The sequence below is a fragment of the Vibrio sp. D3 genome, from assembly GCF_043995865.1.
GTDB lineage: Bacteria > Pseudomonadota > Gammaproteobacteria > Enterobacterales > Vibrionaceae > Vibrio > Vibrio diabolicus.
The window spans coordinates 1729890-2652635 of the sequence record NZ_CP171887.1; the positions used below are offsets into that span (position 1 = coordinate 1729890).

At 44.6% G+C, this 922746-nt stretch carries 847 protein-coding genes, 18 tRNA genes, 3 pseudogenes, 1 riboswitch and 1 other annotated feature (2 of these 870 running past the window's edge); of the genes and pseudogenes, 297 read left to right on the forward strand and 571 right to left on the reverse strand.

What is annotated here, in order from left to right; all coding sequences use genetic code 11:
• Positions 1-530, reverse strand: the 5' portion of a protein-coding gene (gene queE / locus ACHFJ9_RS15865; RefSeq protein ID WP_041852955.1) for a 7-carboxy-7-deazaguanine synthase QueE. It extends 121 nt beyond the left edge of the window; only the first 530 of its 651 coding nucleotides appear in the window; it begins with the start codon at positions 528-530; its stop codon lies beyond the left edge, outside the window.
• 216 nt (positions 531-746) lie between these two features.
• On the opposite strand from queE, the gene ACHFJ9_RS15870 reads away from it, so the two are divergent.
• Positions 747-1556 carry a Cof-type HAD-IIB family hydrolase gene (locus tag ACHFJ9_RS15870; protein ID WP_139060563.1) on the forward strand — a complete coding sequence of 270 codons (810 nt, stop codon included), beginning with the start codon at positions 747-749 and terminating at the stop codon, positions 1554-1556.
• 162 nt (positions 1557-1718) lie between these two features.
• Here ACHFJ9_RS15870 and ACHFJ9_RS15875 read toward each other — a convergent pair whose 3' ends face one another.
• From ACHFJ9_RS15875 to ACHFJ9_RS15920, 10 genes are all read right to left on the reverse strand, one after another.
• Positions 1719-3164 carry a bifunctional NUDIX hydrolase/phosphatase PAP2 family protein gene (locus tag ACHFJ9_RS15875; RefSeq protein ID WP_395214537.1) on the reverse strand — a complete coding sequence of 482 codons (1446 nt, stop codon included), beginning with the start codon at positions 3162-3164 and terminating at the stop codon, positions 1719-1721.
• Between the two features lie 388 nt (positions 3165-3552).
• Positions 3553-4884 (reverse strand): trypsin-like serine protease, encoded by a 1332-nt coding sequence (locus tag ACHFJ9_RS15880; protein WP_395355442.1) that lies wholly within the window; start codon positions 4882-4884, stop codon positions 3553-3555.
• 194 nt (positions 4885-5078) lie between these two features.
• Positions 5079-5555 (reverse strand): GNAT family N-acetyltransferase, encoded by a 477-nt coding sequence (locus tag ACHFJ9_RS15885; protein WP_104969423.1) that lies wholly within the window; start codon positions 5553-5555, stop codon positions 5079-5081.
• Positions 5556-5745: 190 nt separating this feature from the next.
• Complete coding sequence (locus tag ACHFJ9_RS15890; protein WP_170903342.1) at positions 5746-7623, reverse strand: propionyl-CoA synthetase; 1878 nt, start codon at positions 7621-7623, stop codon at positions 5746-5748.
• A 57-nt stretch (positions 7624-7680) separates the two neighbouring features.
• Positions 7681-8877 (reverse strand): 2-methylaconitate cis-trans isomerase PrpF, encoded by a 1197-nt coding sequence (prpF, locus tag ACHFJ9_RS15895; protein WP_395355445.1) that lies wholly within the window; start codon positions 8875-8877, stop codon positions 7681-7683.
• Between the two features lie 9 nt (positions 8878-8886).
• Positions 8887-11490: a Fe/S-dependent 2-methylisocitrate dehydratase AcnD gene (gene acnD / locus ACHFJ9_RS15900; RefSeq protein WP_395355447.1), complete on the reverse strand. Its 2604-nt coding sequence runs from the start codon at positions 11488-11490 to the stop codon at positions 8887-8889.
• 156 nt (positions 11491-11646) lie between these two features.
• Positions 11647-12789, reverse strand: a complete 1143-nt coding sequence (gene prpC / locus ACHFJ9_RS15905; protein ID WP_395355449.1) for a 2-methylcitrate synthase — start codon at positions 12787-12789, stop codon at positions 11647-11649.
• Between the two features lie 130 nt (positions 12790-12919).
• Positions 12920-13816, reverse strand: coding sequence for a methylisocitrate lyase (gene prpB / locus ACHFJ9_RS15910; RefSeq protein WP_176319610.1), 897 nt, complete (start codon positions 13814-13816; stop codon positions 12920-12922).
• Positions 13817-13828: 12 nt separating this feature from the next.
• Positions 13829-14542 (reverse strand): GntR family transcriptional regulator, encoded by a 714-nt coding sequence (locus ACHFJ9_RS15915; RefSeq protein WP_005395069.1) that lies wholly within the window; start codon positions 14540-14542, stop codon positions 13829-13831.
• Between the two features lie 265 nt (positions 14543-14807).
• Positions 14808-15206 (reverse strand): GFA family protein, encoded by a 399-nt coding sequence (locus ACHFJ9_RS15920; RefSeq protein ID WP_395355453.1) that lies wholly within the window; start codon positions 15204-15206, stop codon positions 14808-14810.
• Positions 15207-15465: 259 nt separating this feature from the next.
• Between ACHFJ9_RS15920 and ACHFJ9_RS15925 the strand changes: the two genes are divergently transcribed.
• The 5 genes from ACHFJ9_RS15925 to ACHFJ9_RS15945 all read left to right on the forward strand — a co-directional run bounded on the left by ACHFJ9_RS15925 (position 15466) and on the right by ACHFJ9_RS15945 (position 20363).
• On the forward strand, positions 15466-16437 hold the full coding sequence (locus ACHFJ9_RS15925; RefSeq protein ID WP_395355455.1) for a tripartite tricarboxylate transporter substrate binding protein: 972 nt from the start codon (positions 15466-15468) through the stop codon (positions 16435-16437).
• 240 nt (positions 16438-16677) lie between these two features.
• Entirely contained in the window at positions 16678-17172 is a 495-nt protein-coding gene (locus tag ACHFJ9_RS15930; protein ID WP_048626438.1) for a tripartite tricarboxylate transporter TctB family protein, read from the forward strand.
• A 19-nt stretch (positions 17173-17191) separates the two neighbouring features.
• Entirely contained in the window at positions 17192-18718 is a 1527-nt protein-coding gene (locus tag ACHFJ9_RS15935) for a tripartite tricarboxylate transporter permease (RefSeq protein ID WP_395355457.1), read from the forward strand.
• A gap of 277 nt (positions 18719-18995) precedes the next feature.
• Entirely contained in the window at positions 18996-19511 is a 516-nt protein-coding gene (locus ACHFJ9_RS15940) for an adenylate kinase (RefSeq protein ID WP_104971761.1), read from the forward strand.
• Between the two features lie 81 nt (positions 19512-19592).
• Positions 19593-20363, forward strand: a complete 771-nt coding sequence (locus tag ACHFJ9_RS15945) for a sulfite exporter TauE/SafE family protein (protein ID WP_005395076.1) — start codon at positions 19593-19595, stop codon at positions 20361-20363.
• 303 nt (positions 20364-20666) lie between these two features.
• On the opposite strand, the gene ACHFJ9_RS15950 is transcribed toward ACHFJ9_RS15945, so the two are convergent.
• The 14 genes from ACHFJ9_RS15950 to sctW form a co-directional block, all read right to left on the reverse strand.
• Positions 20667-21638 carry a TAXI family TRAP transporter solute-binding subunit gene (locus tag ACHFJ9_RS15950; protein WP_046874934.1) on the reverse strand — a complete coding sequence of 324 codons (972 nt, stop codon included), beginning with the start codon at positions 21636-21638 and terminating at the stop codon, positions 20667-20669.
• A gap of 292 nt (positions 21639-21930) precedes the next feature.
• Positions 21931-22296, reverse strand: a complete 366-nt coding sequence (locus ACHFJ9_RS15955) for a hypothetical protein (protein WP_258459566.1) — start codon at positions 22294-22296, stop codon at positions 21931-21933.
• Between the two features lie 410 nt (positions 22297-22706).
• Positions 22707-23711, reverse strand: coding sequence for a type III secretion system translocon subunit VopD (gene vopD / locus ACHFJ9_RS15960; RefSeq protein ID WP_395355460.1), 1005 nt, complete (start codon positions 23709-23711; stop codon positions 22707-22709).
• Positions 23712-23721: 10 nt separating this feature from the next.
• A complete protein-coding gene (gene vopB, locus ACHFJ9_RS15965) occupies positions 23722-24921 on the reverse strand; it encodes a type III secretion system translocon subunit VopB (RefSeq protein ID WP_046874932.1) in 1200 nt (399 codons plus the stop codon).
• Between the two features lie 7 nt (positions 24922-24928).
• Positions 24929-25414: a SycD/LcrH family type III secretion system chaperone VcrH gene (gene vcrH / locus ACHFJ9_RS15970; protein ID WP_005395089.1), complete on the reverse strand. Its 486-nt coding sequence runs from the start codon at positions 25412-25414 to the stop codon at positions 24929-24931.
• Between the two features lie 11 nt (positions 25415-25425).
• Positions 25426-27249, reverse strand: coding sequence for a virulence-associated V antigen (locus ACHFJ9_RS15975; RefSeq protein WP_395355463.1), 1824 nt, complete (start codon positions 27247-27249; stop codon positions 25426-25428).
• Positions 27250-27259: 10 nt separating this feature from the next.
• Entirely contained in the window at positions 27260-27544 is a 285-nt protein-coding gene (locus ACHFJ9_RS15980) for an LcrG family type III secretion system chaperone (protein WP_395355465.1), read from the reverse strand.
• A gap of 60 nt (positions 27545-27604) precedes the next feature.
• Positions 27605-28018, reverse strand: a complete 414-nt coding sequence (locus ACHFJ9_RS15985) for an LcrR family type III secretion system chaperone (protein ID WP_330943789.1) — start codon at positions 28016-28018, stop codon at positions 27605-27607.
• The gene (vcrD, locus tag ACHFJ9_RS15990; protein WP_104969413.1) at positions 28018-30144 is read right to left on the reverse strand and encodes a SctV family type III secretion system export apparatus subunit VcrD; all 2127 of its coding nucleotides are present in this window, start codon (positions 30142-30144) and stop codon (positions 28018-28020) included. Before vcrD ends, ACHFJ9_RS15985 begins: the two co-directional genes overlap by 1 nt.
• The gene (gene vscY, locus ACHFJ9_RS15995; protein ID WP_005395110.1) at positions 30128-30469 is read right to left on the reverse strand and encodes a type III secretion system chaperone VscY; all 342 of its coding nucleotides are present in this window, start codon (positions 30467-30469) and stop codon (positions 30128-30130) included. The genes vcrD and vscY overlap by 17 nt, the downstream gene beginning before the upstream one ends.
• A gap of 5 nt (positions 30470-30474) precedes the next feature.
• The gene (gene vscX, locus ACHFJ9_RS16000; RefSeq protein ID WP_005377246.1) at positions 30475-30852 is read right to left on the reverse strand and encodes a type III secretion system protein VscX; all 378 of its coding nucleotides are present in this window, start codon (positions 30850-30852) and stop codon (positions 30475-30477) included.
• Positions 30849-31223 carry a type III secretion chaperone SycN gene (gene sycN, locus ACHFJ9_RS16005; RefSeq protein ID WP_046874927.1) on the reverse strand — a complete coding sequence of 125 codons (375 nt, stop codon included), beginning with the start codon at positions 31221-31223 and terminating at the stop codon, positions 30849-30851. The genes vscX and sycN overlap by 4 nt, the downstream gene beginning before the upstream one ends.
• Complete coding sequence (locus ACHFJ9_RS16010) at positions 31210-31494, reverse strand: TyeA family type III secretion system gatekeeper subunit (RefSeq protein WP_012841775.1); 285 nt, start codon at positions 31492-31494, stop codon at positions 31210-31212. Before ACHFJ9_RS16010 ends, sycN begins: the two co-directional genes overlap by 14 nt.
• A complete protein-coding gene (gene sctW, locus ACHFJ9_RS16015; protein WP_005395115.1) occupies positions 31475-32368 on the reverse strand; it encodes a type III secretion system gatekeeper subunit SctW in 894 nt (297 codons plus the stop codon). The genes ACHFJ9_RS16010 and sctW overlap by 20 nt, the downstream gene beginning before the upstream one ends.
• Positions 32369-32553: 185 nt before the next feature.
• On the opposite strand from sctW, the gene vscN reads away from it, so the two are divergent.
• The 9 genes from vscN to ACHFJ9_RS16060 all read left to right on the forward strand — a co-directional run bounded on the left by vscN (position 32554) and on the right by ACHFJ9_RS16060 (position 40124).
• A complete protein-coding gene (vscN, locus tag ACHFJ9_RS16020) occupies positions 32554-33876 on the forward strand; it encodes a SctN family type III secretion system ATPase VscN (protein WP_395355470.1) in 1323 nt (440 codons plus the stop codon).
• Entirely contained in the window at positions 33873-34334 is a 462-nt protein-coding gene (locus tag ACHFJ9_RS16025; RefSeq protein ID WP_048626446.1) for a type III secretion protein, read from the forward strand. The genes vscN and ACHFJ9_RS16025 overlap by 4 nt, the downstream gene beginning before the upstream one ends.
• A gap of 9 nt (positions 34335-34343) precedes the next feature.
• Positions 34344-35492 (forward strand): type III secretion system needle length determinant, encoded by a 1149-nt coding sequence (locus ACHFJ9_RS16030; RefSeq protein ID WP_301639940.1) that lies wholly within the window; start codon positions 34344-34346, stop codon positions 35490-35492.
• On the forward strand, positions 35489-36457 hold the full coding sequence (gene sctQ, locus ACHFJ9_RS16035) for a type III secretion system cytoplasmic ring protein SctQ (protein WP_046874924.1): 969 nt from the start codon (positions 35489-35491) through the stop codon (positions 36455-36457). The genes ACHFJ9_RS16030 and sctQ overlap by 4 nt, the downstream gene beginning before the upstream one ends.
• Positions 36454-37104 carry a SctR family type III secretion system export apparatus subunit VscR gene (vscR, locus tag ACHFJ9_RS16040; protein ID WP_005377232.1) on the forward strand — a complete coding sequence of 217 codons (651 nt, stop codon included), beginning with the start codon at positions 36454-36456 and terminating at the stop codon, positions 37102-37104. The genes sctQ and vscR overlap by 4 nt, the downstream gene beginning before the upstream one ends.
• 13 nt (positions 37105-37117) lie before the next feature.
• On the forward strand, positions 37118-37384 hold the full coding sequence (gene vscS, locus ACHFJ9_RS16045; RefSeq protein WP_152814910.1) for a SctS family type III secretion system export apparatus subunit VscS: 267 nt from the start codon (positions 37118-37120) through the stop codon (positions 37382-37384).
• Complete coding sequence (sctT, locus tag ACHFJ9_RS16050; protein WP_395355474.1) at positions 37381-38166, forward strand: type III secretion system export apparatus subunit SctT; 786 nt, start codon at positions 37381-37383, stop codon at positions 38164-38166. Before vscS ends, sctT begins: the two co-directional genes overlap by 4 nt.
• 15 nt (positions 38167-38181) lie before the next feature.
• Positions 38182-39237, forward strand: coding sequence for a SctU family type III secretion system export apparatus subunit VscU (gene vscU, locus ACHFJ9_RS16055; protein ID WP_047009817.1), 1056 nt, complete (start codon positions 38182-38184; stop codon positions 39235-39237).
• A 284-nt stretch (positions 39238-39521) separates the two neighbouring features.
• Positions 39522-40124: a TetR/AcrR family transcriptional regulator gene (locus tag ACHFJ9_RS16060; protein WP_047009923.1), complete on the forward strand. Its 603-nt coding sequence runs from the start codon at positions 39522-39524 to the stop codon at positions 40122-40124.
• Between the two features lie 51 nt (positions 40125-40175).
• Here the strand turns inward: ACHFJ9_RS16060 and ACHFJ9_RS16065 are convergent, their stop codons facing one another.
• Entirely contained in the window at positions 40176-41708 is a 1533-nt protein-coding gene (locus tag ACHFJ9_RS16065) for an MFS transporter (protein ID WP_395355477.1), read from the reverse strand.
• A 5-nt stretch (positions 41709-41713) separates the two neighbouring features.
• A complete protein-coding gene (locus ACHFJ9_RS16070) occupies positions 41714-42727 on the reverse strand; it encodes an HlyD family secretion protein (RefSeq protein WP_005395128.1) in 1014 nt (337 codons plus the stop codon).
• Positions 42728-43201: 474 nt separating this feature from the next.
• On the opposite strand from ACHFJ9_RS16070, the gene ACHFJ9_RS16075 reads away from it, so the two are divergent.
• The 3 genes from ACHFJ9_RS16075 to ACHFJ9_RS16085 all read left to right on the forward strand — a co-directional run bounded on the left by ACHFJ9_RS16075 (position 43202) and on the right by ACHFJ9_RS16085 (position 45261).
• Positions 43202-43654: a MarR family winged helix-turn-helix transcriptional regulator gene (locus ACHFJ9_RS16075; protein WP_395355479.1), complete on the forward strand. Its 453-nt coding sequence runs from the start codon at positions 43202-43204 to the stop codon at positions 43652-43654.
• Positions 43655-43717: 63 nt separating this feature from the next.
• Complete coding sequence (locus tag ACHFJ9_RS16080) at positions 43718-44461, forward strand: SDR family NAD(P)-dependent oxidoreductase (protein WP_395355481.1); 744 nt, start codon at positions 43718-43720, stop codon at positions 44459-44461.
• Positions 44462-45057: 596 nt separating this feature from the next.
• Positions 45058-45261 carry a hypothetical protein gene (locus tag ACHFJ9_RS16085; protein ID WP_005395134.1) on the forward strand — a complete coding sequence of 68 codons (204 nt, stop codon included), beginning with the start codon at positions 45058-45060 and terminating at the stop codon, positions 45259-45261.
• Positions 45262-45336: 75 nt separating this feature from the next.
• Here ACHFJ9_RS16085 and ACHFJ9_RS16090 read toward each other — a convergent pair whose 3' ends face one another.
• From ACHFJ9_RS16090 to ACHFJ9_RS16185, 20 genes are all read right to left on the reverse strand, one after another.
• Positions 45337-46815 (reverse strand): CesT family type III secretion system chaperone, encoded by a 1479-nt coding sequence (locus ACHFJ9_RS16090; protein WP_395192944.1) that lies wholly within the window; start codon positions 46813-46815, stop codon positions 45337-45339.
• Between the two features lie 9 nt (positions 46816-46824).
• A complete protein-coding gene (locus ACHFJ9_RS16095; protein ID WP_395192943.1) occupies positions 46825-47283 on the reverse strand; it encodes a CesT family type III secretion system chaperone in 459 nt (152 codons plus the stop codon).
• A 230-nt stretch (positions 47284-47513) separates the two neighbouring features.
• Positions 47514-48491, reverse strand: coding sequence for a type III secretion system effector VopR (gene vopR / locus ACHFJ9_RS16100; protein WP_395355484.1), 978 nt, complete (start codon positions 48489-48491; stop codon positions 47514-47516).
• Between the two features lie 10 nt (positions 48492-48501).
• The gene (locus ACHFJ9_RS16105; RefSeq protein WP_048626459.1) at positions 48502-48948 is read right to left on the reverse strand and encodes a type III secretion system chaperone; all 447 of its coding nucleotides are present in this window, start codon (positions 48946-48948) and stop codon (positions 48502-48504) included.
• Positions 48949-49212: 264 nt separating this feature from the next.
• On the reverse strand, positions 49213-50376 hold the full coding sequence (locus tag ACHFJ9_RS16110) for a VopS family T3SS effector adenosine monophosphate-protein transferase (RefSeq protein WP_301639931.1): 1164 nt from the start codon (positions 50374-50376) through the stop codon (positions 49213-49215).
• Between the two features lie 3 nt (positions 50377-50379).
• Positions 50380-50811 (reverse strand): type III secretion system chaperone, encoded by a 432-nt coding sequence (locus tag ACHFJ9_RS16115; protein WP_301639929.1) that lies wholly within the window; start codon positions 50809-50811, stop codon positions 50380-50382.
• A 185-nt stretch (positions 50812-50996) separates the two neighbouring features.
• Positions 50997-51635 carry an HrpE/YscL family type III secretion apparatus protein gene (locus ACHFJ9_RS16120; protein ID WP_301639927.1) on the reverse strand — a complete coding sequence of 213 codons (639 nt, stop codon included), beginning with the start codon at positions 51633-51635 and terminating at the stop codon, positions 50997-50999.
• The gene (vscK, locus tag ACHFJ9_RS16125) at positions 51614-52279 is read right to left on the reverse strand and encodes a SctK family type III secretion system sorting platform protein VscK (RefSeq protein ID WP_114322286.1); all 666 of its coding nucleotides are present in this window, start codon (positions 52277-52279) and stop codon (positions 51614-51616) included. Before vscK ends, ACHFJ9_RS16120 begins: the two co-directional genes overlap by 22 nt.
• Positions 52272-53018 (reverse strand): type III secretion system inner membrane ring lipoprotein SctJ, encoded by a 747-nt coding sequence (gene sctJ / locus ACHFJ9_RS16130; RefSeq protein ID WP_086012989.1) that lies wholly within the window; start codon positions 53016-53018, stop codon positions 52272-52274. The genes vscK and sctJ overlap by 8 nt, the downstream gene beginning before the upstream one ends.
• Entirely contained in the window at positions 53018-53362 is a 345-nt protein-coding gene (gene vscI, locus ACHFJ9_RS16135; protein ID WP_005377202.1) for a SctI family type III secretion system inner rod subunit VscI, read from the reverse strand. Before vscI ends, sctJ begins: the two co-directional genes overlap by 1 nt.
• A gap of 8 nt (positions 53363-53370) precedes the next feature.
• Entirely contained in the window at positions 53371-54006 is a 636-nt protein-coding gene (locus tag ACHFJ9_RS16140; RefSeq protein ID WP_395192939.1) for a YopR family T3SS polymerization control protein, read from the reverse strand.
• Positions 54003-54362 carry a YscG family type III secretion system chaperone gene (locus tag ACHFJ9_RS16145; protein ID WP_167426527.1) on the reverse strand — a complete coding sequence of 120 codons (360 nt, stop codon included), beginning with the start codon at positions 54360-54362 and terminating at the stop codon, positions 54003-54005. The genes ACHFJ9_RS16140 and ACHFJ9_RS16145 overlap by 4 nt, the downstream gene beginning before the upstream one ends.
• A 3-nt stretch (positions 54363-54365) precedes the next feature.
• Complete coding sequence (sctF, locus tag ACHFJ9_RS16150) at positions 54366-54614, reverse strand: type III secretion system needle filament subunit SctF (protein ID WP_005377199.1); 249 nt, start codon at positions 54612-54614, stop codon at positions 54366-54368.
• 18 nt (positions 54615-54632) lie between these two features.
• On the reverse strand, positions 54633-54836 hold the full coding sequence (locus tag ACHFJ9_RS16155) for an EscE/YscE/SsaE family type III secretion system needle protein co-chaperone (RefSeq protein WP_005377198.1): 204 nt from the start codon (positions 54834-54836) through the stop codon (positions 54633-54635).
• Positions 54823-56124: a type III secretion system inner membrane ring subunit SctD gene (gene sctD, locus ACHFJ9_RS16160; RefSeq protein WP_203342383.1), complete on the reverse strand. Its 1302-nt coding sequence runs from the start codon at positions 56122-56124 to the stop codon at positions 54823-54825. Before sctD ends, ACHFJ9_RS16155 begins: the two co-directional genes overlap by 14 nt.
• A 5-nt stretch (positions 56125-56129) precedes the next feature.
• Entirely contained in the window at positions 56130-58004 is a 1875-nt protein-coding gene (gene sctC / locus ACHFJ9_RS16165) for a type III secretion system outer membrane ring subunit SctC (RefSeq protein WP_047009833.1), read from the reverse strand.
• The gene (locus ACHFJ9_RS16170) at positions 58001-58429 is read right to left on the reverse strand and encodes a YscB family type III secretion system chaperone (RefSeq protein WP_074191269.1); all 429 of its coding nucleotides are present in this window, start codon (positions 58427-58429) and stop codon (positions 58001-58003) included. Before ACHFJ9_RS16170 ends, sctC begins: the two co-directional genes overlap by 4 nt.
• A 12-nt stretch (positions 58430-58441) precedes the next feature.
• The gene (locus ACHFJ9_RS16175; RefSeq protein ID WP_256899037.1) at positions 58442-59422 is read right to left on the reverse strand and encodes a T3SS regulon anti-activator ExsD domain-containing protein; all 981 of its coding nucleotides are present in this window, start codon (positions 59420-59422) and stop codon (positions 58442-58444) included.
• 148 nt (positions 59423-59570) lie between these two features.
• On the reverse strand, positions 59571-60431 hold the full coding sequence (locus ACHFJ9_RS16180; protein ID WP_006741517.1) for a helix-turn-helix transcriptional regulator: 861 nt from the start codon (positions 60429-60431) through the stop codon (positions 59571-59573).
• A gap of 615 nt (positions 60432-61046) precedes the next feature.
• Positions 61047-61454: a YscW family type III secretion system pilotin gene (locus ACHFJ9_RS16185; RefSeq protein WP_395355493.1), complete on the reverse strand. Its 408-nt coding sequence runs from the start codon at positions 61452-61454 to the stop codon at positions 61047-61049.
• Between the two features lie 387 nt (positions 61455-61841).
• Between ACHFJ9_RS16185 and exsC the strand changes: the two genes are divergently transcribed.
• Complete coding sequence (exsC, locus tag ACHFJ9_RS16190) at positions 61842-62288, forward strand: type III secretion system regulatory chaperone ExsC (protein WP_005397386.1); 447 nt, start codon at positions 61842-61844, stop codon at positions 62286-62288.
• 8 nt (positions 62289-62296) lie between these two features.
• Positions 62297-62602, forward strand: coding sequence for a T3SS regulon translocated regulator ExsE2 (gene exsE2 / locus ACHFJ9_RS16195; RefSeq protein ID WP_074191265.1), 306 nt, complete (start codon positions 62297-62299; stop codon positions 62600-62602).
• A 134-nt stretch (positions 62603-62736) separates the two neighbouring features.
• Here exsE2 and ACHFJ9_RS16200 read toward each other — a convergent pair whose 3' ends face one another.
• On the reverse strand, positions 62737-64257 hold the full coding sequence (locus ACHFJ9_RS16200; protein ID WP_256899035.1) for an aldehyde dehydrogenase family protein: 1521 nt from the start codon (positions 64255-64257) through the stop codon (positions 62737-62739).
• A gap of 239 nt (positions 64258-64496) precedes the next feature.
• On the opposite strand from ACHFJ9_RS16200, the gene ACHFJ9_RS16205 reads away from it, so the two are divergent.
• Positions 64497-66257 carry a sigma-54-dependent Fis family transcriptional regulator gene (locus ACHFJ9_RS16205; protein WP_395355496.1) on the forward strand — a complete coding sequence of 587 codons (1761 nt, stop codon included), beginning with the start codon at positions 64497-64499 and terminating at the stop codon, positions 66255-66257.
• Positions 66258-66317: 60 nt separating this feature from the next.
• Here ACHFJ9_RS16205 and ACHFJ9_RS16210 read toward each other — a convergent pair whose 3' ends face one another.
• From ACHFJ9_RS16210 to zwf, 4 genes are all read right to left on the reverse strand, one after another.
• Positions 66318-66455, reverse strand: a complete 138-nt coding sequence (locus tag ACHFJ9_RS16210) for a hypothetical protein (RefSeq protein WP_005464410.1) — start codon at positions 66453-66455, stop codon at positions 66318-66320.
• Between the two features lie 347 nt (positions 66456-66802).
• The gene (gene gnd, locus ACHFJ9_RS16215; RefSeq protein ID WP_005397369.1) at positions 66803-68251 is read right to left on the reverse strand and encodes a decarboxylating NADP(+)-dependent phosphogluconate dehydrogenase; all 1449 of its coding nucleotides are present in this window, start codon (positions 68249-68251) and stop codon (positions 66803-66805) included.
• Between the two features lie 37 nt (positions 68252-68288).
• Positions 68289-69005, reverse strand: a complete 717-nt coding sequence (gene pgl, locus ACHFJ9_RS16220) for a 6-phosphogluconolactonase (protein WP_182034539.1) — start codon at positions 69003-69005, stop codon at positions 68289-68291.
• Positions 69002-70504 carry a glucose-6-phosphate dehydrogenase gene (gene zwf, locus ACHFJ9_RS16225; protein WP_005397367.1) on the reverse strand — a complete coding sequence of 501 codons (1503 nt, stop codon included), beginning with the start codon at positions 70502-70504 and terminating at the stop codon, positions 69002-69004. Before zwf ends, pgl begins: the two co-directional genes overlap by 4 nt.
• Before the next feature lie 539 nt (positions 70505-71043).
• Here zwf and ACHFJ9_RS16230 point away from each other — a divergent pair.
• Positions 71044-71976: a helix-turn-helix domain-containing protein gene (locus ACHFJ9_RS16230; protein WP_395355499.1), complete on the forward strand. Its 933-nt coding sequence runs from the start codon at positions 71044-71046 to the stop codon at positions 71974-71976.
• Between the two features lie 113 nt (positions 71977-72089).
• Positions 72090-74225 (forward strand): TonB-dependent siderophore receptor, encoded by a 2136-nt coding sequence (locus ACHFJ9_RS16235; RefSeq protein WP_395355501.1) that lies wholly within the window; start codon positions 72090-72092, stop codon positions 74223-74225.
• Positions 74226-74316: 91 nt separating this feature from the next.
• Here ACHFJ9_RS16235 and ACHFJ9_RS16240 read toward each other — a convergent pair whose 3' ends face one another.
• Both ACHFJ9_RS16240 and ACHFJ9_RS16245 read right to left on the reverse strand, forming a co-directional pair.
• A complete protein-coding gene (locus tag ACHFJ9_RS16240; RefSeq protein WP_053807992.1) occupies positions 74317-75003 on the reverse strand; it encodes a response regulator in 687 nt (228 codons plus the stop codon).
• A complete protein-coding gene (locus ACHFJ9_RS16245; RefSeq protein ID WP_395355503.1) occupies positions 75000-76619 on the reverse strand; it encodes an ATP-binding protein in 1620 nt (539 codons plus the stop codon). The genes ACHFJ9_RS16240 and ACHFJ9_RS16245 overlap by 4 nt, the downstream gene beginning before the upstream one ends.
• A 477-nt stretch (positions 76620-77096) precedes the next feature.
• On the opposite strand from ACHFJ9_RS16245, the gene ACHFJ9_RS16250 reads away from it, so the two are divergent.
• From ACHFJ9_RS16250 to ACHFJ9_RS16270, 5 genes are all read left to right on the forward strand, one after another.
• Positions 77097-77324, forward strand: a complete 228-nt coding sequence (locus ACHFJ9_RS16250) for a hypothetical protein (RefSeq protein ID WP_005377125.1) — start codon at positions 77097-77099, stop codon at positions 77322-77324.
• Positions 77325-77454: 130 nt separating this feature from the next.
• Positions 77455-78870 carry a TolC family protein gene (locus ACHFJ9_RS16255; RefSeq protein ID WP_048626476.1) on the forward strand — a complete coding sequence of 472 codons (1416 nt, stop codon included), beginning with the start codon at positions 77455-77457 and terminating at the stop codon, positions 78868-78870.
• Between the two features lie 3 nt (positions 78871-78873).
• Entirely contained in the window at positions 78874-79854 is a 981-nt protein-coding gene (locus tag ACHFJ9_RS16260) for an HlyD family secretion protein (RefSeq protein WP_258693341.1), read from the forward strand.
• 22 nt (positions 79855-79876) lie between these two features.
• Entirely contained in the window at positions 79877-81043 is a 1167-nt protein-coding gene (locus ACHFJ9_RS16265) for an ABC transporter permease (RefSeq protein WP_031780620.1), read from the forward strand.
• A complete protein-coding gene (locus tag ACHFJ9_RS16270) occupies positions 81040-82191 on the forward strand; it encodes an ABC transporter permease (RefSeq protein WP_395355507.1) in 1152 nt (383 codons plus the stop codon). The genes ACHFJ9_RS16265 and ACHFJ9_RS16270 overlap by 4 nt, the downstream gene beginning before the upstream one ends.
• A gap of 265 nt (positions 82192-82456) precedes the next feature.
• On the opposite strand, the gene ACHFJ9_RS16275 is transcribed toward ACHFJ9_RS16270, so the two are convergent.
• The 6 genes from ACHFJ9_RS16275 to aspT form a co-directional block, all read right to left on the reverse strand.
• Positions 82457-83368, reverse strand: coding sequence for a LysR family transcriptional regulator (locus ACHFJ9_RS16275; protein ID WP_203347169.1), 912 nt, complete (start codon positions 83366-83368; stop codon positions 82457-82459).
• A 142-nt stretch (positions 83369-83510) separates the two neighbouring features.
• Positions 83511-83939: a hypothetical protein gene (locus ACHFJ9_RS16280; protein WP_395355509.1), complete on the reverse strand. Its 429-nt coding sequence runs from the start codon at positions 83937-83939 to the stop codon at positions 83511-83513.
• A 17-nt stretch (positions 83940-83956) separates the two neighbouring features.
• The gene (locus ACHFJ9_RS16285) at positions 83957-85126 is read right to left on the reverse strand and encodes a patatin-like phospholipase family protein (protein WP_017634571.1); all 1170 of its coding nucleotides are present in this window, start codon (positions 85124-85126) and stop codon (positions 83957-83959) included.
• A 210-nt stretch (positions 85127-85336) separates the two neighbouring features.
• A complete protein-coding gene (pdxY, locus tag ACHFJ9_RS16290; RefSeq protein WP_005377109.1) occupies positions 85337-86194 on the reverse strand; it encodes a pyridoxal kinase PdxY in 858 nt (285 codons plus the stop codon).
• Between the two features lie 125 nt (positions 86195-86319).
• Entirely contained in the window at positions 86320-87915 is a 1596-nt protein-coding gene (locus ACHFJ9_RS16295) for a bifunctional aspartate transaminase/aspartate 4-decarboxylase (protein WP_047009847.1), read from the reverse strand.
• 95 nt (positions 87916-88010) lie between these two features.
• Positions 88011-89726: an aspartate-alanine antiporter gene (gene aspT, locus ACHFJ9_RS16300; RefSeq protein WP_042523827.1), complete on the reverse strand. Its 1716-nt coding sequence runs from the start codon at positions 89724-89726 to the stop codon at positions 88011-88013.
• 426 nt (positions 89727-90152) lie between these two features.
• On the opposite strand from aspT, the gene ACHFJ9_RS16305 reads away from it, so the two are divergent.
• The 6 genes from ACHFJ9_RS16305 to ACHFJ9_RS16330 all read left to right on the forward strand — a co-directional run bounded on the left by ACHFJ9_RS16305 (position 90153) and on the right by ACHFJ9_RS16330 (position 98390).
• On the forward strand, positions 90153-90365 hold the full coding sequence (locus ACHFJ9_RS16305; RefSeq protein WP_005377106.1) for a DUF1656 domain-containing protein: 213 nt from the start codon (positions 90153-90155) through the stop codon (positions 90363-90365).
• A gap of 10 nt (positions 90366-90375) precedes the next feature.
• On the forward strand, positions 90376-91239 hold the full coding sequence (locus tag ACHFJ9_RS16310; protein WP_047009848.1) for an HlyD family secretion protein: 864 nt from the start codon (positions 90376-90378) through the stop codon (positions 91237-91239).
• A gap of 13 nt (positions 91240-91252) precedes the next feature.
• Positions 91253-92608 (forward strand): FUSC family protein, encoded by a 1356-nt coding sequence (locus tag ACHFJ9_RS16315; protein ID WP_257890106.1) that lies wholly within the window; start codon positions 91253-91255, stop codon positions 92606-92608.
• Between the two features lie 301 nt (positions 92609-92909).
• The gene (locus ACHFJ9_RS16320) at positions 92910-94562 is read left to right on the forward strand and encodes a hypothetical protein (protein WP_395355513.1); all 1653 of its coding nucleotides are present in this window, start codon (positions 92910-92912) and stop codon (positions 94560-94562) included.
• A 235-nt stretch (positions 94563-94797) separates the two neighbouring features.
• Complete coding sequence (locus ACHFJ9_RS16325; protein WP_395355515.1) at positions 94798-96837, forward strand: carboxylesterase family protein; 2040 nt, start codon at positions 94798-94800, stop codon at positions 96835-96837.
• A 101-nt stretch (positions 96838-96938) separates the two neighbouring features.
• The gene (locus ACHFJ9_RS16330) at positions 96939-98390 is read left to right on the forward strand and encodes a phospholipase D family protein (protein ID WP_395355517.1); all 1452 of its coding nucleotides are present in this window, start codon (positions 96939-96941) and stop codon (positions 98388-98390) included.
• 58 nt (positions 98391-98448) lie between these two features.
• Here ACHFJ9_RS16330 and ACHFJ9_RS16335 read toward each other — a convergent pair whose 3' ends face one another.
• From ACHFJ9_RS16335 to ACHFJ9_RS16435, 21 genes are all read right to left on the reverse strand, one after another.
• Positions 98449-100155, reverse strand: a complete 1707-nt coding sequence (locus ACHFJ9_RS16335) for an autotransporter assembly complex family protein (protein WP_395355519.1) — start codon at positions 100153-100155, stop codon at positions 98449-98451.
• A 288-nt stretch (positions 100156-100443) separates the two neighbouring features.
• Positions 100444-100908: a DUF2846 domain-containing protein gene (locus tag ACHFJ9_RS16340; protein ID WP_395355521.1), complete on the reverse strand. Its 465-nt coding sequence runs from the start codon at positions 100906-100908 to the stop codon at positions 100444-100446.
• 169 nt (positions 100909-101077) lie between these two features.
• Complete coding sequence (locus ACHFJ9_RS16345; RefSeq protein WP_104971809.1) at positions 101078-101704, reverse strand: LysE family translocator; 627 nt, start codon at positions 101702-101704, stop codon at positions 101078-101080.
• A gap of 317 nt (positions 101705-102021) precedes the next feature.
• Entirely contained in the window at positions 102022-102375 is a 354-nt protein-coding gene (locus tag ACHFJ9_RS16350; RefSeq protein ID WP_012841750.1) for a DUF1428 domain-containing protein, read from the reverse strand.
• A gap of 97 nt (positions 102376-102472) precedes the next feature.
• The gene (locus ACHFJ9_RS16355; protein ID WP_047009855.1) at positions 102473-103078 is read right to left on the reverse strand and encodes an SDR family oxidoreductase; all 606 of its coding nucleotides are present in this window, start codon (positions 103076-103078) and stop codon (positions 102473-102475) included.
• A gap of 92 nt (positions 103079-103170) precedes the next feature.
• Positions 103171-103467 carry an antibiotic biosynthesis monooxygenase family protein gene (locus tag ACHFJ9_RS16360; protein ID WP_047009856.1) on the reverse strand — a complete coding sequence of 99 codons (297 nt, stop codon included), beginning with the start codon at positions 103465-103467 and terminating at the stop codon, positions 103171-103173.
• Positions 103468-103610: 143 nt separating this feature from the next.
• On the reverse strand, positions 103611-103898 hold the full coding sequence (locus ACHFJ9_RS16365; RefSeq protein ID WP_047009857.1) for a putative quinol monooxygenase: 288 nt from the start codon (positions 103896-103898) through the stop codon (positions 103611-103613).
• A 143-nt stretch (positions 103899-104041) separates the two neighbouring features.
• Positions 104042-104683, reverse strand: coding sequence for an alanyl-tRNA editing protein (locus ACHFJ9_RS16370; RefSeq protein WP_048626488.1), 642 nt, complete (start codon positions 104681-104683; stop codon positions 104042-104044).
• Positions 104684-105131: 448 nt separating this feature from the next.
• Positions 105132-105482, reverse strand: coding sequence for an RDD family protein (locus ACHFJ9_RS16375; protein WP_237285278.1), 351 nt, complete (start codon positions 105480-105482; stop codon positions 105132-105134).
• Positions 105483-105705: 223 nt separating this feature from the next.
• Positions 105706-106314, reverse strand: a complete 609-nt coding sequence (locus ACHFJ9_RS16380) for a pyridoxamine 5'-phosphate oxidase family protein (RefSeq protein WP_395355526.1) — start codon at positions 106312-106314, stop codon at positions 105706-105708.
• A 146-nt stretch (positions 106315-106460) separates the two neighbouring features.
• Positions 106461-106862 (reverse strand): DUF2007 domain-containing protein, encoded by a 402-nt coding sequence (locus ACHFJ9_RS16385; RefSeq protein ID WP_395355528.1) that lies wholly within the window; start codon positions 106860-106862, stop codon positions 106461-106463.
• Positions 106863-106966: 104 nt separating this feature from the next.
• Positions 106967-107488, reverse strand: coding sequence for a GNAT family N-acetyltransferase (locus ACHFJ9_RS16390; RefSeq protein ID WP_395355530.1), 522 nt, complete (start codon positions 107486-107488; stop codon positions 106967-106969).
• A 146-nt stretch (positions 107489-107634) separates the two neighbouring features.
• On the reverse strand, positions 107635-108231 hold the full coding sequence (locus tag ACHFJ9_RS16395; protein WP_395355532.1) for a glutathione S-transferase family protein: 597 nt from the start codon (positions 108229-108231) through the stop codon (positions 107635-107637).
• Positions 108232-108406: 175 nt separating this feature from the next.
• Positions 108407-108898, reverse strand: coding sequence for a hypothetical protein (locus ACHFJ9_RS16400; protein WP_258640183.1), 492 nt, complete (start codon positions 108896-108898; stop codon positions 108407-108409).
• Complete coding sequence (locus tag ACHFJ9_RS16405) at positions 108898-109788, reverse strand: hypothetical protein (protein WP_317422556.1); 891 nt, start codon at positions 109786-109788, stop codon at positions 108898-108900. Before ACHFJ9_RS16405 ends, ACHFJ9_RS16400 begins: the two co-directional genes overlap by 1 nt.
• Before the next feature lie 264 nt (positions 109789-110052).
• Positions 110053-110565, reverse strand: coding sequence for a hypothetical protein (locus ACHFJ9_RS16410; RefSeq protein WP_053809026.1), 513 nt, complete (start codon positions 110563-110565; stop codon positions 110053-110055).
• A 138-nt stretch (positions 110566-110703) separates the two neighbouring features.
• Positions 110704-111111, reverse strand: coding sequence for a hypothetical protein (locus tag ACHFJ9_RS16415; RefSeq protein ID WP_053809027.1), 408 nt, complete (start codon positions 111109-111111; stop codon positions 110704-110706).
• Between the two features lie 232 nt (positions 111112-111343).
• A complete protein-coding gene (locus ACHFJ9_RS16420) occupies positions 111344-111619 on the reverse strand; it encodes a nuclear transport factor 2 family protein (RefSeq protein ID WP_395355535.1) in 276 nt (91 codons plus the stop codon).
• Positions 111620-112251: 632 nt separating this feature from the next.
• Entirely contained in the window at positions 112252-112650 is a 399-nt protein-coding gene (locus tag ACHFJ9_RS16425) for a lysozyme inhibitor LprI family protein (protein ID WP_005483218.1), read from the reverse strand.
• Positions 112651-112906: 256 nt separating this feature from the next.
• Positions 112907-113407 (reverse strand): GNAT family N-acetyltransferase, encoded by a 501-nt coding sequence (locus tag ACHFJ9_RS16430; protein ID WP_025523622.1) that lies wholly within the window; start codon positions 113405-113407, stop codon positions 112907-112909.
• A gap of 189 nt (positions 113408-113596) precedes the next feature.
• Positions 113597-114022 carry a hypothetical protein gene (locus tag ACHFJ9_RS16435; RefSeq protein ID WP_145531951.1) on the reverse strand — a complete coding sequence of 142 codons (426 nt, stop codon included), beginning with the start codon at positions 114020-114022 and terminating at the stop codon, positions 113597-113599.
• 206 nt (positions 114023-114228) lie between these two features.
• Here ACHFJ9_RS16435 and ACHFJ9_RS16440 point away from each other — a divergent pair, with 206 nt between their 5' ends.
• On the forward strand, positions 114229-114513 hold the full coding sequence (locus ACHFJ9_RS16440) for a type II toxin-antitoxin system RelB/DinJ family antitoxin (protein ID WP_053807693.1): 285 nt from the start codon (positions 114229-114231) through the stop codon (positions 114511-114513).
• Positions 114510-114788: a type II toxin-antitoxin system RelE/ParE family toxin gene (locus ACHFJ9_RS16445; RefSeq protein ID WP_395355538.1), complete on the forward strand. Its 279-nt coding sequence runs from the start codon at positions 114510-114512 to the stop codon at positions 114786-114788. The genes ACHFJ9_RS16440 and ACHFJ9_RS16445 overlap by 4 nt, the downstream gene beginning before the upstream one ends.
• Before the next feature lie 687 nt (positions 114789-115475).
• Here the strand turns inward: ACHFJ9_RS16445 and ACHFJ9_RS16450 are convergent.
• The 16 genes from ACHFJ9_RS16450 to ACHFJ9_RS16525 form a co-directional block, all read right to left on the reverse strand.
• Positions 115476-116207: an HNH endonuclease signature motif containing protein gene (locus ACHFJ9_RS16450; protein ID WP_053807083.1), complete on the reverse strand. Its 732-nt coding sequence runs from the start codon at positions 116205-116207 to the stop codon at positions 115476-115478.
• 121 nt (positions 116208-116328) lie between these two features.
• On the reverse strand, positions 116329-116697 hold the full coding sequence (locus ACHFJ9_RS16455; RefSeq protein WP_053807082.1) for a VOC family protein: 369 nt from the start codon (positions 116695-116697) through the stop codon (positions 116329-116331).
• 135 nt (positions 116698-116832) lie between these two features.
• Entirely contained in the window at positions 116833-117288 is a 456-nt protein-coding gene (locus tag ACHFJ9_RS16460; RefSeq protein WP_053807081.1) for an NUDIX domain-containing protein, read from the reverse strand.
• A gap of 159 nt (positions 117289-117447) precedes the next feature.
• A complete protein-coding gene (locus ACHFJ9_RS16465) occupies positions 117448-117864 on the reverse strand; it encodes a hypothetical protein (RefSeq protein WP_145473876.1) in 417 nt (138 codons plus the stop codon).
• Between the two features lie 1535 nt (positions 117865-119399).
• The gene (locus ACHFJ9_RS16470) at positions 119400-120251 is read right to left on the reverse strand and encodes an IS3 family transposase (RefSeq protein ID WP_395355542.1); all 852 of its coding nucleotides are present in this window, start codon (positions 120249-120251) and stop codon (positions 119400-119402) included.
• A complete protein-coding gene (locus ACHFJ9_RS16475) occupies positions 120248-120556 on the reverse strand; it encodes a transposase (RefSeq protein WP_317397711.1) in 309 nt (102 codons plus the stop codon). Before ACHFJ9_RS16475 ends, ACHFJ9_RS16470 begins: the two co-directional genes overlap by 4 nt.
• A gap of 194 nt (positions 120557-120750) precedes the next feature.
• Positions 120751-121359: a hypothetical protein gene (locus ACHFJ9_RS16480; RefSeq protein WP_395355544.1), complete on the reverse strand. Its 609-nt coding sequence runs from the start codon at positions 121357-121359 to the stop codon at positions 120751-120753.
• 668 nt (positions 121360-122027) lie between these two features.
• Positions 122028-122414, reverse strand: a complete 387-nt coding sequence (locus ACHFJ9_RS16485; protein WP_053808626.1) for a hypothetical protein — start codon at positions 122412-122414, stop codon at positions 122028-122030.
• A 135-nt stretch (positions 122415-122549) separates the two neighbouring features.
• Positions 122550-123032 carry a hypothetical protein gene (locus tag ACHFJ9_RS16490; protein WP_053808630.1) on the reverse strand — a complete coding sequence of 161 codons (483 nt, stop codon included), beginning with the start codon at positions 123030-123032 and terminating at the stop codon, positions 122550-122552.
• A gap of 357 nt (positions 123033-123389) precedes the next feature.
• Positions 123390-123944, reverse strand: a complete 555-nt coding sequence (locus ACHFJ9_RS16495; protein ID WP_053807654.1) for a hypothetical protein — start codon at positions 123942-123944, stop codon at positions 123390-123392.
• A 206-nt stretch (positions 123945-124150) separates the two neighbouring features.
• Positions 124151-124798, reverse strand: a complete 648-nt coding sequence (locus ACHFJ9_RS16500) for a glutathione S-transferase family protein (protein ID WP_395355548.1) — start codon at positions 124796-124798, stop codon at positions 124151-124153.
• Between the two features lie 157 nt (positions 124799-124955).
• Positions 124956-125297, reverse strand: a complete 342-nt coding sequence (locus tag ACHFJ9_RS16505; RefSeq protein ID WP_053807656.1) for a hypothetical protein — start codon at positions 125295-125297, stop codon at positions 124956-124958.
• A 111-nt stretch (positions 125298-125408) separates the two neighbouring features.
• A complete protein-coding gene (locus ACHFJ9_RS16510; protein WP_395355550.1) occupies positions 125409-125972 on the reverse strand; it encodes a hypothetical protein in 564 nt (187 codons plus the stop codon).
• A 163-nt stretch (positions 125973-126135) separates the two neighbouring features.
• Positions 126136-126483 carry a DUF3024 domain-containing protein gene (locus tag ACHFJ9_RS16515; RefSeq protein WP_017042813.1) on the reverse strand — a complete coding sequence of 116 codons (348 nt, stop codon included), beginning with the start codon at positions 126481-126483 and terminating at the stop codon, positions 126136-126138.
• A 217-nt stretch (positions 126484-126700) separates the two neighbouring features.
• A complete protein-coding gene (locus ACHFJ9_RS16520) occupies positions 126701-127117 on the reverse strand; it encodes a lysozyme inhibitor LprI family protein (RefSeq protein ID WP_317388475.1) in 417 nt (138 codons plus the stop codon).
• A gap of 149 nt (positions 127118-127266) precedes the next feature.
• On the reverse strand, positions 127267-127722 hold the full coding sequence (locus ACHFJ9_RS16525; protein ID WP_180777395.1) for a hypothetical protein: 456 nt from the start codon (positions 127720-127722) through the stop codon (positions 127267-127269).
• Between the two features lie 249 nt (positions 127723-127971).
• On the opposite strand from ACHFJ9_RS16525, the gene ACHFJ9_RS16530 reads away from it, so the two are divergent.
• On the forward strand, positions 127972-128274 hold the full coding sequence (locus tag ACHFJ9_RS16530) for a hypothetical protein (protein ID WP_395355553.1): 303 nt from the start codon (positions 127972-127974) through the stop codon (positions 128272-128274).
• Between the two features lie 2204 nt (positions 128275-130478).
• Here the strand turns inward: ACHFJ9_RS16530 and ACHFJ9_RS16535 are convergent.
• The 5 genes from ACHFJ9_RS16535 to ACHFJ9_RS16555 all read right to left on the reverse strand — a co-directional run bounded on the left by ACHFJ9_RS16535 (position 130479) and on the right by ACHFJ9_RS16555 (position 133504).
• Complete coding sequence (locus ACHFJ9_RS16535) at positions 130479-130772, reverse strand: hypothetical protein (RefSeq protein ID WP_080607105.1); 294 nt, start codon at positions 130770-130772, stop codon at positions 130479-130481.
• Positions 130773-130981: 209 nt separating this feature from the next.
• Entirely contained in the window at positions 130982-131329 is a 348-nt protein-coding gene (locus ACHFJ9_RS16540) for a DUF6404 family protein (RefSeq protein WP_374041511.1), read from the reverse strand.
• A 201-nt stretch (positions 131330-131530) separates the two neighbouring features.
• A complete protein-coding gene (locus ACHFJ9_RS16545) occupies positions 131531-132139 on the reverse strand; it encodes a hypothetical protein (protein WP_395355544.1) in 609 nt (202 codons plus the stop codon).
• Positions 132140-132275: 136 nt separating this feature from the next.
• Complete coding sequence (locus tag ACHFJ9_RS16550; RefSeq protein ID WP_395355556.1) at positions 132276-132881, reverse strand: hypothetical protein; 606 nt, start codon at positions 132879-132881, stop codon at positions 132276-132278.
• A gap of 152 nt (positions 132882-133033) precedes the next feature.
• Positions 133034-133504, reverse strand: coding sequence for a GNAT family N-acetyltransferase (locus ACHFJ9_RS16555; RefSeq protein WP_104969551.1), 471 nt, complete (start codon positions 133502-133504; stop codon positions 133034-133036).
• Positions 133505-134213: 709 nt separating this feature from the next.
• Between ACHFJ9_RS16555 and ACHFJ9_RS16560 the strand changes: the two genes are divergently transcribed.
• Positions 134214-134615 (forward strand): hypothetical protein, encoded by a 402-nt coding sequence (locus ACHFJ9_RS16560; protein ID WP_395355559.1) that lies wholly within the window; start codon positions 134214-134216, stop codon positions 134613-134615.
• A gap of 124 nt (positions 134616-134739) precedes the next feature.
• Here the strand turns inward: ACHFJ9_RS16560 and ACHFJ9_RS16565 are convergent, their stop codons facing one another.
• The 7 genes from ACHFJ9_RS16565 to ACHFJ9_RS16595 all read right to left on the reverse strand — a co-directional run bounded on the left by ACHFJ9_RS16565 (position 134740) and on the right by ACHFJ9_RS16595 (position 138943).
• Positions 134740-135261, reverse strand: a complete 522-nt coding sequence (locus tag ACHFJ9_RS16565; RefSeq protein WP_395355561.1) for a GNAT family N-acetyltransferase — start codon at positions 135259-135261, stop codon at positions 134740-134742.
• Positions 135262-135441: 180 nt separating this feature from the next.
• A complete protein-coding gene (locus ACHFJ9_RS16570; protein WP_395355563.1) occupies positions 135442-136263 on the reverse strand; it encodes a translation initiation factor IF-2 associated domain-containing protein in 822 nt (273 codons plus the stop codon).
• A gap of 138 nt (positions 136264-136401) precedes the next feature.
• Positions 136402-137064, reverse strand: coding sequence for a hypothetical protein (locus tag ACHFJ9_RS16575; RefSeq protein WP_053319074.1), 663 nt, complete (start codon positions 137062-137064; stop codon positions 136402-136404).
• 141 nt (positions 137065-137205) lie between these two features.
• Complete coding sequence (locus ACHFJ9_RS16580; protein ID WP_193621677.1) at positions 137206-137493, reverse strand: type II toxin-antitoxin system RelE/ParE family toxin; 288 nt, start codon at positions 137491-137493, stop codon at positions 137206-137208.
• Positions 137490-137771, reverse strand: coding sequence for a type II toxin-antitoxin system Phd/YefM family antitoxin (locus ACHFJ9_RS16585; RefSeq protein WP_000086647.1), 282 nt, complete (start codon positions 137769-137771; stop codon positions 137490-137492). The genes ACHFJ9_RS16580 and ACHFJ9_RS16585 overlap by 4 nt, the downstream gene beginning before the upstream one ends.
• Before the next feature lie 778 nt (positions 137772-138549).
• A complete protein-coding gene (locus ACHFJ9_RS16590) occupies positions 138550-138750 on the reverse strand; it encodes a hypothetical protein (protein ID WP_025543657.1) in 201 nt (66 codons plus the stop codon).
• A complete protein-coding gene (locus ACHFJ9_RS16595) occupies positions 138743-138943 on the reverse strand; it encodes a hypothetical protein (protein WP_395355566.1) in 201 nt (66 codons plus the stop codon). Before ACHFJ9_RS16595 ends, ACHFJ9_RS16590 begins: the two co-directional genes overlap by 8 nt.
• Positions 138944-139219: 276 nt before the next feature.
• On the opposite strand from ACHFJ9_RS16595, the gene ACHFJ9_RS16600 reads away from it, so the two are divergent.
• Positions 139220-139579: a hypothetical protein gene (locus ACHFJ9_RS16600; protein WP_395355568.1), complete on the forward strand. Its 360-nt coding sequence runs from the start codon at positions 139220-139222 to the stop codon at positions 139577-139579.
• 606 nt (positions 139580-140185) lie between these two features.
• Here ACHFJ9_RS16600 and ACHFJ9_RS16605 read toward each other — a convergent pair.
• The 25 genes from ACHFJ9_RS16605 to ACHFJ9_RS16725 all read right to left on the reverse strand — a co-directional run bounded on the left by ACHFJ9_RS16605 (position 140186) and on the right by ACHFJ9_RS16725 (position 162330).
• On the reverse strand, positions 140186-140764 hold the full coding sequence (locus ACHFJ9_RS16605; protein ID WP_048625632.1) for an ankyrin repeat domain-containing protein: 579 nt from the start codon (positions 140762-140764) through the stop codon (positions 140186-140188).
• Between the two features lie 116 nt (positions 140765-140880).
• Positions 140881-141402: a GNAT family N-acetyltransferase gene (locus tag ACHFJ9_RS16610; protein WP_109170508.1), complete on the reverse strand. Its 522-nt coding sequence runs from the start codon at positions 141400-141402 to the stop codon at positions 140881-140883.
• 109 nt (positions 141403-141511) lie between these two features.
• Positions 141512-142516, reverse strand: coding sequence for a DUF4917 family protein (locus ACHFJ9_RS16615; protein ID WP_395355570.1), 1005 nt, complete (start codon positions 142514-142516; stop codon positions 141512-141514).
• A gap of 145 nt (positions 142517-142661) precedes the next feature.
• Complete coding sequence (locus ACHFJ9_RS16620; RefSeq protein ID WP_395355572.1) at positions 142662-143129, reverse strand: cold shock domain-containing protein; 468 nt, start codon at positions 143127-143129, stop codon at positions 142662-142664.
• Between the two features lie 183 nt (positions 143130-143312).
• On the reverse strand, positions 143313-143867 hold the full coding sequence (locus tag ACHFJ9_RS16625; protein ID WP_395355574.1) for a hypothetical protein: 555 nt from the start codon (positions 143865-143867) through the stop codon (positions 143313-143315).
• 112 nt (positions 143868-143979) lie between these two features.
• Positions 143980-144435: a GNAT family N-acetyltransferase gene (locus tag ACHFJ9_RS16630; protein ID WP_395355576.1), complete on the reverse strand. Its 456-nt coding sequence runs from the start codon at positions 144433-144435 to the stop codon at positions 143980-143982.
• A gap of 1176 nt (positions 144436-145611) precedes the next feature.
• Positions 145612-146004, reverse strand: coding sequence for a hypothetical protein (locus tag ACHFJ9_RS16635; RefSeq protein WP_395355578.1), 393 nt, complete (start codon positions 146002-146004; stop codon positions 145612-145614).
• Positions 146005-146628: 624 nt separating this feature from the next.
• A complete protein-coding gene (locus ACHFJ9_RS16640) occupies positions 146629-147471 on the reverse strand; it encodes a hypothetical protein (protein WP_395355580.1) in 843 nt (280 codons plus the stop codon).
• A 146-nt stretch (positions 147472-147617) separates the two neighbouring features.
• Positions 147618-148214: a class I SAM-dependent methyltransferase gene (locus ACHFJ9_RS16645; RefSeq protein ID WP_103410840.1), complete on the reverse strand. Its 597-nt coding sequence runs from the start codon at positions 148212-148214 to the stop codon at positions 147618-147620.
• 183 nt (positions 148215-148397) lie between these two features.
• Positions 148398-149042: a hypothetical protein gene (locus ACHFJ9_RS16650; protein WP_395355582.1), complete on the reverse strand. Its 645-nt coding sequence runs from the start codon at positions 149040-149042 to the stop codon at positions 148398-148400.
• 163 nt (positions 149043-149205) lie between these two features.
• A complete protein-coding gene (locus ACHFJ9_RS16655) occupies positions 149206-149640 on the reverse strand; it encodes a GNAT family N-acetyltransferase (protein ID WP_025543071.1) in 435 nt (144 codons plus the stop codon).
• Between the two features lie 151 nt (positions 149641-149791).
• On the reverse strand, positions 149792-150331 hold the full coding sequence (locus ACHFJ9_RS16660) for a hypothetical protein (RefSeq protein ID WP_019278123.1): 540 nt from the start codon (positions 150329-150331) through the stop codon (positions 149792-149794).
• A gap of 634 nt (positions 150332-150965) precedes the next feature.
• A complete protein-coding gene (locus ACHFJ9_RS16665) occupies positions 150966-151442 on the reverse strand; it encodes a hypothetical protein (protein WP_395355585.1) in 477 nt (158 codons plus the stop codon).
• A gap of 135 nt (positions 151443-151577) precedes the next feature.
• Positions 151578-152444, reverse strand: coding sequence for a hypothetical protein (locus tag ACHFJ9_RS16670; RefSeq protein ID WP_395355587.1), 867 nt, complete (start codon positions 152442-152444; stop codon positions 151578-151580).
• A 663-nt stretch (positions 152445-153107) separates the two neighbouring features.
• Positions 153108-153506 (reverse strand): hypothetical protein, encoded by a 399-nt coding sequence (locus ACHFJ9_RS16675; RefSeq protein WP_145473824.1) that lies wholly within the window; start codon positions 153504-153506, stop codon positions 153108-153110.
• 156 nt (positions 153507-153662) lie between these two features.
• Complete coding sequence (locus tag ACHFJ9_RS16680; RefSeq protein WP_203520146.1) at positions 153663-153965, reverse strand: type II toxin-antitoxin system mRNA interferase toxin, RelE/StbE family; 303 nt, start codon at positions 153963-153965, stop codon at positions 153663-153665.
• On the reverse strand, positions 153953-154210 hold the full coding sequence (locus ACHFJ9_RS16685; protein ID WP_087025375.1) for a type II toxin-antitoxin system Phd/YefM family antitoxin: 258 nt from the start codon (positions 154208-154210) through the stop codon (positions 153953-153955). Before ACHFJ9_RS16685 ends, ACHFJ9_RS16680 begins: the two co-directional genes overlap by 13 nt.
• 686 nt (positions 154211-154896) lie before the next feature.
• Positions 154897-156552 (reverse strand): RNA-directed DNA polymerase, encoded by a 1656-nt coding sequence (locus tag ACHFJ9_RS16690; protein WP_395355590.1) that lies wholly within the window; start codon positions 156550-156552, stop codon positions 154897-154899.
• Positions 156553-157241: 689 nt separating this feature from the next.
• Positions 157242-157556 (reverse strand): DNA-binding transcriptional regulator, encoded by a 315-nt coding sequence (locus tag ACHFJ9_RS16695; protein WP_017049537.1) that lies wholly within the window; start codon positions 157554-157556, stop codon positions 157242-157244.
• On the reverse strand, positions 157543-157875 hold the full coding sequence (locus ACHFJ9_RS16700; RefSeq protein WP_395355592.1) for a type II toxin-antitoxin system RelE/ParE family toxin: 333 nt from the start codon (positions 157873-157875) through the stop codon (positions 157543-157545). Before ACHFJ9_RS16700 ends, ACHFJ9_RS16695 begins: the two co-directional genes overlap by 14 nt.
• 622 nt (positions 157876-158497) lie before the next feature.
• Positions 158498-159166 (reverse strand): hypothetical protein, encoded by a 669-nt coding sequence (locus ACHFJ9_RS16705; RefSeq protein WP_395355594.1) that lies wholly within the window; start codon positions 159164-159166, stop codon positions 158498-158500.
• 141 nt (positions 159167-159307) lie between these two features.
• On the reverse strand, positions 159308-159790 hold the full coding sequence (locus ACHFJ9_RS16710) for a GNAT family N-acetyltransferase (protein WP_124009288.1): 483 nt from the start codon (positions 159788-159790) through the stop codon (positions 159308-159310).
• A gap of 149 nt (positions 159791-159939) precedes the next feature.
• Positions 159940-160254: a hypothetical protein gene (locus tag ACHFJ9_RS16715; protein WP_046875176.1), complete on the reverse strand. Its 315-nt coding sequence runs from the start codon at positions 160252-160254 to the stop codon at positions 159940-159942.
• A 1009-nt stretch (positions 160255-161263) separates the two neighbouring features.
• Positions 161264-161794, reverse strand: coding sequence for a hypothetical protein (locus ACHFJ9_RS16720; protein WP_213971162.1), 531 nt, complete (start codon positions 161792-161794; stop codon positions 161264-161266).
• Between the two features lie 242 nt (positions 161795-162036).
• On the reverse strand, positions 162037-162330 hold the full coding sequence (locus ACHFJ9_RS16725) for a hypothetical protein (protein WP_025441763.1): 294 nt from the start codon (positions 162328-162330) through the stop codon (positions 162037-162039).
• Between the two features lie 197 nt (positions 162331-162527).
• On the opposite strand from ACHFJ9_RS16725, the gene ACHFJ9_RS16730 reads away from it, so the two are divergent.
• A complete protein-coding gene (locus tag ACHFJ9_RS16730; RefSeq protein WP_258676484.1) occupies positions 162528-162812 on the forward strand; it encodes a type II toxin-antitoxin system RelB/DinJ family antitoxin in 285 nt (94 codons plus the stop codon).
• The gene (locus ACHFJ9_RS16735) at positions 162809-163087 is read left to right on the forward strand and encodes a type II toxin-antitoxin system RelE/ParE family toxin (protein ID WP_258622185.1); all 279 of its coding nucleotides are present in this window, start codon (positions 162809-162811) and stop codon (positions 163085-163087) included. Before ACHFJ9_RS16730 ends, ACHFJ9_RS16735 begins: the two co-directional genes overlap by 4 nt.
• A 723-nt stretch (positions 163088-163810) precedes the next feature.
• Here ACHFJ9_RS16735 and ACHFJ9_RS16740 read toward each other — a convergent pair.
• The 14 genes from ACHFJ9_RS16740 to ACHFJ9_RS16805 all read right to left on the reverse strand — a co-directional run bounded on the left by ACHFJ9_RS16740 (position 163811) and on the right by ACHFJ9_RS16805 (position 173971).
• Complete coding sequence (locus ACHFJ9_RS16740) at positions 163811-164119, reverse strand: hypothetical protein (RefSeq protein ID WP_069485206.1); 309 nt, start codon at positions 164117-164119, stop codon at positions 163811-163813.
• A 137-nt stretch (positions 164120-164256) separates the two neighbouring features.
• Complete coding sequence (locus tag ACHFJ9_RS16745) at positions 164257-165159, reverse strand: restriction endonuclease (RefSeq protein ID WP_395355599.1); 903 nt, start codon at positions 165157-165159, stop codon at positions 164257-164259.
• A gap of 162 nt (positions 165160-165321) precedes the next feature.
• Entirely contained in the window at positions 165322-165657 is a 336-nt protein-coding gene (locus ACHFJ9_RS16750; RefSeq protein ID WP_023585733.1) for a hypothetical protein, read from the reverse strand.
• A 105-nt stretch (positions 165658-165762) separates the two neighbouring features.
• Positions 165763-166623 (reverse strand): hypothetical protein, encoded by an 861-nt coding sequence (locus ACHFJ9_RS16755; RefSeq protein ID WP_395355601.1) that lies wholly within the window; start codon positions 166621-166623, stop codon positions 165763-165765.
• A gap of 161 nt (positions 166624-166784) precedes the next feature.
• Positions 166785-167147 carry a VOC family protein gene (locus ACHFJ9_RS16760; protein ID WP_053808694.1) on the reverse strand — a complete coding sequence of 121 codons (363 nt, stop codon included), beginning with the start codon at positions 167145-167147 and terminating at the stop codon, positions 166785-166787.
• A 782-nt stretch (positions 167148-167929) separates the two neighbouring features.
• Positions 167930-168244 carry a hypothetical protein gene (locus ACHFJ9_RS16765; RefSeq protein ID WP_046875176.1) on the reverse strand — a complete coding sequence of 105 codons (315 nt, stop codon included), beginning with the start codon at positions 168242-168244 and terminating at the stop codon, positions 167930-167932.
• A 141-nt stretch (positions 168245-168385) separates the two neighbouring features.
• Positions 168386-168907 (reverse strand): GNAT family N-acetyltransferase, encoded by a 522-nt coding sequence (locus tag ACHFJ9_RS16770; protein WP_109170508.1) that lies wholly within the window; start codon positions 168905-168907, stop codon positions 168386-168388.
• 1125 nt (positions 168908-170032) lie between these two features.
• Positions 170033-170434, reverse strand: a complete 402-nt coding sequence (locus tag ACHFJ9_RS16775) for a hypothetical protein (RefSeq protein ID WP_395355603.1) — start codon at positions 170432-170434, stop codon at positions 170033-170035.
• A 143-nt stretch (positions 170435-170577) separates the two neighbouring features.
• Complete coding sequence (locus ACHFJ9_RS16780; RefSeq protein WP_046268225.1) at positions 170578-171087, reverse strand: hypothetical protein; 510 nt, start codon at positions 171085-171087, stop codon at positions 170578-170580.
• Positions 171088-171211: 124 nt separating this feature from the next.
• Positions 171212-171532 carry a DUF2845 domain-containing protein gene (locus ACHFJ9_RS16785; protein WP_395355605.1) on the reverse strand — a complete coding sequence of 107 codons (321 nt, stop codon included), beginning with the start codon at positions 171530-171532 and terminating at the stop codon, positions 171212-171214.
• Positions 171533-171763: 231 nt separating this feature from the next.
• A complete protein-coding gene (locus ACHFJ9_RS16790; protein WP_086458933.1) occupies positions 171764-172258 on the reverse strand; it encodes a GNAT family N-acetyltransferase in 495 nt (164 codons plus the stop codon).
• Positions 172259-172396: 138 nt separating this feature from the next.
• A complete protein-coding gene (locus ACHFJ9_RS16795; RefSeq protein WP_395355607.1) occupies positions 172397-172756 on the reverse strand; it encodes a hypothetical protein in 360 nt (119 codons plus the stop codon).
• Between the two features lie 157 nt (positions 172757-172913).
• Positions 172914-173276, reverse strand: a complete 363-nt coding sequence (locus ACHFJ9_RS16800; protein WP_123768143.1) for a hypothetical protein — start codon at positions 173274-173276, stop codon at positions 172914-172916.
• Between the two features lie 116 nt (positions 173277-173392).
• Entirely contained in the window at positions 173393-173971 is a 579-nt protein-coding gene (locus ACHFJ9_RS16805; RefSeq protein WP_048625632.1) for an ankyrin repeat domain-containing protein, read from the reverse strand.
• Between the two features lie 240 nt (positions 173972-174211).
• Here ACHFJ9_RS16805 and ACHFJ9_RS16810 point away from each other — a divergent pair, with 240 nt between their 5' ends.
• Positions 174212-174514 carry a hypothetical protein gene (locus tag ACHFJ9_RS16810; RefSeq protein ID WP_395355553.1) on the forward strand — a complete coding sequence of 101 codons (303 nt, stop codon included), beginning with the start codon at positions 174212-174214 and terminating at the stop codon, positions 174512-174514.
• Between the two features lie 192 nt (positions 174515-174706).
• On the opposite strand, the gene ACHFJ9_RS16815 is transcribed toward ACHFJ9_RS16810, so the two are convergent.
• The 5 genes from ACHFJ9_RS16815 to ACHFJ9_RS16835 all read right to left on the reverse strand — a co-directional run bounded on the left by ACHFJ9_RS16815 (position 174707) and on the right by ACHFJ9_RS16835 (position 177776).
• Positions 174707-175228 (reverse strand): GNAT family N-acetyltransferase, encoded by a 522-nt coding sequence (locus ACHFJ9_RS16815; RefSeq protein WP_109170508.1) that lies wholly within the window; start codon positions 175226-175228, stop codon positions 174707-174709.
• A 172-nt stretch (positions 175229-175400) separates the two neighbouring features.
• Positions 175401-175601, reverse strand: coding sequence for a hypothetical protein (locus tag ACHFJ9_RS16820; protein ID WP_025543657.1), 201 nt, complete (start codon positions 175599-175601; stop codon positions 175401-175403).
• Positions 175594-175794 (reverse strand): hypothetical protein, encoded by a 201-nt coding sequence (locus ACHFJ9_RS16825; RefSeq protein WP_395355566.1) that lies wholly within the window; start codon positions 175792-175794, stop codon positions 175594-175596. The genes ACHFJ9_RS16820 and ACHFJ9_RS16825 overlap by 8 nt, the downstream gene beginning before the upstream one ends.
• Positions 175795-176922: 1128 nt before the next feature.
• Positions 176923-177261, reverse strand: coding sequence for a GFA family protein (locus ACHFJ9_RS16830; protein ID WP_079855471.1), 339 nt, complete (start codon positions 177259-177261; stop codon positions 176923-176925).
• A 113-nt stretch (positions 177262-177374) separates the two neighbouring features.
• Positions 177375-177776 (reverse strand): hypothetical protein, encoded by a 402-nt coding sequence (locus ACHFJ9_RS16835; protein ID WP_212578330.1) that lies wholly within the window; start codon positions 177774-177776, stop codon positions 177375-177377.
• A 1417-nt stretch (positions 177777-179193) separates the two neighbouring features.
• Between ACHFJ9_RS16835 and ACHFJ9_RS16840 the strand changes: the two genes are divergently transcribed.
• Entirely contained in the window at positions 179194-179460 is a 267-nt protein-coding gene (locus ACHFJ9_RS16840) for a hypothetical protein (protein WP_079751540.1), read from the forward strand.
• Between the two features lie 258 nt (positions 179461-179718).
• Here the strand turns inward: ACHFJ9_RS16840 and ACHFJ9_RS16845 are convergent, their stop codons facing one another.
• From ACHFJ9_RS16845 to ACHFJ9_RS16870, 6 genes are all read right to left on the reverse strand, one after another.
• The gene (locus ACHFJ9_RS16845) at positions 179719-180324 is read right to left on the reverse strand and encodes a hypothetical protein (RefSeq protein WP_140383513.1); all 606 of its coding nucleotides are present in this window, start codon (positions 180322-180324) and stop codon (positions 179719-179721) included.
• Position 180325: 1 nt separating this feature from the next.
• A complete protein-coding gene (locus tag ACHFJ9_RS16850; RefSeq protein WP_140383512.1) occupies positions 180326-180691 on the reverse strand; it encodes a mCpol domain-containing protein in 366 nt (121 codons plus the stop codon).
• Between the two features lie 168 nt (positions 180692-180859).
• Positions 180860-181825 carry a hypothetical protein gene (locus tag ACHFJ9_RS16855; RefSeq protein ID WP_395355611.1) on the reverse strand — a complete coding sequence of 322 codons (966 nt, stop codon included), beginning with the start codon at positions 181823-181825 and terminating at the stop codon, positions 180860-180862.
• Positions 181826-182498: 673 nt separating this feature from the next.
• Complete coding sequence (locus tag ACHFJ9_RS16860; RefSeq protein WP_395355613.1) at positions 182499-183722, reverse strand: hypothetical protein; 1224 nt, start codon at positions 183720-183722, stop codon at positions 182499-182501.
• Positions 183723-183863: 141 nt separating this feature from the next.
• A complete protein-coding gene (locus tag ACHFJ9_RS16865; RefSeq protein ID WP_252040630.1) occupies positions 183864-184394 on the reverse strand; it encodes a hypothetical protein in 531 nt (176 codons plus the stop codon).
• 164 nt (positions 184395-184558) lie between these two features.
• Positions 184559-184897: a DUF6404 family protein gene (locus ACHFJ9_RS16870; protein ID WP_395355615.1), complete on the reverse strand. Its 339-nt coding sequence runs from the start codon at positions 184895-184897 to the stop codon at positions 184559-184561.
• Positions 184898-186394: 1497 nt separating this feature from the next.
• On the opposite strand from ACHFJ9_RS16870, the gene ACHFJ9_RS16875 reads away from it, so the two are divergent.
• Together ACHFJ9_RS16875 and ACHFJ9_RS16880 are read left to right on the forward strand one after the other, a co-directional pair.
• A complete protein-coding gene (locus ACHFJ9_RS16875) occupies positions 186395-186667 on the forward strand; it encodes a DUF1778 domain-containing protein (protein WP_017420534.1) in 273 nt (90 codons plus the stop codon).
• Positions 186664-187161, forward strand: a complete 498-nt coding sequence (locus ACHFJ9_RS16880) for a GNAT family N-acetyltransferase (protein WP_395355617.1) — start codon at positions 186664-186666, stop codon at positions 187159-187161. The genes ACHFJ9_RS16875 and ACHFJ9_RS16880 overlap by 4 nt, the downstream gene beginning before the upstream one ends.
• A 33-nt stretch (positions 187162-187194) precedes the next feature.
• On the opposite strand, the gene ACHFJ9_RS16885 is transcribed toward ACHFJ9_RS16880, so the two are convergent.
• Together ACHFJ9_RS16885 and ACHFJ9_RS16890 are read right to left on the reverse strand one after the other, a co-directional pair.
• Complete coding sequence (locus tag ACHFJ9_RS16885; RefSeq protein WP_065431826.1) at positions 187195-187614, reverse strand: TIR domain-containing protein; 420 nt, start codon at positions 187612-187614, stop codon at positions 187195-187197.
• Positions 187614-188075, reverse strand: coding sequence for a hypothetical protein (locus tag ACHFJ9_RS16890; RefSeq protein WP_395355620.1), 462 nt, complete (start codon positions 188073-188075; stop codon positions 187614-187616). Before ACHFJ9_RS16890 ends, ACHFJ9_RS16885 begins: the two co-directional genes overlap by 1 nt.
• Before the next feature lie 831 nt (positions 188076-188906).
• On the opposite strand from ACHFJ9_RS16890, the gene ACHFJ9_RS16895 reads away from it, so the two are divergent.
• Complete coding sequence (locus tag ACHFJ9_RS16895) at positions 188907-189869, forward strand: integron integrase (RefSeq protein ID WP_395355622.1); 963 nt, start codon at positions 188907-188909, stop codon at positions 189867-189869.
• Positions 189870-189913: 44 nt separating this feature from the next.
• Here ACHFJ9_RS16895 and ACHFJ9_RS16900 read toward each other — a convergent pair whose 3' ends face one another.
• The 8 genes from ACHFJ9_RS16900 to ACHFJ9_RS16935 form a co-directional block, all read right to left on the reverse strand.
• Complete coding sequence (locus ACHFJ9_RS16900) at positions 189914-190387, reverse strand: DUF2947 domain-containing protein (protein ID WP_012841656.1); 474 nt, start codon at positions 190385-190387, stop codon at positions 189914-189916.
• A gap of 13 nt (positions 190388-190400) precedes the next feature.
• A complete protein-coding gene (locus tag ACHFJ9_RS16905; protein ID WP_005396932.1) occupies positions 190401-190988 on the reverse strand; it encodes an HD domain-containing protein in 588 nt (195 codons plus the stop codon).
• A gap of 1 nt (position 190989) precedes the next feature.
• Positions 190990-191574 carry a ribosomal protein S5-alanine N-acetyltransferase gene (rimJ, locus tag ACHFJ9_RS16910; protein WP_395355625.1) on the reverse strand — a complete coding sequence of 195 codons (585 nt, stop codon included), beginning with the start codon at positions 191572-191574 and terminating at the stop codon, positions 190990-190992.
• A 36-nt stretch (positions 191575-191610) separates the two neighbouring features.
• The gene (gene tyrR / locus ACHFJ9_RS16915; RefSeq protein WP_256954815.1) at positions 191611-193155 is read right to left on the reverse strand and encodes a transcriptional regulator TyrR; all 1545 of its coding nucleotides are present in this window, start codon (positions 193153-193155) and stop codon (positions 191611-191613) included.
• Positions 193156-193255: 100 nt separating this feature from the next.
• Positions 193256-194296, reverse strand: a complete 1041-nt coding sequence (locus ACHFJ9_RS16920) for a YcjF family protein (protein WP_203347140.1) — start codon at positions 194294-194296, stop codon at positions 193256-193258.
• Positions 194293-195669, reverse strand: coding sequence for a YcjX family protein (locus tag ACHFJ9_RS16925; protein WP_317397056.1), 1377 nt, complete (start codon positions 195667-195669; stop codon positions 194293-194295). Before ACHFJ9_RS16925 ends, ACHFJ9_RS16920 begins: the two co-directional genes overlap by 4 nt.
• Before the next feature lie 263 nt (positions 195670-195932).
• Positions 195933-196118 (reverse strand): hypothetical protein, encoded by a 186-nt coding sequence (locus ACHFJ9_RS16930; protein WP_012841654.1) that lies wholly within the window; start codon positions 196116-196118, stop codon positions 195933-195935.
• A 173-nt stretch (positions 196119-196291) separates the two neighbouring features.
• Positions 196292-197809, reverse strand: a complete 1518-nt coding sequence (locus tag ACHFJ9_RS16935) for a fumarate hydratase (RefSeq protein ID WP_005376905.1) — start codon at positions 197807-197809, stop codon at positions 196292-196294.
• Between the two features lie 270 nt (positions 197810-198079).
• Between ACHFJ9_RS16935 and pabB the strand changes: the two genes are divergently transcribed.
• Positions 198080-199441, forward strand: a complete 1362-nt coding sequence (gene pabB, locus ACHFJ9_RS16940; protein ID WP_395355629.1) for an aminodeoxychorismate synthase component I — start codon at positions 198080-198082, stop codon at positions 199439-199441.
• Between the two features lie 363 nt (positions 199442-199804).
• Here pabB and ACHFJ9_RS16945 read toward each other — a convergent pair whose 3' ends face one another.
• Positions 199805-201505 carry an ATP-binding protein gene (locus ACHFJ9_RS16945; protein WP_256951151.1) on the reverse strand — a complete coding sequence of 567 codons (1701 nt, stop codon included), beginning with the start codon at positions 201503-201505 and terminating at the stop codon, positions 199805-199807.
• Between the two features lie 7 nt (positions 201506-201512).
• Positions 201513-202052: a heme NO-binding domain-containing protein gene (locus ACHFJ9_RS16950; protein ID WP_395355631.1), complete on the reverse strand. Its 540-nt coding sequence runs from the start codon at positions 202050-202052 to the stop codon at positions 201513-201515.
• A gap of 242 nt (positions 202053-202294) precedes the next feature.
• Between ACHFJ9_RS16950 and ACHFJ9_RS16955 the strand changes: the two genes are divergently transcribed.
• The 5 genes from ACHFJ9_RS16955 to ACHFJ9_RS16975 all read left to right on the forward strand — a co-directional run bounded on the left by ACHFJ9_RS16955 (position 202295) and on the right by ACHFJ9_RS16975 (position 208440).
• Positions 202295-202894 (forward strand): CoA pyrophosphatase, encoded by a 600-nt coding sequence (locus ACHFJ9_RS16955; RefSeq protein ID WP_005396902.1) that lies wholly within the window; start codon positions 202295-202297, stop codon positions 202892-202894.
• Positions 202895-203238: 344 nt separating this feature from the next.
• The gene (locus ACHFJ9_RS16960; RefSeq protein WP_005396901.1) at positions 203239-204492 is read left to right on the forward strand and encodes an aromatic amino acid transport family protein; all 1254 of its coding nucleotides are present in this window, start codon (positions 203239-203241) and stop codon (positions 204490-204492) included.
• Positions 204493-204590: 98 nt separating this feature from the next.
• A complete protein-coding gene (locus ACHFJ9_RS16965) occupies positions 204591-205952 on the forward strand; it encodes an L-serine ammonia-lyase (RefSeq protein WP_005396900.1) in 1362 nt (453 codons plus the stop codon).
• A 210-nt stretch (positions 205953-206162) separates the two neighbouring features.
• On the forward strand, positions 206163-207878 hold the full coding sequence (locus ACHFJ9_RS16970; RefSeq protein ID WP_395355634.1) for an EAL domain-containing protein: 1716 nt from the start codon (positions 206163-206165) through the stop codon (positions 207876-207878).
• 94 nt (positions 207879-207972) lie between these two features.
• Complete coding sequence (locus ACHFJ9_RS16975) at positions 207973-208440, forward strand: GNAT family N-acetyltransferase (RefSeq protein ID WP_046876185.1); 468 nt, start codon at positions 207973-207975, stop codon at positions 208438-208440.
• 90 nt (positions 208441-208530) lie between these two features.
• On the opposite strand, the gene queD is transcribed toward ACHFJ9_RS16975, so the two are convergent.
• Entirely contained in the window at positions 208531-208893 is a 363-nt protein-coding gene (gene queD / locus ACHFJ9_RS16980; RefSeq protein WP_005376896.1) for a 6-carboxytetrahydropterin synthase QueD, read from the reverse strand.
• A gap of 292 nt (positions 208894-209185) precedes the next feature.
• Between queD and ACHFJ9_RS16985 the strand changes: the two genes are divergently transcribed.
• Together ACHFJ9_RS16985 and asnS are read left to right on the forward strand one after the other, a co-directional pair.
• Positions 209186-210811, forward strand: coding sequence for a methyl-accepting chemotaxis protein (locus ACHFJ9_RS16985; protein ID WP_395355637.1), 1626 nt, complete (start codon positions 209186-209188; stop codon positions 210809-210811).
• A gap of 188 nt (positions 210812-210999) precedes the next feature.
• The gene (asnS, locus tag ACHFJ9_RS16990) at positions 211000-212400 is read left to right on the forward strand and encodes an asparagine--tRNA ligase (RefSeq protein ID WP_046876186.1); all 1401 of its coding nucleotides are present in this window, start codon (positions 211000-211002) and stop codon (positions 212398-212400) included.
• A 101-nt stretch (positions 212401-212501) separates the two neighbouring features.
• On the opposite strand, the gene ACHFJ9_RS16995 is transcribed toward asnS, so the two are convergent.
• Both ACHFJ9_RS16995 and ACHFJ9_RS17000 read right to left on the reverse strand, forming a co-directional pair.
• Complete coding sequence (locus ACHFJ9_RS16995; RefSeq protein WP_012841649.1) at positions 212502-212720, reverse strand: hypothetical protein; 219 nt, start codon at positions 212718-212720, stop codon at positions 212502-212504.
• A gap of 106 nt (positions 212721-212826) precedes the next feature.
• Positions 212827-214248, reverse strand: a complete 1422-nt coding sequence (locus tag ACHFJ9_RS17000; protein WP_395217395.1) for a PLP-dependent aminotransferase family protein — start codon at positions 214246-214248, stop codon at positions 212827-212829.
• Between the two features lie 259 nt (positions 214249-214507).
• Between ACHFJ9_RS17000 and ACHFJ9_RS17005 the strand changes: the two genes are divergently transcribed.
• The 3 genes from ACHFJ9_RS17005 to ACHFJ9_RS17015 all read left to right on the forward strand — a co-directional run bounded on the left by ACHFJ9_RS17005 (position 214508) and on the right by ACHFJ9_RS17015 (position 216805).
• The gene (locus ACHFJ9_RS17005; RefSeq protein ID WP_005396877.1) at positions 214508-214738 is read left to right on the forward strand and encodes a hypothetical protein; all 231 of its coding nucleotides are present in this window, start codon (positions 214508-214510) and stop codon (positions 214736-214738) included.
• A 245-nt stretch (positions 214739-214983) separates the two neighbouring features.
• Positions 214984-215283 carry a hypothetical protein gene (locus tag ACHFJ9_RS17010; RefSeq protein ID WP_074191498.1) on the forward strand — a complete coding sequence of 100 codons (300 nt, stop codon included), beginning with the start codon at positions 214984-214986 and terminating at the stop codon, positions 215281-215283.
• Between the two features lie 331 nt (positions 215284-215614).
• Entirely contained in the window at positions 215615-216805 is a 1191-nt protein-coding gene (locus ACHFJ9_RS17015) for an amino acid aminotransferase (protein ID WP_012841647.1), read from the forward strand.
• A gap of 82 nt (positions 216806-216887) precedes the next feature.
• On the opposite strand, the gene ACHFJ9_RS17020 is transcribed toward ACHFJ9_RS17015, so the two are convergent.
• Positions 216888-217529: a porin family protein gene (locus tag ACHFJ9_RS17020; protein WP_301948729.1), complete on the reverse strand. Its 642-nt coding sequence runs from the start codon at positions 217527-217529 to the stop codon at positions 216888-216890.
• A 318-nt stretch (positions 217530-217847) separates the two neighbouring features.
• Here ACHFJ9_RS17020 and ACHFJ9_RS17025 point away from each other — a divergent pair, with 318 nt between their 5' ends.
• Entirely contained in the window at positions 217848-219737 is a 1890-nt protein-coding gene (locus tag ACHFJ9_RS17025; protein ID WP_005396868.1) for a DUF294 nucleotidyltransferase-like domain-containing protein, read from the forward strand.
• A gap of 8 nt (positions 219738-219745) precedes the next feature.
• On the forward strand, positions 219746-220465 hold the full coding sequence (locus ACHFJ9_RS17030; protein ID WP_080955984.1) for a 3'-5' exonuclease: 720 nt from the start codon (positions 219746-219748) through the stop codon (positions 220463-220465).
• A 70-nt stretch (positions 220466-220535) separates the two neighbouring features.
• Here the strand turns inward: ACHFJ9_RS17030 and ACHFJ9_RS17035 are convergent, their stop codons facing one another.
• Both ACHFJ9_RS17035 and ACHFJ9_RS17040 read right to left on the reverse strand, forming a co-directional pair.
• Positions 220536-222419 (reverse strand): methyl-accepting chemotaxis protein, encoded by a 1884-nt coding sequence (locus ACHFJ9_RS17035; RefSeq protein WP_114323220.1) that lies wholly within the window; start codon positions 222417-222419, stop codon positions 220536-220538.
• A gap of 230 nt (positions 222420-222649) precedes the next feature.
• Positions 222650-224221 (reverse strand): BCCT family transporter, encoded by a 1572-nt coding sequence (locus tag ACHFJ9_RS17040; RefSeq protein ID WP_005394723.1) that lies wholly within the window; start codon positions 224219-224221, stop codon positions 222650-222652.
• A gap of 387 nt (positions 224222-224608) precedes the next feature.
• On the opposite strand from ACHFJ9_RS17040, the gene ACHFJ9_RS17045 reads away from it, so the two are divergent.
• Positions 224609-225085 carry a MarR family winged helix-turn-helix transcriptional regulator gene (locus tag ACHFJ9_RS17045; RefSeq protein WP_031780419.1) on the forward strand — a complete coding sequence of 159 codons (477 nt, stop codon included), beginning with the start codon at positions 224609-224611 and terminating at the stop codon, positions 225083-225085.
• Positions 225086-225125: 40 nt separating this feature from the next.
• On the opposite strand, the gene ACHFJ9_RS17050 is transcribed toward ACHFJ9_RS17045, so the two are convergent.
• From ACHFJ9_RS17050 to ACHFJ9_RS17075, 6 genes are all read right to left on the reverse strand, one after another.
• Entirely contained in the window at positions 225126-225764 is a 639-nt protein-coding gene (locus ACHFJ9_RS17050) for a response regulator transcription factor (RefSeq protein WP_161442258.1), read from the reverse strand.
• Positions 225757-227112: a cache domain-containing protein gene (locus ACHFJ9_RS17055; protein WP_005394729.1), complete on the reverse strand. Its 1356-nt coding sequence runs from the start codon at positions 227110-227112 to the stop codon at positions 225757-225759. The genes ACHFJ9_RS17050 and ACHFJ9_RS17055 overlap by 8 nt, the downstream gene beginning before the upstream one ends.
• 151 nt (positions 227113-227263) lie before the next feature.
• Positions 227264-228550, reverse strand: coding sequence for a TRAP transporter large permease subunit (locus ACHFJ9_RS17060; protein WP_301660260.1), 1287 nt, complete (start codon positions 228548-228550; stop codon positions 227264-227266).
• Positions 228551-228562: 12 nt separating this feature from the next.
• Positions 228563-229102, reverse strand: coding sequence for a TRAP transporter small permease subunit (locus ACHFJ9_RS17065; RefSeq protein WP_395355645.1), 540 nt, complete (start codon positions 229100-229102; stop codon positions 228563-228565).
• Positions 229103-229217: 115 nt separating this feature from the next.
• Positions 229218-230309, reverse strand: a complete 1092-nt coding sequence (locus ACHFJ9_RS17070) for a TRAP transporter substrate-binding protein (protein WP_005394734.1) — start codon at positions 230307-230309, stop codon at positions 229218-229220.
• A gap of 414 nt (positions 230310-230723) precedes the next feature.
• Entirely contained in the window at positions 230724-231128 is a 405-nt protein-coding gene (locus tag ACHFJ9_RS17075; RefSeq protein WP_005394736.1) for a hypothetical protein, read from the reverse strand.
• A 273-nt stretch (positions 231129-231401) separates the two neighbouring features.
• On the opposite strand from ACHFJ9_RS17075, the gene ACHFJ9_RS17080 reads away from it, so the two are divergent.
• Positions 231402-232067 carry a DUF2982 domain-containing protein gene (locus ACHFJ9_RS17080; protein WP_301640551.1) on the forward strand — a complete coding sequence of 222 codons (666 nt, stop codon included), beginning with the start codon at positions 231402-231404 and terminating at the stop codon, positions 232065-232067.
• An 18-nt stretch (positions 232068-232085) separates the two neighbouring features.
• Here the strand turns inward: ACHFJ9_RS17080 and ACHFJ9_RS17085 are convergent, their stop codons facing one another.
• The 15 genes from ACHFJ9_RS17085 to nrfB all read right to left on the reverse strand — a co-directional run bounded on the left by ACHFJ9_RS17085 (position 232086) and on the right by nrfB (position 246542).
• Positions 232086-232742, reverse strand: a complete 657-nt coding sequence (locus tag ACHFJ9_RS17085) for an MBL fold metallo-hydrolase (protein ID WP_301640552.1) — start codon at positions 232740-232742, stop codon at positions 232086-232088.
• 95 nt (positions 232743-232837) lie between these two features.
• Positions 232838-233386 carry a DUF882 domain-containing protein gene (locus ACHFJ9_RS17090; RefSeq protein ID WP_395355649.1) on the reverse strand — a complete coding sequence of 183 codons (549 nt, stop codon included), beginning with the start codon at positions 233384-233386 and terminating at the stop codon, positions 232838-232840.
• A 166-nt stretch (positions 233387-233552) separates the two neighbouring features.
• Positions 233553-235094: a murein L,D-transpeptidase gene (locus ACHFJ9_RS17095; protein WP_171058411.1), complete on the reverse strand. Its 1542-nt coding sequence runs from the start codon at positions 235092-235094 to the stop codon at positions 233553-233555.
• Positions 235095-235235: 141 nt separating this feature from the next.
• Positions 235236-236318, reverse strand: coding sequence for a DUF1513 domain-containing protein (locus ACHFJ9_RS17100; protein ID WP_395355651.1), 1083 nt, complete (start codon positions 236316-236318; stop codon positions 235236-235238).
• Positions 236299-237336, reverse strand: a complete 1038-nt coding sequence (locus ACHFJ9_RS17105; RefSeq protein ID WP_074191508.1) for an imelysin family protein — start codon at positions 237334-237336, stop codon at positions 236299-236301. The genes ACHFJ9_RS17100 and ACHFJ9_RS17105 overlap by 20 nt, the downstream gene beginning before the upstream one ends.
• A gap of 10 nt (positions 237337-237346) precedes the next feature.
• Positions 237347-238729, reverse strand: coding sequence for a di-heme oxidoredictase family protein (locus tag ACHFJ9_RS17110; RefSeq protein WP_167426426.1), 1383 nt, complete (start codon positions 238727-238729; stop codon positions 237347-237349).
• Positions 238730-238826: 97 nt separating this feature from the next.
• Positions 238827-240089 (reverse strand): imelysin family protein, encoded by a 1263-nt coding sequence (locus tag ACHFJ9_RS17115; protein ID WP_005394757.1) that lies wholly within the window; start codon positions 240087-240089, stop codon positions 238827-238829.
• 176 nt (positions 240090-240265) lie between these two features.
• The gene (gene ribA, locus ACHFJ9_RS17120; protein WP_005394759.1) at positions 240266-240922 is read right to left on the reverse strand and encodes a GTP cyclohydrolase II; all 657 of its coding nucleotides are present in this window, start codon (positions 240920-240922) and stop codon (positions 240266-240268) included.
• Positions 240923-241138: 216 nt separating this feature from the next.
• Entirely contained in the window at positions 241139-241315 is a 177-nt protein-coding gene (locus ACHFJ9_RS17125; RefSeq protein ID WP_005394761.1) for a hypothetical protein, read from the reverse strand.
• A gap of 146 nt (positions 241316-241461) precedes the next feature.
• The gene (nrfF, locus tag ACHFJ9_RS17130) at positions 241462-241872 is read right to left on the reverse strand and encodes a heme lyase NrfEFG subunit NrfF (RefSeq protein ID WP_395191674.1); all 411 of its coding nucleotides are present in this window, start codon (positions 241870-241872) and stop codon (positions 241462-241464) included.
• On the reverse strand, positions 241859-242392 hold the full coding sequence (locus ACHFJ9_RS17135; RefSeq protein ID WP_053808914.1) for a DsbE family thiol:disulfide interchange protein: 534 nt from the start codon (positions 242390-242392) through the stop codon (positions 241859-241861). The genes nrfF and ACHFJ9_RS17135 overlap by 14 nt, the downstream gene beginning before the upstream one ends.
• Complete coding sequence (locus ACHFJ9_RS17140) at positions 242370-244274, reverse strand: heme lyase CcmF/NrfE family subunit (RefSeq protein WP_258485987.1); 1905 nt, start codon at positions 244272-244274, stop codon at positions 242370-242372. The genes ACHFJ9_RS17135 and ACHFJ9_RS17140 overlap by 23 nt, the downstream gene beginning before the upstream one ends.
• Positions 244275-244283: 9 nt before the next feature.
• Positions 244284-245255 (reverse strand): cytochrome c nitrite reductase subunit NrfD, encoded by a 972-nt coding sequence (gene nrfD / locus ACHFJ9_RS17145; protein WP_006743139.1) that lies wholly within the window; start codon positions 245253-245255, stop codon positions 244284-244286.
• Complete coding sequence (gene nrfC / locus ACHFJ9_RS17150; protein ID WP_012841634.1) at positions 245252-245938, reverse strand: cytochrome c nitrite reductase Fe-S protein; 687 nt, start codon at positions 245936-245938, stop codon at positions 245252-245254. The genes nrfD (ACHFJ9_RS17145) and nrfC overlap by 4 nt, the downstream gene beginning before the upstream one ends.
• 1 nt (position 245939) lies before the next feature.
• The gene (gene nrfB / locus ACHFJ9_RS17155) at positions 245940-246542 is read right to left on the reverse strand and encodes a cytochrome c nitrite reductase pentaheme subunit (RefSeq protein WP_395355656.1); all 603 of its coding nucleotides are present in this window, start codon (positions 246540-246542) and stop codon (positions 245940-245942) included.
• A 467-nt stretch (positions 246543-247009) separates the two neighbouring features.
• Between nrfB and nrfA the strand changes: the two genes are divergently transcribed.
• Positions 247010-248419: an ammonia-forming nitrite reductase cytochrome c552 subunit gene (gene nrfA, locus ACHFJ9_RS17160; RefSeq protein ID WP_395357460.1), complete on the forward strand. Its 1410-nt coding sequence runs from the start codon at positions 247010-247012 to the stop codon at positions 248417-248419.
• A gap of 87 nt (positions 248420-248506) precedes the next feature.
• Here nrfA and ACHFJ9_RS17165 read toward each other — a convergent pair whose 3' ends face one another.
• The 3 genes from ACHFJ9_RS17165 to gyrA form a co-directional block, all read right to left on the reverse strand.
• Positions 248507-249061, reverse strand: a complete 555-nt coding sequence (locus ACHFJ9_RS17165; protein WP_395355658.1) for a hypothetical protein — start codon at positions 249059-249061, stop codon at positions 248507-248509.
• A 39-nt stretch (positions 249062-249100) separates the two neighbouring features.
• A complete protein-coding gene (locus tag ACHFJ9_RS17170) occupies positions 249101-249724 on the reverse strand; it encodes a cytochrome c (RefSeq protein WP_006743142.1) in 624 nt (207 codons plus the stop codon).
• Positions 249725-249847: 123 nt separating this feature from the next.
• The gene (gene gyrA / locus ACHFJ9_RS17175) at positions 249848-252568 is read right to left on the reverse strand and encodes a DNA topoisomerase (ATP-hydrolyzing) subunit A (protein ID WP_005394780.1); all 2721 of its coding nucleotides are present in this window, start codon (positions 252566-252568) and stop codon (positions 249848-249850) included.
• 480 nt (positions 252569-253048) lie between these two features.
• On the opposite strand from gyrA, the gene ubiG reads away from it, so the two are divergent.
• From ubiG to yfaE, 4 genes are all read left to right on the forward strand, one after another.
• Positions 253049-253756, forward strand: coding sequence for a bifunctional 2-polyprenyl-6-hydroxyphenol methylase/3-demethylubiquinol 3-O-methyltransferase UbiG (gene ubiG, locus ACHFJ9_RS17180; RefSeq protein ID WP_074191519.1), 708 nt, complete (start codon positions 253049-253051; stop codon positions 253754-253756).
• A 501-nt stretch (positions 253757-254257) separates the two neighbouring features.
• Entirely contained in the window at positions 254258-256540 is a 2283-nt protein-coding gene (nrdA, locus tag ACHFJ9_RS17185) for a class 1a ribonucleoside-diphosphate reductase subunit alpha (RefSeq protein ID WP_005394788.1), read from the forward strand.
• Positions 256541-256621: 81 nt separating this feature from the next.
• Positions 256622-257755 (forward strand): class Ia ribonucleoside-diphosphate reductase subunit beta, encoded by a 1134-nt coding sequence (nrdB, locus tag ACHFJ9_RS17190; RefSeq protein WP_005376818.1) that lies wholly within the window; start codon positions 256622-256624, stop codon positions 257753-257755.
• Entirely contained in the window at positions 257755-258036 is a 282-nt protein-coding gene (yfaE, locus tag ACHFJ9_RS17195) for a class I ribonucleotide reductase maintenance protein YfaE (protein WP_005376817.1), read from the forward strand. Before nrdB ends, yfaE begins: the two co-directional genes overlap by 1 nt.
• Positions 258037-258131: 95 nt before the next feature.
• Here the strand turns inward: yfaE and ACHFJ9_RS17200 are convergent, their stop codons facing one another.
• Positions 258132-259364: a CinA family nicotinamide mononucleotide deamidase-related protein gene (locus tag ACHFJ9_RS17200; RefSeq protein ID WP_395355663.1), complete on the reverse strand. Its 1233-nt coding sequence runs from the start codon at positions 259362-259364 to the stop codon at positions 258132-258134.
• A 193-nt stretch (positions 259365-259557) separates the two neighbouring features.
• Between ACHFJ9_RS17200 and ACHFJ9_RS17205 the strand changes: the two genes are divergently transcribed.
• Together ACHFJ9_RS17205 and ACHFJ9_RS17210 are read left to right on the forward strand one after the other, a co-directional pair.
• Entirely contained in the window at positions 259558-260460 is a 903-nt protein-coding gene (locus ACHFJ9_RS17205; RefSeq protein ID WP_031780425.1) for a DUF3943 domain-containing protein, read from the forward strand.
• A 226-nt stretch (positions 260461-260686) separates the two neighbouring features.
• Positions 260687-261199: a glycine cleavage system protein R gene (locus ACHFJ9_RS17210; protein ID WP_005394795.1), complete on the forward strand. Its 513-nt coding sequence runs from the start codon at positions 260687-260689 to the stop codon at positions 261197-261199.
• Between the two features lie 78 nt (positions 261200-261277).
• Here the strand turns inward: ACHFJ9_RS17210 and nspC are convergent, their stop codons facing one another.
• The 10 genes from nspC to uvrY all read right to left on the reverse strand — a co-directional run bounded on the left by nspC (position 261278) and on the right by uvrY (position 271552).
• The gene (gene nspC / locus ACHFJ9_RS17215) at positions 261278-262411 is read right to left on the reverse strand and encodes a carboxynorspermidine decarboxylase (protein WP_047009981.1); all 1134 of its coding nucleotides are present in this window, start codon (positions 262409-262411) and stop codon (positions 261278-261280) included.
• A gap of 103 nt (positions 262412-262514) precedes the next feature.
• Positions 262515-263759 (reverse strand): carboxynorspermidine synthase, encoded by a 1245-nt coding sequence (locus tag ACHFJ9_RS17220; protein WP_225462166.1) that lies wholly within the window; start codon positions 263757-263759, stop codon positions 262515-262517.
• Positions 263760-263777: 18 nt separating this feature from the next.
• The gene (locus tag ACHFJ9_RS17225; protein ID WP_395355668.1) at positions 263778-266654 is read right to left on the reverse strand and encodes a pyridoxal phosphate-dependent class III aminotransferase; all 2877 of its coding nucleotides are present in this window, start codon (positions 266652-266654) and stop codon (positions 263778-263780) included.
• Positions 266655-267565: 911 nt separating this feature from the next.
• Positions 267566-267641: transfer RNA gene (locus ACHFJ9_RS17230), tRNA-Gly, on the reverse strand.
• 13 nt (positions 267642-267654) lie between these two features.
• Positions 267655-267741 (reverse strand) — tRNA-Leu (locus tag ACHFJ9_RS17235).
• 77 nt (positions 267742-267818) lie between these two features.
• Positions 267819-267894: transfer RNA gene (locus tag ACHFJ9_RS17240), tRNA-Gly, on the reverse strand.
• A gap of 37 nt (positions 267895-267931) precedes the next feature.
• Positions 267932-268005 (reverse strand) — tRNA-Cys (locus tag ACHFJ9_RS17245).
• Positions 268006-268469: 464 nt separating this feature from the next.
• The gene (pgsA, locus tag ACHFJ9_RS17250) at positions 268470-269027 is read right to left on the reverse strand and encodes a CDP-diacylglycerol--glycerol-3-phosphate 3-phosphatidyltransferase (protein ID WP_005394805.1); all 558 of its coding nucleotides are present in this window, start codon (positions 269025-269027) and stop codon (positions 268470-268472) included.
• A 46-nt stretch (positions 269028-269073) separates the two neighbouring features.
• Positions 269074-270906, reverse strand: coding sequence for an excinuclease ABC subunit UvrC (gene uvrC / locus ACHFJ9_RS17255; protein WP_025767270.1), 1833 nt, complete (start codon positions 270904-270906; stop codon positions 269074-269076).
• 1 nt (position 270907) lies between these two features.
• Positions 270908-271552: a UvrY/SirA/GacA family response regulator transcription factor gene (uvrY, locus tag ACHFJ9_RS17260; RefSeq protein ID WP_005386783.1), complete on the reverse strand. Its 645-nt coding sequence runs from the start codon at positions 271550-271552 to the stop codon at positions 270908-270910.
• Between the two features lie 427 nt (positions 271553-271979).
• Between uvrY and ACHFJ9_RS17265 the strand changes: the two genes are divergently transcribed.
• Complete coding sequence (locus ACHFJ9_RS17265) at positions 271980-274343, forward strand: DNA polymerase II (RefSeq protein ID WP_395187026.1); 2364 nt, start codon at positions 271980-271982, stop codon at positions 274341-274343.
• Here the strand turns inward: ACHFJ9_RS17265 and ACHFJ9_RS17270 are convergent.
• On the reverse strand, positions 274340-275107 hold the full coding sequence (locus tag ACHFJ9_RS17270; RefSeq protein WP_395355672.1) for a nucleotidyltransferase domain-containing protein: 768 nt from the start codon (positions 275105-275107) through the stop codon (positions 274340-274342). The two genes, ACHFJ9_RS17265 and ACHFJ9_RS17270, sit on opposite strands and share 4 nt — an antisense overlap.
• Before the next feature lie 194 nt (positions 275108-275301).
• Here ACHFJ9_RS17270 and yeiP point away from each other — a divergent pair, with 194 nt between their 5' ends.
• Both yeiP and ACHFJ9_RS17280 read left to right on the forward strand, forming a co-directional pair.
• Positions 275302-275868: an elongation factor P-like protein YeiP gene (gene yeiP, locus ACHFJ9_RS17275; RefSeq protein ID WP_005376801.1), complete on the forward strand. Its 567-nt coding sequence runs from the start codon at positions 275302-275304 to the stop codon at positions 275866-275868.
• A 2-nt stretch (positions 275869-275870) separates the two neighbouring features.
• Positions 275871-276191, forward strand: a complete 321-nt coding sequence (locus tag ACHFJ9_RS17280) for an HI1450 family dsDNA-mimic protein (protein WP_005376800.1) — start codon at positions 275871-275873, stop codon at positions 276189-276191.
• Between the two features lie 185 nt (positions 276192-276376).
• On the opposite strand, the gene rluB is transcribed toward ACHFJ9_RS17280, so the two are convergent.
• A complete protein-coding gene (rluB, locus tag ACHFJ9_RS17285) occupies positions 276377-277315 on the reverse strand; it encodes a 23S rRNA pseudouridine(2605) synthase RluB (protein ID WP_005376798.1) in 939 nt (312 codons plus the stop codon).
• Positions 277316-277862: 547 nt separating this feature from the next.
• Here rluB and ACHFJ9_RS17290 point away from each other — a divergent pair.
• Positions 277863-278573 carry a calcium-binding protein gene (locus ACHFJ9_RS17290; RefSeq protein WP_005394815.1) on the forward strand — a complete coding sequence of 237 codons (711 nt, stop codon included), beginning with the start codon at positions 277863-277865 and terminating at the stop codon, positions 278571-278573.
• Between the two features lie 102 nt (positions 278574-278675).
• Here the strand turns inward: ACHFJ9_RS17290 and ACHFJ9_RS17295 are convergent, their stop codons facing one another.
• Positions 278676-279296 (reverse strand): L-threonylcarbamoyladenylate synthase, encoded by a 621-nt coding sequence (locus tag ACHFJ9_RS17295; protein WP_005376791.1) that lies wholly within the window; start codon positions 279294-279296, stop codon positions 278676-278678.
• A gap of 185 nt (positions 279297-279481) precedes the next feature.
• Positions 279482-280339, reverse strand: a complete 858-nt coding sequence (rnm, locus tag ACHFJ9_RS17300; protein WP_395355676.1) for an RNase RNM — start codon at positions 280337-280339, stop codon at positions 279482-279484.
• Between the two features lie 95 nt (positions 280340-280434).
• Between rnm and ACHFJ9_RS17305 the strand changes: the two genes are divergently transcribed.
• The 8 genes from ACHFJ9_RS17305 to ACHFJ9_RS17340 all read left to right on the forward strand — a co-directional run bounded on the left by ACHFJ9_RS17305 (position 280435) and on the right by ACHFJ9_RS17340 (position 288387).
• Complete coding sequence (locus ACHFJ9_RS17305) at positions 280435-280560, forward strand: Trp operon leader peptide (protein ID WP_317397073.1); 126 nt, start codon at positions 280435-280437, stop codon at positions 280558-280560.
• Positions 280507-280610 (forward strand) — a sequence feature (Trp leader region). It overlaps the preceding gene by 54 nt.
• Before the next feature lie 125 nt (positions 280611-280735).
• Positions 280736-282313 (forward strand): anthranilate synthase component 1, encoded by a 1578-nt coding sequence (locus ACHFJ9_RS17310; protein ID WP_317397074.1) that lies wholly within the window; start codon positions 280736-280738, stop codon positions 282311-282313.
• A gap of 5 nt (positions 282314-282318) precedes the next feature.
• A complete protein-coding gene (locus ACHFJ9_RS17315) occupies positions 282319-282927 on the forward strand; it encodes an aminodeoxychorismate/anthranilate synthase component II (protein WP_317397075.1) in 609 nt (202 codons plus the stop codon).
• A 38-nt stretch (positions 282928-282965) separates the two neighbouring features.
• On the forward strand, positions 282966-283976 hold the full coding sequence (gene trpD / locus ACHFJ9_RS17320; protein ID WP_017635721.1) for an anthranilate phosphoribosyltransferase: 1011 nt from the start codon (positions 282966-282968) through the stop codon (positions 283974-283976).
• A 13-nt stretch (positions 283977-283989) separates the two neighbouring features.
• Positions 283990-285429: a bifunctional indole-3-glycerol-phosphate synthase TrpC/phosphoribosylanthranilate isomerase TrpF gene (gene trpCF / locus ACHFJ9_RS17325; protein ID WP_317397077.1), complete on the forward strand. Its 1440-nt coding sequence runs from the start codon at positions 283990-283992 to the stop codon at positions 285427-285429.
• Positions 285430-285493: 64 nt separating this feature from the next.
• On the forward strand, positions 285494-286684 hold the full coding sequence (gene trpB, locus ACHFJ9_RS17330) for a tryptophan synthase subunit beta (RefSeq protein WP_005394827.1): 1191 nt from the start codon (positions 285494-285496) through the stop codon (positions 286682-286684).
• Positions 286684-287490 carry a tryptophan synthase subunit alpha gene (gene trpA, locus ACHFJ9_RS17335; RefSeq protein WP_395355680.1) on the forward strand — a complete coding sequence of 269 codons (807 nt, stop codon included), beginning with the start codon at positions 286684-286686 and terminating at the stop codon, positions 287488-287490. The genes trpB and trpA overlap by 1 nt, the downstream gene beginning before the upstream one ends.
• Positions 287491-287691: 201 nt before the next feature.
• Entirely contained in the window at positions 287692-288387 is a 696-nt protein-coding gene (locus ACHFJ9_RS17340) for a Crp/Fnr family transcriptional regulator (protein WP_006743300.1), read from the forward strand.
• A gap of 125 nt (positions 288388-288512) precedes the next feature.
• Here ACHFJ9_RS17340 and ACHFJ9_RS17345 read toward each other — a convergent pair whose 3' ends face one another.
• Entirely contained in the window at positions 288513-290054 is a 1542-nt protein-coding gene (locus tag ACHFJ9_RS17345; RefSeq protein ID WP_367001741.1) for a long-chain fatty acid--CoA ligase, read from the reverse strand.
• Positions 290055-290599: 545 nt separating this feature from the next.
• Here ACHFJ9_RS17345 and ACHFJ9_RS17350 point away from each other — a divergent pair.
• The 8 genes from ACHFJ9_RS17350 to gspS2 all read left to right on the forward strand — a co-directional run bounded on the left by ACHFJ9_RS17350 (position 290600) and on the right by gspS2 (position 298284).
• Positions 290600-291859 (forward strand): dicarboxylate/amino acid:cation symporter, encoded by a 1260-nt coding sequence (locus tag ACHFJ9_RS17350; RefSeq protein ID WP_012841620.1) that lies wholly within the window; start codon positions 290600-290602, stop codon positions 291857-291859.
• A 155-nt stretch (positions 291860-292014) separates the two neighbouring features.
• The gene (locus tag ACHFJ9_RS17355; RefSeq protein ID WP_395355683.1) at positions 292015-293199 is read left to right on the forward strand and encodes an acyl-homoserine-lactone synthase; all 1185 of its coding nucleotides are present in this window, start codon (positions 292015-292017) and stop codon (positions 293197-293199) included.
• Complete coding sequence (locus ACHFJ9_RS17360; RefSeq protein WP_395194165.1) at positions 293192-295732, forward strand: response regulator; 2541 nt, start codon at positions 293192-293194, stop codon at positions 295730-295732. Before ACHFJ9_RS17355 ends, ACHFJ9_RS17360 begins: the two co-directional genes overlap by 8 nt.
• Positions 295733-295843: 111 nt before the next feature.
• Complete coding sequence (locus tag ACHFJ9_RS17365) at positions 295844-296086, forward strand: hypothetical protein (protein ID WP_005392851.1); 243 nt, start codon at positions 295844-295846, stop codon at positions 296084-296086.
• A 203-nt stretch (positions 296087-296289) separates the two neighbouring features.
• Positions 296290-296853 (forward strand): septation protein A, encoded by a 564-nt coding sequence (locus ACHFJ9_RS17370; RefSeq protein ID WP_005392849.1) that lies wholly within the window; start codon positions 296290-296292, stop codon positions 296851-296853.
• Between the two features lie 227 nt (positions 296854-297080).
• A complete protein-coding gene (yciA, locus tag ACHFJ9_RS17375) occupies positions 297081-297476 on the forward strand; it encodes an acyl-CoA thioester hydrolase YciA (protein ID WP_005392848.1) in 396 nt (131 codons plus the stop codon).
• Between the two features lie 115 nt (positions 297477-297591).
• On the forward strand, positions 297592-297888 hold the full coding sequence (locus ACHFJ9_RS17380) for a YciI family protein (protein ID WP_395355687.1): 297 nt from the start codon (positions 297592-297594) through the stop codon (positions 297886-297888).
• A 3-nt stretch (positions 297889-297891) separates the two neighbouring features.
• Entirely contained in the window at positions 297892-298284 is a 393-nt protein-coding gene (gene gspS2 / locus ACHFJ9_RS17385; protein WP_048625727.1) for a GspS/AspS pilotin family protein, read from the forward strand.
• 132 nt (positions 298285-298416) lie between these two features.
• On the opposite strand, the gene metE is transcribed toward gspS2, so the two are convergent.
• Complete coding sequence (metE, locus tag ACHFJ9_RS17390; protein WP_395355689.1) at positions 298417-300699, reverse strand: 5-methyltetrahydropteroyltriglutamate--homocysteine S-methyltransferase; 2283 nt, start codon at positions 300697-300699, stop codon at positions 298417-298419.
• Between the two features lie 278 nt (positions 300700-300977).
• Here metE and metR point away from each other — a divergent pair, with 278 nt between their 5' ends.
• Positions 300978-301889: an HTH-type transcriptional regulator MetR gene (gene metR, locus ACHFJ9_RS17395; RefSeq protein ID WP_005392844.1), complete on the forward strand. Its 912-nt coding sequence runs from the start codon at positions 300978-300980 to the stop codon at positions 301887-301889.
• A 20-nt stretch (positions 301890-301909) separates the two neighbouring features.
• Here the strand turns inward: metR and ACHFJ9_RS17400 are convergent, their stop codons facing one another.
• From ACHFJ9_RS17400 to ACHFJ9_RS17410, 3 genes are all read right to left on the reverse strand, one after another.
• A complete protein-coding gene (locus ACHFJ9_RS17400) occupies positions 301910-302110 on the reverse strand; it encodes a DUF4250 domain-containing protein (protein ID WP_005392843.1) in 201 nt (66 codons plus the stop codon).
• 153 nt (positions 302111-302263) lie between these two features.
• Positions 302264-302974, reverse strand: coding sequence for a hypothetical protein (locus tag ACHFJ9_RS17405; protein ID WP_012841615.1), 711 nt, complete (start codon positions 302972-302974; stop codon positions 302264-302266).
• Positions 302975-303060: 86 nt separating this feature from the next.
• The gene (locus tag ACHFJ9_RS17410) at positions 303061-305517 is read right to left on the reverse strand and encodes an EAL domain-containing protein (RefSeq protein WP_395355692.1); all 2457 of its coding nucleotides are present in this window, start codon (positions 305515-305517) and stop codon (positions 303061-303063) included.
• A gap of 422 nt (positions 305518-305939) precedes the next feature.
• Between ACHFJ9_RS17410 and ACHFJ9_RS17415 the strand changes: the two genes are divergently transcribed.
• The 3 genes from ACHFJ9_RS17415 (at position 305940) to ACHFJ9_RS17425 (ending at position 313017) form a co-directional block, all read left to right on the forward strand.
• Positions 305940-308273: a YgiQ family radical SAM protein gene (locus tag ACHFJ9_RS17415; protein WP_395355694.1), complete on the forward strand. Its 2334-nt coding sequence runs from the start codon at positions 305940-305942 to the stop codon at positions 308271-308273.
• Positions 308274-308535: 262 nt separating this feature from the next.
• Positions 308536-312054, forward strand: coding sequence for a T6SS effector BTH_I2691 family protein (locus ACHFJ9_RS17420; RefSeq protein ID WP_395355696.1), 3519 nt, complete (start codon positions 308536-308538; stop codon positions 312052-312054).
• Between the two features lie 3 nt (positions 312055-312057).
• The gene (locus ACHFJ9_RS17425; protein ID WP_134647436.1) at positions 312058-313017 is read left to right on the forward strand and encodes a hypothetical protein; all 960 of its coding nucleotides are present in this window, start codon (positions 312058-312060) and stop codon (positions 313015-313017) included.
• 102 nt (positions 313018-313119) lie between these two features.
• On the opposite strand, the gene ACHFJ9_RS17430 is transcribed toward ACHFJ9_RS17425, so the two are convergent.
• Positions 313120-315216, reverse strand: a complete 2097-nt coding sequence (locus ACHFJ9_RS17430; protein ID WP_395355698.1) for a methyl-accepting chemotaxis protein — start codon at positions 315214-315216, stop codon at positions 313120-313122.
• A 578-nt stretch (positions 315217-315794) separates the two neighbouring features.
• Here ACHFJ9_RS17430 and ACHFJ9_RS17435 point away from each other — a divergent pair.
• The 3 genes from ACHFJ9_RS17435 (at position 315795) to ACHFJ9_RS17445 (ending at position 318768) form a co-directional block, all read left to right on the forward strand.
• On the forward strand, positions 315795-316472 hold the full coding sequence (locus tag ACHFJ9_RS17435; protein WP_048625732.1) for a response regulator transcription factor: 678 nt from the start codon (positions 315795-315797) through the stop codon (positions 316470-316472).
• The gene (locus tag ACHFJ9_RS17440; protein ID WP_395355701.1) at positions 316469-317770 is read left to right on the forward strand and encodes a sensor histidine kinase; all 1302 of its coding nucleotides are present in this window, start codon (positions 316469-316471) and stop codon (positions 317768-317770) included. Before ACHFJ9_RS17435 ends, ACHFJ9_RS17440 begins: the two co-directional genes overlap by 4 nt.
• A 101-nt stretch (positions 317771-317871) precedes the next feature.
• Complete coding sequence (locus tag ACHFJ9_RS17445; protein ID WP_031809516.1) at positions 317872-318768, forward strand: 1-aminocyclopropane-1-carboxylate deaminase/D-cysteine desulfhydrase; 897 nt, start codon at positions 317872-317874, stop codon at positions 318766-318768.
• A gap of 39 nt (positions 318769-318807) precedes the next feature.
• On the opposite strand, the gene ACHFJ9_RS17450 is transcribed toward ACHFJ9_RS17445, so the two are convergent.
• Complete coding sequence (locus ACHFJ9_RS17450; RefSeq protein ID WP_005457944.1) at positions 318808-319350, reverse strand: hydrolase; 543 nt, start codon at positions 319348-319350, stop codon at positions 318808-318810.
• Between the two features lie 150 nt (positions 319351-319500).
• Entirely contained in the window at positions 319501-320361 is an 861-nt protein-coding gene (locus tag ACHFJ9_RS17455) for a LysR family transcriptional regulator (RefSeq protein WP_005376746.1), read from the reverse strand.
• A 99-nt stretch (positions 320362-320460) separates the two neighbouring features.
• Between ACHFJ9_RS17455 and ACHFJ9_RS17460 the strand changes: the two genes are divergently transcribed.
• The gene (locus ACHFJ9_RS17460) at positions 320461-321525 is read left to right on the forward strand and encodes an HlyD family secretion protein (protein ID WP_005376744.1); all 1065 of its coding nucleotides are present in this window, start codon (positions 320461-320463) and stop codon (positions 321523-321525) included.
• Between the two features lie 9 nt (positions 321526-321534).
• Positions 321535-322554: a DUF2955 domain-containing protein gene (locus ACHFJ9_RS17465; RefSeq protein WP_395355705.1), complete on the forward strand. Its 1020-nt coding sequence runs from the start codon at positions 321535-321537 to the stop codon at positions 322552-322554.
• Between the two features lie 777 nt (positions 322555-323331).
• On the opposite strand, the gene ACHFJ9_RS17470 is transcribed toward ACHFJ9_RS17465, so the two are convergent.
• Positions 323332-324360 carry a methionine synthase gene (locus ACHFJ9_RS17470; protein ID WP_152811950.1) on the reverse strand — a complete coding sequence of 343 codons (1029 nt, stop codon included), beginning with the start codon at positions 324358-324360 and terminating at the stop codon, positions 323332-323334.
• A gap of 30 nt (positions 324361-324390) precedes the next feature.
• A complete protein-coding gene (locus ACHFJ9_RS17475) occupies positions 324391-325365 on the reverse strand; it encodes a DUF1852 domain-containing protein (RefSeq protein WP_104971928.1) in 975 nt (324 codons plus the stop codon).
• 1109 nt (positions 325366-326474) lie between these two features.
• Here ACHFJ9_RS17475 and ACHFJ9_RS17480 point away from each other — a divergent pair.
• Both ACHFJ9_RS17480 and ACHFJ9_RS17485 read left to right on the forward strand, forming a co-directional pair.
• Positions 326475-327392, forward strand: coding sequence for a leukocidin family pore-forming toxin (locus ACHFJ9_RS17480; protein WP_395355708.1), 918 nt, complete (start codon positions 326475-326477; stop codon positions 327390-327392).
• 68 nt (positions 327393-327460) lie between these two features.
• Positions 327461-328144 (forward strand): topoisomerase I, encoded by a 684-nt coding sequence (locus ACHFJ9_RS17485; RefSeq protein WP_395355710.1) that lies wholly within the window; start codon positions 327461-327463, stop codon positions 328142-328144.
• Between the two features lie 78 nt (positions 328145-328222).
• Here ACHFJ9_RS17485 and ACHFJ9_RS17490 read toward each other — a convergent pair whose 3' ends face one another.
• From ACHFJ9_RS17490 to ACHFJ9_RS17530, 9 genes and pseudogenes are all read right to left on the reverse strand, one after another.
• Positions 328223-328921: an ABC transporter ATP-binding protein gene (locus ACHFJ9_RS17490; RefSeq protein ID WP_101911857.1), complete on the reverse strand. Its 699-nt coding sequence runs from the start codon at positions 328919-328921 to the stop codon at positions 328223-328225.
• A gap of 22 nt (positions 328922-328943) precedes the next feature.
• Positions 328944-330227, reverse strand: coding sequence for an ABC transporter permease (locus ACHFJ9_RS17495; protein WP_395355712.1), 1284 nt, complete (start codon positions 330225-330227; stop codon positions 328944-328946).
• A 2-nt stretch (positions 330228-330229) separates the two neighbouring features.
• Complete coding sequence (locus ACHFJ9_RS17500) at positions 330230-331444, reverse strand: ABC transporter permease (protein ID WP_395355714.1); 1215 nt, start codon at positions 331442-331444, stop codon at positions 330230-330232.
• Entirely contained in the window at positions 331441-332712 is a 1272-nt protein-coding gene (locus ACHFJ9_RS17505; RefSeq protein WP_395355716.1) for a TolC family protein, read from the reverse strand. The genes ACHFJ9_RS17500 and ACHFJ9_RS17505 overlap by 4 nt, the downstream gene beginning before the upstream one ends.
• A complete protein-coding gene (locus ACHFJ9_RS17510; protein WP_046874447.1) occupies positions 332705-333838 on the reverse strand; it encodes an efflux RND transporter periplasmic adaptor subunit in 1134 nt (377 codons plus the stop codon). Before ACHFJ9_RS17510 ends, ACHFJ9_RS17505 begins: the two co-directional genes overlap by 8 nt.
• A gap of 227 nt (positions 333839-334065) precedes the next feature.
• Positions 334066-334626: a GNAT family N-acetyltransferase gene (locus tag ACHFJ9_RS17515; RefSeq protein ID WP_395355718.1), complete on the reverse strand. Its 561-nt coding sequence runs from the start codon at positions 334624-334626 to the stop codon at positions 334066-334068.
• A 3-nt stretch (positions 334627-334629) separates the two neighbouring features.
• A complete protein-coding gene (locus tag ACHFJ9_RS17520; protein ID WP_048625740.1) occupies positions 334630-335055 on the reverse strand; it encodes a GNAT family N-acetyltransferase in 426 nt (141 codons plus the stop codon).
• Between the two features lie 19 nt (positions 335056-335074).
• Positions 335075-335830, reverse strand: a complete 756-nt coding sequence (locus ACHFJ9_RS17525) for a class I SAM-dependent methyltransferase (RefSeq protein ID WP_182033160.1) — start codon at positions 335828-335830, stop codon at positions 335075-335077.
• A 25-nt stretch (positions 335831-335855) separates the two neighbouring features.
• Positions 335856-336068 (reverse strand): annotated as a pseudogene (locus tag ACHFJ9_RS17530) (class I SAM-dependent methyltransferase); the annotation flags it as partial.
• Positions 336069-336466: 398 nt separating this feature from the next.
• Here ACHFJ9_RS17530 and ACHFJ9_RS17535 point away from each other — a divergent pair.
• Positions 336467-337000: a hypothetical protein gene (locus ACHFJ9_RS17535; RefSeq protein WP_015297004.1), complete on the forward strand. Its 534-nt coding sequence runs from the start codon at positions 336467-336469 to the stop codon at positions 336998-337000.
• Positions 337001-337045: 45 nt separating this feature from the next.
• On the opposite strand, the gene ACHFJ9_RS17540 is transcribed toward ACHFJ9_RS17535, so the two are convergent.
• From ACHFJ9_RS17540 to ACHFJ9_RS17560, 5 genes are all read right to left on the reverse strand, one after another.
• A complete protein-coding gene (locus ACHFJ9_RS17540; protein WP_395355721.1) occupies positions 337046-337561 on the reverse strand; it encodes a protein disulfide oxidoreductase in 516 nt (171 codons plus the stop codon).
• Complete coding sequence (locus tag ACHFJ9_RS17545) at positions 337558-339669, reverse strand: protein-disulfide reductase DsbD family protein (RefSeq protein ID WP_395355723.1); 2112 nt, start codon at positions 339667-339669, stop codon at positions 337558-337560. Before ACHFJ9_RS17545 ends, ACHFJ9_RS17540 begins: the two co-directional genes overlap by 4 nt.
• Positions 339670-339734: 65 nt before the next feature.
• The gene (locus ACHFJ9_RS17550) at positions 339735-340133 is read right to left on the reverse strand and encodes a hypothetical protein (RefSeq protein WP_395355725.1); all 399 of its coding nucleotides are present in this window, start codon (positions 340131-340133) and stop codon (positions 339735-339737) included.
• Positions 340134-340234: 101 nt separating this feature from the next.
• Complete coding sequence (locus tag ACHFJ9_RS17555) at positions 340235-340837, reverse strand: response regulator transcription factor (RefSeq protein WP_005397090.1); 603 nt, start codon at positions 340835-340837, stop codon at positions 340235-340237.
• 25 nt (positions 340838-340862) lie between these two features.
• Positions 340863-342698, reverse strand: a complete 1836-nt coding sequence (locus tag ACHFJ9_RS17560; protein WP_395217412.1) for a PhnD/SsuA/transferrin family substrate-binding protein — start codon at positions 342696-342698, stop codon at positions 340863-340865.
• 178 nt (positions 342699-342876) lie between these two features.
• Here ACHFJ9_RS17560 and dsrO point away from each other — a divergent pair, with 178 nt between their 5' ends.
• The 9 genes from dsrO to ACHFJ9_RS17605 all read left to right on the forward strand — a co-directional run bounded on the left by dsrO (position 342877) and on the right by ACHFJ9_RS17605 (position 354016).
• On the forward strand, positions 342877-343644 hold the full coding sequence (gene dsrO, locus ACHFJ9_RS17565; RefSeq protein ID WP_395355728.1) for a sulfate reduction electron transfer complex DsrMKJOP subunit DsrO: 768 nt from the start codon (positions 342877-342879) through the stop codon (positions 343642-343644).
• Positions 343641-344771, forward strand: coding sequence for an NrfD/PsrC family molybdoenzyme membrane anchor subunit (nrfD, locus tag ACHFJ9_RS17570; RefSeq protein ID WP_395355730.1), 1131 nt, complete (start codon positions 343641-343643; stop codon positions 344769-344771). The genes dsrO and nrfD (ACHFJ9_RS17570) overlap by 4 nt, the downstream gene beginning before the upstream one ends.
• Positions 344772-344788: 17 nt before the next feature.
• The gene (locus ACHFJ9_RS17575) at positions 344789-347881 is read left to right on the forward strand and encodes a tetrathionate reductase subunit A (RefSeq protein ID WP_395355732.1); all 3093 of its coding nucleotides are present in this window, start codon (positions 344789-344791) and stop codon (positions 347879-347881) included.
• Between the two features lie 209 nt (positions 347882-348090).
• Positions 348091-348654: a cytochrome c gene (locus ACHFJ9_RS17580; protein ID WP_371131104.1), complete on the forward strand. Its 564-nt coding sequence runs from the start codon at positions 348091-348093 to the stop codon at positions 348652-348654.
• An 8-nt stretch (positions 348655-348662) separates the two neighbouring features.
• Complete coding sequence (locus tag ACHFJ9_RS17585; protein ID WP_395355734.1) at positions 348663-349715, forward strand: c-type cytochrome; 1053 nt, start codon at positions 348663-348665, stop codon at positions 349713-349715.
• Between the two features lie 304 nt (positions 349716-350019).
• Positions 350020-351351, forward strand: coding sequence for a paraquat-inducible protein A (locus ACHFJ9_RS17590; protein WP_046874435.1), 1332 nt, complete (start codon positions 350020-350022; stop codon positions 351349-351351).
• Positions 351344-352990 carry an intermembrane transport protein PqiB gene (pqiB, locus tag ACHFJ9_RS17595; RefSeq protein WP_395355736.1) on the forward strand — a complete coding sequence of 549 codons (1647 nt, stop codon included), beginning with the start codon at positions 351344-351346 and terminating at the stop codon, positions 352988-352990. Before ACHFJ9_RS17590 ends, pqiB begins: the two co-directional genes overlap by 8 nt.
• Positions 352990-353568 (forward strand): membrane integrity-associated transporter subunit PqiC, encoded by a 579-nt coding sequence (locus tag ACHFJ9_RS17600; RefSeq protein ID WP_226420942.1) that lies wholly within the window; start codon positions 352990-352992, stop codon positions 353566-353568. Before pqiB ends, ACHFJ9_RS17600 begins: the two co-directional genes overlap by 1 nt.
• 208 nt (positions 353569-353776) lie before the next feature.
• Positions 353777-354016: a hypothetical protein gene (locus ACHFJ9_RS17605; RefSeq protein ID WP_005397103.1), complete on the forward strand. Its 240-nt coding sequence runs from the start codon at positions 353777-353779 to the stop codon at positions 354014-354016.
• A gap of 65 nt (positions 354017-354081) precedes the next feature.
• Here the strand turns inward: ACHFJ9_RS17605 and ACHFJ9_RS17610 are convergent, their stop codons facing one another.
• The 8 genes from ACHFJ9_RS17610 to sohB form a co-directional block, all read right to left on the reverse strand.
• Positions 354082-355920 (reverse strand): extracellular solute-binding protein, encoded by a 1839-nt coding sequence (locus tag ACHFJ9_RS17610; protein WP_114323270.1) that lies wholly within the window; start codon positions 355918-355920, stop codon positions 354082-354084.
• Positions 355921-356417: 497 nt separating this feature from the next.
• Entirely contained in the window at positions 356418-357119 is a 702-nt protein-coding gene (gene pyrF / locus ACHFJ9_RS17615; RefSeq protein ID WP_005397105.1) for an orotidine-5'-phosphate decarboxylase, read from the reverse strand.
• Positions 357120-357202: 83 nt separating this feature from the next.
• A complete protein-coding gene (gene lapB / locus ACHFJ9_RS17620; protein ID WP_005376665.1) occupies positions 357203-358378 on the reverse strand; it encodes a lipopolysaccharide assembly protein LapB in 1176 nt (391 codons plus the stop codon).
• Between the two features lie 18 nt (positions 358379-358396).
• Positions 358397-358693, reverse strand: coding sequence for a LapA family protein (locus ACHFJ9_RS17625; protein WP_005397112.1), 297 nt, complete (start codon positions 358691-358693; stop codon positions 358397-358399).
• A 263-nt stretch (positions 358694-358956) separates the two neighbouring features.
• Entirely contained in the window at positions 358957-359238 is a 282-nt protein-coding gene (gene ihfB, locus ACHFJ9_RS17630) for an integration host factor subunit beta (protein ID WP_005385816.1), read from the reverse strand.
• Between the two features lie 213 nt (positions 359239-359451).
• Positions 359452-361122: a 30S ribosomal protein S1 gene (gene rpsA / locus ACHFJ9_RS17635; protein WP_005385817.1), complete on the reverse strand. Its 1671-nt coding sequence runs from the start codon at positions 361120-361122 to the stop codon at positions 359452-359454.
• Between the two features lie 110 nt (positions 361123-361232).
• Positions 361233-361913, reverse strand: coding sequence for a (d)CMP kinase (gene cmk, locus ACHFJ9_RS17640; protein ID WP_005397113.1), 681 nt, complete (start codon positions 361911-361913; stop codon positions 361233-361235).
• Between the two features lie 208 nt (positions 361914-362121).
• The gene (gene sohB / locus ACHFJ9_RS17645; RefSeq protein ID WP_005385819.1) at positions 362122-363183 is read right to left on the reverse strand and encodes a protease SohB; all 1062 of its coding nucleotides are present in this window, start codon (positions 363181-363183) and stop codon (positions 362122-362124) included.
• Positions 363184-363437: 254 nt separating this feature from the next.
• Here sohB and ACHFJ9_RS17650 point away from each other — a divergent pair, with 254 nt between their 5' ends.
• The 4 genes from ACHFJ9_RS17650 (at position 363438) to ACHFJ9_RS17665 (ending at position 369516) form a co-directional block, all read left to right on the forward strand.
• Positions 363438-364184: a YciK family oxidoreductase gene (locus ACHFJ9_RS17650; protein ID WP_394623486.1), complete on the forward strand. Its 747-nt coding sequence runs from the start codon at positions 363438-363440 to the stop codon at positions 364182-364184.
• Positions 364185-364313: 129 nt separating this feature from the next.
• Positions 364314-365006: a translesion DNA synthesis-associated protein ImuA gene (imuA, locus tag ACHFJ9_RS17655; RefSeq protein WP_258431357.1), complete on the forward strand. Its 693-nt coding sequence runs from the start codon at positions 364314-364316 to the stop codon at positions 365004-365006.
• A gap of 4 nt (positions 365007-365010) precedes the next feature.
• Positions 365011-366414, forward strand: coding sequence for a Y-family DNA polymerase (locus tag ACHFJ9_RS17660; protein WP_395355743.1), 1404 nt, complete (start codon positions 365011-365013; stop codon positions 366412-366414).
• Between the two features lie 27 nt (positions 366415-366441).
• On the forward strand, positions 366442-369516 hold the full coding sequence (locus ACHFJ9_RS17665) for an error-prone DNA polymerase (RefSeq protein ID WP_395355745.1): 3075 nt from the start codon (positions 366442-366444) through the stop codon (positions 369514-369516).
• 75 nt (positions 369517-369591) lie between these two features.
• On the opposite strand, the gene ACHFJ9_RS17670 is transcribed toward ACHFJ9_RS17665, so the two are convergent.
• Positions 369592-370545, reverse strand: a complete 954-nt coding sequence (locus ACHFJ9_RS17670) for a chemotaxis protein CheV (protein ID WP_005398212.1) — start codon at positions 370543-370545, stop codon at positions 369592-369594.
• 370 nt (positions 370546-370915) lie between these two features.
• On the reverse strand, positions 370916-372133 hold the full coding sequence (locus tag ACHFJ9_RS17675; protein WP_005398213.1) for an ROK family protein: 1218 nt from the start codon (positions 372131-372133) through the stop codon (positions 370916-370918).
• A gap of 412 nt (positions 372134-372545) precedes the next feature.
• On the opposite strand from ACHFJ9_RS17675, the gene pyk reads away from it, so the two are divergent.
• Entirely contained in the window at positions 372546-373988 is a 1443-nt protein-coding gene (gene pyk, locus ACHFJ9_RS17680) for a pyruvate kinase (RefSeq protein ID WP_256965918.1), read from the forward strand.
• Between the two features lie 121 nt (positions 373989-374109).
• Here the strand turns inward: pyk and ACHFJ9_RS17685 are convergent, their stop codons facing one another.
• The gene (locus ACHFJ9_RS17685; RefSeq protein WP_395355748.1) at positions 374110-375261 is read right to left on the reverse strand and encodes a patatin family protein; all 1152 of its coding nucleotides are present in this window, start codon (positions 375259-375261) and stop codon (positions 374110-374112) included.
• 44 nt (positions 375262-375305) lie between these two features.
• The gene (locus ACHFJ9_RS17690; RefSeq protein WP_005372970.1) at positions 375306-375398 is read right to left on the reverse strand and encodes a YnhF family membrane protein; all 93 of its coding nucleotides are present in this window, start codon (positions 375396-375398) and stop codon (positions 375306-375308) included.
• Positions 375399-375525: 127 nt separating this feature from the next.
• Here ACHFJ9_RS17690 and ACHFJ9_RS17695 point away from each other — a divergent pair, with 127 nt between their 5' ends.
• The 3 genes from ACHFJ9_RS17695 (at position 375526) to ACHFJ9_RS17705 (ending at position 378245) form a co-directional block, all read left to right on the forward strand.
• Positions 375526-376116 carry an outer membrane beta-barrel protein gene (locus ACHFJ9_RS17695; protein ID WP_104969631.1) on the forward strand — a complete coding sequence of 197 codons (591 nt, stop codon included), beginning with the start codon at positions 375526-375528 and terminating at the stop codon, positions 376114-376116.
• Between the two features lie 570 nt (positions 376117-376686).
• Positions 376687-378153 carry a sodium-dependent transporter gene (locus ACHFJ9_RS17700; protein WP_005398219.1) on the forward strand — a complete coding sequence of 489 codons (1467 nt, stop codon included), beginning with the start codon at positions 376687-376689 and terminating at the stop codon, positions 378151-378153.
• Positions 378150-378245: a MetS family NSS transporter small subunit gene (locus ACHFJ9_RS17705; protein WP_005372963.1), complete on the forward strand. Its 96-nt coding sequence runs from the start codon at positions 378150-378152 to the stop codon at positions 378243-378245. Before ACHFJ9_RS17700 ends, ACHFJ9_RS17705 begins: the two co-directional genes overlap by 4 nt.
• A gap of 65 nt (positions 378246-378310) precedes the next feature.
• On the opposite strand, the gene ACHFJ9_RS17710 is transcribed toward ACHFJ9_RS17705, so the two are convergent.
• From ACHFJ9_RS17710 to yceD, 15 genes are all read right to left on the reverse strand, one after another.
• Positions 378311-378712 (reverse strand): hypothetical protein, encoded by a 402-nt coding sequence (locus ACHFJ9_RS17710; RefSeq protein WP_005396996.1) that lies wholly within the window; start codon positions 378710-378712, stop codon positions 378311-378313.
• 210 nt (positions 378713-378922) lie between these two features.
• A complete protein-coding gene (gene ptsG / locus ACHFJ9_RS17715; RefSeq protein ID WP_006743155.1) occupies positions 378923-380353 on the reverse strand; it encodes a PTS glucose transporter subunit IIBC in 1431 nt (476 codons plus the stop codon).
• Between the two features lie 444 nt (positions 380354-380797).
• Positions 380798-381565 carry a TatD family hydrolase gene (locus ACHFJ9_RS17720; RefSeq protein ID WP_109169742.1) on the reverse strand — a complete coding sequence of 256 codons (768 nt, stop codon included), beginning with the start codon at positions 381563-381565 and terminating at the stop codon, positions 380798-380800.
• Positions 381556-382518, reverse strand: coding sequence for a DNA polymerase III subunit delta' (locus ACHFJ9_RS17725; protein WP_203347085.1), 963 nt, complete (start codon positions 382516-382518; stop codon positions 381556-381558). The genes ACHFJ9_RS17720 and ACHFJ9_RS17725 overlap by 10 nt, the downstream gene beginning before the upstream one ends.
• A gap of 27 nt (positions 382519-382545) precedes the next feature.
• Positions 382546-383178: a dTMP kinase gene (gene tmk, locus ACHFJ9_RS17730; protein ID WP_031780597.1), complete on the reverse strand. Its 633-nt coding sequence runs from the start codon at positions 383176-383178 to the stop codon at positions 382546-382548.
• The gene (mltG, locus tag ACHFJ9_RS17735) at positions 383175-384191 is read right to left on the reverse strand and encodes an endolytic transglycosylase MltG (protein ID WP_046874424.1); all 1017 of its coding nucleotides are present in this window, start codon (positions 384189-384191) and stop codon (positions 383175-383177) included. The genes tmk and mltG overlap by 4 nt, the downstream gene beginning before the upstream one ends.
• Positions 384188-385003, reverse strand: coding sequence for an aminodeoxychorismate lyase (gene pabC / locus ACHFJ9_RS17740; RefSeq protein ID WP_193447042.1), 816 nt, complete (start codon positions 385001-385003; stop codon positions 384188-384190). The genes mltG and pabC overlap by 4 nt, the downstream gene beginning before the upstream one ends.
• Positions 385004-385110: 107 nt before the next feature.
• Positions 385111-386361, reverse strand: a complete 1251-nt coding sequence (fabF, locus tag ACHFJ9_RS17745) for a beta-ketoacyl-ACP synthase II (RefSeq protein WP_005396984.1) — start codon at positions 386359-386361, stop codon at positions 385111-385113.
• Between the two features lie 93 nt (positions 386362-386454).
• Positions 386455-386688 carry an acyl carrier protein gene (gene acpP / locus ACHFJ9_RS17750; RefSeq protein ID WP_004406112.1) on the reverse strand — a complete coding sequence of 78 codons (234 nt, stop codon included), beginning with the start codon at positions 386686-386688 and terminating at the stop codon, positions 386455-386457.
• A 246-nt stretch (positions 386689-386934) separates the two neighbouring features.
• A complete protein-coding gene (gene fabG / locus ACHFJ9_RS17755) occupies positions 386935-387669 on the reverse strand; it encodes a 3-oxoacyl-ACP reductase FabG (protein ID WP_031780596.1) in 735 nt (244 codons plus the stop codon).
• 46 nt (positions 387670-387715) lie between these two features.
• A complete protein-coding gene (gene fabD, locus ACHFJ9_RS17760; RefSeq protein ID WP_012841591.1) occupies positions 387716-388639 on the reverse strand; it encodes an ACP S-malonyltransferase in 924 nt (307 codons plus the stop codon).
• A gap of 75 nt (positions 388640-388714) precedes the next feature.
• Complete coding sequence (locus tag ACHFJ9_RS17765) at positions 388715-389665, reverse strand: beta-ketoacyl-ACP synthase III (protein ID WP_005396980.1); 951 nt, start codon at positions 389663-389665, stop codon at positions 388715-388717.
• Between the two features lie 5 nt (positions 389666-389670).
• Complete coding sequence (gene plsX / locus ACHFJ9_RS17770) at positions 389671-390696, reverse strand: phosphate acyltransferase PlsX (RefSeq protein WP_012841590.1); 1026 nt, start codon at positions 390694-390696, stop codon at positions 389671-389673.
• A gap of 10 nt (positions 390697-390706) precedes the next feature.
• A complete protein-coding gene (rpmF, locus tag ACHFJ9_RS17775; RefSeq protein ID WP_005396978.1) occupies positions 390707-390877 on the reverse strand; it encodes a 50S ribosomal protein L32 in 171 nt (56 codons plus the stop codon).
• A gap of 59 nt (positions 390878-390936) precedes the next feature.
• Positions 390937-391461 carry a 23S rRNA accumulation protein YceD gene (gene yceD / locus ACHFJ9_RS17780; protein WP_005396977.1) on the reverse strand — a complete coding sequence of 175 codons (525 nt, stop codon included), beginning with the start codon at positions 391459-391461 and terminating at the stop codon, positions 390937-390939.
• Between the two features lie 149 nt (positions 391462-391610).
• On the opposite strand from yceD, the gene ACHFJ9_RS17785 reads away from it, so the two are divergent.
• Positions 391611-392192 carry a Maf family protein gene (locus ACHFJ9_RS17785; RefSeq protein WP_005396976.1) on the forward strand — a complete coding sequence of 194 codons (582 nt, stop codon included), beginning with the start codon at positions 391611-391613 and terminating at the stop codon, positions 392190-392192.
• Positions 392193-392251: 59 nt separating this feature from the next.
• On the opposite strand, the gene rluC is transcribed toward ACHFJ9_RS17785, so the two are convergent.
• On the reverse strand, positions 392252-393196 hold the full coding sequence (rluC, locus tag ACHFJ9_RS17790) for a 23S rRNA pseudouridine(955/2504/2580) synthase RluC (RefSeq protein ID WP_317410289.1): 945 nt from the start codon (positions 393194-393196) through the stop codon (positions 392252-392254).
• 639 nt (positions 393197-393835) lie between these two features.
• Here rluC and rne point away from each other — a divergent pair.
• A complete protein-coding gene (rne, locus tag ACHFJ9_RS17795; protein WP_258623151.1) occupies positions 393836-396913 on the forward strand; it encodes a ribonuclease E in 3078 nt (1025 codons plus the stop codon).
• Between the two features lie 332 nt (positions 396914-397245).
• Positions 397246-398805: a SulP family inorganic anion transporter gene (locus ACHFJ9_RS17800; RefSeq protein ID WP_005396973.1), complete on the forward strand. Its 1560-nt coding sequence runs from the start codon at positions 397246-397248 to the stop codon at positions 398803-398805.
• A 60-nt stretch (positions 398806-398865) separates the two neighbouring features.
• Here ACHFJ9_RS17800 and ACHFJ9_RS17805 read toward each other — a convergent pair whose 3' ends face one another.
• Positions 398866-399315 carry a low molecular weight protein-tyrosine-phosphatase gene (locus tag ACHFJ9_RS17805; protein ID WP_046874419.1) on the reverse strand — a complete coding sequence of 150 codons (450 nt, stop codon included), beginning with the start codon at positions 399313-399315 and terminating at the stop codon, positions 398866-398868.
• 117 nt (positions 399316-399432) lie between these two features.
• Between ACHFJ9_RS17805 and cobO the strand changes: the two genes are divergently transcribed.
• The gene (gene cobO / locus ACHFJ9_RS17810) at positions 399433-400038 is read left to right on the forward strand and encodes a cob(I)yrinic acid a,c-diamide adenosyltransferase (protein WP_005396966.1); all 606 of its coding nucleotides are present in this window, start codon (positions 399433-399435) and stop codon (positions 400036-400038) included.
• Positions 400039-400100: 62 nt separating this feature from the next.
• Here cobO and ACHFJ9_RS17815 read toward each other — a convergent pair whose 3' ends face one another.
• From ACHFJ9_RS17815 to apbC, 3 genes are all read right to left on the reverse strand, one after another.
• The gene (locus ACHFJ9_RS17815; RefSeq protein ID WP_395355762.1) at positions 400101-402182 is read right to left on the reverse strand and encodes an AsmA family protein; all 2082 of its coding nucleotides are present in this window, start codon (positions 402180-402182) and stop codon (positions 400101-400103) included.
• Positions 402183-402370: 188 nt separating this feature from the next.
• The gene (udk, locus tag ACHFJ9_RS17820) at positions 402371-403012 is read right to left on the reverse strand and encodes a uridine kinase (RefSeq protein ID WP_005396962.1); all 642 of its coding nucleotides are present in this window, start codon (positions 403010-403012) and stop codon (positions 402371-402373) included.
• A gap of 180 nt (positions 403013-403192) precedes the next feature.
• Positions 403193-404269 carry an iron-sulfur cluster carrier protein ApbC gene (gene apbC, locus ACHFJ9_RS17825; protein ID WP_395355764.1) on the reverse strand — a complete coding sequence of 359 codons (1077 nt, stop codon included), beginning with the start codon at positions 404267-404269 and terminating at the stop codon, positions 403193-403195.
• Positions 404270-404431: 162 nt separating this feature from the next.
• Here apbC and metG point away from each other — a divergent pair, with 162 nt between their 5' ends.
• Together metG and ACHFJ9_RS17835 are read left to right on the forward strand one after the other, a co-directional pair.
• Entirely contained in the window at positions 404432-406507 is a 2076-nt protein-coding gene (gene metG, locus ACHFJ9_RS17830; protein ID WP_065646637.1) for a methionine--tRNA ligase, read from the forward strand.
• A 206-nt stretch (positions 406508-406713) separates the two neighbouring features.
• On the forward strand, positions 406714-407523 hold the full coding sequence (locus ACHFJ9_RS17835; protein ID WP_258640805.1) for a hypothetical protein: 810 nt from the start codon (positions 406714-406716) through the stop codon (positions 407521-407523).
• Between the two features lie 118 nt (positions 407524-407641).
• Here ACHFJ9_RS17835 and fadR read toward each other — a convergent pair whose 3' ends face one another.
• Positions 407642-408481, reverse strand: a complete 840-nt coding sequence (gene fadR / locus ACHFJ9_RS17840; protein WP_005396954.1) for a fatty acid metabolism transcriptional regulator FadR — start codon at positions 408479-408481, stop codon at positions 407642-407644.
• Positions 408482-409120: 639 nt separating this feature from the next.
• Between fadR and nhaB the strand changes: the two genes are divergently transcribed.
• Complete coding sequence (nhaB, locus tag ACHFJ9_RS17845; RefSeq protein WP_005396952.1) at positions 409121-410707, forward strand: Na(+)/H(+) antiporter NhaB; 1587 nt, start codon at positions 409121-409123, stop codon at positions 410705-410707.
• 83 nt (positions 410708-410790) lie between these two features.
• Positions 410791-411327, forward strand: coding sequence for a disulfide bond formation protein DsbB (dsbB, locus tag ACHFJ9_RS17850; RefSeq protein ID WP_395355767.1), 537 nt, complete (start codon positions 410791-410793; stop codon positions 411325-411327).
• 91 nt (positions 411328-411418) lie between these two features.
• Here the strand turns inward: dsbB and ACHFJ9_RS17855 are convergent, their stop codons facing one another.
• Positions 411419-412036 carry a YecA family protein gene (locus ACHFJ9_RS17855; RefSeq protein WP_005396626.1) on the reverse strand — a complete coding sequence of 206 codons (618 nt, stop codon included), beginning with the start codon at positions 412034-412036 and terminating at the stop codon, positions 411419-411421.
• A 170-nt stretch (positions 412037-412206) separates the two neighbouring features.
• Here ACHFJ9_RS17855 and dusC point away from each other — a divergent pair, with 170 nt between their 5' ends.
• A complete protein-coding gene (gene dusC / locus ACHFJ9_RS17860; RefSeq protein WP_006742820.1) occupies positions 412207-413166 on the forward strand; it encodes a tRNA dihydrouridine(16) synthase DusC in 960 nt (319 codons plus the stop codon).
• A 35-nt stretch (positions 413167-413201) separates the two neighbouring features.
• Here the strand turns inward: dusC and ACHFJ9_RS17865 are convergent, their stop codons facing one another.
• The 6 genes from ACHFJ9_RS17865 to yfbV all read right to left on the reverse strand — a co-directional run bounded on the left by ACHFJ9_RS17865 (position 413202) and on the right by yfbV (position 420484).
• Positions 413202-414677, reverse strand: coding sequence for a sensor domain-containing diguanylate cyclase (locus tag ACHFJ9_RS17865; RefSeq protein WP_395355770.1), 1476 nt, complete (start codon positions 414675-414677; stop codon positions 413202-413204).
• 176 nt (positions 414678-414853) lie between these two features.
• Positions 414854-416680 (reverse strand): maltodextrin glucosidase, encoded by a 1827-nt coding sequence (gene malZ, locus ACHFJ9_RS17870; protein ID WP_395355772.1) that lies wholly within the window; start codon positions 416678-416680, stop codon positions 414854-414856.
• Positions 416681-416821: 141 nt separating this feature from the next.
• Positions 416822-417616: an ABC transporter ATP-binding protein gene (locus ACHFJ9_RS17875; RefSeq protein WP_005396631.1), complete on the reverse strand. Its 795-nt coding sequence runs from the start codon at positions 417614-417616 to the stop codon at positions 416822-416824.
• A complete protein-coding gene (locus ACHFJ9_RS17880) occupies positions 417613-418548 on the reverse strand; it encodes an ABC transporter permease (RefSeq protein WP_046874408.1) in 936 nt (311 codons plus the stop codon). Before ACHFJ9_RS17880 ends, ACHFJ9_RS17875 begins: the two co-directional genes overlap by 4 nt.
• A gap of 174 nt (positions 418549-418722) precedes the next feature.
• Positions 418723-419688, reverse strand: coding sequence for an ABC transporter substrate-binding protein (locus ACHFJ9_RS17885; protein ID WP_047010059.1), 966 nt, complete (start codon positions 419686-419688; stop codon positions 418723-418725).
• A 343-nt stretch (positions 419689-420031) separates the two neighbouring features.
• Entirely contained in the window at positions 420032-420484 is a 453-nt protein-coding gene (yfbV, locus tag ACHFJ9_RS17890; protein WP_317410299.1) for a terminus macrodomain insulation protein YfbV, read from the reverse strand.
• Positions 420485-420830: 346 nt separating this feature from the next.
• Between yfbV and ACHFJ9_RS17895 the strand changes: the two genes are divergently transcribed.
• Both ACHFJ9_RS17895 and pta read left to right on the forward strand, forming a co-directional pair.
• A complete protein-coding gene (locus ACHFJ9_RS17895) occupies positions 420831-422027 on the forward strand; it encodes an acetate kinase (RefSeq protein ID WP_005396635.1) in 1197 nt (398 codons plus the stop codon).
• A 136-nt stretch (positions 422028-422163) separates the two neighbouring features.
• Complete coding sequence (gene pta / locus ACHFJ9_RS17900; protein ID WP_005396636.1) at positions 422164-424308, forward strand: phosphate acetyltransferase; 2145 nt, start codon at positions 422164-422166, stop codon at positions 424306-424308.
• Between the two features lie 111 nt (positions 424309-424419).
• Here the strand turns inward: pta and ACHFJ9_RS17905 are convergent, their stop codons facing one another.
• On the reverse strand, positions 424420-425697 hold the full coding sequence (locus ACHFJ9_RS17905; RefSeq protein ID WP_395355776.1) for an MgtC/SapB family protein: 1278 nt from the start codon (positions 425695-425697) through the stop codon (positions 424420-424422).
• 286 nt (positions 425698-425983) lie between these two features.
• Between ACHFJ9_RS17905 and ACHFJ9_RS17910 the strand changes: the two genes are divergently transcribed.
• Entirely contained in the window at positions 425984-426406 is a 423-nt protein-coding gene (locus ACHFJ9_RS17910; protein ID WP_395355778.1) for a hypothetical protein, read from the forward strand.
• A 114-nt stretch (positions 426407-426520) separates the two neighbouring features.
• On the opposite strand, the gene ACHFJ9_RS17915 is transcribed toward ACHFJ9_RS17910, so the two are convergent.
• From ACHFJ9_RS17915 to moaA, 11 genes are all read right to left on the reverse strand, one after another.
• The gene (locus ACHFJ9_RS17915; RefSeq protein WP_395355780.1) at positions 426521-427468 is read right to left on the reverse strand and encodes a glutathione S-transferase family protein; all 948 of its coding nucleotides are present in this window, start codon (positions 427466-427468) and stop codon (positions 426521-426523) included.
• Between the two features lie 167 nt (positions 427469-427635).
• A complete protein-coding gene (oppF, locus tag ACHFJ9_RS17920; protein WP_006742812.1) occupies positions 427636-428649 on the reverse strand; it encodes a murein tripeptide/oligopeptide ABC transporter ATP binding protein OppF in 1014 nt (337 codons plus the stop codon).
• Positions 428628-429599: an ABC transporter ATP-binding protein gene (locus ACHFJ9_RS17925; protein ID WP_005396641.1), complete on the reverse strand. Its 972-nt coding sequence runs from the start codon at positions 429597-429599 to the stop codon at positions 428628-428630. Before ACHFJ9_RS17925 ends, oppF begins: the two co-directional genes overlap by 22 nt.
• A gap of 27 nt (positions 429600-429626) precedes the next feature.
• A complete protein-coding gene (oppC, locus tag ACHFJ9_RS17930; RefSeq protein WP_005396642.1) occupies positions 429627-430529 on the reverse strand; it encodes an oligopeptide ABC transporter permease OppC in 903 nt (300 codons plus the stop codon).
• Between the two features lie 15 nt (positions 430530-430544).
• On the reverse strand, positions 430545-431465 hold the full coding sequence (gene oppB, locus ACHFJ9_RS17935) for an oligopeptide ABC transporter permease OppB (RefSeq protein WP_006742810.1): 921 nt from the start codon (positions 431463-431465) through the stop codon (positions 430545-430547).
• A gap of 128 nt (positions 431466-431593) precedes the next feature.
• Positions 431594-433270, reverse strand: coding sequence for an ABC transporter substrate-binding protein (locus tag ACHFJ9_RS17940; protein ID WP_005396644.1), 1677 nt, complete (start codon positions 433268-433270; stop codon positions 431594-431596).
• 532 nt (positions 433271-433802) lie between these two features.
• Entirely contained in the window at positions 433803-434258 is a 456-nt protein-coding gene (gene moaE / locus ACHFJ9_RS17945) for a molybdopterin synthase catalytic subunit MoaE (RefSeq protein WP_048625774.1), read from the reverse strand.
• A 1-nt stretch (position 434259) separates the two neighbouring features.
• Entirely contained in the window at positions 434260-434517 is a 258-nt protein-coding gene (moaD, locus tag ACHFJ9_RS17950) for a molybdopterin synthase sulfur carrier subunit (protein ID WP_005396646.1), read from the reverse strand.
• Entirely contained in the window at positions 434514-434993 is a 480-nt protein-coding gene (moaC, locus tag ACHFJ9_RS17955; protein ID WP_005396647.1) for a cyclic pyranopterin monophosphate synthase MoaC, read from the reverse strand. Before moaC ends, moaD begins: the two co-directional genes overlap by 4 nt.
• Before the next feature lie 26 nt (positions 434994-435019).
• Entirely contained in the window at positions 435020-435532 is a 513-nt protein-coding gene (moaB, locus tag ACHFJ9_RS17960; protein WP_005396648.1) for a molybdenum cofactor biosynthesis protein B, read from the reverse strand.
• 105 nt (positions 435533-435637) lie between these two features.
• On the reverse strand, positions 435638-436627 hold the full coding sequence (gene moaA / locus ACHFJ9_RS17965) for a GTP 3',8-cyclase MoaA (RefSeq protein ID WP_005396649.1): 990 nt from the start codon (positions 436625-436627) through the stop codon (positions 435638-435640).
• Positions 436616-436750, reverse strand: a riboswitch (molybdenum cofactor riboswitch). (Overlaps the previous gene by 12 nt.)
• 175 nt (positions 436751-436925) lie before the next feature.
• Between moaA and ACHFJ9_RS17970 the strand changes: the two genes are divergently transcribed.
• Positions 436926-437822 carry a YvcK family protein gene (locus ACHFJ9_RS17970; protein ID WP_006742807.1) on the forward strand — a complete coding sequence of 299 codons (897 nt, stop codon included), beginning with the start codon at positions 436926-436928 and terminating at the stop codon, positions 437820-437822.
• A gap of 113 nt (positions 437823-437935) precedes the next feature.
• Here ACHFJ9_RS17970 and luxU read toward each other — a convergent pair whose 3' ends face one another.
• The 3 genes from luxU to uvrB all read right to left on the reverse strand — a co-directional run bounded on the left by luxU (position 437936) and on the right by uvrB (position 442007).
• On the reverse strand, positions 437936-438280 hold the full coding sequence (gene luxU, locus ACHFJ9_RS17975; protein WP_012841577.1) for a quorum-sensing phosphorelay protein LuxU: 345 nt from the start codon (positions 438278-438280) through the stop codon (positions 437936-437938).
• Positions 438277-439683 carry a quorum-sensing sigma-54 dependent transcriptional regulator LuxO gene (gene luxO / locus ACHFJ9_RS17980; protein WP_395355786.1) on the reverse strand — a complete coding sequence of 469 codons (1407 nt, stop codon included), beginning with the start codon at positions 439681-439683 and terminating at the stop codon, positions 438277-438279. The genes luxU and luxO overlap by 4 nt, the downstream gene beginning before the upstream one ends.
• A gap of 293 nt (positions 439684-439976) precedes the next feature.
• A complete protein-coding gene (gene uvrB, locus ACHFJ9_RS17985) occupies positions 439977-442007 on the reverse strand; it encodes an excinuclease ABC subunit UvrB (RefSeq protein ID WP_065646646.1) in 2031 nt (676 codons plus the stop codon).
• A 559-nt stretch (positions 442008-442566) separates the two neighbouring features.
• Here uvrB and ACHFJ9_RS17990 point away from each other — a divergent pair.
• The 10 genes from ACHFJ9_RS17990 to ACHFJ9_RS18035 all read left to right on the forward strand — a co-directional run bounded on the left by ACHFJ9_RS17990 (position 442567) and on the right by ACHFJ9_RS18035 (position 450912).
• A tRNA-Asn gene (locus ACHFJ9_RS17990) sits at positions 442567-442642 on the forward strand.
• A 328-nt stretch (positions 442643-442970) separates the two neighbouring features.
• On the forward strand, positions 442971-443549 hold the full coding sequence (gene rsxA / locus ACHFJ9_RS17995; protein ID WP_005380762.1) for an electron transport complex subunit RsxA: 579 nt from the start codon (positions 442971-442973) through the stop codon (positions 443547-443549).
• A gap of 3 nt (positions 443550-443552) precedes the next feature.
• Positions 443553-444149, forward strand: a complete 597-nt coding sequence (rsxB, locus tag ACHFJ9_RS18000) for an electron transport complex subunit RsxB (RefSeq protein WP_005396655.1) — start codon at positions 443553-443555, stop codon at positions 444147-444149.
• Between the two features lie 8 nt (positions 444150-444157).
• On the forward strand, positions 444158-446794 hold the full coding sequence (rsxC, locus tag ACHFJ9_RS18005; protein WP_395355789.1) for an electron transport complex subunit RsxC: 2637 nt from the start codon (positions 444158-444160) through the stop codon (positions 446792-446794).
• Positions 446794-447840: an electron transport complex subunit RsxD gene (rsxD, locus tag ACHFJ9_RS18010; protein ID WP_065646477.1), complete on the forward strand. Its 1047-nt coding sequence runs from the start codon at positions 446794-446796 to the stop codon at positions 447838-447840. The genes rsxC and rsxD overlap by 1 nt, the downstream gene beginning before the upstream one ends.
• 7 nt (positions 447841-447847) lie before the next feature.
• Entirely contained in the window at positions 447848-448480 is a 633-nt protein-coding gene (gene rsxG, locus ACHFJ9_RS18015) for an electron transport complex subunit RsxG (RefSeq protein WP_006743364.1), read from the forward strand.
• A complete protein-coding gene (locus ACHFJ9_RS18020) occupies positions 448480-449172 on the forward strand; it encodes an electron transport complex subunit E (RefSeq protein WP_054867993.1) in 693 nt (230 codons plus the stop codon). The genes rsxG and ACHFJ9_RS18020 overlap by 1 nt, the downstream gene beginning before the upstream one ends.
• A 64-nt stretch (positions 449173-449236) precedes the next feature.
• On the forward strand, positions 449237-449878 hold the full coding sequence (gene nth / locus ACHFJ9_RS18025; RefSeq protein WP_042522463.1) for an endonuclease III: 642 nt from the start codon (positions 449237-449239) through the stop codon (positions 449876-449878).
• Between the two features lie 32 nt (positions 449879-449910).
• Positions 449911-450327: a lactoylglutathione lyase gene (gene gloA / locus ACHFJ9_RS18030; RefSeq protein ID WP_005380739.1), complete on the forward strand. Its 417-nt coding sequence runs from the start codon at positions 449911-449913 to the stop codon at positions 450325-450327.
• A 150-nt stretch (positions 450328-450477) separates the two neighbouring features.
• Positions 450478-450912 (forward strand): DUF2753 domain-containing protein, encoded by a 435-nt coding sequence (locus ACHFJ9_RS18035; protein WP_005384886.1) that lies wholly within the window; start codon positions 450478-450480, stop codon positions 450910-450912.
• A gap of 120 nt (positions 450913-451032) precedes the next feature.
• Here the strand turns inward: ACHFJ9_RS18035 and motY are convergent, their stop codons facing one another.
• On the reverse strand, positions 451033-451914 hold the full coding sequence (gene motY, locus ACHFJ9_RS18040) for a flagellar protein MotY (protein WP_012841571.1): 882 nt from the start codon (positions 451912-451914) through the stop codon (positions 451033-451035).
• A 263-nt stretch (positions 451915-452177) separates the two neighbouring features.
• Between motY and rnt the strand changes: the two genes are divergently transcribed.
• Together rnt and ACHFJ9_RS18050 are read left to right on the forward strand one after the other, a co-directional pair.
• Positions 452178-452822, forward strand: a complete 645-nt coding sequence (gene rnt, locus ACHFJ9_RS18045) for a ribonuclease T (RefSeq protein WP_005396536.1) — start codon at positions 452178-452180, stop codon at positions 452820-452822.
• Between the two features lie 28 nt (positions 452823-452850).
• The gene (locus ACHFJ9_RS18050; protein WP_005396535.1) at positions 452851-454176 is read left to right on the forward strand and encodes a Na+/H+ antiporter family protein; all 1326 of its coding nucleotides are present in this window, start codon (positions 452851-452853) and stop codon (positions 454174-454176) included.
• 75 nt (positions 454177-454251) lie between these two features.
• On the opposite strand, the gene ACHFJ9_RS18055 is transcribed toward ACHFJ9_RS18050, so the two are convergent.
• Together ACHFJ9_RS18055 and ACHFJ9_RS18060 are read right to left on the reverse strand one after the other, a co-directional pair.
• A complete protein-coding gene (locus tag ACHFJ9_RS18055) occupies positions 454252-454881 on the reverse strand; it encodes a DsbA family protein (protein WP_005396534.1) in 630 nt (209 codons plus the stop codon).
• Between the two features lie 74 nt (positions 454882-454955).
• The gene (locus ACHFJ9_RS18060) at positions 454956-455291 is read right to left on the reverse strand and encodes a Grx4 family monothiol glutaredoxin (protein ID WP_017635833.1); all 336 of its coding nucleotides are present in this window, start codon (positions 455289-455291) and stop codon (positions 454956-454958) included.
• Between the two features lie 284 nt (positions 455292-455575).
• Here ACHFJ9_RS18060 and sodB point away from each other — a divergent pair, with 284 nt between their 5' ends.
• From sodB to ACHFJ9_RS18075, 3 genes are all read left to right on the forward strand, one after another.
• Positions 455576-456160 (forward strand): superoxide dismutase [Fe], encoded by a 585-nt coding sequence (sodB, locus tag ACHFJ9_RS18065; protein WP_005396533.1) that lies wholly within the window; start codon positions 455576-455578, stop codon positions 456158-456160.
• A gap of 155 nt (positions 456161-456315) precedes the next feature.
• A complete protein-coding gene (locus tag ACHFJ9_RS18070) occupies positions 456316-456819 on the forward strand; it encodes a VC2046/SO_2500 family protein (protein ID WP_012841566.1) in 504 nt (167 codons plus the stop codon).
• A gap of 191 nt (positions 456820-457010) precedes the next feature.
• Positions 457011-457694 (forward strand): SDR family oxidoreductase, encoded by a 684-nt coding sequence (locus ACHFJ9_RS18075; RefSeq protein WP_046874522.1) that lies wholly within the window; start codon positions 457011-457013, stop codon positions 457692-457694.
• Positions 457695-457835: 141 nt separating this feature from the next.
• Here ACHFJ9_RS18075 and adhE read toward each other — a convergent pair whose 3' ends face one another.
• Positions 457836-460538, reverse strand: a complete 2703-nt coding sequence (adhE, locus tag ACHFJ9_RS18080; RefSeq protein ID WP_012841564.1) for a bifunctional acetaldehyde-CoA/alcohol dehydrogenase — start codon at positions 460536-460538, stop codon at positions 457836-457838.
• Between the two features lie 649 nt (positions 460539-461187).
• Between adhE and ACHFJ9_RS18085 the strand changes: the two genes are divergently transcribed.
• Together ACHFJ9_RS18085 and ACHFJ9_RS18090 are read left to right on the forward strand one after the other, a co-directional pair.
• The gene (locus tag ACHFJ9_RS18085) at positions 461188-461826 is read left to right on the forward strand and encodes a YchE family NAAT transporter (RefSeq protein WP_005396528.1); all 639 of its coding nucleotides are present in this window, start codon (positions 461188-461190) and stop codon (positions 461824-461826) included.
• A 35-nt stretch (positions 461827-461861) separates the two neighbouring features.
• Positions 461862-462725, forward strand: a complete 864-nt coding sequence (locus ACHFJ9_RS18090) for an ion transporter (protein ID WP_005396527.1) — start codon at positions 461862-461864, stop codon at positions 462723-462725.
• A gap of 55 nt (positions 462726-462780) precedes the next feature.
• On the opposite strand, the gene asd is transcribed toward ACHFJ9_RS18090, so the two are convergent.
• Positions 462781-463896, reverse strand: a complete 1116-nt coding sequence (gene asd / locus ACHFJ9_RS18095) for an aspartate-semialdehyde dehydrogenase (protein ID WP_005396526.1) — start codon at positions 463894-463896, stop codon at positions 462781-462783.
• Positions 463897-464326: 430 nt separating this feature from the next.
• On the opposite strand from asd, the gene nhaC reads away from it, so the two are divergent.
• On the forward strand, positions 464327-465760 hold the full coding sequence (gene nhaC, locus ACHFJ9_RS18100) for a Na+/H+ antiporter NhaC (protein WP_005396525.1): 1434 nt from the start codon (positions 464327-464329) through the stop codon (positions 465758-465760).
• Positions 465761-465848: 88 nt separating this feature from the next.
• On the opposite strand, the gene ACHFJ9_RS18105 is transcribed toward nhaC, so the two are convergent.
• The 3 genes from ACHFJ9_RS18105 to yejK all read right to left on the reverse strand — a co-directional run bounded on the left by ACHFJ9_RS18105 (position 465849) and on the right by yejK (position 469514).
• Positions 465849-467012, reverse strand: a complete 1164-nt coding sequence (locus ACHFJ9_RS18105) for a chemotaxis protein (protein ID WP_065645115.1) — start codon at positions 467010-467012, stop codon at positions 465849-465851.
• Between the two features lie 104 nt (positions 467013-467116).
• Positions 467117-468433, reverse strand: a complete 1317-nt coding sequence (locus ACHFJ9_RS18110) for an Hpt domain-containing protein (RefSeq protein ID WP_258628619.1) — start codon at positions 468431-468433, stop codon at positions 467117-467119.
• An 82-nt stretch (positions 468434-468515) separates the two neighbouring features.
• Entirely contained in the window at positions 468516-469514 is a 999-nt protein-coding gene (yejK, locus tag ACHFJ9_RS18115) for a nucleoid-associated protein YejK (protein ID WP_005396521.1), read from the reverse strand.
• A gap of 85 nt (positions 469515-469599) precedes the next feature.
• Between yejK and ACHFJ9_RS18120 the strand changes: the two genes are divergently transcribed.
• The 3 genes from ACHFJ9_RS18120 to ACHFJ9_RS18130 all read left to right on the forward strand — a co-directional run bounded on the left by ACHFJ9_RS18120 (position 469600) and on the right by ACHFJ9_RS18130 (position 471903).
• Positions 469600-469827, forward strand: coding sequence for a YejL family protein (locus ACHFJ9_RS18120; protein WP_005380722.1), 228 nt, complete (start codon positions 469600-469602; stop codon positions 469825-469827).
• Between the two features lie 22 nt (positions 469828-469849).
• Complete coding sequence (locus ACHFJ9_RS18125) at positions 469850-471658, forward strand: DUF3413 domain-containing protein (protein WP_258628621.1); 1809 nt, start codon at positions 469850-469852, stop codon at positions 471656-471658.
• 154 nt (positions 471659-471812) lie between these two features.
• A tRNA-Ser gene (locus ACHFJ9_RS18130) sits at positions 471813-471903 on the forward strand.
• 191 nt (positions 471904-472094) lie between these two features.
• Here the strand turns inward: ACHFJ9_RS18130 and ACHFJ9_RS18135 are convergent.
• On the reverse strand, positions 472095-473018 hold the full coding sequence (locus ACHFJ9_RS18135) for a histone deacetylase (RefSeq protein ID WP_395355800.1): 924 nt from the start codon (positions 473016-473018) through the stop codon (positions 472095-472097).
• A gap of 271 nt (positions 473019-473289) precedes the next feature.
• On the opposite strand from ACHFJ9_RS18135, the gene ACHFJ9_RS18140 reads away from it, so the two are divergent.
• Both ACHFJ9_RS18140 and ACHFJ9_RS18145 read left to right on the forward strand, forming a co-directional pair.
• Positions 473290-473979, forward strand: a complete 690-nt coding sequence (locus ACHFJ9_RS18140; RefSeq protein ID WP_395355802.1) for an SDR family oxidoreductase — start codon at positions 473290-473292, stop codon at positions 473977-473979.
• 183 nt (positions 473980-474162) lie between these two features.
• The gene (locus tag ACHFJ9_RS18145; RefSeq protein ID WP_005380717.1) at positions 474163-474369 is read left to right on the forward strand and encodes a hypothetical protein; all 207 of its coding nucleotides are present in this window, start codon (positions 474163-474165) and stop codon (positions 474367-474369) included.
• A 44-nt stretch (positions 474370-474413) separates the two neighbouring features.
• Here ACHFJ9_RS18145 and ACHFJ9_RS18150 read toward each other — a convergent pair whose 3' ends face one another.
• Both ACHFJ9_RS18150 and ACHFJ9_RS18155 read right to left on the reverse strand, forming a co-directional pair.
• Positions 474414-476381 (reverse strand): DNA topoisomerase III, encoded by a 1968-nt coding sequence (locus tag ACHFJ9_RS18150; protein ID WP_395355804.1) that lies wholly within the window; start codon positions 476379-476381, stop codon positions 474414-474416.
• A 104-nt stretch (positions 476382-476485) separates the two neighbouring features.
• Entirely contained in the window at positions 476486-477034 is a 549-nt protein-coding gene (locus ACHFJ9_RS18155; RefSeq protein ID WP_395355806.1) for an NAD(P)H nitroreductase, read from the reverse strand.
• Positions 477035-477207: 173 nt separating this feature from the next.
• Between ACHFJ9_RS18155 and ACHFJ9_RS18160 the strand changes: the two genes are divergently transcribed.
• Positions 477208-478524 (forward strand): MFS transporter, encoded by a 1317-nt coding sequence (locus tag ACHFJ9_RS18160; protein ID WP_301568271.1) that lies wholly within the window; start codon positions 477208-477210, stop codon positions 478522-478524.
• Positions 478525-478584: 60 nt separating this feature from the next.
• Here the strand turns inward: ACHFJ9_RS18160 and ACHFJ9_RS18165 are convergent, their stop codons facing one another.
• The gene (locus ACHFJ9_RS18165; protein WP_395355808.1) at positions 478585-480597 is read right to left on the reverse strand and encodes an FAD-dependent oxidoreductase; all 2013 of its coding nucleotides are present in this window, start codon (positions 480595-480597) and stop codon (positions 478585-478587) included.
• Between the two features lie 224 nt (positions 480598-480821).
• On the opposite strand from ACHFJ9_RS18165, the gene sppA reads away from it, so the two are divergent.
• Positions 480822-482672 carry a signal peptide peptidase SppA gene (gene sppA, locus ACHFJ9_RS18170; protein WP_395355810.1) on the forward strand — a complete coding sequence of 617 codons (1851 nt, stop codon included), beginning with the start codon at positions 480822-480824 and terminating at the stop codon, positions 482670-482672.
• 165 nt (positions 482673-482837) lie between these two features.
• Complete coding sequence (gene ansA / locus ACHFJ9_RS18175; RefSeq protein WP_395355812.1) at positions 482838-483851, forward strand: asparaginase; 1014 nt, start codon at positions 482838-482840, stop codon at positions 483849-483851.
• Between the two features lie 105 nt (positions 483852-483956).
• On the opposite strand, the gene ACHFJ9_RS18180 is transcribed toward ansA, so the two are convergent.
• Positions 483957-484241: a YeaC family protein gene (locus tag ACHFJ9_RS18180; protein WP_005380700.1), complete on the reverse strand. Its 285-nt coding sequence runs from the start codon at positions 484239-484241 to the stop codon at positions 483957-483959.
• A gap of 101 nt (positions 484242-484342) precedes the next feature.
• On the opposite strand from ACHFJ9_RS18180, the gene ACHFJ9_RS18185 reads away from it, so the two are divergent.
• On the forward strand, positions 484343-485164 hold the full coding sequence (locus tag ACHFJ9_RS18185) for a DUF2989 domain-containing protein (RefSeq protein WP_395216032.1): 822 nt from the start codon (positions 484343-484345) through the stop codon (positions 485162-485164).
• 115 nt (positions 485165-485279) lie between these two features.
• On the opposite strand, the gene msrB is transcribed toward ACHFJ9_RS18185, so the two are convergent.
• Positions 485280-485690, reverse strand: coding sequence for a peptide-methionine (R)-S-oxide reductase MsrB (msrB, locus tag ACHFJ9_RS18190; RefSeq protein ID WP_047010128.1), 411 nt, complete (start codon positions 485688-485690; stop codon positions 485280-485282).
• 337 nt (positions 485691-486027) lie between these two features.
• On the opposite strand from msrB, the gene gap reads away from it, so the two are divergent.
• The 10 genes from gap to ACHFJ9_RS18240 all read left to right on the forward strand — a co-directional run bounded on the left by gap (position 486028) and on the right by ACHFJ9_RS18240 (position 496141).
• On the forward strand, positions 486028-487023 hold the full coding sequence (gap, locus tag ACHFJ9_RS18195; protein ID WP_012841556.1) for a type I glyceraldehyde-3-phosphate dehydrogenase: 996 nt from the start codon (positions 486028-486030) through the stop codon (positions 487021-487023).
• A 158-nt stretch (positions 487024-487181) separates the two neighbouring features.
• Complete coding sequence (locus tag ACHFJ9_RS18200; RefSeq protein ID WP_395355816.1) at positions 487182-488066, forward strand: D-hexose-6-phosphate mutarotase; 885 nt, start codon at positions 487182-487184, stop codon at positions 488064-488066.
• Between the two features lie 199 nt (positions 488067-488265).
• Positions 488266-490302 carry a methyl-accepting chemotaxis protein gene (locus tag ACHFJ9_RS18205; RefSeq protein ID WP_124008378.1) on the forward strand — a complete coding sequence of 679 codons (2037 nt, stop codon included), beginning with the start codon at positions 488266-488268 and terminating at the stop codon, positions 490300-490302.
• A 96-nt stretch (positions 490303-490398) separates the two neighbouring features.
• Positions 490399-491226 (forward strand): 23S rRNA (guanine(745)-N(1))-methyltransferase, encoded by an 828-nt coding sequence (rlmA, locus tag ACHFJ9_RS18210; RefSeq protein WP_074191650.1) that lies wholly within the window; start codon positions 490399-490401, stop codon positions 491224-491226.
• Between the two features lie 97 nt (positions 491227-491323).
• Positions 491324-492271, forward strand: coding sequence for a ChaN family lipoprotein (locus ACHFJ9_RS18215; protein WP_258616062.1), 948 nt, complete (start codon positions 491324-491326; stop codon positions 492269-492271).
• 250 nt (positions 492272-492521) lie between these two features.
• On the forward strand, positions 492522-492881 hold the full coding sequence (locus tag ACHFJ9_RS18220; protein WP_258616064.1) for a hypothetical protein: 360 nt from the start codon (positions 492522-492524) through the stop codon (positions 492879-492881).
• Positions 492882-493278: 397 nt separating this feature from the next.
• Positions 493279-494856, forward strand: a complete 1578-nt coding sequence (locus ACHFJ9_RS18225; RefSeq protein ID WP_395355819.1) for an alkaline phosphatase — start codon at positions 493279-493281, stop codon at positions 494854-494856.
• A gap of 136 nt (positions 494857-494992) precedes the next feature.
• The gene (locus ACHFJ9_RS18230) at positions 494993-495292 is read left to right on the forward strand and encodes a ribbon-helix-helix domain-containing protein (RefSeq protein WP_031780613.1); all 300 of its coding nucleotides are present in this window, start codon (positions 494993-494995) and stop codon (positions 495290-495292) included.
• Positions 495293-495443: 151 nt separating this feature from the next.
• Positions 495444-495839, forward strand: coding sequence for a VOC family protein (locus tag ACHFJ9_RS18235; protein WP_395355821.1), 396 nt, complete (start codon positions 495444-495446; stop codon positions 495837-495839).
• Positions 495840-495856: 17 nt separating this feature from the next.
• Positions 495857-496141 carry a putative quinol monooxygenase gene (locus ACHFJ9_RS18240; protein ID WP_395355823.1) on the forward strand — a complete coding sequence of 95 codons (285 nt, stop codon included), beginning with the start codon at positions 495857-495859 and terminating at the stop codon, positions 496139-496141.
• Positions 496142-496210: 69 nt separating this feature from the next.
• Here the strand turns inward: ACHFJ9_RS18240 and ACHFJ9_RS18245 are convergent, their stop codons facing one another.
• Entirely contained in the window at positions 496211-497809 is a 1599-nt protein-coding gene (locus ACHFJ9_RS18245; protein ID WP_005397241.1) for a mechanosensitive ion channel family protein, read from the reverse strand.
• Positions 497810-498080: 271 nt separating this feature from the next.
• Positions 498081-498521, reverse strand: a complete 441-nt coding sequence (locus ACHFJ9_RS18250) for a YcgN family cysteine cluster protein (protein ID WP_005384948.1) — start codon at positions 498519-498521, stop codon at positions 498081-498083.
• A 188-nt stretch (positions 498522-498709) separates the two neighbouring features.
• Between ACHFJ9_RS18250 and ACHFJ9_RS18255 the strand changes: the two genes are divergently transcribed.
• Together ACHFJ9_RS18255 and ACHFJ9_RS18260 are read left to right on the forward strand one after the other, a co-directional pair.
• Positions 498710-498958 carry a GlsB/YeaQ/YmgE family stress response membrane protein gene (locus ACHFJ9_RS18255; RefSeq protein WP_005397239.1) on the forward strand — a complete coding sequence of 83 codons (249 nt, stop codon included), beginning with the start codon at positions 498710-498712 and terminating at the stop codon, positions 498956-498958.
• Between the two features lie 126 nt (positions 498959-499084).
• Positions 499085-499333, forward strand: coding sequence for a YkgJ family cysteine cluster protein (locus tag ACHFJ9_RS18260; RefSeq protein WP_025574470.1), 249 nt, complete (start codon positions 499085-499087; stop codon positions 499331-499333).
• An 18-nt stretch (positions 499334-499351) separates the two neighbouring features.
• On the opposite strand, the gene ACHFJ9_RS18265 is transcribed toward ACHFJ9_RS18260, so the two are convergent.
• From ACHFJ9_RS18265 to ACHFJ9_RS18275, 3 genes are read right to left on the reverse strand one after another with little or no spacing between them, the layout of a single operon-like run.
• Positions 499352-500011, reverse strand: coding sequence for a transcriptional regulator (locus tag ACHFJ9_RS18265; protein ID WP_005397228.1), 660 nt, complete (start codon positions 500009-500011; stop codon positions 499352-499354).
• A 28-nt stretch (positions 500012-500039) separates the two neighbouring features.
• Positions 500040-501317 (reverse strand): serine dehydratase subunit alpha family protein, encoded by a 1278-nt coding sequence (locus ACHFJ9_RS18270; protein WP_104974930.1) that lies wholly within the window; start codon positions 501315-501317, stop codon positions 500040-500042.
• Between the two features lie 15 nt (positions 501318-501332).
• On the reverse strand, positions 501333-501713 hold the full coding sequence (locus ACHFJ9_RS18275; RefSeq protein ID WP_104974929.1) for a RidA family protein: 381 nt from the start codon (positions 501711-501713) through the stop codon (positions 501333-501335).
• A 317-nt stretch (positions 501714-502030) separates the two neighbouring features.
• Between ACHFJ9_RS18275 and ACHFJ9_RS18280 the strand changes: the two genes are divergently transcribed.
• Together ACHFJ9_RS18280 and aqpZ are read left to right on the forward strand one after the other, a co-directional pair.
• Complete coding sequence (locus ACHFJ9_RS18280; RefSeq protein ID WP_395357464.1) at positions 502031-503290, forward strand: hypothetical protein; 1260 nt, start codon at positions 502031-502033, stop codon at positions 503288-503290.
• Positions 503291-503496: 206 nt separating this feature from the next.
• Positions 503497-504195, forward strand: a pseudogene (gene aqpZ / locus ACHFJ9_RS18285) (aquaporin Z).
• Between the two features lie 51 nt (positions 504196-504246).
• Here the strand turns inward: aqpZ and recR are convergent.
• The 7 genes from recR to ACHFJ9_RS18320 form a co-directional block, all read right to left on the reverse strand.
• The gene (gene recR / locus ACHFJ9_RS18290) at positions 504247-504846 is read right to left on the reverse strand and encodes a recombination mediator RecR (protein WP_031780610.1); all 600 of its coding nucleotides are present in this window, start codon (positions 504844-504846) and stop codon (positions 504247-504249) included.
• Positions 504847-504876: 30 nt separating this feature from the next.
• Positions 504877-505206: a YbaB/EbfC family nucleoid-associated protein gene (locus ACHFJ9_RS18295; protein ID WP_005380618.1), complete on the reverse strand. Its 330-nt coding sequence runs from the start codon at positions 505204-505206 to the stop codon at positions 504877-504879.
• 82 nt (positions 505207-505288) lie between these two features.
• Positions 505289-507394: a DNA polymerase III subunit gamma/tau gene (gene dnaX / locus ACHFJ9_RS18300; RefSeq protein ID WP_395355828.1), complete on the reverse strand. Its 2106-nt coding sequence runs from the start codon at positions 507392-507394 to the stop codon at positions 505289-505291.
• Positions 507395-507402: 8 nt separating this feature from the next.
• The gene (apt, locus tag ACHFJ9_RS18305) at positions 507403-507948 is read right to left on the reverse strand and encodes an adenine phosphoribosyltransferase (RefSeq protein WP_005380615.1); all 546 of its coding nucleotides are present in this window, start codon (positions 507946-507948) and stop codon (positions 507403-507405) included.
• 162 nt (positions 507949-508110) lie between these two features.
• On the reverse strand, positions 508111-508458 hold the full coding sequence (locus ACHFJ9_RS18310; RefSeq protein ID WP_043884580.1) for a YbaN family protein: 348 nt from the start codon (positions 508456-508458) through the stop codon (positions 508111-508113).
• Between the two features lie 72 nt (positions 508459-508530).
• On the reverse strand, positions 508531-508662 hold the full coding sequence (locus ACHFJ9_RS18315; RefSeq protein ID WP_005380608.1) for a hypothetical protein: 132 nt from the start codon (positions 508660-508662) through the stop codon (positions 508531-508533).
• 224 nt (positions 508663-508886) lie between these two features.
• On the reverse strand, positions 508887-509993 hold the full coding sequence (locus ACHFJ9_RS18320; protein WP_005397213.1) for a response regulator: 1107 nt from the start codon (positions 509991-509993) through the stop codon (positions 508887-508889).
• 288 nt (positions 509994-510281) lie between these two features.
• Here ACHFJ9_RS18320 and ACHFJ9_RS18325 point away from each other — a divergent pair, with 288 nt between their 5' ends.
• Entirely contained in the window at positions 510282-511157 is an 876-nt protein-coding gene (locus tag ACHFJ9_RS18325; RefSeq protein ID WP_005397211.1) for a LysR family transcriptional regulator, read from the forward strand.
• Between the two features lie 66 nt (positions 511158-511223).
• Here ACHFJ9_RS18325 and purF read toward each other — a convergent pair whose 3' ends face one another.
• The 10 genes from purF to fabB all read right to left on the reverse strand — a co-directional run bounded on the left by purF (position 511224) and on the right by fabB (position 525462).
• Positions 511224-512738 (reverse strand): amidophosphoribosyltransferase, encoded by a 1515-nt coding sequence (gene purF, locus ACHFJ9_RS18330; RefSeq protein WP_005397209.1) that lies wholly within the window; start codon positions 512736-512738, stop codon positions 511224-511226.
• A gap of 36 nt (positions 512739-512774) precedes the next feature.
• Positions 512775-513266, reverse strand: coding sequence for a CvpA family protein (locus tag ACHFJ9_RS18335; protein WP_005380590.1), 492 nt, complete (start codon positions 513264-513266; stop codon positions 512775-512777).
• 61 nt (positions 513267-513327) lie between these two features.
• Positions 513328-513921 carry an SPOR domain-containing protein gene (locus ACHFJ9_RS18340; protein ID WP_005397207.1) on the reverse strand — a complete coding sequence of 198 codons (594 nt, stop codon included), beginning with the start codon at positions 513919-513921 and terminating at the stop codon, positions 513328-513330.
• Between the two features lie 14 nt (positions 513922-513935).
• Positions 513936-515198, reverse strand: coding sequence for a bifunctional tetrahydrofolate synthase/dihydrofolate synthase (gene folC / locus ACHFJ9_RS18345; RefSeq protein WP_301579584.1), 1263 nt, complete (start codon positions 515196-515198; stop codon positions 513936-513938).
• Positions 515199-515244: 46 nt separating this feature from the next.
• Entirely contained in the window at positions 515245-516171 is a 927-nt protein-coding gene (accD, locus tag ACHFJ9_RS18350) for an acetyl-CoA carboxylase, carboxyltransferase subunit beta (RefSeq protein WP_005397203.1), read from the reverse strand.
• A gap of 197 nt (positions 516172-516368) precedes the next feature.
• Positions 516369-517163, reverse strand: a complete 795-nt coding sequence (gene truA, locus ACHFJ9_RS18355; protein ID WP_047010110.1) for a tRNA pseudouridine(38-40) synthase TruA — start codon at positions 517161-517163, stop codon at positions 516369-516371.
• A gap of 138 nt (positions 517164-517301) precedes the next feature.
• Positions 517302-521567, reverse strand: coding sequence for a FimV/HubP family polar landmark protein (locus tag ACHFJ9_RS18360; RefSeq protein ID WP_395355834.1), 4266 nt, complete (start codon positions 521565-521567; stop codon positions 517302-517304).
• A 198-nt stretch (positions 521568-521765) separates the two neighbouring features.
• Positions 521766-522779: an aspartate-semialdehyde dehydrogenase gene (locus ACHFJ9_RS18365; protein WP_006741728.1), complete on the reverse strand. Its 1014-nt coding sequence runs from the start codon at positions 522777-522779 to the stop codon at positions 521766-521768.
• A complete protein-coding gene (locus ACHFJ9_RS18370) occupies positions 522776-523909 on the reverse strand; it encodes a 4-phosphoerythronate dehydrogenase (RefSeq protein ID WP_395355837.1) in 1134 nt (377 codons plus the stop codon). The genes ACHFJ9_RS18365 and ACHFJ9_RS18370 overlap by 4 nt, the downstream gene beginning before the upstream one ends.
• Before the next feature lie 341 nt (positions 523910-524250).
• Positions 524251-525462 carry a beta-ketoacyl-ACP synthase I gene (fabB, locus tag ACHFJ9_RS18375; RefSeq protein ID WP_006741726.1) on the reverse strand — a complete coding sequence of 404 codons (1212 nt, stop codon included), beginning with the start codon at positions 525460-525462 and terminating at the stop codon, positions 524251-524253.
• Positions 525463-525590: 128 nt separating this feature from the next.
• Between fabB and mnmC the strand changes: the two genes are divergently transcribed.
• Positions 525591-527609 (forward strand): bifunctional tRNA (5-methylaminomethyl-2-thiouridine)(34)-methyltransferase MnmD/FAD-dependent 5-carboxymethylaminomethyl-2-thiouridine(34) oxidoreductase MnmC, encoded by a 2019-nt coding sequence (gene mnmC / locus ACHFJ9_RS18380; protein ID WP_395355839.1) that lies wholly within the window; start codon positions 525591-525593, stop codon positions 527607-527609.
• Between the two features lie 76 nt (positions 527610-527685).
• Here mnmC and ACHFJ9_RS18385 read toward each other — a convergent pair whose 3' ends face one another.
• The 3 genes from ACHFJ9_RS18385 to ACHFJ9_RS18395 form a co-directional block, all read right to left on the reverse strand.
• Complete coding sequence (locus tag ACHFJ9_RS18385) at positions 527686-528210, reverse strand: NADPH-dependent FMN reductase (RefSeq protein ID WP_046875554.1); 525 nt, start codon at positions 528208-528210, stop codon at positions 527686-527688.
• Between the two features lie 145 nt (positions 528211-528355).
• Positions 528356-528619 (reverse strand): YfcL family protein, encoded by a 264-nt coding sequence (locus tag ACHFJ9_RS18390; protein WP_005397926.1) that lies wholly within the window; start codon positions 528617-528619, stop codon positions 528356-528358.
• A 25-nt stretch (positions 528620-528644) separates the two neighbouring features.
• The gene (locus ACHFJ9_RS18395; protein WP_395355842.1) at positions 528645-529175 is read right to left on the reverse strand and encodes an elongation factor P hydroxylase; all 531 of its coding nucleotides are present in this window, start codon (positions 529173-529175) and stop codon (positions 528645-528647) included.
• A 333-nt stretch (positions 529176-529508) separates the two neighbouring features.
• Here ACHFJ9_RS18395 and ACHFJ9_RS18400 point away from each other — a divergent pair, with 333 nt between their 5' ends.
• Positions 529509-530132, forward strand: coding sequence for a trimeric intracellular cation channel family protein (locus ACHFJ9_RS18400; protein ID WP_074191661.1), 624 nt, complete (start codon positions 529509-529511; stop codon positions 530130-530132).
• Between the two features lie 223 nt (positions 530133-530355).
• On the opposite strand, the gene aroC is transcribed toward ACHFJ9_RS18400, so the two are convergent.
• Both aroC and prmB read right to left on the reverse strand, forming a co-directional pair.
• Positions 530356-531441 carry a chorismate synthase gene (gene aroC, locus ACHFJ9_RS18405; RefSeq protein WP_005397911.1) on the reverse strand — a complete coding sequence of 362 codons (1086 nt, stop codon included), beginning with the start codon at positions 531439-531441 and terminating at the stop codon, positions 530356-530358.
• Between the two features lie 179 nt (positions 531442-531620).
• Positions 531621-532553: a 50S ribosomal protein L3 N(5)-glutamine methyltransferase gene (gene prmB, locus ACHFJ9_RS18410; RefSeq protein ID WP_005397909.1), complete on the reverse strand. Its 933-nt coding sequence runs from the start codon at positions 532551-532553 to the stop codon at positions 531621-531623.
• Positions 532554-532616: 63 nt separating this feature from the next.
• Between prmB and smrB the strand changes: the two genes are divergently transcribed.
• Positions 532617-533147 carry an endonuclease SmrB gene (smrB, locus tag ACHFJ9_RS18415; RefSeq protein ID WP_395355844.1) on the forward strand — a complete coding sequence of 177 codons (531 nt, stop codon included), beginning with the start codon at positions 532617-532619 and terminating at the stop codon, positions 533145-533147.
• Positions 533148-533244: 97 nt separating this feature from the next.
• Here smrB and sixA read toward each other — a convergent pair whose 3' ends face one another.
• Positions 533245-533709 carry a phosphohistidine phosphatase SixA gene (sixA, locus tag ACHFJ9_RS18420; RefSeq protein WP_005397904.1) on the reverse strand — a complete coding sequence of 155 codons (465 nt, stop codon included), beginning with the start codon at positions 533707-533709 and terminating at the stop codon, positions 533245-533247.
• A 375-nt stretch (positions 533710-534084) separates the two neighbouring features.
• Here sixA and ACHFJ9_RS18425 point away from each other — a divergent pair, with 375 nt between their 5' ends.
• Positions 534085-536862, forward strand: coding sequence for an insulinase family protein (locus ACHFJ9_RS18425; protein WP_264910811.1), 2778 nt, complete (start codon positions 534085-534087; stop codon positions 536860-536862).
• A 168-nt stretch (positions 536863-537030) separates the two neighbouring features.
• Complete coding sequence (locus ACHFJ9_RS18430) at positions 537031-537285, forward strand: CG2 omega domain protein (protein WP_264910810.1); 255 nt, start codon at positions 537031-537033, stop codon at positions 537283-537285.
• A gap of 62 nt (positions 537286-537347) precedes the next feature.
• Here the strand turns inward: ACHFJ9_RS18430 and fadJ are convergent, their stop codons facing one another.
• The gene (fadJ, locus tag ACHFJ9_RS18435; protein ID WP_104969676.1) at positions 537348-539459 is read right to left on the reverse strand and encodes a fatty acid oxidation complex subunit alpha FadJ; all 2112 of its coding nucleotides are present in this window, start codon (positions 539457-539459) and stop codon (positions 537348-537350) included.
• Positions 539459-540766 (reverse strand): acetyl-CoA C-acyltransferase FadI, encoded by a 1308-nt coding sequence (gene fadI / locus ACHFJ9_RS18440; protein ID WP_005394284.1) that lies wholly within the window; start codon positions 540764-540766, stop codon positions 539459-539461. Before fadI ends, fadJ begins: the two co-directional genes overlap by 1 nt.
• Positions 540767-541484: 718 nt before the next feature.
• Between fadI and ACHFJ9_RS18445 the strand changes: the two genes are divergently transcribed.
• The 4 genes from ACHFJ9_RS18445 (at position 541485) to ACHFJ9_RS18460 (ending at position 545976) form a co-directional block, all read left to right on the forward strand.
• Entirely contained in the window at positions 541485-542060 is a 576-nt protein-coding gene (locus tag ACHFJ9_RS18445; RefSeq protein ID WP_029836529.1) for a sigma-70 family RNA polymerase sigma factor, read from the forward strand.
• On the forward strand, positions 542053-542784 hold the full coding sequence (locus ACHFJ9_RS18450) for a DUF3379 domain-containing protein (protein ID WP_258431084.1): 732 nt from the start codon (positions 542053-542055) through the stop codon (positions 542782-542784). Before ACHFJ9_RS18445 ends, ACHFJ9_RS18450 begins: the two co-directional genes overlap by 8 nt.
• Positions 542785-543081: 297 nt before the next feature.
• Positions 543082-544341 carry an outer membrane protein transport protein gene (locus ACHFJ9_RS18455; protein ID WP_395355849.1) on the forward strand — a complete coding sequence of 420 codons (1260 nt, stop codon included), beginning with the start codon at positions 543082-543084 and terminating at the stop codon, positions 544339-544341.
• A gap of 309 nt (positions 544342-544650) precedes the next feature.
• The gene (locus ACHFJ9_RS18460) at positions 544651-545976 is read left to right on the forward strand and encodes an outer membrane protein transport protein (protein ID WP_395355851.1); all 1326 of its coding nucleotides are present in this window, start codon (positions 544651-544653) and stop codon (positions 545974-545976) included.
• 74 nt (positions 545977-546050) lie between these two features.
• On the opposite strand, the gene ACHFJ9_RS18465 is transcribed toward ACHFJ9_RS18460, so the two are convergent.
• From ACHFJ9_RS18465 to ACHFJ9_RS18705, 49 genes are all read right to left on the reverse strand, one after another.
• Complete coding sequence (locus ACHFJ9_RS18465) at positions 546051-546824, reverse strand: VacJ family lipoprotein (protein WP_395355853.1); 774 nt, start codon at positions 546822-546824, stop codon at positions 546051-546053.
• Between the two features lie 215 nt (positions 546825-547039).
• Positions 547040-548254 carry a c-type cytochrome biogenesis protein CcmI gene (gene ccmI, locus ACHFJ9_RS18470; RefSeq protein ID WP_053808772.1) on the reverse strand — a complete coding sequence of 405 codons (1215 nt, stop codon included), beginning with the start codon at positions 548252-548254 and terminating at the stop codon, positions 547040-547042.
• Positions 548254-548739 (reverse strand): cytochrome c-type biogenesis protein, encoded by a 486-nt coding sequence (locus ACHFJ9_RS18475; RefSeq protein ID WP_109169794.1) that lies wholly within the window; start codon positions 548737-548739, stop codon positions 548254-548256. The genes ccmI and ACHFJ9_RS18475 overlap by 1 nt, the downstream gene beginning before the upstream one ends.
• Entirely contained in the window at positions 548736-549290 is a 555-nt protein-coding gene (locus ACHFJ9_RS18480; protein WP_012841537.1) for a DsbE family thiol:disulfide interchange protein, read from the reverse strand. The genes ACHFJ9_RS18475 and ACHFJ9_RS18480 overlap by 4 nt, the downstream gene beginning before the upstream one ends.
• Before the next feature lies 1 nt (position 549291).
• On the reverse strand, positions 549292-551268 hold the full coding sequence (locus ACHFJ9_RS18485) for a heme lyase CcmF/NrfE family subunit (RefSeq protein ID WP_139060712.1): 1977 nt from the start codon (positions 551266-551268) through the stop codon (positions 549292-549294).
• Positions 551265-551750, reverse strand: coding sequence for a cytochrome c maturation protein CcmE (gene ccmE / locus ACHFJ9_RS18490; protein ID WP_005380516.1), 486 nt, complete (start codon positions 551748-551750; stop codon positions 551265-551267). Before ccmE ends, ACHFJ9_RS18485 begins: the two co-directional genes overlap by 4 nt.
• Positions 551747-551953, reverse strand: a complete 207-nt coding sequence (gene ccmD, locus ACHFJ9_RS18495) for a heme exporter protein CcmD (protein WP_005380515.1) — start codon at positions 551951-551953, stop codon at positions 551747-551749. The genes ccmE and ccmD overlap by 4 nt, the downstream gene beginning before the upstream one ends.
• Before the next feature lie 11 nt (positions 551954-551964).
• Positions 551965-552708 carry a heme ABC transporter permease gene (locus tag ACHFJ9_RS18500; protein ID WP_005394301.1) on the reverse strand — a complete coding sequence of 248 codons (744 nt, stop codon included), beginning with the start codon at positions 552706-552708 and terminating at the stop codon, positions 551965-551967.
• Between the two features lie 109 nt (positions 552709-552817).
• Entirely contained in the window at positions 552818-553486 is a 669-nt protein-coding gene (gene ccmB / locus ACHFJ9_RS18505; RefSeq protein WP_006741714.1) for a heme exporter protein CcmB, read from the reverse strand.
• A 1-nt stretch (position 553487) separates the two neighbouring features.
• A complete protein-coding gene (ccmA, locus tag ACHFJ9_RS18510; protein ID WP_258651985.1) occupies positions 553488-554105 on the reverse strand; it encodes a cytochrome c biogenesis heme-transporting ATPase CcmA in 618 nt (205 codons plus the stop codon).
• Positions 554106-554391: 286 nt separating this feature from the next.
• Positions 554392-554886: a DUF2802 domain-containing protein gene (locus ACHFJ9_RS18515; RefSeq protein WP_046875563.1), complete on the reverse strand. Its 495-nt coding sequence runs from the start codon at positions 554884-554886 to the stop codon at positions 554392-554394.
• A gap of 14 nt (positions 554887-554900) precedes the next feature.
• A complete protein-coding gene (locus tag ACHFJ9_RS18520; RefSeq protein ID WP_005380507.1) occupies positions 554901-555395 on the reverse strand; it encodes a chemotaxis protein CheW in 495 nt (164 codons plus the stop codon).
• A 35-nt stretch (positions 555396-555430) separates the two neighbouring features.
• Positions 555431-556579, reverse strand: a complete 1149-nt coding sequence (locus tag ACHFJ9_RS18525) for a chemotaxis protein CheW (RefSeq protein WP_395355859.1) — start codon at positions 556577-556579, stop codon at positions 555431-555433.
• Positions 556569-557348, reverse strand: a complete 780-nt coding sequence (locus ACHFJ9_RS18530) for a ParA family protein (protein WP_006741712.1) — start codon at positions 557346-557348, stop codon at positions 556569-556571. Before ACHFJ9_RS18530 ends, ACHFJ9_RS18525 begins: the two co-directional genes overlap by 11 nt.
• Positions 557349-557356: 8 nt before the next feature.
• Positions 557357-558469, reverse strand: a complete 1113-nt coding sequence (locus ACHFJ9_RS18535) for a chemotaxis response regulator protein-glutamate methylesterase (protein WP_109169796.1) — start codon at positions 558467-558469, stop codon at positions 557357-557359.
• A gap of 29 nt (positions 558470-558498) precedes the next feature.
• On the reverse strand, positions 558499-560733 hold the full coding sequence (locus tag ACHFJ9_RS18540; RefSeq protein WP_317396636.1) for a chemotaxis protein CheA: 2235 nt from the start codon (positions 560731-560733) through the stop codon (positions 558499-558501).
• 9 nt (positions 560734-560742) lie between these two features.
• Positions 560743-561483 (reverse strand): protein phosphatase CheZ, encoded by a 741-nt coding sequence (locus ACHFJ9_RS18545; protein ID WP_006741709.1) that lies wholly within the window; start codon positions 561481-561483, stop codon positions 560743-560745.
• A gap of 120 nt (positions 561484-561603) precedes the next feature.
• Positions 561604-561972, reverse strand: a complete 369-nt coding sequence (cheY, locus tag ACHFJ9_RS18550) for a chemotaxis response regulator CheY (RefSeq protein WP_017635949.1) — start codon at positions 561970-561972, stop codon at positions 561604-561606.
• Between the two features lie 45 nt (positions 561973-562017).
• Entirely contained in the window at positions 562018-562752 is a 735-nt protein-coding gene (locus ACHFJ9_RS18555; protein WP_048625854.1) for an RNA polymerase sigma factor FliA, read from the reverse strand.
• Positions 562745-563632, reverse strand: a complete 888-nt coding sequence (locus ACHFJ9_RS18560) for a MinD/ParA family protein (RefSeq protein WP_005380498.1) — start codon at positions 563630-563632, stop codon at positions 562745-562747. The genes ACHFJ9_RS18555 and ACHFJ9_RS18560 overlap by 8 nt, the downstream gene beginning before the upstream one ends.
• Before the next feature lie 14 nt (positions 563633-563646).
• Positions 563647-565164 carry a flagellar biosynthesis protein FlhF gene (gene flhF / locus ACHFJ9_RS18565; RefSeq protein WP_150919218.1) on the reverse strand — a complete coding sequence of 506 codons (1518 nt, stop codon included), beginning with the start codon at positions 565162-565164 and terminating at the stop codon, positions 563647-563649.
• Positions 565165-565192: 28 nt separating this feature from the next.
• Entirely contained in the window at positions 565193-567292 is a 2100-nt protein-coding gene (flhA, locus tag ACHFJ9_RS18570) for a flagellar biosynthesis protein FlhA (protein ID WP_041853026.1), read from the reverse strand.
• Between the two features lie 210 nt (positions 567293-567502).
• Positions 567503-568633, reverse strand: coding sequence for a flagellar biosynthesis protein FlhB (gene flhB, locus ACHFJ9_RS18575; protein ID WP_006741705.1), 1131 nt, complete (start codon positions 568631-568633; stop codon positions 567503-567505).
• 3 nt (positions 568634-568636) lie between these two features.
• Entirely contained in the window at positions 568637-569419 is a 783-nt protein-coding gene (gene fliR / locus ACHFJ9_RS18580; protein ID WP_046875542.1) for a flagellar biosynthetic protein FliR, read from the reverse strand.
• An 8-nt stretch (positions 569420-569427) separates the two neighbouring features.
• Positions 569428-569697 carry a flagellar biosynthesis protein FliQ gene (gene fliQ / locus ACHFJ9_RS18585; protein WP_012841532.1) on the reverse strand — a complete coding sequence of 90 codons (270 nt, stop codon included), beginning with the start codon at positions 569695-569697 and terminating at the stop codon, positions 569428-569430.
• 24 nt (positions 569698-569721) lie between these two features.
• Positions 569722-570591: a flagellar type III secretion system pore protein FliP gene (gene fliP, locus ACHFJ9_RS18590; protein WP_054868353.1), complete on the reverse strand. Its 870-nt coding sequence runs from the start codon at positions 570589-570591 to the stop codon at positions 569722-569724.
• A complete protein-coding gene (fliO, locus tag ACHFJ9_RS18595; RefSeq protein ID WP_395355865.1) occupies positions 570578-570991 on the reverse strand; it encodes a flagellar biosynthetic protein FliO in 414 nt (137 codons plus the stop codon). The genes fliP and fliO overlap by 14 nt, the downstream gene beginning before the upstream one ends.
• Position 570992: 1 nt before the next feature.
• Entirely contained in the window at positions 570993-571403 is a 411-nt protein-coding gene (fliN, locus tag ACHFJ9_RS18600; protein WP_012841530.1) for a flagellar motor switch protein FliN, read from the reverse strand.
• A 59-nt stretch (positions 571404-571462) separates the two neighbouring features.
• On the reverse strand, positions 571463-572509 hold the full coding sequence (gene fliM, locus ACHFJ9_RS18605) for a flagellar motor switch protein FliM (RefSeq protein ID WP_006741703.1): 1047 nt from the start codon (positions 572507-572509) through the stop codon (positions 571463-571465).
• 7 nt (positions 572510-572516) lie between these two features.
• Entirely contained in the window at positions 572517-573020 is a 504-nt protein-coding gene (gene fliL, locus ACHFJ9_RS18610) for a flagellar basal body-associated protein FliL (RefSeq protein WP_012841529.1), read from the reverse strand.
• An 85-nt stretch (positions 573021-573105) separates the two neighbouring features.
• Positions 573106-574989, reverse strand: a complete 1884-nt coding sequence (locus tag ACHFJ9_RS18615) for a flagellar hook-length control protein FliK (RefSeq protein ID WP_395355868.1) — start codon at positions 574987-574989, stop codon at positions 573106-573108.
• 183 nt (positions 574990-575172) lie between these two features.
• Positions 575173-575616 (reverse strand): flagellar export protein FliJ, encoded by a 444-nt coding sequence (gene fliJ / locus ACHFJ9_RS18620; RefSeq protein ID WP_012841527.1) that lies wholly within the window; start codon positions 575614-575616, stop codon positions 575173-575175.
• Between the two features lie 6 nt (positions 575617-575622).
• Positions 575623-576942 (reverse strand): flagellar protein export ATPase FliI, encoded by a 1320-nt coding sequence (fliI, locus tag ACHFJ9_RS18625; RefSeq protein ID WP_395355871.1) that lies wholly within the window; start codon positions 576940-576942, stop codon positions 575623-575625.
• A 3-nt stretch (positions 576943-576945) separates the two neighbouring features.
• Complete coding sequence (gene fliH, locus ACHFJ9_RS18630) at positions 576946-577746, reverse strand: flagellar assembly protein FliH (protein WP_395355873.1); 801 nt, start codon at positions 577744-577746, stop codon at positions 576946-576948.
• 71 nt (positions 577747-577817) lie between these two features.
• Positions 577818-578873, reverse strand: a complete 1056-nt coding sequence (gene fliG, locus ACHFJ9_RS18635) for a flagellar motor switch protein FliG (RefSeq protein WP_012841526.1) — start codon at positions 578871-578873, stop codon at positions 577818-577820.
• Positions 578866-580608: a flagellar basal-body MS-ring/collar protein FliF gene (fliF, locus tag ACHFJ9_RS18640; protein ID WP_006741698.1), complete on the reverse strand. Its 1743-nt coding sequence runs from the start codon at positions 580606-580608 to the stop codon at positions 578866-578868. Before fliF ends, fliG begins: the two co-directional genes overlap by 8 nt.
• Positions 580609-580622: 14 nt before the next feature.
• On the reverse strand, positions 580623-580934 hold the full coding sequence (gene fliE, locus ACHFJ9_RS18645) for a flagellar hook-basal body complex protein FliE (RefSeq protein ID WP_395355876.1): 312 nt from the start codon (positions 580932-580934) through the stop codon (positions 580623-580625).
• Positions 580935-581056: 122 nt separating this feature from the next.
• Positions 581057-582466, reverse strand: coding sequence for a sigma-54 dependent transcriptional regulator (locus ACHFJ9_RS18650; RefSeq protein WP_046875536.1), 1410 nt, complete (start codon positions 582464-582466; stop codon positions 581057-581059).
• A 36-nt stretch (positions 582467-582502) separates the two neighbouring features.
• Positions 582503-583534 (reverse strand): sensor histidine kinase, encoded by a 1032-nt coding sequence (locus ACHFJ9_RS18655; RefSeq protein ID WP_006741696.1) that lies wholly within the window; start codon positions 583532-583534, stop codon positions 582503-582505.
• 196 nt (positions 583535-583730) lie between these two features.
• A complete protein-coding gene (locus ACHFJ9_RS18660; RefSeq protein ID WP_395355878.1) occupies positions 583731-585197 on the reverse strand; it encodes a sigma-54 dependent transcriptional regulator in 1467 nt (488 codons plus the stop codon).
• A gap of 289 nt (positions 585198-585486) precedes the next feature.
• On the reverse strand, positions 585487-585897 hold the full coding sequence (gene fliS, locus ACHFJ9_RS18665) for a flagellar export chaperone FliS (RefSeq protein ID WP_012841524.1): 411 nt from the start codon (positions 585895-585897) through the stop codon (positions 585487-585489).
• A 12-nt stretch (positions 585898-585909) separates the two neighbouring features.
• Positions 585910-586215, reverse strand: coding sequence for a flagellar protein FliT (locus ACHFJ9_RS18670; protein ID WP_012841523.1), 306 nt, complete (start codon positions 586213-586215; stop codon positions 585910-585912).
• Between the two features lie 3 nt (positions 586216-586218).
• Entirely contained in the window at positions 586219-588210 is a 1992-nt protein-coding gene (gene fliD / locus ACHFJ9_RS18675; RefSeq protein WP_395355881.1) for a flagellar filament capping protein FliD, read from the reverse strand.
• 21 nt (positions 588211-588231) lie between these two features.
• Positions 588232-588666: a flagellar protein FlaG gene (flaG, locus tag ACHFJ9_RS18680; protein WP_395355883.1), complete on the reverse strand. Its 435-nt coding sequence runs from the start codon at positions 588664-588666 to the stop codon at positions 588232-588234.
• Positions 588667-588758: 92 nt separating this feature from the next.
• Entirely contained in the window at positions 588759-589889 is a 1131-nt protein-coding gene (locus ACHFJ9_RS18685; RefSeq protein ID WP_006741693.1) for a flagellin, read from the reverse strand.
• 288 nt (positions 589890-590177) lie between these two features.
• Positions 590178-591311, reverse strand: a complete 1134-nt coding sequence (locus ACHFJ9_RS18690) for a flagellin (protein WP_005393103.1) — start codon at positions 591309-591311, stop codon at positions 590178-590180.
• 264 nt (positions 591312-591575) lie between these two features.
• Entirely contained in the window at positions 591576-592709 is a 1134-nt protein-coding gene (locus tag ACHFJ9_RS18695) for a flagellin (protein WP_046875529.1), read from the reverse strand.
• 143 nt (positions 592710-592852) lie between these two features.
• Positions 592853-593755: a Dyp-type peroxidase gene (locus ACHFJ9_RS18700; protein WP_048625862.1), complete on the reverse strand. Its 903-nt coding sequence runs from the start codon at positions 593753-593755 to the stop codon at positions 592853-592855.
• 45 nt (positions 593756-593800) lie between these two features.
• A complete protein-coding gene (locus tag ACHFJ9_RS18705) occupies positions 593801-594286 on the reverse strand; it encodes a DUF2919 domain-containing protein (RefSeq protein WP_012841521.1) in 486 nt (161 codons plus the stop codon).
• A gap of 143 nt (positions 594287-594429) precedes the next feature.
• Here ACHFJ9_RS18705 and ACHFJ9_RS18710 point away from each other — a divergent pair, with 143 nt between their 5' ends.
• Both ACHFJ9_RS18710 and ACHFJ9_RS18715 read left to right on the forward strand, forming a co-directional pair.
• A complete protein-coding gene (locus ACHFJ9_RS18710) occupies positions 594430-594783 on the forward strand; it encodes a DUF2956 domain-containing protein (RefSeq protein ID WP_104970075.1) in 354 nt (117 codons plus the stop codon).
• Between the two features lie 3 nt (positions 594784-594786).
• The gene (locus ACHFJ9_RS18715; protein WP_081441201.1) at positions 594787-595119 is read left to right on the forward strand and encodes a DUF4156 domain-containing protein; all 333 of its coding nucleotides are present in this window, start codon (positions 594787-594789) and stop codon (positions 595117-595119) included.
• Between the two features lie 34 nt (positions 595120-595153).
• On the opposite strand, the gene ACHFJ9_RS18720 is transcribed toward ACHFJ9_RS18715, so the two are convergent.
• On the reverse strand, positions 595154-595441 hold the full coding sequence (locus ACHFJ9_RS18720) for a helix-turn-helix domain-containing protein (protein WP_005380433.1): 288 nt from the start codon (positions 595439-595441) through the stop codon (positions 595154-595156).
• A 290-nt stretch (positions 595442-595731) separates the two neighbouring features.
• Between ACHFJ9_RS18720 and ACHFJ9_RS18725 the strand changes: the two genes are divergently transcribed.
• Genes ACHFJ9_RS18725 through ACHFJ9_RS18740 form a run of 4 tightly spaced genes read left to right on the forward strand, consistent with a single transcriptional unit; the run spans position 595732 to position 598150 of the window.
• Positions 595732-596082, forward strand: coding sequence for an ArsC family reductase (locus ACHFJ9_RS18725; RefSeq protein WP_005380431.1), 351 nt, complete (start codon positions 595732-595734; stop codon positions 596080-596082).
• An 18-nt stretch (positions 596083-596100) separates the two neighbouring features.
• A complete protein-coding gene (gene dapE, locus ACHFJ9_RS18730) occupies positions 596101-597237 on the forward strand; it encodes a succinyl-diaminopimelate desuccinylase (protein WP_316682617.1) in 1137 nt (378 codons plus the stop codon).
• A gap of 14 nt (positions 597238-597251) precedes the next feature.
• Entirely contained in the window at positions 597252-597950 is a 699-nt protein-coding gene (locus tag ACHFJ9_RS18735) for a M15 family metallopeptidase (protein WP_395355889.1), read from the forward strand.
• Complete coding sequence (locus ACHFJ9_RS18740; RefSeq protein WP_395355891.1) at positions 597947-598150, forward strand: DUF2897 family protein; 204 nt, start codon at positions 597947-597949, stop codon at positions 598148-598150. The genes ACHFJ9_RS18735 and ACHFJ9_RS18740 overlap by 4 nt, the downstream gene beginning before the upstream one ends.
• A 105-nt stretch (positions 598151-598255) precedes the next feature.
• Here ACHFJ9_RS18740 and bamC read toward each other — a convergent pair whose 3' ends face one another.
• Both bamC and dapA read right to left on the reverse strand, forming a co-directional pair.
• Positions 598256-599275 carry an outer membrane protein assembly factor BamC gene (gene bamC / locus ACHFJ9_RS18745; RefSeq protein WP_395355893.1) on the reverse strand — a complete coding sequence of 340 codons (1020 nt, stop codon included), beginning with the start codon at positions 599273-599275 and terminating at the stop codon, positions 598256-598258.
• 80 nt (positions 599276-599355) lie between these two features.
• Positions 599356-600234 carry a 4-hydroxy-tetrahydrodipicolinate synthase gene (gene dapA / locus ACHFJ9_RS18750; RefSeq protein ID WP_012841516.1) on the reverse strand — a complete coding sequence of 293 codons (879 nt, stop codon included), beginning with the start codon at positions 600232-600234 and terminating at the stop codon, positions 599356-599358.
• Positions 600235-600711: 477 nt separating this feature from the next.
• Between dapA and ACHFJ9_RS18755 the strand changes: the two genes are divergently transcribed.
• Both ACHFJ9_RS18755 and bcp read left to right on the forward strand, forming a co-directional pair.
• Complete coding sequence (locus tag ACHFJ9_RS18755; RefSeq protein WP_012841515.1) at positions 600712-601254, forward strand: glycine cleavage system protein R; 543 nt, start codon at positions 600712-600714, stop codon at positions 601252-601254.
• Between the two features lie 16 nt (positions 601255-601270).
• Positions 601271-601741, forward strand: coding sequence for a thioredoxin-dependent thiol peroxidase (gene bcp, locus ACHFJ9_RS18760; protein WP_005380418.1), 471 nt, complete (start codon positions 601271-601273; stop codon positions 601739-601741).
• 77 nt (positions 601742-601818) lie between these two features.
• Here bcp and ACHFJ9_RS18765 read toward each other — a convergent pair whose 3' ends face one another.
• Both ACHFJ9_RS18765 and ACHFJ9_RS18770 read right to left on the reverse strand, forming a co-directional pair.
• Positions 601819-602892, reverse strand: a complete 1074-nt coding sequence (locus tag ACHFJ9_RS18765; protein WP_006741685.1) for an AI-2E family transporter — start codon at positions 602890-602892, stop codon at positions 601819-601821.
• A gap of 1 nt (position 602893) precedes the next feature.
• Positions 602894-603130, reverse strand: coding sequence for a sulfurtransferase TusA family protein (locus ACHFJ9_RS18770; RefSeq protein ID WP_046875522.1), 237 nt, complete (start codon positions 603128-603130; stop codon positions 602894-602896).
• Positions 603131-603387: 257 nt separating this feature from the next.
• Between ACHFJ9_RS18770 and ACHFJ9_RS18775 the strand changes: the two genes are divergently transcribed.
• From ACHFJ9_RS18775 to ACHFJ9_RS18790, 4 genes are read left to right on the forward strand one after another with little or no spacing between them, the layout of a single operon-like run.
• Positions 603388-604839 carry a tetratricopeptide repeat protein gene (locus tag ACHFJ9_RS18775; protein WP_012841513.1) on the forward strand — a complete coding sequence of 484 codons (1452 nt, stop codon included), beginning with the start codon at positions 603388-603390 and terminating at the stop codon, positions 604837-604839.
• 16 nt (positions 604840-604855) lie between these two features.
• Positions 604856-605206 carry an arsenate reductase (glutaredoxin) gene (gene arsC, locus ACHFJ9_RS18780; protein WP_005380410.1) on the forward strand — a complete coding sequence of 117 codons (351 nt, stop codon included), beginning with the start codon at positions 604856-604858 and terminating at the stop codon, positions 605204-605206.
• Positions 605207-605776, forward strand: a complete 570-nt coding sequence (wrbA, locus tag ACHFJ9_RS18785) for an NAD(P)H:quinone oxidoreductase (RefSeq protein WP_012841512.1) — start codon at positions 605207-605209, stop codon at positions 605774-605776.
• A gap of 22 nt (positions 605777-605798) precedes the next feature.
• Positions 605799-606239 carry a DUF2069 domain-containing protein gene (locus ACHFJ9_RS18790; protein ID WP_012841511.1) on the forward strand — a complete coding sequence of 147 codons (441 nt, stop codon included), beginning with the start codon at positions 605799-605801 and terminating at the stop codon, positions 606237-606239.
• A 140-nt stretch (positions 606240-606379) separates the two neighbouring features.
• Here the strand turns inward: ACHFJ9_RS18790 and ACHFJ9_RS18795 are convergent, their stop codons facing one another.
• Positions 606380-607588 (reverse strand): DUF2066 domain-containing protein, encoded by a 1209-nt coding sequence (locus tag ACHFJ9_RS18795; protein ID WP_301576301.1) that lies wholly within the window; start codon positions 607586-607588, stop codon positions 606380-606382.
• 365 nt (positions 607589-607953) lie between these two features.
• Between ACHFJ9_RS18795 and ACHFJ9_RS18800 the strand changes: the two genes are divergently transcribed.
• Positions 607954-609207, forward strand: a complete 1254-nt coding sequence (locus ACHFJ9_RS18800) for a uracil-xanthine permease family protein (protein WP_226421026.1) — start codon at positions 607954-607956, stop codon at positions 609205-609207.
• A 121-nt stretch (positions 609208-609328) separates the two neighbouring features.
• Here ACHFJ9_RS18800 and upp read toward each other — a convergent pair whose 3' ends face one another.
• Positions 609329-609955 carry a uracil phosphoribosyltransferase gene (gene upp / locus ACHFJ9_RS18805; RefSeq protein WP_041852906.1) on the reverse strand — a complete coding sequence of 209 codons (627 nt, stop codon included), beginning with the start codon at positions 609953-609955 and terminating at the stop codon, positions 609329-609331.
• A gap of 179 nt (positions 609956-610134) precedes the next feature.
• On the opposite strand from upp, the gene purM reads away from it, so the two are divergent.
• Both purM and purN read left to right on the forward strand, forming a co-directional pair.
• Positions 610135-611175, forward strand: coding sequence for a phosphoribosylformylglycinamidine cyclo-ligase (purM, locus tag ACHFJ9_RS18810; RefSeq protein ID WP_395201117.1), 1041 nt, complete (start codon positions 610135-610137; stop codon positions 611173-611175).
• Positions 611176-611326: 151 nt separating this feature from the next.
• Entirely contained in the window at positions 611327-611983 is a 657-nt protein-coding gene (gene purN / locus ACHFJ9_RS18815; RefSeq protein ID WP_395355899.1) for a phosphoribosylglycinamide formyltransferase, read from the forward strand.
• Positions 611984-612346: 363 nt separating this feature from the next.
• Here the strand turns inward: purN and ACHFJ9_RS18820 are convergent, their stop codons facing one another.
• Together ACHFJ9_RS18820 and lpcA are read right to left on the reverse strand one after the other, a co-directional pair.
• The gene (locus ACHFJ9_RS18820) at positions 612347-613192 is read right to left on the reverse strand and encodes a class II glutamine amidotransferase (protein ID WP_006741678.1); all 846 of its coding nucleotides are present in this window, start codon (positions 613190-613192) and stop codon (positions 612347-612349) included.
• 51 nt (positions 613193-613243) lie between these two features.
• Complete coding sequence (lpcA, locus tag ACHFJ9_RS18825) at positions 613244-613819, reverse strand: D-sedoheptulose 7-phosphate isomerase (protein ID WP_005380392.1); 576 nt, start codon at positions 613817-613819, stop codon at positions 613244-613246.
• Positions 613820-614195: 376 nt separating this feature from the next.
• Between lpcA and fadE the strand changes: the two genes are divergently transcribed.
• Together fadE and ACHFJ9_RS18835 are read left to right on the forward strand one after the other, a co-directional pair.
• A complete protein-coding gene (gene fadE, locus ACHFJ9_RS18830) occupies positions 614196-616640 on the forward strand; it encodes an acyl-CoA dehydrogenase FadE (protein WP_395355902.1) in 2445 nt (814 codons plus the stop codon).
• A 211-nt stretch (positions 616641-616851) separates the two neighbouring features.
• Positions 616852-618627, forward strand: a complete 1776-nt coding sequence (locus tag ACHFJ9_RS18835) for a SulP family inorganic anion transporter (protein WP_046875514.1) — start codon at positions 616852-616854, stop codon at positions 618625-618627.
• Between the two features lie 73 nt (positions 618628-618700).
• On the opposite strand, the gene ACHFJ9_RS18840 is transcribed toward ACHFJ9_RS18835, so the two are convergent.
• From ACHFJ9_RS18840 to dnaQ, 5 genes are all read right to left on the reverse strand, one after another.
• Positions 618701-619111: a GNAT family N-acetyltransferase gene (locus tag ACHFJ9_RS18840; protein ID WP_085342912.1), complete on the reverse strand. Its 411-nt coding sequence runs from the start codon at positions 619109-619111 to the stop codon at positions 618701-618703.
• A gap of 83 nt (positions 619112-619194) precedes the next feature.
• A complete protein-coding gene (locus tag ACHFJ9_RS18845; protein WP_046875512.1) occupies positions 619195-619587 on the reverse strand; it encodes a DUF1353 domain-containing protein in 393 nt (130 codons plus the stop codon).
• A gap of 51 nt (positions 619588-619638) precedes the next feature.
• On the reverse strand, positions 619639-620196 hold the full coding sequence (locus ACHFJ9_RS18850; protein WP_395355905.1) for a hypothetical protein: 558 nt from the start codon (positions 620194-620196) through the stop codon (positions 619639-619641).
• 205 nt (positions 620197-620401) lie between these two features.
• Positions 620402-621652 carry a TIGR03503 family protein gene (locus tag ACHFJ9_RS18855; protein ID WP_395355907.1) on the reverse strand — a complete coding sequence of 417 codons (1251 nt, stop codon included), beginning with the start codon at positions 621650-621652 and terminating at the stop codon, positions 620402-620404.
• An 8-nt stretch (positions 621653-621660) separates the two neighbouring features.
• Positions 621661-622383: a DNA polymerase III subunit epsilon gene (gene dnaQ / locus ACHFJ9_RS18860; RefSeq protein WP_005380385.1), complete on the reverse strand. Its 723-nt coding sequence runs from the start codon at positions 622381-622383 to the stop codon at positions 621661-621663.
• 59 nt (positions 622384-622442) lie between these two features.
• On the opposite strand from dnaQ, the gene rnhA reads away from it, so the two are divergent.
• Positions 622443-622907: a ribonuclease HI gene (rnhA, locus tag ACHFJ9_RS18865; RefSeq protein ID WP_012841509.1), complete on the forward strand. Its 465-nt coding sequence runs from the start codon at positions 622443-622445 to the stop codon at positions 622905-622907.
• On the opposite strand, the gene ACHFJ9_RS18870 is transcribed toward rnhA, so the two are convergent.
• A complete protein-coding gene (locus ACHFJ9_RS18870) occupies positions 622904-623650 on the reverse strand; it encodes a class I SAM-dependent methyltransferase (protein ID WP_012841508.1) in 747 nt (248 codons plus the stop codon). The genes rnhA and ACHFJ9_RS18870 overlap by 4 nt on opposite strands.
• A 37-nt stretch (positions 623651-623687) precedes the next feature.
• Here ACHFJ9_RS18870 and gloB point away from each other — a divergent pair, with 37 nt between their 5' ends.
• The 3 genes from gloB to ACHFJ9_RS18885 all read left to right on the forward strand — a co-directional run bounded on the left by gloB (position 623688) and on the right by ACHFJ9_RS18885 (position 626968).
• The gene (gene gloB, locus ACHFJ9_RS18875) at positions 623688-624446 is read left to right on the forward strand and encodes a hydroxyacylglutathione hydrolase (protein WP_256935672.1); all 759 of its coding nucleotides are present in this window, start codon (positions 623688-623690) and stop codon (positions 624444-624446) included.
• Positions 624447-624701: 255 nt separating this feature from the next.
• The gene (locus ACHFJ9_RS18880) at positions 624702-626285 is read left to right on the forward strand and encodes a LysM peptidoglycan-binding domain-containing protein (protein WP_395355910.1); all 1584 of its coding nucleotides are present in this window, start codon (positions 624702-624704) and stop codon (positions 626283-626285) included.
• The gene (locus tag ACHFJ9_RS18885; protein WP_395355912.1) at positions 626282-626968 is read left to right on the forward strand and encodes a YIP1 family protein; all 687 of its coding nucleotides are present in this window, start codon (positions 626282-626284) and stop codon (positions 626966-626968) included. Before ACHFJ9_RS18880 ends, ACHFJ9_RS18885 begins: the two co-directional genes overlap by 4 nt.
• 1 nt (position 626969) lies before the next feature.
• On the opposite strand, the gene ACHFJ9_RS18890 is transcribed toward ACHFJ9_RS18885, so the two are convergent.
• The 21 genes from ACHFJ9_RS18890 to rpsB all read right to left on the reverse strand — a co-directional run bounded on the left by ACHFJ9_RS18890 (position 626970) and on the right by rpsB (position 649807).
• On the reverse strand, positions 626970-627815 hold the full coding sequence (locus ACHFJ9_RS18890) for an endonuclease/exonuclease/phosphatase family protein (protein WP_395355914.1): 846 nt from the start codon (positions 627813-627815) through the stop codon (positions 626970-626972).
• 139 nt (positions 627816-627954) lie between these two features.
• Positions 627955-628293, reverse strand: a complete 339-nt coding sequence (gene glnB, locus ACHFJ9_RS18895) for a nitrogen regulatory protein P-II (RefSeq protein WP_005436810.1) — start codon at positions 628291-628293, stop codon at positions 627955-627957.
• Between the two features lie 187 nt (positions 628294-628480).
• Entirely contained in the window at positions 628481-628795 is a 315-nt protein-coding gene (locus tag ACHFJ9_RS18900) for a cytochrome c (protein WP_074191692.1), read from the reverse strand.
• A 70-nt stretch (positions 628796-628865) separates the two neighbouring features.
• Positions 628866-630176, reverse strand: coding sequence for a tRNA lysidine(34) synthetase TilS (gene tilS, locus ACHFJ9_RS18905; RefSeq protein WP_203343333.1), 1311 nt, complete (start codon positions 630174-630176; stop codon positions 628866-628868).
• 106 nt (positions 630177-630282) lie between these two features.
• Positions 630283-631242, reverse strand: a complete 960-nt coding sequence (gene accA / locus ACHFJ9_RS18910; RefSeq protein ID WP_005380365.1) for an acetyl-CoA carboxylase carboxyl transferase subunit alpha — start codon at positions 631240-631242, stop codon at positions 630283-630285.
• A gap of 46 nt (positions 631243-631288) precedes the next feature.
• Positions 631289-634768: a DNA polymerase III subunit alpha gene (dnaE, locus tag ACHFJ9_RS18915; RefSeq protein WP_395355918.1), complete on the reverse strand. Its 3480-nt coding sequence runs from the start codon at positions 634766-634768 to the stop codon at positions 631289-631291.
• Between the two features lie 81 nt (positions 634769-634849).
• On the reverse strand, positions 634850-635485 hold the full coding sequence (gene rnhB / locus ACHFJ9_RS18920) for a ribonuclease HII (RefSeq protein WP_395355920.1): 636 nt from the start codon (positions 635483-635485) through the stop codon (positions 634850-634852).
• Positions 635486-635494: 9 nt separating this feature from the next.
• A complete protein-coding gene (gene lpxB / locus ACHFJ9_RS18925) occupies positions 635495-636634 on the reverse strand; it encodes a lipid-A-disaccharide synthase (RefSeq protein WP_047008877.1) in 1140 nt (379 codons plus the stop codon).
• A 119-nt stretch (positions 636635-636753) separates the two neighbouring features.
• The gene (gene lpxA, locus ACHFJ9_RS18930) at positions 636754-637542 is read right to left on the reverse strand and encodes an acyl-ACP--UDP-N-acetylglucosamine O-acyltransferase (protein ID WP_301949962.1); all 789 of its coding nucleotides are present in this window, start codon (positions 637540-637542) and stop codon (positions 636754-636756) included.
• Between the two features lies 1 nt (position 637543).
• Positions 637544-637996 (reverse strand): 3-hydroxyacyl-ACP dehydratase FabZ, encoded by a 453-nt coding sequence (gene fabZ, locus ACHFJ9_RS18935; RefSeq protein ID WP_005380349.1) that lies wholly within the window; start codon positions 637994-637996, stop codon positions 637544-637546.
• 232 nt (positions 637997-638228) lie between these two features.
• The gene (lpxD, locus tag ACHFJ9_RS18940) at positions 638229-639260 is read right to left on the reverse strand and encodes a UDP-3-O-(3-hydroxymyristoyl)glucosamine N-acyltransferase (RefSeq protein WP_109169615.1); all 1032 of its coding nucleotides are present in this window, start codon (positions 639258-639260) and stop codon (positions 638229-638231) included.
• A gap of 6 nt (positions 639261-639266) precedes the next feature.
• Complete coding sequence (locus ACHFJ9_RS18945) at positions 639267-639776, reverse strand: OmpH family outer membrane protein (RefSeq protein WP_005391804.1); 510 nt, start codon at positions 639774-639776, stop codon at positions 639267-639269.
• Positions 639777-639789: 13 nt separating this feature from the next.
• Complete coding sequence (gene bamA / locus ACHFJ9_RS18950) at positions 639790-642204, reverse strand: outer membrane protein assembly factor BamA (protein WP_047008880.1); 2415 nt, start codon at positions 642202-642204, stop codon at positions 639790-639792.
• Positions 642205-642248: 44 nt separating this feature from the next.
• A complete protein-coding gene (gene rseP / locus ACHFJ9_RS18955) occupies positions 642249-643607 on the reverse strand; it encodes a sigma E protease regulator RseP (protein WP_017820751.1) in 1359 nt (452 codons plus the stop codon).
• A complete protein-coding gene (gene ispC, locus ACHFJ9_RS18960; RefSeq protein WP_054574847.1) occupies positions 643607-644812 on the reverse strand; it encodes a 1-deoxy-D-xylulose-5-phosphate reductoisomerase in 1206 nt (401 codons plus the stop codon). The genes rseP and ispC overlap by 1 nt, the downstream gene beginning before the upstream one ends.
• 50 nt (positions 644813-644862) lie before the next feature.
• A complete protein-coding gene (locus ACHFJ9_RS18965) occupies positions 644863-645705 on the reverse strand; it encodes a phosphatidate cytidylyltransferase (protein WP_048625888.1) in 843 nt (280 codons plus the stop codon).
• A 12-nt stretch (positions 645706-645717) separates the two neighbouring features.
• Complete coding sequence (locus tag ACHFJ9_RS18970) at positions 645718-646473, reverse strand: isoprenyl transferase (protein ID WP_395355925.1); 756 nt, start codon at positions 646471-646473, stop codon at positions 645718-645720.
• 96 nt (positions 646474-646569) lie between these two features.
• Positions 646570-647127, reverse strand: a complete 558-nt coding sequence (gene frr / locus ACHFJ9_RS18975; protein WP_005385348.1) for a ribosome recycling factor — start codon at positions 647125-647127, stop codon at positions 646570-646572.
• Between the two features lie 100 nt (positions 647128-647227).
• On the reverse strand, positions 647228-647953 hold the full coding sequence (pyrH, locus tag ACHFJ9_RS18980) for a UMP kinase (RefSeq protein WP_005380329.1): 726 nt from the start codon (positions 647951-647953) through the stop codon (positions 647228-647230).
• Between the two features lie 147 nt (positions 647954-648100).
• Positions 648101-648946, reverse strand: a complete 846-nt coding sequence (gene tsf / locus ACHFJ9_RS18985; RefSeq protein ID WP_005380328.1) for a translation elongation factor Ts — start codon at positions 648944-648946, stop codon at positions 648101-648103.
• A gap of 132 nt (positions 648947-649078) precedes the next feature.
• Positions 649079-649807, reverse strand: a complete 729-nt coding sequence (gene rpsB, locus ACHFJ9_RS18990; protein ID WP_012841501.1) for a 30S ribosomal protein S2 — start codon at positions 649805-649807, stop codon at positions 649079-649081.
• 384 nt (positions 649808-650191) lie between these two features.
• On the opposite strand from rpsB, the gene map reads away from it, so the two are divergent.
• The 3 genes from map (at position 650192) to ACHFJ9_RS19005 (ending at position 654329) form a co-directional block, all read left to right on the forward strand.
• Positions 650192-651070: a type I methionyl aminopeptidase gene (gene map, locus ACHFJ9_RS18995; protein WP_005380326.1), complete on the forward strand. Its 879-nt coding sequence runs from the start codon at positions 650192-650194 to the stop codon at positions 651068-651070.
• Between the two features lie 108 nt (positions 651071-651178).
• Entirely contained in the window at positions 651179-653803 is a 2625-nt protein-coding gene (gene glnD / locus ACHFJ9_RS19000; protein ID WP_012841500.1) for a bifunctional uridylyltransferase/uridylyl-removing protein GlnD, read from the forward strand.
• A gap of 142 nt (positions 653804-653945) precedes the next feature.
• On the forward strand, positions 653946-654329 hold the full coding sequence (locus ACHFJ9_RS19005) for a DUF3461 family protein (protein WP_005380322.1): 384 nt from the start codon (positions 653946-653948) through the stop codon (positions 654327-654329).
• A 67-nt stretch (positions 654330-654396) separates the two neighbouring features.
• Here the strand turns inward: ACHFJ9_RS19005 and truC are convergent, their stop codons facing one another.
• Together truC and ACHFJ9_RS19015 are read right to left on the reverse strand one after the other, a co-directional pair.
• Positions 654397-655179 (reverse strand): tRNA pseudouridine(65) synthase TruC, encoded by a 783-nt coding sequence (gene truC, locus ACHFJ9_RS19010; RefSeq protein ID WP_017820755.1) that lies wholly within the window; start codon positions 655177-655179, stop codon positions 654397-654399.
• A gap of 4 nt (positions 655180-655183) precedes the next feature.
• Positions 655184-655498, reverse strand: a complete 315-nt coding sequence (locus ACHFJ9_RS19015; protein WP_395355930.1) for a YqcC family protein — start codon at positions 655496-655498, stop codon at positions 655184-655186.
• 76 nt (positions 655499-655574) lie between these two features.
• Here ACHFJ9_RS19015 and ACHFJ9_RS19020 point away from each other — a divergent pair, with 76 nt between their 5' ends.
• Both ACHFJ9_RS19020 and ACHFJ9_RS19025 read left to right on the forward strand, forming a co-directional pair.
• The gene (locus ACHFJ9_RS19020) at positions 655575-656612 is read left to right on the forward strand and encodes a DUF3549 family protein (protein WP_256950338.1); all 1038 of its coding nucleotides are present in this window, start codon (positions 655575-655577) and stop codon (positions 656610-656612) included.
• A 13-nt stretch (positions 656613-656625) separates the two neighbouring features.
• Positions 656626-656925 carry a DUF3301 domain-containing protein gene (locus ACHFJ9_RS19025; RefSeq protein WP_012841498.1) on the forward strand — a complete coding sequence of 100 codons (300 nt, stop codon included), beginning with the start codon at positions 656626-656628 and terminating at the stop codon, positions 656923-656925.
• Here the strand turns inward: ACHFJ9_RS19025 and ACHFJ9_RS19030 are convergent.
• The gene (locus ACHFJ9_RS19030; protein WP_080936742.1) at positions 656885-657370 is read right to left on the reverse strand and encodes a GNAT family N-acetyltransferase; all 486 of its coding nucleotides are present in this window, start codon (positions 657368-657370) and stop codon (positions 656885-656887) included. The genes ACHFJ9_RS19025 and ACHFJ9_RS19030 overlap by 41 nt on opposite strands.
• 934 nt (positions 657371-658304) lie before the next feature.
• Between ACHFJ9_RS19030 and ACHFJ9_RS19035 the strand changes: the two genes are divergently transcribed.
• The 8 genes from ACHFJ9_RS19035 to ACHFJ9_RS19070 all read left to right on the forward strand — a co-directional run bounded on the left by ACHFJ9_RS19035 (position 658305) and on the right by ACHFJ9_RS19070 (position 665469).
• Positions 658305-658598 carry a hypothetical protein gene (locus tag ACHFJ9_RS19035; protein ID WP_395355932.1) on the forward strand — a complete coding sequence of 98 codons (294 nt, stop codon included), beginning with the start codon at positions 658305-658307 and terminating at the stop codon, positions 658596-658598.
• On the forward strand, positions 658595-659044 hold the full coding sequence (locus ACHFJ9_RS19040; protein ID WP_012841495.1) for a YaiI/YqxD family protein: 450 nt from the start codon (positions 658595-658597) through the stop codon (positions 659042-659044). Before ACHFJ9_RS19035 ends, ACHFJ9_RS19040 begins: the two co-directional genes overlap by 4 nt.
• Positions 659045-659238: 194 nt before the next feature.
• Positions 659239-660228, forward strand: a complete 990-nt coding sequence (locus tag ACHFJ9_RS19045) for a ketoacyl-ACP synthase III (RefSeq protein ID WP_395355934.1) — start codon at positions 659239-659241, stop codon at positions 660226-660228.
• Positions 660225-661211 (forward strand): NAD-dependent epimerase/dehydratase family protein, encoded by a 987-nt coding sequence (locus ACHFJ9_RS19050; protein ID WP_395355936.1) that lies wholly within the window; start codon positions 660225-660227, stop codon positions 661209-661211. The genes ACHFJ9_RS19045 and ACHFJ9_RS19050 overlap by 4 nt, the downstream gene beginning before the upstream one ends.
• Positions 661180-662043 (forward strand): MBL fold metallo-hydrolase, encoded by an 864-nt coding sequence (locus ACHFJ9_RS19055; RefSeq protein WP_395355938.1) that lies wholly within the window; start codon positions 661180-661182, stop codon positions 662041-662043. Before ACHFJ9_RS19050 ends, ACHFJ9_RS19055 begins: the two co-directional genes overlap by 32 nt.
• The gene (locus tag ACHFJ9_RS19060) at positions 662031-663299 is read left to right on the forward strand and encodes a F390 synthetase-related protein (protein ID WP_395355940.1); all 1269 of its coding nucleotides are present in this window, start codon (positions 662031-662033) and stop codon (positions 663297-663299) included. Before ACHFJ9_RS19055 ends, ACHFJ9_RS19060 begins: the two co-directional genes overlap by 13 nt.
• Entirely contained in the window at positions 663287-664399 is a 1113-nt protein-coding gene (locus tag ACHFJ9_RS19065) for an ATP-grasp domain-containing protein (protein WP_395355942.1), read from the forward strand. The genes ACHFJ9_RS19060 and ACHFJ9_RS19065 overlap by 13 nt, the downstream gene beginning before the upstream one ends.
• On the forward strand, positions 664396-665469 hold the full coding sequence (locus ACHFJ9_RS19070) for a hypothetical protein (protein WP_395355944.1): 1074 nt from the start codon (positions 664396-664398) through the stop codon (positions 665467-665469). Before ACHFJ9_RS19065 ends, ACHFJ9_RS19070 begins: the two co-directional genes overlap by 4 nt.
• Positions 665470-665575: 106 nt before the next feature.
• On the opposite strand, the gene ACHFJ9_RS19075 is transcribed toward ACHFJ9_RS19070, so the two are convergent.
• From ACHFJ9_RS19075 to ACHFJ9_RS19085, 3 genes are all read right to left on the reverse strand, one after another.
• Positions 665576-667162: an AbgT family transporter gene (locus ACHFJ9_RS19075; RefSeq protein ID WP_006742541.1), complete on the reverse strand. Its 1587-nt coding sequence runs from the start codon at positions 667160-667162 to the stop codon at positions 665576-665578.
• Between the two features lie 230 nt (positions 667163-667392).
• A complete protein-coding gene (gene ykgO / locus ACHFJ9_RS19080) occupies positions 667393-667518 on the reverse strand; it encodes a type B 50S ribosomal protein L36 (protein WP_395355946.1) in 126 nt (41 codons plus the stop codon).
• A 3-nt stretch (positions 667519-667521) separates the two neighbouring features.
• Positions 667522-667782, reverse strand: a complete 261-nt coding sequence (locus tag ACHFJ9_RS19085; RefSeq protein ID WP_182036623.1) for a type B 50S ribosomal protein L31 — start codon at positions 667780-667782, stop codon at positions 667522-667524.
• Between the two features lie 123 nt (positions 667783-667905).
• On the opposite strand from ACHFJ9_RS19085, the gene tsaA reads away from it, so the two are divergent.
• The 5 genes from tsaA (at position 667906) to ACHFJ9_RS19110 (ending at position 671782) form a co-directional block, all read left to right on the forward strand.
• Positions 667906-668601, forward strand: coding sequence for a tRNA (N6-threonylcarbamoyladenosine(37)-N6)-methyltransferase TrmO (gene tsaA / locus ACHFJ9_RS19090; RefSeq protein ID WP_109169598.1), 696 nt, complete (start codon positions 667906-667908; stop codon positions 668599-668601).
• A 111-nt stretch (positions 668602-668712) separates the two neighbouring features.
• Positions 668713-670428, forward strand: a complete 1716-nt coding sequence (locus ACHFJ9_RS19095; protein ID WP_395355949.1) for a proline--tRNA ligase — start codon at positions 668713-668715, stop codon at positions 670426-670428.
• A gap of 176 nt (positions 670429-670604) precedes the next feature.
• Positions 670605-671273, forward strand: coding sequence for a tellurite resistance TerB family protein (locus ACHFJ9_RS19100; RefSeq protein ID WP_395355951.1), 669 nt, complete (start codon positions 670605-670607; stop codon positions 671271-671273).
• A gap of 111 nt (positions 671274-671384) precedes the next feature.
• Entirely contained in the window at positions 671385-671591 is a 207-nt protein-coding gene (locus ACHFJ9_RS19105; protein WP_005391765.1) for a YaeP family protein, read from the forward strand.
• The gene (locus tag ACHFJ9_RS19110; RefSeq protein ID WP_012841490.1) at positions 671591-671782 is read left to right on the forward strand and encodes a DUF4250 domain-containing protein; all 192 of its coding nucleotides are present in this window, start codon (positions 671591-671593) and stop codon (positions 671780-671782) included. Before ACHFJ9_RS19105 ends, ACHFJ9_RS19110 begins: the two co-directional genes overlap by 1 nt.
• Positions 671783-671887: 105 nt before the next feature.
• Here ACHFJ9_RS19110 and ACHFJ9_RS19115 read toward each other — a convergent pair whose 3' ends face one another.
• Positions 671888-673252 carry a sodium-dependent transporter gene (locus ACHFJ9_RS19115; protein ID WP_395357468.1) on the reverse strand — a complete coding sequence of 455 codons (1365 nt, stop codon included), beginning with the start codon at positions 673250-673252 and terminating at the stop codon, positions 671888-671890.
• A 376-nt stretch (positions 673253-673628) separates the two neighbouring features.
• Between ACHFJ9_RS19115 and ACHFJ9_RS19120 the strand changes: the two genes are divergently transcribed.
• On the forward strand, positions 673629-676175 hold the full coding sequence (locus ACHFJ9_RS19120) for an Ig-like domain-containing protein (RefSeq protein WP_395355954.1): 2547 nt from the start codon (positions 673629-673631) through the stop codon (positions 676173-676175).
• A 127-nt stretch (positions 676176-676302) separates the two neighbouring features.
• Here the strand turns inward: ACHFJ9_RS19120 and ACHFJ9_RS19125 are convergent, their stop codons facing one another.
• Complete coding sequence (locus ACHFJ9_RS19125; protein ID WP_005385316.1) at positions 676303-677046, reverse strand: YggN family protein; 744 nt, start codon at positions 677044-677046, stop codon at positions 676303-676305.
• Positions 677047-677107: 61 nt separating this feature from the next.
• On the reverse strand, positions 677108-677587 hold the full coding sequence (locus tag ACHFJ9_RS19130; RefSeq protein WP_395355956.1) for a GreA/GreB family elongation factor: 480 nt from the start codon (positions 677585-677587) through the stop codon (positions 677108-677110).
• 76 nt (positions 677588-677663) lie between these two features.
• Between ACHFJ9_RS19130 and ACHFJ9_RS19135 the strand changes: the two genes are divergently transcribed.
• A complete protein-coding gene (locus ACHFJ9_RS19135; RefSeq protein ID WP_395357470.1) occupies positions 677664-679589 on the forward strand; it encodes an ATP-dependent DNA helicase RecQ in 1926 nt (641 codons plus the stop codon).
• Here the strand turns inward: ACHFJ9_RS19135 and dinB are convergent.
• The 11 genes from dinB to bolA all read right to left on the reverse strand — a co-directional run bounded on the left by dinB (position 679586) and on the right by bolA (position 689232).
• Positions 679586-680650, reverse strand: coding sequence for a DNA polymerase IV (dinB, locus tag ACHFJ9_RS19140; protein ID WP_053809828.1), 1065 nt, complete (start codon positions 680648-680650; stop codon positions 679586-679588). The genes ACHFJ9_RS19135 and dinB overlap by 4 nt on opposite strands.
• A 75-nt stretch (positions 680651-680725) precedes the next feature.
• Positions 680726-680959 (reverse strand): DUF2789 domain-containing protein, encoded by a 234-nt coding sequence (locus ACHFJ9_RS19145; protein ID WP_012841486.1) that lies wholly within the window; start codon positions 680957-680959, stop codon positions 680726-680728.
• Between the two features lie 231 nt (positions 680960-681190).
• A complete protein-coding gene (nqrM, locus tag ACHFJ9_RS19150) occupies positions 681191-681424 on the reverse strand; it encodes a (Na+)-NQR maturation NqrM (RefSeq protein WP_005436655.1) in 234 nt (77 codons plus the stop codon).
• Between the two features lie 22 nt (positions 681425-681446).
• Positions 681447-682451: an FAD:protein FMN transferase gene (locus ACHFJ9_RS19155; protein WP_065645499.1), complete on the reverse strand. Its 1005-nt coding sequence runs from the start codon at positions 682449-682451 to the stop codon at positions 681447-681449.
• A gap of 155 nt (positions 682452-682606) precedes the next feature.
• Positions 682607-683830: an NADH:ubiquinone reductase (Na(+)-transporting) subunit F gene (gene nqrF / locus ACHFJ9_RS19160; protein WP_005380271.1), complete on the reverse strand. Its 1224-nt coding sequence runs from the start codon at positions 683828-683830 to the stop codon at positions 682607-682609.
• A 33-nt stretch (positions 683831-683863) separates the two neighbouring features.
• Positions 683864-684460 (reverse strand): NADH:ubiquinone reductase (Na(+)-transporting) subunit E, encoded by a 597-nt coding sequence (gene nqrE, locus ACHFJ9_RS19165; protein WP_005380270.1) that lies wholly within the window; start codon positions 684458-684460, stop codon positions 683864-683866.
• Positions 684461-684467: 7 nt separating this feature from the next.
• The gene (locus ACHFJ9_RS19170) at positions 684468-685100 is read right to left on the reverse strand and encodes an NADH:ubiquinone reductase (Na(+)-transporting) subunit D (protein WP_005380269.1); all 633 of its coding nucleotides are present in this window, start codon (positions 685098-685100) and stop codon (positions 684468-684470) included.
• Positions 685100-685870 carry a Na(+)-translocating NADH-quinone reductase subunit C gene (locus tag ACHFJ9_RS19175; RefSeq protein WP_006742550.1) on the reverse strand — a complete coding sequence of 257 codons (771 nt, stop codon included), beginning with the start codon at positions 685868-685870 and terminating at the stop codon, positions 685100-685102. The genes ACHFJ9_RS19170 and ACHFJ9_RS19175 overlap by 1 nt, the downstream gene beginning before the upstream one ends.
• Positions 685860-687104 (reverse strand): NADH:ubiquinone reductase (Na(+)-transporting) subunit B, encoded by a 1245-nt coding sequence (locus tag ACHFJ9_RS19180; RefSeq protein ID WP_006742551.1) that lies wholly within the window; start codon positions 687102-687104, stop codon positions 685860-685862. The genes ACHFJ9_RS19175 and ACHFJ9_RS19180 overlap by 11 nt, the downstream gene beginning before the upstream one ends.
• Positions 687105-687109: 5 nt before the next feature.
• A complete protein-coding gene (locus ACHFJ9_RS19185; protein WP_041853022.1) occupies positions 687110-688450 on the reverse strand; it encodes a Na(+)-translocating NADH-quinone reductase subunit A in 1341 nt (446 codons plus the stop codon).
• A 473-nt stretch (positions 688451-688923) separates the two neighbouring features.
• The gene (bolA, locus tag ACHFJ9_RS19190) at positions 688924-689232 is read right to left on the reverse strand and encodes a transcriptional regulator BolA (protein WP_005380262.1); all 309 of its coding nucleotides are present in this window, start codon (positions 689230-689232) and stop codon (positions 688924-688926) included.
• 243 nt (positions 689233-689475) lie between these two features.
• Between bolA and ACHFJ9_RS19195 the strand changes: the two genes are divergently transcribed.
• From ACHFJ9_RS19195 to ACHFJ9_RS19210, 4 genes are all read left to right on the forward strand, one after another.
• A complete protein-coding gene (locus ACHFJ9_RS19195) occupies positions 689476-690630 on the forward strand; it encodes a methyltransferase (RefSeq protein ID WP_301948654.1) in 1155 nt (384 codons plus the stop codon).
• A 17-nt stretch (positions 690631-690647) separates the two neighbouring features.
• Positions 690648-691217, forward strand: a complete 570-nt coding sequence (locus ACHFJ9_RS19200; protein WP_012841484.1) for a YajG family lipoprotein — start codon at positions 690648-690650, stop codon at positions 691215-691217.
• Positions 691217-691762: a peptidylprolyl isomerase gene (locus tag ACHFJ9_RS19205; protein WP_012841483.1), complete on the forward strand. Its 546-nt coding sequence runs from the start codon at positions 691217-691219 to the stop codon at positions 691760-691762. The genes ACHFJ9_RS19200 and ACHFJ9_RS19205 overlap by 1 nt, the downstream gene beginning before the upstream one ends.
• Positions 691763-691833: 71 nt before the next feature.
• Entirely contained in the window at positions 691834-693186 is a 1353-nt protein-coding gene (locus ACHFJ9_RS19210) for an AmpG family muropeptide MFS transporter (RefSeq protein ID WP_006742554.1), read from the forward strand.
• A 64-nt stretch (positions 693187-693250) separates the two neighbouring features.
• On the opposite strand, the gene ACHFJ9_RS19215 is transcribed toward ACHFJ9_RS19210, so the two are convergent.
• From ACHFJ9_RS19215 to ACHFJ9_RS19230, 4 genes are read right to left on the reverse strand one after another with little or no spacing between them, the layout of a single operon-like run.
• Positions 693251-693910 (reverse strand): ChrR family anti-sigma-E factor, encoded by a 660-nt coding sequence (locus tag ACHFJ9_RS19215; protein ID WP_048625904.1) that lies wholly within the window; start codon positions 693908-693910, stop codon positions 693251-693253.
• Complete coding sequence (locus ACHFJ9_RS19220) at positions 693907-694491, reverse strand: RNA polymerase sigma factor (protein ID WP_005380255.1); 585 nt, start codon at positions 694489-694491, stop codon at positions 693907-693909. Before ACHFJ9_RS19220 ends, ACHFJ9_RS19215 begins: the two co-directional genes overlap by 4 nt.
• Before the next feature lie 44 nt (positions 694492-694535).
• Positions 694536-695894, reverse strand: a complete 1359-nt coding sequence (locus ACHFJ9_RS19225) for a DUF4397 domain-containing protein (protein WP_395355966.1) — start codon at positions 695892-695894, stop codon at positions 694536-694538.
• Positions 695891-696487 (reverse strand): LON peptidase substrate-binding domain-containing protein, encoded by a 597-nt coding sequence (locus ACHFJ9_RS19230; RefSeq protein WP_053809813.1) that lies wholly within the window; start codon positions 696485-696487, stop codon positions 695891-695893. The genes ACHFJ9_RS19225 and ACHFJ9_RS19230 overlap by 4 nt, the downstream gene beginning before the upstream one ends.
• Positions 696488-696810: 323 nt before the next feature.
• Here ACHFJ9_RS19230 and ACHFJ9_RS19235 point away from each other — a divergent pair, with 323 nt between their 5' ends.
• The 4 genes from ACHFJ9_RS19235 (at position 696811) to csdA (ending at position 700432) form a co-directional block, all read left to right on the forward strand.
• Positions 696811-697626, forward strand: coding sequence for an outer membrane protein OmpK (locus tag ACHFJ9_RS19235; protein ID WP_109169582.1), 816 nt, complete (start codon positions 696811-696813; stop codon positions 697624-697626).
• Between the two features lie 108 nt (positions 697627-697734).
• A complete protein-coding gene (gene panE / locus ACHFJ9_RS19240) occupies positions 697735-698625 on the forward strand; it encodes a 2-dehydropantoate 2-reductase (protein ID WP_395355968.1) in 891 nt (296 codons plus the stop codon).
• Positions 698622-699221 carry a DJ-1 family glyoxalase III gene (locus ACHFJ9_RS19245; RefSeq protein ID WP_006742560.1) on the forward strand — a complete coding sequence of 200 codons (600 nt, stop codon included), beginning with the start codon at positions 698622-698624 and terminating at the stop codon, positions 699219-699221. The genes panE and ACHFJ9_RS19245 overlap by 4 nt, the downstream gene beginning before the upstream one ends.
• Complete coding sequence (gene csdA, locus ACHFJ9_RS19250; RefSeq protein ID WP_395355971.1) at positions 699221-700432, forward strand: cysteine desulfurase CsdA; 1212 nt, start codon at positions 699221-699223, stop codon at positions 700430-700432. The genes ACHFJ9_RS19245 and csdA overlap by 1 nt, the downstream gene beginning before the upstream one ends.
• 33 nt (positions 700433-700465) lie before the next feature.
• Here the strand turns inward: csdA and ACHFJ9_RS19255 are convergent, their stop codons facing one another.
• The 5 genes from ACHFJ9_RS19255 to ACHFJ9_RS19275 all read right to left on the reverse strand — a co-directional run bounded on the left by ACHFJ9_RS19255 (position 700466) and on the right by ACHFJ9_RS19275 (position 704885).
• On the reverse strand, positions 700466-701386 hold the full coding sequence (locus ACHFJ9_RS19255) for a GGDEF domain-containing protein (protein WP_046874992.1): 921 nt from the start codon (positions 701384-701386) through the stop codon (positions 700466-700468).
• A 309-nt stretch (positions 701387-701695) separates the two neighbouring features.
• Positions 701696-702124 (reverse strand): cysteine desulfurase sulfur acceptor subunit CsdE, encoded by a 429-nt coding sequence (gene csdE, locus ACHFJ9_RS19260; RefSeq protein WP_046874993.1) that lies wholly within the window; start codon positions 702122-702124, stop codon positions 701696-701698.
• Positions 702125-702143: 19 nt separating this feature from the next.
• Positions 702144-702953, reverse strand: a complete 810-nt coding sequence (gene tcdA, locus ACHFJ9_RS19265) for a tRNA cyclic N6-threonylcarbamoyladenosine(37) synthase TcdA (RefSeq protein ID WP_203346983.1) — start codon at positions 702951-702953, stop codon at positions 702144-702146.
• Between the two features lie 99 nt (positions 702954-703052).
• The gene (mltA, locus tag ACHFJ9_RS19270; protein WP_012841480.1) at positions 703053-704156 is read right to left on the reverse strand and encodes a murein transglycosylase A; all 1104 of its coding nucleotides are present in this window, start codon (positions 704154-704156) and stop codon (positions 703053-703055) included.
• Positions 704157-704429: 273 nt separating this feature from the next.
• Entirely contained in the window at positions 704430-704885 is a 456-nt protein-coding gene (locus ACHFJ9_RS19275; RefSeq protein WP_065645491.1) for a DUF2850 domain-containing protein, read from the reverse strand.
• A 162-nt stretch (positions 704886-705047) separates the two neighbouring features.
• Here ACHFJ9_RS19275 and argA point away from each other — a divergent pair, with 162 nt between their 5' ends.
• Both argA and ACHFJ9_RS19285 read left to right on the forward strand, forming a co-directional pair.
• Positions 705048-706385, forward strand: coding sequence for an amino-acid N-acetyltransferase (gene argA / locus ACHFJ9_RS19280; protein WP_012841478.1), 1338 nt, complete (start codon positions 705048-705050; stop codon positions 706383-706385).
• 400 nt (positions 706386-706785) lie between these two features.
• Positions 706786-706974, forward strand: coding sequence for a hypothetical protein (locus ACHFJ9_RS19285; RefSeq protein ID WP_005380230.1), 189 nt, complete (start codon positions 706786-706788; stop codon positions 706972-706974).
• Between the two features lie 34 nt (positions 706975-707008).
• Here ACHFJ9_RS19285 and recD read toward each other — a convergent pair whose 3' ends face one another.
• From recD to recC, 3 genes are all read right to left on the reverse strand, one after another.
• A complete protein-coding gene (gene recD / locus ACHFJ9_RS19290; protein WP_395355975.1) occupies positions 707009-709156 on the reverse strand; it encodes an exodeoxyribonuclease V subunit alpha in 2148 nt (715 codons plus the stop codon).
• Positions 709156-712830, reverse strand: coding sequence for an exodeoxyribonuclease V subunit beta (recB, locus tag ACHFJ9_RS19295; RefSeq protein WP_395357472.1), 3675 nt, complete (start codon positions 712828-712830; stop codon positions 709156-709158). Before recB ends, recD begins: the two co-directional genes overlap by 1 nt.
• A 327-nt stretch (positions 712831-713157) precedes the next feature.
• Positions 713158-716649, reverse strand: coding sequence for an exodeoxyribonuclease V subunit gamma (recC, locus tag ACHFJ9_RS19300; protein ID WP_395355977.1), 3492 nt, complete (start codon positions 716647-716649; stop codon positions 713158-713160).
• A gap of 252 nt (positions 716650-716901) precedes the next feature.
• On the opposite strand from recC, the gene ACHFJ9_RS19305 reads away from it, so the two are divergent.
• Positions 716902-718725 (forward strand): DUF3413 domain-containing protein, encoded by a 1824-nt coding sequence (locus ACHFJ9_RS19305; protein WP_395355979.1) that lies wholly within the window; start codon positions 716902-716904, stop codon positions 718723-718725.
• 75 nt (positions 718726-718800) lie between these two features.
• On the opposite strand, the gene ACHFJ9_RS19310 is transcribed toward ACHFJ9_RS19305, so the two are convergent.
• Positions 718801-719775, reverse strand: a complete 975-nt coding sequence (locus tag ACHFJ9_RS19310) for a TDT family transporter (RefSeq protein WP_031853663.1) — start codon at positions 719773-719775, stop codon at positions 718801-718803.
• A gap of 109 nt (positions 719776-719884) precedes the next feature.
• Between ACHFJ9_RS19310 and ACHFJ9_RS19315 the strand changes: the two genes are divergently transcribed.
• The 3 genes from ACHFJ9_RS19315 (at position 719885) to dapD (ending at position 722597) form a co-directional block, all read left to right on the forward strand.
• The gene (locus ACHFJ9_RS19315; RefSeq protein WP_395355981.1) at positions 719885-720811 is read left to right on the forward strand and encodes a LysR family transcriptional regulator; all 927 of its coding nucleotides are present in this window, start codon (positions 719885-719887) and stop codon (positions 720809-720811) included.
• A 128-nt stretch (positions 720812-720939) separates the two neighbouring features.
• On the forward strand, positions 720940-721236 hold the full coding sequence (locus ACHFJ9_RS19320; RefSeq protein WP_041852896.1) for a YebG family protein: 297 nt from the start codon (positions 720940-720942) through the stop codon (positions 721234-721236).
• A 329-nt stretch (positions 721237-721565) separates the two neighbouring features.
• Positions 721566-722597, forward strand: a complete 1032-nt coding sequence (gene dapD, locus ACHFJ9_RS19325) for a 2,3,4,5-tetrahydropyridine-2,6-dicarboxylate N-succinyltransferase (RefSeq protein WP_068864586.1) — start codon at positions 721566-721568, stop codon at positions 722595-722597.
• A gap of 70 nt (positions 722598-722667) precedes the next feature.
• Here the strand turns inward: dapD and glpQ are convergent, their stop codons facing one another.
• Complete coding sequence (gene glpQ, locus ACHFJ9_RS19330) at positions 722668-723723, reverse strand: glycerophosphodiester phosphodiesterase (RefSeq protein ID WP_068864588.1); 1056 nt, start codon at positions 723721-723723, stop codon at positions 722668-722670.
• A 56-nt stretch (positions 723724-723779) separates the two neighbouring features.
• Positions 723780-725144 carry a glycerol-3-phosphate transporter gene (gene glpT / locus ACHFJ9_RS19335; RefSeq protein WP_006742417.1) on the reverse strand — a complete coding sequence of 455 codons (1365 nt, stop codon included), beginning with the start codon at positions 725142-725144 and terminating at the stop codon, positions 723780-723782.
• Positions 725145-726041: 897 nt separating this feature from the next.
• Between glpT and ACHFJ9_RS19340 the strand changes: the two genes are divergently transcribed.
• From ACHFJ9_RS19340 to ACHFJ9_RS19360, 5 genes are all read left to right on the forward strand, one after another.
• A complete protein-coding gene (locus tag ACHFJ9_RS19340) occupies positions 726042-726896 on the forward strand; it encodes an MIP/aquaporin family protein (RefSeq protein WP_395355984.1) in 855 nt (284 codons plus the stop codon).
• 59 nt (positions 726897-726955) lie between these two features.
• Positions 726956-728473 (forward strand): glycerol kinase GlpK, encoded by a 1518-nt coding sequence (gene glpK / locus ACHFJ9_RS19345; RefSeq protein WP_006742415.1) that lies wholly within the window; start codon positions 726956-726958, stop codon positions 728471-728473.
• A gap of 158 nt (positions 728474-728631) precedes the next feature.
• The gene (locus ACHFJ9_RS19350) at positions 728632-729423 is read left to right on the forward strand and encodes a DeoR/GlpR family transcriptional regulator (RefSeq protein ID WP_006742414.1); all 792 of its coding nucleotides are present in this window, start codon (positions 728632-728634) and stop codon (positions 729421-729423) included.
• Between the two features lie 176 nt (positions 729424-729599).
• The gene (gene glpD, locus ACHFJ9_RS19355) at positions 729600-731159 is read left to right on the forward strand and encodes a glycerol-3-phosphate dehydrogenase (protein ID WP_167426288.1); all 1560 of its coding nucleotides are present in this window, start codon (positions 729600-729602) and stop codon (positions 731157-731159) included.
• A 283-nt stretch (positions 731160-731442) separates the two neighbouring features.
• On the forward strand, positions 731443-732396 hold the full coding sequence (locus ACHFJ9_RS19360) for a CorA family divalent cation transporter (RefSeq protein ID WP_395355988.1): 954 nt from the start codon (positions 731443-731445) through the stop codon (positions 732394-732396).
• Positions 732397-732475: 79 nt separating this feature from the next.
• Here the strand turns inward: ACHFJ9_RS19360 and ACHFJ9_RS19365 are convergent, their stop codons facing one another.
• The gene (locus tag ACHFJ9_RS19365) at positions 732476-733660 is read right to left on the reverse strand and encodes an NnrS family protein (protein ID WP_256956182.1); all 1185 of its coding nucleotides are present in this window, start codon (positions 733658-733660) and stop codon (positions 732476-732478) included.
• Positions 733661-733844: 184 nt separating this feature from the next.
• Between ACHFJ9_RS19365 and ACHFJ9_RS19370 the strand changes: the two genes are divergently transcribed.
• A complete protein-coding gene (locus tag ACHFJ9_RS19370) occupies positions 733845-734396 on the forward strand; it encodes a gamma-glutamylcyclotransferase family protein (RefSeq protein WP_395355990.1) in 552 nt (183 codons plus the stop codon).
• 69 nt (positions 734397-734465) lie between these two features.
• On the opposite strand, the gene ACHFJ9_RS19375 is transcribed toward ACHFJ9_RS19370, so the two are convergent.
• Complete coding sequence (locus tag ACHFJ9_RS19375; RefSeq protein WP_005494151.1) at positions 734466-734798, reverse strand: tRNA-binding protein; 333 nt, start codon at positions 734796-734798, stop codon at positions 734466-734468.
• A 176-nt stretch (positions 734799-734974) separates the two neighbouring features.
• On the opposite strand from ACHFJ9_RS19375, the gene ACHFJ9_RS19380 reads away from it, so the two are divergent.
• The gene (locus ACHFJ9_RS19380) at positions 734975-735973 is read left to right on the forward strand and encodes a substrate-binding domain-containing protein (RefSeq protein WP_395355993.1); all 999 of its coding nucleotides are present in this window, start codon (positions 734975-734977) and stop codon (positions 735971-735973) included.
• An 89-nt stretch (positions 735974-736062) separates the two neighbouring features.
• Here ACHFJ9_RS19380 and ACHFJ9_RS19385 read toward each other — a convergent pair whose 3' ends face one another.
• Both ACHFJ9_RS19385 and ACHFJ9_RS19390 read right to left on the reverse strand, forming a co-directional pair.
• The gene (locus tag ACHFJ9_RS19385) at positions 736063-737451 is read right to left on the reverse strand and encodes an MFS transporter (RefSeq protein ID WP_109169546.1); all 1389 of its coding nucleotides are present in this window, start codon (positions 737449-737451) and stop codon (positions 736063-736065) included.
• A 70-nt stretch (positions 737452-737521) separates the two neighbouring features.
• The gene (locus ACHFJ9_RS19390; RefSeq protein WP_017447735.1) at positions 737522-738592 is read right to left on the reverse strand and encodes a cellulase family glycosylhydrolase; all 1071 of its coding nucleotides are present in this window, start codon (positions 738590-738592) and stop codon (positions 737522-737524) included.
• A 212-nt stretch (positions 738593-738804) separates the two neighbouring features.
• On the opposite strand from ACHFJ9_RS19390, the gene ACHFJ9_RS19395 reads away from it, so the two are divergent.
• Positions 738805-739830 carry a LacI family DNA-binding transcriptional regulator gene (locus tag ACHFJ9_RS19395; RefSeq protein WP_395355996.1) on the forward strand — a complete coding sequence of 342 codons (1026 nt, stop codon included), beginning with the start codon at positions 738805-738807 and terminating at the stop codon, positions 739828-739830.
• Between the two features lie 73 nt (positions 739831-739903).
• On the opposite strand, the gene galM is transcribed toward ACHFJ9_RS19395, so the two are convergent.
• From galM to galE, 4 genes are all read right to left on the reverse strand, one after another.
• On the reverse strand, positions 739904-740968 hold the full coding sequence (gene galM, locus ACHFJ9_RS19400) for a galactose-1-epimerase (RefSeq protein ID WP_395355998.1): 1065 nt from the start codon (positions 740966-740968) through the stop codon (positions 739904-739906).
• A 9-nt stretch (positions 740969-740977) separates the two neighbouring features.
• A complete protein-coding gene (galK, locus tag ACHFJ9_RS19405) occupies positions 740978-742138 on the reverse strand; it encodes a galactokinase (RefSeq protein ID WP_053312904.1) in 1161 nt (386 codons plus the stop codon).
• Positions 742139-742247: 109 nt separating this feature from the next.
• A complete protein-coding gene (locus tag ACHFJ9_RS19410; protein ID WP_374072991.1) occupies positions 742248-743300 on the reverse strand; it encodes a UDP-glucose--hexose-1-phosphate uridylyltransferase in 1053 nt (350 codons plus the stop codon).
• An 82-nt stretch (positions 743301-743382) separates the two neighbouring features.
• The gene (galE, locus tag ACHFJ9_RS19415) at positions 743383-744402 is read right to left on the reverse strand and encodes a UDP-glucose 4-epimerase GalE (RefSeq protein WP_395356000.1); all 1020 of its coding nucleotides are present in this window, start codon (positions 744400-744402) and stop codon (positions 743383-743385) included.
• Between the two features lie 379 nt (positions 744403-744781).
• On the opposite strand from galE, the gene ebgR reads away from it, so the two are divergent.
• The 4 genes from ebgR to ACHFJ9_RS19435 all read left to right on the forward strand — a co-directional run bounded on the left by ebgR (position 744782) and on the right by ACHFJ9_RS19435 (position 751181).
• On the forward strand, positions 744782-745768 hold the full coding sequence (ebgR, locus tag ACHFJ9_RS19420) for a transcriptional regulator EbgR (protein ID WP_395356002.1): 987 nt from the start codon (positions 744782-744784) through the stop codon (positions 745766-745768).
• Between the two features lie 346 nt (positions 745769-746114).
• Complete coding sequence (ebgA, locus tag ACHFJ9_RS19425) at positions 746115-749213, forward strand: beta-galactosidase subunit alpha (RefSeq protein ID WP_395356004.1); 3099 nt, start codon at positions 746115-746117, stop codon at positions 749211-749213.
• A gap of 3 nt (positions 749214-749216) precedes the next feature.
• Positions 749217-749669: a beta-galactosidase subunit beta gene (locus ACHFJ9_RS19430; RefSeq protein WP_152811681.1), complete on the forward strand. Its 453-nt coding sequence runs from the start codon at positions 749217-749219 to the stop codon at positions 749667-749669.
• Positions 749670-749747: 78 nt separating this feature from the next.
• Positions 749748-751181, forward strand: a complete 1434-nt coding sequence (locus tag ACHFJ9_RS19435; protein ID WP_395356006.1) for an amino acid permease — start codon at positions 749748-749750, stop codon at positions 751179-751181.
• A gap of 48 nt (positions 751182-751229) precedes the next feature.
• Here ACHFJ9_RS19435 and ACHFJ9_RS19440 read toward each other — a convergent pair whose 3' ends face one another.
• Positions 751230-752150, reverse strand: a complete 921-nt coding sequence (locus tag ACHFJ9_RS19440; protein ID WP_079400319.1) for a LysR family transcriptional regulator — start codon at positions 752148-752150, stop codon at positions 751230-751232.
• A gap of 111 nt (positions 752151-752261) precedes the next feature.
• Between ACHFJ9_RS19440 and chrA the strand changes: the two genes are divergently transcribed.
• Positions 752262-753401: a chromate efflux transporter gene (chrA, locus tag ACHFJ9_RS19445; RefSeq protein ID WP_395356009.1), complete on the forward strand. Its 1140-nt coding sequence runs from the start codon at positions 752262-752264 to the stop codon at positions 753399-753401.
• 100 nt (positions 753402-753501) lie between these two features.
• Positions 753502-754617 carry a phosphatase PAP2 family protein gene (locus ACHFJ9_RS19450; RefSeq protein ID WP_150919348.1) on the forward strand — a complete coding sequence of 372 codons (1116 nt, stop codon included), beginning with the start codon at positions 753502-753504 and terminating at the stop codon, positions 754615-754617.
• 118 nt (positions 754618-754735) lie between these two features.
• Here ACHFJ9_RS19450 and ACHFJ9_RS19455 read toward each other — a convergent pair whose 3' ends face one another.
• The 14 genes from ACHFJ9_RS19455 to ACHFJ9_RS19520 all read right to left on the reverse strand — a co-directional run bounded on the left by ACHFJ9_RS19455 (position 754736) and on the right by ACHFJ9_RS19520 (position 767187).
• On the reverse strand, positions 754736-755749 hold the full coding sequence (locus tag ACHFJ9_RS19455; protein WP_006742396.1) for a tetratricopeptide repeat protein: 1014 nt from the start codon (positions 755747-755749) through the stop codon (positions 754736-754738).
• A gap of 20 nt (positions 755750-755769) precedes the next feature.
• Complete coding sequence (locus ACHFJ9_RS19460) at positions 755770-756711, reverse strand: type II secretion system F family protein (protein ID WP_047008928.1); 942 nt, start codon at positions 756709-756711, stop codon at positions 755770-755772.
• A gap of 2 nt (positions 756712-756713) precedes the next feature.
• On the reverse strand, positions 756714-757682 hold the full coding sequence (locus tag ACHFJ9_RS19465) for a type II secretion system F family protein (protein ID WP_006742394.1): 969 nt from the start codon (positions 757680-757682) through the stop codon (positions 756714-756716).
• A gap of 9 nt (positions 757683-757691) precedes the next feature.
• Positions 757692-759137 carry a CpaF family protein gene (locus ACHFJ9_RS19470; RefSeq protein WP_006742393.1) on the reverse strand — a complete coding sequence of 482 codons (1446 nt, stop codon included), beginning with the start codon at positions 759135-759137 and terminating at the stop codon, positions 757692-757694.
• 12 nt (positions 759138-759149) lie between these two features.
• Positions 759150-760358: an AAA family ATPase gene (locus ACHFJ9_RS19475; protein WP_257887772.1), complete on the reverse strand. Its 1209-nt coding sequence runs from the start codon at positions 760356-760358 to the stop codon at positions 759150-759152.
• Between the two features lie 12 nt (positions 760359-760370).
• Complete coding sequence (locus tag ACHFJ9_RS19480; protein WP_258614074.1) at positions 760371-760889, reverse strand: TadE/TadG family type IV pilus assembly protein; 519 nt, start codon at positions 760887-760889, stop codon at positions 760371-760373.
• The gene (locus ACHFJ9_RS19485; protein ID WP_222712291.1) at positions 760886-761350 is read right to left on the reverse strand and encodes a TadE/TadG family type IV pilus assembly protein; all 465 of its coding nucleotides are present in this window, start codon (positions 761348-761350) and stop codon (positions 760886-760888) included. Before ACHFJ9_RS19485 ends, ACHFJ9_RS19480 begins: the two co-directional genes overlap by 4 nt.
• A 1-nt stretch (position 761351) precedes the next feature.
• The gene (locus tag ACHFJ9_RS19490) at positions 761352-762620 is read right to left on the reverse strand and encodes a pilus assembly protein TadG-related protein (RefSeq protein WP_257887774.1); all 1269 of its coding nucleotides are present in this window, start codon (positions 762618-762620) and stop codon (positions 761352-761354) included.
• Between the two features lie 27 nt (positions 762621-762647).
• Positions 762648-762872 carry a hypothetical protein gene (locus tag ACHFJ9_RS19495; protein WP_257887775.1) on the reverse strand — a complete coding sequence of 75 codons (225 nt, stop codon included), beginning with the start codon at positions 762870-762872 and terminating at the stop codon, positions 762648-762650.
• A gap of 13 nt (positions 762873-762885) precedes the next feature.
• A complete protein-coding gene (locus tag ACHFJ9_RS19500) occupies positions 762886-764349 on the reverse strand; it encodes a type II and III secretion system protein family protein (RefSeq protein ID WP_257887776.1) in 1464 nt (487 codons plus the stop codon).
• Between the two features lie 7 nt (positions 764350-764356).
• Positions 764357-765112, reverse strand: coding sequence for a Flp pilus assembly protein CpaB (cpaB, locus tag ACHFJ9_RS19505; protein WP_006742389.1), 756 nt, complete (start codon positions 765110-765112; stop codon positions 764357-764359).
• Between the two features lie 13 nt (positions 765113-765125).
• A complete protein-coding gene (locus ACHFJ9_RS19510; protein ID WP_257887784.1) occupies positions 765126-766439 on the reverse strand; it encodes an AAA family ATPase in 1314 nt (437 codons plus the stop codon).
• Positions 766440-766510: 71 nt separating this feature from the next.
• The gene (locus ACHFJ9_RS19515; protein WP_085342680.1) at positions 766511-767002 is read right to left on the reverse strand and encodes a prepilin peptidase; all 492 of its coding nucleotides are present in this window, start codon (positions 767000-767002) and stop codon (positions 766511-766513) included.
• Positions 767003-767007: 5 nt separating this feature from the next.
• Entirely contained in the window at positions 767008-767187 is a 180-nt protein-coding gene (locus ACHFJ9_RS19520; protein WP_085342679.1) for a Flp family type IVb pilin, read from the reverse strand.
• A 336-nt stretch (positions 767188-767523) separates the two neighbouring features.
• On the opposite strand from ACHFJ9_RS19520, the gene ACHFJ9_RS19525 reads away from it, so the two are divergent.
• Positions 767524-768249, forward strand: a complete 726-nt coding sequence (locus ACHFJ9_RS19525; protein ID WP_256935715.1) for a helix-turn-helix domain-containing protein — start codon at positions 767524-767526, stop codon at positions 768247-768249.
• 148 nt (positions 768250-768397) lie between these two features.
• On the forward strand, positions 768398-770089 hold the full coding sequence (locus ACHFJ9_RS19530; protein ID WP_048625935.1) for an AMP-binding protein: 1692 nt from the start codon (positions 768398-768400) through the stop codon (positions 770087-770089).
• 68 nt (positions 770090-770157) lie between these two features.
• Here ACHFJ9_RS19530 and ACHFJ9_RS19535 read toward each other — a convergent pair whose 3' ends face one another.
• Positions 770158-770367, reverse strand: coding sequence for a DUF1127 domain-containing protein (locus tag ACHFJ9_RS19535; protein WP_041852893.1), 210 nt, complete (start codon positions 770365-770367; stop codon positions 770158-770160).
• Between the two features lie 98 nt (positions 770368-770465).
• On the opposite strand from ACHFJ9_RS19535, the gene ACHFJ9_RS19540 reads away from it, so the two are divergent.
• Positions 770466-771416, forward strand: coding sequence for a LysR substrate-binding domain-containing protein (locus ACHFJ9_RS19540; RefSeq protein ID WP_124008471.1), 951 nt, complete (start codon positions 770466-770468; stop codon positions 771414-771416).
• 118 nt (positions 771417-771534) lie between these two features.
• Here the strand turns inward: ACHFJ9_RS19540 and fusA are convergent, their stop codons facing one another.
• Positions 771535-773625, reverse strand: a complete 2091-nt coding sequence (gene fusA, locus ACHFJ9_RS19545; protein ID WP_012841459.1) for an elongation factor G — start codon at positions 773623-773625, stop codon at positions 771535-771537.
• Between the two features lie 215 nt (positions 773626-773840).
• A complete protein-coding gene (gene radA / locus ACHFJ9_RS19550; RefSeq protein WP_046875036.1) occupies positions 773841-775220 on the reverse strand; it encodes a DNA repair protein RadA in 1380 nt (459 codons plus the stop codon).
• 136 nt (positions 775221-775356) lie between these two features.
• Between radA and ACHFJ9_RS19555 the strand changes: the two genes are divergently transcribed.
• On the forward strand, positions 775357-777705 hold the full coding sequence (locus ACHFJ9_RS19555) for a PilZ domain-containing protein (protein WP_395194054.1): 2349 nt from the start codon (positions 775357-775359) through the stop codon (positions 777703-777705).
• A 64-nt stretch (positions 777706-777769) separates the two neighbouring features.
• On the opposite strand, the gene serB is transcribed toward ACHFJ9_RS19555, so the two are convergent.
• Positions 777770-778750, reverse strand: a complete 981-nt coding sequence (gene serB, locus ACHFJ9_RS19560) for a phosphoserine phosphatase (RefSeq protein ID WP_395356018.1) — start codon at positions 778748-778750, stop codon at positions 777770-777772.
• A gap of 91 nt (positions 778751-778841) precedes the next feature.
• Here serB and ACHFJ9_RS19565 point away from each other — a divergent pair, with 91 nt between their 5' ends.
• On the forward strand, positions 778842-779447 hold the full coding sequence (locus ACHFJ9_RS19565) for a YtjB family periplasmic protein (protein ID WP_041852892.1): 606 nt from the start codon (positions 778842-778844) through the stop codon (positions 779445-779447).
• Positions 779448-779544: 97 nt separating this feature from the next.
• On the opposite strand, the gene deoD is transcribed toward ACHFJ9_RS19565, so the two are convergent.
• From deoD to ACHFJ9_RS19615, 10 genes and pseudogenes are all read right to left on the reverse strand, one after another.
• Positions 779545-780264 carry a purine-nucleoside phosphorylase gene (gene deoD / locus ACHFJ9_RS19570; protein WP_006742381.1) on the reverse strand — a complete coding sequence of 240 codons (720 nt, stop codon included), beginning with the start codon at positions 780262-780264 and terminating at the stop codon, positions 779545-779547.
• 138 nt (positions 780265-780402) lie between these two features.
• On the reverse strand, positions 780403-781623 hold the full coding sequence (locus ACHFJ9_RS19575; RefSeq protein WP_047008941.1) for a phosphopentomutase: 1221 nt from the start codon (positions 781621-781623) through the stop codon (positions 780403-780405).
• Between the two features lie 68 nt (positions 781624-781691).
• Positions 781692-783020, reverse strand: a complete 1329-nt coding sequence (gene deoA, locus ACHFJ9_RS19580; protein WP_048625940.1) for a thymidine phosphorylase — start codon at positions 783018-783020, stop codon at positions 781692-781694.
• A gap of 97 nt (positions 783021-783117) precedes the next feature.
• A pseudogene (deoC, locus tag ACHFJ9_RS19585) lies at positions 783118-783893 on the reverse strand (deoxyribose-phosphate aldolase).
• A 582-nt stretch (positions 783894-784475) separates the two neighbouring features.
• Positions 784476-785759 carry a NupC/NupG family nucleoside CNT transporter gene (locus ACHFJ9_RS19590; RefSeq protein ID WP_006742377.1) on the reverse strand — a complete coding sequence of 428 codons (1284 nt, stop codon included), beginning with the start codon at positions 785757-785759 and terminating at the stop codon, positions 784476-784478.
• Positions 785760-785963: 204 nt separating this feature from the next.
• Positions 785964-786737, reverse strand: a complete 774-nt coding sequence (locus ACHFJ9_RS19595) for a TatD family hydrolase (protein ID WP_395356022.1) — start codon at positions 786735-786737, stop codon at positions 785964-785966.
• Entirely contained in the window at positions 786724-786921 is a 198-nt protein-coding gene (locus ACHFJ9_RS19600; protein ID WP_046875042.1) for a DUF5363 family protein, read from the reverse strand. The genes ACHFJ9_RS19595 and ACHFJ9_RS19600 overlap by 14 nt, the downstream gene beginning before the upstream one ends.
• Positions 786922-787016: 95 nt before the next feature.
• Positions 787017-788606, reverse strand: a complete 1590-nt coding sequence (gene prfC, locus ACHFJ9_RS19605) for a peptide chain release factor 3 (RefSeq protein WP_395356024.1) — start codon at positions 788604-788606, stop codon at positions 787017-787019.
• Between the two features lie 146 nt (positions 788607-788752).
• Positions 788753-789208 carry a ribosomal protein S18-alanine N-acetyltransferase gene (gene rimI / locus ACHFJ9_RS19610; protein ID WP_005394641.1) on the reverse strand — a complete coding sequence of 152 codons (456 nt, stop codon included), beginning with the start codon at positions 789206-789208 and terminating at the stop codon, positions 788753-788755.
• A 55-nt stretch (positions 789209-789263) separates the two neighbouring features.
• The gene (locus ACHFJ9_RS19615) at positions 789264-789674 is read right to left on the reverse strand and encodes a DNA polymerase III subunit psi (protein ID WP_317395958.1); all 411 of its coding nucleotides are present in this window, start codon (positions 789672-789674) and stop codon (positions 789264-789266) included.
• A 150-nt stretch (positions 789675-789824) separates the two neighbouring features.
• Between ACHFJ9_RS19615 and ACHFJ9_RS19620 the strand changes: the two genes are divergently transcribed.
• A complete protein-coding gene (locus tag ACHFJ9_RS19620) occupies positions 789825-790271 on the forward strand; it encodes a hypothetical protein (RefSeq protein WP_395356027.1) in 447 nt (148 codons plus the stop codon).
• A gap of 64 nt (positions 790272-790335) precedes the next feature.
• Here the strand turns inward: ACHFJ9_RS19620 and ACHFJ9_RS19625 are convergent, their stop codons facing one another.
• A complete protein-coding gene (locus ACHFJ9_RS19625; protein ID WP_047008946.1) occupies positions 790336-790839 on the reverse strand; it encodes a GNAT family N-acetyltransferase in 504 nt (167 codons plus the stop codon).
• Positions 790823-791350: an SCP2 domain-containing protein gene (locus tag ACHFJ9_RS19630; RefSeq protein ID WP_395357475.1), complete on the reverse strand. Its 528-nt coding sequence runs from the start codon at positions 791348-791350 to the stop codon at positions 790823-790825. Before ACHFJ9_RS19630 ends, ACHFJ9_RS19625 begins: the two co-directional genes overlap by 17 nt.
• A 363-nt stretch (positions 791351-791713) precedes the next feature.
• Here ACHFJ9_RS19630 and ACHFJ9_RS19635 point away from each other — a divergent pair, with 363 nt between their 5' ends.
• From ACHFJ9_RS19635 to ACHFJ9_RS19645, 3 genes are all read left to right on the forward strand, one after another.
• Positions 791714-793753, forward strand: coding sequence for a bifunctional diguanylate cyclase/phosphodiesterase (locus ACHFJ9_RS19635; protein ID WP_005394646.1), 2040 nt, complete (start codon positions 791714-791716; stop codon positions 793751-793753).
• A gap of 133 nt (positions 793754-793886) precedes the next feature.
• A complete protein-coding gene (locus tag ACHFJ9_RS19640) occupies positions 793887-794900 on the forward strand; it encodes a peptidase U32 family protein (protein ID WP_124008478.1) in 1014 nt (337 codons plus the stop codon).
• A gap of 20 nt (positions 794901-794920) precedes the next feature.
• Positions 794921-795799, forward strand: a complete 879-nt coding sequence (locus tag ACHFJ9_RS19645) for a U32 family peptidase (protein ID WP_085342718.1) — start codon at positions 794921-794923, stop codon at positions 795797-795799.
• 53 nt (positions 795800-795852) lie between these two features.
• Here ACHFJ9_RS19645 and ACHFJ9_RS19650 read toward each other — a convergent pair whose 3' ends face one another.
• From ACHFJ9_RS19650 to rlmE, 17 genes are all read right to left on the reverse strand, one after another.
• A complete protein-coding gene (locus tag ACHFJ9_RS19650) occupies positions 795853-797199 on the reverse strand; it encodes an MATE family efflux transporter (protein WP_395356030.1) in 1347 nt (448 codons plus the stop codon).
• 124 nt (positions 797200-797323) lie between these two features.
• Positions 797324-797746, reverse strand: a complete 423-nt coding sequence (locus ACHFJ9_RS19655; RefSeq protein ID WP_005394653.1) for a MarR family winged helix-turn-helix transcriptional regulator — start codon at positions 797744-797746, stop codon at positions 797324-797326.
• Positions 797747-797845: 99 nt separating this feature from the next.
• On the reverse strand, positions 797846-798766 hold the full coding sequence (gene nlpI, locus ACHFJ9_RS19660; RefSeq protein WP_395356033.1) for a lipoprotein NlpI: 921 nt from the start codon (positions 798764-798766) through the stop codon (positions 797846-797848).
• A 179-nt stretch (positions 798767-798945) separates the two neighbouring features.
• A complete protein-coding gene (gene pnp, locus ACHFJ9_RS19665) occupies positions 798946-801081 on the reverse strand; it encodes a polyribonucleotide nucleotidyltransferase (protein WP_005394655.1) in 2136 nt (711 codons plus the stop codon).
• 292 nt (positions 801082-801373) lie between these two features.
• Positions 801374-801643 carry a 30S ribosomal protein S15 gene (rpsO, locus tag ACHFJ9_RS19670; protein WP_005380094.1) on the reverse strand — a complete coding sequence of 90 codons (270 nt, stop codon included), beginning with the start codon at positions 801641-801643 and terminating at the stop codon, positions 801374-801376.
• A gap of 141 nt (positions 801644-801784) precedes the next feature.
• Entirely contained in the window at positions 801785-802738 is a 954-nt protein-coding gene (gene truB / locus ACHFJ9_RS19675; protein ID WP_005394656.1) for a tRNA pseudouridine(55) synthase TruB, read from the reverse strand.
• On the reverse strand, positions 802738-803133 hold the full coding sequence (gene rbfA, locus ACHFJ9_RS19680; RefSeq protein ID WP_005394657.1) for a 30S ribosome-binding factor RbfA: 396 nt from the start codon (positions 803131-803133) through the stop codon (positions 802738-802740). The genes truB and rbfA overlap by 1 nt, the downstream gene beginning before the upstream one ends.
• A gap of 114 nt (positions 803134-803247) precedes the next feature.
• Complete coding sequence (infB, locus tag ACHFJ9_RS19685) at positions 803248-805956, reverse strand: translation initiation factor IF-2 (protein WP_046875050.1); 2709 nt, start codon at positions 805954-805956, stop codon at positions 803248-803250.
• Positions 805957-805978: 22 nt separating this feature from the next.
• Positions 805979-807466: a transcription termination factor NusA gene (gene nusA, locus ACHFJ9_RS19690; protein WP_005380084.1), complete on the reverse strand. Its 1488-nt coding sequence runs from the start codon at positions 807464-807466 to the stop codon at positions 805979-805981.
• Between the two features lie 36 nt (positions 807467-807502).
• Positions 807503-807958, reverse strand: coding sequence for a ribosome maturation factor RimP (gene rimP, locus ACHFJ9_RS19695; protein WP_005394659.1), 456 nt, complete (start codon positions 807956-807958; stop codon positions 807503-807505).
• A 225-nt stretch (positions 807959-808183) separates the two neighbouring features.
• A tRNA-Met gene (locus tag ACHFJ9_RS19700) sits at positions 808184-808260 on the reverse strand.
• Positions 808261-808316: 56 nt separating this feature from the next.
• A tRNA-Leu gene (locus tag ACHFJ9_RS19705) sits at positions 808317-808400 on the reverse strand.
• Positions 808401-808416: 16 nt separating this feature from the next.
• Positions 808417-808755, reverse strand: a complete 339-nt coding sequence (secG, locus tag ACHFJ9_RS19710) for a preprotein translocase subunit SecG (RefSeq protein WP_005394661.1) — start codon at positions 808753-808755, stop codon at positions 808417-808419.
• A gap of 221 nt (positions 808756-808976) precedes the next feature.
• Complete coding sequence (glmM, locus tag ACHFJ9_RS19715; protein ID WP_005394663.1) at positions 808977-810317, reverse strand: phosphoglucosamine mutase; 1341 nt, start codon at positions 810315-810317, stop codon at positions 808977-808979.
• A gap of 19 nt (positions 810318-810336) precedes the next feature.
• Complete coding sequence (gene folP, locus ACHFJ9_RS19720; protein ID WP_065645530.1) at positions 810337-811167, reverse strand: dihydropteroate synthase; 831 nt, start codon at positions 811165-811167, stop codon at positions 810337-810339.
• A gap of 52 nt (positions 811168-811219) precedes the next feature.
• Positions 811220-813193 carry an ATP-dependent zinc metalloprotease FtsH gene (ftsH, locus tag ACHFJ9_RS19725; RefSeq protein WP_085342669.1) on the reverse strand — a complete coding sequence of 658 codons (1974 nt, stop codon included), beginning with the start codon at positions 813191-813193 and terminating at the stop codon, positions 811220-811222.
• A 108-nt stretch (positions 813194-813301) separates the two neighbouring features.
• The gene (rlmE, locus tag ACHFJ9_RS19730; protein WP_005388985.1) at positions 813302-813931 is read right to left on the reverse strand and encodes a 23S rRNA (uridine(2552)-2'-O)-methyltransferase RlmE; all 630 of its coding nucleotides are present in this window, start codon (positions 813929-813931) and stop codon (positions 813302-813304) included.
• Positions 813932-814069: 138 nt separating this feature from the next.
• Between rlmE and yhbY the strand changes: the two genes are divergently transcribed.
• Positions 814070-814366: a ribosome assembly RNA-binding protein YhbY gene (gene yhbY, locus ACHFJ9_RS19735; RefSeq protein ID WP_005380066.1), complete on the forward strand. Its 297-nt coding sequence runs from the start codon at positions 814070-814072 to the stop codon at positions 814364-814366.
• An 84-nt stretch (positions 814367-814450) separates the two neighbouring features.
• On the opposite strand, the gene greA is transcribed toward yhbY, so the two are convergent.
• The gene (gene greA / locus ACHFJ9_RS19740; protein ID WP_005380065.1) at positions 814451-814924 is read right to left on the reverse strand and encodes a transcription elongation factor GreA; all 474 of its coding nucleotides are present in this window, start codon (positions 814922-814924) and stop codon (positions 814451-814453) included.
• Positions 814925-815469: 545 nt separating this feature from the next.
• Here greA and ACHFJ9_RS19745 point away from each other — a divergent pair.
• Positions 815470-816480: a porin gene (locus ACHFJ9_RS19745; protein WP_012841444.1), complete on the forward strand. Its 1011-nt coding sequence runs from the start codon at positions 815470-815472 to the stop codon at positions 816478-816480.
• Between the two features lie 186 nt (positions 816481-816666).
• Positions 816667-818088, forward strand: a complete 1422-nt coding sequence (gene dacB / locus ACHFJ9_RS19750; RefSeq protein ID WP_053809229.1) for a serine-type D-Ala-D-Ala carboxypeptidase — start codon at positions 816667-816669, stop codon at positions 818086-818088.
• Here dacB and ACHFJ9_RS19755 read toward each other — a convergent pair.
• Together ACHFJ9_RS19755 and tyrS are read right to left on the reverse strand one after the other, a co-directional pair.
• Positions 818067-818912 (reverse strand): magnesium transporter, encoded by an 846-nt coding sequence (locus ACHFJ9_RS19755; RefSeq protein ID WP_203343389.1) that lies wholly within the window; start codon positions 818910-818912, stop codon positions 818067-818069. The two genes, dacB and ACHFJ9_RS19755, sit on opposite strands and share 22 nt — an antisense overlap.
• Before the next feature lie 418 nt (positions 818913-819330).
• Positions 819331-820518 (reverse strand): tyrosine--tRNA ligase, encoded by a 1188-nt coding sequence (gene tyrS / locus ACHFJ9_RS19760; RefSeq protein ID WP_065645535.1) that lies wholly within the window; start codon positions 820516-820518, stop codon positions 819331-819333.
• A 130-nt stretch (positions 820519-820648) separates the two neighbouring features.
• On the opposite strand from tyrS, the gene ACHFJ9_RS19765 reads away from it, so the two are divergent.
• The gene (locus ACHFJ9_RS19765) at positions 820649-821941 is read left to right on the forward strand and encodes a peptidoglycan DD-metalloendopeptidase family protein (RefSeq protein ID WP_139060597.1); all 1293 of its coding nucleotides are present in this window, start codon (positions 820649-820651) and stop codon (positions 821939-821941) included.
• Between the two features lie 65 nt (positions 821942-822006).
• Here the strand turns inward: ACHFJ9_RS19765 and vmeK are convergent, their stop codons facing one another.
• The 3 genes from vmeK to erpA all read right to left on the reverse strand — a co-directional run bounded on the left by vmeK (position 822007) and on the right by erpA (position 826686).
• A complete protein-coding gene (vmeK, locus tag ACHFJ9_RS19770; protein WP_253643840.1) occupies positions 822007-825111 on the reverse strand; it encodes a multidrug efflux RND transporter permease subunit VmeK in 3105 nt (1034 codons plus the stop codon).
• A 9-nt stretch (positions 825112-825120) separates the two neighbouring features.
• Positions 825121-826239 (reverse strand): efflux RND transporter periplasmic adaptor subunit, encoded by a 1119-nt coding sequence (locus ACHFJ9_RS19775; protein WP_046875055.1) that lies wholly within the window; start codon positions 826237-826239, stop codon positions 825121-825123.
• Positions 826240-826344: 105 nt separating this feature from the next.
• Positions 826345-826686 (reverse strand): iron-sulfur cluster insertion protein ErpA, encoded by a 342-nt coding sequence (gene erpA, locus ACHFJ9_RS19780; RefSeq protein ID WP_005380031.1) that lies wholly within the window; start codon positions 826684-826686, stop codon positions 826345-826347.
• A gap of 246 nt (positions 826687-826932) precedes the next feature.
• On the opposite strand from erpA, the gene hemL reads away from it, so the two are divergent.
• The 14 genes from hemL (at position 826933) to ACHFJ9_RS19850 (ending at position 849685) form a co-directional block, all read left to right on the forward strand.
• Complete coding sequence (gene hemL, locus ACHFJ9_RS19785) at positions 826933-828228, forward strand: glutamate-1-semialdehyde 2,1-aminomutase (RefSeq protein ID WP_374081917.1); 1296 nt, start codon at positions 826933-826935, stop codon at positions 828226-828228.
• A 346-nt stretch (positions 828229-828574) separates the two neighbouring features.
• Complete coding sequence (locus ACHFJ9_RS19790) at positions 828575-829660, forward strand: AI-2E family transporter (RefSeq protein WP_074191761.1); 1086 nt, start codon at positions 828575-828577, stop codon at positions 829658-829660.
• Positions 829661-829736: 76 nt separating this feature from the next.
• On the forward strand, positions 829737-830762 hold the full coding sequence (gene rsmC / locus ACHFJ9_RS19795) for a 16S rRNA (guanine(1207)-N(2))-methyltransferase RsmC (RefSeq protein ID WP_006743286.1): 1026 nt from the start codon (positions 829737-829739) through the stop codon (positions 830760-830762).
• Positions 830763-830988: 226 nt separating this feature from the next.
• Positions 830989-834375: a response regulator gene (locus ACHFJ9_RS19800; protein ID WP_395356045.1), complete on the forward strand. Its 3387-nt coding sequence runs from the start codon at positions 830989-830991 to the stop codon at positions 834373-834375.
• A 777-nt stretch (positions 834376-835152) separates the two neighbouring features.
• Positions 835153-836835 (forward strand): ABC transporter substrate-binding protein, encoded by a 1683-nt coding sequence (locus tag ACHFJ9_RS19805; protein ID WP_005394703.1) that lies wholly within the window; start codon positions 835153-835155, stop codon positions 836833-836835.
• A gap of 170 nt (positions 836836-837005) precedes the next feature.
• Positions 837006-837992 carry an ABC transporter permease gene (locus tag ACHFJ9_RS19810; RefSeq protein WP_237308309.1) on the forward strand — a complete coding sequence of 329 codons (987 nt, stop codon included), beginning with the start codon at positions 837006-837008 and terminating at the stop codon, positions 837990-837992.
• Between the two features lie 2 nt (positions 837993-837994).
• Positions 837995-839020, forward strand: coding sequence for an ABC transporter permease (locus ACHFJ9_RS19815; protein WP_005394707.1), 1026 nt, complete (start codon positions 837995-837997; stop codon positions 839018-839020).
• Between the two features lie 2 nt (positions 839021-839022).
• Entirely contained in the window at positions 839023-840006 is a 984-nt protein-coding gene (locus ACHFJ9_RS19820) for an ABC transporter ATP-binding protein (protein WP_005394709.1), read from the forward strand.
• Between the two features lie 48 nt (positions 840007-840054).
• Complete coding sequence (locus tag ACHFJ9_RS19825; RefSeq protein ID WP_005394711.1) at positions 840055-841050, forward strand: ABC transporter ATP-binding protein; 996 nt, start codon at positions 840055-840057, stop codon at positions 841048-841050.
• Positions 841051-841112: 62 nt separating this feature from the next.
• A complete protein-coding gene (locus ACHFJ9_RS19830; RefSeq protein WP_395356049.1) occupies positions 841113-842852 on the forward strand; it encodes a glycoside hydrolase family 9 protein in 1740 nt (579 codons plus the stop codon).
• Positions 842853-842854: 2 nt separating this feature from the next.
• The gene (locus tag ACHFJ9_RS19835) at positions 842855-843745 is read left to right on the forward strand and encodes a BadF/BadG/BcrA/BcrD ATPase family protein (protein ID WP_395356051.1); all 891 of its coding nucleotides are present in this window, start codon (positions 842855-842857) and stop codon (positions 843743-843745) included.
• 8 nt (positions 843746-843753) lie between these two features.
• Complete coding sequence (locus ACHFJ9_RS19840; protein ID WP_395356053.1) at positions 843754-845673, forward strand: beta-N-acetylhexosaminidase; 1920 nt, start codon at positions 843754-843756, stop codon at positions 845671-845673.
• Between the two features lie 84 nt (positions 845674-845757).
• Entirely contained in the window at positions 845758-848166 is a 2409-nt protein-coding gene (locus ACHFJ9_RS19845; protein WP_395356055.1) for a GH36-type glycosyl hydrolase domain-containing protein, read from the forward strand.
• 106 nt (positions 848167-848272) lie between these two features.
• Complete coding sequence (locus ACHFJ9_RS19850; RefSeq protein WP_395356057.1) at positions 848273-849685, forward strand: phosphoglucomutase/phosphomannomutase family protein; 1413 nt, start codon at positions 848273-848275, stop codon at positions 849683-849685.
• Positions 849686-849835: 150 nt separating this feature from the next.
• On the opposite strand, the gene ACHFJ9_RS19855 is transcribed toward ACHFJ9_RS19850, so the two are convergent.
• The 10 genes from ACHFJ9_RS19855 to hrpB form a co-directional block, all read right to left on the reverse strand.
• A complete protein-coding gene (locus tag ACHFJ9_RS19855) occupies positions 849836-850867 on the reverse strand; it encodes an ABC transporter ATP-binding protein (protein ID WP_005396732.1) in 1032 nt (343 codons plus the stop codon).
• Positions 850867-852492, reverse strand: coding sequence for an ABC transporter permease (locus ACHFJ9_RS19860; RefSeq protein ID WP_395356060.1), 1626 nt, complete (start codon positions 852490-852492; stop codon positions 850867-850869). Before ACHFJ9_RS19860 ends, ACHFJ9_RS19855 begins: the two co-directional genes overlap by 1 nt.
• 99 nt (positions 852493-852591) lie before the next feature.
• Positions 852592-853605, reverse strand: a complete 1014-nt coding sequence (locus ACHFJ9_RS19865) for a Fe(3+) ABC transporter substrate-binding protein (RefSeq protein ID WP_395356062.1) — start codon at positions 853603-853605, stop codon at positions 852592-852594.
• A 152-nt stretch (positions 853606-853757) separates the two neighbouring features.
• The gene (locus ACHFJ9_RS19870; RefSeq protein ID WP_046875065.1) at positions 853758-854987 is read right to left on the reverse strand and encodes an ammonium transporter; all 1230 of its coding nucleotides are present in this window, start codon (positions 854985-854987) and stop codon (positions 853758-853760) included.
• Between the two features lie 27 nt (positions 854988-855014).
• Positions 855015-855353 carry a P-II family nitrogen regulator gene (locus ACHFJ9_RS19875; protein ID WP_005396729.1) on the reverse strand — a complete coding sequence of 113 codons (339 nt, stop codon included), beginning with the start codon at positions 855351-855353 and terminating at the stop codon, positions 855015-855017.
• A gap of 188 nt (positions 855354-855541) precedes the next feature.
• Entirely contained in the window at positions 855542-855910 is a 369-nt protein-coding gene (locus ACHFJ9_RS19880) for a YacL family protein (RefSeq protein ID WP_012841428.1), read from the reverse strand.
• 99 nt (positions 855911-856009) lie between these two features.
• Complete coding sequence (gene acnB, locus ACHFJ9_RS19885; protein WP_085342655.1) at positions 856010-858607, reverse strand: bifunctional aconitate hydratase 2/2-methylisocitrate dehydratase; 2598 nt, start codon at positions 858605-858607, stop codon at positions 856010-856012.
• Between the two features lie 268 nt (positions 858608-858875).
• Complete coding sequence (locus ACHFJ9_RS19890) at positions 858876-861206, reverse strand: patatin-like phospholipase family protein (RefSeq protein WP_395356066.1); 2331 nt, start codon at positions 861204-861206, stop codon at positions 858876-858878.
• 122 nt (positions 861207-861328) lie between these two features.
• Positions 861329-863701 (reverse strand): penicillin-binding protein 1B, encoded by a 2373-nt coding sequence (gene mrcB, locus ACHFJ9_RS19895; RefSeq protein ID WP_074191770.1) that lies wholly within the window; start codon positions 863699-863701, stop codon positions 861329-861331.
• A complete protein-coding gene (gene hrpB, locus ACHFJ9_RS19900; protein WP_395356068.1) occupies positions 863694-866162 on the reverse strand; it encodes an ATP-dependent helicase HrpB in 2469 nt (822 codons plus the stop codon). The genes mrcB and hrpB overlap by 8 nt, the downstream gene beginning before the upstream one ends.
• Before the next feature lie 66 nt (positions 866163-866228).
• Here hrpB and sfsA point away from each other — a divergent pair, with 66 nt between their 5' ends.
• From sfsA to panC, 7 genes are all read left to right on the forward strand, one after another.
• A complete protein-coding gene (gene sfsA / locus ACHFJ9_RS19905) occupies positions 866229-866945 on the forward strand; it encodes a DNA/RNA nuclease SfsA (RefSeq protein WP_395356070.1) in 717 nt (238 codons plus the stop codon).
• A gap of 136 nt (positions 866946-867081) precedes the next feature.
• Entirely contained in the window at positions 867082-867528 is a 447-nt protein-coding gene (gene dksA / locus ACHFJ9_RS19910; RefSeq protein WP_005386584.1) for an RNA polymerase-binding protein DksA, read from the forward strand.
• 96 nt (positions 867529-867624) lie between these two features.
• Complete coding sequence (gene gluQRS / locus ACHFJ9_RS19915) at positions 867625-868488, forward strand: tRNA glutamyl-Q(34) synthetase GluQRS (RefSeq protein WP_395356073.1); 864 nt, start codon at positions 867625-867627, stop codon at positions 868486-868488.
• A gap of 101 nt (positions 868489-868589) precedes the next feature.
• Positions 868590-869957 (forward strand): polynucleotide adenylyltransferase PcnB, encoded by a 1368-nt coding sequence (pcnB, locus tag ACHFJ9_RS19920; protein ID WP_395356075.1) that lies wholly within the window; start codon positions 868590-868592, stop codon positions 869955-869957.
• Positions 869954-870439, forward strand: coding sequence for a 2-amino-4-hydroxy-6-hydroxymethyldihydropteridine diphosphokinase (gene folK / locus ACHFJ9_RS19925; protein WP_048625962.1), 486 nt, complete (start codon positions 869954-869956; stop codon positions 870437-870439). Before pcnB ends, folK begins: the two co-directional genes overlap by 4 nt.
• A 24-nt stretch (positions 870440-870463) precedes the next feature.
• The gene (panB, locus tag ACHFJ9_RS19930) at positions 870464-871258 is read left to right on the forward strand and encodes a 3-methyl-2-oxobutanoate hydroxymethyltransferase (protein ID WP_005396718.1); all 795 of its coding nucleotides are present in this window, start codon (positions 870464-870466) and stop codon (positions 871256-871258) included.
• An 11-nt stretch (positions 871259-871269) separates the two neighbouring features.
• Positions 871270-872175, forward strand: a complete 906-nt coding sequence (gene panC, locus ACHFJ9_RS19935; protein WP_005396717.1) for a pantoate--beta-alanine ligase — start codon at positions 871270-871272, stop codon at positions 872173-872175.
• A 55-nt stretch (positions 872176-872230) separates the two neighbouring features.
• Here the strand turns inward: panC and ACHFJ9_RS19940 are convergent, their stop codons facing one another.
• The 4 genes from ACHFJ9_RS19940 to ACHFJ9_RS19955 all read right to left on the reverse strand — a co-directional run bounded on the left by ACHFJ9_RS19940 (position 872231) and on the right by ACHFJ9_RS19955 (position 876899).
• A complete protein-coding gene (locus tag ACHFJ9_RS19940; RefSeq protein WP_395356078.1) occupies positions 872231-873160 on the reverse strand; it encodes a Kdo(2)-lipid IV(A) acyltransferase in 930 nt (309 codons plus the stop codon).
• 127 nt (positions 873161-873287) lie between these two features.
• Positions 873288-874058 (reverse strand): ABC transporter permease, encoded by a 771-nt coding sequence (locus ACHFJ9_RS19945; RefSeq protein ID WP_005396714.1) that lies wholly within the window; start codon positions 874056-874058, stop codon positions 873288-873290.
• Positions 874059-874976, reverse strand: coding sequence for an ABC transporter ATP-binding protein (locus ACHFJ9_RS19950; RefSeq protein WP_395356081.1), 918 nt, complete (start codon positions 874974-874976; stop codon positions 874059-874061). It abuts the gene before it with no gap.
• Between the two features lie 252 nt (positions 874977-875228).
• Complete coding sequence (locus ACHFJ9_RS19955) at positions 875229-876899, reverse strand: SulP family inorganic anion transporter (RefSeq protein ID WP_395356083.1); 1671 nt, start codon at positions 876897-876899, stop codon at positions 875229-875231.
• A 277-nt stretch (positions 876900-877176) separates the two neighbouring features.
• Between ACHFJ9_RS19955 and can the strand changes: the two genes are divergently transcribed.
• Positions 877177-877845, forward strand: a complete 669-nt coding sequence (can, locus tag ACHFJ9_RS19960) for a carbonate dehydratase (protein ID WP_005379996.1) — start codon at positions 877177-877179, stop codon at positions 877843-877845.
• A 77-nt stretch (positions 877846-877922) separates the two neighbouring features.
• Here the strand turns inward: can and hpt are convergent, their stop codons facing one another.
• Positions 877923-878453 carry a hypoxanthine phosphoribosyltransferase gene (gene hpt, locus ACHFJ9_RS19965; protein WP_005379995.1) on the reverse strand — a complete coding sequence of 177 codons (531 nt, stop codon included), beginning with the start codon at positions 878451-878453 and terminating at the stop codon, positions 877923-877925.
• 318 nt (positions 878454-878771) lie between these two features.
• On the opposite strand from hpt, the gene opaR reads away from it, so the two are divergent.
• A complete protein-coding gene (opaR, locus tag ACHFJ9_RS19970; RefSeq protein ID WP_031780576.1) occupies positions 878772-879386 on the forward strand; it encodes a transcriptional regulator OpaR in 615 nt (204 codons plus the stop codon).
• A 145-nt stretch (positions 879387-879531) separates the two neighbouring features.
• On the opposite strand, the gene lpdA is transcribed toward opaR, so the two are convergent.
• The 5 genes from lpdA to ampD form a co-directional block, all read right to left on the reverse strand.
• Complete coding sequence (gene lpdA, locus ACHFJ9_RS19975; RefSeq protein WP_005379993.1) at positions 879532-880959, reverse strand: dihydrolipoyl dehydrogenase; 1428 nt, start codon at positions 880957-880959, stop codon at positions 879532-879534.
• Positions 880960-881226: 267 nt separating this feature from the next.
• Entirely contained in the window at positions 881227-883119 is a 1893-nt protein-coding gene (aceF, locus tag ACHFJ9_RS19980; RefSeq protein ID WP_005396678.1) for a pyruvate dehydrogenase complex dihydrolipoyllysine-residue acetyltransferase, read from the reverse strand.
• Positions 883120-883138: 19 nt separating this feature from the next.
• The gene (gene aceE, locus ACHFJ9_RS19985; protein WP_005396679.1) at positions 883139-885802 is read right to left on the reverse strand and encodes a pyruvate dehydrogenase (acetyl-transferring), homodimeric type; all 2664 of its coding nucleotides are present in this window, start codon (positions 885800-885802) and stop codon (positions 883139-883141) included.
• Positions 885803-885850: 48 nt separating this feature from the next.
• Entirely contained in the window at positions 885851-886618 is a 768-nt protein-coding gene (pdhR, locus tag ACHFJ9_RS19990; RefSeq protein WP_005396680.1) for a pyruvate dehydrogenase complex transcriptional repressor PdhR, read from the reverse strand.
• Between the two features lie 405 nt (positions 886619-887023).
• Positions 887024-887575 carry a 1,6-anhydro-N-acetylmuramyl-L-alanine amidase AmpD gene (gene ampD, locus ACHFJ9_RS19995; protein ID WP_256954321.1) on the reverse strand — a complete coding sequence of 184 codons (552 nt, stop codon included), beginning with the start codon at positions 887573-887575 and terminating at the stop codon, positions 887024-887026.
• Positions 887576-887667: 92 nt separating this feature from the next.
• Here ampD and nadC point away from each other — a divergent pair, with 92 nt between their 5' ends.
• The 8 genes from nadC (at position 887668) to yacG (ending at position 894889) form a co-directional block, all read left to right on the forward strand.
• On the forward strand, positions 887668-888555 hold the full coding sequence (nadC, locus tag ACHFJ9_RS20000; protein ID WP_395356088.1) for a carboxylating nicotinate-nucleotide diphosphorylase: 888 nt from the start codon (positions 887668-887670) through the stop codon (positions 888553-888555).
• A gap of 263 nt (positions 888556-888818) precedes the next feature.
• On the forward strand, positions 888819-889283 hold the full coding sequence (locus tag ACHFJ9_RS20005) for a prepilin-type N-terminal cleavage/methylation domain-containing protein (protein ID WP_395356090.1): 465 nt from the start codon (positions 888819-888821) through the stop codon (positions 889281-889283).
• Between the two features lie 3 nt (positions 889284-889286).
• The gene (gene pilB, locus ACHFJ9_RS20010) at positions 889287-890972 is read left to right on the forward strand and encodes a type IV-A pilus assembly ATPase PilB (RefSeq protein ID WP_395356092.1); all 1686 of its coding nucleotides are present in this window, start codon (positions 889287-889289) and stop codon (positions 890970-890972) included.
• A 23-nt stretch (positions 890973-890995) separates the two neighbouring features.
• Positions 890996-892219 carry a type II secretion system F family protein gene (locus tag ACHFJ9_RS20015; RefSeq protein ID WP_017635918.1) on the forward strand — a complete coding sequence of 408 codons (1224 nt, stop codon included), beginning with the start codon at positions 890996-890998 and terminating at the stop codon, positions 892217-892219.
• A 64-nt stretch (positions 892220-892283) separates the two neighbouring features.
• Positions 892284-893153, forward strand: a complete 870-nt coding sequence (locus ACHFJ9_RS20020) for a prepilin peptidase (RefSeq protein ID WP_395356094.1) — start codon at positions 892284-892286, stop codon at positions 893151-893153.
• Complete coding sequence (coaE, locus tag ACHFJ9_RS20025) at positions 893154-893768, forward strand: dephospho-CoA kinase (protein ID WP_047008979.1); 615 nt, start codon at positions 893154-893156, stop codon at positions 893766-893768.
• Between the two features lie 27 nt (positions 893769-893795).
• Positions 893796-894536: a cell division protein ZapD gene (gene zapD / locus ACHFJ9_RS20030; protein ID WP_005396691.1), complete on the forward strand. Its 741-nt coding sequence runs from the start codon at positions 893796-893798 to the stop codon at positions 894534-894536.
• A 158-nt stretch (positions 894537-894694) separates the two neighbouring features.
• Positions 894695-894889: a DNA gyrase inhibitor YacG gene (gene yacG, locus ACHFJ9_RS20035; RefSeq protein ID WP_005396692.1), complete on the forward strand. Its 195-nt coding sequence runs from the start codon at positions 894695-894697 to the stop codon at positions 894887-894889.
• An 838-nt stretch (positions 894890-895727) separates the two neighbouring features.
• Here yacG and rplS read toward each other — a convergent pair.
• The 5 genes from rplS to ffh all read right to left on the reverse strand — a co-directional run bounded on the left by rplS (position 895728) and on the right by ffh (position 899312).
• Positions 895728-896081 (reverse strand): 50S ribosomal protein L19, encoded by a 354-nt coding sequence (rplS, locus tag ACHFJ9_RS20040; RefSeq protein ID WP_005379971.1) that lies wholly within the window; start codon positions 896079-896081, stop codon positions 895728-895730.
• Positions 896082-896122: 41 nt separating this feature from the next.
• Positions 896123-896866 carry a tRNA (guanosine(37)-N1)-methyltransferase TrmD gene (trmD, locus tag ACHFJ9_RS20045; protein ID WP_395356098.1) on the reverse strand — a complete coding sequence of 248 codons (744 nt, stop codon included), beginning with the start codon at positions 896864-896866 and terminating at the stop codon, positions 896123-896125.
• A gap of 27 nt (positions 896867-896893) precedes the next feature.
• Positions 896894-897442, reverse strand: coding sequence for a ribosome maturation factor RimM (rimM, locus tag ACHFJ9_RS20050; protein WP_005379964.1), 549 nt, complete (start codon positions 897440-897442; stop codon positions 896894-896896).
• Between the two features lie 29 nt (positions 897443-897471).
• Entirely contained in the window at positions 897472-897720 is a 249-nt protein-coding gene (gene rpsP, locus ACHFJ9_RS20055) for a 30S ribosomal protein S16 (protein WP_005379962.1), read from the reverse strand.
• A 209-nt stretch (positions 897721-897929) separates the two neighbouring features.
• Complete coding sequence (gene ffh / locus ACHFJ9_RS20060; protein ID WP_005385423.1) at positions 897930-899312, reverse strand: signal recognition particle protein; 1383 nt, start codon at positions 899310-899312, stop codon at positions 897930-897932.
• Positions 899313-899536: 224 nt separating this feature from the next.
• Between ffh and ACHFJ9_RS20065 the strand changes: the two genes are divergently transcribed.
• Together ACHFJ9_RS20065 and ACHFJ9_RS20070 are read left to right on the forward strand one after the other, a co-directional pair.
• On the forward strand, positions 899537-900331 hold the full coding sequence (locus ACHFJ9_RS20065; RefSeq protein ID WP_167426247.1) for an inner membrane protein YpjD: 795 nt from the start codon (positions 899537-899539) through the stop codon (positions 900329-900331).
• A 124-nt stretch (positions 900332-900455) separates the two neighbouring features.
• Positions 900456-901724, forward strand: a complete 1269-nt coding sequence (locus ACHFJ9_RS20070) for an HlyC/CorC family transporter (protein ID WP_005396696.1) — start codon at positions 900456-900458, stop codon at positions 901722-901724.
• Between the two features lie 104 nt (positions 901725-901828).
• On the opposite strand, the gene luxS is transcribed toward ACHFJ9_RS20070, so the two are convergent.
• The 25 genes from luxS to pncC form a co-directional block, all read right to left on the reverse strand.
• Positions 901829-902347: an S-ribosylhomocysteine lyase gene (gene luxS, locus ACHFJ9_RS20075; protein WP_005396698.1), complete on the reverse strand. Its 519-nt coding sequence runs from the start codon at positions 902345-902347 to the stop codon at positions 901829-901831.
• Positions 902348-902431: 84 nt separating this feature from the next.
• Complete coding sequence (locus ACHFJ9_RS20080) at positions 902432-902998, reverse strand: hypothetical protein (RefSeq protein ID WP_012841415.1); 567 nt, start codon at positions 902996-902998, stop codon at positions 902432-902434.
• A gap of 63 nt (positions 902999-903061) precedes the next feature.
• Positions 903062-904630, reverse strand: a complete 1569-nt coding sequence (gshA, locus tag ACHFJ9_RS20085; protein ID WP_104970943.1) for a glutamate--cysteine ligase — start codon at positions 904628-904630, stop codon at positions 903062-903064.
• Between the two features lie 156 nt (positions 904631-904786).
• On the reverse strand, positions 904787-907630 hold the full coding sequence (locus tag ACHFJ9_RS20090; RefSeq protein WP_395356103.1) for a M16 family metallopeptidase: 2844 nt from the start codon (positions 907628-907630) through the stop codon (positions 904787-904789).
• A gap of 9 nt (positions 907631-907639) precedes the next feature.
• Positions 907640-908101, reverse strand: coding sequence for a YqaA family protein (locus ACHFJ9_RS20095; RefSeq protein WP_005396704.1), 462 nt, complete (start codon positions 908099-908101; stop codon positions 907640-907642).
• Positions 908095-909045 (reverse strand): NADP-dependent oxidoreductase, encoded by a 951-nt coding sequence (locus ACHFJ9_RS20100; protein WP_243328163.1) that lies wholly within the window; start codon positions 909043-909045, stop codon positions 908095-908097. The genes ACHFJ9_RS20095 and ACHFJ9_RS20100 overlap by 7 nt, the downstream gene beginning before the upstream one ends.
• Before the next feature lie 123 nt (positions 909046-909168).
• Positions 909169-910299: a sodium ion-translocating decarboxylase subunit beta gene (locus ACHFJ9_RS20105; RefSeq protein WP_005396706.1), complete on the reverse strand. Its 1131-nt coding sequence runs from the start codon at positions 910297-910299 to the stop codon at positions 909169-909171.
• A gap of 9 nt (positions 910300-910308) precedes the next feature.
• The gene (gene oadA, locus ACHFJ9_RS20110; RefSeq protein WP_109169452.1) at positions 910309-912093 is read right to left on the reverse strand and encodes a sodium-extruding oxaloacetate decarboxylase subunit alpha; all 1785 of its coding nucleotides are present in this window, start codon (positions 912091-912093) and stop codon (positions 910309-910311) included.
• A gap of 31 nt (positions 912094-912124) precedes the next feature.
• On the reverse strand, positions 912125-912382 hold the full coding sequence (locus ACHFJ9_RS20115) for an oxaloacetate decarboxylase subunit gamma (protein ID WP_005379932.1): 258 nt from the start codon (positions 912380-912382) through the stop codon (positions 912125-912127).
• A 555-nt stretch (positions 912383-912937) separates the two neighbouring features.
• A tRNA-Arg gene (locus ACHFJ9_RS20120) sits at positions 912938-913014 on the reverse strand.
• 52 nt (positions 913015-913066) lie between these two features.
• Positions 913067-913143: transfer RNA gene (locus ACHFJ9_RS20125), tRNA-Arg, on the reverse strand.
• A gap of 53 nt (positions 913144-913196) precedes the next feature.
• Positions 913197-913273, reverse strand: a tRNA-Arg gene (locus ACHFJ9_RS20130).
• Between the two features lie 52 nt (positions 913274-913325).
• Positions 913326-913402, reverse strand: a tRNA-Arg gene (locus ACHFJ9_RS20135).
• Between the two features lie 52 nt (positions 913403-913454).
• Positions 913455-913531, reverse strand: a tRNA-Arg gene (locus tag ACHFJ9_RS20140).
• 52 nt (positions 913532-913583) lie between these two features.
• Positions 913584-913660, reverse strand: a tRNA-Arg gene (locus ACHFJ9_RS20145).
• A 55-nt stretch (positions 913661-913715) separates the two neighbouring features.
• Positions 913716-913792, reverse strand: a tRNA-Arg gene (locus ACHFJ9_RS20150).
• A gap of 85 nt (positions 913793-913877) precedes the next feature.
• Positions 913878-913969: transfer RNA gene (locus ACHFJ9_RS20155), tRNA-Ser, on the reverse strand.
• A 29-nt stretch (positions 913970-913998) separates the two neighbouring features.
• Positions 913999-914075: transfer RNA gene (locus tag ACHFJ9_RS20160), tRNA-Arg, on the reverse strand.
• Between the two features lie 32 nt (positions 914076-914107).
• Positions 914108-914199 (reverse strand) — tRNA-Ser (locus ACHFJ9_RS20165).
• A 334-nt stretch (positions 914200-914533) separates the two neighbouring features.
• Positions 914534-914731, reverse strand: coding sequence for a carbon storage regulator CsrA (gene csrA, locus ACHFJ9_RS20170; RefSeq protein ID WP_004415691.1), 198 nt, complete (start codon positions 914729-914731; stop codon positions 914534-914536).
• Between the two features lie 92 nt (positions 914732-914823).
• Positions 914824-916011 carry an aspartate kinase gene (locus tag ACHFJ9_RS20175; RefSeq protein WP_005393869.1) on the reverse strand — a complete coding sequence of 396 codons (1188 nt, stop codon included), beginning with the start codon at positions 916009-916011 and terminating at the stop codon, positions 914824-914826.
• A 212-nt stretch (positions 916012-916223) separates the two neighbouring features.
• Positions 916224-918806: an alanine--tRNA ligase gene (alaS, locus tag ACHFJ9_RS20180; RefSeq protein ID WP_109169448.1), complete on the reverse strand. Its 2583-nt coding sequence runs from the start codon at positions 918804-918806 to the stop codon at positions 916224-916226.
• Positions 918807-918948: 142 nt separating this feature from the next.
• Positions 918949-919416, reverse strand: coding sequence for a recombination regulator RecX (recX, locus tag ACHFJ9_RS20185; RefSeq protein ID WP_005393871.1), 468 nt, complete (start codon positions 919414-919416; stop codon positions 918949-918951).
• A 128-nt stretch (positions 919417-919544) separates the two neighbouring features.
• Positions 919545-920588, reverse strand: coding sequence for a recombinase RecA (gene recA / locus ACHFJ9_RS20190; protein WP_005393872.1), 1044 nt, complete (start codon positions 920586-920588; stop codon positions 919545-919547).
• 200 nt (positions 920589-920788) lie between these two features.
• Positions 920789-921271 (reverse strand): nicotinamide-nucleotide amidase, encoded by a 483-nt coding sequence (gene pncC / locus ACHFJ9_RS20195; protein ID WP_104970950.1) that lies wholly within the window; start codon positions 921269-921271, stop codon positions 920789-920791.
• A gap of 84 nt (positions 921272-921355) precedes the next feature.
• Here pncC and mutS point away from each other — a divergent pair, with 84 nt between their 5' ends.
• Positions 921356-922746, forward strand: the 5' portion of a protein-coding gene (gene mutS, locus ACHFJ9_RS20200) for a DNA mismatch repair protein MutS (RefSeq protein ID WP_006743294.1). 1171 nt of this gene lie beyond the right edge of the window; only the first 1391 of its 2562 coding nucleotides appear in the window; the start codon lies at positions 921356-921358; its stop codon lies beyond the right edge, outside the window.

A 922746-nucleotide genomic window follows, 5' to 3' on the forward strand; every position in this document is an offset into this window, starting at 1 on the left:
GTCTCAACCGCGACATTCGCATTTGCCAATAGCTCATCAAGGTGGTCGATGTCTTTTTGCGTACCAACTGGGTGCTTAATCTCATTCGCACGCTCTAACGCGCTATTGAGAACTGGCAGTTTACCCTTCATCGCCACTTTTGGTGACACGGTCACCCATGTATTTTCTGACGTGATGACTTCTGATGTGCCACTCGTTTCGATTTGGCATTGGCAACCCATATCCTCAAACGCCTTTGTTAAAGGGCGTAGATCATAAATACAAGGCTCCCCACCAGTAATCACGATATGTTTAGCATTAAAGCCTTGCAGTTGATATTGCTCTACGATGTTCTCGGCAGATGCGACGCACCATGTCGGAGAATCTTCCGTCTTCACCAAAATATCACCAATTTGACGTTGGTCATTTTCATCTGCATACCACGTTTGTTTGGTATCGCACCATGAGCAACCAACCGGACACTCTTGAAGGCGAACAAAAACAGCAGGAACTCCAGTGAAAACCCCTTCCCCTTGGATGGTTTCAAACATCTCATTTAGCTTATACAACGTAGAACTCACTCAACTCATAATACTTCGAGGCGAAGACCTTAATGGACACACGTGTCTAGGTCAATTTAAACCAAAAATTAATTGTTAAAATAGACCATTTTGTAGTTTCATAGTCGTGGTGAGCGTAGGTTTCTGGTTAGCGTTATACCAGACCTTATTCACTTACAGTTCCCAAAAACTTTAAGGTAAGAAATGATGTATAAACTGATCGCATTAGATATGGATGGCACACTGCTCAATAGTGATAAAGCAATCTCTGAAGAAAACAAACAAGCGATCGCAAAGGCTCGCGAAGCAGGCGTTACTGTCGTTCTCGCTTCTGGTCGCCCATTAGAAGGAATGCAAGGCAAGCTCGACGAACTGAATATCCATTCCGATAAAGATTTTGTCCTTTTCTACAATGGCTCTATGGTTAAGAACGTAGGAACAAATGAAATCATCCACCAGCAAATCATTGATGGTAAGGCAGCTAAATTAGTCGCTCGTAAAGCGAAAGAATTAGGCGCTTATGTGCACGCATTCAGCCAAGTACATGGCTTGATCACCAATGAGAAAAACCCATACACTGACATCGAAGCCAACATTAATGGCTTAAATGTAACAGAGATTAATTTTGAATCGCTAGAAGATGATCATCCAATCATCAAAGCAATGATGGTTGCCGAGCCAAGTAAGTTAACTGAGGTCATCGCAGCGCTTCCGTCTGAAATGCGTGAAGAGTTTACGGTGGTTCAAAGCGCTCCGTTCTTCCTGGAATTTCTTAACCCAGCGAGCAACAAAGGTATTGGTGTTGCTGCAATTGCTGAGTATCTAGGTATTCAACCGGAAGAAGTGATCTGTATGGGTGATGCTGAAAATGACCACCACATGCTGAAGTACGCTGGCCTTGGTATCGCGATGGGAAATGCGATGGAAGAGACCAAACAAATCGCTGATTACATTACGGTAAGTAATGATGAACACGGTGTCGCTAAAGCGATTGAAAAATTCGTCCTTAACGCTTAATTCTCTCCGCCGCTATTGCGTCAACGTTATTACCTTTAACTCAGCCATGGCGTCAGATATACGCAAAGCCACATTGTTGAGCTACTCAACGTACAAAAAAGCCTTGCTGTAAAGCAAGGCTTTCTTTTTACTCGTATGCCTGAGAAAGAAAGCATACAACCATCAATCTAGCACTGTTTCTCTCTGTTGTTTTTCATGAATCAGCTTTCTTGCAAGCAAGATAAACAGCAACATCAACAATGGATAATGCAACGTCGACAATACCAATGACCACAAACCACTAAACGAGACAACAGAGCTTGAGTACAAATAAAGTTGCTCAACGAATACCAACGCAAGCGTTACAAAAATCATCTGACGAGAATCCAAATGCACTTTTGACTCTCTAAACGTCATAACCAATGCTGATGCCGTAATTAAAATAGCCAACCAACGACCAAACACAGGTAATGGCCAGATAACAGAGATGACCGCCGTTACCGCAGTCATAATGAACCAGACGCCTTTTGAGCTCAGCACTTGATCAACATTCACGTCTTGATTTGTTTCCAATCGCAGAACATGCCAGGCCACCAAGCTTCCTAACAGCGCACCAAACAACATATCTAAGAAAAAGGCGCTACCAAGGAAAAACTTACATAACATAATAGTAAGCGTGATGAGCATCATGACAGCGGTCGTACCATTAAAACCGAAATAATGCGTTCTCTGAAATAAAAAGGTTAAAACACAAAACCAAACAGCAATAGGCAAACTTGGAAAACTAAATCCAAAGCTGTGTGTTAACTCCATCATTGGTATATAGACATGCGGGCGAGGAAGCGCAAAACCCTGTTGAGCTACAAGTACCATCAGGGACGTCGCGCTAATAGCGAAAAAGAGTCGGAATACAAATCGACTACCAAAACGCATCATTACTAACGGAAATAGAAAAAGCAGTATCGTAGGTTCTGTCAGTTCTATAACAAGATTTGAGATCTGATTCGCTACCTCGAAACTCGTTCCTGATAATGCCCCTACCCAGCTTTGTAAGTCTTTCATCCACCTCAATTCAATCTGACGAAATGAAGGCGCGGATTCGATCAACTGAGTCACATAAGATGCGGACTGCTGAGTAGCTTGTTCAAAAAACTGAATGGCTTGTGGCCATTGAGCGGGATAGCGGTACAAAAATGATGGCAGCTCGGATGGTCCAAGTAACATTGCAGATGCGATTTCTACTCCGTAGTGAGGAGCAAACCAAATAGGTAACTCATTCCCACCTAAGGAATTGTTCATCGAAAAAGCAATAATCTCAGAATCTGATATGCAATCGTAATAAACCGCGGTGTCAGTTCTGCCAAGTTCCTCCCCAACCGTGACCACTAAACCCGTTTCTTCCCACGTTTCTCTTTGCGCAGCAACTTGGGGGGATTCTCCATCAATAATTGTCCCACCTGGTAGAGAAATCTTATCCGTCAATATTTCATGAACTAGCACTAACTTGTCGTCAGCACGAACAACGCAGAGCGCCCCTTTTACTTCGCTCGCGGCAGCTTTAGCCGTAGAGATTGGTGAAACAGGTAACAAAATAAAACAAAGGATGAGTAATAACAGCTGTCTCAACACAAAATATGACCTTAAGTAAACATTATGATAACCAATGAATAATGGCAGTTAATCTTATCTTTTTCGATAAAAATTAAGTAACGAGTTATGCCAAACAACGTTGATCGAATAAAGCATGATCTTGAAGCTCATTGGAGAGTAATTTAATGCAAACCTGACAAAAATCAGACAAAACATGAAATGTTGATCGCAATTCTGCCAGTTATATGAAGGTAGCGTCAGGATAAAGTCATACACATTTTATGGGTTCTCAAAGTTGGAACAATAAAAAAGGGCTTATTATTCGAAAACAATAAACCCTGCTTATGATAACTATGCGCTGTTCGTTGAAACCAAGAATGAATTCTACCTCAAGTCACCGACGAATCAGCTTTTGAATGCTTGATGGTTAGTTAGACTTGCAATGTGCGTCGCGAACTTCTTGCCAAACACCCCAAGGTCCAGAGTCTGCTGGGTTATCGCCTTGAGTCCACCACTGCGCCTGCCACACTTTGCCATTCCAAGTAACGTTATCCCCTTTGAGATACACCGTACTCGCTTGCCATTCTGCTGCGCAGTTATCTGTTGGAGGCGTTGTCACTGTTTTCGCTTGAGCCGACACTAGCGCCTGATATTGTGTACTGGTCTTATCAACGTTGAAGTTCAAAGCAACTCTTGCTTCTCCCGCCTGAGCTGCTCCAAATTCGACATCGACACGACAACTTGCATTCATTGCTAACGTCGCCTGAGAACACTGATCATTAGCAATAACGGCAGCATCAGCAACGCCAGAAGCAAACGCGCGAACGTTTTCTACAGTGAACGTCGTGTTACCTGAATTTTTGATAACAAAACTATGTTGCTGCAACTCGCCAACATTAAATGATGCCAATGTCTGTTCGGTGGTATACCCAACAGAAACATTCTCTTTCGGAGGTGTAGCCGTGCCAATGACACCATTAACAAAATTACGCATGGCGGCGATATCGCTATAAACACCATACATACCCGGACGAGCACAACCTATCCCCCAACTGACCACGCCAAGTTGAGTAATTACGCCACCACGATTAATAACGATTGGGCCACCGCTATCTCCCTGACAGGAATCTATCCCACCTTGAGGAATTCCCGCACAGAATGACACTTCTCCAACGGTTGTGTAATTGCCACCGGCTTGACGACAAGTCGTGTCTGACACGAGTGGAACGTCAACCTCTTGCAACCGAGATGGAGAGCTTCCTCCTTCAGAGGTTCTCCCTAAACCTGCGACTGTAAGCCAATCTCCGATGCTGGCGTATTGCGTTAGACTGCCATCGGCAATTTCAACCGCAGCAACACCTTGAGGTACAGAGTCTAACTTTAAGACTGCGAGATCGTGAGAAAGCGTTGCTCGGCGATATGCCGGGTGCATGTGGATTTCACTCACGTTAGATCGAACACCGTCAGTGCCATTGTAAACGACGCCACCGATTTTAACCGCAATCTGATTCGGTGAATCACCCTCGACACAGTGGGCCGCAGTCAGGACATAGCCATTCCCAATATAGCTGGCACCACAATATGATCGGTTACCATAACGGCTAACAATTTGGGTGTAGAATCTCCACTCACTAGGATCAGCAGTGATGCCGCCTACGATCTGGGGTTGTATAGTGTGATTTTGTGTCTGTGACAAATCATCAGCACTTGCGAACATTGGCAAAACAGCCAACGCAAGTAACGATTTTGTTAGTTTCAAAATATTGTCCTCTTGTTTTTGTAAGCACGATCCTCGTGCTACTAATAAACAAGCAGACAAAAACGCCAATACCAATGTGGGCGCATATTAATTTACTAACATTGCGAGCAACTTATAGAGAAAAGTCTATTGACGAACTGAATGATTTCAATTCGCTAGAATGTGTATCACAATATTAAAATTAAGCATGGTCATTAGCTCAACGGCTTTCTTAGATAGTGAATATGGTGTGCAAACCCTTGTTTTTCATACAAAGAGATTGCACCCTGGTTAAAGTGCCATACTTCAACAAACATCTGTTTTGCACCGTAATCAGAGAACGTTGACTCAATTTTGTTAATCAATGCCTGAGCTGTGCCTTGTTTCCTAAACTCAGGTAACACATAGAGCTCATCCACACTTCCCATCATAACCGGCTGACTGACGGTAGAAACAAGTTCACAGAAATGACCAGAGATAAAACCAATCATTTCATCTCCTTGTTTTGCTACATAAACAAGACATTCAGGATCATCAATGTATCGAGCAATACTTTTTTCTTGCTCTATCTCCTCTGCAGTTTTGAACAGCTCAGGAGATTGAAGATGATGCTCATCATGCAGCTCAAACATAAGGTCGTTGAGCGACTCAAGGTCGCTAAAACACGCAGATTTAATTACAAACGTGGTCATACAAAGGGTCACTAAAAATTGAATGGCTGTAGTTTGTGAGGAAAATGCCGTATTGGCAAGTCACAAAATTGCCTGCACGAGACGTTTACGCTATCTACAAACAAAAAAGCCCCTGCACTTAATAAGCGTACAGAGGCAGAACCAACCTACAGAGTTCGAGGATCAGGGGTTAGCTAGAATTGAGTTTTAATTAGCGTCTTAACACTCGTTCAATTTCGTTCAAGCTACTTGGGTCATCAATCGTTGACGGAACGGTGTATTTTTCACCATCGGCTATTTGACGTATGGTTCGGCGCAGAATTTTACCCGAACGTGTTTTCGGTAAGCGATCCACAACCAATGCATGCTTAAAGCAGGCAACCGCACCGATCTCACTACGTACCTTGCCAACAAGCTCACCTTCAAGATCAAGCTCGTCCACTTTGACACCATCTTTAAGCACAACAAAACCAAGTGGTAACTGCCCTTTTAGATCATCGTGGATACCCACGACCGCACATTCCGCAATCGCTGGGTGGCCACCGACAATTTCTTCCATTTCGCCTGTCGATAAACGATGCCCCGCGACATTAATCACGTCATCAATACGTCCCATAATGAATAGGTAACCGTCTTCATCCAGATAGCCACCATCACCTGACACATAGTAGCCAGGGAATTGGCTGAGATAACCGGTTTCAAAACGGTCATGGTTACGCCAAACCGTTGGCAGACAACTCGGTGGCAGCGGACGTTTTAATGCGACAAAGCCTTGTTGGTTAGGCCCGACCGACTCTCCAAGTTCATTCAGAATCTCGACCTGATAACCCGGAATTGGCTTCGTCGAAGAACCCGCTTTAACTGGCATCATTTCAACACCTGTTGGGTTGCCCGCGATAGCCCAACCCGTTTCCGTTTGCCACCAGTGGTCAATAACGGGTTTGTCTGCTTTGCTCTGAACCCATTCCAGTGTTGGAGGGTCAAGGCGTTCTCCTGCCATAAAGATGGTTTTCAATTTAGAGAGATCATACTGTTTTAAAAACTCACCTTCTGGGTCTTCTTTCTTGATCGCACGGAATGCTGTCGGGGCAGAGAACAACGCATCTACTTTGTATTCGTCACACACTCGCCAGAACGCGCCAGGATCCGGTGTTCGGACGGGCTTGCCTTCGAATAGGATTGTTGTGCAACCGTGAATCAGTGGCGCGTAAACAATGTAAGAGTGCCCTACTACCCAACCAACATCAGATGCCGCCCAAAATACGCCATCTTGAGGAATGTTGTAGATTGCGCTCATAGAGTACTTCATCGCGACGGCATGGCCACCGTTGTCACGCACAACGCCTTTTGGCTTACCTGTCGTACCCGAAGTATAAAGAATGTAGAGTGGATCGGTTGCCAACACCGGAACACAACCGTGTGGCAACGCTTGGTTGTACTCTTGCTGCCAATCCAGATCTCTTTCTTGGTTTAGATCGGCTTCGCACTCAGGACGCTGGAATATAAATACTTTTTCAGGCTTCCATCGGCTGTCCATAATGGCCTTGTCTACCATTGGCTTATATGGAATAACTTTGTTGATCTCAATCCCACATGACGCCGTCATGATGACTTTCGGCTCTGCATCTTCAATTCGTACAGCAAGCTCATTAGGTGCAAAACCACCGAATACAACGGAGTGAATCGCCCCCAAACGCGCGCAGGCTAGCATCGCCATTGCGGCTTCTGGAATCATCGGCATGTAAATAACGACTCGGTCGCCTTTTTCAACGCCTTGGGCAGACAGCATGCCGGCAATTTTTGCCACTTGGTCACGCAGGTTACTATAGGTATACGTGGTTTTATTGCCGGTTACTGGCGAGTCATAAATGAGTGCCGTATTATCACCGCGTCCTTGCTCGCAATGGTAATCCAATGCTAACCAGCACGTATTCATTACTCCATCTGGGAACCAACGTTCGATGCCGTTCTCATCAGATTTCAAGATGGTTTTAGGAGATTCGAACCAATCGATATTCTCCGCTTGAGCGCGCCAAAAACTCTCCGGTTCATTCTTCGCCCATAAGTATTCTTTTTCGTATGAAGACATATTGCTTCCTCCAGTATGTCCTGACATTGCTCTCGTTCTATTCAAAGACCGTTCTTTTCACTCAAAGACATCAGAGGGTACACGCACAAATCCCTCCATTAGTATTCTCGCACTTCGGCTCATGATGGCTTTTTGTACCACCCAGCCCTGTTCAGCTTGCTTCGCTTGTGCTCCAACTTTTAACGTTCCTGAGGGGTGGCCAAAAGTCACTGACTCTTTTTCACCGCCACCAGCAGCCAAGTTAACCAACGTACCCGGTACACACGCCGCTGAAGCGATAGCAACGGCTGCTGTTCCCATCATTGCATGGTGAAGTTTGCCCATCGACAGCGCGCGAACGAGCACATCAATATCCGACTCATTAACGGCTTTACCACTTGAAGACAGGTAACTTTTCGGTTTAGAAACAAACGCTATTTTCGGCGTATGTTGACGTGTTTGAGCTTCTTCTAAATCAGAAATCAGGCCCATTTTTAACGCGCCATGTGCACGGATGGATTCGAACATCGCTAATGCTGTGTCATCGTTGTTGATATCGTCTTGCAGCTCGGTGCCCTGATATCCAATCGATTCAGCATCAATAAAAATGGTTGGTATGCCCGCGTTAATAAAGGTCGCGTTGAACGTACCCACATCCGGCACCACTAAATCATCAACTAAGTTGCCTGTTGGGAACATGCTGCCCTCGCCATCAGAAGGGTCAACGAAATCGACTTGAATCTCAGCGGCTGGAAACGTCACGCCATCAAGCTCAAACTCGCCGGTTTCTTGGACGAAACCATTAACAATTGGAACGTGAATAAAGATGGTTTTGCTGATGTTCACCTGCCAAACACGCACCGTCACAATGCCATTTTCTGGAATGCGATCTTGTGGAATCAGCCCAGCATGAATGGCGAAGGGACCAACTGCCGCAGACAAGTTGCCGCAGTTACCACTCCAATCGACGAATGGTTTGTCGATCGACACTTGTCCAAACAAGTAGTCAACATCGTGATCTGCTCGGCTACTGCGAGAAACAATCACTGTTTTACTGGTGCTGGAGGTCGCACCACCCATGCCATCAATTTGCTTCGCGTAAGGATCCGGGCTGCCGATAACACGTAACAACAGCTTGTCACGCGCGGCTCCAGCCACTTGCGCTTCTTGAGGCAAATCCTCTAGGTTGAAAAAGACACCTTTACTCGTGCCGCCACGCATGTACGTCGCGGGCACTTTTATTTGGCTTGTTTGATTCGGAGTATTATTTGACATACGCACTCCTTATTGCGCCAAGAAATCTTGCGCAAAACGCTGCAGAACACCGCCCGCGTTGTACACATGAACTTCGTCAGCGGTGTCTAGGCGGCAGGTAACAGGAACGTCAACTTTATCGCCGTTGCTACGCGTGATAACCAAGGCCAGATCCGCACCCGGTTTAATCTCGCCAACTACGTCGTAAAGTTCCGTACCATCCAGTTCTAACGTATTACGGTTTACACCTGGTTTGAATTGCAACGGCAGTACGCCCATGCCAACCAAGTTAGTACGGTGAATACGCTCAAAGCCTTCAGCAACAATGGCTTCTACGCCTGCCAAACGAACACCTTTTGCTGCCCAGTCACGAGATGAACCCTGACCGTAATCCGCGCCGGCGACAACAATCAATGGTTGTTTACGATTCATGTAGGTTTCAATCGCTTCCCACATGCGTACAACCTGGCCTTCTGGTTCGATTCGCGCCAGAGAACCCTGAACGACTTCACCGTTCTCTTTCACCATTTCGTTAAATAGTTTCGGGTTAGCAAAGGTCGCACGTTGCGCCGTTAAGTGATCGCCACGGTGAGTCGCATAAGAGTTGAAGTCCTCTTCCGGAACGCCCATTTTGGCAAGGTATTCACCCGCAGCACTGCTCGCCATGATCGCGTTGGATGGTGACAGGTGGTCAGTCGTGATGTTGTCGCCCAGAATCGCTAATGGACGCATGCCAGACAGTGTTCTTTCACCCGCCAGCGCACCTTCCCCTTCTTTTTGCCAATAGGGAGGACGGCGAATGTAGGTACTCATCGGACGCCAGTCGTAAAGCGGACTAGAGCTTTTCTCTGCGTCATCCAGCTTAAACATCTGAATGTAAACTTGCTTAAACTGCTCAGGTTTAACATGATTACCGACAACAGCATCGATCTCTTCGTCACTTGGCCACAAATCATTTAAGTAAATTGGTTTACCGTTTTGGTCAATACCCAGAGTATCGCGCTCGATATCAAAACGAATGGTACCCGCTAACGCATAAGCAACAACCAATGGTGGTGATGCTAAAAAGGCTTGTTTCGCGTATGGATGGATTCGGCCATCGAAGTTGCGGTTACCAGACAGAACGGCTGTCGCATATAAATCGCGATCAATGATCTCTTGCTGGATTTTTGGATCCAACGCGCCACTCATACCGTTACAAGTGGTACATGCGTAACCGACGATACCAAAGCCAAGCTTTTCTAACTCTGGTAATAAGCCCGCTTCTTCCAGGTAAAGACGCGCTACCTTAGAACCCGGAGCAAAAGACGATTTCACCCAAGGTTTACGTACAAGGCCGAGCTCGTTGGCTTTCTTCGCGACAAGGCCAGCCGCAACCACGTTTCTCGGGTTACTTGTGTTTGTACATGATGTGATAGCAGCAATGATAACTGCACCATCTGGCAACTCACCTTCTTTCTCTTCCCATGCACCAGAAATACCACGTTGTGCCAATTCAGAAGTTGGCAAACGGCGGTGCGGGTTTGAAGGGCCAGCCATGTTACGACTTACTGATGACAAATCGAACTCAAGTACGCGCTCATAAACCGCTGTATCTAGATCGTCAGCCCAAAGTCCGGTTTGCTTTGCGTACTTCTCAACTAAGTCAACTTGCTGTTCGTCACGACCAGTCAGTTTTAGGTAGTTGATGGTCTGCTCATCGATGTAGAACATACCCGCGGTTGCACCGTATTCTGGTGTCATATTGGAGATGGTTGCACGGTCACCAATTGTTAGGTCGCGAGCACCTTCACCAAAGAATTCAAGATATGAAGAGACCACACGCTCGTTACGTAGGAACTCAGTAATCGCGAGGACAATATCCGTTGCGGTAATGCCTGGTTGACGTTTACCCGTCAGTTTGACACCGACAATATCAGGTAAACGCATCATTGATGGTCGGCCAAGCATTACGGTTTCAGCTTCCAGACCACCAACACCGATCGCGATAACGCCCAATGCATCAACGTGCGGCGTGTGACTGTCCGTACCCACACAGGTATCTGGGTAGGCAATACCCTGCTTCGCTTGCACCACAGGAGACATTTTCTCCAAGTTGATTTGGTGCATGATGCCGTTACCCGCAGGAATCACACTGACGTTTTCAAACGCTGTTTTACACCACTCGATAAAGTGGAATCGGTCTTCATTACGGCGCTCTTCAATCGCGCGGTTTTTGTCGAAGGCATCAGGTTCAAAGCCCGCATGCTCAACCGCTAAAGAATGGTCAACGATCAATTGAGTCTCAACCACAGGGTTCACTTTTGCAGGATCGCCACCCTGATCCGAAATAGCATCGCGCAGACCCGCTAAATCGACTAGAGCAGTCTGACCAAGAATGTCATGACAAACAACACGTGCTGGATACCAAGGAAAATCAAGATCACGTTTACGTTCAATTAACTGTTTTAGGCTATCCGTCAATGTGTTCGGATCACAGCGACGGACCAGTTGCTCAGCTAGCACGCGGGAGGTGTAAGGGAGTTTTTCATAGGCTCCAGGAGAAATGGCATTGACGGCTTCGCGTGCATCAAAGTAATCCAGTTGAGTTCCCGGAAGCGGCTTACGATATTGGGTATTAATATTTGTGTTCATGGTTTGCTTCCATTCAGTCTGTACATCTTGCCTTCATCAACGTTTTTCCATTGCTCCAGAAACATCGTGATGAGAGGGGCTCCTTCCTCTGTCAGAGAGAGGTACAAAGGAAGGAGGTGGTCAACCAAAGCATATGTGCCCTGATTGACCTTCGCGCTAGCGATTCTCGATAGGTACCCATTCTTGATGATCTGGGCCCGTGTAATCAGCACTTGGGCGAATGATGCGGTTATTAGCACGTTGCTCATAAACGTGTGCAGCCCAACCAGTTAAACGGCTCATCACAAAAATTGGTGTGAACAGCTTGGTCGGAATATCCATAAAGTGGTACGCCGATGCATGGAAGAAGTCCGCATTACAGAACAAGCCTTTCTCACGCTTCATCACCGATTCAACACGCTCAGATACTGCGTATAAATGCGTGTCACCCACATGCTTCGACAATTCCTCAGACCAACGTTTGATCAGTGCGTTGCGAGGGTCGCTTTCTCGATAAATCGCATGACCAAAGCCCATGATCTTGTCTTTGTTGGCCAGCATTTTCATGATGTTCGCTTCCGCCTCGTCGGGCGTTTGCCAATCTTCAATCATTTCCATCGCCGCTTCGTTCGCACCGCCGTGAAGTGGTCCACGAAGCGTACCGATTGCTGCCGTGATACAAGAATGGATGTCTGACAACGTTGATGCACAAACGCGTGCTGCAAAAGTTGATGCGTTGAATTCATGCTCAGCGTAAAGGATTAAGGAACAGTGCATCACTTGCTTGTGTAGCGCTGATGGCTCTTTATCTGTAAGCAATCGCAAGAAGTAACCGCCGATGCAGTCTTCGGTTTGATCTTCTGTATCGATACGAACGCCATCATGACTAAAACGATACCAGTAGCAGATGATAGCTGGGAAAAGCGCCAGCATACGTTCCGTCGAATGCAATTGCTCATCGAAGCTCATTTCTTGCTCTAGGTTTCCTAACACAGAACAACCAGTGCGCATCACATCCATTGGGTGAGCAGTAGCAGGAATAAGCTCTAACGCTTGCTTAAGCTCAGTTGGTAAGCCGCGAAGGTTTAAGAGATGTGTCTTGTACGCATCCAGTTCTTTCTGAGTTGGTAAGTGACCGCGTAACAGAAGATGTGCAACTTCTTCAAATTGAGCATTATTGGCAAGGTCAGTAATATCGTAACCGCGATAAGTCAGACCGGTCCCCGTTTTTCCGACAGTACATAAAGCTGTGCTTCCAGCGCTTTGACCGCGTAGGCCTGCACCACCTAACTCTGCTTTTTTTTCTGCAGTTTGAGACATTGTTTGAACTCCTTTTCTGTCTGGCTTTGCCCTCTTTGGAGCGTTTTTTAGCCAGACGAATTTCACGTTATTGAATTAGATAAATTCCGATTATCTTTTCTTGGGCTTCCGTCTATCTTTTCTTTTCCAGCTATTTTCCTTCAGAGAATAGCTGGTCAAGTTTGTCTTCGTAATCGTGGTAGTTCAGGTGCTGATACAACTCTTTGCGTGTTTGCATTGAATCAACCAAAGCTTCCTGATTGCCCACTTCTAGCAAATGCTTGTAAACCGTTTCAGCGGCTTTGTTCATCGCACGGAACGCACTTAATGGGTAAAGCACCATATCGACTTTCGCTTTTGCAAGCTCGTCGCAGCCGTACAGTGGCGTTGCGCCGAACTCGGTAATATTCGCCAGAATAGGAACGTGCTTTCCAGTAGCTTGCTCAAGTGCGTTTGAGAACTGAAGGTACTGATCCAGCTTGGTCATCGCTTCTGGGAAGATCATGTCTGCGCCAGCTTCCACACACGCAATCGCACGCTCAATTGCACCGTCCATGCCTTCAACAGCTAGCGCGTCAGTACGAGCCATAATCACAAAGCTTTCATCATTGCGTGCGTCAACCGCGGCTTTTACGCGATCAACCATCTCTTGCTGGCTGACTATTGCTTTGTTCGGACGATGCCCACAACGTTTCTGTGCGACTTGGTCTTCCATATGAACCGCAGCAGCACCCGCCTTTTCCATTGCTTTGATCGTGCGAGCAATATTAAATGCGCCTCCAAAACCGGTGTCGATGTCGACCAATAGCGGTAAATCACACGCGTTAGTGATGCGATCAACATCGACCAGTACGTCGTTCAATGTTGTAATACCGAGATCCGGCAGTCCGTATGACGCGTTTGCAATACCGCCGCCAGACAAATAAATCGCTTGATGCCCCAAGTTTTTCGCCATCATGGCGCAGTAAGGGTTAATGGTGCCGACAATTTGCAGCGGATTGTTTTGTTCAATGGCGAGTCTGAACTTCGCTCCCGGTGTTAAGCTCATGACGAATTCCTTCTAGTCTTTGTCTAAACTTTCTGTATGTATAATTTGCGATTGGATGAGCTTTCGACTTCCTGAGATGTGTCTTCTCATCAGCATTTCTGCAAGCTCTTCATCGCGATTGCGAATGGCTTCCAGAATGAATTTGTGTTCAGTCAGCGCTTCATTTGGACGAGATTGCGCGCGCGGTGACTGATAGCGGTACATGCGTAACAAGTGGTAAAGCTCGTCGCACAGCAGAGAAATCAGCTTGCTATTTCGGCTTGCTTGGATGATGCGATAGTGAAAATCAAAATCTCCATGCTGATGGAAGTAAGAGGCTCCCTCCACTTGATCGATGTGCTTAGAATGTGTCGACAATAGCATTTCCAAGCTCAAGAGCTCTTCTTGCGTAATATGTCGCGCTGCTAACCTTGCCGCCATACCTTCTAGCGCTTCGCGAACCGCATAGAGTTCTATCAGCTTTTCTGGAGAAAAAGTGGTCACTCTAGCCCCGACATGAGGAATACGTTCAATGAGCCCTAGCCCCTCTAAACGCATTAATGCTTCACGCAAAGGGCCACGGCTGACTTGATATTTCTTCGCCAGTTCAGGCTCCGAGATTTTATGACCAGGCTTAACATCGCCATTCACAATGACTTCAATCAGTGTTTCTGTCAGTGTTTCTGACTTGGTGTGTTCTTTCTCAGAACCCAGTACTTTATAACGAGTTTTCAACTCAGAGTTCATACTCAGATACTCACGTTACCGACATCAAAATGTCTACAATTTCTTAACCTGAATATAAAGTAGTCGATCAAAGTGTCGACAATCAAGTAAATTGTCGACAATTTAGACTAAGGTCGTAATTTAAATCGACGAAAATCGTCTATTACGGGCTTAATGGAGGGATAATTGCGAAGGAAAAAATAAATTGTCGACACACAAACACCTCTTAACATAATGATATAAAAGAAAAATAATTAAGCCGTCGAACAATTAAGGATACAAAAGGCTATTCTTTAGGTGAAAATTGCTCTAAAACTTGCTGCGATGTCATCTTTTGTGAGGTGGGATTGAGGTCATAATACGCGGGCTTTTCATCGGTAAAGATCTCTAATGAGAGTTTGAAATCTGGATTGTCGAACAAACCAGCGGAGAGAATGTACTCGCCTGTCGGTAACAAATGATAGAAAAGGTTTGTGCCGCATTCGCCACAAAAACCTCTCACCGCCCAGTCAGACGATTGATAACGCTTTGGCTCGGCCCCCTTAAACGTTACGTTAGGACCACAATGCACAGCATGGAGTGCTCCACTCGACCATTTTCGACACATCGAGCAGTGGCATAGACTCACTTCATTCTTAGCATCTGCGATCACTTCAATAGCGCCGCACAAACATGTCCCTTTCATTCTCTGTTTCCTTATTCGTTTGATGTCATTCCATTATGACGCAATTGTTAGCACGCACGCGTGATGTGCAACCAATTTTTCAGCGTGAACTTTATGAACAAAATATCCGTTATGCTCAATATTCTCTTTATCGACGTTTTAAAGACATCAATTTAACACTTGATTAACCTTTGACACATCAGCATCCAGTTCGAGTTAAAAGCTGAAACAAAAATAAGACTCATCTAAAAATAGAGTCACCAACATAAGGAACGTGAACATGTTAAAGGTAATCAAACCAACGCTCGCCGCATCGATCATCGCAGCTTCATTTTCATTTAACGCTTTTGCTGCTGATGTAGAAAAAATGCATTTCTTGATCCCTGGAGGTGCCGGTGGCGGCTGGGACATGACCGCACGAGGTACAGGTGATGTGCTACTTAAATCAGACATCGTTGAGACGATATCTTTCCAAAACCTTTCTGGTGGCGGCGGCGGTAAAGCCATTGCGCACTTGATTGAAACGGCAGATCGCCAAGAAGATACGCTGATGGTGAATTCAACACCGATCGTCGTTCGCTCTCTAACAGGTATTTTCCCTCAATCCTTTAGAGATCTCACTCCCGTTGCAGCCACCATTGCGGATTACGGTGCCATCGTAGCCTCTGTTGATTCGCCATACAATTCTTGGGAAGACGTAGTAAAAGCATTTGAATCTAACCCTCGCAAAGTGAAAATTGCGGGTGGCTCTGCTCGTGGCTCGATGGACCACCTCGTCGTTGCCGCCGCATTTAAAGGCGAAGGATTTGATGCGCGTAAAGTTCGTTACATCGCTTACGATGCGGGCGGTAAAGCCATGGCAGCCCTTCTTTCAGGCGAAACTCAACTGCTCTCTACGGGCCTAGGTGAAGTACTGGAGATGTCAAAATCTGGTCAAGTCAAAGTGCTAGCGGTAACTGCACCAAAACGCCTAGAAGCCGCACCAAACATCCCTACGCTAACAGAATATGGTAACGAAACTGTCTTCGCTAACTGGCGTGGATTCTTTGCTGCACCAGGTACTAGCCAAGAAAAGCTGGATGAATGGAATGCAGCATTTACCAAAATGTACAACACTGACGAATGGCAAGTCGTCCGTGACCGCAATGGTTGGATAGACAACTACAAGGCGGACAAAGCGTTCTTCGCGTTCCTTGAAGAGCAAGAGCAGCAAATGGGTGACTTAATGCGCGAGTTAGGCTTCCTAAAGTAACAGTCGAACTGGGTCCCTCAGATACCAACCTCACCCAATAACGTGGGGTTGGTATTTCCCCAACTGTATTTGCACTCTAAGTTTCACCGTATATGGATATTGTCGACAATCGGCATGCACACTCCTTTGTTTATATACCCAAAGCAGCTCGACTAGCAGCGAAATGCTTAATTGTTAATGGTTTAGTTTATTCATTAACGTCCATATGCGGTCTTTTTTATTTTTTGTTAGGAGTTGAATATGTCTCGTTCAACCAACTTTTTCACCAAAGAATATTTGCTCTGTCGTGACCGTGTCGGCGCAATGATCTTTCTACTCTTCTGTCTTTGCTATGGTTATCAAACCTCGCAAATTCCATTGTTCCCTGGTGATGAATACGAACCGTTCACCGCACGTACTTTGCCAACCATCCTGACCTACGTTGGTGCAGGCCTTTCTTTGTTATTACTGGTAACAGGACAACCAGATAAACAAAGTGGCGCGGTGCTGACCTTTAATTGGAAGTTACTGATCGCTTTCTTGGTTTTGATGGCGCTTTACGGCGTGGGCCTGACTTACCTAGGCTTTGTGATAGCTACTGGCTTCTTTTTATTGGCTGGCTTTTATCTGCTGGGGGAAAGACGTAAACCCGTTCTGTTCGGCGCGTCGTTTCCATTCGTGATCGCGTTCTATTTATTACTCACTCAAGGTTTGGACATCTATCTCGAACCGGGTTTGATTTTCACCATCTGGTAGTCAAAGAAAGGACTGAATTATGTTAGATGGAATTCTACAAGGTTTATCCACTGCAGTAATGCCAATGAACATCCTGATGGTGATCGTTGGTTGTTTCGTCGGTACATTTATCGGCATGTTACCTGGGCTTGGGCCGATCTCAGCCATTGCTTTGATGATCCCAATTACTTATGGCCTAGAGCCCTCTTCTGGCCTTATTTTGATGGCGGGTGTTTATTACGGTGCGGTATTTGGTGGTTCTACATCGTCGATTTTAATTAACGCGCCGGGTTGTTCTTCAACCGTGGTGACAGCATTCGACGGCTACCCGATGGCTCAAAAAGGCCAAGCAGGTAAAGCATTAGCTTTGGCAGCTTATTCTTCTTTCACTGGCGGTACGCTATCTGCCATTATGTTGCTTGTCGCAGCACCAGCATTGGCTAGCGTTTCACTTAGCTTCCAATCGTCAGACTATTTTGCGTTGATGCTACTTGGGTTATCAGCAGTCGCGGCTTTTGCGGGGAAAGGTCAGGTCATCAAAGCGTGGATGATGACCATTCTTGGTTTGATGCTATCTACAGTTGGTATCGATAAAGGCGTAGGCGTTGAACGCTTTACCTTCGGTTTAACGGATTTAATGGATGGCTTTAGCTTCTTGTTGCTTGCAATGGCGACATTCGCACTGGGTGAGACGCTGATGGGCATTCTTAAACCATCAAAAGACACCAGCGATGAAGAACAGGAAAAGCTGAGTAACATTGGCTCAATGAAAGTGACGAAGGAAGAAATCAAAGATGTTGCGCCTGTTTCAATTCGCTCTTCAATATTAGGTTTCTTCACTGGCGTTCTTCCTGGCGCAGGAGCAACCATTGCTGCTTTTTTAAGCTATGGCATGGAGCGCAACCTCGCACCTAAAGAGAAAAAGGAAGAGTTCGGTAAAGGCAGTATCCGTGGTTTGGTCGCGCCAGAATCAGCGAACAATGCAGCCTCTAGTGGTTCATTTGTACCGCTGCTAACGCTTGGCATTCCGGGTTCTGGTACAACAGCAATAATGCTCGGTGCGCTGATCGCTTATGGTATTCAACCTGGTCCTCGCCTGTTTGTTGAGCACCCAGACGTGTTCTGGTCGGTGATCATTTCCATGTACTTCGGCAACATCGTACTCGTGATCCTGAACTTACCGTTGATTCCGTACATCTCAAAGCTTTTGGCGGTGCCTAGAACGGTACTTCTGCCGATGATTTTATTCTTCTCAATCACCGGAGTTTATTTGGTCTCATTCAATACCATGGATGTGTTCGTGATGCTGATTGTCGCTATGGCTGCCATTGCACTTCGACTCGCTAACTTCCCACTTGCGCCTTTATTGCTGGGTTTCATCCTTGGGGGATTAATGGAAGAGAACTTACGCCGCGCATTAATGATTTCAGACGGCGAATTGAGTTTCCTATGGGAGCGCCCTATTACCCTTACCTTTACTGTTTTAGCCGTATTGGTACTGGCAAGTCCACTAATCGTAAAGCTGATTCAAAAGTTTAAAGCACAGCCAGTGAGCGTTGAGCAGTAATAGCTGTCTCTTTCAACCTAGACAAAGCCATCCATCGCGATGGCTTTTCTTTCTCCTATCAAATCGTTCACTTATTAAGCAAAACAATATTGACAAGTCATCGCCTATATATAAGAGTAGTTGCATGAATACACACTTAGCGCAACTTAACCAACGAATTATCATCATTCCATAGGAATGGTGGGATATTTGATGCGCTCAATATTTATCGAACCCACCCATAGCGGTGGGTTTTCTGTCTCTACCGTATGGGAAATACTCTCTTGGAGGCGGTCACATGCAAAAAGTAGCGGTTTTTGGTAAGCCCGGCAGCGGAAAATCGACGATAAGTAAAGCAATCGCGTCTGCTACCGATCTCCCTCTTCATCAATTAGATTCCATAGTCTATAAACCAAACGGTGAGCCCGTTGAGCGTAACGTTTTTGATGAAGCACATAGCAATATACTTCACTCAGATCGTTGGATCATAGATGGTCTGGGGCCTATCAGCTCCTTTAATGCTCGTTTAGATGCAGCCGATACTCTCGTTTATATTGATCTACCATACTCCGTAAGCTATTGGTTTGTGACGAAACGTCTCCTTAAAGGACTATTCATTAAACCCGAAGGTTGGCCTGATGGCAGTTCGGTATTGAAAGGGACATTACAAAGCTACAAAGTTCTTCAGCAATGCCCTGCATTCTGGAATGATGACTTTATGTCTCGTCTCGAAGGGTACTCTCAAAGTAAAACCGTTCATGTCATCAAAAACGTCACAGAACTGAACAATTTTGTTTTAGAGCGGGTAAAGTAAACTTCATATCAGAACACTAGAGCATGTGGGATGGGCCATCTAAAGCTCTAACAATGAAAAAGAACATAACAAGGATTGTTTATGCTTTTAGAACTAGCGCTTTTATTCGTTGCCGGCGTAGTTGGTGGGATCATTAACTCCATTGCGGGAGGCGGAAGCTTTATTACTTTTCCGGCCCTATTGGCGGTTGGTGTGCCTCCAATTATGGCCAACGCAACAAATACTTATGCTTCATGTGCGGGGTACATTAGCGGAGCCGTTGGCTTCAGAGAAGAGATCATGAAGAACAAACAAGAACTGTTGTTCACAGTCTCATTCAGTTTAGTAGGTGGCGCTGTCGGAGCATATCTGCTGCTCAACACACCAGAATCGCTATTTTTGGAAGCCATTCCTTGGCTGCTCTTGTTTGCCACCGTGCTTTTCCTGACTGGTTCTCGTTTAACAATGCTTATCAAAACTGTCGCGAAAGAGCACAAACACGCAGGAATACTCGGAGCAATCGCTTTGGGTCTATTACTTGTTGGTGTCTCTGCTTACGGTGGTTTTTTCAACGCAGGTTTAGGGGTTATTGTTCTGAGTTATCTGGTAGTAGCGGGTCACCAAGACATTAATTTAATGAACGGTTTGAAATTGCTGGTATCTACGTGTGTTTCACTCATTGCTATCGTGATATTTGTTGCGAATGGTTCCATTGACTGGCGCACAGGTAGCGTTGTTTTGGTCGGTACGTTGGTGGGTGGTTATCTTGCAGCTCGTGTATCTCGTCAACTTAATCCCAATCATGTTAAAGGGTTTGTTGCTCTTTCTTCTATTCTCATCACTATCTACTTTTTCATTGATGTTTATGCTTAAACAAAGCTTGCACAAGTAGATAACACCCTACAAAAAACGCCATCGCGAAAGATTAATGCTGATCGCTTAACGAGGTTTTTGTGTCATTACAGCGAGCCTGGGCGTGACTAGGTATCTAATAGCAGTACGCTGAGCGGCTAATGAAACAATTTTGACCATAAAGGGCTCGGATAGAAGATCCTGTATCACGCTCCTCCGTCGCTGTACAGGATGATGATAGATAGAAATATGCCACTCGCTGTTAAACGAGTGGCATTAATCACGAAAGATGGCGTTCTACATCAATAAGAGAGAAAGTAACGGTTACTTAATCAGCCCTACTTCTTTGTAGTATTTGAGCGCACCTGGGTGGAGAGGCGCAGATAAACCGTCTTTTACCATTTCCTCTTTCTTCAAGTTCGCAAACGCTGGGTGGAGACGGCGGAAATCATCGAAGTTTTCAAATACCGCTTTAACCACGTTATAAACCACATCTTCTGGTACCGCAGTAGAGGAAACAAACGTCGCACCCACACCAAAGGTTTGAACATCACTATCTGTGCCACGATACATACCACCCGGTACATTTGCGACACGGTAGAAGCTATTGTCTGCAACCAATTTTTCTACATTAGGTCCAGCTACCGTTACGATATTACTATCACACGACGTAGTGGCTTCTTTAATCGCTCCACTTGGGTGACCAACGGTATAAATCATCGCATCAATTTTGTTATCACAAAGTGCTTTTGATTGCTCTGCTGCTTTTAACTCAGACACAAGCTTAAAGTCATCGTTACTCCAGCCATACTGGCTCATTAACACTTCCATGGTGCCTCGTTGACCTGAGCCAGGGTTACCAATGTTGACGCGCTTACCTTTCAAATCATCAAAAGTTTTGATGTTCGCGTCTTTACGTGCAACGACAGTGAACGGTTCTGGATGAACGGAGAATACGGCGCGTAGTTCTTTAAAAGGCCCGCTTTCTTTAAACTTGCTGGTTCCTTTATAAGCATGATACTGCCAGTCTGATTGAGCGATACCTAGATCCAATTCACCAGCACGAATAGTGTTGATGTTATAAATCGATCCCCCGGTACTTTCTACCGAACAACGAATACCGTGCTCTTCTCGCGATTTATTGACTAAGCGACAAATTGCTCCACCAGTCGGATAATAAACCCCTGTTACGCCACCAGTACCAATCGTGACAAACGTTTCTTCCGCAGACGCAGAAAAGCCTGTTGTGAGTGCCGCTAAAGAAGCAGCAAGTGCGATTTGCTTAAACTTAAACATTGAACATCCTTTTTACCTGTGTTGATGACCGTTTAAGTATAGCAACCGTTAACAATTTGATAACGTTTGAGTTCTCATCCTTGCAGATTGGCTTAGCAATCACCATTTTTATCAGCATATTCTGCCATTATACAAGGCTCTATATAAGATGTAAGCGCAACCCGTATCGCATAGAAAATTAAATCTTTTTAAAGTTTTTCATTTATGAAATGTTTAGACAGACATATCTATTCGAAATTATATATTAAATAGAAACAATCAGTTCAATTACAATAATCTTGTTAAACAACCTTTATTCTATATAAATATGATGAATTATAACTCCAGCCAAAAGACATGAGGCACTTGAAATAAACAAGACGAAAGAGAGAACAAATAATCGTTTAATATGCTTTGGAACTTTATCTCTCTTCTCTAGCATTTTATACCGTTTCGCATGAAACTTGCTCAGAAAGACGGTGCCATATTGTAGGACACCTTGACCTGATAAGAATATATTCAGAGTGTAGTATCGGACTCCATTATCAAGAGTATCTTCAAGATACTTCAACCAGTTGGATTTCAAATAAATAACAAACAAAACCCAAGTGAATATACCTAAAATTCCAACCGTAGTCAGATAAATAACTAAATCTGATGCTAAACTGATATCTTCCATCTTCGACTACTTATTAAGTTGAGTTTTATATAATTCTGTTCCCAAATGCTCACCAGTCGAATCGTCATATTTTTCTTTTAAGGACTCCCACTACAAAAAACTCTAAAAAACACTTTTTGTGAGTAATAATGACACTCTAACTCAATTTTATGCAACAAGGCCACTATGGAGTGATAACTTTGAGCTGAGTCAACAAAAACAACAACTTCGATGCAAGATAAATCTCTTTTAGCAAGGTAATTAAATCATTGATGATTGTTAAGGAAGTGGGATAGAGCAAATCCCTAACTACGTTATATTGTGTTACAAACCAATTCCTCAGAAAGTATCAATATCTAGTTGTTAGCTTAGATAACTGAAACAAAAAAAGCGTTGTATAAACAACGCTTTGTAGTTAATGAGATGGAAGGTTACACCGTTGGGACTGACGCTCGCCACGCTTGGTTCTGACTATCTGAGATAGAACGGAACAAGTCACGTAGCTCTTTCAATAAGCCTTCTTGGAAACCAATGTTTTCATCAGCTTTCTGTTTGGCTGCTTGTGCGCGAGTCGCTTGTACTTCATCATCTTTGCTGCGCGCTTGCGCTTTGGTTTGCTCTACATTCGATGCAGAGTTTGCCATCTGGCCCAAAGCTTGAAGAATGGCGTTCTTCGCTTGGTTTGAACTCATCAGCTTATCGAACTTACGGCCACCACTTGTCAGCTGTGCTGTCGTGTCCGCGATATTGTCTTTTGCTAGTGAGTGCGCACGCTTAACCTGATCTTGCTGAGTTTTAGATAATCCATTGTTATTCATCAACTCTTCTGCTTGTTCAAAGCCTGCTTTTTGCGTCTTCAGTACATTATTGCTTGCCATTTCATTCTTGATTTCTTTCCCCGCTTTGAAAGAACCAAGCGCACCAATAATGGCTGTTGCACCCGCTAATACGCCCGAAACTACTGCCATAGCGATCATCGCGCTTGCTGAGTTGTTTAGTTCAGCCGCTTGGCTTTCTAAACTCGCGACGTTTGCTTCTACAGCAATTTCACGCTGTAGCACTTGCTGCTCACGGCTCAGCTTTGATACTTGATACAACAATGTTAGTAGCGTCAACGATTGTGATACCGCATCTGATGGTGACTTGATCACCTCTTCACCGTTAAGCGCTTTCATTGTTGTGCTCATTAGCGAACTGACCGTAGGTGCAAGAGCGTTCATTAAGTTTGAAACAACTTGAGCTTGGTTGCTCACTGCTGGTGCTTTAGGAGCCTCTAACTGGTAGCGTGCTGCACCAGAAACACCTGATTCACTTTGGCTTTTAATAGCGCCCGCTTCAAGCTTTGTTTCTGGTGTTTTTTCTGCTTTGGTTGTTTTGATAGTGTCGCCTAAACCATACAGTTCGCCGCGTCCCGTTCCGCCTACTTTATCTAGCATAATAAACTCCTTATACCGTTGCAGGACGGCTTAACACCGTTTGCATGGTTTCACTTTTCGCTTGGATCATTTGCATGATGACGCTCATCAGCTCTTGGAAATCTTCCATCAACTTGCCAATTTCTTCTTTAAGCTTGTCGATGACGGCCTGGCTTAAGGTCATTTTGGCGCGAAGGTCCGTGATATCTGCCTGAATCTCAGTTACGTGAGCATTGTTAGCGGCATGAACACTGTCCGTAGCGCCTTTACCTACGTTGACGGCAATATCGACAGTTTCTGCTCCGTAACGAATCGCTTTTGCGGTCGTTGTCGCGGCTTTTGAGCCCATGTCCGCCACTTTCGCCATATTTGCAGCTGTTTTCGTAGCGATTTCTGTGACCTTTTGAGCTATCTTGCCAGCACCTTTTGCTGCAAGTTTCGCGATACCGCCAGCTGCTGCACCACCAAACGTCACAACAGCTCCGATAACCGCGACTGCGATTTCTAATGCCATTACGACTTTGTTTAGCACATCGACATTTACGCCCGCTTCTTTTAGAGCATCTTGAACGGCTGGCTCTTGCAGCGCCATGCTCACTGCTCCCATGACGCCACCAGCGATCATAAGAGCACCAGCTGCTGCACCAACACCCGTTGCCACCATTACGGCACCAACAACAATAGAAACCACCGCACTGATCCAACCAAAGATCTTCGCTGCTAAGCCTGATTTTTGGGCTTCTTTTGCAGCGGCTTCCGATTCTTTGATTTTGTCTTGGTTTTCCACCATCTCTTTTTCGTGCTTAGCTTTTGCGACCTTCACTTCCTGAATTTTCAGCTCGTTTTGAGCACTTTTCAGTTTATCCGTGATAGCAGCAAGCTCTACTTCAAAATCATCAGCAGAACCTGCGATGATTTTGACTGCAATCGAACCTGTTTGATCTGCAACTGCATGGAGAGATTTTGCAATGGTATCGACGATCTTTTGCAGCTGTGCCATGGCTTTTAGCGTCAAATCATTCACTTTGTCGCTAACAGCTGCGTTAGGTGCATCTAACTGAACTTTTACTTTTCCGGTGTTCAGTACATCTGCATCTTTACTCTTCACGTTTTCTACCGTCACAGAAGGCGTCGCTGTAGACGCCGTTTTCTGCACGTTATCTAACGTGGCTTGGCCAGATTCAGGGCTATAAACCTGTGTCTGGATGCGGTCAAGTGCAATAGAACTCATAGTCTAATTACTCCTTTTTATTTCTCACCGCTTCTAACATGATGCCTGCACGCTCATGCAAATCTGCATATTGTGATTTTCCGGCAGACATCTCCTTCGCGCTGTAAAACCCACTCTCTGCTTCTGTCAGTTGTTCCAGTTTCAGGTGACATTCAGCAGAGTGAAAAGGTGGACGTGGATCATTTACGTCCACTAGCGCTGCGTAGCTGTAGGCGTCTATTGCCTGCAGATACTCACCCAACTCCTGACGAGCCGCGCCAAGGCCAATGAAAAATCGCGCCTGATAATGATCAAGCATGCTGAGTAATTGAAATACTTTCGCTGCTTGCTCAATCTTTCCCGATTGGAAAAAGTTGTAACCTACGGCATAAATATGTTCGATGGTGTCCTGAGACACATCGTGCAACATTTTTAGCGTGCCTCCCTCTTCCAAAAAAGACAGCAGTTCTTCTGCTTGCATTTGAGATGGATCGGTCGCGTTTTGTTTAGTCATGGTTGTTATCCTTAAATGGCTCGTAGGATTTCTTGTAAAATACTGTGGTACTTCTGAACAAACTTGTTCATCGCTTCAACGGTCGAGTTGTATTGAGAACTGGTGTCGTTCAGCTCAGTGGTTTTGATTTGCACTTCATCGTTAAGCAACTTGGATTTAGCACTGACAGAACTAGAAAAATTAGACAGTTTTTTCGACTTCTCTTCGTCTTGGTACGACGCACCATCACCGATAGTAATACCTTGTTTTTGAAGGAAGTCTCGATGGTTTGTTATCTTATTATCCGTCAAATACTTGTACTCAGGTGAAGCTTCAAAATCCGTTTGATTACTGTAGTTAAAGTCACTCGCTTTGAAGTTACTTTCTGGATATCCCGGTTTATAAACCCCATCAACACTTTGCGTAGAGTGAATTTTTGATTGCACAACACCAAAAACTTTAAGCTGTATTGTGAGATCCTCTAATGCCTCTTTCTGGTCATTACGTTTCTCTAAACGGTTAACACGACGCTCATTTAGTGCAAGCAGCACTTGCTCATCAAAACGGTCTCCAATGCTAGACTCAACAACGGCCAACAAATCACGAGCCGTTAGAGAGTGCTCTGCTCTCACCTCGCGATCCGCTTTCTCTTTGTCGGTGATATTGAGTAGACGCTCTTTCAATGCCCCTAAGTTCTTGCGCAATGCCTCGTATCGCTCAGCAAATGAAGCCCCGGTAGATTCATCTTTTACTATTTTTTCAAACTGTAATCGGATGTCTCGTTCGGTGTTTTCTTTGATCAAAGTAACTTGAGCTGACGTTATTTGTGTCTTTTGGACATCGGCTATCGCGCTGTTCTGGTAAAAGTCGTCGATTTCTATATTTGTTAAACTCACCGCGAAGTTGGCGAACAGACTAGAAAGTGTCAAAGGCTCAGTTCCACCAATGACAGTATTAAGTGCTGCTTTTAGATTGTTCGTTCCAGTCGCCTCACCATAAGCTGCGCTATATTGGCCTTTCACTTGAGCGGCCATTTCATCTAACGCTTCTTTAAGCTGCTGTTTAGAAATACCAGGAGTCCATGTAATTCTGTTAGCTAGCGCACTTGCGTCATCGGTGCTTAAAGTAATACCGATGCCTTGAAAACTACTTTTTAATTGAGCTGAGACTTGAAGAGCGAAACTCTCTTTAGTCAACAGGAAATCCGAGCTCTTCAGTTGCGCGAGATTAACGGAACCTAAGCTACTAAAGGCATTGCGAAGAAAAGAAATAGAAGCATCTCTCACTTCACGGGAGCTCATTTGATTAGCAAGCTCTGCAACAAAAAGAGAAATTTCTTTGGTGGCATTAGCCAGACCTGTCTCGGAGAGGTTGGCGATCTGCTCCGCTTGGTTACTCTGAGTGCCCAAATTAAATTGACTAACAAACTCCGTAGATAACGAGCTATCTACGTTTTCCGTCAGTAACTTACTAAACCAAGACTGAAACTGATTTGATAGTGTTTGGTTTGTTTGAGCATTGAACTCGGCTGCGGTTAATTCGCCATCTGAGTTAGCACTTTGTAGCGACTTTATCCAAACAGATGCGGTGTCGGTCAATGATATATTAGCAAACGCGTTATTTTTCGCTTTTAGGTTTTCAAGTGTATCAACATAAAGCGCGATGCTTTGTGATTCCGTTTGTCCCGAGATAGTTGGCAATGAAGAGATTAGAGAGGCAAGTTGCTGAGTCTCTGCTTCACCCAGTACAGGGGTAAATGCCTCTATCAAGTATTGTTGGAAAGTGGGTAATGGTGCACTACTCGCAGCTGTGTCTGTTGCTCCTGTCGTAGAGCCAGTCGTTTTCATATTCGTCATTTCCAAACCTCTAAATCATCATGCCGCGCATCACTGTGGGACGCTTTCTGCGTTTACCTGACGTACCTTGTAGCTGATTTTGTTGTTGCCGGCGGCGCTGGACTTCGTATATTAGCTCTTGCTCTGCACGTTTCATGGTATCTACTGGCGCTTTTATGCCGCCAAGTAAAACATCACCCACAACAGGACCAACACCTAGGCCTTCCAATAGCTCGTTAAAAATATCGGTTCTGTCTTCAGCTTTTCTAATGGCAAGCTCAGCGTTCTCAATCGCATCGGTAAACGGTTGCTTCATCTTGATTCCTATCTTAAAGCGGGTCATCTCATCGGTGCTGTCAGTAACAGTCGTGAGTTTTTACTTTTTCAACTTTTTCAAAGGTCTATAATCTGCTAGGCGTAAACAGTACCAGTCGTCTAGCTCATCATGGCTTGCACCGCATGCTTTTAGATAGAACTGTGCTAATCGCTGGCTGCTCATGTTGCTACCACGTAACACATCAACGTTTCCGCGAATGACCCAATCGGAGGGATAAAGTTGAATGGCATGTTCAGCCAAGAGAAATAAGCCGGCAAAGGGGTTACTCAACCCCAATTTTGGACGAACGCGTTTCAGAAGAACGATGATGATTTCTCCGTCCTCCACCCGAAAAACGAGCTCTAAACCCTCAACTTCAATTCGATAACCAAGTTGAATTTCACTTTGTTGCCAAAAGTATGGCGTCACTTCGATCCCCGCTTGCGCAAGCGAGAGCATTAGTTTTGTTTTCATTACATCCCCACCCTTCCAAGTGGCTGAATATTGATTTGCTGAGTTAATTCTTGAAATGACAAAACGGGCAGATCGTAGTATTCCGATTCAATAAGCTTTCGCACATATCGGCGTACATCCATAGACACAACTAGCACAGGTTTATTCGGCATGCGGCTTAAGTCACCAATGGTCTGTTTCACATCACTGACAAATTGTTGCGTTACTGACGGATCTAACGCCAAGTAACTCCCTGCTGAGGTTTGACGAATACCGCTGCGTATTGTGTCTTCGAGACTTTGATCCAATAAGTAAGCGGGCAACATGTTTTGTCCACTCGCGTATTTGTAGCAAATGTAACGTTTTAAGCTGGAACGAATGTACTCCGTCAGCTGTACAACATCTTTCTCTTTTTGGCCCCACTCAACCATGGCTTCCAAGATCACGCGAAGGTTTCGGATGGAAATGTCTTCAGAAACCAAGCGTTGCAAGATTTCCGTCATTTTTTGTAACGGGACAATGCGTTGAGCCTCTTTAACAAGCTCCGAATAACTGCCTTCCATCTGCTCCAATAGATAACGCGTCTCCTGAATACCAATAAAGTCTTGTGCGTACTCCTTGAGAACATGAGACAAGTGGTACGTTAAAATTCTGTCGGGTGTGAGAAAGCCGACATGGCTGGTCGTGAGTTTTTGCTCGTAACTTTGTGCCACCCAAATGCTAGAAATACCGGGTAGAAAATCTTCATCTTGCTCATAAGGCACGCCTAATAAGTCGATCTGCTCATTCCCTTCTGTCACCAAGAGTTGGTCTTTTACAATTCGTCCTCGTGCAACCGGAACTTCTTGTAACTGAATTAAATATTCGCCATTTTGCATCCCCTCGTTAAAACGCAGGTGGATACCCGGGAAAGGCACGCCGAGGTCGAGATATAGTGCGCGCCTAACCCTTGCTAGCTCTTCATTCAATGCGACCGCTTCCAAGCTTTCCTGAAGGCTCGCGTCAAGATCGATCAAGAGTGGGACCGTCATAGCGAACTCTTCTTGCTCACCTAATTTTCCTTTACTGTTTCTAGATGGGGTTGGTTTGCTTGGCTTCGCTGCTGGTGAACCCGCCCCTTGCGAAACAAAGCTTGATAAGTCAGTAGTATCGGATTCAGCCTGTTTTTTCTGTTGATAGAAAAGGAAGAAACCACCACCACCAACCACTGTGGCCAAGACCAGAAAAGTAATTTTTGGAAAACCAGGAATCAGTGCGAACAGCACCAAAAGCACACCGCCAATAAGAAGCGCACGTGGCTGAGCAATGACCTGACCACCAATGTCCGAGCCGAGATCAGAAGAATCTTCATGAGATACACGCGTCACGATAATACCGGCCGTAATCGCGATAAACAGCGCCGGAATTTGCGATACCAAACCATCGCCAACGGTCAAAATAGCAAACAGCTCAAGCGCTTCAGAAGCACTCATGCCTTTTTGCGTTACCCCGATAGTAACGCCACCTAAGATGTTGACCACAATGATGACCAAACCAGCAATGGAGTCGCCTTTAACGAACTTCATCGCGCCATCCATCGAGCCATACATTTGGCTTTCTTTTTCAATCAGTGATCGTCGGTGCCGTGCTTCGTGTACGTCAATCACCCCAGCGCGCATGTCACCGTCAATACTCATCTGCTTACCAGGCATCGCATCAAGTGAGAATCGCGCACTAACTTCTGCAACCCTCTCCGAGCCTTTGGTGATCACCATAAACTGGACAATAGTAATGATCAGGAAAACAACAATACCGACCACTAAGTTACCGCCCACGACAAAGTTACCGAAGGTATAAACGATTTGACCAGCATCGCCTTGCAGCAAGATCAAACGGGTTGTCGTGATAGATAAAGACAGACGAAACAATGTCGTGATCAGTAGCACCGCGGGAAACGCTGAGAACTCAAGCGGCGTAGTGATGTAAATCGCTAACATAAGCAGCACCACCGCAATACTCATGTTGGTGCCAATCAGCACATCCACCAGCGCGGTAGGCAGTGGCAATATCATCATAAAGACGATCGCGAGCAACATCACAGCAAGCATAATGTCTTTACGTTGCCCTACCTTGTTTAAAATATCGATCAACTTATTCATGTGATTCACTATTTAAAGATTGCAGATAGCGTCGGTGCGCTTGGCGTGCCCCATCGACGTCATTTTGTTTCCAACGAGCTTGGCTTAAGCAAAACCAGAGTCCTGCCGAATCAGGTTTAAGGTCGGATTTTAATAAGTGCTCACATACCTCAACCGCACGGGCATATCGACCACTTTGTAAACACGCCACTGCGAGCGTTTGCATCGCCTCTTTGTGTTGCGGGTCTATCTCTAAAACCGCGTCGAGAATAGAGATAGCATGCTCTGGCTTTTGGTATTGAACTTGTAGTGCAGCGTGAACAAGCAACAGTTCAATGTCTTTGGATCTCAACATGTTGGTTAGACCTGGATAAGGAGATTGAGCGCCATAGTGAGGTAACGCTGATCAAGTTGCGTACTTTGTAGCGTTTCGGATGCTTTGATAAAAGAAGCGGAGCCTGAATCCTGTGCAAGAACTTGCAACTGAGCCAACGTTTCATCGAACTGTTGGCGGTACTTTTCTGGACGCAACAATTCTGAGTGCAACAATTTTGGCTTGGTTAACGCGATTAGGTATTGGTCTGAAGGCCTGAGGTCATAGAGCTTCTCTAAATGCGTAGCGACCGCCTGCCCATCAGGAAGTAATTGAAACCGCTCAGGGAAATCGGCCTTAACCTCACTATGCGTAACATGCGTGAAGGCTTCTATGCCTACGTTTAAAGTGCTTACTCGAGTCATGAGCTTGCCACATCGTTATGTAGACGAACCAAAAGCGTAAACGCTTGTTCTAAAGTCGGAAGTGTGACCTCTTCTCCGTTTAACCTCGCGGAAAAAACCAAAGTTTGCTCATCTAACAAACCAGTTTTAATTTCGAAAGGCCAGCCTTGATCGGCATGACACAAACTGAGGGCGCTTTGAATGATGTCACTGGTTTGATGCCAAGATAACGCTTGAGACAACATCAAGAATAGCTGTTCTCCGTGTCGCTCAATATGTAGTGTACCGCTTTGCTCAAAATCCAGCTGCACCCGTCCAGCTGATGAGAAATCGACGGCATCGAGCCCCATTCCTCGGCAAAATTCATTGACGGATGCATCAATCCAACTCATCTTCCCACGCTTCCTCTTCTTCTATATCAATGGCTTCGTCTAGCGCCTTTTGTACCGCTTGTATTAAATTCTGTCGTTGTTCTTCATCGGCGAATACGTCAATAGGGATCGCGCGAACTAACTTGTGGAACTCCCGAAAAAAATCGATTTTTTGTTGTACCGCCGTCAATTCCATTGCGTTAGCGACTTTCCAAATCTCATCACTGCTTACCCATCGCTGCTCTACCAACGCAATCACATCAGCCATCAAATTAGAAACTTGATAAGCCATAACTCGTCCTTTCCGGTTTAAACATTTGGAACAGCTGACTCACGCGATCTTGCAACGTATTCAGAGTTTTGAGTTTTTGCATATCGGACATCAACCACTGCAACTTAACCGAGTCGATACTGCTGCCTTGAACACTAAGATCTGCACTCATGCCTTGCAGCATAAACTCAACAGCGGTCGATACCTCCTGCTCACCAAAGCGCGCCACTACGTCTTGATAAGCGGCGCCGAGCCCTTGATAGCTATGAACGGTATCGCGATAGAAACCGCGCAGCTGATGTAATGAGCTAAACTCTTGCTCTTGGCTGTACTCATCAGCAAAGTTTGAGACGCGAATTTCCGTATCAATTTGAGCCCAAGAATCTGGGTTTTGCTCGATTCTCAGAATCGCTTGGTCAATCAGCGCTAGTAGATGTTTACTTTCTGGGCTCGCACTCAAAAACTTTTTAACGGCTTTTAACGCAAGGTATTGATGGCTTTTCTCCTCTGAAAATCCATTCAAATAAGCTTGCAATTGAGCGATGGTCGAGATATTTCCTCCCGCCATTTTTGCAGCCAGATCTTTGATCTTTTGGTTCTTTTCAAGATCAGGGACTTTTCGCAGATAGTCAGAAACGAGTTCGTGCGCTTCATTAACTCGAACGCCACTATCTTTCACTTTACGCTTGGTCAAATCTTTTTCTGCTTTTTCGGAACCGAGTGAAGTGAGCTCTTCCATCGCATCAAAAAGTGATTGTGTGGCATTGTGAACACGGACCGTTTCACCGCGGTAATTGCCTTTTCGTGAAGCGTCGGTACGAGACGATTCCAACCCGTTTTGGATAGACGCATCAAACTTTGGGTTTGTTGCGATATGATTGTTGATAATACTCATTCACTTGCACTCCTTCCGTACAATACAGGCGAATTATAGGAAGTGCGCTTTCTCGAAGCTGTCAAAATCAGACGTGTTTTTTTAGTGCGTTTTCAGTTTTCTAAAAACTCCCGACTGATATTCACTATAAATACCCCCTCATCCTTTCTATCCTCCCAACATCAATCATTGCGCATATTTTTACCTTGAACGATTTCTCATACATCACTGATATCCAACAATCTGCGATCAGGCAAACTCGTCTGATCCAAATTCGCGGGCGCGTTACGCAAGTAACCGGCACCATCATCAAGGCCGTTGTCCCCGGCGTTCGTGTTGGTGAGCTGTGTGAGTTGCGTAATCCTGATCAAACTCTGTCTTTATTAGCGGAAGTCGTTGGCTTTCAACAGCATCACGCTCTGCTCACACCGTTAGGAAACATGTTTGGGATTTCCTCAAATACAGAAGTTAGCCCAATGGGAAAAATGCATGAAGTCGGTGTTGGCGATCACCTGTTAGGTACAACGCTTGATGGGCTTGGGCGTCCTTTCGATGGTACGCAAAGCCAGGAACCAAGTGCTTGGTATCCGGTTTATCGCGATGCACCGCCACCAATGCAACGTAAACTGATTGAAAAGCCAATCTCTCTTGGGGTTCGATCCATTGATGGACTACTGACCTGTGGTGAAGGTCAGCGCATGGGCATTTTTGCAGCGGCGGGCGGTGGTAAAAGTACCCTACTGGCAAAACTGATTCGATCCGCAGACGTCGACGTGACCGTTCTCGCCTTGATTGGTGAACGCGGACGCGAAGTACGAGAGTTTATTGAGCATGACTTGGGCGAAGAAGGAATGGCCAAATCGGTTTTAGTGGTCGCGACATCCGATCGCCCGGCCATGGAACGTGCCAAAGCCGCTTTTGTTGCCACTTCTATTGCTGAATATTTTCGTGACCAAGGTAAACGCGTGTTACTGCTGATGGATTCTGTAACGCGTTTCGCCCGCGCACAGAGAGAAATTGGCCTAGCCGCAGGTGAGCCACCAACACGACGCGGCTATCCGCCTTCCGTTTTTGCCGCTTTGCCAAAGCTGATGGAACGAGCCGGTCAATCTGACAAAGGGTCAATTACAGCGCTGTACACCGTGTTGGTTGAAGGCGACGACATGACAGAGCCTGTCGCCGATGAAACTCGCTCCATTTTAGATGGGCACATCATTCTCTCGCGCAAGCTTGCTGCAACGAACCATTATCCTGCCATTGATGTACTCCGTTCAGCAAGCCGCGTGATGAATCAAATCGTTGAACCTGATCATCAGGCGTCTGCTGCTCACCTTCGCGAAATGTTAGCCAAGTACGAAGAAGTTGAGCTACTGCTCAAAATTGGCGAGTACCAGCATGGGGCGGATAGCCGAGCGGACATGGCGATTGCACAAAGTGATGATATACGCGCCTTTTTACGTCAAGGAACGCATGAGCCAAGTGATCTTGATGGTGCTATCGCTCAACTAAAAGGGATGGCGAACCAATGATCGAACGGTTACTAGAGATCAAACAAATTCGAGCGGAACGTGCGGATAAAGCCGTTAAGCGCCAAGAATACCGAGTATCAAATTCGGCAGCACAGGTTCAAAAGGCCGAACGTTCCGTAGCGGACTATCACGTTTGGCGTCAGGAAGAAGAAGAACGACGTTTTGCCAAAGCAAAGCAACACACACTCGTTCTCAAAGAGTTGGAAACATTGAGACAAGAAATCGCGTTGTTGAGAGAGCGAGAAGCCGAGCTTAAACAGCGCGTTGCCGAAGCAAAAAAAGCGCTTGAGTACGAACGTTCGGTACTTAAAGAAAAACAAAAAGAGGCACGGCAAGCCCATAAAACCAAAGAAAAATTCGTTCAGTTGCAACAACAAGAACTCGCGGAACAGTCGCGAGAAAGACAATACCAAGAAGAACTCGAACAAGAAGAGTTTCGCACTGTCGATATTATTTAAAGGTTCATTATGCGCATTACTCCAACAGAAGAAACACCGAATACGCTGTACAAATCAACGCCAGAAAAAAAGCCCCTGGAGCGAGAGGCTGAGCTTCAGTCACAGTTCGAGCGTGCAATGACGGAGAAACCTAGCAAGGAAGAAGAATCTACCGTTGCGAGCAAAAAAGACACTCAGAGCAGAGACGAGAGCCTTCCGTTAAGACATGAAGCATCTCAAAGCCTAGACAAACAATCGAAACTTTCTAACCAAGAAGCCAGCACTTATAGAAATACCGCCACATCAAAAGGCAAAAGTGACGTCGTCACCAAGAGAGGCGTAGAGAAACCACAAGACGACGCAACAAATAGCGAAGAACACCTAATTGAAAACAGTAAATTGCATGAGAAAGATAAGAAACTTGAGAGCGATCAGGCTCCAAACTCATCCTCGATTGAGCGCGTTGGCCCCCATTCTCAAGCACAAGCTTCTCTCGACGGTTCTCTCCCTAAAAAGGCCGTAGGGAAATCGCTCACTCAAGATGCAATTAACAATGCTAACTTCACGACGAAACTAACCGAAACGACACACAATAAGCGTACAGCGCAGCGGCTACAAGACGCTGGCAAGCTATCAGACAAAACCGATGGTCGTTCTGAAACTAAATCGCTTGAGAAAATCGAGACGAAAATCGCACTAGTGGCCGTTAAAGCGGATGACGAAAAAGCAGATCCTCAACACCTTGCGAGCGCGGCAACACAAGGCGATGTCATTTTAAAGAGTGTCGCTTCACAGGCTCAGCCGGCCCCTGCTCGAGACGTAAACACGTTACTCCAACAATTGGTGGACAAAATCTATGTTTCGCTGCCAACCGCATCGGACAACAAAGAGGTTCGGCTGTTTCTGAGTGAAGGACAATTAAAAGGTGGCGAAATCCACATCAAGTTGGACGCGCAAGGTTATAGCGTGACGATTCGACAAGAGCATGCCCTTTCCATTATTAGCCAACAAGCTAGACAAGATCTTGCCGAACGCCTAAATCGATTTGGCGGTGATCAGCCACTTCGTCTAGCGATCAGCGAACAAACTCAACAGCTCGATCAACAACAACATGAACAACAACACTCACGCCAGAAACGTAGCGTGTATGAAGAATGGCAAGCGGAGAATGACCTATGACGCCGTTAACGATACCCAAAGTCGATTCAGACAGTATTGCGCTCAGTAATCAACTTTGTGCAAAGCAATGCCATTTCCAAGGGGCTGATGGTCAGAGCGTATCGATTACTGTTTCTCAAATCCCTTCATTTGAAGGATTCCGTTTAACCACGTTGATTGGAGGGCAAACGATCCAAGTGGATTTTTGTCGTGCGCAACTCCAGAAATGGCTTGAGTCTACTCTGAATGCCACTGCATTCGAGTCACTGCCCAACTCGCTCCAGTTAGCACTTTTGAGTTCTCAGATTGAACCGCATAGTGAGGCATTCAAAGCACTATTTGGTCAGTTGCCCATTCTTAGCCAGTTACAACCGTTAGAGTCGAGCCAAGTTCAAGAGCATACCTTGATGTTAACCCTCAATAAACCTAACGGCTCTCTTTGTTTGTGGGTTAGCGAAGGAGCAAACGTGCTGTTGGATGCACTACCAAACAGCGCTGCTCTTCAGGCGCGACATCTCGCTTTACCTGTGTGGTTAAGCCTTGGAAAGACCCATTTAATGTTAAGCGAATTTAATTCGCTCGAACTGGGAGATGTGATCTTTTTTGACGATTGTTATATCGCCCAACAACAAGCCATTTTTCAAGTATCTAACCAGAATCTCTGGCGCTGCCAACTGGATGACCAAATTCTTCACATTATTGAAAAAGAAACCAATATGAATGACGTAAACACTTCAGAAATGTTAACCGACCACCAGCAACTGCCCGTGGAACTCACGTTTGATATCGGCCATCAAACCATCACTCTAGAACAGCTTAACCAGCTTCAGCCTGGGTACGTATTCGAGCTAAACCAACCTGTATCTAAGCCGGTAACATTGCGTGCCAACGGCAAAATCGTCGGTGAGTGTGAACTGGTTAATGTTAATGAGCATTTAGGTGTGCGCGTACTGGAACTGTTTGGTGGCACGCAGGAGCCAGCATGATCCAGTTACCTGACGAGCTCAATCTCATTGTCAGCTTAGCACTGCTGGCACTGATCCCATTTATCGCGATGATGGCGACGTCGTTTGTAAAACTCGCCGTTGTATTCTCACTGCTGCGTAACGCTCTCGGTGTACAGCAAATTCCACCGAACATGGCGCTGTACGGATTGGCGATCATTTTGTCTATTTTCATCATGGCTCCCGTCGGTTTTGAAACCTACGACTACGTAAAGCAGCATGATATCTCCCTCGAAGATTCTGCAAGTGTAGAAGGCCTCATTGAAAGCGGTTTACAGCCTTATCGAGAGTTTTTGAAAAAACATATTCGGGAAACCGAAGCCATATTCTTTACCGATGCTGCGCGCACATTATGGCCTCAAAAGTACGTGGACCGTTTAGAGTCAGATAGCTTGTTGCTGTTGCTGCCAGCGTTTACGGTCAGTGAGCTTACCCGTGCTTTTGAGATTGGCTTTCTATTGTACTTGCCGTTCATCGCTATCGACTTAATTGTTTCTAATATCTTGCTCGCCATGGGCATGATGATGGTATCGCCAATGACGATTTCCCTCCCCTTCAAATTGTTACTCTTTGTCTTGCTTGACGGCTGGACGAAACTCACTCACGGCTTAGTGCTGAGTTACGGTTAATCACGGAGAAAGTATGCATTCTGCAGAAATCATTCATTTCACGACTCAAGCATTAACCCTAGTTTTGTACTTGTCGTTACCGCCGATTTTAGTCGCAGCGTTGGTTGGTACATTGGTGTCGCTTATTCAGGCGTTAACTCAGGTCCAAGAACAAACGTTGGGGTTTGTGGTCAAGCTTATCGCGGTCATTATTACGCTGTTCATCACAACACAGTGGTTAGGGGCAGAGCTCCACGCCTTCGCCTCGCTTGCTATGGATAAAATTCCTCAAATACGATGAGCTATCACGACTTACACCAGGCTTTATTTTTGTATAGCCTGACGTTACCTCGGTTAATGGCATGCTTCATCTTTTTGCCTATTTTGAGCAAGCAAATGCTAGGCGGCACCATGGTGAGAAATGGTGTGCTTTGCTCACTCGCACTGTTTATATTTCCGATGATTAATCATCAAAGCTTGCCCGCAGAAACCGACGGTATTTGGCTGATAGTGATTTTGGGTAAAGAGGTATTAATTGGGCTATTGATCGGGTTTGTTGCTGCTATCCCCTTTTGGGCAATAGAAGCGGCTGGCTTTCTGGTCGACAACCAACGTGGTGCTGCCATGGCAAGTATGTTTAACCCAACGCTAGGCTCGCAATCGACGCCAACCGCAGTGTTGCTGACCCAAACGTTGATTACCCTGTTCTTCTCTGGCGGGGGCTTTGTCACTTTTATCTACGCGTTATTCAAAAGCTACACATCTTGGCCGATCGTGGACTTTTTCCCAACCGTTAGCGATGCATGGGTAAGCTTCTTCTACGCGCAATTTGAACAGCTTATGTGGCTTGGTGTGTTGATGTCCGCTCCATTAGTGTTGGCAATGTTTCTTGCTGAGTTTGGTCTGGCGCTTATCAGTCGTTTTGCACCGCAATTGAATGTTTTTTTCCTTGCCATGCCAATAAAAAGTGCCATCGCGAGTGTTTTACTGATCGTGTATCTCGGGCTAATGATGGATCACTTTGAAGTGCAATTTTATGGCATTACCCGATTCGCAGAACAACTCAATACCATTTGGCAATAACGCTTAGGATTCTTTATGAGCGCAGAAAAAACAGAGCAACCCACCGCAAAAAAGTTACGCGATGCCAGGCAGAAAGGTCAGGTAGCCAAAAGCCAAGAAATCGTATCGTCTGCATTAATTTTGGCGCTCATAATTGTACTGTTTGCGTTCGCCGATTATTACATGTCGCACATCTCAGCGCTTATTCTCCTACCAAGTAAGCTTGCTTATCAGGGCTTCCAAGATGCGCTAGTCGATGTCGCTATTGCCATCGCAAAAGAAATTGCCTATCTACTCGCCCCGATTATTCTGGTTGCTGCACTCGTCGCCATCTTTTCCAATATGGGGCAGTTCGGCTTTCTATTTAGTGGTGAATCCGTTAAACCCGACATCAAAAAGATCAATCCCGTCGAAGGTGCCAAACGCATTTTTTCGCTTAAGAGTGTGATTGAGTTTATCAAGTCGATCCTTAAAGTCTCTCTTCTTTCCTGCATTATCTGGGTGACCTTACGCGGTAACATCAACGCTTTGATGCAAATTCCAACTTGCGGGCTAGAATGTGTCCCGACCATTACTGGCGTCATGATTAAACAATTAATGATTATCTCTTCGGTAGGTTTCATCGTCATCGCAGCAGCTGATTTTGCGTACCAAAAATTTGACCACACGAAGAAACTCAAAATGAGCAAGGACGAAGTGAAACGCGAATACAAAGAAATGGAAGGCAGCCCTGAAATCAAAAGTAAACGTCGTCAGTTGCACCAAGAGCTACAAGCCTCCAATCAACGCGAAAACGTTAAACGTTCTAATGTATTGGTTACAAACCCAACACATATAGCAGTTGGTCTTTATTACAAGAAAGGCGAAACGCCCCTGCCCGTCATCACCTTGATGGAAACCGATGCGGTAGCCAAACGTATGATCGCAATCGCTAAAGAGGAAGGCGTTCCTGTGATGCAAAAAGTCCCTCTTGCTCGCGCACTATACGCGGACGGCAACGTCGACCAGTACATCCCAAGTGATCTTATTGAAGCAACCGCCGAAGTGCTTCGTTGGTTGGCATCATTGGAGTCGGATAAGGCGCTGAACTAACATGATTTCGAGAGTAAAGGCTATCGTACGAAGAACGGTTATCACTTTTCTATACGTAATGATATTTTTAAATATGTCATCCTTCGCTATAGGTTTCAGCATATCGAATTTGCCTACTTTTGCTTGTCTCAATGAAGCACTTGGTTCATGAAAAGTCGTGTTTACTAACGTCAATAGTGGTACTGTACTGGACAGTTTTACTTTCATCTCTAAACCACCTAGAGCTCGGTAAGAAACCACGCCAGCCACAACAAAGGTGGATTTTTGCTTAGGTTGATTTATTTATGCGCATATCTACCGAAAAGAAACGAACTCGAATCATCAAAGTTGCCACTGACCTTTTTATAAAGCAAGGTTACAAAGACACATCACTCGATCAAATCGTCGCGATTTGTGGAGGCTCAAAGCAGACGTTATATCGCTATTTTTCGAACAAAGAAGGGTTATTTGTTGAAGTTTTAGCATACAATACCAAAACCAGCTTAGAGTCCGTCTTCCAGCTTGCCGACAAGCAATCGGAGCCTTTACAAGAAACATTGAATGACTTCGCCAAGAAGTACCTAAAAGGTGTATGCTCCAATCCTATGCTATCACTTTATCGGATCGTTTCGGCTGACTTCAACAAACATGATTCCGTACCAAATCAATTCTGGCAGACAGGGCCGCATCGCATTCATCAATATCTCATCGACTTTTTAAAGAGTGAAACTGTCAGCTCACAGCTCGATGTTGAAAATGCCGACCTCGCTTGTGAGCAACTACTCGCGTTAATTAAACTTGATTACCAGAACATGGCACTAATTGGCTTCGATTTTCCGACAGATGAAGAGTTAGATGCACATACAAAAAAAGCGGTCACCGCCTTCCTAAATCTATACCAAAGATAAACTCATTAAATATAAAAGGGAGCATCATCGCTCCCTTCTTGTTTCTATGGCTTAGTGAATCTCTCGCTTCGCCGCCAGTTTTTTACCGATTATTAAGATTGGCGCGAGAGCAAAGACCGAGATAATAAACATCAATAATGAATTACTCAGTGCGAGAGTGGTCGCCTGCTCTTTGACAATAAAACTAATTTGGCTCATTCCTAATGCCGAATTTGGCAAGTGTCCATGAGTCAGAATCGTACTGCTCAACGCATTTTTATAAGCACCAAAAGCATGATTCACATCATCTAGCGTTCGGCCAATCTCTCCAGCAGCTTGCGCACTATGGCTTTGCATTACCCGTGAGAACACGGCACCAGCGATCACACCACCAATGGTACGAAAGAGGTAGAAATTGGCGATGCCTTCTAAACGCTGCCCGACCTGGAAGTACATCAAGACTGCAATGGTCACAGACACATTCAATAAGCCGACACCAAACCCACGCAACATCATCGGAACGGACAAAGATTCCGTACCAGCAAAGCTAGGTAACTGACTAAACTTATGTACCGAAAGTATAATCATCACCACACCAAACGGGACGACTGCATCCGCTAATGGACGGCGGAAGTAATACACCAGCACACTGACTAGCATACCACCTAACATGGCATAAAATGCCGGCAATTGGGCATATCCAGCATTAAGGTTGTTGTACTGCAACGCCATTTTCAAAAAGCTAGTAAACAACACATTGCTCGCCATAACAGCAAAACCTGCCAAAAAAGCGTTGTACATAAAAACATTAGTTTTCAACTTACTATGCAGCTGTATTGATGCTGTATTTAAAGGACTGGTTTTCACAAAGTAATACACCACTAATAAAGTCAGAGCCGCGGCTATCGAAGAGGCTTTAACAAACCATTCCGAGTCAAACCAGTTGTAATAACTGCCTCTCATCAATAGAAATACAACGAGGCTTATTGTCAGGGCAAAAACTAAATAAAACCAACAGCCCGACTTGGCTTCGGCCTCGATTTGAATCGACTTAGGATTGTAGATGCATACAATTACCAAGGCAGAGAAGTACAGCCAAGCCGACACGACACACAACAGTGACCAATCAAAGATTTCGACAATATTGGCCACTACCCAAGGGTAAGCGCCGATCGGTAGCAAGGTTGAGAATACTAACGTTAAAGCAATAATGGCTGGTAGCCAACGCTGTTCAAAAAAGTGGAGCAGGTAAAGGTTTAATACCACCATTAACATGCTCATAAAAAAGCCACTCGAGAGCCAAGTCAGAGTGAACACCAGTTCTTGCTGTCCGCCCCAGTAAAGTACAAGATTACTCGCTAGGCCTACCAATAAAATGGCATGTAAGAGAATTAACGTACCCAATCTACGCACCAATATTGGTGTGAATATAAAACCTAATACCTGGGTAATCATAAAGCCGACTTTAACCAGAGCAACTTCATCGACAGATAAGCCTGACGTTGCCGCCATCTCATACGATAACTCGGTAAACATCACGGAGTTAATACCAAAAGCAGCAATCGCAAAAAGCGTCAAAATCAGCAGCGGTGAACGTTTTTCCATTGCAGTTAACCTTGTGCCGCGGTCTCGATCGATACTTCTGCAGACAACCCCGGATAGACTCGTTGACTCAACTCTTGAGGGATCTCTAGCTCAATACGTACTGGTACACGTTGTACTACTTTTACGAAATTGCCTGTCGCATTTTGAGGTGGCAATAAACTAAACTGTGCACCAGTCGCCGGGGTTATCGAAGAAACACGGCCATGCAATGGATGGTTTGGAAACATATCCAATACCACTTCAACCTCTTGCCCAGGCACAACGTTCTCAAGTTGTGTTTCTTTAAAGTTTGCCTCTATCCAAACATAATCTGGCACCATCACGATGAGCCCCATTCCTGGTTGTACAAACTTGCCGACTTGCACTTGTCTATCTGCCACATAGCCATCGAATGGCGCACGCACCGTGGTTCTTTCCAGTGAAATATTAGCCAGTCGTAAGTTTGCTTCTGCTTTTTTACGCTGTGCTGTCAGTTGCAACTTCTCAGTCATCAATGTGTCGAGCTGTTTTTGCTCAGCAGCTAAGCCCAATTTAGCGGTTTCAAGATTACTGCTTGCTTCAATAGATCGCGTTTTTTGTGCTTCAAACTGATTTTTGCTTACAGATTGCTTTTGTACCAAACGAGAAAGACGTTGAAACTCCGCCGCTTGGTGTTCGGCATTTGCACTCGCGCGGCGAATACCTTGCTTCGCCTGCTCAATTTTCATTAACTGCATATCCGTTTTGATTTGATTTGCAGTAAGCTCAGATTTCGCAACATCTAGTGCTGCTCGAGCAATTTCTTGGTTGGCAATAAAGTCTTCATCATCAATGACAAACAAAGGAGTTCCTTCTCTTACCCACTGGTTATCTTTGACAAAGATTTCGCTTACTTGCCCCCCAACCTCAGGTGAAATGGCCGTAACGTCTGAATGAACATATGCGTTATCCGTCATTACAGTATTCGGCTGGTATAAGGCACAGCCAGCAGCAAATAACGAACCAACAACAAGCGACAAGGCGATAACTTTCTTCTTCATGTTTGAAACCCATTTTATGATTTCCACAAACTGTACTGTACCGTACAGTTTTAGTAAAGATACATTTGATCATTGCCAATCAAAAAGATCAATCTCATTGATTTATCATGAACTTCTTGAGAAAAGTGTTTCGAATGAAAAGAATGAAAAGAATGAAAAGAATGAAAAGAATGAAAATCTAACCATTTGTAATGTAAATAAAAAAACACATTTAAACTGAATAAATAAAGAGAGGACTGCAACTCCCCTACCTTTATTGAAGCCTGCTCCCCAACTCGGCGCATCAGTCGCAAACATTTGACTGGCCGAAGTTTTCGAAGCTACCTCACCAATTTTCATTAGCACCTCAATCTGACACATCAACCCAACGATAAGCACAAGCTAGTAGCATTTTCTTCAAACGAATTTGACATCGCCCAATATAGTTGTGTATACAACCATACTGTTCATTCATGTTATTTGGTGAAATTCTCCATGTCCCAATACAACCATCATCAGTCTCTCGGTCACCTTACGGGGCTTGCTAGTCGTCTGTTTAACCGATTACTCACTATCCGTTTCAAAGATGCTGGTATTAATATGACAGCAGAACAATGGGGTGTCGTGTTGCTGTTGCGAAACAACGGTGCTCTTTCTCAAAGTCAGATTTGTGAACTGTTGTACTTAGAAAAATCGAGCGTCAGTCGCTCAATTGATGGGCTTGAAAAGCGCGGTTGGACAGAGAGGAAACCTTCGCCAACGGATAGTCGAAGTAAGTTAGTCGTGCTAACAGAAAAATCTTTAGACACCGTTGATACATGTGCAAATATCGCTTCGCTAGTGCTGCAAGAAGCCCAACAGAACCTTGCTGATGCCGACCTAGATAACAGCAAACAGCAACTTTCTAGCGTGGTAGCGAACTTACGCAAGCTTAACGGACAAATTTAACTTATCAGCGTACGTTGCGACAGAAGCTGGTTTAACAGTCAGGCTCAACCTTGGAGAAATACGATGACAAAACGCAATGCTTTAATTACAGGTGGCGCTCGCGGAATTGGTGCAGCAACAGCAAAAGCACTCGCTGCAGATGGTTACCGAGTTTTTATCAACTACGTAAATAGTGCTGCGGTCGCGGAAGCGTTAGCTCAAGAAATTCAAAACGCCGGTGGTGAGGCGTACACTTTAAAAGCTGACGTTCGAGATGACGCACAAATACAAGGGATGTTCGAAAGCATCGCAAATGAACATGGTGGCGTTGATGTTCTTGTCTCAAACGCAAACATGAGCTTTACCGCTAAACCTTTCACTGAGCAGTCGTGGGAAGAGTTTGCACAAAAGCTCAATGACGAAATGCACGCTGCATATCAAACGGCAAAATTGGCGGTAGAAAACATGAAAGCCAACCAGTTTGGTCGCTTAATTTTTATCTCTAGCACCTTATCAGAAGCTCCTGCACCAAGCTTTATTGCTCATGGTAGTGCAAAAGGTGCACTTGATAGCTTTAGTAAATACCTCGCTCAAGAACTTGGTCCTTTCGGGATTACGTCTAATGTCGTTGCTCCGGGCCTTGTAGAAACAGACGCAACAAAAGGTGCTCCTGAAGAGTTTAAAGAAACCATTCGAATGTTCACACCAACGCAGAAAATTGCCACACCTGAAGACGTAGCAAACACCGTGAGCTACTTGGCAAGTGAAAAAAGCAGACATATCACGGGCACATACAATCCAGTATGTGGCGGCGCCTACCTACCATAACGCCAAGTGTGCCTCGCACACATACAAAGGCATGTACGCATGCCTTTGTATCTTTAGGTATTGCTTTGCAACGCGCAAGCTTCCTTCATGGGCAGTTTTCTCTGAAGAAAAATAGAAAGTCCTATCTATTTCTTATAATCGGTGTATAGTGAGCTCAGCTCCTAACCGTGAGCTATTGATGAAATATTTAGTTCGAGTCTCTTCTTAGTTTTCTTTCGAGTCATTTCGTTACTCAACTCCTGTAGCAACTTATTCTTTATCTTCCATTAAATAGCCTCAGTTTTGATTTAAATACGAGCGAGAGTTAGCTCTCTTAGCATGGTTATCACAACGCGCTGTCTTTACATCGATAGGTTTATAAGGAATTTAACCTTATAAAAACAATCAGTAAGCGTCAAAATAAGACATAACGCGCATAGCCACTTCGTGTATATATCATCACTATTTAGGAATAGTCATTAGCGGTGAGATATATTAATCAGCGCGATGACAATGGAATATTTAGACTTAATTTAAACCATTTTGACTTCGTTATTCCTATAAAAGTAGAGGTTAATTAGATTGACCTTTAATAAACACGCTCTAGAGGAATAAAAATGAGAAAAAAACGAGATAGCTTTCAAAAAAAGAATAAAAAAAGTAATTATGAAGATAAATTTGAGTTGATGGTAAAAGAATACCACAGCGCAAAAGAAGTATTAGACGCAATGCCAGAAGGTTCGGCTGACTACGACAAGCAGAAAAAGCACTGTGAATCTCTATTTGCTAATGCCGAGCGCTTTTTTAAGCGAAATCAGTAGGCCAGTTTAACGCCTAGATAAACATCCGGCAAAACCCCATATACGGTAAGGGAGCATCTGCTCCCTTACTTTCAATTAAACCCAACCTTCCGCTAAGTACATCAGTCGCAATTGACTTGGTGAGCCCAGTTTATCTAATGCATCCAACTGAGCGTCACTCAGGTTTGGGCATTTATCAAGGTATACTCGTCCATTTTCTGCATCAAGTGGCAGTTTGTAAGTCAGCTTTTCATTGATTTGACTCGCCTCACCTTTATCGATCGCTCGAACTGCAGGCATGAGCCAATCCCAATCTTCGCCCAACAGCTTTTTAAACGCACTATGAGCAGTTGCCTCAGTTTTACTTGGCGCATCTTCTGGACTTAGCTTCAAGATAGAATCAACGTCAGGGACTAAGTGTTCACTTGGATCTGAGCCCAACATCTTTTTCAACGTTAAGCGAGCAGCTTCCATCTCTTGTGCTTCTTTAGGCGCTTGAGGTGATGTCATCGCCGTGTTCTCTTTAGGACCAAGGTACGCCATCAATGCGCGTACAGAAGCTGGATCTTGCATGCTGAAGGTAAAGTCTCCTTTGGCATTAGAAACTTCAAGCCTTGGTAAAACACCAGACATCTCACCTTGCATGAGTTGTTCTTTGACTTCTGTATTTAGTCCGTATGCTCCAGCTTGGTTCGCAACAAAACCACCACCACTGATAATGCCAGTCGTGGCAGCCGAACCAATGGCTTCTTTTGCTATCGGCGTAACACCCGCTGTCGCTACCGAGCTCACACCAAAAGTACCCAAACTCCCTGTCGCCATGCCTAATGTCGCCCCAACTGCGCCTTCAGCTGATAACATTGCATGACCTTGGGCTAATGTTTGTTGCATCGGCATAGAGAGACGTTGGTCTCGCCCTGGAAGCTGCGAAATTTGCTCCAGCTGATGGTGGTAAGCTTCAGCATCGCCATTGACTGCCGCTTTGTGCAGCTCGCGTCCTGTTGAAATTAATAGCCCTACGCCAGGCAAAGCTAGGTTGATGACTGCATTAACGCCAGAACCTTTCAGTTTTTCTTTGCCCATCTGTAACAGTTCGGCACCAAAACCATCCATTTTCCCCGGGTACTGAGCCTCTAAACTCACCTGCATACGCGGATCTTTGCTGATCGCGTCAAACGTATTTTTAAGCTGCTGGTACGTATCGCTGCTCACCTTGACTTCATCCAACAAGCTGACAACTTCTAAGATTTTGCGCTCAGTAAGCGGCTCACCGCGATAACCAGAAGGGCTAACTAATGAGTAAGCTAGCAAGGCAACCTCAGGCTTTTCTTGTTTAAGTAGCGCCTGTTTCAAATCAAGGTGAGTTTTGATGTTTTCTTGGAAAAACTTAGTGTATTTACTTCTCAACACGCCTTCGTGGATAGAAGCAAACTTGTGACCTTTATGGAACGTTGAAGGTTCTTTTACCTCACCTCTTTTACTGATCACTCGGTCATCTTTTTGCGCAGCGACTGCACGAAACTGTTCTAGATCAGGTACTGGGCTTTGGCTGATTTTTTGCGTTGTATTGACCATTTTTCTTTCCTACACACGAAGTGATTGAACATGAGCTTGTTCATGATTAGGGGTGGTTGGAATCGCTTGATCCAACATTGCAAAACGCGCTTGCCACAATTCAGTCTGTTCAATAACCTCATGAAACCAAGCAGTAAGATTCGTCGTGTTTAGGTGCTCAACTGGTTTACGTCCCGCTAAGACAAGCTGTCGACCATTTGGGGCTAAAGCAAGTGCAAGGCTGCCACTACCGATGCCCTGATAATTAGCATGAGCAATAAGCTCTAAACCTTTGAGTCTTTGTTCGCCCGACTTTTCTAATCCTCCGAACGTCACGGACAACATTAAATCATCCGTATCTGTCGCGATGAAATACAGCATGTAGCGATCATCGACCAGTAGCTGACAACGTTCATTGTCTTCAAAATTCAGTTCGGGCAACTCATTGAGTTGGCAAAACTCCAAGAGCAGTTGTTGAATCGTGTTCATAACTTTTTCCTTTTGTTTCAATAACTCTATTGAACAACGATTGCAGATTGAACGATGTCGGTAATGGCTTTATTTTTGTCACTTTCTCGTCTTCATTGTGAGGTTTTCCGCAGAAATCTCGCTGTAAAAACGAGTTGCCAGAGTAATCAAAAAGAGCAGCTCAGGGCTGCTCTTTCAATAAAGGTTAGAAGATTAGTATTATGTGTTTGCTCACTTCTTTTGCAGAGTGACTAACCCAGTTTATGGCTATCAAAAATGACTTCTGTTGGCGGGAACATATTCGAAACAGGTGGTCGTTGCGCATCTCCAAACATTGGTGCACCGAATGCGGATGTTGCCCAAGGATCAACAATTTTCACATCCTTACTCCATGTTGAGGGATCTTTAATATCACTCCCCTCTTGTCGACCAACCAGTACATAAAGGTGTGTACCTGAATGACCCTTTTTAAACGCAACCACTTCGACTTTAGGCTCACCTTCAGGTGTGCCTGACATGCCTTGAATCATCTCAGCAGCGGCAGCAAAGGCAAATGTAGTACAGCAGCCGGCTTTCACGTTTTGTACTGCCTTAGCAATGTTCTGTAGAGTGCTTAATTGCGGTGCGGTTCCTCTTTGTGCTGCAGCTTGAACTCCGTTTGCAGACATAGTCGCTCGTTGATCTTGCATGATTCGCGCTTGATTCGCGTGAAGCGCTTCTAATCTAGGCTTTCCTTTGGTTTCATAAAACTGCGAACCTTTTACACCAAACGTATTTAAGTCTGTACAGGCAAAATCACCAAGCTTTTGAAGGTTAGCTTTATGTTCGTTGAGAAGCGCTACACTCGATGAGGTTTTATTCGCTTTAGAAGAAGAGGCCGCCGTTTGCGCGGCTGGCCAATGTGAGCTAGGACCAGACGACAATCTCTCAAGATTTTTCAGACTACCAAGCGTTAACTTGTTTTCACCGTTCAACACATTTTGCAGCATCAGCTTCGCAACGTCTTTAGGAATGCCCTGCTTAGTAAGCAGGTTCACTACAATATCTTTCGCTTTATTCTGGTGGCTAATACGCGCGCTGATACTTTTATTTTTTGGTGCACCCTCTTTAACAAAAATATCTTTGCCGTTGTGTGCTCGAACCTCTTTATCGTCAGATTGATTTTGTGTCGCCAAATGGGATGTTAACTGACTCAACGAGTGCATTTGCGATGTATTAATATTGACCATGTGTAATGCCTTAAACCTGAATAAATGCGTGTACGTCTGTTTGGCTAAAATCTACAACCGTATTGTTCTGAAATAGCTGAGCCCAAGTATCCACTAGCTCATTCAGTTGAATCATCAAGTTAGCAATATTGGTGAGTTCACTCTCGGCCGCGATGGCAACCTGAAGAACCACATCTTTAGTGGTTGGATTAACGCAAAACTGCACACCGCCGGTTTCTCGATATAAGAAGTTGTATTCAAGTAAAACTTGAAGTTTGTCTAACGTAATATCCTCTTGTTCTATGTGCAGGTTTTTAGAAATCAACAACTCGCCTTTTTCCTCCACGAGCAGAACATCGACACTGTTATTTTCAGCAAAATGCAGTGACCACATTTGATCGTCATACGCTGTCACGCGTTCAAGTTTCAGCACTTCTCCTAGTTCAGAGAGAAGCATATTAATCTTTCCTGTATCCATGTTGTGTCCTGTCTAATTTAACATACCTAAGTAGCCTCGAAATATCTGATGCAGCGAGACGACTTGGGTATAACGGCTTATTTAAATAAGCTCATAAGGATAAGAGCGATTTTATGGCGTGATAGACACAGGAGCTTTATTTAAACGTCTCAATTTTATTGCTATTAGCCGTTTTAGCGAGGTAGAAAAATGAAGAATAAGTTGGATAAAGAAATAAGAAAAGAGCGGCAATCGCCGCTCTAAAATTGGAATAGAAGAGAAAAATTACTTGATGCCGTGAAGGCTGTTCTCTGCGTTCATAGCCAAAGGATTGAATGAGTCGTTACGAAGTTCTGCTATCGCGTATAGCATGCGTCCCATGCGACCGTTTCCATCGGTGAACCCGTGATACCCAATGACTCCTGCAAACAAGTGTTTACCCAGATCTTTATCCGCCACTGGGTTTTCTTTCAAAAATCCTTCAATGTGCTGCTTTAGCATCCCCTCACCGCCAATACTTGAAGGCAAAGTACCACCCGAAATATTTGGCCCTCTGTAGTCACGTTCAACATCAGGTACCAAGCGAGCGTGTAGCTCTTTTAAGTTGTCCATATTCAATAAGTCTTTACCATTAGACGCGTATTCTTTAAGTAAAGACGTAATGTTTTCGGCATCGTTTCCTTTAGAGTTAGAAGCATTAATGATCCACGCCGTAGCTCGTTCGACATTATCGGTGACGCCACTTTTGTTAAACGCGTCCTCTGCCAGTCCTTCAGCGTATACACCTTGGCTTAGATCGGTGCTTGCTAGACCTTCGATATGACGTTGCGCCGATTTAAGATGCATCACCTCCATATCAAACACCGCTTGCATTTGATTGATGCTACCTGCCGGGTTTTTCTGCGCTGCAGATACACCACCGCCATAGTCTTTTACTACACGTCCAGCAAGCGACTTCGCTGCACTTTCTCCAATCAGTGATGTGAGGTTTTTACCAGAATTGGTTTCTAGCATTGATTCTGTCATTGCTCGCTCCGCTAACTGGTTTAGCTCAGCAGAGTGCGATTGGACCGTTTTGCTATCCAATTTTGCGAATGCATTTAATACATCTGATGCGGTTTTTATGTTTCCATCTTTGAAGAACATTTGTCCATGCTCAACAGAAGAAGCAGCTCGTAAACGCTGAGCTTGGCCTTGCTCATTATCAAATACGGCTTTTGTAAGGGCTTTCGCAACCGATCGTGAGCTGCCTTCGCGAAACAATTTTCCTGTCGCTTCAAAAAATCGCGCTACCGCACCATTAGTAGGATTGGTACGAGTAAATTCTTGGGTCGCTGCGTTGATTTGGTATTCTTTGCCACCAATACTCAGCTTGCCTTCGTTTAGTATCTCGTTGCGAGCTTGCGGCATGGCAGCCTGCAATGCGCTAACACTTCCAAAACTGATCATGTTTTAAACCCTTAATGTGGAAAAATGAGTAGTACTCGTTACCGGGACTTCGGTTGTTTTATTGGTTACTTTTTGCGTGTTCGCACTTTTTAACCATTCGATGAAATTCGCTAATGATTCATCAAGAAAAGAAGCAGTTAACAGTTGCTGGTGCAGGTGTATGAAACCGATGTATCCCGTTTCTGCCTCCCAGATTACCGCTGGAGAGCCTTGCGTTAAGGCATCTTTCATATGTTGATGCAAAACATCATCACTCGGCTTATCTCCTGAAATCAGCCCAATAAGTGTCAGGCGATCTTCTTGTGCGCGAATTGTGATTGCTGTGTTTTGGTCAATGAGCAGATGACAACAATCATCCTCATCAAAAACCAGCGACTCCAGTTGGCAGCGGCTGGCAAAATCTGTCAGTAAAGAAGTTATAAATCCATTAGCCATTCGACTAAATAATCCTATTTTTGTTGTTTTAGAGGCGCAGCTTGGTTGCAACACTTATCAACTAAGCAGCTTTCTTGGGTGTATTCTTAAGGATTTATGGCAGTGAATATTTTAGAAATGGTCGGATTTTTTTTGTTTAAAGGCATTAAAATGAAAAAACTCAGCAAGTGCTGAGTTTTTAAGATTTATTCATGAATCGTAATTTTACGCTCACTGAGCTGCTTCACCATCGCTTGCTTTAATGCATGCAACTGTCCATCAATACTGGCGTCGATGATCCCGACTTCAGTTTCCAAAATGCAGCCTCCATTTTTCAAGCGCGCATCTGCTACCACGTCAACGTAACCGACTTCAGGGTAATCACTCAATACACCAGCCACCTTTTCCCTCACATCAACAACCTGCTCTGGATGGACATGTAAAATGACCTGCTTTTGGTTGCTCACCAATTGCAACGCTTCTCGCACGACGCTCACCGTGGTATCGACATCATCGAAGGTATCGATGATCTTACGTACCGCTTCTAACACCACGCCTGTCATTTTTTCTTCGACTTGCTGATAGTAATCATTACAACGCGCTAGGGTTTCAAGCATCGTTTGCGCATTTTCAATCTTGGCTTGTGCGAGACCATCTTGATAACCACGTTGTTTTTCAGTTTCGTAGGCTTGTTGGGCATTAGCAATGATGCTTTCAGCTTTGGAGTTCGCGGCTTCAACTAAGTGTTGCGAATCAAGATAACTGGCATAATCTTTCGCTTTCAGCACCTTTAAGCCAGGTGCCAGCTGCAAGTTGTCTGTTTTTATTTCAACAAATGAAACCATTGGGGAATAACCTGTTTTGCGATTTTTTTTGTGAGTCGATACGCTAGATCTCGCTGATCTTTTGCCAACCAGCTAGCCATTTCCGTACTCTCGCTGAGCTGCTGTTCTAGTTTGAATTGCCAACGCAGGACAATGTCTTCTGGCGAGTTAACTAAAACAAACCTTATCCAGGAGTATCCAAGCGCTTGCATTTTTGCTTCAACAGACCGCTCATCCAATGATTCTGGCAACGGATGTTGCCAACCTTGCGGCCAACTGGATAACAACATCGGCCCGTTTTGAATCAAGAACCGAGCGCCTTCCAATCCAAAGACGTTGTTCAGAACCTGTTTCGGATGTTTTAAAACAACGCCTCGCATTGCCACACAATGTAAAGCTCCGCCCACCATCAATACGAGTTGATTCAACGCATCCGCTGGGAGCAACGCCAAGCTATGGCAAGGTTTGTTAAAAGCCGTCTCTGGAACTGGAGATAACGCCCACTCATTTATGCACCATTGGTTAAACATGGGGTTATCTCTCCAACCTTCAATATTTAATAACCAAGGCTGTTTCTGTTCTATCCAACTTTTATGGATGTATTGGCAAGGCGCGTAGTTAAATTGATGTTGTACCTGCGCGAGTGGTGTTTCTGGTTTAACCACGCTTTGTGTTCCTGCGGCACCAAGTAAAAGTAGCGATATTTGAACCGATAAGCGCAGCTACCAAGAACACCAAAATGGCGATAAGATTATTCGCCGTCTCTTTGGTGACCTGAACCGACAAAATGCTTTTAAATTGATTGTTTTGAGTAGCAACTCGTACCTCTGATGAGGGTACCATCACTACGCTGATTCGATCGTAATTCAACCCCTCAATACTGTTGTTCACCAATAGTTTGATCTGTGGAACATACGAGTCAAGCGCAATATCCGCCGCGTGTTTAATAAACACAGAGGCAGATGCAGGAGTTGGACGCTCTCCTGGACGTAGATCTTGATCTTCCAAAACAACATGAACACGTGCCACCAGCACGCCATCAATCTGAGATAAGGTTGAAGAAAGTTCTTGAGATTTCGCGTACACCAAACGTGCTCGTTCTGCTAATGGCGACGAGATCAAATCGTCTTTGGGAAACACCTCTTTCAATGTAGAAAACTGCTCTCTTGGATACCCTTTTCGCTTCAGCGCGTCTACCGCGAAGGCGATTTGAGAACTGTCTACCATTAACTTGACGGTGTTGTCTTTGTCAGGTTCTTTTGTTGCAACGACACCTTCGGATAGTAAGATCGACAACATCTCATTCCCCTCTTTCTGAGTTACGTTGGTGTACAGCTCGGTCTGACAACCCACCAGAAACAACGTGAGCATGATGAAAACCGCTCTCATTTTATTCATCATCACTATTGTGCCTTCAATAAGGTTTCTACGTTTTGTGTGGTTTTACCCACGGTTTTCGCGATCAGCTCTTCTTGAAAAGTAATGCGCGTCAGTGCCCACTGCATTTGCAGTAATTGCGCCGGATCATCACCCACCATCTTCATGTTGTCTTGCAGGTTACTTTTCGCGTTATCGATAGTATTTTTTAACTCGCTGATGTTTTCGAGCAAACCGCCCTCCAAGCCATTATTCGCCTCGGGAACCGACATGGCTTGTTCGAAACGTTCACTTAAACCGTCCTCGACTTGTGCATCCTGCAACTTATCAATGTTGGTTTGCATCACCTCGGTGTACTGCGTGTTTATCATATGTACTCCTAAGACAAATCTAACTTGTGACTATGAGTCACGATGTTTTTCACCATCGCATTTTTTTGGATCATGAAGCTAAGCTCATCACGAACCATGTCCAGTGTTGATGCCATATCAGGTAACGACTTCAACTCAGCCCAGCTGTGCCACAAGGCTTGTTCTTTCTGGGCACCCAGTGGAAAATGCTGCGCCAACATTTCTTTAAGTGCTGCTTTATCAGCAGGAGGTTCGGCAATAAGCTGGCCCGAAAAATTCCCTAGTAACTCCTGCTTCAACACCTTTAACAAATCAGATTGTGGCTGTTCGTTGCCTTTTGCACTCTTCGCCTCATGAAAGGCGTACCACATTGCCTCTCGTTTAACTTGAGGATCGGAGAAGGCTTCATTCAACGACGATAAGACGCTTTGTTTACTGACAACGTCTGCCTCTTTTAGTGATTCATACCACGCTTTGATGCCCGCCAGTTTCGCTTCTGTTTTCTCTAACGTCTCTTTTGAAGAGGCGTGTGAGGCTTCCGCTTGCTTAGCATTACGCTCCATGAGCACATTCATCTTATCTTCATCGCTCCGCTCATAATGGCGCGACTCCGATTGGCGCAGTGGTTGAGGCTGAAGAGTTAGATTACTTGAATCAACGATCATCCAAGGTTCCTAATGTCCTGAGAAAAGCTTGCAGCAAATGCTTGGCTTTCTTCGCTTCCCTGTGATGCGAGTTCTACCCAACTTTCCGCTTTGCTCAATAAACCAGCTTTGGCGGAAGCAAGGGCCGCTAAACTGATCAGATCTGGATAGGCGTTGCAAAGTGGTTCGAGCAATTGATGAGCCTCTTCGTACAAGCCTTTATTCATGAGGCTCATTGCACGAATCATCACCACGGTCTCTTCAGAACCGGAGCTTGCTTCTAGGCCGTCCGCAATCGTGTTAGCTTCTTGATGACGATGCATACCTGTTGCCATCAGCGCGATTTCAGCCAGCAGTTGGCGCGTTTCTCGTTCCATGCTTTACACCTTCTGGAGAATCGACTGCATCACATCTTTAATCGCACGAGTGGTGGTCGCATTGATATTGTAAACAACAGACCATTTGTTGATCGCGTGCTGAAGCTCGGCAAGCTTTGATGGATCATCGGCATTGGTTTCTAGGTTCTTGATGGCTGCCGTCACTTCTGTGTTGGCATCTTTCGCTTGTTGTTCTAACTTAGCTTTAACATCATCAAGGTTTACACTGTTACTAGCATCGTAAAATGACATAAGACTTCCTCGTATTTTTTAGTTAGCTTCGTATGATTCAACGACCGCATGGGCGGCTGTGTAAGCTTCATACTGTTTGAGTAGCAATTGGTACTGCTGTGGTGAGCACCCTAAATCCAACTGACGTTTCACCACCGCTTGTGCTTCTAAGAGCTTGCTCTTAATCTTGTGCACTTCCGCACCGTTTGTGTCGTTATTTAAAATTTGTTCAAGATTTGTCATTGTTCGTCTCGCCTTCATATCCGAGTTCTATTGTTATCACCCGCCCGCCTTTAACCAACTCAATACCAGCAGGTGTAACACTGGATATTCGGTAGCCCTGAGGCGTTCTTGCACCGACCATATAGCGAACGTTATCGGTCAGAATCACATATGGAACCTGGCCAAAGTTAACGCTACGAAACGGGAAATCGATGTTGGTGCCTTTACTCACCTTAGGTATGGATTTCAAAACTAAATATGGTTTTTCACCATATTGTTCTCGGAAGTCTCGAGTCACACCGTAAAATCGAGTCGTTTCGATATCATCAAGTTCCCCACGTACTTCGATGCGATCACCGCTGGTAACCAACTGGACTTTTTTCAGTAGCTCCGCATCCGTCAATAAGGCTTTTAGCGTATCCATGTAGGCACCCGCTCTTTGCAGTTCAACCTTCCACGCTACTAGGCCCGGTACGTCTCGCTCTAAAATTTGCTCAACTTGGTTCCAGCGGCTGGCATCATCGATATAACCCGTCAGTAACAGTGTGCCCGTCTCATCCCCATTTTCGACTTTCACCTGGTGATAGCCGAGGTTTCGCAAAATAAATCGAACCCCGCGACGGATTTCTTCCATCGTTCTTAAGTCACTTTTGTAATTGATACCTAGTACATCAATTCGACCAAGCAGATCGAGTTTCTGAGTTCGATCTTCAACATAGCCTTCCAAAACCGCTTGGCGTGCGGCGGCATTCCATTCCACACGAACGTCGCTAAGTTTGAGCTCGCCTAAGATGTTGCGCACCAAAACAATGGGTTCTGCTTCTGTGACAGTCTCATTATTGTTTCCGTTAGTTTGGCTGTACCACATACCAGCAAAAATGACACTCGGGACAAAACTACAAAGCAAGGCGATGAGCGTTGTTTTTTTCCAGCTAGAGCGTTGTACAGCAACAACAGGTGTATCCTGTTCGCTAGATTCGTCGCTGACGTTACTCACGATTAACGCATCTTCTGCGTACCCCAGTGCGAACTTCACAACGCCTACAGAGACAACGGCATGGCGTGACAACTCGATCCCATCATCTTCAACAGAGATGTTTTCACCGTTAATATTTGCCTCTTTGCAGCCTCGTAAAATGACCGAGTCTTGCTGGCAAGCCAACGTGAAATGGTTAGCTTCGACCCCAGCATCAGACAGCACAAGATCTGCGATAAAATCGTCACTACCAAGCACAAGAGCACCCTCAGGTAAGGTGACTTCAACTCCGGAATGCACGCCTGATAAAATACGAATTTTCCATTGCTGCATCGCGGTTAAGGCTCCTCTGATGGACGCACACACTCACTTTGTGAGTCATCGCATTCCAATACTTTTACACGCCAACCCTTTTGCCCTGTCGGCAATTGGCACTGCGTCAATTGAGACGACTGTTGCTGTGACAATAAGTCTTGCTGATAGCGCTCTGCTTGAGTCTTTGATGTGCAGCTATACACTTCGACGACCGATTTAAATTCAGCACTGTTGTTGGAAATGTTGTTGAGCTTGCCAATGCTTGGTCGCAGATCGTACTCATTACCAATCAACACACTATCGCCAATACCATCCACAACGATTCGCGGTTCTAGAATAAACATGCGCACCGTGCGGCGTTTAGTGTTGGTATTACTTCTAAACAACGCACCTAAATATGGGATGTCTCCCAACAGTGGTACTTTACGTAACTGATGACTCACTTCATCTCGGTACACACCACCGATGAGCAAGCTCTGTCCTTGCTTCACCGTCGCCAAGGTACTGATTTCAGTTTTACGCACGGAAGGAAGGTCGTCGACACCACCATCGGTAATCTTTGCCCCGTCTTCGAGATGAAGGCTCAGATTGATTTCTGGTCGGGCAGCAAACCTGTCACCAACGATACGCGGGACAATTCTCAGTAACGTGCCATACGTGACCTCTTCCAGTGCTGCGGTCTCTTTACCAACCAGCTTGACGTAAAACGTGCTGCTGTTGTTCAGTACCGCTTCGACATTTTCTTGGGTTAACAGTGTTGGTCTTGAAACCACTTGAGCACTGCCTTGAGATTCCAATAAACGGATTTGAGCCAACAGGTAATTCAGATTGGTTGAATCAAGCAAAGACTTAAAATTTTGTCCGCTGCCGAGAGTCACATCACCCGAACTCACATCCCCTGTTGTTTTGATATCAACAATTCGATTATTTCCGACAGACACTCCCGCTCGCCAATCCACGCCTAACTGACTTAAATCGTTGGCACTGATGTCGACAATCGATAACGCAACTTCAATTCTTGATTGCGGTTGGTCCAATTGAGCAACCAGTTTGCGATAGAGCGGTAATCGCGCTTGAGTATCACGAACAATAATCGCATTAAGGCCCGGCTCTGCTTCAACCGTTGCTCCGCCATGAACTGAGGCGGTTTTATTGCTTTTTACAGGCTTATCTGAACTGGTAACTTCTTTGTTCGACGCACTCGTCACTTGAGTTTGAACACCAGACACGACTCGCTTTAAAACCGATGCGATACCCGGAACCGTAATGGTCTGATCTCGATATGCAATTTCTCTATCCGTTGCAGAAGCGTACTTCAAAGGAATTATTTCAACGAATAACTCGTCGGTTGAATTCGATTTCTGCAGCAGGCGCGTTTCTAATGCTTCGGCCGTTTGTACAACTAAGTCGACATAACGTGGAGGACCTGCAAGATAAACCAACCCTTTACTTTCAGCGGCTCTCCACCCATAGCGCGAATCCCACACTCCAGTGGAAATTAACGTGCTTCGTAGCTCTCTGGCGGTCAATAATTCTAATTGGAGTAAACGTGAGCGCGTTTCTGTCGCCTTATAGACATGTAAGACGGCACCATCGAAATACCACATCAAGTTATAGACTTGCGATAAGTAGTCGAGGAACTCAGCCGGATCATCAGGAGTAAAACGTCCACTCACTCGATCATTAACTTTGTCACTCACAGAAACCGAAACGCGATAGTTTGCGCCAAAGTTATTCAACAACTCTTTTAATGAGTCGTTATCTGCATAGTATCGGAATGGTTGTTCGGGCCAGTGTAAGTCTGTTGCTTGTGCGAATCCCAACGGAGCAAAGCTCACAGCACACAACAGTATCTTTGTGGCAGCACGTCTGATGTTCGGAAAGACTTTTCGCATCATGGCAACCACACATTATGATTAATCGTGTGGTTCACGCGCTCTTGCTCCAATAATGCCATATAACGCTCACATAGATTAACGTGCTTGGAAAGCAAAGAAGAGAACAGCTCAATCGAACAGTCCTCGATCCTCACTTTGCTTTGTAAAATCAGCTGCTGATCATCATTCGCTGTTAGTACGCAGCCATCTTCACGGATTGTTTTTAATGAGAGCTGCATGCAACGTTGCAACGCTTGTTCTTGTTGATAATCTAGATGCTCTTTAAACTGGAAAGGTAAAGCCGCTTCCCATAAAAACCATGATGCGTGTTGTTTGATGGTCAGTGACAACTGATCAACCTCGATGTTGTAAGAGCCATTTTCTGAGGCAATAAAATCCCCTACCTTTAGCGTTTCCGCTAAAGATTTCATCATCTTATCTAACATTTAACGCCCTATTTAAATCTGGCTGAGGTGATTGCAAGCCTGGCCGCACTGGCCGCTTTGAGTGTCAAAATAGTAGTGATCGATGTCGCCAACAATTTGCATGCTCTTGAACCACTGCCATACTTTCGCAACCGCATTTTGGTCGTTGTAAACCACATCGCATGCATCCCAGACTTCGTTCAGCTCAGGAGCTTCAAGTCGAACTTCCGAACACCACTTTTTCCACTCAGAGATAAACTGAGCAGTCGTAGAAGTGTACTCTGCGAACCCTTTAAGCTCGTCTAGGGACGGTTGCCACTTCTCAATTAACGAACGATGACATTCAATCACTTGCATCTGTTGTTCGCTCAACGTCCCAAGTTGATCTTTCAACTGGTGTTGTTGGCGCTCAATTAAATCGAGTTGCTGTTGTACAAACACCGCACTGGTGTCCTCTCCCGATAGTTTCGACCAATATTCCTTTTGAATATCGAGCTGATTGATAAGCTGTTCCACTTTAATGGAGGCATGCAAAGCGCTTTGGTCAACTTGACGGTTAATCCACTCGTTTAGCGATAAATGAAAACAAAGCATCAACGTTTTTGGCACCGCTAAATTGAAGCGAAAACCAAGACGCGCGTTGATGTATTCCAGTCTTTGTTCAAAGGTCACGAGTGTGCGGCTATCACTGAGCTGCGACCCAATTTCCAAAAATAAACGCATGGCGAATCGGTCAAGCGACGCACCGAGCTTTTGATACGTTTTCACCAACTGGCTTGCGCACAAGCTATCGACGACGCTTCTATCCAACAAGCGCTGAAGTAAAGATAACTGTTCATAATTAATGACGCCTTCACTCAACAATTGTCGGTGATTGACGTGCACAACATTGAAATCCAGCGTTGATCTAGAAGCACTTTCATATCGAGCTCCTCTCTGCAAAACTGTCACTTTCCGTTGTGTCACAATGCTGTCTGGAAAAAGCGAACGGCGTCGCCAATGCTGCTTTTTCATTTATGTTCGTCTCCGCACCCCTCTCGAACGATCCAGAAAGAAAGAGGTGTAATAATTTTTAATCGTTCGTTGTTACATGACGCATAATAGAATTTACGCTGATGAGTGACTTTCAAAATTAGTCAGAAAATTTTAGTCCCAAGTCATTTCATTTCGCGATAGCTACTTGATCGTCTCCCGAACGTACACGGCTTGGCGTCGTTCCAAAACGACGGCGGTAACTCTGCGTAAAGTAAGACTGACTAGAAAACCCAGCCTCCATCGCCACATCCACGATGCTCATCTTGCTCGTCAACAGGAGTTTATGAGCGTGCAACAATCGGCGCTCACTGATCCAAGCTCTTGGAGAAATGCCATAGTGCTCATTAAATAGCTCTTTAAAAGTCGTTAAGCTAGCACCAAACTCTTGCGCATAGTCAGTCAACTTCCACTCTTTGAGGTAGTGTTGTTCCATAAATCGACGTAACCGTTCCGATGTTCGGTTCGTTTGTTGTGACAGCAACGCATAGAGTGATTCTCCCCCTTTGCCGTGCAGCAAAAGAATGAGTAACTCTTCATATTTTAGGCACATGATCGCATCTGGATACGCCTGTTGCTCAAGCGTCTGCATGCTGGAAAGCACTTGCTCTACGAGTATGTTCAAACCAAAAGTAAACAAGCCAGAACAAACTTTATCTACCTTGGGCAGCATCATCAAAAGATCACTGTGCTTCTGTAATAGCTGGCTAACGAGTTCATTGTCGTAGGTTATAATCGACGCTTTGTATGCCCCGTCTAAGGGCGAATACTCGAATAAGTAATCCCCTTGGGATAGAAACACCCCGTTTTCTGCCGCGACATCGATTGTGCAATCACCTGTTTGAACTCGAAGCTGACCATTGTGAACGACAACAATGTGAGATTGGTCTGAGTGAAATACTTCATCAGATTTTTCATAGCGGGAAAAACTACGAATTTTTCGCGAGCTCGAGCCGACCTTTTCTGTGTTTAGTTGGCCTGACACATCCATTTTCTACCCTTCATTATTTTGAGTTTCTCAGTACGAGTGTTGAGAAACTTTCAAAGCAATACTTTGATTGTTGTTATTTCTAAGTACTGCTATATCAATTAAAGAAGCAAAGAAAAGAGCATAGAAGTTCATATCACTTACCATACCCCCCGAATAATTAGCGAATATCCTAAGCATTACCCTTACCTAAAGGTAAAAGTTTATCTTAGTAAACTCTGCTGTCCGTCTTTATTATTTTTATCAGATAGCGTTTATTATTAGCCAAAACTTAAATATCATTTCGTTATTAAAGTTTAGGATTTTTGTTATACATTAGAATAAAATTAAATAGATTATGGTATCGTTTATCGAACAAACTGAAATTTCCAAAATCTTAAAATTGTATGTTTTATAGCCTAAAACGCCAAGCCAACGTGTTCAAGGAGCGAGATATAATCATAAAGAATGCTATTTTTGCAACAAGTATAAGTCTAAAAAACAACTGACCCGATGACTTAAACCATGTGATTAATGTTTGTAAAAAACAACAAAACTTTCACAACAGGAAAGAGCAAATCTTTATTTTTAATAATTTAGTAAGGTCTAATTAAATGTAACCGATTACTTTTCATCTGGTTATTTTTTTGGCACGAGTATCAAGTTTTCCTGTTTTCCCTCCACTGAAAATAAATAGTTCTTTTCTTTTTCCGCTACAAGTTCCCCATTCGAGTATAGCCTTCCAATTATCTTCATGTTTCCGTCACCAGCTTGAATCGGTGCAATTAAAAATGAATACTGTACGGGTAATTGAACGCCTTGGTAGTGCTGCAATGCAGATCTAAGACACTGATTTTCAATCACTTTACATATTTCCACATCAAGAGACGTAATCGAAGGTGGAAAGTATCCATCGACAGAAACCCAACCATAGAGTGTCGCCTGACTCTTTGTGTCAAAGCTACCTTCCCTTACAATCGGCACAGATTGACTACACCCACTTAGTAGGAATAGTCCGACAAAACCAGCCCACATAGAATTGTTCATTATGACACCATAAACTTATTTTATAGACTTAGTTCATTTTAATTTCACACAATTCTTTATGTAAAAATATAAAAGATCAACTTATATTTATACTACAAGCGGACAATAAATCGCATTCTTCAACAACACAGATTTAACATTAGATTTAATTTAACTCATAGTGACTGCGCCCTAATACACTTTCAATTAGGTGGGTATATTAGAGAACAAAGATATTTAAATATCTAAGAACAACCACAATATGCATCAGAGCACATTCGTTATCGCTGTTCTATTTAGCTCACCGAAATTAAAAACCAAAATATAATAACAACCGACCAATATTGATAAACACGAAGAGATACATCTAATATTTTCCTTGATAAAATTTCAAAAGGGACTATTCCTATGTCAGCACGCCAAACTATCGATGAGATTTTGCTAAAGTTTGCTCATCAAATAGGCTTGCCTGCACTGCATCTAACGGAAAATGAAGTAAGCTTAGCGTTTGATGATAATCTAAGAGTGCATATCATCTTTCATCCTGAATCGACAACCCTCCAGCTCGAAGCTGAGATTGTTGGTCTTCAAATCGTTAATTCCGATCTCTATCGTTCTTTCCTAGCCTTTAATTATCACTGGCCTGAGCATCAATTATTCTTTAGTTTAGATAATCATCGACATGTACTCTGTTTAAACCGACTCATTAACATTAAGCGACTGGATTATGAGTATTTTGAAACTGCTTTGGCGGAATTGTTGACGCAAAGTGAGTCGTGGGAGTCGTTATTGTCTGCTCATGTCGCCACTGCTGAGGTAGCTCCGATGCCACAAACTTTAGACTTAAGAGTTTAGGTGTCTCTATGTCCAACGACATCCAATCTAAATACACTAACTTACCGGTTCATGAAGTAAAGCAAGCACAGCAAAGTGATGCTCTGCCACAAGGAACGTTTCATGGCCGCAAAGTGACCCTACTCTCTTCATCAGAAAGCAGTTTGGCTCGAATGAGCTCTAAAAGAGAACTTAGCGAATGTTTAAACCAGTTTGCGAGTCTTGAGTCTTGTAATCGCGTCTTGGATTTTGATCAGCAGTTTAGTCTTGAAAAGCAAAACACCGCGGTCGAAAAACTACTTGAACGAAAAGTGGCCGTAATTCAACGTTCCTGAGCACGCAATATAGATGGGTTCAAAATATAAATTTCACGTATATACACCCTTCCACCCGCAAGCCCATGCAATAAAAAACCCCGAAGGCTCGGGGTTTTGGTTAGTACTGCTTTTTCTTTGTTAACTACTTCAATTTAGAAGAAGCCTAGTGGATCAACACTGTAGCTAATCAATAGGTTTTTCGTATTTTGGTAGTGATCCAGCATCATCTTATGTGTTTCACGTCCAATACCTGACTTTTTATAGCCACCGAACGCAGCGTGTGCAGGGTAAGCGTGGTAGCAGTTAATCCAAATTCGACCAGCTTCGATATTACGGCCCATACGATATGCGACGTTCGCATCACGAGTCCAAACGCCTGCGCCTAAGCCATATTCGGTGTCGTTCGCGATTTCCAGAGCTTCCGCTTCATCTTTAAACTTAGTGATGGCAATGACGGGGCCAAAGATTTCTTCTTGGAAAATACGCATCTTATTGTGGCCTTCCAACATCGTTGGCTGAATGTAGTAACCCTGATTGATTGACTCTGGCTGCTCAGAGACACCACCACCAAAGACCACTTTTGCACCTTCTTCACGGCCGATTTCCAGGTAACTTAAAATCTTATCAAACTGTTCTTGAGAAGCTTGGGCGCCTACTTGAGTATCGGTATCGAGCGGGTTACCTTGCTTGATTAACTGCGCACGTTCCGTCAATTTCTCTACAAACTTATCGTAAATCGCTTCATGAACTAATACGCGAGATGGACAGGTACAAACTTCGCCTTGGTTGAAGAAACCAAGTAGCGTACCTTCGATACACTTGTCGAGGTACTCATCTTCGTAATCGAAAATATCTGAGAAGTAGATGTTTGGAGATTTACCACCTAGCTCAACTGTCGATGGGATCAAGTTGTCTGCTGCACATTTTAGAATGTGATTACCAACCTGTGTTGAACCGGTAAACGCTAACTTCGCAATGCGGTTGCTGGTTGCAAGCGCTTGGCCCGCTTCTGAACCAAAACCATTAACAACGTTGATGACGCCCGGAGGCAGTAGATCACCGATCTTTTCCATAAGAACCAGAATCGACGTTGGAGTTTGTTCTGCTGGCTTCAATACCACGCAACAACCTGCCGCAAGTGCCGGTGCCAGTTTCCAAGCCGCCATCAACATAGGGAAGTTCCAAGGGATGATTTGACCAACTACGCCAATCGGCTCTGGGAAGTGATAGCTTGCCGTGTGCTCATCCAGCTCCGCCGCACTGCCTTCTTGCGCGCGAATGCAGCCAGCAAAGTAACGGAAATGATCTACCACTAAAGGTAAATCTGCCGCCAAGGTTTCGCGAACTGGTTTGCCGTTTTCCCAAGTTTCGGCAACTGCCAACTCTTCTAAATGCTGCTCAATACGATCAGCAATTTTCAGCAATATGTTCGAGCGTTCAGTCACACTGGTTTTTGCCCATTTAGTTCTGATGTTGTGTGCCGCATCCAATGCTAAGTTGATATCCGCCTCGCCAGAACGAGCAACTTTACAATACGCTTGTCCGTTGATTGGTGAGATATTGTCAAAATACTCACCATCCGTTGGTTTTACCCATTCCCCACCGATAAAGTTATCGTAATGCGATTTAAAGTTAACAATGGCATTTTCACTACCTGGCTGTGCATAGATCATAACTCTTCCTTTTGTTTCTCGTTCAATGTGTTATTGCAGTGTCGTATCGCACTGTTCACAAAGAGCATTACGCAAGTCACACGCCAACTACACCACACTTGTTGTTAATTAAATGTAAAACTATGATTACCAAGCGATAACAAACCAAGTGAGCGATGTTTGAGCGGATGTATGGTGTGAACACCAATGTTCAAGTGTTCCAAAATGGCACACCCTCACTGTGACAAAATGGTACAGTCATGGAACTTCAACACATTAGCGATAACAATTGGCTTTCAACTTCATGGATCCGAAGTGAACAGGCGGGTTTAAAACAGCGTCGACGCCCTGAAGATATTCGAGTGACACCAGCGACACTTCAAGATAGGCGTCACCAACTCAACTTCTTATTGGAAACCGTCACCCAGTTTGCTCTCCCGCTGTTTAATCAGCTTTTTGCTCATAGTGACAGCCGCTTAATTCTGACGGATGCCGACGGCGTCATCATCGGCAGTTGGGGACAACCTAAGTTCCGCGAGAAGTTGACCGAAATTGCGCTAAGCTCTGGTGCGTGCTGGCAAGAAAAGGTCAAAGGCACTAACGCGATTGGGACTGCGATAGTTGAAGCAAAACCGGTATCAGTCATTGGCGATCAGCACTTTATCCAACACCATCGTTTTATTAGCTGCTCAGCCAATCCTATTTTCGATCATCTTGGTCATTTGATTGGCGTGCTAGATATCACCAGCGAACAAAAGAAACATGACTTCTCAACTCAGGTGCTGGTGCAAAACATGGTGCAGCAGGTTGAAAATCAATTACTTAACTTGATTCCACAAGGGCATATTCGTGTGGATTTGGCGTGTGAGAAAGGCTTACTGAACAGTGGGTGGCAAGGGATTATCATCGCCAATGAAGATGGACAGATTCTCGCGCACAACCAAGTTGCTTCTCAGCTCCTCGCGCAACAAAACGTCATCGGGCAATCGCTCGACGACATTCTTTCTATCCAAAGTGCCGACCATCCTTTCGTGTTCAAAACAAAGCCGTTGACCGACAAAAAAGTGAAGTCTCGTTCCGTTACCGCTTCCAATGATCTGCATTACGGCGATTCTACTGTCGAACATTGCTGGCAACAAGCCAATCGCGTTATCGATAAAGACATCAGCTTACTGATTCTCGGAGAAACTGGGGTTGGTAAAAATGAGTTTGTGAAAGCACTACATAAAAACAGCCAGAGAAAAACGGGGCCGTTGGTTTCCGTAAACTGTGGCGCACTACCGAAAGATTTGGTTGAGTCCGAATTGTTTGGCTACGTAGCTGGTGCATTTACTGGCGCAAACAGCAAAGGCTATCAGGGAAAAATTCGCCAAGCGCACAAGGGGATTTTGTTTCTGGATGAAATCGCAGATTTACCCTTGGAAGCTCAAAGCCGCTTGCTGCATGTATTGCAAGATAAAACCGTGCTTCCTGTGGGTTCAAACCAAAGTGTTCAAGTCGATACACAAATCATCGCTGCCACGCACAAAGATCTCGAGAACTTGGTTAGCGAAGGATTGTTCCGTCAAGATTTATACTATCGCCTCAATGGTTTGATCATCGAATTGCCTCGCTTTGAAGAACGAGATGATAAGCAACAACTGATCGCAAATATCCATCGACGTCATGCTGAATCTGAACAACAACTTTGCCCTCACCTACTTTCTCTGCTGCTTTCTTACTCTTGGCCAGGAAACTTGCGTGAACTCGATAGTTTAATCAAAGTATCCGCATTAATGGCGCAAGGTGAAGAAACGTTAGAGCTCACTCACGTACCGACTCACCTGAGTAAGAAACTCAGCCAAGCTCAAGACGTAACAACCTCTGCCGAACCCACGTTAGAACTGCGTGCAACCGTCGAAGACAAACTGCTCAAAACATATCAAGCAAATCAGGGGAACATCAGCAAAACATCTCGTATGCTTGGCGTCAGTCGAAATACGATTTATAGAAAGCTGAAAAGCCTCGGCATATTGGGTTAATCCATAACCTCAGATACAAAAAGAGCACCTTTGCGGTGCTCTTTCTATTTGAAACCTAGCTTACAGGCCGCCTTGTTGTTGAGCCTGTTTTACTAATGCCTGACGTTGAGTTTCCTTCTCAGAGATCACTTGGTTGTCCTTGTGTATTTCCTGATCCAATTCTGCCGGAATGAAAACAAAGTACTTGTTAAGAGTCATCTTAGAACCTCAATTTGTTGTGTTAATCACCTTCTTGGTCAACGTAAACAACACCAGAAAAACACGTTTTACTGGATCCTTGTTGCTGGTTTCAAAAAATAGAGGATGTTCATTTATTAAACATCCTCCATGTGGGCGCTAATTATAGGCGTAGTTCAAAGGCTTACCTAGCACTCTTTTTCGCCTTTCTTGCAAACTTAGTTTCATTCTCAAACCTGATGCAATCACACATATTCAATAAACGACCACTGAAAAGAGCGCCTAGGCGCTCTTTAAGTTTCATAAAGCCAGACACAAAAAAGGATGCTTAGGCATCCTTTTATACTTAGTCGATTTACTTAAAACGATTACACGTCGTAAGTTGTAGACGCTGTGTCGCCGCCTGTACCAGTCCAGTTCGTGTGGAAGAATTCACCACGCTCACGGTCGATACGCTCGTAAGTGTGAGCACCGAAGTAGTCACGTTGAGCTTGCAGTAGGTTCGCAGGTAGACGAGCTGTTGTGTAACCGTCTAGGAACGTTAGTGCAGAAGTCGTACATGGCATTGGGATGCCTGCTTCTAGAGACTTAGCCGCCACTTTACGCCATGCTACTAGGCTGTTTTGTAGGATACCTTTGAAGTAATCATCAGAGCCTAGGAATGCTAGTTCTGGATTCGCTTCGTATGCATCACGGATGTTGCCTAGGAACGCGCTGCGGATGATACAACCACCACGCCACATAAGAGCAACGTTACCGTAGTTTAGGTCCCAGCCATTCTCGTTTGATGCTTCGCGCATTAGCATAAAGCCTTGAGCGTAAGAGATGATCTTAGACGCTAGAAGTGCTTGACGTAGTGCGTCAACCCACTCTTGCTTGTCACCTTCTACTGGCGTGATTGTCTTGCCGAACAGTTTCTCAGCTTCAACACGTTGATCTTTTAGTGCAGATAGACAGCGAGAGAATACGGACTCAGAGATTAGCGTTAGAGGAATACCTAGGTCTAGAGCGTTGATACCCGTCCATTTACCTGTACCTTTTTGGCCAGCAGTGTCTAGGATTTTCTCAACTAGAGGCTCACCGTCTTCGTCTTTGTAGCCAAGGATGTCAGCCGTAATTTCAACAAGGTAGCTGTTTAGCTCGGTGTTGTTCCACTCAGCGAATACCGCTTGCATCTCGTCTGCAGACATACCAAGACCGTCTTTCATGAACTGGTAAGCTTCTGTGATCAGCTGCATGTCACCGTATTCGATGCCATTGTGTACCATCTTAACGAAGTGGCCCGCACCGTCGTTACCAACCCAATCACAACAAGGCTCGCCTGCATCAGTTTTCGCAGAAATACCTTGGAAGATAGGCTTAACCGCTTCCCAAGCTTCTGGAGCGCCGCCAGGCATGATAGATGGGCCAAAACGTGCACCTTCTTCACCACCAGATACGCCAGTACCGATGAAGTGGATGCCTTTTTCGCGTAGTGCAGCAACACGACGGTTTGTATCTGGGTAGTTTGTGTTACCACCATCGATGATGATGTCGCCTTTGTCTAGTAGAGGGACTAGCGCGTCGATGAATTTGTCTACCACATCACCTGCGCGAACCATTAGCATCACTTTACGTGGCGTTTCTAGCTTCTCTACTAGTTCTTCTAGAGAGTATGCACCGATGATGTTCGTGCCTTTCGCTGGTCCTTCCAGAAACTCGTCTACTTTGGCAGCAGTACGGTTGTGAGCTACCACTTTAAAACCGTGGTCGTTCATGTTTAGGATAAGGTTTTGACCCATTACCGCTAGGCCAATTACACCGATATCACCTTTCATTGTTTCTCTCCAATTTTGTTTCATTGACGAGCAGCGTTTAAGCAATTTTTGCTGCTGCGTCCAAATCTAAATACCATTCCGTCAGGCCAGATTTCGCTTGAATCTTAGCCGCTGGGTATGGCAGTGCGTGTGCAGGTGAACTGTTGATCTCTTCAACGATGTCCGCTTTTCCTGCACCAAGCACTAAGTAACTGATGCGTTTTGCTGCTTCTAATACGCGTGCTGTTTTCGACACACGAAGTTGTCCCGACTCAGGATGAGACGCCACAAGAGATAGATTCGCATCATCATAATTCGTTTGGCCAGGGAACAGAGAAGCTGTGTGACCATCTGCACCAACACCTAATAAGATCCAGTCAAACACAGGGGTTCCGTTTTCAGTCGGAATCACCTCTGACATCTCTTTCGCAAAGCGTTCCGCTTCCACTTTAGGGTCATCTTCACCGCGAATACGGTGGATGTTTTCTGTTGGAATGTTTACTTGGCTAAACAGTAGCGCGTTCGCTTCTCCGTAGTTGCTTTCCGCATCGTCAGGTGCGACACAACGTTCGTCACCCCACCAGAAGTGGAGATTTTGCCACTGAATAGAGGTTGCGTAAGTCTCTGAAGCCAACAGTTTGAACAGCATTTTAGGAGTGCTGCCGCCAGAAAGAGAGATGTGAACAGGTCGGCCCATTTCGCTGAACGCTTTCATGTCGTTAGCTAGGCTTTCAACTACCTGCTCTGCTGTTTGGTAGATCTTATGGTTGATCATAGTTCACAGTAATCCGTATCTGTTAAGTTTTTACATGGGAAGCGCCAAGCTCGACCATCACGCTGTAGCAGGTCGTCTGACTCTTTAGGACCCCATGTGCCGCATGCGTACCCGAAGAGGGATTGTGGATCTTGTTTAAAGTCTAAAATTGGCTGTACGTACTGCCAACACGCTTCCACCGCATCACTACGTGCAAATAGCGTAGCATCACCATTCAAAGCATCAAGTAGAAGACGCTCATACGCAGTTAGCATTTGCGTTTCTTGTAGATCAGCGTAATGGAAGTTCATTTTCACTTCTTTCGCTTCAAAACCTGCGCCTGGCTCTTTCAAGCCAAAGCTCATTTGAATACCTTCGTCTGGCTGAATGCGAATGATCAGCTTGTTTTCTGGTGCGTTTTGACCAAACACTGGGTGCGGTGTTTGTTTAAAGTGGATAACCACTTCAGTCACGCGTGTTGGAAGACGCTTACCAGTACGCACGTAGAATGGCACGCCATTCCAACGCCAGTTGTTAATGTATGCTTTCAAACCGATATAAGTTTCGGTACGTGAGTCGTCTGCAACCCCCGGCTCTTCACGGTAGCCACGTAGACTTTGTCCACGAACTTCAGAAGCGGTGTATTGACCTAATACTAGATCGTTACGCAGAGCGTTTTCGTCCAAAGGTTTTAAACACTGGAGTACTTTAACAACTTCATCACGCATCGAATCTGCATTGATCTGTGCTGGTGGCTCCATACCCACCATCGCCAATACTTGTAGCAGGTGGTTTTGGAACATATCGCGCACGGCACCCGAGTTGTCGTAGTAACCACCACGCTCCTCTACGCCGAGGAATTCTGCGCCCGTGATTTCAACATAATCAATGAAGTTACGGTTCCAAAGCGGCTCAAACATCGCGTTTGAGAAACGAAGTACAAGAAGGTTTTGTACCGTCTCTTTACCTAAGTAATGGTCAATTCGGTAGATTTGATGCTCTTGGAAGTGCTCGTGAATTTCTTTATCCAGAATACGCGCTGATTCAAGGTCATAACCGAATGGTTTCTCAATAATCAGGCGTTTCCAACCATCTTCTTCTTTGTTTAGGCCGTGTGCTGCAAGACTTGCAGGAATCACACTGTATAAACTTGGTGGGGTTGCTAAGTAGAAAAGCGTATTGCGCTGATCGAAACGATATTCGTCAGCAAGTTGGTCTAAACGAGAAGATAGCTTACTGTAATCTTGTGTGTCAGAAGTATTGATAGCTTGGTAGTGCAGATGGTTAATAAATGCATCAAGCGTTTCTGGCTCAGTCTTTTCCATTTCCTGAAGCGATTTTTTCAGCTTCGCGCGGTAAGACTCATCACTGTATTCAGTGCGACTTACACCCAGAATGGCAAAATTTTCTGGAAGCTGCTTGTTCGCATAGAGGTGGTATAAAGCAGGAATGAGCTTACGGTATGTAAGGTCACCTGAAGCACCAAAAATAACGATGCTGCTGTTTTCTGGTATTACCATCATCTTTCCCTTAAAAACGAGGTACTTATTGTGTGCCCGGATACGGCTAAAGGATGAGCCAACCCTATCAATGGCACCTCAAAATAGAAAATTGGTCTTACCTATTACGTTGATAGGTAAAGTCTATAGGCCCAAAGAACCTCAAGAAGTAGCACTCCCAAATCTGTTGGAAACACGACGTATTAAGGTCATTTAGGTCACTTATGTCTCAAAAGTACACACTGTACTCGCTGGAGGAGAGTCCGACACGGTGCAGTATTGTCTACGACTATTTGATTTACATCAACACTTGCCAGTGCAAACGTTTAAATAAGTTGCACAAAACATCATAAATATTTGTATTTTATGGATAAAAAAAGTTGCACTAACGTAAGACAAAAATTAAGCAAAAACTCTAATATGGACAATCCTTATCCACCCTTGCAATCCATTACAATTTTATTGTGATCTATGTGGCCTGAATTTTATCCTCTCATTCTATTGATAATGATACTCAATTAAAGATAATGAGGATACTATTAATGCGAAATTAGAATGTCATGAAACCAAGCACAAAGAATCTGCACCCGATAAACCGAATACACTCTGTGCTTGATTACATTCACAACAATCTAGATATCGCACTTAGTGTGGATGAAATCTCGAAAGCAAGCTGCTGGTCACGTTGGCAACTGCAACGCGTTTTCCAGCAACACACTGGCGTGTCCGTCGCTCACTATATTAGAGAGCTTAAACTAAGCCTTGCGGCTGAACGCTTAATCCATACATCAGATCGCTCGTTAGATATTGCGATAGAAATGGGGTTTGCTTCTGAACATGCATTCAGTCGAGCGTTCAAAAATATGTTTTCAAAGAGTCCTCGAGATTATCGTAAAGCTCAGCAACTAACGGGCTTGAGGCAACCTTTAACGTTGCGCGATACACCAGAAGACGAAAATAGACATAAGTGCTTTATCGAAGTTCGAATAGAAACAAAACCTGCTTTTGTGCTTGCTGGTTATCATGAACCTATTTATGGATTGTTTTCCGCAACGCCCAACTTCCAATCCAAAGTGCCCTTTCTGTGGTCACAGCTCTATTCATCTGAAAACCATACTCATCTGGAAAGAAAATATCTTGGTGTGATTGACGTAACAAAAGCGTATTCAAGCAACCAGCAACTCGAGTATTGGGCAGGTTATGAGTACAACTCAGCGTCAAGAACTTCAATATCCAAAGGCTCTACGCAAGAACCAGATCTTCTGGTTGTTCCTGAGCAAACCTACGCAGTGATTACGCACATAGGTAAAGCATCAAATCTAGCGGCGACGCTTGAGTGGTTCATTTTGCACTGGCTCCCCTATTCCAATTATTACGGTATTGATGGCTACGAGTTAGAAGTTTATCCAGAAGACTATGATGTTGAGAGCGAGAATGCCCAAATGCATTACTGGATACCTGTCAAACCGAACGAAGCCATGTCCATTAGATAGAAGCCTAAGCACTTAGGTTCTGGCTTTGCACCAAATTGTTAACTTTTCCTATTTTTTTCGCTATAGAATGCAAACAACAATCATTATCAATAAAAGTAGTGGAATTAATAAATATGGAAAGTCCGAATCGATTTCATCGTTCTGCGGTTGCAGTCGTGGTATCCGCGCTTATTGCTGGTCACGCCAGTGCCACTGAGAGCACTTCTCAGCACGAAACTATCACAGTACTTGGCGAAACATACCGAAACACCGCAACTAAAACCGTTTTAGAACCGGAAGAAACGCCGCAAGCGATCACGGTAATCACTAAAGATGACATGGACCTGCGCGGCGTAAACTCGGTGAGCGAAGCATTGCGTTACGCGCCTGGCGTAAATACAGAGCTGCGTGGCGGTGCCGTTTCCCGACTTGACCTATTCAATATTCGTGGTTTTATTAACTACACCAACTTTTATGATGGTCTTCCTTTACTGTACAACGGCTGGAACCTTCAACCTCAGGTCGATTCCGTTGCCCTTGAACAAATCGAGGTTTTTAAAGGGCCAACGTCTGTTCTTTACGGCAATATTCCACCAGGAGGCATGGTCAATATTATCGCCAAGGCGCCTCAGTCAACACCTTCGCACTCTGTCTCGATTATTACTGGGACTAACAGCCTAAAAGAACTGACGTTCGACACCACAGGACAAATTGGTGATTCTAATGTTGATTACCGTATTATCGGCCTCGCAAAACAGCGAGATGGTCAAGCCGATACGTCTGAAGACGAACGTTATGTCCTCGCTCCATCTTTCAATTGGCAAGCGACAGAAAGCACCTTAGTCAACGTGAATGTTTACTATCAAAATGATCCATCAGCAGGTATCTACACGACCGTGCCAGCGTCTGGCTCAGTGATTGACAACCCACTTGGATCGATGTCACCAAGCACTTATTTGGGGGATGAGGACTGGAACACTTACGAACGCGAAGTTCTGATGATGGGTTACAAAGTCCAACACGACTTTAACAACAATTGGCAATTTCTACAGAATGCCCGCTACATGACCGCCGATGCCTATCAGGAAAACACATATAACGGTGCACTTGAAGCGGATAACCTTACCGTTGGTCGAAATGCTTATTTAACCGATGAAAAGTCCAAATCCTTTGTGATTGACAACCAACTATCTGGCTACGTTAAAACAGGAAATTTTGAACATAACTTATTGTTCGGACTTGATTATCAGTATCTAGATTCAGATGTAAAATACAAAGACACGCTTGGGTATTCGCTAACTCAGGACATTTTTAATCCTGGCCACAACAGCATTGATCGTAATGCACTGAATTTCCAATACAAACAAAACTTAGATATCAAAACGAAGCAGATTGGCGTTTATTTCCAAGATCAAGTTCGTTACGACCAACTTGTAATGATTGCGGGTCTTCGTTGGGATAAATACGATTCAAATACAGACGCCGTGAGCGATTACCTAGGAGCAATATCTAACAGCAAGGAAGAGTTAGACGATACCAACGTATCTTTCCGAGTCGGCGGTTTGTATGAACTCGACTTCGGCCTATCCCCATACCTTACTTACTCCGAGAGTTTTGAGCCGATTGCGGGTGCAGATGCCACAGGCAAAGCGTTTGAACCATCAACCGGGCATCAGTGGGAGCTCGGTTTTAAGTACGCACCATTGTCTGGCGATATTTCGGGTAATTTAGCGTTCTTCCATATTACGAAGAAAAACGCGATCTTGACCGATCCGAATAATCCATATGCACCGAACTATCAAGCGGGCGAAGTGGTATCACAGGGTGTTGAACTAGAGGCAAAGTGGCAAGCCACAGCACAAGCTGATTTCACTCTAGGCTACACGTATACCGATATGGAGATTACCGAAGACAGTTATTACAACCAAGAAGGTAAAACGCCGGTTTGGGTGCCTGAGCAAACGGCCTCTCTATGGGCCAACTATTTCTTTGAAGGAAATCTTTCAGGCCTTCGTACCAGTGCTGGCGTTCGCTATGTCGGAGAAGCACAAATTGATGCTCAAAACAGCGAAAAAGTGCCTGACTACACCTTGTTTGATTTGGCAGCAAGTTACGATTTCTCAACGGTATCTGAATCAATGAAAGGGACTAGCGTTACGCTCTCTGCAAGCAATCTATTCGATAAAGAATACTATTCTTGTTACGACAAAAATAACTGTTGGTTTGGCGCTGAGCGCTCTATCGAAGCGAAGTTAGAATATAACTTCTAACCTCTTAGAACGGAACAGCAGTAATTTGTAAAGCGATGGTTTCTACAACAAGCCATCGCTTTTCATTTTGCATAGAGCATCAATATAAACGCTACCGTGTCACTTTTTTATAGCACCTTTCCGGCCTACCTACCGACCCATAGTTTAAATCAGCCTCTAGTTCACCAGTGCTGATCAGGTACTCCAAATAGCGCCTTGCCGTTGTTCGGCTCGCACCAATCTTTTCGCCTGCCTCATCAGCGGTCAGCACACTACCATTTGGGAACAACTCTCTGATCTTATCTAAGGTTACACCATCAATCCCTTTTGGTAATCGGTTCGGCAAGTTGTCTTGATTGGCGTGAGACTGCAGCATTTTATCAACGAGGTTCTGATCCAAACTCTCTACGATATCTAGTTGTTGGCGTTGGGACACATACTTTTTCAGTGCGGCATCTAAGCGTGGAAACATCACTGGTTTGAGTAGGTAATCAACGACACCCCCTCTCATTGCCTGTTGTAGCGTATCGACATCCCTTGCCGCGGTAATCAAAATGACATCACACGTTTGGTTGTTCGCACGTAATGTATTGAGTATCTCAAGCCCTGTTCCATCAGGAAGGTATACATCCATCAACAAGAGGTCTGGCTTAAGAATATCGAGTTGCATTTCCGCTTCTATTCTCGTGGTCGCAATGCCGACCACTTCCAAACCTGCCAATTGGCTCAAGTATTTGTGGTGCAGCTCAGCAATAGCCAGATCATCTTCAATGATCATTACGCGAGTCGCCATACTCATAATTGTTCTTCCTTGGGTAAATACACCGTTATTCTTGTTCCATAATTTGTGTTGGGCATCATCTCAACATGGCCGTGATATCGAGTAGCCAACTGGTTGACAAGATGCAATCCTACCCCCCGATTTTGACGAGATTTCGTCGACACCCCTTTTTTAAATAGCGCCTGCGGCTCTATATCGCTTGGTAAACCACAGCCTTGATCTATCACCTCAAGTATCACTTCATTTCCGTAATCGCTCACTGACACATCAATATTTCTGCGCTCCAATGCGACATTCGATTCATCACGAATCGAGGTTAACGTTGCATCGAAAGCGTTATCAATTAAGTTGCCCAGAATGGTGACAAGGTCTTCCGAATTTAGCCACTCAGGCAGAGGCTCCAAACGGCTGCCTTCTTCAACCACCAGCTGTAAGCCTAACTCGCGAGCACGTTCAGTTTTTCCAAGCAACATACCTGCAATTAACGGGTCTTTAACGGTGTCTCTTAAAAATTCGATCATCGCTTGATAGTGTGCGGTTTCTTGCCCAATTAACTTTTGTACGGCATCCAGCTCACCCATCTGAACTAACCCGCTAATGGTGTTTAGCTTATTTCGATGCTCATGGGTTTGCGAACGTAATAAATCTGCATATTCTTTGGTTTGTGATAACTGCTCGGTTAGGTCGTTGATTTCATCCCTTAAACGGAAACTCGATACTGCCCCCACTATTTTTCCATCCACATAAATTGGCGAACGGTTTGCGATCAGACGTTTATGATTAAGGAATATCTCAATATCATGATCTTCCTGTCCGGTTTCTAGCACCGTATATAAGTCACTATCGCGTAACGTCTCAGTCAACGGTTTATTAAGAGCTGCCTCTCTATCAATACCGAGAATCTGACAGGCGCTACGATTGATCGAGCGAAGTATCCCTTGGGCATCAATACTTAACACGCCCTCTTTAATGGTACTCATCGTCACTTCTAATTCGCCGTACAACCGCCCTATCTCTTCAGGCTCGAACCCCAAAATGGCGCGCTGAAACTTTCTCGACGCATAATTGGATACAATGGCATTAGCGACAACAACGACGATGACCATGAAGATCAAAAAAGCCAAAAATGGCTCGATGCGGTCTTGCAGTCGGTCGAGCAAATAGCCAACCGAAACCACACCAATGATGTCCCCTTGCTCGTCAAAAATCGCAGCTTTACCACGAACTGAATAACCTAACGAGCCCTGTGCTGTCGAAACATAAGACAATCCCTGCTCTAGCGCTCGACGATTGTCACCACCTCTCATTGGTTTACCCAACCGCTCATCAACGGGGTGAATTAAGCGCACTCCCTTATGGTCGCCAATAACGATGAATGCAGCACCGATGGCTTCGGTTAATTCTCGGAAACGGAGTTGGTATGGCTGAGGATTTTGGGTTGCGACCATTTCGCGAACAACGGCGGAGTCTGCTAAAAAACGGGCAACACCCAGTGCTTTTTCTCCCATTTCTTGCTCTTGATTGATTTTGAGATAAGTGAATCCTGCAGCGACAAGTAATAGAAGCTCTATCAACCCCGACAGCGTCATAATAATGAGCATTCGCTTACGAAAGCTGATCGTTTTCCAACTCATTGATACATCCTTATGACTCACTCCCAAGGGATCACGTTAACACTCAGTTAACAGCATGGCTTTGTTGCGGTGATAAATCTGTGAGGAAGACAAGCAAACCGCAGAGTTTACGGTTAATTAATCGACGAGCTGAAACATAAAATTACAACTATTCACCAAATTCAGCATTCCTCTCTGATACTCAATTCCATACATAAATTGCCCTTTAAAACATGATCGTGATCACATCGATTTTAGCGGTTTTTGAGGCGTTTTTAGACTTTCCAACGTATAATTTTTAATCAACGAAACCATTGAGAGTTTCGGTTAGAAAGCAGTGAAGCTGGAAGTCTATTAAAAGCTCAACATTGATGTCAGTGATTTGGACACAAATAAAACAAAACACAAATACTGACTATATGACAAACACTTAGACACCATCTGAAAACTGGAAAACTATAAACAGAGGTGCATTTATAGTTAGAAGGAACACCAAACATGGAACGCGATACCTTTGGAATATGCCTGAATAAGGCGATGCTGTCAGAGAATATGTATTCAACGTTTACACACGTCAGGGCTTATGAAAAAAACGGAGGCGGTACTTCTGATCTCAAGGTCCTGTTATCGTTCCCTCAAATGAGTGGAAAAGACCTATTGAATACGATGCGAGGTTCTCGTCAGCTTGAGTGGAGAGCAGAGTTTCACTGTCCATATACGAAGTAAACTTGTAACATCTCCCGCGCCCAGCACAAACATAACTGGGCGCATACTACTACCCAATTTCCCCTCCTACTTAACACCAAGTTACGAATCCTTTATATTAGAGCTTATACTCTACGACAAAGCAGCCATTATGAAAAAAACAGGAAAGTTTTGGATACTGGGCTTACTTAGCAGCTCGATTTCCCTTGCCTGTCATGCGGCACCGATCACTTTTGATACCGCATGGCAGCTATTGCTAGAAAACAACTATTCTCTTAAAGCTCAACGCTCAAACGTCGAGAATTACCAATACCAAGAGAGTGCCACCAGCAATCTCAACTTACCTCAGGTTACCATTGGCGCGAATTACACGCGTTTAGATACCGATATCACGCTGTCAGGAAAACAGATCCTAGACAGCACAGGAGCACACATTAACGTACCTCCTGCTTTTCAACCTATTTTTGGTGCCTTAGCTAATACTACTTCGACCATAACCGAGCGCGATATTTTCTCTTCGTCTATTCGTGCCATTTGGCCAATTTTTACTGGTGGTCGTATTTCTGCGGCTCAATCAGCAGCAGAAGGCAAAACAGATGAGGCTAAAAGCCAGCTTCTAATGGAACAACAAGCGCGCTTTGAAGATTTGTCGAAGTACTACTTTTCTGTCGTGCTGGCAAAGGAAGTACTCGCAACGCGGCAAGCGGTTGAAGCTGGACTAAAAAAGCATAGAGATTTTGCCATTAAACTTGAAGAGCAAGGACAAATCGCACACGTTGAGCGCCTGCAAGCCGAGGCTTCTCTAGATAAAGCATCAGTAGAAACACGTAAAGCCGCCAGCGATTTGAGTATTGCTCAAGCAGCATTAGGTAAATTACTTGCGCAAGATGACGCCGTAGAGCCCGCTGAATCTTTGTTTATCAACGACAGTCTTCCCCCTCTAACCGCTTTTGTCGATCAAACGTTGCTTACCTATCCGGGGTTAGACCTTCTGAGCGCTAAACACAAACAAGCCTCTAGCTTAATCAAAGCAGAAAAAGGGAAATACTATCCTGAAGTTTACCTTTACGGAGACTACAGCTTGTATGAAGACGACTCTCTCGCAAGCCAAATGAAGCCTGATTGGTTAGTTGGTGTCGGTGTGAGCATTCCACTGATTGAATCAACAGGGCGAAGCGAAAAAGTCAAAGCAGCTCAAAGCGTCGTCTCGCAGGTCGATTCATTAAAGTCCCAAGCCAAACAAGATTTATCGCTGCTAGTCCAAAAGACATACTTGGAGGCTCAGCAAGCCATTGATGAAGTACAAGGGCTCGAATCTAGCATTGAACTCGCTAACGAAAACCTGCGCTTGCGTGAAAAAGCATTTACTCAGGGGCTGTCGTCTTCTCTGGATGTTGTGGATGCGCAGCTTTATGTCGCGAGTATAGAAACACAACGTTCAGCGGCACGTTTCCGCTATTTAATATCTTTAACCAAGCTACTCGCATTGAGCAGTGAAATGAACAGCTTCGAACAATATCAAAATACCGCTTATATCCCTGCTTCAACATCCAAAGAGGTGAAATAAATCATGGCAGCTAAATCACTAAAACCCGTTTTACTCTCACTTTGTGCTTTGGGTGTTGTCTCTTGGGTTGGCTATCAATTTTACCAAGCCTATCAACCTGAACCGATCCGCTTACAGGGATTAATTGAAGCCCAGCAATACAGTATTTCCTCAAAAGTTCCAGGGCGTATTGATGAGGTCATGGTCCGTAAAGGCAACGATGTAGAGAAAGGTCAGCTTATTTTTACCCTTCATAGTCCTGAAATTGAAGCGAAGTTAGAACAAGCAAAAGCAGGTGAAAAAGCGGCGGACGCCTTAGCTCAAGAAGCTGAGAAAGGCGCACGTGAGCAACAAATCCAAGCAGCAAAAGATCAGTGGATGAAAGCCAAAGCCGCTGCGAATTTAATGGAAAAAACCTACAATCGTGTGAATAACCTTTATAACGATGGCGTGGTTGCAGAACAAAAACGCGATGAAGCTTTAACTCAATGGCAAGCAGCGAAATACACAGAAAGTGCCGCGTTTCAAATGTACGAAATGGCAAAAGAAGGCGCTAGAAGTGAAACCAAAGTGGCTGCGGCGGAAAAAGCGCGCATGGCATCAGGTGCCGTAGCCGAAGTGGAAGCGTACGCGAAAGATACTCAGATCTACAGCTGGTTTGACGGCGAAGTCTCTCAAGTTCTACTTCAAAGTGGTGAATTAGCACCTCAGGGCTTCCCGGTTGTTACTGTGATAGATACAGAAGATGCCTGGGCGACAATTAATGTGCGTGAAGATTACCTTCAACACTTTAAAAAAGGAGCAACCTTTGATGCCTATTTGCCTGCCTTAAATAAAAATGTTGAGTTCAAAGTAACGCATGTTGCCGTTATGGGTGACTTTGCAACGTGGAGAGCAACCGATGCTTCTCAAGGTTTTGATCTTCGTACCTTTGAAGTAGAAGCTCGTCCAGCTCAACCCGAACCTGAACTGCGTATGGGAATGAGTGTTGTCGTTGAACTTTAATCACAACCATTAGGTTAATGCTATGACGATTAAGATTTCACAGCGGCATATCTTACGACGAGATAAGTGGTTGCTTTCGTGCCTTACTTGGATACCGATTTTGCTCGCGATGATGATTTGGGGAGTGTTCTCTGCGGGCATTGCCCGGGATCTGCCAATCGGTGTGGTTGATCTACAACATTCCCAACTTTCTCGAAAGCTCATTCAATCTTTGGATGCGTCGTCGAGTCTGGCTGTTAATTATCACTACACCAGTGCAAGCGAAGCAAAAAATGCGATGATTGAAGGCGATATCTACGCTTACGCGGTTATCCCATCTAAATTCGATCAAGATATTCTCCAACACCGCCAACCTCAACTCTCTGTCTTTTACAACAGTCAGTACATTTTGGTTGCGAAACTGATCAACTCTGCCGTTGCGCAAGCACAAGGCTATTTCGATGCTCAGGTTGAAGTAATGAGCAACTTGGCTAAGGGTAACACCACAACGCTAGCGGCGGCTGGGCAGGCTGTACCCGTGTCGACACAAATAACCGCATTATTTAACCGTAACAATAACTACGCACAATTTTTGGTAACGGCTATCGTGCCAGCCATTTGGCAAATATGTATTGTAGTAAGCACTATTTTGATTCTTACCGCGCACTTTCGCATTTATGGTGGAAAGAATGGCTTTGCGTTTTTGGGCGAAAAGCCATACGCCAAGCTCACTTCCCTATTAAGTCAGTACATTCCGGTCTTTATGGCGCAAGGTGCATTGTTCTTATACTGGTTTTATTCCGTGCTTGATTGGCCAATGGAAGGCAGTTTTTTGGTTATGCTATTAGCACAATTGGCGACGGTTATCGCCTGTATCATTATGGGGGCGTTGTTCTTCTTCTTGTCGATGGATCCTGCACGTGCGATGAGTTTTGCTGGCGCGTTTACGGCTCCAAGTTTCGCGTTCATGGGAATTACATTCCCAGTTTCTGACATGAACACGCTCGCTTATGCATGGCGTTCATTATTGCCGATTACCCATTACATTGAAGTGCAAGTGAGTCAAGCAAGCTATGGAGCATCGGCCGCACAATCTTTAAGCTCGCTATGGCCTATGGTTGGCTACGTTGTGCCCCTGCTCATTACCGCAGCCTTGATGGGTAAACATCGAACAGCTTCATCAACACGCCAAGCGAAGGAGGCGGTATGACATTGTGGCAACTGATTAAAGCGGAACTGAAGGCCGTTCTAACCAATCCAGTCGTTACGTTGACCGTTTTTGGTGGTGTCGTATTTTACTCGTTTTTATACCCTTTGCCTTATGCACAACAAACGCCTCGTGAACAACCAATCGCGATTGTTAATTTAGATGGTAGTCAGACGAGTTTAAAGCTGGAACGTATGGTTGATGCCACTCCACAAGTCAACGTAGTTACTCGACTTCATACGATTGCCGATGCAAAACAAGCATTTTTACAACGAGAGATCACCGGTTTTTTAGTCATACCAGAACACTTTTACAAAGACCTCATGTTAGGTAAAAGCCCGACTCTAGCCTACGCTGCGGACGCCTCGTATTTTCTCGTGTACGGAACCGTGGTAGAGGGATTGGCCCAAGCGGGAGGCACATTAGGGGCCCAAGTGAAAGTCAGTAAAATGGTGATAGATGGTGTGCCCATGAGTATGGCTAGCCATAATTACTCTGCTATTAAGCTTAATATGAAACCGACGTTCAACCCAACCATGGGTTACATCGAATACGTAGTGCCAGCAGTATTTGTTCTGATTTTACAACAAACGTTGATCATGGCGGTTGGATTACAAACGGGAACACAGCGTCATGGTCGTGGCTACTGGTCTCAAGTATCAACGGGATCGCTGCTGCTTGTGAGAACGTTAGTATTTGTGGCAATTTATTATTTACTCGGCGCCTATTATTTTGGTTTTAGCTTCGAACGTTTAAGCGTAAACCATATCGCCAACGCGGGCGAACTACTGACCATGTTGTTCCCGTTCTTTTTAGGTTGTTGCGGACTAGGCTTCTGGCTAGGTTACTTACTACCTAGGCGTGAACTGGTCACCTTAGTCGTCCTCGTGAGCTCTATGCCGCTCATTTTCTTGGCTGGTTTTATTTGGCCGATTGAAGCCATACCTACTCCCTTGCTATGGATTGCTGATTTAAGCCCAAGCACTTGGGCGATCAAAGCTTTCTTAGCGCTAAACCAAATGGGGGCAACCTGGCAACAAGTCGCTCTACATTGGACGGCACTTTGGGCACTCACTGTGCTTTGGGGTAGCGTTGCGTACTGGATTGCTAAGCGAAGTAACAAGCCAGTTGTAACAGAGAGCTTGGGGTGACAGCTGACATTTTTTATTACTATAAAAAAAGCCGGGTAACTAAACCCGGCTGAAAATCTGCGTCCTTGCAGCGGACATATGGTAAAAACACTTTTTGCTCTGGGCTTACCCATTGAGCGAGGTTAGATTAAGGCAAAATAGTGATATCCCATACTCTCGTATAGAGGGTGTGATCCTTCAAAATTTGAAGCCGGATATTTTGAGTCGGATAAAACGAAAACAAGGCTCGAAATGAGCCTTGTTGGAATGAAATGAGTCTTTGGAATCAGCGACGAAGGCTGTCTTCGAATCGCTGGCGATAGTTATTTATCACGGTCATTAGCGATTGCTTGATATCACCAACCTGTTTCGAATGTGGACACCATAGTGCAAAACCAAACTTGAACCCTTCAAGCATCTCGGCAGATTCGACAGGTTCAATCGAATGGTTGGCAAACTCAGTGTTAGCAAAGGTTTTAGGCAGTAGCGCCCAACCCAAGCCCGCTTCGACCATTTTTATCACGAGGGCAAGCTGATCGACTTCTTCGTTATCAGAGCTAACGATGATCTTCTCCGCCATGCCTTCTTCGATAAATGAGCGTAAGACAAATTGCTTGCTGCTTTTCAATGCGGTTAAGACTTCATCTTTCTTCAACTTAGACAGCTCTCCACCTTTTTGTGCAAAAGGGAAAAACTCGAAATGCCCAAGGAAGGTGGCATCAAAGCTATGCATCGCCTGGCTATCATGAACATTCACGATACCGAAGTGGAATTCACCACTAGCGATCCCCTTTTTGATGTCCTGTTTATTCCGAACAAAGAAGTTCACACGCATTAACGGAAAGTCACGTAACAATTGCTGGCGAATTTCAACCAAAGCACGATGCGGAATCACACTAGAATAGGCGATACTAACATTCTCTAACCCACCGTAAGCCAGACTTAATGCGACTTTATCGAAAGTACGTGCTTGTTCGATGGTTTGCTTAGCATAGTGGTAAAGAAGATGACCATCTTCTGTCGGTTCTACCGAGCGCCCCACTCGCTCAAACAGGTTGACCGCCAGTTGATCTTCAAGATTGGTAATCACCTGCCCTATTGTGGTTCGGTGCTTATTGAGTTTGACCGCCGCCTTACTAAACGAAAGCTGTTCATAAACGGTTACGAACGCGAGAAGTTGTTCAAAACTAAAATTCATAGGTTGTGCTTACTTTTTAGAGTTATCTAATTAAATTACCACAAGATCGTAGAATTGCTACTTGGTAACGGTAACAATCTGCGTTTGAATTCCTTCTCGACGACACAAAAAAACCTACTAGCGTCAGTAGGTTTTCTCTAACTTAGTTGTACTCAACGACACGAGCTAAATAGTTGAATTCTCCTGAGTCACCATGGTAATCACGGTAGACATCGACACTGAAATATTTAGGTTGATCAGCGTAAATGTGGCCAACGACTTTTTGCTCAAGTGACTCCAACGTGTCACCGACCTGAGAGTACACGAACTGCTTGTTCACTTTTTCCAATTTACGTTGTTTCGCTTCTTTGTGTGACACATAGTTGTTGATCTCTTCCCACTTTCCCACGAACTCGACCGCCACGTAACTCGAGTTCTCGTCAATCATGATAAAGGCTGCACCTTCTTCTTTGATTGCAGACAGTTGCTGCATGTAACTATCCACTTTTTGCTGGTCAAGATGGGCTCCACTTTGGGCGAATGCAGTCGCGGAAGCTGTAAGCATCATGAGTGTAAGAACGGCTTTTTTCATTGTATCGTTTTCCTGTATTAAGGGAGTTCAGTTACCCAAAGTTGCCCTTGGGTGGCTTTTTTGAATCCATATTCGTAAATCGTCAGCAAGTAGCGGTGATCGAACATATCTTTCGTTACTTTGGCGTACCTGAAATCTTGATCAATGTAGGTAAACTGCATCTCGATATCGTTGATTTCACTGATGTATTTCATTCGATAGAGATCACCACGAGTTTGCGCTAGCGTAAGGCTTGAGACACTTTTCGATACCAAGTCCAAACCTTTGTCTTTTAGTGGACGATACGGCGCTTTTAACGCACCATTGCGAATCACATCCAGCTGAGGCGCTTTTTCTAACCCCAAAGCATCTGAGATTTGTTGATAGTTGAAGTTAGACGGATTAAAGAACACCTGCGCTGCGAGACCGCCATCTACGTGTAACTCCTCAAGTGTTTCTCCATCATGTTCAACATCGATAAATTGTGGAGGGAAAACACCAGGGATCGATGCGCTCGCAGCAAGCACCTTGTAAATAAGTTCAGATTTGTCCGCTAAATCACTGTTCGCAATCGCACCAATATTCCAAATCACCAGTTCGCCTGAATCAAAATGGGTACTGCCAATAAAGAGGCGTTTACCATTGCGGTGTTGCTGCGCCATCGCCTCGATCATGGGCTCAGGGTAAGCGTCTGCGATGAAATCATAGAGGTTCTCACCATCGGTAAACGCGTCCTTAAACAGGGTATTTAAGAAGTTCTTCTTACCCAAAATATTCTTATCATTGATGTTGAGCATGACTTCTTTCATCTTTGGCATCGCATCACCGCCAATGAAAACAAAAGGAGCGATTAGGGCACCCGCACTGACTCCAGTAATGATGGCATAATCTTTTAGCTCCCCCTTTTCCTGCAGCCCCATCAAAACGCCGGCCCCGTATGCGCCGTTTACGCCACCACCCGATAAGGCCAAAATATTGAGCTGTTCACCCTCTACTTTGATCGGTGTGGTTTGATTGTGCGCTGAGTAGAGAAAATCCGGCGCTTCATTGGCCCACATTCGAAGTGGCTCATTTGGTGTCGAACTCGCGATCTCGACATCTTTATAGTTGCTTTGAGAAACACGAACATCCAGCGTATGGGGTGAACTACAAGCTACTATCAGCAGCGAAAGTGCAACCGTCACACCAGAGGAAATTAAACGATTCATAATCAGTCTCATTTAATGTTCTCTGGCGTATGACCAGAGACTCAGTTTGAAGTTAATTGGGTCAAAATAAAGTCCATTTCGTTGTGTGGAGTTACTATAGCTAGGCACGGCTAAACCCCATAATCGCGATTGTAGGATGCTATCCATCAAAGCAATTATGCCAAGTTTCTATATGCTAACTTTACGCTTCTCCGTTAATTAGGTACTGCGCTAAGCAATTTTCACGACATTGAACTCATGCGTCGGTTCGACAAATTCGTATTGGGCATTGATCGTCTGTAGCTCCCATGTGCCATAGCCTTTTGTGATCTCCAATACACCGTAAACGGCGTTATGTGTATGACGAAAGGCTGCGACAGGAGACATCTTCTTCACCAAACAAGAGGTAAAAATCGCAGAAATTAAATCACCGACACCCACTGGCTGCATAGCAAATTCAACACTAGGGCGTTGGGCCAAATAGCTTGCTTTCGGCGTGGCTAAAATCATACTGAAGGCGTCATCTGTTAGAGCATGCAGGTGTTTCACCAATACCATTTTCGGTCCTAACTCTAAGGCTTTTTTACATGCAGTGACCGCATCATAAAGAGAGTCAATTTTCACACCTGTTAACTCGCTCAGTTCAAACTGGTTAGGAACAATCACATCAGCGATGGGCAACAAGCTATGGCTTATCGCTTCTTTGACACCGTCTGCCACAATGCAACCTTTGTCTGGATCACCCATAACTGGGTCACACACATAAAGTGCACTATGGTTACGCGATTTGACTAAACTTACCGCTTCGGCCACCGCTCGACATTGCTCTGCGCTGCCTTGATAACCGGACAGTATCGCGCCACATTCGCCTAACTTCTCAATGTTATCTAAGCCTCTCATTAGAGAATGAATTTCATCTGCCCCAAACTTCTGTCCAGTCCAACCTTGCTGGTACTGAGTGTGATTTGAGAACTGAACCGTGTGGATTGGCCAGACTTCAAGCCCCATTCTCTGCATTGGGAAGACTGCAGAGCTGTTTCCTGCGTGGCCATAAACCACATGAGATTGAATAGAAATAATGCTTTTCATAAGTCACTCTTAATTGGGAAGTTTGTTAGCTTGGCGACTAAATAAACACAATGCCGCGCACTGTGCTTATTTGGTCGGAATAGCCTCGACAACGCCGAGGCTTATTCTTAATCAGGCTGGATTAATTAGCCTTGGAATTCAGCAAAGTACTCATCCAACACTTTGCGTGTTGCACGACCGATAAGCTCGTATTCGTGGTGAGTAAGGTTTGCTAATGAAACTCGAACTGATGCGTGCACTACATCGAAGCCTTGGCCTGGAAGTAGGATAACGCCGGTTTCATGTGCAAGGCGGAACAGGAAGTCTTTGCCCTTCTCGCTCGCTTTGAACCATTCAACGAATGCTGGTCCGTACAATTTGCCGCCCAGAGTGTCGAGCTCAAGCAGTGTGTAGTAGTCCACACGATCTTTGTTTTCTTCAATTTCTACACCCATGTTTTTGTACAGAGTTTTGTAACGCTCGCGAATGATGCGTTTACATGCTTCTTTGTAGTTTTTCTCTGAGTCCATCAAGCAGTTCAATGAGAACAGCGCCATTTGAACTTGTTGAGGAAGAGACAAACCTGCTGTGTGGTTAAGTGCTACGCTGCGGCTATCTGCAACGATACGGTCAATAAACTTGATCTCACGAGGTTCCGGAGTCAGCGTTTTGTAACGATCGTCCAACTCAAGTTGACGCGCTTCAGGAAGGCTGCGCATTGCATCGTCAAACACGTTGTTGTGTTGAATTGCAATCGAGCCTAAACGCCAGCCTGTTGCACCGAAGTACTTAGAGAACGAGTACACACAAAGCGTGTTGTATGGCAGTTTCGCAAACAGTGAGACAAAGTCGTCCGCAAATGTGCCGTATACATCGTCAGTCACAATGAACAGGTCGCTACGTTCATTGTTTACGAAGTTTGATAGGTTATCCAGAGTTTCATCCGAGAACTTCACAGACGCTGGGTTTGCTGGGTTAACAACACAAAGCAGTTTGATGTCTGTATCTGCAAGCTTTTCGATTTCAGACATCGGCAGCTGCCATGTTGTCTCATCCAGACGTAGTTCAACGATTTCCAGTTCGTATTCACTCAGTTCTGGAATTTCTAGGTACGGCGTAAAGATTGGAGTGATTAGCGCGACCTTGTCACCTTTCTTCAACAGACCGTTGTTGAACATAGTTTGGAACGTGTACGTCATAGACGCTGTACCGCCTTCTGTTGCAAACAGATCGAAGTCTGTTGTCATTGGCATCGGGCCGTACATCTCTTCGGCGATGTACTGTTTCACAACTGTTTCGATGTTCGTCAACATGCGTGGTGGCACTGGGTAGTTACATGCAAGGTATGCGTTAACCAGTTCATTCAAGAATGCTTGCTTCTCTAGACCCAAACGGTCTTTTGCGTAGCTCAGCGACTTTTCCAAGAACTGTACGCCTTGGTCTTGTTTATTCTTGCTTGCAAACGTATCGAAGCGCTCAACAATGCCCACACCATCTGGAATGCCACCGAAACCACCATCTAGGTATGAGTAAGTGCGCTCGGCTTCCAATATTGCGAATTCACCCAAACGAATGAACGCTTTACGTGGTAGTGTCGCTAGAAAATTAGGGTTACCACGACCTGCATCTAATAAAGCGCGGTCAGGAACAGTTTGTGCCACTTCAATAAGTTTATCTTTTAATTCAAATGGGCTTAAATCTGCAAATTTTGAAAAATCAATTGTTGTGTTTTGCGTAGTCATAATATTTACCTGAATCTATTATTTAGTAAAATTTGGATAATACTTCCCCTACCGCCTATTTAATTAGGCGATAAGAGTGTTCGAATTTATTTAAATTACATGCCTGCGTTTAAAGTAATAATGCCGACAATAATTGGACCCCATAGGGTAAGCAGTACATTGGCGACTGCATAAGTCACGGTGAATGAGAATACTGGTGTTGCATTACCTGTTTTTTCCATTAAAGCCGCGAATGCTGGGTTCGCACTTCGTCCACCTGTAACACAGCCAAGTGCTTCAACTGGGTTCTTAATCTTCAATACAAAATATGAGAAGAAGAACGAAATAATCTGAGGGATAATCGTTACACCCATGCCAAGGAACAACAGAGACATACCGTGTTCTTTGATGGTGTCGACCGCTTGAGGCCCAGCCTCAAGGCCAACAATGCCCACAAATGCTGCCAAACCGAAATCTCGAATAAAGTTCGCGGCACCCACAGGAAACTGAGCAACATGCGGATTGCGGCTACGCAACCAACCGACGATCAAACCTGAGATCAAACAACCTGCACCAGAACCGATAGTGACGGGAATACCAGCAATCTTAAAACTGATTAGACCAATTAATAGGCCCACCACCATGCCCATACCAAGCACGACTAAGTCAGTCACGTTTGCTGAGCCCATTCGCTGACCAATGTTTTTCTCAACGCGATTGATGTCTTTTGCGGTACCTGTAAGCTGGATGACGTCGTTTTTCTTCACCACAAGATCCGGCGTCATTTCAATTGAGTTGCCTTCACGAATATAGTCTGTCACATAAATACCGCGCATAGAGCCTTGGTTCGAAGCCTCTTTAATCTCTTGCAGCGACTTACCAATCAGTTTGCGGTTGTCTGCGATCAGTTGACGGTTTTCTTCTATAACTTCATAGCCTTCTGGAAGTGCAATCTCGTTGTCAGCCAAACCATCTTGCAACTGATGTACTGCATTACGGCGACCTGTTACAACAATGACATCCCCTTCTTTCAGTGCTGTGAATTTGTCCACGTCTAGCACTTTGCCATCGCGTTGAATCAATTCAATACAAGCAGCCAGAGCGTGTTGGTTTAACTGAGCTAAGGTTTTGCCTGCTAGCCCACCATCTTTGCTCACTTTAAATGCTCGTGTAACCAGCGCTGTGACGGCGTTGAACTCACCCGGCGCTAAATCACGCTTACCATTTGAATTTTTCTCTTCTAGAGCAATCGCTTCTGCTCGGATATCCCACTTCATCAATGTTGGGAATACCCATGTCACCATCAGAATTGGACCAAGCGAACCAAAGATGTACGTAACCGCGTAGCCTACTGCGACGTTGGTCTGCATTAGGTGCTTCGCTTCTTCTGTCACACCACCAAGACGTGCGATCGCATCACCCGCTGTACCGATGATTGCCGATTGAGTCAAACCACCAGCTGCAAGGCCTGCTGCCGTACCTCTGTCTAGATCAAACATCCAAGCTGCTGCTAGTACACAAAGCAGGCCAGAAACCGTCATCACTACAGCGGAAAGTAGAATGTTGATGGTTCTAAAGTTCAATGCTTTGAAGAACTGCGCACCACCTTGATACCCTACTGCGTAAATAAAGAGCGCAAAGAAAATGCTTTTTACTCCGGGATCAATATGAACACCAAATTGCCCAATAATTACACCCATTAATAATGTTCCGGCAACACCGCCAAGAACAAATCGACCAATGGTAATTTTACCTACCATATAACCGAGAGAGAGCGTAATAAAGAGAGCAACAAATGGTGCCATGTCAAAAAGGTTAGAAATAATTTCCATGACAATTTTACTCTTAATAATAAATATAAAACTCAAATAATCTAACGAATAATCTGTCACTCATATTTGTTGGATTATTTAATTTAAAAAGCATCTCGTTTGCTTCGAAGCGAATATTAGAAACAAAACCTCACAACTCGTAATCCCATTTGAAGGACGAAACCATCACTTCGCATATTCAAAAGCAAACATCGATCAATAATTGTCGAAATTTTAATAACTTAGTGTTCTGCAATAGACACCAGATAAATCGGAAAATAATTTTATTTTTGTTTTTGCTCTCCAAAAAGCGGTTTGGTTGCATCATTTCCTCTATATAGCGCATAACACCTTTCGTTTGATGGATTAGATCCTCCAAAAGCGATTATCACGGATGTCATCATTTGCCTTATCTTCCCATTCATCAAGTTAATAGAGAAAAACACCATGAACTCAATGCCACATGAACTTGTGTGGGGCGAAGTTTACTTCCCACCCTTGTTGCTGGTTATTGCATTGGCTTACATGCTCACCATTTTGGTCGGAACCGTTGCAACAAAACTGGGACTCCACAAATACGTTGCATTTCCTGCGCTCGCTGAGCTAAGCCTAATTGTGATTTTTACTGGCGTTATTGGTCGATTCATTACCATATTTTGAGGCAAATTCCGTGATAAAACGTTATCTCATCACACTGCTATTACTGTGTTCCGCTGGCACCGTGATTTTCAGCTACTACCAATCATACACTGACAACCCATGGACTAGAGATGGCCAAGTTAGCGCGCACATCGTTTCTATAACCCCCCGCGTAACAGGACAAATCATCCAAGTCTACGTTGAAGACAATTCGCAAGTGAAACAAGGCGATTTGCTGTTTGAGATTGACCCAAGCATCTATAAAGCGGCGTACCACAAAGCGCTAGCAGCTCAAAAGCAAGCCATTGCATTACTAGCAAAGGCCAAAAATGAAGAGCAGCGAGCTCTTAAGTTAGAAAAGCGCACACCTGGCGCTGTACCTGTACTGACATTGAATAACCTAGACAATGCGGTGGAGACAGCCGTTGCCAACGTAGAACTCGCGAAAGCCAATGTTGAAGAAGCCAAGCTAAACCTTGATTACACAAAAGTTTATGCGCCAACGAATGGTTATATAACTAATTTGAACTTACGCGTCGGCTCTCAAGTCGTCGCTAACTCCCCAGTCGTGGCTTTAATTGATGAAGACAGCTTTTGGATCGAAGGATATTTCAAAGAAACGGATTTAGTTGGCGTTGATCCACAAGATAAAGCCTACGTGACCTTAATGATGCACAATGAAGCTGTGCTGGAAGGAAAAATCAAAAGCATTGGCTACGGCATTGCGAAGCAAGATGGTAGTACTGGTAACGATCTTTTGCCCAATGTGAACCCTAACTTTCAGTGGATACGCTTAGCTCAACGCATTCCAATTAAAGTTAAATTAGATCACTTACCGAAAGATTTTCAACTACGTGTTGGTATGACGGCCTCTATCAAAATCATCAAACAATAATGCGGTGGAATGTATGTTTAATGCCTCAACCAAAGAAGCAATCAAAGCTGCGCTGTCTATCGTTATCGCGATCTGCCTTGCCTTATGGTTTCAATGGGAGAAACCGTATTGGGCAGCGATCGCAGTCGCGGTAATGGCATTAAATGAAAGCTTCGCTCACTCAATAAACAAAGGTCATAATCGCTTATTAGGAACCCTCCTTGGCATCGGTTATGCCTTTTTCCTCATCACGACGTTTTCTCAAGATCGCTTTTTGTTTCTCACCTTCTTCACCTTGTTTTTAGGTGCGTGCATTTTTATGTCGAGCGACGAAAAGTATGGTTATGTGTTCTCTATCGGTTTTGCTGTGTGCTCCATCATCGCATGTATGGGAGGATTTGATAGCCAAGCAACGTTCCACTTCGCTGTTCTTCGCATGCAAGAGACGATTCTTGGTGTGATCACGTTTTCTGTTGTGTACCGATTAGTCTGGCCAGTCAGTACAGAACAAAACTTCATTCAACGTTTTGAGACCAGCAGAGAGGCGATGCTTAACGCTATGAAATCGCCCAATGATATAGATACTGAAGCTCTTGAGACCAACAGCGCCAACATAGAAAAGTTGTTCCAACTGGTCGGCTTACCACTTACTGGCAGCTACCACTTGAAAGAACATCGTCAGCTATGGCGTGCGCGTTTAAATGAGATGGCACAAATCCAAGACCGATTGCTAGAACAAGCAGATAAATCGCAAAGTCGTGAGATCGATTGGCCAACGCTAACGCAGCAACTTCAAAGCTTTGATATTAAAAATCCAAGTACGTCGCTCATTGGTCACGTTGCTTATGTCATGCAAAGAGAGAAAAACACGGTTTGGCATCACGAGCATCGAACGTTTATCCAGCATTTGAATGAAGACGGCAGAAAGGTATTGCAAGGTGTATCCATGTTCGTCACTTCTTTGTTGATCTGGATTTATCTGCCCGTACCCGGAGGTTTCATTTTTCCGATGCTAGCAGGCGTGTTTTCTTCAATCGTTCCTACTATGCCACCAAGCATTATTAAAGATGCATTTTTTGGTGTGATAGGCACTGGCACGGTGATTCTATTGCAATACATTTTCCTAATGCCAATGATGACCGAGCTTTGGCAGCTTGGGCTATTCTACTTCATCAACATCATCGTAATTTGGAAAGTCTTTTCCACACCAAAACTGATGGTACACAGAATTCTAGGTATTAACTTATTGGTTGTCTTGACATCAGGAGCGCTCAATTTAACCCCAGCGTATCGAATTGAAACGCCCTTGCTGATGCTGGTAAACATTATGATCATTTTGATGATTGCCAAGTTGTTTACTGATCTGTTTCGTGTTCGCGTTACGGTCTAAGCGTCAGCTCCGTACTTGAAACTAAAGCCCTGCATTGCTTCTGCTCTGCGGGGCTTTTTTTTGTGAGCTAGCCATTATTCCTTCGTACCCCATAAAGCGAGGATAGTATCCATCAAAAGCGATTAACGGAATCTCTCTTCACCTCATAAAATCCTCTCATTGATTTACGAAATGCAATTAAAAACACGGCATTCACAACGTCAATCACAGCAAACACATCTATCTAACTGAACAAGAAGTTCAGTGACACATTAACTGTCTGAGTCTCGAAGGTTTGAGGCTATTCAGAGTGGAAATCGTCATGAGTTTTTTTGAAATACGCGCTAGCAAGACATCTTCTCTTACTGTGCTAGCGAGCGCACTAATGCTTACTACCCCCACTTTTAGCTTCGCCGCAGAAGAGACAACTTACAACGAAGTAATGGAACAAGGTCGCCAGCTCTTCGACAAATACGGTATCAGCCATGATCTACCAAAACTGGCCATCAGTTCTCTAGTACAAGGCGAGCACTTGGTAGAGCATGCTCACCGAACCGTTCAAATCGGCAACGAAGTCCGTGATTCTTCGGTGTTCCTTGTAAAAAACACAGACAGCAAGGGCAATATCGATCTACGCATCAAATACAACCCTGAACAACTCGATGAAAATGAAAAAGTACTTGATGAGATCGAAGCTTTCACACGAACAGAATACCGCCTTCGAAACTACGCGGAGAGTTTTGATCCGTCATCAGTAAGAGCCAAAGAGGATCAGAAAGGTAATGTGATCATCAGTTTTAATTACTCAAAATACGGTCTTCCTCAAGATATCGCCTACTTCCGCTTTTTAAGCGTTGATATTGAGTTGGTTAATGGTGAACCGAAACGTATGGTCATTACCAACGATAAACCGTTCACACATCACAACTACCAAGTGGATTCTTACGATCAAGAGATCCTCTTCCAGAAATTAACATCAGGCAAAATTGCGATTGCCAGTAAAAACACCAAGATAGTTGGTTCAAAGAAAAATAAACCCCTCGAAATGATGAGCAGCGTAAAACCGGTAGCGATTTATGAAGATAAGCTTGGCGTGCAAGTACTAGACGAAAAACGCTTGAATGAGGTCTCTGATCCACGCATGCAAGAAGCCAGTGTTAAGCTAGACCGAGTTTTTCCTTTAATGGGCGATATGGTGCGTCGACAAGGCATCGATTTACCGCTGCCGTTTGGTGTGTCAATCGCTTACCGTAACCAAGATATGAACATCCCATTCAATGACTTCACTATTGATGGCGTGCGTTTAAACGACCTATTCGACCCAGAAGACACTGTCGGGATTGTTAATGCAGAGAGTTTCAGCATTCGTGGTGACGTCAATATCCTGCCTTTTTGGAACGTGTTTGGTTACATCGGCAAAATCAATGTCGATGCTAACGTGGATGCAGGATACACAGGCGAAGGTGGTCAGTACCTAAAAGACAAGCTTAATGATCGTCTACCGGGCTTAGGCGACAAGTTTTGTGATGGTTTGTCTGCTCTATGTAATCGCGGGCGACTGAACGTACCCATTCACCTAGAATACGATTTGCGCGGTGTGGGTACAACACTCTCGGTTGGTTACAAAGAGTTCTTTGCTTCTGTGACTGGCACGTACTCTCAAACACGTTTGAAAGGCTTGGATGATTGGGGGGACGGTATTGTTACCGTTCAACCGATGCTTGGCTATCAGTTGGTAGACTACCGAACCCAGTTCTTTGTCGGAGCTGAATATCAAGGCTTAGACTCTCGTATGGATGGCCGAGTAAAAACCGGTGATATCGAGTTCGATTACGACATCGGTGTCGAGCTTAACGAGTGGGCATTCCTGACAGGTTTCAATAAGCAAATCGGTAAGAACTACAACCTGACCATGCTTTACAACAAAGGCGAAACACGTGAGTCACTGACCTTGAACTTGGGTTATCGCTTCTAATCGTACAAAGAAATAGCACACAAAGACACTGCGTAAATTGGTAGGCCATTAGATGGTAGGACTGCATCCTACAAAGGCGATTATTGAAACAGTCACCGATGCCCTACCATTTGAGCCATCAATACAACAAGCCATCCAACCATTCACGGATTAATACCAAAGCGTCAGGACGTCGCTTGTTAGATGCCGTTTAACATTTTCGGTGTACGCACCAAATGACTTTTTGGACATAACAATGACTTTACTCAATCGCTCAACTTTAGCCATTACCATCGCTCTTGCCTTAGCTGCTTGTGGTGATGATTCAAGCAAACCTAGCGTTCCGTACGATCCGGAGCCATTACAACCCTTACCGCCAGAGCAAATCTCTTTGGAAATTGGTGATGCGACCATTCAAGCCACTAAAGAGTCCCTTGTCATCACACCTCTTGATGCGGATGAAAAACTGGCAGCGGTAGAGGCGTTCAAAGGTATCCAATTTGCGCAAGCAGACCGCTTTCAGCACAGCATTGTGGCCCCACTTGAAGGCGATATTGATGCTACTCAGTTCGGTGATGCGTGTCCGCAATTAAAAACCACGACACAAACGCAGTCAGAAAATTGTTTGAACCTAAACATTTGGCGACCAACTGGGACAGAAGCGTACGCAGATTTGCCAGTTTATGTCTTTATTCACGGTGGAGACTTTGAATACGGCGCAGGCTCAGAGCCGCTGATTCATGGTGATATGGTGGTTGCACAAGGTGCTGACGACGGTAACCCATTTATTGCTGTTACTTTTAACTATCGTTTGGGCTTGTTGGGCAGTGTTTGGATCGATGGTTTGGACAACCCAGAGGGCGGTAACTTTGGTCTAGGTGATCAAAAACACGCGCTTGAATGGGTTCAACAAAACATAGAGGCATTCGGCGGCAATCCGCAAAACGTGACACTCATGGGTCAAGGTGCGGGTGCCATGTCGGTGGGAATTTTACAACAATCAAAAGGCGATGCTGCAATCGCAGGTGATCACTTTCAACGTGCCATCATGCAAAGCAACGCTTACGGCTTTGAATATAAAAGTTACGATGTAGCCAAGAGCCAAAGACCAGAGCAAAGCGTTGAAGATCTTGCGTTACTACCGCTTGAAGAGGTCATGAAGGTACAGAGCGAGATGCTTGATCCTATTCAACGTCTTAAGAACTGGGTACTGACCGCCGCGAATATTCCGGTTATCAGTCCAACACGCGACAACAGCCCATTAGCTACGTTGATGCCATTTGCGCCTTACATCGAGCATCGCCCACCAGCATTTCTAGTGAAAGAAGTACCAGGCTATCACTTTACTGAACAAGCGATTGATAGTGAATGGATCGTACCGACGGTAATTGGCTCAAACAGTGCAGAAAGCAATACTCTGGGCATGCTACCGAGCCTGACATTTTTGATCCCAACTATCATTGAAATCTTGAGCCAAGAAGCGCCAGAAATCATTGAAAGTGGTGACGAAAACTTAATCGTCGAATACATGGTTGAGTGGCTAGAATCGGAAACGAACTTAAACCGTTTACGCACCGAATATCGTTCATTACTCAGCGATTCAGCTTCAATTGAACTCGATCTTTCTGACTTATTGGAACTGCTGCCTAGCACTGCTTATGAGGCGATGACTAAGTTGTTCTTCGGTTTGGGGAACTCTGATTCAACCACGGAGTTACTTGCTCTGGCTGACTTCTTCCCTAACGATGAAAGCGACCTGAATGGCGCGGCCAAAAACATGCAGCAATTCAAAACCACGTTGCATGATTTGCTCTTCACGGGTCCAAACCGTCATAAAGTTTCAACTGAAGAAGCAACAGGAGCAACGCCAAGCTTCTACTACTTTGACTACAAACCTGGATTCAACGTATGGACTTACAACACCAAAGGTGAAAATGGCGATCTCGACGCTGGTGATTTACTCAAAAGCATCAGTTGTATTGTGGGCGCTTGTAATGCATCGGAATTACCATTTGTGTTTAATAAAGCACTAAAGCTTGATGGTTCAAGTGTTCGCCCAGGTAGCAAAGACAAAGCAATGATGAACGAGCTCTCTCGTATGTGGTTTAGCGAACGTTTATTTGAAGACTTCCAATACAACAGCGCGACTGATCGAGTGTTGCTGATCGATAACGATGGCGGTATTCAATCCACGCAAGACTGGGACAATGCTCATCACTCAGGCATCGATCCAAAACTGCGCCAAGGTCGCCTCAACGGTCTCGAGGAACTTGGGCTGATTCTGAGTCACATGTAACATCATCCTCAGTCACTAAAAACTCGTTACCGAATACCTAAAAGCCAGTTCGCTGGCTTTTTTCATCCTTATTCCTTGAACATAATTAGGAAGGTTTACTCATGTTTCCTAACGCCCTTCGTGCCCTGCTACTCTTCATCTTCAGTGCACTATTGGTTGGCTGTGCTCAGCCCTACCCTCAAGTTGAACCGGATTTTGAAGCCAATTGGCAAACTACTCAGCATCAAGCCAAAGTTTACTTAATTCCTACCGCTCCGGAAGCCTTTGCGCGTCGCGTTGAGCTGGTAAGAAATGCTCAGCAAAGCATCGATATGACTTACTTTTCTTGGGAGAGTGACACGCTTGGTTTGATGCTACTCAATGAACTCAAACAAGCAGCAGATCGAGGCGTGCAAGTTCGACTCACTCTCGATGATTTATTGGTGTTTAACGAAAAATGGCTTGCTGATCTCAGCGCTCACGACAACATTCAAATCCGTTTATTCAATCCGTTTGATTCACGTAAGTCAGGTTGGATTGGTCGCGCCGTCAACTTCTCTACTCATCAACAACGTTTGGACAATCGTCTGCACGAGAAGTACTTCAACGTCGACCATCAATGGATGATTCTAGGTGGACGTAACATTGGCGACGACTATTTTGGTTACAGCCGCAAAGCGAACTTCTTTGATATGGACGTCTTGTTCAAAGGCAGCATTATTCGAGCGTTCGACCAGAACTACCAACAACTTTGGAACAGCGAGAATGTCACGCCAATAGAAAACATCGTTAACGTTACCCCAAACTATTCCGCGTTTACTAAAGCGCTTAATAAAGGTGAGAAAGACAAAAGCATCATTCTGGCTGAAGTTGAAAAACAGGTTAAACACCTGACCAGTCCCGAATTCATCACTGCGCAAGTCACCCCCGTTTTCGACTCATTAAACAAGTTAGAAAACAACAAACCCTACTTTAGAAAACGTGCAGAACACCAAGTTTGGCAACAAATAACCACTGCATCCAAAGCAGTAATATCAACGCCTTATGTGGTACCAAGTGATGGTGAATTTGCCTTTATTGATACCTTGATGGAGCAAAAAGCGGACATCACGTTAATGACGAACTCGTCTGCATCTAATGATTCTGGCTTTATTCCGGCTTATTACGAGGAGCATCGCCAAACCTTGTTGGATAAGGGCGTTAATATACTTGAGTACAAAAGCCAAGCGAAAAATGATGACCATCACTTCCATGCGGATACTTATTATCACAACAAGACGGTGATACTCGATGATCGGCTGACTTATATCGGCTCATCAAACTTCGACCCAAGATCGGATTTCCTCAATGTGGAATTTGGTGTGTTGGTCCAAAGCGAAGCCTTTGCAAAACATGTCATGTACTACTTAACTCGACAACAAGATGAACTGTTTTGGCGAGTATCTCGAGATGGACAAGGCCAAACTCAGTGGCAATCAATGAATGAGATCCATACTAAGAATCCAAACTATGGTGGATGGCATAAGGCGCCTAACTGGATATTCAAGAAACTGAATGGTGAGTTCGAACTCTAAACAATCAAGACTTAAAAAGGCTCTCTATCTGCAAGGATGAGAGCCTTTTTAATGCCCGCTAAAACTGCGTGCCTAGTGAGAAGTGAACGCGGAATTGGTCTCCTTGAGGAGCATCTAAACCATAAGCAAAGTCCAATTTGACGGGCACATATTTTGAATTCCATACCAAACTCAGCCCTGTACCGCTTTTCCAATCCACCCTATCGTTGAAGGCATCACCAACATCATAAAATGCCCCAAGCCACAATTGGCGGTAGACCTGGTATTGATATTCCAGTCCAGCAGTAAACATGTAACGAGCACCGGTTAAATCGCCATTTTCATCTCTAGGAGAGATAGACTCATAACCATAACCACGAAGATTGCCATCACCTCCCGCAAAGAAACGTAATGATGATGGGATATCGCTCAAAGTGTCAGCGACATTAATGCCAACATTGGAACGAAAGTGAAACTTGTGTTTTTCACTAATATCCCATGACAGAACACTATTGCCCTCAATACGCAGCAAACGAGAATCGGAGAAAAAATTGGGATCCGAGTATTCCAATGAATAAACGTGACGGTGCTTTACTTCTAATTGATCGTTCTTGCGGTCAAGCAGTGAAAATGTCACCCCCGGTAATAACAACTGTGATTCGTTATTCTCCGACGCTTGTTGATAACTTTCTTGCAAATAACGAACGTGCATGGTGCTTTGCCAATCACTGTCTAACTGCCAGTGTTTTTCAAACGATAAATCATTGGAAAAACTTGATGTGTCTCGATAGTCGACATGCTTAGATTCAAACTGAATCCCGTAATAATCCGTCAGGACATTTTGGGTTGGAATTTTGTAGCCAAGTAATAGCGATTGTTCCGGTTTGGAAGCGTACGCTTGTGCCTCAAAATTGTGTCCACGAGCGTTGTACCAAGGCTTGGTCCAGTTCAGCGAAGCGCGTAATCCCAAGTCTGTCGAATACCCTCCACCGACTTGCACAATATTGCGTGGATTCGGCTCTGCGAGCACTTCTATCGGCACCTTATGACCATCGGATATCTCCTCGAAATCCGCTTTCACAATCACACTGCGAAACCAATCAGTACTGGAGAGATCGGCCTGATATTGACTCAATTTCAAAGTATCAAAATCGTCGCCCCACTCAAATGTTCTCATCGCTTCTATTCGAGCCGTTTCGATACCCGATGTAAGAACAGACAGCTCTCCAAATTGGTAACGAGAACCACTAGAGAAATGCAGATTCACATGGGCTTGATTCAAACTTGGAATGACTTCCAACGACGATTCGATAAAACGCCCATCTAAATAACCTTTTTGCTGAGCCAATGAAATCAAGTTTCGCTTTAACGTATCGTACTCAGAATGAAGCAACGGCTGACCTTGTTTAAGTTGAGCTTGATTAATTAGTTCGATGAAATCCTGATCGTTACTGGCCTCCCCCGACACAGCAAGGTTAGATTTTGCCACCAACATCACGTCGCCAGCGTCGACATTGAGCACGATGAGATCATTCTCTTCTCTCTGAACATTGAGCTCGGAATGATAGTAACCATAAGGGTTTAACGCGTTATTAACCATCTGCTTTAGTCGATTTGAAGTAATGTTTGAAACAGAGAGTTTCGTTAGTGGTGTAAGGTGACTTTCAAGATTTTTCTCTAATATTGGCGTTAGTCCTTTGATTTTAAATTGCGCTCCGAGTGCATGATGTAAAGGGATAGAAGCTAAAACTGATATACCTATTATTTGTTTAATGAGAGGAGACACACCGCTACCTAGTTTAGCAATACACTCGACAAGGTTAATGATGGAATGACATATCAGTTAATCGCGTATGTAGGATTGCTCCCTACGAAATCCTCTCGATAATTAACGTTTCACAAGTAGATTCTTTGAACAATAAGTGGGCTCAAGCTAGGAGGTGGCAAATCATGCGGTCTGAAATAGGTATACTGTTTGCCAAAAATACAAAACCCAACGCTGAATGGATCTCATCAAGCGTTGGGTTACATTGATAATGTGTTTTTTAATCTAAAAAGCGGTCTGTTAGTAAAACTAGATCGAAGAACAGTTTCCTTTTTCTGCCATGTCTACTTTTAGTACTTCTGCTTTACCTTTGCTTTCGTCCACGAGTTCCACGCCCGCACCACCAACAAATACACCCATTTTAATGTATTGATTAACGAAATAATTACGACCCTCTTCCGTTAAGATAGTTAAGTGATTTTCAGAAAACTCAGACTCTGTACTTACTTGATGTTCTTTATTGCCTTCGACCTCATGGTAGAAAAACACACCAGGAGCGGTTTCACCAATACATTCTCCATCGACGTAAACATACTTTTTAAGTGCTGCTCCGACAAAAGCATCTTCTCGGTAAATGTAAATCCCTGTGTTCCCCTTTTGAGGTGCTTCAAATGATTTCATTTGATTTGATACTGTCGAATCAACAGTAGGTACAGAAGCACAACCTGATAAACCCAAAAGGAATGCGGAACAAAGAATTACTTTATTTTTCATGTTATTAACCTAGCTACGATAAAATCGCGCCAACCATACTATAAACAAATACATTCACTTATTGGTATTTTTGAAATTTGTGATTCAACCTATGCAATAGCACTCATTTAACGTATAGATTGAGCAAACATTAGCCATATAATAATCACGAGAATAAAACGCCCTGTATCTAACGATCACTAAATGCCACTTTACTCGCTAGACTGATAAGTAGAATACCTGAAACACCTTCAAGAGTTCTTGAATAACGTTGAGAGTGTGGACGACTAAATACCCAATTACCCACAGATGCGTACAAAACGTTACATGTCGTCGCAAGTGCGCTGAACAGCAAGCCAAGTACTAATAATTGCATTGATGTTGAGCTTGCAGACGTATCAATAAATTGAGGCAGAAATGATAGGAAGAATAACGCTACTTTTGGATTCAAGACGCTGACGATAACACCCTGAACAAACACATTTTTATTATTATCAACGTTTTTGTTTTCAACGATTTTACTTTCTCCACGCCACATGGACAGTAACGACTGAACACCTAAATAAACCAGGTAAGCAGCCCCTAACCATTTAACAACGCTAAAAGCCAAAGCTGAACTCAGAATTATTGCTGACAAACCTAAACATGCCGCTAATGTATGAAAAAAGTAACCAACACCAAGCCCCAAAGCCGCTTTCAGCCCAGCAGATAACTTACCTTTCATTGTATTGGAAACAATATAAATTACATCAGGCCCAGGAATCATGTTGATCGCGAGACAAGCGACAACAAATAGTAATAGTGAATTTGAATCCATTCTTTTCTCCAGATTAACTTCTTGCGGGATAACATCTCATCGAACTACAAGTAATGCAACGCCCAGGTTTCCCTTGATTACCAAAGCGTCGACCGTGGCTCATTGACGTGCCTGCTGTCGTAAGAGTCGCAGGCCCGGGGCTAGCTATAGCTGATACGACAATCAGTGAATAATTTATCCCTTCCATTTTTACTCTAAGCCTCCACATGAAGTTTTATCAACCCTTATCGCGGAATACTTTATTGAATGTACATCAGAAGCGTAATCCTGATTAAAGCACCAAGTGTCACGAATCAAGCTGGGGATTCTCTGATATTTTACTGCTCCAAAATAACATCAAATCCACCATAAATGAGACGCTTTCCATCAAAGGGCATTGGGTTATTCTCAGGACTCATTCGAGGATCACCCATGATCCGCTGCCACCCTGAGTCTCGCACTTCTTTTGAAGGCCAGACTACCCATGAAAACACAACGGTTTCGTTGCTTTCAGCTTTAACTGCCATGGGAAACGATGTGATCTCACCATCTGGAACTTCACTTCCCCACGTCTCAATAACCTTTAAGGCCCCAAACTCCCTGAACATTTCTGCTGCTATTTTTGCGTGTGCGATATACTTTTCTTTATTCGCTGTCGGTACTGCAGCGACAAACCCATCAATGTATGACATAAGTAAACTCCTTTCATTGGAGTTATAACCATAGCTCAATAAAAAGAATGCACATGATGCCAAATCATAGAAGCAGGTACGTAATACAGCTTGAGAGCTACATTCCTAGCTTGGACTTTATATGCATATTTGAAAGGTATGTGTTTGGATCTAGCTTAGTTAGCGTATTTATAATTTCCAAAACGCTCGAATACTCAATACGTTCCTCTTCTGCATGCCCGATCCCACCTATTGTAAAGTGAGTAAAGCGGTAATCACGATAAACGTTTTGAAGCTGGCTAGAAATATCTTTGAGTAATCTTTTACTGAGGCTGAATGCAGGGTACTCACTATTTTCTGAAAGCTCTGCTGTAGATCCAATAGATACAATATTGCATTTATCGTTAAGTGAACCTAAAGCGTTAAGTTCATTGACTAAATTAAGATACCCAATCGGACCAACATTCATAAACTCAATCAGTTCGTTTGTTGTCAATTTTGAAGACTCTCCCCACATCGACGCCAAATAAACTATGATGTCAAACTTTACACCTTTGAAGCACGTGTAATCTGGTTTTTTCTCCGGACTAACATCAATACGAACAGAAACTACCCCATCCTCAACTAGCTTTGATCTAGAAATAGTATAAGTTTCTGTACCCTGTAAGTTCGTAGCCAAGAACCTTCCTAGACCCTTGCTACCTCCAACAATTAAAATCTGCATAACCCTATTCCTTGGTTAAGGTTGTCTTTCATATTATCCGCCAAACTGTGCATTAGGCATCACTTTAACGTTTCTATTGTTTGCCTCTGGCCCTACTTAGTTCTATCTTCAATTTCATCGAATGATTCAACTGAAATACGCTCTGCAATTTCACTCATCTTCTTCATTTTTTCTGGGTTATTAGTTCCCCAAAACCGCTCCCAGTCTTCACGTGTTCGCCACTTGGCAATAGTTAAAACCTTTTCTGGTACATCATAAGAACGAAGCATAAAACTACCAAACGCCCCATCTACTGACTGATGAATTGAATCTGTCGTTGAACGCCATATATTTTGAAACTCATCCATTTTTTCACTTGGCACACGCCATTCATACACAACTCTAAACATAACACTTCCAGTAAAATTTCTAGATTTAATACGGCAAAATATCAAACACCCTAAGCCAGATTAATAGATGAATAAAGCAACATAGTAGAGCGTAGAGGCACCTGAAAAACAAAGAGTAAACGCTCTAAGACACTCCGAGGCGATTAGTCATGCACATATTCAAAGATTTGGTATTGACGTTTAACATTGGCTGTTACTTTTCCCCAATGTGATGCTTGAACTCTTTCCTGATGTTGTTTAAAAGAGGCTTTGTCGACGAACTCCTCATAGACATCAAAACGAAAAGGATTAGTCGGGCTTTGAGTCACAAGAAAAGTAAGGCAGCCCGGCTCTTCTAGCGTGAGCCTTTTGTGAGTTATTAACTCATGCTTTACTAATTCTAAATCCTTTTCCGGAACTAAAATAAAGCCTTTCAATGCTACCTTCGACATATCATCCTCCCACCCCTATCGTGTAGCGTTGCATTAAGAAGTAGCCAACGCGCCCTCAATCTCAATTATCATATCGCAAATGTGAATCTCACCATGAACTAAAATGCCACGTGTTAGGAATCTATTTCGAATGCCCTATCGACTTACGAGCATAAGGTTATCTCAACCCTTTCTTTGCCTTTACCGATGTTCTTGCGTTTTAGTTGAATTTGGCCGACTTCTGATGTGCGCTTTAAATGAGTGCCACCGCAAGGTACTTGCGCAAACCCATCCACTCTCCAATACCTTCTTTCACTCTCTTGATCGGAAAAGTCACTAATAATAACTGAATCAGAGTTAATCAAATCTTGCACATCAGTTTCAATTGCTTTCAATAACGGACCAATACTTTCAGACCACTCGAAATCTATGCGGCTCTTATTTTCAGAAATATGCGCGCCTATCTTAACAATGCCTTCTCGACGCTGATAAAACATCTCGAGCACCACTTCGGCAGCAAAGTGTAGCTTCATTAAGGCGTATCTACGCTTCCAATCAATACACGTAGTTACAGTGTCACCAAGAGTAAAATTTGGAGAGGATTCCAATGTGTAAATAAGTCGAACACCTAACTTTTGAGCAATCAAAACCGGAATACCATTAATCGTTCCTTTATCACTCTCTTGGCCTCCAGACTCCGCAAAGAAGATAGTCTGGTCCAATTCAACTTTATTTCCGTCTACATTGGTCACTCTTGAGTTAAGTTCTGTTTGGTAGGGATTAACCCAGAATAATTTTTCGCTCATGCTGCTATCCTTGCAGTAAGTCCTGTCCTTGATAGTACATTTAGTGTCTGCCAAGTCAATCCGAGAAACCTCAACGTCAAGTGTAAAGCTGGGTATAGAGCACGAGCAGGCCATATTCATGCGTACCTATTAGATGCTTTTAAGGCTGGATATTAAGCGCTATCCAGAGGGTTAGCTAACAACCCATAAATTGCGGAATCTGATACGACTCCATTCCTTCCCAGCGCTGCCATACTCGTCTAGATTTGATAAACTTGAAACCGCTCGGGGCTAAAACCTTATCAATCTCCAAAATGAAAGCTTCGGAATGCTCTTTATTCATAATTACGTACTGATTCTGATTGCGTAACACCGAATTGAGGTGTGAGCAAGGCCACCACCTAAGCGAAGCTGTTCCACCCTGAAAACAAAGCCCGACTTGAACCCAAGCCCCCAGCGCTGTCAATTTTTAAACAAGCTGGTGAACTACCACCACTGTTCTCACTAACATATCACCGAGCCGTTGCCTCTTTTTACCAAGAATGAAAATTGAGTCAATAAAACCGAAGAATGGAGTAATAATATTTCTAAAAAGTGACTGAAAAATATTGCACCTTTTACCCGTTCTTGCACTTATAACTGCAATGCCCAAAAGTTTTTTGCCCACACTTTGACCATTTGGGAAACTATCAGAAAAAAGGTAATACGATACAGCCGCTGTTACTGCTGTAGCGCGAACAAGTTCCTTTTCAATACCGATTTCTAAGCCGCCCCACAAAACGAGTGTAAAAATGCTAAAACTGACAAAAAAGTCAATCATTTGTCCAACACACCTAATTCCCGGACTAACCAAAACGTAATTTTCTAGAGTAAAGTCTTCTACATTTTCTATTTTAAAATTTGGACTAACAATTATTTATTTGTGGACTAACGTTATGGGATGAGTAACATCCCCACAAAAACTAACCTATAGTGCCGTACAGCAGGTCAAACCTAAAGAGCCAAGCATTTTTCTCCCTTTTAAACACTTTACTACACTCGCTCTAAAGACTGGATTGGTAATATTTCAACATCTCTTCTTGATTAAGCGCTTTATTTTCTAACTTTTGTTGCTCTTTAAAGATTTGAGCTAATGAAGGGAGAATTGAGCGATTGACTTTATAGTCATCAGACCAAAGTTTCCCTCTCATCACAGCTTTCGCACAATGAAAGTACATACTCTCGATGACTATTTTGATAACAACCTTAGGAGCTTTACTTCCATCGGGGCAAGCAGATATCAATTTGGAGTCTGTGTGAATACTTGCAATTCCTTTAATACGGAGTACTTCATCAATACCATTTACCATCAATAACAACCCAACTTTGGGGTTACTAATGATATTTTTTAGACTATCTATACGATTATTCCCCGAGCTATCAGGGAGCAACAATGTTGATTCATCTAAAACTTTTACGAAGCCAGGCTCCCCTCCTTTCGGAGAGAGATCGGTATAGCCTTGTGTATCGGTGGTACTTAGAACTGCAAAATGGCAATTATTAATTAATGTCATCGCATGAACATCCAGGGCAGGCAACGCTTTATTTTTAGCTCTCGCACTTGGCTCTGCGTAAATCTCTTTTAACTGCTCTATTGTTTTAATTTCACTCATTCAATGTTGTCCCTTCACTATCGTATAATGCTTTGCTTGGAAGTAAGCAGAACTCTGACTTCTGCATAGCCACTCAACCTAACGCAAAGTAAAAATGCTACGCGTGCAAATTATCTCTTCAACGCTTTGTTATCTAACGACTTAAATTAAAGCCTTTCACTGAATTCCCCACACTGCTTACACTTGTAACCATGCTTGTAAAAGAACAATGGAAAACCCAGTAAAATAAAGACTAAGAAAGCTGGACGCTTACCTTTTGTAAATGTATATAGCTCTTTACTACCACAGTTAGGGCAAACATCTTTTCCTACATCAATGGCAAGTTCATTTTCTAATGATTCTGAGAAATCACTGCTAAGTATTTGTTTCGCGTCTTCTGCATCACTTTCGGCCACCATCAGACGAACGCCACCCATTGCATTTGAATAAAGCCACTGAGTATTCACCGTGTGCTCGTCAGCAATGTGGCTTTCTATTCCGACACTATCTAGGCTTGCTCTCGCAATATGAGCTTCATGAGGAAAAGAAAACCTTGCTACTACAATCACATATTACTCCTTGTGGAAAAACGCTCTCGTAAGGTATAAGCTACGCGAATTGAAAGCGCCACGTGTAGCGTTTCTTTTCAAACAGTTTAGTAGCCCACTACAGACTAGTACATATACCCTAACCAATCTATATGACCAACAGCCCAAGTTTTGCCGCTGATAGGTTTAACATATAAATCATCGACTTGCTCTATAGCAACACCGTAATTTTTATGTTCATGAACTCGCAACCAAGAACTTAGAGAGTTAAGGCGCACATAACCATTAGCCACATAAAAATGATCCAAATCGGAGACTAAAATGATGAAGTCGACATCTTTATTTGACGCATACTCGCTGAGTTGAGACAACATTGTTGTGCCAATACCTTGCCTTTGAAGTTTGCTCTCGACACAAAAATCACTCACACCTAATACTTTATAAATTTCATCACCGACGCGAACAACTCTGTAGTCTAATCCCATGTAACCAACTAAGTGATCACCTTCGTACTTCAAAACTCTCATATGTGGGAGTTGCTTATAGTAAGAACGAGCAACCTGATGTTCAGGAAACGACTTGTTTCTCAGAGCTTCAATTGCATTATGCTGCGCTTTAGATAACTCTATTTCTGGGTAAATATCCATATTTGACCTTTGAGGGCTAATGACCTGTTAAAGGGTGATCAACACAACACCGAAACTCCCGCATGCTGCCTTAATCACTGAGCTCAACGCATAGTTAAAATGCCACGCGTTGCGAATCGTTCTTAAACGCTATGTTATGCGCGTGGTTAATACATACCTACATAACCGTCCAACTTGCGAATTACCCCAATCCAACGCTCGATATTTGGGTAAGTTTCTAGGTTAAAACCACCCTCATCTGCGACATGGGTATAAGCATACAGTGCGATATCAGCAATAGAAATATTATCACCAACTAAGAACTTAGTTTTTGACAGCTGTAGCTCCATGATTTGTAATGCTTTATGGCCGCCTGATTGTAGTGATTTATATTCTTCTAGACGGTGCTCCGGCATACCTTGATACTTCTGAATAAAACGCGCTACTGCAATATAAGGCTCATGTGAGTATTGCTCAAAGAAAAGCCATTCGTACATTTTTGCTTTTTGATAACTGTCCTTAGGTAGATAAGGTGTATCTTCTGCAAAGTACCCCAATATTGCATTGGACTCACAGAGTGCTCGACCGTTATCTAAAACGACTGTCGGGATTTTACCATTTGGATTGAGGGCTAAAAATTCTGTTGTTTTAGTCTCGTTATCTAAGATATTAACGTATTTCCATTGGTGCTCAATGCCAAGGAATGACAATAGTAATTTTACTTTTAAGCAGTTACCTGACTGTAAATCTCCATATACAACCATCACACTCTCCATGTTTCAATTCGTAAAAGCGCATAACGCGCAGTTAAGGCATGAACTACGCTACCACCCAAACTAAACGATTTTGCCTTAAACACGAAACCCAACCTTGAACTGAAAATGCCAAGCGTTGGGAATCACTCTTAAATGCTTTGTTACATGCGCACCAACGATGCCCCTATGGCTCCCCCCCAACACCAACATATAGACTAATCATTTCATGTAACACCGAATTTTTACTATATTCCCGTTTTCCAGATACTTCTATACTCGAGAATTTTGAATCAACCACAAGTTCAAGTTTTTCACTATCATAGAACCATATTGAAAAAAAGTCTGGGCTAACTGTTAATTGATGTTTATCTTTAATACCATCTAGTATTAAACCAACTCGTAACTTTAGCTTATCTAAATTTAGTTTTTCTGATTGATAATTAACCACATAGTTATTCATTAGACAATATTTATTTTCAAATATTAACTGGTCTCCATCACTAAAAGTATAATAGTGCCTTATTATTTTCTCATCACTATCTGTATCAATCCCCTCATAGACATAAAATGCAGAAGATCCTTTTATCAATGGCATGAAATAGATTTCATCACAGGCACTTGAGTAAAATGGAATTAAAGCCAAGCAAAAAAATAGTATGCAACTGGATACTTTCATCAATCAAACCTCGTAATTTTTTTTGCATTAGGGACAACTTCTATATGCCAACATTTATTTGACTTTCCTGTTTCATCAATGAACTTATTGATATATCCGTCTTCTGTTAATGCTTTCAAAACAGCAGTAAACTTTTTAATAGAAAAAATTTCACTATTAGCTGCTCTTGTAGAATTAACACCGATATCAATAACATTGTATTTTTTATAGTCTTCAACAGTTGTGCAATGCTTTGAAACCTTTTTACCATCTCTAGCTAACAGTTCTATTTTTTCTTTCATTAATCTTATAACTTCATGTTTATCTTTTTTTGAATTACTACTATAAACATCAAGAACAGCATCACCATTTTTACCATATAACTGTTTTTGTTTTTTCAAATCAATTCTAGCATTTCTATACATTATTGACGCTTGCTCTTCAGGAAATCTTAATGTACTAGTTATTACCGCACACTTCATTCCAGCTTGTGCTAATGCCAACCTAATAACATTAATAGAATAACTACTTACTAACCTTTTATCGCTAGGGAGTGATGGTTTATAGCTAACAGAATAGTCTGTAGTTGACAACTTGTTTCTTGACTCTACTTCAACATTTATATTGCGAACAATTAATGGACTACTAAGTTTTTCCTTTTCTTTTTTAGGCACATACATTAACAGCTCGCGAAAAGTTCTTCCATTCGGATCAACTCTACCATCAGGCTTCCAACCTGGCATTATAGTTCTTTGATAAGAAAGTATTGCCCCGATTGTCTTTGAACCACACAATCCATCGGTTATTAGCTTTCCTGCCTTAGCTTGACTGTTTAGCAAAATCTGAACAATTTTTACATCTTTTTTCTTATTAACTCCACCAGCACCAACTGAACTCTCGATAGCTACCATCAACAAATACCCATAAACTTAAAACAGTAACATTCTATGTTATTCAGGCAATTCCAATCTTCAACAGGAGTCAATCAACATTCGACAGACTTCTAGAAATGTCTATAGTAAATGTAATTAACAAACTAGCCACTATTATCAAGCATCTAACGCCCTGTTAAAGGGTGAGCAACGCAATACCAAAGCCGCCGCATAGCACCTTAATCACTTAAACCAACGCATAGTGAAAATGCCACGTGTTGCGAATCCCTCTTGAACAGTTTGTTAGGCATTTATACTACGTTCCATTTTTTGAACTACAAGATCTCGTACTTTTGCTGACAAAAAGTGTGTTCGGATATAGCGCAAACTATAGGAGTGCCTTGACGGTCTCATGCGTGTTTTTACATAGTTTAGAATTAATTGAGCATGCTCTTTATCCCATGCCCACAGTAGTTCACCTCTAATTGGCCATTGCCAATAAGCATCAGAAGGCCAACGCAACACATGCTTATTATTCACATGGCAACTCTGACATTGTACAAGTCCATTAGTTAATAGTGGATAGCCTCCTTTTCCAGTGTTACCACCGCCTCTCAGATACTGACCTGAACTCGATGGCGGCTTCCAAGATACTTGTGATGGAAAACGTTCCACTACTGTCCAACCTCCCCACCTATGAGTTTGTCGATTATCATCAGCATTAGCTTCTATTTTTGACCAGAACTCAAATGGTTCTTCGAATGTTGCTAAATTGCCACAATTTGGGCACTTGATATCTATTAGTTCATACTTCATTTTATATGCCTAAAGCTCTGTTAAGGGGTGAGCAGCGCAATACCACGGCTTCTGCATACCACCTTAAACACTAAAACCGACGCATAGCAAAAATGCCACGCGTGCCAAATCCCTCTTAAACGCTTTGTTAGCTGTGTTTTACAACACGAGCTTTGCTCCCAACATACCAAGTGCTGCGATAGCTACCATCGTAAACCAAAGGTAAATCATAAAAGATAGGTATAACGAAAATAAACCTCTCACAGCTTTATCTAAGTTTGCACCTTCATCGTGCTGTAAAAAATACGCTATTTCTGCTGTAGGTATTGATCCAGCAAAACTCTTAAATTTGAGCTTTACCATCATCAGGCCCATTGAGACTGGAAGACTAGATACTAGTAAAATGATTCCCACCGAAATCCAGACATTCTCGGGGGATTCATTACCTAAAACTACTGCTGCCCCGAACAACACTAAAAGCATTCCCAGAAAGCCCTTAAAAGATGACAACAACGAGTCTCTTGTTTTTATATACAGCCAGAATAGCGGCTTATCGTATTTTCTCATTTTTCCTTAAACAGCTAACGCCCTGTTAAGGGGTGAGCAACGCAATACCAAAGCCGCCGCAAACCACCTTACTCACTAAAATCAACGCATAGTGAAAATGCCACGCGTTGCGAATCCCTCTTGAATAGTTTGTTATGCGATAACTGTTGAGTGCGCAGAGATAACCTGCCAGTTCCCCTTTTGCTTTGTCCAAACACGAGAAAATGCAAACTCACCGTTTGCTACAGCCCCATTATAACTGCCTTTGATTTCCGCGTTTACGGTAAACCAAAACGACATTCTTCTGAGGTACTACGTGAAGATCATGGCGTTGAATTGACTTAATAGCTAGTAAGCCAGAGCCATGCAGTGCTATATCGTCTTGTTTGGAAGTTCGATGACCAAGGTGATTAACAAATACCAAGTCATCAGACAATAAGTCTTGCAAGGCAATCATATCTGAATTGAGCATTGAAGTTTTTAACTTCTCCTCTGCTTCAATTATTTCTTTAACTACATTGCTTTCCATACTATCAACTTCCTCATATCGCATAACGCCTTAAACACAAAACCTAACGCATAGTAAAAATAAAAATGCCACGTGTTGCGAATCCGTCTTGAAGCGTTTGTTATGTGAACAAGCTAAAGTCAGTATCCGATATCAAGAATCAAAAACAACGTAAGCAAGAAAGTAGACCAGTACCATATACTCGCACGCCATTGACGGACTATTAACACTTGATATAAGAAAGCAGAAAATAAAGCCAACTCTAAAAGAAACTGAAAAGGTAATATCAGAAATCCGTAAGCTAATCCATATAGTGAAGCCTCTCCGACTCCCCCACCACTACTCACCACATTTTCGATAAAATGATTAAAATACAAGTAAATAAAATGGTTTACCGTTAATAGAACTAAAACTACATTCACTGCGCTCATGCTCCAAAACTTCATTTTGAAACATTATTAAGATCGAATCAGACGCTATCTAGCATCAAATATCAAAAAACTCGACGTGAACCGCAATTTTGTTCACATAACGCCGCATTAAGGTGTGAGCAACGCTGCCACAAAAATCAACCATACCACCATAAACGCAAAACCCAACGATGACATCAAAAATGCCAAGCGTTGGGAATCACTCTTAAATGCTTTGTTATATTAATTTATATTCTCGAAGTACTTTTTTAGAGCTAAGGCTCGTTCTTTTGTAATTTCAGTTATATCTGAAAGGGCGGTTAATCCCCACATGCTCCCTCGCTTGGAACCATAAATTGATTTGATATTGGCAACTTCAAGGTCACGATATTTAATCCATGAGCGTTGAGATTCTCGCAAACTGGACTTTTGATTACTATCCAAAACGTTCATCAACGTTTTGTAGTAATAGTTCAATTCTGCATCCCATTGTTCGTGAGCTTTGCTACCGCAATTTCCTATACCGGCGGTGCTTGAGTTGTCGGATATACATGCTTCTAGCTCAACATCAATAGGGTGTTCAATTTGAGCAAATGAGCTAAAAGATGTCAGTAATAATAAAGGCAAGAATACTTGTTTCATACAATCTCCATATGTAATGATAAGAGCAACGTTACACATATGATGGAGCACGGACAACAATTAGGCTCAATAATACGATCAATACCTAGTTGATATTTTGTGACTTGACGAACTAATATAACGCCTTGTTAAGGTGTGAGGCACGCAATACCTAAGCTTCCGCATACCACCTTAACCACCAAACCTAACGCATAGTAAAAATGCCACGCGTGCCGAATCACTCTTAAATGCCTTGTTAGTTTTTGCTACTCAACACCTACAAAAACTTCTCTATGAGGACTTCGTCTACGTATTCCCCACGAACTTTTGCATGCTTCTTAGCTGTACCTACAATTTCAAAGCCTTGTTTAAGATAAGCTGCCAAAGCTCGCTCATTATCACTACGGACGTAAGCAAATAGCTTTTCATAGCCCTTTTGCTTAGCAACTTCGAATGTCGAGTTGAAAAGCTCTTTTGAAACACCTTGACCACGAGCATTTTCACAGACAAACGTACCAATTATGCCTACGTGGTCAAAAGCTTTTGTGTATTGTGCGAACGGCTCAATATTTTGGAAACCAATAACCGTTGAGTCACTTCCGGACAACGCAACTGTAAACACACCGCGCTCAGGAAATTGAGCAATAAACTCTTTTTCTTCTTCAGGGGTAAAGGTTGTGTCCAATACCGTGTATAAGCCTTCAATAATGATGGGATTGAGGACATTTGTAATGCCTTCAGCATCATCGAGAGTCACCTGACGTACAACTAAACTCATGCAACTTAACTCCTATTGTAATTGGAATTGCTTTGTACATGAGTTCAAGATTTCCGGCAACAACTAACGCCCAATTAAGGGGTGAACAACGCCTCCACGCAAACCTAAAGCATTGTGCCATAAACACTAGTTTTGAAGTAGAAGCAAAAATGCCGAGCGTTGTGAATCCCTCTTAAATTGCTTGTTATATTATTTTTTTTCGTCGTTCCGAATTCGTTCCATCAGCGCTTTCTCTGCACTTAACAATGTGTTTTTCTTGTACATTTGATAATAGTCGGATTGCAATTTTTCATTTTCTTTTGTGATGCTATTGAGTTCAGACTGAAGCTCAATACTCTGTTTTTTATACGGCTTCAACTCTTCAAGTAAACTTGTCACTTCTCGTAGTTCTTGCTTTAACGTGTAGTTCTCTTCGGTAAGTTTTGATATCAAGCTGGCGTCAGAACTAGCGGCACTCGACACAATATTCGATTTCAGGGCAAACCCAGCACCAGAAGACGCAATAACAGTTGAAGCGACTACGGCATACCAGCTCAATGGTAAATTTTTTATTGCCCATGAAAGGCTTACTTTATCTGTTTCAGGAACTTCTAAAACTCTATTGTCAGAGGTCACTTTATTCTCCGTAATTTAAAAATTAATATAACGCCCAATTAAGGTGTGAGGCACGCAATACGATGCTCCCGCATACCACCTTATTCACTTAAACCAACGCATAGTAAAAATGCCACGCGTGCCGAATCACTCTTAAATTGTTTGTTAGTTGCCCATCTCAAAGCCTAGTGCTAACATTTGTACACACACCAACAAAGAAATAAATCATGGACACTAGAATTCAATTTCGTGTTGATGAAGAAACAAAACGCCTAGCTCAACAAATGGCTGAGAGCCAAGGTCGCACTCTGAGTGACGCATGCCGTGAACTTACTGAGCAACTCGCTGAACAACAAAGAAAAACATTATCTCACGATGCATGGCTAACTGAACAAGTAAACCTAGCATTTGAGAAGTTTGACTCAGGAAAATCCGTTTTCGTTGAGCACCAAACGGCTAAGTCTCGAATGGAAGAGTGCAAAGCCAGAATCCGTAATCGAGGTAAGCAATGATTTTATGGGAAGAAGAGTCACTTAATGATCGCGAAAAGATCTTTGAGTTTCTCTATGACTTCAACCCTGATGCTACAGAAAAAACTGACAACCTCATTGAAGCAAAAGTAGAAAACTTGCTTGAACAGCCTTTAATGGGGGTACAACGAGATGGCATCCGCGGACGATTACTCATCATTCCTGAGATTTCGATGATTGTCTCTTACTGGGTTGAGGGCGATATCATCCGAGTTATGCGTGTACTCCACCAGAAACAAAAATTCCCTACGGATTGATTGCTTCCTCTGGGGAACTAACGCCGCATTAAGGTGCGAACAACGCAATACCACCCAACTTAAACCATTGTGCCTTAAACACTGAAACCCAGTTTAAACTGAAATCGCGAAGCGTTAGCAGTCCGCTTGAATTGCTTGTTAGGCGCTTCACACAATTAGTTGAAATTGGATTTAGGAAACCACCTTTTGGAAAAATAAGTACACGTAACCCACTGAATTTGATTAAAACCCAAATGCTAACGAGGCTAAGCCTCTGAAACCCACTGCAATCAAACCACCAAAGAAATTGGCTTTTCAGCACGTAAATTGGGATTTGGAAAGACTAACTTTCAGAGCGAAATCGAAGCCAATAAAACCGTTTCGCAGACAGATAAAATTAAAGCGATTTGAGCCAAAGAAACTGATAACAAACCGGCGACAAAACCTAATGAGGCAACCCGCGAACCTTAGAATAATTCTCGAGTTGAATAATTCAGGAATTTGGGACGATAAAGCCAGATTGCCGAGAAACTGGGGCAAATTGCCAAAGGGATAAAAAGAGATTAAACCCAAGAATTTTCTTACTGCGCCTAACGCCCGCTTAAGTGGTGAGCAACGTTACCACAAAACTTAACCATTACACCGTAAACACAAAAGCCAATTCAAACCAAAACCGCCGAGCGTTGCGAATCCGTCTTGAAGCGTTTGTTAGGCAATATTTTCACCATAGTGTTTCTCTCTATGGCAATTTGGACATAGGGCAATTGTATTCTCTATTACATCTTTACCGCCATCAGCAAGAGGCTTCTTATGGTGCACTTCAAGGTATGGAGAACCATTTGATGCCCTTATAAAAGGAGCATTGCGCTTACATTCCTCACATTTACCTTGAGCTATATATAATCTTTCCGCTATTACAATAGGACTACGAACATAAACCGTAGATGTCACTTGGTAGGTCAGTGGTTTATTTTCACAAGCCTTTAATTTTTGTCTACGTTCTTCAGGCGACATTCTCATAGCAAATGCCACCTCAGCATTAAGTGATTGCTGATATTTTTCTATTGTATTCGGAGCGTTCAATAACTCGCTAAAACGCGACACTAATTCTCTTTTTGATAATGCATTCGTTTTCGTTAACTTTTCCCAATATTCGATATGCTGTTCCAAAGAACTTATGGCGATTTTTAAAGAGTCCAAGCCATTATCTCTTGAGATACTAAGCAAAAAATACTCTAAATGAGACGTTTTAAGATTTCTTTTAAACACTTGGCCCAGTCGAAGATGCTGATAGTTGGAGATAAAGTCATTGGCACTATTTTTATTTAAGTCGTGCTTAATATTCAGTACTTTAGAACCTTCAGACTTTGTTATTTCATTATTAAACACTGCTTTAGCAATAGCGTAGGCAGCAAAAGCTTGTTCATCTGAAATTTTCACATGTGTCTCCTATGTTGCCTAACGCCGCATTAAGGTGTGAGCGGCGCTTGGCTATACTTGAGCGAAGCGAAACTGCCACGCGTTGCGAATCCCTCTTGAACAGTTTGTTAGGGCGCAGAGCCTATCGATACACGCTGACTTCTATTAAGTTTTTATCAAGATCCAAAAAATAGACCGATTGGATTGCACCAACAGCTCCTGATTTTTCAACTGGACCCTCAATAATTTTAACATTTTCTTTGACTAAATGGCTTACCACTGATGTCAACGGCCAATCTGAAATTAAGCAAACATCACCTGAACCAACATTAGCTACATTTCGCGGTTCTTGGCCAAGAAGCTGAAAGTTAATCTTTTGATTTCCGAACGTTACAGCCTTACGGCCATTGGCAAAAGTTACTTCTTCCATGCACAAAACCCGTTTATAAAAGTCCACTGATTTTTCTATGTCGGAGACTGTGAGAACAATATGATCTATGTGATGAATCATCGTTTTACTCCTTGCGCCCTAACGCCCTGTTAAGGGGTGAGCAACGCAATACCGAAGTCGCCGCATACAGCCTTAAACACTAAAACCAACGCATGATAAAATGCCACGCGTTGCGAATCCCTCTTGAACAGTTTGTTATGCCAATTTTTTCCGCTGTGCATAAGCATCATTGATCATTAAAAATGTATGGTGCATCCGCAACTTCGATTGAGCATACAAATCCCGCACTTCAGCTAACGAGAAGAACTTTGCACGACCTATTTCATCGTTGAATTTCGGCAATATGACTTGGTCTTTAACTTCTGTGACCCAGACATGACGTAATACTAATTCACCATCATCAAAACGTCCTGCATAGGTATTTAAGTAATTCTCTAAAGCAACTTCTAAACCCGTTTCTTCTGCAATTTCCCTGACCGCTGCCTCTTGAGGAAACTCTGTAGATTCAACACTGCCTGACGGTATATGCCATAGACCTTTCTTTGAGCCGGTTAGCTCTTGAACCAATAACACTTCATTGTGCTGATTAAAAATCACAGCTCCGGCAGCTTTTGCCGTAACTTCTATGTGATGCTGAATCCCATATTGCATATAATTCTATCCTCATCCATGAGAAGTCAAGTAAAAGTGGCATAACGCCTTGTTAAGGTGTGAGGCACGCAATACCGATGCTTCCGCATACCACCTTAACCACTAAAACTAACGCATAGTAAAAATGCCACGCGTGCCGAATCACTCTTGAACAATTTGTTATGCTCGTTCTTTTAGGGTTTGTAAAAGACTTACAAGATCCAAAACTGCGGTAGTTTCAAAGCGATCTAGTTTTGGTAAGACATAACTATCGTTCACCGTTTTTAAAGTAATTTCTTTGATCACTGCACCGTCCCTTGAGTAAGTCGTATCATAGGACTCAACATCACATACACTCAAATGCCAAAGTGCGCTATTTCCCAGTTTAAGACTAATACGCCCACCTAGAACCTCGATGCTGTAAAGACCATTTTTATCCGGAAGCTTTTGCTGTAACAATAAGCTAATTGCGGCTATCGAGCTCAAACCTAGCGCTACAAATAAGCTTCCTGATGCAATAGAAATAACGATAATACCTATAGTGCCGATTAAAATTGCACCTTTATTCAAAGCTTTATCTTTTTCCCTGAGATACACAACTCCCTCCTGAGAGCATAACGCCCTGTTAAGGGGTGAGCAACGCAATACCGAAGCCGCCGCAAACCACCTTAATCACTAAAATTAACGCATAGTGGAAATACCACGCGTTGCGAATCCCTCTTGAACAGTTTGTTAGGCGACATTTCTACGTTTAACTTCTTTCTCATACGAAGATTCGTTGTATAGCCAAATAGCCCAAAATGCGAAAAACATCCCGATCGTGTAAATGGAGTAATTAAGAGCATTGTCCGATAAGAAAATCGTAATGCTTGACGCATCAGAAGATGGATAAAGGAAAATAACATTAAAAATCATGTACAAAATGGCTGTGACGAAAGTTGTTCTGAAAAGCCAATTTAAACATCCTTTCTTTCGCGATTTTTGCCAATTATTAAATGCTTTACCATTCATTAATCCACTCCTTTTCTATTAACTGAAGCTAGATTCACGCCAAGATACTATCACTACTCTATCATTTATCTCATGTCGCCTAACGCCTTGCTAAGGTGTGAGTAACGCAATACAAAAGCTACCGCACAGCGCCTTAATCACCATAAGCCACCGCATAGTAAAAATGCCACGCGTTACGAATCACTCTTAAGCAATTTGTTAGTACATGCGCTACTTCTATTTGTGCACTCCAAGATATTGAAAAGTGGCATGATATGAAAGGCTTTGAACACTGAAGTGAGACGGGCAGCTACAAAACTTTACCCCGATTGAAAGACGAAAGTTGGCTAGAAGAAAAACGCACTGAACTACCCTACATTCACTAGCTTCAAATTAAAAAAGGATTCTTTCCTCGTCACTCAACAGCCACACCAAAAGTAATCAAGGTTCTCTCAAAAGCCACCACGAAAATGAAGAAGCGCTAAAGAAATAGACTAAGAGTTAGAAGCTGTAAACGATGAAATCAAAGCAAACACTCCGCATATAGTGCCACCGGAAAGAACGTGGAACGTACAAACTGAAATGTGTAAAGACAAGCGCCAAAACATATAAACACCAAAACTTATGACCTTTGATGTCAAACCCGTACTAACGCCGCATTAAGGGGTGAACAACGCAAACCACCCGACCTAAACCATTGTGCCGTAAACACTAAAGCCAATTCAAACCAAAACTGCCAAGCGTTGTGAATCCCTCTTAAATGCTTTGTTATGTGGTGGTGTATTAGTGTCGTTTAACATCTCAAATATGCAAAAAATACGCACCAGATGTCATATTTGATGCAATTTTAAACTATGTTGTTACTGCCAATAACGGCAATTTGAATAAGGATATAATATGCCTGTGAAGCACACCCCACCAGATGGGCCAAGCATTGTACACAAAGGACAAAAGGGTGGAACTACCGGTTGTGGATTTAATACAAAGGAAAACCCTAGTCACTGGACAAATACTACTAGCAAAGTGACATGTGAGAAAAATGGTTGTAAAAATTAACCAGCCAATATAACAAGGGCAAGTATATTGCCCTTATCAGTGTGCTAAGCCACTGGTGTACCCCACGAAAAGTGGACACAACATAACTACACACTTTCGAACTCAGCTGGACTCACATAGCCCAACGCTGAGTGCTTTCTATTTCGATTGTAATAGATCTCGATATATTCGAAGATCCCCATTCGAGCTTCTTCTATATCTTGGTAGTCTTCTGCATATATCAGCTCGACTTTCAGTCGACTGTAGAAGGACTCCATCACGGCATTGTCCCAACAATTGCCTTTGCGGCTCATGCTCGGCACACCTCCATGCTTACGCATGAAGTCTTGATAATCATGGGCTCTATATTGTACACCACGGTCTGAGTGGATTATGACGCCCTTAGGCGGCTTACGTGACTTAAACGCCATTTTCAGTGCATTCGTAATGAGTTGAACCGTCATCGTTGTATCTAGCGACCAACCAACAATACGCCTCGAATGCAGATCTAGTACCGTGGCTAGGTAGAGCCAACGGCTATTCACCCAGATGTATGTAATGTCAGTCACCCATTTCTGATTAGGGCTCTTTGCTTCGAAGTCTCTTCTTAACAAATTATCCGCCACATTAGTCATCGCTGCCACATCCTTAGTGTATTTGAACCCTATCCCATTGCGTGCTTTGATACCATTTTCTTTCATGATATCAGCAATATAGTTGACGCAGCAGGCATAGCCTGCTTGATTCAGCTCATCGGTGATTCGAACTGAACCATAGCGAGCACCGTGCTTCGCAAAGGTACACATGACTAACTGTTCAAAGCGGCATCGCCGCTTTGAACGCTCACTCGGCTCTCGATTTAACCATTTGTAATAACCACTCGGCGAAACGTCCAAGGCGTGGCACATATGAGTGATTTTGTATTCCCCAACATAGCTCTCGATATACTCGTACTTCACTCTTGGTTCTTCGCGAAGTACGCCGACACCTTTTTTAGGAATTCCATCTCATCACGTAGACGCTTGTTCTCGCGTCTTAGCGCTCGAAGTTCTTCGGACTCTTTCTTCGAATAATCGACACCGTCGAAGGTGTTAAACTGTTTATCAGATAGGCGTGTGAACTGGCGCTTCCAGTTACGGATCTGCTGGGCACTGATGCCCAGCTCCTTAGCAACGGAGACTGCTGTTCGGCCAGGAAGACTGGCCAGGCGCACTGCTTCTTTGCGGAACTCTTCGGTGTACGCTGGATTACGATGTTTAGCCATAAATCACCTCTCAATTAGACCCTAGATCTAACTTAGTAAAGTGTCTACTAAACGTGGGGTACTCGGCCACATAACGCCCTGCTAAGGGGTGAGCAACGCAATACCGAAGCCGCTGCATACCACCTTAATCACTAAAATCAACGCATAGTAAAAATGCCACGCGTTGTGAATCCCTCTTGAGCAGTTTGTTATGTTTATTTACCGCGAATTTTTGGGCCAAAGAATAATTCTACTTTCTCTACCGACTTGAATATCTTTTGGCTGAATTCGTCATCATCTGAAACGAAATACACAACCTTATCATTTTCAATAACTCGCTCAGGATTATTATCAACTGTTGCCCCTGGACCAGCATAAGCGCCTTTCATCCAGAAATGTAGCCAAATAGCACCTCTTAAATCTCCAATACGTTGTTGAATTTCGTTAAAACAGTTATGAGCGCTATCTGACCATATTGCTTTTGTTTCAAGACGTATTGTTTGTAGTTCTGCCCACTTCTCATAAAGCAAAGTCATACGTTCATTATATATTCGCTGCTCCTCTTCAAGACGACGTCCGGCCTCGACCTCTTCTTTACTCAGATACAACATTGGATTTCTGACAGCTTGAAGGGCTTGCTGAACTTCATAAGTCTTGAAAACTGCTTTTTTAGCGAGCTCATATTCGCTTGTACCTCGCAGCTGCCGTCTCCAAGTGAATAAACCAAATGTGCCAATAATAAGTGCACCGATGGTACCTAATATTGAAAATACATCCTTGGTTAATGACCAGTCTATTTCACTTATAGTTATGCATAGATTCAATACACTCTCCTAATAAACATAACGCCTTGCTAAGGTGTGAGTAACGCAATACAAAAGCTACCGCACAGCGCCTTAATCATCATAAGCCACCGCAAAGTAAAAATGCCACGCGTTACGAATCACTCTTAAGCAATTTGTTAGTACATGCGCTACTTCTATTTATGCGCTCCAAGATATTGAAAAGTGGCATGATATGAAAGGCTTTGAACACTGAAGTGAGACGGGCAGCTACAAAACTTTACCCCGATTGAAAGACGCAAGTTGGCTAGAAGAAAAACACACTGAACTCCCCTACTTTTACTGGCTTCAAATTAGAAAAGGATTCTATCCTCGTACTTCAACAGCCACACCAAAAGCAATCAAGGCTCTCTTAAAAGCCAACACGAAAATGAAGAAGCGCCAAAGAAATAGGCTAAGAGTTAGAAGCCGTTAAACGGTGAAATCAAAGTGAACACTCCACATATAGTGCCACCGGAAAGAACGTGAAAGCCACTAACTGAAAGGTGTAAATACAAGCGATAAAACAGATAAACACCAAAACTTATGACCTTTGATGTCAAACCCGTACTAACGCCGCATTAAGGTGTGAGCGACGCTTGGCTATACTTGAGCGAAGCGAAAGCGCCAAGCGTTGCGAATCACTCTTAAATGCTTTGTTATATGAAACTTCAAATGGTAACTGAACCTATATATTTACCTTGTTCTTCGAACACGGTTTGGCGAACGATGCCCACTTTACCTTTTGCAGCCCCCTTAGAAGCCGTTGCTCGCATGTGGCGGTCGAAGATAGATACTGGCAACTGAAACAACTCGAATTTACCACTTTCTTGTTGAAATGCACCAACTACAAAATCCAGTCGTTCTAGCATTTTGTAGGTAACACCAACACTGTCTGTATCGACCTTTGCACACTTAATGACAACATGACTGTCTTTATAGATGCATTCGTTACTGATTTTGGACGAGATAGAAGTGCCGAGCTTTTCTGCAATAATACGAGCAGTCTGCCTACCCCAGTCATTCGCAGCTGCTCCTGATGATTGATTCTGAGTCATAACCTATCTCCTTTCATATAACGCCCAATTAAGGTGTGAAGCACGCATTGACCAAGCCGCCGCATAGCACTTCAACACCGAAAGCCAACGCATGGCAAAAATGCCACGCGTGCTGAATCACTCTTAAATTGTTTGTTATGGCGCTCCACTCAACATTAGCTCTTGTATGTCAATTTGGTCTACTTCCCTACCCAATATCCGCTTGTACTCGACTAAACGATGAACTGGGATAACTGGCAACTCGATACCTTGATAATCTTTAATAACTGATTCTGAAAAATAGATTTCAAGCTGGTGCCAAGAGCCATCTTGATGTGATTGTATCTTAGTATGTTCAGACAAACCGATTTCAATTTTTTGATTTTGGTAAATCAATTGGAAATACTCTAGATCCCAACCATATTCGGCATAATGAGTTAACGGTTTGGATATGTATTTTGCTACATGCGATAACACTTTGTCTGCGTCTGAGTTTCGAATATAAAGATCTATATCTGCGATTTCCCGACTTCCACCATGAATAGTTGCCGCTAATCCACCTACTATTTGATACTCCACAGCCTCTGCATCCAAGATCTGTTTGAGCCACTGCAAGGCTACTTTAACTTTGTCACACATCTAGTTCCCTTAGCTGAATTTGCCCTGCGCCATAACGCCGCATTAAGGTGTGAGCAACGCTACCACCAGACGAAACCTGTACGCCTTAAACACGAAACCCAACGATGACATAAAAAATGCCAAGCGTTGGGAATCACTCTTAAATGCCTTGTTAGTTTTTTGTTTCTAGAGAGTGCTTATTTTCCAAGTCTTCTACCTTATTTTTAAGTTTCTCTAACTTTCGAGAATAAATAAAGAAACCGATTTGAGAACATACTACGGCCACATAGAACAGGTTATCTCTATGTTGAGCTGGAGCATCATTCCACAACCATATAGCGAAGACAGTGACAAGCACATAAGAAATAATATTTGAAATCATTGATGAAGCCCCGAAACCAATCGTACACTTCGATTTTCTAACTCTGTATTAACTTTTTTTAATTCAGACTTATTAAACGCAACAGCTCCCCAAATGACAAGCATAGCTAAACCACCTCTGCCAAGTTTACCTCTAGCTTTAGATTCCTTGTATAGGTCTTTGAGTCCAAGGCTTGAAGCACCAATACCTATATAACTAGCGAAATTGTCTAAAAAGCTATGAAAATCTTTATCAGACTGTAACTCTTTCTCAGTCATTGACCACATGCCATATTGTGGGTTAACAAAAGTAGTGTCTAGCGCTCCTGTTACTAGTTTTCCCATTAAGGCTCTATTCGAAACACTTCGTATCAGTTTCATAGCATCTACTCGTTGCTTCTGACTGAGATGTCTATACAAGATCATCGAACAAATCGCATCTACTTCTACTTTTCCAGCCCCAACAAGTAGTTCTGGTTTAAAACCGATTATTTTAGCTAATATTCTTAATTGTTCTTGCTCATTACTTGGCAAATTATACGGTAAACTGCTAACTGAAATTACGTTACTCATCACTCATCCATGTATAATTTTAGGGCTTATTTTATGAAATAAAAAGAATAACATATGCACTCAGTGGTGTATAGGAAATGTTATGAAACTAACGCCCTGTTAAGGGGTGAGCAACGCAATACAAAAGCCGCCGCATACCACCTTAATCACTTAAACCAACGCATAGTAAAAATGCCACGCGTTGCGAATCACTCTTAAACAGTTTGTTATGAGTATGACTCAAATGGTGTGAGGTCTATACCCTCGATGTCGCAAACCGCTTTAATCGTTGGGTTCAAACAAAGACGCTTTAAATACGCTGCTAGGTGTTTGAAATTAAGTGGTGACTTTTCAATTGGTAACGACCATTCTGCAAGCATAAACAAGAAGTAGTCGCATGCGGTTAAGGTGTCACCCAACAAGTATTCATGATGCTCTAACTGGTCGTTGATGATTGACAGTGCATCAGCAATTCTTTCGTCCTGCGCCGCTATTACATTTGGAATGGTAGCTTCATCGTTAGTGTGGCGATGAGGGTAATAGCGAACCATAAGTTCAGCTTGCAGCGTATTATTGAGAAACGCGAGCCATTGATAAAACAAAGGACGAGTCGGCTCACCTAACGATGGCATTAAATCGGATTCAGGGTGCAACTCGCAGATGTACATACAGATAGCTGGACTTTCGAAAATGGGCTGTTCATTAACAACTAAGGTCGGTATGCGCCCTGCTGGGTTGAGCCTAAGATAATCCGCTGATTTTTGAGAGTTCGATTTTTTATCAACTAACAATAGCTCATAGCCTGCTTTTAAATGATGAAGCAAAAAATGAGGAGCTAGACTCGCATTGTTTGGATAGTAATAAAGCTTGAACAAAATTGACTCCTTGTCTCTAAAATTGCGGATACTCATAACGCCTTGTTAAGGGGTGAGCAACGCAATACCGATGCCGCCGCATGCCACCTTAATCACTAAAAGCAACGCATAGTAAAAATGCCACGCGTTGCGAATCCCTCTTGAACAATTTGTTAGCTTAAATTATGTAGCACCAAACCAGACCACCCCAAAACAGAATATTCAAAGTCCAGACCATTACACTCTGAACTGGAAGCATATGAAAAACTAACTGGGGACATGCCTTAAGTTCACTAGGAGAGAACAGCATTTGCGGCTGAAAATCCCAACTAGTAGCTAAACGCAGACCTCTTTTGAATCTAGGATGATTCACCAAGTATTCAGCGTAGGATGAATAAATTGTCCATAACCCCAAAAAGCCTAGTAACTCAATTAGGGATATCACTTCCAAGCTAAATGGCAATAGTGAAGGTCCACCAATGAGCAAAATAGCTGCAAATATCCATTTTCTATTTCTCATTACACATCCTTTTTAATGATTTAAGCTAACGCCCTGTTAAGGGGTGAGCAACGCAATACCGAAGCCGCCGCAGACCACCTTAATCACTTAAACCAACGCATAGTAAAAATGCTACGCGTTGCGAATCCCTCTTAAACAGTTTGTTAGTTGCGTGCTCAACTCGTCCACCAAACCCTTTATTTGAGATTGTGTATACCCATTTATAGCTAGACGCTCACTTTCATTGACTAAGAAACCAACTAGATCAACAGAGATACTGATTAACTCTACTAATTCATTAAACGTAAAGACATAGAGTGATGGGTGCTGATGGATAAATGTATTCCTAACTGTCTGCAAACGGCTAACTTTTTCTTTTTCAAATCGCTGACTATCAATTACTTGGCTACCCATGTAAGGAAGAAAGTCTTCTTTCCGCAGTTTTTCGTAAAGCCATTCGATATTATCTAAATCACCATACTCCGAGTGATAACTATCTTTTTTCCGAACTAGGCGTGAGTCCGATGTAATGAGAGCTAAACACATTGCCGATTGAACAGAGTTATGCCCGTAGATCACTGCCCATTTGAAATACGTGTTTTGCCCGCTTTCAATTTGAGACAAAGCGTCAAGTAAGCACCGCAATGGCATGACTAGATCTGTTTCGAGATCAAATGATACCAGCTTCTCTTTCATGTACTTACCTATTATTTATGAAAGCAACTAACGCCCTGTTAAGGGGTGAGCAACACAATACCGAAGCCGCCGCAAACCGCCTTAAACACTAAAACCAACGCATAATGAAAATGCCACGCGTTGCGAATCCCTCTTGAACAGTTTGTTATGTACGTGGTTGGTTCTATCCCCAGAAACACCCATAAGTATCGTCTTCCAATATTTCCAAGAAAGCTTCTAGAAGTTGAATCTCTGGAATTGGCTCATACGAATGCCATTTTTGGTCGGATTTCATCCAGTAAATTTTCCACGCGTCACGCGACTTATAATATTTGACTTTGGCAACTGGGCACTCCATTTTTTCGGATGGATCATTCCACTTAGGACGTATCTCGAAGATTTCGATGACTTGCCCCTCTAACCGATACCCAATATCAAGTTGGTTGCGGATCTCTTCTGGCGGCCGACAAGAATCAAGGTACTTCTCCACTGCCTTTCTGTAACGCTGTTGCTCTATTTCTGAAAATGCCATATCTATCACCTAACCCTCTAATTAAGCTAAGTTTACGACCTAATTTCATACGTTGGCTAGGTTAATTTTCGAGAAAGTACATAACGCCCTGTTAAGGGGTGAGCAACGCAATACCAAAACCGCCGCATACCACCTTAAACACTAAAACCAACGCACAGTGAAAATGCCACGCGTTGCGAATCCCTCTTGAACAGTTTGTTATGTGCGTGGTTGAAACCTATTCTACACTTGGCTCCGGTAAAACTGGTGGTGTACTGTCCATATAAGTTAAAAAGTTTTCCCATAACTCGTGCGTTCTTTGCTTAGTTAACTTAATTTTGCACGATATCGCCATAATTCCACGAATAGTTCCATCACGCCATTGCGTATAAACCGAATCACAGTGAGAGGACATATATGCTTGCCAATCCTGTTGCGCAAGCTTAATTGCTGCGATCAGTTCTGGGTCATGAGAGTTATGCTCAAAGCTAGTGCTTAGATATTTGTCTAATTTAACTTGTGCTGACTCTAGTTCAATAGCGGCACATTGGTTTATCTCGATTGTGGTCATCGCGTTATTACAGTCAATGGACTCTTCTTCAGCAAGAGCACCAAACGAAAGACTAGCTAATATGATGATTAGACACTTATTCATCGTTTTCTCCGAAAGCACATAACGCCGCGTTAAGTGGTGAGCAACGCTAACCACCAAACCTAACCCATTGTGCCTTAAACACTTAATTCAACTGGAAGTAAAATCGCCATGCGTTGTGAATCCGCCTTAAACGCTTTGTTATATGCGTACTAATTTGTGCGATCGACTTTGGTATAAACGCTAGAACAAGCCTTACAGGAATAGTACGCATCACTGCCAGGGAAGTGCATGCCATCTATATACTGGGATGGTTGCTTTGGAATAAACGAGAGATGGATATACTTCTCATCATTTTCGTAACACTTAGTACAAAACGGAGAATCATCACCTTCAGACCAATACATTTCAGATTTTGAGTCGTATTTGATTAAGTCTCGCTCACTCAACTTTATCTTAAGCTGCCTGATTTCCTCATTCTTTTGAGCCAAAAGGCCTTGGAGCTGTGATGCTTCAACCATAGTCAACGATAATTGTTGTGTTAACGTTGCTAGGTGCAACTGTAACTCCAATGAGTCAGGTTTATCTTTTTGTACTAACTTGAGCGTTTCTAGTGACTTATTAAGAAAGTCAATTAGTGTTACGCCTGTCGCCAAAGTTACATCCATTCGAATTTCCTCATTAGCATATAACGCCCTGCTAAGGGGTGAGCAACGCAATACAAAAGCCGCTGCATACCACCTTAATCACTTAAACCAACGCATAGTAAAAATGCCACGCGTTGCGAATCCCTCTTGAGCAGTTTGTTAGTCGCGAGGCACCGAGCGACAATTTTAAGCCAAACTAAACTTTGCGAACAACAAACTTTATGTGCTTTGATGCACTTAAGTCAGGCGTAGTTTCAAAGCGGCTACTCAATGAAACCACTTGGAACAAACAGCGCCGTAGAAAACGGACTGACAACACCAAAAAACGCTTTTGCAAAACCAATCTCACAGTGCGGACTTTCAACAAAGTCACTGAAACCACGTGAAACTTACCACACCAGAGAAAACGTCTTTTCAGCGAGTAAATTTGCTTTTGAACCAACAAACTCACCGAGCGGAGTTGCAAGCAAAAATAGACTCTCGATTGCCCTGCCCTGTCAGCACCAAAGAACAAAACAACCGCTAGGACATTTACAAAACTTGGGACTTGAAACAGTTGAAACAGAGTTTTGACCATCGACGACGCGTCTGCGTATCAAACGATCATCCGCCAAATTCTGAGCTTAGAAACATGATTTTGATTACTAGTTTTTCTGGCGACTAACGCCGCATTAAGGGGTGAACAACGCCACCACCCAACCTAAGCTATTGTGCCGTAAACACTAAAGTTGATTCAAACCAAAACTGCCAAGCGTTGTGAATCCCTCTTGAATGCTTTGTTAGTTGCCAAACCTAACGCTTTGATTTGATGTTAATTGCCGCTTTGCCAACACTGTCTTTGCGTATTTTGGAAAACTCAAATCAGGCGCAGTTTCCAAGCGCCTGTCACTGAAACCACTTGGAACATACAACGCCGTAGAAAACGAGCTAACAACACCAAAAAGCGCCTTTGGACAAACAATGTTACAGAGCTAACTTTCAACATATAAATCGGTTTCTGAAATAGAGAATACAACCACAAAAGAAACCAACGCACGATTTTACAAACCCAAATAACTAGAAACTGAAATACGAAAACCGAGCCAAAAACACACGGACCTTAGCCCTAAATATTTTGTTTTAGCTGCGTTTTTCTCGTTGGCAACTAACGCCCTGTTAAGGGGTGAGCAACGCAATACCGAAGCCGCCGCAAACCACCTTAAACACTAAAATCAACGCATAGTAAAAATGCCACGCGTTGCGAATCCCTCTTGAACAGTTTGTTAACTGAGCGCCCTTCAGTTTTCGCCGAGCTTACAGCCACTGTAGCCAAAGCTGGTTTCACTAATTAATGATTAGTAAAGCTAACTCAAATATGTGTTTAACCAAAAGATTACAGTTTATCTTTAGTTTGAAATGTGTCTCACAACACCATACTTCGGCGATGTAAGTTCGCCGAACTAATCGCGAATGCCTTATATTATTAGAAGGCTTTGTGCCGCCTTTCACATCAGTAAACTTAAGTACCAAATTTAAATTAGTCGCATTAGCTAAATTAAGGAAACCAACCGAACACGCTAGACCTCTGGACCTAGAAACCGTATCAATGTGCTTTCGTATTTTCTGCGCCAGTTAACGCCCAATTAAGGGGTGAGTAACGCAGCACAGATGCCGCTGCAAGCCGCCTTAATAACTAAAATTAACGCATAGCAAAAATGCCACGCGTTACGAATCCCTCTTGAATTGTTTGTTAGCACGCTGCCCTCAAAGCCTTTGGTGCATGCCAAGACATTGAAATATAACACGAAACTTATTGCTTAAAACACTGAAACCAAACGGGCAGCTGCCAAACTTAAAACTAACCTCAAAACATAAGTTGGCTAGAAGAAAAACATGCTTAACAGCCCTTTTTCACCGCTTTCAAATTAGCAAAGGATACGGACTTCGAACTTGAACAACGGCGACAAAGAAACGCTTTTTTACCTAAAATTCCGCAGCACTAAAGAAATAACACCAGAGAAATAGCCCGAAAGTTAGAAACCGTAAACGATGAACTCAAAGCGAAAACTTCACATCTAGTGCCACCGGAGCGAACGTGAAAGGCACATTTGATCAGGTGTAAAGCGAGGAAAAGAAGCCAATAAAAACATAAACTTTTAGCCTTAAATACCAATCCAGTGCTAACGCCGCATTAAGGTGTGAGCAACGCAACCACTAAACTAAACCATACCACCGTAAACACAAAACCCAACGATGGAATGAAAAATGCCAAGCGTTGGGAATCACTCTTGAATGCTTTGTTAGTTGCCAAACCTAACGCTTTGATTTGATGTTAATTGCCGCTTTGCCAACACTAGTTTTACGTGTTTTAAGAAAATCCAATCAGGCGCAGTTTCAAAGCGCCTGTCACTGAAACCATTTGGAATTTACAACGCCGTAGAAAACGGACTTTGAACACCGAACAAACCTTTTGGAAAGACAATGCCTCAGAGCTGACTTTCAACTAACAAAGCGGCTTCTGAAACAGAAAACCCAAACCGAACAAAAAGCCAAAGCATGATTTTCACAAGTCCAAATAACTAGAAATTGAAAGACGAAAACCTAGCCAAAAACACACGGACATTAGCCCTAAACATTCTGCTTTAGGTACGTTTATTCTCGTTGGCAACTAACGCCGCGTTAAGTAGTGAGCAACGCCACCACTGTTCCTAACCATGCCACCTTAAACACAAAAACCAACGATGGAATGAAAAATGCTATGCGTTGGGAATCTGTCTTGAACGCTTTGTTATGAAGGTCTATTCGATTGAATCTGCAGCTTGCTGTAACTTGAGCGCATATAATTGTAAGCATATTTTTATTTGACCATCATAATAATCTTCTAAAACTGCTTTGTTCTGCTGTTGCATTGCCGGTGGCATTGCTTGCATTAATTTTTTTGCGCTCTCTAGACCATACTGCTTACATGATTCGACAACTTTAATAGCGTAATCTTGAGCTCGATCTAAACCATCTTTACTAAAATCATCCGCACTTACTGGAAATCCTAGGTAAATTACAATTAAGAATGAAATGCATTTGTTCAAGCGCATACGGAAATTCCATTAGAGCAATAATTAATTGTAATAATAGTAGACCAGCAACGCTCGAATATGTACTGAACTTCATAACGCCCAATTAAGGTGTGAGCCACGCTACCACAACACTCAATTTGGACGCCGTAAACACTAAACTAAACCCAAACCAAAAATGCCAAGCGTGGGGAATCACTCTTAAATTGTTTGTTATATTTATGATATCTCTATATTTTGTCCCACTTTATGAGAGATTTTCTTCTAGCCACTATTAGATAGTAAACACTGATTGCAATAGAGAATACAGAACTCATTATGAGTGCATTTGTTAACGTATCTATAAACTTAGAATTTTCTTGAGCCAAGCTAAACAGATACGTTATAAAAAGATATACGATGAAAAATTCAATGAATTTCAAGACTATGTTCATATGAAGTGATTCCCAATATACGGGTTTTAACTGAACGCCTCGGCTTCGCAAAAACCTATACAAGATAGTCTTATCTGTATTGCAAGAAAGCCCCAAGTCTTTTAGGTGGTTGTCAGCTCTTTCTAACTTATCTTGATAACTCATAAATCCCCCTCAAATCGGAAACGATAACAAAGGTAGAAAGACTAAATTTCGAGTAACTTCATGATTTGAAAATAAATATAACGCCCTGCTAAGGGGTGAGCAACGCAATACCGAAGCCGCTGCATACCACCTTAATCACTAAAATCAACGCATAGTAAAAATGCCACGCGTTGTGAATCCCTCTTGAGCAGTTTGTTATGTTTATTTACCGCGAATTTTTGGGCCAAAGAATAATTCTACTTTCTCTACCGACTTGAATATCTTTTGGCTGAATTCGTCATCATCTGAAACGAAATACACAACCTTATCATTTTCAATAACTCGCTCAGGATTATTATCAACTGTTGCCCCTGGACCAGCATAAGCGCCTTTCATCCAGAAATGTAGCCAAATAGCACCTCTTAAATCTCCAATACGTTGTTGAATTTCGTTAAAACAGTTATGAGCGCTATCTGACCATATTGCTTTTGTTTCAAGACGTATTGTTTGTAGTTCTGCCCACTTCTCATAAAGCAAAGTCATACGTTCATTATATATTCGCTGCTCCTCTTCAAGACGACGTCCGGCCTCGACCTCTTCTTTACTCAGATACAACATTGGATTTCTGACAGCTTGAAGGGCTTGCTGAACTTCATAAGTCTTGAAAACTGCTTTTTTAGCGAGCTCATATTCGCTTGTACCTCGCAGCTGCCGTCTCCAAGTGAATAAACCAAATGTGCCAATAATAAGTGCACCGATGGTACCTAATATTGAAAATACATCCTTGGTTAATGACCAGTCTATTTCACTTATAGTTATGCATAGATTCAATACACTCTCCTAATAAACATAACGCCCTGTTAAGGTGTGAGCAACGCAATACCGAAGCTCCCGCATACCACCTTAAACACTAAAACCAACGCATAGTAAAAATGCCACGCGTTGCGAATCACTCTTAAACAGTTTGTTATATACCGCTATCGACTAAAATTTTAGTCAGTGTTTCTTGGATATTGTTATCAAGACTATCTTTTACATGCACTTGTTCATCTTGAGATAAAAGTGAGAATTGCGCGGGAAGTTCTTCGATGTCGAGAACCTTAACCCCTTTTAAGTAACACGTACTGCATTTGCTGTCGCCATCAATATATGGAACAACATTTAACGATACATATGTTATTGCACCCATTCGTTTACCAAAGATTGATTGTTGATGGACACCATAGCCGAAAGTATTCGATACACCATAAATATCTCTAGGTACAAGCTTTATAGCCATATCAACATCACCGATTTCTGACTCCGAGATAAGCTTAACCGCCATCCCTTTTGCCTCGACATAGTCTTTGACCGTTTTAACAAGTAAATCAGAGAAAGAACTATCTTTAACTGCATCATAATCGTTGTTAAATATCGTTGTTCCAGTCGTTACAAAGTTAGGATATTCAGGAAACTCGTTAACTACCCCGACGGTTTCAACTTCCTTAAGATCTTGCGGTTTCAACGTAGATGCACAGCCTGTAAGAACTACTAACAATAACAATGAGTAAACTAACTTTATTTTATTTTTCACCTTTATTCTCCCTAGGTATATAACGCCTTGTTAAGGTGTGAGGCACGCAATACCGAAGCTTCCGCATACCACCTTAACCACTAAAACCAATGCATAGTAAAAATGCCACGCGTGCCGAATCACTCTTGAACAATTTGTTATGTAGCCGACTTTCAGGGTAGTGCTTTCTGTCCAATTTGGATTTTGGGCGCAATACCAGCTTTGCGATACAAAGCTAGAGCAGATTCATTGAAAGAATATACTTCTAACCACAGCTCTTCTCCGCCGTTAGAAATAGCCCTTTCCTCAAATGCCTCTATTAGCGCCCGTCCAACACCCTGACTCCTAAAGCATGAATCCACAACAATCTGTTCAACGCTTGCGATCTTTCGCTGTTTGAGTGTCCAAGACTTACGAACCCATAGCTCACCAAAAACAAAACCTACTAACTGCCCATTACTTTCGGCTACCAGAAAAATCGAGCTTTCACTTTTGATTATCTTGTGTAGGTCTATTTTTTGTTCAATTTCTTCCGGTGATAAAAAGTCATCAGGTAAATTTGCATGATGATACTCATTAAGCTGAAACTGTAGTTTCTTGATAACACTGATATCTTCAATGCGAGCTTGCCGAATATTTAACATATATAAATCCTTTTAACTTACCGTCCTCTCGCGGCTACATAACGCCGCATTAAGGGGTGAACAACGCATTCCATCCGAATTAAACCATTGTGCCGTAAACACTAAAGCTAATTCAAACCAAAATTGCCACGCGTTGTGAATCCCTCTTGAATGCTTTGTTAGTTGCCAAACTTAAAGCTTTGAGTTGAAGTTGATTACCACTGTGCCAACACTAATTTTACGTGTTTTGGAAAACTCAAGTCAGGCGCAGATTCAAAGCGCCTGTTACTGAAACCACTTGGAATACGCAACGCCGTAGAAAACGAACTGATAACACCAAAAAGACCTTTTGGACAAGCAATGTCACCAAGCTAACTTTCAACGAGTAAATTAGCGTCTGAAACGGCAAAACAAAACCACAACATTAAAAATCGAACACAATTTCAGCAAACCATACCAAGACACAAACAGCACAAAGTTGCACAATCCATTAGCTCTAAACATTCTGCTTTAGCTACGTTTTCCTCGTTGGCAACTAACGCCCAATTAAGGGGTGAACAACGCCTCCACCCGACTAAAGCATTGTGCCATAAACACTAAATTTGAAGTAGAAGCAAAAGTGCCAAGCGTTGTGAATCCCTCTTAAATTGCTTGTTATGTGCCGCAGATCAATGTCGTAAGCCAGACAAACCACGACAATTTAAGAACTCAACAATTGAGAACACTAATCATGAAATACGCGACTATCATTACCACTGCTGCACTTATTTTCTCTTCTATCGCATGTGCTTCTGATGAAAAGAAACGTACTTTTAAAATCGGCGACAACGTCGATGAAGTTCCTTGTACATGTGTTTTCAATAAAAACCGAACGTGGAACCCCGAAACCATAATGTGGAAAAACGAAGAGTGGTACTGCTCAAATTATAATGACGACGGTACGTGCGCTTCAGTAGCGCTAGTTAACCCTACTAAACTCGAAGCAATATGCGACGGCGACACTGTTCCACTTCACTGCATATTTAATCTAGAAAATGCGCCAAAAACCGTGACCATTGAGGGAAATTCTTGGGAGTGTGGAGCAAGAAACCAGCTTGATAATATGTGTATCAAAGCCGTTAAATCTCAATAGGCATATAACGCCCAATTAAGGGGTGAGCAACGCTACCACCCAACCTAAAGCATTGTACCGTAACCACTAAATTTGAAGTAGAAGCAAAAATGCCAAGCGTTGGGAATCCCTCTTAAATTGCTTGTTAGTTGCGTTCTGACCATTCCGACCGTAGCACCCCATATTTGACGGAGTCATAGTACTCACCCTTGTAGTAACGAACCTTTCTAAGTCTTGCTTCTTGCTGAAAACCCAGTTTCAAAGCCAAAGACATCATTCGAGGATTACCCGACCAAGTAGTTAAACCAACCCTCTCGATTTCTTTGGTTTCGAACAAGTACGATACCCATAAAGGTAGAGCACGCGCAGCAATTCCATTACCCCAAGACTGTGCATCATAAATAACTACACCAGCTTCAAGCCAACGCGTTTCTTCACATTCCCAGTAGCAACTAACCGTTCCAACAGGAATATCGTCAACAGTAATTAATTGTAAGTCTGAGCCTGCTAGTAAACGCTGAAATGATGAACTTTCAAACTGTTCTAATGTTGGGTGAGAATACGGAAAGTAAGGACCATTGAACTTCATCCATTCATCATTTGAAATAACCAAAGAATGGAGAGATTCCAGTTCGCCTTCCTTTGCTGGCCTAATATCTACTTTCATATCTTCCTCAATACTTCCAGATTCTTTGTAGCAAACTAACGCCCTGTTAAGGTGTGAGCAACGCATTACCGATGCTGCCGCATACCGCCTTAAACACTAAAATCAACGCATAGTAAAAATGCCACGCGTTGCGAATCACTCTTAAACAGTTTGTTATATGCTCACACGCACGTCTAAATATTACAGTAAATGAGTTGGCGGATTACCGATAGGGGGTAACTCTGGCATTTTCCCAAATAGTGCCAACAATAATTTTTGGAAAGATTGTAAGTAGTGCTCTTCAGATGATAAATCGATATAGACTTTTGAGTGAAGAGCTAGGGGGATATTTTTTCCGTTCGAGTTCTTTGCAATTATAGGAATATACTTTCTATGATTTGTATTTTGAAACAAATCACTACTTATAATTGACTCTTCATAACCCACTCCACCAGAACGACTATCTGACTTTTCTTTGTACTTTTCAGTGCATACGATAAGAACAAAGTCTGAGGTTGAAATCGACTTCTCCATAAATTCCGTAATTGGATCTCCAGGTCGTAGATACCAATCATCAATAAAAGCATCAACACCACTTTGTCTTAGCTCCGTTGCAAATTGAGCAACCCACTTTTTATGAGCTTCATTATCCCAAGAGTATGAGATGAAGACCTTTGGTGGTCGATGTGTGATTTTATCAGTTTTTTCAACATCTTCGTCAATGCGTCCTCGCTTCACATAAGTACGTTTCTTCCGTACTTCAACTTGAACTGAGTTGTCATTCGGATTATTGAATGTGAGTGTAGATCGTTTCTTTCTTTGCAGCTTGAGTCTTGTCGGTGGTTCTGATGAACTATCAAATTCAGAACGTAAAAAAGCCAGCAAGACCCTCTTATCTTCATCGGTAACTTCATCATTTTCCGACGAGTGATTCAGACCAGCTGAAGATAACTGATCTAGCAATCGTTCTACAGGTGTACCGATTTCTTCTGCTAGTACTTTTACCGAAACGTATTTAACCATCAAAACTTCCTAATTTCCGTACTTCAATTAATTTTGGCATTGGTGTACCCCACTAAATTCAAACCGGCCACCATAAACACGAAACCCAACGATGGAATGAAAAATGCCAAGCGTTGGGAATCACTCTTAAATGCTTTGTTATGTATTTTTTTTCAATTTGTCTAATACTTTAGTTGTTAGAACTTCGAACCAAGCTATAAAATATGCACCGAAGAAGCCACAAAACATTAAAAAGACAAACATCATGGCATATTCATCTAGCTTATATCTATCAGCTTCTGAAACATCGTGAAAAAACGTATAGATAAAAATAACAACTGCAAAACCCAATGTTGAAATAATAAAATTATTTCCTACAGAGTTTTTGTACATTCGATACTCATCCACACCTCTTGACGCGATAATTGAGACGATTACAGGTAGCATCACCGTTGAGAACTTGTACACTCCTTCGTAATAATAGCCTAATGGATACAAAACGATAGTAGCCCAAACAGCAATTTTCAACTGTATCGTATGCTTTTTAAATAACGATTCATTAGAGATATAATGCTTTGTTACTTGAAGAGTTTTTTCTAGCGATCGTTCATAATATTGGGAACCAAAATCTCGTTGATTATGATACAGTGCCAACAATATTGAAAGCACAATAACAAACGTTAAGTAATTTGCAAACCCAACATCACTCAATTCCCCCAAAACACTCCATGCTGTAGCTAGCACATAAGAAATAACAACAATAAGGAGTAAAAATACAGCATCTAACTGCGATTTACACAAAGCTTTATAATTATCTGTCATACAACCTTCATATATATTAATGACCTAGCTAAAAATACATAACGCCGCATTAAGGTGTGAGCAGCGCTTGCCTATACTTTGAGCGAAGCGAAAACGGCAAGCGTTGTGAATCACTCTTAAACAGTTTGTTATAACACAGTTTTACACGTCATCTTCCGATAAAATTTGACGACAATTACGAACTGTTAGTACGCGGATTTCGTGACTTAAACTGTAGATAATACGATAGTGACCAAAGATGATTTCGCGATAGCTCGTGTGGGGCATTTCAGGAACAAACCGCCCCATTTCAGGCATACTTCCAAGTAGTTCAGTTTTATCAAAAACTTCGTTTACCCACCTCTCTGCTGCAGGTGGATTATCCAAAGAAATAAACTCCGCTGCATCACCTAGTTTCTGAAGTGCTAATGGAGACCAGACTACTTTCATTTTTTAATGCGCCCAAGTACTTGAGCACGCGCATCATCATTGGAAACACCGAGACCAGAAGCTAACTGAGCTTCTGCTGTGCGCATTTCTTCCAGTAATTCGATTTTCTCTTGCATTGCTTCATACTCAGCAACATCGAGAACAACAGCAACACCTTTGCCACGTTGCGTAATAACCAATGGGCGACGAGTCTCATTGATTTGTTTGATGTATGAAGCTACACCGGCACGAAACTCAGACAAAGGCTGAATATCTTGATCGAAATGAATACGACTCATATTGAACTCCAGTTAGTACAAAATAACGTACAAATAATAGTTCAACTGACCCTTTTGAGCAAGAAGTTGATTCTGTGTTATAACGCCTTGTTAAGGGGTGAGCAACGCAATACAAAAGCCGCCGCATACCACCTTAAACACTAAAACCAACGCATAGTAAAAATGCCACGCGTTGCGAATCCCTCTTGAACAATTTGTTAGCTTGATATTAACCGGCTCTTTGATACCTTCCATACAGCCATAAACCTAGCAACACTAAACTAGGTAAATACCAAGACATCGAAGGGTCATTGTACTTGTTGACCAAAAGGTGTAAAAAATTAATAAACAAGGTTAATTCACATGCTACGTAACTAACAAATAATGTTTTTAGCCATTCTAAAAGCTTTTCAGTATTCGATTTAAGCCATACCTGTTCGTCCAATATAAAGGTCAAAGACACAAAAAACGCAACAAACACGCAAACTATTCGAAGCGGATCTACTTCAAAAAGGTCTATTGATACATTCAATAGAAAGTTACTTAGCAGAAGTAGTTGAAGAAGTGGCATCCCGTCCTCTTTGCAAAAAGGCTTATGTTAAGTTCACCGGTTGTGGTTTTCTTGGTTGGAAATTTCGATAGCAAGCTAACGCCTTGTTAAGGGGTGAGCAACGCAATACCGAAGTTGCCGCATACCACCCTAATCACTAACACCAACGCATAGTAAAAATGCCACGCGTTGCGAATCCCTCTTGAACAATTTGTTATATCCGTTCTTAATTGGCTTTCAGAACCTTTTTTAGAGAGACATTTCGCGCGCAAATTGATACGCCTCATCATGTGAAAAACCATTCGCTAGTGCGTAACCTGTTATCACCGACCTCCAGCAATAATTGTCATGAGGCTCAAATCCACCACTTTTGCTTTCTACATTTTCAATAAACGACTTCTTTAATGCTAAAAACTTCTCTTTACTTACCAAATCTTGTTCTTTAGTCATCGAATACCAAACCTTTGTCCATTAAATCCATAGCAAACATATAAGCCTTACCTTGCTTATAACCATGTCTCATCGCATACCCAGCAGCCATTGAAAAAGTACTTAACTCTGCATCTGGGTGCCAAGAAGCTTCCTGCTCTAAAACTTCTTTTTTGAACTTATCTTCCATGTCAGCAAAACTTATTAACGTCATTTGCTCTCTCTATCATCTATCTACTTTAAAATTGAATGCGTGAGGATATAACGCCCTGCTAAGGGGTGAGCAACGCAATACAAAAGCCGCCGCAAACCACCTTAATCACTAAATTCAACGCATAGTAAAAATGCCACGCGTTGTGAATCCCTCTTGAGCAGTTTGTTAGTTGGCAAACCCAAACGGTTGATTTTAGGTTATTTTAAACTTTAAAAACACCAAACTTTATGTGCATCTATACCCGCAAGTCAGGCGTAGTCTCAAAGCGACTACTCAATGAAACCACTTGGAACAACCAACGCCGTAGAAAACGGACTCACAACACCAAAAAGCGCTTTTGGAAAACCAATCTCACAATGTGGACTTTCAACAAAGTCACTGAAACCACGTGAACTTACCACACCAGAGAAAACGTCCTTTCAGCAAGTAAACCAGCTTTTAAAACGACAAATTCAAAGAGCAAAGTTTCAGCAAGAAAGTACGGCTCAGTTGCACCAAAAGTCCCGGCGCCAAAGAACAAGTCAACTAGTGCAACGATGCCAATTTTGGATTTTTATCAAACTAATTAATAGTGAGTTCGAACGCCGATACGACCATTTTAGCTTTGAGCTTTTACCGCTAGATCTTGCGATATAGCTGCGTTTTTCCTCTTGCCAACTAACGCCCTGTTAAGGGGTGAGCAACGCAATACCGAAGCCGCCGCATACCACCTTAAACACTAAAACTAACGCATAGTAAAAATGCCACGCGTTGCGAATCCCTCTTGAACAGTTTGTTAACTGAGCGCCTTTCAGTTTTCGCCGTTCTTTCAGCCACTTTCGCCAAAGCTCGTTTTGCTAATTAATGATTAGAAAAGCTAACCCAAATATGCATTTAACCAAAAGATTACCGTTTATCTTTAGTTTGAAATGCGTCTCACAACACCATACTTCGGCGATGTAAGTGCGCCGAACTAATCGCGAATGCCTTATTTTATTAGAAGGCTTTGTGCCGCCTTTCACATCAGTAAACTTAAGTATAAAACTGAAATTATTCGCATTAGCTCAGCTAAGGAAACCGACCGAACACGCTAAACCTCTGAACCTAGAAACTGTATCATTGTTCTTTCGTATTTTCTGCGCCAGTTAACGCCCTGTTAAGGGGTGAGCAACGCAATACCGATGCCTCTGCAAACCACCTTAATCGCTAAGACCAACGCATAGTAAAAATGCCACGCGTTGCGAATCCCTCTTGAACAGTTTGTTAGGTGGGATTTTCGCACGCCATAAGCAATGCTTTCAGCTCTAAATTCAATGAAGCCTCACCAATTTTTCTTGCTGAATTTCCCAATTGATTGCGGTAATTACAATCGGCTCCCGCCTCTAATAATAACCTAACACCTTCAATATTCTCATTGATTGCAGCAATCATTAATGGTGAGTTGTAAACATACTCCTGAGTAAGAAGTAAATTGGGATCACCTCCATTATCAAGAAGTAGCTTTAATATTTTGTTATTGGAGAAGTTAGCAGATGCAAAAACTGGGCTATTCCCTTCATAATTCTGTATGTTGGGGAGCGCACCACTTGATAGTAAAGTTTTTACCAGTTCATGGTCACCAAGAAATGACGCCATGAGTAATAGTGACGCTCCACATGAATTGACTGTATTAACGTCCATTCCCTTCTTCAACAAACGTTGAGCATACGAGCTGCTTTTTCCCTCAATCATCTGATAAATTGCGATATTTATAGGACTACTAGGGTCGTTTCTGCTTTTGCAAGAACTTGAATCACTTGTCAAAAACACTATGGATAAAGCTGCTAGTAAAAATCGCTTCAAAATAATCCCTCCTAACGCCGCATTAAGGTGTGAGCGGCGCTTGGCTATACTTGAGCGAAGCGAAACTGCCAAGCGTTGCGAATCACTCTTAAATGCTTTGTTAGCCCTGTGGTTGACTAGTACATATAACCTAGCCAATCAAAATGTCCAACACCCCACTGCTTATCTCTGAGTGGTTTCACATACAGTTCATCAATATGCTCTACAGCAACTCCAAAGTTGGTGTGCTCGTGAAGCCTTAACCAAGACTGCATACACTGAACTTTGTTAAAGCCATTTGATGAGTAGAAATCATGTAACTCAGATATGAGGATTATGAAATCAACGTCTTTAGTTTCGGCAAATGCCGATACTTCTGACAACATGAAAGAGCCAATACCTTGCCCTCGATAACGTTCATCAACACAGAAGTCGATTACGCCCAGAACCTTATGTATTTCCCCACTGACGCTAACAACGCGATAATCCAGTCCAAGATAGCCAACCAACTGTTCACCTTGAAAATGAAGGGCACGCATATGAGGTAACTGCTTAAAGTAAGAACGACTTACTTGGTGGTCTGGAAAAGCTTGATTTCTTAATGCTTCGATTGCCTTATGATGCAATTCTGAAACATCTATTTCTTGTACGATTTCCATATCATTTCCTAAAAAAGGGCTAACGCCGCATTAAGGTGTGAGCAGCGCTTGCCTATACTTTGAGCGAAGCGAAAACGGCAAGCGTTGTGAATCACTCTTAAATGCTTTGTTAAGCATCATTATTCCAACACCCCGAACTTTGGCTATCAAAGAAGTCTATTTCAAAATCTCTACCAAATGTATCGAGTATTATTTCCGAAACTCTACGGCAATATGCTTGATCATTGCCATAAACAGACACTGCAATTCGCTTAACTTTTGAAACTTTAATTCTCTCGATGATATGCACATCATGTTCACCTAAGCCCCACCCATATATCACCAAACTTTTTCCGAGATCTGGCAATACTTCTCTGTATGTCGTGTATAGATAATGACTATTTTGTATCGCTCTAACTTTTTGAGTAGTTACCCCTTCACTTACAAATAGAGGTATATAGTTGCCAGTTTCCCACTTACTAAGAATGCTTCTGAGAAGATCGATACTAGAACGACTATCTAATTTAATTTCCTCCTCCACGACATTGCGGGCAAGTGCCAAATTTCCATGAGGATAAAATACAAGTGTGGTACGCCTATCTCTTTGATTCAGAGACTCTCTAAACCTTGACCAATCCTCGTCAAACTCACCGCTTATAAAGCAATCTTTAAATCGGTGTCCATCGTCAGCACGATTAGACTTCATAATTACCCAGTAAAGTGTTAGGTCGTAATTAAGAGATAAGACCGTTTTAAAGCGACTAAGGAAAGAACCTATTGCATCTAAGTCATCTTCAACTTCACTGTATTCAGGATGTATGCTTCGGACTGCTTCGATCAGACACTGCCTTACATGCTCATACGCTTTTTTTGTTGCTTTATCTTTTATACTGAGCGCCGCATTAACTTTATTGGCTTGCCAAACCAACCGTAATATCAGTTCAAAATCGTCGGTTTCGAAATGCTCAAAGAGTTTTTCGACTTCCTCAGAAAGTAACCCATGCTCAATCGCATGTTCTTTTAAAGAAGCGTAGGAAAATGATCTATTGATGCTAATTGAAGCACCATTGCCTAACAATATTGAATGCTTATAACGCCCTTCAAGATCCGACCAATCATTTATCTCGTAACTCAATATTACCTCCTGATGCTTAACGCCCTGTTAAGGGGTGAGCAACGCAATACCGAAGCTGCCGCATACCACCTTAATCACTTAAACCAACGCATAGCGAAAATGCCATGCGTTGCGAATCCCTCTTGAACAGTTTGTTATGCCGATACTACCAGTTGCCACAAAACTGGCTTTCACACGGTATACCATCGTTGTCACCGTCTATTTTGACATTAGGACAGTTTGATAGATAAAACTTAGCTTCGTTGCACGATACCATCTCACTACAGTAAGTTTTACCTTGGCAACTAAAACCCATGTTTTCATATTCCGGATTTAATGTCGGCTCTATTCCGAATAGATAGAATCCCGCACCAACAATACCAATAAACACTGCGGACAATAACATTGAAAATGGATTGACTTTGTTGGGCTCTACACCGAGCAACTGTGCCGTCGATGCACTTAATTTTGGAGCATTGTTTACCAATTGAAACTCGACTTGGTCACCTATTTGTGGACGTCGATAACCCTTTTTGAACTTGGAGACATGAATAAAGATATCTCCATCAAGTTCTTCGGAATTTATGAACCCAAAACCTCTGTCATCAACCCAGCGAACAATTATTCCTTTCATAATCTCCCCCACTTTCCATATATCACTTTTAGATAGACCCTAGCTCTAACTTAATAAAGTGTCTACTAAACATGGGAGACTCGAAGGCATAACGCCACATTAAGGTGTGAGCGGCGCTTGGCTATACTTGAGCGAAGCGAAACTGCCAAGCGTTGCGAATCACTCTTAAATGCTTTGTTAGTTTTATTTGTTGCGATTTTTCAACTGCTCGATCAAAGAGTCTACTTCTCCTTCCACGTCGAAAGAAACTGAATCAGTGCCTTTGTTTTGTAGTTCTAGATCTAATTCTAATTTCGTTGTTCCGTCATTACGGCGTATGACAACATTGTCTTTATTCTTGACGGTAAATGGTCCAACTTTTTGCTTTTTGTCTAGTCTATCTTTGACATTCTCAGCCGAACGTTCTGAGGTAGAATAAATTTTGGACTTCAGGTTTTTCCATGGTTCAGAGTTAACAATAAGGTCATTTGAAAGGTTTGCAATTACACCACCGATAGCCCCAGCGACAACCGTACCGAGAAATATTTCCCAAGAACCTTTCTGAGCATCAGTTAGATACAAGTCCACATTTTTTCTAATGCTCTTTTTTAAGGAAGATTTACTAATGTATGGATACTCTTCCACCATAGCATCGAAAATTCCTTTTTCTATTTCTCTTTTCAGATCTGAAATAACCCCGTACATTGAGTTCATCGAAAGATATGAACCTGGGGTTTTAAATTTGATACTGATTTCCATTTTATCTCCTTAAAACTAACGCCGCGTTAAGGGGCGATAACGCGATACCACTTAAACTTAACCATTGTGCCATAAACACTAGGGCTGACTTTTAAGCTAAAGCAGCCAAGCGTTAGGAGTCCCTCTTAAACGCTTTGTTAGGCTTTTGCTGCATAAGATACTCAAACTCATTTTCACTAACTGTTTCAAAGCCTAGCCTTGAATACAAATGTTTAGCTGGATTTGTTTTGACTACACTAAGCCCAACCGCACTGTTTGTAACGTTAGCTTTACCAATTAGCATTGAAATTAGAGAACTCGCTATTTTTTGATTTTGATAGTTTTGATGAATTTGGACAAGATACCATTCGTTGGATTCTTCGTTAAATTTTGCTTTGAACAAACCAGCCGAAGAGCCATCAACTTCAATAATTTTCGCATGTTTAAATTCGTATAATATTCGACTTAAATATGCATCTTTCGTTATAGGCATACCACAATCTTTAAGGTACTGACCCATCGTGATATCACGTAGATTAAGAAGAAAGTCGATATCTGAATCTAATGCTTGTCTCAATGAAATTTCCACTATTCCTCCAAGTAAGCCTAACGCCGCATTAAGGGGTGAACAACGCAAACCACCCGACCTAAACCATTGTGCCGTAAACACTTAAGCTAATTCAAACCAAAACTGCCAAGCGTTGTGAATCCCTCTTGAATGCTTTGTTAGTTGCCAAACCCTAGGCTTAGGTTTGGAGTTTATTATCGCTTTGCCAACGCTAGCTTTATATACTTTGAAAAACTCAAATCAGGCGCAGTTTCAAAGCGTTTGTCACTGAAACCGCTTGGAACACGCAACGCCGTAGAAAACGAACTGACAACGCCAAAAAGACCTTTTGGACAGACAATGTTACAGAGCTGATTTTCAACATATAAATCAGTTTTTGAAACAGAAAAACAAACCACACAAGAAACAAAGCACGATTTCCAAAACCTAAATTACTAAGAATTGAAATACGTAAACCTAACCAAAAATACACGGGCATTAACCCTGAACATTCTGTTTTGGCTGCGTTTTCCTCGTTGGCAACTAACGCTTTGCTAAGGTGTGAGTAACGCAATACAAAAGCTACCGCACGACGCCTTAATCACTGAAGACACCGCATAACAAAAAATGCCACGCGTTACGAATCACTCTTAAGCAACTTGTTAGTACGCTGCCCGTGAACATTTGGCACATGCCAAGATATTGAAATATAGCACGAAACTTCTGGCTTATAATGCTGAAGCTAAAGGGACAACTGCCAAACTAGAACTCACTCTCAAAACGCAAGTTGGCGAGAAGAAAAATATGCTTAACTGCCCTATTGTCCCCGTTTTCAAATTTGCAAAGGATACAGGCTGCAGAACTAAACGGCAGCGCCAAAGAAACTCAGTGTTTGACGAGAATCTCCCAGCACCAAAGAAGCCACACCAAAGAAATAGCCCTAAAGTTAGAAACCGTAAACGGTGAAGTCAAAGCGAAAACTCCGCATATAGTGCCACCGGAAAGAACGTGAAAGGCACATTTGGTCAGGTGTAAAACAAGGAAAAGAAACCGATAAACACCGAAAACTATTACCTTTGATGCCAATCCAGTACTAACGCCTTGTTAAGGTGTGAGGCACGCAATACCGAAGCCGCCGCATAACACCTTAACCACTAAAACCAACGTATAGTAAAAGTGCCACGCGTGCCGAATCACTCTTGAACAATTTGTTATGCATTATTCTTCGTAGCCTCTAACTTCGATACCATTCTCGAGATCAAAGATAGGAAAGTGACCCAATTCTTTAGCTATTGATTTAAGCAGATCTACATCTTGGCTACGTTCAAATGCCACATTCGATTTCGGTCTATAATTCTGTGGGATAGCTACTGACAATATCCACTTGTATTCGAAAGGTTGAAACCTACCGTCTGCAAACCTATGTGGCAGTAAGTCATGGCTTCTGGGTAAACTGTGAACTTCTTCATGCTCAGAGTCGATAAACCTCCAATATGATACTTCCACCTCAATTCCAGCATCAGCCCAAGCTGAAAACAACTTAAACCACTTCGAATTACTCATATATCTTACAGAGTATTTCTTGCAAGCTTTTTGGTACTCTAAATCCATTGAAGTCCTCTATTGCATAACGCCGCATTAAGGGGTGAACAACGCCACCACCTAACCTAAACCATTGTGCCGTAAACACTTAAGCCAATTCAAACCAAAACTGCCAAGCGTTGTAAATCCCTCTTGAATGCTTTGTTAGTTGCCAAACCTAAAGCGTTGATTTGAAGTCTATTGCCGCTTTGCCAACACTGTCTTTACGTGTTTTGAGAAACTCAAATCAGGCGCAGTTTCAAAGCGCCTGTCACTGAAACCACTTGGAAGAAACAGTGCCGTAGAAAACGGATTAACCACACCCAAAAGCCCTTTTTAACCGACAATGTAACAGTACTGACTTTCAACAAGTGAATTGGCTCTGAAACAGAAAAGTTAACAGCAAAAGAAACCAAAGTTCGAGCTTCACAAACCAAAAGGACTCAAAATTGCCTTGCGAAACCGAGCCGAAAACACACGAGCATTAACCTTAAATACTCTGCTTTAGCTGCGTTTTCCTCGTTGGCAACTAACGCCCGCTTAAGTGGTGAGCAACGCAATACTGGTGTTGCCGCATACCACCTAAATCACTAAATTTAAACGCATGATAAAAATGCCACGCGTTGCGAATCCGTCTTAAAGCGTTTGTTAGTTTTACTTGTATATTGATCTATAACGCTCTTGAAGTTCTTGCACTGGGCGCCCTTGGATTTTACTGAGCAAGTTGTAATTAACCGATGGCACTTTAGTTAAAATGTCTACTGCCTGAGGGTACGCATCGTACGTTGGTAGAGACGTAGTTATTAAACCACCAAATTTCTTTAATATTTTTGAGTCAATTTTTCCTTTGACAGCTTGAGAAAAACCAACAAGGAAGCAACTGATTTCCACCAACAGATCGTCGGTCATATGCAGACACCTTTCCGTTAGGTCGCTAAGTAACGCCATATTACCTACACCTAGTAACCCCTGAATTTGCTCAAAATTTAGTGGTTTACCAAACGTATCTGCAAGCTTTGGCATCAAAGCTTCAATTTGTTGATTACGTTTTTCCCATACTTTTATAACTGTATTAAAGTTAGAAATTATTGTGGATATAAAATCTAGGGCAGACCATTTATTAAATGGCTTTTCCTTGTTCTCTGTAATAAAAGATAACGAAGGTAAATCAAAGTCAGCTCTGGTTTCTTTAAGAAGTACAGGAGGAACACCCAACATCCGATTTATGGGTTCTTCGGTAATCATACCGAAATAGTTAGACTTAATACCAATTAGGCTTGAGCGAATAGTTAATGCAGATAATAGCGTTTTATTTACTGCTTTTATCTTATCTAACTCAATTTTAGTATACTCCTGCTTATTGACAGTATAGTAAGCTACGCCTGCACCTAGTCCACCAGACACCAAAACACTTCCGATAGGTAAAATATAGTCTTTTACATAAGTGGAATGTAACCCCTCGATAGCTGAAACTATTAATTGAACATCGCTACTCAAATGTACCTCTCAAATTCGATTGTAAAACTAACGCCGCGTTAAGTGGTGAGCAACGCTACCACCTTACCTAACCCTTTGTGCCGTAAACACTAAAGCTGAATCAAACCGAAAATGCCAAGCGTTGGGAATCCGTCTTAAACGCTTTGTTATGTACGTTTCACGGCGACCACTGAATATATGTGCCAATGTTTCGTTGCACCTATTGTTGTTTGACCTACTTCATCTCGTTCAGACCAACTAACTATGTCAAAATTAGTTAGCATTGCTCGAATCTCTGATTCTGTGAAAGGTGAAGTTGGAACGCGAAAACCTGAAGCCCAACTATCTTTATAACCCATAAAGTCGCCAGCAAATACCCCACCGACAACTAATGAGGATTCAATGTTATGCCAAATCGTCGAAAACACAGTTGGGACTGCAAAAAACAAACTGTTATTTGCAATTACTACCCCCGATTTTGGGTACCGAAACGATTCAAACGAAGATTGCTCAATGTTAATTTGTGGATTTGAACCAAATCTATCATTACAAATAGTTATTGAATCAGGATTAACGTCAAACCCAAACACCTTGTAATTTTGACCCGATAGATAATCGATATCACTGCCGGTTCCACAACCACAGTCAGTGGCTACTTTGAGGTTTGATTCATTAAGTCTGACAGCAAATTCAGTACGTTTTGAGTGTGGGCGAGACAGTGCCTTTTCGTAGTACTGACGCCAATTTTCAGTATTTTTATCCATAAATCTCTTATTTTCCGTAAAAGTACATAACGCCTTGTTAAGGTGTGAGGCACGCAATATCGATGCTTCCGCATGACACCTGAACCACTAAAACCACCGCATAGTAAAAATGCCACGCGTGCCGAATCACTCTTGAACAATTTGTTATGCTGTTTTAGCGTGCACGTCACAATAACCACGAATCTACTCTGTTTTAATAGGATGGATTTCAACCCAAGATCCATTTTGTAATTCGTAAAAATGCTTATCGCCATCCAGCGTTATCTCATCTTCAATTACCATGTGTAAACTTCCAAAGTAAACTGATTGAGCAAATCCGCTTGGAAACTTCAATTTGCTTCTCTCGACTTGAAAGACAATACCCATTGAGTACTTTCCTGGATTACCTTGCTTTGTTCCACTCCCTTTAATTACAGCACCAGCACTAACCCACGTCACTGGATTCTTATGGTCTGCCCATCCAAAGTATCTTAAAAAGGTTTGAATTTTGAACCAACAATCATTTCTCTCTTTCAAACCATAAGGAGATAATTTCTTGTTATTTATCTTTTGAGTCATATCATCTTTACTTGCAAGATGAGTAACCCAAATTAGCTCACCTTCTCTAAACTGTTTGTAAAATCTAGTTTGATCTATTTTAATAAATGGTTTTTTAAATATCCTAGCCAACACAAAGAATACAATCATTAGGAATGGCAACCAAGAATAAGGAATAACATCTATCCAACCCATATCACTTAAAATAAAATAAGTAGAGACCATAAGAAAAAGTACAAATGCATTCAACATTAATACTCCTGCATAATACTTTTTATAACTACTTTCCATTTATACCTCTAGAAGTAAGTTGCTAAATTAATCTATTTCAGCAGCATAACGCCTTGTTAAGGTGTGAGGCACGCAATACTTAAGCTTGCGCATGCCACCTTAACCACTAAAACCAACGCATAGTAAAAATGCCATGCGTGCCGAATCACTCTTGAACAATTTGTTATAAGCGTGGTTTGAGCATGTGCACGAACTGTTCGTCCTGCCCTGTAACCTCAAAGCCAAACCTTTTGTAAAGTTGCCCTACTCGGTTTCCTTGTAAGTAGCAAAGCTTTATCGGTAACGACTTTTGTTCAGCCAGCTCAATGACAGCTTTTAATACTTGGCTACCAATTCCTTTACCCTGATGTTCTGGTAATAGGAAAAAGCGACCAAAGTACAGATGCTCAGAATGGCACTGCACCAAGTAACTGCCCACTGCGACTCCATCGACTTCGATGATGGTTGGCTTTTCTTCGACCCACTCATTGTGATGAATTTCTCTTTGAACACTTTCGTCCCAACCAAATACAGCTTTGATTGGTTCAAATTCTGCTGATTTCTTAAGTTCGAATAGGAACTCATAATCACTATTTTCAGCTTTACGGGTTTCGTACACCTAACTCTCCAAACCTACAACTAAGGATAGCTTATAACGCCCTGTTAAGGTGTGAGCAACGCAATACCGAAGCTCCCGCATACCACCTTAAACACTAAAACCAACGCATAGTAAAAATGCCACGCGTTGCGAATCACTCTTAAACAGTTTGTTATACCACTGTCTCAACGTTTTTCACTGAATGCCATCTCACAAACAGCCTTTTTACAAACATCTGGTATTCAACAATATCGTCTTCACATAATGGAATAGGTCGAAACTGTTCCGGGGGAGCATGAGAAATTGCGTTCCTTAGGTTTGCCCAAAGTAGCAATTCGTCGATCTCATGCTGCTCGATTTGATAGCCACTGTTAACTAAAGCTTCTAGTTTTGACTTAAGCCCGAACAGCTTCTTGGCATTTTTATCTACAAGCTGATAAGTGATAACTGCTTCAATTAATCCCTGAAGCCTCCAGAGAGCAAACTGCCAAAGATACTGATTATCGGTATAACGATAGTAAGCAACGTCATCAAGGATATCATCCGCAATTTCAGAGCTTTCACTACGAACCCTTGCGGCTTCAGATTCATACTGATGATTTCGCGCTTCTATCATTTCACGCACAATTGATACTGCATGATCGAAGTCGGATTCGGTTACACCATAAACCCAGTAGTCATTCTCTGTCAGATTTTTTAATTGCTCACGCATTTTATCTCCGAAGTGGTATAACGCCGCATTAAGGTGTGAGCGACGCTTGGCTATACTTGAGCGAAGCGAAACTGCCAAGCGTTGCGAATCACTCTTAAATGCTTTGTTATGTGTTTGCCAAAAGTAGTAAAGGTGACAATACAAAAAATACGCACCCAAACAAAAAAAAGTAAAAGAATAACAGGAAAACTATTTCTGAAAGAGTTTTTCCAACTTTGGCGACCGACTCGCCTGCGTCCGTTGCAGCAATTTTTACTGCAACTGGGCCGGTTAAGATGACTTTCTTTCTTGAGAAAAACTTCGCCGAAATCATACCCAAGACAAACAACAAGTAAATGCTAAATGCCGGAGCAACTAATAGTTCGTTCAATGAAGCTATCACCGACGCGATAAATGCAAATAAAACCATCGAGATGAAGGATATTGCCCAAATACTCAATATTGAAAACTTGTTAAAGTAGGCAAACTTCTCAGCCAACAACTTGGGAAGGTAGTACATAATAATCCTCTTTTACACATAACGCCCGCTTAAGTGGTGAGCAACGCAATGCGATGCTGCCGCACACCACCTAAATCACTAAAATCAACGCATGGTAAAAATGCCACGCGTTGCGAATCCGTCTTAAAGCGTTTGTTAAATTTTCAACCACAACGTCCTGAATGAACGCCCTATTTTGGGTGTATAGTCAAATAACTTACCAGATGGAGTAATTTTTTGAGTAATGCTGTATGGGTGACCATGCGCATCATCAAATTCGATGTTGAACTCAATTTGAACATCTAGTCGTTTCAAGTCTTCCGAACTCACCCCAGAGATATTTGACGAACGCATTTCTAGTAATTGCCCAGGTAAAATCGTAGGTGTTCCCATGCTCTGAGAATCAGATTTACCACGTATTACTGTATGATACTTTAAATTCAATGCTGGCCCACCAGATACGTTCTTTACCTTAGCATTCACTCTAAAGTTTTCATCCGTTGGCTCAAACTCCACGTGCTCAATAGCAATCCATGGTCTAATGTCCTGCTTCTTATTTAGAACAGCTGTCAAAAGAGCGACAAAAGCAATCGCAGCTGAGAATATCGATACTATTATCGCAATTTTATCCACTGTACCCTCCATGAAATTTAACGCCCAATTAAGGTGTGAAGCACGCGACCACAAAACCTAATTTGACCACCTTAACCACTAAACTTAACTCAAACCAAAAATGCCAAGCGTGCTGAATCACTCTTAAATTGTTTGTTATGACAACAATTGAAAATATGGAAATTTGTCATTCGCAGAATTTGTTCTTTGGTTAAATCTGAAAAATGGCTGTACACTTAAAATCCTGTCGACGTCATCACTTTTTTTCTCCCTATATGGATATTTGACAACCACGCACATCTTATCTTGAGAAAGATTAGCAACTGCTTTTCCATACTCATTAGGGAACATATGAGTACCAACTTCTAAGTGTTTTTCGACGTATTGTATAAATGACTGGAACGCCGTTGGCTTGGGTTTCGACCCTTTAAAGAAAATACGATTGACTTGGTATAGGCACGACACCACGAAGCCAAGGGAGTAACGTAAAAAAAAGTCATACGATATAGCAGTAGAAGCACCTCGATACTCTTCATGGATTCTTGGACAAGGCCCCAGCAACTCTTTTTCTCCAACAACATTTGAAAAGTAAAAACCATCAACCAATTTTCCTTCATGATCGGTTACTGTAAGATATCCAACACTGTGAGCATCATGCTTAATGACATTAGACATATCACGAATCATCTTGTGTGTTTGACTTACACTATCTTTAAATAGCGTATATTTTTCAGAGTTGTTTTCTTTTAACCATATATCTGCATTTTTATTATCTTCATGAGATGGTTTCGTCAAAGCCTTCATAACCAGAAGTAAACGGTCATAAAAGGAATCGAGCTCACAGATATAATTGCGTATAGACTTCTCCTTTGACTCATCAAGGACATGCCTTGACCTTCCATCTATAAACTCATTCAAAGCAAATTCTAGTTTTTCAATCGAATTTTTTAAGATATCTGCAGGATGCTTGATACGAAGCTCTTCATGATAAACAGTATCGATCGATATAAGGTTGCTATACAACTTTAACCCTGTTTTTGTGCGAAACTCGAAGTTCCATTGTCTCTCCTAACTATGTTGTCATAACGCCGCATTAAGGGGTGAACAACGCCACCACCTAACCTAAACCATTGTGCCGTAAACACTTAAGCTTATTCAAACCAAAACTGCCAAGCGTTGTGAATCCCTCTTGAATGCTTTGTTAGTTGCCAAACCTAAAGCTTTGGTTTGAAGTTGATTACCACTTTGCCAACACTGTCTTTGTGTGGTTTGAAAAACTCAAATCAGGCGCAGTTTCAAAGCGCTTGTCACTGAAACCACTTGGAACAAACAGCGCCGTAGAATACAGCCTAACAACACCAAAAAGCTCATTTGAGAATGACAATATTGCAAAGCTGACTTTCAACAAGTAAATCGGTTTCCGAAATAGAAAGACCGAGCCGCACAAAAAACGAAGAACGATTTTCACAAGCCCAAATAACTAGAAATTGAAATAAGAAAACCTAGCCAAAAACACACGGACATTAGCCCTAAACATTCTGATTTAGCTGCGCTTTTCTCATTGGCAACTAACGCCTTGTTAAGGTGTGAGGCACGCAATACCTAAGCTTCCGCATAACACCTTAACCACTAAAACTAACGCATAGTAAAAATGCCACGCGTGCCGAATCACTCTTGAACAATTTGTTATACGAATTTCTTCAGTGCCAACACTTGCTGTTCAAATAACTCACAATCTGACTTTGAGTATGACTTGGCGACATTAACCCATTGAACGCCCGTTTCATCTATGTGGCGAAACTCGACTTGAAGCGCATATTTAGAACAACGAAGAAGAGCAAAAACGAAACCTACAGCCGTCAAACTAAGGACTAAAACTTGTAGCCATTGCGGTGCCTCTTCAAAGCTTGGAATGGCTAACCAAACAGCCCCTGAAAAAATAAACACCCAGAATAACACTTGACCTAAATTATCAAGAAAACTTAACTTTTTAACCCTAGCATTGTTTATCTTAGACAAAGGATATGAGTCTTTCTTAAACCTGAACTCTTTTGAATCCAAGCTAAAATCAGTACTCTTGTACATAAATTCCCTCTATTCGTATAACGCCCTGTTAAGGGGTGAGCAGCGCAATACCGATGCTTCCGCACACCACCTTAAACACTAAAAACAACGCATAGTGAAAATGCCACGCGTTGCGAATCCCTCTTGAACAGTTTGTTAGCCGCTCATTCTCAAAGGTTACTGCTTACTCAACAAGAACTTACGCAAATCTCTCTCTGCACGCATAACAAACAGAATAAACACTTTGTCACCGTCTTGTTTATAGAAAACGCGACATGGATTAACGACAACTTCACGATAACTTAAATATTCTAGTTCAGGTGGAATACGACCTGACTCCGGGAAAGTTTGTAGGCGTTCGACTTTGGAGAAGATCGTTTGTACTAACTGCTTTGCAGCTACGATATTTTCAAGAGCGATATATTCAGCGATATCATTGAGGTCAGATAACGCTGGTTCAGTCCAGATTACTTCAGCCATTTTGACATTCTGTCCTTGGCTTCATCATGACTTACCACTTTACCGTCAGCTAGCGCACGCTCACCTCTTGCAATACCCTCAAGAATAGCTAAACGATTTTGCATAAATTCGTAGTCATCAACATCAACTAGATACGCAGATGGCTTACCATGCTCAGTAATTAACACGGGTTCTTTGGTGTCGTGGAGATCGGCGAGGATCTTAGTTGCTTGACGTTTAAGTGATGTAACTAGTTCTACTTTCATGAGAGCTGCTCCAAAGGAATACTAAAGTGATACTATTCTATCACTTTGAGTATAGCAAGCTCCATGACGGCTAACGCCGCATTAAGGGGTGAACAACGCATTCCACCCAAACTAAACCATTGTGCCGTAAACACTAAAGCCGATTAAAACCAAAACTGCCAAGCGTTGTGAATCCCTCTTGAATGCTTTGTTAGTTGCCAAACTTAAACCTTTGATTTGAAGTTAATTTCCGCTTTGCCAACACTAACTTTACGTACGTTGAAAAACTAAAATCAGGCGCAGTTTCAAAGCGCCTGTCACTGGAACCACTTGGAACATACAACGCCTTTGAATACAGCCTAACAACACCAAAAAGCTCATTTGAAAAGACAATATCACAGAGCTGACTCTCAACAAATGAATTGGCTTCTGAAACAGAAAGTCCGACCACAAAAAACCAAAGCTGATTTGCTCAAACCTAAAAGACTAAAATTTGGAATACGAAACCGAGCCAAAAATGCACGAACATTAGCCCTAAATATTCTGCTTTAGCTGCGTTTTTCTCGCTGGCAACTAACGCCGCATTAAGGTGTGAGCAACGCTACCACAAAACCTAACCATACCACCGTAAACACAAAACCCAACGATGGAATCAAAAATGCCAAGCGTTGGGAATCACTCTTAAATGCTTTGTTAGCACTTAGATATCACCACAGTTCAAATTCATCATCATCATGAATATTATTATCAAAATACTCTTCATCCATTTCATCAAATTCGAAATAACTATGAACCTCATGATCACTATCGAATATTTGGTCCATAAAATCTCCCGGTAGTATAGTATTTTTAAAATCGAAGATAGGTTTACACTTCGCAGTCTCGTCATAAAAAGAAACTGAATTTTTCAAAAGAGCGCTAAAGTAGTAATCATCTTTTATAAACTGGGTATCCGCATTTTTTAGCCAGCAACGTCTACCAGCTTCATAGGCAATCAGCCAATCACTGCTGTACAGCGCATCTGTTGAAGCAAACTGCCTTAAAGTAGCAACTTTTAAGTTGTGTTTTATTACACCAGACTCATAAAGGTCAATAATCAAAAGCTTACAGACCCCACTAGACATGCTTTCGATTTCTCGTACCACATCCCGGCTAAGTGAGATGCCAACTTCTTTGCAAAGCCATAAGAGCCAAGATACTTCACCGTGATGATCCGATATTGCATGTGACTTAATCAAATTGCCACAGAACCTAGCTAATGCCATTTTGTTGATTTCATAACCGAAATGGTTATAAGTACTTAATATTGTTACGATAGTTTGTAATGTGTTCGGAAAACCATAACCACATTTCAGCAAGTACGATTCAAAAACAGACCAATTTGGCTTCTTGATGATTGATGACGATATCTGTTTAAGAGCGTATTTTACCAAGCTTTCATCGTTGAACTTACTTTCCAACCCAAAGACACATTCAAAATAATTATGTATATCATCTCTTTGCTGTTTTCTACTTTCGGATATTTTTAACTTTCGAACACTATACTTCCAAGACTCTTCAACTAGTTCCTTAACCTCTACTATTTTAGTTTTTGAAGGATTAAGCTGTAGCTCGTAGTTACTAACGACTTTGTTCAACAACCCTAGCGCTCTTTCCGTTTCCTCTCGGGTATTAAAAAACAAAAAGAAGTCGTCAACATACCGAAAACCTGCGGGCCAATAACCGAGTAATTCATATAAGTCTCTGTCAATTGATGTACCAATAATTTCGGAAACTATATGTGATGTATCCGGTCCAATTGGGATTCCCATTGTTTGGCCTTCTTGAAGTGCCATCGACTTAGCATCAATTATATTCCCAAAGAATTCATCAGTATGGGATGTATTTTTCTTTGCAACAGATTTTGAGTGAAGAGCCCAAGGTATAGAGTGCGTGTATATTGTTGGAAAATAACTCGTAATATCAGTCACTAATGAAAACTGATAACCTGACGATTTCTCAAGTTTCGCTTCGTAAAGTGCGTTAAACTTGCTAATTTCGATTGCCCTTAAACCTGGATTTATTTTAGGCTTACTCAAGGAAAGGCTGCTTTTTCTATAGTGCCTTTCTATTTTTGCCCAATGCTCGTCGATTTCCTTTGAAATAAAATAATAACCAATTGGGTTTAGTATACTTGTGGCTCTTCGGTAATATGATGATCTTGCGACGGAGTACTTCTCCGACCTAGTTCTAGGTGTTCCTTTTTGTGAGTTCCATTTAGGCTCAAACTTGGTGTACTTCTCTGCAAATGAACTGGTGTTGAATGCAGGGGGTAATTGAACCGGGAAATAACCATACTTAATTAAATTTTTTGTCCTACTCACCAAAACTCCTATTATTACCTGAGTGCTAACGCCCAGTTAAGGGGTGAAGCACGCAATACCGATGCTACCGCATAGCACTTCAACACCGAAACCACCGCATATCAAAAATGCCACGCGTGCTGAATCCCTCTTGAACTGTTTGTTAGCACGCTGCCCTTTAAGCCTTTGGCACACACCAAGATATTGAAATATAGCACGAAATTTATAACTAAAAACACTGAAACAAAACGGGTAGCTGCCAAACCAAAAGCTAACTTCAAGATGCAAGTTGGATAGAAGAAAAATATGCCAAAGTGCCCTTTTTCACCGCTTTCAAATTAGCAAAGGATACGGGCTTCGAACTTGAACAACGGCGACAAAGAAACGCTTTTTACCTAAAGTTCCGCAGCAATAAAGAAACAACACCAGAGAAATAGCCCGAAAGTTAGAGACCGTAAACGATGAACTCAAAGCGAAAACTTCACATCTAGTGCCACCGGAGCGAACGTGAAAGGCATATTTGATCAGGTGTAAAGCTAGGAAAAGAAACCAATAAACACAGAAACTTTTAACCTTTGATGCCTACCCAGTGCTAACGCCCTGTTAAGGTGTGAGCAACGCTATACCGATGCCGCCGCATACCACCTTAAACACTAAACGCAACGCATAGTAAAAATGCCACGCGTTGCGAATCACTCTTGAACAGTTTGTTATAGCTCAGCGATGTGCGACAGGGTCTCTGGATGACGCTGAACCAGCTTTAGAAGGGTTACTGCTTGTCCATTTGGTGCGCTACGACCTTGTTCCCAGTTTTCTAACGTACGAGATGATGTGTGCAACAAACGAGCAAATACACCACGAGACATATTAAACTGTTCTCGAATACTCACGATTTCATCTGGTGAGATATTTAACTCACTGATGTCGTTAACTTGATGAGTTTTAAGGGTAAGCTTGCCCTCTGAATGCTCTTTAGCCTCAACAAGTGCTGAACTTAACTCCGCAAATAGATCACGATTGCTCATTACGCCACGCCTCCATAAAAGCCTTTAGTTGTTTCTTTTGGTCTGCGGTTAAGTCGGACATTTCATTCTTGCCGTAAATCGTCAGCAAGTAGAAACGACGCTTCTCATCGAGGAAGTAATAGATAACGCGAGAGTCGCCACGCTTGCCCTTACCTTTACTTGCAACTCGAATCTTTCGCAAACCACCTGTACCTTGAATCACGTCACCCTGCTTCGGGTTAGACATTAACTCTGCTTGAAAAAGCCTAAACTCATCATCGCTGAGATATTCATTACGGTACTTTTCAAATATGGTTGATTCGACAAATACACTTTTCATACGCAAAGTATACGCAAGTAACGTACAGATAGCAAAACTATACGTGATTAACGTAGCTATAATTTTTGGAGCAGTAAATCTGACCTGAGCTATAACGCCCAATTAAGGTGTGAGGCACGCAATACCGAAGCTACCGCATACCACCTTAATCACTAAAACCAACGCATAGCAAAAATGCCATGCGTGCTGAATCACTCTTAAATTGTTTGTTAGCCCTTTACAACAAAGGAAACCATGGGCTTATATCCTTTAAGCGATGTCCTTTATAGTGTTTAGAGTTAGCGATTGCATGATAAGACCTAGTTAAACTCACTATTGCTGGAATAATGAGCAAACAGAATAGCCACTGAATTGGATCAGCAGTATCCTTCCCAATCATAAATAACCCAGTCATTTGAGAATTCTCCACATTGAGAACACTTTTGGCTAAGAGGAATCGACTCAGACTCTGCATTACAGTTAGGGCAACGTCCTTTCATGACTACATGTACCTTTTCGTGAGGGCTAACGCCCTGTTAAGGTGTGAGCAACGCAATACCGAAGCTCCCGCATACCACCTTAAACACCAAACGCAACGCATAGCAAAAATGCCAAGCGTTGCGAATCACTCTTAAACAGATTGTTATACGTTGCTTGCCGCTACACTAGCGTGGTTGTTAGTAATCTGTTCTATAAACGGCTCCATTCGTCTGTATGCACGCTTAGAAAGATCTAACTGATACTCCAAACTTTTTCTAATTTCGGCGTGTATATGAATAGCATTTCTAGCTTCATAAAACTCAATAATCTCATCCCTTAACCACTCATCAATTAAACCAAGCTTGAAAGCACATTCCGCTTTGCTGTCAAATCTTACCTTTGTAATATCAGTACGACCGATTCCGATATAAGTTGGGATGATCTTCTTACCATCGTGCTCAAGCTCTTTTTCTAAGGTTACCAACTTATTGGCAGGAATACTGATGACTTTTTTGGCTTGGAACTCTGTTAAGGCAATTACTTCTGGGTGATTTTTAAAGTCCTCAAACAAAATATGATGAATAACGGCTTCGTAAATTGATGCGTATGAAAGCACTTGAATTCTTATTTGCGCTCTAAGTAACCAATCATCAGCAGCCATACCCTCTAGTAACTTATATATGTATCTAGCGGACATAAATTCGTCAGCTAACCTATCTCTTAATGTTTCGTCACTGATGATATTAAATCTAGCTTGATGCCAATCCCAGTCAGCTAAATGACCTTCAATATAGTTTTGGATTTGTTTTTTTGTCTCAATTTCAAATGCCATGTTGGCTCCATTTTTTAAAACGTATAACGCCCTGTTAAGGTGTGAGCAACGCAATGCCCAAGCCTCTGCAAACCACCTTAACCACAAAAATCAACGCACAGTAAAAATGCCACGCGTTGCGAATCACTCTTAAACAGTTTGTTATAGGGATTTTGCCATAACTTTCAGGGTATTACTTTCAAATCGGTAATAGTCTTTTTCTTTGATCAAACTTGCTCCAATTGATTGGTAAAACTTGCCAGCGATTGGGTTTGTACTCTCAGCTGTCCAATCCAAACGCTGACAGTTATTTTTAACTGCAATTGAAGCTAAGTGCCTCATCAGCTCTAGGCCAACACCCTTACCGCGAGTTAACGACGATACAAATAGATCTTTCATATACATTTGACCTGACAGCCTTGGTGCGGGAAACATCATTGTATACGTAGCAAAGCCAATAATCCTTTGCCCATCATAAGCAGCAACAACTTTAACACCCGAATACTCAGAAAATACTTGTTGTTTTAAGTAACTCGCCAACTCACTTTCTGAAGCCGCTTTCTCTCCGAAATAGTACCTTTCAAGCTCATTAAAGATTGGCAGAAGATCTAGGCAATTATTTTTTCTAACTTGTTTGATTTCCACTGAATTTCCTTATCCCTATAACGCCCTGTTAAGGGGTGAGCAACGCAATACCAAAGCCGCCGCATACAACCTTAAACACTTAAACCAACGCATACTAAAAATGCCACGCGTTGCGAATCCCTCTTAAACAGTTTGTTAGCTGTTTCGTATTAGGAGACTGAACTATTAACGTAAAAATAACCAACCAGACCAACCGTGCCGTATAAAAGTGCCTTCAGAGAAGCTAGCCAGTTACTTTTAATATTAAGTAAAGTCACCACAATTGAAGATACCATCGCACAACACCACATCAAGACAACTAAACTAGCAAACAATAAATCTATAACGTCACCTAACCCATAAGGTTCTCCTGGTGAGACCGCAATATGCCCATAAATTTGAGATTTATATAGTAGCCCAGAGAAAGCAAAAAAATGGACTAAAACAATACTGAACGCTAATAACTTATTAAATCTTGCTTCCATTTAGTTTCACTCTCCAATACCACATTGCACAAACAGCTAACGCCCTGCTAAGGGGTGAACAACGCAATACCGAAGCCGCTGCAAACCACCTCAATCACTAAATTCAACGCATAGTAAAAATGCCACGCGTTGTGAATCCCTCTTGAGCAGTTTGTTAGTTTTCAAACCCAAAGTGTTGATTTTACGTTATTTTAAACTTTGCGAACAACAAACCTTATGTACTTTGATGCACTTAAGTCAGGCGTAGTCTCAAAGCGGCTAGTCAATGAAACCACTTGGAACAAACAACGCCGCAGAAAACGAACTCACAACACCAAAAAGCACTTTTGGAAAACCAATCTCACAATGCGGACTTTCAACAAAGTCACTGAAACCACGTGAACTTACCACACCAGAGAAAACGTCCTTGCAGCGAGTAAATCGGCTTTTGTACCAACAAACTCACAGAGCAGAGTTTCAGCAAAAAAGTTCGACTCAGTTACCCAAAAAGTCACAGCACCAAAGAACAAATCAACCGCTGAAACGATGCCAATTTTGGTTCTTTACCACGCAGATTAACACTGAAGTTAAATGCCGATACGACATGAACTTTTACCGCTAGATCTTGCGATATAGCCACGTTTTTCCTCTTGCAAACTAACGCTCTGTTAAGGTGTGAGCAACGCAATACCGAAGCCACTGCATACCACCTTAACCACAAAACGCAACGCATAGTACAAATGCCACGCGTTGCGAATCACTCTTAAACAGTTTGTTATAAATCATTACCAGTGTTTTTGTACGAGTCTTTTGACGACTAGCATTAAAAAAGCGAGCACAATTAAGCAAACAAAGACAAATAAAAACCAGCTACCCCACACCATAAAGATATAACCCAAATCATATCTACAAGTGCTTAGAGCTAGAGACTTGGCAGTACAAAACTCTCCCATTGAGTTATGTTTGACTGCAACATACAGGGGAACGCAAGCAAGAATACCAGAAACAACAATAGACGCGACAAGCAGTTTTAAACGGCGCATTTGGCTGGGCTCCATGGCTGCTCTAGATATAACTTGGCTACACGTGCACCGTAATCGCTAACTACTTCGGCCCCCAAGAAATTATAGATCGTAGCTATTTTTCTTATTGTCGGATTTTCGATACGTGCCTGTATTCTAGATAATAGAATAATCCCGAACTCAATATTGTAGTAAGGACAACCTAGCGCTTCTTTAGTTACGCCAATGTCTTTCCAATATGAATAATGTAGATTCATAGGCAATATTGTTTTTCTCAAAGGATAAACTTTATCATACCAACCATGAGTGGTTTCCATATACATTATTGCTGCTACTAGACGCGGGTCTACACCATGCTTTTTTGACTGCTGAACTATTAAACCGCACCACTTGCCAACTTCACTGAAGCTATCTATTTCATACAATGGCTTTCTACCAACTGCGCTCTCGCTATCAGCGATAGTAAATATTGCAGGTGTGTCATCAATAATGCTTAACTTTCTATCCGCTGACTTATTCAGAACAGGTATGTCGTTCATGTCTTATCCCCTCCACCAAAATCAATATGATACAAATTACATAACAATAAAATCATATTTATATTCACTTTTCAGACACGAATCTCAATCTTGATTTATAACGCCCTGTTAAGGGGTGAACAACGCAATACCAAAGCCGCCACAAACCACCTTAATCACTAAAACCAACGCATAGTAAAAATGCCACGCGTTGTGAATCCCCTTGAACAGTTTGTTATTGCGCTGAGCTAACGGCGCCACTGTCAGCGTCCATTTGATAGCCAAAATTCATACCGTTCTTTTGCCCTTTCAGATACACGCAACACTTTGCCTTCAATCCACTTAGGAGCATATCTTCGACTCAAAATGGAAATATTTAGCTTATCCCCAGATTCTGATGTGCAATCATCGCAACCTAATCCATATTGATTGCGTAACCATCTTTCACCTTGAAAATAATAAGAGCGACCGTTTCGAGTCAGTTTGACGATATCAATTAAAACAGTACCACTTTCCAACTCAATATATGCTAACAGCTCTCTTTGTTTATGCTTCATTTTTGCCTCTGCGCAATAACGCCCAATTAAGGGGTGAACAACGCTACCACCCAACCTAACACATTGTACCGTAGACACTAAATTTGAAGTAGAAGCCAAAGTGCCAAGCGTTGAGAATCCCTCTTAAATTGCTTGTTAGTTGCCCTTACCTAACGCAAGTGCTAACATTTGTACACACGCAAATTTAGGAGCAACTCATGGACACTAGAATTCAATTTCGTGTTGATGACGAAATTAAACGCTTAGCTCAGCAAATGGCTGAGAGCCAAGGGCGCACACTTAGCGATGCTTGCCGTGAGCTAACCGAGCAAATGGCTGAGCAACAACGAAAAGTATTATCTCACGACGCTTGGTTAACTGAACAAGTAAACCTAGCATTTGAGAAGTTTGACTCAGGAAAAGCTTCATTTGTTGACCATGACTCAGCAAAAGCACGAATGGCTGAACGAAAAGCTAAGATTCGTAGCCGAGGTCAACAATGATTTTATGGGAAGAAGAATCGCTGAATGATCGTGAGAAGATCTTTGAGTTTCTTTATGACTTTAACCCTGACGCAGCCGAAAAAACTGACGAAATCATTGAAGCCAAAGTAGAAAATTTACTCGAGCAACCATTGATGGGTGTTCAACGTGACGGTATCCGAGGACGATTGCTGATTATCCCCGAAATCTCAATGATCGTTTCCTATTGGGTTGATGGTGCAATTATTCGCGTAATGCGCGTTTTACACCAAAAGCAGAAATTCCCTACCGACTGATTGTCGTCAGTGGGCAAACTAACGCCGCGTTAAGTGGTGAACAACGCTAACCACCAAACCTAACCCATTGTACCTTAAACACTTAAGCTAACTTGAACTGAAGTCGCCACGCGTTGTGAATCCGTCTTAAACGCCTTGTTAGGCGAAGTTTCCCACCAGTGTTTAAGATTGTTTGAAAGCAGATTACCCGAAACCGAATAAGCAACCAAACACCCACTAACTTTTTGTGATTCAAGAACCACAAATATCACTATGTTTCAGCCAAGATTCCAACGACCACGAAATGCAGACCTTTAGCAACAAAGTAGGTTTTGAGCCCGAAAAACCCAAAGCTGCAAACTAACAGCAAATTCGAAAGCTTCAATTGACTTGCCCTTGCCACACTTTGAGCCAGTTAAACTCACCACCAACCAACTCCAAAAACCAATGAGGCAACCCACGAATTTTGGCATGTTTTACGGCTAGAGAGATTCAAGAATTTAAGCCGACAATGCTGAGTTGCCGACATAGAAAAGCGAATGGTCAAAAAGAACTAAGAAGATGAGAACAAAGAACTTTCCTGCCCGTCGCCTAACGCCGCGTTAAGTGGTGAGCAACGCAGACCACCCTACCTAAACCATTATGCCTTAAACACTAAAGCTAAATCAGACCGAAAATGCCAAGCGTTGGGAATCCGTCTTAAACGCTTTGTTAAATTATAACTCCACCACGTACTCGATACAGTTAGTTCTGTGATACCACAAATTCTATAACTCCAATAGCAGTCGCAATTATTGTTGCCACAAGAGTGAGAGTTACGACGGCCAGAGAAATTGTTTGATTTCTATAACTTTTCTTTAGTATTTCATGAGCCTCAACACTTCTTTCATGCGCTTCGAGGGCTTGTTTCTGTAACTCAGAAAAAGCATCTCGATCTTCGATATAGTCTTTTTTGGTACGCCAAGGTTCATTGATTGGAGGGTTGATAAGATGAACACGTAGATTTTTCTGCCCATCAGTACCACTAGAGAAACAACTATCCGTTAAGTTCATATTTTCCTCTTGTAATTTAACGCCCAATTAAGGGGTGAACAACGCCTCCACCCAAACCTAAAGCATTGTGCCATAAACACTAAAACTGAAGTAGAAGCAAAAGTGCCAAGCGTTGTGAATCCCTCTTAAATTGCTTGTTATACGTATTTTTTGAGCAGCTTTGCTTTTAGAATTTCTGGTTTCATTGCTGGCTTAGTGCGGTGAAGCATACGGTGACAATTTGAACAAACCACACAAACGTCATTTAATGTACTGATGTAGTTTTCATCTTTTTCGTGTAGAGGGTTCTTATGATGGCACTCGATAAACCCAGCGCCTAATTCTTTTCCGTACACTGACTCGAAATCAAAATCACAAACCTGGCATATAAAACCAAACCCGGCTTTTGCGTCTTTTACCAACTTAGAGTTACGCTTGAAATACGAAGCTTCACGTACCTGCCTTTCGCCCTCAGCATACTCCTGCTCTGGTGAGTTTTCTCGAATTTCATAGTCACCTAAATCATCGATTACATATGTTTTTTGTAAAAGGTGACTGACATAGCCTCCTGAACCACCAAAGTGTTCAAGTCGATCGCTTTTCACACGATAAACATTTCCTGACGGTCGAAAGTTAGGCATATATTGAACATCTTTCTTGAACTGGGTCCAAGTCAGTTCGATATGCTGAGTTTTGAAAAAGAACACGTAGGGGAAATGACTACTTCCCCACAAAAAGTTTGAAAGGTCTAAAAGCTGCTCTTTCCAAAAGCCTTTTACATGACAAAGAGCAGGCATTTCACCATCACCACCAGTGGTCTTGATTAGAAGCATGACATCGTCAACTTTAAGTTGACGAATAACACTCTTGGCGCCATCAGGAACTCCCCAGACGTTACACCAGCCATCGGGAAACTCAGCTAGAAGCTTATCTTCTATTTCTGCTTGTAGATGAGGTGGACAATGTTCGACGATGTCGGAAGCAGCGACTTCACCAAAGACAGTTTTGGGGAAATCTGCATTAGCTCCTTTTAAGCCAACATCATGGAAAAATAACTGCATAATACTTCCTCTGAACTAATACGTATAACGCCGCGTTAAGTGGTGAGCAACGCTACCACTACACTTAAAGCATTGTACCGTAAACACTAAATTTGAAGTAGAAGCAAAAATGCCGAGCGTTGGGAATCCGTCTTAAACGCTTTGTTATGGCGAAGCTCACGTTTAGCGATTTAGTTCCGTCCAACTTGAGAATAAGCCAAGATCTGTATATTGATGCTCAAAGGCACGCTTGTAACGCACACCAACATACTTTGCCTTACCTACCAAATTTAAACCCACCAAAAACTGTTTAGCAGATGACTTCCTTTCGAATACCGGAATGCCTAAAGCTTCAAACTCCTTTAGGGTATCCGAGTCAACCAATATATTGCCATCATGATCATAATGTACATGTTCAAGACGAACAGTCTTAAACTCGACACTTTCTAATGAAAGACTTGGTTCAAATGCATAGAGCGCCTGATTTTTAGTTGCTGTATTTGCTAATACAAATGCCATTTTTATCTCCTAAGCCATAACGCCGCATTAAGGTGTGAGCGACGCTTGGTTATACTTGAGCGAAGCGAAAACGCCAAGCGTTGCGAATCACTCTTAAATGCTTTGTTAGATGGATTTAGATCGGTATTCAATTTCCAAGATTGCTTTAGTTAGAGCCGCAATACTTATGCCCTCTATCATAGTCAATGTTGGTGTCACCAAACTACCATGTCCTGCTGTTGGTATGGTATTTCTGACTTTATATATTTCTAATACAGCATCTATTAATGGCTGCGGTAATTTTGAGCGCTTTTCAAACTGACTAAAGAAGCCACCTAGTGTTTCATTGGCAACTTTAGGGTTATTAGTAACATCTTTTGCCATAGTTTCTAGAATATTCGCAGCAGCATGAGCTGCTCCTGCAGGATCCTGGTTATCTAAACAACGATCCATTCGACTAACTAACTGAACTATATTAGGGTGAAGGCGATTTAAATAACTTTGCCCTAACTCCTCGTTGTAATACTTGACCCGCTCGTAAACCTCACAATCTAGATAGAACTTTGCGCTAACTGACATCCAAGAATATCTCCAATCGTCAGCTAATCTATCTCTATCGGCACTTCGTTCACCCGCAGCCTGATCAATTTCATCAACGTGTTTACACATATAATCAGCGTAATAGCCAAGGTACTTATAGGAGACTTCAGGACAAAAATTACTTACAGAACTCAAGCTTCCATTTTGATTTTGACCAATTGACGGCACTTCCTCGGCGCATAACGCTGAAAAACTGGTATTTGCCCAAATCTGATCTAATTCATCACTTTTGGTTTTTGTCAGCCCTGCAATCATATTGATTTTGGATAGCAAGAAAACACTTTCGTAATACCTAGGGCAAGTATGTGAATTTGCATAGGGACATGAATTTAAAGAGTTTCTCTTACTAACCTCTTCTTGCCACCAATCTTTATTTGGAATAATCATTTTATTGTACTCACAAATGTTACTAATCCAATCTAACGCCTTGTTAAGGTGTGAGGCACGCAATACCTATGCTTCCGCATACTACCTTAATCACTAAACCTAACGCATAGTAAAAATGCCACGCGTGCCGAATCACTCTTGAACAATTTGTTATGTACGTGCTAAAGGTAAACGACTGACTCCACATTATTGCCCTCGGGATCAATCAAAAATGCTGCGTAGTAATTTGGAGCATAGTGCTCCCGTAAACCCGGCTTACCGTTGCATTTACCACCTAAAGATAGTCCCGCTTGATGAAACGCTGAAACTTGTAATTTGTTTGATGCAGAAAAAGCAATATGGCACTTAGAATTACTGACGCCTTTTTCAATTAGAAATCTTACATTTGGCTCGCTCAAAAGCCCAAAGCCAGCTGCATTTTCATCGGACCACTTAAGCTCAATACCCAATGGTTCTAACACATTCAGGTAAAACACACGACACTCTTCGAATGCAACTACCTTAATTTCAAAATGATCTATCACTCTCAGTCCTTTAGAGTTGGTTTCAATTTCCTTAAAGTACATAACGCCCTGTTAAGGGGTGAGCAACGCAATACCGATGCCGCCGCATACCACCTTAAACACTAAAACCAACGCATAGTGAAAATGCCACGCGTTGCGAATCCCTCTTGAACAGTTTGTTAGTTTGCAAACCCAAAGCGTTGATTTTAAGTCATTTTAAACTTTGTAAACAATAAACTTTATGTGTTTTGATGCACTTAAGTCAGGCATAGTCTAAAAGAGGCTAGTCAATGAAACCATGTGGAACAAACAACGCCGCAGAAAACGAACTCACAACACCAAAAAGCGCTTTTGGAAAACCAATCTCACAATGCGGACTTTCAACAAAGCCACTGAAACCACATGAACTTACCACACCAGAGAAAACGCCATTTCAGCGAGTAAATCGGCTTTTGTACCAACAAACTCAACGAGCAGAGTTTCAGCAAAAAAGTTCAACTCAGTTAACCCAAAAGTCGCCGCACCAAAGAACAAATCAACCGTTGAAACGATGCCAATTTTGGATTTTCATCACGCTAATTAACACTGAAATTGAACGCCGATACGACAATTTCGACTTTGAGCTTTTACCACTAGAGCTTGCTTTATAGCTGCGTTTTTCCTCTTGTAAACTAACGCCCTGTTAAGGGGTGAGCAACGCAATACCAAAGCCGCCGCATACAACCTTAAACACTTAAACCAACGCATACTAAAAATGCCACGCGTTGCGAATCCCTCTTAAACAGTTTGTTAGCTGTTTCGTATTAGGAGACTGAACTATTAACGTAAAAATAACCAACCAGACCAACCGTGCCGTATAAAAGTGCCTTCAGAGAAGCTAGCCAGTTACTTTTAATATTAAGTAAAGTCACCACAATTGAAGATACCATCGCACAACACCACATCAAGACAACTAAACTAGCAAACAATAAATCTATAACGTCACCTAACCCATAAGGTTCTCCTGGTGAGACCGCAATATGCCCATAAATTTGAGATTTATATAGTAGCCCAGAGAAAGCAAAAAAATGGACTAAAACAATACTGAACGCTAATAACTTATTAAATCTTGCTTCCATTTAGTTTCACTCTCCAATACCACATTGCACAAACAGCTAACGCCGCATTAAGGTGTGAGCGGCGCTTGGCTATACTTGAGCGAAGCGAAACTGCCAAGCGTTGCGAATCACTCTTAAATGCTTTGTTAGCCCTGTGGTTGATTAGTACATATAACCTAGCCAATCAAAATGTCCAACACCCCACTGCTTATCTCTGAGTGGTTTCACATACAGTTCATCAATATGCTCTACAGCAACTCCAAAGTTGGTGTGCTCGTGAAGCCTTAACCAAGACTGCATACACTGAACTTTGTTAAAGCCATTTGATGAGTAGAAATCATGTAACTCAGATATGAGGATTATGAAATCAACGTCTTTAGTTTCGGCAAATGCCGATACTTCTGACAACATGAAAGAGCCAATACCTTGCCCTCGATAACGTTCATCAACACAGAAGTCGATTACGCCCAGAACCTTATGTATTTCCCCACTGACGCTAACAACGCGATAATCCAGTCCAAGATAGCCAACCAACTGTTCACCTTGAAAATGAAGGGCACGCATATGAGGTAACTGCTTAAAGTAAGAACGACTTACTTGGTGGTCTGGAAAAGCTTGATTTCTTAATGCTTCGATTGCCTTATGATGCAATTCTGAAACATCTATTTCTTGTACGATTTCCATATCATTTCCTAAAAAAGGGCTAACGCCCAGTTAAGGGGTGAAGCACGCAATGAATAAGCCTCTGCATAGCACTTCAACACCGAAACCAACGCATACCAAAAATGCCACGCGTGCTGAATCCCTCTTGAACTGTTTGTTAGCACACTGCCCTTTTGGCTTTTGGTACACGCCAAGATATTGAAATATAGCACAAAACTTATGGCTTAAAACACCAAAGCCAAATGGACAACTACTAAACTAGAACTCAACCACAAAACGCAAGTTGGCTAGAAGAAAGACGTGCAAAACTGCGCCATTTTCACTGCTTTAAAATTAGAAAAGGATTCGCTCACCGAACTTGAACAACCACATCAAAGAACCTAATTTAAGGTGAATGATCAACCACGCAAAAGAAACCGCGCCAGCGAAATTGCTAAAAAGTTAGAAACCGTAAACGGTGAAATCCAAGAGAAAAATATACATCTAGTGCCACCGGAGCGAACGTGAGAGGCACATTTGATCAGGTGTATAGTTAGGAAAAGAAACCAATAAACATCAAAACTTTTAACCTTTGATGCCAACCCAGTGCTAACGCCTTGCTAAGGTGTGAGCAACGCAATGCCCAAGCCTCTGCAGACCACCTTAAACACAAAAACCGACGCATGGTAAAAATGCCACGCGTTGCGAATCGCTCTTAAGCAATTTGTTATGTTTGTTCTACATTCGCGCGATCACACCAATACTCTGAGTAACTTTCGTTTACCCAACACTCAATTCGTATTGTGCCAAACTCTTTATAAGTACCTAGTTCTTCTGAGATTGTTATACGTTCAGACGATAATAAATCACTAACTGAATCAGCCAAATCTTCAAACCCATAGAGTTCAACATTTTCGTTTTCACTTCGAAGAGTAAGCTTCAGAACTCCTTGTTCTTCGGTCCGAGTCGCTGTGAGACTACAAATAAAGTCAGGTCTCACACACTCAAATAGCTTCTTATAGCTGCTCATATTCCCTCCGAAAACATAACGCCCAATTAAGTTGTGAGCAACACTGCCACCTTACTCAAACACTGCACCGTAAACACCAAACCTATTGAAACCGAAAGCGCCGAGCGTTGCGAATCAGCTTGAATTGCTTGTTATATCTAGCTGATTGCTTGAGCCAATTTCTTAAACACCTTTTCACTTTTGTATGCAGCCACGCAAGAAGCTGCTAAATAGGACAATGAAATAGACATACCCACTAATAATGCAACAGTTTTTGAATAATCATTCAATAAAATAGCAGTTACAAATAAGCCTGATATAACACCTATGTGACCCAAAAACACAATCAGCATATATAGGGCCAGCTCAAGCCACCCCTTACTGTTCTTAGGCAAATGGTAAATTTTTTGAGCAATATCATATGATAGTCCACCACCGATCAGTAAAAATGTAAATAAAGCATAACTTTCTAATGAGTACTCTTTAGGGACATTCGCACTTAGGTAATGCAAATATATTGAGCTAAAAAGTACCCAAACGATTAAAGCTAGTCCTTTCATTTTTCTCTCATTTTAACTGCTAGTTATAACGCCCAATTAAGGTGTGAGGCACGTAATACTAATGCTCCCGCATACAGCCTTAATCACTAAAATCAACGCATAGCAAAAATGCCACGCGTGCCGAATCACTCTTAAATTGTTTGTTATGTTCGTAGCTTTTGTAGCCCTTGCATTGCTCGGTTGGTCGAATCAACTAAGTCAATTCGCTTCAGTTTTTTCCGAATAATCAATGCTTCAGTGAACTGCTTTTCAGCAAGCTCATAGTTACCAAGCTCTACATGTAATTTACCCAAGTGTTGCAGACTGAAACTCAAAGAAAGTTCACAACCATAATCCTGACTTTGTAGAAAAACCCTTTCAGCACCTTCCATGTCACCAGCATATTGCAAAGCAATACCTGAAACATGATTAGACCAAAACCTGTGCTTCTCACTAGAAGTCAACGTTTGTACTTTTGAAGCTAGCCAATAAGCCTGCTTACAAAAACCTGCAATACGTAAACCATCGGCTATCAATATTTGCTGCCACTCTAGCTTATCTTTTTCACCTAGAAGCTTGAATTTAATGGCTTTATAAATATTTACTGTAAGTTTTCGGAATACACTGAAAGTTACCACATCCCTTTGATACTTCAACATTTCCTCCAAGAACATAACGCCGCATTAAGGGGTGAACAACGCGACCACAAAACCAAATCTTACCACCGTAAACACTGAACTCGACGATAGAATGAAAAATGCCAAGCGTTGTGAATCCCTCTTAAATGCTTTGTTATACCTATTTTTTGTCCCAGCCGACCACTAGTCCATTTTCGATAATAACTTTTAAGTTATATCGATTCTTACCAGCTTTGTCGTACTTCCAAGTTTCTTTAACTTTGGTTTTCAGAACTCGCTGATCAACATCTAGTGGTTTTCCTATTGAATCAATCAGTTGACCTTCAGTCTGTCCTTGCCATATGGACTTTTTCATCAATTTATTAACAAGGTTAGAGTTACCATATTTTTTCATTAATCTTGCTCGTTTCTTTTTCTCAAGATAATTATTTATAAGCCCACCAACAACTAATATGACTACAATCCAAATCAACCAATCCATTTTTTACCCTCGCAAGAAAAAATATAAACTTTTGAACCAGACATTAAAGCATTTTATTAAAGGACACCATACCTTATGTCTCATAATCGTTTTAATTATAAAGCTAAAAAATTGAATTGAATTGAACAGAATTAGGATAGGTATAACGCCGCATTAAGGTGTGAGCGGCGCTTGGCTATACTTGAGCGAAGCGAAACTGCCAAGCGTTGCGAATCACTCTTGAATGCTTTGTTATGTGCGTGCTAAACGGTAGCGCCTTACCGTGCCTTCACTGTCATCTGTGTAGTTACCGAGGTATTCACCACCACAGTTTTCTATGACTTTTTGAGACGCGGGATTGTCAATTGAGCAAGTAACAATAACTGAATCAGTGACAACATGGTCTCGCACCCAAGCAAGCAGAAATGAGGCTACACCCTTACCACGAGCTGACGGTCTAGTTTCGTAGCCAACATGACCAATGACATTTTCTACGTTGGCATTAGTACCTTTGCGAACTCGGATTGCACCTAAAATTTCGTAGTTCGATACACAGTAGTAAGTTGTGCTAGGTAAATATCCCTTTGGTAACTCGGAGATTGCCTTAGAACGTTCGACCAAACCTGACAAATAAGTTGTCGGGTCTTGCTCCACACCCGAATATTTTGAAATACCAGATTCTAGGCATTCTTTCGCATAACTCACTAATATTGGGGCCAAATTAGGGTTGGCCTCTACCACTTCCATGTCAATTCTCCTCATAAGCACATAACGCCCGCTTAAGTGGTGAGCAACGCAATACAGTGTTTCCGCACACCACCTAAATCACTAAAATCAACGCATGATGAAAATGCCACGCGTTGCGAATCCGTCTTAAAGCGTTTGTTATGTACGTAGTTTAAAATGAACACCTGAGCTTTCAAATTCTATGTTCCCAAAGCCACCTGCAACCTTGAAATATGATTGGTTCTTTTCAAAGTAGTCGATGTTTCCGTAGTCTTTTGAACCGTCAAGGTCTATGGTCGGCTGTATATCATTTTGATTCAAGAGCCCATTAATACTCAAGACACCCTCAAAAAGAAGAGACCCCAAACGATAGCAAGTATGCTCACCTATTTTTGGAGCTTCATAATATTTAGACTCAGGCCAGATGCTAAACTCTAGTTCAATTTCAAGAGTTTGATCATTGTAGTGCCAACCCAAAACAAATGAATCCTGAAGGTCTACACCTACGAGAAAATCCATATTTTTCTCCAAGTACATAACGCCTTGTTAAGGTGTGAGGCACGCAATACCGATGCTTCCGCATACTACCTTAACCACTAAACCTAACGCATAGTAAAAATGCCACGCGTGCCGAATCACTCTTGAACAATTTGTTATGAGTAATTGACGACATAGCTTAACTTCCCATAAGAGCTTTATATCGCCAACCAACTCCGGGGATCTCTGCTATAACTAAACCTGAAACCACTGCAAACAAAGTAAAAATTACAAGACCTACAATCCAGCCCCAAAAGTTGGAGCTAGACCGGCTTGCCACTTTAGTTCCACCGTACACAGCCATGCCAAATGTTGCTAGAGCAGTCCCCCAAAATAAGGCAACAGCTAATGAAGCTTCCACAACACCAGAAAAATAGTTTTTCTCCCCCCACGCTTGAGAGAAACCGTCCAGTAAACAAAACACGACAAAACCGACTAGATACTTTACCCAATTGGGAGCATTTACTAATTTATCAATCAACGTGAACTCGCCTTTACTCATAACGCCCTGTTAAGGGGTGAGCAACGCAATACCGATGCCTCTGCAAACCACCTTAATCGCTAAGACCAACGCATAGTAAAAATGCCACGCGTTGCGAATCCCTCTTGAACAGTTTGTTAGGTGGGATTTTCGCACGCCATAAGCAATGCTTTCAGCTCTAAATTCAATGAAGCCTCACCAATTTTTCTTGCTGAATTTCCCAATTGATTGCGGTAATTACAATCGGCTCCCGCCTCTAATAATAACCTAACACCTTCAATATTCTCATTGATTGCAGCAATCATTAATGGTGAGTTGTAAACATACTCCTGAGTAAGAAGTAAATTGGGATCACCTCCATTATCAAGAAGTAGCTTTAATATTTTGTTATTGGAGAAGTTAGCAGATGCAAAAACTGGGCTATTCCCTTCATAATTCTGTATGTTGGGGAGCGCACCACTTGATAGTAAAGTTTTTACCAGTTCATGGTCACCAAGAAATGACGCCATGAGTAATAGTGACGCTCCACATGAATTGACTGTATTAACGTCCATTCCCTTCTTCAACAAACGTTGAGCATACGAGCTGCTTTTTCCCTCAATCATCTGATAAATTGCGATATTTATAGGACTACTAGGGTCGTTTCTGCTTTTGCAAGAACTTGAATCACTTGTCAAAAACACTATGGATAAAGCTGCTAGTAAAAATCGCTTCAAAATAATCCCTCCTAACGCCCTGCTAAGGGGTGAGCAACGCAATACAAAAGCCGCTGCATACCACCTTAATCACTTAAACCAACGCATAGTAAAAATGCCACGCGTTGCGAATCCCTCTTGAGCAGTTTGTTAGTCGCGAGGCACCGAGCGACAATTTTAAGCCAAACTAAACTTTGCGAACAACAAACTTTATGTGCTTTGATGCACTTAAGTCAGGCGTAGTTTCAAAGCGGCTACTCAATGAAACCACTTGGAACAAACAGCGCCGTAGAAAACGGACTGACAACACCAAAAAACGCTTTTGCAAAACCAATCTCACAGTGCGGACTTTCAACAAAGTCACTGAAACCACGTGAAACTTACCACACCAGAGAAAACGTCTTTTCAGCGAGTAAATTTGCTTTTGAACCAACAAACTCACCGAGCGGAGTTGCAAGCAAAAATAGACTCTCGATTGCCCTGCCCTGTCAGCACCAAAGAACAAAACAACCGCTAGGACATTTACAAAACTTGGGACTTGAAACAGTTGAAACAGAGTTTTGACCATCGACGACGCGTCTGCGTATCAAACGATCATCCGCCAAATTCTGAGCTTAGAAACATGATTTTGATTACTAGTTTTTCTGGCGACTAACGCCGCATTAAGGTGTGAGCGGCGCTTGGCTATACTTGAGCGAAGCGAAACTGCCAAGCGTTGCGAATCACTCTTAAATGCTTTGTTAGCCCTGTGGTTGACTAGTACATATAACCTAGCCAATCAAAATGTCCAACACCCCACTGCTTATCTCTGAGTGGTTTCACATACAGTTCATCAATATGCTCTACAGCAACTCCAAAGTTGGTGTGCTCGTGAAGCCTTAACCAAGACTGCATACACTGAACTTTGTTAAAGCCATTTGATGAGTAGAAATCATGTAACTCAGATATGAGGATTATGAAATCAACGTCTTTAGTTTCGGCAAATGCCGATACTTCTGACAACATGAAAGAGCCAATACCTTGCCCTCGATAACGTTCATCAACACAGAAGTCGATTACGCCCAGAACCTTATGTATTTCCCCACTGACGCTAACAACGCGATAATCCAGTCCAAGATAGCCAACCAACTGTTCACCTTGAAAATGAAGGGCACGCATATGAGGTAACTGCTTAAAGTAAGAACGACTTACTTGGTGGTCTGGAAAAGCTTGATTTCTTAATGCTTCGATTGCCTTATGATGCAATTCTGAAACATCTATTTCTTGTACGATTTCCATATCATTTCCTAAAAAAGGGCTAACGCCTTGTTAAGGGGTGAGCAACGCAATACCGAAGTTGCCGCATACCACCCTAATCACTAACACCAACGCATAGTAAAAATGCCACGCGTTGCGAATCCCTCTTGAACAATTTGTTATATCCGTTCTTAATTGGCTTTCAGAACCTTTTTTAGAGAGACATTTCGCGCGCAAATTGATACGCCTCATCATGTGAAAAACCATTCGCTAGTGCGTAACCTGTTATCACCGACCTCCAGCAATAATTGTCATGAGGCTCAAATCCACCACTTTTGCTTTCTACATTTTCAATAAACGACTTCTTTAATGCTAAAAACTTCTCTTTACTTACCAAATCTTGTTCTTTAGTCATCGAATACCAAACCTTTGTCCATTAAATCCATAGCAAACATATAAGCCTTACCTTGCTTATAACCATGTCTCATCGCATACCCAGCAGCCATTGAAAAAGTACTTAACTCTGCATCTGGGTGCCAAGAAGCTTCCTGCTCTAAAACTTCTTTTTTGAACTTATCTTCCATGTCAGCAAAACTTATTAACGTCATTTGCTCTCTCTATCATCTATCTACTTTAAAATTGAATGCGTGAGGATATAACGCCCTGCTAAGGGGTGAGCAACGCAATACAAAAGCCGCCGCAAACCACCTTAATCACTAAATTCAACGCATAGTAAAAATGCCACGCGTTGTGAATCCCTCTTGAATGCTTTGTTAGTTGCCAAACCTAACGCTTTGATTTGATGTTAATTGCCGCTTTGCCAACACTGTCTTTGCGTATTTTGGAAAACTCAAATCAGGCGCAGTTTCCAAGCGCCTGTCACTGAAACCACTTGGAACATACAACGCCGTAGAAAACGAGCTAACAACACCAAAAAGCGCCTTTGGACAAACAATGTTACAGAGCTAACTTTCAACATATAAATCGGTTTCTGAAATAGAGAATACAACCACAAAAGAAACCAACGCACGATTTTACAAACCCAAATAACTAGAAACTGAAATACGAAAACCGAGCCAAAAACACACGGACCTTAGCCCTAAATATTTTGTTTTAGCTGCGTTTTTCTCGTTGGCAACTAACGCCCTGTTAAGGGGTGAGCAACGCAATACCGAAGCCGCCGCAAACCACCTTAAACACTAAAATCAACGCATAGTAAAAATGCCACGCGTTGCGAATCCCTCTTGAACAGTTTGTTAACTGAGCGCCCTTCAGTTTTCGCCGAGCTTACAGCCACTGTAGCCAAAGCTGGTTTCACTAATTAATGATTAGTAAAGCTAACTCAAATATGTGTTTAACCAAAAGATTACAGTTTATCTTTAGTTTGAAATGTGTCTCACAACACCATACTTCGGCGATGTAAGTTCGCCGAACTAATCGCGAATGCCTTATATTATTAGAAGGCTTTGTGCCGCCTTTCACATCAGTAAACTTAAGTACCAAATTTAAATTAGTCGCATTAGCTAAATTAAGGAAACCAACCGAACACGCTAGACCTCTGGACCTAGAAACCGTATCAATGTGCTTTCGTATTTTCTGCGCCAGTTAACGCCACGTTAAGGGGCGACAACGCATTTCCACCCAAACTTAAACATTGTGCCATAAACACATAAGCCAAACTTTGAACTAAAACCGCCAAGCGTTGGGAGTCCTTCTTAAACGCTTTGTTAGGCTAATTAGTATGATGCTCCGTCTATTCTTCTAACAGAAATACCAGATAGCACTTCATTTTCAGCCATTCTCATATTTACCGCTAAAATCTCTTCCGCGCATTTTTCAGTAGTGATGTAGTGAGTTATACAACCACATTCATTGCAGCGATGAAACTCGACTTCTTTGTCGCCCCAGCAATAGAAAACAGTTTGCTTTTGGAAGCGAATTAGAACTTGCTCTGGAGAGAAATATGCCCAAGATGCTGCGTAGCGACGACAGATTGAACAATTACATTCACCTACCTCAGTTGGAACTGTAGATAATTCGAGACTTACATTTCCACAATGACAAGTTAACTTCATCAGAAACTCCTGAAATTTGCCTAACGCCGCGTTAAGGTGTGAGTAACGCAATACCGAAGTTTCTGCATTTCACCGTAAACACTAAAACCAACGCATGGTAAAAATGTCACGCGTTACGAATCACTCTTAAACGCTTTGTTATGTGTTTTAAAAGCACGTATTGTTTTTTCTATTTCATAGTCTTCTAGCATGGGTAAAGTACGTCCAGATAAATTTAACCCCCATTCAGGTTTACTTTGTCTGCCCTCATAATCTCGACTTACAAACAGGGAATTAGGTTCATTCCATACAGTTGAAGGGATTAAATACAATTTAGGAGCAATGCCCTCTTTCAGTACTGCAAGAGCAAGTAAGTTGGTCTCACTTAGCTGAAACTTATCTTTTCGCACGAATACGTAGTTAGCGTCACGAATTGATTTAACCTGAATAGTTAAAAAGTTTTCTCCGGGCAGCCTTGCAACAAAATCTATCCCGCGATCGTCGATCTCTGTCGTATAGACTTCAAAACCGAACATTGTAAGCTCCATTTTCACAAAGTACTCACTGAATGTCCCGACCTGCATTTTATTTAGTTCATTCCATTGATATCTCAAAATACTATCCTTTGACACATAACGCCCAATTAAGGTGTGAAGCACGCAACCACGACACTTCATTTGACCACCGTAAACGCTGAGCTAAACCCAAACTAAAAATGCCAAGCGTGCTGAATCACTCTTAAATTGTTTGTTATGCGATTTTGTCGCAAGAGCTAAATTGACTAACGAAAACATTACCTTAAACACGAAAAACTACAAACGCGCAGATAACTTTTTGTGATTCAAGAACCAACGAACTCAACATTTCACGAAAAAGCTGCCACAAGCGCTGAACGCGGCCTTAAAGCGAAGAATTAGCTTTTGCTTGCAAGAAACTTAACGAGCAGAAATTTCAGCGAATGCGGACTTTCCATAAGCTTGCACTTTCCACACTTTGCGCCCGAAAAATTTTCCGCAACCAAATGCGATTATTAATGAGGCAATTTCACGAACCTTGGCATGCATTACGGTTTCAGTGATTCAAGAATTTGAATCGACAATGCTGATTTGCCGACACTGAAAAACGAATGGCCAAAGACAACGAAATTGAAGATATATTAAAATTTAGCCTTGTCGCATAACGCCCAGTTAAGGGGTGAAGCACCCAATGACCAAGTCGCTGCATGGCACTTCAACACCAAAACCACCGCATACCAAAAATGCCACGCGTGCTGAATCCCACTTGAACTGTTTGTTAGCACGCAGCCCTTTAAGCCTTTGGTACACGCCAAGATATTGAAATATAGCACGAAAGTTATGACTTAAAACACGAAAACCAAACGGACAGCTGCCAAATTAAAAACAAACTTCAAGACGTAAGTTGGCTAGAAGAAAAACATGGTTAACTGCCCTTTTTCACCGCTTTCAAATTAACAAAGAATACGGGCTTCAAACTTGAACAACAGAAACAAAGAAACGCTTGTTTTGCCGAAAATTTCTCAGCGCCAAAGAAACCACGCCAGAGAAATAGCCCGAAAGTTAGAAACCGTAAACGGTGAAATCCAAGCGAAAACTATACATCTAGTGCCACCGGAGCGAACGAAAGAGGCACATTTGATCAGGTGTAAATCTGGGAAAAGAAACCAATAAACATCAAGACTTTTGCCCTTTGATTCCAACCCAGTGCTAACGCCCTGCTAAGGGGTGAGCAACGCAATACAAAAGCCGCCGCAAACCACCTTAATCACTAAATTCAACGCATAGTAAAAATGCCACGCGTTGCGAATCCCTCTTGAGCAGTTTGTTAGTCGCGAGGCACCGAGCGACAATTTTAAGCCAAACTAAACTTTGCGAACAACAGACTTTATGTGCTTTGATGCACTTAAGTCAGGCGTAGTTTCAAAGCGGCTACTCAATGAAACCACTTGGAACAAACAACGCCGCAGAAAACGAACTGACAACACCAAAAAGGCGCTTTGGAAAGCTAATCTCACAGTGCGGACTTTCAACGAAGTCACTGAAACCACGTGGAATTTACAACACCAGAGAAAACGTCATTTCAGCGAGTAAATCGGCTTTTGTAACTACAAACTCACCGAGCGGAGTTGCAACCAAAAATAGACTCTCGATTGCCTTACTCTGTAAGCACCAAAGAACAAAACAACCGCTAGGACAGGTATAAAACTTTGGACTTAAAACAGTTAGAACTAAGCTCTGATGATCGACGATTAATCGGTGTACCAAGCAAACAACTGCTAAATTTTAAGCTCAGAGACATGATTTTGATTGCTAGCTTTTTCTGGCGACTAACGCCCTGTTAAGGTGTGAGCAACGCAATACCGAAGCTCCCGCATACCACCTTAAACACTAAAACCAACGCATAGTAAAAATGCCACGCGTTGCGAATCACTCTTAAACAGTTTGTTAGGCAAAATCTAACTCAATAGAAAGACACATCCTTTTCAGTATCTTTTCCAATTTGGCGAAATCTAATTCTGCCGACCGTTTTACGGTCAGTGTAATAGTAACCAGAAAGCTCAAACTTAGCTTTTTTATTTTCTTCAACTTTCCTAACGTCAAATATCGTTGTTCCTAAGTATGAACTCCAATTAGGATCTTTAGGCAAAGAACGATACATATAATATAGCTTAGGTTCCCCACCCTCTACTATTGGTGTACTTTCAAGAGTTAAAGACTTTGAAGTCTCTGTATGTATATTAATTTGGGTCTCAAGTAGTGATTGTTTAATCAATACCTTTACTGGGATTACCTGTTTATTTTCAGTTGTAATCTCCCCTTCCCAAGTACCGTTTAAGTCTGGGTACAATGAAGGGATGAAAAATTTTAATATTTTCCATATTGGTCGTGCTGTAAAGTTAGACGTGATGATCAGTATTAGAAGAATGGCTATACCACCAGAAATACTCATAATAGTTAAGCTATTATCGAAATGGCTACTAATGAGGTCATATGTAGTTAAGCTCAAAATAGTTGTTAATACTGCAACAACTCTAAAAAGGAACTTGAAATTTACAATCCTAAACATATTAATTCAAATCAGAAAATTTATGTAAACAGCGTTTACCATTACTCTTAGCTGATATAAGAGCTATGTATGACTCTTGTAATGTAGACCCAAGACCAGCAGAAAAAGTCAACTCGGGGTTTGCTATATCCTTGATTGATTGAAAGATTAACATTTCATTTATTTCATCTGACTCAATATACCCGGCAACGCCATCAGCGGCGCAAAATATGATACTGAAGCCTTGCTTTCTCAAAAAATCAGCGATTAAAGTTGTCTTATTGTTCACTAAGTGATTGATTCGAGAGAGTTCGTCTATGTCATTTTTCAAATACGATGATGTAATCATTTGTCCGATATCATCGCCATCAATTGTTATGTAGATCATAATTCTTCACTGTTTACTGCATCCTGCCATTATACTCTATAAGCAGCTAAACGCATTCTCTTTTGCCTAACGCCGCATTAAGGTGTGAGCGACGCTTGGCTATACTTGAGTGAAGCGAAACTGCCAAGCGTTGCGAATCACTCTTAAATGCTTTGTTAGGGGCGAGCTTCAGCTTGCGAACAAGTCTCCTTGCCCTTTTTCCAAAGTTCTTTTGTGTCTGTAAGCTAAGCCTTGAGGCGTTTGGCTTATTTGCTGACCATTGATATTGTCTAATACAGTTTCGACCGAATACCCTGTTATAGCAATTTCACCGACTTCGTCTAATTTGCTATGAATGTTTAAAGCACACTTGATTGCAGACCCATGTTGAAAACTAATTCTTTCGTCTAGTACATCTTGTTTAAACACTTGGTCTTTCATTGTGAAACTAATAGTTTCGCCATCAAAAACACCTTTCCATTTGTAGTTACCCTGCTTCAACACTGGAGAAACAATTTCAATAATTGCTTCGTCAACCGTTTCGACTGGTAGTACGTTAGAACTTAAGATAAAGTGCTTAAAGCTACCGCGTACCACCTCAGTTTCAGGGCTAACCTCACTACCGTCAGATGTGAGACCATTTACACCTAACTTAGTGACTTTACTGTATGTGTTTAAATGCTTGAATAGATTAGAGCGTCGAGTGATAACCTTGTAGTTTTCATTTACTACTTCGGCAACTTTTGTGACTGTTTCAGATTGGACTTTATCTTCTGCTATCTCTGCTTTTAAAGCTTGAATCCTCAATTTTCGCTCTTCGATACTCAAACGAAGGTCTTCTTTTTGAAGGCGCTCCAATTCCGAATCTGATTTGGGTAGCAAAGGGACAGCTATAGCTGCAATGCCAACAATAACAGAAAGAACACCAGCGTTTGCGTTCGCTAGCTGCCATATGTCACGAAGCCCACCCTCTCTGTGTGCTTCGCATTCGATTAAGATGCTTTCATCAAGTGTTTTGGCGATCTCTGTGAGTATCGCAATAACTTCGGCTTCACAACGATTGCGCACCAATGCATCCATTGTGTGAGAGTCATCGCCGAAATAGTAGTGCATTTGAAATTTATTAGCTAAGTGTGGCTTATTCATATATTGCATCCATAGAATCCACACTCAATATGAGGTCTAGAAGCATCACTTTCAAATGCAACCATGTGATTATCATCAAATTTTCAGACAAAGCCCCTAACGCCGCATTAAGGGGTGAACAACGCATTCCACCCAGCCTAAACCATTGTGCCGTAAACACTTAAGCTAATTCAAACCAAAACTGCCAAGCGTTGTGAATCCCTCTTGAATACTTTGTTAGTTGCCAAACTTAACGCTTTGATTTGAAGTTTATTACCGCTTTGCCAGCACCCAAGTTTCGTGGTTTAAAGAACTCAAATCAGGCGCAGTTTCAAAGCGCCTGTCACTGAAACCACTTGGAACTCAAAGCGCCGTAGAAAACGGACTAACAACACCAAAACGCTCATTTGAAAATGATAATGTCACAAAGCTGACTCTCAACAAGTGAATCGGTTTCTAAAACAGTAAATCCAAAACGCAACAAAATGAACTACAAGTTTCGCAAACCCAGAAAACTAGAAATTGAAATACGAAAACCGAGCCAAAAACACACGAATCTTAGCCCTAAATATTTTGTTTTAGCTGCGTTTTTCTCGTTGGCAACTAACGCCGCATTAAGGTGTGAGCGACGCTTGGCTATACTTGAGCGAAGCGAAACTGCCAAGCGTTGCGAATCACTCTTAAATGCTTTGTTATATGCGTGTTAGAATTTTACTGGTCTAATTTCCACATCGGTCAAAGCACCATGTAATGAGTAGTAGTTCAACAGCTTAACTTCTTCGCAGTTGGGAGCTCTTACACTCGTTATAACTGTTTGATAATCTATATCACTAGACATGAAAAATTTCAGATAATTCGCAAGCGTAGTATCGTAGAAAGAGGTAGTTTGCAAATTAAACAATAATATACTTTGCTTGTACTTAGCATGCACTTGAACCAGTTCACTAATCAATTCAAGTAACACCATACTTCTCTCACCTCCGGATAGGTTTGAAAAGTTTAGAGGAAAACCATGACTCTTAAGTACCACACGCAGGTAATAGCCATCTAGAAAATCTTCATCATCCTCATCTGCCGTTTGGTACTCAAAATAGGCACTGTCGACTCTTGAATACTGTGATTGACCTAAAGCGGACAATATATTTTCTAGTCTTAGCTTATCCACACCCAGATATTCAGTGAACTTATCAAGGTCATCACGCTCATCTTGATTGAATCTCTGAAGAAACTTAAAGTCATATCGAAATATAGCAATAGGCATCGGGTTAAAGTGAACATCATGATTGTTTAGTTGAGACAATATCTGCCTATTGCCAGATGTAATCTCTAGCTTATTTGAATCAGGGTTAAACAACTCAAACTCATAATTAAAACACTCATTATTTTCAACTCTATTTTCCAAACGCTTAAAGCTAGAAATTGAGTTAATTAAATCTAATATAGTAGACTTTCCTGACGCATTTTGTGAACCATAGATAAACGTAACTTTACCAAAATAGATTTTTTGTTCGTCTGCAAACAAATCCATCTTATTAATTTTTAAAGAATGCAGCCAAAATAATGGTCGTTGAATACGACCTTGAAACAACTTAATTTTTGTTTCATGCAAAGCTCGCCATGCTTTAAGCTGTTCAGCAGTAAAACCTTCACCACTGTTTGTATCAATTAGCCTAGCATGGTTTTTACACGCCCAAAAACCATTATCAACAGATCTCAATTCATCATTAGACAAGCCTCCTTGCCCTCTAGGTCCATTCAAAGATGCACTGAAAATATGGGCAGCTTCTCCAATGGATGAGGTTGTATCCGAAGATTCACCGGGACCAATTGTAATAACATTACAACTAGGGTGACAACATTGGTACCCTGCACGACCAGCTAAAATATTTTTAGTTTTAACTAAAAAATCACTCTTTTTTCTACTCATAATTATCCAAATGATGAAAGCATATAACGCCTTGTTAAGGTGTGAGGCACGCAATACAGAAGCCTCTGCATACCACCTTAACCGCTAAACCTGACGCATAGCAAAAATGCCACGCGTGCCGAATCACTCTTGAACAATTTGTTATGTGCCTTTGCGAAGAGAGCCCCAATACACTTTGTGCCTGTCAGCCAAAGGAATGATTTTATATTTTTGAATACCAAGCAGGCACCCAACCCTTGAATGCCCCTCAACTAAATGAGGTATGCCAGATTTACCACCAAGAACATTTGCATCTAGAAATATCGGTGGAGTTAACCAAGTACCATGCTTTTTCCAATGATTGAGTACTTCCTCTCGGCAATCAATCACTGCCTCTCCGACGTCGTTGAAATGCGCTGCATCTTCAGATACCTCCTCAAGAAAATCAGGAAATGAAGCATTGCTACCTATCTGCAAAAACTTCGTCGTATCAAAATCAACTAGCTCCCACTTTAGATCAGGAAGTGATAGATCACCGTAGAGAGCTAAAAAGCGACTGTTGGCATTATGATCAATATAAAACTGTTCAATCACAGAATCAGGCGCACTAACCCCATGCAGCTTGAGTAAATCGATACTCTTATCTGTGCTATATGGATCTAGTGCAATTTTCGACAAGTCTTTATACTTCAATTTATTGCCTCAAAACTCTGGTGGCACATAACGCTGCGTTAAGTGGTGAACAACGCCAACCACCCAGCCTAAACCATTGTGCCTTAAACACTTAACCTGACTGGAACCGAAATCACCAAGCGTTGTGAATCCGCCTTAAACGCCTTGTTATGTTCACGATTTATCTAAAGCTTTTCCCAGCCTGTGAACTCACACCGCCTGAAAGTCCAGTGATAGTAAAGACACATTACAACTGAATAAAATACACTTGTTAAAATGGATTCATATAACAAACTTGAGATTGTTGGGTCGGACTTGAGCAATGAGAGTATTGGTAGGAAAAATACGAAAAACTCAAAGAAGCGTATCCACAAATTGCGCATGAAAGAAACATAATATGGCGGTCGCAGTTTTAGGCCAGCTTTCCTGAGCCATCTATGCAACGGTGGATTATAATTGCACTTCCATATTTTGGCAGCTTCTAACTCTTTAAACGCCCGCACAAGCTTGTTCTCGTAACTCATTTTCTACCTCCTATTTTGAGGTAAAGGATACACAAATACTGCCCTTTGAATTTGGAAACACTTCAAGATTCCAAAAAGTGACCATAACGCCCAATTAACGTGTGAGCAGCGCATACACTGAACTTGAACACTGCGCCGTAAACACTAAACTCAACCCGAAGTGAGAGCGCCAAGCGTTGCGAATCACTGTTGAATTGTTTGTTATGTTTTACCACAAGTTACTGACTTAATTGAGAAAGAACTGCTATTTCAAGCCAGTTTTCTGAACCAAACCACAAGGCAAGAACCAACTTGGCCGCCAAAAGCGACTAACCCAAAACCAGTAATTCCACTTCCCTGCCCAATGAGGCAACCCAACTAACTTTCAACAAACTCCCTGTCTTTCCAACCAAAGCGCAAAGCAATGCTGAATTGCCGAGGCAACTGCCAAGCCAAAATGCCAATTGACTAAGAACCTAAAAGCGACTTAAAGCCAGTTAAACAATAAGCCGACCGCCACGACCTGACAATGAAGCAACCCACGAACATTGGCATGTTTTACGGGCTGAGAGATTCAAGAACTTAGGCCGGCAATGCGGATTTGCTGAGTCTACTAGAGACGAATTGCCAGTGGGACAAAGAACTAAAGCCTAAGACCTTTAAGCCTTTGAATTTCAAGTAAACATAACGCCCTGCTAAGGGGTGAGCAACGCAATACAAAAGCCGCCGCAAACCACCTTAATCACTAAATTCAACGCATAGTAAAAATGCCACGCGTTGCGAATCCCTCTTGAGCAGTTTGTTAGTCGCGAGGCACCGAGCGACAATTTTAAGCCGAACTAAACTTTGCGAACAACAAACTTTATGTGCTTTGATGCATTTAAGTCAGGCGTAGTCTCAAAGCGGCTACTCAATGAAACCACTTGGAACAAACAACGCCGTAGAAAACAGACTGACAACACCAAAAAGCGCTTTTGGAAAACCAATCTCACAGTGCGGACTTTCAACAAAGTCGCTGAAACCACGTGGAACTTACAACACCAGAGAAAAAGTCATTTCAGCGAGTAAATCTGCTTTTGTACCCAATAAACTCAACGAGCTGAGTTGCAACCGAAAACAGACTCTCGATTGCCCTGCTCTGTCAGCATCAGAGAACGAAACAACCGCTAGGGCAGTTACAAAACTTTGGACTTGAAACAGTTGAAACTTAGTTTTGACCAACGACGATGAACCTGTGAACCGAACAATCAGCAGCCAAATTTTGAGCTTAGAAACATGATTTTGATTGCTAGCTTTTTCTGGCGACTAACGCCCAATTAAGGTGTGAGGCACGCAATACCGATGCCACCGCATACCACCTTAATCACTAAAATTAACGCATAGTAAAAATGGCAAGCGTGCCGAATCACTCTTAAATTGTTTGTTAGTTTGCGTGCCAAAGTGACACAGATATTGCTTATTACACACTTTAAGACCATAATACACATGTGACATTTTGACACAACAGGAGATAACATTATGGCTACTACTTTGCCTCGCATCACCGCTAGAGTTGATGTCGATACACAAGACTTACTTACTAAGGCTGCCGCGATCGCCGGCATGTCTAGCATCAACTCGTTTGTTCTAAGCGCTGCAATCGAAAAAGCTAAACAAGTCATCGAACGTGAACAGGCTTTAAAACTGAGCCAAGCAGATGCGATGTTGCTCATGGAAGCTTTAGATCGTCCTGCAACACAGAACTCAAAACTAAAAGCTGCTGCTGATCGATACGAGAGCAAAACTCAATGATGAATACGGTACTTCTAGATAAAGCCAAACACGATAGAAACCGATTCAACTGTGGCATCGAAGCTCTCAATAATTACTTAAAAGTAATGGCGAGTCAGCAAGCAAAGAAGGACAACACCAGAACTTTTGTTTTGGAAGATGATAGCGACAGCTCACATGTTATCGGCTTTTACACGCTAACAATGACACCAATTGACTTAAAGGCATTGCCTGATAAGTTACAAAAAAAGCACCAATCATCCACCTCTGGTGGTCTGATTGCCCGCCTTGCTGTCGATGACCGATACAAAGGGAAAGGATTTGGTGAGTGGCTGCTTATCGACGCACTCAGAAAACTATTAGCCGCTAGTGATAGCGTTGCATTTCCAGTTGTTATCGTTGATGCCAAAGACGGTGCGAAACACTTCTATGAACGCTATGGTTTTCAAGCATTTGAAGACGCTGAAAACAAACTCTTCATCACCATTGCAGATGTGAGAGCAAGCTTAGGCTAGTTAACCGCTAGCTTTTAGCAAACTAACGCCGCATTAAGGTGTGAGCACCGCTTGCCTATACTTTGAGCGAAGCGAAAATGGCAAGCGTTGCGAATCACTCTTAAATGCTTTGTTAGCTTTTTTTAGTTCAGCACGTAAGTACTTGTTTATGTCATTTAAGCTGATTGACTTGTTTCCGTTTAACGGAATACTAATTACTGGCGTATTATTTTTATTTGCTCGGTCGATTTCCAACCTAACCCACTTAGATTTTGAGACTGAATCAGTGTTAAGTAGCACGACCAGATCAGAATTATCTAGTTGCTCAATGACAAATTTTTGTTTGTCTTTTGCATCATTATCTATGATGTCTACAAACGGCTTGCCATAGTCAGAGACAACCTCCGATATAGACTTAAGATGATCAACCGTGATTACCTCATCTCGAAGGGTATAGCTAATAAAAATATTCATTACGCAATGCGACCTTGAGAAAACAAGAAAAATCCAACTACAGACAAAGACATTAGAACAAAGTAAAGCGACATAGATAGATTAAACATAGCGTTACGCCAACTAACATTTACCATTGAGATGTTATCGGTTGAAAGTTGGTTCCTTGATGCTATTGCCTGAAGCCTTGTATTCATGCGCTTTCGGGTAACTCGTTGATAATAATATGCAGTAAAATCAGCAATCCAAAAGCCGAACGCTACAAGAAAGGGAACTACAAAGTATGAAGGGTCTAGAGTATCAGATGTTAGTTTACCAAGTGCGACAGCTGCTATACCGATTACCGCAACACATAGTTTTTTAAATTCGAAACAGTTTTGACTAATTTTCAAGGTCGCTTCATGAAGTTGATCAACTTCAACCCAATCCATTTCGTCAGCAGCATTACGCTTGTACTCTTGAAAATTACTACCATCACTCATTCAATCTAATCTCTATTTTTCTTTAGATGCCGCTATTATACTGGATAGTTTTACGATAAAAAGCTAACGCCCAATTAAGGTGTGAGGCACGCAATACCGATGCTACCGCATACCACCTTAAACACTAATACCGACGCATAGTAAAAATGCCACGCGTGCCGAATCACTCTTAAATTGTTTGTTAGTACGCTGTTCCTAAACCTTTTGGTTTGCACCAAGATATTGAAATATAGCACGAAACTGTTGGCTTAAAACGCTGAAGCTAAAGGGACAACTGCTAAACTAGAAATCAACCTCAAAACGTAAGTTGGCTAGAAGAAAAACACGCAAACTCCCCTATTTTAACCAGTTTCAAATTAGCAAAGGATTCGGTCACCAGACTTAACCAACCACACCAAAGTACCGAATTGAAGACTAAACAGCCAACAACACAAAAGAAACCGCGCCAACGAAATAGCCCAAAAGTTAGAAACCGTAAACGGTGAAATCGACGCGAACACTCCGCACATAGTGCCACCGGAAAGAACGTGAAAGGCACATTTGATCCAGTGAAAAGCTGGAAAACGGAACTGATAAACACCGAAATTTTTAACCGTTGATGCCACCCCCGTACTAACGCTTTCTATACGGCAATTTGCCTCCTTTCTGGCAAGCTACCGCCCTCTTTCTGATCAAAAGCGCTATAAATCGTAGCATCTATATACATGAAACAAATAGAAAAACAGTATGAATATGTGTGGTCGCGCGCGCAATTAGACGGCGCAATGCACGCTAATTACAAAAGAGCTGATAGACTGAAGGGGCTGTATAAATAAACAGGTCAATTTTATCATGAAAAGTCAGTTTTTACTTAGTGTAAAAGAGCACATGCTTACTCGTCATTATGCGAATAAAACCATCGAAAGTTATCTATTTTGGATAAAACGCTTTATCACTTTCCACCAGCTTGCCCACCCTTCAACACTAGCAGAAGATGATGTAGTTCAGTTCCTGAGTTACTTAGCGGTAAAAGAAAAAGTTGCGGTAAAAACGCAAGCTTTGGCACTGAACTCAATATCATTTTTATATCGTGATTATTTCAAAACTCCACTATCACTTGATATGAGATTTCAGAAATCCCTGACCGAAAAGAAACTTCCCGTTGTATTAACTAGGGAGGAGATCCGACGATTCGTTCAACATATCGACCCGAGGTATAAACTCCATATTCAGTTGCTTTATGGCTCAGGGCTTCGAGTCATGGAGTGTTTGCGCTTAAGAGTTCAGGACATCGATTATGATTATGGCGCAGTTCGTGTTTGGCAAGGAAAAGGAGGTAAAAATCGTACCGTAACGTTAGCAAAAGAGCTACATGAGCCGCTTAAAGCTCAGGTTAATTTAGCAAGAGATTACTATTTTAAAGATAGACACATGCCTGGTTATGCGGGTGTATACATCTCTGAAGGTTTACGACGTAAATACCCAAAAGCGGAGCTAGATTTTAACTGGCACTTTTTATTCCCATCAACAAAGTTAAGTACAGATCGGGACACCGGAGAGCTCAGAAGGCATCATATCAATGAAAGTGCAATACAAAGAGCGGTAAAGCGCGCTGCAACGAATGCGTGTATCGAGAAAACAGTAACATGCCATACACTCAGGCACAGCTTTGCCACACATTTATTGGAGTCTGGTGCTGACATTAGAACAGTACAAGAGCAGCTTGGTCACACCGATGTAAAAACCACCCAGATTTATACTCACGTTATCGAGCGCGGGGCTGGCGGCGTGTTGAGTCCATTATCCAGCCTTTAGAAAAACAAAGCCACCTCGAAAAGGTGGCTTTGCTGTATAACTCATTATTGACGAACACCGAGTTTCACATTGCCTTTTGAGTCAAACCAAAGCGCTTGTGAACGACGGCGTCCAATCAATATTGGACCATCATCATAAAAGAGAAAGTTCTTCCAATGCTTTTTAAAAATCGACCACTTAGTTTCGATGACATTGTACTTCTCGTAGCAAAAGTAAACGGTCACATCGTCTTGCCAATCGATATGTGCTTCTACTTCCGCTGGCATGTCCGGATCATCCAACTCCCACGCAGCCATCCAATCAACGACTTCAGACCAGTTCGCCTCATTCATTGGCCAATCTTGGGAGCTAAGTCGATCCATATCGGGGCTTTGAGCACTAATATTTTCTTTCCAAAATTGTGCTGAGCGGGCTTGGCTCATCGGCTTAATAAAAGCCAAATCTTCTTCTGGCACAGGCATCGACTGATGCGTAAAAATCCATTTTCTTTGGTATTCATCCAAAGGCAAATAAGACATTCAGTCTCCTTTATTACGATTTCAGCCAACCTTTCTCTGTGGCTTCTTCTATCAACTCTTTCGCTTTGTCCCATAAGGTAACAGAGCCAAATTCAATTCGTTTATTAATGGTAAGTGCTTGTTCACGAGAGACGCCATGCTCCTTCCAACTCTGACCATTATTATGGTAGTTCAAGAGCATTGGAATTAACCGATCGAGTGCTTTTGCATACTTAGCATCATCGGTCTGCGCGGCTTCAAATTCATGCCAAAGCGCCAATAACTCTTGCTCCTGATCGCTGGGTAACATACCAAACAAGCGTTCTGCCGCTCTAATTTCTTTTTCTACTTGCTCTTGAGACGCGGCAGTATCATAAACAAAGGTATCCCCCGCGTCGATCTCTACTACGTCATGTATCAATAACATTTTCATCACTCGGCAAATATCTACTGGTGCATTCGCATGCTCTTCCATCAATATTGCCATCAGTGTGACATGCCAACTATGCTCACCACTATTTTCGAGACGCCCTTCAGCACTTTTAACTCGGGTTCGGCGCAAAATACTTTTGAGTTTATCGAGCTCGATTACAAGTGCTAATTGCTTTTCCAATCGCTCCATACTATCGCCCTTCTGGTTGCCAATTCGGATTAATAAGTGACGTTAGAACGTGGTCTTGCCATTCACCATTAATCAAAAGGTAATCTTTTGCATACCCTTCTTGGTTGAACCCTACATGCTCTAGCACAGCTTCACTACGTTTGTTGTGAGGCATGTAGCCGGCTTGAATACGATGTAACTTCTGCACGTTAAACATGTAGTCGCAAGCCATGGTTAATCCACGACGCATATAACCATGCCCTTGCGCTTTTTCAGCGAGAGAGTATCCGACGTTACAAGAATAAAAAGGGAAACGACTCAAATTACTAAAGGATATCGTACCTAGCATTTCACCCGAAGAGGCTCTGACCAAGAGGCAATAATACCCCAACCCCATTCGATGCATCTCATTGAGCTTGATAAGCTTTTGCAACCAACCGTTAACTGAGAAAAAAGCCTCTTCACGTTTCGGCTCAAACGGTTTCAGGTATTCTCGGTTCACTTGAAAATACTCGGCAATCATATCTGCGTCACCGATTTCAGCGGTACGAAGAAGCAAGTCACCGTCCAACTTATGAACGGCGATAGATGAGCTGTTATCTTCCATTACAAATGATTAATTCCGTCTTTTCGTTCAATTCGATTAATTCTTGCGGATACCGTAATCACGCAGTTTATTAGCGATTGAGGTATGCGATACATTTAAGCGCTTAGCAAGCTTGCGGCTTGATGGGAATGACTGATACAAACGCTCCAGAACCTGAGATTCATAGTCACGCATGATCTCATCCAATGAACCGTCGATGTTAAGCGTTGCACTACCTGCGCCGACTGATTGAGGCTGAGGTAAATTGAAGTGCTCCGCGTTTAGTATACCACCATCCATTTCTGTGAGCGCTCGAAGAACCATATTATCCAGCTGGCGCATGTTTCCTGGCCACTGATAATTTGCAAGGGCATCAACTAGACCATCATCAAACTCTGGCTTATCAATCCCAAGCTGTTGAGCATGTTTCGCCACAAATAACTCAAGCAATGGCGCAACGTCATTTGAGCGCTTACGTAACGGAGGAATGCTGAGCGTAAGTACGTTGAGACGATAATACAAATCTTCACGGAACATTCCTGCCTCAGAAAGTTCGGCAAGGTTATGTTTTGTTGAAGCGATGATACGAACATCGACATGCATCTCATCTTCTGCACCGACACGACGGAAATTACCATCCTGTAGAAAACGTAACAGCTTGATTTGAAGATGCGAACTCATTTCACCGATTTCATCAAGAAATACCGTCCCGCCATTTGCTTGCTCAAAGATGCCTTTGTGACCTTGTTCATGATTAAATGAACCCGGCGCGTGACCAAAAAGTTCGGTTTCTGCTACATCGTCAGGCATCGAGGCACAACTCAAAACTAAGAATGGCTTACTCGCACGGCTAGAACGGCTGTGGCAAGCTTTAGCAAGCATTTCTTTACCGGTCCCCGTTTCGCCTTCAATCAACAGTGGCTGGTCAAGCACAGACAGCTTCTTAGCTTGATTCATTAGTGCTTTATGGCGGTTCGATATTCCAACAAAGTGCTCAAAACCCAGAGGATTATGCAGCGGTAGCGATTCTTCAATTCTGGCAACTTGCTGACTAGAGCGAATCGTCATCAGTGTACTCGCTAGAGTGGAGTTTTGCGCTTCGTCTCGGATATAAACTGGCATCAACTCAAGAACATAGTCCAAGCCATCAATCACAAGGTTTTCCCGCGTTCTGCCATTCACACCTTCAGACCAGCGAGAAAAACGAACACTTGGCAGCAAAACTCCGATCTGCGTGCCAATTACTTCTTGCTTGTGAAGACCAAGCAGTGAAAGTGCAGACATGTTTGCCATGTCTACGGCACCTTTAAGGTCGATGGCAAAAACCGGATCGGGCAAGTTATCAACTAGCGAAAGCAGCTCCGTATTGTGGCGCTCCATCGGCATAAACTGGATTTTACGTACGTCTTTCACCCCCGGAATACGGCGGATTTCAGCCATCAGCTCACTAAACGTATCAAAATCAATATCTGGGCAATTCAAATAGATAATACCGCTAATATCGATTTCGATACCACGCAAGTCGATGCTTTTAGACGCTAAAATATCGAGCAGTTCTCGGGTCAAGCCGAGTCGATCTTCACATAAGACTTCAAGACGCACTGAAAATATCCCAATTCACGACTGTCAGGAAAAGTTGACAGTAGTTTCTATCATGCTTGGAATGGCGTCAAGCAATCCTATCCATCAAAGTTGATATTCGTTACGGTTTCATCGTAATTGATGCAACTTTCGCCGCCACAGCCTTGCGTATGGTGCCCAATTTAACCTGACGGTCAGGATACCAAGGTAGTGGACGCAATAAGGTCATCGCTTTCAAGCCCAAACGTGCAGTGAGAATACCAACGCCTAGCCCCTGCCCCGCACGAGCAGAAACTTTGCCTGCAAGGTCCATCGACATCAAGTCCATACTAGCATCAATAGCCAGCTCACTGGCACCAGCCGCCGCCATATTGACAAATACCGCTTTTAGTAGCTTGATGCGAGAGGCGTAACCTAGCTCTACCCCATATACTTTGGAGAGGTTGTCGATCATTTTGAAATTTCGCCACGCCACCAGCAACATATCAGCGGCAGCCAGAGGGCTCACCGCGACTAGGGCCGCACACTCGGTTGCGTGCTGCGATACGATTTTCGTTGCCAATTTGTCTTGTTGGCTCACAACCATCGAGTCATACATATCAAGGATTTCAGCATCACTATGAGCTGGGTTAATGCTGTTCTGCCAACGATCAAAGCCCGGGTTCTCTGCCATCACACCACTTTGTTCTGCCACATTTTCGCAAAAGGCTTTCCCTTTCCCCACACTCTCACTATTAACAAGCGCTTCTGCTTCTTCTTGAACACTAAAATGATTTCGTAGTTTGCGCAGTTTCCAAAGCTCTTTACCCATCGCCCCTAAACCAAGCGAAGCGATCGCAGCAATAAACCCCGTCCAGCTTAAAGCCAACCAATCAGAAGTTTGAATTGCGGTTATAACCGAGTCCACCGCTTGCCAGCCAACCAAACCAGCGAAGGTGGCAAATGCGCCAGTCGCGAGCCACTTTCTGCCCGGTTTTGGACGAATGACATGCTCGAGTTGCAATTCCTGTTCGGTCTCCTGGCGCTCTTCTTTAACTTCAACAGGTACGAATGTTTCTTTTTCGCCGAATGTTTGCTGCGCCGTCAACTCCGGTTGATTCGATTGCTGCTCTTTTTCCATTGCCTTTTCAGAGAAAACTTGTTTTTGCTTCAACTCACTCATTTCAATTTATCTCCAATCAGGTAATCCAGTGCTTTGTCTAAGCGTATGTGCTTCACTGGCTCATCATTCGGTGAGGGCATTGGACGGAATGACGTAAAATCAAACCCGTTGTTTTGCCAATAAGCCGCATTTGGTAGCTTTTTCGGTACTTCTCCCGGAAACATCGTCATCGGCTCACCATCCAACGTCGTACCCTGTAACGCCGGAATCGTCTTATCTCCAGAAGAAATAAATCCCGTCGTGGTTGATTGGATAGAAGCGATACTCATGCAACTCATCTCGATATTCTCGTAGGCTGCGGTTTGCCACGCTGGATGCACCATTTGTTGTAGCAAAGACACTAAATTGGGATGCTGATCGGGCGTTATGTGATCCGCTTTTGTGGCAGCAAATAGCACTTTGTCTATTTTTGGCGAGAACAAACGACGTAAAAAGCTACTGCGACCATAACGAAAGCTATGCATGATCTGCTCTAGCGCTTGGCGCATGTCGTAAAACGCTTCATCGCCGGCATTGAGAGGCTGCAAGCAATCCACCAGCACAATCTGTCGATCGAAGGTCGCAAAGTGATGCTTATAAAACGCTTTCACTACTTTCTGTTGGTATTCCTGAAAACGCGCTTCGAGCATCGCAAAGTTGCTGCCCTTAAGCGCCTTGCTTTCCGAATCAGCACGACACGGGAAAAACTGTAGCACTGGCGCGCCTGCGAGCTCACCAGGTAATACGAAGCGGCCAGGCTGTACCCAATGAAGACCTGCGTCTTTACAGGCATGAAGGTACTCGGTGTATGTATGCGCAACTTTCTCGAGTAGTTTCTCGTTCACTTCAGCAGAAAGATCCACCTTTTCTAATTCAGACAGCCAAGCTTTGGCTAAATCGCCACGCTGGCCTTTAAGTGCATCAAACTGAGTTTGCGACCACGTCGCAAAGTCCATGTCCAATAACGGCAGGTCGAGCAGCCACTCTCCTGGATAGTCGATAATATCAACATTTAAAATTGCGGTTTTACTCAACAGCTTTTTCGTGGTTTTATTTGGTTTGTACTTGAGCGCTAAGCGAATCTCACTCACATCCCGTGTTGGTACTGGCCATTGAGGTGGGGTCGCATGGATCTGGCTCATCGCTTCATCGTAAGCAAAACGTGGCACCATCATATTCGATTGAGGCTCACGCTTCGCCCCAATAAGGCGCTTATCTCTAGCCGCAGTCAAAAGAGGCAAATTGTCATGGGTTGCAGTATGAAGAAGCTGATTCACTAATGACGTGATGAATGCCGTCTTACCGGCACGAGAAAGCCCGGTGACGGCAATTCGAACATTGGAGTCCATACCTCTGTTGATAAAGTCATTGACTTCTTTCTTTATTCTTTTCATTGCGCTTCTTTATCTTGCTCCGCTCTAAAACAACGTTATCAGCCACTTCGGGTATTAATCTATGAATACTTACCTTTCAATACTGAACTCTATGAGTCTAACTTTATATACCTTAATAAAAGATGAACAAAACATTCGCTTAAAGCAGGATGAAAAAAGAAAAGCCCCTGAGTGGTTCAGAGGCTTACTTAATCAACACTAAAGCATTAGTGACCCTATTTATGCTGATTACTGTGTTGAACAGAAACCTGCTTTCTTTGAGTCTAGTCGTCTTCGATTAATTTATAGATAACAAATAGAGCGATTTCTAAAATCAGCCACAACACACATGTGATGGTCACGTACTTCTCATCAAAAATGCTGATGCCGTGAAGGATCAAGTCGTAGCCAACAAAGCCACCTACCACTACAGCAAGAATAATTTGTAGAATCTGAATAAAACGAGGCATGCCGTCTCCTAATTATTGTTCGCATAACGTTTGATTGCTATGCCCTGAGGTTTATATCTACATTATATAGACAAAAAGTGCAGTTTTCGCTGCACTTTTGTCAAATGTTTGCTAGGTAAATCAGCACCTTGTCACATTCTCTCTACTGAGACAATGTAAGATTACCGTTTGCCTTATGCTTCCATCTCTTGGATTTTCACTTTCCAAGTGTCAGGACCGATTTGGTGCGCGTTAACGCCATTTGAGTCGACAGCCACTGTTACTGGCATATCTTCAACTTCAAACTCGTAAATCGCTTCCATACCTAAATCTTCAAATGCGACAACGCGAGCTTTCTTGATCGCTTTCGCTACAAGGTACGCCGCGCCACCAACAGCCATTAGGTAAACCGCTTTGTGATTCTTGATAGATTCAACCGTTGCAGGACCACGCTCAGCTTTACCGATCATGCCCATGATGCCTGTTTTTTCTAGCATCATATCGGTGAATTTATCCATACGCGTTGATGTTGTTGGACCAGCAGGACCAACGACTTCATCACCAACTGCATCGACAGGACCTACGTAGTAAATGAACTTACCGTTTAGATCTACACCTTCTGGTAGACCTTCGCCATTATCTAGCATGCCTTGAATACGTTTATGCGCTGCATCACGGCCAGTCAGAATTTTACCTGATAGAAGAACGGTTTCGCCTGTCTTCCACTCTTGTACTTCTTCTTTAGTAATCGTGTCTAAGTTTACGCGACGCGTGTTTTCTCCCGCTTCCCAAGTAATGTCTGGCCAATCTTCTAGTTTAGGTGGCGTGAGCTCTGCTGGGCCGCTGCCATCAAGCGTGAAGTGTACGTGACGAGTCGCCGCACAGTTCGGGATCAAACAAACAGGCTTAGAAGCCGCGTGCGTTGGCGCCGTTTTGATCTTAACGTCGACAACAGTTGTCAAACCACCAAGGCCTTGCGCGCCGATACCAAGTTTGTTCACGCGATTGAAGATATCAAGACGAAGCTCTTCTTCTGCGTTTTGCGGGCCACGGTCAATAAGCTCTTGAATATCGATGTGTTCCATTAGAGATTCTTTTGCCAATACCGCTGCTTTTTCAGCCGTACCGCCGATACCAATGCCAAGCATGCCAGGAGGACACCAGCCCGCGCCCATTGTTGGTAGCGTTTTCTCTACCCATTCTGCAATATCGTCAGATGGGTTTAGCATCACCATCTTAGTTTTGTTTTCACTACCGCCGCCCTTTGCTGCGATCTGAATTTCAACTTTATCGCCCGGAACCATGTTGATGTGTACGACAGCAGGCGTGTTGTCTTTGGTATTAATACGTTTACCGGCAGGATCCATAAGTACTGACGCACGCAACGGGTTGTCTGGGTTCGTATACGCTTGTCGAACACCTTCATCTACCATCTGCTGAACCGTCATGTCGGTTGAGTCCCATTGCACGCCCATACCGATGTTGACGAAACACGTCACGATACCAGTATCCTGACAAATTGGTCGGTGACCTTCTGCTGACATTCGGGAGTTAATTAGGATCTGAGCAATCGCGTCTTTAGCGGCTTGGCTCTCTTCACGGTGGTAGGCTTTTTCAAGAGCTTGAACAAAGTCTAGCGGGTGGTAGTAAGAAATATACTGTAGCGCATCAGCGACACTGCTGATCACATCCTGCTTGCGTATTACCGTCATTACATGCCTCGTTATAGTTATGCTTCCATTATTGGCTTGGCTTCAATCGTGTTTGTTGAGCTTATTGCTCTTTTGAGCTTCGTTTTTTATAAACAATTGTCGAACGGCTGATATCGACACACGAAACGCTGAAGTCGCCTACTTGTAAACCATCTCAAAACCCTATGAATAGAGGGAGTTTGGCTATACAGAGGAATATGATACTCTTGCTGCCCATGACATGCCATGCAGTGAACGATCTCTTTGTCACAAATTACACAAATGAACAACATGGACAATCAATTCATTGATTTTAAAGCGCTGGAATACGCACCAGAGTTTGCTCTTCACCTCTTTTCTCGCATTCAACACCGACCTTGGGCGATGTTGCTGCGTTCTGCATCAGAAACGCATATCGATAGTCGCTTTGATGTGTTGGTTGCCAACCCAATTGCAACGTTAGAAACCACTGCCAAAATTACACAAGTTGAAACGCCATCGAATGCCTATTCAACTCAAGATGACCCATTCGCGCTGCTTCATCAGTTGCAAGAACAGTGGCTTCCTCACGTTGAGTTAAATAAAGAATTGGATTTGCCTTTTGTCGGCGGAGCGCTCGGTTACTTCAGTTACGATTTAGGTCGACGCGTAGAAACGATGCCAGAACTGGCCGAAAAGGATCTCAATACGCCTGATATGGCAGTAGGTCTGTATGAATGGGCCGTCGTTGTTGACCACAAGCTTAAAAAAGCCTGCCTAGTCGGTCAGAATATCGAGCAAGCTTGGCAATGGTTAGACGAGCAAGAAGCTGAGCAAAGCGTAGACTTCGCTCTGTCTGGTGATTGGCAGTCAAACATGACGAAAGAGAGCTACGCTACTCGCTTTGACAAGGTGCAAGAATACTTGTTGAGCGGTGACTGCTATCAGATCAATTTGGCGCAACGCTTTAACGCACCGTATCAAGGCAGTGAGTGGCAAGCGTATCTGAAATTGGAGTCCGCCAACCAAGCGCCATTTTCCGCTTTTATCCGTATGCCAGAGTCTTCGATTTTGAGTATCTCTCCAGAGCGCTTTTTAGAACTCAAAGATCGCGTCATTGAAACGAAACCAATCAAAGGTACTCGACCACGCAGCGAAGATCCAAGGCAAGATAACGCTAATGCCCATGACTTGCAGACAGCGGAAAAAGATCAGGCAGAAAACCTAATGATTGTCGATTTGCTGCGTAATGACATTGGTCGAGTTGCATCACCGGGTAGCGTTCACGTGCCAAAGCTGTTTGATATTGAAAGCTTCCCTGCCGTGCATCATTTGGTGAGCACCATTCGTGCGAATTTGGACGAGCAATATTCTCCTGCAGATTTGCTACGAGCGTGCTTCCCGGGCGGTTCAATTACGGGCGCACCTAAAGTTCGCGCAATGCAGATCATTGAAGAGTTAGAGCCACATCGACGCAGCGCGTATTGCGGCAGTATTGGCTACATTTCTCGCCATGGTCGTATGGATACCAGCATCACCATCCGTACTCTCGTAGCGGAGAATCACAAACTGTACGCTTGGGCTGGCGGCGGCGTCGTTGCAGATAGCGATTGCGCTTCTGAATATCAAGAAACGTTGGATAAGCTCTCAAAGATTTTACCAGCGCTGCAATAGTAGATTTCAACAGCGGACAACGTCGCTTTCATGCTATTGACGAAAACAATCTAAAACGCCTCCAGAACGGATAATGCCGCTCGTTTAACAGCGAGTGGCATATTTCTGTATCTCATCACCCTGCACAGCGACGAAGAAGAAGCGTGATACAGGTTCTTCTATTCAAGCACTTTATGGTCAAATTTGTTTCATTATCCGCTCAGCGTGCTGCTAATAGATTCTTAGTCTCGCCAAGGCTCGCTAGAATGACCTAAAATGATCGGCATTATCTCCAGTATGGAGCGTTTTTTGTGTGTTTTATTTACAGGTACTTTGGCTTTTAGCCGCTGGCTAACAAGAGTCCGTTTTTTTAAGAGGCAGCGTCTACTGCTCAAGCCACTTACACATGATCTGTTCAATATCGGTTGCGGTGTACGGCTTAGTGAGGATGTCGTCCATGCCTGAATCAATACACTTTTGACGCTCTTCGATAGTAGTGCCAGCGGTTAATGCGATAATAGGATGAGTAAAGCCACGCTCTCTCAGATACATCGTCGCCTCATAACCATCCATTTCCGGCATTCGGCAATCCATAAATATTAGTTCGTAATCTTTGTTTTTCACCGCTTCTAAAGCTTCTTTCCCATTGGCTTTTAAATCAGGTGTAATGTCGAGTTTTTTCAGCATTTGAGTAACTATCACTTGGTTCATTCTGATGTCATCAACCACCAATATTGAGCGTCCTGCCAAATCACTTCGCTCTATGGTAGCTAATTCCCCCTCTGCTGCGCCTGGGGCTTGCCCCTCCTTTAGAGGAATAGAGACTTTAAAGGTGGTACCTTTGCGTTCTTCACTTTCAAAGCTAATCTCGCCCTGCATCAAATCCACTAGATTTTTACAAATCGCAAGGCCCAAACCTGAGCCTTCAAAACTGCGCTTCGCCGAGCGATCTACTTGCACAAATGGGTCAAATAATGAGGGCTGCGCTTCTATCGGGATGCCAATACCCGTGTCTTCAACCTCAAAATGCGCAATACCGTTTATCCACTCCACTCGCAGCACCACCCCACCCAAATGAGTAAACTTAATAGCATTTCCCACCAAGTTGACCAAGATCTGTGTAATTCGCTCTAAGTCACCAACTAAAAACTCGGGAATACCGAGCTTTTTATCGATGGAGAAATGAATTCGCTTTTCTGCTGCTTTAGCTGAAAATACGCCCATGATGGCTTTTTCAAGCTCTTCCCAAGCAAAGACCTTATCGATGATTTCCATCATACCGGCATTCATCTTGCTGAAGTCGAGAAGATCGTTAATGATGACCCTCAACAAGTCTCCCGATTGAGTCAAGTTGTTTAGGTAATGGCGTTGCTCTTCACCTAACTGTGTTCGACTTAGTAGTTCAGCACTACCTAACACGCCATTAAGAGGTGTACGCAACTCGTGGTTAATCATGGCGACAAACTCTTTCGTCGCTTTTTCCGATTCCTCTGCCCGCTTTCGCAGCTCCACTTCTCGCTCTAAACTCAAATGCCGGCCAATGACCCCATGAACCAAATCCGATACCAGCTCCATCTGTTTGGAAATAAACGACTGATCGATTTGATCCAACTGAACAGAGAAGATCAACTCCCCTACTGTTTGCTTGTCAATGATGATAGGCAAATGCAAGTTCTCCCCCTGCCAATTGGGGACAGTCTTAATCGTATTCTCATGGCGAAGCTGTAAATGACCAAAATGATGTCGGCGCAAAGAAGAAAGTTTTGTGGAATCAAGATGTAAGTAAGCCGCAGAAATGATTGAGTTCGAAGTGAGCTGCTCAATAAAACTGGCAATCATAGCTTCATCAAAGGTGCTCGACAAAAAAGTTCGACCAAACTTAATCAGCGTCGCGTCAACTTTCTCTTCGAACTCAAACTTGCGTAAATCCTTTTTTGATTTCAACTCAAGCTTTTTCAAAGCAACACTTAGCTGTTGAGTAGATTCATAAAGTTCGAAGCTCTTCTGCTCCAATAACCGCTCAGCTGCTTTTCTTGATTCGATTTCTCGTTTGAGTTTCCTTTCTAGCGAGGAACTTCCTGTCATATCGTTCTTATTGTGCCTCTAACCAAAAGCGAACCTGGCTACCATCTTCTGACTGGTTTTGGTGTTTGATATGAATAACTTCACCAAAGTGCGCTGCGCAACCTTTTATTAGACCTAAACATACGTGAGACATGCACCGCGCACTTCGATAATCAAACACCATGTTTGATTGAGTCTCGCTGATAAAATCAAACTGAGGAGGATTAGCATCTGGGTAGAGCTTTCTGACCTCGACATGAATAAAATCTTCAACATGGCGAACAAATTGAAATGTCGTTTCACACTGCTGCAAACTGGCATGACTAGGAATCGAGCGAAGTAAATTCAAAAAAACGCACTCTCCAAATACTTCTTGCAGTTGTTCAGGCGGAATGCCAGATACTTTGCTGAGATTCACAATCAATTTAACCAAGTCTTTATGATCGTAACTGCCAACTGCCGTATAAATCCCTTCGTCATTAGAAAGGTCGAGCACTTGGTCTAACACATCGAGACCAAACTTCTCTTCCACTAACTCCATGAACTCGGTGAAAATAATCCCTTTCATTAGTCAATACTTGCCCCATAGTGACGTCTTAAAATAAAGAATGGTTTATAACCTTATAAGTTTCAAATTATTATACCCAAGCAGAGTGAGGCACACGACACAAAGCAGGGAAAGAACCAATGGACGTGCTTTGGTATTGCCGCACTAATACTTTAATACCGTACCAACGGCGATAGCACCACGCCTCTTGCGGCCATTGAGTATAATAAATAATGGTTAGGCACAATAAATAAGGATTTGGTTTGGTTATCGACAAAACTCAATTACTGCAAAACTTTCAATTTCGGCTTCCAACGGGTTACCACAAAGAGTCCCTCGCGCGACTGAAATGGATGAAAGGAAAATCACTGCGAGACGCAGCGGTCTTAATTGGTTTTGTAGAACGCCCGGAGGGGCTACAGGTCATTTTGACAAAGCGAGCAGCACACTTGCGTCATCATCCGGGACAAATCAGTTTCCCCGGCGGTAAGTTTGAGCAGGAAGATCATCATCTAATCAATACGGCATTAAGAGAAACCAAAGAAGAGATCGGCATAGAAGATGAACATATTCATGTATTTGGCCAGCTTCCAACATTGCCAACGATTAGTCAGTTTAATGTGACACCGTTTTTGGCCTTTATTTCTCCTGAGTATAAAACGCATATTGACCCAAATGAGGTGGAGTCTGTTTTTGAAGTTCCTGCTAACCACATTCTGAATCCGAAAAAGTTGTACAGCACCAAGTTTGACCTAAAAAACAGCAGTCATCGTGTATTTGCTATCCCATATAGACAGCATTTCATCTGGGGCATGACCGCACAAATCATCGAATCAATGCAAAAACATATCATTTCACATTAAAAACTTCTGATATCGGTATTTTTATGGATGCGATCATCATGCGCATCAATATTAATAAAACGTTGCTTCATAAACATTCATTCACATTAGATTAATTTGCCGTTTTCACCGCAAACGCTTGCGGTGAAATAAATTTATACAAACAGCCCTATCGATAAGTTTTTCTAATTTTACTCATTAGCAGAAATCACGAGTAGCACATCATTTTCGTGATAAAAAGCAGGTTTTTGACATATCATTCAATAAGCGTAAGCAATAAATGATTTAGATCTAATTTTCCTAGTGTAAAATCTTGCAAAATTACTCCCGACTTATTTCCTGTTCCCAAAATGAGTAACTAAAAAATGAATACAACTACTTCTGCGGTTTCTACCGCACAATCGTCTAGTAAGTTTTCTTACAAAGACTTTACCTGGTGTCTGTCCCTTTTTGGTACGGCAGTAGGTGCCGGTGTACTATTCCTTCCTATTAAAGCAGGTGCAGGTGGCTTTTGGCCATTAGTAATCCTAGCCCTAATCGCAGCACCAATGACTTGGTTCGCACACAAATCTTTAGCTCGCTTCGTTCTTTCTGCGAAAAACCCAGAAGCGGACATCACTGACACAGTAGAAGAGCACTTTGGTAAGACTGGCGCAAACCTTATTACGTTCGCTTACTTCTTCGCTATCTACCCAATCGTACTTATCTACGGTGTTGGTATCACAAACACGGTTGACTCTTTCCTAGTTAACCAAATGGGTATGGAATCTATTCCTCGCTGGCTACTTTCTGGTGCACTTATCGCTGCAATGACAGCGGGTGTAGTGTTCGGTAAAGAGCTTATGCTGAAAGCAACTTCAGCGATGGTTTACCCTCTAGTGTTCATCCTACTAGCGCTGTCTGTGTACCTAATTCCTGGTTGGAACACTTCAATGATGGAAGTATCACCTGACTGGGGTGCAATGCCAGCTATCGTATGGCTAGCAATCCCTGTTATCGTGTTCTCTTTCAACCACAGCCCAATCATTTCTCAGTTCTCTAAAGAACAACGTCGTGTATACGGTGATGACGCAGTTAAGAAAACTGACGCTATCACTGGTGGCGCAGCGATGATGCTAATGGGCTTTGTAATGTTCTTCGTTTTCTCTGTTGTACTTTCTCTGTCTCCAGAGCAACTAGCAACAGCACAAGAGCAAAACATCTCTGTTCTTTCTTACCTAGCAAACGTTCATGAGTCTCCACTGATCTCTTACTTAGGTCCACTGGTTGCTTTCGCGGCTATCACTTCTAGCTACTTCGGCCACTTCCTAGGTGCGCATGAAGGTCTAGTTGGTCTAGTGAAATCTCGTTCAAAATCACCAGTAAGCAAGATCGAGAAGATGTCTCTTATCTTCATCGTAATCACAACTTGGATCGTTGCTATCGTTAACCCAAGCATCCTAGGTATGATTGAAACAATGGGCGCACCGATGATTGCGGCAATCCTATTCTTGATGCCTATCTTCGCAATGCAAAAAGTTCCAGCAATGGCTAAGTACAAAACTTCAGCACCTGTGCAAATTTTCACAGCAATCTGTGGTCTTGCTGCCATTAGTTCTGTAATCTACGGCGCTCTTTAATCATCCCAGCCCTAGCACGGTATGATTAATCCAAAAATATAACGATAAAATTAAGCCTCCCAACTCCCCTTGGGAGGCTTTCTTCTGAGGTAATCGATATGATTAGTGTTTTTGATATCTATAAAATCGGTGTTGGACCTTCAAGCTCACACACTGTAGGCCCAATGAAAGCGGGTAAAGAGTTTATTGATGACCTTCGTGCAATGGGAAAACTGCGCGACATCACTAAAATCACCGTTGACGTTTATGGATCACTATCACTGACAGGGAAAGGTCACCACACAGATATTGCTATCATCATGGGTCTTGCAGGCAACACTCCTGAGAAAGTTGATATCGATTCTATCCCGGGCTTTATCGCTCGCGTAGAAGAAACTGAACGCCTTCCTGTTGGCATGCACTGTCACACAGTATCGTTCCCACGTGAAGGTGGAATGAACTTCCACAAAACAAACCTTGAGTTACACGAAAACGGCATGCAAATCCACGCTTGGATTGATGACGAAAAAGCGTACTCAAAAACTTACTACTCCATCGGCGGTGGTTTCATCGTTGATGAAGAAAACTTCGGTAAAGAAGTTGAGAACCCAGTAAAAGTTCCTTACCCGTTTACAACGGCAGAAGAGCTTGTAAAACAATGTCATGAAAGCGGCCTATCTATCAGTGCGCTAACCATGAAAAATGAACATGCGCTTCATTCTGACGAAGAAACTCGTACTTACTTCGCAAACATCTGGCGCACAATGCGCGAATGTATGGATCGCGGTATGAACGAAGAAGGCATTCTACCTGGTCCACTACGCGTACCTCGTCGTGCGGCAGCACTTCGTCAGCAACTGCTTACTTCTGAAAAAACAACGAACGATCCAATGTCTGTTGTTGACTGGGTAAACATGTTTGCTTTTGCAGTAAACGAAGAGAACGCAGCAGGTGGTCGTGTTGTAACTGCGCCGACTAACGGTGCATGTGGCATCATCCCTGCGGTACTGGCTTACTATGACAAGTTTATTCAAACCGTAACTGAGAAAGACTACATCCGTTACTTCGCAGCTTCTGGTGCAATTGGCGGCCTTTACAAGCGTAACGCGTCTATCTCTGGTGCAGAAGTTGGCTGTCAGGGCGAAGTTGGCGTGGCATGTTCTATGGCAGCAGCTGGCCTTGCTGAGCTTATGGGTGGTAGCCCAGAGCAAGTATGTATGGCGGCAGAAATCGCGATGGAGCACAACCTAGGTCTAACTTGTGACCCGGTTGCAGGTCAGGTTCAGGTTCCATGTATCGAGCGTAATGGTATTGCAGCTGTAAAAGCAATCAACTCAACTCGTATGGCACTGCGTCGTTCTTCTGCTCCTACTGTTTCTCTAGATAAAGTTATCGAAACCATGCTAGAGACAGGTAAAGACATGAACGCGAAATACCGTGAGACTTCTCAAGGCGGCCTAGCAGTAAAAGTTATCTGTTAATAAGCCTTGCTGAATATCGACGAAACCCGAGCCGCTGCTCGGGTTTTTTATACTTCATTAACCATGAATAATGGGTTGCTACGCCCAGCATAAAAAAACCTAAAACCTTGAATATATCCAATTATTATGGATATCCCCGTAAAAAATCACATCCCTCTCCTAGCTTTATTGATAACGTAGCCAAAAATTAAACTTGGAGCACACCAACACATGATTAGGTTTGAAATTGGAAACCAAATCTGCGTTTGCTTGTCCGAAAACGAAATATCTTTAGAGCTCAATCAATCACTCCACCACTCCATTCCTGTCAACCCAAATGAGTACGCCATTCTGTCAACCATCGCCAAATACGGCAGCTTAAATACGCCAATTAGCCAGCGATTGATAGAAAGCAAAATCACTCAACAATACAAAATGACACTGCCTGAAAATGGCTTTAAAAACGCGGTGGCCGCTCTAAGAAAGAAATTTCGCAAGCTCACGGAAGAACACGTAACCACAAAAAAAAATATTATCGAAAATATTCACCGGACCGGATACTTCATCCCTTTTACTATGCAAAACAACCATCAGAATGGCATCGACCATCAACACAAGATCAATCAATACACAACAAACAGCCTTGGCAAAGCCCTTCGTATTTGTCTGCGTAATAAAAAGATCTATTCAGATACACTGTGGGTCGTGTTGCTCACAGCGATCATTTTCTTTGCCATCTGTTACTACGCGATAAACAGCATTGTGAAACATAATTATCTGGATAACGCCTTCGAAATTGCAGAGAATCTTTCCCAAAAGAGCTGCTTTGCTGATGAAAGAGAATTGAAGTCGCTCTTTGATAATGTAAAGCTGGTCGAATCGAGCATGATGCTAGACCGTTTCAATATCCGGTGTTTAGTCACCCCCGAAACCGTTGTCCCTGTCAGCAAAAAAGCATTTGAAGAGTGGAGTAATAATAGCAATTATACGACCCAATCATTTGACTTGAATAACGCGACCGTTTTGGTTCGTGTCAAAAACATTAACTTATCCGACAACGTTGAAAATCATATTTCGCGTTTTTTTCTTTCCGGCATGAAGCTATCAACCAATACAGGGACCTCTTTAGAAATTGGTAACACCAATGAACGCTTTTTCAACTATCACGTGAAGAACAGCGGCTATAAAGAGGTGTATTACATCTCTGGCCCGTTTCAAAGCATCATTTTATTAAGCTTGCTGTTTCTCATAATACTGCGTCATCGCTCCCTACAAGCCTTTATGACTTATTTGTGTGCAATTCGACAATTTAAAATCAAACTGGAGCCGATTTATGACACTTCAGCGCAAAAGATTGTGCATTACGAAGCGCTCTCGCGGTTTAAGGTAAAAAATACGCAACGGTTTATTGAAACACTGATCCGCAATGGACTGCTTCTTACTCATACCTTACTGGTGATAGAGTCCATCTATACTAAGCACAAAGCGCTGCCTATTCCTATCAGCATCAATATTTGTCCTTCTTTGCTGCGAGGACGCAACTTTTCAATCCTACACAGAGAACTATCTAACCGAGATTGTCGTTTGCTGACGATTGAAATCACGGAAAATGCATCGATGTACTATACCTCCGAGATTTATGGCAATGTCGCGAAACTAAAAGCACTGGATTGTAAAATCAGTATCGATGATTTTGGCACCGGCAACAACAACGTGTCGCTCATCAGTAAAATCAATCCAGATTATTTGAAAATAGATCGGGAGTTTGTGATTGGTTTAAAGTCGGACGATAAGAAAGTGGAAACGTTGCGTCAGTTAATCGCCATGGGAAATACGTATCGGTGTACCGTCATTGTTGAAGGCGTAGAAACCGCCGATAGCGCTCACTTACTCACAACATTAGGTGCCTATATTCACCAAGGTTATTATTATCCTCTGCATTTCTAGCTTTTCTTAACCTCGTGAGTTACTTAAACTAGAGGGAATACTCTATTAAAGTTCGTGGCGGCATGAGGATATGCCGCCAATTTGTGGTTGAACGATGATTGCTATTAAACCCACCAAACTGAAAGATTTTTCGAGTTTGATGCAATTGGATGTGCAGGAAGAGCAGAAAGGATTTTCTACGCCGTTTGAAGTGGCTTATCAAAAACGCAATAAGTCTGAAGCGTTCTTTACGATTTATTCTGACGATCTATTAGTTGGCTATCTTGTTATCGATAAAGGCTTCTCCCAACATGCGCCCTTTGCCAAAAGGCACGAACTGGGGCTCAAGTACTTGATGGTTGATCGACGCTTCCAACGCCAAGGGGTTGGGAGTGAAGCGTTACGTAAACTGTTCGTTTATGCGTATACCATTGACCCCGAAAGCACCTCTCTTTGCGTCACTGTGCCACAGAGTCAGCAATACGCTATCAGTTTTCTTGATGCGTGTGGATTCATCAATACAGAGAAAACTACGTTTGGTGAGAACGAAAAAGAGTGGATTTTACGTCATCCACTGAGCTAGCAAGAAAATTATAAAAAATAGGGAATATCCAGATACAACAAAGGCAAGCTCATGGCTTGCCTTTGTCTTCAATGCTCAATAAAAAGTGACTTATTCACCTTTGTAAATACAACCGGCTGTGCACGTTTCTTTGATTTCTACTTTGCTTAGCAACGGTAAACTTGGCTTAAGCTGTTGCCAAATCCATTTTGCTAGCACTTCGCTCGTCGGATTCTCCAACCCTTCAATGTCGTTCAGGTAATAATGGTCTAAACGATTGTAAATTGGTTTGAATGCCGCTTTGATTTCAGCGAAATCCACTACCCAACCAGTATGCGGGTCTACCTCACCTTCTACATAAAGACGAACTAAGAAAGAGTGTCCATGCAAACGACCACACTTATGGCCTTCAGGTACATGTGGCAAGTGATGTGCCGCTTCGAACATAAACTCTTTGTACAATTCTGTTTTCATCTTGATTCTCAGGCTTTAAAAAGACACGCAATACTAAGGAATTCACTGCCAACAGACAAGTGCTACTCAATACAAGCGTAGCAAAACGCCGTTTGTTCTCAGCGAAAATAATTAAACCTTTGTCCTGAACGTCGTATTTCTGTCATGCGCCAAACATTTGATTACACAGCACTCACATCACAATTACATATCCCCAACATGAGTGGGGTCACAATCATTCATTTCGTTGTTCGCAGTGCGCATTTGTGCACATTAAGATTGTGCAGTTCGTTCCAATTACACTTATAAATTTATGCGCTCAACTATCACTTTTAAGCTCTTGCTCGCGTTAATTGCCGTCTTCAGCTGTGTTCTGGCAGCCTCTACGGCTTATCAATACCATCAACAAAAAACCTTAATCAATGATGTTCTCAGTGAACAGCTTCATGATAAGGCTAGTAATTACTTCGATAGCCTAAACATGATGATGCTAACAGGCACCATGTCGCAAAAAGAAACTTTGCGAAAAAAAGCACTCGCTCAAGAAGGGATTGAAGAAGTTCGCGTGTTGCGGGCCGATACCGTAACCAAGCTTTACGGACCAGGACAAGCAAACCAACAACCGGTCGATGATATTGACCAACGAGCTTTAAATGGCGAACTGGTCATTGAGCCAATTTCAGCCAATTGGGGGAACGGACTGGTTGTCGCGCTACCAATGAAATCAAGCGAAAATTATCGTGGCACCAACTGCGTTTCTTGCCATGTAGCACCAGAAGGCGAAGTATTGGGCGCGATTCGTTTGGAATACAACATGAACCACGTCAATTCAATGATCAATAAACAGGCAATGTTTGCGATGGGAATAATGGCCGTTATCGCGTTTGTTGGTTTTATTATAACGATGAGTTTGATTCGTAAGATCATTGTTCGCCCAATACAAAAAACGTCTCAATTCATGGCGAATGTGAGCCATAGTAAAGATCTATCTCAACGACTTGTTCATCACCAAAAAGATGAGGTAGGCCAACTTTCTACCGCGATTAATTCGTTTATGGATACGGTATCCGAGAGTTTAGAGCGTGTACAAGACACCTCCCATTCTCTTGCCAATTCAGCCAGTCAGTTAACGGATGTTGCACAATCAACAGACAAAGCGGCCAATAATCAACAATTGGAAACCAGTGACGTACAAAGCAACATCACCGACATGTTGCAACAACAAACCGCCGTTGAAGACTCGACCAATAACGCCACAGCTCTAGTCAACCACACCGTTGAAGTTGCCACTCACAGCGCAAGCCAAGCACACAGCGTGAGCGAAGACATCAAACACTTGGTGAGCAATATTGACGGCGTGCGGGAGAAAATCAGTTCGTTAAACCAAAGAACCGAGGAAGTGTCGTCCATTCTTGGGGTCATTAAAGGCATTGCAGAACAAACCAACCTGCTCGCGTTGAATGCTGCAATTGAAGCCGCCCGAGCCGGAGAACAAGGACGTGGTTTTGCCGTCGTCGCGGAGGAAGTGCGTAACCTAGCTTCTCGGACCGCCGAAGCCACGGGCAACATTGAGCATATCATTTCTCAATTCCAGCAAGGGAGTGAAGAGTCCTTAGCCTCTGTGGATACTGTCTGCCAATTTGCTCACCAACGTTCAGTCGATGTCGAGACACTTTCAGTCACGATGCATAACGTTGTCGATGAAATGCATCAAGTTCTGAAACATGCGGAAAACATTCAAAGCCAGACGCAAACCACATCCGACGTCAGTCAGCGTATTCTATCCAAAATTGATGTGATCACACTGCATGCTGACGACACATCGCAATCAGCATCGCACACGCGTGATATTAGTGTTGATTTAGAGCATCTATCCGAACGTTTAGAGCAATTACTTAACCAATTCACACTTTCAGAGCATCAAAGAGTGAATAAATAGAGAGATTCTCCCCATCAAAATGAATATAAAGGTTGATGCGAGCGAATTGACAGGTAATATGTCTCGTTGAATCTGTAAAATGCTACCCAACTCAGCACTTAGCTTGTTTTTTGAACAAAAATGTTATTAGACAAGTACTTTAATAAGTGTTGGGTTGAATTTTTACCTCAATGGAGAATATTGAAAACATGACTTACGCGCCTGTATCAGACGTATTGAAAGGTCAGCTAGCAGTAGACAGCGAAGTGACTGTTCGTGGCTGGATCCGTTCACGTCGTGATTCCAAAGCTGGAATCTCTTTCCTTGCCATATATGACGGCTCTTGTTTCGACCCGATTCAGGCCGTGGTCCCAAATAATCTTAATAATTACGAAGACGAAGTACTAAAGCTAACGACTGGCTGCTCTGTTGAAGTAACTGGTAAGATTGTTGAATCTCCTGCAAAGGGCCAAGACTTCGAACTTGCTGCCACTGGCGTTAAAGTGGTTGGTTGGGTTGAAGACGCAGAAACTTACCCGATGGCAAAAACTCGTCACTCTATTGAGTACCTACGTGAAGTTGCGCACCTACGTCCGCGCACAAACGTAATCGGTGCGGTAGCACGTGTACGTAACTGCCTATCTCAAGCGATCCACCGCTTCTACCACGAGCAAGGTTACTTCTGGGTATCTGCGCCGTTGATCACTGCCTCAGATGCTGAAGGCGCTGGTGAAATGTTCCGTGTATCTACGCTAGATATGGAAAACCTGCCTCGTACAGACGCTGGCAAAGTAGACTACAACGAAGACTTCTTCGGTAAAGAAACTTTCCTTACGGTATCTGGTCAGCTAAACGCGGAAGCTTACGCTTGTGCACTAAGCAAGGTTTACACTTTCGGCCCTACTTTCCGTGCTGAAAACTCAAACACAAGCCGCCACCTAGCAGAGTTCTGGATGGTTGAGCCTGAAGTTGCGTTTGCAGAACTGGACGACGTTGCGAAACTGGCTGAAGACATGCTTAAGTACGTATTCAAAGCAGTACTTGAAGAGCGTCGCGATGACCTTGAGTTCTTTGCTCAGCGCATCGACAAAGAAGCCGTTAGCCGTCTAGAGAACTTTGTTTCTTCTGACTTCGCACAAGTTGACTACACTGACGCGATCCAAATCCTGTTGGATTCTGGCCGTGAGTTCGAATTCCCAGTTGAGTGGGGTATCGATATGTCATCTGAGCACGAGCGTTTCCTAGCGGAAGAGCACTTCAAAGCGCCGGTAATCGTTAAGAACTACCCGAAAGACATCAAAGCATTCTACATGCGTATGAACGATGATGGTAAGACGGTAGCGGCAATGGACGTTCTAGCACCTGGCATCGGTGAAATCATCGGTGGTTCTCAGCGTGAAGAGCGTCTAGACGTACTTGATGCACGTATGCGCGAAATGGGTATCGACCCTGAGCACATGAGCTGGTACCGCGACTTGCGTCGTTACGGCACAGTGCCACACGCAGGCTTTGGTCTAGGCTTTGAGCGTCTAGTATCTTACGTAACAGGCATGGGCAACGTTCGTGACGTGATTCCATTCCCACGTACGCCTCGCTCTGCGAACTTCTAATCACTTTTTAGTGAGACAGAATTAGAAAAGACCTCCCTAGTGGAGGTCTTTTATTTTGTGCTCAACCGTCAATACCATCTGCTAAGTAACTCAAGCTTGAGTTAGTCTTCTTCCTTGTCTCTGTCCGCTTTTTCAGCATACTTTACGCCCACAATACATAAGCCAAACATTACGAAAGGGATCACGGCCGCGGTGTACTCTGTCCATGCCATATGAGAGAAAGACTTCGCCAAAATGAGATGCGCAAATACCAGTAAAAACGCACTAAAAATAGCAACGGCGATTAACCTTAACTCATGTTTAACCAACTGCTTTTTCATCTTAAATCCTGCTTAATCGTCCAAGGTCTGTCGACCTGAATAATGATTGAAGCATAATTTTCAAAAATGGCGCTGATACAGTTGGAGCAAAAAAACACTAAGCAGTTTAATGAGTTTCAATTCTGAGTAATTCGCGAAGCAAATCACCTAACCTTTTGATAGCACGTTCTAAACTCGTTTCTAAAGGAAGCGATGTATTCAGTCTTAAATAGTTTTCGTATTGATCACTTATCGAAAAGAGTTTGCCATAAGCGACAGTAACCTGCTCAGACAATAGTGCTTGATATACCGCTTTACTTGATATTCCATCTGGCAATTTCAGCCAAAGAAAGTAACCACCATCAGGACGTTGATAGGTAACCTCTTTAGGTATGTGCTTTGCAAGTAAATCCACGAAGTCAGCTTGACGTTGTTGCAGTGTCTTACGCAGCTTTCTCAGGTGGTTGTCGTAACTGTCGTTTTGTAAGTAATGTGCAACCCCCTGCTGAATAGGGGCACTCCCAGACAATGTCGATATTAACTGGAGCTTTTGAATAGTCTCGTTAAAACGCTTATTCACCACCCAACCCAAGCGATATCCAGGGCATAAACTCTTAGAAAAAGAACCACAATGAAGGACACGCTCTTGCTCATCAAAGGTCTTCAATGAGTTCGGCCTTTTGTCAGAAAAATACAGCTCAGAGTACACATCGTCTTCGATGAGATACACATCATATCGATTGGCTAACTCAACAATGTATCGTTTGTGTTCATCAGACAAAGAAGCTCCGGTTGGATTATGAAAGTTCGTCATTAACCAACAAGCCCGAACGTCTTCATTGGCAAAGGCTGCTTCGATTTGCTCAAGCGAATGCCCACTCTCATCATCGACACTGATTTCTATAGCCTTGAGCCCCAACCGTTCTACTGCTTGAAGTGCGCCATAAAACGTTGGGGATTCGACAACGACGGTATCACCTGGTCGGGTGACCGCTTGCAAACTCAAGTTTAATGCTTCTAGCGCACCGGAAGTAATAACCACATCATCATGGGTTAGTGATATCCCATGATGAATATACCTCTGAGCGACGAGTCGCCTTAACGACTCAGCACCAGGAGGTAGGTTGTCTAGCAACTTATCCGGCCCCATTTTTCGTCCCGAGCTGGCCAAATTACGGTTAAGCGACTCCAAAGGAAACAAACACGGATCCGGAAACGCCGAGCCTAAATGAACAACATCCGATGTTGCTTGGTGCTTCAAAAACGAATACAACTCATCATTCAACTTAGTGCATGGCGTATTGTTGCTTTTAATTCCATTCGTATTGGTGAGACGTTCAAGATCGGCAGTCACATAGTAACCAGATTGAGGCTTTGCTATCACCCAACCTTGCGCCTCTAGCAATTGATAGGCTTGTAATACCGTACCTGCACTTACGGAATGATTGCGGCTGGTGACGCGTATTGAAGGCAGCTTCTCCCCTGCTCTCCAAGTATCTTGCTGAATTTGTGCCTTAAACAATTCGGCCAATTGACGGTATCGATTCATGTATCCCTCATTTCACTTGCAGCCGCACCATAGCATACTTCGCGCCAGCATTCTGATATGGCAGTAGTCAATTTAGCAACGTAATTTATCAAGCTTGTTAATAGCAATTTCGACGACGAAGTGAGAATTTATGTTCCATACTTTTACTGATACGTCCGAGTGGTCTTAAATCTTTGCCTTGTCCGAAAAGCAAGGCATTCCACAGAGCTGAGAGTGTTAAGTCCACTTAGACATCTATCTTTTAAGCCGGGAGGAAGCGATGAAAGTATTTACAATGGACGATCTCTCTTATCGCGGGAAACATAAAGGTGTACATAGCTGGGATCATCCTGGCGGCACAACCCCTTATTACTGGCATCCTGATTGGTTGCATATCGCTGAAGATGCTTTGGGTGAGCACAAAAAGGCTGACCTTGAAGTCCCTGACGGAGAGGCCGCAACAGAAGAGCATGCAAAAGCGGCGATTCTCAAACACTTGAATGACGAGTAGTTTAGGCTCTATCACCGTTCAAGAATAGCGTTAGGTAGGCGAATCCATCGTCGTATGCTTTAAACGCAGATAAAGCCAAAACCTGCCAAATAATAAATTCTTCTGAATGAGAAGTACGCATCGTCTGTAGCTATCGAATGACAAAATAAGTCGATAGTTATCACATTAATTTTCATTACATCTGTTACATTTAGATAGTAATGGTGATGCACACCTCAACTCATGGATTATGAGAGAAAACAATAATGGCGAAATACAACGAAGAAGACATTAAATACAAAGGTGAATCCAACGGCGTACATTCTTGGAGTTCACCTTCCGGCCAACCTTATTACTGGCACCCAGATTGGCTACACGTAGCGGAAGATGCGACGGGTACACACCCGAAACAAAAGCTCGACGTCGAAAAAGCGGAAGTCCCAACAGAGAAGCACGCGTTAAAAGCAATCTTAAAGCATATGAACGACTGGGCGACTGAGAAACTTTCTTCTAATCCAGACATCGAAACCAATGCGGTTGAGTCTGAAATCGATCTGAAGAAATAACATCAATCGGCCTCTATACGTCTTACAAGCAAACGCTCCACCTTTAGTGGGGCGTTTTTGTCTCAACTAGTAATCGCCACTCCACGTAAATCACTAACGCAAAGCACTAAAGTCAAACGATTGGCACGTGAACAAAACTTCATCAACCATGGTATAAATCCCCTTCAAACTCTGTGCCTACCAAACGTTTTCATGGCAAAAACTTTAGTTATGTTAGAATTCTGTTTCAAATCGCAACTTTTTTAGGTTTTCTTTTCAGTAACGGTTGTAACCAATATTGCTGAAAGGTATAAATGTTAGCACACCCCTTCGATTAACATGGATGAAGATTATGTTTGAAAAAGTAGTTGCCGCTCCGGCTGACCCTATTCTTGGCCTTACTGAAGAGTTTAAAAAAGATACTCGCGCAGACAAAATTAACCTTGGCGTAGGTATTTACAAAAACGAGCAAGGCGAAACCCCCGTTCTTGCAACAGTAAAGAAAGCTGAAGCAGCGCTTGTTGAAACTGAAAAAACCAAATCTTACCTAACTATCGAAGGCACAGCTGAGTACGGCATTGCAGTACAAAAACTGCTTTTCGGCTCTGATGCAGAAATTGTAAACGAAAAACGCGCTAAAACAGCTCAAGCTCCCGGTGGTACTGGTGCATTACGTGTTGCTGGTGAGTTCATTAAACGCCAACTTGGCGATGTAAAAATCTGGATCAGCAACCCTACTTGGGCAAACCACAACGGCGTATTTACTGCCGCTGGTATCGAAACGGCACAATACAGCTACTACAACGCAGAAACAAAAGACAAAGACTTCGATGCAATGCTAAACGATCTGCAATCTGCATCTGAAGGTGACATCGTGCTTCTACACGGCTGCTGCCACAACCCTACTGGTATCGATCCAACTGCTGAAGAATGGGAAACATTGGCGAAACTTGTCGCAGAGAAGAAATTGCTTCCTCTATTTGACTTCGCATACCAAGGCTTTGCTAAAGGCGTGGAAGAGGATGCGGCGGGTCTTCGTACTTTTGCTAAGTACAACAAAGAAATCCTAGTCGCGAGCTCGTTCTCGAAAAACTTTGGCCTTTACAACGAACGCGTTGGTGCCTTCACGTTAGTAGCGGAATCAGAAGAAGTCGCAACAACCGCATTTTCGCAAGTTAAAGCCATTATTCGCTCTATCTACTCTAACCCACCTGCGCACGGCAGCGCTGTCGTGACTCACATTCTTGGCAACGCCGAAATGCGTGCGGAATGGGAAGCTGAAGTAGCAGAAATGCGTGACCGTATCCAAGAGATGCGTGAACTATTTGTAGCGACACTAAAATCAGAAGGTGTGGACGCAGACTTTAGCTTCATCGAACGTCAAAATGGTATGTTCTCTTTCTCTGGCCTATCTAAAGAGCAAGTAAACCGTCTGAAAGAAGAGTTCGGTATTTACATCGTCGGTTCAGGCCGAATCAGTGTTGCTGGTATGACGAAGTCAAATATGGGTCCTCTATGTAAAGGCATTGCAGCGGTTTTATAATCGATAGTCGCATACTTTATTAAAAGGAAAGGTCAGCATAAGCTGACCTTTTTTATTTATTGCCAATAAATGAACCAGTCCGCTAGTAGACAAACTTCAAACTCAGCCCCACTTCATTGACATAATCAGAGCTCTCACCGCTGTAATCGGTATCTCTAAACTGATAAAAAAGACCAGTACCAATAACATCATGCCATTGGTAGTTAAAACCTATCTTAAAATTGTTCTCATCTACGATATCACTGCGGTTAACTTCCACCTCGGCCGTCGCAATAAGTTTTTCACTGAATAAGTAATTCACCCCAACGGTGACGGCTTGAAGCAGTTCACTATCTGAAGATAACGTATTATCCGTTTTATCGTCCGTCGCTTTCGCTTTGATTGCACCTATTCCATATTTACCGTAGATATCGATTTGATCCGTAATCCCATAACGATAACCACCACCAAACAACAAACGGTCAATGCGAAGAGTAAAGTCGTCCGGATGGAAAAACTGCGCCGAGTAATCGACATTAAACAACCAGTTCTCAGTAAATAAGTAATTACCACCGAGTCCAATTGTGGTCGCGTTCGAATTATCTAACCACTCTTCATTTGTGGTTCCGGCACCCACATCCAAGTGAATGTGTTCATACCCAAATTTTTCTGCTTGGTCCATGACCGCCGCGCTAGTTACTGCTGGCAAAGCAGCTAAAGACGCAAGCAATAAACTTCTCACCATTCGACTTCCTTTCATGAGAATTATTTAAACACTGCCCCCAAATCACCTTGAGTGGCTTAGTTCAACAAAAATAACTTAGTTTACAGACGCGGTAACGATTTGAAATCTGCTATGCCTCTAAATCAAGCATTGGCCCAAAATATATCGACCACGTCCGCTCACCTTTTAAGTGACTATATAGTAGTAGAAATGCCGATTCCTTATCGTGCGATATGTCAGAATCTTATGACTGAGTACGAAAATCACGGTTCAGATAAGACTCTGTTTTAAAACTAAGTTAAGATTACTTTATTATTTGCGAACTAAAAGGCACCTTCGATGGATGCAGAACTTCTCGAGATTTATAACTTTCTCGCCAAGTACCCCCCGTTCAATGAACTCCCTGAAGAAACACTAAACAAGGTGACAGAGAGCGTCGAGATCTCGTACTACCGAGAAGATACCCCAATCATCCATTTTGGAGACTATATCCAAGATCTCTACGTGGTGCGAAGCGGTGTCGTAGAAGTTTATCGACGTAAAGGAGAGCTTTATAACCGTCTTGATGAAGGTGACCTCTTTGGTCAAATGGGAATGCTAACCAACAACAAAGTACGCTTTCCAGTAAAAGCCATTGAAGATACTCTGCTCTATTGTATTCCTGGTGACGTTTTCCAAGAGATATACGACAACTTTGATTCCTTTGCAGACTTTGTCGAAGTGGAAAATAGTGCTCGTTTACGCCAAGCCATTTCAGAAAACAAAGATGCCAATGACCTGACGACATCGAAAGTGAAAACCTTGCTGACTGGCGATGCTCATACGATTGATCGTGGTCAAACAATCCAGCAAGCCGCGCAGCAGATGGCGAATGACAACGTATCTGCTCTACTTATCGTCGATCCAGATTTCGTTCGTGACGAAGATGACCCACAGTCTCCGGTACTTGGTATTATTACTGACCGTGACTTGTGTACCCGTGTGTTAGCCGAAGGCTTGTCTCCACAGGACGATGTATCAAGTGTGATGACCACTGAAGTCATGTCTCTTGATCACAATGCCTACATCTATGAAGCAATGTTAACCATGCTGCGTTACAACGTGCACCATCTGCCTGTGGTTAAAAACCAATTGCCTATTGGTATTATCGAAACAACCGACATTGTTCGTTATGAATCACAAAACTCGCTCTTATTGGTGAGTAGCATTTTCCAACAACAGACTATCGAAGATTTGGCAGTTGTTGCTGAAGAAGTAAAAAGCAGCTTTGTACGCCTGGTCAACGAAGATGCCAACTCACACATGGTGGGCAGTGCGATGTCCGTGATTGGTCGAAGCTTCAAACAGCGTCTGTTAGAAATGGCTGAAGAAGAGCTTGGCCCACCACCAATTCCTTATTGTTTCCTTGCACTTGGCTCAATGGGACGTGATGAGCAACTGTTGGTGACTGACCAAGATAACGCCATCATTCTAGATGAGACCTACCAAGAAGAGAAACATGGTAAGTACTTCGAAGCTTTAGCAAAATACGTCAGTGATGGATTAGATGCCTGTGGCTACAAGTATTGTACGGGCGATATTATGGCAACCAACCCATTATGGCGCATGACTCGTTCAGAGTGGGAAGAGTGCTTCGCTGACTGGATTGATAACCCGAACCCGAAAGCGCTACTCAACGCGTCCATCTTTTTCGATTTGGATGGCGTTTACGGTCGCTTAAAATGGGCAGAACAATTAACCAGCTTTATTGTTCGTCGTGCGCGTAAAAACAATCGCTTCTTAGCCTGTCTGGCTCGCAACGCACTTAACCGAACGCCGCCACTTGGCTTCTTTAAAGACTTTGTGATGGAGAAAGATGGCAGACACAACAACTCCATCAACCTCAAACGTCGTGGTACGGCTCCTCTGGTCGACTTAATTCGCGTTCACTCTCTGGCGGTTGGCTCACGCGCACAGAATTCGTTTGAGCGTCTCGACGACATCATTGATGCTGGCATTTTGCCAAAAGGTCGTGCACAAGACTTAAAAGACGCACTAGAGTTTATTTCCATGGTGCGTATTCGTCACCAAGCGACGGACGTGGAATTAGGCATTGACCCAGATAACAATATCGAACCAGAAAATCTCTCTGAATTTGAACGTCGCAACCTAAAAGATGCTTTCCAAATCCTAAGCAATGGGCAGAACTTCCTTAAGTTCCGCTACCAAGCGAATAAGAGCTTTAAGTGAGGTTGAACATGATCAAAAAGCTCTTTCAGAAGCCAACCATTCAGTGGCCAACGAAATTTGAACAAAAGTTGGAGATGGCTAAAGATGAGAATTTAATTGCGTTTTATAGCAATAAACCACCTGCACCAGAGACCCCCCTGTCTGAGGTGGAGTTCGTCGCGCTAGATTTCGAAACGACGGGGTTGAACCCCGAAAAACATGACATCATTACCATTGGTTTAGTGCCGTTTAACTTGAAGCGGATTTTTTTGCGCAATTCGCGTCATTGGAAAGTTCGCCCGCAGCGAGCACTCGATGAAGACTCAGTAATCATACATGGTATTACTCACAGTGAATTGATCGATGCACCTGACTTGGGTGACATCTTAAGCGAGCTACTACCATGCTTAAGCGGAAAAATCATTGTTGTGCATTATCGTCGTATCGAGAGAGAATTTCTGGATAAAGCACTCAAAAGCCGTTTAGGGGAAGGAATTGAATTTCCAGTGATAGATACGCTGCATCTTGAAGAAACCATTCAACAGAAACGCTCTGGCTCACTCTGGGAGCGTTTAAAAGGGAAAAAGCCAGAATCGGTTCGGCTAGCGCAATCTCGACGCCGTTATGGTCTGCCAGACTATACCCCTCACCATGCATTAACCGATGCAATTGCTACGGCAGAACTGCTACAAGCGCAAATCGCCCATCATTATAGCGAAGAGCAACCGATCAGTGAGTTCTGGCTATAACGTCTTTCTAGCTTAATAAGCGATCAAAAAAGGAGCCAAATGGCTCCTTTTTATTTAGGTCGGTACCCGATTACAGCTTAAAGCGTTGAATCTCTTGCTCTAATTCGTGTGAAAGCTCAGATAGGTGGGCAGCTTGTTCTGCTGCTTGATGAGCTTCTACCGACAGCTCGTTAGAAACGTCACGAATGCCTTCAGTATTACGCGTGATCTCGGTTGTTACCGATGCTTGCTCTTCTGCCGCCGATGCAATCTGCGTTGCCATGTCACTGATGCGCTCAACAGCAGTATGGATTTGCGTCAAGCTCGCTGCTGCCGCGTTTGCATCATCAACACTGGTGTCAGCCAGACGACGGCTATCACCCATGATGCCAACCGCTTTCGCTGTTGTGCCCTGTAGCATCTCGATAGTTTCTTGAATCTCTTGCGTTGAAGCATGAGTACGTTGGCTCAATACGCGAACTTCATCCGCAACCACAGCAAAGCCACGACCTTGTTCACCTGCACGTGCCGCTTCAATTGCCGCGTTAAGTGCAAGTAGATTAGTTTGCTCAGCAATACCTTGAATCGTTGATAGAATCGTATTGATGCTATTTCCGTGTGCTTCTAGCTCTTGAATCACATCAGTGGCGACTTGAACTTCTTGCGCCAAGTTCTGGATAGAACCTTGCGTCTGAGTCACTTGGCTAGAACCGTGTGAACAAGCTTGAACCGCTTCCTCTGAGTTACTTGCCGTGCTATCTGCATTACCTGCAATTTCTTGTGTCGCTGCTGCCATTTCGTTCACAGCCGTCGCCACCATGTTGATCTCATCTTGCTGGTAAGAGATACGCTGACTACGCTCTTCAGCTTGCTGTGCCGTCGTGCGTGCTTGCTCTGAAAGCGCAGATGATACGTGGCTAAGCTTGGTCACCATCGTGTGCATGTTGCCAACAAAGCGGTTGAAGTTTTCAGCCAGTTTACCGACTTCATCATCACTGCGTGGTTCTAGTCGTTGCGTTAAGTCACCTTCACCAGATGCAATTTCCTCAAGTGCATTTGATACGCGGCTCAAGTCACGGAACAAGAAACCAACCAACCAAGATACCGCAAGAATAACCACAATGGTGATCATCACTGCAGTGATCAATAGGTCACGTAACAATACCGCATGCCCAGCTTCTTCCGTTGCGCGATCCATTTCAATCGCGAACATCCAATGCGTGCCAGGTACTTTATTAAAGTAGTAAAGCTTCTCTTTGCCTTTGATTACCGTATCTTCGATACGACCTTCATCTGCAGCGCGCTCGATTGCATCTTCTGAAAAGTCTTTTAGAACACTGGTGATAGGCTTAAGCGTTAAGCTTTTATCTGGATGCGCTAGGAACGTACCTTCGTTCATATCGATTAACATCGCATGCGCATTTTCACCTGCATCTAGGTTAATCACGTCGCTGATAAGCTGATCGATCAGTACATCTGCACCAACAACACCAACAAACTGACCATTTTTCATTACTGGCTCAGCAATGGTTACAAGCAGCGCGTTAGTGATTGCATCTTGATATGCAGCTGTGATGATCTGCTTACCTGCGGCGTTAGCATCTTTGTACCAAGGACGAGTACGAGGGTCGTAATCAGCACGGTTACGCTCAGGGTGAGAGCGATACATATCACCGTTTGGTGTACCAAGGAAGATGTCATCAAAGCCACCAGCCTTGCGAGCTTGTTGTAGGAAAGGGACAACGTCTTGCTCTGTCGAGTAGTCGTTGAATGCGGTAGCAATATCTTTACGGATATTGACCCAATCAGAAATTCCTTCTGACGCAGTAGTACTTAGACTTTGCGCACGTGAATAGACACCTGAACGAGTCTGATCAAATAATTGACCAGCCGACAACCAAGTAAGTGCTGTTGCCATCACAACAACAGCAGAAAGGCTTGCGCCAATAAGCTTTTGTTTTAATGATAATTTCATATTTATAGTTTTTGAGTTGGGAGAACAGTTAAGGTGTGTGAATATTACACACTTTTTCACGACTATTCACTAATTTTTAAAAAACAAAATAGCACATTAACTCTTTGTAAAATATGAACTTTCATGTGTCATTTTTTTGTCTCACCGTCATAAAAACCGCACAAAAAAAGCCAGCAAAATGCTGGCCTTTTGATTACTTGTTACTCAGACAGATTTATAAAATGCCTGAGTTATTGACGTTCTGTTCTCATACCCATCAATAAGCTCACACACATTGCAAGAAGAATGAAGGTAAACGGTAGTGCTGTAGAAATTGCACCTGCCTGAAGCGCTTGAACCGCTTCTGAGCCACCAATCCACAGTAGAGCAACCGCAATTGCACCTTCCATAAATGCCCAGAAAACACGTTGAAGTACAGGAGCGTCGACTTTACCGCCCGCTGTGATGCTGTCGATAACAAGTGAACCAGAGTCAGAAGACGTGATAAAGAACACAAGTACCAACACAACAGCAATGATTGAAAGCATGCTACCAAATGGAAGAACATCGAACATTTGGAACATAGCAAGTGAAACGTCAGTCAAACCATTCGTGCCCAACTCACCTACTTTATCAACAACTTGCTCGATCGCTAGACCACCAAATACTGACATCCAAACAACCGTAACAGCGGTTGGAACCAGTAGAACGGCTGTAATGAATTCACGAACGGTACGACCGCGAGAAACACGCGCAATGAACATACCTACGAATGGTGACCATGAAATCCACCAAGCCCAGTAGAATACTGTCCAGCCTTGGAACCATGCTTCATCTGTACGACCAAACGGGTTACTTAGCGGAATAATATTCTCTACGTATGCCATAAGTGTGGTTGGAATCGAGCCTAAACTCGCCGCCCAACCGATAAGACCAACAAGAATCAGTAGCAAGAACGCCACAACCATGTTGATGTTACTAATGACTTTAACGCCACCATCAATACCACGTACCACTGAAACAACAGCAAGCAAAGTTACAACGGTAATGACGACGATTTGTAGGCCAAGGCCTGGCTCAACACCAAATACGTGATGAATACCACTTGCCGCTTGTTGTGCACCTAAGCCCAGTGACGTTGCAAGACCAAACAAAGTCGCAAGAACGGCCAAGATATCCACGATATGACCAGCCCAGCCCCACGCGCGATCACCCAGAAGCGGGTAGAAGATCGAGCGCATAGACAGCGGTAAACCTTTGTTGTAGGCAAAGAATGCTAAAGAAAGTGCTACAACACCGTAAATTGCCCATGGGTGAAGACCCCAGTGGAACATCGTCGCACCCAGTGCCAATCTCGCTGCTTCTGGTGTATTTGCTTCAACACCGAGTGGCGTCTCATACCAACCAGTGAAGTAAGCGACAGGCTCTGCGACACTCCAGAACATTAAACCGATACCCATACCAGCCGCAAATAGCATTGCAAGCCATGACATGAACGAGTAATCGGCAACAGCGTCTTTACCACCTAAGCGGATTTTACCCATTGGCGAAACGATAAGTGCCAAACAGAAAATAACGAAAATATTACCTGCAATAATGAACAACCAATCGAATGAACCAATGATCTTCCATTTCAGCCCATCAAGTGCCGTCTTTGCGGTATGTGCATCTAGAACTAATGCAGCGACAAGAAACAGCGCAATTAAACCTGCACTAATACCAAAAACTGGGTTATGAACATCAAAACCCCATTTTTGAACGTTGTCTTGACCTACCGTATAGTCGGTACTATCGATACTGTACTTATCTATACCCTTTGTCATCGTTCCTCTCTATTTTTGTACTGTTTTTACGTACCAAACAAAAAAATCTTTCGAACACGATACGTTTTACATTCCGTGAAGGCGCAAGATCCTATCATTTGACACGTTTTTGTCTATCTTTTTGCTATGAAAAAATCCAATAACTTACTTTTCACTCAGCAATTTCCGCCTTTAAAAGGATAAACCACTACCGCAATAGTTAGACCACAAACATTTATTGCTATAATAATTTTAGGTCTTCTTATTTTGTCTACACGACGCGACAAAATGAAATTGGAGACACTACTTAAAATTGTAGTGGTAATTTTTGATTCCACCCCTTTAAATAAGGGCGCATTTAAGTTAGTGTCGCCTCGATAAATGTTCCCTACAGACTGGATGAATAAATTGGAAAAGTACGAAGAAGTATTGGTCTCGATTCGTCAGATCATCCGCGCTATTGATTTACATTCTAAAAAGCTGAGCAAAGAGTCTGGATTGACCGCTCCACAGTTGATTTTGATGCGTGCTATCAATGAGTTAGATAACGTAACGATTAAACAGTTGTCTAGCCACACTAACATGAGCCAAGCGACCGCAACGACCATTCTAGATAGACTAGAACGAGGCCAGTTTGTTGAGCGTCAACGCAGTGTTCAAGACAAGCGTAAAGTGCATGCTGTACTTACGAGCAAAGGCCAAGAAGCCCTAAAGCAAGCACCAACGCCATTGCAGGAACACTTCATTAATCGATTCCAAAAATTGGAAGAATGGGAGCAGTCTCTGCTGCTATCTTCCGTTCAACGCATCTCAACAATGATGAATGCAGAGGATATCGATGTCGCTCCAATGCTCGAGCTTGGCAGCATTACAAAAGTCGATTAATTTCGCTCTCACGTGCTCGCTTTTTGCGGGCACTACTCTCCTACTCCGTTAACCCTGTTTCAAACGCATATTTCGCTAGCTCCGCCGTCGAATGTAAATCCAACTTGTGCTTAATGTTGTGGCGATGCGTCTCTACCGTTCGGTAGCTAATGTTAAGTAGTGTGGCGATTTTCTTACTGCTGTTTCCTTGAGCGACTAATTTAAGCACCGCTTCTTCCCTGCGGCTAAGTGGATTCGTTTTTTGAGTGACTGGCACCACCTCTTGGGTAAAAAGCGTTTGTGTGACAGACTCGCAGAAATACGTTGAACCTTGATTCACCGTTTTTATTGCTTGCACCATTTTCTCGGCCGAGATTTCCTTGAGCATGTACCCTACTGCGCCAGCTTGCATGACCTTCATGATGTATTCACGGTTATCGTGCATGGTCAGCATAAGTATTTTGCTCTCTGGTCGCTCTTCTTTAATTACCCCTGTCGCTTCAATACCGTTCATTATCGGCATGCTAATGTCCATCAAGATGACATCAGGCTGAAGGTGCTTTGCGACTTCAATCGCTTCCAGCCCATTGCTTGCCGTACCGACCACTTCAATGTCAGGCTCTAACTCCAAGCGAGCCATGAAGCCATCTAAGACCACTTGATGATCATCAACAATCACCACACTAATCGGTTTATCCATAAACTAATTCATCCAAATTAAGCAGCACGGTAATCTCTGTTCCTAAACCAAGCTCACTCATCAGTTCAAACTCACCACCAATGAACTCTACACGCTCTTGCATGTTCCTTAACCCAATCCCTTGTTGGTGCACTGCTTGGTTAACCACAAAGCCAACACCGTCGTCACGTATGAGTAATTGCAGCATATTGCCCATTTTTTGCAAAGTAACCGTCACTTTTTTCGCTCTTGCGTGTTTTTCGATGTTGTTCAAAGACTCTTGAGCAACACGATACAAGGTCGTCGCGACTTCCGACGTCAGTTTGTACTGCTGAGTATCAAAATTACTTTCTATATCAATCCCAGAGTGAGAGTGAAAGTCTTGCAGTAAAGTGGTCAGTGCCGCCTCTAAGCCGATATCATCAAGGGCGCTAGGGCGAAGTTGATGAGAAATATGCCTTACTTCATTTATCGCGGTGACTAATGAGCGTTGCGATTTGTCTAAGTGGGACTTGAGTTTTTCGTCTTCCAGTCTATGACTCATTAAATCCAAATGACATTTACTAGAAACTAACAACTGGTTGATTCCATCATGCAACTCTCTCGCTAGATGCTTTTTCTCATCCTCTTGAAACATGACGGTTTTATGTGCCAACTCTTTAAGGTTTTTATCGGCAAGACGGTGTTCATGCAAATTGATCGCTAAAGTGAGAACGATAATTACAGCAACGGTCACCGCTAAGATCACGACGACCGAGAAAAAAGTCGTTTCGATATTTTTGTTCACCGCAGCACGCATATTGGCAACTTCTTGGCTGACGTCCTCAATATAGAGCCCTGTCCCTATCATCCATTCCCACTTATCGAGCCATGCGGCGTAGCTAAGCTTTGGGACGACTTCACCCGTAGATGGCTTTTGCCACAGGTACTGATGAAATCCGCCACCTGATTGAGCTTGATACAACAAAGCTTCAATTAGACGATCGCCATTCTCGTCTTCAAGATAGAGTAAGTTCTCCCCGACTAGCTCTGGAAGAACAGGATGTACAAGGTTGGTGCCGTATTTATCGTAAGCAAAAAAGTAGCCGTCTGCTCCGTAGCTTAAACGGTTTAGAATCGCTTTCACGCGTGTTTTAGCAACGCTCTCTTCTAAGGTTGGATCGTTGTAGATATAAGAAATGGAGTCAAAGGCGACGTCGACCGTGTCTTTGAGCGCCGCCTCTTTTGATTGGATCAGGTTTTGATGAAAGATCTCTACCTCTCTTTTGCCAAGAGTCTTGGTTTGATAGATAGAAATCCAACTGATACTCGCTGACACCAATACCACGGGTATCAATGTCAGCAGAATTAACTTTGCTTTGAGAGGCATCCCTTTCCTCCATGAAACGCTGCTTTACAGCTCACTATCTTAGCAGCACAAATAACTCGACTTCGTCCGCCTAGACATAAATAGCAGCTTAACAACTTGCCTCAAAAGGTAAAAACTCTCAGTTCACAAAATCTCTTTTATTATCGAGTGATCAACTCATGCCATAAAAGCTAGGGAAGAACAGCAAAGAAGCCAACACGACAATTTGAATCGCGATAAACGGCATCACACCTTTGTAAATATCTCGCGTAGTGACACCTGCTGGTGCGACGCCTTTTAGATAGAACAAACTAAAACCAAATGGCGGTGTTAGGAATGATGTCTGTAAGTTCATTGCGATAAGAATCGCAAACCACGTCATGTTGATACCCATCAACTCAGCGACCGGCGCAATAATTGGCACGATGATAAAACAGATTTCAACGAAGTCGATAAAGAAGCCTAAAATCAGAATCACCACCATGGTAATGATGAGAAAGCCCCACTTTTCTCCAGGCAATTCTAACATCCACTCTTCGACTAGATAATCACCGCCGGTGTAGGTAAATGCCATTGAGAAGGCGGTTGCCCCTAGCAAAATAGCAAAGACCATTGCGGTTACTTTAACGGTTTCTTTCGATGCATCATAAATCATCGACCAACTAAACTGCTTATACAGTAACGACAGAACTATCGCACCAGCGCCGCCCAGAGCCGCTGACTCTGTTGGCGTTGCAATCCCAGCAAAGATTGAGCCCAATACCACAATGATCAGTGCTAGTGGCGGTAAAACGGCTTTCAGCGCGGTGAACACTTCTTGCTTTCGACTGATCGACTCATCACGCTCTATCGCCTGTGCGGCTTGAGGGTTCAACTTTGCGTAAATAAGAATGTAGATCACATAGGCGCCAACAAGTGTAATACCGGGCCAAATCGCAGCTTGGAATAAGTCCCCGACCGGAACGCCGAGTACATCCCCTAACAAGATCAACACGATAGAAGGCGGGATAATTTGTCCCAAGGTACCAGACGCACAAATAGTCCCGCACGCCAAGCCTTTGTCGTAATTGTATTTAAGCATCACAGGCAATGAGATCAACCCCATAGCAACAACCGATGCGCCGACTACGCCCGTTGACGCGGCAAGTAATGCGCCAACTAAGACTGTCGAAATAGCAATACCACCACGGACGCCGCCAAACAGACGTCCCATTGACTCAAGCAGTTGCTCTGCAAGCTTCGTCTTCTGAAGTACTAGTCCCATGAAGACAAACAATGGTACGGCCATTAGCACCGTATTTTCCATAATGGATTGAATACGATATGGCATGAAAGCAAACATCTCGATGCCTTCAGCCCAAACACCAAAAATCAGTGCAATACCGCCAAAAGTAAAGGCAACGGGGAATCCCAATAAAAGCGCAAAGAGCGCGACAAAAAACATCACTATACCGATCATAATGACTTCCTTTTACGACTTACCGTTATTACCGGCATAGATAAGATGAGGGTTAACAATCTTGTTGATCGAATGCAGCAGCAGTCCAATGCCACTAACTGCCATAAAGAAAAATGACAGCGGAATCATCGCTTTGATGATCCAACGATATGGCAATCCGCCTGGATCACCAGACGTCTCGCCTAGCGCGTAACTTTCTTTGGCGAAATCGATACCAAACCAAGCCACCACTAGGCAAAAAGGGAATAAGAAAAATAGCGTGCCTATGATGTCGATGATGGATTGTGCTTTGTAAGATAAGCGTTCATAAAAAATGTCGACGCGAACATGGCCACCAGACTTAATCGCGTAAGGCACACCAAGCAGAAATACGGCGGAGAATAGATGCCATTCCATTTCTTGGAATGCAATGGATACATCGTTGAATACATATCGCATCACAACGTCGTAAACCACATTCACCAACAATAAAATAAACAGGATGCTGGACAACCATCCGAGAAAATCGCTAAAGCGGTTAAATAATCGCTCAATATAAATAAGACTTCTCATTCCGAACTCCGTGGAACGTTTGGATACGCTCCGCTATGGTGCGGAGCATTCATTATGAAGTTTTCTTGGGCTTCGTTCGCAGGCTAAACCTCTCGGCGTCGCCTGCGTCATAACGTTATTGTTGAGCTTGACTGTTTAAGTAAGCTCGGTGTGAAATGTCTGACCAAGGTCGAACTTGATTCATGTAGTTCGCTTGCGACTCTTGAATCTCTTTCGCCAAAGCATCTTTTTCTGCGTGCTCTTTCAACAAACGATCGTTTGCTTCTCGCAACGCAGCCACTACTTCAGGCGGGAAGTCTTTGACTTCAACATTTGGGTATTCAGATTTGATAGATGCCCAGTTTTTGCCACTTTCGTGTTTCGATTGCGTGTACATATCGTAAGCGGCGGTTTTCATTGCTACTTGTAAAATCGCTTTTAGATCATCAGGTAGACGGTTCCAAGTACGCTTATTAACAAGGAACTGAAGCTCAGTTGCTGGCTCATGCCAACCTGTGTAGTAGTATGGCGCGATTTTGTGGAAGCCCATGCGCAAGTCCAATGATGGACCAACCCACTCCAAGGCATCAATTGTGCGACGCTCTAGAGAGGTATATAGTTCACCAGGGGCGATATTCGTTGGTTTTGCACCTAGCTCTGCCAAGATCTCACCAGCAAAACCTGGGATACGCATTTTCAAACCCTGCAAATCCTCGACGGACTTGATCTCTTTCTGGAACCACCCGCCCATCTGAGTATCGGTATTACCGCCAGGGAAAGACATCAAATTATGTGGAGAGTACACCTTCTCCATCAGCTCCATACCACCGCCGTAGTAAAACCACGCATACTGCTCAGTTGGTAACATACCGAAAGGCATAGAAGTGAAGTAAAGTGTGTTTGGAACCTTGCCCTTCCAGTAGTAAGACGCCGAGTGGCCCATGTCGTATTGGCCAGACTTAACCATATCAAACACCCCAAAAGGCGCTTTGTGCTTGTTTGCGGAATCAATACGGATTTGCAGACGCCCGTTGGACATCTCCTCTGCCATTTTTGCCATGTTTTTTGTCGCATCACCAAAAATCGGGAAGTTAGGTCCCCAAGTTTCAGCAAGCTTTAAACGATAGACTTTTTCAGCAGCATTTGCAGAAGTCACAACGAATGTCATCGCGGCAACGACAGCGGTTGTTTTGAGCACGCGTTTTAAAGATTTTTGGATTAGACTCATCGTTCACGTCCTTTATCACCAAGGTTATTGTTGTCATCCATTTCATTAGGATTGGCTGTATTCGGTATAAAAGATGTAACAATGTTGTCGAATGCGAAATGGGCATGAACACGGAAGCGAGTAATTCATCAATAAGACATTAGCCTTAGGTATTACGTATAACTACGTAGGACAGCTGTTATACAACAAGTTTAACCATCATAAAATTAATGAGTTACTTTTCCCTTAACGATGTAAAAAGAAAAATGATACGTACGTACTTCTCTGCCAAAAAATTTACATAGTATTTAAGAAAATGTGACAAAGCACTTATTGGCAGCGTTAAAATCAATACCTAATGGATTACTTTCAATACGAAGATAAAAAAATACCCCGGCATTGGCCGAGGTATTCAATCTAGAACGGTAGCGGTAATTAAACTGCTTTGTAGATAACTTTGTTACCTGCTAACTGCTCTTTTTGAACTAGGTTTTCTTCAAGAAGCTTCTTCAGTGCGCCAGTAGCCCATGATGCCGCTTTAGTATCTTCTTGACCTGCAGCTAGACCAATGCCTTTAGGGTTAATACCTTCAGCATTTGCTACAACGATGTCTAATACTTGTTGTTGCTTAGGAGTAAGGGCAACATCAACTGTTTTCACTGCAGCTACTTTTTTCTCAGCTACTACTTTCTCCGCAACAGCTTTTTCAGCAACAGAAGGTGCTACTGCTTTTTCGGCAACAGGCTTCACTGCTTTAGGTGCTGCAGCTAAGTTTGCTACTGTCGCTTTAATGCGTTTTTGCAGTTTCATCTGCACTTTACGCTTATGAGCAAGTCTCATTGAATATTTCTCCAGTTCACTGCATCTCAGCAGGGATGAAAATTTGAAGCGCGTTTTATACCAAAATTCACAAGCAATTTGTAGGTTTTAGCGGCGAAACGCGATGAAAAATGCGCTCAAAGCATAGAACGTCTACTATTTAATCAGATATTTTATGAACGGATTTATTGAATACTGGGTATAAAAACAGAGGTTTCTTTTATTTCAAATGCAAGTCAATGCACATTTAGTCATCCACGCATTTTTGATCAAGTATTCGATGAGGTTATAAGCATGGAAACGCTGCACCTAACAAATTCACATTTCAAACCCGACTCCCCTATCAACAGAATACTTTTGTTGCTCGTTGCACTGATAACCCTGTTTTTGGTTGTCATTTCGCCGGGATGGAAGCAAGCCATGTTGTCGGTCATTTTGATGTCTGCAATTGTTGGTTTCGCCATCTTGATGATCAAAAAAAGCCAAGTCACTTTTACGCTGACAGCTTCTCACTTCCAACAACATCTTTTTAAAGGCGGATGGGTCGTCCGATGGCGAAATATTGAGTCAATAGGGATTTGTAGCTACCAGCAGGAAGGGTGGCATCAGCCGCTACCTTGGATTGGTATTCGTCTAAAACACTACTCACCTTATTTGGATTCGATCTGCCCTCGTATAGCGACAGAAATTCTCCTTAGCCAACGCGCACTACTTTATTTAGGTGCGAAGCAGAATCAGTGTGAAGAAAAGTTTGAAGATATGGTGCTTGATCCTAAGCCATACATAAACAGCAACGGGGTTGAGTATAAAGGCTTGCTGGCGATGCTCGCCAACCGTATGAAATATCAAAGAAGATTTTACGGCTACGATCTGTTTATATCAGCCAGTGACCTAGATCGTGAAGCAGAGGATTTTGTGGGACTGACTCGGCGATACTTAGCTGCCGCCGAGCCAGAATAATGCTTAGTACACGCGCTTTTAGTAAAGCGGCATCTCGTCAGCAACGAACGGGTTAGTTTTACGCTCGTGGCCGAAAGTCGATTGAGGGCCGTGACCTGGGACAAACGTGACATCATTGCCTAAAGGCCACAATTTCTCTTTGATAGAGCTAATCAAGGTATTGAAATCACCTTGTGGGAAGTCAGTTCGGCCAATGCTACCGTTAAACAATACGTCACCCACAAACGCCAAGCGCGCTTCTTCACTGTAAAGAACAACGTGGCCAGGAGTATGACCTGGTGTGTGGAATACCTTTAATACTTGATTACCAAACGTGACAGCGTCACCCTCATTTAACCATTGATGCGGTTCAAAGGCTTCAGTCAATGGGAAACCAAACATTTGGCTTTGACCTTCTAGACCTTGTAGCCAAAAATTATCCGCTTTATGAGGACCAATGATCTCAATACCACCAAGCATTGCAGCCAGCGGCTCTGTTCCGCCAACATGATCTAGATGACCATGAGTTAGCACCAAGTTGACGATCTCGATGCCAAGCTCTTTAATGAGCATAGCAAGTTGCTTTTCGTCACCGCCTGGGTCAATAACGATGCCTTTCATCGTTTCATCACACCACACGATAGAACAGTTTTGAGAAAAAGATGTCACTGGGACAACTTGGTATTTCAGAGCCATAGAAAACCTATTACCAAACAAATTTGCGTTAAAACTGGCGCAACTATGACACTAACCCCATGCGACTTCAAGACCTGCTGAGGCTTGCTATTGACTTACCAAGAACGCACAGCACCTGTATCGATATGGACAAAGTTACTACTTGGATAATACCCAACACCACCAGCTTTCAAGCTAATTGCTGCATCGCGTACAGTAGACAATTTCACTCCATCAAGACGGAAGTCTATGGCCTTACCTTCCATGTGAAGACTTTTCTTTGCCACTCCGCTAGCCCCTTTGCGCAGGGACGCATTGGTCAAAGGCGAACGGTAACCAGAAATTACAATGACTTCTGCATCTGTACCGATCAGCTTTTGAATCTGGCTGATTTGATCGAACAAGCGTCGATCCATCGGATGAACTTCGTTTCGACGGTAATCACGACAAAACTCATTCAGCTTTTCTAGTTCATCATCAAGATAGCGTTTACCATCGAAATAGCATGTTTCGAGGAGCTCTCCAGTATTAAGGTTGTTCATCGCCAACTCACGTGGCTCGTCAGGGAATGAAGCCCATGAAATCGATGGCAAGGCAGATGCCAAAACCACGCCACCAGCGGTCATTTTAAGGAAATCTCGGCGGGAAAAATTACGACTTACCATTTCAAAAAACAATGCTCAACAACTAAACAAGTCGCGGACATTACCCAAACACATTTGTCACGTCAAACGCATAAATCGCTCCACCCTAATTTTAAGACGTGGCGATTAACGCTTAATTATTGAACAAACAGAAGATTCTTAGTTTTGTAAATTTTACTTAAAGATTTCAACTACGGTGATCGTATTTATAGATATCATCTCGGTAGTAAAGTGTTCCCTCTTCTAGCCATGCGGTTTGATAAATAATGTGCACTTGGATGCGTTCTCCTAAAGGGACCGACGTGTTAGAGCGACGCGTACTTTCCCGTTTTTTCGCTAGGCGTTCTTCTAATCCCTGAGTTTTGAATAAGAGCTCCGCCAGTTGGTCGGCATGTTCAACGCGGACACACCCGGAACTGAATGCGCGTCTATCTCGTTCGAACAAGTTTTTACTTGGCGTATCATGCAAATAGATAGCTTGGGGGTTTGGCATATTAAACTTATACAATCCCAATGCATTGTGTAAGCCCGATGCCTGTCGCATACGATAAGGAAATGTTCTCGGATTCACTGTCGCCCAATTGATGGTTGTAGGGTCAATAATTTCGTTTGAAGTCCAAGACCGGATGATTTGAATATTGTGGTTAATCAAATACATCGGATTACGTTTCACTTTAGGAATGATGTCTTTCACCATTATGGTCCATGGCACATTCCATGTGGGGTTGAGAATGACGGAGTCAAGAGTCCCCGACATGATTGGTGTTTTTCTTGAGGCTCTGCCAACCACAACTTTAGACTCGAACAGCGGTTGACCATCGTGCCAATACGTTACTTCGTATCCAGGTACATTTACAAAGACAACATTATCTCTGTCTTTGGACCAAATCCTTGAACGTTCTGAGTTCAGCGCCAATAGATGCAATCGTTCTTGAGGAGAAAAGTTGATCCACCGAATGGTATTCGGGCCAATCACCCCATCCTCTTTCAAGCCATGAATACGCTGAAACTCTTTCACAGCTAACTCTAATTCTTCATCATACTGTTGGGTCGTGATATCTAAATACGATACATCCACACCGACCACTTCCATACGCTCAATCAGAAGCGGTTTATTTTCTAATTGGTCACCGACACGGGCAAGGCCCGCTTGTTCATAGATTGGATATTGATACTGAGCGTGCTCGGATAAAGAGGAGTAAGCGGAATAAAAAGCTTCGTCCGTTTGTAAAGGAGAGCGAAGGCTTGCTAAGAATTGACCAAGTTTGCCAACCGTAATTTCGTTACTCAGTACGGACAAAGTATCGATGCTAGGAGCAGGTAAAATCACGTGGGCTTTGTTAGCAAATAACCAGTTGATGCCTTCTTCAGGGAGCTGCTCGAGATAACTGAGATACATCAACAGTGAATCTGTCATCACCAAATCAAAGTCGAGGTTATCTCCCTGCCATCGAACTTGGTTTATACGATGGAGTTGATTCTCGAATTCGTCCGTGACGCCTGCAAGAGCAACCAGGTTTACTTGAAAAAGAAACTGCTCAATATCGCTTTCATTTTCCCAGTTCAAACGGTAATTGGTACTTTGATAAAGCTGGTCAATCACCTCTGGATAATGGATCATTTTTTCGACAGACAGCTTTTGTACCGCTCCCTCTTGCTCTGTTTGTGCAGAAGCTTCGAGAGAAACGACGGTAGAAAAGCTGAAAAACGGCACCATAAGTGCCGTCATGATTAAAACCCTAGCAAACACTGAAACGATCCTTGCGCTACTTGCCATAATGAAAAGTATGGCAAATATCTCACAGCTTGCAGGTTTAAAATTAAGAATCTGATGTTGAAATTAACATCAAGTTTCTTTATCTATTTGGGTTCAAACAATCTTTGACCAATGGTTATCCCATTGAACACCACTAAAAGAAGCGCTTTTATGTGTTGTTGGCCTTTGCTCAACCACTTTGCCAGCACCAGAGCTGACCCTGAATTCCTTTCCATATGTCACCACTCCCGATGCATCTGGCAAAGCACTTAACTCAACCAACTTCCCTGTAGCTTTGGACCATATCCCATAACAACTGCCCGGAGGAGAAGTCGCAAGGATCCATTCATCCGTCGCCGCGATACTCGCGACATAGTGATTAAATCTCGCCCACTCTTCGGGTTCCGCATGTAAAGATTGCATCACGCCTCCACGAGTGTGCATCGCAAGTAAAGCTGGGTATTCATCCGGCTCTCCACGATATTGCTGACCACACAGTACCGTCTCTGCACCATCATGCGCTAAATGACGGATGCTCAACTTATGATCTGGTAAAGAGACTTGATCCAACAGCTCACCTTCTTGTGAAAGGTAACTCAGGCTTGGTCTCATGCTATTAAGATTGAGCGGTTCACGGCCGTTGGTGTGTACGCCACCGACGCCAATCGCTAATGCGCCATCAGGCATCATGATCACTTCATGAGGGCCAAGGCCAAAACCTGTTAACTCATCGATCTTTTGATATTGCTTTTGCACATCATAAACACCGATGATCCCACGGCTTGTGCCCCTTTCTCCTTCTGTCGCAAATAGCAACGTGCCGTCACGGGAGTAAACACCATGACCATAAAAATGGCGATTTGGCTTTGCTAGCCGCAGTTTGATCATCTGCTCTGAGCGATAATCAAACACCATGAAGAAAGTACCTGGTCGACGACCAAAAACTACGGCGTGGCCTTGTGGGTTTGTTGCCACACCGTGACCACGTTCAGGAATCGGCAATGAAGATAGCGGCATACCATGCTCATCCGCCACCACCGCTGCATATTTATCTCGGCCAATGATAGAGCAGCCGATCAACGCAGGCTCACGTGAGCTTGTTGAAGCACAACCAAATGGCAACATAGGTGTAGCCGCCCCGAATAGAGCGGCTTTCAGTAAGGTTCGGCGGGTTTGATCAGTCACCATCGGTTGCATTAAATCCTATAACCACGCCAAGCTCGATCGCCACCTCTTCATGGATCAAGTACTTCAATTGCTCTAGCTTATTGTATTGAGCGAGTACCATGCGGTAGCCTTCTTTACTTTGTAAAGCCGTGAACAAACTCTTATCTTCCGGCCATGTTTCCAACGCCATTTCAAACTGGTGAACAACACGGTCTGCGAGACCTGCATGGCCTTGCTCTCTTAGTAGAGTATCTAGACCATTACCGTTGGCAAGATACAGCGCTTCCATTGCTTCAAGGTTTGCTTTTAAGTTTGAAAGCGACGTCTCTGAACGCCAAGATTCAGAAAAGTAAGGACGAGGCTGACCAATTTTAGCTAACGGTCTGCTCAGCTTTTTCATACTGTAGTCAAGCTGATTAGAGAGCAGCGAAATGTATTCGGATTTCCATTCCGTCATCTCTAACGACTTCCAAGGATTTTGTGCCCAAGAATCTGCGATGATCTGCGCTTTGTTCTCTAGGTTTTCAGCAATTGCAACACCTGTCGCACAGGTATTGCTGTTGCTAGATAAGGTCGACGCTTTATCGTAAAGCAGCCATTCTAGTGCACCTAGGCCTTGTACAGTAACACTTTGCGTGGAGATCTTTTCCGCACTCCAAACTTGGTCAGATTTCGTCAGCACAGACATTTTTCGGCCGGTGGTGTTCTTTTTATCTGGCCAAAACTGGACATTCCAACTTTGCTCCAACGCCGTAGCAGGGCCACGCTCTTGACCTTGTAATGCCATCCACGTCAGCATAGTTTGGTGCCATTGCTGTTTTACTTGCGCATCATCTTTCGTCTCTGATGAGCAGTAATCCGCGAAGCTTTGTTCAAGTTCTGTGGTTTGCGCTAAAAACGTCTGCGCAGATTGAAACTCAACTTCGTAGACCGCTTGAGAAATATGACTTGTACTCTCAGGCTTGGCAGAGCTTGAACCGACTGTCGATTGGCAACCAACCAAACTTAACGTTGCGGCAATCGCACTCACTAACAGTGTTTTTTTCATGGTTGCTTCCTTATAGAGAATTCAGAAACGCAATCAATGCATCACGTTCTTTTTTGTTCAGTGCTAGCACGTTTTGTTTGGCCGTTTCCGCTTCACCGCCGTGCCACAATACCGCTTCCATCAGATTACGGGCGCGGCCATCATGTAAGAAGTAACTATGCCCGTTTACTTCTTCGGTATAACCAATGCCCCATAGGGGTGCCGTTCGCCATTCACGGCCGTTTGCTAAGTACTCAGGACGGTTATCGGCTAAACCTTCACCCATGTCATGCAGAAGCATGTCTGTATATGGATGGATAAGCTGCTCAGAAAGCGCTGGTAACTCTGGTCGCTTCGCCGTTTTGACACTGGTCTTATGGCAGCTTTCACAGCCAGAAGCCGCAAAGATTTTCTGACCGAGTTTCACGCTAGGATCGTTCATATTTCGGCGAATAGGTACGGCTAAGTGCTGGCTGTAAAACTCAACGAAGTCGAGAATATTTTCACTCACTTCGGGTTTGCCGCCATTTGGCATGTCGTCACAAATACTTTGTTTCGAGGTACAGTTTTCATTGGGGAATAAATGGCTCGTCAGACCCACATCACCATTGAATGCTGCTGCATTTTGCTGCATTAACGTCGGTTGTCCGGCTTTCCAGCCAAAACGACCAATCGAGAAGTCGTCCTTCTCAATATCCCAAACCTTGTTTACTTTACCTGAGATACCGTCTTTATTTGCATCTTGTGCATCAGCCCATGCAAGTAGCGTTTCGTCAGGAATACTCTCTAACAAACCAAGGCCGATCATTGGCGGTGCAACACGCGCTGAAAATTCCGTATCAGGGTGCATATCGCCGTAACCTAGATCGGTAATATTCAAATGAGGTTTTCTTAGTGTCACCGTCGCGCCGTCTTTAAACTTCACTGGCACATCGGTGTACGTGATTTCGATTTTTCCTTCTGGCGTTTGATCTTGCAGGGCAAAGTCTTGGAGCTGGCCGCCATAAGTCGGCTCAGGTATAACGCCGTCTCTGATGTACGCTGTTTTTTGTTCTGACGTCATCGCAGGGATGCTCAAACGCACTAACATGGACACCGCATGCAAATCATTTTGCTCTGGAGGATGACCACGACCATCTTTGATGTGGCAGTTTTGACAACCATTTGTATTGAAAAGAGGTCCCAAACCATCTCTGGCATCGGTAGACGCTGGCGCTTGTACCCAAGGGTTGCGGAAAAAACTATTGCCCACGCTAAAATCAAGACGTTTACTCATAGGAAGGTTCGCGGCAGGAAGAGAATACGCGTTGGCGCCTTCTTTTTTGACGCTCGTTTGTCCACCAGATTTCACATCATACGCGATAGCAGTAGAAGAAAAGATCACGGCCAAGGCCGAAATTAAGTAAGGCTTCATATCATTGCTCTAAAACACAACAAGAGGGGTGGGATAACAGCGAGTTAAAACGGTAAAGGGCTCAAACGAGCCCTTTCAATTATTTTTTGTACTTTGATTAAAACTCGTGGTCTGCAGTATCAGGGCTTAGGCTATCAATGCCAATGATACCCGCAGCACGTTCAATTGAACCGGTTTGAGCAACCAATGACATGATGGTGTCATTCACTAACGTGTTGCCTTGTGCATTACCCGCTGCAATTAACTGGTCGAAGTGTTGGTTGTTCTTCTCCGCAGACGTAACCAATTTACCAACTTGATTACGCGTAACATCAAACTGCTTCTGGATCTCTTTAGCTGCTTGTTTGTCTTTTTGAGCCACTAGGTCAGCAATACTCGGACCAGAAAGCAATGTGCCGTCTTCACGCTTGTAAAGACCTGTGTAAACGTTATAGATGCCCTGCTCGTTGTAGTAATGAGAGTTGTGCGTATTGTCTGAGAAACAATCGTGCTCATCTTCTGTCGAGTTTGCTTCCAACGCCACCTTCATGCGCTCACCAGCAAGCTCACCTAAAGACAATGACCCCATACCGAACAACATTTTACGTAGGCCATTATCCGCAGAATCATTAAGAAGCGTTTCACGGTAGTTGCCTTTCACTTCCGCAGACCACTGTTTTTCCATCCACTCAAGATCTTGAACCAGTAGATCGGCTGCCGCTTTTAGGTACTCACCACGACGGTCACAGTGACCATTCGTACACTCAGGACCGACAACGAAGTCTGTGTAAGCGCGCTGACCTGCGCCTGCGTTTGTGCCGTTTAGGTCTTGACCCCAAAGTAAGAATTCAATCGCGTGGTAACCTGACGCAACGTTTGCCTCAGAACCACCTACTTCGTTGAGATCCGCTAGCAATTCTGGAGTAATTTTTGCAACGTCTAGTTTAGAAGCACCAATCTGTAAACTGGTGTTTGCGATGATGTTTGCAGCTGCGCCTTCGTTACCGAGTTCATATTGGTAATCTGTCGCTACGTAGTCAATTAGGCCTTCATCAAGTGGCCAGGCATTTAACTGCCCTTCCCAGTCATCAACAATCGCGTTACCAAAACGGAATACTTCAGATTGTTGGTACGGAACGCGAGAGTCTAGCCACGCTTGTTTTACTTCTTCAAGCTTATCCGCTGATGGCGATTTTAGAAATTCGTCGATTTTTACGTCGAGCGTTTTCGCCGTTGTCACTGAGTCAGCAAAGACTGCATGTGCAACGTCTGCATAATGTTCAACGACTTGTTGTTTCGTTACTTGGGCAGCAACGGTAGAACCACTGGCAATGAGGAGTGATGCAGCAATAGATTGGACTAAAACTGTTTTTGCATTCATCTGAAGCATCCTTGTTGAGCAATTTATTTGTTTTATTCGTAGTGCTAATTATTCTTATTTGCACTATTAGTCACGAGATAATACAAATTTACAATTTATTTTCAACTCTAGATACAAAAAAAGCCTCATCATTGTGAGGCTTTTAACATGCAAAACTGATAATTTAATAAATAAAATCAGAATTTTAGATTGTGCTTACCATGAGAAACTTTTGCTTTTAGGTAGCTTTCATTACCATCTTTAATATGTGCAGAGGTATTGACAACCTCAACAATCTCGATGCCGTATTCTGCTAATTCACGGATTTTCTTAGGGTTGTTGGTCACAAGGCGAATTTTACTTACACCTAATGCTTCGAGCATTTGCGCTGCTTCAGTGAAATCACGAAGGTCATCGTCAAAACCCAAATGGTTGTTTGCTTCATAGGTGTTCATACCTTGGCTTTGCAAACGGTACGCATCAATCTTGTTGTATAGACCAATACCACGACCTTCCTGACGTAGGTATAAAATAATACCGCCAGATTCGCCCATGCGTTGAATGGTTTCTTCTAATTGCTCGCCGCAATCACAGCGGGATGAGTGAAAAACATCACCAGTAAGACATTCTGAATGCATACGCACCAAAGGCGTTTCTTGCGTTTGATCCGCTTGCCTAAAGATAACTGCCACATGCTCTTTATCTGTCTTCAGGCCACGAAAAGACAGGATTTCAGCATCGATATTACTTTTAGCCCCGACTTTAAAATCTACTCTGGCACGTACTTCCGCCATATCTATACTCACTCGATTTATTGCTTGATGCGCTTGATGCGTTTTCGTTATTGCATTCATGGGATTCACTCATTGCTCTTCAACTATGGGGATTGATACCGCATTTTTCAATATAGAGATCACAATTGAGAGCAGTTATCCCCTAAAGACAGCCAAAGAGAACAACTCCCCGCGCTGACGAATTGTTATAGTATAACAATTTTGAAAAACTACAATAAAAAACCCCAGACAAATTTTGTCTGGGGTTGATAATGAGTTGTATGTAGGGGTGATGATTTAATGTGTTTGGCTACGTTTCCAAACCGTAAGCTCTATCCATACCGCTTCGAGTTCTTGAATTTCTTCTTCGGTTAATACGGCAAGAGACGATGTAACTTGAGGCAGTTTCGAGGTTTGCAATGCACGAATCTGCGAATAAAAGTCTTTTTTTAACTGTAATATAACTGAATCCACTGCGTGCACCTACTTAGTTCTTTTATTACTTCTCCAGCTCAAATCGTTGATTTTCTTTATACTGGAATCTTCATAAATTCGGAAAAATGATAACATTCTGTTTGTTATCTGCACGATTTATTTCCCATAGTGGAATAGTGGTCACATTATTGACGCTTTATCATTTTGATCGAAAATAGGATAAAAAAGATCAAAAGTAATAGAGGAAAGATCCACAACGCCGCTGTCGAATAATTAAATGGTGGCTGATACAAAACGATATTCCCATATCTCTGAACCAAATAATCTTTTACCTCTTGATCCGTGCTTCCTTCGTTTACCATCGAGTACACTTTCAATCTTAAATCTTTAGCGGCTTGTGCATTAGATTCAACAAGGTTTTGGTTTTGACATTGCGGGCATCGTAAAGCCTTAGCTAATGTATTTGCTCTTTGTTGCAGTTCAACGGAATGAAATTCAAACAGATCAACATGCTGCGTAATTTGCTCTGCTTTGACCCAAGAAGAACACAAAGAAAACAAAACAATAATGAAGTAAGCATATTTAAAGTGAGACATTAAAATACCCTGAAAATAACGAGTTCCATTTGTCTATTGTTAACTTACCTCTATATTTGATCAAAACATTGCCATTTTGATCAATTAAGTAAGTTTCAGGCGTTCCTATTACACCAAGTTCAACCGCCAGTTGCCCATTAGGATCGGATATAACTTCGGTATATGGATTGTGTGAGGAGCTCAAATAGCGCTTAGCCGCGCTCTCTTTATCTCGATAGTTAAGGCCAACGATGGGCACACCTCGTCGAGCTAATTTGAGCAAATCATCATGTTCTTGTTTACAAACCCCACACCAAGACGCCCAAACATTCAATAGCACATAACCTTGATTTTCTAGTACTGCATCGGTGATTCGATTGCCTGAAATGAGTGAGTAAGCGGTAAAATCCGGGATAGATAACACACGATTTTGTTGTATTTCTACGTTTGGTCTATCGGATAATGCCATTGTCGCGGTGACAACAAAAATCGCAACTAGCAATATGAGAACGATCAGTTTAAGCGTATTTTTCGATCTCATTACCCTTTCCCCTTAGATTCATCATACTCCCCAAAGCACTTATTACGATTAAAGCGCCACCAAACCATATCCACCAGATACCCGCCCGATATTGCACTTTAATTGCGTAGGCGCTGTTGTCGAGCTTGTCACCCAAAGTGATGTAGTAGTCTCCATGCCACAGTGATCGAATAGCGGGCTCGGTCATATTCATCACGCGTACAGGGTAATGCCGTTTCTCGGGGTGAAAGTTCAGCGCCTTACCGCTCTCCAAATAAAGATCAACACTCCCCTGTTCTGCGGTGTAGTTCGGCCCAACTAACCATTCAATCCCATGGTAATCAACGGTGATACCCGCTTTTTGATACGAGCTACCAGGCTCTGCCCGTAAGTTGTATTCATACGAATAGTCACTATTAAATACTGCCCCGCTTGCAGCCAACGCAAAGCCAACATGAGCAAGAAACATAGGCATTAATTTGCTCTTGTTTTCTGCACAAAACAACAATAGCACATGAGAAACCACTACCCACGTCGCTAATTCCAGAGTAATCAAAGTCGTTATATGAAGCTCTTTAGTAGCAACAACGAAAATAGCGCTAACCGCAATAACATGAATACCGACAAACCCAATAGTTTTAACGGCATGAGGATTGGCTCCTTTCGTCCACTTCAACACGGGCATAAAGGCGAGAAAGGTCAGAGCAAGTAATGTAAGGGGAAAAACGAGGCTGTTAAAGTAAGGTGCCCCAACGGATATATTACCCAGGCCAAGCAGTTGATAAAGCATTGGGTAAAAGGTACCGAGGAAAACAATCGCCATACAAACAACGAGAAGTCCAATAGCGATGTATACCATGTAGGCACGACTTATTAACGAATCGAGCGTAAAACGAGGAATATGTAGCCCTCGCATAATAAGCATACCAAAGGTGACAACCACCAAAACGCTGAGAACAGCAAGAAGTACTACACCTTTGGTTGGATCAACCGCAAACGCGTGTACTGAGGTTAATACACCTGATCTCACCACAAATGTGCCGAGAATACTCAAACTGAACGTCGCAAAAGCCAATGCGTAGGTGCTCCAAATTGCTCCTTTATTACGCTTCGACAACACACCACTATGCAGTAATGCAGTACCCATTAACCAAGGCAGCAAAGACGCGTTTTCTACCGGGTCCCAAAACCACCACCCGCCCCAACCTAATTCATTGTATGCCCACCAAGCACCGATCAAAATTCCAATTGTTAGCGTACCCCAAGCAAAGAAAGCGGCACTACGGGCAACACCATACCATTCATTTATAGGTCGTTTCGCTAATAACGCAGCTAAAGCAAACGCCAGTATCGCGGCATAACCAACGTAACCCAAATACAACAGCGGCGGATGAATAATAAGCCCGATATCTTGCAACATCGGATTGAGATCTCGTCCCTCCAACGCTAGTGTCTGAGCATACTCAAAAGGATTGGACGTGGTGAGGGTAAACCAAGCGAAAATAGCAATAAGTAAGTTCATGATACCCAAGCAATCGCCTGTATATTGAGTGCAAACTGGCGACTTGATAGCAATAAAAGACGCCCATAAGCTCAACGTAACCACCCAAAACAACATAGACCCTTGATGGCCGCCCCAAGCAGCTGCAATCTTAAACGCGATAGGTAACTGGCTGTTCGAGTGTGTAACCACATACTCAAGCGCAAAATTATCCTGAATAAAACAGACTATCAAAAGCGCCAAACAAACTAAGGAGGCTAAGCTGATAATATGAGACGTTGCGGTTTGGTGTGGCAACACTCCCTTCTTCCTCAGCGTAAAGCAAACCCAATGCAGCAGCGTCGCACATGTCGATGCGACAGCCACCAATATCAACAAAAAGAAACCGAGCTCAGCCTCCATTTTGCCTCCTTACACGATGGTCATTTGACCAGCATAGAGAATGAAAGTACGCAGCATGAGTACGCCAACCAAGCTCAACGTTGTGACCGCAAAAACGTAACTTCCCCTATGACGAACTTCTGAAGGCGTTAGCCAGTTTAGTGTCAACGGTGTGATCATTCCGATGAGCACCACCCCAACCCAGAACCACTGAGCCCAGAACCCACTCGAAATGGCATTCCAAGCCGCGGCTTCATTTTGCCCGCCACTAAAGATAAGCCCAGTAAAGAATGTCACTAGGACAAACAGCTCAAACAATACTACTGGGCGTTCAAATCCGTGTACCCAAGACACACTTGGGCTGCTGGTCGACTCTTTAAATACCAAGATGCCGAACATCAAGCATGCTGCTGCGCCAGATGACAGACTAGAGAACAGGAACAAGATTGGCAGTACTGGATTGTTTAGCATTGGGTAAGTCTTCAATGCAGACAATAAAAAGCCGGTGTATGCCGCAAGCACGATGGCTAAGAAGCCCAAGAATAATTCAATTGCGTTGTTGGCTTTCCCTGCTTTAATCAAGATGCCATCGGCAAAATCCAATAATTTACTCGGCAACTTTCCTTCGCAGAAGCTGATGATTTGATGACGGAAGATAACGCCGATCCAAACAAACAGCACTAGCATGTACACTTGGAACAAGACAACGCCCATCGACATCACGGAAGTCGGGTTGTAGTAAATCATGATCTTCCAAAACTCAAGCGGTTTAGTTAAGTGGAAAATCAAAATCACTAAGCCAGAAATAATGCCAAATGGCGCTAGCCAAGCCATTGCTTTTATAATGCCATTGTTTGCGGGATCACCTTCAATCACTTTGCGTTTTAAATAGATAGAAATCATCACCGCACCTGCTGACATCCCAGCGAGGAATAAGTAAATCGCAATAATCCAATCCCAGACTAACGAGTCAAAGTGGAATGCACTTTCGAAGCCGTTCATGATGACACCTCCCCTTTACTATGCGGAATTTTGTACAGTTTAGGCTGCGTACCTAAATGCGATTTATCGCGATAGACAACATGGCTTTCGATAGCTTTGCTCACCTCGCTAGCTGGGTCATTTAAATCACCAAAGATGAGTGCTTTTGTTGGGCAAGATTCCACGCAAGCTGGCTGCTTACCTTGCGCCAGGTTGGTATCGCGGCAGAAGTTACATTTATCCGCAGAGTGATCGACTGGATTAAAGAAGCGCACTTGATAAGGACAAGCAGCAAGGCAATAACCACATCCGACACATTTCTCTTTGTGTACATCCACAATGCCCGTCGCTTCATCTTTGTATGCTGCGCCTGTTGGGCACACATAGACACATGGTGGATTATCACAGTGCTGACAGGATTCGCGAGTAAACTGGTATTCCACATCTGGGAATTCGCCAATCGGTTCACTGCGATGAATTTTAAGTCGCGTCACGCCTTCAGGGACTTTATTTACTTCGCGACAAGCATCGGTACAAGCGGTACAGCCAATGCAGGCATTTTCATCATGAACCATACCCATGCGCTTCGCTTGTTCACTGTTGCTGGCATAAAGAGAGGAGCTAACAACGGAAGTGCCCGCAACGCCTGTAGTTAAAATCAACGCACCGCTGCTAGCTAAAAAGTTTCTTCTCGAACATTTCATGCTATCTCTCCTCTTCTTTGGCAAGTTCAGGTTCGACGGCAAATTCAGAGTGACAATCCACACACTGCGTAATCAGCTGTTTTCTGTCATAAGACAAAGCTTTGGTTTTTGCGGCATGAACATCATGACAGTTTGAACAAGTGAGATTCTTGGCGTGCACATCGTGCGTCCAATGCTTTTCTCTTAACTTAAGTGGCGCGTGACAATCCACACACTGGCTATTAGCTTTGAGAATCAAGCTTGGGTCAAGGGACACTTTGTCGTGCACCGCTTTCGATTGCGCAGCAGAAAACTTAATCACATCGGGTGCACCTTCACGGTGATCAGGGCCGATGTTGCTGTGACAGTTAGTGCAATTGAGCTGCTTACCTTGACTCAATAACGCTTGCGAATCATGCGATAGATTCAGAGTATCTTTAGCATCCTTATGACATTGAAGACATTTATAGTCTCGGTCACGGATCAACTCGACTTGATGACGCTCAGCTTGAGCACCTTCAACTGGCTCTGAAGAAGTCGCATGGGCGGCGGTGAAAAAACCATAGATGGCAAAGATGAAGAGAAATTTCAGCATTGTCTCTATGGTCAATTTTATATTGCCCATATTTTTCTTTCCTTAGCTCGATAATAATTGATAACTCTTATCAACTATTATTTGAGCAACAATTAATTTCCTCTGAAGATATTTTTACACCTTCAAATGACATCAATTCTTATTTTGGAAAGCCACAACGCTAAACCTGTATTTATAATACCTCTATAATTCCTAAGAGGTAGAATCACATGTTCAAAAAGCGACCTTAATCACCTTGCTTTTAGAATGGTTATACTCATAACACGCTGTGATTAAAGGGGATTACAACATACCACTTTAGGGGTATATGAACTTAAACATGATTAAGATCACTAGCATAAATTGATCTAAAACAAGGCCAATTTCGGTCACTATTTCATCTATTCAATTCACTATTAATATTAACGATAGATCTCCGATTCTTATTTGGAATAGCTCCTCACAACGCTGCTAATAAAAACGAATATGGAGATAACACCGTGAGCATAAAACACTGGATGAACGCACCTATCGCGGTTGCGACCTTATTCGCCAGCCAATTATTTTTGGTTGGTGCTCCTTTGGCGGCAGAGGATACTGGTCTCATAGAGCCTCGCAATGATACCTTTGAACAAAACCATCCTGACCAATATCACTCTTGGAAAGCCACATCGGAAAGCGAGCATATTGAAGATGCCTTAAGTGAAGACCCAAACATGGTGATCTTGTGGGCTGGTTATGGTTTTGCTAAAGACTACAACAAAGCGCGCGGTCACTTTTACGCGCTTGATGATGTGAGGCAAACCCTCAGAACTGGCGCACCAGCAGACGAAAACTCCGGGCCAATGCCGATGGCTTGTTGGAGTTGTAAAAGCCCAGATGTCGCCCGCGTAATTGAAGAGCGCGGTGAAGACGGCTATTTTGAAGGTAAATGGGCGCGCTTGGGCTCAGAAATCGTCAACCCTATCGGTTGTTCCGACTGTCACAATACGGGTTCTGAAGCCTTCAAGAAGGGCGAACCCGCACTGGCACTGACTCGCCCATACGTCGAGCGTGCTTTTGACACCATCGGTAAAAACTTTGATGAACAGTCTCGCCTAGATAAGCAAGCATCGGTCTGTGCTCAATGTCATGTCGAGTACTACTTCACAGGTCCGACTAAAGCAGTCAAATTCCCATGGGACATGGGGACCAACGTCGCTGATATGGAGAAATACTACGACGCGTTGAACTTTAAAGATTGGACGCACGCCGTTTCTAAAGCACCAATGCTTAAGGCGCAACACCCAGGTTTCGAAACTTGGAGAGCGGGTATTCATGGCAAAAACAAAGTGGTGTGTGTGGACTGTCACATGCCTAAAGTAACCAAAGAAGACGGTACGGTATACACCGACCACAAAGTGGGTAACCCGTTTGATCGTTTTGAAGACACCTGTGCGCAATGCCATACTCAAACCAAAGAGCAGCTACAAGGCATCGTTTCGACTCGCAAAGCGCAAGTACTAAACATGAAGCTAACCGCCGAGAAGCAAATCGTAGCGGCGCACTTTGAAGCAGGAGCAGCGTGGAAAGCGGGTGCAACAGAAGCAGAGATGCAACCTATCCTACAAGATATTCGCCATGCACAATGGCGTTGGGACTACGCGATTGCTTCTCACGGTGTTCACATGCATGCTCCTGAGGTAGCACTTGAAGTACTCGGTACCGCAGTTGATCGCACCGCTGACGCCCGTACCAAGTTAGTTCGTTTACTGGCAACAAAAGGTATTACTGACCCAGTTCAAATTCCAGATATCTCGACCAAAGCAAAAGCGCAACAAGCACTAGGTATGGATATGGAAAAGATGAACGCAGATAAGAAGCACTTCTTAGAAACGGTGGCACCAGAATGGGATAAAGCAGCTGCTGAGCGCGAAGCAACGTACTGAACAGTATCGATTACACAAGGTTAAATAGATAAAACGAAGGGCGCACGTTGCGCCCTTTTTGTTTGATAGAAGGCAGAGGAAAACAGATTAGCGACGAGGAAGTCTCGGCCTAGGCTGAATATGTGGACGTGTTTTAGGCATCTGCACATTTGGGCGTGTAACTGGGCGCTGGATCTTCGTTTCCGGCAATGCTTTTCTTTGTTGAACCTTTTCTTTCACCGCTTTATCTTGTAAAGCCATAGGCTCGATGCGCTTGGGGCGGTTCTCCCACTTGGTTTGAATCTCCTGCTTTTGCTCGTCAGGCAGCGATTGCCAATGATCGTCAAGCTGTCGCTTCATGTTATCGATATTGGCGGACATATCATCGTCTTTCCAATCTTCGACTTTGTCTTTGATGGATTGCTGTTGCTCTTCATCCAAGCCATTCCACCACTCTTCTAGTTTCTCTTTGTATTCATCGTCGTTGTCGCAACAACCCGGATAGTAGTAAATCCAGTAGTCGTCATGATCGTACCACCAAGGGTCGTAATAACCGGAAGAGTAATAAACCGCAGATGAGGTGCCAGAATGTTCGGAAGAGCTACAACCCACTAACACGGAGCCGCACAGCGCCACCAATATTCCGAACGCTTTATTCTTCATTCGTCCCCCCACCTTTCTTCTACTTATTAGAGTCTACTCCTACAACAGCTCTTTCGCTTTATTGATCGAGTTAATAATTTGTACTCGATCCAAGCTTGGATCGTTCGAGTCGAGCAATAGCACCCAAGTATCAATGGCTTCCTGAAAGCGGAATGACAAAAAATGATCATTGGCAATCAAAGACAAAGCCGCTTCATTGTGCGGTTCTATCTGCAAAGCTTGTTCTAGAAGCAAACTGACTTCTTGCGTCATTGATTGCTGGTGAATGTAGTATAAGGTCGTCGCTTTCGCAGCAAGTTGCGTGGCACCGACTGGCTCAGTCAGTTGGATGGCGTAATCAAAACAAATCAGCGCGCCATCCAGTTCTCCCTCTAGCAGGTAGCCCTGCCCTAACTGAAACCACAATTCTGCATTGTTTGGATCTTCACGCAATTGGTCTTGAATTTCCTGCATGATATCGCGAGCAGTCATCATTCGAGAGACTTCAGCTTGAATAGGTTGTGGAGGAGATTGACGCAACAATAAGAAGCTAGCGCTGGTTAACACTAATACCAAAGCACAAAAACCGAACCATTGTGCCGCTCTTACTCTTGAAGCGCTGAGCGATAATACGACGACGAATAATCCCATCAAAGTGATGGCAATGAAAAACCAAACAGACATAACGCGCTCCCTAGACAAACTGAGTATTAGTGTACTGGTTTAATGCTTGTATTGCGTTGATAGAGGTACAAAAAAGCCGAGCAACTGAGGCTCGGCTTTTTACATTAGAATAGTGACGAAAGATTACTCTTCGTTACCTTCCTCTGCATCATCAGCGGCTGGTGCTTCTGGAGTATCTTGCTGCGTATTTTCGTCTGTTGACTCTAACGCTTCTGCTTCTTCACCAGCAGGCAGCTCTTCGTCATCAACTTCTTCAATACGTTGCAAGCCAACAACAGATTCGTCTTCCGCAGTACGGATAAGCGTTACACCTTGCGTGTTACGACCAACCTGGCTAACTTCACCCACACGAGTACGTACTAGTGTACCAGCGTCGGTGATCATCATCATTTCATCACCTTCAACAACCTGGATAGCACCAACTACCGGGCCGTTTCGCTCAGAAACTTTGATAGAAACGACACCTTGAGTGCCTCGACCTTTTGTCGGGTACTCGCTCAGCGCTGTACGTTTACCATAACCGTTTTCTGTAACCGTTAGGATGTCGCCTTCGTGCGAAGGAACGATAAGTGATACAACTTGGTCATTTTCAGCCAGTTTCATACCACGAACACCAGAGGCAGTACGACCCATAGGACGAACACCTTTAAACTTGATCTCTGGCTGACCATTCTCATCAAGAACTGGCTTACCATTTTCGTCAAGTACTGGAATTTCTTCTGCTTCTTTAAAGCGAACCACTTTACCCGCTTTAGAGAACAGCATGATTTCGTTTTCGCCGTTAGTGATATCCACACCGATTAACGAATCGTCTTCACGTAGGTTTACCGCAATCAGACCATTTGAACGAACATTTGCAAATTGGTTCAACGGCGTTTTCTTAACCGTACCGTCACCTGTTGCCATGAAGATGAATTTGTCTTCAGAGAATTCATCAACACGCAGAATCGCAGTAATACGCTCACCTTCTTCTAGTGGAAGGATGTTCACAATTGGCTTACCACGAGCAGTGCGGCTCGCTAGAGGCAATTGGTAAACTTTCAGACGGTATGTTTTACCGCGAGTAGAGAAACACAAGATGTTATCGTGGGTATTCGCCACTAGAAGACGCTCGATATGGTCTTCATCTTTCATCTTGGTCGCACTCTTACCTTTACCACCACGGCGCTGTGACTCGTAGTCGCTCAGTACTTGGTACTTAACGTAACCACCGTGCGATAGAGTAACCACAACGTCTTCACGTGCGATCAGCTCTTCCATGTCGATATCATGGCTCGCAGCTGTAATTTCTGTACGACGAGCATCACCAAAGCCGTCACGAACCGCTTCAAGTTCTTCGCGGATCACTTCCATCAAACGCTCAGTGCTTGCAAGGATATGCATGAGTTCAGCGATTTCTTCTAGAAGTGTTTTGTATTCGCCAAGAATCTTCTCGTGTTCTAGACCTGTTAGTTTATGTAAACGTAGATCTAGAATTGCTTGTGCTTGTTGCTCTGTCAGGAAGTACTGACCATCGCGGATGCCGTATTGAGGTTCTAGCCATTCAGGGCGCGCAGCATCTGTACCAGCACGCTCTAGCATTGCTGAAACGTTGCCTAAATCCCAACCACGAGCGATAAGGCCCGCTTTTGCTTCAGCCGGTGTTGGCGCCTTACGGATAAGCTCAATGATTTCATCAATGTTGGCAAGCGCTAGCGCTAAACCTTCAAGGATGTGGGCACGTTCACGCGCTTTACGTAGTTCGAAAATAGTACGACGAGTCACAACTTCACGACGGTGATCAACGAAGCACTTCAACATATCTTTCAGGTTGAATAGCTGTGGTTGGCCATTGTTTAGGGCCACCATGTTGATACCGAAAGTGGTTTGCAACTGAGTCTGAGCGTATAGGTTGTTTAGAACAACTTCGCCCACAGCGTCGCGCTTACATTCAATAACAATACGCATACCGTCTTTATCTGACTCGTCGCGTAGTGCACTGATGCCTTCAACTTTCTTATCTTTAACTAGCTCAGCGATCTTTTCGATCAAGCGAGCTTTGTTTACCTGGTATGGGATCTCAGTGACGATGATGGTTTCTTTACCATTCTTCTCCACTTCGATGTCCGCTTTCGAACGCATGTAGATTTTGCCGCGACCTGTTTTGTACGCGTCTACAATGCCTTTACGACCACTGATCAGCGCCGCCGTTGGGAAATCAGGACCAGGAATGTAATCCATTAGTTCATCAATAGTGATTTCTTCATTATTGATGTATGCAAGACAGCCATCGATCACTTCGCCAAGGTTATGAGGCGGGATGTTGGTTGCCATACCTACTGCGATACCAGAAGCACCGTTAACCAATAGGTTTGGAATTTTAGTTGGAAGAACCGCTGGGATCTGCTCAGTACCGTCGTAGTTTGGTACGTAGTCTACGGTCTCTTTGTCTAGGTCAGCCAATAGTTCATGGGCAATTTTTGCCATTCGAACTTCGGTGTAACGCATTGCCGCAGCAGAGTCGCCATCGATAGAGCCAAAGTTACCTTGACCATCGACCAGCATGTAACGAAGCGAGAACGGTTGAGCCATACGTACGATTGTGTCGTACACAGCACTATCACCGTGTGGGTGATATTTACCGATTACGTCGCCGACAACACGGGCTGATTTTTTATATGGTTTGTTCCAATCGTTGCCTAGTACGTTCATCGCGAATAAAACGCGGCGGTGTACTGGTTTTAGGCCATCACGCACATCTGGAAGAGCACGACCCACGATGACTGACATCGCATAGTCTAGATATGAACCTCTAAGCTCATCTTCAATGTTTACGGGCGTGATCTCTTTAGCTAAATCGCTCATAGAGCCATTATCCCTCTATTATCTGATCGTAATTACGATACGTGTAAGGTGCAAAAATATAACACACAATTCATCACTTCGGCATCACTTTCCCTCTCCTTTTATCAGGTTGTGAGCTTGGTTATGAATCAAATGTCGAGAATTTGCACACTCATCCCATATCTTTCTGATTAGTGGTTATATTTCGGTCAATATTGAGCAAAATCGGACTCTGTACGTATGGAACTTAGTTGAAATCGTTAATCCCAATATATCCACACAACGTCAAAAATGCCGGTTTTAGAGTATTGTCACTGGCACTAGTTCAAGGATGAACCAAAAACATGCAAGCCCTTTCAAAGTTACAGGAGCCTGTTGTTGCCGCACCAGTGAACTCTGTCATTGTCCCTTCACTAAGCACGTCGAGGTTGTTTGGTTATAAAACGTTGGAGTATACTGACGCCCTCTAAAGGACTCAGATTGAATGCAATAAAACCAATTATGACTAAAGCACAAAACGTCGACCCAAGTGAAATTAAGAAATTCGAGGACATGGCTTCTCGATGGTGGGATTTAGAAGGCGAGTTTAAGCCACTTCATCAAATTAACCCCCTTCGTTTGAACTATGTACTTGAAAAAGCAAATGGCTTGTTTGGCAAGCGCACACTTGATGTCGGCTGTGGTGGTGGCATTCTTGCTGAAAGCATGGCGAAAGAAGGCGCTATTGTGACTGGACTTGATATGGGCAAAGAACCTTTAGAAGTCGCGCGACTCCACGCACTAGAAACCGGTACTCAACTGACCTACATTCAGAGCACAATAGAAGACCACGCTATAGAAAACGCTGGAACTTACGATGTTGTGACTTGTATGGAGATGCTTGAACACGTTCCAGATCCTCTCTCCGTTATCCGCTCTTGTGCTGCGCTAGTCAAACCCGGTGGTCACGTGTTTTTCTCAACCTTGAACCGAAACATCAAGTCATACTTGTTTGCTATTGTCGGTGCAGAGAAGCTTCTTAAGATTGTTCCTGAGGGGACTCACGAGCACGAGAAGTTTATCAAGCCTGCCGAAATGATGAAGATGATAGACCAAACAGACCTAACGGAAATGGGCATTACGGGCCTGCATTACAACCCTCTTAATGACAGTTACAAACTCGGCCGTAATGTAGATGTAAACTACATCGTTCATACTAAAAAATACTGAACGCCGTTATGTTAAAAAATGCGTTTTGTGATTGACATTTTTTGTAGAAAATGAATCGAAAGCGGTAGCACAAAGTTGCCGCTTTTTTTGTCTTTTTATGCCTAAAATTCGTGCTCTAGATTCCATTTTAACCAACCTATTTTTCGTAGATAAAAACGGCCAAAGATCAAGGAAAATATTTTTGCATGCGGTTATTTCTAAACCGATCTCAAAACCGTGCTTTTAACCATTCAAGTCTGCCCTTTTCTCATCGGTTAGTGTTCACTTACTGATTTTTTTCATTTTGTCAGTTATCCACAAGTCATCCCCGATCTGTACCTTGATAAATCAGTGTAATAGCACTATCTTGTAACCCGCAAACAAATGAACCCCTATATGTTGTGTTTAAGCGACAATATATAGATAGACTTTGATCACAAAGCCGCCGCAAGCTTTACTCATATTGCACATAAACAAACAAAAATACGGCTTTTATCAGTTTTCTTAGGGAAATAAAGCAGAATGAACCAACAACTTACCGTCACCAAGCGTGATGGCCGTAAAGAAAGTATCGATCTGGATAAAATCCACCGCGTTATCACTTGGGCTGCAGAAGGTCTAGATAATGTTTCGGTTTCTCAAGTAGAACTTCGCGCTCACATCCAGTTTTACGACGGCATCACAACGACAGATATTCACGAGACAATTATCAAGTCTGCGGCAGACCTGATCTCTGAAGAGACTCCGGATTACCAATACCTAGCTGCTCGCCTAGCGGTATTCCATCTGCGTAAAAAAGCGTATGGCCAATACGAGCCACCAACGCTTTATGATCACGTGTCTCGCCTCGTCGATATGGGTAAGTACGATCAACATATTCTAGAAGACTACACAAAAGCAGAACTCGACGAACTTGATGCGTACATCGACCATAAACGCGACCTAAACTTCTCATACGCGGCAGTTAAGCAGCTAGAGGGCAAGTACTTCGTACAAAACCGTGTAACGGGCCAAATTTACGAAAGTGCTCAGTTCTTATATATCCTTGTAGCAGCGTGCCTATTTGCGAAATATCCAAAAGCAACGCGTCTTGATTACATCAAGCGTTTCTACGATGCGACATCGACATTTAAGATTTCTCTACCTACGCCAATTATGTCTGGCGTACGTACCCCTACTCGCCAGTTCAGCTCATGTGTTCTGATCGAGTGTGGCGACAGTCTTGATTCTATCAACGCAACAGCAAGCTCGATTGTTCGTTACGTATCTCAGCGCGCTGGTATTGGTATCAACGCTGGTCGTATCCGTGCATTAGGCTCAGAGATTCGCGGTGGTGAAGCGTTCCACACTGGCTGTATCCCGTTCTACAAATACTTCCAAACCGCAGTCAAATGTTGTTCGCAAGGTGGTGTTCGTGGTGGCGCAGCGACTGTATTCTACCCAATGTGGCACGGCGAAGCTCGCTCCCTAATGGTGCTTAAAAACAACCGTGGTGTTGAAGAGAACCGTGTTCGTCACATGGACTACGGTGTACAGCTGAACAAACTGATGTACCAACGTTTGGTTGAGGGTGGCAACATCACACTATTCTCACCTTCAGACGTACCAGGTCTATACGACGCATTCTTCGAAAACCAAGAAGAGTTTGAGCGTCTATACGTGAAGTACGAGAACGATCCTTCAATCAAGAAAGAAACGGTTAAAGCGATTGAAATGTTCACTCTGCTAATGCAAGAGCGTGCATCAACAGGTCGTATCTACATTCAGAACGTGGACCACTGTAATACTCACAGCCCATTCGATTCTGAAGTAGCGCCAGTTCGTCAATCGAACCTATGTCTAGAAATCGCACTGCCAACGAAGCCATTAACTAACGTTGAAGATGACTCGGGCGAGATCGCACTATGTACGCTTTCTGCCTTCAACCTTGGTGCTATCAAGTCTCTAGATGATTTCGAAGAGCTATCTGATCTTGTTGTTCGTGCGCTAGATGCACTGCTTGATTATCAAGATTACCCTCTACCAGCGGCATACAAATCGACGATGAACCGTCGTACGCTAGGTGTTGGTGTGATCAACTTCGCTTATTACTTAGCGAAGCATGGCGTGAAATACTCTGACGGTAGCGCAAACGGCCTGACTCACCGTACGTTCGAAGCAATGCAGTACTACCTACTAAAAGCATCGGTAGAACTGGCGAAAGAGCAAGGCAAGTGCCCTTCATTCGACGAAACGAACTACGCGAAAGGCTTACTGCCGATTGATACGTACAAGAAAGATATCGACCTAATTTGTGACGAAGCGCTGCACTACGACTGGGACAGCCTACGTAAAGAAATTATGGAGCACGGCCTACGTAACTCAACACTGACTGCGCTAATGCCTTCTGAGACGTCTTCTCAGATTTCAAACGCCACTAACGGTATTGAGCCACCACGTGGTTATGTTTCAGTAAAAGCTTCGAAAGACGGTATTCTGAAGCAAGTTGTACCTGAGTTCACTGAACTTAAAGACAACTATGAACTGCTTTGGAACATCGGTTCGAACGACGGTTACCTACATCTTGTGGGTATTATGCAGAAGTTTGTTGACCAAGCTATCTCTGCTAATACTAACTACGATCCGTCACGTTACGAGACTGGCAAGGTACCAATGAAGAAACTGCTTCAAGACCTGCTAACAGCGTACAAGTTTGGTGTGAAAACGCTTTACTACCATAACACTCGTGATGGCGCAAAAGATGAACAGAAAGACGCTGTTCAACCACAAGATGACGATTGTGCTGGCGGCGGTTGTAAGATTTAATCTACCCGCACCTAACACTCCGTAAAGACAGACTATCGATAACCTCCCCTTATGGGGAGGTTTAAAAGGAATTGAGGCATTATGGCTTACAGTACTTTTAACCAAAAAAAGAATGACCAGTTGAAGGAACCAATGTTCCTAGGTCAATCAGTAAACGTTGCACGCTACGACCAACAAAAATTTGAGATTTTCGAAAAGCTTATCGAGAAACAACTTTCTTTCTTCTGGCGTCCAGAAGAAGTAGACGTATCTAGCGACCGTATCGATTACAACAAACTGCCAGATCACGAGAAGCACATCTTCATCTCTAACTTGAAGTACCAAACGCTTCTAGACTCTATCCAAGGTCGTAGCCCTAACGTGGCACTGCTGCCGCTTGTGTCTCTGCCGGAACTAGAGACTTGGATTGAGACTTGGTCTTTCTCTGAAACGATTCACTCTCGTTCTTACACGCACATTATTCGTAACATCGTGAACGACCCTGCTGTGGTATTTGATGATATCGTTGAGAACGAGCACATCCTGAAGCGTGCAAAAGACATCGCGCACTACTACGACGATTTGATTCAAGCGACGAATGATTACCATCGCTACGGTGAAGGTGAGCATGTCCTTAACGGTGAAACAGTTAAGGTTAGTCTGTACGACCTTAAGAAGAAACTGTACATCTGTCTGATGTCTGTGAACGCTCTAGAAGCGATTCGTTTTTACGTAAGTTTCGCATGTTCTTTCGCTTTCGCAGAACGCGAACTAATGGAAGGTAACGCGAAAATCATCAAACTGATTGCACGTGATGAAGCGCTTCACCTGAACGGTACGCAACACATGATCAACCTGCTACGTAACGGTCAGGATGATTTCACTTTCATGCAAATCGCAGAAGAAGCAAAACAAGACTGTTTTGACCTATTCAAAGAAGCGGCTGAGCAAGAAAAAGAGTGGGCAGAGTATCTATTCAAAGATGGCTCTATGATCGGTCTAAACAAAGACATCCTAAGCCAATATGTTGAATACATCACCAACATCCGTATGCAAGCAGTAGGTCTACCTGCAGCTTATCCAGAAGCAACAACCAACCCAATCCCGTGGATTAACGCTTGGTTGTCTTCAGATAACGTTCAAGTTGCACCTCAAGAAGCGGAAATTTCTTCTTACCTTGTGGGTCAAATTGACAATGAAGTTCGCGCAGACGACTTCGAAGGATTCGAGCTGTAATGGCAACACTCAAAATCAACAAACTCATCAGTATTGAATCCAACCCTTCCAATACAATTTTGGAAACAATGGAGCAAGCTGGCTTACTACCAGAATACAACTGTCGTGATGGACACTGTGGTGCTTGTCGCTGCAAGTTGGAATCTGGTGAAGTGGAGTATGTTGGTTTTGCCATGGCTTACACGCAAAGTGATGAGATATTACCTTGTATTTGTAAAGCAAAATCGGATTTGTCACTCAGTGGCGTTAACTACGCGATGAAAGAAAAGCAGCGCGCATAACGTGACTCGACGGTATAAAACGCAAAAGCCAAGGTGATTACCTTGGCTTTTTTGTATCTACGTGTTTTATCTCTCAGGCTGTTATAGGTCTCTGGTTATAAAGCACTACCTGGGAGATGCATCTCTTTAACTTTCTCTAAAAATGCATAATGTGCAAACATCGGTTTACGTTCTAGGTAGCGACGCAACAAGTCTAGTGCTGCCGTACTGATCACTTTAACTTGGTCATTACGCGGATACTTTTTCGAGAGTTTATATAATGCTCCCCACTCGCCTGACGGTGTCGATAAAGCGACGGAAAAAACACCCTCTTCAATATGGCCAGTGACGAGTGATAAATCCGTCCCACACTTCTCTCGCGTCGCTCCTGCCAGAGCAAACGTTTCTGCTAATGGGTCTCCGCTGTTGCTCATCGCTTGAGTCTGGCTTGGTAGTACCCAACCATGTCCAAGTTGCCTTTCAGCGTTTTCATCACTATTTAACCAATAAGTTAAGTATCCACCACTGCTTTTTTCGGAAACCGACACGGTTAACTCTTTATCCATCAACAGCTGGCCGACATTTTCAACCATAGGTATATCAATACTAACGGTATTGCTTTCAAGATGCTTATTGATCATCTGTACCAACTTCAAACGTTGTTCAAACTGTTCAGAAGGGCCAAAGAGTTTCACTTCAATAAAAGGTAAGTAAGAGCGATAACCAAGCTCATACCCTTGAGGAAGTTTTAGCTGATCAAGCTTGTCCGAGATGCCGGATTCGGAAAGGCCGAACGTATAGATTCGACTACAACATGAACCTTGCACCTCCGGAAAAGCTCTTCTCAGATCAGGCAAAATTTGCGTCTCTGCCATAAGCTTAAATTCACTTGGCACACCCGGCGTAAAATAAAAAATGGCATCATTAATCAGCATCTTGAAACCACAGGCTGTGCCTATCGGGTTATCCAGAATCTCAGCCGTTTCTGGTAGCATGGCTTGTTTTAAATTACTGTCTGGCATTGGGATGCCACGTCGAGCATACAAACTTTCTAGATGCTGCAACCACTCTTTGAAAAGCACGAGTTTACACTCAGCAGCTCTCGCGGCGGCGGCGGCACTCATATCATCGGTCGTTGGCCCTAAACCACCATTCACGATCACCACGTCATTGTTGAAGCTCAACATTAAAAACTCTTCAACCAAGCTCGACAGGCTATCACCAACCGTTGAGCGCTTTGTTAAGCCAAATCCATGTTGATAAAACAGGCTAGATAACCATGCCGCATTAGTATCAACAATATCACCGTGGAGCACTTCCTCACCGGTACTAAGCATTGCTATTTTCACAACTGACTCCTGAACATAAGCACAATCCTATTATTCGTTATAGTGCTTATTTTTCTTTTTATTTGGACGAATCTCGACGAGATATATTGGGACTAAATAAGGATCAAGTATTTAAATGGTTGATGTTTTGAGGGATAATTGCGAGCCCGATCATCACACCATCAACTCGGAGACCTTTGTGTCAAAATCATCCATGTTCAAGAAAACTCTAACTGGCCTTTGCTTGACTTCGTCAGCGCTTGCGCACGCAAGTCAGTACGATATGACCAGTCATACGGAGTTTTCTTACACACCTGATTGCTTGTCAGGTTACTGCGAAACGACGACTCTGTACACCTTCGAGTCTCAAAATCGCGGTCTTATGTTTGAACAGAATAATGATGATTCATTAAATCTTGATGCAGGGCTTCAGCCTAAACATCTCATTATCCCTCAAGATAAAGACTGGGATTACCTCATGGGTCAAACATACACCATTCTTGGCCTGAGTATCGCAACCGTTGGTATGATGACTTTCCTTCCAGAAAGTATCACTAAATGGGACGAAGAAGACCGAGACATGAGTAAGCTGGGTCAAAAATGGAAAGATAATGTCTCTGACGGGCCTGTTTGGGATCGTGATGAACATGTCCTCAACTACATCATGCATCCTTATTTTGGCGGCGTTTACTACACAGCCGCACGCCACGCTGGCTATAACGAGTTTCAGTCATTCTTGTACTCCGCAACCATGTCAACGTTCTTTTGGGAGTACGGAGTAGAGGCATTTGCAGAAGTGCCATCTTGGCAGGATATTTTTATCACACCATTCTTTGGTGCTGTGGTTGGCGAAATGATGCTCACTGCTGAGCAAGATATTGTAGCAAACGGCGGCGAAGTCATGGGCTCTGAAACCGTCGGTGATGTATCACTCTTCTTCCTAAACCCTGTTGGGCATATCCATTATTGGGTAACCGATGCATGGGGCGGTAGTGCAGAGCTACAATTTAATTCATCACCTTGGTTTGGTAATCAAGACGTCGCAAAATTCGCAATGGACGCAGGCGCCAACTACGACAGCCAATTTTACGGTGTCGAACTAAAAGTAACATTTTAGCCTTGACTTGAGTTGATACTCAGTAGAAAAGCAGCCTTATGATGGCTGCTTTTTTGTGCCCTAAACATCGTTTTAATTATTTGCTTCACGAATTAGTGTCAAAAATTGACTTTCATCAAACATAACCCTCTCCTAGCACCTACACTAAATAAAAGGATTTATTCCAATAACTTAAGTAGCACGTTTATTCGTACTGCGTCCAAACCTTATTCCAGGAGGGGACATTATGAACACCGTATTTATTGTTAATTTTGTCGGACAAGCGTCACCCGCAACTATCAAAGAACTCGCAGCAATCACTCATGAAAATGGCGGTAAATGGCTGATAAGCAAAGTAAACTTTATTGAAGATCAAGTTGCAGGTGTCATCAAAGTAGAGCTTCCAAGAGAAAATGCCGACATCGTTAAAGAGGCGTTCTCTTCATGTCAAACTCTTGTGGTTAGGTTCGTTGACTCGGATCCTCACTCGCATCGTGAAGACACTATCTTTCAGCTTCGCTTAGATGCCAACGATAGAGCAGGTATTGTGAATGAAATTACTCACGTTCTCGATAATCAAGGCATTTCAATTCTAGATATGGATTGCCAACGCGTATTCATTGCAGGCGGCGGTGGGGTAAGCTCCAGCTTATTCAGCGCAAAAATGGCGATTAAATTGCCTAGCGAGCTAGAGATAGAGGACGTGGCTAATGAGTTAGAATCTCTGAGTGAAGACACTCGTGTAATTGTAGAAAGCTAACTGCATACCTTTAACGCTTCCCCAATAAAAAAGAGCAGCAATTCAGCTGCTCTTTGTCGTTCTAATACTCAATACGTTTTATTTCACCGACCACTGAGATAGTGAACGTTTGAAATCAGAGTAGTCAAATTCATTCAGTTTTTGAATGTCACCATTCGAGCGTTCACAGTAAACCGAAGGCATACGTAGACCGTTAAACCAGTTCAGTTTCACCATGGTGTAACCTGCACTATCTAGAATGTGAAGACGCTGTCCGATCTCGAGAGGCTGTTCGAAGTTCGCCACGCAAAACTGGTCACCAGCTAAACAAGAGCACGATCCAATCACGTATTCATGTTCACCGTTTTCAGATGCTTCAAGAATTGACGCTGGCTCGTTGTAGATAAGCGTATCCAAACGGTGAGCTTCTGTTGCTGAATCGACAATCGCCGTCTTCTTCACGTTCTCCACGATATCAACCACTGTTACGACAAGATCGGTTGTCTTAGTGATGATCGCTTCACCCGGCTCTAGATACATTTGTACGCCGTGTTTCTCTGAGAATGCTTTAAGCGCTAAACCCAACTTCTCGATGTCGTACCCCGGCCATGTGAAGAACACGCCGCCACCCATGCTTACCCAGTCCAGCTTATCTAGGTACTCGCCAAACTGCTCTGAAATAGCACCGAGTAAGCCGATAAACGCATCCACATCTTTGTTCTCACAGTTCATGTGGAACATCACGCCATCAATACCATCAAAAATTTCCGGTTTGATGTGATCAGCCTGAACACCAAGACGAGAGAATTGACGAGCTGGGTTTGCTAAGTCTTGCCCTGCGTAGCTCACACCTGGGTTTAGGCGCAAGCCAATCGATGCTTTACCTTCGACAATATGACGATAAGCCGCTAACTGTGACTGAGAGTTAAAGATCATCTTGTCACAGATGTTCGCCACATCGCGAACGTCATCTTCGCTATAACCCACACTGTATGCGTGTGTCTCACCACCGAACGTTTCGTAGCCAAGCTTCACTTCAAACGGGCCAGAACTTGTTGTTCCGTCTAGGTAAGGCTTGATGATGTCGAATACACCCCATGTTGAGAAGCACTTCAGTGCTAATACAAGCTTCACACCAGAGATGTCTTTTAGCTGTTTTGCTTTCTCTAGGTTCTCAATCAGCTTGTCTTCATTAATCATGAAGTATGGCGTTTTTAGTTCGTTTTGTTGCATTTTGATACCTTACGTCCCTTCGCCTTAGCAAAGGCACTATAAAATCGAACAAAGCCGACGCAAGTGCATCGGCTTAAACGTACAAATAAGAGTCGCTAAATTCTTACTTCAATTTATGGATAACAGGTTGTCCTGGCTCCAGTTCTTGAACATGCCAATCTAGACCAATAGATGGCATGGTTTCTAGGAATGGGTCAGGATCTAGCTGCTCCATGTTGAACACGCCTTTGTCTGCCCATTTGCCACGGAAGAACTGCAAAGCAGCAGTGATCGCAGGTACGCCAGTGGTGTATGAGATAGCTTGGTGTTCAACATCTTCGTATGCGACTTCGTGATCAGCGTTGTTGTAAATAAATACACTGCGCTCTTTGCCATCTTTCTTACCTTGAACCCAAGTACCGATACACGTTAGGCCAGTGTAACCAGGAGCTAGTGATGTTGGATCTGGCAGCAACGCTTTAAGCACGTGCAAAGGTTGAACAACCGTGCCGTCGTGAAGCGTTAGTGGATCTGGGCTGAGTAGACCGATGTCACGCATTACATTGAAGTAATTTAGGTAACGATCACCAAAGCCCATCCAGAATTCGATACGTTTCGCCGGGATGAACTCTTGCATAGATCGAACTTCGTCGTGCGCCATTGAGTACACTTTATGTGAACCACAGTTCGGGAATTCAAACTCAAGCATACGTGAGTGACAAGGTACTTGTTTCCACTCGCCGTTTTCCCAGTAGAAGGAATCACCTTGAATCTCAAGCATGTTCGTTTCTGGGTCAAAGTTAGTTGCGAACTTCTTACCGTGGTCACCTGCGTTTACATCCATTACGTCGATAGTATCGATTTCATCGAACAGATGTTTCACCGCGTATGCAGCAAACACCGATACTACGCCCGGATCGAAACCGGCACCAAGAATACCTGTGATGCCCGCCTCTTCAAACTTCTCACGGTAGCCCCACTGCCAATCGTAAGCTTGAGGTACTTGTTGGCCTTCAGAGCACAAATCAACCGCAACAGATGTATCAAGGTATGACACTTTAGCTTGGTAACATGCTTCCATAATAGCCATGTTCACCCAAGGAGGACCCGCGTTGATCACTAAGTCAGGCTGCACTTCTTTAATTAAAGCAACTAAAGAATCTACGTCGTCCGCGTTTACCGCACGAGCTTCTAGTTTCTTAGTTGAATCTTTCAGATTGTTTTTCTTCTGAATCGATTCGATGATTTTCTCACACTTACCTACGGTACGTGATGCGATTGTGATATCACCCAGAACGTCGTTGTTTTGTGCTGCTTTATGTGCAACTACCCAGCCAACGCCGCCTGCACCAATCTGTAGAATTGCCATAGTTTTCCGTTACCTTTGTTAAACTAGCTCTGCCGCTAGCGTATTGATTTTTGAGAGCAAAGATTCAAAGTCCGCCGTCGTCAGACACGGGTTCAAAATCGTAAATTTCAATGCAGTTTTATCGTCGACAATGGTTTCACCCAATACCGCGATACCACGTGTTAACGCTTCTAAGCGCAACGTTTTATTCAGTTCATCAAGATCCGCTGATTCATGTGTCGCGCGGAACAGAACCGTAGATAGCGATGGTTCAGCCAACAACTCAAAGTGTTTGTTATCTCGAATCATATCCGCAACTTCAAGCGTCTGATCAAGTAAATGATCGTACATATCGCCTAGGGCTTTTGGCCCCACGCTTTGCATCGTCATAAACACTTTTAGCGCATCAAAACGCTTAGTTGTAGCGATGGACTTATCCACCAAGTTCGGTAGTTCGTCGTGTTCGCGGTTCAAATAGTCTGCATGATGAAGCAGGAACTTAAAGTTAGACTTGTCATTCACCAACAGCACACCACAACTGATGGTTTGGTAAAATAACTTGTGGAAGTCTACGCTGATGGAGTGTGCACGCTCACAACCTTTCAGACGGGCTTTTTGGCTACTTAGAATCAGAGCTCCACCGTATGCACCGTCGACGTGCATCCACATGTCATGTTTCGCTGCCATATCGGCGATAAAGTCTAGGTCATCAATAGCGCCGTGATCCGTTGTGCCCGCTGTGCCGACAATTGCAAATGGGATCAAACCTTCTGCTTTTGCCTGATTTAGAACTTCGTCTAACTTAGTGACATCCATCGTTCCATCGGCATTCGCATCGACGGCCATGACCGCTTTTTCACCCAATCCCATCCAAGACGCTGATTTTTGAACCGTGAAGTGGGATTTTTTCGAACACACTATACGCAGCTTGTCTGCGTATTCAGGAAGGCCAAGCTTTTGAATTGAGTGCGCACTGAGTTTGTCAGCAATCCAATCACGCGCAAGCATCAAACCCATTTGATTACTTTGCGTGCCGCCGCTCGTGAAGATACCGTCCGCTTTTTCACCTAACTCGTATTTATCGCATAGCCAGTTCACAACTTTCTGTTCAACATAAGTCGCTGATGAAGCTTGATCCCATGAGTCCATTGATTGGTTCAAAGCCGCAATCATTGCCTCTGCGGCAATAGCAGGCATCAACGGTGGAGTATGAAGGTGAGCGATACAATCTGGATGTTGAGTAAAAATCGCGTTTTTCGCGACCAACTCGGCTGCATCATCAATAACCGTTTTGAGAGGCGCATTTTTATTGTCAAGATCAACAGCATGGATCGCTGCTTCCAATGCTTTTGGATCCATACCTGAGTATGGTGCAGCAACCTGTTCAAACACTGATTTCATTGCTGTCGTAGTGTGATTCATCACCGAAGCAAACTCATTGCTGCCCAACTCTCCAGTGTGGATGAAATGCTTCTTCCATTCATCTTGTGGCTGAGTTTCGATGTGACTACCGCCTGCTGCTAAAATCGCGTCTTCAAATACACGTAAAGCAAAGTCGATTTGCTCAAACGAGATGATAAGAGGAGGAAGGAAGCGAATTACTGCACCTTCACGTCCGCCTTTCTCAACGATCAAGCCACGCTCAAGTGCTGCGCGTTGAATGGAAAGAGTGAGTTCACTATCCGCTTGAGGTTCGCCAAATTTATTGAGCTCACCGTTTGGATTTTTAATCTCCACACCAAGCATCAAACCTTTGCCACGTACTTCTGCGATACAGTTCACGCGCTTTTGAATGCTTTCAAGACCATAGCGCAAATACTGGCCCGCAATATTGGCATGCTCAACCAGATTGTCACGCTGGATGATTTCTAATGCTTTCGCACCAGAGACCATGGCTAACTGATTGCCACGAAACGTACCTGTGTGTTCGCCCGGCTTCCAAGTATCATGCTGCTTGTTGATAACCAATAGCGACATTGGTAAGCCACCGCCAATAGCTTTTGATAAACACAGGATATCTGGAACAATGCCCGACTCTTCAAATGCGAAATTGTAGCCAGTTTTACCAACACCACACTGGATCTCATCGAAGATCAGTAAGATACCGTGTTCATCACAAATACGACGTAACTCTCGCAGCCAGAATGCTGGCGCAGGAACAACACCACCCTCACCTTGCACTGGCTCAACGATGATCGCAGCAGGCTTCATAATGCCCGATTCATCATCGTTTAAAAGACGATCGATATAGCGAATACTTGCTTTCGCACCTTCATCACCGCCAAGCCCAAATGGACAACGCAGATTGTATGGGAAAGGCATAAAGTGCACGTCTGACATTAAACCAGTTCGACGCGCTTTCGTACCTAGGTTGCCCATCATTCCCATTGTGCCGTTAGTCATACCATGATATGCGCCACGAAAAGCAAACATGGTGTTGCGACCAGTAGTCTGCTTCGCGAGCTTGATCGCGGCTTCAACTGCATCGGCTCCAGACGGACCACAAAATTGGATAACGCTGTTCTCACTTAACTCTTGAGGAAGAAAAGATTTAACAGATTGAATAAACGTCGTTTTTGCTGATGTTGCAATATCTAGCGTCTGATATGGCAGACCCGAATCTAATTGCTCTTTCAGAGCTTGGTTTATTTCAGGATGGTTATACCCCAAAGCTAGAGTGCCCGCCCCCGCAAGGCAGTCTAAAAAGATCTGTCCACGTGTATCTTCAACCAAGCAACCAAAAGCTTGTTTGATTGCGATTGGCAAGCGACGTGGATAAGAACGCACTTCAGATTCATGCTCAGCCTGATCAATCAATACTTGATCTGGCGTTAAGTCATACGTTCCCTCAACGATAGGAACCTGAGACGAAAAAATGTTTGCGATATTGCTATCGACTTCAAAGGCAGTGCTCATACTACATAATCCCTTGAATTATAATAATTCTATATCCTGTATTAATAATCATTGGAATGAAGTTACAGGAGGTGTGTATACCCCTCCGCATTTGTCAGTGCAAAATGACAAATACAGATCATCTGCCACGATATTCGTGACTTTATATGTAAAAGGGATTAATCAAGGTTCTGTAATGCACCCGTTTTGTAAAACAGGACATTTCGGCAGTATGAAGCTGATTAGTGTGTGTTTATTCAAAGGTTTCAATGTTGGGTTTCCCATTAATATGCCGCTTTTACAGCATTAGTATCCCGTCTATCGACAAAAGGCTTTGCCGATACCTACCCTACGCAGTGTCACAATCAGCTTGAATGGTCACTACGCGTATCCCCCAGAGATCAAACGTTGTTAATTACGCTCCGAGATTGCGCGCGAATTTATCACAAAATAAAATCTTCTGGCAACGATTTTTCATATTAGTAACAGTGACGCAAATCACAACAAAGTTCCCCCTAGTGATATTTGTACATTCATACTCATCTACAACGCTTTTCTTCTTTTCTCAAATACCTGTTAATTAAACAAATATCCTTACAATATCAGCGCCATGAACCAAAACGGTTTATGAACATACCACTCTTTAATCGTAGAACATTATTTTCAGTATCCAAGGCATTTAACAGAGCTAGTATTTACGTTACTGCTCAGCCTAAATCGATGAGTCTTTATTCACAGAACTTTGATTGACTAAACTTAAACTAGTCGGATAGGTATGGCCATGAAGTGACGTTTCTATGGCTAAAATTAACAAGGAGTTAAGTTAGTAAGCTGAAGGAGCTCAGTGCTTAAAGAAATACATCGCGAAGAAGAAATTTAAGATTTTAAGAAATACAAAAAAGGCCCAGCATTTTTATGCTGGGCCTTAAACCTGGAGCGACACACGAGGTTCGAACTCGTGACCTCAACCTTGGCAAGGTTGCGCTCTACCAACTGAGCTAGTGTCGCATTTAATATGAGATGGTGCCCCGGGCCGGACTTGAACCGGCACAACGCGAACGTCGAGGGATTTTAAATCCCTTGTGTCTACCAATTCCACCACCAGGGCACACAAATATTCTTTGTGATGCCTTTACAGAAAAGTAAAACACCATCTGATACCGCTAACGCCATATCAATAAAATTTGGAGCGACACACGAGGTTCGAACTCGTGACCTCAACCTTGGCAAGGTTGCGCTCTACCAACTGAGCTAGTGTCGCATTTATTCTCGAAAGCTATTCACTCTCAAAAGAATAATGGAGGCGCCTCCCGGAGTCGAACCGAGGTCCACGGATTTGCAATCCGCTGCATAGCCACTCTGCCAAGGCGCCTAATCTGTGAATAAAGCTAAGCTTTTTTCACCACCCTACTGAGCTGTGCTCTCTTGGGTACGGGATGCATTCTACGGATTCGAGCGATCGAGTCAATACTATTTTTATTTTTTTAAATCGTTTGACTAGAATTTGTGCGAAAGACGGTGGATTGCTTAGTTTTAATACTAAAAATCGCTTAAATACACTTGTTTATCATAAAACTTTGGCTACGCCTTACACTGATGGCCGTGCGTTACGTGTATTGAAGCGTTAATAATCAGGAGGCTCGCTTCTCTGAGACTCTCCAAGGGCGAAAACAAGACTTAGATCACATATGGAACTCTATCGAAGCAAAAGCCCCAGATACAAATTTCAAGCATGACTGTTAGCAAGCATTGAAAAACGTGAGAAGCAAAGAAATGCTGTAGATTATCTTAGATACAAAAAAGCAGGCTATTAAGCCTGCTTTCTAATATCAGAATTTAATGATGCTCTTCATTCAACAGATCGTCTTTCGCAGCTGCTAAATATTGAATCATTGACCAGTACGTCAAGAAAGTTGCCACATACAATGCTGCAAAGCCTAGCCAAACCATCCATTCATCGTAACGCCATATCAACACCCATAAGGCGAACATTTGCGAAACAGTTTTTACTTTGCCAACCCAAGATACCGCAACACTGGCTCGCTTACCGATTTCAGCCATCCATTCTCGCAATGCTGAGATAATGATTTCTCGCGCGATCATCGTTACCGCAGGAATGGTCACCCAAATTGAATGGTAATGTTCCGTGATTAAAATCAATGCCGTTGCCACTAGCACTTTATCAGCAACAGGATCAATAAACGCACCAAAACGAGAAGTTTGGCCAAGTTTACGGGCCAACATACCGTCAAGCCAGTCAGTAAAACCCGCTACCCAAAACACCATTGCTGCTGCAAACGGTGCCCATGAATAAGGTAGATAAAAGACAACCACAAAAACAGGGATTAGGAACAGTCTAAGAAGAGACAGAATGTTCGGGATATTCAAACGCATTTTATTATTCTCTTACACATTGCGGCTTAATGTTGCGCGATTTTCCTTATTGTTTCAATGCTTGGAAAATAATTTCTGCTAAAGAGTGACTTATTCCCGGTACTTTGGCGATTTCTTCGACACTTGCACGTTTAAGTTCTTGTAACCCACCCATGTACTTGAGTAACGCCTGACGTCGTTTAGGGCCAATTCCCTCAATCCCTTCAAGTGCACTCGTACGTCTGGTTTTACCTCGCTTAGCACGGTGCCCCGCTATAGCATGGTTATGGCTTTCATCACGAATATGTTGAATAAGGTGCAACGCAGGAGCATCGCTTGGTAAATGAAACTCGTCCCCATCGACTGTAATCAGCGTTTCTAAACCTGGTTTGCGAGTAACGCCTTTTGCAATACCAATCATGATAGGACGCTTTGGCCAATCCCCCCAGTACTGCGAAATGATGTCATGCGCACGATTTAACTGACCTTTACCACCATCGATAAAGATGATGTCGGGAATTTTCTCTACGTCCAATTGCTTCGAATAACGGCGCTCCAACGCTTGTCCCATTGCAGCGTAATCGTCACCACCGGTAATGCCAGTGATGTTATAGCGACGATACTCCTGCTTAACGGGGCCTTCATTGTTGAACACCACACACGATGCAATCGTACTTTCCCCCATAGTATGGGAGATATCAAAACACTCCATTCGAGCTATAGACTCCAACTTCAATGTTTCGCGAAGCGCATGAAAACGCTGATTAATCGTCATCTTGTGATTGATTTTGGTGGTAATCGCTGTTAGTGCATTCGTGTTCGAAAGCTTGAGATACCTTGCTCGAGAGCCAGTTGGCGACGTATGGAAATGAACCTTACGGCCTGCCACTTCACTTAACGCTTTCTGTATTGGCGCAATATCTTCTGCCAACTCTTGATTCAAAATAATACGAGAAGGAATTGTACGTGCTTCGTTATGGCTCAAATAGTATTGAGTCAGAAAACTATCGAACACTTCCTGCTGGCTTGTATTTTGTGGGATTTTCGGAAAATGGCTACGGCTACCAAGCACTTTGCCTTGGCGTATCATCAGGATATGGATACACGCGATACCATTCTCCTGAGCAAACCCTAGTACATCCATATCATCCATGCTGTCTTCTGAGACGTACTGCTGCTCTTGAACACGTCTAATCGCTTGGATTTGATCGCGAAATTTAGCGGCATCTTCAAAGCGCAATTGCTGACTGGCAACTTCCATTTTCTCGATCAGTTGTTTGAGTACTTGCTGGTCTTTGCCTTGCAAAAACATGCGCACAAAGCCAACCAACTCTGCGTATTCTTCATCAGAAATGATGGTATCAACGCATGGCCCTGCACAACGGCCAATTTGGTACATCAAACATGGGCGCGTTCGGTTGGAATAGACAGTGTCTTCACACTGGCGCACAGGAAATATCTTTTGCAGCAAATGCAATGTTTCTCTTACTGCACCAGAATCTGGGTAGGGGCCAAAATATTCACCTTTGCGCTTCTTGGCGCCACGGTGGATAGAAAGCCGTGGGTGCTTATGACCGCTAATAAAGATATAAGGGTAAGACTTATCATCTCGCAGCAAAACATTGTATTTCGGTAAATACTGCTTGATGTAGTTATGCTCTAAGATGAGCGCTTCTGTCTCAGTGTGAGTCACTGTGACGTCAATTTTGGCGATATTACTGACAAGCGCGCGAGTTTTCTCACTGTCTACTTTTTTCCGAAAGTAGCTTGAAAGGCGCTTTTTTAGGTCTTTGGCTTTACCTACATAGATGACAACAGCTTCGGCGTTGTACATTCTGTAAACGCCGGGCTGATGAGTTACTGTCTTGAGAAAGGAAGCCGAATCGAAGGGAGGATTCACACTAAAGGGTCTCGGTGTCCAGCATTCCGTGGCGAATCGCTAAGTGAGTTAACTCAACGTCACCATTAATGTCCAATTTACTAAAGAGTCGGTAGCGATAGCTGTTGACTGTCTTTGGACTTAAATTAAGTTGCTCAGAAATATCCGTTACCTTTTGACCTTTAGTGATCATAAGCATGATCTGCAATTCACGTTCGGATAAGTCTTTAAAAGGGTTCTCAGAGGCTGGAGAAAATTGACTCAATGCCATCTGCTGCGCAATCTCTGGTGAGATGTAACGCTGCCCACTATTAACTACACGAATCGCATTCACCATTTCATCAGGGCCAGCACCTTTGGTTAAATAACCAGACGCACCTGCCTGCATCACCTTGGTTGGAAACGGGTTTTCTGTATGAACGGTAAGTACGATGATTTTCACATCAGGATTCACGCGAAGAATTTTTTTAGTGGCTTCCAAGCCACCAATTCCTGGCATGTTCATGTCCATTAAAACGACGTCAGCATGATTACTGCGACACCATTTTACTGCATCTTCACCGCTGTCAGCTTCTCCTGCTACGTTCATTCCACGGACGTCTTCAATAATACGTCGTATCCCTGTGCGAACCAGCTCGTGATCATCTACAAGGAAAACATTTATCAAACTTGTATCTCCACACTTTGTATTGGTTCTGCACCCACATAACCATTATTTGTTAAATGTGGATATCAGTATGACTGCCTATATACTAACGTAATCGACAAAAAATTGCTTTCTATGAATATGTGCTGAAACGCAAACTTTAGCAAGAACTTATTCATAAACCACTCTATTATTTTAGAGCGTGATGAGCAGAACCGAAATCTAAGAAAAGACAATTAACAACATTAAGTACAATAAATCAAGTAACTAGGTTTCATATTGCCCAGAGAAACACGCTATAACTTAAAATGACACTGTCCCTCTTGCACCAGAGGCTAACTTGTAATCACTAATTCCAGCAAAAATTTGAACCGCTTTCTTTACTGGTTATTTTTACAGTTCTTAATGTTAAACTAGCGTTCTTCAAGTTTTCTAAGGTTTCTCACATTTGAATATCCAACAAGGCTTTCTGCTTACTCGACAGGCACGAGACATCAAAGGTCAAACTCAAATCGAGCTGTGGCTTTCGACAGAAGCAGGTCCTACTCAGTTAATTATTAATGGTGAGAAGCCAGTATTTTTCATCGCTCAGAAACACTCAGAGCAAGCAAAAACACTCGCGCGAGAAAAAAACATACCCGTCGACATCCGCCTTTTGGATCTCAAAACGTTTGAACATACGCCTCTTTCTGCATGCTATACCAACGTAACCAGAGACGCTCTCACACTTAAAGACACGTTCGCTCAAAATGATATCACCACTTACGAAAGTGATATTCGCCTCGCCGATCGCTACCTCATGGAGCGTTTTATTAAAGGTAGTATTGAATTTACAGGCAATGTGACTCGTACCAATGGCTACCAACGCGTCCAGAACGCAAAATGCCGTACGGGGCAATATGAGCCGAAGTTAAACGTTGTCTCGTTAGATCTAGAATGCTCTGAGAAAGGCATTCTTTACTCCATCGGATTAGACAGCGTCATGGATTCCCGCGTTATCATGATCGGAGAACCAGAGCCTTCGGATACACCGATACAATGGGTCCAGGATGAAAAGGCGCTTCTAGAAGCACTCATCGATTGGTTTAAACAATTCGACCCCGATGTCATTGTCGGTTGGAACGTCATTGATTTTGACTTTCGCCTGCTACACAAACGAGCAGAATGGCACAACATGAAGCTAATGCTTGGCAGAGCAGACCAAGCCAGCTTTTTCAGAAGTTCATCTCAAAGCCAACAAGGGTTTATTTCCATTCCCGGGCGAGTTGTAATGGACGGTATCGATACGTTAAAAACGGCGACTTATCACTTTCGGTCTTGGTCATTAGAGTCTGTATCTCAAGAACTCTTGGGGGAAGGGAAAGAAATCCACAACGTTCATGACCGTATGGATGAAATCAATCGTATGTACCGCTCCGACAAACCATCGCTGGCTAAATATAACTTACAAGACTGCGTGTTGGTGAACAAGATTTTCAATCACACTCACCTGCTCGACTTTGCAATTGAACGCTCTCGCCTCACTGGTGTAGAACTGGATCGTGTCGGTGGCTCGGTAGCGGCATTCACTAACTTATACATGCCGCAAATACACCGCGCAGGCTATGTTGCCCCGAACCTACACCCAGAAAATTGGATTGCGAGCCCCGGCGGTTACGTGATGGACTCCATCCCTAACCTATATGATTCTGTTTTAGTGTTGGACTTTAAGAGTCTATACCCATCGATTATTCGCTCTTTCTTGATTGATCCTATGGGTTTGGTTGAGGGGTTATTACTCGATATTGGTAAAGAAGATGATAAAGCAGTACCTGGCTTTCGCGGTGGGCAGTTCCATCGTACGAAACACTTTTTACCAGAAATGATTGAAAAGCTTTGGGCAGCACGTGATGTTGCAAAGAAGAACAATGAAAAAGCTTTTTCTCAGGCAATCAAAATCATCATGAACTCCTTTTATGGCGTACTGGGTTCATCGGGATGTCGTTTCTTTGATACTCGGTTAGCTTCTAGTATTACCATGCGCGGACATGAAATCATGAAGCAAACTAAGGTGCTGATTGAGGAGCAAGGATATCAAGTGATTTACGGCGATACGGATTCCACATTCGTGTCGTTGAATCGACCATACAGTCAAGTAGAAGCCGACGCTGTTGGAAATCAATTAGTTGATTACATCAACTCTTGGTGGCAAGAACACCTGCGTTCTGAGTACAACCTAACATCTATGTTGGAAATCGAGTATGAAACCCATTATCGCAGATTCCTTATGCCAACGATTCGTGGCGCAGAAACTGGCTCGAAAAAGCGCTATGCGGGTTTAATCGGTGAAGGAGAGCAAGAACGGATTGTATTTAAAGGGTTAGAAAGTGCCCGTACTGACTGGACCTCGTTAGCACAGAAATTTCAAAATACACTCTATAGCATGATTTTCCATGGTGAAGATCCAAGCGACTATGTCCGAGAGATGGTTGAGAAAACTAACAACGGTGAATTTGATGAACAGTTGGTGTATCAAAAGCGACTGCGCAGAAAACTGCATGAGTATCAGAAGAACGTCCCACCACAAGTGCGTGCAGCTCGTTTAGCGGATGAGATAAATGCCAAGCTTGGCCGCCCATTACAGTATCAAAACAAAGGACGAATTGAATACATTATTACCGTGAACGGTCCTGAACCTTATGAGTACCTCAATAGCCCGATTGATTATCAACATTACATTGATAAACAACTCAAACCCGTTGCAGATGCGATTCTCCCTTTCATTGGGACGGATTTTGACAGGCTTTCAGCACCACAAATGGGGTTGTTTTAGCCGATACGAAACTCTGTTTTCTGGTACTGTTTGACTAACCAATCACCAAACGCATCAATTAGCCCGATAACAGAACGCTTGGGAATACCCCGGCCAGAAAGTAAGATTTCTAGCCGCTCGATCTCAAGCTGCTTTTCAGGATGATAAGTTAAGAATACCTTGCCACACTCTACGGGGTCATCAAACCAACGTTTATCTCGATACATCACCAAAGAGTATGACGCTCTTAGTAACTTTTTAGCAATCACGCGTTGAGCGGCCACCTGCTCTTCTATCGTCTTCGCTTGGACGATTTTTTTGCGATACACCGTAATCCAATCTTCCACATCCATATTCCAGTGCTTAGCAATTTCCCAACTAGGAACGTAATCACCAAAACAATCTGCCAGATCATCACCATAGACACAGACACAGCAATGCTTAAGCATAAAGCCCCAAGTAAAAATGCTATCTAAGTTAGCCACTTCACTCACTAGCGCTGTGCGGACCGATACGCCACTAACTTGAGGATGACTTTGCTGCGCGCGCCACTTAATCGTGTTGAGTAAAGTCGCGCGATTGTGCTCAAAAGACGATTTAGTAACGACAACCAGGTCTAAGTTCGACCTTCCTGCGATCGCTGTTTTTCGAGCAACACTGCCGTACACATAAACGCTGTGTAAGTTTTGCCCCAGTCCACCTTTGAGACAAGCGGTAACTTCCCTAATTAAAGGCGCAAACTCTGGTTGAAATGGTTGTTTAGGATCGATAACAGGCAGAGACATGGCTTAAAACGTGTTCTCAGATGGTTCAAGAAATTGGACTATATGTTCTCTTAGCCGACTCACTGAATCAAGTCCATTCAGGTGTTTAGTCATGGGAGTAACAACAAATTTCTGCAATGAATTTTAATGCTAGGCGGCTAACTTAGCGCTATAATCACCGAGTTTTGCTTAATAAGTATGAATAGGAATATACAATGCCAAAGGCAAGTGAAATCAAAAAAGGCTTCGCAATCGAGTCTAATGGTAAAACTCTTCTAGTTAAAGACATCGAAGTAACGACTCCTGGCGGTCGTGGCGGCGCTAAAATCTACAAAATGCGTTGTACAGATCTAAACACGGGCGCACGTGTAGATGAGCGTTACAAGTCTGATGACGTTGTTGAAACGGTAGAAATGAACAAACGTGCAGTTGTGTACTCATACGCTGACGGCGATGAGCACATCTTCATGGATAACGAAGACTACTCACAATACACATTCAAGCACAATGAAGTTGAAGACGACATGCTGTTCATCAACGAAGATACACAAGGTATCCACATTATCCTTGTTAACGGTGCTGCTGTGGGTATTGAACTACCATCTTCTGTTGAGCTAGTGATTGAAGAAACTGACCCTTCAATCAAAGGTGCTTCTGCATCTGCTCGTACTAAACCAGCACGCTTCGCTTCAGGTCTTGTCATCCAGGTTCCTGAGTACATTGCAACTGGTGACCGTGTTATCATTAACACAGCTGAACGTAAATACATGAGCCGAGCATAAGCATGTCTGATTTGATTTCTTACGACGACGTCATCGACGCAGCGTACGACATTTTCCTTGAGATGGCTCCAGATAATCTAGAGCCTGCTGACGTGATTCTGTTTACTGCGCAATTTGAAGATCGTGGTGCCGCAGAACTTGTTGAAACTGGCGATGACTGGGTTGAACATGTTGGCTTCGAGATCGACAAAGAAGTATATGCAGAGGTTCGTATCGGCCTAGTAAATGAGGAAAATGACGTTCTTGATGACGTATTTGCTCGTATGCTAATCAGCAGAGACCCTGAACATAAGTTCTGCCATATGCTTTGGAAACGCGATTAACGTTTCTTCATCATGAACAAAAATACCAGCCTAGTGCTGGTATTTTTTTATCTGCTGTTTTGTTTAGCTGCGATATTTGTTTATCCAAACACCCTTCTCTATATCGGCTTTAGATCCTTTTGTTATGTAACAGATAAGAAAAAGGCTTGCTGAATTGGCAAGCCTTTCTGATGTTTTGCTATCGATTAACGATGCTTGTTACGTGCGCCTTGGTCACCAGCAGTCTTCTTCGGCTTGCGACGAGAAGGGTTGTTGCTGCGGCCTTTTGGCGTGTTAACACGCTCTTCATGGCGCTTAACTGCGCGACGAATTTTTTGGCTGCGTGCACGCTCACGTTTGCGTGACGTGTTGTCTTTGTTCAGATCAAGCATGGTTTCTTTTTCTGGACGAAGCTCTACAAGCTCACGCAAGTAGTTTACTTCTTTCAGGTCAAGCTCCATCCAACCACCACGAGGCAGTTTCTTGTCTAGGAAGATGTCGCCGTAACGAACACGTTTCAGACGACTAACGGTACACTCTTGCGATTCCCATAGTCGACGAACTTCGCGGTTACGACCTTCGTTGATAACAACGTAAAACGTGTGGTTCATGCCTTCACCACCCGCGTAAACAACATCTTCAAAGCGAGCTAAACCGTCTTCCAGTTCAACACCTTTTACTAGATTACGAACTTTCTGTTCAGTTACTTCACCGAACACACGTACTAGGTATTCACGTTCAACTTGGCGGCTTGGGTGCATTAAGCGGTTCGCCAGTTCACCATCCGTTGTGAAAAGCAGAAGACCAGAAGTGTTCGCATCCAGACGACCAACTGAAATCCAACGAGAGCCACGAATTTTTGGCAGACGATCAAAAACAGTACGACGACCTTCTGGATCGTGACGAGTACACAGTTCACCCTCGGGTTTGTAGTACGCAAGTACACGACAAATCACTTCTTCTTGAATCTTTGCAGAGACAATGTGACCATCGATACGAACTACGCTGCTCTCGTCTTCAAGTCTTTCACCAAGCTTAGCGACTACACCGTTCACGCTAACGCGACCAGATTTAATTAACGATTCAATCTCACGACGAGAACCGTGACCAGCACGTGCTAATACTTTTTGTAACTTTTCGCTCATTTATCTACCTATGTGTCGTCTTCACAGACGTCTAGACCAGGATTGGTCTGTATTTTGCTAATTACCCATTTCAGTGGGATTTTTCGGTCCGACATTATACGTAACTTTCTCAGTTAATGTAAGCTAAATCGGCGCCATTCTCCACACCAAAAATTCACTTTAAAACATCGAAAATATTTACTCTATTCTGCAACTTTTTTCCTACTTAATGCTGATATTGCCCAGCGAGAATCCCACTAATATCGGTCTTCCCGAGCCACTTTAACCGTGCAGTACCTGATAAAATTGTCAGGGTTACAACGATAACCACTTGGGGTGTGTTTACTGTTCGTGTTGCTTTAAAAACAACGAAAAATAAACAGTCCCAGTTTGCTGCTAAGTAATACCAATCATCGTGGATAAATGAGCACTCATAGCAAGACAAGAAGCATCGGTAAGTCACTATTTACTATTAAAAATGACACTAACGTTATCGTGTATTTTAACTAGCTAGATTAGCTCTGCATTTTCGGCGATTGGCATAAATCAGACAAAAAGGAATAGAACAATGTCTATGCTAAATCTAGACCTAAATTGGATTTTTGGGACATCTCAAGATGACGATATGACCGGTACAAAAGGGTCTGAAACAACCGATATTTTCTTCGGCTTCTGTGGTGATGATAAGTTCGTAGGATACGGAGGCAATGATGTTGTCTTCGGGGGCTGGGGAGACGATACCTTGCTCGGTGGCCGAGGGAACGACTTTGTTTCTGGCGGCTTTGGCAACGACTTCCTATCGGGCGGATTAGGAAATGACAAGCTCTTTGGTGGTTGTGGCGATGATACAATTTTTGATTACTCAGGCAACAACTACTTGAGTGGGGGTTGGGGTAACGACACGCTCGTCGTTGGCGATGGTGAATCAGTACTGAGCGGCGGCTGTGGAGACGACACTTTCGTGCTTACAAACCGCCTGGCTATTGGTGTACCGGATCAACCTGTATCTTCCAATGATATTGATATTAAAGCCGATATTGTCGATTTTAATATTTTTCATGACAAACTTGTCTTCGATATGGGCAGAGACACCGACAATGATGGCATTCGCGATACGTTCTTAGATTCAGCGGATGATCTTACTTTATCTTACAACGAGTGTGGTTGGGCGGTATTCTCTAGTGATGAATACAATGTTGAAGTGACACTAAACGGCGTGAGCTCTGCATACATCAACTATGCTGAACAAAATGGTATCGATATTTTCGATTTCGCTTAATCTAAAACAGTTAAGTTCAATGAGATATTCGATATGACAACTAAAATAGGAGGCGCGATGCCTCCTATTTTGTTTGACTGTGGTGTGCGTCTATTAGTCGAATTATTCGAATGGTGCCGGGTCACCTGATCCCAAACGCACCACAACAGGTTCACCTTCGCTAAAATCAATGACGGTCGTAGGCTGTTCACCTAAGTAACCGCCATTAAGAATCACATCAACCGCATGTTCTAGTTTATCGCGAATATCTTCCGGATCAGACTCTGTTACGTCACTGCCAGGTAGAATCAACGACGTAGACATCATCGGTTCACCTAATGCTTCCAACAAGTCCAAGGCAATTTGATTGTCTGGAACACGGATACCGATGGTCTTACGTTTCGCGTTCATCAAACGACGCGGCACTTCTTTCGTGCCTTTGAAGATGAAGGTGTAAGGACCTGGTGTGTTGTTTTTCAGTAGTCGGAATGCAGAGTTATCCACTCGCGCATATAGAGAAAGTTCCGACAAATCACGACACAGTAATGTAAAGTTATGCTTATCATCCAGACGACGGATCTGACAGATTCGTTCCAGTGCCTGTTTGTTCTCTAACTGACAGCCAAGTGCGTACCCTGAATCGGTAGGGTACACCACAACGCCGCCGTTACGAATGATTGCTACTGCTTGATTAATCAAGCGAGCCTGTGGGTTTTCTGGGTGAACGTAAAAAAACTGGCTCATTGTAATTCCTCATTATCGAGCCTCTCGGCTCTATATTCTTATGTGGAGCTTGAATGCCGCCTTGTTGTGCTTTATCAAGTGACTTCAAGATTCAAAGTGTTGTTCAGTTGCAACGACAAGGAAAGCCACATTAATACCCAATATACACTTTCCAGTTATTTGATACTGAAACCCACGCTTTGAGGTTACTTTGATATATCCAACGAAGGATCAATACCCCAATCTTTCCAAACTGGTTCGACGCCTGCGGGCAACCAAAGGTTCCTTCCTAGCTCCATCCAAGGGGATGGGTAGTGAAAATCACTGCCTTGAGACGCTAATAGTTTGTATTGTATAGCATAATCAGCCAAGTTGCGCCTTTCTTGTTGCGCTTGCTGTGGCTGTGCAACTTCCATCGCATCGCCGTTTGCTTCTACAAACGCTGCTAGAAGACGCTTAATCCACTTCGCTGTCAACTTATATCTTCCAGGATGCGCTAATACCGCCAAACCACCAGCAGCATGGATAGCATCAACCGCATCTTTCATCGAGCACCAATTCGGTGGTACATAACCTGGGTTATTACGCGTTAGGTATTTTTTAAACACCATTTGCATGGTTTTTGCGTAACCATTATCCACCAACCATTTCGCGAAGTGCGCTCTCGTAATAGGCGCATCACCGGCGATCTGCCTTACTTCTTCGAGCACACCTTCCCGAGTTGCTTTTTGTAGTCGCTCTGCAATCAACTCTGACCTTGTTATGCGGTGCTGCTTCTGCTGCTCGATGAGGACGGATAATTGTTCATTTTCCGGATCGATATTCAAGCCGACAATATGAATGTCTTTGTTTTGCCAGACAGTCGATATCTCAATGCCGTTGATGATTTTGATCGGCAAATTATTGTCTTGAACGTGTTGCTTGGCTAACGCCAAACCGTCAACCGTATCGTGATCAGTGATCGCCAAAACCTCGATATCAAAACTCAGCGCCCTTTCCACTAAATCTTTAGGCTCTAACCGACCGTCCGATGCAGTGGTGTGACTATGTAAATCAATTCTCATATTTTTATCGTTTTAATGCTGTTTTGGGGTTGACTTTTTACTCTCGCACTAGTTAACTAGTACACAAATACAAAGTACGTAATTTAAGGTTCACCATGTTACAAGAATTTAACCAAAACCAAAAAGCGAAAGTTGCGGTTTGTCTTAATAAGACAAACTCATCAGATCTTGCTTGGTGGCGCACTTGGACTGGTTCTTGGTGGGCAAACGTATACTTCTAGTTTATAGAACCAAACGTTGTAAAGCCCGCTACTTAAGCGGGCTTTTTGTTTTGTTGCTCATTTCACATTCAACTGCCTAAACATTAATCGAATATGGCTAACTCTAGATTGGGAGAACGTTTGCTTTATGCGACTATGTACGGCAGGAAGATTTAGACAGCTACAAGGAGGTCTTGTGAATAAGGCCATAGAAATCAAGAAACTTGGATGCCTAGAAGTATTAAAGACTTCGGTTCCTTACACTCAAGACCCAACACGTTTGTTCCATACCATTTGTGAGAACAAAAGAGATAGCTTGCTTCTCGAATCCGCTGAAATTGATTCGAAACAGAATCTAAAATCACTTTTAATCGTCGATTCAGCGGTGCGCATCGTTTGTTACGGCTACACTGTAAACATGCAGGCGTTAACCAACAACGGTAAAAACCTACTGTCTCACCTAAACCAGAACATCCGTGGTGACGTTGAGAGTAAGTTCGATGGCGAAACGCTGACTTTGGAGTTTAGCCAGCCATGCGACACGTTAGATGAAGACTCTCGACTACGTGAAGCTTCTTCTTTTGACGCGCTACGTTTAGTGCAACACAGCTTCGATATTTCACAGCAAGACAAACACGCTATTTTCCTTGGCGGTCTGTTTGCCTACGACTTAGTCGCAAACTTCGAGCCGCTTGGTAATGCAGAAGCAACCAATCAATGTCCAGATTACGTTTTCTACGTAGCGGAAACATTGCTTGTTGTCGACCATCAAACGGAATCTTGCCAGCTTCAAGCTACATTGTTTGTGGATGATTCAGAAAAACTAGCGCTAGAGACTCGCATCGCAGAAATCAGCGCTCAATGTGCGGCGCCAAAGTTACTTCCAAGTGCAGAGAAAATCGCCGACGTAACGGTAGAACCTAGCGTATCTGACGATGACTTCTGCCAAATCGTTCGCGACTTAAAAGAGTTCGTAGTTAAGGGCGATGTGTTCCAAGTCGTACCATCTCGCCGATTCACTCTACCTTGCCCTTCTCCACTCGCTGCTTATAAAGAACTGAAACAAAGTAACCCAAGCCCTTACATGTTCTACATGCAAGATGAGCTGTTCACTTTGTTTGGCGCATCACCAGAAAGCGCGCTTAAGTACGAAACCGACACCAACCAAATTGAAATCTACCCAATTGCAGGTACACGTCGCCGTGGTAAACGCCCGAATGGAGAGATCGATTTCGACCTAGATAGCCGCATCGAACTTGAACTGCGTACCGACATGAAAGAAAACGCAGAGCACATGATGCTGGTTGACTTAGCACGTAACGACGTTGCTCGTATTGCTCAAGCTGGCACACGCCACGTAGCAGACCTACTAAAAGTCGACCGCTACAGCCACGTAATGCACTTAGTATCTCGTGTGGTTGGTCAACTGCGTGAAGACCTAGACGCGCTGCACGCATACCAAGCATGTATGAACATGGGCACGCTCACTGGTGCACCAAAGATTCGTGCAATGCAGTTGATTCGCGATGTAGAAGGCGCACGACGCGGTAGCTACGGCGGTGCTGTGGGTTACCTTACCGGCGAAGGTACACTCGACACATGTATCGTAATTCGCTCAGCTTACGTTGAGAACGGCATTGCTCAAGTTCAAGCTGGTGCTGGCGTGGTGTTCGACTCTGATCCGCAAGCGGAAGCAGACGAAACGCGCGGTAAAGCGCAAGCGGTAATCTCTGCTATCCAAGCAGCGCATTCTCAACCTACGAACAAGGAGTAGCAGACATGGCGAACATCGTATTCATCGATAACTTTGACTCGTTCACCTACAACCTTGTGGATCAATTCCGCTCGCTAGGTCACTCAGTCAAGATTTACCGAAACAACATTCCAGCAAAAACCATTGAACAAGCAGTGAATGAGCTTGAGAACCCTGTGGTACTGCTATCGCCAGGTCCTGGTGCGCCGTCTGAAGCAGGCTCAATGCCAGAGCTAATTCAATTGCTGAAAGGCAAAGTTCCTATGATTGGTATTTGTCTTGGTCACCAAGCAATTGTTGAAGCTTACGGCGGTACCGTTGCTGGTGCAGGCGAAATCATTCACGGTAAGGTCTCTATGATGGAGCACCAAAACCATGCGATTTACCAAAACCTACCATCACCACTTGCAATTGCACGTTACCACTCGTTAGTTGCAACCAAGGTTCCTGAGAGCCTAACCATCACAGCAGAAGTGGATGATTTGGTCATGTCTGTTGTACATGAAGAAGATAAAGTTTGCGGGTTCCAGTTCCACCCGGAATCTATTATGACGACCTACGGAGCGACACTGTTGGCCAATGCCATTGAATGGGCACTCGAAGCACAAACTTCAGTGAATTCCCTCACTGCTTAAAAAAGCGCTTGGCACATAAGAAATTTAGGAGAGGAAATATGGAAGCAATCATCAACCCTATTATTACCAAGTTGTACGAGCAAGAGTCACTGACTCAGGAAGAGAGCCAACAACTGTTCGACATCATCATCCGTGGTGAACTCGATCCGATTTTGATGGCATCAGCACTGACTGCACTAAAAATCAAAGGCGAAACACCGGATGAAATTGCGGGTGCGGCAAAAGCACTGCTGGCAAACGCAAACCCATTTCCTCGCCCAGATTACGATTTCGCAGATATCGTAGGTACTGGTGGAGACGGTCACAACACCATCAATATTTCAACCACCGCGGCATTTGTTGCTGCAGCATGTGGTCTAAAAGTGGCAAAGCACGGCAACCGCAGCGTTTCAAGCAAATCGGGTTCTTCTGACCTTCTTGATTCATTTGGTATCAACCTAGCCATGAGCGCAGAAGATACGCGCAAAGCGGTCGACGATATCGGTGTTGCTTTCCTATTTGCACCTCAATACCACGGTGGTGTGCGCCATGCGATGCCTGTGCGTCAAACTATGAAAACACGCACTATCTTTAACATTCTTGGCCCACTGATTAACCCTGCTCGTCCTAACATCGAATTGATGGGCGTTTACAGTGAAGAACTGGTTCGTCCTATCGCAGAAACCATGCTACAAATGGGTATGAAGCGCGCCGCTGTAGTACACGGCAGTGGCTTGGATGAAGTGGCAATTCACGGTGAAACAACCGTTGCCGAAATCAAAGACGGTAAGATCACAGAATACAAACTAACGCCTGCAGACTTCGGTCTAGAAGCGCACCCACTAGAAGCGATCAAAGGTGGCGATCCTGAAGAAAACAAAGCGATCATTACCAATATTCTGACGGGTAAAGGTACAGACGCACAATTGGGCGCAGTGGCAGTGAACGTAGCTCTGCTAATGCGTCTATTCGGCCACGAAGATTTAAAAGCCAACACGCAACAAGCGATTGAGGCAATGAATTCAGGCAAGGCGTACCAATTGGTACAACAACTTGCCGCACACGCTTAAGGAATTGAAGAAGATGACTGACTTCAACACTCAGCAAGCTGACAATCTGTCTGAACACGTTTCTAAGAAAGAAGCAGAAATGGCAGAAGTACTGGCGAAAATTGTCCGCGACAAATATCAATGGGTAGCAGACCGTAAGGTATCTCAACCGCTAAGCACATTTCAGTCTGATTTACTGCCATCGGATCGCAGCTTCTACGATGCACTGAGTGGCGAAAAGACAGCATTCATCACCGAATGTAAGAAGGCATCTCCTTCTAAAGGTTTGATTCGTGATCACTTTAACTTGGATTACATTGCATCGGTTTACAACAACCATGCTGATGCAATTTCAGTCCTAACTGACGAGAAGTACTTCCAAGGTAACTTTGACTTTCTTCCTCAAGTGCGTGGTCAAGTCAAACAACCAGTTTTGTGCAAAGACTTCATGGTAGACACCTACCAAGTTTACCTAGCACGTCATTACAGTGCTGATGCCGTACTTCTGATGCTTTCTGTCCTGAATGACGAAGAGTACAAAGCGCTAGAAGAAGCAGCTCACAGCCTGAATATGGGCATTCTGACCGAAGTCAGCAACGAAGACGAGCTTCATCGTGCCGTTAATCTAGGAGCACGCGTTATCGGCATCAATAACCGTAACTTGCGCGACCTAAGTACCAATTTGAATCGTACTAAAGAATTGGCACCGACCATTCGCGAACTGGCACCAAACGCGACGGTAATTTCAGAGTCTGGCATTTATACGCATCAACAAGTTCGTGATTTAGCGGAATACGCAGACGGCTTCTTGATTGGTAGTTCACTGATGGCGGAAGACAACTTAGAACTTGCTGTACGTAAAGTGACGTTAGGCGAAAACAAAGTGTGTGGCTTAACGCATCCAGATGACGCAGCAAAAGCATATCAAGCTGGTGCAGTATTTGGTGGCCTGATTTTTGTCGAGAAGTCGAAGCGTGCGGTCGACCTTGAAGGTGCTCGCTTAACCATGAGCGGTGCTCCACTGAATTACGTTGGCGTTTTCCAAAATCACGATATCGATTTTGTTGCTTCTGTCGTGACCTCTTTGGGTTTAAAAGCGGTGCAACTGCACGGTCAAGAAGACCAAGCTTACGTAAACCAACTCAAAGCCGAACTGCCAGCAGCGGTAGAAATTTGGAAAGCTTATGGCGTGACTGATGCGAAGCCAGAACTACTTGCAGACCACATTGACCGCCATCTATTAGATGCTCAAGTTGGCACCCAAACTGGCGGAACTGGTCAAGTGTTCGACTGGTCACTGATCGGTGACCCAAGTCAAATTATGCTAGCAGGCGGACTGTCGCCAGAAAATGCTCAACAAGCAGCGACACTAGGTTGCTTGGGATTAGATTTAAACTCTGGTGTAGAAAGTGCACCAGGCAAAAAAGATTCACAGAAGTTGCTCGCGGCATTCACCGCCATTCGCAACTACTAAAGCTGTATTTCAGCTAAAAAATTTAAAGCTATTCGTAGCGAAAAATACGAGAAGGAATATAACGATGGCAAAACTGAATGCCTACTTTGGCGAATACGGCGGTCAGTACGTTCCGCAAATTCTAGTTCCTGCATTGGAGCAACTAGAGCAAGCGTTTATCGACGCGCAAGAAGATCCAGAATTCCGCAGCGAATTCATGACACTTCTTCAAGAGTATGCGGGCCGCCCAACGGCTTTGACTCTAACTCGTAACCTAACCAAAGGTACGAAAACCAAACTGTACCTAAAACGTGAAGACCTGCTTCACGGTGGCGCCCACAAGACCAACCAAGTGTTAGGTCAAGCTCTGCTTGCGAAACGCATGGGTAAAAACGAAATCATCGCTGAAACTGGCGCAGGTCAACACGGTGTTGCAACCGCACTAGCGTGTGCACTACTTGGCCTTAAGTGTCGCGTTTACATGGGAGCAAAAGACGTTGAGCGTCAAAGCCCGAACGTATTCCGTATGAAGCTAATGGGCGCAGAAGTCATTCCGGTTCACTCAGGTTCAGCGACACTTAAAGACGCATGTAACGAAGCGCTGCGCGACTGGTCTGCAACTTATGAAGATGCGCACTACCTACTAGGTACAGCGGCAGGCCCTCACCCATTCCCAACCATCGTGCGTGACTTCCAACGCATGATTGGTGAAGAAACGAAGAATCAGATTTTGGCACGTGAAGGTCGTCTTCCTGACGCCGTTATCGCGTGTGTGGGCGGTGGTTCAAACGCGATTGGTATGTTTGCTGACTTCATCGAAGAAGAAAGCGTTCGCCTCATTGGTGTTGAGCCAGCAGGTAAAGGTATCGATACCGACCAACACGGCGCACCGCTTAAACATGGTAAAACGGGTATCTTCTTTGGTATGAAAGCGCCATTGATGCAAGATCCAAACGGCCAAGTAGAAGAGTCTTACTCGGTATCCGCTGGCCTTGATTTCCCTTCAGTAGGTCCACAGCACGCACACCTAAACGCAATTGGCCGTGCAGAATACGACAACGTAACTGACGACGAAGCGCTCGAGGCATTCCAAGAACTGGCTCGCAGCGAAGGGATCATCCCAGCTCTAGAGTCTTCTCACGCTCTAGCTCATGCATTGCGCATGGCTCGTGAGAATCCTGAGAAAGAACAACTATTGGTCGTAAACCTATCTGGTCGTGGTGACAAAGACATCTTCACCGTACACGCCATCCTAGAAGAAAAAGGAGTGATTTAATGAGCCGTTATGAGAAGATGTTTGCGCGTCTAAACGAAAAAAACCAAGGCGCATTTGTACCGTTCGTAACGGTTTGCGATCCAGACGCAGAACAATCTTACAAGATCATGGAAACCCTCGTTGAGTCTGGCGCAGACGCCCTTGAACTTGGTATTCCATTTTCAGATCCGCTTGCAGATGGCCCAACCATCCAAGGCGCTAACATTCGTGCGCTGGATTCAGGCGCTACACCAGATATCTGCTTTGAACAAATTGGTAAGATTCGTGCTAAATACCCAGATCTGCCTATTGGCCTTCTGATGTACGCGAACCTAGTTTACTCACGCGGTGTCGAAAACTTCTACGATCGCTGTGCAAAAGCAGGCATCGATTCTGTTTTGATTGCAGACGTACCAACCAATGAAAGTGCAGAGTTTGTTGCAGCAGCAGAGAAGTTTGGTATTCACCCAATCTTCATCGCACCACCTACAGCCAGTGACGAAACACTGAAGCAAGTATCAGAACTGGGTGGTGGCTACACTTACTTGCTTTCTCGTGCTGGCGTGACAGGCGCAGAGACAAAAGCAAATATGCCAGTTGGTCACATGTTAGATAGATTAAACCAGTTCGATGCACCACCAGCGCTGCTTGGCTTCGGTATTTCTGAACCAGCACAGGTGAAACAAGCAATAGAGTCTGGCGCAGCAGGGGCCATCTCCGGCTCAGCTGTGGTGAAAATCATTGAAGCGAATGTCGAGCAGCCACAAATTATGCTCGATAAACTTGGTGATTTTGTGTCAGCGATGAAAGCTGCCACTCAGAAATAATTTCCATTTGATGTAACGCTATAGCGCCCGCTTAACATTCTGTTTAGCGGGCGTTTTCTTGTATGGCGTTTATACCATATCATTTTTTATTCAACGCCCGCACTTTCCAAACCAATCTAAAGCAGAGCAATCAAAGAGTGATAAACTTTGCCACTTAACCAGCACAAATAATAGCTAGAGCAGGATGCAGTAAGGTTGCACATGGAAGAAGTCAAAGCATTATTAGCCAAATGTCCTGTATTATCAGGGCTGCCCGAGAAAGGACTTAGTGAAGCAGCACAAATAGCTAAAGTTCGCTGTTTCGACGAAAAAGCACTGATTTGCAATAAAGGGGAACCTCAATCTTCTCTTATGGTCATTGCACAGGGTGCCGTACGAATTAATTCGATGAGTTCAAAAGGCAAAGAAGTCACATTAATGATTTTCGAGGCAGGAGGCTGGTTTGGAGACAATGTTTTTTCTCCCGGCATGCCCCGTATTTTTGGCGCAACCGCGCATTCGGGCGTGACCTTACTGGAACTACCTGGTGATAAGTTTCGCCAATTACTCGCCAAATATCCTCAAAGTTACCCTACGATTCTCGACTTACTTAGCCGCCGCTTATGGTCTGCAATTTCTGTTATCGAAGATGATGCGATTAGAGGAATCGAAGAGCGGATTGCAAGAAGGTTGCTGTTGCTTGCTGAATACCAACACAACCAAGCTATCAATACTCAGCCGTGTGTCGTGAGAGTGACTAGAGAGCATATCGCCAACATGATGGGGCTAACTCGTCAAAGTGTTCATAAAGTACTAAAAAACTTAGAGAGTATTGGGATGCTAGAACTGAAATATGGTTCAGTGACCATTACCAATCCAAAACGCTTAGAAGCGCACATAAAACAACTCGAACAATAGAGTAAACAGATAGTTCATGTGTACACGCTAGCGAGAGATTGCCATCTTCTGTTCCTTAGTAACCAGGCGCACAACACCATTCGCTCTAGGCAAGTGGCGCTGTGACCCAAAGTTCATTGAATTGACTAAGCCACATTCAATTCAGATTTCAACTCACGTTTCAAAATCTTTCCTGTTGCACTCATCGGGAGATGCTCACGAATTTCAACATAACGAGGATATTTAAAAGAGGCTAACTGCTCTTTGCCCCACTTTTGTAATGTTTCCGCGTCAATGTACTCTCCCGGTTTAAGCACAACGTAAGCCTTTATCTCTTCGCCATACTCTTCATTTGGAATCCCTATCACCGCTACCATTGAGATTGCAGGATGAGTCATAAACACTTCTTCAATTTCTCTAGGGTAAACGTTAAATCCACCTCGAATGATCAGATCTTTCATTCTATCGACGATAAATAGATTACCTGAACTGTCAAAACGGCCAACATCACCAGTATGGAACCAGCCATTTTGTAGCGCGGATTCAGTAACTTCCGGGCGGTCAAGGTATCCCTTCATAACATTATGCCCACGCACAACAATCTCACCTTCTTCACCGATCGGTAGCGCATTGCCTTCAATGTCGACAACTTTTACTTCAACGCCTTGAATCGCTTGACCTACCGATCCTGGTATACGTTCCTGATCTAAATGATTAAAACATGCAATAGGACTTGTTTCTGATAACCCGTATCCTTCAAGAATTGGGACATTAAATTGTTCCTCAAAGGATCTAAAGATTTCGGTTGGCAACGGGGCTCCACCGCTGATAGCAACACGTAGTGAGGATGTATCAAATTGGTGCTGGACATGAAGCAAGCCGATATACATCGTTGGCACTCCAGCAAACAACGTCACTTTGTGTTTTTCCATCAGCTCAAGAACATGTTTAGGCTCAAACCTAGGCACTAACACCAAGGTTGCCCCGCCCAAAACACTAGCATTTAAGTGGACGGTTTGACCAAAGGTATGAAATAAAGGCAAAGTTACTAAGTGAATATCGTCGGCCTGGCTACCCATAATGTTTTGTGCCACCAGAGCATTCATTATGATGTTCTGCTGCGTCAGTTCAGCTCCTTTTGGTAAGCCTGTCGTCCCTGATGTATACAAAATAACACAAGTATCATCCGCATTACGCGGTACATAATCTGACAATGGTTCTGCATCCGCTATAAACGCATTGAGAGTTGGCACACCATTCCATTCGTTTTCAACTTGAGATTGAGTCATCACGATCATACTTTCACATATATCAGCCTGCTCAAACGCTTTAACCCCCTCTTTTGCCATTGGCAGTTCTGCTGTCCCTTCAAAACAGAAGTAAAACTTCGCTTTTGAATCTTCTAAGTGATACTTAATTTCTCGCGCTTTCAAAAGCACATTTAATGGGACAGCAACCGCGCCAGCTTTTTGTATCGCATAATAAACAAACGCGAAAAAAGGAATGTTTGGGCATGAGAGCGCAATACGATCGCCCGGAACGACCCCTTTGTTGATTAAAGAAGCCGCGATCTTTCCGGTAATCGCATCAAACTGCGCATAAGTTATCTCGACATCACCACATATCAACGCCGTCTTATCTGGTTTACTCGCAGCATTTCTTTGTAATGCAGCAGCAAGATTCATCATAATCGCTTCACCTCTTACTTGTTGATTTTCGTTTTATCGGCTCGGGAGCATTAACAGAGAGAGCACTCCCCTACACTAAAATGTTGGCACTTAATATTTGTCTCGCCCATTTCTGATTAACATTATGTTTACAATGCAATCAAAACTAAGAATGTAAAACAATTAACATTTCACAAAGCTAATTGGTAAAAGTGTGAGCTTGAAAGAACTTAATTGTTATAAATATCAATCCAAGTCACGCAAGACACAGACTACGCTCGCAAACACAAAACTCATCTCAGTTAACAAAAAATAAACAAGAAAAAGAAATAAACAAAAACAATTACACAGCTAATAGGCATAACAAAAATCAATAGCAAACGTTTGCTATTGAACAAAACTTTATCGTTCGTCAATAAAATATCGATTAATCCATCAATAATACCTTGCTGCATATTGCCAATTGTAAACGATAAGTGTAAAAAGCAAGGCGAGATAATTATCCATAAAACCATTTTTGGTTAGTGGGTAATTTTAGGATTTTACATTTTATTAGCACAGAGGTTATGGAAGTGTTAAAAGAAAAGAGTTTGCTAAACAACATTGGCGTACAAGTCGTAATCGCCATGATCGTGGGCACAGCCGTTGGTGCCATGATGGGTCATGATGCGACGGTGTTCGCTCCTTTAGGTGCTATCTTTATCAACTTAATCAAAATGTTGGTTATTCCTTTGGTCGCTGTAGCCTTGATTTCTGGCGCAGCAGGTCTTGGGAACAGCCAGTCAGCAGGCAAAGTTGGCATCGTCACTCTAGGTTATTTCGGTTTAACATCCGCCCTAGCCGTTGCGCTTGCACTATTTATGGGTGAAGTATTCCAACCAGGCATGGGGATCGACGTCTCTGGCGTTGAAGGCATGTTCTCAGCAGAATACGCTTCAAAAGGTGAGCTACCTACTTTCTGGGCAACCATCACTGGTATGATCCCAACCAACGTTTTCCAATCACTAAATGAAGCAAACATCCTACAGATCCTCGTTTTCTGTATGTTCTTTGGTATTGCAATTTCTAAGCAAGCAAAAGAGCGTCGTGAGCCAATCATTAATGGTGTTAACTGCATCGTTGACGCAATGGTTTGGATGATCAACAAAGTGATGATCATTGCCCCTATCGGTGTGTTCGGCCTGATGGCAGAAGCAGTCGGTACATTCGGTTTTGGCGCACTAATGGTGGTATTCAAACTGTTCGTTGTTTACGTTGCCGCAATCCTAATCTTCGGTTTCGTTGTTTACCCAGCAATGGTGCATATTTTCACCAAGACATCAGCGAAGAAGTTCCTGTCTTCAATGAAAAAACCACAAGCTGTTGCGCTTTCAACGGCCTCTTCTATGGCAACACTGCCTGTCACAATGGACACCTGTGAAAAAGAACTGGGCGTAAAAAATTCAACCGCGTCATTTGTTCTGCCTCTAGGCGCAACGATCAACATGTCAGGTAATGCGATTTACTATGGCTTGGTTGCTATCTTCTTTGCTCAACTGTTCAATATCGACCTAGGTATGGGCGCTTACATTGCAATTATCGTAACGTCTACATTGGGTGCGGTTGGTCAAGCGGGTGTTCCTGGTCCTTCTTTCCTAGTGGTTGCCGTACTTCTTGCCGCTGGCATTCCAATTGAAGGTCTACCACTGCTATTCGCTCTTGACCGTATTTTCGATATGATTCGTACAGCACTAAACATCACTGGTGATGCAGCATGTGCAGTTATCGTTGATGCGCTAATAGAAGAGGAAGCGGCAGAAGCTGAGCTTAAAAAGCAAGAAGCTTAGTCCTTTCTCGAATGAACTAAAAACCGCTCACTATGAGCGGTTTTTTTGTCTTTTCTTGCATTACGTAACTATATAAATAGAAACCAATAGCATAAATTTATCAAAATGATATAAACCATTACAAAATATAAAAAACGTCAGAACTAGGTTATATCATGAGTCTTAAGCTGTCTTTGGAGCCCCTCGCCAGTACAGATTTGCCGATCGAGTCAAAACAACAGGCGCTGGTTGACACGGTTCTTCTTACTCTTACACCGCAAGAAAGGTCTTCTCTTTTTCAACAAGTTGCTTTGTATAGAATAAAGCTTCTCAAGTCCCTCTTTCCTAAATACGCATCTAAGAGTCTGTCCGTACTGTTTGAATTAATGGATTATCGAAATTTAGTACAGCAGTATCCAACGCCTTTCTCCGAAGAGGCGCTCTTACTTGAACAAGTTGCCGCAGATTGTTACCCGCATTGGATGGTTTTCTGGTGTGAATGTGAGATTGCTGCGATCAAGCAAAAGCACCCTTTAAATGAAGCGACAAGACCAACTCAGCTCTCGTTTGACGACCGCGACTATTCAAGCATATTGATCGAAGATATTGCCGAATGCGACCTAAAGGTAACACTGCCAAATCACGCTGCATTAATGCCGATTTCCGCAGCAATCACACTGAGCAATCTTGAGCTCTTCGTCCAAACTGAACAATGGTTTGAGATATTGCCTCTATTATCACTCTCGCAGAAAGGTCAACACTTTGTGCTATTGTTCAAGCAGTCATCTACACCAATCATGGTCTCCTCCGCTTTGGTGCAAAACTGGCACCAAAGAAATACCTGGCTCAGCTATTCATCACCATTTAGTAGTGAGCAATGGCAGTTTTGCCTTCCTGATTATGGCTACATTACTCTTAATCAATTAGGCCTTTGGGAAGGTAACGCTCTAACTCGCCAACGGACTCTTATTGAATTTGATGCGCAGTTCCAATCTCACTTGAAAAACACTGAAGCGGTTTGCGAAGTGCTGCGTCTGACAGTGGGTGGCAACATCCAACAAAAACTGTACTTTTTGTATTTGGCACAAAAAGCATTGATGAGTGAGCTATATAAAGCAGGCTATAAGCTCAGCTTTACCATTATTGAACAAATATTTATGTTAAATTTCTATCAATCTATTGATTTAGAGGCCTACTTTCACTCAGGATACCGCGACATTAACGGTGACGGTACCAAGACATACCGCGGTTTCTGGAATTTAGGTATGATGGTTGAAGCATTTCAAGACATACAGTTTCGCGACTACAAACACCGCGTACGAACAAAAAGAATTGATGAAAAGGTGAATGTACATGCTTGATATTCATCTTCACGGCCTTTTTTATCCAAAAGCAATGACGCTATACGCCACTGTACTGGTGGTGTTCGCTTGGTTGTTATATTACTGCTATCGCCTAAAACAGAAGAGTGAAACGATTTTAGGCTCGCATCATGCGCCGTACATTGCTTATTCTAGTTGCATCATCGTTTGGATCAGCAGCAACGCATACTTCCATACCGATTTATTGCCGGAGTTGGGGTCCGCTGGCGGTATTTTTATGGCTAAGTTGGCGAACTTGGCGTCATTCTTTGCCTTTGCATTCGCGTTCTATTTTTCTTGCCAGCTAGCGGCTGATATCAAAAAAACTGCGGTCAAAGCCTGGCAAAAAATCGTCTTTGTGGCACTAGCAACGTACTCGCTTTACATCAACTTAGTACCAAACCTTACTGTCGAAAATGTCACCATTAGCGGTCCAAGCCAGTTCGTGATCGAGTTTGGTCCCCACACCTCATATTTCTTTATTAGTTTGCTGACATTTGTGGTATTAACCCTGCTGAACTTGATTACCATGCGAGCGAACAGCAGCAAACTCACGCTGGCAAAAAGTAACTATATGATCGCTGGCATTTTGGTCTTCATGTTATCAACTGCAGTGATACACCTTGGAATGACTTACTTCCTTGGTGACTTTTCCTTAACCTGGTTACCACCAGCACTTTCAATTAGTGAAATGTTGTTTGTAGGCTATGCCCTGCTTACCTCTCGCTTTTATAGCGCTAAATACCTCACATACTTAACCGTTAGCGCACTGTTTGTCTGTGCCATTTTCGTCCTCCCGCTGGGCGCAATATTTATTCCTATCTCGGAAGATAACCAATGGCTTGTAGCGGTGCCTTTATGCGCACTCATCGGTATCACTTGGCACTTGCTTTACAAACGCGTCAGTCGTTTCGCGTCCTATTTTATTTATGGGAAACGACATACACCCGTTCAACAAATTCTTGGATTAGAAGAAGAGTTTAAACGCTCAATAGATGATGCTATGCGCCAGTTAGCAGCGTTACTGAATATACCAAATAATAAATTGCAGCTCGTCACCAGCAGTTACACCGAAACGTTTTATGAAGATTATCTACCGTCAAGCAAGTCTGTTCTCGTGCTTGATGAACTGTCTGAAGAAATTGATTATGCCTCCTCGTCTAAAGGCTCAATGCGCAAGCTCTACGAACGTATGCGATCCAGCAATACGGCGCTCGTAATGCCTCTTTTTGGTCGTGGAAAGTCCGTTACGCACTTACTGATTTCTTCACACAAAATGGATAATAAGCTGTTTTCTAATGAAGAAATTTCAGCATTGCAAACCTTATTAGTTCGCATCCAGAGCACCATCGAGGCCGATAGAAAAGTACGCCAAAGCCGTGCGCTCGCTAACTCTATTGCGCATGAAATGCGTAACCCTCTCGCTCAAGTTCAATTACGATTTGAAGCTTTAAAACAGCATATCGAATCAAACGCTTCACTTGAGACGTTAAAGAGTGAGATTGATAAAGGAGAAGCAGCGATTCAGCGTGGTCGCCAACTCATCGACATTATTTTGCGAGAAGTCAGCGACAGCTCACCTGAGCACGAACCCTTAACTATTACGTCTATACATAAAGCTGTCGATCAAGCGGTCAGCCGTTATGGCTTTGAAAACGATCAAATAATTGAAAGGATCAATCTGCCCCAAGAGCACGATTTTGTCGCGAAATTAAACGAAACTCTGTTTAACTTTGTCATTTTCAATTTGATTCGCAATGCTATCTACTATTTTGATTCTTATCCCGATAGTCAAATTGAGATTCGTAGCCAAACGGGGGCCTACGAAAACATTCTGGTCTTCCGAGATAGTGGCCCTGGCATAGATAGCAGTATCTTACACAAGATATTTGACGACTTCTTCTCGTATCAAAAAAGTGGCGGCAGCGGCCTTGGCTTGGGCTACTGTCAACGCGTGATGCGCTCTTTTGGCGGACGAATTGAGTGCCAGTCTGAATTGGACGAATTTACTGAGTTCTACTTGTATTTCCCGGTCGTCCCAAACGCACCCAAACCAGAGACGTTGAGAACACCGGACTTCAATGGCTGGAAAGTAAATGCACCACATTCTGAACCTCGCAAAGACCAACACGTACAAGTAAGTAACGATGCACCAACAGTGCTCATTGTTGATGACAAAGAGGTGCAGCGTACTTTGGTTCAAATGTACTTAAAAAGGCTGGGAGTCAACAGCTTACAAGCAAATAATGGCGCTTCTGCTGTTGAGCTATTTCAGTCGCACAAGATTGATTTGGTGCTTATGGATGTACAGATGCCAGTGATGAATGGATTTGACGCAAGCCAACGAATTAAGCAAATTGCGTCTTCCGTTCCTATCATCGCACTATCTGGAGAGTCTGGAGCTAAAGAGCTGGAGCTCATTGCGAAACTCATGGATGACAGACTTGAAAAGCCAACCACGTTAAATGCGCTCCAAACCGTCATCAAGCGCTGGTTGCAACATGAGAGTTTTGCTACTTCCAACACTTTCTAATTTGCGAAGATAAAACTGGCACTAGATGTGCATTACTGAAGTAAATCGAATTATCCAGAGGGTCAAGCAAGCTGCAAATGGTTAGCGGATGAGCTTGATAAGGAGATCGCCATGTTACTTCATCGACACACATACTACGGCTTGATTCATCATGGAATCAAAGCACTACTACTCGATCGCTTAGGCCACTATACAGAAGAAGAATACCATCAGTATTTGAGCCTAATGACCGGCAAATCCACTTGCTTTACGATGTCTCTCGAAGAGCTTGAAGCAACCGTTGATAACCTGTTACGTGAAGGCTATTTAGAAGATGTCAAAACGCTTATTTCTCAATATCAACGTGTTGCTTGAATCTTAAATTCTATCAACTCAATTGCCGCTTTATCGCGGCAATTTTTATGCCTTCAATTTGCTACTTCATCTTTGCGAAATGTTGCTTGTTGTATCATTCAGTCAGGGGATTACTTCTCTTACCTCTAACCTTGACGGTATTCACATCTTGTCAGATTCCGTTAGACTGTCTTCAATTCACTAATTAGGTAGATTTTGCCACCATGAAGCAAATCCTAGATTTTATCCCACTCATCGTCTTCTTCGCTTTGTACAAGATGTACGACATCTACGCAGCAACAGGAGCGCTGATCGTTGCAACGGCAATTCAGCTTGTCGTCACCTATGCTCTGTATAAAAAAGTCGAGAAAATGCAGCTAATTACGTTCGTTATCGTGACGATATTTGGCAGCATGACCCTTTTCTTCCACGACGACAATTTCATAAAATGGAAAGTCACCATCATTTATGTGATTCTAGCTATCGGTTTAGCAGCGAGTCACGCAATGGGGAAATCGGCCATTAAAGGCATGTTGGGCAAAGAAATTTCACTACCTGATGCTATTTGGGCGAAGATCAACTGGGCTTGGGTCGGCTTCTTCTCATTCTTTGCTGGTCTGAACATTTATATCGCTTACGAGCTACCACTGGATGTTTGGGTCAACTTCAAAGTATTCGGAATGTTGATTGCGACATTTGCCTACATGATTGCGACTGGCTTCTACATTTACAAACACATGCCAAAAGAACAAAAAAATAACTCATCCGATGTGTCGACTGATGATTAAAAACTCAGTTTTGCTATAATCCGCGCACTTTGCAGCGACCTTCGGGTCGCTGTTTTGCTCCATGTATCACTAAACCGATCAAACGACATACCGGATTCAGACCATTCTTGCTGCTGTAAACCAACTTTCTCTGGTCCGGTGTCTGCGTTTTTTTTAAGGACCTTTGGTTCTAGGTATTTACTATGTTGGCGCTTAGTTTGAGCGCCTTTAAGATTTAGGATGTCACAATGAGTCAAGAAATTAGCTCTCCGAGAGGTCAACTGCTGCTTCGTACCCTTGCAATGCCTGCCGATACTAATGCCAATGGCGATATTTTTGGTGGTTGGATTATGTCTCAGCTCGACCTAGCAGGTGCGATTCTGGCCAAAGAGATCTCTTCTGGTCGCGTTGTTACCGTTTCAGTGTCCAGCATTACCTTCAAGAAGCCTGTAGGTGTTGGCGATGTCGTTTGCTGCTATGGCGAATGCACTAAGATTGGTCGCACCTCAATGAGTGTCGATCTGGAAGTATGGGTCAAGCCGGTAAAAGCACACGGTGTCGGCGAGCGCTTCATGGTTTGTGATGCGACTTTCAACTACGTAGCCATTGACAGTGAAGGCAAACCACGCCCGGTTCAGAATTAGTCAACCTACAGCGCTAACTGTTAGAAAGGATCTCACATTTTCTGTTGTTCACTTGTGAGAGACACAAAAAAGGCGTTAAATTAACACTTTACCCTACCAATTAAGGAACTATGCTATGTGGTATGTCATCTTTTCTCAGGACGTCGAGAACTCGCTGGAAAAACGCATGAGCGTTCGCCCGCAACACTTGGAGCGCTTACAAAAGCTTCAAGACGAAGGTCGCCTTCTTACTGCTGGCCCTATGCCTGCGATAGACTCTGACAACCCAGGAGAAGCTGGATTTACGGGCTCGACTGTCATCGCTGAGTTCGCCTCTCTAGAAGACGCTAAAGCGTGGGCAGAAGCCGATCCTTACATAGCGGCTGGTGTTTACGATAATGTAATCGTGAAACCGTTCAAAAAAGTGTTTTAATTTATGAAAAAATTACTGTGTCTTTTCTTGGCATTTGGTGCGTTAGCGGGCTGTTCATCTACCGATGATAATCAACGCCAGCTTGAGCTATTGGCATCAAACCGAGCGGGAGTCTTGTCCGCAGGTCTCCCTTTGGAATACGGTCCACTGCAGATAATGCGTGTCTCATCCAACAAAAATGTTGTTGAAATGATGATGATTTATAACGATGACGCACTCGGTGCAAAGCCGTTAAATCAAGTACTGAATACCAGTATCTACACCTATTGCAATAACCCGGAAGTTCGTAAGCAAATTGATATGGGCTTAATGTACCGTATTAAAGTGCGTAACTCTCGCGGTCAGTTGATGGCAGATGAGTTGGTTTCCGCGCAAACTTGTACTCAAATGAAATAGTCACAGTGAGTACGTTGTTTTCGATACGAGCAATTCATCCGCTATTGCGGGATAGTATAACGACGAAAATGAACGGCTAAGAATAGAAAAACGGAGACAACGGTCTCCGTTTTTATTTGCTAAAAAGGTGCCTTACGCCAGCTCAGCACGAAGTTTCTTCGCCGCTGACACGAGGTTCGCCAATGCCGCTTCTGTCTCTGCCCAGTTACGTGTTTTCAGACCACAGTCTGGGTTCACCCACAAACGTTGTACCGGAATCTTTTCTGCCGCTTTCTTGATTAAGCCTTCAATCCACTCTTCCGTCGGAATATTTGGTGAGTGAATGTCATAAACACCTGGACCGATTTCATTCGGGTAATTGAACTCTTCAAACGCTTTAAGCAGTTCCATATTTGAGCGTGACGTTTCAATGGTAATCACATCCGCATCGAGCGCCGTGACTGAATCAATAATTTCATTGAACTCGCTGTAACACATGTGAGTGTGAATCTGAGTCTCTGGTTTTGCACTCGCTGCCGAGATCTTAAATGCATCCACCGCCCATTCTAAATACGCTTTGTGATCGCGCTTTTTCAACGGTAGACCTTCACGAATCGCAGGCTCATCGATTTGAATGATATTGATGCCAGCATCTTGCAAATCAGAAACCTCATCACGCAGTGCCAGTGCCAGTTGCTGGGCGATTTCTTGACGAGTAATGTCTTCACGCGGGAATGTCCAACATAAAATAGTTACCGGGCCCGTCAGCATACCTTTCATCTGCTTGCTGGTTAGCGATTGTGCGTACGTCGACCATTCCACCGTAATCGGCTTTTCACGCTCAATGTCGGCAACCACAATGGCTGGTTTCACACAGCGAGAGCCATAACTCTGTACCCAACCAAATTTCGTCGTTTGGAAGCCCGCCAAGTTCTCCGCGAAGTATTCCACCATGTCGTTACGCTCAGCTTCACCATGCACAAGCACATCTAGGTCAAGGGCTTCTTGGCGTTTTACGGCATCCGCAATATGTCCTTTTAGTGCTTGGATATAGTCGGACTCAGATAACTGGCCAGTGCGATAAGCGCTGCGCTGAACACGAATTTCACCCGTTTGAGGGAAAGAACCGATTGTCGTGGTTGGCAACAGAGGCAAGCCCAATACTTCAGCTTGATGCGCAGCACGCTCCGCGTAAGGTGCGCTGCGCTCGGCAAGTGACGCAGTAATACTGTTTAAACGTGCTTGAACTTGTGGCTTATTCACATGCGTTGCCGTTTTACGTGCTTTGATTGGCTGGCTGTAGGTATCACAAGCGAGAATCGCATCTTGATCACCATCGAGTGCGCGTCCAAGCAAGGCGACTTCTGTTACTTTTTGTTTTGCGAACGCAAACCAGCTTTTCACTTCCTCACTGAGTTCTGTTTCCAGTTCCAGATCAACCGGGCTATGTAGCAAAGAGCATGAGCTCGCCACCCAAAGGTTGTCGCCCAGTTTTTCTTTTACTGGCTGTAGACGTTCAAGTTGCGCACTCAAATCCGAGCGCCACACGTTACGACCGTTGACCACGCCAGCAGACAGCACCCAACCCTCCGGTAGTTTGGCAACCACGTCGTCAAGCTGCTGAGGCGCGGCAGATAAATCAATATGTAAACCATCCACTGGTAGCTTTACAATTTTGTCTAGCGTATCGCTTATAGAGTCAAAGTACGTCGTTAGCAGCACTTTTACATCGCTTCGAATCACTTGGTACGCTAGCTTGAACGCATCAGCCCACTGACTTTCAAGCTCTAGTGACAAAATTGGCTCATCAATCTGAACCCACTCAACACCTTGACTCGCGAGCTTTGCCAAAATAGCTTGGTAAGCCGTAAGCAATCGAGGCAATAGCGTCAGGCGATCGAACCCTTCTTCTACCTCTTTACCTAAGTAAAGATAACTGACTGGGCCAAGCAAAACTGGCTTCACTTTATGCCCAGCTTGGGTTGCTTCGTTGACTTCTTCAAACAGTTGAGGCCAGCTCACTTCAAATGTATCGTCCTTGCTAAATTCAGGTACGATGTAGTGGTAGTTTGTGTTGAACCATTTAGTCATATCCGATGCTGCTGCTCCTGCGCAGCCGCAACCCGCTTGAGATTGACCGCGACCCACTTTGAATAGCGTATCCAAATCAGGGAAACCGTCTGCGTGACGTTTTGGCACGTGACCCAGTAACAACGTGGTCGTCAGTACATGATCGTACCAAGCAAAATCGCCAGCGGTGGTAAAACTCAAGCCAGCATCTGTTTGCGTTTGCCAGTTTTTAGCGCGCAGATCTGCTCCAACCTTTTTAAGCTCTGCTTGATCAATTTCTCCGCGCCAGTATTTTTCCTGAGCGAATTTTAATTCTCGTTTTTCACCGATGCGTGGATAACCTAGTACGTGCGTTGTTGTAGCCATGTCCCTATTCCTTTTTCAATCTTGTTCAATTTGTTTGGGTCAGAGTATCTTTCGTCATAAAAGATGTCTGGATGGCTAAACTATCGCTCTCATCTGCGGTTTGAACAACGTCCATTTATTCAACTTGTTTATTAAAAAAATTCATCATGAGGAGACATGATTCGCAAATAAACACAACAAATAGACGTCTAGACGTTTACATATCCATTTTTTGTCGTTAAGTTATTTATACGATTGCTATTCTGTTCATAGCGAGCAACAAAGGATGAAAGGAATTCATGATAGAGCTAAAACATTTGCGGACACTCACTTCGCTTCGAGACACCGGCTCTCTAACCGCGACGGCGACCGCGTTGCATCTCACTCAATCAGCCTTGTCTCACCAGATCAAAGATTTAGAGGCGCGGATTGGGGGACAATTATTCCTTAGAAAAACTCGTCCGGTGAAGTTCACTTCAGAGGGAGAAATCCTATTGCGTCTTGCAGAAGATATTCTTCCCAAACTCGCAAGAGCAGAAAATGATTTGGCAAGCTTGAAAGAAGACGTCAATGGTCGGTTGCATATGGCGATTGAATGTCACTCATGTTTCCAATGGCTCATGCCTGCTCTAAGGGAATATCAATTAGCGTGGCCAAGCGTCACGTTGGATTTTTCGTCCGGCTTTGGGTTTGAGCCCCTACCCGCATTGTTGGCTGGCGAGTTAGATCTCGTTATCACGTCAGATATTCAACCTCGTTCTGAAGTACATTATGAACCTTTGTTCGACTTTGAAATGCGCTTAATTACCGCGACCAACCACCCACTGGCGGAAAAAGAAGTTATTGATCCGCAAGATCTCGCAGATCAAACCATGCTCTCTTATCCGGTTCAAAAACAAAGGCTAGACGTCGTAAAACACTTCTTGCAGCCAGCGGGGGTAGAACCCGCCAAATGGAAGCAAGCCGACAATACTCTGATGTTAGTGCAAATGGTCTCCGCAGGATTAGGGGTTGCAGCACTGCCAAATTGGGCGATTTCTGAATTTTCTCGCCAAGGCCTTATTACCAGTAAACCTTTTGGCCAAGGCTTATGGCGTCGCTTATTTGCTGCAACGCGTCACTCAGAGAAAGATAAACGTTACTTACAAGCCTTTTTCGCAACCGCAAGGCTACAATGTAAAAGCCACCTTGACGGAATCAAGATGGCTTAGGGATATGGATTAAGAAAGGTTTAGCGTTGATATGCTTTAAATTGGTTGGTCAATGGATCGTACTGATAACCAAGCATATCAAGCTTGCCTACAACGGACTCTACATCCATTTCATACACCGATACTAACTCGTCAAAACTGTCGCACTCTAAACGTAGCTTTTCATTGACGATACCTAGCAAAATAATGCTGTCCAAATTACCTACATTGCTTAAATCCATCGCGACTCTCCTCTTCGACAAGGTATATAAACAAGCGTAGACGTAATCACGTGAATTTAAAGTGAGCGCGCTCCAAAACGTGAGTGCCTTATACTCAAGCAACCTAGAAAGGACTTGAGTACAAGCAGTATTGCTCTGTTTCTCGACTCGCGATTAAGCCGCCAGAGAGAATAAACCTTGTAGGCTCGTCATTGACGCAAGCGCGAGCAACAGAGCGACGCTCAGTTGAACCTTTTCCGGTTTTTTATGTGTGAAGATATGCCAGCACCAAACAATGATTGAAGAAATGAGCATGGCTAAAGACAATAAAATTGGTTGTGTTGCGGCGCTCAATGTCGCTTCATTTAACTGGTAAGAAGCAAATAGCGTTGCGATTACCAGCAGCATTCCAGACACAATGCCCGTAACGGGCAAAATGCGGTGAAATGCCTGCAATCTGCTACGAGCGATAGTCAGAAGCAATTGAGAAAATGACGCCCCAAGGAAAAATATCATTATTGCCATCGCAATAGACGCAGGCCAGCTTGGCTGTTCAAATGCTTGAATACTTACATACGCAAAAGCCAAACCATTCGCTAAATGCATCGCCCAAAGAGGGCCTTTTTCACGCGTTTTCTTGGTTTGAACCTGAGAGTAGAAATAGAAAATAGCGAACACGATCATAAATGCTTCAATGCGAAGAGAAGCAACCGCAAGCCACAATAACGCCACTGCTGGCAACATTTTATGAAGACGGCCTCTCTGACCCGGACAAATATCGCCCTTGATGAGAAGTAAAGTCAGTAGCGCTTGCGCGCCAAATAGCATCGGAGGAAAAGTAACCAGCAATTGTTGAATCATGTTAAATGCACGCTCAAAAGTCATTTTGGGGTGGCGATAATATCAAATCACCGATCGTCAAACCACCGAAAGTCTATCCCCAAATGTACTAGAACAGCGAGACTTTTTATTCAACAAGAAGCGAGATACTTCAACGCATCTTCTTGAGTTAACACGCCTCTGTATTCTTCTTTTTCATCACATAAAACCCACGGGAAGCGAATGCCTGTTTTGATTAGTTCTCGAATAGCAGCAACAGATAAGTGCGCATTGACGAGCACAAACTCCGTGCTCATTACCTGGTTCACTGGGCGTTTCCAAATCCAATTTTCTCGCTCAGTCTCTAATTCTGTCCCCATGGAAGGCGTTAGGTGTAAGTTAACTTGCTCTTTGGTAACTAAGCCAACACAGCGCTTTTCGTTAATGACAACCAACGGCGAACTTGGACTTAAATTCATATATTCCACCGCCAACGATAATGGTTCCCCGGGCTCAAGGTGCCTGACCTCTTCATGGCTCAGTGATTGCAATACATCATCTTGTTTTGGTTTAACAGTAACATCCGAAAACAAATGTTCGTAACTTTCCGCTTTCTCCATCAAATCGACAGGCCGAGCACGAGAGAACAAAAAGCCTTGCATGTAATCCACACCTATTTCAGCCAATGTTTGAAGCTCCTGTTCTGACTCCACGCCCTCGGCAACCACTTTTACATTCATTTGCTGAGCAAGATCAGTGACCATTTTGACAATGTTATAACTGGTATTGCCATGCTGAATGTTCTTAACGAATTTTCGGTCGATTTTCAGTAAATCAAACTGCCCTTTCTCTAGGTAAGAAAAAGAAGAATACCCTGTACCGAAGTCATCAATCGCAATTTTAATGCCCTCTTTGCGCACTTGCTCTAGCGCTTGCGTATGCTCTTCGTCTTGCTCAAAATACGCTGTTTCCGTCAGCTCAATCGTGACTCGTTTAGGATCAACACCACTGGCTTTAATTAGGTCATGCGAACGCTGAAGAACCTGGAGCGAATCCAATTTAGTATTCAGTGAGCGATTGATGGTTAACCCTATTTCCTCGCCATATATGTCTTGCAAGCGCGGAAAGTGTTTGAGCACGGCTTGACAAACCTCATCATCCAGAGCCGCAATCAACTCTAAATCTTCAATAACAGTAATCATCTCTTGAGTGCTATAGGCATCACTTTCATGATAAAAGCGCGCTAAGGCCTCGAACTTAACGACTTTACCAGTTCGGCTGTCAATTATTGGTTGAAAATGAACATCCACCAGCCCACTGTCTATTTGCGCTTCCAAAAACGCCTCTAAATGCTGGCGTTTTACTAACTCAGAATGAAGCTCACTATTATAAAAATTAAAATAGCCACCTTCTCCAGAAAGTGAGGACAACATCGCCTGGGCTGCATGCGCTAACGCTTGCTTTGGCCTGTTTGTATCATAGCCGAGGATTGACACACCCGTTTGTCCCTCGACGATAGTGGTATGCATTTTTGTTCCCATTTCATTCCTAAGCTCAGTGAAGAACCCTTTCATCGCAATTTGAATCAAACGTAAAGGACTTAGCCATTGACAGTGAGGAGTTTGTAAACAGACAACAAACACATCCCTAGAAAGTTGACCCGCGATACTGGTGTAGCGGCTTCGCATAATAAAATCGGCGAAGCCTAGTTGCTGTTCAAGTAAGCATTTTTCAGAAAAATTAGGTCTGAGAGTCATGACGATATTGAGTTCTTTACTCCCACTTTCGTTCGCCAAATTAGCTAATTGCAGTTCGAACTCTTCTCTAGAAGGCAAAAAAGCTGACCAATCATGTTGTTGTTCACAGCGATTTTTCATCCACAACAAGGAAGCCGAAATGTCAGTAGAAAAGCCGAGATAAAGAATCCGTCCAGAATGAAACGTTAGCCGATAGATACAAAGATGATGTGCCTGATTACTACCATTTGCAGTTCTACTCAATAAATTACCGCTCCAGTATCCTTCATCATCAATATGTTGCCAGAGTTGGTCGTAAAACGCCTGACTATGGTGAGATGTGCTAAAGATATAGGTTTTAAGTCCAACCAAATCACGGTTTTGATAACCCATTTGCAATTCAAAGGCACGGTTACAACCTAAGATTCGGGTGTCTTCGTCCGCGACTAAAACCCCTACATTCGGTAAATCAAAAATCGTTTCGAGAATTTTCGCTAACTCTTCGCAGCCAGTGATCGTCAATTGCGGGATGATAGAGCCTTGAACAATACGCTCATTGAGCTTTTCAAAGCTAATTGTGACATGTATTAAGCGAGCTTCATTAAGCATCATGCAACAAGAAAAACGACCTTGCCCACCTAGGATCTCCACTTCTAAAATTAGTTGCCTTAGTGTTTCCTGTTGCCCCATCAGCATGTGCTCAAACAAATCATCTAAGCAGGTGACTGGCGTATTTAACCCAAAAGCATTTGCCATTCCTAGCTGGTCGCATTCGAACTCGCGAGTATCAATCTTGTAAGACCATTCAATCACTGGAGTCGGATTGGATGTCGGTTGCACTTTTTCATGTGCTATTGTTGTTGAGTCACTCATTCCCTAGCCCCCTTTTTAATTAGCCTCATGCTCAGGGTTCGTAGTCAACGTGCCTTATTCCATTTGGGACCTGCTGATCCTCTTGTAAAATAGATTCTGGCAACGTAAGCCAATCGACTTAGAACCTTTTCAGAGCTTGTTCGGCTTTTTGCATTTTCCTATGCATTAATTTGATTATAGGCGTTGTTTTTAATAAGCACACCATTGCTTATTGGTTGTATTAACATTGCGACATTTTTCACGACTCGACCTATAACCATGAGGCTTTCAAGGTGATATTAGACATAAAATCGCCGATATAGCCTTGATATTTTTGCAAACCAAATAAAACTCGATGAACTAAGCTTGAATAGATGAGTTTGGTATAGATACCTGATCCTCAAATCGCTATAATTCGCGCTCCCTGGAACAGAGAGCAAAATATGACCAATAACATCACTCCTATTCATGAGTACAAAAAATACTGGGCAGAGTGTTTTGGTACGGCACCTTTCTTGCCGACCAGTCGCAAAGAAATGGACGCCCTAGGGTGGGATAGCTGTGACATTATCATCGTAACCGGTGATGCATACGTGGATCACCCAAGCTTTGGTATGGCTATCATTGGCCGTCTGCTAGAAGCACAAGGTTTCCGTGTCGGTATCATTGCTCAACCAGAATGGCAAAACAAAGATGCATTCATGCAGCTTGGTAAGCCAAATCTGTTCTTCGGGATCACTGCGGGTAACATGGACTCCATGATCAACCGTTACACCGCGGATAAAAAACTTCGTCACGATGACGCGTACACCCCCCATAACGAAGGTGGCAAACGCCCAGACCGCGCGACTTTGGTTTACTCTCAGCGTTGTCGTGAAGCCTATAAAGAAGTGCCTATTGTTTTAGGTGGTATCGAAGCCAGCCTACGCCGTGTTGCGCACTACGATTACTGGTCAGACAAAGTTCGCCGTTCGGTACTGTTTGATGCAAAAGCAGATATCCTACTTTTTGGTAACGCAGAGCGTGCACTTGTAGAAGTAGCGCATCGCATCGCAAACGGCGAAGACATCAGCACCATGACTAATATTCGTGGTACAGCCGTGAACCTGCCAGCCGCGCCAGAAGGCTACACGGTTATCGATTCTTCTCGCATTGAAAAACCTCGTAAAGAGGCGTTCGTACCAAAGAACCCATACGAAGTAGAAACTCAGTGTGAAACTAAAAAAGATGAGCCAGTTGCACAACCAATCACGATTCGCCCATCACGCCACGATGCTGCAACAACTGCGGTTCGCTTACCTTCGTTTGAAAAACTAAGAAACGATCGCATTCTTTATGCTCATGCAAGTCGTGTATTGCATTTAGAAACGAACCCGTACTCAGGTCGAGCGTTACTTCAAAGCCATGGTGATCGTGAACTTTGGGTAAACCAAGCCCCAATCCCATTGACGACCGAAGAGATGGATTTTGTGTTTGGCTTGCCTTACGCGCGTGTTCCTCATCCTATGTACGGCAAAGCAAAAATTCCAGCGTATGACATGATCAAAACGTCTGTGAACATCATGCGTGGTTGTTTTGGTGGCTGTTCTTTCTGTTCAATTACCGAGCATGAAGGACGAATCATTCAAAACCGCTCGAAAGAGTCAATCATTAACGAGATTGAAGAAATTCGCGACAAAGTTCCGGGCTTTACCGGCACAATTTCCGATCTTGGTGGCCCGACTGCAAACATGTACCGTCTGGGCTGTAAAGATCCAAAAGCGGAAGCGAACTGTCGTCGTCCATCCTGTGTATTCCCGGGCATCTGTAACAAGTTAAATACAGACCATAAACACACCATCGACCTATACCGCGAGGCGCGTAAAGTAGAAGGCGTGAAGAAAGTGATGGTCGCATCTGGCGTACGCTATGACCTTGCAATTGAATCACCAGAATACGTGAAAGAGCTCGTAACTCATCACGTAGGTGGTTACTTGAAAATTGCACCGGAACATACAGAGAAAGGCCCTCTTGATCTGATGATGAAACCTGGCATGGGCACGTATGATCGCTTTAAAGAGATGTTCGAGAAGTACAGCGCAGAAGCGGGTAAGAAGCAGTACTTAATCCCTTACTTTATCTCTGCGCACCCAGGCACAGAAGACGAAGACATGCTGAACCTTGCTCTGTGGCTGAAGAAAAACAACTTCGAGTGTGACCAAGTACAAAACTTCTACCCTTCGCCAATGTGTAACGCAACGTCGATGTACTACTCAGAGACAAACCCTCTGAAACGAGTGAAGTATAAAAAACGTGAAGATGTACCTGTAGCAAAAGGTGAGCGTCAACGTCGCCTACATAAAGCGCTGTTGCGTTACCACGATCCAGCAAACTGGCCAATGATCCGTGAAGCCCTAATCAGCATGGGTAAAAAACATCTGATTGGTGACAAACAAGGCTGTCTCGTTCCTGCGGAAGACATTGAAGCACAAACACCTGCACAACGTCGTAAATCTGGTCGTCACGGGGCAAACCGCTTTGCTACGAAACATACCAAAAACCAACCGGGCTTCGGTGGTCATTTGAACAAACGCTCTGAAGGCGGTTCAAAAGATGGTAAACCATCTGGCAACCGTAACGGCTCTGACAAAGCAAAAGGTGGTCAACGCCCTGCAAGCAACGGCCAACGTCCTAGCGGCAACGGTGCAAACCGCCCGGCAGGTAGCAAGCCGCAAGGTCAAGGTCGCCCACAAGGACAAGGCAAACCAGCTGGTCAACGTAAACCAAAGCGTCGCTAATTCTTTAGCACTTAAATACTAGAAAGGGCTCCAGAGGTAACTCTGGAGCCCTTTTGTTTTGTCGGCTCATTGAGGTATCACTCACAACTCAAACTTTGATTCAATCAATACAAAAAATGGTAAACACCAACCAACTTATTGGAAAAACAAACAATTATTTGATTGAAGAAAAATGATAGAAAACTAAATCATTGATTTTTAATTACTTTATTTTGGTGCGATATTTGCGTAATAGAGTAAAACTCTTAAACATGGGCTAACGATGAGTAATCCACTTCCTCCAAAAACTTCGATGTTCTGGCACGACAACAGCTATACCTATGAGGAGGCCGTTCAGGCATTTGAAAGCGATGGTACGCTGAAATCGCTGAATATCGTTCCAACCACGGAATCCGATGATCTTGCTGGCTCACCCCCAGAGCGCAGTATGTTTTGGGAGGGAGAAACAAAAAAAATCGATCCGCCACCGCCGTCTGCACCAGAGCCTCTCAATTTAAAAACCGAGAAAGAACCAACAGAGGCTTTACCGGCACACTTCATCCCTGTTCGCTACGCCATCGATCAGCTAGAAACGGAAGAAACACAACCTTTTGGTTTGCCAGAAGAATGGAAAGGCCAAGGCCCAGCCAAACTCAATACCGTTGGTTACACCCTGCGTCAACTGCGCGACGGTTGGCTGTATGTCTATGATGCAATCAACAAAAGCTTAGACGAATACGAAATCAAAGGAACGCAATTCACGCTCTATAAGTTGGGAGAATCGGAAAGCCCAAAATCAGAACAGCGTGGGACACCACAAGATGCAAAGCCCTTCCTTACTTACGTCAACGGAAGCGTACTATCGATTTGCTTCTCTGAGCACCGCTGGACATGGCACACGTTCATGCGCGTACTTAACAATCCGAGTAATCATATCGATCGCATGCAAACCATTGTTCTGTCCTCAAACGAGAATCAGCACAACATTGCACCAATCGATAAGTTAACCCAAGTCGCTGATATTGAATCTTCTGCCTTCGATGATGGTCGCTTTGCGGATTCTGGCATCGCCACCAAAGCAGATGAAGATGGTTCTGTCTTTAAACCTGTCGCAGTCGAAAGCGATTTAACCTCTGCGATTCCAGAAGAAGAATCAGGCTACTTCGTCGCGATAAAAGATTACGCCGCAGACATTCAAGATATGTCACTGCATTTTGTTGGTGCCGCAAGCCCTTACCGCCTTTTCACTGACCAGTTTTCAAACCAGTGGAACTTGATGCAGACCGCCATGCAACTGTGTATGTTTGGTGCAAGTGACGAGATAGACATGCCAGCTAGCGTTAAGCGTAACGGCGAAGAGCTGTCGTTTTATACCGACATGGCTGACTATTATGACTCCTCGAGTCAACTCGATTTGGCAGAGCAGAACAAAAGCTCAGTCCAGTCCGGCTATCCTGCCAAATTTTCCGCTGGAGCGATTGAATCACACCAACATACCCAAAGTGACATTGCCAAAGCAATACAGGACAAATATCGAATTTCTGCGAGCCGATTTGGTAAATACGAACAATGGATAGCGACTGAGCGCTGGCGCAAGCAGCTCAACTGGAAGCAAATGCTGAGCGAAATGCAAGAGCTGTCAGAACAAAAAGAAACCATGCTAGCCCAAGTTGTCTCGGTAAAAAGGGACTTTATTGCTGTAATGGAATCTTTGACGCCGCATCATCTCGAGAGAACCTTCGACCTATACAGCGAAGATACGCAGTACAGCTTGTACCAACTCCATAAACAAGCCGTTGAGTCATTTACTTTGGTGGTGCAAGAAGAAGACCGCCAATGGGCAGAAAGCCAATGGGAGAAACCAACCAGCTTACTCGCACTCTACACTTCCGGGTTTAGTCGTAGCCTCTTTAAACAAGTGGAGAAGTTAATTCCTGAACAAGTTTCAAATCAGGTAGGTGAAGTAGACGTCGCCAAAATTGTTCCAGACACTGAAAGCTCAGACAAACAATTTATGGACTACGTTTCGGCAGCAAGTAACCGTATCGGTATGTATGCAAAAGTAATGGACTTTATTTCTAACCCAAATACTGCAGAAACCGAGTTTTTAAAAGACATCGCGAAAGGATTTAAGGAACTAGATATAATCTTCAAAGCCGCAAACAGCGCAATAATGAAGAGTGCACTAAAATTAGGAGTTAGCTTTACTTCTCAAGCTTCACTTCTAATCATGCCCGTTTTCTCAAAGCCTTTAACTCGAAATAGCTTTTATTGGCGAGCAGTGTTCGCTGAACGTTTAGCTACCAATACTGCTGTCAAAATCAATAAAAACTATGCGCAAGGTTTTGGTGATTGGAAGTCTAACCATGATAAAAGAGTGGTTGCCTCAAACCAAAACAAGGCCATTATAGCTGCTTTTAATAAAGGCGATAAGACAGTATCAAAACAACAATATAAACAAGCCTTAAAACAACAACGTCACCTCCAAAAAAGTCTAGCAGTGGCAACATTAGAATACCCACAATACATCGAGTTTCCAGATGACGTACTTGAGGCAACAATTCAAATGCGTAAAGATATATGGGATAACAGATTAAACAACCTTAATAAACTGTTTGAAGATGTGGGTGGTCTAGGCTTCTTAGCTCTGATTTTCAACTGTCTCGCACTTGCTGATGCAATGAACAGTATTCAAGAAACAGGGTTAATGTCGCAAGATGATTTCTTAGATGTTCAGCAAAAGCTTTTTTATACAGCAAACGCTTGGACGGGTATTCGTACGGGTAAATTATGGGATAAAGTAAGAGGAGATGACAGACTAAGAGTCCATTCTTTCAAAACACTAAAGTCTTTAGTCTCGGGTCAAGTCGATGGCTTTGAAAACTTGGTACTTGATGACTTAAAAGTATTCAATAAATGGCTCGCCATAACAGGCGCATTAGGAGCATTGGCGTCAGGAATTGAAAGCTATCGCTCCTTTCAAATGCTCTCTACGCTATCAGGTAAAGAAAAAGTACTCGAATATATAAATTTCTCAGCGCTGTCAGTATTGACACTTGCAGGTACAGCACAAGCAATAGGGGCAACCGGGCTACTAACAGTTAATTTTACAATGGGTGGTCCTATGATGTTTATAATTGCAGTCGCAACTGTCGTTTATCTTTCTGCAAACTATCTCAAAGATAAAGTAAAAAAAGACGACTATCAAAAGTGGTTAAATAAATTACCGTGGGGGTACGACTCTAACAGAGCGCAATGGAGTAATTCACCAAGCATGCTCAAAAGAGCACAAGAAAACAGTCTATTAGTCCAAAATTCTTTGTTTGAACTAGAGTCCATTATTCAACAACCGATAATATTCCATAAACCTATAGAACGAATTCAGGCTTTTCCTCAATATACTCATCGTGAGTTAGTAGGATTAGAGGTACAAATTCAAATACCAAAAATCGTCGCATATGAAGGAATAAATCTGCAAACCAATACTCACGCGTCTGAAGAGGATCTAATGTCAGGCTCTTGGTATATAAATGCCGATTTAGAAACACTTCAACCGATAAAAGAGAGTTCGAAAGATCAAGTGACATACAAATTAGAGTTACCGATCGAAGAAGCGAAACAGTACTTTGCTCTTAAAGTTGGATATGAGTTAAACGAAAACACATCAAATAGTCGTGAGTACTGCTTCCAAAATAGTATAAAACAACGTGCATCCTACGCCGCGATCTCAGACAATGAGAAACAAAACACTATTAAGAAGTCCCTAACGCCTGTCGTTGGTATATTAAGCATACAGGAGTAACCATTGGCATACTTACCGTTTTATTTAACACCTGAAGAGCTTTCTGCTTATCAAGAGGCTCAAGAGCAAGAAGTCAGCTCAGGTAGCAATGTTTTACGTTGGAGTGTTGTAAACGTCGAGATGCCTTCTCGATACATTCACCTCTATTTTACTCTCGTAACCTTGTTTGTCTGTATTGCGATATTTTTTGCCTTAGCAAACTTTGATCAAAACGATGACACCATTTTCTTAGCATGTGTACTCTCATTTTGCGTGGCACTTTTTTATTTCCTAATGAGATGGGGGCTTTTAAAGCAGTACCATTATGTTTTTTCAGAAAAAGGACTTGTTGCAAAGTCTAGTAGTACCATTCCAAAATGGATGAACAATGCGAGTCAAGTAACAGGCTGGGTGGGCGCTACCACATGTATATTAATGGTAATTCTTGTTGGTCCAATGGCTTTAGCTGGCGCAGGTGCTTTTATATTGGTCTCCTTTAAAATGCTAAAACGCCAACCAGATGAAGTCGCCGAAATTAAAGTCGGCGAGCGTGAAGATTGGTTGTTTGCTTACTACAACAAGAAAAGAAAAGTGATTCGCTTCTACCACAAGTATGACGAGTGTTCTAAATGGAACCTAGATAAGCACACCGTCTTCAGAGCTCAAACTCGTGGTTATAGCTACATATTCTTTAAGACTGTTCAAGACTTAGATGCAATGCTAGAAACCCTTTCAAACAAGTACGGCATTGAATGTATTGATTTTCCAGACCATAAAACATTTTTTGAAGGAAGACCTGAACCTCGAATTGAAGATATCCCTTCTCGCAGTCTTGAATTTCCGGTAGCCGATACCTTTGACCTGAGAGCTCAAAACGCCCCGCTTCCTGAATGGCGACGTATTTACAACGGTAAGTGGCAAACCGAATCAGAAATCGAACGCTTAAAAGCGGCTGGTGAACAGCAAGCAACTCCCGCTTCATAGTTTGCAGCAAGCATTAAAAAGGGCTCCAAAGACAACTCTGGAGCCTTTTGTTTTGTGAGAAATAAACGTTTTAAGTTGGGTTAAACTCTTTCACTTACTTGATTAAGACAACTTGAACTTGCTCAACTCACCGTGAAGATCTCTCGATTTTACTGTCAGTTCATTGCTGATCGCTACCGAAGATGACATAGTATCCATCACTTCCATCGCCGTATCATTAATCACAACCACATTACGGTTGATCTCTTCTGACACCGAACTTTGCTCTTCTGCCGCTGAAGCGATTTGATTGTTCATATCATTAATCACTTCAATAGCTTGGTTGATTTCGGCCAACGCCAACTGCGCTGCTTGTGTTTCTTCTTTGGTATCCACCGCTTGCTTCTGGCTTTGCTCCATTAACACGACGATTGATTGCGTTTCTTGCTCCAAACGAGCCAACATTGCACGAATTTCTTCTGTCGAGCCTTGTGTCCGCGTTGCAAGGTTGCGGACTTCATCGGCTACCACAGCAAAACCACGACCCGCTTCACCAGCACGCGCAGCTTCAATCGCAGCGTTCAGAGCCAACAAGTTGGTTTGATCGGCAATGCCACCAATCTCACTCAGAATACCCTGAATAGCCGTGCTTGAAGCCACCAAATTCTGCGTCTGGTGCTGTGCATCATTCACTTGCGAAGCGAGGTTATCCACCGCGCTTGCAGCATTGTCCATACGCGACATGCCATTCGCACTATTGCTTTGAACTTGGCTTGCCGCCGCTGCTGCTTGTACCGCAGAATTTGCCACTTCTTGTGCGGTTGCGCTCATCTCATTAATCGCCGTTGCTAGCGAGTTGACTTCGTTCACTTGAACGTTCAGTTGATCTCTCGAAGCCGCTGCGCGAGCTTGGCCTTCACTTGCGTTTTTATCAACTTGGTCTGCCGTCGCCATTACGGTTAAAAGCATTTCCTGAATGCGAGCGAGGAAGGTATTAAACCAGTGCGCCAGTTGGGCAGTTTCGTCCTTACCTTTCACCTCAATGCGGTAAGTTAGGTCGCCCTCGCCTTGCGCTGCGTCTTTAAAACGCTCCACTAAGTTAGTTAACACTTTACCCAACGAGGTCGCGATCATCGTCATCGCAACAATACCAATCAGAGCCGCAATAATCCCTGCCCACACTCCCTTTTCAAGAGCTTCTGCACTTTGTTCTTCACTCCATCGCTCGTAGTCATCCACGTTCTTTTTAAGGAAGCTACTGGGAACCGACACCATAACGATCCAAGGCGCATCGCTGGTTTCAATTGCAGTAATCGCATACTCATCCCCGCCAAACGTCACAAGGCCTGCGCCTTTTTGTTTCGCAATGGATTGAATACGCGCCCATTGAGACGCCAACTCATGAGAGACTTTCTTACCCACTTGATCCGCTTGGCTGCTATTCGCCAGCGTGATGCCTTTCCACGAGGAAATCAGAATACGGCCTTGTCCATCAAATAAGTCGCTCGCGTAATCTTCACTTTGGCTTTGTAACTCGTTCAATGACAAATCAAAACCGAGAGAACCAATGATCTCGCCACGTAACTTGATTGGTTGGCTAATGGTCGTGATCAGTTCTTGTTTGCCGCGAACCGGATACATGTACGGTTCCATCACGAACGTTTTGCCCGTTTCGTAAGGCATCAAGTGCCAATCGTCTTTACGCTCACCGTTGTTGTTTAATTCAGTATTGCTAAAGCTATCCATCGCCACGACATCAAAACTGTTGTGCGAATTTGGCGAAAAGAATGGCGCTAAGTAGCCTTCGCTATTAAAGCCAAGGCTTTTGTCTTGAATCGTTGGCTCAACCCACGATGGCTTTTCCCACACCATGTAACCGGCAAACACAGCTTTGTTCTGAGCTTCTAGCGACGCAATAAACTGTTCAACAATAATGTCTGGCGTTGCGGCCGTCTCTGCGCTTAATTCGATAATTGAACGCGCTTGCTTTAGGTTCGCCAACACTGGTTCTAACTGGTTGGAAATATTCAGCCCTTGCTGAATCGCCGTATTGCTCAGGTCGGTCGTGGTGGCTTCGGTCAGTTGAGATTTTACTTTTGTAGTGATTTGTTCATTCACTTGCGTGAACGCATTGGTTGTCATACCCATTGCAATCAATAGAGTGAAGGCCATTGCCCCACCCGCACTGACAGCAATTCGAGTGCGTATACTGTTAAACATGATCGCCTCACAAATTGATTTTTATCTGGCATTAAGCATTGGAAGGATCATGGATTTTAAACAAGTAAAGTTAATGGAAGGCTTTCATTTATGAACAGAGCAAGAACAGAAAATGTAGTTTTATTAATAAAAATAAAATAATGCAGATTTTCGCTTATACATGAAGCCATTGATTTAATTGAATTATCTCAAAAAGGAGAATCTAAGCGTTTGTATTTAAAAGCAATAGCCATAATTAAAAAAGGGACTTAAGAGAAGTAAGAACTTTTTCTATGAGTGAGTCAGTAAAAATCAGTAATTACTAACAATGTGCTCAAGGTCACATTAATAATTTAGTATCTACATGTTTTATATAGAGTTAACAGAATCAAATAATCCACCCTATTTATACATCAAGAGAAATTGATAGATATGAACAAAAGATCGTAGATTTACTTGGATAATAAGACGGTATTCAAGCTAGACATTGAAAACCGACACAAAGGTGAGAAAATCATCGTCGACAACTTTTTCACACCTATAGTGAATAATGTTCGTTAAGATCAACATTCGAATTTATCGAGATTGGATAAGAATAAATGAAGCGTGTACTTTTGGTAGAAGATAATCGTGAAATAGCGGGAATGTTGTTTGATTATTTTGAGTGTGCTGGCATGCAGCTGGATTATGCCGACAACGGTGAGCTAGGCTTAAAACTGGCGATGGATAATGCGTTTGACATCATTTTGCTCGACCTCATGCTGCCGCGCATGGATGGCCTAACACTGTGCAACAAGCTACGCGATGCAGGTAATAACACTCCGGTGTTGATGCTGACAGCACTTGATAGCCGAGACGACATGCTCAAAGGCTTCCAACACGGCGCCGACGACTACCTCACCAAACCGTTTGATCTCGATATTCTTGAAGCACGCATGACTGCATTGATTAAACGCTACCGCGGTACGGTTGCATCAACCAAACTCCAGTATGGCGAAGTGTCTATCGATCAAAAAACGCATCAAGCCTACCGTCAAGATAAGCTGTTGGCGTTGAATCCAACCACGTACACGATTCTAGAAATGCTGGTGAAAAACGCGCCAGAAGTGGTCACACGTGAGGAGATTGCTTTCCGATTATGGCAAGAAGACGAGCCGAATAACGATGTGTTGCGTAGCCATATTTATCAATTGCGTGGGCAGCTCGACAAACCATTCAAAGAGCACGTTTTGAAAACCATTCCAAAAGTCGGCTTCCGATTGGAGCCCGGGGCATGATTCGCCGCTTATTTAACAATACACAAAGCTTAACCGGACGCCTTGAACTCTTCTTCCTTCTAGTGTCGGTTGTGATTGGCTTGCTATGCTTCGCATTGGTTAGCGGAGCGCTATTATGGTCGGAAGATCGCGTCGGTGAGCGACGCATTATGATCGATAAAAAAGAGGCGATTGAGCACTTTCGAAACCATCCTGATAGCGGAATCATCAAACTCGATTTACTAACAACGGCATACAACAACATCAATCTCGTTCCTGAGCTCTATCAACCCTTTATTCAAAATAAAAAATATTTTCTCGCTGAAGTTGCTGACGAACCAGACACTCGCATGATTTACATGAGCACCTACACGCAAGATGGAGAGGAGCATCCTATTATTCTGATCTCTCTGATTGATGAGATAGAAATTACATCTAACGAGTTTATGTTTGTTCTCGTTATGGTGCTGGCGGTTGTCATCGGGTTACTTTTGATTTTTGGCAGCCTATTATCGAGACTTTCTCTGCGTCTCATTGAACCTGTTAGTGCCCTAAAAACACAGCTGGACCGCCATCAAGGTGACACTACACAAAAATTTGTTGTCCCTGAAGGCTCTGCAAATGAATTCCAAACGCTCGCAAATCAGCTTAATGAATATCGACATCAAATCAATCAAGTGATTAAACGTGAACAAGCTTTTGCACGATATGCCAGTCATGAACTGAGAACTCCGCTCACAGTGATGAAAGGTTCAAGCAGCTTGCTAGCAAGAAGCCCAAGTACGTCATTTCAAGAACGTCAGATTGGCCGTATTCAAGATGCCACTTTGCAGATGTCGACCATGGTTGATGCTTTGTTGGGTTTGGTTCGATATGAACGCAACACCGACGACAGCCCCGTTCGAACCATCTCAGAGCAAGAGCTCCACAACATCGTGGCTCTTAGCCAAGCGCAAGCCGATGAAAAATCGCTGGAATTTAATGTACAAATATTGGGGCATCCGCAAACCAAAGCGACTACTGCAGTGCTTAACATTACGTTGAGTAACTTAATTCGCAACGGCATTGCAGCCACGTCAGCGGGAACGATTCATATCACCATGACCGATACCACACTGTCGGTGAGAGATGAAGGCGAAGGCTTCTCTTCCGTGCCAGATGCCGAAGGCCATGGTTTGGGGCTCATGATTGTGGACGACTTATGCCGACGCTATGGCTGGCAATTCACTATTGATACACATCCAAATGACGGCTGCGTGGCTACTATCGATCTTTCAACCGAGGTAACTGATGGCGAGTCGCAAAACGAAGAAATGTAGAACACAAGATCTCGATACTTTTGATCTTCATTCAATAACGGGTACACTGTGCCACCTTTTTAAATGGCAAAGGTGACACGGTTTATTCCGTCAGCATCGACATGAAACTCTCAGAAAGTCCTATCACCCAACATAGCTTTAATGGGCGCAAATTTTTCCTTAAACGTGACGACATGCTCCACTCCCACTTTTCTGGGAACAAAGCACGTAAGTTTATGACGTTAATGGAAGAGCAAAATCCCGACATCACCACGTTAATAAGCTTTGGCTCCGCTCAATCTAATGCCATGTACTCGCTAGCGGCTCTCGCCCAGATTAAAGGTTGGGCATTTGAGTTTTATGTTCATCACATTCCATCTTGGCTAAAAAGCTCCCCCATCGGAAACTATCGCGGCGCTCTCGATTTGGGTATGAAAATCACCGCCATGCAAGACATCGGTAGCGAACTCCACCCTAGTGAATACATCCACCAGGTACGAAGATTAGATGAGTCGACATTGCTGATTCCAGAGGGTGGACGTTCCCACCTCGCTGAAGCTGGCATCAAACAGTTAGCACGAGAAATTCTTGATTGGACGCGATTGAGAGGTAAAGAGCATTTTACCGTCGCCCTGCCATCAGGCACCGGCACGACGGCTTTATATCTTCATAAACATTTAAGCCCACACGGCATAGAAGTGCTAACTTGCCCTTGCGTAGGCGATGCAGATTACTTAACTGAGCAGTTCAACCAGCTCGGTGAAAACAGCCACCCAACCATTTTAACCGTGCGCAACAAACACCATTTTGGCCGCTTGTACGAAGAAGATTACATCACATGGAAAGCACTCTTTGAGCAAACCGACCTCGAATTTGACCTGTTATACGACCCGTATATGTGGCAATGCCTCACCCCTTGGTTGGAAGAGAACACAGATAAAACGGTGATTTACATTCACCAAGGCGGGTTACTTGGCAACGAGTCGATGTTGCCAAGATATCAACGAGAATTTGAATAGCGTGTTCAGATAAAGTTGTTGTTGATTCCAGTGATTACACTATTTGATGAGCGCCAGAATTTCTTTGAATTCAGGTGCTCGGCAATCTTCGACCATTTCATACAAACACATTTCTAGCCCAGTGAGCACCACACCGTTAGCGGTTAACTTCGCAAGAGCGAGCGCTTTATTGGCAGCGGTTCGGGAAGATACACAATCCGTGACTAATTCAACGCGATAACCGGACTGGCGCAGAGAAACCGCGGTTTGATAGACGCAAATGTGGGATTCAATACCGCAAACCAACCAGGTATCCACTTTTGCGTTCTCCACCGCGACCTTAAACGTCGCCTCTTTGCAGCCATCAAACGTGTACTTGGTAATAGGTAAATGCGTGCTTTCAAGCACTTCACGAATCGGCTCCGCGGTTGGGCCCAACCTTTCTGGATTCTGTTCTAGCCACAGAATAGGCAAATCTAGTGCTTTGGCACCCTTTACCAGTTTCGTGATATTTTCAATCAGAGCGTCGCTTTCATGCATTAATGTAGCGAGTTTGCCCTGAACATCCACCACAATCAGGCCCGTGTTTCCTTTCGATAACATTTCCATCTCCTATCTTGTGCGACCACAAATCATACTCAACAAGTTGAGTAAAAGTTAATGTATCAGAACCCTTTCATGTTAGAGCAATAAAACCTAGAAAGATGACCTTCGCTCACACATTTGCCCTTAGGTAAGGGTGGTTTGAACTGACTATTTAAATTTCTCTCGAATTAGTTCAATCAAGGCTTTGACTTTATTGGGCAGAAATAAGGCCGAGGGATAAATCAGAGTAAGATGCTGCTTCGGATGCGCGAATTGAGGCAGCACCTCGACCAACAAACCGTCTCTCAGTGCTGGCTTGGAATGAATTTGAGGAATAAACGCGATGCCGTTTCCTGCTATCGCCATCGAGCGCAGCAAGTTGAGGTCATCCGAGCGCAACGCCACATGCAGATCTGAATCGAGCAAATCGGCATTGTAACGATTAGTTAAAAGGCGATGCTGCTTAAGATCTTCCACCGTTTTTACTGGCGGATGCGATTCTAGATAGGCTTTTGACGCAACAAAGTGACTACGATAAGGCAAAAGACTGAACTGCACATAGCTGTCATCGGTGACTTTGACCACGCTCGGAAGAAGCTGTAAATCAAACGATTGACGCTTAAGATCGACACTCTCTTGATGGTTTTCAATCTCGACCGAAATCTCCGGATACCGCGTTGTGTACTCGGTGATGATCGCGTTAAACGCGGCAGAGCTCATCAATGCGGAAGGAATGGCTAAACGCACCTTGCCCGTCAGCTCTTGTTGATATTCGTGCATGGCATTTAAACCTTGCTGAATATGGTCAATAGGCTGCCCCACCAACTCAAACAAGCGTTTCCCGTGCTCCGTCAACTCAATGCTGCGTGTTGTGCGGATCAAAAGCTGTACCCCGAGCGATTTCTCTAATTCTTGCAGGCGACGACTCACTTTTGAGCGTTGTAGTTGATTCGCCTCTGCCGCTGCACTTATACCGCCGTGAACCACCGTCTGAGTGAATAGGTAAATATCATCAAAACTAACGTTCATTGTCCTATTTTTAGGTCATTTATGTTCGTATTATCATTCTACTGAATTGTGAGTGACTTCTCTATAATCCGCTATCCAATATGTTTAACGGAACTTGTAATGACGGCTGACCAAAAATTCAAACACTGGATGCGAACTTTGATTGTCCTGTTCATCGTACTATTTTTGTACATTATCATTGCTGACCGCCACGCCCCCTTAACGACCGAAGGACGAGTGCAAGGATACGTTGTCCAAGTCGCGCCCGAGGTATCTGGTAAAGTGACCGACGTTCTCATCGAGAATAACCAGTCCGTTCAAAAAGGCGATGTGTTGTTTACGATTGATGATCGTAAATACAAAATAGCACTTGAACAGGCGGAGCTGTCTCTGCAATCCGCTTATGAAAAAGAAGCAACGCTGTATTCTCAACGCGAAGCCGCTCTTGCCAATATTGCCCGCGCACAAGCAACATTTGATAATGCACACCGCGAATACAACCGCTTACTGACGTTATCGAAGCAGAAAGTCATCTCTCAATCGACACTCGATAATGCCTTTGCCCAAAATCAGGTATCACGTGCAGCGCTTAAAGCGGAACGACAAAACTTAAAAGTCATTGAGGCGCAATTAGGCGATCAAAAAGGTCAAAGCACCGCCGTTCGAATTGCCAAAAACGGCATCGAAAAGGCGCAACTTGATTTGGCAAATACCGCGGTACTCGCTCCCAGTGATGGTGTTGTGACCAACCTGCAACTAGAAGTTGGCACGATGGCAAACACCAACATGCCATTGCTGACATTTGTACCAACAGGATCACTCTGGGTAGCCGCTGATTTTCGTGAAAAATCCGTCGCAAACGTAGACAAGACTTTCCACGCCTTGGTCACATTTGATGCCAACCCAGGTTCGGTGTACGACTTTGATTTAGCTAGCCGCGATTACGGTGTAGCAGCCGCACAACAAACGCCTAATGGCGCACTAACCAAAGTGGAAGTGAACAACCGCTGGGTACGTGATGCGCAGCGTACACGAGTGAACCTAACCAGCAGCGAAGAGTTACCACCAGCACTGTTTGTCGGCTCTCGCGCTACCATTGTTTTGTACCCAGACAACAGCATTTTCTGGCAGTTGATGGCGCAAGCACAGATTCACCTCGCAAGCTGGTTCCACTTCATTTACTAGGCGGCGACAATGAAAACCTTACGAATTTGGTTCGGCTGCTCTTTAGGGCTCGCGCTAAGCATGATCTTCGGTTGGTCTTACGGATTTTTTGCCATCATGATGCCGCTGTTTATTTTGGGCAGAATGGACCACTTTAACCTAGCGGCTTTATTGATCGTGTTTTTCTCTGCGGTGTGGACAACCATACAAGCCACATTTTTGCTGGAATACTTGCAGTTTCATCCAACATTAATGACCGTTGCCGTCGGAATCATGATGCTGTTCAAGTGCATTGCAATGATGAACCAGAAAACCTATTTGTTTGGTTACATGGGGCTGTTGGTGGGTTCAATTGTGTTGAATTTTGCCAGCTATAATTTCATGGATATTGAAGAGTTCAACGTCAACATGTGGGTGATGGCGTTCAGCAATATTTTTGTTTGCGCATTCGCGTATTGGTTGTTCCCGGAGCCAAAATCCCCCGCCGAGCACATTGAGATGTCGACCCCAGTGAAAAGCGATATTGACTACATCAGCCAAGTTGCCATGGGTTGGGTAGTCGCGATGGCAGCGTTTATCGTATTCCAAGTAGCGGACTTATATGACTCGTTATCCGCACAAGCTTCCACTTTGATCATCCTAACCCCAATGACTTTAGCGGGCTCGCTCGCCATGGCAAAAATTCGCATCATCGGCACCGCACTAGGCTGCATCGCAGGGATGGCTGTTCAGCTCATATTGGGCAGTTGGTATGGGCATGGGCTACTCTTTTGGCTCGCCTTTACCATTGCGATGGGGCCATTCTGCTTGTGGCTCACCAAGGGGCAAATTAAAGCGGCTATCGCGTTTTCTGCCATGTCTGCCCTATCGGTTCCGCTGACGACCTCGTTGGTGCCAGAACAAAAAGACGCGTTCTTTTCGATCTTGTACCGTTTCAGCTCGATTTTCGTTGCGGTTCTGCTCACCGCGATGGTGATGTGGGTGGTGCATCACTGGATTCGTGTGATGTTGCTAAAGCATCCTGAGATGAGGAATGTGGAGTTGAATTAAGCCTTGGCCGAGTGCGAGCGGCATTTTTATTTAAAACGGTCATCCTAAACATCGAGGAACGAGCGTGATTCAGGATCTACCCACCGAGAGCTTTGAAGTTCCTAGCTTATCGCCATCTCCCAGCGAGTTGTTAGCAGATTCCTAGTCTCGTCTAGACTCGCTGGAATGACCCAACTTTGAATACAAGCCAAATAGTTGGGTACGTGAGTAACGTATCTCTTAACAACCGTCATACTGAACAACGAGGGACGAGGTGATTCAGGATCTACCCACCGAGTGCTGTGAAGTTCTAAGGTTATAGCCATTTTCCAGTGAGTTGTAATCAGATTCCTAGTCTCGTTTAGACTCGCTGGAATGACCCAATCTTGGATACAAACCAAATAATTGGGTATGTGAGTAACGTATCTCCCAACATCCGTCATCCTGAACAACGAGGGACGAGGTGATTCAGGAGCTACCCACCGAGTACTGTGAAGTTCTAAGGTTGTCGCCATTTTCCAGTGAGTTGTTAGTAGATTCCTAGTCTCGTTTAGACTCGCTGGAATGACCCAACTTTGGATACAAACCAAATAGTTGTGTACATGAGTAACGTATATCTCAACAACCGTCATCCTGAACAGCGAGGAACGAGCGTGATTCAGGATCTACCCACAGAGTGCTTTGAAATGCGAAAGTTATCGCTATTTCCCAGCGAGCTGTAATCAGATTCCTAGTCTCGTTTAAACTCGCTGGAATGACCCTAACTTTAGTTCATGGTGCGGAGCCTAAGTATTAATATCAACCCACCAACTCTTTACGAATGATCTCCGCTCCCGCACTTAGCGCATTGAGCTTAGCGGTTGATACTTCACGAGACAAAGGCGCCATACCACAGTTGGTACATGGGTAAAGCTTGTCGGCATCAACGTATTTCAATGCCTCTCGCAGTGTATTCGCCACTTCTTCTGGCGTTTCAATTTCGTTGGTTGCAACGTCAATCGCACCAACCATCACTTTCTTACCGCGAATCAACTCAAGTAACTCAATAGGCACTCGTGAGTTATGACATTCGAGCGAGATAATATCGATATTCGACTGCTGCAATTTAGGGAATACTTCTTCGTATTGTCGCCATTCAGTGCCTAGCGTTTGCTTCCAATCCGTGTTCGCTTTGATGCCGTAGCCATAGCAGATATGCACCGCCGTTTCACATTTCAGCCCTTCAATCGCACGCTCTAAACATGCAATGCCCCACTCGTTCACATCATCGAAAAACACATTGAACGCAGGCTCATCAAACTGAATGATGTCGACACCTGCCGCTTCAAGCTCTTTCGCTTCTTGATTGAGGATCTTTGCAAATTCCCAAGCCAGCTTTTCACGGCTACCGTAATGATCATCATAAAGCGTGTCGATCATCGTCATAGGGCCTGGCAGCGCCCACTTGATAGGTTGCTTAGTTTGCTGACGCAAGAACTTGGCATCTTCAACAAACACGGGCTTTGTGCGGCTTACTGGGCCAACCACAGTCGGAACACTTGCTTCATAACGGTTGCGAATGGTCACCGTTTTACGGTTTTCAAAATCTACGCCGCTTAAATGCTCAATAAAGGTCGTCACAAAATGTTGGCGAGTTTGCTCGCCATCACTGACGATATCAACGCCTGCCAGTTCTTGTTCTTGCAAAGCGATACGTAGCGCATCGCGTTTGCCATCAATCAGTTCTTCACCTTGCAGTTTCCACGGTGACCAAAGTTTTTCTGGTTCGGCCAGCCAAGAAGGTTTCGGTAAGCTGCCAGCCGTTGAAGTCGGTAATAGTGTTTTCATCGTCATTCCTTTCTAGATTCTCGTTGTCGATTACGCGTAGTTTGCAGACCATTGTTCAAGCACAGATTGATAAGGTTTGATGAAATGCTCCTCGGCAAATTTCCCTTGTTCAATCGCCAGTTGGCTGCGCTCTTCTCGGTCGTAAACGATTTGAGTTAGCGAGTGGTCTAGGTTTTTTAGGTTTGGCTGGTAGCAATTACCGGCAACCGCGTTGGCATTGTAAATCTCAGGTCGGTAAATCTTCTGGAATGTCTCCATCGTGCTGATCGTACTGATAAGCTCTAGGTTTGAGTAGTCGTTCAGCAAGTCACCGAAGAAATAGAATGCCAATGGTGCGACACTGTTTGGTGGCATAAAGTAGCGCACCTGTAAGCCCATCTTTTTGAAGTACTGCTCCGTCAACGAAGATTCGTTCGGCTGATATTCAAAGCCCAAAACAGGATGTTGATTTTCGGTGCGTCGGTATACTTTGTTGTCCGATACGCTCAAACAAATCACAGGCAGCTTTTTGAAATGCTGTTTGTAAGACTCAGAATTAACGAAAGCTTTGAACAGTTTGCCATGCAAATCACCAAAGTTCGCTGGGATGCTGAACTGTGGCTGGTTTTTGTTGTGGTCCAACAGCAAAACGCTAAAGTCGTAATCACGCACGTATGAAGAGAAGTTGTTACCCACAATGCCTTCGATGCGCTCGTTAGTGTTGTGGTCAACAATGTTAGTTTTGAGCACTTCAATCGTTGGGAAGGCTTCTCCACTGCCTTGGATACCCATATCAACAGAGATGATTTCAAGCTCTACTGAGTAGCGGTCACCTTGCGCGTTATCCCAATATGCCAACGCATTAAAACGATTGTCGATCATTCGGAGTGCATTGCGCAGATTCTCTCGGCGGTAGTTTCCGCGAGCCAGATTAGCAAAGTTGGTAGTGATTCGCGTGTTGTCTGATGGTTGGTAATTCTCATCAAAGCGAATGCTTTTGATAGCAAATGTGAAATCGTTATTCATCGTGAGTTGGTATCCTATTTCCTTAGATAAAGCAGACTTTTCCTAACTCTGTGCATGGGGACATTTTTGTTTTTTGGTTTTCCCAATCGTTAGGTTGCACAGCACTTACGACGAACAGTTCGTACTAAAAACGGTGGTCGCAGTGCCTAACACCAGAGCTGTCCGTTTTTTATACTTGCTTCACGAGTTGAATAGTATTGGTATTGTTTCACATTGAACATGAAAGAAATTCATAGTGGGAGTTCCGACCCTGAGGGAGCTATCGTAGATACTGTTTTTCATTGACACCAATACACGTAACTTGGCGAGCATATTGCTAATATGTGTAATTAAGAAACTGATAAGGGATTAACAGTACGTAAACCAGTTTTAAGCCTAGAAAACGCATTGTATAAACAAGACGCTACCTGGAATATAGGACAGCGTAGCTTAAATAGCACTTTTTACACTCCATCAATTATTCAAGCATTCGTATAATTAAAAGTACCTTATACTTTATATCCTCGGAAACATGATTATTTAATTATCTTATTTATTTCTTTTCCTATATTTACCATCTCAAACGTAAAGTTTAATTTTTCTGTTTTAAAAGAACATATATCCTCATACACGAATATGACAAATTCATTGACGGACTTTGTCACCCAACCATTACATTAAGCTCGAAACAACCAATAATAAAATAAACATAAACCACTGTTTTAATTTAAATTAAATTCAGGAAGCCGTAATGACCACATAACGACACTTTACTTAGTTTGGCATAACAAAAACCTCAGCAATAACATGGTTAAAATTTATAAACTTCACTTCTATCAATAATGAACTTAAACATAACATTAGAAAATAAAAATTAAGTAATAACTTAAAAAGGTAAGACTTAATAACCACATTCTTATTTATTATAGTTGAGTAATGAATTTAAAAACTATGAGACATTAATCCCACGAATCTATACTTTTCCTTTTTTTATTAAAAAACAAGATGCAATATTTCACCGCTCAATTATTGAGCACCAATTAATAACCTGTCCATAATTATAAAACACCCATAGAGTTATTGTTAAAAACCAATAATAACCTTTATGGGCTGACTAATAGGAAACAACAATGGAAAAACAGCATCTTTCCGCGAGTATTATCGCGCTCGCATTACTTGGTTCTCTAGCTCCAGCACATGCTGAAGATACATTAAAAGCTTACACTTCGACCTTGCTACAGCTCGATGATAGCGATGCACGCTCGAAGAAGATCCGCTTAATTTACTCCTTAGAAAATGTCTGGAACCAATCTTTGCTGCCGAATGGAGCTAAGGAAGCCAAGTTGCTTCTAAACGGAGGTTCTGGTTTCGACATGACTAATGTACCGAATAAAGAGCAGATCTATGGTTTTGCTACCGGTGGAGACTACCGTTACACAATCCCAACAGCCTTTAAACTGGCACTGAGTTATTTAAATGGTGCCCCTTTACGTCATATGAGCCATGCTCCAGAAAACACTATTGCAACAGCATCCGTAAGTGAGTCTCTGGACTTTAATCTTGGCTTCAGTGCTTCTGATTCTCCAAATATTAGCGGTGGGATCTCCTGGAGCAACCGTGTAACTTACGATCAACCAGAATTTCAGACGGTGGCTGATTTTGATCAGACCAATGAGAGCATTAATTGGCTTATCGAAAACCAGACTATCCGCCACAATACTCCACCTAAAGACTGGTTATTGTACCGTTGGACCAGCTGTGACATGGGCAACCTAATTGACTATAGCGAATTACCTGTCGTGATGCGCTCTGACTTTAAACCGCAAGTCGGTGTTGTATATCGAAAAAATGATATTCAAGATGGCCTAGATACGTCAGAAGTCAAGCTGTTTGCAGGTTGGCGAAAAACCAATTACTACTTTGGTCGTGACTGGTGTAGCTGGTATACCACCCCAGAAAATACCTGGAAGAAAAATCGTGATAGCAGTCAATGGACAGAGACTAGCCGAGCCGTAACTATCTCTTGGAATGACGCGCTCTACCACTAACTTATTAGCCTGCGGCCACGGAATGAATAAGTGGCCGCCGTATTTACTAATGAAATAAACGGTAAGACATGACAAGTAATAAAAAACTCTTGACTGGATCGGCGCTAGCACTTGGTGCAGTACTCGCCATATTTCTAATTAATTCAAATAACAAGAATTCCCAGAGCGATTCTGTTGCAAGCTTTGACGAGCAAATCAAGACAGAGAAAACTGAAACAAGAAGTGTAACGCCTCCTGAGAGCGATGCAGCTCAAGAGGTGGTTACCGCGCCAACACCACAGAATGACAATGACGCTACTTCCGATGTCATTCCAGCTACACCTTGGATATCTGCCCCATTAAATGAATTGAGCAATGAACTGTACGATTTTATTGAAGCTGAACAGGTAAGTTATATCAGTACAACCGACTATCCATTCGACGAGCAAAAGCAAGAACAATTGCGAACATTAGCTAAGCAAGGGGTTCCTATCTTGTTTGACAACACGGAATCATCCTATTTGGATAGCTACGGTGTCAGCGAAACCAAAGTGGTTTCAGAGTATTTTGGTACGGCGTCTGAAGGTGATGTCATCATTGCTACCGGAGTACAGAATGAGGATGGCAGCATTCATTATCTGGTTTTGCCTTTGAAGAGCAAAGATCTCAACGATAACAGTAAATTGATTGAGGACACTAAGCTCGCAATCACTCTACTGAAAGAACAAAAGCATGACTTGATAAAAGAGAGACAAAGCGAACATCGCGAATAAAAATAAAGGAAGATAGCTTCTCCTATTCCATGGCTATCTTCCTTAAAGTAACTCCAGTCTCAATCAAGAAAAATTCATTTATCTTCCCTCCGGAGCCCTATCCGAAATCACCTTGCCATCTTTGATGGTGATGATGCGTTTGGTGCGCTCTGCTAACGCATTATCATGGGTAACGATGATCAGCGTTCTACCTTCGGAGTGAAGTTGATTGAACAAGGCTTCAATCTCTGCGCCGGATTTTGAATCCAATGCACCCGTTGGTTCATCCGCTAAGATGATTTGCGGATCGTTGACCAAGGCTCTTGCAATCGCAACTCTTTGCTTTTGACCACCAGAAAGCTGGTTTGGTTTATGATCTAAACGATCCCCTAGCCCGACTTGCTCTAGCAATTTAGCGGCGCGCTGGCGACGTTCTTTGGCTTTGATACCAGAGTAAACCAACGGCAGTGCCACGTTATCAAGCGCCGTCGCGTATTCCAATAAGTTAAAGCTTTGGAAGACAAATCCGATCTTTTGGTTACGAATGCCAGCCAGCTCATTCGCACTTAAACTTGCGACGTTTTGGCCGCCAAGTTGGTACTCGCCATCGGTGGGCTTATCTAAACAGCCGAGCATGTTCATCAACGTTGATTTACCCGAACCGGACGGGCCAAGAATGGAAAGAAACTCGCCTTGATTAATGGTTAAGTCAACGCCGTCTAACGCGCGAACTTCCGCCTCCCCACTAGAGTAGTATTTACAGATGTTGGTCAGCTCAACAAGCGGCTTGTTCGACATGTTCTCTCCAGAGTTATTGTTGTTATTCACTTTGTAGCGCCTCCAACGGACTGACTTTTGCGGCTCGGTTTGCAGGTAACCATGCAGATGCCACACCAATGATCACTAAGGTGAGGATGACAATCGCGACAACGACCCACGACAACTCAGGGACAGGTTTACCCAATTGTTCATAAAAGGTACTGCCCTCTAAAGGAATGGAACTGATGGCAGACACCAGCGCGTACGTCACGGCTAACCCAAGCGCGCCCCCCATCATCATTGTCAATAAAGACTGCACTAAATAGTGCATGCGAATTGCTGTTGGGGTTGCACCGACTGCCATGCGCACACCGATATCACGCGTAGATTGCTTTACGGTGGCATACATCACATTGGCAATGCCGACGCCAGCAACAGCTAACGTCACGAAGCCGATAATGCCAAGGAAACTCTGCAAACCTATCAGAAACTGCTGCATACTCTTTTGTTTAAGGAACATATCGTCAACTTGGACGACCTGTTCATCACTGACACTTGCCCCGTGTTTACGGGCAATCACTTGCCTGATCGTCTTTGCTAAGGCTTCTCGGTCTACATCCGCTTGTGGCTGCACATTGATGCCACTAATTTCACCGTTGACATGAAATCGCTTCCACGTCGCTAACGGCACAAAGCTGGAATAGTTGATAAGATCCCCCAGTTCTATTTGAGCGCTGTTTTTCTCCAATACGCCCACAACGGTGAACTCCTCATTGCCGATTTTTACCTTTTGCCCCACAGGGTTGACTTGCAATGTGACTGTCGCAAACCAACTAAAGTCCTCATTCGGGTTGAATAAGTCGGCTGCCAGTTCATAACCCAGTACAACGACTTTGCGCGTCTCTTTTTGATCGAGTGGATTTAACCATCGCCCTCCCGCCATCGGCACCAAATTGGTCATGGATTGAAACTCGCTCGTGACTGCTAACGGCTCTTGCCATGAGCTTCTGTCACCAACGGTGATGCGCTCTTTCCACTTCGCAGTTGGCGCAACGCTTTTTACATCGGGTAACGCTCGAACGATCTCTGAATCGTCCATTTTTAATGTCAGAAATTTACCTTGGTGAAAAGCACCATGGTCGACGGTGGCCATCCCTCCGGTCAAATAGATCAAGTTGCCGTTACCATTTTGTGCGGTTTTCAATACGCCCTGACGAATGCCCTCACCTACCGCCAACATAGCAGCGATACAGAGGGTCGCCCACGCTACAGCCAGAATGGTCAAACCCAATCTCAGCTTTTCTGCGGCCATTTCTTGGAAAATTTGTCTCATCGGTAACAACATGACTAAGCCCTCGCACTCAAAGCAATGACTGGCGTGAGACGCGATGCTCGCCTTGCTGGGAAATACGCCGCCATCAATGCCAAGATAAGCGTCACAAGTAAAGACCAAGCAATGGAATCTGGCGTGATCACAGGTAAACCAATCCATTCCGGTAATGCCATGCTGCTTAAGACAGATACCACTGCATACGAAAACATCAGACCTAATGCCGTGCCCACGGCTACCAAAATAAGCCCTTCAAGAATAAACTGACTGAGTATGGATTTTTGAGTCGCCCCGATCGCCAAACGCACACCGATTTCACGCGTGCGCTCCGTGACAGATAAAAACATGATGTTGGCAACGCCAAGCGCACCGACCGCCATGGTCATCGCGCCGCTCGCTCCGAGAAAAATCTGAATGCCACGCAAAATTCCACTGATGACCGCCGCACCTTCACTAAAATCGGGTAATTCGACCGCATCTTTATCACTTGGGTCAAAATGAAGCTGCTTGGCGAAAAAGTTCACGATATTTTGTCGAAACGACGGTGCACCCATCCCGTCTCTCGGCTTCATCAATACCATCCAAGGTTTCGCATCCCACAAATCGCGGTACGTTGTTTGAGGAATGAAAACCGTGCGGCTATCGCCGAATGAAATGCCAGTGTCCTCACCAACGGTTGTCCCAATCACCAAAAACGGAATGCCGTTGACTTTAAGCCTATCCCCGATTTGGATTCCGCCCATTTGCGCAATTTGATCGCCTAACACTGCCACGCGAGTGTGGTTTTTCATATCACTTGGTGACAGGTTTCTCGAACCGGATTGCAGCTTGCGTTGTATTAAAGGAAAGTAAGACGTATCAATACCGCTGACCGTTCTCGATAAGTTCTGTCCTTTGAGATTGGTGATATTCGCATCCCATTTGGCGTAAACGCTTGACGCCTGTTGCACGAAGCCTGACTGTTTGATCATGTCGACTTTTTCTTGTGGAATATCAATTTGTCGTCTTGAAGCTAACCCTTGCCACGGTTTACTGGTACTCGACGGAAACACCACTTGCACATTGTTGATCATAAATGAAAACGACTGGGTCTGATGGCGATAAAAGCCTTCGCCAAGTGCGATTAACACCACCACAGAGATCACGCCCCAAGCAATCGCGATAATGGCCAGCACGCTCTTCATGCGGTGCGCCATCAACGTTTGCCAAGTTTGTTGCAATAGACTGCTCATGAATGAAAAGCTCGAGAGATCAACGCCATGGTATCGTCATCGAGTTTCCCTGCGGTTTGCAGTAAGCCGATTCTCTTGCGCCAGTAGCTGTACAAGTTGGTTTGCAGACTGTTTTTCGCCTCAAACAAGCTGTTGTGTGCGCTGATAACTTCCGACACTTCAAGCAGGCCAGCGTCGTAAAGTTTCTCTTTGCTTTGCAACACTCTGGCGCGCGACTCAACCAGCTCGTTCGCTATCAAAACTTGATTCCAGTTGATATCGACCTGCGTAAACTGCTGAATAACTCGTTTCTGAATATCAATTTCCACTCTACGCATATCTTGCTTGGCGCTTAAAATGTTCAACGATGCTTCGTCCACTTTCGCTCGCACTGCACCATTGAGGTCAATCGGCAAACTCAAACTAATCCCAGCGTTAAACTCGCCGTTTGAACGATTGTCACCATCGCTGTAGCCCACACGGCCTTTGACGGTCGGGTAGTATCCACCTTTAGCTGAATCTTTCGCGAACTCGCTCGCTTTCACCATCTGCGCCGCCACCAACAGCTCTGGACTACTGTCTTTCGCCAGCTTTAGCCATTGCTCCTGAGAGTCCACCAGCATCGGAGGCTGAATTAAAGAATCCGTTCGAATTTGGTCGACACTCTCCGGCATTTGATTAATTAACGCCGCAAGCTCTGCTTTTTTCACTTCGAGATCGGCTTTTGCATTGAGGATACTTGCTTGCTCAGAGACTTGATTCGCTCGCATCTCTTCGACATCAACCGACTTCACTTTGCCTGCTCGATAGCGTTTCTCGATGATGTTGAGAAGTTCCTTCCCCTCCTCCAGCTTGGACTGCGCCAATTTGAGGTCGCCCTGTGCGCTTGCCACATCTAGGTAAGCGGTGAGCAACTTCTGCGCAAGCTCGTTATGCGATTGAGATAGCTCTAACTGTGCTTTGAGATAATTGGCATTCGCTTGATCCAGTTCCGACCACAAACTGCTATCCCAAATAGTTTGAGATAAGGTAGCGCCGTAACTGTTGGAATGGCTTGAGGACTCATTCCAATCCGCTGACGCACTGGCACTTAAACCCGGCAATAACGCACTGCGGCTACTCTGTACGCCAACCTCGCCAAGCTGGACGCCGATTTTCGCTTTTTCGTAATTTGGATCGTTCTGCTTTGCTTGTTGCCAAGCTTGTTCAATAGAAATTGCGTAGGTCGGCAAACTGAGCGTGGCAGCCAACAATGCAAAGGCGATTTTTGATCGTTGCAGCTTAACCATGCGTCGCTCCCATCATGCTGTTGTCGATGACCTCTTCATCAAGCTCCACGCCATCAAGCACTTCGACATTGATGCCATCTGACAGACCGAGTTTCACAGGTTGTTTATGAAACCCTTGTTCTGAGCTGTCGGGGATCAGAACATTCGGTGCGTCACCATCAAATTGCAGAGCGCGCTCCGGTAGAGTGAGCACATTTTCAGACTTCTTCAGAATGATTTGAGCCGTCGATGAAAAACCAGAACGAAGCAACACATCTTGTGGGATCTTGAGTTCTCCCACTTCAACCTCAAAACCGTTATCAAAACTTTTTGCCGAAGCATTGCCCTCTGGTGAGTTGAGGTTCTCAGATTGAATCGCCACTTTGGTTAGCACACCAGAAATCGCCACATCAGGATAAGGCGCCACCGTCAACATAACGGGCATTCCCGGAGACAACTGCGCAGCATCATGCTCACTGACGCTACCTTTAAAAATCAGACTGTTCATGTCGGCCAATGACATCATTTCAGTCGCTGCTTGGCTTGATTGAGTCGAGATGATCGGCTCTCCGACCTCAACTTTCTGGTTGAGTACCGTGCCATCAATTGGCGCGTAGATCGTCGACGTTAAACGTGCATCACCGATAGACGCCTCACCACTGCGGATGAGTTCGAGATTCTGGCGCTTTTGCAATACGTCCGCTTGCGCAGATTTGACTGCCGAGCGCGCACTTACGTATTCGTCGTAGTTACTTGGAATAATGTCCTGCTTGACCAAGCTTTCTAGGTTAGACAGTTTTTGTTTGGCGGATTCCAGATCGGCTTCGCTACGCATGAGCTCTGCCGATGCATCCGTTAATGCTTGGGGGGTTGGGTTTGGACGTACTTTGATCAGCGGCTGGCCTTGCTTCACCTTTTCACCAACTTTCGCGTAAATTTCACCGACGATACCGTCGATTTGTGACTTGATAGACACAGAGTGTGCAGGGACAATTTTACCAACAGCCACCGCTTGTTTTTCAATCGTGCCTTTTTCCACAATCAATGTAGGCAGTAATTCTGGTTGAGCGGCAGATTGGAGATAGAAATACGTTCCACCGCCGAGCAGCGCAATGCTCACAGCGGAGACAAGCCAACGTTTCGTCATTATTTATTCCAACAATTATTGGGTAGTCTAATGACTACTCCTAAAACACAAAGTTGAAGGAATAATATCCTGCTTTAATAGCGGTTTGGTTGTCACAGTTGGTATGGTTTTGTCAGTCACCTCTGACAATCAAAGACTAAAAAACCTCGACGAATCATTCAGCAAAGACGCTGTCTACGATGGCGACTAACAAGCTCTGTAACCGCTCGTTTCAACCGCTATCCATTTCATTCTGAACAATGTGCAAAATAGCACAGTTCTGTATCTTCCAATCGCATATCCATACAGTCTTGCGCCTCACGTCCTAGAGCAGGAAAAACTGCATGCGCTTTTAAAATGCCTTGGCTGATAAAGCCACATTTCTCCAACACACGGATACTCGCGTGGTTGCTAATATGCGGGGCGGTGCGAATGCGCGGTATACCCAAGCTTTGCAGGTAGACAACGCCAAGTTTGCAGGCTTGGGTTGCATAGCCTTTTCCCCGATAGCGAGCAGAAATACCAAAATGGATTTCACTGCTGTCTTGCTCAGGTATCAGCACCAGACAGCCTATAGGAGTTTGAGAAGTAAGTTCTTCAATAGCGAAGACTAATAGATTGGGAGACTTTTGATCATATTGAGCACGCCATCTTTCGATGGCTTCAAGGGTTTGATTAACATTTTGGTGGGCTTGGCGATTGAGGAAGCGGCATGCTTGTTCATCGCCTAAATAGTTTTCAAACAGAGGAGCAGCGTCTGTTGTTTTGAGGTATCTGATTGCCACTTGTTGAGATTCAACTATCATCATGATTTAGCTCTGATAAACATTCGGTTTCCAGATTTGCATAAAGTTTTCTACTGGAGCAATAGGGGTGAACCCAAACTGTTCGTACAACCCATGAGCATCGCGGGTTGCAAGCATCATACGGCGTAAGCCTTGTAGTTCTGGATGAGCAACAATTTCTGAGATCAACCACTTACTGATGCCTTTACCACGATGTGCCTCCACAACAAACACATCGGCAAGGTACGCAAACGTAGTACGATCGGTAATTAACCGAGCAAAAGCAACGAGTTGATTTTCGTCATCCAAAACCGCGAAACAGAACGAATTTCGCAATGACTTCTCAAGGCGTTCTCTTGGAATGCCCTTTCCCCAGTAACTGTTTGAAATGAACTCGTAGATAACGTCTAAATCCATGTCATCTAACGACGTAGTAATTTGAAATCCTTGCATTGTATCCCTCAACATTGATTTATATTTTCTCAGCCACACAGACAAGCGAGTTGGCATTCGCCTCAAATGCTTGCGCTGACCAAGACTGGTACTTCTCTATGATTCTGAATCCCGCTTGTTCAAGGAAAACCTCTATGTCTTCCAGCGGACGATATTTTAAATCAATGCAGGAATACTCAATCGTTCCACCTTCAAAATGGCGCTCTTTCTTCAAATACATGATGGATGTTTGCAAGTCATACTCGGCCTTCATACCTAAATAATTCACTTCACCATAAGTTGGAGAAACATAGGTTTGCCACAGTGCCAGCTCATTATCCAGTTCTAGATTCTCTGGCGTTGGTAACCGAGTATCGAAGACAAATCGCCCACCTTTTTCGAGGTGCTTCGATATTGAGCTCAGTGCGCCTACCAGCATGTCGTCACTTAAAAAGGCCTGAAATGCATTCCCTGTCATTATGGCTAGGTCAAACTTCTTACCCAACGAAAACTGGGTTGCGTCTAGATGAAGAAAACGCAAGTTACTCCTGCTTTTGGCTTTGTCCTTTGCGTGTTTGAGCATCCCTTCAGAAATATCAATGCCAATGGCTTCGTTGAGCGGCTCAGAGACTGGAATCGTGACAATACCGGAACCACAACAGACATCTAGTACACTTCGAGCATTGGTTTCTTCGATTAACCTTGTGATGAAAGCAATGTCGTGATGGTAATGCTGGTCGTATTGGGCATCGTATTCAATGCCCGACCCGAACTCGGTTAAATCTTGTGTTTTCAAAAACAGTCCTTGTTTGTTACTTATTTCAGCGGTGTGACTTTTTCAGCTCTAGCATCAAGTATCGACACACATAACCAACACCAGATACGTAACCAATCACATTTTCTAAGGAAACCACTTCCAACCCCGCCTGCTGACAGAGTTGTTCAACTTCACTTTCGGTATATGCCGTATGCTCCACCGATCTACTATAAGTATTTCGGGGCAAATCTTGTCCATCCGGATCGTGGTATTGAAACATCCATCGTTTCCTCCTTGATAACCAGAACGATGCTCGAATGTAACACGCAATACGCACCTAGGCACTTATTAAATAGCTAATTTTCTATGAAACGTAACCGACTGGTTATTCAGCGATAACCAGTAGAAATAGATGAAATTTTGAAAAGTACTAGCCCGTGATTCCGATGGAATTTTTAAGTGCATAAAGAAAAAATATGTCCTGATAATCTGCTTCGATTATTCAGCTAATCTTATTTCCATCATTCTATTCGCTGTATATAAAAACAATATTTAAATTAACATAACAAACCTATCGCTTATTATTTTTCATTTAAATAATGATTCTTATTGTTAATATCACTCTATAATTAAAGTGCTCAAATTCTCATGTTGTATTAACTTGAGGTTTAATTTATGAAACTAACTCCTTATTTAACTGCTGTTGTTTCGGTCAGCTGCGCTTTTGGCGCATTCGCAGCCGATGATTCAAAAGCACTTTTAGAGGATGCACTGAGTGCTGCACCACCGACTATTCGCGATAAAGTAACGGTGATGGACTGGAACAATAATGTTCTGCAAGAAGGTTCTAGCCAATACACTTGCTTCCCAACGCCACCTCAATTGGAAGGCATTGCTCCAATGTGTATGGATGGTCCTTGGATGGAATGGGCAGACGCTTGGATGAACAAAAAACCTTTCCAAGCCAAAGCATTAGGCATTTCTTACATGTTAGCGGGTGATGGAGGTGCCAGTAACACCGACCCATTTGCAGAAGGGATGACGGACGATAATCAATGGATTGTGGAAGGACCACACTTGATGATTATTACCCCAGACCAAGCGTTGCTCGACTCTCTACCAACCGACCCAAGTTATGGTGGCCCATACGTAATGTGGAAAGGCACCCCATACGCACACATTATGATTCCCGTTGGAGCGAGAAAATAAAAAAAATCCGATATTCAGTATTTTGAATATCGGATTTTTATTTCGTTATTGAGCCAACCAAATTCTCGCCAATATCCCTATCGGCGTTGTGATGCCTGTCGTAATAGAGGTCACTTCACCATTTCTTAAAATATAAATGGTTGGAGTCACGCTAATTTTCCATTCACGCATAATATCGCTTGAAGGATCGTTTATGTTTTCAAAACGATATTCTTTTGCCCGCATAAACTGCGCCACGCGCTCATTCGGCCCCGATGAGCCAGAAACGCCAACTACGGCATAGTCATCACTCAGCCAGCTCACGCTTGGGCTTACAAATTTACAAGCGGGACACCAAGTCGCCCAAAAATAAACAACGACAGGTTGTTCATGACTTTGCGCGATTGCATCGAAGTATTCACCATCGCTCAATACGGAGCTCAATGGTGGTGTCTCTTGTTTAGGAATATCTTTGGTGCGATACCAATCCATCGCGATAGAAATAACGGTGACAATGAGCACCATCTGTACGATTTGAATGAGCCAATATCGGAATGTTCTACGCTGCTTTGTCGAACTCATTGAATAGTTCCCCCACTCGCTTGTTTCACCGCGCTTAAAACAACATCATCAGTCAGAATCACAGGTAACGGGATACCTTGTGGCACCGCCGGGCCATAGACGATGTTAAACGGCACGCCGTAACGCCCATGAGCTCGTAAAAAGTCCGTTACCGAGCCGTCCGGATGTGTCCAATCTCCTTTTAACGTCGCCACATTAGGGCTTTGCAGCAATGAGTAGACAGGATCTTGCCAGATCACTCCGATCTTGTTCGCTTTACACGTGACACACCAATCCGCAGTCACATCCACAAACACCACTCGCCCATTATTAACGTGCTCTTCAATCGCTGAATTAGAAAGCTTTTGCCAAGCTAGATCATCCGGAAGTGGCGTTGCCCATTGGTCAGCAGTGACACTGCCAAGTAGTAAGCCGCCAGCTATTAACACTAACGATGCGGTCCCCGATACAGCAAGTGCTTTCTCACCATACACACGCTTAACTCTTGCCATCATGACGACAAAAGCAACCACAGCGATGAGTGCAATCCATAACATCGGAACATGATTTGCCATTAATGAAAGCAGCCAAACGCTGGTTGCCAACATCATTATGCCAAACACGATCTTAACGACATTCATCCATGGACCGGGCTTTGGTAGTTTTAGCGCGATACTTGGAAACACAGCGACTAAGATCCAAGGCAGTGCCATACCCAATGCTAATGCTGTAAAGGTTGCAAATAACGTTAATACGTCCGCGCCCAAGGCAAAAGCAACGGCAGTGCCTAAAAACGGTGCGGAACAAGGTGTCGCAAGCAAAGTGGCGAACATACCTTGAACGTAGTGACCCACTAGAGAGTTATCACCTTTCGATGCCAGCCATGTATTGGTACCCGATGACAGACGGATTTCAAATAACCCCAACATATTGGCACCGAATAAAGCAGTGACTAGTACCATCAATCCTAGGAACCAAGGGCTTTGGAACTGCACGCCCCAACCGATCGCGTTACCTGTAAGCTTCAACACCAAAATGAATCCAGCTATCAGCCAGAACGAAGTGAGAATCCCCAGAGAAGAAGCGATAAACTGGGTACGAATTTGACGGCGCTCTACACCATGCGCAGCCACAATACTGCTGAGCTTCATCCCCAATACAGGCAGCACACACGGCATGATGTTCAAAATCAAACCGCCTAACAATGCAAATAAGAAAATACTCGCTAAAGAGATAGTTGGTAGTGACGATGTAACCGCTCCTGCTTGTGCTTGTGTTACCTCTTCGACCAGCAAATTATCATCTTTAATAGAAACATATAACGATTGTTCATTAAGCTCTACCTCACCCAGCCAGGTATCAACCGAGTAATTTGCTGTGACGATATCACCTTCTTGCTGAAGTCCATCCAACTTGAAGCTGTAGTCACGAATCGCATCACCAACACCATCTACCAACACTTGAGGATTTTGCCAACCTTGCGTGTTCTTTAGTTTGATTTGTAATTTGGATTGAGTCGCATCCCAATTTGTTTGCGTGACCTCAACAAAAGGCGAAGATTGAGGAACATTACTCACCGCTTGGGCGTAACTGAACATCACGTCTTCGTCCACTTTCAGATCAGAAGGTAAGAACGTCAATTGAATTTGGTAGTCCGTCAGCACACAAATCGTCGTACAGGAAGAAAGCGTGAGCACTGCATCAATCGTGACGGGTTTCGACATATCGTCGATATGCAGCGTCATTGGGAACAAAGTGTCGCCTTTGTAACCGAGAGTCTCAATGCCCAATAACTCGAACTTTTGCGGATATGGCCATTGCCAATCAACCTTGCTCAGGTTTTGCGAGTTTTGCCAATCTATCGATGGCGCGACACCACCCTCGCCCGGCGATCGCCAATAAGTTTTCCAGTCTCCGCTCAACTTAACATCCAAATAACCTGTAAGTGTTTTGGCTTGCGGATCTTGTTGACCCGTTAGTACAAAGCGCGTTTGCACTGGAGGATGTTGCGGGTTAGTCATCCAACCGGTATCGGTAGTTTGTGCTGAAATATTCAGAGAGAACAAACTCAACGCCAGCGTCATAAAGAACATAGACGCGAACTGAGTCAGTTTGGTAATTTGATTCATAGTAATTCCTAATAATAAAAACAAATGTGCTAAATCGCTGACTTTATTGGTCAGAAAGCACGTTTTTATTCTTGGAATACACAGAAAGTCAGATGGACTCGATACTTACGGCCTATCGGTTCCGTCCAATGTTGCGCACCAATATAGGCACTGCACAACCAAATAGCCGACGCCAAAAGACCGACAAACAGAACAACAATAAATGCATCGAGTTGATGTTGAGAAAATTGAATTAATTTTTCAGACAATTCGCATTTGCTGGTTTCTTTAGCATCAATCGACTTGACGCTCGACCCCTCATCAGTAAGTGAAACAGCAGGCGATACCGTCTCGTACTTCATAGAGCATGACGATGCAAAACCTGAATTTTGCATCAGACACACGATAACCACCCAGCCAATAATCGCTAGTAGCCATTTCACCCGTTTATGTGGTGTGTGATGTCGTTTAGTCAATAAACTCATAAGAATTCAGATAAAGTAGGAACGAAGAAGATAATACGCGAGTCGTCATAAAGCTCAAGTTGTATCCACAAATAACATTAAGAAGCTTCACTCACTAAGCTCTAATCTAGCTTGCCATAAATATATGCCAACTCTGCGACGGTTTTCGCTGAGAACTTTTTCAATAGGTTGGCGCGGTGTACTTCAACCGTGCGCATTGCAATGCAAAGTTCGTCGGCAATTCGAATGTTGCGCTTGCCTGCAATGATCAAACGTAAAATGTCTTTTTCTCTGGGAGTGAGCGATTCATACGCCGATTTTGCCGCCGCCATATCAAGGTTTGCAGCCGACTGCGCTTGTCCCTGCAAAATGGCTTGTGCCAACTCATCTCCTTTGACTGGCTTTTGGAAAAAATTGACCGCGCCAGCTTGCAATGCATCGACCGCCATCGGGACATCACCATGCCCCGTCAGGTAAATAACAGCCAAGGGACTGTTGGCTTGATTTAAAATTTGATGGACTTGCTGACCACGAAGATTTGGCATTCGACTATCAAGAATGATACACCCCGCTTGCTGAACGTCCACCTCATCGAGGAAAGACTGCCCATCAGCAAAAGTGGTGACGTTGAAGTCATGTTCTTCCAACATAAAAGCGAGCGAGTCACGCACCGATTCATCATCATCGACTACAAAAACAGGTAGCTGCTTTTCACCGCTGCTCATTGAATGCTCCTATGCCTAGTTCAGATTAGTTTTGATATGGAAACACGAGCTCAACCAAACAGCCATGTGGCGCTGTCGAGCTGATGAGAAACTCGCCACCATGCATTTCCATTACATCACGACAAATGGCTAACCCCAGCCCGAGCCCCTCTTCTTTGCTACTCACAAACGCTTGAGTCGGATTCTCTTGCTGCAACCCTGTACCGTTGTCCAATACTCGAATGGAGAGTTGATTGATTTGGTAATCGCAATGCAGGGCAATTTTACCTTGATAACCTGATGAGTGATATTTCTCTTGGAACAAAGTACACGCATCAATCGCGTTACTGATCACATTAACTAAAACCTGTTGAACGCCCACAGCGTCGACAAGTACCGGACGGACGTTCCCTTCTATACTGGTCACAATCGAAATATTTTGCTTCTGCATTCGAAAATGGAGCAACTCAATCGTGTCATCAATAAGAACTTGAAGATCGCACGGCGCTTTGTCGACACTGCGCTTGCGGATCAACGTTCTTAAGCGCTGAATAATTGCATCGGCTCGTTCAACTTGCCCCTGAATTTTCTCAAGCACAGGGACAATATCTTCATGAGGGCGTTTTTTGGCCAAGCGAAGTAAACCGCCTTCACTGTAATTGCGAATGGCCGCCAATGGCTGATTGAGTTCATGGGCAAGACTGGTGCCGATTTCACCGACAATCGCGACTCTTTGTGAATGCTCTAACTGTTCACTTTTCTCTTTTAAACGTAACGATGTCTGCTCCAACGCTTGCTTGCTCTTGCTAAATCGATACTCAAGCCAAAAGTGGTAAGCGTTCAATACAATCACAAAAATGAACAGCGCCCACGCCCATTCCTGATGACTACGCAGCCAGCGCAGTGCCTCACTCCACCAAGGTTGTTGCAACGGATGGAGGTCTAGAGCCTGATAGAGTTTGTCGATGCTCAGCAAGCTGACGGGTGACGTCCAACCTGACGCGCCAGCGGCAATAATGGCGGGGTGATCTGGCGGCATAGCAAGCAAGACTTGCGCAATCTGTTTGGCGAGCTGAGCTGAGCCACGCTCTGTTTTGGCAAATGACCAGTTTGGATATAACGGCGTAGAAACAGCGCACGAAGAGTGTTCATTTAGCTGTTGATTTAGCACTAGAAAATCCCCTTGCTGTAACAGACCTTCATTTTGCATCTGTTCCAATAAACAAGCAGGGACGACAGCGGCTTCCACATTGCCATCACGCAATTGATACAGGTTGGCATCAATAGGAAAGCCGAGGTAACGGACATCAGCAAAGAAATCGTTCGGATTAAGACCCATTTCCACGATTTGATAGCGCAACGTTAAGTAACCACCAAAGGCTTTTTCTGATACCGCCGCAACGGGAAGCCCTGAGACATCTTGCAATGTTTGATAGCTTGAACTGGCTCGAACCACCAGCGCCGAACCAATGCCGTAGTTCGAATTTTGCGGCGCTCGGCTGGTTAGCGTTGCCATCCACGATAGCGCGTATTGCCTACCCAATCGCACTGCCTGACCTGGGTTAGTTAAGATGAAATCCACGGTCTGAAACTTCACCGCTTCGCCCATTTCATCCAAGTTAAGGGGATGAAGAACAAAATGCACATCGGAAATTTGCTGATTGAGCCAATCAATGGTCGGTTGCCATCTCTGCTCAGCATAAAGGTGACCACGTATCGCTAACACGCCCACTTCGACTTTCTGCTTGGCCTCTGGCTGCACTGCCTTTTGCTGTTGCATTTCTTGCAGATATTCTTGTTCAGAAACAGCGCCCTGAGCTAAAGATGCAAAGACAACCAAGCAAAGAATCCAAAACTGAAGCAACCGTGGCGTTTTGTTCATGATGAGTCGAATCGTTCCTTCGAAAATAATGAAGCAAGAATAACAGCTACCTTCCGTAAACCACATTTGTTTTAGATCAACTTTGATCTGGGTATGTGGAAATCCACTATATCGACGTCGCAGCGCATTTCTCACAATGGAATCAGTCAGTTCAAATTCAACTAACAGCAGGTGAGTTATGGATTCCACCAAACGTCGCTTTCTTAGCGCCATTACAGCTGGTGCCGCGTTGATCCCCATTGCAGGGATTGGCACCGCAACCGCGGGCAATGTTATTCGCAATAACCAATCCGCCGACCGAAAAGGACAAGTCGGAAAACGTTACGCCATGGTGATCGATTTACGTAAATGCGTCGGCTGCCAAGCGTGCACCGTAGGTTGCAGTATTGAAAACCAAGCGCCAATCGGTCAGTTTCGAACCACAGTGAAACAATACGAAGTCACGCTCAATGACGGTTCCACAACCACACAAGAAGCAAAGGCCTTTATGCTGCCTCGGCTTTGTAATCACTGCGATAACCCGCCGTGCGTAGCCGTTTGTCCCGTTCAAGCAACCTTTCAGCGAGAAGATGGCATCGTCATGGTGGACAACAGTCGCTGCGTAGCGTGTGCGTATTGTGTACAAGCCTGCCCTTACGATGCGCGTTTTATCAATGAAGACACGCTCACCGCTGACAAATGCACCTTCTGTGCACACCGCTTAGAACAAGGTTTGTTACCCGCTTGTGTGGAAACCTGCGTGGGCGGCGCTCGTGTGATTGGTGATTTGAATAATCCATCAAGTGAAGTCCGCCGCTTAATTGCGAAGCACCAAGACGACATCAAAGTGCTAAAGCCCAATGAAGAGACCAAGCCACACGTGTTTTACATCGGCATGGATGAACGCTTTACCAGCCATATCGACGGGCAGCCAGCTATTTACGACCCACAAGGAGAGCACGCATGAACATCACCGAAGTGTTAGTCCAACCTCAAGCGATGGCTTGGCTCCCGTGGGCGGTACAGTATTTCTTCTACATCGGTTCGGCTTATGCGGCTGCTATTTTATTCCTAATCGCCCTATTATTTGAAAAACACACCAGCCACAGACTGCGCGCTGCGCTTGTGCTGACGCTGGCCATCGGCGCCATCGTGGGGCCATTAGCGTTAACTGGTGATTTACACCAACCGGGACGCGCATGGCATTTTTACGCGCACATCACGCCGTGGTCATGGATGTCTTTAGGATCGCTTTTCTTGCCTGTTTTCTCAGGTTTAGCGGTAGTGACTGCATGGCTGTATCTCCGCCAGGATCTGTTCAACTTACGTAATCAGCCAGGGAAAGTACTGCCTCTAATTTCAAAGCTGTCACTGGGTGAATGGGTGCTCTCTCGTAGAGCCATGCTTATGGTATCTGCCATCACTGTGCTATCAGGCATAACCATTGCAGTCTACACAGGCGCTGAAATTGCGGTCGTAAAATCACGCTCGTTATGGCACCAACCAGCGTCACCGATTCTTTGGTTTGTTACTGCTTTTATGGGCGCAGTCGGCTTCGCTCTGCTGATTTGGCTCTTGCTGCCTAGTCAGTCAAAGACGCTGACATCTGGCGATACTAATTTACTGAAAAAATCGGTGGTAACGAGCGGCGTTCTGACGCTGATTCTCCTACCCATTTGGACATCCAACAATTCCGCATTTTCGCTCTATTCTAGCGAACAATGGATGCACAACATTGCCTTGCTCACTTTTGTCGTTTTAGGTTGTATTTTGCTCGCCTTCATCTTCTTGCGCGATACCCACAAGTCCGCATCAGCCAGATTTCGTCACGTCATAGGGCTCGGTTTTGTATCTGCTGCCGCACTGGTAAGTGCATGGTTGATTCGCTGGTTTACCATCATGGAAGTACAAACCATCGCCAAGTTCGATGCAGGGCTGTATCTATACCAACTCACTATGGATGGAAATGGCTGGATAGGCATTATCGGCATGCTCGGATTATGGCTTGCACTGGCATTGCTCGGATCAGAGTTAATCCAGCCAAAGCAACACTCCGAAGTGACACCAACATCACTCACCTTAACTGAACGCTAATCAAAGAGGATTTCATCATGGATAACAAACGCCGTCAGTTTTTGAAATCAGGCATTGCAGTGGGTGGGCTTGGCGCATTCGCTGTGGGTTACGCTACCACAACCAAACATATGGTCGAAGGTGCGCTTGAAGGCACCGCAGGAGAAAAAACGCGTGATATTCACCACGGTAACTCGCTTGAACCAGAGTACACGGTCAACAGCAAAGGCAACCTGATCCCTAATCCAAACCAGCGTGTTGCACCATCGATGTGCTTTGGTTGTTGGTCACTGTGCGGGTTGCGTGTGCGCATTGATAACCGTAACGACGAGATTTTGCGCATCACTGGCAACCCATATCACCCACTCTCTCATCAACAACACATTCCATTCGAAACGCCCGTCAAAGATGCTTATTTAAGTTTGGCAGGAGAAGCGGGCCTTGAAGGTCGTTCAACAGCATGCGCACGTGGCAATGGGATGTTAGAAATTCGCAACAGCCCGTACCGCATCACTCAACCGCTAAAACGTGTGGGTAAACGTGGTGAAGGAAAATGGATTCCGATCAGCTACGAGCAATTGATAGAAGAAGTCGTAGAAGGTGGTGATTTATTTGGTGAAGGCCATGTTGAGGGCTTACGCGACATTCGCGATTTAACAACGCCCGTTGATCCTGAAAACCCAGAATATGGCCCGAAAGCCAACCAATTGTTAATGACCAACGCCGGTAACGAAGGCCGAGACGACATATTCAAACGCTTCGCGTTCAACAGCTATGGTACACGTAACTTTGGGCATCATGGCTCTTACTGCGGCTACGCATTTCGTGCTGGCAGCGGCGCATTTATGAATGATTTGGATAAATTTGCCCATTTAAAACCAGACTTCGATAATGCCGAATACATCATCTTTATTGGTATGTCGCCTGCTCAAGCTGGCAACCCTTTTAAGCGTCAGGCGCGCCAACTCGCCAATGCGCGAACAGAAGGCAGCTTGGAATACACCATCATCACACCAAGTTTGCCTGCGGGTTCATCGAGCTTGGCGGCAGGTGACAATAACCGCTGGATACCAATCAAACCGGGCACCGATTCTGCCCTCGTGCTTGGCATGATCCAATGGATCATCGAAAACCAACGCTACAACAAAACCTTCTTGGCGCAGCCGGGGGCGAATGCGATGAAACGTGCAGGCACAGCGCACTGGTGTAATGCTACGCATCTCGTGATAAGCGATGAGCAGCACCCGAGAAACGGCACGTTTTTACGCGCGTCGGATCTGAATCTGCCATTCGAGGGCGAAGCGTTGTCTGACTCCGATCCGTACGTCATCGTGGATGAGCAAAGTGGCCAATTTGGTGTTCATACTCAAGCTGAGGAAGCGGCACTGTTTGTCGATAAAACGGTTTCGCTTGCATCAGGCGAAGTGCGCGTAAAATCGTCTCTACAAAGACTCAAAGAAGAGGCGTTTAAATACAGCCTTGAGTTCTACAGCCAGCAATGTGGCATCCCTGTAGAGCAAATCGTCGAGCTAGCAAAGCGCTTTACCAGTCACGGAACAAAAGCGGTGGTCGATACCCACGGTGGCAACATGCACACCAATGGGTTCTATAACTCGTTTACCATCATGATGCTCAATGCGTTGATTGGTAATATAAACATGAAAGGCGGCGCGATGGCCAAAGCGGGTGGCTACCCAACTTCCGCTGCGGGTCCTCGTTACGACTTCACCAAATTTGCTGGCAAAGTCGGCCCGAAAGGCGTCTTTCTGTCGCGCAGTAAATTCCCCTACCACAAAACCAGCGAATACAAACATCGCGTTGAGGCAGGTGAATCCCCTTACCCAACTCGCGCCCCTTGGTATCCGTTTGCCGCGCCACTGCTGACAGAGCACCTATCTGCGGCTATTGATGGGTATCCATACCGCGTTAAAGCGTGGATCAACCATATGGCGAACCCAATGTATGGTGTACCCGGTTTAAAAACGCTGCTGGAAGACAAGCTTAAAGATCCAAAGCAGCTCGGTTTGATTGTGTCTGTTGATGCATTCATTAACGAAACCACCGCGTTGTCGGATTACATTGTGCCGGACACCGTGACTTACGAAAGCTGGGGCATGGCAACGCCTTGGCACGATGTTCCAGTGAAAACCGTCACCGCTCGTTGGCCGATAGTGGAAGCGCGAACAGAAAAAACCGCCGACGGTCGCTCGATTTGCTTAGAGAACTTTCTGATTGATGTCGCTAAAAAAATGCAACTGGGCGGTTTCGGTGACAACGCAATTCAAGATGCACAAGGCAACTGGCACGCTCTCCATCGCGCCGAAGATTTCTATTTGCGAGCTGCGGCAAACTTGGCTTATGTGAAAGGTGGCGTGCCTGAAGTTTCGGCAGAAGATATTGCGTGGTCAGGCTTAGAGCGTTTAATGCCAGCGATGCAAAGCACGCTAACAGCGGATGAGATGAAACGTGTGGCGTTTATTTTTGCTCGCGGTGGACGCTTTGAAAATGCCAGCGAAACCTATCAAGGTGAGCAGATGAAACACAAATGGACACGCCCTGTCGCGATTTGGAACGAGCGAGTCGGCAGCGCAAGAAACACCATGACCGGTGATTTCTACACGGGTTGCCCAACATGGCATCCACAAAAGCTGGCCGATGGCACACCAATGGAAGACCAGTACCCAAGCTCAGAATGGCCTTTCAGCCTGACGAACTTTAAATCCAACATTCACAGCGCGGTGTCCAACCTATCGCCAAGGTTGAACTCGATTAAAGGTGTGAACCCGGTGTACATTCATCCAATCGATGCCGAGCGTGCGGGCATTAAAACGGGTGATGAGTTTGTTATCGAGACTCCATCAGCAAGCACCAAAGCACTTGCGATGATAGTCAGCGGAATTCGCCCTGGCACACTCGGATTTGAACATGGGTTTGGCCATACTGAGTTAGGACAACGCTCGCACTGGATCGGCGATAAACAGCAACCCGTAAAAAAGCGCAGCCAAGATGGCGTCAACATTAATGACATTGGATTAATTGACCCAACCCGAGAAGGCAAAGGCGTCTTGTTAGATTGGGTGGTAGGAGCCGCGGCTCGCCAATCATTACCAGCCAAAATCCGCAAAGCTTAGTAGACAACCAAACCTGAAGAGCTGCCATTTAGCAGCTCTTCACATCCTCTAAATATGTGGAAATCCACAATACCTTTCCTTATTGACAAAGCCGACAATACAGCATCCAAGTCACTATCACAGTAGACATTTGGAGATATTAATAACAATTAAAGTGAGTCAGCATGTCAAAAATTCTTCCAGTGGTGGCCTGTTTTTTAGCAACCACTATGGGCGCAAGCGCCTCGTCTATTCCGGAAAAAGCCAGTGTATGTAGCGGTTGTCACGGCCAAGATGGCATGGGACAGCCAAATATCGCGCCGATGATCGCTGGTTTAAACGCGAATTATCTCAACACTCAAATCGAACTATTCCTTAGTGGCGAACGCCAAAATGTGGTCATGCAAGGCATGGCGAAAGAGCTTAGCGATCCTGCTGTTCGTAAAGAAGTCATGGATTACTTTGCTAATCTTCCAAGCTACGAGTTCACTAACCCAGAGCAACGCGGCGATCAAGCCGACATTCGTAACCCGTATCGTAAATTAATCTTCCAAGGTGATTGGGATAGAAACATTCCAGCTTGCGCGACTTGTCATGGAGCCAGCGGTATGGGCGTCGACAAGTTCCCTCGCCTCGCAAGCCAACATGCTGATTACTTAAAAACGCAATTGATGGCATGGAAAAACGGCACTCGCAGTGGTGACCCGCTCAATATGATGGGGACCATCGCAAAAAATCTCACTGACAAAGAGATCGAAAATCTTGCTTACTACTTTGCCTCATTACGTTACTAGGAGCAGTCATGAAACGTTTCTATTCTTTGTTCGCACTGCCTTTCATTTCTACGCTCGTATTAGCTAACGATCTGTTACCGGACCGCCAGAAAGAGCTACCTGCGATAGAAAAAGAAAATCACGGTGAATACTTAAAACCGCGTGATCTCAGCAAAATTCCAAACACCGCATTTGGTGAGCAAGTAAAACATGGTTATTCCCTATTTGTTAACTCGCAACAAATGCGCGGAAAATACGTTGGTAACGAACAAAACTGTGTGAATTGCCATATGGAAGCAGGACGAAAAGCCAATGCAGCACCGCTGTGGGCGGCTTACATGGCCTACCCGGCTTATCGCAAGAAAAACGATCGCGTAAACAGCTACGCAGACCGTATTCAAGGTTGCTTCGAATACTCCATGAACGGCAAAGCCCCCGCTTACGACTCACCCGAAATTGTTGCCCTCAGCGCTTACGCCTACTGGTTGGCGATGGGCGGCTTGCTCGACAAACATGGTATGACGGATGAACCAATTCCGGAGCTAGACGCAAAAGCGTTGCAAGTTGGTGGAAAAGCAAAAGACTTCCCGCTGCCAGAAGCCATCGCGCAAGCATTACCAATTGAAGAACGAGGTAATCTCTCTGGACGTGGCTACCCAAAAATCGCCGCCCCTGAGCAAGAACCATCACCAGAGCGAGGGGCATTAGTCTACGAAAAGAACTGCGAAACTTGCCATCGCGCCGACGGCTCGGGTATCAAAGGCACCGACGGCCATTCATACATTCCTCCGCTTTGGGGCGAATTTGCGTATAACTGGGGTGCAGGTATGCACCGGATTAACACCGCGGCCTATTTTATTTACGAAAACATGCCGCTTGGGAAAAGTGTCCAGTTAAGCAAACAAGAAGCGTGGGATGTCGCGGCATACGTCAATAGCCACGAGCGTCCACAAGATCCACGATTTAAAGGCAACGTGGCCGCAAACGCAGAGAGATATCACCAACATCAAGGCTATTACGGAAAAACAATTAGTGGAAAGCAAGTCGGATCGAATGCTTTCAAGAGCGGAACCATCGAGTAAAAACAACCGTTCATCTTAAATACCAGTGCTCCCACCTCCCTGCTCAGGTTCTCTGAGCAGGGGTGTTTTACTCTCCTGAAGCAATTCACTTACCCTCTCCAAACCAGCAACGTTAAGTGGTTTTCGGCTTCCAACATACCAATCTTCGCAGTAAAATAATGCGCCAAGCGCGACTTTGTTTATATCTTAGAGCTTCCATATACTATGATGCCAAAAGTAAGAAACTCGTAAACTCCTGAATCAAAACAAGCGTGCCTAATGAAAAAAGAGTATTCTTAGGACAAATGAATCCAAAACCTACCCGATGAGTATTCAACCTAATTCCCGTCAGTTAATTTCATGCGAAGAGTGCGGCCTTGTTGTTCGTATTCCCGATATCGATCAAGGGCAAAAAGCTCAATGTCCTCGATGCGCGCATTCTCTGACAAAAGTGAATGCTAAACCCTATCAAAGCGTGATCGCCATTTCATCGGCATGTTTGATCATGTTGGTGTTAAGCATTTCTTTCCCTTTTATGTCGTTCAGTGTGCAAGGGCTATCGCAAGAAATCACCTTATTGCATGCGGCCAAAATGCTGGCTGAATTTCAAAATGTACTTTTAGGTGTGTTGCTTCTCGCAACGGTCGTCGTATTGCCTGCTATCTATGTCGGTCTCATTCTCTTTCTTCATCTCGAAGCATTAAAAGCGCGTAAACATACGCCATCCAAAAAACAGCAACGAATGGCGAAAGTTTTATGTCGCCTTCTGTTTCGAGTCGAACCCTGGCTGATGGTCGATGTATTCTTGATTGGCGTATTAGTCAGCTTAATTAAAATCGCTTCTCTGGCAGACATTGGAATGGGGACTTCATTCTGGGCGTTCTGCGTTTATACCGTGCTGGTAGTCAAATGTATTTCTATGGTTGACAAAAGCTGGCTCTGGGGACACTTCATTCCAGCCATCGTGCTGCCCGATGTAAATGAGGGCGATACGCACCATAACCACAACCATATTGGTTGCCATACGTGTCACCAACTCAACCCAATTGAAGCGAAAAAGCACCAATACTGCATTCGTTGTAAAAGCCCTATTCATAAATACAACCCAGCAGATAATTTACAAAAAGCTTGGGCGCTTTTGTTTGCGTCAGTCATTTTCTATATACCCGCGAACCTTTATCCAATGATGTATACCGTAAGCCTTGGACATTCAGAAGGTTCAACTATCATGGAAGGGGTAATACTGCTTTGGCATTTAGGTTCTTACCCTATTGCGATGGTAATTTTCTTTGCTAGCGTATTCATTCCAATGGCGAAAATGCTGGCACTCGCGTGGCTGTATTACAATGCGCAAAAAGCGCGATATCTTCCTCCCAAAGAAAGTATTTCACGCTTAAAGATATACCGCTTAACTGAGTTTATTGGTCGTTGGTCCATGATCGATATCTTTGTCGTTGCCATCTTAGTTGCACTGGTTCAGTTGCAAAACTTAATGGCGATTTATCCAGGCCCTGCTGCGCTCTCTTTCGCGGCAGTGGTCATTTTCACTATGCTTTCTGCAATGATATTTGACTCACGTTTGTTGTGGCAGTTGCCACAAAACGAAGTGCAGGAGCCGATTTCTGACAACTTAAACGAGAAAGCCAAATATGAGTGATGAGAACAACGTAACCGCTCAAATAAAACCGCAAAAGCAGATTTCTGCTATCTGGATTGTCCCGATCCTTGCGCTAGCCATGGGAGCGTGGATGCTGTTCCAATACATCAACAGTACAGGCCCACAAATTACTCTCCAACTGCCAACCGCAGATGGGATTGAGGTTGGTAAAACCGAGATCCGAGCACTGAATGTTAAAGTCGGTCTGATTACCGAAGTCACTCTCAGTGAAAACTACGATCACATCATCGCTAAGGCGCAGATGAACAAAGATGCTGAACGCATGCTGCGTGACGATACCATGTTCTGGGTGGTGAAGCCGCGTATTGGTCGTGATGGTGTTTCAGGTTTAGAGACCTTGCTGTCTGGCGCTTATATCCAACTTCAGCCGGGTAAATCTAAAGTAGAAAAGGAGCACTTTACGGTATTAGATGTTCCACCAGTCGCTTCTCCTGATGCAGAAGGCCTGCGCCTTGTGTTAACACACCGCGAAGCCGGTAAACTAGGTATTGGTGATCCGGTTATTTATAAAGGCTTTACCGTTGGTCGTGTAGAGAAAACCAGCTTTGATGTTGATACTCGCAAGGCGCTGTATCAACTCTTTATTTTCAAACCTTATGACAGTTTAGTGCGCACTCGTACTAAGTTTTGGCTGAATTCTGGTATTGATTTACAGCTCAATGCCGAAGGGTTTGAAGTTAAGTTTGGCTCGCTAGAGAGCATGCTAACGGGTGGCGTTACCTTCGATACTGTTCCAGGTCTTGAGTCCGGTGAACCACTCACAGAAGACATGGTTAACTTCCGCTTGTACGATGATATTAAGCAGCTGAGAGAAGGCATGTACGATGACTACATTGAGTTCGTCATGTTATTTGATGAATCAGTACGTGGCTTAAAAGCGAATGCGCCTGTTGAGTACCGCGGTCTTCGTATCGGTACCGTGACGAGAGTACCGATGCGTTTACCAACACCAGAAGAAAACTTCTCTGCGAAAAAAATTCCTGTTTTGGTGCGCGTTGAGCTCGGTCGAGTGTACGGAGATTTAGAATCCCAATCTTTATCTATGTTCAAAGAGAAGTTGAAGGAAGAGTTTGCTCGCGGTCTCCGTGGCACCTTAAAGACTGGTAACTTGTTAACTGGCGCGCTTTATATTGATGCAGACTTTTATCCTAATGATGATCAGTACGTTCCAAGTGAATATGAAGGTTTAGATGTATTTCCAACCATGCGTGGTGGTTTTGCCCAAGTTCAGCGCCAAGTTAACGACTTCCTAAATAAGATTAATAGCTTACCAATGGAAGAAACGCTTAACTCTCTCAATTCAACGTTAAAAACGTCGGAAAAGACGTTGGCGTCAGCAGAACGTGTCGCGGACAGTATTGATAAACTTTTAAATCAAAAAGAGACGCAAGAGATCCCAACAGATATTCGCCAAAGCTTGCAGCAGTTGCAAAAAACACTCGATGGTTATGGACCAAACTCAACCATGTACAATGAAATGGAAGCCACGCTCAAAGAACTAGAAAGTGTGATGACAGAGTTTAAACCCGTACTTAAACAGCTAAACGAAAAGCCAAACTCTCTCGTGTTTGGAGAAGATGAAATCAGTGACCCAATCCCAGTTAAAGGCCAAAACTAATGAAACGAGTATTCTTTTTGTCTATCGCGCTATTTGTCGGTCTAACGGGTTGCAGTAGTGCTCCAGAAACTAAAGGGGCTTTGTACCTTCTACCTAAGGCGGAACCAGTGACGCTGAGCTCTTCTGATATCTCACAGCGCCCTACTTTAGTTGTTCGTCCAGTAAAACTGGCAAGTTATTTAAACGACAGTGGTATCGTTTACCGAACCTCTGAGACTCAAGTTATCCAGGCAAGAAACAATCAATGGGCGCATAGTATTTCCGAGCAAATCACTCAGAGAGTCGTCACAGAACTACGCCACAAACAGACTCATTACTGGCCGACTGAAATGAACAACCTGTTGGATCAAAATGGTGAAGCCAAACTACAGCTGACGTTAAATAAATTTAATGGTAGCTACAAAGGCAATATCGAAATTGAGGGTGAATGGTTACTCATCAATGCTGAAGGTAAGGTAGAAAACAGTGCACCAATACAAATCTCTCAGCCTCTAAAGGACGAAGGCTATGGAGCACTTGTCGACGCACTATCCGTCGGGTTGGAAGAACTGACTTCGGACATTGCCAAAAAAATCTAAGATCGATGTTAATTACGGGGAAGCAAGTCGCTTCCCTTTTTTGTACTGCAAGAAGTTTTTTCGATCGAAATAGATGTAGATAATCAAGCGAGACAAATTGATCTTAGTCAGACTGCAATCCGTTCTTTGGTGCTACTCTACGGCAAAATATAAAGCCCCATCCTATGACCTTATGTAGAGGTCTTGTTGATAAGGTTCTTGAGTAGCAATGTCGATTAACATTTCCGATTTAACCACCGCCCTAAATAAGGTGGAGCATATTCATAAAGTTCAGCTTGAAAATGTGCATCAGTTCTTTAAAGCAAACGAAGCTTTCTCGGTAAAAACGTTCAGCCAACTAATATCTAGTGACTCACTTGATGAGCGATTTAAAACCATCGACAAGGCCTTCTCTTTGCTTGGTGATGTGAAAACCTACCTTTTAGAAGCGTCTTACTTAGTTAAGTAAAAATAAAAAAGCCCCTGTAACTTAATTACCGGGGCTTTCATTTTTATCGCCGCTAAGTTGTGGAGTTACAACTTGTAGCGATCATCAATAACCGTTGTCTCTGGGAAGGTTTTACCCTCGTCCATCGCTTCCTCAGTCTCTTCTTTTACTTTGCTATCGATCCAGAAATTACCAATATCCATTGGATGAAGCACCCATTCTGTCGCTTTTGTCATGCCATCTTTAGGAATTTTAACCCAGCGCCAATGTGCAACTCGAGAATAAGGCACCATGTATCCAGGAACGATGATATTCGCTTTGCTGACATAGTTTTGGATTTGATGCGATAAATCGTAACGCTTCTCCTGATCAAACTCAGAGTCATAAGCTTCAATCAACTGGTCCAGCTCAGGGCTGCTGTAGTTGGTGTGGGCATTCGTTTGTGGTCGATTCGCATTATCCGAGTGTAGATATTCCCAATACGCAGGAATCTCACCAGAACCCATATTCAAGAACGCTAACTGATGCTTTTTCTCAAGAATGTATTTAAACGCAGATGAACCATCAACCAAGTTTAACGTGAACTCAAGACCTGCCAGTTTCGCTTGCTCTTTTAAGTACGCAATACGCGGTGTCCAAGAGTTGTATCCGTAGGTGATAGCAAAGCTCAAGCGTTGGCCCTTGTCATTGACACGAATACCATCTGCGCCAACTTTGTCAAAGCCCGCTTTTTCGAAATGTTTAACCGCCGCATCGGCATCAAACTTAGGCGGTGTATTGTTAGGATCATCGTATTCGCCATGACCAAAGCCGAGTCCATGTGGTTTACGTGAATAATCTCCACGCATGATATTTTCAATCATGCCGTCATAGTCAGTGGCTGCCATAACGCCTTTGCGCACTTCTAGGTTATCCAACATCGGCATCGCGGTGTTCATCCAAAGGCCACCAGCGCCTTGTGGTGCTTCGTTAAAGCCCCAGTACTTTTGGATATAGCCTTTTTTGTACACATCACTATCGGTTTTGTCATGCCAAAAGCTTGGTAGCACCATCTCAAAGTAGTCCAAGTTGCCTTTCTCAAAGTGCTTCATGGCAATATCAGGATCGCGAATCACCTTAATGCGGACTTTTTCTACGTTGTAACGGTTTTTATAGTAGCGGTTGTTATACCCCCACCAATCTTCGCCCACGTGTTTGAATGTCACGCTCTTACCTTTCTTCACTTTATCAATGTAGTAAGGCGCCGCAGTTGGCTCAGATTTAAAGTTGAACTTCCTGACGAAGTTATCAGGCATGCCATCGTTATTTGCGTCCTTTTCTCCTTCAAAGAAGTGTTCCGGACGAGGCTGAAAACCATTGCTCGGCATGTTAATCATAACCATGAGCGAGTCATGACTTTGAGCTACAGCAAGATTGACTTTGATCGTGTAGTCGTCAATTTTTTCAACACCAACAACGCTGTTCGTGAAGAAGTCGTTGTACCACGGGTCGATAATGTCTTTTGACGTGTAGTACTTCATCATAAAGACGTAATCATCTGCCGTAATTTTTTCACCATCTGACCACTCGGCCGTTTCATCAAGCTTAAAGAATACGGTTTTGTTGTCCTCTCCAAATGCCCATGACTTAGCAAGTTGGGGGATCCATTTACCAGTATTTGGATGACGCTGAGCAAGCTTTGGTGAACCATCCATTAAATATTGGCGCAAGCCGGAGTTCGCATCTGGACCAACACTTCGTAATGTCTGAGGAAAGCTCTGAATGTAAGTACGATAAGTACCACCTCGTACCGCTTCTTCAGAGGCGAACAGAGGTTCATTGTTATTTGAAATCCATTCTATATCAGCAGGTAGCTCTGCCGCACTCAGTTGAAAACTGGCAGCGGTCAGTGTTGCAAGTACTGAAAATGGCAGTTTTTTAGTCATGTTTCTTCCTTGTTGTGTTTGCGATTAAGGTCGTAGCAAGGAAGACGGAGTGTGAAAGCTGCAAATAGAAAATACGCAGATAGGAAATAATAGGAGCGTAATATGAAGTGACTTCCTGCCAGCTTCTATATTAATTTCAAAGAGTTTCACTAGGTCATCCTAGACCTTACAACGCAGTGAATGCATCTTCGCCATAGTATTCTTTAGGCTTTTGTAACGCAAGTCATCAATAATACATGGTCGCATTTTCTATACATCACAGTGAGTTATGTTACAAAAGTGTGATCGATATAGTACCAAGCCCTACTTTCCTCATAATAAACCGTAGAACCTTTATCCGAATAAGATCCCCCCTACACCAATTAAAGCAAGCAAGTAAGCGAGCAGATACAACTGGTAAAAATGAGCAGTTGCTTACTACGGTTGGTATTTTTATTAGATACAAAAAAGGTGAGGCATCACAGCCTCACCTTTCTTTATACAATACAAGACTGTGCTTACATACTAGACAAGCTATCATTGATCGATTTTAACACTGCAGCAGGATCCACAGCTTGAGTAATTGGACGCCCAATAACAAGATAGTCAGAGCCTGACTGAATAGCCTCTACTGGTGTCATGATACGGCGCTGGTCACCTTGCTCAGAGCCGGCAGGTCGGATTCCTGGTGTAACTAACTTAAAGTCTTGACCCAGTTCGCTCTTAAGCAATGAAGACTCTTGAGCTGAACATACAACACCATCTAAACCAGCGTTTTTGGTCAATGTCGCCAGACGAATAACTTGATCCTGAGGCGCAATGTTCAAACCAATACCCGCTAAATCACTTTGTTCCATACTGGTTAGTACCGTTACTCCAATCAGAAGTGGGCGATCTTTACCGTATGGCTCAAGAATTTCACGTGATGCCGTCATCATGCGCTCACCACCGCTCGCATGCACATTCACCATCCAAACCCCTAATTCTGCGGCTGCGCGGACCGCCTTAGAACACGTATTTGGAATATCGTGAAATTTCAAATCCAGGAAGACTGAAAAACCACGTTTGTGGAGTTCACGTACGAAATCAGGACCAAATAGCGTAAACATTTCCTTGCCAACTTTTAGGCGACATGACGCAGGATCAATTCTATCTACAAACGCAAGTGCGTCTGCTTGGTTATCATAATCCAGTGCGACAATAACTTTTTGGTCGATCATTTCATCTCCTAACTATTTTGGTTCTTATTAAATAAAAAGTTAAAAAAATGCAGCGGACAGAAACTCTGTCAGCTGCATTAAAATTATTCACCATCCAATCCGCGGATTGGCTTGATCGTCCCCCACCCTTTACAGGATGGGCAGTGCCAATAAAGGGAATGAGTAGAAAACCCACACTTCCGGCATCGGTAGTGTGGTTTCACTTTTAACTGTTCCCCCACCATCGCTTGTAGCGTCGATAGACTGTCCTTCGCGCGACCGTCTTCTGCTTCAGCAATGTGGTAGTCAATTAATCGATAAAAGCCCTTCATGGTTGGATTTTTCAGCAGCTGTTTGGTCAGCAGCTCTTGTGCAGCCCCGACGTTCTCGTGGTGAGCAACCAACTGAGCCAACATTAACTCGGCTGATACGCCTGCTTTCTTATCAATACAAGCTCGCAGAAACTCGACAAGTTCATCTTCCTGGCCCAGATGATGGTAGCACTCTGCAATGGTTGGTAAGACATCGCTGATAAAGTCTTTGTCTTGCTCAAGCACACCCGTCAGGTATTTTATCGTGTGTTTATAATCTTCAGACTCTAGATAAATTCGTCCCAAAGCAATACTCGCTCGAACACACTTTGGGTCTTCTGCTAGGGCTTTTTTAAAGTGCTGTATTGCCTTATTAGTATTACCATCGGCTTGGTCGAGCATGGCAATTTCACACCAAAAATGAGCAATATTCGCACGCATTCTGGAGCGTTTATTACCCAACTTAGCCAATTGATTGGCGTAATAAATTGCTTTTTCCCATTCACGTGTTTGTTGGTAAATGGTTACCAATTGCTGAAGGGCCGCTTCTTTGTAGTCTGGCTCTTCGACTAACTGTTCGAAGATTTTCTCTGCACGATCGAGAAAACCAGAGACCATGTAATCTTTCGCCAACTGTTGAAGTGCAAGATTCTTTTGATCCAGTGTTAAGCCAGAGCGAGAAATGAGATTTTGGTGAATTCGGATTGCACGGTCGACTTCGCCACGAGACCGGAATAGGTTACCCAACGCAAGGTGAGTATCGATTGTCTCGTTATCAACTTGGAGCAATTCAATAAAGTGATCAACAGCCTTATCTGATTGGTCAGAGAGCAGCAGATTAAGACCCGTCATATACTGACGAGAGATTTGATGAGATTGCTTCTGCTTGTCTTGCTGAGCGCTGCGATGCCCCATATACCAGCCATACGCAGCAGCTATAGGCAATAACAAGAAGAGTAGTTCAAGCATTAAAGTTAAGCCTTATCCTTATGCCTGTTTTTCGATGGCTGGCTTATCAGCAGGTTTGTTTGCATCTGTAGGTTCGTACTTTTTCAGTTTTTTCTTTAAACGACGAACTTGTAGCTGAGTTTTCAGCTGGATACTACCAAAGATAACCCACGCTAAAGCAAAGCCAACCACAAATACCACACCTAATAGTGTAGATAAGTGGAACTCTCCTTTGGCTAGAAGATAGTTAAAAGTCACGAGCTCTTGGTTTTGGGAACCTAACGCCAATGCAATTAAAAAGAGAGCTAAAACAGCAACGATTTTTATAATTTTCATTTACATCACCCTTCTAGGAGTAAGTCGGTAAGATTATGCAGGAAAATGCTTCTTCAGACTACGTATATTAGCAATAATCTATACCCAAGTAACCTCAAGATGCTTAGTTTGTAGACACGCCTAGAAGTTAAAGTTACTTGGGTGTAGAAAGCTGCAAAGAAAACAGCCAGAATCAACAGCTCGCTTCGTAAACTGCTTGGATACATTACAAAAAAGCGGCATACACAAACGTATGCCGCTTTTTTCAAACTAATAAGAGTGCGTTAGCCAATATTTACACGCTCACGAAGCTCTTTACCAGGTTTGAAATGTGGAACGTATTTACCTTCCAATTCCACTTTATCGCCCGTTTTAGGGTTACGACCTACGCGAGGCTCGCGGTAATGAAGAGAAAAACTACCAAAGCCGCGGATCTCGATACGGTCACCGCTCTCTAGCGTAGAGGCCATGTGCTCTAAAATATCTTTTACAGCATCCTCTACCTCTTTCGCTGATAAGTGTGTTTGCTCAGCGCAGAGTCTTTCAATCAGTTCAGACTTAGTCATAGTTGCCCTCTTTGAGTATCTTTATCACTTATTATAGTAAGTAATACTAATTCCAACAAACACTTGCTGACAATTCTAGACAAATTTTATGCAAAATGCGCAATGAAGAAATGCCTTTTATTAAGATAGTTTACCGTCATTAGTATTACTACTTAAATATGCTCAAATATAAAAAAGGAGCCTTGCGGCTCCTTTTTTGCTTAAGCGAGTATATTATTCGCCTTTAGCAGCTTTGAAAGCGTCAGCCATTGCGTTACCGAATGCATTGTCATCTTGCTTGTTGATAGATGCCATTGCTTCTTGCTCGTCAGCTTCGTCTTTAGCTTTGATAGATAGGTTGATTACGCGGTTCTTACGGTCTACACCTGTGAACTTCGCTTCAACAACATCACCAGCGCTTAGGATTAGAGAAGCATCTTCTACGCGATCGCGAGATACTTCAGAAGCACGGATGTAACCTTCAACGCCTTCTGCGATTTCAACAGTAGCGCCTTTAGCGTCAACAGCAGTTACAGTAGCGTTAACTAGAACACCTTTCTTGTTGTCAGCAACGTAAGCATTGAATGGGTCGTTTTCCATTTGCTTGATGCCTAGAGAGATGCGCTCACGCTCAGCGTCTACTGCTAGAACAACTGCAGAGATCTCGTCGCCTTTCTTGTACTCACGTACAGCTTCTTCGCCAGCAACATTCCAAGAAATGTCAGATAGGTGAACTAGACCGTCGATGCCGCCTTCTAGACCGATGAAGATACCGAAGTCAGTAATAGACTTGATCTTACCAGTAACTTTGTCGCCTTTAGCTTGTGCTTCAGCGAATGACTGCCATGGGTTAGCTTTACACTGTTTCAGACCTAGAGAGATACGACGACGTTCTTCGTCGATTTCAAGAACCATAACCTCAACTTCGTCGCCAACATTAACAACTTTAGAAGGGTGGATGTTCTTGTTAGTCCAATCCATTTCTGAAACGTGAACTAGACCTTCAACGCCTTCTTCGATTTCAACGAAGCAGCCGTAGTCAGTTAGGTTAGTTACGCGACCAGTTAGTTTGTGACCTTCTGGGTAACGCTTAGCGATTGCTACCCATGGATCTTCGCCTAGTTGCTTAAGACCTAGTGATACGCGAGTACGCTCACGGTCGAACTTAAGAACTTTAACTTGGATCTCGTCACCAACGTTAACGATTTCAGATGGGTGCTTAACGCGCTTCCAAGCCATATCAGTGATATGTAGAAGACCGTCAACGCCACCTAGGTCAACGAACGCACCGTAGTCAGTAAGGTTCTTAACGATACCTTTAACTTCAGAACCTTCTTGTAGAGTTTCTAGAAGCTCGTCACGCTCAACGCTGTTTTCAGATTCGATAACAGCACGACGTGAAACAACTACGTTGTTACGTTTTTGGTCAAGTTTGATAACTTTGAACTCTAGCTCTTTGTTTTCTAGGTGAGCAGTGTCGCGGATTGGGCGTACGTCTACTAGAGAGCCAGGAAGGAAAGCACGGATACCGTTTAGTTCAACAGTGAAACCGCCTTTAACTTTACCGTTGATGATACCAACAACAGTTTCAGCTTCTTCGTAAGCTTTCTCAAGTACGATCCAAGCTTCGTGACGCTTAGCTTTCTCACGAGAAAGTTGAGTTTCACCGAAACCATCTTCAACAGCGTCTAGAGCCACGTCTACTTCAGCGCCAACTTCAACTTCAAGTTCGCCAGCAGCGTTCTTGAACTGTTCAGCAGGGATAGCAGATTCAGACTTAAGACCAGCGTCAACAAGAACGAAACCGTTCTCGATAGCTACTACAGTACCTTTAACGATGCTGCCTTGTTGGAATTCTGTTTCGTTTAGAAACTCTTCAAAGAGTTGAGCAAAAGATTCAGTCATTTAGTTAATCTTCAATAAATTAAACTTCCACGGGTATCCTACCGCATGGGGTTATTAAATTCGCCAGTCATCATCCTTGCGACCAACGCTCTTAGTCTAGCCGAGTATCATTACTCAGCTAGCTTCGATTCGATATATTGTAGTGCCTTTTCTACTACTTCGTCGATAGTCATCGACGTAGAATCTAGCACAAGCGCATCCTCAGCAGGGCGTAGTGGCGCCACTGGGCGGTTACGATCTCGGTCGTCACGCTCTTGGATCTCGCTTAAAAGGTCAGCAAATTTAACATCTAACCCTTTCTCTTGCAACTGTTTAAGGCGTCGATTTGCACGCTCTTCTGCGCTCGCATCAAGGAAGATTTTCGCTTGTGCACTTGGGAATACAATTGTGCCCATATCACGACCATCAGCCACTAGGCCCGGAGCGGCTTCAAATGCACGCTGACGACGTAATAATGCTTCACGAACACGTGGCAGAGCCGCAACTTTAGATGCTGCCATACCCGTTTCTTCTTTGCGAAGCTCCCCTGACACATCTTCGCCTTCTAGAACGACCTTAACTAAGTCGCCCTCTGCGATAAATTGAACGTCTAGGTGTGTTGCCAGTGGGACAAGTGCGTCTTCTGACTCTGTGTCGACACCGTGGTGAATCGCAGCGAGTGCAAGTACACGATAAATTGCGCCAGAATCTAAGAGTTGGAAACCCAACTTTTTCGCCAGCAACATACATAAAGTGCCTTTACCTGCACCACTAGGTCCATCTACGGTTACAACCGGAGTTTGAGAGGACATGTTCTTCTCCACCTATAGTTTCTTTTCAGCAATTTGCTCGGTTTTCGAGGCGCGCATTATACGGGTAATCGCCTTTTGGAGCGAGGAAAAATGTCGTGTAAAGCATTACACCTAATGCCCAATTGGATTCATCAATAAACATAAGGTTCAACAAAAACGGCGAGAGCTTCCACCCTCGCCGTTTTAAATGTCATGATCTTAGGTTCGATTAAACAATCGGTTTTTGGCCACGCTCAGCTAACTTTAAGATCACACTATCAGCAACTTTGCCCGCGACACCTGCTAGCTTGTCTGCCAGTTTTTTCTTCTGCACATAATGCACAGAAAGTACGGTTTTATCTTTGCATGCCGCAACAACGATATCATCAGATGTACTAATATCATCCACCAAACCAAGCTCTTTCGCTTGTGTACCGAACCAGTGCTCACCTGTGGCTACTTTGTCTAGGTCCAAACTAGGACGACGCTCGCGAATAAAGTCTTTAAACAAGACATGTGTTTCTTCAAGCTCTTGCTTAAACTTATCGCGCGCTTTATCGGTATTCTCACCAAACATCGTTAGCGTGCGTTTATATTCACCCGCGGTTAGTTGTTCGTACTCAATGTCATGTTTCTTCAACAGTTTGTTGAAGTTAGGAATTTGCGCGATAACGCCAATAGAGCCCACAATTGCAAACGGTGCAGAAACAATCTTATCTGCGACACATGCCATCATGTAACCGCCACTTGCCGCAACTTTGTCAACAGAGATGGTCAGAGGAAGACCCGCAGCTTTGATTCGGTCCAGTTGAGAAGAGGCAAGGCCGTAACCATGAACCATACCACCGCCAGATTCTAAACGAAGTAATACTTCATCACCTTCACGTGCGACAGCCAAAATAGCGGTGATTTCTTCACGTAGAGACGCGACTTCTTTTGCGTCTATGCTGCCGTTGAAATCAAGAACGAATAGGTGTGGTTCACGCTTGCTATCTAATGAACCGTCTTTGCTCGCTTGTTTGATCTCTTTTTCACGAGATTTGTTTTTCTCTTTCTCTTCTTTCTTGACCGCTTTATCTCGAGCCTTGATGAAAGCATCGTCATGTAAATGATGTTCTAACTGCTCAACAGATTGTTTGTGTTGCTCTGAAAGGTTGGTAATCTCTAACTCCCCTTTCGCCGCACCCGATTTGCCACCAGCCGATTTTGCAATAATGAGCAGAACAATTATCGCAGCAACCACTGTGATAATTTTGGCCAGAAACAGACCATAATCTAATAAAAATTCCAACGAGAGCTCCTTTATCTCATTTCAGATGACGTTAGTATGTTACGCAGAAACATCAGCGAGAAGGCAGCGCGGTTTGTAACCACTTGTTCTGATTGATAGCATACCTAACGAAAGTTCTGGAATTGGTATAACACATGAATTGGTGTATTGTAACCATCTTGTCACGATTACCAAGATTTTCCATTGAGAAACAGGCGTTTTTTAGCGTCAATTAACTATCATGGACCCTCTTACAATAATAAGGATTTATCGCCGTGAACTACTCCGTTTCAGCTGATGCTCTAAAAGGTAAAGTCATTCTTGTTACTGGCGCTGGTAATGGCATCGGCCGTCAAGCCGCGCTTTCTTATGCCGAGCACGGTGCAACTGTTATTCTCTTGGGTAGAAATGTGCAAAACCTTGAATCTATCTATGATGAGATTGAAGCCGCTGGCTACCCACAAGCTGCTATCATTCCTCTGGATCTCAAGGGCGCAACTAAGCAAAATTACATTGATATGGCAGAGACAATCGAAGGACAGTTTGGTCGTTTGGATGGCCTATTACACAACGCAGGTGTCTTGAGTTCGCTGTGTCCATTTGATCAAATCAAAGAGGAAGATTTCGACGATATCATGCAGATCAACGTGAAAGCAGAAGTGTTAATGACTCAAGCACTACTGCCTGTGATGCGTAAATCAGAAGCTGGGCGTATTATCTTTACCTCTTCGACCGTCGGCCACTCTGGTCGCGCTTTCTGGGGGCCATACGCTATCTCTAAATTTGCCGTAGAAGGCATGATGCAAGTTTTGGCTGACGAGCTGAGTGATACGCCGATCCGTGTTAACGCAATTAACCCTGGTGCAACTCGTACTCGCATGCGTGAAAAAGCATACCCGGGTGAAGATGCAAATACTCTCAAAACGCCATTGGATCTCATGCCGCTATATTTGCACTTAATGGATCCAGCGATTACCGATGTGAATGGTCAGTGCATCGACGCTCAACCGAAGCGTAAATAACGAATTCAGGTGACCTCACATAATCGATTGAAAAGGCAGCAAACGCTGCCTTTTTTCATTTCTCTCTTCATAAAAATCTTGCGACTTTCTGCCATAGAAATATACTGTACATATATACAGGTATTTATTATGCACGATATTATTCAGCACTTAAAAAGCCAGCACCTTGTTTGGCAAGCAAATTTAACGAAAACAGATCCTCAGCAATTGCGGACTAGTTCCGGGTTTTCTGAATTAGATGATTTGCTCGGCGGAGGCTTTCCACCTCATGGCGTAGTGGAGATGGAATCTATTGGTAGTATTGGTGAATTGCGTTTGCTCGCTCCTTATTTAAAAGCCACCCAGACCAATGGTGTGACTGCATTTATTCAACCTCCCGCGTTAGTGAATTCTCTGTTCTTACACTACATCGGTTTGGATATAAACCAAGTGTGGGTCGTTAATCCAGCTCACCCCAAAGATGCTCTTTGGGCTGCAGAACAATGTCTGAAAAGTGGGGTATGCAGTAATGTTTTATTATGGCAAGAAGAGCTTGAAATACATCAAGTGAAACGCTTACAGGTAGCGAGTGAACAAGGCACTTGTCCTCTATTTATGCTCAAGCCTAATATGACCAACCGCTTGTCTTTACCTGTGTCATTAAGCCTAAAGCTGCAAGGTAATGTACAAGGCGTCAGAGTGGAAGTTCTCAAGCGAAAAGGCGGTTGGAGCAAAGGCAGTGTCGATATCAGTTTCCAACACCACTACCCACAACTGGTAATGCCAAGCACGACTCACATTCCATCAACGGTGGTCAATTTCCCATTGGTGAACCAAGGTTAGTAATATGGCTTTATGGATTTACTTGCACTTCCCTCGCCTACAGCTAGATGCACTCTTTGGTGATAACCAAAATCAACCCGTGGTGATTGTAGAAAGCCAACGTTGCCAGATTCTTCAATACAACGAGATTGCCGAGCAACAAGGTATTAAGCCTGGTATGGGCTTAGGCAGTGCTGCGTCCTTGTGTCGAGATTTACAAGTGCATCCTTATCATCCGCACACCGAATTGAGCAAGTTACAAGAAATTGCTCAATGGCTGTATTTGATCACATCTGACATTGTGTTGATGCCAAACCAAGGTATTTTACTGCGTACTACTCCAATGCTCTCTCTGTATGAAGGGCTTGAAAACTATTGGAATAAAGTCAGAGCTCACTTATCGGAGCTGAAACTGAGTTTTCAATTCGGATGTGGTTTTTCGCCTTTTGCTGCCAAATTGATGGCATTATCAGGAGCGAACGTCATCAGCGAAGACAAATCTGCCATACAAAAAGCCTTATCACCACTACCGTTAACACTGACAGATTTATCAATCGCTACCGTAGAGAAGTTACAACGTGTAGGCGTCACCACATTGCAAAACCTGCTTGAACTGCCATTGCAAGACATCGCACGACGCTTTGATATCGATTTGGTGAACTACGTTGGTCGACTGACTGGGCAATTTAAACACCCTGTCGACTTTTATCACCCTACCGAATCCTTCCAAGTTTATTTAGAGCTGTTGTTTGAGATCGAAAACGTTCAGTGGATTGAAAAGCCGTTGGCCAAATTACTTCGTCAACTCGAAACCTTTCTTAAATTAAGAGATAAGGTCGCTTTTGAACTGTGTTTAACACTCCACCAGCGTGAGAAACAAGAGCAACACCTTCAACTCACTTCTGCGCAAGGTGATTACCTATGTCAGCGTTGGCAACAGTTAGCGAGTTTAAGCTTAGAATCACTCTCGCTTAATGGCCCAATCACAGGGCTAACGTTAAAAGTCGTCCGTCAAGGTGAGCCTCTTAGTGCATCACGCGATCTCTTTGCTGGGCAGAAAGGAAACATGAATGCTTTAGAGCTGCTCTCTTTACTGCAAGCTAAATTGGGAAAAAGTGCCGTTTTAAAACCCAATATTGCTTGCGATCCTAGACCAGAAAAGGCCAGTCAGTATCGCCCTGCTGATGCTCCGGATGAAAAGGGGCACGCCATACCATCCATACTACGCCCCGCAATGCAATTACCCACTCCCATTGTATTGCAAGAGCAAGTTTCTTTGGTCCACGGACCTGAGCGAATAGTTTCTGGGTGGTGGGATGGTGATGAGATCATGCGTGATTACTACATTGCACACACCAAGCAAGGCCGCTGGTTATGGATATTTCGTGATCAGCACAAGCACTGGTTTCTTCATGGCTATTTTTGTTAAATCGACAGTTATTTTTGTTGGGTCATTATGAGTTACGCGGAACTATTTTGTCAGTCTAACTTCTCTTTTTTGACTGGGGCTTCTCATGCAGAAGAGCTAGTACTCCAAGCTGCTTTCTATCGCTATCAAGCTCTAGCCATAACGGATGAATGTTCGGTCGCGGGCGTTGTCAAAGCCCATGCGACAATCGAACAACATAAACTCGATATCAAACAAATCGTTGGAAGTATGTTTTGGTTAAATGATGAATGCCAAATCGTACTGCTTTGCCCTTGTCGCAAGGCTTATGCCGAGTTGTGTCGTATCATCACAAACGCAAGAAGACGAAGTGAAAAAGGCAACTATCAACTGTTCGAATGGGATTTGATGTCGATTCGACATTGCTTGGTATTGTGGCTGCCCACACATCAAGAGAGTGATCACTATTGGGGACGCTGGCTCAATCAACACCACGCTAATCGTTTGTGGGTAGCGATTCAGCGCCATTTGAGTAACAACGATACTGAGTACATTGCGCACTGCGAGCAGTTAGCACATGAATTTCAATTACCTATAACTGCCTGCGGAGGCGTTCTCATGCATGATGTTGAACGCTTGCCATTACAGCATGTACTTACCGCTATAAAACATGGGTGTAGCGTCGATAAACTCGGTTTTGATCGTATTTCGAATACAGAACGAGCGCTTCGTCCTTTTAAAAAACTGGTTCGGATTTACAAACCAGAATGGCTGGAAGAAAGTACTTACATCGCCGATTTATGCGAGTTTAAGCTCTCCGATTTAAAATACGAATATCCTACCGAGCTAATCCCAGATGGTTATACACCCGACTCTTACTTACGTATGTTAGTCGAGCGTGGTAAAAAGCTGCGTTTTCCTGAAGGCGTGCCAGCAGAAGTCAATCAAACCATCGAGAATGAACTTGCGCTTATTCAAGAGCTGAAATACCACTACTACTTCCTTACCATCCATGACATCGTAATGTTCGCGAAACAACAAGGCATTCTTTACCAAGGTCGAGGTTCCGCCGCAAACTCTGTGGTGTGCTATTGCCTGGAAATTACCGCCGTCGACCCTCGACAAATCGCAGTCTTATTCGAACGATTTATCAGTAAAGAACGTAAGGAACCGCCGGATATTGATGTGGACTTTGAACACGAGCGCCGTGAAGAGGTTATCCAATATATTTACAAAAAATATGGCCGTGAGCGTGCAGCACTTGCTGCAACAGTGATCAGCTATCGCTTTAAAAGTGCCGTGCGTGAAGTCGGTAAAGCGCTAGGGATTGAAGAGACCCAATTAGATTTTTTCATTAAGAACGTTAATCGCCGAGATCGCAGCCAAGGCTGGCAAGCTCAAATTATTGAACTTGGCTTACAACCAGAATCTCTCAAAGGGCAGCAGTTTATCCAATTGGTCAACGAGATAATTGGCTTCCCACGCCACTTATCTCAGCACGTGGGTGGTTTTGTAATTTCATCTGGCCCTTTATATGAGTTAGTACCTGTTGAAAATGCCTCGATGGAAGATCGCACTATCATTCAATGGGACAAAGACGATTTAGAAAGCTTGAAGCTATTAAAAGTCGATGTGCTCGCACTCGGCATGTTAAACGCCATCAAAAAGTGCTTTCAACTGGTCGAGAAACACCACCAGCGCTCCCTCTCTATTTCCGAGATCACTCGCCGACAAGATGATCCACACGTGTACCGCATGATTCAAAAGGCCGACACGATAGGCGTATTCCAAATTGAATCTCGTGCACAAATGAGCATGCTCCCTCGCTTAAAGCCCGCTTGTTATTACGATTTAGTGATTCAAATTGCGATTGTTCGTCCAGGCCCTATTCAGGGTGATATGGTGCATCCTTTTTTAAAACGGCGTGATCACAAAGAGCCTGTCAGTTATCCATCGGAAGAAGTAAAAAGCGTTCTTGAGCGGACTATGGGCGTCCCAATTTTCCAAGAGCAAGTAATCAAGTTAGCCATGGTAGCAGCTGGGTTTAGCGGCGGCGAGGCCGATCAACTCCGTCGAGCAATGGCATCATGGAAAAAGAATGGCGATCTGGCTAAATTCAGGCCAAAACTGATCAATGGTATGCAAGAGAGAGGTTATGACTTAGCGTTTGCTGAGCGCATTTTCGATCAGATTTGCGGCTTTGGTGAGTACGGCTTCCCTGAAAGTCATTCAGCGTCTTTCGCAGTGCTGGCATATTGTTCTGCATGGTTAAAATATTATTACCCAGCAGAATTTTACACTGCACTGTTGAACAGCCAACCAATGGGATTTTATAGCCCATCGCAATTAGTACAAGATGCTCGCCGACATGGAGTCGAAGTATTGCCGGTGTGCGTCAATCATTCAAAATATCAGCATCATCTCGTCTCACGCCCGAATGGCAGGCTCGGCGTGCAACTTGGTTTTCGCTTGGTGAAAGGCTTTAACGCAGAAAGTGCGCAAAGGCTTATTGAGCGCAAACCACTTAATGGTTACCGCTCGATTCAAGAAGTAAAGCAGATATTAAGAAGCCGAAGTGACATTGAATTATTGGCTTCAGCCAATGCATTTCAGATCCTATCGGGGAATCGTTATAACGCACGCTGGGCAGCAATGGATTCCTTATCTGACCTACCATTGTTTCACAAGGCCGAAGAACCCAGTGTTAGCTACCAAACTCAGCCCTCAGAATATGAAAATTTAATTGAGGATTACGCGAGCACGGGACTATCTCTTAGCCGCCACCCGATTAAATTATTAGAAGAAACGGGCAAACTCCCTCATTTTACCCGCATGAGGCAACTGGCAGAGAAACCGCATAGGTCATTGGTCACAGTGGTAGGCGTGGTAACGGGAAGACAATCTCCAGGCACCGCCACTGGCGTGACATTTTTTACGTTAGAAGATGACACAGGCAACATTAATGTGGTCGTTTGGCAAGCGACAGCACGAGCCCAAAAGCAAGCGTATTTAGGCGCTAAAGTATTAATGGTGAAAGGCATTCTTGAAAGAGAGGGAGAAGTCACGCACGTTATTGCTGGCAAGTTGATTGATTGCACGCACTATTTGAATAATCTACAAAGTAAATCTCGCGACTTTCATTAGTACAGAGATATTAATAAGCGAGGCGTTAAAAAATCAGAGGGAGAGCTGCTCCCCCTCTGATTTCACTATATCTAATCATGCACTTTTAGAAAGCATCTGGCGTAACCGGTCTTGAGCAACTTCAACCAACAGATCTGGTTGGAATTTAGAGATAAAACGATCACAACCTACTTTTTGTACCATGGCTTCATTAAAGCTGCCGCTCAGAGAGGTGTTCAACGTAATAAACAACTTAGACATACGTGGATCTTGGCGCACTTCATGAGTCAGTTTATAACCGTCCATTTCAGGCATTTCAGCATCCGTAATCATCATCAACAGCTCTTTTTCTACGTCTTTCCCTTCATCACACCAGCGCTTTAAAACTGTTAGCGCTTCTAGTCCGTCACGACACTCGATGATATTCATACCCAATTGAGAAAGCGTATCGCGAACTTGATTACGAGCTGTAGATGAATCATCCACAATCAGAACATTACGCCCGACCATTGCTTGGGCAAGTTCTTGATCCAGAATGTCCGCTGAAATCGTGACATCGTAATGCACGATCTCTGCTAAAACTTTTTCTACGTCAATTATTTCGACAATTTGAGAGGCATCCCCCTCTTTGATTTGCGTGATCGCCGTGAGGTAATTCGAGCGACCAGACGTGGAAGGAGGCGGCTGAATTTCAGTCCATGCCGTATTAATAATGTTTTTAACCGGACCGACTAAGAAGCCCTGCACCGTACGGTTGTACTCTGTCACGATCAAATTTTCTTCTTCCGCTTCACCACGCAAAGCAGGGAAACCTATTGCGCCACGCAAATCAATCACTGGCACCGCTTCACCTCGTAAAGAAGCGACCCCACGAATGTTGTAGTGTGAGCCAGGAAGCTTGGTTAACGGTGGCAGCTTGATGACCTCTTTCACTTTGAACACATTAATCGCAAACAATTGGCGACTATTTAAAGTGAACAGCAGAAGCTCTAGTCGGTTTTCACCAACCAAGTTCGTACGCTGGTCAACCGTATTTAACACTCCGGACATACTACTACCTAAATTATGGATAATTCTTATTTTTACTCGAAATCAATACAGACACATCAAGGTTCTAAACCCAAATAACCTTAAGATATTTGTTTTTCGAGCATGGCTTGAAAGTACAACGGTTTCAGCGTATTACTTCCCTTCTATTTGCATCAGACACAAAGTCACTCTACACATTGAAAGCCATTTGGGTTTATTTACTTGAGCTTTTTAGGAAATTACATGAATGGCGCAGATATAGCAATGCAGCACAACTCAAATTCACCTTCTAGTAATAGGCGATCAAAAAGGGTGAGCTGTTAAGCCTCACCCTAAATCATCTAAAAATGTATAGGCTCGACACCTAAAGACTTAATCATATTTGAAGCAATTAGCCTTCCACAACCTTCATCAATAACTGACCATCGTACAACGCTTGCTTGATCAACGCGGCACCAGGCATTGTGGCTTGCTTATAGAAACGAGATTCCACCAGCTCAAGATCTTGGTGATAAACTGGTAAACTCTGCTCTTCGATACAGCGACGCACCGCAGGATAAAGTACATCTTTTGCTTGGTTAATCACACCACCGATCAAGATCTTCTCAGGGTTAAATAAGTTGATCACAATAGCAATTGCGGAACCTAAGTAGCGTCCAAGCTTTTCAATCACATCAACTGCCAACGGATCACCGTTCGCTGCCGCTTCACAAATGCTCTCAATACTCATTTCTTCTTGTTCAGCAAGAATAGAGTCTTCGCCATCAGCAATTCGTCTTACGACTTCTTCACGAATCGCTTGAGAACTGGCAACGGTTTCCAAACAACCAATGTTGCCACAATGACAACGTTTTCCATTTGGATCGATTTGAATATGCCCAAGCTCACCAATGTTGCCGTGACGGCCTTGCAAAACGCGCCCATCCAGAATGATGCCGGCACCTAAACCATGGTGAATAGAGATAAGAACAGAGTTGTCATTGTCTTGAGAATGGCCGAAAAGCTTTTCTGCTAATGCCCAAGCTCGCGTGTCATTGGCAATGAAAACTGGCAAGCCTGTTGCTTTATATATCTCTGGTCCAAGAGCAAGATTTTCGACATTGTAATGAGGCATTTGCAGCACGACACCTTGCTCTGAATTCACAAGGCCAGGCAGCGTAATTGCAATACTGGTAACACGGTCAAGTTGATCCGCGTAAGTTTGGAAGAATTCATCAATTTCGTAGAGCAGACGCTCAAGCACATCGTCTTGGTCACGTTCGTGTATCTCGATTTTAGTATCGATCAACACATCGCCACCTAGCTCATGCAGAGCAATAGTTAAATAACCTCGCCCCAAACGCATTGACAGAAATTGCCACCCTTCGTTGTTGACTTGCAAACCGACGGCAGGTCGACCACGACTCGTCGCTTCTTGTACTGTGGTTTCATGAATCAAGTGCGCTTCAATTAATTCTCGAGTGATTTTGGTGATACTGGCAGGAGCAAGCTCACTCTGCTTGGACAAATCAATTCGAGAAATAGGACCTTTTAGGTCAATTAGTTTATATACACGACCAGCATTGACCTGTTTGATATGATCAATATGGCCCGGTTGAGCCATGTACATCTTGCACTCCGAAATTCTATAACGAGACAATTTTTTTACTTTGCGAACTAATTGTGAAGTGAATTAATAAATCCCCGTGACAAGCATCACGTATAAACCTGTTTGTTTGTGTATTCAATCAAATAACGAAGAATCTACTCCTGTTAAATTGTTTGAAAAATAACTTATTTTTATTCACTAAATTATGAAGTAACTCCTGTTACACCAGCGCATTCTCATCAATAGGGGCTGAAACCTATGGATTATCTGTCTGTTTTACCGGGATTACTCTTAATGTAAACATTCTGTGCATATACTTATACTCAAGCAGCTTTAAGGTGTGGGCTCAGCAACGAGGCAGACCTTGAGAGCGATTGAGGAAAGTAAGGATAGAGTTCAAGTTACCTTTACACATACATTCATCGGAGAATCTATGACTTCCAAACTAAGACGAACAAAAATTGTCACCACGCTTGGTCCTTCAACGGATAAGGACAATGTACTTGAGGAGATCATCAAAGCCGGTGCAAACGTTGTCCGTATGAATTTCTCACATGGAACCAGTGAAGACCACATTCAACGCGCCAAAAAAGTCCGTACTATTGCGGCAAAGCTTGGGCGTCAAGTTGCTATCCTCGGCGACTTGCAAGGCCCTAAAATCCGCGTATCGACCTTTAAAGACGGCCAAGTCATGTTAAATGTGGGCGATAAATTCACATTAGACAGTGATTTACCAAAAGGTGAAGGCAACCAAGAGTCCGTAGGGCTAGATTATAAAGAACTGCCGCAAGATGTGTCACCAAACGACATTCTGTTACTCGATGATGGACGCGTTCAACTGCAAGTCACCAGCGTCGAAGGCAATAAAGTTCATACCCGTGTGATTGTTGGTGGTCCACTATCTAATAATAAAGGGATCAACAAAAAAGGCGGCGGATTGTCAGCCGATGCGCTCACAGAGAAAGATAAAGCCGACATTCTTACCGCCGCAGAAATTCAAGTGGACTACCTTGCTATTTCGTTCCCACGTAACGGCGAAGACATGCATTACGCTCGACGTCTAGCCAGAGATGCAGGCCTTGAAGCCATGTTGGTGGCTAAAGTCGAACGAGCAGAAACCGTCGCGACCAATGAGTCTATTGACGATATTATTCTCGCATCCGATGTAGTGATGGTAGCGCGTGGCGATTTGGGTGTAGAAATCGGCGATCCTGAACTTATTGGCGTCCAGAAAAAACTGATTCGCCGCGCACGCAGCTTAAACCGTATCGTAATTACTGCGACACAAATGATGGAGTCCATGATTGCTAGCCCGATGCCGACGCGTGCTGAAGTGATGGACGTGGCCAATGCGGTTCTAGACGGCACTGACGCAGTGATGCTATCTGGAGAGACCGCAGCAGGTAAATACCCTGTAGAAACGGTCAAATCCATGGCCGAGGTGTGTGTGGGCGCAGAAAAGATGTCTGAGGCAAGCCTATCCACTTATCGCTTAGATCGCACCTTCGAAACCGCTGAAGAAACCATCGCAATGGCAACCATGTACTCTGCGAATCACATGGAAGGAATTAAAGCGATGATCTCGTTAACAGAATCTGGCAGAACAGCGTTGATGATGTCTCGCTTAAGCTCTGGCTTACCAATATTTGCCTTATCACGTAATGAATCCACGCTCAATCGAGCTGCATTATACCGAGGCGTGACACCGGTATATTTCGAGTCAAAAAGTGATGCAGGTTTACCGACAGCTCAAGCTGCGATTGCTAGCCTTAAAGAACAAGGGTTCTTGCACAAGGGTGATTTAGTCATGATCACTCAAGGCGATGTAATGGATGTCGTTGGTTCAACCAACTGCATGCGAATTCTGCAAGCATAACCTTTATACCTAACCCTATTAACCATAGAGATTAGGTACGCACACGAATGAGGCTCCGAAAACGGAGCCTCATTTATTTACACTTCACTTTGTATTTAGCGTATGTCGTCAATACAAAAGGTTATGCACTCTCTCTGCCATCAATTTCAATATTCAGTTGGTCATAGAGTTGAACCAGATTAAACCCCGCCTGAAGTCCGAGTTGATAATCATGCTCTAGTGATTCTTGGTCACTTAACAAAGAAGAAGAACGAAGCCCCTCTTTAGGCGCGATTTGTAAAATGAAAGTGTCGTCAGGTGGAGCAGATATAAAGGCTTGAGTGAGCTCAAATGTTTGATAGTGAATCATCAGCATGTCGGCTAAACCTGAGTCAAAATTCTCACCGATTAAATGGCTTAAACGATACAAATTATCAGCACCGAACAACCAACGGCCTCCATTCAATAGCATTTTTCCGGCAAGCTTCGACTGATGGGCGGCATTAATTTTTTGTTGGAAGAACGAAGCCCAATCCAACTTCCATCGATTCACTTTTTGCTGCCATGATTGCTGCACCGAATTGATAGACTCTCGATACCACTCGACAGGCACATCCCCTACTTCACTTTGAGCTCTCGCTTCAATCTCCGAGAACGGTTCTGTTCGGATGACAATAATGTTGCGAGCATTCTGACGCCACGCTTCTTGAACAGGGATAGAAGCCGACACACCACCATCAACAAACTTATTGCCATTAACGTCGACAGGTCCGTGGTACAACTTAGGAATCGCGCATGTTGCTAACATGGTGTTAAACCACGTGTCACCCAAGATTGGTAAATATTGATCCGATAGCGTCTCTACATTTGTTACCGCTGCAAACGCACCTCGCCCTCCTAGTGCACTGCGGCCTAAATCAAGATCAAGCTTGTAAGGGAGATCTTGAATCCGCTCTAACGCCCACTCTAAACCCAGGTACTGCTGCTTTCGAATATAACGAAACAGATTAAAAAACTCAGGAGACGTTGTCAGTTCGGTAATAAAAGCTTTGCCCATACCGTGTTGACGACATAAGTAAGAGCATAAATTGAGTGCCCCAGCAGAGGTACCGTAGAATTCATCGAAAGGATCAAAGTTGGAAAGTAAAAATGCGTCTAATACGCCAGCGGTAAAAATCCCTCTCTGCCCTCCACCTTGCGTGACTAAAGCAGTTTTTCCATGCCTGAAATGCTCATAAACTTTGACATCAAGCTCAGTGTGGCTTTCTGTGATTATACCGCTGTTACGTATCATAGGCTCACGCCATTTTGTTAAAACGTTTGGTAAAAGTAGTTATCTTAAGCCGTTGTAATCGCAATGATACCAAACGACAAAAGTACTGCAAAAACAGTCACCACGATGATTAATGCGGATTTTAGATCGTGTTCCATAAACACCTCCTTAATATGTAACAAATTAATAACACCAGTGTGAAATATGTTCAAGATTTGCTTAATTTAGTCGCGCAATTTTGACTAACCCATCACAATTAGCTTAGTCATAATAAGGAGATAGGACATGAACCAAAAACTCAGCTGGCTGGTAGGAAGCATACTGCTCAGCACCGCGGTAAGTGCACAAGCCAATATTATCGTTACTCCATTCATAGGCTATACAGGTGGCGGTCAAGTAGAAGACGAAGGTGGCAATACATACGACCTCGATCCCGCAGTGAACTACGCACTTTCAATCGAGACGCCTTTTGAGAAAGGAAGAATTGGATTATTTTACTCCAACCAATCAACAGAACTTGAAAAGTTATCAAATTCGGCAGATATCCATTACCTGCAATTTCAAAGCAGCATGTACTACCCTGTTGCAGAAAACTGGCAAACCTATATTGGTGTTGGCTTGGGAGCCTCTTACACCGATGTTGATTGGGTAGACAAAAAATACGGATTTTCGGCGAGCGCTTTTGCAGGGCTGGAATATGAGTTTTCAAAGAGCTTTGCGTTGACAGCCCAATTAAGATGGTTGGGAACGGTCGTTGATAACGATACCTCTGGAGCCTGCACCCTACCTAATGACGGCTCAAACTGCATCATTAAGTTCGATACCGATTGGATGAACCAATTCCAATCAAATATTGGTTTTAGTTTCCGTTTCTAATTTTTTGTACACTTCACTTCGTAGGACTCGCCACAAAGAGTGCTGGGCGAGTCCTACACAAAGCAGATAGAGAATATCATCTAAACATCATCGCTTAGAAAAGTAACGAAGCATTCTCTAGCGGGGTGCGCAAAAGATAGCCGTACGCCCTAGTTCATCAAAATAGTTTTAAACACCAAGTCGATTATTGGATTCTAGTCATTTGTTCCATGCAATCAACCAATCCCCCACACAAAACCATAATCAAACTCAAATTTAACAAGATTAAAACCAGACAACGCATCTGAGTTAACATTTAGATTCTATTGCGCTAAGTATTATTAGAAGTTAGTCTGATTAGTGAAAACAGATAAATATTTCAGTTTTATCAAACACACATCAAAACTTTAAGATTAATAATCTACTTTCTCTCACAGTAACCAGAATATAGCTCTAGAAAATTATAATAAGCTAGAATTAAGGATAGAAAAGCTGATAGATAACAGCGGTCCTTTCTTCCAACAGTTTGCGCAAATATTACTGTGTTACGGAGAGAGCTTCATTCCTCAGGGAGTCGTATAGGAGTCAAATATGAAGCGAGAACAATGGGGATCCCGAGCGGGATTCATCTTAGCAGCAGTCGGGTCTGCTATCGGTTTGGGAAACATTTGGCGTTTTCCATACATGGCCTATGAAAACGGTGGCGGCGCATTTTTTATTCCTTACATTTTCGCCATGATCACGGCCGGTATTCCATTTATGATCCTTGAGTTCAGTATGGGACAAAAGTACCGAGGCTCAGCACCAAAAACGCTAGCGAAAATTCATTCTAAATTTGAATGGCTTGGCTGGTTCCAAGTTGGTGTTGCAGCAGTTATCGCCGTTTACTATGTTGCAGTTATCGGTTGGTCAATTTCTTACTTTGGGTTGTCGTTCACTCAAGGTTGGGGAACCGATACAAACGCATTTTTCTTTAGTGAGTACCTAAAGTTAGGTGATAACTCACCAACAGACTTAGGCAGTATTCAATGGAAAATTGCCTTATCTATGGTGATTGCTTGGGCTATTACTTACACCGCCATTGCCAAAGGCGTGAAATCAGGGATTGAGCGCGCATCTAAAATCATGATGCCAATACTATTTTTGATGGTGATTTTTTTAATCGGACGTATGGTTTTCTTGCCAGGAGCTTTGGATGGCGTTAACTACATGTTTGAACCCGATTTCAGCAAAATTTGGGATGTGAAAGTATGGGCAGCTGCGTACGGTCAGATCTTCTTTACCCTAAGCATCGGCTTCGCGATCATGCTGGCTTACTCTAGTTATCTGCCAGAAAAGTCAGACATCACGAATAACGCGTTTATGACCGTGTTGATCAACTGTGGCTTCTCCATCCTAGCTGGTATTATGATCTTCTCTGTCTTGGGTTACATGGCTCAAGAACAAGGTAAACCGCTAACAGAAGTGGTATCTGCAGGCGTTGGCCTTGCTTTTGTTACTTTACCTGCGGCAATTAACTTATTACCCGCACCATATATTCTTGGTCCTCTGTTCTTCTTTGCACTGGTGGTTGCTGGTCTAAGTTCGCACATTTCTATCATGGAAGCCGTAACATCCGCCATCATCGATAAGCTAAAGTGGAGCCGAAAAAAAGCTGCAAACGTTGTAATCGGAACTGGTTTTGTGGTTTCTATGGCGTTCGCAACAAATGGCGGTCTATTGCTGCTAGACCTAGTAGACCACTTCGCAAACAACGTTGGCATTATGGTAGGCGGCTTGGTTGAGATTGTATTGATGGCGTGGCTATTGAAACGCGTGCCTGAAGTGCGTAATTACGTAAATGAGCGCTCTGATTTCTCTATTGGTCAATGGTTTGAGATCTGTTTACGCTTCGTAACACCGATTATGCTCGCCATTATCTTAGCAACTAAGCTTTATGCTTTATTTACTGAAGGCTACGGTGGTTATGATCTAACTGTAGGCTGGGCACTTATCGCCGCACTATTTATCTTTGGTCTAGTGATTAACGCAGTAAATCGCAAGGAGACAGCGAAATGACAATCAGCGCAATTATTATGATGGTTATTGGTTTAGGTATCACTTGGGGCGGCGCGGCCGTTTGTATCAAGCGAGCCATGGATAAGCAATAGCAGTATTGCATTCCAAACATAAAAAACGCCGGTATTTACCGGCGTTTTTTTATGTTTCTTTTATTCTAGAAACTGTATTTGATGCCAACGGCACCACCAAGTTGTAAGTCAGCACCTTTGTAAAGATCTAGCTCTGGGTGTATTTGACCATAAAGATCCCAGCCGCGTGATAAATCCCAGTTCACACCGAGAGGTACACGCACGCCAAACTCATCATCCCATTCATACCAACCACCAACGCCAACATACCAAGTCACAGGCATGTTTTGATCGAATGTTCCACGTTTAGCGATGTAATCAAACGCCATACCATCGTTACCGATAATACCGCGATACTTATTATCTAACTCAACAACAACACTCAACTGTTGATCGACAGCCATACCAACAGACAAGTTTGTTGGCTCATTTGCCGCCATTGCGGTACTAGAAACTAGTCCTGCTAATAAAATTAATTTGCTCTTCATACACGTTATCAATTATTAAAAAAACATCATGCGTTATTCAAACATAGTGGTGTTTCAATATGTCAACGATGAGTAAGCGCGATGTATGAAAAGACTGGCAAAAGTAAAGATGAGTTTAGGATCACACTCAGAAAGCACTTTTAGCAATGGGAGAGGAACTAAAAAAGGAGGCCGAAGCCTCCTTTTATTCATTGTTATGAATGACGGTGATTAGCCGTGGTTACGGATCCACTCATCCATTTCAGTTTTTAGGTTGTCAGACTTAGTACCGAAGATAGCTTGTACACCACCTGCAACAACTACAACACCAGCAGCGCCAAGTTGTTTCAGTTTGTCTTGGTCAACAGCTGCTGTATCTGCAACCGCTACACGTAGGCGAGTGATACATGCGTCTAGACCAGTAATGTTAGCTTTACCACCGAACGCTGCAACCAGTTCACCACCCATGTCAGAGCCAGAAGTTGCTGCCGCACTTTCTGTTTCATCTTCACGACCAGGAGTTTTTAGGTCAAGTGCTGTGATTACGCCACGGAACACTACGTAGTAAATCACTGCGTATACTAGACCAACAGCAATCATTAGACCCATCTTCTGAGCGTTACCAGATAGAACTAGGAAGTCGATCAGACCGTGAGAGAAAGAAGTACCGTGTACAAAGCCTAGAGTGTTAGAAACAATGTATGCAGAACCAGCTAGTAGAGCGTGGATACCGTATAGTAGTGGAGCAACGAATAGGAATGAGAATTCGATAGGCTCAGTAATACCAGTTAGGAATGAAGTCAGTGCAGCTGACGCCATGATACCCATTACTTTTGCGCGGTTTTCTGGTTTAGCACAGTGAGCAATTGCGATTGCTGCAGCTGGTAGACCAAACATCTTGAACATGTAACCACCCGCTAGCTGACCGAAGCCATTACCAGCAGCACGAGATGCTTCATCAGCAACTAGGTAACAAGTTAGTACGCCGTTTTGAGCTTCACCAGCAGCGTTAACACAAGAACCAGCTTCGAAGAAGAACGGTACGTTCCATACGTGGTGTAGGCCGAATGGGATTAGAGAACGCTCTACAACACCGTAGATACCGAATGCTAGTTGTGGGTTTTGGTGCGCAGCCCAATCAGAGAATGCAGAGATTGCACCGCCAATTGGTGGCCAAATTACAGAAAGGATAACACCAAGGATGATCGCTGCAAAACCAGTGATGATAGGCACTGCACGCTTACCAGCGAAGAAGCCAAGATACTCTGGAAGTTGAATTTTGAAGAAACGGTTGAATGCCCAAGCAGCCACACCACCGACAAGGATACCACCTAGTACACCTGTATCGATTTTCTCAACACCCATAACACCCGCCATTACACCTAGCGTTGCCGTCATGATGCCGTAACCAACGATTGCTGCAAGACCAGCAACACCGTCGTTATTAGTGAAGCCTAGAGCTACACCTACTGCAAATAGAAGTGCCATTTGGCCGAATACTGAACCACCGGCTTGTTCCATAAGATTAGAAACGATCTCTGGAATAAAGCTTAGATGGGCAGCACCCACACCTAATAAAATACCTGCAACTGGTAAAACTGATACTGGAAGCATCAGCGCCTTACCAACTTTTTGCAGGTTAGCAAAAAGGTTCTTAAACATGTTTATGCTCCTGATAAATTTATAAGTATTATTTGGGCACTAACGGCACACCCCCGTAGCCTAAAGGTTAGCACCCAATGAAAATGTAACCACAACTGCATTATATTTTCCGGCTCTAAATATATATTGATGACCCTCAAACTTTCCACACAGTTACGAAATTTAGTTTCAAAACAAGTCTTGGATCACACCCAAAAACAGCTAATGAAAAGGTTTGCATTGCAGTTATATTACTGTTTTATAAAGAGTTTATTATTTATATAATTAATTTTAAGGCGTAAATAAAATACGCCCCAATGTTATTTTTAGTAACAAAATTACATTTGTGATTTTTGAATGTTATTAAATCAACATTTTTAGTAAACATTAAACTCATGAGTATATCTGTTGTTTTTATCAACAAAAAAGGAGCATACGCTCCTTTTTTATGCTCTTATTGATTTTTCATCGCAAAAAAAGATTTCGGAAATTTTCGGTGGTTTTTTGTGCCACTTCAGAAAGAGAGCACGATTTGAGTTGCGCAATATAAGAAGCCACCTCGACAACATAAGCAGGTTGATTCTCTTTACCTCGGTGAGGGACTGGAGCCAAGTAAGGAGAATCTGTCTCAATGAGAAGCTTCTCTAGAGGTAGAGTCTTCACCACTTCTTTCAACTCTGTAGCTTGACGGAAAGTGACAATCCCCGAGATAGAAATATAAAACCCCAGCTCAAGTGCAGCTTCAGCAAATGGAAGATCTTCTGTAAAACAGTGGATAACACCACCACATTTCTCCGCCCCACCCTTACGCAAAATATCTAGAGTCTCCGCACGTGCGTTTCTGGTATGGATAATTAAAGGTTTGTTAAGCTCCACCGCAAGATCAACGTGTTGCTCAAAACGCTCTTTCTGTAACGCTGCCGTTTCTGGCTTATAATGATAATCCAAGCCTGTTTCACCAATGGCAACGACTTTTTCATTCGATGCGTGGTGACGTAGCACGTCCATCGAAAAGTCGCTTTCAACATCAAGTGGGTGTACACCGCACGAAGCATAAACATTCTCATAAGGCTCAATCATTTCCATCATTTTAGGGAAAGAATCCAGAGTAACTCCCACAGAAAGCAGCTCGGTTACCTTTGCTTGTTTAGCTTTGTTAATAACGTCTTCCACATTGATGTGGAGATCGTCGTAATTCAATTTGTCTAAATGACAATGAGAATCTACGAACATAATGCCTCTCGTGATTCAATTAACCAGTTCATTGATAGTAGCTCAAGGTTTAGACCAGGAAAGGCTTGCACCTGAGCTTTGAGGTCCATCAGCGCCTTCGCTGATGAGTACAAACTGTTGTAGTTGTTCGGCTGAAACTTTATAGCGCCAGGAAGCATTTGTGCTTCTGATACACCAAACTGCGCTTTCTGAGCGTCTGTCAGTAAATACCACGCCCAGTCTAGTGATTGCTCCGAGTGTTTAGCCATTAAAGAAGCACACTCAGAAATGTCTGAGGCAGGAGAAGACATCGCCTTAATAAAAGTGCGCTCAAAAGCCAAGTAAGCATCGAGATCGCCATTATTTAACGCATCCAATGTTTTTATAGGAGAGCCCATATTCAGTTTTAAGGCGTAAGCAGGAACTTGCTGCGCCCCTTGTTCGCGCATCCATTGCATCGCTTGTTCCGTTGACGGCGGCGCAACAACCCAGTGTTGGCAACGGCTACGAATCGTTGGAAGCAGGCGCTCCTGATTGTGGGTAACGAGCAAAAACAAGCACTTTGCCCCAGGCTCTTCTAGCGTTTTTAACAATGCATTCGATGCCGATTCATTCATAGAGTCCGCTGGCTCTATAACAAATAGGCGATAACCATTAAGCTGTGATGATTCCTGAGCAAGACGGTTGCAAGCTCGAACTTGGTCCACCGTTATCGCTTTTCCTTCTTTTTCTGGTTTGATCCAGTGTAAATCTGGGTGGTTGTGTGATTGATTTAATTGACAGCTATGACAAAAACCGCACGCTTCACTGGCGTAATTTTGGCAAAGAAGTGCTTGGCTAAAAAACTCGATAAGTTTTTCGATGCCTAAGCCTTGCTCGCTTTGCAATAAAAGCGCACCTGGTACTCTGTCCGACTCTAGCCCTACTTTGAGGTTATCCCATACTGGCTGCAACCATGGATAATCATTTAACATGAGTCACCTAAATTTAAGTTTCACTTATTATTGACGAGCTAACCACTCGTTAAGAGCGTCCCGAATATCACGCGACACGTCTTCGATCGCCTGCTCAGCGTTAATGATAATGATAGAAGGATCAGCATGAGCAATCTCCAAATAACGCTCTCGTGTACGTTCAAAGAAGCTAATATCCATCTTCTCGATACGATCGAGCTCACCACGCCCACGCGCACGCTCAAGCCCAACGCGAGGGTCGATATCCATATAGAGAGTGAAAGCAGGTTTAAAATCACCAAGCGTTGTGTCTCGAAGGTTTTTCATTAGCGACGCGTCAATCTGACGGCCACCACCTTGATAAGCCTGCGACGACATATCGTGGCGGTCACCCACCACCCACTGACCGTTCGCCAAAGCTGGTTTGATCACGTTCTCAACCAACTGGACACGTGCAGCATATAGAAGAAGCAACTCCGTCATGTCTTTAAGTTCTTCGCCTTCATGCTCTTCTTTCACCAGAGCGCGCATCTTTTCTGCTAGCGGCGTGCCTCCTGGCTCACGAGTATTTACGATATTTTCAATACCTGCCGCTTTTAGCGTATCTAAAACGGTTTTAATCGCAGTGCTTTTACCCGCGCCTTCTAGGCCTTCAACGACAATAAAGTTTGCTTTCATCATTTGTTCTTTCTTAGTTCTCTTAAATAGGCTCGAACAGCACGATTGTGCTCTGCAAGGGATTTCGAAAATACGTGTCCGCCCTTTCCACTTGCTACGAAATATAAATAGTTGCTGCTTTCTGGATTCAAAGCCGCTTCAATAGAGGCTTCACCTGCCATCGCGATTGGGGTTGGAGGTAAGCCATTGATGGTATAGGTGTTATATGGTGTCGGCGTGCGCAAATCTTTCTTACGAATATTTCCGTCGTAAGCATCACCCATACCATAAATAACCGTCGGATCCGTTTGTAAACGCATGCGTTTGTTCAATCGGTTGATAAACACAGAAGCGACGCGCTCACGCTCAGAGTCAATGGCCGTCTCTTTCTCGATGATAGACGCCAGAATCAAGGCTTCATATTTGTCTTGCAATGGCAGCTTTCCTTGACGAGCTTCCCAGTTAGCATCCAGAATCTTATTGAGTTTTCGATGCGCTCGTTTTAATAACTGGCTTTCACTTGCACCCGCCGTATAATGGTAGGTTTCTGCTAAAAACAGTCCTTCAAGCTTTTCTCGCTCAATACCCAACTTTGCTGCCATGTCTTTTTCTGATAGATCGGTTAAGTCATGCTCTAAATAAGGAGCACTTTTCAATTGCTCTACCCACTCAGAAAAGCGGCTGCCTTCAACAAAAGTGATCGCAAACTGGTATTCTTTTCCGGTGTTCAGGTGCTCCAATGCTTGCGAAAGCGACATACCAGGCTCTAGTTGATAAGTGCCCGCTCGTACTTGCAACAGTTCTGGATATAAGTGAGGTATTAAACGGATGTACTCCGACGTTTCAATTACCTCATCTTCAACTAAGGCGCGCATGACATGATGAAAGCTTGTACCACTTTCTACAGTAAACAGCTGAGGTTGTTCCAATAGAATAGGCTTTTCAACGTATTGTTTAGCCTGTGAAATTATATAAAAAACAGCTGCTGCGCCTATCACTGCTATCAGCACAACAAAAGCCAACAGTTTTTTAATCACGTAGTTAAATTCCCTTGCAGTCGTTGAGTCAATTTTCCTATCGGAAATATAGTCTTAGAGTTAGATGCCACTATGCTGCGAATTGGTGCGACACCTAATATTGAGTTACACATGAAAGCCTCGTCTGCGCTCAGCAAATCTGGAAGTATAAAACGCCCCTCGATGACTTCAATATGACTTACTTTTAGTAACTCAAGCACCTTACGACGCATTACGCCCGCAACGCCAGATAAGGTCAGCTCCGGTGTAAATACTTTATTACCTTTAACCCAAAAAAGGTTGGCCATTGTAGTTTCAATGACATGGTTTTGCACATTTAACGTTATTGCATCTGCAAACTCGGTATCGTCGATTTCAGCCTTGGCGAGAATCTGCTCTAAACGGTTGTTGTGCTTGTGTCCAGCAAGTAAAGGTTGGATCCCGAGACGAGTCTCACAAACGCCCAAATCCACGCCTTTTTCTTGCCAAGAAGAGTAATGAGAAGGAAACGCAAAATTGGAGATAGTCACGATAGGGCCTTCAATCCCATTAGGACTATACCCTCGCCCACCAATACCACGGCTAACGTGAATTTTCACCCCAGCTTGTGCATCAGATAAAGCCGCTTTGCTTGCCCAATCACGCACAACTTGCCAGTCAGGGGAAGAGATCTTCAATACGTCAAGGCAGGACTTCATACGCTCAATGTGTTCTTGCCAGTAAACCAACTCTCCGTTTTGGGTCAGAATGGTGGTAAAACCTCCATCACCGTATTGGAATGAGCGATCACCCAGTTCTACATGCGTTTGTGGAACTCCATTTACCCAAAACATTCGCTTACCTTCAAATTAGCAGACAACAAATAAAACAAAACGGCTCAATGCTAAGCATCGAGCCGTTAGAATACAAGTTTCGCTTATCTAAATAAGGTTAGATAGTGTTACTCAGCGAACTTTTTGAAGATCAAAGAACCGTTTGTACCACCAAAGCCAAACGAGTTACAGATAGCGTATTCCATACCTTCAACTTTGCGCGCAGTGTGCGGCACAAGGTCAATGTCTAGACCTTCTTCTGGATCATCAAGGTTAATCGTTGGTGGAACGATTTGGTCAACCAAAGACATAACCGTGATAATTGCTTCAACAGACCCTGCTGCACCTAATAGGTGACCAGTCATAGACTTAGTTGATGATACAAGTACTTGCTTCGCACCTTCTTCACCAAGAGCACGTTTCACGCCCTTGATTTCTGCAACGTCGCCAGCAGGAGTAGATGTACCGTGAGCATTCACATAACCTACTTGGGTACCTGTGATGTTCGCGTCACGCATTGCCGCTTCCATCGCAAGTGCACCACCAGAGCCATCTTCGCTTGGAGAAGTCATGTGGTAAGCATCACCAGACATACCAAAACCAACCAGTTCTGCGTAAATCTTCGCGCCACGTGCTTTCGCGTGTTCGTACTCTTCAAGCACCATCATGCCAGCACCATCACCTAGAACAAAGCCATCACGGCCTTTATCCCATGGACGAGACGCTTTTTGAGGTTCGTCATTACGAGTAGATAGCGCTTTAGCTGCACCGAAGCCAGCCATGCCAAGAGGCGTAGACGCTTTTTCTGCGCCACCAGCAACCATCGCATCTGCATCGCCGTACGCAATCATTCGTGCAGCATGACCGATGTTATGTAGGCCAGTAGTACATGCTGTAGAAATCGCGATATTTGGACCACGAAGACCACGCATGATAGATAGGTTACCTGCAACCATATTTACGATGGTCGAAGGAACAAAAAATGGGCTAACTTTGCGAGGGCCTTTTTCTACTAATGCAGTGTGACCTGTTTCGATCAGATCTAGACCGCCAATGCCTGAGCCGATAGCAACACCAACTCGAGCCGCATTTTCTTCGGTAATTTGTAAGCCAGAGTTATCAAGAGCTTGAATACCCGCGGCAATGCCGTACTGGATGAAAAGATCCATCTTACGAGCATCTTTTTTAGACATGTACTCTGTGCAATCGAAATCTTTAACAAGACCTGCAAAACGAGTTGAGAAGTTCGTAGCATCAAAGTGCTCGATATTCACGATACCACTTTGACCTTCTAGCAGGGCTTTCCAAGATGATTCTACTGTGTTGCCTACCGGTGACAACATACCCATGCCAGTGACAACTACACGACGCTTGGACACGATATAATTCTCCGGGAATTGAATATTTCTATGAGAGGATAGAAGAAGTTAGAAAGAACACAGGCGGTCTAGGAGACCGCCTGGGAGAGCTAATTACTGAGCGCTGTTTACGTAGTCGATTGCAGCTTGAACAGTAGTGATCTTCTCAGCTTCTTCGTCAGGAATCTCAGTGTCGAATTCCTCTTCTAGAGCCATAACTAGTTCTACAGTGTCTAGAGAATCAGCACCTAGATCGTCAACGAAAGAAGCTTCGTTTTTAACTTCTGCTTCGTCTACACCTAGCTGTTCAACAATGATTTTCTTTACGCGTTCTTCGATGTTGCTCATTTTTCTTTTCCTTTACAGATTTCGCCTAATGCGATGATTCCGTAGTTTATTCGAACTATTGAAAGTTGCAAGGGGGTCCTTGCTGGTCAAACCACAAAATTAGCGAATTTAACCGAATTTCAATACATTTTTGACTTAAATCATGCACAAATCTTGCGCATAAGCATGACAAGTTCATGACAGTTAACTGCAACTATAGGCTATTTTTCACAATGTAAAATAGCTTATTTTGCACAAACTGTCTCATTAAACCATGTACATGCCACCATTTACATGCAAAGTTTCACCAGTAATGTACGCTGCTTCAGGCGAAGCAAGGAAAACTACTGCTGATGCAATTTCACGTGGGTCACCTAAACGACCAGCTGGCACGTTCGACAACGTTGCCGCACGTTGCTCATCATTTAGTGCCTTCGTCATGTCAGTTTCGATGAAACCAGGGGCAACAGTGTTCACTGTTACACCACGAGACGCAACTTCACGAGCCATTGATTTAGTAAAACCAATCACGCCCGCTTTCGCTGCTGCGTAGTTAGTTTGACCTGCGTTACCCATGGTACCAACAACAGAGCCTACGTTGATGATACGACCCGCACGTTTTTTCATCATGCCGCGTAAAACCGCTTTAGACATACGGTAGATAGGCGTTAGGTTGGTATCGATGATGTCGTTCCACTCATCATCTTTCATACGCATCAATAGGTTATCACGAGTAATACCAGCGTTATTCACCAGAATATCGATCACACCAAATTCTTCGTTGATCGTTTTTAGTGTCGCTTCGATAGACTCGACATCAGTCACGTTAAGAGCTAGGCCTTTACCGTTATCACCAAGATACTCGCTGATAGCTGCAGCGCCACTTTCAGAAGTAGCCGTACCGATAACCGTCGCACCGCGCTCTACAAGAAGTTCCGCGATCGCGCGGCCAATACCACGGCTTGCGCCTGTAACTAGCGCGATCTTACCTTCTAGATTCATCATGTTGTGTTTCCTTTTCTTATCGCAAGTTTTATCGCTTGATGGATTACTTCGCCGCGTCTAGCGACGCAACATCATTCACTGCTGCTGCAGTTAGCGTTTTCACGATACGTTTTGTTAGACCTGTTAAAACCTTACCAGGACCAAGCTCAAGAAGCTGTTCTACCCCTTGCTCGTGCATAAGCTCGACTGTTTCAGTCCAGCGAACTGGGCTATGTAGCTGACGAACAAGCGCATCTTTGATTTTTGCAGGATCTGTCTCAGCGACCACATCAACGTTGTTGATAACTGGAAGCTGTGGTGAGTTAAATTCGATAGACTCAAGAGCTACTGCAAGTTTTTCCGCTGCTGGCTTCATAAGCGCACAGTGTGATGGAACTGAAACAGGAAGAGGAAGCGCACGTTTCGCACCAGCTTCTTTACATAGCGCTCCCGCACGCTCTACTGCGTCTTTGCTACCCGCGATAACTACCTGACCAGGCGAGTTAAAGTTTACTGGAGAGACCACTTCACCTTGCGCTGCGTCTTCACACGCTTTTGCAATCGCATCATCAGCCAAACCGATAATCGCGTACATAGCGCCAGTACCTGCTGGTACCGCCTCTTGCATTAGCTTACCGCGTAATTCAACCAGCTTGATTGCTTCTTTAAAGTCAATCACACCCGCACATACAAGTGCTGAGTACTCACCTAGGCTGTGACCGGCTAGGTTTGCTGGTTGCTCTAAACCGAGCTCCTGCCATACACGCCAGATTGCAACAGATGAAGCTAGCAAAGCTGGTTGAGTGCGGAAAGTCTCGTTTAAATCTTCTGCAGGTCCATTTTGAACAAGCGCCCATAGATCGTAACCTAGTGCGTCAGATGCTTCTGCAAATGTTTGTTTTACTACGTCATATTGTTCGCCTAGTTCTGCAAGCATACCTACAGCTTGAGAACCTTGACCTGGAAATACGATAGCAAACTTGCTCATGTTGTTTTCCTTTAAGCAAAGTAAAAAGAAATAAGATGCAACAAGTGCACCTTAAATTTTGAATTCTCGTGAAACTTAGAACTTCACCAGAGCAGAGCCCCAAGTGAAACCGCCACCAAACGCCTCTAGCAATAAAGTCTGCCCACGTTTAATGCGACCATCGCGCACAGCTTCATCCAGCGCAGACGGTACTGTCGCCGCAGAAGTGTTCCCGTGTCGGTCTAATGTCACTACGACTTGGTCTAAAGACATTGAAAGCTTTTTCGCTGTTGCCGAAATAATTCGATAGTTCGCTTGATGCGGTACTAGCCAGTCTAGTTCAGACTTATGCATGTTGTTGGCTTCAAGCGTATCTTTAACGAGTTTAGACAGTTGAGTTACCGCAACTTTGAATACTTCGTTACCTGCCATATGAAGCCATTTGTCAGCATCTTGACCACGCTCAGGTACAGGTAGGCTTAGTAGCTCACCGAATTGACCATCCGAGTATATGTGGGTAGAAATAATACCTGGCTCTTGGCTAGCGCCTACGACAACGGCTCCAGCACCATCACCAAATAGGATAATGGTTGAACGGTCTGTCGGATCACACGTTTTAGACAAAGCATCTGAACCAATAACAAGTACGTTTTTACACATACCCGATTTAATATGTTGGTCTGCAACAGATAATGCGTACACAAAACCAGAACAAGCAGCGGCTAAGTCAAAAGCTGGACAACCTTTAATGCCAAGCTTTGCCTGCACCTGACACGCAGATGAAGGGAAAGTATGGCTACTGCTCGTTGTGGCTACGATAATCAGGTCGATATCGTTTTTATCAATACCCGCCATATCGATAGCGTTTTCAGCTGCGTAGAATGCCATGTCCGCTACAGTCTCATTTTCTGCAGCAATTCGACGCTCTTTAATACCCGTGCGAGCAACGATCCACTCATCACTTGTATCTACCATTTTCTCTAGATCTGCGTTTGTACGCACCTGAGATGGCAGGTAGCTGCCAGTACCTAAAATTTTGCTATACATGAAGACTAATAATGCCTCTCGAGTAAAACCGCTTCCAAACGATCGCTAATACGGCTTGGTACTTGTCGTTTGACCTCGTGTACTGCCTCGCCAAGTGCATTGACAATCGCAGATACATCCGCACTTCCATGGCTTTTTATGACAATGCCGCGCAATCCTAGCAAACTTGCGCCGTTATACTGGTCGGGGTTCAGTGTTTTTAGTTCATTAAATAGCCGAGAAAACAACTTTCTAGCAATCCAACCCTTTATCGTTGACGCCATCATACTGGTTTTAATTTTTTCGATAAAAAGTTGAGCTGTTCCCTCACTGGCTTTTAAGCATACGTTGCCGACAAACCCATCACATACAATGACGTCTGCAACATCATGCAAAATTTGATTACCTTCAATATAACCAACAAAGTTAATCGCGTCGGTCTGAGAAAGCATTTCTGCGCAACGTTTGACTAAATCGTTGCCTTTAATCTCTTCTGCGCCAATATTGAGTACAGCAACGCGAGGAGGACAACCTAAGTGTTCTTCTGCTAATGCACTGCCCATTACAGCAAATTGGAACAAACTATCAGCATCGCACGATACATTCGCACCTAGATCTAGCATCCAAGTACGCTTTCCAGTAATCGTCGGTAAAGCTGAGACTAAAGCAGGACGTTCAATACCAGGAAGTAACTTAAGAATGAAACGCGATAGTGCCATTAATGCACCGGTGTTGCCACCACTAACACAAGCATCCGCCTTCTGCTCAGAAACCAAATCGATAGCCATACGCATGGAACTATTTTGGCTATTACGTAGTGCCAATGAAGGTTTTTCTGAGTTCGAGATAACTTTCTCACTATGAAGAATAGTCAAGCGGGAACTGGTCGAGGTACCGAGTTGAGATAATTGAGACGTGATCAGAGATTGATCACCTATAAGAATCACTTTTAGCTCTGGGAAATGAGACAGTGCCTGCACGGCGGCAGGCACTGTTACGCGTGGACCGAAATCCCCGCCCATTGCATCAAGTGCAACGGTAATACTTTGCAAAGGTTCAACCTTACTTGTTGATAACCTTTTGACCACGGTAGTAACCTTCAGCAGTTACGTTGTGGCGTAGGTGAGTTTCACCAGAAGTCGCGTCTACAGATAGAGCAGCTGTAGTTAGCGCATCGTGTGAACGACGCATACCGCGCTTAGAACGAGTTTTACGGTTTTTCTGTACGGCCATTGACCCTACTCCTATACTATTGGGTTAAAAACCTGAAGAAGAATCGGTTACCACACCTATTACTTTTTCAGACTTTTCAAAACGTCGAATGGATTCGGTTTTTCTTCCTCAATTTCTTCAGGAATCTCACCAAAAACCATGTTATTTGAATCAACGCTACAATCCGCTTCATCGTGCATCGCAATTTGAGGTAATGCTAAGATGAACTCGTCTTCAACCAGTTGTATAAGGTCTAATTCACCATATTCATTTAGATCTACCAAATCATAAATTTCTGGTGCTTCCTGTTCTGTTTTCTCACCGTAGTAAGGAGTAGAAAGGAATTCAACTTCGCACTCATGTGCGAATACCTCATTACAACGCTGACACTCTAAATCGACTTCGATGTTAGCTTTACCAGAGATAACAACGAGTCGCTGTTCATCCATCCCAAATGACAATGAGACTTCTGCGTCGCGTTTTACGCCTTCAGTTGTTTCCGCTAAGCGCTTGAAAAGACTAGCTTGGATGATGCCATCGTAATCCAATCGTTTCTGTGCAGCTTTTGCTGGGTCAACCGTTCGCGGTATTTTTACCTTTTGCATAGGGCGCGAATATTATCTTCCAAATCAAAATTAGTCAAAGAAAAAGGCAAAAAAGTTGTACTTTTTTACGCTTAACATACAGAGCATTAGCCAGAATCATTTTTGATCGATTATCCTATCGGAAATGCTCCCACGAATTGTAATTCAAAATGAAAAATTACCAACTGGTTTTAGCCTCAACCTCCCCTTTTCGTAAACAACTGCTTGAAAAGCTTTCACTACCGTTCATTTGTTTATCACCTGATTGCGATGAAACACCGTTTGACCAGGAAACGCCTCTTGAACTGGTGCAAAGATTGGCCCAAGAGAAAGCAACATCTTGCCAGACGGATAAAGCAAGTTTAGTTATCGGCAGTGACCAGGTTTGTGTCATTAATGGTGAAATCGTTGGCAAACCTTTAAATAGAGACAACGCAATAAATCAACTTTTGTCTCAAAGTGGAAAAGTCATCACTTTCTATACCGGTCTTGCGGTACATAACACTGTCACAAACCATACAGAAGTCGGCTTTGATTCTTTCGAAGTACACTTTAGAGATTTGACGCTTGAACAAATCGAGCGCTACGTCGACAGGGAAGAACCTTTTTACTGCGCAGGCAGCTTTAAAAGCGAAGGAATGGGAATTTGTTTGTTTAACAAATTAGTGGGGAAAGACCCGAACACACTTGTCGGACTACCATTGATTGATTTGATTGATATGTTGCATGTTCAAGGACTCGATGTCCTTTGATCAAAATATGATAAAAGGGAGCCACAGGCTCCCTTCTTGCATCCGCGAGGAAAACATGGTTACGCGTTTCTTAAACCCGCCAACACTTTTTCTAGCTTCGGTTCCATCGGTGCGTTGATTTCCATCCACTCATCATTTGATGGGTGTTGGAATTTGATGTTTGCCGCGTGTAGGAACAAACGATCTAAACCAACTTGACCTGTGTAAGCATCAAAGCGGCGGTCACCGTAGCGATCATCCCAAGCGATTGGGTGGCCCTTGTATTGTGTATGAACTCGGATTTGGTGAGTTCGACCAGTAATCGGACTCGCTTGAATCAATGTTGCTTGTTCAAACTTTTCCAAAATCTTAAAACGCGTTTCAGACGGCTTACCGTTAGGGTTAACACGAACAATACTGTTCACTTCGTTTTTAAGCAGTGGCGCGTTCACAACCTTACAACTGCTTTTCCATTGTCCCATGACAAGAGCTAAGTAAAACTTCTTCACTGTCTTTTCACGAAACTGGGCTTGCAAGTGACGAAGTGCAGAACGCTTCTTAGCAACCAGCAAGATACCTGAAGTATCACGGTCAATACGATGCACAAGTTCAAGAAAGCGAGCTTGAGGACGCAGAGCTCTAAGCGCTTCAATAGCGCCAAACTTTAAGCCACTGCCACCATGCACAGCGGTGCCAGATGGTTTGTTTAGAATTAACATATGATCATCTTCGAAGATGATCATATCTTCCAACTCTGCGACTTTGTTTAGTTTCGTACTTGGCGCGACATCGTCATCTTTTTTCTCGACTGTCACCGGTGGAATACGAACGAGATCGCCTGCTTTTAACTTGTACTCTGCTTTTATACGCTTTTTATTTACACGTACTTCACCCTTACGCACGATTCGGTAAATCATGCTTTTAGGGATGTCTTTTAATTGGTTGCGCAAAAAATTATCAATGCGCTGACCCGCCATATCTTCGTCAATGTCGACGAACTGGACTTTTGTTCTTATTTCGTTCATGGGCCGTATTGTAAACTCAATTTCGTGCGACTTCACATTATTCTTGTCGTAAAAGAAACGCTTGGTGGCACATACTGGTCTAAATTTCGCCAAGATTTTGTTTAAATTATTAAAACTCTCAATCAAGTTCTCAATTTGTTTTCTGTCTTGAACAGTTTGCACATCTCAATTGCTTATGAAACAGCCAGTTATAAATTAGAAATTTTGAGTTTAGCGGCAAATTTTCTATCGTTTGCGTGAAAGCAGATTGCTGATAGCCACGCGCACTGCTATAGTTCACAGCTGCTAAGGAAGGTTTGGTTACATTTTATTCATTACCAATCATTTATCCTCAAGCAATGTGAGTAGATCGTTGAAGGTCGAGTGCAGCATTGGCGTGAGACACATCGAATTCAACACTCTTGCCACCCTACTCCTCGCATATTCACGTTGAGTACCTACCGCCCAAATAGCGGGTCACAAGTCTACGTTTCCAACAGAAACCACAAGAGGCTTGTGATGACTGAAGTGCCCGAGAGCATCCCCTTCCAGCCGGGAGGCTGCAAAATACAAGCCATGGGATCAGGCACCGTGAAAGAGCGAAAAAACAGTGGCAAGTCGACAAGAAAGATATAAAAGAAAAGACAACGAGAATTTTCAATGAAAAGAATGTTAATTAACGCAACTCAAAAAGAAGAGTTGCGTGTCGCTCTGGTTGATGGCCAGCGACTTTTCGATCTTGATATCGAGAGTCCAGGTCATGAATCTAAAAAAGCGAATATCTACAAAGGACGTATCACACGTATCGAACCAAGCTTAGAAGCCGCATTTGTTGATTACGGCGCCGAGCGTCACGGTTTCCTCCCTCTCAAAGAAATTGCCCGCGAATATTTCCCTGAAGGTTACACCTACCAAGGTCGTCCAAGCATCAAAGAAGTGCTAACGGAAGGCCAAGAAGTTATCGTTCAAGTGGAAAAAGAAGAACGTGGAAGCAAGGGCGCAGCTCTTACTACTTTCATTTCTCTTGCTGGTAGTTACCTTGTTCTTATGCCTAACAACCCTCGTGCTGGCGGTATTTCTCGCCGAATCGAAGGTGACGAGCGTACTCAACTAAAAGCCGCATTAAGTACTTTGGAACTGCCTCAGGGCATGGGCCTAATCGTACGTACTGCTGGCGTTGGCAAGAGTGCTGAAGAACTTGAGTGGGATTTGAATGTACTACTTAACCACTGGGGTGCAATCAAAGGTGCAGCGGACTCTAACCCTGCTCCATTCTTAATCCACCAAGAAAGTAACGTTATCGTTCGTGCAATCCGTGACTATTTACGTCGTGATATTGGCGAAATCTTAATTGACAGCAACACCATCTACGAACGTGCAAAAGAGCACATTCAATTGGTGCGCCCTGATTTCCTTAACCGCGTTAAGAAATATGAAGGCGAAGTTCCACTATTCAGCCACTACCAAATCGAAAGCCAAATTGAATCAGCTTTCCAACGTGAAGTGCGTCTGCCATCTGGTGGTTCTATTGTTATTGACCCAACCGAAGCACTAACGTCTATCGATATCAACTCTGCTCGTGCAACCAAGGGCGGCGATATTGAAGAAACAGCTCTAAACACGAACCTAGAAGCAGCCGACGAAATTGCTCGCCAGTTACGTCTACGTGACTTGGGTGGCTTAGTGGTTATCGACTTTATCGATATGACACCTGTTCGCCACCAACGAGAAGTAGAAAACCGTCTACGTGAAGCCGTTCGTCTTGATCGCGCTCGTGTACAAATTGGTCGTATTTCTCGCTTTGGTTTGTTGGAGATGTCACGTCAACGTTTAAGCCCTTCTCTAGCAGAAGCAAGCCACCACATCTGTCCTCGCTGTAGCGGTACTGGAGTCGTTCGCGACAACGAATCTCTAGCACTTTCTGTGCTTCGTTTAATCGAAGAGGAAGCACTGAAAGACAATACAGCGCAAGTTCTCGCAGTTGTACCTGTGCCAATCGCTTCTTACTTGTTGAACGAAAAACGTCGTTCAGTTAACCATATCGAACGCATTCAAGAAGTGAAGATTACGGTTGTTCCAAACTCTGACATGGAAACGCCGCACTTCGAAGTTATCCGTGTTCGTGAAGGTGAAGAGTTCGATCTGATTTCTTACCTACTTCCTAAAAAACTGGAAGCAATGAAAGAAGCGGAAGGTAAAGAGCCAGCTGAAGTTGACGTAAAACCTAAACGAATCGAAGAGCCTGTTCTTAAAGGCTTTGCGGCTCCTTCTCAAACGGCACCTGCACCAGCAGCTAAACCTGCCCCTGAGGCGAAGAAGAAAGAACAGAAAGTTGAACAAGAAGAAAAACCTGGACTGTTCAGCCGTTTGTTTAAAGCACTTGGTAGTTTCCTATTCGGCGGTTCTGAAGAAGTAAAAGAAGAACCGAAACCTCAGGAAGAGAAAAAGCCAAATCGCGATAATCGACGCAACAAACGTGATCGCAATGATCGTCGTCGCAATAACAACCAACGCGATAATCGTGAGAACCGCGACAATCGTGATAACCGTGATAACCGACGTCGTCGTAAGCCTCGTGATGAGCAAGCGAATGAGCAAAACGAAGCTCAACAACAAACCAATAAACAGCAAAACCGCAACCAAAAGCGTAAGCCTAAAGCTCAACAAGCAGACAAAGCCCAAGAGCAAAAAGCAAATGCAAAAGTAGCGGAAAAAGGCCTGCAGCTAGCAGCGGAAGCTCGAACTGAAACAAAACCAGAAGAGAGCAAACCAAAGCAACAAAACGCGAAAGCAGAAAAAGTGAAGGAGCGTCGCCAACGTCGCAAACTGAACAAGTCTGTACGCGTTAAAGACCAAGAAGCGGTTGAGAAGAAAGCTGAAGAAACGGCGGTTAAGACTCAAGAAACGGTTGAAACCAAAGTTGAGAAGCCAACAGAAGCAGCGGTAGAAGCACAACAAGACAACAAGCAAGCAGAGTCTAAGCAACGTCGTAACCGTCGTTCGCCACGTCACCTGCGTGCAAGTGGCCAGCGCCGTCGCCGTGGTCGCGATCGCCGTCCTAACCCGTTCCGCCTGCGTAAAGGTGGTGTAGCTTCTCCTGAGATGGCTATGGGTAAAGTAATGCCACGCTACATTCCGAAACCAGCACCTAAGAAAGAAGAGCAAGTTAAGGAAGATGCAGTAGCCGCAGTACCTACAATGCAAGGTGGTGTAGCTTCTCCTGAGATGGCTATGGGTAAAGTGATTATTCGCCGCGAGCAACCTGTTGTAACAGAAGCGCCAGTAGTTGAATCAAAGGTTCAAGAAACAGTTGAAGCGAGAGTGGAAGCTCCAGTAGCACCTGTTGTGGAAGCAGTAATCGCAGAAAAAGCTGAATCGGCAGTAGTAGAAACAGCTTCGGTAGAGCCTATCGTTGAAACTCCTGCAACTGAACATGCTGAACTGGTTGATGCCATTGTAGAAACGGCACCAGCTGAAGAGCCTGTGGTTGAAGCAGCAAAAGAGATTACAGCCGAAGCGCCAGTAGCTAAACCAGAGCCTCAAGTCGAAGCCATCAAAGTTGCAGCTAAGCTAAACGCTAGCGCACCGATGACGAAAGCACCTGGCCCTCAAGAGCTACGCGAAATCACTGTTGCAGCAGCACCGTTCAAAACCGAACGTTACCAAGCTAAAGGTGCGGGTAGCCAAGTGGCTAAAAACCGCGCATCAGCAGAGATGACAAAGCCTAACTTTAACTAGGCTAAATCATTACGTTCAACTGCTTAACGGCATAAATAAATTAAAGGCTACCATCTGGTAGCCTTTTTTATCTTCATATTTGCCCAATAAATTGTTCATATAAATACCAATTCGTGATCACATTTGTACGCCATTATTCGTATCATTCTTGAACTTAATCACACTTTTCGGTAGCATGCGCCGACTCAAGTTTTCGACACCATTCTGATGCTGCTCTTTTAATACTACGGTTTACACTGCAATGTTTGATTAGAAATCAACCACTCAGTGGCTTGTGCAAATACGAATATGTGTCGGGTTTAACTCATTGCAAAGAGAACTTAAAAACAAACATGTTCGAATTTCCCCAATTTTCTAAGCACTCCGTAAAAAATGATGTGCTATCAGGCTTAACCGTTGCGCTAGCATTGGTTCCTGAAGCTGTCGCATTTGCGTTCGTCGCAGGCGTAGATCCGATGGTCGGTCTTTACGCTGCATTCATCGTTGGTCTTATTACTTCCATTTTCGGTGGTCGTCCCGGCATGATCTCTGGTGCAACAGGTGCCATGGCAGTCGTAATGGTTTCGCTTGTCGCGACTCACGGTGTCCAGTACCTATTCGCAGCCATCATGCTCGCTGGTATACTTCAAATTGCCGCTGGTATGTTTAAATTGGGTAAGTTCATCCGTATCGTGCCTCACCCTGTGATGATTGGTTTTGTGAACGGTCTGGCTATTGTTATCTTCCTAGCTCAGTTGGGTCAGTTTAAAGCGCCAGATATCAACGGCATGCTTACTTGGCTACCACAAGACCAAATGCTACTAATGCTTGGTTTGGTTGCGCTAACTATGGCAATCATTCACTTTCTACCAAAAATCACAACGGCTGTACCCTCTTCACTTGTTGCAATCGTAACGGTGACTGCTTTAGTGGTTGGTTTGGATCTGGAAACTCGCACTGTTGTTGACTTCTTGCGTACAATGTCTGGTGATGAAGCGGCAACACTCGCAGGTTCACTGCCGACCTTCTCTATTCCGGCGGTGCCATTTACCCTAGAAACTCTACAAATCATTCTTCCATACGCGATCATTCTAGCGGCCATTGGTCTAATTGAATCTCTGCTAACGCTGACAGTTTTAGATGAGATGACGAACACTCGTGGTCAATCTAACCGCGAATGTATCGGTCAAGGTATGGCAAACATGACTTGTTCTGTGTTTGGTGCTATGGGTGGTTGTGCAATGATTGGTCAGTCGATGATCAACGTAAACTCAGGTGGTCGCGGTCGTCTATCTGGTATCGTTGCTGCTATCGCTCTATTGATGTTTATCTTATTCGCTTCTTCGTTAATTGAAATGATCCCACTCGCTGCTCTGGTTGGTGTGATGTTCATGGTTGTCATTGGTACATTCGAATGGGCAACATTTAAACTAGCGCGTCGCGTACCGAAGCAAGACTTCTTCGTTATTGTTCTTGTGACCGTTGTTACTGTTCTTACTGACCTAGCCGTTGCCGTAGCGGTTGGTGTTATTGTTTCTGCATTAATGTTTGCATGGCAACACGCTAAGCATATCTATGCCGACACGTGCTTAAACGAGGAAGGTTCAAAAGAGTACAAGATTCACGGTCCTATTTTCTTTGGTTCTGCCGCTAACTTCTTGGAGTTGTTTAACGCGCCTGAAGATCCAAAAGATGTGATTGTCGATTTTGCAGACTCTCGCGTGACGGATCACTCCGCAATTGAAGCGATTGAAACACTAGCAGAGCGTTACAACTCTCAAGGTAAAACACTACACCTTCGCCACCTAAGTCCAGATTGCCGCAAGCTTTTAGATAAAGCGGGCAGCTTGGTTGAAATCAATGTGAAGGAAGACCCAAGCTACAAAGTGGCAACCGACATTTTAGCGGGTTAATACAAATAAAAAGGGATGGGCTCAGCTCATCCCTTTTCCTATTGTCTTTAAGCCCGGCGATTATAGCTTCTTCAAAATCTCCTCTGATGCCTCTTCGATTAAATCAAGCACCAGTTCAAAGCCGTCTTTTCCACCGTAATATGGGTCTGGGACTTCATCGTAATCTGACCCAGAATGACTTAAAAATAACGATACTTTGTGTCGATACTTCAACGGACAAATATCCAATAAATCGGCTAAATTTGCTTTATCTGCGGCTAATATCAGGTCAAACTTTTCAAAGTCATCAATGGTAACTTGACGCGCACGCATTCCTTTAAAAGAGTAACCTCGCTGCTTTCCTGCGGCCATTGCCCTTGAATCCGGTGGGTTTCCTGCGTGGTAGCCAATCGTACCTGCCGAATCAACCTCCACGGCAATACCCAACTCTTGAGCTTTCGCTCTTAACACTGCTTCTCCGGTTGGTGACCGACAAATGTTTCCCATACAAACAACAAGTATTTTCTTCATTTTATTCCCTGAATTATCGGTGGTTTTTCTTCACGATATGTTGGTCTATCATAGCGAGATAAATCAATGAACCCAAATTAGCTTGGGCACAGCACAAAAAGGAATTGAGGAAGTATTATGTCTATCGAAGAAAATAAAGAAGCACGCCATAAGGCTCGCCAACAAAAAGTCAAAGAACAGGTAGACGCAAAAATTGCTGCTGCTCAAGAGGAAAAAGGTCTGCTACTGATCATTACCGGAAATGGTAAAGGTAAATCGACATCAGGGTTCGGTACGATAGCACGCGCAGTAGGTCATGGTTTGAATTGTGCTGTCGCGCAGTTTATTAAAGGTACTTGGGATAATGGTGAGCGCAACCTACTTGAGAAACTCGGCGTTGAATTCCAAGTAATGGCGACCGGCTTTACATGGGAAACTCAAAACAAAGCCGCTGATACCGAAGCAGCGCAAGGCGTATGGCAAGAATGTAAGCGCATGCTCAAAGATGAATCTATCGATGTGGTTCTTTTTGACGAGCTGACGTACATGGTGAGCTACGGCTACATTGATTTAGACGAGGTCGTTGAAGCGCTGAACAACCGCCCTAAAATGCAGTCGGTTGTCATTACTGGTCGTGGCGCTCATCGCACTCTGATTGAAATGGCTGATACCGTTTCTGAAGTGAAGAATGTAAAGCATGCATTTGAGTCAGGCGTCAAAGCGCTGAAAGGTGTCGACTGGTAAAGCTCACCAGCAGAATTAAAAAAGGGTTGGCTAATGCCAACCCTTTTTGCTTTGGCTCGAATCTAATTGAATAGATTCTTTATCAAACCATCGACTGCTTCTTTGGTTTTTTCGTCTTTGATCTTGTCCGTTAGCTTCTCTACGCCACGATCGATTTCTTTCTGAGCTTTCTGCTTCAGAACATCATCAAATACGAGCTTGAATTTAGGATCCGCCCACTTACCAGACACATTGATTGGAATCGTGATATCTTTCAGCTCATCTATATCTTTGCCGCCTTGGCCTTCTAGGCTACCTACGACTGATGTGCTGATAGTAAAGTTAACAGTTTCATTGATGTAGTTTGCGGTGCCTTTACCACGAACACGGAGCAATGGAGACTGAGCTTGCATATTATCCGTTGATACGACACCTTTATTGAGCTTCAATGTCGCCGTCATCGCACTAAAATCTGTTTTCTTAACTTCATTGGTGCCTTCGACTTTTTGCCCTTTAAATTTCGCGTAGTTTTCACGAATCAATTGAGCAACGTTGATGCCATTTACCGCACCGTCAGCAAAATTGATAACAACCGTACCAGAAAGATTCTTCTTGATACCGGTAGGCGTTAGACTCTTACCGGTAACATTCACATCAATGTTACCCGTCCCTTCAAGCTTGTCGTTATCAGCGACATCAATAAGTAACGGTTTAACTTTCACGCCTTTGATTGACTTTTTCACACTGTAAGTCGCTGGTGACTTGCGTGCATCTAACTTCGCTGTCGCTGAGATTGTGCCTTGGTACAGCTTCGAACTAAATGAAGTAAGCTCAAATACGCCACGATTTACAGTGAAGCTCGTTTTTACCGCTTCCATCTTCGCATTTGCCGCTTTGAATTTGTCGATGGTAATGTCACCCTTTACATCTAACGTTTTCAACGCAGACAAATCAGGCTCAACCTCAGACCCAGCTGGAGCACTCTCGCCACCAGAAGCAGGCTTATTACCTTCGGAATCATCTAATCCTAAGAATTCATCAAGATCGATATTTGGGCTGTGGAGAGCAAATCGTACTTTAGGAATATCGCCAAGTGTCACATCTGCCTTACCATCTAAGGCGATAGCATTCGCTGTTAACTTCTCTAGGACAAAACTCAGGTGGTTTTTCGTTAGGTCGAAAGACAGATCAGACACCATGTCGACTTTCATCGGTGACTGAGGTAAAGCATCCCCCTCAACAGTCGATTTAAGAGTTAACTTATCCAACTGCACTTTGCTGATAGCCTTGTCCACGCTAAGTTGACCAGCACCCTGCATATCTAACTTCATACCACCAGCGTCGCCTTTCATGGCATAAGTCAGGTTATTTACTTTATCGAATTCAAAAGTATCTAAACCGATCGTTGCCGATTCAATCTTATTGGCAGGGTCAGAGTATGTCGCATCAAAGTTGATGTTCTTTAGCGCGTAGTTTGCCAAACCTTTTTCTAGCTTAAAGTCGGCCTGACCTTTCGCTGTGAACTTTTGGTCATTCATTTCGCCCTTCACGCCAAAATCAGCCGTTGTCCAGTTGTCAAAAGCGAATTCGGAAAGGTTTAATGAGATATCATAAAGTTTGGTGTAACTACCGGCTTGCTTATCCTGCATTTCTAATGAGCCATTAGAAACCGTAACACCAGCAAGATTAATGCTCCAATCAGAGCCAGAAGGCTGCGTTTCACCATTTTGCGTAGGCGCAGTATCGCTCGCTTGCTCTGCTTGTTGTGTTTGGGCTTTCGTCAATGCATCAATATTCTTGCTGCCATCTTTCTTGGTTTCGATATAGAACTCAGCCCCATCAAGCGTGACGTTTCCAATTTCAAGCTGTTGACTAAAAAGTGGCATGACAGAGATATCTACACCAACGGTATCAACTTTGAATAAATTGGGTTTACTAAAGCCTTGTGGGTTTCGCAATTCTGTATGTCCCAACTCAAAGCCGATCGATGGGAAAAATTGCCAACTGATATCTCCTTCAATCACTAGTTCTAAACCGGTTTGCTTTTGCGCTTGCTCAACAATAAGGGGCTTAAACTGGTTAGGATTGACGAAGATGGTTAACGCTAAAATTGCGACCAAAATGACCACAATCGGTATTGCTAGAATTAAGAGCAGTTTCTTCATTTGTTTTTCCTTGCTCGAGTGTTTTTACAATTATAAGCGCAGACTCCATTTACCGCTGACAGTTCCACAAAAGCGTGAAAAATGTCTGGTTTTAACCTGCAACTGACTAATTTAAAAACAAAAAAAGAAGTGGCACTTAAGGTGCCACTTCTTCTCTTAAAAATAAAGCGATATAGCCGTCTAAAGGCTTAAGCTTTCAAAAGTCTTGCAATGTGAGCTTTTAATACATCGATTGCGATACGGTTTTTGCCACCTCGAGGAACAATAATGTCCGCATATTGCTTAGAAGGTTCGATAAACTGCATGAACATCGGACGTACTGTTTGTTGGTACTGCTTGAGAACAGATTCCATAGTTCGGCCTCGTTCTTCCACGTCACGCTTAACACGACGAAGCAAACAAATATCTAACGGTGTATCCATAAATACTGTCGCGTGCATCAAATCACGAAGACGAGGGTCAGTAAGAAGAAGGATGCCCTCTAGAATGATCACCTTTTTAGGCGTCATTGTAGTCGTGTTACTTGTTCTTGTGTGTTCAGTGTAGCTGTACTCAGGTACTTCTACTGCTTCACCACGTACCAATTTTTCAAGGTGCTCACACAGTAGGTCGTGGTCCAACGCACTCGGGTGATCGTAGTTCGTCTTTACTCGCTCTTCCATGCTTAGGTGGCTTTGGTCGTTGTAGTAGCAATCTTCCGTGATGACACCGATTTGATGATCGCCTACTTTCGCGCGAAGCTCATTATAAATAGTGCTCGCGATCAGACTTTTTCCAGAAGCAGAAGCGCCAGCAATACCTACGATGACGCATTGATTATTATCAGACATTAGTTTGCACCCGATGATGATTTCTAGTCACATAAAAAGATAAACTGCCTGATTATAGGGAGTTCACCCCATAGTTACTAGCTGGAATTAGGGTTTAGTCATAAGTTTCTGCCTGCTCAGAGGATTAACCTCCGAGCAAACGTTAAAATGTGCAATTATCAACCAACAGGCATAGTAAACTTAGTTCACCATTGTAAAGCTAATCACATCTGGTTTTGCTTTGCCTTGCCAAAACATAGTGCTACATACGCGATCGGCAAGCTGCTTGTAATACCCTGCATGCTCACTTTCTGGGCGCCTTGCTACTGTTGGCACGCCAGCGTCAATATCTTCTCGCATAGAAATATGAAGCGGAATTTGTCCTAGCAGTGCTAAGCCAAACTCTTGCGACATTTTTTCTGCACCACCCATGCCAAAAATATGCTCTTTCGCGCCACATTGGCTACAAATGTGATAACTCATGTTTTCCACAACACCAATAACCGGAACATTGACTTTGTTAAACATTGCCGCTCCCTTTCTTGCATCGGCAAGCGCCAAGTCTTGCGGTGTAGTGACTAGCACACTACCTGTTACCGGAATCTGTTGTGACAACGTTAACTGTATATCACCCGTGCCTGGCGGCATATCAATCACCAAATAATCTAAATCGGGCCAGTCTGTTTCCGTTAATAACTGCGACAACGCTTTTGAAGCCATTGGACCGCGCCATATTGCCGCTTCTGATTTGTCCACTAAATAGCCGATAGAGTGAGTATAGATGCCGTGAGCGAAAATGGGCTCCATCCACTTACCATCACGAACTTCTGGTTTTGCATCTTCTTGCCCTAACATCATAGGGACGGAAGGTCCATAGATATCCGCATCCAACAATCCCACTTTCGCCCCAGATTGAGCAATCGCCAACGCTAAGTTAACCGCAGTCGTTGATTTACCGACCCCACCTTTCGCAGAACTAACGGCAATGATGTTCTTTACACCTTTAACCGGATTGGCCACTTGAGTTTCTAATGCTTTAACTCCAAGGCGAATATTGAATGGGAATTCAGCCACTTTACCTGCGGTTTGTTGCTGTTTAATCCAGTCATGCAATATGGTTTGAAGCTCATTACTTGCGAATGGCAACGTTATCTCAACAGAACCTTGTGCCGTAATCGAAATTGCGCCATGAATATCTGCCCAATTTTCCACCAACTGTGGATGCTGGAATTGGTTAAACCAGTGACAAAAATCTTGTTTTGAAGTGAACTGATGCATAAGTCCTCCTTTTAGATGTCATGCTAACACCGTCCTGCCTCAACCAGAACCCCAAAAAAACTAAGGCATTCCGCAGTTTGACACCTTGGAGTTAGTGAGTTCATGGGGTAGTATTATCCATCAAAATTTATTTATACCTATCAAGAAAAGCGAATATTAAGTATGGCAAACGATCCAAGAAACTTTCCGTCAAGGAAAATGCTGGTAACTTGTGCCCTTCCGTACGCTAACGGTTCGATCCACCTTGGTCATATGCTTGAGCATATCCAAGCGGACATTTGGGTTCGTTACCAACGCCTACGCGGCAACACTGTAAACTTCATCTGTGCTGACGATGCTCACGGCACGCCAATCATGCTTAAAGCGCAACAGATGGGTATTACTCCTGAAGAAATGATTGCCGCAGTTAGCGAAGAGCACCAGAAAGACTTCGCTGGATTTGATATCAGCTTTGATAACTACCACAGCACACACTCAGATGAGAACCGTGAGCTAGCGTCACACATTTATCTTGAGCTGAAGAAAAACGGCTTTATCTCTAGCCGCACTATCTCTCAGCTGTTCGACCCAGAAAAAGAGATGTTCCTACCGGACCGTTTCGTAAAAGGTACGTGTCCAAAATGTAAGTCAGAAGACCAGTACGGTGACAACTGTGACAACTGTGGTGAGACTTACAGCCCAACAGAACTGATCAATCCTAAATCTGCGGTTTCTGGTGCGACGCCAGTAATGAAAGATTCTGAGCACTTCTTCTTCGACCTACCTCAGTTTGAAAGCATGCTAAAAGAGTGGACTCGCTCTGGCTCGCTACAAGCTGAAACAGCGAACAAAATGCAAGAATGGTTCGAATCTGGTTTGCAGCAATGGGATATCTCACGTGATGCGCCATACTTTGGCTTCGAAATCCCAGGAGAGAAGAACAAATTCTTCTACGTATGGCTAGACGCACCTATCGGCTACATGGGCTCTTTCAAAAACCTATGTGACAAGCGCGACGACCTAGATTTCGACGAGTACTGGAAGAAAGACAGCTCAGCAGAACTGTACCACTTCATCGGTAAAGACATCGTTTACTTCCACAGCCTATTCTGGCCAGCAATGCTAGAAGGTTCCGGCTTCCGTAAACCAAACAACGTATTCGTACATGGCTACGTAACGGTAAACGGCGCGAAAATGTCGAAGTCTAAAGGTACTTTCGTAAAAGCAAGCACTTACCTAGAGCACCTAGACCCTGAGTGTCTACGTTACTACTACGCTGCGAAGCTAAACAGCCGTATCGACGATCTAGATCTTAACCTTGAAGACTTCACTCAGCGCGTAAACGCTGACGTTGTTAACAAGATCGTTAACCTGGCATCTCGTAACGCAGGTTTCATCGCGAAACGTTTTGAAGGCAAACTATCTGACAACTTTGCAGAGCCTGAACTTTACAACGAATTTGTTGCTGCTGCTGACCGTATTGCTGAGCTGTACGAAACGCGTGAGTTTGGTCGTGCAATCCGTGAAATCACGGCATTGGCAGACAAAGCTAACCAATACGTTGATGAAAAAGCACCGTGGGTTGTAGCAAAAGAAGAAGGCAAAGATCAGGAACTACAAGACATCTGTTCTGTCGGTATCAACCTGTTCCGCGTACTGATGACTTACCTGAAACCAGTAATGCCATCGCTAGCTGCGCGTACTGAAGCGTTCCTAAACCAAGAGCTAACTTGGGAAAACATCGCTGCTCCACTAACAGGCCACGAGATCACTAAGTTCAAAGCACTGTTCAACCGTATCGATCCGAAGAATGTTGAAGCGATGATCGAAGCGTCTAAAGAAGATGCGGCGGCAGAAATGGCGGCGAAAGAGAAAGCAGAAGCGGAAAAGAACAAGGCTAGCCAAACTGAGCTAGACAAAGAGCCAATCGCTGAAGAGATTGAGTTCGACGCTTTTGCAGCAGTAGATATGCGTATCGCTCGTATCATCTCTTGTGAAGAAGTGCCAAAAGCAAACAAACTGCTTAAGTTCCAACTGGACATCGGTGGTGAAACTCGTCAAGTGTTCTCTGGCATCAAGTCAGCGTACAAACCTGAAGAGCTAGAAGGCAAACTAACGGTAATGGTAGCAAACCTAAAACCTCGTAAGATGAAGTTTGGTATGTCAGAAGGCATGATCCTAGCCGCTGGCCCTGGTGGTAGCGACCTATGGATTCTTGAACCGCACGAAGGCGCTCAGCCTGGCATGCGCGTAATGTAAGTCGCATTCCAAATATAACACTATAAAATCCCTGCCAATTTGGCAGGGATTTTTTGATCATATTCACAACTTTGGTGAATCCATGCACCAATAACGACCGTCCCAAAAGAACATTTAATATAACTAATTGTTTTAATTTAATTTTTGTTTGGCATCAAAACTGCAAACCTTCCTTGTTAGGTCCAAACACTAACAAGGAGTGGGTTATGTTTGTTTTGATTTCAACACTATTGTCCATCGCTATTTTAGCCGGAATATATCACTTATCTTCTAAACGAGAGCAGCAACACGCGCGTAAATATCAGCTGTTAACATTATTGCGAGATGTTGTTCATCTGCTGAGACGCCATCGAGCTGCGACACACTACTCACTTCAATTTCAACAAAATAACGAACAAGAATTAGAAGTCCTTCATAACGATCTCACCAACAAACTGCATCTTTTGGTCGAAACCTCACGCTTTGAAAATAAACCCATGTATCGCGTGCTGCAGATCAAAGTAGGAAAACTGCTTGAACAATGGAACGATCACAGTGTTGCAAGGAACCAGATGGAGCATGGTAAGTTAATTCGTCATTGCTTGTTCTTGATGGATGAAGTCACGATTGCTTGGTTAGCGGTAGAACAACGAGATGATCTACATAATGAGTACCACATGAACTGGCAAAACATCATGGATAGCTTAGAAACCCTGACTCAATTGAGAATTAGCATTCAAGACTTGGGAGGGCAAGGGGGGAATGAGCGTTTCAAAAATTACGCATCGGTTATGACACGTAAGCTAAATCAATTAGCAGTTATCGCTCCGCTTAGTATCGTTTCTCCTGCTTCCACACGCTCAATACAGACATTAAATAACTATGTGACAGGAAGTCATGTCGATTTAACAGAAGCAGAGCTTTATGGAGTCACATCAGACTTATCGTTGACCATCTTCAATACTTACGACCACGTCCTTTCAGACATCGTTGAAGCATTGTATCTACCGTTGCCCAAACTCTCTGTAGCAAGATAAGCTCTATACAGTGCCGTGCCAATTGTCACAACAGGAACGTAACTGGTATCTATGGTAAAAACAAAAAAACCGCAGACCTTAGGTTCTGCGGTTTTTCATTCATCTAACTTCTCAGCGCTTAGCTGTCATCTTCTGTGAAGTTCGTTGGTAATTGCTTTTTCATCTCGTTCCAAATTAGCGCGCTTTCCATACCATAGTGACGAATCACAACTGGCAGTTGTTCACGCTGACCACTTTCACAAGTTTCTAGCAACTGATGGTAAAACTTCAGCGCTAGCTCACGAGAGGCTGGGTTTGAGAAGTAATAGCTACCAACGCGATCATAGAGCTTCTTCAAGCCATTAAAAATCAAACCGTAAATCTGATTCCCTGAATGGAATGCTAGGCGTTGGAACAACATGTAGTCGTAAAAGTTGAACGTTTTAGCAATCAAGATTTCTTGACGCTTCGCTTCATCTTTCTCGTTGTCTTCTTTCACGTTCTGTAAGACTTTCTCAGCATAAGGTGAAGAAGCGATGAAATCGTCCCAAGAAGCAGCATTCATTAAAGCTTCACAAGATTCAATTACATTCTTGATCGTGCGCTCAGAGTTCTCTTTATTTGCTTTAAATGCATAACGCATAAAGATAGGGCTGATGTTGGTACGTGCTGCAAGCAAATCTTCTACAATGTTTGTTGCGTTATCTACGTCCAACGTCATCAACGTATCCAAAATATGCAGACCAGAGGTCTCCATAAATTGGTTTACCTTCGTTGGTTTACCGTGTTGGATTGTTAACCAACCATCACGGGCTAGTCGTTGAAGAACCTCTCGTAAAGTCGTTCGAGTAACACCAATTAGCTCAGACAGCTCGCGTTCAGCAGGTAAAATAGAGCCAGGAGGAAAACGGCCGTTCCAAATGCTCTCGATAATATATTTTTCTGCGAATCCCGCAGGGCTTTTCGCCTTTATGACCATTCTACTTTTTATCCAATATTGATTTCTGAGGGTCGATACTACTCATCATACCACTACTTAACGGTTTGAGAAAATTTACGATCAATAATTGAAACGATTCTACAATATAGAGTTAATACTCTATATGTTATGTCAATTTAGGATGGTCTGACGTGCGAGTGAAAGCGGTAAAATCTGATTTTTCGTTTAATTAAACAGCTCACAAATTGCGGAGAAATAAAGACTACTGCGTCACAATTTTATATTCAAAATATGAAAAATTACTTTGTATATCACAGTTAATATTCTTTCTTAATTTGCCTTTTCTCGTCACTGACCGTCATTTAAAATCCAAGAGGATTTTTTTGAGCCTTTCATGATATAGTAACGCCGTTTTGATCGCGTTATTACATTTAAAAAGTCATTTTAGTCGGTAGCATCACGTTTTGTTATTGACTAATAAATGCCTGAGTGTAGAGTTTGCGGTCGAAAGTGAGCGGTGCTTGAGTTCAGGGGAAGTAACTTGGCAAGACTGCAATAAACAAAGGATTGTTGTTTTACTAAGTTATTGTTTTAAAAGACTAGTTAATAAGTCTAACAAACAGATACTTAAGCACTATTGTAGTGTCTATTCATAATTTTGTTATAAAGAGAATTATCATGCCGATATCGCTCGGAAACGCTTTTATCAAGAACTTTCTTGGTAAAGCGCCTGATTGGTACAAAGTTGCCATTATAGCCTTCTTAATAATTAACCCGATTGTATTCTTCCTAATAAACCCATTTGTTGCTGGGTGGTTGCTGGTTGCTGAATTTATTTTCACGCTTGCAATGGCATTAAAATGCTACCCATTACAACCTGGTGGTTTACTTGCTATTGAAGCCATCGCTATCGGCATGACTAGCCCTGCGCAAGTTAAGCACGAGTTGGTGGCAAATATTGAAGTATTACTGCTTCTGGTATTTATGGTTGCGGGCATCTACTTCATGAAGCATTTATTGCTGTTCATTTTTACCAAAATTTTACTTGGCATTCGCTCCAAAACCCTTCTATCACTTGCGTTTTGCTTTGCCGCTGCATTTTTATCTGCGTTTTTGGATGCTTTGACGGTTATCGCCGTTGTTATCAGTGTGGCGATCGGTTTCTACTCTATCTACCACAAAGTGGCGTCAGGCAACCCGATTGGTGACCATGACCACACACAAGATGACACGATCACTGAGCTAACGCGTGATGACTTAGAAAACTACCGCGCCTTTTTACGCTCATTGTTGATGCACGCTGGTGTAGGTACTGCGTTAGGTGGCGTAACCACTATGGTGGGTGAACCTCAGAACTTAATTATTGCAGACCAAGCGGGTTGGTTATTTGGTGAATTCCTAATCCGTATGTCTCCAGTGACGCTACCCGTATTTTTCTGCGGTCTCATCACTTGTGCTCTAGTCGAAAAGCTTAAAGTGTTTGGCTACGGTGCAAAACTTCCTAACAACGTTCGTCAAATCCTCGTTGACTTTGACAATGAAGAGCGCAAAACGCGTACCAATCAAGACGTTGCAAAACTATGGGTTCAAGGGCTTATTGCTGTTTGGTTGATCGTGGCATTAGCCTTGCACCTGGCGGCGGTAGGCTTAATTGGTCTTTCAGTGATCATCTTAGCGACAGCTTTCACTGGCGTCATTGAAGAGCATTCCATGGGTAAAGCGTTTGAAGAGGCTCTGCCTTTCACTGCACTACTTGCGGTATTTTTCTCGATCGTTGCGGTAATCATCGACCAAGAGTTGTTTAAACCAGTTATCGATGCGGTGCTTGCCGTTGAAGATAAAGGCACTCAGTTAGCTCTGTTCTATGTCGCGAATGGCTTACTATCAATGGTGTCGGATAACGTATTCGTCGGTACGGTTTACATCAATGAAGTAAAAACAGCACTCATTGAAGGTCTCATTACTCGCGAGCAGTTCGACTTACTGGCAGTTGCTATCAACACTGGTACTAACCTACCATCTGTTGCTACGCCAAACGGTCAAGCGGCATTCCTATTCCTACTCACCTCGGCTCTCGCTCCATTAATTCGTCTGTCTTACGGTCGAATGGTTATCATGGCGCTGCCTTACACCATCGTTCTTGCGATTGTCGGTCTAATGGGCATTATGTTCTTCCTAGAGCCTGCAACGGCTTCTTTCTACGATGCAGGCTGGATTTTACCTCATAGTGGTGATCTGACTCCCGTAGTCTCCGGCGGTCACTAAAATTTGAGTTGATTAGGAAACTTATCCACGTTAAAAAGCTCTGAGTATTCAGAGCTTTTTCTATTTCAGACAGGAACAAAAACGTGACTATTTTAAATTCACTTAACCAGTTTTCGAAGGGACGCTTATCGTGGCTGCTGCTTCTGCTATTCGTCGTTTTCTTTGAAGCATGTGCCCTCTATTTTCAGCACGTCATGATGCTTGCACCATGTGTCATGTGTATCTACGAACGAGTCGCGATGATGGGAGTGGGTGTCGCTGCAATCGTTGGTCTTATGGCACCAAATAACCCAGTTTTCCGTTGGCTAGGTTTGATTGGCTGGGGATTAAGCTCTTACAAAGGACTGCTGCTTGCTCAGCAGCACGTTGATTATCAGTTTAACCCATCACCATTCGCGACTTGTGATTTATTCGTAACATTCCCTAGTTGGGCTCCGCTTAATCAGTGGGTTCCTTGGATGTTCGAGGCATACGGCGATTGCTCGAAGATTGTTTGGCAATTCCTCGATTTATCAATGCCACAATGGTTAGTAGTTATTTTCGCGAGCAATTTAATTGCTTTAGCATTAATTGTGATCGCACAATTCTTCCCAGCAAGACGCACTAATCCGATTCGTTAATCCTTCAGAGAAATGATAACGAAAAAAGCCGACCAGATGGTCGGCTTTTTACTGAGTAAACATCGCGGCTATTTAACTTAACCACGTTAACTCAACCACGTGATTGACCACAACACTGCTTGAACTTTTTGCCGCTCTCACAAGGACAAGGATCATTGCGCCCGATACCTTTGAATGGGTTTAGGCTTTGAGCCTTATTGCCTACCATCAACTCATCCGCTCCTAACGCCACTTCACCAACCATCAAATCAAGCTGGTCGACCAAGTCTGCAAGAGCTGGAGGCGTTTCAATACCGGCGTCGCGCATCTGTTGCTGCGTTGCCGACTCATCGATAGCCAGCATCAAAGTGGTCAGTAATGCTTGTAGCATACGTTGCAATCCATCATTGAGCTCAACGTCTTGCCATTGTTCTTCAATCATTGGCCAAACAGACATAAAGCCTTCGGCAAAATCAGCAAGTTGTTCAGGTTCTTTGCCTGTTAGCTCTAGCACGGAATATTCGTTTCGTTGAATTCGGTTGTGCTGCTTGTGAATTTGCTCTTCTACTGCCGGTTGAATCGCTTTGAATCCTTCACCTAATAGCGGCTCTAACCACTTTTCAGGAGCGAGTGGTTTTGTCGTCAGATTAGCAGCGAGCACTGCGCCTTCGATAAATAGGCAAGATTCATCGATGTGAATTTCGCCTTTCTCAATCAATGTGTATTGCATGACATCTGGTTTCCCATAAATTTGGCGGCATTATACCTCAGAGCATAAAAGCACGTAACCGGGAGTTTCGAGTTTGACTGTATTGAGTGCTTTGAGTCTTTTAATGACAAACTTAGCTTACATCGCTACAATCGCCCTCCTTTTTATCACCAAACTGTATTAGGCAAACTATGCGAGTTGTACTAGGCCCAATGGAAGGCGTTTTAGACCATTTGATGCGCCAAATCCTGACCGAGATAAACGACTATGACCTATGTGTTACGGAATTTGTTCGAGTCATCGACCAGTTATTGCCCGATCATGTATTTCACCGTTTATGCCCGGAGCTGTTGCAAGGTTCTCAAACCGCATCAGGTGTGCCAGTACATGTGCAATTGTTAGGACAAGAACCAAACTGGATGGCTGAGAACGCAATTAAAGCGGCGAGCCTAGGCGCCAGAGGCATCGACATAAATTTTGGTTGCCCAGCCAAAATGGTCAATAAAAGTAAGGGTGGTGCTGCTCTACTTCAGCATCCTGAGCTAATTCACCGTGTGGTTAAAGCTTGTCGAGAAGCTGTTCCAGAGGCTATTCCTGTGACCGCAAAAATTCGTCTTGGCTGGGAAAACCCTGAAGATTGCTTTGAAATTGTTGATGCCATTCAATCTGCTGGTGCAAATGAACTCACCGTTCACGCTCGGACTAAGCAGGGTGGTTACAAAGCGTCTGAGATAAAATGGGATTACATCAACCAAATTCGCGAACGTTTTGATATTCCGCTTATTGCGAATGGCGAAATTTGGAATTATGAAGATGGTCAACGTTGCATTGAAACGACTGGCGTTGACTCTTTGATGGTGTGCCGCGGCGCTTTCAATATCCCTAACTTGGGCAACATGGTAAAACACAACCACCAGCCAATGTCATGGCCCGAGGTGGTTGAGCTACTGATCTACTACTCCAAGTTTGAGATGAAAGGCGACAAAGGCTTGTACTATCCAAACCGTGTAAAACAATGGTTCTCTTACTTACGTCAGGCCTATCCTGAAGCAAAAGATCTATTCAGAGAAATCCGAACGTTTAACAAAGCCGCGCCGATTGTTGAGCATATTCAACGTTATCGTGATGAGTTAAATTCTCAGGTTGCATAAAATCTGAGCATTGCAAAGGGCGAACTGCTCGCCCTTTAAGCGCTTAGATCTTCGTAGCAAATCTTATTTTTGCCTGTACTCTTGGCTTGATATAACTTTTCATCCGCCGCTTTAAATAACTCATCAAAGCTTTCCACTCGGTTCTCTTTACTGAACACCACACCGCCAGAGATCGTAAAGCCTTCTTTAGTCACGCGTGTCGAGCGTTCGTCTATGGCTTTTTTTACCCGCTCTAAAATTAGCTTAATGCCTTCCGAGTCTTCGTCGTAAATCGCCAACACAAACTCTTCGCCACCAAATCTTGAGGCGACATCTGTGTGGCGAATATTTTCACGTATACATTTTGCAACTAGCTGAATCGCAGAATCGCCGACATCATGACCATAGGTATCATTGATCTTCTTGAAGTTATCAATATCGAACACTGCTAATGCAACCTGTTTTTTCGTCATCTTATTGCGCCACACGGTTTGCATTCCTCGACGGTTCAACAAGCTCGTCATCGGATCTCTGGCGGCGAGATCTTTAAAATAACGTCGCTCACTATGCATATTCACATAGAACAATACAACTGTGCTCAAAACGTAAATAGAGATCGCAACAATAAGGCTGTATTTTTCGAACACCGCTAGGTTCTTAGCTTCATCCCAAAGGTTGTACTCGTAATACATGCTGTGATTCGCACTCAATCGCTCTAACTCGACTGGTTTGATTCGTGTACTGTTTGAAGGAATGGATTGTAAATTGGAAACCAAATGAAACTTACCAACAAGACCTAGCGACGAAGCCATCAACGCATTGACATCAAAATCAATGGACAGCACACCTTGATGACTCCCTTTTTCGTAAACAGGCACCGTCATACTAATGATTTGACCTTCCATCGAATCCAACATCGGCCCAGGTCCGGCCAAGGTGATGTTCACTTTATCTTGTGCGGTTTTTTGCCAAAATGGGCGCGCTTTTAGCGTTGACCAAAGCTCTCTAGTGAAGTTTTTCGCGTACGTGTCAGGAGACGAAATGACGTAACCACGTTTATCGATGTAATGAATACCAACGATATGGGATTCAATATCGTGCAGAAAAGACAATGACGGCGCAAAACCCGCCTTTTGTTCAGCTAATTGGTTAATCGTTGAACCTTGCTGACATAAGCTTTCATCGCCCACAATCATGTAATCAAGATCAACCGCAGGTAACCCCTCACTGTAGACACTCTCTAGCAACAAGACGTCTATCGGCCAAATATAACAAAGCCCCTTTTTGACTAAAGAATTGTGCTCTTCAGACAATGGGTTAGCGTAATTCGTATAGTTAGTAAAACTATAATCTAAGGCGGTGAGGACTTTAATACCACGGGACATGGCACGATCAATACGTGCATACTCAGAATCAATATAGCGATTGACCGCATCGTAGTAGTTTTTTGTCGTAACAAGAAAAACCACTACAAATAATGCGAGGGGAAAAAAGATGACAAATGAGAGACTAAATCGCCTTGGGTTAACCATTGAGTACCATGTATGTGAAAGGTAGATCGTCTCTTATCAAACAATGGGATTACGCTGTCTTATCAACTGGCAATGCGCAGTCCGCATCGCCAGATAATCAGATAACCAACAAATGTGTACGCATTGTAGGAGACTGTTTATATATTAAAGAAGTTTAATCAATATAGAACGTAGTGTCACTTTAGTTGCCACAATTTGAAGCTCTGCGCAGGCATATTGACAGAAAGATGACCCTTATAATCAATAAGTTCGCTTCCATCCAGCAGTGACGAAAGATGGGTTGCCTCCAAACCAAGTTGCCACAGAGGCAAGTCAATTGAACCCTCATCGCCACTTAGATTCATCACAACAACGATCGCTTCACTTCCAAGTACGCGCGCATAAGCCAGCTCGTTGGTATCGCAATGCAGCCATTGAATACTACCAGACTGTAAAGACTTGTACTGTTTACGTATCGAAATCCATTGCTTGTAAATCGACAGCCATGCTGATTTTTCGATTTCATTCCAAGGGAAGCAACGGCGATTATCCGGGTCCAGCCCTCCCTCTAGTCCGACTTCACTCCCATAGTAAATACAAGGTGTACCGACGTATGTCATGAGCAGAGCAAGTGCGGTGTTCATTTTACGCTTATCACCATCAACCAGTGTGATAAAACGAGCAGTATCGTGACTGTCGAGTTGATTTAGCTGCGATAGCTGATTCGAAAATGGAATTTTTGCTCTGGCTTCGTCCAACCATGCTTTAAACACCAAACCATCAATGTTGATTGGTTCATACATAATATCTTGCTGCGCGATAAAAGCTCGAACTGGATGAGCGAAACCGTAGTAGTTCATCGCCCCATCCTCTTGGTCACCTTGCAGCCACTGTGTTGCTTCAAAAAAGTGCTCACCTAGCACATAGGCATTCGGATTGACTGACTTCGTCGCATGGCGAAACGCTTCAACATAATGAGCATTGTTTTTCGCTCCCTCTCCTTCGCCAAGCATATGAATAACATCAAATCGCCAACCATCGACTGAGTATGGAGGCTTAAGCCAGTGCTTAATGACAGATGCTTCGCTTTGATAGATATAGTCACGCACTTGTTCATTTTCGAAGTTCAGAACCGGTAAGTTACCAATGCCTTTCCAACCGATATAATGATTGGTTTCGCCTTCGAAAAAGTAGTAATCGCGGAACTTTGACTGCGGGTTGCTATACGCCCCTTCTCCTTTTTGTTGGATATCAAACCAAGGATGATGGACTGACGTGTGGTTAAACACCGCGTCTAAGACAATCTTCATATTCTTATCACGAATCTTCTCACACAGTTCCGCAAACTGAGCATTGGTGCCAAACATAGGATCAACAGTGAAGTAATCAGTGGTGTCGTATTTGTGGTTACTTGGTGAAGAAAAAATCGGATTGAAGTAAAGCGCTGTTACACCGAGCTGCTCAAGATAATCCAACTTCTGCTCCACACCTTTGAGATCGCCGCCAAAAAACTCTCTTGCCCCGGTATTTTGGTGAGACCCCACCGCTTCTCCCCACGATTTAATGATCGCTTCTGAATCATGCTGAGCATAAGCTTTACGAATCTCAGATTCACTTTTACTAGCAGAAAAACGGTCAGGAAAGATTTGATAGAACACTTGCTCTTGGACCCAGCTTGGTGGTTGATGGTTTACATTCAACTTAAAGTGGAACTCTTTGGGTGGAATACGCTTTTGTACGCCTCGTGCATCGAGCCAGTATTGTTGTCCGTCTTTGAGAAGCTTAAACACATAATGTGTGACATCTCGATCTCGATTTGGTCGGAACGATGCTTCCCATAGTAACAATTCCCCAGCTGTTCCAATTTGAGCCATGTCGACCAGATATTCTTCATTGTCCGGCTCAAGACGCACATATACGGAGTCAAAATCCAATGTCTCGGTTTTCAGTCTGACTGTGACTTGCTCTTGATTAAAAGCTAAACCATCAATGGTTTGACTATGAAAAATAAATGGCAGGTTCATTATGGGCACTCCTCGTCATCGGATATGCCACTATGTTATTGAAGAATTAGAGACAAGAAATCCTCCTTGCGAGTTGACAAATCAGCCAATTTTCTCAAGGAGGATCACACTTAGTAGGCGTAGTGACTGGTAGGATACTGCTTAGTTCAACAAGAGACTGTCATCTGCAAGCTCTTCACCACGTACTTTGGAGAACATATCCAACAAGTCTGGTACTTGCATGTTAGCGCGCTGCTCTCCAGCCACATCTAGCACAATTTCACCTTGGTGAAGCATTACGGTCCTATCGCCACATGCTAATGCGTCTTTCATCGAATGCGTCACCATCATCACGGTTAAATCGAACTCATCGACAATACGTTTAGTTAAGTCGATAACAAACGCCGCCATACGAGGATCAAGCGCAGCCGTGTGTTCATCAAGCAATAACAACTTACTCTCCGATAACGTCGCCATCACAAGGCTAACGGCTTGTCGTTGTCCACCGGACAGTAAGCCAATGCTATCGCCCAGACGATCTTCTAAGCCAAGCCCTAGGATGCTAATTCGCTCTTGGAACAGCTTGCGACGTTTAGCTGAAAGCGCCAAACCCCAACTGCGTTTTTTACCACGCATGTACGCTAAAGCCATGTTCTCTTCTATCGTTAGCTCTCCACAGGTTCCGGCCAATGGATCTTGAAACACTCGTGCGCATTGCGTCGCACGTTGGGCAACCGTCTGCTTGGTGACGTCTTTGCCATCAATGATCACCTGACCACCTATCATCGGCGTCTCACCTGTCACCGCACCAAGCAACGTCGATTTTCCTGCGCCATTAGAACCAATCACGGTAAGAAATTGATGCTCTGGAACCTCTAAAGAGACGCCTTTCAATGCACGATTTTCTAAAATCGTCCCTGGGTTGAACGTGACCTGAATATTATTAAGTTCAATCATAACGCCTCCCCCGAACCATTTTTTGATGCCGCTTGTTTAGCATCAGTAACGCGTTGTTTCGCTCTCATGCTCTGTTTTAATTTTGGAGCAATAAGCGCGACAGCCACCAATACTGCGGTGACAAGGTTGAGGTCTGATGCTTGCAAACCAAACATGCCAGAGCTCAAAGCGAAAGCTACAGCAAGACGATAAAGCACCGAACCGATGATGACAGCAAATACCGCAACCCAAATTTTTCGCCCCGGAATGAGGGTCTGGCCCAAAATCACAGCAGCCAAACCAACCACAATGGTGCCCACGCCAGAGGTCACATCTGCAAAGCTGTTCGTTTGTGCAAACAACGCGCCTGCGAATCCGACAAAACCGTTAGATAAAGCCAACCCAAAGTAGGTATAAAAACCAGTGCTCGCCCCTTGCGCAGAAACCATACGCGCATTAACGCCCGTGGCTCGTAAACCAAGACCAAAGTCGCTGTTCAGCAGGCGAATGACAAAGAAAGCGGACAGAAGAACTAAGACCCCAACAACCAGAGGGCGAATAAACATCGCATCGCCCAATGCTTCAAACGGAGTGAGAATCGTATCCTCTCCAAGCAACGCCATATTAGGTTTGCCCATAATACGAATATTGATTGAAAATGCCGCGATCATGGTAAGAATGGAAGCTAACAGGTGCAAAATACCACATCGAACAGCCAGAAAAGCGGTTACCCACCCCGTCATACTACCGGCTACCATCGCCATTATTGTCGCAAGCCAAGGATTAATACCTGCGACAATCGCCGTTGCAGCCACCGCCGCGCCCATTGGAAAGCTGCCATCCACACTCAAATCGGGGAAATCGAGAACACGAAACGTAAGATACACACCCAAGGCAACTAGGCCATAAATTAAGCCAATTTCGAGTGCGCCAAAAAAAGCAAATGCAGACATAACTGCTCCTTTCTGCATGTTCAGGCTGGCTAATACCAACCTGAACTTAAGACTTCTAACGTATACTCCCTTCTTCTTTAGCAGAGTGCTCTGCGCGAGAAATCCGGCGAGTATCAACTTTGGGGCAAACGTCTATCAACAGACGTTACGATCTTAACCCCAAAAGAGCGTTACTTATTGCATGCTTGTCGCACGTTCAACCACAGAACTTGGCAGCTTGATACCGAGCTTAGATGCTGCGCTTTCATTAATTACGAGGTCAGAGCCCGTCGCAACTTTTACATCCAGCTTGCCTGGTTCTTGACCATCCAGAATCGCCGCCACATAATCCGCGGTTTGTACACCAACCTGGTAGTAGTCAAAACCTAGACCGGCGATCGCACCTTTTTCGACATATGACGTCGCACCACCAAAGACAGGTTTTTTCGCTTGATTCGCTGCCACAATCATCCCTTCAATCGCACTTGCAACTGTATTGTCTGTTGGGGCGTAAAGAATGTCTGATTTCGCTGCAATCGCTTGAGTCGCAGACTGAACATCAGCACTTTTTAGTGCGGTCGCTTCAACCACTTGTATGCCTTTTGCTTCTGCGCTTTCTTTTAGCAGTTCAACCAAAGTCACGGCATTAGCTTCACCGGGATTAAATACAACCCCGATGCTTTTCACCTGAGGGAGAATTTCTTGGATGAGGTCGACATGCTGAGCAACGGGTGAAAGATCAGACAGGCCAGTTACGTTTTTGCCTGGTTGTTCCATCGACTTAACCAATTTCGCACCGACCGGGTCTGTTACCGCAGTAAAGACAACAGGAATAGAGCGCGTTGCCGACACCAAGGCTTGTGCCGAAGGCGTCGCGATACCCACTAACACATCAGGATTTTCGCCGACGTACTGACGGGCAATTTGCACTGCAATCGCAGGGTTACCCTGTGCGGTCTTATAATCAAATTCTAGATTTTTGCCTTCTTCGTAGCCTTTCGCTTTTAAACCATCAAGCAGTCCTTGACGCGTCGCGTCTAACGCGGGGTGTTCGACAATTTGTGAAACTGCAACGGTTGCAGTGGCGGCCAGTACATTGGCAGAAGAGAAAATAGCAGTAGCAGATAGAACGGCAGTGGCTAATAAACGTTTCGTTTTCATCATAACTCCTTGATGTGATTTCGTCCTTGTTTCGCGAGCATTCAACATGAATATCGACTCGTGAACTCAAATGTTTGAAGGGGGTAATGTTGTGTTCGTATAACTGTGCACTTATTGCGCATCTTGTTTTTATTATTACTACTAAGTCTTAGTAAAGAAAAGAAAGATTTAACACTAAAGCAACATTTGTGATCGAGAGGTCTCTTCATCTCGATAAGAATCCTTGGTAAACCAAGTAATGTACGCACCATCAAAGATGGTAGGAGTGGCTGAAGCGCAAGGTAATCACAGGCAGGATCAAAAATGGAGTGGCTAATGCACACTCCATTTCAAAAAACTTAGATTAGAACCAACGCTCTAGTGAGGACTTATCAAGCTGACGAAACGCTCGATTCAGTATTATCGCAAGCTCTTTATAACGAGGGTGAGCTTTAACAGGCTCTAGTGCAAAACCTGTTTCCACAATCTTTTGATGTAGCTCCCGATACCAAGACGCCAGAGAAGGCGGCAATTTCGTGTTGGATCGAGCACCAAGCCACCAAATGCCTTGAAGTGGCAAGCTAATCGCAAACAAGGCAACAACAATGGATTGAGGTAACGCGTGGTAATTGTTGAATGCCATTTGAGTGAGTACGCTGATCGCAGCAACGGCCGGCATGACTTTAATGCCAAAGCGAGTCGCCTTAATGATACGCTGTTCCGGAAATATGGCGCTTAGCTCTTTACGAACCGGCCAGATCTCCATGTAATTCTGGCCATCTTTCAGGCTATGGATCAATCCGACTTTATTACTCATACCGCTCTCTCACTAAAAAATAGTTGAACATTTCAACTGAAGGTACAAAAAATTGATGAAAGTTAATATTCTTTCAAATTTTTTTTGTTATCATTGCTTATTATCGCTATCCTTTGCAGACCCTCAATCTCATTGTTGCTGTTATTTACAATTTAAGCAACTCCGAGATATCTATCTGCACGGATCGCATCATAGTGATGGATGGGTTCATCACTATTTCTTTATATGGAATTAGAACAATTTTTGACCAGGATTAGTACGCAGCCTTCTGGGTATCGGCTATTCTTGTGATTAATTTTTCATTCTTTAACTGATTTTTTATCAGACGAATAACAGGTAGTCATACATGTCTAAGCTAGTTTTAGTTTTAAACTGCGGTAGTTCTTCTCTTAAATTTGCCGTTGTTGATGCCGAGAACGGCGACGAGCACTTATCAGGTCTTGCTGAGTGTCTTCACCTTCCTGAAGCTCGCATCAAGTGGAAACTTGATGGCAAGCACGAAGCTCAACTAGGCAATGGTGCAGCTCACGAAGAAGCACTAGCGTTTATGGTAGAAACTATTCTTGCTTCTAAGCCAGAGCTTAAAGCTAACCTAGGCGCAATCGGTCACCGTATCGTTCACGGCGGCGAGCAGTTCACTCAATCTGCACTAATCACTGATGAAGTTCTAAAAGGTATTCAAGACGCTGCAACATTTGCACCTCTTCATAACCCTGCTCACATCATCGGTATCGAAGCGGCTAAGAAAAACTTCCCAGAGCTGAAAAACGTTGCTGTATTTGACACTGCGTTCCACCAAACTATGCCTGAAGAGTCTTACCTATACGCTCTTCCATACAACCTATACAAAGAACACGGTATCCGTCGTTACGGTATGCACGGTACTTCTCACTTGTTCATCACTCGTGAAGTTGCTGGCCTACTAAACAAACCAGTTGAAGAAGTAAACATCATCAACTGTCACCTAGGTAACGGCGCGTCTGTATGTGCAATCAAGAACGGTCAATCTGTAGACACTTCTATGGGTCTTACTCCACTTGAAGGTCTAGTAATGGGTACTCGCTGTGGCGACATCGACCCTGCGATCATCTTCCACCTACACGACGCTCTAGGTTACTCTGTTGATCAAATCAACACGATGCTAACTAAAGAGTCTGGTCTTCAAGGTCTAACTGAAGTGACTTCTGATTGTCGTTTCGTTGAAGACAACTACGGTGAGAAAGAAGAAGCAACACGCGCAATGGACGTGTTCTGCCACCGTCTAGCTAAGTACGTAGCTGGCTACACTGCTTCAATGGACGGCCGTCTAGACGCAATCACTTTCACTGGTGGTATCGGCGAGAACTCTGGCCCTATCCGTGAAATGGTTCTAAACCGTCTTGGCATCTTCGGTATCGAAGTAGATAGCGAAGCTAACCTTAAAGCTCGCTTCGGCGGCGAAGGCGTTATCACGACTGAAAACAGCCGTATCCCTGCAATGGTTATCTCTACTAACGAAGAGCTAGTCATCGCTGAAGACACTGCACGCCTGACAGGTCTTTAATTGAATTACTGGCTAGCCACTCGGCTAGCCAGATTTTCATTCAAACGAATTTCTTAGGGGCTCAACTCCTATTCTTCGAGCTTCATGGAATAAGAGTTGAGCTTTTATCCCCCAAATAGCTAAAGGTACTCTACGAATGTCTCGTACTATTATGCTTATCCCTACTAGCGCAGGCGTTGGCCTAACAAGCGTTAGCATGGGTGTTCTTCGCGCTATGGAGCGTAAAGGCGTTAAAGTTTCTTTCTACAAGCCAATCTGTCAGCCACGTTCAGGTGGTGATCAGCCAGATCTGACTTCAACTATCGTTGGCCACAACAGCGATATGAAGATCGGTGAACCAATGGCGATGTCTGTTGCTGAAAGCCTAATCGGTAACGACAACATGGACGAGCTGCTAGAAACCGTTGTTGAACGTTACAACCAAATCAACAAAGACGCAGACGTTACGCTAATCGAAGGTCTTGTACCTACTCGTAAGCACCCATTTGCAAACCAAGTAAACGCGGAAATCGCGGCAACACTTGGTGCAGAAATCGTGCTAGTTGCGACTCCAGGTACTGATAACCCAGCGCAACTGAAAGAGCGTATCGAAGTAGCATGTTCTAACTTCGGCGGCACTAAGAACAAAAACATCTCTGGCGTTATCATCAACAAGCTAAACGCTCCTGTTGACGAAGCTGGCCGTACTCGCCCTGACCTATCTGAAATCTTTGACGATGCAGATAGCGCGAAACAAAACGAATTGAAAGTGATGGAAATCTTCAACACTTCTCCAATTCGTGTACTAGGTTGCGTGCCATGGAGCATTGATCTGATTGCGACTCGTGCAATCGACATGGCTAAGCACCTGAAAGCAGATATCATCAACGAAGGTGACATCAACACTCGTCGCATCAAGAGCATCACTTTCTGTGCACGTTCTCTGCCAAACATGATTGAGCATTTCAAACCTGGCTCTCTACTTGTTACTTCTGCAGACCGTCCTGATGTTATAGTTGCTGCTTCTCTTGCTGCAATGAACGGTGTGGATATTGGTGCTGTACTGCTAACTGGCGGTTACGACATCCCTCGCGAAATCGAAGGTCTATGTAAACCAGCGTTCGACACTGGTCTACCTATCTTCAAAGCACAAGGTAACACTTGGCAGACATCTCTAAACCTACAGAGCTTCAGCATCGAAGTGCCTGCAGACGATAAAGAGCGTATCGAGTTCATCAACGAGCACGTTGCTGGTCACATCGACGGTAACTGGATCGAGTCAATGACTGAAGGTACTCAGAAGTCTCGTCGTCTAAGCCCACCAGCGTTCCGTTACCAGCTAACTGAACTTGCTCGTAAAGCAGGCAAGCGTATCGTTCTTCCAGAAGGTGACGAACCTCGTACTGTTAAAGCGGCAGCAATCTGTGCTGAACGCGGTATTGCAGACTGTGTGCTTCTAGGTAACCCAGATGAAATCCGTCGCGTAGCAGCTCAACAAGGCGTTGAGCTAGGTACTGGCGTAACCATCATCGATGCCGATGCTGTTCGTGAAAACTACGTTGCTCGTCTAGTTGAGCTGCGCGGTGCGAAAGGCATGACTGAAGTTGTGGCTCGTGAGAAGCTACAAGATTCAGTATTCCTAGGCACAATGATGCTTGAGAACGACGAAGTTGACGGCCTAGTTTCTGGTGCTGTTCATACTACGGCGAACACTATCGTTCCTCCGTTCCAAATCATCAAGACTGCACCAAATGCGTCTATCGTATCTTCAGTATTCTTCATGCTTCTGCCTGATCAAGTACTGGTTTACGGTGACTGTGCGATCAACCCAGATCCAACCGCTGAACAGCTTGCTGAAATCGCTATCCAATCTGCTGACTCTGCAGCAGCATTCGGTATCGACCCTCGCGTTGCTATGATCTCTTACTCTACTGGTGAATCTGGTAAGGGTGCAGACGTTGATAAAGTACGTGAGGCAACTCGCATCGCGAAAGAGAAGCGTCCTGATCTAGTGATCGACGGTCCTCTGCAGTACGACGCAGCTATCATGGAAAACGTGGCAGCGTCTAAAGCGCCTAACTCTCCAGTAGCAGGTAAAGCGACAGTATTCGTATTCCCAGACCTAAACACGGGTAACACGACTTACAAAGCGGTACAACGTTCAGCTGACCTAGTTTCTATCGGTCCAATGCTGCAAGGTATGCGCAAGCCTGTAAACGACTTGTCTCGTGGCGCGCTAGTAGACGATATCGTGTACACAATCGCTCTAACAGCAATCCAAGCAGACCAAGAAGCTAAATAATCGCTTCTGACATCTAGTTGGACAACTATCCAAAGCCCTCGATTCGTCGAGGGCTTTTTCTATTGTTGGCCACACAGCAAAGAGGCTATGAGCAATAGCACTAATACGCTCTTATGAATATAGCGCCATAAATACCCCAGCCCCAACCACAACACAACCTGTCATCACGGGTGCGATTCGGCGCCAAAGCTTCTTATCCCCTATCGCGATAACCATCCCCATTTTCACAATGGTATTAACCGAAGCGGCAATCAAAATGCCTAACGCAGCAGTGGTCACGCTTAATGTTTGCGTACTTTGACGTCCGAGGGTTAACGAGATCGCATCAACGTCAGTAATCCCTGATAAAGCAGAAAGGATCAACACCCCCGCATTGCCAAACCAGTCAGACAAAGCGTGAGCAAGCAGCATAATCAACGCCAACACGAGGCCAAAGAACAGTGCCGACTGCAAAGCAAGAGGGTTCGTTTGCTTATTTGATTGCTCAATCTGCTCAACTTCACTTCTGCGCCAAATCCACCATGCCGGAATGTACAGCGCAACCATCATCGCCATCACAATTGGCCAAAGCAGTTTCACTAATTGCGGATTGATAACGGACAGTACGATAAGTAAACGAGGGAACATGGTTCCGCAGCTCAAAAGAATACCACTAGCGAGTAACGGGCTGATGCTCGCTTGCTCACGAGAAAGATGGGAAAACTGCAACGTTAATGCTGTCGAAGAGCTAAGACCAGCAAATATAGACGTAAACAAAATACCTCGCTTCGCCCCGCCGATCTTTATCGCAAAATAACCGACAAACGAGATACTAGCGATCAGCACAACCATCCACCAAATCTCATACGGGTTAAGTGCATTCCAAGGGCCGTAAGATTGATTTGGTAACAGTGGTAACATGACTATCGAGATAAGTAATAAACGCAGTGCTGCGTCTAACTCATACTCTTGCAGTTTTTGTAGCGCTTGATGTAGCTCTCTTTTGTTATCGAGCACCACAGCGGTTATGACGGCCGCTGCTGCAGCCAAAACAGCCTCACCCGACACGGCAAGGTTACCCAGAACAAACACCACCATGATACTAACCACGCCAGTGATGCTCACATCTCCGCTCTTTTTCTGCTGTATAACAAAAGCGATGCAAGTGAGGATGACTAAAGCGATAAGCGCAAAACCAATGAGTAAAGGTGTATAAATGTTGGCGAGAATGCCAACTAAACCACCGAGTAAACCGACTAAAGAAAAAGTACGAATGCCTGCTACACGACTGCCTTCTACGCTATTGCGCATCACCCAGCCACGTTGGGTGCCAACAATTGCCCCCAGTAATAGAGCAATAAGCAGATTCCAAATTAGATGCTCGCCACTGACAAACTCATTGATATCCATACATCACTCCGTCAAAAAGCGGTTGTTATATCATTAGTTTATTTGAATATGGCTAAGAAGCTGTGACGATGAGAGGATAATCAGAAAATGGCCCCGGCTCCCTGCTTACCATTGCGTCTTATAATTTCATTATTCTTTTATCTACCACCAAAACGTAATAGAACGAAGCGGCCCTCCCTGTTCAATTTATCAGCATTATTTACATTTCAACTGAACTTTCTTACTCGAACTACGTAACGAAGATGGACTGCTATTAAGCAAACTCACACATAAGTAAGGAATACATATGAACAACTCCATCAACAACTCACTGCTAAAGCTTGGTTTAGCTGCAATTCTGTTCAGTTTTTCTTCATTCAGCTTTTCTGCCCCAATCATTAAAGGCGTTGATCAAGATATGTCCGGAGGAACGGTAACCGCAAAAATGGCTCATGCTGACGACAACGGATGGATGGTAGTCCACCGAACAGACGAATCAATGAAGCCTGGCCCTGTTATCGGCTATGCCCCACTAAAGGTGGGACAGAATGAGAACGTGAATGCAATTTTGATGGAACCGGTTGAGTCTGGGGACATGCTGATGCTAATGGTCCACGGAGAAAAAGGGGGAATGAAGACTGGCGTATTTGAATATACACTCGGAGCCAAAGAAGATGGCCCTGTAAAAGTCGACGGAAAACTAGTGATGGACGTCGTACGCGCTAAGTAAGACGTACGCACACTTAAAAGTCACTCTCCTACTCCTAGTATTTAGTTGGCATAAAAGTACTTAACGACATTGCTAACCGTTAAGTACTTTTTCATTTCTGATAGAGGCAGCAAACTAGCTAATTATTTCTCTTCCATGAGGAGAGGTTAAGTCTAAATCAGGCCCTTTGGGTACGACTTGCGTCGGGTTAATACCAGTGTGGCTGAAATAATAGTGACGTTTAATATGGTAGAAATCCGTGGTTTCTTCGACGCCTTCGACTTGATACAACTCTTTTAAGTATCCTTGAATATTTTCGTAGTCTGCGATGCGCTGCTTGTTACATTTGAAGTGACCCACATACACGACATCGAAACGGATCAGAGTCGTAAACAAACGCCAATCAGCCTCGCTAATAATATTCCCCGCTAAATAACGATGCGTCGCTAGGTGCGAATCGATTTTATCTAGCGCAGCGAATAAAGAATCGAATGCTTCTTCATATGCCTCTTGCGTGGTCGCAAAACCACAGCGATACACTCCATTGTTGACGTTTGGATAAACAAAATCGTTCCACTCGTCAATAACATGCTTTAGCTGTTCTGGATAATAGTCATCGTGGTTTCCTGTTAACTCATTGAACTCCGAGTTAAACATACGAATAATTTCTGACGACTCATTCGACACAATCGTATTGGTCTTTTTATCCCAAAGCACAGGCACAGTTACACGGCCGGTGTAATCTGGTTTGGCCTGCGTGTAGATTTGGTGCATACGAGTGTGACCAAATAGTGGCTCAGGAAGCCCCATTTGCCAGCCTTGGCTTAACATATCAGGGCAAACAACCGTGACATCAATATGGGGCTCTAAGCCTTTCAGCTTGCGGAAGATGAGCGTTCGGTGTGCCCAAGGACAAGCAAGAGAGACATACAAATGGTATCGACCAGACTCTGGTTTAAACTCCGCATCAGGTTCGTTTTTAATCCAGTTACGGAATCCGGCATCTTCACGCACAAATTTGCCACCATTTGATTTTGTGTCATACCAGACGTCATGCCAAACACCTTCGACCAACTTACCCATGATTGCGCTCCTCTCATTCTGTTTATGTCTATATTAGCGTTTCCTATCAAACAGAAAATCACTGAACTTAGGACATCATGTTCAAGAAATTCGAATGTATAAATCAGATGCATAAAAAAAGCGCGACCCGATGAAGGTGTCGCGCTTAAGCCCGTCACAGGCTGAATTTATACACTAACGTGCAAACAAGATACCGCGTGAACGTCGTTGCCTTGAATCGTTGGCTTCGTCTTCGCACACTCTTCGGTTGCTTGTGGGCAACGAGTGCGGAACACACAACCCGATGGTGGACTGATCGGCGAAGGAAGGTCGCCTTCCAGCATTTGGATTTTCTTACTGCGTTCAATGTTCGGGTCCGGAATCGGAACCGCTGACATCAATGCGCGTGTATATGGGTGCTTAGGATCAGCAAACAGCGCCTCCGCCTCACCGAGCTCGACAGCATTACCCAAGTACATGACCAAAACACGGTCTGAGATGTGTTTAACCACTGACAAATCATGCGCAATGAATACCAGAGAAAGGCCTAGTTCTTTTTGAATCTCTTTAAGCAGGTTAACAACCTGAGCTTGAATAGATACATCAAGCGCCGATACTGGCTCGTCACAAATGATCATCTTAGGCTTAAGGATAAGCGCACGCGCAATCCCGATACGCTGACACTGACCACCTGAGAACTCGTGTGGGTAACGGTTAATAACGTTAGGTAATAGGCCAACTTTCGCCATCATCTCTTTAACGCGGTCTTTCACTTCCTGCTTAGACAGTTCTGGATAGAACGTTTCAAGAGGCTCAGCAATAATGTCGCCAACCGTCATACGTGGGTTAAGAGAAGCCAAAGGATCTTGGAAAATCATTTGGATTTCTTTACGCGTTTCACGACGTTGGACGTCTTTCATCTTAGTTAGATCTTGACCCAACCAAACTACTTCGCCATCCGTCGCTTCAACAAGACCGATGATGGCGCGCGCAAACGTCGATTTACCACAACCTGACTCGCCTACTACACCAAGTGTTTCCCCTTCGTATAGTCGAACGTTCACCCCATCAACCGCTTTTAGGCTTGAAGGCTTTGACCAAGGCCATGCCGATTTTGACGCAATGCTGAAGTGAACTTTCAGCTCTGAAATGTCCAGAATTAGCTTTTTATCTACTGCGTTCATTTGTTCCAAGCCTCCCATTCAGAAAAACATGCGCGCTGACGGCCATCACCAAATGGAGTCAGAATTGGCGCTTCACGCTTACAACGATCCATCACTCGGTGACAACGCTCTTGATAAGGGCAGCCCGGTGGTAGACGAAGCAAGTTTGGTGGATTACCAGGAATGGTTGGCAGAATTTCACCTTCCGTATCAAGGCGAGGAATCGCCTTCAGCAGACCCTCTGCATAAGGGTGGCTTGGATTATAGAAGATTTCGTTTACGTTGCCGTACTCCATCGTACGACCTGCATACATCACCAGCACTTTGTCACACGAACCTGCAACAACACCAAGGTCGTGCGTGATCATGATGATCGCCGTGTTGAACTCGTCTTTAAGCTCATTAAGCAGGTCCATTATCTGTGCTTGAACCGTCACATCAAGTGCTGTTGTTGGCTCATCGGCAATAAGCAGTTTAGGACGACATAACAACGCCATCGCGATCATTACACGCTGACGCATACCGCCTGAAAACTCATGCGGGTACATCGTGATACGCTTACGCGCTTCAGGGATTTTCACCGCTTCCAGCATGCGTACTGATTCTTCAAATGCTTCCGCTTTGCCCATGCCTTTGTGCAGCATAAGCACTTCCATCAACTGATCACTTACTTTCATGTAAGGGTTCAGTGATGTCATTGGGTCTTGGAAGATCATTGCGATCTGTTCCGCACGCACTTTGTTCAGTTCTTTTTCTGGTAAGTTTAGGATTTCTTTGCCTTCAAACTTTGCGCTACCAGAAATAATACCGTTCTTAGCCAACAGGCCCATGATTGCGAATACGGTTTGAGATTTACCTGATCCCGATTCTCCAACGATACCTAAGGTTTCGCCTTGGTTGAGAGAGAAGTTCAAATCGTTTACTGCGGTTACGATACCATCTTGCGTGGTGAATTCGACGCGCAGATCTTTGACATCTAATAAGCTCATCATTGCTTCCTTAATCTTATCTTTTAATTATCTGTCTTTTGGATCCAGCGCATCGCGCAGGCCGTCACCAACGTAGTTGAAGCAGAATAGCGTCACAACCATGAACACTGCTGGGAATGCCAGCTGCCAGATTGCTACTTCCATTGTCTGTGCACCTTCTTGTAGAAGAGCGCCCCAACTTGTCATTGGTTCCTGAACACCAAGACCAAGGAATGATAGGAATGATTCAGTTAGAATCATACTTGGGATAAGCAGCGTGGAGTATACCGCTACAATACCCAGTACGTTCGGCACGATATGACGAGTGATAATTTTCCAGTTGCTAACACCACACACATGTGCAGCTTCGATGAACTCTTTGCTACGTAAGCTGAGTGTCTGACCACGTACGATACGCGCCATATCTAGCCATGCGATAGCACCAATCGCGACAAAGATCAGCATAATGTTACGACCGAAGAATGTCACAAGTACGATAACTAGGAACATAAACGGTACCGCGTACAAAATCTCTAGAATACGCATCATCACACGGTCAACTTTACCGCCGATAAAACCAGATGCTGCGCCATAGAGCGTACCAATCAGTACGGCTACAAATGCACCCATGACCCCCACCATCAACGAAATACGACCGCCGATTAGCGTGCGTACGTATAAGTCACGACCTAAGCTGTCGGTACCAAACCAATGGTCAGCATTCGGTGCAACGTGCATCGCGTACCAGTCAGTATCATCAAAGGTGTGCGGTGCGATCATTGGCAGAATAATCACCGCCAACGTCATTAGAACAAGAAGGAATAAGCTCACCATTGCCGCTTTGTTGCGCATAAAACGGATACGAGCATCTTGCCAAAGACTGCGACCTTCAATCTCCAAGTTTTCGGAGAACTTCTCAATCGCTTCTAGGTTTTCTTTTTTCGTTAACATAACCAAACGTCCCTGTTAGTAGCGAATTTTCGGGTCAATCATTGCAAGTAGAATATCTACAATCGCGTTGAATAAAATGAATAGGAAACCAATCAGGATGGTTACACCCATTACTAGCGAGTAGTCACGGTTAAACGCAGCGTTAACGAATAGCTTACCAATACCTGGTAGACCAAAAATGGTTTCGATAACAACAGAACCAGTGATGATACCTACGAAAGCAGGACCCATGTAAGAAACAACAGGGAGAAGTGCCGGCTTAAGAGCGTGCTTGATGATGATGTAACGGTAACTTAGACCTTTAGCACGAGCCGTACGAATAAAGTTACTGTTCAGTGTCTCGATCATCGAACCACGCGTAATACGAGCGAAGGTTGCAACATAGAGTAGTGACATACCAATGACAGGAAGCACTAAATACTGCCAGCTACCATCTTGCCAACCGCCCGCAGGGAAGATATTCCAGTGAAGCGAGAATAGATAGATAAGCGCAGGTGCCAATACAAAAGAAGGCATTACCACGCCGAGCATCGCTGTCGACATGATGGTGTAATCAATCCAAGTATTCTGCTTGAGCGCAGCAATGGTACCGACGGTAACCCCCATAATCAGGGTAAAGATAAAGGCGATGAAGCCCACTTTAGCCGAAACCGGTAAGGCAACCGCGATCAGCTCGTTAACCGAGTAATCAAGGTATTTAAATGACGGTCCGAAATCCCCTTGGATAACATTGGTCAAATACGTGGTGTATTGTTCAAATACAGGTTTATCTAAGCCATATTTAGCTTCGATATTTGCCATTACTTCGGGTGGCAATGGACGCTCTGTCGAGAAAGGGTTTCCCGGTGCAAAGCGCATAAGAAAGAAAGATACGGTGATCAAAACCAACATTGTTGGGATCGCCTCAAATATCCTTTTTGCGATGAATTTAAGCATAAACTCACTCTTTCAGTCTGTGACAGTTAAATTAAAGAAGTCGTCCAATTCTTTTGGACTAAAGATAGGCGCTACATGCAATTTCTCACATGTAGAGCCTCATTTTTATAGTTCTATCGAGTTACGAATTACTCTGTGATGTAGAGATCTTTAGAGTAAATCTTGTCTTCCGCGTTATTGACAGGGAAGCCACCAACTTTCGGTGATAGTAGACGTGATTTCACGTACTGGTAGATAGGTGCGATTGGCATATCTTTTGCCATCAACTTCTCTGCTTCTAGGTAAAGCGCTTGACGCTCTTCGTCAGAAGTTGAAGCAAATGCTTTGTTCATGATTGCATCGTACTCTTTGCTGTCGTAGTGAATACCACCAGTAGTGTTATTACTCATCATCAGCGTTAGGAAAGATGAAGCTTCGTTGTAGTCGCCACACCAACCTGCACGAGCAACCTCAAAGTTGCCAGAATCTTTGGTAGATAGGTAAGTTTTCCACTCTTGGTTTTCTAGCGTAACGTCTAGACCAAGCGTCTTCTTCCACATTGAACCCAGTGCAACCGCAAGTTTCTTGTGGTTCTCTGACGTGTTGTATAGAAGGTTAAATTCAAGAGGGTTGTCTGCACCGTAACCCGCCTCTTCCAGTAGACGCGCCGCTTCAGCATTACGCTCTTCTTGCGTCATTTTGCCGTATGCAGGGATTTCTGGGTTGAAACCCGCCGTGATTTCAGGCGTTAGGAAATAAGCTGGCTTTTGACCCTGTGCTAGGATCGCATCAGTCACGATATTACGGTCAATCGCATAAGAAATCGCTTTACGTACGCGAACATCATCAAACGGCTTTTTCTTCGTGTTGAAGATGTAGTAGTAAGTACACAAGTTACCCGATACAGACACGTCTTCTGGATGCTCTTGCTTCAAACGCTTGAAGTGCTCTGTAGGCAGTTCATTCGTGAAGTCGATTTCACCAGCTAGGAAGCGGTTCATTTCCGCTACTTGGTTTTCGATTGGTAGGAAAGTAACTTGATCAAGCGTCGTGTTTTCGTTGTCCCAGTATTGTTCGTTACGTTTTAGAACTAAACGCTCGTTTACAACCCAGTTGTCAACAACATAAGCACCGTTACCTACAAAGTTCTCAGGCTTCGTCCATTGATCGCCGAACTTTTCAACGGTTGCTTGGTGAACAGGTTTCACTGTTGTGTGGCCCATCATCATCACAAAGTATGGTACAGCAGTGTCTAGCTCAACCACCAAAGTGTGGTCGTCAACTGCTTTAACACCCAACTCACTCTTGTCTTTTTTACCCGCAACAATGTCTTTTGCGTTCTTCATCTTGGTGTATTCCATGTACCAAGCGTATGGAGAAGCGGTTGCTGGGTCGACTGCGCGTTGGAAGCTGTATACAAAATCACCTGCAGTAACAGGATCACCGTTAGACCATTTTGCGTCTTCACGTAGGTGGAAAGTGTATGTTTTGTTGTCTTCAGTTTCCCAAGATTCTGCAACACCAGGGATAGTGTTACCGTCCGCATCTTGGTTTACTAGGCCTTCAAGAAGATCGCGAATCACGTGGGATTCTGGAACACCTTGAGATTTATGAGGGTCTATTGTCGCAACTTCTGTACCGTTACCACGCACCAATTCTTGAACAGCAGCAAGTTTTGGCTCTTTAGAATCAGATTTAGCTTCAGGGGCTGGAGCCGGAGCAGGCTCAGCAGCTTGTTTCTCTGCAGGCTTTTCGCCACAACCAGCTAAAGCGAGAGAAAGACCAGCACCAATAAATAAAGCGCGCGTGATTTTATTCTTATACATGCGTAAAACTCCAAATTTTTTCGTTAGCATCCATGACTTCTTTGTAAGGGCCTGGAACGGTCAGAGTTTTAGATTTTTTTAGTGCATTTTCTGAGCACAAAAGCCTAAAACCTTACAAAGACTGCGGCACACATTAGCAATCATTGAAGTAATTTGCCATAAAAATGTAGCAAAAAAACCAATAATCCTGACTAAACCACACATATCTAGCAGTAAACTCTAATCAAAAAGTATTCACCAGCCAAATGGAGACCAGAAGCGACATTCCACAGACAAAACTTTCGATTAATCTACATTTAAACCGTTTGATAGCATCTTATGCTAGATATTTACATATTATTTAACATTTATGACAAATGAAGTCTAACAAATAATTGTTTATATATTGGGCTAAAAACTTTTATTGTGAAGAATATCACCAGAGCGAGCACGGGTTGTGTTGAAGTCAAATGAGCAGAATTATGAAGATAAGTACAAAAAAAGCTAAGTGCCATTGACACTTAGCTTTTTTCACTAGAATGAGGAGTGGGTTCTATTTTTCCCAACGCTGCGCAGCTTGGTGATCAGTATCGCGCGACTCAATCCAACGATCTTCACTCGTCGTGCGTTCTTTCTTCCAAAATGGTGCTTTGGTTTTCAAGTAGTCCATAATGAACTCGCAAGCATCAAATGCTGCTCCACGGTGTGCACTTGAAACACCAACAAAGACGATTTGATCACCGCTATCCATATCACCAACGCGATGAATCACGCGTACGCCCAATAATGGCCAACGTGATTCAGCTTGATCGCAAATGTCGCTCAAGCTCTTCTCAGTCATGCCTGGGTAGTGTTCCAAGTGCAAACCAACAACATTATCGCCAAGGTTCATATCTCGAACTTTACCAATGAATGTTACGACAGCACCAGCAGCCGTACCTTCGGATAAACGTTGATATTCGTGATCAACGGAAAAGTCTTCAACTTGTACAGAGACGCGTGGGTCCATCTTAACCTCCGGTTACCGGTGGGAAAAATGCAACTTCATCCCCCGCTTTTACTTCGGTATCAAGTGGGACAATAGATTGATTAACAGCAGCAAGTAGCTTTCCTGGCTCTAAAGCCAAATCCCACTTACCATTTTTATCAGCGCCCTCTTCCACGAGATGTGCGCGAATCGCTTCAACCGTTTCAAATTGATCATCTAATTCGACACTGTCGATACCAATCAGCTCACGAGTCTGAGCAAAAAAAAGTACTTTAATCATGATTCCGCCTTGAAGTGTCCAGATTTTCCACCCGTCTTTTCTAGGAGACGAACTTGACCGATAACCATGTCTTTTTGCACCGCTTTACACATATCGTAAATCGTCAGTGCAGCAACAGAAGCCGCCGTTAGCGCTTCCATTTCTACGCCCGTTTTACCTGCAAGCTTACAAACAGATTCAATACGAACTTTGTTTTCTGACTCAATAGCCTCCAACTGAACTTCGACTTTAGAAAGCAACAGAGGATGACAAAGTGGAATCAAATCCCACGTTTTCTTTGCAGCTTGGATACCAGCAATTCGAGCCGTCGCGAACACATCACCTTTATGATGCTGACCGGAAACAATCAGTTGCAAGGTTTCTGGGGCCATGTGAACAAATGCTTCTGCACGTGCTTCACGAACCGTTTCAGCTTTTGCAGACACGTCGACCATGTTAGCTTCGCCAGACGCGTTGATATGGGTAAATTGAGTCATTGTTTTTCCTTCGCTTTTAGGAAAGGTTATACAGATAGGTGCGGCATGAAGTTACAAGGGCGATGGCTTGCATCTAACTGCTGCTTGATGATCTTCGTCCAGCCAGTGCGGCACGCGCCTGTTGAACCAGGCATTGCGAAGATAACTGTATGATTAGCAAAGCCTGCAATTGCACGCGATTGGATGGTTGACGTACCAATTTCTTCGTAAGACACCATGCGGAATAACTCACCAAAACCTTCTACTTCTTTATCAAACAGAGGCTTCAGCGCTTCTGGTGTGCTGTCACGTGACGTGAACCCTGTACCACCAGTAATCATGATCGCTTGAACATTGTCGTCCGCAATCCACTGAGAAACAATTGCGCGAATTTTGTACATGTCATCAATAACAATTTGCTTATCGACAACATTGTGACCCGCTTCTTGAGCGTGTTCAACAAGGTAGCGACCAGAGGTATCGTTTTCTTCGGTACGAGTGTCAGATACCGTTAGAACGGCAATATTTGCAGGTTGAAATTTGCTTTCAGCGTGACCCATGTGTTCACCTATTCTCTTTTAACTTTGATACGTTTGGTATCGATTCTAGAAAAGCGAGGGAAAGCTAGCCTATAAATAAGCTTTCCCTACAAAATTTGAGTTGATTTAGCCGCCGATAGACGCCAGATGTGGCGTCATACCCGTATTACCATCGTGCAAGAAGTGGCTCACCGACTTAGTTTGTAACTGCGCTTGGATGCGTTCAATAAGCTCGCTTTCTTGCTCATCACGTTCCAATAGATCACGTAGTTCTACACCGTGGTCTCCAAACAAACACAGATGCAGCTTACCCATCGCAGAGACGCGTAGTCGGTTGCAGCTCTCACAAAAGTCTTTTTCATACGGCATGATCAGGCCAATTTCACCCTTGTAATCTGGATGAACAAACACTTGCGCGGGGCCGTCATTATGAGAGCGCACTTTAAGCAGCCAACCGTTTGCAATCAACTGATTACGAATTGCTACGCCTGACACATGATGCTTATTGAATAAATCATCCATCTCACCCGTTTGCATCAATTCGATGAAGCGCAGTTGGATTGGACGATCTTTTATCCAGTTGAGAAACGCTGGCAGTTCTTGATGGTTAAGATCTTTCATCAAAACCACATTAACTTTGACTTGCTCATAACCAACTTCAAACGCACGCTCGATACCATTCATCACCTCAGTGAACTTATTTTCACCCGTGATTTGATGGAACATACGCGGATCAAGGCTGTCCACGCTAACGTTGATGTGAGTTAAGCCCGCTTCACGCCAGTCTGCGACTTGCTTCGCCATGCGGTAACCATTGGTCGTCGTTGCAACTTTTTGGATACCGGGCGTCGTCGCCACTGAGTGGATAATGTCGGTAAAATCTTTGCGTAAACTTGGTTCACCGCCAGTAATGCGCACTTTTGACGTGCCACAATCAGCAAACGCTTTTACGACCCGTTTGATTTCAGGAAGAGATAAAAAAGACGAGTTTTTATTGCCCGAAGGCTTATAGCCATCAGGAAGGCAATAGGTACATTTGAAATTACATACGTCGGTCACAGACAGACGCAAGTAATAGAACTTACGATGAAATTTGTCTTCGAATTGTTGCGCCACGGAACACCTTTCCAAACACGGGAGGCATGGCCATTTCCAATCATGCCCTTGTGACAGTACGCCACTGGCTCAAAACGCTTATCCTCGGACTTAGCAATAGTGAGCTCGGAGTTATGGCAACCAGAGATATGAAACCTCTGATAGCTTTGCGGTGTAAAATACTTAATATTTGTACTGGAATCCAGACTTGAGTGATAAAAAACTCTCTAGAGACACAATTTACCGCTAAGTGAGTACCTTTCGAGCACTCCTTAAGATAAATTGTAGCCGTTTTTTACAAGATTATTAGAAGAACGTAATGAATATCTACACGGATAAAAAAGTGGTCGCTGTTGGCGGTGGTCATGGCTTAGGTCGAATGTTGGCCGCACTACGGGATTTTGGCGGCAATGCAACTGGCATTGTCGCCACAACAGACAATGGTGGCTCAACAGGAAGAATTCGTCACTGCCAAGGTGGAATCGCCTGGGGCGACACACGGAACTGCATTAATCAGCTGATCACAGAACCGTCGATCAGTTCAATGATGTTTGAATATCGCTTCAAAGGTACAGGTGAGCTTGATGGTCATAACCTCGGTAACTTGATGCTTACGGCGCTCGATAACTTATCGGTCAGACCGTTAGATGCCATCAATCTGATTCGAAACATGTTAAAAGTCGACGTTAACATTCTTCCTATGTCTGAACACCCTTCCGATCTTTCCGCGTTATCCGTGGATGGGAAGTGGGTCACGGGAGAAACGAATGTAGACGAGATGGACACCGATTTACGCCGTCTCGATCTATCACCAGAAGTTCCTGCAACTAAAGAAGCAGTAACTGCACTGGCAGAGGCAGACGCTATTATTCTTGGTCCTGGCAGCTTTTTAACCAGCATCATGCCTCCTTTGCTGTTGCCTGAGCTCGGCAAAGCCATTGCCGCCAATGAGAAAGCAAAAGTCATTTTCGTTGCCAACTTGAGTCCAGAGTACGGCCCAGCCGGACGAATGACCATGGCACAAAAATTAGAATGGTGTGAGCGTGCCTGCCAAGGTAGGAAGATAGACGTGGTTCTAGCAGAGGAAACCGAGCAAGAAGTCTTGAGCCAGTGGAATGTAGTGACCGAGTCGTTAGCTTCGTCGAACCGAGATTGGCGTCACGACCGAGATAAACTCAAGCTCGCTATTGAAAGCCAGCTAAGGCTTTCAATTTAAAAAAACGCCCTCTAAAGCTAGGGGATAGCTTCAAGTTTATCTCGCTGTCAACAATGAAAAAACCCTTCACGTACGTGAAGGGTTTTGTGTAAGAGTCTCATCAGAACAATGCATTACTGCTGCCAATCACGATAAGCGTCGCGTGTTTCGTGCAAAAGATCGAACATCGTTTTTAACTCGTCTGACTCTTCAGCTAACTCACCTGCTTTGGCTTTTTTATCTATCGACATCGCCAATTGACAAAGACGGTCTGCTCCAAAGCTCGCTGCACTGCTTTTTAACGCGTGACTGATTTCTTTTAGGTAACGCAATCGCTCTGTCCCTTGAAACTGAGATAAATTCTCGATGTAGGTATCCATCTCCCCTAAGAAAATATCGAGTAAAACAGGAACATTATCACTGCCAATCTCCATCGACAGTTCATCGATTTTTTGCTGATTTAATACATTCACACTCATACTTTTTGCCGCTCTTCCTTGCCATTCCAAGCCTGTAACTTGCGGTAAATCGTCGACGGACTGACATCAAGGTATCCCGCCGCTCGGGGGATATTGCCATCACACGCTTCAATCGCTTGCTCTATCGCCATTTTTTCTGTCATCCACAACGGCATAATCTCAGACGCAGTCATCACTTTCGGCTCAATGAATTTCGCCACAGAAGACGGACGGTCAAGCGGTTGATTCAGCGGTGGCGGTAACATATCCAACGTGATTTCTTTACCGTTGTTTAGAACAACGATATTGCGCAGCACGTTTTGTAACTGACGAACGTTGCCTGGCCACTCATAGCTATTAAATCGGTCGATTACATCAGGCGCAAAACGCACGAAGCTTTTTCCTTCTTCGTGCGACATATAGCCTAACAGTGAGTATGCAATTTCAATGACATCTTCACCTCGTTCACGTAAAGGTGGCAAATGCAAAGGAATGACATACAAACGATAGTACAAATCTTCACGGAATCGACCTTCTTGTACCTCTTTCCATGGGTCACGGTTAGTTGCACAAACAAAGCGAACATCCACGCTCTTCATTTTTGATGAGCCCACTTTTTGGAACGTGCCGGTTTGAATAAATCGTAGCAATTTGGTTTGCAAATCTAAGTCCATCTCACACAGTTCATCAAGGAAAAGTGTGCCACCATCCGCTAATTCCGCTGCACCCTGACGATCATTTGCTGCACCGGTAAAAGCACCTTTCACGTGACCAAACAGTTCACTCTCAATCAAATCTTTTGGAATTGCAGCACAGTTAATCGCAATAAAAGGCTTGTCACCACGCTTGCTTGCCGCATGGATTGCCTCGGCACATACCTCTTTACCCGTACCACTTTCACCAGTGATGAAGATACTCGCTTTACTGTTCGCTGCTGAATCAATCGTGCGGTAAACCTGTTGCATAGTTTGGCTGCTGCCAATAAAGCCTTGATAACTCTGATTTCCCGGGTTATCAGCCTCGTTTTTTAACTTAGTCGCTTTACGAATCGCATTGTTAACCGTGACACGTAAACGGTCTGCTTCACACGGTTTGATCAAAAAGTCTTGAGAGCCATGACGCATTGCTTCTACCGCGGTATCGATAGAACCGTGAGCGGTCATAAAAATAATAGGTACGTCTGGATGACTCTTTTTTACAGCGTGTAAAACGTCCATCCCCGTCATATCTGGCAGACGAAGATCGAGCAGAATAAGATCTGGAATTCTATGGTTGAGACTTTCAATGGCATCCCTACCTGTACCGACAATATTGATATCTATACCAAGCGGTGTCAGGTATGAGCGGTACAGTGCCGCAACAGATGCGGTATCCTCAACCATTAAAAGGTAACGAGATTTAGGACCTTCAGATTTTTGTTGCATAACCTAGCTAATATTTTGTTGTGTTTTAAACAATAATCGCATTACGCTTTGCATTTTGCAAATAACATTAGCTAAATTATGGGTAAGAGAAAGGATTCAAAAATAATATCAATTATTTAAAAAATGGCATAAACCATGCTGATAGTTTAGTGACCCCTCGGGTCACCTAGCCAACTGACGTTGTTAGTGAACGAGATGTTCACAAAACAAGCCAATAGACCCGACTGCCTATTGGCTTCTTTTTTTGCAAGCAATCTAAAACACTTGGCTAAGCTAGATCATTAAGCTTACTTTTAACTATTTGCGATGAACTGCGCTCTTAGTTTTTCAATCTCGTCACGCTTTTGCGCCGCCAATTCAAACTCTAAATCTTGCGCGTGCTGATACATTGCCGCCTCAAGTCGACTGATTTCTTTTTCCAACTGTTGAGGAGACATGACCTCGTATGTTTGCGAAGGCTCCGCCACTTTCGACAACGGTACCTGTTTAGTATTACGCTGACGTTTAGACTTGGTAATATCGCCCAATTCCATAATATCTTTGATATTTCGTTTGAGCGCTTGCGGCGAAATGCCCATTTCTTCGTTGTACGCTTTCTGCTTCTCGCGGCGGCGGTTGGTTTCATCCATCGCCTTTTTCATGGAGTTGGTGATTCGGTCAGCATACAAGATCGCCTTACCTTCAAGATTTCGCGCAGCACGACCAATGGTCTGAATCAGTGAACGCTCGGAGCGCAAGAAGCCCTCTTTATCTGCATCCAATATTGCAACCAGCGAGACTTCAGGCATGTCCAAGCCTTCTCGTAGCAAGTTAATTCCCACCAGCACGTCAAACTCGCCAAGACGAAGATCACGGATGATCTCCACACGTTCTACGGTGTCAATATCTGAGTGTAAGTAACGGACCCTAACATCATGTTCGTGCAAGTACTCGGTGAGATCTTCGGCCATCCGTTTGGTCAATGTTGTCACTAGAACTCGCTCATCTTTAGCAGAACGGAGGCGAATTTCAGACAACAAGTCGTCTACTTGGGTCGCTACTGGGCGAACTTCCAATTCTGGGTCAAGCAAGCCTGTTGGACGAACAACTTGATCCGCTACATCGCCTGAAGATTTTTCTAGTTCATAATTTCCTGGCGTCGCAGAGACAAAAATCGTCTGCGGTGCTAACGCTTCAAACTCTTCAAACTTGAGCGGACGATTATCTAACGCAGAAGGTAAGCGAAAACCAAACTCCACTAGCGTTTCTTTACGAGAGCGGTCACCTTTATACATGGCACCAATCTGCGGCACAGTCACGTGGGATTCATCGATGATCAACAAACCGTCATGAGGCAAGTAATCAAACAATGTCGGTGGCGGCTCGCCTTCCGATCGTCCGCTGAGATAGCGAGAATAGTTTTCGATACCTGAGCAAAAACCTAACTCATTCATCATCTCGATATCGAATTGAGTCCGCTGGCTAATACGCTGTTCTTCCAGTAGCTTGTTGTTGTCTAGAAGCTGTTTTTTGCGTACTTCTAATTCAACCTTAATATTTTCAATCGCTTCAAGAATACGATCTCTTGGTGTCACGTAGTGCGTCTTAGGATAAATGGTGTAGCGTGGTAAATCTCGCTGTTTCACCACACCAGTCAATGGATCAAAAACACTGATGCAGTCAATTTCATCATCAAACATTTCGACACGAACTGCGTCTTGGTCAGATTCCGCTGGAAAGATATCAATCACTTCGCCACGAACCCGAAACTGTCCTCGCTCAAATGCCACGTCATTTCTTGAATATTGTAGCTCTGCCAAACGTCGTAGCATGTCCCGTTGATCAATCACGTCACCACGACGTAAATGCAACATCATTTGCAAGTAAGATTCTGGGTCACCCAAACCATAGATAGCAGAAACAGACGCAACGATAATCGCGTCTTTACGTTCCAATAGTGCTTTCGTTGCGGAAAGGCGCATTTGCTCTATGTGAGCGTTAACTGATGCGTCTTTTTCAATGAAAGTATCCGTCGTCGGGACATAAGCTTCAGGCTGGTAGTAATCGTAGTAGGAAACAAAGTATTCCACCGCATTATTGGGAAAGAATGATTTCATCTCGCCATATAATTGCGCTGCGAGCGTTTTGTTTGGCGCAAGTAATATTGCAGGTCGCTGGGCTTGAGCGATAACATTCGCTAGTGTGAACGTTTTACCCGATCCCGTTACCCCCAATAGTGTTTGATGTGCCAGTCCAGCATCGAGCCCCTCAAGCAGCTGCTTGATCGCTCCCGGCTGGTCACCCGATGGCTGATAATCGGAGACCAATTCATAGACTTTACTCATACCCTTCCTCAACTTTACTGCGCTTTGGCTGTATATATATACACCTTAGCCAATGAAATCTACGTCTATTGAAAATTTACCCACCATTGTTAATAAATTTTCTTGTTTGTCTAGAATGCTATAGCCATACAAAACCTACTCTGATATAGTACTTCGCCCTAGTTGAAGAGCCACACCCATTCTTCACATTGCAGTTTCCACAACTTTTCCCCAAAAATTGACCTAAACACTCTTTATCCCCAAAAGCTAGATTTTTATCCACCTTGAATACATTTTGCTTAACATCAATAAATCTATGTTTTAATTGCATATTCTCTGTATAGCTCTGATTAAAAATTCACTAAATAAAAACCAGGTTGCATATAAAAGATCTTTACTCAGATCTCATCAACATAGTTATCCACAAAATTAGTGGATAACTAACCTCACCCCTTTACTGACAAGCAGTACAGAAAAGTAAAGCCCTTCCCCCAATATTTTTTGCTAAAAATGTATTTTTTTACTGTTGACAGTAGTTTGGCTGCTCGGTAAGATTCGTTCCGCTTTCAAGCAAAGCAATTCCTCCTTAGCTCAGTTGGTAGAGCGACGGACTGTTAATCCGCAGGTCGCTGGTTCGAGCCCAGCAGGAGGAGCCAAATTCCAGAAAAGTCGTGTCGCAAGACACGGCTTTTTTCGTTTTGAAATCAAAAACTTCTTTCACCATCAATATCTCAAGTGACGACTTAAAATTACTCGCTAAGTGTAATTCCCACCTTCTGAGCAAAAGATTCTTTGAGGAAAGACAGCACCAGCGTCTTTGTAAAATCCATTCAGCAAGCTGTTCAATTTCTTATTGATTCATCAAAATACCTCACATAGACGACTATTTTTCCATCGTGTATGTAAAACCACATCGTTCACTGGTTGTTATTGGTGTCACAAAACACGATAATATCAAGATCGGATTTTAAGAACGTAATAACTATGACCGAATATGTTTTGTTGTTGGTCGGCACTGTGCTGGTGAACAACTTTGTACTGGTGAAGTTTTTGGGCCTATGTCCTTTCATGGGTGTGTCCAAAAAACTGGAAACAGCAATAGGTATGGGCTTAGCGACAACTTTTGTGCTAACGCTCGCGTCAGTGTGTGCGTATTTAGTGGAAAGCTACATTCTTCGTCCACTGGGTATTGAGTACCTTCGAACCATGAGTTTTATTTTGGTGATAGCCGTTGTGGTGCAGTTCACCGAAATGGTTGTGCACAAAACAAGTCCAACACTTTATCGCTTGCTTGGTATTTTCTTACCGCTGATCACTACAAACTGCGCGGTATTAGGCGTCGCGCTTCTTAATATTAATGAGAACCATAACTTTATCGAATCGATTATCTACGGCTTCGGCGCCGCTGTTGGTTTCTCATTGGTGTTGATACTTTTTGCATCCATGCGTGAGCGCATAGCTGCCGCCGACGTACCAGTGCCTTTTAAAGGTGCATCGATTGCAATGATTACAGCGGGTTTAATGTCACTAGCCTTTATGGGCTTTACAGGTTTGGTGAAGTAAACAATGAGTACGATTTTAATTGCGATCATCGCGTTAGCGGTTCTTGCTGCGATTTTCGGCGCGATACTTGGTTTTGCTTCTATTCGCTTCAAAGTCGAGGCAGACCCAATTGTGGATCAAATCGACGCAATCTTACCTCAAACTCAATGCGGTCAATGTGGCTACCCTGGTTGCCGCCCTTATGCTGAAGCGATTGCAAATGGCGACCACATCAACAAATGTCCGCCAGGCGGTCAGGCAACAATCGAAAAGCTCGCCGACTTAATGGGTGTTGAGCCAGAAGAATCTGCGCACGATCTCGACAGCAAAATTCCAACCGTTGCATTTATCCACGAAGATATGTGCATTGGCTGTACTAAGTGTATTCAAGCGTGTCCAGTGGATGCAATTGTAGGCGGTACAAAAGCGGTCCATACCGTAATTAAAGACGAATGTACGGGGTGTGACTTATGTGTTGCACCATGTCCAACTGATTGTATTGAAATGATTCCTGTGGCAACCACCACGGAAAGCTGGAAGTGGCAACTTAACTCCATTCCAGTACTCAACATTACGGATGCTGCCGACGATGCAGCGAACGTGAAAGATTCAATTAAGTAAGGTTTCGCATGTTGTCTTTGATTGAACAAATTCGTACAGGCTCGCTTTGGGATTTCCCTGGTGGTGTGCATCCGGCAGAAAACAAAAAGCAGTCCAACAAAACTGAGCTCGTTCACGCGGCTATCCCATCAGAAATTGTATTACCGCTAAAACAGCACATTGGTAAGGCTGGTAACTTATTGGTTGCCGAAGGTGACCACGTATTAAAAGGTCAGCCATTAACGCAATCCGAAACTGGTTTTACCGTTCCAGTGCATGCTCCTACATCGGGTACGATCACCGCAATTGAGCCTAGAACCGTTGCTCACCCTTCAGGTCTGAGTGAACTCTGTGCGGTCATTACACCTGATGGTAACGATACATGGTGTGACAGAAAACCCGTCGCGGATTACAAACAAGAAACACCTGACGCACTGATCGATATTATTCGTCTCGCAGGCATTTCAGGTATGGGTGGCGCAGGTTTCCCTACCGCAAAAAAAATCCAATCAGGTTTTGCTCGCACAGAGATTCTTATCGTCAACGCAGCTGAGTGTGAGCCATACATCACATCAGATGACAAGCTCATGCAAGAGCATGCCGAAGAGCTCATCCAAGGTATCGAGATTGTCGAACATATCCTGACACCAAAGCTCACGATTATTGGTATTGAAGATAACAAACCAGAGGCAATTAAAGCGTTAGAAGCTGCGGCTCTAAACAAAGATATCGTCATTCGCGTTATCCCGACTAAATACCCTTCTGGTGGTGAAAAACAGCTGATCAAAATTTTGACCAATAAAGAAGTACCAAGCGGCGCAATTCCAGCCGATATTGGTATTTTGGTTCAAAATGTCGGTTCTCTTTACTCAATCAAACGCGCAATCATCGATGGTGAACCGATGATAAAACGCGTGGTGACTCTCACCGGTAAAACATTCAAACAACCACGCAATGTTTGGGCATTATTAGGTACACCAGTACAGGCGTTATTGGATGAGTTTGGCTATAAAGCCGATAAGAAGTTACAACGTTTAATCATGGGTGGACCAATGATGGGCTTCACCCTTCCCCACTCTCAAGTGCCGATTACCAAGACAGCAAACTGTATCCTTGCCCCGACTCGTCGTGAGATCTCTCCACACCAACATGAGATGGAATGTATTCGCTGTAGCCAATGTGCTGAAGCTTGCCCTGCTTCACTGCTACCTCAGCAACTGCAATGGCATGCAAAAGCTGAAGAGTATGACAAACTCGAAGAACTAAACTTAAAGGATTGTATCGAGTGCGGTGCTTGTGCGTTTGTGTGTCCAAGTGAAATTCCTCTCGTACAGTACTACCGCCAAGCAAAAGCGGAAATTCGCACCAGAACACAAGAAGCGGAAGCTGCGGAGCGAGCGAAGCTGCGTTTTGAAGAGAAGAAAGCGCGTATGGAACGCGAAAAAGCAGAACGTGAAAATCGCTTTAAGAAAGCAGCCGATCAGCGCCGTAAAGACATGAAATCTTCTGGTGGTGATGATGCGATAGCAGCAGCGATCGCACGAGTGAAAGCTCAGAAGACAGAAACAACAGAAAAAGCAGAGCCAGCCGTGAAACCTGCCGTCGCTGCAGCCATTGCCAAAGCGAAGGCAAAACAGGCCGCAGCCGCTAAAGCAGGCTCTAGTGAACCTGATAACTCAGAAATGGCAAAACTGCGCGAAGAACGCAAACGTCTAGCCCGCGAACGTAAAGCACAAAAAGAACAAGGCGAAACGCCAGACAACAACGCTGATGATAAGAAATCGGCAGTTGCAGCAGCCATCGCCCGAGCTAAAGCGAAAAAAGCTCAACAAGAAGAATCAACCGAAACAATAGAAGCTCAAGCATCTGCTGAGAAAACCGAAGATCCGAAGAAAGCCGCGGTTGCGGCTGCTATTGCGCGTGCCAAAGCGCGTAAAGCGAAACAAGCAGACTCAACTGAAACCGAAGAAGCTGAAACGCCTACTGAGCAAACCGACGATCCGAAGAAAGCCGCCGTTGCTGCTGCCATTGCACGCGCAAAGGCCCGAAAAGCGAAACAAGCAGACTCAACTGAAACCGAAGAAGCTGAAGCGCCCGCTGAGCAAGCTGAAGATCCGAAAAAAGCCGCGGTTGCTGCTGCCATTGCACGCGCTAAGGCCCGAAAAGCGAAACAAGCAGACTCAACTGAAACCGAAGAAGCTGAAGCGCCCGCTGAGCAAGCTGAAGATCCGAAAAAAGCCGCGGTTGCTGCTGCCATTGCACGCGCTAAGGCCCGAAAAGCGAAACAAGCAGACTCAACTGAAACCGAAGAAGCTGAAGCGCCTACTGAGCAAGCTGCAGACCCGAAAAAAGCCGCGGTTGCTGCTGCCATTGCGCGTGCCAAAGCGCGTAAAGCTAAGCAAGAAGAACCAGCCGAAACGGTAGAAGCTGAAACGCCTGCTGAACAAGCTGAAGATCCGAAAAAAGCGGCTGTCGCTGCGGCTATTGCGCGTGCCAAAGCGCGTAAAGCTAAGCAAGAAGAACCAGCCGAAACGTTAGAAGCTGAAACGCCTGCTGAACAAACTGAAGATCCGAAAAAAGCGGCTGTCGCTGCTGCTATTGCGCGCGCGAAGGCTCGCAAAGCGCAGCAAGAAGCTAATAAAAATAATACTGAGGAGAACGAGTAGTGTCGTTTTTTATTGCCAGTTCACCGCATACCCACAGCCGTCGTAGTACACCTGACTTAATGAAATGGGTGGCACTTTGTGCTCTCCCAGGTTTAGCGGCTCAGACCTACTTCTTTGGGTGGGGAACGCTTATTCAGCTGATTTTTGCCATCGCAGTCGCTGTATCACTTGAAGCCTTAGTTATGGTCTTCCGTAAACGTTCGCCGATGCGAGCACTACGTGATAACAGTGCGATCGTTACCGCTTGGTTATTAGCCGTGGCTATCCCACCATGGTCTCCGTGGTGGATTATGGTGATCGGACTTATTTTCGCGATCGTAATCGCTAAACACCTATATGGTGGCCTTGGTCAAAACTTATTCAACCCTGCCATGGTCGCTTATGTGGTCTTGTTGATCTCATTCCCAGTGCAAATGACGAGTTGGAGTGCCCCGACGTCACTCATACCTGATCACGTAAATTTTGCAGATACACTCTCTTTAATTTTTACGGGCTATGATTACGACGGCTTATCGCTTCAGCAAGTTCGAACGGGGGTTGACGGCGTGACAATGGCGACGCCACTTGATGCATTTAAAACTGGTATTCATACAGGCGCAACCCCAAGCGAAGTACTGTCGCAGCCAATATTCGATGGCTTAGCTGGCATTGGTTGGCAATGGGTAAATCTTGCCTACTTACTTGGTGGTTTAGTGATGATCAAAAAACGCATCATCCAATGGTATATCCCCGTAGGTTTCCTAGTGAGCCTGACGCTATTTAGCCTCGTGTTCAGCTTACTGACCCCAGGGGAAACTGCGTCGCCAATCTTCCACTTGCTATCAGGTGCAACCATGCTTGGCGCATTCTTTATTGCAACCGATCCCGTGTCGGCGTCGACAACCGTTAAAGGACGTTTGATCTTTGGCGCGCTTATTGGTGCTTTGGTCTTTATCATTCGCAGTTGGGGAGGCTTCCCTGATGGTGTTGCATTCGCAGTGTTACTTGCAAATATGTGTGTGCCACTGATCGATTACTACACCAAACCTAGAACTTACGGTCACTGAGGTAAACATGTTAACCGCTATTAGAAAAAATGGTCTGACACTTGCGATCTTTGCCTGTGCAACAACCGGATTAGTCGCCTTTACTCAGTACCTAACAAAAGACCAAATCAAGATACAAGAACAACAACAATTGCTTTCTGTTTTGAATCAAGTCATTCCAGAAAACATGCATGACAACGCACTCACGCAAGCCTGCACTATGGTCACGTCACCAGAACTGGGGACATTACGTGCGATGCCAGCCTACCTCGCCACGAAGAATGGTGAACCGACAGCAATCGCAATAGAATCCATCGCGCCAGATGGCTACAATGGTGAGATAAAAGTTATTACTGGGATTGACAATCAGGGCAATATTTTGGGGACACGCGTCTTAAGCCATCAAGAAACCCCTGGCCTGGGCGATAAAATTGATCTTCGTGTCACCGACTGGATCCTGAGCTTTACGGGCAAACAAGTCACGGAAAGTAACTGGAACTCATGGAAAGTTCGTAAAGATGGTGGTGATTTCGATCAATTTACTGGTGCAACGATCACGCCTAGAGCCGTCGTAAAAGTGGTGCGAAATACCGTTAACTACGTAAACCAATCTCGTGAAGACATTCTTAGCCAGCCTTTGGGCTGTGAAGGAGAGCAGTAATGAATGAGAATAAATTGCTGATGAAAAACGGTATGTGGAGCAATAATCCTGCTCTCGTACAGCTGCTGGGTCTGTGTCCACTACTAGCGGTTTCTTCCACAATAACCAATGCCTTAGGTCTTGGTATTGCAACCTTACTAGTGCTGGTCGGCTCAAACGTCACGGTTTCTCTTATTCGTAATTACGTACCAAAAGAGATCCGCATTCCTGTATTCGTGATGATTATTGCCTCACTTGTTACCTGCGTTCAGTTATTGATGAATGCCTATGCGTATGGTTTATACCTGTCTCTTGGTATCTTTATTCCTCTGATTGTAACCAACTGCATCATTATTGGTCGAGCTGAAGCATACGCTTCAAAAAATGATGTTGCGCCTGCAGCATTAGACGGTTTATGGATGGGTCTTGGTATGACAAGCGTTTTGGTCGTGCTAGGTGCCATGCGTGAGTTAATTGGTAATGGTACGCTATTCGACGGGGCAGATCTGCTATTAGGAGACTGGGCATCCGCTCTCCGCATCCAAGTTTTCCAATTTGACAACAGCTTTTTGCTAGCGCTTCTTCCACCCGGTGCATTTATCGGTGTTGGTCTGTTGATAGCGCTTAAAAATGTCATCGATAATTCAGTCCAGGCACGTCAACCAAAAGAAGAAAAACCAACCATAGAACGTGCTCGCGTCACCAACGCATAACAAAATAAGGCTCTGTCATAGGAGCCTTTTTCATAAACCGCAGAGACGGTATTGGAAGTCAGCAATGAACAAAATAAAAAGAATCGAAATTCTTGAGCGATTACGAGAAAACAATCCGAATCCTCAAACTGAGCTTAACTGGAGCTCCCCTTTTGAGCTGCTAATCGCGGTATTATTATCAGCGCAAGCAACCGATGTAAGTGTCAATAAAGCCACCGACAAACTTTTCCCTGTCGCTAATACACCGCAAAGTATTCTCGATTTGGGAGTTGATGGCTTAAAAGAATACATAAAGACCATCGGTTTGTTTAACTCAAAGGCAGAAAACACTATCAAGACTTGTAAGATCTTGTTGGAAAAACACAATGGTGAAGTTCCTGAAGATCGTGCAGCGTTAGAAGCGCTACCAGGCGTAGGTCGCAAGACCGCAAACGTCGTGCTCAACACCGCTTTTGGTTGGCCAACCATTGCCGTCGATACGCACATTTATCGCGTGTCGAATCGTACTAAGTTTGCAATGGGCAAAACGGTTGATGATGTCGAGCAAAAGCTATTAAAAGTTGTGCCAAAAGAGTTCAAACTCGATGTGCACCACTGGCTCATTCTTCATGGCCGCTACACGTGCTTGGCGAGAAAGCCTCGCTGCGGTAGCTGCATTATTGAAGATTTGTGCGAATATAAAGAGAAAGTATATCCAGATAGCTAACGCTATTTGAAAATCAAAGCTAGGAGCAAAAAATGTCAAATGGTCGAATTCTCCACACTATGCTTCGCGTAGGTGATCTAGACAAATCCATCAAGTTTTACACTGAAGTTATGGGCATGCAGTTGCTTCGTACGAACGAGAATAAAGAGTACGAATACACACTGGCGTTTCTTGGCTACGGTGACGAATCCCAAGGTGCTGTGATCGAGCTAACTTACAACTGGGGTAAAACTGAATATGACCTAGGTACTGCTTTTGGTCATATCGCCATTGGTGTTGATGATATCTACACAACTTGCGACGCTATCAAAGCGGCGGGCGGTAATGTGACGCGTGAACCAGGTCCAGTAAAAGGCGGAAGCACGCACATTGCATTCGTAAAAGACCCAGATGGTTATATGATTGAGCTTATCCAAAACAAGCAAGCTTCAGCAGGTCTTGAAGGCTAAGCGGCACTTCTAATAATCACTTGTACTGCAAGTTGAACATCGATTACAGGCAGGTCTGCGATCTGCCTGTTCTTTTATAAACAAAACACTTTACTTGATAATAATTATCGTTTAGATTTATTCGCAACTTCGATATGCGGGATTACGATAATGATCAGTGAATGGGAAAAACACACACTTCTAGCCGATACGGCACTTCAACTAGATGACCCTGTTCGCAGCATTCTTCATTACCAGCAAGCCCTAAGCCTGAGTGAAGATATTAGCGAATGTGTGGAAATTGAAGCAGACGAGCGATTATTAATTTCTGTGATTTCTTGTCATAACTTAGCTCAGTTCTGGCGTTGGGCCGGAGACACTGACTATGAACTCAAATACCTTCAGCTGGCTTCAGAGAAAGTCTTAACACTCATCCCACAATGCCCAAATAAAGAATGTGCAAGCTTTATCGACTCAATAGGATGTTGCACTAAAGCATTAATAGACTTCATGAAACGTCACCCTAATCCGGCTATTGCCAAACAGGTTGAAAAAATCGATACCGCAACAAATTGCGAAGTCATTGCCAAATTCCGCTTAAACTAACATTCAAATTATACAGCCGGAATCACCGAAAGGTACTTAGCAAAATCCCATTAAAATATTATTAACAACGTCAGTAAATTAAAAACGCCGAAGCTTTCAGCTTCGGCGTTTTTATATTCGTTACACTTGGGTTCGCCCGAGTGATATTACGACTCGGCGGTTTTTGTCTTTTCCTATTGGCGAGCCATTATCTGCAATAGGACGACGCTTGCCGTACCCTTGCACTTGAATTCGATCTTCCGGTAGCCCTAGAGACTGAAAATAATCACGAAGTGACTCTGCACGTCGCTCAGATAAACTTTGGCTCGCACTTTTGCCATCGGTTGAATCGGTGTACGTCGCCACCAGCACGAGATCGATATCTTGATTATGTCGGATATAATCTGCAATTTGTGATAAACGCTTTTTGGAAGCCTTGGTTAACTGATCACCTTGTCTTTCGTAGTGCAAAATCGTAAAGGCAATGTCTTCAAAACTGTATTTCAATAAATTGGAAATACAGTCGCTAAACGCGTTGTACTTATTTTGAAACAGCACGGATGACAATGCGACTTCAATTCTCTGATCTCGGCTCTGCCAATCCTGATAACTAAAGGTCGGATAACGCCCTTTTTCCAGCTCAGACAAAATGCCCCATGCTGTTTGCCCTCCGACATAACCATCAAACTGTTTAAAAAACTTTAGGTTTGTAATTCGATCGGCGTGTTCACCTGGTCGCCAAGGTGGCGGCATAGAGATGAGACTGACGTTACGTGTTTCTCCCATCGGACGACGCATTTTTAACTCAAAGTCTAAATTGATTTTTTTATTCGCACGAGACGAAAATACCGCATCTCCAAAACTTGGAATAGGGTGAACAAGTTGGCATTCTAACGGTGTGTTGACCACCATTTCCCATTGAGATTGCTGTGGAGTGGCAACATAACGTTTACCCATCACAGCAAAACTGCTTGTGCTAAACAACGAAAATACAACGCCACTAGTAATCAGCCATTTCTTCATCTAAGTACTGTCTCTTAAACGGCAGTCTGTTGCCGTCAATTTGAATCAATAAAACCACTTCATCTGGCATGCAAAAACCTCGCCAACGTGCGAAATGTCGTGATATTACGATTAACGTTAATCATGGTAACTCAATCACCCGAAATGCGATCGAGCGTATTGATGAGATGCAAAATAGAATTCCGTTTTTCTCCTAAATTGCGGTTTTTCTCGTCGGTATAATCTGCAATAATGCAGCCTTCGTCACACAAAAATAAGCCGACATGACAATAGAAAATGAAGCTCTGACCTTGAAAAAACGCTTTCGTGGTTATTTCCCTGTGGTAGTAGACGTTGAGACCGCAGGTTTCAATGCTCAAACTGATGCACTTTTAGAAATTTGCGCCGTTACGTTAAAAATGGACGAAGATGGCGTGTTGCATCCGGCCTCCACCATTCATTTTCATGTTGAGCCATTTGAGGGCGCTAACTTAGAAAAAGAAGCGCTAGAATTCAATGGTATTCGTGACCCATATAGCCCTCTTCGTGGTGCAGTTTCTGAGCAAGAAGCGTTAAAAGAGATTTATAAACTTATTCGCAAAGAACAAAAAGCCGCAGATTGCTCGCGCGCAATTATGGTTGCCCATAACGCAGCATTCGACTTAGGTTTTGTAAATGCAGCCAATGAGCGCTGTAAACTAAAAAGAGTCCCTTTTCATCCCTTTGCTACTTTTGACACGGCAACATTGAGTGGCCTTGCTTATGGTCAAACGGTTCTCGCGAAAGCATGCAAAACGGCCGGGATGGAATTCGATAATCGTGAAGCACACTCAGCGCTTTACGATACACAAAAAACAGCAGAATTATTCTGCGGTATTGTCAACAAATGGAAGGCCCTCGGCGGTTGGCCGCTTGCTGACGAAGAATAATAAGTAAACACAACATATTAGGAAAAGTATGAATCCTGTCGTTATATCAGTGTGCGTCATGCTCGTGTTAGCATTGATGCGCGTAAACGTGGTGGTTGCCCTCACGTTTAGTGCCATCGTTGGTGGCCTTGTCGCAGGCATGAGCCTTGGAGACACAGTTGCCGCGTTCGAAAGTGGTTTAGGTGGCGGTGCGACTATCGCTCTAAGCTACGCAATGTTAGGTACTTTCGCCGTTGCCATCTCTAAATCTGGCATCACGGACCTACTGGCAAAAAGTGTTATCAAGCGCTTAAATGGTAAAGAAAACTCGGCGTCAACTACCGGGTTAAAGTACGCGGTGTTAGTCGCGCTCGTTCTTGTCACTATGTCATCTCAGAACGTAATTCCGGTCCATATCGCCTTTATTCCAATTTTGATTCCACCTCTTTTGGGCGTATTTGCGAAACTTAAGCTCGATCGACGTTTGGTTGCGTGTGTTCTTACCTTTGGTTTGATCACACCTTACATGATCTTACCTGTTGGTTTCGGCGGTATTTTCTTAAACAACATTCTATTAAAGAACCTACATGACAACGGTTTGGAAAACGTGGTTGCAAGCCAAGTTCCAACTGCAATGTTACTGCCAGGTGCTGGTATGTTGTTTGGTCTATTGCTGGCAATCTTTGTTAGCTACCGTAAACCACGCATCTACGAAGAAACGGAGTTGACTGTCGTTCACGAGACAGATCATGCTATCAATAAAAAGCACATCTTGGTGGCCGCTCTTGGTATTGTCGCCGCATTGGGTGTTCAGCTTTACACTGGCTCAATGATTATTGGTGCTCTAGCTGGCTTTATGGTGTTTACTTTTGGCGGTGTGATTGCTTGGAAAGAAACACACGATGTCTTCACAAAAGGCGTGCATATGATGGCTATGATTGGTTTCATCATGATCGCTGCCGCAGGTTTTGCTGCGGTAATGAAGCAAACAGGTGGCGTTGAGACATTAGTACAGTCTCTCTCTACCAGCATTGGTGATAATAAGCCGCTTGCTGCGCTATTAATGCTAATTGTTGGTCTGTTGGTAACAATGGGTATCGGTTCATCGTTTTCAACCATTCCAATCTTGGCGACAATCTACGTTCCACTCGCGTTGGCATTTGGTTTTTCGCCAATGGCAACAATCGCGCTAGTTGGTACTGCTGCCGCTTTGGGTGATGCTGGTTCTCCAGCGTCCGACTCGACATTAGGCCCTACATCTGGTCTAAATGCCGACGGTCAGCATGAGCACATTTGGGAAACGGTTGTTCCAACCTTTATCCACTACAACATTCCACTGATCATCTTTGGTTGGATTGCTGCAATGGTGCTTTAGTACCGTTGTTTGATGGATATACTTAGTTACGAAAAAGCCGCTCATTGAGCGGCTTTTTGTTATTTGAAATCGCGATTATTGCGCTGGCATATTGTCAATAATACGCTCACGTATCAGTTTCAAGGTAGGCTCTGTTGACAGATAATCCACGGCAATCGGGAAATAAGCGTCGTTAATTTGAAGAACCAAGCTAGGGTAAGAATCCACGCCTAGGCTCTTTGCAAGACTCAGTTGATCTTGGAACACACCTTCTAAGAAAGAGCCGTCCATATCGTTCTTGAACTGCTGAACATTCAAACCAATTTCTTTAGCTAGCTGCAAGTGAGTCGCTTCTTCATGAGGAGGCATCGCACGTAAGTAATACGCATGTTGAATCGCTTCTAGCATCTGCTCATAAGAATCTTGAAAGCCCGCAGCGATAACTGCGCGACAAGATTGGTAAGTGCTTCTTACTGGCGTACAAAGCTTCCAGAAATCGTAGTTAAACTTGGTGCCCAACTGACGCTCAATCTGCTTCCAAATACCTTCGAGTTTTTGTTGCATCTCTGGTGGCATCGGCAAACTAGTATCTGGCGCAAGACCACCCACCACATACTCAAACTGAATAACGCCTGGCAGTTGCTGTTTCAATTTATCAAGCGTCGGTTTGTAACCCCAACACCAACTGCACATTGGGTCATGCACGTAGTAAAGCTTTATGTTCATTCCACTAACCTAAAAAGAAAAAGGAGCCAGTACGGCTCCTTCGTATTCTATCGCTAAATGTGAGTATTTACGAATTACTCAGCTTGATCTTCAGCGCGCGCTGCAGCTTCTTTGATTAGAGGCTGAAGTTCACCTTTTTGGAACATTTCTAGAATGATGTCGCAACCGCCGATAAGCTCACCTTCAACCCATAGTTGAGGGAATGTTGGCCATTGTGCGTACTTTGGTAGCTCAGCACGGATATCTGGGTTTTGCAGAATGTCTACGTAAGCGAACTTCTCACCACATGCCATTAGAGCCTGTGACGCTTGAGAAGAGAAACCACAGCTTGGCAGTTTCGGTGATCCTTTCATGTACAGCAGGATTGAGTTTTCAGAGATCTGCTGTTTGATTTTGTCGATAGTTTCCATCGCTTCCTCATTCATGGGTTTGAACTTTGTTTATTTGCCACATTCTACTCAATAACGACAGAATAAAAACCATATAATTAATAAGGCTTAAATTCAGGTTGCTTGATGGCGAACAATTCAGCACTTCACAGCCGCTAACCCCTTAAAATATTTTCATATCGGGGTTTTAATAAAGTAAAAACTTGCTAAAATACTTAGCAAGTCAGCCTTAAAGGCTACATAGCTATAAAAAACACTGGAAGCAATCGAAAGGTCATCCTTTCAAATCAATGGAGAATCGAGTAATGGCATTTGAACTACCAGCTCTTCCTTACGCGAAAGACGCACTAGAACCACACATCTCAGCAGAGACTCTAGACTACCACCACGGTAAGCACCACAACACATACGTTGTTAAGCTAAATGGTCTTATCCCTGGCACTGAGTTCGAAGGCAAAACTCTAGAAGAGATCATCAAGACTTCTACTGGTGGCGTATTCAACAACGCAGCGCAAATCTGGAACCACACGTTCTACTGGCACTGTCTTGCTCCAAACGCGGGCGGCGAACCAACTGGCGCAGTTGCTGACGCAATCAACGCAGCATTCGGTTCTTTCGAAGAATTCAAAGCGAAGTTTACTGATTCAGCAATCAACAACTTCGGTTCTTCATGGACTTGGCTTGTTAAGAAAGCTGACGGCTCTCTAGAGATCGTTAACACTTCTAACGCTGCTACTCCTCTAACAGAAGAAGGTACAACACCACTTCTAACTGTTGACCTGTGGGAACACGCATACTACATCGATTACCGCAACGTACGTCCTGATTACATGAACGGCTTCTGGGCACTTGTAAACTGGGACTTCGTAGCTGAGAACCTAGCGAAGTAATTTTACTTCCCCCTAAGTTCAATTTAGTCTTATTTTAAAAGCTCGCTGAACCAGCGAGCTTTTTATTTTTCGCTTAAATACTCCAATTTAATCTCTTCTTTTTCCTAAAGTTCTTCTCAGACACGCCGTTAAAATGGCATCGAGCGAGGAACATCATGCAAATTCATACTTTAGACAAAGCGGCAATTATTAACGAACTTCAGTTCGGCAATGGTATCAACCATGCTGTCCACGAAGGACGTCGTGCCGATTTTGCACTGATTTTGTCGATGTTTTCTAACGATGTACGCGACGTTGTACCTGTAGAGGAAATCAAAGAAGTAGCCACCAGCGAAGATATACTCCGTCAACAACTTGAATTGTCAACGCCTCAAGCTCTTCGTTCTGATAGCAGCAGCTATGAGCTAGCAGCACAACAAGCAAAACAATTCCACGGTGCAGGTCTACCCTCAGCGAAACTGAGTCACTACTTGAAACCAGACGCCCTGACCTACTTGCCGGAAGATACGTTTAACCTTCCTGAAGACGTTTATCACAACCTATCCGGTCATGAGCGACGCAAATTGGGCGAGCGCAACAAAAACCTCATCCCAGATGCAGGGCTATACAATCAACTAGTGACGGCTCAACGTCAGTATCAAATTCAACTGCAAGTATAGAGATCATTGTTCAACCAACAGCTTGCAGTATCCACAGTCAGAAATGTGACGCCTTACAAATTACCGCACAATAGTCCTCATCCAAAAGCGTTAGTTTGAAGTCTTTCACACTGAGCCTTTCTAATTTCAACCATGCTAATAGCACAAACCACTGGTGTATTTTTTTCACACAGGGATACAGTGAAGGTGTTATGGATATTAAAGAATCAATTATTCTCGTCACGTCTGCAGGTTCTGTTATAGGAAGGACTTGTGCTAGTCACTTTGCTCACCTTGGAGCGACGTTGATTCTTTGTGACCAAAACTCTAGCGCTCTAAAAGCGAGCTATGAGCAGATTAGTGCCTTCACAGATAAAGTCTATGCGATGAATGTGTGCAGTGATAACACAACGTCCATTAACTTACTGTTTGATCAAATAGAATCGCAGCTGCGTGCGACACCAGACGTAATAGTCAACTGCTGGACGAGCTCTCCCATGCCAGGCTTGATGGCTCCCGAACCTATGAGTACTTACATTGATCACTTGTCTTCTGCAGCACGTTTCCTCTACACCTATGGCCAGGTGGGAGCCGAACGATTTCGCGCTAGAAATAAGAAAGGGGTAATTGTTAACGTCATTTCCCATGACAGCCATGAAGATTTAACGGGAGTCGAAAGCATGGCTGCTTTGGTGTCAGGTTTTACTCACAGCTGGGCAAAAGAGCTCACTCCATTTAATATTCGGGTGGGTGGCGTCATTCCTTCGGTAAACCATACAAGAGAAGAACTTAACGAAAGACACTGGGCCGAGATCCAAGATGAATTGGTTCGCAATACCGCATATATCGTATCAAATGAGTATTTTAGTGGCAGAGTGGTTGCTACTGAAGTATGAATGGACAACGTGTTTGTTGCGTCAACGGATCGCTATGACTCGACTCTTTCAACAAAAAAAGCCCCAGTCAAATGACTGGGGCTTTTACTTTTCCCGGTTAAGGTTTCGTGCTAGCGAAAACCTTACTCACACGACTCTTAATTACGCGTCAGCTTTTTCTTTCTTTGCTTTAGGCGCCGCTTTCGCTGCTTCTTGGTCTGCTTTCTTCTTGATAACTGTTGTACCTTCGAAAGTTTCACCTTCAACGAATGCTTTACCGTAGTAAGAAGCCATTAACACATCTTTAAGTTCGCTAATTAGTGGGTAGCGAGGGTTCGCACCAGTACATTGGTCATCGAACGCTTCAACTGCTAGCTCATCAAGTTTCGCGATAAAGTCTGCTTCAGCTACGCCTGCCGCTTGGATAGACATTGGGATGTCTAGGTTCACTTTTAGCTCATCCAACCATGCTAGTAGACGTTCAATTTTCTGAGCAGTACGGTCACCAGCTTGGCTTAGACCTAAGTGGTCAGCAACTTCAGCGTAACGACGACGTGCTTGTGGGCGGTCGTATTGAGAGAACGCTGTTTGTTTAGTTGGGTTATCGTTCGCGTTGTAACGTACAACGTTAGAGATAAGTAGTGCGTTTGCTAGGCCATGTGGAATGTGGAACTCAGCACCTAGTTTGTGCGCCATTGAGTGACAAACACCTAGGAATGCGTTAGCAAATGCCACACCAGCGATAGTTGCGGCGTTGTGTACTTTCTCACGAGCGATTGGGTCGTTAGCGCCGTTCGCGTAGCTTGAAGGTAAGTATTCTTTTAGCATCTTAAGTGCTTGTAGAGCCTGACCATCTGAGTATTCGTTCGCAAGAACAGATACGTAAGCTTCTAGAGCGTGAGTTACTGCATCGTAACCACCAAATGCTGTTAGAGACTTAGGCATGTTCATCACTAGGTTAGCATCAACGATAGCCATGTTTGGCGTGATTTCGTAGTCAGCTAGTGGGTATTTAGCACCAGTCTTGTCGTCAGTAACAACCGCAAATGGTGTAACTTCTGAACCAGTACCTGAAGTTGTAGTGATACATACAAGCTCAGCTTTTTGACCCATTTTAGGGAACTTGTAAATACGTTTACGGATGTCCATAAAGCGCATTGCTAGTTCTTCGAAGTGAGTTTCTGGGTGCTCGTACATTACCCACATGATCTTCGCAGCATCCATTGGTGAACCACCACCTAGCGCTAGGATAACGTCTGGTTGGTAGCTAGCCATTTGAGCCGCACCTTTCTCTACTACAGAAAGCGTTGGGTCAGCTTCAACATCGAAGAATGTTTGAACTTCCATGCCTTGAGCCTTAAGTAGGCTTACTACGTCATCTGCGTAACCATTGTTGAATAGGAAACGGTCAGTTACTAAGAATGCGCGCTTCTTACCTTCTAGGTCGCCTAGAGCAATTGGAAGGCTACCACGACGGAAGTAGATTGACTTAGGTAGTTTATGCCACAACATGTTTTCAGCTCGCTTCGCTACAGTTTTCTTGTTGATTAGGTGTTTAGGACCTACGTTCTCAGAGATAGAGTTACCACCCCATGAACCACAACCTAGAGTTAGAGAAGGCGCAACGTTGAAGTTGTACAAGTCACCGATACCACCGTGAGTAGTCGGGATGTTGATTAGGATACGAGCTGTCTTCATCTTGTCACCGAAGTAACGGATACGGTCAGCGTTAGTATCTTGGTTAGTGTAAAGACCAGATGTGTGGCCGATACCACCAATCTCAACCATAGTTACCGCTTGAGCAACCGCGTCTTCGAAGTTGTCAGCACGGAATAGACCTAGAGTTGGAGATAGTTTCTCGTGAGCGAATGCGTCATCGTGAGACACTTTACCTAGACCTTCACCAACAAGGACTTTCGTGTCTGCTGGAACTTTAACGCCTGCCATTTCAGCGATTGCCGCTGCTGGCTGACCTACGATTTTCGCGTTTAGCGCGCCATCGATAAGAAGAACTTTACGAACTTTTTCTGCTTCTGCTTTGCTTAGTACGTAAGCTTTGTGAGAAGCAAAACGCTCTTTTACTTCGTCGTACACTTCATCAACGACGATTGCAGCCTGCTCAGAAGCACATACTACGCCGTTGTCGAAAGTCTTAGACATCAGGATAGAAGCCACTGCACGTTTGATGTCAGCAGTTTCGTCGATAACAACAGGAACGTTACCTGCACCTACACCGATTGCTGGTTTACCAGAAGAGTAAGCTGCTTTAACCATGCCTGGGCCACCAGTTGCAAGGATAAGAGCAATGTCATCGTGTTTCATAAGAGCGTTAGAAAGCTCAACAGAAGGTTGGTCGATCCAACCGATGATGTCTTTTGGTGCACCCGCTGCTACTGCTGCGTCTAGAACCAGTTTCGCTGCGTCGTTAGTCGAGTTTTTCGCACGTGGGTGTGGTGAGAAGATGATACCGTTACGAGTCTTCAGAGAGATTAGAGATTTGAAGATCGCTGTAGATGTAGGGTTAGTCGTTGGTACGATACCGCAGATGATACCTACAGGCTCAGCGATAGTCATAGTGCCTAGGTTGTCATCCTCTTCTAGGATGCCACACGTTTGTTCGTCTTTGTATTTGTTGTAGATAAACTCAGAAGCGAAGTGGTTCTTGATTACTTTATCTTCAACAATACCCATACCAGATTCTTCAACCGCTTGTTGAGCTAGCGGGATACGGGCTTGGTTAGCTGCAAGCGATGCTGCACGGAAGATTTTGTCTACTTGCTCTTGAGAGTAAGTAGCGAACTCTTCTTGCGCTTTCTTAACGCGAGCAATCATTGCATCTAGTTCAGCCATATTAGTTACAGGCATAGGGAATCTCCTAAAATTAACAAATATTAAAAACTTTTTACTAAGGCTATTACTTATCGTTTTTACTGTTTATCAGTCACTTAGAAAACAAACGTCTTAGTAAATTGCTTTCAGGACTGAGTATAATATTTCAGAGTGTGAAAAAAATTGACTTGGATCAGTTCTCACGACCTAAATACCACCAAAGTGGTGCCCCATCACACTAAAACGACATAACTCACTGATAAACAAATAAATTAATCTTCACTTTTTATTGAACAAAAAAGAAGCAAATAGACAAATAAATAAAAGAAACTACAACAACCTGTAAAAAAGTTTCATTTTTAGCCAACAAAATTACATGTAGGCCCAATTCCTTGTGCTACTGAGAGTATATCGAACCGAATACATCTCTCTACAAACCACCTTAGTTTTTATCAAAAGTGTGCGAATGTTAACGTTTATGTAAAACAGCACGCTTTGACAGCAACTTTATACGCAACAATTCTTTTCCAGATTAGATACAGTTTATTAAAGAATTAGTTTTTCTCACTAAAACAGTAGGAAATGCGTTAGTTTTTTTCATTTCTTCCAACCCAACTTTTGCCTTACATTACGCCCAAATACCCCTTCTCCTTTTCACTAATGTGAACTTTAATGAGTACGCAACATGCAAACTTTTGAACTTGCTATCTTCTTGCAGTTTTTTCTTGGTTTGGTCGCCGCAGTAAACCCTGTTGGTATCATGCCTGTGTTTGTGTCACTAACCGGACATATGACACCAGACGAAAAGCGCAATACGGCAACCACAGCGAACGTGGCTGTTGCGATCATCCTGATCATTTCGCTCTTTGCTGGCCAGTTACTATTAGATATGTTCAGCATTTCTCTGGATTCGTTTCGTGTTGCAGGTGGGCTACTGCTGCTTAGCATCGCGTTCTCGATGATGAGCGGTAAACTGGGGGAAGATAAACAAAACAAACAAGAAAAATCAGAATACGTGAGTCGCGAGCAGATCGGTGTTGTTCCTCTTGCGATGCCGCTAATGGCAGGACCAGGCGCAATCAGTTCGACTATTGTTTACGGTGCACGCTACCCAAGCATGTTTGATACGGTAGGCATCAGCATTACAATTGGCTTGTTCTGTCTATGCTCGTGGCTGTTGTTCCGCTCTGCCCCACTGATCGTGCGATTTTTGGGCCAAACTGGTATCAACGTCATTACCCGTATCATGGGTTTGATATTAGGCGCATTGGGTATTGAGTTTATCGCCAATGGTTTACGCAACTTATTTCCAGGATTAGCCTGAGTTTCTATAAAATTGTATGATAGAGCGATTCAACAATGGATCGCTTTGTCATGACGACTGACTCTCTCAAACATACTCTTTATGTCACCATTTTTGGTACTCATACCAAAGCTGGTCGAACCTTCGATATTGCACTCATTATCGCGATTATCAGTTCTCTAATCGTGCTGGTATTAGACTCAATACCATCCGTACGCGCCGAGTGGGCAAAAGAGCTGAAATACTTGGAGTACACTTTTACCGGTTTATTCACTATTGAGTATTTTCTCCGGCTTTATTGCTCTCCAAAACCAGCCGCCTATGCGAAAAGCTTTTATGGCGTCGTTGATTTACTCGCGATTTTACCTACTTACTTAGCACTGTTTTTCCCTTCTGCCTCCTTTATGGGCGTAATAAGAGCACTACGAGTCATGCGAATATTCCGCATACTCAAGTTGGTCCGCTATCTTCAAGAGTCCAACATCCTCTTACGCTCTCTACTGATGGCGCGCAGAAAGATTTTTATCTTCTTTAGCTCTGTCGCCATTATGGTCACGATCTTTGGGTCACTGATTTTTGTCATTGAGGGGCCTGAAAACGGATTTACTAGCATTCCGAAAAGTATTTATTGGGCTATTGTGACCATCACAACGGTTGGATATGGTGACTTGGTACCTCAAACAGATCTCGGAAAAGGACTTGCCTCACTCACCATGTTGTTGGGTTATTCAATTTTGGCGGTCCCTACTGGTATTTTCACAGCAGAGCTTCACCAAGAAATGCAATCGCACAAAGTATTAGTGAAGTGTCCGAACTGTTCTCACGCCGGGCACGACTCTGATGCGACTTACTGTAAACACTGTGGTAGTGAACTGGCCGATCCTGATAAACGCGTTGTTCGTGGAGAAGACGAAGCATAAAAAAGAGCTCCCTAGGGAGCTCTTTTATTTTGTCATCAAACAAAGATTGATGTGATTATGCTTTCTCAGAAAGAATAATGCGTAACGTACGACGCAATGGTTCTGCTGCGCCCCATAGTAGTTGGTCACCAACAGTGAAAGCATTTAGGAAGTCATCACCCATTGCCATCTTACGTAGACGACCTACTGGTACGGACATAGTGCCTGTTACTTTTGCAGGTGTAAGTTCTTGCGCAGTAATGTCACGATCGTTAGGAATCACTTTAACCCAGTCGTTATGAGTGGCGATGATTTCTTCGATTTCATCCATTGGGACATTTTGCTTAAGCTTGATAGTGAGAGCTTGAGAGTGACAGCGCATCGCACCAATACGGACACAAGTACCATCAATTGGCACAGGCGAGCTTTGTGAGCCCAAGATTTTGTTTGCCTCTGCGCCCGCTTTCCACTCTTCTTTACTCTGACCGTTATCACGTTTCACATCGATCCACGGAATAAGCGAGCCAGCTAATGGTACACCGAATTTATCGGTAGGGAAAGAACCGCTGCGCATTGTGTCTGCAACTTTTTTATCAATATCTAGGATAGAGCTTGATGGGTTTGCAAGTTCGGAACTTACAGAGTCATTGATAACGCCCATTTGCGAGATCAGTTCACGCATGTTTTGCGCGCCAGCACCAGAAGCGGCTTGGTACGTCATTGCGCTTGTCCACTCAACAAGGCCTTTCTCGAATAAGCCACCTAGACCCATTAGCATTAAACTAACCGTACAGTTACCACCAACAAATGTGTTCGTGCCACCGTGGATGCCTTGTTGGATTTGCTTTAAGTTCACAGGATCAAGCGTGATGATGGAATCTTCCGCCATACGTAACGTAGATGCTGCGTCAATCCAGTAGCCTTTCCAACCGGCTTGTCGAAGTGCTGGGTAAACTTTTTCTGTGTAGCTACCACCTTGACATGTAATTACCGCATCAAGCTGTTTTAAGCTTTCAATATCATACGCGTCTTGCAGTAAGCCTGCGTCTTTTCCTAAGTTAGGAGCAGGAATACCAACTTGAGAAGTACTGTAGAATACTGGTTCGATTAGGTCGAAGTCTTTCTCTTCAACCATACGCTGCATAAGGACTGAACCAACCATACCGCGCCAACCAACTAAACCAACTCTCATCGTATTAACTCTCCATGTATTAAAAAACCTACCCCATAGTTAATTTTTCGCATCAAAATCTCAACCCCTATTTTGTAAATAAGCCTATTTTTTAACCTTTTCCTATGAAAATTCGTGTTAAACGAGATTTTTTAGTGTTTGGTTTGCGATTTCGGCCATTTTTCAAGTAGGGAAAGCCCTGTTACTCCAAATTGGTCTTACCACTCAGTGATAAAATAACACATGAAGCACAATAATTTCACATTACACAACATTTAAAACCAAAAAAGTTAAAACAAACTAACAGTTAATTTCACAAGCAAACGTTTTTGCCGACGAACATCAAGATAAAACACCAAATATTCGAAATATAATTTTTGTTAATGTATGTTATGCGCGATTACAACAAGGAGCGCCTTCCTCTATTGCTCCAAGATTGACAGAGGCACATATGAAGCAAGTTACACCACGCCTACCAAGCTTGATACAGGTATTTATCTCGCTCGGTTTATTTCTACTGCTGGCATTTTCGTTCACTGCCAAGCTAGACCTACCGATCCAGCTAGCGCTGTACATCGGTTGGTTCATTATCATGATATTAGGCATTAAGCTTGGTCATCAGTACAAAGATCTGGAAAAAGCTGCACTAAATGGCATTTCCAATGGACTTGGAGCCGTCTTAATTCTTCTTGCCGTTGGCGCGCTTGTTGGTACGTGGATCTCTGGTGGTATTGTTCCAACCATCATTTACTACGGCCTTAAAGCAATTCACCCTTCTATCTTTTTGCTCGCAACCATGATCATCTGTTCATTGACTGCGCTAGCGACTGGCACCTCTTGGGGCGCTGCTGGTACTGCTGGTATTGCGATGATGGGTATTGGCCAAGGCCTTGGCGTTCCTGCACCAATTACAGCTGGTGCGGTGCTTTCAGGTTGTTACTTTGGTGACAAAATGTCGCCTCTATCGGATTCCGTCATCCTTGCTTCATCTATGTCTAACGTTGAAGTAATGGAACATATTAAAGGCATGCTGCCGATCGCACTCATTAGCTACATTATTACAGGCATTATGTTTACTGCATTTGGTTTCCACTACGCAGGTCAAGTTGACATGAGCCAGGTAGACTCTGTAATTAAAGCGATGGAGCAGCAATTCTACATCACGCCTTACTCATTTGTTCCTGTGATCATCGTATTGTCACTTCTAGCAATGCGTATGCCTTCATTCCCAGTGATCAGTTTTGGTTCTCTGCTCGGTATTATTTGGGCAGTAATGATTCAAGATGTGGACTTCCTAACCGCGTTCAACACCGCTTGGGCTCCGTTTGCGATTTCTTCAGGCGTAGATTTCATTGACTCCATTCTTAACCGTGGCGGCATGTCTTCAATGCTTGGCTCGGTAGCAGTTATCGTATTCGGCCTTGGTTTTGGTGGTCTACTAGATAAAGTGGGTGTGTTAGAAACTATCGCTAAGCTGTTTGAAAAACGCGTTCAAAGTGCAGGTTCACTGGCAACAAGTACAATCGGTACAGCCTTTATGGGGAACGTATTTGGTTCAGCGATGTACGTTTCACTTATCCTGACACCAAAAATCTGTGCGAAGAACTACGATCGCCTAGGCTACAAACGTAAGAACTTGTCTCGTAACGCAGAGTTCGGCGGCACATTAACATCTGGTATGGTTCCATGGAGTGACAATGGTATCTACATGGCAAGTATTCTGGGTGTTGCGACACTATCTTACGCACCGTTCATGTGGCTAAGCTTTGTATGTATCATCGTGACTATCATCAGCTCCTACATGGGTTGGTTTGTTGATAAATGCGAACCAACAGCGGAAGCAGTTGAACAAGCAGAAGGTGAACTGAAGCAGCAAACCGCTTGAGTTCGCATAGATAGGAAGAATCTCTCTTCCGAGTGAAAGACAAAGAAAAAGAGCGCATTAGCGCTCTTTTTTATATCTCAACCAAACGTTAACTTTGTTTGACTTGCGTTTTCACTGCTGCACGCTTACCAAACCAATAGCCCAAGCCAAGTGGTGCAAAGAATATAACGGCAATGAACAAGATGAAGTAGATAATGGTACTTTTAACGAGCTCAATCAGCTTGGTCATCGCTAAACTGACCACTTCCTGCGAGACTCGGTCCATATCTTGAGCAAACTTCTCACGCTCATGGGTAATGATCTGCGCGATTTCTTGGCGCTCTCTGGCTACCATCAGCTCTAAAGCTTGGCGCTCCTCACCCAATTGAGATAAACGCGCTTGCGTTTTTTGGTCAATATCGTCAACCAAAGGTTGTAACTCCACCGCCATTTGCTCTGCCAAATAGCGCATGTACTCTGGATTGTTATCAATAAAGTCCTTCATCGAATCAGCCGTAACTTGTAGGCTATTTAGCGCAGCATTAACTTTTTCGATGCTGGCAGAGCTATTTAATGCTAATAACTGCGCCTTCCAAGTCATAATTTTGGGGGTCTGTTCTGATACAAGGCTTAGACGATCCGAGACATCCCCTAATGCTTCTGGCATTGTACCTAGCGTAGTCACTGCCTCTTCCTCGCTAATTTGATTCGCATCTAACCACCCACGGTAAGCTGGCGTCCTGATCATACTTAAGTCCGCGAATGGATGTTGCTTAACGAACTCTGCAACAAACGCTTGTGTCTTGATGTACGCTTCTTGTTTCAACAGAGATTGAGCCAGTTTATCCACCTCTTTCGCTAAGTGAGCAGAAACTAACTTTGCCTCATCTGTCGCAAACAGTTCATTACCAGGGCCAGTCGTAAAGAATTGATCCATCTGTAGCGTAAAAGTCCAAGTATCAATCAGTGCTGCCATTGGCGAGACTTGGTATGCTGCTGCTTGAAGACCTTCTTCAGCATTTATCTTCCAAAGCAAAATATAAGATTGATGGACTTTATCATGCGGCTCATATTGATCGTGCAATGCATCAGCAGCTTGCTCTACCTGAGCAAAAAACTGTTGCGCATACTCACGAGTCAGGAGACGCATATTAAGCTCTTGTTTGGTAAGAGGGACGGTTTGACTCTCGATTTTCACTTCTAACAGGGAGCACCCTGAAAGCATCACAACCAACCCTATCAACATCATTGAAGACAATCGACGAACGGACATGAAAGTACCTTTAACAAATTGTATGGAACAGGAATAAAGCGAACTAAGTCATATAGTTCGGGCCTTTAATACCCCAACTCTGATGATTGTAAGTCAGAGCAATATCAATCTGTTAGCGCTTCTTGTATCTTTTCACTATTGAGAACGTGGTTAGCGAAAAGTATGGTTTGCTTTAGGACATCATCTAAACGTGTCAGTTTCTCTTCCGGCACTTTTTGCCCTTGTTTAATCAACAGTTCAATATCACCCGAAATGCAGTGCAATGGCATTGCCCCTAAACTTCCCGAGACCCCTTTAAGACTATGAGCCGCTCTTTGCGCTTGCTCTTTATCCTCTTCTAATAGCCGATGCATTTTTGAACCATCGCCAGAGTGATCCTGAATAAAGACTTCAAGTAACATTCGCACCGCGCTTTCATCTCCCGATAGCGAGTCCAGCATCTTATTGATATCTATATACGGCTCACGTTCCACGACTTCCACTTGCGATGTGTTCGGCTCATTAGGGCTCTGTTCGTTAACTTGGCTGCTTTGAGAGATTTCGGACTGAGCAGAAAAAACAACGTAAGACCCACCAACTTTCTCAGACTCTTTATCCTCTGCTCTTGATGGTATTAGCGGCTGAACGGTTCTTTGGGAGAAAAGCCCCCATGAAATAAGAGAAAGAAATAAACCACTGATTACTGACAACCAAGTAACAAAGGTCATCAACTTTTGTTCCAACTGGTCATTTATCGAAGTTAACTGGTTCGGGAAATCAGGATTAAGCAGTTGATTAACTAGATAGCTGCCTTGCGCCTTGGCAGATAGCGCGCTTGAAGTCTGGGCTAGTTGACGCTGAAAAGCACTTCGCTCTTGAGGAGAAAGCGTGTCCGACTCGATAAAGAGTCGGTCTAAATCACGATAAGTATCGCTATTCGTTGCTGAGTCACTAAAAATAGACTCCAAAACAAGTGCGCCTAAGCGATAGTACATTGATTGAATTTGCTCAGAGTTTTCATCTCGGGCGCGGCTTCTTCGCAACTGCTCGGCTAATGAGACTAGCTCACTGTCACTTCCTACAAAGGCTCGAGCACTTTCTAAAAATCGATCGGTCGCATAAAGCAATTGAGTAATATCTGGTGTGATTTTTCCTTCAGAAAACTCACTTTCAAGCTGTAAGCGAACTGCATAGGCTAACTGAAGTTTTAGTGAAACTTGGTCGACGTGCTTAACACGATAAGGCAGATCGAAGTTAAAAAAATGTCTGACTTCTTCGACTTTGCTTCCTAGCTCATTCACTGTTGAAATGGTTTGAATCGTTTGTTTGGCTTGCAACCAAATCCCTAGCGCTAAAACACACCATAAAACGAACCAGAACCAAACAAACCGCCTCATTCCTTCTTTTAGCTTCAGCAACACTCGCCCCTCGCATATCTCCATTAATTACAAGCATATACTATGGATGTTTCTTATTCACATAAAAAAAGAGAGCCATTGGCTCTCTTAATTTGACGATATGGTTTTAGTTGCGACTCAACTGATCTTTTAGATTTGGTGGCGTACCTTTAATCGTTAAGGTATCCGTCTCTGGGTCATAAAAAATACGCTCGCCAAGCAATAGGCTATCAAAGCTAATATTCAAGCCACCGCCAGCGCCAACAAATTTAGTCAGTTTGCGAACCGTCGCACGGTCACCTGGGAAAGATTCTTCAAGTTCGTACCCTTGCTCTTTGGTGAAATCCATAAAGCTTGTGCCATCTTGGCTTGGAGGAAGCTCTCCAGAAAGCTCTGAGATTTGAACCTCATCACCGGATTTAATTTGCTCATTGCAGTAATCGTAAACTTGTTTCTTGTACTCGTTCACTTCTTGCTTTTCTAGCTTCGAGTCAGCACAAAAATCATCCACTGCCTGCATCAACACTAAGTTTTGTTGTTTAGTATCTAAGCCGATGTCCGCTTGCAGGAAATCTAGGAAGAAATCCGCCACTTTACGGCCGACGCGTCCCTTGATGTATTGCAAGTAACGATTAGATTCCTTGTCAGTGTCGTAGCTCGACAAGTCAATGCGGGCCGCAATATCCATTTTGGTGATATCTAGGTAATCCGTCGCACTGATGTCCAAACCTTCGGTCACTTTTAAACTTTGGTTCATTGGTAAGATACCGATGAACAAGTAGTCCGTTGCTAAACTCTGATACTCAGCGAAAACCAAAATACCTTCATCCGCAAATGGGTACTTAATCAACTCTTCTTTCAAGCGATTTGCACTAATTTGTGAGAAGTCGTAAAAATCTCGCTCTCCTTTGCGCATTTCTTGAAGCCAAAATTGAAATTCGCTGTCTGACTGGAAAGAGCCAAAACCTTTACCAGCTTTAGAATGGAATACTCGGTGAAGCTCAGCGACTAAGTTTTCAGTAGATGCATCGTTCTCTAATGATGCTGGACGAAAGTTTACAACTAGCTCGTCCTGATCGTTTTTGCACAGTTGATGCAGAATAACGTTTGAAAGATGAAGGCTCATAGTGATTTTATCTTGCTACAAGGTTTTAGTTGATGGGCATTGTAGGTTATCATAAGCCGCTTTTACTATCATTATTAGAGTCTTTATGCCGATTACATCTAAATATACTGACGAGCAAGTAGAGAAAATTCTTGCTGAAGTAGCAACAGTTCTTGAAAAACACGCTGCTTCTCCTGAGTTGACGCTAATGATTGCCGGAAATATCGCAACCAATGTCTTAAATCAACGTGTTGCTGCTTCACAACGCAAAGCGATTGCTGAAAAATTTGCTCAGGCGCTGATGTCTTCTTTAGAAACACCAAAAACACACTAATAACGGACAATAGAACACATACATGGTAGACAGCGGAAACTCATACGGCGAACGTGTATCTCGACTGGTTGGTTGGGGTCACTGGTTTGCATTCTTCAATATCGTTGCATCGATGTTGATAGGCACACGCTACATTGTTCAGTCTCCTTGGCCCGAGACGTTACTTGGTCAGTTTTATCTGGCGGTTTCTTGGGTTGGTCACTTTGGCTTTCTAGTTTTCGCGCTTTACTTGCTCGTTCTATTCCCGTTAACGTTTATCCTGCCATCGCGGAAATTGTTCCGTTTGGTGGCAGTGATTTTCGCGACCGTTGGGCAAACCATATTATTGATTGATACCCAAGCGTATCAGTCGATCAATTTGCACTTAACTCCTGTCGTTTGGGAGTTACTATTCAGCGAAGATAAAAGTGCACTCAGCACTGATCTTCAACATCTGTTTGTTGTAATGCCGCTGATCTTCCTTATTCAGCTCGCTCTATCCGAATGGGTATGGCGAAAACAGCGCAAACTTTCTCATAAGCACGTAGGACGTCCTCTAGCAGCTGTATTTTTCCTCAGTTTTATGACCAGCCATTTGGTTTATATTTGGGCAGATGCATACTTCTACAACCCAATTACCAGTCAGCGTTCAAACTTCCCATTGTCTTACCCGATGACGGCAAAGAGTTTTATGGAAAAACATGGTCTACTTGACCGTGAGGAATACCTAAAACGCTTAGCGGAAAATGAAGGCAACGTAGAGTTAGTCAATTACCCTCTAGAAAAGCTAGAGTTTAACCGTCGAGTCAATAAGCTCAACGTGTTGATGATCAGCGTAAATAACCTGCGTGCAGACGCGCTGAATCCAGAAGAGATGCCTAACCTCTATGAGTTTGCCGAAAACAATCAGAACTTCCGTAATCATTACAGTTCAAGTAATGATACTTACGGGGCTTTCGGTTTGTTCTACGGCTTACCAACCAGTTACGCCTCAAGCATCAAGGCGCAAGGTGCTTCGCCGGTGTTACTCGATGTACTGAAAGATCAGGGTTACAACTTCGGCTTATTCAGTGGCAGCGGGTTTGAAGATGATCTCTACTCAGAGATTATTTTCCGCGACTTAAAACTAGCGGAAGACCTCGATGGCACACAAGCTCATACCGATAAGCAATCTATCGCGAACTGGAATACATGGTTAACAGAGAAAGCGAGTCAACCATGGTTTAGTTACATCGAAGTCACCACCGTTGATAATTTTGAATCGATCCCTTCCAATAATGACGAAGAAATGTCCGCAAGTGATCGCTTCCAAAAAGCTTATGAATATGCGGTAAAATCAGCGGATAAAACCATCGCTAGCATTATTGGTGAGCTTGAAAAAAATGGACTATTGACAAACACCATCGTGATTATCACTTCTAATCACGGTAGTGAGTTTAATGAAACAAACACGAACAGCTGGGGCGCAAACAGCAACTACAGCCGTTATCAGTTACAAGTTCCTATGGTAATCCAATGGCCAGGAATGTTGGCTGGTGAATTTAATCACAGCACAAGCCACTTGGACCTTTCGGTCACGTTGTTGCAGGATATGCTCGGTGTATCTTCCAACCCATATGATTACAGTAGTGGTCGTAACCTATTTGACGAAAGTCGTCGCCGTTGGATCCTAGCGGGTGACACTCGTGAGCTTGCCTTAATTACTAGCTCACAAACCACAGTGATCGATAAGTTTGGCAACTACAAGTTGTATGACAGAAATTACAAACGACTTCGAGATGATGCACCGAAGTTGCCAGTTTTGATGCAAGGTTTAACTGAGTTACAGCGTTTTTATTCTAAAAACGATTAATACCTAGCAATCCATATACTATTCAAACTCCCCTTTTTGGGGAGTTTTTGTTTATTTAAACAACACAAACCACAAATTTGCGCAGTAAACATCCAATCAGTTCAACTAGGGGTTTACAACATTTTCAAAGCCTTATATTATGCGCCTCAACAACGGAGAGATGGCTGAGTGGTTGAAAGCACCGGTCTTGAAAACCGGCATACGTTAATAGCGTATCTAGGGTTCAAATCCCTATCTCTCCGCCACATTTAGAAAAAGCCCGCTAAGAAATTAGCGGGCTTTTTCGTATATCCAGATTTGAAAAGATTTGTACAAATCCCTCCTTGAATACAAGCCCAGCAATCGCCACATTCAGAAAGAGCACGCTTAGAAATTAACGACCTTTTCGTTTCAGTGTCCCGTTTTGAATCAGGTTGATACTTACGTCTAGTTGTATTTACTTACCAACAAAGACTTCTTTAGCGGCACTAATGAGCTGCAAATGAATTGGGACAAGGTCTGCATGATTCGTTCGATATCCACCTCCGACGACAGCTGCGACAGGGATACCTCGCGATTTCATTGTTTGCATTAAAAATCTATCACGCTCTAAAATCCCTTGCGTCGACACATCAAAATATCCAAGCTCATCGTCTTGATGTATATCAACACCAGCATCGTAGATAACCAAATCAGGACGATGAAGATTAAGTGCCATTTCAACCACTTCCTTAAACGCCATTAAAAAATCCTCATCACCTGTTCCTCGCACCAAAGGCACATCTAGATCAGACTGAGGCTTCCTCGCTGGGAAATTTTTATCACAGTGGAAGGAAAGCGTGATTATATCTGGCTCATCGTCACATAAAGTTGCTGTTCCATCCCCATGATGAACATCACTATCAATGATCAATACTTTATCGACATGCTCTACTTCGAGCGCTTGCCTGGCCGCGATCACTAAGTCATTAAATAAACAAAAACCACTGCCAAACTCTTTGTGTGCGTGGTGATACCCGCCACTCAAATGAATGGCAACACCATACTCAAGTGCTTTATTTGCGGTCAAAGCCGTGCCCGCTGCTGAAGTTAGCGTTCTGGTAATGAGAGACTCACTCCAAGGAAAACCTATTCGGCGCATCTTCGCAGCTGGCATGTTTCCATTCACTAGCAAGTCGACGTATTCCTGGTCATGAACACGTTTTACTTCCTCAACAGTCAGTGCTTCTGGCTGGAAAAACTGCACATGCTCTTTCCAGTCATCTTTCTCCATATGTACCAATATCGATTCATAGAGGTACTGGTATTTCATAATTGGGTAACGATGCCCCTCTGGCAACTCAAGTTGAGAATAAATCGGGTGGTAGATAAATGGCAGCATGAGAAATTCTTAATAACAATGGTAACGAAATAGTATCAACTTCAAGGGTTGAATAAAACGCAATTTAATTGATAATGATTTTCAATATCAATTAAATTTAATATACATATGAATTCTACTTTCTTTGCTATTCTCGGCGCACTGTTTGGCTCTCTTTGTGCTCTGTCCCTATTTTCATCTCTCGTTGTTGGTACGTGGTGGCTGGTTGATTTTATTGCTCTTAGCTAACACAATGACTTCCAACTGAAATCAAAAAAATATAGGTGTTTGTATGAGTCAAACCGTCTTTATTACCGGAGCAAATCGCGGCATTGGCCTTAGCTTAACTGAGCTGTACCTGAAGCAAGGCCACCAAGTACATGCTACCAGTCGTTCCTTGGAGAACAGTTCAGAACTACAAACTCTAGCCTCACAATTCAGCAATCTAGTTTTGCACGAACTGGATGTTACTCACTACGAACAAGTCGCTCTGCTTGCAGATAAGCTCCCCGCCATCGACTTACTCATTAACAATGCGGGATATTACGGCCCCAAGGGATACGGCTTTGGAAACACTGACGTAGAAGAATGGCGTAAAGTCCTCGAAGTGAACACCATTGCACCGTTAAAACTGGTTGAGCACTGTTACCCACGTTTACAACAAGGCAAGATAAAAAAGATTGCTTGTCTCTCATCAAAAGTGGGGAGCATGACGGAAAATACGTCCGGTGGCGGTTATATTTATCGTTCATCGAAAGCGGCGCTAAACTCGGTTGTTAAAAGCTTGAGTAATGATTTAACACCTGAAGGATTTACCGTTTTAGCGCTTCATCCTGGTTGGGTAAAAACGGCAATGGGCGGACCAAATGCATTGATAGATACGCAAATCTCCGCACAGGGCCTCGCGAACGTGATAGAGCTGAGTACACCGCAACTTTCAGGTCGATTTATTAACTACGATGGTACTGAGCTGCCTTGGTAGCGGCGTTAAGAAACAACCATCAATAGACCAAATAACATCTAAGCTAGGCTTCGTAATCGTGACTTGGTTGGCAAACATAATGTTCACCGGTGATCCACCAGCATAATTCGCGCAATCTAACTTGAATTTATCTATATCCAATCCAGACTTATGAAAAAGTAGAACAATTAAGGAGAAGGCACGATGGCAGCAGATAGGGATTTGGTTAATTTTAGCGAAGAGCACGAGCTAAACTACTGCTTGAGAAGTGCAGGTAAACGCCAAACTCAAGCGAATCGAGATACATTAGTTGACTTGGGCAACCAGGTGAAAGAGGTACTGGACAAACGCGTGTTAACTCAAGGTGAAGTAAGAGGCGCGATCCAAAACCACGGTGACCTGTTCGAGTAATCTATTTTCAAGCATGCGCGGTGTTTAATTACGCCGCGCTTGTCCTATGCCCGCTTACCTTTGGCTGCACCAGATTTAGTTGCGCCACCACTCTTTGAATAACTGCGCTTTTTACGTTTAAACGCAGGACGTTCCACTTTGGGTAGATGACGCAATGAATCAGGGATCGGCCCTGCTTTTACTTGTGCCATCAAGCCATCAATGCGTTGCTCTAGTGCTTGCATAAACGGCTGATATGCCTGATTTCTCTCTGCCATACCTTGTAACTGGTGCTCCCAATGAGCCGTCATATCTGGGTACGTTGAATCCTGTGGCAAGGCATGAATGAGACCTCTTCCCGCAGGAGAGCTGAGAATTGATTTACCTTGACGCTTGAGCAGTTGGCGTTTGAACAGCGTGTCCAAAATACCAGCGCGAGTCGCTTCCGTACCTAGCCCATCAGTATCACGAAGGATTTTTTTCAGTTCTTTATCCGCAACGTAACGGGCGATCCCGGTCATCGCTTGCAACAGCGATGCTTCGGTAAAGTGCTTTGGTGGCTCGGTTTTTCGGTCTTTTATTTCCCCTTCACGACAAGTTAACACGGTGCCTTCTGGTAACGGTGGCACGGCATCAATACCTTCATCTTCCTTGTCAGTTTTGCCCATTAGCGCTTTCCAACCCGGCGAAACTAACTGACGACCTTTCGCGATAAACGTACCACCAGCGATATCGAAAACTAATTTCGCTTCTGCGTAAACCGCCGCCGGATAAAACTGCATGAGATACTGGCGCGCAATCAATTGATACACTTTCATCTCATTGCCCGAAAGCTCATTCACATTAGCTTGTTTTGGTGTAGGGATAATCGCATGGTGCGCATCCACTTTTTTATCGTTCCAGGCTTTGGACTTTAATGTTAAGTCTGCTCCCTGAACGGCACCTTGCAGCTCTTTTGCGTTATTCGCAATAGCTGTTGTCACCATCTCTGCTTGTGAGTAGTGTTCCATCGGTAAATAGCGACAATCTGAACGTGGATAAGTGATCAGCTTGTGCTTTTCATACAATGCCTGACAAGTATCTAGTACTTGTTGCGCACTCATACCATAGCGCTTCGCTGCATCGATCTGTAAAGCAGATAATGAATAAGGTAATGGTGCTGATTGCTTGGTTTGCTTTTGTTCCGACTCCGTCACTTTCGCGGGTTGATTTGCAATACGGTTTGCAACGTTTTCCACTAACTTACGGTTTAACACTCGCCCTTCTTCATCCTGCCAAGGCTTGCATGCCTCACTTGGCTTCCAACGAGCACGAATATCAAAAGTACCATTGGCATCTTGATATGGGATCAGAGCATGTAGGGTAAAATAGTCCTTCGAGACAAAGTTTTCGATTTCCTCATCACGACGCACCACTAAGCCAAGAACTGGCGTTTGCACTCGCCCTACCGAGAGAACACCTTGATACCCTGCTTTTTGACCAAGCAAGGTATAAGCACGAGACATGTTCATGCCATACAACCAATCAGCCCGAGAGCGAGCCAATGCAGAAACTGAAAGTGGGATAAACTCGCGATTACTGCGCATAGAACTGAGTGCGCGTTTCACCGCAGGTAAGTTCAAGTCGGAAATCAGCAAACGCTGTGTGGATTCCTTCTTGGTTTTAGATAACTTGCAATAGTCGAGAACTTCATCAACTAACAGCTGACCCTCTCGGTCTGGGTCTCCTGCATGAATGACTTCGTTAGCTTCTTTGAGCAATTTACGAATCACTGTTAATTGCTTACTTGCGCTTTTCCTCGGTCTGAGCTGCCATTGCTGCGGAACAATTGGTAAATCTGCCATATTCCACTTTTTATAACGCTCATCATAAGCGTCAGGTTCGACTTGTTCGAGCAAATGGCCGATACACCAAGTAACGATATCCCCGTTCCCACAGCGGATGAATCCTTGATCTTTCTTTTGAGGGTTTGGCAGTGCAGCGGCAATCGCACGGCCTAAGCTTGGTTTTTCAGCAATAAACAGACGAGACATAACGTTTTGGAAATAAATATAATTAGGGCCACATTAACGAATGTAGCCCTAATAAATCAAGAAAAACTGTATAAATAAACAGTCAAGTTTGTTTAAGTTTTCAGTTATAGAAATTCAACAAACTGAGAGAGGTCACGCTCAGGAACTTTCATCGGTGTACAACCAGGCGTACCTAGGTACAAGAAACCAACAATCTCATCGTCGCCTTCTAAACCAAACGCTTGATGAACTTCTGGATGGAACATCCACTTACCTGAGCGCCAAAAACCTTGAAAGCCTTGTGCTACGGCTGCCATTTGCATCGCTTGTACAGCGCATCCCGCAGATAAGTGTTGCTCTAGTGCTGGCACTTTCTCATGTTCCGTTACTTTAGCAATCACCGTGATCACCATTGGTGCGCGAAATGGTGCATTCTTTACCTTTTCGACCACCGCTTCATCACTATTTTCAGCTTCTGCCGCTTTTATCAAGATATCTGACAGTTTTTTCAAACCATCGCCCTGTGCGATAACGAAACGCCAAGGGGTTAATCCCGCATGGTCAGGCGCACGAAGGCCTGCACGAATGATGTTCTCAAGCGCTTTACCTTCTGGTGCAGGCGCAGATAACTTCGCGATAGATCGGCGATTGAGCAAAAGATCGAGAGCGTCCATGAAAGAGTCCTTATCGAATATCGTTGTTATTTTGTTTACGCTACTTTAGCACAATCTCTTCCTACGAATAACAACCGGTTTTCTGTGGGCTTGATAACGTGCTTCACTTAACATCAAGCTGGATTTAATGTTAATTTATTCGCGAAATGAATAAGTTGAACATAGGCAGGTTGATGAACAAGGATAAACAAAACAGCATTTACGAAAAGATCGTTAATGACGAAGATGCCCGTGCCTGTAAGGCGATTCCTGAATCAGCTTGTCATCAAGTTCCCGGCAACTTTCTTAAAATCATTCTTGCTCAGTTTTTAACGAAGGTCGGCGATGCGTTAATCAACCCCAAAGTCACGTTGCCGTGGATACTACAAAGCCTCGGGGCACCAGTTTACTTAATTGGTTGGCTCGTTCCTATTCGTGAGTCAGGTTCCCTTATCCCACAACTTAGTATTGCGCACTATATTCGTCGCCTCCCAGTAAGAAAATGGGTCTGGGTAATTGGCAGCATCTTGCAGGCTCTTTCCATATTTGCAATCGGAGTGGTCGCATTAACTCTGACAGGAGCTGCTGCGGGTTATGGTGTAATTGCATGTCTTGTGATCTTCAGCCTCTCACGCGGTTTAAATTCCGTCGCATCAAAAGATGTATTGGGCAAAACCATCCCTAAAAACCAACGAGGTCAAGTCAACGGCTGGTCTTCAAGCGCTGCTGGCCTTGTTACGCTGCTTTTCGCTAGCCTTCTGGCACTAGCCTGGTTATGGGACGTAGAGCCGACGGAGCGCTTTTACAGTCTGAGTTTAGGGTTAGCGGGCGCCATATGGCTTATTGCGGCATTAGTTTATGCACGAATTAATGAGTATGCCGGTGAGGTAGACGGTGGTCGAAATGGCGTCCTTGAGGCATTTAAACAACTCGCGTTACTTAAAACAGACGTGACCTTTCGTCGATTCGTTATCACGCGGACACTATTTTTATGTTCTGCGCTGAGTGCACCGTACTACGTTGTGCTGGCACAGCAATCTCTCGGTGGACAGCTCTGGGTTCTAGCTCTCTTTATGTTTGCGAGTGGCTTGGCTTCCTTTGTGTCAGGTCCTTTCTGGGGAAGAATGTCCGATCGCTCTAGCCGCAGTGTTATGGTCATCGGCGCAACGATGAGCGCGCTACTTGGCGTTGTTTTATTTGTTTACGATACGTGGGTCACCGCTAGCCAAAGCTTGCTATTCGTGATTCCTCTGCTCTACTTTTGTGTGTGTATTGCCCACGACGGAATACGAGTCGGACGAAAAACCTACTTAGTTGATATCGCAGAAGGTGACAAGCGGACAAGCTATGTAGCCGTGAGTAACACGGTGGTTGGAATAATGCTGCTTCTAATGAGTTCTCTTGGTGTTATGTCGAACTTTTTGAGCCTTTCAGCAGTGGTGTTAGTGTTCTCTTTTATTACTCTTGCTGGCGTAGTAATGGCCAAACAACTGCCAGATATCAGTGACTAGTTCTATACAAAAAAAGCTGCGCTCAAAGCGCAGCTTTCATGGTAAACACACATTAAAAAGCTAGAGTTTTACCGCCAATTTAACACCTTGACGAATCGCACGCACAGCATCAAGTTCACCCGCATGGTCAGCTCCGCCAATGATATGAATCTTCTCTCCGAGTTCAGACCATTTATCTTCAAATGGACGAACAGACTCTTGCCCCGCACAAATGACGACTTTGTCCGCGTTCAATAATTGTTCTTTTCCATCTACATGAATGTGCAAACCTTGATCATCAATTTTATCGTAAGACACGCCACCGACTAAATGTACGCCCCTTTTTTCAAGGGTACGTTTATGGATCCAACCTGTCGTTTTACCCGGACCTTTACCTACGCGACCTTTACGACGCTGAAGCACCCAGACTTCTTTATCGCTGACCGCATCAGGGTAAGGGTATAAACCACCCGGTTGAGACATCTCTTTGTCGATTCCCCATTCATGCAACCAGTCATCCAACGTTTGTCCAACTGGCTCTGTGAGCATGGTCGCGACATCTACGCCAATACCACCTGCACCAACGATAGCCACTTTCTCACCGACTGGCGTTTTGTCTCGAATGAGTGTTTGATAGTCGACGACTTTTTCTGGGTTCTCAATTCCATCAATATTGACTTTACGTGGCTCGACACCCGACGCCATCACGATCTCATCGTATTCTGTTAGTAGGTCATAGTTCGCTTCCGTCGATAAGTGCAGATTCACGCCTGTTTCATCAATACGATTAGCGAAATATCGTATCGTCTCTCGAAACTCTTCCTTACCAGGGATCTGCATAGCAAGACGGAACTGACCGCCGATGCGGTCGTTCTTTTCGAACAAATCAACCTTATGGCCACGTTCAGCCAGTGTAGTCGCACAAGCCAAGCCCGCCGGACCTGCTCCGACAACGGCAATGTTTTTCTTCTTAAAGGCTGGTTCAACAACAATTTCGGTTTCATAGCACGCAAGTGGATTCACTAAGCAACTGGCGCGCTTACCTTTAAACACGTTATCTAGACACGCCTGATTACAACCAATACACGTATTGATAAGCTGCGCTTTTTCCTGTTCGGCTTTAGCAACAAAGTAAGGATCAGCCAAGAATGGGCGCGCCATCGAAACCATATCGGCATGCCCAGAAGATAGAATACGTTCTGCTTCGTCTGGCGTATTTATTCGGTTACAAGTGATGATAGGAACCGAAACGTGAGGTTTAACTTTTTCCGTAACCCACGTAAACGCACCGCGTGGTACTTGAGTCGCAATGGTCGGAATTCGAGCCTCGTGCCAACCAATGCCAGTGTTAATAATCGTGACGCCAGCCTCTTCAAGCGCTTTCGCCAATGCGATAACGTCTTCAAATGTGCTGCCCTGCTCGACAAGATCCAGCATAGAGAGACGGAAAATGATGATGAACTTGTCACCCACCGCCTTACGAACCGCTTTGACAATTTCTAGCGGAAAACGCATACGTTTTTTGTAACTGCCACCCCATTCGTCGTAACGCATGTTCGTGCGCTTACATAAGAATTGGTTTATCAGGTAACCTTCCGAGCCCATTAACTCGACGCCATCATAACCAGCAAGCTGGGCTAACTCAGCGCTGTTTGCAAAGGCATCAATGGTTTTCTTAATCTGGCGGTCGCTCATTTCACTCGGAGCAAACTTTGCAATTGGCGCTTTAATGCCAGACGCACTTTGCGAGAATGGATGCATGGCATAACGCCCAGCATGGAGAATTTGTAGGGCAATTTTGCCACCGTGCTTGTGCACCGCTTCTGTCACAACTTTGTGGGCCTTGGCATGCTTTGGCTTGCTGAACTCAGCACTCAATGGGTGCAAACGACCGCGTAAGTTAGGAGAAAAACCTCCGGTTACAATCAGTCCAACACCGCCTTTCACGCGTTCTTCATAGAAAGCCGCGAGCGTCTGTAATCCTTCTTTGTGCTCTTCTAAGCCCGTGTGCATTGATCCCATCAGGACTCGGTTTCGTAATTGTGTAAAACCGAGATCCAGTGGCTTTAATAGGTTTGGGTACATGGCAGACATCACTTAACATCCATTGTTATTATCATGGTCTGACCAGATTAAGCCTGCTCAACCAAAAAATCAAACAAGCGTTTACATTTTTGTAACACCGATCAATCTCGTGTGAAAATATGCCAATTGTTGAGTGGTCGTGATAAGCTAAAAAAATGTTATCTTTTGAGATCTTAGAGATAAGAACCCATACTTTGTTAGACTCGGCGTAACTATCTCGTTATGGAGACAAGATGAAAAAACTCTTCAAATTTATTGGTTTGATATTTAAAGGGATATGGAAAAGTATCACTTTCATCAGACTCGCACTGGCAAACCTAATTTTCTTGCTGATGATTGCCGTTTTCTACTTTGCCTTTACTTATACCGGAGACGGTCAACCCGTCGTCGAAAAAGAGTCGGCATTGGTGATGAACCTTTCAGGTCCGATTGTCGAACAAAGACGCTATGTAAATCCAATGGACTCTTTTGCTGGCTCCCTTTTGGGCAATGAGTTACCGAAAGAAAACGTCCTTTTCGATATCGTTGATACTATTCGCTACGCGAAAGACGATCCTAAAGTGTCTGGATTAGTGCTAACACTGCGAGACATGCCAGAAACAAATCTCACGAAATTACGTTACATCGCGAAAGCGTTGAACGAATTTAAAGCGTCAGGTAAACCAGTTTACGCTGTAGGTGATTTCTACAACCAAAGCCAATATTACTTGGCAAGTTACGCTGATAAAGTTTACCTGGCACCGGATGGCGGCGTATTGATTAAAGGTTACAGTGCCTATTCAATGTACTACAAAACGTTATTGGAAAAGCTTGATGTTTCTACTCATGTTTTTCGCGTAGGTACTTATAAATCCGCTATCGAACCTTTTATTCGTGATGACATGTCCGATGCGGCGAAAGAGTCTGCAACACGTTGGGTTACTCAATTGTGGAGTGCTTTTGTTGATGACGTAACGACAAACCGAAATATTGATGCGAAAGTGCTTAACCCAAACATGGATGAGCTGATTGACGAAATGAAGTCAGTGGACGGTGATCTTGCTCAGCTCGCGGTTAAAATGGGCTTGGTTGATGAACTCGCGACACGCCAAGACATTCGCACTCTATTTGCCAAACAGTTTGGTAGTGACGGCAAAGACAGCTACAACGCGATTGGTTACTACGACTACCTTGCAACGATTCGTCCTGATTACACACTACCTCAGCACGATATCGCCGTTGTTCTAGCAAGTGGCGCGATTATGGATGGTCAACAACCTCGTGGTACTGTCGGAGGTGACACCGTCGCAAGCTTGTTGCGTCAAGCACGCAATGATGAAAAGGTGAAAGCGGTCGTGTTGCGAGTAGATAGCCCTGGGGGTAGTGCCTTTGCCTCTGAAGTGATTCGCAACGAAGTAGAAGCACTAAAACAAGCAGGCAAGCCAGTTGTTGTATCCATGTCGAGTTTGGCTGCCTCTGGTGGTTATTGGATTTCAATGAGCGCAGACAAGATCGTTGCTCAGCCAACAACCCTGACGGGCTCCATTGGTATTTTTAGTGTCATCACCACGTTTGAAAAAGGCTTTAGTAAGTTAGGCATTAATACTGATGGCGTTGGCACATCGCCGTTCTCTGGTGACGGCATTACCACTGGCCTCTCTGACGGCGCGTCTCAAGTATTCCAATTAGGTATCGAGCACGGTTATAAGCGCTTTATTTCTTTGGTTGGCGAGAATCGCGATATGTCTCTAGAGGAAGTCGACAACGTCGCTCAAGGTCGAGTTTGGACAGGACAAGACGCCCTATCCTTTGGTCTTGTTGACCAAATGGGTGACTTTGATGATGCCGTAGAACTAGCGGCGAAACTGGCGAATGTGACCGATTACGGCATTTACTGGGTAGAAGAACCGCTTTCTCCCACTGAACTATTTTTACAAGAGTTCATGAAACAGGTGAAAGTCTCTCTAGGTATTGATGCAACCAGCTTGCTACCAAAAAGTCTTCAACCCGTAGCTCAACAGTTTGAACAAGACGCAAGCTTGCTACAAAGCTTTAACGATCCTAAAGGTCAATACGCATTTTGTTTGAACTGCCAAGTGCAGTAGCTTTTTCATTAATATTACAAAGGGTACCTCTACTTGAGGTGCCCTTTTTATTACGCTCAACATCTCCTCAGATGACTTTCTGATGCTGTACGCATAGCCTCGCATCTCAAGGTTATTTAGGTATATAATCTCCGCCTCTGTTCCCCTACATGAAAGAAAAAAACGATGACTAGAAAACACATCTACATCGCTTACACCGGTGGCACCATCGGAATGCAAAAATCGGATCACGGCTATGTGCCTGTTGCTGGCTTTATGGAAAAGCAACTAGCAAGCATGCCAGAGTTTCACCGTCCTGAAATGCCGGATTACACTATCCACGAATACGATCCTCTGATTGACTCATCAGATATGACGCCTGCCGACTGGCAGCAGATTGCGGATGATATTCGTGACAACTATGACAAATACGATGGTTTCGTCATCCTACATGGTACTGACACCATGGCATACACAGCATCTGCATTGTCTTTCATGCTTGAAAACCTTGGCAAGCCAGTGATTGTTACGGGTTCACAGATCCCTCTCGCAGAGCTGCGTTCTGACGGTCAAGCAAACCTATTGAATGCTCTGCATATTGCCGCAAACTACCCGATCAACGAAGTTACTTTGTTCTTCAATAATCAGTTGATGCGTGGTAACCGCAGCACAAAATCTCATGCGGACGGTTTTAATGCCTTTACTTCACCAAACCTTCCTCCACTACTGGAAGCCGGGATCAATATTCAAGTAAGCAACAGCGTAACCGTTGGTGCACAACCAGAAGGTGAATTTAAGGTTCACAACATCACACCACAACCAATCGGTGTGATCACCATGTACCCAGGCATTTCACACGAAGTTATCCGAAACACGCTTCGTCAGCCCGTGAATGCGATGATTCTTCTGACTTTTGGTGTGGGCAACGCGCCTCAAAACCCTGAGCTACTGGACCACCTAAAAGAAGCCTCTGAGCGCGGCGTTATTGTCGTGAACCTAACTCAATGTTTGGCAGGTAAGGTGAATATGGGCGGCTACGCCACGGGTTGTGCACTGGCAGACTCTGGAGTTATCAGCGGCTTTGACATGACGCCAGAAGCGGCACTAGCAAAACTGCATTACCTTCTAAGCCAAAACCTTTCTTACGAAGAAGTGAAAGAGAGAATGCAGCAAGTACTGCGTGGTGAGATGAGCCTGTAAATTCAAGCTTACTACGATCTAAAAAGCCCAATAGAGATTGGGCTTTTTTCTTTTAAAGTCAAAGTAGTAGCGGTAAACGACACCCTGTAAAAATCAAAGGTTCACTTAATCAATGTTTGGATTGACACGAACAATGTCGCTCTCTTCTCCGCTAAATTGTTTTTTAAGTTCTTGCTTCGATTTAAAGCTGATTTCACCGCCGGCTGCAACCGTCATATGCTGCGCATCAGTATTATGTTTTGATTGATACAACATCACAGCTTGCATACACGAATCTCGCTGCTCTTTAGAAAGTGTTGTACCCTCAGGCCATCTTCCCGTTTCTACTGCATAGACTAAGCGATCATAAACTTCTGGAGTCATCGCTTGTAATAGTTGTTCTGCGTCCATAATGTACCTTCTTATTACATTCTATTTACAGAACATAACGGGTTAAGAAACTGAGTCAAGAATACGAAAATGAATTGGTGTAACGGATCACAAGCAAAGCCATGAAAAGAACACACTGGTTACTTCTCAGCCTCACAAGTCTCGCACTAACGGGCTGTTTCGAAGGTAACGTGACAACCGAAGAGTTGTGCCAAAAAACACCAGAGCTGCGCTGCAAACAGCTCAATATGGATGACGGGCAATGTCGAGTTCCCAGAACAAACTTAGTATGGCATCGGTTTGAGCAATTGAAAAAACCATCAGAAGCCAACCAAATCATCGAATACGGTCTGGTCGCTGAATATAGAAAATGCTTAGAACTCGCCTCTCAGATCACACCTATTGATCAAAGTGCTCTCAAGAGACAGCGTTTTAACGCTTTGGTACACAGTATTGATGAGCTAGAACGCATCGTAAACGAGTTAAAAGGCTCAGAAGACCCGGCTACTTTGTATTTTTTGTGGTCTCAAACGGGTGACATCCAAGCTCGTCGCGCATTTTTACAAATGGAAGGCTCACCCAAGTTAAATACTGCTGAGATGCAATATGCATTAGCTACTTTCTATACTAATCGAGATGCCAAGAAAACGTTAGTACTGCTGAATAAAGCGTTGTCTTTATCGGATGAAGACAACCTTAATCCGATCATTCTCAAATCAATGGCAAGCATTCATCAAGGGCTTGGAGAAAAAGAGCGCGCGTATCTGTGGGCAATGGTTGCAAAAAGATTCGACGTCCCGCTTGCCGATGAAAAGCAGCTCAAGCGTATGTTTAATTTTAGTCATGCAGAGCAATATCAGCAGCTAGATGAATTAGCTGAATCGGTGGCAAAAGCCATAGAGAGAGGGAACTACTCTCCAGCAATGATACCCAAAGAGATATAAACGAAAAAACTCCCGCAATTGGCGGGAGTTTTTCGTTGGGTCAAACTACACTCTGTTTTCTACTTACAACAAATCGTATTGAAAGGATAAAACACTATCGAGCACAATTTTGTCGTTATTGTTCTGATTTGTTGAAAATTAACGACACTGAATTAACACAAAAACGCTCACCCGTGGTCTGTGGGCCATCTTCAAAAACGTGCCCTAGATGGCTATCACATGCGGCACAACGAATCTCTGTACGTACCATTCCGTGACTCAGATCTTCTAAATAGCGCACCGCTTGATCATTGATGGGCGCATCAAAACTTGGCCAACCACAGCCAGAGTCATACTTGTTATCAGAGACAAAGAGAGGGGCATTGCAACAGGTACAAGCATAAACACCCGTCTCTTTATTATGCAGTAGTTTACCGCTGAAAGGCGGTTCTGTACCTTGCTCTCGGCAGACACGAAACTCTTCTTCAGAAAGTTGCTCACGCCACTGCTCATCTGACTTCGCCACTTTTTTCCCGTTTTGTTCCACGACTTTCTGCTCCTTCTTTACTGTTTTTGGTATTGACTTTTTTAGCAAAAAACTTGCTTCTCTTAACAGTTGTAGCACATACTTTCTCACCAGGACACCATGCGTAATTAATTTGATAAGAGCACTTATCTCACCAGTTATATTACGCCAACTGGACTACAGAAGAATCAGTTAAAAGTTTAAAAAACGAACATTTGCGAAGAATTGTTAAAAAAAGCGTCGCTTTTTTTTGACTTTAAACAAGTTAAGTCCGATTATCACTTGCAGATGTTTACTGGATTCTGTAATTTTACTACCAGTTATCTTTAATCAGAAATTAAGTTGTGGAGCAACTATAATGACTATCAAAGTAGGTATTAACGGTTTTGGCCGTATCGGTCGTTTCGTATTCCGTGCAGCGCAAGAGCGTGCTGACATCGAAGTTGTAGGTATCAACGACCTTATCGACGTAGATTACATGGCATACATGCTTAAGTACGACTCAACTCACGGCCGTTTCAACGGTACTGTTGAAGTTGAAGGCGGTAACCTAATCGTTAACGGTAAAACTGTACGTGTTACTGCAGAGCGCAACCCAGCGGACCTTAAGTGGGACGAAATCGGTGTTGACGTTGTTGCAGAAGCAACTGGTCTTTTCCTAACTGACGAGACTGCACGTAAGCACATCGAAGCTGGCGCGAAGAAAGTTGTTCTAACTGGTCCTTCAAAAGACGCTACTCCAATGTTCGTAATGGGCGTTAACCACGCTACTTACGCTGGTCAAGACATCGTTTCTAACGCTTCTTGTACTACTAACTGTCTAGCGCCTATCGCTAAAGTTCTTAACGACAAGTTCGGTATCGAATCTGGTCTTATGACTACAGTTCACGCTACTACAGCAACTCAAAAAACTGTAGACGGTCCTTCTGCTAAAGACTGGCGCGGTGGTCGTGGTGCTTCTCAAAACATCATCCCATCTTCAACTGGTGCTGCTAAAGCTGTAGGCGTTGTTCTTCCAGAACTAAACGGCAAACTAACTGGTATGGCTTTCCGCGTACCAACAGCTAACGTTTCTGTAGTTGACCTAACAGTTAACCTAAAAGAAGGCGCATCTTACGAAGCTATCTGTGCAGCAATGAAAGAAGCTTCTGAAGGCGAGCTAAAAGGTGTTCTAGGTTACACTGAAGATGCAGTAGTATCTCAAGACTTCATCGGTGAAGTTCAAACTTCTGTATTCGATGCTAAAGCTGGTATCGCTCTAACTGATAACTTCGTTAAAGTTGTATCTTGGTACGACAACGAAATCGGTTACTCAAACAAAGTTCTAGACCTAATCGCTCACATCTCTAAGTAATTAGATAGTTAGCAATTAGCGAATAACTTCGTTAAAGAAAAGGCGGCTCTAGAGTCGCCTTTTTTGTATCTGGAATTTGAGAGAATACCTCGGCGCTGTTGCATTGTATTTGCGACGGATGTCGAAACCCTACTTTCCCCAATGATAGGAAACAGCACATGGATTTAAAAACTCTCCCAGCTCTAACCGTGTTATCTGATAACGTTACTGTCGTTGAAATTGATCAGGTCAAAGTAGTACGTGTTATTCATGAGAAAGCGACAGCAGGCATCTCCTTACATGGTGGTCACGTTGTTTCGTTCACTCCTGCTGGTCATGAAGATTTGATTTGGATGAGCGAGAAGGCAATTTTCGACGGGAAAAAAGCTCTGCGAGGCGGCATTCCCGTTTGCTGGCCATGGTTTGGGCGTATTGCAGCACCGGCTCATGGTTTCGCACGTACTGCTGAATGGGAGCTGGTTGAACATCGCGAGAACGATAACGGCGTGATTGTTGAACTTGCTCTGTTCCCGACAGAAGAAATCCACGATATTTGGCCACATATGTTTGACGCTCGTTTGGTGGTTGAAGTTGGCGATGAGCTAAAAGTGACACTCAAAGTCATGAACATCGATGACGAAGCTTGGACCTTCTCTGGCGCGTTACATACTTACCTAAACGTTGGAGACATTAAGCAAGCACAAACGACAGGCATGGGTGCCGAGTACATTGATAGCTTGAAAGCTGATTCGGTATGCCAAGGTGGTGATGTTCTGCAACTCACTGACACCATTGATCGCGTTTACACGCAACCAGAAGCGAAAATTTTGGTAAAAGATCCGGAACTGAATCGTACATTAAGCGTGGAAAACCATGGTCATAACTCCGCGGTACTTTGGAACCCTTGGGCAGAAGGTGCACAAGGTATGGCAGATATGGCTGACGATGGTTACCAAACCATGCTGTGTGTTGAATCTACTGTTCACGCTCCAAGTATCGAGCGAGGTAAAACGCTCCAGCCAGGTGAGACTCATGAACTTGTCACTGTAATTTCAGTGCAGTAGTTATAACCAGCTCAAAGGTCGGGAATACCCGACCTTTTTTGTAATAAAAGCCCCACTTAGATGGTCCTCTCTCAACTAACTTATTGGTTATCAGTCACTTTTGACTATTTCATTAATAAATATCAAAAAATTCGATCATATAAACCGATAGCATGCCGATACAAAACTCATAAATAATAAAAATATCAGGAACTGATCTATGTTAGAGAGATACCGAAATCAAAGTGTCGGATTCCAGTTAAAGCTGGTTATCACTTTGTGTCTATTCATTGCTTTCAGCAGTATTGCTGCGCTTGTTTACCGTAACGCTTCCGATGTTCTATTGGAAAGCACCCTTAAAGAGCACCAATCTAAAGTAGAGTCGATGGCTAAAACCATTGCTGGCCAATTCGATGCTTATCTGCATACCGCTAAAGTGCTCGAGTCCACTTTTCGTAATGGCTACCTTGCCGGTGTTTATGTCGAAAACTATACGGTTGATTTCATGGGGCATGAAATACCAAACATCACTCAATACAGTGAAAGCTTAATTAACGACACAAAGCTGGTCGATAGCTTCACACGTGATACCGGTGCTATCGCGACTTTATTCGCGCCTTTGGGAGATGACTTTATCCGTGTATCTACCTCACTAAAAGATCCTCAAGGTCAACGAGCAGTGGGAACCACACTAGGTCTCGACCACCCAGGTTATCAGCAACTAAAAGCTGGTCAGCCATATTACGCTCAAATAAAGTTGTACGGCGAACGCTACATTACCTATTACTCTCCAATTAAAGATGCAACAGGAAAAGTTGCAGGGTTATCGTTTATTGGTTTACCCGTAGATCAAGCAACACAAACGCTATTCGATGCGCTAGAAGAGATTAAATGGGGCGATACTGGCTATACCATCATTGTCGACAACGACGACAACAATCTTGGTAAGTACCTACTCCATCCGACCAAAAGTGCAACCGACCCTTCAATCACAGAAGTTCGTGACTACGAGGGTAATAAGCCTTTCCATAAAATTTTTGAACAAAAGAGCGGATTAATTCTATACCCTTACCAATTCGGCTCAACAGTCGGCGAAAAGTACTTAGTGTTTACCGAAGTACCAGGCTGGAACTGGAAACTACTGGGTGGTACGTTTATCAAAGAAGTGACCAAAGGCAGTGATACACTACTTAAACTTATCGCCATCATTTCTTCGGTAGCAGCAATCATTACTTTTGTTGTACTGACACTTTTCTTGAATCGCAGCTTAAAACCTCTGACCGTTCTAAACTCATATATGACTCGCTTGGCGGGCGGCGAGGTCAGCTTGAACGTCCCATCGTCTCGTAAGGCATCAAAAAATGAAATTACGAACCTGAATACGGGTGTCGCCAGTATGGCAAGTCAACTCAATGAACTTGTTGGTAAGATCCGTTCCACAAGCGACTTAGTAGAGAGCAACTCCAACAGCGTTGCCAATGATGCCCATAGCAATTTAACCCAAGCTGACCGCCAACAAGAAGAAGTAGAACAAGTGGTAACAGCAATCGAAGAGATGGCCTCTTCTGCTCAATCGGTTGCCCAACAAGTCGAAAGTATTGCGGAAAACGTACGCTCAGCGAATACCGATAGTCAATCTGGTCTCGCGATTGTGGAAGGCGTATGTATCGATGTTGCTCAACTTAACGATCAGTTGGATCAATCAGCAGCGGCTATCGAGCAAGTCAATCGCGATAGTGAGAGTATTCAAACCGTCACTAAGATGATTGATGAGATTGCAGAGCAAACCAACCTACTTGCGTTGAATGCAGCCATTGAAGCCGCACGAGCAGGTGAGCAAGGTCGTGGCTTCGCAGTTGTAGCAGATGAAGTGCGTACACTTGCGCACCGTACACAAAGCTCAGTTCAGGATGTAGTTGAAATTATTGAGAAGCTAAAAGGCTCTACTCATAATGCAGTTAATATGATGACTGACAGCCAACGCAGTGCCAATCAGGTCTTAGACAAAGCACAAGACGCGGGTACAGCATTAGAAGCTATTGCAGTACAAGTCCAGTCGATAGCGTCTCAAGCCGACGCCATTGCTGCGACCTCAGAAGAGCAAGCGCAAGTATCCCAAGAAATTGCTGCAAATGCCCATTCTATCAGTGAGCTAAACCGAGAAAGCCGCGACACCAGCGCGAAAACCTCGCAAAGTGCCATTGAACTGCAACAACAAGCTCGGAACTTGAAAGAGCAAGTCGACTTCTTCCACTAATACTGAATATGAGCCGATTCCATCGGCTCTTTTTGTTTCACTTGAGACCACGCTTTTTGATAGAATTTGCCGCCCTACTTTCTGTTCGAGATCGTCATGAACTATCAATGCCCTTTATGCCACCAAGCTCTAGCGTTAAATGAAAAAACGTTTAAGTGCGAAAACAATCATCAGTTTGACTTAGCAAAAGAAGGCTACGTTAACTTGATGCCAGCGCACCACAAACGTTCTAAAGATCCTGGTGACAATAAAGAGATGATGCAAGCTCGTCGTCGATTCCTTGAGGGGAATTACTACAACCCAATGCGCCAAGAGGTTGCGCAGCTGTGTGCGAAATACACAGAGGGAACCGATCATCAATTATTAGATATTGGTTGCGGCGAGGGTTACTACACGGATCAAGTGCAGAAAACGATACAAACGCAAACGGACGATGCGACGATATATGGATTGGACATTTCAAAAGTTGCGATTCGTTATGCGGCGAAGCGCTACACACAGTGTCACTTTAGCGTCGCTTCTAGCCATCGGCTTCCTTTCGCGAATGAATCCTTAGATGCTATTTTGCGCATTTATGCCCCTTGCAAGGCAGAAGAGCTTCAGCGCGTTGTAAAAGAGAACGGTGTGGTCATCACGGTGACACCTGCAAGCCGTCACTTATACCAACTACGTGAACGCATTTATCAAGATGTTCGTCTTCACAGTGAAGAGCCAGAACACATTGAAGGATATGAATTAGAGCATCAACAACATCTTAACTATGTTATGAATTTGAAGAACGGGGCCGCATTCGATTTATTGCAAATGACGCCATTCGCATGGAAAGCAACCGATGCACTTCGTGAAGAGTTGAAGTCCGCTACACTCTATCAGTGTGAGGCTGATTTTATGCTGCGCGTATATCGCAAAAAGTCCACTCAGTAATAATAGTGGCAGCCAATAAACGTAAATAGTTATCATTTATATTGATTCATTGCTCAGCCTCCATTAATATCATCCGGACATTTTTGGAGGCTTTTCAATGCGCTTTTCTATTTTAAGCTTGCTCTTTGCTGGCTTACTTACTGGTTGTTCTTCTGTTCCATCAACCAACTCTCACCCTACCTCTGCGGAAGTCACTACTTTTTACGACTACCAACTTTACACCCCTTCTGGCGAGCACATCGCTCTAAGCGAACTACCAAAAGAGCTGCGACAAGCAGATGTTATTCTTATTGGTGAATGGCACACACATGCCGGCGTTCATCGCTTTCAAACCGATATGCTCAAACAACTTTCATCTTATGACCGCCCACTCGCGTTATCAATGGAACAATTTACCCGCGACAAACAACCTGTTGTTGACGCTTACCTGCGTGGGGAAATCGGTGAACAGTACTTGATGAAACAAGCCAATGCTTGGCCCAATTATGAGAGCGACTATCGCCCTCTCGTTGAGTTTGCTAAGCAGAAAAATCTCCCGGTGATTGCAGCGAATGCACCAAAGGGCATTGTCCGATGTATTGGTCGTCAGGGGATAGACTACGTTAACAAGCTCGATGATGAGCAGCGAGCGTTTATTGCAGAATCCATCAACACGGCCAGTAGTCCATACAAAGAGAAGTTTATGGTATCCATGCATCATGGGAAACCAGAACAAACCGAGAAACAGTTTGCAGCTCAAGTAACTTGGGATGAAACCATGGCAGAGTCTATCGTTAACTACCTAACCGCCACACCAGGAGCTCAGGTTGTTCATGTCGCGGGCAAGTTTCATACCGAGCAAGGATTAGGTACGGCTGCATCCATCTTAAGCCGCAATCCAAGCTTAAAAGTGGTTGTAATTAGCCCAACAGATAATGTGCTTGCTGATAATACTGATTATCAGTTAGAGGTTCTTGCACCACCAGTACGGTATGTACAAGATGCTCACCGCATGGCGGCATATCAACACCTCACTAAGCGCAATAGCGACCTTCAATGTAAGTAGCTGGTCTTCAATTTAAGTTACTGCCTTTTAGTTGCGCGTAGCATCACACTGCTCCGAGTTCATAGAATGACAACGGTCTGCTTCCTGCTGGTCTATTTTTTGCTAATGATCACGAATATAAACCAGAAGCGGCAAAAGCAGACCTGTTTTTATCCCAATAGCTTCAGAAATAGACTTTGCCGCCGATAGTAATATAACTGCTTTTTACCCGCACTCAGTGACCGAGTGTCGATGTTCCAAGGAGTATTCGATGAATCCAGTAGGAAGCACTTCTGTTAATAGCTATGCCAAACAATCTGTCGCCTCTAAGCAAACAAGTATTGCACAAGAGGAAGGCAACGCTTCACCGCTAAAAGTCGAACACAATAAGGTGACACTGTCTACGGAGGGCAAAGCGCTCCTTGCCGCTCTGCAGCAAATCGAGCACGACAGTAAGAAAGTAGAAGCAGAAGATAAATCTGTTGGTGAAAAAGTGGAGTCCTTTACACATGGCGCACTTGGCATGGATCACCCTAACAAAATCGAGGAAGAAGAAGACGGCTCATACTCTGCGGGTCAATACCTTTCTGCAGCCCTCACTGTCGGTGGCATCATATTAGCGTTGGTCTAATAATCGTTACGACAATAAATCCTATTTGAATAAATCACTAACTGCAGCCCATAATTTGATACGTCAAAGAACGATATGTCGTAAACGTAGGTTATATACTCCTCAATTCGACCGCTCTTATGACCTTAGAACGCATACTCGTTTATTGCTCCCTAAACTAGGTTTCTTGTGAAGGCACTGAATGGATAACTTTAGTCCATGCTTTCAACTCCTAAGCGTAATCCAAGCCCACGTTTGTGGGCTTTCTTCTTTCTAAATTCACAAACGTTAGAGGTTGACTCACTTTTTCTACAAACCCAAGCAAAGACGACAATTTAGTTAAACTTTTATTACCGACACAAAATCGTCATAAATCATTGTTTTAATGCCAGCGCTTTCAATAAACAAGGAAAATATAATGAAGCGCTTAGTATCTCCAATCGTTACCGCAGTGGCAGCATCAACCCTCTCTTTTAATGCACTCTCGGCCGAAATCAAAAACGTTATTCTGATGATCGGCGATGGCATGGGGCCTCAACAAGTTGGTCTACTAGAGACCTACGCCAAACACGCACCTAACTCGATTTACAAAGGCGAAACTACCGCTTTGTATAAACTCGCTCAAGAAGGTGTGATTGGATCATCGCTGACCAATCCAGAAGACGCGATTGTCGTCGACTCTGCGTGCTCCGCAACGATGCTAGCAACAGGAATACCTACCGCTTCTGAAGTCATTGGCATTGATAGCCAAGGCAACCACGTTGAAACCATTTTGGAAAAAGCCAAAAGCAAAGGTAAGGCTACGGGTCTCGTCTCTGATACACGTATGACTCATGCAACGCCAGCCGCATTTGCCGCTCATCAACCACACCGTTCTCTAGAAAACAGTATTGCGGCGGACATGCTAGAAACTGGCGTTGACGTGATGATGTCTGGCGGACTTCGTCATTGGATTCCAAAGTCGACAAACGACAAGGGAGAGACATACGAGCAACTTGAAAAGCTCACTGAAGGTAATGTCTACCTAAAGTCGAAACGTAAAGATGAGCGCAACTTGCTAACTGAGGCGCAAGACCAAGGTTACAACCTGGCTTTCAGCCGCGATATGCTCACACAAGCTAAAGGTGACAAATTACTTGGACTTTTTGCTTACTCGGGCATGAACGATGGTATTGCCTACAGTCAAAGCAAAAACGATCCAAAACGTACGCAGCCATCACTGGAAGAAATGACCACCAAAGCAATCGACATTCTTTCAAAAGACAAAGACGGCTTTTTCTTGATGGTTGAAGGCGGTCAAATTGACTGGGCTGGCCACAGTAACGATGCGGGTACGATGCTGCATGAAATGATCAAGTTCGACGAAGCGGTAGACTCGGTTTATGAGTGGGCAAAAGGCCGTGATGACACACTGATCATTGTTACCGCTGACCACGAGACCGGTTCTTTCGGCTTTAGTTACTCATCAGCAAACTTGCCTAAACCGCAAAAACGCGATGGCGAAGCATTCAAAAATCAAGATTACGCGCCAAACTTCAACTTTGGTCAGTTCGAAATCCTTGATGGTTTATACAACCAAAAGAAAAGTTACTACGGCATGATCAGCGAGTTCCAAGCGCTTGATAAGAAAGAGCAAACCCCAACGAAGTTTGCAGAAGTCGTGAACGCAAATAGCGATTTTTCGATTACGCCTGAGCAAGCAGAACGCGTATTAGCAAGTAAACCAAATCCATACCGACTCGCAGGACACAAATACTTAAGCGAAGAGAACGTTCCTACAATCAATGACTTTGATGCGTTCTTTCCTTACAACGACCGTGGCAACTTGCTAGCGCGTGAACATGCAACAAAGCAAAACACAGTATGGGGAACGGGTACTCATACGCATACCCCAGTCAACGTATTTGCTTGGGGACCTGTAGAAACGATCCTTCCGGTGTCAAAAATCATGCACCACTCTCAGTTAGGCGAGTACTTAAAGCAACAAATCAAATAATCGGCTTGCACTTACTTCACTACTCGTGATGTTCAAACGCTCTCGTAAGGGAGCGTTTTTTTATGCATGAAAATAGTTGACGTTTTAAACAATAAACCTCAATAATTATAGGTCTTTGATTATATGAATGAAGAAAATGTGCGAAATATTTGCTAAGCAGCCCCAAGACAACTATCAGTTCATCACCCGCTCTATCCGTATTGATGGTCACGCCACAAGTGTAAAACTTGAAGCGAGCTTTTGGACGATTCTTGAGGAAATTGCTAACGCTCAAAACATGACTGTTCCTAAGTTTATTAGTACGGTCTATCAAGAAGCGCTCGAATACAATGGTGAAGTAAACAACTTTGCCTCCCTACTCCGCTGCGCCTGTCTCACTTACGCTCGCCAGCCTAAAGAGACGATTCGTCAAGCACTGACACAACTAAACACTTAATAACAACCAACCACTGACCAACCTACCAATAACCCTCATAGGCTATGCAACAGAGTTGTAAGCCATTGAGCATGTTCTAATTTGTCGTACTAGAGTACTACCCAGACTCCTTTTGAACTCGCTAACCTATGCGGACTATCAAGGAGTACCCATGACAAAAATGATTCACACCATGATCCGAGTCAGCGATCTGCACCGTTCTCTACAATTTTACCGCGACGTACTTGAGCTAGAAATCAAAGACCAATACATCTTTGATGGTTTTTCTCTGACCTATCTAGCTAACGAAGAAACTGGCTTTGAATTAGAGCTAACACACAATCACGATCAAACGGAGCCTTACACTCACGGCTCAGGCTACGGTCACCTTGCTGTCAGCGTAGAGGACATCGAACAAACTCACAAACGCATTAAATCTCTCGGTATTGAAGCGGGTGACATCAAAGCCTTTGATCACCAACAAAAGCATTTGGCAACGTTCTTTTTTGTGACTGATCCTGATGGTTACAAAATTGAGTTCTTACAACGCCAAGGGCGTTACCTATAACAAAAAGAGTAAACATCATGATTCACTTGACTGCTACCTTTCACGCACAACCGGGAAAAGAACAGGAACTGAAAGCAGTGCTCACCCGAGCACTTGAACCCACTCGCAATGAGGAAGGTTGTGTTCGTTATCAGTTATTCCAAGATAAAGACAATACGTGCCACTTCGTTTTTCAAGAGCAATTTAAAGACCAACAAGCGTTCGATCTTCATGGTAAAACAGAACACTTTTCTCTTTTGATTAGCCAAATCGACAACTTGTTAGAATGCGAACCGAAATTGGCGTTCTTTAACGAACTGTAAAAACACCGCTTAATGCAAATAAAAAGGCACTCTTTACTAGAGTGCCTTTTCGTACTTTTGTGGCTGTGATTACGCGTCTTGCTTCTCTACCATGTGCAAATGCACATCTTGTTGTGGGAAAGGAATCGAAATGCCTTCTCGGTCAAAGCGCAGTTTCACTTCTTTTGTCACATCCCAATACACGTCCCAATAATCATCAGTTTTTACCCAAGGACGAACAATAAAGTCTACAGATGATGTGTTTAACGTATGCACTTTGATCATCGGCTCTGGTGTACGAAGTACTGCAGGGTGAGAAGTAATGATATCAGACAGCACTGACTCGGCTTTCAGCAAGTCATCCGCATAGCCAATGCCAAACACCATATCCACACGGCGAATGCGCTCGTGTGTGACGTTCTTAATGACATCTCCCCAAATTTTACTGTTAGGTACAATAATAATTTGGTTATCAAACGTACGGATTGTGGTGTTCACCAAACTCATATGGCTTACCTTACCATCCACACCACCAGCATACACAAAGTCACCAACATCAAATGGGCGATAAATAAGCAACATCATACCCGCCGCGAAGTTGGACAAGGTGTCTTGTAAGGCGAAGCCGATAATCACACCAGCAATACCAAAACCGGTTAGGATCGGTGCTAGGTTCAATCCGAGCTGAGATAGGCCCACCATGATACCAATCACCCACACGAATTTGCCGGACATTGAGATAAAGAAGTCCTGCATCAAGTGTGAGAGTTTTAAGTTTTTCGATGAAACCGCCTTGCTGACCACTTTGCGCGTTAACTTCGCAAGCCCACGAGCTATCAATAAAATCAACGCAAATACAAACAACTGGAAAATGTGCTGTGGCGCATTTTCGGCAAACCAGTCTAGTGCCGAGTTGGACCAATGGCTCAGTATTGACCACACTACTTTAGTATTCAGTAAATCGTGGGTGATATTCCCTGTCACTTCGAAAATTTGGCGTTTATATTCGGACGTTTCTAAACCGACTTTATCGCCAATCGAAATTAAGTTGCGTAGGCTTTCCGTCGCAATATTCAGTCTTTGCTTAGTAATAAGCTGACTTAGCTGCAGTGACGCTTTTTCCGATTCAGGGCTTGACGAAAGTTGAGAGCCGATGATCTCACTTTGCTGACTCAAGTACTCAATTGAGGCAGACAGCAAACGCATGCGTTTATCAACTTTATCCTTTAGTTCCGCTTCTGCGCGCTCATTTTGAGCCCCTAACTCTTTCAGCCAAGCAAGGTTTTGCCAACTTGAATCGAAGCTGACATCGAGGTAATGCTGTAACTCTCGGTAATCATTTACAAGAGCAAGTTTCTCTTCATCCTTGGCTTTATTTAAATCTTCAACGACTTTCTTTATTTTTTCCGACAGATAGTTCGTGGCGTCCTCGGAGTATTTTTCCTGCTTTTTAACCAAGGAGATCAATTTGTCACGAGGGATAGTTTCACGTTCAATCGCTGATGCTAACTGACTTCTTAACTCTTCATTTTTTTGGAACAGCTGCAGTTGAAGCGCGTCGCGCTCATCACCACTCGCTTGCGAGAGGCCTTGGGATAAATCCACAATTTCTCGATTCAAGTTATCAATAGAAGTTTCGGCAGCAGAGGGCTCTGGCGTATCCTGAATATCTTTTGCATTGATGACCATCGGGGCCATCATACCGAGGATGAGCGCGAATAATGCCACCCAAGATGTCAGGCGTATTTTCTGGGGGAAATGAAACGTCATGTTTACCTCTTAGGGAACAGTTCTGATCAAAACGACCAAGAATAGAAGTGTAAAGCCTTGAAATTATATACCTAAGTTTACAACACTAAATAATAAACTGAGCAGCATTTCGTTAGTTGGGCGTCAAAGTTGAGAAACCCAATAACAAACAAGCCTTTCATTATTAGATGAAAGGCTTGTGTACATTTAACTACGGGCGATTGGGGTGATTCAGAATGTGGTCTTCCCAATCCACCACATCAATCTCGTATACCACTTTATTGCGGACACTTTCGCCCGCCGCGTGCATCGCAGATTTCGAGCCCGTAATCAACGGATGCCATTCTGGTAAAGGCTGCTTTTCAGCCAACAGGCGGTAAGCGCACGTATGCGGCAGCCAAGTAAAATCGTCAATGTCTTCGCGCGTCAGCTTGGTGCACTCTTCACCCGAAGTAAAACGATTTGGGTAATCCTTACAAGAGCACGTTTTGCTATTTAGCCAGCTACAGGCCACATTGGTGTAATAGATTTCGTCGGTATCTTCGTCCATTAGCTTATGCAGGCAACATTTACCACAACCATCACAGAGAGATTCCCATTCCTCTTCTGTCATCTGTTCTAACGATTTACTTTGCCAAAATGGAGTGCTCATACTTCAGGTCTCACCAAGGGAATTTAGGGGGCGATTTATACCCCTCTCGACGCAAAAGTTCAAGTTTTGAGAAGATCTCGAATCATTCACACATAACAGTAGAGATATTCAACTACTTTCGCTTTACTGTTCTATCCTTAAACGAGTTTCTATTACTCAATTGATCAAGAAGGCATTAAGGAGTTTTCATGGGTATTATTTCTTGGATTATTTTGGGCTTAATCGCCGGTGCACTCGCAAAATGGCTCATGCCAGGAAAAGATGGGGGTGGCTGGATTGCAACAATGCTACTCGGTATTGCCGGTGCCTTTGTCGGCGGCTTTCTTGGCGGTATTCTGGGTTTCGGCGGGGCAACTGGCGTAAATATCGGTAGCATCATCACCGCAACGCTAGGCGCATTTATTCTGCTGTTTGTTTACAACCGCTTCTTGAGATGATCACAACGGTTTAAAAGCCAAAAGGAGCACTCTATTGAGTGCTCCTTTTTATTTTTTCTTAGGCGACTCTTCCAATCCACGTCAAAATGACCATAATTGCCCCTCAATTTTTAAGAGGTTTACATTATGGATTGTCGATTAGGATGCGGAGCTTGCTGTATTGCGCCAAGTATCTCTTCACCGATACCTGGAATGCCCAAGGGCAAACCAGCAGGTGTTCGTTGCGTACAACTCAACGATGATAATTTGTGTAAGCTGTTTGGTAAGCCTGAGCGCCCCAACGTTTGTCACGATTTTAAACCGTGTCCGGTTGTGTGTGGCAAAACCAACCAAGAAGCGCTCGACAACATCACTGAGCTAGAGCAACTTACTTAATCTATTCAGAGCCCCCGTTTAGTCGTTACCAAGCTCTCGTAAGTACAAGTAGATGGTATCGCGCGAGATGCCAAGATGGTTTGCAACCATTAAAACAGCATCTTTGTATTTAAAAATGCCTAAGCCGTGCAGTCGCGTCACCAGTTCACGGTTACGTTTAGAAGGCGCAATGGCTTCATTTTCCCACACTTCTGTTTGTACGGTTTCTATCGTGCTGATGATGGTTTCATCGATATTACGCGCAAACGTTTCTGGTGAGCGAGCACCACCAACACAACACTCGGTGTGTTGCTGAGGCAGCATTGCCTTTAAAAATGCCTGCATCGGTGCATCCATATCCACGTTGATACACAGCAAACCAATCGGTTTGTTTTTTGGATTTCTGACAATTGTCGTAATGGAGTGCAAGGTCTTTCCGTTCGACGTTTTCGTCAGGTACGAATCAGAAACGTCCTTGCCCTCTCTTAACTTCATTCTCGCTAAGTTGGTAATTGGGGCACCTTCACTGCGTTCCGTCACGTGCCCATTTGCGATTTTGATGATTTCCGGCGCTTCGGCATCTAAGCTGTGGAGAACCACTTCAGTGTGTTCACCATACATACGTGCAATGCCATCCACGACGTTTTTCATAGAGTTCAAAATATCGAGATCACTCTTGGTGAGTTTCTTTAGTAGCAATGTTACTTCCCTTAGCAAAAACTGGAGGTTAGGCCGACATAATATCGATAATAGATTTATCAGTATACGGCATACCGAAACGAACCATTGAGCCAACATTTCTTATCGTTTGCTCAACTTCTTCGCCTACTATACCTTGATTCTTAACACTGTGGTTACCCATCGCCATCAAATATGAGCGCACCGCCGTTGTCGATGAAGTACACACTTTCATCGCACAAGAGGACTTCGCACCATCGCACACCATACCTGAACTGTCGCTGATGACGTTTTGAATGGCGTAGCATGATTGCTCGAATGTACCACCAGCTAAATACACCAGCGCCATAGATGCCGCCGCACTGGTAACAGTGTTGCCACAAAATGCGGATAACGGTGGGTAATAAGATTTGATGTAAATAGCCCCTAAATGACTCATGATCAACGCGCGAGCCAGCTGTTCTTCGTCGTTTTGAAATGCTTCTGCGGCAACTACAACTGGCATTGTAGCGGCAATACCTTGGTTCCCACTGCCGAAATTGCTCATGGCTGGCAACGTCGCCCCTCCCATGCGAGCATCAGACGCCGCGGATGTCATCATCTGTATGCGACTCATTAAGTCATTACCCAATAAGCCTTGCTCGATGTTACCTTTTAGCGTGCGTCCAATTTCTAGGCCGTAACCTCGGTCGATACCCTCTTGAGCCAGCAAGGTATTAAGCTCTGCAGCTTGGAGAATGAATTTGATCTCTTCAAAAGGCGCTTGAGTGGCAAACTCATAGATTTGTTTGATCGAAATATCTACACCTTCACAAACGGAAGCGGTCGCAACGCGTTGCTGTGATGGGGCATCAAAAATCACGTCGTCATTACGCATGATCTGAAGAATGTTGGTGTGACCGCCACTGATCGTGACCGAAACAACATCGTCACCAGAGGTGAGCGTTACGTTGCAATAAATGAATTCTTGCGTATCCATACGCGCTATGGTTACTCGCTCTTCATCTATCAATTGTTGCGCAGCAGCGACATCCTGCTCATTAATCCGAGCCAACACTTCCAGTTCTGCTGTTGGGTCACCGGCTAATGCACCAACTGAGGCGGCAATTTTGAGGCCTATCTTGCCCGTTCCGGGTACGAAAACACCCATCGAGTTTTTAAATAGGTTGTCTGAAACACGCACCTCTATCGCATCAATATCGGATGTGCCTAACTCTTTTCTAGCAACTGCTGCCGCGTACGCAGCAGCAATGGGTTCTGTACATCCTAATGCAGGTTTCACAACTTGCTTAATGATTTGGATATATTGTGTCCATTGCTGGTTCATGCTCTGTTCTCCGTATTACTTTTTATGAGCAATCGCTTCGACTTCAATTAACACGCCAAGAGGCAAATCTTTCACTGCGAAGCAACTGCGTGCCGGACAATCTTGTTGGAAAAACTCTGCGTAGACCTTGTTAAACTTGGCAAAGTCATTAATATTCGATAGGTAACACGTTGTTTTTAAAACAGTATCGATACTGCCACCACCAGCCTCTAAAACGTGCTTCAAGTTAGTAAGAGATTGATGACTTTGTGCACTGATGCCGCCTTCAACTACTTTTCCCGTTGCCTTATCAACGGGTAATTGGCCAGAAGTAAAAATCAAATCGCCATAGCTAGTGCCATGTGAATAAGGTCCGATAGCAGCAGGCGCGTGTTCAGATGAAATCAATTTTTTCATTTTTAAATCCTCACATAAATTTTATTTTTTATTAAGAAGTTTCTAATTCAACTTCCGTATTAGCGTTATTTTTTCAATTAAATATGAATCAAACAACTAGATCAGATCACAAAACTCGTTAAAAACTCCAATTTATTTGAACTTCATCGCCAAGATCTCAAATTTATCTGAATTTTCCACAAAAAAATTGGTGATATACATTTTCTCAATTAAATTTGAGAAAAATTCATACTAACAAGAGAAACAATAAAATGAGCGTGACAGCACCTACACAAACCTTACCTATCGGTAAAGAGCCACCGCACGTAAAAGCAGGCATGGCCCTAGACGAGTGGAAAGCCGCCATCAAGTTTGATAGCACAGACTGGGGATGGGTGATCATGAGTATCGGCATGGCAATCGGTGCCGGTATTGTCTTTTTACCAGTAAAAGTAGGCGTACTGGGCCTTTGGGTATTCTTGGCCTCTGCCGTGATCGGCTACCCAGCGATGTACTTGTTCCAACGCCTTTTCATCAACACTCTCTCAAGTTCACCAAAGTGCCAAGATTACGCTGGCGTCATTTCCGGTTACCTTGATAACAAATGGGGGGCGTTATTAGGTGTGCTCTACTTCATCATGTTGGTGATTTGGGTCTTTGTTTACTCAACAGCTATCAACAATGACTCGGCATCTTTCCTACATAGTTTTGGCATCACGGAAGGTTTATTGTCTGAAAACCCGCTATATGGTCTGGCTTTAGTGTGTGCGCTGGTCGCTATTGCATCTCGTGGTGAAAAGATTTTGTTTAAGGTCAGTACTGGTCTTGTACTGATTAAACTTTGTACCGTTGCATTACTTGGCGTCATGATGATCGAAAAATGGGATGTAGCGAATGTCGGTGCAATTCCAGAAACAGGCGCTGGTTTGAAAGATGCAATTGAGCTACTGCCGTTTACTCTAACGTCTATTCTCTTTATTCAAAGCTTGAGCCCAATGGTGATCTCATACCGATCAAAAGAAAAATCGATTGAGGTTGCTCGCTTTAAAGCCATGCGCGCAATGAAAATTGCTTTCGGTATCTTGTTTGTGACCGTCTTCTTCTACGCGATTTCCTTTACGCTTGCGATGTCACATGAACAAGCGGTTAAAGCAGCAGAAGAGAACATCTCTGCTCTTGCGATGGTTGCGCAAGGTATGGACGGCACGACGCTAAAACTAATGAGTTTGATGCTGAATATTTTCTCAGTAATGACTGCGTTTTTTGGCGTGTACTTAGGTTTCCGCGATTCTTGCCAAGGTCTAGCGATGCTGGCTCTAAAAAAGGTCATGCCTGAAGATAAGATCAATAAAGACTTAGTCACCAAGGGAATCATTCTCTTTGCGATTCTCATAGCGTGGGGTGCAATTGTATTGAATCTACCAGTTCTGAGCTTCACATCAGTATGTAGCCCTATCTTTGGTTTGATTGGCTGTTTGATTCCAGCTTACCTTGTCTACCAAGTGCCTTCTTTACACAAATACAAAGGCGCGTCGCTTTACTTGATTATTGCGACTGGTATTTTGTTGTGCGTATCACCTTTCGTCGCATTTAGCTAAAACCTACTTTGCCTTGGCTGTTACTCAGGTAGTGATGGCCAAGGCAAACTTAAAATTCAACCTCTCCTCTCCTTGCTTTTCTCTCATCCTTGAGAACTCTTGCCACATACCGTCCTATTTGCAGTCTTTACGAGACCTCCCTCACACTTAATTGACAATTCTCGACTATGTTCAGCGGGTCATTTAAGTAGAAATTGGGAAATAACATGAACAAGTATTTAGCAGAGGCTTTTGGTACGTTCTGACTAGTATTAGGCGGTTGCGGTAGCGCAGTGTTGGCTGCAGGTTTCCCAGACGTGGGTATTGGTCTGCTGGGCGTTGCTCTGGCCTTTGGTTTAACCGTTTTAACCATGGCATTTGCAATCGGTCATATTTCAGGTTGTCACTTGAACCCGGCAGTGACGGTTGGTCTTTGGGCTGGCGGTCGTTTTGAGACAAAAGACGTTGCGCCTTACATCATCGCACAAGTGCTCGGCGGGCTGATCGCTGGTGGCATTCTTTATGTCATCGCGACAGGACAAGCTGGATTCGATGTTGTGGGTTCTGGCTTTGCCGCCAATGGTTATGGTGAACACTCGCCGGGTCAGTACTCCATGCTTGCTGCGCTAGTTTCTGAAGTTGTAATGACGATGATGTTCCTTATCGTAATCATGGGGGCGACAGACAAACGTGCACCTCAAGGTTTTGCACCTATCGCGATTGGTTTGTGTCTGACTCTTATTCACCTGATCAGCATTCCTGTGACAAATACCTCAGTAAACCCGGCTCGTAGTACAGCAGTCGCAATGTATGTGGGTGACTGGGCAGTTTCTCAATTATGGCTGTTCTGGGTTGCGCCTATTTTGGGTGGTGTACTTGGTGCAGTCATCTACAAAAACCTTCTTGGTAAAGAATCGAAGGATTAATCGTTCCCAACTCACAAGATCAAAAAAGCCGCTGAATTCAGCGGCTTTTTATTAAATTCTGTGTCGACCTAACAGCGAGTGTGACAACGTCGTGCCATCAACAAGCTCAAGTTCTCCACCGACAGGCACACCATGCGCGATGCGGCTGGCATCAACTTGGTGTTCTTTACATAGCTCTGCGATGTAATGTGCAGTGGCTTCGCCTTCAACCGTCGGGTTTGTTGCCAAAATCACTTCGGCTATATCACCGCGACGTAAGCGGTAATCCAGCACATCCAGCCCAATATCACTTGGACCAATACCGTCTAGTGGTGACAAATGTCCCATAAGAACAAAGTATCGACCAGAATACTGGCCCGTTGCTTCGACTGCAGCAATGTCTGCCGGGCTTTCTACCACACAAATTTGACCATTTTCTTGGCGTTTTGGGTTAGTACAAATATGACAGACTTCTTCTTCGGTGAAGGTTCGACACTCAGTACAATGACCGATTTCTGTCATTGCCTGGCTAAGCGCATCTGCAAGTTGCAAACCGCCTTTTCTATCGCGCTGTAACAAATGAAAGGCCATACGCTGCGCCGACTTGGGGCCAACCCCAGGTAGACAACGTAAGGCCTCCATCAATTGCTCCAGCATATGACTGGTACGCATTAAAAGTCCGCTTAATTAAATATCAGCAGATTAGAATGGCATTTTCATACCTGGTGGTAGTTGCATACCGCCAGTTACAGAAGCCATTTTCTCTTTTTGAGTTTCTTCAACACGACGGGCCGCATCGTTGAACGCCGCAGCGATCAAATCTTCAAGCATTTCTTTGTCGTCTTCCATCAAACTTTCATCGATGTCAACACGACGTACGCTGTGACTACCAGTGATAGTAACTTTAACTAGGCCAGCACCAGACTCGCCAGTTACTTCCATATTCGCGATTTCTTCTTGAAGCTTTTGCATGCGATCTTGCATTTGCTGGGCTTGCTTCATTAGGTTGCCCATACCGCCTTTACCAAACATGTTTATCTCTCTGGTTTAATGAGGTGTTGCATCAATTAATGGGGTTATACCTTTGGGTTTTCAACCCCATTCCATTCGATTATTAGATAGGGCGCACACTATCTTTATCAAGCTCTGCAGCAAAACGACGTTCAATAAATTGAACATTTGGATCGTTTTCTAAACTATTCAGAGCTTGCTGTAATTTCTCTTGATAGAGCCTATCTCTAAGTTCAAGTGGTGTTTCTCCACTCTCCCCTATTTCGATGCTCATGTGGCACTCTTCACCTAACACGGTATTAAGTGCTTTAAGCAATTCGGCTTGAGCTCTATCAGTATTCAAATGAGCTTGGCTGCTTCTCAATAGTAACGAAACGGTTGTTCCTTCCTTACTATAATGAGAGTTTAGCGCAAGTTGCTCTACCAGCTTAGGGATCTCCATTAAGCTGATTAGCTTCGCCCATTCATTATGTTCTAACGATTCATCGATGAGCTTTTGTGCCATTTCAGGCGTTTTCTCATGCTCAAGTGCCTGCTTGAGCTGCGTAGGTGTCAGTTTTGTATTCACTTTTGTCTCAACAGGCTTGCTTGGACGCCAGCGATACGCTTCCTCAACTTGTGGCTCCGTCGACTTCGGAGCTGAGTTTGGCGACACCTGCGCGGAATTGCCATGCAATTGCGCTACTCGGTCGATAACCGATTCTGGTTGTGCAGATGCCGCTTTAGGCTTTTTTGAGCCACCATTTTGAGGAGTGTTCTGTTGTAGGCCTTGACGCTGAGAGCGTAATTGGTGACGTAAACCGCTTAGACCACCGCGCGCCGATGTTGAAACGCTCTCTTGCACTTGTTGAGGTGGCGTTTCATGCTGCGGCGCTGGGTTTTCGCTCATCGGCGGCGCCATATCATACTGTGGCGGAACCGTCTCATATCCACTCGCGTGATACTCAGGTTGCGAATTGGATGAAGGTTGAGGCGCCACTTGTGGTGTGCTTTGTGCTGGATTCGGCTGCTGAGCTTGAGGAGCAGCGATTGTCTGAGCTGGCGCAGTCTTTGGCTGACTGGCACTTTGAACTGGTGCTGAAGCTGGTTCGCAGTTACTGGAAACAACATTTGCCCCACTGTTATTTGATGGGCGGAACGCCATCATACGCAGCACAATCATTTCCAGACCGACTCGCCCATTTGGCGAGAGAGTCAAATCTTCACGACCTTTCAATGCAATTTGGTAGTAAAGCTGAACGTCTTGCGGACTTAGTGTTTTACTCAACAACTCGATTTTTTCTGCATCTGGCTGCGCTCGGTCTAGCGACGCTGGCAGCGCTTGATACATCGCAATTCGATGAAGCTGTGTTGCGACTTGCTGCAACAAACCATCCCACTCAACACCATTTGCTGCTAATTGCTGGATTTTATCCATGGCTTGTTGAGGTTGCTTGCTGCTGATTGATTCCAGTAAGTGAATCGCTTGGTCGGTATCAATCGTCCCCAACATGTGGCTGACAATATCAGTTTGCACCGCACCGTTACCTAAAGCAATTGCTTGATCGGTCAAGCTGAGAGCATCACGCATACTGCCATCTGCAGCATGTGAAATCATACCCAGTGCTTTTGGTTCTGCCGATACTTGCTCTTGACCCAAAATGTAGTCAAGTTGCTGATGAATATCATCAACGCTGATCGGTTTGAGATGGAACTGTAGACAACGCGACAATATAGTAACTGGCAGCTTTTGTGGATCGGTTGTCGCGAGTAAGAACTTCACATACTCTGGCGGCTCTTCCAGGGTTTTCAACAACGCATTGAAAGAGTGACGCGATAGCATGTGTACCTCATCGATGAGGTACACTTTAAACCGTCCACGAGCAGGTTTGTATTGAACGTTGTCTAACAGTTCGCGAGTGTCTTCAACTTTAGTACGTGATGCCGCGTCGATTTCAAGAAGATCGACAAAGCGACCTTCATCAATTTCACGACAAGTATCGCACTTACCACAAGGTGTCGCGGTAATACCGGTTTCGCAGTTCAAGCCTTTGGCAAACAACCTACCGATACTCGTTTTACCCACACCACGAGTCCCGCTGAACAGATAAGCATGGTGTAAACGGTTTTGCGCCAGTGCGTTTTCCAACGCCGTCAGGACATGTTTTTGTCCGACAACTTGGTCAAACTGATTAGGACGCCACTTTCGCGCTAAAGCTAAATAACTCATTGAATGTATTAATGTCCTTCAAAATCGCAAATGCTGTATACGTTTAGACCTAGTGCTTCTAAACGTTTATCACCACCGATTTCTGGTAGGTTGATAACGAACGCAGCGTGCTCAACTTCACCGCCCAGTTGGCGAATCAGCTTAGTCGTCGCTTCAATAGTACCGCCCGTTGCCAATAAATCGTCGACAACCAGTACTTTGTCGCCTTCAACGATGGCATCTGTATGGATTTCTAGTGTATCAACGCCGTATTCAAGCTCATAAGATTGAGCAACAGTAGGACGTGGTAGCTTGCCTGGTTTACGCACTGGTACAAAACCAACACCTAGCTCAAGCGCTAAAGGCGCACCAAATAAAAAGCCACGAGCTTCCGTACCCACAACCTTGGTAAAGCCCATATCTTTGTAACGTTCAACAAGAAGGTTGATCGTCGCTTGGTATGCTTTTGCGTCTTCAAGAAGGCTCGTCACATCACGAAATAGAATGCCTGGCTTTGGGTAGTCTTGGATGCTTTTGATGCTAGATTTGATCAGTGAAATTGTTTCTGTAGTCATAATACCGATTTACTTAGATTGGCTCATCGCCCTCTCTAATCGCAGTATCACGAGGGCAACGAACAATAGGTTTTCACCACTATGTGCTTATTTTCGTAACAGTCACAGGCGCTGAAAATACAAACGCCCACTCGAAGAGCGGGCACACTATTCTCTACAATCTTAGTGATTTTCTTCTCTGTCAGCAACCAACTCAATCACAGGCAGACGCATAAACCAGCCGAGTAAAACGATTAGCATCACTAAAAGACCAATTTTCACCCAAACAAGGGGAACAACAACGATTGAAACCATGAAACTAAGTGCAATAAAAATGGCGCCACGCTGTTTTACTTTTGAAGTAACAGCCCGGTGCTTATGCCAATTATCGAGAATCGGTCCAAACGTTTTGTGGTTATGTAGCCAATGATGAAATGCGGGGCTACCACGCATAAAACATGCACTAGCAAGTAGAATGAAAGGAGTGGTGGGTAAAAGCGGAAGGGCTATGCCGGCAATGCCGAGCACAATACAGAGTCCACCAACGGTATTGAAAAAGTAACGCTTAATACGAATGGTGAACTCCGGTACAAAATAGCTAGATTAAAAGCCTGCGTAACCATTCATTACACGAAGCCAGGTTAGCGTTGCAGGTAGTGTTGGAATTAAAAGTACTGCAATGAAACCTAAAAAGTAAAAAATATTATAAGGCTCTTTAAAATCTTTGTCTGCCATGATGTATCTTCTCACTAGTTGACTTTGCTTCTCCCAAGGCACAGCGTTAAATTATCGTTGCACAAATGGGTCATTATTGTTTTAGGCGTTGACTATACCTTAAACAGCCAAATCTAAACACCAGCAAAAAGTAAGGTTATTGTTCAAGCATTTGTTGTTTTTTGTGGTTCTAAAAAGACAATAAGCAGCGCCAAGACGCTGCTTATTGTGTTATGAAGTCAGAATTATACCAGTCTTGATTTCCGGGCAATATTTAAGCTAAAACTTGAAGAGCCTAAACAACCGATGGATAACTGACCAGCAACACCTAGCGGTAAATCTCGGGTTATGAAGTTTTTCATACTTCCTGCCCCTAAACAGTTACCTGCCGCGATATGTTGATTAGTATTTCCGTCAGACCAATGGCTATCTAAACCCGCAGGCAGGATAGAAACGGAGGATGAAGCCAGATCAGCGACACCAAATACAGCATTAACCGCACCAGCGCACTCTGAACACTCGATTCCTTTTTCAATGATCCCTACCATATCCTTCAGATCAGCACTGAAACTCTTCAAATTACGCAGGTAATCGTCAAACAAAGCCCTAACAAGCAATGTCGTCGCGACACCATCATTACTCTGGGAAGCAGAGTCAACGAGATAGAACGCAAATTGCCCATTCATTAACCAACGATAATCGAACACCAGTGGCATAACGTCCGTCGATTGTAATAAACGGTATGAGCAGCGCCAATCACCTTGAGAAGCATCTTTCTCTGGCAATAGAGCATGCAGTAAATCTCTTGCAGCACTCGGGTTCTGCTGCAAATACTCTAGATGCCAGTGAAGCTCTTGCTCATCTGGGATTTCGCCACCGTCATCGACTCGGAACCACTGACTCGAAAAGTCTCGCTGTTCTGAGAAATGGCTATCGGTATCTTCGAGCGTATTGTCTATCGCCTGAGATAGGTGCTCATAATTACCTATCGGTTTAGGAAGAAAGTCTTTAATACCAAATCGCAACGCTTTCGCGACATCGGACATTTCATCCGTGCCGGACACCACGATAAGCGGCAAGTATGGATATTCAAGACTGACTTCTTCGACGAATTCAATGCCATCTAATACCGGCATCGATAAATCACACAAGATAAGATCGGGTTGGCATTCCCTGAGTTGTTGAAGCGCCTCTAGGCCGTTTTCAGCTTCTACTACTTTAAAACCCTGACTTTCTAAATAAGCATTGGTTACTTTACGAAATATTGGATCATCATCCACCAACATAATTAGTTTTTGATTAACCACTTCCTGTGCCGAGACCATTGCCGTTTGACTGTGAGTCTTAAACATACCTTTACACCTCACAAAGCTAAGTCAAAAAACAGATTTATTATTAAGTCATTATTTTTGTTGTGTTTACATCCGGCGAAACGTTGCGCAGCAAGACTTGAGGCCGTTCCGCCTTGTTATAAAACGTAGCTTGAAAACGGCGTTTATACAAATATTACGGGGTATAACAGTATTTACTCAAACAGGGTTGCTGTGTTCAAATGATGCAACATGTTGACTTAAAGCAAGCTTTGATCACAAAGTTAATTATAAATTAGCCGTAATCGGTAATTTAATGTGTCTGGAAATATGAAATTAGATGACTTAAACCTGTTTCGACTGGTTGTCGAAAATGGGAGCTACACCGCAACTTCGCGAAAAACCATGATCCCGGTTGCGACCATCACCCGACGCATTCAAGCGCTAGAAGACTCTGTCAATCTTCGACTATTGAACCGTCACGCTCGCAAACTCTCGCTTACAGAAGCCGGGGAACGTTTTTACCATGAGTGCTCCCCTTTGCTACAAAGGCTAACCACGGCAGCAGAGGAAATCACTGACGACTGCCGAGGAGCATCAGGCAAGATTAAGATATCGGCGCCTTATAACTTAACTAAGCGCATGATGATGCCGATGTTCAACAGCTTTATGAAGCAGTATCCGGACATCAATATCGAACTAACAACAGAAAATAATGCAGACAAGCTTGACCCGACTGAATGGGATGTCATTTTTCGAGTGGGGCCCCAACGTGATTCTAGCCTGATCGCACGCAAGATTGGCGAAGTGAAGGATATTCTTGTCGCAAGTCCTGACTACCTTGCCTCGAATCCGGCACCAAACCACGCAGAAGAGCTCTCTAACCATTCATTGCTAAAAGGCTACCCTCTTATCAAGTGGACCTTAATTAATAGCAAAGGCGAGTCTGTCGTAAACGTTGATCGTGGTCGCTTTCAGGCGAATGCACTAAATGTAGTACGCAGTGCTTGTTCCGAAGGTTTAGGCATCACGCTAATGCCAGATGTCATGATCAAAGAATACATCGAAAGCGGCGATTTGGTACGCATACTGCCAGATTGGAGTGCAAACCCGCGCGACATTTATATGCTTTACAACCACAAAGATCACCTGCCAGAGAAAGTTCGTCTCTTTATCGACTTTGTGATCGCTTATAACATCCACTAATTCGATAGCGAATACAAAAAACCAGAGCCGGAGCTCTGGTTTTTTTACGCCTCAAGAAAACGCCTATTATGCGCCTTCGTTATGCAGCTCTAGGTTTGCTAAATCCTGTTGGATTTCAAGTTGTGTTTTCGCATCATCGTTACGAAGACCATCTAAGAAGTCTAGGTATTGTTGGTCAATATCACCCGTTACGTATTCGCCGTTAAACACGGATGTATCGAACTGAGTAATATCTTGGTTTCCAAGGCCGACAGCCTCAACCAAATCTTCTAGACGTTGATAAATCAATGCATCAGCACCAATCTGCTTACAAATTGTATCGTTGTCACGGCCATGAGCAATAAGCTCGGTAGCACTTGGCATATCAATGCCGTACACGTTCGGGAATCGAACTTCTGGTGCTGCTGATACCATGTACACTTTCTTCGCACCAGAATCACGTGCCATTTCGATGATTTGTTCTGACGTAGTACCACGAACGATAGAGTCATCCACCAGCAACACATTCTTATCTTTGAACTCCGAACGAATTGCATTCAACTTTCGACGTACTGATTTCTTACGTTGTTGCTGACCAGGCATGATAAACGTACGCCCCACGTAACGGTTTTTCACGAAGCCTTGGCGGTAAGGGATATCGATCGCTTGAGCGATTTGAAGTGCGATGTCGCACGATGTTTCAGGGATAGGAATAACGACATCAATATCAAGATTTGCGTAGTCTTCACGAATACGTTCGCCTAACTTTTTACCCATTTCAACGCGAGCGCTGTATACCGAAATTTTATCGATGAACGAGTCTGGACGAGCAAAGTACACGAACTCGAAAATACAAGGGTTCAGCTTAGGATTATCTGCACACTGCTTCGTGTACAGTTCACCATCAAACGTTGCGTAGATTGCCTCACCAGGTGCAACATCACGGACAAAATCAAAACCGACGGCATCCAATGCTACCGATTCAGACGCAACCATGTACTCCGCTCTGCCATTAACTTCACGCTTACCTAAACACAGCGGGCGAATACCGTGTGGGTCACGAAACGCAATCATACCATGACCAATGATCATGGCAGTCACAGCGTAAGCACCACGAATTGTGCGATGCACATTGGTGACTGCGCGGAATACGTCTTCTGTCGTTACATTTCCTTTTACTGAGTCAATTTCGTGTGCCAGTACATTTAGTAATACTTCGGAGTCTGAAGTGGTATTGATATGACGGCGATCTTTTTCAAACAGCTTTTGACGAACTTCGTTAGCGTTGGTCAAGTTGCCATTGTGGGCAAGTGTAATACCGAAAGGAGAGTTTACGTAGAAAGGTTGAGCTTCTGAAGCGCTTGAGCTGCCTGCTGTTGGGTAACGAACATGACCAATTCCGACCTCGCCTTGCAGGCGCTGCATATGTCTTGCTTCAAATACATCCTTGACTAAACCGTTCGCCTTGCGCAGACGAAAACGATTGCTTTCTATGGTACAAATACCAGCGGCATCTTGGCCACGATGCTGTAACACCGTTAACGCGTCATAAATAGACTGGTTTACAGGCGTTGTGCCCACGATTCCAACAATACCACACATGTCCTAATCCTCGATTTGCGACAGTAGCTGGCACTACTAGATAGTGCCAGACAGAAAACTTGATGTTGCTTGTAAATGCTCGAAGAATGGGGCGATGATACGGCTGAACTCAGGGATCAACTGTGAATCTTTCCACCAATCCGAGCTTGGGAATGCAGTAAACGCATCCATAAAAAACAGCACCGCAGAAACAATTAAGACTCCGCGTAGACCACCAAATACAATCCCAAGAATTCGGTCCGTACCTGATAGCCCTGTTTTTTGTACCAGTTGACCAATGACGTAATTCACCACTGCACCAACTACCAAGGTCGCGACAAATAAAGCCGCAATCGCCGCTCCGTTACGAAACATGTCATCTTCGATGTTGGTGAAGTACACCGCCAATTTGGCGTAGTAGTTGCTGGAGATAAAAAACGCTCCAAACCAAATCACCAAAGACAAAGCTTCTTTAGCAAAACCGCGAACTAAACTGATCAGAGCTGAAAATCCGATCACACCTAAAATGATAAAATCTATCCAATTCATGTTTTCTTCATCTTAAGTTGGCGCGCATTTTAACAGAAAAAATGCTGACGCAAACGTTTTCTTATGGATTTAATGGCTTAAATTTAAGCAATTGACCTTTTGAGCCTGTAATTTTTTGTAATTCCTTGACTTGTCGTTCAAGTTTACTTTTTGACACATCAGGACCAACAATCACTCTCGTAAACTCGTTTTCTTTCTTTGTATGAGCTTGATAGCCACGCTTTTGCAAATCAGCGACAAGCGCGACCGCATTTTCGTGATTCTTAAGCGCCATCAACTGAATGATCCAAGCAGAATCTTCATATTGATTTTTTTCTTGCACAGGACGAGTGGCCACCTCAACTTGCTCTGGCTGTTTGATGACCTCTGGTTTAGGCGTCGGCGTTGGGTCGGGCTCAGAAGCAGCCACTTGGGCGCCCTCTTGCTCCTGCACCACCGCTTCAACTGGAGAGTCCGGTAACGCTATGTCGTCTTCCACTGGCTCTAATATTTCGAAGTTTTCCACATCACTATCAAGTTCAGGTTTGATAGGAATACTGGCAAATTCTTCTTTGTAGTGCAGTTTCTTACCATCTAGCACATCGGGAAGAACAATCACTCCGACTGCGACTAGAATGATGGTGCCGACTAAACGACTTTGGAATTTACTTGCCATCAAAATACCTTTACTTATTTATTATTTGATTGCCAATGTTCCAATACCTCTCCGACGGTATGGAATGAGCCAACCACCAGAATAACGTCTCCTGTCTTTGCGTGGCTTCTCGCACTCTCGAAGGCGTCAACAGGGTTTTCAAAATGAACTTGCCCATCAGGTAAGTATTGGCACAATTCATCAGCTGTCGCCGCTCTCGGTCCAGTAAGCGACGCTGGATACCATTGTGTTGCAACTGGAGTTAGCGCTTCAATGGTTGCTTTAATGTCTTTGTCATGCAGCATTGCAACCACAATATGGATATTCTTACCCAGATATTGTTGCTTCACTCTCTCTACCAAATACTCAGCAGAGTGCGGGTTATGAGCGACATCAAGGACTATTTCAGGTTCGTGATGCAGTACCTGCATACGCCCTGCCAGGCGAGCATTATTCAAGCCATTGACAATGTTTATGTCAGTGATTTGCAATTCCGATGCTCCTAACGCCATCAATGCTGTTGCCGCATTTTGTAGCGGTAACGATGGAACAGGTAAATCCTCTAGCGCAAATGCACCACTGCTCCACTTCCAACCATTATTAGTTAGTTGGTAATCATACTGAATACCAACTTGGAAGAACTCAGAACCAATATCGTCAGCATGAGCCGCCACGGTCGCCGGTGGCGTTGGTTGACCACAAATTGCTGGCTTCCCTGAACGGTAAATGCCTGCCTTTTCAAAACCAATGACATTGATGTCATCACCAAGCCAATCCACATGATCGATCGCTAAGCTCGTAATAACAGAAACATCATGGTCAACAACGTTGGTGGCATCTAGACGGCCGCCAAGTCCTACTTCAAGCAACACAACGTCGACTTTCTCTGCTTGGAAAATACGTAGCGCAGCAAGCGTACCGAATTCAAAGAGGCTAAGGCTGATATCACCACGCTGCTTTTCTACATAGTCGAATGCTTCACAATGCTTTGCATCTACAACGTCGACGCCATTAATGCGTACACGCTCGTTGTAACGAATCAGGTGCGGAGAGCTGTAAACACCGACTGAATAGCCAGCATCGAGTAAAATAGCTTCCATTAACGCACACGTTGAACCTTTGCCATTGGTGCCGGCAACGGTGATTACGGTTGGAGCTGGTTTGGTAAGATTGGCTTTGTTTGCTACCGCTTGGACACGGTCTAAGCCTAGATCAATTGCTGAGGAATGAATATTTGCTAAATAATCAAGCCACATCTCTAATGAAGATGTGGCTTGAGGAATTGGGTTTTGGGTCATCTAACTTTAACCATTAAATTCTTTGGTTTTTATGTTAGTTGATACTTTACCCTTTTTCGTCCGCTTCTGGTACAGAATATGGTTCTTCATTTGGAGATTCGTTAACCGAAACCACCAAAGGAGACTTGTGGTTAGTCATCTTAGCGATTAGACCACCCACACGCTGACGCATTTCACGACGGTCAACGATCATATCAATCGCACCATGATCAAGCAGGAACTCACTACGCTGGAAACCTTCAGGAAGATCTTCACGTACTGTTTGCTCGATAACACGACGACCAGCAAAGCCAATCAGCGCCTTAGGTTCACCGATGTTGATATCACCCAACATAGCCAAACTTGCTGATACACCACCCATTGTAGGGTCAGTTAGAACCGAAATAAACGGCAGACCTTTTTCTGATAGACGCTCAAGCGCAGCACTGGTTTTTGCCATTTGCATAAGAGACATCAATGCCTCTTGCATACGAGCGCCACCACTTGCTGAGAAACAAACAAGTGCACAGTTGTTTTCAATTGCTGCATCCACCGCTTTTACGAAGCGAGCACCAACAACTGAACCCATTGAACCGCCCATAAAGGAGAATTCAAACGCACACGCCACAAGGGGTAGACCAAGCAGTTCACCTTGCATCACAACTAGCGCATCTTTCTCTCCGCTGTTTTTTTGTGCTGCAGAGATACGCTCTTTGTATCGCTTAGAATCTTTAAATTTCAGTTTATCCTGTGGCTCAAGTTCGGTACCTAATTCAACTCGATTGCCTTCATCTAAAAACGTTTCCAAACGACGACGCGCTTTCATGCGCATGTGATGGTTACACTTTGGACAAACTTCTAGGTTACGCTCTAGTTCAGCATGGTATAAAACCTGTTCACAAGAGGTACATTTAGTCCACACACCTTCTGGGATAGAAGCTTTGCGTGAACTTACTAGGTTGCTTTTCTCTAAAATCTTTTCAAGCCAACTCATGGAAGACCTTTTCTCTCAACTCTTCCGCTTCATTGCGAAAGATATAAATTCGACATAATACCGACGGATTAAACCATATCTTGCAGCTACTGTAGATAAAAAACTGGTTGTACCTATTTTTGATATCATAAATAGCGTATGTTTTCCGCTCACATTCAATGTAAACACTACCGATATTTTGAAATAAGTTTGTAAAATTAGTTCAAATTATCTGGCAAAAACAGTGGACCGATCGGCACTTCAGGTAACCCAAATTCTTCTGGATAGTCTACATCTACCAGGTACAGACCTTCCGCTTTCGCTGTCGCACCCGCTAGTTTGCGATCTTTAGCCTCTAGCAACCATTTGATCCATTCAGGACTCTCTTCACCACGTCCAACCTTTATCAAGCTACCCGTGATGTTACGAACCATATGATGCACGAACGCATTGGCTTTAATATCAATAACCACATAGTTCCCATGGCGCGTAACGTTCAGATGCATCAAGTTTCGAAATGGGCTACGAGACTGACAATGCGCCGCACGAAACGACGTAAAATCATTTTCTCCAAGCAGATACTGCCCTGCCTCATGCATTTTTTTCTCGTCGAGCTCACCATGATAGTGGCTCACACCAGAGTTTAAGATGCCAGGTCGTAAAGCATGATTGAAAATAATGTAACGATAACGGCGCGCTGTCGCTGAGAATCGTGCATGGAAATCATCTGGGACTTCCTTAGCCCAACGAACCGCTATATCACTCGGCATGTTCGCGTTTGCGCCCATGGTCCAAGCTACCATTTTTCGAGTAACGTTGGTATCAAAGTGCACAACTTGTCCTGTGCCATGTACGCCAGCGTCTGTCCGACCAGCACACTGCACTTCAACTGGGTGATTAGCGACAACGGACAATGCTTTCTCTAGCTCTTCTTGGACACTTTTCACTTCTCTTTGACGCTGCCAACCAAAGTAGTTTGTACCGTTGTACTCGATACCTAATGCGATTCTCATCTTAACCTTCGAACTCTAAAATGGGGCGGGAAGTATATACTCAAGTCACCTCAAGTTGCCAGTTTCAACAAGGATGACGTAAAGGTAGCATCATACTAGCGGGACACAAAAAGGGTAGCTAACGCTACCCTTTTCAATTTATCGGCCATTAATGGCATCAATCAGGCTCTTTGCTTCGCGGCGAATATCATCTTCACCGTAAACAATCGCCTCTTCTAGTAGTTTTATCGCCCCTTGAGAATCGTTCATCTCGAGATAGATTTTAGCAAGGTCCAGTTTTCCAGCAGCTTCAGCGTTGCTATCTACGTCAACATCGCCGATCTCACCGATAACATCTGGAAACTCGTTCAATCCGACATCAAGCTTCAGATCTTCCTCTTCGAACTCACCACCTTCTTTATCGACCTGAGCCATCAATTCATCAATCGTCATAAATTGATTTTTCTTCGGGTCGAAGTCATCCAAGTCGCTTTGCTCTGCCCAGTTTTCTTGCGCGATCTCTGGCTGACTTAGTGCATCACTTGAATTCCAGACATCACGCTGGTCCTCGGGCACTTCATCCGCAGAACTTACGCTATCGGCAGTGGGTTTAAAGCCATCCCAATCATCTCCAACATCAAGCATGGTTTCAAAATCCATACCTGCGCTTGCGATGGTGTCACTGTCTAACTGACCTTCAAATACCTCTGAACTTGCGTCTTCAGCAAGAAGGTTAGCCATTGAAGATTCATCATCTAAGTCACTTAGCGGCTCACCCTCTGCCGCCGTTGGCTGCACTTCTGGTTCAGTATCAAAACCGTTTTGCTGCGCAAAAACTTCAAACAAAGCATCATGATCGTTATCGGCTTGAAGAGTTGGTCTCGATGTCTCAGCTTCAACATTAGGAGTCTCTGGCGCACTCTCATTCATTGATGCGAGAACATCTTCCTCATTGAACTCAGGAAGATCTTGGTCGTCAAAACTTAGCTCTTCATCCTCACCGGAGATTGGTTCTATATCTGCGGTTTCAGAACTCGGTAATTCTGGCTCTTCTTCCATAGACGCCAATGCATCTTCTTCACTGAATTCTGGCAGTTCGAGTTCATCAAAATCGAACTCTTCTGCTTCAGTAGCAGACTCAGCTTCAGAGCGCTCAGGCTCGATAAATTCTGGTTCATCTAACGTAGGTTCGCCCGCCATAGACGCCAATGCGTCCTCTTCGCTGAACTCTGGTAGATCGAGTTCATCGAAATCGAACTCTTCTTCTGCTTCAGTCGCCGACTCAACTTCAGAGCGCTCAGGCTCGATAGATTCTGGTTCATCTAACGTAGGTTCGCCTGCCATGGACGCCAATGCGTCCTCTTCGCTGAACTCTGGCAGTTCGAGTTCGTCGAAATCGAACTCTTCTTCTGCTTCAGTCGCCGACTCAGCTTCAGAGCGCTCAGGCTCGATAGATTCTGGTTCATCTAACGTAGGTTCGCCTGCCATGGACGCCAATGCATCCTCTTCGCTAAACTCTGGCAGTTCGAGTTCATCGAAATCGAACTCTTCTTCTGCTTCAGTCGCCGACTCAGCTTCAGAGCGCTCAGGCTCGATAGATTCTGGGTCATCTAACGCAGGTTCGCCCGCCATAGACGCCAATGCGTCCTCTTCGCTAAACTCTGGTAGATCGAGTTCATCAAAATTGAATTCATCTTCTGCTTCAGTGGCCGAATCAGCTTCAGAGCGCTCAGGCTCGACAGGCTCTGGTTCATCAAACGCAGGTTCGTCCGCCATGGACGCCAGTGCGTCTTCTTCACTGAACTCTGGTAGATCGAGTTCATCAAAATCGAACTCTTCTTCTGCATTGGTGGCCGAATCAGTTTCTGATGCTAGTTCTGAACTTTCTGGCTCACTTTTGTTACCCGAGTTTTGTTCTTGTTCTGGTTGAGTGTCACTTTCTAGTTCAGGCTCATCCAGTAGCCAATCTTCTTCTTGTGGAACACCAAATTCATTTTCTACTGTATTTGGTGTCGGAGTGAACGCTGGAGCGTCTTCTTCTGTCTCAACTTGAGGCGGCACTTTAGCATCAGGCTCTACGGATGCATCTTGCGTTGACTTAGAATTGGCATCCTCTTCTTGTTGTGGCGAAGGTTCCTCTATCTCAGCTTGCGACTCTTCAACTTGTTGTTGCGCTAAATCATCTTCAGTATCAAATAGCGCATCCAGTTCAGCAGAAAAGTCCGCTTTTTCTTGCTCTGTAGGCTGAAGCTCTTCACTGTCTGACTCAAACAAGTCGTCTAGCTCGCTCATTAAAGGATCGTTCTCTGGTGAGAGGTCCTCTAAATCACCAAGAAACTCATCGCTGCTAAATGGCTCTGAAGCAGTTTCTGGCTCGGTTAATGGTTGCTCTGGCGCTGTTTGTTGTGGGTCTGGTTGACTGTCACTTAATAAAGCGTCGATGTCCAAACCAGACTCAATTTCCGGCTCTTCATGAGCGGGCTCTGACTCGGCTATTGAAGATGGTTTTTCGTCGCCGTCTGGTTCGCCAAAACCAAGTGAAGCGAGTAACTCTTCCTCCTCCGATTTATTCTGTGCAGGGCTTTCGTCCTCTCGAATCAGATCATCAAACGGATCTAACTCAGTCTCAGTTTCTGTCTCTTCATCAAGTTCGGATGTGACGTCATCAATGAGTTCATCCAGTAAATCTGTGCTATCTGCATCTAACTCTTCAATCGAGTCATCACCTTCAAAACCAGAGAGTGCTTCTAGCTCATTCAGTGGGTCAAACTCGTCGTCTGTTTCATCTTCGTCAAAATCGATCAGTTCATCGAGTAAGTCCGTACTGTTTTCATCTAGAACGGCGTCTTCGCTGGCGTCACCTTCAACTTCTGTCGGCTCAGTAACAGGCTGCTCGTATTGAGCTAATAGCTTATCGATATCGTCATCAGATGCCTCTCCTGCGCTGAAATCATCATCCGATACGGGCTGTTTTAGTTCAGGTTCATCGGTATCTAGGTCGAAGTCGTCATTGCCAAGTTCCGCAAACAAGTCATCAAGCATATCCTGATCGACAGTGTCACTTGGTAACTCTTCTGACGGCTCATCTGCTGCAAGTAGTTCCGCAAACGCGTCGTCTGAAAGCGAGTCTGCTTTCTCGTTCGTATCATCTGAAAGATCGAAGCCAGCCTCATCGTCATCGAGCACTTCTAGTTCTGGAGCAACCTCATCTAAGGCTCGCTCCATCTCTTCTAAACCAAGCGCTTTTTCTTCGCCGTTAACTTGGATACCATTGTTCGATGACTCAAACTCATCCAGACCAACATCCAGGTCGCCGTCATCACCGATACCCGCAAATGGGTCATCGTCCCCTTCTAGGTTGAAATCAAGTTCTTCATCCAGCTCGTCCGTCGCCGCTAAACCAATTGGCGCAGCTAATGGATCGGTTTCCTGCGGCGATTGCGCAGCAGGCTCTTCCTCTTTGTTTTTAGAACGGCGACCAAGCAACATCACAACCAACAGTGCCAGCAATGCACCTGGAATAAGCGCCGCTAAGCCGACAAGCCAACCATTAGACAAAATCTTGTCAATCGTACTTGGCTGCATGCGTTGTTGCTCAGCAAGGCGCTGGCGCTCTTCAGCAAGCAGTTTCTCGACTTCCGAGCGAATGCGTTCTTCGTCATTCAGCTCATTTTTCAAGGTTTCAACTTCGCTTTGCACTTCTGACAACATTAAGCGAAGACGATGGTTCTTCTCTTCCAATGACTCTAATTCACTTTGTGAGCCTTGAAGTTTGTCTTTTAACGCACTGACCTGCTTTTCACCCTGCGGAGAGGTGTTCACAGGTGGCGCAGGAATAACTGGTATTGTTTTTTGAACCGGTTTTGGTTCCGCAGCTACAGTGGTTTCTGGTTTAGGAGCAACAGGCTTGGGTTCTACTTTTATTTGTGGCTTTGGTTGCTCGGTGACTCGTTGCGCTGGCGTGGCTCTATTTGTCGGCTTCGGCTGTTTTAACTTAGCCTCGTGCGCCTTCATAATCGCAACAGCTTGCTCTGTAGTCGCGCTTTGCACTTGCTCTAGAGACGGTACTCGTAGTCGACTCCCTGGGATCAACTCATGAATGTTTTGGTTCTCAAACGCTTGAGGGTTAATTCGATAAATGGCAAGAAGCGTTTGTTGAACGGTAACACCGCGTGAAGGTCGTAACTCTGAAGCGATCGACCATAGTGTTTGATTTTCACCAGTCGGACCAAAGAAACGTGACGGCTGAGTATTTGCAGGAGGAGCAGGTAATGCTCGCTCAATATCTTCAGCATAGCTCGGAGATGATTGCACTTCACCAGACGGTCCAACAAGACGAATTCCTTCGGCTTGAACCACTGATAATGTCTGAGTCGCGCTCATCAACACAAGGGCTGCTAACAAACGCTTATAATTTTGACGCATAGAAGGCTCAGTTTTGTGCTAAATACAATTTGAAATGGTGATCGGTTAAATATATCGGATATCACATGCAAAACTATAGCGTTGAGAATAAAAAATGTGTGGCTCTCGCCATATTCGTACTAATCTCACACTATTTTGTTCCGTTCGTACAAAAAAGCCTCGCACAGTGCGAGGCTTTGAAATGAAATGGTAAGTGACTTAGTAGTAATCGCGGATCAGAACTTCAGCGATTTGTACCGCGTTAGTTGCTGCGCCTTTACGCACGTTATCCGCCACAACCCACAAGTTTACACCACTGTGGTGGCTGATATCGTTGCGGATTCGACCAACCATAACATGATCTTTACCGCCCGCATCACGCACTTGTGTCGGGAAGTCATCACCGTGGAAGACTTCAATGCCTTCTGTTTGCTCAAGTAAGTTAACAACTTCTTGTGCATCGATTGGAGAGCGAGTCTCAATGTGAAGCGCTTCAGCATGACCATAGAATACCGGCACACGCACACACGTTGGGTTTACTGTGATTGATGGATCGTTAAAGATCTTCTGTGTTTCCCACACCATTTTCATTTCTTCTTTGGTGTAGCCATTTTCCATCATCTGATCGATTTGCGGAATACAGTTAAACGCAATCTGTTGAGAGAATTGCTTCTTATCCGCAGGCAGACCGTTTAGAAGCTTAGCCGTTTGACCTGCTAGTTCGTCAATGCCCGCTTTACCCGCACCAGATACGGATTGGTATGTAGATACGTTAATACGCTCAATACCCACTGCATCGTGAATTGGTTTTAGTGCCACCAGCATTTGAATGGTCGAACAGTTTGGGTTCGCAATAATGTTACGGTTACGAAACTCTGCAATCGCTTCTGGGTTTACTTCTGGCACAACAAGAGGAATGTCGTACTCGTAACGGAAGTGTGAAGTGTTGTCGATAACGATAACACCTTCATCTGCCGCGATTGGCGCCCATTTTTCAGATAGCTCACCACCAGCAGAGAACAACGCAATATGAGCTTGAGACCAATCAAACTCTTCAACGTTCTGTACACGAACCGTTTTGCCATTAAAGCGATAAGTCTTGCCTTCGCTACGCTCACTTGCCAATAAGTGAATGTCACCCACTGGGAATTTACGTTCTTGAAGCACTTCTAAAATTGTTTCACCGACCGCACCGGTCGCACCTAAAATGGCAACATTATATTGCTGGCTCATTGACTTACCTCAATCTGAAAACCTAGTTCTGCTAATGGAGCAAGGTTACATGTTTTGTTACCCACTAGCGTGACAGCGCTGTATTCACGGCGATCCCAGTAGTTTTTACGCATCAGGTCAAAAGCACCTGGCTTACTGCTCTCACGACGGAAAAGAGCGTCATCTCTACGCACATCATAGATTAACTGCGTGATGTTATGCAGTGTTGCTTCATCCCAAGCTCTGTCCAATACCATAGTAGGAACAGGCGCGGTTGGCAGTAAATCGCTGGCATGCGCACGTAATTCGTTATTTAAGAACTCACAGTAGCTGTTGAAAATCATCGTCGTACCGCGAGCTTTCCCTTCCAAGCCATAGCCTGCAACGTGAGGGGTTGCGAATGCTAGCAGAGGCAGAAGCTCCATATCAACCTCTGGTTCAAATTCAAATACGTCGAGTGCCGCTGTAAAACCATCGTTTTTCAAAAGGCGTTGCTTCAATGCCTCGTTATCAACGATTGGACCTCGCGCAGCGTTAATCAAAATCTGATCACCACGAAGCGAGTTTAAAACCGTTTCATCAATTAAGTGATGAGTTGGATATGGGCCATCTTTGGTGATTGGCGTATGTAGTGTAATGATGTCTGAGCTTTCAATCAGTTCTGTCAACGGAGTAAAGCTACGAGGATCACCAGCCTCTTGTTTGAATGGGTCATTGATGAGAACTTTAATCCCCATGCCTTTCAAACATTTCTCTAGGTAGCTACCTACTTGGCCTGCACCAATAATACCTACCGTCTTGTCAAATACCGAGAAGCCTTGTTGCTGAGCGAGCACCATCATCACGCTGAACGCGTATTCCGCCACCCCCACTTTGTTACACCCTGGCGCCGCAGTGAAGAAAATGCCTTTCTCTTTTAAAAGTGCTTGGTCAACATGATCCATACCTGCTGTTGCCGTACCAACAAACTTCAGCTTGTTTGCTTTGCTGATCAGGTCAGCATTCACTTTGGTGACTGAGCGAATCATTAGGGCATCAACATCCACTAAATCATCAGCCGTCAGTGTACGACCTGGTTTTAGAATTACGTTACCGAGTTGGCTGAATAGCTCTTCAGCGTACGGCATATTTTCATCAACAATAATTTTCATAGCGCCAGCGTTTTAACATCCATTTGTATGAGTTCGTTTATTCGCAAGATGCGAAACTAAAGCGATTGTGCCCTTTTCCCGAAAAATCTCAAGAAATAACCCTAATAAACCTCAAGGAGATTAGTTCCAAAGAAATCGTTTAACGGGAAGCAATGTAAAAAGCAGAAATTGAGAAAAGAAAAAGCCCGGCTAAATAGCCGGGCAAAGTTCCAGAACAAAAGGATCCTATCCCGCTCTCCATGGGATAGAGTCTGCGTCTGTTCGATCAGTGTGACTGATCAAGCTCTGGAAACTGGATTGTTGACGCTGTACTCACTCACGTGGCACGCCAACAAATTCAGTTAACCTTGGTACTTTTTAATAACCAAAGTTGCGTTTGTGCCGCCAAAGCCAAAGCTGTTTGACATTACGGTTGTTAACTCTGCATCACGTGCTTCTGTCACAATGTCCAGACCTTGAGCTGCTTCGTCCAAGTTTTCAATATTGATGCTTGGAGCAATGAAGTTTTTGTCTAGCATAAGTGTTGAGTAAATCGCTTCGTGCACACCAGCGGCGCCTAGTGCGTGACCAGTCATTGCTTTTGTTGCAGAGATTGCTGGGCTGTTCTCACCAAACAATTGTTGGATCGCACCAAGCTCTTTCACGTCACCAACTGGTGTCGACGTGCCGTGCGTGTTGATGTAATCCACACCGTCAACGTCTTGCATCGCCATCTTCATACAACGGATCGCGCCTTCACCTGATGGTGCTACCATGTCGTAGCCATCTGAAGTCGCACCGTAACCTACGATCTCACCGTAGATTTTCGCGCCACGTGCTAGAGCATGCTCAAGCTCTTCGATAACCAGCATGCCGCCACCGCCAGAGATAACGAAACCATCACGGTCCGCATCATACGTACGAGATGCTTTGTCTGGAGTGTCGTTGTATTTCGTTGACAGCGCACCCATAGCGTCAAACATCATGGTTTGAGACCAATCAAGCTCTTCACCGCCACCAGCAAAAACAATGTCTTGTTTACCAAGTTGAATAAGCTCCATCGCGTGACCGATACAGTGTGCAGAAGTAGCACATGCAGAGCTCATTGAGTAGTTCACACCACGAATCTTAAATGGCGTAGCAAGACAAGCGGAAACCGTAGAAGACATAGTACGAGGAACCATGTAAGGGCCAACTCGTTTTACGCCTTTTGCGCGCATCGTGTCTGTCGCTACCGTTTGGTTATATGCAGAAGCACCGCCAGAACCCGCAACGATACCGGTACGATCGTTTGAAACCTGATCCTCTGTAAGACCAGCGTCTGCGATTGCCTGCTCCATTGATAGGTATGCATAAGCAGCCGCATCACCCATAAAGCGCATCTGCTTACGGTCGATGTGTTCCGCCGGGTTGATTTTTAGGTCACCCCATACTTGCGAACGAAGACCGTGTTCTTTGAACTGCTCAGATGCAGTGATGCCAGATTTGCCCGCTTTAAGAGACGCTAGAACTTCTTCGACGTTGTTACCGATACTTGAAACAATACCCATACCGGTGATTACGACTCGTTTCATTATGACATTCCTATAATTCAAAAATCCGCTAGATGATAACTAAGATAGTCAACAAAAGTGGTCAGCTTTCCCATAAATTCGTACAATCGCCCCATTCTTACCGCGCCAAATCACAAATTTGCACCATTATGACTTCAATAAAAAACGCAGAACTTGGTTGGAACGAAGCTGGTACTCCGGTTTCAGACCAATTTGATGATGTTTACTTCTCTAACGTAAACGGTCTTGAAGAGACACGCTACGTTTTCTTAAAACAAAATCATCTCCCAGAAAGATGGCAGGAATTTGACCAAAGACGTTTTGTCATTGGTGAAACAGGATTTGGCACGGGATTAAACTTCTTAGCAGTATGCCAGTGGTTTAGTGAGTTTCGTCGTCAGCATCCAGACGCAGCATTGAAAGAGCTGCATTTTATTAGCTTTGAAAAATACCCGCTAAGCCAAGCGGATTTAAAGAAGGCGCATGAAGCTTGGCCTGAGTTAGCTGAGTACGCGGAAAAGTTACAAAAGCACTACCCTGCCGCCGTGCCGGAATGTCATCGCATTATTTTAGAAGACGGCGCAATCACACTCGACCTTTGGTTTGGTGACATCAAAGACTGCATGCCGCAAGTGCCTTATGGCGAACAAGGACTGATTGACGCTTGGTTCTTAGATGGATTCGCGCCAAGCAAAAACCCAGAGATGTGGAACCAAAATCTGTTCAACAACATGGCTAAGTTAGCCAAGCAAGACTGTACAGTTGCCACTTTTACCGCAGCGGGCTTTGTGCGTCGAGGATTGAACGAAGCAGGCTTTGCAATGAAAAAAGTCAAAGGCTTTGGCACCAAGCGTGAAATGATCGCAGGTTCGATGGAACAACGCGAAAAGCAGTCGAACCATCTTCCGTGGTTCAATCGCACGGCGTCCAGCAATCTTGATTCGATTGCCATAATCGGAGGTGGTATTGCCAGTGCAGCGTTGGCAAAAACGTTGGTTCGTCGTGGCCAAAACGTCACGCTTTACTGCAAAGACACTCAACCAGCCGAAGGAGCGTCGGGGAATCGTCAAGGGGCCGTGTATCCATTGTTGAACGGTCCTCATACTGGTGTTTCGCGTGTGTTTGCGCCTGCATTTTTGTTTGCAAGACAATTTATTGAACAAGCTGCGGAGTCAGTTACATTCGATCACGATTGGTGTGGTGTAACTCAGCTAATGTGGGATGAAAAATCTGCTGATAAGCTGGAAAAGATGCTTGCGGGTAATTTTCCTTCTGAATTGATTCAAAAACTGTCCGCCGAGGAAACTGCGAATACTATCGGATTACCTATCGATATGTCGTCTGTGCACTACCCTATGGGAGGATGGTTGTGCCCTGCCGAGCTAACGCGTGGGTTAATCAGACAATTAGAACAGACATCGTTACTCTCAACGAAGTTTGAACATCACGTTGAAGCATTAAATTGGGATGAAGAGCATCAGCTTTGGACACTAACCGTCAATGGTCAAACATTTGAGCACTCAACCGTTGTGATTGCGAATGGCCATGAGTTCCAGATATTGAGCCAAACCGCTTCCCTGCCGATGGGACAGGTGAAAGGGCAAGTCAGTCATGCTCCGGCGACCGAAATGCTGAGTCAATTGAAAACGGTATTGTGTTACGACGGCTACATGACGCCTGTTAACCCAAACAATCAGCACCTGTGCATAGGCGCGAGCTACGATCGCAGTCACCTAGACTACGAATTTGATGAAAACGCTCAGAAGGATAACGCAGAAAAATTAGTTAAGTGCGTACCGAACCAAGAATGGCCAAAAGAGGTAGATATCAGGGGCAATCGATCTCGCCAAGGTATTCGCTGCGTGAGCCGAGATCACTTACCATTTGTCGGAAATGTGGGTGACTTTGAGACGATAAAAACGCAATACGCCAACTTACAAAATCAAAAAGCAGAAGAGGTAGAAACCGTTCATCAGTTCACTAACTTATTCTGCTTCTTAGGTTTAGGATCTCGTGGGCTGAGCTCTGCACCATTGTTAGCTGAAGTGTTGGCCTCGCAAATCTGTGGGGACCCGCTGCCATTACCTGTTGATGTATTGACCGAACTTCATCCAAGTCGAATGTGGGTTCGTAAACTAAGAAAAGGCAAAGCCATTACTGAGCTGTAAGAGTATCCTCTCGTTTACATTCCCGACGCAAATATGTGTCGGGAATCACTAACTCATTAAGTCACTCGTGTTGAAATTACTTTAGCCGTGCAATTGCCTGTTTCACTTGTTCTGCCACTTCCGGATTTACCGCCTCACCAGACTCCACGTCAAAGTTCTCGTAGAAGCTCGGCACAGATAGCGATGCTTTCACATCTGCTCCGAAAAATTGCGCGGAACCTGTTGCCGCCGCAAGAACGCTCTGTGCGCCACCCGGGCCAGGAGAAGTTGCTAAGTAAACGACCGGCTTGTTTTGAAATACGTTGCGCTCAATGCGCGTCGCCCAATCAAACAGGTTTTTATACGCTGCTGGGTATGAGCCGTTATGCTCTGCGAAGGAAACAACAATAGCGTCAGCCTCAGCCAAATCACGTAAAAATGCGACAGCACCTTCAGCTTGACCAATTTCTTTCTCTTTGTCTTCGCTAAACATCGGTACTTGATAATTGTTTAAGTCTAAAACGTTCACTTGAGCGTCTTCGACTTGGTTTGCTGCGTAAGTAGCAAGTAGTTTATTGATTGAGGTAGAGCTGGTAGAAGCACCAAATGCGACAATTTTCATGGTTGTAATCCTTTGTTCACGTTTTATGCTAACCAGAATAAAAGTTGAACAGTTTCGCTACAACCACAAAAATTTTATGGAGAGGTTCGAATTTTTCGAAGTAGTAAATGACTTGGACTAATAAACGGAGAACGACGTTCGGAGATTAAGCCTGAGCCTGCAGTTCTTGCCACAAGTCACTGACGATCGCGCGATCAGCTGGGCTTAATTCGGTACGAGCGTCTTCCAAACTGCTCTCAATGCGTGACTTCAGCTCAGTAATATCGCTAATGCCTTCTTCTTCACAAGATGCCGCAGACAAAGAGATGTGACCACGTAGATAACCACCAGCAAACAATTCATCGTCAGATGCTGTTTCAATTCGAGCATCAATCAGTTCCAGTAGTTTTTCTTCAAATTCAATAATCATGGTGTATCTCTGAGGTTATTTGAGGTTATTTAACGCAAAAGTCTGACGCTTCCAGCGGCTTGGTTTGGTAAAACGCACGCAGAGCATCCGAAAGCATTTTCACTCGCAAAGGAAAGCCAGCTTCCAAAATACCCAACACTTCTTTATGCACTTTCTGCATAAAGCCGAGCCTATCTGGTTCAAAATCGCCGTGTAGATTGTCACAACTCACCGTAAAAGGGAAGCTAGCACTTTGTGCCAGAATCCATTCATAAGCTTGCGGTCGCACTTCAACTTTCTCAAACTCCGCTTGAACTTCTGCCGTGCGCCCATCGGGTTCATACCAATAGCCAAAATCTTCCAGCAAACGACGCTCTGGCCCTGCCACACACCAATGCGAGATTTCGTGTAATGCGGAGGCATAAAAACCCCGAGCAAAAATAATCCGATGATGAGGATGCTCATCATCAGCAGGAAGATAAATAGGCTCATCACCACCTAACTCCAATTTCGTATTAAATTGGTCTAAAAAGGTGTCATTGAAAATGGTGATAAGGTCTTGGTATTCGTGGGTCATCGTCGAGTTTGTACTTCAGTTTGACATGCGCTGCGTATTGTCGCTGTTTTTATCTATAAGGTAAAGGTGCTCCCACAGTTTTGGTTATTAGTTGAATTTATCTGAACATCGCTTTCTCCATATAATTTCTCATTCGTCAGCGTACTCATTTGCTACTACACTCTCGCCTTATTTTGATGCTGCTCAAACTGCTGTTTTTTAAGCGGTTTGATTACAGGCATGTTGCTGGTTTTAATCTCTTTTTAAGAATGATAAAACCTTTTGTAAGTGTTGTTGCTGCGCCTACGATGATTCATGTAGAACGTAGTGACTTTTTACGTTGAGTGTCTCCCTATGTTGCTAAGTGTGTTGTATATCATTGGTATCACGGCTGAAGCCATGACAGGTGCGTTGAGTGCTGGTAGAAGAAAAATGGACTGGTTTGGTGTTATGTTGGTGGCCAGTGCAACGGCCATTGGTGGTGGCACCGTACGTGACATTTTACTGGGACACTACCCTCTTGGTTGGGTAAAAAACCCAGAGTTCCTAGCAATCACGTGTGTTGCGGGTGTACTTACCACAGGCTTAGCGAAATGGGTGATTAAGCTAAAAGGTCTATTCATCCGCCTTGATGCGTTAGGTTTGATCGTGTTCAGCATCATCGGAACTAAGATTGCGATGGGCATGGGCTTACACCCTGGGATCTGTATGGTTTCAGCGCTAGTAACGGGTGTATTCGGTGGGCTACTCCGCGACTTAATCTGTCGCCAAACACCGTTGGTACTGCATGAAGAACTTTACGCTTCTGTCGCTCTTATCGCATCAGGAATGTACTTAGCGCTATTAGAATTTAATGTTCCCGATGTAACAGCCACTATCATTACACTGATCACCGGTTATATGCTGCGTATGGCCGCGGTACGTTTTAAGTGGCGTCTCCCTTCTTTCAATTTGGAAACGGAAGGCTCACTCCATTAAGCAAAAACTACTTAAACAAAAAAGGTTGCCTGATAAAATTGTGCCACCCGCGATTAAATGAGTGGCATAATTTTATATTCAGTCATCCTGAACAGCGACGAAGGAGCATGATTCAGGATCTATTATCCGAGCACTCTGTTGTCAGAGATGTTTCTTTCTCTTTTCATCGCGCTGAAATTAGATTCCTAGTCTCGCTATAGCTCGCTGGAATGACACAAAGCTCTTAAATCTTCGGTGTTTCAGTTGTTACGCCATGGTTTTGACCACGATGACGCAGCAAATGATCCATCACCACAATCGCTAGCATCGCTTCAGCAATTGGTACGGCACGAATACCCACACAAGGATCATGACGGCCTTTGGTGATCAACTGAGTTGGCTCACCTTCTTTTGTGATGGTCTCACCCGGAACGGTGATGCTTGATGTTGGCTTAAGCGCAATGTTAGCCACAATGTCTTGACCAGTTGAGATACCGCCAAGAATACCGCCCGCGTGATTACTGCCAAAACCTTCAGGAGCAAGCGTATCACGGTGTTGACTGCCTTTTTGGTTTACCACATCAAAGCCATCACCGATCTCAACGCCTTTCACCGCATTAATGCTCATTAGCGCGTGCGCGATGTCAGCATCCAGACGGTCAAATACAGGTTCACCAAGACCAACAGGCACGTTAGTTGCCACAACCTGAATTTTCGCGCCAATTGAGTCGCCTTCTTTTTTCAGATCACGGATAAGTTGGTCAAACGCTTCTACTTTGTCCACATCTGGGCAAAAGAACGCATTGTTTTCGATTTCGTTCCAATCTACCTTGTCGATAGAGACATCACCCATTTGTGATAAATACGCGCGAATCTCAACACCAAATTCATCTTTCAAGTATTTCTTCGCGATTGCACCCGCCGCCACACGCATTGCGGTTTCACGAGCAGACGAACGGCCGCCACCTCGATAGTCACGGATGCCATACTTTTGGTGGTAAGTATAATCAGCATGACCCGGACGGAATTTATCTTTGATGTCCGAGTAATCTTTTGAGCGCTGATCGGTGTTTTCAATTAGCAAACCGATCGATGTGCCTGTGGTTTTGCCTTCAAAAACACCAGAAAGAATTTTAACTTCATCCGGTTCACGACGTTGTGTGGTGTAACGTGATGTGCCTGGACGACGGCGGTCGAGATCGATTTGCAGATCTGCTTCTGTAATTTCTAACCCCGGAGGACATCCGTCTACGATACATCCCAGTGCGATACCGTGACTTTCCCCGAATGTCGTCACTCGGAAATGTTGTCCGATACTGTTTCCTGCCATTACTTCCTCAAGTTTTTATCGCTACGCCCTCTCAAACCAGAGCGCAACTGCTTTCCAATTCTTCGTGGATTCATAGTGGCTTTATTACGTTTTGATGTAAAGAGTTAATATCGGCGAGGTATGCATAAAAAAACACCGAGCATAAAGCTCGGTGTTTTGACATTTAGTGCAAGACCCTATTAGTCTTTGTACAGTTTAAACTCTTCTGCACACTCAACCAGCTGGTCACGCGTTAGCATGAATACGCCGTGACCGCCGTTCTCGAACTCAATCCAAGTGAACGGAATCTGTGGATACTGTTCCATCATATGAATCATTGAGTTGCCGACTTCACAGATAAGAATGCCGTTATCTGTTAGGTAGTCTGGTGCATTTGCAAGAATACGACGCACAAGTTTTAGGCCATCCGTACCTGCTGCTAAACCAAGCTCAGGTTCGTGTGTGAACTCGTCTGGCAGGCTGTTCATGTCTTCTTCATCCACATATGGTGGGTTAGACACGATCAGGTTGTACTTCTCTTTTGGTAGGTCGCGGAACAAGTCAGAGCGAATTGGGAACACTTGTTGCTCCATGCCATGATCTTGTACGTTTTGCTCAGCCACTTGTAGAGCGTCTGTAGAGATATCAATCGCATCCACTTCAGCTTCAGGGAACGCGTGAGCACATGCAATTGCGATACAGCCGCTGCCTGTGCATAAGTCCATGATGCGCGCTGGCTCTTCCACCAACCAAGGTTGGAATTCTGCTTGAATCAACTCACCGATTGGAGAACGTGGCACAAGTACGCGCTCATCAACGAAGAATTCAAGACCGCAGAACCAAGCTTTGTTGGTTAGGTATGCAGTTGGTGTACGTTCATTGATACGTTTTACTACACGCTCAACAATACGCAGACGCTCGCTGGTCGTTAGGCGAGAGTTTAATACGTGCGGAGGCACATCAATCGGCAAGTATAAGGTTGGCAGGATAAGCTGAACCGCTTCATCCCACGCATTATCAGTACCATGACCGTAAAACAGGTTCGCTGCGTTAAAGCGGCTTACCGTCCAACGAATCATATCTTGAAGGGTATGCAGCTCCGATACCGCTTCTTCTACAAAAATCTTATCCAAAATTGCCTCCGAAAAGCGCTACAATACTGCCAATAAAAGTTTATTAATGAAATTGTTTACCTAATGAGCAAAAAAGACACCGAACACGATGACGATTTCGCCTTGTTTCAGGAAGCAGTACAGGGCGTAAAAAAGTTGCGACAGGATACCATAATCCAGCAACCAAAAAAAAATACTAAGCAAAAAGAAATCAAGCGCTCCAACCGTGAAGCGAGTGATTCTGAGTTTTACTTCTCCGACGAGTTTGTCCCTCTCTTAAATGAAGATGGCCCAACTCGTTATGCACGTGACGACGTCTCCACTTATGAAGTTAAACGTCTACGTCGCGGCGTGTATGTACCGGACGTATTCCTCGATATGCACGGCATGACAAAACAAGAAGCTAAACGCGAACTTGGTGCGATGATCGCCTACTGCATCAAAAACGAGATTCACTGTGCGTGTGTGCAACATGGCATTGGTAAACACATCCTGAAACAGAAAGCGCCACTTTGGTTAGCACAACACCCAGACGTAATGGCTTTCCACCAAGCACCACTAGAATTCGGCGGTGATGGTGCGCTGTTAGTTTTGCTCTCGATTCCAGAAAAGTAACTAGCTCACTGTAGAAGCAATTAAACAAAAAGGCAGGAAATTTCCTGCCTTTCTTCATTCTATATCTAATGTTTAAATGCTTATTTGGTTTCGACGCTTATGGCGTAATATGCCACAGCACTTCACCGTTTTGCGTTTGTAGATCGTATTCAATACACACTAGACCTGATGTAGGAAACATCGGTGGTGCCATGTCTTTTACAAACTCTGAAGTGAGATAACCAACCAAAGGCAAGTGAGAGACAAGCAGAAGCGAGTCTAGTTTTTCCACTTCAATCAATGCACTTGCAAAATCAAATACATGCTCAGATTGGCCGTAAGGTGTAATATCTTCACAAGTTTCGATGCTTTTTGCAGCAAAATACTCGCTGATCTCTTGCCAAGTTTGTTGAGCTCTAATGTACGGACTCACCAACACTTTATCGAATTGCGCAAAACCTTGTTCTTTACAGGCTCTCGCAACCGCTTCTGATTCGACTCTGCCTCTTGGGGTCAATTGTCGTGCTGCGTCTGAATCTGCAAAATGCTCGGCTTCGCCGTGACGCATGATGAATATTTTCATGTTATTTCCTAGGGATAGCTAACGCTACCAAAAGGTTGACTGCTATCTTTATTAGATAGACGGGGCTAACTTTAATAATGACGAAACAAAAATACTGATATAATTATCTGTTCATTATACCAATTCGCTTGCTAAAGATAGCGACTTTCTTAACAATCTATTAAAAAGAATGTACTCAGTTCATCACAGTATTTAACTGTGCTATGAGTTCAGAGCATTCATTCAAACAGTTCTTCCCCATACGCAAACGCGATGGGCCTGTGCAGAAGTCTACGAATAACAAAAATACGGCAAGCAGTATTTGTCGAAACGCAAACTTTGCGCCCCCTAGCTAGGGGTTCATAATTACTGTAATGCGAAATCTGGAGACGCATCGTGCATCTAAGTCCTAACGATTCAAATCAATACCGCTACATTACCTTGAGCAATGATCTGCGTGTACTGCTGATTCATTCCGAGACAGCTCAACAGTCAGCAGCTGCTCTAGCAGTGAACGTTGGACACTTCGACGATCCAAACGATCGCCAAGGTCTGGCACACTATTTAGAACATATGCTTTTTTTGGGTACGGAAAAATACCCTAAAGTGGGCGAGTTTCAAAGTTATATTAGCCAGCATGGAGGAACAAATAACGCTTGGACGGGTACTGAGCACACTTGTTTCTTTTTTGATGTTACTCCGAATGCCTTTGAAAATGCCTTAGATCGATTTAGCCAATTCTTTACCGCACCATTGTTTAACGAAGAAGCTTTAGACAAAGAACGCCAGGCTGTCGACTCCGAATACAAACTCAAACTTAATGACGATTCTCGCCGCCTGTATCAAGTCAACAAAGAAGTCATCAATCCAGATCACCCTTTCTCTAAGTTCTCAGTCGGCAACCTAGATACATTAGGTGACCGAGATGGTAAATCCATCCGCGACGAAATTGTCGAGTTTCACCACTCTCAATACTCTGCCGATCTCATGACGTTGACGCTCTTTGGGCCGCAGTCGCTCGATGCACAGCAAGCGTGGGTAGAAGCCATGTTTGCCAATATCCCAAATCACCACCTTCGTGGAAAATCGATTGATGTCCCCATTAGCACCAAAGAAAGTACCGGGATTTTAGTTCAAGTTGAACCCATCAAAGAATTTCGAAAACTCATTCTCACCTTCCCAATGCCAGGGATGGATAAGCACTACGGCTTGAAACCACTCTCTTACTTCGCGCATTTACTCGGCTATGAAGGCGAAGGCAGCTTAATGCTCCAGCTAAAAAATGAAGGCTGGATTACGTCGCTTTCTGCGGGAGGCGGCGCTAGTGGTAGCAACTATCGAGATTTTACGGTTAGCTGCACACTCACCCCGCTGGGTCTCAACCACGTTGACGACATCATCCAAGCGGTTTTTCAATACCTCTCGATGATCAAACAAGACGGGCTAGATGAATGGCGTTATCTCGAAAAACAAGCGGTGCTTGAGTCGGCGTTTCGTTTCCAGGAACCATCTCGACCAATGGATTTGGTTAGCCATCTTGTTATCAATATGCAGCATTATCAGCCAGACGATACCATTTATGGCGACTACAAAATGGCGGGCTATGATGAACAACTGCAGCGTTCGTTGCTGCAATACTTAACCATCGATAATGTCCGCGTAACCCTGATTGCAAAAGGACTGGAATACAACCGTACTGCCGAATGGTACTTTACTCCATATTCCGTCACGCCTTTTAGTGATGAGCAACGCCGCTTCTATCAACAAATCGATCCAAGCTGGCAGTTCGTCTTACCAGAAAAGAACCCTTATATTTGCTACGATCTCGATCCCATGCCGTTCGAAAATGGTGGTCCACTACCAGAGTTAATTGAAGATCTCGAAGGCTTCCGACTTTGGCATTTACAAGATGATGAATTTCGCGTGCCAAAAGGCGTTGTATATGTCGCTATCGACAGCTCTCATGCTGTTGCATCACCGAAGAACATTGTCAAAACTCGCCTATGTGTCGAGATGTTCCTCGACTCGCTAGCAAAAGAAACCTATCAAGCTGAAATCGCAGGGATGGGTTACAACATGTATGCTCACCAAGGCGGGGTTACCTTAACCCTCTCAGGGTTCAGCCAAAAACTGCCTCAATTGTTGGAAATGATCCTGCACCGTTTTGCTTCTCGAGATTTCAGCCCTGCACGCTTTGAAACCATCAAGCAGCAACTGTTACGTAACTGGAGAAATGCTTCACAAGATCGTCCTATTTCGCAGCTGTTTAACGCACTTACAGGGCTACTTCAACCTAATAACCCGCCTTTCGCAACCTTAGTCGAAGCGCTAGAAGAAATCGAAGTCGATGAACTCTCGGTATTCGTAGAATCAATTCTTGCAGAGCTGCACGTTGAAATGTTTGTTTACGGAGATTGGCAGCGTCAACAAGCGCATGACATGGCGACGACCTTAAAGGATGCCCTAAGAGTAAAAGAGCAGCGTTATGAAGAGGCGCTCCGCCCACTCATCATGCTGGGAAAAAACGGCAGTTTTCAACGTGAAGTACATTGTAACCAGCAAGATTCGGCGGTCGTTATTTACCACCAGTGTGAGGATATTGAGCCTCGTAGCATTGCTCTATACTCATTGGCGAACCATCTCATGTCGGCAACATTTTTCCACGAGATCCGCACAAAACAGCAATTAGGTTACATGGTGGGCACTGGCAATATGCCACTTAATCGTCATCCAGGTATTGTGCTTTATGTGCAGTCACCCAATGCTGCGCCTGCCGAGCTGGTTACCTCCATCGATGAGTTCTTAAATGCCTTTTATATGGTGCTGTTAGAACTGAACGATTACCAGTGGCATAGCAGTAAGCGCGGCTTGTGGAATCAAATAGCGACGCCGGACACCACACTGCGAGGTCGTGCTCAGCGTCTTTGGGTTGCAATAGGAAACAAAGACACCGAGTTTAACCAACGTGACAAGGTACTTGCTGAACTGAAGAAATTGACCCGAGCAGACATGATTCGCTTTGTCGTTAATGAGTTGAAACCTCGCACGGCAAACCGATTGGTCATGCACTCTCAAGGGCAATCGCATTCGGACGCTCCGCGCATCCACTTAGGGCAAGAAATTGGATCGATTGAAGAGTTCCAACTTAGGCCAAAAGATTGCGGCTTAGGATGATCTAATTGCGCAGTAATAAAATTATCGATTAGTAAGTATATACCTACAAACCAATGAGGTTGTGGGTCTCATAAATAGAATCGACACCATAATTGGCAGAAAATTGAAATTACGCCATTGCGGCTTATGCTCTAATTACCACACTAAAAATAAATTAATGAGGTAATCATGAAAAAAGCACTACTACTTGCGGCTATTTTACTGCCACTGGCATCTGCACACGCTGAAATCTCGGTGAAAGGTGATGGCTTTGAGCTAAGTAACGACTGTGTCCGCCTAAGCGGAGACAATGTTTCTATCAAATCAGATGATTGCTCTTCAAAACAGTGGAAAGATAAAGACCACAAAGGCAACAGCAGCGTTCACGGGGACGACAACCCAGGTAAAGGCCACAATAAAGATAAGAAAGACAAGAAGAAGTAACTATTTCTTATTTATGAAAAAGGCTTGCCACTGGCAAGCCTTTTTCTTTATCGAAGCAACGTTTAATAGAATGTGGTTCCTTCTCCAGCTCGAGTAAGCAAACCATCACACGGTGCGTAACGATCGCCGTACTTCGATGCAAACTCATTCATTTTCTCAACCAGTTCTTTAATGCCAAACTGATCCATATAACGGAATGGACCGCCCAAGAATGGAGGGAAACCAATGCCAAATATTGCACCAATATCACCATCACGTGGCGAGCGAATGATGCCGTCATCCAAACAACGTACCGCTTCATTCAGCATTGGTAGTACACAGCGCAACGCAATATCGTTATCACTCAACTTAGATTCAGGATCGAGCTTAAGCAGCTTGTAGATGGATTTATCGACATCTTTCTTCTTACCTTTGTAAGTGTAGAAACCTTTCCCGCTCTTACGTCCTTTGCGACCGTCATTCAATAAGATATCGAACACGTCAGGTCCTTTGAATCGCTCGCCTAACTCGTTGACCAGAATCGGCATGATCTTCGCGCCAATGTCGACACCGACTTCATCCAGTAAGGTAATCGGGCCGACAGGGAAACCAAAATCAAGCAACGCCGTATCAATCTTTTCGATTGGTTCGTTAGCCAGCAGAATATGCGCCGCTTCGTTCATGTATGGCGCAAGAATGCGGTTCACGTAAAAGCCCGCTTTGTCTTTCACTACGATCGGGGTTTTACCTTGCTTTTTAGCAAGTGCAACGACTGTTGAAATGGTTTCATCTGACGTCGTTTCATGCGGAATCACTTCCACCAACGGCATTTTTTCTACCGGGCTGAAGTAATGCAAACCAACTACGTTTTCTGGACGCTCCGCTTTTTCTGCAATTTTGTGGATTGGTAACGAAGAAGTATTAGTCGCAAAGATGGTTTCCGGCTTAGCATTAGCTTCAATATCCGCCACCATTTTTTGCTTAAGATCTAAGTCTTCAAAAACGGCTTCAATTACGACATCAATATGATTAAAGCTGGTAAAGTCGACACCGCCAGACAATTGCAACATTTTCGCTTGCAGATCGGCTTTTGATAGAATGCGACGTTTACGCTGTTTCTCGAATAACTTGTAGTTGTAGTTGAGTGCGTTTAGAACGCCATCGTTGCTGACGTCTTTGATGCGGACAGGCACCTTCGCTTTTGCAACAGACACATGGCTGATTCCTGCGCCCATCAAGCCACCGCCAAGCACGCCAACTTTATGAACTGGCGCGGGTTTCGCATCCGTACCATTTTCTTTCTTCATTTCCGTTGTCGCAAAGAAGATAGAACGGAGCGCTTTTGATTCAGAGCTCATCACAAGCTCACCGAAGCGTTTCGCTTCAAGCTCTTGTCCTTGGGCGAAACCTTTCTCTAAACCATGCTGAATAACGTCTAAAATCGCGACCGTTGCAGGATAGTTACCACGGGTTTTCTGATTGGTTTTCTTCGCTGCCTGTTCAAACACAAACTTGCGCCCTAACCCGCTACCCGACATCACTTTTTCTTTCGTCGATAGCTTTTTCGTACCCTTGTTTTTACCTTTGTCGATAAACTGTTTTGCTACGTCGAGCAAAATGGTGTCAGGGACACAGGCGTCCACAACGCCCAGCTTTTTAGCTTTCTTTGCGCGAAGCTGTTTACCCGTCAGGATCAAGTCCAGTGAAGGTAACAGGCCAATCAAACGCGGCAGACGCTGCGTACCGCCGGAACCTGGCAGCAATCCAAGCTGTACTTCTGGTAGGCCTAAACGCGTTTTATCTGAATCCGTACAAACACGATAATCACATGCAAGAGCAAGCTCTAAACCACCGCCCAAACATGGACCGTGAATAGCGGCAACCACAGGATATGGTAAGTCCGATAGCTGCTGGAATAGCTCTTGACCTTGCCTCGCTAATGCTTCTGCTTCACTTGCGGTCGTGCACGCTTCTAGCATACGAACATCGGCCCCCGCGACAAAGTTGTCCGGTTTTAGGGAATGAATGATCATCCCTTTGATGCCACTGGCGTCTTTTAGCTGAGCAAAGATTTCTTTCATTTCATCAGCAAAAGCCGCCTGTAGCGTATTCATTTTTTCATTAGGTACGTCAATCGCTAACCAAGCAATATTCTGCTCATCAACTTTTAGACTAAATGCTTTTTGCTCGCTCATTACTCAACCTCCAGAATCATTGCTGCACCAAGACCGCCAGCTGCACATGCGGTATTCAATGCAATACCGCCACCACGGCGTTTCAGTTCACGTAGGGTTTGCGTCATCATTCGTGCACCTGTCGCCGCGAATGGGTGACCGTAAGCGATTGAGCCACCAAGCACGTTAAACTTATCCATGTCGATTTCACCGATCGCTTTCGAACGACCTAGATTTTCTTGAGCAAACTTATCTGAAGCAAACATCTTCACATTCGCCAATGCTTGCGCAGCAAACGCTTCGTGCATGTCGATCAACGTCAGATCAGACAATTCCAAGCCTGTATTTTCTAGCACTTTTGCTGTGGCATAAGTCGGTCCCATCAGCATGTCCTTTTCCACACCGATCGCTGAAAATGCGTAGCCACGTATGTAGCCAAGAATCTCCATGCCAAGCTCTTTCGCTTTACCTTCGCGCATCAACATCACTGCCGCACCACCATCAGTCAGTGGCGTACTGTTAGCTGCCGTAACACTGCCATACTGGCGATCAAAGGCAGGTCGAAGTTTCGCGTACCCTTCTACGGTTGAGTCGTGACGGACATTGTTGTCTTCCGAAATCCATTTTTTGTATGGTTCTGGAAAAGCCGTCATCACTTCACCTTGGATCTTACCTTCTTTCCAAGCTTGGGAAGCCAGCGTATGAGAGCGATGTGCAAGCGCATCCTGCTCTGCACGAGAAATACCATGCGTCTTTGCCATTTGCTCCGCAGTTTGTCCCATCGACAAGCCCGTCGAGTATTCGGCTACTGCAGGAGGCACTGGCATAAGGTCTTTAAAGCTCAAGTTTTTGAGGATGCTAAGCTTCTGACCCATTGTTTTTGTCTTACTTAGAGCAAGCAGATTAGCGGCCAGTTTCTTAGATACGCCAATAGGCAGGACGGAAGAAGAGTCTGCACCACCAGCAATACCGATATCGATGGTTCCGGCCATGATGCTTTCTGCGACATTGACCGCCGCTTGAAAACTCGTTGCACACGCACGAGTCACACTGTAAGCATCAGTATGGATGTTCATACCGGTGCCTAACACAATTTCTCGTGCGATGTTTGGCGCTTCAGGCATTTGTACTACTTGTCCAAATACCACTTGTTCGATTAACTTCGGATCAATATCTGTTCGAGCAAGCATTTCGCTTACTACCATTTTCCCTAAATCGACCGCTGGCACTTGGCTAAATTCCGTGCTTTGACGAGCAAAGGGAGTTCGAAGCCCCGCGACAATAGCGACACGCTCACCATTGCGTGTTTTTACTTCCTGCTTGCCCATTGTTTCTCCTTAAATACAAGAGGTCTGACCTGATGCATTGTAATGAATTTGTTAAATTTATCAAACGTGCGTTTAAATAAACGTGAAGCAAGTAGATCAATTACTCTACTTCTTTGATTCTTATGCGATTAATAATGATTAACTATAGAGAGTTAAAACGGTAAGAGGTATACGGAAGGTAAAATCGAAGCAAAAAAAAACCACACATAACTGTGTGGTCGGAATATCTATAAAACAATTAACTTACGCCAATTGAAAATTAATCAGTTTCCTGATTAGGAGAAAGTAAAGTCAGCCTTCAAAAGGAAGTGTCATCTTGCTCAACATGTTAGTCGCAATGACTAACGAGATGACAAGATGTACTATAACCCCTTCACTGCTTGATATTTTGAAATAGATCAATTTTATAGTGATTTTACGAGCTTTAAGCACATCTAAAAGGCTCAGCGATGCAAACCTATTCAAAAATTCACCGCTAACAGTCTCTTTTTATGTCCCATCGAATGAACTTATCCAAACCATTGATTACTAATGATGATATTGTTAACAATCTTTACCAATTCATGTTCGATGATATTTGGCATTTGCGTATACACTTTTAAGTAACCACATAGCTTATTGTGTCAGAGGTTATCTACGACACACGCTCAACCGAAACCGCGAGGCTATTGAAAAGTAAAGTCATGCTCAGAACAAATAAGAAACTCACAGAGCGAGGATGGAGGCTCCTGTGGCCATATTAAAAATGTTTGGAAAGAAAAATTCCAACAGTCCGGTCAACTCTGATATGGACAAGCAAAGAAAATACGAAGCGCTCGTCCGAGGGTACCATCGTGACTTATATCGCTACGCATACTGGTTGTGCAAAGATAAAGCGATAGCGGAAGATCTAGTTCAGGAAACCTGTCTTAGAGCCTGGAAGTCACTCGATAGTCTCCAGGATGAAAAAGCAGCCAAGTCTTGGCTCATCACCATATTGAGACGAGAAAATGCGCGCCGCTTCGAACGTAAACAATTTGATTTAGTTGATATCGATGATTACGGCAATGATGCTAAAGTCAGCGATGACCCACATCATCAGCAAGAATGGCTGCAAGCACAGATCATGAAACTCGACGTTGAATACCGCGAACCTTTATTTCTCCAAGTTGTCGGTGGTTTCAGCGGAGAAGAGATTGGCGACATTCTTGATTTAAATAAAAATACAGTGATGACTCGATTATTTCGCGCTCGTAATCAACTCAAAGAGATGTTGGATTCTCAAGATACTAAGAGAGGACAAAAGAATGGATGATTTAGAATTTCGTCGTCGTATTTTGTCGGATCCAAAACAAAAGGATGAAGAGATTCTGCAAGCTTTAGCTGGTAGCGACGCCAACAATAAGTTTGTTGATGACGTTTTGGATCTCGACGTAAAAATTAAACAAGCCATGAATGTGGATGTACCTGAAGATCTCGCTGATAAGATTTTATTTAGTCAGACGTCGAGTGCACTTGATGAAGAGAAGGTCGTCAGACCAAACTTTGTGCGCAAAGCAATGGCACTTGCCGCTTCTATTGCGTTCACCGCAGGATTATTAGTTGGTCAAGTAAACTGGGGAAATGTTTTGGTATCTCCAGCACAAGCCAGTTTAGCTGATACCGCGATGAAACACGTTACTCATGAAGAACCTTTTGTTCGTCATCTTGATGAGGATGTACCGAGCTCGCAAATTAATGCGAAAATGTCGCCATTTCATTACCAGTTTAGTGAAAACTTTCCATATCACGTTTACTACCTAAACCACTGCGGTTTTGGCGAATCCAATGCGGTGCATATGGTATTCCAAGGTCCAAAAGGTAAAGTAACGTTATTTATTACTGGTATTCCTAGCGAACAAAGTACCGACTTTAATAAGGATGGCATGACCGGAATCGTTCAGCCCGTCGGGAGTTCAAGCCTGATTTTAGTCGGAGAAGAAGGTGAAAATATTGATGCTATCGCTACGACTCTTGCATCAATGATTAAACCGATGTAATAACTTCGACGATTTCCAGCCTTCAAAAGGTTAAATGCCGCTAAATGATCTTATTTAGCGGCATTTTTGTATAAATAGAACACAAAACATTCACCATCGCTATAGCATTTAGAGCTTAAACTCTAAATTATGCATTTTAAGTGCAATTTCCCGTCTTTTAGACATCATTTCTGCAATTTTTATTCAATTTTATCCAATGGTCGGATTTGTCCAAGCAACTATTGATACTACTATCTGCGCCACTGAGCAAAAGCTCAATTTATCGTCCAAAGAGACGAATCTAATAAGGAAAAACAAATGACTCAGAACACGTGTCTGTTTAAAAAGACTCTCCTAGCAGTAACGGTAGCTTTTGCCTCAGGTCAATCGATGGCAGCGGGTTTCCAAATCAACGCTCAATCAGCAACTGGCATCGGCCGTGCATTTGCTGGTGATGCAGTAATCGCAGATAACGCCGCAGTAATGGCTCGTAACCCAGCAGCAATGGCTCTATTTGATAAAATGGAGCTTTCGCTAGGTTTCGAAAGCATTACTTCAATGATTGAAGTGAAAGATGCGAAATATAACGTTAATACTCCTTTGGGTTCCAGTACTGTAAATGTTGCTGACACTGATGATGTGGGTGATACGTCAATAGCTCCAAACATTCACCTAATCGTTCCAGTAAATGACAAGTTTGCATGGGGCGTAAACGCATACTCTAATTTCGGCACTAAAACTGAATTTTCAGATAACTACACCGCAACCGAGTACGGTGGTCTTACGGATGTAAAAAGCTTCAACTTTGGCTTTGCGGGTTCTTACCGTTTAAACGAACAATGGAGCTTTGGTGCTGGTTTAGATTTAATCTACGGCCAAGGCACAATGAAGCGTACAACTAGCTCTTCAGTCCCAGGGGTTGGCGGTCAAAAAATTCTGGACGTAGATAAAGCTGATGGTTGGGCTGTTGGTTTCAACGTTGGTACTGTGTACGAACTAGATGAAAACAACCGTTTTGGTCTAGCGTATCGTTACAGCCCTGAATTTACAGCGAAAGACGACAAAGGTCAGGAAATCACGCTACCTCTACCAGATATGGCCGAGTTTTCTGGTTTCCACAAAATCCAAGACACTAAGTTTGCTGTACACTACAGCATCCAATACATCGGTTGGAAAGATTTTGACCAAATTGATTTTGAGAACCTAAATCAGGGTTTACTTAAAGGTGGTTACTCGAAAGACTATCAATGGCAAGATGGCTGGCACTACGCAATTGGTGGTACTTACTACCTAAACAACAACTGGACACTTCGTGCTGGTTACATGTACGACACAAGCGCTCAAGATAAAGTAACGTCTATCTCGGTACCAGACTCAGATCGCCAGTGGTTCTCCACAGGTTTCTCTTACCATATTGATAATAGCTCAAACATCGATTTTGGCTTCACGTACTTGTTAGGTGAAGATGTAAAAGTTAATGAGAATACTCAATTAGCTCCTAGTCTTTCTACCGGTGTAACAGCAACAACTCATGCTGACGCAATTCTATTCGGCTTACAATACAGCCGTAGCTTCTAAGCGCTTCGCTGTTAGTTAGTAGAAAAATACTTTATATAAAAGGCTGGATTTCCAGCCTTTTTTCATATCTACAATTTATTGCTCACTCAATTTGAGTGAACACGTGTATCTAAATCTCACAATTAGGACGCACAGCTGTTCGCTGAATTCCATTTACAAGCCCTTCACAGTTAGATTATTAAACCACCCAAACAACACTTGAAAGCATAATATTCCAAATGACTGCTTGTGCTGGATTTTCATTTCTAAAGTAAAAACTCTACCTTTAAACTTTCGTCCCACGTTATAAACAAATCAGCGAACATTCGAATGAAAACCAACAAGACTCTTCTATCAACAGCAGTGGCATTAAGCCTACTTGGCACAACGGGCATGGCTAACGCAGCAGGTTTCCAACTTGCTGAATATTCTGCAACAGGCCTAGGTCGAGCATATGCTGGTGAAGCAGCAATGGCTGACAACGCAAGTGCACAATGGCGTAACCCAGCAATGCTAACTTATTTGGAAGGCACTCAAGTGTCCGTTGGTGCAATCTATGTGAACCCAAATATTGATATTGAAGGTGATGTAAACTTCCACGGTAGCACTTCTTCTGCATCTTCAGATGATTTCGCCCATGATGCAATCATTCCAAACTTCTACCTATCACACCAATACAATGAGAAATTCGCGATTGGTTTGGCATTTGGCACCAACTACGGCATGGAAACCGATTTAGGTAAAGGCTTTGGTGCATCGCACTTCGGTAACGAAGCAAGCGTAACGACAATGGAAGCGAACTTAAACGCAGCTTACAAAGTCAATGAATCAATCAGCGTTGGTGGTGGTATCCGTTACATCATCGGCGAAGGCAGCTTTGGCGCAGCAGCTCCTAAGAATAACGTTGTAGGAAAGCACCCTGTCACTGGCGATCCTATCAGTGTTCCTCAAGGTACCGCTCTAAAATACATGGAAGGTGACGATACCGCTTGGGGCTGGCAAGTTGGTACTGCATGGCAGATCAATGAAAATAACCGTATCGGCTTCGCGTACAAATCTGAAGTTGAACTGAAGCTTGAAGGCCATGCTGAAGGTCTAGGTTTTGGCTTCGGTACTAAGCTTTCACAACTACGTGACAACGGCTACATGTACCTAAACCTGCCTGCAACGGCTGAGTTGGCAAGCTTCCACCAAGTAACAGACCAACTTGCGTTACACGCAAGCTTTAACTGGACGGATTGGAGCTCTTTCGAGAAATTGGAAGCACGTTTAGATACTGCTGGCACACATATGGTTAAAGTAGAAAACTGGGAAGATAACTACCGCTTTGCTGTTGGTGCTACTTACCAGCTTGATCCTAAGATAGCGCTACGTGCTGGTATTGCGTACGATACTTCAGCGGTAAGCGACAAAAACCGTACGATCACTATTCCAGAAACTGACCGTACTTGGCTAAGTATTGGTGCAACGTACGATTGGACAAAAGACTTCAGCCTAGACGCTGGCTTCACCTATATTTTCGCGAAAGACGCACCAATCGTTGAGTCTCGTGGTTACAAGTCAGACGACGCTGCAGAACAAGTCGGCGGCCAATTCGTAGGAGAAACTACGGGTAATGTTTGGCTAATCGGTGTTCAAGCAAACTACCGTTTCTAACCAAACAGCAAAAATACAAAAAAGGCTTAGCATCAGCTAAGCCTTTTTTATTTGTATATTGTAAAGAACAGCGCTTAAAAGTCTTCTAGGTATTCGTCTAAATACTGTTCTTCTTCGATGTTAACTTCTTCCACCGTTTCAACTTCTGCTTTAAAGTTTTGACGCTGAATATAAACATCGCGAGTAAGAATATATGGATCCGGCGACGAGTCTAACTGTGCTTCTTGCGGTACTAATAAAGCACGCTTCTCCATGCCTTCAAACGCCCACTTACCCAAACTCGCCCAGAAGTTGAGGTAAGAGAGGGGTAAATACGTACTATCTACGGTATCCGTCACTTCACGTAAGGTATACGGGCCATAACCTGGAATCATGAAGTAAGGGCCATTTCCAACACCATAGTGGCCTACTGCATCACTGAACGCTTTCTCGTCGTATTTCGTAATACCCGCGGCACTTGCAATATCGAATAAACCGAAAATACCAAACGTCGAGTTAATCCAAAAACGGTTAAAGTGGTCCACGGCTTTCGTGCCGTTACCCATGACTAAGTTATTAACCATGCTGGCTGGCTCATCTAAGTTCGACAAGAAGTTAGCGATACCGGAACGAATAGGAACTGGCGTGTATTCCACATACGCAAGTGATACAGGACGAACCAAATACGGATCTAAATATTCGTAGTTGATTTCCCACATGGTTCGGTTAAAGCCTTCCAACGGGTCATACACATCAGAAGTCGTTTGATTTGTTTCTTGTCCTGTTACTGCTTCATCAGGCGCACTTGAACAGCCAACCAGTCCAACTGCAAGCAGTAACAAGAAGGTAGATTTACCCTTGTTATACATTTTATTTTCCATAACGACTATTAATGTACCTAAGTCACCCAATGAACTGTTGTACGTATGTTGAGCAGTATACGTAGTAAAGATGACTCAGATATGGGAATAAATAAAGGCCAGCAGTCGCTGGCCTTCGGTATTCTACTCGATCGTTTAAAGTCATACCACTAAAGGCAACAGACTCTACCCCGTTGTCATATTTCAGAGACAGACGCTAACGATTAATATTGCTGGTCAATGGTCACTTCAACCGGCGTGCCAAATTCAACGACGTCACTCTCTCCGTGCCAATCTTGGTCACGCGTTGCTACGTTACCGTCAGAGTCTACACGCACACGCACAATGAGCTTGTCGAGTGAAGATAGTTTTTGCCCCTGCATCATGGCATTACCATCATCTAATACGACTGTACGAGGGAAAGTACCCAGCGGATAGCGAGCTGCCGCAACAGGCATTGGTGAGCCATCTGCACGATGTACCGATACAATCAGAACTGCGTTTGGATCCAACTGAGCATTTGGTGCCACATTAATTGTCACAGCTACACTCTTATCCGGTGAAACCGCTTCGCCCATTTGCTTACGAGCACTCTCAATACTGCGTGACAACATCTCGTAGCGGCTATCTTCTGGACCAATCATTTGCTGCATGATTCCCCAGTACTTGATCGCTGCCGGAAAGTCTTGACGCTCAAACGCATCGAACGCTAACAAAGAAAACACACGCAGATCGACATAGTCTTGCTGCATCAGCTTGCCAAGTAATGAGCGAGCCGTCGCTTGATCCATTTCCTCTTGAGACAGCATCAGAGCTTGTGCATAACCCAACATCACATCAGGATCTTTGGGCTCTAGGCGATATGACTTTTCCATCGCATCGATAGCAGTCGTGACATCACGATTTGCTAACGCAATACGACCTAGCAGTAACCAACCTGTCGAGTCTTCCGGCTGGTAATGTAAGCGAGTTCGGAGGGCAAGGGTCAAATCCGCCATTTCGTCGTCGCTCAACGGCTCAGAAGAAGCCGACATCAGCTTTTTCGATAACTCAGGTAGATTTGCAGACACTTCTTGCCATTGAACAATATCGTCTGACGCGCCAAATTTGTAATACAAGCCATAGCTCAACGCCACCGTCAGAATTACCGATGGAACTAAAACCGCGATTGGTGAAACCTTGGTTTCTTTTTGCGCTTTATCACCAGGAATATCGTCAAGGAGAGACTGCTTTAGATCAGAAATCAGTTCGTCTTCGCTTTCAACCAGCCCTTCGTCGGTTTCTTCTGCAAGCTCAGATAGTCGGTCTTTATAAAATGCCTTGTTGAGCTCATCGCGTAACACATCATCATTGTTCGCTTTTTGTTTAAGCAGCGGCAAAGCCACCAGCGCACAAGCAATAAGCGTAAGAGCAACGGTGGAAATCCAAAATAGTGTCATTACTTCTTATCTCCGTTGTTCTCTTCTTCAAGCAATGCTTTTAAACGAGCTTCTTTTTGCTCATCCCATTGCTCGTCACTGCTCGCTTTTACCTTAACTTTAGATTTACGGCTGCGCAGCACAATCAAACCAAAACCACCCAGCACTACAGCGAGTGGCCCTAGCCACAAAATCGCAGTCGCGACCGTAAATGGTGGGTTGTAAGTCACGAAGTTACCGTAACGGGCGATCATGTAATCAACAATCTCATCTTTGGACTTACCTTCTTTGGTCATTTCATACACCTTATGGCGTAAGTCTTGAGCAAGTTCAGCGTTAGAATCCGAGATCGTGTTGTTCTGACATTTAGGGCAACGGAGCGTATGGCTTAGCTCTTTGAACTGCTGTTCTTGTTCCAAGTTATCGAACTCGTATACTTCAATGGCAGCGTGAGCAGCAAGAGATAATGTCATGGCAGCAAAAACTGCAAGGATCAGCTTTCTCATTGCTTCGCCTCCTCAACCAATTTGTTGTAAAGCGGCTCCAGTGTTTCTGACCAATTACGTGGGTTTACATCCCCCACATGGCGATAACGAATCACACCATTTGCATCAATAATGAATGTTTCTGGTGCTCCATAAACGCCAAGGTCAAGACCAAGCATACCGCTACCATCAAATAGGCTAATTAAGTAAGGGTTGCCGAGATCATTCAACCAGCCTACCGCTTTGTTACGATCATCTTTGTAATTCATACCGATAATCTTAACGCCCTTACCCGCCAATTCGTTTAGGTATTTATGCTCTGCATAACACGTTGGACACCACGTAGCCCAAACGTTCAAGAGCAACGGCTCACCTTTAAAAATTGACTGGTCGTATTGTTTTCCAGGTTCAGCTAAGTCTTCTAAGTGAAACTCAGGAACTGGCTTACCAACCAAAACCGACTCCAATTTCGTTGGATCATCGCCCTCTTGGTTGCGCATTAACTGGGTTGCGAAAATGCCCGCCAAAATCATGAAAGCGACGAGCGGAATAAATAAGATTTTCTTATTCATGTTATGCCTCCTGCTCTTTTGACTTCGCGTTTTTCTTTGAAGATTTACGGAAGCGATAACGCTTATCTGAAATCGCTAGTGCACCGCCTAACGCCATAATCAAAGAGCCAGCCCAAATCCAACGAACGAACGGTTTATAGTAAATACGAACAGCCCAAGATCGGTTGTCGTCTAAACGTTCACCCATTGCAATGTATAAGTCACGACTAATTCCACGGTCAATGGCAGCTTCGGTCATCATAGACTTAGCCGTACGGTAGAAGCGCTTCTCAGCGTGAAGCGTATTCACGTATTTGCCATCATGTGTGATCTCAAAATCCGCGATGTAGCCATCGTAGTTTGGACCATCTTTATCACGCAGGCCTGAGAAGTAGAAATCATAACCTTGAATTTGGAAGTGTTCGCCAGGTGCTAAACGCACATCACGCTCGATGCTGTAGTTCTGTACCATCGCAATACCGATAACAGATACCGCCAGACCAACATGACCCAACATCATTGCCCAGTGGCTACGTTGCAGCTTGCGAACGCCTTCACTAAAGCTATGACGGTGCGTTGCACGCTCATATAGTTCAAAGCCATGCATTGCAATAATCCAAATCGCCATTACCCAGCCAATGTAAGCCATGGTTGAGAAGAAGTCGGCAAACAGGAACACGCATACCGCAGCCAAGGCGAAAGCAAGCACACCTGAAATGAGCATTGGTTTCACAAGTTTAGATAAATTGTCTCGCTTCCAACGGATAAGTGGACCAATACCAAGTAGGAAAGCAAATGGCATCATCAACCACGCAAACAGCATATCGAAGAATGGCGCACCGATAGAAACCGACCCCAAACCAAGCTGCTTATGTACGAGCGGCAACAGTGTCCCCACTAACACCACAACAAGTGCTGCGATAAGTAATACGTTATTGGCTAAGAGCGCGTTTTCACGAGAGACTAAGTCGAAGTTACCACGTACACGTACTGCTGCCCCTTTTACGGCAAACAGCAATAAAGAGCCGCCGATAACGAAAACGAGGAAGCCTAGAATAAACATACCGCGCGACGGGTCAGACGCGAACGCGTGCACCGATACTAAAATACCGGAACGGACTAAGAATGTGCCCAACAAACTCAACGAAAATGCAGAGATTGCCAATAGTACCGTCCACGCTTTAAATGTGCCGCGTTTTTCTGTCACGGCAAGAGAGTGCATTAATGCGGTACCCGCTAACCAAGGCATGAATGATGCGTTTTCTACTGGATCCCAGAACCACCAGCCACCCCAGCCAAGTTCGTAGTAAGCCCACCAAGAGCCTAGTGCGATACCGAGTGTTAAAAATACCCATGCAGCGGTTGTCCAAGGACGAGACCAACGGGCCCAAGCCGTATCAAGGCGTCCGGTCATTAGGGATGCGATCGCAAAGGAGAAGGCAACCGAGAAACCAACGTAGCCCATGTAAAGCATTGGCGGATGAACAATCAAACCAGGGTCTTGAAGCAGAGGGTTCAAATCACGTCCGTCAACCGGGAAGAACGGTAACGTACGTAGGAATGGGTTTGACGTTAGGATGATAAACAGTAGGAAACCCACTGAGATCATGCCCATTACGGCAAGTACACGTGCAACCGACTCTTGCGGCATACCACGACTGAATGTCGCTACAGCGACAGTCCAAGCAGCTTGGATTAACACCCATAGCAACAGTGAACCTTCGTGTGCACCCCATACTGCGGTTAAACGGTAGTACCAAGGAAGCTGACTATTCGAGTTGCTCGCTACATACTGTAACGTGAAGTCGTTGGTATAAAATCCCCAACATAAAATGGCGAAAGAGAACAACAGCATTAGGAACATAGACCAAGATAGCGGTCGCGCTGTGTTCATGAGCATGGTGTTATTATTCGATGCTCCCCACAATGGCAATACGCTCAGCAGCACAGCCATTGCAAGCGAAAGAATGAGAGCAAAGTGACCGATTTCAGCAATCATTGGCCGCTTCCTTGTTTCTGTTCTGTGCTGTATTGAAGCGGTTCATGCGTTTTCTTCATCGCTTCCGCAATTTCTGGTGGCATGTATTCTTCATCGTGCTTCGCTAGGACCTCAAATGCCTCAACTGTCGTGGCATCTTTCAGTACACCTTGAGCCACAATACCCTGCCCTTCACGGAACAAGTCAGGAAGAATACCGTCATAAGTAATCGTCACTTTAGGACCGACATCGTGCAGGTCAAAACTCACTTTCAAAGAATTAGGATCTCGACGAACCGAGCCCACAACCACCATACCACCAATACGCAGACGCTGGCCTACTTCTGGCTTGGTGCCATCTGGCTTACCATTAACCAATTCCGTTGGAGTGTAGAAAAGGTCCATATTTTGGTTAAGCGCATAAAGTATCAAACCAATGGTGGCACTAATACCGATAAAGATCGCTAGTACGATACCTAGCCTCTTTTTACGTCTCGGGTTCATAAGGTGTTCTCCATGTTCTTCGCTGCGTCGATACGAGCTTGACGGTCAATTTTTGCTTTCACTTCTTTCAATAATGCATCACCGCGGCGAAGGCTAGTGATCAGAAGAATCAGCATGGATAAGAAAGTAATACCAAACGCACTCCATACGTATGATGCGTAGCCACCCATGGCAAAAAAGTCGCTCAGAGATTCAAAATGCATAATCAATTACCTCACTGAGTTTGTTCTGTTGCGAGTTTGCGCACCCAAGGGCGGTGACTTTCTTTACTGATGATTTCGTTACGAAAACGTACCATCGTCACTGCACCAAAGAAGAACGCAAAGCCAAAGATGTTTAGCAATAACGGCCAAAGCATGTCGGATGAAATAGAAGGTTGTTCAAATTTCGTGATCGTCGCGCCTTGGTGAAGCGTGTTCCACCATTCTACGGAAAAGTGAATGATAGGTAGGTTCACGACGCCTACGATCGCTAAAATACCCGCCGCTTTTGCGGCTGTTTTCTGATCGTCAAACGCGTGATAAAGCGCAATAACACCAAGGTAGAGAAATAGAAGAATCAATTCTGAAGTAAGACGGGCGTCCCATACCCACCAAGTGCCCCACATTGGCTTACCCCAAACGGCACCAGTAAGTAGAGCAATGAAGGTAAATACCGCACCAATCGGCGCCATCGCAAGCGCCGCCATATCAGATAGACGTACTTGCCATACTAAGCCAATAAATGCCGCAATCGCCATCGACATATAAACGCCCATAGACCAAATAGCTGATGGGACGTGAATATAGATGATTCGGAAACTGTCACCTTGTTGGTAATCTGAAGGCGCAAATGCAAGCCCCCAAACCGTACCAACCGATAAGCATACGAGGGCCAATACAGAAAACCAAGGCAGAAACTTACCACTCAAACGGTAAGCGGTTTCTGGCTTGGCATAAGGATGTAGCCATTTCCACATGTTTTGTTCTCACTCTTACTTCAGGGACACTGTCTAAAGGGCTGAGACCGTAGCAGTGCTTTAATAATAATTCTTTGATCAAGCGCCGCTTCATTGGCACTTTATTGAGTTAGTTAACACTAACTCTCAATGCGGCACTAATGGCAAAAGGCGTTAACGTCATTGCTCCCATTAGCATCGCACCTAAAATTGCTAGTTGACCGTTATACGCCATACCAAGCGCGGCGGCATCAATTGCTGATGTTGCGAAAATCAAAATTGGGATGTAGAGCGGAAGAATAAGCAAACTCAAAAGAACGCCACCCTTTTGCAACCCAACCGTCAAAGCCACGCCAATAGCTCCAATAAAACTTAGTGTCGGTGTACCGATCATCAAGGTTAGTACAACAGATAACCAAGTATTGAAATCAAGCGAAAGTAAAACCGCCAATAATGGGCTAATTAGGATCAGAGGTAACCCTGTTAACAACCAATGTGCTATGACCTTTGAAACCACTACAAGTTGCAATGGAATCGGCATTAGCATCATTTGTTCCAATGCACCGTCTTGAAAATCATCACGAAATAGACGCTCTAATGATAATAAGGCGGATAGCAATGCGGCAACCCAAACAATGCCCGCTGCAATACGTGCTAACAAATTTGGTTCAGGCCCGATACTAAGAGGAAACAGAGTAATAACAATAATAAAGAACCAAAGCGGGTTCAGAATGTCTGCCTGACGGCGAAATGCTATCAATAGCTCGCGGCGAATGATGGTGGTCATAGATGGAATCATATCAATCACCCAACTTTATTTTTCTAAGTTTCGGGCTGTCCGAAAACATATCTTGATGCGTAGTCAACACGACAATACCGCCATTATCAGCGTGACTTGCGAACAAAGATTCAAGCACTTTGACGCCTTGCTTATCGATGGCGGTCAACGGTTCATCTAAAATCCATAAAATTTGCTTACTGAGCCATAACCTTGCTAGTGCCACTCGTCGTTGCTGACCTGCGGAAAGCTGTGCTACAGGCACATCTTCTCGACCAGCTAAACCAACTTGAGTTAAAGCAGTGAAGATTTCTTCGTCAGAAGAGCGGTTATTTTGAATAGATTGGTAAAAACGTAAGTTTTCTAGTGCGGTAAGCTCTCGTTTCACTCCAGTTTGATGCCCTAAGAACAGCAGATCTTGATGGAAAACATCACGAGATTTTTCAACCTCTTCTCCTTTCCACTTAATGACGCCTTCTTCTCTATCACCTAAACCTGTCACAATACGTAGTAACGTAGTTTTGCCAGTACCATTGCGTCCTTCTATCTGGACCAATTCACCAGGCTTAATTTCAAACTGCAGGTTTTCAAACAGGACCCTCTCATCACGGATCGCTGTCAGGTTAGATACTTCTAACATAGAGCTTCAACTAAAAAATGAACGAAGCGCTATATTAGCACAGCTTAGTTATGACAAAACAGGATAAGAGGGCTGGGATGTATGTAAGTTCATGTATTTTTGTTAATTAATCGTCACACTTTAATAAAATTAACTATAAGTAGTTATAAGCTCTCATTTTAACTTGGGGAGCGAGTGCTAAGAGTGAAAAGAGCTTAAGGTAATCTAGGGCTGTATTGCAAAAAGATAATTAGTAACCGAACACAAAAAAAGAGGCTTATCGCCTCTTTTTATCGCTTTAAAACCTTTAGCGTCGACGACGTCCACGCGTCGGGTATTCTGCATCATCTGATGGCTGACCGCTTAGTGGTGGAATTTTCTCTTTTCCCGCCAGTTTTTTCTGTAGTGAAAGCATCAATTCCGCTTCAGCTTTTGGCAGTTCACACTCTTCAATGAGCTCATTGATATCTGCACCAAGCTGTACCATTTTAGAAGCTCGACTGTACAAGCGACCATCAGTATCAGCGTGCTCGAGTTCACGAATTCTCTCGTTTAGGTGCTGAATAATGTCTTGTTGTTCCGTTACTTTTTGTCCAAGACCAACGACAACCGAACGCACTTCGAGTAACTGCTTACTCAACTTTTGTACTTCTTTATCTACATGTCGAGACTGTGCTCGTTGCTGGTCTACTTGCTTTTGCAACCCCGAACGAATGCGCAGTTGCAAAACAACCAACACCAACACGATAAAAGCGACGCCACCCGCAAGGAATGGAACAGATAAAAGAGTCTCTTCAGCCATCATTATTCAGCCCATTATAGGTGAGCCATCTCGTCCCATTCGTCATCCGTTAGGAGCTTGTTCAAATCCACAAGGATAAGAAGCTTGCCGTCACGGTTGCTCACACCTTGGATGAACTTCGCGCTTTCATCAGTACCAACAGAAGGCGTCGTGTCAATTTCAGAAGAACGTAGGTAAACCACTTCTGCCACACTATCTACCAAAATACCAATCACTTGACGCTCTGACTCGATCACAATAATACGAGTATTATCTGTAACTTCGCCTTCCATCAGGCCGAAACGCGAACGCGTGTCGATAACAGTAACCACGTTACCACGCAGGTTGATGATACCCAGAACATAATCTGGCGCACCTGGAACGGGTGCAATTTCAGTATAACGAAGTACTTCACGAACTTGCATTACGTTGATGCCGTACGTTTCTTCTTCTAGCTGGAACGTCACCCACTGAAGAACTTCGTCATTCGATGCATCTTTCTTCACTTCTACTTCAAAAGCTTGAGACATAGTTAATCCTCGTTAATGTCGTTCCCGACTTAAATCTAATTCAGTGATTTGACATCTAAACCGGCGTTTAGCATGTCAATGAGCGCCTGGACATGAATTAAGGCGCACATTTTTTCTTTTACCATGCCCGCTAGCCAAGGGCGCTTACCCGCCTGTTCACGCCAGCGAACCTTGTCGATATTGAGCGTTTCCGTCCCCATTAGTTGGTTACTGGCCAGCCCCCACATGCTCTCTCCAAGCATGACAACGTATTGGTAATTATCTTTGTAACTGTCATCGCGAAGCTTATCTGCCATCACCCATTTCGCGGTATCGACGACATCAAACTGTTGCTCACGATTTGTTTGTAGCCCCAAATACCAGGCGGGCTTTCCTATCAAATGGTTAAGCTCGCTGATGCGATGAATACCACCTAACTCATCAAGCGGTACGGCAAACGTGACATCATTCACATCAAAGTAAAGCACTTGAAAATCTTCACTTCGCTTCGTGCTTTCCCAGTCAGTTGGTATTTCGGAACCTGTTTGTGCCTCGAACTCGGTATCAACGTTCGATTCTATATTGACATCATGCTCAATCACCGATTGAGGTTCAACCAGTTCTGGCTGAGTTTCCTCAAAAACTGGCGCATCAATCACCCAGTCTTGTATCTCTTCAACTGTTTGTAACTCGGGCGCCTCACTAACGGTTTGTACGTCTGGCTCAGCCGCTTTTATTTCTGCTGCAATATCAATCGTATTTTGTTCAAGAATACTATCAATATCTAACTCGGCTACAGGGTTGCTTGCTTCAAGCTGACTTAATAACCTTTGCACATCTTCCAGATTTGGGGCTTCCAATTCTGGCGGGTACGCTTCTTGAAACTGGTAAGTTTCCGGCTCCGAGTATTGAAACTGCAATTCTGGCTCTGGCTCTGGCTCTGGCTCTGGCTCTGGCTCTGGCTCTGGCTCTGGCTCTGGCTCTGGCTCTGGCTCTGGCTCTGGCTCTGGCTCTGGCTCTGGCTCTGGCTCTGGCTCTGGCTCTGGCTCTGGCTCTGGCTCTGGCTCTGGCTCTGCAGATGATATTTCTTGAGCCAGCAAGTCAAGCTCTTCCTCAAGAGTCGTTGCTTCAGCCTCATCACCCAGTAGCGCATTAAAGTAGTCATCAAGCGCTTGTTCACTGGAAAGCACGTCGTTACTGCTCATCGAACGCTAACCTCTCCAGGTAAATCAGTAACTGTTTATACGCAAACACACCACGACTACCAGATGCAAAATGTGATGCTGGCAAATGCTTTAAACTAGCATCACGGAACTTGGTATCAATCGGCACCGCAGAGGTCCATACTTGATTTGGGTAATCTTTCTTCAGTTGCATCAATGTCTGCAAAGACGCTTTGGTGCGCTTGTCATACATCGTTGGAACGATAGTCACTTTGAAACCACCCGGACGAGACTTTTGCATAATGGTTAACGTGCGCATCATGCGTTCCAAGCCTTTCATCGCCAAAAACTCGGTTTGAACGGGAATCAAAATTCGGTCACTGGCGGCCAGTGCGTTCACCATCATCACACCAAGAATTGGCGGGCAGTCAATCAACACATAATCATAGTCTTGTGAGACCGCTTGTAGAGCTCGTTTTAAGATCAGCCCCATCCCACTGCGATTCCCCATGACACGATCAAGCGTCGCAAGGGACATATGCGCGGGAATGATATCCATCCCTTCCAGTTTTGTCTCTAGGATTAACGGCCTCACCGTTTCACGAGAGAATGTCTTCAACTGGAATAAATCAAACAGGCTCGAAGTTACTGCGTCAGGATCATAACCAAGATAGGTAGTCAGTGATGCGTGAGGGTCAGTATCGACCATCAGTACGCGATGACCTTTTTGACTCAGCAAACCCGCTAATGTCACTGTTGAGGTGGTTTTACCCACGCCACCTTTCTGGTTAGCTACACTCCAAACAATCATGATGAATCCTACGCTAGGCCAACTTCCACCAACATGCGTTCTGCAATGCGGTCAAGCGGTAAATCTTCTGAAGAAATGCCTGCTTTAGCAACAGCTTGGGGCATACCATAAACAACACAACTTTCTTCATCTTGAGCCCAAATAGTTGAGCCTGCAGACTTCAACATACGAGCACCTTCACGACCGTCTGCACCCATGCCAGTCAGCACTAAAGAGAGTACTTTGTCACCGTATACTTTGGCTGCAGAACCAAAAGTCACATCCACACATGGTTTGTAGTTCATGCGGTCGCCGCCATCAATGATACGAAGACGAGCAGCCCCCGCTCGACCATCCACCATCATTTGCTTACCACCTGGAGCAAGGTATGCCACACCAGGCTGTAAGACATCGCCGTCTTGGGCTTCTTTCACTTGAATCTTACACAAGGTATTCAAACGGCTAGCAAATGCAGCAGTAAAGGTTGCTGGCATATGTTGGATCAACACGATCGGATGCGGGTAGTTCATCGGTAAACGCGTCAGAATTTTTTGCAAAGCAACCGGACCACCAGTCGACGTGCCAATTGCGGTCAGTTGATACTTCTTACCAGAGGCTCGGAACTTTGCCGCAGCCGGTCGAGCAGGAGCTGGAGTCGCTGGCGAAGCCGTTCTTGAACCTAGTGGACGAGCTGCCGCATTGGTACTCGCAGCAGCACGAGTGATTGGTCGACGCATAAAAGCGCGCTTCGAAGCAATCTGAATAACACGTTGCTGAAGCAGTGACACCGCTTCTTCGCGGTTACGTGCGATGTCTTCAAACTTTTTCGGTAAGAAATCCAATGCGCCCGCATCAAGCGCATCAAGCGTGGCTTTCGCCCCGTCATGAGTCAGGGACGAAAACATTAGGATTGGCGTTGGAGCCGCTGCCATGATTTCACGCACAGCGGTAATGCCATCCATCACTGGCATTTCAATATCCATCGTGATGACGTCCGGTTTAAGAGATTTGGCTTTCTCAACCGCCTCTCTGCCATTTACCGCAACGTCAATCACTTCTAGGCGCGATTCTGAATTGATGATTTCGCTCACGCGACGTCGAAAAAAACTCGAATCATCAACGACTAGTACTTTAATCGCCATCTTATTCCTTTTAATAACGTCAGCTTTGCTTAAAGGCGTGAAGCCGCAGCATATCGCTTAAGTAAATCAGGCACATCTAGAATTAATGCAATATGGCCATCGCTAGTGATTGTTGCACCAGCCATGCCCGGAGTGCCTTGCAATAGATTATCGAGTGGCTTAATAACCACTTCTTCTTGACCAATAAGCGTATCCACAACAAAACCAACGCGCTGGTTACCGATCTGTACAATAACCACATGACCGTGACCAGTACGCTCTTCGACGTTTTGTGATTTGGATGCTAACCAGTTCTGTAAGTAAAATAGCGGGATAGATTTTTCACGCACAATGATCGTCAACTGACCATCTACCACGTTTGTGCGACTCAGATCCAAGTGGAAGATTTCGCTCACCGAAGCCAGTGGTAGTGCAAACGGATGACCGCCAACACCAACCATCAGTGTTGGTAGGATCGCAAGCGTCAGTGGTACTTTGATGGTGATCTTAGTGCCTTTACCTAGCTCAGAATCAATATCGATTGAACCATTTAAGGTGTTGATCGCCGTCTTAACCACATCCATGCCAACGCCACGGCCAGAGATGTCAGAAATTTTATCTTTACTTGAGAAACCTGGCGCAAAGATAAGGTTGAAGCACTCTTTGTCTGTTAAACGGGCCGCTGCATCTTCGTCCATCATGCCGCGCTTAACCGCGATACCACGCAGTTTGTTCGGGTCCATACCGCCGCCATCATCTACGATGGATAGCTCAATGTGATCCCCTTCTTGTGATGCAGACAAAATCACTTTACCTGTGCGTGATTTACCTGCTTTCGCGCGGTCGTCTGGCATTTCAATACCGTGGTCAACCGAGTTACGAACCAAGTGAATCAATGGATCAGCCAATGCTTCTACAAGGTTTTTATCGAGATCGGTTTCTTCACCGCGCATTTCCAACACGATGTCTTTATTTAAGTTGCGCGCCAAGTCACGGACAACGCGTGGGAAACGGCCAAATACTTTCTTGATTGGCTGCATACGCGTTTTCATTACCGCGCCTTGCAGATCCGCCGTTACGACATCAAGGTTGGCGACCGCTTTGGACATTTCTTCATTGTCGCTGTTCAAACCAAGGCTTAATAGACGGTTTCGGACCAATACAAGCTCACCAACCATGTTCATGATGGTATCAAGCGTCGAGGTATCGACACGAACGGTTGCCTCGGCCTGAGGCTTTTTAACCGCTGGCGATTTCGCCTCTTCTTTCACCGCGACAGGTTTAGATTCTGGTTTTGGTGCTGGAGCCGGAGTTGGAGCTGCTGGTGCTGGCTTAACCGCAGGCTCAGGTTTCGCAGGGCTTTCCTCTACGTTTGCTGATGCCGGCTTCGTTGCCATATCCAGTTCTTCTAACGTAGGACCTTTGCCCGCACCATGTAGCTCGTCGAGTAACTTTTCGAACTCTTCGTCCGTCATTAAGTCACTATCTTGATTTGCTGACGATGCAACTGGCGCAGCTGGTTCTACCGCTTTAGGAGGTTCTACTGGTGCAGATGCTGCAGCCTCTGCCGCTGATGGACTTTTGCCAACGCCGTGAAGTTCGTCAAGTAGACGTTCAAATTCATCGTCAGTGATATCACCACTTTCAACTGATGGCGCACTTGATTGAGGGGGCTCTGATGGCGTTGTTGGTGTCGCAGGTTCTGAAGCGCCTGGAGCTGAGCCTTTACCATGAAGTTCATCCAGCAGCTTTTCGAATTCGTCTTGGGTAATTTCATCAACAGAGCCGACACTTGACGCTGGCGCGGCAGGTTCTTCAATAACAGGCTCAGGACTGACAGGTTCAGGAGTAACCACTGGCTCTTCAACCACGGTTGCAGCGACTTCATCTTCTGATTCAGGTTTACATAGACGATGAAGTTCTTCAAGAAGGGCAGGATCCGCAGCTTCCAATGGTTCACGATCTTGAACAGCTTGGAACTGGGTATTGACCGTATCCAACGCTTTTAGCATCGTATCCATTAAGTTTTGCGTGACCGTGCGTTGGCCGTTTCGTAAAACGTCGAACACGTTCTCCGCACCATGACAAGTATCGACTAGCTCTGCCAAAGACAGGAAGCCAGCACCGCCTTTTACGGTGTGAAACCCGCGGAAAATTGCATTAAGTAAGTCTTTGTCTTCTGGGTTATTTTCCAATTCAACCAACTGCTCAGAAAGCAGTTCGAGAATTTCCCCAGCCTCAATGAGAAAGTCCTGAAGAATATCTTCGTCTAAATCGTAGCTCATACGTTACCTTTAAAATCCAAGACTGGACAACAAGTCATCGACTTCGTCCTGCGATGAAACCGCATCTTCTCTCAGTTCTGGATGAAGAATCGGGCCTTCGGCTTCGCTTGTTTGTGTATTCTTTTTATCTGCCGGTTCTGACAAAACTTGAATGTGTTCTTCAGGTTTATTTCCAGAGAATACGGTTAGGATTTCCACTAAGCGGCCTTCTACTTCATTTACCAACGTAATTACGCGGCGAATAATTTGGCCAGTTAGGTCTTGGAAGTCTTGCGCCATGAGAATTTCGGTCAATTGACCACGCAACTCAGTGCTGTCACCTTCGACTTGAACTAATAGCTCGTCGATTCGGTGACAAAGTGCTTTGAATTCGCTTAATTCGATGCGCCCGTGCATGAGTTCATTCCATTGAGGACGAACTTTCTGAAGGCAATCATGCAGGTTGTCAGCGATAGGAAGGCAGCAGTCGACTGCATCCATCGTTTTGTTGGCTGCTAGCTCTGTCTTCTCGATCACATAATTAAGACGATCCCTTGCGTTAGGGATTTCGTCTTTCGCAATTTCGGTCATGCGCTGATCGAGACTGAACTGCTTGAGTGATTCGTGAAGGTCTCGAGTTAAGGCTCCAATTTCTTGCAGCATTGGATTCTCGGCACCTTCGTAGATCGAGGCAACAAGCATATTGGCTTGGTCTTGTTCCCCGTTTTCTAGCATTTGAACGAGTGACTTCGCCTGCTCTAGTGAGATCATTCTGAATAGACCCTTTTACGTTTAGTTCTTCTTATCACTTTAAAAACGCTAAACGAGTCATTTAATAGATATTTAATAATTGGTATGAATGACTCGAATAACAAAGAGAAAAAGAGAGAGTTATAAACGCTCGAAAATTTTATCTAATTTTTCTTTTAATGTTGCAGCAGTAAATGGCTTAACAATGTAGCCGTTTACGCCTGCTTGAGCAGCTTCAATGATCTGCTCACGCTTCGCTTCAGCCGTGATCATTAGAACTGGCAAATGCTTAAGTTCTGCATCCGCGCGGATGTGTTTAAGCAAATCGATGCCTTGCATACCTGGCATGTTCCAGTCAGTTACAACAAAATCGAAGTCACCTTTTTTCAGCATTGGTAATGCGGTTAAACCATCGTCCGCTTCTTGAGTGTTATTGAAACCCAAGTCACGAAGCAGGTTTTTAACAATACGGCGCATTGTTGAGAAATCATCAACAATAAGGATCTTCATGTTTTTATTCAAAATTGCCTCCACTGAATCGTAAAATCAGTGTTTTTAGTCATTTTGTGTCCACGCACTGAGCTTGGTGCGCAAACGTTGCATCGCTTGACTCAGTATTTGACTTACGCGAGATTCGCTTACGCCTAACACATCGCCAATTTCTTTCAAATTGAGTTCTTCATCATAATAAAGCGAAAGTACCAAAGCTTCACGCTCTGGAAGCTGTTTTATTGATTCAACCAGTGCTTTTCGAAATGATTCATCGGCAACCCCTTTGAACGGGTTACTGTCATCAGTTTCATCTGCAGGTGAAATCACATCATCAGAAACGCCTAAATCTTCAATACCGACTAATTTTGAGCAGTTGATATCGGTCAGAGCACTATGATATTGATCCAGTGTCATACCGAGATGCGTGGCTACTTCAGAATCAGTAGGATCTCGATTTAATTCGCCTTCCAGCTCCGCAATCGCTTGGTTAATCTCTCGATTATTTTTATGAACAGAACGCGGTACCCAATCGCCTTTGCGCATGTCATCTAACATTGCACCGCGAATACGGATACCTGCATAAGTTTCAAAGCTCGCACCTTTAGAACCATCATAATTCTGCTGAGCTTCGATAAGACCGATCATGCCGGCCTGAATTAAATCCTCTACCTGAACACTCGGCGGTAAACGGCCTAATAGGTGGTGAGCAATGCGCTTAACCAACACTGAGTAGCGCTCTATAAACGCTTGCTGGCTATTAAATTTGCCATGTTGGTCATAGGTTATCGCTTTATTCACCAAAAGGGTCCTCTGCGAATTCGGTACGATTTAGCAACCTTTCCACAAAAAATTCCAAGTGTCCACTTGGTGTTTTCGGTAGTGGCCACGTTAACGCTTTGTTTGCTAGTGAGCTGATAGCTAAAGCGGCAGGTGAGCGAGGGAACGCATCAACGACAATTTTTTGTCTTTTTACAGCCTGTCGTACTTTATCATCTAATGGAATACATGCTACGAGTTCAAGGCTGACATTCAAGAATCGCTCTGTGACTAGCGTCAACTTTGCAAACAATTCTCGCCCTTCACGGTAGCTTCTGACCATATTTGCTACAACTTTAAAGCGTTGGACCTGGTGTTCTTTACTTAACAGCTTAATTAACGCATATGCATCTGTGATTGAAGTTGGTTCATCACACACAACCACAACGACATCTTGAGCTGCTCGCGAAAAACTGATTACCATGTCAGAAATGCCTGCGGCGGTATCTATCAGCAGGACGTCCATTTCGTCTTCAAGACTACCAAATGCTCGAATGAGTCCAGCATGTTGAGCGTGAGAAAGCTCAGTCATGCTCTGTGTGCCAGAAGTTGCAGGGATTATCTTTATACCATAAGGCCCTTCGACAATCGCATCTTTTAGCTCACATTCACCCGCTAAGACATGTCCTAGATTACGTTTTGCACGAATTCCGAGCATCACGTCCACATTGGCCAGACCTAAATCAGCGTCGAGAACCATCACCTTCTTGCCTTGGCGAGCCATACAAATCGCCAGACCCAGTGTTACGTTTGATTTCCCCACACCACCTTTACCGCCAGTAACAGCAATCACTTTGGTCAACGATGGTTGTGTTAAGCGACGGAGGCCGCTTGCTTGATCGTGTATCATATTCTCAGTCATAGTAGTCCGCCGCCTTAGAGTCCTTCACTGTCACTGTTCCAAAAGTGAGGTTCGTTCTCTGTCGACTTCTCTAACAGTTCATTTGCTTTCGCAAGCATATATTTTGGTTGCGCTATCACAATGTCTTCTGGCACGCGCTGACCATTAGCGATGTAAGCCACTGGCATTGCGTTTTGAATCACTACACTGATGAATTCGCCTAGACTTAATGACTCATCAAGCTTCGTCATAATACAACCCGAAAGTGGTATGCGTCGGAAGTGATCCAGCGTTTCTTGTAGAACGCGACGTTGTGCGGTAGCTGGCAAAACAAGGTAGCTGTGAATCACTTCTCCGCTCTCTTGCATTAGAGTATCGAGCTGCTCAGAAAGCCTGACATCTCGTTGCCCCATCCCTGCCGTATCGACCAAAATCAGTCTTCTGTTTCTTAGCTGATATATAACATCGGCTAACTCGTTAGAATCTTTAGCAACTCTTACGGGACAACCCATGATTCTTCCGTAAATTGAGAGCTGCTCATGTGCACCTATGCGATATGTATCTGTTGTCACAAGAGCTACATTGTCGGCACCGTATTCCATGGCGGCACGTGCTGCGAGCTTCGCAACGGTGGTTGTTTTCCCCACCCCCGTCGGACCTAACAGTGCGACCACACCACCACGTTTTAAAATGTCCTGTTTAGGAATATTGATTTGATCCGCCACCAGCGACAATAACGCTTTCCACGCTCGCGCTGGTTTTGTATCTTCCGGGATATAGCACGCCATTTGGTCTGCTAACTCCGGAGAAACGCCCATACGCTCTAAGCGCTTAATCAGCATTGCTCTGAGCGGCTCACGACGTTCCACTTCCTGCCACATTAGGCCAGAGACTTGATGCTCTAGAAGACGACGAATTGACGTCATCTCTTCGCGCATACTCTCCAGCTCATCTGCAGACTCTTCTCGCTCATCACTTGGACGGCGGCGATCATAGCGTGTCGGATCCAACTTCGGCGTTGGACGCTCAAATCGATTATCTTGTGCGATTAACTTCGCCAAAGGTGAATCTGGTTGATATGGCGCTGGCTTTTCTTGGTTGTAGCCGTCGCGATGCTTATTCTGGCGTTGCAATAAAGCAGAGAGCGAATCTTCATTTTCCGCTACATGATCGTCAGCATCTGCTGCACCACCACTATATTGCTTAAGCATGTTAGCGAATCGCTGCGTCATCGAGCCTGTTTTTTCGTTGTTACTGTTATTACTGTTCAGGCTAATTTTATCTTCATCTAAATGACGATCTTGATAACGATCTGTAGAAGACGATGACATTTGACGATGTTCGTTATAGCGATTCGATTGAGAAGCACCGCGATTTTGTTGTGACGCTGCGCTTGCTTGAGACGGGTTAGATTCACTATCTATCGCCGCAACAATCGCCACCCCACCAGCCACTTTCTTGTTTGACATGATCACCGCTTCCGCGCCTAACTCCTCTTTCACTTGGAGCAGCGCCGTTCTCATGTCTTTGGCAAAAAATCGCTTTATTTTCAAACTATGAATCCATTAATGATGCGTGAGATCAGTTACCCACGGCTTGCACAATTCTGATCTGTTTTTCATCCGGGATTTCTTGGTAAGACAGTACCCGGAGATTAGGTATTGTGTTCTTCACAAATTTCGCCAACGTCGAGCGTAATACACCGGAAGTAAGCAGAACGGCAGGTTCGCCTTTCAATTCTTGTTCCTGTGTCGCTTGGCTTAGTGAAGACTGCAATCGTTCAGCGAGCCCCGGTTCAATCCCCGCGGATTCGCCTCCTGATGCTTGCATAGTTTGATGCAATATTTGTTCCAGTTCAGGTATCAAAGTAATCACTGGCAGCTCAGGCTCTATACCATTGATTTCTTGAACAATTAGACGTTTCAGACTAATTCGAACTGCTGCCGTCAATATGTCAGCTTCTTGACTCTTACTTGAGTACTCAGCCAAAGTTTGAACAATCGTGCGAATATCGCGGATTGGAATGGCCTCGTTTAACAAGTTTTGTAGGACTTTCACCACCACACCTAAAGGCAACTGATCAGGAACAAAGTTCTCAACCAACTTAGGCGCGCTGCGTCCTAACATTTCTAATAAATTCTCTACTTCTTCATGACCAATCAACTGCGATGCGTTATTAGTCAATAACTGGCTCAGGTGCGTCGCTAATACTGTCGATGAGTCAACAACCGTATACCCTAGCGCCTGAGCATGCTCACGCTGATCTTCGCGAATCCATACGGCTTCCAGTCCAAATGCAGGGTCAATGGTTGGCTCGCCATCAATCATGCCATACACCTGACCTGGGTTAATCGCTAGCTCCTGATCCGGACGAATCTCAGCTTCGCCCACCGCAACCCCCATTAATGTGATTCGATAGCTGTTTGGCGTCAGTTCAAGGTTGTCACGTATGTGAACCGCAGGGATTAAGAACCCAAAATCTTGCGATAGCTTTTTACGCACACCTTTTACGCGCTCTAACAGTTCTCCACCTTGGTCTCGGTCCACTAGCGGAATCAAGCGGTAACCCACTTCTAGGCCAATAATATCGACTGGCTGGACGTCGTCCCAAGATAGTTCGCGTTGTGATGAAGGCTCTGCACCTTCGTCGGCTTTCGCTGGTAAAGCCGGTTCTTTCGCTTTCTGCTTTTGGCGTTTATCGATGAAATACGCCGCCGCGCCAGCCGCGACCGCCAGACTCAAAAACGCAAAGTGTGGCATGCCCGGTACGATGCCCATCACACCGAGAATAGCTGCGGTAATCATCAGTGCTTTTGGGTTGTCGAACATCTGGAAGACCAGCTGTTCACCCATGTCTTCATCGGTGTTTTGACGTGTCACCATCATCGCCGCTGCAATCGACAGCAATAGCGATGGAATCTGTGCAACTAGGCCGTCACCAATCGTCAGCAAAGTATAGATTTCAATTGCCTCACCGAAACCCAATCCATACTGCGCCATACCGATCGACAGACCGCCGATGATGTTGATAAACAGAATCAAAATACCGGCAATCGCGTCACCTTTTACGAACTTCGAGGCACCATCCATCGAGCCGTAGAAATCCGCTTCTTTGGTCACTTCAAAACGACGAACTCTTGCCTGTTCTTGGTCTATCAATCCGGCATTTAAGTCCGCATCAATCGCCATCTGCTTACCTGGCAACGCATCAAGGGTGAAGCGAGCACTTACCTCAGAGATACGACCCGCACCTTTGGTCACCACCATAAAGTTGATGATCATTAAGATAAGGAAAACCACTAAGCCGACCGCGTAGTTACCACCAATAACGACATTACCAAACGCTTCAATTACGTTACCTGCCGCGTTGCCGCCTTCGTGACCATGCAGTAAGACGACACGTGTCGAAGCAACGTTCAGCGCTAAGCGCAACAAGGTCGCGATCAGCAGTACCGTCGGAAAAGCGGCAAAGTCCAACGGACGACGTGTGTAAACGGTCACTAACAACACCACCATCGACAACGCGATGTTAAAGGTGAAGAACATATCCAGCAAAAAGGCTGGAATAGGCAGCACCACCATCGCTAAGGTGGCCAAAACCATCACCGGCGCGCCAATAGCTGGCATTTCACGCTGAGGGATTCGTGGCAATTTATCTGCAAATGGCAGGCTTAACTTCATACTACGAGAGATCTCAATCGATTGAAGCGTCACGTTAGCTCTTACTATTAATACGCGACCGCTTTGGCCTAAAAGTTTAGGTATGGTTGATAATTAAGGCGTTTTAAGCAAGCTATGTACCATAATTAACGCCAAAATAATGACTAAACACTCAAGTAGAGCTTAATATCTGATTAAATTAGCCTTTTTAGAATTAGGCTTCTTTTAGTATTAGTGCCGGTGTTCTGGCGGGATTGGCAAATCGTAATCCTGAATTTTGGGGCGCTGTCCACCTCGTTTTCGGTATTGTTTCAACTGGAATACAAATGCCAAAACCTGAGCCACCGCAGTAAATAATCCATCGGGGATCTCTTGTTCAAGCTCGGTAGTATGGTACAGCGCACGAGCAAGTGGCGGAGCAGGTACAATTGTGATGTCATGCTCTCGGGCGACTTCTCGAATCTTCATTGCCATGTGATCGGTGCCTTTAGCGATCACTACCGGCGCACGGTCTGTCTTCTGTTTATAACGAAGCGCAACCGAAAAGTGCTCTGGGTTGGTAACAATAACATCAGCCTGAGGAACGTCTGCCATCATACGACGTTGAGCCGCTTCTCTTTGCAGCATACGAATGCGTCCTTTGACCTCTGGCTTACCCTCGGTTTCTTTATATTCGTCTTTGACTTCTTGCTTGGTCATTTTTAACTGATCAGCGTGCTGCCAGATTTGAAATGGAATATCGATGGCAACCACGATCAACAGCGAACAGCTGATCAACAAGATAAAGTTCAGCAGAATATCTAAAGCATGGAAGATGTTTTGCGGATACACATCCATACTTAATTGAATCAGATCCGCCTGCGATGCTTGGATCAAATAGATCGCGACACCAGTAACCAAAACCACTTTAAGAATTGATTTGATCAACTCTACCCAGCTTTGCATTCCGACCATCCGCTTTAAACCGCTAAGCGGATTCATTTTTGACAGCTTTGGCATAGCCGCTTGAGCAGAAAAACTGATTCCTCCCACACCCGCAGCACCAATCATGGCGGCAGTAAATAACGTAGCTAGCACCAAAAATAGAGGGAACAACAAATCGGTCATCGCCCCTAAAGCAATGTCAAATAGCTTTGCCGTATCGAAAATCTCTTCTCGTTGAAGATCAAATAAACGGCTCATGATGGAAAACAGTGAGCGTGCTAACGCCTCGCCAAACCACATCAGTGAAATGGCGCCAACGATCAGTACAGATGCTGATGCGAGTTCTTTAGACCGAGCAACCTGCCCCTTTTCTCTGGCTTGTTGTAACCGCCGGGGCGTGGCTTCTTCGGTGCGTTCCTGACCGTCTGATTCTGCCAATTCTTAGCACTCCAAGCGAATGAGTCGACAAATCTGCGCCTCACCCACTGTCCAGAACATTTCATAATGACTATAAAGGCCAGCCAGTATGTACCAACACAGTAATAGACCCACCATCAACGCAAACGCAAAACCAAGCGAAAAGATATTCAGCTGTGGTGCAGCACGGGTCATTACACCAAACGACAAGTTAATGGTAAGTAGCGCAATAATGCCAGATAGCGACATACTCAGTGCCGTTTGGAACATAATACCAAGCCAGCCTGCCATTTCACGAAAATCGACCGCAGTAAGCGTCCCGGACCCAATTGGCAAGGTTTTAAAGCTGAACACTACCAGTTGCAGCATTTTCAAGTGCCCATCGGTGGCAAGGAAAAACATTGTCGTCAAAAACATGAATAGCTGACCAAGCAATGGCGTGTTCTGACCATTTGCGGGATCAACCATAGAAGCGAAACCCAAACTTGACTGCATACCCAATATTTGTCCCAACAAGACAAAGGTTTGAATCATAAATTGAGTGACCATACCCATCGCAATACCGATGATCATTTGCTCGGCAATGGTCATAAAACCCCGAAACGAGAGCAACTCAATGTCTTGAGGCACTGCAGGGATCGCTGGCATGACGGCAAAAGTGATGGCTAACCCGAGGTAAAGGCGGATTCGTGGTGAGACAAATCGAGCCCCAGTTACCGTCATCACCATCAGCATGGAAGAGATACGAACGTAGGGCCAGAAATAGTTTGCGATCCAATCTAAGACAACGCTAGTGGGGTACTCCATAGGCGCCTCTAATAAAGCACCTGAGGTAAGCGCTCAATCAAGCCATAGAAATATTCCATCAACATTTGCGTCATCCAGTGACCAAATAGCATTAGAGCCAAAAGAGTGACTATCAAACGCGGCAAGAAGCTCAATGTTTGCTCGTTGATGGAAGTCGCAGCTTGGAAAATCGCAACAATAAGGCCGATAAGCAAACTTGGGATGATAATGGCGCAGACCATGATAAGCACCATCCAAAGTGCTTCACGGAAAAGCTCGACAAACATTTCTGGTGTCATGTCTTATCCTCTATCTGCGCTTATCTAAAGGGCGAAACTGCCCGCGAGTGTCGAAAGTATCAAGTTCCAACCATCGACCAATACGAACAGCATCAACTTGAACGGCAACGAAACAATCATTGGTGACAACATCATCATACCCATTGCCATCAGTACCGACGCTACCACGAGGTCAATAATCAAAAACGGCAAGAAGAGCATAAAACCAATTTGGAATGCAGTTTTTAACTCCGAGGTGATGAAAGCCGGAATCAACACCGCCATCGACACATCTTCTGGGTTCTCAACTTGCTCTCCTGACATGGTTACGAACGTCTCCAAGTCTTTGATTCGGGTCTGTTTAAGCATGAACGCTTTCATTGGCGCTTGTGCAGCATCAAATGCTTCTCGAGCCGTGACTTGCTCGTTCAAATAAGGCTGAACGGCTTTATCGTTGATTTCGTTCAGGACGGGAGACATAACAAAGAAGGTCAAAAACAGCGCTATACCAATGATGACCTGATTAGACGGCGTTTGTTGCAAACCCATTGCCTGACGCAATATCGACATCACCACAACAATTCGAGTAAACGACGTCATTAAAATCACCATGGCTGGCAAGAAGCCAAGCATGGTCATTAACGCTAAAATTTGCAGTGTAACCGAGTAATCTTCACTGCCATCTGGGTTCGTGGTCATGGTAAACGCAGGGATGCCACCACCACTAGAAACGGACATAGCACGACTGGCGCCAGTATCACTTTGCATCGCCTGAACAGTGACGCTACTTCCATCGGCTAAGTTACCTGGCAGGGCTGACTCCTCTGCCTCAGCAAACGAAAATGAAGAAAACAGCACGCCGACGAAAAGCAACAACGTGCTCAGGAGCAAACGAATCGGGTTACCCTTTGTCATGTTTTTTGATCAGTTGGCTAAATTGAGTCGCAAAAGCATTGGTCGCCAACTCTTCCTCTTTCAGTGGCTTATTTAACTTGGCTAACGTTTGGATTGATTGGCTGGTAATTCCAACCAAAAACTGCTCTTCACCAACTTGAACTACGGCGATTCTTTCTTTGGTGCCCACTGGCAACTGACTCACAATACGCAAGCCTTTTTGTTGTCCCATCGCAGGCACTTGCATACGTTTAAGTAGCCAAGCCAACAAAAGAATCACACCGATCACAAGCACAAGCGAGCCCAGGGTCGTCGCAAGATCCAGATTATTTGGTGCGGCAGCAAATGCATAAGGAGCACTCAGCATTAAGCTCAGTGCTCCAGTGATTTGCTTCAATCGCGTTTTGATTGAGCAACTCATCTTAACGTAGCTTCTTAATTCGTTCAGTTTGGCTGATCACATCCGTCAAACGGATACCAAACTTATCGTTCACGACCACGACTTCGCCATGCGCAATCAGTGTACCGTTGACTAATACGTCCAATGACTCGCCCGCTAGACGATCCAACTCAACAACCGAACCTTGGTTCAACTGCAATAAGTTCCGAATGCTGATTTGTGAACGACCGACTTCCATCGAAATCGTCACCGGAATATCCATGATGGTGTCGAGTTTACGACGCTCATCTTCGGTAATTGGGCTTGAAGTGTCTTTTAGCTCTTCCAGTGGCGCGGCCAATACTTCATCTACGTCAACAGAAGGTGCAGACGGGTCTTCGCCAAGAGCGGCTGCCCATTCATCTGCTAGCTTTTGATCGTCACTTGGTTCCATTTTTCTATCCTGTGTTAAGCCTTATTTAATGCCAAAGCATGTCTGTTCAATAAGGTATCTTAATCGTCTATATCGTCTTCATTCTCAAGCTCAGACATGATGTCTTTGCCCAAGAAAGCTAAATCTGTTTTGACTACATGGGGGCGCTCAATTTCCTCAGAAATTTGCACCGCTAATTTGTCTTCCGAACGGCCCATTTTTACGCGATAGGTCGGCAGGTCTTCCACAAACATTGTCGCATGTTCTGGCATTTCAATCGGGATGATGTCACCCGGTTGCAATTCCATGAGGTCACGCAAAGAGATGTCTTTTTCAAGCAAGTTAACGCGGAAGTTAACCGGACAATCCATAATCTCTTCACGTAATGCTGAGCTCCAACGGACGTCTGTCTCCATCTTGTCGGACTGAACACCTGCATCCAACAGTTCACGGATCGGCTCAACCATGGAGTAAGGCATAACGACATGAAAATCGCCGCCACCGCCGTCAACTTCTATATGGAATGAACTCACAACAATCACTTCTGTCGGGCTGACAATGTTAGCCATACTTGGGTTAACTTCAGAGTCGAGATATTCGAACTCCACCCCCATCACTGGCGACCACGCTTCTTTGTAGTCTTCAAATACAATCTTCAGCAGCAGCTGAATGATGCGGCGTTCCGTTGGGGTAAATTCGCGCCCTTCGATTTTGGCATGGAATCGACCATCCCCACCAAAGAAGTTTTCTACCAGAATAAAGACTAAGCGAGCCTCCATGGTGATCAACGCTGTACCTTTTAACGGACGAAAACGCACCATGTTCAAACTGGTTGGCACGTACAATGTGTTTTGGTATTCGCCAAACTTCATCATCTGCACGCCATTGATCGACACTTCTGCCGTTTTACGCAGCATATTAAACAGACTAATACGCATGTGTCGTGCAAAGCGCTCGTTGATAAGTTCGAGCGTCGGCATTCGACCACGTACAATCCTGTCTTGCGACGAGAAATCAAAATTGACGGCACCTTCGTTGTCGTTTTCTATCGGTTCATCGACGTCATCAACATCGTCAACCCCGTGCAATAGCGCATCAATTTCGTCTTGGCTTAATAGATCGGTCACGTTTTACCTATTGAATAACAAAATCTGTAAACAGTACTTTTTCAATCACTGGCTTACCGACCGCAGCGTTTAGCGCTGCTTTGATATCTTCGGAAGCACGATCGCGCAATTCCACTCGTCCCGTTGGAGAACGCAACTGATCAACCGTCGCCGAAGCAAACGTTGATAACAAAGAGCTCTCAATCAGTGGCGAATGGTACCGCGCCAACTCTTCATTCTCTGCGCCGCGAACCATTAACTGCGCTTTAATTTGTACCAGTCTGTCGCGACGGTCCCCAGTAACGTTAAATACAAATGCCTGAGGAAGATTCACGTAGGCAATGGGCGAGGCATCTGATGCCTTCGCTTGAACCTGTTGAGACGCTTCAGCCTGAGCTGGTTCATCAGAGCCCATGAGAAAGAACGCTGCAGCACCACCGCCAAGTAGCAATACCACAACAGCGATTATGATGATAAGTAACTTACCTTTTCCTTTCGGCGCATCGGCCCCTTGTAGCTGTTCTTCTGCCATTGTTGTCTCTTATTGTTCTTTTAGGTTACCGAGATGCCTAAGGAAGTCGTTTGGTAACCTTGTATTATTGCCTTTAAACGGCCTGTTATGCGTAAAAGCTAATTCCATCACGCTTTGAAGCCACATTCAAATCCAGATTGACGTCAGCATCAAAGCTCTCTTCTGGTTGTCCAGAAAAACCTCTGCCTTGAGCGCTTTGACCATGTTGCTCAGCAGTATACCTACCTTGCTGCTGCCCGCTGTTTTGTTGCTGAACAGAAGAATCAGCCAATTGCATGCCCTGCTGCGCCAACATCTCTCTCAAGCGAGGAAGCGTCTGTTCAATGATGTCACGCGCTTGCGGGTTGTTCACCGTAAAATGCACATTAGCTACATCGTTGTTCATCGTCATACGAATTTGCATACGACCTAATTCTGGTGGGTCAAGACGAATATCGAGGTTTTTTAGGTTCTTCGACATCATCATTTGCACTTTTTCCGCCACTTGCTCATTGGCTAGCTCTTTGGTCAGTTGCAACGGAAGCTGAGCTTGCTGCGCGGCATCAATACGCGCTTGTTGCTGCACGTTTGTTCCTTGTTGACCCGCCATCGCCTGAAGCTGCCCTGCTAAACCATGTTGAAGTTCCGGTTTATCTTGCTTGTCTGCTGTCGCTTTAAGTGCACCAGCAGCCAGTGCGGCATGCATGACTTTCTGGTTAACCTCTCCATCCTTTACGCCTTGAAGCGCTGTCGGCACATGAGTTGCGGCCAACGCATCTGGCATCGGAGACAATGCGACTTTATCTGCACTCTGAACAGCTTGCGGCTGAGCTGATTGAGTCACCAAATTAAGGGCTTGCTGAGACATCTCCATAGGCGCAGCCTGGCGAGCCAAATGATGTTGTACTTGCTGCTCGGCGAGAACCTGTTTAACGTCAGTAGGAAGCGCAACAAACTGGGCAAGGTCTTGCTCAGGAATATCGGCAATGACCGTCCCTTTTTTCAACCCTTCTATGATCTCAGCTTCTTGCTGAGTCAGTGGTTTTCCCTGCGCCAGTTTGGTATCTATGAGTTCGAGCTCATCCAAAGAAACACGCTGAAGCGCATCAATTTTAGAGCCATCCAAACCCACCTCCAGTGGCGATAGTTCATTGGCAACGTCACCACTGACCATGCCCTTCTCGGTTGGGTGACTGACTTGTTTAGCCAGACCTTGCCAAGTAGCAAACTCAGACGAGAGCTTATCGACATCGATAGGTTGACCATTCTTATCTAAAATTGGCTCTAAGCCTTGCCCAGCCATTGCCTGCACTTGTTCAAGCGATTGAGCTAATGGCATGTCATTCAAAGCAAGTTCATCAATGTCTGTTGTTTGCCCGTTGAACGAGTGCTCTAAACCCGCTCGTTGAGGCAAAACTTTGCCACTATCGATGGATGCATTATTCACTTTCAAGGTTTGATTCGCTTGTTCAATACGACCAAGCAGCTGTTGTCCTTCACCCATCGCGCTTTTTGCGCCATTAGCAGCTGAAGGGGCGTTCGAGAGTGAACCGACTTTCTCAGTGACATCAGCATCATTTTGCGAGTGCGCGCCTTGTTTGGCTTCCAGTAGGCTTGCTTCATCACTTTGAATGGTGTTCGCATGCTCTGTCAGCATGTCGCCAGAGCGGCTTTGCTCTTGAATAGCAGTTTCTTGGCTTTCTTGCGCCAGCAACTCCTTGGCATCGTTACTGCTCGCTTGAGCCACGTCTGTGACCGCTTCTTGACTATCAGCTTTGCCAGACGAAAGCTTGTTAATCTCGGCACTGTTTTGTTCTTCACCGTTTAGTGATTTCGTTGCTACTTTTTCTGACTTTTGTGAACCTGAAAATGCATCCGTCAAGGTTTCCAAAAAACCCTTGTTCTCCGCGTTTTCTGTAGGTGCTTGTGCGGCAGAGTCAGACACTGACGTCTTGCTCGTCGCAGAAACATTGGACAAATTCACATTCATATAGAAATTCTCATTATCAGCAGCTTCGAGCGCTAGGCCGCTGCTAAATTGCACACGGTGGCAAATTTAGGTTATTGGGATGATAATCTACAGAGCTATCTGCAAAAATTACGCCAATAACAAGCTCATTGCCGCAGTGACAAATCGAGCGCCATAAGTGGAAGCAACGTCAATTTTTAAACATTAAAAAGGCTTCGCTCGACGGCTGTAAAGCAACGTTGAAAACTCATCCATTTGCTTTTGTTCCCGTTTGGCTTCAGCAAGCTGTTTCTCTTTCTCTCGCTTTTCGATCATCCACTCATAGGATTTGCGTTCTTTGCGTACTGTTAACCAGTATTCTTGACAGTTTTCTACCTGTTCTTTGAAATGACTTTCTGCTTGTTTCTGCTTAGATAACGTTTCGTCTAGCTGAGTGAGAAAGCGATTTAAATGCCCATATTCGCTTGCCGTTAAGCCCGCCTGCCCACGGTCGATAAGCTGTTGGCAATAATCAAGGCGATACTTTTCGATTTGCTCAACCTGACGGTAATAATCTTCAAGTTCAGAGCGCGCTTTGTTCAGCGCAAGTACGGCTTGATCTTCACGCTCTTTAGTCTGCTCAAGTAGGAACTCCATCGCATTGTTCATGCGCTATCACCCGCCTAAAATGTTTCTAAGCATGTTGACGCACATATCGTATGGCACCGATTCTTTCATGCTCTGCTGTAAGTATTCGTCTAACTTTGGCTTCAATGTAAACGCGCCATCGATAGCAGGATCGGTGCCCGGCTTGTACGCCCCAATCGAGACCAAATCTTGGTTCTTGCGGCAAATCGACAAGACCTGACGTACCGCTTTCGACATCAGAACATGTTCTTCAGTGGTGATTTGCGGCATAACACGGCTAACCGACTTTTCGACGTCAATCGCAGGATAATGACCTGCATCCGCCATTTCACGGGACAGCACAATGTGACCATCAAGAATTGCCCGCGATGCATCCGCAATCGGGTCTTGTAAATCATCGCCCTCGGTCAACACGGTAAAGAACGCCGTAATTGAGCCTTGTTCGTCGCTTCCGTTACCCGCACGCTCAACCAAAGCAGGTAGCTTGGCGAACACAGATGGCGGATAGCCTTTTGTCGCTGGCGGCTCACCAACAGAAAGGGCGATTTCACGCTGTGCTTGCGCAAAACGCGTCAAGGAATCCATCAATAACAGAACGTCCAAACCTTGATCGCGAAAGTACTCGGCAATGGTTAAAGCGGTTTGACAGCCTTTCAAACGCATCAATGGTGAAGCATCGGCAGGCGCAGCCACCACGACAGAGCGACGTCGTCCATCCTCACCTAAAATCTCTTCGATAAACTCTTTAACTTCGCGTCCACGCTCACCTATCAGACCAACTACAACAACTTGTGCGGTTGTACCTCGCGTCATCATGCCAAGTGTGACCGATTTACCCACACCAGAGCCGGCAAACAGACCGATACGCTGACCTTTACCTACCGTCAATAATCCGTTAATCGCTTTCAAGCCCACATCAAGTGGCTCTGAAATTGGCTTTCGAGCCAGCGGGTTGATTGGCTCAGCATTAAAAGAGGCGCGATGATCGGTATACAACGGGCCAAGTCCATCAAGCGGATTACCAACCCCGTCAATCACTCGACCAAGTAACTCCATGCCAACAGGCAAGCCAGCGTCACTGGTTAATGGCGTCACTCTAGCGCCAGGCAAAATGCCCGTAATTTGCTCGCTTGGCATCAAAAATAGGTTATCACCTGAAAAACCGACGACCTCGGCTTCCATCTGACCGGACATGGTTTCCACTAAGCATAAACTGCCAATTGGCGCGCGACAGCCTGTCGCTTCCAACGTTAACCCAACCACTCGAACCAGTTTGCCTGAGGCAACTGGGCGCGTCGTTAAGCCTTCAACTTTGTAGTTTTTTAAACGGTCAGCCAATGCTTGCATGGATTACTCACCCTCTTGATGACGGTTTGCACCACAAAAACTGTGCAACACGCTTTTGACGCGCTCTTCCATACGGTAGTTAATGCTTGATTCACCCGCTTCAATTTGGACGTCGCCTCGATTGAGTGATGGCTCAGCAACCAACGTCCAGTTGCGGCAATCAAGGTCTTCTTCGCCGTAAGCTGAGCGAATAATCGCAACGTCTTCTGGATTCAGGTGCAAGGTAATGGGATGACCTGATATTGGCAGCGCTTCAACCGACTGCTTAACCGTGTCCAAAATAATCTGAGGGTTGGTTTGTACTTCGACATGCACGACTTCTTTAACTAAACAGAGCACCATGTCCACCAGTTGCTTTTCAACCTGAGCATTCATTAGCTCTAACGGCTGAGCAAACTGATTCGCTAAGTTCATAAAGGTTTCGACTTGCTGCTGAATATATTCTTGACCTGCGTTCACGCCTTCGGCTTTTCCAAGCTCCAGCCCTTCAGTATGGCCCGCTTGCAGGCCTTCTTCTTTGCCTTTGTCGTAACCTTGCTTAAAGCCGGCTTCTTGACCTTGATACAAACCTTCCTGATAAGCGCCTTGCTTGATCAGCTCTATCTGCTCTTCGGTTAGCTCAAGTGCTTGCTCTTCTTCTGGCTCTTCAAGATTCGGTACCCAACCCGGGTCATAGTTAAACGCGGTTTGTTTTGCTTGCTTGGCTTTGGGCTCGCCGTAATCAGGCAACCCCCAACGTTGTGGTTCGATCATCGAATCATCTTCATCAGGACGGATAAATCCACGTTTTCTTTCGCCAGCCATGGGTTACCTATTATGTATTCGATTAAGAAGTGAGGGCGCTCCGCAATAGGATAATCGCGGAGCAATAGAGATTATAAGAATTCGTCCGCACCGCCAGACAACATGAGTTCGCCTGCATCGGCCATGCGACGAGCGATCGCCAGGATTTCTTTCTGTGCCGCTTCGACATCCGCCACGCGAACTGGCGGCATCGCTTCGATGTCATCACGCATCATCTCAGCCGCTCGTTTCGACATGTTCTTAAATACCTTCTCACGCAGAGAATCGTCGGCACCTTTAAGTGCTTTTTGCAACACGTCTTGTGGTACATCACGCAGCAATTTCTGAATACCTTGATCGTCCACTTCGACTAAGTTTTCGAAGACAAACATCAAGTCTTGAATTTGCGTCGCCATGTCTTCGTCTTGATCGCGAATCTGTTCCATCAACAAACCTTCGACGTTGTTGTCTAGATAGTTCATGATCTCCGCTGCCGCTTTCAGGCCACCAATCTTGGCTGCTTGAGCGCCAGCTTGACCCGCGAACTGTTTCTCCATGATTTCGTTCAGCTCTGCCAGTGCCGATGGCTGAACTTCTTCAAGGTTGGCAATACGCATCATCAGATCCAAACGCACGCGCTCAGGGAACTGAGACAAAATCTCTGCGGATTGGTCTGCTTCTAAATAAGACAAGACGATGGTTTGGATCTGCGGGTGTTCGTTGACAATGATGCTCGCCACTTGTCGTGGGTCCATCCATTTCAGCGAATCCAAGCCTTTTGAACCCGTACCAAGTAGGATCTGGTCAACCAAGTTGTTGGCTTTGTCTTCACCAAGAGCCGCCACCAGCGCATTACGCATGAAGTCTTCGCTGCCCATTCCGATGTTGGTGTATTTCTGGATGTCCTCCAAAAACGCACGGTGAACGGCTGACACCTTGTCTTGGCTGAGATCTTTCGCCTTAGCCATCGCACTACCCACACGCTGGACCTGTTTTGGCTCTAGGTGACGAATAATGCCAGCGGCATCTTGTTCATTGAGACTCAGTAGCAAAATTGCTGCTTTTTCTTCGCCAGTAATGGTTGAGACATCCAGCTCAACTGGCATTCCCGCGGCGTTGTCATCTTGAGGTACGATATCGTTAGCCATTGTCATTCATCCAGTTTTTCACTACTTGAGCAGCAAGTTCAGGTTCATTCGCAACCAGAGCGCGCACCGCTTTCAATACATCTTCATCTTTATGAAGGTTTGGCAAATCAATACTTGAACCAAACTCAAACAGTTCGCTGCTTTCAATGTCGCTGCCAATCAGGCTAGTTTCACCATCCGCACCAATCGGCAAGCCGTCTGGTCCGTACATTTCATCTTCGTCATCACTGGTAGGGTTAAGCAATTTCTTCATTGCTGGGCGAACCAATACCAATACGACAACGATGATCACCAATGCACTTGCGAACCAACGAACCCAGTCACTGAAGTTAGGGTGCTCCCAAATTGGTGGTTCTTCCAGCTGTTCAGCCTCAGGCTCTGCAAACTTCACACTCAGTACATTCAACAAATCACCACGGCCTTGGTCAAAACCGACCGTACCAATTAAGACTTGGCGAATAGCATTAATTTCCGATTCGGACATAGGGGTATAGGTCACTTCTCCCGTATCTGGGTTGACCTGACGACGGTCCTTAATCGCAACAGAAACTGTCTGACGAGCAACCGTCCCCGTCTGCTTACGCTCATGGCTGATAGTGGTATCAAGCTCAAAGTTACGCGTGGATTCTTTACGCACCGAACCCTGCCCCATGACAGAACCGTCTTTCATCTGAGCCACATCTTGCGGAATAGAGGCATCCGCTGGAGGCTGATTACTTAACGCCCCTGGAATACCCGCTACCATATTGCCGTTATTGTAATCTTCTAATGCGTACTCACTGCGGGTTGCAGGGGTATTGGGATCAAAGCGTTTGCGAGTTTGTTCAACCGCGCTGAAATCCATTTGGATATCGACCTGCGCCGTGTAGTTGCCATAACCTAAAATAGGTAATAGCACTGAATCAATTTTTTCACGCAGCGCTTGTTCCTGGCTACGCTCTAATTCTTGCTCTTTGCGTCGCGCGGCAGAAGCAGGGTCTTGAGAGCCTGAACTGAGCAAACGGCCATGCTGATCTGTGACGGTAATGCGGGAAGTTTTCATTCCCGGAACGGCACTCGCCACCATGTCTACGATAGAATCAACTTCTTGCTGTTTGAGGTTCGTACCAGTCGACAGTGTCAAAAATACGGACGCTGATGCTTCTTGATTGTGACGTACAAACACACTGTGCTTTGGTAGCGCCAATAAGACTCGCGCTTTACGAACTTGCTTCATTTCCTCAATCGCTTGAGCCAATTGACGTTCTCGACTGAGTTTAAGGCGCTCTTGCTCTAAACGTTGTGATACGCCAAAGCCCATATCTTGCAGCAAAATATCATCGCCCGCCTCTGTGGCTTGGTTTACGCCCGAGCGAACCATGCCAAGTTTGATCGAGTTGTATTCGCTCGATTCAACAGAAATGGTATTACCATCAAGCTTGTAATTGATTTTTTGCTGGTCCAGATAATCCAAAACGGGGATCAACTCTTCGGTCTCATACGCTCCAAGCGGGCGCATCTCCGGCTCTTTGACCCAAAAGAACAGCATCACGATCAATGCAACACAGATGGAGATTGACAGCACAAGTACAACTTGACGAAGTAAATCAAGGTCACCCACTGCCATATCAAATTTTGACGCACTGCGCTCCTCTAGATCTGGATTTTGACTCTCCACATCTACGTCGGAACTTGCTACCAGTGCACCATCTGAGCCGCCTTCAGTGACGGTTAAATCTGTAGACTTGTCTGCCACACTTATTACCTAAATTACACTGGCATGTTCATGAGGTCTTTATACGCCTCAACGAGTTTATTGCGAATTTGAACCGTCGCATCAAAAGCGACACTAGACTTGTTACGAGCAATCATAACGTCAGAAAGGGAAACATCGGCATCACCACGATCAAAACGGGTTTGTAAGTCACCGGATGCTTTTTGAAGTGTGTTCACGTTATTGATGGCTTTAGTTAGGAGATCCTTAAAATCTGCTCCAACTTTCGCCCCACTTGCAGTAGGAGCAGTATTGGTTGCTTCTACCATCATGGCGCGCATTTCTGCCTGAATACCATCAACTTTCATTAGCACCTCTAAGCCAAAAGATTGACTATTAACAAAACTGATTATTAACACAGCAATTAACGTGCCATAAGACATTAGTTAGCGGTTTGCTTACACTTTTTGTCTTATGGCGATTGCACATATTAATTTGGGATATCTATACCAGCATCACGCATTTTGGCAAGTTTGTAGCGCAAGGTTCGTGGGCTTATGCCCAGTTTCTCCGCCATTTCTTTGCGTCGGCCGTTACACTCCACCAAGGTTTCCAAAATAATGGCGTATTCTTGGTCACGCAGCTCGCTACCCAAGCCCTCCCCGCCAGATACCGGACGGTTCACACTCTCAGGTTGAGCGACTGGCTTAACATTAGGTACAACCATCTCTGCATTTTGAACCACATGCTGCAAGCTGTTGGCATCTTGCCAATCCACCCCTTCTAGTAAGATGTGCTCAGCGTCGATATCACCATTCTCACTTAAGATAAGAGCTCGTTGCACCACGTTATCCAGCTCACGAACGTTACCTGGCCAAGGGTATTGCAGCAGTTTTTCTACCGCAACGGCTGAAAATTGAGGCACTGGCATCCCCATCTTGCTGCAATGACGCTCAGCAAGATGCTTGGCAAGTGGCGCAATATCGCCTTTGCGTTCGTTCAGTGCTGGCCACGCAATTGGGAACACATTCAGGCGGTAGTATAAATCTTCACGGAAGTTGCCTTCTGAGACGTACTGCTTGAGATCACGGTTACTGGTCGCGAGCACGCGTACATCCAGCTTGATGCTCTTACGACTGCCAAGGCGCTCCACTTCACGCTCTTGCAAAACACGTAATAGTTTCGCTTGCAGGTTTAAGTCCATTTCGCTGATTTCATCCAGCAAGATTGTGCCGCCTTGCGCTTGTTCAAACTTACCCGGACACGCTTGAACCGCGCCAGTGAACGCGCCTTTCTCATAACCAAATAGTGTCGCTTCCAGCATGTTGTCTGGAATCGCCGCACAGTTGATCGCAACGAATGGACCATCTTTACGGTTTGATGCGTTGTGAATATAACGCGACATCACTTCTTTACCTGAGCCACTCGGACCTAGCACCATAACATTCGCATCTGTACGTGCCACTTTATCGGCCAAAGCAAGTAGTCGCAGACTTTTTTCATCAGCCACGACCGCGTCACCATTGTCATCGCTTTTGATCGGTGCATATCGACTGACCATGTTCAGCAATACTTCTGGTGCAAATGGTTTCGCCATGTAGTCAATCGCGCCGTCTTTCATTGCCGACACGGCATCCTCAATGTTGGCGTACGCCGTCATTAACAGTACTGGTAAGTTAGGCCAATTCTGCTTGATGTTTTTGAGCAGAGCCAACCCGCCCATACCTGCCATTTGCACGTCAGAAACGACGATATCGACAGTATTCGATTTGAGTTTTAGTAGTGCGTCTTCCGCACAGTCAGCTTCTAACCACTCATACCCTGCCAGAGCCAGAGTATCCACTAGGGCTTCACGAAGACCTTCATCGTCTTCTACGATCAGCACTTTGCTTTGCGCCATTCTGATTCTCCAGTAATTGTTATTACCAGAAGCTGCTTACTGCGCTTCTGGTTGCACTCGCTCTAGCGGAATGCACATGGTAAAGCAGGCTCCATCACCCTGCTCTGAAATAAGTTCCAATCGACCGTCATGGGCACGGCAAACCATTTGAACAACAGCCAGCCCTAACCCGGTTCCTTGAGAACGCGTGGTAAAAAATGGCTCCATAATTTTGGCTTGTAGTTCTTCAGGTACACCCGGTCCGCTGTCTTGCACTGAAATGCGCAACTCGCCATTTACCGGGCGGAAAAATATATCGACTTGCGACTCTTTACCAGACATCTGAATCGCATTCATGACAAGGTTGCTCAACGCGGATGCAATCGCATTCGCATTGCCTAGCAACTCAGTTTGTTCTTCTTCCACTTCTAGGCAGTAATCAATACCGTTATTTTTTAGCGCGGTTTCGACCATCGGCTGATATTCCGCCACCAACTGAGCAATCGTAAATGGCTTAATGACTTTATTATCACCACCTTTAGCAAAAAGCAGCATATCATTAACCTGCTTTTCCAAATCGTGCAGTCGATCCATTAATTTGGTTTGAAAGCGATCCCTTGTCGCTGGTGGAAGGTTTGGCGCTCCCAAATTGGATGCATATAGCATGGCGCTCGATAGCGGCGTTCTTACCTGATGAGCAAGTGACGCTACCATACGCCCTAACGACGACAAGCGTTGTAAATCACTCACACGAGCTTGAAGTAAGCGAGTTTCGGTTAAATCGGTAATCAGGATCAATTGACCTGTCGTAGAAGCCGAAATGGCTAATCGAACTTTACGACCATTCCGCAGGGAAACTTCGTGACCATCATCCTCACGAGGATCAAACACCGCCTGAATAATGTTGAACCATTTTTCATTAACCAGTGGAATCTCAAGAATTCGGTGCGCCTCTGGGTTTGCTTCACGCACTATGCCGAACGTGTCGAGCAGAATCACTCCGGCAGGCATCACATCAAGCACCTGCTTATAGCGCTCAACCTGATTTTCTACGGAATCTAAATGGGATTGGTTGGTGTTGTTATCCATTACTGCCTGTCGAAATATCGCCGCTAAAACTAAAATAGCTTGGCAAGCAATTAGCGTACCAAGCTATTTTTTATATTTATCATGACGTTAAGTCATCGACAATAAGTTGACACCCTCAGATAACGGTTTTTGGTGTCAGAAAAACGATGCTAAATAGCCCAAATGATTTAGATATCGTCTTAAATCTCAACGTTGCCTAGCGTTGTAAGTTGTACTTACGCATTTTTTCCACCAACGTTGTGCGTCGCATACCCAGCATATCAGCGGCTCGTGCCACGACTCCACCTTGTGCTTCTAACGCTTGGCTGATCATATTAACTTCTAAATCAGCCAACAGCTCTTTCAGATTTACACCTTCAGGCGGCAGCGCTTGCGGAGCGTTCATGCTGTGGTCAAGATCGTCTTGCTCATCAAAGCTAAAGTCTTCTGAGAAGATGTCTTGGAACACATCACGCTCTTGTTCTTCAACCGAAATAAACGGATTACTTTCTGGTTGGAACTCCGGGATATCACTGTAGCGATATTTGGTTGGTAAGTGGTTTACATCGACCAAGCTATTTGGGTACAGAATGATCATTCGCTCAACAAGGTTGGCTAACTCACGCACGTTACCCGGCCAGTTGTGCTCCATCAATGAATTGATCGCACGAGGGGTAAAACAGATAGGCTGGCCACCCTCCGCTTCCAGACGCGTCATCAACTCTTGCAGCAGCAATGGAATATCTTGTTTGCGCTCTTTCAGCGCAGGCATCTCGATTGGAAACACGTTCAAACGATAGAACAAGTCTTCTCGGAACGTGCCTTCTTCAATCATACTTTCTAGATTACGGTGTGTTGCCGCGACAACTCGAACATTGACCTTGATGGTGCTATTGCCACCCACACGTTCGAAACAGCGCTCTTGTAATACGCGAAGTAGCTTCACTTGCATCGACATCGGCATATCGCCAATCTCATCAAGAAAGATCGTGCCACCGTCTGCGAGCTCAAATCGACCTTTACGTGCCGTTAACGCACCAGTAAACGCGCCTTTTTCGTGGCCAAACAATTCACTTTCTAGAAGCTCCGGTGGAATGGCACCACAGTTAATGGGCACAAAGGCACCACTGCTGTACGACGAATGATAGTGAATGTTACGCGCAACGACTTCTTTACCGGTACCAGATTCACCCAAGATCAACACGTTTGCCTCAGTGTCTGAGACTTGCTCGATCAGGTGACGAACTTCTTGAATACCTCTGCTTTGACCAACTAAGCTGCGAAAAAGCGTGTTTTTTCGTGCACTGGCAACGACATTGACCCCTTTTCGACCCAGAAAATCTTTGCAGTGGCGTAACGCCTCACTAAGCTGTGGGTAATTAAGAGGTAGTTCTAGCTCACCTACAAAATTTGGAAGATCATCCACGGGCAACGGAAATCGGCCCATGACTAAAAGTGGGATGTGGTAGGCGCTGTTTAAATGAGAGATAACCGTATTCGCCGCTTGACCTGCTGGAATGTTACCAACAATACAGCACGACCATACGCTAGACCAATCAACATCGCTGAGCTGATCAGAACTGACCGCTTCGCAATTTTCTCCAACAAATTCCAATATATTGCTTAAATTTAAACGACTTGATGCGTCATCATCAATTACAAGCAGCTTTGCCAAACCTTGCATAAGTAAGAATGATTGCCTTTATTTTAGGTGCGTTGCGGCCAAACCTTGATTTGCGCAATTGGGTGCTAAAAGAAGGCAGAACCACCACACTCAATTTACGATAGACAAAATAGGAAAATCAGCAACAAAAAAAGCCATTAGGGCTACTAATGGCTTCTATTTTATTTGAATATAAAAATAAGGCAACCAAGCAATAAAGAGGTGTGAGCTTGATAGAAACTTTGCTACACAACTCGTTGCGCAATTGACAAATATATTCCTCTAATATCTTAACGCGTTGTTTTGGTTATTAAATACCGACTTCAGCTGCTGTAAGATTATGAAACTCTGTCGGGATTTGGTCCCAAGCGGATTTGATCTCACGGATAATGTCGATAACGTCGTCGATCAGTTGAGGATCATTTTGATGGTTAGCAGCTGAAATTTGCGTGATCATAAACTCATAGAGTGAATCTAAGTTTGAAGCAATATCACCACCGTCATCCATCGATAGACAGCTACGTAGAGCAATGATGATGTCTAGCGCTTTACCTAAACGCTCACCTTTTGCTGGAATGTTGCCTGCTTGCATGGCCGCTTTACCTTGAATAAGGCGCTCAATCGCACCAGCCATAAGCATTTGAATGACTTTGTGCGGAGAAGCCGCGCTTAGCTGGCTGTCGACTGATACCTTTTTGTATGCTTGCAAAGAACCGCGCATAGTAATCCTCTTTTAAATAAATTTTTTGTACTGCTGAAGCGAACGCTGGCCATAACGAAACTTATGAAGTTCTTTTCCGACCTTTGACGTTTCCGATTGCATCAGCTCGACAATTCTTTTGGTACGAGTAAGCAACGCTTGCCACTCTGCATCCTGCTTAACCAAAGGATTTTGATGAATAATTGGTAACAGGTTTTGCAATAACCGTTCCCTGATATCGACCAAGCGAAGAATTTCTTCAGTACTAAAGTCGACTTTTTCCAATTCTTGCGTAATTAGTTGATCTATATCACTAATATCTATGAGTTCTTTTTGCATTTATTAACCCAACGCACTCATTAAGGCACCTAACTGACCTTGCATTTTGCCAGTCGCATCTTGCATGGCGGTAAACTTCGCGTGAGTGCGCTTTTCTAGGCTTTCCATGCGGCGATCTAATGCCGCTTGATCATCACTCAAACGATAATTTTGTTCTGTGAGACTTTTTTCTCGAGTACGAATGCTGCCTGTAATGCCTGTAATACCATGAATCGCATCTTCGACTCGTTTAGCAAAACCTGTGTTGCCACCGAAGAACTTTTCTAGCTCGTTGAAGTTGTTGTTCAACTGACGATCCAACATGTCATAGTTGATTTCTAAGGTACCTTGACGCGTGGTAGTAATGCCAAATTCAGTTAATGACTTTAGGTTTTCAGGCGCTTTATCAATTTGAGTGGAAAATACCGATTTTAATCGTGAGTCTGCGCTGCGTACGGTACTGTCCCCCGACAACGGTCCTTTTTGACCAGTGACCGGATCCACACTCGCCAACGCTTGAGACGTTTGATAAAACGAGTTGTACGCCGCAACAAAGTTTTCGATGTCGTTACGCACACTCTGACGGTCGTATTCGACGCCAATTTCAGCAGGTGGCTTGTTCGGTTCTGATTTGCCTTTAAGTGTTAAATCAACACCTTCTATGGCATCTTCAATCACATTGTTGTGACTAGATAGCTTTGCTACTCCATCAAGCAGAACTTCTGAATCTTGCCCTGCTTGTACCTCTGTCATACCAAGGTATTCTTCAAAAGCAGATTGCGCTTTTGCGATTTTCGCTTCTGCTTCATCAATTTTTTCTAAACGTTCACGCTCTTGAGGATCCAGCTTAGCGCGATGAATTTGTTTCGCTTGCTCTTCGGTCAATTCACCACGTTCAACTTTTGCGTCTAGCGCTTGTTTTTCACTCGCAATTTTTTGCTCAATTTCAGCTTTTTCTTGCTCAAGAAGCTGCTTGGCCTCTTTCGTCGTAACGTAAGAGTCGGTTAATGTACCTGATGCCGCATTGCTCCAACCCGGTACATCTGGTGCCTTCTCTATTGCTTTCTCGTCGAGTTCAAGCTCTGGCTCTTCATAAGAATCCAGCAAAGTGCCTGACGCAGTTTCTGTCCACCCTGGAATTCGGTCTTCAGGGCGCAAACTCGCACGTCGGTTGGCTTCATCAATCGCTTCCTGCCCAGCTTTAGCAGCTTCTGCACCCACAGCAGAGATTGGCTCTTGGGAGCCATCATCTTGTCCATTTTCTGCCGCTTTTTGCTCTTCTGGAGGTAGAGGATTGCCGTTTGCATCCAGTTCCACTGGTTGCTCTGGGAATTGAAGAGGACCTAACACTTCTTCCGCCGCTGAACGAGCTTCTTCAAGCGCGTTAACACGGTCTTCAAGTGTTTGATATTCGAGATACTTTAGAGGGTTGCCTTTGTCGGCCTCCACACTGACTCTGATTTGATGATCCTTACCAGAGAGATTTGAGGCAAGGATAAGGCGTGGTCCTTCAACGTCGTTAATGAGAGATGCTCGAACACCGGGGTTGTCTTTTGAGCCATTGATGCCGCGTACGACATCTGCGAGCTTGGAGCTCGAACGAACGTTCACGTTGAAGGTGTCATCACCAAGCGAAATCTGCAGCTTACCAGGGCCAAACTTTGCGTCTTCTGGCAGTACGTCAGAAGCGACTTTGTGGCTCTGGGCAAGCTGCAACACATCGATAGCATATTTGCCAGCGATAGCATCTGTAGTTGCAGTAGCAGATACGATATTGTCGTCTGTCGTTTCAACAGTACGAACGGCAAACGCTTTCTCTTGACGAAAGTTCGCCATAAGATTTTTCATCGTATCCAGTGATTCTCTGAGTCGCCCGTAGGCACTGATACTGGCATTAATTGTCGTGCGCTCGTTGTCAATGCGTTGCTGCTTTGGTACGCGTTCGGCATCCACAATTTTGCTGACCATGGAATTGATATCCATGCCGCCAGACATCCCCAAAGGGCCTAAACTCATCAAATCACCTCTAAAAACGACTTACACTTTTTCAGTCAACAACCCGCTGTTGGCTGTGTGCTCAGCTAGGCGACGCAATACCACTAGCATTTCTTCATCAGGAATTTGACGAATCACGTCGCCCGTTTTGGCTTCGTAAATCGTCACCACATCTCTCCCGGATTCCTCATCCACTCGAAACGCGACTCCTTTGTTTATGGACGTCACAAACTCATTCATTTGCGCGACCAATTTTTCACGTTCTTCTTTGTTCAGCTCTTGACGGCTTTCTGCCATCTCGATCGCTGCTTGAACAGAGAAGTCGTATTCGGTGTCTTTCGCTTTTTGCGGCGAAACCTCACCATTTGAATTTGCTAGGCTAGACGTGCCTATATCATTGCCATTTTTATTTGCAAACTTTGTGCCACTTGGCGTGCCGTAAGGCTGGATGTTCGATGCGTAGGAGGATATATCCATTACAATCTCCCTTCCACCTTATGGGCTAACGATAGAACCTATCGCTTTGGTGCCCCAGCACTAAGGTGTTTACCTCAGGCTGGGTCTACCACTTAGCCCAACAAGCTTAGCGCTGCAGATGGAGACTGCTTCGCTTGAGCCAGGATTGAAGTACTTGCTTGCTGAAGAATTTGCGACTTAGTCATCGCAGTGGTTTCTTTCGCGTAATCAGTATCTTTAATACGGCTGTTAGACGCATTAACGTTCTCGTTAATGTTGTCTAGGTTGCTGATTGCGTGGTTGAAGCGGTTTTGGAAAGCACCAAGTGACGCACGTTGGCTGTCTACTGACTTCAGGGCACCGTCGATAACAGCCACGGCTTCTTGAGAGCCTGCTACTGTTGTTACGTCGATGTCTTTCACTGTTACGTCTTTCGGGCCGCCAAAGCCGATCTCGTCCGCTAGGTTGCCAGAGAACTCAACATCACCTTGAACTTTTTGAGAAGAAGCAAATACTTGTAGTTTACCATCTTCACCAACAGACGCTTTTACATCATCGTTTTGACCGTTGATGTACGTTGCTAGCTGCTCAATGTCGTCGCCTTGTTTTGCGCTGATCGATAGCTCTTTCTCTTCACCTTGTTTGTTGGTGTAGCTCATTTTGAACTCAGTTTTCTCACCAACAGTCCAAGATGCATCTTTACCCTCTTCTGCTGCGTAGCTCTTGCCACCCATTGCAGAAGTGTCTGAGCGCAAGCTACCCATAGAAAGCATCACTGCTTCACCTGAGTCTGCACCGATTTGGAAAGATTGCGTACCGTATGTACCGTTCAGCAACTTGTTACCACCGAAAGAGGTAGTTTCAGCAATACGGTTTAGCTCGTCATTTAGCGCTGTTACTTCTTCTTGGATCGCAACACGTTCTGCTTTTGAGTTAGAACCGTTTGCAGATTGAAGCGATAGGTCACGCATACGTTGTAGGATGTTGGTAGATTCATTCATTGCACCTTCAGCAACCTGTGCAATAGAAATACCGTCGTTTGCGTTTTTCACCGCCATGTCTAGGCCACGGCTTTGTGCATTCAAGCGGTTTGAAATCTGTAGACCTGCAGCATCGTCTTTCGCGCTATTGATTTTATAACCCGAAGACAAACGCTCCATTGATTTTTGTTGACCGTCAGCTGCCTGGTTTAGGTAACGCTGTGCAGTCATCGCAGAAACGTTAGTATTAACGTTAATCGCCATAATTGATCTCCTTAAGGCTTTAGTGAATGTACCGTCGTGTCTCTCACCTCACTTAGGTACATCTCATTTCTCTCAGTCCCTTTAACGGCGACCGATGAATATCCTTTAGAAGAAATTTTCAATTTTTTGCGATTATTTTCTTTGGCTTACTGAAATGTGATGAAGCTCTAATGTCGTGATTCGCAGAAATCCTGAGTCCCAAACAAACAGAAAAAAACCCAGCCGAAGCTGGGTTTACTCGCTCATCTCTCACCACGAGCCAATGAGGTTCTCGCCTTAGGTTTGAAATTAACCTAGCAGACTTAGCGCTGAGTTTGGCGCTTGTTTCGCTTGCGCAAGGATTGAGCTTGACGCTTGCGATAGAATTTGTGACTTGGTCATTTGAGTCGTTTCTTTCGCGAAGTCAGTATCTTTGATACGGCTCTTCGACGCGTTCACGTTCTCGTTAATGTTGTCCAAGTTGCTGATTGCATGGTTGAAACGGTTCTGGAATGCACCCAGCTCTGCGCGGTGGCTGTCTACGTATTTCAGTGCCGCATCGATGATAGCCACAGATTCTTGTGCGCCACCAACTGAGGTTACGTCGATAGTATCTACTGTTACTTTTTTACCTTCGCCCAAACCTAGCTCGCCAGATAGGCCGCCTGAAAACTCGACTTCGCCTTCGACTTTGTTGTTGCCAGCAAAGATTTGCAGTTTACCGTCTTGGTCTACTGAGGCTTTCACTAGGTCAGTTTGACCGTTAATGTAAGTCGCAAGCTCTTCGATATCGTCACCTGCTTTTGCGCTGATGTTGATTTCTTGCTCTTGACCGTAGCTGTCCGTTAGGTTGATTTTTAGGTCGTTCTTACCTTCAGCAACGTTCCAGTCTTTACCTTTACCACTTTCAGCTTGGTAGCTCACACCGCCCATCATTTTGTTGTCTGAACGCATGTCTTTTAGCTCAAGCATCACGGCTTCACCGTTATCCGCACCGATTTGGAACGATTTCGCGCCGTGTGTGCCGTTTAGTAGCTTGTTACCACCGAAAGAAGTGGTTTCTGCGATACGGTTTAGTTCGTCGTTTAGCGCGGTCACTTCTTCTTGAATCGCCACACGCTCTGATTTCGAGTTTGAGCCGTTTGCTGATTGTAGAGACAAGTCACGCATACGTTGAAGAATGTTAGTGGTCTCGTTCATTGCACCTTCAGCGGTTTGTGCAATTGAGATACCGTCGTTCGCGTTGCGAACCGCCACATCCAGGCCACGGCTTTGTACGTTCAAACGATTCGAGATTTGCAGACCCGCAGCGTCATCTTTTGCGCTGTTGATTTTGAACCCCGAAGACAAACGCTCCATAGAAGTTTGTTGAGCTGAGTTTGCGTTGTTTAGGTAACGCTGAGCGGTCATCGCTGATACGTTAGTGTTTACATTCACTGCCATGGTGATTTCTCCAATTGATTTTCCGGTATAGCGGTTTCCGACGTCTCGGAAAACCAAGTAGTTCTCTCAAAGTTACTTTTATTAACGGCGCTCAAACTGATTTCTTTAGGGAATTTTTTGGATTTTTTTTGGAAAAAGTTCATTTGGAGAAGGAATCGTGATGAAGCAGATAAAAAAGCAAAAAAACGTCAAATTTTCGCTAAAGCTTCTTTTCGAGTTGTCGATACAGGCAGGTTTTACGTTAAATTCGAGCGAGATCGATCATTAGCCAAGTAAGGTTAATGCTAGGTTGGGCGCTTGTTTTGCTTGTGCAAGAATAGAAGTACTGACCTGCTGCAAAATCTGCTGCTTCACCATTTGCGTGGTTTCTTTCGCGTAGTCAGTGTCTTGGATACGACTGTTGGAAGCGGCTAAGTTTTCGTGGATGTTATCGAGATTATTGATCGCGTGATTAAAGCGGTTTTGATACGCGCCTAACTCAGCACGATGGCTATCAACGTACTTCATCGCAGTATCTAGGACGGCCACGGCTTGTTGCGCACCACCGACAGACGTAATGTCGATGTTATCAACCGCATCGTAACCTTTTAGCTGTAACCCCAGTTCACTCGCTAAGTCACCTGAAAACGATAAAGTGCCTGAAGTTTCTTCTCCAGCCATAAATAGCTGTAACTGACCTTCTTCATTCACCGATGCCGTGACTTTGTCAGTTTGACCATTGATATAAGTCGCAAGCTCTTCGATATCATCGCCAGCTTTGGCATTAATTTGAATGGTTTCCGTCTCACCAAAACGATTCGTAAATGACATGCTAAGATCATTCGCACCGTCTTTTACTTTCCAATCAGAGCTTGCACGTCCGTTTGCAATGTAACTAAAGCCGCCCATATCAATGCCATCACTGCGCATCGACTTTAATTCAACTTGCACAGCTTCACCTGACGCTGCACCGATTTGAAATGCCGACTTACCAAAGCTGCCATTGAGCAGTTTACGCCCACCAAAGGAGGTCGTTTCGGCAATGCGGTTTAGCTCATCGTTAAGTGCCGTCACTTCTTCTTGCAGTGCAGTGCGTTCCGCTTTGCTGTTTGAACCATTGGCTGACTGTAGCGACAAATCACGCATACGTTGCATGATATTGGTCACCTCATTCATCGCGCCTTCCGCAGTTTGCATGATGGAAATGCCGTCATTCGCGTTGCGAACCGCAACATCCAAACCACGCATTTGCGATTGCAGACGGTTGGAGATTTGCAGACCCGCAGCGTCATCCTTTGCGCTGTTAATACGCTTCCCTGAAGACAAACGCTCCATGGATTGATTCAGCATATCCGTTGCACTGGTCAAATGACGTTGTGCGACAAGTGCTGCAACATTGGTATTAACGGTGATCGCCACGAATAAAGGGTCCTAAAATTAAGGCTTTGAGTACTTATCGACCAAGTAACAGAAAAGTTTAGTGTTTTTTGAAAAGAGATTGGAATAGAAATAGAAAACAAAAGCCCTCCAATTGGAGGGCTTAAGAAATAAAGTCTGAGAACTTACTTGATGGCTAGCTCTGCGAGCATTTCTTGTGAAGGAGCGAAGAAGTACGCACCAGTTACCGCTTTTGTGAAACGAAGCATTTGGTCTGTTTTACCATCTGTCACGCCGTACATACTTTCTAGCATCACTTTAATGTTATGAAGTGTATTACAGTAAGAGATAAACAGCAGGCCATGAGGCCCTGTCACCGTCCCGTATGGCAAGCTATGACGAACAATCTTGAGACCTTTTCCTTCTTCTTTAATATCAACTCGACCAACGTGTGATGCAGCAGGAACGTCTTCTAGCTCGATAGAGTCTGGTTTGGTACGACCAATCACTTTTTCTTGCGCTTTGACATTCAAGCGATTCCAAGCGGCAAGGTTATGTTCGAAGCGTTGAGCCATGACATAACTACCTCCAGCAAATGGGCCCTCTTTTACTAGAGCCACATCAGCGCGAGCCTCCCCTTTCGGGTTTTCTGTCCCATCAATAAAGTCTGTCATATCACGAGCATCAAGGTAACGGTACCCATACGTTTCGTCCACAATGGTGACATCTTCTGCCGTCTCTTCTAGAAACTTACGCAGAACATAAAAGTGCAAGTCGTGACGAGTAGAGTGACAGTGAATCAGCACATCAACATCCGTTGCAGGCGCTACGATGTCTCCTTCGCCAAGTTGAGTAAAATCAATAAGCTCTTCTGGCGCGTCTACATTGAGGTGTTGCCAAAACGATTTTGTGAATGCGATAGAAAGGGTCAGCGCCGCGCCTGGCTGGGTAATATTTAACTCTTCCACTAACTTTGGTAGTGCTTTCAGCTTATCCAATACGTTTTCACGGTTTTGGTTCACTTTAAGTTGAGTGTACAGTGCAAATGGCCCTGCTTCTGGCACGATCGCCGTTTGAGCTTGTGACATTGAGGTTTCCTCTATACTTTGCCCCGGTGTGGGAAGTTATTGTTTTTAATTCTTCGAAGGCTGCTCTTCATTGCGCTCCAATTGTGGCACATGAAAACAGTCTTTTACCCATCTTCCATTTAGAAGATAGATCATAAACCAAGCTAATAAGGTAATGGTAAGGGCGTTTGCCCAGTTGAATACACCATGTTCCAGATACACATGATACATGGTCTGAGCCAGTTGGATACCGCACAAGATCAAAGTGATCTCTCGACCATAGCGAGTAATTCTGTTTACCCATCCTCTATCGGGGTGACGGAGCCCCATCAACCACATGAGAAGCAGGCTTGGAATGCCCATAGCCAAACCCAAATACAGCGTACTTGAGTCTGGGTAAACAATAGCGAGTAGCTTACTGCCACTATCACGACTTACGCCTGCCATCGCAAACACAACCCATGAACGCACAAGAAACATCCATCCAAACCATAAAATAATCGGCGCTTTTAAAAATCCATGGGCGTCATATTGGTCAAACGAGTAGCGCACAACATCTTCTTCTTAATGTGATAAAACGCCACTTTAACCTATCATTTCAGAGTTGCAAGCCAGCAAAGATGAGAACTAAAGTTCATTTCATCATCTTACACAGGTAAACTAAACAAAGATTTACAATGACGTTGATGAGAAACATGAAAAAAAGAACTCCAGCTACCCCAGCACCTTCTCAAGAAACTCAAGCCGAAGCGATGAGAATTGCCAAATCCACACAGAAACCGGGGCAAACCAAAGAGCAAACCAAGCTGATCGCTCAAGGTATCGAAAAAGGCATCGCTCAATATAAGAAGCAGCAAAAAGAGCGCAATCGTCAAGCCGATAAAGCGAAGAAAAAACAGCAACGTGAAAAGCAACGTCAGCATGAAGAAGTTATCGAACAAGACAACATCACCGACGATGCACCAAACCATGCATCAAGCAAACTGCCTTGGATACTGCTCGCTCTGAGCTGGATTGGCTTTGCTGCTTACATAGTATTGGGGAAATAGCTGATGAGACGCCTGTTACTTGGACTTTTTGTCGTACTTCTCTCTGGTTGCACGATGCCTTCTCACCTTACTCATGCTCAAAGCCAAGATGTTCATATTCGCATTGACGCTCAGTTCAACCCTGATCGATGCGAATACAAAGGCGAAGTCACCGGAAGCGAGGGTCATTGGTATAACTACATTTTCATGACCAATGACGCGATGATGCAAGGCGCAATGAATGATTTAAAAAACAATGCCGCGGCTATCGATGCGGACACCGTTTTTATGGTCTCCCCACAAGATTTTATCACCTCATTTAGCGTGCTGGGCTCCGCTTACCGCTGCAATGGATGACGCCTGAATATGAAAAAAGCCAGCAATTGCTGGCTTATGCACGAAATCCAAGACTGCTAGCGATATCTCTCTCCCGCTCTAGAACCCATTGGCTATCAAAAGGCCCCCAATCTGAAAGTTGATAATAGCCGTCATTATGACGTCGGCCATCTTGAACGAATATGAGTTCAATGCCGATCCCAGGTAACGCCTTGAGTACATCTTGAATTGTACGACGAGGCCACCCCGTTTTTTCGATCAACTTTGGCACATTCGGCCTTTCTAGGTTTTCCACCAACAAGGCCAAATATAGCCGCCTTGCAAAAACAGGACTCAATTCCATTGACACCTCCTAAAATTGTGCTGATTCATTATTTCGTTTTTGCTCAGCGAGATGTTGCGTTTGATCAATAACTCGACTTTTCCATTTGATTTAGACGATTTTTTATTCGATTTATAGTGCATTCATCGTAAATAAGTTACGTAACATCAGTTATCTCAATCTATCTGAAAATATTTTCCACCGCATTTTGTCAGTTTGATTGCTTCTTGATAGGATGCTATAGCTGCCAAATCACTTAAGTGCGTCTTAACCGCGCCAGTGAAAAATAGAACAAAGAAAAAGGAAACACTATGTCGATTACCATGTTTGGTATTCCCAACTGCGATACGATCAAAAAAGCCAAGAAATGGTTAGAAGCCGAGGATATTGCTTACGACTTCCATGACTACCGCAAGCAAGGCATTGATGCAGAAATGGTAAGTGAATTTTGTCGCGCTTTAGGTTGGGAACAGGTGCTCAACAAACGTGGCACAACCTACCGCCAATTAGCGCAAGAGCAGAAAGACACGCTTAACGAAGAAAACGCGATCGCTCTTTTGGTAGAAAACCCTGCGATGATTAAACGCCCAATTTTAAAAGTGAATGATCAACTTCATATCGGTTTTAAAGCTGATCAATACGCTAGCATTTTCAACTCTTAAATAAAGGAATACTCAAGGATGACAGACAGTCCAGTATTGGCACTTGCTAAAGATCTGATCAGTAGACAGTCCGTAACGCCGGAAGACGCAGGTTGTCAGGATTTGATGATCGAGCGCTTAAAAGCACTCGGGTTTGAAATTGAAGTGATGGTATTTGAAGACACCACAAACTTCTGGGCTCGACGTGGTTCAGAAGCGCCGCTATTTGCGTTTGCTGGCCACACCGATGTGGTACCTGCTGGCAAACTGGAGCACTGGGATACACATCCGTTTGAACCAACTATCATTGATGATTACTTGCATGGCCGCGGCGCAGCTGACATGAAAGGATCACTCGCCGCTATGGTTGTTGCAGTTGAACGCTTTATCGCTGAAAACCCAGACCACAAAGGCTCAATCGGCTTTCTAATTACGTCGGATGAAGAAGGACCATTTATCAATGGTACCGTTCGTGTTGTAGAAACGTTGATGGCACGTGGCGAGAATATCGACATGTGTATCGTCGGTGAACCATCCAGCACCGAAGTGGTTGGCGATGTGGTGAAAAATGGACGTCGCGGTTCTATCACGGGCGATTTAACAGTAAAAGGAACACAAGGCCACGTGGCCTACCCTCACCTAGCCAATAACCCAGTGCACGAGTCTCTACTCGCGATTCATGAACTCGCAACAACCGAGTGGGACAAAGGGAATGATTATTTCCCACCAACCAGCTTCCAGATCCCGAACGTATCGGCTGGCACTGGTGCGTCGAACGTCATTCCTGGCGAGTTCCATGTTCAGTTCAACCTACGTTTTAGTACTGAGCTTAACAATGACGCAATTGTTCAACGTGTTACCGAAACACTAGACAAGCATGAGCTGGACTACGACCTAAAATGGACATTCAACGGCGACCCATTCCTGACCGATACAGGCGCGCTGCTAGATGCAGTTGTCGCTGCTGTTGTCGAAGTGAATGATACGAAGCCAGCACTACTTACAACTGGCGGTACGTCTGATGGTCGCTTTATCGCTCGAATGGGTGGTCAAGTCGTAGAGTTAGGCCCTGTTAATGCTACGATTCATAAAGTGAACGAATGCGTGAAAGTGGACGATCTAGAAAAGTTGACTGACATGTACGAGAACACGTTGAAACACCTGTTAGCGAAGTAATCAGCGAGAACACCATGACACCAGAGCAACTCACCGGCACCACAGATTCTCATCTGGAATCCACTTTAGTGGGTCAAAAAGCGTTTCTACTCCACCCTGAAGTAGCTGACGATCTGCTAAAGATGACTGAAGCGGCAACAGAAGCAGGTTTTAAAATGGAAATCGCCAGTGGTTTTCGTGACTTCAACCGCCAAAAAGCGATCTGGAACGGGAAGTTTTCTGGTGAGTTGCCAATTCTCGACATCAACTCCCGCCCTTTAAATAAAGCAGAGTTAAATGACGAAGAAAAATTGATGGCCATTTTACGCTGGTCGGCACTGCCTGGAGGAAGTCGTCATCATTGGGGTTGTGATTTTGATGTCTATGCGCGCAATTTATTGCCTACTGACACCAAACTCAAGCTGGAGCCTTGGGAGTACCTTGAAGGCCACCAGCAAGCGTTCTACCAATGGTTAAAAGCCAACCTTGGTCGATTCGGCTTCTTCTTCCCTTATCAGCAAGATTTAGGTGGCGTTTCGATTGAGCCTTGGCACATTAGCCACCGCACTGTCGGGCAACAGTGCCTCGCGCAATTGACGCCTGATGTGCTCAGAAACCAGCTGATTCAGCAAAATCAGACCGACAACATTGCAGGGGTTGACGTCATACTGAATAATTTGGATAACGTCGTTGCCAAATTTATTCACAATATCACGCCGCCGGAGGCTCTATGATAGAAATACTCACCAGTCCTTGGGTCATTATCATTGTAGTGTTGAGCGTGGTCATTGGTAACATTGCCGCACTCAAATACACCGCAAAAATGAAGTTTGGTCAGATGGATAAAAGCCGTAAGAACGATTTAGATAAGCTGAACACGTTGGATAAACAGCGCTCCGCTGACGAGGAGAGCAACAAAGACGAGCCTCGTTAGTTAAACACCTACTTTATCCCGACACGCCGAATATAAGCATCAAAAAAGGGACCACTGGGTCCCTTTTCAATTATTGTGTAAACGTATCGCGTTAAGTTCGCTTGGTTACTGCTTCACCGTCGCAGCCAATACAGGCGCTAGTGATTTCAAAAACTCTTCTTCTACTGGCTTACCAGAGGAATCCGTAATATTGATAGACGTACGATTGCCTAAATCGCCAAGTAAGAATGTGTACTTACCAGCGTCTAACTCCACTGGTTTAACGCCGATATCGTTCCAGAATTCATCATCCGGAGACGCATATTTCGCAGTGATTGTGCCCTGAGACTGGCTACGCTCTTCAATCTTAAAGCCCATCTTAGGTAGAATATTAGGCAGACGTTGCCAAAGCATGTTGTATTGCGCACGCGCGATAATCACAGGAAGTCCGCTGCGGTCTTTACCCATTGTGATTGGGATCTGTTTAACCAACTCTTGCGCTTTACGCTGTGCTTCTTCACGCACTTCTTGGTCGTAGCGAGCGGTGACCAAGTTCGTCATGAATACATTGTAGCGCTCACGGTTGGTCGCCGTTACTTCTTTCACTTGATTGCCTTCACGCCAGTCAATAAGGCTCACCTTAAAGCCGTGTCGACCATTTGCTTCAGCGCGTACGATTTCATATCGGCTGCCAATTTCTAGCTCTTCATCTGGCGAATCCCACGTCACCCAACCCGTCTCGATGCGAGAATCTGTTTGGCTTTCAACTGGTATTTCGTTGGCAGAAACCATGTTTTGTACGGTTTGCCAAACCTTGTCTAGTTCATCTTTACGAAGTAGCCAAAGTGTCACTTCACCATCACTACTGCGGTCCAGACGTGCACCAGGAATAAGCTCTAGGACTTGTTGAGGTGGACGAATGTCGACATCTTTACCTACACCACCAGCATAGTTACCCTGAGGGATCTCATAGTTAGGGTAAAACTGAGGCTGTGCACCCTGTGGGACATTCCACTCACCCAAATTGGGGGAGTTCAAATACTCGAAGTCATCTTTTGCTTGACGACGTTGATTGGCACCACCTGAACAGGCAGTCAATACGAATACAGCTAATGAACTTAACACTAACTGGCTTGAAAGCTTCATCTATACTCCTAAAACACCGAGGGCGCTTTGGCCCCCAGTATGAACTTCAATCCTAGTAACTCAATCTTAATAGCTCAATTTTAATAAATACCGGCGTCGGTTAACGCCTGTTCGACGATCGGCTGCGATTTTTCAGAAAGTGTGGTTAAAGGAAGACGCAAACCACCTTCTTCAATTAAACCAAGCTTTTGCGCTGCCCATTTTACTGGGATAGGGCTTGCTTCAATGAAAAGGTTTTTGTGTAGAGTCATCAAGCGTTGGTTAATCGCTTCTGCTTCTTCGTACTTACCTTCACTTGCCAAATGGAACATGTCTGCCATGTCTTTAGCTGCAATATTGTTCGTTACCGAGATAACACCATTGCCGCCAAGTTTCACAAAATCGAGACCCGTCGCATCATCGCCACTTAGTAAGATAAAATCTTCGCCACAAAGTTCACGGTGAATTGCAATTCGGTCCAAATCGCCCGTTGCATCTTTTAAAGCCACGATATTATCAAGCTTTGACAAGCGTGCCACTGTTTCTGGCTGCATATCAACAGCAGTACGGCCTGGTACGTTGTATAAAATTAGAGGCACATCACTCGCTTCAGCAATTGCCTTGTAGTGCAAGAACAAACCTTCTTGAGTTGGTTTGTTGTAATACGGTGTCACACTCAGGAAGCCAGCAATACCAGAATCAGCCAGTAATTTGCTAAATGTTACTGCCTCGTGGGTTGCATTTGCACCCGTGCCAGCAATCACAGGGATGCGACCGTCGGCAAACTCAACAGTTTTATTAACGACCTTTACATGCTCTTCAATGGTCAGTGTCGCTGACTCACCTGTTGTGCCTACTGCCACAATACCGTCTGTACCCGCTTCAACGTGGTACTCTACTAGCTTTTGCAGACTGTCAAAGTCTACTTCGCCATCTGCTTTGAATGGCGTAATCAGCGCTACGATACTTCCTGAAAACATGTTTATCTCCCTCATTTAACTCTTTCTGCATGGTACTGTAATGCGATTGAAAAACACAAGAGCGTAAACTCGCTTACAAAGTACAAATGAATGAATAATTATCAGTTGTTAGAGGTCTAGCAACTTAATTGCTCTATTTGGTTTGATTAGCGGCAATATTGATAATCGTGTTGGGCTTTCGAGTGACTTTAGAATCTATCAGTGATTTGGAAAATACTGAAGTGCACAAGCCAGGAAAATATACTCTTGGGTTGCGCTCGCCAAGTCAGACCTGAGTGAATAAAAAGACCAAACAATACGCAAGCACATCATGCAAACGTTTTATTCCCCCAACTCCCTCGTTTACTGCTTGCCTCCAATCGTTCACCTCAAGAGCCAACCTGCTTTTTTGTAAACTAAAAAAAGAACTGACTCGATATTTCTCCGCAATATCTGTGCTAACATCTCTCTATTGAAGAAAGGACAAGAAGCTCATTTATGAAGCAACATCTGGTACTTACAGCAGTTGGAACGGACCGTCCAGGCATTTGTAACCAAGTAGTACACCTCGTTACTCAAGCCGGTTGTAACATAGTCGATAGCCGTATCGCTATCTTTGGAAGTGAATTTACGCTGATCATGCTCCTAACTGGGAACGCCAGTAGCGTGACTCGAGTAGAAACGCAATTGCCTCTACTTGGCCAAGAGCATGACCTGATTACGATTATGAAGCGTACGTCGGCGCACGAATTGCTCGACAACAGCTACACAATGGAAGTGTTTATTGAGTCTGAAGACCGCCCAGGTCTGACTGAAAAGTTTACTAAGTTCTTCGCGGATCAACAGATTGGTTTGGACTCACTCAGCGCGCAAACTATCAGTAAGTCGAAAATTCAACTTGATGCCGACCAATTCCACATTGCGATTACCGCATCAGTAAGTGCGGATTGTAACTTAATGCAATTACAAGAAGATTTCGATGAACTTTGTCAGTCGCTCAACGTACAAGGTTCTCTGAATTTCATTAAAAACACACTATAAAGTAAAGGAAATCACCATGAATACGCTGACAGCAGGCTCGCCAGCGCCAGCCTTCTCTTTGCTCGACCAAGACGGAAATACCGTTTCTCTTGAAGACTTTAAAGGCAAGAAAGTACTTTTCTACTTTTACCCTAAGGCGATGACTCCGGGTTGTACTACACAAGCAAAAGGTCTTCGTGACATCAAAGCTGAACTCGATGCACACAACGTGGTGGTACTTGGCGTAAGCATCGACCCTGTAAAACGCCTAGGCAAATTCATCGAGCGTGATGATTTAAACTTCACCCTGCTTTCTGACGAAGATCATGCCGTTGCAGACCAATTTGGCGTTTGGGGCGAAAAGAAATTCATGGGTAAAGTATACGATGGTCTTCACCGCATTAGCTTCCTGATCAATGAAGAAGGCGTGATCGAACACGTGTTCAACAAGTTCAAAACCAAAGATCACCACGAAGTCGTATTAAATTACCTCAACGAAAACGCATAAGCGCGATCCGTTCTTCAAATAACAAAAAGCCCAGCAAACTGCTGGGCTTTCTTTTGAGCATTGTACTTTGGTAACGCCTACTCTTGTTCGACTGGTTCGTTTTCTTCCGTACTTGGTAAAGCATGCCATACGGCTTTAACTAGTGTCGCCAACGGAATGGCGAAGAATACGCCCCAAAAACCCCACAAGCCACCGAAGACTAACACTGCCACAATGATGGCAACGGGGTGTAGATTTACCGCCTCAGAAAACAGAACAGGAACCAACACATTACCATCCAGCGCTTGGATAATACCGTAAGCAAGCAGCAACCAATAAAACGGAGGCGCAAGACCCCATTGGAACAGACCAACGATGGCGACAGGCACAGTTACAGCTGCCGCGCCGATATAAGGAATTAACACCGATAGACCGACAGCTACGGCAAGCAGCGCCGAATAGCGAAGATCTAAAATGGCAAAAGTCACGTAGCTCACGCCACCCACGATTAAAATCTCGAGCACTTTACCGCGAATGTAATTAGAGATCTGCTCGTTCATTTCATGCCAAACTTTATTCGCGAGTTTACGGTTTTTCGGCAAAACACCACTCGCGATTCTTAGCATCTCTTCTTTGTCTTTAAGCAAAAAGAAGATAAGTAGTGGCACTAAAATCAGGTATACCGCTAGCGTCGCAATACTGACTAATGACGCAAGTGAGCCTTTTACTACACTCTCACCAAGTCCCAACGCTTGGTTTTTGGCATTTGTCACCACGGTTTCTACAATTTCTAAGTTTGCTAACTCAGGATGACGCTCTGGTAGCGTGACAATAAACTTTTGTAACCCGTTGTACATGTTTGGAATATCGTTAATTAGATTACCGACCTGAGTCCAAATCGTCGGAACCAAACCAAACAAAGCGATCAACATCAATCCAACGAACATTAAGATCACGATGATGACCGACAAAGTGCGCGGCACGCCCATGCGACACATTTTTACGACTGGCCATTCAAGTAAATAAGCCAAAACGATCGCGACAAGCAATGGCGCAATCAAATGCCCAAAGAAGTAAATGGTGATAAAACCAAACAGCAAGATCGCGACGAGACTTACTGCATGAGGGTCTGAGAAACGTCGTTTATACCAACGACTAACCATTTCAAACATCTTATGCGGATTCCTTATTGAATACAGTCAATGTGTAGTGCTCTGATGTAGATTGGCAATCAACTGAGTACCCTTGGGCACTGAGATAGTTCACAATGTCTCGTTTAGAGCTGTTATCCACCACTTGAATAACAAGTTGATGATACTGCTGCGTTTCTCCTTGAAAGACTTCAGCAGCGTGACGCTTTGCAAGTAACAGTGCCATAGGGCAACGTTGTTCACGCAAATCAAGTAACATGGATTCCATTGTATTGCTCTGCACTTATGATAGGGTTGTATTGTAACGGCTTTTTGAGCTGGTGCTAGCACTTCTGACATGATTTAACCACATGCTGAAATGACTCGGATATAAAATAATTTACGAAACCAATTCATTTATTTCCGGTCTTATTGCTAGCTTATATCCTCGCGGATAACCAAAACGCATGTGGCGCTGTTGAGAGGTTCTCAGCCTCTAACCACATGCTTATGTATTTTGGAGAACCTTTTAAACGTATGTTAAAACGCACTCGCTCGCTAGTTTGCTTATGTCTTGCAGCTGCAATCAGTTCGCCGACAACTTATGCCAATAGCATTGACTTGCCAGACATTGGCACGGCTGCTGGTGGCACGCTCTCAATAGACCAAGAGTTGATTTACGGCGACGCCTATATGCGTATGCTCAGAGCCAGTAAACCTATCGTTAATGATCCTGTTATCAATGAGTATATTGACGCTCTCGGGCACAGATTAGTAGCCAATGCGAACGATGTAAAAACGCCGTTTCACTTCTTTATGATTCGCGACCGCAATATTAACGCGTTCGCGTTTTTTGGTGGTTACGTAGCGTTGCACTCTGGGTTGTTTCTTCATGCGCGTTCAGAAAGTGAGTTGGCCTCTGTTGTTGCTCACGAGATTGCGCACGTCACACAACGCCACCTTGCGCGCAGCATGGAAGAGCAAGCACGTCGCTCTCCGGCCACATTAGCTGCACTCGCTGGCGCATTGCTGCTTTCGATTGCCTCACCAGAAGCGGGGATGGCTGCAATTACGGCGGCAACCGCAGGTAACATGCAAAGCCAAATCAACTACACTCGCGCAAATGAGAAAGAAGCGGACCGCTTTGGTATTTCGACACTGGCAAAAGCTGGTTTTGATGTTCAAGCAATGCCACGTTTTTTTGGCCGTCTTGCAGATGAATATCGTTATGCGAGTAAACCGCCGCCAATGCTACTGACTCACCCACTACCTGAAGATCGAATTACCGATAGCCGTGCACGAGCAAGGACCTATCCACCAATGCGTGTTGTGCCTTCAATAGACTATCACCTAGCGCGTGCGCGCATTGTGGCTCGTTACGCTGGCATTGATGGACAAGCTGCTTTGGGCTGGTTTGAACGAACTCAAAAGAAAGCCTCTGCGGACATCACACCTGCTTTTGACTATGGGCGAGCACTCGTACATTTAGACAGCAAACGCTTGTCTCAAGCGGAACCTATTTTGAAAAAGTTGCTGGAGCAGGACCCAAGTAACCCGTTCTACCTGGATGCTATGACGGATTTATATATCGAGAAGAAGCAGCCAGAAAAAGCAACCGAGATGCTCCGTAAAGCGTTATCTCGGAACCCTCAAAATAAAGTATTGACCATTAACTATGCCAATGCACTACTTGAGGACAATAAAAACGATCAAGCCACGCGAGTTCTTCAAAGATACACTCATGATTATCCTGAAGATACAAATGGCTGGCACCTAATATCGAAGAGCTACCACGCGCTAGGACGTAGTGATGAAGAGTTGGCTGCGCGAGCGGAAATTTTGGCGTTGCGAGCAAACTGGAATAAAGCGATTCAATATTATAGTGAAGCAAGTAAAATGGCCAAGTTGGGCAGCTTAGAGCAAGCTCGATACGATGCCCGTATTGACCAACTCATGATCCAAAGAGATCGATTCATGGCATTACAATAACGAAATGGAGAAAACCATGTCAGTCGTGATTTATCACAACCCTCGTTGCTCAAAGAGCCGTCAAACACTTGAACTGCTTGAGCAAAATGGTGTTACACCGGAAGTCGTCAAATACCTAGACACACCACTTAACGTAGATGAGCTAAAAGCGCTGTACGCACAACTTGGCTTTTCATCTGTACGTGAAATGATGCGCACCAAAGAAAGCGAATACAAAGAACTTGGCCTAGGCGAAGACTCTGTTAGCGATGAGCAATTGTTCGAAGCAATGGCGAAAAATCCAAAATTATTTGAGCGTCCGGTGGTAGTTGCCAACGGCAAAGCGAAAATTGGTCGACCACCAGAGCAAGTGTTGGATATTCTATAAATGGATTGCCAGATCCTTATTTTGTATTTCAGCCGTCACGGCTCGACAAAACAACTGGCAAGACAGATAGCAAGAGGAGTCGAATCGACTCCTCAATGCCAAGCAATTTTGCGTACAGTTGAAGAATTGTCACCTCACTCACACTCCCCTTCTGATCCAATTGTTACTCTAGAGGAACTGAAAACGTGCGACGGTCTAGCGTTTGGCAGTCCCGTCTGGTTTGGCAACATGGCAGCGCCTTTAAAGCACTTCTGGGATCAGACTACATCTTTATGGGTCAGTGGTGACTTAATCGATAAGCCAGCTTGTGTCTTTACCTCTTCCTCTTCGATGCATGGTGGTCAAGAAACAACGTTACAAAGCATGATGACCCCTTTATTGCATCACGGGATGATGGTTTTGGGCATTCCTTATGCCGAACCAGAGCTACACACTACGCAGTCCGGAGGCACTCCGTATGGCGCCAGCAGTGTAGGCCATGAGGCAACCCTCAGCAGTGAAGAGATTCGTCTGGCACAACAATTAGGCAAAAGGCTGGCAACTGCAGCGTTAAAACTAAAAGTCTGTTAGTAAAATCAAGGATAGTTAATCGATGTCTGACTCTTTAGACCAAACACCACTCGGTACACAGGCTAAAACCTATCGTTACCTAGCTTTATTTGGCAACTTAGCCTTATTAGCCTGGGTCGCAATTTGGCAGCTTGCGTTGTCCCCTCACCCTCACCTTAGCAGCACAACACTTGCTATTGCTTGGTGTATTCCGCTATTACTTCCGTTGCCTGGTATTTTGGCTGGTAAGCCTTACACTCATGCTTGGGCTAACTTTGTTCTTATGCTGTATTTCTTGCATGCGCTGACCATCCTTTATGTGGATGGTGGAGAACGTTGGCTTGCGGCAGTAGAGTTGCTCCTGACTTCACTCGGTTTCGCTGGCAATATTTTGTTTGCTAGAGCGAGAGGCAAAGAGCTAGGTCTTAAGTTGAAGCGCCTCTCTCAAGTAGAAAAAGAAGAAAAAGCGAAATTCAATAAATAACGCCAATCTCAGTCAATCACTGAGCATTGGTTCGAATACGAATTTAGAAAACCAAAAGAGTCGCTATTGCGACTCTTTTTTACGCTTACCACATTGGTGTTTGATCCTTGCGCTTGACGCCTAGAACGCTATCAACGCAATTACGATGCCGAGCGCCACTCGTAGATCAAGTCATACTGTTCTCGGGCAGGCTCCACAATCATCGGCTGAGTTGGGTGCGTTTCGTCCTTTGCTTCCGCCGCGATATCCGTAGGCACTTCAGACTGCTCTTTTTCTACCATAGCTGTATCTTTAGCTTCATTCATCGGAGCAATTGGCTCTGCTTCTTGAGTTAAAGCTGGGGCATCAACTTCACCCAAAGGATCTTCAAAAACCATTAATTGAGAAATAGAAGAAGCTTCCTTCTCAAAAGCTTGTTGAGATGCCAAAAGATGGATGTTGAGCGTCAGCTCATCACCTTGGACACGCTTAATTTCCGTACCCGCAACCGAATTAAGTTGTTTTAACGCATTCTCTAAACGGAAGAAGTCCGTGGCAGACGTTACATTAAGGACTTTCACCGCCAACGCTTTTGAAGATTTTCCAGATACTACCACTGCGCTCTTACTCGCGTAGTAGTCAGCGATGCCATCAACCATCTCAGCAATGGCATTGGCGCCTGATGCGGAACCGTTACGCGGAGAGCGCTGTGCTTCAACAATTCTCATTGGTGATTGATCGTATAACGTCCAGCGAATTTGTTCACCTTGAGCGCGCACAACTAAAACAGCATCCGCTGGGTATCGCTGGCTGGCTTGGCCAATAGGCTCAATAAAGCCGCCCCAAAGATCAGAAACATTCACACCAGTTACATCATCAAAATCACCAACCGGGATCGTGATCGGCAAGCCTCTCGATTTCGCAGCACTGCGAAGTGCTACAACGTTTGAAGAGTCGGAATGCTCCCAAGCAATATTACGATCGTAGCCCTGCTCTTCCACCATCCAAACCAAAATATTGGCGCGATTTGGCGACCAAGATGGCAATTGTGCTTGTGTTAAAAGCGAGCTGATTTGGTCGCTGTTAAACAACATTTTTAAGCTCGCTTTTCCATCAACCTGCCCATAACTCAGTTGGGAAATGTAACGCGCACTTGAACCAAGTGCCTTTTTAATCACTGGATTGCTTAAAGAGGATTGAGAACCGGTCGCTCGAACAATCACATCCTGCATACCTTGTTGACGAGCCAGAGACTCACCGTCGTTCTGCTCACTGTCGATAACCACTTCGGCACGATAGATATCCACCTGAGTTAATGCATATACTGGTAGGGACAACCAACCTATCAGTAAGAGAGCTAAATAGCGCATAGTTTTTATAATCCTCTGAACAAGAACCCGAATAATAAGCAACTATCAAACCTTGAGCAAGGTAAGTACTGAGTAAATTGTCTGTATTATGACCAGCTTTGTTAACTCGGGTCTCAACGAGCACTCTAGTGTTTTTTTTCATAATAAACTCATTGCTTATCCAGCTATCTCAACAAGTTAGACAGTTCATTTTTCATCGTCACGCAAGACTCGTAAAAGAGGCCAATTTGCAAGCAACTAACTCTCAAAAACGCTATTTATGGGAAAGATTCAATCGAAAGTTTGATCCATGCAACGTTGCAAACGATTGCAGGATGATAGTATTCGCCGGATTTGTCTGCGTATCTTGAAAATAGGGAATTATTATGAAAAACGCGTTACAAGGCGCTCAAATGCTCTTTGTCGCTTTTGGTGCTTTGGTGCTTGTGCCGCTTCTAACTGGCCTTGATCCAAATGTCGCCCTCTTTGGTGCCGGTGTCGGTACTCTCCTCTTCCAATTAATGACTAAACGTTCTGTTCCCATCTTCCTTGCCTCTTCTTTTGCGTTTATTGCTCCTATTATGTTCGGTATCCAAACTTGGGGTATCGGCGCAACGATGGGCGGCTTAATGGCAGCGGGCCTGGTTTATGTGGCTCTAGGGGCGATGATCAAAGTGCGTGGTGTTGGATTTATCCATAAAATTCTCCCGCCTGTTGTCGTTGGCCCTGTGATCATGGTGATTGGTCTTGGCCTTGCTCCAACAGCAGTGAACATGGCGGTAGGTAAAACCGGTGATGGTGCTGCACAGCTTGTTAATGGTGATGCTGCGATCATCATCTCGGCGGTCTCACTGCTCACAACCATTGTACTAAGCGTGTTTGCAAAAGGCTTCTTGAAGCTCGTTCCTATTGTTGGTGGTATTCTTGCTGGTTACTCTGTTTCTCTATTCTATGGGGTGGTTGATTTCACTCCAGTAACACAAGCGGCTTGGCTAGCTATGCCAAACTTCACCGCGCCAGAGTTCAACATAAACGCAATCTTGTTCATGATTCCTGTCGCTATCGCACCTGCGGTAGAGCACGTAGGTGACATGCTTGCTATCTCAAACGTTACAGGTAAAAACTACCTGAAAAAACCTGGCCTTCATCGCACAATCGCAGGTGACGGGGTGGCAACTATCGCAGCCTCGATGGTGGGTGCTCCACCAAACACCACTTACAGTGAAGTTACAGGAGCGGTAATGCTAACCAAAGCATTTAACCCTGTGATCATGACTTGGGCTGCGATCACTGCAATCGTACTTGCATTGGTAGGTAAGCTAGGCGCGATTCTTCAAACGATTCCAGTTCCTGTCATGGGTGGCATCATGATTCTGCTGTTCGGCTCTATCGCCACGGTAGGACTTAATACACTGATCAAGAATAACGTTGATTTACATAAGTCTCGTAACCTAGTGATCGTTGCCGTAACACTTGTATTTGGTATTGGCGGTATGGCTTTCGGTATTGGCGAGTTCAGCCTACAAGGTGTGAGCCTATGCGGTATCGTGGCAATTATTCTTAACCTTGTGCTACCAAACGATTTAGGTGAAAACCACGTTGTAGATAACGCACAAATGGAAGAAGAGAACGCGAAATAGTGCGTCTGCGCTGCTTTACTGAGTGGCGCATTTTATTCTTCTCGTATTATAGATATAAAAAAGGCTTGGTTTTCACCAAGCCTTTGTTTTTTCTGTTCAGTCGTAGTAATACATTAAAGAATTACTTAGTACCGAAGATCTTATCACCTGCATCACCTAGACCCGGTACGATGTAGCCTTTGTCATTTAGCTTCTCATCGATGGCCGCAGTGTATAGCTCCACATCTGGGTGTGCTTTTTCTAGCGCTTCAATACCTTCTGGTGCAGCAACAAGTACCAACACTTTGATTTGGTTACAACCTTTCTCTTTTAGAAGATCAATCGTAGCAATCATAGAACCACCCGTTGCAAGCATTGGGTCAACAACAAGCGCAATACGCTCATCGATGTTAGAAGCAAGCTTGTTGAAGTAAGGAACTGGCTCAAGTGTTTCTTCATCACGGTAAATACCAACAACACTGATACGTGCGCTTGGCATGTGCTCAAGAACACCGTCCATCATACCTAGACCTGCACGTAGGATTGGTACTACGGTTACTTTTTTACCTTTAATTTGGTCTACTTCTACCGGACCGTTCCAACCATCAATGGTCACTTTTTCTGTTTCAAAGTCTGACGTTGCTTCGTAAGTAAGTAGGCTACCGACCTCAGTCGCTAACTCACGAAAACGTTTTGTGCTGATGTCACCTTCTCTCATTAGACCAATTTTATGTTTTACTAGAGGGTGCTTTACTTCAACAACTTTCATGTCCATCTCCGGCTATAGTTGGCAATATTTAAACAAACCTTCAGATTATACATGATTTTTACAGGGATATCAGGATAAATCACTAAAGAAAAAAACAGACGCAAACGTTTGCTATCTATGTTTAAGCACTGTTAGAATAGCGCCGTTTTCATATCCAACTTAATACCGAGGACTTCCCTGTGAGTGGTAACAACTCTTCTCTTAGCTATAAAGACGCTGGTGTAGATATTGATGCAGGCAACGCGCTTGTGGATCGTATTAAGGGTGCGGTAAAACGTACTCGTCGCCCTGAAGTTATGGGTGGTATCGGTGGTTTTGGCGCGCTATGCGAATTGCCAACCAAATACAAACAACCTGTACTGGTTTCTGGTACTGATGGCGTAGGTACTAAGCTTCGCCTAGCACTGGATATGAACAAGCACGACACTATCGGCATCGACCTTGTTGCGATGTGTGTAAATGATCTTATCGTGCAAGGCGCAGAGCCACTGTTCTTCCTAGATTATTACGCAACAGGCAAACTAGACGTTGATACCGCAGCGGATGTTGTTTCAGGTATCGCGGAAGGCTGTGTTCAAGCAGGTTGTGCCCTAATTGGTGGCGAAACTGCGGAGATGCCTGGCATGTATGAAGGCGAAGACTACGACGTAGCTGGTTTCTGTGTTGGCGTCGTCGAAAAAGAAGACGTGATCGACGGCACGAAAGTCGCTGCTGGTGATGCACTTATCGCTGTTGGCTCAAGCGGCCCACACTCAAACGGTTACTCCCTTATCCGTAAAATCCTAGAAGTATCTGGCGCAGATAAGAACGAAGAACTAGCAGGTCGCACTATCGGTGAGCACCTACTAGAACCAACTAAGATTTACATCAAATCAGCACTTAAGATGATTGAGAAACACGACATCCATGCGATTTCTCATATCACTGGTGGTGGTTTCTGGGAAAACATCCCACGTGTTCTGCCTGAAGGCACAAAAGCAGTTATCGATGGTAACAGCTGGGAGTGGCCAGTGATCTTCAAGTGGCTACAAGAGAAAGGCAACGTCGACACACACGAAATGTACCGTACATTCAACTGTGGTGTGGGTCTAATCGTTGCACTACCTAAAGACCAAGCGGAAGCCGCGGTTGCTCTTCTTCAAGAAGAAGGTGAAAGCGCATGGGTGATTGGTCAAATCGCACAAGCTGAAGCGAACGAAGAGCAAGTTGAAATCCAATAATTTGCAAATCGAGCTCAAAAGATAAGAAGAATGAGGACACTAGGTGACTAGGTCCTCATTTTGCTATCTAGAACACTAAAAACCATTCTATTAATAGGTAGTTTAGAAGCTACATAACTCCAACCTACCATACCAAGGCGCTCTCGACATCATGAAAAACCATACCCTAAAAAACATTGTGGTCCTCATCTCGGGTAACGGAAGTAACCTGCAAGCTATCTTGGAAGCTTGCGAAGACAGCATGCCAAACGCACGAGTGGCAGCCGTGTTCTCTAACAAAGCAGATGCTTTTGGTTTAGAACGTGCAAAAAAGTTTGATGTAGACGGTCACTTTGTCGACCCTAAAGCATTCGACTCGCGTGAAAGCTTTGATGCAGAGCTAATGAGTCAAATCGATGAATACCAACCAGACGTGATTATTCTGGCGGGCTACATGCGTATTCTGAGCAGCGAGTTTGTTTCTCATTACATGGGTAAGATGATCAATATCCACCCTTCTCTTCTACCAAAATATCCTGGGCTACACACACACCAGAGAGCAATTGATGCTGGCGACAAAGAACATGGTACGAGTGTGCACTTTGTAACGGAAGAGCTTGATGGTGGCCCTGTCATACTGCAAGCAAAAGTTCCGGTGTTCGAAGACGATGATGCTAGTGTACTTGCAGCACGTGTTCAGGCTCAGGAGCACCGAATCTACCCTATGGTGGCCAAGTGGCTGGTAGACGAGCGGTTGCTCATGAAGGATGGTAAAGCCTATTTAGATGGCGCAAAACTTGGCGCACACGGCTACGCCTCCGATGAGTAGTCCTGAATACCAAATTCCAAACACAAAAGAGCAGCCTGAAAGCTGCCTTTTGTTGTTTTGAAACTTATAAACTTGATTCAAGAAAGCCGCAGTGCGACTAGAAACCCAACATTCTAAAAAATCCCATAACCACTTGAGTAACACAACGCTCGGAAAGTAGATTCTGAATCTGGTTCGTTCCTCACCGTTCAGAATAACGTGGTGTTTCATGAGAAATTTCTATCAGTTACGTCTTTCCAGCAAGCCTCAGCGAGACTTGGAGGCTAGAAAGTATGAGAGTTCACCAGTATCTGCCCTCGGTTTAAACGCATAAAAATAAAGCTCGCGATTAAGCGAGCTTTACGAGTTGTTCCGAATTAACCGCTATTCTAACGGCTCAGTTGGCGCCTGATTGCCCGGTTTCGCCGCTGCAAACGGCACATTCACCAGTTCAGAGGCATTGTTTTTCACAAGTTCACCTAGGTGAAACAAGCCGTATTCGCCAGGCTTCATCCGCTGCCAAGCTTCGTTGCCCGTTAAAGGTTGAGTCGCGATCACAGACACAATGTCGTGTGGCGTTGTTTCTTCTTGGAAGTTAATTTCCACATCTTCATCAAGCAAAGCGGCTTTACCAAACGGTGCGCGTCTCGTGATCCAATACAAGTGATTGGTGCAATACGTCATTACATACTCACCATCACTCAGAAGCATGTTAAATACACCCTTCTCTCTTAGCTCATCACAACATTTAGCAACATATAAGAATACCGATTCCATGTCCTTTGGCGGCTCAGGATATCGATCTTCCATTTGCTTCAGTAACCAACAAAAGGCCAGTTCGCTATCTGTCTCGCCGACAGGTCGGTGTCGACCCGTATGTAAGTCTTGATAGCCTGAGAGCTGACCGTTGTGCGCAAACGTCCAATACCTACCCCATAACTCACGTGTAAAGGGATGAGTATTTTCTAAATTAACACCACCACGATTCGCCTGTCGGATATGACTAACGACAGCACGACTCTTGATAGGATAATTTTGCACTAACTCTGCAATTTGCGACTCACAACTTGGCTTGGGATCTTTGAAAGTTCGAAAACCTTTCCCTTCGTAGAAGGTAATTCCCCATCCGTCACGGTGTGGGCCAGTTCGACCTCCACGCTGCATGAGCCCGGTAAAACTGAAACAAATATCCGTCGGAACATTAGCGCTCATACCGAGCAATTCACACATGATTTAAAAAACTCCCTAACAACACAGCTCGAAAAGGTGGCTGTGAAACGACTATTCCATCTCTTTTTCAATCAACTGAATGATGATATGAATAATCTTAATATGAATTTCCTGAATACGGTCCGCATAACCAAAGTGTGGCACGCGGATTTCAATATCGGCAAGCCCTGCCATTTTGCCGCCATCTTTGCCTGTTAGCGCAATCGTCTTCATGCCTTTCGCTTGCGCCGCTTCAATCGCTTTCAGGATGTTACCTGAGTTACCTGAAGTCGACAGACCAAACAGTACGTCACCTTTTCGACCAACGGCTTCTACATAACGGGAAAACACGAAGTCATAACCAAAGTCATTACTCACGCAAGAAAGGTGGCTTGGATCTGAAATAGCAATACCAGCATAGCCAGGACGGTTTTCTCGGTAACGGCCTGTTAACTCTTCGGCAAAGTGCATCGAATCACAGTGAGAACCACCGTTACCACATGACAGTACTTTACCATCTTGCTTGAATGAGTCAGCAATCATTTTCGCCGCTGCTTCGATTTGCGCAATGTTATGGTCATCGCTTAAAAATTTGTTGAGCACTTCAGCAGCTTCGTTTAATTCACTTCTAATCAGATCATGGTACATAAGACGTTCTCTTTATTATTTCGGCTTCAGTCAGTCCTAGATTCACTGAGCAAATTGTTCTGATACCAATTTGGTATCGGACATTTCATAAACCTGAACTCGGGTTTGATTACTCTGAGTTTACCCACAAACGAGAATTAGTGTCGATAGTGAACCAACAGATTTAGATTGGTGATGGTAATAAACTTGTCAACTTGCTCATGAAACCATCACTCAAATCGCAACTTTAGAACTTTAACTCTACTTAGATCACTTTTTATCCAATCTTATGTTTTACATTTCCTTAATATTTTGATTACACTTAAACCAACTGGTTAGACCTCTTACCTAACATACAGACGTACAACACTTATAAAGTCTGAAAAGGAAAATACATATGGACATCTTGCTCTCAATCATCACGATGACGGTCGTGCTAGGCATTACGCTCTACCACCGCATGTCTCTCGTGAAATCTATTAGTTTACTCACAGCAGCTATGTTAGCTCTCACAGTAATAGGCGCGGTTGACGTTACTGGTTGGGCTATTTACGTTCTTGCTGCCGCTGTATTCGCGGTTCCTGGCGTACGTCAGTCTTTGATAAGCCGCAAAGCATTAGCGCTTTTCAAGAAAGTGCTGCCAGCTATGTCTCAAACCGAAAAAGAAGCGTTAGACGCAGGTACCGTCTGGTGGGAAGCCGAGCTATTTAAAGGCAAACCAGAGTGGCAAAAGCTTCACGCAATTCAAGCACCTAAATTAAGTGCAGAAGAACAAGCCTTTTTAGACGGTCCAGTGAATGAAGTGTGTGCCATGGTGAGCGATTTCCAAGTGACTCACGAACTCGCAGACTTACCGCCAGAAGTATGGCAATACCTGAAAGATCACAAATTCTTCGCCATGATCATTAAGAAAAAGTACGGTGGTCTTGAGTTCTCAGCATACGCTCAATCACTAGTACTACAAAAACTAACGGGTGTTTCTGGCGTTCTATCGTCTACCGTTGGTGTTCCTAACTCTTTGGGCCCTGGTGAGCTACTGCAACACTACGGTACTGAAGATCAGAAAAATCATTACTTACCGCGCCTAGCTGAAGGTAAGGAAATCCCTTGTTTCGCCTTAACGAGTCCAGAAGCAGGCTCTGACGCTGGCTCTATTCCAGATTACGGTGTGGTTTGTAAAGGCGAATGGGAAGGAAAAGAAGTACTGGGTATGCGCCTGACTTGGAACAAGCGCTACATCACTCTAGCGCCAGTCGCAACGGTACTAGGCTTAGCATTTAAACTTCGCGATCCTGAAGGTTTGCTAGGCGACAAAGAAGATCTTGGCATCACTTGTGCGCTTATCCCAACTGATGTCAAAGGTGTTGAGATTGGTAACCGACACTTCCCGCTCAATGTGCCATTCCAAAATGGTCCAACGCGCGGTAAAGACATCTTTGTTCCTATCGATTTCATTATCGGTGGTGAAAAAATGGCGGGCCAAGGTTGGCGTATGCTGGTTGAGTGTCTATCGGTTGGTCGTGGTATCACGCTACCTTCAAACTCAACAGGTGGCATCAAAACTGCGGCAATGGCAACGGGCGCTTACTCACGCATTCGTCGCCAGTTCAAACAACCTATCGGTCACATGGAAGGCGTAGAAGAGCCATTGGCACGTCTTGGTGGTAATGCTTACGTGATGGATGCAGCAAGCAACTTAACCGTGGCAGGTATCGACTTAGGTGAAAAGCCATCAGTAATCTCAGCTATCGTGAAGTACCACTGTACTCATCGCGGTCAGCAAAGCATCATCGACGCAATGGACATCGTAGGCGGTAAAGGTATCTGTATGGGACCTTCTAACTTCCTAGCGCGTGGTTACCAAGGTGCGCCAATCGCGGTAACGGTTGAGGGTGCAAACATTTTAACACGCTCAATGATCATCTTTGGTCAAGGTGCGATTCGTTGTCACCCTTACGTTCTTGAAGAAATGAACGCAGCATATTCTGACGCTGGCGATGCAGTTGAGAAGTTCGATAAAGCGCTTGCGGGTCACGTGAGCTTTACCATGAGTAACCTCGTACGCAGTATCTGGTTTGGTTTGAGCGACGGTTTAGGTTCTTCATCACCAACCAAAGATGCAACCAAGCGTTACTACCAACAATTGAACCGTTACAGTGCAAACCTTGCTCTGCTATCGGATATCTCAATGGCAGTGCTAGGTGGCTCTTTGAAGCGTAAAGAGCGTCTATCAGCGCGTCTTGGTGACATTCTAAGCCAGCTATATTTAAGCTCTGCGGCGTTGAAACGTTTTGAGCAAGATGGCCGCCCAGTCGAAGATTTACCATTAGTACACTGGGGTCTACAAGACAGTTTGAAACAAGCGGAAGTGGCGGTAGACGAATTCTTAGCAAACTTCCCGAACAAAGTGATTGGTCGTGCACTGCGCGTGTTAATCATGCCATTCGGTCGTGTACGCAAAGCGCCAAGCGATAAACTAGACAGCAAAGTGGCGCGCATTCTACAAACGCCTAGTGCAACGCGCTCACGCATTGGTCGCGGTCAGTACCTTGAACCAACCGAGCACAACGCAGCAGGTAAGATTGAGCTTGCCCTGTCAGTCATTCTTCAAGCTGAGCCAGTGTTCGACAAAGTATGTAAAGCGCAAGGCAAACGTCGTCCATTCCTACGTTTGGATGTGATTGCTCAGGAAGGGCTAGAGCAAGGCTTGATCACGCAAGAAGAAGCCGACCTACTAAGAGAAGCTGAACAGCATCGTCTGGATACAATCAACGTTGACGACTTTGAGCCGGAATTGCTCGCAGCAAAGCCGCTATACCCTCAGATGGATAGCGTTGCCTAACTCTCTAATCTGAAACCATAAAACGGGAGTGACAACTCCCGTTTTTTATTGCTACCAGAATAGCCTTCATAACACCTCACACCACGAAGAACCTCTGCGCAAGCGCAATAAAATCCACGCACTCCGACCCTTCCCCCCGATTTCCAGTGATAACTAACTCACAGACGTTCCAAGCAAGCGGTGTATACTTTTAAGTAACTCACTCACATATATGGTAAATCCGTTGGCTAAAATATTATTCGCACAGTGGTTCCCTGGGCTTGTTCAGCTTAAGCATTATCAAAAAGAATGGTTTGTTAACGACTTTAGAGCCGCCTTTTCTGTTGTCGCGGTTGCCCTGCCAGTTGCCATAGCTTATGCACAGCTAACCGGTGTATCTGCAATTGTCGGTCTGTACTCGTGTGTACTGCCAATGTTGGTATACGCCATGATGGGCACATCTCGACAACTCATTGTCGGACCTGATGCAGCAACCTGTGCAGTGATTGCCGCCGTTGTTACGCCGCTTGCCGCGGGTGATCCTACAAAACATTGGCAGTTAGTCATGACCATGACAGCGATGACTGGTATTTGGTGTGTACTGGCCAGTCGTTTCAAGTTAGGGGTGTTTGCAGACTTCCTTTCTCGCCCGATTCTTTTGGGTCTACTCAACGGTGTCGCTCTCACAATTATCGTTGGTCAGTTTGCCAAAGTGGTCGGTTTGAAATACGAACAACGTTATTTGCTGGAACGCTTATGGGAGGCTCCACAACGATTAACCGAGCTTCATTGGCCTACCGTAACTCTGAGTATCGTGACGGTTGTTGTTTATTTACTCACCAAACGCTACCGACCAACTTGGCCTGCTGCCATGCTGGCGATACTCGTGACTACCGCGTCAGTTTGGTTTTTCCATTTACAAGAGATGGGCGTATCCGTAGTTGGGCTCACTCAAGGTGGTTTCCCTCAGTTTCAAACGCCGGAGTTTGAGCTAGGTGAAGTTCGTGAGCTAGTGGTCCCGGCGCTCAACCTTGCGATTGTCAGCTTTGTTAGCATGATGCTCACCGCGCGCAGTTTCGCCGCTAAAAACGGTTATGATATTGATGCAAATAAAGAGTTTCAGGCGTTGGGCTTTGCCAACATTGCCTCAGCGTTTTCGCAAGGTTTCGCGATAAGCGGAGCTGACTCACGCACAGCGGTAAATGATGCAAATGGCGGTAAATCTCAATTAGTTTCGATTGTTGCCGCAATCACCATTGCCATTATTGCGGTATTTATTTATGAGCCTTTACAGTTTATTCCCATCGCATCACTTGGTGTCGTGTTGATCATCGCATCCTTGTCTCTGCTCGATCTCAAAGCCATTTGGAAATTAAAATCTCGTGACAAAGATGCGTTCTATCTAGCAATCATCACTTTTATTTCTGTTTTGATCGTAGGCGTAATACCGGGGATCACTTTAGCGGTACTGCTAGGGCTATTTCAATTTTTACGTATTGTCATGCGACCGAGTGATCAGCTACTTGGCTTGGATGAAAAAGGCACCATTCGAACCATCGACGACTCAGGAAAAGCTTCGCCTATTCCTGGAATGGTGATTTACCGCTTTAACTCGCCGCTGACTTACTTCAACGCACCTTACTTTAAACGCCGAGTGTTAGAGCAAGTAGAACATCACAAAGACGCAAGTTGCGTTGTCATCGACGCCGTATCGAGCTTTACTCACTTAGATCTCAGTGTGATGGCAACACTGGCAGATATTCACAATACTTTAAAAAAGAGAGGCGTACGCTTAATCCTCGCAGGAAGGAAACGACGCTTACGTCAATGGTGTGAGCTTACTGGTATCAGCACCAGTGAAGGAGGCATCTTACTGCGAGCCGATATGTACCTTGCCATTAAACTTAGTGGCTGTTACATCAGTGCTGTGGGTGAGGGACAAATTCCTACTGTTCAAAAAGAGCCTGATTTAGAGCAGCCACCCAAACCAATTCCAGAAGTGGCTTAAATGGAAATTTAATATAGAAAAAAGGAGATTAAACTCCTGTTTTCAAGTACTTATCTTCACAGCTGAATACGTATTACGCCTTCGGCTTAAACTTTTTTGTCATCCCTTGGCTTTTAGGAGCCACCAGCCTATAACCAAGCTTTTCGTAAAAGACCGGTTCATCAGCAATCATAGAAACGTAAGAGCCTTCAAGTGCAACAGAAGAAAGATAACCGTCGATGTATTCCATGACTTTTCTACCTAAACCGTTACCTTGATAATCAGAATCAACGGCAACGTCGACAATTTCGAAGTTACACGCCCCGTCACCAACAATCCGGCCCATTGCAATGAGCTTTCCTTCATCCCGGACAGATACGCCATACAACGAATTGGGTAGACCAATTTCAGCAGCTTTCAACGATTTGGGTGATAGCCCGGCTTTGACGCGCATATCACAGTATTCTTTCGGGCTTGGCACGTGCTCTTCATATCTTATTGTCATTATGTACGACTCCTTTGTATCACCTTGGAGCTTACATAACCAAACTGTATAAATAAACAGTTAAAATTGGAAAGATGTTCCCATTAAGCACACAAAGTGTCGGGTCTGGAAAAGAAGCCACCGACAACTCTGACGCCATAGTAGATATAAGTCGCTCTGAAGCTAGACATTCCTTTTTCTAAACATATTTCTCTCAGCAACATATCCGCATGCTTTCGAGCACTTTGTGGCAACACCTCTTCCCTCATGAGTTGGTAAACAGCATCATGAACTAAAGAAGCTTTCATAATGTTTTTTGTGTCTAACGCCGGCCCACTCGCTCCATCCCATGCGTAGCCCTTTTTAATCGTTAACACGCCTTGTTTGGACAAACTAAGAAAAGGGCTGTCATACGCGTTACTCACTGAAATGTGAGTCTCAATCTTTTCTTCAGAATGGAGAGTGTATTTATACTTCTGACGCTTTTTGTATTTCATAACCTAACCGCCTAACTAACTTGAGTGGGAGGAACGGGGATAACTCTCAAATTAGAGTTTCTCAGAGAGTTTTTTCAAGTAGGACTTTGCAAGATCATGGTTATCTCTGCTCAACCACTTAATACAATCAAAGAGTTCCCAAATCAGGCCTTGATCACCACTGGTATAAACTGGGAAATCTTCATGTTTTGGCGCAGGTTCATCAGTAACCATGCCAGCAGTCACATCAGCTTTATCAAATAAAACCTTAAATGGCTTAGAAAGTTTGAAAGGCTCACAGATATCTAAACAATGAATCTCCGCACTGGTTAGGTCATTAAAAATATATTTTTTGAAGCACGCATTTTCGCTGTGCTCTCCCTCAAGACGATAAAAAATGTCTTTATTTGCTTCAAAGTGGGTAAAGCAAGGCTCTGAGGCTTTATGGAAGTTGTTTTGAGTAAAGACAACAACATCAGCGTCCGAAATACGGTCACCTTTTCCTGATGACAATGAACCAAGCAATACCGCAGCAACAACGTCTTTTTCAGAATAAAAGGCATCATAAGCAGACTCAACCAAGGCCTTTTGTCGTGGTAGATGTTCTAGTTCTAACGCTCCAATTGTCATAACTCACTCCGTCGATACGCACTAAAATCAAGTCGAAACGTAAAGAGTATCATGCGAGCTTTATTATGATTAATCAACGTTAAATCATGGTGTTACTTTAAAATAAAATGATTAATGACCATGAGAAACATCAAATTCTGTCTCAAACTTAAACTGAAAAAAAAACGGAGCCGATTGGCTCCGTTTCTCGCTTTATGTGTTACTACTATTTCTTTGGCACCTCTAACTGCATCTCTGGCATGGCATCGCGTTTCGCTTTAATTTTGCGCCAGACTATCCATGCAAGGATCACAATCAGCAGCATTATCACATTACCCACCGCGATAATAATCATGCTGCGCTTACGCTCAGCCTCCCGCTCAGCGATAATTTGCTTTTCCATTTCAATACGGCGCTGCTCGGCTAATTCAGCTTCTTTTGCAATTCGAGCGGCTTCTAGATCAACGTCATCAACAACACTGAAAGTTTGCTCTGGAATAGGAAACACCAGTGGACGTTGCGTCGCAAAATCAGTGGCAAAGATCTCGCCGCGCCATGCGTATTTACCAAGCTCAGCGTCGTTATTGAGGTTCAGCGTGGTTCTCATTCCATCTTTAGAAACCTGGCCTTGGCTGTAGCTAACAAAGCCATCGGGTGCATCTTGTTCCACCGTGACTGCGATTGAGCCTGGCGCGATCATACCTTGCTCACCACTCACCACCAATTGGTGTGGTTTGTCAGGATTGCGCGCCTGAATAAAAGTACGAGAAATTGGGTTCGGATAAACCAAGATGACTTGCTCTTGCGCTCGTAAGAATACGCCATTACCAGAGGTGATTCGCGCACGGTACTTACCGGGCTCAACGTCTATTGGTAGTTGGACAGTGAACACACCATCCCCTGCTTTTTCATCCAAGCCGCGGCCATCATCAGCAAACTCACCCACAACCATCGGCACTGGACGTGCTTCTTTGATCAACTCATCTTCATTTTCGACAAACTTGGTAAATGTCACGCGCAAATTCACGCGGTCAAGGAAGTCGCGCAGAACAAGAGGTTTGTCGTCGGAGGTTAGGAGAGCTGTAAACTTAAGCGCTTCCCCATTATATAATCGGTTTGGGAACACATCCGTGCTGAGCTTTAAGTGAGAAATTAAGCGGATGTTATTTTTAGGAGTGACTTTCCCCACAGCCTGCCATGGGCCTGGCATAGGGTTGTCAACGGAGATAATATCGAGTGAGGCTTCTTGGTACCAACGTACATTGTCGTAGGCGTCCCAAGCATAGTACTTTTTACCGTCAGGGCGGACTAAAACAACTGGCTGAGAACTTTGCTCACGATAAACTAAAAAAGTGATCTGCTCGATGGTTGGATCCACTCGAAAGCGATTGTCTAACAAAGACATAGCAGATTCACTCGATGCACTCGAGAGACTACTCCATATCGCTAAAAACGCGACCAACAAAGCCCTCAGCATAGCTTCTCCTATTGATGCCAAATACAGTCGTTCACCAACTCTAATCTTTTTTGGTGAGCTTCTAGTTCATCGGCACTTGCGCGCAAAACCTTTAGCGCTTTTCTTCCTTCAATACGGCGAATGGTTTCTACCCCACCCTCTTGTTTATTCGCGTTAAATTCTAGACTCGTTTGACCACCCGTCATAAAGAGGTAAACGTCGGCTAGAATCTCCGCATCGAGCAAAGCTCCGTGGAGTGTACGGTGCGAGTTATCAATACCGTAACGTTCACATAAGATATCAAGGTTGTTTCGCTTACCTGGGAAGATTTTCTTCGCCATAGCAAGGGTGTCGGTCACCTTGCAGTAGTCGTCCGTTTTGCCGATGTTGGGATCGAGCATGCCAAACTCGTAATCCATAAAGCCGGTATCGAAGGGCGCGTTATGGGCAACAAGTTCTGCACCTTTAATAAACTCAAGAAACTCTTGGTGCACGCTCGCGTATTCCGGTTTATCAACCAAGAATTCATCCGTAATACCGTGAACTTCAACCGCTTCTGGTTGGATTTCACGATCGGGTTTTAAATAGACGTGGAAGTGACGACCAGTCAGCTTACGGTTGATGATCTCCACGGCACCGATTTCAATAATGCGGTGTCCCATGTAGTGAGGACCACCCTCGCGGTTCATACCTGTGGTTTCGGTATCGAGAACGACAATGCGGTTATATTCAGAATTGCTGCTGGTATTCATAAGGTTATGTATGTCAGACTATGCTTTATTAAATGTTTCGGCTAATAGTACCAAAAAATATGACCAAACACGTTGAGATTTTCACTGACGGTTCTTGTTTAGGTAACCCAGGACCAGGTGGTTACGGCATTGTATTGCGTTACAAAGACGTAGAAAAGACGCTTTCCAAAGGCTACACGTTAACCACCAACAACCGCATGGAAATGTTGGCGGCTGTCGTCGCGCTGCAGACGTTAAAACAACCTTGCAAAGTCACTTTAACGACTGACAGTCAATATGTGCGCCAAGGTATTACTCAGTGGATCCATAACTGGAAGAAGCGTGGTTGGAAAACAGCGGATAAAAAACCCGTTAAGAATGCCGATTTATGGCAAGCTCTAGACAAAGAAACCGCACGCCATCAAGTTGAATGGCATTGGGTAAAAGGCCACGCGGGCCATCGTGAGAACGAAATTTGTGATGAGCTAGCCCGTACCGCCGCAGAAAACCCAACCGAGGAAGATACTGGTTACCAACCCTCTTAACGAGATTCTTTCCTCATAGTATTGCCCTCTCGATTCATCACCCCTAGTGGTGTGAGCTTTTTCTTCAAACGCCAATGCGGTTTGATAGGCTTGAGAGGGTATGTTCGTTTCCGTGCCACAATGTAATACAAACTCCCTGCAGGTGACGCCCAATCACCGAGACTGTTTTCCAACCATGTCCACATCGTGCGGTAGCGCTTCATCGGAAACAGCGCGTAACGATCGCAATGAATCACTTGATAATTAAGTAACCCTAACCAGTCGTTGATGCGGTTCGACGTAAACATTCGTCCACTCCAAGGCAAATTATGTTTACGCCATGGAAGCAAACTCGCTAATCCAGTCAAACTTAGTGGGTTAAATCCAGTGATTATCAAATAACCATCATCCATCATCACTCTATCGACTTCCCGTAGCAAACGGTGTGGATCGCTTGCATAGTCGAGCTGATGAGCGAGTATCACAACATCAAAGCTTTTTTCCAAAAAGGGCAATTCGTAACCATCTGCAATCACATTATGCAACGGGTTCTGGATATCTACGTTGACTTGGTGTTGAATGTTACAATTACAGCTGGTTAGCTCACAGCTCAACCCGCCCAGTTTGAGCATATGGTAACCGAAGAGTTTCGGACACCATTCATCAAGTCGGGTCTGGATTGACTCAAGCACCCACGGACCGTTGTTCATTGCTGACCAAGTCGACGGGTGTGGTATAGTTTTGTTGCTGAGTGCTGGTTTCATTAACCACCTGACTAAAATGGGTGACGGAGAACGAATCGTGTTAGAGATCAAAAGCATACCCGCATTTAATGATAATTACATCTGGCTGATACAAAATAGCGATAAACGTTGCGCAGTCGTTGATCCGGGCGATGCGAAGCCAGTGTTAGAATACTTGCAGGCTAACGAATTAACTTTAGAAGCGATTTTAATTACGCACCACCACAACGATCACATTGGTGGCGTTCCAGACTTAGTGCGTACCTTTCCTGAAGTCGCCGTTGTAGGCCCGAAATCTGAGCCAATTCCAACCCTAACCACCCCCATGGAAGAAGGCGACAAACTGGAGTTATTTGGCGAAATCTTTTTGGTGCTGGGTTTACCAGGCCATACCTTAGGTCATATCGGTTACGTTGGAGACGGAAAACTGTTTTGCGGTGACGTGTTGTTTTCCGCAGGCTGCGGTCGTATTTTTGAGGGTACGCCAGAGCAAATGTTTGAGTCACTAAACAAGCTAACGTCTCTACCAGAAGAAACTCAAGTCTTCTGCGCGCATGAATACACCGCGAGTAACGTGGCGTTTGCTTTAGCGGTTGAGCCTGATAATGAGCAGCTCCGTCAATATCGCGATGATGTAAACCGACTGCGAGCCCTAAACATTCCGACACTTCCAACAACAATACGCAAAGAAAAGTGGATTAATCCGTTCTTGCGAACCACCAATCCTGACGTGGTTCAATCTGTTGCTAGTCGTATTAAAAATAGCGATCCATGCTCGGTTTTTACTGCTTTGCGTGAGTGGAAGAACGAATTTTAACCATTTTCTGCTTGTAAGTTTGCAAGACCCCAGTATTATCAGGGGCTGATTTTTCGAGAAGCGCCACTGGCGCTTCTCTTACGTTTGGGGTTGATATAAATCTATTTGAATTTCTCCCCATTGCATAATTTAGAAGCTCTTTGCCTCTATTAATTAGTTAGTGTTTAAAAGATGTCTATTATCTTGCGACTGCCACGCACATTGTGTTGCGCGACAGGCAGGTGAAGATAAAAAGGCCCTAAATAGGCTGAATCCATGCGTTTGAAGTATACCTGGGCGTTGGCGTTGTTATTATCTGGCTGTCAATTGACTCAGTCAGACTCAACGTCTTCTACACCAGAAACCAATAAATCTGAGCAGACTGCAAAACAAAATGCAGCGAAGGCTCAACCGGGCAACACATCGTCTTTAGCAAAAAAATCCGCTAACGACGCGCCTAAAGTTCTTTCCCCTCAGGAACAAGAAGATGTATGGCAACGTATCGCCATGCAACTTGAAATGGATATTCCAAACCATAAGAAAGTGGACTACTACCGTACGTGGTATCTAAAGCACCCGAATCACCTTTACACGGTGTCTAAGCGTGCGACTCCTTTTCTATACATGATCACAAAACGTATCGAAGAGCGTGGACTTCCAATGGAGCTTGCTTTGCTTCCGGTGGTGGAAAGCTCATTCGATGCCTTTGCCTACTCACATGGTAGTGCAGCTGGATTGTGGCAATTTGTCCCTGGCACCGGAAAGATGATGGGACTAGAGCAAAACTACTGGTATGACGGTCGCCGAGATGTGGCAGCAGCAACGGATGCCGCACTGGACTACCTTGTACAACTAAACGAGCGTTTTGATGGTAGCTGGGAGCATGCAATTGCTGCTTACAACAGTGGTGGTGGCCGTGTTTCTAGCGCAATTCGTAAGAATAAAAAGCTCGGTAAACCTACCGATTTCTTCTCATTGGACTTACCAAAAGAGACCAGCAGTTACGTACCTAAGCTGCTAGCTTTGGCTGATGTCATCGCAAACCAAGACAAGTACGGACTTAATATTCCTGCGATTCCAAACAAGCCTGTTCTAACGCTTGTCGATCCGAAAGAACAGCTTGACCTGGCCATTGCAGCAGATTATGCCGGCATTGGTGTGAAAGAGTTACAAAGTTACAACCCTGCATACAACCAATGGTCGACTGCGCCTGAAGGTCCGCACCAACTTTTGATTCCGGTAGAGAAAAAAGAGACTTTTCTCACTAAGGTGGAGAAAAACCGTGGTAAAGGGATGAAGGTCGCTCGCTACAAGGTGAAGTCTGGTGACTCTTTAAGTGTGCTAGCTAATAAATACGGCACAACCACAAAAGTGATTCGACGTGCAAACGGCCTGTCGAATAACAATATTCGTATTGGCCAATACCTACTGATTCCGACGTCAACAAAAGACGATGCGAAATACGCACTAACGGCACAAAATCGATTAAGCAAGACTCAATCACGTGTTCGTGGACAACTCAAGCTCACTCATGTCGTTCAGTCTGGAGAAAGTTTGTGGTCAATCGCACGTGAAAATAAAGTGTCGTATAAATCGTTAGCAAAATGGAATGGCATGGGCCCTAAAGATCCATTGCGCGTTGGTCAAAAGCTCGTGATTTGGAAGGACTCAGACAAAGGTGCTGTGATTCGTACCGTTTTCTACAACGTTCGCTCTGGTGACACCATTAGCGGCATTGCAAGCAAGTTCAAAGTAAAAACGAACGACATCGTGAAATGGAACTCGCTACACAAGAAAAAATACTTACAACCAGGTCAAAAACTTAAGTTGTACGTTGACGTAACGAAGGTAAGTGTATGAACCCATCAAGCAACCCACTTGTGATGCTGTTGGACATTTTTCGTTCTCCAACATCTTGCTTTCTAGCGCTTTACCAACGCGGCGGATGGGGATGGCAACCGTTCATCTTCTTGATGCTTAGTCCGTTTTTATTCTGGGGCGCTTACTTTTCGAATGTCGATTTCACGTGGCTCAGTGACCAACTTGCCGAGCAGTTTCAGCAAATCGACCCAAAGCAGATTGAGCTATTAGAGCCAAACACGCTAATGGCCAGTGCGATCATCAATGATGTATTCAACCGCTTTGCCACCTTACTGTTGCTTGCGTTTTGGTTCTTTCTTGCAACGAAGGCAAGCAAGCAACAATATGGTTACTGGAAGTGGTTTGCCGCGTCGTGTGCAATCTTATTCCCAGCAGTACTAGGCGATATCGCAAGCTACGCGAGCCTGTTACTCAAGCATGGCCAGGTGATGACTTACGCAGCAGATTTAAACAGCCTCAATGGTCTATTAAAACTGCCGCTTACCAGCGAGTGGTCTCAGTTCGCTAGCTCATTGCCTTTGCTTCTACCTTGGTACATTGTACTCGGCTACGGTGTTGTGCTTACTTGGACTGAGTTTGAACGTGGGCAAGCCTTGGTGATTGCAAGCCTGCCATGGGTATTCTTCTACGTTATTTGGGCGCTTTATATTGTAGTGACCTAAGCTAGTCATCTAACGTAAATGACAGTAACAATGGGTTATGATCGGAAGCGTCGCTCTGCGGCGCTTTCGCGTATTTGAGGGTCAATCCTCGGTAAAATACGTGATCCAACGGTAATCCCGTTATAAATTGGACTCGATGATCAGGCGAGAACGTCACTTCTTGCAAGTCCGCGGCTTTTAAGGCCTGTCGCATCGCATTAACGCGAGATTCACTCCAACTATTGAAGTCTCCAGCGAATAGGAGCGGCCCTGTATGATGCTTTAAAAGCATTTCAAGAGCCGTTAACTGAGAGACATACTCTTGCGTGCCAACCGTGAAGTTAATCGCATGTACATTCACCACAGCGAGTCTCTCGCCATTGCTTAAGTGATACTGACTGTATAGTGCAGACTTGGGTAAACGCAGCCAAGGCTCTTTAGACGTATAAGCACAGGCTTTTTCTGGTTGCCCTTGAGCGATACTAATCACACCGGCACCGCTGCCCAATGCCTTAAAGGCACTCACTTGATTGCTGACCCAGTTGCCATCCACCAACCATTGCTTAAAAGATGGTGTCATGCTGGCCTCTTGCAATAACAGCAGTTGTTTCTCAGCAGAGAATTCATTGAGTGCGCTTTGCCAATTAGTTCGGTTCTGTTTGTAGATATTCCAGACAAGTACATTGATTTCACCGCCCTGATCCAGAGCTTTTGAGCCGCTAAATTCGATGCACCTAATATCCTGCGTCAGCTCTGAACCTGTTTGAGTAATGATTTGCGGCTGATCTGGTACGGTGAAAATAACCTGGAAGCCGACCAATACCGCCATAATAAGAAAAGCTAACGCCAGAAAAAAACGCTTAAACATACGACAAACCTGAATATACGCACCCTAAAACTGGAACAACCAACCTCGGGTTATTTGATTTCACTGAAAGTAAAAAACAAAAAAGGAGCCACTTGGCTCCCTTTTAGCATAATAAATACGAGACAGGTAACAAGAAACCTTAGATCGCGTCTTCGTCTTCTTCACCAGTACGGATACGAACCACACGCTCAACATCAGTAACAAAGATTTTACCATCACCAATTTTGCCGGTTTGCGCGGTTTCAATGATCGTCTCTACGCATTTATCAGCCACATCTTCCGTCACAACGATTTCGAGCTTCACTTTAGGCAGAAAGTCCACCATGTACTCTGCACCACGGTAAAGCTCGGTGTGACCTTTTTGGCGACCAAAGCCTTTCACTTCAGAGACGGTCATCCCTGTAATGCCAACTTCAGCTAGCGCTTCTCGAACATCATCCAATTTAAATGGCTTGATAATCGCTTCAATTTTTTTCATGTTCATCCCTTAAGCTTCAATCGATTGCGCTTATTATCGTTTAGCGTTTCGCAACATTCAATGTTTGTCTCTGATCCACCAGCGAAAATCCAGATTGAGCAAATTAACATGGCGAATATCGTGAGTTGATAAAACCCCAATGAGGACAGCTCAATGCCCAATCGTCCAAGCTTTTTCAGACTCGCGTTTACTTCAAACTTGCGTAGTAAGCCGCTAGATTTGCGATATCTTCATCAGACAACAGTGAAGCTTGAGCTTGCATAACAGCAGCAAGACCACCTGTTCGCTCTTTGTTTTTATAGGCTTTAATTGAGCTGATAATGTATTGCTCGTTTTGCCCTTTCAGGTTTGGGTAACCCGGAATGACAGCAATGCCGTCGGCGCCATGACACGCAGCGCATACTCCTGCCTTTGCTTGACCTGCTGTGGCATCTCCCGCTGCTAGAGCCTGCCCACTGAACATGGTTAGCGCCACCATTGCGCCCATGATTGTTTTCTTCATTGCTTCACCTAATCAATTATTATTTAAGGATTTTTATATTTTATAATCGACATTGTGGCATGAATTTTCATTACCTGCGCCAAATAAGTTCACAATCTTGACCATTAAACGCCTGATCAACGAACAGATCTGCCACAGCAACGACTCGGTCTTGATACATCAAAATCGGAATTTGACGACGCAGCCAGCTTGGCACATTGTATTCTTGGAATAATTTCTTCAGTTTTCGACTGTGATTACGCGTGGTTGGATGCGCTGATAAGCCTTCCGGATTGAAGGTCACGCGAAGCAATTCTGGCTGACTCGGAAGCGCAATCGTTGCGTTACTAGAACTCGTCGTTAAGGTCAGTTCCCCTAGCCGCTCTGGAAGCGATAAAACGGTATCGACTTGAATCGTACTTTGCCACTCAGTGACGTCAGCGATTTCTGTTACCCAGTAGAGACGATTTCGAAAACGGCGCACTTCACCTTGTTTAAGTTGTAGTTTGGGGTTGGCATCTTGCTGAGCTAATGCGACTTCATTCCAGATAAGATTGAGTTGTACCTGAGTCGGCATACTAGTATTAAGCTTAGCCAGCCACATACGAATCAAGCGCGCACGCGCTAATTCACTGTGCTTAGCCAGTTCTTTAATACTTAAACTTAGATCCGTTTGTAAAGCGCGTTCAAACACCGCGCTCAATAGTTCATCCAATAGCGCTTCTTGTTGAGCACATAAGCTTGCACTGCGCTGAACCGCTTGATGGATACTAGGCCAGCGACCAGACAATTCAGGGATAACACAATGACGAAGAAAGTTACGATCATAACGAGTATCTTGGTTGCTTTCGTCTTCCACCCACTCCAAACCTAATTTAGTAGCCGCGTCTTCGATGGTCTTCCGCTTGATAGTAAGCAATGGTCGAACTAGGGATCCACCAGAAAACGGCATACTCTCCGCCATCGAAGATAACCCTTTTGGCCCGCTGCCTCGCTTAAGAGCAAGGAGAAATGTCTCTAGTTGATCATCAGCATGTTGGCCGGTCAACAGTATATCGCCTTCTTGAATGTACTTAGTTAAGGCTTGATAGCGAGCTTCACGAGCAAGAAGTTCAATACTTTCACCATTGCTGATGTCTAAGCTCACTCGCTCAATCGAGCATGATATGCCCACTTGTTTTGCCCAAAGTAAGCATTTATCGGCCCAATCATCGGCATTCGAGCTCAAACCATGGTGCACATACACAGCGTGACACTCTATCGAATGCGCTTGTTGATAGCGACTGAGTAATTCGAGTAAAAGACGTGAATCCACTCCTCCGCTAAACGCCAAGACAACCTTAGTGCCTGATTGATAGTAGCGGCCGAGAACTTGAGCAAAATGCGGGTAAAGCGATTCCATAAGCGATCCGATAGGTACAAAAAAGGGCTGGACTCTCATCCAACCCTTTCTATTTTAACTGTTATCACTTGAGATATCAGCTAACGCTTAATAGCAATCACCGAAATTAACAGTAACCGTAGCTCATTAGGCGCTGGTAACGACGTTCACGTAGCGTCTCTTCATCCAATTGCTCTAGATCTTCTAGTTGACGAAGTAGTGTCGCTTTCATATTCGCTGCCATTTGAACATGATCGCGATGAGCGCCGCCTAGTGGCTCTTCAATGATTTCGTCGATCAGTTCAAGCTCTTTAAGACGAGGAGCAGTTAGACCCATCGCTTCTGCAGCTTGCGGTGCTTTGTCAGAATCACGCCATAAGATTGAAGCACAACCTTCAGGAGAGATTACTGAGTATGTAGAGTACTGAAGCATGTTCACGTAGTCGCCTACACCAATTGCTAGTGCGCCGCCTGAACCACCTTCACCAACAACGTTACAGATTACTGGCACTTTAAGACCAGACATCACTTTTAGGTTTTTCGCGATAGCTTCAGATTGACCACGCTCTTCTGCGCCCACACCTGGGTACGCGCCAGCCGTATCGATAAATGTGATGATCGGCATGTTGAAACGCTCAGCCATTTCCATCAAACGTAGCGCTTTACGGTAACCTTCTGGTTTTGGCATACCAAAGTTACGTTTCACCTTTTCTTTGGTTTCACGACCTTTTTGGTGACCAATGATCATCACAGGGCGGCCTTCAAGGCGAGCCATGCCACCCACAATCGCTTTGTCGTCTGCAAACGCGCGGTCACCCGCTAATTCATCAAACTCCTCAAAAGCGTGTTGGATGTAATCCAGCGTGTAAGGACGTAGTGGGTGACGAGCCAGTTGAGCTGTTTCCCATGCGCCTAGGTCGCTGAAGGTTTTTTTCTTCAGCTCTAAGCTTTTCTTCTCAAGCTGTTCGATTTCTTTATCCAGGTCAATCGCAGAATCACCACCATGACGAGAGACATCACGTAGTGCTTCAATTTTCGCTTCTAGTTCTGCAATTGGCTTTTCAAATTCAAGAAAGTTTAGGCTCATCTATGAATCCTTGTTTACTCAGCGTCTAACATATTGCGCTGAATTTTTAGTTAAATTCGAGTTCTACCTGGCTTTTGCCAAGTAACTGTTTTAAATCGTCGAGTAATGTATCACTTGGCGTTACTCGCCACTCGGTGCCCAATGTTAACCGCGCTCTGGCGTCGGCACGCTGGTAGTATACATTGACGGGTACGGTTCCGGCTTTGTGCGGTTCTAAAATACGGCTGAACTGCTCAAAAAACTGATCGTTGATCTGAGTTTCATCTATCGATACCGACAAACCACGAGCGTATTTCTCGCGCGCACTGCCGAGATCCATAACTTCACGCGCCGACATTTTAAGGCCACCGTTGAAGTCATCAAAGCTGACCTGTCCAGAAACGACCAAAATTCTGTCTTTTTCGAGAAGTTCAGCGTATCGATCCAGTGCATCTGAGAACAACATCACTTCCATGCGACCACTTCGGTCATCCAGTGTCATAATGCCAATTCGTGTACCACGCTTAGTCGTCATTACACGAGCTGCAATGACCAGACCTGCCACCGTGACAGATTGGTCGCGACGCGTTGGCGTTGCGTCTTTTAGTCGACAACTGGTGTATTTGTTTAGTTCCTTTACGTAGGCGTTAATTGGGTGCCCTGTCAAATATAGACCTAGGGTATCACGCTCGCCCTCTAACCACACTTTTTCTGGCCAAGGCGGAACCTGCGTATACTTATGCTCTACTTCTTCAGGCGCATCCGTTAACACACCAAACATATCCGTTTGACCAAACGCCTCAGCTTGGTGATGTTGACTTGCTGCTTTTACCGCATCATTGAGTGACGCCATCATCGCCGCGCGGTGTGGGCCCAGTCGATCCAACGCGCCCGCGTAAATCAGCTTCTCTATCACTCGTTTATTGACGCGTTTTAGATCAACTCGAGCACAGAAATCAAATAGGTCTTTAAAGTGACCACCTTTATTTCTCGCCTCAAGAATCGCATCGATAGGGCCTTCACCTACCCCTTTTATCGCACCAATACCGTAAACAATTGCGCCATTTTCATCAACATTAAAGCGATATAGGCCAGAGTTGATGTCTGGTGGCAGCACGGTGAGCTTCATACGGAAACACTCATCGACCAAGCCAACGACTTTTTCCGTGTTATCCATATCAGCTGTCATTACCGCGGCCATAAATTCGGCAGGATAATGGGTTTTCAGCCAAAGAGTCTGATAAGAAACCAATGCATAAGCAGCAGAGTGCGATTTGTTAAAACCATAACCGGCGAACTTCTCTACCAAGTCGAAGATTTTCATCGCCAACTCGCCATCGATACCGTTCTTTATCGCACCTTCTTCAAAGATAGCACGTTGTTTTGCCATCTCTTCTGGCTTTTTCTTACCCATTGCACGACGGAGCATGTCCGCACCACCTAGCGTGTAACCCGCTAAGATCTGCGCAATCTGCATTACCTGCTCTTGGTACAGGATGATGCCGTAGGTTGGATCAAGCGTCTCTTTTAGCGACTCGTGTTGCCACTTTTCATCTGGATAAGAGATCGCTTCTCGACCATGTTTACGGTCGATAAAGTTATCTACCATGCCCGATTGCAAAGGACCCGGACGGAAGAGTGCTACCAATGCGATAATGTCTTCGAAACAGTCTGGCTGAAGTCGTTTGATCAGCTCTTTCATGCCCCGAGATTCAAGCTGGAATACTGCTGTCGTTTCAGAGTTTTGCAACAAACGGAAAGAGGCAGGGTCTTCTAACGGTATGGATTCAATTTGAACCGGTTCTTTACCTTCTCGCTCTAGACGTGGGTTAATCAGCCCTAACGCCCAGTCAATAATGGTTAAGGTACGTAAACCCAAGAAGTCAAACTTAACTAGGCCAGCGGTCTCAACATCGTTTTTATCAAATTGAGTAACCGGAAAGTGACCTTCAGCATCTGCATAAATTGGCGCAAAATCGGTAATTGTTGTAGGTGAAATTACAACGCCACCAGCGTGTTTACCGGCGTTTCGCGTACAACCTTCCAAAATATGACACATGTCGATGAGTTCTTTAACTTCCTCATCGGCCTCATACAATTCAGGTAGTGCAGGTTCAGCTTTAAACGCCTTATCTAGCGTCATGCCTGGATCGGGTGGGATCAGCTTTGAAATACGATCAACAAAACCAAATGGATGGCCCAATACGCGGCCAACGTCACGGATTACCGCTTTTGCCGCCATGGTACCAAACGTGATGATCTGAGACACTGCGTCGCGACCATACATTTCTGCAACGTGGTCAATAACCTGGTCACGTTTATCCATACAGAAATCGACGTCGAAATCGGGCATCGAAACACGTTCTGGGTTCAAGAAACGTTCGAACAGCAAGTCGTATTCTAGTGGATCCAGATCGGTGATTTTTAGTGCGTAAGCCACCAAAGAACCTGCACCGGAACCACGTCCAGGACCTACAGGAATTCCATTATCTTTTGACCACTGGATGAACTCCATTACGATCAAGAAGTAACCAGGAAATCCCATTTGGTTGATAACATCTAGCTCTATCTGAAGACGTTCATCATATTCAGGGCGGCGACGTTTTCTCTCTTCCTCATCTGGAAACAGGAACTCTAAACGCTCTTCCAACCCCTCTCGGGATTTCATGACTAAGAACTCAGTCTCTTTCATCCCTTCAGTTGGGAAGGCTGGTAGGAAGTACTCCCCTAAGCGCACAGTCACGTTACAACGCTTCGCTATCTCGACACTGTTTTCTAACGCTTCAGGAATATCAGCAAACAGCTCGCACATTTCTTCTTCTGTACGAAGATATTGCTGCGGACTGTAGTTTTTTGGCCTGCGCGGATCTTCTAATGTGTAACCATTGTGAATCGCTACGCGTATTTCATGAGCATCAAATAGGTCAGGACTCAGGAATACAACTTCATTGGTCGCCACTACTGGCAAGTCTTGCTGCTCTGCCAATTCAACTGCAAAGTGAAGATAAGTTTCTTCATCTGGACGACCGGTACGAAGTAACTCAAGATAAAAGCGATCTGGAAAATGCTGTTTATAAAAATCAACACACCCTTGCACTATTTGACGGTTGCCTTTCAAAAGGCCGCGACCAATTTCCCCGCTTTTACCGCCGGATAATACAATCAGGCCTTCAGACATTTCAGCCAACCAGGCTTTATCAATCACAGGGTGGTGTTGAACATGTCCACGTAAGTACGCTTTTGATATCAATAACGTCAGGTTCTTATAACCCACATTATCCGCCGCAAGCAAAGTCACTTGAGTCAGCTCTTCACCAAACTCGTCCGACTGCATTTTAAAGTCAGCACCAATGATCGGTTTAACACCACTGCCATGTGCTGTACCGTAAAACTTCACCAAACCACATAGGTTGGTAAAGTCGGTCAACGCCATTGCGGGCATACCGAGTTCAGCAACTTTCTTTACGATTGGCGGAACTTTGTTGAGGCCATCCACCATCGAGAAGTCACTATGAACACGCAGGTGGATGAATTTGGGATCTGACATTAACAGGTACCGTGTAACTCTATTTTGTTGGGGATTCTAACCTAAAGAGGTTGGGTTTATAACACCAATTAGATCGTTTGATTATTCTATGCCTAAAGCTTTTTTTACTGGCTTGAAACTCTTGCGGTGTTCACTGATCACTCCGTATTGCTCAATCGCTTCAAAGTGCGCTTTAGTTGGATAACCTTTGTGCTTCGCGAAGCCAAATTGTGGATGAAGTTTATCCAACTCTTCCATCTCTTGGTCACGCACGACTTTGGCAATAATGGAAGCCGCACTGATTTCGGCAACGCGTAGATCGCCTTTTACTACAGCTTGAGCATCCATTGGCAGGTCTGGACAACGGTTACCATCAATCAACACCAAATCAGGTTGAACCTTTAACCCCGCCACTGCACGCTGCATCGCAACCATAGTCGCCTGCAAAATATTCAGTTGATCGATTTCTTCAGGAGAACAGCGCCCGACCGCCCAAGCCAATGCTTTTTCTTTAATTTCAGGAAGCAGCGCCATGCGTTTCTTTTCGGTCAATTTTTTCGAATCGTTCAAACCTTCAATAGGATTGTTAGGATCAAGGATAACCGCAGCGGTGACGACGTCTCCCACCAAAGGGCCACGTCCTACCTCGTCGACTCCGGCCACAAACTGATAACCTTGTGGATATTCAAACGGAGGGAGTTCAACTTTGGTTTTGGTCGCTTTTGGTTTAACAGCCATGATAAATCTCTATTTTTCAATCAGTTTTAGAACCGCGTTTGCGGCTTGTTGGTCCGCATCTTTACGAATCCAATGATGCATTTCCGTAAACTTATCTAACATCAGTTTATTGTCGCTTTCCAATAAGCGAGAAACCTCAGTAAACAAATTGTCTGGTGTGCACTCATCTTGTAGATATTCTTTGACGAGCTCATCATCCGCTAAGATATTCGGCAATGACACATACTTCGTTTTCAATAGACGTTTAGCTAAGAAAGCAGTAAATGCATTCACACGATAACCCACCACCATTGGACGCTTGAGAAGCATACACTCCAACGCTACGGTACCAGAGGCCAGCATCACGGCATCGGATGCGGTGATGACGTTGCGTGCGGTGTCATCAACTAACTTGAAGTCCAACTCTGGTGCGAGTTCTTTCCAGGCTTGTTCAAACTGCTCACGGCGTTTTTGATTAACAAGCGCGACAACAAACCCCAGTTCTGGAAATTTTTTATGGAGTAACTTGCAGGTTTCAATAAATGGCTCAGAGAGCATTTTTAACTCGCTACCACGACTGCCTGGCAGGACAGCAAGCCACTTTTTATCTTGTTCTAAACCAAGCAACTCACGTGCAGGCGCTTGTTCTGATTCTAGTGGGATGGAATCAGCCAAGGTATGACCAATGAACTCGCAAGGTACATTAAATTTGTCGTAGAACGCTTTCTCAAACGGAAGAAATGCTAGCACCAAGTTCGTTGCCGCTTCTATTTTAAAGATGCGCTTCTGACGCCAAGCCCAAACAGACGGGCTCACGTAATGAACGGTTTTAATGCCCGCTTGCTTGAGGTCAAGCTCTAGGCGTAAGTTGAAGTCAGGAGCATCGATCCCGATGAAAACATCAGGCGGATTCTGAGTAAAATACTGAACGAGCTCAGCTTTCACTTTAAGAAGTCTCGGTAAGCGGCCTAAAACCTCGACTAATCCCATCACCGCAAGCTCTTCCATATCAAACAGAGACTCGCAACCTTGGGCTATCATTTTCGGACCGCCAATGCCTACGAACTCTGCGTCTGGATATTGCTGCTTTACTGCTTTGATAAAGCCTTCACCTAGCGTATCGCCAGACAATTCTCCGGCAATGATGCCAATACGTAATGGTCTTTCCATATCTACTTCGCTATTTTTCCTGTGCGCTATGGATAACGGTTTGCCTTATCCATAAAACACAAAAAGATCGTAACCTCAAATTTGGTCACGATCTTTTTATTTATTGGTTCATTCGCCAATTAACGAATAATGCCACGTTCCGTCGTTTCCAGAATATCTGAGAAACGCTTCACAGCCGGCCACTCTTGAGCCATTTCAGCCAGAATAGGCTTCACTTCTTCTAGCGTCTTACCTGAACGATAGATTTCTTTATACGCTTTTTGCAGCGCACGAATCTCTGGTTTCTCAAAGCCGTTACGCTTCAAGCCAACAAGGTTCAAGCCGAAAGGAGTCGCGTGGTTGCCTTGCGCGAGTACGTAAGCAGGGACATCTTGCACCACTGCTGAGCAGCCGCCAATGTAGGCGTAAGCGCCCACTGTACAAAACGGGTGAATCGCAGACAGTGCCATCACACCGGCATAATCATCAACAGTAACGTGACCACCAAGAATCGAGTTATTACCGATGTGAGTGTGGTTACCAATAACAACATCATGCGCAACGTGTGCATTCACACACAATAAGTTGTCATCACCAATGATCGTGGTTGCTTTGTCTTGCACTGTGCCACGGTGAACTTGGACCGCTTCACGAATGACGTTACGATCACCGATAACCACGGTTGTATCTTCACCACCGTATTTTTTATCTTGGTTTTCTTCACCAATAACAGCATGCGGGAAAATACGGTTATCTTTGCCAATAGTCGTGTGACCTTTGATCACAACGTGAGACATCACTTCTGTGCCTTCACCAATTTCAACCGTAGAGGTGATGTACGTAAAAGGACCTACCGTTACGTTAGCACCAATTTTGGCACCCTCTTCTACCACCGCTGCCGGGTGGATTTTAGCGGTATCATGAATCATATTAAAACTCTCGACGAGCACACTTCAGTTCTGCAGAACATACCACTTCGCCGTCAACTTTTGCCACACCGCTAAATGCAGCAATGCCGCGACGTTCTTTTAGAAATTCTACCTCAATAACCAATTGGTCGCCCGGAACCACTGGTTTTCGGAATTTCGCGCCGTCTACGCTTGCAAAGTAGTACAGTTCATTTTCTGTTGGTGCACCAAATGATTTAAATGCAAGTAAGCCTGTTGCCTGAGCCATTGCTTCTAAAATCAAAACACCTGGGAATACTGGTAGTTGAGGAAAGTGACCTGTGAACTGAGGTTCGTTAACCGACACGTTTTTAATCGCGTGAAGGTACTTCTCTTCTTGGAAGTCTATCACTCGGTCGATCAATAAGAATGGGTAGCGATGAGGTAGTAGCTCTTGAATTTCAGAGATGTTCATCGTTTTCTTTTCAGTAGTCAAAGTCGTCTTCCTATATCAATTTTTTGCCGCCAAGATGGCAAACGTGGCAACAGGTCGTAAAGCCGAATCGCTTTGCAATATACTAGCAAAATACGCACCATCTTGGAGTTAAATCTACTTAGAGCGCGTCATTATAGAAGAAAAAGACCCGCATTTCGCGAGTCTTCGTACAGAATATGGAACTAGAGCCTGTTAGCTTTCACGTTAAATACAGAGCGAAAGATAACTTGTTCTAAATTTCTTCTTTCTGTTCCAGCTGTTTTTCAACCGCTTTCAGGCGCTTATTCATCTCATCAATACGGTGAACTCGAGTTGCAGTTTTACGCCACTCTCTGTTCGTTTGTAGTGGAATACCTGATGAGTAAAGGCCTTTTTCTTCGATACTGCGCATTACCATGCCCATACCTGTAATCGCCACACCATCTGCGATAGTGATATGGCCATTCAGAACAGACGCGCCGCCAATCTGGCAGTACTTACCAATTTTTGTACTGCCCGCGACAATAGTACCACCAGGCATCACGGTACCATATCCGATCTGCACGTTGTGCGCGATTTGAAGTTGGTTATCCAGAATGACATTGTCTTCAATGATAGTATCTTCGAGTGCACCGCGGTCAATCGTAGTACAAGCACCAATCTCAACGCGGTTACCGATACGCACTGAACCAAGCTGAGGAATTTTAATCCACTCGCCTTTGTCATTCGCATAACCGAAGCCATCAGAGCCAATGACGGTGCCCGATTGAACAAGACAGTCATCACCCAATGACACTTCATGATAGATAGTGACATTAGCCCAAAGCTTGGTGTTATTCCCTAGCTTGGCGTTCTTACCGATAAAACAACCAGCGCCAACGCTTACGTTGTCGCCGAGTTCCACGCCCGTTTCAATCACGGCGTTAGCGCCGATTGTAACGTTCTCACCCATCTTAACGTCAGCGGCAATCACAGCACTTGGTGCAATATCGTCTGCCGGTTTTGGTGTGGTATCCATCGCTTGGACCACACGAGCAAATGCGACATAAGGGTCCGAAACCACTAGCGCGTTTCCAACGCATTGCTCTTTATGCTCAGCCTTTACCATAACAACGGTAGCTTGGCACTCAGAAAGGTGTTTTGCATATTTTGGGTTAGACAAGAAGGTTACATCACCTTCTTGTGCTTTATCCATTGGGGCAACACGGCTTACAACGAGAGACTCGTCACCAAACAGCTCACCCCCGGTAATTATCGCCAATTCGGCTAATGTTAATGTCTTCATAACTTCTTATTTTAGAGCTTTAATTACGTCTTCAGAGATATTGTATTCTGGCTTGCCGTACTGCAAAGCAGAGATATCAATCACAAGATCGTAACCATTTTTGTCTGCGACTTTCTTAACTGCATCTTGAATCGTTTTGAAAAGCTTCGCTTTTTCTTCAGCTTCACGACGCGCACTTGCTTTTTCAAGTGCTTGTGCTTTCACTTTGTACTCGCTGTCTAGCTTCGCGATATCGATACGTAGCTTTTCAACTTCGTCTTGACCCAAAAGCTCGCCGTCACGTTGTAGCTTTTCGATCTTTGTTTTAGCTTGTGCTTGGATTGACTTCAGTTCATCAGCTTTGCTTTTGAAGTCTTTCTGCATTTTTTGTAGTACAACTTCACGTTGAGGAAGAGCTTGGAAAACTTGAGCTGTATTTACATAAGCAATTTTCTGTGCAGCTTCTGCCGCATTTGCAAACATTGAAGAGCTCAGTACAAGAAGGCCAATCCCAGCCGCTTTGATCATTTTATTCAAAATATTTTCCTCTTTAGAAAGTTCTACCGATAGTGAATGTGAAGAACTCTTCATCATCGCCATCAAATTTCTTAATTGGTTTCGCTAGTGAGAATACTAGTGGCCCCATTGGAGACATCCACTGCAACGCCGCACCGTAAGAAGAGCGGTAGTTGGTTGGATCTGAGTAATCGTAGTAGTAGTTAGCACCCGAAATGTTGCTATTTTCTCGATAATCAAACTCGGTATCCCAAACACTTGCCATATCAAAGAAGATACTGGTACGAATTTGGTTTTGTACTTCCTCTGATGCGAACGGCGTTGGAACGATCAACTCAATACTTGCTAATGCGACTGCGTTACCACCCACTGAATCATCTGTCGCAATATCTGTACCATTGTTAGAGCCGGATGTATCGCGGTAAACCGCTTTAGGGCCAACAGAGTTTGAGCCAAAGCCACGAAGCGATGTAAAGCCACCTGCGTAGTAGTTTTCGTAGAATGGGAACAAGTTATCGTTACCATCCGTTTGACCGTAACCATTACCGTAACCCAAGCGGCCACGGAACAAGAGGGTAAACTCATGCTTTTTAGTTAATGGTACATACTGGCGAACATCGTACTGCAGTTTAAAGTATTGAACGTCAGAGCCAGGTACGGTCATTTTATAGAATGCACGTTGGTGGTTACCTGCCGTTGGGAAGTAACCACGGTTTAAGTTATTACGTGTCCAAGAGATATTGAAGTCGAAGTCGTTCGTATTCAATGCCCCACTTGAATCTATATTATCTTTTTGCGCTTCTAAGAACTGCTCTACCTGCAAGTAAGGCGATAAGTTACCGATCTTGTTGTGCGTATAACCGACACCGAATTCAAAACGGTTCAACTCATCGAATGGGAAGCCCCACGTTAAGCTCGCGCCATAGCTTTCGTTGGTATAGTCAACGATATTGGCTTCTTTCGCTTCAAATTCGTTATAGAAGACCTTACCACCCAAGCTTACACCGTCTAAGTTCCAGTACGGGTCTCGGTAATCTAGACTGATGTTTTTCTGGTAGTCATTCATCATCGCGTTGATACCAACACGGTTACCGCTACCAATAAAGTTATCTTGTTGCAGGCCAACCTGGAAGCTCACACCCGATTCTGTACCGTAGCCAACACCGAAGTTAACGCTACCAGAGTTCGCTTCTTTGACAGAGTAAACTAGGTCAACTTGATCATCACTACCAGGAACTCGAACCGTCTGTACTTCAACATTTTCAAAGTAGCCCAAACGATTTAGACGAGTTTTACCCGTTTCAATCGATTTCGAGTTCAACCAACTGCCTTCCATCTGACGCATTTCACGACGAAGGACTTCATCTTTGGTTGAGTTGTTACCCGTGAAGCGGATATCACGTACGTAAATACGGTTACCTGGATCGACGTTAACGACCAAAGAAACTTCTTGATTCTCGTCGTCAAACTCAGGAATGGTATTCACTTGTGGATAAGCGTAGCCGGACTCACCAAGCACACGTTTAATACCCTCTTCCATTGAAGTGACCAACGAGCCGTTGTATGTCTCATTGTCTTCAAATGGCACAAGTCTTTCGAACGTCGCTTCCTCACCGATCAAGTCACCACGGAACTTCACGTCCTTAACGGTGTAAACCTCGCCCTCTTCTAGACCAAGAGTAATGTATACCCCTTTCTTGTCAGGAGAGATTGCAACTTGTGTCGAATCAACGTTAAATTTTAAGTAACCACGATCCAGGTAGAATGATTTGAGTGCTTCAATATCACCTGCAAGGACTTGCTTTTGATACTTTTCATCAGAAAGGAAATTCCACCACGGCACATCAACATTCAAGTTAAAACGAGAAAGAAGGTCCTCATCGCTGAAAACTTCATTGCCGATAAAATTGATTTGCTGAATTTTTGCCGACACGCCTTCAGTAAAGACAAACTTTAGGTCAGAACGGTTACGTGGCAGTGGAGTCACCACCGCTTTTACTGTGGCGTTGTATTTACCTACGCTGTAATAAAAGTCTTCTAAGCCTTTTTCAATGTTGCTTAGCGTGGTGCGGTCAAGCGCTTCACCTTCACGAACGCCAGACGCGTTCAGGTTTTCTTGTAGCTGCTCGTCCTTGATTGCTTTGTTACCTGAAAAAGAGATGCTTGCAATGGTAGGACGTTCTTTGACTTGAACCATCAGAACACCACCGTCACGCAACACTTTCACATCTTCAAAGTTACCAGATGCATACAGTGCACGGATAATCTCTGCAACATCGCCTTGGCCAATGGTATCACCGACACGTACAGGCATTTTCAACAATGCAGCACCCAGTGCTACACGCTGCAATCCATCGATTTCAATATCTTGAACTACGAAGTTCTCTGCTCCATTTGCAGATACACTGGTCGCCAGTAAACTTGCAAATAGAATTCGCTTAATCGCCATACTTGTTCTAATTATTCCTTGCTACTGCTTTTGTCTCTGAACTATCACAGACGAGTAAAATCATTAAATAGCGCTAACGCCATGAGCGAGAAGATGATCGCACCACCAATTCTAAAGCCCATTTCCTGCACTTTCTCAGGAACAGGACGTCGAATGACTGCTTCAATTGCAAAAAACAACAAATGACCGCCATCCAACATTGGTAAAGGAACGAGATTAATAATACCTAGGTTAACACTAATTAGAGCGAGAAAACCTAAAAAGTAGACCAAACCATAATCTGCTGTCGCGCCTGCGCCTTTGGCTATTGATATTGGTCCACTCAGATTATTCAGACCAACGTCTCCAACAATCAGCTTCTTAAGCATGCTGATTGTCAAACCAATGACTTGGCCAGTTTTGTCTACTGCTTTACCTATTGACTCGAATACACCAAACTGAAGATCGAAGCGATAACTTTCTGGCCATTCTGCGACTTTAGGTGCAATACCTGCAAAACCAACGACTTCTTTGTTAGCTAGCTCACGGCTACCGGGCGTCAGCGTCAATGTTTGCTCATAACCCTGACGTAACACCGTCAATTCAAGCGGTGTATCAGGATTAGAACGAACCGCTTCAACCACTTGCTTCCATTCGGTTACGCGTTGTTGACCAATTGCGACAACCTCATCACCTGGAAGCACACCAGCTTTTTCCGCCGCTCCACCTTGCGAGACCTGCTCGATAACTCGATACACCTCCGGTGTATACGGAGTAAAACCTAACGACTGCATCGCTGACTGAGTTTCTGGGTCGAACTTCCACTCACGTAAATCGAGCGTTTTCGTTACTTCTGAACCAACTTCATTCGCTGACGTTAGTGTTACCGTCATCAAATCATCGCCAATATGAGAAATCAATCCCATATTTACTGATTCCCAATCCGGAGTTTTGATACCAGATATCGATTTAAGTTCCATTCCAGATTCAATTCCAGCTTCCGCAACAATCGAATTGGGCGTAACTTCACCAATTACAGGCTTAACAGCCGGGATACCAATTAGAAATACCAGCCAATAGGCAAAAATTGCGAAAAGAAAATTAAAGATGGGGCCAGCCGCAACAATAGAGGTTCGCTTCCATAACGGCTTCTTATCAAACGCTAGGTGCTTCTCATGTTCTGGCACCTCATCGACACGGCTATCAACCATTTTCACATAGCCGCCGAGAGGGATCATTGAGATGCTGTACTCCGTTCCGTCTTTGCCTACTTTACTCCAAATAGACTTGCCGAAACCGATTGAAAACTTTTCAACTTTAACGCCGCAACGGCGAGCAACCCAAAAATGCCCAAATTCGTGCACGGCAACAAGAATGCCCAGTGCGACGATAAAAGAAATGAGATTCCACAATATACCAGTCATCAGCTACGCTCGCGTATGGTTTCTAGGGCAATAGTTCGTGCCATTCTATCTAGCTCGAGCAAGCTTTCCAAGCTATTCGCATTCTCAGCTTTGCAGCTTGCGTTGATTTTATTCAACACAGACTCATTGATGCGAGCAATATCGGTAAAACCTAGTCTGTTATTTAAAAATGCATCAACAGCGACTTCATTAGCTGCATTCAATGCTGTTGTTGCGTGTTGACCTTCATAACAGGCATCAATTGCGAGTTTTAAACATGGGTAACGAGCAAAATCAGGCTGCAAAAACGTCAGCTCACCAACTTTCGTGAAGTCTAGCGGCTTAACCCCAGCTTCCACTCTTGACGGGTATGACATGGTGAGCGCAATTGGCGTCGCCATATCCGCTTCTCCCATTTGTGCCAAGACCGAACCATCACGATACTGAACCATAGAATGAATTACCGATTGAGGATGAATAACCACCTTCAGTTGTTCGCGAGCAGCATTAAATAGCCACTTAGCTTCGATATACTCAAGGCCTTTGTTCATCATCGTGGCAGAATCAACAGAAATTTTTGGCCCCATCGACCAGTTTGGATGAGCAATCGCCTGCGCGGGTGTCACCTGCTCCAGTTCTGCGATGTCAGTGTAACGGAAAGGACCACCAGATCCAGTCAACAAAATATGAGAAATGCCATGTTCTTGTAAATTGCAACGACCTAGATTGGTTTGTACTTGCTGTGGTAAACATTGGAAAATGGCGTTGTGTTCACTGTCGACGGGAAGTAGCTCTGCGCCAAATTCTTCTACAGCATCAATAAATAGCTGGCCTGACATTACAAGTGCTTCTTTATTTGCCAACAAGACTCGCTTACCTGCTTTCACGGCGGCCATAGTAGGCAATAAGCCGGCTGCTCCTACAATAGCAGCCATTACACTGTCGACCTCGTCCAGCGAAGCAATATGGCATAGCGCATCAACACCACCTAGCACTTCGGTACTTGGTGAAACCGAGTGTAGCTCAGCTTGAAGTTGAGATGCCGCAGCTTTATCTGCCATGACCGCATACTTAGGTTGCCACTGACGACATAGACCGATCATCTTTTCAACGTTAGTGCTTGCCGCTAAGGCAACGACAGAAAACAGATCTGGGTTTTGTTCGACCACTTTAAGCGTGCTTGCACCAATTGATCCAGTAGCACCAAGAATCGTTAACTTTTGCATGTTGTAAGACCGTTAGAAAGCTCAGGAGCGACGACGCCGCTCCTGATAAATTAGAATACGTAGTAAAGAAGAGCAAAAACTGGGAATGCTGCGGTTAGGCTGTCGATACGATCTAGCACACCACCGTGCCCTGGGATAATGTTACTGCTGTCTTTAATGCCTGAGACACGTTTGAACATACTTTCAACCAGATCACCAAGCACTGAAATAACGACAGTCACTAGCGTAATCAGCACCATATGGACAGGACTGGAGAACTGAATATCAAACCAATCAGCAAATGCCCACGCCACGATCAATGCCGTGATAATGCCGCCAATAAGCCCTTCAATGGTTTTATTCGGACTGACATGTGGCGCCATTTTACGTTTGCCTAAGCTTTTGCCTGCAAAGTAAGCACCACTATCTGCAGCCCATACCAAGAAACAAACGTATAACACGAGCTTTGCTCCGTGGTATGGATCTACCGTAATGTCATGAGCTCTAAGAATAACTACACTCCAAAGGAATGGAATTAATGTCAGAAAACCAAACACATGGCGTAAAACAAAATTATTTTGCCAAGATTTCGTCGTTTTGGGATAAGTAATCGCCATTAAGCTAGCAATAATCCACCAAACAAAACCAAGGCCCAGCACAACATAATGAGGCGTTGCTAAATGGTTGAGGCTATGTGCGTCAGGCGAAATATATAGAAAACTAAGTCCGGTAACAATGACTGCCGGAACGAGGGCAGCAAAGCGAGAGTTGCTTCCTGTAAATTGAGTCCACTCCCAAAAACCTAATAGGGTAATTGCAGTTAAAGCGGCAATAAAGCCCATTAGGGGTAATTTAAAAATGCCTAAAATAACCAGGGGAGCTAAAATTAGTGCTGTTATTATTCTCTGTTTCAAACTAACTAGTCCTTATTGAGCTGCCATCAATGCCTTTATTTGTTCACCTGTACAGCCAAAACGACGTTCTCGATTGATAAACCAAGTTACAGCTTCAACTAAGCTGTCTTCGTCGAATTCCGGCCAATACTCGGGTGTAAAGTACATTTCTGCATAAGCCATTTGCCACAACATAAAGTTGCTGATGCGACACTCTCCACTGGTACGAATCAAAAGATCCACTTCAGGTAAGTCTGCCATGGTCAAATGCTCAGTGATTAGCTGCTCATTGATATCCTCTACACGAATCTCACCGTTACGTGCTTTTAACGCTAACGTTTTGGCCGCTTCTGTGATGTCCCACTTACCGCCATAATTGGCTGCAATGTTGATCACCATCCCCGTGTTACCTGCCGTTAGATTTTCAGCTTCTACAATCTTCTTTTGTAGACGCTCACTAAATCGACTGGTATCACCGATCACGCGCAACCGTAAGTTATTTTTGTGTAGTTTTTTTACTTCACTAGACAGGACCGTGATAAACAGTTCCATCAAAAGACCCACTTCTTCCTCCGGACGACGCCAGTTTTCACTACTAAAAGCAAACAGCGTCATGGCTCTAATGCCTAGTTTTGAAGCAGCAGCCACGGTCTTACGAACGGCACTAACGCCTTTTTTATGACCAAATACGCGAGGTTTTCCTTTGGACTTAGCCCAACGGCCATTACCGTCCATAATGATGGCAATATGCTTAGGAAGGGAATCAGAGAAGGCTTGAGAATTTTGCATAGGGAGTTAATTGAGTTCCATCAGTTGGATAGACTAACATAAAAAAACGCTGAGCTGTGAGCACAGCGTTTTCCAACAGTGATGTGTGTGGGAGTATTAAACTTCCATCAACTCTTTTTCTTTTGCAGCAAGAACTTCATCGATCTTCTTAACTGCAACGTCAGTTAGCTTTTGAATTTCGTCTTGTGCTTTACGGTCTTCATCTTCAGAGATTTCTTTATCTTTTAGAAGCGCTTTAAGATCGTTGTTTGCGTCACGACGGATGTTACGAACAGCAACACGACCACCTTCAGCTTCACCACGAACGATCTTAACTAGGTCTTTACGACGCTCTTCCGTTAGCGGTGGAAGTGGAACACGGATGATAGTACCAGCAGACATAGGGTTTAGACCAAGGTCAGACGTCATGATCGCTTTTTCTACTTTCGGGGTCAGCTCTTTATCAAAAACCGTGATTGCAAGTGTACGTGCATCTTCAGCAACAACGTTTGCTACTTGGTTTAGAGGTGTTGCTGCACCGTAGTATTCTACAGAAATACCAGATAGTAGGCTTGGGTGTGCACGACCTGTACGAATTTTAGAAAGGTTGTTCTTAAGCGCTTCAACGCTTTTATCCATGCGCTCTTGCGCGTCTTTTTTGATTTCGTTAATCACAGTTTCACCTTAAAAATGTCATCTTTCCTGAAGAAAGCCTAAAACGGTTGAGCAAAGCAAGCACCACCCTAACGCTTTGGAGTGGCACCTTAAGCCAAGCTTATTCGTTGATGAGCGTGCCTTCTGCTTCGCCCATTACCACGCGACGTAGTGCGCCTGGCTTGTTCATATTAAATACGCGGATTGGCATTTTGTGGTCACGAGCTAGCGTAAACGCCGCCAAGTCCATAACTTTCAGCTCTTTATCCAGAACTTCTGCATAAGATAGCTTATCATACAGCTCTGCGTCTGGGTTTGCTACAGGGTCAGCAGTAAATACACCATCAACTTTCGTCGCTTTTAGTACGACATCCGCTTCAATTTCGATACCACGTAAACAAGCAGCAGAATCCGTTGTAAAGAACGGGTTACCAGTACCAGCAGAGAAGATGACAACTCGGCCTTGGCGAAGCTCACGGATCGCATCAGCCCAATTATAGTCGTCACATACGCCTTTTAGAGGGATTGCAGACATAACGCGCGCATTTACGTATGCACGGTGAAGAGCATCACGCATCGCTAGGCCATTCATTACTGTAGCAAGCATACCCATGTGGTCACCAACTACGCGGTTCATACCAGCTTCAGCTAGGCCTGCACCACGGAACAAGTTACCGCCACCGATAACTACACCAACCTGAACACCCAGTTCAACCAGTTCTTTCACTTCTTGTGCCATACGATCAAGGACCGCAGGATCAATACCAAAACCGTCTTCACCTTGAAGAGCTTCACCACTCAGTTTTAATAGAATACGTTGATACGCTGGTTTAGGGTTCGTAGTCATGGAGTTTACCTTCCAAAGAGAGTTGTTGATTAACAGTCATGAATAGACACAACTTCAGTTATGGCTATTCATCACGGCTAATCGTTCACTGCTCATAAAAAGACCGCAGCCTTGGCTACGGTCTAATCTTTATACAGTCTCTAAGGATTAACCTTTTTGAGCTGCTGCAACTTCTTCAGCGAAGCTCATTTCTTCTTTCTTCTCGATACCTTCACCTACTTCTAGGCGAACGAACGTAGAAACTGAAGCGCCTTTTTCTTTCAGCATTTCGCCTACAGTTTTCTTAGGCTCCATGATGAAAGCTTGACCTGTTAGAGAGATCTCGCCAGTGAATTTCTTCATTCGGCCAACAACCATCTTCTCAGCGATTTCAGCAGGCTTGCCTTCGTTCATTGCGATTTCAACTTGAACCGCTTTCTCTTTTTCTACTACGTCAGCTGGTACGTCTTCTGGGTTAACGAACTCTGGCTTAGAAGCAGCAACGTGCATTGCAACGTGCTTAAGAGTTTCTGCGTCGCCTTCACCAGCAACAACAACACCGATTTTCTCACCGTGACGGTAAGAAGCGATTGCAGTGCCTTGAACGTATTCTACGCGACGGATAGTGATGTTTTCACCGATTTTAGCTACTAGAGCTACACGTGCGTCTTCGAATTGTGCTTGTAGTTCTTCAACAGAAGCTTTTGAAGCTAGAGCTGCAGCTGCAACTTCTTCTGCGAATGCAGTGAAGTTACCGTCTTTAGCAACGAAGTCAGTTTGGCAGTTAACTTCAAGAAGAACAGCAACGCCGTTTTCTTCTTTGATGATGATTGCGCCTTCAGCTGCAACGTTACCAGCTTTCTTAGCTGCTTTCGCTGCGCCAGATTTACGCATGTTTTCAATTGCTAGTTCGATGTCAGCGTTTGCTTCTACAAGCGCTTTCTTACATTCCATCATGCCAGCGCCAGTACGCTCGCGAAGTTCTTTAACTAGAGCAGCAGTTACAGTTGCCATTCTGTATTCCTCGTTTGATTCGAAATAAGGTAAAAAACAGGGGCCTAACATTGTCGGCCCCCATTGCTAACTATAACTTAGTTTATGCTACACAAAGGTTTCACATAGACCAAGTGTGACACAGAGCCGCTATTATTCAGCTTCTACGAAACCGTCTTTTTCAGCAACTGCAGCTACGTCTTTGTTACGACCTTCAGATACTGCTGAAGCAGCAGCGTTCAGGTATAGCTGTACAGCGCGGATCGCGTCGTCGTTACCTGGGATTACGTAGTCAACGCCGTCTGGGTTAGAGTTAGTATCTACCACAGCGTATACTGGAATACCTAGGTTGTTAGCTTCTTTAATTGCAATGTGTTCGTGATCAGCGTCGATTACGAATAGAGCGTCTGGTAGGCCGCCCATGTCTTTGATACCACCAAGAGATTTCTCTAGCTTCTCCATTTCGCGAGTACGCATTAGAGCTTCTTTCTTAGTTAGTTTGTCAAAAGTACCGTCTTGAGATTGAGTCTCTAGATCTTTTAGACGCTTGATAGACTGACGAACTGTTTTGTAGTTTGTAAGCATACCGCCTAACCAGCGGTTGTTTACGTAAAACTGGTTGCTTGCGATTGCAGCTTCTTTAACAGCTTCAGATGCAGCGCGCTTAGTACCTACGAATAGAACTTTACCTTTCTTCTCGCCAACTTTAGCTAGTTCAGCTAGAGCGTCGTTGAACATTGGTACAGTTTTTTCTAGGTTGATGATATGAACTTTGTTACGAGCGCCAAAGATGAATGGCTTCATTTTTGGGTTCCAGTAACGAGTCTGGTGACCAAAGTGAACACCAGCTTTTAGCATATCGCGCATTGATACAGTTGCCATTTTAAATTCCTCTATGGGGTTAGGCCTCCACATTCCCCATAACTCCGACCAAGCTTCTGCTCAGCACCCCGGAATATGTGACGGAATGTGTGTGATTTAAAGATAAAAGGTTATTCGGATGAAGCTTGCTTCGCCGCTTAGCTTTGCTAAACGAAGAGAACAGTCCTCTATTCCGGCGCGCTTTATACCATATTTTAGCTCACTGTGGCTAGTAAAAATTATTTCTTCACCGTGCCACTTTCTCCTATTTATAAGCAAAACTTTAAACATACGATCGAATTAAGAATGATGCATATTCCTATCTAACTTGGGTTAACGCCCCGATGTCTGATAGAATGCGGCCATTCGCACGTTTACGTGCTTAGGAATAAGTAGAGAAAGCCAATGTCAATCAAGATTAAAACTGCTGAAGAAATAGAACGCATGCGCATTGCGGGCAAGCTGGCCGCAGAGATTCTAGAAATGATCGAACCACACATCAAAGTTGGTGTGACGACAGAAGAGTTGAACAAAATCTGTCATGAGTACGCTCTAGAAAAAGGCGCATACTCTGCTCCGCTTGATTACCATGGTTTCCCTAAGTCGATTTGTACTTCAATCAACCATATCGTATGCCACGGTATTCCAGCAGAAAAAGACGAAATCGGTAGCAACGGTCAAATGAAGCCAGCGGTACTAAAAGATGGCGACATCTTAAACGTTGATATTACCGTAATCGTTCCAAATGACGAAAATGCGGATCTGAGCGTGCGTCCTCAAGGTTACCATGGTGACACTTCTAAGATGTTCCTAGTCGGTGATGTTTCACCTGCAAACAAACGTCTATGTATGGTTGCTCAAGAAGCACTGTATGTTGGTATGCGTACCGTTAAGCCAGGTTCAACAGTTGGTGACATCGGTACAGCTATCGAGAAATACATCAAAGAGAACAACAAAAACAACCCTCGCAACAAGTTTTCTATTGTGAAAGACTTCTGTGGCCACGGTATCGGCGATGAGTTCCATGAAGAACCACAAGTGGTTCATTACAAGAACAAAGACCGCCGCGTACTAAAAGAAGGCATGTGCTTTACTATTGAGCCGATGATTAACGCAGGTAAATTTGGTTGCTCTGTTGACGCTCAAGACGATTGGACCGTTTACACAGGCGACGGCAAGAACTCTGCGCAATGGGAACATACCATTGTTGTAACAAAAGAAGGTTGTGAAGTACTGACGCTTCGTAGCGACGATACGATTCCTCGCCTAATGAAAAACGCGTAAAGCTTACGACCACTCGTTGTTTACTATATCCCTGCTTCGGCGGGGATATTTTTTATCTGCCACAAATTTGTTAGATTGTAACTAGATTAGCTTGCACGGATGGCAAATATGACACTTCAGTCCCCTCTTACCTTTTCCGATGAACAAATCAATATCGGAGAACTCAAACAAGAGTTAGAGAAATTTAGCTCCGATCAAAACCAAGAGTTTCTCAATCATCATCCGGTAACAAGCTTGGTTTTAGCCAGAGCAGAATACATGGATCTGCTTCTGAATCGTTTGTGGCAACATTTTGGCTTCAAAGATATTTACAACATTTCCCTAGTTGCCGTGGGTGGCTATGGGCGTGGCGAGCTGCATCCGCTCTCCGATATCGATATTTTGATTCTGTCGAACAATAAGCTACCGACCGCGCTAGAAGCAAAAATCAGCGAATTCATTACGCTGTTGTGGGATTTAAAACTCGAGGTCGGACACGCAGTTCGCACCGTTAACGAATGTGCGGAAATTGGTAAAGCCGATCTGACCGTCGCGACAAATCTTCAAGAAGCGCGTCTACTGTGTGGCAGCGAGGATACCTTTCAGGCACTGAAGAAAGTTGTATTATCAGACTCCTTTTGGCCAAGTGAAACGTTTTATCGCGCTAAAATTCAAGAGCAGCGAGAACGCCATGCCCGTTACCACGATACGACCTACAACTTAGAACCAGACATTAAGTCGACCCCTGGCGGGCTGCGCGATATTCATACATTAAGCTGGGTCGCCCGACGTCACTTTGGTGCCACATCATTGCTGGAAATGAGCCGATACGGATTTTTAACTGACGCAGAATACCGAGAATTGGTTGAATGTCAGGACTTCCTTTGGCGAGTGCGTTTCGCTCTGCACATGGAGCTTCGCCGCTATGACAACCGCTTGACCTTTGCCCATCAAGCACAAGTTGCGGAAAATCTAGGCTACGTCGGTGAAGGCAACCGAGGCGTAGAAATGATGATGAAAGAGTTCTATCGCACACTTCGTCGTGTGGCAGAGCTCAATAAAATGCTACTCAAACTTTTTGATCAAGCGATCATTAATGGTGGTGCGACAGAAAGTGCCGAGATTCTCGATGCCGACTTCCAACGTCGTGGCTCTTTGATTGAAGCGCGGAAACCCGCATTGTTTCAAGCTCGCCCAGAAACTATTCTGGATATGTTCTTACATATCGCGAACGACTCAACCATTGAAGGGGTGAGCCCACCAACACTACGTCAGCTGCGCACCGCTCGCCGTCGGCTCAACAAATTTTTGCACACCATTCCTGCTGCGCGTGAAAAGTTCATGGCGTTATGTCGTCACCCTAATGCTCTGCATAAAGCATTCAGCCTGATGCACCGATTAGGGGTTATGGCGGCCTATTTACCGCAATGGAGCCAAATTGTTGGTCAAATGCAGTTTGACTTATTCCATGCCTACACCGTTGATGAACACAGTATTCGCTTACTTAAACATATCAACACTTTTAGTGACCCAGAAAATCATGCGAAGCACCCTATTTGCTGTGACGTCTACCCACGGATGCAAAAGAAAGAGCTGCTGATTATTGCCGCTATTTTCCACGATATCGGTAAAGGACGTGGCGGCGATCACTCTGTTATAGGCGAAGGTGAGGCTTACGACTTCTGTATTGAGCATGGCTTATCAAAGCCCGAGGCCAAACTTGTCGCTTGGTTGGTAAGGCATCATCTATTAATGTCCGTCACCGCACAGCGCCGAGACATTTATGATCCCGATGTGATTACCGAATTTGCCAAAAAAGTCAGAGACGAAGAATCTCTCGATTATCTTGTGTGCCTGACAGTTGCAGATATTTGTGCAACCAACCCAGAACTTTGGAATGCTTGGAAACGAACCTTACTCGCAGAGCTGTATTACTCTACACAACGTGCTTTACGTAGAGGGCTAGAGAATCCTGTCGATGTGCGTGAGCGAATTCGCCACAACCAACAAATGGCCTCTGCAATGCTGCGCAAAGAGGGGTTTGCCGCGCGCGAAATTGAAGTATTGTGGCAACGCTTCAAAGCTGACTATTTCCTTCGTCATACCCATACGCAAATCGCGTGGCACTGCGAACACTTACTTCGCATGGAAGATCCAACTAAGCCTTTGGTCTTGATCAGCAAAAAAGCCACTCGCGGCGGCACTGAGGTGTTTGTATATACGAAAGACCAGCCAGCTTTATTTGCGACGGTCGTGGCGGAGTTAGATAGGCGTAATTTTAATGTACACGACGCGCAAATCATGACCAGCAAAGATGGGCACGTGATTGATACCTTTATGGTGCTCGATCAACATGGCGAAGCGATTGATGAGTCCCGTCATGCCGCGGTGATTAAGCACCTCACCCATGTACTGGAGGCGGGCCGACCAACCAAGATTAAAACGCGCCGTACTCCGAACAAACTTCAGCACTTTAATGTGAAAACCAAAGTCGACTTCTTACCAACCAAAGGTAAAAAACACACTTTAATGGAGTTTGTCGCGCTAGACACACCAGGGCTGTTGGCCAAAGTAGGCCGTACGTTTGCTGATTTAAATATCAACCTTCACGGTGCCAAAATCACCACCATTGGTGAGCGAGCAGAAGACTTGTTTATTTTAACCAGTGATGCAGGGGGAAGATTAAGTGAAGAACAGCAAGATGAGCTAAGAGAGAGATTGATCGAAAAGTTATCTGATGAGGTCGCAGCTTAGATCAAACCTGCCAATCTTTTCGGTTCAGGGCGAGAGCGATCTTGCCCACAAGTTAAGCATTTTGGCTAAATATCAGCTATCTAGCTCATACATAGGCTGCTACAGTTATATCAATATCAATTCGATGTAATAGAGGTAGCCTATGTATCCCCACCTCACTGGTTTGGGCATTCACGACCCTAAGCAGATTGAACGTTATTCCCTACGCCAAGAAGCACACAAAGACGTACTCAAGATCTATTTCCACAAGCAAAAAGGCGAACTGTTCGCTAAAAGCGTTAAATTCAAATACCCACGCCAAATCAAAAATGTTCTTGTTGATAGTGGCAGTCACAAATATAAAGAAGTAACGGAAATCAACCGTAACCTCACATTAGTCATTGATGAGCTGAATAAAATCACTAAGCCAACGAAACAACCTGAGGTTGATGTAAAAGAGAAAATTCTTTCAGACCTTCGTCATTTAGAAAAAGTCGTTTCGAGCAAGATCGCAGAGATCGAAGCAGATCTTGAAAAACTAAAGTAAAACGTTAAGTCTTAAATATTAAAAAGGGTTAGCATTGATGCTAACCCTTTTTATTTGTACTCAATCATTATCTAGATCTAACTGCGCCGATTATCGGTTCATCCCACTCAAATCGAGTAAACAATTGCTGCCAAGTTTCATCAAGATTGGCCGTCATGACAATCTCTTGATCGGTAAATGGATGGACAAACCGTAACTCTGAAGCATGCAGTAGCAAACGATGAGAATCAAACTCTGTGCGATACAGCTTGTTGTGCTTTCCATCCCCGTGCGTTGTATCACCCACGATCGGATGGCGTAGATGTGCCATATGACGACGAAGTTGGTGCTTACGCCCCGTTTTAGGTTTCATCTCAACTAAGCAATAACGCGTTGTAGGAAATTTACCCGTCGAATAGGGAACCTCCACTTTAGCCAACGGCTTATATTCCGTCACCGCTTCTTGCGCTTCTTTTTCTTGTGAAGCGAACTTATCAGCAATCTTGTCTAACTCCACTTTGAGTGCGTAATCCAAGACGCCCTCTTCCTCAATCCAACCGCGTACTATCGCGTGGTATGTCTTTTCCATTTTATGTTCAGCAAACATCGGCATGACTTGTGATGCGACTTCACTCGACAAAGCAAACACGAGCACACCAGATGTTGGACGATCCAGACGATGCAATGGGAACACATGCTGACCAATTTGGTCGCGCAAAGTTTGCATGACAAATTGAGTTTCGTGTTTATCTAACCAACTGCGATGCACTAACATGCCGGCAGGCTTGTTGACCGCTACAAAATATTCATCCTGATAAACGATCTCCAGTTCCACTGGTTCTGAAGATCGCGCTATTTCTTGTTCTAGCATTCGTTTACTTACACAGTTCGTCAATGGTTCGGATTGTAACAAGCAGCTCTGCGAACTGCGGTTCCTGCTTCCACGCTTCTGAAAAATAGGGCTCGAGAGAAAACCCTCTTGGCAATGGTTGGATGTTTTCCACTAGCACGTGCATTCTGTCTATAAAGATCCACTGCAACCACTCATGAGGATGCAATGTATCAATCGCAAATGGCTCCACGCTTTGTAAGGCTTGCTCTGAAGGCCTAGTGTGTTGCCACAACTTATGTTCTTTAAGCTGCGTTTCAAGTTGGTGAAGTAAGTCGACCAATTGAGTATTTGTTACCATTAATTCTATCTCGAACCTTGAATTAGCCGAGAATGATACCATTTCTTGTGAAAAGAACGTTAGGACGTCGTATTTAATGGAAAACATTCAAACCCTCACTCAACTGTTGAACAACAGCCGCTGTGATTATCAAATCTTCGATCTTGGTCGTCGTATCAAAACCATCGCTAAGAAAGAGTTTGCCGATGTAGAAAAAGGTCAAGCACCGTACCCATTCCCAATGCAGCGTAAAGCACACCTTGCCATCGCTTATTGGAATGAACAAAAGCAACCTTGGATTTGGTTTCTAAAGTTTGAATTGGACGAGCGCGGTTTGTTAAAGCAAGCGGATATCGGCAATTTCATTAAATACGTAGTGGAAGCCATGGGAACACGCCTCAATGATGATATCACTGAAGAGCAACAGCAAAAGCTGTCTAATAACCCATACACTTTCAAACCTTCCGAAGACAAAATGGCCGTGTTTCATAGCCAGGTCCGCGCGAACCTCGATCTTCCTACCAGCCAATATTATGAGCACACTCAGCATTACTTTTCTGGTGGTTTAGGCTGGGATAATTGGCAAACCGTAGGTCTGCAAGGGATCACCGACATGGCCGCTCGTTTGGACAAAGAGCAAAACGGGGTAATGATACGCAAGGCGTTGAACCACCTACCGAATGAACCACTTTATGCTCTGTTGGGGGCGCTTGAGCATGTAGAGTTACAAGAGCGTTTAGCTGAGCGTATCGCCGACAAAGCACAACAAGAAATCGCAAGTAGCGAACCGGATCTCTTCCTACTTTCAGCGCTTATTCGAGCTTTGGCTGGCGCACCAGCAGCCATTGCCTCGCCAGTGTTAGAAGCGATATTAAAAAGCCCTCGTTTAAGCCATCAGGAAGTACTGATTGGCGTGGCAGGCCGAGCTTGGCACTTACTAGCCAATGAAAAGGTAGCAGAACAGTTTTTGCTGCGTTTAGCTCAAACCGGTAATCAAGCCCTATTTAATCAGTTATTTGCCGATTTAGTGATGCTACCAGAGTTAAGAATGGTGCTATTGCCCCTGTTACATTCAAATCCATCTGAAGAACTAGCAAAGGCGCTAGTCAGCTTACAACAAGCAACAAAGGGATAATAAAGGTTCAGGGATGATTGGTGATCTTTTAGCAATTTTAGGGCTATGCTTTTTCTGTTATCTGTTTTGGCAACAACGTCGTCAAGCCGAACTCGCAAAAGTGGCAATCACGCGTAAATGTGAGCAATTGGATCTCCAATTAATCAGCATCGCCTTTGGTGCCCATAAACTAAAAACGCCAGACGGAGTCTGGCGTTGGCATACGGTGTATCAATTTGAGTTTTCATCTCTTGGTGACGATTGCTACCAAGGGGAGTTAACCATGGTCGGTTTCAGGCCGCAGAACTTTCACCTACCACCGCATCGCTTGTAAATTCCATTTCAAAGTAAGGACCATATAGATCCTTACTTTCTTTTGTTTCAACAAATCCCAGTTTTTTCAGCACCGCCATAGAAGCTTGATGGTTGCTATTCACGTTAGCTTTCACCTTATGTAGCCCCAGTTCACGGCACGCCTTGGGGAAAAACGCTTTTAGAGCTTCTGTCGCTAACCCTTTACCCCAATAAGATTTATCAAAAATAAACCCTAACTCAGGCTCGGAATCGAGATGGGAAATGAACACGTGCCCCATATAGTCACGACTGGTGCTTTCTAGCACCGCCATACTATAAATATTTTCATCATCCAGTATTTTCTCAAACATCTGTTTGGCAGACGCGACAGTATACGGACCGTTCATTTCAGCACGGTTTTTCGCACAGCAATTCAGCATGACGAACTCTAGTTGCAACGACTCATTGTAGGGTAGAAGAAGCATTCTTCTGGTTACTATGGCCACATCTGTTCCTTGATTACAACAAACTTTATTTATCCGCAGATCACAAACTCGATGAGCTTGAATATGCTCAATAGCTGCGGGGCATAACACCTTGTAGAGAAGCCGAAAGTTAAACCAACTGATTGGAAAGGATATTGATCTGGATTGTTTTTTATTAAGTGTTATTAGGAATTTATAAATTTTGTGATATTGATATACCCAAGCCACCTCTAGGTGCTTAATTCAACGAGAACGACTAGGTATCTTTTTATATAAGAAAGACCCCGACACATAAGTATCGGGGTCATGGTCTTACTCGCAGCAGTCCGGCTACTAAAAGTGCTCCATGCATCATCCATAATAGTGGCTGATTCCGTCAGCTTATTCCTTACGTCGCCGTCCTAGCGGTGTCCTTATCATCCTGATAGCTAACATTCCCCGTTAGCACACATCACTTGTTCCTTGAGCGGTGTCCCTTGCATCTTCCTGACGCTGTCCATAACCTCTATCCTAGAGGGGTCCATTGTCTATCCTTAGTCATCAACATCCTATTGATGATAGTGTCCTTACAATGTCCTACGCTCCATGCTTGATTAATCATCCTGACCAACCAAATCGTCTTCCTGACGATAACCAAATCCTTGGTGCTTTCCTGTTCCATGTCTGCTTCCTGCTGACAACTCTCAATTTACGCCTTTCCTAAAAATTGACAATCTATACTAGATAAATATTTATACGCCACATTGGTTAAATAGTTGTTAAATCATTATTTATCAATAACTTGATGTTTGTAATTTCTATTTTTCCGCTCACGAAATCGTTTTCTCTCACAACCCATGTAAGAGATCTCTCACACCACACATTCCAAATTGCTATTCGCCAAATTAGGGGACTCAACGTATGATGATAGATATATCGTTGTTAAGGATTAAAAATGTTAACTCAAGACGTTACTAAAGAATTAGAAGCGGTAATGGAACAACTGCAACAACAAGGAAAAGAACCAACCGTAGCGTTAGTGAAAGCACGCTTGAAAACGCCCGTCCCAATGCCTGCATTAATCACCGCAATAAAAAGTTGGAAAAGTGCTCAGCGTGTTCCCAAGGTTGAAGTCGCAGCGCAAGCGCATACCGATAATGATCGTCTTGCAGCGCTAGAAAGCACGGTGAAAAAACTAGTCGCTCGCATTGAAGAGCTAGAAGCCAAGCTAAGTGAGAAGTCATTATGAAGTTATGGGTAGATGCAGACGCATGTCCGAAAGTCATCCGCGAAACCATTGTGCGTGCCGCCGAACGCACAGGGATTGAATGTACGTTTGTCGCCAACCACGTTGTCCCGGTGCCCAAAAGAGACAACATCCACTCGCTGCAAGTTCCAGCTGGATTTGACATCGCTGACAACGAAATCGTTAAGCGTGTGGAGGCCAACGATTTGGTGATCACATCAGACATTCCGCTTGCAGATGAGGTCATCTCTAAAGGCGCTCAAGCCCTCAGTTCACGTGGCGAGCTTTATACGAAAGACACCATCAAAGCGCGTCTAAATATCCGCGACTTCATGGAAACCATGCGTTCAAGCGGAATTCAGACTGGTGGTCCCGCTGCGCTTTCCCAAACCGATCGCCGCGAATTTGCGAACCATTTAGATCGTATTTTGGCTAAATTTAGGAAGTAATCCTCACTCTATTCATATTGAGCCAGCAAATCAAAGCCTGGCTCATTCCTGAAAATTCATTTTCAGCATTGCACCCAAAGCGTGCTCTTACTCCCATTTGTTTTGTTCTGTTTATTTTTCATCTCGCTCGCCATAGCTTCAATATGCAACGTGGTTTATTTTGAACGACGTTTTTAATAACTGTATAGAGAATAATGGGCTTTAACATCGTTTCTAGTGGAAGCTACCTGCCAACGAATCAATGGTCAGATCGAGAGATGGATCGCTTCCTAAAATTGGCGCCAGGGACCTGCCGAAATAAATTCGACGTTGAATATCGTCATGTAGCCAATATAAAAGAGACCGCTATTTATATGGCGGTGCAGGCGATAGAGCAGTGTTTAGGAAACATATATACCTTGGGCTCCATTGATCTCCTTATCTACGCCAGCGGCACTCACCACCAGTCTCTGCCCTACGATGCCTCAGCGGTTCTCGCCGCGTTAGACGCTCCAACATGGCTAGAAAGCTTTGATTTGAACAGCACCTGTTTATCATTTCTTTCTGCGCTTGATCTTGCTCAGAGTCTATTCTTCGCAAAACGATACCGTCGGATTCTCATTGTTACCAGTGAGCTCGCCACTGGCATCACACTGAATCGAAATCTCACGCTCAGACCAGAAGTTGCAACCTTATTCGCCGACGGTGCCGCCGCGTTTTTGCTCGAAGAACAAAACGGTGATGGATTACTCACCAGTCACTTTGAAACGCATCATACCGGATATTCATTTTGTCAAATAAAGGGCGGAGGTAGCCATGTCAACCCTCATACCTCAGAGCATCAAACCTATTTAAAAAGCTGCCAGTTTGAGATGGAAGGCAAAGCACTGTTTAAACATGTGCGTAAAACCTTACCAGCGTTTCTAAAAAAAGGCTTTGACGCCTCTCCGGTAACACTCGGCGATATTGATTATTTTCTTCCGCATCAAGCCAGTGCGCACGGATTAAAAAAACTGCCCTCACTCACCGGGTTACCAACCGAGAAAACAGTTAATCACTTTTCGACTTTGGGAAACCAAGTCGCAGCCTCACTCCCGATTAACTTACACTGGCTGCGTAATCAACCAGAAACAGCAGGAAAACATGTGTTATTAGCTGGCACCGCCGCAGGGTTGTCACTAGGGATGGGAGTGCTAAAACTATGAAGATATTAGTCACTGGCGGCAGTGGGATGTTGGGTAGCGCAATTCTAAGAATGTTTCACCAGCAGCATGAACTGCATTTTACAGCACGAAACACAGTCATCGCTAAACAACTCGCCGAGCAATTCGATGTTATCCCACATATAGTCGATTTAAGAGACCACTCAGCAGTTCATGCGGTATGCCAAGGTATGGATGCAATCATCCATTGTGCCGCTCTCTCAAGCCCATGGGGAAAGTGGCAGGCGTTTTATCAAGCCAATGTAGATGCCACCAAAAACCTCGTCAGTGCGGCTAATTCGCATCAAATATCGCGTTTTATTCATATTTCCTCCACCAGCGTCTATTTTGACCACCAAGACCGTTGGAATATTAGAGAAACCGACGCCATTGCTTCACACTGGTGTAATGATTACGCACACACCAAATACCTATCTGAACTTGAAGCCGTAAAAGGCCAAAGCAAAGCGATCATTTTAAGACCGCGTGGCATTTTTGGTCCCAACGATCGCGCGATTATCCCAAGAGTGCTTAAGGCGATAAAAAACAACACTCTGCTTCTGCCATCGGGTAGAAACCCAGTGGTTGATCTAACTTATGTCGACAACGTTGCCCATGCGGCGATGCTCGCTTGCACTCAGGCAGACCGACTTCAGCATGGTGATGTGTTCAACATTTCCAACAACGAACCAATGCCAATTGAGACTGTTCTGCAAGCTTTATGTGAGGGGTTAAACCTAAAAGTAACTTTACAATCATTACCATACGGTGTGGTATCACCATTATTAAAGCTCAGTGAGCAAATACGAAGGCACTTACCACATCAGCCAGAACCAAGGCTCACCTCATACAGCGCAGGATTGTTTAACTATCATCAAACTCTGGATATCAGCAAGGCGAAACAAACACTGAATTACCAACCGCTTTTTTCAATTCAAGAAGGAATACAGCAGTATGCAAACTGGTCTAAAAATAAAAATCTTTGAGGCTGGACACTGCGTACACCCAGGCTTTGTTGTCAAACCAGGTTCTGGTATCAAGCCTAGAGCATTTCCGGCAGCCGTTGCGTTAATTCAGCACCCAACACAAGGCAACATCCTGTTTGATACGGGATATCACGAGCACTTTTTTAGCGCGACTCGTCCCTTCCCTGAACGCTTTTATGCTTGGACAACACCTTGCCGCTATCAACAAGAACATGGGATTATTGCGCAGTTAGCAAAAGAAAATCTCAAACCTCATGATATTGAGCATTTAGTGCTCTCCCACTTCCATGCCGATCACATTGCTGCCGTGTCTGAGTTTTCCCACTCTCAATTGCATTGCCAACAAAAAGGGGTGGATGCAATTACTAAAAGTGGTCGAATTGGAGGCGTAAGAAAAGGCTACCTAAAAGCTCTACTCCCTCCACAGCTTGAATCTAACTTCATCATTCATGGTGATTTTTCTGTGCCAATCAGCCAAATTCTTCCTCAGTGCCAAGGGGTTAACTTGCTCTGTAAAGACATGTTCGACGATGGACTTATTTATATGGTTAGCTTGCCAGGCCATGCAGCTGGCCAAGTGGGCTTGCTGGTTAAAAGAGACCAAAGTTGGCTGTTCTTACTCGCCGATGCATGCTGGTTAATCGAGAGCTTGAGTGAAAATATCGATCAGCATTGGCTGGCGAACATGCTTTGCGATGACACAAAAGCCTATAAAAACACCCTCTCCGAGTTGAGAAGTTGCTACCAACGAACCCACCACGTTGTTCGCTTCGTACCTTCACACTGTCAGGAAACTATCCAGCAGCTAATCAAAGAAGGATGGATGAAGTGAGAACGCTTATCTCAGAATTCTGGCGAACCCGCTACCGCCCTTTCGGCTCAAGGGAACAAGTCGAAACATGGCAGCAACAACACTTAACGCAACACTTGGATTGGGTATGCCGTCATTCACCGTATTACCGCTCTTTTCAAGGTGCACCACTCAGTGATTTCCCTATCATGAATAAGCAAACCATGATGGAGAACCTTTCAGAGTTAAATACGAAGGGCTTAGATGCTGAACAGTTAATGCAGCAGGCACTCAAAGCAGAGCAGTCACGCAACTTTGCCGCTTCGAAAGTTGGTGATGTTACGGTTGGGCTTTCTTCGGGCACATCAGGCATGCGCGGGCTGTTTCTTGCTGACAAGCAGGAAACACAACTGTGGGCCGGCAATATATTGGCTCGCCTTTTGCCCAACCTATGGCAAAAGCACCGAATTGCACTAGCCTTGCGAGCCAACAGCCCACTGTATAAATCCGTCGCGAAAGGGCCTGTCACATTCTTTTATGCCGATTTAACCAAACCTTACCAAGAATGGATAAAAGAGCTGGATGAGTTCCAACCCACGCTTTTGGTTGGTAGTGCGCAAGCTCTTCAGCTCTGCGCCCAGTTCAGCGGTCAATTTGGTCAACCCGCAATTCAACCACAGCGGATCATTTCTGGGGCAGAGGTTCTAACCGAGAGTGACCGTCACTATATTTCTCAACGGTTCGACAGCGAACTCCATGAAGTCTATCAATGTACTGAAGGTTTTCTTGCATGTACTGATCAGCATGGACAAATGCGCTGGAATCAAGATGTTGTTTACATCGAAAAACATTGGCTGAATACCGAACGTACTCATTACAGCCCAATCATTACCGATTTTCGTCGTAAAACTCAGCCAATTATTCGTTATCAGCTCGACGATATTATTGAGAATAAACAGGATAATGGTGTATTTGAACCTCTTGGCGCAATTGCCGGACGATGTGGTGATCGCCTCACACTAAACGCAAACCACGTCCCAGTGACGGTGTTACCAGATCTCATCTACCGCGCTATAACACTATCTGCCCAAGGTCGCGTGGATTACCGAATCACCCAAACAGGGTCACAAACCATTCAAATTGAAGCGGATGTTCACCACCATAGGGTTATACATCAAGCCTTGATAAAGTTGTTTGACCAATTACTGCTTGATCCTGTCAGATTTAGTTACCGCCCTGCGCCTATTTGGACGCCAATGAATAAACAACGACGTGTGGTGAACATATGCGGGTCTTAATCACCGGAGCCCGAGCACCAGTTGCACTAGAGTGGGCAACCATGTGTATGCATCATGGGCATGAAGTAATTCTCACCGATTCGCTAAAAAAGCCTCTGGGATCATTTTTGCGAGGCATCGAGTCTTATATCCCCACCGCTTCACCTCGATTTGCGTTTCCCAGCTATCAACAGCAGATCCTAAAAATCATTACTCAGATGCACATTGATATGGTGATACCCACTTGTGAAGAAGTGTATTACTTGGCTCATGTTGCCAAGCAATGTCCAGAAGTAGATTTTTTTCTACCCGATGTGGCGCTGCTCAATGCCCTACACAACAAGTTAACCGTCTTTGAACAGCTTCAAGGCTTGCCAGAAATTACACTTCCAAAAACTCGTTTGGTCGCTGATAAAAGTGAGGTTGAAATTAATGAAAGAACCGTTCTAAAACCAGTTTACTCTCGATTTGGCGGGCAAGTCATACGAGATGTGACTACTCAGTCTATTTCTGCCGTCACGATATCGCCACTTTATCCTTGGGTTCAGCAACAAAAAATCCATGGGACTCCGGTGTGTAACTATGCGATTTTTGAACATGGTGACCTTAAAGCACACCAAGCTTATGTGCCAAAATACTGTGTAAACGGCTCGGCCGCCAGTGCTTTTCAGCCACTCTCATGCGAACGACTAGATACATTTATCGCAGCTTTTGGTAAACGTCATACTTATCATGGGCAAGTGTCGTTTGACTTCATCAAATCACAAGATGAACTCTACGTGATTGAATGTAACCCAAGAGCCACCAGTGGTTTGCACCTACTCTCGTCTCGATGCAATCAACTGCTTCCTTATATGGAGTTTACCAGTCCTTCCAAGCAGCGATTGCATCATTTAGGGCCAATAACACTCATCGCTGAAGGTGGGTTATCCCTATTTAAGGCTCGAACTTGGCAAGATTGGTGGTCTGGAGTGAATGTAATGCAACAGCATAACTTGCCAGTAGGGAGCCAAATCCGGAGTGTGTTTGAATTACTCCGGCTAGCTAGGCAGAACAAGGCAAAATGGAGCGCCGCTTCTACCGTTGATATTGAGTGGAATGGAGAAGCGTTGCGATCATGACACTTTCCTCTCAAGAATGGCATCAAACCTTTATCACTCTTATGCAATCGAATCCTATTGATGAATGCACAGCAAGCTTTGGTTGCTACTATATCGATGATGTTGCCATTCCCTACTCCGTAACACCAAAAATACCAAACAACTGTTATGCCGTGTCCCCTATGACACTGCTTAGTGGCTACGCCGAAGAAGAGCTTTACAAAGTCAAAAATGTGGCTGTTCGATGGGTATGTAAGCTACTTATTAATATGACTAAACCAATCTTATCATTGGCTGGGTTGGATCAAGTCCAAACGCTCAACAATCAGTGCTTGTCCACCAATATGTATAGTGAACAATGGGAATCCTTAAACCTTGATGAACTGCGTCGCGTGGCACTCGATCAATACCCCACCTTTCCCTTGGTGCTTCGCTCCCTCAACCAACTTCAGTACTCACACTTAATTCAGCGATTAGAACAGCAACAATGGCAAAGCTTGGTAACACGACAAGTGTATTTACTTGAGGATTGGCAAGCATTCAGCTTCAACCGAGATTTAACAAAAGACTTCAAGCTGTTTAATGATAAAGATTGGCAGTTTAAGCCTCTGGCTACTGATGAAGAGTTTCAGTGCGCCAAAGTGTTATATGACATGCTTTACCTTGATAAATACAGCCGGAATAACATCCAGTTTTCAACCCAATATTTAAAACAGGCTAGCCAGAATAACTTAGTGCATTTAGTGGGACTGTTTTATCAAGGAGAGATGCTGGCTACGTTAGGCATAGTAGAAATTGATAACGACATGACTTGCCCAATTTTTGGCTACGATACCAATAAGCCGCAGAGTTTTGCGCTGTATAGAAGAATATCTGCTTATACCATCCGCCATGCAATGATATGCCAGCGTCGCTTTAATATGAGCTCAGGGGCTCCAGCTTTTAAACGCAACCGAAAAGCCCAGCCAGAAATTGAATTTAGCTATGTTTATATTGCGCACTTACCTTGGTACAAACGCGTAATTTGGAAAAGCTTGTGCTGGCTCACTCAGCACTTTTATCGCCCTTTGTTGATGCGTTTTCAGCTATAAACCGACATCTATAATCAGGTAAGCCTGCGTGCACAGTCTCAATCGATAAAAAAGCCTGCGACGTTCGCAGGCTTTTTATAATGGAGCTGTGTGAGGTAACCGTTTTTTACGGTGTGTAGTATGTTGCTGCGCCAGGGCCTACTGGTAAACCAAATACGAATACCCATAGGTAGAACAGCACACTCCAACCTACAATGAAGCAGATTGAGTAGGGTAGCATGGTCGCGATCAGCGTACCGATACCTAAGTTCTTCATGTAACGAGTCGCTACAGCAAGAATCAAACCAAAGTAGCTCATCATTGGAGTAATGATGTTTGTCGTCGAGTCACCAATTCGGTAAGCAGCCTGAATCGTTTCCGGTGCATAACCAACAAGCATCAACATAGGAACAAAAATCGGTGCCGTCACTGCCCACTGTGCCGATGCCGAACCAATCATTAGGTTGATAAAGCCACACATGAGGATGAAGGCAAAGAACAACATCGGGCCAGTTAAACCAATTTCTTGCAGGAAGCTTGCACCAGCAACCGCAAATACCTGACCGAAGTTAGTCCATTTAAAGAAAGCAACGAACTGAGCAGCAAAGAAAACCAATACAATGTACATGCCCATAGAAGACATAGATTTCGCCATTGCATCAATCACATCGCGATCCGTCTTCATCGTGCCAACAACTTTACCAAACACAAAGCCTGGGATAGCAAAGAACACAAAGATGAATGCCACGATACTTTTCAGGAATGGAGAACCTGCAATTGTACCTGCATCAGAACGTAGAATGCCGTCTGCTGGAACAACCGTCCAAGCAAGCAACGCGGAAACAACCAGTACAGCAACACCTGCTAGTTTTAGACCTTTCTTCTCAATGTCTGTTAAGCCGCCCATTTTGTCGTTCGACAAATCTTCTGAGGCTTCTTCTTCACTGTATTTGCCAAGCTTTGGCTCAACAATTTTTTCAGTAACAAACGCACCAGTGATTGCAATGAAGAACGTCGAAACAAACATGAAGTACCAGTTAACTTCTGGACCAACAGTGTAAGTTGGGTCAATCATTTGCGCTGCTGTTTCAGTAATACCTGACAGTAGCGGGTCAACCGTACCGATAAGTAGGTTTGCTGAATAACCACCAGATACACCAGCGAATGCCGCAGCGAGGCCTGCAAGTGGGTGACGACCTAGAGAATGGAACAGCATTGCTGCCAGTGGAATAAGTACCACATACCCCAGCTCTGATGCCGTATTTGAAATGATACCAGCGAAAACAACAGTCACTGTTACCATGCGTTGAGATGCGCCCATGACCAAGCCACGCATAGCTGCAGATAGCAAACCAGAGTACTCAGCAATAGCAACACCCAACATCGCAACCAAAACCGTGCCTAAAGGTGCAAAGCCAACAAAGTTTTTCACTAAGTTAGTAACGATAAGTTCGAGTCCATCAGCGTTAAGTAAGCTGACGACATGAATCATGCCATCTGCGGCACGACCTTTTGCGCCCTCAGGACGAGGGTCTACAACGGAAACTTCGAAGTATCCTGCAATGCCCGACATCACCAGAATGGCTAAACAGAAAATGGCAAATAGTGTGATCGGGTGAGGTAATAAGTTCCCCAAATATTCGACAGTATCCAAAAAGCGCGTAAACAGCGGCTTCTTAGGCGAGTTTTGTTTAATTGAATCAGATGAACTCATCTGTTCCCTCCTTGTTTTTATTCCTGTGCAAATGTGACAAAAATGTCAAAAAAGCGAGCGAAGGGTACTTGAGTAGAAGGTTAAAGAAAAGCCCTAAATGTTACAAACTGTGACCATTAGAGAGTTTTATAACCAATAACAAACAAAAACGTAGATATTTCATCCATGTAAAACAGTTAAGTCAAAATTATCAATTAAACAAAACCATAAGCCAGAAATATGCTGAACGATTACTTCTGCACTGCTTTAAACCTCGGATTCGCCTTACAAATGACATATAGACGCCCTCTTCGTTTTACGAGCTGGCAATCCGGATGACGACTTTTTGCACTTTTTAATGATTTGACTACCTTCATGATTTATTCCTTTTCGCTCTTAAATTGACCAAAACGACGGTTGAAGTTCGCAATACGACCTTCTGTTTGAACCACTCGCTGTTTACCGGTGTAGTACGGATGGGAGGCTGACGACACATCTAACGTAAAGTAAGGATAGGTTTTGCCATCTTTCCATTCGATGGTTCTCTCTGTTTTCAACGTAGAACCAACAACGAAGCATTCATCTACGCTGGTGTCGTGGAACACCACTGGACGATATTCAGGGTGGATTCCTGGTTTCATAATACTTTTCCTCTTAATTAAAGTGTTATGTTATAACGTTTTAATTAATAATCATTATCAACAAGAAAAGCAAGAGAAATTTGTGATACTTTTCATCTCAATGAATTCTTAAAGATGTCCACCATGTATTCCATTGAACCCATCGGCGTCATTGAGACACCGTACAAAGAAAAGTTTGCAGTACCGCGCCAGCCTCGCTTAGTACCAACAGCGAAAGCACGCGTAAAACTGTTAGGCGCAGCGAATAGCCCTGAAGCAGTGCGTGGGCTAGAACAGTTCTCTCACGTTTGGCTGTTATTTTTGTTTGATCAAAATCTGGAAGCAGGTTGGAAGCCAACCGTCCGTCCACCACGACTGGGCGGCAATGAACGAATAGGTGTCTTTGCCTCACGCTCGACTTTCCGCCCAAACGGAATCGGAATGTCAGCCGTTGAAGTGAAAGGAGTCACTAAGCAAGGCGATCAAATCTATCTTGATTTAGGCAGCGTTGATCTCGTGGATGGCACACCGATTGTGGACATTAAGCCCTATATACCCTATTCAGATTCTATTCCAGAAGCACAAGGCGGATACGCAGACCAAGAACCAGAAAAGTCACAAGTCAACTTTTCTGCTCAAGCATTAGCAACGATAGAAAATCGATCCGATACTGACTATGTAAGATCAGTCATTGAACAAGTTCTGGCCCAAGATCCTCGTCCTGCATACAAGAAAAACAAGCCGGACGATAAAGAATATGCGGTAAATTTGTTCGACTTGAACGTAAAGTTCACAGCAACAAGCAACTTAATAACGGTTACCGCTATTGAAAGCTTTTGACAAACGCAATTGGCTGATATTATAGACGGCTAATAAATTTCCCTTTCGGGAACTCCTATACTCCAGCTTGTTCAAGCTTGAGTATCTAACTTAAATAAACGGATAAATTTAATGCGTACCAGTAATTATCTTCTTTCTACTCTGAAGGAGACTCCAAACGACGCAGAAGTAGTGAGCCACCAGCTCATGCTACGTGCAGGTATGATCCGTAAGCTGGCTTCAGGTCTATACACCTGGCTACCTACTGGTCTACGTGTACTGCGTAAAGTCGAAAACATCGTTCGTCAAGAAATCGACAATGCAGGCGCAGTCGAAACTTTGATGCCCGTTGTTCAGCCGTTTGAACTATGGGAAGAGACAGGCCGCAGCGAAAAGATGGGTCCTGAGCTACTTCGCTTTACTGACCGTCATGTTCGTCCGTTTGTACTTAGCCCAACCGCTGAAGAAGTGATCACTAGCCTTGTTCGTAATGAAGTGAGCTCTTACAAACAACTTCCGCTAAACCTGTACCAAATCCAAACCAAATTCCGTGACGAACGTCGTCCACGCTTCGGTGTAATGCGTTCACGTGAATTCTCAATGATGGATGCGTACAGCTTTGACATTGATAAAGACGGCCTACAAAAGTCATACGACGCAATGCACGATGCTTACTGCAAAGCATTCGATCGCATGGGTCTGGATTACCGTCCTGTACTAGCAGATAGCGGTGCTATCGGTGGTAGCGGCTCTCAAGAGTTCCACGTACTGGCTGAAAGTGGCGAAGACATCATCGCATTCTCTACCGAGTCAGATTACGCGGCAAACATCGAAAAAGCAGAAGCACTAGCTCCAGCCTCTGAAGCAGCGGCACCAACGCAAGAAATGACGTTGGTAGATACGCCAAACGCAAAAACAATCGCTGAATTGGTTGAACTGTTCGAGCTGCCAATTGAAAAAACAGTGAAAACTTTGTTTGTGAAAGCGTCTGACGAAGTTGATGCACCAATCATCGCGCTTATCATTCGTGGCGATCATGAGCTGAACGAAGTGAAAGCAGAGAACCTTCCTCAGGTTGCAGCTCCACTGGAAATGGCATCTGAAGAAGAAATTCGTGAGCTTATCGGTGCTGGTCCTGGTTCTCTAGGCCCTGTTGGTCTTAAACTGCCGTTCATCGTTGACCGCAGCGTAGCGGTAATGAGTGATTTCGGTGCGGGTGCGAACATCGATGGCAAACACTACTTCGGCATTAACTGGGGTCGTGACGCAGAGCTTGGTCAAGTTGAAGACCTACGCAACGTGGTTGAAGGCGATCCAAGCCCATGTGGTAAAGGCACTATCCAGCTTAAGCGTGGTATCGAAGTTGGCCATATCTTCCAACTTGGCAACGCTTACTCCGCAGCGATGAACTGTGGTGTACTTGGTCCTGATGGTAAGAACGTCATCCTAGAAATGGGCTGTTACGGCATCGGTATCACTCGCGTCGTAGCGGCTGCTATTGAGCAAAACCATGACAAATACGGCATCATCTGGCCAGATGCAATCGCACCATTCCAGGTTGCGATCGTTCCAATGAACATGCACAAGTCAGAAGAAGTAAAAGAAGCCGCTGAGAAGTTGTACGCTGAGCTAACGGCAATGGGCATCGAAGTCCTATTTGACGACCGTAAAGAACGCCCAGGTGTAATGTTCTCTGACATGGAGCTTATTGGTGTACCGCATACCATTATTATCGGTGACCGCTCAATGAAAGAAGGCAACTTCGAATACAAGAACCGTGCTACTGGTGAGAAAACGCCAGTCGCAATGACTGATATTATCGAGCACGTAAAGGCTCAACTAAAGTAAGCGCTCGACGGTTCTCATTTGAAGTAATTTCAAAATAATTAGTAAGGGTTGACTTCGGTCAGCCCTTTTTTATTACTGGGCAACCTTACTACTCCCCTTTAGATCTATTCACTTTGTTAATCTTTGGTTCAGCTTCTTGCTATTAAACTGATTTCATCATCTAAAGGAGGTCAGTTATGGATTTAAAAAGTCTTCTAAACCAAGCACTCAAATCAGACTTACTCAAGCAAGGGGCTGATGCGTTAGGTAAACAAACTAACAACATCAAATCCTCATCAAACTCAAGTAGCCTGAAAACGCTAGGAGCAGGCGCCGTTGGCGGAGGCCTTATCGGCATGCTGATGGGCTCGAAGAAAAGTAAAAAAATGACCAAGAAAATAGGCTCGGGCGCATTAAAAGTCGGTGGCGCTGCTGCGCTTGGAGCATTAGCCTACAAAGTTTATAACGACTGGCAAGCCAAACAGTCCGGTCAAGGTGTTCATGAGACCTTTGACCCCGATGACAGCAAACACAGTGTACTAATTTTAAAAGCAATGATTGGAGCCGCAAAAGCCGATGGCCATGTCGATGAAGAGGAAATGGCCCACATCGAGCAAGCCCTCGCGGATATAGGCGCAGATGAGCACGTACGTCAGCTCGTTCAGCAAGAACTAAACAAACCGCTCGATCCTGCTGAAATTGCTAATCAGGCGACCTCTCCTCAACAAGCGTCAGAAATTTATCTCGCATCTTTGATTGTTGCTGATGAGCAAAACTTCATGGAAAAAGCGTATTTGCAAGAACTGGCAAAACAGCTTCAGCTTTCACCAGAAGTCACTCAGCAGTTAGAAGTACAAATGCAGTGATTAAATCTCGCTCAAGCAACTCCTCAACTTGAGCCAAAACAACTCTGCACTTTGAGTTTCAAATCTGCTGTGTGTATATTGAGATAAGTTATCATTTAGTGGAAAGAAAACATGCAAGTATACGGCTGTTGTGAACTGGTTCGTGAGCTTTATGCTCAAATTGGTAGTGGCGATCAAGCTTACATTCCTCAGGCAATTTCATGTGCTGTTAAAGCGCTGAACGATGTTGCGGCGGATGAGTCTCTGCCTAAAGAAGTGCGTGAAAAAGCGGCATTTGCTGCGGCAAACCTACTGATTTCAGATTTTGAGGATAAGTAATGAATCTAGCGAACTTTGAATCCATGGATCCTGTCATGCTCATGAGTATTGTAAATATGAAGCTACGCGACGACTTCGGTGGTGACTTAGATAAACTGGTAGCTTTCTTCGATATCGATCGCACAGCACTAGAAGCAAAACTGGCTTCTGCTGGTTTTGACTTTCTTCCAGAAGCAGGACAATTCCGTTAACCCGCAGCAATCACCGCGGGTAACTGAAACGGGGAATAACCAACATGAAAAAGGGCTTGATGATCACTCATCAAGCCCTTCTCTTTTGTCCAATAGACGTTTCGATTAGCCGAATGAAGCCCATATGACCGTAGCCACAAGAATTGGACATACAAACTTCACATACGCTGGCCATAACTTACCAAACCAACCTTGCGTAAACTCCGGGCAACCTTGCTCAAGCTCTTTGATTTTTGAGTTGCGATTCCATACCCAACCACCAAATAAGCAGAATAAGAGCGCAGCGGTTGGTTGTAGATACTGAGTAGCAACCGTCGCGACCATACCAAACAGAGCGCCAAAGTTATAAACAATCACCACACTGAGCAAGGCGATGAGACCACCTAAAACCCAGCTCGTTGCGCTACGCTTGGTGCTGAAACGCTCACTCACTAACGCCACTGGACACTCTAACATTGAAATTGAAGACGTTAGCGCCGCAATCGTCAGCAATAAAAAGAACACAATAGAGAACAATTGACCAAGCAAACCTAAGCTATCAAACATCAACGGCAATACGGTAAATACCAACGTATCAGAGCTTAATAGAGAGCCATCTTCAGCATAGATTTGAACGCCTTTTTGCATCGCAACAAACATCGCTGGCATCACCACTAACCCTGCGATGAAAGCAACGGCAGTATCTACCATGGTCACGTTCATCGCCATCTTTGGTAGGTTCTCTTTCTTACTCAAGTAAGAGCCATAAATCAGCATTGAACAGCCACCGATCGTAAGCGAGAAGAAGCCCTGCCCCATTGCAGCAAGAATCAACTTGCGGTCCCATACCTTTTCGAAATCCGGTACCAAGTAATGCTTTAGCCCTTCCATCGCACCGTTTTGCGTCATGATGTAAGCAAACAGCAGGGCAAACAGAACAAACAATGCTGGCATCAAGCGTGTTGACCACTTCTCAATACCTTGTTTTACGCCACCTTGTACGATGAGAATCGTTAGCACATAAAAAGTAATGGTTCCGAACAAGTTACGTTCAACGCTAAAGCCCTTTAGCCATTGAGTTGCGGCTTCTAACCCCATTAGGTCTGTGATTGCACCCAGTAAAAAGCAGATCAACCAACCACCGACAATAGAGTAAAACGCTAAAACAGCGCTTGGTACGCTTAAACCTATCCAGCCCACAATACCGCCGAGCTTTTTACCTACCGGATGATTGGTAAGCGAACGCATACTATCTACCGGGTTGGCTTGACCATGACGACCAATCGCCATTTCAACCACCAGCATAGGAAATGCGACGATAAGAATCATCACCAAATAAACCAACAGGAAAGCACCGCCGCCATTACTGGCAGCTTGGGTTGGAAAGCCCCAAATATTGCCAAGGCCAACTGCGGCACCTGCGGCTGCTAAGATGAATCCGAGACGAGAGCCAAAATGCTCACGAGGCTGAGAAGAGGTTTGCTGTGTCATACTACTCACACAAAATATCATTGAACTAGCTAACTAGTACACTATAGCAATATTCACTACTCAACAAGAGCACTCCGGTTAAATACTCGACAGTTGAAACAATTCACAGTCATTCAGCTTGTAAATTTTAACGTACATCTCACATTCATCATTCTAAGACCTGGCGACTTTTGTCTTTTTCACACGCTTAGAATTTATGATTCTCCCATCGTGAAGTGAGCCGAAAAATAATGAGCTTTGGTGTAAGGAACGAATAGTTCCTCGTGATACTGTGTCGAAAAGCAGAATATTGTGCTTCGCTTTTTCCCCCTTATGTCTATTTATCAGCTAGTTATTACTCTGTTCTCATTTATATCCATGACTCAAGGAGAGGAAAATGAAGGTCACTCTACTTCACGGAGCGATGGTTGCAGCACTCAGCGTCAGCTACCAAGCTCAAGCCTATAACTGCCAAAGCTTACCCGACTGGGACAGCACTGCGACTTATACATCGGGCACTTTAGTAAAAACGCAAGGAGCCACTTACGAGGCCGCGTATTGGACGCAAGGCAATGACCCTGTTACCAATTCAGGGGCTTGGGAGGCATGGAAAGCGTTAGGGCAATGTGATGGTGGAAGCAACAACCTAGAGCCAACAGTGTCATTCTCCTCTCCAACAAACAACGCACAAATTCCCGAAGGCAGTGCGATCACCTTGCTAGCCAACGCAGCCGACGAAGATGGCCAAATCGCACAAGTTGAGTTTGTTGCAGGCAACCAAACGGTTGCTGTGGTAACTCAAGCACCATTCGAAGCATCTTGGACCGCTATTGAAGGTGTCTCGCAATTGACCGCAATTGCGACCGATAATGAGGGAGCCGTTACCACCACGACGATTTCTATCCAAGTTCAACCACAAGTCGAATTACCGCCACCAAGCATTTCATTGACAAGCCCAGTAGGCACAGAAGTGCTTAATGTCGGCGATAACCTAACCGTAGCCGCTCAAGCTGATGATATTGATGGTGTGGTCACACAAGTTGAGTTCTTCGTGAACAATCAATCCGTTGCGATTGATACCAGCGTACCTTACGAATATCAATGGACCGCGAATGCTGGTACACATTCGTTTAAAGCACAAGCGACTGATGACACATACCTCGCAACCATGAGCCAAGAAGTAACGCTTGTTGTTAGTAATTCAGAAACAGGGACGGGCGGATGTTCAGATGCAGTGCCTTACGCGGCGGGAACGAGTTATCAAGTTGGCGACCTGGTTTCTCACTTCAACCAAAAATATCGTTGTGATGTTGCTGGTTGGTGTTCCTCGGATGCGACATGGGCTTACGAGCCAGGTGAAGGGTTATACTGGCAAGATGCTTGGAGTGGCCTAGGTGCTTGTTCGACGCCACCGCAAGTTACCATTACGGCACCAACGGATGGACAAGTCGTGCTCGCTGGCAGCAATAACGAAATCACGGCTAACGCAAGCGATGCTGATGGCACAGTCACGCAAGTTGAGTTTTTTGCGAACAACACCAGCTTAGGGGTCACCACTCAAGCACCATATTCCGTTACTTGGAACGCCACACTTATTGGCGCTAACCAGCTTAAAGCCGTCGCAACCGATAATGATAACAACACGTCAGAGTCCTTGGTTGGTGTGGAAGTCAGCGATAAAGATTTGGTCGTCTCACTGACTTCACCAAGTAGCGGTCAAACCGTCGGCTTAGGCAAAAACCTCGCATTAAGTGCCGATGCAACATCTTTAACCTCAGGCATTAAACACGTTGATTTCATGATCAACGGCTCTATTGTTGCAACCGATACCACGGCACCTTACACAGCCAACTGGACACCAACTGCACTTGGTAACTTTACAGTTAGCGCCCAAGCTGTGGATTTGTCAGGAAGCAATGCATTGTCTGACGCAGCAGCAATAACGGTGGTTGAGCAAGCAGAGAAACGTCATAAACTCATCGGTTACTGGCACAATTTTGTAAATGGGGCTGGCTGTCCGATTCGTCTAGCGGATATGGCTGATGCGTGGGATGTGATTGATATTGCCTTTGCCGAAAATGACCGCAACAGTGATGGTACCGTGCACTTTAATCTATATTCAGGCGATATTTACAGCGATTGTCCAGCGCTCGACCCAGCACAGTTCAAACAAGACATGGCAGCGCTTCAAGCTAAAGGTAAAAAGTTTGTTCTCTCTCTTGGTGGCGCAGAAGGCACGATTACGCTGAATACCGATCAAGACGAAGCCAACTTTGTCTCTAGCCTAACAGGTCTTATCGCTGAGTGGGGCTTTGATGGTCTTGATGTGGATTTAGAGAGTGGATCTAACTTGGTTCATGGCTCGCAAATTCAAGCTCGCCTTGGTCGTGCTTTGCTTCAAATAGAGCAAAACATGGGTGGCGATATGTACCTAACCATGGCACCTGAGCATCCTTATGTTCAAGGCGGCTATGTGGCTTACAGCGGTATTTGGGGAGCTTACATTCCTGTGATTAATGAGACACGCAGCACGCTCGACCTGCTTCACGTCCAGCTATATAACAACGGTGGTTTGCCAAACCCATATCTGCCAGGCAGTGCACCAGAAGGCTCTGTGGATATGATGGTAGCGCAATCTAAAATGCTTATCGAAGGCTTTGAATTGGCCGACGGCACTCAGTTTGCACCACTACGTGATGATCAAGTCGCAATCGGCTTACCTTCAGGTCCTAGCTCAGCAAACTCAGGGCAGGCTCCGACACAGAATATTATCAGCGCACTAGATTGTTTAACCAAAGGCACTTCATGTGGCACCGTTAAACCAGCGTTCATTTACCCGAATTATGCAGGGGTAATGACGTGGTCTATCAACTGGGATCAGCATGATGGTTTTAACTTCTCAAAACCTGTCGGCGATAAACTCACTCAGATGAACGCGCAGTAAGTTGTTAATGAGCAAACGAATAACATCGTCTTGCTTTCATTACTTGTTCAAGTATGTAAAAACGAAAAGAGAGCACAATAGTGCTCTCTTTCTTTATCGCATCAAGTTTTTTACTTTTAAAGGGTAATTAAATCGTAAATACTCGGTAATCTTTTAGCTCAGGGATTTTCTTCAACAAATCGTCTTCTTGCCCTGCCATGTCATCCAACGAGTCGCACAAGTCTTCTGCTTGTTGCTCTACCTCTTTCGAATGCTCAGCTAAACGCTCTTCTACTTTCGCGCTGAGTTCAGCCATACTCTCCGATAATGCAGTGAGGTTTATTCCCCCCTCTTCCTTCATTTTTTTCGATAAAGCATCCAACGAACTCGCTAAAAACTCTTTATTGAAGATCTCTTGTGCTTTTGCAAAGTCTTCAGTCCACCCTTGTGTCATGGACTCAAAGCTTTCCGCTGGTAGAATGAAATCACCATCTTTGTAGTAACGTGATTCAACATCAGCGAAAAAGTCCTGTACTGCGACTTTGACGTTATCAAACGCGCCAGGTGCGTCTAGGCTTTCCGCGACATCATCGATGATGTCATTTGCAAGCGCTAAACCATCACTCGCCAACTGCTTTGCTTGTGGAATGTACGCGTTCATTTTTTCGCGATAGTCTTCAATTGCCGCTTTTTGGTCGGCATTGAGTTCAATTAGCTCACCTTTGATGAATAGGTTGTTATCCTCATCCACGACAGCTTTATCACCTGTCGTTTGGCGAATCTCCAAGCTTTGTCCATCCATACGAACTTCATTATTAATGTCTACACGACACTGCGCTGCATAACCAGTAGCACTGACCATCAGCAATGAGAGTGTAAAAAGCTTTTTCATGTCATTCTCTTTTATTTAACATTACTCGTGTTAAACATAACACTGAGTGATACATGAGATGTCAGCAAATCGTCACGACTTCATAACAAGTTGTTTTATCTCCTATTTTTACATCAATCTCATCGCCTTCTTCTTTCCCGAATAACGCTCGACCAAGAGGAGATTTTGCTGTTAAGACAAAGACTTCCTGAGCCTGATATTTAACAGTCAGACCACCAGAACAAGGGCCTACAAAGAAGTGTTTTTCAAGCCAATTCTCATCTGCGAGAACGACGTAAGCACCTACACCAACAGGTGCTCCTTTAAAGTCGCGAGTCACTAGAGCGCGATATTGACGCAGCTCGTCTTCACTCTCTTGGATTCGCATAGCTTGTCCATGAGCAAGATACGCGGCTTCAAGTGCTAACGTATCGTACTTATGCTCGGGAACAGTTTCTTCATCTGTCGCGGCATCAATGGCTCGCTGAGCCGATGCATGGGCCACTTGAAGTTTTTCTTCCAGATGTTGGATGATAATTTGGACTAAGTCAGCTTTATTCATACTTTTAGGACGCGCGTTTGGCACTCAGGGTGTGTTAATGTACCTAAGTTTACCATCAAAGAAAGGTTTCCCTATTATGCAAAGTGACTCGCTGCATCAAACACTTCAATCCGTATTTGGTTTTGACTCATTACGTCAAGGTCAACAACCCGTTATTGAAGCGGTTATGAATGGTTACTCTGCTGCGGCCATCTTTCCTACAGGTTCGGGTAAGTCTCTCTGTTACCAATTGCCAGCAACCGTATTGCCCAATCTTACGTTGGTGATCTCGCCGTTGTTGGCGCTAATGAAAGATCAGCTGAACTTTTTGCAAAGTAAAGGGATCCCGGCCGCTTCTATCGATAGCAGTCAAAGCAGAGAAGAGTCACAACGCGTCATGGCAGGGGTAAAAAATGGACAGATCAAAATATTGATGATTTCTGTTGAGCGCCTAAAAAACGAGCGTTTTCGTGAGTTCATTCGCCAAGTACCGATCTCTTTGATGGTGGTTGATGAAGCGCACTGTATTTCCGAATGGGGACATAACTTCCGCCCTGATTATCTCAAGCTACCGCAATATCAACGTGAGCTGAACATTCCACAATCTTTGCTTCTCACTGCAACAGCAACGCCCGCAGTTATTGAAGACATGAAACAAAAGTTCGATATTGCCAGTGAACATATTACCGTTACAGGCTTCTACCGCCCCAATCTGGATATCTCGGTTATCCCATGCGAGGAAGCAACGAAACAAGAAAAGCTAAGTGAAATCATCGCCTCTTCTCCTAAGCTTCCGACTATCGTATACGTGACACAACAGCAGACAGCAGAGCAAGTAGCACAGTCACTAATCCATATTGGCATTAATGCTCACGCGTACCACGCCGGCATGAAAAGCGACATCCGTGAACAAATCCAACAGCAGTTCATGGATAGCCAAATTGACTGTATTGTTGCAACGATTGCATTTGGTATGGGAGTCGATAAATCTGATATCCGCCGCGTCATTCACTTCGACTTACCCAAATCGATCGAGAACTACGCACAAGAGATTGGACGTGCAGGCAGGGACGGGCAACGTTCTGAGTGCATTCTGCTGGGCAATACGTCCGGCTTAACGGTGTTGGAAAACTTTGTCTATGGTGACACACCTGAACTAACCTCGATTAACTATGTAGTCGAGCAAGCGAAAGAACATGCTCCACAATGGGAGGTAGTGCCACTGCGTTTATCGCGTGAAAGTAATATCCGCCAATTGCCACTCAAAACCTTGTTGGTTTATTTGGAGCTACATAAACTCATTGAAGCAAAATACAGTTACTTTGCGGAATATCGCTTTAAGTTTTTGCACGATCAGCAATTTATTGTGAATCAATTTCAAGGCGAGCGACGTCAATTCGTGGAGGCTATTTTCTCCTGCTCGCAAAAAGCCAAAGTGTGGTGCCAAGTTGACCTAGAAGCGTTATGGATGAACTATCAATCGGAACGCAGCCGAGTTGTCGCAGCCCTCGACTATTTTCACCAGAATGGTTGGATAGAGCTAGAGAGCAAACAACTGACCGACGTGTACTCTGTTTTGCCAACCACACAGGGTTCTGATGTTTTAATCCAACAACTGTATGAACTGTTCCAATCCAAAGAAAGCAAAGATATCGAAAGAATTCACACCATGCTGCGCTTGTTCCAGTCAGAGCACTGTTTGAGCTCAAAATTGGCGAACTACTTTGCTGATCACAATGCACCAGAGCAATGTGGTCACTGCTCCGTGTGTCGTGGTCAAGTCGCTTCGTTCCCAACACCACAAAATGAGGATATTGAGCCACCTCAAGTAGCAATGTGGGTGCAGGAATTTATTCAGCTCTCCCCTTCAACTATCAGCAATGATGCTGTCGCCCGCTTCTTGTGTGGCATTAGTACCCCTTTAATTAGCCAGCTAAAAGCTTCAAAACTGTCAGGTTATGGTGCGATGGCCAACACAAGCTTTGAGCAAGTATTAGATCAGGTAGAAGCAGTAAGAGCCTAGAAAAAGCTCAATTGACGCGCTTGGTTCTCGGGCTTGAGCATCACGTTCAAGCCTAAAAGGCGTATTTCCCGTCCGTTTTGGCGCTTAAGAATATCTCTTAACAAGATCTTGAAGTCCTCAAGCTCTAATTGCGGATGGATATGCTCAATTGTTGTCAGTTGAAAGTCGGCAAATTTAACTTTAATACCTTGTTTAATAATCGATTTATCTGGGCTTGCACGCTCTAAGCGTTTCTCGAGTTCAGGATAAAGTTTATCCTCGATCACTTGCCAACATTCATCATAGCTCGAGATATTCTGGCTGAATGTTCGTTCCACACCGACGGATTTTCTCTCTCGCTCAACGACGACCTCTCGATTATCAATTCCATGGCTACGCTGCCATAAAGATGCTCCCTGACGACCAAACTGTCTCAGCAATTCACGATAGTCGCTGTTTTTAATATCCTCACATCGATAAAAGCCCGCTTGATGTAGCTTCTCAAGACTCACCTTCCCAACACCAGGAATGTTTTCCAGCGGAAGTGTATCGATAACTTCCTGGACCTTATCTGGCGGGATAACAAACTGACCGTTGGGTTTATTCATATCAGAGGCGACTTTGGCAAGAAACTTAATCGGTGCAATGCCCGCCGATGCCGTCAGCCCAAGCTCATTCCAAATGTCGCGTCGAATAGACTCTGCGATCAACGTTGCGGAGCCACGACAAGCTGTCGAGTCCGTGACATCGAGGTATGCTTCATCTAATGATAGAGGTTCAATGATAGGCGTATAACGCTCAAAAATAGCACGAATCTGCTGAGAGACTTGTTTGTACACGTGCATTCGACCGGGAACGACTAGTAAATGGGGGCAGAGTTGCAATGCTCGCGCCGTTGACATTGCACTACGAACGCCATATTTGCGCGCCTCATAATTACAGGTGCTAATCACGCCACGCTGTTTTTCATGACCGCCAACGGCGAGTGCAATGCCACGGTAACTAGGATTATCTCTCATCTCAACGGCAGCATAAAAACAATCCATATCGACGTGAATGATTTTTCTGATTCGGTCTGACATAGCTATTAAACACTGTTCAAAAACACAGTATAAATTAAATCTGCCTTGATAGAAATGAGAGTTTGTAAACGTGCTTTAATCTCGTAACATCACATCAAGCTGATCGACCAACTCTGCCCAGTCTGCGTCTTCTTCAATGGCTTGTTTGAGAAATGTGGCCTGCGAACTTGTCCAAAAGCTGGCTTCATGCAGAGGGGCTGAAGCTCTTTTGTGCCGATGTTCGTTAATAAAGTCCTTTATCTCTTGAGGAGAGCTGCCGAGGCCTAGTTGTTGAAACAATTCAGCCATACCGTGTTGATGCATTTCCATATTTCCTCCTAAGTTAACGCGCTTTAGTTTGAGTATATAACCAAATAACAGTTAAGTACGGTGATTAAAGGGAAATGACTTGGCTGTGAAGTCTGCACCGACTTAAGCTTCCGGTCATCCTAGATTAAACGTAGCAAGCAAAGTATAAACTCTCAGAGAAGTAGAGCGAGAAATATAAAAAAACCCAGCTTTGGCTGGGTTATTTTGTATTACTATTTGGATGATCGATACTTAAGCAATTCGATCTTTTTCCCATGCCGCCAATTTCTCAGCTCGCGCCGCTTCACGTGCTTCACGTTTCTTACGCGCGTCACATGGTTCTGGACAGTTACATACTTTCTCAATACCTACTGCACCAAGACCGCCACAGCTACCCTTCACTACTTTCTTCTGGAAGATGTAGCCAACAGCCATCGCTGCGATTACCGCAACAAAAACTGCAAACGTAATTAGAAATGTACTCATAAGAACATGCTCACTTCTGTTGTTATTTCTTCATGAACGGCTTGTATGCTTCCGAAGCCAGCTCTTTAAAACCATTTTCCGTCTTCACAATCATGAAAACAGGAATATTATTTTCGTTCGCAATTGCCATGCCTTTGTCTTCACCTAGCACCATAAGACCAGTTGCAAGACCATCAGCAGTCATCGACGATTTATCTAATACCGTTACAGACACCACTTTATGATGAATAGGTTTGCCTGTTCTTGGATTAATAATATGAGAGTATCTCACACCATTACTCTCAAAGTAATTACGATAGTCACCACTTGTTGCAATTGCCATGTCCCCTGGCTCAATAATTTCTTGAATTGAGCGCTCATCAATAGTCGGCTTTTCAATCGCAATGCGCCAAGGCACGCCTTCACGATTCACGCCTTTGAGGCGCATTTCGCCGCCCACTTCTACCATGAAATTATGAACCCCTTCAGATTGAAGGTAGTCAGCAACCACGTCAACCCCCCAACCTTTAGCAATAGTTGATAAATCGACATACAAGTTAGGAATATCTTTGGACAATTTATTGCCATCAATAGATAGATGATGAATGCCAGTATTGGCTTTGCGTGCCGCTAGCTCTTCATCTGTAGGAACGACATCAGGGCGAGCTTCTGGGCCAAAGCCCCACAGGTTAACTAAAGGACCGACTGTCACATCCAATGCGCCTAAAGTAAGGCCGTTGAGACGAATCGCCTCTTTGACTACAGTTGCTGTTTGTGTCGATACAGTAAATGGCTCACTCGTTTGATGCTGGTTAAAGCGACTTAATTCTGAATCATCACGGTAGGTCGACATTTGGTCATTAACCTCTTCCAATAAGCGATCAATTTCCGTCTGCATCGCTTTTGGCGTTGGAATACCATCTTGCTCGATATATTTGATGTTATAAGAAGTCCCCATGGTAGGGCCACTTAGATGAATTTGATCTGCTGGCTGCTCACAGCCAGCCAAAATCAATAGAGAAGCGAATGCAACAAGCCACGTTTTCACTTGTTAACTCCCAATGTTGTTGAATTGATATGGGGAATGGGACCGATTACTTAAATCCAATTACCTATATCAACTGTTGAATATTATTTTTACTTCTACAAAAAATAATGGCTAGCTCTTAGAGAGCTAGCCATAGATTCAATCACTTGGAGGGATTAACCACCGAAGTCATCTAGTAGGATGTTTTCATCCTCTACACCTAGATCTTTTAGCATGCCGATAACAGCCGCATTCATCATAGGTGGACCACACATGTAGTATTCACAGTCTTCTGGCGCTTCGTGATCACGTAGATAGTTCTCGTAAAGAACGTTGTGAATAAAGCCAGTGTAACCATCCCAGTTATCTTCTGGAAGTGGATCAGACAGTGCACAGTGCCATACGAAGTTATCATTCTCAGCTTGTAGCATATCGAAGTCTTCTACGTAGAACATTTCACGCTTAGAACGTGCGCCGTACCAGAAAGACATCTTACGCTTAGAGTGTAGACGCTTAAGTTGGTCGAAGATATGTGAGCGCATTGGAGCCATACCAGCACCACCACCAACGAATACCATTTCTGCATCTGTATCTTTCGCAAAGAACTCACCAAATGGACCAGAAATAGTACACTTGTCGCCTTCTTTTAGAGACCAGATGTACGAAGACATGATGCCTGGTGGTACGTCTGGGTTGTTCGGCGGCGGAGTCGCGATACGAACGTTAAGCATGATGATACCGTGCTCTTCTGGGTAGTTAGCCATTGAGTATGCACGGATGGTCTCTTCGTTAACTTTAGACTCGTAACGGAAAAGGTTGAACTTCTCCCAGTCTTCACGGTATTCCTCAGGAATATCGTAGTCTGCGTATTTCACGTGGTGAGCAGGTGCTTCAATCTGGATGTAACCACCAGCACGGAAAGGTACTGATTCGCCATCTGGAATTTGTAGCTTAAGCTCTTTGATGAATGTCGCTTTGTTATCGTTAGAGATAACGGTACATTCCCACTTCTTAACGCCGAAGATTTCTTCAGGAAGCTCGATGTCCATGTCAGTTTTCATAGCAACCTGACACGCTAGACGCTCACCTTCACGTGCTTCACCTTTAGTAATATGGTCAAGCTCGGTTGGTAGGATGTCGCCACCACCTGATTTAACTTTTACGCGACACTGACCACATGAGCCACCGCCACCACAAGCAGAAGATACGAATACGCCAGCACCGGCTAGAGCACTCAGTAGCTTACCACCTGGTTGTGTAACGATCGCCAGAGAAGGGTCATCGTTCACAGAAATTGTAATGTCACCTGTTGGTACAAGCTTAGACTTAGCGAAAAGAATCACTAGTACTAGTGCAAGTACGATCAGAGTAAACATCACTACACCAAGAATAATGTCCATTGACTATTCCTTAATTGTTGCGGTTTACCCGACTTACAGTTGAACACCAGAGAAAGACATAAAGCCTAACGCCATAAGACCTACAGTGATAAATGTGATACCAAGACCACGTAGACCTGGAGGTACGTCAGAGTACTTCATCTTCTCACGGATACCTGCAAGAGCAACGATTGCTAGCATCCAGCCCACACCAGAGCCGAAACCGTAAACGATAGATTCAGCAAAGTTGTAGTCACGTTGTACCATGAAAGATACACCACCGAAGATTGCACAGTTTACTGTGATCAGCGGTAGGAAGATGCCTAGCGCGTTGTACAAAGGTGGGAAGAAACGGTCTAGAACCATCTCTAGAATCTGTACAAGTGCTGCAATTACACCGATAAAGGTGATGAAGTTTAGGAAGCTAAGGTCCACGCCCTCAACTAACGCGTTCTCTCTCAGAACTAGGTTGTATACTAGGTTGTTCACAGGAACAGCGATAGTCAGTACTACCACAACTGCAACACCTAGGCCGAAAGAGGTCTTAACCTTCTTAGATACGGCAAGGAAAGTACACATACCTAGGAAGAAAGACAGAGCCATGTTTTCGATGAAAATCGATTTAACTAACAGACTAATGTAATGTTCCATGACGTCCTTACTCCTTCGCTTCTACTTGTTCTGGTTTCAGAATACGGATTACCCAGATAAGGAAGCCGATTAGGAAGAATGCTGATGGTGCTAGTAGCATTAGGCCGTTAGGCTGGTACCAACCACCGTTGCTCACTAGAGGTAGAACTTCTAGGCCAAATAGTTTGCCTGAGCCAAATAGCTCACGGAAGAAACCTACAGTGATAAGAACGAAACCGTAACCTAGACCGTTACCAATACCGTCAATAAGAGATGGTACTGGCGCAGACTTCATTGCGAATGCTTCAGCACGACCCATTACGATACAGTTAGTGATAATCAGACCAACGAATACAGATAGCTGTTTAGAGATATCGTATAGGTAAGCTTTTAGCACCTGGTCTACCACGATTACTAGCGATGCGATAATTGCCATCTGAACGATGATACGCACACTGTTAGGAATGTGGTTACGGATCAATGAAACAGAGAAGTTAGACAACGCAGTTACAAATGTTACCGCTAGCGTCATTACAAAAGCTGTTTCTAGTTTAGTTGTTACTGCAAGAGCAGAACATACACCAAGAACTTGTAGCGCGATTGGGTTGTTATCCAATACTGGCGCTAGAATGCTCTTTTTAACGTTTTGTGCACTAGACATTAGTTAAGTTCTCCGTCACGAACTTTTGCTAGGAAAGGACCAAAGCCCTTGTCACCTAACCAGAAGTCAAATGTGTGTTGAACACCATTACTAGTGAGCGTTGCTCCTGATAGGCCATCAACACCGTGCTCAGAACCTTGCGGTGCGCCGCCTTTCACGACCTTAATCGCTGGCTGATGATCTTCATTGTACAATTTCTTGCCAATGAATTGATCGCGCCATGAAGGGTTCTCTACTTCACCACCAAGTCCAGGAGTTTCACCTTGCTCGTAGTAAGTAATAGCAGACACAGTGTTACCATCAGTTTCAACGGCTACAAAGGCATACATCATCGACCATAGTCCTTTACCGTGCATAGGCAAGATAACTTTTTGGACTTCATCTTGGTCTTTTACTAAGTACACCACTGCTGTATTCGCACGACGACGGATATCAGCGACGTCTTCTTCTGGTGTCAATGCGATTGAACGTTCTGCATCTTTTGATGCTTCACGCTGATCGTACGTAGATGCATTACCCTCAGTAAAGTTACCTGTTTCAAGGTCTACCAGACGAGGTTCGATGTACTCAGCAAATAGCTCTGGTACTTTCTTACCGTTCGCGTCAATGCCTGCAACTTCAACGATCTTTGATTGCTTATCTAGGACAGCGTTAGCTTTTTGCTTATCACGCAGACCTACTGCTGCTGTTGATACGATGATTGAACAAACAAGGCTCAACCCGATAACAACACCCAGCGTCTTTTTAATGCTGTCGTTATTACTTGCCATAGCGTGCTAGTCTCCGCTTGATGTTCTTCTCAATCACTACATGGTCGAACAGAGGTGCGAATAGGTTCGCGAATAGAATCGCCAGCATCATACCTTCTGGGTACGCCGGGTTAACTACACGGATCATCACACACATTGCACCAATCAGGATGCCGTACCACCATTTACCTTTGTTAGTAAATGACGCTGATACTGGGTCCGTTGCCATGAAGAACATACCGAATGCAAAACCACCTAGAACTAGGTGCCAGTGCCATGGCATGTTGAACATTGGGTTAGTGTCAGAACCGATCACGTTAAACAGAGTCGATACTGCAATCATACCGATCATTACGCCCGCAATGATGCGCCATGAAGCGATTCGCATGTAAACGATCATCGCTGCACCGATCATTAGAGCTAGAGTCGATACTTCACCAATAGAGCCAGGGATGTTACCGATGAAAGCGTCCATCCAAGTGATAGGAGAACCAGTTACTGTGTTAACTAGAGCACCGTTACCACCTTGAGCCCATTGGCTAAGAGCAGTTGCACCAGAGAAGCCGTCAGCTGCAGTCCATACTACGTCACCCGAGATTTGCGCTGGGTAAGCGAAGAATAGGAATGCACGACCTGCAAGTGCAGGGTTAAGGAAGTTACGACCTGTACCACCGAAGATCTCCTTCGCAACAACAACACCAAATGTGATACCTAGTGCCGCTTGCCATAGAGGTAGCGTTGGTGGAACGATAAGTGCGAACAAGATAGAAGTAACAAAGAAGCCTTCGTTTACTTCGTGCTTACGCACCATACAGAAAAGCACTTCCCAGAAACCACCAACAAGGAATACTGTTGCGTAGATAGGTAGGAAGTAGGTCGCACCTAGTAGCATCTTACTGCCAACCCCTGCATCAGCGGCAATCGTTCCGCCCAGCATTTCAGTTAGCCAGTAGTGCCAGTTACCAGAGATAACTGTCGCTAGTTGATCACCAGCGTACATGTGGTTAAGCGCTGCAATAGCTTGGCCACCTGCGTTGTACATACCCCAGAACATTGCTGGGAATACCGCAAACCAAACCATGATCATGATACGTTTTAGGTCAACGCTATCACGAACGTGCGAGCTTTTATTTGTTACGATACCTGGAGTGTAAAAAACTGTTGCTACAGCTTCGTACAGGGCAAACCATTTTTCGTGTTTACCACCAGGCTCAAAATGATGCTCGATGTCTTCAAGAAACTTTTTAAGAGCCATGAAAATTACCCTTCCTTCTCGATAGTATCTAGGCATTCACGAAGTAACGTACCGTACTCGTACTTACCTGGACATACAAAGGTACACAATGCTAGATCTTCTTCATCCAGTTCAAGCGCACCCAGTGCTTGAGCACTGTCTGTATCACCTGCACATAGATCACGAAGCAGCAGAGTAGGCTCCATATCTAGAGGCATTACGCGTTCGTAGTTGCCAATTGGAACCATTGAACGATCACTACCATTGGTCGTCGTTGTCATATTGAACAACTGACCTTTGAATACGTGACCAAGGAAAGAGCGAGTTACCGAGAACTTATTCTTACCAGGCATTGCCCAGCCAAATAGTTCTTTTTCACGGCCTTCACGTAATACAGAAACCTGTTGATGGTAACGGCCAAGGTATGCGTGTGGACCAGTTGCATGTGTACCTGTCAGTACAGAACCAGAAATCACACGAACTTCGCCAGGCATCAGCTCGTTATCTGTTAGGTCATCCAAGCTTGCACCGATTACGGTACGAACTAGACGAGGGTTATTCACAACTGGACCAGCTAGAGACACAACACGATCTGTGTATAGCTCACCAGTTAGGAACAGCTTACCGAACGCGATAACGTCTTGGTAGTTGATGCTCCATGCCACATTTTCTGCATTCACTGGGTATAGGAAATGCATGTGGGTGCCAGCAAGACCTGCTGGGTGAGGGCCATCGAAGACGTGTTCTTCTACGTTAGACTGTGAAGAGCGTGGCAAACTAGTGCCAGATTTACATACGTAAACCTTGCCTTCTGTCAGGGCTGAAAGAATGTCTAGACCAGCAATGAATGCTTCTTGTTGCTCATTAATGATCAACTCAGGCTTAGCTGCTAATGGATTAGTATCCATTGCAGTTACGAAAATAGCCTTAGTAGAAGACTCGATTGCAGGAACCTTGCTAAACGGACGAGTACGTAAAGCGGTCCATAGGCCAGAGTCAACCAACTGAGTCTTGATCACTTCACGATCTAGACCTGAAAGTTGAGCGGCTTCGAACTTATCAAATGTCACCTGCTCTTCACCTGCCACTTCAATCACTACAGATTGAAGGACACGTTTAGCGCCACGGTTAACTTCGATCACTTTACCGGCTGCTGGTGCAGTAAATTTCACGCCAGGGTTCTTTTTATCTTCAAAAAGAACTTGCGCTTTTTTCACTTCATCACCAACGCGGACATGCATGGTAGGACGCATGCCAACGTACTCTTCGCCAAGCAAGGCGACTTTTTTGATGGTCTTACCATCATTAATCACCTGGGATGGAGTTCCTGCGATAGGAAGATCCAAGCCCTTCTTTATTGTAATCATACGCACTTGCACTACTTTTATCGGGAAAAAGATTCTTTTGATTGCGTAACTTTTAGACACGACATCAGTGTCCGGTTTTGATGTTGTTTTAAACATCAAAATCGCAACATCCTATTAAAAATCTCGTCACAAGGAATACGCGAGATTTATCAGGTGCCGTAGTCTAGCATTTTTTAGGAACTTGATGCCATGACCAATCATTAGAATAGAGGGGTTATTTCGGTAGAATCAGGTCTAAAAGGTCAAAGAATAGTCATAACTTTGACCGATCGCACAAATGCCATATTCCATACATATCTTATGGAAAAGTCATATTCATCGCCTGAAATATCCTGCAATTTCCATTCATTTGTTGAAACACTGTTAACACATTTTTTAACCAGAATTTGTGCCACATCAATGCCCCTAAAGAATGTAAAACGAAAAAAGATGGCCTTGGCCACCTTTTCTCTGCACCTTTATATTTTGCGTCTTTAGTGACCGCCACCCATACACATAGGGCTATCAGGAGCGCCATCTTGTTCACGCTTCCACTCTTCATCAGTGTATGTATGAATAGCTAGTGCATGAATGTGGTTATCTAGCTCATCTGCCAAAATTTGATGAACTTGGCGATGGCGTCCAATCAAACGCTGTCCCGCGAACGAATCACTCACAACAATCACTTTGAAGTGACTCTCCGAGCCTGGTGGCACATTATGCATGTAGCTCTCATTAATCACTTTGAGATAGCTTGGTTGCAGCTCACTGTGTAGTTTCTTCTCTATGATTTCTTGGATCATATTCGTTCCTCATTGATGCGAATTCCATAAGTATATACCTAAGTAAAGCAGACGTGTATCACTCAAACATCACTCTCATTATTGATGCATTTTACGTTCAACTGATTTCAAAGCGCTTGACGCTATGAACATGCCTAGAGAGCGACCACCACTGAACACGTAAAATTTGACAGCTTTTTGTATCTCGACACGTCATCATTTGCGACAATAACACTTAATTTCTAAATCAACTTACATTTAGCTATGAAAACCGAACTGAATCTTCACGAGCGAAGCTTAACACTTCATCGTTTCCCAAAACGCAGCAATGAAACTCTACAAGCGTGGGATGCCGGTGATGAGTATCTTATTAATCATGTTGAAGAACTTGCTTTGCCAAACAATCAAAACATCCTCGTGATTAATGACAGCTTTGGTGCCCTCTCCTGCTGGTTTTCAGAAAAGCACCATGTAACGCTAATGAGTGATTCATTCATTTCTCATAAAGGTGTGCAGCAGAACCTTGAGCAAAACCAGTGCAATAAGGTAGCGTTTGCAACCACGATGGATCCCGTATCTTCCAATACTGATCTCGTATTGCTGCAACTGCCAAAAAGTAACCGTCACCTCGTTTGGATACTCAGTCAGTTAAGAAAAGCACTGCCTGCATCCTGCCCCGTCATTGCAGTTAATAAAGCGAAAGACATTCATACTTCAACGCTAAAACTGTTTGAAAAATATTTGGGTGAGACAAAAACATCTCTGGCCTGGAAAAAGCACCGATTAGTATTTGCTCAAGCAACGGTTGAACCAACAATTGAAGTAAGTCCTTTCACGACTTGGCGCGTTGATGGCGAAGATATCGAACTCAAGAACATGCCAAATGTCTATTCAGGAGAAAGCTTAGATTTAGGTGCGCGTTTTATGCTGCAGCACCTACCTCAAGACCCATTGGTAGATAATGTTATCGATCTCGGTTGCGGTAATGGTGTTCTGTCTGTGAAGTTTGGTCAGCTGAATCCGAATGCTCGATTAACATGTGTTGATGAAAGCTTTATGGCGCTTGAGTCCGCGAAGCAGAACCTGCTAGATAACCTTGGTGAAGATAGAGACATACAGTGTGTTGCAAACAATTGTTTGGACGGTTTTAAACACAACAGCTGCGCTATGATTATGTGTAACCCACCCTTTCACCAACAGCAGGCCATCACCGATCATATTGCTTGGCAAATGTTCTGTGATGCAAAGCAAGTATTAAGTGAAGGTGGTAAGTTACTGGTGATTGGAAATCGTCATCTTGGTTACGACGCAAAACTAAAACGGCTGTTTGGCGATAAGAATGTGAAACTTATCGCTTCCAACAATAAGTTTGTGATTTTACAGGCCACAAAAAATCCTGCTAAATTAAGCGCAAAATAGTTAAAAGGAATAATAAAATGAGAAAATTGGTACTTGCGGCTTCGGTTGCGTTGCTTGCTGCGTGTTCAGCTCCTCAACAGCCTCAGCTGAATTTGATGCCAGAAAGCACACTGAGCACCAATCCAATTGTTCAAGGCAAGACTTACAGCTTGACCAGCAAAGATGTACGTGCAGCGCAGTACGTGGCGTTGGTGGATAACGGCCGTTCGAACATTCTTCCTCTTCATGCTAAACAGAATTTACGTATTGCGTTAGAAGAAGCATTAGAGAAGCAGTTTTCATCTCAGGGCTTCCATGCCGATCTAAACAGCAACAATGCAATTGAATTAAACGTTCAAGAAGCATTAGTTAACGTAAAACATTCGGTGATGGAAAATGAGATGGATGCGAAAGTCGTGCTTGAAATCACCGCAGAAACACCAGAAGGCAAGCTGGTCAAAACTTACACAGGCACTGCGAAGCGTTCTGGCACATTGAGTGCCTCTGATGCCGACATTGAGCAAACACTGAATGATGTAGTGACATTAACACTTAAAGAAATTGCCAATGATCCTGAGCTTCGTCAGTACATGCAGGAGCGTTTCTAATGTTACGCAAGGCAATTCTTTCTCTCGCGCTACTCAGCTGCAGCGTTTGGGCTGGACCAAAAGTGGCGTTTGAAACAACGTTAGGTTCATTTACTGTCGAACTGAATGAAGAGAAAGCGCCGATTACGGTAGCGAACTTCCTGAAATATGTAGAAGATGGTAGCTATGAAGGCACTATTTTTCACCGCGTTATTCCAGGCTTTATGGCGCAAGGTGGTGGCTTTAACCAAGATATGCAAATGGTGAAGACTTACGCTCCAATCAAAAACGAGGGTAATAACGGTTTAAATAACGACCGTGCGACGATTGCAATGGCGCGCACCAACGCGCCTGACTCTGCTACTCGTCAGTTTTTTATCAATTTAGTCGACAATGATTTTCTAAACTACGGCGCTCGTCCACCGGGTTATGCTGTATTTGGCGAGGTCACGGAAGGATTCGACATTATCCAAAAAATGGCAAAACAGCCAACTACGACGACTCGTGGTATGCGTGATGTTCCCGAGACTCAAATCGTCATCACTAAAGCAACACTACTTAAATAGCCAAAACGATAAGCCCTTTGAATAATCGAAGGGCTTTCTCTTTCAACGGCTTCATTTTATTGGATTGATTTATGTCTTCATTACCTTCCATCACTTGGTTGGAAACGGTAAAAAGTTACCTCGATAAACGACTCATGTGGGTTTTCATGTTGGGCTGCTCTAGCGGCTTTCCGTGGGTACTTATCGGTTCAAATATGTCTGGCTGGCTAAAAGACGCTGGTTTGACCCTATCCGCAATAGGCTACTTTGGTAGTGTCTTTGCGGTTTATGCAATTAACTTTCTCTGGGCGCCACTCGTAGACCGGGTGAAGCTACCAGTGCTCTATCGACTACTTGGACAAAGGCGTAGCTGGATTTTCTTCTGTCAAAGCATCGTACTCGTCGCGACGGTATTTATTGCGGGCGTGAATCCAGCAGAGAACTTGGTGTTCGCGTCTCTACTCGCCTTGTGTATTGCAACCGCATCAGCCACACAAGACATCGCGATAGATGCTTTTCGTATTGATACTTTCCCAAAATCAGAAGAATCTAAGCTGCCACAAGCTTCTGCAATGGCGGTCATTGGCTGGTGGACAGGTTATTCACTACCGGGTTATTTAGCGTTTGTTAATGCTGATAGCGTCGGTTGGAATGGCGTGTATTACGGGATGGCGGTGATAGTCGGCATTCTAATGGTCTTTACGATTTTAGTCGGTGAACCGAAGACTCAACGCGAACAACTTCAGTCTGCCGCTGAACAACGCCACAAAGAAGTGGTTGGTTCAAAAGTCGTGGCTTGGTTTACTGTGACTGTTGTAGAACCTTTCCTTGACTTCTTTAATCGCAATGGCGTCCGTGTCGCGATTACTCTTTTGCTGTTCGTTTTCCTATTCAAAATTGGCGAAGCGTTTTTGGGCAGGATGTCGATCGCGTTCTATAAAGATATTGGTTTTAGTAACGAACAAATTGGTTATTACTCCAAACTGATCGGATGGGGAGCCACTATCTTCTTTACCTTTGTCGGAAGTATGTTCAACGTCAGGTTTGGTATTGTACGTGGATTAATGATCGGCGGTATTGCTATGTCTGCCAGCAACTTGATGTTTGCTTGGATTGCATCGGTAGGCCCAAATGAGCACCTATACTTAGCAACCATAATTGTCGATAACTTTACGACTGCTTTCTCAACTGTCGCTTTTGTTTCATTTTTGACGATTCTAACCGGACAAGCATTCTCGGCAACTCAGTATGCGTTGCTTGCCTCTTTGGGCAACTTCGGACGAACGACTCTTGCTTCTTTCAGTGGAGAACTGGTGGACTACCTCAATGACTGGAGCACGTTCTTTGTGCTTACCGCTGTTATGGTCGTGCCAAGCTTGATTATGTTGTACTCGCTACGACATTACTTTGATGCTCTATTGGAAAAAGCACGTCACAAGCACTAAGAAGCGCATCAAAAAACCACCGAATTCGGTGGTTTTTGTTTTGCCGAGATATGAGATAAGAGGTCTATGGGTATAGCCCTTTGCCAAACATATTAAATATACGTGCCACACCTTGAGTAAAGATCATCGGCTCGGTCAATACGGTTAAACACAAGCAATCTTCTCCGGCCTTAGTGTAAGGGCTGTGCTTCACTGACGCGTCTCTAATCATCAAATCGCCCTCTTCATATTGGCCATCCTCATCACTAAACCCACCATGTAGGATCAATGTAGATTCTAAGCCTTTGTGCGTATGTTGAGGGATTTGCACATCTTCTCCGATGTACATTAAGCTAACACGAGCATCTTCCCCTAGATCAATCTGAGCACTGAAAACCTTGCCTCCGTAACTTCTCCATGACCCTACAAGGTCAGAGAAACGCGCTAAGGTTTTGGGAAGTTCAAAGCTCTTTCCTGCAACATTCACTGCGGCAGGATCTCGGATAACGATGTTATCTGTCGCTGGCTCCGCATTGATAATATCATTGAACATATCGTCGAATTCAGGGACATATTCAGAGGGGATGTCGCTCACGATATTCGCTTGGCTGGCTTCGACTTGGTTCACATAAGCTCGGCACTTGGTGCATGTTTCTAAATGGGTTGCGACCACAAGACCAGAAACTGCATCAATGCTTCCCGAAGCGTATGCTTCTAACAAGCTGTTATCTGGGTGTTTGTTCATAGTTGCTCCGTATGCATTGAATGCCTTAGCTTTTCTACTGCAAGCCTCAGCCTGGATTTTACGGTACCGAGGGGTATATCAAATAATTCAGCGACCTGCTGATGAGGTAGCTCCTCAAGATACACCGCTTGTAAAACGTCTCTCTGATTTTTCGGTAAAATATCTAAAAATTTAACCACCTGCTCTTTCAACATGTCTTGCTCTGGTGAATAGTGATCAACAAGATCTGGTGGATAATATTCTGACGGCCAAATGTCATCAGAATGAATGTGTAACTCCTTACCTTTCTGCTTTCTCAACAGATCAAAGCATAGGTTTCGGATTATGGTGTATATCCAAGTCGATAACGCGCTCTTTTCCCCATCATAGAGGTGCGCTTTCTGCCAAACTGTCGCCATGGTCTCTTGCACCATCTCCATAGCAACTTGCTCATTACCAACATGTTTGTAAGCGAATTGCTTCAGCTTGGGTGCGTAAAAACGGAATACAAAAGCGAACGCGTCTTTATCTCGAGCCTTCACTTTGTCCATGTAATCGTTCCAATCACTGCGCCCCAGTTTTTTTGGGCTATCACTCATCATAATCGGCCTTAATTTTAGGGAGGAGTCATCTCCTCCCATTCGTCCTAATCGGTAACGTCATCAACCAACAAGTTGAAGCCACCGTTGTTCCCATCATCAATGGCAACCACCTGATACACAACACCATTCATCACATTGACTGGTGCTGAATCAACAGCAACCGTACTTGGATCGCCTGCCACTGTCACGGTTACATAATAGGTACCTTCAGCGACATATAATCCCTGAACGCTATCTTTGTACGCAAAATTAGCAATAGTTGGATCACTTCCATCTATTCCAGCGCTTGTAGTGAGATAAATATCCACCATTTCCGCTACGGGATTCGCCGCCGCATGTGTCACATTCAGCGTCGCGCTAGTTGCCACTGCACGTCTCATGTCTTCAACAACCAGAGGTTCGATATCAATCGCTGGGCTAACAACACCGACTGCGTAAACACTGTAATCCATTCCGCCCGCAACCATTAATCCGTCAACATCGATAATAGGATTGGTTGTTGTGCCATCCACGTAAACGTCAATATCGTAAGCGCCAGCATCGAGATCCAAATAACCACGAATCTCTTTGAACGCTAAGTCGGCAAGAGGACCGAAGGCCGCCCCGTTAACGTTGACATCGACGATTGGCGCTCCATCAACAAGATGTCCAACTCTTACTTCAGCTTGGCTGCCCATATCCTCGATTATAGAAGATCCTGAACCATCCAATACCAACAACTTAACTGGTGACGTGCTATTTGAATCTCCGGTACTGATAGCGGCAATCGTCAAGTTTGAATTAGCAGCAAGAGATACTGTGCCCGAGTCAAAAGCAACGCTATCCCCAACAGCAAGTCGAACTTGGTACTCACCAGCGGGGATGTTCAATACGTCTGTAGATGCTTTGTATTCAAGATTCATAAGCGGTGTCGCGCTAGCAAGATCAGCCCCGGGCTCGGTGACGTAGAGATCAACGGCAGGAACGCCAGACGCTGCATGAACAACTTGAACATCTAAACTATTGGCATCAGCCATTGAATCGGCGCTGCGAGTCACAACTAAAGGTTCTACTGGGTTTGGTGAACCATTGGCATCACCAACAACGAACACGTTGTACTTGAGGTCTGAATCAAGGTCTAGTTCTGTTTTAGGTATTACGGTCGCGGTTTCATCGCCTGGAAGTTGAACATCAACTTGAATGGAGTTCATGCCCTCACGTAACTTCATGTAACCAGAACCCATACCATAATCAACACCTGTCAATGATGATTTATCGTTTATCCACACATTTGCAAGCGGCGCATCAGAAGACGCATGTACTGCTTGCAAATTGGAATACTCGATGGTGTCGCTGTCGGAGCCACACGCCGCCAGTCCTAATGCCGCCACCATAGTTAGCGCAGCTCTGCTAAATCCTTTCATATCCTTGCCTCTTTGTTAGTCGGGGCTTCTATGGCTTCTGTCAGAAATTGCAACGCAGGAATGCAGTTCTCTGCGCCAACGAGCTGTTCGAACAGATTGCAGTCTAAAGGAAGTAATTCAAGCCAGCGCTGGGTCACCCAAGCTGAGTCATCGTAAAAACGATGCTGGTAGAGATTTCCAAGTTGAGGGAACTCTTCATAAACATGGGATAACTGCTTGCTTAAATAGAAGAAATCTGGTGAGTTGTCTGGATGTTGCCAATTTTCTAACCATTCGACCTCTGCATGGCGTAAGCCGTCCGCATCTGCACGAACTCGTTTGACAACAAAGCGTTTCTCACCAGCGACTGTAATACCAAGAAGACCATCACTGAGTGTTTCAAAATCAACGATCCTGACCAAAGTTCCGATAGATGAAACATTTCCCACGTCTTTAGGGTCACCTTCATTACCTACTAGGCAAACTCCAAAACCCACATTTTGTAGGCTGCATTCCTTTACCATTCGCTTATATCGTGGCTCAAAAATGCGCAGATTCATTTTACCTTCAGGGAGTACAACTGAAGTGAGTGGGAATAACATGACTTCTTTCATTCAAACGTCCTCTTTGATTCACCGATACATACGAATCCCTTATCACTCCGATCACTAACGATTTATGTTGGTTAATCGACTGGCTTAAAAAGTCATAAAATCGCTTACGCAAACGATCCAAATCACATATTTATTGCAATCAAATGCAACAAACAAAAAGTTCCGTAAATAAAGATAATTTCGTGACGCAACTCACCAAAAACGTTCAATTTTGCACCCTTTATCACTTTCATTTGGGATTTTTATCGCTATTATTCCCGCCAATTGGAAAGCGCAGCACAGATTGCGTGTTCTGAATCATTACAAACATAGAGAGTCCCCTTATGCGTAAATCACTTTTAGCTCTTAGCCTTCTAGCGGCTACTTCAGCTCCAGTTATGGCGGCAGATTACTCTGACGGCGATATCCACAAAAACGATTACAAGTGGATGCAATTTAACCTAATGGGTGCATTTGACGAACTTCCAGGTGAGTCTTCGCACGACTACCTAGAAATGGAATTCGGCGGCCGCTCTGGTATCTTCGATCTATACGGCTACGTTGATATCTTCAACCTAACTTCAGATAAAGGCAGCGATAAAGCAGGAGATCCTAAGATCTTCATGAAATTTGCACCACGTATGTCTCTAGATGCAGTAACTGGTAAAGATCTATCTTTCGGTCCAGTACAAGAGCTATATGTAGCAACGCTTATTGAGTGGGATGGCACAGATTACAAAACTAATGCATTCTCAGTAAACAACCAAAAAATTGGTATTGGTTCTGACGTAATGGTTCCTTGGTTTGGTAAAGTTGGTGTTAACCTATACGGTACTTACAACGGCAACAAAAAGGATTGGAACGGTTTCCAAATCTCGACTAACTGGTTCAAACCATTCTACTTCTTCGAGAACGGTTCATTCATTTCTTACCAAGGCTACATCGATTACCAATTCGGTATGGATGATGATGCAGGTAACAAATTTGGTTCAACCGCGTCAAACGGTGGTGCAATGTTCAACGGTATCTACTGGCACTCAGACCGCTTCGCAGTGGGTTACGGTCTAAAAGGCTACAAAGACGTGTACGGTATCAAAGATACTGATGGGTTTAAGTCAACTGGCTTTGGCCACTACCTAGCTGTAACTTACAAGTTCTAATTGAACCACTAAGTTTGCTCAAAAATGGCGCCTTTCGGCGCCATTTTTATTTGCTTTCCTTTTTTCCCTCATTATCCTTGCAGCAAACCTTTTTAATGAGAGCGTTTGGTGAATATTCTCATCTTAGGTCCAGGAGCCGTTGGCTCACTTTGGGCAACAAAATTTCAGCTTGCCGGACACAATGTTTCATTGTGGGGAAGAAGTTCAGAGAGACAACAATCACTTCAGTTGGATGACACACCCGCAATCGTATTCAGCAATCAAGATATTTCATCCGTAAATAAAGCAGATCTCGTTTTGATCACGGTAAAAGCTTGGCAAATGGAAGACGCCATTCAGCCTTTACTGCCTCATATCAACGCAGACACGATTATCATGCTGATGCACAATGGTATGGGTACCGCCTCTGGCGTGGAGAAGGCTCTGCCAAACAATCCGATCGTGCTCGCCACAACGACGCACGGCGCATACAAACCAGATAACCAACACGTACTGCATACCGGTCACGGAACAACGCAAGTGGGTGGTTATAATGACAAAGGAATGCAGTGCGCTTTTCTGCAAGATGTTATGCATCATGCCCTTCCAGAGGCCATTTGGAATCCACACATCCAATCTGCGTTATGGACTAAGTTAGCGATCAACTGCGCGATTAACCCACTGACTGCGATTCACCAGTGTAAGAATGGTGAGCTTGCGCAGCCCGAGTTTAAGATACAACTCGAAAGCATCACTCAAGAACTGGTTGAAGTAATGAGTAAAGAAGGTATTGCTATCGAGTTTCGCTCTCTTTTCGATACGGTAATGCAAGTGGTGAACGCCACAGCTGAGAACTATTCTTCAATGAGACAAGACGTATTCCATCAACGTCGAACGGAAATTGATTTTATAACCGGATACTTGTTAAAGGCTGCCGAGAAACATCGCATCAATACGCCTGAGAATTTAAAACTTAACCAACGCATCAAACAAATAGAACAAAGCTGGACAGAACAATGAGTAAGAAAATCTTAGTGCCAATCGCTCCGGGCACCGAAGAAATGGAAGCCGTCACCGTTATCGACATGATGGTTCGCGCGGGTTATGACGTTACGGTAGCGAGTGCTGCTTTTGATGGCTCATTGACGATGAAAGCTTCTCGCGGAGTCACATTAACAGCCGATTGTAAGCTGGTCGATATCGCTGATGATGAGTTTGACGCCATAGCGCTTTCTGGTGGTGTTGGTGGTGCAGAAATTTTTCGTGATAGCACGGTGATGATAGAAATCCTTAAGCAGCACATCTACGAGGGAAAGTTGGTCGCTGCTATCTGCGCAGCACCGGCGTTGGTATTGCAACACCATGATCTTTTCCCACAATCACTGATGACCTGTCACCCGAGCTTTCAGTCACATATCCCGGAAGAGAAGTGGCGCAGCAAACGCGTGACCTTTGATATCAACCACAACCTGATCACCAGTCAAGGTCCGGGCACTGCTTTAGAGTTCGCAATGGAAGTAATCATTCAACTCTCAGGTAAAAAACACGCATGGTCAGTTGCTGAACCAATGATCCCTCTGCCTACTCTGCATTACCATAAGCTTGGTGAAGAATAATGTTTGACGTAAATGCTGTACGTGAGCAATTTCCCGCTCTAAATCAATCCGTCAACGATACGCCCTTAGTGTATCTAGATAGCGCAGCGACAACGCAAAAACCGCAATGTGTGATTGATGTCATCAGTCATTACTACAGTGCGCAAAATGCCAATGTTCACCGTGGCAGTCATAGTTTAACGGCTAATGCCACCAGCCAATTTGAAGCGGCACGAGAACGAGTGGCAAACTTTATTGGTGCAAACAGCTCTAAAGAGATCATTTGGACACGGGGCGCAACCGAAGCACTGAACTTAATTGCTCAGACTTACGCCCGCAGCACGTTACAACCAGGTGATGAGATCTTGATTAGCGAGATGGAGCACCACGCTAACATCGTGCCTTGGCAAATCGTGGCAGAGCAAACGGGCGCCAAAGTCATAAAAGTTCCAATGACATCAGATTGCCAGTTCGACATCAGTGCATTTGAGGCGCTTCTGTCTGACCGCTGTAAAATTGTTGCTTGTGCGCAAATCACCAACGTCACGGGCACACGACAACCTATCGAAAAAATCACTGAACTAGCGCACAGCGTTGGCGCGGTTGTTGTGATTGATGGCGCTCAAGGCATCGTCCATGAGCAGCTTGATTTATCGGTATCAGATATCGATTTTTACGTTTTCTCAGGTCACAAACTTTATGCGCCAGCAGGTATTGGCGTTTTATACGGCAAGCTTGAACTTTTGGAAGCCATGCCACCATGGCACGGCGGTGGTAAAATGGTTGAACGCGTTTCGTTCGAGAAAACGACGTTTTCTGCACTTCCTGGTAAATTTGAAGCGGGCACACCAAACGTTGCGGGCGCGATTGCTCTAGCGAAAGCCATTGAGTGGTACCAAGGTTTTGACCATCACGAAGTAGAGGATCATCTCCATGCGATTCAGGATAAAGCCTACCAAGCACTAAGCGCGTTGGATGACATCCATATTCTAGGCTATCAACCGAATGCCTCTGTACTGACATTCGTCATGGACGGCGTTCATCACCAAGACATGGCGACGCTGCTCGATCAACAAGGCATTGCGGTACGAGCAGGACACCACTGCGCTCACCCATTGATGGATGCGCTAAACGTTAAAGGCACGGTACGCGTTTCTTTTGGTATTTATAACACGGCTGAAGATGTGGATAGACTCATCGCCGCCGTAGAAAAAGCCGTCGACATGCTATAACCCCAACGGTTTGATTTGGAGTAACCAACAAGGTTACTCCATCTGCCTATCCAGAGTCGCCACGCAATTTCTGCCATTTCTTTTCGCAGCATAAAGCGCTTTATCTGCATGCGCATACAAACGTTTGGTGGTTTCATTTCTGCCTATTTCCACCACGCCTACACTCACCGTGACCGGAATTTCAATCTTTTCAAATTCGAACTGACAATTTTGAATGTGGGAACGAACTTCCTCTCCTACCTCTTTCGCCGCCGATAGAGAGGTTTCTGGCAAAATAATCGCAAACTCCTCCCCTCCGACTCTTGCAAAAATTTCGTCTTTGACGAGTAAGTGAGAAACCAAATCAGCTAACGTCTCTAAGACATAATCCCCCGCATCATGACCACGTTTATCATTGATGACTTTAAAAAAATCCAAATCAAATAATAACAACGCGGAGTGATAATCCGGAGCTTGGGATTTAATAACTTCTTCTGTGAGCTTTTCGAAAAAGACACGTCGATTGTAGATGTTGGTAAGAGCATCAATTTGGCTTTGATGGCGAAGAAGGGTTTCAACTCGGTGGCGATTGGAGATGTTGCGTGTAAGAATAAGGACAACGCGACGACCTCGGTATTTTATAGCGAGTGGGCAGATCTTGCCTTCGTAGTATAGGTCGCCTCTTGGCCCACTGTTAGCATCTATTCCCTGAATGCTGTCGGCGCACATCTTGTACTCGATCGTCACAATACTGTCTTGTTTCAGTGACCGATTTATCTGTTCGATAAACCAGTCAGCTTTATCTTTCTCAAGTACGCTGTGCAGCGTCTCACCTATCAAATTACTTCCATCGTGATAGGCTTTTTTATCTGTTCCTCCAAAAACATCAATATAGATACCATCTTCACTCAGAATAAAAGTGGGGTCTGGCATTCCGGATAACACGTCTTGCGCATGTTCCAAGGTGAATTGCATATAGGGAGGTTCCTAGCATTTGTATCTAAGTAACCCAATCGCTTCCAAGTGTGTTTCCACATTGGGGAATAGGAGCGAATGGGGCATATGTCTATTATCTAATATAGACAAATTTTAAATACAATTGAGTTTATAAAAACCAAGTGGGCAATATAATGAACCAGGATCAATAGAATGGTTAATTAGCGCTAAAATAGTCGACCATTTGCATATTTTTTACCCATATGCAAAAGATGTCTCAACTCAGATACAAAAAACGCCAAACAGCTAGGCTATTCGGCGTTTTTTAAGAATTGGGAAAATAACTCATTACACGGCGGTTTGCTTAATCTGCTCTACAATAGCTTTCAAGCCATTACCACGTGACGGGCTTAAATGTGCAATAAGCCCCAGTTGATCAAAATAAGCATCGATGTCAAATGCTTGAATTTGATCGGCCGTTTTTCCGTCATAAGCCGCCATCACCAAGGCAATCAATCCACGGACGATACGCGCATCGGAGTCCGCACAAAAATGCCAAACGCCATCTTGCTCTTGGCTCACTAACCACACCAAGCTTTCACAACCCGAAACGGTAACTTGTTCTGATTTCAGCTCTTCTGGCATTTGTGGCAGCTTTTTACCCCACTGAATAACCTGACGGTAACGATCTTCCCAGCCTTTAAATTGCTGCATAGTCGCTACAATGTCTTCGCTGGTGATATCTGTACCAAATGGAGAAACGGGAAAATCTGTCATGATGCGCTCTTCTTCTAGTTTACTTCTTATATTTTGAAATCAACTTCTCAACGATTCGCGATACCGCGACAAAGCCAAACGTTGCAGTTACGACAGTCGCCGCACCAAAACCGCTAGCGCAATCCATACGTTTTGGGCCTTCCGCTGTCGACTTCACACCACACACTGAACCGTCTGCTTGAGGGTACTTCAGCTGCTCGGTTGAAAACACGCAATCAATACCAAACTTACGAGCCGGATTCTTAGGGAAGTTATGATGACGACGCAAGGTGTCTTTGATTTTCTTCGCTAGAGGATCTTGGATCGTTTTCGTTAAATCAGCGACCATGATCTGCGTTGGGTCAACCTGACCACCAGCGCCCCCCGTAGTGATCACTTTGATCTTGTTGCTGCGGCAATACGCCAACAAAGACGCCTTCGCTTTTACGCTGTCAATCGCATCTAGCACGTAATCAAACTCTTTGCTTAAGTACTCATGTTGATTGTCTGGCGTGATGAAATCATCAATCAGATTGACTTTACACGCTGGGTTGATCAATTTGACACGCTCGGCCATCACTTCAATTTTGCTTTGGCCAACGGTGCCCGTCATCGCATGAATTTGGCGGTTAATGTTCGTGACACAAACATCGTCCATATCAATCAGAGTCAACTCACCGATCCCAGTACGAGCCAGCGCTTCCACCGCCCATGAACCTACGCCACCAATACCAATCACACAAACGTGTGCAGCGCGAAGAATGTCCACTTCGCTGTTGCCATAAAGACGACGAGTGCCGCCAAAGCGTTGATTGTAGCTGTCAGATGCTGGGGTATCGAGTTCACGCATATTGAAGTCCAGATGATCGATAGAAAAACAAAGAGTGCGATTTATACGCACTCTTTGATGAAATGTCTAGATAAGAGAGTGTTCCTCTCTCTTGGACGACTATTGTAGCTTTTCTGGCGGTAAAGCCCAAGGCGCTTGAGTTGGTGAGTTTTCTAACCCAAGTTTCCACACTCGACCAAAATGCTTGTAGTGCCCTGCTTCCGTTCCTGCTCTCGCACCAATGCCATGATACAGATCCAAATGGTTCTGTTTTACCGCACCACCAGTGTCTAAAACGATCAGCATTCGCAGTTGATGCGCACCACTCCACGTACCATCGGCATTCAGCAGGGGCACTTCCGCCAAGATTGGCGTACCCATTGGTAAGATAGAACGGTCACCCGCGACGGCGGCCATTGGCAACAACGGAATACCAGCCGAGCCTGTTACTGGCGCTTCTGCTTTTGGCGCAAAGAAAACGTAAGAAGGGTTTTGCTCCAACAACTCGCGCACTGTCGCATCGTCGTTGTCCATCACCCACTCTTTGATTGCTTTGAGGGACATTTTTTCACGCGGGACTTCACCACGTTCAATCAAAATGCGGCCAATGCTGACGTAAGCTTTATTGTTTTTACCCGCGTACGCAAAGTACTCCAACGTATCATCATCTTCAAAATGCACGTAGCCACTGCCTTGCACTTCCATCATAAATGGGTCGATACGATTAGGCGCGTAACCTAGCACCAAACCTTGTCCATCTAGTGCTCCATTGTAGATCTCCGCGCGAGTCGGACAATCTGATGAGCAGTTTGGCTTGCCATAAACTGGGTACTTAAAAATGTCGTTTGGTGTATGACGCAGTTCCATCACGGGAGAAAAGTATCCGGTAAACAACACATTACCTTTTTTATCACCACCACCCAATTGCGCGGCTTGAATGCCAAACGCACTCAACGCACTGGTATCTCCGCTCTGTTGCGCCCACTCACTTAATCGTTGATATAGCGGTTGGTACATCTTCGCCATGGATGGTGACTTTATCACCACTTGCTCAGCTTGCTTGTTAAATTCAGTAAAATCGCGTGGTTTGTTAGACTCAACCACATCCACTTGATTGAGGATCTGAGGAAACTCACCATCAAGATATTGCTGAGCACGATCATTTTGTTGAGCACAGCCAAAGAGTAGGCTCAAAGAGATAATAGGAAGGAGTTTTTTTAACACGTGTCTTTTCCGTAAAAGAGAATAGCAAAAGGATGGCAAACAAATGCATACGGTGCAATTGAAAAGCAACGACAAAATGTTTCAACGCTAAGCCAATCCGTTCACTCGTTGTAAATTCATTCAGTTAATGCAACATGATAGCAGCGGAAGAATTACGGAATTGTCCGGATTATGTTTGAAAGTAAGATTTACTGATTGAGAGATGAAGTTGTGATCATCCATGTGATTCACAGACGCAAGGACTCTCAGCTTAAGAGACAACAATAAAAACGACTATCTTACCGCAATCCTTGCACGACCCTCTAGACGGAATACAGGTAGATAATGCGCATTGGCATCCAGTTTCATTTCTGCATGCTGCTTACCCACAAAATTGAAGTGCCGCTCATTTGAACCCACTCGATACGAAAACGAATCCCCATCGAATTCAAAACTGGTCGCCACTGTAGAACCATTTACGGTAACACCGCGCTCACTCAACACAAATTCTTCACGAGCATAAGGCGCAACATCTTGCTCAACCCAGCGACCATAAATAGTCGATTTGGGAATGGGCGGATTAATGGTTCGAGTAATCAAATCACTATACAGCATGCACACGACAACGGTTCCAACTATCGCTATAAGCATGAGAGAACGCTCTAGCCACTTACGAAGCATTGATTTAGATGACGTTTTTGACAGATTTGAAGCAGTGATCGCAGCATTCTTATTAACAACAGAAGACATGAGGTTCACGTATTGAGAAAAGACGCGCTCATTGTAACTCTCCCCTTCAACGGGACCAAGAACCTACCTCAATATGTTTGTGCTTTATTCCAAAATTTCACCTTGCCACCAAGTGAATAAAAAGGCATTATTTTGACATAATTAAACAAAGGAATGGCTGTAGTGAAAATTCGTAGTACTGCTCTCGTAAAAGGATTCCGTCAATCAACACCTTATGTCAATGCTCACCGCGGAAAAACCATGGTGATCATGCTGGGCGGAGAAGCCGTCGCACACAAAAATTTTGGCAATATTATTAATGATATCGCACTCATGCACAGCCTCGGAATTAAAGTCGTGGTGGTGTATGGTGCACGTCCTCAAATTAATCAGCTGCTAGAAAAACAAGACCTCACTACGCCTTACCACAAAAATATCCGCATTACGGATGAATCGGCTTTATCTGTTGTTATGCAAGCTGCCGGACAACTTCAACTTGCGATTACTGCGCGCCTATCAATGAGCCTCAACAACACTCCGATGGCAGGCACCCAGCTCAATGTCGTTAGCGGAAACTACATCATTGCTCAGCCACTCGGCGTTGATGATGGTGTGGACTATTGCCATAGTGGACGCATTCGCCGCATTGACACCGACGCGATTAATCGCACGCTCGACCAAGGCTCTATTGTGCTACTTGGCCCCATTGCGAGCTCTGTGACTGGCGAGTGTTTTAACTTACTTTCTGAAGAAGTTGCGACACAACTGGCGATCAAATTAGGCGCAGACAAACTGATTGGTTTCTGTTCAGAACAAGGTGTCATTGATGACAACGGTAATGCTGTCGCCGAGTTGCTGCCAATTGAGGCGGAGCATGTCATCAAAACGCTCTCTGAAAATACGTCTCCTGACCTAGATTACAACACTGGGACACTGCGCTTTCTTAAAGGCTCTATTGCCGCTTGTCGTGCCGGAGTACCTCGTAGCCACTTGATCAGCTATAAAGTGGATGGAGCCTTAATTCAGGAGTTGTTCTCTTTCGACGGTATCGGAACCCAAGTTGTTATGGCGAGCGCTGAGCAAGTGAGACAAGCTAATATTGACGATATTGGTGGCATCTTAGACCTCATTCGCCCTTTAGAAGAACAAGGCGTACTCGTTCGTCGTTCTCGAGAGCAGCTAGAACAAGAGATTGGAAAATTTACCATCATCGAAAAAGACGGTCTGATTATTGGCTGCGCTGCCCTTTATCCGTACCCAGAAGAGCGTAAAGCTGAGATGGCTTGCGTAGCGATTCACCCTGACTATCGTGATGGGAACCGAGGTTTGTTACTGCTCAACTACATGAAACATCGTTCTAAATCCGAAACCATTGATCAAATCTTTGTCCTCACGACACACAGTCTGCATTGGTTCAGAGAGCAAGGTTTTTACGAAGTCAGTGTCGACTATTTGCCCGGAGCCAAACAAGGGCTATATAACTTCCAGCGTAAGTCAAAAATCTTAGCGCTAGATTTGTAGCTTAACCTTAAATCACGAAGCTAAATTTAACGTTCCGCTATACCAAAACCTCAAGGTGCGGGATTCAGCTCATTAACGCTCAATCCTGCACATCAAGTTTGTTTTGGAGTAAGGCCTCACATAAATCCTGCTTCGAGCTAGCGAGTCATCATATAAACACCAACTTAGAAATACGCAAACCATTGCTTGATTTTCGTTCCAATTTTATCTTTTAAATATACATTTGGTTGGCTATACTCTGCTCGCTAGTGATTGGTTTTTAACCAATACGAATGGATCTAGGTGATGTAATGTAGCCTTCACCCTAAAATACTGGGCAATTGAAAAACTAGTTAGCTCCGTATTGCACACCAAGGACAGTTGTTAATCTGACTTTAAATAAGCCGAGACGAGCACTGTTATGAGAACAATCATTTGTAATTCGCTTCAAAGCTTCTGGGATATGGCTGACAATCAGTTTTTAGAAGGCCTAGACGTCCACTGTGTTTTCCCCGTAAATGACGCTATCCGAGATTTTATTCTTGCTTATCAACAGCAATACAAAATACGCAGCGTGTCTTTTACCAACGCGTTTGCAAAACATGCATAAAAGAAGACCGAGCCATAAGCTCGGTCTTCTTGTTTTAGTTAGTAAGCTGCTGTACTAAACCACTCGCACGAGTGGTTTTCACTTTAATGCCTCGCTTCAGAACATTGAGTTCGGCGTAAAGAGCTAAACGCTTTTTCGCGCGGGTAATGCCTGTGTAAATCAACTCACGAGTTAATATCGGGCTAAAGTCTGGTGGCAAAATCATCAGGGTGTAATCAAATTCACTGCCTTGCGATTTGTGGATGGTCATGGCGTAAGCCGTTTCATGTTCAGGTACTCGGCTTGGCAAGACCGATTTCACACTGCCGTCAGGTAACTCGAAAAAGACTTTCAAACGCGGTTCATCTTCACTGTCATCTCGCATACAAATACCAATATCACCGTTATACAAACCTAAACCGTGATCATTACGCGTAACCATGACGGGTCTGCCGTGATACCAAATTTCATCCTGAACTTGAATGAACTTGCGCGCCGCGAGCGCTTTCTCGATGCGTTGGTTTAGCCCAGCCACACCGAAGTCACCTTCACGGATCGCGCACAGCAGTCGGCATTGGTTGAAGGTATCTAACACCGCTTTGGCTTTACGCGTTAGCGACTCTGGCTCTCCGGTTTCAGGATCGGTTTCCTGTTGTCCAATGCGTTTGAGGTAACGACCGTATTCCTGCACCAACGTCTGCATCATTTGGTTGTAGTGCTGACTACTTAGCGCGAAATGTTCGATATCAGAAAAGTCACGCGCCCAGACGTTATCTACGCTCGCAGCAGAACCTGAGTTAACCGCTTTTGCCAACTGACCAATGCCTGAGCGAGCATCAAATCGGTAGCTCTTTTGCAGCATACATAAACTATCGGCAATGCTAGATGCACTGTTACCCGTATGCACTAAAGTATCGAAACCCGTCAGTTTTGCGATGGCTGATGCCTGCTCTTTGCCATAGCCCAATGCATGGAACGAACAGATATCACCCAACACAGCCCCAGCTTCAACTGAAGCAAGTTGGTCTTTATCACCTAGCAAAATCAGCCGCGCATGTTTCGGTAAGGCATCGACCACTTTGTACATCATTGGCAAATCGACCATCGACGCTTCGTCGATAACTAAAATATCCAAATGAAGTGGATTTTGCTTGTTGTGACGGAATTCTGCGCTATTAGGAATCGCGCCCAGCAACCGATGTAAGGTGCTTGATTCAGTCGGAATTTTGGCTTTTAGCTCCGGAGAAACTGGCAGCTCTTGCACCGCTTTACCAATGGACTCGGTTAATCGCGCCGCCGCTTTCCCCGTCGGGGCCACCAGCTTGATGGTTAGGTTTTTCTCGTGCGTCGCCTGTTCAATCAAAGCGGCAAGCAATTTGGTTACTGTCGTCGTTTTACCCGTGCCTGGACCACCAGAAATCACAGCAAATCGACGGGTTAACGCAACTGCCGCCGCGACTTTTTGCCAGTTCACGCAAGCCGAGAGTGGTACGAGTTCATCCAGTATTTGCAAATCTTGAACCTTGCGCGCATTGCTAAGCACGGAATCAATGGCGTGCCAATCCAACGATTCGCTTGCGACCACATCAAGGTGGTCACACACCAATTGCTGACGCAACACTTGGTTGCTGCTTCCCGCTTCTACTGCTTTGCCTAACGCGTTAAACAGAAAATGGTATTGGCGTGCAAACAGATGGTTGAGCAAGTCCGATAATCGCGCTAACTCTTGCGACTGCAAGTTCACTACAGCGCCCAACTGATTGAGCTTTTCCGCCAGTGTCACTTCATAATGCCAATAGCGGTGCAGATACAGACGCTCACCATCGAACATCAGCGGCAAGGCTTCTCCTTGCGCGCCAACCACGCTGGAATTTTGTAATACTTCAATCCAGTCTATGCCTTGCAACTGTGTGTTGAGCGCCAATGCCGACTCACCAAACAGCCCTAGCTTACTGGCTAAATCCGTAGATTGCCCTTGCGCATCGAACAGAGACAGACAGATATGTCCTTTGCCAAGCTCACTACTGACAACACCCGCGATAAACGCCAGTGCTTGGCTATCCGACTGTTCATCATGCGTTTGAGAATCAATAAAACAGGCAAATTGATAGTCGAGCTGACGAATAGCACCTTTGTGCGCCAAGCGTTCTAGCACTACCAATAGGCTATTTTGGTCAGAATGAAGATTGTGATTTGTCGTCATTAAAGTAGCTCCATCTGCCCGGCTTGAGTTGAGCGCGTTTCAAGTGCTTGACCATCAATCAAACGATCCATCTCTTGTAAGAACTCGAAAGTTGGTTTCGCGGCAAAAATGCCGTGGTCACTCTGCCCATCCATGCCGCGCAAGAACAAGTAATACACGCCACCGAAGTGCTGCTCATATTGATAATTCGCCAATCGGCTGCGTAGAAAACGATGCAGTGCTAACGCATAAATCTGATACTGCAAATCGTAGCGGTGATCCGCCATCGCCGATTTCAGAGCCTCACCATGATAATGCGTCACATCGTCGCCAAGATGATTCGATTTCCAGTCAAGCACGTAGTATTTACCTTGATGTTCAAACACCAAGTCGATAAAGCCTTTGAGCATACCTTGCACGGTTTGGAAACCTAAATCCCCCGCTTTCGCCGACAACGGATCGTGACGTTGAATGACTCGGTTTAACGCCGGTGCAGACAACACTTCAATCGGCAGCAAAAATTCCATCTCCACCAAACGTTGCGACGGTGCTTTTTGATTCAGCAGCAAAGACTTACCATCCAACGGCGTTGCGAGTACGGTATCAATCAATTGCTGTAAAATGGGTAACCACTCTTCATCGAGCTGTTCGCTTTCCATCAAACCAAGGATGATTTGTGTATTCTCTTCCGTCGTGGCTGGCTGAGTAAATTCAATTTCCTCAAACAGGCTGTGCAGGAACGTACCCGGACGCGCACCGCGAGGGAAGGTAAAAATAGAACGCTCTGGCTCCACCAAATCCGCTTCGTCTTGCTCTTCAGATGAGTCGATATCAAAACCCGTAATCTCAATCGTGGCATCATGCTCGGCGTGATGAGAGCCTTGCTTGACCAAGCCAGAATAACTGGTGATGCGCCAGTTTCTGTCGATAGGGTTTTGCAGCTCTTTCGCGCTAAGATCGTGTATTTCTTCTTGTGGCGCTACGTACTTCTCTTCGAGTTGCGGCGGCGGTTCGGCCACAACGACACAATCAAGCTCGTCTTGTTGCTTTGCTAAACCTTGGTACAAATCGTTAATGCCACCTTCTTGACCATTTTGAATCAAATAGCCAATCGCACTGCGGTGTACACCGGTTGGCTCTTTGGTCGAACGGCCATTGCGTAAAGGTGAGGCACCGATAAAACACGCATACACAGCACGCGTTAACGCCACGTATATCAAGCGTAAGTCTTCCGCCAAACGCTCTTTATCCGCTTGCTTCATGGACGCATCGTTGCCAGTGATATCCAGTACCGTGCGGTCATTGGCTGCATCGTAATATTTGGCTTCACTGGCTTCTCGATAGCTGAACACAAACGGCAGAAATACGAGGTCATACTCCAAGCCTTTTGATTTGTGAATAGTTACGATCTGCACTAAGTTACGTTCCGATTCTAAACGTTGGATTTGGTCATCACTGCCACCCAAACCGTTTTCCGCATCACTGATAGACTGAGCGAGCCAACGCAGCAGACCGTGATCGCTATCCAGTTCATTACTGGCTTGTTGAAGCAGTTCACCGATGTGCATTAAATCGGTAAGTACTCGCTCACCATTCTCACCCTGTGAACTCGCACCTTCTTCTAGTAATCGCTCGGCAATATGGCGTTTGCTGATCACCGCGCGCAACATCGGCAGCACACCACGTTGAACCCAAAGTTTGCGATATTCTTTGAATTCGTTTACGGCGTTTTCCCACACAATTTCATCGTTATTAAGTGCATCCAAACTTGCTGCGTCGAGGGCAAACAGCTCAGAAGCAAGACTTGCACGCAGCGCACGGTCATTTTCTGGAGTCAGCACCGCTTGCAGCAAACGCTGTAAATCCTGCGCCACTGAACTGGTAAACACACTGTCTCGATTAGACAGGTACACGCTGGCAATACCTTGGTCTGCTAGCGCTTGTTTGATCATTCGACCTTCACTACCTGTTCGAACCAACACCGCGATATCGCCCGCTTGAACCGCTTTCTGTTTTTCGCCATTCACCAGACACGCTTGCCCCTGTTGAGCCTGCGTCAAAATGGTTTGGATTTGGCTTGCGGTCGCCTCTGCCATTCGAGTCAAATACTCGCCTTTTGGTAGCGGTTTATCGTCCGCTTCTTGCAACCAATAAGTCAGCGCGGGTTGCTTTTGACCACCCATAGTCCAAATGCGTTTTTCGGCATTGGGACTGTATTTTACGGGTAAGAACGGGATGTCCGAATCATAGATAAATGGACTGTCTGGAAAAGCAAATACTTGGTTTACCGCCTGCACCATATCTGCGCTAGAACGCCAGTTGGTTCCTAACGTGTAGTGGGCACTTACTTGGTTACGCGCTTTGATATAAGTGAAAATGTCTGCGCCACGAAAGCCATAAATCGCCTGCTTGGGGTCACCGATCATAAACAAACCACATTCCGGGTTGTTCAGATAAATACGGCTGAAAATACTGTATTGAAGCGGGTCGGTATCTTGGAACTCGTCAATCATTGCGACAGGATACAAAGTACGAATACGCGCCGCTAAAAGCTCGCTTTCGTCCGTATCGATAGAAGCAGAAAGTTGCGTCAGCAAATCATCGAAAGAGAGCCACTGTTTTTGATTTTTCGCGTTGGCCAGCATCACACGACAATGCTCAATCGCATGAGCAAGCAGTGGCGCTTTTAAGCTGATTGGGTTAGCAAGAAATGTTTCAATGGCTTCAAATACCGCATGCTGCGGCGCACTGCCTTTCGGTGTTTTTTCCAACAAGACGTTTTGCGCGAATTTCTCCAGCTTGTCTGGATAATCGTAACCTGTGGTTTCCGTTGCTGCCCAAGCGTTTACCGCCTCCAACCACGACGGAAGAGACTTTTTGGTGTAGCTGCGTTTGTTAATATCTGAATCTGAAATCAGCGTGAAGAAGTCATCTTGGCTTTCTCGCCACAGTGCTTTTAATTCATCAATTTTTTTCAAATTTCCAGTATGAAGATCAGCCAAACTGCCTTTCATTGCAGGAACAGAAAGGCTTAACGGCGCACCAGTTAAGTAATTGCTGATGTCAGACAACAACGCAGATGGAGAGCTCCATAGCTGGCGAATTTCCCCAGCCAAGGTGAATGGCAACGGGTAGAAGTTGCGGCGCCAGTAATCGGCTACAACTTGCGCTTTTAGGTGACTTTCATCGGTCACAAACTCGTTATTAAATCGGCTGCCAGATTCAAACGCATTTTGCGTTAGCATACGTTGGCAAAAACCGTGAATGGTGTAGACCGCCGCCTCGTCCATCTGACGCTCTGCCTGCAATAAAATTTCTGCGGCTTGCTTGTGATCGTCAAACTCATTAAGCAAAGGTTGGATCACCGGATCGGAACTCTGTCCACGCGCAAACGCGATTCGCGCATCATGGATTCTTGCCCTGATACGATCGCGTAATTCCGCAGTTGCCGCTTCGGTAAAGGTTACGACCAGAATTTGGTCGACCGTAAGCGGTACGCGATGTCGAGTTTCCGCGCTGCCGTGACCAAGCAAAAGGCGCAGATATAAACCTGCAATAGTGAAGGTTTTACCTGTACCTGCTGATGCCTCGATTAACCTCGCACCATGCAGAGGAAACGTCATCGGTTCTAGTGGCGTTGGTTGAGGTTGCTCTGTGCGGTCTAACATATGTAGAGGACACTCTGCACCTGACATTTGATCCATAACACTGAATCTCTCCGGATTATTTACTAGGACGTATCACCTAATAAATGTGATCTATAGTTAAAAATTCTATTAATATGTTTAACAAGTTGGATAATTTAGAGCTTTGTGAGATCTTTCTCACGGTTATCCATAAGACGTACCGTTAGTATGCGCCCCACGAGATAAGCCAAACCTTTTTGGCGGCACAACTCAAATGAATTAAACAAAAGTATCATGGTCCCTCTGACCTTGTGGCCGTACAGCGAACGCCCTACAAAAAATAATGATTTTCTGGCGGCCACCCTACTCTTCCTTCTCTTTATCCAACTGTCTTTATTACGCTTTTACGTCATCGGCGTCTTGAACCGCTAAACGCGCACCTTGCAGAACTAATGCTGTCAGCAAACGAACTTCTGAGGCCAACTCATCATTCCAAGCAGGCCAAATTCGAGAGATGTACGCGTTATTGCCTTCGCCCGGACTCATGAAGCCATCATTGAATGCGTCAGTCATTTTCTTCAAAGATTTCTCTTCGTCATCGACCCACTGACCGCGGCTAAAGCCCGCTTCAACACAAGCCAACGCCGTTTTCGGGAAATAAGGTAAAGGCTTAGTCATACCCTCGAAGAACAAGCGAACTAATTCAGTCAGTAGCTGTTTGGCATACTGCGCATCGGTAATTTCTGGGTAGATCAAATGCAGCGCGCCTTCTTTACGATCGTAGCCAATCAGATGGGTTTTCTTAGCATGACCCGACGCCGACATAGCAAGGTGATCGATCCACGCAGCAAGGTAATCCTGCGATCGAATCTTACCGCTTCGATAGCGAATCAAACCGGATTGGTAGCATTGAGTTAGCCAACCTGTTAGGCGAACGTTTTTCTCTTCGCCTTCATTTCGCTCAAACAAGGAATCAAACGTCAGGTCGATTTCCAAATCGTCTTGAGGCGCACCAGATAAAAACGCCAGTTTATCCACCAGCTCTTCCGCCTGAACTCGGTTGGTTTCAAATTCGATATCACCAAACGCCCCCACCGGCAGTTTGCCTTGCGCGCGCTGTTGACTCATAAAGTGTTTAAGCACCTCTGCTTTTTTCTCTGGCTGCGTCAATGTCGTTTCAAGTAAGGTTTCTAACAGCTCATCACGCATTTGATAGCTTTCCAAACCACCTAAAACAAAGGGTTCATCGTCTTCCATCACTGGTAGTGGTGGTTCAAAGATTACTTTTAAGCGACGATTGAAAAAATACTGCACCGGTAAGCGCCAGAAACGTTGCAACTCGACTAAGTCGAGCTCAAGTGGGAACGTCGCTCCTAACAGATAGTCGTCTAATGCACGATTAAAATCACGACGAACATAGCCTTGCGATTGACTACTTTGAGTCAATGCCGCTGGAATCCACTCTTTCGCGTAACTGGCGTGCGTGCCTTGGAACGCACTTGGGCTAAACGGCACCATGGCGTGGGTATTCACCAACGCATTTAATAAGTTGTCGCCAGACTCATCAACGGGCAACGCTTCATCACCACTTAAACAATAGTTTTGGTGGCAGTATTCCATCAGCTCAGAAACCAATACCGAGGGCACTCGCTCGGTGTTGTCTTGGATTGAACGGCCAACATAACTGATGTACAGCGTTTGCTGTGCCGATAGCATTGCTTCGAGGAATAGGTAACGGTCATCATCTCGGCGCGAACGGTCGCCCGGCTTGGCTCTTCCCGTCATCAAGTCAAAGCCTTCTGGCGGCATGGAGCGTGGGTACACGCCGTCATTCATCCCCAGTAGACAAACGGTTCTAAACGGAATAGAGCGCATCGGCATCAAGGTACAGAAGTTCACTTGACCAGCAAGGAAGCGCTGGCTGACTCGTGTGCCAGATAATTTGTTTTGAAGGTATTGGCTGATGATCGACGGCGATAACGCATCATCAAATGCGGCATCAGCTAATTGCTCTTTGAGTTGGCTGAGCGTATCTCGAATGGATTTGAGCGCCATTTCACCTTCTAACTCAACCGAGAAGAAGTCATCCAGCAGTGAAACTAATGTCTCTCGCCAACTATCAATAGTCTGAACATGAGAAAGTTTGCTTCGATAAGTGCTAATTTGTTGGATAAAGTGTGCCAACTTGCCCGCAAGCTCTGCGCCCATGCCTTGCACTTCGTTGTACGGAGACAAACTGCCTTGCTCGGTTTCAAACAAACCTGCGGATTCTGGCATCGCGTAGCCAAGCAACATGCGTTGAATACCAAATTGCCATGTGTTTTGACGGGTTTCCGGCAGTTCAAATTCGCGTCCGGTATTGGCATCCAACCCCCAGCGAATTCCCGATTCCTCAACCCATTGTTTAGCTTGTAAGAAATCATCTTCGCTGAGTTCAAAACGCTTTAATATCGCCGGAGTTTCCAGAAGTTCGAGTAGTTCTGATGCCAAACAGCGCGTATTGGGTAAGTTCACCAACTGCATAAATGCGGCCAGAATTGGGCTCTCTTGATCGGCGGTTCGGTCAGAAATCGAATAGGGAATAAAACGCTCACCCGGTGCGTTACCAAAGACCGCCTGAATCGCAGGGCTGTAAGCGTTGATGTCCGCGACCATCACGATAATATCGCGCGGTTTTAACGTTGGGTCAGCATCGAACATCGCCAATAGTTGATCATGCAGCACTTCCACTTCACGCATCGGGCTGTGGCAAGCGTGCAGGCTGAGTGATTTATCACCCAAGCGAACCACTTGTTTGTGATGACTGTTTTCAATCTGTTGGTCATCTTGATGTTCTTCAAGATTGAGAATATCCGCTTGCAATTGATGGAGCAGACTGTCGCGCTCAACATCAACAAACGCTTCAATTTCATGAGACTCCAGCTGAGACAACAGATACATATTGTCACGCCCGAGTTTACCCATGGACGCCAACAGACTGTTTCCGACCACATCGGTGTGCAGCTCATCGATCACATTATCTTCCAATGAACCTTTTAGTTGCTCAGTTTCACCTTGCACTTCCGAGTGATCGTCCTGCCACACAACGTGCTGACGATGTTTCGCCGCCAAACGAGCCAGATATTTGCGATCTCGAACTTCACCCCAGTAATAACGACACGGGTTGGTGAACATCAGATGCACGTCGATGTGTTCACCAATTGCTTTTAGCGCATCCATATAGCGAGGCGGCAACGAAGAAATACCAAAAACAAACAAACGCTTGGGTAAATGGTCAAAATTGCCGTTAAAACTCGCTAATGTGTCGATAAAGTGCTCATAAAGGTTGGCACGGTGATATGGAGACTGTCCTAATGACACAGTGTGATCGTACAACGCTTGCCATAGGATCGGCTGCCACGGATGCTCATCTTCCAGCTCTGGCACACTCAGCCCAGCTTCCCAACTTGCGATCCATTCCGGACGATACACCAAGTAACCATCGAAAATATCGGCAATTTTCTCAGCCAGCTGATACAGCTTAGAGTGGTCACTGTCATCTTTGAGGTACTGCGCTAACGGCGAAAACACCTCTTGGTTGAGAAGCCCCGGAAGCAGATGCATCAACTTCCACGTCATCGCTTCTTTGTTAAACGCACTGCGTTTTGGCACGTCTGGCAACACCTGCGTAAACATATCCCAAATGAAGGTAGCAGGAAGCGGAAAATCAATGTTCGCGGCAACACCAAACTCTTTGGCCAATTCCATTTTTAGCCACTGGGACATGCCCGGACTTTGAACCAGAATTTGTTCTTTTTCGAACGGGTTTTCCAGCGGACTGATTCGAATCAGTTCGACAAGGAGTGATTTGAGAACGTCAACTTGGTTGGAATGATAAACAGTAAACAAATTGGGAATACCGAGCGCCGATTGAAACTGTTAGCTAGCTTAGCACAGCCCCATTTAAACCCGCAGTGATCTCGCGTTCGGAAAAAACAAAAGGTTATATATCACTCAAATAGAGTATGAATCTTCTTAATTTTCACATGTCAATCAAGTCTGACACTTCCATACAAAATGTGACATTCGTCTCAACTATTCCATAATAAAAAACACTGTTTTATACTCCCACTACCCATAATTTATAAACAAACAAAAAGTATGTTTCGCAAACTGTCTTCCAACAGCGCTTGGCTGATTGCTTTTTTTGCTTGCTTTGCAGTGTATCTGTCGATCGCTTGTTATCCTTTTGTGTTGTCTAACAATCAGAATGAACCACTAACCTTGTTGCAAGGTTACTATTTAGTTTCGACTCAATATGGCTGGCTGGGCTTGATCGCTCTTCCATTTATGTTGTTGAGTTTATTGCTCTCTTTTCTACCGAATCGAGCATTCAAAGGCATCGTGATCGCTATCGCGATCTGTCTATTGATCATGTTTAAAGTCGATATCCTCGTTTTTCAGCAATACAAACTTCACATCAACGCCCTATTAATCCGTATGTTTTTCGAAGGTGGTGGTGATGTCTTCGATATTTCTTGGATGAGTTGGCTTATCTTCGTCAGTGAAGTTGCCGTTCTGGTGATCGGGCTCGCCTGTACCGTTTGGGTAAGTAATAAACTGGCACAAAGCCGAGCTAAGTTCGTTTTGATCGGCGTCTGGTTTGTTGTATTGCTCAGTACACAGATGATTCATGCGTACAAAAACGCGCTTTACGACGATGAAGTCAGTCAGTTTTCGAATAACTGGCCACTTTACTACCCGCTGACGGCCCGTAAATTTATTTACAAACACGACCTAGTGGATGAGAACATTGCATCGAAGAACCGCGTAGAGTTAACCAACATTGAACGTAGCTCACTCAACTACCCGCTTGCGCCGATTCAAGTGCAAAGCAAAGAGAAACAGCCCAATGTTTTGTTTATCTTGGTTGACGCGTGGCGCTACAGTGATGCGACGCCGGAAATCATGCCAAATGTCAGCAAGTTCGCCGAAAAGACAGTGAATTTCACACAACACATGAGCGGCGGCAACTCAACTCAAGCGGGTATTTTCAGCCTGTTTTACAGCTTGCCAGCGACCTACTGGGAAAGCTTTTACGCAAGCCAACGCTCTCCTGTTTTTATGGATACGCTGCAAGCAGAAGGCTACCGCATGGGCATTTTTGGCTCGGCACCGCTCACCAGCCCGCCACTTTCTCGCACGGTATTCAAAAAAGTGTCGGACTTGACCTTGAAACAAAGTGGGGAAACGGCCGTCGAGCGCGATCAGCAGATCACAGACAAGTTCATCGAGTTCCAAAAGCAGGACAGCGACAAGCCGTACTTTGGTTTTCTGTTCTACGATGCCGCCCACGGCACGGTGTTTCCTGAACCTGAATTTGCGAAATTCAAACCATACTGGGAACGCGTTGACCACATTTTGCTCAACAACGATTTTGACGCTTCGCTTTACCACAATCGATACAAGAACTCGTTGTACTACATCGATAGCTTGATTGGTGATGTGCTGAAAAACGTCGACTTAGACAATACCATTGTGGTGATTTCATCTGATCATGGTGAAGAGTTTAATGACCATAAGATGAACTATTGGGGCCACACGGGTAACTACAGTGACGTACAAGTGCATGTGCCTCTTTACGTGTACATGCCAAATCGTCAACCAGAGCAAATTGATTACCGCACGACCCATTTTGACGTCGTGCCAACCATGATGAATACGCTGTTTGACGTTCAAGGCACAACGAGTTCATACAGCGTTGGTCATAACTTGTTTGATAGTTCTGCCCCTCGCGATTGGTATATTGCTGGCAGCTACTACAACTATGCATTGGTCGGCAAAGAACTGATGCTTGTGGTCAACCCTGGCGGGCACTCTCAGCAACTGAATCGCCAGTTAAAAATCGAGAAAGAACAGAAAGTTCCTGTCGATATCATTCGTCATTCTCTGGATGAGATGTCGCGATTTTACAAAAAAGGCTAGCGTCCAACATCGACGCCGATTGAAATAAAAAAGCCTCTTGGTTGTAAGACCAAGAGGCTTTTCCCTATCTGCTATTTAAGCGTGATGAGCGTGCATCAAGCGTGGCTGAATCAATAAGTTGTTGATGTATTGTAAGGCCACATAAGAGACAACAAATGTTGCCACAATCAACTCAAGACCAGCTAAGCCTCGCACTTGTTGAACATAGTGCGCAGCCAATCCTTGCAACTCCATCCAATTCGCCATTTTAAACAGCGCCGTCGCACCGATCACCATCGGGAAAGTGAACGCCGCATAGCCAGGGCTAAATGGCAGTCTAAGCAATTTAAAGAATGCGAGGTAAATGATGGCTGTCATCAATACCGCGATACCAAATAGCATAGCGATGATCACTGGTGATGGTGTCGCAGTGACCGTTAAGTACCCAGCTAATGATAGGCTTGCTGGCGCTGCCATGATTGCCATTGTTGGTTTCGCTGCATCCGGAATTTCATGGGTAAACATGAAACGGTAAATCATCATCGGCAACATGATCGCGTACGCCACCATACCAAACATTAATGCACCTTGTGCCACTGGCGCTAACATCGGGTTGCCAGAGAAAGACACATCCGCAACGATGATACCCACCGGCGGTACAAACCAACTAGGAACCATGTGGTGCAATTCAAAATCTTTGGCGCGATGGTAAACAAAGCTCACCAAGAACACGATGTGCAGAACCACCGCAATCAGCCAAAGCACATCACCAGCCAATGGGTAAAAATGGCCGAGAGAGTTCGATACCACCATAGTGCCCATCGCAAATGTCGGAACCACGCTACCCACAACCGGATGAGCAAGATCTTCTCTCAATAGATGGTTATGTAGCAAAAACTTGGTTGCCAATATAGCCAACAATACGCTCGCGATACCCGCACTAATCCACTGTCCGTAGCCATGTAATTCGGCGAAGTTCTCCCAACTCCAGCCCAAGCTTGCAATACCAAGAGCCAAACCCGCCATTGGAGTTGGGGCTCCCATTACTTTTGCTTTTGTTCTTTGAATCATGATGACCTCAACCAGACTCACTCTTGATGGAGCGTATAATACGCTTGCACTTCGTTCTGATATATCTAATTATTTAAAACAAACGTTCAAAATTACTTAACGGTGGGGTATGGCAAGTCACATTTCTCTTAAACAACTGAAAGTGTTTACGACGATCACGCAGCACAAAACGCTCACAGCAGCTTCTGATAGTCTCTTTTTATCGAAAGCGGCAGTGAGCATGGCACTCTCAGAATTAGAAAAGCAGATCGGCCATCACTTGTTTGATCGTGTTAATAACCGACTAATTTTGAACCAAGAAGGTCAAAAACTGCTGCCACTGGCGGATGAATTACTCAACCGAGCCAAAGACATCGAGAGCATTTTCGATGGTGACCAAGCGCTATCGGGCCAACTTCGCATTGGTGCCAGCGACACCATTGGCAACCAAGTCGCGCCCTATTTGCTTAGCGAATTTCGTCAACAAACGAACCATCGTTCTCAAAGTCTGTTCATTTCTAACTCCGCACAAATCTGCGACATGCTGACCGATTACGAGTTAGATATAGCCCTCATTGAGGGCAAAACACTTCACCCTGAATTGCAGTCCACCCAGTTTAGCGAAGATGAAATGTGCGTGATTTGCACGCCCGATTACCCAGCCGCGAACAAAGGGCCAGTAAACTTAACCGAGCTAGAAAACAGCGAATGGATATTACGAGAGGCGGGGTCTGGTTCACGCGAATTTTTTATGCGCGTTGTCGCGCCGCGCTTGGAACATTGGCATGAAGCTTTTCAGCTCAATACCACCGAAGCGTTGATCAACTCAGTATCGGCGGGGTTAGGCTTGGGCTGCTTGTCACGCTTGTCTGCTGAACCTGCTATTCGTGACGGTCGCGTGCAACTGCTCGACATGCCTTTAGATATGAAACGTCGCTTCTGGTTACTGGTTCATAAAGAGAAATATCAAAGCCCATTGCTCAAAACGTTTATCGAATTTTGCCAAGATTGGGAACGACCAAATAATCTTTATCTAGAGAATACGCCCTCCAAGTGAAACGGAGATAGTTTAAATGCTGGTCAGTTAGTTGTACGTGTCTCTCATTCTTAGGCTTGTCGCTAGACTTAACTGGTCAAAAACTGTATAAAAAGCCAGTATCAATACACCAAGTTAGGGGACCAACCATGGCTGTAATCGTCAAGTACGTGGTAGAACGCAATGGAGAAGAGAAAATGACTTTTACCTCTAAAGCGGAAGCTGACGCATACGATAAAATGCTAGACATGGCAGACGAACTATTCACGCTGCTAGGTAAAAGTGAACTTCTAGAAGACGAAGGTAAGCAAGAAGATCTTGCGATGTACCTCGCTCAAAACAAAGAAGAAGTGCTTTACGCACTGGGTGCAAAACGCAAACCGGCACCAAAGAAAGCAAAGAAGCTTGAATCTGTAGAAGAAGACAAGCAAGAAGACGCTGCATAAGCCTCTCATTTGTTAAAGAAACGCCGCATCATGTGGCGTTTTTTATATCTGAAGGCACACATCATCATGGAAAGATCGCCCTTTCTTTCGAGCACAGATACGACAAATCGCCTTCTTTCATTTCAACAAACACCTGCTAATTGACCACCTCACAACCACATTTCTCATCAGACAGACATATCTCCCAAAAGACAAAAGGTATCCATCTACAGACTTTATCTATTTCCCCTCTTTAAACTCCCTAGCACTCTCATTATGATGGCTGACAACTTAATTATTTCTTGTCAGTGAACAGACGAGACACAAGACTCAACACATGGAGATCAACTATGGCTTTCTTTTCTCTAGCCTTTGGTACAGCGACTAAAAACCGCGATGGCAAAATCATTGAAGCGTTTTTTCCAAACCCAGTTCTTAACCCAAGCGACACACTTGTTAACGCACTAGCAGCAGTAGCAGGTTACGAACAAGGCAACCAAGCTATCGAGATCTCTGCTGCACAAAGCGCAGAACTTGCGGCGGCTTTCGAAGCAAACGGCGATGCAGCAAACGCATCTTTCGCAACCAAAGCAGCAGAATCAGCACAGCCGCTTGTACTGGTTATTCTAGCTACGGATGAACAGCCACAATCTGTTGCTGAAGGCTTCCTAAAACTTCAACTTATCTCTAACCGTCTAGTTAAGCCACACGGCACAGTACTGGATGGCATCTTCGGTCTACTACACAACATCGCATGGACTAACGAAGGCCCAATCGACCTACCTGAGCTGGCTGAGCGTCAAATCGAAGCTCGCCTAGCTGGCCGTACGCTAAGCGTAGATTGCGTAGACAAGTTCCCTAAAATGGTGGACTACGTGGTTCCAACTGGCGTTCGTATCGCAGATACTTCTCGCGTACGTCTTGGTGCACACGTTGGCGAAGGCACAACGGTAATGCACGAAGGCTTCATTAACTTCAACGCGGGTACTACTGGCGTGAGCATGGTTGAAGGTCGTATCTCTGCGGGTGTGGTTGTTGGTAACGGTTCAGACATCGGTGGCGGTGCATCTATCATGGGTACACTATCTGGCGGCGGTAAAGTGGTGGTTTCCATCGGTGAAAACTCTCTACTAGGCGCAAACGCAGGTCTTGGCTTCCCAATGGGTGACCGTTGTACTATCGAATCAGGTCTGTACGTAACCGCTGGCTCTAAAGTACTCATGCTAGATTCTGAAGGTCAAGAAGTCGAAGTGGTGAAAGCACGCGACCTTGCTGGTGTTTCTGACCTACTGTTCCGTCGTAACTCTGTAACTGGTCAAATCGAGTGCCTTGCAAACAAGAGCGCAGTTGAACTGAACAGCGAATTGCATAAAAACAACTAATAAATAGTTAAGAAAAATCCCCCAGCAGGAAACTGTTGGGGGATTTTTTAGCTTACAGCAAAATGCGTGATTACTGATTTAAAAAGCTGACTGCTTTATCTGGGAAATCAGTAAACAAACCATCCACTTTCACTTGGTTGTAGTACACATCCATCATGCCTTCAAAGCTGTCCGTGTACGCAGGAATACGTCCTGGATCGGCACGGAACGTGTATGGATGCACTTGCAAGCCAGCGTCTTTTGCAGCCTTCATCAACGGCTTAATGATGATGTTGTCTTTGGTTGACTTATCATCCACCAGCATCGGCTTCCAAGGTCCAATACCTTCGGCGTAACTCGCCACTTTCTTCATGCCGTCGGCTTCGAACATCCAATCATAGCTGTATGGCGTTGCTGTATCGCCTTTGTACACCATAGTTTCGTTCCAATCGGTGTAAGCCATGAGCTGAACGAGCTTTAAATCCATGTCCATTGCGGGCATCAACTCACTGTTAATGCGTTGCAGTTCGTTCGCATCAAAACACTGCAGGTAAACTTTGTCGTCTTGCGAGTCGTAACCGTACTGCTTCAAGACTTTAAGCACCGCTTTAGAAATGTCCTTACCTTCATGACGATGGAACCAAGGCGCTTTAATTTCTGGGTAAATACCGATGTCGTAACCCAACGTCTTGTTAAGTCCTTGGATCAGCTCAATCTCTTCAGCAAACGTCGGCACGGTAAAATCCGATTTCCACATTGGGAATCGTGTCGGATAACCAGCGACCTTATTACCTTTATCATCGATATTAAAGCCTTCAGTTACTCGCAGCGATTTGATTTCCGCCAGTGTGAAATCAATCGCGTAGTAGCGACCGTCTTTGCGTGCGCGATCAGGAAAACGCTCCGCAACATCCGTTACACGATCTAGATAATGGTCATGCAACACGACCAACTGGTCGTCTTTCGTCATTACCACATCTTGCTCTATGTAGTCAGGTTTCATTGCGTAAGCAAGCGCTTTTGCCTCTAGCGTGTGCTCAGGCAAGTAACCCGATGCGCCACGGTGTGCAATTACAAGCGGTTTCGCAATCGCACCAGCTGAGAGGCTAAGTGCTAAAAAAGTAAGACATACTGACTTTGTTTTCATTGTTATTTCCTTGATAAAGCGAAGAGGCAGTATTCCACTGCCTCTTTAAATAAATATTACGCTAGCGCTTCCTTTTCGCGCTCTTTTTGCTCGTGGTGCGCACGCTCACCTAAGAAGGCGTACATCAAACACACAATAGAAGTAATACAAGAACCCACTAAGATGATAAAGCCACCATCCCAGCCAAAGTGGTCTACCGTGTAGCCAAGAATCGCGTTTGCAGCCACCGCACCACCTAAGTATCCAAATAAACCAGTAAGACCAGCAGCAGTACCGGCGGCTTTCTTCGGAGCGAGTTCAAGTGCGTACAAGCCAATCAGCATAACCGGACCATAGATTAGGAAGCCAATTGCAATCAGCGCCATCATGTCCACCATTGGGTTACCAGCAGGGTTAAACCAGTAAACCATCACTGCAACGGTCACTAACACCATAAATAAGATGCCAGCAGGTGCACGACGACCTTTGAACAATTTGTCTGAAATCCAACCACACAATAATGTGCCTGGAATGCCGGCCCATTCGTATAAGAAGTAAGCCCATGACGATTTATCTACCGAGAAATCCTTCGCTTCTTTTAGATAAACAGGTGCCCAGTCCAGTACGCCGTAGCGAATTAGGTAAACAAATGCGTTTGCAATTGCAATCGACCAAAGCAGCTTGTTGTTGAATACATACTTAAAGAAGATTTCCTTGGCTGTCATTTCTTGTTCGTGCGACTTGTCATAGTCATCAGGATAATCGTCTTTATACTCTTCGATCGGTGGCAAACCACAAGATTGAGGCGTATCGCGAACCGTCATCCAAACAAACACAGCAACCAACGTGGCGAAAAATGCAGGAACATAAAATGCAGTGCGCCAATCATCGTTAAATGCCCACAGGCCAAGAATAAATAGTGGACCAATCAAACCGCCACCCACGTTGTGTGCCACGTTCCAAACCGAAACGATCTCACCACGCTCTTTACGTGACCACCAGTGCACCATGGTTCGTCCACATGCGGGCCACCCCATGCCTTGGAACCAACCGTTCAAGAAAAGCAAAATGAACATCGCAGTGACGCTGCCAGTCGCCCATGGCATAAAGCCAAAGCAAAACATCACTAATGCAGACATCAGTAGGCCGCCACTAAGGAAATAGCGAGGGTTGGAACGGTCAGATACGCTGCCCATTAGAAATTTAGAGAGACCATATGCAATGGAAACAGCTGCCAGCGCGACACCTAAGTCACCGCGGCTAAAGCCTTGCTCGATAAGATAAGGCATCGCCAAACTGAAGTTTTTACGAACCAGATAGTAACCGGCGTAGCCAACAAATATACCGATAAAGAGTTGCCAACGGAGGCGAGAGTAGGTGCTATCGATACTGCCTGGGGACAGACGATCAATGTGCGCCTTAGGTTTGAATATTCCAAACATAGGAACCTCATTATTTTGTATGCGATGGTAAAAAACACAAAAGGAGCGAACGAAACAAATAAAATCTTCGTTCGAAAGTTCATGAATTGTATTGAGTTAGGATTTTATTTCTGTGACAAATGTTGCACATGAATTAAATATAAGTAAATACAGTAAATTAGAGCGCATTAATTAGACCATCGTTCAACTTTACTCATAATTAGTTAATATGAAACTGATGTTTCAACCTCTCATTTGAGCATTCCAATTCGAAACCAATGAAACAAAGGCTCGAATAAGAACACAAATTAACCGTAAAAAGGGTGTTTCACATCCATCCTTGTTAGGCGACACAACTAAATAACTAAAAAGATGAAAAATGTTCGCGCTTAGTATCAAACGAAATAACAAAACTAATGTTATCTGAACTCAAACCTAGACGGTGATTCACGAACACAAGACATAAACCGCGTTTATTTTCCTCTCCATTTTCATAATCAACACTAATTTGGATAACAAGTTCCTCTCGAGATATAAACATAGCAACGCATTTTCTTATATCACCGCTAGTCCTTGATGTACTTGACCTCGCCTTACCTCTTTAGGGTTAATTACTACGCAAAATCTGAGTAATAAATCCCCAAGCACGTAGCAGCTTCACAAAACTCCTCTTACCAGTTGTGCATTCTTTTTCACATCGGTAATTTGAGCGCTTCCAAAACACACTTCGTAGCAAAGAAGTTCTTTTCGTTGTTTTCTTTTTCGATTAAAAGATGCGCCATTTAACAAAAACGAAGACTTTGATTAACAATTTTATGCTCAAACGCTCATTTTTAACGCGCGTTTGTTTTCGCAAACGTTTATATGTGCACAATAGTATCGTGCTAGACAGGCAAAAATGATCAAAGGACTTTTAACATGACAACGAACAAACACCCCTCTCTGCTCGGAGAATGTTTGGCCGAGTTTATCGGTACAGGACTACTTATCTTCTTCGGCGTAGGCTGTGTCGCAGCCTTAGTTCTAACAGGCGCATCATTTGGACAATGGGAAATCAGTATTGTATGGGGCCTAGGTGTCGCCATCGCTATTTACTGTACTGCCGGCGTTTCAGGCGCGCACATCAACCCAGCGGTAACCATCGCACTCGCTATGTTCCATGGTTTTGATAAGGCGAAAGTGGTGCCATACATCATCGCCCAAATGCTTGGCGCATTCTGCTCTGCTGCGTTGGTTTACAGCTTATACAGCAACCTTTTCACCGACTACGAAATCGCACATAACTTCGTCCGCAGTAGCCAAGATGCAATAGCAACCGCTGGTATCTTCTCAACCTATCCACATGCTTCCCTCTCTTTCTTTGGCGCTTTTGCTGTGGAATTCGTTATCACTGCCGTGCTGATGTTTGCGATTTTGGCTTTGGGCGATGAAAATAACGGCGCTGCACGAGGTGCAATGAACCCACTGTTAATCGGTATTTTGATTGCCGTGATCGGTGGTTCTCTTGGTCCACTAACTGGCTTCGCGATGAACCCTGCGCGCGACTTTGGACCGAAACTGTTCGCTTACTTCGCAGGCTGGGATTACGCTCTGACAGGTGCTAAAGACATTCCTTACTTTATCGTGCCTTTACTTGCTCCGATTGCAGGTGCGTGTTTTGGTGGTTGGTTGTATCCAAAAGCGATTGCGGCTTACCTTCCACAACAAGGCCACGGCTGTACAATTCCAAACCAATGTGAGACGGAAGAAGAAACAGAAGAAGCTAGAGCTTAAAACTGACGCAACTCGAACATTTACTAAAATATAAATAACGAAACAAAAGGATTCTTACCATGACTGAGCAAAAATACATTGTTGCCCTAGACCAAGGTACGACAAGCTCTCGCGCAGTAATTCTTGATCATGACGCGAACATCGTAAGCGTCGCACAGCGCGAATTTACTCAGATTTATCCAGAGGCAGGTTGGGTAGAACATGACCCAATGGAAATCTGGGCAACACAAAGCTCTACGTTGGTAGAAGCTCTAGCTAAGTCTGGCATCCGTAGCGACCAATTGGCGGCTATCGGTATTACTAACCAGCGTGAAACCACCATCGTCTGGAATAAAGAAACAGGCAAACCCGTTTACAATGCGATCGTATGGCAATGTCGCCGTACTGCTGACATCTGTGAAGATTTAAAAGCGCGTGGTCTAGAAAACTACGTACGTGACAACACAGGTTTGGTGCTTGACCCTTACTTCTCAGGTACCAAAGTGAAATGGATTCTGGACAACGTTGAAGGCGCGCGCGAAGACGCAGAAGCAGGCAAGCTGTTGTTCGGTACCGTCGATACTTGGTTAGTTTGGAAGATGACTCAAGGCCGCGTTCACGTGACCGACTACACTAACGCATCGCGTACCATGCTATTTAACATCAACGATCTATGTTGGGATCAGAAAATGTTAGATGAGCTTGGTATCCCAGCATCTATGATGCCAGAAGTAAAACGTTCATCGGAAGTTTACGGTAAGACCAACATTGGTGGTAAAGGCGGTACTCGTATTCCTATTTCTGGTATTGCTGGTGACCAACAAGCTGCGCTTTACGGCCAAATGTGTGTTGAAGCGGGTCAGGCGAAAAACACTTACGGCACGGGTTGTTTCTTGCTAATGAATACGGGCCAAGAAAAAGTCACTTCGACGCACGGCCTACTGACAACTTTGGCTTGTGGTCCGAAAGGTGAGCCTGCTTATGCACTTGAAGGTGCCGTATTCATGGGTGGTGCTTCTATCCAATGGCTACGTGATGAATTAAAAATCCTAAACGGTGCAGAAGACTCTGAATACTTCGCAACCAAAGTGGATACCTCAAACGGCGTTTATGTCGTGCCTGCCTTTACTGGTTTAGGCGCACCATACTGGGATGCCTACGCACGTGGCACGATTGTCGGCCTTACTCGCGGCGTGAACTCAAACCACATTATCCGTGCGACTTTGGAAGGTATCGCTTACCAAACTCGTGACGTACTGGATGCGATGCAAGCCGACTCAGGTATTAAACTTGCGAATCTTCGCGTCGATGGCGGAGCGGTAGCGAACAACTTCCTAATGCAGTTCCAATCCGATGTATTGAATACAGAAGTACACCGCCCTCAAGTAACAGAAGTGACGGCTCTTGGTGCTGCCTACCTTGCAGGCCTTGCCGTGGGTTACTGGGACAGCATTGACGAGTTGCAAAATAAAGCGGTGCTTGATCGCACGTTTGAGCCGCACGATGATGAAGAAAAGCGCAATCGTCGTTACAAGGGTTGGAAACGCGCAGTGAAATGTGCGCAAACCTGGTCTGAGCTTCACGACGAAGAAGATTAATCTCACCTCCATACGAAAAAAGAGCGCCATTTGTGCGCTCTTTTTGCGCTTTGCCCCTGATTCCTGAACTCGCTTACTTCTCACAACGCGCAAATTCGAGCACAATAGAGCTTCGAATTTGAAGCATTGGCCGTTACCAATGCACAAGGGAGTGGTAAGTGAAGCAAATACCTCGACACCAACAGATTGTTGAGTTGGTGAAAAAACAAGGCTATGTCAGCACGGATGAGTTGGTAGAAAGATTCAATGTCAGCCCACAAACCATCCGACGCGATCTTAATGAACTCGCCGACGACAACAAAATTCGTCGTTATCACGGTGGTGCAACCATCCCTCTCAGTTCTGAAAACACATCTTACAACACGCGTAAAGCGCTCAACTTCAATGAAAAAGATGTCATTGCAGACGAGGTGGTCAAGCACATTCCTGATGGCGCGACTCTATTTATTGATATCGGCACCACACCAGAAGCGGTTGCGCGAGCGCTCAATAAAAACCATAAACAGCTACGCGTGGTTACCAACAATATCAACGTGGCAACCATTCTCTTCCCCAACCCAGAGATCAAAGTCATCTTAGCTGGCGGTGAAGTTCGAAGTCGCGATGGCGGCATTGTTGGAGAAGCCACTCTCGACTTCGTTAAACAGTTCCGTCTCGACTTTGGCATTCTTGGCATCAGTGGTATCGACTTTGATGGTTCACTGCTGGATTTTGATTATCACGAAGTAAGAGTCAAACAAGCGATCATCGACAACAGCCGCAGTGTATTTCTTGCCGTCGACCACACCAAGTTCGGGCGCAATGCCATGGTGAAGCTAGGCAATATCGCTCAGCTCAACATGATCTTTACCAACAAGCAGCCACCAGAAGAAATCTTGTCGATTTTAAAAGAAGCTTCAATTCCACTTGAAGTCGTTGAAGCGAACGAGACAAACTTCGAAAACGAGTAGTTTCAATCATTAATTTGCCTCTCAAATGACCTCTGTCTTAATTAGGCAGAGGTTTTTTTGTGCCTAAATCACACAAAACGCTCACAAACGAAAATAATAGATGATCACAAACGAAACCTAAGCTAGGATTAGATCATGTTCTAAAATGCTCGTTCGCTCACCAAGAGGTCAAATTTATGAGTATACAAAAAAATGCTTCCACTACTAGCTCATCCACTACCTTAGACTTGATCGTAATTGGTGGCGGCATTAACGGGGCTGGTATTGCGGCAGACGCAGCTGGCCGCGGTTTGAGTGTTGGCTTATACGAAGCAAGTGACTTCGCGTCCGCTACTTCTTCGGCAAGTTCTAAACTGATCCACGGCGGTTTACGCTACCTTGAACACTACGAGTTTCGTTTGGTTTCGGAAGCGCTCGCAGAACGTGAAGTTATTCTTCGCAAAGCACCTCACGTTGCCCTACCAATGCGTTTCCGTTTGCCTCATCGCCCATTCCTACGCCCAGCTTGGATGATTCGCTGTGGTCTGTTCCTTTACGATAACTTGGGTAAACGTACGACTCTGCCAGGCAGCAAAACCGTCAACTTAGCGAAATCGGGCTTGCTAAAACCAGAAATGAAAACCGGTTTCGAATACTCTGACTGTTGGGTTGATGACGCGCGTTTAGTATTACTTAACGTTCTGGCTGCTCGTGAAAACCATGCAGAAGTACGTAACTACTGCCGCGTAGAAAAAGCACACCGTGAAGGTGGTATCTGGCATGTCACAATTCATGACGTGATGACAGACCAACGTTTCGAACGCAAAGCAAAAGCACTAGTAAACGCAGCTGGCCCTTGGGTAAAACAGTTCTTTGATGATGGATTAGAGCAAGCCTCTCCTCGTAACATTCGCTTAATCAAAGGCTCGCACATCGTTGTTCCTCGTATCCACAACGAACCGCAAGCCTACATTCTTCAAAACAAAGACAACCGCATCGTATTTATGATTCCTTACTTAGATAAGTTCTCAATCATTGGTACAACAGATGTGGAATACAAAGGTGACCCACGCGAAGTGGCAATCTCAGATGACGAAGTCGATTACCTCATCGACATCGTAAACCAACACTTTGTCCACCAGCTGACTCGCGAAGATGTGGTTTGGACATACAGCGGTGTTCGTCCTTTATGTGACGATGAATCTGACTCTCCGCAAGCGATCACACGAGACTACACGCTAGAACTCGATGCGGAATACGACCATGCACCTCTGCTTTCTGTCTTTGGTGGTAAGCTGACGACCTACCGTAAGCTGGGTGAAGCGGCAATGAAAAAGCTGGCTCCTTTCCTACCAGAGATGGGAAGCGACTGGACGGCAAATCAAACCCTACCTGGTGGTAACTTCAGCTGTAGTCGTGAACAATTAGCTAAACAAATTCATGCTAAATACGCTTGGGCGCCAGAAGCATTGATTCTTCGTTACGTGACACAATTTGGTACCCAAACGTGGAACTTAATGGAAGGCACAGCAAGCGAAGCTGACCTTGGACACGCGTTCTCATCGCAAGCCGGCGGTGTTTACCAACGTGAGATCGACTACTTAATGAACCATGAAATGGCAATGACCGATGAAGACATTTTGTGGCGTCGTACCAAACTTGGTCTGTACATGAACGATGAAGAAAAGCAGGCTTTATCGGACTATTTAAAAGAAAAGCTACAACAGAAAGTGGTTAATCTTTCTCAAGTTGGCTAACTGCTCCTCTCCACCCCACTAGAAAGCCTGCCTCGCTGCAGGCTTTTTTATTTTGCTGTTTTTACACCACACTTTGGCTTGCTTCACTTGATTACAAATAAGAGCAACTATTCATAGACATTAAGCGTTAAATGCAATCATACTCATTTAAATAATTATCCCTGAATAACTTCATGGCGCTGGGTTCAGAACGTTATCACTGATGCACTTCCCGGAAAAAATGCAGTGGAAGAACAGGCTCTTTCCGAGTTATTTGGGGAAAGGCTCAGACAAGGAAAAGAAAATGGGTTTTATGATTGAACATTGGGATTTTTCAACCCCAGAAGCAACTCAGCAATCCACAACGGCGGAGCAGATTCAAGCCAAACATTGGTACCATTGTGAACGGCTGCATCCCGATATTCGTGGCTGGCTAGAGCAAAACCAAGTACCACGTGCCACTGTTGCTCACCTGTTAGCCGACGAGAGCCGACCGTCTTTCCACCCTTTGGATGACGAGAACTTCATGTTGATTTTACGAGGCGTCAATATGAATGGCGATGCTTCACCAGAAGACATGCTCAGTATTCGAATTCTCTATTTTCAAGGGGCACTGATTTCAACACGTAAGATCCCATCGCGTGCCATCATGGAAATTCGTCAAGCATTGGCGGAACATAAAGGTCCGAAAAGCCTTGCTGGTTTACTTCATCAGATTATTGAAGGATTAAATAGCAAAATAGACGTTTACCTCGATACGATTGAAGAGACGTTAAACCAGTTTGATGTGAATGATGAATCGACGTACAAGCATATGGCGACTCAAAAAGCGCTTATCTCCATCAAACGTTTTATTCGCCCTCAGCAATATGCTATTCGTGATCTCGTTGAATCAGAGTCCGAGTTGGTGGCTTTAAGGCCCCATCAATATCGCTTCGCCCACAATAATATTACGCGCATAAATGAAACACTTGAGTTTTATCTTGGAGAAGTCGCACTCTTTCAAGAAGAAATCAAACATCATCGTGACGAGAAAACTAATAAAAACAGTTATCTATTTACCTTAGTGGCGACTATTTTCTTGCCAACCAGCTTCCTTACAGGTTTGCTTGGCATCAACATTGGCGGTATGCCAGGCGTGGAATCTGCCATGGCGTTCACCTGGTTCTGTATCGCTTTAATTGTGATTTTTGCTCTAGAGTGGTGGCTATTCAAACGCTTGGGGTTCACGAATAAAGCGGACGACGAAGACGAATAAGCACTAATCCTATAAAGAACAAAAATCAAAAGAGAAAGAGGAGCGCGTGGCTCCTCTTTTCTCTACTCACATTAGAGCCCTATCCGGGATGACCATCAACGCGAGGGGTAATAAGCATCACGCCAAAGCGCCAAACAAACAGGCCAAATGCGACAATCCACAATCCGCCACTGATGTTAATCCACAGCATCATATTGGCAGGATCAAATATCACGGCAAAACTGCGAACCAAAGCTGCCGCGGTAATCGCCGCAAACGCGAGGCTCATGTTCGGACCTTTGTAGATCATGCGACCAGTATGTCCCATCGTCACGCGTGCGATCATCGCCAAAATCAAACCGCCTAATGCACCTATCGCAAACAGGTGAATCAGGTTATGGCTGGCAAATGCGTCTCCCCAAGCACCTCGTAAAATTAAGCTTAGTGGCAAACACAAATACGCAGTATGCAGCGACCACACTAAAGGCTCGCTCAGGGTTAACCAAGGTTTCCAACGAACAAAACGCACCAACTGAGCAACTCCTGCAAACAGCATCAACGGATTGCCTAATTCTGCAAACGTCACAGGGAAAAAGCTCAGCACAAATAGCATTACCAACGGCAAGTTCGCGAACCATTCTAACCAAGCCAGTGGTTGCGCTTTTTCGAAATTAAATCGACGCGCAGTAAAGAATGGAATCACACGTCCGCCCATGACCGACAATAACAGCGTAAACCACCACAACATCGCCTGCCATACAGCAGAAGAGCTAAACGGCGGCATGCCTTTTATTGTTGCGTAGCTTGCAAAGTTAGCAAAAATGGCCAAAAGAAACAGCGGCACAAAAAACAGATTACGCCAACCTTTGGCTCGATAAACACGAATGCCTACCTCATAGGCAACAAACAACAAAAATACCGCTTCAATGCTGCTGGTTAACCATAACGGCGCTGGCGTCCAGAGCAATATTCTAGGTGCCAACCACAAGCCAAATAAGATCAAAAGCGTGTAATGCTTGGTGCCATTAATGCCAGTCCAGTTTTGTACCGCGGTCAGTACAAAACCAACCACAATCGCCATCGAAAAGCCGAACAACATTTCATGAACGTGCCACCATAATGCCGGTACAGTTAATGCGTTTGGCTGTCCGCTCTGGAACATCCACACCCACAACGCGATCGCAACAATGGCGTAAATCGACCCAAACAGAAAAAACGGCCGAAAGCCTAATCGCAGCCATGCGGGGATTTTTTCTTCCACTTTTTTATCGGTGATATTCAGCATTATCTTGCCCTCAAGCGTCTCTTGATGCTGGTTAACTCAACTACAATATTGATGCTACCATAAACATGCATAGAAAATACATGTTAATAGTTAAGATTATACTTAAGAGGTAAAGTTGTGCTTCAGAGGCGGGTTAGGTATAAACGGTGAGAGACACAACCATCAGTTAAGGGATGCAACGACAATGTACATATTTGGCTATGGCAGTTTGATTAATTCTGCGTCACGTAAGTTAACCGGACAAACGGGAGAAGCCATTCCCGTCATTGCTCATGGACTGGTGCGCTACTGGGGAAAGATTGATGACAGCTATACTCTGTCTCCTCTGGTTGTGAACCAAGGCGATGGGCAGGTCAACGGCGTTTTACTCGAAGTGAATGAAGAAGCTCTCGCAGAATTCGATCGCCGTGAGCATGGTTATCATCGTATTCAAATTCAGCCAGATCAAATCGAATCGGACGCGAACTTTAACCAAGAACATAGCATCTGGGTTTACGTAAAAGACGAGCCATTACCACCGTGCGTAAAAAGCCCAATCATGCAAAGCTATGTCGATACCGTGCTAGCAGGTTGCTTAGAAGTATCTCATGCGTTTGCAGAGCATTTTGTGCGTCACACCATTGGCTGGCAACACGCAAAAGAAAATGACCGCCACCAACCTAAATATGGCAACCTTGCAGGCGTGCAAGAGCATCATTACGAGTTGATTGATAATCTGATTGCCCAAAATTCGTAGCTCAATCCCATCTGTAAAAACAGCTCTAAACTAAGAGCTGTTTTTACAATAGAGCGACCAGTGAACTGATTAAACAATTCTCACCCCAGTCGGCATCGCTCTTTCTGGCGTAAGCAACACACTTTCGGATTCATCATCCGTTTCTGCGCACAACAACATACATTCTGAGGTTTCGCCGCGCATTTTGGCTTTGGCAAGATTACACAACACGACCACTTGTTTGCCCATCAACTCTTCCTCGGTGTAATAAGGTACTAAGCTGGTTACGGTTTGCAGTGTTTTTTCACCAATATCAATTTGCACAATGTACAGCTTGTCTGCATTTTGATGACGAGCCACTTCAATGATTTTTCCGGTACGAATTTCCAGTTTGGCAAAATCAGAGTAAGCAATAGTTTCCATAATTAAAACCTCAGTAAAGTTTTACTAAAAAGATAACGTTTACACTATCAGTAAGCTTAATAAATACAAGTGGTAAAGATCTCATTTCCGAAAGCAAATCCCCTATCAAATTGCACTTATTACACAATGGGTGTTTAATACTTCCAGTCAAAATTTTTAGCCACTAAAGGTTCTATATGGCAACGATCAAGGATGTCGCGAAAGAAGCCGGTGTTTCGGTCGCAACGGTTTCTCGCGTGATCAACAAGTCCCCAAAAGCCAGTCAATCATCGGTAGAGTCGGTCACCAAAGCAATGAGCAAATTGGGTTACAGACCCAATGCCGCAGCTCGTGCACTGGTGAGCCAAAGCACAAATACCATGGGTGTGTTGGTGAGTGATGTGTCCGATCCTTTCTTCGGCACGCTGGTCAAATCCGTCGATAATATCGCGCGCGAAAATGGCAAACATATCTTGATTGGCAACGGGTATCACAATCCAGATGATGAGCGTCAAGCCCTAGAATTGCTGATCAACAGCCGTTGCGATGCAATAGTCATCCACTCGAAAGGCTTATCTGATGAGGAGCTAATTGGCTATGCCCAAGAGGTGAAAGGTATGGTGCTTATCAATCGTCATATCCCAGAACTGGCCGAACGCTGTATTTCCCTTGATAACCGCAAGGGGGCATTCCTCGCGACAGAATATTTGATTCGTCACGGGCATCGCAAAATCGCTTGCATTGCCTCATCCCACGACATCGAAGATACCGATGAGCGATTGCAAGGTTACCAAGCCGCATTGAAAGAACATGGTATTGAACCCTCCAAAAGCTACATCGAATACGGTGAGCCCAATAGTGATGGTGGCGAAGTTGCGATGACCAATCTGTTAACCAAATCTTTGGAGATTACTGGAGTGGTGGCCTACAACGACTACATGGCCGCTGGCGCACTGGCAGCGTTGGATCAAAATGGCATTGATGTACCAAGTAAGGTTTCTATGGTCGGGTTCGATGATGGCTTGATCGCCCGCTTTGTTCACCCTAGCCTGACCACTATTCGCTACCCAATCGAGATGATGGCAGAACGCGCCGCCCGTTTGGCTTTGGCGCTATCTCGTGACGAAAAAATTGAAGACGAAACCATTATTTTTAGCCCAACTTTAGTACGAAGAAATTCTGTTGAGCGTTGTTGATGGTGGATAACCTGTAAATTGAAAACGAAAGCCCGCTCAGGTTATTGAGCGGGCTTTTTCTTTGAGCACTTGTCGAGACGATATGGATTCTAGCTCAAGGCTTCGTTCGGTTTTGCAGACTTCACGTCAACGCCTTCCGCAAACTCACCACGCTGTAATTTTTCTCGTAAAATCGCGTGTTGGTCTTCGGTAAATGTGTAGCGAGACATAATGAAAATGCGCACTAGAGCTCCCAATGCCGGTAACAACGCAATACAGAAGAACATACCACTGAGCGCGGTTTCCGTTTGCGCCGCATTTGGTACATAGCCAATCATCGTCAAGATTACCCCCGTTAAGCCGCCCGCTACCGCGACAGAGAGTTTGCCTGTAAAGGTCTGTCCCGAAAACGTGATCGCCGCGGTACGTTTGCCGCTGTGGTAGTAAGAGTACTCTACTGTGTCTGCAATCATGGCCGAGATAAGAGGGTTAGTCATCATAAAGATGCCTGTGATCACCGCTAACCACGCCATCACGACCGTTGGATTATCATAGCCAGTAAAATAGAACCCAATGCGAGCGATGATCTCTAAAACACACAGCGCAATAAAGATGTCACGTTTTTTGAAACGCTTTGTCAGCACTGGCGTAGCCAAACACGCAATCGCACTTACCAAAGTGATGGTACCAATCAGAGAGACTAACCCTGCGTCACCCATGTTGTATGTGAAGAAGAAAATGTATAAGCCATTCACCAGATTGAAGAACACATTCATGAAAAACGCTGCCAGAATAAAAAACAAAGGCTTGTTTTTACGAACGGCTTGAAAGGTTTGTTTTAGCGTGACTTTTTCACAGCTCTTCGTCGATATGCGTTCTTTGGTGTTATAAAAACCGTTCAGCATGAAGAACAAACCCGCGATCATTAACACAATCACAGCTGGTAAGTAACCCTGATCTGCTCGGCCATCAGCGAAGTAAGCGCTCAGTTTCGGGAACACAACCAAAGTTGCACCAATACCTGCATTCACCCCTAACATGGCACAAGTTGCCGCTTTTGCTCGCTCTTGCGGTTCATCCGTCATAACAGAAGACATAGACCAAAACGGCACATCAGAAATTGTGTAAAGCGTACCCCAAAGAATGTAAGTGATACCGGCATACATCACTTTTGTCGATGTATCAGCATCGATGTTATAGAAAGCGGCCACCGTGACCAGAACAATCAGAACCGGCGTAAACAGCATGTAAGGGCGGAATTTACCAAAGCGAGAGTCTAACGTGTCCATGTATCCGGCAATGAGCGGATCGTTCACCGCATCCCACACACGAGCAATCAAAAAAATCGTACTCGCCGCAATTGGAGAAATGCCCAAAATATCGGTATAGAAATAAAGAATAAAAGAGCCGACTAGACCAAAGCTAAAGCACTGGCCTACCCCATAGCCGAAGTAAGACATCAGCTCCTTATTAGTGAGTTTGTTTTGTAGAGTAGTCATTGTTCACGTCTCAATTGATTTTATTGTAAATAAGAAACCGACCCATTTCTCAGAGTCGGCTCACAGGCAATTAATCCACTTCTGCGAGTGTTTTGATCAATTGCACTTCGCTTGCGTCATACGGCTGTCCTTGCTCATCAAGCAGATCGTGGAACCATTGACTCGCATAGTTTGCATCGCTACGTTTTATCTCTGGCCAAGGCAGATGCGTTTGTGTTTTTCCTTTCACTAATCCCCACTGGTAGCAGCCAATGTTTTTCTGTTTAAAGACCGGAAGCTGTTCGTGCATGTACGATTGCGCATGACGAGCAAGCCACTCAGTACACATCATTGGTCGGTTGTAGCTTTCTACAATTTCAACGGCTTTATGGAACAGATCGAGTGGTAAGTAAGCGTGGAAAGTAATGATGTCCGACAGCTCCATCGCTTTGCGATCGGTTGGGTGTTCATAAATCGGCAGGTTTCGGTCAAGAATGCTTGGCGCATGCCAAGCGCCGACGGTGAGAGGCTGAGTTGGGTTTTCTTCACGTGCCCACTCAAACGCTTGTTCCATCAGCTCATGACTAAAGGTTTCCATTTCTTCGTCGTAAGCAATCTCACCCGTGGTGGTGAAAATCATGCGGTTGGTTGGCTCGTTATAGAGATCCCAAATAACGATTCGAGGGTCATTTTTGTAGGTAGAGATGATGTCGCGAATATACGCTTCGACCTCACCCCACATAGATTTGTCCATCACCACATTGCGACCAGGACTTGCTGCTGCTTGGCTGTTGTGCAAATCCGGTACTGGCGCTTTTTGTTCACCAAGATAAGGATGGTCGCCCGAAAAACCGCAGTCATCCATCGGCGTGAGCATCACTTTGATTTGATTGCGTTCGCAAATATCCAGAAAGCGCTCAATTCGCGCATGTAAACCATCGCGATCCGCTTGCCAAACTATAAATGGTAAGTTGGTACGTAAAGTGTTGTAACCCACATCATGCGCCCAAGCTAACTCTTGTTCCATCACCTCAGGTGCAAAGGATTCCGCTTGCCACATCTCATTCCAGTTAACCGCTGTGCGCGGTAAATAGTTAAAGCCACGTAGCCAGCCATGCTCTTTTTGCCATTGCCACGCTTTCTCTTCCGACCATCTTTTCATCTTACTCACCTTAAAACTAATATATTAACTAATAATATTAGCTAATATATTGGTTAATGATTTAATGACTAGATGCTCAAAGAATAAACGTGGTGAAAATCACAGCTTTTAAGTTGCTCTGACTTACTTTTGTGATCTTAATCTTTAAAGGATGATCCGAACTTAATCTTTAGCTAATATCTTTAGCTAACGAAATTAAGTAAAAGAGCAGAATGGCTAAAAAAATCACCATGAGTGACATTGCGGCGGCGGCTGGCGTCTCTCAGTCGACCGTATCGCTGGTATTGAACGGCTCAACTTCCGTAAAAATCGCGGAAGCGACCAAACGTAAAGTGCTCGAAACCGCAGAATCACTTGGCTACAAAAACAAAAAGGTTGCCCATGCTTTGGGACGCCCTAAAAAGATCGCATTGGTGATCAACGGCTTAACCAGTTATGACCCATTTATCGATGCCATCAATGCAGCGAGAGAAGAAGCGTGGTCACACGACTACATTTTGGTGACGTTCAATTACAGCCATGATGAAGTGTTGGCAAGCAAGATTGAGTCAGAGATCAACGGCGGTGATTACGCAGGTTTGGTTTACGCATCCAGTATGACGCGAGAGTTGGAGCAGCAACGCGTCACAACTTCCTTACCGACTGTGCTGCTGAACTGCACCAACGAAGAACACACCGAAACGCCAAGTATTTTGCCGGCCGATATGATTGGAGCTTACAAAGCAGTTTCACACCTCACGACGCAAGGTTATCGTCGCATCGCCATGCTGTCTGGTGAAAGTTGGATGCTAGCCAGTAAGCAACGTGCCGATGGTTATCGTCAGGCTCTCATTGATGCAGACATCATTCCTAACTCAAAGTATTTAGTCGATGCAAACTGGTCGCTAAAAGAAGCGCACCAGCAAACACTGGCGCTACTTAATATGGAGCAGCCGCCGGAAGCGATTTTCTGTGGCAGCGACTATATGGCAATGGGGTGCTACCAAGCGATAGCAGAGTTGGGGTTAAAGATTCCTCAGGATATTGCCGTTGTCGGTTACGATAATCAGCAAATCGCCTCTGAAAGCTTTCCAGCATTAACGTCGGTTGAACTGCCCTACTCAGACATGGGTAAACTCGCAATCGAATCGTTGATGGCACTGATTGAAGGGCAACCGTTGCTTTCTAACAAACGCAAAGTAGAGGGAGAGCTCATCGTTCGAACCTCTTCGGCAAAAACAAAAAAGGTGGGCATGTAGCCCACCATAACACCCAAAGTCGTTGGAGTTGCAGCATCGCTGCCGCTGCAAGTTCAAAGGGTAGAAGTGCTATCTAAAATTCAAACTGATAAGTAGTTTGATGCTGATAGCAATCCCCAGAGCTCAACACCCCATTGTTGAGTCCCCATTCTGGTTTGTTTGGCCCGTCTGGAAAGTACTGCGTTTCCAATGCTAGGCCGTCATAGCGTTCGTAAGTTTTACTTGCACCTGGCGTACCGGCTAAGAAATTACCTGAATAAAACTGGATGGCAGGCTTGGTGGTTTTCACCTTCATCACCACATCTTCTTTTGGTGCAATTAAAACCGCAGCGACAGATACGCCATCGGTCACTTCAGGCATGAATACAAAGGCGTGATCGTAGCCACCAGCGGTTTTCTGATCTTGCTCAGCAAGAAATTCTTGGCCAATCGATTTTGGCTCGGTGAAGTCGAAACTGGTACCCGAAACTGGCTTTTGTTCACCGGAAGGAATTAACCCCGCATCCGTTGGCAAGTAATGCCCAGCATTGAGCTGTAAAGTATGATCCAAACTTTTCGCGCGGCTCGCCTCACCAGCCAAGTTAAAGTAGGCGTGATTGGTTAAATTCACTGGCGATGTTTTGTCGGTCTTAGCATCATAGGCGATAGCTAGTTCATTCTCGTCAGTGAGCGTGTACGTCACCTTCACATCGAGGTTTCCCGGATAGCCTTGGTCACCGTCCGAGGAGCGAAGTGAAAAAGTGACCTGTTGATCATTTTGCTCTTCAACCTTCCAGCGGCGTTTATCAAACCCTTCCAGCCCACCGTGCAGTGAGTTTTCACCGTTATTGATACCAAGTTGATACTTCTCTCCGTCTATCTCAAACTGCCCTTTCGCAATTCGGTTAGCAAAGCGGCCAACAATGGAACCGAAGTAAGCGTCTTGCTTCATGTGTTCAGCCATATTTGGTGAGCGCAACAACACTTCACGGTTTTCACCATTTACCGGTAATGTGCAACTCAACCACGTCGCACCGATATCCATAAACGACGCTGTCATACCATTCGCGTTGGTCAAATGAATCAGAGTCGCAGTTTGGCCATCAAACGACGGCGTTTGCGCCATCGCTTGTTCTAGTTGTTGAAAATAGGCTTTCATCATCATTCCTTACAGCACTTCAACCAAACCCGCACCATTTTTGGCTTGGCAAACATAAATCGACTCTTTTAAGCCCGTAGCCGCTTGGTACTTCGCTTCAACTACCGCTTTCACGTCATCAACCAGTGCTGGCGGTACAAGTGCCACGATGCAACCACCAAAGCCACCGCCAGTCATGCGCACGCCGCCTTGATCGCCGATCACCTCTTTGACTATCTCCACCAGCGTATCGATTTCTTTTACCGTAATTTCGAAATCATCGCGCATCGAGGCATGAGACTCGGCCATCAGCTCGCCCATACGCTTCATGTCGTGTGCTTGTAGCGCTTGTGCCGCTTCCACAGTACGATCATTTTCTGTGATGACGTGACGTGCACGCTTGGCCACCATTTCATCCAGCTCAGCGACTTTCTCGTTGAACTGCTCAATCGTCACATCACGCAAAGCTTTCACACCGAAAATACGCGCCGCTTCTTCACATTGCTGACGACGAGTGTTGTATTCGCTGTCGACCAAACCACGTTTTTTATTCGAGTTGATGATCACGACAGCCATGTCTTCTGGCATAGAGACTGCTTCAGTTTCAAGGCTACGGCAATCTAATAGCATCGCATGATTTTCACGCCCTTCCGCTGAAATCATTTGATCCATGATGCCGCAGTTGCAACCGACGAATTCGTTCTCAGCTTGCTGACCGTTTAACGCAATTTCGGCTTGGCTGATCTCAAGATTGAACAGCACTTTGAACGTCTGGCCAATCACCACTTCCAACGCCGCCGATGAGCTCAAACCCGCGCCTTGAGGCACGTTGCCGCTGACTGAAATATCCGCCCCAGTAAACTGGTAGCCACGCGCCAGAAGACACTTCACCACGCCGCGAATGTAGTTCGCCCACATTTTGTCTTGCTGGAAGGTAATGGCTTGCGTGATATCGAATTCGTCCACTGCGTTACCGTAATCGACCGACACCACACGCACAATATTGTCTTCACGCTTTGCCGCCGCCACGACCGTTTGGTAGTTAATGGCACACGGTAGGACAAAACCATCGTTGTAATCGGTGTGCTCACCAATCAAGTTCACACGACCAGGCGCTTGGATAATATGGCTAGGTGCGTAGCCCAACACTTGCTCAAATGACGCTTTCACATTTTGGATAAGTTCAGACATAGGGACGTTCTCTTAAAATAGTAATTTGTGTGGGATAGCGCGTTGAGCCTAACTTTCTATCTGTAAAGTCGCGCTATCCCGTTATTCGTAATCAGTCCAATTTAAAGACTTAGCATTCTTTGTAGTGAACATCACTCACATCACGCAGACGCTGCGCAGCTTGCTCTGCGGTGAGGTCACGTTGGCTTTCTGCCAGCATTTCGTAGCCCACCATGAACTTACGAACCGTGGCACTGCGCAGTAGTGGTGGATAAAAAAGTGCATGAAGCTGCCAATGGTCGATGTCTGTGCCTTCGTCAAAAAACGGCGCGTAGTGCCAGCCCATCGAGTAAGGGAAAGAGCATTGGAATAAATTGTCGTAACGGCTGGTCAGCTTCTTAATCGCTAGCGCTAAATCGTCTCGTTGCTCATCGCTGAGTTCGCTCATGCGACGAATGTGCGTTTTCGGCAACAACATGGTTTCGAACGGCCAAGCAGCCCAGTAAGGCACCACCGCCAGCCAGTGTTCGGTTTCCACCACAATACGTGAACCGTCTTTGAGTTCCGCTTGTACGTAATCCACCAGCAAGTTGCTGCCGTGTTCTTGGTAGTAGGCTTTTAGGTTGTGCTCTTTACGCTCGATTTCATTTGGTAAGAAGCTGTTCGCCCAGATTTGACCGTGCGGATGAGGCTGAGAACAGCCCATGGTTTCGCCTTTGTTCTCGAACGCCTGAACCCAAATGTATTCCTTGCCGAGCTCTTCAATTTGCTCATTCCATGTGTCAATCACGCCACGAATTTTATCCACAGGCAGCTCCGGTAAGGTTTTGCTGTGATCTGGCGAGAAGCAAATCACTCGGCTCAAACCACGCACGCCTTGCGTTTTGAATAGCGGGTTGTTTGACTCCGGTGCATCTGGTGAATCCACCATCAGCGCAGCAAAATCGTTATTGAACACATAGGTGCCTTGGTAATCTGGATTAACATCGCCAGAGATACGTTCGTTGGTTGGACAAAGGAAACATTTATCGTCATAGCTTGGTAGCTCATCCAATGCGGGCTTTTCATCTGCGCCGCTCCAAGGGCGTTTTGCACGGTGAGGTGAAACCAAAATCCATTGCCCAGTCAGAGGGTTGTAACGGCGGTGTGGATGATCCACTGGGTTAAATTCGACATTCGACATGTTACTTACTCAACTCTTTAAAATTCTTCAAACTCAGCTTCCCAAAACCGTGAGAAGCGCAGATGGCAACGCGCGACTACAATTATTCTGGGGAATAGCCACTAGGGTTATTTGACTGCCAGTTCCACGTATCGGCGGTCATTTCAGCCACCGTGCGTGTTGCTTTCCAGCCTAGTTCACGCTCAGCTTTTTCCGTGCTTGCCCAACATTCAGCAATATCCCCAGGACGACGCGGGCATAACTCGTAAGGCACTGGTTTACCGCAAGCGGTCGCGAACGCATCCACCATCTCAAGTACGCTCGAGCCTTTACCTGTACCTAAGTTGTAAATGTGCAAACCCGATGTTTCCCCCACCGATTTCAATGCCGCAATATGGCCGTCGGCCAAATCCATCACATGGATGTAATCACGTACACCAGTGCCGTCTGGTGTTGGGTAGTCGCTACCGAATACCGAGAGTTTTTCTCGGCGACCAACAGCGACTTGGGCGATAAATGGCATCAGGTTATTGGGAATGCCTTGTGGGTCTTCCCCCATGCAGCCCGAAGGGTGCGCACCAACTGGGTTGAAGTAACGCAGTAAGGTGATGCTCCAGTCGTTTTCAGCATGGAACAGATCGCTTAAACACTGCTCCACCATATATTTGCTGCGTCCGTATGGATTGGTGGTTGCGCCTGTTGGTGAATCTTCCGTAATCGGCACTATTTCAGGGTCACCGTAAACCGTTGCCGATGAGCTGAATACGATGCTTTTCACGCCCGCTTTACGCATGCTGCGCGCCAACACCAATGAGCCATTGACGTTGTTGTCGTAGTACTCAAGTGGTTTTGCCACCGATTCGCCAACCGCTTTGAGGCCAGCAAAGTGGATCGCGGCTTGGATGTCGTGCTGCGCGAATACCGTATCCAAAAAGGCTTCGTCACGGATGTCACCTTGGTGGAACGCAGGCTGTTTGCCAGTCAGCGCTTCAATACGGTTTAACACTTCCAGTTTGGCGTTACACAAGTTATCAACGATGATAGGTTCCATTCCCGCTTCAATCATCTGAACGCAAGTGTGACTACCGATGTATCCCATACCGCCTGTGACAAGAACTTTCACTTTTGCTTCTCCACGTTTGCTGCTTTCTGTTCATACCTCACTCTGATGCGCTAAAAGCCAATCGCCATTGCATCGAATCGGTACGCCCATTTCTTAACTGGCTAAAAGTCTAGCAACCAATCTCGATCCAGATCCGTGATCGAATTCAAATTGTGTAAACGTTTCCACAAAATTGCACAAAAGCCTTATTTTAGATGCTGACTTTAGTTAAATTAAACCAGGAGGATGATGAGCAGTGAAGATGAGTCGAGCAGATACCGCTCTCTTTCGTGGATCGCACGATTTTACTAAAAGTTTGTGCATCCCTAAGTAGCTGTTTACAATAGCCAGATTATTGAGTTCTCACTTGGACTGTGAGCAATGCCAACGGGAAATGTACATGGCAACACTAAAAGATATCGCCACTGAAGCGGGCGTCTCACTTGCAACCGTATCGCGAGTTTTGAATGACGATCCGACGTTGAGCGTTAAAGAAGAGACCAAACGCCGCATTTTAGAAATCGCAGAAAAGCTGGAGTACCGCACCAGCAGCTCGAAGAAAGCCACCAAAGAAGCCAAGCAAAAACATCACTTTTTGGCCTTGTACAATTACAAACAAGAAGCAGAAGTGAATGACCCGTACTACCTGTCGATTCGTCATGGGATTGAAACTCAGTGCGACAAACTCGGCATTACGCTAACCAATTGCTACAACAGCGAAGTTGATGTTGAAACGCAAAAGATCACGGGTGTCCTTTTAGTCGGGAAAGTCGACCAAAAGGTGGTCAATAAGTTACCTAAACGCCTAGCCGATAGCATCTGTTACATCGACTTTTCAGATCCAACTAGCCCTTACGATTGCGTTGATATCGACCTTGTAAGAATCAGCAAGCAAGTGGTTGATTTCTTTGTACAACAAGGCTACGAACGCATCGGCTTTATTGGTGGACAAGACGAGCCCAACACCGCAGACATTCGTGAAAATGCGTTTGTGGACTACGGCAGTCTAAAAGGTGTGGTTTCTGAAGACGATATTTATCGTGGCGATTTCTCTAGCTTGTCCGGTTATGACTTAGCGAAAGAGATGCTGGCCAAAGGCGATTTCCCAAAAGCGATGTTCATTGCTTCGGACTCCATTGCGATTGGTGTGTTACGTGCAGTGCATGAATTTGGTTTAAACATTCCTGATGATATTGCGCTGATCAGCGTGAACGACATTCCTACCGCGCGCTTTACCTTCCCACCTCTATCTACCGTTCGTATTCATTCTGAAATAATGGGTATTCAAGGCGTGAACTTGTTAGTAGAAAAATACCGTGACGGACGCGCACTGCCCCTTCAAGTGTACGTTCCAAGCAAGCTCAAACTACGCGGCACAACTCGATAAAAACACCTTCAATACTGTTCAAATAAAGCACTGAATTTTCAGTGCTTTTTTATTTCTTCTTTTATTTTCTACCGAATTTTTACTGTTTTTACTTTCCAAAACAATCTAGAACGCATTCCTTTACGCTGATCACATCTTGCTCAAAATTGGTCATTTAAAACGTGACTAAGTTAAAGTAAAACGTTTTCACCAATTTATTTTAGTAAAACTTTTACTAATATCTTTCTCAGATTATTTATAAGCATTTTTCACAATACATCGGCCGTTGTTTTTGCACTGATGTTGAGCCGGGTGAAACCAATCCGCATTCCAACATAAGCGCACCAAGCCGAGGGGAGATCAAAACGTGAACAATTGGGAAAACTTCCAACACTTACACGAGAATCGTATGGCACCGCGTGCGTACTTTTTCTCCTACGACTCTGTTCAGAGCGCACAAACCTTTCAACGTGAACTGAGTCGCCGCTTTATGTTGCTCAGCGGCCAATGGACATTCCGTTATTTCACCAACCCAATGTTGGTACCTGATGCGTTTTATTCACAAACAATGAACGACTGGGGACACATTACCGTCCCAAACATGTGGCAAATGGAAGGCCACGGCGATCTGCAATACACCGATGAAGGCTTCCCATTCCCGATCGACGTCCCGTTTGTACCAACCGACAACCCAACGGGCGCTTATCAACGCACATTTACACTTGGTCCACAGTGGGATAACCAACAAACCATCATCAAGTTCGATGGCGTGGAAACCTACTTTGAAGTGTACGTAAACGGCGAGTACGTCGGCTTTAGTAAAGGCAGCCGACTCACAGCGGAATTCGACATTTCCAAGTTCGTCCAACAAGGCGAAAACTTACTCTCTGTACGCGTGATGCAGTGGGCCGATTCCACTTACATTGAAGACCAAGACATGTGGTGGACGGCGGGGATATTCCGTGATGTTTACCTAATCGGAAAAGAGAACATTCACGTCCAAGACCTAACAATTCGCACCGATTTCGCCGACGATTACCAAAGTGCGACGCTCAGTGCTCAAATCGAATTGGAAAACCTTTCTACCGCTATCGCGTCTGGCTATACGCTGGAATACGCGCTGCATGATAAAGGCACTGTCGTAGCCAGTGGTCAATGCGATTCACTGACTATCCAAAACCACCACTCAACAAGCTTTGCGATTGATATGGTGAGCCCAACGCATTGGACGGCTGAAAATCCTTACCTTTACCACTTGTTCATTACCTTAAAAGATCACCAAGGCAACGTAGTGGAAGTGATCCCACAACGCGTGGGTTTCCGTGACATCAAAGTGCGTGATGGCCTGTTCTACATCAACAATCAATACGTGATGCTGCATGGTGTAAACCGTCATGACAACGACCACCTAAAAGGTCGCGCAGTGGGCATGGACCGCGTGGAAAAAGATCTGATTTTGATGAAGCAACACAACATCAACTCGGTTCGCACCGCACACTACCCGAACGACCCACGCTTCTACGAGTTATGTGATATTTACGGCCTGTTTGTGATGGCAGAAACCGATGTGGAAACCCACGGCTTTGCCAACGTTGACGACCTGAGCCGCATCACCAATGATCCTGCTTGGGAAGCGGTGTTTGTCGATCGCGCAGTGCGTCATGTTCATGCGCAAAAGAACCACCCTTCTATCATCATGTGGTCACTCGGTAACGAATCGGGTTATGGCTGTAACATCCGTGCGATGTATACCGCGACCAAAGCCATTGATGACACCCGTTTGGTTCACTACGAAGAAGACCGCGATGCTGAAGTGGTGGATGTGATTTCCACTATGTACTCACGCGCTCAACTGATGAATTACTTTGGTGAACACCCACACGAGAAGCCACGCATCATCTGCGAATACGCACACGCGATGGGGAACGGGCCGGGTGGTTTAACCGAATACCAAAACGTGTTCTATGCGCACGACCACATTCAAGGTCACTACGTTTGGGAATGGTGTGATCACGGCATTCTAGCGCGTGATGAGCACGGCCAAGAGTTCTACAAATACGGCGGCGATTATGGCGACTACCCAAACAACTACAACTTCTGCATGGATGGTCTGATTTACCCAGATCAAACCCCGGGCCCTGGCCTGAAAGAATACAAACAAGTCATTGCACCGGTGAAAATCCGCGCCGTTGAAGGTTGTCATGACCGCTTTATCGTTGAGAACAAATTGTGGTTCACCAACCTCGATGATTACACCATTACTGCTGACGTGCGTGCCGAAGGTGAAACCCTGCGTAGCGTGCAATTCAAAGTCGAAGCTTTGGTCGCCAACAGCGAACGTGAAGTGACCATCGACTTGCCAGAATTGGATGAGCGCGAAGCCTTTGTGAACTTCACCGTACGCAAAGACAGTCGCACGCTTTACAGCGAAGCCAACCATGAAATTGCGGTGTATCAGTTCCAACTGAAAGAAAACACCGCGACGTTGCCTGCGCTGGTCAACCACAATATTCAACCCTTGGTGCTTGAAGAAAGCCGCCTAGAGCACGTGATCACAGGTCATAACTTCACGCTTACCTTCTCCAAAGTAAACGGCAAGCTGACTTCTTGGCGCGTAAATGGCGAAGAGATCATTCAATCTGAGCCGAGACTGAACTTCTTCAAACCGATGATTGATAACCACAAACAAGAGTATGAAGGTTTGTGGCACCCAGCGCATCTGCAAATCATGCAGGAGCACTTCCGCACACTTGCTGTGGAAGCAACCGATGATTCCGTCTTAATTACGACCACCAGCATCATTGCGCCGCCGGTCTTTGATTTTGGCATGCGTTGTACCTATCGCTATCAAATCAATGCTCAAGGCCATTTGAACGTGGAACTGAGTGGCGAGCGCTACGGCGACTACCCTCACGTGATTCCGGTCATCGGCTTGGATTTGGGCATCAACGGCAGCTTTGATCAAGTGAGTTACTACGGTCGTGGCCCAGAAGAAAACTACCAAGACAGTTGCCAAGCCAACCTCATTGATATTTACCACAGCACCGTCGAGGACATGTTCGAGAACTACCCGTTCCCGCAAAACAACGGCAACCGCCAACACGTGCGCTGGGCCTCACTCACCAACCGTCATGGCACAGGGTTATTGGTGAAACCTCAGCAAGAAATCAACTTTAGCGCGTGGTTCTACACCAACCAAAATCTGCATGAAGCGCAACATACGATCGAGCTAGAAAAGAGTGGCTACATCACCCTTAACCTTGACCATCAAGTGATGGGGTTAGGCTCGAACTCATGGGGCAGTGAAGTGCTCGACTCTTACCGCGTGTACATGGACGAGTTCCGTTACGGTTTGACGCTGATGCCACTGCAAGCAGGCGATTGCAACGCACACGTGATGGCAAACCATGATTTCGATAACGCATTTTTCACTCAAACCAATACTCAATCAGTCAACGAGGCGTAACCCATGATCGTGTTAGACAGCTTAGAGCAATTCAAACAGGTATATCGCAACGGTCGTAAATGGAACCGCTGTGTGGAAGCCATTGGCAACATCGGAAACATCAAAGATGGCGTGATGCACTCGATTGGCGATTCACTGGTTTACATGGTTGAAGATGGCATCGCGAAACAAACCGAAATGTTCATCGGTAACCGTCGTTACTTCGATGTGCATTACTACCTCGAAGGCCGAGAAAGCGTTGAGTTCGCGGATAAAACCGCGTTAACACTAGAACAAGCTTATCGTGATGAAACCGACCGCGAATTTTTTTCTGGTCAGGGTGAAACACGTGAGCTTTGCGAAGGCCAAGTGGCGATTTTTGAAAACAGTGAAGCGTACCGCTTCCACGGAGACAACCGCGTAAGAAAAGTCGTGCTCAAAGTGACCATCGAAGATGGCTACTTCCTAAATAAATAAAACAAGAGAAGGGCTGTGGTCACAGCATTACAAGCCCTTCCTCCCTACAATTCCAACGTGATTCACCGGAGATAGAACATGTCTGAATCCAAACGTAATACGATAGGCAAATTCGGGTTGTTGTCCCTCACCTTTGCTGCAGTATTTAGCTTTAATAACGTAATCAATAACAACATCGAGATCGGTCTAGCTTCTGCGCCAATGTTCTTTCTGGCGACCATTTTTTATTTCATCCCTTTCTGTTTGATCATCGCAGAATTCGTATCTCTGAATAAAGATTCTGAAGCGGGTGTCTACGCATGGGTAAAAAGCTCACTCGGCGGTCGCTGGGCGTTTATCTCTGCCTACACTTATTGGTTCGTTAACCTATTCTTCTTCACGTCTTTGCTACCGCGCGTTATCGCTTATGCGTCTTACGCGTTCTTAGGCTATGAATACATTCTGACGCCATTCACCACTACCGTGCTCAGTATGATTTTGTTTGCGTTTGCGACCTACGTATCGACAAACGGCGCGAAAATGTTGGGGCCAATTACGTCGGTGACCTCCTCCCTCATGCTGCTACTGACAATGTCGTACATTTTACTGGCTGGCGCAGCGTTGATCGGCGGCGTAGAACCGGCTGACCCAATTACTGTAGAAGCGATGATCCCTGATTTCAGCTGGGCATTTTTAGGCATTACTACATGGATCTTTATGGCGGCAGGCGGTGCGGAATCGGTCGCGGTTTACGTAAACGATGTGAAAGGCGGCTCGAAATCGTTCGTTAAAGTCATCATCATCGCAGGTATCTTTATCGGTGTGCTTTACTCAGTCGCGTCTGTTTTGATTAACGTGTTTGTTCCTAGCGAAACCCTAAAATACACGGGTGGCTCGGTACAAGTATTTGAAGGTTTGGCTGCGTACTTTGGTTTGCCAGAAGTATTGATGAACCGCTTTGTAGGCTTGGTATCCTTTACCGCTATGTTTGGCTCTCTACTGATGTGGACAGCAACGCCAGTGAAAATCTTCTTCTCTGAGATTCCAGAAGGCATTTTTGGTAAGAAAACCGTAGAGCTGAACGAAAACGGCGTACCAGCTCGCGCAGCTTGGTATCAGTTCCTTATCGTCATTCCATTGATGATCATCCCAACATTAGGTTCTAACACCGCTCAAGATTTGATGAATACCGTGATCAACATGACCGCTGCCGCCTCGATGCTGCCACCACTGTTCATCATGCTGGCGTACCTGAATCTGCGCTTGAAACTGGATCACGTCGAGCGTGATTTCAAAATGGGCTCACGCAAAATGGGCATCGCTACCGTATCGGTACTGATCGCTATCTTTACGGTTGGTTTCTTAGCATCGACCTTCCCTACTGGGGCCGACATCATGACCATCATTTTCTACAACGTTGGCGGTATCGTGATTTTCCTTGGCTTTGCTTGGTGGAAGTACAACCAATACGAAAAATCATTGAATCAAGAAGAGCGTATAAAAGAAGCCGCGCCAGCTTCGCAAGCGGTATAACACAGACTCTCAATGACAAACATTCTGGGCACCCTTTGGTGCCCTTTTTTATATGTGAGAGGTGATGGTCGAAGAAACCAACTCGCGTAGCCAAATGCCTTTGTCTTCATTGTTTCGGCTTGAATGCCACAGCATGGCAATATCAAAATCCGCAACGGCGATCGGCGGCTTAATAGTAATGAGATCGTCCGAAAAGCCCTCCGCCAACGCCATTTTTTCTGGCACGATGGCAATGAGATCGCGCTTTTTCAATAAATGCCGAATAGTGAGAAAGTTGCGCGACGCCACGGTGACTTTACGGCTCAAGCCATGCTCTGCGAGCTTTTGGTCTACTTGTGTCTTTAAGCTCCCATCGGGACTTACCAGAGCTTGCTCTATGTTCGCGAACGCTTCCAGAGATAGCTGTGTTTCCCCTTTCAATACCTGTTTATCACACATACACACGTGTTTTTCCGTGTACAAGTACAAGCTCTCAAAGTTGTCATCCAACACTGGCATGCTGCCAATAATGACATCGAGCTTTTCGTGCTCAGTTAATGCCACGTAGTTGCTACGATTGACGTTAATAAAACTGATCTGCGCCTCTGGTGCGCGCTGACGTATTTCGTCATAAAGCCGAGGAGCAAAAATAAACTCGGCATAATCCGTTAACCCAATGCGACATACACCCGCGTAATTTTCAGGTTGGAAGGCAGACTTAGTGAGCAAGTCTTTGGCGATAGAGTCCAGCAAATGATGCACGGTTGGCGCGATGTGGTGAGCGTGCTCGGTGGGCTCCATCTTGTGCCCTTTTCGCTCAAAAAGCGGGTCGTCAAACAACAACCTTAAACGAGATAAACTATGACTCATCGCCGACTGGCTAACGTAACTTTTCTCTGCCGCGACGCTAACGCTTCGATAGCGATACAAGTAGGAAAACGTCACCAATAAGTTCAAGTCAATGTTGCGCCACTGAATGTCCTCTTTCACCTCAACACCCTCATCCCATTTCATTCATAAATGAAATTAAATCTATCAATTTGAGTCATTTTAGAGCATCCGATAAATTAGCAGCAATGCTTTTAGATAAACAGGCTCGACATGTTCACCATCTTCAAAACTTTTTTCTGGCTGGGTTGGTTCAGCTTCGGCGGCCCTGCGGCTCATATTGGTTATTTTCGCCAAACCTTTGTTGAGAAACTGAAATGGCTTGATGACAGCGAGTACGCACAAATCGTCGCGCTCAGTCAGTTTTTGCCGGGACCCGGCTCAAGCCAAGTCGGCTTTGCTTTAGGCTATAAACGCGGCGGTTTAAGTGGCGCATGCGCAGCATTTGTCGGATTCACGCTTCCTTCGGTAATCATCATGTTGGCACTGGCGATGGTGAGCAGCCAAATCACCGACACCGCTGTGTTTCAAAACATAGTCCACGGCCTAAAACTGCTCGCAGTCGTGGTCGTGGCGGATGCGACTTGGGGCATGTACAAAAACTTCTGCCAAAGCAAACTAACCGCGGGTTTGTGCGTCGCGACTGCGATTGCGTTGCTGGTGGCACCAAGCATCATGACGCAAATGTTCGTGTTGCTCGCAGCAGGTTTTGTCGGCATGCGATATCTGCAGAAAGACTCCGCGCCATCAACCGAGCCGTTTAAACCGTCTATCGCGCCATTGGCTCTATTTGCGGTGCTTTTACTCGGCTTACCGTTAGTGGCTCATACGTTGCCTTTGCTTGGGCTGTTTAGTGATTTTTTCCAAGCTGGTAGCTTAGTGTTTGGTGGCGGTCATGTGGTTCTGCCGCTTCTGCAAAACATTGTTGGCGACCAGCTCAGCCAAGATGCATTTTTAACAGGCTACGCCGCTGCACAAGCTGTACCGGGGCCAATGTTCACCTTTGCGACTTTTATCGGTTATGAGCTTTCGGATACGCCAATTTTAGGCGCTCTGATCGCAACGCTTGGCGTATTCCTCCCAGGGTTTCTTTTACTGCTTGGCGTTCTTAAAAACTGGCAAGCACTGGCAGGCAAACCGCTGGTCTCCGGCGCCATCAACGGTGTAAATGCCTCGGTAGTAGGGTTACTACTCGCGGCACTTTACCAGCCAGTATTTAGCAGCGCAGTTGTTGCTCCCATCGACATGGCGTTAGTGATCGCGGGTTTCTATCTACATAAAAAACTCAACCTTTCGGTGCTATGGATGATCGTGTTTTTTGTGGCGGCAGGCCTTGTCACGGGCATGATGTAAAAATCTTAAACGACAAACTCTTAGCGGGCACTTAAATACAAGTGCCCGTTTTCTCAACTAAGCTTAATGACATTGGAAGGATAGAGATGACGGATCGTCGATGGAACAAGACAACAATTACCAGATCAACGTAAGTTGGCAGCAAAAAGCAGCGACTTGGCTCCAGTCTATGAAGAACGAGTTATTGATCGATAAGATTTTCTACACCTATTGCTTTATCTCGACTGCTGTCATTTATCTTTGTTCTTTATACCTCGATTTCCCTATTGATTACTCTTTTACCACTTACCTTGAAACGCTCATGCAAGCTTTGTATGTCACAGGTTTAAGCTGGTGTATCTATTATTATTTCTATCTCATACTGCGCAAAGAAAAACAGCCAGCAAAGCGCTTCATACGAAAACTGAAACATCTTATTTTTCCACTACACCGCCCTGTATCAGTGTTTGTTTCGATGATGGCACTTAACCTGATTTTCTCTAACCACACGTTTTTGAAATCGCTTATTCCAATCATCAATCCTTTTAAATGGGATCTAACCTTTGCGAATATTGATACGCTGTTGCACTTCGGCGTTGCACCTTGGGAATTGACCCATGCATTATTCTCCAATGCTTGGGCCTCACTGGTGCTAAACGTTGCCTACAACGCATGGTTTTTTTGTATGTGGGGTATACTCATCTTTTTCCTTATCTACAAAAAATACCCGTTGGTAAGGCAACAATTTTTACTCACGTTCGCATTGTCTTGGATGATTCTTGGTGTCTTCTTCGCCACGTTACTCTCTTCAGCAGGCCCTTGCTACGTGGAGCTTATTACTGGAGATGAACAGTTTGTTCCTCTGATGAAAACGCTCGAAGCCCAAAGCCAATATCTTACCAATGTGGACGCTGGGCAATTGTGGGCATTGCCTACACAGCAATATCTTTGGGATGAGTACATCGCGAATGCCAATGGTATTGGTTCTGGTATTTCGGCAATGCCGAGTTTGCACGTCTCCATTGCTGTTTTGATGGCGCTATCAATTTATAGACTCAACAAAACCATCGGCTACTTTGCTTACGCTTTCGCCGTCATCATTCAAATCGGTTCAGTACATTTAGCGTGGCATTATGCGATTGATGGCTACCTCGCAACACTCTTGACGGTGATGTTATGGAAGATAGTTGGTTGGGCTTTGCGGCGCTATGCTTCTTACCCTGAAAGAAGCGAATGAACGGCTAATTGAACAAACACCCTTGCAACGGACTACTCTCCATAAATGAAAAAGTCCCCAGAAATGAAAAAGCCACTCCATCTTGCTGAGTGGCTTTCTTTTTAAATAGACTGTGAAGTTATTGGAGAAGCGCTGTAGAGGTATCCCCTCGCTCTCTTACCATTGCCAATGCTCGCTCTAAGTTTTTATTTGCCAGTTCATAGTAGGCAGGATTCTTATCAATAGCCTGTTGTAGATAAGGAATCGCCTCGCCTGGTTTGCCTTGAAGGATCAAGAAGTAACCAACATTATTGAGTGCTTCCGGCTCTGTCATGTGTCGACTAAAAATACTCAGAGCTTGTCGTGGTTGATCTTTTGCCAGTGCAATGAGACCCAAGTTATTGATTCCCTTTTCATCCCCCGGCTTAATGCTCAGCGCAGCTTGAGTAAAGTGCGCCGCTTTTGAATAAGCTTTTTCCATGTAGTAGGAATAGCCTAGGCTGACTAAAGCATTGACGTTTCTTGAATCAATATCCAACGCTTTTCTAATTAATGCCTGCGCAATATCGTGGTCGCCACGAATGTCGTAAAGTACACCTAGACCAGAGTAAGCAGAAACCGGTGATTTATCATCATAGCGATACGTTGCAACGCTCTCAGCTGTAATGTTGTCTTTGGTGATAATCGGATCGCCATCCATACGAATTTGGTCAGCATTCAAAGCGCGGATGTAGTAACTCTTCCCGACGTCCTTTTCGCCACGTTTCGTATATAGAGTGCCAAGTTCTGTGAGGGAACCAATGTGATCAGGGTTCTCTGCTAAAGATGCTCGAAATGATTTATCCGCAAGTTCTGAATTCTCTCTTGCCAAATGGATACGCCCCACGGTGTATAAGGTTTTGTCTTTATGGACCGCATTCGGGAAAGAGAGCGAGCGAATGTATTCATACAACGCTAAGTCGACATTTTTATTGCTTAATGCAATATCCCCTCGAGAGATTGCCTCCTCCTCTGTTTTTGGAGGTTCATCATTGGTGAGTGACTCAACGGGCTTACCTGAGTACAGCGTTGAATCGAAGTCTGATGACTGTTCAGTTGTTGAACATGCGGTAAGCACCAACAACGAGATGATGACGTATTTCTTAATCCACATAACGATCCCTATTTTGCTTTTTAATTAGAAAATGCCTCAGCCAATGAAATTAACGCAGGTCCAATAGCCACGATGAAAAAACATGGCCAAATAAACAGCACCATTGGAAACATCATTTTGACTGGGATTTTTGCAGCAATTTCTTCTGCTGCTTGTTGACGCTTATCCCTATAGTCTTCGGTATACTCACGCAAGGAGTTGACTAAGCTCCCACCTATTCGAGAGGCGTGGCTAAGCATGCTCACCAGCCCCATCAATTCTTCTAACCCTGTCCTTAATACTAGCTCTCTTAAGGCTTCAGGCATTGGTTTACCCGCTTTAATTTTGTTGCACACCGTGTCTATTTCATCGGCAAGCTCTGGGTGAGATATAACCAGCTCGTCTGCAACGCGACGCAAAGCTGCATTAAAGCCAAGCCCTGACTCGGTACAAACCACCAGCAAATCGAGCATGTCGGGCACACCTGCACGAATCGCTTGCTGACGCTTGTTGACCATTCGGCGCAAAATAAAATCAGGAATCAGAAGCCCAATAAATACGGATAACGCCATGTAGGTGTACAGATATTTAGATTCCGGAATAGAGAAATACACCAGTGCTGCCACCATCACACCTAGTATTGTTGTGACCGATTTAATGGCATAAAACATCGACAAGGCATTGCTTTCATGAAACCCAGCATGCATCAGTTTATTGCGTGTCGTTTGGCGCTCTTTTTCACTGGTTGGCGAAGTTAAAGGCGCTAACGACTCCAATGTGTCAGCCATTTTTTTGTTGTGGTGAGAGACTTCTTTTTTGTCGCCAGACAGTTCGGCTAACTTTCTTTTAATTGGCGAATTAACCCCAATAATTATCGATCCTAGCGTCATCACCACTAACACGGTGGTGATGAGGATCAACCCCATGAGTAACGTCTCTTGGCCGACAGCAAAACCGTTTAACCATCCTTGAATGCTTTCCATAGCTACACCTCAATATTGACGATTTTACGAATCCACAGCGTGCCGATAAATAAGGCCACCATCCCACCAATCACCATTTTGATCCCCATTGGGTGCGTATGAAGCAGCTCAATATACTCAGGCCGAACGAGTGAAATAATGACGTACAACCCAAAAGGCGCCAATACTAATACCCATGCCGACATTCGAGATTCCGCAGAAATGGTTTTGATTTTTCGAGCGAGTTTGAAACGAGCACGTAGGATATGAGAGAGCTTTTCAATGTTTTCGACTAAGTTACCACCCGTTTCTTTTTGCAGTAACACCGCACTCGAGAAAGCAAGCATGGATACCGTAGGGGTTCTTTCTGACATTTGCATAATCGCCAAGCGGAGGTCATAACCATAGTTGAGTAAGTTAAAGGTATTCATGAACTCAGGGCCAAGCGGCGCACTGACCTCTCTGCCTACTTCCCCAAACGCTTGTGTAATTGGCTGACCGGCCTGTAGTACTCGCTTAATGATATCGAGCGCCTCTGGTAGTTGCTCTTCGAACTTCATTAAACGATCGGCAATTCTTTTCTGTAGGTAGAAGTAAACCGACACCCAACAAGCGACCGCAACACCGGCACAGAGGTACCAAACTTGCCCGAATAAGAACAGAAATAGCCCAACCGCAACCCCGCCGAGGAAGGTGAGAAAAATAAACCGACTGAACCCCATGTGTATCCCAGCCAATTCCAATTTCTTCTTAAAGTTATCGAATAGGCTGAACCTCACAAGCCATCGCTCTAATGGAGAAAGGTTTTTGAGCGAGTTTTCCCTTAGTAGGGAAATACTCTCTTGATCGATGTGTTTATGGCTTTCGTGTATCCGCTTAATTAACTGCTTATGCTTAACCTTTTTACCCGCAGAAGGCAAAATTAACGCCTGGCTAATAAAGAATACGGACAAAAAAAGCAGCACAAGAAAAAGGGGGAATTGACTATCCATAGCAATCTCCTAACGGGCTTTTTCATTGAATATTTCAAATGGTACGTCTAAGCCTCGTTTTACTAATTGGTCATGACAGCTTGGTACAATCCCTGTTGCCATGTAATCACCTAACACATTGCCTTCTTGATCGACCCCTCTTCTTTGGAAGGTGAAGATCTCCGACATGGTGATAACGTCGCCTTCCATGCCATTGATTTCTTGTACGCTGACCATGCGGCGTTTACCGTCTTCTTGGCGATCCATTTGCACGACAATATTGATGGCGGAGGCAATCTGCGCTCTCAAGTTTTTGGTCGACACATTCCAACCCGCCATCGAGAACATATTCTCAATACGGCTCAACGCATCCCTTGGTGTGTTCGCGTGAATGGTGGCCAGCGACCCATCATGACCCGTGTTCATTGCCGATAACATATCCACCGCTTCTGAGCCACGAACCTCACCAACAACTATCCGGTCAGGACGCATACGTAGCGAGTTTTTCACTAAATCGCGCTGAGATATTTCGCCTTTACCCTCGATGTTAGAAGGACGTGTTTCTAAGCGAATAATATGTGGTTGTTGGAGTTGTAACTCTGCCGAATCCTCAATGGTCACAATACGTTGATCACTTGGAATGAAGCCCGACAAAATATTCAGCGTGGTTGTTTTACCAGAGCCTGTACCACCAGATATCAGGATATTCATTTCCCCCACGACCGCAGCATTGAGAAACTTCGCCATCTCTGGAGATAACGAACCAAGCTCTAATAGGTTATCCATATTCAAACGTTCAACCGCAAAACGTCGAATAGAAACGGAAGGGCCATCAATGGCAAGAGGAGGAATAATCGCATTGAAACGCGAACCGTCTTTGAGTCGAGCATCCACCATTGGTGATGCTTCATCGATTCTTCGTCCAACCTGGCTAACAATGCGATCAATGATGTTGCGCAGATGGCGCTCATCTAAGAAGGTATGTGGCGTTTTCTCGAGCTTACCAAAACGTTCGACAAAGATATTTTTCGGACCATTGACCAAGATATCTGAAATCGTTGGGTCTTCAAGCAGCGGTTCCAGCGGCCCTAGACCAAACACTTCATCTTCAATTTGATGTATCACGCGATTGCGAGCTTCAGAGCTCAACGGGTGTGTTTGATCTTCAGCAATGAGCTGAACGACCGCTTCGCGTAACTCCTCTTTCGCGCGATCTTCTTGCAAGTGCGATAAAAGCCCGAGATCCAAGGTATCCAGTAGCTTTTTGTGATAGTAGTGTTTGATCGAGAGATCTTGTTCTAGCTGTTTTTTCTGCTCCTCGATCGCTTTCATCTTGGCTTCAACAGGCGATAAAGCCCTTTGCTCATCTGACGTATCTTCGTCAGATTTTGCCAACTCGACATTCACAACTTTGGATTCTTTTGTTTCATCTACGGAATTGAAAGAACTCCCGACGCCTTTCCGTTTGAAAAACATAACTCCCCCTTACTAAGAAAATAGTTTTTTGATCCAACTTTGATTCTCTTTGGTCGGACTTTCTAATAAGTGCGATATTTCAGCCAAAGAAGCTTTCAGCGCACTATTTTTCTTAGATTGAACAATTGGGTTACCCAAATTAGCGCTCTCGATAGCAATAGCAAAATTATTAGGTACTAAATGTATCGCATGTCCACTAACTGCATTTTCAATGTCTTTCAAAGATATTGTTGATTTCTTTTCAAAACGATTAACAATCAGTTCAACCTGATGACTACTTAAACCATAGTCTAATTCTAAAGAACGTATGTAGCTGACAGCATGCTTAACCGAAGTAACATTCTGCTGCATAATTAAAAAGATATGCGTAGCCGGAGAAACAATTTGTTGATAAACATGCTCAACACCATGAGACAAATCCACAATAATATGTGAGTAAAACTGTCTCAGAATAGGTAATAACTTACTGACTTGAACTGCATGTTTGTAGTTACCTTTAGGATCATTTTGGTTAAAACATAAATAATTCAAACCTGAAGGATGTTGATATACGAGACCTTCTAGTGATAACTCATCCAAATCATTAACAGAATCAATCACATCATTAATATTGTATTTTGGCTTACAGTTTAAATAATCGGCCGCATCACTAAACTGCATATCTAAGTCAATGAGCAATACTTTACTCTTCGCGTAACTTGACAGTTCTATCGCGGTGTTGATCGCCAGTGTTGTTGCACCCGAACCACCTTTTGTATTGATAAATAAAGTTAAATCGCCCATTTGTTTATTGGCAATCTTTTCGTCCGCCGTCGATTTTAATAGTGGATATAGTTCATCAAGATCAACAGAACGCGACAAATAATCTGTTGCGCCAAGCCTCAACGCCATTTTGAGAGATGCAGTATCGTTTTCATCACCAAAGACAATCAAAGCGGTGTGATTATGCTGTAAGCTACTGTCACTAGAGTACACATGAGCCACTTTCTGCGCCCAACTTTCTCCTGTTTCAATATAAATAAGATCGGGAATTTGCTTATTTTTTACAAAGTCCAAGTTAAAGGAACCTAGCTCTATCCAATCAATATTTAGATTGACACACCTTGATAATTCATCAGCAATGTGAATTTTAAAATTTGACGTAGAATAAACTATCCAAACAATCAAGTTTGTTTTTAAACTTTTATGCGTTTCATTATCCATTTTGACTGGTTTCAACATAAAGCTACTCCATTAGCAATCCGTAATGACATTGGTCCCTTCAGGCCTAAGTATTCCTAAGCTCTCTGCAGGCAATATAGTTTCAAAAGCTGGAGTACTCCCTACTGCATTAATTAAAGCAGCTAAAACAAAAAACTGAAAAGTATAATTTACCGCTCTTGCTCGAACATATTTTATCTGAACAAACTGAGAATTTAAGGTTGCTTGATCTGCTGGTGGTGTAGATAAAAAGCCTGAAACATTGACAGCAGCACCGTTCTCATCCAAATAATCAATTTGCAAGTTACTTGCAGAAAAACCAGATGGATAGAGATCTGATACAGCTGGTAAATTAGGAATATCGTCTCTATCAGCGATATAGCACACGGTAGCAAGCCTCGCAGCTCTTCGCGTTACTTCGTTAACCATCTGTACTGAAAAAAAGTAGATTGCAAATTCAATTATCAAGAACAAAACTAATATGACTGCTAAAGCTATCAGCGAGAATTCAAGTTGAGTCACCCCTCTCTGTTTACATATTAAACGTTTCATGGGCCTGTCCTCATTGATGCAGAAGCTCCGATGCTAAATTGCAAGGAAGCATTCGAGAAAGGTAGTGTAGAAAATATCGGCACATAATTATAAGTAGCTGATAAAGTAACGATTTTATTCGTTGCTGTTGGTCGGGTGATAACAATATCTCCAACATCAATATAATCGATAACTGGATTTGATGAAGCGGTAGGTGTTCCATATACCACGACATTTTTGATGTTGTTTTCATCAGCAATAGCGTCAAAGTCTAAGGTACCGTAAGTATCAACCACTGCGTATCGAGCTCCATTTTGAAGCGCTTTATTAACCTCGGTATACTGGATAAATGCTCGACTCACATCGATAACTAATACGGTAAGCATCAATAATACCGGTAACACAAGTATGAACTCGATAATGGCAAGTCCGTCTTGATGCCGACCTGTTATTAGTTTATTTCTTCCTTTTAAATACAACATATTAAGAAGCCCCACTAAAAGGGTCTTTATAAAGCTGGATCTTATATAGACCTTTGTCTGAAGGATCGGTACCAGTTGAACCATTATTAATGACGCAGTCTTCTAAAAACTGCCCAAAAATCTCTGACTCATTCCCTTTTTGCTTAACCTCTTGAAGGAGAAAAAAGCAACCTAGACCAAGGACTTGAACTGTTTGTTTACCACCAGTAGTCTCATCACAATTAATGATTGGAATTCTTAAGATTCTTCTACCGCTAGAGCCATCCTCATCGTAGTATGCGTTATTACAGGTACCACCAGAGCTACAGTTCGCTAAAGCTGATACATAATCGGCGTAGTAAAAATTGCTATTTTTATAGGTCTCGCTATCAAGCAAGGGCGAAGGTTCTTCTGTATACTTATCACTTTTTACTGCCCCCCCTTCTTGGGTTGGCCCATTAAATTGACCAAAACGAGTATTGATCCCTTGAGCAACTGGTCCTGTCCCTTTACCTGTTTCTGTATCAATAGTTCCTCCAACCGTTATGCAATTATTTGTTGCTCCTGCAAATGCATCCCGAATAGCGTTCTTACCAGAAACCCCAAGATCTAAAAGATGGAAGTTTCCAGGTCCAATACCACCACTCTGGTGATCCGCCGGTTTTAGTTGATACAGAGTGCTAGAGACGCGATCAACTGATGGGTTATATCCTGGTTGCGGAACATACCCCCAGGTTGTTTCTGGTGAAGAAGTATCCGCACACATTGCTATCGGTGAAATGTTACATGTGTAGTTTATTCCTGCACTTCGTCCTGCTACCGCACTTGCAGATACTTGCTTGTCTATACCAAAAATGGCACTTAGAAATCGTCCAAGTTCCAAATTTGAAACTTCCACTCGGACATAAATGTCATATTCACCTGATATTGGTGGATTAAAATCCCCCGCCTTAACAAATGACTCTGGACTCATGTCCATCGAAAACCTCACAGAAGTGTTCTCGTCAGTAAAAGTTAACTCACTATTACCTGAACTAGTCGAAAACCCAGCAAGATATGTTTTGGCAGCCGTTTCTGCCTCGCTAACATTGCTAGTCTCATCAGCAACAACAGCAGCTGCCAATGCCGCTGCATCCACAGAGTTCTGTAACCTTGTTTTATTTAAGATCTGATGGTTTAAATCAATACCGAACGCAGCAACGCCCAGCAAAATCAACAGAACTAAACTTATAAGCACCAATGTGATCCCTTTCTGGGTTCGCCTTGTTGCTGTTTGCATTTTCATTCGCATAGCCCCTCCTATAAGTGAACAAATCACTTATTTTTCTTTGGCTACCCCGTTGTTGTTATATACCTCTAAGCTAACTTGTGTACGCTCACCACTACCTTCCGGTAAATAACCCAAATTCTCATACCACGCATCTGGATTAAGAGTTTGTTCAGCGCGCAACTGGCTAACCGAGATACCAAGCTCGGGGTCATTCGCACAGCCAAACAAGCCGAATGATGTGAAACAAATGGTCATTATCATTATGCTTTTCATCTTGCTCTCCCACTTATAGACTGTGCCCAAACTTGCCCTCAGAGCCACCTTCTGACGAACCGTATTGAATAAAGTTGTTGTTAGTATCTTCTTCACTGATGTCATTTAGCTGGTATCTATCGAAATCCAACTCAGCACCTTTACCAAGCAAATAGAACTCCACATCGTTCGGAGCCACAAAGCCATCCGTTGGCAGTGTGATTCGACGTCGATCGATTGGGGTTGCTAATCGAGGAGTAACCAGAATGACTAGTTCTGTTTCCCCAGAGGTAAATTCTTCACTCTTAAACAAGCGGCCTAACACAGGTAGATCACTCGCACCAGGTATACCATTCGCAACGTTACGCGCGTTTTCACTCAATAGCCCTGCAATACCAATGGTTTGACCATCTGCCAGCTCAATCGTGGTACCAGCACTTCGTTTAGTGATTGGTGGAATAAAGAACGTGGCATTCACTTCGTTTGGATTAAACGTCAGCACACCTGAGTTGGAGATTTCACTCACATTGACGTTCAATTTGAGGTTGATTCTCTTATCACTCAAAATAAACGGAACGAAGTCGAGTTGAACACCGTACTCTTTATAATCGATGGTAATACCATCTTCATTTGGTACTGGAATTGGGAATTCACCACCAGCGACAAACTCGGCTTGCGTACCACTTAATGCGGTAAGGCTAGGCTCTGCCAACACTTTCGCCACGCCATTTTGTTTCGCCACATCAAGCGCGAAGGTAAACAAGGTATTGCTATCGATAAACGACCCTAGAAAACCGAAATCTTCGACTGTTGGGACGTTCAAAATCGGTCCAATTCCATCAATACCGCCACCAGCAGTCGTACCACCCCAGGTAAAGTCTCCACTTCTTTGGAAAAAGTGGAAATTTGAGTCAAAGCGTCTTACTAGTGTGCGCTGCACTTCGGCAACGGTCACTTCTAGCGTCACCTGTTGAGCCCCGCCAATAGAAAGTAGATTGATCACCATGCTGTCATCATCTTTAGAGCTGTCATCTTCTTCATCTGCCGCTTCACCTAAAGCGAAGGTTTCAGCAATTTTGACCGCAGTGTCCATGTTTTGCTGACTGCTGACCAAGCCTCTAAGTACCACTTTTTCTTGCGCACTGTGCACTTCGATATTTTCATCCGGCAAGAACTGATAAAGCTTCGACTTAAGCGTGTTTAGATCATGCGTGACTTCCACGTTAAACTGCTCAATTAACCGGCCTCGGCGATCCCACACCGACACATTCGTGGTACCTAACTTCTTACCAATAAGAAACAGCTCGTTCGATCTGAGCACTAAAATATCCAAGACTTCTGGATCCCCTAACGTCACTTTCTTCGCTTGGCCGGATATCATCAATTGGGTTGATTGGTGATGCGCAACGGTCACGACTTTTCCTGACTGCACCGTGGCTGCGTTAACAGACAAGCTGACAAAAAGTAACTGGCTAACGAGTAATATTATTGTTTTCATAATTCACCTAATTGCTGACTCGGACACTGGATGCCTGAGATCCCTTAATAATGGTCACACTAGGTCGTGGCGTGTATTTTCTTGCTACAACAGGTTTATCCACTTCATGAGGGTTGCGTAGAGCAAGTTGAATGTCGCCTTTGCTGTTCGCCGATAAGAGCTTTTCTGCCTCTTTCGGTGTTACTTCTAAAGTCACCGCACGCACAATAACGGGTTTGTTATCATTGGTTTTGGCTGTTTGGTCGACCGCAAGAACGTTGATGTTTTTAAGCACCGTTTTTGTTGTGGCGTTTTTACCTTGTCCATAACTCACGGTATTCAATACATCGACCTTATTGCCCGGCAACAAGAACCCGGCCACACCGATAACGTCATTAACACGAATGGTGATTGCTCGTTTGTTTTCAGGAATTAAAGCAGCAAGTGTCGCGCCCTCACCGGGCAATGCAAGACGATTCGAGTTAACCAGCTCGCCCGCATAAATGGTATTGGCAACAATTCTTCCCAATGCCTGTTCTTGTACTTTTAGCGTTTCATCGTCTATCCAATCCACTTCCATGAGCTTAGTAGACAAATGTTTCTCAGATAGAATGGTCCCTGGCTCTAGTTCCATGGCGGCAACTAAAACTGGGTGTCTTTCGACCTCTTCTAACTCGACAGTTGGTTGGTTTCTGCCATCCATCCATTGTTTAGCGATCAAAACGGCGGCAAGGCCGAAAACAATGGAGAGCAACAGCAACATGATGACTTGAGTCCGACTCATAATTTAGATCTCCCTATTCATCCACTGTGAAGTACAGTCCCCAGGCACGGGTTAAAATGTCTGATGAGACGACCTTCTCTTTCCCTTCGAACACCAAAATATCGCGGCTAATACCGAGTAAGTCTTTTGGTAAACAAGGGTAGTTGGCGACATCATTGTCGCGATGTAACTGACTTAACGTATCGAAAAACTCAGGCACAAGCGTCATTTGGTAATCTTTAGCAAGCGAAACCCAAAGCGCTTGATAATCTGTCAAACCAAGCGGTGTAAACTCGATCTTGTAACCCAAACGACGTAAAAAAGCTGGGTCTGCAATTTTGCTTGGTGCAAAGTTGGAGGAGAATGCCAGAGTGAGCATAAACGGCACCGTGACTTGTTGACCATTTGGCAAAGCTAGATGGTCAAATAAGTATTCCATTGGAACGATCCATCTGTTTAGCAGGGCATCAACAGGCATTGACTGACGACCAAGGTCATCAATAACCAAGATTCCGTTGTTAGCCATCATTTGCAGTGGCGCAATCCATACACGATTATGCTCACTGTGGTTTACCTCAAGCATATCCAATGTCAGCTCACCGCCCACTTGAATGTTTGGTCTTTCACAAAGAACCCAGCGTTTGTCGTAATGCGTTTCCAACTTAACGAAAACCTGAGAATGGGAGTTGTCTAAACGACGGTGATGATGCTCTGAGAACACTTTGATGATGTTGCCATCGGCATATACGGCATAAGGAATGAATACCGAAGTGTTCATTGCATTGAGCACTCTTGATGCGACGTAACTTTTACCGGTACCCGCATGACCATACAGCAACAAAGCACGACCCGAGTTAATGGCCGGCCCTAAAACGGGTATCAAATGATCCGAACCAAACACGTCAGACAGCGCTCGCTCAACATCATTGCGATTAATAGGATGCTTGCGAAGATCTTGTCCCTCAACAACCGTCCAATATTCTTCCAAAGAGACGGGAACAGGACCGATATACGGATCTTTTCTATACGCAATGTCTGCTTCTGCAAGCCCAAGCTCGGTTAAACTGTAGCGTACGTTGGAATACGATGTACTCAACTTGTCTGATGCTGGCTGATAAACTTCTACCCAACTTCGCTTTCTTAACTGCGCCAAAGCAAGTTCAACAATATTTGAAACCACGCACAACCGCTGTGTTAATTCAATCAAATCACATTTCGGATAGGCAGACAGATGTTTCAACACGAGGTTTTCGACGACTGAAGCCGGTATGCCAAGACCCTCGACAGACGAAGGCACTTTTGGTGAATTTATTTGTGGCACGAGTTTTTCCCAATACGCAGAGCCCATCACACTTCCCCTCCTTGAAGTTGCCTAGCCAACTGATGCTGCATGTACTGCATGCCATTTATTATTTTTATTTAGTGGGTGTAGGAGAAATAAGCTAATCCAATTACGATTATCGGCGCGAAAGGAATGACTAACGGCTTATTAGACCTAAAGCCTGGTGTTACTTTTTCTGAGCAATACCCTTTTATCTGGTGTGATAGAGCAACACTAGTCGATGACACGTGTAACATTAGATAAAAAATGCCCACGATGCCTCCAGCAAGTATTATTCCAGTAGACGCTTCCCCAAGATTACTCAGACCGAGCCATGTTCCTACGACGGCGAGTAACTTGACGTCTCCTCCAGCCATTGCTTTGAACAGATACAGCGCGAAACACACTGCAAACGCAACCAGCCCACCATATAAATGATCCAAACCACTTGTGGCTGGGTTGTAAATTACGTTTGCAGTAACAGCAACCAAAAGCATAAGCACCGCTTTATTTGGTATTTTGTGTTTCTGAGCGTCTGAGACTCCAATCGCAATAAGCAATGACCAAATAATTAACTCAGTCTCAAGCATTAATCTTATTCACCAGCAGTATTAATATCGCTTGCGACTTCTACAAACTTGTCTGCGAGAGTTCCCCAAAAGTCTGTGGTCAACATCGCTGCTACAATTAGTGCCGCACCTAAGATGTACTCCAAAAGTGTTAGCCCCTCTTCATCTTCCATGAAGTCCTTGATTAGATTGCGAAAGTTATCCATAAGATAGTCCCCTTTATTTAACCATATCTCGCTTGTCCATGACGCAGGTATCATATACACCCGAATCATGCTTAAACATTAGTCACCGAGAATTAGGGGGGTTAGGACTTTTTTGCCAAAGGTTGGTACTTTCTTGCCCACCTGTGCTTCAGAGCCAAAATGTATCAATAGTGAGACACCTCACTAAGATCTATGTGACATATTTCACACTTGCAGTATGACTATATAAGCCTAAGCTTAATAAACGAAAGGGTGAGGTCTGAAGCTCAAGGAATGAGGCTCGACTGACCTCAATACATACTAACGTTGGTGTAGTACGTACTGAGCGGGATTCATATGGATAGACTGACCAAAGCTTATTGGATTGGAGAGACTCTTTGCTCGCTGCCGGAATCACTTCGCTGTGAGTTTGATAAGAGCTTTGAGATTATGGACTGTAGCAACGATATCTCTGTGCTTAGCGATAAAGAACACAGCTATTTCTTCTACTACATGACTTGCGATCATCGAGAGCACCTGAAAGGCGTCATCACGCTCTGTGAAAATCTCGACAAAAAACTGATCGTTATACATCCAACTGGTATCGAGCCTCACTTACTGCCAAAGCATATTTGTGCGGAATATTATACGTTGAATGAAATCACCCTCCCGATTTGGCTATCACAGATAAAATTGAAATACTTTTTGCACAGCAAGGTCGACGAAGAACAAATTTCGGTCGATAAACTCTTTTCTCGAAGCGGAAAGTCGAATTTTTCTGACGTGGTTCATTACATCGCCAATAACGTCCATAAAGACCTAAGAGAAGAGGAAGCTGCTGCGCTTTGTCACTACTCACCGAACTACTTTTCCAAAGTATTCCATCGCAAAGTTGGTATGTGCTTTCGTGATTATGTCACTGCGAAACGTATTTCATTAGCAAAGAAAATGCTCGTTGAAAATGAATCCATGAAAATTGCCTACATCGCTTATCAGTGTGGATACCGAGATGTCTCTTACTTTTCTCGAATTTTTAAGAAAAAAACAGGCCTGTCCCCAGCGAATTATCGGCAACAGTTTTAGGCGCTATTAGTACCGACTTTAGGGGTAACTAACGCTATCCTCCCCACATATTTCATCAAAATGCATTCCCGTGTCGTTATTTAACATGCTAAAGTTAACAATGCATTAACAATTATAAATACAACGAGAAGACATGGAGTCACTAAAAATGAATCAGCCGAATCTAAACAGCGCTGCTGGTTGCGCTCTCCCACCACCAAATGAAATGATTCTCAAATGGGCTCAAGAGCGTCCAAATGAGGTCTATCTAAAACAAATTATTAATCGACAATTTGTTGAATACACGTTCGCTGATGTTGCCGATCAAGCCTTAAAACTCGTCAGTGCACTACGCAACCTCGGAGTACAGCCTGGTGACAAAGTAGCATTAGTATCTAAAAACTGTGCAGAGTGGTTTATTTGCGATCTTGCGATGATGCTTGGCGATTATGTCAGTGTGCCAATCTTTCCTACCGCCGGCGCGGACACCATCGAATACTGTGTGACTCATAGTGAAAGTAAAGCGCTCATTGGCGGAAAACTCGATGATCCTAAAGCAACCCAGCAAGTCATTGATGCAATGCCGGAGCTCATTAGTATCTCGCTCCCCTACGATACTGCACCAAAATGTCAATATGAATACCAAGCACTCATTGCCGATGCAATGCCAAGTGAAGAGCGTCCACAGCACTACGACGATAAGCTAATGTCTTTGGTGTATACCTCTGGGACGTCAGGATTACCGAAAGGTGCGATGCTGACCTACGGAGCGTTTAACTGGTCCGTACAACAACTGATAAACCATATCGGTATTCAAGAAAATGATCGTCTATTTTCTTACTTACCTTTGGCTCATATTACAGAGCGCGTCTACATTTTTGGTTCATCCATCATGGGTGGTGTACCAACAGCATTTCCAGAATCATTGGATACCTTTATCGAAGATGTAAAAATGCACCGCCCGACTCTGTTTATCTCAGTCCCGCGATTATGGACGCTATTCCAACAACGTATTCAAGACAAACTTCCACAGAAGAAGCTCAACATTCTATTGAAAATCCCATTCGTCAATTCTCTGATCAAGAAAAAGCTCGCAGAAGGATTGGGGTTGGATCAGGCTCGAGTATTAGGCTGTGGCTCTGCCCCGGTATCACCAGCACTGCTGGAATGGTACCACTCTGTAGGACTAAATATTACTGAAGCTTGGGGCATGACAGAATCATTTGCCTATAGCACGCTCAACTACCCATTTAGAGCTGACAAAATTGGTAGTGTCGGTAATGCTGGACCAGGTATTGAGTTAAAAATCGCTGACGATGATGAAATCATGGTGCGTGGCAAAGGGCTATTTTCTGGCTACTACAAAAATGACATTGCCACCCAAGAGTCTTTTGATTCAGAGGGCTGGCTACACACAGGCGATATCGGCTCTATCGACTCAGATGGTTACCTAACCATTCAAGGCCGTAAAAAAGATAACTTTAAAACCGCCAAAGGTAAGTTTGTCTCTCCAGTTCCTATCGAGAAAAAACTTTTCGAATACAGTCGCGTAGAGATGATGTGCCTCATCGGTTTAGGGCTACCAGCCCCGATTCTTTTGGTTGTGCCACATGATTTTCCTAACTTTGATCGGGAACGGTACGCACGAACCACCCGCAAAGTCATTGCAAAAATGAATCAAGAACTCGCCTCTCATGAGCAAATCAAAGGCGTATTAATGATTAAAGAGCCTTGGAGCATTGAAAATGGCGTATTGACGCCAACACTCAAAATTAAACGTCATGTGCTTGAGCAAAAGTATCATGAAATTGGTCACAACTGGCCGAAAGGTGAATTGGTTGTGTGGGAAGAAGACTTATAGCCTTGTCTGCACTCCTCAATATCATTGGGGAGTGCAGTTTAATTCTGAGCTTGAATCAAACTCATAAACTACTCTCTCCAAAAAGGCTTCCTCACTTCACTATTAATTTCCTTTTCATCTAATCCAATATCGTCCCAAAGATGTTCTGGTAACTCTCTCAAGTGACGACGTGTCTTGTAGTTTCTTCTCCAACTAGCAAGTTTAGAGTAAATTAACTGTAATCCGGTCTGATGGTCAGCTGGTAAAGTGCGCTCACAAGTGTGTGTCATGTTTTCCATGTAACCAACTCCTATAACAATGTTGACCACTTAATAATCAGCGACTACGCTGATATCCTCAAACGATAGAATCTGCCATTGAGTTAAGGAAAACTAATGTGAAAGATCGAATGCCTCCTTTACAGGGCTTGTATTACTTCTTCGTTGCAGCAAAGGAAGGTAGCTTTAAAACAGCGGCAAAAGAATTGTTTGTTACGCCAGCTGCCATTAGTCAGCAAATTCGTCATCTTGAAGAGTTTTTAGGAACGGACTTATTTGTTCGCCAGCACAGAAAAATCGTGCTCACACCTGAGGGAGAGCTGCTGTTTACTCAGGCTGAAAGAGGGTTTGCTCATTTGCAGCAAGGGGTTAGATTGGTTAATCAAGATCCTAATCCTAACCACCTTTCGATATCAACACTCCCCTCTTTCGCTCACCATTGGTTAGTCCCGAAAATTACGGCTTTTCGTCAGCGTCACCCTGATATCGCCTTACTATTAGAACCAACCAATGATTTGGTGTCTTTTCAAGATAGTCAGATCGATTTGTGTGTCCGTTACGGTTTAGGAAAATACCCTAATTTAGAATCACAATGGCTAATGGATGAAGCTTTTTACCCTGCCTGTCACCCGGTATATCAGAAAGAGCACGGCATTTATCGCATTGAAGATTTAAGCAAAGCAGAGCTCATCGAAGACGTTTGGCCAGATCTGGACTGGAACATGTGGTTAGCGAGACTTGGTCATTCAGCGGCAAAGCCTGCTTTAAAATACAGTGGCTCACACTTAGTGTTAGAAGCCGCGTTATCACTACAAGGCGTAGCGCTCGTCAAACACAGTTTAGCTCATCAATATTTCCGTTCAGGCAAACTGGTCCGAATTGGTGATATAGCCATTAAACCCAAATTTGCGTATTACCTGTGCGCTCCAAAAGGCTACTTAAAGCGACCTAAAGCCCAATTGTTTGCACAATGGTTGAGAGAAGAAATAGAAACATTTGAAAAATCAGTGATACCAGATTTTAAAACCATCGACCTCAATGTTAATAATACTGGCTCAGCTTCAGAATAGTCGGTAAACAATACCAAAGGCGTATATCAGCGAAACAAAAACGCGCTGTGTGTAAGCGGTTAGATACAAAAAGCCCCGCACTAAGCGGGGCTTTCAAGTTATAGAGTCAACTTAAGAATTACTTCTTAGCGTTACGCTCTTTAACGTCAGCAATTACTTGCTCAGCAACGTTTGCTGGACATGGTGCGTAGTGTGAGAACTCCATAGAGAACTGACCACGACCAGAAGTCATTGTACGTAGAGTACCGATGTAACCAAACATTTCTGATAGAGGTACATCACCCTTGATACGTACGCCAGTAGACGCAGCTTGTTGGTCTTTGATCATACCACGACGACGGTTAAGGTCACCGATTACGTCACCAACGTGATCTTCTGGAGTGAACACGTCAACTTTCATGATTGGTTCAAGAAGTTGCGCGCCAGCTTTAGGCATAGACTGACGGAATGCGCCTTTAGCAGCGATTTCGTAAGCGATTGCTGAAGAGTCAACTGCGTGGAAACCACCGTCGAATAGTTCAACTTCAACGTCTAGAGTTGGGAAGCCAGCTAGAACACCGTGCTCCATCATTGACGCAAAGCCTTTCTCAACTGCAGGCCAGAATTCTTTAGGTACGTTACCACCAACAACTGTTGACTTGAACGTGAAGCCAGAGTTTGGCTCACCTGGTTTGATGCGGTAATCGATCTTACCGAACTGACCAGAACCACCAGACTGTTTCTTGTGCGTGTAGCTGTCTTCGATTGCTTGAGTGATAGTTTCACGGTAAGCAACCTGTGGAGCACCAACTTCTAGCTCAACGCCGTAAGTACGCTTAAGGATATCTACCTTGATGTCTAGGTGAAGTTCACCCATACCTTTCAGGATAGTTTCGCCTGAATCTTCATCAGTCTCAACTTGGAATGATGGATCTTCTGCAACCATTTTACCGATCGCGATACCCATCTTCTCAGAACCGCCTTTATCTTTAGGCTTAACTGCGATAGAGATTACTGGATCTGGGAAGATCATTGGCTCAAGAGTACATTCGTGCTTAGGATCACATAGAGTGTGACCAGTTTGAACGTTCTTCATACCAACTACAGCGATGATGTCACCAGCTTGTGCTGAATCGATCTCGTTACGCTCGTCTGCGTGCATCTCAACCATACGGCCGATACGCTCTGTTTTACCAGTTGCAGAGTTAAGTACTGTGTCACCTTTCTTCATCTTACCAGAGTAGATGCGGATAAAGGTTAGAGCACCAAAACGGTCGTCCATGATCTTAAATGCAAGCGCACGTAGTGGCTCGTCTGCAGATACAGTCGCAACTTCACCAGTTGGCTCACCAGTCTCTGAATCAGTTAGAGGCTGTGGATCAACTTCTGTTGGAGATGGTAGGTAATCAATTACCGCGTCAAGAATAAGTTGGATACCTTTGTTCTTGTACGCTGAACCACAGTAAGTTGGGAAGAATGCTAGATCACGAGTACCTTTACGGATACAACGTTTGATGTCTTCTAGAGATGGCTCTTCGCCTTCTTCTAGGTAAGCCATCATTAGATCTTCGTCTTGCTCTAGAGCAGTTTCGATTAGCATTTCACGGTATTCAGCAGCTTTTTCTACCATGTCTGCTGGAATATCTTGAACTTCGTAGTTCTCTGGCTGGCCAGACTCATCCCATACGTAAGCTTGTTGGCTTAGTACGTCTACAACACCTACGAAATCTTCTTCGATACCGATAGGTAGAGTCATAACTAGAGGTGTAGCACCTAGTACGTTTTGTACTTGATCTACAACTTTGTAGAAATCTGCGCCCATACGGTCTAGTTTGTTAACGAAGATCAGACGTGATACGTGTGATTCGTCAGCGTAACGCCAGTTAGTTTCTGACTGAGGCTCAACACCACCAGAACCACAGAATACACCGATACCACCGTCAAGTACTTTTAGAGAACGGTAAACTTCGATAGTGAAGTCAACGTGTCCAGGAGTATCGATGATGTTTAGACGGTGATCGTTCCAGAAACAAGTTGTTGCTGCAGACTGGATTGTGATACCACGTTCAGCTTCCTGCTCCATGAAGTCAGTTGTAGTTGAACCGTCGTGTGTATCACCGATCTTATGGATCTTACCAGTTAGCTTTAGGATACGCTCTGTAGAGGTAGTTTTACCCGCGTCTACGTGAGCAAAAATACCAATGTTTCTGTATTTTGATAAATCAGTCATTGTCTTACTCTGTTAATAAGGTATAAAGTGCGCGCAGAGTATATCACATTCTGTCAATACTGATACCCTTGCGTGCGGATGGAAGAAAAAAAATTTTAACGTGAAATTTCCGTCCCCAAAGCATAGTCAAACACAGCAATTTATGTACTTTATTCGCATTTTATTGAGGACGGATAGAACAGTTTGTGATTCCACAAATACCATTCTTATGAGCATTACAGCTCGTCAAAAGCCTCTATAGCTTCCGACAATTTCTTAACGCCGTGAATTTGCATGCCAGGAATGCCGCCTTTCGGCATGTTGGCTGCAGGCACAATGGCTTTCTTGAAACCATGTTTGAACGCTTCATTCAAACGTTCTTGCCCACTTGGCACAGGACGGATTTCGCCTGCAAGCCCGACCTCACCAAAAATAACCACATCTTTGGGAAGTGGACGGTCACGAAAACTCGATAAAAGCGCCATAACTAACGCAAGATCGGCACTCGTCTCCGTCACCTTAACACCGCCAACCACATTAACAAAGACATCTTGGTCTGCCATTTGTAAGCCACCATGCTTATGCAACACAGCGAGCAAAAGTGATAAACGGTTCTGCTCCAAACCGACCGCAACACGGCGAGGGTTTGCCAATTGGGAGTAATCCACCAACGCTTGAATCTCTACTAATAGAGGACGCGTACCTTCCCAAACCACCATAACAGAAGAACCTGATGTTTCTTCTTCACCACGAGAAAGGAAAATCGCGGATGGGTTACTCACTTCTTTCAACCCTTGGCCTGTCATTGCAAAAACACCGAGCTCATTCACAGCGCCAAAGCGGTTTTTATGACTACGCAATGTGCGAAATCGGCTATCAGTACCACCATCAAGCAGCACTGAACAGTCTATAATGTGCTCAAGAACTTTAGGGCCCGCAAGGGTACCATCTTTTGTTACGTGACCAACAATAAATACCGCGACGTTATTCTGTTTTGCGTATCGTGTCAGAGCTGTTGCAGATTCACGTACTTGAGCGACACTGCCCGGTGACGATTGAACATCTGAAACGTGCATTACCTGAATCGAGTCAATCACCATAATGCGAGGTTGCTCTTTTTCGGCAATTTGGCAAATTTTGTCGACGTTTGTTTCCGATAACATCTTTAAGTGCTCTTTCGGCAAGCCCAGTCGAGAAGCTCGCATTGCTACCTGCTGCAACGATTCTTCACCGGTTACATAGAGCGTTGGCATTTGCGCAGACAAACTACACATGGTTTGCAGCAGCAAGGTGGATTTACCAGCGCCAGGGTTACCACCAATCAAAATAGCGGCGCCGGGTACAACGCCCCCACCTAATACGCGGTCAAGTTCTTTAAACCCACTGGTGAAGCGTGGCACTTCCTGCAGATCAATTTCGGATAACGTTTGAACTGTTGCTTCTGTTGCGGAACCCGCGTAGCCGGATAAACGTTCATTACGAGCAACCGTTGGCGATGCTGCAATACGGACTTCTGTTATCGTATTCCACGAACCACATGCGTTACACTGCCCCTGCCAACGGGGAAAATCCGCGCCACAATCATTACAAACATACGCTCGTTTTGCTTTCGCCATGATGCCTCGATTTTTTCTACAAATGTGACTAAGCACAGCCAAGTCAGACCTTCACTGAAATGAACTATTGATATACTTAAGTTTTACTTCGCTTAGCCGATACAATTTAAAGTAACGACATACTCTAACAGAAATAATGCAGCAATCTGAAATTCTCTCGATCGCAGAACGACTCATTCCCGTTTACGGTTCGGATGACTTTGACTTTGTCCTTGGCCAATTGACCGAGGAAGAGCCGCCTTCGGCCAAAATCTTAGTGAAAATGGAACTTAACCGCTTGATGGCTCCGTGCAAAAAAAGCATCGATTTGCGCGGTCGCGTCCAAGGTGAATGTCGCGAGTATATTTTGGATGGTATTCCACATTGGTTAGATGACGTTGCTTTCAACGCTTACCATAAAAACATCAAAAAGTTTGGCGGCTACACTGAGGGAATGTGGGAAGCTTTGGTCAACACACGGAATAACTTTCGCGTAATGAGCAAACGTCTTACTCAACAAAAAACGCAATCGTTAACGGATCCTAAAAGCCCTTTCTTAGCGGAGCCTGTTCACCTCGGCTTTGACTTAAAGCGCCAAGAAAAGCGCTTGAAAGTCCAATCTCAAGTCGAGATTTGCCGATCTAAAGGGCAACTTCTGCATGGGTTAAGCATTGACTTATCCTGCTCTGGCGCAAAGTTCAAAGTCCCAAGTGCGTTTAAATATAACCTTGGGGAGATTATTCAGGTCACGTTTACTGAATTTGCCAGCAAATCTCAGGTTGCCGGTATCGAGAAACCGCTGGCGTACCGCATACTTGCGGTTGATGACTGTTACGAGAATGACTCAGTTCGATACCTCAGAACCATACGTTTAACTGAAACCAATGTCGTTACTCGAGTGATCGATGAAGCGCTCAACAGCGCAGCTAAAAGAGCTCGTCACGATAATCAAGATAAGATCATTCGAGCTCGAACTCGTGGTTATGAGCACATCGCGCTTAAGCACACCAGCAGCTTACCTCTATTCTTTGATGGCAGTGAGCTGAAACTCGCTATGTTGACGCCAAACAATCAAAAGCTTTGGCAGTACTGGCATGATGAAAGGAACCAGCAAATGTTTGGGTCCTTATTTAATGAGAAGCGAGTCGCGTCACTCATTAAACCTGGCGTTAAAGGCACCACAAACGTCCTTTATTCATTTACTCACGAGCACGAAAACCGAACCTATTTCTATTCGATGCTTCGTCCTGAGGCCACTCGTGAACAACGCCAGCTATTTTGGCATTTAGGTGCTAAACGTGAAAGTTGGCGCGCGTTTAGAATTTCGATATTTGAACTGTCAGAGCAAGAACAGGAAGACTTAGCCGCTTTCTCTCCGGAGTTAGCTGAAACGTCCCAATCATTGACTCACATAGGCATCTTGCAAGAAATTGCTGACGAAAAATCAGGGCAGGATTATCTGCTCACTGAAAAGCCGCGCTTACCCGCAAATACGTTAAATGCATTTCGCCATCCGAGAAGAATTATAGGCAACCCGAAAGGCATTTATTTTGATGCCAAGTCTCGTCGTAAAGAGCCACGTTACCGATTTAAGACCCCAATAGAACTGCGTTCTGGGCCCGTCACAGCGATCGGCAGCACCGTCGATATTTCAAAGCGAGGGCTCGGCATTAAACTGGACGAACCTACCATGTTGCGCTCTGGGCAAGAGGTTCAGATCAACTTCCGAGAGTTACAGCTCTACGACAAAAAGCTGCCTTTAACGTCGGTGCCATACCGGGTAATTCGTGTTAGCCCAGATGGCTGTAGCGTACAGCTAGTTATTGATGAAAGCAGCCACACCATTAAAGTGATCGCCTTTTTCAACAGCATTATCGAGCACAATCAAGATAAGTTGATCCCGCAAAAAGAGATGCTACCGAGTAATGCGTTACTTGAAAGACTGCACAGCATGTTGCTCTCTCGAACTCTGAGCACACCCATTTTTATCAGTAAAACAGCGTCCTCTTCAATCAAAACCCCCGTTATTGGAGTGAATTTGCCGCTACCTAAGCACATTGAGCTTTTTGCACGCCTTGGGCACGATCAATTGTTGTCACTTGAACCTATCTTTAAAGGTCGAACAAGCACATTAATCGCAGAGCCGATAAAGCGTGTAGAGGGAGCTCAAGCAAGGCATCAGGATATCTACATTAGCGCAGCCAAAGTCGGCAATAAAATTACAGGCATTGAGTCTAAGCTTCATCAAGAGTTCAATAGCGTAAAAGAACGGATTCAATTTATAAAGAAAGCGCGAATGATGGGTGACTTCTACGTGATTCGCTTATCTACAGCCCCAATTTTCGATCCGATGACATCGTTGCTGCAACAAGACTTAAGTGACTTAACCCAATTTGGCGTACATCAAGCGAGCAAATTAGAAAAGGAGCTGACCGCTTTGGTCGGTTACAGTGAGTTTGAAGACATTACGGAAGAGGTTGTAATTAGATTGGAGTTAACCGAGTAAATTTAGAGCCATACCAAGTCAACGAAAAACACCGCCAGAAGGGCGGTGTTTTTGAATGGATAAATTAAGGTTTTGCTTTCCAGCTGACCTTTTGCTGCTTCACCAGTGCACCAGATAAAATACAGAGCACACCGCCTAAGCCTGCAAAGCGAATCGCAGATTGCGCTTGAGCTTCCACTTTAGGTTTTGCGTGGTACGCGATACCTAAGCCCGCCACCGACATCATCACAAGATCGTTAGCGCCATCACCGACAGCAACCGTGTTGTGCTGCTCAATTTCGTATTCATCCGCCAACTCCACCAGGATATCTGACTTCATCTGCGCGGTAACCACATCGCCAAGTACGTTCCCCGTGAGCTTACCATTAATGATTTCCAACTGATTAGAGCGAGCAAAATCTAAATCGACTTTATCTTTGATATAGTCCGAGAAGTAAGTAAAACCACCGGAAGCAATCGCTGTTTTCCAGCCTAGTGCTTTTAACGTTGCGATTAACGCTTCAAAGTCCGGCATAAATGGCAATTGGGAACGAACTTGTTCAAGAATTGATTCATCAGCACCTTTGAGCTTGCCTACGCGTTGACGCAAACTTTGCTCAAAACCCAGTTCTCCTTGCATCGCACGTTCAGTAACTTCTGCCACCTCATCCCCGACTCCGGCCAATTTTGCGATTTCATCAATACACTCTATCTGGATTGCCGTTGAGTCCATGTCAAATACAATCAAACCTTGGGTTGAGAGATCTGGAACTTCATTAAGCGAGGCGTAATCCAAGTTGAGGCTTTGTAAGATCGTTTCGTGTTGAGGGGTCAACTCTCCTGCCATCAAGGCGACTTCATATTGGCCAACTTTCCACGTTTCTAACACGGGGTTGTAGACCCCTGTGAAGAAATCAATGTCTTCAAAATGACGTGGCGAAAGGTATTCTGCAAACACTATCCAGTTTGCTTTTGCTTTATCTAGTTGGGAGGCAAATCGAGTCTCGGGTAATCGTTTTAAAAGTGTCGTATGTTTTCTGATAGGCAAGCTTTTTGACGCGTCCATGTATATAATCCCTTATGACTTTGCTAAAACGTTACCTCAACAAACTAAAAAGGCAAGTCTTTGTTTTATTTTAAATGGATGAGTAAAGAGCATGAGTGAATCCTTGTTCTCAGTAAGGAATGCCCTAAGAATTCTGGCACTAATCCTACTGTGTGTGATGTTGTTTATCACGATCAAAAACAGTGTTGTGATCAGTAAGGGCAACGAGAAAATTCAAGCACAGCAGCTTGAAACACTCACCAAAGTTTTGATTTCACAGGCGTCTCTTTCTGCCAGTGAAATGATTTTGACCAAAGATCAAGAACGCTTACTTAAGCTGACAAACCAGCTAGCACAAGACCGTTTGGTGTTTGATGCGACAATATATGATGCACAAGGCGTACGTTTAGCGTCTAGTGAAGATGCGCTATCGGTACGCGAAGTTTTAGGCTTAGACACGCCCTTGGCAACAGCTTCCATTGGCCGCCAGCAGTTGGTTGAACCAGTATTTGCCGATGAAGCACTCATCGGTTTTGTTCGCGTTACCTTTGAGACAGGTCGTGTAACCGCGATTTCTGACCACCACTATCGTAAGAGTGATCGCTACATGTACATGATGGTGCTAATGAGTTTTGTGTGCGGCATGTTATTCATTATGATTTTACGTAGACAGCCTATCCGCCGTAAAAAAGCGCAAAACCTACTGCTAACCAAATAGTCAGTCGGTAATCAACATCTAATACAAAAACAGCCCGCATTGTGCGGGCTGTTCTTTTAGTTCTTAATGTCAAGAAACTAAGATGACTCTTTGTCGCTTATTCTTCGTCGCCTAGCAATACTGAATCTAGTGCGATTAGCATCATGTCGTTGAATGTTGTTTGACGCTCATCAGAAGTTGTTTGCTCACCCGTTTTGATGTGATCTGATACCGTACAGATTGTCAGAGCTTTTGCACCGTATTCTGCCGCTACGCCGTAAATACCCGCCGCTTCCATTTCAACACCAACAATGCCGTACTTGTCCATTACGTCGAACATTTCTGGATCAGGCGTGTAGAAAAGCTCCGCTGAAAACAGGTTACCGACTTTCACATCAATGCCACGTGCTTTTGCTGCGTCTTCTGCCGCGCGAACCATTTTGTAGTCTGCGATTGCTGCAAAGTCATGACCTTTAAAACGGATACGGTTCACTTTAGAATCCGTACACGCGCCCATGCCGATCACAACATCACGCACTTTGATGTCTTCGTTTACTGCGCCACAGCTACCAACACGGATGATTTTCTTCACGCCGAAGTCTTTAATTAGCTCCGTTGCGTAAATCGAGCATGATGGGATACCCATACCGTGGCCCATTACCGAGATCTTACGGCCTTTGTATGTGCCTGTGTAACCGAACATATTACGCACATCACACACTTGCACAACGTCTTCAAGGAAGGTTTCTGCGATGTATTTTGCACGTAGCGGGTCACCCGGCATCAGTACGACGTCTGCGAATGCACCCATTTCAGCATTGATATGTGGAGTTGCCATTTTCTTTTCCTTAACCTTTCTCTAGCGCTCCGCGCTTAAGGCGATATAAGCCAGAGTATTCTCATTTCCGACAAGCAGTACTTGCATACTGCAAACATAAAACTAGGAGCATTCAGCTCCTAGTTTTCAATATCCTAATTATAGGAAATTCTTACCGTAATCCATTGGAGAAGTACCAAAGTAGCTCGCCAATGTTTGGCCGATGTCTGCGAATGTTTCGCGGCGGCCAAGAGAGCCTGCTGGCACTTTTTGGCCGTAAACCAATACTGGGATGTGCTCACGAGTATGGTCAGTGCCTGGCCATGTTGGGTCACAGCCGTGGTCTGCTGTTAGGATAAGCACGTCATCTTCACCCATCAGTTCAAGCACTTCGTTGATGCGACCATCAAAGTACTCAAGCGCCGCAGCGTAACCCGCTACATCACGGCGGTGACCGTAAGCAGAATCGAAGTCAACGAAGTTAGTGAATACGATGGTGTTATCACCCGCTTCTTTGATCGCTTCTTTCGTTGCTTCAAATAGTGCTGGAATGCCTGTTGCTTTGGTTTTCTTAGTGATCCCGCAACCAGCATAAATATCTGAAATCTTACCGATGGAATGAACCTGACCGCCCTTCTCATCAACTAACTTTTGTAAGATAGTCGCTGATGGTGGCTCTACAGATAGGTCACGACGGTTACCCGTACGCTCAAATTGACCTTTACCCGGGCCAATGAATGGGCGCGCGATTACACGGCCGATGTTGTAATCTTCTAGTTCTTCACGTGCAATTTGGCAAAGCTCTAGTAAACGATCCAGGCCGAATGTCTCTTCGTGACAGGCGATTTGGAATACAGAGTCCGCAGAGGTGTAGAAGATTGGCTGCCCAGTCTTCATATGCTCTTCACCCAAGTCATCAAGAACTTGAGTACCAGATGCGTGGCAGTTACCTAGGAAACCGTCAAGACCCGCGCGCTCAAGGATGCGATCCGTCAGCTCTTTAGGGAAGCTGTTTGCTTTGTCTGTGAAGTAACCCCAGTCAAACAGAACAGGAACACCTGCGATTTCCCAGTGACCAGACGGCGTGTCTTTACCAGAAGAAAGCTCTGCTGCGTGACCGTACGCACCAATGATTTCTGCATCAGCGTCTAAGCCAGGTGCGAAGCGACCTGTTGACTCTTTATGTGCCATTGCCAAACCTAACTTAGATAGGTTTGGAAGGCGAAGTGCGCCTTGACGTTGGTCGTTATCTGCTAAGCCTTTTTCGCATTGTTCTGCGATGTGGCCTAGTGTGTCTGAACCTACATCACCAAATTTCTCAGCGTCAGCGGTTGCACCAATACCGAATGAGTCTAGTACTAAAATAAATGCTCTTTTCATTGCTCGTTCCTTAGGCCCACTCGGCTTTTTATTATGGTTGAGTAGGCCTTGTGTAATTACTTGTTCTATTAAATATCTTCTGCACGAATTTGGCGGTAAACCTCTGGAGTAGGTGTGTACTCACCACCTACTTTGATTGCACTGCGCAGTGCTTTTGCCGCTTCTTCCCACTGCTCTTCGCTGCGAGCGTGGATAACGGCAAGAGGTTTATCGCTATCTGCAACTTCACCCAAGCGGATGAACTCGTCGAAACCTACGGCATAGTCGATTTCATCAGTAGCAACACGGCGACCACCACCCATAGCAACGACAGCCATGCCAATAGCACGCGTGTCCATCGCTGAAACAATGCCCGTTTCCGTCGCGTAAACTGGCTTGATAATTTCCGCTTTTTCTAGGTAGTTATCGTAGTTTTCTACGAAGTCTGCTGGGCCGCCAAGACCAGCAACCATCTTGCCGAAGCATGCTGCTGCTTTACCGTTGTCTAGCGCTTCCATCAATTTCGCACGTGCGTCTTCTGTGTTCTCAGCCAGTTTGCCAAGTACCAGCATTTCTGCACAAGAAGCCATGGTAACTTCAAGTAGGCGTGGGTTACGGTATTCACCCGTTAGGAAACGAACCGCTTCACGAACCTCCACCGCATTACCTGCCGAAGAGGCCAATACTTGGTTCATGTCTGTCAGGATTGCAGTGGTCTTAGTACCCGCACCGTTTGCTACTGCAACGATTGATTTTGCTAGCTCTTCAGACGCTTCGTAAGTTGGCATAAATGCACCAGAGCCGACTTTAACGTCCATCACTAGCGACTCCAGACCCGCCGCCAATTTCTTAGAAAGAATGGAAGCCGTGATCAGAGAAATGTTGTCTACGGTTGCGGTAATATCACGAGTCGCGTAAACACGCTTATCCGCTGGAGCAAGGTCACCTGTTTGACCGATGATCGCCACACCAGCGTCTTTAGTTACTTGCCCAAACACATCGTTGCTTGGTGTGATGTTGTAGCCTGGAATAGACTCAAGCTTATCTAGCGTACCGCCTGTGTGGCCAAGACCACGGCCAGAGATCATTGGTACGAAACCGCCGCATGCTGCCACCATAGGGCCAAGCATCAAAGACGTTACGTCACCCACACCGCCGGTAGAGTGTTTGTCGACAATTGGGCCACCAAAGTTCATGTGGCTCCAGTCGATAACCATGCCCGAATCACGCATTGCACACGTTAGGGCGATGCGCTCATCCATGGTCATTTCATTGAAGAAAATCGTCATAGCAAACGCCGCGATCTGACCTTCAGATACGGTGTTATTTGCTACGCCTTGAATAAAGAAGTTGATTTCGTCGGCGGTTAGAACTTCGCCGTCACGTTTTTTACGGATAATTTCTTGTGGTAAATACATTAGTGCCTCCCAAGCTCATTTTGAGCCAGGTATAAGTAGGATAGAAGAGGTTTGGTAGCACCAAAGCTGGTGCTACCGTTCAGACGTATTGTTGGAATTAGTACGCTGTTGGATCAGCGACTTCGTCCGATACTTCTAATGTATTTAGTAGGTTTGTTAGCAGGCTAGACGCACCGAAACGGTAGTGACGAGCATCAACCCAGTTGTCACCTAGGATTTCGTCAGCCATTGCTAGGTATGCAGCTGCGTCTTCAGCAGTGCGCACACCACCTGCTGGTTTGAAACCAACAGTTTCTGCAACACCCATGTCGCGAATAACTTCAAGCATCATGCGTGCGTATTCTGGTGTTGCGTTTACTGGCACTTTACCAGTTGAAGTTTTATGAAGTCAGCACCTGCTTCAATACAGATTTGAGATGCTTTCTTGATTAGTGCTTCTTCTTTTAGTTCACCCGTTTCGATGATCACTTTAAGAAGAATATCACCACAAGCCTCTTTACATTGCTTAACTAGTTCGAAGCCTACTTTCTCATCACCCGCCATTAGCGCGCGGTATGGGAAAACAACGTCAACTTCGTCTGCACCGTAAGCAACCGCCGCTTTTGTTTCAGCAACAGCGATTTCGATGTCGTCGTTACCGTGTGGGAAGTTCGTTACTGTTGCAATGCGAACCTCTGGCGTACCTTGCTCACGAAGTGTCTTCTTAGCAATAGGAATAAAGCGAGGGTAAATACAAATTGCAGCTGTGTTGCCTACTGCTGTTTTCGCGTCATGACATAATGAAATCACTTTTGCATCAGTGTCATCGTCATTCAACGTAGTTAGGTCCATAAGTTTAAGTGCACGTAGCGCTGCTGCTTTTAAATCGCTCATTTCTATCTCCGATCAATATATCAAAAAATTCACTACTCAGCCTTACATCACGTCTCTAACTATAATCAACAAGTCGAGACAATGTGAGTAAATGGCTAAACAGTCTATTAATGAACGGACTTGGTTCCCTGAAGACTCGGCATATACAGCGAAAATTTCATATGCCAATTGCTATCCTTGTCACCGCACAGTACCAGTTTGGCCTATGGCACAACAATCTATGATTGCGGTGTCTTTAATATCACATCACACAGCAAAACGCCTATTAGATCTGATATTGCTGGGCAAGTCATTTGCCCATCGATTATGTAATATTCATTACGTGATTAAGTATCAACCTTAACCACTATCCTGTGATTAATACATTATAGAGTTTCACCGCAAAACTGTAGCACCAAATAGAGCGCAAACGGTTTGTATCTCAAAATTTCCTAGCCCCTATTCCATCGGCTGCGTAACTCATAGACTGAGGTCGGCACCCGATGAGATTTTAGAGCCCGAAAAACGAAAAATGCCCCGCAGCAATCTCTTGCTACAGGGCATGATGTAAAACGGCGTCTATATATTAAGAACCGATTCTAATTATAGTGCTGCAAGGCTTAAGCAGAAGCCTGCAATTGTCGCTGCCATAAGGTTAGACAACGTACCTGCAAGAACAGCTTTAACACCCATGCGAGCGATGTCACTACGACGGTTTGGTGCAAGGCTACCTAGACCACCAAGTAGAATCGCGATAGAAGAAAGGTTCGCGAAACCACATAGTGCGAATGAGATGATAGCTGTTGTCTTCTCAGACATTACTTCACCAGTTGCCGCGATTACTTGAGCGTTTTCACCTAGGTATGGTGTGAAGTTCAAGTAAGCAACGAATTCGTTCACTACGATTTTCTGACCGATGAATGAACCAGCAGTTACTGCTTCAGCCCATGGAACACCGATTAGGAATGCTAGTGGAGAGAATGCGTAACCTAGGATTAGCTCTAGCGTTAGTTCTGGCATGCCGAACCAACCACCGATGCCACCTAGCATACCGTTGATCAGCGCGATTAGACCAACGAATGCGATTAGCATTGCACCTACGTTAAGCGCAAGTTGTAGACCAGAAGCCGCACCGCCCGCTGCTGCGTCGATTACGTTTACTGGTTTGTCGTCGCCGCCGTCCATCGCTTCTTCGATACTTTCGTGAGGCTGGTCAGTCTCTGGGTGAAGGATTTTAGCGAATAGTAGACCACCTGGTGCCGCCATGAATGATGCTGCTACTAGGTACTCTAGTGGAACACCCATTGAAGCGTAGCCCGCTAGTACACCACCAGCAACAGAAGCTAGACCACCACACATTACCGCGAATAGCTCTGATTGAGTCATTTTTGGAACGAATGGACGAACAACTAGAGGTGCTTCTGTTTGACCTACGAAAATGTTTGCTGCTGCTGACATTGATTCCGCACGTGAAGTGCCCAGCGCTTTTTGTAGTGCGCCACCAAGAATCTTGATAACCCATTGCATAACGCCAATGTAGTAAAGAACTGAAATCAGTGCAGAGAAGAAGATCAGTGTAGGAAGAACACGGAATGCGAAGATGAAACCGCCGCCGCCGAATACTTCGAACATCTTGTCAGAAACAAGACCACCGAACAGGAATGATGAACCATCGTTACCGTAGTTGATAACGTTAGAAACACCTGAAGAGAAACCGTTTAGTAGATCACGGCCCCAAGGTACATACAGAACAAATGCACCTAATGCGAATTGGATAGCGAATGCGCCACCCACAGTTCTTAGATTGATAGCTTTTCGGTTATTAGAAAATGCCACTGCAATCGCAAGAAGCACTACCATACCGATTAGGCTCATAAACAGGCTCATAGTTTATGACTTCCTTATAAGTTATTTATTGGCGTGTTACAAAATGGAGCTATAAAGCGGGAGCAATTATACTCATGCAGAATCAATTAAAGTAATGCCAGCCTCACACTTTCCTATAAGATTCATGATTGATTCAGCCAGCTTTGTGAGTTAATTCACAATAAGAAGGAAAACGTTTTCTATTTCAAACCACATCTTTAGATTTTATTCACATATCGAGAAAGCAAAATTGCTATTTTTCCATAACTGAGAGGCAATCGATTGCTTGGGACCGTTATGCAACTTTACGAGCTCATTAAAGACGTGAATGAGTTTGGCTGGGTGATTCGACTCCCCTTGATACCCAAGTATAGGCATATCCGGTGCATCTGTTTCGATCACGAGATGTTTGAGTGGTAATTTTTGAATTGCGTCGCGCGTTTTCTTCGCTCTTGGGTAGGTGATGGTTCCTCCTACACCGATAAAAAAACCTAATTTGACCCACTCCATTGCTTGCTGATAACTCCCAGAGAAAGCATGTAGCACACCGCCCCTAGTGAGCTTCGCCGCTTTAACCATTTGAATAAGGCGATTGTGCGCTTTTCGGCTATGTAAAATAACTGGGAGTTCGAAGCGTCTAGCCAGTTCAAATTGAACTTCAAGTGTCTCTTCTTGCAACTGTGGGTCAACATCAATAGCAAAATCTAGCCCACACTCTCCTATTGCCACGCACTGGGGAGCATTTTGTTTTAGATAATGTTCCAATTCAGCAAAGTGCTGCTCGACGTTATCTTCAAGAAAATACGGATGAAACCCAAGGGCGTAATACAAATTGGCATGTTGATCTGCCAAGGTTTGAATACGAGCCCAGTTTTGAGGTCCCACTGAAGGAATCAGAATTCTTGTCACGCCTTGCGTTTGAGCTAGCTGAAGTTGATGTGCAAAGTCACCTTGGAATACATCAAAGTCAAAGTGACAATGGGTATCAAAGAGCTTCATCTTGAGACTTTTTATCTGTACCGACAAACTGAGAATCAGAAAATAGCAGAGCTTCACTGTTCTCTTCATTTTGATGGGCAGGATCTTTTCGATACGGAACGCAGCTGCGTTTTTGATCGGGGGTTAGCCCCATCTCCTTGCACCAGTCGTCGTAACGCTTCAATCCTCGTTTAAACCAGTTCATATCTCATCCTTATAAAAAACGCCCTTGGCTAAGTTTATAGCCAAGGGCGTTTTAAAATCTAGTTTGCGTTAAAGCTTACCCAAACCGCTTTTTGATTAGTGCTCACGCGTCGCACGGAAATCAATATCAGGGAAACGCTCTTTCGCCAAGTTTAAGTTAACCATTGTTGGTGCAATATACGTTAGGTTATCACCACCATCCAATGCTAAGTTTGCTTGGTTCTTACGTTGGAACTCATCCAGTTTCTTCGCATCATCACACTCAACCCAACGCGCAGTTGCAACGTTAATGCCTTCATAAATCGCTTCAACGTTATATTCAGACTTCAAACGAGCCACAACAACATCGAACTGAAGTACACCAACGGCACCAACGATCAGGTCGTTGTTTTGTAGTGGACGGAATACCTGTACCGCACCTTCTTCTGATAGCTGCACCAAGCCTTTTAGTAGCTGTTTCTGCTTTAGTGGATCTTTCAGGCGAATACGACGGAACAGTTCCGGGGCAAAGTTCGGAATACCAGAGAACTTCAGTGACTCACCTTGAGTAAAGGTATCACCAATCTGGATAGTACCGTGGTTATGCAGACCAATGATGTCACCCGCGTAAGCGTGTTCTGCACGTGAACGGTCACCAGCCATAAAGGTTACTGCATCAGAGATACTCACCTGCTTGCCAATACGAACGTGGTTCATCTTCATACCCTGCGTGTAAGTACCCGATACAATACGCATGAATGCGATACGGTCACGGTGTTTCGGGTCCATGTTTGCTTGGATCTTGAATACGAAACCAGAGAACTTCTCTTCTGTCGCTTCAACTTCACGCTCAACCGCTTGACGCGTTTTCGGTGCTGGTGCCCACTCTGTTAGACCGTCTAGCATGTGGTCTACACCGAAGTTACCTAATGCGGTACCGAAATAAACTGGCGTCAGGTCACCCGTTAAGAACATTTCCAAATCAAACTCAGGGCAAGCACCCATAACAAGCTCAAGCTCTTCTCGAACACTTTCCGCAAGGCCTGCACCGACTTTTTCATCAAGCTCTGGGTTATCTAGACCTTTGATGATTCGAACTTCTTGAATCTCATGACCGTGACCAGATTCGTATAAAATCGTTTCATCACGGTGAATGTGGTACACACCTTTAAACTCTTTACCACAGCCGATTGGCCACGTGATAGGCGCACACATCATGCCCAATTCGTTTTCTACTTCGTCCAATACTTCCATTGGATCACGAACGTCACGGTCAAGTTTGTTCATGAAGGTCACGATTGGCGTATCGCGTAGACGGGTTACTTCCATCAGCTTACGAGTACGATCCTCGACACCTTTCGCTGCATCGATAACCATCAAACACGAGTCGACTGCCGTTAGAGTACGGTATGTATCTTCCGAGAAGTCTTCGTGTCCAGGAGTATCAAGTAGGTTTACCAGGCAATCATTGTAAGGGAACTGCATCACAGACGTGGTTACCGAGATACCACGTTCCTTTTCCATTTCCATCCAGTCTGATTTTGCGTGCTGTGCATTACCACGACCTTTAACCGTACCTGCTTTTTGAATCGCGTTTCCGAATAAAAGGACTTTTTCAGTAATGGTGGTTTTACCCGCATCCGGGTGAGAAATAATAGCGAACGTTCTACGTTTAGACACTTCGCTTAGAAAAGGTGTATTTGACATGAAACTGGTCTTCTTTGATGTCTGAATGCTTGCTCGAAAAGCAAACACGCTTTTTAGATTCAATATTGCGCGGTATTCTCGCTTATTATTGCCTCAGGGGCAACTGATCGCTTTAGGGGCGACTTCCCTTATGGGATGCGTTAACGTTAGTGAAAGAAGAGATAACTCATGATGATCGCATCTTCTTTTCCCGTGCCAGTTTTCGCAGGGTAATAGTTATGACGTCGATCAACTTCATTGAATCCAGCTTGTTCATAAATATAAATAGCAGGCTTATTACTCTCTCGCACCTCAAGCCAAGCACTCTCCGCTTTTGATTGCTCACAATGTTCTAAGAACGCATCCAACAGTTTTTGACCATAGCCTTTACCCTGAAGATGCGGCGCGATAGCAATATTCAGCAACGTAACTTCACCGACAATATTCTGCGCATAGAAGTAGCCAATCACCATCTCGCCATCGAGCATCACATGATGACATGCTCCACGGCTGGATAAATCACGTACCAAAGACTCTGCCCACGGATGCGAGTGTGCTTGCTGCTCAATTTGCCAAACTTGATCTAAGTGCTCAGCGCACATTGGTAAGATTTTAGTTGTCATTATTTACCTAGGGGTTCATGTGCAATACCAATTGCAGTAAAACGGGGATTAATGCTTATTTGCTCGAATTGTTGTAAGAACAAATCTGTTGCCAAAGTGCACGTTTTTGTTGGGTATTCCCATCCACATCTTGCAACAATGGCGATGTCAGCGGTTTAGTGTCAGGCAATACTTCGACTTCACACCCTGCAAACCAAACCCACTCAAGCTCGTGCTGGCCAAGTAATGGAAATCGCTCTGGCTCAATATGTAACGCTTGGTCAAGCGTTAACTTCATACTCTTTAGGATGTTTTCAAACAAAACTGCCGTCTCATTCTCTGGACATACCGGAGAGATCAACAGGAGTTTGCAAGAACTTTGCAAATCGATTTTTGGCGATTGGTAACCTGCCAATCTATCTGGGTGTACCAGCTCCCATGTGCTGATGCCCATTTCGTGTAAATACTGTTTCTCGTTAATTGACATTTTCCGTCACCTATTTGAACGAGGGCAATCCTAACAAATAATCGTGATTATACCTAAAGGACTTCAAGGAACACCTCAATACATTGGAATGATTGAACTGTTCTGCCTATGACAATGGCCACACCGTAGGTATAACATATGAGGTACATTATGAAATTCTTACCTACACTGCTGCTTTGCGCACTGGTAGCCACCACCAGCATAAGTGTTTTTGCCAATAGCAGCGATGCGTGGGAGCTGATTGCAACGAAAACCGTCAAATTCCAAACAGAAACGGATACCGTGACACCAAATAGCCTATTCCGAAATCGCAGCTTCAGTAAAATTAAACTGAAATGTGTGCAGGGCACGGTAGACATTAACGACTTAAAAGTCGTGATGACGGACGGTAGTGAGAAAAAGCTAACCTCTATGGGTGTGCTAACAAGTGGATTATCGACTCGTGCATGGAGCCTTCCTGGCTCAAAAGAAGCGAAGCTAAAACAGATTGAAATGACTTACAGCAGTTGGGGCAGCAGAAAACTCAATGTTTTAGGGCTAAGTAAGAAAGCAAAAATAGAGGTTTGGGGTAAGAAGAAAAGTGACCAGTCGTCTTAACCTCCCTATCTCAGTTTTCAATGAACTAAGAAAGAAGCCCACTGAGTTAGTGGGCTTCTTTCATTTACAGTTCAGAGAACTCTGGCGCGTAATCTATGCGTCCGGAGTGTCCGGCACATTGACCTTCGACCAACTCTGCGATACGAAATGCACCTTTAGGAACATCCCAAGCGCATTCGAATCCCATCTCGTCGCATGATTGAAAGCCCTGGCGCGCGTAATAATCAGGATCGCCCAACACCACACACACTGGATAGCCAAAATCACGAAGTGAATCAAAACCTTCTTTGATCAACTCTGCAGCGATGCCTTGGCGACGGTAATCTTCATGAACAGCCAATGGCGCCAGCCCTTGCCACGACAAATCTTCACCATTTAAGGTCACTGGGCTAAATAAAGCATGGCCTATCACCTCTCCCTCATCTGTACACGCGACTAAGGAAAGTGTGAATTTACTGTTTTCGCGCAAACGCATCACAAGCTTAGCTTCAGCTTCCGTCGGGAAGGCGTGTTTCAATAAGCGGTCAATGGTAAGAATGTCCGCAGGGGCTTCAGTTCGAATAAGCATTCGCTACTCCGGTTGGTTGTGCAGGCGCTTGAACTCCTTTCTGAACAAAATCAGCCAATTGATTCAAAGCGACTTGCATTGCTTTCGGTAACAGCTCTAAGTCGACACTGTCCATTAAGTTTTTCACTTCTAAGCCAAGCTCAGTATCGCCTTCAATTGAAAGGCGACGTTGGAAGAACAGTGTGTCAGGGTCTTCTTTACGACCAGCAATCAGTACTAGGTCGTTTAGATTACCACTAAAACTCACATCTTCCTGAACTGGTTTTTCAGCTACCACTAATTTTTCGTCTTGATAGCTGATGTACCATGCTAAGTTCAAGTCTTTAATCGCAACTTTTAACCACTTGTCTTCAAGGAACTCAAAGTCACCATCTTCCAAGGCTTCTTTAAACACCATTTTTAGCCCCTCCAGCAATGCTTTTTGCTGAATTGGCTGTGGTAATAACTGGACTGGAGAACGCAAAATGTTAGCTGCGTTCTTTACTAGTTGACTGCGAATCTTGTTTAACACGTTCATTATCCGTTACTTTGTCATTAGGTTGCCTATATTAAGCAATCGTGGCAATGAGATTACTGTTATGTATCAATAAAGTGCTTATTTTAGATTGGTGAATTATTGTTCACTAACGCTTCTTTTTTTGAAGTTACGTGTATTATTGATGCGAACAGGTGGATAAACACTTTTACAACCGTATTTTCAAAGTTATAGTTATCTGAGCGTATCCATGTGATTGTCGACTGTAAAGTTAAAACCGCGAGCCCTTTAATGGCAAGCGATACTGTGACTTGATAGTAGACCGCCGCAGGCTTATCAGGGTGTCGCTTTTTATACACGGACGAATAATCTGGCTCATTGGAGATCGGTAATACCCTAATGCCTTCCCAGCAATTAAAACATTGGTTTGCCACGCTAACCTCAAATAGCCCTTTCTTCTTTGCCATTCTTGATAAAAAACACAATTATCGAATGGTAAGTGACCGTTACTGCGATATCGCAGGTTTAAGTCATGAGGAAATCATCGGCTTAAACGATTGCCAGGTACTGGGCGAGCAGTTTTATAAAAAGCTGGCCCCTTACTATCAGCGTGCATTCAAAGGAACGCATGTCGAAGCCGAAATCACCCTCGATGAAACCGACCTTGAAACCAGCCTGCACTTTAGTCTGTCACCGGTTTTTGAAGGTAACGAAATTCGCTTTGTCGTTTTTCACGCCGTGGATACTTCAGAAAAGCAGATCCTCGTACGCTCCTTAGAGGAGTCCGAAAGTAAGTTTGCGAAATTAACACAACTACTGCCTGACGGTCTGCTGCTTATCGAAGATGACATTATCATTTCTGCCAACCCTGCATCAGCACGCCTTCTGGGACTGAACTCTCCCCATGAGTTGTTAGGCGAAGAGCTCAGCCGTTTATTCATCGATGAAAACAGCAAGAAAGTGTTTAGTCATCGTTTGAGTGCATTAATTTCTGACAAGCCGTTTGTTTGCTTAACCAGCGCGAGATGTGGCTTTGAACGAAAAGTTCAGTTACACGCAGATTCTACGGCGATATTAGGCAGCGAGTCTCAAATCATCTTGATCCAAGACGCTGACGATACACCTAAGAATTTGTCTTCTGCATCGAATGAAGACATACATATTGATTCGCTCACCAAACTCTACAACCGCTTTGGTTTTACCAAACGTTTGGAACAGCTGATCAAAAAGCAAACGCCGCTTCTGGTGTTCTATTTGGATATCGATAACTTCAAAAACATTAATGATTCACTTGGTCACCACATTGGCGATAAAGTGATTCAAGAGGTATCGGCCCGCCTTAAACGATTACTCCCAAACCAAGCGATTATTGGCCATTTGGGCGGCGATGAGTTTGGCGTCATATTGCCAGAACCAGAAAATACCCGCATGGCTGAAATTTTGTCAGATCGCATTATCTCGTTGATCAACCAACCTTTCGACTTGCACCACTTCAGCAAACGCCTTGCGTGCTCAATTGGTAGCGTTCGTTACCCTGAAGACGGGCAAGATGCGCGAATCCTGCTACAAAATGCCGATACTGCGATGTATGAAGCCAAAGATCGTGGCCGAAATCGCCTGATCAAATTTAACGACCAGATGAACAAAGAAGCGCGCATGCGTTTGTGGCTTGAAATCGAACTGCAAAAAGCATTGCAGCAGAACGGTTTGGAAGTGTGGTATCAACCAAAGGTTAACGCGCGTGACTTCAGCATTAACGGTGCCGAAGCGCTCGTTCGTTGGAAACACCCTGTCGAAGGTTACATTAGCCCAGGTTCATTCATTCCTGTCGCCGAGCGTGCAGGGTTAATCGAACACCTTGGACGCGTCGTGATGCGTGATGTTTTCAATACGGTAAAACGTTGGAAACAACAAGGCATACTGCCAGGTCGTGTCGCTATCAACCTCTCTCCCGAGCAATTTGGTAATCCACAGTTGATCGACTTTATGGAAAAGTTACTTCGCACTACCGAGCTTGACCCAAGCTGCATTACCTTCGAGCTAACCGAAAGTGCCGTGATGAGTGATAGCGAACATACACTGCAAATGCTGAATGCGATTAAGAAGCTGGGCTTCGCCCTCTCTATCGATGACTTTGGTACTGGTTACTCTTCCCTTTCCTACTTAGCGCGCTTCCCTATCGACGAGCTGAAAATCGACCGCGCGTTTATTAACGATATCGACACGCTACCCAAACAGGTCACTGTGATTGAAAACATCATTAATCTGGGTAAGTCACTCGACTTGACGGTCGTTGCCGAGGGGGTGGAAACCCACCAGCAAGCTACTTTGCTCTCTAACCTTCAATGTAATGCGATTCAAGGATTCCATTTTTATCGCCCACAGCCAAAACATGAAATTGAAGAGCTGTTTGTACAGAATCGTCGTCACAAGAACTAACCCCGACTCGATACCCTTACTCTCAAGGGGTAAATATCGACTTTATTGAGCTAAACCTAACTTAGGTCAATTTCGCTATTCATAATTCTTCATAAAATGCGGACACCTTTTTATTCTCAATGATTGTGAGCATATGGAACTCTTGTGTCCCGCGGGTAACCTGCCTGCGTTAAAAACTGCGATTGATTGCGGTGCCGATGCCGTCTACATTGGCTTCAAAGATGATACCAACGCCCGTCACTTTGCTGGCCTCAACTTTAACGGCAAAAAGTTAGAAAAAGCGGTGCAATACGTTCACGACCGCGACAAAAAAATTCATGTCGCGTTGAATACCTTCGCTCATCCCAATGGCTTCGAGCGCTGGACGAACGCGGTAGACAATGCAGCGGCACTGGGTGTGGACGCGTTGATTGTTGCAGACATTGCCGTGCTGGAGTATGCAGCTCGCAAATATCCCGATCTGGAGCTACACCTTTCAGTGCAAGCATCAGCGACCAACGTCGCAGCCATTGATTTTTATAAACAGAACTTCAACGTAAAACGTGTGGTACTGCCTCGCGTCTTATCGATTCATCAGGTCAAACAGCTTTCGCGCAACATCACTAGCGATGTCGAATTAGAAGTCTTTGCTTTTGGTAGCCTTTGTATTATGTCCGAAGGCCGTTGTTATTTGTCATCATACATGACGGGTGAGTCACCAAACACTGTGGGTGCCTGTTCTCCTGCCAAATACGTTCGTTGGCAAGAAACTGAACAAGGTCTTGAGTCTCGTCTAAACAATATCCTAATTGACCGCTACTGCGCAGGAGAAAACGCAGGCTACCCTACGCTCTGTAAAGGTCGTTTTGAAACAGAAATTGATGGTGAGAAAAAACGCTATCATGCTCTGGAAGAGCCAACCAGTTTGAACACCCTTTCGATGCTGCCAGAACTATTTGCCGCTAATGTCGCGTCTGTAAAAATTGAAGGGCGCCAACGCAGCCCAGCTTACGTAGAGCAAGTCACTCGAACATGGCGAGCCGCGATTGATCGCTACCAAGCCAACCCAGAAGCTTACCAAGTTGAAGCCGCATGGGATGCGACGCTCGCAAATGTGTCAGAAGGAACGCAAACCACCCTAGGTGCTTACCACCGTAAATGGCAGTAGAGGTTAAGATGGATAACTCAATGAAATACGCACTTGGCCCACTACTCTATTTTTGGCCAAAACAAGATGTAGAAGCCTTCTACCAACAAGCAAAACAAAGCTCTGCAGACATTATTTACCTGGGTGAATCGGTTTGCTCTAAACGCAGAGAAATGAAACCAGCCCACTGGTTGGAAATCGCCAAAGACTTATCTGCCTCTGGCAAGCAAGTCGTTATCTCTACGATGGCGCTACTGGAAGCACCGAGTGAAGTAAACATCATGAAGAAGTACATCAATAACGGTGACTTCGCCATTGAGGCTAATGACGTATCGGCGGTTCAATTAGCATCAGAGCATAAAGTGCCTTTCGTCGTTGGTCCTGCAATCAATACTTATAACGCACACACGCTCAACTTATTTTTGAAGCAAGGTATGATGCGTTGGTGCATGCCTGTCGAGCTCTCTCGCGAATGGTTAAACGATACTTTAGTTCAGTGTGACGAGCTTGGTATTCGTAACAAGTTTGAAGTTGAGGTATTTAGCCACGGTTATTTGCCTTTAGCATATTCCGCTCGCTGTTTCACTGCCCGAGCTGAAAACCGAGCGAAAGACGATTGCGAAACCTGCTGTATCAAATACCCTACGGGTATCCAGGTCAGCAGCCAAGAAGGGCAAGAAGTCTTTAACCTTAACGGTATTCAAACACAATCAGGGTATTGTTATAACCTGATCAATGACTTACCAAGCATGCAAGGGCTAGTTGATGTGGTCCGCTTAAGCCCTCTCGGTGTGAGTACACTTTCTGAGTTAGAGCATTTTCGCTCAAACGAGCATGGCGACAACCCTGAAAAACTCGAAAGCCGCCAATGCAATGGCTATTGGCATCAGCTAGCTGGCTTAGAAGTAAAAAACATTTAGCTCTCCAAAAAAGAAAAGCGAGGCCCAACCTCGCTTTTCTCTATCAGCCATTGTTAACAGGCTTGCACTGTTGGCTCAGCCGAAGTTTCGTTTAGCAGCTTTTTCACGTCCCGCCACAACATACTGACCACGACTAAACTCAGCGCAATATTGGACAATGGGAAAGCCAGCCAAATACCTGTCACGCCAAACAGTTTCGGCATAACGAATAAAAACGGCAGTTGAACCAACATGTTGCCTAATGTCACAAACATGGCTTTGCTGCCTTTGTTTACCGATTGGTAGTACGCAGCCGCCACGACTAAAAAGCCATCTAGGAACAACGCAAACATGTGTAAACGAATCCCGATCACCGTGCTATCAATCAACTGTTGATCAGCATTGTTAAACACCGAGACCAACTCGTACGGGAAAAGGTTCATCAAACCAACAAACGCTACACCACCAAGCACAGATGTCCCCATTGCGACTTGCAGTAATTTTCTGACGCTCGCCTGGTTGCGCGCCCCGTGATTGAAACTCACTAGAGGTTGCATACCGTTCGCGATTCCCTCTGCAATTAGATAGTAAACCGTCACGATGTACCCCAAAATGGCGTACGCTCCGATCAACATTGCACTTCCGTACTGAGCAAATAATGCGTTGTGCATTGCCACCATCACAGAGCCGTACGCGTACATAAAGAAGCTAGATGTACCGATCATTATAATCTTTGGTGCAACATCAACTTGAACCTTAAAGTCACTGATTCGAAGGCGTAAGGTCGCTTTTGAAGTAAAGAAGTAACCAATACCAAGCACGGTTACCACCAATTGTGCCAGCGCTGTAGCAATGGCCGCTCCGGTTAACTCCCACCCCAACCAAGCAATAAATACGTAGTCTAATACAATATTAATGACGGCACCGATGACCATCAGCATCGTTGCTAAGTTCGGGCTGTCGTCATTGCGTAAAAGAAATGGAACCGCGATAGAGCCTAGCGTAAATACGCACGCGACAATCAGAATATGCAGATATTGTAGCGCGAGTTCAAACACTCGCCCTTCCGCCCCCTGCCAACGAATAAATTCATCGGAAAAATAGAACAATATGGTAGCAACGACCGGCATCAATATCGCTAACAACCCCAATCCGGTCGTTAAAATACGCTTCGCGCCCTCATGATCGTTTTCTCCTTGCTTAATCGACGTTAGCGCACCAGTCCCCACCCCAATCATCATCCCTATACCGAGGATAGAACCGATGATCGGCCACGCAACATTGATCCCTGCTAATCCGTCAGCACCAACATAACGGCCAATAAAAATGCCATCAACTATTTGATATAAACCGTTCACGAGCATTGCTGCGACGGTTGGAATCGTATATTTCCAAAACTGTCTATAAATTGAGTTTTGCATGACTGCCACCAGTAGTTAGCAAAGCTAACCATTTAATTAGCAAGGCTAACTAAATGGTTGAATTAAATAAAAGAAAAATGAAACACCAAAGGCTAATGCGTACAGCGGAGGCCTTTGGTTTAATTTAAAATGACTTATTGCTCAATGCTTTATTCAGTAAAGCTTGTAACTGCTCAGCTTCTTGCTGATTTAATTGTTGCATCATTTGTTCAGAGATATCTTTGTAAACCACCTGCTCCAAAGACATTTTTTCTGCGACTTCTTCTGTCAGCAATACACGCTTAGCACGGGCATCCTCATTACATGCGATGCGTTTCACCAAACCCTTTTTTTCCAAACGAACAACCATTGTCGATGCGGAAGGCTTAGTCACTTGCAACTCTTCTGCAAGATCGGTTATTCGTACACCCTCAGGGTAAACCTGAATCACACGTAAATAATCGAACTCATTAAAGCTTAGATGTGATAACGGATCTTCTTTGGCATAAACACGCCAAGCTTTGGCGCAAAAACGCTCTAAATCAATCAAGCTTTCTTCTAGTGCCATAAAAGCCACCGCCACTTAGTTAGCAAGGCTAACTATTTTAAATGAGTCACTAATCAAGTTCAATCATAAAAAAAGCCGCTCTCATCGAGCGGCTCTAAATCATTCAATTTCCTGCTTCTTAGCAGCCTTTAGCTTGGCCAATCTATCTTGCTGTAATTGATCGTAGATTTGCGCCAATTCCAAGAAAGAATAGCGATGCTCAACATAATCGTAAACGTTGAACGAAATCGCGAGCTTATAAAGTGAGATGGCACTTGCGATATCACCTTCAAGCTGATTACGCTTTCCAAGGTAGAAATACGTTTCCGTCAATCGTTCAGCTAGGCGATAGTTCTCTCTCGTTCCATCCATAATTGCTTTAAGAGCGTCTTCGTCCGAGACGTCTCGCAACATGATAGCAACAAGAACCCATCCCCACTCTTCACTACGATCTCGTAAATAACGCTGTTGAAGATTGGCTTTTGCTTGCTCTGGATTTTGCTCAGCTTCGATGATGTACAGCCATAATGAACGAAAAGGATCCGTTGGAATTTCTTGATAGTGCTTGGTCATATCTTCTAAAGCGAGATCGATTCGGCCACCATAATACAGTGCAATCGCACGGTTGCGCTCAGCATAAGTATTATCCGGAGCCAACTCTATGGTCGAGTCAAACGCTTCATAAGCCGCGTCAAACTCACCCACTTGGGTGAAATACACCCCCAAAAGATTGAAGATATCCGGTTGAGCAGGATTCAACTGCAAAGACTGGTTAAAGTCCAAACGGGCAAGATCACGCAAACCAACGCTATCGTAGTAGCTACCGCGCTCATAATGCATTTTAGCGCGTACTTCATCACTGAGATCAGGACGTTGTAGCAACTGCGATAAACGCGCGATTTGTACTTCTTGTTGAACGCTAGGCTGAAGTGGCACCGCCATCGGTGGATATAGCCACTTTTGTGCTGATTGCTGAGAAGTATTTGCACAACCGGTCAGCGCGATAGCAACACATAAACTTGCGGTTTGAAACCATTTCACTAATTGATACTCCTGTTTGGACCGCTCAAAATTTATTTCTCTTAATGCAATATAGGCGATAACCTCGTTTGAGGTTAATGCGTCGAAATAAACCAAAAAAAGGGGAGCGAAAATGCTCCCCTTTTATAACATGCTTTCAGGCCCTTAATCTAATAAAAGGCTGAAAGTCTCATTTTGTCTTACTCGTCTTTCGCAGCTGGTGCTTCAGCAGCAGCTTCTTCAGCTGGCTTTTCTACCGCTTCTTTCATGCTTAGACGTACACGGCCTTGGCGGTCGATTTCAAGAACTTTAACTTGAACTTCTTGGCCTTCAGCTAGGTAGTCAGACACTTTCTCAACACGTTTTTCTGCGATTTGAGAAATGTGTACCAGACCATCTTTGCCTGGAAGAACCGTTACGAATGCACCGAAGTCAGCTAGACGTGCAACTTTACCCGTGTAGATACGGCCAACTTCAACTTCAGCAGTGATCTCTTCGATACGGCGGATAGCTTCTTTCGCAGCAGTGCCTTCAGTTGCAGCAATCTTGATAGTACCGTCGTCTTCGATTTCGATAGTTGTACCAGTCTCTTCCGTTAGAGCACGGATAACTGCACCACCTTTACCGATAACGTCTTTGATCTTCTCTGCGCTGATCTTCATTGTGTGAATACGAGGAGCAAATTCAGAGATGTCTTCACGAGCACCAGAGATAGCTTCATCCATTACAGATAGGATGTGCTTACGTGCACCTTGAGCTTGGTTAAGCGCAATTTGCATGATCTCTTTAGTGATACCTTCGATCTTGATGTCCATTTGAAGTGCTGTGATACCAGTGTTAGTACCCGCTACTTTAAAGTCCATGTCACCTAGGTGGTCTTCGTCACCAAGGATGTCAGAAAGAACAACGAAGTCGTCGCCTTCTTTAACAAGACCCATTGCGATACCCGCAACAGAAGACTTGATTGGCACACCTGCATCCATAAGAGCAAGAGAAGTACCACATACAGAAGCCATTGAAGATGAACCGTTAGATTCAGTGATTTCCGACACAACACGTACTGTGTATGGGAACTCATCAACAGAAGGCATTACTGCAGCAATACCACGCTTCGCCAGTTTACCGTGGCCGATTTCACGACGCTTAGGAGAACCTACAAAACCAGTTTCACCTACACAGTATGGAGGGAAGTTGTAGTGCAGTAGGAAGTGATCTTTACGCTCACCAGTTAGCTCATCGATGATTTGAGCATCACGCTGAGTACCTAGCGTTGCAGTAACGATCGCCTGAGTTTCACCACGAGTGAATAGCGCGCTACCGTGAGTACGAGGAAGAACACCAGTACGTACATCTAGTGCACGAACCATGTCTTTTTCACGGCCATCGATACGAGGGTTACCCGCGATGATGCTACGACGTACAACTGTTTTCTCTAGATCATGGAAGATAGTGTGGATTTCTTTTGTATCCGCTTCAGGATCTTCAGCAAGAAGAACTTCATTTACTTCCGCAGCGATCTCATTGATACGGTCGTAACGAGCCATCTTCTCAGTGATTTTGTAAGCCTCAACAAGCTTCGCTTCTGCTAGCTCTGCAATCTTATCTTTAAGTGCTGTGTTTTCTTCAGGAGCAACCCAATCCCAAGCAGGAGTTGCTACTTCTGCTTTGAATTCGTTGATAGCTTTGATAGCAACTTGTTGTTGATCATGACCGTAAACAACCGCTGCTAGCATTTCTTCTTCAGTTAGGTTGTCCGCTTCTGATTCAACCATCAGTACGGCTGATTCTGTACCAGCAACAACAAGATCAAGCTTAGAAGTTTCTAGTTCAGTTTGGCTAGGGTTAAGTACAAGCTGACCATCGATATGACCAACACGCGCCGCACCGATAGGGCCGTTGAATGGAATGCCAGAGATAGCAAGAGCAGCAGAAGTACCGATCATTGTAACGATATCTGGCTGAACATCTGGGTTTACAGACATTACTGTCGCGATAACCTGAACTTCGTTTTTAAATGCGTCTGGGAATAGCGGACGGATTGGACGGTCGATTAGACGAGCGGTTAGCGTTTCGCCTTCAGAAGGACGACCTTCACGCTTGAAGAAGCCGCCTGGGATTTTACCCGCAGCGTAAGTACGCTCTTGGTAGTTAACCGTTAGTGGGAAGAAGTCTTGACCTGCAACGGCTTCTTTTTTACCTACAACAGATACGAATACAGACGTATCATCCATTGTGACCATAACTGCTGCTGTAGCTTGACGTGCAATAACGCCAGTTTCTAAAGTAACTGTGTGGTTACCGTACTGGAACGTTTTAACAACTGGTTTTTCGAACATTGTTATTCCTTGTTTCTAATCTTCCTTTAGTGCTTAAAGAAATCTTAGATGTGTTAATTGACACTCAAGGCATTACGAATCGCGACTAGTAAAAAGAAACTCGGAAATTCCTTTTGAATAGTCGCGACCTTTTGGTCGACGTGGTTGACTGTAATGCTATGAGCTTTTGAGAAAACCTCTTACAAGGTTTAGCCGCCAGTATTATAACGGCATAAGTCTAATTTGGCTAAATTTAGGCAACAAAAAAGGGGCATAAAGCCCCTTTTTAGACAAACTGCTATGCAGTCGCTAATTAGCGACGTAGGCCTAGACGTTTGATTAGGTCTTGGTAGCGAGCTAGGTTTTTACCTTTTAGGTAATCTAGAAGCTTACGACGACGAGAAACCATGCGTAGAAGACCACGACGGCTGTGGTGATCGCCTTTGTGCGCTTTGAAGTGACCTTGTAGGTGGTTGATAGAAGCTGTAAGTAGAGCTACTTGAACTTCTGGTGAACCAGTGTCGCCTTCGCCTTGTGCGTATTCTGCAACGATTGCTGCTTTAGTTTCTGCATTCAGAGACATAATTCTCTCCTAATAAGAGTAGGTTTAAAGTTGTAGCAGCCAATCTCTGATTCAGCCGCTACGCGAAGCGCGGATTATAGGGAAATTTCCTATCTCGTGCAATATAAAAATACCGACACTCAGGTCGGTATTTTCAATCATTTACTTGGATGCGACGTCATCTCGGAACACAACCAATCGCTTAGGAGCGATTTTGCCATCTTCGTTCATTTCGCCAACGCCAATAAACAAACGCTCTTCACCCATGGTAAGGCGAAGTGAGCCTTCGGTAGGCGCACCAAATACTTGAACAGGTTGCCCATGCTGAACCATATCCGCCAGTTCAGGCACTAAGTTGACTTCTGGTAAGTCTTCTACCGCTGTATCCATTGGTAACAGCAATGGGTCCAGTAGTTCTCGAGGCGCGCGTTCTTCACGGTGTGCTTGCTCTAGTAACTCATTCAGTTGCTCAAGTGTCACCATCTTCTCGTAAGGGTATTTCGCAACACCAGTGCGTCGAAGCATAGTTACGTGCGCACCACAACCTAACATTTCGCCTAGGTCATCCACGATGGTACGAATGTAGGTGCCTTTTGAGCAATGAACTTCCATCTCGACTTCATCGCCTTCAAAACGGTGAAGAACAATCTCGTATACCGTGATCTTACGAGATTCACGCGGAACTTCGATGCCTTTGCGAGCGTATTCATACAAGGGTTTCCCTTGATATTTCAACGCTGAAAACATGGAAGGTACTTGATCAGATTCGCCACGGAACTTCTCAATGCACGCTTCTAGCTTGTCTAACGTAACATCGATTGGACGTGTCTCTACGACTTCACCATCCGAGTCAGACGTGTTGGTACGTTCACCAAGCTTTGCGATCACACGGTAGCGTTTATCAGAATCTAGAAGAAACTGAGAAAACTTCGTCGCTTCACCCAAGCAAATTGGCAGCATGCCTGTCGCTAATGGGTCCAAGGCACCAGTGTGGCCTGCTTTCTCAGCAAAGTAGATTCGCTTTACTTTTTGCAGTGCATCATTGGAAGAGATGCCTGTTGGTTTGTCCAACAGTATAACGCCATTAATTGGACGACCTTTACGACGACGAGCCATTATTCTTCGTCCTCACGACCAGAGTCTTTTTGCTTTTTCTTGTCTGAGCTTACCACTTCAGACACTAGGTTAGACATACGCATACCTTCAACAAGCGTATTGTCATAATGGAAGCGGATTTCTGGTGTTAGACGCAGGCGAATGCGCTTACCTAACATCATGCGAATGTGCACTTCGTGCTCACGTAGTGCAGCTAGACATGATTCTGGTGTTTGCTCACCCACACATAGGAAGGTTACAAATACTTTTGCGTAAGCAAGGTCACGAGAAACTTCTACGTCTGAGATCGTTACCATGCCAAGGCGTGAGTCACGAACTTCACGTTGAAGGATCATCGCTAGTTCTTTTTGCAGCTGCTGTGCAACGCGCTGCGTGCGGCTAAATTCTTTTGACATATCTTTACTCTTATATAGAAAGAATGGGGGGTTGGTCAAAGCCAGCCCCCCATGGTGTATTCAACAACCAATTACTACTTATCTTTCAAAGACAATATTAGTAATTTTAGTCAATTAGTCTAGAGTACGTTTAATTTCAACGATTTCGAAGACTTCGATTTGGTCACCAACGCGAACATCATTGTAGTTCTTAACGCCGATACCACATTCGTAGCCATTCTTAACTTCTTGAACGTCATCTTTGAAACGACGTAGTGACTCTAGTTCACCTTCGTAAATAACAACATTATCACGCAGTACACGGATTGGGTTGTTACGCTTGATCACACCTTCTGTAACCATACAACCAGCGATAGCGCCCAGTTTCGGTGACTTAAACACGTCACGAACTTCAGCAAGACCAATGATCTCTTGCTTGAATTCTGGAGCAAGCATACCGCCCATTGCTTGTTTCACTTCGTCAATCAATTGGTAAATGATTGAGTAGTAACGTAAGTCAACAGCTGCGGCTTCTACAGCACGGCGAGCAGAAGCATCTGCACGAACGTTAAAGCCAAGGATGATTGCGTTTGAAGCTTCCGCTAGTACTACATCAGTTTCCGTAATACCACCAACACCAGAACCAACGATGTTCACTTTAACTTCGTCAGTAGATAGCTTAACTAGTGAGTCTGCGATTGCTTCTACAGAACCTTGAACGTCTGCTTTAAGTACAACGTTAAGTTCAGCAACTTCACCAGCAGTCATGTTAGAGAACATGTTCTCTAGTTTAGATTTCTGCTGACGAGCAAGCTTCACTTCACGGAACTTACCAGCACGGTAGTTAGCTACTTCACGCGCTTTACGCTCGTCACGAACTACTGTTGCTTCATCACCTGAAGATGGTACACCTGAAAGACCTAGGATCTCTACAGGGATAGATGGGCCAGCCGAAGTAATTTCTTTACCTAGCTCATCACGCATTGCACGAACACGGCCGTACTCTTGACCACAAAGAACGATATCGCCCTTGTTTAGCGTACCTGATTGAACAAGTACTGTTGCAACTGGACCACGACCTTTATCTAGACGAGATTCAACAACAACACCAGACGCCATGCCTTCTTTCACTGCTGTAAGTTCTAGAACTTCAGATTGAAGAAGGATTGCTTCTAGAAGAGCGTCAACGTTTGTACCCTGTTTCGCAGAGATGTGAACAAAGATGTTCTCACCGCCCCACTCCTCAGGAATAACATCGTATTGAGCAAGCTCATTCTTAACGTTATCTGGGTTCGCGCCTTCTTTATCGATCTTGTTCACAGCAACAATTAGAGGAACGCCTGCCGCTTTCGCGTGCTGAATCGCTTCTACTGTTTGTGGCATTACGCCATCGTCTGCTGCAACTACAAGAACAACGATATCTGTCGCTTGAGCACCACGAGCACGCATTGCAGTAAACGCTGCGTGTCCAGGAGTATCAAGGAACGTGATCATGCCGTTGTCTGTTTCAACGTGGTACGCACCAATGTGCTGAGTAATACCACCCGCTTCGCCAGAAGCAACGTGTGTGCGACGGATGTAGTCAAGTGTTGACGTTTTACCGTGGTCAACGTGACCCATGATAGTAACAACTGGAGCACGTGGAACTGCTTCCGCGTTAGTGTCACGGTCAGATAGTACCGCTTCTTCCAGTTCGTTCTCTTTACGAAGAACTACTTTATGGCCCATTTCTTCAGCAACAAGTTGTGCTGTTTCTTGGTCGATCACTTGGTTGATAGTCGCCATAGCGCCCATCTTCATCATTACTTTGATAACTTCTGTCGCTTTAACCGACATCTTGTTAGCAAGTTCTGATAGAACGATCGTTTCGCCAATTACAACGTCTTGCTTAGCAACCGTTGCTGACTTATCAAAGCCATGCTGCATTGAAGTCGGTTTAGCAAGTTTGCCTTTACGACCTCTACCGCCACGTTGGTTGTTACGGCCACCGCGAGCTTGGTCGTCTTTACCTGAAGCTTTTTTCTTCTTACGACGACCGCTCTCTACTTTGCGATCTGCTTCATCTTCGGCTTCACGTGCGTATTGTGAAGTCGTTACATGGTAATCTGTATCTTCCATATCACCCTTTTTCTCTTCTGCAGCAGACCAACGCTCTTTATTCTTTTCAGCCAATTCGCGAGCTTCTTCAAGCTTGCGCTGACTTTCCTCTTCAGCCTTACGCTTAGCTTCTTCTTCCTGACGACGTTTAAGCTCGTCGGCCTCTTTTCGCGCTGCTTCTTGCTTAATTTTCTCTTCAGCATCACGCTTTGCTTTTTCTTCAGCATTGCGTTGTGCATTCGTATCTACGTCTCGCTTCGCTTTTTCTTCCGCTTCACGTTTCGCTTTTTCTTCCGCTTCACGTTTTGCAGCTTCTTCAGCTTCACGTTTTGCAGCTTCTTCAGCTTCACGTTTTGCAGCTTCTTCTGCTGCACGTTTTGCTGCTTCTTCTGCTTCACGTTGTGCTGCTTCTTCAGCTTCACGTTTCGCTTCATCTTCAATTGTGCTGCGCTTCACGTATGTACGTTTTTTGCGCACCTCAACCTGAACATTCTTACTCTTACCACCACCCGCGTTCACACTAAGTGTACTACGAGTTTTACGCTGAAGCGTAAGGCGAGTCGGCTCTGAATCACCTGATTTATCACCGTGTTCTTTCTTTAGATGAGAGAGAAGCTTCTGCTTCTCTTCATCAGTAACATTGTCAGAGCTCGCCTTTTTAATGCCAGCGTCAGCAAGTTGTTCAATCAAGCGGTCGACTGGCGTACCAATCTCATCACTCAGTGCTTTAACTGTTAATTGTGTCATGCCGCTTCCTCCTTGCCGAAAATTATGCTTCTTCGCCGAACCAACAGATGTTACGTGCGGCCATAATTAGCTCACCTGCACGTTCTTCGGTCAGGCCTTCGATACCTTCTAAATCGTCAATACCTTGGTCAGCAAGATCTTCCAGTGTCGCTACACCTTTCGCTGCCAATTTAAATGCCATCTCACGCTCAAGACCTTCAAGTGCAAGCAGATCTTCAGCTGGTTCTAGACCTTCAAAAGACTCTTCTTGTGCTAGTGCGATCGTCGTTAGTGCATCTTTTGCACGTCCACGAAGCTCTTCGATTAGTTCTTCATTCAAACCATCGATTTCTAGTAGCTCGTTAACTGGCACGTATGCGATTTCTTCTAGCGTTGAGAAACCCTCTTCAACAAGAAGTTGAGCGAAGTCTTCTTCAATATCTAGGTACTTCATGAAGTTTTCAATAGATGCTTGTGATTCTTCAGCGTGTTTCTTCTGAAGATCAGCAACTGTCATAACATTCAGTTCCCAACCTGTTAGCTGAGATGCTAGACGCACGTTTTGACCGTTACGACCGATAGCTTGCGCTAGGTTGTCAGCTTCAACTGCGATGTCCATTGAGTGTGCATCCTCATCAACGATGATAGAAGCAACATCAGCTGGCGCCATTGCGTTGATAACGAATTGAGCTGGGTTATCATCCCAAAGCACAATATCGATACGCTCACCACCAAGTTCGCCAGAAACAGCTTGTACACGTGCACCACGCATACCAACACACGCACCTACAGGGTCGATACGTTTGTCATTTGTTTTGACAGCGATCTTAGCACGAGAACCAGGATCACGTGCCGCGCCTTTCAACTCGATAATATCTTCAGCGATTTCAGGCACTTCAACACGGAATAGTTCTGCCAGCATTTCAGGCTTAGAACGAGTGATGAACAGTTGGAAACCACGTGCTTCAGGCGCGACTTTGTAAAGAAGGCCACGAACGCGGTCGCCTGGACGGAAGTTTTCACGAGGAAGTTGGTCATCACGTAGGATTACCGCTTCAGCGTTGTTACCAAGGTCAAGCACGATAGTGTCGCGGTTTACTTTTTTCACAACGCCAGTGATTAGATCACCTTCATTGTCGATGAACTGCTCAACGATTTGTGCACGTTCAGCTTCACGAACTTTTTGTACGATAACTTGCTTAGCCGTTTGAGTCGTAATACGGTCAAACGTTACTGATTCGATTTCGTCTTCTACGTAGTCGCCAAGTTCGATTGAGTCATCTTCGTACTGTGCTGCTTCTAATGAGATCTCTTTTGTAGGGTTCTCAACATCATCAACAACTAACCAACGACGGTAAGTCACAAACTCACCAGTTTTACGGTCAATGGCAACACGTACGTCGATTTCAATTTCGTATTTTTTCTTTGTAGAAGTTGCTAGAGCAATCTCAAGAGCCTCAAAGATACGCTCACGAGGTACCGCTTTTTCGTTCGATACCGCTTCTGCTACCGCTAAAATTTCTTTACTCATTGTATTTAGCCTCTAAGCTTAAACTTTTTTAGGGAACTAAAATTTAGGGATCAGGTTAGCTTTGGAAATGTTACTTAGAGCAAACTCTTCTTGCTGACCGTCTACAGTAATTGTCACTGTTTCGCCATCAACGCCGTGGATAATACCTTTCCACTTACGACGGTTTGCTACAGCCATTTTCAATACGATGCTGACCTCGTGACCAATAAATTGCTCGTAATGTGCTGCTTTAAAAAGTGGTCTTTCTAAACCTGGAGAAGACACTTCTAGGCTGTAAGCAACAGAAATTGGATCTTCAACGTCTAAAACCGCACTAACTTGGTGGCTAACTTCTGCACAGTCGTCCACGTTAATACCATTTTCATGGTCAATGTAGATGCGTAACGTTGAGTGCGCGCCTGCACGAATGAATTCTAATCCAACCAACTCATAGCCTGATGCCTCTACTGGTGCTTCAAGCATTTCAGTAAGTTGTCTTTCTAAACCAGTCATTTAACCACTCCAGAAACAAAAAAAGGGCTCAGAGCCCAATCAAAAAACCAAGCAGTCTCTGAGCTATTTCAAAAAGCTCAGATAACAAAAAACCCCGATAGTCGGGGTTTTATGCTGCTGGACCCTGATACGTTAAGAATAGCCAACAAATGCTTCTCTTAACTCGTAGTGTGGTTAGCACTACGCAAACTTGCCAATCTACGATTTCTTCTTAAAGAAAGAGATTGGTTGCGGGGGCCGGATTTGAACCGACGACCTTCGGGTTATGAGCCCGACGAGCTACCAAACTGCTCCACCCCGCGTCCGACTTGCTGAGCATTATACTCGCAAACAAGTGATTTACAAGTTTGTAAATACATGGTGCCGAGAGAGGGACTCGAACCCTCACACCTAAGGCACTAGCACCTCATGCTAGCGTGTCTACCAATTTCACCATCTCGGCATCAAAACCTTACAGCTTATTGAGGAATTTCATCACCCGCAGGGGCTGGAACTTCACTCGCTGCATCCTTAACTTGTTCAACAACTGGTTGACCTAATGTTGGGTCTACCCATTGTGATTCAATCTTGTGCGTAGACATACGACCAAGCAACAAGCTAACGATAAAGAATACGGTTGCTAAAATAGCAGTTGTTCGGGTTAAGAAATTACCTGAGCCGCCAGCACCAAACACTGTGTTTGAAGCACCAGCACCGAACGAGGCTCCCATATCTGCGCCTTTACCTTGTTGAATCAACACAAGGCCAATCACACCAAGCGCTGCCAACAGGTAAATCACAAGTAGAACTGAAAACATTTTTTCCACCTATGTTCCAAATTGTTGAGCCAGCGCCGTTCAAGAGAATAAATCATAATTGAACAAGGCTAGCGACCTCCTAACGGGAGGCGGAGCAATACTAGCGAAAGCCGGTAACGCTGACAAGGGAAAATTAGTAAAAAATCAATGCCAATGCGCTAAGCGCTCAAAAAAAGGGCAAAAGATGCCCTTTTCATACACTGCACACTTTAACGCAATGATTAACAACTTGCTTTTACAGCTTCGGCAATTTTCAATGCAGAGCTTTGAACTAACTCGCCATCCTCACCTTCCACCATAACGCGAATCAAAGGCTCTGTGCCAGATTTACGCAGCAATACACGTCCTTTATCACCCAGCGTAGCTTCTACTTCGGCGACGGCGTTTAGTACTGCTTGAGCTTCAAGAGGATTACTTTCCCCTGCAAAGCGGACATTTTCTAGAACCTGAGGATACAACGTCATGCCTTGCGATAGCTCATGCAAAGACATATCGCTGCCAACTACAGAAGCAAGCACTTGCAGTGCTGCAACAATCGCATCGCCCGTGGTGACTTTATCTAATAAGATCACATGGCCTGAGTTTTCAGCACCAATTTTCCAGCCTTTTTCTAGCAGTTGTTCCATGACATAACGGTCACCAACAGCGGCACGAACGAATGGAATGCCTAGCTGCTTTAAGCCATTTTCCATGCCCAAGTTAGTCATCAACGTACCAACTACACCACCCTTTAGCTCGCCACGACGAAGAGCATCACGAGCAATAATGTAAGCAATTTGGTCGCCATCGACTTTGTTGCCAAGGTGATCGACCATAATGATACGGTCACCATCACCATCAAATGCTAAACCAAGGTGCGCTTGCTCTTCAACGACACGCTTTTGAAGCGCACGAACATCTGTTGCGCCCACTTCTTCATTAATGTTGATGCCGTTAGGCTCTACGCCCATTGCAATAACTTCTGCGCCAAGCTCTTTGAAGACATTTGGAGCAATGTGGTACGTTGCACCGTGCGCACAATCTACCACGATTTTAAAGTTTGCAAGACTCAATTCAGATGGGAAAGTACTCTTACAGAATTCGATGTAACGGCCTGCAGCGTCATTTAGACGAGTGGCTTTACCAAGTTCTGCAGACTCAACACATTCAATGTCTTTATCCAGCTCAGCTTCAATCGCCAACTCGATATCGTCAGGTAGCTTAGTACCTTCAGAAGAAAAGAATTTAATGCCGTTGTCGTAATATGGGTTATGCGATGCAGAAATCACAATCCCCGCCTCTGCGCGGAAAGTTTGAGTTAAATATGCCACTGCTGGGGTTGGCATTGGACCAGTAAATGTTGCTTTAAGTCCCGCTGCAGCAAGGCCTGCTTCTAATGCAGATTCAAGCATATAACCGGAGATACGCGTATCTTTACCTATAATAACTTTCTTTGTGCCTTGTTTTGCTAGTACACGACCAGCAGCCCAGCCAAGCTTAAGTACGAAGTCCGGAGTGATTGGGTATTGTCCTACTTTACCGCGCACACCGTCAGTACCAAAGTAACGTCTTTTATTCGACATAAACTTTCCTTTATTATTTTTAAATATTGTTTTTCGTCATCTCAACAACTTTCATTGCTTCGATTGTCTCTTCAAAGTCATGCACACGAATGATCTGCGCGCCTTTCATTGCTGCAATCGTAGCGCAAACGACACTCGCATTTGTACATTCAGCCGCAGGCTTATCCAACAACTTAAAAATCATTGACTTACGAGACATGCCAGCCAAAATTGGCAGGCCGAATTCATGAAATTTTTCAAGATGAGCGAGCATATGATAATTGTGTTCTATCGTTTTGCCAAAGCCAAACCCAGGATCGAGAATCAGTTGAGATTTATCAATCCCTGCTGCTTCACATGCCGCGATACGTTCTTCTAGAAAGGCAGATACGTCGCTCATCAAATCATCATAATGAGGTGCAACTTGCATGGTTCTAGGTTGACCTTTCATATGCATCAGACAAATTGGAAGCTTTGCTTCTGCTGCGACTTCGAGAGCACCAGGTTCTTGCAAAGATCGAATGTCATTGATCAAATCTGCACCAGCATCAATAGCTTGACGCATAACTTCCGCTTTACTGGTATCGACCGAAATCCACACATCGTACTTTTCACGAATGGCCTTGATTACTGGGACAACACGTCGAAGTTCTTCTTCTAAAGACACATCTGGCGCGCCAGGCCTTGTCGACTCCCCACCAACATCAACAATGCTTACACCAGCCTTTATCATTTTATCAACTTGAGCAAGGGCGAGTTCAATCGAGTTGTATTTACCACCATCCGAAAAGGAATCCGGAGTCACATTTAGAATGGCCATAACATGTGGACGGGAAAGATCTAAAGATTTGTTATTTGCTGTAATCATCATCATAAACACAAAAACCCCGAGATAACTCGGGGTTTATTATTATCAACACTCTTTATTCAGAGTCTTTCTTTTCAGGCGCTTCGCTAGAAGTCGCTTCTGAAGAGCTAGACTTTTCTGCATCTTTCGCAGCGTCCGTTGCTTCTTCTTTAACTTCTGGCTTTGCTTGAGGCTTCTCGCTGTCTTCAGGTTTGCTAGTTGAGTTATCACTCCAACCCGCAGGCTCACGAATTTCAGCTTTGCGCTCCATTAAATCATCAATTTGACGAGCATCAATGGTTTCATACTTCATCAGCGCATCTTTCATCGCATGCATGATATCCATGTTTTCTTGAAGAATCTTCTTCGCACGGTCATAGTTGCGGTCAATGATCTGACGAACTTCATCATCAATCAACTTCGCCGTATCGTCAGATACATGCTTAGTCTGAGTTACACTACGTCCTAAGAACACTTCGCCTTCATCTTCTGCATACAGTAGAGGACCAAGCTTTTCAGAGAAACCCCATTGAGTAACCATCTTACGAGCAATATCAGTTGCACGTTCAATATCGTTTGACGCGCCTGTTGAGACTTTATCAGCACCGTAGATGAGTTCTTCCGCTAGACGACCACCGTACAAGCTAGAGATCATAGACTCTAGATGCTGGCGAGACATGCTGACACGGTCTTGCTCCGGTAGGTACATAGTCACACCCAACGCGCGACCGCGTGGAATGATCGACACTTTGTACACTGGATCGTGCTCAGGTACTAAACGACCAACAATTGCGTGACCTGCTTCGTGATAAGCCGTTGACTCTTTTGTCTCTTCAGACATCACCATTGAACGGCGCTCGGCACCCATCATGATTTTGTCTTTCGCTAATTCGAATTCAACCATAGAAACGTTACGCTTGTTACCACGCGCAGCAAATAGCGCCGCTTCGTTGACTAGGTTTGCTAAATCAGCACCAGAGAAGCCTGGTGTACCACGAGCGATTAGAGAAGGCTCTACGTCACCTGCTAGAGGGACTTTACGCATGTGTACTTTTAGAATCTGCTCACGACCACGTACATCTGGCAATCCAACCACTACTTGGCGGTCAAAACGACCAGGACGTAGCAACGCTGGGTCAAGAACGTCTGGACGGTTAGTTGCAGCGATTACGATGATACCTTCGTTACCTTCGAAACCATCCATCTCTACTAGCATTTGGTTTAGTGTTTGCTCACGTTCATCGTGACCACCACCAACACCAGCACCACGCTGACGACCTACCGCATCGATTTCATCGATGAAGATAATACAAGGCGCTGCTTTCTTAGCTTGTTCGAACATGTCACGTACACGAGATGCACCGACACCCACAAACATTTCTACGAAATCTGAACCCGAGATGGTAAAAAACGGTACTTTTGCTTCACCAGCAATGGCTTTCGCTAGAAGCGTTTTACCAGTACCAGGAGGACCAACCATTAACACACCAGTAGGAATCTTACCGCCCAGTTTTTGGAAGCGGCTTGGATCACGCAAGTAGTCCACCAGCTCTTTCACGTCTTCTTTTGCTTCGTCACAACCAGCGACGTCAGCAAAAGTTGTCTTGATTTGTTCTTCGCTCATCATTCGAGCTTTGCTCTTACCAAAAGACATAGCGCCTTTACCGCCGCCGCCTTGCATTTGACGCATGAAGAAAATCCATACACCAATCAGTAAGATCATTGGGAACCAAGAAATGAAAATAGTACCAAGCAAGCTTTGCTCTTCTGGAGGCGTGCCCTGTACTTTCACGTTTTGGTTAATTAGGTCATCTAGAAGCTTTTGGTCATACACTGGCATGTAAGTGACCATTTTGGCACCGCCGCCACGACGAACAAAGCTAATTTCACCGTCTTTAAAAGTTGCTTCTTGAATCTGGCCTTGGCCAACTTCCTGTACAAACGTGGTGTAATCCACGGTTCTGCCATTGCTTTCTCCAGGGCCAAAGCTCTGGAATACCGACATCAATACGACGGCGATAACAAGCCACAGAATTAAATTTTTTGCCATGTCACTCAAGGTGTAAGCCTCTCGATAACTAATTGTAATTAAAGGTAGGGTACTACAGTTCATTCACTGTAGCTATAGTGTTAACACGCTCTCAAGAGAGCAAAATGGTTAACCTTTGTAACCAGTGGCTACAACAAAGACTTCTCGAGAGCGAGCTCGCGATGAGTCTGGTTTTCTAATTTTTACGGCTTTAAACATGTCTCGGACTTCTTTCACATACTGATCGAAGCCTTCCCCCTGGAAAACCTTTACGACAAAGCTACCATTAGGCGCTAGAACTTGTCGACACATATCTAAAGCCAATTCAACTAAATACATAGCACGAGGTTGGTCAACAGAGTTATTTCCCGCAATATTAGGTGCCATGTCAGACATTACTACGTCTACCATTGAAGGTTGGATTCTTTCTAGCAAAGCTTCCAATACAGCATCATCGCGAAAGTCGCCTTGTAAAAAGCTGACACCCGCAATCGGGTCCATAGGAAGCAAATCACACGCAATGATCTGACCACTGTCTCCTACTATCTTAGCAGCATATTGAGACCACCCGCCCGGTGCCGCACCCAAATCGACGACTGTCATCCCAGGCTTTAACAATTTATCTTTCGTTTGAATCTCATCGATCTTGAAATAAGCACGTGAGCGATAGCCTTTTTTACGAGCCTCATTCGCGTATTTATCATCAAAGTGTTCTTTCAACCAACGACCAGAACTAGCCGAATGTTTTTGTTTACTCATTTTAATCCCAACAAGGCGCAAATTGGAGCTATTGTTTTAATAGGCGCTACCTATTACTCAATAAATTATAGTCTTCAGCAATAGATGGCGTTAAAATAGCTTTTTTCAACCCTTATTTTAAAGAAAATTGGCCGCGTAATGAACCTAAGCACCAAACAAAAGCAGCACCTTAAAGGCCTAGCTCACAGTTTAAAACCTGTCGTGCTAATGGGCGCAAATGGACTTACAGAAGCCGTGCTAGCAGAAATTGAAATCGCTCTTAACCATCACGAACTGATCAAAGTAAAAGTTGCTTCAGAAGATCGTGAAACAAAACAGCTAATCATCGACGCTATCGTACGTGAGACGGGCGCAGAAAAAGTTCAGACTATTGGTAAAGTGCTTGTGCTGTACCGCCAGTCTGAAGAGCGTAAAATCGAAATCCCTCGTAAGTAATTCTACTTACGTTGCTGAAGAAAAAAGGTCGCCATTGGCGACCTTTTTGCGTTTTATTGGAGTAACAAAATTACTCTCAACGACTTAGATGTATTCTACTCGATCGATTTCGAAGTCTTTCGCGCCACCCGGAGTTTGAATAGCAACCTCATCGCCTTCCATCTTACCGATCAAGCCACGAGCAATTGGTGAGCTTACTGAAATACGGCCAGCTTTAATGTCTGCTTCGTCATCACCAACAATTTGGTATGTTTTTTCTTCTTCGGTGTCGATGTCAATCAAGGTTACGGTTGAACCAAAAATAACTTTACCCGTGTTCTCCATCTTCGTTACATCAATTACTTGAGCAACTGACAGTTTGTATTCAATGTCACGGATTTGTGCTTCACAGATACCCTGCTCTTCTCGAGCGGCGTGATATTCTGCGTTCTCTTTTAAATCACCTAACTCACGAGCTTCAGCGATTGCCTCTGAAATTTGAGGACGTAGTTTAAGTAGACGATCGAGTTCTGCACGTAGCTTTTGCTCGCCACGTAGTGTCATTGGAACTTTTTCCATTTTATAACCTCAAGCCCAAATGGGTCTTTGGACAAAAAAAAGCCCACCCTGCCATAGGGCTGGGTAGTGCGCTTAAAGATGTATTTCATTTAGTGTAAACAAACTCCCGGACGAAATCATCTTAATTCGAAAGGCTGTAAGACTATGCCCTTTCGGCATAATGATATAAGTCACTTTTAGAACGATTCTAGAGTGCATCACTGTCGCAATTTGTTGAAAAACAACACTGTTCATTACACAAAAAACATCAAAAAAGATAAAAACTAATCAATGTCAGACGAATGTTATAGCCACAAAATCTTATTTAAAACAAAAAGTTAAACCAAAAATCAGAGCAATCGAACAGTGTTCATCGATACGATTTATATCATTTTACTAACTCATACGGAAACTTTAGCAGTAAAACATGTCCAGCGAGTTGTTAGATCAAAGGCTTACAAGGGCGAATTATACCGCTCATTGGCCGATTATAGACCAACAACTTGTGAGAGATTACCTCTCCCCCATACAACAATGATTATGGACAGCTAACTAGGACAAATAAGATGAAAAAGACTCTAATTGCTCTTTCTGTATCTGCAGCAGCTATGGCAACTGGCGTAAACGCAGCTGAACTTTACAACCAAGACGGCACTTCTCTAGAAATGGGCGGCCGCGCTGAAGCACGTCTATCTATGAAAGATGGCGACGCTCAAGACAAATCTCGCATCCGTCTAAACTTCCTTGGTAAACAAGAGATCAATGACAACCTATACGGTGTTGGTTTCTGGGAAGGTGAATTTGAGACTGCTCAAAACGGTACTGTAGACGGCGACGACAAGAGCGATCTAGAAACTCGTCTTGCTTACGCTGGTCTTGGCGGTGCTTACGGTGAGTTCGCATACGGTAAAACTGAAGGTGCACTAGGCGTTATCACTGACTTCACAGATATCATGGCTTACCACGGTAACTCTGCAGCAGACAAACTAGCTGTAGCAGACCGTACAGACAACATGATGGCTTACAAAGGTCAATTCGAAAACCTAAGTGTTAAAGCAAGCTACCGCTTCGCTGACCGTGTAGAACAAAACGGTGAATACTCTGATAACAAACAAGACGGCTACTCTCTATCAGCTATCTACGCTGTAGCAGACACTGGTCTTGAGCTTGGTGCTGGTTACGCAGACCAATACGATGCAAACGAGTACATGCTAGCTGCATCTTACACAATGTCTGATCTTTACTTCGCTGGTATCTTCACAGATGGCGAAAAAATGACTGACACATTCAACAACACTGTTGATTACACTGGTTACGAACTAGCGGGTGCTTACACGCTAGGTCAAACAGTATTCACAACAACGTACAACAATGCAGAAACTGACAACGAAACTTCTGCAAACAACTTCGCTGTTGATGCTTCTTACTACTTCAAACCTAACTTCCGCGGTTACGTTTCTTACAACTTCAACCTAATTGACGCTGGCGATAAGTTCGGCTCAACTAGCGGTAAGACAGTTGCGAACAAGATCGATGCTGAAGACGAGCTAGCTCTAGGTCTACGTTACGACTTCTAATTCCGGTCTTTGACTAGAATATCGAATGCCCGCTTCAAGCGGGCATTTTTTATACTCCATTTTAAGCCGCGCGCCTTTCTCTCATGTCTCATTCCTGATGACATATAAAGCATTTCTTTAGTTACCTAGCATATTGAAAGGACTTGCGTATACTCAATCACATAACTCACCTTAGAAAGTATCATTATGCGTTTACGTTGGCCCTTGCTCATATTCTCTTCATTACTTTCTGCTTTTTCACAAGCGTACCCTCATCAAGAAGTGTTGCCGGAAGGCTCTCGCATCAGTTTAGTCGCGGAAAAACTCAGTGAAAATGCTGAACTTGACGGTGTTCATCCTACCGAACAACTGTTCCCACCAGCCAGTACATTAAAAATCGTCACAGCATTAGCGGCAAAGTTAGAGCTGGGTGATAACTTCCGCTTTCGAACCAAGCTAGAAGCGTCAAGCTCAGACGCAGTGATTTACTTTGTCGGCGATCCAACGCTCCAAACCAACGATTTAAAATCACTTCTTACCCTAGCCAAGAAAAATGGCTTAAAACGTATTGACGGTGACTTATGGCTCGATAACAGCGCATTCACTGGTTACAACCGTGCAGTGGGCTGGCCGTGGGATATCTTGGGAGTTTGCTACAGCGCTCCGGCATCGACCATCACACTCAATAACAACTGTGTGCAGGCTTCTATCTATACGCAAAAAGACGGTGGGACTCGAGTCTACGTACCTGAGCATCAACCTATTCGTGTAACAAGTACTGTCGAGACCGTTTCTAAAACGATTAAGAAAAGTCGTCATTGCGATTTAGGCTTAGTCGCAAACCCTGATAACAACTACAAGCTAACTGGATGCTTAGTTGAGAGGGAGAAACCATTGCCACTTAAATTTGCCATTCAAGATCCTGAACTTTATACCAGCCATAGATTGGCAGCTTTGCTTAAGCAGCTCAATATTGAGTTATCAGGAAAGATTAGGATCGGTTCGGCTCCGGAAAAACAGCGCAAGCTAATCGCCATGCATCAATCAGAGGCATTACCAGACATTCTGGAAGAGATGCTTAAAAACTCTGATAACTTGATTGCAGATACATTAACCAAAACACTTGGCGCTAAGTTTTTTGTTCAGTCAGGTAGCTTTGCCAACGGTACAGAGGCGATCAAGCAGATCATTTTCGCCAACACTGGTATTGATATTCGTAATGCGCGCCTAGAAGACGGCTCAGGACTTTCGCGAAACAATCGTATCTCCGCCACCAAAATGGCGGAAATTCTTCGTTATATTTGGCAGCACGAAGACGAGCTTAAACTGATCGCCATCATGCCGAAGTCAGGTGAGTCAGGCACACTAAAGTACCGACAAAGTATGCGAAAGTTGCCAATTAAAGGACAATTGATCGCCAAAAGCGGCTCCCTCTACGGAACTTACAACATGGCCGGATATGGCTTGGATAAAAATGGTCAACCTAATACCGTTTTTGTTCAGTTTGTTTCAGACTACTTCCCAGAAAAAAGGGACGATAACAAACCTGTCATCGCCCCTATTACACATTTTGAGCAGCTTTTTTACAATGATATTGTGAACTTTAGTCAGGCGATACCCAAGAAATAGTTCACCACATTAAAGTATATCCACATCCCTGAAATATCGACGATAGATGCAAGCACTGGACTCACCAATACCGCTGGGTCCATCTTGCAAGCTCGTGCAATAATTGGTAGCAGTCCACCTAATGTTGTAGAAATTGTTACTTGGATGAATAACGCAACCGCTATTGCCAATGCGATATCGGTAAGTTCAAAGCCCCCTGTTGATTGACCGGCACTAAATAACATAATGCGTCCAATCATCACGATAGCGATCGCTAACGCAATAAATAGAGCAACGCGGCTCTCTTTCCACAAAACTTCTAACCATTGGCGTTTTTTTAGCTCTCCAGTTGCAAGAGCACGAATCACCAAAGTTGCAGCTTGTGTTCCTGTATTACCACCAGCCGCAGCGATCACAGGCATGTACACCGCAAGCAAAACGAGCTGGCTAAGGGTGTCCTCATACTGAGCAATGATCAAACCCGACACAATCCCTAAAAGGGCCAGTGCAATGATCCACCCAATACGCTGCTTCACGTGCCCCAAAACACTAGTCGATAAATAACCATCAGGTGTATCAACTTCAGACATATGCAAACCCAATTGGTGAGCATAATGACGTGCGCGTTTGTCATGGCCTGCTTGCTCAAGTTGAGCAATAAGACTATTCACATAACCGACAGAGCAATGCTGCAAAATACCTACCGCCTCATCAATCGGCATGATCGTAAGCAAATGGATTTGTTGCTCTTGCTCATACTGCAAAAATGCATTGCGAGCTGCACCAATTTCTACTTCAGAAAAGTTTGGTGTTGTTTCAATAAAAGTGTTGTTCATTACCGTCATGGCGAATCTCCCGATTGGCATTGGTAACGACCATCGACAAGGCACGCAAAGTCAATCTTGCATACTTAAAGTCACACAACAATTAAGATGCACAGAGAAAACCAATGCGGATGCACTGTCTATTCAGAATGTATGAAGGAAATAACGAGAAGAAAATTAGAAAAGATGCCTCACCACTTAGGTAAGGCGGAGATCGCCAATACCGAAGCGGGTTATTTCGCTCCCTTGCTCTTACTCACCCAACGACTGGGAGGATGGTCGGTATTGTTCATGTAAATCTCCAATAACGCTGCCATTATTGGCAGCGTGAGTATAGTAGCAAAGTTCAACATGTTTGGAAGTTTTACTTTGTCTTTTTCGCTAAATTTTTATACAAAAAAAGCGCCCATCAGGCGCTTTCATTTGCAGCGATTATTGATTACTGAATAGTAATACGTGCAAATTTACGTTTGCCTACTTGGAACACGTAAGTACCCGCTGCTGGAGCAAATTTGCTGTCCGCAATTTTTTCACCGTCTATCTTCACAGCGCCCTGCTTAACCATACGCATCGCATCTGACGATGATGGGCATAAGCCAGCTTCTTTCAACAGATTGCTCACTGGGCGACCTGCATCAAAATCAAATTCTGGCATTTCATCAGGAATTTGGTTCTTCGCAAAACGGTTTACGAATTCTTGCTCTGCCGCATCTGCATCAGCTTCACTGTGGAAACGAGCAATAATTTCTTTTGCTAGCAATACTTTGATGTCACGAGGGTTTTTGCCCGCTTCTACATCAGCTTTGAATTGAGCAATCTCTTCCAGAGGACGGAAAGATAGCAGCTCATAGTAGCTCCACATTAGGTCATCAGAAATAGACATGATTTTACCAAACATTTCGCTTGGCGCTTCGCTGATACCGATGTAGTTGTTTGCTGACTTAGACATCTTCTTCTCGCCATCAAGGCCCACTAGAAGAGGCATCATCAGTACAACCTGTGGTTTTTGACCGTGAGACTTTTGCAGTTCACGACCCATTAGCAGGTTGAACTTCTGGTCAGTACCACCAAGCTCAACGTCAGTTTCCATTGCTACTGAGTCCCAACCTTGTAGAAGTGGGTACATGAACTCATGAATAGCAATTGGCTGACCACCCGCGTAACGCTTTTTAAAGTCATCACGTTCTAGCATACGAGCAACGGTTTGGTTTGCAGCAAGACGAATCATACCTTCTGCACCAAGCTCAGATAACCACTCAGAGTTGAACTGAATCTTAGTTTTTGCAGGGTCTAAAATTTTGAATACCTGCTCTTTGTAAGTTTCTGCATTACGCAATACGTCTTCGCGGCTTAGCGGTGGACGTGTTGTGTTTTTACCTGTTGGGTCACCAACCATTGCAGTGAAGTCACCAATTAGGAACGTCACCTCATGACCTAGCTCTTGGAACAAGCGAAGCTTATTGAAAATAACCGTATGACCTAGGTGAATATCTGGAGCCGTAGGATCCGCACCCAATTTAATACGTAGAGGACGGTCTTCTTTTAGTTTTGCGATAAGCTCTTCTTCTGGAATCAGCTCTTCAACACCGCGCTTAATCTCGGCTAGTGCAGCTTCAATGCTCGCCATTCTTGTTCACTCCCACAGATTTGGCAAAAATATAATAGCTGAACATATTACTTGAATAGCGATGCATTTTGAAACACGTTAGACTAGGTAGTTGTGAATTTTTCCGTTTAATTTAGCAATCAAGTACCTCATGCATTCGATTTTTGTCCGACTTCCACTCTTGCACAAAGTATTGATCGGTTTTTTTAGTGCGCTGATTATCTTCGCGCTCTTCTTTTTACCTGATCCGCAAGACCTAGACCCACAGCAGAGCCGATTAAAAGTTGGTCAACATTATCCTGTGCCAGTTTCCCTAGAACTCAGTGCACTAAACCGTTCGTCTCCAGCGTCCCCCGCTGTACTGCGTTGGGAAACGTACAAAGTGAAAAATGGTGAGAGTGCCGCCATCTTGTTTAGTCGCGTGGGGCTTTCTGCCCGCCTATTGCATGAGCTTGTCTCATCAGACAAAGAAGTGGAAAAGCAATTAACCCGACTTCGACCTGGCGATCGATTGCAATTCGGTTTTGATGAAAACAACGACTTAGTACAGTTAAGAAGAACATTAAGCGCATTCGAAACTTTTCGTATCACGTTAAAAGACGGTAAATACGTCTCAGAAGTCGATAAAAAAGAAGTCGACTTCCAGTACAACTACGCTGAAGCCACCATCAAATCAAACTTTTGGAATGCGGGAATATCTTCTGGATTAAATGGTAACCAAATCATGGAACTGGCTGGCATATTTGGTTGGGACATCGACTTTGCTTTAGATATTCGTAAAAACGACAGCTTCCGAGTGCTTTACCAAGAGGAAGTGGTAGAAGGTGAAGTAATCGGTCGTGGAAAAATCATTGCTGCGATCTTTAAAAACCAAGGCGATACCTTCACCGCAATACTGGATCAGAAAAGTGGCAAGTATTACGACGAAAATGGACGAGCAATGAAAAAAGCGTTCTTGCGCGCGCCGTTGGATTTCCGTCGAGTTTCGTCTAACTTCAACCCACGCCGCTTACACCCTGTAACGGGACGCGTTCGTCCTCATAGAGGCACGGACTATGCGGCACCAGTGGGCACCCCGATTTGGGCGGCTGGCGATGGTGTCGTTCAAAAATCGTCTTACAACAAATTTAATGGTAACTACGTTTTCATTAAACATAGCAATACTTACATTACCAAGTACCTGCACTTAACTAAACGTACAGTACGAGCTGGTCAACGCGTTAAGCAAGGTCAAACCATTGGTACGCTTGGCGGAACAGGTCGTGTAACAGGCCCTCACTTGCACTATGAGTTCCTTGTGAATGGTGTCCACAAAAACCCGCGTACGGTGAATTTGCCACAATCTAAATCCCTAACAGGCAAAGCAAGACAAACTTTCATGGCAAACGCAAAAATTAGCATGGACAAACTTGAGCGCTACAGCAAACTGTTAGCAATGAAGTAAATTGATGTATTGAAAAGGGCAGCTCAGCTGCCCTTTTTGTTTCTTTAATATCATCACGATGAAGCTTACTTTTCGGAGTGATGCTCTCTCCCGAGCATAAGCAAACACGGTGTCAGAACTAACGTTAGCAAAGTCGCAAACGCCAAACCACCCGCGACAGCAGTCGCAAGCTGAGACCACCATTGAGTGCTTGGTGCGCCAAACTCCACTTTCTGGTTAACTAAGTCGATGTTCATTTCTAACACCATTGGCAATAAGCCTAATATGGTGGTCACCGTCGTGAGTAAAACGGGTCTTAAACGCTGCACACCTGTGCGCAAAATAGCCTCAGATTTCTCTAAGCCACGTTTACGCATCTGATTATAAGTATCGATTAATACGATGTTGTTATTCACAACAATACCTGCAAGCGCAATCACCCCTATTCCCGACATGATGATGCCAAATGGCTTTTGGAAAATAAGCAATCCAGCAAAGACCCCAACGGTAGAAAACAACACAGCACTGAGGATTAAGAAAGCTTGATAAAAGCTATTAAACTGCGTAATTAAAATCAGAGCCATCACACCAAGCGCGACAATAAAAGCATTTTGCAAGAATGCTGATGAGTTTTCCTGCTCTTCATTTTGACCCCGAATCTTATATTCAATGCCTTCCGGTAAGTCGAGCTGTTCCATTCCAGCGGCAATCTTAGGTAATTCAAGCGCTAAATTGTAACCTTCCACCATATCCGCTTTAATATTGATAACTCGATGGCCGTCTACACGACGAATGGTATCTTGCTTATGATCTGGCTTAATTTGAGCAAAGTTCGTGATTGGCACCAGACCAGCTGCCGTTTTCACTCTCAGTTGATCAAATCGACCTATGTCGCGCTTATCTTGCGGATAGCGCACCAAAATATCGACTTCTTCATCCGCATCATCGGGCAAATAATCGCCTATTTTCAAACCGTTCGTAACAAACTGGACGGTATTCCCGACTAAGGTAGCATCCGCTGCAAAGCGAGAAGCGTCATCTCGCTGGATATCAATTTGCCAATCAATCCCTTCCTTATTAGTGGTATCACTCAAATTGGTCAGTGCAGGATTACCATCAGCCCAGTGTCGGACTTGTTTGGCCGCTTCATCTAACGCACTAACACTCAAGTTTCGTGATGACACTTCAATCACGAGATCATGCTCGACAGGCGGTCCTGCGTCCGGGAATTTATATTCAAGTTCAACACCATAAAAGCGATCTGTGGTCTCTTTTAGTTCCTCAATAATGGTTTTCACTTTGCGTCGATACTGCCAATCCACAGGAGTTATTTGAATCTGGCCAATCTCGTCCCCATTATCGCTCGACCCCGTGCGCGTGTAGACACTTTCAAACTCGTCATGACCGAGCATCACCTTCTCGATTTCGCGCATAACAACATCTTTTTCGTGAATAGACAGGTCACCATAAGAACGAACTTTAACGGTAAAAAAGGCAGGGTCCACTTCAGGGAAAAACTCTGCACCCAAGCCAGCTTTGTTGTAAGTGAAGCCGACACCTGCGGCTAGCAGTATCGCGCTGAGTAAGACTTTCCATGGATGACGAATCGCTACCGACAGAGTCTGGTAATAAAGCTTGGTAATGCCTGTCGCTTTTTCAAAGTTGCCGTTATGCAGCTCAACCATTTCTCGCTGAGCTTTCTGATTGACTACTTGAGGCTTGCCAATGATCCCACCGATGACAGGAACGAACAGTAGAGCCATCATCAGCGAAGCGGCCAAAGTAGCAATTAAAGTAAGTGGTAAGTACTTCATGAACTCACCAGTAATGTCTGGCCAGAAAAGTAACGGAGCAAACGCAGCCAATGTGGTTGCTGTGGATGCGGTAATAGGCCAGGCCATTCGCTTTGCTGCATCTCGATAGGCTTCTTTACGTGGCGTTCCTTCTTGCATGCGCCGATCTGCAAACTCTGTCACCACAATGGCACCATCCACCAACATGCCTACCGCCATAATTAAAGCAAACAGTACGACGATATTGACCGTCAGCCCAAATACCGATAACACCAACAACCCAGTCAAGAACGATCCTGGAATAGAAATCCCCACGAGAAGCGCGGTCCTAACCCCCAATATGGCGATAATGACGATCACTACGAGGATAATTGCGGATAAGATATTGTTTTGTAGATCACTGAGCATCAATTTGACATCGTCGGATTGATCCCAAGTGTATTTAACTTGCAAATTACTTGGCCACTCCGCTCGCAGTTGTCCTTGAGCAATCACCTCTTTGACTAACGCTACGGTTTCAATAATGTTCTCGCCCGCACGCTTTTTCACGTCAAGCACAATGGCAGGCTCACCATCTAAACGAGCAAAACTTTCAGGGTCGCGAAATGCACGTCGTACTGTCGCCACATCGCCAAAGGTGATCACTTCTTTGCCATTCACTTTGATAGGCAATTCAAGCACATCTTTCAGAGAATCAAACACCGATGGGACTTTTACCGAAAAGCGTCCATACCCAGTATCGACAAATCCCGCTGCAACCACTCGGTTATTCAAGGCGATTAAATTATAAATATCCGCTTGATCGAGACCGTAGCTTTCCATCAATAGCGGATCGACAACTATCTCCACGATGTCTTCACGATCCCCTGCGATTTCAACCTCAAGAACCTGACGGAAACTCTCCAAACGATCACGTAGCGTTCTGGCAATCTGTACAATGGTCCGCTCTGGTACGGTGCCATATAGAACAACAGTCAAAACAGGCTCTTCAGATGCAAACGTGACTTCATTTACCGTTGGCTCATCACTGTCCTCTGGTAATTTTGGCTTCGCAAGGTCAACGGCGTCTCGGACATCTGCCATCGCTTTATCAAGATCCACTCCAACACTAAATTCCAGCGTCACCGAAGCATGACCTTCTGATGCTACAGAGGTCATCTCTTTTACGCCTTCAATAGAGCGCAACTCTTGCTCTATTGGGCGAACTAATAAACGCTCGGCATCGACGGGAGAAATGCCTTGATGTCCAACGGAAACGTAGATAATAGGAATGGTAATATCAGGGCTCGATTCCTTGGGGATCGTGACGTAAGTAATGACACCGGCAATTAAAATCATCACTAATAATGTCAGCATGGTGCGAGCGCGGGATAACGCAGCATCAATCAGAGTGTACATAAGTGCTCCTTACTGCTCACTAGCCGCTTCAACAACTACGTCATCAACTTTGTTGGCCAGTACCTGATCGCCATCGCGTACAAAACCTTGCCCCAGCACGATAATATCGGCTCGCTCTCCTAACCCAGAGAGCCAAACACCATCATCCTCGGCCTTAACGAGCTGAATCGGAACAAATTCCACATGCTCATTACGCAGTGTTTTAACACCTAAATTACCTTCTTCATCGAGTGCTAGCATTGCAGCCGTAATCTTTACCGCTAACACTTCACTCAACGGCAACTGTACTTCAGCGCTCATACCGGCCGGAATTCTTGCGTCTTGGTTATCAATTTCGATTTCAATTGGAAAGGTGTTAGTAGAAGCAGAAGAAACACGCCCAATGTAGCGTACCCGACCTTGATAATGCTGTTGGTTAATGGTTCTTACATCGGCTTGTAGGCCTTCCTTAAGGTATTGTATATGCCGCTCACTGACATCGGCTTCAATCACCAAAGTGTCCAAATCAATGACCGTCGCAATAGGATCGCCAATCCCTACAAAGTCGCCTAACTCAACAAAGTGGTGATCAACAATGCCATCGAATGGTGCTTTCACCTCGGTATTTCTTAATGCCGTTTGCACGTTGCTCAAATTCGCTCGAGCATCCACCAATGCCGCTTGTGCTGTCGCAAACGCAACTTCGCCCTGTAGTCCGCGACTTTTTAGCGATTTAGCTGCATTAAACTCTTTCTCTTTAACCAACAGCATCGCCTGAGCCCGCTTGAGCTGAATACCAAGATCGCGCTTGTCGATGCTTGCGATCACTTGCCCCTGCTTGACTGTTTGACCTTTTTCTATATTGAGGCTGACTATTTTACCCGCGACTTCAGCGCCAAGGCGCGCTTGACGATTGGGGGCAGTCCGTCCATACAGTTCGATGGTTTTACTTGTGGGTTCAGCAATAAAAGTGTCGAACATCACCTTTGCAAGTGGCGTGGTGTTCGTTGAAGAGGATGAAGAATTGAGATTATCATCTTGTGCTTTCAGTTGACCGATTGCCAGCCATGCAACAAGAAGCAATATGAGGATAAGAGATACTAGCCACGGGCGCTCGACAATGCGACGTCCGAAAGACGATCCAGACATATAAAGTCCTTTTTATTATTTCTCTGCATATTCTGCGAGAGCGACTTTACGTGACACCCTTCTACGTAAAGTTCAGGCAGCCATTGGCTGCCTGATTGGTGTTAATTACACACTGAACGATGCACCACAACCACATGTTGTCGTTGCATTTGGGTTGTTTACAAAGAAGCGCGCTCCTTCTAACCCTTCTGTGTAGTCAACAATGCCGCCAACGAGATATTGCAGACTCATAGGGTCTACAACCAGTGTTACACCACTGTTTACGATTGTCGTATCGCCTTCGTTTACATTTTCATCAAAAGTAAAGCCGTATTGGAAGCCGCTACAGCCGCCACCAGTAATGTATACGCGCAGTTTCAATGCTGGGTTTTCTTCTTCAGCAATCAATGCTTTAACGCGAGATGCTGCTGCGTCAGAAAAAGATAATGGTACGTTTACTTCGCTCACGAAGACCTCTCTCACTCGTGTAATGCGTCAAGCCTGAAGCAAGACGTCAAATTTGTGCTAATTGAGACGATTATCCAATACCTGACAAACTCGTTCAAGTATTCACCGCCGATTCTTTATAACAGATGCGGATATATAAGATTACACTGCGAAACAACACATAAATTAAGCAAAACGTTTCTAACTTGATTATAGCTAGGTACAATGCGCTCCACTTGGTCCGAGCAATCAAAAGAGGATAACCCCATGACCAAATCATCAGAGCTGTATCAAAAAGCTCAGCAAACCATCCCTGGCGGTGTCAATTCACCAGTTCGTGCATTCAACGGCGTTGGCGGCTCTCCGCTATTTATCGAACGAGCAGACGGTCCACTGATTTTTGATGCCGATGGTAAAGCGTACATTGATTACGTTGGCTCTTGGGGTCCAATGATTCTTGGCCACAACCACGCGGTTATCCGCGAAGCCGTCATTGACGCAGCACAACGTGGCCTCAGCTTCGGTGCGCCAACAGAACTTGAAATCGCGATGGCAGAGTTAGTTTCTGAACTTGTTCCATCAATGGAGCAAATCCGCATGGTAAGTTCTGGTACCGAAGCGACTATGAGCGCGATTCGCCTTGCACGTGGCTTCACTGGTCGCGACAAGATCATGAAGTTTGAAGGTTGTTACCATGGTCACGCAGACAGCTTACTAGTAAAAGCGGGCTCTGGTGCACTGACCCTTGGTCAACCAAGCTCTCCTGGCGTTCCCGCAGATTTTGCTAAGCACACGCTAACAGCAACATTCAACAACCTAGATTCTGTACGCGAGCTATTCGCTGCTAACAAAGGCGAAATCGCTTGTATCATCGTTGAGCCAGTTGCAGGCAACATGAACTGTATTCCACCAGTGGAAGGCTTCCACGAAGGTCTACGTGAAATCTGTGATCAAGAAGGCGCCCTACTGATTTTTGATGAAGTAATGACAGGCTTCCGCGTGGCACTTGGTGGCGCACAAGCGCACTACAACATCAAGCCAGACCTAACGACACTGGGTAAAGTGATCGGTGGTGGTATGCCAGTGGGTGCTTTCGGTGGTCGTAAAGAAGTAATGCAATACGTTGCGCCAACGGGTCCGGTTTACCAAGCGGGTACGCTTTCTGGCAACCCTGTCGCAATGGCTGCAGGCTATGCATGTTTGAACCTTCTAAAAGAAGAAGGCAACGAAAAGCGCCTAGCTTCAAAAACCAAACAACTAGCAGATGGCTTTAAGTCTCTAGCAGAGAAACACGGTATTCCTCTGGTTGTGAACCAAGTGGGCGGCATGTTCGGCTTCTTCTTCACTGACCAAGAAAAAGTGACTTGCTACGAAGACGTAACGAAGTGCGATGTGGAACGCTTCAAGCGCTTCTTCCACTTAATGCTCAAACACGGTGTCTACCTAGCGCCTTCAGCGTTCGAAGCGAGCTTTACTTCCCTTGCTCACGGTTCTAAAGAAATCGATGCCACGCTAGAAGCGGCTGACCGCTGTTTTGCAACTCTTGCAGAAGAAGCAAAATAATCGCTTAAAAGCTGCGATAACTAATTTAAAAAAGGACCATCACGGTCCTTTTTTATTGCCAATTCAATATAACCAATACTGCTAAAACACCAATAACAATGCCAAACCACGGTATTCGTTTGGCTTTTTTCTCGGTTTGACACTTTTTATCACCGTTGCAACAACCCATAGTTCATCTCTTGATTGATAACCGACTGATTTGTGGTCATTATAACAAGGTATATTGCTCTGCTCTAATTCGGCATTGTCATAAGCTTGAAAGAGTTAAGAGTGCAAAGTAATAAAGGTTCAACGCCACCTTTGAAGGCGCAAACCGTAAACGTCACCTGTAAGTTGGACTAATCTCATGCCAAATAATGTAAAAATAACGTCGAGTCACCGAGTGCTAATGGTCGCTTTGCTCGCCGCTGCTTTTGCTTGCTACTTATTGGTTGAGCCATACATCAATTCCATTGTGATGGCTTTTATCATTTCTTTGCTCATGTTTCCGGTACACGAATGGTTTGAGCGAAAAATTCCCAAGCACCCCAATATGGCCGCACTGCTGTCATGTGTCGTCTTGACGTTTATTATCGTTATCCCACTGCTATTTGTGTTTGCAGCCATTGTTCAACAAGGCTCTGTTTTTTCACAAAATACGTACAACTGGGTCACTAATGGCGGAATCCAAGATATATTCCAACATCCTTTTGTTATCAAAGGCTTATCCATAGTTAATGAGTACTTACCTTTCGATAAAATCGAGCCAAAAGCCATTGCGGAAAAAATTGGTCAATTTGCTACATCGTTTGGCTCTAACTTAGTTGCTATCAGCGCCAAGATTTTAGGAGACGCCACCAACTTCCTAATGAACTTCTTCCTGATGCTGTTTGTGCTGTTTTTTCTGCTTCGTGACCACGACAAAATTATCTCTGCGATTCGTCATATTCTGCCACTCTCACGTAGCCAGGAAGACCGCATATTGACAGAGATAGAGCAAGTTTCTAAATCAGCCGTGATGGGCTCATTCATGACAGCGATTGCTCAAGGTCTGGCTGGCGGTATCGGTATGTGGCTTGCTGGCTTCCCGGGGTTATTCTGGGGAACGATGATGGGCTTTGCATCATTCATCCCTGTGGTCGGAACCGCACTAATCTGGATTCCTGCAGCGGCGTACTTGTTCTTAACAGGCGATATGACTTGGGCTATCTTCTTGACGGTGTGGAGTGTGGTCGTCGTTGGTTCTATTGATAACCTATTGCGTCCGCTGCTAATGCAAGGCAGCGCAGGCATGAATACCCTAATGATTTTCTTCTCGTTACTGGGTGGTCTGCATCTATTCGGATTGATCGGCCTGATTTACGGTCCACTTATTTTTGCCGTGACAATGGTACTGTTTAATATCTACGAAGAAGAATTCAAAGACTTCCTCAACCAGCAAGACAACAGCTAGTCACAGCTTAATCACTTCAAGCTTGGGGCAGATTGTGCGAAAATCTGCCCCAAATTATTTCTGATGAACCCAATTTATGTCTGCTTATATCGCTCCTAGCCAAATAGCTCAGCGTCAGCTCGAGTACTTCAACGGAAAACATGTTTTAGTTGCAGGTGAAGTCGAAGATCTCTTTACACTTGAACTGACCAAACACTGTGAATCTGTAGAAGTCTTCACATCAAACTACAGCTTCTACCGTCAAATTCGCACTCATAACAAGGTTAAAAGCCATTTTGGTTCTGAGTTTAATACTGAGACACAAGCAGACATGGTGCTTTTGTACTGGCCTAAAGCCAAAGCCGAAGCCGAATACCTTCTGGCGATGTTGATGGCGAAACTAGGCGTGAACACTGAAATTGTAGTGGTTGGCGAAAACCGCTCAGGTGTTAAAAGCATCGAGAAGATGTTCAAAGAGTATGGCCCGGTCAATAAATACGATTCCGCTCGTCGCTGTTCATTTTACTGGGGCACTTGCCTCAATGAACCAAAGCCGTTCAATCAAGCAGACTGGTTTAAAACCTATACGGTCACACTTGGTGAGCAATCACTGACTGTTAAGAGTTTGCCTGGAGTATTCAGTCATGGCGAATTCGATTTAGGTAGCCGCCTATTACTCGAAACCCTACCTACTCTATCAGGTAAAGTCCTCGACTTTGGATGTGGTGCTGGGGTATTAGGTGCTTTCATGGCAAAAGCCAATCCAGAAATTGCGATTGAGATGTGTGACATTAACGCGTATGCCATCACATCGAGTCAAGCCACACTAAAAGCCAATGGATTAACCGGCCATGTATTCGCCTCTGATATTTACTCAGACACTGCCGACGATTATCGTTTTATCATCAGTAACCCACCTTTCCACAGTGGTTTGGATACGAACTACAACGCAGCAGAAACACTATTGGGTCAGGCTCCAAAGTATCTAGATAGCCATGGTGAAATGATCATTGTCGCGAATAGCTTCTTAAAATATCCACCAATTATTGAGCGAGCGTTTAATAATTGCGAGACGCTAAATAAGACCAATAAGTTTTCTATCTACTACGCGAAAAAGTCATAATCTTCCCTCGCGCAGGTACAAACCTGCGCGATTTTTTCTCAAAAACTCAATACTCATAAGAAAAACTGCGTCACCCTGCACGCTTTACAACTAACTTTCTTGTCAAAGAAAAAAAACTCGTTAATTTTGTTAATTCTATCTAGTTGAACTTCTTATCCGTTTTTAACGAGAACCTCGGCAGCGAAGTACATTTTAGAACTGCCCTTTATGAGTTGTAATCTTATCCATGTTTAAATTCTACAAAAAACAGAAATTTAAGCGCCTTCAGAGTACACTGATGACCGCATTTCTGGTGCTCAGTATCACACCTCTTACTATTACTGCGATCTTTTTCCTACAGTCCCACAGTAAAGATCTGCAAGAACAAAGCACCTCACATTTGTTGTCTGTTCGAGATACAAAACAACAGCAAATTATCGACTACTTTGAGGCGCGGGAAACCGAAGTCATGGGCTTTGTGCGCTCTGAACTGGCTTACGCCAGTGGTGGTCGATTCTACGGTCTCGTCAATGCTTTTAGTCGTTTAGGTAATGACATTGAAGAATCTCGTAAAAATGCCCAACAGCGCTACATTGAAGGCAGCGGAGATCAAATCAAAACGTCAACGTTACCCGAGTCTTCCAACTATGTCGGAAGTGAACGTTACCGACTCTTACATAAACGTTACCACTGGGCCTACTTGGAGCTCCTCAAGCGCTCTGATTTTAATGATATTTTGCTGGTCGATATCAACGGTAATGTCACCTACTCGATCAACAAAGACGATAACTACGGAACAAACTTATTATCAGGCCCCTACAAAGACTCAGCACTTGGCAAAACCTTCAAGCGTCTAGCTGATGACGTCACTGAACGCCGTAAGGTGAATGAAGACTACACCCCTGTGATTGTGTCTGATTTCGAACTGGAAGGTGGTAAACAAGTCGCTTGGTTAGGTGCTCCAATTGTTCAGCAAGGCTACCTACACAGCTATGCTATGTTCCGCTTACCAAATAATGGCATCACGAAGTTAGCCGCTGACGCCAACCGAGAGTCATCCATTAACACCTTACTGGTTGGAAATGATCACCAACCTCGCACAATTAACACCAAGCAAGATGACATTAAGAACAGCTTAGAAGTGATCGATAAAGCACTCTCTGGTGCATTTGGCGTCGGCACTTACACGAACGGTTTAGGTGAAGAGATCATCGCTGCTTATGCACCGATTGAAACGCGTGGTGTTATTTGGGCACTCGTCGTGCAATTACCTGAAAACGAAGCTTTCGCTCGTATTCATCAACTCGAAAAACTGTTTGTTATCGCCATGCTGATCGCCATCATTCTAGTGGTAATCGCTTCCCATTATTTATCAAATTTTATTACTTCTCCGTTGCTGAAGTTAACTTGGGCTGCCGAAAAAGTGTCTGCCGGAGATCTTGATGACACCACCTTTAATACGGTTCGCAAAGATGAAATTGGCCGTCTTGCGCTGAGTTTTGAACGAATGCAACGCTCTATTCGAGAGAAAATTCAAACCATTAAGAAGCAAAATGAAGAGCTCGAGAGCAACATACAGATCATTCAAAAACAAAATGATGAACTGCAATTGGCCGACAAACTTAAAGATGAGTTCTTAGCCACCACTTCTCATGAACTCCGCACACCATTGCACGGCATGGTCGGAATCGCTGAGACTTTAGCGTCCGGCGCTAACGGTGCTATTCCTGCTAGCCAAAAATATCAGCTTGATATCATCATTAAAAGTGGGCAACGTCTCGCAAACCTTGTTGATGACTTATTGGATTATCATAAAATGCGTTACGGAAGCATGGATATCCAGAAGTCAGCGGTGAGTTTAGCCAGTGCAACGCGACTGGTACTAGAGCTTTCCAGCCATTTACTCGGAAATAAAACCATCCGTATCATCAACCAAGTACCAGCGGATTTGAAAGTGGTGTCTGCCGATCCTCAACGCCTTGAACAAGTGTTATATAACCTGATCGGTAATGCGATTAAGTACACCTCAGAAGGTAAAATCGTTATCTCCGCCAATGTGGTTGATGATCATGTTCGTGTGCAAGTTGTGGATACTGGGCAAGGTATTCCCGCAGAACATCTTGAACATATTTTCGAACCACTTATCCAAGCAGGACAAGACGCAAGTCGCTATCGTCAAGGTGCGGGGCTCGGGCTTTCGATTAGCCGTCAATTGATTGAGTTGATGGGTGGCTCGTTATACGTCAGCAGCCAGCCTATGGTCGGCACCACCTTCAGTTTCACGTTACCACTTGCCAGTGAAGAAGAGATCCAAACAACTCAAACCCTTGCTGCGCACGGACACTTCCAGATTCCTGAAATCGATGTAGAGAACAGTGAAGACTTATCGCTGCCAGAGAATCCAGACGGCCCGTTATTGTATGTCGCTGACGATGAGCCAGTAAACCTGCGTGTGCTTGAGAGCTTCTTACGTATAGAGGGCTATCGCGTACGTACCGTCTCTGATGGGCCAGAAACATTAGCACTCGTTGAGCAGGAAAAACCGGAACTCCTATTATTGGATATCATGATGCCAGGCATGAGCGGCTATCAAGTCTGCAGTGAATTACGTGAAACTTATGATCATGCCGAGCTACCTATCATTATGCTCACCGCGCTTAGTCAAACAGAAGATCGTGTACGAGGCTTTGAAGCAGGAGCCAACGACTATTTGTCTAAGCCATTCAATAAACAAGAGCTAGCTGCACGCATCCAAGCGCACTTAACGGCAAGCCAAGCAGAAATGCGCCATATGGAGAATAAGATACTTGAATCTGAACTTCGCCAACGAGCGGCTGTAGAGGCAAGCTTATTAGAAACTCAAGGGCGATTGTTGGAACAACTGGAATCGGCTCCTGAAGCGATTATCTGTTTGCGTGAAGATAAACGTATCCGGTTTGCTAATGAAGCTGCTTGCAAGCTATTCAAGCGTAACTTAGAACAATTAAAACGTTCATCTGCCGATGAGTTGATTGCACCTAAGTATCTGACCGTCAAACAACCTCATTACTGTGGCAAGATTGATATCTATATTGAAGATATTCGTCAAAACATCGAAGCAGACATTCTTAAACTACCTGAAGGCTCAGGCTTAGATGTCATGTATATCTTTAATGTTGGCGGAGGAGCCAATGCCGCTCGCATACACAACCTAGAAACCGCAGTAGAGGTGCTTTCAAGTTATGCTTTTGATGGCGATAAAGACCAGCTGCAGAAGCTGAAAGAACTCGGTGGAGAGTTTACACGCCTTGCAGACAAAGCGCTTGGTAACAAAAAAGACAAACAAGAGCTAATGCGAGAAATTCTGGTCGACGCAATGACACATGCCTTAGAGTATTGGGAGTCAGTCACTGGTGAAAGTAAATTCGCATTTGCCGAACAAAGTGGCTTATGGCGCGTTTATCTTGACCGTAGCACTCTGCAAACACGCACTTTGGATAAATACATGCGTATAGAAACGCTGCCAAAAACGCCACGTTGGAGAACGGTATTGAGCTCGATAGAATTCATCCTTGAACACTGTAAAGAACAGAGTCCCGAGCGTGCATACATCGAAGCTCAACGAGATAAACTACAGCGACTGTTGACCAGCTAATACCTATCAAAAAACTAGCCCAGCGCATACGCTGGGCTTTTTATTATCCAAGCCTTCTCTTTCTCTAAAGACGAACAAGACAGCGACTCTCTACCGGTACCACATTAAAATGCCGAATAAGCCTCTGGACAAAGTTGTCCATGGTAGACATTCCAAACATACGCTTCTATCGATATAACCTACCCAAACTAGGTTGAATCGAGCGAATAAAACACTTCATTTTCACAATAAAAAAAGAGCAATAAATGAGAGAAAACTGTCGATAAAAGAGACTATTTTTCAGATAACAAACGGTTTTTAACCAACAATTGACAGAGATTGCGAACTCAATCACAACAGAACGGCAGATTAATTTTTAGCTAATTAATTAACACATTTTCTGCATGTGAGCGAGATCTCTGAACCAGGAAGAGAATCAGAAGGCTTTTATTTTAAATAGATTATAGGTTAGCAATCACTAACGCTTACTATTAACAAGGATATAAACTGCGACGCATATCAACGTTTATTTTTTGGTCTATCTCTAGTCAAAATTAGCCAAAATAACGTTTATAACGGAGAGTGACGATATTTTAACGTTTTTAACGAGAATCGAGTTTGATTATTTTATGGATAAGGTGTTTTCTTACTCCTGCCTAAGGCCTACAGGCCACTCTTGGCGAAACTCAATGTTGTAATGAGTAATGCATAAACAAGAGGTAGGTCTTGGAGAGTGTTTATCAATTGATGACATTCAATTCCATTTAGTGAAATGAAAGCAAATAGTAAGGAACAGCTATGCTTGCCAATATTAAAAAAACAGCACTAGCAACAGCAATTATTGCAACGGCTACTACAGGTTTTGCATCGGTAGCTACTGCGGCTGAACGCAGTGAACTGACTATCCACCCTAAAGAGTTTACAACTTTCGTTCGTAACTTTAACCCTTTCTTGGGTGCAACTAACCTGCACACAACAACCGACTTTATTTACGAGCCGCTCGTTGTTTTTAACGAAATGCACGGTAACACGCCAGTATTTCGTCTAGCAGAAAACTTTACCATGGCTGATGACCTAATGAGCGTGACCTTCGATATTCGTAAGGGCGTAAAATGGTCTGACGGCAAAGCGTTTACCGCTGATGACGTAGTTTATTCTTTCAACCTAGTTAAAGAGAAGCCAGAGCTAGACCAATCTGGTATCAACTCTTGGGTTACTGGCGTAGAGAAAGTTAACGACTACAAAGTTAAATTCCGTCTAAGCGAAGCAAACTCAAACGTTCCTTACGAAATTGCGAAAGTACCAGTTGTACCTAAGCACGTATGGAGCAAAGTGAAAGATCCTGCAACATTCACAAACGAAAATCCTGTAGGTAGTGGTCCATTTACCGAAATCGACACTTTTACACCGCAACTATACATTCAGTGTGAGAACCCGAATTACTGGGATGCTGATAACCTAGATGTAGACTGTCTACGAGTGCCACAAATCGCGAACAACGACCAATTCTTGGGCAAAATCGTTAACGGCGAAATGGACTGGACGTCTTCATTCGTACCAGACATCGACCGCACTTACGCTGCAGCAAGTCCGAATCACCACTACTGGTACCCACCAGCGGGTACTCAAGCGTTTGTAGTGAACTTCAAAAACCCAGACGCGGCGAAAAACGAAGCACTTACTAACGTTGACTTCCGTCGTGCGTTCTCTATGGCGCTAGACCGTCAAACGATTATCGACATTGCATTCTACGGTGGCGGTACAGTAAATGACTTCGCTTCAGGTCTAGGCTACGCATTCGAAGCTTGGTCTGACGAAGAGACGCACAACAAGTACAAAGGTTACAACACATATAACGCCGAAGGTGCGAAAAAGCTTCTTGCTAAAGCAGGCTTCAAAGATGTAAACAAAGATGGCTTTGTAGATACACCATCTGGCAAGTCTTTCGAGCTTCTCATTCAATCGCCAAACGGTTGGACTGACTTTAACAACACTGTACAACTAGCTGTTGAGCAACTAGCAGAAGTAGGCATTAAAGCACGTGCTCGTACTCCAGATTTCTCGGTATACAACCAAGCAATGCTAGAAGGTACATACGACGTTGCTTACACCAACTACTTCCACGGTGCGGATCCACACTTGTACTGGGACAGCGGCTACAACTCGAAGCTACAGTCTGGTGACGGTATGCCTCGCTTTGCAATGCACTTCTACAAGAACGATAAGTTAGACGGTCTTCTTAACAGCTTCTACAAAACCGCTGATAAGCAAGAACAGCTAGAAATCGCTCATGGTATCCAGAAGATCATTGCTCAGGACCAAGTAACCATTCCTGTGCTATCTGGCGCGTACATGTATCAATACAACACAACTCGCTTCACTGGTTGGTGGAACGAAGAAAATCCTAAGGGCCGTCCAAACATTTGGGCTGGTATCCCAGAGCGTCTACTTCACGTGCTGGACCTAAAACCAGTTAAATAAGTAGAAGTTCATTTCAAGCGGCATACATCCCGTGTGCCGCCTATAAAAATCCCTTGTTAACGAAACCAATATGTGGCGCTCGTCGTCAGGGGATTTTTCGCTCTAAATTTCGCTAGGAGCGACCTGAAACCAGAAACAGGGAAAAAATCTGGGTGAGTAAGGTGTGAGTTATGGGTTATTTTTTAAGACGTTTGTCGTTCTATCTTGTCGCGCTCTTAGTTGCAGCGACGTTAAACTTTATTATTCCGCGAGCAATGCCTGGTGACCCAGTTACCATGATGTTTGCTAATGCTTCAGTACAGGTGACGCCAGAACGAATCGCAGCAATGAAAGAACTGCTCGGTTTCGTTGATGGGCCGATTTACATTCAGTACTTCTCGTACATTAAAAACATTCTAAGTTGGGAATTGGGCACCTCAATCCAGTTCTACCCACTTTCAGTTAATTCTTTACTAGGTAGCGCATTTGGCTGGTCACTATTTCTAGCTGGTACTGCGGTTGTACTTTCTTTCTCCATCGCTTCTGTCCTTGGTATTTTTGCCGCCTGGAAGCGCGGTAGTAAGTACGATGCATTCGTAACGCCTGGTACATTGATCATTCAAGCTATTCCACAAATGGTTATCGCAATGTTAGCGCTGTTTACCTTTGCGATTGGCCTGAAATGGTTCCCATCTGGCTATGCTTACACGCCAGGTACTATTCCTGATTGGACAAGCTGGGAGTTCATCAAGAACCTGGGTTACCACGCTGTACTCCCTCTATTCTGTGCAACCATCGTTCAGATCGGCGGCTTCCTCGTCAATATGCGTAACAACATGATCAACCTTCTCGCCGAAGACTACATCACGATGGCGAAAGGCAAAGGGCTGAGCGAGAACCGTGTCGTCTTCAATTACGCCGCACGTAACGCGCTACTTCCAAGTGTAACCGCGCTATCTATGTCTTTGGGTATGGCCATTGGTGGTCAATTGATCATCGAGATGATTTTCAACTACCCAGGTTTAGGCACCGTGCTACTTAACGCAATTCACGCTCGTGACTACCAAGTACTTCAAGGTCAGTTAATTATCATGACGATGTTCATGCTGTGCTTCAACTTAATGGCTGACATGCTGTACATGATTCTAGACCCTCGCCTACGTACGGGAGGCAAATAATCATGAAAGAACTATTCAAACTTATTTTAGGTAACTCATTCGCTCGAATCGGTCTTGGTATTGTTACCGTATTCGTATTCGTTGCGATCGCAGCTCCTTTACTTACGAAACATGCGCCAGACAAGCGAACCGGTAATCCACACGAATACCCTAGCTTTGTCGTAAAACAAGCGCAAAATAATCCTGATGGCTGGGTAGCTAAAAATCTAGCAGATGATCGTCGTACGCTGATTATGTCGAAAAAGGCTGATCACGTTCTGGGAACTTCACGTATGGGTCGTGATATTTGGTCACAAGTGGCTTACGGTGCTCGCGTATCGCTAGGTGTCGGCTTTGGTGCTGGCATCATCGTATGTTTCCTAGCGACGGTCATTGGTATCTCGGCAGGTTACTTCGGCGGCAAAGTGGATGACATATTGAGTGCAGCGATGAACATCATGCTGGTAATCCCTCAATACCCATTGCTCTTTGTACTGGCAGCCTTTATTGGCGAAGCAGGTCCACTCACCATTGCCTTGATTATCGCTGGTACCTCTTGGGCGTGGGGCGCACGTGTTGTCCGTTCTCAAACCATGGCTCTACGCGAGAAAGAGTTTGTGAAAGCCGCTGAAGTATTGGGCGAGTCTTCATTCCGCATCATCTTCGTTGAAATTTTACCAAACCTAATCCCGATTGTCGGTGCAAGCTTCATCGGCTCAGTAATGCTCGCTATCAATACTGAGGCTGTAATCTCGTTCTTGGGCCTAGGCGATGCCAACACCATCAGTTGGGGCATCATGCTTTACAACGTGCAAACCTCATCAGCAATGTTGATTGGCGCATGGTGGGAAGTATTAGCACCTTGTATCGCCTTAACTCTTTTGGTGACTGGTCTTGCTCTACTTAACTTTGCCGTTGATGAAATTGCTAACCCACAGCTTCGTTCTCACAAAGGCATGAAACGTTGGAAGAAACTGGCAGAGAAAGACAAGAAAGAGCGCGCGCCTGAAATGGCACCACAAAATGCACTATGGAGCGGAGATAAATAATCATGACTGCACCACTAATTTCTATCCGTAACCTATGCGTAGATTACATCACAGATGCGGGCGATGTCCGCGCCTGTAACAACGTTAGCTTTGACATTGCGCCAGGTGAAGTCTTTGGCCTGGCAGGTGAATCTGGCTGTGGTAAATCCACAGTTGCTTTCTCGCTCATGCGTCTTCATAAGCCGCCAGCATTCATCACTGGTGGTGAGGTCATCTTCAACGGTGAAGACATCATTAAGTACAGCGATGAACGTATGCAATCATTCCGCTGGAGCGAGATGTCGATGGTGTTCCAAAGTGCAATGAACGCATTAAATCCGGTGCTTACGATGGAAGAGCAGTTTTGCGATGTCATCATGCGCCACACCAACATGACACGTGAACAAGCGAAAAAGCGCGCCGAAGGGTTGTTGGAAATCGTTGATATTCATCCAAGCCGCTTGAATGACTACCCACACCAATTTTCTGGTGGTATGCGCCAGCGCTTAGTCATTGCGATTGCTCTGGCTCTCAATCCAAAGATGATCATCATGGATGAGCCAACGACGGCACTCGATGTTGTGGTTCAGCGTGAAATCTTACAAAAGATCTATGCACTGAAAGAAGAGTTCGGCTTCTCGATCCTTTTCATCACTCACGACTTGTCACTCATGGTCGAGTTCTCGGATCGAATCGGCATTATGTACTCCGGTGAGTTGATTGAAGTCGCCCCTTCTAAGCAAATTCTGGAAAGTCCTTACCACCCTTACACCAAAGGTTTGGGTAGCTCTTTCCCTCCACTAACTGGTCCTAAAACCAAATTAACTGGTATTCCAGGCAACCCTTTGAACCTATTAGAGATTCCTCAAGGCTGCCGCTTCCAAGCTCGCTGCGACCGCGTCCACGAAGCTTGTACACGAGTACCAACTCAGCTGCGTCAAATTGAACCTGGTCGTTTTTCAAATTGCCACTTATACGGCGACACGATTGCTCAAGCTAAGGTTTAACAACAAAAAATAACGCTAGCTAAGAACAAAATTACACTGGAGAGAATTATGAGCAAACAACTCGGCGAACTGCTGATTGAGGGTAAACATGTCGTTAAGGACTTCCCTTTAAATAGTAACTCAATCAAGCAGTCAAAAATGCGCGCGATCAACGACGTGTCATTCAAGATGTACAAGAGCCGCGGTTTGTCAGTAGTAGGTGAATCAGGCTCTGGTAAATCTACTACCGCTAAAATGATAGCTAAAATGTACGCCCCTACCGAGGGTGTAATCGAATACAGAGGTCGTGATATCCAAGATATTACCTCTCGACATGACTTGATGACATACCGTGAAGGCGTACAAATGGTATGGCAGGACCCATTTGGTTCACTAAACCCTACACACAATATCTTTCACCACATTGCTCGCCCGTTGCTGATCCATAAAAAGATTGCACCAGGCAACAAAAAGGAACTGGAAGAACGTGTGTACGACCTACTAGAACAAGTTGGTCTGATTCCGCCAAAAGAAACCGCGCAAAAGTTCCCACATCAGCTGTCTGGCGGCCAGCGTCAACGTGTAAACCTAGCTCGTAACATCGCTGTAGGTGCAGAAGTGGTATTGGCAGATGAGCCAACATCAATGCTGGACGTGTCAATTCGTGCTGGTGTTCTTAACTTGATGGAAGAGATGAAGTTCGAGAAACAAATGTCTCTGCTTTACATCACTCACGACATCGCAACGGCGCGTTACATTGCTGAAGATCTCGCGGTTATGTACGTAGGTCACATGGTTGAATGGGGGGATACTGAGGAAATCATTCACGATCCTCAGCACCCATATACGCAACTCTTGGTATCTGCTGTGCCTGATCCATCGAAGTCTATCCACGAGAAGCTGAAAGGCAACAAAGGGGAAATCCCACTTTGGACACCGGATTCAGTCGGCTGCCCATTTGCAGGACGCTGCGTACACGCAACCGATAAATGTCGCGAACGACTACCAGGCGTCACTCAGCTTTCTGAGAACCACTTTGTTCGCTGTTACTTATTTGAAGATTAATTATAACGAGGGTCAGGTTCAGCCTGACCCATTCCTGTTTTATCGTTTCCCGGAGACATTGAATGCTGCTACTGACTAACCACATTGGTTATGAACATCTGGGCCCAAAGAAAGCCATTGTCCAGACCGAAAAACCACACTTGTCTTCTTACACTGCTCAATTGATTTGTGCCACTAGCGAGCAAACCGTGGCAACTTTTGCGGTTGAAGAACAAGGTAAAGTGGCGAACTGGCATCAGGGCTATTTCTACCTCATCGACTTTTCATCTTTCACAGATTCAGGCGACTATTTCCTGCAAGTGGAAGATACGCGCTCTTCCTCTTTCACCATTGGCGAACATATTCTGTTGGATCAAACTTTGTCGGATGTGATCCACTACTTCAAATCACAACGTTGTGGTGGAATTTTCGATCAACAAGATCGACAAGTTCCAGTGCTCAGCGCCAACCAAACGGTTGATGTACACGGAGGGTGGTACGACGCATCTGGAGACGTTAGCAAGTATTTAAGTCATCTTTCATACGCTAATTATTTGAACCCTCAACAAACCCCAATGGTGGTTTGGAACATCCTAAAAGGACTTTCATTGCTTGAAGGAAGCGAAGACATTGCAGCCTTCACACGTACACGTCTTATTGAAGAAGCCCTGTTCGGTGCAGACTTCCTTGTTCGTATGCAGAACGAAAAAGGCTTCTTCTACATGACGGTCTTTGATAAGTGGAGCAAAGATACTGCGCAACGAGAAATCTGTGCCTACGAAACGCAACTTGGTCACAAATTTGATGACTACCAAGCAGGCTTTCGACAAGGTGGCGGTGTCGCCATCGCAGCGCTGGCCGCGGCGTCGCGTTTAGGTGTTCACGGAGAATACGATCAACAGAAATACCGCAACGCTGCTGAAAATGGTTACTGGCACTTAAAAGAGCACAATACGCAATACCTCAATGATAGTGAAGAAAACATTATCGACGAATACTGTGCGCTACTAGCCAGTGTAGAACTGTTTAAAGCCACCAAAGAAACTCGCTACTTGGAAGAGAGCCGTTTGTGGGCACAACGCTTAGTTGCCCGCCAAATGAGCGACGAGCAGATTCAACACTTCTGGTCAACAAACGAAGACGGCAGTCGTCCATACTTTCACGCTGCCGAAGCAGGTCTACCCGTTATTGCCTTGTGCGAATATCTATCAATTGAAGACGACTCCGTACAGACAGAATCGGTAAAACGCATCGTTAACCGAGCGTGTGAGTTTGAGATCAATATATCGAATAAAGTGACCAACCCATTCGGTTACCCTCGCCAGTATGTTAAAGGCGTAAATGAGTCAAAACGCGATGCATTTTTTGTCGCACACAACAATGAATCCGGCTATTGGTGGCAAGGCGAGAATGCTCGATTGGGATCACTCGCGACCATGGCATATCTTGCTCAACCGCATATAGCATCGCAAGAAATACAGCAACAACTTTCCGTATTCGCTCAAGATGCATTGAACTGGATTGTAGGCTTAAACCCATATGACATGTGCATGCTTGATGGCCACGGTCGTAACAACCCTGATTACCTTCCTCAATATGGTTTCTTCAATGCTAAAGGCGGTGTGTGTAACGGAATCACTGGCGGCTTTGAAGACGAGGAAGACATCGCATTTAACCCACCAGCACAAAAAGACGACATGCTACAAAACTGGCGCTGGGGCGAACAGTGGATCCCGCATGGCGCTTGGTACTTACTCGCGATAATGAGTCAAGCTCAGCATATTTCTCAGTTGGCAACCTCTAAAAATATTAAGGAACAATAATCATGGGGATGTATTTTGTTGGTATCGATGGTGGCGGCACGTCATGTCGAGCTAGGATTAAAGATTCACAAGGTAATTTTCTTGGCGAGGCCAAAAGCGGCAGCGCCAACATAATGCTAGGCGCTGAAATTGCAATGGCTTCGATTCTTGAATCCATCACTTCGGCGGCCGAACAAGGCGGTCTGACACAACAAGATTTCGCATCGATGCACGTCGGCTTAGCCCTTGCAGGTGCTGAGCACAAAGCATCTTGGCAAGCCTTCATGTCTCTTCCTCATCCGTTTGCCAGTATGACTCTTAATACTGATGCTTACGGCGCGTGCGTTGGTGCACACAATGGCGAAGATGGCGCAATCATGATCGCAGGAACGGGCTCTTGTGGCATCTACCTTAAAGGGTTGGAGCAGCACGTTGTCGGTGGTCGCGAATTCCCTATTTCGGACCAAGGTGGCGGCGCAGTGATGGGGCTTCGCCTAGTTCAACAAGTTTTGTTAGCAGAAGATGGCATCAGAGAGAAAACGCCTCTAGCACAACACGTCATGGCGTATTTCGAAAATGACGTTGATAACGTGGTGGCTTGGTCTAAACAAGCGCTTCCTCGTGATTATGGGCAGTTTTCTCCTGCAATTTTCCAACATGCAGAACAAGGTGATGCACTAGCAATTGAGATGCTGAAGCAAACTGCAGCTGATATAGAAATGTTTCTCGTGGCATTAAACAAGCGCGGCGCAACGCGTATTTGTTTAATGGGCAGCATTGCTGAACGTATTTCACGTTGGCTTTCGCCCCCCGTTCAGCAATGGGTTGTTGAGCCACAGTTTGACGCGATTGAAGGCGCAATTATGTTTGCAGGTAAACCTGAACATAACCTTTACGCGCTCAGTGCGGCGTAGGAGTAGATATGGAATATCGTGTTGATCTCGTTGTCCTATCAGAACAAAAGCAAAACTGCCGTTTCGGACTGACTTTCCATAATTTGAGCGATCAAGATCTCCACAATTGGAGCCTGATTTTTGCTTTTGATCGCTACATTCTGCCGGATAGTATTTCGAATGGTCAGCTCAAGCAAATTGGCAGCTACTGCACCCTCAAACCAGAAGGGTTGGTGCTGGCAGCTAACCATCATTTTTACTGCGAGTTCAGTATTGGTTCAAACCCATTCCGTTACTATTCTGATGGATTCAATGAAGCCTTGGTCAACTTTGAAGTCAACGGCAACCTTCAGCGAGCTCAAGTCGATGTCACGCCGATCGTATTGGCTTCACCGTACCGTGAACGTAGTGAGATCCCTTCCAGCTTGACGCATGCGCAGCCTTTATTGCCAAAACCAAATCATATAGAAGTCAGCGATCACTGCTTTAGCTTTAATCATCACGCTGGCGTTGCAGTTTATTCAAACCTAGCCAATTCAGCTAAAGAGTGGTTACTTGAAGAGCTTAAGCGCATTCATCAATTTGAGTTCACATCAGACAATGGCAGTCAGATCATCTTCAAAGGCAACCCAACCTTGGATGAAGGCGCTTACAAACTGAAGGCAGCAGAAGAGTCGATCAAAATTGAAGCAGGATCTTCGTCTGGCTTTACCCATGCTTGTGCAACGTTATTGCAACTGATCAAAGTTGGCGATCAACCGAATTCCATGGAAGTGGTTTGCTGTTCAATCAAAGACAGACCGCGCTTTCGTTACCGCGGTATGATGCTAGATTGTGCTCGCCATTTTCACTCCGTTGAGCAAGTCAAACGTTTGATCAACCAGTTGGCTCACTACAAGTTCAATACATTCCATTGGCACCTTACCGATGATGAAGGTTGGCGAATTGAGATCAAATCATTGCCTCAACTAACCGATATTGGTGCATGGCGTGGGCTGGATGAAACCAATGAGCCACAGTACACGCACCTTGCTGAGCGTTACGGCGGTTTTTACACTCAAGAAGACATCAAAGACGTGGTTGCATTTGCTTCTAAACGAGGCATCACTGTTATCCCTGAAATCGATGTACCAGGCCACTGCCGAGCTGCCATCAAGTCGTTACCACACCTATTGGTAGAAGCAGAAGATACCACCGAATACCGCAGCATTCAGCATTACAACGACAACGTCATTAACCCAGCTCTGCCGGGGAGCTATGAGTTTATCGACAAAGTGCTGGAAGAAGTCTCCGCGTTGTTCCCTGCCCCTTATGTTCATATCGGTGCGGATGAAGTACCGAACGGCGTGTGGTCAAAAAGCCCAGCGTGCCAAGCCCTAATGGAGCAACAAGGTTACAGCGACTACAAAGAGTTGCAAGGGCACTTCTTGCGTCATGCCGAAGACAAACTTCGTAAATTGGGCAAACGCATGCTGGGCTGGGAAGAAGCACAACATGGCGACAAAGTCAGCAAAGACACAGTGATCTATTCGTGGTTAAGCGAAGAAGCGGCATTGAACTGCGCGCGCCAAGGTTTCGATGTGGTGCTACAACCGGCACAAACCACCTACCTAGATATGACCCAAGACTACGCACCAGAAGAACCGGGCGTGGATTGGGCCAACCCGTTGCCGCTAGAAAAAGCTTACAACTATGAACCACTCGCTGAAGTGCCAGCCGACGATCCAATACGCAAACGCATTTGGGGCATTCAAACAGCATTGTGGTGCGAAATCATCAACAACCAGTCTCGTATGGACTACATGGTCTTCCCGCGCTTAACCGCAATGGCAGAAGCATGTTGGACAGACAAACAACACCGAGACTGGACCGACTATTTATCACGTTTGAAAGGACACCTACCGCTGCTTGATTTGCAGGGAGTGAATTACCGTAAACCGTGGAAGTAATACAGAGCTGATGTAGAAGCATCACGCTTGAAGAGTTTTTAAATTTTGGCTGCAGACGCAGCTTTGTAAAAAGGAAATACACAAATGAAATACGGCTATTTCGATAACGAGAATCGTGAATACGTCATTACTCGCCCTGATGTACCTGCTCCTTGGACCAACTACCTAGGTACAGAAAAATTCTGTACCGTTATCTCGCATAACGCGGGGGGCTACTCGTTCTACAACTCTCCAGAATACAACCGTGTTACTAAATTCCGTCCAAACGCGACATTCGATCGCCCAGGACACTACGTTTACCTACGTGATGATGAGACGGGTGATTACTGGTCAATCTCTTGGCAACCAGTCGCCAAAAGCCTAGACGAAGCGAACTATGAAGTTCGTCATGGTTTGTCATACTCTAAGTTCAAGTGTGAATACAGCGGTATTAGCGCAACCAAAACGCTCTTTGTACCAAAAGGCGAAGACGCGGAAATTTGGGATGTGGTCATCAAGAACACCTCTGACAAACCGCGTACGATCAGTGCATTCTCATTTGTTGAGTTCTCATTCAGCCACATTCAATCTGATAACCAAAACCACCAGATGTCTCTCTACTCTGCTGGTACTTCATACAACGAAGGTGTGATTGAATACGACCTGTACTACAACACTAACGATTTCGAAGGCTTCTACTACCTAGCATCAACGTTTGATCCAGATTCATACGACGGTCAACGTGATAGCTTCCTAGGTCTATACCGCGACGAAGCAAACCCACTAGCAGTAGAACAAGGTAAGTGTTTTAACACCGCACAAACGTGTTACAACCACTGTGGCTCTCTGCACAAGCAATTTACTATCCAACCAGGAGAAGAAGTTCGCTTTGCTTACATTCTAGGTATCGGTAAAGGCAACGGTGAACGTCTGCGTGCTAAGTACCAAGACCTTGCAGAAGTCGACAATGCATTTGCTGGCATCAAAGCACACTGGGATGAGCGTTGTGGCAAGTTCCAAGTGAAATCGCCAAACGAAGGCCTAGACACCATGATCAATGCTTGGACGCTATACCAAGCAGAAACGTGTGTAGTTTGGTCTCGCTTTGCTTCGTTCATTGAGGTCGGCGGGCGTACTGGTCTTGGTTACCGTGACACCGCGCAGGATGCGATTTCCGTACCACATGCAAACCCAGCGATGACACGCAAGCGCATTGTGGACCTACTACGCGGCCAAGTAAAAGCGGGTTACGGCCTACACCTATTCGATCCTGATTGGTTCGATCCTGAAAAAGCAGATGTTAAACCATCTAAGTCTCCAACAGTTGTTCCTACTCCGTCCGATGAAGATAAGATCCACGGTATTGAAGACACTTGCTCTGATGATCACCTATGGCTAGTACCAACCATCTGTAAATACGTGATGGAAACCGGTGAGCACAGCTTCTTCGACGAAGTGATTCCTTACGCGGATGGTGGTGATGCAACCGTGTATGACCACATGAAAGCTGCGCTAGACTTCTCTGCTGAATACGTGGGTCAAACGGGCATCTGTAAAGGTCTACGTGCCGACTGGAACGACTGTCTAAACCTAGGTGGCGGCGAGTCTTCAATGGTGTCTTTCCTGCACTTCTGGGCGCTACAAGAGTTCATCGACCTTGCAAAATACCTAGGCAAAGACGCTGACGTTGAGAAGTACACCGAGATGGCGGCAAACGTGCGTGAAGCGTGTGAAACACACCTTTGGGACGAAGAAGGCGGCTGGTATATCCGTGGTCTAACGAAAAATGGCGACAAGATCGGTACTGCGCAGCAAAAAGAAGGTCGTGTACACCTTGAGTCAAACACGCTAGCGGTTCTGTCTGGCGCGGTTTCTCAAGAGCGCGGTGAAAAGGCAATGGACGCGGTCGACGAGAACCTCTTCTCTGAGTACGGCCTTCACCTAAACTCACCATCTTTTGCAACACCGAATGATGATATCGGCTTCGTAACTCGCGTTTACCAAGGCGTAAAAGAGAACGGTGCAATCTTCTCGCATCCAAACCCATGGGCTTGGGTAGCTGAAGCGAAACTGGGTCGTGGTGACCGTGCAATGAAATTCTACGATGCACTAAACCCATACAACCAGAACGACATCATCGAAAAACGTATTGCAGAACCATACTCATACGTTCAGTTCATTATGGGTCGTGACCACCAAGACCACGGTCGTGCAAACCACCCATGGTTAACAGGTACATCTGGCTGGGCTTACTTCGCTGTTACCAACTTTATCCTTGGTGTGCGTACCGGCTTCGATGGTCTGACTATCGATCCATGTATCCCAACGGACTGGCCGGGCTTCGAAGTGACTCGCCAATGGCTAGGTGCAACTTACAACATCAAAGTCGTTAACCCAGACTCAGTAAGCAAAGGCGTGAAGTCGATTACTGTGAACGGTAAAGCAGTAAATGGTGCCTCTGTACCAGTTCAAGCGGAAGGTTCAGTAAACGAAGTGATCGTAACACTAGGTTAATCGCTTAAAAATGCCCCAATGCACTTTTGCTCTTTAGCTTGTGCATTGGGCTCGCTAGCAAAATTTTAAGGCGCGGTGTATTGCCGCCCTTATTGAGGTTCGAATCATGATCAAATTTGGTACAGGCGGTTGGCGCGCATTCATCGGTGAAGAATTCACTAAAGATAATGTTCGTTTGGTTGCTCAAGCAGTTGCAAACATTACGAATAACGAATCTGTTGCTGATCGCGGCTTTGTCATTGGCTATGACCGACGTTTTCTGTCTGACAAAGCTGGCCGTTGGTTTGCCGAAGTTTTAGCAGCAAACGGCATCGTCGTTAGCTTTATCGATAAGTTTGTTCCAACGCCTATCGTAATGTTTAAAGCGAAGGAAATGGGCTGCGCTTACTCTGCATGTATTACGGCATCGCACAACCCGGCCGATTACAACGGCATTAAAGTCTTCATTGAAGGCGGTCGTGATGCAGATGAAATCATCACCCAAAAAATCGAATCACAAATCGATACGCTCACTGCACAAAATGTAAAAAGTGTCGATTTTGAACAAGCGGTTGAAGATAAGCTGATTCAAATTATCAACCCGATGAACGAATTCGTAGATTCGATCATTAACTTTATTGATATCGAGTCGATCAAAAAAGCCAACCTACGCGTTTTGATTGACCCGATGTTCGGTGTTGCAAAAAATGCGCTGCAAACCGTATTAATCAATGGCCGCTGTGACGTTGATGTGATTAACGATGGAAAAAACCCAGACTTCGGTGGGTTAATGCCTTCGCCAAGTGCTGCAACACTCTACCGTTTGATGCACCTAGTAAAAGAGCAAGGTTACGATATTGGCATCGGTACCGATGGCGATGCGGACCGTCTTGGTATTATTGACGAAAAAGGTAACTTCATTCATCCGAATGAAGTCCTGATTCTACTTTATTATTACTTATTGGAGTACAAAGGTTGGACAGGTTCCGTGGTACGTAACATCGCGACGACTCATCTTCTCGATAAAATTGCTGAAGACCACGGTGAAAAATGCTTTGAGGTACCAGTAGGCTTTAAGCACATCAGCTCTCAAATGGAAGCGGATGACTCACTGATTGGTGGGGAAAGCTCTGGCGGCCTAACCATTCGCGGCCACATCAAAGGTAAAGATGGCGTCTTCGCGTCTAGCTTGTTAGTTGAAATGATTTCAGTAACCGGCAAGAAGCTGTCTGAGTTGCTAGATGAAATCTACGGTAAGTATGGCTATGCCTACATGGCAGAAGGTGATTGCAAGTTCAAACCGGCGCAAAAAGAGGTACTGTTCAACAAAATTTATATTGAAAAGCAGTTGCCTGAGTTTGAGTTTGAAATCGAAAAAGTCAGCTATGAAGATGGTGCGAAAGTCTACTTCAAGAACGGCGGTTGGATCATCGCACGCTTCTCTGGTACTGAGCCGTTACTACGTATTTTTGCAGAAATGCAAGATAAGGACACTGCGGAACGTGTTCTTCAACAGTTTAAAGACTTCTTATCTTTATAACTGACCTTGTGCCCGCTTCGAGCACTTCGGCTACGCTTGTCATGTAATTCAAGCTGTCGCTAAGGGGAAGAATACTTGCCCGGCATCACTGCCGGGCTTTTTTATTGTGTGTAGGCAGGCATAAGAGAATAGTAAAGGTACCCAGTAACGTTATGCGAATGCCAGCACGCCCTGCGTTTCAATTTTCACAGCAACAGACTCACCAATATTTAATGCCTGCGATGCTGTAGCCAACAAACGGTCGCCATTCGCATCAATCACGTAACGGCAGTGGTCGCCCATAAAGTGCTGCTCCAGCACCGTTACTGAGCTCTCTTCATCGGATTGAATTTGTACATGTTGCGGCCTTAGCAACAAAGAGCATTCAGACTGCACTGGGATCTCTTGTTGGGCTGTGGCTTCAACCACACCCAAGTGGGTTTCATATTCTGAATCCGAAACTCGTTTAGCGGCCAGGTAGCTACCACCACCTAAGAAATCCGCAACAAACTTACTTGAGGGCTGGTAGTAAAGCTCAGATGCCGTGCCATATTGCTCGATAACACCATTGTTCATCACTGCCATTTTATCAGCGAAGGCAAAAGCCTCTTCACGGCTATGCGTAACAAAAATGGCAGTCACGCCTTGCGCCTTAAAAATCTTACGGATCTCACTTATCAACTCATGGCGAACTTGCGTATCAATATTAGAGAACGGCTCATCCAGCAACAATAAGTCTGGGCTGTAAGCTAATGAGCGAGCAATCGCAACACGCTGCTGCTGTCCTCCAGACAATTGATGAGGATAACGATCGCCATAGCCTTGCAAATGCACGAGCTCGAGCATCTCTTGGACTTTGCCATTTTTCTCTTTTGTCGAGTAATGCTTTAAGCCAAAGGCAATATTTTGCTCCACCGTCAGGTGAGGAAAAAGCGCATAATCTTGGAAAATCATCCCGATATTACGCTGTTCTGGTGGCAACCAGTTCTCCCCATCATCAATCGTGACGCAATTTAAGCTCATTTCGCCTGACGTTAACGGCAATAATCCCGCAACGGCTTTTAATAGTGTTGTTTTTCCGCAACCACTTGCACCTAGTAAACAGACAATTTGCCCTTGCTCCACCTCAAGAGACAATGATTCGAGTACGGTTTGATCATCATATTGGCAAGTTAGGTTTTTAATTGATAATGCGCAGCTCATCAGTGATTTTGCTCCAGTGAACGGTTAACAACAACAAGCGGGATCAACCCAACAAGAACCAACAGAACCGCAGGCAAAGCGGCCAATTCTAAATGCTCATCCGAGGCGAAGTTATAAACGTATGTGGCTAGTGTTTCAAAGTTAAATGGACGAAGTAATAGAGCCGCATTGAGCTCTTTCATCGACTCGATAAACACTAACAGAGCCGCAATCAGTGCACCACGTTTAACCAGCGGAAAGTGCACACGCCACAGCATGGCATTAGGCTTACAACCCATGGTGCGAGACGCCATATCTAACGAAGGCGAAATTTTATTTAAATTACTTTCGATACTACCAATCGCCACCGCTGAAAAGCGCACAACCATGGCAAAAACCAGGGCGAACATGGAGCCAGAAAAAATAAGTCCCGGTCTTCCCCACTCCATGGCTTTAGCAAGGTCGTTGACGCGGTGATCCATAAATAGTACTGCGACCATCACACCAATCGCTAATACGGTTCCTGGCACTGCATACCCCATCGAAGAAAGACGCATAAATGCCAAGCTTTCGCGCTTGCCATTGACGCGATGGGTAAAGTTAACGATCAGTGCGACAGCAACACCAATAATGGCGGCAATAACCGACACGACCAAACTATTCCATGCGTATTCACGAAACTCGGGGGTCCAACTCTGCGCAAAGTAAGTTATCGCATAATCAATCAGCTGTAGTAATGGCAAAATAAACGCGACCGAAACCAAGCCCCAACACCAAACCAGCGCGGTCCACTTTTTCCAGCCCATCAACTCATAACGAAAATCTTCGTGACTGTTAAATTGGCTTTGAAAAAGCTTTTGTTTACGACGACTGTAGCGTTCGGCACTGAGGAGCAGTACTACAATGACAAGCATCATGGCTGAAATCTTGGCTGCTGCATTAAGATTAGAGTACCCCAACCAAGTATCGTAGACCGCTGTGGTTAACGTATTCACAGCGAAGTAACTTACAGTACCAAAGTCACCGATGGTCTCCATTGCGACCAGCGACAAACCCACAGCGATAGAAGGTCGCACTAGTGGCATCGAGATGCGCCAAAAGCTTTCCCATGGAGAGCACTTGAGCAAACGCGCGCTTTGCAACAAAGAGACATTTTGCTCCATAAATGCAGCTCGACACAGCAAATACACGTAAGGGTACAGCACTAAAGCCAACACAAAGGTCGCGCCAGGCAAGGTGCGAATATCAGGGAACCAATACTCGCCAGGTCCCCATCCGGTTACATCACGCAAAAAGATCTGAATTGGACCAGCAAAATCAAACCAATCAGTAAAAATATAACCAATGATATAACCTGGCATCGCAAGAGGTAACACCAATGCCCACTGCAACCATTTTTCGGTCGGCAGTTTACACATGGCCATTATCCAAGCGCTTGGTATACCAAGAATTAAGGACAACACCATTACGCCAATAGTGAGCGCAACCGTGTTAAAAATATAAGTCGGCATGACTGTCGCCATTAAATGGGCAAACAAATCATCCGTTTCACCAATTGCGGTGTAGAAGATCGCTAAGATCGGCAAAACCAGTAACAGAGTTATTACCCCACTACTGGTTTTCCATAAAGAGTGTTTATCTTTCATCGCCTAATTACTGCAAGGCTGTATGAAATACAAATGCTGTTGCAAATACATCTCATATCCTTTAATCAAATGGGGGTACTGTTATACCCCCACAAGGAATTAAAGGTCAAATTTCACTTCGTCTAATAGCTTAATTGCCGCTTCGTGATTGGCTGCAATATCGTCTAGAGAAAGCTTGTCTGCTTTAAAGTCACCCCAAGATTCCACAAGTTCAGAACGCTTCACGCCTTCTTTAACAGGGTACTCGTAGTTAACTTCTGCGTACATCTGCTGCGCTTTGTCACCCGTTAGGAATTCCATTAGCTTCACAGCATTGTCTTTGTTTGGAGAGTACTTCGCCATCGCCATACCAGAGATGTTTACGTGAGTACCTGTAGTCTCTTGGTTAGGGAAGTTGATGTAAACTGCATCTGCCCAAGCTTTTTGCTCTTTGTCGTTAACCATTTTACCTAGGTAGTAGCTGTTACCTAGAGAAACATCACATAGACCTTCTTTGATCGCTTTAACTTGTGCACGATCGTTGCCTTGTGGTTTGCGAGCAAGGTTTGCTTTCACGCCTTCCAACCACTCTTTGGTTTCTGCTTCGCCATTGTGAGCAATCATTGCTGAAACTAGAGAAACGTTGTACGGGTGCTTACCGCTACGAGTACAAATTTTACCTTTGAACTCTGGCTTAGCCAGATCTACATAGTTGAAATCTGCGCCTAGTTTACCTACGCGATCACGTGAAGAGTAAACACTACGTGAGCGTAGAGTTAGAGCAAACCACTCATTCTCTTTATCTTGGTATTGAGCTGGTACGTTTTCTTCAATGATTTTGCTATCTACTTTCTGAACTAAACCTTTGTTTGTCAGTTCAGCTAGACGACTGATGTCTGTCGTAAGGATAACGTCAGCTGGGCTGTACTCGCCTTCTTGAGCTAGCTTTTCTGCTAAGCCTTTTTTAGCAAATTTTACGTTTACTTTGATGCCAGTTTCTTTAGTGAACTCGTTGAACATAGGTTCAACTAGGAAAGGTTGACGGTAAGAGTAGACGTTCACTTCTTCAGCAGCCATTGCTGTTGGAGCTAAGGTTGCGCAAGTTAATGCTGAAAGAGTTAGCAGTTTTTTCATTGTTTAATCCTTTACCATGCTAATGATAACGTTTATCAGTTGCGTTATTATATGTATGTTCAATAAGAAGACAATGACAAATATTAAAAAACCTGCTCATCGGAGCAGGTTTTTATATGTTGAGAGTGTAACTATTTATTACAGGCTATTGATTACTTCACAGTGACAAATTCTGGGTACGCACCGACGCCACAATCATGCATGTCCATACCTTCCATTTCTTCATCTTCCGTGACGCGAATTCCAACGGTTGCTTTCAAGATAGCCCACACCACTAGGCTAGCACCAAATACCCAAGCAAAGATAACGACAGCACCTAAAAGCTGTGCACCGAATGTAGCATCGCCGTTACTTAGTGGTACGACCATCAAACCAAAGAAGCCACAAACACCGTGCACTGAAATCGCACCGACTGGGTCATCAATTTTCAGTTTATCCAGGCCAATGATGCTGAATACGACTAGCGCGCCAGATACTGCACCGATAGCAACCGCATATAATGGCGATGGTGATAGAGGATCTGCAGTGATGGCAACCAAGCCAGCTAGCGCACCATTGAGAATCATCGTTAAGTCCGCTTTGCCCCAAGTTGTTTTACATACAAATAGCGCCGCAATAGCACCTGCAGCAGCAGCTGCGTTGGTGTTTAGGAAGATCTGACCTACCGCTGTTGCGTTCTCAAAGTCTGAAACCATCAACTGAGAACCACCGTTAAACCCAAACCAACCAAACCAAAGGATGAAAGTACCTAGTGTTGCCAAAGGCATGTTTGAACCTGGAATCGGGTAGATTTCACCGTTTTTGCCATATTTACCTTTGCGAGCACCAAGCAATAACACACCAGCGAGAGCTGCAGAAGCACCAGCCATATGTACGATGCCTGAACCCGCAAAGTCGCTAAATCCAGCTTCTGCTAGGAAGCCACCGCCCCATGTCCAATAACCTTCCATTGGGTAGATAAATGCGGTCAAAATCGCAGAGAAAACCAAGAAAGACCAAAGCTTCATACGTTCAGCCACCGCACCAGAAACGACGGACATTGCGGTTGCAACGAAGACGACTTGGAAGAAGAAATCAGACTCTAGAGAGTGATCAGCCCCTTCTCCTTGGGTACCAATCAGCGCACCAAATGAAGGTAACCAGCCTCCTTCTCCGTTGTCGACATACATGATGTTGTAACCAACGATTAGAAACATCGTACATGCAATTGCGTACAAACAGATGTTCTTCGTAAGAATTTCTGTTGTGTTCTTAGAGCGCACAAGACCCGCTTCTAGCATCGCAAAACCAGCTGCCATCCACATTACCAACGCACCGGAAATGAGGAAGAAAAAGGTGTCAAGTGCGTAACGTAACTCGGTTACTGTTGTTGTTAATTCCATAATAAGTTTCTCCAATCCCTTGAATTCTTAAAGTGCTTCTGCGTCCATTTCGCCCGTTCGGATACGCACCGCTTGGTTCAGGTCGTAGACAAAAATTTTACCGTCACCAATCTTTCCTGTTTGCGCAGCTTTTGTAATCGCTTCAACCACTCGCTCAACATTATCCGCGTGAGTAGCGATTTCAATTTTCACTTTTGGTAGGAAATCGACCTGATACTCAGCGCCGCGATACAGTTCCGTGTGGCCTTTTTGACGACCAAACCCTTTAACTTCTGATACCGTCATCCCTTCGATACCGACGTTAGCCAATGCTTCTCGCACATCGTCTAATTTAAACGGCTTAATAATGGCATTGATTATTTTCATTCAATTCTCTCCGAAGCTTTCATCCTGAAACACTTCTAATAATCCAATCTACGTGCCAAGTTTTTAAGTCATTGAATAATAAAAACTAACGTCAATTTACATATCTATAAACAAAAAGGGCGCACCATATCGGTGCGCCCTTTTCACAAATTTAAAGCAACAGAAGGAAAGTTACCCAAAACTGTGCACTAAATGTTCAAAAAGTCTTTCCATCGCTCGATAAGAATCATGAAGTCCTCTATTCCACAGCTTGCTGTACTTTCTGCATTGTAGAAATCGAATTCACTTTCCATCTCAACATCATGGTCATGGGCCAATGCGTTTTCTTGCACTAGGACTTCATCGCCCTGAATCATCAAGCTAATTTCTGTACCTGTTAGGTTATGCTCTTGAGAAGGCGCTGAAAATGACTGCTCAATTAGCTTTTCAACCTGAGCTATCTTCATAGGATCTTTGCCAATTTCTTCTTGTAGCCAGCGCCCAACAATCTCATGCCCCATGCTGCATTTTACGTAGTACTCGCCCATCAACGTGTTACGGATGAATTCAAATTCCATCGAGATTGCCTTTTCGTATCAATTTGGTGCGGAGTATAGCGAATTGCGCCCATAAAAAAAGCACCTCGTTTGAGGTGCTTTTTAATTGTGCAGTTAAACTTATGCAGGCTCTTGGAATATCACTTCATCCGCTTTCTTGGTGTACTGATCCATTTTATGGAAGTTCAAGTAGCGGTAAGTATCTGTAGCGGTTGCATCAATTTGCTTCGCATACTCCAAGTACTCTTCTTTAGTTGGAATCTTACCAAGGATTGCACCTACGGCAGCTAGTTCCGCAGACGACAGGTAAACATTCGCACCAGTACCTAGACGGTTCGGGAAGTTACGCGTTGAGGTAGACATCACTGTTGATTTGTCTGCAACACGCGCTTGGTTACCCATACACAGTGAACATCCTGGTGTTTCGATTCGAACCCCAGCACGGCCAAAGATACCGTAATAACCCTCTTCCGTTAGCTGATCCTTGTCCATCTTCGTTGGCGGAGCGATCCATAGACGAGTTGCAAGCTGTCCGTTGAACTTATCTAGCAGCTTACCAGCAGCGCGGAAGTGACCGATATTCGTCATACAAGAACCGATGAACACTTCATCAATCGCTGTGCCTTGTACTTCAGACAACAAGCGAGCGTCATCCGGATCATTCGGTGCACATAGTACTGGCTCATTGATTTCAGCCATATCGATTTCAATAATATGTGCGTATTCAGCGTCTTTATCCGCTTGCATCAGCTCAGGATTTGCTAGCCACTCTTCCATCGCTGTAATACGACGTTCGATAGTACGGCGGTCACCGTAACCTTCAGAGATCATCCACTTCAGCATCACGATGTTAGAGTTTAGGTACTCTTCGATCGACTCTTGCGACAGTTTCACAGTACAACCTGCCGCAGAACGCTCAGCAGAAGCATCAGACAGCTCAAATGCTTGCTCAACAGTTAGCGTTTCTAGGCCTTCAATCTCAAGGATACGACCAGAGAATTCGTTGATCTTGCCCGCTTTCTCTACCGTTAGTAGACCTTGCTGAATCGCGTAGTAAGGGATGGCATGAACAAGGTCACGCAGTGTGATACCCGGTTGCATTTCACCTTTAAAGCGAACCAAGATTGACTCAGGCATATCTAGTGGCATAACGCCTGTCGCAGCTGCAAAGGCAACCAACCCCGAACCTGCTGGGAATGAAATACCTAGCGGGAAACGAGTATGTGAGTCACCACCCGTACCGACTGTATCCGGCAGTAGCATACGGTTTAGCCATGAGTGGATAATACCGTCACCTGGGCGAAGAGATACACCACCGCGGTTCATGATAAAGTCCGGAAGTGTGTGGTGCGTGTTAACGTCTACTGGTTTTGGATACGCAGAGGTGTGACAGAAAGACTGCATGACAAGATCAGCAGAGAAGCCCAAACACGCCAAGTCTTTAAGTTCATCACGAGTCATAGGGCCGGTAGTATCTTGCGAACCTACTGTCGTCATCTTCGGCTCACAGTAGGTACCAGGGCGAATGCCTTCTACGCCACACGCTTTACCAACCATTTTCTGTGCAAGCGTGTAACCCTTGCCAGAATCTGCAATTTCACCAGGTTTACGGAATACATCCGAAGGCTCAAGACCTAGCGATTGACGCGCTTTGTCTGTCAAACCACGACCGATGATCAATGGGATACGACCACCAGCACGAACTTCATCAATCAGTACTTCCGTTTTCAGCGAGAACTCAGCTAAAACTTCACCTGTTTCGTGATTACAAACTTTACCTTCATATGGGTAAACATCGATAACATCGCCCATGTTGAGCTTAGTTACGTCGACTTCGATTGGTAGTGCGCCCGCATCTTCCATTGTGTTGAAGAAGATAGGTGCAATTTTACCACCAAGCACATAACCACCAGCACGTTTGTTTGGAACGTAAGGGATATCATCTCCCATAAACCAAAGTACTGAGTTGGTTGCAGATTTACGTGAAGAACCAGTACCAACAACATCACCAACGTAAACCAATTGGTGACCTTTTTCTTTCAATTCTTCAATTTGCTTGATCGGACCAATATTGCCCGGTTGATCAGGATTGATGCCTTCACGCTCGTTCTTCAGCATCGCAAGTGCGTGCACTGGGATATCAGGACGAGACCAAGCATCAGGTGCAGGTGAAAGGTCATCCGTGTTCGTTTCACCTGTTACTTTAAATACAGTTAGAGTGACTTTTTCTTCAAGCTTAGGCTTAGAAAGGAACCACTCAGCATCAGCCCATGACTGAAGCACTTTCTGTGCATGCGCATTGCCTGCTTTTGCTTTCTCTTCTACGTCATAGAAAGCATCAAACATCAGAAGTGTATGAGACAGCGCTTCTACAGCAATCTCTGCCAGTGCTTCGTCATCAAGTAGCTCAACTAGCGGCTCGATGTTGTAACCACCTTGCATAGTGCCTAGCAGTTCAGCCGCTTTTTCACGACTCACTAATGGTGATTTAACTTCACCTTTTGCTACTGCTGTTAGGAAACCCGCTTTTACATAAGCAGCTTCATCAACACCTGGAGGGATACGGTTTTCAAGTAGGTCAAGAATGAACTCTTCTTCACCTTGCGGGGGATTTTTCAGAAGTTCTACAAGTCCAGCAACTTGTTCTGCGTCTAGCGGTTTAGGAACAACTCCTTCAGCAGCACGCTCTTCGACGTGTTTACGGTAGGCTTCAAGCACGACTTTTTCCTCTCATTGCGGTTCCTCCTCTATTATTACTATTGTTAAAGTAAAGGAGTGAACATCCTTGGAAACTTGGCTCTCCATTGCCCTTGTTTTCATTCAATTATGATTGAGAAACAGCGCCGTAGAGGCCAAACTGTGGGCAAAATAATAGCAAATTTAACCTTAAATTAAAATCTTATCATTTTGACCAACATAGCAACTTACGACTAAAGTTCTGCTAATTTTGACCAAATATGCCAAGTTTTTGCTTTCTTATACCCGGTTAATTAAACGACGTTCCTACGATCAAATACACAGCATCCATATCCTGCTCAGTACGACCATAAGCCAACATAATTGGCCCGATTGGTGAGTCAACACCAAAGAAAATAGAGCCAGCATTGTAAAGTGGCGCTTCATTCAGCTTCAGATCATTATCTGACCACACTCCACCGTATTCCACTGATGCACCTAGGTAGACTGGCGCTTCAAATAGTCCAAAGTCGTTGTCGAACCATTTGTATCGGTACACCAAGCTACTAAAAAACAGGTTCTGTCCAATCAAGCTATTTCTTGGGATGCCAGATAGGTTTAAAAAGCCGCCTAACTCTCTCGGATCAAGTGGAACCGATGAATTTTTACTTTCTACAAAACTATATTCTGCATGTCCGACTAAAGTATGACGCTGATGACTGACCGCACCTTTGAATCGCGCGGAGATTTCATACACGGTATCTTCAATCATCTTTTCCGTGTCGAGCAGAGTGATGCCTTCCGGACTCTTGTCATGAGATACGAAATATTCAAGATCGACCAGCAGTCCGCGAGTAGGAAATGCAAAATCATCAAGCGTATCGAGTCGATAGCTCGCAAATATACCTTTGCGCTCGAAGTCTAGCTGCCCTGCCGAGGCCAAGGTAGACAGCTCAATATCTCCTGTAGAGTAACGAGCACCAAGGCGCAACTCTTGCCATAACGTAGGTTGAATGCCAATCGCCAGTTCAGAAGCAAAGTCATTATAGGAAACGGGTAAGAAGTCGTTAACTGAGCTGAGGTCCGGATTTTCAAATTCGCTAAAAGGTAAGTTTCTATCTTCACTGCTGTATCCAACACGGCCAGCAACAAAAAGCGTTTGACTAGATAAAACAGGCGAATACAACTCAGCTTCTATCAGCTTATCCGTGCCCATTTCTACGTTGAACGCCAACTCTGCACCATGCGAGTTTAAATTAGTAAAATTGGTCGACATACCGATGCCGTATTGGCTATCCGTATCGAAGTCATCTTCAAGGAAAAATCGAAAGTTAACGTAATTCGGCCCCCACGACTTTTCGTTAACATCAAAAACCAACAATGTCTTACCATCAACATCTTCAAAGTGATAAGTGATTAACTCAAAACGATCCAGCGCATAGAGATTTTCAACGGCTTTTTCTATTTCAGCCGTTGGAATACGACGACCTGTTTTCAATTGAATACGGTTAGTAAGTAATACATCACTGTAGTGGGTGTTATTCACTATCACAATGTCATCAACAATGCGTTTATCACCGTAAACCAGCGTCTTACGTACCTCTTGCTTGTGATCAATATACTTTTGGTATTCTGCGTTCGATAAACTTAGACCTTGCAGCTTATCTTCAAGCTGCTTGGTAATATCGTAGCCCGCTTGAAAAGCCCAAGGCATTTTGTCGAACTCGACCGTTTCCATGGTGCCCACATTGGGACGAATATAAATATCTTGTGGTTCAAGCTCGTCCACTTGCTGTTGCGTACTGCGACGAACTAGGTAATTAGAAAGTTGATCCGCTACAGTAAACAGCCCGGTAAACTCATCTTCGGTTTTGTAGTCGGTGCTAATATCGACAGCAATAACAATATCTGCCCCCATGGCGCGAGCCACATCGACAGGCATGTTATTGACGACGCCCCCATCGACAAGCATATGGCCATTGAGCTTATAGGGAGGGAGCGCTCCTGGTACAGACATACTGGCCATCATTGCGTCCACGAGATAGCCATTGCCAAGAACCACTTCCTCTAGGGCAAGAATATCTGTCGCCACAGAGCGGTAAGGAATGGCAAGATCATCAAAAGAATCGAATCGCCCTAAGTTCCCTGTAGTCTCACGCAATACGCGCAACATGTTCTGGCCTTGCACCACACCCGTTGGGGCACGAACCTCACCAAATCTTAAGCCGAGGTCAGTGTTAATTTGATAGCGGTCTTCATACTCTTTATCACGAACTCGGCGTTGACTACGGTCGACACGATCTCGATAACCACTGCTCCAATCGACGGTGTAGATAAAACTTTCAATTTCATCAGCGCTCATCCCCGTTGCATAGAGACCACCGACATAAGCGCCCATACTGGTGCCCGTTACGATATCGACCGGGATCTGCATCTCTTCTAACGCTTTGAGAACGCCGATATGCGCAGCGCCTTTTGCTCCACCACCAGCGAGCACAACCGCCACCTTTGGGCGAGGCTCCAAGTCATCCGTTTTTGCTAGAGAGTTTGCAAGGGAAACTGAAGGAGTGGTGATCAAAAAGGCACTAACCCAAAGCGCGAAATGGCGAGTCGACGGGCTTGATAACAGCTTTTTGAACATTCACTTCTTCCTTTGTTGAATTTCTTATCAAGTAGGGCGTGCTAGCAGCACCGCACTAACACGCCCTAATATGTACTAAGAATTGACCAGAGAGACAAGCTAATGTTGTTGATTTGGCGATGCTACCAATCAAATAAGCTGTTAAGCCAGTTTGATTTCTTCTCACACTGCTGCTTTATTTGACCCGTTTTATCCCAAACTGGCAGTTTATAATCACTACGACAGTTCATTTCTAAACCACCATCTGATGTCGGCTTAAATCCTAACGTGGTGATCTCTCTTGGCCATGGAAGCTCTAAACGCTCAGGAATGCGTTGCTTCAAATACTCTGCGTACACTCGTAATGCACCGCTCGATCCCGTTAGATGAACCGGTTTGTTATCGTCGCGACCTAGCCAAATTGTCGTCACTTCACGGCCATCAACACCGACAAACCAGCTATCGCGGTTATCGTTACTGGTACCCGTTTTTCCTGCCAGTGCAGCCCAACCAAACTGGCTTTGTAAGAAGCGGCCTGTACCTTGAGCAACCCCCTGTTTCATCGCGTAGGTCGTTAGCCATGCTGCTTGCTCATCCACGGCTCTTGATGAACGAGGCAAGGATTGATACAGCACATTACCTTCCATATCCATCACTGAACGCAGAGCGGTCAGTTTCGCACGTTTGCCTGAGTTCGTCAGTGTCTGATACATCTGCGCGACTTCAAACGGCGTCAAAGAAAACGAGCCCAAAAACATCGAAGGCACTGGGCGGATTTCGTCTTTGTTGACGCCCAAACGTTCTAAAGTATTGGATACTTCGGGGATACCAAGCGCCATGCCTAAGCGCACAGTTGGCACGTTGAGTGACTTCGCTAAAGCAATGTAGAGTGGCACATCACCACGATATTTTCGGTCGTAGTTACGCGGTGTCCATACATTACCTTTACTGCTTTTCAGGCTTAGCGGCGTGTCGTGTAGCGTCGTGCCTAGGTTATATTTTTCCGGTTGTTCTAGAGCCGTCAAGTAAATCGCTGGTTTAACTAAAGAACCAATTGGACGACTGGCATTGAGCGCGCGGTTAAAACCTTCATAACCAACACGTTTACCGCCAACCATGGCACGGATTTCACCACTATGACGATCAACCGCGACTGCTGCGGCTTCTAATTCTTTACCGCCTCGTTTAGCTAGCTCCGGGATCTTTTTCGCGATGGCTTGCTCCATTTTGCTTTGCGATACCGGATCCAGAGACGTAAACACGCGCAGCCCGGTTTCCGCTTTAAATCGCTCCCCCACTTTTTCTTTCAATTCAATGCTCAATTGTTGGAAATAAGCGGGCTGACGGCTCGCAATACGTGGTTTGCTCTGCGTATCAAGCGAACGACTGACGGCTTGCTCATACTGCTCAGATGTCAGCATGTTTTGCTGCATCAACAAACGTAATACAAGATCGCGGCGCTCTTTCGTACGCTCGGGGTAACGAATTGGATTGTAGTAAGACGGTCCTTTTACCATCCCAACTAACATCGCCAGTTGATCGATTCGCAGCTCTTGGATCGGTTGTCCAAAGTAATAACGCGATGCCAAGCCAAACCCGTGGATCGCTTCACCACCGCTTTGCCCCAGGTACACTTCGTTAAGGTAGGCTTCCAAAATACGATCTTTGCTGTAACGGTAATCCAAAATTAACGCAATATACGCTTCTCGAACTTTACGCCACAGCGTTTTATCACGGGTCAAAAATAGGTTTTTCGCTAACTGCTGAGTTAGCGTACTACCACCTTGAACAGTACGACCCGCTTTAATGTTTGCAACCATTGCTCGTGCAATCGCGAGTGGAGACACCCCATCGTGTTGATAAAAATCCCGGTCTTCGGTCGCAAGCAGTGCATCAACTAAAATTTCTGGGAACTGATCACGACGCAAGAACAGACGCTGCTCATCTTGATCTTTCTCCAGCATCCCCAACATCTTCGGTTCTAAGCGTAAGTAACCAAGATCACCTCGGGACTCTAAAGACTGAATACGCTGTAAGCCAGAATCTGAAAAATGGAGCATCACGTGACGATCCGGTTCAGGACCATCGGCAAATTCAAATGGACGACGGATCAGCTCAATACGAGTGGAAGAAGAAGAGTACTCACCAGGATAGCGAGGCTGACTTACCTTACGGTAATTCAGTACATCCAGCTCGTTGCGCAGTTCTTGAATGGTGATATTTTCACCCGGATTTAAGTTCAAGATGCGAGCATAAACCACCGTTGGCAGTTCAAACAGCTGACCTTCAAAGCGCTCTTTCACGACACTATCTAAGTAAATCCCAACAAACAGCAAAACAGCGGCAAGCGCAACACCGGCTTTCCAGCTAAATGACCACAAAACTTTCAGCCACGAACGTTTCTCGTTAGTCGGCTTTTTACTCGGTGTGCGTCGAGTCGGTTTTGTCGTTCCTTTATTGGTTGTACTTTTCTTCGCTGGCGCTTTTTTCGCGCTAGGCTTCTTGCTGTTAGTCATTATTCAATTGTCTTTTTGTTTTCGTAGTTGCTACATGATTGGCAGGATCATCTGGCCAAACGTGTTTTGGGTAGCGCCCTTTCATCTCTTTTTGAACGTCTTTATAGCTTCCGTTCCAGAAAGCCGCCAAGTCAGACGTCACTTGCAGCGGACGTTGTGCCGGTGAAAGCAGTTCAAGCACTAAACGCTTGCGACCAAGCGCTACCGTAGGGGAGCCACTCTCACCAAATACCTCTTGCATACGCACCGATAATTTCGGCTCATGGCCATACTGGTAACGGATACGCTTCTTTGAACCTGTCGGCAGTTGGTAATGCTCTGGTAACCATTCATCCAGCTGTTGATTGAGTGGCCAACCTAATCGAGCGTTCAGCGCTTCGACCAAGTTTATCTTGCTCAAATCGTTAACCGAACTGACGGACGTCATGTACGGCTCTAACCACTCTTCTAATGAATCCAACAAACTGGCTTCATCAAACATTGGCCATGATTGCTCGGGTAACCATTCCACCGCACAACGAACCCGAGCCAACAAGCTCTCCGCTGGCGGTGTCCAGTTTAGACTCTGTAAGCCCTGGCGGCGGACATACGTGAGTAAAGCTTGTGTCATTTTTTCTTTGCCAGGGCTTGGCAAAGGCTCGCGTTCAACCACCAGCTGACCGAGTTTTGTTTGTCTCTCAGCCATTAGACGCCCTCTTTTTTCATCCCAGTCTACAACTTCTTCAGACGAAAATAGCGCTTCAAAGGTCGCTCGCAATATATTGACATCCAATTCACATGCCGAATGAATTTGACTGGAGTTAGAATGAGAACGCATTAAGTCAACGGCAACCAAATACTCACAGCCACCTAGCATGTCTTCCTGACGACATTCTGCACCATGACCATTAGCCAAAGTAAATCGCCCAAATTGATTTGTGCGCTGCTGCGCAATGCGATCTGGAAATGCCAAACTTAACACCAGCGGTAATGCATCTTCATCCACGCCTTTCAGGTCAAATACCGTATCCAATTTGTACGCTAGAGATTGAGCACGCTTGAACAACAGCGACTTTTTTGGATGAGTACCAACAAGCCAACGATGCAAGCTATGAGCGATATTGGTAACGTTTCTCTCTGGCTCTTCAATCAGTGCGACCGCCGCCAAAGCAGCATTTAACATCTTATCACTGTAAGATTGCGCTTTAATTAGCATCGCAGCCGCACGAGGCTCGACGCCTAGTTCATGCGCCTGTTTTCCTTCGGACGTTAATTGCCCTTTTTCCGTCAGTAGTCCCAATGACACCAATAGCTGCTTCGCTTGTTCCAATGACGGATTAGCGGGAACATCAAGCCACTTGAGATCGTGGATATCACTCGCTCCCCAAAATGCGATCTCCATAACTAAACTCGCCAAATCGGAATGCAAAATTTCGGGTTGAGAAACCTGCGGCTGTTGCTTGAACTGGCTTTCAGAATAGAGGCGAACGCAAATGCCCTCTTCTATTCGTCCCGCTCGTCCTGCACGCTGAATCGCTGAAGACTGTGCAATGCGTGTTTGCTCTAAGCGTGTTAAACCGTTTTTCAAATCAAACCGGGCAATACGCTCTAACCCAGAATCAACCACAAGGCGAATGCCTTCAATCGTCAGTGAAGTTTCTGCGATGTTGGTCGCGAGTACGACTTTACGCTTGCCGTGTTCTGCCGGCGTGATGGCTTTTTGTTGCTCAGTAAAGCTCAGTTGCCCATAAAGCGGACACACTTCAATATCATCCGCCAAATGAGATAAACGTTCTTCGACTTGTTTAATGGCCCCAACGCCCGGTAGGAAAGCCAACAAAGAGCCGGACTCTTTGTTCATAAGACTTTCTATTGTTTTTGCCATACTCGTAGGTAAATGATCATTCACACCTAACGGTTGGTAACGCATTTCTACGTCGAAACTGCGCCCTTCTGATTCAATGTAACTGGCTTCCGGCAACAACGACTGTAAGGCTTGTTGATCAAGCGTTGCCGACATTACCACCAGCTTGAGATCGTCTCGCAATGCCTCTTGAACTTCTAAACTGAATGCCAAAGCGGTATCGGCATGAATGCTGCGTTCATGAAACTCATCAAAGATCAGCAGATCAACACCATCCAGTTCAGGGTCAGTTTGAATCATCCTAGTCATGATCCCTTCAGTCACGATCTCCAACTGCGTTGCAGAACTTACCTTTGCCTCGCCACGAACTCGATAACCCACGCGTTGACCAACTTGTTCTCCCAATTGCTCAGCAAGATAACGGGCAATGTTACGCGCCGCGAGTCGTCTTGGCTCAAGCATGATGATTTTTCCAACAACCGAATGGTTTAAGAGTAACTGCAAAGGGAAGTAAGTCGACTTACCGGCACCTGGCGCCGCTTTTAAGATCACTTGATGTTGATTTTTGACCGCCGTCAGCAACTCAGGCATCACGGCTTCAATCGGCAATTGTGACAAAGGAAATACCTTATGGTGTAATGGTGGCAACATTGTACATAAAAAAATTTTTGTCTAAATAAGCAAATGCATTTCACACCCGCTTTAGAGTCCGCCACTCTACTCAAACGCTATAAACGCTTTCTTGCCGATATCGAACTCGATACCGGTGAAGTTCGTACTATCCACTGCGCAAACACTGGCGCAATGACAGGTTGTGCGACACCGGGAAACAAAGTTTGGTTTTCCACTTCCGACAACCCGAAACGAAAATATCCCAATAGTTGGGAGTTGAGTGAAACCGAACAAGGCCACCGCATTTGTATCAATACCGCGCGCGCCAACCAATTAGCCGTTGAGGCTATTGAAAATAATGTCATTTCAGAGCTTTGTGGTTATGACACACTTCAAACTGAGGTGAAATACGGTAATGAAAATAGCCGAATTGATATCTTGCTCAGCGCAGACAGCAAGCCAAAGTGCTATATAGAAGTGAAAAGCGTCACTCTTCTTGATGAGACCGACTCTACTGGACAAGGATACTTCCCAGATGCGGTCACGACTCGGGGACAAAAGCACCTGAGAGAGCTCACAGAAATGGCACAAAATGGAAGTAGAGCCATACTTTTATTCACTGTTTTACATTCAGGTATTGAAAAAGTATCCGCGGCGCACCATATAGACGCGAAATATTCACTATTACTCAAACAAGCACAAGACGCTGGAGTGGAAGTTCTCTGCTACAAAGCTGAACTGAGCGATACTAGAATGAAGCTGATTTCCGCTATTGATTTTATCAATTAAGAGAAAAAATGATGTCGTCTTCACATTGACGATAACTTTGCGATTCAGTATTTGCTTGCACCGCCTCTTTTTGCTATAGATACCCGCCTTAAATTGACTGCGTAGCAGTTGACTAGGTGTAAGTAGGAGATGCTGTATGCCAGAATCAAAGAAGAAAACGATAGGCATCCTAGCCATTGCCGGCGTGGAGCCATATCAGGAAAAACCTGGTGAAGAGTACATGTCACCAGAGCAGGTTGAACACTTTACGAAAATCTTAACAGCTTGGCGCGACCAGCTGAGAGCTGAAGTGGATCGTACCGTTCACCACATGCAGGACGAAGCAGCAAACTTCCCAGATCCAGTTGACCGCGCCTCTCAAGAGGAAGAGTTCAGCCTAGAACTGCGTAACCGCGACCGCGAACGCCGTTTGATCAAGAAGATTGAAAAGACTTTGGATAAAATCAAAGAAGACGATTTTGGCTTCTGTGAGTCTTGTGGCGTAGAGATTGGCGTTCGCCGTCTTGAAGCACGTCCAACCGCTGACCTATGTATTGACTGTAAAACACTTGCAGAAATCAAAGAGAAGCAAATGCAAGGTTAATCAACCAAGCATTATGATTATTGAAGGGAGCTCAGGCTCCCTTTTTGTTTTGACTACCTTTGCATCCCATTTGTTTACTAAATTCGAGATACACGCATGACACGCTATGTAGGTCGATTCGCCCCATCTCCTTCTGGTCCTTTACATTTTGGTTCACTGATTGCCGCTCTTGGCAGCTATTTTCAAGCGAAAGCACACAACGGAACCTGGTTAGTACGTATTGAGGACTTGGACCCACCAAGAGAAATGCCAGGTGCGGCGCAACTTATCCTAGATGCGCTCAAAGCCTATCAGCTGCATTGGGATGGAGAGGTGGTATACCAGAGTGAACGTCATGACCTTTACCAAGCCCAAATAAACACATGGCTCGAAAATGGTGAAGCCTATTATTGCCAATGTACTCGAAAGCAAATTAAAGAGCATGGCGGGTTTTATCCTGGCACTTGCCGCGATAAAAACTTGAAAGACGGCGCGATTCGCCTAAAAATGACCAAGCCTGTCGCTCATTTCTTCGATCAGAAGCGTGGAACAATTAAGATTCCAGAGCAACTCGTTAATGAAGATTTCATTATTAAACGTCGAGATGGATTATTTGCTTATAATCTTGCGGTAGTATTGGACGACATCGACCAAGGCGTCACCGAAGTCGTGCGTGGTGCAGACTTAATCGAGCCAACAGGGCGTCAAATCAGTCTGTACCAGATACTTGGGCAGCCTGAAGTCAGCTACTTGCATTTACCATTGGCGATGGACAACAACGGCAATAAACTGTCGAAACAAAATCACGCGACGGCTATTGATATAGAGACACCAAAGCCTACTCTATTACGCGCCATGACATTTTTGGGCTTCGAGATACCGGAAGCCATAAAAGCGGCCAACATAGAAGAGATTCTTCGTTGGGGCTGCGAAAACTGGCGCTTGGAACAGCTTCCAACAGAGCTCGAGATCACACCGTGATTCTCAAATGGCATTGTGTAGGCTATCATTAGCCGCAAATTAGGCCCTAGAGGCGCAAAAACTAACCAAAGCAAGATTGGACTAAACCCAGTTATTGCCAGATGCACATGAATACAAACGACTATACACCAAGCGAACCTGCCACTATTCCAGAGCTCGCTCTCAATGTAATAACTCGTGAAGAGCACAACATTTCGCGTAAGCAGATCAGTGATAATGCACTGAAGGTACTGTACCGCCTAAATGGTGCTGGTTTCGATGCTTTTCTTGTGGGTGGCGGGGTTCGAGACTTACTGCTTGGACAGAAACCAAAAGATTTTGACATTGCGACCAACGCAACGCCGGAACAGATCAAACAGCTATTTCGTAACTGCCGTTTGATTGGTCGCCGCTTCCGCTTGGCTCACATTATGTTTGGCCGAGATATCATTGAAGTAGCGACATTCCGCGGTCACCACCAAGAGCAAAAGAATAAGAGCATCTCTCAGCAATCGAAAGAAGGAATGCTGCTGCGGGACAATGTCTACGGCACCATCGATGAAGATGCTGAGCGCCGTGATTTCACGATTAACTCGATGTACTACAACATCGCGGATTACTCGATTCACGACTACGCACGTGGTATTGAGGATTTAGAAGATCGCCTCATTCGGCTGATTGGCGATCCAGAAACACGCTACCGTGAAGACCCAGTACGTATGTTGCGTGCAGTTCGCTTCGCAGTAAAACTGGACTTTGATATTGAAGAAGACACCGCGGCACCAATCGAACACATGGCACCGTTGCTCGGTGACATTCCGTCAGCGCGTCTTTTTGAAGAGTCACTCAAGTTATTGCAATCCGGTCATGGCCTAGAAACCTACCACCTACTGCGTGAGTACAACTTATTCCAACAGCTATTCCCGGCGATTGCAGCGCACTTTACAGAAGATTACTCCTCTCACACTGAGCAAATGTTGGATCTTGTCCTAGATTCTACCGACATGCGCATCGAAGATGGGAAACGCATCAATCCAGCATTTATGTTTGCTGCAATGCTGTGGTACCCACTGTGTGCGAAAGCCGATGAACTGATGGAAGAGCGCAACCTAGGCCATTACGACGCTATTATGGAAGCGAGTAACATCATTCTTGATGAACAAGTTCGTACAATTGCCATTCCAAGACGCCACACCGCAACCATTCGCGAGATTTGGCAGCTGCAGCTGCGCCTTCCTCGACGTAACGGTAAACGTGCATTCCGTCTTATGGAGCTCAATAAATTTAGAGCTGGCTTTGATTTTCTTGAAATGCGCGGTGAAATTGAAGGTGGTGACACTCAGAAGCTTGCCAAGTGGTGGGAAACTTTCCAAAATGCAGGCCGAGAAATGCGTCAAGCAATGGCTGCCGACCTAGACGGTCAATCACCGAAGAGTGGTCAGCGCCGCCGTAAAACCTATCGCAAGAAAAAGAGTAAGCCTAAGTCATGATCACAGCGTACATTGCGGTAGGCAGTAACTTGGCTGATCCTGTCAGCCAAGCGAAGCAAGCGATTGAAGCGTTAAAAACGCTGCCTAAATCAGAGTTTGTTCAGGCTTCTTCGCTATACAGCAGCACGCCAATGGGACCACAAAACCAACCGGATTACATCAATGCGGTTGTGTCGATTAACACCAGTTTGACGCCTCTTGAGTTGCTCGATTGCACGCAAGCCATTGAGCAAGAACAAGGGCGTGTCCGTAAAGACGAACGTTGGGGACCAAGAACCTTGGACCTCGACATTGTTCTTTATGGCAATGAGGTGATTAATTCCGAGAGGCTGATCGTTCCTCATTATGGAATGAAAGAGCGTGAATTCGTACTCTACCCTCTTGCGGAAATTGCACCAAGTTTACAACTCCCCGATGGGACCGAGGTCTCTGAACTACTGGAACAAGTAGATAGAAACGGCCTCAGTATCTGGCAGTCATAGCCAACTCCTAGTAAGGATAAAACCATGAAAAAAATGACCATCAACGACCTAATCAAGTGGAAGCAAGAAGGTCGTAAATTTGCTACTTCAACCGCTTATGATGCGAGCTTTGCCCAACTGTTTGAAAGCCAAGAAATGCCAGTACTTCTTGTTGGTGATTCTCTAGGTATGGTTTTGCAAGGTCACAACGATACTCTGCCAGTAACGGTCGATGATATCGCTTACCATACTCGTTGCGTACGCGCAGGTAGCCCAAATTGTTTGTTGATGGCTGACATGCCATTCATGAGCTACACCACGCCAGAGCAAGCTTGCGAAAATGCGGCTACACTGATGCGTGCGGGTGCCAATATGGTGAAAATTGAAGGTGGTGACTGGCTAGTCGACACTGTAAAAATGCTCACTGAACGCTCGGTTCCAGTTTGTGCTCACCTTGGTTTAACTCCTCAAGCCGTGAATATTTTTGGTGGTTACAAAGTTCAAGGTCGCGATCAAGAAAAAGCGGACCGCATGGTGAAAGATGCGTTAGCACTGCAAGAAGCAGGCGCTCAAATCGTCTTACTAGAGTGCGTGCCTGCTGAGCTTGCTGAGCGTATTACGCAAGTGCTCGACGTGCCTGTTATCGGTATTGGAGCTGGTAACGTGACAGATGGTCAAATTCTCGTGATGCATGATATGTTCGGTATCTCTGCCAACTACATGCCGAAATTCTCCAAAAACTTTCTTGCTGAAACAGGTGATATGCGCAAAGCCGTTGCTAAATACATTGAAGATGTAGCCAACGGTGTATTCCCAGACGACGCTCATACCATTGCCTAGAGGATAAATGCATGCAAACTTTTGCGGAAATCTCAGCAGTTCGTGAACACCTTAAAACCTTTAAACGTGAAGGTCGTAAAATTGCGTTTGTCCCAACCATGGGCAACCTTCACGAAGGTCACTTAACTTTAGTGCGTAAAGCACGCGAATACGCTGATATCGTTGTCGTAAGCATCTTTGTTAATCCGATGCAGTTTGATCGTGCAGACGATTTAAATAATTACCCGCGTACGCTAGAGGAAGACTTAAGCAAGTTAACCTCTGAAGGGGTCGATGTGGTATTTACGCCGACACCAGAAGTTATCTATCCTGAAGGGCTTGATAAACAAACGTTTGTTGATGTTCCGGGTCTATCGACTATTTTAGAAGGGGCTTCACGCCCTGGTCATTTCCGTGGCGTCACAACCATCGTAAACAAGCTATTTAACATCGTTCAGCCAGATGTGGCCTGTTTTGGTGAGAAAGATTTTCAACAACTTGCTGTTATCCGCAAGATGGTTGTCGATCTTGCGATGGACATTGAAATCATCGGTGTACCAACCGTACGTGAAATGGACGGTTTAGCAATGAGCTCACGTAATGGTCTGCTGACATTGGATGAACGTCAACGTGCGCCAGTACTTGCTCGTACAATGCGTTGGATCAGCAGTGCCATTCGTGGCGGCCGTGATGACTACGCATCGATCATCGAAGATGCGAGCGACCAACTGCGAGCTGCAGGTTTGCACCCTGATGAGATCTTCATTCGTGATGCTCGTACATTACAAGTGATCACACCAGAAACGACACAAGCCGTCATTCTGATGTCTGCGTTCTTAGGCAAAGCTCGTCTTATCGATAACCAAACGGTAGATATGGTTGTCGAAGCGAAGGAAGAAGCAGAGTCTAGTAATACAAACTCAGAGAGCGCAGAGTAAGCTCTGAGCCATCAAGACGTAAAAAGGTCGACTCTTAGTCGACCTTTTTTATTTTCTACGTATAGACGCAATCTAACCCTTCAGGGCGTGTTTTAAACCGCTTGTGCAGCCACATCCACGCTGGAATATCACGTTTTATCATTTTCTCAAGCTCTTGGTTCAAGATACTTGCCGCTTTAATCGCATTACGCCTCTCGAAACGCTCACTGATATCTTTTCCAATATATAACTTGTAATGGTGATTCTTGCTCACTGTGACGCCAGATATGACCGCACACTTTGTTGCGTCTATAAGCACACTAGAGCCCACGGTACTCGCGGCTTGTTCAACAGCAAAGAACGGCGCAAAAACAGAATGGCTGACGCCATAATCATGGTCGGGCAAATACCACAGTCGATGACCATTTTTCAGAACTTTGAGCATTGATTTAACGTCTTTTCGATCAATCATTTGATGCCCAAAACGAGTTCGACCTCGATGTTGAATAAACTCATAAGCAGGGTTCGAATTTGGGCGATACACACCGTAACCTTTGGCAAACTGGCTAAAAATACGAGCGGTTATCTCCAAGTTTAAATGATGACTGCACACCACCAACACACCACGCCCATTCTTTTCCTCAGCGAGTAAACGATCTTTCCCAACAATAGCGGTTATCCGACGTATCCGCCAATCTGGCCAAAACCAGGCGATCCCCGTTTCGATGATCGCCATTCCCGTATATTGAAAGTTTTTTCGTACTACGTCCTTACATTGCCAATCCGTAAAATCAGGGAAACACAGCTGGAGATTACGCAGAGCGATCTTGTGTCGGCGCTTCATTACATGCATCGCAACGCAGCCGATGCTTCTACCTAAGATTCGCAATACTATGTATGGCAGTACATTAACAAGAATCGCTAAAGATCCAAATGCCAGCCATACAGACCAATATTTGGGCTTAAGTAACTGATAGGAGAAAGGCGGCGGCGGGACAATATTCATAGGATCACTCATTTATTACAAATGATTGAAACCTATCATGATAAAAACTGAAAGATTGTATGGGTATGTATTGTTATGCATGCCAAAGAGCAGCATGATTCGCTGCTCTTTGTTGTGTGGGAGAGTCTTAGCTTCTTAGCCCAATACCTTTCGTTACTAAGTAATGAGCAACGGCATACAGCGCTATCACAAACACCGCAAGCACACTGAATGAAGTGACAATACCTACATCCGATACGCCTAAAAAACCATAACGGAACGCATTCACCATGTAGACGATTGGGTTAATCTTAGAGACACCTTGCCAAAATTCAGGCAGTAAGCTGATGGAATAAAAAACACCACCCAAGTAGGTTAACGGGGTCAACACAAATGTAGGAATGATCGAAATATCATCAAACGTTTTTGCATAGACCGCATTGATCAGCCCGCCTAGAGCAAATACAACGGATGTCATGAAGACGGTCGCAACAATAATACCCCAGTGTTCAACTTGCAGATCCACAAACAATAGAGACACACAGGTAACAATAGCGCCTACTAACAAACCTCGAGTCACACCGCCCATTACGTATCCAGCAATAATCACGTAATTTGGCACCGGTGCCACCAGCAGCTCTTCAATGTTCTTCTGTAGTTTTGCACTAAAGAACGAAGACGCCACATTCGAGTATGAATTGGTGATAACCGACATCATGATCAAACCTGGAACTATGTACTCCATGTAGCTAAAGCCGCTCATCTCACCGATTCGAGAGCCAATAAGATTACCGAAAATGATGAAATACAGTGTCATTGTGATTGCAGGCGGAACTAAAGTTTGCACCCAAATGCGCGTAAAACGGGTGATCTCTTTGCTCAGCAAGCTACGAAATGCCGTCCAATATAAACCGTACATTTACTTACTCCCTTCTCTTACAATGCTGACAAACAACTCTTCCAGTCGGTTGGCTTTGTTACGCATTGAAAGAACTTTAATACCATGCTCTGTTAACTGACTGAACACTGAATTCAATCCTTGGCTTTTATCTAGCTCTATCTCTAAAGAGCCATCAACAATACTTTGTCGATTGACGCCTTCAAGCTCAGGCACCTCGCCTTCAGATTCAATGTCTAGGATAAATGTCTCGACGCTTAACTTACCTAGCAACGCCCTCATGGTGGTGTTTTCGATCAACTCACCTCGGTTAATAATGCCGATATTTCGACACAGCATCTCCGCTTCTTCTAGGTAGTGCGTCGTCAAAATAATCGTAATCCCTTGCTCTTGGTTGATCTCTTTCAGAAATTCCCACATTGAGCGGCGTAGTTCAATGTCCACCCCAGCCGTTGGTTCATCCAAAATGAGCAACTGCGGCTCGTGCATCAAAGCTCGGGCGATCATCAAACGGCGCTTCATCCCGCCAGATAAATTACGGGCACGCTCTTTACGTTTTTCCCATAAATCGAGTTTTTTCAGGTACTTTTCAGCTCGTTCTTTGGCTAATACTTTAGACACACCGTAATAGCCCGCTTGCTGCATCACGATTTGTTCAACAGTTTCAAACTGATTGAAGTTGAACTCTTGTGGCACCAAGCCTAAATTCTGTTTGGCCAACTCAAGGTCGGTATCTATGTCATAACCGAAAACTTTCGTCGTTCCAGAAGTTTTGTTCACTAAGGAGGAAATGATGCCGATCGTGGTCGATTTTCCTGCACCATTGGGACCCAGAAGCGCGTAGAAGTCACCCTTTTTCACTTGGAGACTAATACCTTTTAACGCCTCAAAGCCACCTGCATACGTCTTGCGCAGCTGTTCAATTTCTAATGCGTACATAAGGTCGTGATTGCCGTTTGTTTGTGATTACTAATACCGACTCGATGTTTATCAGCGGTTTACTACGAAATCGCCTGGGTATTGTACTGGAGGTCCATCAGTTTATCGTTGAATAACGATGATTACAATTAAACCTTTCGATAATATTGGAAATATAGTCCCTATCAACGTAAAGGTTATCTGCAAGTAAGGCAAAAGTTAGGGAATAAAAAACGCAACAGAGCGCTGTTGCGTTTTTAACGATCAGAGTGATTACGCCGTTATACGCTGATACTGGTCCGCCTCGACATGTGCTACCGCCGCATTCAATGCTTCATAACGGAATTGGTACATATTGTCATTCGGGACAAGATCAATAACGTGGAACTTTTCTAGCTGTTCTCGCGTGCGCTCATTTGGACACAACAAATACACGGCACAATTAGCATCGAGCGCATCCTTAATCGCGTTTTCTAACGCTAAACCGACAGTAACATCAATCATAGGTACATCGGTAAGATCGAGAATCATCACATCATAATCCGAAATACTGGAGTGCTGGCGTGAAATTGCCTTAGAAACACTGAAGATCATTGGGCCCGAAAGATAAAAGAACAGTACTTTGCCATTGGCGCGATCAAGCAAGCCACGCTCGCTGTCAGTTAGCGGCACATCGTCTTCATCCGCGTCACTGATCGCTTTCACTTGTCTCGCCTGTTCTCGGCTCAGACGCTCAATGATAATAATGTTGGAAATAAAGACGCCCAAGCCCACGGCAACGATAAGATCAACGAACACTGTGAGCAACATAACGCCATACATTACCGCCATTCCGGAAAAGCTAACCTTGTGTGCTCGTTGAATAAAACTCCAATCCAAAATGTTAAAGCCGACATATACTGCAATGCCAGCCAACACAGCCATTGGGATCGGCTCCGTTAATCCACCAGCAACCAATACGACCAATGCAAGCATAAGTGCACGAATCACACCGGACAATGGCGAACGAGCCCCAACTTGAATGTTAGTCACCGTGCCCATCGTTGCGCCCGCGCCAGGTAGTGCACCGAACAAGCCTGAGATCATGTTGGCAAGGCCTTGGCCTCGCAGTTCTTTGTCTGAGTCGTGCTCTTTACGAGTCAAGGAGTCACCGATAACCGCCGTTAACAAAGTATCGATACAACCTAAGGTGCCGAGCACCAACGCATCAATAACCATCTCAACAAACATATCTGGATCAATATGAGGTGCAACGAGAGAAGGCAATCCAGCCGGGATTTCACCGATACGACGAATATCTTCCGTATCGAAGAGCATCACAGACAACAAAGTCACCGCAACCAACGCCACGAGTTGCGCTGGTACATATTTTCGATATTGCTTAGGGAAGAAAAAGAGAATCCCCAAAGTCAGTAAACCTAAAAACAGTTCACTGAACTTAAGGTTAGAAATAGTCTCCGCCAAAGCAGATAATGTTCCGAGCACTCCTCCAGAAGGCGCGGCATGCCCCATCAAAGGTGATAGCTGCAAAATGATAAGAATCACGCCAATCCCTGACATAAAGCCCGAAATCACGCTATAAGGCATCAAGGTAACGTATTTACCCAGTTTTAACGTTCCTAATAGGATTTGGAACGCGCCAGCCATCATAACAACCGTGAAGGTCATGGCCATGCCCGTTTCTGGATACTTCGCCATCATACTGGTTAATACAGCGGTCATGATTACCGTCATTGGCCCTGTTGGTTCTGATATTAACGTATTAGAACCACCAAACAACGAAGCAAACAGACCGACCATTATTGCGCCCCAGAGGCCTGCTTCTGCCCCTGCACCGGATGCAACACCGAACGCTAACGCCAAAGGAAGAGAGATAATCGCTGTGGTTACCCCACCAAATACATCCCCTTTGAAATTAATATCTTCAAAACGACTACCGAACACTGCTGATTTCCCTGCATTCAATTTTAAAAAGTAAAATGTCATTACTTTAACGAGCCAGGCGAAAATTTAAACCATAAATAGATTAAGGCTAAATTCACACCACAAATAATTAGGCCTAATTTTACGTTTTTATTGATGAAAACTAGTCAGATGAGTCCTGTCTGACGAATATTTAACGAGATCGAAATTGTAACATTGTGTATAGTTACAACACTGCTCGCTTGCATGTTCATATAAGCGGCAGCGCTTTTGTCTTTTAAGGGAAGTAGTTTGCAAGATGCCGGAAATTAAACAGTTATTTGAAAACAATTCAAAATGGTCTCAAGAGATCAAATCTGATCGACCTGAATACTTCGCAAAACTCGCAGAGGGTCAAAAGCCCGATTTTCTTTGGATTGGCTGTTCTGATAGCCGTGTCCCTGCCGAGCGACTAACCGGACTATACTCGGGTGAACTATTCGTTCATCGGAATGTTGCAAACCAAGTCATCCATACTGATCTCAACTGTCTGTCCGTCGTTCAATACGCCGTAGACGTTCTTAAGGTTAAGCACATCATTGTCTGTGGACACTATGGCTGTGGTGGCGTAAACGCTGCCATTGATAACCCTAAGCTAGGTCTTATTAATAATTGGCTGTTACATATCAGAGATATCTATTTCAAACACCGCACTTACCTAGATCAAATGCCGCAGCAAGATCGAGCAGATAAACTAGGCGAGCTTAATGTCGCAGAGCAAGTGTACAACTTGGGTAACTCAACCATCCTGCAAAACGCTTGGGAGCGTGGGCAAGATGTTGAAATTCATGGCGTGGTATACGGCATTGAAGATGGTCGTTTAGAGTACTTAGGCATTCGTTCTAACTCTAAGGAAACCGTAGAAGCGTCTTATCAGAAAGCCCTTTCGACGATTCTAAATACAGACAACAAGCTGCTTTGTCGCTAAGCTACATCTAAAAGTTGAACAAAAAACGCCCATCTGAGATGGGCGTTTTTTTATATTTCTAATGCTGCTCTCAATGATTATTCTTGAGGTACAACTTTACCGATGTATGGTAAGTGGCGGTATTTCTGCGCGTAATCAATACCCACACCAACGACAAACTCATCTGGGATTTCGAAACCAATCCAATCCACAGGAACATTCACTTCACGACGAGATGGTTTATCTAGGAGCGTACAAATCGCGATAGACTTCGGCTCACGCAGCGATAAGATCTCACGGATTTTATTTAGTGTGTTACCTGTATCAATGATGTCTTCAACAAGCAAAATGTCTTTGCCTTTGATGTCATCATCCAAATCTTTCAAGATACGAACGTCACGTGAACTTTCCATTGTGTTGCCGTAGCTTGACGCTGTCATAAAATCAACTTGGTGAGTCAGTTCGATAGCACGTGCCAAGTCTGCCATAAATACAAATGAGCCACGCAATAAGCCTACCAACACAAGATCTTCACTACCTTGATAACGCTCTGTAATTTGTTTGCCTAATTCACGAACTCGTTCCTGAACTTCTTGCTCAGAAATCATGACTTCTATTGTATGTTTCATACTGTGCTCAATCTAATTTGTGGGTTGAGGTAAGTCGCACGCAAACGATCACCTAATCTTACGGCGTGTAGTGTATCACCACGTTCATTGGGTTGAAAGTCACATCCTGTTGCCAAAAAATCTTGGAAGAAGGTCTTAGTTTTATAAAGTTCATAGCTAATTTTATCAATAATAATGACATTGCTGTATATAAATTGTTCTACAGATGTTGACCTTGTTGATATGCACCATTACACTCATCACTGCTTTAAGCAACTATTAAAATAATCAATTAGGGGGTTACCCCCAATATCAACTCAAATGGCAAGGAAAATGGATATGGACTCAATTGCAAAGAGACCTAGAACTAGGCTTTCCCCGATTAAGCGTAAGCAACAGTTAATGGAAATTGCATTGGAAGTGTTTGCGCGCCGCGGCATCGGTCGTGGTGGTCACGCTGATATCGCAGAAATTGCTCAAGTTTCTGTGGCGACCGTTTTTAACTACTTCCCAACTCGTGAAGACTTGGTGGATGAAGTACTCAACCACGTCGTACGTCAGTTCTCGAACTTCCTATCGGATAACATTGACTTAGACTTACACGCGCGTGAAAACATCGCCAATATTACTAATGCGATGATAGAGCTTGTCAGTCAAGACTGTCACTGGCTAAAAGTTTGGTTCGAGTGGAGTGCTTCAACACGTGATGAAGTATGGCCATTGTTTGTTTCAACTAACCGTACTAACCAGTTGCTGGTACAAAACATGTTCATTAAAGCGATTGAACGTGGCGAAGTGTGTGACCAGCACGATTCAGAACACTTGGCAAACTTGTTCCACGGTATTTGTTACTCACTGTTTGTCCAAGCGAACCGAGCAAAAAGTGAAGCGGAACTTAAGCACCTTGTTAGTTCATACTTAGACATGCTCTGCATTTACAACCGTGAACACTAAAGCTTAACTCGCAATATATGTCAGCCCACCGTTTGGTGGGCTTTTTATTGTCTGCTGTCAGCCGAGCACACGTTTATATTCCTACCTAACAAACATAAAAAACCGCTGCAATGCAGCGGTTTCTATCATTAAGTCAGGAAAAAGCTTACTTCTTCTTAACTGCTTTTTTGTTTGGCAGGTCAGTGATTGAACCTTCAAATACTTCAGCAGCTAGACCTACAGACTCATGTAGAGTTGGGTGAGCGTGGATAGTCAGAGCGATATCTTCTGCATCACAGCCCATCTCAATTGCAAGGCCGATTTCACCAAGTAGTTCACCACCGTTAGTACCAACGATAGCACCACCGATTACGCGGTGAGTTTCTTTGTCGAAGATTAGCTTAGTCATACCGTCTGCACAGTCAGATGCGATTGCACGACCTGATGCTGCCCAAGGGAATGTTGCCACTTCGTACTTGATGCCTTCTTCTTTCGCTTCTTTTTCAGTCTTACCAACCCAAGCCACTTCTGGCTCAGTGTACGCGATTGAAGGAATAACTTTAGGGTCAAAGTAGTGCTTCTTACCAGAGATAACTTCAGCAGCTACGTGACCTTCATGCACACCTTTGTGAGCAAGCATTGGTTGACCAACGATATCACCGATCGCGAAGATGTGAGGAACGTTAGTACGCATTTGCTTATCAACGTTGATGAAGCCACGCTCGTCAATTTCTAGACCCGCTTTTTCACCGTCGATTAGCTTACCATTTGGTACACGACCGATAGCAACTAGAACCGCATCGTAACGCTCAGCTTCAGCTGGCGCTTTCTTGCCTTCCATTGAAACGTAGATACCGTCTTCTTTTGCTTCAACTGCTGTTACTTTCGTTTCTAGCATTAGCTTGAACTTGTCTTTGATACGCTTAGTAAATACTTTCACGATATCTTTGTCTGCTGCAGGAATTACCTGGTCAAACATTTCAACAACTTCAACTTTAGAACCTAGAGAGTGGTAAACCGTACCCATTTCTAGACCGATGATACCACCACCCATGATAAGCAGTTTTTCTGGCACTTCTTTTAGTTCAAGAGCGTCAGTAGAGTCCCAAATACGTGGGTCTTCATGCGGGATAAATGGCAGTTTGATTGGACGAGAACCAGCCGCAACGATTGCGTTGTCAAAGTTAACAACTGTTGGCTCACCTTCGCCTTCTACAAGGATAGAGTTAGGGCCAGTGAACTTACCGTAACCGTTAACTACTGTAACGTTACGCATCTTAGCCATGCCGCTTAGGCCGCCAGTTAGTTGGTTAACAACTTTTTCTTTCCAGATGCGGATTTTGCTGATGTCTGTTTGAGGCTCACCGAACACAACGCCGTGGTCAGCCATCGCTTTCGCTTCTTCAATTACTTTAGAAACGTGAAGCAGTGCTTTAGATGGGATACAACCCACGTTCAGACATACACCGCCAAGCGTGCTGTAACGTTCAACTAGTACAGTTTCAAGACCTAAATCCGCACAACGAAATGCAGCGGAGTAACCAGCAGGACCAGAACCAAGTACAACAACTTGGGCTTTAATTTCTTTGCTCATTTTGACCTCTTGTAGTCATTATCCCTAACAGGCTGAGTGGGTATCGATTTTTTATGTTTAAGAGAGATTTGTTTTAAACAGTTATTTTCAGACCGCTAACAGTTTACAGAGATGTTAATGGTGTGAAAAGTAAATCAATTTAGCCTGTGAGCTAGACAACAATTCGATTGTGAAAACCCTGAACGAAGCAAGGCTGATAACCAAATTGTCGGTAATTATGATTAGCAGAGGCGGCTAAGTTGCCGCCTCTCATTCATCTAATTTCTATTACAGAACTAGACGACGAATGTCAGATAGACATGAGTTTAGGTAAGTGATGAAGCGCGCACCTTCAGCACCATCGATCACACGGTGGTCGTATGATAGAGACAGTGGAAGTTGTAGACGCGGTTCGAACTCTTTACCGTTCCATACCGGTTTCATTTCTGACTTAGACACACCTAGGATACCAACTTCTGGCGCGTTTACGATTGGAGTAAACGCCGTACCGCCGATACCGCCTAGGCTAGAGATAGTGAAACAGCCACCTTGCATGTCAGCCGCAGTTAGCTTACCTGCACGTGCTTTCTTAGAAACAGCCATTAGCTCTTCAGATAGCTCGTAGATGCCTTTCTTGTTCACGTCTTTAAATACCGGAACAACAAGACCGTTTGGTGTATCTACCGCGATACCAACATTCACGTATTTCTTCAGAATTAGGCTCTCACCGTCTTCTGATAGAGAAGAGTTGAACGCAGGGAACGCTTCAAGCGCTTTAGCTACCGCTTTCATGATGAACACAAGTGGCGTGATCTTCATGCCAGTGTCTTTCTTCGCTTCAATCGCGTTTTGCTCTTTACGGAATGCTTCAAGAGCCGTGATGTCTGCGTTATCCCACTGTGTAACGTGCGGGATCATTACCCAGTTACGGTGTAGGTTTGCGCCAGAGATCTTCTTAATGCGAGATAGCGGTTGAACTTCTGTCTCACCAAACTTGCTGAAGTCCACTTTTGGCCATGGTAGTAGACCAAGAGCCGCGCCGTCGCCTTTGCCAGATGCTGCTGCACCTGCGCCAGACTCAAGACGCTTAAGTGCATCTTTCACGTAAGCTTGAACGTCTTCTTTTAGGATACGGCTCTTACGACCAGAACCCTTAACCTTAGATAGGTTAACACCAAATTCACGCGCTAGACGACGAACAACTGGAGACGCGTGAGCATACTCATCGTTTTCTTTGAAGTCGCCAGTCGCTGCTGGAGCTGCTGCCGCTGGAGCTTCTGCTTTAGGAGCCGGAGCCGCAGGTGCTGCTGCTTGAGCTGGAGCCGCTGCAGGAGCTGGAGCTGCGCCCGCCACTTCGAATACCATGATTAGTGAGCCAGTAGACACTTTGTCGCCAGCTGCAATCTTGATTTCTTTAACCGTACCAGCAAATGGTGCAGGAACTTCCATAGAAGCTTTGTCACCTTCAACAGTGATTAGAGATTGCTCTTCTTCCACTGTGTCGCCAACGGCAACCATGATCTCAGTAACTTCAACTTCGTCGCCGCCGATATCTGGAACGTTCACTTCTTTTGCCGCAGACGCTGCTGGTGCTGCTGCCGCAGGAGCTTCAGCTGCCGCTGGTGCTGCTGGAGCACCTGAACCTGCTGTTTCGAATACCATGATAAGTGAGCCAGTCGATACTTTATCGCCTGCTGCAACTTTGATCTCTTTTAGAGTACCTGCGAATGGCGCTGGAACTTCCATAGAAGCTTTGTCGCCTTCAACAGTTAGAAGAGATTGCTCTTCTTCGATGCTGTCGCCAACGGCAACCATGATTTCAGTAACTTCTACTTCATCACCACCGATGTCTGGTACGTGAACTTCTTTTAGTTCTGCCGCTGCTGCTGGAGCTGGAGCTGCTGCTGGAGCTGCTTCTGCCGCAGGAGCAGGTGCAGCGTCAGCTGCACCCTCGGCTTCGAAAATCATGATTAGAGAACCAGTAGAAACCTTGTCGCCTTCTGCAACTTTGATTTCTTTAACGATACCCGCTTGAGAAGCAGGAACTTCCATAGAAGCTTTATCGCCTTCAACTGTGATCAGAGACTGCTCTTCTTCAACCTTGTCGCCAACGCTTACAAGAATCTCAGTAACTTCAACCTCATCCGCACCGATGTCTGGTACATTAATTTCGATTGCCATTTCTTATCTACCTTCTTAATTAAGCGTATAGCGGGTTTGTTTTCTCTGTGTCGATGTCGAATTTCTTAATTGCTTCTGCAACTACAGATTTCTCAACTTCGCCACGTTTCGCTAGTTCAGTTAGCGCTGCTACTACTACGTAACCTGCGTTCACTTCGAAATGACGACGTAGGTTTTCACGGCTGTCTGAACGACCGAAGCCATCAGTACCAAGAACTTTGAAAGACTCAGCAGGAATGTATGCACGAACCTGCTCTGCGTAGTTCTTCATGTAGTCAGTTGCTGCGATAGCAGGCTCAGTACCCATTACTGTTTGGATGTAAGGTACTTTCGCTTCCGCTTCTGGGTGAAGCATGTTGAAACGCTCTGCATCTTGGCCATCGCGAGTTAGTTCGTTGAATGACGTTACAGAGTAAACATCAGAAGCAACACCGTAATCTTCGCTTAGGATTTGAGCTGCTTTACGTACTTCATTCATGATAGTACCAGAGCTCATTAGCTGAACTTTCGCTTTGTCGCCCGTGTAAGTTTCTAGCTTGTAGATACCTTTACGGATGCCTTCTTCAGCGCCTTCTGGCATTGCTGGCATTGCGTAGTTTTCGTTCATTAGCGTTAGGTAGTAGAACACGTTTTCTTGTTCTGGACCGTACATGCGACGGATACCGTCTTGCATGATTACTGCTACTTCGTACGCGAATGTTGGGTCGTAAGAAATACAGTTAGGAACCGTACCCGCCAAAATGTGCGAGTGGCCGTCTTCGTGCTGTAGACCTTCACCGTTCAACGTTGTACGACCCGCAGTTGCACCTAGTAGGAAACCACGTGCTTGTTGGTCACCAGCCATCCACGCCATGTCGCCAACACGTTGGAAGCCGAACATTGAGTAGTAGATGTAGAACGGGATCATTGGTAGGTCGTTTGTCGAGTACGAAGTCGCAGCAGCAACCCATGAAGACATAGCGCCTAGCTCGTTGATACCTTCTTGTAGAACCTGACCTGAAGTCGCTTCTTTGTAGTAAGAAACAACGCCACGGTCTTCTGGTGTGTAAGTTTGGCCGTGCGGGTTGTAGATACCGATTTGACGGAACAGACCTTCCATACCGAATGTACGCGCTTCGTCAGCAATGATAGGAACGATGTTCTTACCAATGTTCTTGTTCTTAAGTAGAACGTTTAGTGCACGTACGAATGCCATAGTAGAAGAGATATCACGCTTCTGTTCTTCTAGTAGTGGCTTGAATTCTTCTAGCTCAGGAACGATGAATTCTTGAGTGAATTTTGGTAGACGCTGTGGTGTGTAGCCGTGTAGCGCTTTACGACGAGCGTGTAGGTATTCGTACTCTTTTGAACCTTCTTCAAGTTTCAGGTACGGAAGTTCTTTCACAGCTTCGTCAGTTAGGATGTCTTGAAGACCTAGACGATCACGTAGGTGTAGTACGTGAGTCATGTCCATCTTCTTAACTTGGTGCGCGATGTTCTTACCTTCAGCCGCTTCACCCATGCCGTAACCTTTAACAGTCTTAGCTAGGATTACTGTTGGACGACCTTTAGTTTCTGCCGCGTTTTTGTATGCCGCGTATAGCTTAGAAGACTCGTGACCACCACGCTTAAGTGCGAAGATTTCGTCATCAGTCATGTCAGCAACAAGTGCCGCTGTCTCTGGGTACTTACCAAAGAAGTGCTCACGTACGTACGCGCCATCTTTTGATTTGAATGTTTGGTAGTCGCCATCGATCGTTTCGTTCATAAGCTGTAGAAGCTTACCAGAAGTATCTTTAGCTAGTAGTGAATCCCAGTTGTTACCCCAGATTACTTTCACTACGTTCCAACCAGCACCTTTGAACAGACCTTCAAGTTCTTGAATGATCTTACCGTTACCCATTACAGGGCCATCTAGACGCTGTAGGTTACAGTTGATTAGGAAACATAGGTTGTCTAGTTTCTCACGCGCAGCGAAAGAGATAGCACCACGTGATTCTGGCTCATCCATCTCACCGTCACCTAGGAACGCGTAAACGCGCTGCTCTGAAGTATCTTTAAGACCACGGCCTTCTAGGTACTTAAGGAAACGAGCTTGGTAGATAGAAGCGATTGGACCTAGGCCCATCGATACTGTCGGGAACTGCCAGAATTCAGGCATCAGTTTAGGGTGCGGGTATGAAGGAATACCTTTGCCGTCTACTTCTTGACGGAAGTTGTCTAGCTGCTCTTCAGTTAGACGACCTTCAACGAATGCACGTGAGTAGATACCTGGTGAAATGTGACCTTGGTAGTAAACTAGGTCGCCACCGTCCTTCTCGTTTGGCGCACGGAAGAAGTGGTTGAAACATGTCTCGTAGAACGCAGCAGAAGACTGGAAAGACGCCATGTGGCCGCCTAGCTCTAGGTCTTTCTTAGATGCACGTAGAACGATCATGATAGCGTTCCAACGAATAATTGAGCGAATACGACGCTCAAGTGTTGTGTCACCTGGGTATGCTGGTTCTTGGTCTGCAGGAATCGTGTTGATGTAGTTAGTTGTGATACCTGTTGGCATATCAACACCGTCTAGACGTGCTTTATCTAGAACTTGCTCTAATAGGAATTGAGCACGCTCTAGACCTTCTTCACGTACAACTGACTCAAGCGCTTGTAGCCATTCTTGAGTTTCCAGTGCATCTACGTCATGCTTCATATCAGACATGGCGATCTATCCTTCTGTTGGTTGGATCTACTTATTTAAGTAACGCTCTTACGAGTCATTACCCTGCTGAATTCGACGTAGAGAACGCTCTCGTCGAGACTCTTCTCGAGTCAAATCCAACAATGTTTCTTCGATGTAAGCCAAGTGCGAGTGGGACATTTCTCGCGCCTTTTCAGGCTGACCAGAAACAATCGCATCCACGATATTGGCTCGGTGTTTACTGACTTTCTCGACCGCTTCTGGGCGGCGACGTAGTAATTTAAAATTTTGTAGAATATTTTGTTCAAGCAAAGGTGCTAAGCTTCGAACAATGTGCAACAAAACCACGTTGTGCGCGGCTTCGGTCAAAGCGATTAAAAATTGCATCACTTCCGCAGATTCAGCTTCGATATCGTTGTTTGCTTGCTCTTGGCTAATGCGTTCAAGGCAACCTTGAATACGCGCAAAATCTTCTTCGGTACCACGTAAAGCTGCAAAGTAAGCTGAAATTCCTTCCATTGCATGACGAGACTCAAGCACATCAAGCTGGGTTTCAGAATGACTAGACAACAAATTCAACAAGGGATCTGAAAAGCTCTTCCAGATATTCTCACTTACGAATGTTCCGCCACCTTGGCGACGAGTTAACAAACGCTTCGCTTCTAAGCGTTGAATGGCTTCTCGGACTGAAGGACGAGACACATCGAACTGTCTTGCCAGTTCACGCTCTGGAGGCAGTTGTTGCCCCGGAGACAATGTTCCTTCCACTATCAACCTTTCTAACTCTTGTTCGATAACATCAGAGAGTTTTGGCTGACGAATCCTTTGATAAGCCATAATTTATTGTTCTTCTACTCTTGCAGGTAATTGGTAATACCAATTTTAAGTTGGTGCAGAAATTAACATAATTAAAACGCCACTGTCCAGCCGAAAATTGACCTAAATCATAGAACGAGCTTACTTCCAACACTCTGATAACAATCGACTGTTAAAACAGCAATAGAATTGGTATGACCAATTACATAAAGCATACAAATGGGAAGTCGACGTGCTAGCAATTTTGGAAAAGAAATACAGAAAATGACAAAATTATCAGTCTATTTCTTCACCAAAACGGCGTATACGAGCGTAAAAATGTAGTTAACTTTTAACAATCATTAATATTTCTGGTATCAAAAAAAGGCATACCTGATCGTATGCCTTATTTATTTCGCTTTTTTGAATTTACACTTTCGCTACAAATCAACGCTGTATAAGCTGTCTATATTTCACCCAATCAAAGCTTAGACCAGGATCGCTTTTTCTCAAGGGCGCAATATATTGATGACCGGTAATTCGTGGCAGGGTGATGTGGGGATAAGACTGCATAATCACCTCAGTGATCTCTGCAAGTGATTGATATTGCGCTTCTGTGTAGGCAGTAAATTCTGTCCCTTCAAGCTCGATACCAATGGAATAGTCATTACAACGCTCCCTGCCCGCGAAACTGGATTGACCGGCATGCCATGCTCTATCGAGAAAAGAAACAAATTGAACAACCTCGCCGTTTCTCTTAATCAAGCAATGTGCAGAAACGCCCATTTTGTGAATAACTTCAAAAAATGGATGTGCGTTTGGGTCTAGCTTGCCAGTGAAGAAGTCCTCTATATATGGTCCACCAAACTGCCCAGGAGGCAAACTGATGTTGTGTACCACCAGCAAAGAGATGTCGTTTATATCAGAGCGGGCATCAAAAAATGGTGACGGAACATGCTTTGCCTGTGTCAGCCAGCCATTCTCGATAATTGGGCACATATCAACCTCTCTACTTTGCAAATTAACTGCTGAAATTATTGACACCGGAGAGTATCATTCGTTGCCATCTCCCTTTCAAGACAAGATTTGCGATGAAGAACACACACAACATTCAAGAACGCCTAGAATACCTTAAACAACAACTCCCTTTAGAGATCACTCGCTCTGTCGCTGATACCTTAAAAGAAGATCTAGGTGGCAGTGTCGACGCAGATAACGACATTACTGCATCTTTGATCCCTGCCAATGCGGTTAATACCGCAACGATTATTACTCGCGAGCATGGTGTGTTCTGTGGTCAAGCATGGGCTGATGAAGTTTTTAAACAGCTCGGTGGTAAGGTCAGCATTGAATGGCACGTAAAGGACGGCGATAAGGTCAAACCTAACCAAACCCTTTGTACGCTGACAGGCCCAGCTCGTGATTTGTTGACAGGTGAGCGTAACGCAATGAACTTCATCCAAACGCTGTCTGGCTGCGCAACAGTTACCGCAGAGTACGCTGAAAAAATCGCGCATACTGAGTGTCGTCTACTAGACACACGCAAAACCATTCCTGGCCTGCGTAGCGCACTAAAATACGCCGTGACGTGTGGTGGTGGCTTTAACCATCGCATCGGCGTGTTCGATGCTTACCTTATTAAAGAAAACCACATCATTGCTTGTGGCGGTATTACTCAAGCGATCCAAAAAGCGAAAGAGCTTAACCCAGGCAAACCGGTAGAAGTGGAAACGGAAAGCTTAGAAGAGTTGAAACAGGCGATAGAGGCTGGTGCCGACATCATCATGCTAGATAACTTCACGAAAGAAATGATGCGTGAAGCCGTAGCGATTAACGCAGGTCGTGCCGCTTTAGAAAACTCCGGCAACATTACGCTAGAGACCATCGCAGAATACGCAGAAACCGGTGTCGATTACATTTCGGTAGGCGCGTTGACTAAGCATCTAAAAGCGATGGATCTTTCGATGCGCTTCAAATAATAAAAGCAACACAATCTAAATTACTTCAACTAACTCAGTGAGTTGTGAGTAATTCATCATTAAAAAGGGCCAATAGGCCCTTTCTTTTTATCCATTAAAAAAAATAGTACTACTCGCAAAACTCTGCATGCAATATGCAACTTTCTACCAAAGAGTTTTATCTCACTCGAGAGCCCATCTCTTCCCCATTTTCAACCCACCTTAACTCTCCATAATCTTTCGCTAATGCAAGAGCATTATTAATTTTTAGGAAAGGGTTAAAAATGAAAAACAGTAAACAGAAAAAACAGCAAGGTTTTACCTTGATTGAATTAATGATTGTCGTCGCGATTATTGGTATTTTGGCCGCATTTGCTGTGCCTGCTTATCAAAACTACACAAAAAAAGCGACGCTGGCAGAGTTCCCAAAAGCAGCTTCTGCGATGAAGCTAGCCGTTGAGTTGTGTGCACATGAAAATGCATCAAACGCAGCTACTTTTAAAACGAACTGCTTATCTGGTAGTAATGGTGTACCTTCAAAAATTAACAACCTAAATGATATCTCTATTGAAGCAGTTGCTGGATCATCAGGCGTAAATGTCATTGCAAAAGCTGTAGCAGTAAAAGGACCGATTGCTAGTGGAGAACAGTATACTATGGCGTCTAACTACACGACTAGTGGTATTGAGTGGACGGGCTCATGTCAAGATTCTAATGGTAATAGCCAATCTGATTACTGTCCTGAATAATTCATGCAAACCAACCTCTCAACAATTCTTCGTCAAAAAGGATTTCTGACGTTTTCCCAAGAAGAATCGTTACTTGAGCAAGTCAAAGCTTCTGGCATCTCGATGCCGGAAGCTTTACTCAGTTCTGGATTCTTCACGTCAAGCGAACTGGCCGAGCACTTAAGTTCTATTTTTGGCTTAAGTCAGCCCGAGTTATCTCAGTATGAGTACGCTTCGCTTTGTCAACAACTCGGTCTACGTGAATTAATCACTCGACATAACGCACTCCCACTCCAGCGTACGCCTTCAACGTTGTTATTAGCCGTTGCCGACCCCACCAACCAACAAGCAGAAGATGATTTCCGCTTTGCCACTGGGTTACAGATTGAACTGGTGCTGGCGGATTTTCGTCAACTCAGCGCGGCAATTCGACGCTTATATGGTCGCTCATTGAGTCATGAGAAGTCCGGGTTAAAAGAGATCAACCAAGAAGAGTTAGCCAATCTGGTTGACGTGGGCGCAGATGAAATCGACAACATTGAAGACTTGAGCCAAGACGAATCTCCTGTTAGCCGTTACATAAACCAAATTCTGTTGGACGCTGTGCGCAAAGGCGCATCCGATATCCACTTTGAACCTTATGAAAAGATGTACCGCGTTCGCCTACGCTGTGATGGCATCTTAATTGAAACACAGCAGCCACCAAGCCACTTAAGTCGCCGCTTATCCGCTCGTATCAAAATCCTCTCTAAGCTTGATATTGCAGAGCGACGTTTACCACAAGATGGGCGTATTAAGCTCAAGTTGAATCACGACACCGCGATTGATATGCGTGTATCCACGCTACCGACTCTATTCGGAGAGAAAATTGTATTACGACTGCTCGACAGCAGCTCTGCGTCACTGGATATCGACAAGCTTGGTTATAGCGAACAACAAAAACAATTGTACTTGGATGCGCTGCGTCGCCCACAAGGCATGATTCTGATGACAGGCCCAACTGGGAGCGGGAAAACCGTTTCTCTGTACACTGGGCTGAGTATTCTCAATAAACCAGAAATCAACATTTCCACGGCAGAAGACCCAGTAGAAATTAACTTATCGGGCATTAACCAAGTTCAAGTTCAGCCTAAGATTGGTTTTGGTTTTGCCGAAGCCCTGCGCTCTTTCTTACGTCAAGACCCCGATGTAGTAATGGTCGGTGAGATTCGTGATTTAGATACCGCCGAAATCGCCATAAAAGCATCGCAAACCGGTCACTTAGTACTTTCAACCTTACATACCAATTCTGCAGCTGAAACGGTGATTCGTTTATCAAACATGGGCGTAGAAAGCTTTAACTTGGCCTCCTCTCTTAGTTTGATTATTGCCCAGCGCTTAGCCCGTAAACTGTGCTCGCACTGCAAACAATCACAAGAGCTTACCGTTCAGCTACAACATCTCGGAATTCAAGCAAGCGACAACATTTTTAAAGCCAATCCCGATGGATGCAATGAGTGTACCCATGGTTATTCCGGCCGAACGGGGATTTATGAAGTGATGCGCTTTGATGAATTTCTTTCCGAAGCGCTTATTAAAGGTGCCTCGGTACATGAACTAGAAAAACTCGCCATCGCAAATGGTATGAGCACGTTACAAATGTCGGGCATAGAAAAACTCAAACAAGGGATCACAAGTTTTAGTGAACTACAGCGCGTACTTTATTTTTAATCCTTTAATCAGCAATCACCTCTATGAAAAGCACTACACCACAACTTAAAAACTTCCGCTGGAAAGGCATCAACAGTTCAGGCAAAAAGACATCTGGACAAACCCTCGCGATGACGGAAATTGAAGTACGCGAGCGTCTAGACGCACAGCACATCAAGATCAAGAAGTTAAAGAAAAGCAGTATCTCGTTTCTCACTAAACTCAGCCATCGCGTGAAAGGCAGAGACATCACTGTGTTTACCCGTCAGATTTCGACGATGTTGATAACCGGTGTGCCCTTAGTTCAGGCTTTAAAATTGGTCTCAGAAAACCATAAAAAAGCAGAGATGAAATCCATTTTGATGAGCGTGACACGCGCCGTCGAAGCGGGAACACCCATGTCAAAAGCCATGCGCACTGCAAGTGAACACTTTGACCCACTCTATACCGACCTTATCGCAACAGGTGAGCAATCCGGTAACTTAGCGGAAGTGTTCGAGCGCTTAGCCACCTACCGAGAAAAAAATGAGCAGCTTCGTGCGAAAGTGATCAAAGCACTGATTTACCCAGCCATGGTAGTGCTAGTAGCGTTAGGCGTGTCGTTTATCATGCTCACCAAAGTCATTCCCGAGTTTGAAAAAATGTTTGTTGGTTTTGGTGCTGACTTACCGTGGTTTACCAGGCAAGTGTTAGATCTTTCCGCCTGGACACAAAACTGGAGCCCATTTATAGCACTAGGCTCTATCAGTCTATTTATCTCAGCGAGAATCCTCTCTAAGCGTTCAGATTCTTTTCGCTTAATGCTCAATCGCTCTGTGCTTAAATTTCCTGTCCTCGGGCCCGTATTATCAAAAGCCGCTATCGCCAAATTTAGTCGAACACTCGCCACGAGCTTTACAGCAGGCATTCCAATTCTAACCAGTTTAAAAACCACATCAAAAACCTCAGGAAACTTACACTATCAACTCGCCATAGAAGAAGTTTACCGTGATACCGCCGCAGGTATGCCAATGTATGTAGCCATGCGCAACTGTAATGTGTTCCCTGAGTTGGTATTGCAAATGGTCATGATCGGTGAAGAGTCTGGTCGACTTGACGATATGCTCAATAAAGTTGCAACGATCTACGAGTTTGAAGTCGATAACACCGTCGACAACCTTAGTAAAATTCTAGAGCCGCTAATTATCGTTTTTTTAGGCATCGTTGTTGGCGGATTAGTGACAGCAATGTACTTGCCAATCTTTAACTTAATGAGTGTATTGGGCTAGAATGAGCTGTTAACTCCTTTAAAACAGCATCTTGCTGATTTCACTCATCGCTCAAGAGACAAATATGGAAGTATTCCAGTACTACCCTTGGCTATTCGTTGTGTTTGCCACCATCTTCGGTCTTATCGTGGGTAGCTTCCTCAATGTGGTTATTTATCGACTACCTAAAATCATGGAACTAGAATGGCGACGCGAATGTGCCGAGTCATTTCCTGAATACAAAATAGAACCTCCTAAAGAAGTGCTGACGTTGAGCGTCCCACGCTCCTCCTGTCAGAAGTGCGCAACGCCGATACGTGTTCGAGACAACATTCCTGTGATTAGCTGGCTGCTTTTAAAAGGCAAATGCCACAACTGTCAGACAACCATTAGCGCACGCTATCCACTGATTGAACTGCTCACTGCGTTCTGCTCAGGCTTTGTCGCTTACCACTTTGGTTTTAGTTACTTTACCGTTGCCCTACTCTTTTTCACTTTTATCTTAATCGCCGCAACATTTATCGATCTCGATACTATGTTGTTACCTGACCAATTAACATTACCATTAACTTGGGCTGGCATTGCCTTAGCACTAGTCGAAATAAGTCCTGTTACTCTACAAGATTCTGTCATTGGTGCTATTGCTGGTTACCTATGTCTCTGGTCCGTTTACTGGGGCTTTAAGCTACTTACTGGTAAAGAAGGAATGGGATATGGTGATTTTAAACTACTAGCAGCACTAGGGGCTTGGCTGGGCTGGCAGTCACTGCCGATGATCATTCTACTTTCTTCTGTGGTTGGCATCGCATTTGGCATCATTCAACTACGCTTGCAAAAACAGGGAATTGAAAAAGCTTTTCCTTTCGGTCCTTACTTAGCAATTGCTGGTTGGATAAGCTTAATTTGGGGCGACCAGATTTTAAACTGGTACTTTACTTCAGTTCTAGGAGTGTAAATGGCTTTGGTTATTGGTTTAACAGGTGGTATCGCTAGCGGTAAAACAACCGTCGCGAATCTGTTCAAACAACAATTTAAAATCGATATCGTCGATGCCGACATTGTAGCAAGAGAAGTTGTCGAGCCAGGCACTCCCGGCCTAAACGCGATTATTGAACATTTTGGTCACGATATCGTTCGTGAAGACCAAACTTTAGATCGCGCAAAGCTGAGAGAGAAAATCTTTTCAAACTCAGATGAAAAAGCATGGCTCAACGCACTGTTGCACCCGATAATTCGTGAAAAGATGATCGAAGATTTGCAGCAAGTCACCTCAGAGTATGCGTTACTTGTGGTGCCGTTGCTCGTAGAAAACAAGCTAGACAGTTTGTGTGATCGAGTTCTTGTCGTCGATGTAGAACCGAATACACAGATATCTCGCACGATGAAACGAGACAATGTGAGTGAAGAACAAGCTCGCGCCATCCTTGCCTCTCAAGCATCAAGAGAGCAAAGACTCGCGCTTGCAGACGATGTGGTTAAGAATAATCCAAGTGACCCAGATCTTTTGCTTCAAATCACAGATTTGCACGAAAAGTACCTAGCCATGTGTAAGAAAAATCTGCGAAAATAGGAACGAAACTCACAAAGGCTTATGTCGATGACCACGCACAAATTTGAACATCCGTTAAATGAGAAAACTCGTATTTATCTAAGAGTGGAGTCTCTGCTGCGTCAGGCTCACTTGGCCTCTGGGTTTAGCGAAAATCACCAGTACCAACTGTTTTTTCGTGCGTTATTCGATATGGTTGAAATCTTCGAACAGATCCAGCTGAAAAGTGAACTGGCCAAAGATTTAGAGAAACAACGACTGTCGTACCGCCATTGGCTAAATGTTGATGGCGTCGATCAAGACGCATTAAATACCCTACTACAAGAGATAGATGTCGTTCATAGCCAACTGATGGGTGCAGAGCGTTTTGGTCAAGCACTAAAAGAAGATCGCTTCCTAAGCTCTATCCGCCAACGCTTTAATCTACCGGGTGGTTCATGCTGTTTTGATTTGCCAGCGTTACATTACTGGCTTCACCTACCCATTGAACGTAAGAAGCATGATGCGCAGCAGTGGCAAGCAAGCTTAAGGCCCTTGTCTGATGCGCTTTCATTATGGTTAAAACTCACTAGAGAGACCGGACATTTTAAAGCTCAAATCGGTCGTGCGGGTTTCTTCCAAAGTGACGCTGATGAAGCTAATATTCTAAGACTTCACATCCCAATGGAATATGGCGTTTATCCTATGATTTCTGGCCATAAAAACCGCTTTGCGATCAAGTTTATGTCGTTTGAAAACGGTCAAGCGTGCACACAAGATATTGAGTTTGAACTTGCTGTGTGCAGCTAAGACGGTACTAAGCCTCACCCCCACAATCTAAAATTCAACGCTTTATTGCGCTTATATTGGATAAAATTTCGTAGCAGCAATAGCGCGTTGAATAAGCCATCTTGAATTCATTTAGGTATACTACCCTTTAACACCAATTAGTAATGGGACGCTCAACTATGTCTAAAATTACCATCGTTCAATGCCCACAATGTGGCGCCGACGTAGAATGGGGAGAACAAAGTCCTCATCGCCCTTTCTGCAGTAAACAATGCCAAATGATTGATTTTGGTGAATGGGCAGATGAAGAAAACACCATCCCAGGCGCCCCCGATATGTCCGACAGTGATGGCTGGTCTGAAGATCAGTATTAAATTGAGACCTAGGGTAAAGGAATATCCTAGGTTCCTTCTTGGGGAATCTGAATCACGCTCCTTCGTCGCTGTCCAGAATGACGAATTTTAACCGCGGAGCCCTGTAATCTTTGGTCATCATTTGCCATCATTCCGAGGAGCCATAGCGACATTAAGAATCTACTCATAGCAAGGATGAAGCTAACAACTTAAACAATTGCATTCTCGACCAGTAGATTCTGAATCACGCTCCTTCGTCGCTATTCAGAATGACGAGTTTTAACCGTAGTACTCCGTAATCTTTGACAATCATTTTCCGTCATTCCGAGGAGCCATAGCGACATCAGGAATCCACTCACAGCAAGGACACTTCTGAAGTTGACTACTTAAACACTAGTGCTTTCGGCTAGTAGATTCTGAATCCCGCTACTTCTTCGCTATCCAGAATGATGAATTTTAACCGCGGTGCCCTGTAATCTTTGGCCATCATTTCCCGTCATTCCGAGGAGCCATAGCGACATCAGGAATCTACTCACAGCAAGGATGAAGCTAACAACTTAAACACTAATGCTCTCGACTAGTAGATTCTGAATCCCGCTACTTCGTCGCTATCCAGAATGATGAATTTTAACCATTGCGGTCTGCAATCGGTATTCATTCCCCCTCTTTTCAACTCTGACTATTTTGATGATCTAGCAAAGCTATTTTTATTCGAGCAAGGCGGAATCATGGAGAGTATGCCAGTGCATGAGCATCGACAGTACAGGTCGGGTGAAAAGAAACGAGCAAGCTAATTACACAAATAAAAAAACGGAGCCCTAAAAGGACTCCGTTTAAGATGAGAACGCTAGTTATAGCATTACTTCTTAGCAAGTTTCTCTTTGATACGAGCAGACTTACCAGAACGCTCACGTAGGTAGTACAACTTGGCACGACGTACTGCACCACGGCGTTTAACTTCGATGCTATCAACGATTGGAGAGTGTGTTTGGAACGTACGCTCAACACCTTCACCGTTAGAGATTTTACGTACAGTGAAAGCAGAGTGTAGACCACGGTTACGGATTGCGATTACAACGCCTTCGAAAGCCTGTAGACGCTCACGGTCACCTTCTTTTACCTTAACTTGAACTACAACAGTGTCACCTGGTGCAAATTTAGGTAGGTCTGATTTCATTTGCTCTTCTTCAAGAGCTTTGATGATGTTACTCATTTTTTAAATTCCTAGAATAAACTGATACTAAATAAATTAGGTTACTTTGCGTTATGTTCACTAATGAACTCAGCAAGTAATTGTTCCTGTTCGTCAGTCAGAGCTAGGTTTTCCAGGAGCTCTGGTCTTCTAAGCCAAGTTCGGCCCAGCGACTGTTTTAGTCGCCATTCACGAATGTCCTTGTGATTGCCTGACATCAGTACCGCTGGTACCTCTTTGTCATCCAATACTTCTGGACGCGTATAGTGAGGGCAATCTAACAAGCCATTTGCAAAAGAGTCTTCTTCTGCTGACGCGAAATCCCCTAGTACACCCGGAACAAACCGAGAGACAGAATCGATTAACGTCATGGCTGGTATCTCACCACCCGTCATCACAAAATCACCAATCGACCATTCTTCGTCGACTTCAGATTGAATGATGCGCTCATCTATCCCTTCGTAACGACCACAAATCAGAAGCAAGTTCTCATTTGTTGCCAGTTCTTCTACTCCTTTCTGGTCGAGCTTGCGACCTTGAGGAGAAAGGTAGATGACTTTCGTCTTGCCCGGTGAGGCTGCTTTCGCGGTATGAATGGCATCGCGCAAAGGCTGAACCATCATTAACATACCAGGGCCACCACCGTAAGGTCGGTCATCGACTGTGCGATGTTTGTCGTGAGTGAAATCTCTAGGATTCCAAGTCTCAATCGACAAAAGACCTTTTTTAACCGCTTGACCTGTTACTCCAAAATCAGTAACAGAACGGAACATTTCTGGAAAAAGGCTAATAACGCCAACCCACATGTTTATCTCGCTCTGTAATTTTGGAGATTAGAATCCAGGATCCCAGTCAACTTCGATCCGTTGAGCTTCGCGATCAACATTAATGATCACTTGCTCTTCAAGGAACGGGATTAATCGTTCCTTCTGCCCGAAAGCATCTTTAAGATTTGCTTTAACAACCAGAACATCGTTTGAGCCAGTTTCTAGCATGTCAGTAACGACACCTAGATCGTAACCTTTAGTGGTTACAACTTGCATCCCAAACAATTCGCGCCAGTAGAACTCATCTTCTGACAATTCAGGAAGTACCGCAGGGTCAATAGCAATTTCAAAGTTCGTCATTAGATGCGCGTCTTCACGAACATCCATGCCTTCCAGCTTAGCCACCATACCTTTGTTATGGCGCTTCCAGCTTTCTACTTTGTACTCAACCCACTTACCCTTTTGGTTAATGTACCAAGGGCTGTAATCGAAAATGCTTTCAGCATTGTCTGTGTAGGAAAAAACCTTAAGCCAACCTCGAATGCCGTAAGTAGCACCAAACTTGCCTACAACAATCTTTTCGTTGCTCATTGTTTCTTTACCTTTCATCGACATAAACTAGTTTCTACTTTTCAAGTAAAAAATTAAGCCGCTTTTTGAGCGTCTTTAACTAGCTTAGCAACACGGTCAGATACTGACGCGCCTTGACCAACCCAGTGGTTAACGCGGTCTAGGTCTAGACGTAGACCTTCTTCTTGACCTTTAGCAGTTGGGTTAAAGAAACCAACTTTCTCGATGAAACGGCCAGTTGCAGCGTTGCGGCTGTCCGCTACTACGATTTGATAAAATGGACGCTTTTTAGCGCCGTGACGTGCCAAACGAATGGTTACCATGTCGTCCTCTTTGCTTTCTCAAAAATAAAATTAACCCCAAAAACCATTCAAGAAATTAAATAGTTTGGGGTCTCGTGCCAAAATAAAGCTCCGGAATTTTACTCTTCTCCCGGAGCAATGCAAGGAGTTTAGTTACTTTTTCACCAACATAAATTGAATTTAAAGTTTGTGACGTACCTGACACCCTGAATCTATGCGTGATCGATTAATTAACGACCAAATGGGTTGAAGCCACCGCCTCCACCCATGCCGCCCATCATACCTTGCATGTTGCGCATCATGCCTTTCATGCCACCTTTTTGCATCTTTTTCATCATCTTCTGCATTTGGGTGAACTGTTTTAGTAAGCGGTTTACGTCTTGAACCTGCACACCAGAACCAGCCGCAATACGTTTCTTGCGTGAGCCTTTGATAATCTCTGGGCGTTGACGTTCTTTCATTGTCATGGAGCTGATGATCGCTTCCATCTGCTTGAACATCTTGTCATCGACTTTGTCTTTCACATTGTCTGGTAGCTGAGACATGCCAGGAAGCTTATCCATCATGCCCATCATGCCGCCCATGTTTTGCATCTGGCCTAGCTGTTCACGGAAATCTTCAAGGTCGAAACCTTTCTTCTCTTTGAACTTCTTCGCCAGCTTTTCTGCTTTTTCTTGGTCAACGTTGCGTTGTAGGTCTTCAATTAAAGACAGAACGTCACCCATACCAAGAATACGTGAAGCAACACGATCTGGATGGAACGGTTCTAGCGCGTCAGTTTTTTCACCGACACCCAAGAATTTGATTGGCTTGCCCGTTACATGGCGTACTGACAGTGCCGCACCACCACGAGCATCACCATCAACCTTAGTTAGAACCACACCAGTAAGAGGTAGCGCATCGCCAAAGGCTTTTGCTGTATTTGCTGCGTCTTGACCCGTCATAGCGTCAACAACAAATAGCGTTTCTACTGGGTTGATAGCTGCGTGAAGATCTTTGATCTCCCCCATCATCTCTTCATCAATCGCCAAGCGACCTGCGGTATCGACAATCAATACGTCGTAGAATTTTTTCTTCGCATGGTCAATCGCTGCATTGGCGATATCAATAGGCTTCTGGTCTGGTGATGATGGGAAGAAGTCAACACCGATGTCTGATGCCAGTGTTTCAAGCTGCTTGATTGCAGCAGGGCGGTAAACGTCGGCAGACACAACCAAGACTTTCTTCTTGTCACGTTCTTTTAAAAGCTTAGATAGCTTACCTACCGATGTGGTTTTACCCGCACCTTGTAGACCCGCCATAAGAAGCACAGCAGGTGGTTGAGCGGCAAGGTTTAGCGCCTCATTCGACTCACCCATTACGGCTTCAAGTTCTGTTTGAACGATCTTGATAAATTCCTGACCAGGAGTCAGAGATTTAGAAACTTCTACACCTACCGCTTTTTCTTTAACGCGGTTAACAAATTCACGAACAACCGGAAGCGCAACGTCAGCTTCAAGTAAGGCCATTCGTACTTCACGTAGGGTCTCTTTAATGTTGTCTTCGGTCAGACGACCTTTGCCACTGATATTTTTCAGCGTTTTGGATAATCGATCCGTTAAATTCTCAAACATCTTTGTCTCTTCGCTAAAATGGCGATTAATTAGTGTGAGTATACATTAGCCAAGGTCTGAGTCATACCCGTACCGCTGCTCTATTCTTGTCTCTATTTCTATATGGTGCGGTAACTTATTAATTTCAATATCTCATCTCTCACGATTGATGTCGGATATAACGTAGCCCCAAAGTGTAATGCAAGGTATAATTTCCTCATTGTGCACAATAATATTTAGGATTCATGGATAGCTTAATAGCCATCGCGGCCGCCATACTTTATGTTTTGGCGATTGCGACCATCATACCCGGACTCTCACAGCAGTCAGGAATCAAAGCAAAAACAGTGTTTGCTAGTGCTGCCTGTGCGCTTGTTTTTCATGCGTGGATTTTGAGTGATCTGATTTTTGATGGTGCAGGTCAAAACCTTAGTATTCTTAACGTAGCCTCTTTGATCAGTTTTATTATTTCTCTGGTCATGAGCCTTGCTATGTTGAAAAATCGGTTGTGGTTTTTATTGCCTGTCGTTTATAGCTTTGCTGCCATCAATTTATCTGCTGCCACATTTTTGCCAAGCACGTTTATCAAGCACCTAGAGAATGACCCTAAGCTACTCATTCACATTTCTTTTGCCTTGTTCTCATACGCAACTTTAACTATCGGTGCACTCTACGCACTTCAGCTGGCTTGGTTAGATCACAAACTGAAAACAAAAAAATCTTTGGCGATTAACCCAAACCTGCCGCCTTTATTAATGGTAGAGCGTCAGCTATTCAAAATTATTTTGATCGGTAATTTATTGTTAACTGGCACGCTCATTACTGGCTTTGTCTTTGTGCAGGATATGTTTGCTCAAGGTAAAGCGCATAAAGGCATTCTTTCTTTCATCGCTTGGGTTGTGTACTCAATACTGCTTTGGGGTCATTATCAAAAAGGTTGGCGTGGTAGAAAAGTTACTTGGTTCGCTGTCGCAGGGGCAACGCTGTTAACTCTGGCGTATTTTGGCAGTCGCTTTGTGAAAGAAATCATCTTGAATTAAGGAGCTCTAGGGCTCCTATCCTTTATATTTTAGGCTAGATAAAATACAGTACGCCTTAACCCTTTGACTTAACGGACTTACTCAACCGTTATATAACCCAATACTTACAAGGAACAGCAACGTTTTGGACGACATCTCTACGGGTATCTTGTTTGCGCTACTCGCGTGTCTTATCGTCATATCAGGTTACTTTTCCGGCTCAGAAACAGGGATGATGTCTCTGAACCGTTATCGCTTAAAGCACTTAGCCAAAAATGGGCATAAAGGCGCTAAGCGAGTCGAAAGGCTATTAGACCGTCCAGATCGTTTGATTGGTCTTATTCTTATCGGCAACAACCTCGTTAATATTCTCGCGTCCGCCATCGCGACCATTATTGGTATGCGTTTGTATGGTGATTTAGGTGTCGCTATCGCAACCGGTGCACTGACTATGGTTGTATTGGTTTTTGCTGAAGTTACCCCAAAAACAATTGCAGCGCTGTACCCTGAACGCGTGTCTTACGCGAGCAGTATCCTACTGACCATATTGATGAAGTTACTATCGCCTTTGGTGATGCTCGTTAACTTTATTACGAATGGCTTTATTCGTTTACTTGGCGTAAAAGCCGATCACTCAGTAGAAGACCATCTTAGTTCCGATGAGCTGCGTACCGTAGTAAACGAAGCTGGCGGATTGATCCCTCGCCGACACCAAGACATGTTGGTATCTATTTTGGATCTTGAGCACGTCACTGTGAACGACATCATGGTGCCACGCAATGAGATTACCGGTATCGATATTAATGATGACTGGAAATCCATCGTTCGTCAGCTTACCCACTCACCACATGGACGCATTGTTTTTTATCGTGACCAAATTGATGAAGTGGTTGGCATGCTGCGCCTGCGTGAAGCTTACCGCCTGATGCTGGAAAAAAACGAGTTCAATAAAGAGACGCTATTACGTGCTGCGGATGAAGTCTATTACATCCCGGAAGGTACGCCACTGAACGTGCAAATGTTAAAGTTCCAACGCAACAAACAGCGTATTGGTCTGATTGTTGATGAGTATGGCGACATTATTGGCTTGGTGACATTGGAAGATATTCTGGAAGAAATCATTGGCGAATTCACGACCTCGATTTCTCCAAGCCTTTCTGATGAAATCAGTCCTCAAGGTGACGGAAGCTTCCTCATTGAAGGCAGCACCAATATCCGAGATATCAACAAAGGCCTGAAATGGGACTTACCAACGGATGGCCCAAGAACGTTAAACGGTCTTATTTTGGAGCACCTGGAAGATATTCCAGAGAGCCATTTAAGCGTGAGAGTGGCTGGTCATCCAATGGAGCTTGTTGAGATTGAAGAAAACCGTATCAAGCTCGTTCGTGTTTATCCTAAAAAGAAAAAATAGCCCCTATCTACAACTCACGATAAGAAATAAAAAGAAAAGAGCCTGATCATGTCAGGCTCTTTTTAGTTTTGGATAAATATGCTTCTTGATAAGTTTTTTAGCAACTAGTCGATGCGCAGCTCTTTTAGCATCGATTCAGGCAAAGCAAGTTCATCATTTTTGTTCACCGATACACCAGCATCCAAAATGCTCTTGGCGATCTGTTGTGCTTCTTCTAAAGAGTGCATCGCTGCCGTGCCACATTGGTATTCGTTGAGTTCAGGGATCTTGTTCTGGCTTTCTACCTTTAGTACGTCTTCCATGGCCGCAATCCAAGCATCCGCTACTTGCTGCTCTGATGGAGTGCCAATCAGACTCATGTAAAAGCCCGTGCGGCAACCCATAGGCGAAATATCGATGATCTCAACAGAATCGCTGTTAAGATGATTGCGCATAAAGCCTGCATAAAGGTGCTCTAGCGTATGAATACCTTTTTCAGAAAGGATGTCTTTGTTTGGCGCGGTAAAGCGTAAATCGAAGACAGTAATCGTGTCCCCTTTTGGGGTCTGCATGGTCTTCGCCACTCGCACTGCTGGTGCATTCATGCGAGTGTGGTCCACGGTAAAACTATCGAGTAAAGGCATTACATCTCTCCTGATTGTAACTCCAATACCTCTCGGTACTGGATAAATGTCATTCATCCCTTCAGCACATAAACAGGCTGTGGGTTAAAAGAACCAGCTGCTGTTGTCTTCTAATTCCTGACGACATTGCTTCAGCTGCCAGCCATAAGTTTTTGCAGTTTGTTCAACACGTCGAGCGACTTTGAGCAAACTGGGCTTTCGCTTATAAGTACCTCGCTTGTACCCACCTCGACCTTCATGATAAGCCAGATATTGACTGTATGGGTCCCATAACGAAATCCCTAGTTGGCGCCTCGTTTCGTGAGTATACCAACCGACAAACATCATTGAATCATCAAAGTTGGTACGAGAACCGCCCTGACCCGTCGCATCTTGGAAATCTTCCCAAGCAGGATCTTGAGCTTGAGCGTAACCATACGCACTGCTGACTCGTCCCCAAGGGATAAATCCCAATAAATAGTCTTTGGGTGGTTTCGCATCGTGCCGAAAGCTGCTTTCTTGTTTAATAATAGCCATAGCGACATGAATGGGAGTTCCCCACTTTTCTTCCATATCTTTGGCATCATCATACCAGCCGGATTTCTCTCTAAATATCTCACATAAATTATTCTGCTGCTTTGGCGGTGCCGTGGCACAACCTGCAAGTAACATGCTTCCGAGTACCGATACTACTAACGGTTTAATGTTCAATCCCACCCAACCTTTACCTATTCACTACTGCTTCAGATAAGCAAAGTAATCTTCCAAAAAATCATCAAAAGATAGCGTGTCACTTTGTTCCGCTTGCTTTTGCTTTTCTACTGACGACGCCACTTCCGTTTCCATCGTATCTTGCGAGTAGTACTGATAACCGTGAGCTAGATTTTCCTCGCGGTACTTCATGCCAAGCGCACAGCCGACTTTACCTAACCCACCAAGCTCTTTCGTCAGCTCTAATAGTTGACCTGAAATCGTTAGTTCTGGGTTATCAATCCATGTCTCGAGTTTATTACACACATCTTGGTATGCACTGCCACCAGCAGCCATATCCATTTGCTGTGCTATCTGACGCAGCTCGACAAACACGCGATGCGCCCAATCTTGCAGAGATAGACGTTCACCTTGGCAACCAATTTGCAGCATTAGCCCTTTTTCACGACCAGAAACAATGACTTTGTTCCAGTTGTCGCGCCAACACTCTAATTCACAGTTGTCCATTGGATCCGAGTCTGACAAGGCCGCCCAAGTCAGGAAGAGATCAAGGAATCGTACTTGCTCTTCATCCAACCCCACTGCGCTGAATGGGTTAACGTCTAGAGAGCGAACTTCAATGTACTCAACCCCACCGCGTCGTAACGCATCTGAAGGCTTCTCACCACTTTTCGACACGCGTTTCGGACGAATTGGAGCGTATAGCTCGTTCTCAATTTGTAAAATATTGGAATTAAGCTGGCGGTATTCACCGTCCACTTTGACGCCTATTTTCGCAAACTCTTCTGATGGGTGACGAATCGCATCGCTCAAACCATCCAGATACTGATCAATGCTGTTAAAGCCAATTTTCAGCACACTTTGCGCACTATTGGTGTAGCCCAGATCGCTCAAACGCAAAGACGTCGATTTCGGCAAATACAAAGTGCCGCCAATTTTTTCGAATGGCAGATCGGTTTCACGACCTTGAATAAAAGAGCCGCATAACGCTGGCGATGCACCGAAGAAATACGGAATCATCCAACCAAAACGGTAATAGTTACGGATCAGCGCAAAGTAGGCATCAGACTTAGCATCTTGGCGGGCTTGTTCATCTTGCTCGCCGTATAGCGCATCCCAAAATATCTCAGGGAACGAGAAGTTAAAATGCACACCTGAGATGATTTGCATCAGGCTGCCATAACGGCGTTTTAGGCCTTCTCGGTACAGGGTTTTCATTTTTGCTGCATTCGAAGAGCCGTACTGAGCAAGCTGAATATCCTCTTCCGAGCCAACATAACATGGCATAGAAAGAGGCCACATCTTTTCTTCACCCATTTTTGTCTGCGTGAAGTGATGGATATCTTTCAGTTGTGCCATCAGTTCTGGAATTTCATGTGACACAGGAGTAATGAACTCTAACAATGATTCAGAAAAATCAGTCGTGATCCATTGGTTTGTGAACGCTGAGCCTAACCCCTCTGGATGAGGTGTTGTTGCTAGATGTCCATCCTGACGATAGCGCAAAGTTTCTCGCTCAACACCGCGTCCAAACTGCTTAAATACTTCGGGGTTTGATGCAACTTTTTTTAGTCGCGCAGCAAAATCAGTCAAAATGAGGTTCGCTTATATTGGGAGCAGGACACTTGTCACAAAGGACAAGCGTAAGCTAAGTTATTGATATTTAATGCATCTAGATAAATAACCCATGAAAAGTCGCTTATCTAGATGAATAGCGGAGAAACGTTTCTCCGCTATTAAATGTGTACTCTATCGAATGATTTCAAGCTCTTCTACGTCTTTCCCCAACTTTTCTAATTGAGGACGCAGTGATTTAGCATCACCAACGACGATAATTTGATAGTCATTTGGATCAAACCACTTTTGAGCCAGTGCATTCAACGTCTGCTTATCGACTTTTTCTACGATAGCGTTTCTTTGCTGCAAGTAATCTTGATCGAGGTTGTACTTAAGAATATCACTGATAAGTTCCGCTTTTTGTGTTGGCGTTTCATATTTCAGTGCATCTTTTTGACCGACCGCTTGACGCATAAATTTCATCTCTTCATCAGTAATTCCTGACTGCGAGTATTCATTTAGCTCATTTTCCATCTCAATGATAGAAGCAACCGTTGCATCCGCTCGTACTTGCGCGGTGAAAACAACCGAGCCAGTTTCTGGATTTCCAGAGAAGTAGCCGTAAGCGCCGTATGTGTAACCCTTGTCTTCACGTAGGTTTTGGTTAATGCGGCTATTGAAGTTTCCAGCTAAGTTGAAGTTTGCTAGTTGGCTCAGGTAAAAATCGCCCGTTGCATCGTAAGGCATACCCTGACGAACCATCATGACCACACTTTGTGGTGCACCTGTTTTATCAACAAGATGGATCTTTTGCTCACCTAATGCAGCGATGCTTTGCGGTGCATACAATGGTGCAGCTTCATCCTGCCAGTTTTTCCAGAACGTCAGTTGCTGTTCAATTTCCTGTTGATCAATGTCACCAACAACGACGATTTGTGCACTTTGTGGCGTGTAATGCTTCGAGTAGAATTCACGGACATCATCCAACGTTAGTGCACTGACACCTGCTTGCGTGCCGTCTTTTGGTCGAGCAAAGACAGAGTCCCCATAGAGCACCTGGCGAGTCGCTTGTGATGCCATCCAACTTGGGTTTTGATGCTCATACACAAGGCCTTCTAGCGCTTGCATCTTCACTCGCTCAAAGTCTGCTTGCTTGAATGCAGGAGACAGCAACATCTCTTCGACAATTTTCAACGTCGGCTCTAAGTTCTTTTCTAAAGCAGAAACGCTGATGTTTGTTGTGTAGCCCGTTGCATTCACGGAGATGACACTACCTAGTTTATCGAGCTCAGCTTGAATCTCTTCGACACTACGTTTCGTTGTGCCTTCTTGCAACATTGCTGCGGTCAACTGGGCAAGACCTTCTTTGCCCTTTTCAACAAAACGTGTTCCCGCAGGTAAACTAAACTGCATCATGACCGTTGGTGTTTCATCGCTAACCGCACCAAGCAATTCCGAGCCATTATTGAAATGAAGCTCGTACAACTCAGGCATCGTCGCTTTCACTGGCTCCCCTACAGGCGGTTGCACAGAGCGATCGAAGTTATCGGTCGCACGACGATACGCCAATTGATCATCAGTGATCTTCTCGTATTCTGGTAGCGTGCGCTTTGGCGTCACAAAGGTCGCTGGTTTTACGACAAGGTCAGTTTTTCCTTTTGGTACCACGCTTAGGGTCACTTTGTTCTTACCTTGGATAAAATCCGTATACGCTTTTTCTACCGATGCAGGCGTCACTGCGCGGATCTGCTCAAGCTGTTGCTCAAGACGATCAGGATCGCCGAAGAATGTCTCGTTGGATGCCAACTGCGTTACTTTACCTTTAACGCTTTCTAGCGCAAAAATAGCATCCGCTTCCGCTTTACCCTTCAACTGCTCAAGGCGATCTTCTGTCACGCCTTTTTCAGCAAACTGATTGAGTGACTGTAAAAGCTCGTCGTACAGTTTTGATAGGTCGCCTTTGTCCCCAGAGTCACCCATTGCATAAACGTAAAAGTTACACGCCAGTTCTGCACAGTCATGGAATGAGCCCGCATCGACGGCTTTTTGAGTCTTGACTAAGTCTTGGTAGAGCACGCTGTTTGTACCGCCACCTAGCACTTCAGATAGCGTATCGAGAGACGCTTGGCTTTCTTCGCCGTTGTAAGTTGTTGGCCACGCGATCATCACCATCGGTTGTTGAATGCGATCTTCTAGAGTGATGTATTTGTCTTCTTGCAGTTTTGCAGGTTGTTTCGGCGCATTTTCAACCTCTGGCCCACGAGGAATCGAACCGAAGTACTTATTTACCCACTCAAGAGTTTGTTCAACGTCTAAGTCCCCACCGATAGTGATAGTCGCATTGTTTGGGCCATACCAACGTAAGAAAAACGCTTTGAGATCGTTCACATCAACACGATCAAGATCTTCAACATAACCAATAGTTTGCCACGAATACGGATGACCTTCAGGATATAGCGCTTCAGACATACGCTCCCAAATTAAGCCATAAGGACGATTATCGTAACGCTGAGCTCGCTCATTTTTTACAGTTGAACGCTGAATTTCAAATTTGCGTTGAGAAACCGCATCCAGCAAAAAGCCCATACGGTCAGACTCTAACCACAGCATTTTCTCTAGCTGGTTAGCCGGGACAGTTTCAAAGTAGTTAGTACGATCACGGTTTGTCGTACCATTTAACGTACCGCCAGCCTCTGTGATGATTCTGAAGTGCTCTTGGTCACCAACGTTCTCTGAACCTTGGAACATCATGTGCTCAAAGAAATGCGCAAAACCAGACTTACCCACCTCTTCACGAGCCGAACCAACATGGTAAGTCACATCCACATGGACCAATGGGTCGGAATCTTCAGGAGCTAAGATCACCGTTAAGCCATTATCGAGTTTATACTTTTGGTATGGAATCTTAACTTTGCCTTCTTCCGCTTTCGATGACTCAACGAAAGTTACCCCTTCCGGCAGTGATGAAACTGGCGTATTTGATGCACAGCCCGTGATCACCAAAAGTGAACACGCGCTAACCCAAAACATCTTCATGTACTTTCCTTAAAATAATCCGAGATAGATGGCCGCAAGTAAGCTATACCTAGCAGCCTTTCCTAAAAATATTAAAATCACGCAAGGCAGAAACTTCATTCTCAGCCACCCTGCGGCTAAACACAGCGGGTCTCCAATCACGGGTAACCAGCTAAAAAATAATCCCCAATAGCCATACTTTGACAGCCACTTTAATGCGGTATGACCGTGCTTTTCTTCTTGCGCTTTGTTGGGAATCCACAAGCCAAGCCAATAATTTGTTAAGCCACCAAGCGTATTGCCGATAGTGGCGACCATAATAATTGACGAAACGGAATATTGATTTAATGAGAGAGTGGCAACTAAGCCCGCCTCAGAGCCACCAGGTAACAAAGTGGCACTGAGAAAACCGGTCATGAAAAGCACCCATAATGCTGAATCTGAAAACCAAAGCGCTAAACTTTCAAAGCTCGTATTAAATGCTTCTAGCATGTCATATCAAGCAACACCTTGCCTCTGGTTCTTCCTGATTCAACTTGCTGGTGAGCAGCAATCACATCACTCATCGGATAAACCTGTTGAATTTCAGTCTTCAGTAAACCAACGCCAACCATGTACAACAAGGTATCTAATTGCGCTGGATCTGGCTCAACCAACATGCCGTTAGCCTCAAAGCCTAGGAGTTTGGCTTTTTCACAAATCAGCTCAGCCGTGATGGTTGGAACGGTTATGACTCTCGCACCGTCTTTCAGGCATTTAAGCGCATCTAACGCGGCATCTCCACCTACTAAATCAATCAAAACATCAACGTCTTCAACACGTTCTGACACTGGTGCAAATTGATAGTTCACTGCATGAGCGCCAAGGGTAGCCAGGTAGTCTAAATTTCGTTCACTGCAGGTTGTAAAGACTTCCGCTTTCGTCGCGATCGCGATTTGTACCGCTAGGTGTCCAACGCCACCGGCTCCAGCGAGGATAAGTACGCGATCGTTTTCTGTCACATTGGCTTTGCTGAGTGCTTGTGCCGCAGTTTGGCCAGCCAACGGTAATGCTGCTGCTGCCTCTAAAGTAACTGAACTGGGAACATGACTTAACTCAGCTTCTGGAACACATACGTACTGACTGTACCCACCGCCTCGGACTGGGAAACCGATAAATCCAGCCACCTCATCACCATCATTAAAACGCGACGCCCCCTCTCCACTGGACACGACTTTTCCTGAGATGTCGTAACCTGGTACCCAAGGTAAATTATCCTTGTTCTGCGCAGCTGCCCAACCGAGTCCGGCTCGAGTTTTAACATCAATAGGATTTACGCCTGAAAAAGCGACTTTTACTAAGACTTCACCAGGCTGTGGTGATGGTGTAGAAGCATGTTGAATCGCGAGTACGTTGGCATCACCAAATTCAGTGATAACGATCTGTTTGTGTTCCATAAACCATTCCCTGCAAGAAAACAAAAAGGGATGCGAAAGCATCCCTTTGACTATAAACCATTTTGTTAACCGAAGTTAATCGTGATTTTGTAAATTGGTTGATCATTCCATTTTCGGTAATGACTAGCCGACAAGTGCTAGCAAGATACCAGCGGCCACTGCTGAGCCCAATACACCTGCAACGTTTGGTCCCATCGCATGCATCAACAAGAAGTTTTGCGGGTTAGCTTGTAAGCCGACCTTGTTCACCACACGCGCGGCCATTGGTACCGCAGAAACGCCAGCCGCACCGATAAGTGGGTTGATGTCTTCTTTTGAGAACTTGTTCAGCAACTTAGCCATTAGCACACCAGCACCCGTACCAATACTAAACGCAACCGCACCAAGACCTAGAATGCCTAATGTTTCTAAGTTTAGGAATTGATCCGCTTGCAGCTTCGAGCCAACCCCTAAGCCCAAGAAGATCGTCACGATGTTGATCAGCTCATTTTGTGCGGTTTTCGATAGACGATCGACCACACCCGCTTCACGCATTAAGTTACCAAGACAGAACATACCGACAAGAGGCGTTGCTGAAGGTAGGAAAAGAATCGTCATGAGTAATACTGCCATCGGGAACAATACCTTTTCCCATTTACCCACGTGACGCAGTTGCGCCATTTGAATCTCACGTTCTTCCTTAGTGGTTAGCGCCTTCATGATTGGCGGCTGAATGATTGGCACTAAAGCCATGTAGCTATACGCGGCTACAGCAATCGCACCAAGCAAATCTGGTGATAACTTACTTGCTAAGAAAATCGCCGTTGGGCCATCCGCACCACCGATGATAGCGATAGACGATGCATCCGCCATGGAGAACTCCATGCCAGGTACATAGTTGAGCAAAATAGCGCCAAACAGTGTCGCAAAAATACCAAACTGAGCTGCCGCACCTAGCCACAACGTTTTTGGGTTTGCGATCAAAGCACCAAAGTCGGTCATCGCACCCACACCCATGAAGATCAACAACGGGAACACACCCGATTCAATCCCAATGTAGTAAACGTAGTAGAGCAAGCCGCCAGGCTCAGTAAAGCCAGCATTTGGAATATTCGCCAAGATAGCACCAAAACCAATCGGCAATAACAGTAAAGGTTCAAAGCCTTTTTTGATTGCCAAAAACAGCAAGGTACAACCAACCAGCATCATACAGATTTGGCCGAACTCGAAGTTAGCGATCCCTGTTTCTGCCCAAAGGGTTAACAATCCGTCCATGATACTCCCTTACGCCAGGCTCAACAGAGGCGCACCTACTGTGACAGCATCGCCTTCTTTAACGTTCAACTCTTGAACCACACCACCACGCGCCGCACGCACTTCTGTTTCCATCTTCATTGCTTCAAGAATCAGTAGTACATCGCCTTCAGCCACTTCAGCGCCAGGCTGAACATTCACTTTAAAGATGTTACCGGCAAGAGGAGCAGGCACCGCTTCAGCAGAAGCGCTAGAAGGTGCGCTAGGTGCCGTCGATTTTGCAGGCGCCGCAGAAGGAGCGACAGAGGTTAGCTCGCCTTGAGGACCAACTTCCACCTCATACACCTGTCCGTCAACACGTACGCTATAAGTTTCTACGCCGCCAGTTGCTGGTTGCGCCGCAGGTACGGCAGGCTTCGCGGCTTCTAGCGTTGGTGCAGGTTCAAATGCTTCTGGGTTGTCACGATTCTTAAGGAACTTGAGACCAACTTGAGGGAAAAGCGCATAAGTAAGTACATCATCAACACGCTCACTTGCTAGCTTAATACCTTCTGATTTCGCTTTCTCCATCAGATCAACAGTAAGCGTCTCCATTTCAGGCTCAAGCAAATCGGCAGGACGACAAGTAATAGGCTCTTTGCCATCAAGTACTTTAGCTTGCAGCTCTGCATTTAACTCGGCTGGCGCTTGACCGTATTCGCCTTTCAATAGACCAGCGGTTTCCTTAGTTATGCTCTTATAGCGCTCGCCAGTAAGCACGTTAATCACGGCTTGCGTTCCGACGATCTGCGAAGTTGGAGTCACCAATGGAATGAAACCAAGATCTTCGCGAACACGAGGGATCTCTTCTAAGACTTCATCAATGCGATCCGCCGCGCCCTGTTCTTTCAACTGGCCTTCCATGTTAGTCAGCATGCCGCCAGGCACTTGAGCAATCAGGATGCGAGAGTCTACACCTTTCAACTGACCTTCCCACTTCGCGTACTTCTTACGTACTTCACGGAAATACGCGGCGATAGGTTCTAGTTGCTCGAGCTTCAAATTCGTATCTCGCTCGGTTCCTTCTAGCATCGCGACTACCGTTTCCGTCGGTGTGTGACCATAGGTACAACTCATTGAAGAAATCGCTGTATCGAGAATATCAATACCAGCTTCAACTGCTTTTACCGCTGTCGCAGTAGACAAGCCTGTCGTCGCGTGACAATGAAGTGCTAATGGCACATCACAAGACGCTTTGATACGCGTGATAAGCTCTTCCGCTTCATAAGGCTTGAGTAAGCCAGACATATCTTTAATACACAGTGAATGACAACCTAAATCCTCTAGGCGTTTTGCCAAGTCAACCCAAGTGTCTGCGTTATGCACAGGGCTTGTTGTGTAAGACAGCGTACCTTGAGCATGTGCGCCAACATCGACCGTTGCTTTAACAGCCTTCTGGAAGTTTCGCACGTCATTCATTGCATCAAAGATACGGAATACGTCCATACCGTTAGCATGTGCGCGTTCAACGAACTTCTCTACTACGTCGTCGGCATAATGGCGGTATCCTAAAAGGTTTTGACCACGCAGTAGCATTTGCATTGGCGTATTAGGCATCGCTTTTTTCAACTCACGTAAACGCTCCCAAGGATCTTCCCCTAAGAATCGAATACAAGAATCAAACGTTGCGCCACCCCAAGTCTCTAGAGACCAGTAACCAACCTTATCCAACTCAGCTGCGATAGGCAGCATATCCTCAATACGCATACGCGTAGCAAATAGTGATTGATGGGCATCACGAAGGACCACATCTGTAATAGCTAGTGGTTTAGACATGCTCTTAAACTCCTTTTTAATCCTGGTTCGGCTACTTCGCGAATGAGGCGCGATGTTTATGAATCGCAGCCGAGATCGCCGCCACTACTTGTGGACTAACAGCTGAAGAGGTTGATTGAATATTAGTATTTGTTTTTGGTGCTGCGATCGGCTCTGGTACTTCTTCTGGTACCAATTTCGACATTAGCCGAACGAGATAAACAAGAATAGTGAGGAAAATAAATACGACCGCCATCCCCGTTAGCATCAGGGTGGCCGCATCTACTAGCAGGCTTCCTATATTAGTCATGTTGCTTCCTTTCTTTGTCATCCTGACAACGTGCAGGACTTTAATAGCGTCAAATCCCGACCAATGGATTATCTCGATTGGTTAAATTTTGTCAATTTTGTTTAAGGAAGGTTTGTAATAATCCTGATAAATGATTATTTATTCACTACCCAGATCACAGTTCATGACAAAATAATTACTGCGAATCTGCTATCTCCTTACGAACAGAGTAAAGGAGGACATAAATAAAAACTGCGATTTGGATTTCAAAACCAAATCGAGATTTACACATAAAAGCCAATAAAAACAAAAGGATGTCATTTAATAACAATTAATAAACAAATAAAAAACAAAGAAGTTACATTTAAACAATTGAAGTGAAAGAAACGGAAATCAATATACAGGAGAGATAGTAAGGATGGATTCACAAACTACAGCAGAAACTTTATTCCAAATTGCTTAGATAAGCACATATTCGCTTTTGGAAAAGAAGGGCATCGCCTCTAACGACTCAGGTTATAGTTCTAGATGTCCAGATACAAAAAAGCCTCGCAATTGCGAGGCTTTTTCAGTAAATGGCGCGTCCTGGAGGATTCGAACCTCCGACCGCCTGGTTCGTAGCCAGGTACTCTATCCAGCTGAGCTAAGGACGCGCAGTTTTCGATATCAACTTTCATCAATATCAGGGCAATACCCTTTAATAAGTGGCGCGTCCTGGAGGATTCGAACCTCCGACCGCCTGGTTCGTAGCCAGGTACTCTATCCAGCTGAGCTAAGGACGCGCAAGTTTTCGATATCGACTGTCATCAATATCAGGGCAATACCCTTTAATAAGTGGCGCGTCCTGGAGGATTCGAACCTCCGACCGCCTGGTTCGTAGCCAGGTACTCTATCCAGCTGAGCTAAGGACGCGCAGTTTTCGATATCGACTTTCATCAATATCAGGGCAATACCCTTCAATAAGTGGCGCGTCCTGGAGGATTCGAACCTCCGACCGCCTGGTTCGTAGCCAGGTACTCTATCCAGCTGAGCTAAGGACGCGCAGTTTTTGATATCGACTTTCATCAATATCAGGGCAATACCCTTCAATAAGTGGCGCGTCCTGGAGGATTCGAACCTCCGACCGCCTGGTTCGTAGCCAGGTACTCTATCCAGCTGAGCTAAGGACGCGCAGTTTTCGATATCGACTTTCATCAATATCAGGGCAATACCCTTCAATAAGTGGCGCGTCCTGGAGGATTCGAACCTCCGACCGCCTGGTTCGTAGCCAGGTACTCTATCCAGCTGAGCTAAGGACGCGCAATAATCTTATTTTACTTTGTATAACCCGTTTATCAAACGAATTATTAAATAGTGGCGCGTCCTGGAGGATTCGAACCTCCGACCGCCTGGTTCGTAGCCAGGTACTCTATCCAGCTGAGCTAAGGACGCGCAGATCTTCTTGCTAGGAAGTTGTGAAGCAAATCACATTCATTTCTTACGAAACAAAAAAAAGGCCATCGGGCCAGTCAATGAATGGCGGTGAAGGAGGGATTCGAACCCTCGATACGGGATAAACCGTATACTCCCTTAGCAGGGGAGCGCCTTCAGCCTCTCGGCCACCTCACCGTTTTCATTGTTATATCTCAAAAGAGATATGGCGCGTCCTGGAGGATTCGAACCTCCGACCGCCTGGTTCGTAGCCAGGTACTCTATCCAGCTGAGCTAAGGACGCACTTTTTTGTTGATTTCTCAACGTTGCAAGAATGGCGGTGAGGGAGGGATTCGAACCCTCGATACGGGATAAACCGTATACTCCCTTAGCAGGGGAGCGCCTTCAGCCTCTCGGCCACCTCACCGTCTTGCGGAGGCACATATTACGTTTTACCGAAAATATGTCAAACACTTTCTTTGAAAAAATCCACGAAACTGACTTAACCGTTGCTGATTTAATCAAAGTGACTATTAAACGAACTTTACCACTCTATTATGATGAAAAAAAGAGAGTCTTCTCTGAAAAAAAGACATTTATTTTCAAACAACTTCCTGGTGTTCGATTTAACAATATTGACGGATTCACAGCCACAGTCAACACAATGGTTTCCGCAAATCTTCAAAAACATTAAAGACTAAAAAGGCCAACCCTTCGGTTAGCCTTTTTCATTCAAACTAAGCTCTGTAAACAGGAGCGACTTAGTAGTTACCTGAAGCAACGTTGCCATTGCCTTTTTCAGCTTGAATGCGCATGTAGATTTCTTCACGGTGAACTGAAACCTCTTTCGGAGCGTTAACGCCGATACGTACTTGGTTACCTTTCACACCTAGTACAGTTACAGTCACTTCATCACCAATCATCAGTGTTTCGCCTACGCGGCGAGTCAAAATTAGCATTCTTTGCTCCTTGAGTAATCTCTAAATTTTCTTGCTACAAAGCTATTATCCAACAAAAGTTATATTTTCGTAAACTACCTTGTTAGCGAAAATCAGCCTAAAAAGGCATGTTTTTGTTGAATGTTTAATGCTTCACTAGACGTAATGTAAGCATCATGCAGAATGTTTGCTGCTGTATCCACACATTCGGGTGCTAAAACTAGCATCATAGTGAGTGCATTCGTTGCGCTGAAATTGATCTCAATATCTCGCTTTGCCAACAAATCGCATGCGTGCTCTACCATTCCATTGGCCTCAAGCCCCACTGCGGTCAACAGGCTTACCACTTCACTATTACGGATTTTGTCGCTGAACACCAGATCGAACTTGGCACATGCATCTTGTTTTATCATGATACCTGCCCGTTCTGCTTCCTCGATCACATTCCAAATGTCTATACCCAACATCTGACATTGTTTTGTAGCACTAGATAAATGTTCTTTATCGACTTCGATAATGGCAAGGTCACGTTGAATGGCTATACCAGAGACGGCTTGATTGCCTGACTCCCCCTTAACCAAACTGCCTTCATTAACATCAAATGTCGAAAGCACGCGTAGTGGCACATTATTCTTCCATGCAAATTGCACTGAAGGTAAATGTAATACTTTTGCGCCTCGGCTTGCCATCGCTTCCATTGAAGGAAAATCGATAACCGCCAATTTGCGCGCATTTTTCACTACACGTGGGTCACAAGTATAAATACCATCAACGTCAGTAAAGATTTGACACTCGTCAGCGCGCAATGCGCCCGCCAGTGCCACAGCGCTCGTATCTGAGCCACCTCGACCTAATGTGGTGATATCCCCGTTCTCATTCACACCTTGAAAGCCCGCAACAATCACGATTTGGTCTTGCTCAAGCAATCCCATAATTGTCGTGGTATCAATGTGTTTAATCGTTGCGTCATTGTGTTGATTATCCGTCACAATATTCGCCTGTGCTCCGGTAAGCGAGCGCGCAGCATGACCCATTTTATTCAAAGTCATGGCTAACAGTGCCATTGACACTTGCTCACCAGCAGAGAGCAAAACATCAAGTTCTCGAGCTGTAGGTACGCTATCTATCTGTTTAGCGAGATCCATCAGTCTGTTTGTTTCGCCTGACATTGCAGACACGACAACAACAACTTGATTGCCATCATTTTTCGCCTTAATGATGTGTTCAGCGACTTGGTGGATTCTTTCAATTGAACCCACAGAGGTTCCGCCAAACTTTTGCACGATAAGGGGCTTTTTCACCAGTCTTCACCTTCCCAAGACCGAAGTCTCTTTAGAACTGCTTACATCTTAAATATTTCCTTTGAGAAAAATTATATAAGCAGTAGTTACAACAAAAACCAAGCAGCTTAAATGACTCGGTTAACTTTTGGTCAATTAAACCACTTGGTTGCTAAAAAAAATTACGCTCAATCAAAGAAACTTGATTGAGCGTAATTTTATTAGTTAAGAGCTTATAAACGCTCTTCTAGCCAAGGCTGAACTGTTTTGATTGCCTCTGGTAGTGCTGAAACATCAGTACCACCGGCTTGAGCCATGTCTGGACGACCACCGCCCTTACCACCGACTTGCTCTGCAACCATTTTAACCAGATCACCTGCTTTTACTTTACCAGTGAGATCTTTAGTCACACCAGCAATCAAGCCAACCTTGTCACCCGTTACGTTTGCAAGCAGTACAACACCAGAACCCATTTGATTCTTGATGTCATCAACCATGGTACGTAGGTTCTTGCTATCAGCACCTTCAAGGGCCGCAACTAGAACTTTTGTGCCATTTACTTCAACCGCTTTGCCCATGATGTTAGCGCTTTCTGCGGCTGCCATCTTATCTTTTAGCTTCTGCACTTCTTTCTCTAGTGCTTTTGCTTTCTGTGCAGATTCTGCCAGTTTCTCTTCGTACTTCGCGTTTTGAGCTTCAATAGCGTCTAATGCCGCCTCGCCTGTTACCGCTTCAATACGACGAATACCAGCTGCGATACCGCTTTCTGATGTGATTTTGAATAGACCAATATCACCCGTGCTTGATGCGTGAATACCACCACAAAGCTCAGTAGAGAAGTCGCCCATAGACAGCACGCGAACTTCGTCATCGTACTTCTCACCAAACAGTGCCATTGCGCCTTTCTTCTTAGCAGACTCAATATCCATCACGTTGGTTTCAATCGTGTGGTTACGACGGATTTGCGCGTTAACTAGGCGCTCAACTTCTTTCAACTCTGCTGCGGTTACGGCTTCTAGATGCGAGAAGTCGAAACGTAGGTTGTCTGCCTTCACCAATGAGCCTTTCTGCGTTACGTGCTCACCTAAAACTTGGCGTAGTGCTGCGTGTAGCAAGTGCGTTGCTGAGTGGTTTAGAGAGATAGCTGCGCGACGCTCTGCGTCAACGATAGTTGCCACTTCGTCGCCTTTCGCTAGAACGCCTTCTGCCATTACACCGTGGTGTGCAATTGCGTTACCGAGTTTTTGAGTGTCCTCAACGCGGAATACACCAGATTCAGTACGGATTTCACCCGCGTCACCACACTGACCGCCTGACTCTGCGTAGAATGGCGTTTCACCAAGCACGATGATGGCTTTATCGCCTGCAGATAGTGAATCTACTTCGTTGCCTTCAACGAACATCGCTGCGACTGAGCTAGAACCTTTAGTACCTGTGTAACCACAGAACTCTGTTTGCGTATCAACTTTGATTGCTGCGTTATAATCTGTACCGAATTGACCAGCTTCACGCGCACGTTGACGCTGCTCTTCCATCGCTTTTTCGAAACCCTCTTCGTCGATCGCGAACTCACGCTCACGTGCAACGTCGTTAGTGAGGTCTGCTGGGAAGCCGTAAGTATCGTAAAGCTTGAATACCGTTTCGCCGTCTAGCACTTTGCCATCTAGGTTATCTAATGCTTCGTTAAGAATTACCATACCGCGCTCAAGTGTACGACCGAAGTTTTCTTCTTCGATACGCAGTACTTTTTCAACCACTGCTTGTTGACGCTTCAGCTCTTCGCCTGCTGTACCCATTACTTCTGCTAATACGCCAACAAGCTTATAGAAGAATGCACCTTGTGCTCCTAGCTTGTTACCATGACGTACGGCACGACGAATGATACGACGTAGTACGTAACCACGACCTTCGTTTGAAGGCATCACACCATCAACAATCAAGAATGAACATGAACGGATGTGGTCAGCAATAACGCGTAGCGATTGGTTCGATAGATCTTCATAACCAATGACTTCAGCCGCTGCTTTGATAAGAGTTTGGAATACATCGATTTCGTAGTTTGAGTGAACGCCTTGCATGATTGCAGAGATACGCTCGATACCCATACCAGTATCTACCGATGGTTTTGGTAGCGGTTCCATAGTGCCGTCTGCGTGACGGTTGAACTGCATGAATACGTTGTTCCAGATCTCGATGAAACGGTCACCATCTTCTTCAGGCGTGCCAGGACGACCACCCCAGATGTGTTCACCGTGATCGTAGAAGATTTCAGTACATGGACCACAAGGACCAGTGTCGCCCATTTGCCAGAAGTTATCAGACTCGTAAGGCTTGCCACCTTCTTTGTCACCAATGCGCACGATACGATCAGCAGGCACGCCAACTTTTTTGTTCCAGATGTCGAATGCTTCGTCATCGGTTTCGTAAACGGTTACCAATAGACGATCCGCAGGCAGTTTAAGAACTTCGGTTAGGAATTCCCAAGCAAATGAAATCGCATCTTCTTTGAAGTAGTCGCCAAAGCTGAAGTTGCCTAGCATTTCAAAGAATGTGTGGTGACGAGCGGTAAAGCCAACATTTTCCAGGTCGTTGTGTTTACCACCAGCACGTACACAACGCTGAGCCGTAGTCGCTCGAGTATAGGCTCGTTTTTCTAAGCCTAAGAAACAATCTTTAAATTGGTTCATACCTGCGTTTGTGAACAGCAGGGTTGGGTCGTTATGTGGAACTAACGATGAACTTTCTACGATTTGGTGTCCTTTGCTTTCAAAGAACTTGAGGAACGCGTTACGAACCTCGTCAGTGCTCATGTACATGCAGCTCTTCCTGAAAATAGTCGAGTTAGAATTTTGCCGTATTGTAGATCATGCAAACAGCTGAGACTAGTTTTCTTGAGGAAAAGAGGGAGTAGAAGAAAAAATTTGAAGCAAAACAAAAATCAGCGCAATTAGATCAACGCTAATCTTGGTCTTCAAAGGCAAGCGCATAGCTAATTTGGTCGAAACTGTAGCCTCGGTATTGTAGAAAACGGACTTGTTTCGCGTATTCTTTTTGGTCCTTGGCTTTGACACCTTTGAATTTCTTTTCTGCCGCCTGCTTAGCAAGTTCAAACCAGTCTTGCGGTTCTTCAGCCATGGCTTGCTCAATCACCGATTCCGCAACACGTTTCTGGTTTAACTCTTGGCGAATTCGACGCTCTCCATGTCCTTTGTATACATGCTGCCGAATTTGGCTCTTCGCATAACGTAAATCATCTAAATAGTTATGGTCTAAGCAAAAATTAATCGCGATTTCGATGTCTGATGCTTCATAGCCTTTCATCGACAGTTTTTGGTACAGCTCATACTGACCATGATCGCGACGGCTAAGCAGTTGGATAGCCGCCTCTTTGCTCGATAATGTTGGTGTCTGGCGCTTTTGGTACATGGTGATCCTAAAGGTATTTTTGCTGTACAGACTCTCAATGGCCTTTGTGATGATTCGATTTTTGATGTCAATAGATACAACAAAGCCCCGCATTGCAGGGCTTTATCACTTTTTAATCTGTGAAGGGATTAAAACTCTTCAGCTTGCTCAGGCGCCTCGCCTGCTTCAGGAGCTTCCGCAAGGGCTGGCGCTAACAACATTTCACGCAATTTAGTATCGATAGTTTTAGCCACTTCAGGATGCTCACGTAGGTAGTTGCACGCGTTCGCTTTACCTTGACCAATCTTATCGCCTTGGTAGCTGTACCAAGCACCAGCCTTTTCAACCAGCTTGTGCTTCACACCTAGATCTACCAGCTCACCTTCGCGGTTAAAGCCTTGGCCGTACATGATTTGCGTATTGGCTTCTTTAAACGGTGCAGCAATCTTGTTCTTAACTACTTTGATGCGAGTTTCGTTACCAACGACTTCGTCACCTTCTTTGATTGCGCCAGTACGACGAATATCAAGACGAACAGAAGCGTAGAATTTAAGTGCGTTACCACCCGTGGTCGTTTCTGGGTTACCGAACATCACACCAATCTTCATACGGATTTGGTTGATGAAGATACACATACAGTTAGACTGTTTTAGGTTACCTGTTAGCTTACGCATCGCTTGAGAAAGCATACGTGCTTGCAAACCCATGTGGCTGTCGCCCATTTCGCCTTCAATTTCTGCTTTTGGTGTTAGCGCCGCAACTGAGTCAACAACCATTACGTCGATAGCGCCAGAGCGAGCTAGTGCATCACAAATCTCTAGTGCTTGCTCACCAGTGTCTGGCTGAGAAACCAAGAGCGCATCGATATCAACACCAAGTTTCTTCGCGTAGACAGGATCCAGAGCGTGCTCTGCATCGATAAACGCACAAGTTTTACCTTCACGTTGCGCAGCAGCGATAAGCTCAAGCGTTAGTGTTGTTTTACCTGAAGATTCTGGACCGTAGACTTCTACGATACGACCCATTGGCAGACCACCTGCACCCAAAGCGATATCAAGAGAAAGAGAGCCTGTTGAGATGGTTTCTACGTCCATTGCTCGGTTATCACCAAGGCGCATGATAGAGCCTTTACCGAATTGCTTTTCAATTTGACCTAGCGCAGCGGCGAGCGCTTTCTGTTTGTTCTCGTCCATTACTTTCTCCGATTTATTCATCTTCTTTGGGCGACGAATAGTAATTCATTTTTCTTAAGCAGCTAACCTGCTCAGCAATGAAAGTTATTATACTGTTGATTCATACAGTGTCTATACCTGTATAGAAAAAATTTAGTTCACTGCTTCTAAGGATTTGCTCTAGCCCTTATCAATTCTGGGCTAAGACGGTGTAAGAAACTCTAAATTAAATGTTGATGCAATCGAGTCAATGCATGCATCACCGCTTGTTGACGAACTTCCGCCCTGTCACCAGAAAAATGCATGGTCTCAACAAAGAGCCAGTCGTGCTTATCCGCAAAAGCAAAGCAGACGGTTCCAACCGGCTTTTCATCACTGCCTCCTCCCGGCCCAGCAACACCACTGATGGAAACCCCAATAGTGGCATTCGAGTGTTGAAGCGCACCTTGCACCATTTCAATCACAACGGGCTCACTCACGGCACCATGTTCCTCTAAGGTTTCCACTCTCACACCCAGCATTTCCATTTTGGCTTCGTTGCTGTAAGTGACAAAAGCTCTATCTAACCAACCTGAGCTGCCTGCAATATCTGTAATAGCGGTCGCAACACCGCCACCCGTGCACGATTCTGCCGTCGTTAAAACATGACCATACTTTGCCAATAATGCGCCTAAATCTGCGCTCAATTTTGTTGTTTTTTCCATAGCCAAAATGCCCTTTGTCTCTTTTTACTTGATAGGGATTCACGTATCCTAAGCCGCTACGGAAATAAACAAAAGAACTTACCTGTGAAAGCTGAACAAAAACACACTCCGATGATGCAGCAATACCTCAAGCTAAAAGCTGAGAACCCTGAGATTTTGCTGTTCTACCGCATGGGCGATTTCTACGAACTCTTTTACGATGATGCAAAGCGAGCGTCCCAACTGCTTGATATTTCGCTAACTAAGCGCGGTTCGTCAGCTGGAGAGCCTATTCCTATGGCGGGAGTGCCATTTCACGCAGTAGAAGGCTATCTAGCAAAACTTGTTCAGCTTGGTGAATCAGTCGCAATCTGCGAACAAATTGGCGATCCAGCCACCAGCAAAGGTCCGGTAGAACGTAAAGTTGTGCGTATTGTGACACCAGGCACTGTTACTGATGAAGCATTGCTTTCTGAGCGTGTCGATAACTTAATCGCAGCAATTTACCATCACAACGGTAAGTTCGGTTATGCGACGCTGGATGTCACTTCTGGTCGCTTCCAACTGACAGAACCAGAAACCGAAGAAGCGATGACAGCCGAGCTTCAGCGTACCGCACCACGTGAGCTACTATTCCCAGAAGATTTTGAACCTGTACATTTAATGGCGAGCCGCAACGGTAACCGTCGTCGCCCAGTATGGGAGTTTGAGCTTGATACGGCTAAGCAACAACTCAATCAACAGTTTGGTACTAAAGATCTGGTTGGTTTTGGCGTAGAACATGCGTCCTTAGGGTTATGTGCTGCTGGTTGTTTGATCCAGTATGTGAAAGATACACAACGCACTGCTTTGCCTCATATTCGCTCTTTAACGTTTGATCATCAGGACCAATCCGTCATCCTTGATGCCGCTACCCGACGCAACCTGGAAATTACTCAAAATCTAGCAGGTGGAACCGATAACACACTCGCTGCGGTACTCGACCATTGTGCGACGCCGATGGGCAGCCGAATGCTGAAGCGTTGGTTACATCAGCCTATGCGTTGCATTGAAACGTTAAACAATCGTCTTGATGCGATTGGTGAGATTAAAGAACAAGCGCTGTTTGCCGATCTTCAACCAACGTTAAAACAAATTGGTGATATTGAACGTATCTTAGCACGCCTTGCACTGCGCTCTGCTCGCCCTCGCGATATGGCTAGACTTCGCAATGCCATGCAGCAGCTACCAGAGCTAGAATCTGTAACCGCTTCTTTGACCCATCCATATCTAGCAAAACTGGCGCAATACGCAGCTCCGATTGACGAAGTATGTGATCTGTTAGAGCGTGCAATTAAAGAAAATCCGCCAGTTGTTATTCGTGATGGTGGTGTGATCGCTGAAGGCTATAATGCCGAGCTCGATGAATGGCGCAAATTAGCAGACGGTGCAACAGAATACCTTGAGCAGCTTGAGCGAGATGAGCGTGAACGACACGGCATCGATACGCTTAAAGT

What these genes read in the sequence shown, in the direction of transcription:
- ACHFJ9_RS15870 (WP_139060563.1), top strand. Translation starts at nt 747, where the DNA reads ATGTATAAACTGATCGCATTAGATATGGATGGCACACTGCTCAATAGT.
- ACHFJ9_RS15885 (WP_104969423.1), bottom strand. Translation starts at nt 5,555, where the DNA reads ATGACCACGTTTGTAATTAAATCTGCGTGTTTTAGCGACCTTGAGTCG.
- ACHFJ9_RS15890 (WP_170903342.1), bottom strand. Translation starts at nt 7,623, where the DNA reads ATGTCTTCATACGAAAAAGAATACTTATGGGCGAAGAATGAACCGGAG.
- prpF (WP_395355445.1), bottom strand. Translation starts at nt 8,877, where the DNA reads ATGTCAAATAATACTCCGAATCAAACAAGCCAAATAAAAGTGCCCGCG.
- acnD (WP_395355447.1), bottom strand. Translation starts at nt 11,490, where the DNA reads ATGAACACAAATATTAATACCCAATATCGTAAGCCGCTTCCGGGAACT.
- prpC (WP_395355449.1), bottom strand. Translation starts at nt 12,789, where the DNA reads ATGTCTCAAACTGCAGAAAAAAAAGCAGAGTTAGGTGGTGCAGGCCTA.
- prpB (WP_176319610.1), bottom strand. Translation starts at nt 13,816, where the DNA reads ATGAGCTTAACACCGGGAGCGAAGTTCAGACTCGCCATTGAACAAAAC.
- ACHFJ9_RS15915 (WP_005395069.1), bottom strand. Translation starts at nt 14,542, where the DNA reads ATGAACTCTGAGTTGAAAACTCGTTATAAAGTACTGGGTTCTGAGAAA.
- ACHFJ9_RS15920 (WP_395355453.1), bottom strand. Translation starts at nt 15,206, where the DNA reads ATGAAAGGGACATGTTTGTGCGGCGCTATTGAAGTGATCGCAGATGCT.
- ACHFJ9_RS15925 (WP_395355455.1), top strand. Translation starts at nt 15,466, where the DNA reads ATGTTAAAGGTAATCAAACCAACGCTCGCCGCATCGATCATCGCAGCT.
- ACHFJ9_RS15930 (WP_048626438.1), top strand. Translation starts at nt 16,678, where the DNA reads ATGTCTCGTTCAACCAACTTTTTCACCAAAGAATATTTGCTCTGTCGT.
- ACHFJ9_RS15935 (WP_395355457.1), top strand. Translation starts at nt 17,192, where the DNA reads ATGTTAGATGGAATTCTACAAGGTTTATCCACTGCAGTAATGCCAATG.
- ACHFJ9_RS15940 (WP_104971761.1), top strand. Translation starts at nt 18,996, where the DNA reads ATGCAAAAAGTAGCGGTTTTTGGTAAGCCCGGCAGCGGAAAATCGACG.
- ACHFJ9_RS15945 (WP_005395076.1), top strand. Translation starts at nt 19,593, where the DNA reads ATGCTTTTAGAACTAGCGCTTTTATTCGTTGCCGGCGTAGTTGGTGGG.
- ACHFJ9_RS15950 (WP_046874934.1), bottom strand. Translation starts at nt 21,638, where the DNA reads ATGTTTAAGTTTAAGCAAATCGCACTTGCTGCTTCTTTAGCGGCACTC.
- ACHFJ9_RS15955 (WP_258459566.1), bottom strand. Translation starts at nt 22,296, where the DNA reads ATGGAAGATATCAGTTTAGCATCAGATTTAGTTATTTATCTGACTACG.
- vopD (WP_395355460.1), bottom strand. Translation starts at nt 23,711, where the DNA reads ATGCTAGATAAAGTAGGCGGAACGGGACGCGGCGAACTGTATGGTTTA.
- vopB (WP_046874932.1), bottom strand. Translation starts at nt 24,921, where the DNA reads ATGAGTTCTATTGCACTTGACCGCATCCAGACACAGGTTTATAGCCCT.
- vcrH (WP_005395089.1), bottom strand. Translation starts at nt 25,414, where the DNA reads ATGACTAAACAAAACGCGACCGATCCATCTCAAATGCAAGCAGAAGAA.
- ACHFJ9_RS15975 (WP_395355463.1), bottom strand. Translation starts at nt 27,249, where the DNA reads ATGACGAATATGAAAACGACTGGCTCTACGACAGGAGCAACAGACACA.
- ACHFJ9_RS15980 (WP_395355465.1), bottom strand. Translation starts at nt 27,544, where the DNA reads ATGAAGCAACCGTTTACCGATGCGATTGAGAACGCTGAGCTTGCCATT.
- ACHFJ9_RS15985 (WP_330943789.1), bottom strand. Translation starts at nt 28,018, where the DNA reads ATGAAAACAAAACTAATGCTCTCGCTTGCGCAAGCGGGGATCGAAGTG.
- vscY (WP_005395110.1), bottom strand. Translation starts at nt 30,469, where the DNA reads ATGTTGAGATCCAAAGACATTGAACTGTTGCTTGTTCACGCTGCACTA.
- vscX (WP_005377246.1), bottom strand. Translation starts at nt 30,852, where the DNA reads ATGACTCGAGTAAGCACTTTAAACGTAGGCATAGAAGCCTTCACGCAT.
- sycN (WP_046874927.1), bottom strand. Translation starts at nt 31,223, where the DNA reads ATGAGTTGGATTGATGCATCCGTCAATGAATTTTGCCGAGGAATGGGG.
- ACHFJ9_RS16010 (WP_012841775.1), bottom strand. Translation starts at nt 31,494, where the DNA reads ATGGCTTATCAAGTTTCTAATTTGATGGCTGATGTGATTGCGTTGGTA.
- sctW (WP_005395115.1), bottom strand. Translation starts at nt 32,368, where the DNA reads ATGAGTATTATCAACAATCATATCGCAACAAACCCAAAGTTTGATGCG.
- ACHFJ9_RS16025 (WP_048626446.1), top strand. Translation starts at nt 33,873, where the DNA reads ATGATCGAACGGTTACTAGAGATCAAACAAATTCGAGCGGAACGTGCG.
- ACHFJ9_RS16030 (WP_301639940.1), top strand. Translation starts at nt 34,344, where the DNA reads ATGCGCATTACTCCAACAGAAGAAACACCGAATACGCTGTACAAATCA.
- sctQ (WP_046874924.1), top strand. Translation starts at nt 35,489, where the DNA reads ATGACGCCGTTAACGATACCCAAAGTCGATTCAGACAGTATTGCGCTC.
- vscR (WP_005377232.1), top strand. Translation starts at nt 36,454, where the DNA reads ATGATCCAGTTACCTGACGAGCTCAATCTCATTGTCAGCTTAGCACTG.
- vscS (WP_152814910.1), top strand. Translation starts at nt 37,118, where the DNA reads ATGCATTCTGCAGAAATCATTCATTTCACGACTCAAGCATTAACCCTA.
- sctT (WP_395355474.1), top strand. Translation starts at nt 37,381, where the DNA reads ATGAGCTATCACGACTTACACCAGGCTTTATTTTTGTATAGCCTGACG.
- vscU (WP_047009817.1), top strand. Translation starts at nt 38,182, where the DNA reads ATGAGCGCAGAAAAAACAGAGCAACCCACCGCAAAAAAGTTACGCGAT.
- ACHFJ9_RS16060 (WP_047009923.1), top strand. Translation starts at nt 39,522, where the DNA reads ATGCGCATATCTACCGAAAAGAAACGAACTCGAATCATCAAAGTTGCC.
- ACHFJ9_RS16065 (WP_395355477.1), bottom strand. Translation starts at nt 41,708, where the DNA reads ATGGAAAAACGTTCACCGCTGCTGATTTTGACGCTTTTTGCGATTGCT.
- ACHFJ9_RS16070 (WP_005395128.1), bottom strand. Translation starts at nt 42,727, where the DNA reads ATGAAGAAGAAAGTTATCGCCTTGTCGCTTGTTGTTGGTTCGTTATTT.
- ACHFJ9_RS16075 (WP_395355479.1), top strand. Translation starts at nt 43,202, where the DNA reads ATGTCCCAATACAACCATCATCAGTCTCTCGGTCACCTTACGGGGCTT.
- ACHFJ9_RS16080 (WP_395355481.1), top strand. Translation starts at nt 43,718, where the DNA reads ATGACAAAACGCAATGCTTTAATTACAGGTGGCGCTCGCGGAATTGGT.
- ACHFJ9_RS16085 (WP_005395134.1), top strand. Translation starts at nt 45,058, where the DNA reads ATGAGAAAAAAACGAGATAGCTTTCAAAAAAAGAATAAAAAAAGTAAT.
- ACHFJ9_RS16090 (WP_395192944.1), bottom strand. Translation starts at nt 46,815, where the DNA reads ATGGTCAATACAACGCAAAAAATCAGCCAAAGCCCAGTACCTGATCTA.
- ACHFJ9_RS16095 (WP_395192943.1), bottom strand. Translation starts at nt 47,283, where the DNA reads ATGAACACGATTCAACAACTGCTCTTGGAGTTTTGCCAACTCAATGAG.
- vopR (WP_395355484.1), bottom strand. Translation starts at nt 48,491, where the DNA reads ATGGTCAATATTAATACATCGCAAATGCACTCGTTGAGTCAGTTAACA.
- ACHFJ9_RS16105 (WP_048626459.1), bottom strand. Translation starts at nt 48,948, where the DNA reads ATGGATACAGGAAAGATTAATATGCTTCTCTCTGAACTAGGAGAAGTG.
- ACHFJ9_RS16110 (WP_301639931.1), bottom strand. Translation starts at nt 50,376, where the DNA reads ATGATCAGTTTTGGAAGTGTTAGCGCATTGCAGGCTGCCATGCCGCAA.
- ACHFJ9_RS16115 (WP_301639929.1), bottom strand. Translation starts at nt 50,811, where the DNA reads ATGGCTAATGGATTTATAACTTCTTTACTGACAGATTTTGCCAGCCGC.
- ACHFJ9_RS16120 (WP_301639927.1), bottom strand. Translation starts at nt 51,635, where the DNA reads ATGGTTTCATTTGTTGAAATAAAAACAGACAACTTGCAGCTGGCACCT.
- vscI (WP_005377202.1), bottom strand. Translation starts at nt 53,362, where the DNA reads ATGATAAACACGCAGTACACCGAGGTGATGCAAACCAACATTGATAAG.
- ACHFJ9_RS16140 (WP_395192939.1), bottom strand. Translation starts at nt 54,006, where the DNA reads ATGATCGTTGATTCAAGTAATCTAACTCTTCAGCCTCAACCACTGCGC.
- ACHFJ9_RS16145 (WP_167426527.1), bottom strand. Translation starts at nt 54,362, where the DNA reads ATGGAACGAGAAACGCGCCAACTGCTGGCTGAAATCGCGCTGATGGCA.
- sctF (WP_005377199.1), bottom strand. Translation starts at nt 54,614, where the DNA reads ATGTCATTTTACGATGCTAGTAACAGTGTAAACCTTGATGATGTTAAA.
- ACHFJ9_RS16155 (WP_005377198.1), bottom strand. Translation starts at nt 54,836, where the DNA reads ATGACAAATCTTGAACAAATTTTAAATAACGACACAAACGGTGCGGAA.
- sctD (WP_203342383.1), bottom strand. Translation starts at nt 56,124, where the DNA reads ATGCAGCAATGGAAAATTCGTATTTTATCAGGCGTGCATTCCGGAGTT.
- sctC (WP_047009833.1), bottom strand. Translation starts at nt 58,004, where the DNA reads ATGATGCGAAAAGTCTTTCCGAACATCAGACGTGCTGCCACAAAGATA.
- ACHFJ9_RS16170 (WP_074191269.1), bottom strand. Translation starts at nt 58,429, where the DNA reads ATGTTAGATAAGATGATGAAATCTTTAGCGGAAACGCTAAAGGTAGGG.
- ACHFJ9_RS16175 (WP_256899037.1), bottom strand. Translation starts at nt 59,422, where the DNA reads ATGAAAAAGCAGCATTGGCGACGCCGTTCGCTTTTTCCAGACAGCATT.
- ACHFJ9_RS16180 (WP_006741517.1), bottom strand. Translation starts at nt 60,431, where the DNA reads ATGGATGTGTCAGGCCAACTAAACACAGAAAAGGTCGGCTCGAGCTCG.
- ACHFJ9_RS16185 (WP_395355493.1), bottom strand. Translation starts at nt 61,454, where the DNA reads ATGAACAATTCTATGTGGGCTGGTTTTGTCGGACTATTCCTACTAAGT.
- exsC (WP_005397386.1), top strand. Translation starts at nt 61,842, where the DNA reads ATGTCAGCACGCCAAACTATCGATGAGATTTTGCTAAAGTTTGCTCAT.
- exsE2 (WP_074191265.1), top strand. Translation starts at nt 62,297, where the DNA reads ATGTCCAACGACATCCAATCTAAATACACTAACTTACCGGTTCATGAA.
- ACHFJ9_RS16200 (WP_256899035.1), bottom strand. Translation starts at nt 64,257, where the DNA reads ATGATCTATGCACAGCCAGGTAGTGAAAATGCCATTGTTAACTTTAAA.
- ACHFJ9_RS16205 (WP_395355496.1), top strand. Translation starts at nt 64,497, where the DNA reads ATGGAACTTCAACACATTAGCGATAACAATTGGCTTTCAACTTCATGG.
- ACHFJ9_RS16210 (WP_005464410.1), bottom strand. Translation starts at nt 66,455, where the DNA reads ATGACTCTTAACAAGTACTTTGTTTTCATTCCGGCAGAATTGGATCAG.
- gnd (WP_005397369.1), bottom strand. Translation starts at nt 68,251, where the DNA reads ATGAAAGGTGATATCGGTGTAATTGGCCTAGCGGTAATGGGTCAAAAC.
- pgl (WP_182034539.1), bottom strand. Translation starts at nt 69,005, where the DNA reads ATGATCAACCATAAGATCTACCAAACAGCAGAGCAGGTAGTTGAAAGC.
- zwf (WP_005397367.1), bottom strand. Translation starts at nt 70,504, where the DNA reads ATGGTAATACCAGAAAACAGCAGCATCGTTATTTTTGGTGCTTCAGGT.
- ACHFJ9_RS16230 (WP_395355499.1), top strand. Translation starts at nt 71,044, where the DNA reads ATGAAACCAAGCACAAAGAATCTGCACCCGATAAACCGAATACACTCT.
- ACHFJ9_RS16235 (WP_395355501.1), top strand. Translation starts at nt 72,090, where the DNA reads ATGGAAAGTCCGAATCGATTTCATCGTTCTGCGGTTGCAGTCGTGGTA.
- ACHFJ9_RS16240 (WP_053807992.1), bottom strand. Translation starts at nt 75,003, where the DNA reads ATGAGTATGGCGACTCGCGTAATGATCATTGAAGATGATCTGGCTATT.
- ACHFJ9_RS16245 (WP_395355503.1), bottom strand. Translation starts at nt 76,619, where the DNA reads ATGAGTTGGAAAACGATCAGCTTTCGTAAGCGAATGCTCATTATTATG.
- ACHFJ9_RS16250 (WP_005377125.1), top strand. Translation starts at nt 77,097, where the DNA reads ATGGAACGCGATACCTTTGGAATATGCCTGAATAAGGCGATGCTGTCA.
- ACHFJ9_RS16255 (WP_048626476.1), top strand. Translation starts at nt 77,455, where the DNA reads ATGAAAAAAACAGGAAAGTTTTGGATACTGGGCTTACTTAGCAGCTCG.
- ACHFJ9_RS16260 (WP_258693341.1), top strand. Translation starts at nt 78,874, where the DNA reads ATGGCAGCTAAATCACTAAAACCCGTTTTACTCTCACTTTGTGCTTTG.
- ACHFJ9_RS16265 (WP_031780620.1), top strand. Translation starts at nt 79,877, where the DNA reads ATGACGATTAAGATTTCACAGCGGCATATCTTACGACGAGATAAGTGG.
- ACHFJ9_RS16270 (WP_395355507.1), top strand. Translation starts at nt 81,040, where the DNA reads ATGACATTGTGGCAACTGATTAAAGCGGAACTGAAGGCCGTTCTAACC.
- ACHFJ9_RS16275 (WP_203347169.1), bottom strand. Translation starts at nt 83,368, where the DNA reads ATGAATTTTAGTTTTGAACAACTTCTCGCGTTCGTAACCGTTTATGAA.
- ACHFJ9_RS16280 (WP_395355509.1), bottom strand. Translation starts at nt 83,939, where the DNA reads ATGAAAAAAGCCGTTCTTACACTCATGATGCTTACAGCTTCCGCGACT.
- ACHFJ9_RS16285 (WP_017634571.1), bottom strand. Translation starts at nt 85,126, where the DNA reads ATGAATCGTTTAATTTCCTCTGGTGTGACGGTTGCACTTTCGCTGCTG.
- pdxY (WP_005377109.1), bottom strand. Translation starts at nt 86,194, where the DNA reads ATGAAAAGCATTATTTCTATTCAATCTCATGTGGTTTATGGCCACGCA.
- ACHFJ9_RS16295 (WP_047009847.1), bottom strand. Translation starts at nt 87,915, where the DNA reads ATGACTACGCAAAACACAACAATTGATTTTTCAAAATTTGCAGATTTA.
- aspT (WP_042523827.1), bottom strand. Translation starts at nt 89,726, where the DNA reads ATGGAAATTATTTCTAACCTTTTTGACATGGCACCATTTGTTGCTCTC.
- ACHFJ9_RS16305 (WP_005377106.1), top strand. Translation starts at nt 90,153, where the DNA reads ATGAACTCAATGCCACATGAACTTGTGTGGGGCGAAGTTTACTTCCCA.
- ACHFJ9_RS16315 (WP_257890106.1), top strand. Translation starts at nt 91,253, where the DNA reads ATGTTTAATGCCTCAACCAAAGAAGCAATCAAAGCTGCGCTGTCTATC.
- ACHFJ9_RS16320 (WP_395355513.1), top strand. Translation starts at nt 92,910, where the DNA reads ATGAGTTTTTTTGAAATACGCGCTAGCAAGACATCTTCTCTTACTGTG.
- ACHFJ9_RS16325 (WP_395355515.1), top strand. Translation starts at nt 94,798, where the DNA reads ATGACTTTACTCAATCGCTCAACTTTAGCCATTACCATCGCTCTTGCC.
- ACHFJ9_RS16330 (WP_395355517.1), top strand. Translation starts at nt 96,939, where the DNA reads ATGTTTCCTAACGCCCTTCGTGCCCTGCTACTCTTCATCTTCAGTGCA.
- ACHFJ9_RS16340 (WP_395355521.1), bottom strand. Translation starts at nt 100,908, where the DNA reads ATGAAAAATAAAGTAATTCTTTGTTCCGCATTCCTTTTGGGTTTATCA.
- ACHFJ9_RS16345 (WP_104971809.1), bottom strand. Translation starts at nt 101,704, where the DNA reads ATGGATTCAAATTCACTATTACTATTTGTTGTCGCTTGTCTCGCGATC.
- ACHFJ9_RS16350 (WP_012841750.1), bottom strand. Translation starts at nt 102,375, where the DNA reads ATGTCATACATTGATGGGTTTGTCGCTGCAGTACCGACAGCGAATAAA.
- ACHFJ9_RS16355 (WP_047009855.1), bottom strand. Translation starts at nt 103,078, where the DNA reads ATGCAGATTTTAATTGTTGGAGGTAGCAAGGGTCTAGGAAGGTTCTTG.
- ACHFJ9_RS16360 (WP_047009856.1), bottom strand. Translation starts at nt 103,467, where the DNA reads ATGTTTAGAGTTGTGTATGAATGGCGTGTGCCAAGTGAAAAAATGGAT.
- ACHFJ9_RS16365 (WP_047009857.1), bottom strand. Translation starts at nt 103,898, where the DNA reads ATGTCGAAGGTAGCATTGAAAGGCTTTATTTTAGTTCCGGAAAAGGAT.
- ACHFJ9_RS16370 (WP_048626488.1), bottom strand. Translation starts at nt 104,683, where the DNA reads ATGAGCGAAAAATTATTCTGGGTTAATCCCTACCAAACAGAACTTAAC.
- ACHFJ9_RS16375 (WP_237285278.1), bottom strand. Translation starts at nt 105,482, where the DNA reads ATGATTGACTTTTTTGTCAGTTTTAGCATTTTTACACTCGTTTTGTGG.
- ACHFJ9_RS16380 (WP_395355526.1), bottom strand. Translation starts at nt 106,314, where the DNA reads ATGAGTGAAATTAAAACAATAGAGCAGTTAAAAGAGATTTACGCAGAG.
- ACHFJ9_RS16390 (WP_395355530.1), bottom strand. Translation starts at nt 107,488, where the DNA reads ATGGATATTTACCCAGAAATAGAGTTATCTAAAGCGCAGCATAATGCA.
- ACHFJ9_RS16395 (WP_395355532.1), bottom strand. Translation starts at nt 108,231, where the DNA reads ATGGTTGTATATGGAGATTTACAGTCAGGTAACTGCTTAAAAGTAAAA.
- ACHFJ9_RS16400 (WP_258640183.1), bottom strand. Translation starts at nt 108,898, where the DNA reads ATGAAAGTATCCAGTTGCATACTATTTTTTTGCTTGGCTTTAATTCCA.
- ACHFJ9_RS16405 (WP_317422556.1), bottom strand. Translation starts at nt 109,788, where the DNA reads ATGGTAGCTATCGAGAGTTCAGTTGGTGCTGGTGGAGTTAATAAGAAA.
- ACHFJ9_RS16410 (WP_053809026.1), bottom strand. Translation starts at nt 110,565, where the DNA reads ATGAAGTATGAACTAATAGATATCAAGTGCCCAAATTGTGGCAATTTA.
- ACHFJ9_RS16415 (WP_053809027.1), bottom strand. Translation starts at nt 111,111, where the DNA reads ATGAGAAAATACGATAAGCCGCTATTCTGGCTGTATATAAAAACAAGA.
- ACHFJ9_RS16420 (WP_395355535.1), bottom strand. Translation starts at nt 111,619, where the DNA reads ATGGAAAGCAATGTAGTTAAAGAAATAATTGAAGCAGAGGAGAAGTTA.
- ACHFJ9_RS16425 (WP_005483218.1), bottom strand. Translation starts at nt 112,650, where the DNA reads ATGAAACAAGTATTCTTGCCTTTATTATTACTGACATCTTTTAGCTCA.
- ACHFJ9_RS16430 (WP_025523622.1), bottom strand. Translation starts at nt 113,407, where the DNA reads ATGAGTTTAGTTGTACGTCAGGTGACTCTCGATGATGCTGAAGGCATT.
- ACHFJ9_RS16440 (WP_053807693.1), top strand. Translation starts at nt 114,229, where the DNA reads ATGGACACTAGAATTCAATTTCGTGTTGATGAAGAAACAAAACGCCTA.
- ACHFJ9_RS16445 (WP_395355538.1), top strand. Translation starts at nt 114,510, where the DNA reads ATGATTTTATGGGAAGAAGAGTCACTTAATGATCGCGAAAAGATCTTT.
- ACHFJ9_RS16455 (WP_053807082.1), bottom strand. Translation starts at nt 116,697, where the DNA reads ATGATTCATCACATAGATCATATTGTTCTCACAGTCTCCGACATAGAA.
- ACHFJ9_RS16460 (WP_053807081.1), bottom strand. Translation starts at nt 117,288, where the DNA reads ATGCAATATGGGATTCAGCATCACATAGAAGTTACGGCAAAAGCTGCC.
- ACHFJ9_RS16475 (WP_317397711.1), bottom strand. Translation starts at nt 120,556, where the DNA reads ATGGCTAAACATCGTAATCCAGCGTACACCGAAGAGTTCCGCAAAGAA.
- ACHFJ9_RS16485 (WP_053808626.1), bottom strand. Translation starts at nt 122,414, where the DNA reads ATGACTCAGAATCAATCATCAGGAGCAGCTGCGAATGACTGGGGTAGG.
- ACHFJ9_RS16490 (WP_053808630.1), bottom strand. Translation starts at nt 123,032, where the DNA reads ATGTGTGACAAAGTTAAAGTAGCCTTGCAGTGGCTCAAACAGATCTTG.
- ACHFJ9_RS16495 (WP_053807654.1), bottom strand. Translation starts at nt 123,944, where the DNA reads ATGAGTAACGTAATTTCAGTTAGCAGTTTACCGTATAATTTGCCAAGT.
- ACHFJ9_RS16505 (WP_053807656.1), bottom strand. Translation starts at nt 125,297, where the DNA reads ATGAGAAATAGAAAATGGATATTTGCAGCTATTTTGCTCATTGGTGGA.
- ACHFJ9_RS16510 (WP_395355550.1), bottom strand. Translation starts at nt 125,972, where the DNA reads ATGAAAGAGAAGCTGGTATCATTTGATCTCGAAACAGATCTAGTCATG.
- ACHFJ9_RS16515 (WP_017042813.1), bottom strand. Translation starts at nt 126,483, where the DNA reads ATGGCATTTTCAGAAATAGAGCAACAGCGTTACAGAAAGGCAGTGGAG.
- ACHFJ9_RS16520 (WP_317388475.1), bottom strand. Translation starts at nt 127,117, where the DNA reads ATGAATAAGTGTCTAATCATCATATTAGCTAGTCTTTCGTTTGGTGCT.
- ACHFJ9_RS16525 (WP_180777395.1), bottom strand. Translation starts at nt 127,722, where the DNA reads ATGGATGTAACTTTGGCGACAGGCGTAACACTAATTGACTTTCTTAAT.
- ACHFJ9_RS16530 (WP_395355553.1), top strand. Translation starts at nt 127,972, where the DNA reads ATGAAACCACTTGGAACAAACAGCGCCGTAGAAAACGGACTGACAACA.
- ACHFJ9_RS16535 (WP_080607105.1), bottom strand. Translation starts at nt 130,772, where the DNA reads ATGCGCTTGAACAAATGCATTTCATTCTTAATTGTAATTTACCTAGGA.
- ACHFJ9_RS16540 (WP_374041511.1), bottom strand. Translation starts at nt 131,329, where the DNA reads ATGAGTTATCAAGATAAGTTAGAAAGAGCTGACAACCACCTAAAAGAC.
- ACHFJ9_RS16555 (WP_104969551.1), bottom strand. Translation starts at nt 133,504, where the DNA reads ATGTTAAATATTCGGCAAGCTCGCATTGAAGATATCAGTGTTATCAAG.
- ACHFJ9_RS16560 (WP_395355559.1), top strand. Translation starts at nt 134,214, where the DNA reads ATGAAATACGCGACTATCATTACCACTGCTGCACTTATTTTCTCTTCT.
- ACHFJ9_RS16565 (WP_395355561.1), bottom strand. Translation starts at nt 135,261, where the DNA reads ATGAAAGTAGATATTAGGCCAGCAAAGGAAGGCGAACTGGAATCTCTC.
- ACHFJ9_RS16570 (WP_395355563.1), bottom strand. Translation starts at nt 136,263, where the DNA reads ATGGTTAAATACGTTTCGGTAAAAGTACTAGCAGAAGAAATCGGTACA.
- ACHFJ9_RS16575 (WP_053319074.1), bottom strand. Translation starts at nt 137,064, where the DNA reads ATGACAGATAATTATAAAGCTTTGTGTAAATCGCAGTTAGATGCTGTA.
- ACHFJ9_RS16580 (WP_193621677.1), bottom strand. Translation starts at nt 137,493, where the DNA reads ATGAAAGTAGTCTGGTCTCCATTAGCACTTCAGAAACTAGGTGATGCA.
- ACHFJ9_RS16585 (WP_000086647.1), bottom strand. Translation starts at nt 137,771, where the DNA reads ATGAGTCGTATTCATTTCGATCAAGATATTCAGCCTTTGTCTGAGTTT.
- ACHFJ9_RS16590 (WP_025543657.1), bottom strand. Translation starts at nt 138,750, where the DNA reads ATGACTAAAGAACAAGATTTGGTAAGTAAAGAGAAGTTTTTAGCATTA.
- ACHFJ9_RS16595 (WP_395355566.1), bottom strand. Translation starts at nt 138,943, where the DNA reads ATGACGTTAATAAGTTTTGCTGACATGGAAGATAAGTTCAAAAAAGAA.
- ACHFJ9_RS16600 (WP_395355568.1), top strand. Translation starts at nt 139,220, where the DNA reads ATGAAACCACTTGGAACAACCAACGCCGTAGAAAACGGACTCACAACA.
- ACHFJ9_RS16610 (WP_109170508.1), bottom strand. Translation starts at nt 141,402, where the DNA reads ATGGAAATCGTACAAGAAATAGATGTTTCAGAATTGCATCATAAGGCA.
- ACHFJ9_RS16620 (WP_395355572.1), bottom strand. Translation starts at nt 143,129, where the DNA reads ATGAAAGGAATAATTGTTCGCTGGGTTGATGACAGAGGTTTTGGGTTC.
- ACHFJ9_RS16625 (WP_395355574.1), bottom strand. Translation starts at nt 143,867, where the DNA reads ATGGAAATCAGTATCAAATTTAAAACCCCAGGTTCATATCTTTCGATG.
- ACHFJ9_RS16635 (WP_395355578.1), bottom strand. Translation starts at nt 146,004, where the DNA reads ATGGATTTAGAGTACCAAAAAGCTTGCAAGAAATACTCTGTAAGATAT.
- ACHFJ9_RS16645 (WP_103410840.1), bottom strand. Translation starts at nt 148,214, where the DNA reads ATGGATAAAAATACTGAAAATTGGCGTCAGTACTACGAAAAGGCACTG.
- ACHFJ9_RS16650 (WP_395355582.1), bottom strand. Translation starts at nt 149,042, where the DNA reads ATGGAAAGTAGTTATAAAAAGTATTATGCAGGAGTATTAATGTTGAAT.
- ACHFJ9_RS16660 (WP_019278123.1), bottom strand. Translation starts at nt 150,331, where the DNA reads ATGCGTGAGCAATTAAAAAATCTGACAGAGAATGACTACTGGGTTTAT.
- ACHFJ9_RS16675 (WP_145473824.1), bottom strand. Translation starts at nt 153,506, where the DNA reads ATGTACAAGAGTACTGATTTTAGCTTGGATTCAAAAGAGTTCAGGTTT.
- ACHFJ9_RS16680 (WP_203520146.1), bottom strand. Translation starts at nt 153,965, where the DNA reads ATGGCTGAAGTAATCTGGACTGAACCAGCGTTATCTGACCTCAATGAT.
- ACHFJ9_RS16685 (WP_087025375.1), bottom strand. Translation starts at nt 154,210, where the DNA reads ATGAAAGTAGAACTAGTTACATCACTTAAACGTCAAGCAACTAAGATC.
- ACHFJ9_RS16695 (WP_017049537.1), bottom strand. Translation starts at nt 157,556, where the DNA reads ATGAGCAATCGTGATCTATTTGCGGAGTTAAGTTCAGCACTTGTTGAG.
- ACHFJ9_RS16700 (WP_395355592.1), bottom strand. Translation starts at nt 157,875, where the DNA reads ATGAAAAGTGTATTTGTCGAATCAACCATATTTGAAAAGTACCGTAAT.
- ACHFJ9_RS16705 (WP_395355594.1), bottom strand. Translation starts at nt 159,166, where the DNA reads ATGGCATTTGAAATTGAGACAAAAAAACAAATCCAAAACTATATTGAA.
- ACHFJ9_RS16715 (WP_046875176.1), bottom strand. Translation starts at nt 160,254, where the DNA reads ATGGAAGCAAGATTTAATAAGTTATTAGCGTTCAGTATTGTTTTAGTC.
- ACHFJ9_RS16720 (WP_213971162.1), bottom strand. Translation starts at nt 161,794, where the DNA reads ATGAACGACATACCTGTTCTGAATAAGTCAGCGGATAGAAAGTTAAGC.
- ACHFJ9_RS16725 (WP_025441763.1), bottom strand. Translation starts at nt 162,330, where the DNA reads ATGAAGCATAAACAAAGAGAGCTGTTAGCATATATTGAGTTGGAAAGT.
- ACHFJ9_RS16730 (WP_258676484.1), top strand. Translation starts at nt 162,528, where the DNA reads ATGGACACTAGAATTCAATTTCGTGTTGATGACGAAATTAAACGCTTA.
- ACHFJ9_RS16735 (WP_258622185.1), top strand. Translation starts at nt 162,809, where the DNA reads ATGATTTTATGGGAAGAAGAATCGCTGAATGATCGTGAGAAGATCTTT.
- ACHFJ9_RS16740 (WP_069485206.1), bottom strand. Translation starts at nt 164,119, where the DNA reads ATGAACTTAACGGATAGTTGTTTCTCTAGTGGTACTGATGGGCAGAAA.
- ACHFJ9_RS16745 (WP_395355599.1), bottom strand. Translation starts at nt 165,159, where the DNA reads ATGCAGTTATTTTTCCATGATGTTGGCTTAAAAGGAGCTAATGCAGAT.
- ACHFJ9_RS16750 (WP_023585733.1), bottom strand. Translation starts at nt 165,657, where the DNA reads ATGGCATTTGTATTAGCAAATACAGCAACTAAAAATCAGGCGCTCTAT.
- ACHFJ9_RS16755 (WP_395355601.1), bottom strand. Translation starts at nt 166,623, where the DNA reads ATGATTATTCCAAATAAAGATTGGTGGCAAGAAGAGGTTAGTAAGAGA.
- ACHFJ9_RS16765 (WP_046875176.1), bottom strand. Translation starts at nt 168,244, where the DNA reads ATGGAAGCAAGATTTAATAAGTTATTAGCGTTCAGTATTGTTTTAGTC.
- ACHFJ9_RS16770 (WP_109170508.1), bottom strand. Translation starts at nt 168,907, where the DNA reads ATGGAAATCGTACAAGAAATAGATGTTTCAGAATTGCATCATAAGGCA.
- ACHFJ9_RS16775 (WP_395355603.1), bottom strand. Translation starts at nt 170,434, where the DNA reads ATGAAAGGACTAGCTTTAATCGTTTGGGTACTTTTTAGCTCAATATAT.
- ACHFJ9_RS16780 (WP_046268225.1), bottom strand. Translation starts at nt 171,087, where the DNA reads ATGTTCTTGGAGGAAATGTTGAAGTATCAAAGGGATGTGGTAACTTTC.
- ACHFJ9_RS16785 (WP_395355605.1), bottom strand. Translation starts at nt 171,532, where the DNA reads ATGGATTGGTTGATTTGGATTGTAGTCATATTAGTTGTTGGTGGGCTT.
- ACHFJ9_RS16790 (WP_086458933.1), bottom strand. Translation starts at nt 172,258, where the DNA reads ATGGAAGTGGTAGAGGCCAACCCTAATTTGGCCCCAATATTAGTGAGT.
- ACHFJ9_RS16795 (WP_395355607.1), bottom strand. Translation starts at nt 172,756, where the DNA reads ATGGATTTTCTCGTAGGTGTAGACCTTCAGGATTCATTTGTTTTGGGT.
- ACHFJ9_RS16800 (WP_123768143.1), bottom strand. Translation starts at nt 173,276, where the DNA reads ATGAGTAAAGGCGAGTTCACGTTGATTGATAAATTAGTAAATGCTCCC.
- ACHFJ9_RS16810 (WP_395355553.1), top strand. Translation starts at nt 174,212, where the DNA reads ATGAAACCACTTGGAACAAACAGCGCCGTAGAAAACGGACTGACAACA.
- ACHFJ9_RS16815 (WP_109170508.1), bottom strand. Translation starts at nt 175,228, where the DNA reads ATGGAAATCGTACAAGAAATAGATGTTTCAGAATTGCATCATAAGGCA.
- ACHFJ9_RS16820 (WP_025543657.1), bottom strand. Translation starts at nt 175,601, where the DNA reads ATGACTAAAGAACAAGATTTGGTAAGTAAAGAGAAGTTTTTAGCATTA.
- ACHFJ9_RS16825 (WP_395355566.1), bottom strand. Translation starts at nt 175,794, where the DNA reads ATGACGTTAATAAGTTTTGCTGACATGGAAGATAAGTTCAAAAAAGAA.
- ACHFJ9_RS16830 (WP_079855471.1), bottom strand. Translation starts at nt 177,261, where the DNA reads ATGAAGTTAACTTGTCATTGTGGAAATGTAAGTCTCGAATTATCTACA.
- ACHFJ9_RS16835 (WP_212578330.1), bottom strand. Translation starts at nt 177,776, where the DNA reads ATGTTCGGTTTTGAAGTCTATACGACAGAGATCGACGATCGCGGGATA.
- ACHFJ9_RS16840 (WP_079751540.1), top strand. Translation starts at nt 179,194, where the DNA reads ATGAAACCACTTGGAACAAACAACGCCGCAGAAAACGAACTGACAACA.
- ACHFJ9_RS16845 (WP_140383513.1), bottom strand. Translation starts at nt 180,324, where the DNA reads ATGTTTAGGATTGTAAATTTCAAGTTCCTTTTTAGAGTTGTTGCAGTA.
- ACHFJ9_RS16850 (WP_140383512.1), bottom strand. Translation starts at nt 180,691, where the DNA reads ATGATCTACATAACAATTGATGGCGATGATATCGGACAAATGATTACA.
- ACHFJ9_RS16855 (WP_395355611.1), bottom strand. Translation starts at nt 181,825, where the DNA reads ATGCAATATATGAATAAGCCACACTTAGCTAATAAATTTCAAATGCAC.
- ACHFJ9_RS16860 (WP_395355613.1), bottom strand. Translation starts at nt 183,722, where the DNA reads ATGAGTAGAAAAAAGAGTGATTTTTTAGTTAAAACTAAAAATATTTTA.
- ACHFJ9_RS16870 (WP_395355615.1), bottom strand. Translation starts at nt 184,897, where the DNA reads ATGAGTTACGAGAACAAGCTTGTGCGGGCGTTTAAAGAGTTAGAAGCT.
- ACHFJ9_RS16875 (WP_017420534.1), top strand. Translation starts at nt 186,395, where the DNA reads ATGGCTACTACTTTGCCTCGCATCACCGCTAGAGTTGATGTCGATACA.
- ACHFJ9_RS16880 (WP_395355617.1), top strand. Translation starts at nt 186,664, where the DNA reads ATGATGAATACGGTACTTCTAGATAAAGCCAAACACGATAGAAACCGA.
- ACHFJ9_RS16885 (WP_065431826.1), bottom strand. Translation starts at nt 187,614, where the DNA reads ATGAATATTTTTATTAGCTATACCCTTCGAGATGAGGTAATCACGGTT.
- ACHFJ9_RS16890 (WP_395355620.1), bottom strand. Translation starts at nt 188,075, where the DNA reads ATGAGTGATGGTAGTAATTTTCAAGAGTACAAGCGTAATGCTGCTGAC.
- ACHFJ9_RS16895 (WP_395355622.1), top strand. Translation starts at nt 188,907, where the DNA reads ATGAAAAGTCAGTTTTTACTTAGTGTAAAAGAGCACATGCTTACTCGT.
- ACHFJ9_RS16900 (WP_012841656.1), bottom strand. Translation starts at nt 190,387, where the DNA reads ATGTCTTATTTGCCTTTGGATGAATACCAAAGAAAATGGATTTTTACG.
- ACHFJ9_RS16905 (WP_005396932.1), bottom strand. Translation starts at nt 190,988, where the DNA reads ATGGAGCGATTGGAAAAGCAATTAGCACTTGTAATCGAGCTCGATAAA.
- rimJ (WP_395355625.1), bottom strand. Translation starts at nt 191,574, where the DNA reads ATGGAAGATAACAGCTCATCTATCGCCGTTCATAAGTTGGACGGTGAC.
- ACHFJ9_RS16920 (WP_203347140.1), bottom strand. Translation starts at nt 194,296, where the DNA reads ATGAGTGAGTTGAAGCAAAAACAAGTTTTCTCTGAAAAGGCAATGGAA.
- ACHFJ9_RS16925 (WP_317397056.1), bottom strand. Translation starts at nt 195,669, where the DNA reads ATGAAAAGAATAAAGAAAGAAGTCAATGACTTTATCAACAGAGGTATG.
- ACHFJ9_RS16930 (WP_012841654.1), bottom strand. Translation starts at nt 196,118, where the DNA reads ATGCCTCGTTTTATTCAGATTCTACAAATTATTCTTGCTGTAGTGGTA.
- ACHFJ9_RS16935 (WP_005376905.1), bottom strand. Translation starts at nt 197,809, where the DNA reads ATGACGGTAATACGCAAGCAGGATGTGATCAGCAGTGTCGCTGATGCG.
- pabB (WP_395355629.1), top strand. Translation starts at nt 198,080, where the DNA reads ATGGACAATCAATTCATTGATTTTAAAGCGCTGGAATACGCACCAGAG.
- ACHFJ9_RS16945 (WP_256951151.1), bottom strand. Translation starts at nt 201,505, where the DNA reads ATGACAGGAAGTTCCTCGCTAGAAAGGAAACTCAAACGAGAAATCGAA.
- ACHFJ9_RS16950 (WP_395355631.1), bottom strand. Translation starts at nt 202,052, where the DNA reads ATGAAAGGGATTATTTTCACCGAGTTCATGGAGTTAGTGGAAGAGAAG.
- ACHFJ9_RS16960 (WP_005396901.1), top strand. Translation starts at nt 203,239, where the DNA reads ATGAATACAACTACTTCTGCGGTTTCTACCGCACAATCGTCTAGTAAG.
- ACHFJ9_RS16965 (WP_005396900.1), top strand. Translation starts at nt 204,591, where the DNA reads ATGATTAGTGTTTTTGATATCTATAAAATCGGTGTTGGACCTTCAAGC.
- ACHFJ9_RS16970 (WP_395355634.1), top strand. Translation starts at nt 206,163, where the DNA reads ATGATTAGGTTTGAAATTGGAAACCAAATCTGCGTTTGCTTGTCCGAA.
- ACHFJ9_RS16975 (WP_046876185.1), top strand. Translation starts at nt 207,973, where the DNA reads ATGATTGCTATTAAACCCACCAAACTGAAAGATTTTTCGAGTTTGATG.
- queD (WP_005376896.1), bottom strand. Translation starts at nt 208,893, where the DNA reads ATGAAAACAGAATTGTACAAAGAGTTTATGTTCGAAGCGGCACATCAC.
- ACHFJ9_RS16985 (WP_395355637.1), top strand. Translation starts at nt 209,186, where the DNA reads ATGCGCTCAACTATCACTTTTAAGCTCTTGCTCGCGTTAATTGCCGTC.
- asnS (WP_046876186.1), top strand. Translation starts at nt 211,000, where the DNA reads ATGACTTACGCGCCTGTATCAGACGTATTGAAAGGTCAGCTAGCAGTA.
- ACHFJ9_RS16995 (WP_012841649.1), bottom strand. Translation starts at nt 212,720, where the DNA reads ATGAAAAAGCAGTTGGTTAAACATGAGTTAAGGTTAATCGCCGTTGCT.
- ACHFJ9_RS17000 (WP_395217395.1), bottom strand. Translation starts at nt 214,248, where the DNA reads ATGAATCGATACCGTCAATTGGCCGAATTGTTTAAGGCACAAATTCAG.
- ACHFJ9_RS17005 (WP_005396877.1), top strand. Translation starts at nt 214,508, where the DNA reads ATGAAAGTATTTACAATGGACGATCTCTCTTATCGCGGGAAACATAAA.
- ACHFJ9_RS17010 (WP_074191498.1), top strand. Translation starts at nt 214,984, where the DNA reads ATGGCGAAATACAACGAAGAAGACATTAAATACAAAGGTGAATCCAAC.
- ACHFJ9_RS17015 (WP_012841647.1), top strand. Translation starts at nt 215,615, where the DNA reads ATGTTTGAAAAAGTAGTTGCCGCTCCGGCTGACCCTATTCTTGGCCTT.
- ACHFJ9_RS17020 (WP_301948729.1), bottom strand. Translation starts at nt 217,529, where the DNA reads ATGGTGAGAAGTTTATTGCTTGCGTCTTTAGCTGCTTTGCCAGCAGTA.
- ACHFJ9_RS17025 (WP_005396868.1), top strand. Translation starts at nt 217,848, where the DNA reads ATGGATGCAGAACTTCTCGAGATTTATAACTTTCTCGCCAAGTACCCC.
- ACHFJ9_RS17030 (WP_080955984.1), top strand. Translation starts at nt 219,746, where the DNA reads ATGATCAAAAAGCTCTTTCAGAAGCCAACCATTCAGTGGCCAACGAAA.
- ACHFJ9_RS17035 (WP_114323220.1), bottom strand. Translation starts at nt 222,419, where the DNA reads ATGAAATTATCATTAAAACAAAAGCTTATTGGCGCAAGCCTTTCTGCT.
- ACHFJ9_RS17040 (WP_005394723.1), bottom strand. Translation starts at nt 224,221, where the DNA reads ATGACAAAGGGTATAGATAAGTACAGTATCGATAGTACCGACTATACG.
- ACHFJ9_RS17050 (WP_161442258.1), bottom strand. Translation starts at nt 225,764, where the DNA reads ATGGATAAACCGATTAGTGTGGTGATTGTTGATGATCATCAAGTGGTC.
- ACHFJ9_RS17055 (WP_005394729.1), bottom strand. Translation starts at nt 227,112, where the DNA reads ATGCCTCTCAAAGCAAAGTTAATTCTGCTGACATTGATACCCGTGGTA.
- ACHFJ9_RS17060 (WP_301660260.1), bottom strand. Translation starts at nt 228,550, where the DNA reads ATGATCGGTATAGTGATGTTTTTTGTCGCGCTCTTTGCGCTTTTATTG.
- ACHFJ9_RS17065 (WP_395355645.1), bottom strand. Translation starts at nt 229,102, where the DNA reads ATGAGAAGTCTTATTTATATTGAGCGATTATTTAACCGCTTTAGCGAT.
- ACHFJ9_RS17070 (WP_005394734.1), bottom strand. Translation starts at nt 230,309, where the DNA reads ATGAGTCTAATCCAAAAATCTTTAAAACGCGTGCTCAAAACAACCGCT.
- ACHFJ9_RS17075 (WP_005394736.1), bottom strand. Translation starts at nt 231,128, where the DNA reads ATGAGACTTGCTCATAAGCGTAAAGTGCAGATGAAACTGCAAAAACGC.
- ACHFJ9_RS17080 (WP_301640551.1), top strand. Translation starts at nt 231,402, where the DNA reads ATGGAAACGCTGCACCTAACAAATTCACATTTCAAACCCGACTCCCCT.
- ACHFJ9_RS17085 (WP_301640552.1), bottom strand. Translation starts at nt 232,742, where the DNA reads ATGGCTCTGAAATACCAAGTTGTCCCAGTGACATCTTTTTCTCAAAAC.
- ACHFJ9_RS17090 (WP_395355649.1), bottom strand. Translation starts at nt 233,386, where the DNA reads ATGGTAAGTCGTAATTTTTCCCGCCGAGATTTCCTTAAAATGACCGCT.
- ACHFJ9_RS17095 (WP_171058411.1), bottom strand. Translation starts at nt 235,094, where the DNA reads ATGACGGCACTTATGGTGCCGTTTTTCAGCTTTTCTACCGTCGTTTCT.
- ACHFJ9_RS17100 (WP_395355651.1), bottom strand. Translation starts at nt 236,318, where the DNA reads ATGCAACCGATGGTGACTGATCAAACCCGCCGAACCTTACTGAAAGCC.
- ACHFJ9_RS17105 (WP_074191508.1), bottom strand. Translation starts at nt 237,336, where the DNA reads ATGAAAAAAACACTGTTAGTGAGTGCGATTGCCGCAACGTTAAGTTTG.
- ACHFJ9_RS17110 (WP_167426426.1), bottom strand. Translation starts at nt 238,729, where the DNA reads ATGAAGCCTTACTTAATTTCGGCCTTGGCCGTGATCTTTTCTTCTACT.
- ACHFJ9_RS17115 (WP_005394757.1), bottom strand. Translation starts at nt 240,089, where the DNA reads ATGAATGCAAAAACAGTTTTAGTCCAATCTATTGCTGCATCACTCCTC.
- ribA (WP_005394759.1), bottom strand. Translation starts at nt 240,922, where the DNA reads ATGAATGCAATAACGAAAACGCATCAAGCGCATCAAGCAATAAATCGA.
- nrfF (WP_395191674.1), bottom strand. Translation starts at nt 241,872, where the DNA reads ATGTCTCACTTTAAATATGCTTACTTCATTATTGTTTTGTTTTCTTTG.
- ACHFJ9_RS17135 (WP_053808914.1), bottom strand. Translation starts at nt 242,392, where the DNA reads ATGAGATCGAAAAATACGCTTAAACTGATCGTTCTCATATTGCTAGTT.
- ACHFJ9_RS17140 (WP_258485987.1), bottom strand. Translation starts at nt 244,274, where the DNA reads ATGGAGGCTGAGCTCGGTTTCTTTTTGTTGATATTGGTGGCTGTCGCA.
- nrfD (WP_006743139.1), bottom strand. Translation starts at nt 245,255, where the DNA reads ATGAACGGCTTCGAAAGTGCATTCCACTTTGACTCGTTAGTCTGGGAT.
- nrfC (WP_012841634.1), bottom strand. Translation starts at nt 245,938, where the DNA reads ATGAAATGTTCGAGAAGAAACTTTTTAGCTAGCAGCGGTGCGTTGATT.
- nrfB (WP_395355656.1), bottom strand. Translation starts at nt 246,542, where the DNA reads ATGGGCAATATAAAATTGACCATAGAGACAATGCTGAAATTTCTCTTC.
- nrfA (WP_395357460.1), top strand. Translation starts at nt 247,010, where the DNA reads ATGAACGCACCTATCGCGGTTGCGACCTTATTCGCCAGCCAATTATTT.
- ACHFJ9_RS17165 (WP_395355658.1), bottom strand. Translation starts at nt 249,061, where the DNA reads ATGAAGAATAAAGCGTTCGGAATATTGGTGGCGCTGTGCGGCTCCGTG.
- ACHFJ9_RS17170 (WP_006743142.1), bottom strand. Translation starts at nt 249,724, where the DNA reads ATGTCTGTTTGGTTTTTCATTGCCATCACTTTGATGGGATTATTCGTC.
- gyrA (WP_005394780.1), bottom strand. Translation starts at nt 252,568, where the DNA reads ATGAGCGATTTAGCTAAAGAGATCACGCCCGTAAACATTGAAGATGAG.
- ubiG (WP_074191519.1), top strand. Translation starts at nt 253,049, where the DNA reads ATGACTAAAGCACAAAACGTCGACCCAAGTGAAATTAAGAAATTCGAG.
- nrdA (WP_005394788.1), top strand. Translation starts at nt 254,258, where the DNA reads ATGAACCAACAACTTACCGTCACCAAGCGTGATGGCCGTAAAGAAAGT.
- nrdB (WP_005376818.1), top strand. Translation starts at nt 256,622, where the DNA reads ATGGCTTACAGTACTTTTAACCAAAAAAAGAATGACCAGTTGAAGGAA.
- yfaE (WP_005376817.1), top strand. Translation starts at nt 257,755, where the DNA reads ATGGCAACACTCAAAATCAACAAACTCATCAGTATTGAATCCAACCCT.
- ACHFJ9_RS17205 (WP_031780425.1), top strand. Translation starts at nt 259,558, where the DNA reads ATGTTCAAGAAAACTCTAACTGGCCTTTGCTTGACTTCGTCAGCGCTT.
- ACHFJ9_RS17210 (WP_005394795.1), top strand. Translation starts at nt 260,687, where the DNA reads ATGAACACCGTATTTATTGTTAATTTTGTCGGACAAGCGTCACCCGCA.
- nspC (WP_047009981.1), bottom strand. Translation starts at nt 262,411, where the DNA reads ATGCAACAAAACGAACTAAAAACGCCATACTTCATGATTAATGAAGAC.
- ACHFJ9_RS17220 (WP_225462166.1), bottom strand. Translation starts at nt 263,759, where the DNA reads ATGGCAATTCTACAGATTGGTGCAGGCGGCGTTGGCTGGGTAGTTGCA.
- ACHFJ9_RS17225 (WP_395355668.1), bottom strand. Translation starts at nt 266,654, where the DNA reads ATGAGCACTGCCTTTGAAGTCGATAGCAATATCGCAAACATTTTTTCG.
- pgsA (WP_005394805.1), bottom strand. Translation starts at nt 269,027, where the DNA reads ATGCGTTTGAATATCCCGAACATTCTGTCTCTTCTTAGACTGTTCCTA.
- ACHFJ9_RS17270 (WP_395355672.1), bottom strand. Translation starts at nt 275,107, where the DNA reads ATGTCTCTGCCTGTTATCGATCCTAAACAACCATTTCAACCAGAGTTT.
- yeiP (WP_005376801.1), top strand. Translation starts at nt 275,302, where the DNA reads ATGCCAAAGGCAAGTGAAATCAAAAAAGGCTTCGCAATCGAGTCTAAT.
- ACHFJ9_RS17280 (WP_005376800.1), top strand. Translation starts at nt 275,871, where the DNA reads ATGTCTGATTTGATTTCTTACGACGACGTCATCGACGCAGCGTACGAC.
- rluB (WP_005376798.1), bottom strand. Translation starts at nt 277,315, where the DNA reads ATGAGCGAAAAGTTACAAAAAGTATTAGCACGTGCTGGTCACGGTTCT.
- ACHFJ9_RS17290 (WP_005394815.1), top strand. Translation starts at nt 277,863, where the DNA reads ATGTCTATGCTAAATCTAGACCTAAATTGGATTTTTGGGACATCTCAA.
- ACHFJ9_RS17295 (WP_005376791.1), bottom strand. Translation starts at nt 279,296, where the DNA reads ATGAGCCAGTTTTTTTACGTTCACCCAGAAAACCCACAGGCTCGCTTG.
- rnm (WP_395355676.1), bottom strand. Translation starts at nt 280,339, where the DNA reads ATGAGAATTGATTTACATAGTCACACCACTGCATCGGACGGTCGGTTA.
- ACHFJ9_RS17305 (WP_317397073.1), top strand. Translation starts at nt 280,435, where the DNA reads ATGTTACAAGAATTTAACCAAAACCAAAAAGCGAAAGTTGCGGTTTGT.
- ACHFJ9_RS17315 (WP_317397075.1), top strand. Translation starts at nt 282,319, where the DNA reads ATGGCGAACATCGTATTCATCGATAACTTTGACTCGTTCACCTACAAC.
- trpD (WP_017635721.1), top strand. Translation starts at nt 282,966, where the DNA reads ATGGAAGCAATCATCAACCCTATTATTACCAAGTTGTACGAGCAAGAG.
- trpCF (WP_317397077.1), top strand. Translation starts at nt 283,990, where the DNA reads ATGACTGACTTCAACACTCAGCAAGCTGACAATCTGTCTGAACACGTT.
- trpB (WP_005394827.1), top strand. Translation starts at nt 285,494, where the DNA reads ATGGCAAAACTGAATGCCTACTTTGGCGAATACGGCGGTCAGTACGTT.
- trpA (WP_395355680.1), top strand. Translation starts at nt 286,684, where the DNA reads ATGAGCCGTTATGAGAAGATGTTTGCGCGTCTAAACGAAAAAAACCAA.
- ACHFJ9_RS17340 (WP_006743300.1), top strand. Translation starts at nt 287,692, where the DNA reads ATGGAAGAAGTCAAAGCATTATTAGCCAAATGTCCTGTATTATCAGGG.
- ACHFJ9_RS17345 (WP_367001741.1), bottom strand. Translation starts at nt 290,054, where the DNA reads ATGATGAATCTTGCTGCTGCATTACAAAGAAATGCTGCGAGTAAACCA.
- ACHFJ9_RS17350 (WP_012841620.1), top strand. Translation starts at nt 290,600, where the DNA reads ATGGAAGTGTTAAAAGAAAAGAGTTTGCTAAACAACATTGGCGTACAA.
- ACHFJ9_RS17355 (WP_395355683.1), top strand. Translation starts at nt 292,015, where the DNA reads ATGAGTCTTAAGCTGTCTTTGGAGCCCCTCGCCAGTACAGATTTGCCG.
- ACHFJ9_RS17360 (WP_395194165.1), top strand. Translation starts at nt 293,192, where the DNA reads ATGCTTGATATTCATCTTCACGGCCTTTTTTATCCAAAAGCAATGACG.
- ACHFJ9_RS17365 (WP_005392851.1), top strand. Translation starts at nt 295,844, where the DNA reads ATGTTACTTCATCGACACACATACTACGGCTTGATTCATCATGGAATC.
- ACHFJ9_RS17370 (WP_005392849.1), top strand. Translation starts at nt 296,290, where the DNA reads ATGAAGCAAATCCTAGATTTTATCCCACTCATCGTCTTCTTCGCTTTG.
- yciA (WP_005392848.1), top strand. Translation starts at nt 297,081, where the DNA reads ATGAGTCAAGAAATTAGCTCTCCGAGAGGTCAACTGCTGCTTCGTACC.
- ACHFJ9_RS17380 (WP_395355687.1), top strand. Translation starts at nt 297,592, where the DNA reads ATGTGGTATGTCATCTTTTCTCAGGACGTCGAGAACTCGCTGGAAAAA.
- gspS2 (WP_048625727.1), top strand. Translation starts at nt 297,892, where the DNA reads ATGAAAAAATTACTGTGTCTTTTCTTGGCATTTGGTGCGTTAGCGGGC.
- metE (WP_395355689.1), bottom strand. Translation starts at nt 300,699, where the DNA reads ATGGCTACAACAACGCACGTACTAGGTTATCCACGCATCGGTGAAAAA.
- metR (WP_005392844.1), top strand. Translation starts at nt 300,978, where the DNA reads ATGATAGAGCTAAAACATTTGCGGACACTCACTTCGCTTCGAGACACC.
- ACHFJ9_RS17400 (WP_005392843.1), bottom strand. Translation starts at nt 302,110, where the DNA reads ATGGATTTAAGCAATGTAGGTAATTTGGACAGCATTATTTTGCTAGGT.
- ACHFJ9_RS17405 (WP_012841615.1), bottom strand. Translation starts at nt 302,974, where the DNA reads ATGACTTTTGAGCGTGCATTTAACATGATTCAACAATTGCTGGTTACT.
- ACHFJ9_RS17410 (WP_395355692.1), bottom strand. Translation starts at nt 305,517, where the DNA reads ATGAGTGACTCAACAACAATAGCACATGAAAAAGTGCAACCGACATCC.
- ACHFJ9_RS17415 (WP_395355694.1), top strand. Translation starts at nt 305,940, where the DNA reads ATGACCAATAACATCACTCCTATTCATGAGTACAAAAAATACTGGGCA.
- ACHFJ9_RS17420 (WP_395355696.1), top strand. Translation starts at nt 308,536, where the DNA reads ATGAGTAATCCACTTCCTCCAAAAACTTCGATGTTCTGGCACGACAAC.
- ACHFJ9_RS17430 (WP_395355698.1), bottom strand. Translation starts at nt 315,216, where the DNA reads ATGTTTAACAGTATACGCACTCGAATTGCTGTCAGTGCGGGTGGGGCA.
- ACHFJ9_RS17435 (WP_048625732.1), top strand. Translation starts at nt 315,795, where the DNA reads ATGAAGCGTGTACTTTTGGTAGAAGATAATCGTGAAATAGCGGGAATG.
- ACHFJ9_RS17440 (WP_395355701.1), top strand. Translation starts at nt 316,469, where the DNA reads ATGATTCGCCGCTTATTTAACAATACACAAAGCTTAACCGGACGCCTT.
- ACHFJ9_RS17445 (WP_031809516.1), top strand. Translation starts at nt 317,872, where the DNA reads ATGAAACTCTCAGAAAGTCCTATCACCCAACATAGCTTTAATGGGCGC.
- ACHFJ9_RS17450 (WP_005457944.1), bottom strand. Translation starts at nt 319,350, where the DNA reads ATGTTATCGAAAGGAAACACGGGCCTGATTGTGGTGGATGTTCAGGGC.
- ACHFJ9_RS17455 (WP_005376746.1), bottom strand. Translation starts at nt 320,361, where the DNA reads ATGAACGTTAGTTTTGATGATATTTACCTATTCACTCAGACGGTGGTT.
- ACHFJ9_RS17460 (WP_005376744.1), top strand. Translation starts at nt 320,461, where the DNA reads ATGACGGCTGACCAAAAATTCAAACACTGGATGCGAACTTTGATTGTC.
- ACHFJ9_RS17465 (WP_395355705.1), top strand. Translation starts at nt 321,535, where the DNA reads ATGAAAACCTTACGAATTTGGTTCGGCTGCTCTTTAGGGCTCGCGCTA.
- ACHFJ9_RS17470 (WP_152811950.1), bottom strand. Translation starts at nt 324,360, where the DNA reads ATGAAAACACTATTACCGACTTCAACGGCTGGCAGCTTACCGAAACCT.
- ACHFJ9_RS17475 (WP_104971928.1), bottom strand. Translation starts at nt 325,365, where the DNA reads ATGAATAACGATTTCACATTTGCTATCAAAAGCATTCGCTTTGATGAG.
- ACHFJ9_RS17480 (WP_395355708.1), top strand. Translation starts at nt 326,475, where the DNA reads ATGGAAAAACAGCATCTTTCCGCGAGTATTATCGCGCTCGCATTACTT.
- ACHFJ9_RS17485 (WP_395355710.1), top strand. Translation starts at nt 327,461, where the DNA reads ATGACAAGTAATAAAAAACTCTTGACTGGATCGGCGCTAGCACTTGGT.
- ACHFJ9_RS17490 (WP_101911857.1), bottom strand. Translation starts at nt 328,921, where the DNA reads ATGTCGAACAAGCCGCTTGTTGAGCTGACCAACATCTGTAAATACTAC.
- ACHFJ9_RS17495 (WP_395355712.1), bottom strand. Translation starts at nt 330,227, where the DNA reads ATGTTGTTACCGATGAGACAAATTTTCCAAGAAATGGCCGCAGAAAAG.
- ACHFJ9_RS17500 (WP_395355714.1), bottom strand. Translation starts at nt 331,444, where the DNA reads ATGAGCAGTCTATTGCAACAAACTTGGCAAACGTTGATGGCGCACCGC.
- ACHFJ9_RS17505 (WP_395355716.1), bottom strand. Translation starts at nt 332,712, where the DNA reads ATGGTTAAGCTGCAACGATCAAAAATCGCCTTTGCATTGTTGGCTGCC.
- ACHFJ9_RS17510 (WP_046874447.1), bottom strand. Translation starts at nt 333,838, where the DNA reads ATGACGAAACGTTGGCTTGTCTCCGCTGTGAGCATTGCGCTGCTCGGC.
- ACHFJ9_RS17515 (WP_395355718.1), bottom strand. Translation starts at nt 334,626, where the DNA reads ATGATGATAGTTGAATCTCAACAAGTGGCAATCAGATACCTCAAAACA.
- ACHFJ9_RS17520 (WP_048625740.1), bottom strand. Translation starts at nt 335,055, where the DNA reads ATGCAAGGATTTCAAATTACTACGTCGTTAGATGACATGGATTTAGAC.
- ACHFJ9_RS17535 (WP_015297004.1), top strand. Translation starts at nt 336,467, where the DNA reads ATGAAACTAACTCCTTATTTAACTGCTGTTGTTTCGGTCAGCTGCGCT.
- ACHFJ9_RS17540 (WP_395355721.1), bottom strand. Translation starts at nt 337,561, where the DNA reads ATGAGTTCGACAAAGCAGCGTAGAACATTCCGATATTGGCTCATTCAA.
- ACHFJ9_RS17545 (WP_395355723.1), bottom strand. Translation starts at nt 339,669, where the DNA reads ATGAATCAAATTACCAAACTGACTCAGTTCGCGTCTATGTTCTTTATG.
- ACHFJ9_RS17550 (WP_395355725.1), bottom strand. Translation starts at nt 340,133, where the DNA reads ATGAGTTTATTGACTAAACGACATCACACACCACATAAACGGGTGAAA.
- ACHFJ9_RS17555 (WP_005397090.1), bottom strand. Translation starts at nt 340,837, where the DNA reads ATGAGCAGCGGTGAAAAGCAGCTACCTGTTTTTGTAGTCGATGATGAT.
- ACHFJ9_RS17560 (WP_395217412.1), bottom strand. Translation starts at nt 342,698, where the DNA reads ATGAACAAAACGCCACGGTTGCTTCAGTTTTGGATTCTTTGCTTGGTT.
- dsrO (WP_395355728.1), top strand. Translation starts at nt 342,877, where the DNA reads ATGGATTCCACCAAACGTCGCTTTCTTAGCGCCATTACAGCTGGTGCC.
- nrfD (WP_395355730.1), top strand. Translation starts at nt 343,641, where the DNA reads ATGAACATCACCGAAGTGTTAGTCCAACCTCAAGCGATGGCTTGGCTC.
- ACHFJ9_RS17575 (WP_395355732.1), top strand. Translation starts at nt 344,789, where the DNA reads ATGGATAACAAACGCCGTCAGTTTTTGAAATCAGGCATTGCAGTGGGT.
- ACHFJ9_RS17580 (WP_371131104.1), top strand. Translation starts at nt 348,091, where the DNA reads ATGGGCGCAAGCGCCTCGTCTATTCCGGAAAAAGCCAGTGTATGTAGC.
- ACHFJ9_RS17585 (WP_395355734.1), top strand. Translation starts at nt 348,663, where the DNA reads ATGAAACGTTTCTATTCTTTGTTCGCACTGCCTTTCATTTCTACGCTC.
- ACHFJ9_RS17590 (WP_046874435.1), top strand. Translation starts at nt 350,020, where the DNA reads ATGAGTATTCAACCTAATTCCCGTCAGTTAATTTCATGCGAAGAGTGC.
- pqiB (WP_395355736.1), top strand. Translation starts at nt 351,344, where the DNA reads ATGAGTGATGAGAACAACGTAACCGCTCAAATAAAACCGCAAAAGCAG.
- ACHFJ9_RS17600 (WP_226420942.1), top strand. Translation starts at nt 352,990, where the DNA reads ATGAAACGAGTATTCTTTTTGTCTATCGCGCTATTTGTCGGTCTAACG.
- ACHFJ9_RS17605 (WP_005397103.1), top strand. Translation starts at nt 353,777, where the DNA reads ATGTCGATTAACATTTCCGATTTAACCACCGCCCTAAATAAGGTGGAG.
- ACHFJ9_RS17610 (WP_114323270.1), bottom strand. Translation starts at nt 355,920, where the DNA reads ATGACTAAAAAACTGCCATTTTCAGTACTTGCAACACTGACCGCTGCC.
- pyrF (WP_005397105.1), bottom strand. Translation starts at nt 357,119, where the DNA reads ATGATCGACCAAAAAGTTATTGTCGCACTGGATTATGATAACCAAGCA.
- lapB (WP_005376665.1), bottom strand. Translation starts at nt 358,378, where the DNA reads ATGCTTGAACTACTCTTCTTGTTATTGCCTATAGCTGCTGCGTATGGC.
- ACHFJ9_RS17625 (WP_005397112.1), bottom strand. Translation starts at nt 358,693, where the DNA reads ATGAAAATTATAAAAATCGTTGCTGTTTTAGCTCTCTTTTTAATTGCA.
- ihfB (WP_005385816.1), bottom strand. Translation starts at nt 359,238, where the DNA reads ATGACTAAGTCTGAACTGATTGAAAGACTCTGCGCTGAGCAAACACAC.
- rpsA (WP_005385817.1), bottom strand. Translation starts at nt 361,122, where the DNA reads ATGACTGAATCTTTTGCTCAACTCTTTGAAGAGTTTCTAAACGAAACA.
- cmk (WP_005397113.1), bottom strand. Translation starts at nt 361,913, where the DNA reads ATGTCCTCTCAAACTCCGGTTGTAACCGTAGATGGACCTAGTGGTGCA.
- imuA (WP_258431357.1), top strand. Translation starts at nt 364,314, where the DNA reads ATGCACGATATTATTCAGCACTTAAAAAGCCAGCACCTTGTTTGGCAA.
- ACHFJ9_RS17660 (WP_395355743.1), top strand. Translation starts at nt 365,011, where the DNA reads ATGGCTTTATGGATTTACTTGCACTTCCCTCGCCTACAGCTAGATGCA.
- ACHFJ9_RS17665 (WP_395355745.1), top strand. Translation starts at nt 366,442, where the DNA reads ATGAGTTACGCGGAACTATTTTGTCAGTCTAACTTCTCTTTTTTGACT.
- ACHFJ9_RS17670 (WP_005398212.1), bottom strand. Translation starts at nt 370,545, where the DNA reads ATGTCCGGAGTGTTAAATACGGTTGACCAGCGTACGAACTTGGTTGGT.
- ACHFJ9_RS17675 (WP_005398213.1), bottom strand. Translation starts at nt 372,133, where the DNA reads ATGTACATGGCTCAACCGGGCCATATTGATCATATCAAACAGGTCAAT.
- pyk (WP_256965918.1), top strand. Translation starts at nt 372,546, where the DNA reads ATGACTTCCAAACTAAGACGAACAAAAATTGTCACCACGCTTGGTCCT.
- ACHFJ9_RS17685 (WP_395355748.1), bottom strand. Translation starts at nt 375,261, where the DNA reads ATGATACGTAACAGCGGTATAATCACAGAAAGCCACACTGAGCTTGAT.
- ACHFJ9_RS17690 (WP_005372970.1), bottom strand. Translation starts at nt 375,398, where the DNA reads ATGGAACACGATCTAAAATCCGCATTAATCATCGTGGTGACTGTTTTT.
- ACHFJ9_RS17695 (WP_104969631.1), top strand. Translation starts at nt 375,526, where the DNA reads ATGAACCAAAAACTCAGCTGGCTGGTAGGAAGCATACTGCTCAGCACC.
- ACHFJ9_RS17700 (WP_005398219.1), top strand. Translation starts at nt 376,687, where the DNA reads ATGAAGCGAGAACAATGGGGATCCCGAGCGGGATTCATCTTAGCAGCA.
- ACHFJ9_RS17705 (WP_005372963.1), top strand. Translation starts at nt 378,150, where the DNA reads ATGACAATCAGCGCAATTATTATGATGGTTATTGGTTTAGGTATCACT.
- ACHFJ9_RS17710 (WP_005396996.1), bottom strand. Translation starts at nt 378,712, where the DNA reads ATGAAGAGCAAATTAATTTTATTAGCAGGACTAGTTTCTAGTACCGCA.
- ptsG (WP_006743155.1), bottom strand. Translation starts at nt 380,353, where the DNA reads ATGTTTAAGAACCTTTTTGCTAACCTGCAAAAAGTTGGTAAGGCGCTG.
- ACHFJ9_RS17720 (WP_109169742.1), bottom strand. Translation starts at nt 381,565, where the DNA reads ATGTTCGTAGATTCTCATTGTCATTTAGACAAATTGAATTACGACGAT.
- ACHFJ9_RS17725 (WP_203347085.1), bottom strand. Translation starts at nt 382,518, where the DNA reads ATGTTAAATGATTATCCATGGTTGCAGCCAGTATGGGATAACCTCAAA.
- tmk (WP_031780597.1), bottom strand. Translation starts at nt 383,178, where the DNA reads ATGATGAAAGCAAACTTTATTGTCGTTGAAGGCCTAGAAGGCGCGGGT.
- pabC (WP_193447042.1), bottom strand. Translation starts at nt 385,003, where the DNA reads ATGTTTTGGGTAAATGGAGTTCCACAAACGCATGTAGAACTGGGTGAT.
- acpP (WP_004406112.1), bottom strand. Translation starts at nt 386,688, where the DNA reads ATGAGCAACATCGAAGAACGCGTAAAGAAAATCATTGTTGAACAGCTA.
- fabG (WP_031780596.1), bottom strand. Translation starts at nt 387,669, where the DNA reads ATGAATCTAGAAGGTAAGATCGCGCTAGTTACAGGCGCAAGCCGTGGT.
- fabD (WP_012841591.1), bottom strand. Translation starts at nt 388,639, where the DNA reads ATGAGCAAGTTTGCTATCGTATTTCCAGGTCAAGGTTCTCAAGCTGTA.
- ACHFJ9_RS17765 (WP_005396980.1), bottom strand. Translation starts at nt 389,665, where the DNA reads ATGTATAGCAAAATTTTAGGTACTGGCAGCTACCTGCCATCTCAGGTG.
- rpmF (WP_005396978.1), bottom strand. Translation starts at nt 390,877, where the DNA reads ATGGCCGTACAGAAAAACCGTAAAACTCGTTCTAAGCGCGGTATGCGT.
- yceD (WP_005396977.1), bottom strand. Translation starts at nt 391,461, where the DNA reads ATGCAAAAGGTAAAAATACCGCGAACGGTTGACCCAGCAAAAGCTGCA.
- ACHFJ9_RS17785 (WP_005396976.1), top strand. Translation starts at nt 391,611, where the DNA reads ATGAAAAATTACCAACTGGTTTTAGCCTCAACCTCCCCTTTTCGTAAA.
- rluC (WP_317410289.1), bottom strand. Translation starts at nt 393,196, where the DNA reads ATGAACGAAATAAGAACAAAAGTCCAGTTCGTCGACATTGACGAAGAT.
- rne (WP_258623151.1), top strand. Translation starts at nt 393,836, where the DNA reads ATGAAAAGAATGTTAATTAACGCAACTCAAAAAGAAGAGTTGCGTGTC.
- ACHFJ9_RS17800 (WP_005396973.1), top strand. Translation starts at nt 397,246, where the DNA reads ATGTTCGAATTTCCCCAATTTTCTAAGCACTCCGTAAAAAATGATGTG.
- ACHFJ9_RS17805 (WP_046874419.1), bottom strand. Translation starts at nt 399,315, where the DNA reads ATGAAGAAAATACTTGTTGTTTGTATGGGAAACATTTGTCGGTCACCA.
- cobO (WP_005396966.1), top strand. Translation starts at nt 399,433, where the DNA reads ATGTCTATCGAAGAAAATAAAGAAGCACGCCATAAGGCTCGCCAACAA.
- ACHFJ9_RS17815 (WP_395355762.1), bottom strand. Translation starts at nt 402,182, where the DNA reads ATGAAGAAACTGCTCTTAATTCTAGCAATACCGATTGTGGTCATTTTG.
- udk (WP_005396962.1), bottom strand. Translation starts at nt 403,012, where the DNA reads ATGTCTGATAATAATCAATGCGTCATCGTAGGTATTGCTGGCGCTTCT.
- apbC (WP_395355764.1), bottom strand. Translation starts at nt 404,269, where the DNA reads ATGCATCAGTTCACTTCAAAACAAGATTTTTGTCACTGGTTTAACCAA.
- metG (WP_065646637.1), top strand. Translation starts at nt 404,432, where the DNA reads ATGGCAAACGATCCAAGAAACTTTCCGTCAAGGAAAATGCTGGTAACT.
- ACHFJ9_RS17835 (WP_258640805.1), top strand. Translation starts at nt 406,714, where the DNA reads ATGTTTGTTTTGATTTCAACACTATTGTCCATCGCTATTTTAGCCGGA.
- fadR (WP_005396954.1), bottom strand. Translation starts at nt 408,481, where the DNA reads ATGGTCATAAAGGCGAAAAGCCCTGCGGGATTCGCAGAAAAATATATT.
- nhaB (WP_005396952.1), top strand. Translation starts at nt 409,121, where the DNA reads ATGCCGATATCGCTCGGAAACGCTTTTATCAAGAACTTTCTTGGTAAA.
- ACHFJ9_RS17855 (WP_005396626.1), bottom strand. Translation starts at nt 412,036, where the DNA reads ATGCAATACACATTGATTGAGAAAGGCGAAATTCACATCGATGAATCT.
- dusC (WP_006742820.1), top strand. Translation starts at nt 412,207, where the DNA reads ATGCGAGTTGTACTAGGCCCAATGGAAGGCGTTTTAGACCATTTGATG.
- ACHFJ9_RS17865 (WP_395355770.1), bottom strand. Translation starts at nt 414,677, where the DNA reads ATGGTTAACCCAAGGCGATTTAGTCTCTCATTTGTCATCTTTTTTCCC.
- malZ (WP_395355772.1), bottom strand. Translation starts at nt 416,680, where the DNA reads ATGAACCTGCCATTTATTTTTCATAGTCAAACCATTGATGGTTTAGCT.
- ACHFJ9_RS17875 (WP_005396631.1), bottom strand. Translation starts at nt 417,616, where the DNA reads ATGATTGAACTTAATAATATTCAGGTCACGTTCAACCCAGGGACGATT.
- ACHFJ9_RS17880 (WP_046874408.1), bottom strand. Translation starts at nt 418,548, where the DNA reads ATGTCTGCATTTGCTTTTTTTGGCGCACTCGAAATTGGCTTAATTTAT.
- ACHFJ9_RS17885 (WP_047010059.1), bottom strand. Translation starts at nt 419,688, where the DNA reads ATGAAAACGAAACGTTTATTAGCCACTGCCGTTCTATCTGCTACTGCT.
- yfbV (WP_317410299.1), bottom strand. Translation starts at nt 420,484, where the DNA reads ATGAGTAATAAAGTCGGATTGATCCATAGCCTGAAAGATGGCCAGAAT.
- ACHFJ9_RS17895 (WP_005396635.1), top strand. Translation starts at nt 420,831, where the DNA reads ATGTCTAAGCTAGTTTTAGTTTTAAACTGCGGTAGTTCTTCTCTTAAA.
- pta (WP_005396636.1), top strand. Translation starts at nt 422,164, where the DNA reads ATGTCTCGTACTATTATGCTTATCCCTACTAGCGCAGGCGTTGGCCTA.
- ACHFJ9_RS17905 (WP_395355776.1), bottom strand. Translation starts at nt 425,697, where the DNA reads ATGGATATCAATGAGTTTGTCAGTGGCGAGCATCTAATTTGGAATCTG.
- ACHFJ9_RS17910 (WP_395355778.1), top strand. Translation starts at nt 425,984, where the DNA reads ATGAACAACTCCATCAACAACTCACTGCTAAAGCTTGGTTTAGCTGCA.
- ACHFJ9_RS17915 (WP_395355780.1), bottom strand. Translation starts at nt 427,468, where the DNA reads ATGGGTAAGTTGGTCGAAGGTGTTTGGCATGACGTCTGGTATGACACA.
- oppF (WP_006742812.1), bottom strand. Translation starts at nt 428,649, where the DNA reads ATGGGAGGCTTGGAACAAATGAACGCAGTAGATAAAAAGCTAATTCTG.
- ACHFJ9_RS17925 (WP_005396641.1), bottom strand. Translation starts at nt 429,599, where the DNA reads ATGAGCTTATTAGATGTCAAAGATCTGCGCGTCGAATTCACCACGCAA.
- oppC (WP_005396642.1), bottom strand. Translation starts at nt 430,529, where the DNA reads ATGTTAACGAAAAAAGAAAACCTAGAAGCGATTGAGAAGTTCTCCGAA.
- oppB (WP_006742810.1), bottom strand. Translation starts at nt 431,465, where the DNA reads ATGCTTAAATTCATCGCAAAAAGGATATTTGAGGCGATCCCAACAATG.
- ACHFJ9_RS17940 (WP_005396644.1), bottom strand. Translation starts at nt 433,270, where the DNA reads ATGTATAAGAATAAAATCACGCGCGCTTTATTTATTGGTGCTGGTCTT.
- moaE (WP_048625774.1), bottom strand. Translation starts at nt 434,258, where the DNA reads ATGGACCCACGCGTCTCTGTACAAGTTGAAGACTTTTCCGTTGATCAC.
- moaD (WP_005396646.1), bottom strand. Translation starts at nt 434,517, where the DNA reads ATGATTAAAGTACTTTTTTTTGCTCAGACTCGTGAGCTGATTGGTATC.
- moaC (WP_005396647.1), bottom strand. Translation starts at nt 434,993, where the DNA reads ATGACTCAATTTACCCATATCAACGCGTCTGGCGAAGCTAACATGGTC.
- moaB (WP_005396648.1), bottom strand. Translation starts at nt 435,532, where the DNA reads ATGGGTCACGCTGAAAGCAAATTTCAACCTGCAAATATTGCCGTTCTA.
- ACHFJ9_RS17970 (WP_006742807.1), top strand. Translation starts at nt 436,926, where the DNA reads ATGAATATCTACACGGATAAAAAAGTGGTCGCTGTTGGCGGTGGTCAT.
- luxU (WP_012841577.1), bottom strand. Translation starts at nt 438,280, where the DNA reads ATGAGTGTGAATGTATTAAATCAGCAAAAAATCGATGAACTGTCGATG.
- luxO (WP_395355786.1), bottom strand. Translation starts at nt 439,683, where the DNA reads ATGCAACAAAAATCTGAAGGTCCTAAATCTCGTTACCTTTTAATGGTT.
- uvrB (WP_065646646.1), bottom strand. Translation starts at nt 442,007, where the DNA reads ATGAGTAAAGTCTATGAATTGGTCTCCGATTATCAGCCATCGGGTGAC.
- rsxA (WP_005380762.1), top strand. Translation starts at nt 442,971, where the DNA reads ATGACCGAATATGTTTTGTTGTTGGTCGGCACTGTGCTGGTGAACAAC.
- rsxB (WP_005396655.1), top strand. Translation starts at nt 443,553, where the DNA reads ATGAGTACGATTTTAATTGCGATCATCGCGTTAGCGGTTCTTGCTGCG.
- rsxC (WP_395355789.1), top strand. Translation starts at nt 444,158, where the DNA reads ATGTTGTCTTTGATTGAACAAATTCGTACAGGCTCGCTTTGGGATTTC.
- rsxG (WP_006743364.1), top strand. Translation starts at nt 447,848, where the DNA reads ATGTTAACCGCTATTAGAAAAAATGGTCTGACACTTGCGATCTTTGCC.
- ACHFJ9_RS18020 (WP_054867993.1), top strand. Translation starts at nt 448,480, where the DNA reads ATGAATGAGAATAAATTGCTGATGAAAAACGGTATGTGGAGCAATAAT.
- nth (WP_042522463.1), top strand. Translation starts at nt 449,237, where the DNA reads ATGAACAAAATAAAAAGAATCGAAATTCTTGAGCGATTACGAGAAAAC.
- gloA (WP_005380739.1), top strand. Translation starts at nt 449,911, where the DNA reads ATGTCAAATGGTCGAATTCTCCACACTATGCTTCGCGTAGGTGATCTA.
- ACHFJ9_RS18035 (WP_005384886.1), top strand. Translation starts at nt 450,478, where the DNA reads ATGATCAGTGAATGGGAAAAACACACACTTCTAGCCGATACGGCACTT.
- motY (WP_012841571.1), bottom strand. Translation starts at nt 451,914, where the DNA reads ATGAAGAAATGGCTGATTACTAGTGGCGTTGTATTTTCGTTGTTTAGC.
- rnt (WP_005396536.1), top strand. Translation starts at nt 452,178, where the DNA reads ATGACAATAGAAAATGAAGCTCTGACCTTGAAAAAACGCTTTCGTGGT.
- ACHFJ9_RS18050 (WP_005396535.1), top strand. Translation starts at nt 452,851, where the DNA reads ATGAATCCTGTCGTTATATCAGTGTGCGTCATGCTCGTGTTAGCATTG.
- ACHFJ9_RS18055 (WP_005396534.1), bottom strand. Translation starts at nt 454,881, where the DNA reads ATGAACATAAAGCTTTACTACGTGCATGACCCAATGTGCAGTTGGTGT.
- ACHFJ9_RS18060 (WP_017635833.1), bottom strand. Translation starts at nt 455,291, where the DNA reads ATGGAAACTATCGACAAAATCAAACAGCAGATCTCTGAAAACTCAATC.
- sodB (WP_005396533.1), top strand. Translation starts at nt 455,576, where the DNA reads ATGGCATTTGAACTACCAGCTCTTCCTTACGCGAAAGACGCACTAGAA.
- ACHFJ9_RS18070 (WP_012841566.1), top strand. Translation starts at nt 456,316, where the DNA reads ATGCAAATTCATACTTTAGACAAAGCGGCAATTATTAACGAACTTCAG.
- ACHFJ9_RS18075 (WP_046874522.1), top strand. Translation starts at nt 457,011, where the DNA reads ATGGATATTAAAGAATCAATTATTCTCGTCACGTCTGCAGGTTCTGTT.
- adhE (WP_012841564.1), bottom strand. Translation starts at nt 460,538, where the DNA reads ATGCCTGTAACTAATATGGCTGAACTAGATGCAATGATTGCTCGCGTT.
- ACHFJ9_RS18085 (WP_005396528.1), top strand. Translation starts at nt 461,188, where the DNA reads ATGCAAACTTTTGAACTTGCTATCTTCTTGCAGTTTTTTCTTGGTTTG.
- ACHFJ9_RS18090 (WP_005396527.1), top strand. Translation starts at nt 461,862, where the DNA reads ATGGATCGCTTTGTCATGACGACTGACTCTCTCAAACATACTCTTTAT.
- asd (WP_005396526.1), bottom strand. Translation starts at nt 463,896, where the DNA reads ATGAGAGTTGGTTTAGTTGGTTGGCGCGGTATGGTTGGTTCAGTCCTT.
- nhaC (WP_005396525.1), top strand. Translation starts at nt 464,327, where the DNA reads ATGAAGCAAGTTACACCACGCCTACCAAGCTTGATACAGGTATTTATC.
- ACHFJ9_RS18105 (WP_065645115.1), bottom strand. Translation starts at nt 467,012, where the DNA reads ATGTCCGTTCGTCGATTGTCTTCAATGATGTTGATAGGGTTGGTTGTG.
- ACHFJ9_RS18110 (WP_258628619.1), bottom strand. Translation starts at nt 468,433, where the DNA reads ATGGAGATATGCGAGGGGCGAGTGTTGCTGAAGCTAAAAGAAGGAATG.
- yejK (WP_005396521.1), bottom strand. Translation starts at nt 469,514, where the DNA reads ATGAGCCTTCATCTTTCAAACGTTATTCTGCATCAACTGTGCAAAAAC.
- ACHFJ9_RS18120 (WP_005380722.1), top strand. Translation starts at nt 469,600, where the DNA reads ATGCCGATTACATCTAAATATACTGACGAGCAAGTAGAGAAAATTCTT.
- ACHFJ9_RS18125 (WP_258628621.1), top strand. Translation starts at nt 469,850, where the DNA reads ATGGTAGACAGCGGAAACTCATACGGCGAACGTGTATCTCGACTGGTT.
- ACHFJ9_RS18135 (WP_395355800.1), bottom strand. Translation starts at nt 473,018, where the DNA reads ATGCTGCCATTTATCTACCACCCGATTTATTCTCAACTTGAGTTGCCA.
- ACHFJ9_RS18140 (WP_395355802.1), top strand. Translation starts at nt 473,290, where the DNA reads ATGAGTCAAACCGTCTTTATTACCGGAGCAAATCGCGGCATTGGCCTT.
- ACHFJ9_RS18145 (WP_005380717.1), top strand. Translation starts at nt 474,163, where the DNA reads ATGGCAGCAGATAGGGATTTGGTTAATTTTAGCGAAGAGCACGAGCTA.
- ACHFJ9_RS18150 (WP_395355804.1), bottom strand. Translation starts at nt 476,381, where the DNA reads ATGTCTCGTCTGTTTATTGCTGAAAAACCAAGCTTAGGCCGTGCGATT.
- ACHFJ9_RS18155 (WP_395355806.1), bottom strand. Translation starts at nt 477,034, where the DNA reads ATGGACGCTCTCGATCTTTTGCTCAATCGCCGATCTATCGCGAAGTTA.
- ACHFJ9_RS18160 (WP_301568271.1), top strand. Translation starts at nt 477,208, where the DNA reads ATGAACAAGGATAAACAAAACAGCATTTACGAAAAGATCGTTAATGAC.
- ACHFJ9_RS18165 (WP_395355808.1), bottom strand. Translation starts at nt 480,597, where the DNA reads ATGTCTGCCATGTACCCAAACCTATTAAAGCCACTGGATCTCGGTTTT.
- sppA (WP_395355810.1), top strand. Translation starts at nt 480,822, where the DNA reads ATGAAAAAACTCTTCAAATTTATTGGTTTGATATTTAAAGGGATATGG.
- ansA (WP_395355812.1), top strand. Translation starts at nt 482,838, where the DNA reads ATGACTAGAAAACACATCTACATCGCTTACACCGGTGGCACCATCGGA.
- ACHFJ9_RS18180 (WP_005380700.1), bottom strand. Translation starts at nt 484,241, where the DNA reads ATGGACGCAGAACAACTATTACAAGCGATGACTCCAGAAGTTTATGAT.
- ACHFJ9_RS18185 (WP_395216032.1), top strand. Translation starts at nt 484,343, where the DNA reads ATGAAAAGAACACACTGGTTACTTCTCAGCCTCACAAGTCTCGCACTA.
- gap (WP_012841556.1), top strand. Translation starts at nt 486,028, where the DNA reads ATGACTATCAAAGTAGGTATTAACGGTTTTGGCCGTATCGGTCGTTTC.
- ACHFJ9_RS18200 (WP_395355816.1), top strand. Translation starts at nt 487,182, where the DNA reads ATGGATTTAAAAACTCTCCCAGCTCTAACCGTGTTATCTGATAACGTT.
- ACHFJ9_RS18205 (WP_124008378.1), top strand. Translation starts at nt 488,266, where the DNA reads ATGTTAGAGAGATACCGAAATCAAAGTGTCGGATTCCAGTTAAAGCTG.
- rlmA (WP_074191650.1), top strand. Translation starts at nt 490,399, where the DNA reads ATGAACTATCAATGCCCTTTATGCCACCAAGCTCTAGCGTTAAATGAA.
- ACHFJ9_RS18215 (WP_258616062.1), top strand. Translation starts at nt 491,324, where the DNA reads ATGCGCTTTTCTATTTTAAGCTTGCTCTTTGCTGGCTTACTTACTGGT.
- ACHFJ9_RS18220 (WP_258616064.1), top strand. Translation starts at nt 492,522, where the DNA reads ATGAATCCAGTAGGAAGCACTTCTGTTAATAGCTATGCCAAACAATCT.
- ACHFJ9_RS18225 (WP_395355819.1), top strand. Translation starts at nt 493,279, where the DNA reads ATGAAGCGCTTAGTATCTCCAATCGTTACCGCAGTGGCAGCATCAACC.
- ACHFJ9_RS18230 (WP_031780613.1), top strand. Translation starts at nt 494,993, where the DNA reads ATGTGCGAAATATTTGCTAAGCAGCCCCAAGACAACTATCAGTTCATC.
- ACHFJ9_RS18235 (WP_395355821.1), top strand. Translation starts at nt 495,444, where the DNA reads ATGACAAAAATGATTCACACCATGATCCGAGTCAGCGATCTGCACCGT.
- ACHFJ9_RS18240 (WP_395355823.1), top strand. Translation starts at nt 495,857, where the DNA reads ATGATTCACTTGACTGCTACCTTTCACGCACAACCGGGAAAAGAACAG.
- ACHFJ9_RS18245 (WP_005397241.1), bottom strand. Translation starts at nt 497,809, where the DNA reads ATGGTCATCAATGCAAAAGATATTCAGGATACGCCAGAGCCCTCTGCT.
- ACHFJ9_RS18250 (WP_005384948.1), bottom strand. Translation starts at nt 498,521, where the DNA reads ATGAGCACTCCATTTTGGCAAAGTAAATCGTTAGAACAGATGACAGAA.
- ACHFJ9_RS18255 (WP_005397239.1), top strand. Translation starts at nt 498,710, where the DNA reads ATGGGTATTATTTCTTGGATTATTTTGGGCTTAATCGCCGGTGCACTC.
- ACHFJ9_RS18260 (WP_025574470.1), top strand. Translation starts at nt 499,085, where the DNA reads ATGGATTGTCGATTAGGATGCGGAGCTTGCTGTATTGCGCCAAGTATC.
- ACHFJ9_RS18270 (WP_104974930.1), bottom strand. Translation starts at nt 501,317, where the DNA reads ATGAACCAGCAATGGACACAATATATCCAAATCATTAAGCAAGTTGTG.
- ACHFJ9_RS18275 (WP_104974929.1), bottom strand. Translation starts at nt 501,713, where the DNA reads ATGAAAAAATTGATTTCATCTGAACACGCGCCTGCTGCTATCGGACCT.
- ACHFJ9_RS18280 (WP_395357464.1), top strand. Translation starts at nt 502,031, where the DNA reads ATGGCCCTAGACGAGTGGAAAGCCGCCATCAAGTTTGATAGCACAGAC.
- recR (WP_031780610.1), bottom strand. Translation starts at nt 504,846, where the DNA reads ATGCGTACCAGTCATATGCTGGAGCAATTGATGGAGGCCTTACGTTGT.
- ACHFJ9_RS18295 (WP_005380618.1), bottom strand. Translation starts at nt 505,206, where the DNA reads ATGTTTGGTAAAGGCGGTATGGGCAACCTAATGAAGCAAGCCCAGCAA.
- dnaX (WP_395355828.1), bottom strand. Translation starts at nt 507,394, where the DNA reads ATGAGTTATTTAGCTTTAGCGCGAAAGTGGCGTCCTAATCAGTTTGAC.
- apt (WP_005380615.1), bottom strand. Translation starts at nt 507,948, where the DNA reads ATGACTACAGAAACAATTTCACTGATCAAATCTAGCATCAAAAGCATC.
- ACHFJ9_RS18315 (WP_005380608.1), bottom strand. Translation starts at nt 508,662, where the DNA reads ATGGCAGACAAAGATTTTAAAGAGCCTTATAATATTTTTTACTTTTTA.
- ACHFJ9_RS18320 (WP_005397213.1), bottom strand. Translation starts at nt 509,993, where the DNA reads ATGTTTAAGACTCACAGTCAAACGGCAATGGTCTCGGCACAGGAAGTG.
- ACHFJ9_RS18325 (WP_005397211.1), top strand. Translation starts at nt 510,282, where the DNA reads ATGAAATTAGATGACTTAAACCTGTTTCGACTGGTTGTCGAAAATGGG.
- purF (WP_005397209.1), bottom strand. Translation starts at nt 512,738, where the DNA reads ATGTGTGGTATTGTTGGAATCGTGGGCACAACGCCTGTAAACCAGTCT.
- ACHFJ9_RS18335 (WP_005380590.1), bottom strand. Translation starts at nt 513,266, where the DNA reads ATGAATTGGATAGATTTTATCATTTTAGGTGTGATCGGATTTTCAGCT.
- ACHFJ9_RS18340 (WP_005397207.1), bottom strand. Translation starts at nt 513,921, where the DNA reads ATGGCAAGTAAATTCCAAAGTCGTTTAGTCGGCACCATCATTCTAGTC.
- folC (WP_301579584.1), bottom strand. Translation starts at nt 515,198, where the DNA reads ATGACCCAAAACCCAATTCCTCAAGCCACATCTTCATTAGAGATGTGG.
- accD (WP_005397203.1), bottom strand. Translation starts at nt 516,171, where the DNA reads ATGAGTTGGCTTGAAAAGATTTTAGAGAAAAGCAACCTAGTAAGTTCA.
- truA (WP_047010110.1), bottom strand. Translation starts at nt 517,163, where the DNA reads ATGAGAATCGCATTAGGTATCGAGTACAACGGTACAAACTACTTTGGT.
- ACHFJ9_RS18360 (WP_395355834.1), bottom strand. Translation starts at nt 521,567, where the DNA reads ATGCGTCAAAATTATAAGCGTTTGTTAGCAGCCCTTGTGTTGATGAGC.
- ACHFJ9_RS18365 (WP_006741728.1), bottom strand. Translation starts at nt 522,779, where the DNA reads ATGAGCCAGCAATATAATGTTGCCATTTTAGGTGCGACCGGTGCGGTC.
- ACHFJ9_RS18370 (WP_395355837.1), bottom strand. Translation starts at nt 523,909, where the DNA reads ATGAAAATTATTGTTGATGAAAATATGCCGTACGCTGAAGAGCTATTC.
- fabB (WP_006741726.1), bottom strand. Translation starts at nt 525,462, where the DNA reads ATGAAACGAGTCGTAATCACCGGTATGGGTATTGTTTCAAGTATCGGT.
- mnmC (WP_395355839.1), top strand. Translation starts at nt 525,591, where the DNA reads ATGACTTCAATAAAAAACGCAGAACTTGGTTGGAACGAAGCTGGTACT.
- ACHFJ9_RS18385 (WP_046875554.1), bottom strand. Translation starts at nt 528,210, where the DNA reads ATGAAAATTGTCGCATTTGGTGCTTCTACCAGCTCTACCTCAATCAAT.
- ACHFJ9_RS18390 (WP_005397926.1), bottom strand. Translation starts at nt 528,619, where the DNA reads ATGATTATTGAATTTGAAGAAAAACTACTGGAACTGATTGATGCTCGA.
- ACHFJ9_RS18395 (WP_395355842.1), bottom strand. Translation starts at nt 529,175, where the DNA reads ATGACCCACGAATACCAAGACCTTATCACCATTTTCAATGACACCTTT.
- ACHFJ9_RS18400 (WP_074191661.1), top strand. Translation starts at nt 529,509, where the DNA reads ATGTTGCTAAGTGTGTTGTATATCATTGGTATCACGGCTGAAGCCATG.
- aroC (WP_005397911.1), bottom strand. Translation starts at nt 531,441, where the DNA reads ATGGCAGGAAACAGTATCGGACAACATTTCCGAGTGACGACATTCGGG.
- smrB (WP_395355844.1), top strand. Translation starts at nt 532,617, where the DNA reads ATGAGCAAAAAAGACACCGAACACGATGACGATTTCGCCTTGTTTCAG.
- sixA (WP_005397904.1), bottom strand. Translation starts at nt 533,709, where the DNA reads ATGAAAATATTCATCATGCGTCACGGCGAAGCCGAGCATTTTGCAGAT.
- ACHFJ9_RS18430 (WP_264910810.1), top strand. Translation starts at nt 537,031, where the DNA reads ATGAAAAAAGCACTACTACTTGCGGCTATTTTACTGCCACTGGCATCT.
- fadJ (WP_104969676.1), bottom strand. Translation starts at nt 539,459, where the DNA reads ATGAGCGAGCAAAAAGCATTTAGTCTAAAAGTTGATGAGCAGAATATT.
- fadI (WP_005394284.1), bottom strand. Translation starts at nt 540,766, where the DNA reads ATGGGCAAGCAGGAAGTAAAAACACGCAATGGTGAGCGTGTCGCTATT.
- ACHFJ9_RS18445 (WP_029836529.1), top strand. Translation starts at nt 541,485, where the DNA reads ATGGAGGCTCCTGTGGCCATATTAAAAATGTTTGGAAAGAAAAATTCC.
- ACHFJ9_RS18450 (WP_258431084.1), top strand. Translation starts at nt 542,053, where the DNA reads ATGGATGATTTAGAATTTCGTCGTCGTATTTTGTCGGATCCAAAACAA.
- ACHFJ9_RS18455 (WP_395355849.1), top strand. Translation starts at nt 543,082, where the DNA reads ATGACTCAGAACACGTGTCTGTTTAAAAAGACTCTCCTAGCAGTAACG.
- ACHFJ9_RS18460 (WP_395355851.1), top strand. Translation starts at nt 544,651, where the DNA reads ATGAAAACCAACAAGACTCTTCTATCAACAGCAGTGGCATTAAGCCTA.
- ACHFJ9_RS18465 (WP_395355853.1), bottom strand. Translation starts at nt 546,824, where the DNA reads ATGTATAACAAGGGTAAATCTACCTTCTTGTTACTGCTTGCAGTTGGA.
- ccmI (WP_053808772.1), bottom strand. Translation starts at nt 548,254, where the DNA reads ATGACACTATTTTGGATTTCCACCGTTGCTCTTACGCTTATTGCTTGT.
- ACHFJ9_RS18475 (WP_109169794.1), bottom strand. Translation starts at nt 548,739, where the DNA reads ATGAGAAAGCTGATCCTTGCAGTTTTTGCTGCCATGACATTATCTCTT.
- ACHFJ9_RS18480 (WP_012841537.1), bottom strand. Translation starts at nt 549,290, where the DNA reads ATGAATAAGAAAATCTTATTTATTCCGCTCGTCGCTTTCATGATTTTG.
- ACHFJ9_RS18485 (WP_139060712.1), bottom strand. Translation starts at nt 551,268, where the DNA reads ATGATTGCTGAAATCGGTCACTTTGCTCTCATTCTTTCGCTTGCAATG.
- ccmE (WP_005380516.1), bottom strand. Translation starts at nt 551,750, where the DNA reads ATGAACCCGAGACGTAAAAAGAGGCTAGGTATCGTACTAGCGATCTTT.
- ccmD (WP_005380515.1), bottom strand. Translation starts at nt 551,953, where the DNA reads ATGCATTTTGAATCTCTGAGCGACTTTTTTGCCATGGGTGGCTACGCA.
- ACHFJ9_RS18500 (WP_005394301.1), bottom strand. Translation starts at nt 552,708, where the DNA reads ATGTGGAAATGGCTACATCCTTATGCCAAGCCAGAAACCGCTTACCGT.
- ccmB (WP_006741714.1), bottom strand. Translation starts at nt 553,486, where the DNA reads ATGATTCCATCTATGACCACCATCATTCGCCGCGAGCTATTGATAGCA.
- ccmA (WP_258651985.1), bottom strand. Translation starts at nt 554,105, where the DNA reads ATGTTAGAAGTATCTAACCTGACAGCGATCCGTGATGAGAGGGTCCTG.
- ACHFJ9_RS18515 (WP_046875563.1), bottom strand. Translation starts at nt 554,886, where the DNA reads ATGGCTGAAGAGACTCTTTTATCTGTTCCATTCCTTGCGGGTGGCGTC.
- ACHFJ9_RS18520 (WP_005380507.1), bottom strand. Translation starts at nt 555,395, where the DNA reads ATGTCTCAAGCTTTTGAAGTAGAAGTGAAGAAAGATGCATCGAATGAC.
- ACHFJ9_RS18525 (WP_395355859.1), bottom strand. Translation starts at nt 556,579, where the DNA reads ATGAGCAGTAACGACGTGCTTTCCAGTGAACAAGCGCTTGATGACTAC.
- ACHFJ9_RS18530 (WP_006741712.1), bottom strand. Translation starts at nt 557,348, where the DNA reads ATGATTGTTTGGAGTGTAGCTAACCAGAAAGGTGGCGTGGGTAAAACC.
- ACHFJ9_RS18535 (WP_109169796.1), bottom strand. Translation starts at nt 558,469, where the DNA reads ATGGCGATTAAAGTACTAGTCGTTGATGATTCGAGTTTTTTTCGACGT.
- ACHFJ9_RS18540 (WP_317396636.1), bottom strand. Translation starts at nt 560,733, where the DNA reads ATGAGCTACGATTTAGACGAAGATATTCTTCAGGACTTTCTCATTGAG.
- ACHFJ9_RS18545 (WP_006741709.1), bottom strand. Translation starts at nt 561,483, where the DNA reads ATGATCTCACTAGAGCAGGCGAAGTCACTCGTTCAAATGCTAGAAAAC.
- cheY (WP_017635949.1), bottom strand. Translation starts at nt 561,972, where the DNA reads ATGAAGATCCTTATTGTTGATGATTTCTCAACAATGCGCCGTATTGTT.
- ACHFJ9_RS18560 (WP_005380498.1), bottom strand. Translation starts at nt 563,632, where the DNA reads ATGACTGAGAATATGATACACGATCAAGCAAGCGGCCTCCGTCGCTTA.
- flhA (WP_041853026.1), bottom strand. Translation starts at nt 567,292, where the DNA reads ATGAAGTTAAGCCTGCCATTTGCAGATAAATTGCCACGAATCCCTCAG.
- fliR (WP_046875542.1), bottom strand. Translation starts at nt 569,419, where the DNA reads ATGGAGTACCCCACTAGCGTTGTCTTAGATTGGATCGCAAACTATTTC.
- fliQ (WP_012841532.1), bottom strand. Translation starts at nt 569,697, where the DNA reads ATGACACCAGAAATGTTTGTCGAGCTTTTCCGTGAAGCACTTTGGATG.
- fliP (WP_054868353.1), bottom strand. Translation starts at nt 570,591, where the DNA reads ATGACAAAGGGTAACCCGATTCGTTTGCTCCTGAGCACGTTGTTGCTT.
- fliO (WP_395355865.1), bottom strand. Translation starts at nt 570,991, where the DNA reads ATGAGTTGCTCAATCAAAACGCGATTGAAGCAAATCACTGGAGCACTG.
- fliN (WP_012841530.1), bottom strand. Translation starts at nt 571,403, where the DNA reads ATGGAACCAAGTGACGATCAAAAGCTAGCAGATGAATGGGCAGCCGCT.
- fliL (WP_012841529.1), bottom strand. Translation starts at nt 573,020, where the DNA reads ATGGCAGAAGAACAGCTACAAGGGGCCGATGCGCCGAAAGGAAAAGGT.
- ACHFJ9_RS18615 (WP_395355868.1), bottom strand. Translation starts at nt 574,989, where the DNA reads ATGAATGTGAATTTGTCCAATGTTTCTGCGACGAGCAAGACGTCAGTG.
- fliJ (WP_012841527.1), bottom strand. Translation starts at nt 575,616, where the DNA reads ATGAACAATGCGATGGAGTTCCTACTTGAGCAGACTAAAGAGCGTGAA.
- fliI (WP_395355871.1), bottom strand. Translation starts at nt 576,942, where the DNA reads ATGCAAGCATTGGCTGACCGTTTAAAAAACTACAAAGTTGAAGGCTTA.
- fliH (WP_395355873.1), bottom strand. Translation starts at nt 577,746, where the DNA reads ATGGCTGGCGAAAGAAAACGTGGATTTATCCGTCCTGATGAAGATGAT.
- fliG (WP_012841526.1), bottom strand. Translation starts at nt 578,873, where the DNA reads ATGGCTAACGATATCGTACCTCAAGATGACAACGCCGCGGGAATGCCA.
- fliE (WP_395355876.1), bottom strand. Translation starts at nt 580,934, where the DNA reads ATGAAAGTTGATGGTATTCAGGCAGAAATGCGCGCCATGATGGTAGAA.
- ACHFJ9_RS18650 (WP_046875536.1), bottom strand. Translation starts at nt 582,466, where the DNA reads ATGGCGCAAAGCAAAGTGCTGATCGTAGAAGACGATGAAGGTCTTCGT.
- ACHFJ9_RS18655 (WP_006741696.1), bottom strand. Translation starts at nt 583,534, where the DNA reads ATGGATAACAACACCAACCAATCCCATTTAGATTCCGTAGAAAATCAG.
- ACHFJ9_RS18660 (WP_395355878.1), bottom strand. Translation starts at nt 585,197, where the DNA reads ATGCAAGGTTTGGCAAAGCTGCTTGTAATTGATGATGACGCATCAAGT.
- fliS (WP_012841524.1), bottom strand. Translation starts at nt 585,897, where the DNA reads ATGCGCGGTTCTTTGCAAGCATACAAAAAGGTATCAGTCGACAGCCAG.
- ACHFJ9_RS18670 (WP_012841523.1), bottom strand. Translation starts at nt 586,215, where the DNA reads ATGCAAAAAGAACTCATAGATATTAGTGATATAGATCAACTAATTACG.
- fliD (WP_395355881.1), bottom strand. Translation starts at nt 588,210, where the DNA reads ATGAGTTTAGGCCCTTTGGGGATGTCTGGCGGCATGGATATCAATTCC.
- flaG (WP_395355883.1), bottom strand. Translation starts at nt 588,666, where the DNA reads ATGGATATATCCTCCTACGCATCGAACATCCAGCCTTACGGCACGCCA.
- ACHFJ9_RS18685 (WP_006741693.1), bottom strand. Translation starts at nt 589,889, where the DNA reads ATGGCGATTAACGTTAATACTAACGTTTCTGCGATGACTGCACAGCGT.
- ACHFJ9_RS18690 (WP_005393103.1), bottom strand. Translation starts at nt 591,311, where the DNA reads ATGGCAGTGAATGTAAACACTAACGTATCAGCGATGACCGCTCAGCGT.
- ACHFJ9_RS18700 (WP_048625862.1), bottom strand. Translation starts at nt 593,755, where the DNA reads ATGTCACAAGCTCAAACGGCGATCGTGCCAGAAGCAGGGCCATTTGCA.
- ACHFJ9_RS18710 (WP_104970075.1), top strand. Translation starts at nt 594,430, where the DNA reads ATGAAAAAAAGAACTCCAGCTACCCCAGCACCTTCTCAAGAAACTCAA.
- ACHFJ9_RS18715 (WP_081441201.1), top strand. Translation starts at nt 594,787, where the DNA reads ATGAGACGCCTGTTACTTGGACTTTTTGTCGTACTTCTCTCTGGTTGC.
- ACHFJ9_RS18720 (WP_005380433.1), bottom strand. Translation starts at nt 595,441, where the DNA reads ATGGAATTGAGTCCTGTTTTTGCAAGGCGGCTATATTTGGCCTTGTTG.
- ACHFJ9_RS18725 (WP_005380431.1), top strand. Translation starts at nt 595,732, where the DNA reads ATGTCGATTACCATGTTTGGTATTCCCAACTGCGATACGATCAAAAAA.
- dapE (WP_316682617.1), top strand. Translation starts at nt 596,101, where the DNA reads ATGACAGACAGTCCAGTATTGGCACTTGCTAAAGATCTGATCAGTAGA.
- ACHFJ9_RS18735 (WP_395355889.1), top strand. Translation starts at nt 597,252, where the DNA reads ATGACACCAGAGCAACTCACCGGCACCACAGATTCTCATCTGGAATCC.
- ACHFJ9_RS18740 (WP_395355891.1), top strand. Translation starts at nt 597,947, where the DNA reads ATGATAGAAATACTCACCAGTCCTTGGGTCATTATCATTGTAGTGTTG.
- bamC (WP_395355893.1), bottom strand. Translation starts at nt 599,275, where the DNA reads ATGAAGCTTTCAAGCCAGTTAGTGTTAAGTTCATTAGCTGTATTCGTA.
- dapA (WP_012841516.1), bottom strand. Translation starts at nt 600,234, where the DNA reads ATGTTTTCAGGAAGTATCGTAGCGCTGATTACGCCATTCAAAGCAGAT.
- ACHFJ9_RS18755 (WP_012841515.1), top strand. Translation starts at nt 600,712, where the DNA reads ATGAAGCAACATCTGGTACTTACAGCAGTTGGAACGGACCGTCCAGGC.
- bcp (WP_005380418.1), top strand. Translation starts at nt 601,271, where the DNA reads ATGAATACGCTGACAGCAGGCTCGCCAGCGCCAGCCTTCTCTTTGCTC.
- ACHFJ9_RS18765 (WP_006741685.1), bottom strand. Translation starts at nt 602,892, where the DNA reads ATGTTTGAAATGGTTAGTCGTTGGTATAAACGACGTTTCTCAGACCCT.
- ACHFJ9_RS18770 (WP_046875522.1), bottom strand. Translation starts at nt 603,130, where the DNA reads ATGTTACTTGATTTGCGTGAACAACGTTGCCCTATGGCACTGTTACTT.
- ACHFJ9_RS18775 (WP_012841513.1), top strand. Translation starts at nt 603,388, where the DNA reads ATGTTAAAACGCACTCGCTCGCTAGTTTGCTTATGTCTTGCAGCTGCA.
- arsC (WP_005380410.1), top strand. Translation starts at nt 604,856, where the DNA reads ATGTCAGTCGTGATTTATCACAACCCTCGTTGCTCAAAGAGCCGTCAA.
- wrbA (WP_012841512.1), top strand. Translation starts at nt 605,207, where the DNA reads ATGGATTGCCAGATCCTTATTTTGTATTTCAGCCGTCACGGCTCGACA.
- ACHFJ9_RS18790 (WP_012841511.1), top strand. Translation starts at nt 605,799, where the DNA reads ATGTCTGACTCTTTAGACCAAACACCACTCGGTACACAGGCTAAAACC.
- ACHFJ9_RS18795 (WP_301576301.1), bottom strand. Translation starts at nt 607,588, where the DNA reads ATGCGCTATTTAGCTCTCTTACTGATAGGTTGGTTGTCCCTACCAGTA.
- ACHFJ9_RS18800 (WP_226421026.1), top strand. Translation starts at nt 607,954, where the DNA reads ATGAAAAACGCGTTACAAGGCGCTCAAATGCTCTTTGTCGCTTTTGGT.
- upp (WP_041852906.1), bottom strand. Translation starts at nt 609,955, where the DNA reads ATGAAAGTTGTTGAAGTAAAGCACCCTCTAGTAAAACATAAAATTGGT.
- purN (WP_395355899.1), top strand. Translation starts at nt 611,327, where the DNA reads ATGAAAAACCATACCCTAAAAAACATTGTGGTCCTCATCTCGGGTAAC.
- ACHFJ9_RS18820 (WP_006741678.1), bottom strand. Translation starts at nt 613,192, where the DNA reads ATGTGTGAATTGCTCGGTATGAGCGCTAATGTTCCGACGGATATTTGT.
- lpcA (WP_005380392.1), bottom strand. Translation starts at nt 613,819, where the DNA reads ATGTACCATGATCTGATTAGAAGTGAATTAAACGAAGCTGCTGAAGTG.
- fadE (WP_395355902.1), top strand. Translation starts at nt 614,196, where the DNA reads ATGGACATCTTGCTCTCAATCATCACGATGACGGTCGTGCTAGGCATT.
- ACHFJ9_RS18835 (WP_046875514.1), top strand. Translation starts at nt 616,852, where the DNA reads ATGGTAAATCCGTTGGCTAAAATATTATTCGCACAGTGGTTCCCTGGG.
- ACHFJ9_RS18840 (WP_085342912.1), bottom strand. Translation starts at nt 619,111, where the DNA reads ATGACAATAAGATATGAAGAGCACGTGCCAAGCCCGAAAGAATACTGT.
- ACHFJ9_RS18845 (WP_046875512.1), bottom strand. Translation starts at nt 619,587, where the DNA reads ATGAAATACAAAAAGCGTCAGAAGTATAAATACACTCTCCATTCTGAA.
- ACHFJ9_RS18850 (WP_395355905.1), bottom strand. Translation starts at nt 620,196, where the DNA reads ATGACAATTGGAGCGTTAGAACTAGAACATCTACCACGACAAAAGGCC.
- ACHFJ9_RS18855 (WP_395355907.1), bottom strand. Translation starts at nt 621,652, where the DNA reads ATGCTGAGGGCTTTGTTGGTCGCGTTTTTAGCGATATGGAGTAGTCTC.
- dnaQ (WP_005380385.1), bottom strand. Translation starts at nt 622,383, where the DNA reads ATGAATACCAGCAGCAATTCTGAATATAACCGCATTGTCGTTCTCGAT.
- rnhA (WP_012841509.1), top strand. Translation starts at nt 622,443, where the DNA reads ATGACCAAACACGTTGAGATTTTCACTGACGGTTCTTGTTTAGGTAAC.
- ACHFJ9_RS18870 (WP_012841508.1), bottom strand. Translation starts at nt 623,650, where the DNA reads ATGAAACCAGCACTCAGCAACAAAACTATACCACACCCGTCGACTTGG.
- ACHFJ9_RS18880 (WP_395355910.1), top strand. Translation starts at nt 624,702, where the DNA reads ATGCGTTTGAAGTATACCTGGGCGTTGGCGTTGTTATTATCTGGCTGT.
- ACHFJ9_RS18885 (WP_395355912.1), top strand. Translation starts at nt 626,282, where the DNA reads ATGAACCCATCAAGCAACCCACTTGTGATGCTGTTGGACATTTTTCGT.
- ACHFJ9_RS18890 (WP_395355914.1), bottom strand. Translation starts at nt 627,815, where the DNA reads ATGTTTAAGCGTTTTTTTCTGGCGTTAGCTTTTCTTATTATGGCGGTA.
- glnB (WP_005436810.1), bottom strand. Translation starts at nt 628,293, where the DNA reads ATGAAAAAAATTGAAGCGATTATCAAGCCATTTAAATTGGATGATGTT.
- ACHFJ9_RS18900 (WP_074191692.1), bottom strand. Translation starts at nt 628,795, where the DNA reads ATGAAGAAAACAATCATGGGCGCAATGGTGGCGCTAACCATGTTCAGT.
- tilS (WP_203343333.1), bottom strand. Translation starts at nt 630,176, where the DNA reads ATGGAATCGCTTTACCCGCATTTTGCTCAAGTTCTCGGCCGCTACTAT.
- accA (WP_005380365.1), bottom strand. Translation starts at nt 631,242, where the DNA reads ATGAGCCTAAACTTTCTTGAATTTGAAAAGCCAATTGCAGAACTAGAA.
- dnaE (WP_395355918.1), bottom strand. Translation starts at nt 634,768, where the DNA reads ATGTCAGATCCCAAATTCATCCACCTGCGTGTTCATAGTGACTTCTCG.
- rnhB (WP_395355920.1), bottom strand. Translation starts at nt 635,485, where the DNA reads ATGGCTGTTAAACCAAAAGCGACCAAAACCAAAGTTGAACTCCCTCCG.
- lpxB (WP_047008877.1), bottom strand. Translation starts at nt 636,634, where the DNA reads ATGGAAAGACCATTACGTATTGGCATCATTGCCGGAGAATTGTCTGGC.
- lpxA (WP_301949962.1), bottom strand. Translation starts at nt 637,542, where the DNA reads ATGATTCATGATACCGCTAAAATCCACCCGGCAGCGGTGGTAGAAGAG.
- lpxD (WP_109169615.1), bottom strand. Translation starts at nt 639,260, where the DNA reads ATGAAGACATTAACATTAGCCGAATTGGCGATAATTACCGGGGGTGAG.
- bamA (WP_047008880.1), bottom strand. Translation starts at nt 642,204, where the DNA reads ATGGCGATTAAGCGAATTCTATTTGCAAGTTTACTGGCGACCAGTGTA.
- rseP (WP_017820751.1), bottom strand. Translation starts at nt 643,607, where the DNA reads ATGACTGGTATATTGTGGAATCTCATTTCTTTTATCGTCGCACTGGGC.
- ispC (WP_054574847.1), bottom strand. Translation starts at nt 644,812, where the DNA reads ATGCAAAAGTTAACGATTCTTGGTGCTACTGGATCAATTGGTGCAAGC.
- ACHFJ9_RS18970 (WP_395355925.1), bottom strand. Translation starts at nt 646,473, where the DNA reads ATGCAAAATTCTCAAGCCTTCTCTGATTCCCTTCCTAAGCATATTGCC.
- pyrH (WP_005380329.1), bottom strand. Translation starts at nt 647,953, where the DNA reads ATGACTACGAACCCTAAACCAGCGTATCAACGTATTCTATTAAAACTG.
- tsf (WP_005380328.1), bottom strand. Translation starts at nt 648,946, where the DNA reads ATGGCAACTGTAACTGCTGCTCTAGTTAAAGAACTTCGCGAGCGTACT.
- rpsB (WP_012841501.1), bottom strand. Translation starts at nt 649,807, where the DNA reads ATGGCAACTGTATCAATGCGCGATATGCTAAAAGCTGGTGTTCACTTT.
- map (WP_005380326.1), top strand. Translation starts at nt 650,192, where the DNA reads ATGTCAATCAAGATTAAAACTGCTGAAGAAATAGAACGCATGCGCATT.
- glnD (WP_012841500.1), top strand. Translation starts at nt 651,179, where the DNA reads ATGACACTTCAGTCCCCTCTTACCTTTTCCGATGAACAAATCAATATC.
- ACHFJ9_RS19005 (WP_005380322.1), top strand. Translation starts at nt 653,946, where the DNA reads ATGTATCCCCACCTCACTGGTTTGGGCATTCACGACCCTAAGCAGATT.
- truC (WP_017820755.1), bottom strand. Translation starts at nt 655,179, where the DNA reads ATGCTAGAACAAGAAATAGCGCGATCTTCAGAACCAGTGGAACTGGAG.
- ACHFJ9_RS19015 (WP_395355930.1), bottom strand. Translation starts at nt 655,498, where the DNA reads ATGGTAACAAATACTCAATTGGTCGACTTACTTCACCAACTTGAAACG.
- ACHFJ9_RS19020 (WP_256950338.1), top strand. Translation starts at nt 655,575, where the DNA reads ATGGAAAACATTCAAACCCTCACTCAACTGTTGAACAACAGCCGCTGT.
- ACHFJ9_RS19025 (WP_012841498.1), top strand. Translation starts at nt 656,626, where the DNA reads ATGATTGGTGATCTTTTAGCAATTTTAGGGCTATGCTTTTTCTGTTAT.
- ACHFJ9_RS19030 (WP_080936742.1), bottom strand. Translation starts at nt 657,370, where the DNA reads ATGCTTCTTCTACCCTACAATGAGTCGTTGCAACTAGAGTTCGTCATG.
- ACHFJ9_RS19035 (WP_395355932.1), top strand. Translation starts at nt 658,305, where the DNA reads ATGTTAACTCAAGACGTTACTAAAGAATTAGAAGCGGTAATGGAACAA.
- ACHFJ9_RS19040 (WP_012841495.1), top strand. Translation starts at nt 658,595, where the DNA reads ATGAAGTTATGGGTAGATGCAGACGCATGTCCGAAAGTCATCCGCGAA.
- ACHFJ9_RS19045 (WP_395355934.1), top strand. Translation starts at nt 659,239, where the DNA reads ATGGGCTTTAACATCGTTTCTAGTGGAAGCTACCTGCCAACGAATCAA.
- ACHFJ9_RS19050 (WP_395355936.1), top strand. Translation starts at nt 660,225, where the DNA reads ATGAAGATATTAGTCACTGGCGGCAGTGGGATGTTGGGTAGCGCAATT.
- ACHFJ9_RS19055 (WP_395355938.1), top strand. Translation starts at nt 661,180, where the DNA reads ATGCAAACTGGTCTAAAAATAAAAATCTTTGAGGCTGGACACTGCGTA.
- ACHFJ9_RS19060 (WP_395355940.1), top strand. Translation starts at nt 662,031, where the DNA reads ATGGATGAAGTGAGAACGCTTATCTCAGAATTCTGGCGAACCCGCTAC.
- ACHFJ9_RS19065 (WP_395355942.1), top strand. Translation starts at nt 663,287, where the DNA reads ATGCGGGTCTTAATCACCGGAGCCCGAGCACCAGTTGCACTAGAGTGG.
- ACHFJ9_RS19070 (WP_395355944.1), top strand. Translation starts at nt 664,396, where the DNA reads ATGACACTTTCCTCTCAAGAATGGCATCAAACCTTTATCACTCTTATG.
- ACHFJ9_RS19075 (WP_006742541.1), bottom strand. Translation starts at nt 667,162, where the DNA reads ATGAGTTCATCTGATTCAATTAAACAAAACTCGCCTAAGAAGCCGCTG.
- ykgO (WP_395355946.1), bottom strand. Translation starts at nt 667,518, where the DNA reads ATGAAGGTAGTCAAATCATTAAAAAGTGCAAAAAGTCGTCATCCGGAT.
- ACHFJ9_RS19085 (WP_182036623.1), bottom strand. Translation starts at nt 667,782, where the DNA reads ATGAAACCAGGAATCCACCCTGAATATCGTCCAGTGGTGTTCCACGAC.
- tsaA (WP_109169598.1), top strand. Translation starts at nt 667,906, where the DNA reads ATGTATTCCATTGAACCCATCGGCGTCATTGAGACACCGTACAAAGAA.
- ACHFJ9_RS19095 (WP_395355949.1), top strand. Translation starts at nt 668,713, where the DNA reads ATGCGTACCAGTAATTATCTTCTTTCTACTCTGAAGGAGACTCCAAAC.
- ACHFJ9_RS19100 (WP_395355951.1), top strand. Translation starts at nt 670,605, where the DNA reads ATGGATTTAAAAAGTCTTCTAAACCAAGCACTCAAATCAGACTTACTC.
- ACHFJ9_RS19105 (WP_005391765.1), top strand. Translation starts at nt 671,385, where the DNA reads ATGCAAGTATACGGCTGTTGTGAACTGGTTCGTGAGCTTTATGCTCAA.
- ACHFJ9_RS19110 (WP_012841490.1), top strand. Translation starts at nt 671,591, where the DNA reads ATGAATCTAGCGAACTTTGAATCCATGGATCCTGTCATGCTCATGAGT.
- ACHFJ9_RS19115 (WP_395357468.1), bottom strand. Translation starts at nt 673,252, where the DNA reads ATGACACAGCAAACCTCTTCTCAGCCTCGTGAGCATTTTGGCTCTCGT.
- ACHFJ9_RS19120 (WP_395355954.1), top strand. Translation starts at nt 673,629, where the DNA reads ATGAAGGTCACTCTACTTCACGGAGCGATGGTTGCAGCACTCAGCGTC.
- ACHFJ9_RS19125 (WP_005385316.1), bottom strand. Translation starts at nt 677,046, where the DNA reads ATGAAAAAGCTTTTTACACTCTCATTGCTGATGGTCAGTGCTACTGGT.
- ACHFJ9_RS19130 (WP_395355956.1), bottom strand. Translation starts at nt 677,587, where the DNA reads ATGAATAAAGCTGACTTAGTCCAAATTATCATCCAACATCTGGAAGAA.
- ACHFJ9_RS19135 (WP_395357470.1), top strand. Translation starts at nt 677,664, where the DNA reads ATGCAAAGTGACTCGCTGCATCAAACACTTCAATCCGTATTTGGTTTT.
- dinB (WP_053809828.1), bottom strand. Translation starts at nt 680,650, where the DNA reads ATGTCAGACCGAATCAGAAAAATCATTCACGTCGATATGGATTGTTTT.
- ACHFJ9_RS19145 (WP_012841486.1), bottom strand. Translation starts at nt 680,959, where the DNA reads ATGGAAATGCATCAACACGGTATGGCTGAATTGTTTCAACAACTAGGC.
- nqrM (WP_005436655.1), bottom strand. Translation starts at nt 681,424, where the DNA reads ATGAGTACATTTCTAATTACGTTTGCAGTTTTTGTTGCGGTAATCGCA.
- nqrF (WP_005380271.1), bottom strand. Translation starts at nt 683,830, where the DNA reads ATGGACATTATTCTTGGTGTAGTGATGTTTACTCTGATCGTACTTGCA.
- nqrE (WP_005380270.1), bottom strand. Translation starts at nt 684,460, where the DNA reads ATGGAACATTACATTAGTCTGTTAGTTAAATCGATTTTCATCGAAAAC.
- ACHFJ9_RS19170 (WP_005380269.1), bottom strand. Translation starts at nt 685,100, where the DNA reads ATGTCTAGTGCACAAAACGTTAAAAAGAGCATTCTAGCGCCAGTATTG.
- ACHFJ9_RS19175 (WP_006742550.1), bottom strand. Translation starts at nt 685,870, where the DNA reads ATGGCAAGTAATAACGACAGCATTAAAAAGACGCTGGGTGTTGTTATC.
- ACHFJ9_RS19180 (WP_006742551.1), bottom strand. Translation starts at nt 687,104, where the DNA reads ATGGCTCTTAAAAAGTTTCTTGAAGACATCGAGCATCATTTTGAGCCT.
- ACHFJ9_RS19185 (WP_041853022.1), bottom strand. Translation starts at nt 688,450, where the DNA reads ATGATTACAATAAAGAAGGGCTTGGATCTTCCTATCGCAGGAACTCCA.
- bolA (WP_005380262.1), bottom strand. Translation starts at nt 689,232, where the DNA reads ATGATCCAAGAAATCATAGAGAAGAAACTACACAGTGAGCTGCAACCA.
- ACHFJ9_RS19195 (WP_301948654.1), top strand. Translation starts at nt 689,476, where the DNA reads ATGAAAACCGAACTGAATCTTCACGAGCGAAGCTTAACACTTCATCGT.
- ACHFJ9_RS19200 (WP_012841484.1), top strand. Translation starts at nt 690,648, where the DNA reads ATGAGAAAATTGGTACTTGCGGCTTCGGTTGCGTTGCTTGCTGCGTGT.
- ACHFJ9_RS19205 (WP_012841483.1), top strand. Translation starts at nt 691,217, where the DNA reads ATGTTACGCAAGGCAATTCTTTCTCTCGCGCTACTCAGCTGCAGCGTT.
- ACHFJ9_RS19210 (WP_006742554.1), top strand. Translation starts at nt 691,834, where the DNA reads ATGTCTTCATTACCTTCCATCACTTGGTTGGAAACGGTAAAAAGTTAC.
- ACHFJ9_RS19215 (WP_048625904.1), bottom strand. Translation starts at nt 693,910, where the DNA reads ATGAACAAACACCCAGATAACAGCTTGTTAGAAGCATACGCTTCGGGA.
- ACHFJ9_RS19220 (WP_005380255.1), bottom strand. Translation starts at nt 694,491, where the DNA reads ATGATGAGTGATAGCCCAAAAAAACTGGGGCGCAGTGATTGGAACGAT.
- ACHFJ9_RS19225 (WP_395355966.1), bottom strand. Translation starts at nt 695,894, where the DNA reads ATGAAAGGATTTAGCAGAGCTGCGCTAACTATGGTGGCGGCATTAGGA.
- ACHFJ9_RS19230 (WP_053809813.1), bottom strand. Translation starts at nt 696,487, where the DNA reads ATGAAAGAAGTCATGTTATTCCCACTCACTTCAGTTGTACTCCCTGAA.
- ACHFJ9_RS19235 (WP_109169582.1), top strand. Translation starts at nt 696,811, where the DNA reads ATGCGTAAATCACTTTTAGCTCTTAGCCTTCTAGCGGCTACTTCAGCT.
- ACHFJ9_RS19245 (WP_006742560.1), top strand. Translation starts at nt 698,622, where the DNA reads ATGAGTAAGAAAATCTTAGTGCCAATCGCTCCGGGCACCGAAGAAATG.
- csdA (WP_395355971.1), top strand. Translation starts at nt 699,221, where the DNA reads ATGTTTGACGTAAATGCTGTACGTGAGCAATTTCCCGCTCTAAATCAA.
- ACHFJ9_RS19255 (WP_046874992.1), bottom strand. Translation starts at nt 701,386, where the DNA reads ATGCAATTCACCTTGGAACATGCGCAAGACGTGTTATCCGGAATGCCA.
- csdE (WP_046874993.1), bottom strand. Translation starts at nt 702,124, where the DNA reads ATGACAGATTTTCCCGTTTCTCCATTTGGTACAGATATCACCAGCGAA.
- tcdA (WP_203346983.1), bottom strand. Translation starts at nt 702,953, where the DNA reads ATGCGTGAACTCGATACCCCAGCATCTGACAGCTACAATCAACGCTTT.
- ACHFJ9_RS19275 (WP_065645491.1), bottom strand. Translation starts at nt 704,885, where the DNA reads ATGTCTTCTGTTGTTAATAAGAATGCTGCGATCACTGCTTCAAATCTG.
- ACHFJ9_RS19285 (WP_005380230.1), top strand. Translation starts at nt 706,786, where the DNA reads ATGAGAACAATCATTTGTAATTCGCTTCAAAGCTTCTGGGATATGGCT.
- recD (WP_395355975.1), bottom strand. Translation starts at nt 709,156, where the DNA reads ATGACGACAAATCACAATCTTCATTCTGACCAAAATAGCCTATTGGTA.
- recB (WP_395357472.1), bottom strand. Translation starts at nt 712,830, where the DNA reads ATGTCAGGTGCAGAGTGTCCTCTACATATGTTAGACCGCACAGAGCAA.
- ACHFJ9_RS19305 (WP_395355979.1), top strand. Translation starts at nt 716,902, where the DNA reads ATGTTTCGCAAACTGTCTTCCAACAGCGCTTGGCTGATTGCTTTTTTT.
- ACHFJ9_RS19310 (WP_031853663.1), bottom strand. Translation starts at nt 719,775, where the DNA reads ATGATTCAAAGAACAAAAGCAAAAGTAATGGGAGCCCCAACTCCAATG.
- ACHFJ9_RS19315 (WP_395355981.1), top strand. Translation starts at nt 719,885, where the DNA reads ATGGCAAGTCACATTTCTCTTAAACAACTGAAAGTGTTTACGACGATC.
- ACHFJ9_RS19320 (WP_041852896.1), top strand. Translation starts at nt 720,940, where the DNA reads ATGGCTGTAATCGTCAAGTACGTGGTAGAACGCAATGGAGAAGAGAAA.
- dapD (WP_068864586.1), top strand. Translation starts at nt 721,566, where the DNA reads ATGGCTTTCTTTTCTCTAGCCTTTGGTACAGCGACTAAAAACCGCGAT.
- glpQ (WP_068864588.1), bottom strand. Translation starts at nt 723,723, where the DNA reads ATGAAAACAAAGTCAGTATGTCTTACTTTTTTAGCACTTAGCCTCTCA.
- glpT (WP_006742417.1), bottom strand. Translation starts at nt 725,144, where the DNA reads ATGTTTGGAATATTCAAACCTAAGGCGCACATTGATCGTCTGTCCCCA.
- ACHFJ9_RS19340 (WP_395355984.1), top strand. Translation starts at nt 726,042, where the DNA reads ATGACAACGAACAAACACCCCTCTCTGCTCGGAGAATGTTTGGCCGAG.
- glpK (WP_006742415.1), top strand. Translation starts at nt 726,956, where the DNA reads ATGACTGAGCAAAAATACATTGTTGCCCTAGACCAAGGTACGACAAGC.
- glpD (WP_167426288.1), top strand. Translation starts at nt 729,600, where the DNA reads ATGAGTATACAAAAAAATGCTTCCACTACTAGCTCATCCACTACCTTA.
- ACHFJ9_RS19360 (WP_395355988.1), top strand. Translation starts at nt 731,443, where the DNA reads ATGGGTTTTATGATTGAACATTGGGATTTTTCAACCCCAGAAGCAACT.
- ACHFJ9_RS19365 (WP_256956182.1), bottom strand. Translation starts at nt 733,660, where the DNA reads ATGCTGAATATCACCGATAAAAAAGTGGAAGAAAAAATCCCCGCATGG.
- ACHFJ9_RS19370 (WP_395355990.1), top strand. Translation starts at nt 733,845, where the DNA reads ATGTACATATTTGGCTATGGCAGTTTGATTAATTCTGCGTCACGTAAG.
- ACHFJ9_RS19375 (WP_005494151.1), bottom strand. Translation starts at nt 734,798, where the DNA reads ATGGAAACTATTGCTTACTCTGATTTTGCCAAACTGGAAATTCGTACC.
- ACHFJ9_RS19380 (WP_395355993.1), top strand. Translation starts at nt 734,975, where the DNA reads ATGGCAACGATCAAGGATGTCGCGAAAGAAGCCGGTGTTTCGGTCGCA.
- ACHFJ9_RS19385 (WP_109169546.1), bottom strand. Translation starts at nt 737,451, where the DNA reads ATGACTACTCTACAAAACAAACTCACTAATAAGGAGCTGATGTCTTAC.
- ACHFJ9_RS19390 (WP_017447735.1), bottom strand. Translation starts at nt 738,592, where the DNA reads ATGAAAAGATGGTCGGAAGAGAAAGCGTGGCAATGGCAAAAAGAGCAT.
- ACHFJ9_RS19395 (WP_395355996.1), top strand. Translation starts at nt 738,805, where the DNA reads ATGGCTAAAAAAATCACCATGAGTGACATTGCGGCGGCGGCTGGCGTC.
- galM (WP_395355998.1), bottom strand. Translation starts at nt 740,968, where the DNA reads ATGAAAGCCTATTTTCAACAACTAGAACAAGCGATGGCGCAAACGCCG.
- galK (WP_053312904.1), bottom strand. Translation starts at nt 742,138, where the DNA reads ATGTCTGAACTTATCCAAAATGTGAAAGCGTCATTTGAGCAAGTGTTG.
- ACHFJ9_RS19410 (WP_374072991.1), bottom strand. Translation starts at nt 743,300, where the DNA reads ATGTCGAATGTCGAATTTAACCCAGTGGATCATCCACACCGCCGTTAC.
- ebgR (WP_395356002.1), top strand. Translation starts at nt 744,782, where the DNA reads ATGGCAACACTAAAAGATATCGCCACTGAAGCGGGCGTCTCACTTGCA.
- ACHFJ9_RS19430 (WP_152811681.1), top strand. Translation starts at nt 749,217, where the DNA reads ATGATCGTGTTAGACAGCTTAGAGCAATTCAAACAGGTATATCGCAAC.
- ACHFJ9_RS19435 (WP_395356006.1), top strand. Translation starts at nt 749,748, where the DNA reads ATGTCTGAATCCAAACGTAATACGATAGGCAAATTCGGGTTGTTGTCC.
- chrA (WP_395356009.1), top strand. Translation starts at nt 752,262, where the DNA reads ATGTTCACCATCTTCAAAACTTTTTTCTGGCTGGGTTGGTTCAGCTTC.
- ACHFJ9_RS19450 (WP_150919348.1), top strand. Translation starts at nt 753,502, where the DNA reads ATGGAACAAGACAACAATTACCAGATCAACGTAAGTTGGCAGCAAAAA.
- ACHFJ9_RS19455 (WP_006742396.1), bottom strand. Translation starts at nt 755,749, where the DNA reads ATGTGGATTAAGAAATACGTCATCATCTCGTTGTTGGTGCTTACCGCA.
- ACHFJ9_RS19460 (WP_047008928.1), bottom strand. Translation starts at nt 756,711, where the DNA reads ATGGAAAGCATTCAAGGATGGTTAAACGGTTTTGCTGTCGGCCAAGAG.
- ACHFJ9_RS19465 (WP_006742394.1), bottom strand. Translation starts at nt 757,682, where the DNA reads ATGGATAGTCAATTCCCCCTTTTTCTTGTGCTGCTTTTTTTGTCCGTA.
- ACHFJ9_RS19470 (WP_006742393.1), bottom strand. Translation starts at nt 759,137, where the DNA reads ATGTTTTTCAAACGGAAAGGCGTCGGGAGTTCTTTCAATTCCGTAGAT.
- ACHFJ9_RS19475 (WP_257887772.1), bottom strand. Translation starts at nt 760,358, where the DNA reads ATGTTGAAACCAGTCAAAATGGATAATGAAACGCATAAAAGTTTAAAA.
- ACHFJ9_RS19480 (WP_258614074.1), bottom strand. Translation starts at nt 760,889, where the DNA reads ATGAAACGTTTAATATGTAAACAGAGAGGGGTGACTCAACTTGAATTC.
- ACHFJ9_RS19485 (WP_222712291.1), bottom strand. Translation starts at nt 761,350, where the DNA reads ATGTTGTATTTAAAAGGAAGAAATAAACTAATAACAGGTCGGCATCAA.
- ACHFJ9_RS19490 (WP_257887774.1), bottom strand. Translation starts at nt 762,620, where the DNA reads ATGCGAATGAAAATGCAAACAGCAACAAGGCGAACCCAGAAAGGGATC.
- ACHFJ9_RS19495 (WP_257887775.1), bottom strand. Translation starts at nt 762,872, where the DNA reads ATGAAAAGCATAATGATAATGACCATTTGTTTCACATCATTCGGCTTG.
- ACHFJ9_RS19500 (WP_257887776.1), bottom strand. Translation starts at nt 764,349, where the DNA reads ATGAAAACAATAATATTACTCGTTAGCCAGTTACTTTTTGTCAGCTTG.
- cpaB (WP_006742389.1), bottom strand. Translation starts at nt 765,112, where the DNA reads ATGAGTCGGACTCAAGTCATCATGTTGCTGTTGCTCTCCATTGTTTTC.
- ACHFJ9_RS19510 (WP_257887784.1), bottom strand. Translation starts at nt 766,439, where the DNA reads ATGGGCTCTGCGTATTGGGAAAAACTCGTGCCACAAATAAATTCACCA.
- ACHFJ9_RS19515 (WP_085342680.1), bottom strand. Translation starts at nt 767,002, where the DNA reads ATGCTTGAGACTGAGTTAATTATTTGGTCATTGCTTATTGCGATTGGA.
- ACHFJ9_RS19520 (WP_085342679.1), bottom strand. Translation starts at nt 767,187, where the DNA reads ATGGATAACTTTCGCAATCTAATCAAGGACTTCATGGAAGATGAAGAG.
- ACHFJ9_RS19525 (WP_256935715.1), top strand. Translation starts at nt 767,524, where the DNA reads ATGGATAGACTGACCAAAGCTTATTGGATTGGAGAGACTCTTTGCTCG.
- ACHFJ9_RS19530 (WP_048625935.1), top strand. Translation starts at nt 768,398, where the DNA reads ATGAATCAGCCGAATCTAAACAGCGCTGCTGGTTGCGCTCTCCCACCA.
- ACHFJ9_RS19535 (WP_041852893.1), bottom strand. Translation starts at nt 770,367, where the DNA reads ATGGAAAACATGACACACACTTGTGAGCGCACTTTACCAGCTGACCAT.
- fusA (WP_012841459.1), bottom strand. Translation starts at nt 773,625, where the DNA reads ATGACTGATTTATCAAAATACAGAAACATTGGTATTTTTGCTCACGTA.
- radA (WP_046875036.1), bottom strand. Translation starts at nt 775,220, where the DNA reads ATGGCGAAAGCAAAACGAGCGTATGTTTGTAATGATTGTGGCGCGGAT.
- ACHFJ9_RS19555 (WP_395194054.1), top strand. Translation starts at nt 775,357, where the DNA reads ATGCAGCAATCTGAAATTCTCTCGATCGCAGAACGACTCATTCCCGTT.
- serB (WP_395356018.1), bottom strand. Translation starts at nt 778,750, where the DNA reads ATGGACGCGTCAAAAAGCTTGCCTATCAGAAAACATACGACACTTTTA.
- ACHFJ9_RS19565 (WP_041852892.1), top strand. Translation starts at nt 778,842, where the DNA reads ATGAGTGAATCCTTGTTCTCAGTAAGGAATGCCCTAAGAATTCTGGCA.
- deoD (WP_006742381.1), bottom strand. Translation starts at nt 780,264, where the DNA reads ATGGCAACTCCACATATCAATGCTGAAATGGGTGCATTCGCAGACGTC.
- ACHFJ9_RS19575 (WP_047008941.1), bottom strand. Translation starts at nt 781,623, where the DNA reads ATGAAAAGAGCATTTATTTTAGTACTAGACTCATTCGGTATTGGTGCA.
- deoA (WP_048625940.1), bottom strand. Translation starts at nt 783,020, where the DNA reads ATGTATTTACCACAAGAAATTATCCGTAAAAAACGTGACGGCGAAGTT.
- ACHFJ9_RS19590 (WP_006742377.1), bottom strand. Translation starts at nt 785,759, where the DNA reads ATGAGCCTGTTTATGAGCCTAATCGGTATGGTAGTGCTTCTTGCGATT.
- ACHFJ9_RS19595 (WP_395356022.1), bottom strand. Translation starts at nt 786,737, where the DNA reads ATGAAGCTCTTTGATACCCATTGTCACTTTGACTTTGATGTATTCCAA.
- ACHFJ9_RS19600 (WP_046875042.1), bottom strand. Translation starts at nt 786,921, where the DNA reads ATGAACTGGTTTAAACGAGGATTGAAGCGTTACGACGACTGGTGCAAG.
- prfC (WP_395356024.1), bottom strand. Translation starts at nt 788,606, where the DNA reads ATGTCAAATACACCTTTTCTAAGCGAAGTGTCTAAACGTAGAACGTTC.
- rimI (WP_005394641.1), bottom strand. Translation starts at nt 789,208, where the DNA reads ATGACAACTAAAATCTTACCAATGTGCGCTGAGCACTTAGATCAAGTT.
- ACHFJ9_RS19615 (WP_317395958.1), bottom strand. Translation starts at nt 789,674, where the DNA reads ATGTCAATTAACGAGAAACAGTATTTACACGAAATGGGCATCAGCACA.
- ACHFJ9_RS19620 (WP_395356027.1), top strand. Translation starts at nt 789,825, where the DNA reads ATGAAATTCTTACCTACACTGCTGCTTTGCGCACTGGTAGCCACCACC.
- ACHFJ9_RS19625 (WP_047008946.1), bottom strand. Translation starts at nt 790,839, where the DNA reads ATGCTTATTCGAACTGAAGCCCCTGCGGACATTCTTACCATTGACCGC.
- ACHFJ9_RS19635 (WP_005394646.1), top strand. Translation starts at nt 791,714, where the DNA reads ATGCCTTCCCAGCAATTAAAACATTGGTTTGCCACGCTAACCTCAAAT.
- ACHFJ9_RS19640 (WP_124008478.1), top strand. Translation starts at nt 793,887, where the DNA reads ATGGAACTCTTGTGTCCCGCGGGTAACCTGCCTGCGTTAAAAACTGCG.
- ACHFJ9_RS19645 (WP_085342718.1), top strand. Translation starts at nt 794,921, where the DNA reads ATGAAATACGCACTTGGCCCACTACTCTATTTTTGGCCAAAACAAGAT.
- ACHFJ9_RS19650 (WP_395356030.1), bottom strand. Translation starts at nt 797,199, where the DNA reads ATGCAAAACTCAATTTATAGACAGTTTTGGAAATATACGATTCCAACC.
- ACHFJ9_RS19655 (WP_005394653.1), bottom strand. Translation starts at nt 797,746, where the DNA reads ATGGCACTAGAAGAAAGCTTGATTGATTTAGAGCGTTTTTGCGCCAAA.
- pnp (WP_005394655.1), bottom strand. Translation starts at nt 801,081, where the DNA reads ATGTTCGAAAAACCAGTTGTTAAAACGTTCCAGTACGGTAACCACACA.
- rpsO (WP_005380094.1), bottom strand. Translation starts at nt 801,643, where the DNA reads ATGTCTCTGAATGCAGAAACTAAAGCAGCAATCGTTGCAGAATACGCA.
- truB (WP_005394656.1), bottom strand. Translation starts at nt 802,738, where the DNA reads ATGGCTCGTCGTCGTAAAGGTCGTCCAATTAATGGCGTTATACTGTTG.
- rbfA (WP_005394657.1), bottom strand. Translation starts at nt 803,133, where the DNA reads ATGTCAAAAGAATTTAGCCGCACGCAGCGCGTTGCACAGCAGCTGCAA.
- infB (WP_046875050.1), bottom strand. Translation starts at nt 805,956, where the DNA reads ATGACACAATTAACAGTTAAAGCACTGAGTGATGAGATTGGTACGCCA.
- nusA (WP_005380084.1), bottom strand. Translation starts at nt 807,466, where the DNA reads ATGAGTAAAGAAATTTTAGCGGTAGCAGAAGCGGTATCGAACGAAAAA.
- rimP (WP_005394659.1), bottom strand. Translation starts at nt 807,958, where the DNA reads ATGACTGGTTTAGAAAGACAACTTACTGAAATGCTTGAAGCACCAGTA.
- secG (WP_005394661.1), bottom strand. Translation starts at nt 808,755, where the DNA reads ATGTTTTCAGTTCTACTTGTGATTTACCTGTTGGCAGCGCTTGGTGTG.
- glmM (WP_005394663.1), bottom strand. Translation starts at nt 810,317, where the DNA reads ATGTCGAATAAAAGACGTTACTTTGGTACTGACGGTGTGCGCGGTAAA.
- folP (WP_065645530.1), bottom strand. Translation starts at nt 811,167, where the DNA reads ATGATGATTACAGCAAATAACAAATCTTTAGATCTTTCCCGTCCACAT.
- ftsH (WP_085342669.1), bottom strand. Translation starts at nt 813,193, where the DNA reads ATGGCAAAAAATTTAATTCTGTGGCTTGTTATCGCCGTCGTATTGATG.
- rlmE (WP_005388985.1), bottom strand. Translation starts at nt 813,931, where the DNA reads ATGAGTAAACAAAAACATTCGGCTAGTTCTGGTCGTTGGTTGAAAGAA.
- yhbY (WP_005380066.1), top strand. Translation starts at nt 814,070, where the DNA reads ATGAACCTAAGCACCAAACAAAAGCAGCACCTTAAAGGCCTAGCTCAC.
- greA (WP_005380065.1), bottom strand. Translation starts at nt 814,924, where the DNA reads ATGGAAAAAGTTCCAATGACACTACGTGGCGAGCAAAAGCTACGTGCA.
- ACHFJ9_RS19745 (WP_012841444.1), top strand. Translation starts at nt 815,470, where the DNA reads ATGAAAAAGACTCTAATTGCTCTTTCTGTATCTGCAGCAGCTATGGCA.
- dacB (WP_053809229.1), top strand. Translation starts at nt 816,667, where the DNA reads ATGCGTTTACGTTGGCCCTTGCTCATATTCTCTTCATTACTTTCTGCT.
- ACHFJ9_RS19755 (WP_203343389.1), bottom strand. Translation starts at nt 818,912, where the DNA reads ATGACGGTAATGAACAACACTTTTATTGAAACAACACCAAACTTTTCT.
- tyrS (WP_065645535.1), bottom strand. Translation starts at nt 820,518, where the DNA reads ATGGCGAGCATTGAAGCTGCACTAGCCGAGATTAAGCGCGGTGTTGAA.
- ACHFJ9_RS19765 (WP_139060597.1), top strand. Translation starts at nt 820,649, where the DNA reads ATGCATTCGATTTTTGTCCGACTTCCACTCTTGCACAAAGTATTGATC.
- vmeK (WP_253643840.1), bottom strand. Translation starts at nt 825,111, where the DNA reads ATGTACACTCTGATTGATGCTGCGTTATCCCGCGCTCGCACCATGCTG.
- ACHFJ9_RS19775 (WP_046875055.1), bottom strand. Translation starts at nt 826,239, where the DNA reads ATGTCTGGATCGTCTTTCGGACGTCGCATTGTCGAGCGCCCGTGGCTA.
- hemL (WP_374081917.1), top strand. Translation starts at nt 826,933, where the DNA reads ATGACCAAATCATCAGAGCTGTATCAAAAAGCTCAGCAAACCATCCCT.
- ACHFJ9_RS19790 (WP_074191761.1), top strand. Translation starts at nt 828,575, where the DNA reads ATGCCAAATAATGTAAAAATAACGTCGAGTCACCGAGTGCTAATGGTC.
- rsmC (WP_006743286.1), top strand. Translation starts at nt 829,737, where the DNA reads ATGTCTGCTTATATCGCTCCTAGCCAAATAGCTCAGCGTCAGCTCGAG.
- ACHFJ9_RS19800 (WP_395356045.1), top strand. Translation starts at nt 830,989, where the DNA reads ATGTTTAAATTCTACAAAAAACAGAAATTTAAGCGCCTTCAGAGTACA.
- ACHFJ9_RS19805 (WP_005394703.1), top strand. Translation starts at nt 835,153, where the DNA reads ATGCTTGCCAATATTAAAAAAACAGCACTAGCAACAGCAATTATTGCA.
- ACHFJ9_RS19810 (WP_237308309.1), top strand. Translation starts at nt 837,006, where the DNA reads ATGGGTTATTTTTTAAGACGTTTGTCGTTCTATCTTGTCGCGCTCTTA.
- ACHFJ9_RS19815 (WP_005394707.1), top strand. Translation starts at nt 837,995, where the DNA reads ATGAAAGAACTATTCAAACTTATTTTAGGTAACTCATTCGCTCGAATC.
- ACHFJ9_RS19820 (WP_005394709.1), top strand. Translation starts at nt 839,023, where the DNA reads ATGACTGCACCACTAATTTCTATCCGTAACCTATGCGTAGATTACATC.
- ACHFJ9_RS19825 (WP_005394711.1), top strand. Translation starts at nt 840,055, where the DNA reads ATGAGCAAACAACTCGGCGAACTGCTGATTGAGGGTAAACATGTCGTT.
- ACHFJ9_RS19830 (WP_395356049.1), top strand. Translation starts at nt 841,113, where the DNA reads ATGCTGCTACTGACTAACCACATTGGTTATGAACATCTGGGCCCAAAG.
- ACHFJ9_RS19835 (WP_395356051.1), top strand. Translation starts at nt 842,855, where the DNA reads ATGGGGATGTATTTTGTTGGTATCGATGGTGGCGGCACGTCATGTCGA.
- ACHFJ9_RS19840 (WP_395356053.1), top strand. Translation starts at nt 843,754, where the DNA reads ATGGAATATCGTGTTGATCTCGTTGTCCTATCAGAACAAAAGCAAAAC.
- ACHFJ9_RS19845 (WP_395356055.1), top strand. Translation starts at nt 845,758, where the DNA reads ATGAAATACGGCTATTTCGATAACGAGAATCGTGAATACGTCATTACT.
- ACHFJ9_RS19850 (WP_395356057.1), top strand. Translation starts at nt 848,273, where the DNA reads ATGATCAAATTTGGTACAGGCGGTTGGCGCGCATTCATCGGTGAAGAA.
- ACHFJ9_RS19855 (WP_005396732.1), bottom strand. Translation starts at nt 850,867, where the DNA reads ATGAGCTGCGCATTATCAATTAAAAACCTAACTTGCCAATATGATGAT.
- ACHFJ9_RS19860 (WP_395356060.1), bottom strand. Translation starts at nt 852,492, where the DNA reads ATGAAAGATAAACACTCTTTATGGAAAACCAGTAGTGGGGTAATAACT.
- ACHFJ9_RS19865 (WP_395356062.1), bottom strand. Translation starts at nt 853,605, where the DNA reads ATGAAAAAACTGCTAACTCTTTCAGCATTAACTTGCGCAACCTTAGCT.
- ACHFJ9_RS19870 (WP_046875065.1), bottom strand. Translation starts at nt 854,987, where the DNA reads ATGGAATTAACAACAACAGTAACCGAGTTACGTTACGCACTTGACACC.
- ACHFJ9_RS19875 (WP_005396729.1), bottom strand. Translation starts at nt 855,353, where the DNA reads ATGAAAATAATCAATGCCATTATTAAGCCGTTTAAATTAGACGATGTG.
- ACHFJ9_RS19880 (WP_012841428.1), bottom strand. Translation starts at nt 855,910, where the DNA reads ATGGAATTTGAATTCATCCGTAACACGTTGATGGGCGAGTACTACGTA.
- ACHFJ9_RS19890 (WP_395356066.1), bottom strand. Translation starts at nt 861,206, where the DNA reads ATGTTCAAAAAGCTGTTATCAAGCCCGTCGACTCGCCATTTCGCGCTT.
- mrcB (WP_074191770.1), bottom strand. Translation starts at nt 863,701, where the DNA reads ATGACTAACAGCAAGAAGCCTAGCGCGAAAAAAGCGCCAGCGAAGAAA.
- sfsA (WP_395356070.1), top strand. Translation starts at nt 866,229, where the DNA reads ATGCATTTCACACCCGCTTTAGAGTCCGCCACTCTACTCAAACGCTAT.
- dksA (WP_005386584.1), top strand. Translation starts at nt 867,082, where the DNA reads ATGCCAGAATCAAAGAAGAAAACGATAGGCATCCTAGCCATTGCCGGC.
- gluQRS (WP_395356073.1), top strand. Translation starts at nt 867,625, where the DNA reads ATGACACGCTATGTAGGTCGATTCGCCCCATCTCCTTCTGGTCCTTTA.
- pcnB (WP_395356075.1), top strand. Translation starts at nt 868,590, where the DNA reads ATGCACATGAATACAAACGACTATACACCAAGCGAACCTGCCACTATT.
- folK (WP_048625962.1), top strand. Translation starts at nt 869,954, where the DNA reads ATGATCACAGCGTACATTGCGGTAGGCAGTAACTTGGCTGATCCTGTC.
- panB (WP_005396718.1), top strand. Translation starts at nt 870,464, where the DNA reads ATGAAAAAAATGACCATCAACGACCTAATCAAGTGGAAGCAAGAAGGT.
- panC (WP_005396717.1), top strand. Translation starts at nt 871,270, where the DNA reads ATGCAAACTTTTGCGGAAATCTCAGCAGTTCGTGAACACCTTAAAACC.
- ACHFJ9_RS19940 (WP_395356078.1), bottom strand. Translation starts at nt 873,160, where the DNA reads ATGAATATTGTCCCGCCGCCGCCTTTCTCCTATCAGTTACTTAAGCCC.
- ACHFJ9_RS19945 (WP_005396714.1), bottom strand. Translation starts at nt 874,058, where the DNA reads ATGTACGGTTTATATTGGACGGCATTTCGTAGCTTGCTGAGCAAAGAG.
- ACHFJ9_RS19950 (WP_395356081.1), bottom strand. Translation starts at nt 874,976, where the DNA reads ATGTACGCATTAGAAATTGAACAGCTGCGCAAGACGTATGCAGGTGGC.
- can (WP_005379996.1), top strand. Translation starts at nt 877,177, where the DNA reads ATGCCGGAAATTAAACAGTTATTTGAAAACAATTCAAAATGGTCTCAA.
- hpt (WP_005379995.1), bottom strand. Translation starts at nt 878,453, where the DNA reads ATGAAACATACAATAGAAGTCATGATTTCTGAGCAAGAAGTTCAGGAA.
- opaR (WP_031780576.1), top strand. Translation starts at nt 878,772, where the DNA reads ATGGACTCAATTGCAAAGAGACCTAGAACTAGGCTTTCCCCGATTAAG.
- lpdA (WP_005379993.1), bottom strand. Translation starts at nt 880,959, where the DNA reads ATGAGCAAAGAAATTAAAGCCCAAGTTGTTGTACTTGGTTCTGGTCCT.
- aceF (WP_005396678.1), bottom strand. Translation starts at nt 883,119, where the DNA reads ATGGCAATCGAAATTAATGTACCAGACATCGGTGCGGATGAGGTTGAA.
- aceE (WP_005396679.1), bottom strand. Translation starts at nt 885,802, where the DNA reads ATGTCTGATATGAAGCATGACGTAGATGCACTGGAAACTCAAGAATGG.
- pdhR (WP_005396680.1), bottom strand. Translation starts at nt 886,618, where the DNA reads ATGGCTTATCAAAGGATTCGTCAGCCAAAACTCTCTGATGTTATCGAA.
- ampD (WP_256954321.1), bottom strand. Translation starts at nt 887,575, where the DNA reads ATGTGCCCAATTATCGAGAATGGCTGGCTGACACAGGCAAAGCATGTT.
- nadC (WP_395356088.1), top strand. Translation starts at nt 887,668, where the DNA reads ATGAAGAACACACACAACATTCAAGAACGCCTAGAATACCTTAAACAA.
- ACHFJ9_RS20005 (WP_395356090.1), top strand. Translation starts at nt 888,819, where the DNA reads ATGAAAAACAGTAAACAGAAAAAACAGCAAGGTTTTACCTTGATTGAA.
- pilB (WP_395356092.1), top strand. Translation starts at nt 889,287, where the DNA reads ATGCAAACCAACCTCTCAACAATTCTTCGTCAAAAAGGATTTCTGACG.
- ACHFJ9_RS20015 (WP_017635918.1), top strand. Translation starts at nt 890,996, where the DNA reads ATGAAAAGCACTACACCACAACTTAAAAACTTCCGCTGGAAAGGCATC.
- ACHFJ9_RS20020 (WP_395356094.1), top strand. Translation starts at nt 892,284, where the DNA reads ATGGAAGTATTCCAGTACTACCCTTGGCTATTCGTTGTGTTTGCCACC.
- coaE (WP_047008979.1), top strand. Translation starts at nt 893,154, where the DNA reads ATGGCTTTGGTTATTGGTTTAACAGGTGGTATCGCTAGCGGTAAAACA.
- zapD (WP_005396691.1), top strand. Translation starts at nt 893,796, where the DNA reads ATGACCACGCACAAATTTGAACATCCGTTAAATGAGAAAACTCGTATT.
- yacG (WP_005396692.1), top strand. Translation starts at nt 894,695, where the DNA reads ATGTCTAAAATTACCATCGTTCAATGCCCACAATGTGGCGCCGACGTA.
- rplS (WP_005379971.1), bottom strand. Translation starts at nt 896,081, where the DNA reads ATGAGTAACATCATCAAAGCTCTTGAAGAAGAGCAAATGAAATCAGAC.
- trmD (WP_395356098.1), bottom strand. Translation starts at nt 896,866, where the DNA reads ATGTGGGTTGGCGTTATTAGCCTTTTTCCAGAAATGTTCCGTTCTGTT.
- rimM (WP_005379964.1), bottom strand. Translation starts at nt 897,442, where the DNA reads ATGTCGATGAAAGGTAAAGAAACAATGAGCAACGAAAAGATTGTTGTA.
- rpsP (WP_005379962.1), bottom strand. Translation starts at nt 897,720, where the DNA reads ATGGTAACCATTCGTTTGGCACGTCACGGCGCTAAAAAGCGTCCATTT.
- ffh (WP_005385423.1), bottom strand. Translation starts at nt 899,312, where the DNA reads ATGTTTGAGAATTTAACGGATCGATTATCCAAAACGCTGAAAAATATC.
- ACHFJ9_RS20065 (WP_167426247.1), top strand. Translation starts at nt 899,537, where the DNA reads ATGGATAGCTTAATAGCCATCGCGGCCGCCATACTTTATGTTTTGGCG.
- luxS (WP_005396698.1), bottom strand. Translation starts at nt 902,347, where the DNA reads ATGCCTTTACTCGATAGTTTTACCGTGGACCACACTCGCATGAATGCA.
- ACHFJ9_RS20080 (WP_012841415.1), bottom strand. Translation starts at nt 902,998, where the DNA reads ATGTTACTTGCAGGTTGTGCCACGGCACCGCCAAAGCAGCAGAATAAT.
- ACHFJ9_RS20090 (WP_395356103.1), bottom strand. Translation starts at nt 907,630, where the DNA reads ATGAAGATGTTTTGGGTTAGCGCGTGTTCACTTTTGGTGATCACGGGC.
- ACHFJ9_RS20095 (WP_005396704.1), bottom strand. Translation starts at nt 908,101, where the DNA reads ATGCTAGAAGCATTTAATACGAGCTTTGAAAGTTTAGCGCTTTGGTTT.
- ACHFJ9_RS20100 (WP_243328163.1), bottom strand. Translation starts at nt 909,045, where the DNA reads ATGGAACACAAACAGATCGTTATCACTGAATTTGGTGATGCCAACGTA.
- ACHFJ9_RS20105 (WP_005396706.1), bottom strand. Translation starts at nt 910,299, where the DNA reads ATGGACGGATTGTTAACCCTTTGGGCAGAAACAGGGATCGCTAACTTC.
- oadA (WP_109169452.1), bottom strand. Translation starts at nt 912,093, where the DNA reads ATGTCTAAACCACTAGCTATTACAGATGTGGTCCTTCGTGATGCCCAT.
- ACHFJ9_RS20115 (WP_005379932.1), bottom strand. Translation starts at nt 912,382, where the DNA reads ATGACTAATATAGGAAGCCTGCTAGTAGATGCGGCCACCCTGATGCTA.
- csrA (WP_004415691.1), bottom strand. Translation starts at nt 914,731, where the DNA reads ATGCTAATTTTGACTCGCCGCGTAGGCGAAACACTGATGATTGGTGAT.
- alaS (WP_109169448.1), bottom strand. Translation starts at nt 918,806, where the DNA reads ATGTACATGAGCACTGACGAGGTTCGTAACGCGTTCCTCAAGTTCTTT.
- recX (WP_005393871.1), bottom strand. Translation starts at nt 919,416, where the DNA reads ATGTACCAAAAGCGCCAGACACCAACATTATCGAGCAAAGAGGCGGCT.
- recA (WP_005393872.1), bottom strand. Translation starts at nt 920,588, where the DNA reads ATGGACGAGAACAAACAGAAAGCGCTCGCCGCTGCGCTAGGTCAAATT.
- pncC (WP_104970950.1), bottom strand. Translation starts at nt 921,271, where the DNA reads ATGGAAAAAACAACAAAATTGAGCGCAGATTTAGGCGCATTATTGGCA.